The 922,746-nt window shown below is 46.4% G+C and carries 910 protein-coding genes, 1 tRNA gene, 3 other RNA genes, 9 pseudogenes, 5 riboswitches and 8 other annotated features (1 of these 936 only partly in view); of the genes and pseudogenes, 240 read left to right on the top strand and 683 right to left on the bottom strand.

The features are described 5' to 3' along the window. A protein-coding gene (locus MKY41_RS04610) for a DEAD/DEAH box helicase (protein WP_340743924.1) crosses the window boundary here: on the top strand, window positions 1–760 show its final stretch. Its footprint begins 1,511 nt before the window's first position; only the last 760 of its 2,271 coding nucleotides appear in the window; the start codon falls outside the window, past its left edge; it ends in the stop codon at window positions 758–760. Window positions 761–1,022: 262 nt separating this feature from the next. Here MKY41_RS04610 and MKY41_RS04605 read toward each other — a convergent pair whose 3' ends face one another. Further along, window positions 1,023–1,220, bottom strand: a complete 198-nt coding sequence (locus tag MKY41_RS04605) for a hypothetical protein (RefSeq protein ID WP_340743923.1) — start codon at window positions 1,218–1,220, stop codon at window positions 1,023–1,025. 475 nt (window positions 1,221–1,695) lie between these two features. Between MKY41_RS04605 and MKY41_RS04600 the strand changes: the two genes are divergently transcribed. The 3 genes from MKY41_RS04600 (at window position 1,696) to MKY41_RS04590 (ending at window position 3,016) form a co-directional block, all read left to right on the top strand. Beyond that, the gene (locus MKY41_RS04600; RefSeq protein WP_340743922.1) at window positions 1,696–2,151 is read left to right on the top strand and encodes a DinB family protein; all 456 of its coding nucleotides are present in this window, start codon (window positions 1,696–1,698) and stop codon (window positions 2,149–2,151) included. A 317-nt stretch (window positions 2,152–2,468) separates the two neighbouring features. Continuing rightward, window positions 2,469–2,720 (top strand): glucosaminidase domain-containing protein, encoded by a 252-nt coding sequence (locus tag MKY41_RS04595; RefSeq protein WP_340743921.1) that lies wholly within the window; start codon window positions 2,469–2,471, stop codon window positions 2,718–2,720. A gap of 14 nt (window positions 2,721–2,734) precedes the next feature. Beyond that, the gene (locus MKY41_RS04590; RefSeq protein WP_340743920.1) at window positions 2,735–3,016 is read left to right on the top strand and encodes a hypothetical protein; all 282 of its coding nucleotides are present in this window, start codon (window positions 2,735–2,737) and stop codon (window positions 3,014–3,016) included. Window positions 3,017–3,363: 347 nt separating this feature from the next. Here the strand turns inward: MKY41_RS04590 and MKY41_RS04585 are convergent, their stop codons facing one another. Then, a complete protein-coding gene (locus MKY41_RS04585; protein ID WP_041074695.1) occupies window positions 3,364–3,624 on the bottom strand; it encodes a hypothetical protein in 261 nt (86 codons plus the stop codon). Window positions 3,625–4,124: 500 nt separating this feature from the next. On the opposite strand from MKY41_RS04585, the gene MKY41_RS04580 reads away from it, so the two are divergent. Together MKY41_RS04580 and MKY41_RS04575 are read left to right on the top strand one after the other, a co-directional pair. After that, window positions 4,125–4,682, top strand: coding sequence for a DUF402 domain-containing protein (locus MKY41_RS04580; RefSeq protein WP_340743919.1), 558 nt, complete (start codon window positions 4,125–4,127; stop codon window positions 4,680–4,682). A gap of 156 nt (window positions 4,683–4,838) precedes the next feature. Continuing rightward, window positions 4,839–5,081 carry a hypothetical protein gene (locus MKY41_RS04575; RefSeq protein ID WP_340743918.1) on the top strand — a complete coding sequence of 81 codons (243 nt, stop codon included), beginning with the start codon at window positions 4,839–4,841 and terminating at the stop codon, window positions 5,079–5,081. A 641-nt stretch (window positions 5,082–5,722) separates the two neighbouring features. Here the strand turns inward: MKY41_RS04575 and MKY41_RS04570 are convergent. The 5 genes from MKY41_RS04570 to MKY41_RS04550 form a co-directional block, all read right to left on the bottom strand. After that, window positions 5,723–6,226, bottom strand: a complete 504-nt coding sequence (locus tag MKY41_RS04570) for a hypothetical protein (protein WP_340743917.1) — start codon at window positions 6,224–6,226, stop codon at window positions 5,723–5,725. Continuing rightward, window positions 6,204–6,830 carry a hypothetical protein gene (locus MKY41_RS04565; RefSeq protein ID WP_340743916.1) on the bottom strand — a complete coding sequence of 209 codons (627 nt, stop codon included), beginning with the start codon at window positions 6,828–6,830 and terminating at the stop codon, window positions 6,204–6,206. The genes MKY41_RS04570 and MKY41_RS04565 overlap by 23 nt, the downstream gene beginning before the upstream one ends. Before the next feature lie 297 nt (window positions 6,831–7,127). Further along, on the bottom strand, window positions 7,128–8,177 hold the full coding sequence (locus MKY41_RS04560) for a thermonuclease family protein (RefSeq protein ID WP_340743915.1): 1,050 nt from the start codon (window positions 8,175–8,177) through the stop codon (window positions 7,128–7,130). Further along, window positions 8,178–9,251, bottom strand: coding sequence for a DUF4236 domain-containing protein (locus MKY41_RS04555; protein ID WP_340743914.1), 1,074 nt, complete (start codon window positions 9,249–9,251; stop codon window positions 8,178–8,180). It abuts the gene before it with no gap. A 250-nt stretch (window positions 9,252–9,501) separates the two neighbouring features. After that, the gene (locus MKY41_RS04550) at window positions 9,502–9,828 is read right to left on the bottom strand and encodes a hypothetical protein (RefSeq protein WP_340743913.1); all 327 of its coding nucleotides are present in this window, start codon (window positions 9,826–9,828) and stop codon (window positions 9,502–9,504) included. A gap of 299 nt (window positions 9,829–10,127) precedes the next feature. On the opposite strand from MKY41_RS04550, the gene MKY41_RS04545 reads away from it, so the two are divergent. The 6 genes from MKY41_RS04545 to MKY41_RS04520 all read left to right on the top strand — a co-directional run bounded on the left by MKY41_RS04545 (window position 10,128) and on the right by MKY41_RS04520 (window position 17,330). Beyond that, on the top strand, window positions 10,128–11,492 hold the full coding sequence (locus tag MKY41_RS04545; RefSeq protein WP_340743912.1) for a ribonuclease H-like domain-containing protein: 1,365 nt from the start codon (window positions 10,128–10,130) through the stop codon (window positions 11,490–11,492). A gap of 4 nt (window positions 11,493–11,496) precedes the next feature. Next, window positions 11,497–11,793: a cell division regulator GpsB gene (gene gpsB / locus MKY41_RS04540; protein ID WP_340743911.1), complete on the top strand. Its 297-nt coding sequence runs from the start codon at window positions 11,497–11,499 to the stop codon at window positions 11,791–11,793. 74 nt (window positions 11,794–11,867) lie between these two features. Further along, window positions 11,868–12,249: RNase P RNA component class B (gene rnpB, locus MKY41_RS04535), an RNA gene on the top strand. A gap of 243 nt (window positions 12,250–12,492) precedes the next feature. Then, window positions 12,493–14,238, top strand: a complete 1,746-nt coding sequence (locus tag MKY41_RS04530) for a putative bifunctional diguanylate cyclase/phosphodiesterase (protein WP_340743910.1) — start codon at window positions 12,493–12,495, stop codon at window positions 14,236–14,238. Then, the gene (locus MKY41_RS04525) at window positions 14,231–15,361 is read left to right on the top strand and encodes a THUMP domain-containing class I SAM-dependent RNA methyltransferase (protein WP_340743909.1); all 1,131 of its coding nucleotides are present in this window, start codon (window positions 14,231–14,233) and stop codon (window positions 15,359–15,361) included. Before MKY41_RS04530 ends, MKY41_RS04525 begins: the two co-directional genes overlap by 8 nt. A 58-nt stretch (window positions 15,362–15,419) precedes the next feature. Then, window positions 15,420–17,330, top strand: a complete 1,911-nt coding sequence (locus tag MKY41_RS04520; RefSeq protein ID WP_340743908.1) for an ATP-dependent DNA helicase — start codon at window positions 15,420–15,422, stop codon at window positions 17,328–17,330. Window positions 17,331–17,401: 71 nt separating this feature from the next. Here MKY41_RS04520 and MKY41_RS04515 read toward each other — a convergent pair whose 3' ends face one another. Beyond that, entirely contained in the window at window positions 17,402–17,860 is a 459-nt protein-coding gene (locus tag MKY41_RS04515; protein ID WP_340743907.1) for a chemotaxis protein CheX, read from the bottom strand. A 163-nt stretch (window positions 17,861–18,023) separates the two neighbouring features. Here MKY41_RS04515 and MKY41_RS04510 point away from each other — a divergent pair, with 163 nt between their 5' ends. From MKY41_RS04510 to MKY41_RS04500, 3 genes are read left to right on the top strand one after another with little or no spacing between them, the layout of a single operon-like run. After that, the gene (locus MKY41_RS04510) at window positions 18,024–21,629 is read left to right on the top strand and encodes a dynamin family protein (RefSeq protein WP_340743906.1); all 3,606 of its coding nucleotides are present in this window, start codon (window positions 18,024–18,026) and stop codon (window positions 21,627–21,629) included. A 9-nt stretch (window positions 21,630–21,638) separates the two neighbouring features. Further along, window positions 21,639–22,451 carry a sulfurtransferase gene (locus MKY41_RS04505; RefSeq protein ID WP_340745633.1) on the top strand — a complete coding sequence of 271 codons (813 nt, stop codon included), beginning with the start codon at window positions 21,639–21,641 and terminating at the stop codon, window positions 22,449–22,451. Between the two features lie 34 nt (window positions 22,452–22,485). Continuing rightward, window positions 22,486–23,076: a metallophosphoesterase family protein gene (locus tag MKY41_RS04500; RefSeq protein ID WP_340743905.1), complete on the top strand. Its 591-nt coding sequence runs from the start codon at window positions 22,486–22,488 to the stop codon at window positions 23,074–23,076. Between the two features lie 17 nt (window positions 23,077–23,093). Here the strand turns inward: MKY41_RS04500 and MKY41_RS04495 are convergent, their stop codons facing one another. Continuing rightward, on the bottom strand, window positions 23,094–23,495 hold the full coding sequence (locus MKY41_RS04495) for a ribonuclease HI family protein (RefSeq protein WP_340743904.1): 402 nt from the start codon (window positions 23,493–23,495) through the stop codon (window positions 23,094–23,096). Window positions 23,496–23,579: 84 nt separating this feature from the next. Here MKY41_RS04495 and MKY41_RS04490 point away from each other — a divergent pair, with 84 nt between their 5' ends. After that, window positions 23,580–23,768: a zinc-finger domain-containing protein gene (locus tag MKY41_RS04490; protein WP_340743903.1), complete on the top strand. Its 189-nt coding sequence runs from the start codon at window positions 23,580–23,582 to the stop codon at window positions 23,766–23,768. A gap of 37 nt (window positions 23,769–23,805) precedes the next feature. Here the strand turns inward: MKY41_RS04490 and MKY41_RS04485 are convergent, their stop codons facing one another. The 4 genes from MKY41_RS04485 to MKY41_RS04470 all read right to left on the bottom strand — a co-directional run bounded on the left by MKY41_RS04485 (window position 23,806) and on the right by MKY41_RS04470 (window position 26,687). Then, complete coding sequence (locus MKY41_RS04485; RefSeq protein WP_340743902.1) at window positions 23,806–24,015, bottom strand: cold-shock protein; 210 nt, start codon at window positions 24,013–24,015, stop codon at window positions 23,806–23,808. Between the two features lie 470 nt (window positions 24,016–24,485). Continuing rightward, window positions 24,486–24,866 carry a DUF2500 domain-containing protein gene (locus MKY41_RS04480; RefSeq protein ID WP_340743901.1) on the bottom strand — a complete coding sequence of 127 codons (381 nt, stop codon included), beginning with the start codon at window positions 24,864–24,866 and terminating at the stop codon, window positions 24,486–24,488. A gap of 112 nt (window positions 24,867–24,978) precedes the next feature. Next, complete coding sequence (locus MKY41_RS04475; protein WP_340743900.1) at window positions 24,979–25,524, bottom strand: transcription repressor NadR; 546 nt, start codon at window positions 25,522–25,524, stop codon at window positions 24,979–24,981. A gap of 14 nt (window positions 25,525–25,538) precedes the next feature. Beyond that, window positions 25,539–26,687: an IscS subfamily cysteine desulfurase gene (locus MKY41_RS04470; protein WP_340743899.1), complete on the bottom strand. Its 1,149-nt coding sequence runs from the start codon at window positions 26,685–26,687 to the stop codon at window positions 25,539–25,541. A gap of 99 nt (window positions 26,688–26,786) precedes the next feature. Between MKY41_RS04470 and nadB the strand changes: the two genes are divergently transcribed. The 8 genes from nadB (at window position 26,787) to MKY41_RS04430 (ending at window position 37,275) form a co-directional block, all read left to right on the top strand. Further along, window positions 26,787–28,358, top strand: a complete 1,572-nt coding sequence (gene nadB / locus MKY41_RS04465) for an L-aspartate oxidase (protein ID WP_340743898.1) — start codon at window positions 26,787–26,789, stop codon at window positions 28,356–28,358. Beyond that, on the top strand, window positions 28,327–29,172 hold the full coding sequence (gene nadC / locus MKY41_RS04460; RefSeq protein WP_340743897.1) for a carboxylating nicotinate-nucleotide diphosphorylase: 846 nt from the start codon (window positions 28,327–28,329) through the stop codon (window positions 29,170–29,172). Before nadB ends, nadC begins: the two co-directional genes overlap by 32 nt. 13 nt (window positions 29,173–29,185) lie before the next feature. Beyond that, complete coding sequence (nadA, locus tag MKY41_RS04455; protein ID WP_340743896.1) at window positions 29,186–30,295, top strand: quinolinate synthase NadA; 1,110 nt, start codon at window positions 29,186–29,188, stop codon at window positions 30,293–30,295. A 134-nt stretch (window positions 30,296–30,429) separates the two neighbouring features. Continuing rightward, window positions 30,430–31,278 carry a KPN_02809 family neutral zinc metallopeptidase gene (gene ypfJ, locus MKY41_RS04450; RefSeq protein WP_340743895.1) on the top strand — a complete coding sequence of 283 codons (849 nt, stop codon included), beginning with the start codon at window positions 30,430–30,432 and terminating at the stop codon, window positions 31,276–31,278. A gap of 261 nt (window positions 31,279–31,539) precedes the next feature. Next, complete coding sequence (locus tag MKY41_RS04445; protein WP_340743894.1) at window positions 31,540–33,240, top strand: methyl-accepting chemotaxis protein; 1,701 nt, start codon at window positions 31,540–31,542, stop codon at window positions 33,238–33,240. 517 nt (window positions 33,241–33,757) lie between these two features. After that, entirely contained in the window at window positions 33,758–34,726 is a 969-nt protein-coding gene (locus MKY41_RS04440; RefSeq protein ID WP_340743893.1) for a proline dehydrogenase family protein, read from the top strand. A gap of 181 nt (window positions 34,727–34,907) precedes the next feature. Then, window positions 34,908–35,549, top strand: coding sequence for an FMN-dependent NADH-azoreductase (locus MKY41_RS04435; RefSeq protein WP_041074748.1), 642 nt, complete (start codon window positions 34,908–34,910; stop codon window positions 35,547–35,549). Window positions 35,550–35,682: 133 nt separating this feature from the next. Next, on the top strand, window positions 35,683–37,275 hold the full coding sequence (locus MKY41_RS04430; RefSeq protein WP_041074750.1) for a long-chain-fatty-acid--CoA ligase: 1,593 nt from the start codon (window positions 35,683–35,685) through the stop codon (window positions 37,273–37,275). A 57-nt stretch (window positions 37,276–37,332) separates the two neighbouring features. Here MKY41_RS04430 and MKY41_RS04425 read toward each other — a convergent pair whose 3' ends face one another. The 4 genes from MKY41_RS04425 to MKY41_RS04410 are packed head-to-tail and all read right to left on the bottom strand — an operon-like array spanning window position 37,333 to window position 40,012. Then, window positions 37,333–38,190, bottom strand: coding sequence for an ABC transporter permease (locus tag MKY41_RS04425; protein WP_340743892.1), 858 nt, complete (start codon window positions 38,188–38,190; stop codon window positions 37,333–37,335). After that, window positions 38,171–39,100, bottom strand: a complete 930-nt coding sequence (locus MKY41_RS04420; protein WP_340743891.1) for an ABC transporter ATP-binding protein — start codon at window positions 39,098–39,100, stop codon at window positions 38,171–38,173. Before MKY41_RS04420 ends, MKY41_RS04425 begins: the two co-directional genes overlap by 20 nt. Next, complete coding sequence (locus tag MKY41_RS04415; RefSeq protein ID WP_340743890.1) at window positions 39,093–39,512, bottom strand: hypothetical protein; 420 nt, start codon at window positions 39,510–39,512, stop codon at window positions 39,093–39,095. The genes MKY41_RS04420 and MKY41_RS04415 overlap by 8 nt, the downstream gene beginning before the upstream one ends. A gap of 14 nt (window positions 39,513–39,526) precedes the next feature. After that, complete coding sequence (locus MKY41_RS04410; protein ID WP_340743889.1) at window positions 39,527–40,012, bottom strand: LytTR family DNA-binding domain-containing protein; 486 nt, start codon at window positions 40,010–40,012, stop codon at window positions 39,527–39,529. A gap of 143 nt (window positions 40,013–40,155) precedes the next feature. Here MKY41_RS04410 and MKY41_RS04405 point away from each other — a divergent pair, with 143 nt between their 5' ends. The 20 genes from MKY41_RS04405 (at window position 40,156) to MKY41_RS04310 (ending at window position 58,807) form a co-directional block, all read left to right on the top strand. Next, a complete protein-coding gene (locus MKY41_RS04405) occupies window positions 40,156–42,039 on the top strand; it encodes an ABC-F family ATP-binding cassette domain-containing protein (RefSeq protein WP_340743888.1) in 1,884 nt (627 codons plus the stop codon). Window positions 42,040–42,296: 257 nt separating this feature from the next. After that, the gene (locus MKY41_RS04400) at window positions 42,297–43,430 is read left to right on the top strand and encodes a conserved virulence factor C family protein (RefSeq protein WP_340743887.1); all 1,134 of its coding nucleotides are present in this window, start codon (window positions 42,297–42,299) and stop codon (window positions 43,428–43,430) included. A gap of 26 nt (window positions 43,431–43,456) precedes the next feature. Beyond that, the gene (locus tag MKY41_RS04395; protein ID WP_340743886.1) at window positions 43,457–43,891 is read left to right on the top strand and encodes a BrxA/BrxB family bacilliredoxin; all 435 of its coding nucleotides are present in this window, start codon (window positions 43,457–43,459) and stop codon (window positions 43,889–43,891) included. Continuing rightward, entirely contained in the window at window positions 43,888–44,670 is a 783-nt protein-coding gene (locus MKY41_RS04390) for a class I SAM-dependent methyltransferase (RefSeq protein ID WP_340743885.1), read from the top strand. Before MKY41_RS04395 ends, MKY41_RS04390 begins: the two co-directional genes overlap by 4 nt. A 285-nt stretch (window positions 44,671–44,955) precedes the next feature. Next, window positions 44,956–45,558: a YpjP family protein gene (locus MKY41_RS04385; protein ID WP_340743884.1), complete on the top strand. Its 603-nt coding sequence runs from the start codon at window positions 44,956–44,958 to the stop codon at window positions 45,556–45,558. A gap of 82 nt (window positions 45,559–45,640) precedes the next feature. Next, window positions 45,641–46,588 (top strand): thymidylate synthase, encoded by a 948-nt coding sequence (locus tag MKY41_RS04380; RefSeq protein ID WP_340743883.1) that lies wholly within the window; start codon window positions 45,641–45,643, stop codon window positions 46,586–46,588. 33 nt (window positions 46,589–46,621) lie between these two features. Continuing rightward, window positions 46,622–47,107: a dihydrofolate reductase gene (locus tag MKY41_RS04375; protein WP_340743882.1), complete on the top strand. Its 486-nt coding sequence runs from the start codon at window positions 46,622–46,624 to the stop codon at window positions 47,105–47,107. Between the two features lie 46 nt (window positions 47,108–47,153). Next, complete coding sequence (locus tag MKY41_RS04370) at window positions 47,154–47,993, top strand: DegV family protein (protein WP_340743881.1); 840 nt, start codon at window positions 47,154–47,156, stop codon at window positions 47,991–47,993. 36 nt (window positions 47,994–48,029) lie between these two features. Further along, window positions 48,030–48,842, top strand: coding sequence for a GDSL-type esterase/lipase family protein (locus tag MKY41_RS04365; protein ID WP_340743880.1), 813 nt, complete (start codon window positions 48,030–48,032; stop codon window positions 48,840–48,842). A gap of 14 nt (window positions 48,843–48,856) precedes the next feature. Then, window positions 48,857–49,432 carry a YpmS family protein gene (locus MKY41_RS04360; RefSeq protein WP_340743879.1) on the top strand — a complete coding sequence of 192 codons (576 nt, stop codon included), beginning with the start codon at window positions 48,857–48,859 and terminating at the stop codon, window positions 49,430–49,432. A gap of 25 nt (window positions 49,433–49,457) precedes the next feature. Further along, the gene (gene msrA / locus MKY41_RS04355; protein WP_340743878.1) at window positions 49,458–49,988 is read left to right on the top strand and encodes a peptide-methionine (S)-S-oxide reductase MsrA; all 531 of its coding nucleotides are present in this window, start codon (window positions 49,458–49,460) and stop codon (window positions 49,986–49,988) included. Then, window positions 49,985–50,419 carry a peptide-methionine (R)-S-oxide reductase MsrB gene (msrB, locus tag MKY41_RS04350; protein WP_340743877.1) on the top strand — a complete coding sequence of 145 codons (435 nt, stop codon included), beginning with the start codon at window positions 49,985–49,987 and terminating at the stop codon, window positions 50,417–50,419. Before msrA (MKY41_RS04355) ends, msrB begins: the two co-directional genes overlap by 4 nt. A gap of 20 nt (window positions 50,420–50,439) precedes the next feature. Further along, entirely contained in the window at window positions 50,440–50,661 is a 222-nt protein-coding gene (locus MKY41_RS04345) for a YozE family protein (RefSeq protein ID WP_340743876.1), read from the top strand. A gap of 187 nt (window positions 50,662–50,848) precedes the next feature. Next, window positions 50,849–51,553, top strand: a complete 705-nt coding sequence (gene deoD / locus MKY41_RS04340; RefSeq protein ID WP_340743875.1) for a purine-nucleoside phosphorylase — start codon at window positions 50,849–50,851, stop codon at window positions 51,551–51,553. Between the two features lie 123 nt (window positions 51,554–51,676). Beyond that, a complete protein-coding gene (locus MKY41_RS04335; protein WP_340743874.1) occupies window positions 51,677–53,185 on the top strand; it encodes a lmo1851 family serine protease in 1,509 nt (502 codons plus the stop codon). A 57-nt stretch (window positions 53,186–53,242) separates the two neighbouring features. Next, on the top strand, window positions 53,243–54,169 hold the full coding sequence (locus tag MKY41_RS04330; protein WP_340743873.1) for a CobW family GTP-binding protein: 927 nt from the start codon (window positions 53,243–53,245) through the stop codon (window positions 54,167–54,169). Between the two features lie 147 nt (window positions 54,170–54,316). Continuing rightward, window positions 54,317–55,180 carry a CAP domain-containing protein gene (locus tag MKY41_RS04325; protein WP_340743872.1) on the top strand — a complete coding sequence of 288 codons (864 nt, stop codon included), beginning with the start codon at window positions 54,317–54,319 and terminating at the stop codon, window positions 55,178–55,180. A 107-nt stretch (window positions 55,181–55,287) separates the two neighbouring features. Continuing rightward, entirely contained in the window at window positions 55,288–56,724 is a 1,437-nt protein-coding gene (locus MKY41_RS04320) for a spore germination protein (protein ID WP_340743871.1), read from the top strand. Continuing rightward, window positions 56,721–57,737 (top strand): GerAB/ArcD/ProY family transporter, encoded by a 1,017-nt coding sequence (locus tag MKY41_RS04315; protein WP_340743870.1) that lies wholly within the window; start codon window positions 56,721–56,723, stop codon window positions 57,735–57,737. Before MKY41_RS04320 ends, MKY41_RS04315 begins: the two co-directional genes overlap by 4 nt. Further along, window positions 57,734–58,807: a Ger(x)C family spore germination protein gene (locus tag MKY41_RS04310; protein ID WP_340743869.1), complete on the top strand. Its 1,074-nt coding sequence runs from the start codon at window positions 57,734–57,736 to the stop codon at window positions 58,805–58,807. Before MKY41_RS04315 ends, MKY41_RS04310 begins: the two co-directional genes overlap by 4 nt. 55 nt (window positions 58,808–58,862) lie before the next feature. Here the strand turns inward: MKY41_RS04310 and MKY41_RS04305 are convergent, their stop codons facing one another. After that, window positions 58,863–60,209, bottom strand: a complete 1,347-nt coding sequence (locus MKY41_RS04305; protein WP_340743868.1) for an MATE family efflux transporter — start codon at window positions 60,207–60,209, stop codon at window positions 58,863–58,865. A gap of 386 nt (window positions 60,210–60,595) precedes the next feature. On the opposite strand from MKY41_RS04305, the gene MKY41_RS04300 reads away from it, so the two are divergent. From MKY41_RS04300 to MKY41_RS04265, 8 genes are all read left to right on the top strand, one after another. Then, a complete protein-coding gene (locus MKY41_RS04300; RefSeq protein ID WP_340743867.1) occupies window positions 60,596–61,672 on the top strand; it encodes an undecaprenyldiphospho-muramoylpentapeptide beta-N-acetylglucosaminyltransferase in 1,077 nt (358 codons plus the stop codon). A gap of 193 nt (window positions 61,673–61,865) precedes the next feature. Next, window positions 61,866–64,670: a 2-oxoglutarate dehydrogenase E1 component gene (locus tag MKY41_RS04295; protein WP_340743866.1), complete on the top strand. Its 2,805-nt coding sequence runs from the start codon at window positions 61,866–61,868 to the stop codon at window positions 64,668–64,670. A gap of 68 nt (window positions 64,671–64,738) precedes the next feature. Then, window positions 64,739–65,968 carry a 2-oxoglutarate dehydrogenase complex dihydrolipoyllysine-residue succinyltransferase gene (gene odhB, locus MKY41_RS04290; RefSeq protein ID WP_340743865.1) on the top strand — a complete coding sequence of 410 codons (1,230 nt, stop codon included), beginning with the start codon at window positions 64,739–64,741 and terminating at the stop codon, window positions 65,966–65,968. Window positions 65,969–66,042: 74 nt separating this feature from the next. Further along, on the top strand, window positions 66,043–66,240 hold the full coding sequence (locus MKY41_RS04285) for a DUF6501 family protein (protein ID WP_340743864.1): 198 nt from the start codon (window positions 66,043–66,045) through the stop codon (window positions 66,238–66,240). A gap of 87 nt (window positions 66,241–66,327) precedes the next feature. Then, the gene (locus MKY41_RS04280) at window positions 66,328–67,215 is read left to right on the top strand and encodes an ATP-binding protein (protein WP_340743863.1); all 888 of its coding nucleotides are present in this window, start codon (window positions 66,328–66,330) and stop codon (window positions 67,213–67,215) included. Beyond that, window positions 67,212–69,116 carry a vWA domain-containing protein gene (locus tag MKY41_RS04275; protein WP_340743862.1) on the top strand — a complete coding sequence of 635 codons (1,905 nt, stop codon included), beginning with the start codon at window positions 67,212–67,214 and terminating at the stop codon, window positions 69,114–69,116. Before MKY41_RS04280 ends, MKY41_RS04275 begins: the two co-directional genes overlap by 4 nt. A gap of 41 nt (window positions 69,117–69,157) precedes the next feature. Continuing rightward, window positions 69,158–69,592: a MarR family winged helix-turn-helix transcriptional regulator gene (locus tag MKY41_RS04270; protein WP_340743861.1), complete on the top strand. Its 435-nt coding sequence runs from the start codon at window positions 69,158–69,160 to the stop codon at window positions 69,590–69,592. A gap of 178 nt (window positions 69,593–69,770) precedes the next feature. Next, window positions 69,771–70,217, top strand: coding sequence for a MaoC family dehydratase (locus MKY41_RS04265; RefSeq protein WP_340743860.1), 447 nt, complete (start codon window positions 69,771–69,773; stop codon window positions 70,215–70,217). A 34-nt stretch (window positions 70,218–70,251) separates the two neighbouring features. On the opposite strand, the gene MKY41_RS04260 is transcribed toward MKY41_RS04265, so the two are convergent. The 3 genes from MKY41_RS04260 to MKY41_RS04250 all read right to left on the bottom strand — a co-directional run bounded on the left by MKY41_RS04260 (window position 70,252) and on the right by MKY41_RS04250 (window position 73,938). Further along, window positions 70,252–71,442, bottom strand: coding sequence for a toxic anion resistance protein (locus tag MKY41_RS04260; RefSeq protein ID WP_340743859.1), 1,191 nt, complete (start codon window positions 71,440–71,442; stop codon window positions 70,252–70,254). After that, complete coding sequence (locus MKY41_RS04255; protein ID WP_340743858.1) at window positions 71,429–72,091, bottom strand: 5-bromo-4-chloroindolyl phosphate hydrolysis family protein; 663 nt, start codon at window positions 72,089–72,091, stop codon at window positions 71,429–71,431. The genes MKY41_RS04260 and MKY41_RS04255 overlap by 14 nt, the downstream gene beginning before the upstream one ends. A 158-nt stretch (window positions 72,092–72,249) precedes the next feature. Further along, window positions 72,250–73,938 (bottom strand): methyl-accepting chemotaxis protein, encoded by a 1,689-nt coding sequence (locus MKY41_RS04250; protein ID WP_340743857.1) that lies wholly within the window; start codon window positions 73,936–73,938, stop codon window positions 72,250–72,252. Window positions 73,939–74,106: 168 nt separating this feature from the next. Here MKY41_RS04250 and MKY41_RS04245 point away from each other — a divergent pair, with 168 nt between their 5' ends. Both MKY41_RS04245 and MKY41_RS04240 read left to right on the top strand, forming a co-directional pair. Beyond that, window positions 74,107–74,397, top strand: a complete 291-nt coding sequence (locus MKY41_RS04245; RefSeq protein WP_340743856.1) for a DUF1033 family protein — start codon at window positions 74,107–74,109, stop codon at window positions 74,395–74,397. Window positions 74,398–74,621: 224 nt separating this feature from the next. After that, entirely contained in the window at window positions 74,622–74,822 is a 201-nt protein-coding gene (locus MKY41_RS04240) for a cold-shock protein (protein WP_041074802.1), read from the top strand. A 46-nt stretch (window positions 74,823–74,868) separates the two neighbouring features. Here the strand turns inward: MKY41_RS04240 and MKY41_RS04235 are convergent, their stop codons facing one another. Further along, window positions 74,869–75,549 (bottom strand): hypothetical protein, encoded by a 681-nt coding sequence (locus MKY41_RS04235; RefSeq protein WP_340743855.1) that lies wholly within the window; start codon window positions 75,547–75,549, stop codon window positions 74,869–74,871. A gap of 123 nt (window positions 75,550–75,672) precedes the next feature. Next, complete coding sequence (locus MKY41_RS04230) at window positions 75,673–77,280, bottom strand: ABC-F family ATP-binding cassette domain-containing protein (protein ID WP_340743854.1); 1,608 nt, start codon at window positions 77,278–77,280, stop codon at window positions 75,673–75,675. A gap of 298 nt (window positions 77,281–77,578) precedes the next feature. Between MKY41_RS04230 and MKY41_RS04225 the strand changes: the two genes are divergently transcribed. Beyond that, window positions 77,579–79,861 (top strand): S9 family peptidase, encoded by a 2,283-nt coding sequence (locus MKY41_RS04225; RefSeq protein ID WP_340743853.1) that lies wholly within the window; start codon window positions 77,579–77,581, stop codon window positions 79,859–79,861. 58 nt (window positions 79,862–79,919) lie between these two features. Here the strand turns inward: MKY41_RS04225 and MKY41_RS04220 are convergent, their stop codons facing one another. Further along, a complete protein-coding gene (locus MKY41_RS04220) occupies window positions 79,920–80,255 on the bottom strand; it encodes a L,D-transpeptidase (protein ID WP_340743852.1) in 336 nt (111 codons plus the stop codon). 174 nt (window positions 80,256–80,429) lie between these two features. Between MKY41_RS04220 and MKY41_RS04215 the strand changes: the two genes are divergently transcribed. Then, window positions 80,430–81,571, top strand: a protein-coding gene (locus tag MKY41_RS04215; protein WP_340743851.1) for an IS3 family transposase whose coding sequence is annotated in 2 segments (ribosomal slippage) — window positions 80,430–80,703 and window positions 80,703–81,571 — 1,143 coding nt in all. Because the reading frame shifts where the segments join, the coding sequence is not laid out codon by codon here. Between the two features lie 68 nt (window positions 81,572–81,639). On the opposite strand, the gene MKY41_RS04210 is transcribed toward MKY41_RS04215, so the two are convergent. Continuing rightward, the gene (locus MKY41_RS04210) at window positions 81,640–81,825 is read right to left on the bottom strand and encodes a hypothetical protein (protein ID WP_340743850.1); all 186 of its coding nucleotides are present in this window, start codon (window positions 81,823–81,825) and stop codon (window positions 81,640–81,642) included. A gap of 122 nt (window positions 81,826–81,947) precedes the next feature. On the opposite strand from MKY41_RS04210, the gene MKY41_RS04205 reads away from it, so the two are divergent. The 4 genes from MKY41_RS04205 to MKY41_RS04190 all read left to right on the top strand — a co-directional run bounded on the left by MKY41_RS04205 (window position 81,948) and on the right by MKY41_RS04190 (window position 84,523). Continuing rightward, a complete protein-coding gene (locus MKY41_RS04205) occupies window positions 81,948–82,523 on the top strand; it encodes a hypothetical protein (RefSeq protein WP_340743849.1) in 576 nt (191 codons plus the stop codon). 22 nt (window positions 82,524–82,545) lie between these two features. Beyond that, window positions 82,546–83,340: an ATP-binding cassette domain-containing protein gene (locus tag MKY41_RS04200; protein ID WP_340743848.1), complete on the top strand. Its 795-nt coding sequence runs from the start codon at window positions 82,546–82,548 to the stop codon at window positions 83,338–83,340. Beyond that, window positions 83,341–84,042 carry a hypothetical protein gene (locus tag MKY41_RS04195; protein ID WP_340743847.1) on the top strand — a complete coding sequence of 234 codons (702 nt, stop codon included), beginning with the start codon at window positions 83,341–83,343 and terminating at the stop codon, window positions 84,040–84,042. It begins immediately after the preceding gene. A 127-nt stretch (window positions 84,043–84,169) separates the two neighbouring features. Then, complete coding sequence (locus tag MKY41_RS04190) at window positions 84,170–84,523, top strand: hypothetical protein (protein WP_340743846.1); 354 nt, start codon at window positions 84,170–84,172, stop codon at window positions 84,521–84,523. A gap of 107 nt (window positions 84,524–84,630) precedes the next feature. On the opposite strand, the gene MKY41_RS04185 is transcribed toward MKY41_RS04190, so the two are convergent. Next, window positions 84,631–84,879 (bottom strand): hypothetical protein, encoded by a 249-nt coding sequence (locus tag MKY41_RS04185; protein ID WP_340743845.1) that lies wholly within the window; start codon window positions 84,877–84,879, stop codon window positions 84,631–84,633. A gap of 79 nt (window positions 84,880–84,958) precedes the next feature. On the opposite strand from MKY41_RS04185, the gene MKY41_RS04180 reads away from it, so the two are divergent. The 3 genes from MKY41_RS04180 to MKY41_RS04170 all read left to right on the top strand — a co-directional run bounded on the left by MKY41_RS04180 (window position 84,959) and on the right by MKY41_RS04170 (window position 88,410). Then, window positions 84,959–86,137 carry an MFS transporter gene (locus tag MKY41_RS04180; RefSeq protein ID WP_340743844.1) on the top strand — a complete coding sequence of 393 codons (1,179 nt, stop codon included), beginning with the start codon at window positions 84,959–84,961 and terminating at the stop codon, window positions 86,135–86,137. A gap of 151 nt (window positions 86,138–86,288) precedes the next feature. Continuing rightward, entirely contained in the window at window positions 86,289–87,845 is a 1,557-nt protein-coding gene (locus tag MKY41_RS04175; RefSeq protein WP_340743843.1) for a fatty acid--CoA ligase, read from the top strand. A gap of 202 nt (window positions 87,846–88,047) precedes the next feature. After that, on the top strand, window positions 88,048–88,410 hold the full coding sequence (locus MKY41_RS04170) for a hypothetical protein (protein ID WP_340743842.1): 363 nt from the start codon (window positions 88,048–88,050) through the stop codon (window positions 88,408–88,410). Between the two features lie 262 nt (window positions 88,411–88,672). On the opposite strand, the gene MKY41_RS04165 is transcribed toward MKY41_RS04170, so the two are convergent. The 3 genes from MKY41_RS04165 to MKY41_RS04155 are packed head-to-tail and all read right to left on the bottom strand — an operon-like array spanning window position 88,673 to window position 92,514. Continuing rightward, window positions 88,673–89,905 (bottom strand): Ger(x)C family spore germination protein, encoded by a 1,233-nt coding sequence (locus tag MKY41_RS04165; protein WP_340743841.1) that lies wholly within the window; start codon window positions 89,903–89,905, stop codon window positions 88,673–88,675. Beyond that, the gene (locus MKY41_RS04160; RefSeq protein ID WP_340743840.1) at window positions 89,892–90,986 is read right to left on the bottom strand and encodes a GerAB/ArcD/ProY family transporter; all 1,095 of its coding nucleotides are present in this window, start codon (window positions 90,984–90,986) and stop codon (window positions 89,892–89,894) included. The genes MKY41_RS04165 and MKY41_RS04160 overlap by 14 nt, the downstream gene beginning before the upstream one ends. Beyond that, window positions 90,979–92,514 carry a spore germination protein gene (locus MKY41_RS04155; protein ID WP_340743839.1) on the bottom strand — a complete coding sequence of 512 codons (1,536 nt, stop codon included), beginning with the start codon at window positions 92,512–92,514 and terminating at the stop codon, window positions 90,979–90,981. Before MKY41_RS04155 ends, MKY41_RS04160 begins: the two co-directional genes overlap by 8 nt. A gap of 208 nt (window positions 92,515–92,722) precedes the next feature. On the opposite strand from MKY41_RS04155, the gene MKY41_RS04150 reads away from it, so the two are divergent. Further along, a complete protein-coding gene (locus tag MKY41_RS04150) occupies window positions 92,723–94,735 on the top strand; it encodes a methyl-accepting chemotaxis protein (protein ID WP_340743838.1) in 2,013 nt (670 codons plus the stop codon). Between the two features lie 58 nt (window positions 94,736–94,793). On the opposite strand, the gene msrA (MKY41_RS04145) is transcribed toward MKY41_RS04150, so the two are convergent. Further along, window positions 94,794–95,312 carry a peptide-methionine (S)-S-oxide reductase MsrA gene (gene msrA, locus MKY41_RS04145; protein ID WP_340743837.1) on the bottom strand — a complete coding sequence of 173 codons (519 nt, stop codon included), beginning with the start codon at window positions 95,310–95,312 and terminating at the stop codon, window positions 94,794–94,796. 196 nt (window positions 95,313–95,508) lie between these two features. Between msrA (MKY41_RS04145) and MKY41_RS04140 the strand changes: the two genes are divergently transcribed. From MKY41_RS04140 to MKY41_RS04130, 3 genes are all read left to right on the top strand, one after another. Next, entirely contained in the window at window positions 95,509–96,468 is a 960-nt protein-coding gene (locus MKY41_RS04140) for an LCP family protein (RefSeq protein WP_340743836.1), read from the top strand. Between the two features lie 44 nt (window positions 96,469–96,512). Further along, window positions 96,513–97,718, top strand: a complete 1,206-nt coding sequence (locus MKY41_RS04135; protein ID WP_340743835.1) for an AI-2E family transporter — start codon at window positions 96,513–96,515, stop codon at window positions 97,716–97,718. A 457-nt stretch (window positions 97,719–98,175) separates the two neighbouring features. Continuing rightward, complete coding sequence (locus MKY41_RS04130) at window positions 98,176–98,949, top strand: DUF4097 family beta strand repeat-containing protein (RefSeq protein WP_340743834.1); 774 nt, start codon at window positions 98,176–98,178, stop codon at window positions 98,947–98,949. A 60-nt stretch (window positions 98,950–99,009) separates the two neighbouring features. Here MKY41_RS04130 and MKY41_RS04125 read toward each other — a convergent pair whose 3' ends face one another. Then, a complete protein-coding gene (locus MKY41_RS04125; protein ID WP_340743833.1) occupies window positions 99,010–100,011 on the bottom strand; it encodes a quinone oxidoreductase family protein in 1,002 nt (333 codons plus the stop codon). 268 nt (window positions 100,012–100,279) lie between these two features. Between MKY41_RS04125 and modA the strand changes: the two genes are divergently transcribed. The 5 genes from modA (at window position 100,280) to MKY41_RS04100 (ending at window position 103,408) form a co-directional block, all read left to right on the top strand. Then, window positions 100,280–101,059, top strand: coding sequence for a molybdate ABC transporter substrate-binding protein (gene modA, locus MKY41_RS04120; RefSeq protein ID WP_340743832.1), 780 nt, complete (start codon window positions 100,280–100,282; stop codon window positions 101,057–101,059). A 15-nt stretch (window positions 101,060–101,074) separates the two neighbouring features. Continuing rightward, window positions 101,075–101,764 carry a molybdate ABC transporter permease subunit gene (modB, locus tag MKY41_RS04115; protein ID WP_340743831.1) on the top strand — a complete coding sequence of 230 codons (690 nt, stop codon included), beginning with the start codon at window positions 101,075–101,077 and terminating at the stop codon, window positions 101,762–101,764. Window positions 101,765–101,776: 12 nt separating this feature from the next. Further along, window positions 101,777–102,454 carry an ATP-binding cassette domain-containing protein gene (locus MKY41_RS04110; RefSeq protein WP_340743830.1) on the top strand — a complete coding sequence of 226 codons (678 nt, stop codon included), beginning with the start codon at window positions 101,777–101,779 and terminating at the stop codon, window positions 102,452–102,454. 69 nt (window positions 102,455–102,523) lie between these two features. After that, the gene (locus tag MKY41_RS04105) at window positions 102,524–102,925 is read left to right on the top strand and encodes a sporulation protein (protein WP_340743829.1); all 402 of its coding nucleotides are present in this window, start codon (window positions 102,524–102,526) and stop codon (window positions 102,923–102,925) included. 78 nt (window positions 102,926–103,003) lie between these two features. Further along, on the top strand, window positions 103,004–103,408 hold the full coding sequence (locus tag MKY41_RS04100) for a MarR family winged helix-turn-helix transcriptional regulator (protein ID WP_340743828.1): 405 nt from the start codon (window positions 103,004–103,006) through the stop codon (window positions 103,406–103,408). Window positions 103,409–103,608: 200 nt separating this feature from the next. Here MKY41_RS04100 and MKY41_RS04095 read toward each other — a convergent pair whose 3' ends face one another. Further along, window positions 103,609–104,466: an MBL fold metallo-hydrolase gene (locus tag MKY41_RS04095; protein WP_340743827.1), complete on the bottom strand. Its 858-nt coding sequence runs from the start codon at window positions 104,464–104,466 to the stop codon at window positions 103,609–103,611. A 181-nt stretch (window positions 104,467–104,647) separates the two neighbouring features. On the opposite strand from MKY41_RS04095, the gene MKY41_RS04090 reads away from it, so the two are divergent. The 10 genes from MKY41_RS04090 (at window position 104,648) to MKY41_RS04045 (ending at window position 113,567) form a co-directional block, all read left to right on the top strand. After that, window positions 104,648–105,127, top strand: coding sequence for a helix-turn-helix transcriptional regulator (locus MKY41_RS04090; protein ID WP_340745632.1), 480 nt, complete (start codon window positions 104,648–104,650; stop codon window positions 105,125–105,127). 5 nt (window positions 105,128–105,132) lie between these two features. Further along, entirely contained in the window at window positions 105,133–105,489 is a 357-nt protein-coding gene (locus MKY41_RS04085) for a hypothetical protein (protein ID WP_340743826.1), read from the top strand. Window positions 105,490–105,616: 127 nt separating this feature from the next. Beyond that, window positions 105,617–105,816, top strand: a riboswitch (cobalamin riboswitch). 220 nt (window positions 105,817–106,036) lie between these two features. Continuing rightward, on the top strand, window positions 106,037–107,365 hold the full coding sequence (locus MKY41_RS04080) for an MATE family efflux transporter (RefSeq protein ID WP_340743825.1): 1,329 nt from the start codon (window positions 106,037–106,039) through the stop codon (window positions 107,363–107,365). Then, complete coding sequence (nikB, locus tag MKY41_RS04075; RefSeq protein ID WP_340743824.1) at window positions 107,349–108,314, top strand: nickel ABC transporter permease; 966 nt, start codon at window positions 107,349–107,351, stop codon at window positions 108,312–108,314. Before MKY41_RS04080 ends, nikB begins: the two co-directional genes overlap by 17 nt. Beyond that, window positions 108,311–109,129 (top strand): nickel transporter permease, encoded by an 819-nt coding sequence (gene nikC / locus MKY41_RS04070; RefSeq protein WP_340743823.1) that lies wholly within the window; start codon window positions 108,311–108,313, stop codon window positions 109,127–109,129. Before nikB ends, nikC begins: the two co-directional genes overlap by 4 nt. 19 nt (window positions 109,130–109,148) lie before the next feature. Continuing rightward, window positions 109,149–110,708, top strand: a complete 1,560-nt coding sequence (locus MKY41_RS04065) for an ABC transporter substrate-binding protein (protein WP_340743822.1) — start codon at window positions 109,149–109,151, stop codon at window positions 110,706–110,708. A gap of 25 nt (window positions 110,709–110,733) precedes the next feature. After that, window positions 110,734–111,525, top strand: coding sequence for an ABC transporter ATP-binding protein (locus tag MKY41_RS04060; RefSeq protein ID WP_340743821.1), 792 nt, complete (start codon window positions 110,734–110,736; stop codon window positions 111,523–111,525). Further along, window positions 111,522–112,322 (top strand): ABC transporter ATP-binding protein, encoded by an 801-nt coding sequence (locus MKY41_RS04055; protein WP_340743820.1) that lies wholly within the window; start codon window positions 111,522–111,524, stop codon window positions 112,320–112,322. The genes MKY41_RS04060 and MKY41_RS04055 overlap by 4 nt, the downstream gene beginning before the upstream one ends. A 117-nt stretch (window positions 112,323–112,439) precedes the next feature. Further along, a complete protein-coding gene (locus MKY41_RS04050; protein ID WP_340743819.1) occupies window positions 112,440–112,649 on the top strand; it encodes a DNA-binding protein in 210 nt (69 codons plus the stop codon). Window positions 112,650–112,664: 15 nt separating this feature from the next. After that, window positions 112,665–113,567, top strand: coding sequence for a DMT family transporter (locus MKY41_RS04045; RefSeq protein ID WP_340743818.1), 903 nt, complete (start codon window positions 112,665–112,667; stop codon window positions 113,565–113,567). A gap of 88 nt (window positions 113,568–113,655) precedes the next feature. Here MKY41_RS04045 and MKY41_RS04040 read toward each other — a convergent pair whose 3' ends face one another. Then, a complete protein-coding gene (locus MKY41_RS04040; RefSeq protein WP_340743817.1) occupies window positions 113,656–116,250 on the bottom strand; it encodes a BTAD domain-containing putative transcriptional regulator in 2,595 nt (864 codons plus the stop codon). 157 nt (window positions 116,251–116,407) lie between these two features. Between MKY41_RS04040 and MKY41_RS04035 the strand changes: the two genes are divergently transcribed. Next, window positions 116,408–116,950, top strand: a complete 543-nt coding sequence (locus tag MKY41_RS04035) for a 2,4'-dihydroxyacetophenone dioxygenase family protein (protein WP_340743816.1) — start codon at window positions 116,408–116,410, stop codon at window positions 116,948–116,950. Window positions 116,951–116,998: 48 nt separating this feature from the next. Here MKY41_RS04035 and MKY41_RS04030 read toward each other — a convergent pair whose 3' ends face one another. Together MKY41_RS04030 and fdhD are read right to left on the bottom strand one after the other, a co-directional pair. After that, the gene (locus MKY41_RS04030; RefSeq protein ID WP_340743815.1) at window positions 116,999–117,190 is read right to left on the bottom strand and encodes a hypothetical protein; all 192 of its coding nucleotides are present in this window, start codon (window positions 117,188–117,190) and stop codon (window positions 116,999–117,001) included. 61 nt (window positions 117,191–117,251) lie between these two features. Further along, window positions 117,252–118,055: a formate dehydrogenase accessory sulfurtransferase FdhD gene (fdhD, locus tag MKY41_RS04025; RefSeq protein ID WP_340743814.1), complete on the bottom strand. Its 804-nt coding sequence runs from the start codon at window positions 118,053–118,055 to the stop codon at window positions 117,252–117,254. 159 nt (window positions 118,056–118,214) lie between these two features. Here fdhD and fdhF point away from each other — a divergent pair, with 159 nt between their 5' ends. The 3 genes from fdhF to MKY41_RS04010 all read left to right on the top strand — a co-directional run bounded on the left by fdhF (window position 118,215) and on the right by MKY41_RS04010 (window position 122,575). Further along, entirely contained in the window at window positions 118,215–121,151 is a 2,937-nt protein-coding gene (fdhF, locus tag MKY41_RS04020) for a formate dehydrogenase subunit alpha (protein ID WP_340743813.1), read from the top strand. A gap of 1 nt (window position 121,152) precedes the next feature. Further along, complete coding sequence (locus MKY41_RS04015) at window positions 121,153–121,647, top strand: DUF1641 domain-containing protein (RefSeq protein ID WP_340743812.1); 495 nt, start codon at window positions 121,153–121,155, stop codon at window positions 121,645–121,647. Between the two features lie 169 nt (window positions 121,648–121,816). Next, window positions 121,817–122,575 carry an SDR family oxidoreductase gene (locus tag MKY41_RS04010; RefSeq protein WP_340743811.1) on the top strand — a complete coding sequence of 253 codons (759 nt, stop codon included), beginning with the start codon at window positions 121,817–121,819 and terminating at the stop codon, window positions 122,573–122,575. A 55-nt stretch (window positions 122,576–122,630) separates the two neighbouring features. On the opposite strand, the gene MKY41_RS04005 is transcribed toward MKY41_RS04010, so the two are convergent. Further along, on the bottom strand, window positions 122,631–123,023 hold the full coding sequence (locus tag MKY41_RS04005; protein ID WP_340743810.1) for a DoxX family membrane protein: 393 nt from the start codon (window positions 123,021–123,023) through the stop codon (window positions 122,631–122,633). 132 nt (window positions 123,024–123,155) lie between these two features. On the opposite strand from MKY41_RS04005, the gene MKY41_RS04000 reads away from it, so the two are divergent. Next, the gene (locus MKY41_RS04000; protein ID WP_340743809.1) at window positions 123,156–123,590 is read left to right on the top strand and encodes a GNAT family N-acetyltransferase; all 435 of its coding nucleotides are present in this window, start codon (window positions 123,156–123,158) and stop codon (window positions 123,588–123,590) included. Here MKY41_RS04000 and MKY41_RS03995 read toward each other — a convergent pair. Next, window positions 123,585–124,055 (bottom strand): hypothetical protein, encoded by a 471-nt coding sequence (locus MKY41_RS03995; protein WP_340743808.1) that lies wholly within the window; start codon window positions 124,053–124,055, stop codon window positions 123,585–123,587. The two genes, MKY41_RS04000 and MKY41_RS03995, sit on opposite strands and share 6 nt — an antisense overlap. A 138-nt stretch (window positions 124,056–124,193) precedes the next feature. Between MKY41_RS03995 and MKY41_RS03990 the strand changes: the two genes are divergently transcribed. Together MKY41_RS03990 and MKY41_RS03985 are read left to right on the top strand one after the other, a co-directional pair. Next, window positions 124,194–124,865 carry a YdeI/OmpD-associated family protein gene (locus tag MKY41_RS03990; protein WP_340743807.1) on the top strand — a complete coding sequence of 224 codons (672 nt, stop codon included), beginning with the start codon at window positions 124,194–124,196 and terminating at the stop codon, window positions 124,863–124,865. A gap of 109 nt (window positions 124,866–124,974) precedes the next feature. Continuing rightward, window positions 124,975–125,667: a YwaF family protein gene (locus MKY41_RS03985; RefSeq protein ID WP_340743806.1), complete on the top strand. Its 693-nt coding sequence runs from the start codon at window positions 124,975–124,977 to the stop codon at window positions 125,665–125,667. 61 nt (window positions 125,668–125,728) lie between these two features. Here the strand turns inward: MKY41_RS03985 and MKY41_RS03980 are convergent, their stop codons facing one another. The 5 genes from MKY41_RS03980 to MKY41_RS03960 form a co-directional block, all read right to left on the bottom strand. Continuing rightward, window positions 125,729–126,979 (bottom strand): copper amine oxidase N-terminal domain-containing protein, encoded by a 1,251-nt coding sequence (locus MKY41_RS03980; RefSeq protein ID WP_340743805.1) that lies wholly within the window; start codon window positions 126,977–126,979, stop codon window positions 125,729–125,731. Window positions 126,980–127,191: 212 nt separating this feature from the next. Next, a complete protein-coding gene (locus MKY41_RS03975) occupies window positions 127,192–128,487 on the bottom strand; it encodes a LysM peptidoglycan-binding domain-containing protein (RefSeq protein ID WP_445683298.1) in 1,296 nt (431 codons plus the stop codon). Window positions 128,488–128,530: 43 nt separating this feature from the next. Next, a complete protein-coding gene (locus MKY41_RS03970; protein ID WP_340743804.1) occupies window positions 128,531–129,637 on the bottom strand; it encodes a hypothetical protein in 1,107 nt (368 codons plus the stop codon). Between the two features lie 12 nt (window positions 129,638–129,649). Beyond that, complete coding sequence (locus tag MKY41_RS03965) at window positions 129,650–130,795, bottom strand: SPFH domain-containing protein (protein ID WP_340743803.1); 1,146 nt, start codon at window positions 130,793–130,795, stop codon at window positions 129,650–129,652. A 227-nt stretch (window positions 130,796–131,022) separates the two neighbouring features. Further along, window positions 131,023–131,880 (bottom strand): DUF2935 domain-containing protein, encoded by an 858-nt coding sequence (locus MKY41_RS03960; RefSeq protein ID WP_340743802.1) that lies wholly within the window; start codon window positions 131,878–131,880, stop codon window positions 131,023–131,025. Window positions 131,881–132,004: 124 nt separating this feature from the next. On the opposite strand from MKY41_RS03960, the gene MKY41_RS03955 reads away from it, so the two are divergent. The 4 genes from MKY41_RS03955 to MKY41_RS03945 all read left to right on the top strand — a co-directional run bounded on the left by MKY41_RS03955 (window position 132,005) and on the right by MKY41_RS03945 (window position 135,707). After that, window positions 132,005–133,591, top strand: coding sequence for an FAD-dependent oxidoreductase (locus MKY41_RS03955; protein ID WP_340743801.1), 1,587 nt, complete (start codon window positions 132,005–132,007; stop codon window positions 133,589–133,591). A gap of 592 nt (window positions 133,592–134,183) precedes the next feature. Then, window positions 134,184–134,264, top strand: a complete 81-nt coding sequence (locus tag MKY41_RS20760; RefSeq protein WP_445683320.1) for a putative holin-like toxin — start codon at window positions 134,184–134,186, stop codon at window positions 134,262–134,264. A gap of 416 nt (window positions 134,265–134,680) precedes the next feature. Beyond that, on the top strand, window positions 134,681–135,253 hold the full coding sequence (locus MKY41_RS03950; RefSeq protein WP_340743800.1) for a DUF6434 domain-containing protein: 573 nt from the start codon (window positions 134,681–134,683) through the stop codon (window positions 135,251–135,253). An 82-nt stretch (window positions 135,254–135,335) separates the two neighbouring features. Continuing rightward, complete coding sequence (locus MKY41_RS03945) at window positions 135,336–135,707, top strand: rRNA methyltransferase (protein ID WP_340743799.1); 372 nt, start codon at window positions 135,336–135,338, stop codon at window positions 135,705–135,707. A gap of 285 nt (window positions 135,708–135,992) precedes the next feature. On the opposite strand, the gene arsC is transcribed toward MKY41_RS03945, so the two are convergent. From arsC to parE, 18 genes are all read right to left on the bottom strand, one after another. Continuing rightward, complete coding sequence (arsC, locus tag MKY41_RS03940; protein WP_340743798.1) at window positions 135,993–136,394, bottom strand: arsenate reductase (thioredoxin); 402 nt, start codon at window positions 136,392–136,394, stop codon at window positions 135,993–135,995. Between the two features lie 15 nt (window positions 136,395–136,409). After that, window positions 136,410–137,705 carry an arsenic transporter gene (locus MKY41_RS03935; protein WP_340743797.1) on the bottom strand — a complete coding sequence of 432 codons (1,296 nt, stop codon included), beginning with the start codon at window positions 137,703–137,705 and terminating at the stop codon, window positions 136,410–136,412. A gap of 41 nt (window positions 137,706–137,746) precedes the next feature. After that, window positions 137,747–138,193 carry an ArsI/CadI family heavy metal resistance metalloenzyme gene (locus MKY41_RS03930; protein ID WP_340743796.1) on the bottom strand — a complete coding sequence of 149 codons (447 nt, stop codon included), beginning with the start codon at window positions 138,191–138,193 and terminating at the stop codon, window positions 137,747–137,749. Between the two features lie 63 nt (window positions 138,194–138,256). After that, the gene (gene arsR / locus MKY41_RS03925) at window positions 138,257–138,562 is read right to left on the bottom strand and encodes an arsenical resistance operon transcriptional regulator ArsR (protein ID WP_340745630.1); all 306 of its coding nucleotides are present in this window, start codon (window positions 138,560–138,562) and stop codon (window positions 138,257–138,259) included. A gap of 164 nt (window positions 138,563–138,726) precedes the next feature. Further along, window positions 138,727–140,298, bottom strand: coding sequence for a hypothetical protein (locus MKY41_RS03920; RefSeq protein ID WP_340743795.1), 1,572 nt, complete (start codon window positions 140,296–140,298; stop codon window positions 138,727–138,729). Between the two features lie 38 nt (window positions 140,299–140,336). Further along, entirely contained in the window at window positions 140,337–141,335 is a 999-nt protein-coding gene (locus MKY41_RS03915) for an ATP-binding protein (protein WP_340743794.1), read from the bottom strand. A gap of 14 nt (window positions 141,336–141,349) precedes the next feature. Further along, entirely contained in the window at window positions 141,350–143,344 is a 1,995-nt protein-coding gene (locus MKY41_RS03910; RefSeq protein ID WP_340743793.1) for a hypothetical protein, read from the bottom strand. Further along, window positions 143,337–143,987 (bottom strand): TnsA endonuclease N-terminal domain-containing protein, encoded by a 651-nt coding sequence (locus tag MKY41_RS03905; protein ID WP_340743792.1) that lies wholly within the window; start codon window positions 143,985–143,987, stop codon window positions 143,337–143,339. The genes MKY41_RS03910 and MKY41_RS03905 overlap by 8 nt, the downstream gene beginning before the upstream one ends. Window positions 143,988–144,392: 405 nt before the next feature. Then, window positions 144,393–144,788 (bottom strand): hypothetical protein, encoded by a 396-nt coding sequence (locus MKY41_RS03900; protein ID WP_340743791.1) that lies wholly within the window; start codon window positions 144,786–144,788, stop codon window positions 144,393–144,395. 309 nt (window positions 144,789–145,097) lie between these two features. Then, window positions 145,098–145,469, bottom strand: coding sequence for a hypothetical protein (locus MKY41_RS03895; protein ID WP_340743790.1), 372 nt, complete (start codon window positions 145,467–145,469; stop codon window positions 145,098–145,100). A 23-nt stretch (window positions 145,470–145,492) separates the two neighbouring features. Beyond that, complete coding sequence (locus tag MKY41_RS03890; protein ID WP_340743789.1) at window positions 145,493–145,975, bottom strand: hypothetical protein; 483 nt, start codon at window positions 145,973–145,975, stop codon at window positions 145,493–145,495. A gap of 17 nt (window positions 145,976–145,992) precedes the next feature. Then, complete coding sequence (locus MKY41_RS03885) at window positions 145,993–146,199, bottom strand: hypothetical protein (protein WP_340743788.1); 207 nt, start codon at window positions 146,197–146,199, stop codon at window positions 145,993–145,995. Further along, window positions 146,196–146,363, bottom strand: a complete 168-nt coding sequence (locus MKY41_RS03880; RefSeq protein WP_340743787.1) for a hypothetical protein — start codon at window positions 146,361–146,363, stop codon at window positions 146,196–146,198. The genes MKY41_RS03885 and MKY41_RS03880 overlap by 4 nt, the downstream gene beginning before the upstream one ends. Window positions 146,364–146,526: 163 nt before the next feature. Beyond that, on the bottom strand, window positions 146,527–147,606 hold the full coding sequence (locus MKY41_RS03875; protein WP_340743786.1) for a LolA family protein: 1,080 nt from the start codon (window positions 147,604–147,606) through the stop codon (window positions 146,527–146,529). Further along, on the bottom strand, window positions 147,603–149,060 hold the full coding sequence (locus tag MKY41_RS03870; RefSeq protein ID WP_340743785.1) for a HAMP domain-containing sensor histidine kinase: 1,458 nt from the start codon (window positions 149,058–149,060) through the stop codon (window positions 147,603–147,605). The genes MKY41_RS03875 and MKY41_RS03870 overlap by 4 nt, the downstream gene beginning before the upstream one ends. Further along, entirely contained in the window at window positions 149,057–149,758 is a 702-nt protein-coding gene (locus MKY41_RS03865; protein WP_340743784.1) for a response regulator transcription factor, read from the bottom strand. The genes MKY41_RS03870 and MKY41_RS03865 overlap by 4 nt, the downstream gene beginning before the upstream one ends. A 312-nt stretch (window positions 149,759–150,070) precedes the next feature. After that, complete coding sequence (gene parC / locus MKY41_RS03860; RefSeq protein ID WP_340743783.1) at window positions 150,071–152,500, bottom strand: DNA topoisomerase IV subunit A; 2,430 nt, start codon at window positions 152,498–152,500, stop codon at window positions 150,071–150,073. Then, window positions 152,497–154,509, bottom strand: a complete 2,013-nt coding sequence (gene parE, locus MKY41_RS03855; protein ID WP_445683319.1) for a DNA topoisomerase IV subunit B — start codon at window positions 154,507–154,509, stop codon at window positions 152,497–152,499. The genes parC and parE overlap by 4 nt, the downstream gene beginning before the upstream one ends. A gap of 240 nt (window positions 154,510–154,749) precedes the next feature. On the opposite strand from parE, the gene plsY reads away from it, so the two are divergent. Together plsY and MKY41_RS03845 are read left to right on the top strand one after the other, a co-directional pair. After that, window positions 154,750–155,352 carry a glycerol-3-phosphate 1-O-acyltransferase PlsY gene (plsY, locus tag MKY41_RS03850; RefSeq protein WP_340743781.1) on the top strand — a complete coding sequence of 201 codons (603 nt, stop codon included), beginning with the start codon at window positions 154,750–154,752 and terminating at the stop codon, window positions 155,350–155,352. A gap of 39 nt (window positions 155,353–155,391) precedes the next feature. Next, the gene (locus tag MKY41_RS03845; protein ID WP_340743780.1) at window positions 155,392–155,685 is read left to right on the top strand and encodes a HesB/YadR/YfhF family protein; all 294 of its coding nucleotides are present in this window, start codon (window positions 155,392–155,394) and stop codon (window positions 155,683–155,685) included. Window positions 155,686–155,787: 102 nt separating this feature from the next. Here the strand turns inward: MKY41_RS03845 and MKY41_RS03840 are convergent, their stop codons facing one another. Continuing rightward, a complete protein-coding gene (locus tag MKY41_RS03840) occupies window positions 155,788–155,979 on the bottom strand; it encodes a hypothetical protein (protein WP_340743779.1) in 192 nt (63 codons plus the stop codon). 17 nt (window positions 155,980–155,996) lie between these two features. After that, entirely contained in the window at window positions 155,997–156,866 is an 870-nt protein-coding gene (phaZ, locus tag MKY41_RS03835; protein WP_340743778.1) for an intracellular short-chain-length polyhydroxyalkanoate depolymerase, read from the bottom strand. A 378-nt stretch (window positions 156,867–157,244) separates the two neighbouring features. Here phaZ and MKY41_RS03830 point away from each other — a divergent pair. Then, a protein-coding gene (locus MKY41_RS03830) for an IS3 family transposase (protein ID WP_340743777.1) occupies window positions 157,245–158,608 on the top strand; the annotation gives its coding sequence in 2 pieces (ribosomal slippage) (window positions 157,245–157,704 and window positions 157,704–158,608; 1,365 coding nt in all). 143 nt (window positions 158,609–158,751) lie between these two features. On the opposite strand, the gene MKY41_RS03825 is transcribed toward MKY41_RS03830, so the two are convergent. The 3 genes from MKY41_RS03825 to acnA all read right to left on the bottom strand — a co-directional run bounded on the left by MKY41_RS03825 (window position 158,752) and on the right by acnA (window position 162,675). Next, window positions 158,752–159,051 carry a hypothetical protein gene (locus MKY41_RS03825; RefSeq protein ID WP_340743776.1) on the bottom strand — a complete coding sequence of 100 codons (300 nt, stop codon included), beginning with the start codon at window positions 159,049–159,051 and terminating at the stop codon, window positions 158,752–158,754. Beyond that, window positions 159,051–159,476 (bottom strand): acyl-CoA thioesterase, encoded by a 426-nt coding sequence (locus MKY41_RS03820; RefSeq protein WP_041074905.1) that lies wholly within the window; start codon window positions 159,474–159,476, stop codon window positions 159,051–159,053. The genes MKY41_RS03825 and MKY41_RS03820 overlap by 1 nt, the downstream gene beginning before the upstream one ends. Window positions 159,477–159,960: 484 nt before the next feature. Next, the gene (gene acnA / locus MKY41_RS03815) at window positions 159,961–162,675 is read right to left on the bottom strand and encodes an aconitate hydratase AcnA (protein WP_340743775.1); all 2,715 of its coding nucleotides are present in this window, start codon (window positions 162,673–162,675) and stop codon (window positions 159,961–159,963) included. A 306-nt stretch (window positions 162,676–162,981) separates the two neighbouring features. Between acnA and MKY41_RS03810 the strand changes: the two genes are divergently transcribed. Next, entirely contained in the window at window positions 162,982–163,527 is a 546-nt protein-coding gene (locus tag MKY41_RS03810; protein ID WP_041076781.1) for a cysteine hydrolase family protein, read from the top strand. Window positions 163,528–163,553: 26 nt separating this feature from the next. Here MKY41_RS03810 and MKY41_RS03805 read toward each other — a convergent pair whose 3' ends face one another. The 3 genes from MKY41_RS03805 to MKY41_RS03795 form a co-directional block, all read right to left on the bottom strand. Further along, on the bottom strand, window positions 163,554–163,925 hold the full coding sequence (locus MKY41_RS03805) for a DMT family transporter (RefSeq protein ID WP_041074909.1): 372 nt from the start codon (window positions 163,923–163,925) through the stop codon (window positions 163,554–163,556). 160 nt (window positions 163,926–164,085) lie between these two features. After that, window positions 164,086–165,372: a group II intron reverse transcriptase/maturase gene (ltrA, locus tag MKY41_RS03800; protein ID WP_445683318.1), complete on the bottom strand. Its 1,287-nt coding sequence runs from the start codon at window positions 165,370–165,372 to the stop codon at window positions 164,086–164,088. Between the two features lie 576 nt (window positions 165,373–165,948). Continuing rightward, window positions 165,949–166,548, bottom strand: a complete 600-nt coding sequence (locus MKY41_RS03795; RefSeq protein ID WP_041074911.1) for a hypothetical protein — start codon at window positions 166,546–166,548, stop codon at window positions 165,949–165,951. A 154-nt stretch (window positions 166,549–166,702) separates the two neighbouring features. Between MKY41_RS03795 and MKY41_RS03790 the strand changes: the two genes are divergently transcribed. Further along, complete coding sequence (locus tag MKY41_RS03790; RefSeq protein ID WP_041074913.1) at window positions 166,703–166,957, top strand: GlsB/YeaQ/YmgE family stress response membrane protein; 255 nt, start codon at window positions 166,703–166,705, stop codon at window positions 166,955–166,957. A 49-nt stretch (window positions 166,958–167,006) separates the two neighbouring features. Here the strand turns inward: MKY41_RS03790 and MKY41_RS03785 are convergent, their stop codons facing one another. The 5 genes from MKY41_RS03785 to MKY41_RS03765 form a co-directional block, all read right to left on the bottom strand. Further along, window positions 167,007–167,678, bottom strand: a complete 672-nt coding sequence (locus MKY41_RS03785; RefSeq protein WP_340743773.1) for a lytic transglycosylase domain-containing protein — start codon at window positions 167,676–167,678, stop codon at window positions 167,007–167,009. 20 nt (window positions 167,679–167,698) lie between these two features. Beyond that, on the bottom strand, window positions 167,699–168,292 hold the full coding sequence (locus MKY41_RS03780) for an SCO family protein (RefSeq protein ID WP_340743772.1): 594 nt from the start codon (window positions 168,290–168,292) through the stop codon (window positions 167,699–167,701). 111 nt (window positions 168,293–168,403) lie between these two features. Beyond that, entirely contained in the window at window positions 168,404–168,532 is a 129-nt protein-coding gene (locus MKY41_RS03775) for a YvrJ family protein (protein WP_340743771.1), read from the bottom strand. Window positions 168,533–168,636: 104 nt separating this feature from the next. Next, window positions 168,637–168,855 (bottom strand): DUF2922 domain-containing protein, encoded by a 219-nt coding sequence (locus tag MKY41_RS03770; protein ID WP_340743770.1) that lies wholly within the window; start codon window positions 168,853–168,855, stop codon window positions 168,637–168,639. A 19-nt stretch (window positions 168,856–168,874) separates the two neighbouring features. Continuing rightward, the gene (locus MKY41_RS03765) at window positions 168,875–169,093 is read right to left on the bottom strand and encodes a DUF1659 domain-containing protein (protein WP_340743769.1); all 219 of its coding nucleotides are present in this window, start codon (window positions 169,091–169,093) and stop codon (window positions 168,875–168,877) included. 131 nt (window positions 169,094–169,224) lie between these two features. On the opposite strand from MKY41_RS03765, the gene MKY41_RS03760 reads away from it, so the two are divergent. Then, window positions 169,225–169,632: a DUF2621 domain-containing protein gene (locus MKY41_RS03760; protein ID WP_445683317.1), complete on the top strand. Its 408-nt coding sequence runs from the start codon at window positions 169,225–169,227 to the stop codon at window positions 169,630–169,632. 229 nt (window positions 169,633–169,861) lie between these two features. Here MKY41_RS03760 and MKY41_RS03755 read toward each other — a convergent pair whose 3' ends face one another. The 4 genes from MKY41_RS03755 to MKY41_RS03740 all read right to left on the bottom strand — a co-directional run bounded on the left by MKY41_RS03755 (window position 169,862) and on the right by MKY41_RS03740 (window position 172,143). After that, window positions 169,862–170,377: a CcdC family protein gene (locus tag MKY41_RS03755; RefSeq protein WP_340743768.1), complete on the bottom strand. Its 516-nt coding sequence runs from the start codon at window positions 170,375–170,377 to the stop codon at window positions 169,862–169,864. Further along, window positions 170,370–170,699 carry a thioredoxin family protein gene (locus tag MKY41_RS03750; RefSeq protein WP_340743767.1) on the bottom strand — a complete coding sequence of 110 codons (330 nt, stop codon included), beginning with the start codon at window positions 170,697–170,699 and terminating at the stop codon, window positions 170,370–170,372. The genes MKY41_RS03755 and MKY41_RS03750 overlap by 8 nt, the downstream gene beginning before the upstream one ends. Before the next feature lie 24 nt (window positions 170,700–170,723). Next, window positions 170,724–171,434, bottom strand: a complete 711-nt coding sequence (locus tag MKY41_RS03745; RefSeq protein WP_340743766.1) for a cytochrome c biogenesis CcdA family protein — start codon at window positions 171,432–171,434, stop codon at window positions 170,724–170,726. Window positions 171,435–171,810: 376 nt separating this feature from the next. After that, complete coding sequence (locus MKY41_RS03740) at window positions 171,811–172,143, bottom strand: YolD-like family protein (protein ID WP_340743765.1); 333 nt, start codon at window positions 172,141–172,143, stop codon at window positions 171,811–171,813. 183 nt (window positions 172,144–172,326) lie between these two features. Between MKY41_RS03740 and ilvA the strand changes: the two genes are divergently transcribed. Continuing rightward, the gene (gene ilvA, locus MKY41_RS03735) at window positions 172,327–173,595 is read left to right on the top strand and encodes a threonine ammonia-lyase IlvA (protein ID WP_340745628.1); all 1,269 of its coding nucleotides are present in this window, start codon (window positions 172,327–172,329) and stop codon (window positions 173,593–173,595) included. Between the two features lie 54 nt (window positions 173,596–173,649). Here ilvA and MKY41_RS03730 read toward each other — a convergent pair whose 3' ends face one another. Both MKY41_RS03730 and MKY41_RS03725 read right to left on the bottom strand, forming a co-directional pair. Next, on the bottom strand, window positions 173,650–174,015 hold the full coding sequence (locus MKY41_RS03730; RefSeq protein WP_340743764.1) for a cytochrome-c oxidase: 366 nt from the start codon (window positions 174,013–174,015) through the stop codon (window positions 173,650–173,652). Between the two features lie 95 nt (window positions 174,016–174,110). After that, entirely contained in the window at window positions 174,111–175,367 is a 1,257-nt protein-coding gene (locus MKY41_RS03725) for a Y-family DNA polymerase (protein WP_340743763.1), read from the bottom strand. A 357-nt stretch (window positions 175,368–175,724) separates the two neighbouring features. Here MKY41_RS03725 and MKY41_RS03720 point away from each other — a divergent pair, with 357 nt between their 5' ends. After that, entirely contained in the window at window positions 175,725–176,315 is a 591-nt protein-coding gene (locus MKY41_RS03720; protein ID WP_340743762.1) for a hypothetical protein, read from the top strand. A 97-nt stretch (window positions 176,316–176,412) separates the two neighbouring features. Here the strand turns inward: MKY41_RS03720 and MKY41_RS03715 are convergent, their stop codons facing one another. The 3 genes from MKY41_RS03715 to MKY41_RS03705 all read right to left on the bottom strand — a co-directional run bounded on the left by MKY41_RS03715 (window position 176,413) and on the right by MKY41_RS03705 (window position 179,728). Continuing rightward, a complete protein-coding gene (locus tag MKY41_RS03715; RefSeq protein ID WP_340743761.1) occupies window positions 176,413–177,639 on the bottom strand; it encodes a YbfB/YjiJ family MFS transporter in 1,227 nt (408 codons plus the stop codon). Between the two features lie 316 nt (window positions 177,640–177,955). Beyond that, entirely contained in the window at window positions 177,956–178,930 is a 975-nt protein-coding gene (locus MKY41_RS03710) for an Rpn family recombination-promoting nuclease/putative transposase (RefSeq protein WP_340743760.1), read from the bottom strand. A 171-nt stretch (window positions 178,931–179,101) separates the two neighbouring features. Continuing rightward, the gene (locus MKY41_RS03705) at window positions 179,102–179,728 is read right to left on the bottom strand and encodes a hypothetical protein (RefSeq protein WP_340743759.1); all 627 of its coding nucleotides are present in this window, start codon (window positions 179,726–179,728) and stop codon (window positions 179,102–179,104) included. A gap of 8 nt (window positions 179,729–179,736) precedes the next feature. Here MKY41_RS03705 and MKY41_RS03700 point away from each other — a divergent pair, with 8 nt between their 5' ends. The 3 genes from MKY41_RS03700 to MKY41_RS03690 are packed head-to-tail and all read left to right on the top strand — an operon-like array spanning window position 179,737 to window position 180,841. After that, entirely contained in the window at window positions 179,737–180,144 is a 408-nt protein-coding gene (locus MKY41_RS03700; protein WP_340743758.1) for a VTC domain-containing protein, read from the top strand. A 24-nt stretch (window positions 180,145–180,168) separates the two neighbouring features. After that, window positions 180,169–180,585, top strand: a complete 417-nt coding sequence (locus tag MKY41_RS03695; RefSeq protein WP_340743757.1) for a DUF4956 domain-containing protein — start codon at window positions 180,169–180,171, stop codon at window positions 180,583–180,585. Continuing rightward, window positions 180,530–180,841, top strand: a complete 312-nt coding sequence (locus MKY41_RS03690) for a hypothetical protein (protein ID WP_340743756.1) — start codon at window positions 180,530–180,532, stop codon at window positions 180,839–180,841. Before MKY41_RS03695 ends, MKY41_RS03690 begins: the two co-directional genes overlap by 56 nt. 61 nt (window positions 180,842–180,902) lie before the next feature. Here MKY41_RS03690 and MKY41_RS03685 read toward each other — a convergent pair whose 3' ends face one another. The 5 genes from MKY41_RS03685 to MKY41_RS03665 form a co-directional block, all read right to left on the bottom strand. After that, window positions 180,903–181,889, bottom strand: coding sequence for an arsenic resistance protein (locus MKY41_RS03685; protein ID WP_340745627.1), 987 nt, complete (start codon window positions 181,887–181,889; stop codon window positions 180,903–180,905). Window positions 181,890–181,891: 2 nt separating this feature from the next. Beyond that, window positions 181,892–182,884 (bottom strand): 2-hydroxyacid dehydrogenase, encoded by a 993-nt coding sequence (locus tag MKY41_RS03680; protein ID WP_340743755.1) that lies wholly within the window; start codon window positions 182,882–182,884, stop codon window positions 181,892–181,894. Window positions 182,885–183,030: 146 nt separating this feature from the next. Continuing rightward, window positions 183,031–183,261, bottom strand: a complete 231-nt coding sequence (locus MKY41_RS03675; RefSeq protein WP_340743754.1) for a hypothetical protein — start codon at window positions 183,259–183,261, stop codon at window positions 183,031–183,033. Between the two features lie 28 nt (window positions 183,262–183,289). Then, window positions 183,290–184,477 carry a DUF2812 domain-containing protein gene (locus MKY41_RS03670; protein WP_340743753.1) on the bottom strand — a complete coding sequence of 396 codons (1,188 nt, stop codon included), beginning with the start codon at window positions 184,475–184,477 and terminating at the stop codon, window positions 183,290–183,292. Then, window positions 184,470–184,790 carry a PadR family transcriptional regulator gene (locus tag MKY41_RS03665; RefSeq protein ID WP_340743752.1) on the bottom strand — a complete coding sequence of 107 codons (321 nt, stop codon included), beginning with the start codon at window positions 184,788–184,790 and terminating at the stop codon, window positions 184,470–184,472. Before MKY41_RS03665 ends, MKY41_RS03670 begins: the two co-directional genes overlap by 8 nt. 233 nt (window positions 184,791–185,023) lie before the next feature. Between MKY41_RS03665 and MKY41_RS03660 the strand changes: the two genes are divergently transcribed. Together MKY41_RS03660 and MKY41_RS03655 are read left to right on the top strand one after the other, a co-directional pair. Next, the gene (locus MKY41_RS03660; protein ID WP_340743751.1) at window positions 185,024–185,341 is read left to right on the top strand and encodes a hypothetical protein; all 318 of its coding nucleotides are present in this window, start codon (window positions 185,024–185,026) and stop codon (window positions 185,339–185,341) included. Between the two features lie 630 nt (window positions 185,342–185,971). Next, complete coding sequence (locus tag MKY41_RS03655) at window positions 185,972–186,703, top strand: SH3 domain-containing protein (RefSeq protein WP_340743750.1); 732 nt, start codon at window positions 185,972–185,974, stop codon at window positions 186,701–186,703. A 56-nt stretch (window positions 186,704–186,759) separates the two neighbouring features. Here the strand turns inward: MKY41_RS03655 and MKY41_RS03650 are convergent, their stop codons facing one another. The 3 genes from MKY41_RS03650 to MKY41_RS03640 form a co-directional block, all read right to left on the bottom strand. Then, entirely contained in the window at window positions 186,760–187,401 is a 642-nt protein-coding gene (locus MKY41_RS03650) for an O-methyltransferase (RefSeq protein WP_340743749.1), read from the bottom strand. Further along, window positions 187,388–187,717, bottom strand: coding sequence for a hypothetical protein (locus MKY41_RS03645; protein ID WP_340743748.1), 330 nt, complete (start codon window positions 187,715–187,717; stop codon window positions 187,388–187,390). Before MKY41_RS03645 ends, MKY41_RS03650 begins: the two co-directional genes overlap by 14 nt. Before the next feature lie 124 nt (window positions 187,718–187,841). Then, entirely contained in the window at window positions 187,842–188,372 is a 531-nt protein-coding gene (locus MKY41_RS03640) for a D-glycero-alpha-D-manno-heptose-1,7-bisphosphate 7-phosphatase (RefSeq protein ID WP_340743747.1), read from the bottom strand. A 104-nt stretch (window positions 188,373–188,476) separates the two neighbouring features. On the opposite strand from MKY41_RS03640, the pseudogene MKY41_RS20755 reads away from it, so the two are divergent. Beyond that, window positions 188,477–188,566: pseudogene (locus tag MKY41_RS20755) on the top strand (hypothetical protein); the annotation flags it as partial. 64 nt (window positions 188,567–188,630) lie between these two features. Continuing rightward, entirely contained in the window at window positions 188,631–188,855 is a 225-nt protein-coding gene (locus MKY41_RS03635; protein ID WP_340743746.1) for a hypothetical protein, read from the top strand. Window positions 188,856–189,288: 433 nt separating this feature from the next. On the opposite strand, the gene MKY41_RS03630 is transcribed toward MKY41_RS03635, so the two are convergent. After that, window positions 189,289–189,840, bottom strand: coding sequence for a helix-turn-helix domain-containing protein (locus MKY41_RS03630; RefSeq protein WP_340743745.1), 552 nt, complete (start codon window positions 189,838–189,840; stop codon window positions 189,289–189,291). Window positions 189,841–189,981: 141 nt separating this feature from the next. Here MKY41_RS03630 and MKY41_RS03625 point away from each other — a divergent pair, with 141 nt between their 5' ends. The 6 genes from MKY41_RS03625 (at window position 189,982) to qoxD (ending at window position 195,568) form a co-directional block, all read left to right on the top strand. Beyond that, window positions 189,982–190,689 carry an AzlC family ABC transporter permease gene (locus MKY41_RS03625; RefSeq protein ID WP_340743744.1) on the top strand — a complete coding sequence of 236 codons (708 nt, stop codon included), beginning with the start codon at window positions 189,982–189,984 and terminating at the stop codon, window positions 190,687–190,689. A 14-nt stretch (window positions 190,690–190,703) separates the two neighbouring features. Continuing rightward, window positions 190,704–191,018 carry a branched-chain amino acid transporter permease gene (locus MKY41_RS03620; RefSeq protein WP_340745626.1) on the top strand — a complete coding sequence of 105 codons (315 nt, stop codon included), beginning with the start codon at window positions 190,704–190,706 and terminating at the stop codon, window positions 191,016–191,018. A 425-nt stretch (window positions 191,019–191,443) separates the two neighbouring features. After that, window positions 191,444–192,355: a cytochrome aa3 quinol oxidase subunit II gene (gene qoxA, locus MKY41_RS03615; protein WP_340743743.1), complete on the top strand. Its 912-nt coding sequence runs from the start codon at window positions 191,444–191,446 to the stop codon at window positions 192,353–192,355. A gap of 388 nt (window positions 192,356–192,743) precedes the next feature. Continuing rightward, window positions 192,744–194,702, top strand: coding sequence for a cytochrome aa3 quinol oxidase subunit I (gene qoxB, locus MKY41_RS03610; RefSeq protein ID WP_340743742.1), 1,959 nt, complete (start codon window positions 192,744–192,746; stop codon window positions 194,700–194,702). Further along, window positions 194,689–195,285, top strand: coding sequence for a cytochrome aa3 quinol oxidase subunit III (gene qoxC, locus MKY41_RS03605; RefSeq protein ID WP_041074953.1), 597 nt, complete (start codon window positions 194,689–194,691; stop codon window positions 195,283–195,285). Before qoxB ends, qoxC begins: the two co-directional genes overlap by 14 nt. 1 nt (window position 195,286) lies before the next feature. After that, window positions 195,287–195,568: a cytochrome aa3 quinol oxidase subunit IV gene (gene qoxD, locus MKY41_RS03600; protein ID WP_340743741.1), complete on the top strand. Its 282-nt coding sequence runs from the start codon at window positions 195,287–195,289 to the stop codon at window positions 195,566–195,568. A 49-nt stretch (window positions 195,569–195,617) separates the two neighbouring features. Here qoxD and MKY41_RS03595 read toward each other — a convergent pair whose 3' ends face one another. The 11 genes from MKY41_RS03595 to MKY41_RS03545 form a co-directional block, all read right to left on the bottom strand. After that, window positions 195,618–195,851, bottom strand: coding sequence for a hypothetical protein (locus tag MKY41_RS03595; protein ID WP_340743740.1), 234 nt, complete (start codon window positions 195,849–195,851; stop codon window positions 195,618–195,620). A gap of 97 nt (window positions 195,852–195,948) precedes the next feature. Beyond that, a complete protein-coding gene (locus MKY41_RS03590; RefSeq protein WP_340743739.1) occupies window positions 195,949–196,410 on the bottom strand; it encodes a hypothetical protein in 462 nt (153 codons plus the stop codon). Next, entirely contained in the window at window positions 196,407–197,684 is a 1,278-nt protein-coding gene (locus MKY41_RS03585) for a replicative DNA helicase (protein ID WP_340743738.1), read from the bottom strand. The genes MKY41_RS03590 and MKY41_RS03585 overlap by 4 nt, the downstream gene beginning before the upstream one ends. Further along, window positions 197,681–198,466: a conserved phage C-terminal domain-containing protein gene (locus MKY41_RS03580; RefSeq protein WP_340743737.1), complete on the bottom strand. Its 786-nt coding sequence runs from the start codon at window positions 198,464–198,466 to the stop codon at window positions 197,681–197,683. Before MKY41_RS03580 ends, MKY41_RS03585 begins: the two co-directional genes overlap by 4 nt. Window positions 198,467–198,769: 303 nt before the next feature. Further along, a complete protein-coding gene (locus MKY41_RS03575; RefSeq protein WP_340743736.1) occupies window positions 198,770–200,149 on the bottom strand; it encodes an S-layer homology domain-containing protein in 1,380 nt (459 codons plus the stop codon). A gap of 155 nt (window positions 200,150–200,304) precedes the next feature. Further along, window positions 200,305–201,687 carry an S-layer homology domain-containing protein gene (locus MKY41_RS03570; RefSeq protein ID WP_340743735.1) on the bottom strand — a complete coding sequence of 461 codons (1,383 nt, stop codon included), beginning with the start codon at window positions 201,685–201,687 and terminating at the stop codon, window positions 200,305–200,307. A gap of 126 nt (window positions 201,688–201,813) precedes the next feature. After that, the gene (locus MKY41_RS03565; protein ID WP_340743734.1) at window positions 201,814–203,529 is read right to left on the bottom strand and encodes a leucine-rich repeat domain-containing protein; all 1,716 of its coding nucleotides are present in this window, start codon (window positions 203,527–203,529) and stop codon (window positions 201,814–201,816) included. 76 nt (window positions 203,530–203,605) lie between these two features. Further along, a complete protein-coding gene (locus tag MKY41_RS03560) occupies window positions 203,606–204,676 on the bottom strand; it encodes a S26 family signal peptidase (protein ID WP_340743733.1) in 1,071 nt (356 codons plus the stop codon). Then, window positions 204,673–205,170 (bottom strand): sigma-70 family RNA polymerase sigma factor, encoded by a 498-nt coding sequence (locus tag MKY41_RS03555; protein WP_340743732.1) that lies wholly within the window; start codon window positions 205,168–205,170, stop codon window positions 204,673–204,675. Before MKY41_RS03555 ends, MKY41_RS03560 begins: the two co-directional genes overlap by 4 nt. A 20-nt stretch (window positions 205,171–205,190) precedes the next feature. Then, window positions 205,191–206,462 carry a polysaccharide deacetylase family protein gene (locus MKY41_RS03550; protein ID WP_340743731.1) on the bottom strand — a complete coding sequence of 424 codons (1,272 nt, stop codon included), beginning with the start codon at window positions 206,460–206,462 and terminating at the stop codon, window positions 205,191–205,193. 802 nt (window positions 206,463–207,264) lie between these two features. Next, window positions 207,265–209,259 carry an acyltransferase family protein gene (locus MKY41_RS03545; protein ID WP_340743730.1) on the bottom strand — a complete coding sequence of 665 codons (1,995 nt, stop codon included), beginning with the start codon at window positions 209,257–209,259 and terminating at the stop codon, window positions 207,265–207,267. A gap of 232 nt (window positions 209,260–209,491) precedes the next feature. Here MKY41_RS03545 and MKY41_RS03540 point away from each other — a divergent pair, with 232 nt between their 5' ends. The 3 genes from MKY41_RS03540 to MKY41_RS03530 all read left to right on the top strand — a co-directional run bounded on the left by MKY41_RS03540 (window position 209,492) and on the right by MKY41_RS03530 (window position 213,371). Next, complete coding sequence (locus MKY41_RS03540; protein ID WP_340743729.1) at window positions 209,492–210,343, top strand: transporter substrate-binding domain-containing protein; 852 nt, start codon at window positions 209,492–209,494, stop codon at window positions 210,341–210,343. A gap of 248 nt (window positions 210,344–210,591) precedes the next feature. Continuing rightward, complete coding sequence (helD, locus tag MKY41_RS03535) at window positions 210,592–212,898, top strand: RNA polymerase recycling motor HelD (RefSeq protein ID WP_340743728.1); 2,307 nt, start codon at window positions 210,592–210,594, stop codon at window positions 212,896–212,898. A gap of 215 nt (window positions 212,899–213,113) precedes the next feature. Continuing rightward, window positions 213,114–213,371 (top strand): hypothetical protein, encoded by a 258-nt coding sequence (locus MKY41_RS03530; RefSeq protein ID WP_340743727.1) that lies wholly within the window; start codon window positions 213,114–213,116, stop codon window positions 213,369–213,371. 45 nt (window positions 213,372–213,416) lie between these two features. Here the strand turns inward: MKY41_RS03530 and MKY41_RS03525 are convergent, their stop codons facing one another. The 12 genes and pseudogenes from MKY41_RS03525 to MKY41_RS03470 all read right to left on the bottom strand — a co-directional run bounded on the left by MKY41_RS03525 (window position 213,417) and on the right by MKY41_RS03470 (window position 222,580). Further along, window positions 213,417–214,670, bottom strand: coding sequence for an ABC transporter permease (locus MKY41_RS03525; protein ID WP_340743726.1), 1,254 nt, complete (start codon window positions 214,668–214,670; stop codon window positions 213,417–213,419). Further along, a complete protein-coding gene (locus tag MKY41_RS03520) occupies window positions 214,660–215,358 on the bottom strand; it encodes an ABC transporter ATP-binding protein (protein ID WP_340743725.1) in 699 nt (232 codons plus the stop codon). The genes MKY41_RS03525 and MKY41_RS03520 overlap by 11 nt, the downstream gene beginning before the upstream one ends. Before the next feature lie 147 nt (window positions 215,359–215,505). Continuing rightward, window positions 215,506–216,675 (bottom strand): macrolide family glycosyltransferase, encoded by a 1,170-nt coding sequence (locus MKY41_RS03515; protein ID WP_340743724.1) that lies wholly within the window; start codon window positions 216,673–216,675, stop codon window positions 215,506–215,508. Continuing rightward, complete coding sequence (locus MKY41_RS03510; RefSeq protein ID WP_340743723.1) at window positions 216,672–217,121, bottom strand: helix-turn-helix domain-containing protein; 450 nt, start codon at window positions 217,119–217,121, stop codon at window positions 216,672–216,674. The genes MKY41_RS03515 and MKY41_RS03510 overlap by 4 nt, the downstream gene beginning before the upstream one ends. 42 nt (window positions 217,122–217,163) lie before the next feature. Next, window positions 217,164–217,832, bottom strand: a complete 669-nt coding sequence (locus MKY41_RS03505; protein ID WP_340743722.1) for an FMN-binding negative transcriptional regulator — start codon at window positions 217,830–217,832, stop codon at window positions 217,164–217,166. Window positions 217,833–217,845: 13 nt separating this feature from the next. Further along, a pseudogene (locus MKY41_RS03500) lies at window positions 217,846–218,362 on the bottom strand (GNAT family N-acetyltransferase). Between the two features lie 15 nt (window positions 218,363–218,377). Beyond that, window positions 218,378–218,830, bottom strand: coding sequence for a MarR family winged helix-turn-helix transcriptional regulator (locus MKY41_RS03495; protein WP_340743721.1), 453 nt, complete (start codon window positions 218,828–218,830; stop codon window positions 218,378–218,380). A 163-nt stretch (window positions 218,831–218,993) separates the two neighbouring features. Further along, window positions 218,994–219,599, bottom strand: a complete 606-nt coding sequence (locus MKY41_RS03490; RefSeq protein ID WP_340743720.1) for an ABC-2 transporter permease — start codon at window positions 219,597–219,599, stop codon at window positions 218,994–218,996. Continuing rightward, entirely contained in the window at window positions 219,592–220,458 is an 867-nt protein-coding gene (locus MKY41_RS03485; protein WP_340743719.1) for an ABC transporter ATP-binding protein, read from the bottom strand. Before MKY41_RS03485 ends, MKY41_RS03490 begins: the two co-directional genes overlap by 8 nt. A 5-nt stretch (window positions 220,459–220,463) precedes the next feature. Then, window positions 220,464–220,835: a GntR family transcriptional regulator gene (locus MKY41_RS03480; protein ID WP_340743718.1), complete on the bottom strand. Its 372-nt coding sequence runs from the start codon at window positions 220,833–220,835 to the stop codon at window positions 220,464–220,466. 268 nt (window positions 220,836–221,103) lie between these two features. Then, entirely contained in the window at window positions 221,104–221,511 is a 408-nt protein-coding gene (locus MKY41_RS03475) for a DUF5367 family protein (protein ID WP_340743717.1), read from the bottom strand. A gap of 406 nt (window positions 221,512–221,917) precedes the next feature. Next, entirely contained in the window at window positions 221,918–222,580 is a 663-nt protein-coding gene (locus tag MKY41_RS03470) for an MOSC domain-containing protein (protein WP_340743716.1), read from the bottom strand. 271 nt (window positions 222,581–222,851) lie between these two features. Here MKY41_RS03470 and MKY41_RS03465 point away from each other — a divergent pair, with 271 nt between their 5' ends. Both MKY41_RS03465 and MKY41_RS03460 read left to right on the top strand, forming a co-directional pair. Then, window positions 222,852–223,607, top strand: coding sequence for a DUF2087 domain-containing protein (locus MKY41_RS03465; RefSeq protein ID WP_340743715.1), 756 nt, complete (start codon window positions 222,852–222,854; stop codon window positions 223,605–223,607). A gap of 18 nt (window positions 223,608–223,625) precedes the next feature. After that, window positions 223,626–223,982, top strand: coding sequence for a GIY-YIG nuclease family protein (locus MKY41_RS03460; protein ID WP_340743714.1), 357 nt, complete (start codon window positions 223,626–223,628; stop codon window positions 223,980–223,982). 98 nt (window positions 223,983–224,080) lie between these two features. Here the strand turns inward: MKY41_RS03460 and MKY41_RS03455 are convergent, their stop codons facing one another. The 16 genes from MKY41_RS03455 to MKY41_RS03380 all read right to left on the bottom strand — a co-directional run bounded on the left by MKY41_RS03455 (window position 224,081) and on the right by MKY41_RS03380 (window position 239,242). Further along, a complete protein-coding gene (locus MKY41_RS03455) occupies window positions 224,081–224,494 on the bottom strand; it encodes a MarR family winged helix-turn-helix transcriptional regulator (RefSeq protein ID WP_340743713.1) in 414 nt (137 codons plus the stop codon). 137 nt (window positions 224,495–224,631) lie between these two features. Then, window positions 224,632–225,366: an SDR family NAD(P)-dependent oxidoreductase gene (locus tag MKY41_RS03450; RefSeq protein WP_340743712.1), complete on the bottom strand. Its 735-nt coding sequence runs from the start codon at window positions 225,364–225,366 to the stop codon at window positions 224,632–224,634. Window positions 225,367–225,379: 13 nt separating this feature from the next. Next, entirely contained in the window at window positions 225,380–226,129 is a 750-nt protein-coding gene (locus MKY41_RS03445; protein WP_340743711.1) for an SDR family NAD(P)-dependent oxidoreductase, read from the bottom strand. 295 nt (window positions 226,130–226,424) lie between these two features. Then, entirely contained in the window at window positions 226,425–227,519 is a 1,095-nt protein-coding gene (locus MKY41_RS03440) for an acetyl-CoA C-acyltransferase (protein ID WP_340745625.1), read from the bottom strand. Next, window positions 227,515–228,975: an AMP-binding protein gene (locus tag MKY41_RS03435; protein WP_340743710.1), complete on the bottom strand. Its 1,461-nt coding sequence runs from the start codon at window positions 228,973–228,975 to the stop codon at window positions 227,515–227,517. The genes MKY41_RS03440 and MKY41_RS03435 overlap by 5 nt, the downstream gene beginning before the upstream one ends. Before the next feature lie 21 nt (window positions 228,976–228,996). Then, entirely contained in the window at window positions 228,997–229,548 is a 552-nt protein-coding gene (locus MKY41_RS03430; RefSeq protein WP_340743709.1) for a biotin transporter BioY, read from the bottom strand. A gap of 178 nt (window positions 229,549–229,726) precedes the next feature. Then, window positions 229,727–230,200, bottom strand: coding sequence for a flavin reductase family protein (locus MKY41_RS03425; protein WP_340743708.1), 474 nt, complete (start codon window positions 230,198–230,200; stop codon window positions 229,727–229,729). A 26-nt stretch (window positions 230,201–230,226) separates the two neighbouring features. Then, window positions 230,227–230,778, bottom strand: a complete 552-nt coding sequence (locus MKY41_RS03420; RefSeq protein WP_340743707.1) for an FAD synthetase family protein — start codon at window positions 230,776–230,778, stop codon at window positions 230,227–230,229. Between the two features lie 70 nt (window positions 230,779–230,848). Then, a complete protein-coding gene (locus MKY41_RS03415; RefSeq protein ID WP_340743706.1) occupies window positions 230,849–231,631 on the bottom strand; it encodes a dioxygenase family protein in 783 nt (260 codons plus the stop codon). Window positions 231,632–231,664: 33 nt separating this feature from the next. Then, window positions 231,665–233,209, bottom strand: a complete 1,545-nt coding sequence (locus tag MKY41_RS03410; protein WP_340743705.1) for a 4-hydroxyphenylacetate 3-hydroxylase family protein — start codon at window positions 233,207–233,209, stop codon at window positions 231,665–231,667. A gap of 197 nt (window positions 233,210–233,406) precedes the next feature. Next, window positions 233,407–235,218: a XylR N-terminal domain-containing protein gene (locus MKY41_RS03405; RefSeq protein ID WP_340743704.1), complete on the bottom strand. Its 1,812-nt coding sequence runs from the start codon at window positions 235,216–235,218 to the stop codon at window positions 233,407–233,409. A 231-nt stretch (window positions 235,219–235,449) separates the two neighbouring features. Further along, on the bottom strand, window positions 235,450–236,103 hold the full coding sequence (locus tag MKY41_RS03400; RefSeq protein WP_340743703.1) for a 3-oxoacid CoA-transferase subunit B: 654 nt from the start codon (window positions 236,101–236,103) through the stop codon (window positions 235,450–235,452). Further along, window positions 236,096–236,788: a CoA transferase subunit A gene (locus MKY41_RS03395; protein WP_340743702.1), complete on the bottom strand. Its 693-nt coding sequence runs from the start codon at window positions 236,786–236,788 to the stop codon at window positions 236,096–236,098. Before MKY41_RS03395 ends, MKY41_RS03400 begins: the two co-directional genes overlap by 8 nt. 12 nt (window positions 236,789–236,800) lie before the next feature. After that, window positions 236,801–237,631: an alpha/beta fold hydrolase gene (locus MKY41_RS03390; RefSeq protein ID WP_340743701.1), complete on the bottom strand. Its 831-nt coding sequence runs from the start codon at window positions 237,629–237,631 to the stop codon at window positions 236,801–236,803. Window positions 237,632–237,645: 14 nt separating this feature from the next. After that, entirely contained in the window at window positions 237,646–238,113 is a 468-nt protein-coding gene (locus MKY41_RS03385) for a DUF3237 domain-containing protein (RefSeq protein ID WP_340743700.1), read from the bottom strand. Then, the gene (locus MKY41_RS03380) at window positions 238,100–239,242 is read right to left on the bottom strand and encodes a muconate/chloromuconate family cycloisomerase (RefSeq protein ID WP_340743699.1); all 1,143 of its coding nucleotides are present in this window, start codon (window positions 239,240–239,242) and stop codon (window positions 238,100–238,102) included. The genes MKY41_RS03385 and MKY41_RS03380 overlap by 14 nt, the downstream gene beginning before the upstream one ends. A gap of 127 nt (window positions 239,243–239,369) precedes the next feature. Between MKY41_RS03380 and MKY41_RS03375 the strand changes: the two genes are divergently transcribed. Beyond that, window positions 239,370–240,170, top strand: coding sequence for an IclR family transcriptional regulator domain-containing protein (locus MKY41_RS03375; protein WP_340743698.1), 801 nt, complete (start codon window positions 239,370–239,372; stop codon window positions 240,168–240,170). Between the two features lie 276 nt (window positions 240,171–240,446). Here the strand turns inward: MKY41_RS03375 and MKY41_RS03370 are convergent, their stop codons facing one another. The 5 genes from MKY41_RS03370 to MKY41_RS03350 form a co-directional block, all read right to left on the bottom strand. Then, the gene (locus MKY41_RS03370; protein WP_340743697.1) at window positions 240,447–241,205 is read right to left on the bottom strand and encodes an SDR family NAD(P)-dependent oxidoreductase; all 759 of its coding nucleotides are present in this window, start codon (window positions 241,203–241,205) and stop codon (window positions 240,447–240,449) included. A gap of 168 nt (window positions 241,206–241,373) precedes the next feature. Beyond that, complete coding sequence (locus MKY41_RS03365; protein ID WP_340743696.1) at window positions 241,374–242,060, bottom strand: SDR family NAD(P)-dependent oxidoreductase; 687 nt, start codon at window positions 242,058–242,060, stop codon at window positions 241,374–241,376. Between the two features lie 19 nt (window positions 242,061–242,079). Beyond that, window positions 242,080–242,514, bottom strand: coding sequence for a MarR family winged helix-turn-helix transcriptional regulator (locus tag MKY41_RS03360; protein ID WP_340743695.1), 435 nt, complete (start codon window positions 242,512–242,514; stop codon window positions 242,080–242,082). Between the two features lie 215 nt (window positions 242,515–242,729). Further along, entirely contained in the window at window positions 242,730–243,524 is a 795-nt protein-coding gene (locus MKY41_RS03355) for an SDR family NAD(P)-dependent oxidoreductase (protein ID WP_340743694.1), read from the bottom strand. Between the two features lie 39 nt (window positions 243,525–243,563). Continuing rightward, window positions 243,564–244,406: an aldo/keto reductase gene (locus MKY41_RS03350; protein WP_340745624.1), complete on the bottom strand. Its 843-nt coding sequence runs from the start codon at window positions 244,404–244,406 to the stop codon at window positions 243,564–243,566. A gap of 189 nt (window positions 244,407–244,595) precedes the next feature. On the opposite strand from MKY41_RS03350, the gene MKY41_RS03345 reads away from it, so the two are divergent. Continuing rightward, the gene (locus MKY41_RS03345; protein WP_340743693.1) at window positions 244,596–244,967 is read left to right on the top strand and encodes a winged helix-turn-helix transcriptional regulator; all 372 of its coding nucleotides are present in this window, start codon (window positions 244,596–244,598) and stop codon (window positions 244,965–244,967) included. Window positions 244,968–245,118: 151 nt separating this feature from the next. Here MKY41_RS03345 and MKY41_RS03340 read toward each other — a convergent pair whose 3' ends face one another. The 5 genes from MKY41_RS03340 to MKY41_RS03320 form a co-directional block, all read right to left on the bottom strand. After that, a complete protein-coding gene (locus MKY41_RS03340; RefSeq protein WP_340745623.1) occupies window positions 245,119–245,880 on the bottom strand; it encodes a class I SAM-dependent methyltransferase in 762 nt (253 codons plus the stop codon). A 158-nt stretch (window positions 245,881–246,038) separates the two neighbouring features. Beyond that, window positions 246,039–246,134, bottom strand: a complete 96-nt coding sequence (locus tag MKY41_RS03335) for a 3-alpha domain-containing protein (RefSeq protein WP_340743692.1) — start codon at window positions 246,132–246,134, stop codon at window positions 246,039–246,041. Window positions 246,135–246,266: 132 nt separating this feature from the next. Continuing rightward, a complete protein-coding gene (locus MKY41_RS03330; RefSeq protein ID WP_340743691.1) occupies window positions 246,267–246,626 on the bottom strand; it encodes a DUF488 domain-containing protein in 360 nt (119 codons plus the stop codon). A gap of 256 nt (window positions 246,627–246,882) precedes the next feature. Then, a complete protein-coding gene (locus MKY41_RS03325) occupies window positions 246,883–248,238 on the bottom strand; it encodes a M20/M25/M40 family metallo-hydrolase (RefSeq protein WP_340743690.1) in 1,356 nt (451 codons plus the stop codon). A gap of 99 nt (window positions 248,239–248,337) precedes the next feature. Then, entirely contained in the window at window positions 248,338–249,324 is a 987-nt protein-coding gene (locus tag MKY41_RS03320; protein ID WP_340743689.1) for a hypothetical protein, read from the bottom strand. Window positions 249,325–249,758: 434 nt separating this feature from the next. On the opposite strand from MKY41_RS03320, the gene MKY41_RS03315 reads away from it, so the two are divergent. After that, a complete protein-coding gene (locus tag MKY41_RS03315) occupies window positions 249,759–250,160 on the top strand; it encodes a hypothetical protein (protein WP_340743688.1) in 402 nt (133 codons plus the stop codon). A gap of 844 nt (window positions 250,161–251,004) precedes the next feature. Next, complete coding sequence (locus MKY41_RS03310; RefSeq protein WP_340743687.1) at window positions 251,005–254,103, top strand: hybrid sensor histidine kinase/response regulator; 3,099 nt, start codon at window positions 251,005–251,007, stop codon at window positions 254,101–254,103. A 639-nt stretch (window positions 254,104–254,742) separates the two neighbouring features. Here MKY41_RS03310 and MKY41_RS03305 read toward each other — a convergent pair. Next, complete coding sequence (locus MKY41_RS03305) at window positions 254,743–255,405, bottom strand: hypothetical protein (protein WP_340743686.1); 663 nt, start codon at window positions 255,403–255,405, stop codon at window positions 254,743–254,745. 59 nt (window positions 255,406–255,464) lie between these two features. Then, complete coding sequence (locus tag MKY41_RS03300; protein ID WP_340743685.1) at window positions 255,465–256,937, bottom strand: BCCT family transporter; 1,473 nt, start codon at window positions 256,935–256,937, stop codon at window positions 255,465–255,467. 285 nt (window positions 256,938–257,222) lie between these two features. Here MKY41_RS03300 and MKY41_RS03295 point away from each other — a divergent pair, with 285 nt between their 5' ends. Continuing rightward, window positions 257,223–257,465, top strand: coding sequence for a hypothetical protein (locus MKY41_RS03295; protein WP_340743684.1), 243 nt, complete (start codon window positions 257,223–257,225; stop codon window positions 257,463–257,465). A 99-nt stretch (window positions 257,466–257,564) separates the two neighbouring features. On the opposite strand, the gene MKY41_RS03290 is transcribed toward MKY41_RS03295, so the two are convergent. The 5 genes from MKY41_RS03290 to MKY41_RS03270 all read right to left on the bottom strand — a co-directional run bounded on the left by MKY41_RS03290 (window position 257,565) and on the right by MKY41_RS03270 (window position 260,930). Next, window positions 257,565–258,476 (bottom strand): sensor histidine kinase, encoded by a 912-nt coding sequence (locus tag MKY41_RS03290; RefSeq protein ID WP_340743683.1) that lies wholly within the window; start codon window positions 258,474–258,476, stop codon window positions 257,565–257,567. A 16-nt stretch (window positions 258,477–258,492) separates the two neighbouring features. Continuing rightward, window positions 258,493–258,828 carry a hypothetical protein gene (locus MKY41_RS03285; RefSeq protein WP_340743682.1) on the bottom strand — a complete coding sequence of 112 codons (336 nt, stop codon included), beginning with the start codon at window positions 258,826–258,828 and terminating at the stop codon, window positions 258,493–258,495. Continuing rightward, window positions 258,828–259,241: a hypothetical protein gene (locus MKY41_RS03280; RefSeq protein ID WP_340743681.1), complete on the bottom strand. Its 414-nt coding sequence runs from the start codon at window positions 259,239–259,241 to the stop codon at window positions 258,828–258,830. Before MKY41_RS03280 ends, MKY41_RS03285 begins: the two co-directional genes overlap by 1 nt. After that, complete coding sequence (locus MKY41_RS03275) at window positions 259,238–260,152, bottom strand: ABC transporter ATP-binding protein (RefSeq protein ID WP_340743680.1); 915 nt, start codon at window positions 260,150–260,152, stop codon at window positions 259,238–259,240. The genes MKY41_RS03280 and MKY41_RS03275 overlap by 4 nt, the downstream gene beginning before the upstream one ends. A 97-nt stretch (window positions 260,153–260,249) precedes the next feature. Further along, the gene (locus tag MKY41_RS03270; RefSeq protein ID WP_340743679.1) at window positions 260,250–260,930 is read right to left on the bottom strand and encodes a response regulator transcription factor; all 681 of its coding nucleotides are present in this window, start codon (window positions 260,928–260,930) and stop codon (window positions 260,250–260,252) included. 215 nt (window positions 260,931–261,145) lie between these two features. On the opposite strand from MKY41_RS03270, the gene MKY41_RS03265 reads away from it, so the two are divergent. Further along, entirely contained in the window at window positions 261,146–261,640 is a 495-nt protein-coding gene (locus MKY41_RS03265; protein WP_340743678.1) for a YehS family protein, read from the top strand. Window positions 261,641–261,843: 203 nt separating this feature from the next. Here MKY41_RS03265 and MKY41_RS03260 read toward each other — a convergent pair whose 3' ends face one another. The 6 genes from MKY41_RS03260 to MKY41_RS03235 all read right to left on the bottom strand — a co-directional run bounded on the left by MKY41_RS03260 (window position 261,844) and on the right by MKY41_RS03235 (window position 265,202). Then, window positions 261,844–262,527, bottom strand: a complete 684-nt coding sequence (locus MKY41_RS03260; RefSeq protein WP_340743677.1) for a DUF4145 domain-containing protein — start codon at window positions 262,525–262,527, stop codon at window positions 261,844–261,846. 59 nt (window positions 262,528–262,586) lie between these two features. After that, the gene (locus tag MKY41_RS03255; protein ID WP_340743676.1) at window positions 262,587–263,369 is read right to left on the bottom strand and encodes a hypothetical protein; all 783 of its coding nucleotides are present in this window, start codon (window positions 263,367–263,369) and stop codon (window positions 262,587–262,589) included. A gap of 259 nt (window positions 263,370–263,628) precedes the next feature. Next, window positions 263,629–263,757, bottom strand: a complete 129-nt coding sequence (locus MKY41_RS03250) for a hypothetical protein (RefSeq protein ID WP_340743675.1) — start codon at window positions 263,755–263,757, stop codon at window positions 263,629–263,631. A 30-nt stretch (window positions 263,758–263,787) separates the two neighbouring features. Further along, the gene (locus MKY41_RS03245) at window positions 263,788–264,471 is read right to left on the bottom strand and encodes a plasmid pRiA4b ORF-3 family protein (protein ID WP_340743674.1); all 684 of its coding nucleotides are present in this window, start codon (window positions 264,469–264,471) and stop codon (window positions 263,788–263,790) included. Window positions 264,472–264,581: 110 nt separating this feature from the next. Then, the gene (locus MKY41_RS03240) at window positions 264,582–264,923 is read right to left on the bottom strand and encodes a DUF6933 domain-containing protein (protein ID WP_340743673.1); all 342 of its coding nucleotides are present in this window, start codon (window positions 264,921–264,923) and stop codon (window positions 264,582–264,584) included. Between the two features lie 90 nt (window positions 264,924–265,013). Beyond that, window positions 265,014–265,202, bottom strand: a complete 189-nt coding sequence (locus MKY41_RS03235; RefSeq protein ID WP_340743672.1) for a hypothetical protein — start codon at window positions 265,200–265,202, stop codon at window positions 265,014–265,016. Between the two features lie 157 nt (window positions 265,203–265,359). Between MKY41_RS03235 and MKY41_RS03230 the strand changes: the two genes are divergently transcribed. Beyond that, the gene (locus tag MKY41_RS03230; RefSeq protein WP_340743671.1) at window positions 265,360–266,235 is read left to right on the top strand and encodes an AraC family transcriptional regulator; all 876 of its coding nucleotides are present in this window, start codon (window positions 265,360–265,362) and stop codon (window positions 266,233–266,235) included. A gap of 34 nt (window positions 266,236–266,269) precedes the next feature. Here the strand turns inward: MKY41_RS03230 and MKY41_RS03225 are convergent, their stop codons facing one another. From MKY41_RS03225 to MKY41_RS03200, 6 genes are all read right to left on the bottom strand, one after another. After that, the gene (locus tag MKY41_RS03225; protein WP_340743670.1) at window positions 266,270–266,986 is read right to left on the bottom strand and encodes a sulfite exporter TauE/SafE family protein; all 717 of its coding nucleotides are present in this window, start codon (window positions 266,984–266,986) and stop codon (window positions 266,270–266,272) included. 99 nt (window positions 266,987–267,085) lie between these two features. Beyond that, window positions 267,086–267,415, bottom strand: coding sequence for a YjcQ family protein (locus MKY41_RS03220; protein WP_340743669.1), 330 nt, complete (start codon window positions 267,413–267,415; stop codon window positions 267,086–267,088). A gap of 98 nt (window positions 267,416–267,513) precedes the next feature. Next, window positions 267,514–267,927 carry a universal stress protein gene (locus MKY41_RS03215; protein ID WP_340743668.1) on the bottom strand — a complete coding sequence of 138 codons (414 nt, stop codon included), beginning with the start codon at window positions 267,925–267,927 and terminating at the stop codon, window positions 267,514–267,516. Window positions 267,928–267,940: 13 nt separating this feature from the next. Continuing rightward, entirely contained in the window at window positions 267,941–269,350 is a 1,410-nt protein-coding gene (locus MKY41_RS03210; RefSeq protein ID WP_340743667.1) for a SulP family inorganic anion transporter, read from the bottom strand. 457 nt (window positions 269,351–269,807) lie between these two features. After that, window positions 269,808–270,500, bottom strand: coding sequence for an aspartate/glutamate racemase family protein (locus MKY41_RS03205; protein WP_340743666.1), 693 nt, complete (start codon window positions 270,498–270,500; stop codon window positions 269,808–269,810). Window positions 270,501–270,536: 36 nt separating this feature from the next. Beyond that, window positions 270,537–271,151 carry a PH domain-containing protein gene (locus MKY41_RS03200; RefSeq protein ID WP_340743665.1) on the bottom strand — a complete coding sequence of 205 codons (615 nt, stop codon included), beginning with the start codon at window positions 271,149–271,151 and terminating at the stop codon, window positions 270,537–270,539. A 214-nt stretch (window positions 271,152–271,365) separates the two neighbouring features. Between MKY41_RS03200 and MKY41_RS03195 the strand changes: the two genes are divergently transcribed. After that, entirely contained in the window at window positions 271,366–272,175 is an 810-nt protein-coding gene (locus MKY41_RS03195; RefSeq protein ID WP_445683316.1) for a YitT family protein, read from the top strand. Between the two features lie 75 nt (window positions 272,176–272,250). On the opposite strand, the gene MKY41_RS03190 is transcribed toward MKY41_RS03195, so the two are convergent. Beyond that, the gene (locus MKY41_RS03190; protein ID WP_340743663.1) at window positions 272,251–273,012 is read right to left on the bottom strand and encodes an SDR family NAD(P)-dependent oxidoreductase; all 762 of its coding nucleotides are present in this window, start codon (window positions 273,010–273,012) and stop codon (window positions 272,251–272,253) included. Further along, on the bottom strand, window positions 272,999–273,943 hold the full coding sequence (locus MKY41_RS03185) for an MBL fold metallo-hydrolase (RefSeq protein ID WP_340743662.1): 945 nt from the start codon (window positions 273,941–273,943) through the stop codon (window positions 272,999–273,001). Before MKY41_RS03185 ends, MKY41_RS03190 begins: the two co-directional genes overlap by 14 nt. 468 nt (window positions 273,944–274,411) lie before the next feature. Between MKY41_RS03185 and proC the strand changes: the two genes are divergently transcribed. Next, window positions 274,412–275,221 (top strand): pyrroline-5-carboxylate reductase, encoded by an 810-nt coding sequence (gene proC, locus MKY41_RS03180; protein WP_340743661.1) that lies wholly within the window; start codon window positions 274,412–274,414, stop codon window positions 275,219–275,221. Between the two features lie 174 nt (window positions 275,222–275,395). Continuing rightward, window positions 275,396–276,415, top strand: a complete 1,020-nt coding sequence (namA, locus tag MKY41_RS03175) for an NADPH dehydrogenase NamA (RefSeq protein ID WP_340743660.1) — start codon at window positions 275,396–275,398, stop codon at window positions 276,413–276,415. A 284-nt stretch (window positions 276,416–276,699) separates the two neighbouring features. On the opposite strand, the gene rnz is transcribed toward namA, so the two are convergent. The 6 genes from rnz to mce form a co-directional block, all read right to left on the bottom strand. Then, a complete protein-coding gene (rnz, locus tag MKY41_RS03170) occupies window positions 276,700–277,650 on the bottom strand; it encodes a ribonuclease Z (RefSeq protein ID WP_340743659.1) in 951 nt (316 codons plus the stop codon). A gap of 15 nt (window positions 277,651–277,665) precedes the next feature. Continuing rightward, the gene (locus MKY41_RS03165; RefSeq protein WP_340743658.1) at window positions 277,666–278,862 is read right to left on the bottom strand and encodes a DNA polymerase IV; all 1,197 of its coding nucleotides are present in this window, start codon (window positions 278,860–278,862) and stop codon (window positions 277,666–277,668) included. Window positions 278,863–278,935: 73 nt separating this feature from the next. Then, complete coding sequence (locus MKY41_RS03160) at window positions 278,936–279,406, bottom strand: chemotaxis protein CheW (protein WP_340743657.1); 471 nt, start codon at window positions 279,404–279,406, stop codon at window positions 278,936–278,938. A gap of 4 nt (window positions 279,407–279,410) precedes the next feature. After that, window positions 279,411–280,541 (bottom strand): M20/M25/M40 family metallo-hydrolase, encoded by a 1,131-nt coding sequence (locus MKY41_RS03155; protein WP_340745622.1) that lies wholly within the window; start codon window positions 280,539–280,541, stop codon window positions 279,411–279,413. A gap of 12 nt (window positions 280,542–280,553) precedes the next feature. After that, window positions 280,554–282,101 carry an acyl-CoA carboxylase subunit beta gene (locus MKY41_RS03150; protein WP_340743656.1) on the bottom strand — a complete coding sequence of 516 codons (1,548 nt, stop codon included), beginning with the start codon at window positions 282,099–282,101 and terminating at the stop codon, window positions 280,554–280,556. A 3-nt stretch (window positions 282,102–282,104) separates the two neighbouring features. Further along, complete coding sequence (gene mce / locus MKY41_RS03145; RefSeq protein WP_340743655.1) at window positions 282,105–282,515, bottom strand: methylmalonyl-CoA epimerase; 411 nt, start codon at window positions 282,513–282,515, stop codon at window positions 282,105–282,107. A 115-nt stretch (window positions 282,516–282,630) separates the two neighbouring features. Between mce and prli42 the strand changes: the two genes are divergently transcribed. After that, window positions 282,631–282,726 (top strand): stressosome-associated protein Prli42, encoded by a 96-nt coding sequence (gene prli42 / locus MKY41_RS03140; protein ID WP_144399706.1) that lies wholly within the window; start codon window positions 282,631–282,633, stop codon window positions 282,724–282,726. Window positions 282,727–282,796: 70 nt separating this feature from the next. Here prli42 and MKY41_RS03135 read toward each other — a convergent pair whose 3' ends face one another. The 10 genes from MKY41_RS03135 to MKY41_RS03090 form a co-directional block, all read right to left on the bottom strand. Next, a complete protein-coding gene (locus MKY41_RS03135) occupies window positions 282,797–283,237 on the bottom strand; it encodes a BrxA/BrxB family bacilliredoxin (RefSeq protein WP_340743654.1) in 441 nt (146 codons plus the stop codon). Between the two features lie 263 nt (window positions 283,238–283,500). Beyond that, a complete protein-coding gene (gene meaB / locus MKY41_RS03130; protein WP_340745621.1) occupies window positions 283,501–284,559 on the bottom strand; it encodes a methylmalonyl Co-A mutase-associated GTPase MeaB in 1,059 nt (352 codons plus the stop codon). A 41-nt stretch (window positions 284,560–284,600) separates the two neighbouring features. Continuing rightward, the gene (scpA, locus tag MKY41_RS03125) at window positions 284,601–286,760 is read right to left on the bottom strand and encodes a methylmalonyl-CoA mutase (protein ID WP_340745620.1); all 2,160 of its coding nucleotides are present in this window, start codon (window positions 286,758–286,760) and stop codon (window positions 284,601–284,603) included. Further along, a complete protein-coding gene (locus MKY41_RS03120; RefSeq protein ID WP_340743653.1) occupies window positions 286,753–288,429 on the bottom strand; it encodes a methylmalonyl-CoA mutase family protein in 1,677 nt (558 codons plus the stop codon). Before MKY41_RS03120 ends, scpA begins: the two co-directional genes overlap by 8 nt. A 120-nt stretch (window positions 288,430–288,549) precedes the next feature. Continuing rightward, window positions 288,550–289,845, bottom strand: a complete 1,296-nt coding sequence (locus MKY41_RS03115; protein ID WP_340743652.1) for a dihydrolipoamide acetyltransferase family protein — start codon at window positions 289,843–289,845, stop codon at window positions 288,550–288,552. Window positions 289,846–289,888: 43 nt separating this feature from the next. Beyond that, window positions 289,889–290,872 carry an alpha-ketoacid dehydrogenase subunit beta gene (locus MKY41_RS03110; protein WP_340743651.1) on the bottom strand — a complete coding sequence of 328 codons (984 nt, stop codon included), beginning with the start codon at window positions 290,870–290,872 and terminating at the stop codon, window positions 289,889–289,891. Further along, entirely contained in the window at window positions 290,872–291,879 is a 1,008-nt protein-coding gene (locus MKY41_RS03105) for a thiamine pyrophosphate-dependent dehydrogenase E1 component subunit alpha (RefSeq protein ID WP_340743650.1), read from the bottom strand. The genes MKY41_RS03110 and MKY41_RS03105 overlap by 1 nt, the downstream gene beginning before the upstream one ends. Before the next feature lie 66 nt (window positions 291,880–291,945). Beyond that, complete coding sequence (gene lpdA, locus MKY41_RS03100) at window positions 291,946–293,373, bottom strand: dihydrolipoyl dehydrogenase (protein ID WP_340743649.1); 1,428 nt, start codon at window positions 293,371–293,373, stop codon at window positions 291,946–291,948. 93 nt (window positions 293,374–293,466) lie between these two features. Beyond that, the gene (gene bcd, locus MKY41_RS03095) at window positions 293,467–294,564 is read right to left on the bottom strand and encodes a branched-chain amino acid dehydrogenase (RefSeq protein WP_340743648.1); all 1,098 of its coding nucleotides are present in this window, start codon (window positions 294,562–294,564) and stop codon (window positions 293,467–293,469) included. A 72-nt stretch (window positions 294,565–294,636) separates the two neighbouring features. After that, a complete protein-coding gene (locus tag MKY41_RS03090) occupies window positions 294,637–296,679 on the bottom strand; it encodes a sigma 54-interacting transcriptional regulator (protein ID WP_340743647.1) in 2,043 nt (680 codons plus the stop codon). 392 nt (window positions 296,680–297,071) lie between these two features. On the opposite strand from MKY41_RS03090, the gene MKY41_RS03085 reads away from it, so the two are divergent. Then, on the top strand, window positions 297,072–297,308 hold the full coding sequence (locus tag MKY41_RS03085; protein ID WP_340743646.1) for a DUF2627 domain-containing protein: 237 nt from the start codon (window positions 297,072–297,074) through the stop codon (window positions 297,306–297,308). 22 nt (window positions 297,309–297,330) lie between these two features. Here MKY41_RS03085 and MKY41_RS03080 read toward each other — a convergent pair whose 3' ends face one another. From MKY41_RS03080 to MKY41_RS02960, 25 genes are all read right to left on the bottom strand, one after another. Next, window positions 297,331–298,050 (bottom strand): glycerophosphodiester phosphodiesterase, encoded by a 720-nt coding sequence (locus MKY41_RS03080; protein ID WP_340743645.1) that lies wholly within the window; start codon window positions 298,048–298,050, stop codon window positions 297,331–297,333. Continuing rightward, window positions 298,043–299,602 (bottom strand): FapA family protein, encoded by a 1,560-nt coding sequence (locus tag MKY41_RS03075; RefSeq protein ID WP_340743644.1) that lies wholly within the window; start codon window positions 299,600–299,602, stop codon window positions 298,043–298,045. The genes MKY41_RS03080 and MKY41_RS03075 overlap by 8 nt, the downstream gene beginning before the upstream one ends. 123 nt (window positions 299,603–299,725) lie before the next feature. Further along, window positions 299,726–300,514, bottom strand: coding sequence for a sporulation transcription factor Spo0A (gene spo0A, locus MKY41_RS03070; protein WP_340745619.1), 789 nt, complete (start codon window positions 300,512–300,514; stop codon window positions 299,726–299,728). Window positions 300,515–300,765: 251 nt separating this feature from the next. Beyond that, window positions 300,766–301,734, bottom strand: a complete 969-nt coding sequence (locus tag MKY41_RS03065) for a SpoIVB peptidase S55 domain-containing protein (protein WP_340743643.1) — start codon at window positions 301,732–301,734, stop codon at window positions 300,766–300,768. 106 nt (window positions 301,735–301,840) lie between these two features. Further along, a complete protein-coding gene (recN, locus tag MKY41_RS03060) occupies window positions 301,841–303,538 on the bottom strand; it encodes a DNA repair protein RecN (RefSeq protein WP_340743642.1) in 1,698 nt (565 codons plus the stop codon). Window positions 303,539–303,576: 38 nt separating this feature from the next. Continuing rightward, window positions 303,577–304,026, bottom strand: a complete 450-nt coding sequence (ahrC, locus tag MKY41_RS03055) for a transcriptional regulator AhrC/ArgR (protein ID WP_340743641.1) — start codon at window positions 304,024–304,026, stop codon at window positions 303,577–303,579. A 93-nt stretch (window positions 304,027–304,119) separates the two neighbouring features. Then, window positions 304,120–304,938, bottom strand: coding sequence for a TlyA family RNA methyltransferase (locus MKY41_RS03050; RefSeq protein ID WP_340743640.1), 819 nt, complete (start codon window positions 304,936–304,938; stop codon window positions 304,120–304,122). Then, on the bottom strand, window positions 304,935–306,839 hold the full coding sequence (gene dxs, locus MKY41_RS03045) for a 1-deoxy-D-xylulose-5-phosphate synthase (RefSeq protein WP_340745618.1): 1,905 nt from the start codon (window positions 306,837–306,839) through the stop codon (window positions 304,935–304,937). Before dxs ends, MKY41_RS03050 begins: the two co-directional genes overlap by 4 nt. Window positions 306,840–307,302: 463 nt before the next feature. Next, window positions 307,303–308,187 (bottom strand): polyprenyl synthetase family protein, encoded by an 885-nt coding sequence (locus tag MKY41_RS03040; RefSeq protein ID WP_340743639.1) that lies wholly within the window; start codon window positions 308,185–308,187, stop codon window positions 307,303–307,305. Beyond that, window positions 308,180–308,422: an exodeoxyribonuclease VII small subunit gene (locus tag MKY41_RS03035; RefSeq protein WP_340743638.1), complete on the bottom strand. Its 243-nt coding sequence runs from the start codon at window positions 308,420–308,422 to the stop codon at window positions 308,180–308,182. Before MKY41_RS03035 ends, MKY41_RS03040 begins: the two co-directional genes overlap by 8 nt. Then, window positions 308,423–309,778, bottom strand: a complete 1,356-nt coding sequence (gene xseA / locus MKY41_RS03030) for an exodeoxyribonuclease VII large subunit (protein WP_340743637.1) — start codon at window positions 309,776–309,778, stop codon at window positions 308,423–308,425. Window positions 309,779–309,853: 75 nt separating this feature from the next. Next, window positions 309,854–310,726, bottom strand: coding sequence for a bifunctional methylenetetrahydrofolate dehydrogenase/methenyltetrahydrofolate cyclohydrolase FolD (gene folD / locus MKY41_RS03025; protein WP_340743636.1), 873 nt, complete (start codon window positions 310,724–310,726; stop codon window positions 309,854–309,856). Next, window positions 310,723–311,139: a transcription antitermination factor NusB gene (nusB, locus tag MKY41_RS03020; protein ID WP_340743635.1), complete on the bottom strand. Its 417-nt coding sequence runs from the start codon at window positions 311,137–311,139 to the stop codon at window positions 310,723–310,725. Before nusB ends, folD begins: the two co-directional genes overlap by 4 nt. Window positions 311,140–311,499: 360 nt before the next feature. Continuing rightward, window positions 311,500–311,706, bottom strand: a complete 207-nt coding sequence (locus MKY41_RS03015) for a DUF5316 family protein (RefSeq protein ID WP_340743634.1) — start codon at window positions 311,704–311,706, stop codon at window positions 311,500–311,502. Between the two features lie 214 nt (window positions 311,707–311,920). After that, a complete protein-coding gene (locus MKY41_RS03010; RefSeq protein WP_340743633.1) occupies window positions 311,921–312,316 on the bottom strand; it encodes an Asp23/Gls24 family envelope stress response protein in 396 nt (131 codons plus the stop codon). 17 nt (window positions 312,317–312,333) lie between these two features. Next, window positions 312,334–313,680, bottom strand: a complete 1,347-nt coding sequence (gene accC / locus MKY41_RS03005) for an acetyl-CoA carboxylase biotin carboxylase subunit (protein ID WP_340743632.1) — start codon at window positions 313,678–313,680, stop codon at window positions 312,334–312,336. Between the two features lie 15 nt (window positions 313,681–313,695). After that, window positions 313,696–314,211, bottom strand: coding sequence for an acetyl-CoA carboxylase biotin carboxyl carrier protein (gene accB, locus MKY41_RS03000; protein ID WP_340743631.1), 516 nt, complete (start codon window positions 314,209–314,211; stop codon window positions 313,696–313,698). Between the two features lie 158 nt (window positions 314,212–314,369). Continuing rightward, on the bottom strand, window positions 314,370–314,918 hold the full coding sequence (locus MKY41_RS02995) for a SpoIIIAH-like family protein (protein ID WP_340743630.1): 549 nt from the start codon (window positions 314,916–314,918) through the stop codon (window positions 314,370–314,372). Continuing rightward, complete coding sequence (locus MKY41_RS02990) at window positions 314,905–315,366, bottom strand: hypothetical protein (RefSeq protein ID WP_340743629.1); 462 nt, start codon at window positions 315,364–315,366, stop codon at window positions 314,905–314,907. The genes MKY41_RS02995 and MKY41_RS02990 overlap by 14 nt, the downstream gene beginning before the upstream one ends. A gap of 198 nt (window positions 315,367–315,564) precedes the next feature. Further along, the gene (locus MKY41_RS02985; RefSeq protein ID WP_340743628.1) at window positions 315,565–316,464 is read right to left on the bottom strand and encodes a stage III sporulation protein AE; all 900 of its coding nucleotides are present in this window, start codon (window positions 316,462–316,464) and stop codon (window positions 315,565–315,567) included. Window positions 316,465–316,479: 15 nt separating this feature from the next. After that, entirely contained in the window at window positions 316,480–316,878 is a 399-nt protein-coding gene (locus MKY41_RS02980; RefSeq protein ID WP_340743627.1) for a hypothetical protein, read from the bottom strand. Then, on the bottom strand, window positions 316,857–317,066 hold the full coding sequence (locus MKY41_RS02975) for a SpoIIIAC/SpoIIIAD family protein (protein WP_041075081.1): 210 nt from the start codon (window positions 317,064–317,066) through the stop codon (window positions 316,857–316,859). Before MKY41_RS02975 ends, MKY41_RS02980 begins: the two co-directional genes overlap by 22 nt. A gap of 187 nt (window positions 317,067–317,253) precedes the next feature. Continuing rightward, complete coding sequence (gene efp, locus MKY41_RS02970; protein ID WP_340743626.1) at window positions 317,254–317,811, bottom strand: elongation factor P; 558 nt, start codon at window positions 317,809–317,811, stop codon at window positions 317,254–317,256. A gap of 25 nt (window positions 317,812–317,836) precedes the next feature. Then, window positions 317,837–318,895, bottom strand: a complete 1,059-nt coding sequence (locus MKY41_RS02965) for a M24 family metallopeptidase (RefSeq protein ID WP_340743625.1) — start codon at window positions 318,893–318,895, stop codon at window positions 317,837–317,839. A gap of 276 nt (window positions 318,896–319,171) precedes the next feature. Beyond that, window positions 319,172–319,603 carry a hypothetical protein gene (locus MKY41_RS02960; RefSeq protein WP_340743624.1) on the bottom strand — a complete coding sequence of 144 codons (432 nt, stop codon included), beginning with the start codon at window positions 319,601–319,603 and terminating at the stop codon, window positions 319,172–319,174. 128 nt (window positions 319,604–319,731) lie between these two features. On the opposite strand from MKY41_RS02960, the gene MKY41_RS02955 reads away from it, so the two are divergent. Continuing rightward, window positions 319,732–320,712, top strand: coding sequence for a DUF1385 domain-containing protein (locus tag MKY41_RS02955; RefSeq protein ID WP_340743623.1), 981 nt, complete (start codon window positions 319,732–319,734; stop codon window positions 320,710–320,712). A gap of 45 nt (window positions 320,713–320,757) precedes the next feature. On the opposite strand, the gene MKY41_RS02950 is transcribed toward MKY41_RS02955, so the two are convergent. The 6 genes and pseudogenes from MKY41_RS02950 to MKY41_RS02925 all read right to left on the bottom strand — a co-directional run bounded on the left by MKY41_RS02950 (window position 320,758) and on the right by MKY41_RS02925 (window position 326,523). Next, window positions 320,758–321,216 (bottom strand): hypothetical protein, encoded by a 459-nt coding sequence (locus tag MKY41_RS02950; protein WP_340743622.1) that lies wholly within the window; start codon window positions 321,214–321,216, stop codon window positions 320,758–320,760. A 49-nt stretch (window positions 321,217–321,265) separates the two neighbouring features. Further along, window positions 321,266–321,778: a YcxB family protein gene (locus tag MKY41_RS02945; protein ID WP_340743621.1), complete on the bottom strand. Its 513-nt coding sequence runs from the start codon at window positions 321,776–321,778 to the stop codon at window positions 321,266–321,268. 65 nt (window positions 321,779–321,843) lie between these two features. Then, window positions 321,844–323,583 (bottom strand): annotated as a pseudogene (locus MKY41_RS02940) (vitamin B12-dependent ribonucleotide reductase); the annotation flags it as partial. A 292-nt stretch (window positions 323,584–323,875) separates the two neighbouring features. Then, on the bottom strand, window positions 323,876–324,658 hold the full coding sequence (locus tag MKY41_RS02935; protein ID WP_340743620.1) for an HNH endonuclease: 783 nt from the start codon (window positions 324,656–324,658) through the stop codon (window positions 323,876–323,878). A gap of 84 nt (window positions 324,659–324,742) precedes the next feature. After that, window positions 324,743–325,564 (bottom strand): annotated as a pseudogene (locus MKY41_RS02930) (ribonucleotide reductase N-terminal alpha domain-containing protein); the annotation flags it as partial. Between the two features lie 179 nt (window positions 325,565–325,743). After that, window positions 325,744–326,523 (bottom strand): lipoate--protein ligase family protein, encoded by a 780-nt coding sequence (locus MKY41_RS02925; RefSeq protein WP_340745617.1) that lies wholly within the window; start codon window positions 326,521–326,523, stop codon window positions 325,744–325,746. Window positions 326,524–326,701: 178 nt separating this feature from the next. Between MKY41_RS02925 and MKY41_RS02920 the strand changes: the two genes are divergently transcribed. Then, window positions 326,702–327,061, top strand: coding sequence for a rhodanese-like domain-containing protein (locus tag MKY41_RS02920; RefSeq protein WP_445683315.1), 360 nt, complete (start codon window positions 326,702–326,704; stop codon window positions 327,059–327,061). Between the two features lie 107 nt (window positions 327,062–327,168). Here MKY41_RS02920 and MKY41_RS02915 read toward each other — a convergent pair whose 3' ends face one another. The 9 genes and pseudogenes from MKY41_RS02915 to MKY41_RS02875 form a co-directional block, all read right to left on the bottom strand. Next, complete coding sequence (locus tag MKY41_RS02915) at window positions 327,169–328,362, bottom strand: chromate transporter (protein WP_340743618.1); 1,194 nt, start codon at window positions 328,360–328,362, stop codon at window positions 327,169–327,171. Between the two features lie 163 nt (window positions 328,363–328,525). Beyond that, entirely contained in the window at window positions 328,526–328,819 is a 294-nt protein-coding gene (locus MKY41_RS02910) for a VOC family protein (RefSeq protein ID WP_340743617.1), read from the bottom strand. 132 nt (window positions 328,820–328,951) lie between these two features. Next, window positions 328,952–329,953 (bottom strand): ketopantoate reductase family protein, encoded by a 1,002-nt coding sequence (locus MKY41_RS02905; protein WP_340743616.1) that lies wholly within the window; start codon window positions 329,951–329,953, stop codon window positions 328,952–328,954. 150 nt (window positions 329,954–330,103) lie between these two features. Continuing rightward, a complete protein-coding gene (locus MKY41_RS02900; protein WP_340743615.1) occupies window positions 330,104–330,532 on the bottom strand; it encodes a MaoC family dehydratase in 429 nt (142 codons plus the stop codon). Continuing rightward, window positions 330,529–332,154 carry an acyl CoA:acetate/3-ketoacid CoA transferase gene (locus MKY41_RS02895; RefSeq protein ID WP_340743614.1) on the bottom strand — a complete coding sequence of 542 codons (1,626 nt, stop codon included), beginning with the start codon at window positions 332,152–332,154 and terminating at the stop codon, window positions 330,529–330,531. Before MKY41_RS02895 ends, MKY41_RS02900 begins: the two co-directional genes overlap by 4 nt. A gap of 232 nt (window positions 332,155–332,386) precedes the next feature. Further along, window positions 332,387–333,271: a LysR family transcriptional regulator gene (locus tag MKY41_RS02890; protein ID WP_340743613.1), complete on the bottom strand. Its 885-nt coding sequence runs from the start codon at window positions 333,269–333,271 to the stop codon at window positions 332,387–332,389. Between the two features lie 33 nt (window positions 333,272–333,304). Next, on the bottom strand, window positions 333,305–334,060 hold the full coding sequence (locus MKY41_RS02885) for an IclR family transcriptional regulator (protein ID WP_340745616.1): 756 nt from the start codon (window positions 334,058–334,060) through the stop codon (window positions 333,305–333,307). 339 nt (window positions 334,061–334,399) lie between these two features. Continuing rightward, window positions 334,400–334,843 (bottom strand): type II 3-dehydroquinate dehydratase, encoded by a 444-nt coding sequence (gene aroQ, locus MKY41_RS02880; protein ID WP_340743612.1) that lies wholly within the window; start codon window positions 334,841–334,843, stop codon window positions 334,400–334,402. A gap of 146 nt (window positions 334,844–334,989) precedes the next feature. Further along, window positions 334,990–335,919 (bottom strand): annotated as a pseudogene (locus MKY41_RS02875) (aldo/keto reductase). Window positions 335,920–336,203: 284 nt separating this feature from the next. Between MKY41_RS02875 and MKY41_RS02870 the strand changes: the two are divergent. Together MKY41_RS02870 and MKY41_RS02865 are read left to right on the top strand one after the other, a co-directional pair. Beyond that, window positions 336,204–337,217, top strand: a complete 1,014-nt coding sequence (locus MKY41_RS02870; protein WP_340745615.1) for a LacI family DNA-binding transcriptional regulator — start codon at window positions 336,204–336,206, stop codon at window positions 337,215–337,217. A gap of 160 nt (window positions 337,218–337,377) precedes the next feature. Further along, entirely contained in the window at window positions 337,378–338,727 is a 1,350-nt protein-coding gene (locus MKY41_RS02865; RefSeq protein ID WP_340743611.1) for a hypothetical protein, read from the top strand. Window positions 338,728–339,045: 318 nt separating this feature from the next. Here the strand turns inward: MKY41_RS02865 and MKY41_RS02860 are convergent, their stop codons facing one another. The 14 genes from MKY41_RS02860 to MKY41_RS02795 form a co-directional block, all read right to left on the bottom strand. Continuing rightward, on the bottom strand, window positions 339,046–340,806 hold the full coding sequence (locus tag MKY41_RS02860) for a thiamine pyrophosphate-binding protein (RefSeq protein WP_340743610.1): 1,761 nt from the start codon (window positions 340,804–340,806) through the stop codon (window positions 339,046–339,048). Beyond that, window positions 340,803–341,801: a zinc-dependent alcohol dehydrogenase gene (locus MKY41_RS02855; RefSeq protein WP_340745614.1), complete on the bottom strand. Its 999-nt coding sequence runs from the start codon at window positions 341,799–341,801 to the stop codon at window positions 340,803–340,805. The genes MKY41_RS02860 and MKY41_RS02855 overlap by 4 nt, the downstream gene beginning before the upstream one ends. A gap of 173 nt (window positions 341,802–341,974) precedes the next feature. Next, window positions 341,975–343,405 carry an aldehyde dehydrogenase family protein gene (locus tag MKY41_RS02850; RefSeq protein ID WP_340743609.1) on the bottom strand — a complete coding sequence of 477 codons (1,431 nt, stop codon included), beginning with the start codon at window positions 343,403–343,405 and terminating at the stop codon, window positions 341,975–341,977. A gap of 254 nt (window positions 343,406–343,659) precedes the next feature. After that, entirely contained in the window at window positions 343,660–345,165 is a 1,506-nt protein-coding gene (locus MKY41_RS02845; protein ID WP_340743608.1) for a tripartite tricarboxylate transporter permease, read from the bottom strand. A gap of 12 nt (window positions 345,166–345,177) precedes the next feature. Continuing rightward, complete coding sequence (locus MKY41_RS02840; RefSeq protein ID WP_340743607.1) at window positions 345,178–345,666, bottom strand: tripartite tricarboxylate transporter TctB family protein; 489 nt, start codon at window positions 345,664–345,666, stop codon at window positions 345,178–345,180. Between the two features lie 6 nt (window positions 345,667–345,672). Further along, window positions 345,673–346,746, bottom strand: a complete 1,074-nt coding sequence (locus tag MKY41_RS02835) for a tripartite tricarboxylate transporter substrate binding protein (RefSeq protein WP_340743606.1) — start codon at window positions 346,744–346,746, stop codon at window positions 345,673–345,675. A 356-nt stretch (window positions 346,747–347,102) separates the two neighbouring features. Continuing rightward, a complete protein-coding gene (locus MKY41_RS02830) occupies window positions 347,103–348,287 on the bottom strand; it encodes a Gfo/Idh/MocA family protein (protein WP_340743605.1) in 1,185 nt (394 codons plus the stop codon). After that, window positions 348,284–349,285 (bottom strand): zinc-dependent alcohol dehydrogenase, encoded by a 1,002-nt coding sequence (locus MKY41_RS02825; protein ID WP_340743604.1) that lies wholly within the window; start codon window positions 349,283–349,285, stop codon window positions 348,284–348,286. Before MKY41_RS02825 ends, MKY41_RS02830 begins: the two co-directional genes overlap by 4 nt. A 173-nt stretch (window positions 349,286–349,458) precedes the next feature. After that, entirely contained in the window at window positions 349,459–350,520 is a 1,062-nt protein-coding gene (locus tag MKY41_RS02820) for a TRAP transporter substrate-binding protein (RefSeq protein WP_340743603.1), read from the bottom strand. A gap of 86 nt (window positions 350,521–350,606) precedes the next feature. Further along, entirely contained in the window at window positions 350,607–351,884 is a 1,278-nt protein-coding gene (locus MKY41_RS02815) for a TRAP transporter large permease (RefSeq protein ID WP_340743602.1), read from the bottom strand. Continuing rightward, on the bottom strand, window positions 351,884–352,381 hold the full coding sequence (locus tag MKY41_RS02810) for a TRAP transporter small permease (RefSeq protein ID WP_340743601.1): 498 nt from the start codon (window positions 352,379–352,381) through the stop codon (window positions 351,884–351,886). The genes MKY41_RS02815 and MKY41_RS02810 overlap by 1 nt, the downstream gene beginning before the upstream one ends. A gap of 541 nt (window positions 352,382–352,922) precedes the next feature. Further along, entirely contained in the window at window positions 352,923–353,792 is an 870-nt protein-coding gene (locus MKY41_RS02805; RefSeq protein WP_340743600.1) for a sugar phosphate isomerase/epimerase family protein, read from the bottom strand. Window positions 353,793–353,831: 39 nt separating this feature from the next. Beyond that, the gene (locus MKY41_RS02800) at window positions 353,832–355,592 is read right to left on the bottom strand and encodes a thiamine pyrophosphate-binding protein (RefSeq protein WP_340743599.1); all 1,761 of its coding nucleotides are present in this window, start codon (window positions 355,590–355,592) and stop codon (window positions 353,832–353,834) included. Between the two features lie 195 nt (window positions 355,593–355,787). Beyond that, entirely contained in the window at window positions 355,788–357,173 is a 1,386-nt protein-coding gene (locus MKY41_RS02795; protein ID WP_445683297.1) for an aldehyde dehydrogenase family protein, read from the bottom strand. Between the two features lie 426 nt (window positions 357,174–357,599). Here MKY41_RS02795 and MKY41_RS02790 point away from each other — a divergent pair, with 426 nt between their 5' ends. Continuing rightward, a complete protein-coding gene (locus MKY41_RS02790) occupies window positions 357,600–358,103 on the top strand; it encodes a shikimate kinase (protein WP_340745613.1) in 504 nt (167 codons plus the stop codon). 47 nt (window positions 358,104–358,150) lie between these two features. On the opposite strand, the gene MKY41_RS02785 is transcribed toward MKY41_RS02790, so the two are convergent. From MKY41_RS02785 to comGA, 15 genes are all read right to left on the bottom strand, one after another. Beyond that, window positions 358,151–359,101: a hydroxymethylglutaryl-CoA lyase gene (locus tag MKY41_RS02785; protein WP_340743597.1), complete on the bottom strand. Its 951-nt coding sequence runs from the start codon at window positions 359,099–359,101 to the stop codon at window positions 358,151–358,153. Further along, on the bottom strand, window positions 359,102–360,319 hold the full coding sequence (locus tag MKY41_RS02780) for a CaiB/BaiF CoA transferase family protein (protein ID WP_340743596.1): 1,218 nt from the start codon (window positions 360,317–360,319) through the stop codon (window positions 359,102–359,104). An 11-nt stretch (window positions 360,320–360,330) separates the two neighbouring features. Continuing rightward, entirely contained in the window at window positions 360,331–361,047 is a 717-nt protein-coding gene (locus tag MKY41_RS02775; protein ID WP_340743595.1) for a FadR/GntR family transcriptional regulator, read from the bottom strand. 188 nt (window positions 361,048–361,235) lie between these two features. Next, complete coding sequence (gene aroD, locus MKY41_RS02770) at window positions 361,236–361,982, bottom strand: type I 3-dehydroquinate dehydratase (protein ID WP_340745612.1); 747 nt, start codon at window positions 361,980–361,982, stop codon at window positions 361,236–361,238. 302 nt (window positions 361,983–362,284) lie between these two features. Beyond that, complete coding sequence (gene gcvPB / locus MKY41_RS02765) at window positions 362,285–363,748, bottom strand: aminomethyl-transferring glycine dehydrogenase subunit GcvPB (protein WP_340743594.1); 1,464 nt, start codon at window positions 363,746–363,748, stop codon at window positions 362,285–362,287. Continuing rightward, window positions 363,741–365,087 carry an aminomethyl-transferring glycine dehydrogenase subunit GcvPA gene (gene gcvPA / locus MKY41_RS02760; RefSeq protein WP_340743593.1) on the bottom strand — a complete coding sequence of 449 codons (1,347 nt, stop codon included), beginning with the start codon at window positions 365,085–365,087 and terminating at the stop codon, window positions 363,741–363,743. Before gcvPA ends, gcvPB begins: the two co-directional genes overlap by 8 nt. Window positions 365,088–365,108: 21 nt before the next feature. After that, the gene (gene gcvT, locus MKY41_RS02755) at window positions 365,109–366,206 is read right to left on the bottom strand and encodes a glycine cleavage system aminomethyltransferase GcvT (protein WP_340743592.1); all 1,098 of its coding nucleotides are present in this window, start codon (window positions 366,204–366,206) and stop codon (window positions 365,109–365,111) included. Between the two features lie 133 nt (window positions 366,207–366,339). Further along, a riboswitch (glycine riboswitch) is annotated at window positions 366,340–366,431 on the bottom strand. A 183-nt stretch (window positions 366,432–366,614) separates the two neighbouring features. Then, entirely contained in the window at window positions 366,615–367,157 is a 543-nt protein-coding gene (locus tag MKY41_RS02750; RefSeq protein WP_340743591.1) for a shikimate kinase, read from the bottom strand. A 29-nt stretch (window positions 367,158–367,186) separates the two neighbouring features. Next, the gene (locus MKY41_RS02745; protein WP_158333719.1) at window positions 367,187–367,360 is read right to left on the bottom strand and encodes a hypothetical protein; all 174 of its coding nucleotides are present in this window, start codon (window positions 367,358–367,360) and stop codon (window positions 367,187–367,189) included. Then, window positions 367,341–367,766 carry a competence type IV pilus minor pilin ComGF gene (gene comGF, locus MKY41_RS02740; RefSeq protein WP_340743590.1) on the bottom strand — a complete coding sequence of 142 codons (426 nt, stop codon included), beginning with the start codon at window positions 367,764–367,766 and terminating at the stop codon, window positions 367,341–367,343. Before comGF ends, MKY41_RS02745 begins: the two co-directional genes overlap by 20 nt. Before the next feature lie 8 nt (window positions 367,767–367,774). Beyond that, window positions 367,775–368,071 carry a hypothetical protein gene (locus MKY41_RS02735; protein WP_340743589.1) on the bottom strand — a complete coding sequence of 99 codons (297 nt, stop codon included), beginning with the start codon at window positions 368,069–368,071 and terminating at the stop codon, window positions 367,775–367,777. Then, a complete protein-coding gene (locus MKY41_RS02730; protein WP_340743588.1) occupies window positions 368,064–368,507 on the bottom strand; it encodes a prepilin-type N-terminal cleavage/methylation domain-containing protein in 444 nt (147 codons plus the stop codon). The genes MKY41_RS02735 and MKY41_RS02730 overlap by 8 nt, the downstream gene beginning before the upstream one ends. Then, window positions 368,482–368,817 (bottom strand): competence type IV pilus major pilin ComGC, encoded by a 336-nt coding sequence (comGC, locus tag MKY41_RS02725; protein ID WP_340743587.1) that lies wholly within the window; start codon window positions 368,815–368,817, stop codon window positions 368,482–368,484. The genes MKY41_RS02730 and comGC overlap by 26 nt, the downstream gene beginning before the upstream one ends. Window positions 368,818–368,831: 14 nt before the next feature. After that, window positions 368,832–369,887: a competence type IV pilus assembly protein ComGB gene (comGB, locus tag MKY41_RS02720; protein ID WP_340743586.1), complete on the bottom strand. Its 1,056-nt coding sequence runs from the start codon at window positions 369,885–369,887 to the stop codon at window positions 368,832–368,834. After that, window positions 369,880–370,893, bottom strand: a complete 1,014-nt coding sequence (gene comGA, locus MKY41_RS02715) for a competence type IV pilus ATPase ComGA (protein WP_340743585.1) — start codon at window positions 370,891–370,893, stop codon at window positions 369,880–369,882. Before comGA ends, comGB begins: the two co-directional genes overlap by 8 nt. A gap of 331 nt (window positions 370,894–371,224) precedes the next feature. Here comGA and MKY41_RS02710 point away from each other — a divergent pair, with 331 nt between their 5' ends. After that, on the top strand, window positions 371,225–371,464 hold the full coding sequence (locus tag MKY41_RS02710; protein ID WP_340743584.1) for a DUF2626 family protein: 240 nt from the start codon (window positions 371,225–371,227) through the stop codon (window positions 371,462–371,464). A 56-nt stretch (window positions 371,465–371,520) separates the two neighbouring features. Here the strand turns inward: MKY41_RS02710 and MKY41_RS02705 are convergent, their stop codons facing one another. Then, window positions 371,521–372,156, bottom strand: coding sequence for an MBL fold metallo-hydrolase (locus MKY41_RS02705; protein WP_340743583.1), 636 nt, complete (start codon window positions 372,154–372,156; stop codon window positions 371,521–371,523). Window positions 372,157–372,304: 148 nt separating this feature from the next. Here MKY41_RS02705 and MKY41_RS02700 point away from each other — a divergent pair, with 148 nt between their 5' ends. Beyond that, a complete protein-coding gene (locus MKY41_RS02700; RefSeq protein ID WP_340743582.1) occupies window positions 372,305–372,484 on the top strand; it encodes a DUF2759 domain-containing protein in 180 nt (59 codons plus the stop codon). Between the two features lie 107 nt (window positions 372,485–372,591). On the opposite strand, the gene MKY41_RS02695 is transcribed toward MKY41_RS02700, so the two are convergent. The 5 genes from MKY41_RS02695 to rpmG all read right to left on the bottom strand — a co-directional run bounded on the left by MKY41_RS02695 (window position 372,592) and on the right by rpmG (window position 376,802). Next, entirely contained in the window at window positions 372,592–373,698 is a 1,107-nt protein-coding gene (locus MKY41_RS02695) for a YqgU-like beta propeller domain-containing protein (RefSeq protein WP_340743581.1), read from the bottom strand. Between the two features lie 81 nt (window positions 373,699–373,779). After that, window positions 373,780–375,681, bottom strand: coding sequence for an LTA synthase family protein (locus MKY41_RS02690; RefSeq protein ID WP_340743580.1), 1,902 nt, complete (start codon window positions 375,679–375,681; stop codon window positions 373,780–373,782). 132 nt (window positions 375,682–375,813) lie between these two features. Next, complete coding sequence (locus tag MKY41_RS02685) at window positions 375,814–376,017, bottom strand: YqgQ family protein (protein WP_340743579.1); 204 nt, start codon at window positions 376,015–376,017, stop codon at window positions 375,814–375,816. Further along, window positions 376,017–376,592 (bottom strand): 5-formyltetrahydrofolate cyclo-ligase, encoded by a 576-nt coding sequence (locus MKY41_RS02680; protein WP_340743578.1) that lies wholly within the window; start codon window positions 376,590–376,592, stop codon window positions 376,017–376,019. Before MKY41_RS02680 ends, MKY41_RS02685 begins: the two co-directional genes overlap by 1 nt. 60 nt (window positions 376,593–376,652) lie before the next feature. After that, entirely contained in the window at window positions 376,653–376,802 is a 150-nt protein-coding gene (gene rpmG, locus MKY41_RS02675) for a 50S ribosomal protein L33 (RefSeq protein WP_041075181.1), read from the bottom strand. Between the two features lie 174 nt (window positions 376,803–376,976). Here rpmG and MKY41_RS02670 point away from each other — a divergent pair, with 174 nt between their 5' ends. Both MKY41_RS02670 and MKY41_RS02665 read left to right on the top strand, forming a co-directional pair. Next, window positions 376,977–377,354, top strand: coding sequence for a hypothetical protein (locus MKY41_RS02670; RefSeq protein WP_340743577.1), 378 nt, complete (start codon window positions 376,977–376,979; stop codon window positions 377,352–377,354). Further along, entirely contained in the window at window positions 377,351–377,863 is a 513-nt protein-coding gene (locus MKY41_RS02665; protein WP_340743576.1) for a hypothetical protein, read from the top strand. The genes MKY41_RS02670 and MKY41_RS02665 overlap by 4 nt, the downstream gene beginning before the upstream one ends. A 44-nt stretch (window positions 377,864–377,907) precedes the next feature. Here the strand turns inward: MKY41_RS02665 and MKY41_RS02660 are convergent, their stop codons facing one another. The 4 genes from MKY41_RS02660 to MKY41_RS02645 form a co-directional block, all read right to left on the bottom strand. Next, window positions 377,908–380,091 carry a peptidoglycan D,D-transpeptidase FtsI family protein gene (locus MKY41_RS02660; protein WP_340743575.1) on the bottom strand — a complete coding sequence of 728 codons (2,184 nt, stop codon included), beginning with the start codon at window positions 380,089–380,091 and terminating at the stop codon, window positions 377,908–377,910. 142 nt (window positions 380,092–380,233) lie between these two features. Beyond that, window positions 380,234–380,836 (bottom strand): superoxide dismutase, encoded by a 603-nt coding sequence (locus tag MKY41_RS02655; protein ID WP_340743574.1) that lies wholly within the window; start codon window positions 380,834–380,836, stop codon window positions 380,234–380,236. Window positions 380,837–380,933: 97 nt separating this feature from the next. Continuing rightward, a complete protein-coding gene (locus MKY41_RS02650) occupies window positions 380,934–381,416 on the bottom strand; it encodes a DUF456 domain-containing protein (protein WP_340743573.1) in 483 nt (160 codons plus the stop codon). Between the two features lie 21 nt (window positions 381,417–381,437). After that, window positions 381,438–383,069, bottom strand: coding sequence for a Na/Pi cotransporter family protein (locus MKY41_RS02645; protein WP_340743572.1), 1,632 nt, complete (start codon window positions 383,067–383,069; stop codon window positions 381,438–381,440). A gap of 200 nt (window positions 383,070–383,269) precedes the next feature. Here MKY41_RS02645 and MKY41_RS02640 point away from each other — a divergent pair, with 200 nt between their 5' ends. From MKY41_RS02640 to MKY41_RS02625, 4 genes are all read left to right on the top strand, one after another. Then, on the top strand, window positions 383,270–383,767 hold the full coding sequence (locus tag MKY41_RS02640; RefSeq protein ID WP_340743571.1) for a DUF1189 family protein: 498 nt from the start codon (window positions 383,270–383,272) through the stop codon (window positions 383,765–383,767). A gap of 55 nt (window positions 383,768–383,822) precedes the next feature. Continuing rightward, complete coding sequence (locus MKY41_RS02635) at window positions 383,823–384,164, top strand: hypothetical protein (RefSeq protein ID WP_340743570.1); 342 nt, start codon at window positions 383,823–383,825, stop codon at window positions 384,162–384,164. A gap of 88 nt (window positions 384,165–384,252) precedes the next feature. Further along, the gene (ispG, locus tag MKY41_RS02630) at window positions 384,253–385,377 is read left to right on the top strand and encodes a flavodoxin-dependent (E)-4-hydroxy-3-methylbut-2-enyl-diphosphate synthase (RefSeq protein WP_445683296.1); all 1,125 of its coding nucleotides are present in this window, start codon (window positions 384,253–384,255) and stop codon (window positions 385,375–385,377) included. Next, window positions 385,374–385,958 carry a hypothetical protein gene (locus MKY41_RS02625; protein ID WP_340743569.1) on the top strand — a complete coding sequence of 195 codons (585 nt, stop codon included), beginning with the start codon at window positions 385,374–385,376 and terminating at the stop codon, window positions 385,956–385,958. The genes ispG and MKY41_RS02625 overlap by 4 nt, the downstream gene beginning before the upstream one ends. Window positions 385,959–386,012: 54 nt before the next feature. Here MKY41_RS02625 and MKY41_RS02620 read toward each other — a convergent pair whose 3' ends face one another. Genes MKY41_RS02620 through MKY41_RS02610 form a run of 3 tightly spaced genes read right to left on the bottom strand, consistent with a single transcriptional unit; the run spans window position 386,013 to window position 388,041 of the window. Further along, on the bottom strand, window positions 386,013–386,423 hold the full coding sequence (locus MKY41_RS02620) for a Fur family transcriptional regulator (RefSeq protein ID WP_340743568.1): 411 nt from the start codon (window positions 386,421–386,423) through the stop codon (window positions 386,013–386,015). Then, a complete protein-coding gene (locus tag MKY41_RS02615) occupies window positions 386,420–387,274 on the bottom strand; it encodes a metal ABC transporter permease (RefSeq protein ID WP_340743567.1) in 855 nt (284 codons plus the stop codon). The genes MKY41_RS02620 and MKY41_RS02615 overlap by 4 nt, the downstream gene beginning before the upstream one ends. Further along, window positions 387,271–388,041 carry a metal ABC transporter ATP-binding protein gene (locus tag MKY41_RS02610; protein ID WP_340743566.1) on the bottom strand — a complete coding sequence of 257 codons (771 nt, stop codon included), beginning with the start codon at window positions 388,039–388,041 and terminating at the stop codon, window positions 387,271–387,273. The genes MKY41_RS02615 and MKY41_RS02610 overlap by 4 nt, the downstream gene beginning before the upstream one ends. A gap of 104 nt (window positions 388,042–388,145) precedes the next feature. Here MKY41_RS02610 and MKY41_RS02605 point away from each other — a divergent pair, with 104 nt between their 5' ends. Further along, window positions 388,146–388,394 carry a hypothetical protein gene (locus MKY41_RS02605; protein ID WP_340743565.1) on the top strand — a complete coding sequence of 83 codons (249 nt, stop codon included), beginning with the start codon at window positions 388,146–388,148 and terminating at the stop codon, window positions 388,392–388,394. A gap of 57 nt (window positions 388,395–388,451) precedes the next feature. Here MKY41_RS02605 and MKY41_RS02600 read toward each other — a convergent pair whose 3' ends face one another. Together MKY41_RS02600 and MKY41_RS02595 are read right to left on the bottom strand one after the other, a co-directional pair. Beyond that, a complete protein-coding gene (locus MKY41_RS02600; protein WP_340745610.1) occupies window positions 388,452–389,339 on the bottom strand; it encodes a deoxyribonuclease IV in 888 nt (295 codons plus the stop codon). Between the two features lie 4 nt (window positions 389,340–389,343). Continuing rightward, window positions 389,344–390,648 (bottom strand): DEAD/DEAH box helicase, encoded by a 1,305-nt coding sequence (locus tag MKY41_RS02595; protein WP_340743564.1) that lies wholly within the window; start codon window positions 390,646–390,648, stop codon window positions 389,344–389,346. Between the two features lie 111 nt (window positions 390,649–390,759). Here MKY41_RS02595 and vrrA point away from each other — a divergent pair, with 111 nt between their 5' ends. Next, complete coding sequence (vrrA, locus tag MKY41_RS02590; protein WP_340743563.1) at window positions 390,760–391,212, top strand: VrrA/YqfQ family protein; 453 nt, start codon at window positions 390,760–390,762, stop codon at window positions 391,210–391,212. Window positions 391,213–391,301: 89 nt separating this feature from the next. Here the strand turns inward: vrrA and MKY41_RS02585 are convergent, their stop codons facing one another. The 7 genes from MKY41_RS02585 to MKY41_RS02555 form a co-directional block, all read right to left on the bottom strand. Further along, window positions 391,302–392,342: an ABC transporter substrate-binding protein gene (locus MKY41_RS02585; protein ID WP_340743562.1), complete on the bottom strand. Its 1,041-nt coding sequence runs from the start codon at window positions 392,340–392,342 to the stop codon at window positions 391,302–391,304. Between the two features lie 150 nt (window positions 392,343–392,492). Further along, on the bottom strand, window positions 392,493–393,908 hold the full coding sequence (lpdA, locus tag MKY41_RS02580; protein WP_340743561.1) for a dihydrolipoyl dehydrogenase: 1,416 nt from the start codon (window positions 393,906–393,908) through the stop codon (window positions 392,493–392,495). Beyond that, on the bottom strand, window positions 393,909–395,171 hold the full coding sequence (locus tag MKY41_RS02575; protein ID WP_340743560.1) for a dihydrolipoamide acetyltransferase family protein: 1,263 nt from the start codon (window positions 395,169–395,171) through the stop codon (window positions 393,909–393,911). A gap of 13 nt (window positions 395,172–395,184) precedes the next feature. After that, on the bottom strand, window positions 395,185–396,207 hold the full coding sequence (locus MKY41_RS02570; RefSeq protein WP_340743559.1) for an alpha-ketoacid dehydrogenase subunit beta: 1,023 nt from the start codon (window positions 396,205–396,207) through the stop codon (window positions 395,185–395,187). Then, window positions 396,207–397,271, bottom strand: a complete 1,065-nt coding sequence (pdhA, locus tag MKY41_RS02565) for a pyruvate dehydrogenase (acetyl-transferring) E1 component subunit alpha (protein ID WP_340743558.1) — start codon at window positions 397,269–397,271, stop codon at window positions 396,207–396,209. The genes MKY41_RS02570 and pdhA overlap by 1 nt, the downstream gene beginning before the upstream one ends. Window positions 397,272–397,289: 18 nt before the next feature. Further along, the gene (locus MKY41_RS02560) at window positions 397,290–398,429 is read right to left on the bottom strand and encodes a Glu/Leu/Phe/Val dehydrogenase dimerization domain-containing protein (RefSeq protein ID WP_340743557.1); all 1,140 of its coding nucleotides are present in this window, start codon (window positions 398,427–398,429) and stop codon (window positions 397,290–397,292) included. 95 nt (window positions 398,430–398,524) lie between these two features. Next, on the bottom strand, window positions 398,525–399,883 hold the full coding sequence (locus tag MKY41_RS02555; protein WP_340743556.1) for a sodium-dependent transporter: 1,359 nt from the start codon (window positions 399,881–399,883) through the stop codon (window positions 398,525–398,527). A gap of 313 nt (window positions 399,884–400,196) precedes the next feature. Between MKY41_RS02555 and MKY41_RS02550 the strand changes: the two genes are divergently transcribed. Both MKY41_RS02550 and MKY41_RS02545 read left to right on the top strand, forming a co-directional pair. After that, a complete protein-coding gene (locus MKY41_RS02550; RefSeq protein ID WP_340743555.1) occupies window positions 400,197–400,682 on the top strand; it encodes an Lrp/AsnC family transcriptional regulator in 486 nt (161 codons plus the stop codon). A gap of 98 nt (window positions 400,683–400,780) precedes the next feature. Continuing rightward, window positions 400,781–401,758 carry a 4-hydroxy-3-methylbut-2-enyl diphosphate reductase gene (locus MKY41_RS02545; RefSeq protein WP_340743554.1) on the top strand — a complete coding sequence of 326 codons (978 nt, stop codon included), beginning with the start codon at window positions 400,781–400,783 and terminating at the stop codon, window positions 401,756–401,758. Between the two features lie 69 nt (window positions 401,759–401,827). Here MKY41_RS02545 and MKY41_RS02540 read toward each other — a convergent pair whose 3' ends face one another. From MKY41_RS02540 to MKY41_RS02500, 9 genes are all read right to left on the bottom strand, one after another. Further along, window positions 401,828–402,946, bottom strand: a complete 1,119-nt coding sequence (locus tag MKY41_RS02540; protein ID WP_340743553.1) for a Nif3-like dinuclear metal center hexameric protein — start codon at window positions 402,944–402,946, stop codon at window positions 401,828–401,830. After that, on the bottom strand, window positions 402,943–403,641 hold the full coding sequence (locus MKY41_RS02535) for a tRNA (adenine(22)-N(1))-methyltransferase (protein WP_340743552.1): 699 nt from the start codon (window positions 403,639–403,641) through the stop codon (window positions 402,943–402,945). Before MKY41_RS02535 ends, MKY41_RS02540 begins: the two co-directional genes overlap by 4 nt. Before the next feature lie 181 nt (window positions 403,642–403,822). Beyond that, on the bottom strand, window positions 403,823–404,197 hold the full coding sequence (gene cccA / locus MKY41_RS02530) for a cytochrome c550 (protein WP_340743551.1): 375 nt from the start codon (window positions 404,195–404,197) through the stop codon (window positions 403,823–403,825). A gap of 568 nt (window positions 404,198–404,765) precedes the next feature. Further along, a complete protein-coding gene (locus MKY41_RS02525) occupies window positions 404,766–405,902 on the bottom strand; it encodes an acyl-CoA dehydrogenase family protein (protein WP_340743550.1) in 1,137 nt (378 codons plus the stop codon). 97 nt (window positions 405,903–405,999) lie between these two features. After that, on the bottom strand, window positions 406,000–406,539 hold the full coding sequence (locus MKY41_RS02520) for a hypothetical protein (RefSeq protein WP_340743549.1): 540 nt from the start codon (window positions 406,537–406,539) through the stop codon (window positions 406,000–406,002). A 133-nt stretch (window positions 406,540–406,672) separates the two neighbouring features. After that, window positions 406,673–407,797, bottom strand: a complete 1,125-nt coding sequence (gene rpoD, locus MKY41_RS02515) for an RNA polymerase sigma factor RpoD (protein ID WP_340743548.1) — start codon at window positions 407,795–407,797, stop codon at window positions 406,673–406,675. A 15-nt stretch (window positions 407,798–407,812) separates the two neighbouring features. After that, window positions 407,813–409,645, bottom strand: coding sequence for a DNA primase (gene dnaG / locus MKY41_RS02510; RefSeq protein ID WP_340743547.1), 1,833 nt, complete (start codon window positions 409,643–409,645; stop codon window positions 407,813–407,815). A gap of 205 nt (window positions 409,646–409,850) precedes the next feature. Then, complete coding sequence (locus MKY41_RS02505) at window positions 409,851–410,663, bottom strand: pyruvate, water dikinase regulatory protein (protein ID WP_340743546.1); 813 nt, start codon at window positions 410,661–410,663, stop codon at window positions 409,851–409,853. Window positions 410,664–410,673: 10 nt separating this feature from the next. Beyond that, window positions 410,674–411,303, bottom strand: a complete 630-nt coding sequence (locus MKY41_RS02500; RefSeq protein WP_340743545.1) for a helix-turn-helix transcriptional regulator — start codon at window positions 411,301–411,303, stop codon at window positions 410,674–410,676. 317 nt (window positions 411,304–411,620) lie between these two features. Between MKY41_RS02500 and MKY41_RS02495 the strand changes: the two genes are divergently transcribed. Continuing rightward, complete coding sequence (locus MKY41_RS02495) at window positions 411,621–413,000, top strand: glycine--tRNA ligase (RefSeq protein WP_340743544.1); 1,380 nt, start codon at window positions 411,621–411,623, stop codon at window positions 412,998–413,000. 22 nt (window positions 413,001–413,022) lie between these two features. On the opposite strand, the gene recO is transcribed toward MKY41_RS02495, so the two are convergent. From recO to gpr, 25 genes are all read right to left on the bottom strand, one after another. Next, complete coding sequence (recO, locus tag MKY41_RS02490; protein WP_340743543.1) at window positions 413,023–413,808, bottom strand: DNA repair protein RecO; 786 nt, start codon at window positions 413,806–413,808, stop codon at window positions 413,023–413,025. Window positions 413,809–413,837: 29 nt separating this feature from the next. Next, window positions 413,838–414,752, bottom strand: coding sequence for a GTPase Era (era, locus tag MKY41_RS02485; RefSeq protein ID WP_340743542.1), 915 nt, complete (start codon window positions 414,750–414,752; stop codon window positions 413,838–413,840). Beyond that, complete coding sequence (locus tag MKY41_RS02480) at window positions 414,727–415,146, bottom strand: cytidine deaminase (RefSeq protein ID WP_340743541.1); 420 nt, start codon at window positions 415,144–415,146, stop codon at window positions 414,727–414,729. Before MKY41_RS02480 ends, era begins: the two co-directional genes overlap by 26 nt. Window positions 415,147–415,165: 19 nt before the next feature. Further along, window positions 415,166–415,516, bottom strand: a complete 351-nt coding sequence (locus MKY41_RS02475) for a diacylglycerol kinase family protein (RefSeq protein ID WP_340743540.1) — start codon at window positions 415,514–415,516, stop codon at window positions 415,166–415,168. A 10-nt stretch (window positions 415,517–415,526) separates the two neighbouring features. Then, window positions 415,527–415,994 carry an rRNA maturation RNase YbeY gene (gene ybeY, locus MKY41_RS02470; RefSeq protein WP_340743539.1) on the bottom strand — a complete coding sequence of 156 codons (468 nt, stop codon included), beginning with the start codon at window positions 415,992–415,994 and terminating at the stop codon, window positions 415,527–415,529. 15 nt (window positions 415,995–416,009) lie between these two features. Continuing rightward, entirely contained in the window at window positions 416,010–418,136 is a 2,127-nt protein-coding gene (locus tag MKY41_RS02465; protein WP_340743538.1) for an HD family phosphohydrolase, read from the bottom strand. A 118-nt stretch (window positions 418,137–418,254) separates the two neighbouring features. Continuing rightward, window positions 418,255–419,217 (bottom strand): PhoH family protein, encoded by a 963-nt coding sequence (locus MKY41_RS02460; protein ID WP_340743537.1) that lies wholly within the window; start codon window positions 419,215–419,217, stop codon window positions 418,255–418,257. Window positions 419,218–419,222: 5 nt separating this feature from the next. Further along, the gene (locus MKY41_RS02455) at window positions 419,223–420,329 is read right to left on the bottom strand and encodes a sporulation protein YqfD (protein ID WP_340743536.1); all 1,107 of its coding nucleotides are present in this window, start codon (window positions 420,327–420,329) and stop codon (window positions 419,223–419,225) included. Further along, complete coding sequence (locus MKY41_RS02450) at window positions 420,322–420,576, bottom strand: hypothetical protein (RefSeq protein WP_340743535.1); 255 nt, start codon at window positions 420,574–420,576, stop codon at window positions 420,322–420,324. Before MKY41_RS02450 ends, MKY41_RS02455 begins: the two co-directional genes overlap by 8 nt. Before the next feature lie 50 nt (window positions 420,577–420,626). Then, entirely contained in the window at window positions 420,627–421,121 is a 495-nt protein-coding gene (locus tag MKY41_RS02445; protein ID WP_340743534.1) for a hypothetical protein, read from the bottom strand. Between the two features lie 34 nt (window positions 421,122–421,155). Then, window positions 421,156–422,172: a flotillin-like protein FloA gene (floA, locus tag MKY41_RS02440; RefSeq protein WP_041075221.1), complete on the bottom strand. Its 1,017-nt coding sequence runs from the start codon at window positions 422,170–422,172 to the stop codon at window positions 421,156–421,158. Then, on the bottom strand, window positions 422,172–423,503 hold the full coding sequence (locus tag MKY41_RS02435; protein ID WP_340743533.1) for an NfeD family protein: 1,332 nt from the start codon (window positions 423,501–423,503) through the stop codon (window positions 422,172–422,174). Before MKY41_RS02435 ends, floA begins: the two co-directional genes overlap by 1 nt. A gap of 203 nt (window positions 423,504–423,706) precedes the next feature. Beyond that, window positions 423,707–423,880, bottom strand: coding sequence for a 30S ribosomal protein S21 (gene rpsU / locus MKY41_RS02430; protein ID WP_340743532.1), 174 nt, complete (start codon window positions 423,878–423,880; stop codon window positions 423,707–423,709). Window positions 423,881–424,104: 224 nt separating this feature from the next. Further along, complete coding sequence (gene deoC / locus MKY41_RS02425; protein WP_340743531.1) at window positions 424,105–424,776, bottom strand: deoxyribose-phosphate aldolase; 672 nt, start codon at window positions 424,774–424,776, stop codon at window positions 424,105–424,107. 108 nt (window positions 424,777–424,884) lie between these two features. Continuing rightward, the gene (mtaB, locus tag MKY41_RS02420; RefSeq protein WP_340743530.1) at window positions 424,885–426,225 is read right to left on the bottom strand and encodes a tRNA (N(6)-L-threonylcarbamoyladenosine(37)-C(2))-methylthiotransferase MtaB; all 1,341 of its coding nucleotides are present in this window, start codon (window positions 426,223–426,225) and stop codon (window positions 424,885–424,887) included. Window positions 426,226–426,241: 16 nt separating this feature from the next. After that, the gene (locus MKY41_RS02415; protein WP_340743529.1) at window positions 426,242–426,982 is read right to left on the bottom strand and encodes a 16S rRNA (uracil(1498)-N(3))-methyltransferase; all 741 of its coding nucleotides are present in this window, start codon (window positions 426,980–426,982) and stop codon (window positions 426,242–426,244) included. Between the two features lie 2 nt (window positions 426,983–426,984). Beyond that, window positions 426,985–427,929 carry a 50S ribosomal protein L11 methyltransferase gene (gene prmA / locus MKY41_RS02410; RefSeq protein ID WP_340743528.1) on the bottom strand — a complete coding sequence of 315 codons (945 nt, stop codon included), beginning with the start codon at window positions 427,927–427,929 and terminating at the stop codon, window positions 426,985–426,987. A 15-nt stretch (window positions 427,930–427,944) separates the two neighbouring features. Further along, window positions 427,945–429,075 (bottom strand): molecular chaperone DnaJ, encoded by a 1,131-nt coding sequence (gene dnaJ / locus MKY41_RS02405; protein ID WP_340743527.1) that lies wholly within the window; start codon window positions 429,073–429,075, stop codon window positions 427,945–427,947. A gap of 192 nt (window positions 429,076–429,267) precedes the next feature. Then, complete coding sequence (dnaK, locus tag MKY41_RS02400) at window positions 429,268–431,082, bottom strand: molecular chaperone DnaK (protein WP_340743526.1); 1,815 nt, start codon at window positions 431,080–431,082, stop codon at window positions 429,268–429,270. Window positions 431,083–431,114: 32 nt separating this feature from the next. After that, window positions 431,115–431,714, bottom strand: coding sequence for a nucleotide exchange factor GrpE (grpE, locus tag MKY41_RS02395; RefSeq protein WP_340743525.1), 600 nt, complete (start codon window positions 431,712–431,714; stop codon window positions 431,115–431,117). Then, entirely contained in the window at window positions 431,711–432,766 is a 1,056-nt protein-coding gene (gene hrcA / locus MKY41_RS02390; protein WP_340743524.1) for a heat-inducible transcriptional repressor HrcA, read from the bottom strand. Before hrcA ends, grpE begins: the two co-directional genes overlap by 4 nt. A 160-nt stretch (window positions 432,767–432,926) precedes the next feature. Next, entirely contained in the window at window positions 432,927–434,060 is a 1,134-nt protein-coding gene (gene hemW, locus MKY41_RS02385; protein ID WP_340743523.1) for a radical SAM family heme chaperone HemW, read from the bottom strand. A gap of 136 nt (window positions 434,061–434,196) precedes the next feature. Then, window positions 434,197–436,020 carry a translation elongation factor 4 gene (gene lepA / locus MKY41_RS02380; RefSeq protein WP_340743522.1) on the bottom strand — a complete coding sequence of 608 codons (1,824 nt, stop codon included), beginning with the start codon at window positions 436,018–436,020 and terminating at the stop codon, window positions 434,197–434,199. A gap of 55 nt (window positions 436,021–436,075) precedes the next feature. Continuing rightward, on the bottom strand, window positions 436,076–436,915 hold the full coding sequence (gene spoIIP, locus MKY41_RS02375; RefSeq protein ID WP_340743521.1) for a stage II sporulation protein P: 840 nt from the start codon (window positions 436,913–436,915) through the stop codon (window positions 436,076–436,078). Window positions 436,916–436,957: 42 nt separating this feature from the next. Beyond that, the gene (gene gpr, locus MKY41_RS02370) at window positions 436,958–438,001 is read right to left on the bottom strand and encodes a GPR endopeptidase (RefSeq protein ID WP_340743520.1); all 1,044 of its coding nucleotides are present in this window, start codon (window positions 437,999–438,001) and stop codon (window positions 436,958–436,960) included. A 208-nt stretch (window positions 438,002–438,209) separates the two neighbouring features. On the opposite strand from gpr, the gene rpsT reads away from it, so the two are divergent. Continuing rightward, window positions 438,210–438,461, top strand: a complete 252-nt coding sequence (gene rpsT / locus MKY41_RS02365) for a 30S ribosomal protein S20 (protein ID WP_340745609.1) — start codon at window positions 438,210–438,212, stop codon at window positions 438,459–438,461. A 93-nt stretch (window positions 438,462–438,554) separates the two neighbouring features. Here the strand turns inward: rpsT and holA are convergent, their stop codons facing one another. Beyond that, complete coding sequence (gene holA, locus MKY41_RS02360; protein WP_340743519.1) at window positions 438,555–439,571, bottom strand: DNA polymerase III subunit delta; 1,017 nt, start codon at window positions 439,569–439,571, stop codon at window positions 438,555–438,557. 164 nt (window positions 439,572–439,735) lie between these two features. Between holA and MKY41_RS02355 the strand changes: the two genes are divergently transcribed. Then, window positions 439,736–439,870, top strand: coding sequence for a YqzM family protein (locus tag MKY41_RS02355; protein ID WP_041075280.1), 135 nt, complete (start codon window positions 439,736–439,738; stop codon window positions 439,868–439,870). Window positions 439,871–439,928: 58 nt separating this feature from the next. Here the strand turns inward: MKY41_RS02355 and MKY41_RS02350 are convergent, their stop codons facing one another. From MKY41_RS02350 to MKY41_RS02300, 11 genes are all read right to left on the bottom strand, one after another. Continuing rightward, window positions 439,929–441,992: a DNA internalization-related competence protein ComEC/Rec2 gene (locus MKY41_RS02350; protein WP_340743518.1), complete on the bottom strand. Its 2,064-nt coding sequence runs from the start codon at window positions 441,990–441,992 to the stop codon at window positions 439,929–439,931. A 230-nt stretch (window positions 441,993–442,222) separates the two neighbouring features. Then, entirely contained in the window at window positions 442,223–442,780 is a 558-nt protein-coding gene (locus MKY41_RS02345; protein WP_340743517.1) for a ComE operon protein 2, read from the bottom strand. A 278-nt stretch (window positions 442,781–443,058) separates the two neighbouring features. Further along, on the bottom strand, window positions 443,059–443,595 hold the full coding sequence (locus MKY41_RS02340; RefSeq protein ID WP_340743516.1) for a helix-hairpin-helix domain-containing protein: 537 nt from the start codon (window positions 443,593–443,595) through the stop codon (window positions 443,059–443,061). Window positions 443,596–443,784: 189 nt separating this feature from the next. Further along, the gene (locus MKY41_RS02335; protein ID WP_340743515.1) at window positions 443,785–444,522 is read right to left on the bottom strand and encodes a class I SAM-dependent DNA methyltransferase; all 738 of its coding nucleotides are present in this window, start codon (window positions 444,520–444,522) and stop codon (window positions 443,785–443,787) included. Continuing rightward, on the bottom strand, window positions 444,522–444,866 hold the full coding sequence (gene rsfS / locus MKY41_RS02330; protein WP_340743514.1) for a ribosome silencing factor: 345 nt from the start codon (window positions 444,864–444,866) through the stop codon (window positions 444,522–444,524). The genes MKY41_RS02335 and rsfS overlap by 1 nt, the downstream gene beginning before the upstream one ends. A gap of 2 nt (window positions 444,867–444,868) precedes the next feature. Next, window positions 444,869–445,435, bottom strand: a complete 567-nt coding sequence (yqeK, locus tag MKY41_RS02325; protein WP_340743513.1) for a bis(5'-nucleosyl)-tetraphosphatase (symmetrical) YqeK — start codon at window positions 445,433–445,435, stop codon at window positions 444,869–444,871. Next, entirely contained in the window at window positions 445,425–445,994 is a 570-nt protein-coding gene (locus MKY41_RS02320) for a nicotinate-nucleotide adenylyltransferase (protein WP_340743512.1), read from the bottom strand. The genes yqeK and MKY41_RS02320 overlap by 11 nt, the downstream gene beginning before the upstream one ends. Window positions 445,995–446,005: 11 nt before the next feature. Beyond that, window positions 446,006–446,296 carry a ribosome assembly RNA-binding protein YhbY gene (gene yhbY, locus MKY41_RS02315; protein ID WP_340743511.1) on the bottom strand — a complete coding sequence of 97 codons (291 nt, stop codon included), beginning with the start codon at window positions 446,294–446,296 and terminating at the stop codon, window positions 446,006–446,008. 3 nt (window positions 446,297–446,299) lie between these two features. Continuing rightward, window positions 446,300–447,127 carry a shikimate dehydrogenase gene (gene aroE / locus MKY41_RS02310; RefSeq protein ID WP_340743510.1) on the bottom strand — a complete coding sequence of 276 codons (828 nt, stop codon included), beginning with the start codon at window positions 447,125–447,127 and terminating at the stop codon, window positions 446,300–446,302. Between the two features lie 35 nt (window positions 447,128–447,162). After that, complete coding sequence (gene yqeH, locus MKY41_RS02305; protein ID WP_340743509.1) at window positions 447,163–448,278, bottom strand: ribosome biogenesis GTPase YqeH; 1,116 nt, start codon at window positions 448,276–448,278, stop codon at window positions 447,163–447,165. Then, complete coding sequence (locus MKY41_RS02300) at window positions 448,266–448,802, bottom strand: YqeG family HAD IIIA-type phosphatase (RefSeq protein WP_340743508.1); 537 nt, start codon at window positions 448,800–448,802, stop codon at window positions 448,266–448,268. The genes yqeH and MKY41_RS02300 overlap by 13 nt, the downstream gene beginning before the upstream one ends. Before the next feature lie 167 nt (window positions 448,803–448,969). Here MKY41_RS02300 and sigK point away from each other — a divergent pair, with 167 nt between their 5' ends. After that, window positions 448,970–449,671, top strand: coding sequence for an RNA polymerase sporulation sigma factor SigK (gene sigK / locus MKY41_RS02295; protein WP_340743507.1), 702 nt, complete (start codon window positions 448,970–448,972; stop codon window positions 449,669–449,671). Between the two features lie 286 nt (window positions 449,672–449,957). Here sigK and mtnN read toward each other — a convergent pair whose 3' ends face one another. The 15 genes and pseudogenes from mtnN to cymR form a co-directional block, all read right to left on the bottom strand. Beyond that, window positions 449,958–450,650: a 5'-methylthioadenosine/S-adenosylhomocysteine nucleosidase gene (gene mtnN, locus MKY41_RS02290; protein WP_340743506.1), complete on the bottom strand. Its 693-nt coding sequence runs from the start codon at window positions 450,648–450,650 to the stop codon at window positions 449,958–449,960. Between the two features lie 28 nt (window positions 450,651–450,678). Continuing rightward, a complete protein-coding gene (locus MKY41_RS02285; protein ID WP_340743505.1) occupies window positions 450,679–451,431 on the bottom strand; it encodes a YrrS family protein in 753 nt (250 codons plus the stop codon). A 123-nt stretch (window positions 451,432–451,554) separates the two neighbouring features. Continuing rightward, window positions 451,555–452,031 (bottom strand): transcription elongation factor GreA, encoded by a 477-nt coding sequence (gene greA, locus MKY41_RS02280; protein ID WP_041075292.1) that lies wholly within the window; start codon window positions 452,029–452,031, stop codon window positions 451,555–451,557. Between the two features lie 103 nt (window positions 452,032–452,134). Further along, window positions 452,135–452,776, bottom strand: a pseudogene (gene udk, locus MKY41_RS02275) (uridine kinase); the annotation flags it as partial. 48 nt (window positions 452,777–452,824) lie between these two features. Then, on the bottom strand, window positions 452,825–453,460 hold the full coding sequence (locus tag MKY41_RS02270) for an O-methyltransferase (RefSeq protein WP_340743504.1): 636 nt from the start codon (window positions 453,458–453,460) through the stop codon (window positions 452,825–452,827). Between the two features lie 36 nt (window positions 453,461–453,496). Next, a complete protein-coding gene (mltG, locus tag MKY41_RS02265; RefSeq protein WP_340743503.1) occupies window positions 453,497–454,621 on the bottom strand; it encodes an endolytic transglycosylase MltG in 1,125 nt (374 codons plus the stop codon). Window positions 454,622–455,128: 507 nt separating this feature from the next. Further along, window positions 455,129–455,416, bottom strand: a complete 288-nt coding sequence (locus MKY41_RS02260; protein ID WP_340743502.1) for a DUF1292 domain-containing protein — start codon at window positions 455,414–455,416, stop codon at window positions 455,129–455,131. Between the two features lie 13 nt (window positions 455,417–455,429). Then, entirely contained in the window at window positions 455,430–455,846 is a 417-nt protein-coding gene (gene ruvX / locus MKY41_RS02255; protein WP_041075297.1) for a Holliday junction resolvase RuvX, read from the bottom strand. Further along, window positions 455,843–456,115 (bottom strand): IreB family regulatory phosphoprotein, encoded by a 273-nt coding sequence (locus MKY41_RS02250; RefSeq protein WP_340743501.1) that lies wholly within the window; start codon window positions 456,113–456,115, stop codon window positions 455,843–455,845. Before MKY41_RS02250 ends, ruvX begins: the two co-directional genes overlap by 4 nt. A 60-nt stretch (window positions 456,116–456,175) precedes the next feature. After that, entirely contained in the window at window positions 456,176–458,809 is a 2,634-nt protein-coding gene (alaS, locus tag MKY41_RS02245) for an alanine--tRNA ligase (protein WP_340743500.1), read from the bottom strand. Window positions 458,810–459,148: 339 nt separating this feature from the next. Next, window positions 459,149–461,560 (bottom strand): SF1B family DNA helicase RecD2, encoded by a 2,412-nt coding sequence (recD2, locus tag MKY41_RS02240; RefSeq protein ID WP_340743499.1) that lies wholly within the window; start codon window positions 461,558–461,560, stop codon window positions 459,149–459,151. 123 nt (window positions 461,561–461,683) lie between these two features. After that, window positions 461,684–462,340 carry a tetratricopeptide repeat protein gene (locus MKY41_RS02235; RefSeq protein WP_340743498.1) on the bottom strand — a complete coding sequence of 219 codons (657 nt, stop codon included), beginning with the start codon at window positions 462,338–462,340 and terminating at the stop codon, window positions 461,684–461,686. Window positions 462,341–462,352: 12 nt separating this feature from the next. After that, the gene (gene mnmA / locus MKY41_RS02230; protein WP_340743497.1) at window positions 462,353–463,474 is read right to left on the bottom strand and encodes a tRNA 2-thiouridine(34) synthase MnmA; all 1,122 of its coding nucleotides are present in this window, start codon (window positions 463,472–463,474) and stop codon (window positions 462,353–462,355) included. A gap of 22 nt (window positions 463,475–463,496) precedes the next feature. Then, entirely contained in the window at window positions 463,497–464,639 is a 1,143-nt protein-coding gene (locus MKY41_RS02225; protein ID WP_340743496.1) for a cysteine desulfurase family protein, read from the bottom strand. 15 nt (window positions 464,640–464,654) lie between these two features. Further along, entirely contained in the window at window positions 464,655–465,074 is a 420-nt protein-coding gene (cymR, locus tag MKY41_RS02220) for a cysteine metabolism transcriptional regulator CymR (RefSeq protein WP_041075304.1), read from the bottom strand. A 132-nt stretch (window positions 465,075–465,206) separates the two neighbouring features. Here cymR and MKY41_RS02215 point away from each other — a divergent pair, with 132 nt between their 5' ends. Then, complete coding sequence (locus MKY41_RS02215; RefSeq protein WP_340743495.1) at window positions 465,207–466,487, top strand: replication-associated recombination protein A; 1,281 nt, start codon at window positions 465,207–465,209, stop codon at window positions 466,485–466,487. A gap of 186 nt (window positions 466,488–466,673) precedes the next feature. Here MKY41_RS02215 and MKY41_RS02210 read toward each other — a convergent pair whose 3' ends face one another. Beyond that, on the bottom strand, window positions 466,674–467,579 hold the full coding sequence (locus MKY41_RS02210; RefSeq protein ID WP_340743494.1) for a chemotaxis protein: 906 nt from the start codon (window positions 467,577–467,579) through the stop codon (window positions 466,674–466,676). A gap of 155 nt (window positions 467,580–467,734) precedes the next feature. Beyond that, window positions 467,735–468,511 carry a DUF6612 family protein gene (locus MKY41_RS02205; RefSeq protein ID WP_340745608.1) on the bottom strand — a complete coding sequence of 259 codons (777 nt, stop codon included), beginning with the start codon at window positions 468,509–468,511 and terminating at the stop codon, window positions 467,735–467,737. Window positions 468,512–468,629: 118 nt separating this feature from the next. Between MKY41_RS02205 and MKY41_RS02200 the strand changes: the two genes are divergently transcribed. Next, window positions 468,630–468,959 carry a hypothetical protein gene (locus MKY41_RS02200; protein WP_340743493.1) on the top strand — a complete coding sequence of 110 codons (330 nt, stop codon included), beginning with the start codon at window positions 468,630–468,632 and terminating at the stop codon, window positions 468,957–468,959. Window positions 468,960–469,065: 106 nt separating this feature from the next. On the opposite strand, the gene MKY41_RS02195 is transcribed toward MKY41_RS02200, so the two are convergent. From MKY41_RS02195 to hisS, 6 genes are all read right to left on the bottom strand, one after another. Continuing rightward, entirely contained in the window at window positions 469,066–470,328 is a 1,263-nt protein-coding gene (locus MKY41_RS02195) for a glutamate-5-semialdehyde dehydrogenase (RefSeq protein WP_340743492.1), read from the bottom strand. 32 nt (window positions 470,329–470,360) lie between these two features. Next, window positions 470,361–471,464, bottom strand: a complete 1,104-nt coding sequence (gene proB / locus MKY41_RS02190; RefSeq protein WP_340743491.1) for a glutamate 5-kinase — start codon at window positions 471,462–471,464, stop codon at window positions 470,361–470,363. Between the two features lie 422 nt (window positions 471,465–471,886). Continuing rightward, window positions 471,887–472,654, bottom strand: coding sequence for a tRNA threonylcarbamoyladenosine dehydratase (locus MKY41_RS02185; RefSeq protein WP_340743490.1), 768 nt, complete (start codon window positions 472,652–472,654; stop codon window positions 471,887–471,889). 157 nt (window positions 472,655–472,811) lie between these two features. After that, window positions 472,812–472,993: non-coding RNA, 6S RNA (ssrS, locus tag MKY41_RS02180), on the bottom strand. Window positions 472,994–473,081: 88 nt separating this feature from the next. Continuing rightward, window positions 473,082–474,845, bottom strand: coding sequence for an aspartate--tRNA ligase (gene aspS / locus MKY41_RS02175; RefSeq protein ID WP_340743489.1), 1,764 nt, complete (start codon window positions 474,843–474,845; stop codon window positions 473,082–473,084). Between the two features lie 17 nt (window positions 474,846–474,862). Continuing rightward, a complete protein-coding gene (gene hisS / locus MKY41_RS02170) occupies window positions 474,863–476,134 on the bottom strand; it encodes a histidine--tRNA ligase (protein WP_340743488.1) in 1,272 nt (423 codons plus the stop codon). Window positions 476,135–476,341: 207 nt separating this feature from the next. Then, window positions 476,342–476,576, bottom strand: a binding site (T-box leader). Between the two features lie 117 nt (window positions 476,577–476,693). Here hisS and MKY41_RS02165 point away from each other — a divergent pair. Continuing rightward, a complete protein-coding gene (locus tag MKY41_RS02165; protein WP_340743487.1) occupies window positions 476,694–478,289 on the top strand; it encodes an SH3 domain-containing protein in 1,596 nt (531 codons plus the stop codon). Between the two features lie 376 nt (window positions 478,290–478,665). Here MKY41_RS02165 and dtd read toward each other — a convergent pair whose 3' ends face one another. The 7 genes from dtd to MKY41_RS02130 all read right to left on the bottom strand — a co-directional run bounded on the left by dtd (window position 478,666) and on the right by MKY41_RS02130 (window position 487,881). After that, window positions 478,666–479,106 (bottom strand): D-aminoacyl-tRNA deacylase, encoded by a 441-nt coding sequence (gene dtd / locus MKY41_RS02160; protein WP_340743486.1) that lies wholly within the window; start codon window positions 479,104–479,106, stop codon window positions 478,666–478,668. A 15-nt stretch (window positions 479,107–479,121) separates the two neighbouring features. Further along, the gene (locus MKY41_RS02155) at window positions 479,122–481,323 is read right to left on the bottom strand and encodes a RelA/SpoT family protein (protein WP_340743485.1); all 2,202 of its coding nucleotides are present in this window, start codon (window positions 481,321–481,323) and stop codon (window positions 479,122–479,124) included. A gap of 136 nt (window positions 481,324–481,459) precedes the next feature. Next, a complete protein-coding gene (locus tag MKY41_RS02150; RefSeq protein WP_340743484.1) occupies window positions 481,460–481,972 on the bottom strand; it encodes an adenine phosphoribosyltransferase in 513 nt (170 codons plus the stop codon). A 3-nt stretch (window positions 481,973–481,975) separates the two neighbouring features. Continuing rightward, entirely contained in the window at window positions 481,976–484,309 is a 2,334-nt protein-coding gene (recJ, locus tag MKY41_RS02145) for a single-stranded-DNA-specific exonuclease RecJ (RefSeq protein WP_340743483.1), read from the bottom strand. Window positions 484,310–484,430: 121 nt separating this feature from the next. Beyond that, window positions 484,431–484,778: a LapA family protein gene (locus MKY41_RS02140; protein WP_340743482.1), complete on the bottom strand. Its 348-nt coding sequence runs from the start codon at window positions 484,776–484,778 to the stop codon at window positions 484,431–484,433. Between the two features lie 256 nt (window positions 484,779–485,034). Further along, window positions 485,035–487,302, bottom strand: coding sequence for a protein translocase subunit SecDF (gene secDF, locus MKY41_RS02135; protein ID WP_340743481.1), 2,268 nt, complete (start codon window positions 487,300–487,302; stop codon window positions 485,035–485,037). 261 nt (window positions 487,303–487,563) lie between these two features. Next, a complete protein-coding gene (locus MKY41_RS02130) occupies window positions 487,564–487,881 on the bottom strand; it encodes a post-transcriptional regulator (protein ID WP_340743480.1) in 318 nt (105 codons plus the stop codon). 95 nt (window positions 487,882–487,976) lie between these two features. On the opposite strand from MKY41_RS02130, the gene MKY41_RS02125 reads away from it, so the two are divergent. After that, window positions 487,977–489,494 (top strand): putative polysaccharide biosynthesis protein, encoded by a 1,518-nt coding sequence (locus MKY41_RS02125; protein WP_340743479.1) that lies wholly within the window; start codon window positions 487,977–487,979, stop codon window positions 489,492–489,494. Here the strand turns inward: MKY41_RS02125 and MKY41_RS02120 are convergent. From MKY41_RS02120 to MKY41_RS01890, 47 genes and pseudogenes are all read right to left on the bottom strand, one after another. Beyond that, window positions 489,488–490,129 (bottom strand): DUF421 domain-containing protein, encoded by a 642-nt coding sequence (locus tag MKY41_RS02120; RefSeq protein ID WP_340743478.1) that lies wholly within the window; start codon window positions 490,127–490,129, stop codon window positions 489,488–489,490. The two genes, MKY41_RS02125 and MKY41_RS02120, sit on opposite strands and share 7 nt — an antisense overlap. A gap of 123 nt (window positions 490,130–490,252) precedes the next feature. Next, the gene (gene yajC, locus MKY41_RS02115) at window positions 490,253–490,516 is read right to left on the bottom strand and encodes a preprotein translocase subunit YajC (RefSeq protein WP_041075321.1); all 264 of its coding nucleotides are present in this window, start codon (window positions 490,514–490,516) and stop codon (window positions 490,253–490,255) included. 40 nt (window positions 490,517–490,556) lie between these two features. After that, a complete protein-coding gene (gene tgt / locus MKY41_RS02110; protein ID WP_340743477.1) occupies window positions 490,557–491,696 on the bottom strand; it encodes a tRNA guanosine(34) transglycosylase Tgt in 1,140 nt (379 codons plus the stop codon). A gap of 3 nt (window positions 491,697–491,699) precedes the next feature. Then, entirely contained in the window at window positions 491,700–492,749 is a 1,050-nt protein-coding gene (queA, locus tag MKY41_RS02105) for a tRNA preQ1(34) S-adenosylmethionine ribosyltransferase-isomerase QueA (protein ID WP_340743476.1), read from the bottom strand. A 27-nt stretch (window positions 492,750–492,776) separates the two neighbouring features. Next, window positions 492,777–493,787 (bottom strand): Holliday junction branch migration DNA helicase RuvB, encoded by a 1,011-nt coding sequence (gene ruvB / locus MKY41_RS02100; protein ID WP_340743475.1) that lies wholly within the window; start codon window positions 493,785–493,787, stop codon window positions 492,777–492,779. Between the two features lie 24 nt (window positions 493,788–493,811). After that, window positions 493,812–494,417 carry a Holliday junction branch migration protein RuvA gene (gene ruvA / locus MKY41_RS02095; protein WP_340743474.1) on the bottom strand — a complete coding sequence of 202 codons (606 nt, stop codon included), beginning with the start codon at window positions 494,415–494,417 and terminating at the stop codon, window positions 493,812–493,814. Window positions 494,418–495,040: 623 nt separating this feature from the next. Next, complete coding sequence (locus tag MKY41_RS02090; protein WP_340743473.1) at window positions 495,041–496,192, bottom strand: restriction endonuclease; 1,152 nt, start codon at window positions 496,190–496,192, stop codon at window positions 495,041–495,043. A 60-nt stretch (window positions 496,193–496,252) separates the two neighbouring features. Beyond that, entirely contained in the window at window positions 496,253–496,534 is a 282-nt protein-coding gene (locus MKY41_RS02085; protein WP_340743472.1) for a hypothetical protein, read from the bottom strand. A gap of 191 nt (window positions 496,535–496,725) precedes the next feature. Next, window positions 496,726–497,448 (bottom strand): YebC/PmpR family DNA-binding transcriptional regulator, encoded by a 723-nt coding sequence (locus MKY41_RS02080; protein WP_340743471.1) that lies wholly within the window; start codon window positions 497,446–497,448, stop codon window positions 496,726–496,728. A gap of 11 nt (window positions 497,449–497,459) precedes the next feature. Further along, the gene (locus tag MKY41_RS02075) at window positions 497,460–498,371 is read right to left on the bottom strand and encodes a phosphotransferase (protein WP_340743470.1); all 912 of its coding nucleotides are present in this window, start codon (window positions 498,369–498,371) and stop codon (window positions 497,460–497,462) included. Next, window positions 498,343–499,476 carry a LysM peptidoglycan-binding domain-containing protein gene (locus tag MKY41_RS02070; RefSeq protein ID WP_340743469.1) on the bottom strand — a complete coding sequence of 378 codons (1,134 nt, stop codon included), beginning with the start codon at window positions 499,474–499,476 and terminating at the stop codon, window positions 498,343–498,345. The genes MKY41_RS02075 and MKY41_RS02070 overlap by 29 nt, the downstream gene beginning before the upstream one ends. Before the next feature lie 98 nt (window positions 499,477–499,574). Beyond that, complete coding sequence (gene pheA / locus MKY41_RS02065; protein WP_340743468.1) at window positions 499,575–500,456, bottom strand: prephenate dehydratase; 882 nt, start codon at window positions 500,454–500,456, stop codon at window positions 499,575–499,577. An 85-nt stretch (window positions 500,457–500,541) separates the two neighbouring features. Continuing rightward, on the bottom strand, window positions 500,542–501,000 hold the full coding sequence (locus tag MKY41_RS02060; protein WP_340743467.1) for an ACT domain-containing protein: 459 nt from the start codon (window positions 500,998–501,000) through the stop codon (window positions 500,542–500,544). A gap of 127 nt (window positions 501,001–501,127) precedes the next feature. After that, entirely contained in the window at window positions 501,128–502,417 is a 1,290-nt protein-coding gene (obgE, locus tag MKY41_RS02055) for a GTPase ObgE (RefSeq protein WP_340743466.1), read from the bottom strand. Between the two features lie 14 nt (window positions 502,418–502,431). Beyond that, the gene (locus MKY41_RS02050) at window positions 502,432–502,950 is read right to left on the bottom strand and encodes a Spo0B domain-containing protein (protein ID WP_340743465.1); all 519 of its coding nucleotides are present in this window, start codon (window positions 502,948–502,950) and stop codon (window positions 502,432–502,434) included. Between the two features lie 238 nt (window positions 502,951–503,188). Then, a complete protein-coding gene (gene rpmA, locus MKY41_RS02045; RefSeq protein ID WP_340743464.1) occupies window positions 503,189–503,479 on the bottom strand; it encodes a 50S ribosomal protein L27 in 291 nt (96 codons plus the stop codon). Between the two features lie 12 nt (window positions 503,480–503,491). Continuing rightward, entirely contained in the window at window positions 503,492–503,821 is a 330-nt protein-coding gene (locus tag MKY41_RS02040; RefSeq protein WP_340743463.1) for a ribosomal-processing cysteine protease Prp, read from the bottom strand. A 6-nt stretch (window positions 503,822–503,827) separates the two neighbouring features. Beyond that, on the bottom strand, window positions 503,828–504,136 hold the full coding sequence (rplU, locus tag MKY41_RS02035; protein ID WP_041075333.1) for a 50S ribosomal protein L21: 309 nt from the start codon (window positions 504,134–504,136) through the stop codon (window positions 503,828–503,830). 14 nt (window positions 504,137–504,150) lie between these two features. Further along, window positions 504,151–504,225, bottom strand: a sequence feature (ribosomal protein L21 leader region). 593 nt (window positions 504,226–504,818) lie between these two features. Then, window positions 504,819–506,848, bottom strand: a pseudogene (locus MKY41_RS02030) (catalase). A gap of 63 nt (window positions 506,849–506,911) precedes the next feature. Next, a complete protein-coding gene (locus MKY41_RS02025; protein WP_340743462.1) occupies window positions 506,912–507,541 on the bottom strand; it encodes a site-2 protease family protein in 630 nt (209 codons plus the stop codon). Further along, window positions 507,538–508,092 (bottom strand): M23 family metallopeptidase, encoded by a 555-nt coding sequence (locus tag MKY41_RS02020; protein WP_340743461.1) that lies wholly within the window; start codon window positions 508,090–508,092, stop codon window positions 507,538–507,540. The genes MKY41_RS02025 and MKY41_RS02020 overlap by 4 nt, the downstream gene beginning before the upstream one ends. Window positions 508,093–508,695: 603 nt before the next feature. Next, window positions 508,696–509,493 carry a septum site-determining protein MinD gene (gene minD / locus MKY41_RS02015; protein ID WP_340743460.1) on the bottom strand — a complete coding sequence of 266 codons (798 nt, stop codon included), beginning with the start codon at window positions 509,491–509,493 and terminating at the stop codon, window positions 508,696–508,698. Between the two features lies 1 nt (window position 509,494). Beyond that, window positions 509,495–510,166, bottom strand: coding sequence for a septum site-determining protein MinC (minC, locus tag MKY41_RS02010; protein WP_340745607.1), 672 nt, complete (start codon window positions 510,164–510,166; stop codon window positions 509,495–509,497). A 25-nt stretch (window positions 510,167–510,191) separates the two neighbouring features. Beyond that, a complete protein-coding gene (mreD, locus tag MKY41_RS02005) occupies window positions 510,192–510,716 on the bottom strand; it encodes a rod shape-determining protein MreD (protein WP_340743459.1) in 525 nt (174 codons plus the stop codon). Further along, window positions 510,713–511,606, bottom strand: coding sequence for a rod shape-determining protein MreC (gene mreC, locus MKY41_RS02000; protein WP_340743458.1), 894 nt, complete (start codon window positions 511,604–511,606; stop codon window positions 510,713–510,715). Before mreC ends, mreD begins: the two co-directional genes overlap by 4 nt. A gap of 19 nt (window positions 511,607–511,625) precedes the next feature. Beyond that, window positions 511,626–512,642: a rod shape-determining protein gene (locus MKY41_RS01995; RefSeq protein WP_340743457.1), complete on the bottom strand. Its 1,017-nt coding sequence runs from the start codon at window positions 512,640–512,642 to the stop codon at window positions 511,626–511,628. Window positions 512,643–512,971: 329 nt separating this feature from the next. Then, window positions 512,972–513,643: a RadC family protein gene (gene radC / locus MKY41_RS01990; protein WP_340745606.1), complete on the bottom strand. Its 672-nt coding sequence runs from the start codon at window positions 513,641–513,643 to the stop codon at window positions 512,972–512,974. A 53-nt stretch (window positions 513,644–513,696) separates the two neighbouring features. Continuing rightward, window positions 513,697–514,299 (bottom strand): Maf family protein, encoded by a 603-nt coding sequence (locus tag MKY41_RS01985; RefSeq protein WP_340743456.1) that lies wholly within the window; start codon window positions 514,297–514,299, stop codon window positions 513,697–513,699. A gap of 86 nt (window positions 514,300–514,385) precedes the next feature. Continuing rightward, window positions 514,386–515,033 carry a hypothetical protein gene (locus MKY41_RS01980; protein ID WP_340743455.1) on the bottom strand — a complete coding sequence of 216 codons (648 nt, stop codon included), beginning with the start codon at window positions 515,031–515,033 and terminating at the stop codon, window positions 514,386–514,388. A gap of 139 nt (window positions 515,034–515,172) precedes the next feature. After that, window positions 515,173–515,928 carry a prepilin peptidase gene (locus MKY41_RS01975; RefSeq protein WP_340743454.1) on the bottom strand — a complete coding sequence of 252 codons (756 nt, stop codon included), beginning with the start codon at window positions 515,926–515,928 and terminating at the stop codon, window positions 515,173–515,175. Further along, window positions 515,925–516,614 carry a pilus assembly protein PilO gene (locus tag MKY41_RS01970; protein ID WP_340743453.1) on the bottom strand — a complete coding sequence of 230 codons (690 nt, stop codon included), beginning with the start codon at window positions 516,612–516,614 and terminating at the stop codon, window positions 515,925–515,927. The genes MKY41_RS01975 and MKY41_RS01970 overlap by 4 nt, the downstream gene beginning before the upstream one ends. After that, window positions 516,607–517,239 carry a fimbrial assembly protein gene (locus tag MKY41_RS01965; protein WP_340743452.1) on the bottom strand — a complete coding sequence of 211 codons (633 nt, stop codon included), beginning with the start codon at window positions 517,237–517,239 and terminating at the stop codon, window positions 516,607–516,609. The genes MKY41_RS01970 and MKY41_RS01965 overlap by 8 nt, the downstream gene beginning before the upstream one ends. Before the next feature lie 2 nt (window positions 517,240–517,241). Continuing rightward, window positions 517,242–518,180, bottom strand: a complete 939-nt coding sequence (gene pilM / locus MKY41_RS01960) for a type IV pilus biogenesis protein PilM (protein ID WP_340743451.1) — start codon at window positions 518,178–518,180, stop codon at window positions 517,242–517,244. A 212-nt stretch (window positions 518,181–518,392) separates the two neighbouring features. Next, a complete protein-coding gene (locus tag MKY41_RS01955; RefSeq protein ID WP_340743450.1) occupies window positions 518,393–518,845 on the bottom strand; it encodes a pilus assembly FimT family protein in 453 nt (150 codons plus the stop codon). 79 nt (window positions 518,846–518,924) lie between these two features. Next, on the bottom strand, window positions 518,925–519,398 hold the full coding sequence (locus MKY41_RS01950; RefSeq protein ID WP_340743449.1) for a type II secretion system protein: 474 nt from the start codon (window positions 519,396–519,398) through the stop codon (window positions 518,925–518,927). Window positions 519,399–519,520: 122 nt separating this feature from the next. Then, window positions 519,521–520,732: a type II secretion system F family protein gene (locus tag MKY41_RS01945; RefSeq protein WP_340743448.1), complete on the bottom strand. Its 1,212-nt coding sequence runs from the start codon at window positions 520,730–520,732 to the stop codon at window positions 519,521–519,523. 2 nt (window positions 520,733–520,734) lie between these two features. After that, on the bottom strand, window positions 520,735–521,772 hold the full coding sequence (locus MKY41_RS01940; RefSeq protein ID WP_340743447.1) for a type IV pilus twitching motility protein PilT: 1,038 nt from the start codon (window positions 521,770–521,772) through the stop codon (window positions 520,735–520,737). A gap of 11 nt (window positions 521,773–521,783) precedes the next feature. Further along, the gene (locus MKY41_RS01935; RefSeq protein ID WP_340743446.1) at window positions 521,784–523,442 is read right to left on the bottom strand and encodes a GspE/PulE family protein; all 1,659 of its coding nucleotides are present in this window, start codon (window positions 523,440–523,442) and stop codon (window positions 521,784–521,786) included. Between the two features lie 14 nt (window positions 523,443–523,456). Then, window positions 523,457–524,932 carry a VanW family protein gene (locus MKY41_RS01930; protein WP_340743445.1) on the bottom strand — a complete coding sequence of 492 codons (1,476 nt, stop codon included), beginning with the start codon at window positions 524,930–524,932 and terminating at the stop codon, window positions 523,457–523,459. Then, window positions 524,922–525,377, bottom strand: coding sequence for a hypothetical protein (locus MKY41_RS01925; RefSeq protein WP_340743444.1), 456 nt, complete (start codon window positions 525,375–525,377; stop codon window positions 524,922–524,924). The genes MKY41_RS01930 and MKY41_RS01925 overlap by 11 nt, the downstream gene beginning before the upstream one ends. Before the next feature lie 29 nt (window positions 525,378–525,406). Beyond that, window positions 525,407–526,669, bottom strand: coding sequence for a hypothetical protein (locus tag MKY41_RS01920; RefSeq protein WP_340743443.1), 1,263 nt, complete (start codon window positions 526,667–526,669; stop codon window positions 525,407–525,409). Window positions 526,670–526,683: 14 nt separating this feature from the next. After that, complete coding sequence (locus MKY41_RS01915) at window positions 526,684–527,109, bottom strand: PilW family protein (protein ID WP_340743442.1); 426 nt, start codon at window positions 527,107–527,109, stop codon at window positions 526,684–526,686. Between the two features lie 22 nt (window positions 527,110–527,131). Beyond that, the gene (locus MKY41_RS01910) at window positions 527,132–527,581 is read right to left on the bottom strand and encodes a type IV pilus modification PilV family protein (protein WP_340743441.1); all 450 of its coding nucleotides are present in this window, start codon (window positions 527,579–527,581) and stop codon (window positions 527,132–527,134) included. A gap of 169 nt (window positions 527,582–527,750) precedes the next feature. Further along, the gene (ltrA, locus tag MKY41_RS01905; RefSeq protein WP_340745601.1) at window positions 527,751–529,037 is read right to left on the bottom strand and encodes a group II intron reverse transcriptase/maturase; all 1,287 of its coding nucleotides are present in this window, start codon (window positions 529,035–529,037) and stop codon (window positions 527,751–527,753) included. 581 nt (window positions 529,038–529,618) lie between these two features. Beyond that, window positions 529,619–531,343: a GGDEF domain-containing protein gene (locus MKY41_RS01900; RefSeq protein ID WP_340743440.1), complete on the bottom strand. Its 1,725-nt coding sequence runs from the start codon at window positions 531,341–531,343 to the stop codon at window positions 529,619–529,621. A gap of 14 nt (window positions 531,344–531,357) precedes the next feature. Then, complete coding sequence (locus tag MKY41_RS01895) at window positions 531,358–533,058, bottom strand: sensor domain-containing diguanylate cyclase (RefSeq protein WP_340743439.1); 1,701 nt, start codon at window positions 533,056–533,058, stop codon at window positions 531,358–531,360. A gap of 102 nt (window positions 533,059–533,160) precedes the next feature. After that, window positions 533,161–534,393, bottom strand: coding sequence for a bifunctional folylpolyglutamate synthase/dihydrofolate synthase (locus MKY41_RS01890; RefSeq protein ID WP_340743438.1), 1,233 nt, complete (start codon window positions 534,391–534,393; stop codon window positions 533,161–533,163). Between the two features lie 78 nt (window positions 534,394–534,471). Here MKY41_RS01890 and MKY41_RS01885 point away from each other — a divergent pair, with 78 nt between their 5' ends. From MKY41_RS01885 to MKY41_RS01875, 3 genes are read left to right on the top strand one after another with little or no spacing between them, the layout of a single operon-like run. Then, window positions 534,472–535,338, top strand: a complete 867-nt coding sequence (locus MKY41_RS01885; RefSeq protein WP_340743437.1) for an ATP-grasp domain-containing protein — start codon at window positions 534,472–534,474, stop codon at window positions 535,336–535,338. Continuing rightward, the gene (locus tag MKY41_RS01880; protein ID WP_340743436.1) at window positions 535,335–536,129 is read left to right on the top strand and encodes an ATP-grasp domain-containing protein; all 795 of its coding nucleotides are present in this window, start codon (window positions 535,335–535,337) and stop codon (window positions 536,127–536,129) included. The genes MKY41_RS01885 and MKY41_RS01880 overlap by 4 nt, the downstream gene beginning before the upstream one ends. A gap of 12 nt (window positions 536,130–536,141) precedes the next feature. Next, entirely contained in the window at window positions 536,142–537,083 is a 942-nt protein-coding gene (locus MKY41_RS01875) for an MBL fold metallo-hydrolase (RefSeq protein ID WP_340743435.1), read from the top strand. 48 nt (window positions 537,084–537,131) lie between these two features. Here the strand turns inward: MKY41_RS01875 and MKY41_RS01870 are convergent, their stop codons facing one another. The 22 genes from MKY41_RS01870 to MKY41_RS01760 all read right to left on the bottom strand — a co-directional run bounded on the left by MKY41_RS01870 (window position 537,132) and on the right by MKY41_RS01760 (window position 563,868). Further along, on the bottom strand, window positions 537,132–538,520 hold the full coding sequence (locus tag MKY41_RS01870; RefSeq protein WP_340743434.1) for an amidase: 1,389 nt from the start codon (window positions 538,518–538,520) through the stop codon (window positions 537,132–537,134). 502 nt (window positions 538,521–539,022) lie between these two features. Then, window positions 539,023–541,668, bottom strand: coding sequence for a valine--tRNA ligase (locus MKY41_RS01865; protein ID WP_340743433.1), 2,646 nt, complete (start codon window positions 541,666–541,668; stop codon window positions 539,023–539,025). A 168-nt stretch (window positions 541,669–541,836) separates the two neighbouring features. Further along, window positions 541,837–542,059, bottom strand: a binding site (T-box leader). A gap of 235 nt (window positions 542,060–542,294) precedes the next feature. After that, a complete protein-coding gene (locus MKY41_RS01855; RefSeq protein ID WP_340743431.1) occupies window positions 542,295–543,026 on the bottom strand; it encodes a hypothetical protein in 732 nt (243 codons plus the stop codon). 152 nt (window positions 543,027–543,178) lie between these two features. Continuing rightward, window positions 543,179–544,471 carry a glutamate-1-semialdehyde 2,1-aminomutase gene (gene hemL, locus MKY41_RS01850; RefSeq protein WP_340743430.1) on the bottom strand — a complete coding sequence of 431 codons (1,293 nt, stop codon included), beginning with the start codon at window positions 544,469–544,471 and terminating at the stop codon, window positions 543,179–543,181. Beyond that, a complete protein-coding gene (hemB, locus tag MKY41_RS01845) occupies window positions 544,472–545,452 on the bottom strand; it encodes a porphobilinogen synthase (protein WP_340743429.1) in 981 nt (326 codons plus the stop codon). It abuts the gene before it with no gap. Continuing rightward, a complete protein-coding gene (locus MKY41_RS01840) occupies window positions 545,452–546,213 on the bottom strand; it encodes a uroporphyrinogen-III synthase (RefSeq protein ID WP_340743428.1) in 762 nt (253 codons plus the stop codon). The genes hemB and MKY41_RS01840 overlap by 1 nt, the downstream gene beginning before the upstream one ends. Next, complete coding sequence (gene hemC, locus MKY41_RS01835; RefSeq protein ID WP_041075362.1) at window positions 546,206–547,135, bottom strand: hydroxymethylbilane synthase; 930 nt, start codon at window positions 547,133–547,135, stop codon at window positions 546,206–546,208. The genes MKY41_RS01840 and hemC overlap by 8 nt, the downstream gene beginning before the upstream one ends. 15 nt (window positions 547,136–547,150) lie before the next feature. Continuing rightward, window positions 547,151–547,981, bottom strand: coding sequence for a cytochrome c biogenesis protein (locus MKY41_RS01830; protein ID WP_340743427.1), 831 nt, complete (start codon window positions 547,979–547,981; stop codon window positions 547,151–547,153). Window positions 547,982–548,257: 276 nt separating this feature from the next. Then, window positions 548,258–549,616: a glutamyl-tRNA reductase gene (gene hemA, locus MKY41_RS01825; RefSeq protein ID WP_340743426.1), complete on the bottom strand. Its 1,359-nt coding sequence runs from the start codon at window positions 549,614–549,616 to the stop codon at window positions 548,258–548,260. A gap of 115 nt (window positions 549,617–549,731) precedes the next feature. Beyond that, on the bottom strand, window positions 549,732–550,313 hold the full coding sequence (yihA, locus tag MKY41_RS01820; RefSeq protein ID WP_340743425.1) for a ribosome biogenesis GTP-binding protein YihA/YsxC: 582 nt from the start codon (window positions 550,311–550,313) through the stop codon (window positions 549,732–549,734). Next, complete coding sequence (gene lon, locus MKY41_RS01815; RefSeq protein WP_340743424.1) at window positions 550,310–552,631, bottom strand: endopeptidase La; 2,322 nt, start codon at window positions 552,629–552,631, stop codon at window positions 550,310–550,312. Before lon ends, yihA begins: the two co-directional genes overlap by 4 nt. A gap of 126 nt (window positions 552,632–552,757) precedes the next feature. Further along, the gene (gene clpX, locus MKY41_RS01810; protein WP_340743423.1) at window positions 552,758–554,023 is read right to left on the bottom strand and encodes an ATP-dependent protease ATP-binding subunit ClpX; all 1,266 of its coding nucleotides are present in this window, start codon (window positions 554,021–554,023) and stop codon (window positions 552,758–552,760) included. Between the two features lie 437 nt (window positions 554,024–554,460). Next, window positions 554,461–555,747, bottom strand: a complete 1,287-nt coding sequence (gene tig / locus MKY41_RS01805; protein WP_340743422.1) for a trigger factor — start codon at window positions 555,745–555,747, stop codon at window positions 554,461–554,463. A gap of 300 nt (window positions 555,748–556,047) precedes the next feature. Beyond that, on the bottom strand, window positions 556,048–557,022 hold the full coding sequence (locus MKY41_RS01800) for a tetratricopeptide repeat protein (RefSeq protein ID WP_340743421.1): 975 nt from the start codon (window positions 557,020–557,022) through the stop codon (window positions 556,048–556,050). 127 nt (window positions 557,023–557,149) lie between these two features. Then, window positions 557,150–557,416, bottom strand: coding sequence for a hypothetical protein (locus MKY41_RS01795; RefSeq protein WP_340743420.1), 267 nt, complete (start codon window positions 557,414–557,416; stop codon window positions 557,150–557,152). A gap of 135 nt (window positions 557,417–557,551) precedes the next feature. After that, a complete protein-coding gene (locus MKY41_RS01790) occupies window positions 557,552–558,109 on the bottom strand; it encodes a 5' nucleotidase, NT5C type (protein WP_340743419.1) in 558 nt (185 codons plus the stop codon). Continuing rightward, complete coding sequence (ribD, locus tag MKY41_RS01785; RefSeq protein WP_340743418.1) at window positions 558,106–559,221, bottom strand: bifunctional diaminohydroxyphosphoribosylaminopyrimidine deaminase/5-amino-6-(5-phosphoribosylamino)uracil reductase RibD; 1,116 nt, start codon at window positions 559,219–559,221, stop codon at window positions 558,106–558,108. Before ribD ends, MKY41_RS01790 begins: the two co-directional genes overlap by 4 nt. Then, a complete protein-coding gene (locus MKY41_RS01780; RefSeq protein WP_340743417.1) occupies window positions 559,214–559,969 on the bottom strand; it encodes a GTP cyclohydrolase II in 756 nt (251 codons plus the stop codon). The genes ribD and MKY41_RS01780 overlap by 8 nt, the downstream gene beginning before the upstream one ends. Window positions 559,970–560,304: 335 nt before the next feature. Further along, window positions 560,305–561,984: an S-layer homology domain-containing protein gene (locus tag MKY41_RS01775; RefSeq protein ID WP_340743416.1), complete on the bottom strand. Its 1,680-nt coding sequence runs from the start codon at window positions 561,982–561,984 to the stop codon at window positions 560,305–560,307. A gap of 159 nt (window positions 561,985–562,143) precedes the next feature. Next, the gene (locus MKY41_RS01770) at window positions 562,144–562,926 is read right to left on the bottom strand and encodes an SDR family NAD(P)-dependent oxidoreductase (RefSeq protein WP_340743415.1); all 783 of its coding nucleotides are present in this window, start codon (window positions 562,924–562,926) and stop codon (window positions 562,144–562,146) included. A gap of 57 nt (window positions 562,927–562,983) precedes the next feature. Then, window positions 562,984–563,367 (bottom strand): MaoC/PaaZ C-terminal domain-containing protein, encoded by a 384-nt coding sequence (locus tag MKY41_RS01765; RefSeq protein ID WP_340743414.1) that lies wholly within the window; start codon window positions 563,365–563,367, stop codon window positions 562,984–562,986. 57 nt (window positions 563,368–563,424) lie between these two features. After that, a complete protein-coding gene (locus tag MKY41_RS01760; RefSeq protein WP_340743413.1) occupies window positions 563,425–563,868 on the bottom strand; it encodes a MaoC family dehydratase N-terminal domain-containing protein in 444 nt (147 codons plus the stop codon). 838 nt (window positions 563,869–564,706) lie between these two features. Between MKY41_RS01760 and MKY41_RS01755 the strand changes: the two genes are divergently transcribed. Beyond that, window positions 564,707–566,155, top strand: coding sequence for a purine-cytosine permease family protein (locus MKY41_RS01755; protein ID WP_340743412.1), 1,449 nt, complete (start codon window positions 564,707–564,709; stop codon window positions 566,153–566,155). Between the two features lie 242 nt (window positions 566,156–566,397). Next, entirely contained in the window at window positions 566,398–567,615 is a 1,218-nt protein-coding gene (locus MKY41_RS01750) for a CAP domain-containing protein (protein WP_340743411.1), read from the top strand. Window positions 567,616–567,731: 116 nt separating this feature from the next. Here MKY41_RS01750 and MKY41_RS01745 read toward each other — a convergent pair whose 3' ends face one another. Beyond that, entirely contained in the window at window positions 567,732–568,553 is an 822-nt protein-coding gene (locus MKY41_RS01745; protein WP_340743410.1) for a MerR family transcriptional regulator, read from the bottom strand. A gap of 143 nt (window positions 568,554–568,696) precedes the next feature. Here MKY41_RS01745 and MKY41_RS01740 point away from each other — a divergent pair, with 143 nt between their 5' ends. Continuing rightward, on the top strand, window positions 568,697–570,049 hold the full coding sequence (locus MKY41_RS01740) for an MATE family efflux transporter (protein ID WP_340745605.1): 1,353 nt from the start codon (window positions 568,697–568,699) through the stop codon (window positions 570,047–570,049). A 282-nt stretch (window positions 570,050–570,331) separates the two neighbouring features. Here the strand turns inward: MKY41_RS01740 and hpaD (MKY41_RS01735) are convergent, their stop codons facing one another. The 13 genes and pseudogenes from hpaD (MKY41_RS01735) to MKY41_RS01675 all read right to left on the bottom strand — a co-directional run bounded on the left by hpaD (MKY41_RS01735) (window position 570,332) and on the right by MKY41_RS01675 (window position 583,819). Continuing rightward, entirely contained in the window at window positions 570,332–571,315 is a 984-nt protein-coding gene (gene hpaD / locus MKY41_RS01735; protein WP_340743409.1) for a 3,4-dihydroxyphenylacetate 2,3-dioxygenase, read from the bottom strand. Window positions 571,316–571,469: 154 nt separating this feature from the next. Beyond that, window positions 571,470–572,321 carry a 3-hydroxyacyl-CoA dehydrogenase family protein gene (locus tag MKY41_RS01730; protein WP_340743408.1) on the bottom strand — a complete coding sequence of 284 codons (852 nt, stop codon included), beginning with the start codon at window positions 572,319–572,321 and terminating at the stop codon, window positions 571,470–571,472. Continuing rightward, window positions 572,293–573,462, bottom strand: coding sequence for a thiolase family protein (locus MKY41_RS01725; protein WP_340743407.1), 1,170 nt, complete (start codon window positions 573,460–573,462; stop codon window positions 572,293–572,295). The genes MKY41_RS01730 and MKY41_RS01725 overlap by 29 nt, the downstream gene beginning before the upstream one ends. 32 nt (window positions 573,463–573,494) lie before the next feature. Beyond that, complete coding sequence (locus tag MKY41_RS01720; RefSeq protein WP_340743406.1) at window positions 573,495–574,079, bottom strand: TetR/AcrR family transcriptional regulator; 585 nt, start codon at window positions 574,077–574,079, stop codon at window positions 573,495–573,497. A gap of 537 nt (window positions 574,080–574,616) precedes the next feature. Continuing rightward, window positions 574,617–575,398: pseudogene (locus MKY41_RS01715) on the bottom strand (SDR family NAD(P)-dependent oxidoreductase). A gap of 47 nt (window positions 575,399–575,445) precedes the next feature. Next, the gene (locus MKY41_RS01710; protein WP_340743404.1) at window positions 575,446–576,150 is read right to left on the bottom strand and encodes an ABC transporter ATP-binding protein; all 705 of its coding nucleotides are present in this window, start codon (window positions 576,148–576,150) and stop codon (window positions 575,446–575,448) included. Continuing rightward, entirely contained in the window at window positions 576,134–576,913 is a 780-nt protein-coding gene (locus MKY41_RS01705) for an ABC transporter ATP-binding protein (RefSeq protein WP_340743403.1), read from the bottom strand. Before MKY41_RS01705 ends, MKY41_RS01710 begins: the two co-directional genes overlap by 17 nt. Beyond that, window positions 576,897–577,925, bottom strand: coding sequence for a branched-chain amino acid ABC transporter permease (locus tag MKY41_RS01700; RefSeq protein ID WP_340743402.1), 1,029 nt, complete (start codon window positions 577,923–577,925; stop codon window positions 576,897–576,899). The genes MKY41_RS01705 and MKY41_RS01700 overlap by 17 nt, the downstream gene beginning before the upstream one ends. Before the next feature lie 30 nt (window positions 577,926–577,955). Further along, window positions 577,956–578,819 carry a branched-chain amino acid ABC transporter permease gene (locus tag MKY41_RS01695; RefSeq protein WP_340743401.1) on the bottom strand — a complete coding sequence of 288 codons (864 nt, stop codon included), beginning with the start codon at window positions 578,817–578,819 and terminating at the stop codon, window positions 577,956–577,958. A 61-nt stretch (window positions 578,820–578,880) separates the two neighbouring features. Beyond that, window positions 578,881–580,119 carry an ABC transporter substrate-binding protein gene (locus tag MKY41_RS01690; protein WP_340743400.1) on the bottom strand — a complete coding sequence of 413 codons (1,239 nt, stop codon included), beginning with the start codon at window positions 580,117–580,119 and terminating at the stop codon, window positions 578,881–578,883. A 178-nt stretch (window positions 580,120–580,297) separates the two neighbouring features. Next, window positions 580,298–581,062, bottom strand: coding sequence for an enoyl-CoA hydratase-related protein (locus MKY41_RS01685; protein WP_340743399.1), 765 nt, complete (start codon window positions 581,060–581,062; stop codon window positions 580,298–580,300). Beyond that, window positions 581,059–582,660 (bottom strand): AMP-binding protein, encoded by a 1,602-nt coding sequence (locus MKY41_RS01680; RefSeq protein ID WP_340743398.1) that lies wholly within the window; start codon window positions 582,658–582,660, stop codon window positions 581,059–581,061. The genes MKY41_RS01685 and MKY41_RS01680 overlap by 4 nt, the downstream gene beginning before the upstream one ends. Window positions 582,661–582,679: 19 nt before the next feature. After that, window positions 582,680–583,819 carry an acyl-CoA dehydrogenase family protein gene (locus MKY41_RS01675; protein ID WP_340743397.1) on the bottom strand — a complete coding sequence of 380 codons (1,140 nt, stop codon included), beginning with the start codon at window positions 583,817–583,819 and terminating at the stop codon, window positions 582,680–582,682. Between the two features lie 1,566 nt (window positions 583,820–585,385). On the opposite strand from MKY41_RS01675, the gene MKY41_RS01670 reads away from it, so the two are divergent. Continuing rightward, window positions 585,386–585,574, top strand: coding sequence for a hypothetical protein (locus MKY41_RS01670; RefSeq protein WP_340743396.1), 189 nt, complete (start codon window positions 585,386–585,388; stop codon window positions 585,572–585,574). A 192-nt stretch (window positions 585,575–585,766) separates the two neighbouring features. Here the strand turns inward: MKY41_RS01670 and MKY41_RS01665 are convergent, their stop codons facing one another. Both MKY41_RS01665 and MKY41_RS01660 read right to left on the bottom strand, forming a co-directional pair. Beyond that, complete coding sequence (locus MKY41_RS01665; protein ID WP_340743395.1) at window positions 585,767–586,087, bottom strand: hypothetical protein; 321 nt, start codon at window positions 586,085–586,087, stop codon at window positions 585,767–585,769. Between the two features lie 72 nt (window positions 586,088–586,159). Beyond that, complete coding sequence (locus MKY41_RS01660) at window positions 586,160–586,372, bottom strand: transcriptional regulator (RefSeq protein ID WP_340745604.1); 213 nt, start codon at window positions 586,370–586,372, stop codon at window positions 586,160–586,162. Window positions 586,373–586,652: 280 nt separating this feature from the next. Here MKY41_RS01660 and MKY41_RS01655 point away from each other — a divergent pair, with 280 nt between their 5' ends. Continuing rightward, complete coding sequence (locus MKY41_RS01655) at window positions 586,653–586,892, top strand: DNA-binding protein (RefSeq protein WP_340743394.1); 240 nt, start codon at window positions 586,653–586,655, stop codon at window positions 586,890–586,892. Window positions 586,893–587,071: 179 nt separating this feature from the next. Here MKY41_RS01655 and MKY41_RS01650 read toward each other — a convergent pair whose 3' ends face one another. The 10 genes and pseudogenes from MKY41_RS01650 to MKY41_RS01605 all read right to left on the bottom strand — a co-directional run. Then, complete coding sequence (locus MKY41_RS01650; protein ID WP_340743393.1) at window positions 587,072–587,695, bottom strand: peptidoglycan recognition protein family protein; 624 nt, start codon at window positions 587,693–587,695, stop codon at window positions 587,072–587,074. 1 nt (window position 587,696) lies between these two features. Then, window positions 587,697–588,086 (bottom strand): phage holin family protein, encoded by a 390-nt coding sequence (locus MKY41_RS01645; RefSeq protein ID WP_340743392.1) that lies wholly within the window; start codon window positions 588,084–588,086, stop codon window positions 587,697–587,699. 79 nt (window positions 588,087–588,165) lie between these two features. Continuing rightward, window positions 588,166–588,570: a DUF1259 domain-containing protein gene (locus MKY41_RS01640; RefSeq protein WP_340743391.1), complete on the bottom strand. Its 405-nt coding sequence runs from the start codon at window positions 588,568–588,570 to the stop codon at window positions 588,166–588,168. Between the two features lie 225 nt (window positions 588,571–588,795). Then, window positions 588,796–588,972 carry a hypothetical protein gene (locus MKY41_RS01635; RefSeq protein ID WP_340743390.1) on the bottom strand — a complete coding sequence of 59 codons (177 nt, stop codon included), beginning with the start codon at window positions 588,970–588,972 and terminating at the stop codon, window positions 588,796–588,798. Between the two features lie 471 nt (window positions 588,973–589,443). Continuing rightward, window positions 589,444–590,202, bottom strand: a complete 759-nt coding sequence (locus MKY41_RS01630; protein WP_340743389.1) for a class I SAM-dependent methyltransferase — start codon at window positions 590,200–590,202, stop codon at window positions 589,444–589,446. A gap of 168 nt (window positions 590,203–590,370) precedes the next feature. Beyond that, entirely contained in the window at window positions 590,371–590,829 is a 459-nt protein-coding gene (locus tag MKY41_RS01625; RefSeq protein ID WP_340743388.1) for a hypothetical protein, read from the bottom strand. An 89-nt stretch (window positions 590,830–590,918) separates the two neighbouring features. Then, entirely contained in the window at window positions 590,919–591,080 is a 162-nt protein-coding gene (locus tag MKY41_RS01620; protein WP_340743387.1) for a hypothetical protein, read from the bottom strand. 15 nt (window positions 591,081–591,095) lie between these two features. After that, complete coding sequence (locus tag MKY41_RS01615) at window positions 591,096–591,386, bottom strand: hypothetical protein (protein WP_340743386.1); 291 nt, start codon at window positions 591,384–591,386, stop codon at window positions 591,096–591,098. Between the two features lie 69 nt (window positions 591,387–591,455). Beyond that, window positions 591,456–591,977 carry a hypothetical protein gene (locus MKY41_RS01610; protein WP_340743385.1) on the bottom strand — a complete coding sequence of 174 codons (522 nt, stop codon included), beginning with the start codon at window positions 591,975–591,977 and terminating at the stop codon, window positions 591,456–591,458. A 358-nt stretch (window positions 591,978–592,335) separates the two neighbouring features. Next, window positions 592,336–592,887 (bottom strand): annotated as a pseudogene (locus MKY41_RS01605) (Gp37-like protein); the annotation flags it as partial. A gap of 45 nt (window positions 592,888–592,932) precedes the next feature. Between MKY41_RS01605 and MKY41_RS01600 the strand changes: the two are divergent. After that, window positions 592,933–593,118, top strand: coding sequence for a hypothetical protein (locus tag MKY41_RS01600; protein ID WP_340743384.1), 186 nt, complete (start codon window positions 592,933–592,935; stop codon window positions 593,116–593,118). A 3-nt stretch (window positions 593,119–593,121) separates the two neighbouring features. Here the strand turns inward: MKY41_RS01600 and MKY41_RS01595 are convergent. The 10 genes from MKY41_RS01595 to MKY41_RS01550 form a co-directional block, all read right to left on the bottom strand. Next, a tRNA-Arg gene (locus tag MKY41_RS01595) sits at window positions 593,122–593,195 on the bottom strand. Between the two features lie 63 nt (window positions 593,196–593,258). Beyond that, window positions 593,259–593,765, bottom strand: coding sequence for a metallophosphoesterase (locus MKY41_RS01590; RefSeq protein ID WP_340743383.1), 507 nt, complete (start codon window positions 593,763–593,765; stop codon window positions 593,259–593,261). Beyond that, entirely contained in the window at window positions 593,762–594,373 is a 612-nt protein-coding gene (locus MKY41_RS01585) for an XTP/dITP diphosphatase (RefSeq protein WP_340743382.1), read from the bottom strand. Before MKY41_RS01585 ends, MKY41_RS01590 begins: the two co-directional genes overlap by 4 nt. Beyond that, the gene (rph, locus tag MKY41_RS01580) at window positions 594,370–595,131 is read right to left on the bottom strand and encodes a ribonuclease PH (RefSeq protein WP_340743381.1); all 762 of its coding nucleotides are present in this window, start codon (window positions 595,129–595,131) and stop codon (window positions 594,370–594,372) included. The genes MKY41_RS01585 and rph overlap by 4 nt, the downstream gene beginning before the upstream one ends. Window positions 595,132–595,232: 101 nt before the next feature. Further along, window positions 595,233–596,033, bottom strand: coding sequence for a glutamate racemase (gene racE, locus MKY41_RS01575; RefSeq protein WP_340743380.1), 801 nt, complete (start codon window positions 596,031–596,033; stop codon window positions 595,233–595,235). Window positions 596,034–596,449: 416 nt separating this feature from the next. Then, entirely contained in the window at window positions 596,450–596,674 is a 225-nt protein-coding gene (locus tag MKY41_RS01570; protein WP_041075409.1) for a helix-turn-helix domain-containing protein, read from the bottom strand. Window positions 596,675–596,735: 61 nt separating this feature from the next. Next, entirely contained in the window at window positions 596,736–597,191 is a 456-nt protein-coding gene (locus MKY41_RS01565) for an acyl-CoA thioesterase (RefSeq protein WP_340743379.1), read from the bottom strand. A 563-nt stretch (window positions 597,192–597,754) separates the two neighbouring features. Further along, the gene (gene sdhB / locus MKY41_RS01560; protein WP_340743378.1) at window positions 597,755–598,534 is read right to left on the bottom strand and encodes a succinate dehydrogenase iron-sulfur subunit; all 780 of its coding nucleotides are present in this window, start codon (window positions 598,532–598,534) and stop codon (window positions 597,755–597,757) included. A gap of 5 nt (window positions 598,535–598,539) precedes the next feature. Further along, a complete protein-coding gene (gene sdhA / locus MKY41_RS01555) occupies window positions 598,540–600,294 on the bottom strand; it encodes a succinate dehydrogenase flavoprotein subunit (RefSeq protein WP_340743377.1) in 1,755 nt (584 codons plus the stop codon). Window positions 600,295–600,329: 35 nt separating this feature from the next. Next, complete coding sequence (locus MKY41_RS01550) at window positions 600,330–600,941, bottom strand: succinate dehydrogenase cytochrome b558 subunit (RefSeq protein WP_340743376.1); 612 nt, start codon at window positions 600,939–600,941, stop codon at window positions 600,330–600,332. Between the two features lie 233 nt (window positions 600,942–601,174). Between MKY41_RS01550 and MKY41_RS01545 the strand changes: the two genes are divergently transcribed. After that, window positions 601,175–601,597 (top strand): YslB family protein, encoded by a 423-nt coding sequence (locus MKY41_RS01545; RefSeq protein WP_340743375.1) that lies wholly within the window; start codon window positions 601,175–601,177, stop codon window positions 601,595–601,597. Between the two features lie 47 nt (window positions 601,598–601,644). Here the strand turns inward: MKY41_RS01545 and uvrC are convergent, their stop codons facing one another. The 12 genes from uvrC to zapA form a co-directional block, all read right to left on the bottom strand. Next, window positions 601,645–603,441 (bottom strand): excinuclease ABC subunit UvrC, encoded by a 1,797-nt coding sequence (gene uvrC / locus MKY41_RS01540; protein WP_340743374.1) that lies wholly within the window; start codon window positions 603,439–603,441, stop codon window positions 601,645–601,647. A 58-nt stretch (window positions 603,442–603,499) separates the two neighbouring features. Beyond that, the gene (gene trxA / locus MKY41_RS01535) at window positions 603,500–603,814 is read right to left on the bottom strand and encodes a thioredoxin (protein ID WP_041075422.1); all 315 of its coding nucleotides are present in this window, start codon (window positions 603,812–603,814) and stop codon (window positions 603,500–603,502) included. Window positions 603,815–604,304: 490 nt separating this feature from the next. Next, entirely contained in the window at window positions 604,305–605,279 is a 975-nt protein-coding gene (locus tag MKY41_RS01530) for an electron transfer flavoprotein subunit alpha/FixB family protein (protein WP_340743373.1), read from the bottom strand. Between the two features lie 44 nt (window positions 605,280–605,323). Continuing rightward, on the bottom strand, window positions 605,324–606,097 hold the full coding sequence (locus MKY41_RS01525) for an electron transfer flavoprotein subunit beta/FixA family protein (protein WP_340743372.1): 774 nt from the start codon (window positions 606,095–606,097) through the stop codon (window positions 605,324–605,326). Between the two features lie 26 nt (window positions 606,098–606,123). Beyond that, entirely contained in the window at window positions 606,124–606,897 is a 774-nt protein-coding gene (locus MKY41_RS01520) for an enoyl-CoA hydratase (RefSeq protein WP_340743371.1), read from the bottom strand. A gap of 131 nt (window positions 606,898–607,028) precedes the next feature. Beyond that, window positions 607,029–607,610 carry a TetR/AcrR family transcriptional regulator gene (locus MKY41_RS01515; protein WP_340743370.1) on the bottom strand — a complete coding sequence of 194 codons (582 nt, stop codon included), beginning with the start codon at window positions 607,608–607,610 and terminating at the stop codon, window positions 607,029–607,031. A gap of 92 nt (window positions 607,611–607,702) precedes the next feature. Further along, window positions 607,703–609,400: a long-chain-fatty-acid--CoA ligase gene (locus tag MKY41_RS01510; RefSeq protein WP_340743369.1), complete on the bottom strand. Its 1,698-nt coding sequence runs from the start codon at window positions 609,398–609,400 to the stop codon at window positions 607,703–607,705. Between the two features lie 221 nt (window positions 609,401–609,621). Beyond that, window positions 609,622–610,035 carry a DUF350 domain-containing protein gene (locus MKY41_RS01505; RefSeq protein WP_340743368.1) on the bottom strand — a complete coding sequence of 138 codons (414 nt, stop codon included), beginning with the start codon at window positions 610,033–610,035 and terminating at the stop codon, window positions 609,622–609,624. A gap of 76 nt (window positions 610,036–610,111) precedes the next feature. Beyond that, window positions 610,112–612,469: an endonuclease MutS2 gene (locus MKY41_RS01500; protein WP_340743367.1), complete on the bottom strand. Its 2,358-nt coding sequence runs from the start codon at window positions 612,467–612,469 to the stop codon at window positions 610,112–610,114. Window positions 612,470–612,485: 16 nt separating this feature from the next. Beyond that, complete coding sequence (gene polX / locus MKY41_RS01495) at window positions 612,486–614,192, bottom strand: DNA polymerase/3'-5' exonuclease PolX (RefSeq protein ID WP_340743366.1); 1,707 nt, start codon at window positions 614,190–614,192, stop codon at window positions 612,486–612,488. A 48-nt stretch (window positions 614,193–614,240) separates the two neighbouring features. Continuing rightward, window positions 614,241–614,780 (bottom strand): CvpA family protein, encoded by a 540-nt coding sequence (locus MKY41_RS01490; RefSeq protein WP_340743365.1) that lies wholly within the window; start codon window positions 614,778–614,780, stop codon window positions 614,241–614,243. Window positions 614,781–614,789: 9 nt separating this feature from the next. After that, complete coding sequence (gene zapA, locus MKY41_RS01485) at window positions 614,790–615,050, bottom strand: cell division protein ZapA (protein WP_340743364.1); 261 nt, start codon at window positions 615,048–615,050, stop codon at window positions 614,790–614,792. Between the two features lie 378 nt (window positions 615,051–615,428). Here zapA and rnhC point away from each other — a divergent pair, with 378 nt between their 5' ends. Both rnhC and MKY41_RS01475 read left to right on the top strand, forming a co-directional pair. Further along, entirely contained in the window at window positions 615,429–616,364 is a 936-nt protein-coding gene (rnhC, locus tag MKY41_RS01480) for a ribonuclease HIII (RefSeq protein ID WP_340743363.1), read from the top strand. Window positions 616,365–616,406: 42 nt separating this feature from the next. Next, a complete protein-coding gene (locus MKY41_RS01475) occupies window positions 616,407–616,988 on the top strand; it encodes a hypothetical protein (protein WP_340743362.1) in 582 nt (193 codons plus the stop codon). 43 nt (window positions 616,989–617,031) lie between these two features. Here the strand turns inward: MKY41_RS01475 and MKY41_RS01470 are convergent, their stop codons facing one another. The 7 genes from MKY41_RS01470 to MKY41_RS01440 all read right to left on the bottom strand — a co-directional run bounded on the left by MKY41_RS01470 (window position 617,032) and on the right by MKY41_RS01440 (window position 625,453). Then, a complete protein-coding gene (locus MKY41_RS01470) occupies window positions 617,032–617,211 on the bottom strand; it encodes a hypothetical protein (RefSeq protein ID WP_340743361.1) in 180 nt (59 codons plus the stop codon). 442 nt (window positions 617,212–617,653) lie between these two features. Next, window positions 617,654–620,062, bottom strand: coding sequence for a phenylalanine--tRNA ligase subunit beta (gene pheT, locus MKY41_RS01465; RefSeq protein WP_340743360.1), 2,409 nt, complete (start codon window positions 620,060–620,062; stop codon window positions 617,654–617,656). Between the two features lie 12 nt (window positions 620,063–620,074). Further along, complete coding sequence (pheS, locus tag MKY41_RS01460) at window positions 620,075–621,112, bottom strand: phenylalanine--tRNA ligase subunit alpha (RefSeq protein ID WP_340743359.1); 1,038 nt, start codon at window positions 621,110–621,112, stop codon at window positions 620,075–620,077. Between the two features lie 173 nt (window positions 621,113–621,285). After that, window positions 621,286–621,517: a binding site (T-box leader), on the bottom strand. A 146-nt stretch (window positions 621,518–621,663) separates the two neighbouring features. Continuing rightward, the gene (locus tag MKY41_RS01455; protein ID WP_041075452.1) at window positions 621,664–622,203 is read right to left on the bottom strand and encodes a hydrolase; all 540 of its coding nucleotides are present in this window, start codon (window positions 622,201–622,203) and stop codon (window positions 621,664–621,666) included. Window positions 622,204–622,268: 65 nt separating this feature from the next. Then, on the bottom strand, window positions 622,269–623,774 hold the full coding sequence (locus tag MKY41_RS01450) for a 4-hydroxyphenylacetate 3-hydroxylase family protein (RefSeq protein ID WP_340743358.1): 1,506 nt from the start codon (window positions 623,772–623,774) through the stop codon (window positions 622,269–622,271). A 69-nt stretch (window positions 623,775–623,843) separates the two neighbouring features. Next, window positions 623,844–624,476 (bottom strand): TetR/AcrR family transcriptional regulator, encoded by a 633-nt coding sequence (locus tag MKY41_RS01445; protein ID WP_340743357.1) that lies wholly within the window; start codon window positions 624,474–624,476, stop codon window positions 623,844–623,846. Between the two features lie 212 nt (window positions 624,477–624,688). Next, the gene (locus MKY41_RS01440; RefSeq protein WP_340743356.1) at window positions 624,689–625,453 is read right to left on the bottom strand and encodes a TrmH family RNA methyltransferase; all 765 of its coding nucleotides are present in this window, start codon (window positions 625,451–625,453) and stop codon (window positions 624,689–624,691) included. A 90-nt stretch (window positions 625,454–625,543) separates the two neighbouring features. Between MKY41_RS01440 and sspI the strand changes: the two genes are divergently transcribed. Further along, complete coding sequence (gene sspI / locus MKY41_RS01435) at window positions 625,544–625,756, top strand: small acid-soluble spore protein SspI (protein WP_340743355.1); 213 nt, start codon at window positions 625,544–625,546, stop codon at window positions 625,754–625,756. Between the two features lie 390 nt (window positions 625,757–626,146). On the opposite strand, the gene argF is transcribed toward sspI, so the two are convergent. The 3 genes from argF to MKY41_RS01420 all read right to left on the bottom strand — a co-directional run bounded on the left by argF (window position 626,147) and on the right by MKY41_RS01420 (window position 629,959). Continuing rightward, a complete protein-coding gene (gene argF / locus MKY41_RS01430) occupies window positions 626,147–627,109 on the bottom strand; it encodes an ornithine carbamoyltransferase (RefSeq protein WP_340743354.1) in 963 nt (320 codons plus the stop codon). A gap of 213 nt (window positions 627,110–627,322) precedes the next feature. After that, window positions 627,323–628,411, bottom strand: coding sequence for a M42 family metallopeptidase (locus MKY41_RS01425; RefSeq protein ID WP_340743353.1), 1,089 nt, complete (start codon window positions 628,409–628,411; stop codon window positions 627,323–627,325). Between the two features lie 567 nt (window positions 628,412–628,978). Further along, a complete protein-coding gene (locus MKY41_RS01420) occupies window positions 628,979–629,959 on the bottom strand; it encodes a diaminopimelate dehydrogenase (protein ID WP_340743352.1) in 981 nt (326 codons plus the stop codon). A gap of 139 nt (window positions 629,960–630,098) precedes the next feature. On the opposite strand from MKY41_RS01420, the gene MKY41_RS01415 reads away from it, so the two are divergent. Both MKY41_RS01415 and MKY41_RS01410 read left to right on the top strand, forming a co-directional pair. Further along, complete coding sequence (locus MKY41_RS01415; RefSeq protein ID WP_340743351.1) at window positions 630,099–631,250, top strand: MFS transporter; 1,152 nt, start codon at window positions 630,099–630,101, stop codon at window positions 631,248–631,250. A gap of 139 nt (window positions 631,251–631,389) precedes the next feature. Next, a protein-coding gene (locus MKY41_RS01410) for an IS3 family transposase (RefSeq protein ID WP_340743350.1) occupies window positions 631,390–632,717 on the top strand; the annotation gives its coding sequence in 2 pieces (ribosomal slippage) (window positions 631,390–631,768 and window positions 631,768–632,717; 1,329 coding nt in all). Window positions 632,718–632,798: 81 nt separating this feature from the next. Here MKY41_RS01410 and MKY41_RS01405 read toward each other — a convergent pair. The 7 genes from MKY41_RS01405 to MKY41_RS01375 all read right to left on the bottom strand — a co-directional run bounded on the left by MKY41_RS01405 (window position 632,799) and on the right by MKY41_RS01375 (window position 640,406). Continuing rightward, complete coding sequence (locus tag MKY41_RS01405; protein ID WP_340743349.1) at window positions 632,799–633,425, bottom strand: FMN-dependent NADH-azoreductase; 627 nt, start codon at window positions 633,423–633,425, stop codon at window positions 632,799–632,801. 537 nt (window positions 633,426–633,962) lie between these two features. Continuing rightward, window positions 633,963–635,714: a DNA helicase RecQ gene (gene recQ, locus MKY41_RS01400; RefSeq protein WP_445683295.1), complete on the bottom strand. Its 1,752-nt coding sequence runs from the start codon at window positions 635,712–635,714 to the stop codon at window positions 633,963–633,965. A 67-nt stretch (window positions 635,715–635,781) separates the two neighbouring features. Beyond that, window positions 635,782–636,195 (bottom strand): hemerythrin domain-containing protein, encoded by a 414-nt coding sequence (locus tag MKY41_RS01395; RefSeq protein ID WP_340743348.1) that lies wholly within the window; start codon window positions 636,193–636,195, stop codon window positions 635,782–635,784. Between the two features lie 111 nt (window positions 636,196–636,306). Next, a complete protein-coding gene (locus MKY41_RS01390) occupies window positions 636,307–637,119 on the bottom strand; it encodes a DUF368 domain-containing protein (RefSeq protein WP_340743347.1) in 813 nt (270 codons plus the stop codon). Window positions 637,120–637,245: 126 nt separating this feature from the next. After that, the gene (locus MKY41_RS01385) at window positions 637,246–638,355 is read right to left on the bottom strand and encodes a DUF1648 domain-containing protein (RefSeq protein WP_340743346.1); all 1,110 of its coding nucleotides are present in this window, start codon (window positions 638,353–638,355) and stop codon (window positions 637,246–637,248) included. A gap of 3 nt (window positions 638,356–638,358) precedes the next feature. After that, window positions 638,359–638,742: a GntR family transcriptional regulator gene (locus tag MKY41_RS01380; protein WP_340743345.1), complete on the bottom strand. Its 384-nt coding sequence runs from the start codon at window positions 638,740–638,742 to the stop codon at window positions 638,359–638,361. Between the two features lie 179 nt (window positions 638,743–638,921). After that, window positions 638,922–640,406, bottom strand: coding sequence for a polysaccharide deacetylase family protein (locus MKY41_RS01375; protein WP_340743344.1), 1,485 nt, complete (start codon window positions 640,404–640,406; stop codon window positions 638,922–638,924). 345 nt (window positions 640,407–640,751) lie between these two features. Between MKY41_RS01375 and trhO the strand changes: the two genes are divergently transcribed. Further along, the gene (trhO, locus tag MKY41_RS01370) at window positions 640,752–641,726 is read left to right on the top strand and encodes an oxygen-dependent tRNA uridine(34) hydroxylase TrhO (protein ID WP_340743343.1); all 975 of its coding nucleotides are present in this window, start codon (window positions 640,752–640,754) and stop codon (window positions 641,724–641,726) included. Window positions 641,727–641,766: 40 nt separating this feature from the next. Here the strand turns inward: trhO and MKY41_RS01365 are convergent, their stop codons facing one another. The 3 genes from MKY41_RS01365 to MKY41_RS01355 all read right to left on the bottom strand — a co-directional run bounded on the left by MKY41_RS01365 (window position 641,767) and on the right by MKY41_RS01355 (window position 645,776). Next, window positions 641,767–642,753 (bottom strand): NAD(P)/FAD-dependent oxidoreductase, encoded by a 987-nt coding sequence (locus tag MKY41_RS01365; RefSeq protein WP_340743342.1) that lies wholly within the window; start codon window positions 642,751–642,753, stop codon window positions 641,767–641,769. A 40-nt stretch (window positions 642,754–642,793) separates the two neighbouring features. Beyond that, window positions 642,794–643,075, bottom strand: coding sequence for a DUF6509 family protein (locus MKY41_RS01360; protein WP_340743341.1), 282 nt, complete (start codon window positions 643,073–643,075; stop codon window positions 642,794–642,796). 61 nt (window positions 643,076–643,136) lie between these two features. Continuing rightward, entirely contained in the window at window positions 643,137–645,776 is a 2,640-nt protein-coding gene (locus MKY41_RS01355) for a cation-translocating P-type ATPase (RefSeq protein ID WP_445683294.1), read from the bottom strand. Window positions 645,777–645,941: 165 nt separating this feature from the next. On the opposite strand from MKY41_RS01355, the gene MKY41_RS01350 reads away from it, so the two are divergent. Beyond that, window positions 645,942–647,642 (top strand): M3 family oligoendopeptidase, encoded by a 1,701-nt coding sequence (locus MKY41_RS01350; RefSeq protein ID WP_340743340.1) that lies wholly within the window; start codon window positions 645,942–645,944, stop codon window positions 647,640–647,642. 303 nt (window positions 647,643–647,945) lie between these two features. Here MKY41_RS01350 and MKY41_RS01345 read toward each other — a convergent pair whose 3' ends face one another. The 6 genes from MKY41_RS01345 to MKY41_RS01320 form a co-directional block, all read right to left on the bottom strand. Next, entirely contained in the window at window positions 647,946–649,427 is a 1,482-nt protein-coding gene (locus MKY41_RS01345; RefSeq protein ID WP_340743339.1) for a GGDEF domain-containing protein, read from the bottom strand. A gap of 99 nt (window positions 649,428–649,526) precedes the next feature. After that, on the bottom strand, window positions 649,527–651,206 hold the full coding sequence (locus MKY41_RS01340) for a formate--tetrahydrofolate ligase (protein WP_340743338.1): 1,680 nt from the start codon (window positions 651,204–651,206) through the stop codon (window positions 649,527–649,529). A 159-nt stretch (window positions 651,207–651,365) separates the two neighbouring features. Beyond that, window positions 651,366–652,349 carry a zinc-binding dehydrogenase gene (locus MKY41_RS01335; RefSeq protein ID WP_340743337.1) on the bottom strand — a complete coding sequence of 328 codons (984 nt, stop codon included), beginning with the start codon at window positions 652,347–652,349 and terminating at the stop codon, window positions 651,366–651,368. Between the two features lie 149 nt (window positions 652,350–652,498). Beyond that, window positions 652,499–653,380, bottom strand: coding sequence for a metallophosphoesterase (locus MKY41_RS01330; protein ID WP_340743336.1), 882 nt, complete (start codon window positions 653,378–653,380; stop codon window positions 652,499–652,501). Continuing rightward, window positions 653,377–653,871 carry a helix-turn-helix domain-containing protein gene (locus MKY41_RS01325; protein WP_340743335.1) on the bottom strand — a complete coding sequence of 165 codons (495 nt, stop codon included), beginning with the start codon at window positions 653,869–653,871 and terminating at the stop codon, window positions 653,377–653,379. Before MKY41_RS01325 ends, MKY41_RS01330 begins: the two co-directional genes overlap by 4 nt. Window positions 653,872–653,965: 94 nt before the next feature. Continuing rightward, window positions 653,966–654,451: a dUTP diphosphatase gene (locus MKY41_RS01320; protein WP_340743334.1), complete on the bottom strand. Its 486-nt coding sequence runs from the start codon at window positions 654,449–654,451 to the stop codon at window positions 653,966–653,968. Between the two features lie 93 nt (window positions 654,452–654,544). Here MKY41_RS01320 and MKY41_RS01315 point away from each other — a divergent pair, with 93 nt between their 5' ends. Then, a complete protein-coding gene (locus MKY41_RS01315; protein ID WP_041075498.1) occupies window positions 654,545–654,925 on the top strand; it encodes a hypothetical protein in 381 nt (126 codons plus the stop codon). Between the two features lie 28 nt (window positions 654,926–654,953). On the opposite strand, the gene MKY41_RS01310 is transcribed toward MKY41_RS01315, so the two are convergent. The 17 genes from MKY41_RS01310 to MKY41_RS01230 form a co-directional block, all read right to left on the bottom strand. Continuing rightward, window positions 654,954–655,247, bottom strand: coding sequence for a DUF1294 domain-containing protein (locus MKY41_RS01310; RefSeq protein ID WP_340743333.1), 294 nt, complete (start codon window positions 655,245–655,247; stop codon window positions 654,954–654,956). A gap of 153 nt (window positions 655,248–655,400) precedes the next feature. Beyond that, a complete protein-coding gene (gene rplT / locus MKY41_RS01305; RefSeq protein ID WP_041075502.1) occupies window positions 655,401–655,760 on the bottom strand; it encodes a 50S ribosomal protein L20 in 360 nt (119 codons plus the stop codon). A gap of 50 nt (window positions 655,761–655,810) precedes the next feature. Continuing rightward, window positions 655,811–656,011 carry a 50S ribosomal protein L35 gene (gene rpmI, locus MKY41_RS01300; protein WP_041075504.1) on the bottom strand — a complete coding sequence of 67 codons (201 nt, stop codon included), beginning with the start codon at window positions 656,009–656,011 and terminating at the stop codon, window positions 655,811–655,813. A gap of 27 nt (window positions 656,012–656,038) precedes the next feature. Next, entirely contained in the window at window positions 656,039–656,593 is a 555-nt protein-coding gene (gene infC, locus MKY41_RS01295) for a translation initiation factor IF-3 (RefSeq protein WP_084212572.1), read from the bottom strand. Between the two features lie 622 nt (window positions 656,594–657,215). Beyond that, complete coding sequence (thrS, locus tag MKY41_RS01290) at window positions 657,216–659,147, bottom strand: threonine--tRNA ligase (RefSeq protein WP_340743332.1); 1,932 nt, start codon at window positions 659,145–659,147, stop codon at window positions 657,216–657,218. A gap of 353 nt (window positions 659,148–659,500) precedes the next feature. Beyond that, window positions 659,501–660,442: a primosomal protein DnaI gene (gene dnaI / locus MKY41_RS01285; RefSeq protein ID WP_340743331.1), complete on the bottom strand. Its 942-nt coding sequence runs from the start codon at window positions 660,440–660,442 to the stop codon at window positions 659,501–659,503. A gap of 1 nt (window position 660,443) precedes the next feature. Continuing rightward, on the bottom strand, window positions 660,444–661,805 hold the full coding sequence (locus tag MKY41_RS01280; RefSeq protein ID WP_340743330.1) for a replication initiation and membrane attachment family protein: 1,362 nt from the start codon (window positions 661,803–661,805) through the stop codon (window positions 660,444–660,446). Between the two features lie 30 nt (window positions 661,806–661,835). Further along, entirely contained in the window at window positions 661,836–662,300 is a 465-nt protein-coding gene (gene nrdR, locus MKY41_RS01275; RefSeq protein ID WP_041075515.1) for a transcriptional regulator NrdR, read from the bottom strand. A gap of 168 nt (window positions 662,301–662,468) precedes the next feature. Then, the gene (locus tag MKY41_RS01270; RefSeq protein ID WP_041075518.1) at window positions 662,469–663,491 is read right to left on the bottom strand and encodes a glyceraldehyde-3-phosphate dehydrogenase; all 1,023 of its coding nucleotides are present in this window, start codon (window positions 663,489–663,491) and stop codon (window positions 662,469–662,471) included. Window positions 663,492–663,615: 124 nt separating this feature from the next. After that, window positions 663,616–664,212: a dephospho-CoA kinase gene (coaE, locus tag MKY41_RS01265; RefSeq protein ID WP_340743329.1), complete on the bottom strand. Its 597-nt coding sequence runs from the start codon at window positions 664,210–664,212 to the stop codon at window positions 663,616–663,618. A gap of 20 nt (window positions 664,213–664,232) precedes the next feature. Continuing rightward, the gene (mutM, locus tag MKY41_RS01260; protein WP_041075521.1) at window positions 664,233–665,105 is read right to left on the bottom strand and encodes a bifunctional DNA-formamidopyrimidine glycosylase/DNA-(apurinic or apyrimidinic site) lyase; all 873 of its coding nucleotides are present in this window, start codon (window positions 665,103–665,105) and stop codon (window positions 664,233–664,235) included. Between the two features lie 13 nt (window positions 665,106–665,118). Next, window positions 665,119–667,740, bottom strand: coding sequence for a DNA polymerase I (gene polA, locus MKY41_RS01255; protein WP_340743328.1), 2,622 nt, complete (start codon window positions 667,738–667,740; stop codon window positions 665,119–665,121). 88 nt (window positions 667,741–667,828) lie between these two features. After that, window positions 667,829–668,845 (bottom strand): protease modulator HflC, encoded by a 1,017-nt coding sequence (gene hflC, locus MKY41_RS01250; protein ID WP_340743327.1) that lies wholly within the window; start codon window positions 668,843–668,845, stop codon window positions 667,829–667,831. Continuing rightward, window positions 668,835–669,812 carry an FtsH protease activity modulator HflK gene (gene hflK, locus MKY41_RS01245; RefSeq protein WP_340743326.1) on the bottom strand — a complete coding sequence of 326 codons (978 nt, stop codon included), beginning with the start codon at window positions 669,810–669,812 and terminating at the stop codon, window positions 668,835–668,837. The genes hflC and hflK overlap by 11 nt, the downstream gene beginning before the upstream one ends. 89 nt (window positions 669,813–669,901) lie before the next feature. Beyond that, window positions 669,902–671,335: a two-component system histidine kinase PnpS gene (pnpS, locus tag MKY41_RS01240; protein ID WP_340743325.1), complete on the bottom strand. Its 1,434-nt coding sequence runs from the start codon at window positions 671,333–671,335 to the stop codon at window positions 669,902–669,904. Beyond that, window positions 671,332–672,045 carry a response regulator transcription factor gene (locus MKY41_RS01235; RefSeq protein WP_340743324.1) on the bottom strand — a complete coding sequence of 238 codons (714 nt, stop codon included), beginning with the start codon at window positions 672,043–672,045 and terminating at the stop codon, window positions 671,332–671,334. The genes pnpS and MKY41_RS01235 overlap by 4 nt, the downstream gene beginning before the upstream one ends. 19 nt (window positions 672,046–672,064) lie before the next feature. Beyond that, window positions 672,065–672,541 (bottom strand): MaoC/PaaZ C-terminal domain-containing protein, encoded by a 477-nt coding sequence (locus tag MKY41_RS01230; protein WP_340743323.1) that lies wholly within the window; start codon window positions 672,539–672,541, stop codon window positions 672,065–672,067. 261 nt (window positions 672,542–672,802) lie between these two features. On the opposite strand from MKY41_RS01230, the gene MKY41_RS01225 reads away from it, so the two are divergent. After that, on the top strand, window positions 672,803–673,201 hold the full coding sequence (locus tag MKY41_RS01225; RefSeq protein ID WP_340743322.1) for a GyrI-like domain-containing protein: 399 nt from the start codon (window positions 672,803–672,805) through the stop codon (window positions 673,199–673,201). A 159-nt stretch (window positions 673,202–673,360) separates the two neighbouring features. Here the strand turns inward: MKY41_RS01225 and mdh are convergent, their stop codons facing one another. The 3 genes from mdh to citZ form a co-directional block, all read right to left on the bottom strand. Continuing rightward, window positions 673,361–674,299 carry a malate dehydrogenase gene (gene mdh / locus MKY41_RS01220; protein WP_340743321.1) on the bottom strand — a complete coding sequence of 313 codons (939 nt, stop codon included), beginning with the start codon at window positions 674,297–674,299 and terminating at the stop codon, window positions 673,361–673,363. Window positions 674,300–674,563: 264 nt separating this feature from the next. After that, complete coding sequence (icd, locus tag MKY41_RS01215; protein WP_340743320.1) at window positions 674,564–675,823, bottom strand: NADP-dependent isocitrate dehydrogenase; 1,260 nt, start codon at window positions 675,821–675,823, stop codon at window positions 674,564–674,566. Window positions 675,824–675,895: 72 nt separating this feature from the next. Continuing rightward, window positions 675,896–677,011 (bottom strand): citrate synthase, encoded by a 1,116-nt coding sequence (gene citZ / locus MKY41_RS01210; protein WP_340743319.1) that lies wholly within the window; start codon window positions 677,009–677,011, stop codon window positions 675,896–675,898. A 374-nt stretch (window positions 677,012–677,385) separates the two neighbouring features. Here citZ and MKY41_RS01205 point away from each other — a divergent pair, with 374 nt between their 5' ends. Then, window positions 677,386–678,366, top strand: coding sequence for an AI-2E family transporter (locus tag MKY41_RS01205; RefSeq protein WP_340743318.1), 981 nt, complete (start codon window positions 677,386–677,388; stop codon window positions 678,364–678,366). Here MKY41_RS01205 and MKY41_RS01200 read toward each other — a convergent pair. The 8 genes from MKY41_RS01200 to MKY41_RS01165 form a co-directional block, all read right to left on the bottom strand. Further along, complete coding sequence (locus MKY41_RS01200) at window positions 678,350–678,733, bottom strand: FxsA family protein (RefSeq protein WP_340743317.1); 384 nt, start codon at window positions 678,731–678,733, stop codon at window positions 678,350–678,352. The two genes, MKY41_RS01205 and MKY41_RS01200, sit on opposite strands and share 17 nt — an antisense overlap. Window positions 678,734–678,813: 80 nt before the next feature. Next, window positions 678,814–680,574, bottom strand: a complete 1,761-nt coding sequence (gene pyk, locus MKY41_RS01195) for a pyruvate kinase (RefSeq protein WP_340743316.1) — start codon at window positions 680,572–680,574, stop codon at window positions 678,814–678,816. A gap of 119 nt (window positions 680,575–680,693) precedes the next feature. Continuing rightward, window positions 680,694–681,653: a 6-phosphofructokinase gene (gene pfkA / locus MKY41_RS01190; RefSeq protein WP_340743315.1), complete on the bottom strand. Its 960-nt coding sequence runs from the start codon at window positions 681,651–681,653 to the stop codon at window positions 680,694–680,696. 95 nt (window positions 681,654–681,748) lie between these two features. Continuing rightward, window positions 681,749–682,702 carry an acetyl-CoA carboxylase carboxyltransferase subunit alpha gene (locus MKY41_RS01185; RefSeq protein ID WP_340743314.1) on the bottom strand — a complete coding sequence of 318 codons (954 nt, stop codon included), beginning with the start codon at window positions 682,700–682,702 and terminating at the stop codon, window positions 681,749–681,751. Continuing rightward, window positions 682,699–683,565, bottom strand: a complete 867-nt coding sequence (gene accD, locus MKY41_RS01180; protein WP_340743313.1) for an acetyl-CoA carboxylase, carboxyltransferase subunit beta — start codon at window positions 683,563–683,565, stop codon at window positions 682,699–682,701. The genes MKY41_RS01185 and accD overlap by 4 nt, the downstream gene beginning before the upstream one ends. Before the next feature lie 3 nt (window positions 683,566–683,568). Further along, window positions 683,569–684,210, bottom strand: coding sequence for a FadR/GntR family transcriptional regulator (locus MKY41_RS01175; protein WP_340743312.1), 642 nt, complete (start codon window positions 684,208–684,210; stop codon window positions 683,569–683,571). A gap of 461 nt (window positions 684,211–684,671) precedes the next feature. Then, complete coding sequence (locus MKY41_RS01170; protein WP_340743311.1) at window positions 684,672–687,749, bottom strand: DNA polymerase III subunit alpha; 3,078 nt, start codon at window positions 687,747–687,749, stop codon at window positions 684,672–684,674. 12 nt (window positions 687,750–687,761) lie between these two features. Then, the gene (locus tag MKY41_RS01165) at window positions 687,762–688,697 is read right to left on the bottom strand and encodes a DHH family phosphoesterase (RefSeq protein ID WP_340743310.1); all 936 of its coding nucleotides are present in this window, start codon (window positions 688,695–688,697) and stop codon (window positions 687,762–687,764) included. A gap of 91 nt (window positions 688,698–688,788) precedes the next feature. Here MKY41_RS01165 and MKY41_RS01160 point away from each other — a divergent pair, with 91 nt between their 5' ends. Next, window positions 688,789–689,115: a YtpI family protein gene (locus MKY41_RS01160; RefSeq protein ID WP_340743309.1), complete on the top strand. Its 327-nt coding sequence runs from the start codon at window positions 688,789–688,791 to the stop codon at window positions 689,113–689,115. A gap of 113 nt (window positions 689,116–689,228) precedes the next feature. Here MKY41_RS01160 and MKY41_RS01155 read toward each other — a convergent pair whose 3' ends face one another. Both MKY41_RS01155 and MKY41_RS01150 read right to left on the bottom strand, forming a co-directional pair. Continuing rightward, the gene (locus tag MKY41_RS01155) at window positions 689,229–690,536 is read right to left on the bottom strand and encodes a DRTGG domain-containing protein (protein WP_340743308.1); all 1,308 of its coding nucleotides are present in this window, start codon (window positions 690,534–690,536) and stop codon (window positions 689,229–689,231) included. Window positions 690,537–690,639: 103 nt separating this feature from the next. Continuing rightward, window positions 690,640–691,320 carry a metal-dependent hydrolase gene (locus MKY41_RS01150; RefSeq protein WP_340743307.1) on the bottom strand — a complete coding sequence of 227 codons (681 nt, stop codon included), beginning with the start codon at window positions 691,318–691,320 and terminating at the stop codon, window positions 690,640–690,642. A 104-nt stretch (window positions 691,321–691,424) separates the two neighbouring features. On the opposite strand from MKY41_RS01150, the gene MKY41_RS01145 reads away from it, so the two are divergent. Continuing rightward, complete coding sequence (locus MKY41_RS01145) at window positions 691,425–692,522, top strand: M24 family metallopeptidase (protein ID WP_340743306.1); 1,098 nt, start codon at window positions 691,425–691,427, stop codon at window positions 692,520–692,522. 106 nt (window positions 692,523–692,628) lie between these two features. Here the strand turns inward: MKY41_RS01145 and MKY41_RS01140 are convergent, their stop codons facing one another. After that, window positions 692,629–693,846: a translocation protein TolB gene (locus tag MKY41_RS01140; RefSeq protein ID WP_340743305.1), complete on the bottom strand. Its 1,218-nt coding sequence runs from the start codon at window positions 693,844–693,846 to the stop codon at window positions 692,629–692,631. Window positions 693,847–694,027: 181 nt separating this feature from the next. After that, window positions 694,028–695,146, bottom strand: a complete 1,119-nt coding sequence (gene ald, locus MKY41_RS01135; RefSeq protein WP_340743304.1) for an alanine dehydrogenase — start codon at window positions 695,144–695,146, stop codon at window positions 694,028–694,030. Between the two features lie 273 nt (window positions 695,147–695,419). Here ald and MKY41_RS01130 point away from each other — a divergent pair, with 273 nt between their 5' ends. Next, the gene (locus MKY41_RS01130; protein ID WP_340743303.1) at window positions 695,420–695,866 is read left to right on the top strand and encodes a universal stress protein; all 447 of its coding nucleotides are present in this window, start codon (window positions 695,420–695,422) and stop codon (window positions 695,864–695,866) included. A 425-nt stretch (window positions 695,867–696,291) separates the two neighbouring features. Further along, window positions 696,292–696,837, top strand: a complete 546-nt coding sequence (locus MKY41_RS01125) for a TetR/AcrR family transcriptional regulator (protein WP_340743302.1) — start codon at window positions 696,292–696,294, stop codon at window positions 696,835–696,837. A gap of 40 nt (window positions 696,838–696,877) precedes the next feature. On the opposite strand, the gene MKY41_RS01120 is transcribed toward MKY41_RS01125, so the two are convergent. Then, window positions 696,878–698,347, bottom strand: coding sequence for a class I adenylate-forming enzyme family protein (locus MKY41_RS01120; protein ID WP_340743301.1), 1,470 nt, complete (start codon window positions 698,345–698,347; stop codon window positions 696,878–696,880). Window positions 698,348–698,364: 17 nt separating this feature from the next. Continuing rightward, a complete protein-coding gene (locus tag MKY41_RS01115) occupies window positions 698,365–699,930 on the bottom strand; it encodes an acyl-CoA dehydrogenase family protein (protein WP_340743300.1) in 1,566 nt (521 codons plus the stop codon). Between the two features lie 496 nt (window positions 699,931–700,426). Between MKY41_RS01115 and MKY41_RS01110 the strand changes: the two genes are divergently transcribed. Next, entirely contained in the window at window positions 700,427–700,612 is a 186-nt protein-coding gene (locus MKY41_RS01110) for a helix-turn-helix domain-containing protein (RefSeq protein WP_340743299.1), read from the top strand. Window positions 700,613–700,688: 76 nt separating this feature from the next. Here MKY41_RS01110 and MKY41_RS01105 read toward each other — a convergent pair whose 3' ends face one another. From MKY41_RS01105 to sppA, 5 genes are read right to left on the bottom strand one after another with little or no spacing between them, the layout of a single operon-like run. Continuing rightward, window positions 700,689–701,894, bottom strand: a complete 1,206-nt coding sequence (locus MKY41_RS01105) for an acetate kinase (protein ID WP_340743298.1) — start codon at window positions 701,892–701,894, stop codon at window positions 700,689–700,691. A 37-nt stretch (window positions 701,895–701,931) separates the two neighbouring features. Next, window positions 701,932–702,855: a class I SAM-dependent methyltransferase gene (locus tag MKY41_RS01100; RefSeq protein ID WP_340743297.1), complete on the bottom strand. Its 924-nt coding sequence runs from the start codon at window positions 702,853–702,855 to the stop codon at window positions 701,932–701,934. Between the two features lie 57 nt (window positions 702,856–702,912). Then, window positions 702,913–703,419 carry a thiol peroxidase gene (gene tpx, locus MKY41_RS01095; protein ID WP_041075576.1) on the bottom strand — a complete coding sequence of 169 codons (507 nt, stop codon included), beginning with the start codon at window positions 703,417–703,419 and terminating at the stop codon, window positions 702,913–702,915. Window positions 703,420–703,474: 55 nt separating this feature from the next. Continuing rightward, complete coding sequence (locus MKY41_RS01090) at window positions 703,475–704,029, bottom strand: RDD family protein (RefSeq protein ID WP_340743296.1); 555 nt, start codon at window positions 704,027–704,029, stop codon at window positions 703,475–703,477. A 12-nt stretch (window positions 704,030–704,041) separates the two neighbouring features. Continuing rightward, a complete protein-coding gene (gene sppA / locus MKY41_RS01085; protein WP_340743295.1) occupies window positions 704,042–705,052 on the bottom strand; it encodes a signal peptide peptidase SppA in 1,011 nt (336 codons plus the stop codon). Window positions 705,053–705,159: 107 nt separating this feature from the next. Here sppA and MKY41_RS01080 point away from each other — a divergent pair, with 107 nt between their 5' ends. Further along, window positions 705,160–705,960, top strand: a complete 801-nt coding sequence (locus MKY41_RS01080; protein ID WP_340743294.1) for an NAD kinase — start codon at window positions 705,160–705,162, stop codon at window positions 705,958–705,960. Window positions 705,961–706,141: 181 nt separating this feature from the next. On the opposite strand, the gene MKY41_RS01075 is transcribed toward MKY41_RS01080, so the two are convergent. From MKY41_RS01075 to ezrA, 8 genes are all read right to left on the bottom strand, one after another. Then, the gene (locus tag MKY41_RS01075; protein WP_340743293.1) at window positions 706,142–706,345 is read right to left on the bottom strand and encodes a hypothetical protein; all 204 of its coding nucleotides are present in this window, start codon (window positions 706,343–706,345) and stop codon (window positions 706,142–706,144) included. 356 nt (window positions 706,346–706,701) lie between these two features. Next, window positions 706,702–707,610, bottom strand: a complete 909-nt coding sequence (gene rarD / locus MKY41_RS01070; protein ID WP_340743292.1) for an EamA family transporter RarD — start codon at window positions 707,608–707,610, stop codon at window positions 706,702–706,704. A gap of 215 nt (window positions 707,611–707,825) precedes the next feature. After that, the gene (mbcS, locus tag MKY41_RS01065) at window positions 707,826–709,397 is read right to left on the bottom strand and encodes an acyl-CoA synthetase MbcS (protein ID WP_340743291.1); all 1,572 of its coding nucleotides are present in this window, start codon (window positions 709,395–709,397) and stop codon (window positions 707,826–707,828) included. Between the two features lie 206 nt (window positions 709,398–709,603). Continuing rightward, window positions 709,604–710,989 carry a group II intron reverse transcriptase/maturase gene (gene ltrA / locus MKY41_RS01060; protein ID WP_445683293.1) on the bottom strand — a complete coding sequence of 462 codons (1,386 nt, stop codon included), beginning with the start codon at window positions 710,987–710,989 and terminating at the stop codon, window positions 709,604–709,606. 474 nt (window positions 710,990–711,463) lie between these two features. Continuing rightward, window positions 711,464–711,673 (bottom strand): alpha/beta-type small acid-soluble spore protein, encoded by a 210-nt coding sequence (locus MKY41_RS01055; RefSeq protein WP_041075588.1) that lies wholly within the window; start codon window positions 711,671–711,673, stop codon window positions 711,464–711,466. A gap of 294 nt (window positions 711,674–711,967) precedes the next feature. Then, window positions 711,968–713,170 (bottom strand): tRNA uracil 4-sulfurtransferase ThiI, encoded by a 1,203-nt coding sequence (gene thiI, locus MKY41_RS01050; protein ID WP_340743290.1) that lies wholly within the window; start codon window positions 713,168–713,170, stop codon window positions 711,968–711,970. Further along, window positions 713,170–714,303 carry a cysteine desulfurase family protein gene (locus MKY41_RS01045; RefSeq protein WP_340743289.1) on the bottom strand — a complete coding sequence of 378 codons (1,134 nt, stop codon included), beginning with the start codon at window positions 714,301–714,303 and terminating at the stop codon, window positions 713,170–713,172. The genes thiI and MKY41_RS01045 overlap by 1 nt, the downstream gene beginning before the upstream one ends. 96 nt (window positions 714,304–714,399) lie before the next feature. Next, window positions 714,400–716,091 carry a septation ring formation regulator EzrA gene (ezrA, locus tag MKY41_RS01040; protein ID WP_340743288.1) on the bottom strand — a complete coding sequence of 564 codons (1,692 nt, stop codon included), beginning with the start codon at window positions 716,089–716,091 and terminating at the stop codon, window positions 714,400–714,402. A 176-nt stretch (window positions 716,092–716,267) separates the two neighbouring features. Between ezrA and MKY41_RS01035 the strand changes: the two genes are divergently transcribed. Next, complete coding sequence (locus MKY41_RS01035) at window positions 716,268–716,747, top strand: GAF domain-containing protein (RefSeq protein ID WP_340743287.1); 480 nt, start codon at window positions 716,268–716,270, stop codon at window positions 716,745–716,747. Between the two features lie 65 nt (window positions 716,748–716,812). Here the strand turns inward: MKY41_RS01035 and megL are convergent, their stop codons facing one another. Together megL and MKY41_RS01025 are read right to left on the bottom strand one after the other, a co-directional pair. Then, window positions 716,813–718,003, bottom strand: a complete 1,191-nt coding sequence (gene megL / locus MKY41_RS01030) for a methionine gamma-lyase (protein ID WP_340743286.1) — start codon at window positions 718,001–718,003, stop codon at window positions 716,813–716,815. Window positions 718,004–718,092: 89 nt separating this feature from the next. Further along, on the bottom strand, window positions 718,093–719,955 hold the full coding sequence (locus MKY41_RS01025; RefSeq protein ID WP_340743285.1) for a sensor domain-containing diguanylate cyclase: 1,863 nt from the start codon (window positions 719,953–719,955) through the stop codon (window positions 718,093–718,095). A gap of 356 nt (window positions 719,956–720,311) precedes the next feature. Here MKY41_RS01025 and rpsD point away from each other — a divergent pair, with 356 nt between their 5' ends. Next, window positions 720,312–720,914, top strand: a complete 603-nt coding sequence (gene rpsD, locus MKY41_RS01020; protein WP_340743284.1) for a 30S ribosomal protein S4 — start codon at window positions 720,312–720,314, stop codon at window positions 720,912–720,914. 332 nt (window positions 720,915–721,246) lie between these two features. On the opposite strand, the gene MKY41_RS01015 is transcribed toward rpsD, so the two are convergent. The 11 genes from MKY41_RS01015 to MKY41_RS00965 all read right to left on the bottom strand — a co-directional run bounded on the left by MKY41_RS01015 (window position 721,247) and on the right by MKY41_RS00965 (window position 733,208). Next, window positions 721,247–722,206 carry an ABC transporter ATP-binding protein gene (locus MKY41_RS01015; RefSeq protein ID WP_340743283.1) on the bottom strand — a complete coding sequence of 320 codons (960 nt, stop codon included), beginning with the start codon at window positions 722,204–722,206 and terminating at the stop codon, window positions 721,247–721,249. Continuing rightward, a complete protein-coding gene (locus MKY41_RS01010) occupies window positions 722,206–723,189 on the bottom strand; it encodes an ABC transporter ATP-binding protein (RefSeq protein WP_340743282.1) in 984 nt (327 codons plus the stop codon). The genes MKY41_RS01015 and MKY41_RS01010 overlap by 1 nt, the downstream gene beginning before the upstream one ends. Window positions 723,190–723,193: 4 nt before the next feature. Next, on the bottom strand, window positions 723,194–724,084 hold the full coding sequence (locus MKY41_RS01005) for a DUF1028 domain-containing protein (protein WP_340743281.1): 891 nt from the start codon (window positions 724,082–724,084) through the stop codon (window positions 723,194–723,196). A gap of 16 nt (window positions 724,085–724,100) precedes the next feature. After that, window positions 724,101–725,000, bottom strand: coding sequence for an ABC transporter permease (locus tag MKY41_RS01000; protein WP_340743280.1), 900 nt, complete (start codon window positions 724,998–725,000; stop codon window positions 724,101–724,103). A 12-nt stretch (window positions 725,001–725,012) separates the two neighbouring features. Then, window positions 725,013–725,975, bottom strand: coding sequence for an ABC transporter permease (locus MKY41_RS00995; protein ID WP_340743279.1), 963 nt, complete (start codon window positions 725,973–725,975; stop codon window positions 725,013–725,015). Window positions 725,976–726,034: 59 nt separating this feature from the next. Continuing rightward, window positions 726,035–727,651 (bottom strand): ABC transporter substrate-binding protein, encoded by a 1,617-nt coding sequence (locus MKY41_RS00990; RefSeq protein WP_340743278.1) that lies wholly within the window; start codon window positions 727,649–727,651, stop codon window positions 726,035–726,037. A 240-nt stretch (window positions 727,652–727,891) separates the two neighbouring features. After that, window positions 727,892–729,064: a hypothetical protein gene (locus MKY41_RS00985; protein ID WP_340743277.1), complete on the bottom strand. Its 1,173-nt coding sequence runs from the start codon at window positions 729,062–729,064 to the stop codon at window positions 727,892–727,894. Between the two features lie 5 nt (window positions 729,065–729,069). Then, window positions 729,070–729,795, bottom strand: a complete 726-nt coding sequence (locus MKY41_RS00980; protein WP_340743276.1) for a response regulator transcription factor — start codon at window positions 729,793–729,795, stop codon at window positions 729,070–729,072. Further along, the gene (locus tag MKY41_RS00975; protein ID WP_340743275.1) at window positions 729,792–730,571 is read right to left on the bottom strand and encodes a sensor histidine kinase; all 780 of its coding nucleotides are present in this window, start codon (window positions 730,569–730,571) and stop codon (window positions 729,792–729,794) included. Before MKY41_RS00975 ends, MKY41_RS00980 begins: the two co-directional genes overlap by 4 nt. A gap of 362 nt (window positions 730,572–730,933) precedes the next feature. Beyond that, on the bottom strand, window positions 730,934–731,362 hold the full coding sequence (locus tag MKY41_RS00970; RefSeq protein ID WP_340743274.1) for a hypothetical protein: 429 nt from the start codon (window positions 731,360–731,362) through the stop codon (window positions 730,934–730,936). A gap of 22 nt (window positions 731,363–731,384) precedes the next feature. Further along, window positions 731,385–733,208, bottom strand: a complete 1,824-nt coding sequence (locus tag MKY41_RS00965; RefSeq protein WP_340743273.1) for a DNA ligase D — start codon at window positions 733,206–733,208, stop codon at window positions 731,385–731,387. Between the two features lie 105 nt (window positions 733,209–733,313). Here MKY41_RS00965 and ku point away from each other — a divergent pair, with 105 nt between their 5' ends. The 4 genes from ku to MKY41_RS00945 all read left to right on the top strand — a co-directional run bounded on the left by ku (window position 733,314) and on the right by MKY41_RS00945 (window position 736,849). After that, window positions 733,314–734,141 (top strand): non-homologous end joining protein Ku, encoded by an 828-nt coding sequence (gene ku, locus MKY41_RS00960; protein WP_340745600.1) that lies wholly within the window; start codon window positions 733,314–733,316, stop codon window positions 734,139–734,141. A 45-nt stretch (window positions 734,142–734,186) separates the two neighbouring features. Next, entirely contained in the window at window positions 734,187–734,636 is a 450-nt protein-coding gene (locus tag MKY41_RS00955) for a hypothetical protein (RefSeq protein WP_340743272.1), read from the top strand. A gap of 109 nt (window positions 734,637–734,745) precedes the next feature. After that, complete coding sequence (locus MKY41_RS00950; protein WP_340743271.1) at window positions 734,746–736,017, top strand: MFS transporter; 1,272 nt, start codon at window positions 734,746–734,748, stop codon at window positions 736,015–736,017. Between the two features lie 19 nt (window positions 736,018–736,036). Further along, a complete protein-coding gene (locus MKY41_RS00945; RefSeq protein ID WP_340743270.1) occupies window positions 736,037–736,849 on the top strand; it encodes a cobalamin-binding protein in 813 nt (270 codons plus the stop codon). 46 nt (window positions 736,850–736,895) lie between these two features. Here the strand turns inward: MKY41_RS00945 and tyrS are convergent, their stop codons facing one another. Both tyrS and MKY41_RS00935 read right to left on the bottom strand, forming a co-directional pair. Beyond that, window positions 736,896–738,161: a tyrosine--tRNA ligase gene (gene tyrS / locus MKY41_RS00940; RefSeq protein ID WP_340743269.1), complete on the bottom strand. Its 1,266-nt coding sequence runs from the start codon at window positions 738,159–738,161 to the stop codon at window positions 736,896–736,898. 125 nt (window positions 738,162–738,286) lie between these two features. Next, window positions 738,287–738,793 (bottom strand): hypothetical protein, encoded by a 507-nt coding sequence (locus MKY41_RS00935; RefSeq protein WP_340743268.1) that lies wholly within the window; start codon window positions 738,791–738,793, stop codon window positions 738,287–738,289. Window positions 738,794–738,881: 88 nt separating this feature from the next. Continuing rightward, window positions 738,882–739,079, bottom strand: a binding site (T-box leader). Between the two features lie 106 nt (window positions 739,080–739,185). Here MKY41_RS00935 and MKY41_RS00930 point away from each other — a divergent pair. Next, on the top strand, window positions 739,186–742,140 hold the full coding sequence (locus MKY41_RS00930) for a transglycosylase domain-containing protein (protein WP_340743267.1): 2,955 nt from the start codon (window positions 739,186–739,188) through the stop codon (window positions 742,138–742,140). A gap of 267 nt (window positions 742,141–742,407) precedes the next feature. Further along, the gene (locus MKY41_RS00925; RefSeq protein WP_340743266.1) at window positions 742,408–742,884 is read left to right on the top strand and encodes a hypothetical protein; all 477 of its coding nucleotides are present in this window, start codon (window positions 742,408–742,410) and stop codon (window positions 742,882–742,884) included. Window positions 742,885–743,010: 126 nt separating this feature from the next. Here MKY41_RS00925 and acsA read toward each other — a convergent pair whose 3' ends face one another. Further along, entirely contained in the window at window positions 743,011–744,729 is a 1,719-nt protein-coding gene (gene acsA / locus MKY41_RS00920; RefSeq protein WP_340743265.1) for an acetate--CoA ligase, read from the bottom strand. A 184-nt stretch (window positions 744,730–744,913) separates the two neighbouring features. Here acsA and MKY41_RS00915 point away from each other — a divergent pair, with 184 nt between their 5' ends. Genes MKY41_RS00915 through MKY41_RS00905 form a run of 3 tightly spaced genes read left to right on the top strand, consistent with a single transcriptional unit; the run spans window position 744,914 to window position 747,371 of the window. Next, on the top strand, window positions 744,914–745,546 hold the full coding sequence (locus MKY41_RS00915; RefSeq protein WP_340743264.1) for a GNAT family N-acetyltransferase: 633 nt from the start codon (window positions 744,914–744,916) through the stop codon (window positions 745,544–745,546). A gap of 17 nt (window positions 745,547–745,563) precedes the next feature. Beyond that, the gene (locus tag MKY41_RS00910; protein ID WP_340743263.1) at window positions 745,564–746,208 is read left to right on the top strand and encodes an acetoin utilization AcuB family protein; all 645 of its coding nucleotides are present in this window, start codon (window positions 745,564–745,566) and stop codon (window positions 746,206–746,208) included. Then, window positions 746,205–747,371 (top strand): acetoin utilization protein AcuC, encoded by a 1,167-nt coding sequence (locus tag MKY41_RS00905; protein WP_340743262.1) that lies wholly within the window; start codon window positions 746,205–746,207, stop codon window positions 747,369–747,371. Before MKY41_RS00910 ends, MKY41_RS00905 begins: the two co-directional genes overlap by 4 nt. 176 nt (window positions 747,372–747,547) lie before the next feature. Here the strand turns inward: MKY41_RS00905 and ccpA are convergent, their stop codons facing one another. Together ccpA and MKY41_RS00895 are read right to left on the bottom strand one after the other, a co-directional pair. After that, the gene (ccpA, locus tag MKY41_RS00900; protein ID WP_340743261.1) at window positions 747,548–748,543 is read right to left on the bottom strand and encodes a catabolite control protein A; all 996 of its coding nucleotides are present in this window, start codon (window positions 748,541–748,543) and stop codon (window positions 747,548–747,550) included. A gap of 378 nt (window positions 748,544–748,921) precedes the next feature. Further along, on the bottom strand, window positions 748,922–750,004 hold the full coding sequence (locus tag MKY41_RS00895) for a bifunctional 3-deoxy-7-phosphoheptulonate synthase/chorismate mutase (RefSeq protein ID WP_340743260.1): 1,083 nt from the start codon (window positions 750,002–750,004) through the stop codon (window positions 748,922–748,924). Between the two features lie 173 nt (window positions 750,005–750,177). Here MKY41_RS00895 and pilM (MKY41_RS00890) point away from each other — a divergent pair, with 173 nt between their 5' ends. Continuing rightward, complete coding sequence (gene pilM, locus MKY41_RS00890) at window positions 750,178–752,337, top strand: pilus assembly protein PilM (RefSeq protein WP_340743259.1); 2,160 nt, start codon at window positions 750,178–750,180, stop codon at window positions 752,335–752,337. 45 nt (window positions 752,338–752,382) lie between these two features. Here pilM (MKY41_RS00890) and MKY41_RS00885 read toward each other — a convergent pair whose 3' ends face one another. The 9 genes from MKY41_RS00885 to MKY41_RS00845 all read right to left on the bottom strand — a co-directional run bounded on the left by MKY41_RS00885 (window position 752,383) and on the right by MKY41_RS00845 (window position 761,713). Continuing rightward, window positions 752,383–753,072, bottom strand: coding sequence for a YtxH domain-containing protein (locus MKY41_RS00885; RefSeq protein WP_340743258.1), 690 nt, complete (start codon window positions 753,070–753,072; stop codon window positions 752,383–752,385). A 32-nt stretch (window positions 753,073–753,104) separates the two neighbouring features. Beyond that, window positions 753,105–753,596, bottom strand: a complete 492-nt coding sequence (locus MKY41_RS00880) for a DUF948 domain-containing protein (protein ID WP_340743257.1) — start codon at window positions 753,594–753,596, stop codon at window positions 753,105–753,107. A 240-nt stretch (window positions 753,597–753,836) separates the two neighbouring features. Beyond that, window positions 753,837–755,150 (bottom strand): UDP-N-acetylmuramate--L-alanine ligase, encoded by a 1,314-nt coding sequence (gene murC / locus MKY41_RS00875; RefSeq protein WP_340743256.1) that lies wholly within the window; start codon window positions 755,148–755,150, stop codon window positions 753,837–753,839. 79 nt (window positions 755,151–755,229) lie between these two features. Beyond that, window positions 755,230–757,923: a DNA translocase FtsK gene (locus MKY41_RS00870; RefSeq protein ID WP_340743255.1), complete on the bottom strand. Its 2,694-nt coding sequence runs from the start codon at window positions 757,921–757,923 to the stop codon at window positions 755,230–755,232. Between the two features lie 106 nt (window positions 757,924–758,029). Further along, window positions 758,030–758,638 carry a YtpR family tRNA-binding protein gene (ytpR, locus tag MKY41_RS00865; protein WP_340745599.1) on the bottom strand — a complete coding sequence of 203 codons (609 nt, stop codon included), beginning with the start codon at window positions 758,636–758,638 and terminating at the stop codon, window positions 758,030–758,032. Between the two features lie 2 nt (window positions 758,639–758,640). Further along, entirely contained in the window at window positions 758,641–759,453 is an 813-nt protein-coding gene (locus MKY41_RS00860) for a DUF1444 domain-containing protein (RefSeq protein WP_340743254.1), read from the bottom strand. Window positions 759,454–759,511: 58 nt separating this feature from the next. Next, on the bottom strand, window positions 759,512–760,027 hold the full coding sequence (locus MKY41_RS00855) for a hypothetical protein (RefSeq protein WP_340743253.1): 516 nt from the start codon (window positions 760,025–760,027) through the stop codon (window positions 759,512–759,514). Between the two features lie 74 nt (window positions 760,028–760,101). Beyond that, window positions 760,102–760,647 (bottom strand): DUF84 family protein, encoded by a 546-nt coding sequence (locus tag MKY41_RS00850; protein WP_340743252.1) that lies wholly within the window; start codon window positions 760,645–760,647, stop codon window positions 760,102–760,104. Beyond that, window positions 760,640–761,713: a M42 family metallopeptidase gene (locus MKY41_RS00845; RefSeq protein ID WP_340743251.1), complete on the bottom strand. Its 1,074-nt coding sequence runs from the start codon at window positions 761,711–761,713 to the stop codon at window positions 760,640–760,642. Before MKY41_RS00845 ends, MKY41_RS00850 begins: the two co-directional genes overlap by 8 nt. A gap of 166 nt (window positions 761,714–761,879) precedes the next feature. On the opposite strand from MKY41_RS00845, the gene MKY41_RS00840 reads away from it, so the two are divergent. After that, a complete protein-coding gene (locus MKY41_RS00840; protein WP_340743250.1) occupies window positions 761,880–762,194 on the top strand; it encodes a hypothetical protein in 315 nt (104 codons plus the stop codon). A 451-nt stretch (window positions 762,195–762,645) separates the two neighbouring features. Here MKY41_RS00840 and MKY41_RS00835 read toward each other — a convergent pair whose 3' ends face one another. The 4 genes from MKY41_RS00835 to dat all read right to left on the bottom strand — a co-directional run bounded on the left by MKY41_RS00835 (window position 762,646) and on the right by dat (window position 766,102). After that, window positions 762,646–763,494 carry a YtnP family quorum-quenching lactonase gene (locus MKY41_RS00835; RefSeq protein WP_340743249.1) on the bottom strand — a complete coding sequence of 283 codons (849 nt, stop codon included), beginning with the start codon at window positions 763,492–763,494 and terminating at the stop codon, window positions 762,646–762,648. 87 nt (window positions 763,495–763,581) lie between these two features. Next, the gene (gene trmB / locus MKY41_RS00830; RefSeq protein ID WP_340743248.1) at window positions 763,582–764,229 is read right to left on the bottom strand and encodes a tRNA (guanosine(46)-N7)-methyltransferase TrmB; all 648 of its coding nucleotides are present in this window, start codon (window positions 764,227–764,229) and stop codon (window positions 763,582–763,584) included. A 23-nt stretch (window positions 764,230–764,252) separates the two neighbouring features. Continuing rightward, on the bottom strand, window positions 764,253–765,224 hold the full coding sequence (locus MKY41_RS00825; protein WP_340743247.1) for a nuclease-related domain-containing protein: 972 nt from the start codon (window positions 765,222–765,224) through the stop codon (window positions 764,253–764,255). 23 nt (window positions 765,225–765,247) lie between these two features. After that, a complete protein-coding gene (dat, locus tag MKY41_RS00820; RefSeq protein ID WP_340743246.1) occupies window positions 765,248–766,102 on the bottom strand; it encodes a D-amino-acid transaminase in 855 nt (284 codons plus the stop codon). 396 nt (window positions 766,103–766,498) lie between these two features. Here dat and MKY41_RS00815 point away from each other — a divergent pair, with 396 nt between their 5' ends. After that, complete coding sequence (locus MKY41_RS00815) at window positions 766,499–766,720, top strand: DeoR family transcriptional regulator (RefSeq protein ID WP_340743245.1); 222 nt, start codon at window positions 766,499–766,501, stop codon at window positions 766,718–766,720. 63 nt (window positions 766,721–766,783) lie between these two features. Here the strand turns inward: MKY41_RS00815 and MKY41_RS00810 are convergent, their stop codons facing one another. The 4 genes from MKY41_RS00810 to MKY41_RS00795 form a co-directional block, all read right to left on the bottom strand. Beyond that, window positions 766,784–767,512 (bottom strand): pseudouridine synthase, encoded by a 729-nt coding sequence (locus tag MKY41_RS00810; protein ID WP_340743244.1) that lies wholly within the window; start codon window positions 767,510–767,512, stop codon window positions 766,784–766,786. A gap of 12 nt (window positions 767,513–767,524) precedes the next feature. After that, window positions 767,525–769,135, bottom strand: coding sequence for a putative polysaccharide biosynthesis protein (locus tag MKY41_RS00805; RefSeq protein WP_340743243.1), 1,611 nt, complete (start codon window positions 769,133–769,135; stop codon window positions 767,525–767,527). Window positions 769,136–769,442: 307 nt separating this feature from the next. Further along, the gene (locus tag MKY41_RS00800; protein ID WP_340743242.1) at window positions 769,443–770,870 is read right to left on the bottom strand and encodes an aldehyde dehydrogenase family protein; all 1,428 of its coding nucleotides are present in this window, start codon (window positions 770,868–770,870) and stop codon (window positions 769,443–769,445) included. Window positions 770,871–770,969: 99 nt separating this feature from the next. Continuing rightward, a complete protein-coding gene (locus MKY41_RS00795) occupies window positions 770,970–772,130 on the bottom strand; it encodes a DUF3221 domain-containing protein (protein ID WP_340743241.1) in 1,161 nt (386 codons plus the stop codon). A 141-nt stretch (window positions 772,131–772,271) separates the two neighbouring features. Here MKY41_RS00795 and MKY41_RS00790 point away from each other — a divergent pair, with 141 nt between their 5' ends. After that, window positions 772,272–773,558 (top strand): BaiN/RdsA family NAD(P)/FAD-dependent oxidoreductase, encoded by a 1,287-nt coding sequence (locus tag MKY41_RS00790; protein ID WP_340743240.1) that lies wholly within the window; start codon window positions 772,272–772,274, stop codon window positions 773,556–773,558. A 127-nt stretch (window positions 773,559–773,685) separates the two neighbouring features. Here MKY41_RS00790 and leuS read toward each other — a convergent pair whose 3' ends face one another. The 3 genes from leuS to MKY41_RS00775 form a co-directional block, all read right to left on the bottom strand. Further along, window positions 773,686–776,103 carry a leucine--tRNA ligase gene (gene leuS / locus MKY41_RS00785; protein ID WP_340743239.1) on the bottom strand — a complete coding sequence of 806 codons (2,418 nt, stop codon included), beginning with the start codon at window positions 776,101–776,103 and terminating at the stop codon, window positions 773,686–773,688. Between the two features lie 79 nt (window positions 776,104–776,182). Continuing rightward, window positions 776,183–776,402 (bottom strand) — a binding site (T-box leader). Window positions 776,403–776,445: 43 nt separating this feature from the next. Continuing rightward, window positions 776,446–777,105: a 3-oxoacid CoA-transferase subunit B gene (locus tag MKY41_RS00780; RefSeq protein ID WP_340743238.1), complete on the bottom strand. Its 660-nt coding sequence runs from the start codon at window positions 777,103–777,105 to the stop codon at window positions 776,446–776,448. Window positions 777,106–777,123: 18 nt separating this feature from the next. Then, window positions 777,124–777,810, bottom strand: coding sequence for a CoA transferase subunit A (locus tag MKY41_RS00775; protein WP_041075670.1), 687 nt, complete (start codon window positions 777,808–777,810; stop codon window positions 777,124–777,126). Window positions 777,811–778,017: 207 nt separating this feature from the next. Between MKY41_RS00775 and MKY41_RS00770 the strand changes: the two genes are divergently transcribed. Together MKY41_RS00770 and MKY41_RS00765 are read left to right on the top strand one after the other, a co-directional pair. Next, window positions 778,018–778,977, top strand: a complete 960-nt coding sequence (locus tag MKY41_RS00770; protein WP_340743237.1) for a TIGR01212 family radical SAM protein — start codon at window positions 778,018–778,020, stop codon at window positions 778,975–778,977. Further along, entirely contained in the window at window positions 778,974–779,570 is a 597-nt protein-coding gene (locus MKY41_RS00765) for a class I SAM-dependent methyltransferase (protein ID WP_340743236.1), read from the top strand. Before MKY41_RS00770 ends, MKY41_RS00765 begins: the two co-directional genes overlap by 4 nt. Before the next feature lie 112 nt (window positions 779,571–779,682). On the opposite strand, the gene MKY41_RS00760 is transcribed toward MKY41_RS00765, so the two are convergent. Together MKY41_RS00760 and MKY41_RS00755 are read right to left on the bottom strand one after the other, a co-directional pair. Next, window positions 779,683–780,486: an ABC transporter ATP-binding protein gene (locus MKY41_RS00760; protein WP_340743235.1), complete on the bottom strand. Its 804-nt coding sequence runs from the start codon at window positions 780,484–780,486 to the stop codon at window positions 779,683–779,685. Between the two features lie 51 nt (window positions 780,487–780,537). Further along, a complete protein-coding gene (locus MKY41_RS00755; protein WP_340745598.1) occupies window positions 780,538–781,260 on the bottom strand; it encodes an SDR family NAD(P)-dependent oxidoreductase in 723 nt (240 codons plus the stop codon). Between the two features lie 688 nt (window positions 781,261–781,948). Between MKY41_RS00755 and MKY41_RS00750 the strand changes: the two genes are divergently transcribed. Beyond that, window positions 781,949–782,440, top strand: a complete 492-nt coding sequence (locus tag MKY41_RS00750; protein ID WP_340743234.1) for a hypothetical protein — start codon at window positions 781,949–781,951, stop codon at window positions 782,438–782,440. Between the two features lie 166 nt (window positions 782,441–782,606). On the opposite strand, the gene MKY41_RS00745 is transcribed toward MKY41_RS00750, so the two are convergent. The 6 genes from MKY41_RS00745 to MKY41_RS00720 form a co-directional block, all read right to left on the bottom strand. Next, window positions 782,607–783,140, bottom strand: coding sequence for a DUF2247 family protein (locus MKY41_RS00745; RefSeq protein WP_340743233.1), 534 nt, complete (start codon window positions 783,138–783,140; stop codon window positions 782,607–782,609). Then, window positions 783,140–783,655: a DNA polymerase III gene (locus MKY41_RS00740; protein ID WP_340743232.1), complete on the bottom strand. Its 516-nt coding sequence runs from the start codon at window positions 783,653–783,655 to the stop codon at window positions 783,140–783,142. Before MKY41_RS00740 ends, MKY41_RS00745 begins: the two co-directional genes overlap by 1 nt. Window positions 783,656–783,750: 95 nt before the next feature. Then, window positions 783,751–784,197 carry a hypothetical protein gene (locus MKY41_RS00735; RefSeq protein ID WP_340743231.1) on the bottom strand — a complete coding sequence of 149 codons (447 nt, stop codon included), beginning with the start codon at window positions 784,195–784,197 and terminating at the stop codon, window positions 783,751–783,753. Window positions 784,198–784,336: 139 nt separating this feature from the next. Beyond that, window positions 784,337–784,558, bottom strand: coding sequence for a DUF2247 family protein (locus MKY41_RS00730; protein ID WP_340743230.1), 222 nt, complete (start codon window positions 784,556–784,558; stop codon window positions 784,337–784,339). A gap of 88 nt (window positions 784,559–784,646) precedes the next feature. Next, window positions 784,647–785,144, bottom strand: coding sequence for a YxiF family protein (locus tag MKY41_RS00725; RefSeq protein WP_340743229.1), 498 nt, complete (start codon window positions 785,142–785,144; stop codon window positions 784,647–784,649). Next, window positions 785,128–786,633 carry a T7SS effector LXG polymorphic toxin gene (locus MKY41_RS00720; protein ID WP_340743228.1) on the bottom strand — a complete coding sequence of 502 codons (1,506 nt, stop codon included), beginning with the start codon at window positions 786,631–786,633 and terminating at the stop codon, window positions 785,128–785,130. Before MKY41_RS00720 ends, MKY41_RS00725 begins: the two co-directional genes overlap by 17 nt. A 572-nt stretch (window positions 786,634–787,205) precedes the next feature. Here MKY41_RS00720 and MKY41_RS00715 point away from each other — a divergent pair. Together MKY41_RS00715 and MKY41_RS00710 are read left to right on the top strand one after the other, a co-directional pair. Then, window positions 787,206–787,739: an STM3941 family protein gene (locus MKY41_RS00715; RefSeq protein ID WP_340743227.1), complete on the top strand. Its 534-nt coding sequence runs from the start codon at window positions 787,206–787,208 to the stop codon at window positions 787,737–787,739. Window positions 787,740–788,072: 333 nt separating this feature from the next. After that, complete coding sequence (locus MKY41_RS00710; RefSeq protein WP_340743226.1) at window positions 788,073–789,116, top strand: AI-2E family transporter; 1,044 nt, start codon at window positions 788,073–788,075, stop codon at window positions 789,114–789,116. 23 nt (window positions 789,117–789,139) lie between these two features. On the opposite strand, the gene MKY41_RS00705 is transcribed toward MKY41_RS00710, so the two are convergent. The 5 genes from MKY41_RS00705 to MKY41_RS00685 form a co-directional block, all read right to left on the bottom strand. Further along, window positions 789,140–790,480 carry an MATE family efflux transporter gene (locus MKY41_RS00705; RefSeq protein ID WP_340745597.1) on the bottom strand — a complete coding sequence of 447 codons (1,341 nt, stop codon included), beginning with the start codon at window positions 790,478–790,480 and terminating at the stop codon, window positions 789,140–789,142. 147 nt (window positions 790,481–790,627) lie between these two features. After that, window positions 790,628–791,998, bottom strand: a complete 1,371-nt coding sequence (locus MKY41_RS00700) for a VWA domain-containing protein (RefSeq protein WP_340743225.1) — start codon at window positions 791,996–791,998, stop codon at window positions 790,628–790,630. Between the two features lie 223 nt (window positions 791,999–792,221). Further along, the gene (locus MKY41_RS00695; RefSeq protein WP_340745596.1) at window positions 792,222–792,989 is read right to left on the bottom strand and encodes a DUF817 domain-containing protein; all 768 of its coding nucleotides are present in this window, start codon (window positions 792,987–792,989) and stop codon (window positions 792,222–792,224) included. A gap of 46 nt (window positions 792,990–793,035) precedes the next feature. Then, on the bottom strand, window positions 793,036–793,260 hold the full coding sequence (locus tag MKY41_RS00690; protein WP_340743224.1) for a helix-turn-helix domain-containing protein: 225 nt from the start codon (window positions 793,258–793,260) through the stop codon (window positions 793,036–793,038). Window positions 793,261–793,270: 10 nt separating this feature from the next. Then, window positions 793,271–793,753 carry a DUF2975 domain-containing protein gene (locus MKY41_RS00685; RefSeq protein ID WP_340743223.1) on the bottom strand — a complete coding sequence of 161 codons (483 nt, stop codon included), beginning with the start codon at window positions 793,751–793,753 and terminating at the stop codon, window positions 793,271–793,273. A gap of 244 nt (window positions 793,754–793,997) precedes the next feature. Here MKY41_RS00685 and MKY41_RS00680 point away from each other — a divergent pair, with 244 nt between their 5' ends. Together MKY41_RS00680 and MKY41_RS00675 are read left to right on the top strand one after the other, a co-directional pair. Then, window positions 793,998–794,810, top strand: coding sequence for a hypothetical protein (locus MKY41_RS00680; RefSeq protein ID WP_340743222.1), 813 nt, complete (start codon window positions 793,998–794,000; stop codon window positions 794,808–794,810). Between the two features lie 88 nt (window positions 794,811–794,898). Beyond that, window positions 794,899–795,831, top strand: a complete 933-nt coding sequence (locus MKY41_RS00675; protein ID WP_340745595.1) for an Rpn family recombination-promoting nuclease/putative transposase — start codon at window positions 794,899–794,901, stop codon at window positions 795,829–795,831. Window positions 795,832–795,949: 118 nt separating this feature from the next. Here MKY41_RS00675 and MKY41_RS00670 read toward each other — a convergent pair whose 3' ends face one another. Further along, on the bottom strand, window positions 795,950–796,534 hold the full coding sequence (locus MKY41_RS00670) for a 3D domain-containing protein (protein ID WP_445683292.1): 585 nt from the start codon (window positions 796,532–796,534) through the stop codon (window positions 795,950–795,952). 583 nt (window positions 796,535–797,117) lie between these two features. On the opposite strand from MKY41_RS00670, the gene MKY41_RS00665 reads away from it, so the two are divergent. Continuing rightward, window positions 797,118–797,780 carry a GntR family transcriptional regulator gene (locus MKY41_RS00665; protein WP_340743221.1) on the top strand — a complete coding sequence of 221 codons (663 nt, stop codon included), beginning with the start codon at window positions 797,118–797,120 and terminating at the stop codon, window positions 797,778–797,780. A 42-nt stretch (window positions 797,781–797,822) separates the two neighbouring features. On the opposite strand, the gene brnQ is transcribed toward MKY41_RS00665, so the two are convergent. The 7 genes from brnQ to MKY41_RS00630 form a co-directional block, all read right to left on the bottom strand. Beyond that, window positions 797,823–799,178, bottom strand: a complete 1,356-nt coding sequence (brnQ, locus tag MKY41_RS00660) for a branched-chain amino acid transport system II carrier protein (protein WP_340743220.1) — start codon at window positions 799,176–799,178, stop codon at window positions 797,823–797,825. 167 nt (window positions 799,179–799,345) lie between these two features. Continuing rightward, entirely contained in the window at window positions 799,346–802,414 is a 3,069-nt protein-coding gene (locus MKY41_RS00655; RefSeq protein ID WP_340743219.1) for an SMC family ATPase, read from the bottom strand. Continuing rightward, window positions 802,411–803,568 carry an exonuclease SbcCD subunit D gene (locus MKY41_RS00650; RefSeq protein ID WP_340743218.1) on the bottom strand — a complete coding sequence of 386 codons (1,158 nt, stop codon included), beginning with the start codon at window positions 803,566–803,568 and terminating at the stop codon, window positions 802,411–802,413. Before MKY41_RS00650 ends, MKY41_RS00655 begins: the two co-directional genes overlap by 4 nt. Before the next feature lie 220 nt (window positions 803,569–803,788). Next, entirely contained in the window at window positions 803,789–804,781 is a 993-nt protein-coding gene (locus MKY41_RS00645) for a metal ABC transporter solute-binding protein, Zn/Mn family (RefSeq protein WP_041075708.1), read from the bottom strand. Between the two features lie 65 nt (window positions 804,782–804,846). Then, window positions 804,847–805,707 (bottom strand): metal ABC transporter permease, encoded by an 861-nt coding sequence (locus MKY41_RS00640; RefSeq protein ID WP_340743217.1) that lies wholly within the window; start codon window positions 805,705–805,707, stop codon window positions 804,847–804,849. Further along, window positions 805,707–806,450, bottom strand: coding sequence for a metal ABC transporter ATP-binding protein (locus MKY41_RS00635; protein ID WP_340743216.1), 744 nt, complete (start codon window positions 806,448–806,450; stop codon window positions 805,707–805,709). The genes MKY41_RS00640 and MKY41_RS00635 overlap by 1 nt, the downstream gene beginning before the upstream one ends. Before the next feature lie 584 nt (window positions 806,451–807,034). Further along, complete coding sequence (locus tag MKY41_RS00630; protein WP_340743215.1) at window positions 807,035–808,297, bottom strand: hypothetical protein; 1,263 nt, start codon at window positions 808,295–808,297, stop codon at window positions 807,035–807,037. Window positions 808,298–808,452: 155 nt separating this feature from the next. Continuing rightward, window positions 808,453–808,728: a binding site (T-box leader), on the top strand. 58 nt (window positions 808,729–808,786) lie between these two features. Here MKY41_RS00630 and MKY41_RS00625 point away from each other — a divergent pair. Together MKY41_RS00625 and MKY41_RS00620 are read left to right on the top strand one after the other, a co-directional pair. Further along, window positions 808,787–809,647 carry an SAM hydrolase/SAM-dependent halogenase family protein gene (locus tag MKY41_RS00625; RefSeq protein ID WP_041075716.1) on the top strand — a complete coding sequence of 287 codons (861 nt, stop codon included), beginning with the start codon at window positions 808,787–808,789 and terminating at the stop codon, window positions 809,645–809,647. A gap of 88 nt (window positions 809,648–809,735) precedes the next feature. Further along, window positions 809,736–810,350 carry a DUF3298 and DUF4163 domain-containing protein gene (locus tag MKY41_RS00620; RefSeq protein WP_340743214.1) on the top strand — a complete coding sequence of 205 codons (615 nt, stop codon included), beginning with the start codon at window positions 809,736–809,738 and terminating at the stop codon, window positions 810,348–810,350. A gap of 47 nt (window positions 810,351–810,397) precedes the next feature. Here the strand turns inward: MKY41_RS00620 and MKY41_RS00615 are convergent, their stop codons facing one another. Together MKY41_RS00615 and MKY41_RS00610 are read right to left on the bottom strand one after the other, a co-directional pair. Continuing rightward, entirely contained in the window at window positions 810,398–811,108 is a 711-nt protein-coding gene (locus MKY41_RS00615; protein ID WP_340743213.1) for an NAD-dependent deacylase, read from the bottom strand. A 13-nt stretch (window positions 811,109–811,121) separates the two neighbouring features. Then, entirely contained in the window at window positions 811,122–811,796 is a 675-nt protein-coding gene (locus MKY41_RS00610) for an SOS response-associated peptidase (RefSeq protein WP_340743212.1), read from the bottom strand. Between the two features lie 84 nt (window positions 811,797–811,880). Here MKY41_RS00610 and MKY41_RS00605 point away from each other — a divergent pair, with 84 nt between their 5' ends. Continuing rightward, a complete protein-coding gene (locus tag MKY41_RS00605) occupies window positions 811,881–812,309 on the top strand; it encodes a protein-tyrosine phosphatase family protein (RefSeq protein WP_340743211.1) in 429 nt (142 codons plus the stop codon). 50 nt (window positions 812,310–812,359) lie between these two features. Here MKY41_RS00605 and MKY41_RS00600 read toward each other — a convergent pair whose 3' ends face one another. The 10 genes from MKY41_RS00600 to MKY41_RS00555 all read right to left on the bottom strand — a co-directional run bounded on the left by MKY41_RS00600 (window position 812,360) and on the right by MKY41_RS00555 (window position 819,344). Further along, window positions 812,360–812,500 carry a hypothetical protein gene (locus MKY41_RS00600; RefSeq protein WP_340743210.1) on the bottom strand — a complete coding sequence of 47 codons (141 nt, stop codon included), beginning with the start codon at window positions 812,498–812,500 and terminating at the stop codon, window positions 812,360–812,362. Window positions 812,501–812,572: 72 nt separating this feature from the next. Beyond that, window positions 812,573–813,742 (bottom strand): MFS transporter, encoded by a 1,170-nt coding sequence (locus tag MKY41_RS00595; protein ID WP_340743209.1) that lies wholly within the window; start codon window positions 813,740–813,742, stop codon window positions 812,573–812,575. A gap of 7 nt (window positions 813,743–813,749) precedes the next feature. Next, the gene (locus MKY41_RS00590; RefSeq protein ID WP_340743208.1) at window positions 813,750–814,154 is read right to left on the bottom strand and encodes a MarR family winged helix-turn-helix transcriptional regulator; all 405 of its coding nucleotides are present in this window, start codon (window positions 814,152–814,154) and stop codon (window positions 813,750–813,752) included. Between the two features lie 434 nt (window positions 814,155–814,588). Further along, the gene (locus MKY41_RS00585; RefSeq protein ID WP_041075730.1) at window positions 814,589–815,806 is read right to left on the bottom strand and encodes an MFS transporter; all 1,218 of its coding nucleotides are present in this window, start codon (window positions 815,804–815,806) and stop codon (window positions 814,589–814,591) included. A gap of 104 nt (window positions 815,807–815,910) precedes the next feature. Next, window positions 815,911–816,525, bottom strand: coding sequence for a YitT family protein (locus tag MKY41_RS00580; protein WP_340743207.1), 615 nt, complete (start codon window positions 816,523–816,525; stop codon window positions 815,911–815,913). A gap of 73 nt (window positions 816,526–816,598) precedes the next feature. After that, window positions 816,599–817,237, bottom strand: a complete 639-nt coding sequence (locus MKY41_RS00575; RefSeq protein WP_340743206.1) for a FusB/FusC family EF-G-binding protein — start codon at window positions 817,235–817,237, stop codon at window positions 816,599–816,601. Next, window positions 817,237–818,046: an alpha/beta fold hydrolase gene (locus MKY41_RS00570; RefSeq protein WP_340743205.1), complete on the bottom strand. Its 810-nt coding sequence runs from the start codon at window positions 818,044–818,046 to the stop codon at window positions 817,237–817,239. The genes MKY41_RS00575 and MKY41_RS00570 overlap by 1 nt, the downstream gene beginning before the upstream one ends. Window positions 818,047–818,092: 46 nt before the next feature. Next, the gene (locus MKY41_RS00565; protein ID WP_041077046.1) at window positions 818,093–818,404 is read right to left on the bottom strand and encodes a DUF4870 domain-containing protein; all 312 of its coding nucleotides are present in this window, start codon (window positions 818,402–818,404) and stop codon (window positions 818,093–818,095) included. Window positions 818,405–818,462: 58 nt separating this feature from the next. Next, window positions 818,463–818,696, bottom strand: a complete 234-nt coding sequence (locus tag MKY41_RS00560; RefSeq protein WP_340743204.1) for a hypothetical protein — start codon at window positions 818,694–818,696, stop codon at window positions 818,463–818,465. A 159-nt stretch (window positions 818,697–818,855) separates the two neighbouring features. After that, window positions 818,856–819,344 carry a PaaI family thioesterase gene (locus tag MKY41_RS00555; RefSeq protein ID WP_340743203.1) on the bottom strand — a complete coding sequence of 163 codons (489 nt, stop codon included), beginning with the start codon at window positions 819,342–819,344 and terminating at the stop codon, window positions 818,856–818,858. Between the two features lie 142 nt (window positions 819,345–819,486). On the opposite strand from MKY41_RS00555, the gene MKY41_RS00550 reads away from it, so the two are divergent. Further along, entirely contained in the window at window positions 819,487–819,930 is a 444-nt protein-coding gene (locus MKY41_RS00550) for a hypothetical protein (protein WP_340743202.1), read from the top strand. 106 nt (window positions 819,931–820,036) lie between these two features. Then, the gene (gene pepF, locus MKY41_RS00545) at window positions 820,037–821,842 is read left to right on the top strand and encodes an oligoendopeptidase F (protein WP_340743201.1); all 1,806 of its coding nucleotides are present in this window, start codon (window positions 820,037–820,039) and stop codon (window positions 821,840–821,842) included. 48 nt (window positions 821,843–821,890) lie between these two features. On the opposite strand, the gene MKY41_RS00540 is transcribed toward pepF, so the two are convergent. The 4 genes from MKY41_RS00540 to MKY41_RS00525 form a co-directional block, all read right to left on the bottom strand. After that, complete coding sequence (locus MKY41_RS00540) at window positions 821,891–822,703, bottom strand: MetQ/NlpA family ABC transporter substrate-binding protein (RefSeq protein WP_340743200.1); 813 nt, start codon at window positions 822,701–822,703, stop codon at window positions 821,891–821,893. Between the two features lie 206 nt (window positions 822,704–822,909). Then, window positions 822,910–823,752, bottom strand: a complete 843-nt coding sequence (locus tag MKY41_RS00535) for a MetQ/NlpA family ABC transporter substrate-binding protein (protein ID WP_340743199.1) — start codon at window positions 823,750–823,752, stop codon at window positions 822,910–822,912. A gap of 16 nt (window positions 823,753–823,768) precedes the next feature. Next, entirely contained in the window at window positions 823,769–824,437 is a 669-nt protein-coding gene (locus MKY41_RS00530) for a methionine ABC transporter permease (protein WP_340743198.1), read from the bottom strand. Then, window positions 824,434–825,441, bottom strand: a complete 1,008-nt coding sequence (locus MKY41_RS00525; protein WP_340743197.1) for a methionine ABC transporter ATP-binding protein — start codon at window positions 825,439–825,441, stop codon at window positions 824,434–824,436. The genes MKY41_RS00530 and MKY41_RS00525 overlap by 4 nt, the downstream gene beginning before the upstream one ends. Before the next feature lie 180 nt (window positions 825,442–825,621). Next, a riboswitch (SAM riboswitch) is annotated at window positions 825,622–825,730 on the bottom strand. A 146-nt stretch (window positions 825,731–825,876) separates the two neighbouring features. Between MKY41_RS00525 and MKY41_RS00520 the strand changes: the two genes are divergently transcribed. Both MKY41_RS00520 and MKY41_RS00515 read left to right on the top strand, forming a co-directional pair. After that, window positions 825,877–827,043 carry a pyridoxal phosphate-dependent aminotransferase gene (locus MKY41_RS00520; RefSeq protein WP_340743196.1) on the top strand — a complete coding sequence of 389 codons (1,167 nt, stop codon included), beginning with the start codon at window positions 825,877–825,879 and terminating at the stop codon, window positions 827,041–827,043. A 211-nt stretch (window positions 827,044–827,254) separates the two neighbouring features. Further along, a complete protein-coding gene (locus MKY41_RS00515; RefSeq protein WP_340743195.1) occupies window positions 827,255–827,467 on the top strand; it encodes a hypothetical protein in 213 nt (70 codons plus the stop codon). Window positions 827,468–827,502: 35 nt separating this feature from the next. On the opposite strand, the gene MKY41_RS00510 is transcribed toward MKY41_RS00515, so the two are convergent. The 9 genes from MKY41_RS00510 to MKY41_RS00470 all read right to left on the bottom strand — a co-directional run bounded on the left by MKY41_RS00510 (window position 827,503) and on the right by MKY41_RS00470 (window position 835,512). Continuing rightward, window positions 827,503–827,943, bottom strand: coding sequence for a DUF2269 family protein (locus MKY41_RS00510; protein WP_340743194.1), 441 nt, complete (start codon window positions 827,941–827,943; stop codon window positions 827,503–827,505). Between the two features lie 9 nt (window positions 827,944–827,952). Continuing rightward, window positions 827,953–828,288, bottom strand: coding sequence for an ASCH domain-containing protein (locus tag MKY41_RS00505; RefSeq protein ID WP_340743193.1), 336 nt, complete (start codon window positions 828,286–828,288; stop codon window positions 827,953–827,955). Window positions 828,289–828,356: 68 nt separating this feature from the next. Then, a complete protein-coding gene (gene ribH / locus MKY41_RS00500; RefSeq protein ID WP_340743192.1) occupies window positions 828,357–828,821 on the bottom strand; it encodes a 6,7-dimethyl-8-ribityllumazine synthase in 465 nt (154 codons plus the stop codon). Window positions 828,822–828,833: 12 nt separating this feature from the next. Beyond that, entirely contained in the window at window positions 828,834–830,027 is a 1,194-nt protein-coding gene (locus MKY41_RS00495) for a bifunctional 3,4-dihydroxy-2-butanone-4-phosphate synthase/GTP cyclohydrolase II (protein WP_340743191.1), read from the bottom strand. Between the two features lie 15 nt (window positions 830,028–830,042). After that, window positions 830,043–830,693 (bottom strand): riboflavin synthase, encoded by a 651-nt coding sequence (gene ribE, locus MKY41_RS00490; protein ID WP_340743190.1) that lies wholly within the window; start codon window positions 830,691–830,693, stop codon window positions 830,043–830,045. After that, window positions 830,675–831,448 carry a bifunctional diaminohydroxyphosphoribosylaminopyrimidine deaminase/5-amino-6-(5-phosphoribosylamino)uracil reductase RibD gene (locus tag MKY41_RS00485; protein WP_340743189.1) on the bottom strand — a complete coding sequence of 258 codons (774 nt, stop codon included), beginning with the start codon at window positions 831,446–831,448 and terminating at the stop codon, window positions 830,675–830,677. Before MKY41_RS00485 ends, ribE begins: the two co-directional genes overlap by 19 nt. 61 nt (window positions 831,449–831,509) lie before the next feature. Further along, a riboswitch (FMN riboswitch) is annotated at window positions 831,510–831,657 on the bottom strand. An 828-nt stretch (window positions 831,658–832,485) separates the two neighbouring features. Continuing rightward, window positions 832,486–833,409: a glycine betaine ABC transporter substrate-binding protein gene (locus MKY41_RS00480; protein WP_340743188.1), complete on the bottom strand. Its 924-nt coding sequence runs from the start codon at window positions 833,407–833,409 to the stop codon at window positions 832,486–832,488. Beyond that, the gene (locus MKY41_RS00475; RefSeq protein WP_340743187.1) at window positions 833,406–834,257 is read right to left on the bottom strand and encodes an ABC transporter permease; all 852 of its coding nucleotides are present in this window, start codon (window positions 834,255–834,257) and stop codon (window positions 833,406–833,408) included. The genes MKY41_RS00480 and MKY41_RS00475 overlap by 4 nt, the downstream gene beginning before the upstream one ends. Further along, window positions 834,250–835,512, bottom strand: a complete 1,263-nt coding sequence (locus MKY41_RS00470; protein WP_340743186.1) for a quaternary amine ABC transporter ATP-binding protein — start codon at window positions 835,510–835,512, stop codon at window positions 834,250–834,252. The genes MKY41_RS00475 and MKY41_RS00470 overlap by 8 nt, the downstream gene beginning before the upstream one ends. 193 nt (window positions 835,513–835,705) lie before the next feature. On the opposite strand from MKY41_RS00470, the gene MKY41_RS00465 reads away from it, so the two are divergent. Next, window positions 835,706–836,251: a GbsR/MarR family transcriptional regulator gene (locus MKY41_RS00465; protein ID WP_041075763.1), complete on the top strand. Its 546-nt coding sequence runs from the start codon at window positions 835,706–835,708 to the stop codon at window positions 836,249–836,251. Between the two features lie 48 nt (window positions 836,252–836,299). On the opposite strand, the gene MKY41_RS00460 is transcribed toward MKY41_RS00465, so the two are convergent. Continuing rightward, window positions 836,300–838,096 carry a methyl-accepting chemotaxis protein gene (locus tag MKY41_RS00460; protein ID WP_340743185.1) on the bottom strand — a complete coding sequence of 599 codons (1,797 nt, stop codon included), beginning with the start codon at window positions 838,094–838,096 and terminating at the stop codon, window positions 836,300–836,302. Window positions 838,097–838,258: 162 nt separating this feature from the next. Then, a complete protein-coding gene (locus tag MKY41_RS00455; RefSeq protein ID WP_340743184.1) occupies window positions 838,259–839,014 on the bottom strand; it encodes a FixH family protein in 756 nt (251 codons plus the stop codon). Between the two features lie 163 nt (window positions 839,015–839,177). Between MKY41_RS00455 and MKY41_RS00450 the strand changes: the two genes are divergently transcribed. The 7 genes from MKY41_RS00450 to MKY41_RS00420 all read left to right on the top strand — a co-directional run bounded on the left by MKY41_RS00450 (window position 839,178) and on the right by MKY41_RS00420 (window position 843,395). Continuing rightward, the gene (locus MKY41_RS00450; protein WP_340743183.1) at window positions 839,178–839,852 is read left to right on the top strand and encodes a response regulator transcription factor; all 675 of its coding nucleotides are present in this window, start codon (window positions 839,178–839,180) and stop codon (window positions 839,850–839,852) included. Window positions 839,853–839,854: 2 nt separating this feature from the next. Next, window positions 839,855–841,270, top strand: a complete 1,416-nt coding sequence (locus tag MKY41_RS00445; protein ID WP_340743182.1) for a sensor histidine kinase — start codon at window positions 839,855–839,857, stop codon at window positions 841,268–841,270. A 52-nt stretch (window positions 841,271–841,322) separates the two neighbouring features. Beyond that, entirely contained in the window at window positions 841,323–841,853 is a 531-nt protein-coding gene (locus MKY41_RS00440) for an SCO family protein (RefSeq protein WP_340745593.1), read from the top strand. Between the two features lie 67 nt (window positions 841,854–841,920). Then, window positions 841,921–842,220, top strand: a complete 300-nt coding sequence (locus MKY41_RS00435; protein WP_340743181.1) for a hypothetical protein — start codon at window positions 841,921–841,923, stop codon at window positions 842,218–842,220. 87 nt (window positions 842,221–842,307) lie between these two features. Next, the gene (locus tag MKY41_RS00430) at window positions 842,308–842,628 is read left to right on the top strand and encodes a general stress protein (RefSeq protein ID WP_340743180.1); all 321 of its coding nucleotides are present in this window, start codon (window positions 842,308–842,310) and stop codon (window positions 842,626–842,628) included. Between the two features lie 81 nt (window positions 842,629–842,709). After that, window positions 842,710–842,943, top strand: coding sequence for a PF20097 family protein (locus MKY41_RS00425; RefSeq protein WP_340743179.1), 234 nt, complete (start codon window positions 842,710–842,712; stop codon window positions 842,941–842,943). An 83-nt stretch (window positions 842,944–843,026) separates the two neighbouring features. After that, window positions 843,027–843,395, top strand: a complete 369-nt coding sequence (locus MKY41_RS00420) for a hypothetical protein (protein ID WP_340743178.1) — start codon at window positions 843,027–843,029, stop codon at window positions 843,393–843,395. Window positions 843,396–843,558: 163 nt separating this feature from the next. Here MKY41_RS00420 and MKY41_RS00415 read toward each other — a convergent pair whose 3' ends face one another. The 13 genes from MKY41_RS00415 to hisZ all read right to left on the bottom strand — a co-directional run bounded on the left by MKY41_RS00415 (window position 843,559) and on the right by hisZ (window position 855,019). Beyond that, the gene (locus tag MKY41_RS00415) at window positions 843,559–843,828 is read right to left on the bottom strand and encodes a hypothetical protein (protein WP_340743177.1); all 270 of its coding nucleotides are present in this window, start codon (window positions 843,826–843,828) and stop codon (window positions 843,559–843,561) included. A gap of 349 nt (window positions 843,829–844,177) precedes the next feature. Beyond that, complete coding sequence (rlmN, locus tag MKY41_RS00410; RefSeq protein ID WP_340743176.1) at window positions 844,178–845,242, bottom strand: 23S rRNA (adenine(2503)-C(2))-methyltransferase RlmN; 1,065 nt, start codon at window positions 845,240–845,242, stop codon at window positions 844,178–844,180. Between the two features lie 96 nt (window positions 845,243–845,338). Then, a complete protein-coding gene (locus MKY41_RS00405) occupies window positions 845,339–845,518 on the bottom strand; it encodes a hypothetical protein (protein ID WP_340743175.1) in 180 nt (59 codons plus the stop codon). Between the two features lie 147 nt (window positions 845,519–845,665). Continuing rightward, window positions 845,666–847,309, bottom strand: coding sequence for a sensor domain-containing protein (locus MKY41_RS00400; protein WP_340743174.1), 1,644 nt, complete (start codon window positions 847,307–847,309; stop codon window positions 845,666–845,668). A gap of 249 nt (window positions 847,310–847,558) precedes the next feature. Then, window positions 847,559–847,702: a hypothetical protein gene (locus MKY41_RS00395; RefSeq protein WP_340743173.1), complete on the bottom strand. Its 144-nt coding sequence runs from the start codon at window positions 847,700–847,702 to the stop codon at window positions 847,559–847,561. Window positions 847,703–847,836: 134 nt separating this feature from the next. Beyond that, window positions 847,837–848,892, bottom strand: a complete 1,056-nt coding sequence (hisC, locus tag MKY41_RS00390) for a histidinol-phosphate transaminase (RefSeq protein ID WP_340743172.1) — start codon at window positions 848,890–848,892, stop codon at window positions 847,837–847,839. Beyond that, a complete protein-coding gene (gene hisIE / locus MKY41_RS00385; RefSeq protein ID WP_340743171.1) occupies window positions 848,885–849,526 on the bottom strand; it encodes a bifunctional phosphoribosyl-AMP cyclohydrolase/phosphoribosyl-ATP diphosphatase HisIE in 642 nt (213 codons plus the stop codon). The genes hisC and hisIE overlap by 8 nt, the downstream gene beginning before the upstream one ends. Before the next feature lie 2 nt (window positions 849,527–849,528). Further along, window positions 849,529–850,290, bottom strand: a complete 762-nt coding sequence (hisF, locus tag MKY41_RS00380; protein WP_340743170.1) for an imidazole glycerol phosphate synthase subunit HisF — start codon at window positions 850,288–850,290, stop codon at window positions 849,529–849,531. Continuing rightward, window positions 850,287–851,000 carry a 1-(5-phosphoribosyl)-5-[(5-phosphoribosylamino)methylideneamino]imidazole-4-carboxamide isomerase gene (hisA, locus tag MKY41_RS00375; RefSeq protein ID WP_340743169.1) on the bottom strand — a complete coding sequence of 238 codons (714 nt, stop codon included), beginning with the start codon at window positions 850,998–851,000 and terminating at the stop codon, window positions 850,287–850,289. Before hisA ends, hisF begins: the two co-directional genes overlap by 4 nt. A 300-nt stretch (window positions 851,001–851,300) precedes the next feature. Next, window positions 851,301–851,885, bottom strand: coding sequence for an imidazoleglycerol-phosphate dehydratase HisB (gene hisB / locus MKY41_RS00370; protein ID WP_340743168.1), 585 nt, complete (start codon window positions 851,883–851,885; stop codon window positions 851,301–851,303). Continuing rightward, window positions 851,875–853,158: a histidinol dehydrogenase gene (gene hisD, locus MKY41_RS00365; protein WP_340743167.1), complete on the bottom strand. Its 1,284-nt coding sequence runs from the start codon at window positions 853,156–853,158 to the stop codon at window positions 851,875–851,877. Before hisD ends, hisB begins: the two co-directional genes overlap by 11 nt. Then, a complete protein-coding gene (hisG, locus tag MKY41_RS00360) occupies window positions 853,155–853,790 on the bottom strand; it encodes an ATP phosphoribosyltransferase (protein WP_340743166.1) in 636 nt (211 codons plus the stop codon). Before hisG ends, hisD begins: the two co-directional genes overlap by 4 nt. Next, window positions 853,790–855,019 carry an ATP phosphoribosyltransferase regulatory subunit gene (gene hisZ / locus MKY41_RS00355; RefSeq protein ID WP_340743165.1) on the bottom strand — a complete coding sequence of 410 codons (1,230 nt, stop codon included), beginning with the start codon at window positions 855,017–855,019 and terminating at the stop codon, window positions 853,790–853,792. The genes hisG and hisZ overlap by 1 nt, the downstream gene beginning before the upstream one ends. Before the next feature lie 537 nt (window positions 855,020–855,556). On the opposite strand from hisZ, the gene MKY41_RS00350 reads away from it, so the two are divergent. Continuing rightward, window positions 855,557–856,363 (top strand): histidinol-phosphatase HisJ family protein, encoded by an 807-nt coding sequence (locus tag MKY41_RS00350; RefSeq protein ID WP_340743164.1) that lies wholly within the window; start codon window positions 855,557–855,559, stop codon window positions 856,361–856,363. A 73-nt stretch (window positions 856,364–856,436) separates the two neighbouring features. Here the strand turns inward: MKY41_RS00350 and MKY41_RS00345 are convergent, their stop codons facing one another. From MKY41_RS00345 to MKY41_RS00330, 4 genes are all read right to left on the bottom strand, one after another. Continuing rightward, window positions 856,437–857,708 carry a DUF4179 domain-containing protein gene (locus MKY41_RS00345; protein ID WP_340743163.1) on the bottom strand — a complete coding sequence of 424 codons (1,272 nt, stop codon included), beginning with the start codon at window positions 857,706–857,708 and terminating at the stop codon, window positions 856,437–856,439. Then, complete coding sequence (locus MKY41_RS00340; RefSeq protein ID WP_340743162.1) at window positions 857,701–858,225, bottom strand: RNA polymerase sigma factor; 525 nt, start codon at window positions 858,223–858,225, stop codon at window positions 857,701–857,703. The genes MKY41_RS00345 and MKY41_RS00340 overlap by 8 nt, the downstream gene beginning before the upstream one ends. A 294-nt stretch (window positions 858,226–858,519) precedes the next feature. Further along, on the bottom strand, window positions 858,520–859,566 hold the full coding sequence (locus tag MKY41_RS00335) for a DUF4030 domain-containing protein (protein WP_340743161.1): 1,047 nt from the start codon (window positions 859,564–859,566) through the stop codon (window positions 858,520–858,522). Then, on the bottom strand, window positions 859,550–860,059 hold the full coding sequence (locus MKY41_RS00330; RefSeq protein ID WP_340745592.1) for an RNA polymerase sigma factor: 510 nt from the start codon (window positions 860,057–860,059) through the stop codon (window positions 859,550–859,552). The genes MKY41_RS00335 and MKY41_RS00330 overlap by 17 nt, the downstream gene beginning before the upstream one ends. A 470-nt stretch (window positions 860,060–860,529) precedes the next feature. Here MKY41_RS00330 and MKY41_RS00325 point away from each other — a divergent pair, with 470 nt between their 5' ends. Together MKY41_RS00325 and MKY41_RS00320 are read left to right on the top strand one after the other, a co-directional pair. Beyond that, window positions 860,530–861,162, top strand: a complete 633-nt coding sequence (locus MKY41_RS00325; RefSeq protein WP_340743160.1) for a pentapeptide repeat-containing protein — start codon at window positions 860,530–860,532, stop codon at window positions 861,160–861,162. Window positions 861,163–861,261: 99 nt separating this feature from the next. Then, window positions 861,262–861,786 carry a CatA-like O-acetyltransferase gene (locus MKY41_RS00320; RefSeq protein ID WP_340743159.1) on the top strand — a complete coding sequence of 175 codons (525 nt, stop codon included), beginning with the start codon at window positions 861,262–861,264 and terminating at the stop codon, window positions 861,784–861,786. Between the two features lie 1,567 nt (window positions 861,787–863,353). Here the strand turns inward: MKY41_RS00320 and MKY41_RS00315 are convergent. The 17 genes from MKY41_RS00315 to MKY41_RS00235 all read right to left on the bottom strand — a co-directional run bounded on the left by MKY41_RS00315 (window position 863,354) and on the right by MKY41_RS00235 (window position 881,970). Further along, the gene (locus MKY41_RS00315; RefSeq protein ID WP_340743158.1) at window positions 863,354–863,932 is read right to left on the bottom strand and encodes a YdcF family protein; all 579 of its coding nucleotides are present in this window, start codon (window positions 863,930–863,932) and stop codon (window positions 863,354–863,356) included. Between the two features lie 69 nt (window positions 863,933–864,001). Continuing rightward, the gene (locus MKY41_RS00310) at window positions 864,002–864,838 is read right to left on the bottom strand and encodes a hypothetical protein (protein WP_340743157.1); all 837 of its coding nucleotides are present in this window, start codon (window positions 864,836–864,838) and stop codon (window positions 864,002–864,004) included. Between the two features lie 251 nt (window positions 864,839–865,089). Beyond that, window positions 865,090–865,761 (bottom strand): ABC transporter ATP-binding protein, encoded by a 672-nt coding sequence (locus tag MKY41_RS00305; RefSeq protein ID WP_340743156.1) that lies wholly within the window; start codon window positions 865,759–865,761, stop codon window positions 865,090–865,092. Next, window positions 865,754–866,878 (bottom strand): ABC transporter permease, encoded by a 1,125-nt coding sequence (locus MKY41_RS00300; protein WP_340743155.1) that lies wholly within the window; start codon window positions 866,876–866,878, stop codon window positions 865,754–865,756. The genes MKY41_RS00305 and MKY41_RS00300 overlap by 8 nt, the downstream gene beginning before the upstream one ends. Continuing rightward, complete coding sequence (locus MKY41_RS00295; protein ID WP_340743154.1) at window positions 866,875–868,068, bottom strand: ABC transporter permease; 1,194 nt, start codon at window positions 868,066–868,068, stop codon at window positions 866,875–866,877. The genes MKY41_RS00300 and MKY41_RS00295 overlap by 4 nt, the downstream gene beginning before the upstream one ends. A 536-nt stretch (window positions 868,069–868,604) precedes the next feature. Further along, the gene (gene hpaE, locus MKY41_RS00290; protein WP_340743153.1) at window positions 868,605–870,116 is read right to left on the bottom strand and encodes a 5-carboxymethyl-2-hydroxymuconate semialdehyde dehydrogenase; all 1,512 of its coding nucleotides are present in this window, start codon (window positions 870,114–870,116) and stop codon (window positions 868,605–868,607) included. 86 nt (window positions 870,117–870,202) lie between these two features. Further along, the gene (gene hpaI, locus MKY41_RS00285; RefSeq protein WP_340743152.1) at window positions 870,203–871,126 is read right to left on the bottom strand and encodes a 2,4-dihydroxyhept-2-ene-1,7-dioic acid aldolase; all 924 of its coding nucleotides are present in this window, start codon (window positions 871,124–871,126) and stop codon (window positions 870,203–870,205) included. 34 nt (window positions 871,127–871,160) lie between these two features. Continuing rightward, window positions 871,161–872,618 (bottom strand): NAD-dependent succinate-semialdehyde dehydrogenase, encoded by a 1,458-nt coding sequence (locus MKY41_RS00280; protein ID WP_340743151.1) that lies wholly within the window; start codon window positions 872,616–872,618, stop codon window positions 871,161–871,163. A 36-nt stretch (window positions 872,619–872,654) separates the two neighbouring features. Beyond that, window positions 872,655–873,152, bottom strand: a complete 498-nt coding sequence (locus MKY41_RS00275) for a flavin reductase family protein (protein WP_445683291.1) — start codon at window positions 873,150–873,152, stop codon at window positions 872,655–872,657. 126 nt (window positions 873,153–873,278) lie between these two features. Continuing rightward, complete coding sequence (locus MKY41_RS00270) at window positions 873,279–873,665, bottom strand: 5-carboxymethyl-2-hydroxymuconate Delta-isomerase (protein ID WP_340743150.1); 387 nt, start codon at window positions 873,663–873,665, stop codon at window positions 873,279–873,281. Between the two features lie 12 nt (window positions 873,666–873,677). Beyond that, the gene (locus tag MKY41_RS00265) at window positions 873,678–874,436 is read right to left on the bottom strand and encodes a fumarylacetoacetate hydrolase family protein (RefSeq protein WP_340743149.1); all 759 of its coding nucleotides are present in this window, start codon (window positions 874,434–874,436) and stop codon (window positions 873,678–873,680) included. After that, complete coding sequence (locus MKY41_RS00260; protein WP_340743148.1) at window positions 874,433–875,236, bottom strand: fumarylacetoacetate hydrolase family protein; 804 nt, start codon at window positions 875,234–875,236, stop codon at window positions 874,433–874,435. The genes MKY41_RS00265 and MKY41_RS00260 overlap by 4 nt, the downstream gene beginning before the upstream one ends. Window positions 875,237–875,443: 207 nt before the next feature. Further along, window positions 875,444–877,297 (bottom strand): XylR N-terminal domain-containing protein, encoded by a 1,854-nt coding sequence (locus tag MKY41_RS00255; protein ID WP_340743147.1) that lies wholly within the window; start codon window positions 877,295–877,297, stop codon window positions 875,444–875,446. Window positions 877,298–877,319: 22 nt separating this feature from the next. Further along, complete coding sequence (locus MKY41_RS00250) at window positions 877,320–878,816, bottom strand: 4-hydroxyphenylacetate 3-hydroxylase family protein (RefSeq protein WP_340745590.1); 1,497 nt, start codon at window positions 878,814–878,816, stop codon at window positions 877,320–877,322. A 228-nt stretch (window positions 878,817–879,044) separates the two neighbouring features. After that, complete coding sequence (locus MKY41_RS00245; RefSeq protein WP_041075833.1) at window positions 879,045–880,349, bottom strand: TRAP transporter large permease; 1,305 nt, start codon at window positions 880,347–880,349, stop codon at window positions 879,045–879,047. After that, entirely contained in the window at window positions 880,346–880,849 is a 504-nt protein-coding gene (locus MKY41_RS00240) for a TRAP transporter small permease (RefSeq protein WP_340743146.1), read from the bottom strand. The genes MKY41_RS00245 and MKY41_RS00240 overlap by 4 nt, the downstream gene beginning before the upstream one ends. 17 nt (window positions 880,850–880,866) lie before the next feature. Then, window positions 880,867–881,970 carry a TRAP transporter substrate-binding protein gene (locus tag MKY41_RS00235; protein ID WP_340743145.1) on the bottom strand — a complete coding sequence of 368 codons (1,104 nt, stop codon included), beginning with the start codon at window positions 881,968–881,970 and terminating at the stop codon, window positions 880,867–880,869. 323 nt (window positions 881,971–882,293) lie between these two features. On the opposite strand from MKY41_RS00235, the gene MKY41_RS00230 reads away from it, so the two are divergent. Continuing rightward, window positions 882,294–882,944, top strand: a complete 651-nt coding sequence (locus tag MKY41_RS00230; protein ID WP_340743144.1) for a GntR family transcriptional regulator — start codon at window positions 882,294–882,296, stop codon at window positions 882,942–882,944. A gap of 10 nt (window positions 882,945–882,954) precedes the next feature. Here the strand turns inward: MKY41_RS00230 and MKY41_RS00225 are convergent, their stop codons facing one another. The 3 genes from MKY41_RS00225 to MKY41_RS00215 form a co-directional block, all read right to left on the bottom strand. Next, window positions 882,955–883,806 (bottom strand): MerR family transcriptional regulator, encoded by an 852-nt coding sequence (locus tag MKY41_RS00225; RefSeq protein WP_340743143.1) that lies wholly within the window; start codon window positions 883,804–883,806, stop codon window positions 882,955–882,957. A gap of 87 nt (window positions 883,807–883,893) precedes the next feature. Then, entirely contained in the window at window positions 883,894–884,880 is a 987-nt protein-coding gene (hpaD, locus tag MKY41_RS00220) for a 3,4-dihydroxyphenylacetate 2,3-dioxygenase (RefSeq protein ID WP_340743142.1), read from the bottom strand. A gap of 111 nt (window positions 884,881–884,991) precedes the next feature. Further along, a complete protein-coding gene (locus MKY41_RS00215; RefSeq protein WP_340743141.1) occupies window positions 884,992–885,885 on the bottom strand; it encodes a LysR family transcriptional regulator in 894 nt (297 codons plus the stop codon). 191 nt (window positions 885,886–886,076) lie between these two features. Between MKY41_RS00215 and hpaB the strand changes: the two genes are divergently transcribed. Beyond that, the gene (gene hpaB, locus MKY41_RS00210) at window positions 886,077–887,558 is read left to right on the top strand and encodes a 4-hydroxyphenylacetate 3-monooxygenase, oxygenase component (protein ID WP_340743140.1); all 1,482 of its coding nucleotides are present in this window, start codon (window positions 886,077–886,079) and stop codon (window positions 887,556–887,558) included. Here the strand turns inward: hpaB and MKY41_RS00205 are convergent. From MKY41_RS00205 to gdhA, 6 genes are all read right to left on the bottom strand, one after another. Continuing rightward, complete coding sequence (locus MKY41_RS00205; RefSeq protein ID WP_340743139.1) at window positions 887,514–887,837, bottom strand: hypothetical protein; 324 nt, start codon at window positions 887,835–887,837, stop codon at window positions 887,514–887,516. The genes hpaB and MKY41_RS00205 overlap by 45 nt on opposite strands. Before the next feature lie 6 nt (window positions 887,838–887,843). Further along, a complete protein-coding gene (locus MKY41_RS00200; RefSeq protein WP_340743138.1) occupies window positions 887,844–888,125 on the bottom strand; it encodes a hypothetical protein in 282 nt (93 codons plus the stop codon). 6 nt (window positions 888,126–888,131) lie between these two features. Beyond that, window positions 888,132–888,482, bottom strand: coding sequence for a hypothetical protein (locus MKY41_RS00195; protein WP_340743137.1), 351 nt, complete (start codon window positions 888,480–888,482; stop codon window positions 888,132–888,134). Between the two features lie 153 nt (window positions 888,483–888,635). Beyond that, entirely contained in the window at window positions 888,636–890,219 is a 1,584-nt protein-coding gene (locus tag MKY41_RS00190; RefSeq protein ID WP_340743136.1) for a DUF6583 family protein, read from the bottom strand. A gap of 194 nt (window positions 890,220–890,413) precedes the next feature. Then, on the bottom strand, window positions 890,414–891,625 hold the full coding sequence (locus MKY41_RS00185) for an argininosuccinate synthase (protein WP_340743135.1): 1,212 nt from the start codon (window positions 891,623–891,625) through the stop codon (window positions 890,414–890,416). A gap of 225 nt (window positions 891,626–891,850) precedes the next feature. Continuing rightward, window positions 891,851–893,230, bottom strand: a complete 1,380-nt coding sequence (gene gdhA / locus MKY41_RS00180) for an NADP-specific glutamate dehydrogenase (RefSeq protein ID WP_445683290.1) — start codon at window positions 893,228–893,230, stop codon at window positions 891,851–891,853. A 572-nt stretch (window positions 893,231–893,802) separates the two neighbouring features. Here gdhA and MKY41_RS00175 point away from each other — a divergent pair. Beyond that, complete coding sequence (locus MKY41_RS00175) at window positions 893,803–893,943, top strand: hypothetical protein (protein WP_340743134.1); 141 nt, start codon at window positions 893,803–893,805, stop codon at window positions 893,941–893,943. Between the two features lie 60 nt (window positions 893,944–894,003). Here MKY41_RS00175 and MKY41_RS00170 read toward each other — a convergent pair whose 3' ends face one another. Beyond that, window positions 894,004–895,290: a glycoside hydrolase family 18 protein gene (locus MKY41_RS00170; protein ID WP_340743133.1), complete on the bottom strand. Its 1,287-nt coding sequence runs from the start codon at window positions 895,288–895,290 to the stop codon at window positions 894,004–894,006. Between the two features lie 157 nt (window positions 895,291–895,447). Here MKY41_RS00170 and MKY41_RS00165 point away from each other — a divergent pair, with 157 nt between their 5' ends. Continuing rightward, window positions 895,448–896,086 carry a spore coat protein gene (locus tag MKY41_RS00165; RefSeq protein WP_340743132.1) on the top strand — a complete coding sequence of 213 codons (639 nt, stop codon included), beginning with the start codon at window positions 895,448–895,450 and terminating at the stop codon, window positions 896,084–896,086. Between the two features lie 41 nt (window positions 896,087–896,127). On the opposite strand, the gene MKY41_RS00160 is transcribed toward MKY41_RS00165, so the two are convergent. Together MKY41_RS00160 and MKY41_RS00155 are read right to left on the bottom strand one after the other, a co-directional pair. Beyond that, complete coding sequence (locus tag MKY41_RS00160; protein ID WP_041075857.1) at window positions 896,128–896,919, bottom strand: MBL fold metallo-hydrolase; 792 nt, start codon at window positions 896,917–896,919, stop codon at window positions 896,128–896,130. Between the two features lie 15 nt (window positions 896,920–896,934). Beyond that, window positions 896,935–897,843, bottom strand: coding sequence for an RluA family pseudouridine synthase (locus tag MKY41_RS00155; protein WP_340743131.1), 909 nt, complete (start codon window positions 897,841–897,843; stop codon window positions 896,935–896,937). A gap of 156 nt (window positions 897,844–897,999) precedes the next feature. Between MKY41_RS00155 and MKY41_RS00150 the strand changes: the two genes are divergently transcribed. After that, window positions 898,000–898,662 carry an HAD family hydrolase gene (locus tag MKY41_RS00150; RefSeq protein ID WP_340743130.1) on the top strand — a complete coding sequence of 221 codons (663 nt, stop codon included), beginning with the start codon at window positions 898,000–898,002 and terminating at the stop codon, window positions 898,660–898,662. A gap of 80 nt (window positions 898,663–898,742) precedes the next feature. Here MKY41_RS00150 and MKY41_RS00145 read toward each other — a convergent pair whose 3' ends face one another. From MKY41_RS00145 to MKY41_RS00135, 3 genes are all read right to left on the bottom strand, one after another. Then, window positions 898,743–899,057 carry a DMT family transporter gene (locus MKY41_RS00145; protein WP_340743129.1) on the bottom strand — a complete coding sequence of 105 codons (315 nt, stop codon included), beginning with the start codon at window positions 899,055–899,057 and terminating at the stop codon, window positions 898,743–898,745. A 2-nt stretch (window positions 899,058–899,059) separates the two neighbouring features. Beyond that, window positions 899,060–899,404: a DMT family transporter gene (locus MKY41_RS00140; protein ID WP_340743128.1), complete on the bottom strand. Its 345-nt coding sequence runs from the start codon at window positions 899,402–899,404 to the stop codon at window positions 899,060–899,062. Between the two features lie 79 nt (window positions 899,405–899,483). Beyond that, window positions 899,484–900,062 (bottom strand): TetR family transcriptional regulator, encoded by a 579-nt coding sequence (locus MKY41_RS00135; protein WP_340743127.1) that lies wholly within the window; start codon window positions 900,060–900,062, stop codon window positions 899,484–899,486. Window positions 900,063–900,327: 265 nt separating this feature from the next. On the opposite strand from MKY41_RS00135, the gene MKY41_RS00130 reads away from it, so the two are divergent. Beyond that, window positions 900,328–901,527 carry an NAD(P)-dependent malic enzyme gene (locus MKY41_RS00130; RefSeq protein ID WP_340743126.1) on the top strand — a complete coding sequence of 400 codons (1,200 nt, stop codon included), beginning with the start codon at window positions 900,328–900,330 and terminating at the stop codon, window positions 901,525–901,527. A gap of 62 nt (window positions 901,528–901,589) precedes the next feature. Here MKY41_RS00130 and MKY41_RS00125 read toward each other — a convergent pair whose 3' ends face one another. Both MKY41_RS00125 and MKY41_RS00120 read right to left on the bottom strand, forming a co-directional pair. Next, window positions 901,590–902,291 carry a DUF421 domain-containing protein gene (locus MKY41_RS00125; RefSeq protein WP_340743125.1) on the bottom strand — a complete coding sequence of 234 codons (702 nt, stop codon included), beginning with the start codon at window positions 902,289–902,291 and terminating at the stop codon, window positions 901,590–901,592. 79 nt (window positions 902,292–902,370) lie between these two features. Continuing rightward, complete coding sequence (locus tag MKY41_RS00120) at window positions 902,371–903,078, bottom strand: hypothetical protein (protein ID WP_340743124.1); 708 nt, start codon at window positions 903,076–903,078, stop codon at window positions 902,371–902,373. A 115-nt stretch (window positions 903,079–903,193) separates the two neighbouring features. On the opposite strand from MKY41_RS00120, the gene MKY41_RS00115 reads away from it, so the two are divergent. Then, window positions 903,194–904,345 (top strand): acyl-CoA dehydrogenase family protein, encoded by a 1,152-nt coding sequence (locus tag MKY41_RS00115; protein WP_340743123.1) that lies wholly within the window; start codon window positions 903,194–903,196, stop codon window positions 904,343–904,345. Window positions 904,346–904,386: 41 nt separating this feature from the next. On the opposite strand, the gene metA is transcribed toward MKY41_RS00115, so the two are convergent. After that, window positions 904,387–905,295 (bottom strand): homoserine O-acetyltransferase MetA, encoded by a 909-nt coding sequence (gene metA / locus MKY41_RS00110; RefSeq protein WP_340743122.1) that lies wholly within the window; start codon window positions 905,293–905,295, stop codon window positions 904,387–904,389. Window positions 905,296–905,564: 269 nt separating this feature from the next. Further along, window positions 905,565–905,671, bottom strand: a riboswitch (SAM riboswitch). 205 nt (window positions 905,672–905,876) lie between these two features. Here metA and MKY41_RS00105 point away from each other — a divergent pair. The 3 genes from MKY41_RS00105 (at window position 905,877) to MKY41_RS00095 (ending at window position 907,134) form a co-directional block, all read left to right on the top strand. After that, the gene (locus MKY41_RS00105) at window positions 905,877–906,146 is read left to right on the top strand and encodes an AbrB/MazE/SpoVT family DNA-binding domain-containing protein (RefSeq protein WP_340743121.1); all 270 of its coding nucleotides are present in this window, start codon (window positions 905,877–905,879) and stop codon (window positions 906,144–906,146) included. Between the two features lie 52 nt (window positions 906,147–906,198). Continuing rightward, window positions 906,199–906,393, top strand: a non-coding RNA gene (gene ssrS / locus MKY41_RS00100) — 6S RNA. Window positions 906,394–906,516: 123 nt separating this feature from the next. Continuing rightward, window positions 906,517–907,134, top strand: coding sequence for a DUF1273 domain-containing protein (locus MKY41_RS00095; protein ID WP_340743120.1), 618 nt, complete (start codon window positions 906,517–906,519; stop codon window positions 907,132–907,134). Between the two features lie 14 nt (window positions 907,135–907,148). On the opposite strand, the gene MKY41_RS00090 is transcribed toward MKY41_RS00095, so the two are convergent. The 5 genes from MKY41_RS00090 to MKY41_RS00070 form a co-directional block, all read right to left on the bottom strand. Next, complete coding sequence (locus tag MKY41_RS00090) at window positions 907,149–907,295, bottom strand: hypothetical protein (protein ID WP_340743119.1); 147 nt, start codon at window positions 907,293–907,295, stop codon at window positions 907,149–907,151. 136 nt (window positions 907,296–907,431) lie between these two features. Beyond that, window positions 907,432–908,151: a gamma-glutamyl-gamma-aminobutyrate hydrolase family protein gene (locus tag MKY41_RS00085; RefSeq protein WP_340743118.1), complete on the bottom strand. Its 720-nt coding sequence runs from the start codon at window positions 908,149–908,151 to the stop codon at window positions 907,432–907,434. 18 nt (window positions 908,152–908,169) lie between these two features. Then, window positions 908,170–908,487 (bottom strand): thioredoxin family protein, encoded by a 318-nt coding sequence (locus MKY41_RS00080; protein WP_340743117.1) that lies wholly within the window; start codon window positions 908,485–908,487, stop codon window positions 908,170–908,172. 68 nt (window positions 908,488–908,555) lie between these two features. Next, window positions 908,556–909,350, bottom strand: coding sequence for a GNAT family N-acetyltransferase (locus tag MKY41_RS00075; protein ID WP_340743116.1), 795 nt, complete (start codon window positions 909,348–909,350; stop codon window positions 908,556–908,558). Between the two features lie 97 nt (window positions 909,351–909,447). Next, window positions 909,448–909,957 (bottom strand): DUF3231 family protein, encoded by a 510-nt coding sequence (locus tag MKY41_RS00070; RefSeq protein WP_340745588.1) that lies wholly within the window; start codon window positions 909,955–909,957, stop codon window positions 909,448–909,450. Window positions 909,958–910,107: 150 nt separating this feature from the next. On the opposite strand from MKY41_RS00070, the gene MKY41_RS00065 reads away from it, so the two are divergent. Beyond that, complete coding sequence (locus MKY41_RS00065; protein ID WP_445683289.1) at window positions 910,108–911,088, top strand: M23 family metallopeptidase; 981 nt, start codon at window positions 910,108–910,110, stop codon at window positions 911,086–911,088. An 89-nt stretch (window positions 911,089–911,177) separates the two neighbouring features. After that, window positions 911,178–911,410, top strand: a binding site (T-box leader). Window positions 911,411–911,545: 135 nt separating this feature from the next. Further along, the gene (gene serA, locus MKY41_RS00060; RefSeq protein ID WP_340743115.1) at window positions 911,546–913,132 is read left to right on the top strand and encodes a phosphoglycerate dehydrogenase; all 1,587 of its coding nucleotides are present in this window, start codon (window positions 911,546–911,548) and stop codon (window positions 913,130–913,132) included. Between the two features lie 46 nt (window positions 913,133–913,178). Here serA and MKY41_RS00055 read toward each other — a convergent pair whose 3' ends face one another. Continuing rightward, the gene (locus MKY41_RS00055) at window positions 913,179–913,985 is read right to left on the bottom strand and encodes an HAD family hydrolase (protein ID WP_340743114.1); all 807 of its coding nucleotides are present in this window, start codon (window positions 913,983–913,985) and stop codon (window positions 913,179–913,181) included. A gap of 142 nt (window positions 913,986–914,127) precedes the next feature. On the opposite strand from MKY41_RS00055, the gene thpR reads away from it, so the two are divergent. Next, complete coding sequence (gene thpR / locus MKY41_RS00050; protein ID WP_340743113.1) at window positions 914,128–914,697, top strand: RNA 2',3'-cyclic phosphodiesterase; 570 nt, start codon at window positions 914,128–914,130, stop codon at window positions 914,695–914,697. A gap of 85 nt (window positions 914,698–914,782) precedes the next feature. On the opposite strand, the gene corA is transcribed toward thpR, so the two are convergent. Then, window positions 914,783–915,736 (bottom strand): magnesium/cobalt transporter CorA, encoded by a 954-nt coding sequence (gene corA / locus MKY41_RS00045; protein WP_340743112.1) that lies wholly within the window; start codon window positions 915,734–915,736, stop codon window positions 914,783–914,785. 124 nt (window positions 915,737–915,860) lie between these two features. Here corA and MKY41_RS00040 point away from each other — a divergent pair, with 124 nt between their 5' ends. Beyond that, window positions 915,861–916,592: a DUF421 domain-containing protein gene (locus tag MKY41_RS00040; protein WP_340743111.1), complete on the top strand. Its 732-nt coding sequence runs from the start codon at window positions 915,861–915,863 to the stop codon at window positions 916,590–916,592. Here the strand turns inward: MKY41_RS00040 and MKY41_RS00035 are convergent. After that, entirely contained in the window at window positions 916,589–918,085 is a 1,497-nt protein-coding gene (locus MKY41_RS00035) for a LysM peptidoglycan-binding domain-containing protein (protein ID WP_340743110.1), read from the bottom strand. The two genes, MKY41_RS00040 and MKY41_RS00035, sit on opposite strands and share 4 nt — an antisense overlap. Window positions 918,086–918,268: 183 nt before the next feature. Here MKY41_RS00035 and MKY41_RS00030 point away from each other — a divergent pair, with 183 nt between their 5' ends. Further along, window positions 918,269–918,448, top strand: coding sequence for an H-type small acid-soluble spore protein (locus MKY41_RS00030; RefSeq protein ID WP_340743109.1), 180 nt, complete (start codon window positions 918,269–918,271; stop codon window positions 918,446–918,448). Between the two features lie 34 nt (window positions 918,449–918,482). On the opposite strand, the gene MKY41_RS00025 is transcribed toward MKY41_RS00030, so the two are convergent. Both MKY41_RS00025 and MKY41_RS00020 read right to left on the bottom strand, forming a co-directional pair. Then, the gene (locus MKY41_RS00025) at window positions 918,483–918,872 is read right to left on the bottom strand and encodes a YmaF family protein (protein WP_340743108.1); all 390 of its coding nucleotides are present in this window, start codon (window positions 918,870–918,872) and stop codon (window positions 918,483–918,485) included. Between the two features lie 112 nt (window positions 918,873–918,984). Next, window positions 918,985–920,739: a methyl-accepting chemotaxis protein gene (locus MKY41_RS00020; protein WP_340743107.1), complete on the bottom strand. Its 1,755-nt coding sequence runs from the start codon at window positions 920,737–920,739 to the stop codon at window positions 918,985–918,987. Window positions 920,740–921,175: 436 nt separating this feature from the next. On the opposite strand from MKY41_RS00020, the gene MKY41_RS00015 reads away from it, so the two are divergent. After that, window positions 921,176–921,358 (top strand): hypothetical protein, encoded by a 183-nt coding sequence (locus MKY41_RS00015; protein WP_340743106.1) that lies wholly within the window; start codon window positions 921,176–921,178, stop codon window positions 921,356–921,358. Between the two features lie 95 nt (window positions 921,359–921,453). Beyond that, the gene (locus MKY41_RS00010) at window positions 921,454–921,870 is read left to right on the top strand and encodes a hypothetical protein (protein ID WP_340743105.1); all 417 of its coding nucleotides are present in this window, start codon (window positions 921,454–921,456) and stop codon (window positions 921,868–921,870) included. Window positions 921,871–922,048: 178 nt separating this feature from the next. On the opposite strand, the gene MKY41_RS00005 is transcribed toward MKY41_RS00010, so the two are convergent. Then, a complete protein-coding gene (locus MKY41_RS00005; RefSeq protein ID WP_340743104.1) occupies window positions 922,049–922,513 on the bottom strand; it encodes an aminoacyl-tRNA deacylase in 465 nt (154 codons plus the stop codon). Between the last annotated feature and the right edge of the window lie 233 nt (window positions 922,514–922,746).

Here is a 922,746-nt window from a genome sequence, read left to right as displayed (position 1 = left end):
CGTCATTATCGATAAAACCCATCCAAAGGAAACGACCGTCATCGGGGAAATGGACCGCTTCAGCGCCATGACTTTGCTTCATGAAGAAGCGATTTATATGCATCAAGGCACCCAATACCAAGTCGAAGAGCTAGATTGGGAGGAAAAGAAGGCATACGTGACGGAAGTTGATGTCGATTATTTCACGGACGCGAACCTTGCGGTGGAATTGAAAGTGATGAGCGAAGACGCAGTTCAGCCGTTTGGAGAACACGAAGTTGCCTTTGGCGATATCGCGGTGTTGGCTATACCGACGATATTTAAGAAAATTAAGTTTGATAAACATGACAATATAGGCTCGGGACCGATTGATTTGCCAGCAGAAGAACTGCATACGAACGGGACTTGGCTGGCATTTGATTTGCCGGAAGGGTGGAAAGAAGCCGACCTGACAGATTCCATGACATCCGCGGCGTACGCCATCCAGTCATTGGTTCCCCTGTTTATCCGATGTGATCGAAATGATGTCCATGTCGTACCGCAGGTGAAAGCGATCCATACAGGGAAGCCGACTATTTTCATTCATGATAGTTACCCAGGTGGTATTGGATTAAGTGAGAAAATATTTGAACGCTGGCAGGAACTACTCTCGATGACCGCTGATCACGTTGAGAACTGTAGCTGTGAATCTGGCTGTCCAATTTGTATTGGGGCACAGGAAGCCGGGCAGAAAGAGAATAAAAGACGTGCGGAAGAGTTATTGCGGGTTTTGGCGGAATAAGGAGAAGGGCTGAAGCTTTTAGATTTTCGGCTTCAGCCCTTCTTCATTAATCAATTTGTAAATCGTTTTTCGGTTAATGACAGTACGTTTCTCTAGCTGTCTCCCACTGAGGTGGGGATGCTTACGTAACTCTTCCTTCAATATTAGTATTCTTTGCTGTTTCAACTTAGGACATAGTTTATTTGGCGCCAAGTGTTCAAATGCGCCAAAACGATCTTGATTAGCCTTCAGAGTGGTTGGTTACGGGGTTTTTCAGCTTTCCTTAGACTTGCTTGCTAGTCCAACGTTTGTCCTCGGCTGTCTTGCTGATCTTGTTCCATTCTTTAGCAAATGCTGTAGCGCCTATCCCTTTTTCAATATATAAACCATCAATGAAGGGGATGAGCCAGGAACGTTCCTCATTCAAAGTGATTTCTTCGCTCTCTTTGTTGTAGTTATATTCCTCTGGTGCCAGTTGCATGTATCGATGCGCGGTGCAGATCAACAGACATTGGCAGGGATTTTACCAGGAATCTTTACTTAAAACGAAGATTAAAAAAAGTATGGATGAGGCATTATTTCTGAATCATAAAGTTTGCTCATAATTGAGTGGGCTTTTTACATTGTAAGCCCCCAATCAAACAACGCATATTTTTATAAAGCATCACCTAGTATGATCAAGGTATCAACTTGAAGGGGGGGCTTTAAATTTTGGACTGACGTTGAATAAGATGTTTAACGAAGATTTGATTGTTGTAAAAATTTGATTTACTGCTGTATTATCCGGAGCTTATAAGTATTAAGATGTTCCAAATTTATCTAATTTACGTAAGGTGATTGGGCAAAAATTGAGTGAAAATTGGATATAATACCCAAAATTTGTTTTGTCTTGATACGAATAAAGAGGCTTTAATCTCCATTTGTCGAATAGAGTAGGCAGGAGGGGGAAAAACGAAATGAAGACGATCAAGTGCATGATGAACCACCTGTACTGGGCGGACGGACGCATGTTGGACGCGCTCGAGGATAGTGGGACGAAGAACAAGGACCTTATGAAGCTGGTTCGGCATGTCGGGGTCGCAGAACGAGTCTGGCTGTCCCGATTGCAGGGGAAAGGCAGCGAGCAATATTCGTTGTGGGAGGAAGCGGAAGACCTAACGGTGATCCGGACGATTTTCGAAGAGAACGCCGAGCACTATCGCGTCTATATCGAAGGGCTCGAGGAATCCGGGTTGGACGAGATGGTTGACTATGCGAACCAGAGCGGGGTTCCGTTCCGAACGTCCGTCCGTGACATCCTGTTGCAGGTCCTCTTACATGGGCAATATCACCGGGGACAGATCAACCGGGCACTCCGGATCGAATCGGCAGAGCCAGTCCAAGTCGATTACATCACGTTCGCGAGGATTTAACGGGGTCAATAGCTCAAGCTTGAGTCAACATTTGATGTTGGCTTTTTCTGCCTCATTCGGACCAAAATGAGGAGGATGAAAAAATGAATAATAAATTTAAAAAATACATCGGACTGTTCGGCGGATTTCTGTCGGCGGTCCCTTTACTTTTGGAAACATTAAATGTGGTATTTGAATAGTTTAACATTAAATCAATCGGCGCACTTGAAGGCGTTCTTATTGCCGCTGTCCCATTCGTATTATTGATATACGGTGTCTATCAAAACAGCTATATCGTGACTGAAATAGGAAGAGGAATTGAAACGACGTGGCCTGAAATGACTGCGTTTATCGAACAGTTAGCTCTATATGCCATCAAACACGGGAGGGCTAATGGAGTTCTTCCTTCTTTGATTTTGTCGCAGGCTTGCCTGGGAAGTTCTTTTGGAACGTCTGAAGTGGCTGTCCATGCCAATAATTTAATTGGCATCAAAGCGGGTAGTGGATGGATCGGTCCCATCCACACGAAGCGGACAACGGAACATATGCCCAATGAAGAAATTAAATATAATTATGCCGACTTTAAGTAGCCGTAATACGAGGGTTGCGTCATCGACTTGGTCCACAAATACACGCATGGCACCGGCTGGCGGAAGAATTGCATACGAACGGGACTTGGCTCGCATTTGATGTGCCAGAAGGCTGGAAAGAAGCCGACCTGACAGATTCTATGACGTCCGCGGCATATGCCATCCAGTCACTGGTTCCACTGCTTATCAGATGTGATCGTAATAATTTCCATGTCGTACCGCAAGTAAGCGAAAAGATATTTGAACGCCGGCAGGAACTTCTCTTGATGACCGCTGATCACGTTGCGAACTTGTAGCTGCGAAGCTGGCTGTTCAATCTGCATTGGTGCACAGTAGACTAGGCAGAAAGAGAATAAAAGACGTGCAGAAGAGTTGTTGCGTGTATTGGGGGAATGAAAGAAGGGTTGAAGCTGTTTACATTACAGTTTCAACCCTTTTTTTATTAGTGTGTAAATCATTTAACGGTTAATGCCAATGCGATCATCAAATTTGTCCGCGCCTAATCATCGAATTTTTATACCATCACTTTTGGCAACCATACTTCGAAGAGGAAGGGCAGAAGAGATATTATTGGGAATGAAAATAAAAAAAAGCCCTTTTTTTATTCTGGAAATTATAAATTCATTAAAATAGCTTCCGATTATTAATTAATTTTTCCCATTCTTTTAATTTGATAATTTAGTTGATCAATTTGTTTTTGCATTTTGTCCAGTTCTTTTGTTAGTTGACCTTGAGAACCTTGCTGATTTGAACGTTCTAGTTCTTGTAGTGCAATACCTGCGGCAATTGTCGAAATTCCATCACCCAATGTAGAAAGTGCCGCCCCGAGCAAAGCAAGCTTGGCTGCGAATATTTCGGGAGAGTCAGAATTTGGTCCGACCTCTGGTTTATTTGCGTTGTACATTAACAAGCCTCCTTTTTAACACTAGCTATGATTTAAAAAGTATTAGAACCAAACAGCATGAATGCGCTCATCAGGCTCATTCATAAAGACCGATTTTACATCGCCCAAATAGTCTTTTGTAAAGTCTTCTGTGGTTTCGGGAGCTGGTTCCTTCCCAGTTAGTTGGAAATGGAGAGACTGAAATGTTTGGCAGTGCCTAATTTTTATTATTTTATCTTTATCACCTTGGGAAGGGGATTGATTAGCAAAAATTAAATGGCAAGACGTGGTAAAATGCTCTGCATCCCTATCATAACTGCATTCTAAATTATATTATGTTCTATTTTCTAATCAGTGAATAATAAAAGACCAACGAAATACTTTATCCGGTTTGATTGATGAGGAAGAAAACACAAATAGAAATAGCAAATAAAGACGCTCAGTCCCATGAGCACTTTTATTTGCTTAAATCTATGTTACGATTTGTTTGGAATGAACATGGGCATAGGAGGCAACCAAACATGGATTTAAGTACACTCCCTATTCAACGTGGGGATAACATAATAGAAAGAAAAATACGGTATGATTCAGTAGTGGTAGAACATAGGTGTAAGTTATTAAAAGCACAAAGTAATAGTGTAGTACTTTTCCATGCTATACAAAATTCCTTTACGATGAGAGCAAATAAAACAAAATTATCTATACCTAAAGGTAGTTATACAATCGGTTATTACTGGAAAGATCGTCCGTATAATTTATACGTTTGGAGAGATGAAAAAGGGAAGTATTTAGGTTCCTATTTTAATATTGTAAAAAATACATACATGACCGATCAGTTGGTATCCTTTGAGGATTTGATTATTGATATTATGGTTCTTCCGAATGGAGAATACTTTATTTTAGACGAGGATGAGTTACCAGAGACATTGTCTCGATTTGAAAATGGGACTGTCCTACAAGCCCTAAATTCATTAACGGATTCTATTGATATTTTTCTTCCTCAAATTATTTCAGAAACTAGAAAAAACTATAAACATGAAGAACTTCTTCCTTGGTTGAACAAAGGATTAACTTTTTGATACTAATGTTTCTAAAAAGCATACTTTTTACACCGATAGTACATATTTGAAAGAGGATTGGGGAGACGCTCTAGGATAGAGTATTCCGGCGAAGATATCAAATGAAGGTTTCCCCCTCTGGTTTATCGAATAGTGGTAGGTAAGGAGGGATGATCAATGACAAATGAAGAAGTCAACAAACTATCGGATATGCTGTTGCAAAGCCTTTATGATTATTATTTTGCTAATAACGGAGAAAGCTATACCTTACCTAAAGCCATGCTAAGCGCCGACGTCAACAGCAAACTGGCCATTGACTCTCTTATCGAAAATGAATATGCCGTGGATAGTGGGCAAGGGACAGATAACCTGGTTTTGGCAATAACGCCAAAAGGTATGGAGTATATTAAAAACAAATAAGCACATTAAGCGATTAATTGAGAGCGTCCAACCGGGCGTTTTTTTATTTTAAGGTTGCAGGGTATTGGACGCTGGGATTGAAAGTGTTAATGAAATCTGATCCTTGCAAACGGAGCGTGAGCGAAAGAATTTGGCTTTAATCAAGATGCAGGCATATTTGAATTCCTGGCAGGTCATATGGCAACACGGATGTCCACATCGGCAAGAAGGGACAAAAAACCAATCAATCGATGACGTTTTATTTTGATATCGAAAAGTGTAAAACGTGTCTATCAAGAGAAGGTTGTTACAAGGAAGGGGCTAAAATTCCATCACGATCAAGTCCACGGAACATGAAGCGCAGGCCGCATTTCAGGAAACCGAGGAAATTAAAGAGTTCGTCCGAAATCGTTGTAAAATCGAAGCGGAAAATAATGAGTATGAAAATCCATATGGGTACAATACAGCCCAACCGGCGGGTTTATTTGGAATGGAACTTCAGGCGGATACTACAATATTTGCCGACAATCTGAAACGGATACGAATACTTAAACTGGTGAACGAAAAAGGATGAAAATAGTGAATGAAAAGAGGTGTATTCTGTTCAATTAAGAACAGAATACACCTCTTTTTCAGTGGTTTTCACGGTAGGGCGGAATTTTCTAGAAAATAATAGGGACCAGAGTCGCCATCAATGTCGCGGCGGCTACTGCTATACCCACAACCATCCAGGTAAAGCTTTTGTTCTCTCGTTTTTGTTTATCTAACGTCTCCTGAAAGTCATCAATTTTCTTTTGAGTAATAATGTCAATATCTTTTTTTATCCCGTCTGAGAGGGAGTCAATTTTATTTACAATTAAGTTATGTTGGCCGTCAAATTTAGCACTCAAAGTATTTAGTTTTTCTGAAAATAAATTTTCTTGAGCTTGGAAGCGTTGACTAATATTCTTTTCTAAAGCATCGATTCGTACATCAATATACTCTTTCGATTGCATAATATTTTCGCCTCCTTTTTCTTCTTGTGGATCGTTTTCTTTAGTATACCCTATTTCGAACGAGTTTTGACTGATTATTTGAGAAATGTCTTGCGGAAGAGGAGGCTTGTCATATTCCATTTTTGCATAATCTTCAAAGGGAAAAATGTTACTTGTCGATTCCATGGCCACTATTATCACCATCCTTTGCGGTCTGGTCCCGGTCAAATGAGTGAGTAAGTAATGTGCCCGCAGCTCTAAGTTGTAAAGCTTGATCGAATAGTTCTTTATCTCTGTTAGAGATTCTGTTTTTTTCTATATTTTCTCTAAAGACATTAATGACTTGCAATGCGAAAGAAACCATGCCATTGAAATTCATTTCGAAATAAAAAGACTCTCCATCAATTCTTTTAAAATTAACACCGATTTTATCATCGTAATTGGAGAGAGAACTTTTAGTTACAAGTAATTTGTCCTTTGATAAGGTGAAGCGGCGTATCTCACCTATCATTTCTCCGTATGTCAAAGCAACGAGTCTTAAAAGACTATGTAATTCTTTGCCGACCTCCGACCAGGCGTTCTCTAAATTATCTTTTCGACTGATATCAAATAGAAGAAACTGCGCATCCTCACTTGGGATATAAAACATGTTTGCTGTCTTCTCAACTAAAGCCAGATAATCTTTTTTATTGATACATAGTTTAATTAAGTCAATGAATAAAACCTTGATTATTTCATTGTTCGTAATTTGTTCATTCACTTTTTTGAGAGAGTCTAAATACGTAATACTTCTCAATGAAAATACCTCCCGTCAAATTAAATTAGTAGTTTCTTAATTACTTTGCTTCACCTTCCACACTCTTTGGGTATTGAAAAAGCTTACAGGTTATGTCTCGTATTTCAATCAACGAATCCATCCAAACAATGGGAGTCCGGCAGCATTATTCGGATACCGTATCTCCAACGAATGTTGAATATGTCAATTTTAACCGGGGAAGTGTAATGAAAATGGGAGAGGACCTGTTCGGCCCATTCCTCCCAGTAGTATGTGCGTTAACTTAATTGCCTCACTTCACAACCTAATTGCTTTTTGTTACTCACATGCCCAGCCATCTTTATCACGATCCATTTTGCGCTGATAAGCCGGATGGCTCTCGGACACGCCACTTGGATACTTACTTCTTAACTCCGTGCAATTTTGAAACCATTCTGTTTCCCGTGGAGGAGGGGTGACTGCTGGCGGTGTTTCAACTGGTTTCGTTATTGTGGCAGGTGGCGTATTAGTATTGGTAGAATCGTTTTCAGTCTTTGGAACATCTTGTTTCTCTTCCGCCACTTCTTTAACGTCAAACCCTGTATCTGTTACATAGTTTTCCACGGACCAAATTCCAAGTTTTTCTTTCTTTGCCTGCGCCTGAGATTTTTCATACGGATCTAAATGTCGTATGTTCGGTGGATGAATATTAGCAACTCGGGCCATACCCTCACTCAGTAACATTTTTTGAACACTCTTGCCGTCTACATAAATATAAGCAAGTAGGTGATCATCTTTATCAACTTGTTCGCTGACATCAAACTCGATCTCCAATTTACCGCTTTCCACCAACTCTTGGTTGCGTTCTTTTGCTTCTTTTCCAAAAGGCTGCCCCCCAAGTTGGGGATGATTTGTTGCAGGTGTGTCAATTAGCAGATAACGGACATTCTGTTCTTGGCCATCGTATAAGATTCTAATTGTATTGCCGTCGATTACTTCCACAAGTTCAACCGGTATTTTCTTATTGGCCTCGGAAGTATCTGATGTGTTAACTGGAACAGTTGTTTCTTTAACATCAGAAGGCTTGCTTTCTTTATCGTCCAATTTTGAGGGCTCTTCTTCTAGTTTTACATCCTGTTTATCTTGCACGACCTCATCATCAGGAGCAGAAGAGAAACCCGAAAAAGCAATCAACAAGCCAAAAGCCAAGATAATAGCTGGCACTTTTGATTTAGCCCCTAGTTTTCGATTTTGATACCATTGATAGCCCGCCCACGCTGCGATAGCAAGACCAAAAATTCCTATGATATTACTGAACAGCCACTGTACAATGGCTATGATTATCGCAATGACTATAATCAAACCAAGACATCCTAGTAAATATTGCATTCAATCACCTTCTAGCTTAGTTACCGGTTGAAAACCTTTTGTTTTTAGAAATCTCATCTCGTGTTTAAAAAGTTTTAAAGTTTCCCCTGGATCTATTTTTTCATAAACAATTGTTTCAACTTGTTCTCTATCGAAAAGAGCGGATAAATATACATTCTCTTCTTCTCTACCTGTAGATGGATTAATGAGTGTATCTACACAATGTACGTATATCTCGTTTACAGGGAGCACAGCAAAGCATTCCTTTGCAATCGTGATCGCTCCTCCTGTTACGAAGGAGTACAGCAGTTCATTGTGCCGATTAACACCCATTTTTCGTACAGACACATTTCCAGCTGTTGTCAACGTTTTCGTTTCGGTTGGAATCACAGTTTCTGAATTTGTGTTGAATTCGATGTTAATAATATCGCTATCTGTAATATAGGCCGTTATGAGACCGCCTAATCGCAGGATACTTTGAAAAGGAGCCACTTCTTTCAACGCATCAATTAGTGCTTGACCTTCATGAGCTAGCACACGATTCGCAAGTTGAGTTTTTCTTTCCCTATCACTGGTAAGTTCTCGATCCGCTATTTTGGCGTTTAGAATCTCTTCTTGTAAAATTGCCCTTCGTGCCTCAGTTCTTGAAAAAAGTTTATCAAGAAAGGACGGCTTGAAATTATTTAATTTGGCTATTGCCTGCTGTTCATTTGGTCCAGCAGCATTTTTGGAGAAAGGAGCCCTTTCTGTTGATAATTTGACCCAATTCACCGATTTAACTGGTTCTGTATGAACAGTTGATATTGCATGAAGCAGAAATTCATATTCTTGGACTTCATTTGCACCAGTAAAGGATGTCTGCGGATTTACTTCTTTCAGAAATTGTGCAGAAGAATGCTTCTTTTTTGTTCCGGAACCTAGGCGCTTTTCATAATAAAGACCGGTTCCCGGTAAGGTGGCTCGTATTCTCGAACCAGAAGGGCCGGTTCCTACACGAAAACCTTTCACTCCTGCACTTACACCTATACCGCGTTTACTGACGTTTAATCGCACACCTTTTCCGAGCCGTATACTCTTTCTATAACCCCATCCCACTGAAATCACCTCTTTTTAAATATATGTTTACCGTAGCTATATGAAATGACGGTCTTTTAATATTTTCTGATGTATTTGACTCACTCTTTAAATTAGTGAAATATTACTATGCCGACGATGAAAAATAACACAGTAATTAAACCGTGAAAAATAATTCCTAATTCAAGCTTTTAGCTCCACAAAATTGCCACCATACTACTCTTTATCTTCTGCTGGAATAAAACTTACAACTTCTCAAATTCATCCCCTTTTAGCTGAACTCACGTCTCAGTTTAAACAATTCCATTTCATTTTTTACTGTTTTTTGAAAGGTGAATTCCAATTCGCTTCGAATTTCAGATATCTGTTTTTTGATGACGATTACCTCTTCCTGCATTTTATGAACATCCATTGCAAGGCTTTCCAGTCGGGCGTCCATATCCTCTTGGCGGTCATCTAAAGAGAGAGGGATTTCCTTCAATTCGTTCAATGTTGCAAGCATTCTCGTGTTTACATCCACATTCGACTTGACTTGAATCAACTCGAATTTGACGTCTTTTATTTCTACCAAGATTTGTTTCAATAGCTCTTCACTCATTCCAGTCACCCTTTCGTCTGATCCCCCATCGGTCTCTTCGCGTTTGAAGCGACTTTCTACCGTCTTTCCTTCTATTATATGTCAGTTAATCATTTGCAGCAATACTCTGCCAACTTTGGTAAGCACAACGGAAATTCGGCATTCAACCCCATCTTCATTTCCCAAGAAATACAGCTCCTATGGCGAAAGACTGATTTCCTTATAGATAGGTTGGAAGTATAGTATAATTTACTACCAGTAGCATGAATTACAAACAAGAAGTCGCCCGGTGGCTCCGGGCCTTGCGGAGTGTGCGAGCAATGTCGTATGAACAAAAACTGATGCAAATGAAGAAGCTGTTGAAGAAGGCAGATCCTAAACCAGAAACGCAGCGAAGTAAGCCCCCGGAAAAGAAACTCCCTCCACCGCCCGTTTATGAACAAAATTGGTTGGCGGCCGGCCTGACGAAAGAACCGAATCCTTTTGGCATCGTCTATAAGAAGACGGTCGAATATGGCAGCGACTACCGACATGGCGAAATCGCTTTATCGGGATTGAAGAGCACGATTGACAATTGGGCTGGGTCGGGGGAGATTCATCCGCTTTCCCCGGATTTGTCCAAACCGCTTCTGTTTTTTGATACCGAAACGACCGGGTTAAAAGGGGCAGGGACGCTCATTTTTCTTTTGGGATTCATTGAACAGACCGCGGATTCTTTCCGCCTGACGCAGTATGTCCTGCCAGGACCGGACCATGAAGCGGCATTCCTCTATGCGTCACGGCTTTGGGAAACGGACTCGACGCTCGTGACGTATAATGGAAAGAGTTTCGATATTCCGCAAATGGAGACGCGTTGGACGATGAACCGCCACGTCTTGCCGCCGTTGCTCCAGCACGATCAGATTGACTTGCTGCACGGCTCGCGGCGCATTTGGAAAGAGGAGATGGGGACGTTCCGGCTTCCGGCGATCGAGGAGGAGCAGCTCGGTTTCCGTCGCGACGGGGATATACCTGGCCATATGGCGCCGATTATCTATCAGGATGCTGTCAAACACGGCCGCGCCGACTTATTGATGAAAGTGCTCTTGCATAATGAGTGGGATATCCTATCGCTCGTCGCTTTATACATCCGCTCGACCGACCTGCTATTGAAGGCGGATGTGACCGAATCGGCCGTCACCCATACGAATATCGGGAAATGGTTCGCCGATTTGAAATCTTATGAGCGTAGTGGCCGGCTTTTCGAACAGGTTATCGAAGAGCATGGGGCTGATCATCCAATGACTCACTATCATCTGGGGTTTCATTTGAAACGAAAAGGCGATTTCATGGCTGCGATCGAATCATTTTCCATCGCATCGAGCCGATTGACGGGCCGGCATCGGATTTTGGCTTTGGAGGAATTAGCGAAGCTGCAGGAGCATAAAGTGAAAGAGCTAGAATTGGCGATGGGAAATACGAAATTGGCGTTGCAGTACGTCCAAGAAGACCGTGAACTGTCCAGAAAATTCCGCGAACGTGCGGGAAATGAGTTGCGGAAACGGGAAATACGGCTTGCCAGAAACTATTTCCCGGGGAAGCGCAGGAACCGACAAAATAAGGCTTTGATTCCCGTTCAAATTAAGACAGGGATGGACAAAATATGTTATAATGAGAGCTATGTAACGACAGACGGAAGGGCGTAGTCTTATGGAAATTAAATTGGACTCAAAAACAATTCTTGAAAAAGACTTCAAGACCGGCCTACGCGGCTACAATCAGGAAGAGGTTGATCTTTTCCTCGACGATGTCATTCAAGATTACGAGACATACAAGAAAATGGTCGCGGAATTACGGCTTGAAAATGAGCGGTTGAAAGAGGAATTGGCGACAAACCAGAAGAGAACTGCTGCCGGAACGGGCGGCACAACGAATTTCGACTTGCTGAAACGGATTTCCAATCTAGAGAAGCATGTATTCGGCAGCCGGCTTTCCGAGGATGGGTAATATTGCAAGCAACAAGGTTCGACATATCCATTGAATGTGAATAGAAAGTACTGTATACTGGACAATACCATAGCGAATTTAGGTAATCGCTGCAACGTAAAGTTGTAGAGGAAAGTCCATGCTCACACGGTTCTGAGATGTCCGTAGTGTTCGTGCTCGGCGAAAAAATAAGCCGGGGCACCGCATTGCGCGGTGACGGCGGGGATAAATCCTACGTCCTTCGGGATATGGATGAGGTTTCCTGAAAAGTGCCACAGTGACGTAGCCGGTCCGGAAACGGTCCGGGTGGAACGCGGTAAACCCCACGAGTGAGAAACCCAAATTATGGTAGGGGCACTCTTCGGAAGGAAATGAACGGAAGAAGGGACAGACAGCAGTCTGTAGATAGATGATTACCACCCTAAGTACGAGGCGGAAGCCGTTTGAGTACACGGGAACAAAACATGGCTTATCAAATTTACTATGGTTCTAACATTCAGTTGAACGCTCTCCTATTTTCTTGGGGAGCTTTTCTTATGTAGATGGAATATAATTTGATATAATAATAATCTTGCAGAGCTGATGGGCATCTGCATGGTATACGGGCAAGCGCTCGAACCCGGGCCTTCCAATCTCCCACCGGAACACGCAAGACGGCAACCAGATACACCGGTACCAATACATCTTCTGAATTAGGTTATAGGGAATGGGTGAGTTTCGATGAACTCTAGTAAACAATCCTTTGCTTCCTCTGAAGTCCTGTCTGAATATCCGAAAGAACTTTCGGAAAAAGTTTTCATGACCGTGGATGAAGGGATTATGATCACAGATAAAAATAGACGCATTGTCCACGTCAACCCCGCATTTGAACAAGTGACCGGGTATCGGAGAGACGAAGTGGTCGGTCAGACTCCGCGCATTCTCCAATCGGGTGTACATACTGCCCATTTTTATCAGAATATGATGAATGTCCTAGATAAGGAAGGGCGATGGAACGGGGAAATCTGGAACCGGCGGAAAAACGGTGAGATTTATCCCGAGTGGCTCAGGATCATGGAAGTCCGGGATGACAGTGGGACGGTCACGCATTATTGTGGCATTTTTGTCGATCTTTCCGACCATGAAGTCGCCCTGAAGAATTTAAAAGACGCTTCCATGACGGATACGTTGACGAAGGTGGGCAATCGGCAATCCTTCTATCACCGGATGGAAGTGCTGTTCAATTCGGGTGAAGAACATGACAAGATGTTCGCCATATTGTTCCTCGATTTGGATCGCTTTAAACAGATTAATGATACGCTCGGCCATGCAATCGGCGATGAACTGTTGAAGGAATTCGCCCGAAGGCTCCGGAAATTATTGAAAAACAAGGATATTATCGCTCGGATTGGCGGCGACGAGTTTGTCATCGCGTTGACCGGGCTAAAGCATTCCGGGGAGGCCGCCATTTTCGCGGAACGGATTCTCGAGAAACTGGAAAGGCCGCATCATATCGGTTCCTATGAGCTATTCATTTCCTCTAGTATCGGCATCAGCCTCTATCCGCAGGACGGGAAATCGCTCGATGACCTGTTGAAAAAAGCGGATTTGGCGATGTATGAATCAAAAAGAAGCGGCCGCAACAATTACACTTTTTTCTATGAAGATCTAGTAACCGATGTGACGCGGATGATTGAACTGGAAACACTTCTCGTGGCGGCGATCGAGGAAAGGAAATTCGGTTTGACGTATCAGCCGAAAATCGATATGAAAACGGGCCGCATTGCCGGGATCGAGTCGTTTGTCCATTGTCTCGTCTGCCAGGACGGTCCGGAAGCCATCGATGACTTCACTCCCTTCGCTGAGGAGCTTGGGCTGATGGTGCCGATTACCGATATCGCGCTTGAAAAAGTATGCGAGGATCTTGTGATGATGCAAGTGAAAGGGATTGATCCGGGGCGGGTGGCCCTCAATATTTCCGCTATTTACTTCATGCAGCCGAATTTAATCGAATCATTGACGGGGACAATCCGGCGTTTCGGGCTATCGCCACGTCAATTTGAGTTGGAAATCGCCGAAAGTGTCGTCATGGCGAACGGCGAGCGTTCGATTCAGAAACTGAGTGCTTTGAAAGCGGCCGGGTTTTCTGTGGCCATTGATCATTTCGGGAACGGTTTTTCTTCCTTAAGTCTGTTATCCAGAATATCGGTCGATACTATTAAGATTGATCGGATCTTCATCCAAAACATCTTCGAAGCGGATGAAAACCGGATCATTGTCGATATGATCATTCAAATGGCAAATCGTCTCGGCATTGCAGTGGTGGCGGACGGTGTGGAACATGTCCGGCAGATGAAGCTTCTGCGGTCGATGGGCTGTGCATCAGCCCAAGGCGGCTATGTGAGCGATGCAATTTGCGAATCGGAACTCGGTGAAATCATTGCAATGTTTGACGAAATGGGAACGGAGTGGGAAGTGCGTGAGTGAATATAAATTAGTGGCAACGTCCGCGATGGGGCTGGAATCCATCGTGGCGGATGAAGTGAAGGCGCTCGGATTCGAAACGAGCACCGAAAATGGCAAGATTTATTTCCAAGGAGACGAAACGGCCATCGCGAAGACCAATATGTGGCTTCGGGTGGCAGACCGCGTGCGGATTGTCGTCGGCGAATTCAAAGCGACGACGTTTGATGAACTGTTTGAGCGGACGAAGGCGATTGCCTGGGAACAGTATTTGCCTGTCGATGCAGCTTTTCCGGTTGCCGGGAAATCGGTGAAATCGACGTTATATAGTGTGCCGGATTGCCAAGCAATCGTGAAAAAAGCGATTGTGGAGCGATTGAAATCGGCTTATAAACGGATCGGGTTTTTAGATGAATCCGGCCCTTTATTCAAACTGGAAGTATCCATTTTGAAAGATAAAGTGACGCTTACGATCGACTCGAGCGGGGCGGGACTCCATAAGCGGGGCTATCGGGTTGGCCAAGGGGATGCGCCTTTGAAAGAGACTTTAGCTGCGGCGCTTGTCAAATTGACACGCTGGAATCCCGACCGTCCGTTTGTCGACCCATTTTGCGGGTCGGGCACGATTCCAATCGAGGCGGCGATGATCGGCCAAAATATCGCACCGGGTTATAATCGGGAGTTTTTGAGCGAACAATGGCCGTGGATTCGGAAAAAGACGTGGGATGACGTACGGATGGAAGCGGAGGATTTGGCAAACTATGACCAGCCGTTGTCCATATCTGGATTCGACCACGATCCGCGGATGATCAAAGTCGCTCGTACGAATGCCATTGAAGCGGGATTCCTCGATATCATTCATTTTGAGCAACGCGATGTCCGGGAATTGGCTGTAGAAGGTTTGAACGGCGTCCTTGTGGGCAATCCTCCTTATGGTGAGCGCCTTGGTGAAATCGAGGAGGCGGAAGAAATGGCGCAAGTGCTGGGCGATGTGATGAAAGATTATCCGTCCTGGTCCGTCTATATGCTCTCTTCTTTGGAAAACTTTGAAACGATGTACGGGAAAAAAGCGACGAAAAAGAGAAAATTATTCAATGGCTTCATTCGAACTGATTTGTACCAGTTCTGGGGCCAACGTCAGTCATAAAAGTGTTGGAAGAGGATTGTGCCTCTTCCTTTTGCATGTAATCAGGAAGGAGTTCCCTATGAAAAGAAAACTGCCATTCCCTTTATCGAAAGAAAAGTCATTCTATGATTCATTAAGTGATTGGATCGGTGATACGCTGTATGACGATTTGACCGAAAAAGGGTTTGAATGCCGCGATGAACAGATTTTTATGGCCTTTCAAATCGAGCAGGCCTTGAAAGAAAAGAAAGTGCTCTTCGCGGAAGCGGGGGTCGGGACGGGAAAAACGATCGCTTATCTGTTGCCGGCCATCGTGTATGCCCGGTATACCGGGAAACCGGCGCTCATTTCCTGTGCAGATGAAACGCTGATCGACCAGCTCGTGAAAGAAGACGGCGATATCCGGAAAATCAGTGACGCCTTGGAATTAGATATCGATGTCCGGCTCGCCAAGGCACGGGATCAATACCTATGTCTGAAACGGTTAGAAGAGACGGGGGATACGACCAATGAAGAGTTCATCGAACAGGTTGAGGACTCTTTACCGGATTTCGTCCATGGCAATGTTTCCCTCCAATCGACAGCTGCGTACGGGGAACGTTCTGATTATCCAGAATTGAGCGACGCGCAATGGAAAATGGTGAACTATCATCCGATCCAGCAATGCGAAGCTTGCGATCTGCGCAATAAATGCGGACAGACGCTCCATCGCAATCATTACCGGGAAGCGGTGGAAATCATCATCTGTTCTCATGATTTTTACATGGAACATATTTGGACGAAGGACTCACGCAAACGACAAGGACAATTGCCTTTATTGCCCGAGGTTTCGATGGTTGTTTTTGACGAAGGACATCTCCTCGAATATTCGGCGCAACGTGCATTGACTTATGAAGTGCAAAACAGCACGCTGCTGCATCTGCTAGAGCGCATCATGGTCGACGGTGTCCGGGAAAAGACGCTCGGCCTGATGGAAAATCTCATTGATATCCATGAGCGATTCTTTGAAAAATTGGATGATTCCGTGGAACTCACCGACAATGAGCGGAAAGCGATCGGTAGGTCGGATGAGCTGCTTGCACTCGGCAAAGAGGCGGTCCGGCTCTCCCATGCCATTTTAGAAGAGTTCGTATTTGAGGGTGAGTTATTCATTATCCCGGAATATGATTTGAAGATGGTCGAGGAATATCTCGATCAGTACATCTATTCCATGGATCTGTTCACTTCACAGAACGATGCGGTCGATTGGCTGGAAGACCGGGAAGGGGAGTTGACCCTCATCGTTATGCCAAGGCTGGTAACCGATATTTTGCGAGAAAAACTGTTTTCTTCGAAACTCCCAATCGTGTTCTCTTCGGCGACACTCTCGGTAGGAAAAGACTTTTCGTATTTGGCGGATGGGTTGGGCATTGAGGACTATCTGTCGTTTTCCGTTCAGTCCCCATTCGATTACGATGAAGTGATGAAAGTCGTCTCAACGGATGTGGAGGACCGCGAGAAAGCGGAGAAAGTGTTGGAGTTGTTGGAAGACGGGGAACAGACCTTGATCCTGTTCAAATCCGAACAATCGATGAACCGGTTCCAGGCACAACTTCCGGCTAAATGGGAAGAGCGGGTCGCCTTCGAAGGGGAGCGCGAATTGTCTTCCATGATACGGGATTTCCAGCAGAAACAAGTGTCGTTCCTTTGTTCCTATCATTTATGGGAAGGCTTGGACATCCCGCAAGATGCGCTGACGCGCGTCATTATCCACGACTTGCCGTTTCCGCCATCCGACCCATTATTCGAAGCGCGGCGTAAACACGCAGACGACCCATTCCGGCAAGTTGATTTGCCGTTCATGTTGCTGCGACTGCGACAAGGCGCGGGCCGCTTGATCCGGACTTCGGAGGATTATGGCACCGTCCATTTGTTATTGAATCCGTTGGAACAACAATTGAAACCGGAAATCGAATCAATCTTCCCTGTCCCGATGGTGGCGCAAGCTTGATTCTATCTTTCAAAAAAAGAGACAAAGGAAAGTAAGATTTCCTTTGTCTCTTTTTATTGGTCCCTATGTACTCACTCTTCATCAATCGTCAGCAAAATGGTCAGCATCGTGCCGCCTTCGAGTTGAATCGGTAGATTGAAAGCTTGTTTGAAGCCGTACATCTTCGTTTGCCCCGTCATTACGGTTGGCGGGGAGATGTCGAGTTGCACTCCCTCGTTTTCGAGCGCAGTACATAAGTTACCGGCGACCATATTTCCCAGTTCCCCAGTGAACGACTCCACCATTTCCCCTTCGATTTTCATGCCGAACATCGCCTGGCCGATCAAATCGATCGCTTTTTCAGAAGCATCGATCAAAAGCCTGCCCTTGATGTCGCCGACCAAGCCAATCAAAACGCTCAATTCTTTTTGTACATATGGCTGGACAGTCATGGATGGAGGAAGGACATCCAGTTTGACCGGGATGACGGTCGATAAGGATGAAATCGTCCCATTTAAGATCATCTGTACGTTTTTGGATGTCGTACTCATTTCGGTTCCACCTCTCTGAATAGATTCGCTAGTCCGATTATACCATGAATAAAGAACGAAGTACAAAATGCCGGTAAATATAAGTTTTGAATAATTTGCCCGGCTTTGGGAGGCCAAAAATGGTATGATATGAGAAGCAATTGATGAAGGGATCGAACAGGATATGTCAGAGATAGAAAAATTGATACAGCAAACGGTTTTACTTGGACAATTATTCAAAGAGAACGACGATGAAGAGCGGTTCAACAAGACCGCGCTGTTTGCGGAGAAGTTGCTCCGCCAGGAATATACCATCGGCTTCGCCGGCCATTTTTCTGCCGGGAAGTCGTCGATGATCAATGCGCTCACTGGAGGGGATCTTTTACCATCGAGCCCGATTCCGACTAGCGCCAATATCGTTAAAGTGACGAAGACGGACACTGATTATGCCATTATTCACTACACGGACGGCAAAGCGGTGAAGTATAACGGACACGGATTCCCGAATGCGTTGAAGAAGTTCAGTAAGGATGGAGCCGCGGTGGCGCTCATTGAAATCGGTCATACGGAATCGAATTTGCCGGAGGGCATCACGGTGATGGATACGCCGGGCGTCGACTCGACGGATGATGCCCACCGCCTGTCGACCGAATCGGCCCTTCATTTAGCGGATATCGTCTTTTATACGATGGATTACAACCATGTCCAGTCGGAGTTGAATTTCCGTTTCACAAAGGAACTGATGCGCTATAACGAAAATGTCTATTTGATCATCAATCAGATCGACAAGCATCGGGAGAGCGAATTATCGTTCGAGGCATTCCAGCAGTCCGTTGAGGATTCATTCAAAATGTGGGGAGTTATTCCGAAAGGGATATTCTTTACGTCACTGAAGCGGACAGATTTGCCGGAGAATGACTTTGAACAAGTGAAAGCGATTGTCGAAGGCTCCATGGAGAACTGGAAGGAGCAACTTGCGGCGAATGCGGAACAGACGCTGTTGAAATTAAAAGATGAACATATCCAGTTTTTGAAGGACGAAATGGAAGAACGGAAGAACAACTTCTCGGAAATCGTGTCGGAGGAGGAGTGGTCGCAGCGGGAGGAATTGGCGGAAGAGGCAGCGGACGCCAAGAACATGCTCGGGCGCCTATCGGGTGACGGGTTTGCGATTGCATTCGAGAAAGAACGCGATAGCCTGCTGCAAAGTTCCGCCATCACTCCCTATGAGACGCGCGAATTGTTGAAGGATTATTTGGAGTCGCTATCCCCCCGGTTTAAAGTGGGATTCCTTTTCGGCGCAAAGAAAACGGCCGAGGAGCGGGAACACCGGCAGCAAGCGTTGGCGGATAATATGGCGAAGCTCGTTCATACACAAATCGAAGTCCATCTGAAAACATTGATGAAGAAATCATTGAAGGAAGCGGGAATCTTGACGGACGACCGCTCCCTTGCCATCGATAATCTGGATTTGTCCGTTCCATTCAGCGATATCGAGAAAGAGTTCCAAGTATCGGAGACGATCACGGGTGACGCGATATTGAATTATTCGGATCGCATGAGATCCGCCATCCATCTCGCTTTCCGCCGGATGGTCGAACCGTGGAAAAACGAAATGGCCGCTATCGCTTCCGAAGCGGGAAATGAAAAGACAGGAATGCTGGAACAGAAATCACGCCGGCTCGAAGAGAAATTGTTCGCCATCGACCAAGTGGAAGAGGTCGGGAAACGTCTCGCAACATTGGAGACGAACCTGACAACTCCATCCAAACAAGCCATTGAGCAGAGCGATTCGCTGCTCCGTCAATGGCAAGACAAAGAAGTCATCGAAATGGCCGAATATGAAGAACTTGACGACACGGAACAAGTTGTACCTGATCAGGAAAGTCGTCAGGATGATCGGAAAGCCATCGTGTTGACAGGGGAGGCTTCCGATTCAGGATCGGTGATCGATCATGCGATACATGTTGCCCAGTCGGTCGAACGGATTCCAGGATTCCAAGAGATGTCCCAGTATTTGAAACGAAAAGCGGATCGTTTGGAAGGGCAGGAATTCACCGTTGCCTTGTTCGGTGCCTTCAGTGCCGGAAAATCCTCTTTTTCCAACGCATTGATTGGAGAAAAAGTGCTGCCGGTTTCCCCGAACCCGACAACGGCTGCCATCAACCGCATCAAGCCGGTCGAACCGGGCAAAGCGGACGACACCGCAGATGTTTTATTGAAAACGGAAGAGCGGATGACGGAGGATGTCTGCCGGTCATTCGAAGAAGTGGGAATCCGAGTTGCTACATTGGATGAGGCTTTCTTGAAAGCGGAGGAGGCGCTGACGATCGAGTTGGCGGATGAAAATCTCCACATCCATAAAGCGTTCATCGCGGCGTTTCAGAAGGGCTATCCGGTGTATCGCGATACACTGGGTTCGACGCTCAATGTGGAACGGGAAGAGTTCGTCCGCTTCGTCGCCGAAGAAGACCGCAGCTGCTTTGTCGAGTCGATCGATTTCTATTTCGATTGTGAACTGACACGCAAAGGGATCACGCTTGTCGATACGCCGGGAGCTGATTCGATCAATGCCCGTCATACCGATGTCGCATTCGATTATATCCGCAATGCGGACGCCATTTTGTTCGTTACGTATTACAATCATGCGTTTGCACGGGCAGACCGGGAATTCCTTGTCCAATTGGGCCGGGTGAAAGATGCATTTGAGTTAGATAAGATGTTCTTCATCGTCAATGCAATTGATCTTGCTAGCGATGAGGAAGAAGCGGAAGCTGTCAAGACGTTCGTCGCCGAGGAATTGCATAAGTTCGGCATCCGCAAGCCCCGTGTGCATGGCATTTCGAGCTTGCGTGCACTCGAAGCGAAATTGGATGGGCAAAGCGACCCGCTCATGGGCGCATTCGAGGAGAAATTCCATCATTTCTTAGAGCATGACTTGAAAGGCTTGGCCGTTCAGGCATTGGAAGAAGAGACTGTGAAGACGATCGAGCGTCTTGCCTCCCTCATCACGCGGACCGAGACGAATATGAAACGGAAAGCGGAGCGTCTGACAGAATTGGATCGTCTGGAAGGGGAAATCCGACAGCACTTCTCCTATAATTTTGCGGAAGTGTGGACGAAAGCAGCCCATAATGAGTTGGGCGAATTGATCTACTATATTTTGCAGCGGGTGTTTCTCCGATTCTTCGATTTCTTCAAGGAATCGTACAATCCATCCGTATTTGCAAATTACTCAACGGATCGGGCGTTGAAGCATGCTCTTGCGGAAACGGTGCAGATGGTCGGGTTTGATTTGACCCAGGAGCTGAAAGTGACGAATCTCCGGATGCTGAATTTCATGGTGAAGCAATTGAAAGACAGGCAGCGCCAGGAAAATGCGGTGTTGCTGGAGAAGGACGGATCATTCGCACCGGCGCCATATGAGCCGCAGGATGCCGAGATGCTGTCATTCGACATGCCGTATCCGGATCCGGATGTCTACAACAGTGTCAATAAGCTGTTCAAAAATCCAAAATCGTTCTTCGAAAGAGGCGATCGGGATGTGCTGAAGGAAAAGCTAGAGGAACTGATGAAGCAGGATGCCGCCATCTATCTCGGGAAAGAGAAGGAGAAATTGGAGAAATGGGCGGATGCGTGGATTGACAGTGAGGCGGAAGGACTTCGTCAACATTTATTGAAACAAAGCTTGGATCAGATCGCTTCCGAGCGTACGTTGCTGTCAGCGACGGAAGCGCTCGGCGAATGGCGTGCCATTTACGAAAAACTGCGGTTGGAGGAGTTGGTTTGATTGGCAAAAGTGTTCGTTTCTGTAGATGAGGTGAATTCGGAACAGGCTAAATGGATCGATGCGCGTTTTTCCTTGCAAGATAGTGGGGAAGGCAGGCGGCAATACGGGGAGAGTCATATCTCGGGTGCAGTGTATTGGGACTTGGAGGAGGATCTATCCGATATGTCAAAGAAAGCCGGGCGCCATCCGATGCCGGAGAAAGAGGCGTTGACGGAGCTGTTCAGGAGGAGCGGGCTGAATAGGGATGATCTGATCATTGTCTACGACCAAGGAGGGAGCCCTTTTGCGCCCCGTGCTTGGTGGTTCCTCCACTATGCGGGATTCCAAAACGCGGTCATCGCAATCGAAGGGTTTGAAGAGCTGCGCACGAAAGGGATTCCGGTTGATGACGTGGAGGCGAAACCTGTGCGCACCGATGTGCAGCCGGATTGGAATGAAGAGCTGTATGCCTCACGGGAATTCGTGGAACGGACGGTGGCGAGCCGGACGGATAGCCGATTGGTTGACGCCCGGGCTGCGGAGCGGTATCGGGGTGAAGTCGAGCCGCTCGACCCGGTAGCCGGCCGCATTCCCGGCGCACTGAATTTCGACTGGGAACAGTTGAAGCAAGACGGTCGCTTCCGTGCAGACGATACACTGCGGAACCAATTGGCAGCCATCGTCGATCCTACGGAGGAAGTGACGGTCTACTGCGGCAGCGGTGTAACTGCCGCTCCGCTCTATGCGATGCTTAGACAGGTAGATTATCCAAATGTCCGTCTCTATGTCGGAAGTTACAGCGATTGGATTTCAAAAGAGGATGCGCCCGTCGAGAAGGGATAATCGGAATCTTTGACTTAAGGGATGTGGAGCAGGAATGAAATATGCGTTGCTGGGAGATATCCATTCTTCCAAAGAAGACCTGGATGCCGTGCTGGACGACATCGAAGCAAAAGCGCCCGACGCAATCCGGGTTGGAACAGGCGATTTGTTCGAATGTACAATCAGTAAGAAGGATGTCAAAGGGCAGACTTACACGAAAATGGAGGACGTCATGCTTTTGCCGGATGGGTTTGAGGAGTTGCTGACTTTCCTGTCCGTCCGGGGGAATCAGGAGGAGCGGATCCTCCAGTTGACCGAGACGGCTGACGTCCTTCGTGAAAAGTTGGCAACCATGCCTGAGACATTTTCGCTCAGTGAAGCAGAAATCGTCCATGGCCATCAATGGCAATGGGGCGGGGAACCTTGGTCGCTGATCCGGGCGGATGTCGAGCGAACCCCAGTATTCTACGGCCATAGCCACAAGTCCGGACTGCGACGCAGAGGAGTGGAAACGCCGATCGAGTTCGGGACGCCGTACCCGGTTACTGGGGAAGAAGTCCTCGTAAACGTTGGAGCGGTTGTCGGTGACCGAGAATGGGCGTTGTATGATTTGGCGGATCAGACAGTCACCTTTATGAAAGCATAACGAAAAGACGGAAAAGGTCAATTCATGCCTTTTCCGTCTTTTCGCAACGCCTGCCGCGCGAGAGCGTCAGCCGCTTTATTCTGTTCGTCGGGAATCCATTTGATGAAAAAATAATCGAAGCCTTTTGTAATCTCCAAGATCCGGGCTAAATAAGCTTGGTGTTTCCCATTTTTGACAAACTCCTTTTCCACTGCCTGGACGACGATTTGTGAATCGGACTTCGCCGCGACCATGCCCGTCGTCAACTGGGCCGCCTCTTCCAGGCCCCGCAGCAAGGCTTGGAATTCCGCGGTATGGTTGTCGGTCGGCTCAATCGGTTCGGAAATGCGGATTTGGTGCCCTTCGCCTTTAATATAGACTCCGATGCCGCTTTTTCCGGGATTTCCGGCGCTCGCTCCATCGACGTATAATTCAATCATCTGCTTCACCTCATGATTCGAAGAAAGTTGCAACATCCTCGATTGCGTATTAGAATAGAGGAATCTTGCCTTATGGAGGTTGTTATGGACAAAGTAAGTGTCATGACCGAAATTAATGAAATGCTCGATACCTTTTGCCAAGATTGCTTTGTAAAGAAACAATTGATTAAAGATAACGGAAAGACGCAGGCCCATAAATTTTGCATAACGACATGTACGGTGGGGGAACAATTGCAGTTCCTTGGTTCGGAAATGAATAAAATCACAAAATAAGATCCCGCTGATAAGACTTCAGCGGGACATTTCACGTTCACTCATTATCCATTTTCAAGACATTCGCCGCTTGGGGACCACGGTTCCCCTCAATGATTTCGAAAGAAACGGTTTGCCCTTCGTCGAGCGTTTTAAATCCTTCGGACATAATACCGGTAAAGTGGACAAACACATCTTCTCCGTCATCCGCTTCGATGAAACCATAACCCTTTTCATTACTGAACCATTTGACTTTTCCCTGGTACATGTTACCCCTCCTCAGCGATACGATGTCCTATACAGTATAAAACAATTACACCTCGGCATAATTGCGTCCGGATTTTGAATTGCGAATCGAACAGCAACGGGTTCGATTTGCCAGATTTCCGCGTTCCTTGCAGAAATTCAGGCACTAGACGTCGAGCCCTTAGGTGCCTTCCTGAACTCTCCTCAAAATCTGTAACATTCGCCGGAGGCTTTACTTGATTCAGCTAGGTATAAAACTGAATGAAGCCAACCTATGGCCAATGTCATTCAATTTGCAATAGACATTATTTTGCTGAATCAAGTTAAACTATACAGTATTCGACAGGGTAGGTCAATTGAACATCATTGCATACAACGCAATGTTTTTTTGCACTGAAATCCGTCCTTCGCAACAAATTTTGTAATCCTCAGAATCGACTGCGTAAGCAACAGTCCATGAATGCGATAGAACATTTAAAATGTACATAATCCTCATCCCATTGCATCGCTTTGCACTCGTTCGAATTCCAAGTAGCGGGTTCCTTGAAAAGTCAGCATCCCGATATCACCTTCCGCCAACATGCCATATTCATTTCCCCTCACATTGAATTCCATCCGGTCACCGCTTTGCACTTGAAATGTGACATAATACCATGTGCTAGCGGAGGCATTTCTGTGGCTTCCCGATGTTCTGGATCGTTTCGTCACGACTTCGGCAGGTACCGTCAATTTAGGGGATTGGTTATTTTTGTTCCATTCACCGATCCCTCTACCTAAAATGAATAAAAATCCGATGATGGCAATTGCAAAAATTGCCCCAAAGATAATAGATCCGTTGGATAACATGAAATGATCGAACGCATTGAATCCCATAGAACGCCACTACTCCCTTAAAAACGTGAAAATTGCTTTTCTTTATTTACGCAATTGACCATAAAAAGTTTCAAGGAAACAAGGCTATCCGCGGTGAACCATTGAACACTCCTCATTCAACGAGCATTCCTGCTTTTCGCAACGCCTCTTCCGCATCCCGGATTTGCTCCTCGTTGTCCGCTATTACTGTGTGGAGGTGGATGCCGCCTTCCGCCAGTTTCGAAAGATAAATTGCGTTCGATTCATTGATTTCCTGGATGAATGCTTGCACTTCTTTCCGGTTCGATACCATGATGGAAGCACTCAAATCGCCGTAGACGGGATGTTCGATCTTAACGTCTTTCACGGTGACGCCGTTATCGACGAGGAGATTCAGTTCCTCCTCCGTCTGCTCCGGCCTGTGCCGGCAAACGATCGTCTTTTCGATTTTCTGGGGAGCGGCTTGTGCATGGAGATAGAGATAGCCTTGATTCGTTGCGATGATCGGCTCGTTTCTCGCTTTCAACAGCGTGACATCGCTGACGATCACTTGACGGCTGACGCTTGTCATCTCGCCCAGTTCCCGGCCCGTCATCGGCCGATCCGATTTTCGCAATGTTTCAAGGATCATTTCACGCCGTTCTTCTCCGAGCACTTTACCGTTATCATTCATTTCCATCAACCCCTCTGTTTCTATCCTATGATATATGGGCTAAGCCGCCGGGCCGCTTCGATCAAGCGGGCCGCTAGCAAATCGACGCTTTCCACTGTCGTGTCCCTGCCGAATGAAATTCGAATGAATCCTTTCGCGGTTTGTGGGTCGATTTCCATCGCGACCATCGTTTTGGACGCATGCTGCTGCCCGACTTGGCACGCGCTTCCTGTAGAAATCGCAAATCCGTGGCGGTTGAGCTCCAGCATGATCAGCTGCCCTTCGACATGGTGGACGCCAAGCCCGATGATCTGCGAAAGCTGCCTCTCCTGCCCGGCGGCTTCATATAATGTGAAAAGTTCCTGTGCATCCTTTATTTTATCATAAAACACTTGCCGCATTGAAAGATAGGCTGGGTTTCCGATTTCCTCGTCTACTGCAATTTTCGCCGCGGTGACGAAAGCGGCGATTCCTGGCACATTCACCGTACCACCCCGAAATCCACCTTCATGGACGGCTCCCGGAAAGACGGGGGAATAGCGATGTTTCGGATGGATGTACACCGCGCCGACCCCTTTTGGTCCATATATTTTATGACTGGACACCGTTATCGCATCGACCCATTTCGCCAAAAGCCGCAAGTCCACTTTGCCGAATGATTGGACACAATCACTATGAAATAAAATTCCCCGTCCCGCAATCAACCCGGCAATTTCTTCAATCGGTTGGATGGTCCCAATTTCCGGATTGATATGCTGAACGGATAGTAAAATCGTATCTTCCCGGATCGCCTGTGCCAACTTGTCCAAATCGACAGTTCCGCTCGAGTCAAAGGGGATGGTCGTCACAGAAAAACCTTGCGCTTTCAAATAATCCATTGCCGAATCGACGGAGGGGTGTTCTCCTGCGGACGTTATGATATGTCGGCCGCGATGCTGATGAGCCATGGCCAAAGAAATGAGTGCAAGCAAATTTCCTTCCGTTCCACCACCCGTAAAATAAATTCCATCATCTTCGACCCCGATCAGCTGCGCCAATTCCGTCCTTGCGTAAGCAAGGACGTTTTGCGCTTCTCCTCCAAAGTCATGAAGACTGCTCGTGTTCCCGAAGCAACGTTCCGATAATGTACAGAACACTTGTGAAGCGGCGGGGAGTAAAGGCGTACTCGCCGCATAGTCGAAATAATACATAGTCGATTCCTCCAAGCTATCTAGTAAATTCATCTTGTCATATTCAAGTAATTATGTAAAGATAGGTGTCAAGACAGTGGTCAGGAGGCAGTCAACGACATGACGTATCATTGCATCATCGTAGGGGGCGGCATTGCGGCGCTCCAATTGGCCCATCATTTGAAACGGGACATGGACATTCTGCTATTGATGAAAGGCGAAATCCGGTCTAGCAATACATACCGTGCCCAAGGCGGAATAGCCGCCGCGGTTGGACAGGGGGATTCGCCAGCTCTTCATTACAACGATACGATCCAAGCGGGGCGGGACTTCCACAATTACAAGGAAGTCGCAGACTTGGTAAAGAAAGGTCCAAACCTCATCGCCGCGCTCCAGCAGGAAGGATTGCAATTCGATCAGGGGCCGGATGGACGGTTGGCACTCGGGATGGAAGGGGCTCATAGCCGGAACCGCATTGTCCATAGCGGAGGGGATGCCTCCGGCAAATGTGTGGCCGAGCATCTGATTCGATTGCAGAGACCGGGTCTCACCATCCGGGAAAACCGTTTCGTGTATGAATTGATGATGGATCCGATTACGAACCGGTGCTTTGGGGTCCAAGTGCTCGATGAAGCCGGCCGCATCGAGAACTATTTCGGCCGCCATATCATTTTGGCGACAGGCGGGGTTGGCGGGCTGTATGACCAGACATCGAATGACCCGACCATTACAGGGGATGGCATCGCGCTTGCCTACCGGGCAGGAGCGGATCTCGTCGATATGGAATTCATCCAATTCCATCCGACCTTGCTTGTTGGGGGGGACCGCACGATTGGCCTCGTTTCCGAAGCGGTGCGCGGAGCTGGAGGGCGGTTGATAGATAACACGGGCAGGAAAGTGATGGAAGGAAAGCATCCCCTCGGCGATCTGGCCCCGCGCCATGTCGTCGCACATGAAATATTCAAATTGAAAACCAAAGGAGAAGAAGTCTTCCTCGATATATCGGGTATTACCGATTTCAAGGAGAAATTCCCGACGATTACCGAATTATGTGAAGCAAATGGCATCCTAATCGCAAAAGGCAAGCTCCCCGTCGCCCCGGGTTGCCATTTCCTCATGGGCGGCATCTCTGTCGACGCTGTCGGGAGGACGACAATCCCGGGGCTCTATGCAATTGGGGAGACAGCAGCAACCGGCGTCCACGGGGCCAACCGGTTGGCCAGCAATTCCTTATTGGAAGGCTTGTATTATGGAAGAAAACTCGCTTTATTTTTGAATGAACTGCCGGATGCTCCGATTTTAGCCAAACCGGACAGGCTGTGTTCTACTTACGAAACATCGGATTTTTTACCGGAACCCGACGAGCTCCGTCGGCAGATGATGAAGCATGCGGGCATTATCCGTTTCCGGGAAGGGCTGGAGGAATTGGATCGATGGCTTGGCGAATATAATGCAGACGCCTCATTGGTCGGCAAATCCAAAAAGGACATTCAGACGGTTTTCATGCTGCAAACTGCCAAGCTCATCGCCAAGGGGGCCTTACTCCGCGAAGAAAGCCGAGGAGCGCATATTCGTTCGGACTTCCCGGATGAGTCAAAGCATTTCGGAAAGGTCCACATCGTGCAATCAAAAAAAGGATTCGAAATGAGGGACAGACATTGTGAATACGATCAAATTACGATCCATGCTTGAGCAATTTTATATAGAGGATATTGGCGACCAGGACGTCTCCTCGGATTTTTTATTTCCCGCGGATATGACGGGGCAATTGGAGATCAAAGCGAAGGAGGCTGGCATTTTCTGCGGAATGCAAGTTATCCAGGAAGGGCTCAGGGTCATCGATCCTAGCATCATCGTTAACATGGCCGTGAAGGATGGCGACGCTATTTCAAAAGGGGATTCGGTCGCAATCGCTTCCGGGTCTGTACGCAGCTTGCTGAAGAGTGAACGGGTAATCTTGAACCTGATTCAGCGGATGAGCGCCATTGCGACTGCGACCGATGCAGTCGTCCGCCAGTTGGAAGGGACAGCGGCACGAGTATGCGATACGCGTAAAACAATGCCGGGACTGCGCATGCTCGATAAGTATGCCGTCCGTGTCGGGGGTGGGGTCAATCACCGGTATGGCCTATATGATGCGGTCATGCTGAAGGACAACCATATCGCCTTCGCGAGAGGGTCCATCTCGAAAGCAGTTCAAACCGTGCGCTCCGTACTCGGCCACACGATTAAGATCGAAGTTGAGATTGAGACGCTGGATCAATTGAAAGAGGCGATCAATGCAAAAGCGGATATTATTATGTTTGATAATTGCACGCCGGAAACGATCAAGGAATGGATCGAGCTCGTACCGGATTCCATCGTCACTGAGGCCTCCGGCAATATAACAGGGGACAATATCCGCTCCTACGCGGAAGCCGGCATCGACATGATCTCACTTGGGTATTTGACGCATTCAGTGAAGGCGCTGGATTTGAGCGCAAATGTATCATTCATTACAGATTAATGGAGGAATCGGAATGTCGATTTTACAATACTTCGAAGAGAAAAAGAGCGGGACGCTGCCGGAGATATACCGGGAGATGAACCAATCGCAAATGGAAGAACGGATTCGGGAAATCAAGCAGATTCTCGGGGACAAGCTGTTCATTCCCGGGCATCATTATCAGAAGGATGAAGTGATTCAATTCGCGGATGCGACGGGGGATTCACTTCAACTGGCACAGCTTTGCGCAGCAAATGGCAAAGCGGAGCATATCGTCTTCTGCGGTGTCCATTTCATGGCGGAAACGGCGGATATCTTGACGGATGACGGGCAGTACGTCTATTTGCCGGATATGCGGGCGGGCTGTTCGATGGCGGATATGGCGGACATCTATCAGACGGACCGGGCGTGGGATGCGTTGACCGAGTTGTTCGATCTGACGATTGTGCCGTTGACGTATGTGAATTCAACGGCTGCTATTAAAGCGTTTGTCGGGCGTAATGGAGGAGCGACCGTGACGTCTTCGAACGCGCATGCGATGGTTGAGTGGGCGTTTACGCAGAAAGAACGGATTTTATTCTTGCCGGATCAGCATTTGGGCCGGAATACGGCGTTCGATCTCGGCATCCCGCTGGAGCAGATGGCAGTCTGGGATCCAATCCAGAACCGGCTCGAATACGAAGGGAGTTTGGAAGACGTCAAAGTGATTCTCTGGAAAGGGCATTGCTCGGTGCATGAGAATTTCACCGTGCAAAATATTATCCATGTCCGCGAAGAGTATCCTGATATGCGCGTCATCGTCCATCCCGAATGCACGCGCGAGGTCGTTGAACTGTCGGACGACAATGGGTCGACAAAATATATCATCGATGCGATCGAAAACGCGGAACCGGGCAGCCAGTGGGCGATCGGGACGGAGATGAACCTCGTCAACCGGTTAATTCAGAATCATCCTGATAAAAAGATCATTTCACTCAATCCGAGCATGTGCCCGTGTTTGACGATGAACCGCATCGACCTGCCACATCTGCTTTGGAGCTTGGAAAGTATTGTGGCGGGAGAACCGGTCAATCGCATTACTGTTGACAAAGATACGGCGGATGCTGCTATCGCCGCATTGGATCGCATGCTGGCGAGAGCTTGATAGACGTGGATTCAGCTTAGCATTGGCGGGCTGTTTTCCTCGATTTCATTCAATCATGCACTACTTTTATCATTTGCGGGGTATACCAATAATGATAAGTATGTATTGGATTTGAAGATCGAGGAGGAATGACCATGGAGTGGAAAGGAAGAAGAGGCAGTTCGAATGTGGAGGATCGGCGAGGCCGCGGCGGGGGAATGATGATTGGCGGCGGACTCGGCGGCATCGTGCTGGTGTTCCTCGTCATGTTCCTAGGCGGCGATCCGGGGGAGCTGCTTGGGAATATGGGAGGTTCCAACGGGACGGAAAGTCAAATCGCCTACCAAGAGACCGAACAGGAAAGAGAGCTGGCTGATTTCGTTTCGGTCGTCCTCGCGGATACCGAAGACGTTTGGACTTCCATTTTCGAAGAGAAAGGACTTGTTTATAAGGAACCGACACTGGTCCTTTACACGGACAGTGTGCAATCCGCCTGCGGAACCGCTGCAGCCGCGGTAGGTCCTTTCTACTGTCCTGGCGACCAAAAGCTCTATATTGACCTCAGTTTCTATAATGAACTGCAAAACCAATTCCAAGCACCCGGCGATTTTGCCATGGCTTATGTCATCGCCCATGAAGTCGGACACCATGTCCAGACTTTGCTCGGCATTTCGGATGAAATCATGCCGTTGCGTAACCAGATGAGCGAAACGGAGTTCAATAAATACCTCGTCCGCTTCGAGTTGCAGGCCGACTATCTCGCGGGCGTCTGGGCGCATCACGCACAAGGCTTGGGGTATCTGGAAGAAGGAGACTTGGAAGAAGCATTGACCGCCGCCAGTGCGGTGGGTGATGATACCATCCAACGACGGGCGCGAGGCCATGTCGTGCCAGACAGTTTCACGCACGGCTCGTCTGAGCAGAGACGAAGCTGGTTCTATAAAGGGTTCCAGGCAGGCAATTTGGAAGAAGGCAATACATTCAAGTCTGCTTTGCCGCAATAACATTCAGGGATAGCCATTCCAATCGAGGATGGCTTTTTCTATTACTATATCCACATAAAATGGGCATGAAGCTTTATATTCTACTAAATATTTACATAGTTATTCGAACGAAACCGATATTTGCCATATATATTTAACAATTCTGCTTCATTTGTCCTAATTTTCTCTTAAAATCTCTTTGTTTCTGACGAAATAAAGAGTATTATAGGAACTGAGACAATCTCCAATAGAGCCATTTTCTTCAAAGACAGGGGTAGAGCGATGCGAAAGACATTAACGGTGCAACTTGGAACTATTATTGTAGGTATAATGATTGCCATGTTGGCCATCACATCATTTTCCACATACAAAACAGCATATGACAAATTATATGACGCGGCCGGTGTGGAAGCATACGGTTGTGCAAATATTACGACAGGTTTGATTCGTCCCGACGACGTTGAAAAGATGCTGGCTGGGGATCAGGGTACGAGGGAAGCGGTCGGCAACCAATTGAACTGGACGATCAACCACAAAGAGATATTCGAAACCCAATACATCCTGGATCTTGACGGAACCATCCTGGCATTGGATGATAACTTGCGCGACAAAGGTTTCAAGCCGGGTGATTCGATCCATATGGATGAGAAAGCGATCGATATGTTGCTTTCCATGAAGCACCCGACCTATTCGGAACTCTATGAGGCGGGCGGGATGCAGCGGCTTTCAGGTTATGCTCCGATTTTCAAGGATCACGATCCGAATAAAGAAATCATTGCGATCAGCGTCATCGATTTTGATGGCTCCATCGTAGGGGAGCGGACATGGGATGTCGTCCGAAACGGTATTTTGATCAGCTTGATTCCCATGTTGATCGCCTCCGTGATTACGTTGTACTTGATTCGCAGAAAAACGAAACCGATCTCTTCTTTGATTGCCCACGCGAAGGAAATCGCAAATGGCAATCTGGCGATAGAAGATACGGTCGTCAATGGGCATGACGAAGTTGGTGATCTTGGACGGACGTTGAACACCATGACGGCCAATTTACGGGAAATGATCGGAACGATGCAGTCGACATCCATCCAGTTAAGTCAAAATTCCCATGAAACGGCAGCCACTTTGAATGAAATGCAGGCAGCGGTCCAGCAAGTGGCCCAGAACATGGTACACACGGTAGAATCCATTTCTAATGGGACATCCAATGCGGAAAACGCATCGTCTATCCTGCACTCATTAGCAGAAGGACTGCAAGATTCACGGGAAAAAGCAGATGTCACTGTCCAGAATTCGAGAAACACGATGGAGATTTCACAAGAAGGGCAGCGTCGGGCCAATGAAATCCGGGAGGACATGGAAAAGATCCGCAACTCATCCAATGAGGCAAGCGTGACTGTGCAAAACCTGATCGACTCGACGAAAAAGATCCAAGATATTACAGGCTCCATCTCCGCCATCGCCGCACAGACGAACTTGCTGGCGCTCAATGCGTCCATTGAGGCAGCCCGTGCCGGTGAACACGGGAAAGGGTTTGCTGTCGTAGCTGACGAAGTGCGGAAACTGGCAGAGCAATCGAACGAAGAAGTGTTGGAAGTGGAAAAGCTTGTCCAGGAGATTACGACGAGCATCCGCGACGTCGTTCATTCGACAACAGAAAGCACGAAATTGATCGAGACAGGAACAGAGACCGTCCGTTTGACGGCGGAATCGCTCAGCGAAATTTCAAGAGCGGTTGCGGAAACGGTGGAAGAGATCACGATGATTTCAGAGATGACGACGGCGGAGGCCGAAAGTTCCAAGCGGGTCGTCGAGCTGATCAATCAGTTGACGCAATCGATCCGGTTGATCGAAGACGCTTCTAATAATATCTCGGCCGCGACGGAACAGACTTCCGCTTCCATCGATGAAGTGGCGAGCCGTTCAAACGAAATGAGCCATATGTCGCAAGAGCTCGAGAAAATTGTTGGCCAATTTCATATTTAATCAATAACGCCTCGACGTTATTGCGTCCGGATTTTAAATCGAGCTTGCTCGATTAACTCCTCTTAAAATCTGTGACATCCGCCGGCCAACAAAAACGCCACGTCCTGTGGCATTGTCGGCACTAGCACATCCTGTGCGTCGGAGGCAATGGGCCAACAGGAAGTTGGTCACTCAGACGTGGACAATCGAACAGCGAAGGGTTCGATTTGCCGTATTTCTGCGATCTTTGCAGAAATTAAGGCACCTTTCAGGATGCGGCGATTTTAGTCTGAGTTCCCCTATTCAGCGGGCATTTGAACACTCACTGGACAGGAAATAAGACCTCATCCATTTCGCCAAACTGTGAAGGTGGAAGTTTTGCTGAACTAAGATAATGAGACCCGCAAAAGTGATGCTGCTTTTGCGGGTTTTATTCAAAAGGAAGTATGGTAAAGATAAATGATGTGCGATATCAGAATACGGAAGAAATGCAAATGGTATACTGAAAACAAATACATCAGTTTGAGGAGCATGCGTCATGCTAAAGGATTTGTTTATCGGATTATCGCAAAATCAGTTTCTCAATAATGCGGCGAAACGATATGGTTTGAAGCTTGGTGCGCAAAGCGTCGTAGCCGGGACGAATATACCGGAAACGATTCAAAGCATTAAAGAATTGAACGCGCATGGCATCTCGTGTACGGTTGATAATCTCGGGGAATTTGTGAATCAGAAGGACGAAGCGACCGCTGCTAAGGAACAGATTCTGGAAGTTATTGAAGCAATCCATCAACATGAAGTGGATGCCCATATTTCATTGAAACCGACACAGCTTGGCTTGGATATCGACTATCATTTCTGTCTGGCTAATTTGCGGGAAATCGTGGAGAGGGCGGACGGTTATTCTATTTTCGTCAATATCGATATGGAGGATCATAGTCACTTGCAGCCTTCGTTTGATATTATGGAAGAGTTGTCCAAGGAGCATTCCAATATCGGGACCGTCATTCAGGCGTATTTTTATCGTGCCGAGGAGGATATCCAAAAATATAAGGACTATCGTCTTCGCATCGTCAAGGGGGCGTACAAAGAGCCTACGGAATATGCTTATCAGGACAAGAAGGACATTGATGCTAATTTCATCAAGTTGATCGAATATCATTTATTGAACGGGAAATTCACCTCTGTTGCGACGCATGACCATCATATTATCAACCATGTCAAACGGTTTGTGAAAGAACATGACATTCCGTTTGATCAATTCGAATTCCAAATGCTCTATGGCTTCCGCCGCGAAATGCAATTGGAACTCGCAAAGGAAGGCTATAATTTCTGTACGTACGTTCCATTCGGCAGCGATTGGTACGGCTATTTCATGCGACGTCTCGCCGAAAGGCCGCAAAACTTGAATTTGGTTGTCAAACAAGTGTTTACGAAGAAAACAAATACGATGATCGGGTTGGCGGCCGGTGCCTTTTTGCTCGGACGTTTGACGAAACGAAAATGACTGCTGAAAGCATGCCTTATCTGGATGGGCATGCTTTTTGAATTTGTTGGCTTAATACGAGCTCGAAAGGTAGCACGATCCCTTCCCAAGCAAGCAGATTGTGATTTACTTCTTCTTCACCTATAATGATAGATGGTTTTCATTTGAGATAAATATATACATATAAAGGAGTCAGATTATAATGAATGTATTAGTCGTCAAGGCAAATAACCGGCCTGCCGAACAAGCCGTAACAAGTAAAATGTACGATGTATTCATGGAAGAAGTATCAAAAAGCGATCAGCTTGCCATTGAAACTTTCGACGTGTTCGAAGAAGATATGCCGTATTTCGGGCAGGATTTTCTTTCCGCGATGGGGAAACAATCGAAAGGTCTGGAGCTGACGGAAATTGAGCGGCGGATTCTGGCGGCTTCCACAAAAGCATTGGATGCTTTCATGAAGGCCGATACCGTCGTCTTTGTATTCCCTCTATGGAATAAAACCATCCCGGCACCGCTTCAAACATTCATCGATTATATCTACCGCGCAGGCGTGACGTTCCGCTACACGGAAGAAGGCCCGATCGGCTTGGTTCCAGAAAAGAAAGTGATCATCCTTAACGCACGCGGGGATGTTTATTCTGCTCCTCATCTGCGCGCTATGGAAATGAGCGTCAGCTATATCCGAATGATCATGGAATTCTTCGGCGTCCAGGATTTCGAAGAAGTCATCATTGAAGGCCATAACAAATACCGTGACCGTGCTGCCGAAATCATCGAAGAAGGCATGGAGAAAACAAAAGAAATGGCTGCCCGTCTTGCAGAAGGGAAAGTCCACGCATAATAACAGAGCACCTCGGTTCCGGGGTGCTTTTCTATTGTCTGAAACGCTGAAATGATTTCCAGTCTTTCCAATTCTCCTGATGACGGATAAATCAAAATGTTATATACTGTATGAAAACAAAGGGGGTAGGGAAATGAATGTACCATTAACATTGCCACAATTTCTCGATCGGGCGGTCATCTTATTCGGTGAAAAAGAGGCCATTCACTGTGAAGGCCGCAGTTTTACGTATAATGAATTGAATGGCCGGGTCAACCAACTGTCCCGGGGACTACAGGATTTAGGCATTCGAAAAGGGGATCATGTCGCCTATTTAGCAGGGAATTCGGTCGAGATGTTGGAAGGTTTCTATGGAGTTTATCAGGTGGGCGCGGTCATGGTTCCATTGAATACTCGTCTAAAGCCGGAAGATTATGTATTCATCTTAAACCATAGCGAATCGAAGGTACTGTTAGTCGACCAAGATCTTTATGAATTGATTGAACCGATCAAAGACCAACTGACTACAGTCCGCCAAATCATCGTCCACTACAAAGAGCCGCAGACAAAAGAAATCGATTACGATAATTGGCTTGCGTCGTTTTCCAGCGCAGCATTCGATCGTACGGAAATCGATGAAAATGACGTTTGCAGCTTATTGTATACGAGCGGAACGACGGGCAATCCAAAAGGGGTCATGCTGACACACCGGAATAATTATCTCCACGCGTTGAGCACGATGCACCATCTCCGTGTTCGGGATGAGGATGTCCTTCTGCATGTGTTGCCGATGTTCCACGTCAACGGCTGGGGGTCGCCGTTCTATTACACGGCAAATGGTGCGTCGCAAATTTGTGCAAGGAAGCATACGCCAGAGTCGATCATCAAAGCAATCCAAGAGCATAAAGTGTCGATTCTACATATGGCACCGACAGTTCTGAACTCAATTCTTCAATACCATGATCAGCATAAACCGGTTATCGACCATGACGTTCGGGTCATCATCGCCGGCTCGGCTCCGCCGCCAGCGTTCATTACCCGGGTCGAGGAAGAGCTTGGCTGGGAATTCATCCAAGTGTACGGCATGACGGAATCCTCCCCGCTTAGCTTGGTATCGACTATCCGCTCCCATTTGGATCATCTGTCCGATGGAGAAAAGATCCAATTGAAGGCAAAAGCCGGCTACCCGATGATCGGGTCGGACGTGCGGATCGTGGATGAGATGGGGAATGAAGTGCCCCATGACGGAGAGACGGCAGGGGAAGTCGCTGTTCGCAGCCATGGGGTCATGAAAGGCTATTGGAAAAATGAAGCCGCGACGGAGGAAGTGCTGCAAAATGGCTATCTGTTGACAGGCGATATGGGGACGATCGACCAATATGGCTATATCAATATAGTAGACCGGAAAAAAGATGTCATCATCAGCGGAGGGGAAAATATCTCTTCTATTGAAGTGGAAGGCGTTCTTTACGGGCATCCGGCTATCCTCGAAGCGGCCGTCATCGCGGTGCCGCATGAGAAATGGGGGGAGACGCCGCATGCGTTTGTCGTATTGCGTGAGAACATGACAGCGACGGAACAGGAGATCATTGACTTTTCCAGGTCTAAACTAGCCCATTTCAAAGCGGTCACGGGTATCACCTTTGTTGATGAACTCCCGAAAACGGCATCCGGAAAAATCCAGAAAGTCCAAATCCGCGACGCATATTGGGAATCGATCGGCAAAGAAGGCCGGAAAGTGAATTAAAGCAAAACAAAAGAGCATGCTCTGTGTAAGTAAAAGTTTTACACAGAACATGCTTTTCTATTTCTCTTTTTTCATCATTACAACGAGGGAAAGGATGAAAAAGAGGATCGTGATTCCAACTAGATAGAAAATACTGAACCATTTCGATGCAGGACTGCCATTGATCTCATAAAAAATACCCATATTGAACTGGAAAGACTCTTTCATCCCTGGCGGCGCATTTAAAAAAGCCTCCGCGAGCGAAGTTTCCATCAACACTTGCCGAAATAATGCGACCGAATGAGAGGCGGGAAACCAAGTAACAACCGGATGCAAATAATCAGGTAAACTTCCGATCGGTATATAGATTCCAGCTAAAAAACCGATAAATGTCCCGATTAGCATACTTGCTGCAGCAAAGGCATTCGATGTCCTGAAAAAAGAGACGAGCAGTAAAATCATTGATCCGCTTGCGACAACGGATAATACAATGATGCCTCCTAATTGGATCGTTTTCTGTATTGATAAGAGAGCGCCAGTTGAAAATAGGAGATACACATCAACCACAATCAGTGTAAATGAGCACATGAGAGCACCTACAAAAAGCGCGCTTGCTATATATCCGACAACAATCCCGGTTCGAGATATGGGGGATGAAAAGAAGTCCCTATCTACCTTAGTCGCTCTGTCATTTACGAGAGTGCCAAATGCTCCAAGTGTTGTTGTGACAGATGTGACAGCAAGAATACCTGCTATAAACCACGCATTCAACAGATTCTTTTTCGATGGAAAGTCGAGTAAGTTATCGGACGTCATGTCCGCCAAAAAGAGCACATATAAAGCGATAAGAATGAAGACGGATAGCATCGAGAAGAAAACAGTCGTCTTATCCCGGAAGTAGAGCATGATATTACGTTTAGCGAACGCGTACATCATCGTTCCCATCCTTTCCGTTAATAGCGATGAAAACATCATCCAAGCTGGATTTCCTTACTTCAAATGATGAAATGTAGGAAGAAAATTTTGATAGGATGGGAATTGCATCGGTCGTTTCATTTAGATGAATATGGAAATAGGATTTATCCTCTCTAACAGCAATCCCTTCCGCAGCGAGTTGTTGGCGCAATTCCATTTCCTTCTCCGTCGTTATCGACAATTGGTGTGAAGAATAGCTGTTTTTCAATTGTTCTGGCGTACCTTTTGCGATAATGCATCCTTCTTTCATGACAACAACATAATCTGAATTGGCTGCGTCTTCGATATAATGCGTAGTTAAAAAGATGGTCATCCGAGTTTCTTTTTGAAGCCGCAATATCATTTTCCAAATACTCTTCCGGCTTTGAGGATCAAGACCCGTAGTCGGTTCATCCAATATCAAAATAGTCGGTTGGTGGATTAACGCCCGCGCAATATCTGCCCGTCGTTTCTGCCCCCCTGATAATTTGCCGTAGCGCTGATTCAAAAAAGAAGTGCAATCGACAATTTTCACGACTCTATGGATGGCCTCTTTACGTTCCTCTTTGGACATTCCATAAAAAGATCCCCGTAAGTCCAAGTTTTCTTTGACAGTCAGTAGAGGATCCAGCACACTTTCTTGAAAGACCACGCCAATTTCCTTTCGAATGAAGTGATCCTGTTTTCCGATCGCATAGCCGTTCACTTTCACTTCACCGCCATTCTGTTTCAACAATGTCAGCAAAATTGAAATGGTTGTCGATTTTCCAGCGCCATTTGTTCCTAGAAATGAAAAGAGGGACCCTTCTTCTACGAAGAAGCTAATATCTTTTACTGCTTGTACGTTTCCGAATGATTTTGACAATCGATTCACTTCAATTATTTTATTCATCCGTCATCCTCCGTTTCTTTTTTGCAATCACAGAATTGATTTCCTGTGCGCTTAACAGATTTCCAATATAGGCTACGACCATTACGCCAATATACGTTAAGAAACCGGAAAGGCAGACAAAAAGGGCATTACGCCAGACGAGAGGAAATAATTGAAAAAAGATTCCAGCAATCAGCAGTACGAAAATGACAATACCGAGTTCCAGTAATCTTGAAATAATGGGATGATTAATTGGAAACTGTTTCTTGGCAAACATTAAAATTGTGATGGTGAGCGAAATTAGTAAAATATTCAATCCCATTTGGTTATCTAAAGTAGGGAAAATGGATAAATAACTAAAAAATAGATAAAATGCAAAACTGATTGTAAAGGCAATACAACTGATCATGACAAAACGGATAAACCCACTCATATCCTCATAACACCTCACTTTAGAAATTTCTCTTTAAACGATTTTGCATAATGCCGATTGACAATCACTTTTTCACCATTTGTCAAAGTTGCTTCAAACCTTCCATTAAATAAGGCTCGGACGTGGTCTACATACATCGTATTAACGATCAAGTTTTTACTGATGCGGATGAAATGTGTGCTTTCCAGAAGCTTTTCCAGCTCATATAATTTCTTATTGCTTTCGTAAACATGGTTCTCGTCGTAGATAAATGTCTTACTATCAACTGATTCGATATAATACAAATCATCTGCGATAAGAGAATAGGTAGTTTCCTCTTTCAAGCCGATCAACGGAATATAATTCTGTTTGATCTGCTCAATCAAATTGGAAAGCCTGCTATCAATCCGGGGACACTGGATCGTAATTTGAATATCCTCATATTCTTCGGATTCATCAATCTGTAAACGAATGGTCTTCACACCCTTTCTGAATAGATTTGCATGTGAAAATCGTATCATCTGTCTTAATCTGTCACAATGCTTCTCGGGTGACCTGCATTATTCTTCGGCTAAGTTGCATTCAAGGAGGTCGTCCCCTTTCAAAAACTGCCCCGAATCGGCTATGATAGAACTATGGAGTCATGAGAAATGGAAGTGAAGGTATGAGTCAATTGATCATAGAGAACCTGACGAAGACGGTCGGGGAGAAAACGTTGTTCCAACAAATTGCGTTCACAATCGTGAGCGGGGAAAAGGTCGGCTTGATCGGCGTTAACGGGACGGGGAAATCGACGCTGTTGTCGATCATCGCAGGGGAAGAAGAGGCTGACTCGATATCGAGGGACCATCCGAACCAATATCGGATTGCCTACTTGCCGCAGGAACCGGAAGTAGATCCCACGTTGACCGTGATGGAAACGGTTTTTATGAGTGATGCTCCGATCATCCGGCTGAACTTGGATTATGAGCACGCGTTGCAGGCGTTGACCGAAACTCCCGAATCGGCGGCTAATCAAGAGCGGTTCGCGAAACTTCAAAATGAAATGGATGCTCAGGACGCTTGGGATTTGAATGCCAAGGCAAGAACGATCTTGACGAAGCTTGGCATCGATACCTTTGATAAGAAAATGGGGGAGCTTTCGGGAGGTCAGCAGAAGCGGGTTTCCTTGGCGAAAGTGCTGATTGAACCGGCAGATCTTCTGCTATTGGACGAACCGACGAACCATTTGGACGTCCATTCGATCACGTGGTTGGAGGATCATTTGAAAAATGAGCAGGGCGCCGTCCTGTTCGTGACCCATGATCGCTACTTCCTGGATGCGATTGCCACTCATATTTACGAACTCGCAAATCGGACTTTGTATTCCCACACAGGGAACTACGGTGATTATATTGAATCGAAGGCGCTGCGTGAAGAGATGGCGGCCGCGACGGAGGATAAAATGCGCAACCGGTACCGCTCGGAATTGAAATGGATCCGACGGGGTGCCAAAGCGCGTTCCACGAAACAGAAGGCGCGGATTGGCCGATTTGAAGAGCTGGAGGAGAAATTGAAAAAAGGCGAGCAGAAGGGCGAGATGGATGTCGCTTTAAAAACATCCCGACTTGGACGGAAAGTGGTGGAAGCGGTCAACGTATCAAAAGCTTTCCGCGGCAAATCAGTGATCGACGATTTCTCATTCCTCCTTCAATCGGGGGACCGCATCGCTGTCGTCGGGCCGAACGGAGCAGGCAAGTCGACATTGCTCAATCTGATTTCGAGTGAAATTGAGCCGGATAGCGGGTTGATCGAAAAAGGTTCGACTGTCAAAATTGCGCATTTCCGTCAACATATCCCCGTAATGGAGGAGTCGAAACGGATTATCGAATACATCCGCGACACCTCGAATGATATCGAAGATGCGGATGGCGTCCGGATTTCCGCTTCGCAAATGCTGGAACGTTTTTTATTCCCAGCCTCCACCCACGGGACACCGATTGGGAAATTATCCGGCGGAGAGCGGAAAAGGCTTTATTTGCTGAAACTTCTAATGGAGCAGCCGAATGTGTTGTTGCTGGACGAGCCGACGAACGACCTTGATTTGGAAACATTATCTGTCCTGGAATCCTTCATCGATACGTTCCCGGGTGTCGTCATTACCATTTCACATGACCGGTTTTTCCTCGACCGGACATCGACAAAGCTATGGGTGCTCGATGGCACCGGGAAAATCGAAACGTACTTCGGTCTATATTCCGATTATTTGGAGATGGCCGCAAGCGTGCCTACACGCGAGCCGGCGCCCGTCAAACAGCCGGCACAACCCGTCGTGAAAGAAACGAAGAAAAAGATGACGTACAATGAAAAGAGGGAATGGGAAACGATCGAGGCCGATATCGAAAAAGTGGAGGAGCAGATTGCCGCGACCGAAGAGGAAATGGCGGCGGCTGGTTCCGATTACGATAAACTGCGGGAGATGACCGCAGCCCTCGACGAGTTGAACCGAACCTATGAAACATTGATCGAACGTTGGTCTTATTTACAAGAAATCGCTGATTCAGTTTAATTCAGCAAAATTACTTGTATAAAAAGGTAGAAATCTTGGTCCTGTGAAGTACTCTAATAAGTAGGAGTTCATACTCCTGCTGAATTAAAAAGCCTACGGCGGATGTCACGGATTTTGAGAGGAGTCAATTGCGCATAGTTACAGCGAATAGTGCCTTAATTTCTGCAAAGAACGCAGAAACTAAGGCAAATCGAACCCTTCGCTGTTCGATTCGCAATTACGCCGAGGAGTAATTGATTAAGAGGAGGCAGTCAAAATTGAAAATTAAAACGATCGAACCGACACCGAGCCCTAACTCCATGAAGATCGTGCTCGATACGGAATTGCCGCAAGGCGTGGCCCATAATTATAAAAAGAGCGATGCTGAAACAGCGCCGTCCCCAATAGCGGAATTGCTTGGCATTCACGGTATCAAAGGGATCTATCATGTCATGGACTTCATGGCGGTAGAACGAATTGCCAATGTCGCCTGGGAAACGATCCTGGCGGAAGTGCAAGCTGTGCTGAACGATGAACTAGCGGATCAGGCGGAAGCGCAGGAAGCTGTCGACGAGACATACGGGGAAGTCTATGTCCATGTTCAGACGTATAAAGAGATTCCGCTTCAGGTGAAAGTGTTTGATAGCCATTCCGAAGAGCGTTTCGGACTGAGCGAACGCTTTCTGAAAGCGATGGAGCAGGTTCATTCTTCCGAAACGGAAAACTATATTTTATTGCGCAAATGGGCGGATTACGGCATTCGCTATGGGGAGATGGAGGAAATCGGGCAACTCGTCATCCAGGAGATCGAGGCGGCCTATCCGGATGATCGGCTTGAAGAAATCATCCGCAATGTGCAAGAAGGCCATGAGCGGACAAGCCACCGGGGCCGAAAGGTATCTTTGGATGAATTCGATGTTCCGGAATGGGAGACGCGCTTCCAATTGCTCGATCAGATGCCGGATCCGGACCTTGATGATCTGCCGCTTCTCGAAAAAGCATTGCAGGACGATAAGATGTCCATCCGCCGCCTAGCCACCGTCTACTTGGGAATGATCGAGGATGAGGCTGTCATTCCATTTATCGAACGAGCCTTGCACGACAAAAGCTGGGCAGTTCGCCGAACAGCGGGTGACTGTATGAGCGACCTCGGCTTTCCGGGTTTCGAATCGGCCGCGATGGAAGCTTTGCAAGATAAGAACAAATTAGTCCGTTGGCGGGCTGCGATGTATCTGTATGAAACCGGAACGGAGCGGGCGCTGCCTGCTTTAAAACAAGCGGAAAACGATCCGGAGTTTGAAGTGAAACTGCAAGTCCGTATGGCGATTGCCCGTATTGAAGAAGGGGAAGAGGCAAAAGGTTCGGTATGGAAGCAGATGACGGAAGCAAGGGCCGCGACACCAAACGAATAATTAGTCAAGAAAGGGGTTTATGGATTATGAGAGCTTATGAAGAGTACATGCGCAATGTGTATAAACCGATGCGAGAAGAAATGGTAGGGATGGGCTTCACGGAATTGACGACTGCCGAAGAAGTGGAGGGTATCATGGAAACGGTGGAAGGGACCGCATTGATCGTCATCAACTCGGTCTGTGGCTGCGCGGCGGGCTTGGCTCGCCCTGCCGTCCGCGAGGCATTGGAAGAAGCGGAACATCGACCGGACCAACTATTCACGGTGTTTGCAGGCCAGGACAAGGAAGCGACGGAGAAGATGCGGGAATATTTTCCCGAAGTGCCTCCAAGTTCGCCATCCATCGCTCTTTGGAAAGATGGCGCATTGGCGTACTTCATCCCGAGGGAGCAGATTGAGAATTTCCAGATGGAGCAGATCAAAGACCATCTGGCAGACGTCCTCGTTCAAGTGTGCAAGTGAGCACCATCATTACGACGGGAGGGCGGCCGGATGAGGTTTCGCTTGAATTGGCCTTGGCTGCCTCCCAAGCGCTCGGCTATCCTTTTGTCGAGCGCCGGAAAGCATCCGTCGCGGGGCTTCAACAACGATACGGCTCCCATGTCCTCGTCGCAGGAAAAGGAAGGTTCGAACTATTTCGGATCGGCATGGACAAGCCGTTTTTCTTCCATCCGAATACAGCCGTTTTCCGCCTGAAACGCTTGGCAAGAGGAGAAAGAGACCCGATGATCGAAGCAGCCGGATTGAAGGCGGGCGATTCATTCCTCGATTGCACCCTCGGGTTGGCTTCGGATAGCATCGTGGCCTCCTACATCACAGGGGAGACAGGACAGGTGACGGGTATTGAGGCGGATCGGGATGTTGCCTACTTGACGGAGAGAGGATTGCGGGCATTTCCGACGGATGACGACGGTTTGCGGGAGGCGATGAGCCGAATCGATGTTCTTCATTCTGATGCGCTTGCCTATTTACAGACGCAACCGGATGACTCATGGGATGTCGTCTACCTCGATCCGATGTTTCATACGCCGATTGAGGAATCATCCAATTTCACACCCCTCCGCGAAGTGGGCGTCCATAGTCCGCTGACAGATGCCTGGTGGAACGAAGCGCTTCGCGTCAGCAGGCGCCGCGTCGTCGTGAAAGACCGTTATGATTCTGCTGTCTTCGAGCAGTTCAGCCTGGAACGCGTCAAACGGCCGAACACGAAGTTCCATTTCGGTTATTGGAATAAAATATAAAGAAAAACGCCGTGCTTTCCTTGATGGAAAAAACGGCGTTTTTCAACTTGTCCTTATACGATCAATGCGTAAAGTTAAGAGAGCTTAAGTAAAGAACCAAAATGAGCAATCCGATACCGATAAGTAGTTCAACGTTCATCCGTATGACCCTCCTTCAAAAAGACACACATTTATACAATTTTTATTGTACAATGAAAAGAAGAAAGAAGAAACCTTTTCTATCGTATTTCGTCCAACAGGATAGGAGCATTTTGAAAATTGTACACAAATGGGTGGTGAGAACTGATGAAAAAATGGTTGCAGAAAACGTTGATTGTGACAGTGGCGTTTTTGACCTTCGGTGCCATTTCACCGAGCCATGAGTTTTGGACAAACTTGCAGGATAAGGAAGGAACCAATCCGGAACTGCATCCAGAGACGCCATCTGATGACTTCCGAGTCGAGGTGGCGGAACGTGATTTCGAACCGGCGCCGCTGGAAGCGCCGCCATCGATCGAGGATACGCTCATTTCGTCCGCTAAAGAGTTGTCCTATATGAAATTCGGTTCCAAAATCGGGCCGGTCATCCAGGATGAATTCGACGAAGTGATTTTCCCGAAAATCGAAGAGGCGATCCAGATGACGCTCGCAAACTCCGACGATGTACATAAACGGCGACTTGCCATCAGCGAACGGCCGGCGGGTAACTATTCCGAAAAAATTTTCCATGTGTTCGACATGGATGCCCGGAAAGACTTGATCCGCTTCCATGTACGCACGGAAAAGCGGCCACTGGAAGGCTATTACTTCAATTTCCATTATCATGTCTCCCATGACGGTTTCGCAGCACATCATACAATCGGCGATATTTATTGGAGCAAAAACACACCGCCCAAATGGTTATCCTAACCATCTGGCGCCGGTGTGTTTTTCAATATCATCCGACCCATTTGTCTGCTATACTGAACACTATAGCTAGGAGGGTCTCAACATGAAACAATATCTGGAATTATGCCAGCATGTCCTGCAGTCCGGCACGCGCAAAGAGGATCGGACAGGAACAGGGACAATCAGCGTTTTCGGATACCAGATGCGCTTTGATTTAAATGAAGGATTTCCACTGATGACGACAAAAAAACTCGCCCTGCGGCTTATCGTATCGGAATTGCTTTGGTTCTTAAAAGGGGATACGAACGTTCGGACGCTAGTGCAGGACCGGAATCCAATCTGGGATGAATGGGCTTTTGAACAATGGGTGACCAGCCCGGAATATAGTGGGCCCGATATGACGGACTTTGGCAGACGGGCTGTAAAAGATCCAGATTTTGCGGTTGTCTATGAGGCGGAAATGACGAAGTTCAAGGAACGGATTTTGGCGGATGAAGAATTCGCCGAAAAGTATGGCGATTTGGGACCTGTATACGGAAAACAATGGCGTTCCTGGTCAGCGGGAGAGAGTGGAGACACCATTGACCAGATTGCGAATGTAATCGAAAGCATCAAACGGAATCCGGATTCCCGAAGGCATATCGTGACGGCATGGAACCCGGCTGAAGTGGAAGACATGGCACTGCCACCATGCCATTCGCTGTTCCAGTTTTACGTCGCCGATGGCAAACTATCTTGCCAGCTCTACCAGCGGAGTGCTGATATTTTCCTGGGTGTCCCGTTCAATATTGCGTCGTACGCGCTGCTGATCCACTTGATCGCGCAGGAATGCGGGCTTGGGGTAGGCGAATTTGTACATACATTGGGAGATGCGCATATTTATCTCAACCATCTAGATCAGGTGAAGGAGCAGCTATCCCGTGAACCGCGGAAACTTCCTACCTTGAAGCTTTCCATGGAAGGGAAATCCATCTTTGATTTGAATACGGAAGACATTGAGGTGGAACACTACGATCCACATCCGAGGATTAAAGCGCCCATCGCAGTTTGATGAATTTTGGCATAGGAGGAAGGGCTAAACTATATGATTTCATTACTCGTTGCACATGATCCAGACCGGGTGATCGGGAAGGAGAATCAGTTGCCATGGCATGTACCGGAAGACCTCGCATATTTTAAAAAGATGTCGATCGGCAAAGGCATCGTCATGGGCAGGAAAACGTTCGAATCGATCGGCCGCCCGTTGCCTGGGAGATTGAATATCGTCGTGACACGGAATCCGGATTTCCGGGCAGAAGGAGTGACGGTCGTCCATACATTGGCAGACGCTATCGATAAAGCGCAAGCCTATCATGAAGAGGTGGTCATCATCGGCGGAGCGGAGATTTTCCGTTTGGCGATCGGAATTGCCGATCGGATGTATATTACGATGATCCAAAAGCATTTCGAAGGGGACACCTTTTTCCCGCCCTATGGCGACGAATGGAAATTGACAAGCGTTTCCGAAGACTATCAATCGGCGGATGGCACGCCATACTCCTTTCTTGTTTATGAAAAGCTTCCTGATTAAAAAATGATGGGAAAGGATTACGCCATTTTAATAAGGGGGCATTTTGATGAAAAAAATCCATATCGTGACGGATTCCACAGCGGATCTGACCGAGGAAGACAAGGAAAAGTATGGGATCCATGTCGTCCCGTTGACCATTCAAATCGATGATTCGACTTACGTGGATGGGGTCGATATCCAGCCGGAATCTTTTTTACAATTGATGAAAGAGGCGGCTCAGCTGCCCAAAAGCTCCCAGCCGGCTACCGGCGTTTTCAAGGAACTATACGACGAACTTGGAAAAGACGGAGATGCGATCATTTCCATACATATGACAGGCGGCATGAGCGGGACCGTGAAATCGGCGCAATCCGCTGCGGAAATGACCGAATCCGAAGTGGCCGTCATCGATTCAATGTTCATCTCGCACGCCTTGACATTCCAAGTGCTGGAAGCTGCCGAAATGGCAGCACAAGGCAAGTCGGTCGAGGAAATCGTAGAGCATTTGGGAGGGGTCCGGAAAAAGACGTCCCTCTTTGTCGTCGTCGATATTCTCGATAACCTTGTGAAGGGCGGCCGGATCGGTAAAGGGAAAGCGATGATCGGTTCCTTGCTGAATATTAAACCGATTGCCACCTTGCAGGATGGGGTCTATACGCCTGTTGCAAAAGCGAGAAGCCATAAGCAAGTCGTTTCGTATTTGTTGAAAGCTTTCAAAGAGGAGACGGCCGGGAAAATTATCCGGCGAGTGGGCATTTCGCATGCCAATGGCTTGGCAATGGCTACTCCTCTGAAGAAGCTATTGGAAGATTCGGGAGTGAAAGATGTCAAATTGACTTTCACGACGCCGATTATCAGCACGCATACAGGCGAAGGCGCCATCGGTTTCATGTATTACACGGAGTAAAAGAGATTTCGAATGAGAGAAAAGGGGAAACCATATATGAGAAGAGTTTTCGTCCTGGTGATCGCCTTCTCATTGTTTTTAACCGCCTGCTCCAAACCACCCGCTTCAACAGAGCCTTTTTCGGAACGCGATGGGACAGCATTCACAAAATGGAACATTCCTGGATATTTCGTTCCAAAACAGATTCAGGTGATCGGGCTCGGCGATTCCCTCACTCAGGGAGTTGGCGATGAACAGAAACGAGGCGGGTATTTCGGCCGATTGACGGACCGCATGAACGAATGGAAAGGGGTCAAGGAGGTCGAGGCAGAAAATCTGGCCAAACGGGGAAGACGGAGCGATCAATTGCTCGAGCAATTGGATGAGCGGGACGTCCGTAGTAAGATCGAAAACGCGGAAGTCATCCTGTTGACAATTGGCGGCAATGACATCATGAAAGTGGTCAAAGGCAATTTGTTCGAATTGACAACCGGTCCGTTCTATAAAGAGCTTGGTCGTTTCGAGGACCGCTTGGATGAGATTTTTACTACAGTTCGTTTGCTGAACGATGATGCGCTGATTGTCGTGGCCGGACTCTATAATCCATTTTCGATTGTGACAGACGAAGTGCATGAATTTGAAGAAATCATCCATGATTGGAATGAAGCTATCGAATTGCGGACCGTCTTGGATGAGAAATCCTGTTTTGTACCTGTCACCGATCTGTTCGATTCGAATGTCAACATGGTCTACCATACCGACTTCTTCCATCCAAATGCTAAAGGGTATGAAATGATGACAGAACGCTATTTGTCTTCAATCAATAAATGCGGCCTATATGAAATGTCGGATGGAGATTTGGAAATGTAGGAGTTGAGGATCGCGTGAACCCATGGAAAATTGGTTTTTTTACACTGGCAGGGATTGTTATAGCAGCCATAGTAACCCTCGTTCTATTCATCGGCAGTACAGGTGAGTCAGAGCCGTTGCCTGAAGCGAAACAGATAGAGTCTCCGACGAATGTCCTAACGGTACATTCGACGAAAGAGGACTTGCAAGGGATTGCGAATACGTACATCCGGAAGGCGATGAAAGGAGAACCGCTTCCCGTCACAATGGAAGTGCAGGACGATGTCATCCTCTTATCGGAAATGACGGTGTTTTCCTATACTTTGCCTGTTCGGATGCATTTTGACCCGGTTGTACAGGAAGATGGGAACTTGATCCTGAAGCAGTCATCGATGGAAATCGGGCAATTGAACGTTCCGCCGTCGACCGTTTTGAAGATTTTGCGGGATTCGGTCGCTTTGCCGCCGTGGATGATCGTTCGTCCGGCCGAAGAGGAATTATTTATCGACCTATCAAGAATCCCGGTTTCGGGCAATTTGCAGGTGAAGGCGAAAACATTCAATTTGGCGGAAGATGAAATCATTTTGGAAATTATGATTCCGAAAGAATGAGGGATCGTAGGAAGGGTGATATCCAATGGCACAAGAATTTGCTACTTTTGCGGGTGGTTGTTTTTGGTGTATGGTGAAACCGTTTGACCGATACGAAGGCGTGCTTTCCGTCGTTTCGGGGTATACAGGAGGGGACGTTGCAAACCCGACATATGAGCAGGTTTGCACGAATACGACCGGGCATCGGGAAGCCGTCCAGATCACGTATGATGATGAAATCATCACCTATGGAGAGCTATTGAATATCTTTTGGCGCCAGATTGATCCGACTGATCCGGGCGGCCAGTTTTACGACCGGGGCGAGTCATACCGGACAGCTATCTACACACATACGCCCGAGCAACAGCGGCTTGCGGAGCAATCGAAAGAAGCACTCGAACAATCAGAAAGATTCGATAAGCCGATCGCAACCGATATTATTCCTGCCAAAACATTTTATCCAGCGGAAGAAGGTCACCAGGATTACTATTTGAAGAACCCGGCACATTATAACCGCTATGCGGTCGGATCCGGGAGAGAACGGTTCAAATTGGAAAAATGGGGTGAAGAGGCATGAAAGAAGACTTGAAGAACAAATTGACTCCGATTCAATACCATGTCACACAGGAAAACGGGACGGAACCCCCGTTTCGCAATGAATATGACCAGCATTTCGAGGAAGGGATCTATGTCGACATCGTGTCCGGCAAGCCTTTATTCAGCTCTAAGGATAAATACGACGCTGGATGTGGATGGCCAAGCTTCACGAAACCGATCGAGTCTGACGAAGTGACCGAGCATTTCGATACGAGCCACGGAATGCGCCGGACAGAAGTGCGCAGCAAAACGGCGGATTCTCATCTTGGCCATGTATTTCCCGATGGTCCGCAGGGGCCGGGCCAAAACGGCCTACGCTACTGCATCAATTCCGCCGCTCTCCGTTTCATCCCGGTTAGCGAACTGGAAAAGGAAGGCTATGGAGACTATGTGACACAATTTAACTCTTAGAAAAGAAAGGGGGTGGACGGATGGATCGGTCATTTTACCGGTTTGCCCTGTCCTATCGGGGCGGTCCGAAAGGGGATGCCAAAGCAGTTTTCGCGGAAAGGATGTTCCACGACTCCAGCTTCCCGAGAGAGGAGACGGCATTTGACCCACTGTCCCGCTATTTGGAGGATGCAGCGGACCCCGATATGCCCTCTATCGTGTTTGATGAATTATATGCCATCTATGAAGAGCGCTTTGGCTGATTGAACAGCCGGCGCTCATTTATTTGTGTACGATGGATTTCCTTGGCAATATTAGTCCTATGTTCTGCCATTTACCTGGTCTCTTCCAAGAGATCAGGAAGCTCGTGACCATTATGTGTCTTCATTGCATATCCTTCCATTAACCTGTATGATGAGGAAAGAAAATCGAATACGGAGGCGAGACCATATGAGCATACATATAAATGCGAATAAAGGGGATATAGCCGATACGATTCTACTTCCGGGCGACCCGCTGCGCGCAAAGTATATCGCGGAGACCTTCCTGGAAGACGTCACACAATACAACGAAGTGCGTAATATGTTCGGCTATACTGGGACATTCAAAGGTAAGCGCATCTCCGTTCAGGGGACTGGCATGGGAGTGCCGTCGATTTCAATCTATGTCACCGAACTGATGCAGGAGTATGATGTAAAGAAACTCATCCGTGTCGGCACATGCGGTGCGATCCAGAAAGATGTCCATGTCCGGGATGTTATTTTGGCACAGAGCGCTTCGACCGATTCGAAAATGAACGAAATCATTTTCAACGGGGTCAATTATGCACCGACTGCCAATTTTGATCTTCTATTGAAAGCGTATGAAGCAGGTAAGGAAAAGGGCCTCGAATTGAAAGTAGGGAATGTCTTTACAGAAGATGTATTTTATAATGAATATGCCCAGCATGAAAAATGGGCACAGTATGGTGTGTTGGCTGTCGAAATGGAGGCCGCGGCCTTATATACGCTGGCGGCGAAATTCGGTTGTCAGGCACTTGCGATTCTGACGGTCAGCGATCATATCTTGACGGGTGAAGCGACCTCTGCAGAAGAGCGTCAAACGACATTCAATGAAATGATCGAAGTGGCGCTGGACGCCGCTATCCAAGAATAATTTCGTTGGGGACCGCGCGCAAGTGGAGCGGTCCTTTTCATCTGTTTAGGGGACGGCTCCACGCGCTTCAGCAGTGCCGTCCCAATTGTCCGATGCTGTATTTTAAGAAAAGGTGGGAAAGGGATGGAAGAAAAAGAAACAACAGGTGTGGAACAAACACCTGAACAGGAACCGAAGCACCAACCGCCGGCTAAACGGTACATCCGATTGAAGCCTTTCTCCTTTGTCATGCTCATTTTCGGATTAGTCCTGGCCACAGCGGGAATCACCTTTTTCGCATTGACTACCGGAGAAGGCAAGGTCGTGGAAGTGGTGAATCCCCAAAAATCGGTGGCGGATCGCGAAGAGTTCCAAAAGCTCTATGATGCCTATGATGAAATGCTTGCCAATTATTTCGAGGATATCGATGAGTCGGCAGTCATCGACGGCGCGATAAACGGAATGATCGATGCACTCGGTGACCCATATTCCGATTATTTGAATGAACAGGAAGCGAAGCGCTTGAACGAAAGCATCTCGTCCAGCTTCGAAGGGATCGGTGCAGAAATCCAAGAGCAGAATGGCTATATCAGTGTCGTATCACCTATTAAAAACTCTCCCGCTGAACGGGCAGGCCTTTTGCCTAACGACCTTATCCTCGCAGTGGATGGGGAAAGCATTCAAGGTATGTCGTCATCCGAAGCGGTATTATTAATCCGCGGTGAAAAAGGGACGACCGTGACCCTATCCATCCGGCGCGGGGATGCCGCGGAACCGTTTGATATGAAAATTACACGCGACGTCATTCCGATTGAGACAGTTTATGCCGAAATGCTGGAAGACGGAATTGCCCATATCCATATCACAAGCTTCTCAGAACATACGTATGACGAGTTAATGGTGGCATACGAGGAAATGGAACAACAAGGCATGAAAGGACTCATTATCGATGTTCGGCAAAACCCGGGCGGCATGCTGAATACGGCAATCGATATTTCGGATTTGTTTGTGGAAAGTGGAAAGAACTTGATGCAGTACGAAGAGAAAGGGATGAAACCGGAAGTTTTCCCTTCATCCGACGGTAAAAAGATCGACATCCCGGTAGCAGTCGTCATTGATGACGGCAGCGCATCGGCATCCGAAATCTTGGCGGCCGCGCTGAAGGAATCCGCAGACATCCCGCTGATCGGCATCAAGACGTTCGGGAAAGGGACGGTCCAGTCCCCGAAAGATTTGTCGGACGGCTCCAATCTGAAGCTTACGACCGCCAAATGGCTGACACCGGATGGCAACTGGATCCATAAAAAAGGAATTGAACCGGACTATGAAGTGCCATACCCTCCATACGCCTCGCTGCCTTATCTCGACCCTTCGACAGAAATGAAGGAGGGCATGCTGACACCTACCGTGAAAGCGGCTGAAGAGATGTTGGAAGCGGTCGGTTACAATCCGGGGGAAGTCGATGGTTTGTTCGATGAACAGACGGAACAGGCTGTCAAACAGCTTCAGCAGGATTTGACCTTGGAAGCGAACGGCATTCTTTCCGGAGATACGACTTTTGGGTTAATGAATAAATTGCGTGAAAAGATCCAGAAAGAAGATCCGCAATTAGTAAAAGCGCAGGAAGTATTGAAAGAAGACATAGCAAAATAAGACTAAAAGCGTCCAGTCCATGCCAGGACCGGACGCTTTTTTAACGGGGTGCCTACAATGATTGATGTGTATTTATTCAGCGGATTTTTAGGGAGCGGCAAGACGTCCTTGCTGCTCCATGTCATCCGCCAGTTGAAAGAACAGGGGAAAAAACCGGCTGTGCTTATGAATGAGTTCGGTAATCTAGCTTTTGATTCCGACCGGGTGAATGGGGCGGGAGAAGTCCCGTTGAAAGAATTATTGGATGGCTGCATCTGCTGTACTGGCTCGGATCGGACGGAAGCACAGCTCCAAGGGTTGCTTGTGGAAAATGATGATATTGACGTTATCTTGATCGAAACGACCGGTGCCGCCCACCCTGTGGAAGCGCTCGATGCCGTCTTTTCCCCGCTGTTTGCGGACCGTATCCAGATCAAGGGGATTGTGACCGTCGTAGACTGTAAGCGCTGGCTGGACCGCAATCAGTTGCCGCCGCAAGTGAAGATGCTCTTCCTTGAACAGATTCGCCATGCCCATCTGCTGCTTGCCAATAAAGTAGATCTACTGACCGAAGGAGAACTGGCGACCGTCACCATGCAACTGAGTGATTTCAATCCGAACATGCCTATCATCCAAACCGTCAATGCGGAAGTCGGCTTTGACGTCATTGAAGACGCGTTGGCAGATACTAAGCAACGATCAGCTATCCCGATTCATTCGGGCAAGAACTTGCCGTTGTCTTCCAAGCTTCTGACATTCTCCGAAGAGATCGAGAAAGAGAGCTTTGAAGAATGGGTAAAGTCGCTGCCGGAAACCGTCTATCGGATGAAAGGGTATGTACCTGTTCGAGGTGTCAAAAACCCGATGCTATTTCAATACGCCTATGGGATGGTCAATTGGCTGCCCGAATATGTCAGGATGGAACCGCGTCTTGTCATCATCGGTGAAGATCTAAAAAATGTAGCCGATTTCAGGCGCGTCAACCCCGATTCGAATGAAATATAAGACGAAGCCGCCAAAAGTATCCAAAAAGTAGTTTCCTTTCTTCCTAGTGTAAAAGCATTCTCTATTAAAATGGTGGAAGTGGAAATGATTGGCTATATTCGGACTCTCTCGCACGTTATGATAGTTTGCGAAGGGAGGAGTAATGAGATGAAAAAATCGATTGCAGTCATCTTGCTCGGTTCGGCGCTCTTACTGCCGAACAACAATAGTGCAGAAGCTTCTGGCTTTGACGCACAACTAAAAGTGAAAAACACTCCATATGTCCAAGTTGTCAAGTGGGAGGGAATTTCCAACATTCCATATCAATTCCAATCAGGAGATTTTGATAAAGCACAAGCGATTCTAAAGAAACTGTGCATCAATCTTCCGAAATTCCAACAGACAACAGCGGCTCCGGAAAAAACGGTTGAGAAACCAAATAATTCAACTGCTAAACCGGCACCAAGCAAACCGGCGGAAGAAAAAGCGGAAACAAATACGCCAAAAACAGAAAAACCGGCTGAACAAAAGGAAACAAATCAGCCTACAGCACCGGAAGCTAAACCGCAACCGGCTCCAACAACACCAGCACCATCGAATCCGGTTGAACAACCTGCGAAACAAGAGCAGGCAGCTCCTGCTCAAAACGCTTCCGTTTCTGCCATCGAGCAAGCCGTACTCGATCTTACTAATGCGGAAAGACAAAAAGCGGGTCTCCAACCGTTACAGTTTGATAGCAAATTAATGAATTCCGCTCGCCAAAAATCAACGGATATGGCGACTAACAATTACTTCTCTCATACAAGCCCAACATACGGTTCACCGTTCGACCAAATGAAAGCGAATGGCGTCACGTATCGTTCAGCAGCTGAGAACATTGCCATGGGACAACGTACTGCAGAAGAAGTGGTGAAAGCTTGGATGGAATCACCGGGCCATCGCCAAAATATCCTAACACCGGAATTTACACATATCGGTATCGGATATGATAAAAACGGAAACTACTGGACACAACAATTCATCCAAAAATAAGAATCGTAACACAAGCAAGCACGATTGGCGCCACATACTGGCCCAATCGTGCTTTTTTGAATAAATCCTTATAGAATCGCTGATACTTCCTATATGAGGTGAAAAGGGTGAAGGAACAGCCGAACGAACAGAAACTGGATATAGTTTACATAAAAAAATTATTTCACGAATCTATTGATTTGTTTGTGCAGGAAGTCGATTGGCCGACCGGAAAAGGGATTGTCTGTTATTATTCTTCTTTGGCGGATGGAACAGAGGTGAATAAGCAAATTGATATCATTCGAAACCGCGCTCAATCCGGTATGGCCAATTGGGGGAAGACGGCAGTATCTGAAGTCAAATCTTATTCACAAGAAGAATTGGTTAAAATCGTTTGTTCCGGTTCCACAGCTGTCATCTTTCCTGATCCCAAATTGATTGTTACGATCACTGCTGAGAAAACGGCGACCCGCTCCCCTGAAGAACCGGGAAATGAACAGGTTGTACGTGGAAGTCACGAGGGCTTCGTTGAAAACTTGCAACAAAATTTATCGCTCGTCCGAAAAAAATTGATTTCTTCCGATCTTGTCGTAAAATCCATACAAAAAGGACATAAAACAAATACGTCTATAACATATCTATATGTTGACACCATTGCAGATCCCGATGTAGTGGCGGAAGTGGAAGCTCGTCTGAACCGGATTGATGAAGATATCATCTTGAGTTTAGGTCAAATCGAAGATTATTTAGAGGATTCGACCTGGACTCCGTTTCCTCAATTCATGAACACGGAAAGGCCGGATCGTGTCGTGCAAAACCTGGTAGAGGGAAAGATAGCGGTGTTCACAAACGACTCTCCGACTGTATTGATAGCCCCTGTTACTTTCTTTTCTTTTTACCAATCACCTGACGATTTCAATGGACGGGTCCTTGTCGGTTCTTTTTACCGTTTGTTGCGCTTGTTCAGTTTGGTTATGGCGATTTTCTTGCCCGCATTTTATATTGCAGTCGTCAGTTTCCATTCCGAAATCCTACCGATTGAAATCAGTAAAAAAGTGAAGCTTGCCATCAACGAAATCCCGTATCGGCCTATTATGGAAGCATTTCTTCTTGAGATTTTTATTGAGTTGATTCGAGAGGCGAGTATCCGCTTACCTAAACCGATCGGTCAGACGATCGGCATTGTCGGGGGATTGGTGGTAGGGGATGCGATCGTCAGCGCGGGGATTGTATCAAATTTAATGGTCATTGTCGTAGCGTTGACCGCTATTTCCAGTTTTGTTGTCCCTTCGGTTGAGATGAATATGACAATACGGCTTTTGCGATTTCCGTTTATGTTAGCAGCCGCTTCGTTCGGTTTTTTCGGAATGGCCATCGGAACGCTCATTCTGTTCATTCACTTATTAAATCGGTCTTCACTGAATCAGCCTTATTTCTCTCCCGTCGTTCCTTTTGACCCGTCGCGATTTAAAGAGATTTTCTTTCGCCTTCCATTTTCCAAGTCACATAAACAGCAGAAGACATTTTCGTTTAAGCAACCGAGAAAGGGCGGGACTCGCAAATGATTACAATAACGCGAACCCAATTTTTCTTGATTCTATTTACCATTCAATCAGGAACCGTCTATATTACGTTTCAAAGGCCCCTGATCGAGACAGCAGAGTCCAATGCCTGGGTCGTGTTCCTCTTTGCGGGTGTCCTTCACTACTTGCAATTGGTATTGTACGAAAAGGTGTATGATCGATTTAACCCAGGGCCCTTTATCTTTTGGTTATATCGAGGGTACTGGTTCCTAGTGGTCGTTACGTTCATCGCGTTTATCGAATATACGCTAGCTATCTGGATATTTCCCAACACTCCGCAAATCGTCATCGTTGGTGTGTTGGTCGGAGTTTCCCTTTATGCCAATGTAAGCAGGGCGGCTACGGCCATCAATTTGCCGGTTCTTCTAATACCGATGATCCTGCTCTTTATACTGGCATTGTTATTTGCCATTCCCGATTTGGTGTGGACTCGGTTGTTTCCGATTACGTTCTCCGATAAGTCAGCATGGTTCAAAGGTCTTTTTATTAGCCAATCGACGTTTATTGGAATAGAGGTCTATTTATTTTTAAGAAAATATGTAAAAAAAGAAAACGTTATCAAAGGGGTTCCGCTATTCATTTATCAAAACATCTGGCTTTTCTTTTTTTTAACCGTCCTTCTTTTCGTTCAAATGTTTTTCCCCGTGAATGATGCCAAAATTATCGGGGAACCAATCATTTATATTTTAAAATCCCAGAAAGTGACCTTCGTCGAAAGGCTTGATTTGTTTTTCCTTTTTATTTGGATGACCTGGAGTATCGTGACGATAACGCTTTATTCATTCATTACCTTGTATGCACATCAATTAAATAAGAAAAATAAATATAAGCGAAATGCGGTTATCTATCATGTGCTGATTACTTTGGCCCCATTGCTTTTTTTAACGAAAGAAAGAATGGACTTCATTAGAAGTATCCTTAGCTATTTTCATTTATTTTTCTCGATTGTCTTGCCGGTTGTTGTCATATTGATGAATCGGAGGGGAACCTCATGAAAAAAAGAAGATTCACCTTGTTAGTGCTGTCTCTTCTCTTTGTCAGCGGTTGTTGGGATGAAGAACAGTATAAGGATGTTACAATCGTGCCTCTGATCGGACTGGAAGCGGAAGGGGAGGGGGTGAAGTCGATGTATGCTTTCCCTACTTTCCTGAATGGAAAGATTACCTATGCGCAATCCGAAGGGGAAGGTCTGTCAACGCGGGCATCGCGGTCCGATGCCAACCTGAGGACGATGGAAGGGCTGGATATGGCGCATTTGGAAGTGGCGTTGATCAATGGTAATTTGGCGAAGAAGGACCTTTATACGTACTTGGACATGTTTTTCCGAACACCTCGAAATCGGTTAGGAAGCTACCTCGCGATTGTAGAAGGTGATATGAAGGACTATTTTAATCCGCCCGGCGTGGTGACGGAAGTGTCTGTCTATTATTCGGAACTTATGCGGACAGGAGTTCTTTACAGTATTATTCCGGACATTACGCTTCAAGGAGCCGCTACCTTTTTATTTGATAATCAAATCGATCTCACCTTGCCGTATATTGAATTGAAGGAGGGGACTCCGGAATTAAAAGGGCTGGCGCTATTCAGTAATAGTCGGTATACGGGGGAGACCTTATCTGCGAAAGAAGCGATTATGGCTAATTTGATGCGAAAAGAAACAGGGAAATATGCCCGGCTATCGTATATGTGGAAAAAAGGGGAGAAAGAAAGTCCAATTACAATTGATGTAGTGAAAATCAAGCGAAAATGGAAGATCACAACGGATAAAATTGATGCCTTCTACACGCTAGAGGTCAGCTTGGAGGAGTTTCCTCATGATCAACTGAATAAGAAAGGAACAATTGATGATCTCGAAAAATTTTTGACAAAAGAAGTATCAAAAGAATTCAATGATGTCATTGCCAAGACACAGGAAGTGAAAAGTGATATCGTCGGGTTCGGACGTCATGTCCACGCCTTTCATACGGAGCTTTGGAAAAAGGGCGATTGGCAGGAAACATATGCAGCGCTCCCGATCCAAATGAAAGTGAAAGTGAAGGTTACCAGAACCGGAATCACGGATTAATCAATGTTACTGAACTGGAGAAATCCCGCGCCGTAGCGAAACGGCAGCGGGATTTTCATTTTGCATATTTTCTTTGAATGAACAGCAGGCGGAACGTCAAAGTGATCGCCCCGACGAGAAGGCCGGCAATCAGCCCGACCCAATAGCCGAACGGCCCGAAGTCCGTGTAGGTTGCGACAACATGGCCGACCGGCAAACCGATTCCCCAGAAGGAAATGACCCCGACGAAGAAAGTCATATTGACATCCTTATAGCCGCGGAGCGCCCCTTGAATCGGCGCCTGGAAGGCATCCGACAATTGGAAGAACGCTGCAAACAGGAAGAACTGCGCTGCCAAGGCGATCATCCCCGGATCGGTTGTGTAAAGGGAAGCGATCGGCTCTCGGAACAGGAGCAGGATTGCGATGGATAGAAAGCTGAATCCGACCGCGAACGCAATCGCGAGCAAACTGTATTGTTTGGCATCCTGCAACCGGGAGCCGCCGGCCGCTTGTCCGACGAGGATGGTGGCTCCCATCGAAATGCTGAGCGGAATCATATAGAGCAAGGACGAAAAGTTCAAAGCAATCTGGTGTGCCGAAATGACTTCGGTCGTATACTTGGACATGAGCAGCGTCACGACCGAGAAAATGCTCGTCTCCACGAAGATGGAAAGACCGATCGGCACTCCGATGAGTAAGATCTCCTTGCATTTCGAAAACGAAACACGGCCCCAACGCCGGAAAAGGGCGTATTGTTGGAACGCTCCTCCCTTCCAGGCTATGAAAACCGCAATGCAAAGGACAATCCAATACGTCATGCCCGACGCATACCCAGCTCCCGCGCCTCCGAGCTCCGGAAAACCGAATTTCCCGAAAATCAGAAAATAGTTAAGCACAATGTTGATTGGCGCTGACAACAGGATGATGAACATCGAAACCCGGGTTGCCCCTAGCGCGTCAAAGAACGAGCGCATCACCGTATAAGCGAAGAGGGGGAACAACCCGATGCTGATCCCTTTCAAATAGCTGGCCGCGACTGCTTGGACTTCCGGTTCCAAAGGCATCTTATATACAAAATGGGAGCCGATGAAAAGAAGAATTGAAAAAACGATTGCCGAAAGTAAAATAGATACGTATAATCCTTGCTGGACGGAAGGCCGCACTTCATCATGAAGCTTGCCTCCGATCTGTTGGGCGATGATCGGGGTCAGCCCCATCAAGATGCCTGATAAACCGGTATAGACCGGAACCCAGAAAGAGGATCCGATTGTCACTCCGGCAAGGTGGTATGTATCGTAGCGGCCAGTCATAAGAATATCGAAGAACGACATCAAATAGAGTGCCACTTGGGTAATGAGGATAGGCAAAACGATTTTGACGAAATGGAACGGTTTTTTCCGAAAAGGAAGTGAAGCGTCCAAAGGGAAGTCCCTCCTTTTTATCTTTATTCATCTGAATACTCCCGCCTATATAGGTGGCGAGATGAATGCGGTTTTATCTCCTGTTCAGCGGGTGTTCAAACTCCCCCTGAATAGGGGAACTCAGACTAAAATCGCTGCATCCTGAAAGGTGCCTTAATTTCTGCAAAGATCGCAGAAATACGGCAAATCGAACCCTTCGCTGTTCGATTCGCGACGACTGCATGACCGACATCCTGTCGGCCATGAGCTCGAAAAAATCCGGACGCAATCACGCCGAGGCGTGATTGATAAAATCCTATCCATTGTACCACGGATCGTTTGTTATAATGACTTGAAAAGCGGGAAGTGAAACGATCTTCCTGCAACTAAAAGAGGTGAGAAACCTGGTGAAACGACCAGTAATCCTATTGACGGGCGGCGGCACCGCGGGCCATGTGTCCGTGAACGAAGCGCTGATCCCGGTGTTTAGCGAAAGAGGATACGATATCCATTATATAGGGTCCCATGAGGGTATTGAAAAAGAATTGATCGGTGAAGGACATCCCGATGTGACATACCACGCCATCCAAAGCGGCAAGCTCCGGAGATATTTTTCTATGAAAAATTTGACGGATCCGTTCCGGATCGGGGCAGGCGTCATGCAGGCGTTCTCCATCATCCGGAAAATCCGGCCGGAAATCATTTTTTCCAAAGGAGGATTCGTCTCGGTCCCGGTCGTATTGGCAGCCAAAATGGCAAGGGTGCCGGTAGTCATTCATGAATCGGACGTCACCCCGGGCTTGGCGAATAAACTGGCCTTGCCTTTTTCCAACCATATTTTCACCGTGTTTGAGAAGACATTGGATTACGTGCCAGCAGGGAAAGCGACTTGCACGGGAGCGGTCATCCGTCCGGAATTATTCCATGGCGTCCGGGAAGAGGGACTCCGATATGCGGGTCTTGACGGGTTAAAGCCGGTCCTCCTTATCATGGGAGGAAGCCAAGGATCGGCGGTGATCAATGACGCTCTCCGAAAAGAATTGCCGGGCATCTTGGATCGATATGATGTGATTCATTTATGTGGAAAAGGGAATATAGATGAAGAGCTTGAAAGTATGCCGGGCTATACGCAGTTCGAATACGTTACAGAAGGGTTGCCCCATCTTCTCGCGGCTGCTGATTTTGCGGTATCGAGAGCTGGTTCGAATGCCATTTTCGAATTATTGGCCCTGCATAAACCGATGCTGCTGATCCCGTTATCAGCAGCCAAAAGCAGAGGCGATCAGATTTTGAATGCATCTTTATTCGAGTCGTCGGGTATTGCTCTTGTTCTCCAAGAGGAAGAAATCGGGAAGCGCACCATGTTGGAAGAGTTCGCTATATTGGAGCGCGAAAAGGATCGGTTGCTGGAGAACATGAAGCAGACCGAGCATCCCAAAATCCCGGAAGACATGGCGGAAATGATCTTGCTGTATCGAAATTAGCAGAATAGGCTAAAGGACATTGAATTTCAGAATTTTGATAGTTGCATTCTTTGTGAAAGAGGTGTAAGGTAATTCCGGACAAAATGTTAAAGTCCTGACGCTAAACCCTTTCAGTTATTAGGTTTGCATGGTAATATTAATAAGGATAAAAAATTACACAATATGCCGAATGGCAATGTGGAGGTCATTTTACATGTCGAACAATGTTGGCTCCTCCCCGTATGCAGAATTTACGGGTCCTAACCTTGGGTATGTTATGGAGATGTATGAAGTCTTCAAAACAAACCCCGAAGCAGTCGATGCTGAACTTGCCGAAATGTTTAGACGTTTCGGTGCACCGGATCTTGGCACCACTCAACAAGACGCAGTTGTCGGAGAAGTGACGCCAGGCAATTTTGGAAAGGTGTTGTCCGCTTATAAGTTGCTCGATGCAATACGTACATACGGACATCTCGCAGCGGATATCTATCCATTGAACGATCGTCCAAAAGATTCATCCCGACTCGAGCTATCTTATTATGGATTGACCGAAAACGATCTTCGGGAAATGCCTGCAACACTATTTTTCAAACAACCTCCGGTAAGTATCGATAACGGATTGGACGCTGTAAATCATCTGAAGTCGCTCTATACAGGGAAAATTGCCTATGAGTTTGCACATATTATCGACGAAGAGGAACGGAATTGGATCCAAGCGAAAATTGAAAATGGAGAGATTGCTGTCACTCTTTCCGCCGAAGAGAAAAAGGCCCTTCTGGAGCGTTTGACGAGAATTGAAGGGTTCGAGAAATTTATCCACCGCACATTCGTCGGAGCAAAACGGTTCTCCATCGAAGGTCTCGATACACTCGTTGTCCTGTTGGAAGAGTTCGTCCGTCGTTCCGAAGATGAAAATATGAAAAAAATGTTGATCGGGATGGCCCACCGTGGCCGTTTGAACGTTCTTACACATATTCTCAATAAATCATATGAAATGATGTTTGCACAATTTGCTGGTGTTCCAGACGAACCGTTCTTGCCTGAGGATGGCTCGCTGGAAGTGACGCGCGGCTGGTTTGGCGATGTAAAATATCACATGGGTGCCCTTTATAAAGGCGAATCGGGCATGGAGCGTTTCCTCGCATACAACCCGTCCCACTTGGAAGTCGTCAATCCGGTCATTGCTGGACAGACGAGAGCTGCTCAGGAAACAACGGATAGCCCAGGCATTCCGGAGCAGGATACAAATGCTGCATATGCCATCATGATTCACGGGGATGCCGCATTCCCAGGACAAGGAATCGTGCCGGAGACATTCAACTTCAGCCGGGTTCGCGGATTCCAGACTGGCGGTTCGATTCATATCATTGCCAATAATATGATCGGCTTCACAACGGAATATTATGATTCCAGATCGACTCATTACTCTTCCGATCCTGCAAAAGGTTATGAAGTGCCGATCCTGCATGTCAATGCGGATTGCCCTGAATCGGTAATCGCTGCAGCTGCGTTCTCATTCGAATACCGGACGAAATTCGGAAAAGATATCCTGATCGACTTGATCGGATACCGTCGTTACGGACATAACGAAATGGATGAGCCGCTTGTGACGAATCCGTTGATGTATCACGGCATCCATCAGCATTTGACAGTTCGGGAATTGTACGGAAAGAAACTCGTCGCTGAAAACATCATGACGGATGAAGAAGTGACGAAGCTTGACACCGATGTGTATGCCACTATGCAAAAGGCTTATGACAATGTGAAAGAGCAATCTGCGAAAGCAGAGCCGATTTCAAATGAGACGCCGGACTATGTCCTAGCCGGCTATCCAAGAGATTTGGAAACGGGCGTGGAAGAAGCGACGATTCGTCGCATGAACGAAGAGCTTCTAACGTATCCGGAAGAATATCATGTGTTCGGTAAATTGGAACGTATTTTGAAGCGCCGGGAAGACCCGTTCAAAGGGAAAGGGAAGATTGATTGGGCGCATGCCGAAGTGCTCGCATTCGGATCTATCCTTCAAGACGGTAATCCAATCCGCATGTCCGGCCAAGATGTGCAGCGTGGGACATTCGCTCACCGCCATCTGGTCCTTCATGATGAGAAAACAGGGGAAGAATATGTACCGCTTCACCATATCAGCGGTTCGAAAGCGTCATTTGTGGCGTACAACAGCCCATTAACGGAAGCTGGAATTGTCGGCTACGAGTTCGGTTACAATTTGGAAGATCCGAAAGCCTTGTCGATCTGGGAAGCGCAATATGGCGACTTCTCCAACATGGCTCAAGCGATGTTCGACCAGTTTGTCTCGGCAAGCTATTCGAAATGGGGACAACAATCGGGATTGGTCATGCTGTTGCCACATGCGTACGAAGGGCAAGGCCCTGAGCACTCCAGTGCCCGTATCGAACGGTATTTGCAATTATGCGCCGAAAACAACTGGACCGTTGCGAACCTTTCTAGCGCGGCTAATTACTTCCATATTTTGCGCCGACAAGCGAAAATGCTCGGTGATAAATCAATGCGTCCACTTGTCATCGCATCGCCTAAATCGCTCCTTCGCCACCCATTGGTCGGTGCGGACGTGACCGATTTGACAGAAGGCTACTTCCAGACTGTTCTGGAACAGCCGGGTACAGGAAAGAACGTCGACAAAGTGAAGAAAATTTTGTTCGCAAGTGGAAAAATGGCAATCGACCTTGCAGAGCGTGTGAAAGATGGAACAGGATACGACCATCTCCACATCATCCGTGTCGAGCAATTGTATCCATTCCCATCCGAAAAAATCGCGGAGATCATTGCACGTTATCCGAAAGCGAAAGAGCTTGTGTGGGTGCAGGAAGAGCCGAAAAACATGGGGACATGGGGCTTTGCGAACAATTATATCCGCGAATTGGCGGACAATAAGAAAATTTCCTACGTCGGACGGATCCACCGTTCCAGCCCTTCCGAAGGTGACGGGGAATCGCATAAAATCGAGCAGAACCGTATTATTGAGGAAGCACTCAAGAAGTAATCCGGCATTCGAACCAATAGTGATAGTTTGTGCACCGTGATAACGGTAGTTCAGAGGAGGAATATATAGTGGCAGAGATCAGAGTACCAGAATTAGCAGAGTCAATTACAGAAGGAACGATTGCGCGTTGGTTGAAACAACCTGGCGAAACAGTGGAGAAAGGCGAGTTCATCGTTGAGCTGGAAACAGACAAAGTAAACGTGGAAGTCATCTCCGAGGAAGCAGGGGTCGTCCAAGAAATCCTTGCAGCGGAAGGCGACACAGTGGAAGTTGGCCAAGTCATCGCGACTGTCGGAGCAGGCTCAGGAGCGCCAGCTGCTCCGGCACCAGCAGCAGAGCAGGCAGCACCAAAAGCGGAAGAAACAGCAGCTCCGGCAGCTCCAGCAGCAGCGGCTACTGAAGAAGGAACAGCTGATCGTACGATTGCAAGTCCAGCTGCACGTAAACTGGCACGTGAAAAAGGAATCGATCTAGCAGCAGTTTCTCCGGTCGATCCAATGGGACGCGTACGCGTGCAAGATGTTGAAGCGCATGGCACAGCACCGAAAGCACCAGCAGCTGCTGCTCCTGCACCAAAAGCGGCAGCACAACAAGACGATGGCCGCATCACTCGTGAAAAAATGACACGCCGCCGTCAGACAATTGCAAAGCGTTTGTTGGAAGTGAAGCAATCAACAGCGATGTTGACGACATTCAATGAAATCGATATGACAAATGTAATGGAACTCCGTTCACGGAAAAAAGATCAATTCTTTGAACAGAACGATGTTCGTCTTGGATTCATGTCTTTCTTTACGAAGGCAGTTGTCGCGGCGTTGAAAAAATATCCGTATGTCAACTCGGAAATCGACGGAGACGAAATCCTTCTCAAAAATTATTATGATATCGGGATTGCCGTATCGACAGAGGGTGGACTCGTTGTACCAAATGTCGTCGATGCAGACCGTAAGAATTTTGCGGAAATCGAAGCATCGATTGGCGAACTTGCTGTAAAAGCACGTGACAACAAGTTGACGATCGCTGACATGACAGGCGGTTCATTCACGATCACTAACGGTGGTGTGTTTGGTTCCTTGATGTCAACACCGATTCTGAACGGTACGCAAGTCGGAATCCTTGGCATGCACACGATCCAAAAACGTCCGGTTGCCGTAGGCGATCAAATCGAAATCCGTCCGATGATGTATGTGGCGCTTTCGTATGACCACCGCGTCATCGATGGAAAAGATTCCGTAGGATTCTTGAAAATGGTCAAAGAATTGATCGAGAATCCGGAAGATCTTCTCCTCGGTTCTTAAGCCAACCAAACAATCGGCCCATTCAAATTTGGGCCGATTTTTCCCTATTCCGAATGATTGGAGGAGGAGCTTCTATGAAATTCATCAATTGGGCGGAAGCGCCTACATTGCGAAAAGTCGTCTGCCGACATGCAGATGCGGAAAAATATGTAGTGACAAATGTACTAACCCCTGGCAAAGATTATGAAGTGAAAAATGAGACGGACGAGTTCGTTTTCATCATCGATAACAGCGGAAAAGTCGGCGGCTATTACAAAAGATACTTTGAATAAATCAATTCCCGACACGGTTTGACCGATGTCGGGTTTTTTGGCTGATTTGGCGAAGCGAACGCCATGGATTAAACAGGAGGGGTGCAAATGGATTCCATTATAGAGCACGAAAAACAGCAGCGCAATTCCCGTTTGTATGGGGAAGAAGAGCGAGCATTGATCCAAGAAGGGGGCTATATTTCACCCGATCCCTATTTATGGGAAGATGTCCTAATCGGAATCACGTTACAAAACCCTGTGTTGCTGAAAGGACCATCCGGTGCGGGGAAGACGAGATTAGCGCAATCGGTTTCCGACTATTTCCAACAACCGATGCAAAGCATTAACTGTTCGGTCGACCTCGATGCGGAAGCCTTGCTTGGATTCAAGACGATTGTCCGACAAGACGGCGAGATGGCAATCGATTTTGTCGAAGGGCCCGTCATCCAGGCGATGAAAAAAGGACATATTCTCTATATTGATGAAATCAATATGGCGAGGCCTGAAACTTTGCCGATTTTGCATAGTGTCTTAGACCATCGACGGATGCTCACCAATCCGTTTACGGGGGAAGTAATCCACGCACATGATGACTTCAATGTTATCGCCGCCATCAACGAAGGATATGTCGGAACTTCTCCGATGAATGAAGCATTAAAAAACCGTTTCGTCTCGTATTCCGTTCCTTATATCGCGGGCGAGCAGCTGGAGCAAGTGTTACGTAATGTGTATCCATCTGCTCCCGATAAGCAAATAGCACTCTTTCTGCAAATTGGGAATGACTTGAAAAAGCAAGTGATTAACGGTCTATTATCTGATGAAGCTGCCTCGATCCGGAGTTTGCTCGATGCGTTAGGCTTGGCGAACCATATGCCGATCGATCGGGCGATCCGATACGCTATCGCAGAAAAGCTGGAAGATCCGATTGAACGGGATCTCGTCATGGAATTGGTAGGAACCTGGGTGACATCCAGCCGAGTGGGGCAATCTGAATGACAAAAATGAACCGGTTCATTCAATTCAATGATGAGACCGTCGACGCCAAAACGTATCTATTATATGAGCGCCTGGCTAGGGCGTTGGCGGATGCTCCTTTTTTGGAATTGACGGAACGCAAGCTGTTGGAGTTTCGGCCAAGGGAAGGAATCATTTCCATGAGTGTCTTTTGGCGGCATCGGGAAGAAGGGATTGTCCATGCCGGCCGGCTGTCGGATATTTATTTATTGACGGCAGGGTTTTGGAAGGGTTTCGACGTGAGTGCCTGGGTTCAATTTACGAAAGATTTTCAGCACCATCCGTTGAGGAAATTGGCATCGGAGCTATTGCTTATGCTCGAAGAGTTCCGGTTCATTGATTTGATTCAGAAAGAGCGGCCTGGAACAATGTCCGCGTTCCAAGTGCGGGTGGAAGCATACCGAAAGTTTCATCATGACCAGCTAGTCGCGAACTATCAGAAAGGTTTTTTGACCGATGCTTTGCTAAATGAATTATTTCTTGCGTTATACGAAGGGATGGTCACCCGGACTGCGATTGATTGGTCGGACCATGACCTCGATTGGGGACGGATTCTTTCCTTATGGCAACTCGCTTATGACGGAAAGAGTACAGAAGCGCAAGCCGGCGTCGTCCGCCGCATGATGGAAATGGTGGAAGAGTCGATCAGCAAGGATTTGCTGCACCAATACTATGTTCTAGGCGATGCGATTACCGAGGAGACGGCTAAGTTTTATTATCATCAAGGGATGGCAGATGCCGAAAAAGGAGAGGCCGGCACGAAAGAAACGATCGAGGAAGTATTCCGATCCTGGCATCGGGAAAGCGAGGGCGAGTCGGGAGTACATTTGGAATATGAGCTAGAGCATGGGCGATCGGGTAGAAGTGATGCAACTGGGGCAGCGCCGGGGTATGAACAGGCGGAAATTGAAGAAGTGGGTTTCGGAAGGTCGAAAGGCGACAGGAAAGACGTGTCGGCTGACGGAGAAGAGAAACCGGAAAGACGCGAGAAGAGCCAGTCGGCGGGTACGATGTTCGGCAAGGAGCATGTGAATGTCGTTTATGAGGAAAAACGGATCCAAGTCGTGAATGAAGTGGAGAACCGCAGTCGTTTGGATCGGTGGAGGGAAGAGCAGAAGCCGTTTGTCCGGGCGTTCGTCCAAGAAATGAAAAAACGGATGGGGCTAAAACGGGACGCCAAACGGGAACGGCTTATGAAAGGCATATTGTCCAGCAATTTGATGACTTTATTTCTGGATGAGCGGCCCCGGCCTTTTTACCGCAAAAATGCGCCATCTACGAAATTGGATGCCAGTTTCGGATTGTTGGTCGATGGGTCCGCCTCGATGCTCGACAAATTGGATGAGACGAAGAAAGCGGTCCTTCTCTTTCATGATGTATTGCGTCAGCTGGAAATCCCTCATGAAATCTCATCGTATTATGAAGATGCGTATAGTGCCACGAAGGAACGGCAGCCAAATGTGTTCGAACGGATGCATACCTTCCAGGATCGCAACCGGGATGATGGGCTTGCCATTCTTTCATTTGACGCAAATGAGGACAATCGGGATGGTTTTGCCATTCGGTGGATGGCCAATCGGCTTGCGGGACGGCCAGAGAAGCATAAGTTTCTACTCGTCTTCTCGGACGGGGAGCCATCCGCATTCGGCTACGACCGGAATGGAATCGTGGATACCGCGGAGGCGGTGATGGAAACGGAAAAACGGGGCATTTCCGTCATCCACCTATTTCTATCAGCCGAAGAGCCGACCGAAGACCAGAAAGCCGTATTCAGTATGATGTTCGGCAATAAAACCGCAGCTTCCCAATCAGTCGAGAGTTTTGCTGACCAGACACTGCGAATCTTACGGAAATTGCTAGCCATTGTTATCCGGACTACTTAAAACCCGGGGGCGCTTAAGATTTTAAAAAAGGTGGGAATTTGTTGGAGAAATTAAATGTTTGTATTCATTTCCTTCTCAGTAAAGCATTGCAAAGTGTGAATCAAGTGAGCAAATCCAAACTTACCCCGTTTGGTGTGACTCCTGTTCAATATGCCTTGCTTTGTCTCCTTTGGGAAAAGGACGGACAATTAGGTTATGAATTAGCTGAAAAACTTCTTTTGGACAGCGCCACTATAACAGGTATCGTTGATCGGTTGGAACAAAACGGTTTTATTGAACGACGAGTTGATTCCAATGACAGACGGAATAAGATAATATTTTTGACAGAGAAAGGAAAATCGATGGAGGCCCCATTATGTCAGAAGATGGATGAAATGAATGAAGAAGTAATGGCGGGATTTGACGATGAGGAATTTCGGCAATTTAAGAACATGCTTTTTGAGATCGGAATAAGGAAGAAGACTAAGAGAAGCTGATTCGGATTATATTTCACGCAAATGATAAAACATTCTAGGGAAGAGACCTGGGATGTTTTATCAAATAACTTGTACACAAATAACTCGCACACAAATTGCTTGTGTACAAACTATATGCAATATGATATATTCTAATTAACTGATGAATTGAATTATTACGAGTTGGAGGGGGATCATAATGGTGAAGCAGGCACTTTATCTTGATGATTTAAAAGTGGGGGATACGTTTATCAGTGGACAATATCATCTAAATGCAGACAAAATAAAAAAATTTGCACATGAGTATGACCCTCAAGCGTTTCATTGTGATGAGAATCGAGCAGAAGATACTTTTTTCAAAGGATTAGCTGCCAGTGGTTGGCATACCGCGGCGATTACGATGAAATTATTAACGGAGAGTCTGCCTTTTGCCCATGGGGTGATTGGGGCTGGCGGAGAAATTGAATGGCCGCGTCCTACTCGGCCCAATGATGTGTTACATGTCAAAAGCACAATTAAAGAAATCAAACCTTCTAAATCGAAACCTAACCAGGCCCTTCTGTTTGTTGAATGTGAAACTTTCAATCAACATAATGAGGTCTGTCAAAAATTATCGGCCAAACTTTTAAGTTTTAGAAAGAGGTAATAAGTCTGACGGAGAAATTAATCAAAAACCGCCCTTAGCTTGGGCGGTTTTGTGTTTTATCATGGACAGCGAGGAGACGCTGTTTCAATTCTTCTTCCATTCGTCCGATTTCGATTTCGGCTGCTTTTCGTTTCGCGCGTCCATCTGCTTGGATGACGAGTGTTTCTTCGATCGTCTGGATTAGATTTTCCTGCGTTTTCTTCAATGTCTCAATTTCAATGATGCCGCGCTCATTCTCTTTCGCCGTTTCAATGGAATTGATTTTCAACATTTCCGAGTTCTTTAGAAGAAGATCGTTCGTCGTTTTCGTCACGAGTTTTTGCGACTCGACCGCTTTCGCTTGACGGTTCAAAGTCAAGGCGATGGCAATCTGATTTTTCCATAGCGGAATCGACGTCATGATGGAAGCTTGGATTTTTTCCGCTAATGTCTGATTCGTCTGTTGGATCATCCGGATTTGTGGAGCGCTCTGGATTGTGATTTGTCTCGATAACTGTAGATCATATGTCCGTTTCTCCAGCCGGTCTAAAAATTGAGCCATATCGTTCACTTCCTGGAAATCCATTTGGTCATTGGATAATTCCGCTTTCCGACGCAGCTCGGGGAGGATGACGTTGGCGATTTCATCCCGTTTCAACTCTGCAGCTGCAATATAAACGTTTAACGCTTGGAAATACGTTTTATTCTGTTCATATAAATTGTCGAGCATCTGTACATCTTCGAGCAGGCCGCGTTTCGAATGCTCCAATTGGATGCCGATCCGGTCGATTTGCGTACTCAATTTCTGATACTTCGTCATCATCTCTTGGATCGACCTCGATACTTTGCCGAACAGCCGGCCGAGAGGGGACTTTTTCTTCTCGCTTAAGTCATCGGGATCGATCTCGGACAATTTGTCCATCAGATCTTTCAATACATCACCGACAGGTCCGATATCCTTATTTTGCACATGATCGAGCATCTGGTGAGAGAAGCGTGACAACTCACCTTGGGCATTGGCGCCGTATGTCAAAATCGCTTCATAGTTGCCAACTGGAATCTGATCGGCCAGCTGTTTCGCCTTCTCGCGCTCCTCCGGGGATAGCCGATCCATCAACTTGGTGCCCGCGCTTACTTCGTTCGTCTGCATTTCTTTCGGCAATAAAGGTTCCTGCATATCGAATGGATTGTCTAATAAATCGTCGAAAGTTTTCACTTCATGTTTCGTTACCTCATTTTGAGTCATGGTTTGGATCTCCTTTCATTTCCAGAATCGGCTTTTTCTTATTAATGGATACATCGACAAAGTCGATTTCCATCTGGAGTTTTTCGATATCCGAGGCGAGGGCGCCCCGAAGATCCTGTTCCAATTGCCGATTCACATCTCCCAGCGTTTCACGGGTATTTTGCAAGGCGATGCGCAAGTCTTTATCTTTCAACGGCTGATTGACCAGCATCGCGTATTTCGAAGTCAATTCGACTGCGGAATCGAGATGGGCATAGAAAAATGGTTCGACATGGTAGAACTTCCGTGGGTTGGTTCGTACGATGTTCAAAATCTTCCTCGAGAGATTGTTCATTTCATAGAGTTGCTTGAAAGCTTGCACAGATCTCACTTGTCCGTATAAGCTGTTCAGTTTTTTGATCTTCATGCGGGCTTCTGCAATTTGCCCTTTTATATGATTATACTCAGACCGTGACATCCCGAGTTTTTTTATATTGGATGTATGTTGCAGCTGCTTGACCGTGAAGGTGCCGCCCAAGTAAATGGCAATCAGCAGGGCAGTCGCCGCCACGATATTCCAGCCTACACCCATTATGAAATAGAGCCACGATCCGAAGCTGATCGGTGCAACGATGAAATGCCGTGTGAAAAACTGTTTGATCTCATGCATGATGTGCCGGGCCTCCTTTATCTATATCATTTATACGTCCGACCTTATATGAAAGTTTCAATTCTATAATCAATTATAACCGATTCTGCGTCATAACACATGTTTTTCAATTAAGAAAAGGTGCTCCTATGCGAAATCGCATGCAGGGCACCTTACCATCATATATTAAATTGCTGCACCTCGGTGCGCAATCCCTCGGCTAGGGAGGCGAGGGCTTCCGTACTGCTCGTGATCATTTCCATGGCGGCCGCTTGCTCTTGGGTTACGGCGCTTGTCTCCCGTGCTCCGGCTGCCGCTTGTTCCGCCAACTGTTTCAATTGTCCTGAACTCTTGTATACGTCTTGCGATTTCAATTGAATCTGATCAATTGCCGATGATACCGCATCGATTTTGGAATTGACGCCGTCTACCGAAACTTCGATGTCTCCAAAAATCGAGAGCGATTGGGCTGATCTCTCCAAGCCATTGGCCACTTTCGAGTTCCCTGACTTTATGGAATGAACGGCTTGTTCCGCCGCGGTATGAACATCCTTAATCATCTCCTCGATTTTTGTCGCGGACACTTTTGACTCTTCCGCAAGTCGCCGCACTTCATCCGCAACGATGGCAAACCCTTTTCCGTGCTCACCCGCGCGTGCCGCTTCGATGGCAGCATTCAAAGCGAGCAAGTTCGTCTGCTCGGAGATTTCGGTGATGAGGGCCGTCACTTGTTGGATTTCCACTGATTTCTTCTCCATTACTTCCACACTGCGAGTCGACTCCCGGATTGTAGAATGGATGTCATCCATGCTCGTGGATACGTCCCGCACCATGAGGATCCCGCGTCCGATGAGGGAGGACATGTCATCGGCAGAGCTATGCATCTCGTCATTATTCCGGCCGATCTGCTCAATGCCTTGGTCCAATTCAATCATGGCTTCAGTCGATTCATTTACATGATTCAATTGTTTCTCGCTATTTTCTAGGTGATGGGCAGCCGATTGCGCCACCATTTGAGATGAAGCATAGCTTTCCTCCGAGCTGGCGGATAATTCCTCCGAACGGGCAGCCAGTTCGACTGCTGCATCATTCATCCGCCGGACGACCCCGTTCCAAGTCGTCAGCATTTGATTGAGCGATGCAGCCATTTGACCGATTTCATCTTTGTTTTTCACGTTCAAGGGAGCTAAACTCAGATTGCCCGCAGCAACTTCTTCAATCGCTTTCGTTGTTTCTTTAATCGGACGGGAAATGACACGGTCCACTAAAAAGGTGACGATCAATCCAATCAGGATGGAAGAGGCGACTAGAATGATGTTAAGAAGGTTCGATGACTGCACTAAATTTCCGATATCGAACTTAGCCTCCGCCAGCTGTGTCTCCAAAACCTGTTTCAACTGTTCGGCATTCTCCAAGTAAGCGGAATTGGCAATTGCGGCTTCCGCTGCCAATTTGTTAAAGCCGTCCATATCGCCGGCTTTATGAACAATCATCGCTTCTTCGGTAAGCGCTTGATACTTCTCCCTCGCGGCTTGTATATCGGCGATCAATGACTGAAGTTCCGTCTGATTCACCATGCTTTGCAGCTCATCGGTGTATTGTTTCAGATCGTCCCCATGTTCGCTGACCGTCTGCATGAACTTCTCGTCCTGATAGAGGAAATACCCTCGGACATCTCCGACAATCTGGGCGTGGCTAATCATCATTTTATCAAGCAAGTTCACTTTTTCCGATTGGTTTTCAATCAATGAAGTAAATTCTTTATTCACATGTTGAGCTGTTAAAAAACCGAGTCCGCCGATTATAATTAGGAGGAATAACACAATAGTGAATCCTAAAATTACCTTTCGTTGAATTGTTAACCTCAAAAATAACACTTCCTTCCCACTCCTATATACCTATTATACGAGCTGTCAGAAAGAAAACAAGTTTCAGACAATGTTTTATGTAGGTTTTGTAAGCGTCTTCACTTGGACTTTACCGCGTTTTTTGATAAAATGAAAAACATTCACCTATGTGTGAACGGAGGATGAAAGATGTATGAAGTGATTTACATGAAAGCAGATTATGAACCGTGGTGGATGTTCGATGACTGGGAAGAAAAAGTCCGGCTCCGTCAAACATTTGAAAATAGGGAAGAGGCAACTGCTTATTTCGGACGTTTACTTGATGAGTTTCGAGGGAAATATGAACATGAAGCGGTAAAAAAAGAATTTTTTTACGCATTCTGGACGGAGCGGGAGAAAGTCTTTTGTGAAGGATGCGATGAGGATCTTCAAGTGTATCATGGCGTCATGCTTCTATTACATAAAGAGGACGGCTATTGAACAATTCGAAATATTTAAATTATCAGTTGACATTGAACTTGAATATGATATAGTTGTTTTAATCGGGAACATTATCCAAGTGTTATTAAATATAAGAAACACCGAAATGAGCGTATTCACATATTACAAAAAGTGATCGGCATCGTCGGTACTTTTTGTAATATGTGAATTTTTCTTTTGGGGAAAATCATATATTAAAGAATTATCATTTTGGAGGTTTTGGTATGAAACAAGGTACAGTAAAATGGTTCAATGCAGAAAAAGGCTTCGGATTCATCGAAGTGGAAGGCGAGGATGACGTATTCGTACACTTCTCAGCAATCGAGGGTGAAGGATTCAAGTCATTGGACGAAGGTCAACAAGTGGAGTTCGACGTGGTGGAAGGAAACCGCGGACTACAGGCTGCTAATGTTGTAAAACTTTAATTCGTCAAATCGAAGAGGCACTCGAAATCGGGTGCCTCTTTTTTCCTCATAAATCATCGATCGATTCCAAAGAAGAGGTTACGGTGAATTCCTCGCCGTCGGTTGTCTGCATGACGGACTCGCGTTTCACCTCACCAATTCCCTCGACAAAATATTTACGATTGATGTAATCTTTCCCTTTCTCTTCAATGACCAATGCTTGATCAAATGTTTGATACGGGGTTTCTACCGTGGCATCGGTATCGACAATGGTCCAGAAACCAAAAGTCGCTCCCTTGGTGAATGGCTTTTTCAAATAGACTCCGGTGGGCGTCATCTCTTCCAAAGCAGGCAAGTCAGGGAAGTCCTCTTTATTTTCGACAACTTGTTCCTCTAAAATGTTGATGGCATCTGGCTCCAACCTGAAAATCCGCCGGACAATCGCCCCGCCATTATTCTCGTGAATAATGACGTAATGTTCGGTAGGGTGAGCGACTTCGATTTCAAACTCCGCAAATTCATTTCCCATCCCTTCAAACCTTGCTTGTGTCCCGTCCGGAGGGAAATAATTAATCATCTCAATCGCTTCTGCATGTTCTTTCCCTTCACCCGGATTAGACGTTCCATTTTCTGTTGTCGCCGACCCTTTGGACGTACCTGAATTATCCATTGCGGTCGAATCCGGTTTTCCGCAAGCTCCTAAGAGTAGCAGCATCATACATAGCATCACAACATATAATTTACCCATTCCAAACACTCCTTTGCCATTGGTATACCCAAAATCACGGAATTCATCGGAGTGGATTTATTTTTTCAATATGTCTCTAAAAAATGAGAAACCGTTCCCCGATTTGCGGGAAACGGTTTTTTCTTAATTTACAGCTTGCTGTTGGTCTTTCCATTCCAAGTATTCATCATAGTTCATCATTTTATCGAAGATCGTTCCATCTTCGTGGATTTCGATAATCCGGTTGGCTACCGTTTGGATGAACTGTTGGTCATGGGATGTGAACACCATCGCCCCTTTGAACGCCATCAAGCCATTGTTCAGTGCTTGGATGGATTCCAGATCCAAGTGGTTCATCGGTTCGTCCAGCAATAGGACGTTGGCCGAGGTTAACATCATTTTCGAAAGCATGCAGCGTACCTTTTCGCCTCCTGAGAGGACAGAAGGCTTCTTATTGACTTCTTCACCGGAGAACAACATGCGTCCGAGGAATCCACGTAGGAAAGTCTCGGTCTGGTCTTCCGGGGAATATTGACGAAGCCATTCCACAAGCGTTTGTTCGTCGCCTTCGAAATACTCGTTGTTATCGAGAGGGAAGTACGCGCGTGACGTCGTGACACCCCACTTGATGCTGCCTTCATCCGGTTGGTCCTGTTCTGCCAGGATCTCGAGTAAAGCCGTTTTCTGCAAAGGATTGCCGAGAAGGATGATTTTGTCTTCTTTGCCCATTGTGAAGGTGGCGTTTTTCAACATCACTTTTCCTTCTATGGTTTTGGATACGTTTTGGACACTAAGCACGTCATTTCCGATTTCGCGACCCATCGTGAAGTTGACGAAAGGATAGCGGCGGGAAGATGGACGAATATCATCCAATTGGATTTTTTCCAAAGCCTTTTTACGTGAAGTCGCTTGTTTCGATTTGGATGCATTCGCACTGAAACGGGCGACGAAAGCTTGAAGTTCTTTGATCTTCTCTTCTTTTTTCTTGTTCTGGTCTTGTGCCATCTTTAGGGCAAGCTGGCTGGATTCATACCAGAAATCATAGTTGCCCGGGTACAGCTGGATTTTTGAAAAGTCGAGATCCGCGATTTGCGTACAGACTTTATTCAAAAAGTGACGGTCGTGGGAGACGACGATGACAGTGTTATCGAATTCGATCAGGAATTCTTCGAGCCATTGGATTGCTTTCAAGTCTAAGTGGTTCGTCGGCTCATCCAGTAGAAGAACGTCCGGCTTGCCGAACAATGCTTGGGCGAGCAACACTTTCACTTTTTCGGAACCCGTCAATTCCGCCATTTTCACGTGGTGGAGTGCCTCGGAAATGCCAAGTCCTTGCAGGAGAATAGCGGCTTCCGATTCCGCTTCCCAACCGTTCAATTCCGCAAATTCGCCTTCCAGTTCAGCGGCGCGCATGCCATCCTCATCCGAGAAATCCTCTTTCATGTAGATGGCATTTTTCTCTGCCATAATGTCATATAACCGTTTATGGCCCATGATGACCGTATCGAGCACTTCATTTTCTTCATATTCGAAGTGGTTCTGTTTCAAAACGGCTAGTCGTGCATCTTTTTCCATGATGACATTTCCTGATTGTGGATCGATTTCACCCGATAATACTTTCAGGAAAGTCGATTTACCCGCACCGTTCGCGCCGATCAAACCATAACAATGGCCGGGGTTGAACTGTATATTGACGTCTTCAAACAGCTTGCGGTCACCGAACTGAAGACTTACATTAGAAACTGCTATCATTCGAAATCCTCCTAAATTCACAATACTTCTAGTATACCACGGAATAATTCTCAGTAGCAATTTTCCTGAAAGGGATGTTAGGCGGAAACCGCAATCTCCACTTAGAAAACCCGCTCTTTGATGTTATTTTTTGTGCGTATTCAGTATGAGATTGCCGACGTTGTCCATCTTAACTGCAAGTCCGGTCGGTCTTAATTTGAAATTTCCACAGTAAAGTTTCCTTTACAGGAATTGTTTGACAACTGGAATGATGTCCTAGTACTATTTTATTGAGAACATAAAAAGGGAGGAATGAGAAGTGAGGAAAAAGGTTATACTGTCGGTTTTTTCAGCGGCGTTAATTGGATCCTATCCATTAGGGGCGCTGGCGACGGAAACGGATCGGTCACCTGCGTCGGTAGGGCAACAATTGGAACAGCCGATTGAAAAATTTGTTTCCGTGGATGACTTTCTTGATGCTGCTTTGAAAGAGTTCTCGTACCAACATGCTTCAGAAGAGATGCGCGACGAAATTGTCAACCGATGGGTGCTCCCAGGTGAATTGGACGGCAGAAAAGCAGCCATTACAAATGGAGAAGCCGCACGGATTACGATTCGGGCACTCGGGATTGAGGATGATGAAAAATCGTTGGAAGATTATTTAAATACCGCTAAAACCCAACGCCTTTTCAACGCACATGTCCAAGTGAATGCTCCATTAACAGCCGCTGAGCTTTCAACCGTTCTATCTGGTTACAAAACAGCTCCTGCTCACGGAATTACGGATGCTGGTGTTGATGAGATTTCAGTCGAAGACTTCATGAAAAACCCTGGGGACTTCGGCTATGAACTATCACCGGATGGGAATTATATTTCCTATTCTTCTTCATGGGAAAACCGTTTTAACGTATTTGTCAAGGAGATGGGGGAAGACAGCGAACCGGTACGTGTGACAAGTTCAAAGGATCACGATATCGTCGCATCTTTCTGGAAAGATGATCAAATCCTCTATTTGAAAGACGGCGGGGGAGATGAGAATTACCATATTTATTCCTCCAGTTTCAAAGGCCAGGAAGAAAGGGATTTAACTCCTTATCCGGGAGTACGTGTAGAATTGCTTAGCGTTTTACAGGGTATCAAAGATGAAATTCTCATTACGATGAACAAGGAAGATCCGACCGTTTTCGATGTCTATAAACTGAATATTAAGACGGGTGAAACGACGCATGTAGCTAAAAATCCTGGCAATATCGTTAGCTGGCTGGCGGATCATGACGGGAAAATCAGAATGGCTGTAGAATCCGATGGCGTCGATAGCACGGTGTTATACCGGGATTCAGAAAAGGACGAGTTCAGGCCATTTGTCCAGACAGCAAAAGGGGATACGATAACACCAATTGCATTTTCAAAGGATAACCAATCCATTTACGCCTTGTCCAATAAAGACCGGGATAAGGTTGAATTGGTGAAACTGGATTTACAAGCAAACGAAGAAGTCATGTATTCCAACAAGCAAGTGGATGTGCTAAACGGTGTCTATGATCGGACACAAGATAAAATCTTGTATAGCCTATACATGACGGATAAACGGCATTACGAATTCCATGACAAAAACTTCGAGGCGCTATTCAATGAATTGAAAAGCAAATTGAACGTCAGCGAAAGTGAACTGCTGATAGTTGATTATAATAAAGAAATGACGAAATTCATCGTCGCGGTAACGAGTGATAAAGTGTATGGAACCTATTATTATTACGATTCCACAACGAAGGCATTGACAACATTAGCAGAGCTGGGTTCCTGGCTGGATCCGGATCAATTGGCAGACATGCATCCGATCTCGTATAAAAGCCGAGATGGATTGACCATCCATGGGTATTTGACAATGCCGAAAAATAAAAAGCCGGAAAACTTGCCGCTGATTGTCAATCCGCATGGAGGTCCTTGGGCACGGGATATGTGGGGCTTCAATCCGGAAGTCCAGCTTCTTGCCAACCGGGGATATGCTGTCCTTCAAGTGAATTTCAGGTCGTCCTCCGGTTATGGAAAAGAGTTCCTCGATGCAGGCAATAAGCAGTGGGGACTGAAAATCCAGGATGATATAACGGATGGAGTCCAGTGGGCGATTGACCAGGGTATTGCGGATCCAGACCGAATCGGAATTTATGGCGCATCCTTTGGCGGTTATGCCACGTTAGCCGGTATCACCTTCACTCCAGATTTGTACGCCGCTGCAGTAGACTATGTCGGTGTTTCTAATATTTTCACTTTATTGGAAACCATCCCTCCATACTGGGAAACGATCCGCAACGACCTCTATAAACGAGTTGGCCATCCAGTCGAAGATAAAGAGCTTCTCGAAGCGGTCTCGCCAGTTTTCCATGCGGACAAGATCAAAACTCCATTATTCGTCGCGCAAGGAGCGAATGATCCACGGGTCAACCAAGCGGAATCCGACCAAATTGTTGAAGCGTTACGAGCAAGAGGAATTGACGTGGAATATATGTTGAAAGAAAACGAAGGCCATGGCTTCCAGAAGGAAGAGAATCGGATTGAATTTTACAATGCGATGGTCCGGTTTTTGGATACGCATCTGAAGTGAAATAAGACAAAGGTTGTCCAGACAGTCAGTGTAGCTGATAGTCTGGGACAACCTTTTGTTATTTATGGATCGCTACCCGGGTCCCGATTGGAACAGCAGCTGCCAATTCCAAAACATCCCGGTTATGCATCCGGATGCAGCCTTTTGAAACATTTTTTCCGATAGAAGAAGGATTATTCGTTCCATGGATGCCGTAATGCGGTTTCGATAATCCCATCCAAAAAACCCCGAAAGGACCGCCCGGATTCCGTTGCTTATTAATGATTGTATAAGTGCCGGCGGGCGTAGGGGTGACCATCCTCCCGACCCCGATCGGATAGGTTTTGATTAACCTGCCGTTCTCAAATAATTTCAAATGATGCTTTGACGTAGAAATGTCGATCGATTTAGCCATAAGGAGTCAACTCCGTTTTTAGTAGTCTATGAACGGTCGTCGAAAATAAGAATAAAAACAACAAAAAACCCCTGCTTGGGGGGAACTGACCTAAGAAAATGAGACAAATAAAAACACCTTACGTTGAAAAACGGGTATTGAACCTTAATACATCAACGTGGAGGTGTTTTTTCTATGGGAACTAGAGTTAGTTATCCAGAAGAAGTGAAATTGAAGGCGATTGAAATGCGGTTAGCGGGTGTTCCTGTGAAAGAAGTAATGGAGGAACTGAACATCCGGAACTATACACAGCTGAAAACTTGGATGCGATGGTATCGGAATGGTGAATTGCACCGTCTTGCACAACCGGTCGGCAAGCAATATGCCTTCGGCAAAGGACCCGAGTATGAAAGTGAGACAGCGAGATTGCAGGCTGAAAATCGCTTTCTGAGACAACAGGTCGAAGTATTAAAAAAGTACGCAGAATTGGAAAGGAAGTGGCGCCAAAAGTTGTGATTCAGTTAGTGGAAGAATGGAGTGGAGATATGTCTATAGGAGAGATCTGCCGACACATGGGTATCAGTCGTTCATCGTATTATCGCTGGAAAGCCCAAGAGGGGAATGAGACACCAAAGGAGGCGCGGGATCGGCAGATTGGCGAATTGTGTAAGAAGCATAAATTCCGATATGGGTACCGGAAGATTGCGGCTCAATATCCAGGAGTCTGTGAGAAGACGGTACAACATGTCATGCAGAAACATGGTTGGCAGTGCCGTGTGAAAGTGAAGAGACGCAAACGTACCGGGCAGCCCGCACATGTAGCACCGAACCTGTTAGAGAGGGATTTTACTGCTTCTAAGCCTTTGGAGAAGTTGGTGACAGATATTACCTACTTGCCCTTCGGCCAATCCATGATGTATCTTTCAAGTATCCTTGATGTCTACAACGGAGAAATTGTGGCCCAAACCATCGGTTTCATCCAGGACACCACTTTCGTTTTGGATACGTTGCATCAATTACCGGACTTACCGGAGGGCTGTATGTTGCATAGCGATCAAGGCTCGGTTTATACATCATATGCCTATCAAATGGCAGTAAAAGAAAAGGGAATTACCATGAGCATGTCCCGTAAAGGCACACCCGCTGATAATTCCCCAATCGAAACGTTCCACTCCTCGCTAAAGTCGGAAACGTTCTACCTCGACGACATCTATCGCACTACCAATGCGCATGTGATGCAGATTGTCGAAGAATATATTACTTATTATAACAATATCCGCATTCAAACGAAATTAAACAGCCAATCACCGGTACAATACCGGCAAATGGCTGCATAATAAGGTGTTTTTTACTTGTCTCAAAAAAGGTGGTCAGTGCCGGGATTAGCAGGGGCTCTTCGTTGTTTTCATAGTTCCAAATGCTGTTGCTGGTTGATCCACCAGTCTATGTGATCCAAATTAAAGTGGCTTGAACGGTTGTCGGAGGTCACGTCCATATCAGCCAAAAGGGCCTGGACGTTTTCTTCCGTCACGTGGTAGTCGACCGAGTCGAGATAAGCGAGGACGCTGGAAATCCCTTGGACTGTCCGCAACTGAATCACCTCCTATCCGATCTCATTAAAAAACATGTAATCCGATAATAGCCTTATACCCCTTTTTCACCGAATTAAACCTATTTCTGCTAAACTATTTGTAAGAAAAGGGGGATGGGAAATTGACAAAATATGATGACCAGCTTCACCGCTTGGACGAGCAATTCTGTTCGTTGTTGAAACAACGGAAGGTACTTACAGACAAGCAGATGATTGAACCCCCGGAGGAAGTGATGGCGGACTGGGCGGAAGAATTCGGTCTGCATGGGGAGTATGTAAAATCATTATTTAACCTCATCCAGATGGAAGATCATTTCCGGCCAAGGGTGGAGCCGAGGCGCTTTCGAAAACACGTGTCTGTCATGCAATCTGTCGAGATGGGGAAATATTTCTATTCCCTCACATTTATTCGGCAGTATGAGAATGCGAGCGTCGTCCAACTGCATGTGAACTGGGACGGGACGAAAGATCGCCAAGGGGAAGGGCCTGAATATCCTTTCTTTCGCTTATCGGTCGGGGAGGGGTATGATTGCCGGCAGGAAGGCGGGAGCGGCACGACGGGACAGGCAACCCAGGAATTCATCGTATCGCCAGCATTGCCCGACGATCTATCGGGAATCGAGTTTCAGTTTTCCACTGAAGGGACTCCCTTCTTAAAGCAGACTGACAACATTGAATTCACTATACGAGCTCATTGAAAACGATGAAGGGAGCGACCCTATGTCCGTGCTGGAAGCAAGAGAAGTAGGAAAAGTGATCGAGGGAGTTCCGATCCTGCAATCCATTTCATTTGTTTGCGAATCGGGACAGGCGATTGCAGTAGTCGGAAAAAATGGATCGGGGAAAAGTACATTGCTTCAAATTTTGGCAGGGATCCATGAACCTAGCCGTGGACATGTCATCCGGCAGGCAAAACGGGTTGGCTATGTCCCCGAACAGTTTCCGCAAAACTTGCGCTTTAAGGTGAAAGAATATTTACGCCTAATCTCCACTTTCCACAAAATGCCAAACGAAACAGCGGAACTGGAAATAGCGAAGTATGCACAACTCTTTGGAATCGGTCCGTACCTTCGATCGCCGCTCCATCACGTGTCCAAAGGGACGAGGCAAAAAGTAGGCATCATTCAGGCACTGCTCGCAAGACCCGAACTACTCTTATTGGATGAACCCTTAACGGGGCTGGACCAAACATCCCAAGAACAATTGCTTAAAATATTGAGTGATGGAAAGACGGCCATTATCTTTACGTCCCACGAGGAATGGTTTGTAAGAAAACTGGCAACGCATATTCTTCAAATCGAAACCGGAGAGATGATGACGAATCGCAATCAAGCTCAAATGGTGATCCGGGCACGGATTCCGAACAAGGAAGCATTGTCCAGCCTGACGATCCGTCCAATGGAAATCAATGGCCAAATTGCAAAATGGACGGTAGAGGTGGAGAGAAGTGATCGATTACTGGAAGAGCTGCTCCAACAGGGCTGTTCCATACTCGAATTGAAGGAGCGGAAATGAATGCAGGGGTTTATCCGATACCAGGTCATCAGCTATATACGATCTTTAAAATTCATTCCGCCCCTCACTGTGTTTGGTGCGTGGATTTTTGTGTTTTATGCGTATTCGGGCGTCCCCGTCATGAGCAGTTATGCCGTTACCTGCCTGACCGTCTATTTGACGATGGTGTGGATTGCCATGTCGGTTTTTTCATTGGAGACGTCTAATGAGAGAAATCTGTTGTTAGTCCAATTGCCTCAGCAGTCCATGTACTTTTGGGGGAAATGGCTCGTCTGCCTATTTGCGGCCATCTTATTGACCGGATTTGCTATTGGGTATCCGATCCTCATCGATAGCTTTAAAGAGGCCGTACAGCCGATTCACCTGAGCCTTGCCATTTATGCCCATGTGATCTTGGCGTTATTCGGCATCTCGGTCGGCGCTTTTTTTGCGAATACATCCGCCTCTTCCCAGAAGTTCGCTTGGTTGTCTGCTATGCTGATCACTGTCGTGTCAATCGCGGCAGAAGGGATAATCGAGAAAGTCGGCTGGCTGCAGTGGATTCTACTCCTTGTCCCGCCTATTACAAGGGTGATTGGCTATTTGGGCGATTCCATGTTATGGCTTGGTTGGGACTTTTGGGTGAATGCTTTATGGGCGATAGGGTATTTTGTCGTTAGCCTATTCGTTGTATATCGGATGTTTCGAAGGAAGTCCAAATGAGAAGTGGCGTCACACTGCACTCTAGCATTTCACTATTGTAGTTCTAAACTCTTTACGTTATTATATTCACTGGTGAGTATAGTCCTAAGAAGAAAAAAGAGAGTTTAGTGCCATAGGAGTGTTTGCAGTGAAAATTCAAGAGTTGTTACTAGCCATCAACAAAAGCATGGAGTCTTTGGACCTCGTGTCCGCCAGACGATATATCGAGGACAATATGGAATTATTGAATGAAAATCGCCATCATCTTCGTTCCAATGCAAGGGCGTTGCTCGATTTTTTAAATGATCAAACGGAGAGCCCTTTAAATCGCCAAGAGTTAAATGTCATCCATTCGATCAATACATATGCTTCCCGTTTTGATATCCGGGGATTAAAATTATCCGTGAAAAATAATTTCGATCTATTAGTACGTGATGATGTGAAGCCTTATTTTACAGAGGACGCGAAAGTGATTTTGGAAGGGATGAATGTCATTCATTGACATGGTGCTATTCGCTGAATTGTCTGAGTAAGGTCGTTGGATTGGAATAGGTTTCACTTTCCTATAAAATAATAAGGCCGGAGCCCGCATAATGGGCTCCGGCTAAATTATTTTGCAGTCATCCGTCTTCGTCTTCGATGCTTATAGGCCTGCAGCGTGCCAAGTTCTTTATTCAATAAATATTCCATCCGGACATAGTCTGCACGGGAAGGTAAAAAGGTTTCATCCAACCCGGACATGGAAAAGATGAAATAGTAATCAGAAATTTTACGGAAGAGGACGACTGTCGTTGGAAATGAATCAAAGATACCTTTGATCTGATATTTTCTCGTGTAGGCCCAGTGGATCAGTTTCATGGCCACCATCCTTTCCTCACAAACTAGTATACGTTGCTAGACGGGCAAACGCAAGTTCGATAGAAAGAAGGATTTCAGCATGAAAACTCAACGAACTCTCTTTAAAAACAGTGTACTTTTAATTGCCATTTTTGCCGTTTCCCTTAATATGCGGCCGGCCATCACGTCAATCGGTCCCATGTTGGAAACGATCCGTGAACAACTCGCGTTGACGAATACCCAAGTCAGTCTGTTAACCGCCTTACCCGTCATCTGTATGGGTATTTTTGCTTCCCTCGCTCCGGTATTAAATCACCGGATCGGCTTACGTCGAACGATGTATCTGATGATTATCGTTATCGGTGTGATGTCTGCACTCAGAGGAATGGTCCCGGGCTATGGCATACTTCTTCCGACGGCGTTTGTCATCGGAATCGCCATTGCGGTGATCGGACCACTTTTATCCGCATTGATCAAACAAAACTTTCCGGAGCAAGCGGCCGCTGTCATCGGTTTGTATTCATTTGGAATGGGGATGGGGGCGACGATTAGCGCGGGATTGACGGCCGTGTTTTTCGAAGCGACCGGTTCCTATCGGTTTGCCATATCCATTTGGGGCATCTTGTCGCTATTCGGATGGATCGCTTGGTTTTTCGCTGGCAGGGGGAAATGGGCCGTCCGCCAGCAGGAAAGGAAGGAGCGGAAGGAAAGAGGGAGATCGCCATGGAAAGTAAAAAAAGCATGGCTCTTCCTCCTGTTCTTCGGATTGCAGTCCTCCGCTTTCTTCTCTATTATTACTTGGACAGTTCCACTCGCCACGACGGCGGGGATGACTTTATTGCAAGCGGGAACGCTTCTCAGTGTGATGACAACTTTTCAAATCGTGTTGAATATCGTCCTGCCGCTCTTGATGCAGCGGTATCCGGCGAGACGAAACTGGATTTGGTTCCTCGCCGGATCCGGCATGGCTGCAACTGTATTGCTGTGGACCGGCTTGCCACTCGCCATGTGGATCGGAGCTATCCTGATGGGATTCCCGCTCGGCGGCCTGTTTCCCATTGCGCTCCTGTTGCCTATGCACGAAACGGAAACCGCGGAAGAAACCAATTCTTGGACAGCAATGATGCAAACAGGTGGGTTCATCATCGGCGGGCTCTTGCCGCTCTTAATCGCGATGGTCTATGACTGGACAGCGAACCATCATTTCACCCACGCCATTATCATGTCCTTGTACACCGCCATGGTCGTCATTGCATGTTGGCTTGGCGATAAAAATTGAGACAATCGTGTTTGTTGCGTTTGTGTGCCTAGTACTAAAACTACCAGGCACACAAACCAAAAACCTGTTGCAAATATCTGACTTTTCAAATAAAGTGAAGATAGGTAGATTCACTTTACCGACTCCAAATAAGAGACGGGAGGAAGCGCAATTGTATGCAACGGTAGGGAAGATTTTTGATTTGACGGTGCAGAAATATCCTGACAGGGAAGCGATTGTCGACTTGCGAAAGGGAATCAGATGGACGTATGGAGAATGGGGGACCGAGGTGAATCGGCTAGCGAACGCATTCGCGGACGCCAGCGTGGAGAAGGGCGATCGGGTGTCTGCCTTCCTGTTTAACGCAAGTGAATTGGCATCCACTTTGTTTGCCACTGCCAAAATCGGGGCGGTTTTCAATCCGATCAATTTTCGATTAAAACCGAAAGAATTGGCCTATATTTTAAAAGATGCCGAGCCGAAAATCCTTTTATTTGAGAGCGCCTTGGAAGAGACCGTGTCCGCCATCCGTGACGATTTTCCGGACATTCAATTTTGGTTTATCGATGACCAAGCTCCGGCTTATGCGGAGAGTTTCGGGAAAAAGGTCCGGAACGCTGCCAGTACACCGCCGGATGTCGATGTGGATGAAAACGACTTGTATGCCATCATGTACACTAGCGGAACGACCGGGCATCCAAAAGGGGTCATGCATCGCCATCGTGCCATGGCGGAACAGAGCTTGATTTGCATCACGGCGTTGAAATGCTCGAAAAACGATCGTGGGTTGGTCATTGCCCCGATGTTCCATTGTGCCGAGCTGCATTGCAATATCATTCCCCGTGTCCAATCGGGTGCGGCGAATATCATCATGCACCAATTTAACCCGAAAGAGGCGCTGCGTGTGATCGAGGAGGAGAAGATTACCATCCTATTCGCCGCACCGACGATGTGGAATATGATGCTGCAAGAGGATGTCTCTACATTCGATGTCCGTTCATTGCGCCGCGGACTGTACGGTGCTGCTCCGATGGCTCCTGTGTTAGTGAAGGAACTCCAGCGTGTCCTGAACATCGATCTCGTCCAGGCTTATGGACAAACCGAAATGGGACCGGCTATCACATTCCTGACTGAAGAGGACCAGATTTCAAAGGCAGGGTCTGCTGGCCAAGCTTGTCATAATCACGAGATCCGGGTCGTCCGTCCCTCGGAAGACGGGCCTGCGGATCCTGATGACATCTTGCCGCCAGGAGAGGTGGGGGAAATCATCGTTCAAGGACCTTGTATGATGATCGGCTACTTCAACCGCAGCGAGGCGACCGAAGATGCGTTGGCCCATGGCTGGTATCATTCGGGTGACTTAGGCTATTTCGATCAAGACGGCTATCTTTTTGTCGCCGACCGGGTTGATGATATGGTGATCAGCGGCGGAGAAAACATTTATCCGCGGGAGGTCGAAGATGTCCTCTATGAACATGAAGCGGTTCTCGATGTAGCTGTTCTGGGGGTACCCGATGAGAAATGGGGCGAGCGTGTCATGGCGGTCGTCGTCAGCAAAGATCCGGATCTGACTGCGGACGAGTTAGAGGACTTTTGTAAGAATCATGAAGGTCTCGCCGCTTACAAACGACCACGCTCCTATTCTTTCGTCGATGCGTTGCCGCGCAATGCCAGTGGCAAAATCCAGAAGTTTCTGTTGCGTGAGCAATTAGTCCAATCCGTGAAGTAGGAAGATGCAATATAAGGGCTGGCTCATGCCGGCTCTTTTCATGCCTAATAATCCATTACTCCTGTCTAGATCGGAGAAAGTAGGTTGATTTTCATAGTTGTCTGTATCTGCCAAACCTCACTTCCGTACTTGAAATTTGGTTGGTATATTGAAAGAAGATAGGAAATCCGTTCCAAGAGAAGGAAATGGAGGAGGGATTGGCATGAATCTGAAAAAGATTTTGCATGATTTGCAAAAATATATGGATAAATCGGATCTGGTTTCGGCGAGACGATTGATCGAGGAGCATTTGGAATTATTGATGGAGAACAAAAACCTGTTGAACCGTCATATCCGGGAAATGGTCGATATTTTGGCATCCATGGCGGAAACCGATTTCCGGCCGCTGAATCGGCAGGAGTTGAATCAAATCCATCATATCAATTCCTATGCGTCCACGTTTGACCTCCGAGGCTTAAAGCTGTCCATCGAGGAGAATCCGGAACTGCTGATGCGGGAGGATGTCAAACATTATTTAAATGCAGATGCAAAGGCTTTATTGGAAGGCATGTCTGCGATTTCATAAAGCACACCAGAATGGTACAAATTTTTTAAAGGTGCCAGGTTCTCATCAAATTTCGAATTGTTCCTAAACCTGGCACCCTCGTATTAAAAATACCTCAAGCAAAAATTATAAGTCGAATCAACAGAGCGGGGATCATTGCAGCCAATAAATAAACGATAATGCCTGCAAATTTATTGCCGGAACGCCAAATTACACGTCCGTAGTTTATCGTATAAACCATGACATAGAAAAAAACAAATATTAATGGTGTCGGCAAAAATGATCAATCCTTACTTCTTTTTATTTTTTGAGGCTTTAATTGGCTGCCGAAACTTTCAATCGTAATTTCGAAATCCACATGCACGTCAGCATTGCGGTATTTATCCTGCCAATCGTAATTCTCAAACGCCTTCATTGTCCAAAACTTATGTCGCACCACTTCATACCAGACGAAAGGTTCTGCACCATATTTTTCTTGTGTTTTTTTTATCAGGCTTGCTGTTTTTTCCTCCAGATTTTTTCGAATCTCATTTTTTAATAGTTCTTGGTTTTTTTCATTCCCCGCATAATCGATTGTGCTTGGAATGGAAAGAACTTGAACTTTTAATGGTATAGTGACATGTACTTCGGGACGTTCTTTGTCAACATCTATATCCACTCTAGTACGAGCTTCCTTTAATACTCTGACTGAAATTCTGAAGTCATCCTTTTTAGGATCTGTAAAAGTATCGATATAATGGCGGGCCAGACTTTTTTCTCTAAGCATAAGTGCAAGCCTTGTTTCCTCCCCGGTTAGAACACCAATCATTTTACCTTCTTTTAACACCGCAGAACCGATCATTTGAACAGGATCTCCCTCTTTTTGGGGAACTTGTCCTGCTTTATAGTTATCGGAGTTTTCCCGATATCGTTCCTCCCTCTCCGAAGTCGCATAAATAGCTAGAAATAAGGCGCTTGATGTTCTTTGTAAATAACGGTTTAAATCGGATACTGGAACAAAACCGGTATCCTTCCATCTGTCACTCATAAAGGCATAATATTTATGCGGACGGGTTTCCAACCGGGAATGATTGTGATTAATAAATTCCCGTGCTTCTTCTTTGCTGACGATCATCACTATTTTTCGACGAACTTCAGGGTCGCGTAAGGAAGAGGCGATGATATGATGTAAAAAATCACTTTTCGCAAATTCCTCTCCAATAATGATGGTCTGCAATTGTGAAAGGTCAATTTCCCTTGAAACAATACTATTTGCCAATTCTTTTGCGGATAAAATATCTGTTGCTGTAATCGTTATAATGTCACTAGGAGGCTCATTTTGTGCCATGGCCACGCTTGTGGACCCAACTTGCGGATTTTCAATTTGAAAAGTCACGTCAACCATATGATCTTCTTTGCTTTTGTCGATACCTAATACGACAACATACCCCCTTTCCTCCAATTCACTTTTATCCCAGCATCCAGATAGGATGAATAATATCGGTAGAAACCCGACATATAGTTTAGGCCGTTTCATTTTTTGACCTTCCCTTCCGACGATCCACTATCCATAAAACGAAGGGGAAGAGGAGCAGTATAATGGAGCTTGATTGGACTAAAGCTTCCCTAAGTGTGTTTCCGACAAAAATGTTCGGTGATATCATTCCGAACAGAACCGTGAGCCCGGCCAACGGCAGCATCAGCGGTTCGTATTCTTTTAACTGCAGCATTTTCGATAAGAAATATGCTGACAAATACAAGTAAATCGAAAAATGAACAGCCGAAGCTACTGTTGCAATGGCCAAATAAATGGATTCGAGATGACTAATTGTTCCGATTGTAGCCATACGACTTAATTGCTGGAAAGGATAAGCGATATTTTGACTTGCAGGAAAGTCAAAAACTGCAACGTATATGATCATGAATAAAGCAAGTGAGATGACGGAAATAACCCATCCAAACAAAGCGCCCACGCGCATATCTTTATGCGTTTGGATAAAAGGATAGAGTGCAAAAAGTAATATACTTTCCCCATAGACAGAACTATGGACTACGCTTTCTTTTAAAATCGTTCCCAAGCCTGGCCCAGCAATCGGAAAAATGCGGTTGAATGAAATATCCTCCCAAATAAAAATGATAAGGGCAAACATCAAAAGTGAAAATATGGGTGTGAAAAGCCAGGCAGTCCTACCGATATTCTCCAAACCACGTTTTGCTATGTAAAAACTTGCACCGATTAGCATGATATAGAGATAGGGAATAGGCGTTTTAGGGTAAAACATCGTGTTGAAAATATCCGCATAGCTTCTACTGTTGATCACCGTTGCGCTAAAGATAATGATGAAAAGTAATAGCATGATGAAGGAACCAATTCGTTTCCCCAAGAGCATATATACGAGTTCTGCAAGGCCTGTATTCCGCCTTTTTACGATCGTCAACAGAATTAGAAAGGGAATCAACATGAATAGAAAGGAAATAATAGGTATCATCCAAGCAGCATTTTTTCCAAGTTTGAATAGCAAGTCTGGGGTTGTATTCATTACTTGAATGGCAAATAGGAAAATGAGGATGCCTATTAATTCTCTTTTTCGAATTTTACCATCGTTTACCTTAATCATTGTTTGAACCTGCTTTCGGATTATTACGACTTTCTTCATTTTGACGACTTGCATAAAAAGGGAGCAGCGCTTGCTTCCATATCGAAGGACGCAAGACCAATCCTTTTGGCGAACGAAAATAAGGAGCGAAGGGTGCTAAAAAAGGTACATTGAAAGATTTTAAAGAAACCAAATAAGCGAATAGACACGCGGTGGCTAAAAAAATTCCGAAAAATCCCATGAAATTTGCAATGAAAATAAAGGCAAAACGCAGGATTCTTATCATGAAACCTAAATTCAAATCTTGGATGACAAAAGAAGACAACCCTGTTATTGCGACAACGATGACCAGGATTGGACTGACGAGATTCGCCTGGACCGCTGCTTGTCCTAATATAAGTGCTCCCACGATGCCAATTGTTGGGCCGATTACCGATGGGATTCGTATGCCCGCCGCCCTTAAAATCTCAAACACAATTTCCAGTAAAATGATTTCCCATAAAACAGGGACCGGTACGACTTCCCTCGTCGCCGCGATGGCGAACAAAAGATCTGGAGGCAGCATTTCAATATGAAATGTGCTAACCGCCAAGTAAATTGCAGGCGTATAGAGAGCGATAAAAACAGATATTAACGTAATGATGCGGATAAAGTTCGCATACGCCCAGCGGAGGTATTGGTCTTCAATCGTATGAAACATGGACCAAAAAGTGACGGGAACAACTAAAGCATATGGTGAACTTTCCATTAATAACACAATATGACCCTCCAGAAGAAAGGAACATGCCCGATCCGGCCTTTCCGTCAAAAGTGTAGAAGGCACGATTGAATAGGTTCTGCTTTCTACATATTGTTCTAATATGGAAAGGTTCTGGATCAAATCACTTTCGAGCTCATTAATCTTTTTTTTCACTTCATTCAATAGTTCCTCGTCGGCCACACCCTTTATATACATGATTGAGACGTCTTTGACGAAACTATTCCCGACCGTCATTGTTTCGCACAGCAACCGACTGTCTTTAATCTGTTTTCGGATGAGCGACTGATTGACAGCCATTGATTCGTTGAATGATTCTTTTGGTCCTCTAACCACGTTCTCAACTGTCGGTTCAGTTACACTTCGATTTTCAAAGCCGGTTGTTTCCGCCGATATTGCCACGTCTTCACCCTCAAACAAAATTAGAGTGTTGCCGCGCAATAAATACTTAACAGCATCCCTTAACTTTGTTAGTTGCTTTGAACCTGTGTTGATTAGCACACTATCTGCTACTACTGACATGCCATCCTCATTTGGAATGTCAGTAACTTTCAATAGTGGTTTGATAATGTTTTCCTCTATAGCTTTTGTATCTACAGTGCCTTCGATGAATAAAATAACGCCTTTTTTTGTCCCTTGCAGAACAGTAATATTTCGTAGTTTAAGCGATTGATTGGTCGGAGAGGAGAATGCTTCTTTTAGTAGACTTACATTCAAATCAAGATCAGTGGAAAAGGATTGTTCCATCTTCTTTTGGTCGTTTGAAGTGTTCCTTCTTTCGGAAATTCCCACGATTAACTCCTCCAGGCACAAATCGGCTATAGACAGTACTCGTCGAATTTTTGAGGTTTTATTCATAGAGGATATAAAGGAGCTTGTCTTCTTTAAAATATCTAAAAATTTTTAATGATTTTTTATTTTTATTAAAACTAAACAATACGGACTTTAGGTCGATGAATCATTCGTACTTAGCATCTTAAGCGTAGGAAGGAGCACTTACGTGAAATCAATCAAAACAAAGATAATTATAGCCGTCATGGTAGTTTTTCTAGTGGGGATCAGCATCATGACACTAATTAGCAGTTCGCAAGTGAAAGGTCGATCGGAAGAGAATACGATCGATTCAAGCGGAGCACTTGTAAGAGAGATGGGGCGATCCATCGAAAAGTTTTTGGTTCAATTTGAAAAAGGGTTGGATCAATTGTCAAAATCTGATACGTTCTCAGCGTATTACGAAGCTTCTTTACAAGATGGGCCGAATACAGAATTAGGTTCGTTGGAAGAAGAATTAAGCCAATTTTTAGACGTTCATCAGGAAACGGCTTTCATCTACTATGCGACGCCGGATAAACAAATGGTCCATATACCTGCGGCAGATATTGAGGAAGGGTTCGACCCGACGAGCCGCGGCTGGTATCAGGGAGCTGCCGGCAATCCGGAAGGCGTATTTTGGACAGATCCTTATATTGACGCAGCCACGAATGACTATGCCATTACCGCAGCGAAAGCGGTTCAAGTAAATGGGGAAGTGGCAGGGGTCATCGGAATCACGATGGAGCTTTCCGCTTTCACTTCGGAGGTTTCCCATGCCCAGGTAGGTTATGGAGGATTCCCGATTATCTTGGACGAAACGGGGACAGCCATTTCGCATCCTACGGAACAAAGCAAGAATATGATGGACTTGCCGTTTATTGCCGAAATGTATGAAAAAGGCAATGAACATGGGGCAACCTACTACAACCAGACGGGTGTGGACCATGTCCTCGTTTACACGACCATGCCTAAATTGGGCTGGAAAATCGGGGCCGTCTATGATGAAAAGGAAATTGGAGCGATGGCTTCCCAGTTGCGGAATTCCATGTTGGTCGTGGCGCTCGCTACCCTGCTTGTCATTTTCATTTGTCTGTATACGCTGATCAGTCGAACGCTGAAGCCGGTTGGACTTTTGAAGCAATTGATGAATTCTGTTGCCGAAGGAGATTTGACTGTTCGTTCGTCAATCCGATCCAAGGATGAAATCGGGGAATTGGGAACGTATTTCAACACCATGATCGATCAGATGAACAGCCTTTTGACGGTTGTCAGTGGATCAGCAGAAAATGTACGCGGCACATCCAGTAATCTGAGCGCTATTTCGGAGGCGACTAGTGAATCCAGTTTGGAGGTTGCCAAGGCAGTTGGTGAAATTGCGGAAGGCGCGGTCAGATCGGCAGAAGACGCGGAAACGGTAACGGAGAAAGCTGAGCTGCTCGGAGTGCAGATCAACGAAATTACGGAAAAAGCCAGTTCGATGACCGAAATTGCGAAAAAAGCCGACGACATGAACACGAACGGCCAAGGCCAGATGCAGCAACTGAAGCATTCCTTCACTGATTGGGAAGCCGATTTACAAACGATGACGAATGCGATTAGTCATCTGGGAAGTAAAGTGAATGCAATCGGCGGTGTCATGGAAACCATTACCGAAATTTCTTCGCAGACGAATCTTCTGGCGTTAAATGCCAGTATTGAAGCGGCTCGGGCCGGGGAACACGGAAAAGGGTTCGCGGTCGTTGCGGATGAAGTCCGGAAACTCGCCGAACAATCCGCCCGTTCGACGGAACAAGTAAAAGCAACTATCTTGGAACTGCAAGCCGAGTCGAAATCCGTGACCGAGCAAATGACGGAAACCATTGATAATTTTAATCGACAAGGCCGTGTCGTTACGGAGACGGAGCTGACTTTCGATGAAATTTCCTCCTTGATGAAAACGATGCAACATTCCATCGAAGGAATCTACGATCAAATTCAAAGCGTGTCTTCTTATAAAGACGAAGTGGCCCAGACGATCCAGACGATGGCGGCAACAGCACAGGAAACCGCTGCCGCTTGTGAAGAGGTGAGCGCCTCGACCGAGGAACAGCTCTCAGCGATTCAGTCCGTGACGGAAACCGCGGAAAAACTATCGATGCTTAGCGAGGATCTAAGCAAAACAATCGAACGATTTCATATTTCGGAAAACGAAATAGAATAATAGCGAAATAACCGTCCCCCGAAAACAGGAGGACGGTTATTTGTTTGAAATGATTCAATTAAGCCCAATGCTTGGATAGAAATTCATCCCGTCCTGATTGCGCCCGATCTTCTTTATAATGCTCTTTTTCCTTCAGATAATAGTCCTGGTGATATTCTTCCGCCGGATAGAATGTTTCCGCTGGCCGGATTTCCGTAACAATTGGTTTTTGGAACTTTCCGCTTGTTGCCAGCTTCGATTTGGAAACTTCCGCGAGTGTTCGTTGCACGTCCGTGTAATAAAAAATAGCAGTCGTATACGAATCGCCACGGTCTTGGAATTGGCCTCCCGCATCGGTCGGATCGATTTGTTGCCAATACACATCAAGAAGCTGTTCATAGGAAAAAATCGCTGGATCGTATGTAATCTCGACCACTTCCAAATGACCGGAATCCCCTTTTTTGACATCTTCATAAGTTGGATGTTCCAGTTGTCCACCCATATATCCCGAAACGACGTCTTCGATGCCGTCCCATTCTTTGAACGGTTTGACCATGCACCAGAAGCAACCGCCTGCAAATGCCGCTTTTTCTTTCATTGTAAATACACCTCCATATCCATTCTTCCATTGTAGCAGGTTGGACTCCAGGACGCGCATTCATTCCGCTTCCTCCGTTAGGGCAAAACACACAGTGCCCGCTATGGGTAATATGCTATAATCTTCATGACACTGTGCAACCCGGACGAGGCCTTGCCGTCCTACTACATAGATAAGAATTTGGAGGAATACGCGGATGGAAGATCATTATGGAGAGCCTATGCCTAGAAGGCGAAGAAAAAAAAGATTGCGGGTCGGCCGCGTACTATTCACCGTATTGGCCCTTTGTTTTTTAGGAATCGGAGCTTATTCCTATATCCAATATAACGCCGGTAAGTCACTGGCAAGCGGAAACGTCATCAACCCGGGTGATTTTAAGGGGGATGCCGTAGATCCGAAATATCCTACCGTGGAGAATTATCTATTGCTCGGAACGGACGATGACGGAGGCGGAAAATCCCGTACCGATACGATGATGGTCCTGTCTTGGGATAAAAGCGAGCAGAAAATCCGGGTCATCTCTTTCATGCGTGACATCTATGCGGATATTCCCGGCTATAAATCGTATAAGTTGAATACGGCGTATTACTTGAAGGGAGTGCAAGCAACTAAAGATACAATCTCCGGAATGTTCGGTGTTCCGATTCATCATTATGCCGCAGTGGACTTCGATAATTTCGAGTCTATCGTCGATATTGCATTCCCGAATGGCGTGGAAATTGACGTGAAAAAAGAGATGTCCGAAAAAATCGGGGTCACTTTGACGCCGGGCAAGAAACGGTTGAACGGCAAGGAATTATTGGGCTATGCACGATTCCGGGCAGATGCGGAAGGGGATTTCGGTCGGGTCGGCAGACAGCAGGAAATCATCTCCGCGATGAAGGAAGAGGCGATGAGTCCAGGCATGCTGCTGCATGTGCCGAAACTGGCCGGCGCTTTATCGGGCTATATTAAAACGGATCTTACGACAAAAGATGAACTGTCCCGCGCGGCCACTCTCCTCATGAATAAGGGGGCGGACGTCGAAACGATGACAGTGCCAGTGGAAGGTTCCTATTCATTCGCCAACTATTCACACGCGGGCTCTGTCATCGAAGTCGATGTGGAGAAGAATAGGGAAGCGATCTCGAAATTCCTCGGCATGAAGCTGGATTAAGAATGGAATGGTATAAATTCGGAGGAAGGTGAAAGGTAACAATTATGGACGAAAAAAAGCCAGCGCAAGCGAGGAATGAAAAGAAGGATGGGAAGCTGTCGAATGTCATCCGGTTTCTCGGGGGACAGACGACGCTTTTCGTTCTCGTTTCCGTATTATTAATCGGTTTGATCATCCTCGTGTACCAACATATATCCTTTATTTTTTATCCGATCAAAGTGTTCTTCTCGACCGTCGTCTTGCCTGTCATCTTAGCAACGATTGCCTATTATTTATTGCGTCCGATCTTAAGGCTGTTGGAAAAGGCGAAGGTGAAGCGGGTGTGGGGGATTTTGATCCTTTTCGTCGGGATGATCGGTTTGATTACATTGCTGATCTTCCTCGTCTTCCCATTTTTACGAACCCAGTTCCACAATTTGGTCGAAGATTTTCCGACCTATTTCAGGCAGTTGTTGATCAATATCGATGACTTTTTCAAGACTTCGATTTTCGCCTCTTATTATAATGAATTGAATATCAATGTGAATTCCCTGTTTGACTCGGGTCTTGGCAATGTTGGTAAGATGTTTGCAGATATGGTGGGCGGCATTGCTAACGGAGTGAGCACCTTCCTTTCGGCATTGACCGGATTCATCTTGGCAATCGTGACGGTGCCATTCATCTTGTTTTATCTTTTGAAGGACGGCGAAAAATTGCCGAAAGTCATTTTGAAAATGCTGCCCCCTCGCATGCGCGATGATGCCGAAGTCATTTTTCACGATGCGGATCATCAGATCAGCGCATATATCCAAGGCCAGATCCTCGTCTCTATCTGTATCGGAATCATGGTTTCGATCGGGTTCTTGATCATTGGAATGGATTATGCCTTATTGCTTGGAACATTGGCGATGTTCACGAGTGTCGTCCCATATTTGGGCCCGATCATCGCGATCACGCCAGCAGTCATCATTGCCATTGTCACGTCGCCGATCATGCTTTTGAAGTTGGCGATTGTTTGGACTATTGTCCAGTTGGTCGACGGGAAGTTCATTTCTCCGCAAATCATGGGGAAAACGTTGCGGATCCATCCGATCACCATCATTTTCGTCTTGTTGACATCGGGTTCCTTATTTGGAGTGGCGGGCGTCATTCTTGCAATACCAGGCTACGCCGTACTGAAAGTCGTATTGTCCCATTTATTCACCCTCTTCAAGCTGCGTTACAATAAGTTTGAGTCGAATGAAGAGCTCTATTATGAAAAATCGGAATAGAAATTTAATCAAATAAGGCATTATATAGAACGAATAAATGATTTGTAATGGGTGGCTCCAGTTGCTTGTAGTGTAGGGCGGCGACTCCAGCGAAGGCAACGGCCTTTGTGCCAAAAAGCGTAGCGTTTGGCAACAGGAGGATGCCTTAATTTCCGCAAAGGGCGCAGAAATACGGCAAATCGAACCCTTCGCTGTTCGATTGATTGAAGCCGTGCCCGCGGAAAGCGTCCGCCTGGAACGGAAAGCAACGGTTGGCTGGTAATGTCCACTTCTTTAGTACGTTTTATATAGATGTCATGCTTTTAAACTGCTTATCTTTATGCCAGGACCTTAAACTCAAGTTAAACTACGACCTAAGCCGTAAATCAAACAGAGCCGGAGTCCGTTCTCTATGGAATCGTTCTATCCTATACTAGGAATAAGAGAGGGAAGGATTCAGGGAAAGGTGGAAGGGCGAGTGCGGAATAAGCTGATTATCGTCATTGTGGTTTTGATTGCGGGGGTGTTCGGGGTCAGGTATGCGATCCATTCATTATTCGGCTTTGATAAATCCGTTGTGATGACGGATTCATTTGAACGGCTTCACGTGAGTGGGTCAAATGCCGTCGTGGAGATCCGGCCGTCGAAAGATGACACGGCGACGATTGAAGTTGTCGGTAAAAAGGGACAGCGCAAAGGTTTGGTGAAAGCGCAAATAGAAGATGGCATGTTGACAGTCAAGTTGAAGGACAAGAAAATATGGGGGTTCCTCCCATTCGGTTACAAGCCTGTGACGGTCGTGATCGAAGTGCCCGAAAAGCAATATGAGTCTTTCCAAGTGAAAAGCGATAACGGCAAGATTTCAGTCGAGGGACTTCAGATGAGTGAATTGGATGTAGAAACGGATAATGGCAAAATCGCCGTAACAGAAGTTGAAGCAGACGTGGTGCGCGTAGAAACGGATAATGGACTGATCGAACTCGACCAGGTGGAAGGTGAAATTACAGCGAAGACGGATACGGGGATGATTTCGCTGAAGACGCCGGATTTGGACCGATCGATCGATTTGAAGACTGATGTCGGAAAAATTTCCGTCCAGACGAAAAAAGAACCGACGAACGCGACGATCCTTGCTGAAACAGACGTCGGCTCCATAAATATCTTCGGCTCGAAAAACAGCAAGACCGTCTACGGAGACGGGAAGAACTTGATCAAACTGAAAACGGATGTCGGCGCCATTGTCGTCCAATAAAAGGAGCTTCCCGGAAAGTCAGGTACCGCCGACTTTCCGGGAAGCTCTTTATTATTATCACTATATTTCCAAAGTGATCTTCCCGAAATTCTCTCCCTTTTCCATGTAGACCAGCGCGTCGGCGGCTGCTTCGAGCGGGAATGATTGTTCGATATACGGCGATACCCGATGTTCTTCAAAAAATTGGAGCATTTCCTTGAAATCTTCCGGACTACCCATTGTCGTCCCTCGAATATCGAGATGCTTGAAGAAGATGCGGGGGAGTACGAGTTCTTTAATCGGCCCCATCGTCGCTCCATAGTTGACGATCCGTCCAGCCGGGTTTGCTAACGCGACCATATGATTAAAGTTTTCGCCGCCAATCCCATCGATGACAAGATCAGCGCCGCCCATCAGTTTCTTCATCTCTTTTACCCAATTGTCTGAGCGATAGTTCACCCCGCCTGCCGCCCCTAGCTGTTTGGCCTTTTCGAGTTTTGCATCGCTGCTCGAGGTGACATAGACATTCGCCCCATGAGCGACCGCAATCTGTAATGCGGTCAATGCAACGCCGCCCCCTATACCTGGAATGAGAACATTCTCGCCCTCTTGCAGACTACCCCTATACATGAGAGCGCGGTATGCGGTTAAGCCCGCCAATGGCACCGCAGCTGCCTCTTCCCAGGAAAGATGGTCCGGTTTCGCATAGACGTTTTCAGCCGCAACAGTTACATATTCGGCAAACGTCCCATCGGATGGCATTCCTAAAGTCCGATGTTCCGGGCTATAATGGACTCTACTTTCCCCCCAATTTAAACTAGGATTGATGACAACCGCACTGCCAGTCTGGATATTGGTCACTTGATCTCCGACTGCAACCACTTCACCAGCCCCATCCGAACCTAAAATGGACGGTAGCTGCATCCCCGGGTACATACCATACGTGATCCATAAATCTCTTCGGTTTAACGCTGCATATTTCAGTCGAATTACCACTTCATCGGATTTCGGCGTCGGAACTTCCACTTCTTCGTATCGTACTTGATTAGGCCCACCAGTTTCTCGTAATACAATCGCTTTCATCAGAATCCCCCTCGCAATTAAAAATATAGATAATAGTAATGATTGAGCGCTCGTTCGAAGTTCTTTCAACTGTAGCATATTTTCACTTTCCTATCAAGCAATGTTTAGAAAAGTTGAACAACTTACTGAGGAATGCCATGGTGTTAAATTCTATCCATCTGAATGAACTGGTTGAGCGCATCTGTATACCATTTTCGTTGGAGTGTGGTACGTTCAATGATAAGGAATTATATGCGATTTCCATTAATAGAAAGAGGTAATTGGTATAATGAAGAGAGTTTCTCTATTGCTGTCCGTCATTTTATTCTCCTCCTTACTGTTCGGCTGCTCAGGTGGGGGATCGGAGAACGCGCAAACGCCGGAAGTGGAATTGCTCGTGTCGGCGGCAGCCAGTCTGACGGATGCCTTGACGGATATTCAACGTACATATGAGAGTCAGCATGAAGGCGTAACATTAATATTCAATTTCGGGAGCTCCGGAAAATTGGCAACCCAAATTGAACAAGGCGCGCCTGTGGACGTCTTTTTATCGGCAAGCGAAAAGGATATGGATAAGTTGGGGGCGAAGGGGTTAGTCGTGGATGATTCTCGTGTCGATTTCACGTCGAATTCTCTTGTATTGATTTCGGCCAAGGACTCAACATTGGAAATCCCTTCATTCAAAAAGATTGACCTTGGTTCCATCCAGCATTTTGCGATAGGAGAACCAGAAACGGTGCCCGTTGGCCGGTATTCAAAGGAAGTGTTCGAACATCTCGGATTATGGGAGCCGCTCCAAGAAAAACTCGTGCTCGGATCCGATGTCCGGCAAGTATTGACGCATGTTGAGATGGGGAATGCAGATCTTGGGGTTGTCTATTCGAGCGACGCCGTCATTTCGGACAAAGTGAAGGTGTTGGCGAAAGCGGATGACGAATGGCATTCCCCGATCATCTATCCGGGCGCGATTATTCGGGAATCTGAACACGAAAAGGCTGCGCAGTCATTTCTAGATTACTTGATGAGTGACAAAGGGCTGGAGACGTTACGAAAATACGGTTTTAAATAAAAAGAGGGAGGGCGTATGTCCGAATTGAATTACACACCACTAGTATTATCATTGAAAGTGGCAGCCATCTCCACCTCTTTCGTTTTCATCTTCGGTTTGTTTTTCGCTTATTTTTTTAGCAGGAAATCATTTTTTGGAAAAAGCATAGTGGAATCGTTCTTTCTTTTGCCGCTCGTTTTACCACCAACGGTTGTCGGCTTCGGATTACTCATCCTCTTTGGGAAAAAAGGATGGATCGGCGGTTGGCTGTGGGACACCTTTGACATCCAGATCGTGTTTACTTGGATGGCGGCTGTCATCGCATCCATTGTCGTCTCGTTTCCCTTAATGTACCAAAGCGCCGCTGCCGCATTCGAAAATATTGATATCCGGCTTGAAAATGCAGCGCGGACGATGGGAGCCTCGGAATGGCGAGTTTTTTGGACGGTGTCGTTTCCGCTTGCCTGGCCGGGTTTATTAGCGGGACTTGTCCTTTCTTTCGCCCGGGGGCTTGGAGAGTTTGGTGCGACTCTCATGCTGGCCGGTTATATCCCCGGGAAAACGGACACCATTCCGATGGCAATCTATTTTGCCGTAGAGGCAGGACAGATGGAAAAAGCGACGTTTTGGGTGATCATCATCGTTGCGCTCGGATTCAGCACGATTCTTTGGCTGAATTGGTGGAGCAAACGAAGCATGCGGCGGTTTGCGAACGATCGGCGATAGGGGAGGAATCGAATGCTAAAAGTACAGATGAAAAAGGAACTGGCCCATTTCGAGCTGGATGTGGCATTTGCAATGAATAAAGAAATTGTCGTCCTCGTCGGTCCTTCAGGATCCGGGAAAACGACCATCCTCAACTCGATTGCCGGACTGGTTCACCCCGATGCCGGATCGATCACATTGGACGAGATGGTTTTCTTTCAGGAAGGCCAAAAACCGCTTTTGCCAAGAAAACGGCATGTAGGTTATCTGTTCCAGGATTACGCGCTTTTTCCTCATATGACTGTTGAAAAGAATATTACGTATGGAGTGAGGAAGGAAAAGCAATCCTCCGTCGTAGAGAGGTTGGTGTACCTGTTAGGCATCCAGCATCTATTATCCAAATACCCTCATCAAGTTTCGGGCGGGGAACAGCAGCGGGTCGCTTTGGCCCGGGCTCTCGTAACAGAGCCGGCTATTCTGTTATTGGACGAGCCGTTGTCTGCATTGGATCGTGAGACGAGAAAGGAGTGTCAGTCGGAACTTTTACGCCTGCATGAACTTTGGCAAATCCCTTTTTTGATTGTAACGCATGATATGGAAGAGGCCCGCGGTTTAGGAGATCGCATCTTGTTTTTAGAGAAGGGGAAAATTGTAAAAGACCTCGCGACTGCGGAAAAGAATGAGGGAGGAAGTTTCACTTTAACCGATTAAGGGCAAATGCGTTATACTGGATACTATAGGGAATAGAGAAGGACACTAACGCATGGGAGGCATTTTTGTATGTTGAAGCAATTTTTATCAAGCATCGGCTTTGGAACGATGAAGGTGGATACGATTGTCGGCTCACCGACCGTCGCATTCGGCGAAACCCTTTCGGGGACGATTTATATCGAGGGTGGGGAAAGTGAGCAGTTGATTGATCATATTGAAATCGAATTATTGAAACGGACGACACGCGATGTCCGGGACAGCGATTTTTCGATCATCGATAATACGATCACCAAACAGGAATTCGAAATCGTTGGAAGTGTGAAGTCGAAAGAGACTGATATGATTCCATTTGAAATCGTCCCGGATGAACGATGGGAGACGGAGGAAAACGAATCGCTCATTTTACGGACGACCGTTTTTATTAAAAATGCGATAGATGTGCATGACGAAGACCGGATTACATATGGCTGAAGCCAAAGCGACCCTTTTTGATGGGGCGCTTTTTGATGTGCGTAATAATATTATGTAAACTGATAGGGGTTGGAGTGAGTGCTGGAATTCTATTTTTCGTTTTCCCGGTTCATCAAACAGGCGTATGAAGACTTTCCCGAACCAGTATCCATGCCTCAAATAGCCATCCTGTTTGCATTGGAGGGGCGCGATGATTTGACGATGCAGAAAGTGGCCCGGCATGTTGTGATGGATATCACCACTTTCTCCCGGCAGGTACAGTCTCTGGAGAAGAAAGGATACGTCGAGCGAGTTCCATCCGAACAGGATAGGCGATATTATTTCTTAGGATTGACTGTGGAAGGTGAGAGGGTGGTCGGGGAAATGGACCGATTGTTCGCCTCGCGGTTTGATCAATTATTCAGTGGTATGAACGAGTTTGAGATGGAGACGATCAAGCGATCTATCCAAGTCTTGTCTGCGAAGCTGGACTCTGACCAATAGTTGTACTTCGCAACTATCTAACGATCGATGTATTTGCTTATTGCAAGTAATTGTTTTAATGGTTGTGCTTTGCAACTATTAGGTCGGACAGGAAGTTGCGAATTGCAAGTACCGGAGTCAGAGAATCCTTTTTATCCGGGTATCCCTCTGTAAAATTAATAAACCCCCTTATCGAATGATAAGAAGGCTTAATAGTCGATTTACTGAGCGGGTTTATCGCCATCGACAAACTTTCCATAGACGGGCACTGCCATTTCTGCGAAGTTGTCCGCAAGCTTCGTCAAGTTCTCTTCCAGCCATTCGCCTGAGACCGGTACGCCATGTCCGGTGACGGCCACTTTCGGATGAAGTGCTTGCATCGCTTTCACGGATTGTTCGGCGGCAGTCCAGTCTGGTGTCAAATAACGGGGAGGTCCGGACATCTCGCGTTCCTGCGTGAGGACTTTATACAAGGCGTCTTGACGGACGGTGACAAACACATCGCCCGCTATTAACGCCCCATCAGACTCGCGATAGAAGGTGACATGTCCTGCCGAGTGACCCGGGGTATGAATCCACTTCCATCCAGGCATAGAAGGGACGGAATTGTCGGCAGGCAGCGGATTCGCTCGATCTCCGATATCAATCGCCTCAATTGGAAACATGGCGGACATTTTTGCCACCATGCCGCCTTCCACCATGAAGTCGGGGTCGGGATAATCTTGTTGCCCGGTGATGTACGGAATTTCCAAAGGATGAGCGTATACCGGGACGGGCCATTCCTCAAGGACATTAATCAATCCGCCGATATGGTCAAAATGGGCATGGGTCAAAACGATCGCTTGCGGCGGATTGCCAGCTCCAAATCTTTTTTCGGCTTCCTCTATAATATTTTTACCGGATGTGGGCATCCCCGCGTCGATCAGGACCCACTTTTCTCCCTCTCCTTGCTTTCCATAAAAAACGACATTGACGATTTGGTCCGTGTAACAATAGATGTCCGGTATTACTTCCACACCGACGCCACTGTTGACGGATGTGACCGGCTGGTATCTGTCGCTTGATGAACTTCTCTCCACGAATAGTACCTCCTTTAGGATGATTACAATAGTTTGGATCGTGCAAGAAAAAATATACAGTTTCACTGCTTGCATTCCCCGGGGACAGTCACCTAAACAATTTAAACACAATTCTGAATTGTTTGGGTGCCTGGCACTCTCGGTTTTTATGGTGTATAATTACACTAAAGGGGTGATTATGATTATAAAAGAAGAAATTATACATATTGTTTCGGAGCAAATGAAGTTGATTCGGACTGAGCAGGGGCATACCCAACAGCGGATGGCGGATTTACTTGGCATCTCTAAGAAAACGTTGCTGCAAATTGAAAAGGGGCGGGTGCAGGCTGGATGGACGGTAGTTTTGGCAGTTTGCGGTCTATTCCGTGAAAGTGTTTCGTTGCAGTCCGCTCTTGGCGAGGATCCGCTCGAGACGGTGGAACTGGTGTTGTACGAACGGATCCGCCCGGCAGGAAGGAAGACGATGGGCGGACGCATATGGTGGCGGGACATAGAAAATTGGAAGGACTACCGACTGCAGCAAAATGTGGTCAGTCAGCATTACCGCATTATAGATCCGGATGATTACCGCATTTTCAGCACTTTTGATTGGGAAGAAGTCAAAAAGGAAATGAAACGGACTATGGACTCATCCGAAGATCTGCAACGGAAATGGATGTGACTCACATGAAAAACTACGGTTGGTCAATACTTTTCCTGATTTTATATAGTTTCCCTTATGGGTATCTAGCGATGTATGTGGATTTTGCCTATTGGTCCATGTTCGGTTATGTGCCGCTATTGGTCGTGCCCGCTGTCCTAGCTTACAAAAATAAGCAGAGGTTTTCTATCGTTGTCTGGATGGTCGGAAATGTCTTTTCCTATTTGATATCCCGCTATTTGACGTTGCAAATGACTGGGATCGGGAATTGGGATGGCTATTTCAAACCGTTCTATCCGGTTCAACTGCTCCTCGTTATTAGTGTGCTTAATTTAATTCTTCAATCCATTGCCCTGTATGTCCGAAAAAGAAAAAAATCCTAAGTGCCTGTCAGCAAATGAAGCCCTATGCAGGAAGATGTAGACAATTGTGTTTTTTTATAGTATATTGAAATCAATTATGGCCTTGCTATACGCGTTCAGTTACTGAATTGCAAATAGGCATTACAATTACATACTAATTTAAATAGGTGCTTTATGTGTAGTTTCTATACATATAGCTTAAAAGGGAAGTTCGGTGAAAATCCGACACGGTACCCGCCACTGTAATTCGGAGCGACCTGCAAGATGTCACTGCTTTATTTTTAAAGCGGGAAGACGCGGAGAGCATCGAGGATAAGTCAGGAGACCTGCCTGTTTAAAGAACACAAATAAACCCCCGGGAATAGAGGAGAGTGTGTTTACGAAAAGTCATTTCTGTTAGCTGAAGACAGATTATCTCATTTTTGTGAGCATTTGAACCTATTTGGTTTAAATGCTCTTTTTTAATGGTCACATTTCCGCCTATTGCAAGAAAGGGTGATGAAATCACTTCGATTTCCTCGAAGAAGAACATGAATCACTGCTCAATATGTACGTCTGCGAGGTGTCTATGAAATATAAAGAATACTTAGCACTGGCTATCCCTTTTGTCATTTCGACCGTCACTCAGCCTCTATTAGGGGCGGTCGATACGGCGGTCGTAGGGAGGCTTGGCAATGCCTCTTATATCGGTGGAGTAGCCATCGGTGCCGTGATTTTCAATACATTATATTGGTTATTCGGATTTTTGCGGGTGAGTACATCCGGATTTTCTGCGCAGTCCTTAGGAAGCGGGCATGAGCAAGATCGTTATTATGCTTTTGTCCGGCCGTTTGTGACCGCATTGATAATGAGTCTTATTTTCATTGCTTGTCAAACCTTGATTCAAAACATCGCATTATCAATTTATCGGCCGGAGCCCGAGGTAACGGAGCATGCCGTCACTTATTTCAAAATACTCATATGGGGAGCTCCATTTGTGCTGCTCGGCTATGTCAATTTGGGCTGGTTAATGGGGCGGAAACACGTGAAAGAAACCCTTTTTTTGCAGATCTCTATGAACGTCCTGAATATCATTTTAGACTTGGTGTTGGTTTTTGCGTTTGAAATGGGAGTTGCCGGAGTCGCCTATGCTACCCTGATTTCTCAGTTTTATGGATTTGTATTAGGAACCTTTTTAATATGTAGCAAATTAAACGTAAACACCCTACTTGGTCTGAAACATAACATATTCGATCCGGGAACTTTCAAAAAAATGATTGGGGTCAATACCGATCTGTTTATTAGAACGGTTTGCCTGTTAGTCATGACTAATATGTTTGTTGCGAAAGGAGCGGAATTAGGCACCGTTGTCCTAGCTGCGAATGCCGTGTTATTCCAATTACACTATATCATCTGCTATATGTATGACGGGATTGCGAATGCCTCTAGCGTATTTGCGGGGAAAAGTGCCGGGGAGAAAAATCTACAAGAATATAAGGAAATGCTTTCTATATCGAATGTTTGTACTGCCGTATTAAGCATCGTATTATCGGTCGTCCTCATCCTATTCAAGGATCCTATTATCGCCGCTTTTACGAGTATTGAAAGCGTGATCGCCATGAGCCATGAATTTTTTATATGGCTGATTGTGCTGCCTTTTGTCATTGGCGTTGGGCTTGTCTATTTCGGGGTTTTCACTGGATGTACGTTTACAGGTCCCATCAGGGATTCAATGATTTTATCTTTACTTCTTTTTCTCATAGCTTATTACACCTTAATACCGCAATACCAAAATCATGGGTTGTGGCTGGCATTTATCTTATTTAGCTTGGGCAGAAGTGTCTTTCTATTTCTTTATCGAAAAAAATTAATGAATAGGGTCTTTCCCCAGGAAACTGGGAATGAAAAATGGACGTGATGCTATGAAATTGTATGTGTTCAAAAGGTTCCTCCAACTCTTTCTGGTAATGCTTTTGGCATCTTTTATCACTTTTGGGCTGTCGCATTTAACCCCGAGTGATCCGGCAGAAATGATGTTGACTTCGCATGATGTGATACCTACTACAGAGTTGCTTGAGAAAACAAGAGAAGAAATGGGGTTAAACGATCCGTTTATCGTGCAATATGGAAACTGGCTCTCCAACTTAGTGACAGGGGATCTTGGCTATTCGTATTCTACGAGGGGACCCGTCACAGATGTGATCGGACAAAGAGTGTTCATGACGGTTAAATTAGCGATGGTTGCTTTATTTATATTAGTTGGATGTTCTCTCACTTTAGGAATTCTATCCGCCATGCAGAAAAATAACTGGATTGATTTTACGATTCGGGCGTTTTCACTCGTTGGCATATCGATTCCCTCTTTTTGGTTAGGGCTTCTGTTAATCTATTTTTTTGTTGTGAAATTGAATTGGTTTAAGATTACCGATCCTACCTCTTTGGATAGCGTGATTTTACCCGCTTTCACGTTATCGATTCCCTTAATCGGAAGATATACAAGACAGATCCGAGCAGCGATCTTGGATCAGTATTCGCAGGATTTCGTTATTGGGGCGCGAGCGCGGGGAATTAAGGAAAGTCATATATTGATCAGACATGTTTTACCGAATGCGCTGTTAGGAATCATTACTTTGTTAGGTCTCTCGGTTGCCGTGCTATTAGGGGGAACGGTCATCGTGGAAAGTGTATTCGCATGGCCCGGTCTTGGATCGATGGCATTGGAAGCTATCACCTATCGAGATTATCCCTTGTTGCAGGCATACGTGATTTTCATGGTATTCATCTACGTCATCATCAATTTCATGGTCGATATCATCACGCAAGCTCTAAATCCTAGAGTGGAAATCAGAGGGGAGGGGAAAGGGTGAAAACACGAAAAAGGAAAAATGTTTGGTTCAAAATTGTCTTAGCCATCGCCGTTGTCTTCATCCTATTGGCTATTATTGCTCCTATCTTTGCTCCTCATGATCCATTAAAAACAGATTTTGCTCGGATTCTGGAAGCACCTAGCCTAGAGTATCCCCTTGGAACCGATCAAGTGGGGCGCTGCATCCTTTCCAGAATCTTGTATGGTGCGAGTGTTTCTCTCGGAATGACGAGTCTGCTGTTAAGTATTGTGACGATTTTAGGAGTGACGATTGGGGTAATTTCAGGACTGTTTGGCGGAATTGTCGATACGATCATCATGCGAATTACCGATACGGTCCTGTCTTTTCCTGATATTGTATTCGCCATTGCGATCGTGGGAGTACTAGGACCAGGCATGAAGAATACTATTATCGCTTTTTCAATCGTATGGTGGACAAAGTATGCAAGACTAACCCGAGTACTTGTTTGGGAAGTCAAAAATAATGAATATATCCAAGCCGCAAAAATGGCGGGGGCGGGGAAGATGAAGCTGGTCACCCATTATATCTTTCCGAATATCTCTTCTTCATTCATTGTCCAATTCGTCATTGATATCGGGGGAATCATGTTGGCCCTGGCAGGACTGTCATTTTTAGGTTTGGGAGTTCAAACACCAACTCCGGAATGGGGCAATATGCTCAATGAAGGAAGAGCTTATCTGCAAACTGCTCCGTGGTTATTGATCTTCCCTGGAATTGCTATTTTTACAGTAGTTGCTATTTTCAATACGCTTGGAGATTTAGCTAGAGATGTATTAGATCCTAAGCATACTTAAATAAAATGGAGGAAGTAGAATGAAAAAAAGTCTTTTTATTTGTTTGCTTTTCATCACAAGTGTCCTACTCTTTGGGTGTAATACGCAAAGTGCCGAAAATACCGGAACGTCGCCAACAGAAAGCAAGTCGGAGGATACGAAGACATTAAACCTAGCATTGTTTTGGCTGGACCCGAATATTGAACCGACGGAAGGATGGAATGGCTGGACCTTATCTCGTTTAGGGATTGGAGAGAGTCTTGTCCAATACGATGAAAATATGGAGTTAAAGCCGGTGATTGCTGAATCTTGGGAGCAAGTGGATGAAACAACTACTGTTTTTCAAATTCGTGACGGAGTGAAGTTCCACAATGGAAATCCGGTCGACGCCGAAGCTGCCAAGAAATCCATTGAAAGGGCATTGCAAATCAGTGATCGGGATGATGTTAAATTTCCGGTGGAATCAATGACGGCAGAGGGGCAAGTGCTAACTATAAAAACGGAAAAACCGTTTGCGACTTTAGTAAACAATTTAGCGGATCCGGTTTTTACGATCGTGGATACGACGGCAGCCGATTCAAAGGATTTTAAGTATAAGCCTGTTGCAACGGGGGCTTTCCAAGTAGTAAAGTTCACTCCGGATGTCGGCTTAACGCTTCATAAGCATGAAGAACATTGGAGCGGGGCAATCGGTGTAGATGTCGTCAATGTGAAATATATCCAAGACGCCTCTACCCGGTCAATGGCATTACAATCTGGGGAAATCGATTTTGCTACTCAATTAGGAGCAAAGGATTTATCCCTATTTGAGAACAACAAGGATTTTAACGTTCAAAAAGGGCCCAACTTGCGGATATTTTTATTGCGATTAAACATGGAAAAGCCTTACATGAAAAGTTTGGAATTTAGACAAGCCCTTTCGTACGGGATGGACAAGGAAACGTATGCAACAAAAATCGTCAACGGGATTCCAGCCAAAGGCCCTTTTAATGAGTTGTTGAGCTTTGGACATAAAGGAGAAGATACATACGGTTATAACCCTGAAAAGGCTAATGAATTGCTAGACCAAGCTGGATTTGTTGATACGAATGGGGATGGGATCCGAGAAGCAGACGGAGAAAATATTGTGTTAAAATTCGTTTCGCGAACGAATCATGGAAGTGATGCCAATAATATTGGAACGGCTATGCAGGCTCAATATAAAGAGATTGGAATTGGTGTAGAGGTCATTCAAGTAGAAAACTATGAGGATATGGCCAAGTCCGGTAATTTCGATCTAATTTGGGAAAGGTGGACATCTGCTCCAACTGCGGATGCGCAGTATTTCTTAGAGGCCAGCTTCACCACGGGAAGTGCCGGGAACCATGGGAAGTATTCTAATGAGCAACTGGACGAAATTATTACACAGCTTAGTAATACAATGGACAAAGCTTCGCGAGATCAACTCGGCATGGACGGGGCTAAGATATTAATGGAAGATGTCTCCTCCTTGTTCCTTTATTACCAAGAAGGAACCGTCGTAACAAGAAAAAATGTAGAAGGCGTCCATCGATACATCTCGGAACTTTACTATATCGATGAGCGGGTAAAAGTGAACTAATTCACGAGAATGGAGTCTATGCACGATGAGCAAATTGCTTGAAGTGAAGTCTCTCACCGTCGCGTATGATGGTGGGAGAAAGGCTATTCATAATATAAATTTGGATATAAAGCAAAATGAAGTGATTGCGATTGTCGGGGAGAGCGGCTGTGGAAAGTCTACCCTCATCAAATCTATCTTTCATCTTCTTCCTTCGAATGCGAACGTGGAAGCGGGGGCCATCCTTTTCAATGGCGAAGATCTGCTGACGCTGAATCAAAAGCAATGGAGACATCTTCGTGGCAATGAAATTACGATGATTTTTCAGAACCCGGGTTCTTATATGAATCCGATTATGAAAATAGGGAAGCAGTTTGTGGAAAGTATTCGGACCCATCGAAATGTTTCAAAGGCGGAGGCGATCAAAAAAGCGAAAGCAGCCCTTGTGAAGATGGAGCTTCCGGATACGGATCGTATTTTAAACTCATATCCCTTCCAATTAAGTGGAGGAATGAAACAAAGGGTGGCCATCAGTATGGCTTTATGTATGGAGCCGCAGCTTATTTTGGCGGATGAACCTACAAGTGCCTTGGATGTCGTGACGCAAATTCAAATTATGGATGAATTTCTCGCTCTGAAGGAAGAGGTTCAATCGAGCATTATATGGATCACCCATAATATAGGAACTGCTGCATATATGGCGGATCGGATAGTGGTCATGCATAAGGGAGAAATCGTGGAATTTGATGAGAAAGATCACATCATTTCTCGGCCTCAAAAGGAGTATACTCGAAAACTGTTAGATGCCATTCCTGAATTGAAAGGAAGCCTGCCATGAATGAGGACAAGATTATTCTAGAATTAATCGATGTCACCAAGCAATTCAGAGGCTATGGGGGCAAAAATCTTCAGGCGGTTAAAAATCTAAATCTGCGGATCAGGGAAGGGGAATGTATTGGGATTGTGGGGGAAAGCGGCTGTGGGAAGAGCACTATTGCCAAAATGATTTCCCATTTGACCAACGTGACGAGTGGGGCTATCATCTTTAAAGGAAAAGACAGCACCTTTCTTCGAAAAAAAGCGCTACAAGAATACTATAAGCAAGTTCAGATGATTTTTCAGGATCCTTTGGCTACCTTCAGTCCAAGAATGAAGATTGGCACGTATATAATGGAACCTTTTCTTAATTTCAACATCCTTCATAAAAAAGAAGCATTCGCTTTTGCGGAAGAATTACTGGAGATGGTAGGGCTTGAAAAAGAGTTCATGAACCGGTATCCGCATGAATTAAGCGGCGGGCAGCTGCAAAGGGTCGTCATCGCAAGAGCAATCGGATTGAACCCCGATCTCATTATTTGTGATGAATGTACATCTGCCCTCGATGTAACGATTCAACAGCAAATTCTACAACTCCTCATAGATTTACGAGTCAAAACTAACTTTTCTTGTATTTTCATCACGCATGACTTAGCTGTCGCCGAATCCATTTGTGACAAACTCTATGTTATGTACGAAGGAGAAATCATTGAGGAAATACATTCGAACCACTTGAAAAGGGATGCCAAACATCCTTATACGAAAAAACTACTCAATTCCACTATTTCCATAAATCGGGATGGTTCTGTTGCTTTCTGACGGAAGCTCAAGAACCGTCTTTTTTATTTTATATGATGGGGAATGGCCAGCTGCTTCATGTTATGATAAATTAGCCTTTATACATAAGTAATTTTGACAAAAGGGGAAGATGCTGCGATGACAGTGCAAAATGATCTGCCTGCGGGTTTGGCGAAGCCTGCTTTACGTGCATTGGCAGAAGCGCGGATTGTTTCGTTGGAACAGTTGTCCGCCATGACGGCATCCGATCTAAGCCAACTTCATGGCATTGGACCAAAGGCGTTGCAACAACTACGGGAAGCGATGGCTCATAAAGGAATGGCCTTTATGGGCGAAAGTGAAAAGTGAAGTGAGGGTTTTTCAGTGAATAAAAAAGCATTTTTTCTGGCGGTTTTCACCGTACTCGTGTGGGGCTCTGGATTTGCCGCAATCCGGGCGGGCTTACTCGGCGGCTATACGCCAGGGCATCTTGTGCTGACCCGTTTTTTAATTGCATCAAGTGTGTTTGTGATCTATGCCCTGTGGCCCGGAACCAAATTCCGGCTTCCCGCCAAAGAAGATATAGTCAAAATATTGTTGCTCGGCTGGGTGGGAATCAGTGTCTATCATTTAGGCGTCACTTATGGGGAGGAAACGGTTTCTGCCGGAACGGCGGGAATGTTTATTGCGTCGGCTCCTATTTTTACCGCATTGATAGCGGTCCTTGTGTTAAAAGAACGTTTAAGCGCCTTCGGGTGGATCGGAATGTCCGTCGGTTTCATCGGTGTCGTTCTGATTACTTTGGGTTCAGAAGGAACGTCCTTCACCGTTTCCAAAGGTGGATTGCTGATTCTATTGGCCGCTTTTGCTACATCGGTCTTTTTCGTTTTCCAGAAGCCGCTTTTTGCGAAATACCATCCCGTCGAACTGACTGCCTATTTTACGTGGGCCGGGACCATCCCATTTTTCATTTATTTTCCGGGATTATGGGAAGGCATCCAAGGAGCGACACTGGAAGCGAATTTGTCTACGATCTATATGGGTCTTTTTCCTGCTGCGCTTGCTTATGTCACGTGGGCGATCGCTTTATCCGTCAGCGAAGCAGGCTCCGTTGCCAGCATGCTCTATGCTGAACCGGTCGTCGCCATTATCGTCGCCTGGCTCTGGTTGAAAGAATTTCCGAGCCTACTCTCGATGATTGGGGGAGTTGTGGCGATTTCGAGCGTCCTTATTATCAATTGGGTCGGGATGAAACAAAGCCCACGCGTCGTTAAAGAAGTGGAATAGATAGGAAACAAACGATAGACTTGTTCTTCAGGGAGAGAGCAAGTCTATTTTTATTTCATTTGGACAAACCCGATAGGTAGATCGGATATCAAGACGAATACTGTAACTTATCATCGGAGAATAGCAGTTCGAATTGCGGACGCACAGTAATGCCCAGTTCGTTTTCAAAAAGTTCGATGGCTTGATTTGCGGCTTTTCGGGATTTTCCGGGCTGCTTGCTTTTGATTAACAATTGCACATATTGTAAATGAAATCTCTCGTCATACGGCTCCAGTGTAAGGATCGTTTTTATCATATTGGCAGCCTCTTCAAATTTTCCAACCTCTTCGCATTGCGCCGACCATGCTTGCAATGTCTTCATAAACTGTTCTTGAACGATTGTCCGATTGTCAGATAACCAGTCTTCATATGGGTATTCCGGCAATAGGCCATTTTGATAAAGTTCAATGGCTTTGGCTGCGGTTTCCTTGCTATACGGCTTGGCCATCAATTCCTTTAGCGTCTTCATATCGACTTCTGCTTCCTCCAACTGGAATGAATAGAGGGAATCTTGGTAGACGATAAATTTAGAGTCTCTTCCTTTTTTCAATCCCGGCTCCAGCTGTTTTCGTAAAATAGATAAAGCGACATAGAACTGATTGGATGCCGCCTCTTCCGGTTCATCCGGGGACAATAACCCAATTAGTTCTTCCTTTGACCATCTTCTTTCATAATTAGAAACTAAGAGGAGCAAGATCCGCAAGCTAGTTTGGCGGCGAAAGCGGATCGGTTTTCCGTCTATTTCGATGGAGAATGGACCAAACAAACGAATTTTCAGTTTTCCGGTTTTTTCGTCCCGATTGGGGAGACGACTCGAAGATGAAATTGCTTTTAGCTTTCGTAGATAATAAGCATGGAAATGACGATTCTCTAAAAAAAGGTGAACGGCTTGTTTCATTAAATCCTGTGCTTTTTCAATTTCACCTAATTCGGCATAGCAACGGGCCGCGGCAGACCTTGACCAGCCTTGGTCAGACTGAATGGAATAGCGGTTTGCGTGATCGATTGCCAGATTGGCCCAGTGAAGGGCTTCTTGTAAATTAGATTGTTTTCGGTAATATCGGCTCATTGTACACATTGGATAAACAATCGATGCTTTATCACATTGTGTTGACAGCTGAATTGCCTGCTCCGCGAAACGCCGTGCTTTTTCCAGGTCTCCTTCATCCATGGAGAGTTCAGCCGCATTCCATAACGTGTGCATTTGGGTATGTTGAAATCCGAATAGATCAGCCTTTGCCAACGCTTGGCGAGTATAGGATACTGATTGTTCATGATTGCCAAAAAAACGATGGATTTTCGCCAGTTTACTTAAATTCAAAGCAATCATCCGCTCGTCCTGTTGTTTCATTGAAAACGTTAAGCTGATGGTACTGAATTCCAATGCTTGCTGTAACTCGCCTTGAAAAAAATAAATGGTCGCAAGGCGATGACAGAGTTCTCCATAAGCAGGTGAATTTTCAACCTCGCATCTATCTATGATGGAACGTAATGGTTCAATCAACTGCCCCAACAAACTGGTCGGAATACAGCGGAACAAAAACAAACTGATTTCCGCTAAATGAACAGAAGGGGAGACCTGTTCTAAATAGCCGTCCAGCACTTGTAAAAACGAACTGGGCTCATAGCGTTCCGTCATTTCCATAATGATAGCGATAACTAGTTCATCTTCTCCAGCGGCAACCGCTTGCGACAGCGCTTCTAAAAAACGGTAATGGTCGCGATATAATTTTGCCAATTGATGATGGCGTTTTTTTATTTCATTCTTACCCCATTCTTGCTCCGCCATTTGATAGAAAAATTTGCGGAAAAGTTCGTTCAACCGATACACATTCGTTTGATTTGGCGAGAACATTAAGTGCGTATGTCCAATCGCTTGTATATATTCTTGAACAGGCCAGTTAGGTTGATAGCTGCTTAATACGATTTCATCCAAATCTCTAAATAAGGAGGCGTGGAGAAGGAATGTGCGCACATCGTCGGGGAGGTCGGCGATGATTTCGTTTGCTACATATTGATATAAATCCGTTCGGGAGCTGAATGTTCCGCTTGTTTTTTTTGCCATCGCTTCATGGAATAAGGCAAGACCTGCTGGCCAGCCTTCCATATCCTCAAGCAGCCGTTTGTCTGCGTAATTAGTAATCGTAAATTGATAATGGGAATGAAAGAGTTCTGCGGCCTCCTCTTTCGTAAAAGCCAATTCCGCTTTGTCTATAGCGATGGCAATTCGCTGCATTTTCCATCGACTGATGGGCAAACCGATCGGCTGGGTTCGTCCAGAGAAAACGATGGTTGCAGCAGGCGGCAATTGTTCGATCCATAAAATGAGGTCATCTAGATTAGAGGCATCAAGTTGTACATTTTCTGATTGATCGATGACAATCCAACCTTCCTTTCCAGTCGATAAAGGGGGGAGCAGAGCCCGCAATTCATCGAAGGAACAGATCGGTTGCGTTAACGTAATCCAAGAGGCGAGACATGGATGCTTTTGAAAAAAAGAGGTAAGCAAAGCGGTTTTACCATAGCCATTCCCCGCAGTCAAAAAGACGACTCTTTTCTGCTCGTAAGATTGCAGCAAAGTGAACAATCGTTCTCTTGGCATGATATAATCCGTCACAGGTATTGCTTTGGATAAGTTGTACAAAAGACCCACTCCCCCCAAGTATTTACTTTCCTATCATTCTACCATTAGTAAGAATTTTCATCAAATTCGGTAAGGTCAGTGTAAGGTCGATTAGATATGCTGAAATTGTTATCACCGATAGGTAACAAACTATGAATACATTGGGGGAGGAAATGTTATGTCAAAACAAACTGGTACATCGAATCGCTTTACTCCGGATTTTTGGATGAACTGTCCGGGAAATAGCCCGAAAGGCGATCGGAAGGAATTCATTAACCCGGATTGGATTCCTTGGACAGAATGGTTGATGCCAGGAACTCACTTCAAACTATTCCATTGCGATCTCGTTTCCGGTAATTTTACAATGCTATTGAAAGTGGATCCCGGTACAAAAGCTACCGTACACTGGCATCTTCATAATACGGAAGCCTTTATTGTGGAAGGCGGTTTTTATTATGATGAGGGGGATGATAAGGGGTATAAGGGATACTATACTTGCGAATCCGCCGGGGCAGTTCATGAACCATTTGTATCGCCTGAAGGCTGTATAATGTTCGCGATTTCACACGGTCCGATTGGCGGCTACACGGAAGATGGACAGCTTGCCGTAATGGCGGATGCCCGACTCCATTATTATATGGCGAAGGAAAACAATGCGGTGGAACATACGACAGTAGTCGATTACACATTTGGCAGTTTAGATTTACAAAAAGAATCGTAAAGTATGAATCCCGGCGCCCCATAATAGGAGTGCCGGGATTTTTGCGACTTATTTTGTGTGATCTGAATTATTTACACGACTTCTTTCGGCATTTTCCATTTCACTGATGCGGTAGGCTTCTTGGACGGCCTTCCGGTATTCTCGTAATTCAACCGCTTCCTCTGCCATTTCGACGTGCATATCGCTTAAAGCCGCTTTCCGTTTTTCAATCTCCGTTTGCATTCGTTTCGGTGATTTCAAGCCGATTCCTCCTTTTTCTGTTGAATCCTTAATTTGGCTTGGAACCCCGAATTCATTCACTCTAATTATTTTCGTCCGTTAAAACGATCCGCTGTGGATGTGTATAAGCATTAAAGGATTGCCCTCGGATGAAACCGACCGTCGTAATGCCCAATTCCTCGGCCAGCACTAAAGCTCGTGCCGATGGAGCCGATTTGGAAAGGATGATTTCACAACCGATTTTGGCGACTTTCAATAAAATCTCCGATGAAATCCGGCCGCTGAACACGATTACTTTGTCTCGTACGTTAATTCGATGCTTCAAGCAATGCCCATATAATTTATCGAGCGCATTATGGCGGCCGATATCCATCCGTGCCAAAATCAGCTTTGCCGGCGTACCGATTGCGGCATTGTGAACGCCGCCTGTCTGGTGGAATAAGTCGGCAGAGCGCTCCATTTCCTCCATCAAGGAAAAGCATTGCGCCGGGGACAACTCGACGTTCGTCCCAGTCATCTTTTTAGCGGTGAGCGCATCATGGGCAAATACAAATCCCGGTCGGCTCATTCCGCAGCAGGAATTGACAAATCGTTTATTCAATAATTGTTCGTAATAGGGATACATCGTGTCCGTTTCAATATGGACGATTCCGGCCCCTTCATCTACCCGCAAGTCCTTGATTTGTTCGTATTTGGGAATGATCCCTTCGGATGCCAGGAAACCGATGACCATTTCTTCGATATGGTCGGGGGAGCAAACGATGGTCATGAACTCCTTGCCATTGATCCGGATCGTCACCGGGTGCTCCGCAACTATCAAATCTTCCCGTTGCGTGAAGGAACCGTTGGCGAACTGGAGGACGGTTCGTTTCTCTGCTAGATTCATCTCTATGAGCTCCTTATCTCTTCGTTCAAATCCATTCTACCTACACGATACACTGTTCTCTTCCATAATAGCAATATTGTAACTACTACTAGAATGCCTTATACTGAGGGCAACGAAAGACGATGGAAAACGTGATTTCTTTAGAAAAGGGGCGATGGCATGACCATCTGGTTGGATGATTTGCCTGTTGAGGCGAGAGAAGGCGAAACCCTTATACAAATGATCAATCGTATTGGAGTGGAGCATCCGCAAATCTGTCATTTGCCGGAAGTCGATCCGATCGAAACTTGCGATACATGTATTGTGGAAGTGGACGGCGCGCTCGTTCGAGCCTGCTCCACGGTAGCGATGGATGGAATGCGTGTTGCGTTAAATACATCTCGGGCAAAAGAAGCACGAACCGAAGCGATGGACCGCATTCTCGAAAATCATTTGCTCTATTGTACGGTATGCGACAATAATAACGGCAATTGCAAAGTGCATAATACGGTCGACTTGATGGGGATTGAGCATCAGAAATATCCGTATGAACCGAAATGTCCGCCGGGAGCCGTCGATTTCACCCATCCTTTTTACCGATATGACCCAAATCAGTGCATCGCTTGCGGGCAATGTGTGGAAGTGTGCCAAAATCTTCAGGTGAATGAAACCTTGTCCATTGATTGGGAAAGGGAACGTCCCATCGTCCTCTGGGATGGCGGCGCGAAAATCAATGACTCGTCCTGTGTCGGATGCGGCCACTGCATCACGGTTTGCCCGTGCAATGCGCTCATGGAAAAATCGATGTTGGGAAAGGCCGGATTCCTTACGGCCATGCCGTCAAATGTACTCGAACCAATGATTGAACTTGTCAAAGACGTAGAGCCCGGTTATAGCAGCATTATGGCCATTTCCGATGCGGAAGCGGCTATGCGAGAGACCCGAATCCAAAAGACGAAAACCGTTTGCACGTTTTGCGGCGTAGGCTGTTCGTTTGAAGTGTGGACGAAAGATCGGGACATTTTGAAGATCCAGCCAGTCTCTGAAGCGCCGGTTAATGCGATTTCGACTTGCGTCAAAGGGAAATTCGGATGGGATTTCGTCAATAGTGAGGAGCGGTTGACGACGCCGCTAATCCGCCAAGGGGATTCTTTTGTTGAAGCATCATGGGAAGAAGCGCTCGATCTCGTCGCGAAGAATCTAGGCGATATTTGGCAAGAACATGGAAAAGAGAGCGTCGGCATCATTTCCTCGTCGAAAATTACGAATGAAGAGAATTACATTATTCAAAAATTGGCACGTCAAGTATTCCAAACGAATAATGTGGACAATTGCTCCCGATATTGCCAATCACCTGCGACGGACGGGCTCTTCCGGACGGTCGGAATGGGTGGAGACGCGGGAACAATTAAAGATATCGCGCAAGCAGGGCTTGTCATCATCATCGGAGCAAATCCAGCGGAAGGGCATCCCGTTCTGGCAACCCGGGTGAAACGGGCCCATAAGCTGCATGGCCAGAAATTGATCGTATCGGATTTGCGGAAAAATGAAATGGCGGAGCGTTCCGATCTTTTCATTAGTCCCCGTCAAGGGACGGACCAAGTATGGCTGATGGCAGTCACTCACTATATGATCCAGCAAGGTTGGCATGATGAAGCGTTCATTCGCGAGAATGTGCTGCATTTCGAAGAGTTTAATGAGGTTTTGGAAAGATACACATTGGACTATGCCGAGAAAGTGACGGGCGTACCGAAAGACCAGCTGATCCGGACGGCTGAATTGATCCGGGATGCGGACGGAACGTGCATCCTTTGGGGAATGGGTGTCACGCAAAACACTGGTGGGTCAGATACGTCCGCTGCGATTTCCAATTTGCTGCTAGCGACAGGCAACTACCGCCGACCGGGCGCTGGGGCCTATCCACTTCGCGGGCATAATAATGTCCAAGGCGCCTGTGATATGGGAACGTTGCCTGGATGGCTGCCCGGCTACCAGCATGTAACGGAAGACGTTGCCCGCAAAAAATTTGAAGACGCATATGGCGTGGAAATTGAAGGACGGCCAGGATTGGATAATATCCAGATGCTCCATGCCGTGGATAAAGGCGTCATGAAGGCGATGTATATCGTCGGGGAGGATATGGCACTCGTCGATTCCAATGCGAATCACGTACATGACGTCTTATCAAAGTTGGACTTTCTCGTCGTTCAAGATATTTTCTTTTCACGAACTGCGCAATACGCGGACGTCATCTTGCCTGCCGTACCATCACTGGAGAAAGATGGCACCTTCACGAACACGGAGCGACGCGTTCAACGGCTATACCAGGCATTGCCGGAGCTCGGCGAAGCGAAAGCCGACTGGTGGATTGTCCAGGAAGTCGCCAACCGTCTCGGCGCGGATTGGAATTATACACATCCGAGTGAAATCTTTGCAGAAATGGCGAGCCTGGCACCGCTATTCAGCCAAGCGGATTATTCCGGGTTGGAAGACTGGAACAGTTTCCTCTGGGGAAGCCTCGATGGATCGAGTACACCGCTCCTCTATGTGGACGGGTTTAATTTTCCGGATAAAAAAGCGCGGTTTGCACTCTCCGATTGGGTAGAGCCGGTAGCCTTCGATGAGGAATTCGATTTGCACATCAACAACGGACGTCTACTGGAACATTTCCATGAAGGGAATTTGACGAATAAATCCGAAGGCATCCAGTCGAAAGTGCCCGAGATTTTCGTGGAAGTATCCCCGGAACTGGCGAAAGAGCGCGGGGTAGTGAGCGGATCGCTCGTTCGGCTGATTTCTCCATATGGTGCATTGAAGCTACCGGCGCTTGTCACGGATCGGGTCAAGGCAAATGAGCTTTTCTTGCCGATGAATTCAACGAAAAAGGAATCGGCCATCAACTTCTTGACAGGCCCGGCGGTCGATCAACGGACGAACACCCCTGCATTCAAACAGACGAAAGTGCGGATGGAAGTACTCCTCGAAGTGCGGAATAATCCATTGCCTGCATCCAATCCACGAAATAAAAGACGACATCCGCAAGATGGAGTGGAAGTGGAACGGAAATGGGCGCGTCCCGGCTATGTGCATTTGACCGAGCAAGAGGGGGGAAGATAGGATGGCGACACCGATTACATCGATCCGGAAATCAGAGAAGACGGCGGAACAGCTACAGCAAGAAAAACTGGAGGACTTGCAGGCACTGATTACCGAGCAGGAGGAAGCCCTTCAGAAAATTCTTCAATTGACGGGGGAACTGCATAAAATAGGCGTGCTCGATGCGGCACATGCGATGGTGCAGGCGAAGGAGAAAATCGCCGGCATCGCGCTTGAACAAGTATCGCGTGAACCCGTGACTCATTTGATCAACCACGTCATGGGGGCGGCCGGCGTCCTTTCTTCCATCGAACCTGAAGTGACCGCAAAGCTTGCCAACAGCGTCAAGAAAGGGCTGGACGAAGCAGAATTATACCGTGGAAATGGCGAGAAGGTAGGCCTTTTTCAATTGCTGTCGGCTATCCAGGATCCCGATATTAACCGTGCCTTGAAATTCGGTCTTGATTTCCTAAAGGGGATGGGGAAAGAGTTAGCGGATGAAACACCACGTGACTAATCACTATCCTACACTTTCTTCTTTGCTATTTATGTTTTTATTCTAGTAAATTATGGTATAATAATGTCAGAGAATTCACACATGGTAGCGCATCGCTCACTGATTGCTTTGCTCTTATCAAAGGAGAGTAGGGCAATGGGAGACAATTTTATGGAGAAGAGGGATGGATATGAGATTGGAATCAAAGGTGGCCGTTGTGACTGGGGCGGCTTCGGGAATGGGGAAGGCGATTGCCCGATTGTTCGCGAAGGAAGGGGCCCAAGTTGTCGTATGTGATTTGAATCTGAATGCGGCGCAAACCACGGTCGAAGAGATCAAACAGGATGGCGGACAAGCGATTGCGGTCATGGCGAATGTCGCGAAGGAAGGCGATATCCAAGCGGTGTTCGATCAAGCGCTTGAGGCTTTCGGTACCGTCGATATCCTAGTGAACAATGCGGGTATCATGGACAACTTCATGCCGGTCGGCGAAGTGTCGGACGAGTTATGGGATCGGGTACTGGATGTCAATCTGACTGGCCCGATGCGAGCCATCCGGAAAGCGATGCCGATCTTCTTGGAGAAAGGGCAAGGCGTCATCGTCAATGTTGCCTCAGCGGCCGGCTTGCAAGGGTCACGGGCAGGTGTTGCCTATACCGCTTCCAAGCATGGAGTCGTCGGGATGACAAAAAACGTTGCCTTCCAATATGCTACGAAAGGGATCCGCTGTAATGCGATCGCCCCGGGAGGCGTCAATACGAATATCGGCACGACGATGAGCGAGCCGGATCCATTCGGGATGGAGCGGGCGATGTCCGGAAGCGGAAACAACCCGAGATCTGGGGAAGCGGAGGAAATCGCAACAATCGCCCTTTTCCTTGCATCGGATGAATCGAGTTTTGTCAATGGCACCGTCGTGACAGCGGATGGCGGTTGGATGGCTTATTGATCTAAAAAACCGAATCGGCGAGCTGTACGCTTACGCTGATTCGGTTTTTCATTTTTCATGAAAGTGTATTTGGCTTTCTTTCCAATAGAGAGGCGAAGTTCTTCCGGTAGAAAAAAACCAAATAACCAAAGGCGATCACTAGTAACACGGCCAATAGCAGCAACGAAGGATCTAGGAAGAGATGCAGTAATAATATATTGACAAGGATCGGGGCCAGGATAGCAAGGGCTAGTGGGACGAATTGATTCAGCAGAAGCAGAATTCCACAAAGGATTTCCAAGGACTTTTCGGCAATCAGTAAATAGTCGAATTCAAATAAAGTCATCGCTTCAGGACTTGTCGCAATAAACGGCTCCCAACCGAAGATGACAAAATAACCATTGATCCCCGCGACGAGAAAGACGATGCCCAAAAAGAATCTACATAGCCTCGTCAGGAACATTGCCATACATCCACCTCCCGGTATCGTTCCTTTTATTTTATCGAATATTCAAAAATACGGGAGGCGTGTAAGTCCTATTTTAGGATCGAAATATTTCAACCGGGAAGGAAGAAGGACGACCCAAAAGGAGGATTTCATTTGGAAGAAACTATCATCAAAGAACTAGTGACGGAAAAAGATTTCTTGGCGGGATATCCCATTATGAAACAACTACGTTCCCATCTGAATGAGGATGCCTATATGGAACTGGTCCTAGAGGCGAAAGAAAAAGAGCAATACCGGCAATTTGCGCTTTTTGATGGGGATGAGGTGGTGGCGGTCATCGGGTTTCAACCGATGATTACGCTTTATTATGGCCGCTATATCTGGGTTTGCGATCTCGTGACCGATGCAGCGAAGCGGTCGAAGGGATATGGAGAAAAGTTGCTCGGGTTCGTCCATGATCTTGCCCGGTCGGAAGGATACTCCTTCGTTGCTTTATCAAGCGGTCTGCAACGGTCGGACGCCCATCGCTTCTATGAAGTAAAGATGGGCTATGACCGCGTCAGCTATGTGTTTAAAACAGGATTATGACGGCTGTTGGCGGATTTCATTTTCCGATTTCCTCGACCAAGGCATACCCATGGCATATTTCACTAAATAGCCGACCGCGAAACCGAATAGGACGTGGCCGAATGTCCAGTAGAACCAAGCTGCGACATCATCGGCTGCTGGGGGCTGGTCCGTCAGCAAAGTCAAAAAGTAAAGGATGCCGCTGCCGATCGTATAGACGGCGAGATAGGGAAGCGGGTGCCGCTCATGCCGGAATGCCTTCAATATATAATACAGCCCGATGACACTGGCGATGCAAAAAACGAAATGGAAGACGAGGCCGACAGCGGACACGTCTTCCCACTGACGAAGGAACGGAATATAGTCTATATTATAAAGCAGTATGTACGCCTGGTTGCCGGTAATTTTGTAAACGAGCTTCAGGAAACCAGCTAATAGCAAACCTGATAGAATACCGATTAAAATCAGTTTTAGAAGTTGTTTCATAGTTTCACCATCCCGATTCACTCTTTCTTCCACTTTTCCCCTTGGTGCCTGCCACGCAAACATACAAGTATCCATCTGATATACTGTTTTAGGCTAGAAATAAAATTACAGCTAGGCTACAAAATTTGAGGTGTTCTAATGTCAAAGACGATTGTAGAAAAATTGAATTTAACGAAATATAACCAGGCGGCTGTGCTTCATGCGCCGGAGAATACCGATTATTTTCAAGGGTGGGACGACTATGATACAAAATTGGTGAACAAGTCATATGATTTGATTTTTGCCTTTGTCGTGGATTTGGATTCTCTTCGGACTTTGGTGAATGAAGTCATTGAGAACCAGTCCTTGCATCCAAAAGGCTATCTGTACATCGCCTATCCGAAAAAAGGGAATACCGTGTATCCGACGTATATTCATCGCGATGAGCTATTGTCAGGAATGGGTGCCGATGAAGAGGGATATGTAAGGTCCAGCACGTTAAAGTTTTCCCGGATGGTCGGTTTGGATGATGTGTTTACCGTTGTCGGCCTGAAGGAGGATTCTAAAGGGATCAACAAGCCTTCCACGAAGCCGAGCCAATGTGTGGATGATTATATTGAGTTCATTCCTGAAATTGAAAATGATTTGCAGGAAGTACCAGATTTACTGGCGTTTTATCAAGCGCTTACGCCCGGATACCGGAAAGATTGGGCGCGATATGTGTACAGTGCAAAACAAGAGGCGACGAAAACGAAACGGCGGGATGAAATGAAAATGATTTTACGTGCCGGTTACAAGAGTCGTGATCTTTATCGTCGGGACAATCGATGATAGCTGAATCATAGTGGCGGCTTCCACGATTGCTTTCAGTAATCCCGAAGGAATGAGGGATGGAGAAACTCGTCCTCGACATAAGAAGGTGGGAATGAGGAGGAGTAGCATGAACGGACCGCGGTTTGAAATGTTTTCGCTGGCGCATCTCTCGGCGATCGGTTTCCTCGTCATGGCGATCGTTCTTTTGTTCATCATGAAAGATCGATGGCCTTCGCAAATGGAGACTAGGGCAGTGATGGAACGAGTATTCGCCTTCACTCTTTTATTGTTCGACAGTATGTATCATTTGTGGATGGTGTCCACAGATCGATGGCATCTTCTTGATTCACTGCCTTTGGAGTTATGCAGCCTCAGCCTGCTTGCATCGATTGTTTTGCTATGGACGGGGAACCGGCATGTATTTGATTTTGTTTTCTATGCCGGTATCGGAGGTGCATTGCAAGCCATTGCGACACCGGTTCTGGATCTGAGCTTTCCTCATTTCAGATACTTCCATTTTTTCTATACGCATCTGGGCATCATCCTGACCGCCCTTTATTTCGTCTGGATCAAAGGATATCGTCCCACATTTACAGGGATCTTGAAAACGATGCTTGTTTTGAATGTCCTGCTTCCGTTTATCATGATCGTCAATTGGGCGGTGGGTGGGAATTATATGTTTTTGCGAATGAAACCGGCTGACGGAAGTTTGCTTGATTTCCTAGGTCCGTATCCATGGTATATCGTTTCCCTGGAGGTCGTTGCTTTTCTACTGTTTTTCATTTTATGGCTGTTGGGAGGCAGGCGGTCTTCCGAATAACATTAGAACAAGAGCTTCCCAAAATCCGCGTGTAGCCGATTTTGGAAAGCTCTTGTTTGAATTATTTCGTCGTAATGAGTACGGTTTTACTTGCAGCATCCCAGCTAACATGGGCAGGCAATGATTCGCTCACTAATTGAAGCGGAACCATCGTTTGTCCGCCGATCAGTTTCGGAGATGCGTCCAGTGTAACTGCCTTTCCGTTAATGATTGCATTTTTCTTATCGAGCGTTATGGTCATGTTGACGTTTTGACTCGTTGCCGTAATGACATTTCCTTTTTTGCTTATTTTGATCGATGGCTCTACCTTTTCGTAAACAGCGCGGATCGGAACAAATGTCTGGCCATTTTGGATAACAGGTAGTTGTGTAAGCGCAAGCCATTCGCCATCCACCATCACACTAATTTCATTCAAATTCGGGAGAAGCGGATCAACTGAAATTCCTTCACCAAAAGAGGAAGCTCGCAAATTCGAAATTTCTTGAAGTGATTTTGTGCGCTGCTCCAGTATGCCATTGACCGTTTTGTATTTTTGATTCAGTATCGCATTTTCGACATTTTCTATCGTCTGCGCGATGTTGTCTTTTGCTTTCTTACTGCTATTTTGAATGTGTTGGGTTTCTTTTTTAAACAATTGATCCCATTGTTTTCGCGCATTTTTTTGGGATACCTGGCCTTTTTTGTACTTATACATGACGCTCGAGAGGGAGTTCACACCACTGCCTTTCTCGAGGGCATACATCGGACTGCTTAACGAATTTTTATTTACCGTTTGGCGGTAGCTATACATCGGACTGCTCAAAGAATTTTCATTGACAGCTTGACGATAGCGATACATGGGACTGCTAAGGGAGTTTTCATTCGTTGCTCGCTGTAAATCGCCCATGACACTACTTAATGAATTCGAATTTATGATCCGCGCATAGGCTCCCATCGGGCTGCTCAAGGAATTTGGATTAATGGCAGCTTTGTAGTCTTTTAATTTGGACGCATATTCTTTGTGGCTGCCATACTGCTTTTCTAATCGTGCCGCGTCTTCACTCAATAATTGGGTGATTTTCGTTACATCATCATTCGTTTGCTTTTCAAAAGCATTCAAAAAAGCCAAGTGTCTTTTATGATAGGCTTGATATACGTTGATCGACTTTTCCCTATACTCTTTATAAGCAGCAGTAGTTTTCTTTTCATAATTCACGTATTCATTTCTGACTTGATTAATAAAGCTCTGGTTTGCTGCCAAAACCTGGTTTGACGTTCCGAAAAATAAACAGATTGTCAGAACGAACAAGAGAATTGCTTTACCCTTTTTCATCTATTCCATTCTCCTCCCATCTCCTTTTACAAGTTCAAGAGTAAGATAGTTTCCACTATTATGAAATATGAAGGAAGCACCAATTTATGTATATGTGTTTTTAGGCTTAATCAAAAGACGCTGTTTCTGTAGCGGGGTTTTGGTTTTGAAACATAAAGAAAAACAACTCATTTTGAAGTTGCACTGTCACAATGAGTTGTTTCCATTTATCATTAACGTCGTTTTCGGATCGTGAAGTTATCCTCAAGCAACAGCCAGTTCTGCGGAAATGGATAGCCTAGCACCCAATAACTGATTCCGCGTAAATTATATTGTTTCACCAAGTCGAATTTCGCTTGGGCGCTTCGGGCATCTTCGAACCACACTTCATGTTGCCGACCTTGCTCATCCGTGTATCGGAAGAAAGGGGATTGGGCGACCGGATCAAACTGGATGGCCGACCAATGCTCGGTCGCCCGCCGAATAGCTTCTTGCTGGCTGAAGGTTTCTGCTTCTTGCCCTTGTTCGTGGGGGAGGAGCCAATCGCGAGCATAGATTTGAAAGCCAAAGAATATCTTATCCCTCGGAATGACGGTCACTGCATAATCGAGAACGCGCTTGATCTGATTAAGCGGGGAGATGGCTTGGGGCGGTCCGAACCGATATCCCCATTCATAGGTCATCAGCACGACAAAGTCGACGATTCTTCCATGTGCTTCATAATCATGCGCCTCATACAACAAACCTCTTTGTTCACTGCTCGTTTTCGGGGCGAGGGCAGTGGAAACGAAATACCCTTCCGGATGGAGACGATCGACCGCCCGCTGCAAGAACTGGTTGTAATTTTCGCGGTCGGCAGGGAAGACGTTCTCGAAGTCGACATTGATCCCTTTATAGCCTTTATCCCGCATGATCGTCAATAGATTCGTAAGGAGTTGGTTTTGCAGATCCTCACTGTTCAATAGCGTGGAGGCGAGACGGGAACCGCTCTCGGTTGCACTGAAGTTGGTGATGCATAAAACTGGAACGATGTCTTTTTCATCCGCCGCTTCCAGCATCGCTTCGTCATCCACGGCATCCAAGCCGCCGTCTTCTCGAATCGTATAGGCAAAGGGCATCCAGTACGTCAAATAGTCGCCGACTTCCAGAATTTCTTGCGCGCCCGTTTTTCCTGTGCTGATCGTATAGGCGTTGACATCGATGACCGGCTTGTGCATAGGGATGACGAGCGTGGTGCCTACAGCAATGAGGTTGATATCGCGGATGGAATTGGCGCTGACCAAATCTTGTACCGTCACACCGTACCGTCCGGCAATTGCACTTAATGTTTCCCCGGATTGGACGATATGTGTTCTTTTCGCGGTGGGAATGACCAGAGACATGCCGATCGGTAACCGGTCAGGACTTTCCAACTCATTGGCCGAAATGATTTCGGCAACCGGGACATTATACCGCTGGGAAATGGTCCATAATGTTTCTCCTTGTTGGACAACATGGATTGTAATTGAAATCGCTCCTAACCAATTCATTTCACCTTGTATCTTATGAAGCATTTTGGGTAAGAGTGAAAATTTAGGTCAAATCAAAGAAAAAGATAAGCACCCCAACGACTAGAATAAAGGCCAGCACCGCAATCGACACTTTCAGGATGCTGATTGGGGAATTGCCGCTTACTTTTCCGGTTTGTCCATTGACGAGAAATTGATAGACTTTCTGGTTGAATTGAAAAGACGAAATCCAAATCGGCAATAAAATATGTTTATACGTAATGTCCCGATAATCGGTCGCAACGTCGACAAGTTGGACTTCATCCCCATGGACTTGTCCGTAGATGCCATTCTCGATGCCTCGGTCTATGATCCGCCTCGCATCTTGCCAGCCCTCTTTTAAAGGGATGGAGTACCGTTCCGCCAAAAATCCCGAAACATACTCACGCTTATAGTCAAGGAGGCCGCTTAATTGGAATGGCTCGATTTTATTGATGAGCCCCGTTGCCGAATTTCGAGAAGCCTTGACGAGGACATCATCGAAAAAGTGACGGTATCTGCCTCGCTCTGTACGCCAACTCGTTTTCCGCACCTGTTCTGTCACGGTCTTCGGTTTCCCGTCTTCAATGACCGTCCGGGTTTCCGTTACATAATAATATGTCCCGATCCGAACGACATATTGGGAAACCGTTCGGCTGTCAAATGTCCAGTAGGGGAGGTAGGTGCCTGTCATTTTGTTCAATTGGTACGTTTGGGAAAGCTTCGATGGCGCAAAGTATCGGCGTTTCATCCAATCTTTGAATTTATCGATCGCTTCCTCTTTCGGGATTTGAAAAGGGACGACGAGCGCCGGCTTGATGCCGGCTTGGTGCTCGCTCACTGCGATATGGGAAGAGCCGCAAAACGTACAAAATGCGGCAACCTGATCTTTATCAAGCAAGGTCTCGGCTCCGCAGTTTTCACAGCGGAATACCCGTTTCTCATCATCCCAGCCGTGGATCTCTTCCTCCAAGGCTTCCTGAAAATCCAGCTCCGCCGTATTCTCCCGTGTTGCCTCGATTTCCGCCTCACTGCCGCAAAACGGACATTTCAAGGCGCCGCTAGCCGGATCGAATACCGTGTTGCCGCCGCAGGACGTGCATTTTTTCACTTCGGTCTGCTCGACGGTATCTTGGGTTTTCATTTCTGTCATAACGTCACCCCATTATTCGTCCTTTTGGAGATTTTCTCCGCAGTCACCACAGAATTTGGCAGTGGCGGAATTCGTTTTCCCGCAGGAAGGGCAGATTGATTCCGTCGCTTGCTTCGTTCCGCATTGTCCGCAGAACTTAGCATCCGCCTCGAGTTCCGCCTGGCATTTGATGCAGGCGGTTTTTGGCTGTTGAACTGATTGACCACATTCGCCGCAAAACTTGGCAGTCGGGTTGACCGGGGCCTGACAATGCGGACATGGAATTTTTTCCGCTTGCGGGGCGGCGGGGGCTTGCTGCACACTGTTGAACGCATTTGCCATAGCATTGCCGAGGGCGGCACCGGCGCCAAGTCCCGCCCCGGCGCTCACCAAGCCGCCGGATTCATTGCGCGCCACATCCCGCAACGCTTCTGCCGCCTGGTATTGCGTGTACTGATTCATATTGCCCAAAACGCCCATCGTCGTCCGCTTGTCCATCGCGCGCTCCACTTCTTGCGGAAGCGATAGGTTTTCGATGTACAAGGAAGTGATTTCGAAGCCGAATGCTTGGAAACGGGGCTCCATCTTTTCCTTGCCCTTTGCGCTGAATTCATCGTAGTGCATGGCGAGATCCAAAGCAGGAACGTTCGACTCGGCGAAGAGATCTGACAACCCGCTAAGGACCATCTTCTTCAAATGGCTTTCGATGCTGCTCGTGTCATAAGAGGCGCTTGTCCCAAACAATTCCCGAAGGAAAACGACAGGATCGGCTACGCGATAGGAGTAGATGCCGTACCCCCGCAACCGGATGACCCCGAAATCCGCATCACGCATCATGATCGGATTCGACGTACCCCATTTCCGGTCGATGAACTGCTTCGTGTTAATAAAATAGACTTCCGCCTTGAACGGGGAATCGAATCCATGTTTCCACGATTTCAATTTGGTCAAAATCGGCATGTTCTGCGTATAAAGTAAGTGGTGGCCTGGACCGAATACATCCGCGATTTCCCCTTCATTTACGAAAATCGCCACTTGGGATTCCCGCACAGTCAGGGAAGCCCCCATCTTGATTTCATTTCCTTGGACCGGGAAGCGGTAGACCATCGTATCGGAACTTGAATCCGTCCACTCGATCACCTCGATGAGCTGGCTCTTAAAAAAGTTGAAGATTCCCATATGTATCCTCCTCGTGTCTAATATTCTACGGCTAGTATAACATATAAATTTTGGGCCAAAGCCCCGTTTCCTTGTTGGCATAGGGGAGGGGGCGGCCGCTATCATCTGTCTTCCTTATACGGAGCAGCTTCCTGAAAAGATTCACTTAGAGAAGGATGCCTAGCACCAAACATTAAAAAGCCGCCCCGCATCCATGTCAATTGGATTTGTGGGGGCGGCATAATGGATTACGTTATTCTCTCATCTTCCAGGTTCCTCCAGAGATGATGGGCTTCCCGTGCTATATGTTCCAATAAATCCGGAGGAGAAGTAGTGGCAATTGCACATTGTTTGATAAGGGCATCCAGTTCTAGTTTAAACTCTTCCAAACTTTTGGCTTCTTTAATAATCATTTCCTTGAAATGCGCTAAAATGGGAAGTTTTTCATTGCGTGGCCTTCGGATCATTGTTTTGAGTGCGGTGGCCTGCATTAACAGACGCTCAAACTTCTGCATCATCTGGGTCACTTGAAAGTTTACTTCGTAATTCGAAACGTCCGAATAATGCCGAATATAGCCTAAATGATCTGCCATCTGCCTTAACCAAAAGACAGTTTCATGGATAATTGCGTCTGACGGGGAAATTTGACGACCGCTTTCCATTAATTTATACACTTTTTGCGACTCTTCGGATTCACGTACCATGTGATCCAGCAGGGAGATGGGCGTAGATATAATAACTTCACAATGTAAGGATTTATCCATCGTATACGCTAGCAGGCTGTGGAATTCCCGAGAAGCATGTTGAGCTTCCTGAATCAATGTACCGAGATCACCTGTTTTCGATTCCGCCTTTTGCCAAACTGCACCTAAACGCTGAATGTTGTTCAAGTTGGCACGGGCCAGCTCTGTTTCATAATGGCTTATTTCCCTGTCGAAAAATCGACCGTGATCATAATCGTTCCGCAACCAAAAGGCAATAATCCCGTAGGCATCCCTTTCATAGTTATCCGTATAAGCCAAAACACCCACCCCATTCCTTATAATGTAAAATTCTAAACCTCTATCTCTACTGTTTGGTAGCTCTCCCATTGGATAGTTACCCAATTGATTGTATTCGTCTCCCGATTTCTTTATGCAGAAACAGGGTTATGGCCGATGGATGGTTTAATCTGGCGGCGTAAGGGAATCCTTCCTTTATCTGTCTAAATACCGAATGGAGGCTATAATTGTGACCCAGAATCGTCATGAAAATGGAAAGCTGCCGCATAATGTGGAATCGTTTTGGAGGGCGGAGGTTGATTTTCCCGAGTTCCCTAGTTTGCAGGAGGATCTCTCTGTAGATATCGTGATCGTCGGAGCGGGGATTACGGGCATCACAGCCGCTTATCTTTTGGCGGAGGAAGGCTTGGAAGTTGCTGTGCTGGAAGCGGGACAAGTATTGAACGGAACGACCGGCCATACTACTGCTAAAATTACAGCCCAACATGACCTCATTTATGATGAATTCATCAATAATCTTGGTAGAAGCAAGGCGCGTTTGTATTACGAAGCGAATTCGGAGGCCCTTGCGTTCATCAAGGAAACAGTCGAGCAACACAAGATCGATTGTGACTTCAGTATGCAGGATGCGTACCTATACGTTACGACCGAACAGGGCGCACGGAAGATTGAAAAGGAAGCGGAAGCGTATGAAAAGATCGGAATCGACGGCGGGCTGGTGGACGTGGCCCAATTTCCTTTCCCCATTGCTAATGTACAAAATGTGATTGTCATGAAGGACCAGGCACAGTTTCATCCGACCAAATATCTCGTTCATCTCATCCAGTTGTTTTTGGAAAAGGGCGGGCGGATTTTTGAGGGCACGACAGCCGTCAATGTCGAGACGGGGGAACGTCCTGTCGTTCTGAGTAAAGAAGAACATCGGGTATCCGCCAAGCATGTGCTGGCTTGTACGCATTTCCCGTTTTATGAAGGAACGGGGCTTTATTCGACCCGGATGTATGCGGATCGGTCGTATGCTCTTGCGATTAAAACGAAAAAGAAATTTCCAGGCGGCATGTATTTAAGTGCAGATCAGCCCAATCGCTCGCTTCGTTCTGCGGATGATAACGGGGAAGAGTTGGTGATCATCGTTGGAGAAAGCCATAAAACCGGCCAAGGGAAAGATACGATGGACTATTACAAAGCATTGGAGGCGTTCGGAGAGGAAGTCTTTGGCATAGAAGAAGTCGTCTACCGATGGTCGGCGCAGGATTTGGTCACATTGGATAATCTGCCGTATATCGGGGCGTTGACGGAAGGGCAGTCCAACATCTTAATTGCGACCGGTTTCCGGAAATGGGGGATGTCCAACGGAACGGCCGCCGCCTTGCTTTTCCGGGATCTCGTCACGGGGAAAGAGAACCGGTTTCAGAAACTGTATTCACCTTCCCGATTTTACGTGCAGCCGAGCTTGAAAAATTTCCTTGTCCAAAATGCGAATGTGGTTGGGCAATTAATAAAAGGAAAACTGGACTCGCCGAGTACGAAACCCGAGGAGTTATCGAATGGGGAAGGGGCGGTCGTCACATTGGATGGGCATCGGAAAGGCGCCTATCGGGATGATAAGGGGAATATTCATATCGTGGACACGACTTGCACGCATATCGGCTGCGAGGTCGAATGGAACAGCGGAGACCGGACGTGGGATTGCCCTTGCCACGGTTCCCGGTTTTCCTATACGGGCGAAGTGATTGACGGCCCAGCGGAAAAGCCCCTGCAGAAATATGATTATACGATGCTGGATAACTTGACGTCGGAAGACTCTGGGTATTAAGAAGATACACTACAGTGGGAAAGGTGCACTGTAGTTTTTTGTTTTTTTAAAGTTTGAAGATTGTGCGAAATCCGAACGTCTGTATGGTGTGGTGGTAAGGTAATAGAACAGGTGACTTAAGGGTGGTCGGCTCATTCCTCGCAAGAAAGGTAACCTAAGTTCGCCGCGGCCTCAAGATGCCTTAATTTCTGCAAAAAGCGCAGAAATTAAGGCAAATCGAACCCTTCGCTGTTCGATTGCTCATGCTTACATTCGGAGCATTGATCGTATTGATACTGTCATTTAACCATAAAAAATAACCCATCCTTGAGTTAACGGCTCGTAAGGATGGGTCGCTTCAACCATTCACAGCCAATCCCCTTGAAGGGAACCTGCTATTACATCGGCCGTTTCAATGTTAGCGCATTGGACGGCCTCTTTTTAATTCTATACATTTGCTGACTTTAGTATACATCAAATTTTTCCTTACAACAAATAGTTTGAGTTAATAGATTAAACACTTACTAGAACGTCTGTATGGTATAATGGTAAAGTAATAGAATAGGGGACTCAAGGGTGGTCGGCTCACTCCCGTAAGAAGGGAGGTGATGCCATGTCAGTATATGAAGCATTGATGCTTATGTTTACATTTGGAGCATTGATCGTATTGATACTGTCATTTAACCATAAATAATAACCCATCCTTGAGTTGAGAGCTCGATCGGGATGGGTTATCCTTACCAATCAGCCGATTCCTTTGAAGGGAACCTGCTATTACATCGGCCGTTTCAATGTTAGCGCATTGGACGGCCTCTTTTTATTCTATTCATTTGCTTCTTTTAGTATACGTCAGATTTTGACGTCACACAACTTTTTTGAGTTTTTCATTCATACCCTGCAACGACCTGCGGCTTATTTGTAAGTGGATGGATTAAACGGAAGATCTGACACAAGAGACCTTTTCCAGGCAATCCAGTCGGCTTACTACGATGAGGAAACATTGGCTTTTTATGACTATTTAAAAAAGGAAAAACGGTAAGAAATGCTGTTTTTGACCGCGCGGAACAATTGTTCTATAATGAATTAATATATAGCGGGGAGCTGATTTTATTGAGACCGAATTTAACAAAGGATTGCAGTGTCGAGGATTTTCAAGATTTTTATTGGCTAAAGGAAGAACTACAAGCATTTTGCAGAGAACATGGACTAAGTGCTTCAGGCTCAAAAATAGAAATTGCCGATAGGATTGAAATATTTCTGCGAACTGGAGAGATAAAGAAACCGATCAGACAAGCAAGGATAAAAACAAAAATAGAGCATCAAGCAAATTTAAGTTTGGATACAGTTATCACCGAAAACCATCGCTGCAGTCAAGATGTGAGGGTCTTTTTCAAGACCGTTATTCCCAAATTTCATTTTTCTACATATATCCAAGCGTACTTTAAAAATAATGCAGGTAAAACGTATCGTGATGCTGTCAACGCTTGGTATGAGGAAGAAAATCGGAAGAAAGACCCTTCATACAAGAAAAGCATCGCACCTCAATTTGAATACAATCAATTCATTCGTGACTTTTTTGCAGATCCGAAAAACAAGGGGAAAAGTCGTGAAGAAGCGATTGAAGCTTGGAATCAAATTAAAATCCTGCCTGGCAGCAATCAATATATACTCACGAAAGATTAAGCAGACACGTCGCTGATGGCGTGTTTGCATCTTCCGAAGTTAGAGAAGTTCTTCTATAATGGACAAAGAGGAGTGATTCGCAATGTGGAAAATAGAAAATGGACAGCTGATCCACACGACAGATCAGTCGCGGGAAGCGTTTCGTACAAATATTAGCCAATCGTTGTTGGAGCAATTGGCGGAGCTTGCAGCAGAACACCGCACACATATAAATTATTTGCTTGAAGAAGGACTCATGAATTTATTAGAGCAAGGAACGATTGTGTATGATAAGAAATCCAGGCCGAAAGATCGTGTGCAGTACAAAACGACATATGATAAGGAGCTGCTGGAAAGCGTGAAAGTTTTTGCGAAAGCCAATCGTTTAAATGCAAATGACGTAATCGAGCATAGTGTAAACTATATCGATTTTGACAACGTGAAGAATCGTAATTTTAGGTATCGGATTGAGTGAAGGGGTGTTAATTTGGTTATTTAAAATAACGCCATGGTCATAATATAAATTATAAGAAGTTACGTATCAATGAAAAGTATACTTTGAACATTGAGATAAAACGCGAAAAATGTAAAAAGACAAGAAAGTCTAAACCATTTGGACAAGAAAGTCTAAACTCGCTGTTTTTTAAATTTTTTGAGACAAGAAAGTCTAAACTAAAAATTATTGCTAAATCTCGGGTGTTATTCTATTCAAGCAAGAATAACACCCGAGATTTATGAGTTAGTATATGCAAGTTGTTGCTTATTTCCCTGTTTCACCAAATCGTTTAATCCGTTCACCAATTTCGTCACGAACACGCTGAAATTCAGACCACTCTTTTCCAGCTGGATCATCAAAACCCCAGTGTTCCCGTTTAACATGTTGTGGTGTGATTGGACATTTATCAGCAGCATCTCCACATAATGTAACCACCAAATCAGCATTATTTAAAATTTCAGGATTAATAATATCTGATGTTTGACCGGAAATATCAATACCAGCTTCTTTCATGGCCTTTACAGCATTTGGGTTTATTCCATGTGCTTCTATTCCAGCACTGTATACACTCCACTTATCGCTTAAGTATTTTTTGGCCCACCCTTCTGCCATTTGGCTTCTGCAAGAGTTTCCAGTACATAAAAAATAAATTGTTTTATGGGACATGACTTATAGCTCCTTTTAGTTAAATGATAAAGAAAAGTATAGACCTAGTAAGGTAATAAATAGGATTGGGATCGTTAAAACAATACCTGTTTTGAAATATGTTCCCCATGAGATTTTAACCCCTTTTTGAGATAAAACATGGAGCCATACTAAGGTTGCTAACGATCCAATAGGAGTGATTTTCGGGCCTAAGTCGGAACCAATAACATTTGCGTAAATGAGTGCTTCCCTGATTGGACCAGATGTATTGGTTTCGGCAATGGCTAATGCGTCGATCATAACAGTTGGCATATTATTCATCAACGATGATAAGAAAGCAGCTATAAAGCCCATACCTATCGTTGCAACAAATAAACCTTGTTCAGCAGTTGCTTGAATGATACTAGCTAACGATTCAGTCAGCCAAGCATTTCCTAAACCGTAAACAACCACATACATCCCTATTGAGAAAAAGACAATTGCCCAGGGAGCCCCTGTTACAACGTTTTTTGTATTAACTGCAGTACTTCTTTGGGCCATCCATAAAAAGAAGATTGCAATGACCCCGGCAACAATTGAAACTGGTATTTGAGTGAATTCGCTTGAAAAATAACCAATCATTAATAACCCTAGCACATACCAAGAAAGGCGAAACATTTTAATGTCCTTAATTACCTCTGCTGGTTTTCTTAATTTAGACAAATCATATGTTTTAGGGATGTTTTTTCTAAAATAAACTAATAAGACTGTAATCGTCGCTATTATTGAAAACAAGTTGGGAACGATCATTCTTGAAGCATACTCTACAAAACCAATCTTAAAGAAATCGGCCGATACGATGTTAACTAAGTTACTTACGACGAATGGCAAAGATGTCGTATCTGCAATAAATCCACTAGCCATAATAAATGGGAAAATCATCTTCTCTTTAAAATTCAAATTACGAACCATTGCTAAAACAATTGGTGTCAAAATTAAGGCTGCCCCATCATTTGCAAAAAGTGCAGCGACGATGGCTCCCAAAATACTAATATAGACAAACATTTTAATTCCATTTCCCTTGGCAGCTCTGGCCATATGAAGTGCTGCCCACTCAAATAACCCAATTTCGTCCAAAATTAATGAAATAAGAATGATGGCCACAAATGATAATGTTGCATTCCAAGTAATTCCGATAACTTCAAGTACATCATTAAATCCAACTACACCTAGTAATAAAGCTAGGATAGCTCCCCCACATGCACTCCAGCCAATATTTAATCCTTTTGGCTGCCAGATAACTAGAATAAGTGTTGCTAAAAATATTGTTGTTGCTAATATCGCTGTAACCACTATTTTTACCCTCCGTCACTCAAATGGTACACATACCCTTACTAACAGCAAGAACTGCCTGTACCCCCATCAGAAGACGCACAGCAAGGTGTGGAAGGTATAGTTTCTATTTTATGGACTTCACTATCTGCTTTTGTAAAGAAAAACTCCCACTCATTCCCGTCTGGATCGGTCACCCAAAATTTATCTTGCACGGCATAACAACACGTTGTATCCATCTCATCTCGTGCGAAGAATCCTTCTTTTTCGAGTCTTTCCTTATGGGTTATAATTTCTTCACCTGTTTCAACTTGAAAACCAAAATGGTTGACCTGATTACCTTTCACTTCATCCCGAACGTTTAGTGTAAAGTTTAGTCCAGGGCTTTCTAGTAAAAACTTTGCATAATCAGTTTTTACCTTAGCAGGTTCTACTCCAAATACTTTTTGATAAAATTCAATGGATTTCTCTAAATTTATAACATTAATTCCAACGTGAACATATTTCATGAACTATACCTCCAATGGCTTAATATTATTAATCAAAAAAAGTTGATTTAAGCTTCAAAAAAATTAGCAGCAGCTTCCTTTTCCAGTCTTTCTAAATATGCAACATAGTTCTTCCGATAATAAATTATTTACTTCATCATCGTTTAAATCGTAATAGCTCCATGTTCCTTTTGTTTCCTTTGTTAACAAGTTTGCATCCAATAAAATTTTGAGGTGATAAGAAAGTTTTGATTGTGTCATCCCAAAAGTTTCTGTTAAATCACATACACACGTTTGCCCTTTTTGACAAAGCTCATACATGATTTCTAATCGCTTTTGATCAGCTAATGCTTTAAATTTTTTTTCGTATCGCTCAAATTGATTTGTCATTGTATTCATCTACAGCTTCCCTTTCATCAATTTTTTTTGATGTTTAAATTATATACAAAATGATTGTGTAAATGCAAACAGTAAATCAATTTTTTTTGATATACTAAATAAGTGTGAGAGATTTTCCTAAAATATTATTATGGATAAAAACAGATTTCCTAGTATTAGAATCGAGATATTTCACCTAAAACAATATCAATTGGTGATTTGTATGGCGGATAATGTTTCCTTTGATTAAAAGGGCAAGCGTAATTTTCACTTATATCCTGAATAACACTCTTCATGTGATCAATGCGATTATCCGGAAAGTAAAAACTTATTTCTTCATTTGAGTTTTTTGGTATTTTAGCAACGTACATGGGTATGCAATCATCCGGATAAATATACTTATACTTCTCCGGGTATTGAATTACCTCTAGCCATTTAATATAACGTTCAATTAATAGGTGAGAAATAATTTTGTCAAGAATATATTTTATGCCACTAATGTTGTAATTCATGATATTAAATTCAAAGTCTCTTGCGATAGGATTTAATATTTCTTCTAAATGTGTCATGAAAGTGCCTTGAGGAAAAATATTAAACTTTTCAGTTATACATTCAAATCCATAAGTTTTTGATATATTATTTCGTCGCTCTATTTTCCAAGAGGCATCAATGCCTTCACATTCCAATTTCCATGAGATAAATGCCAACGCATGAGGACATATATCGCCGTTTTGTCTTGCTTTGTTAAAGATTTTCACACATTTGCTGTGTTCTTTTATAGTTTTGCGTAGAATATATCGGGTTATAGCTTTATATATAATTCTAGTTTGTTTATAAATTTCAAAGTAAATACTGTCGTCCTTATGTTTTTCTGTGAAATTATTGGAGGAGAATAGATAAGGAAAAGCTTCTGTATAGATATCTTTTAATTGTTGATAATTATTTTTAATATTAAAGATACCAGCTTGTGAAGAAATTTTTATAGCTTCATTGTTTAAAGCGTCTTCAGCGTCTTCGCTAAAGGCCTTAACCAATAATTTTGGTATAAACCTTAGATAATCTTTATTATCTACTACTTGATACTTTTCATAGTTATCAAAAGGATATATTACATAATATTTATGAACTTTATCCTTTGATAATTTAAGCCACGAGCTTATTGTTTTATTTTTTATTTTAGGTTTCTCGGTCCAAGATGAAAATATTGATCTTATATTATCCGAGTTGAGAAAGTGGTGACCACAGTTGCAACGGAACGCCTCTTTTTGGGATCTGTTAATAAGATATTCTGGCATTAATTGATTACATTTTTCACACCTATCCATCAATTCTTGTTCAGGATGAAAAGCACAGTGATCAAACATTCTAAGTTGGTGTAAAATACTATGATATCCTCTACTTAAACAAATGGGACAATAGAATAAATTAGATTGATAATAATTACCGACATGCTTAATATGAGGAGTTATGTGCATCACTTTATCTACTAAGTTGTCATGATACACTTTCAGATCCATTCCAATAATATTTTTGCTCACTTTGGAATCCATGCCCATAAAAGAAATCAAACTGCGATGACGGCTGCCAGCATTAGAAATATTTTTTAAACGCTTAACATTTTCATTTCCGACTAATTCTAAAACGGTATTTCCATCAATGGCATTAGCCCACATAAACTTTTCAAGTATTCCCCAAGGCGATTCATACTCTTGCATCCAATCAGTAGACCAAGTAAATTGAGAGGTCACATCTTTTCGCCACCTTTATCAAAATGATGTAAACTTTACTAATTAATTTGATATAGTTCTGATTGGATATACCCAGAATTGTTGATAGCCTCTTCCCAATGAGCTTTTTCTAACATTGGCAAATCTAAACCGTTATTTCCAAATCGTCTTAAAGCATATTCGATTGTTAGAGTCACATATTGCATTGGAATTTCTACCTTCTGCGGTAATCCATATTCCCTTCTTAAATCAATAAAAACTTGAAATAATTCTTCGGTAGAATGTTGTAACCTATAACCTCTAATAAAAGCGTCGTCAAAAAAATATTTTGTAAAGGACCAATTGCTATTTGAAGGATATTCACAGTATTCGTCATATCCCATTAAACAAATTCTTAAATCATTTAAAGTTTCAATTCCCTTAAATTGATATTCTTGGCTCATAAAGCGACCAACTATTTGAAATTTCTCACCACTAATAAATGCTGATCTTTGATGAACCAATTCTTTTTGCCCAACTAAAATAGTAGTTAGGGTTATTCCATAATGGTCTAAATCATTATACAGATCCATTAGCCAATCATAATAAATTTCGACAAGTCTTTGGGCATCATCTACGAAAAATATGATCTTATTATTGCCAGAAAGGTCTGCACGCTCTACTAGAAACCTTAGAAGTCTATTCCTTTTTACGTTTGACTTCCCATTTAAAATTATCGAATGTCCCACGGCATTTAATAAATCTTCAAAGAAAAAGTTTTCATTCGGATTCTTATATTTACGGCAATGAATGTGATAAATTGGCGTTTCTCCAAAATCTTGTGGCAAACAGTTTATTAAATATGATATAGCTCTGGTTTTCCCCAGTCTAGGACGACCATATATAATAGCACCCGGAATTCTATTTTCAACCCATTTTAGTACAGTCTGATACATTCTATCAATTTCATTTGTTGAGATTAAATATTTACCTGTTTCAATTGGATGTGTACCTTTGGGAATATAGGGTCTTCTGATTATGTCATTATCAATTTGATTAGATTTCATTGTTTCTGACATTTGTGAACCTCCAATTAGAGAATTATCGTTCTTCTTAAGATTCGTTTATCAGTTTGTTTTTCTTCCGCTTGAGTGTCCTTTTGTAGCTTAACATTAGATATTTCAGGAATCTTTTCCAGGTTGTCTTTATTTTGAGTTCCCCCAACTTCATCAGATTTTGTTTTTGGATATCGGTTTTCTTTACTCTTTTGCTCTTTTTTTAGTGAGGCTAATCTATTTCTGTTTGTTTTATTTTTTTGTGCTTCTTTCTCTAAATAGTTTTGATAAACTTGAATGGGATCTTCTAATTGAGTGAAGTGTATTAGGCTATTGCTTTTCAGTTTATTTATAGCTTTCCTAGTTCTAAGATCATGAGGGGTTATTCCCCATTTTCCGAAAGCACTTAAATTCCCTAATTCACTACCATCTGTTAAAAATGCCTTTATGACTCTCAAATCATCCGTGTTGATTATTAATTCAAGTGTCTTATTAATTAATTGTGGCGAACGGCTTAATACTTCATTCGTATATCTTACTCCTTCATAAAAAACATATGGTCTTCTTCCCTCTTTTTCGCTACCATTCACTCTTCTTGTAACTTTTAATGAGAAAAATACTGTTTCATTACGTTTTTCTTCGGATAGCTGGAGTATTGTCATCCCTCTAACCACTCTTTGTTCAAAAACCTCTAATGGGCTAAGATTATTGTTACCTTCATGTGGACTTGCATTATATTCAGCAATTAATACGTCGGTAAGTTCTTCAAGATGTTCCGCAGTAATCCTATATTTGATAGCGTTTTCTTCTGCATTCTTTCTTTTTGGGTCTTGTGGGTGACTTCCAGTTGTAGAGGGTAATCTGTGAAATCCATTTTGCTCTAAAGTCCGAAAAAATCGTTCGATAATTGGTCTTTGAACTGGCACAGCAACGGGTCCCATATTGATAGAGCAACCAATTAGATCAACAAGTTTTTCTTTTACAATTTTAGCAAGATTAGCTTTTGCATTGTCATAGCAGAACTCGTCCCATAATCCAAAGCATGCTTCTGGAATTAAATTTGATGGGAAGTTTGCACTTTCCGAATAGTTCAATCCTTCAATAGTAAGTGACTTCTTTTCCCAAGGGAAAATGGCATTCCTAATACACATTAGAACGTCGTGAGAAGAATATTCTTTATTTAAGCAAAGGTGATAACCAAGTATTGCTCTCGTTGCCACATCGACAATAGAAAGAATCCATATTCTATTCATCACTTCAACAACCTCATCGCCCTCCGGAGTGTTAAAAATTATTGCAATCGAGGTGTCTATTCTATGTCCATCAAATTCCACTCGTTCAAGAGGTCTAATGATCATTGGATTGTTTTTATTCCCAATGCCAGTATTTTTAGCAATCATAGCTGCCTGTTCACCATTTCGTTTTGCTACTTCAACAAAGTGGGTTTTTGAAAGTGCTTTTACATATCGTTCAAGTGATTTTTTTGCCAGCGTTTTTGTATTAAAAGGGTAATCGCTCATTTTTATTCCCAATAATCTACATTCATCAATAAATTTTTTGTGCAAATTCTTTATACTAATGATTGGATCATGTATTTTGTACTTATTTCTTTTTCTGTTTAAATAAGAATCTATTATTAACTCTCTGAGGCTCGGGTATGTTTCAAGCAATAAGTTGAAAGCACCGGAAAAATTATTCGATTCTTCTTCAGTACTTAGTGGAAATTCACTTCTGTTATAATCCTTTACTCTTTTGTAGGGAATTAAAGCTCTATACCCCTTTATTTGATCAAACTCATCCTTCTCTAAACATCGGCGAGTGAATCTATAAATCTCACTTCTGTGTAGGCCAGATTTTTGTTCTATAGTTGAAATTTTTGTTTTTGTAGTCATCAATAAGTCAACAGCTAATTTTCTGGCTAAAAAAGTAGTTCTATCTCCATCCTCAAGATTTTCACTTATTACCTGTGGCCAATTTGAAATATCTAAAAAACGCTCCTCTATATCTAAATCTTCAAATAATTTTCTACGCATCAATCCACACCTCTGTATTTTTTCCGAAATGATTTAATGATATGTCTGAACAGACTTCCCCTTGGAGAATCATTTTCCCTAGCGATATGAATAATCTATTTTGAGGAATTTGAGTTTCTATAATTAGGGAGCTTATTATCACTTTCTCTGAAAAATGCTTCCTTAGTACTTTCAGGATCTTAAGCCTATCAATATCTATTTGTTGTTTTTGCTGTTTGTTTCCCTTCATTAATAACTTCAAATTTGAAAGCAACATCTTATTTGCTCGAATATATTCTTCAGTTCTTACATTGTGTTGAAATCCATGTTTATTACACCAATTTTTTTGAATGGAAATCTGTTTTTTTACTTTCTCCTTGGTGAGATCTGAAGAATATTTGACTTCTACAAACTCTTCATTTCCATTACTGTATTTCACCCACATATCAATAATTGATGTGTGTGATTTTTCATTAATATAAGAATCCATTAGTACGGGCTGTTCACAAAATTCTACAATTTTAGGATCGGATTCAACCAATAACCAATGTTCATACTCTAAATCACTAAATAGAAAAACATTACGCTTTAACTTAGAGCTATATGAAAGCCATCTATTGTTCCCAAACTTTTTACTACCATCAGTTATTAATGGTTTATACATATAGAATCCCCAGAATAATCTGAAATTTGAGTAGTTTAGACTTTCTTGTCCCAAGTATAAGTAGTTTAGGCTTTCATGTCCAATTTTAAAGACATGAAACTCTAAACTAAAAAGTGGTTTGTATTGATAAAACAATATAGAATAATATAAAAACAGTTTAGACTTTCATGTCCTTTTACAAAAAATGATCTATCTATAAGGCCATCATAGTTAGAACGATTATTTTAGCTTGTTCATTTTAGCTTGTTCAATGTGTGAAGTTAAATTATCCAATTCATTTACCAAAATACATTCTGCTTGATTAGTTTTATATATCAGTTTGATAGTAAAAAGCAAAATTCCTTTTTATTTTTAACAGGAATTTTGCTTTTGGTCTTCCACAATCGCGGCCTTTTGCGGAATAAGCTATTGCTGATATCTTTCTTGATATCGTTTGTGTGCTTCAAAATATTCAATAGCTTCCTCTACTGAGTTTAATTCTAAAGGAATTACGCCTTCTGGAACTTCTGTTACAATCTCAGAGTTCAGATTATAGTATTTCTCCACTTGATCATATGTTTTTAAATCTTCAATCGATGGGTTTTCCATTACAATTCTTTCATAAGAAAGCTTCTCTGTCTCTCGTTCCTTATAATATAACTCCTCTGTTTCCTCTAGACCTAAAGGAAGTTCCACTGTTTGGCTATCAGTAAACTCTACCGTTAGACCATCGTTTTCCTGTTCTTGGGATTTATCATTTATATTACACCCCGCCAACACAATAGTTCCAAACAAAATCCCTGCATACATATAATTTTTCAATATTTACACCCCAATAATTTAACAAATGCTTTTAAAGGTATGACTCCACAATCAACCGGTTCGATTGCGAAATACTTTCCTTATTGGATATCACAAAACAGATAATTCAATACAAGCATGGCCTTTAATGTTCTGCTATGAGTTTGTAATAGCTGATTCTTTCTTAGTTCTTAGCAAAGCGATTTGCATAGTATATTACCGTTACGCTAGGTTTTCACACTGATTCGTTCCTATATCCCAACTCGCTATTTCTGCCTCGGGAACCTTCAAGGCCGACACCCGGCTCCATTCCAGGCATCGGTCTTGAAGTTAAATCGATCGTTTATAGGCGTTGATTGTCGGATTGTAAGACGTATTTCGATTCAAATGGGCAAATTTCGGATTTGCGAGTCCTTCACGCAGGTCCATCATCCCCAGCTGTCCCATCCGGTTCAACAACGGGATCATCCAATTGCCGCTCGCGGTGCTGTTCAACATTTTCATCTGACCTGCTGACAGCGTGGATACTTTGCTTGGATCGATCGGTTCTGTTGCATTTTCGAGCGTTTCTCGGAAAGCTTTCGAGTCAACTTTATACATATTTCCGCCGATATGTTCGGAAAACCCGTTGTATCCATACGCGCCGCGGAGCATGAAGAGCTGCATGCTTGCCCGCATTTCCGGTGTATTGAAGTTCGTCATTGCTATCACTTCCCCATTTCTGCTTATATGATATCTAGCCTTTGTAAAACTTCCAATATTCTGGAATTGTTCTGATACCCCGCCAAGTTTCCATACTTGAAATCACTTGCTGCCCGTGCACCGATTTCAGCAATCCAGTCTCTCCGGCCGTTCCCATCAGCCGGTGTCTGATACATGCTGAAGTCGGCCGAAACTTTCATTCCCGCAGCCTGTGCTGCCCGTTTTATATTGTTCGTCGCCCTATCATAATCGAACGTCAACGTGGCCAGTGTACGAAAGGAAATTTCTTCGGCTTTATGTAATGCTTTTGCGATTTCGGTCATTTCACTAAAGGTCGCATTCCGTATGTCGTATTTCCCTGAGAGATCTTTAGAAACATCGGTAGTATCGGCTTGTTCGGTTGTTTTTGTTTCAGGTATAGTAAATCCCTGTTGTCCTTCGGCTGCTGTTTTCGTCCTGGTATGAAATGGCGTCGCTGGGTAAGGTGAAACGGCTTTAATCATCATTCATTACTCCCCCTTTTTTAGATGCCTGTTTGATATGCTGCCATGCCCTTTTTTCTTTCCTGCACTGTCAGCGGCTTTTTAGAGTCGGATGTCAGTTCAAGCTGTTTCATCAGCAGATCGTGGGCCATGTCGATTACATTTCCCGTTTCATTTGTCTGCATACGCTTCTGCGCTTCCGTTTGTTTCGTCTCCATCACAAGGATTTTATCTCCATTCGCTTTCACAATATATTTCCGGATATAGCCTCCTTCCGTCCGAATTTTGGCTTCTGATTCTTTTTTTCATCTTCATCCAAAAACAGACGTGAAATGGTTTGCTCTTGATTTTTGTGATGTTTCAGAGATTGATAATAACTCAAAGTGGCGGTATGGAAAGATTGGACTTTCATGACAATGCCTCCTTCCCTACTATTTACTCTTCCAAATATTGTATCGACTGGAAAAGGGATATTTAAAGGTTTTACTTCCTATTTGTGGGTAGCGAATCTTAACGTAATTCTATAAAAAAACGAGATGCCAGGTTTCGAACTCCTTGAAAACCCGGCATCCCTCCTATTTATTCATCTGATTCAAATACTTCTCCACTTCCTCAAAGCTGAGCTCCGGATTTTGTAAAATGACACTATACCGCAAGCCGTCCTCCACCCAGTTCAATAACCGGAAATTGCCGCTTTCCGTTTTCGTCCCTTTCTTCCCGCGAATTGTGATCTCTTCCTCATTCGGTATGCCGCCGAAACTTACGACATTCGGCATTTCTTTGAATACGGTGACCGAGAATGCCGGGATATCGTTTTTCGTATAGTCAAAAGAGAATTCGGGGCGTTCCTCCAATCCATCCACCGTGATTGCCGATAGCTTCAACTCTTCTGTCTCGGGAACTTGATAGTAGGAGCCGAGTGCTTCTTGTACTTCTTCCACCGTCACCTCTTTCGGGGCCATGCTCGCTTCGTCTATCACTTCCACTGCCGCCCCCTCCGGAATCTTGAGCACGAAGAGGTCGTCTGTCAACTCTGGTGCAAAATCGATTTTTGTATATTCTTGGGTCATCGTGAGCTCGTTACTTTCCGAAATGGATTTGAGAACGATCCATGTCTCTTTGTCAATCCAGATTTCCTGGTCGCCGATCAATGTCTTGCTGTCTTTCGCTTTGGCGATAATATGGTAGGCTGCCCGACCTGCAATAACCTCTTCACTGCCGGTAGAGAGTTCATGAGAATCATAGATGAGTTCAAGCATTCGTTCCGCTTGCTGACGCGGCGATTGTTGGCCGAGCATGTTCAGATCCTCTTCGGTAATTTCTGCGATCATTGCTGTGTTGGTCGCTTTATCGTACATCGATAGATGCTTGCCGTCATTGACGGTTATTGTCTGCTCTGCGCCGTTACCGAATGTCATTTCGATGCGCCGTTTCCCGTCCGCTGCCACCCATTCCTTTGTCTCGATATCACTGGAATCATCATTCATTTTAATCGTGTATTCCCCATAATAGGCAAGCGGTTGATCTGCATCTTGCAGCGCCGTATTGAGGACTTCCTGCGGGGAGAACTTGCTTTCCCCTGTATTGCATGCCGCAAGTCCAATTGCGAAAAACAATAGGATGCTGATTCCGGATAGTGGTTTGATCCAATTCATTTCGATTCTTCTCCTTTCCATTCCGGCAACCAACATATGACTGCCGTCCCGATTCCTCGACGAGAGGAAATACATACCGTTCCATCGTGCTTTTTTATAATTTGTTGCGCAATGCTTAGTCCGAGTCCGGTGCCCCGCTCCCCCGCTTTCGTCCGCGCCTCGTCGGCCTGGTAAAGCGGCTCGAAAATATTCGCCACTTGATCCTCCGGGATGCCTTCTCCTTCGTTTTGGACAATTAAATACAGGCCAGCTTCCCTGTCGAGTGCCTCTTTTACGAAGTCGAAACACCAGTTCGGTGGCTCTTCCGTGTTTACGGCAGCAAGACCGATCCTGCCTCCCGGTTCCGTATGCGCCATGGCGTTCATCATGAGGTTGTCGACGACCCGCATGAGCTGCTTCGAGTTGACCGCATATGTCCCCGTGCTTTGGCATGTCACTTGCAGGTCGATCCGCTTTTCATCGCATAGCGCCTCATACCCAGATACGAGCATGTCGAAGAACTCCTCCCCGTCCACTGGAACCAGCTTCATCTCGTACGCGCTCGACTGCAGCAATGTATACATGAGCAAATCGTCAAGCATCTGCCGCATGTAATTCGCTTTGGAGATGATGATATCGCGATATTCCCGCTGTTCTCGCGTAGATCGGGTCCCTTCGTCAAGCGCCTCCGCGTATGCTCGAATGGAGGTGAGCGGGGTCTTCAAATCATGGGAGATGCTGGCGATCATGAACTCCCTCTGCCGCTGCTCCATTGCTAGCTTTTGATTCGCCGTGTTAAGTTCCGTTCGCATCGCTTCGAAACTTTTGGCGAGTTCTCCGAGTTCGTCTTTCCGTTTTGGCATCGGCTGGATCGTCTTCCCTCTGCCGAATGAATCCATTTGCTCCATCAACAGTTGAAGCGGGCGGTTCAATTTCCGGTTGACGAGGAAGGCCACACCTGCGAACAATGAAATGAAGAATGCCGTGAACAGTACGATAACTAGCCAGGTTCGCTTGCTGACGCCAGATACCCATTCCTCCCGAAGCCATGTGATTTCATATACACCGGTGAGTGTATTTCCCGTGAAAACGGGTTCTTTGTACGTGATCATCCCGAATTTCTGCCGCATTTCGTAGAATCCTTCATACAGCTTTTTCCGCGGCAGGAACGACAGGGGATTTTGCTTAACATGACTTGTGGAATGAACCATGAAGCCGATGCCCGTATAAAGTGTGACCGACATGCGGTTATTTGCGAGCTTGTCGACTTCCGACCAATCCGCATGCGGCTGGTAGAGCGACGGCTCCGTCAAGACGCTGCGCATCTCGTTCAACTCCACTCGGTTGTCAATATACTCCGCGACATTCCGATCCGCATGATACGAATTGATCCATGCGAACAAACCGTACGCCGCCCCGAGCGGCAGCAGCATGACGATGAGATACGATGCCAAGAGCCAAGATTTGATTCTCATAGCAGCTCACCGATGAACCGGTAGCCTTTCCCCCACACGGTCTGGATGAAGCGGGGCGTCTTCGCCGGGTCGTCCAGTTTTTCCCGAAGCGCCTTGATATGTACCGTCACGGTATGTATGTCGCCGAGTTCCGGTTGTTGCCAAACATGCTCGTATAGTTCCCCTTTCGAAAAGATGCGTTCCGGGTTTTGCGCCAACAGCTTCAGCAGTTCAAATTCCTTCGGCGTAAGCAGGACATTCCCGTTTTTTAGGAGCACCCGTTCATTCTGCCATTCAATTATGAGCCCGCCTTCATATCGGGATTGCCGCGTCTGCTCCTGTTGCCCGTGATACCGCCGCCACCTTCTGAGCTGTGAAGCGACACGGGCTTTTAATTCCATGAGGCTGAATGGCTTCGCGAGATAATCATCCGCGCCTGTATCGAGTCCTTCCACCTTGTCCTCATCCTCCTTGCGGGCGCTGATCATGATGATGGGGACGTCGCTCGCCAAGCGGATAGTCCGACACAGCGCGATGCCATCCATCTCCGGCAACATCCAATCGACGAGCACGAGGTCATAGGGCGCCCGTTGGAAATCTTCCCATCCTTCCCTTCCTGTCGTCGCCCACGCCACCGTATAACCTTGTTGCCGCAACGTATCCCGGATAATCCGGGCAATCTCCGCATCATCTTCCACAAGTAAAATTGTTTCCCCCATCACCATTCCTCCTGTTACTACTCTATCACCGATTTCGGGTGTTTTCGTGGACTTTATAAAAGCTTTATAATCATCCTACCACGTCTACTATGCAATCAAAAAAGACCCGCGGGGCTCGGGGGAGTCCAGCGGATCGGGAATGGGCGGGATAAGTTATGAGCGTTTGTTTCGTAATATGGGTGGTTGTCTGCCGTTATAAGCGGTTGTGAAGAAATATGAGCGCCTATCCAGTTTTATGGGCGCATATTGAAAGTTATGAGCGCATCCTCCCATACGAAAAGGACTGCCTATACAGGACAGTCCCATTCCGTTTTATTCACTTTCAGGTTTTGATTCTTTATAGATTGTTCTCACTTGTCCTTGTTTTTTCTCATCTACTATGGCACTGCCATTTGAATATCGGTCCACTAGTCTCAGCGTGCCTGCCACAACTGGTATCTTCTCGTCCTTATCGGTTGCCAATATAATAGTATCATCGGTTTTCACTAATTTTGCACCGACTACACGATGCGGATTGGACTTCAATTCTTTTAACACGACGACACCGCGTTGAGCACGCGCGGCCCGATCCAGTTCATTCAAATTCATCCGTTTGACAGAGCCTCGCTGTGTGGCGATGAGTATAGAAGCGGTCTCATCTTGGATGAATTCGACAGCTACGACATAATCATCATCTTTCAAGTTGATGCCCCGTACACCTGCTGTCCGCACGCCTGTAATCGAGAGCTCGGTTAGTGGGAACCGGAGCGCATAGCTGCCGTGTGTGAATAACAGGATATCCTCGTCCCCTTTGACAAGACGCGCCTCGACCATGGCGTCTCCCTCTTTGATTCCCATCGCTTTGAAGGTTCTGGAATAGCGTTGGACTTTGAAGTCGGCCAGTTTCGACTGCTTCACCATTCCGTTCCGCGAGACGGTTACGACGGATACGTCTTCCTCGAAGCTCTCAATGCCGATTGCGGCAATGATGGACTCGTTTTGCTCCAATGGAATGATGCTGGAAATATGCTGACCGAGGTCACGCCAACGGATGTCCGGCAGCTCATGGATCGGCTGGTACAGATAGTTGCCGGCCGATGTGAACAGCAGGAGATGATGCTGCGTATTCATCGGCCCTTCCAAAAGACTGTAATCGGACTCCTTCATTTCCTGTCCAGTGCCGTTGGATGCACTATACGAACGGACGCTCGTGCGCTTTACGTAGCCGTCTTTCGTTACAGACACGATGACTTCTTCGCTTGGCACCAAAATGTCGAGATCGACTTTGATTTCTTCAATCTTCTCTTCAATTTCCGAGCGGCGAGGTTCCGCGAATTGCTTCCGGATGGCGAGCAACTCTTTTTTGATAACTGAAGATAGCTTCTTATCGCTATTCAAAATGGCATCCAATTGCTCGATCAATTTACGCAGTTCCGCGTTTTCTGCTTGCAATTCTGTAATATCCGTATTCGTCAAACGATAGAGTTGCAATGAAACGATTGCTTCTGCCTGTATTTCAGAAAAGCCGAACTTTGCGATGATGTTATTTTTGGCATCGCGCTTATCCTTGGATGCGCGAATTGTTGAAATAACTTCATCGAGTATCGATAATGCTTTGATCAGCCCTTCCACGATATGCAACCGGTCTTTCGCCTTCCGGATGTCATAGCGGGATCGGCGCGTCACGACTTCTTTCTGATGGTCGATGTACGCGTCAAGCAGCATCGGCAATGACATCAAAGTCGGCCGACGCCCCGAAATGGCGATCATATTAAAGTTGTACGTCACTTGCAAATCTGTGTTTTTCAATAAATATTGGAGAATCCCGTTGCCGTCGATGTCTTTCTTCAACTCAATGACGATTCGCAAGCCGGTGCGGTCTGATTCATCCCGGACGTCTGCAATTCCGTCCAGCTTACGATCAAGACGCAACTCATCGATTTTCTTCACCAAATTCGCTTTATTGACGTCATATGGGATTTCCGAGACGACAATTTGCGATTTTCCGCCTTTCAACGGCTCGATCGCTGTTTTGGCGCGGATGACAAAACGGCCCTTCCCTGTCTTATAGGCGGTTTTGATGCCCGCCGTCCCTTGAATGATGCCGCCTGTCGGGAAATCAGGTCCCTTGATGACGGTCATCAGTTCTTCCACGGACACATCAGGTTTGTCCATTCGCATGAGGACGGCATCGAGCACTTCATGGAGCGCATGCGGCGGAATATCCGTCGCATACCCAGCGGAAATCCCTGTCGATCCATTGACGAGCAAGTTCGGAAAACGCGCTGGAAGCACAGTCGGCTCCGGCTCCGTATCATCGAAGTTCGGGATCCAATCTACAGTGTCTTTCCCGATATCCCGCAGCATTTCCCCCGCAATCGCCGAGAGCCGCGCCTCGGTATAACGCATCGCAGCTGCCGAATCGCCGTCCACCGAACCATTGTTCCCGTGCATCTCAATCATCATATGCCGAAGCTTCCAGTCCTGGCTCATCCGGACCATCGCTTCATAAACGGAAGAATCCCCGTGCGGATGGTAATTCCCGATGACGTTCCCGACCGTCTTCGCTGATTTCCGGAATGGCTTCTCATGGGTATTGCCTTCATGGTGCATCGCGTACAAGATCCGCCGCTGCACCGGTTTCAAGCCATCCCGCGCATCCGGCAACGCCCGGTCTTGGATGATGTATTTACTATATCTCCCGAACCGGTCGCCGATCACTTCTTCCAAAGGCAGGTCTTGGTACCGTTCTGACAAAGTCATTCAAAATCCCCCTCGACGTGCAAAAATTCATTATCCAATATATTATGCTCTTCCTCCATGCCGAAATCGACGTTGTCTTCGATCCAGCGTCGTCTCGGTTCGACTTTATCGCCCATCAAGGTCGTGACACGACGTTCGGAAGTCGCGCTATCTTCGATTGTCACCCGGATGAGTGTGCGCGTCTCGGGATTCATCGTCGTTTCCCATAGCTGGTCCGCGTTCATCTCCCCGAGCCCTTTATAGCGCTGCAGTATATAGCCTTTACCGATCTTCTTGATGGCCGAATCAAGGTCGTCCTCCGTCCAGGCGTATTCGATTACTTCCTTCTTCCCCGAGCCCTTTGACACTTTATAGAGGGGCGGAAGCGCGATATACACTTTTCCGGCTTCGATGAGCGGTTTCATATAGCGATAGAAAAAGGTCAGCAGGAGCACTTGGATGTGGGCGCCGTCCGTGTCGGCATCCGTCATGATGATCACTTTATCGTACGCGATATCCTCGACTTGGAAATCAGCTCCGACTCCCCCGCCGATCGCGTGGATGATCGTGTTGATCTCTTCGTTTTTCATGATGTCTTCAAGTTTCGCTTTTTCCGTGTTGATCACTTTCCCCCGCAACGGCAAGATCGCTTGGAATGTCCGATCCCGTCCTTGCTTGGCCGAGCCGCCCGCGGAGTCTCCCTCGACGAGATATAATTCGTTTTTGGCCGCATTCCGCGATTGTGCAGGCGTCAGCTTCCCGGACAGCAGCGTATCGCCCCGTTTCCGTTTCTTGCCGGATCGGGCGTCTTCCCGTGCTTTCCGCGCCGCTTCCCGCGCTTGTTGAGCACGAACCGCTTTGCGCACAAGGGAGGCGCTGAGCTCCGCATTCTCTTCCAGGAAATAGAGCAATTGCTGGGAGACGATGGCATCTGTTGCGCTCCTCGCTTCGCTCGTCCCGAGTTTCCCCTTCGTCTGTCCCTCGAATTGCAGAATTTCTTCCGGAATCCGTACCGAAACGATGGCAGAAATCCCTTCCCGGATGTCCGCGCCATCCAGATTTTTATCCTTCTCTTTCAATAAACCCGTCTTTCTCGCGTATTCATTGAAAACGCGCGTCATCGCCGCCTTGGCGCCCGTCTCATGAGTACCGCCATCCTTCGTCCGGACATTGTTGACGAACGATAAAATTGTCTCGGAATAGCCATCGCTGAATTGGAAAGCGAATTCGACCTCAATTCCTTCCGCTTCACCTTCTAAATAGGCAACGTCATGCAACACGTCTTTTTCTTCATTCAAATAGGCAATGAACGCTTCAATGCCCGTTTCATAATGGAAGACATCATGCTTGCCCGATTCTTCCTCTTTCAATTCAATCTTCAAGCCTTTTAACAGGAAGGCGGACTCCCTCAGGCGTTCACTCAATGTATCATATTGGTATTTTACGGTCGAAAAGATCGTCCCGTCCGGTTTGAAATGAATTTTCGTGCCCTTCTCCCGGGTCGTGCCGATTTCTTCTAACGTCGTCACCGGCTTTCCGCCGTCTGCGAACCGTTGTTGGAACTTCTTCCCGTCCCGATAAATCGTCACTTCCAGCCATTCCGATAGAGCATTTACAACGGATGCCCCTACCCCATGGAGCCCCCCGCTCGTTTTATAGCCGCCTTGTCCAAATTTCCCTCCGGCATGGAGGACGGTCAAAATGACTTCGGTCGTTGGTTTGCCGGTCTGGTGCATCCCGGTCGGCATCCCGCGGCCGTAGTCCCGGACGCTGACACTGCCATCCGTATGGAGCGTCACGTCAATCTCCGAGCCGTAACCTGCCAATGCCTCATCTACTGCGTTATCGACGATTTCATAGACAAGGTGATGGAGTCCTCTTGAATCGGTGGAACCGATATACATACCCGGTCTTTTCCGTACCGCGTCAAGGCCTTCCAAAACTTGAATCGAATCATCGTTGTACGTATACGTATCTTGTATTTTCGCCAAATTGCAACCCCCATCAAACGAATGTTCCTTTTTTCTCATCATATCGCTCAGCGGAAAGCTTGTCAAATCAACGTTTCCCGCTACTCTATAAAAGCATGCGCATGAATACAATGACAGAAAACACTCCTGTATGTCAATTGAGTTTGCGCATTTCCGCTCCATTTTCCACATCCACAACAATTTGCAGCCCTTATTCGCCAATGAACATCTCATTGTCGACGTGGCGCCGTTCTGCTAAACTGATACCATACATAATTAAACGAATAAAAGGGGTATCCGATGGAACTTATCTTACTCTTACTCCTCGCATATTTGCTGGGATCGATTCCTTCCGCCTTATGGGTCGGAAAATTATTTTACAATACAGATATCCGGGAGCATGGCAGTGGGAATCTCGGGGCGACGAACACATTTCGCGTGCTCGGAAAAAAAGCGGGCCTTGCGGTCACCCTTTTGGATATTTTAAAAGGCACGGCAGCTGTCCTGCTTCTGGCCTTGCCCTTCTTTAGCGGGCTCACGGTCCATCCCTTGCTGCCGGGCGTCCTGTCCGTTGTAGGCCATATGTACCCGGTATTCGCAAAATTCAAAGGGGGCAAAGCGGTCGCGACATCCGGCGGCGTCCTGCTCGGCTATAGTTGGCCGGCTTTCCTGCTTTTATTACTCACTTTCCTGCTTGTCCTGAAGCTGACCAAAATGGTCTCGTTGACGTCGATGATTGTGGCGGTAGTCGGATTTCTATATAGTATTTTTCATTATATCCGAACAGGCGATTTTTATATGATGATTATGATTGGCCTATTTGGAATATTCATATTCTACCGGCACCGTGCCAATATTAGCCGGATCAAAGCAGGAACCGAGCCAAAAGTGAAGTGGTTGTAATACAATGGGGACAGCAACCCGAAAGGCTGGTGTCCCCACATGAAAATTATCCTATCGGATGACGCTGTAAACTGGTTTGTCGAGGAAATGGACGTCGAATCAGGGGACAGCGTGAAATTCTTTGCCCGCTATGGAGGCGCAAGCCCGCTCCATCAAGGGTTTTCCCTCGGCATTATGAAAGAGGAGCCCGATGAGGTCGCCGTGGAGACCGTGCAAGATGGCGTGCGCTATTATATTGAAAAACGGGATGAATGGTTTTTCATGGAACATGATCTGCATGTCAACGTCGATCCGAAACTGGATGAATTGGTGTACACTTATGAAAAAGCGTGAGGGCTAGACAGGCCGCACGCTTTTTTGGAGTGCATTTGTATCGGTTTTTTCGATGGGCGCAACAGGTCGATTTTCGTGGAAATGAACCACTTTCGGCACACATCATCCGCCTTTTCTCTCGTCCTCTTGGCCGACGACAATGGCTCTTTCAGTTGGATCAGGCACTAAACCCCCGCGCTTTGCAGGAGAACAGTAGAGCGAAAAGTTCCAGTCGATTCGTAGCAAAAATAGCACCCGCTTCCCCGTTGTCAGGTCGATTTCTCTGACGAAAGACGCATCCGATTCCTCATCCAACCCTGTTCACCATCTTTTTATTCCAAAAATTCTTCTATCACGCTCGTGAGTTTTGCCGGGCAATCAATTAATGGTGAGTGCCCCGTGTTTTCCAGTTCCACATGGACAGCATGTTGTCCGATGTCCTCGATGATCTCCTCTGTCATGCTCTTTGGTACGACTAAATCACGGTCCCCCGATAGGATCAGCGTGGGAATCCGAATCTCCTGCGCCTGTCCGGTTCCTTCATTCAACCCATTGGAGTGGGTGCTGATATTGAAGTGGTTCAACGCATGATAGACGTCCGCTAGGTTCCGCTGTGTCAGCATATCGTCGACATACTCCTCGAATCGAGCAGCTTCCGGTTTGGAATGGGTGTAAATCGAGCTTTCCCAAACCGCTTTCAACCCGATCCGGTTACCACTGTCATATAACCCTTGCATGACTAGCGTCTTCCCATCTCGCTCAATGTCCTGAATGGTAATCAAGCGTCGGCGCAAGTCCGGTTTGGTCGCATAGATGGGATAGCCCCGCGTGGACGCGGAAGCAAGGAGGATCAATTTTTCGCAGTACCCCGGGTAGTCCGCCACAAACTGCATGCACACCGCACCACCTGTCGACCAGCCGATCAAATGGAACCGGCTTTGCCCGATTTCATCGAAGAATGCCTTCAGATCATCGGAGAAGTCCTTGATTTTGGTAATTCGTTTCTGGTAGGTGGAATCGCCAAATCCGCGTAAATCCAACGCAATGAGTGTAAATTGGGGTGACAGCGCCTCCAGCAATACGTCCCAATGTTTCGAGGAGGTCATATTACCGTGAACGAGGATAACAGTACAGTCCCCGCCTGCCCTTTTCCGGTAGGCGATCGTTTCCCCGTTCGGCAAAGGCACATATTGAAGTTCCAATCCAACCCCTCCGTTCCAGTTACTTCCTTTCTAGTAAGTGTACCATACGTTTATTGGAAATGGATGGCAGTTCTTGTCGAAAAGAAAAAGGAAGGGATATTGGATGCGGTTGATGGGGAGGAAACATTGGGAAACAACATTTTACTTATGAATTGGTGTCTCCTTTTTTGTGTATTATCAATGCTCTATTCAATTTGACATACTAATTAGCACATCTATAAGCATGCGAATTGAAGATACTACGTAATTAAATCAAAGAATCGGAGCCTTTGGTGAACGGTAACGTTATTAAGGATAGTTACCATACGGAAAAACGCCCATTTTGAACTGCACCCCAATTGTTGGACACAATCTAACAATTGGAGGTGCAGTTTTTCTATGGCAAAATATACGCTTGATTATAAACTATCGGTTGTTAAACGGTATTTGGAAGGCGGAGAAAGTTATATTTCAATCGAAAGGTCAATTGGAACATCTGTAAGCGTAGTGATGAACTGGGTAAAGCAATATCAAGCTCATGGAATAAAGGGTTTAATGAAGAAAAACTACACAAATTACTCCTTACAGTTTAAACTGGATGTACTTAATTACATGAGTGATAATGGGACGTCACCAAATGAAACAGCTGTGATCTTTAACATTTCCTCTCCAGCAACGATAAGAGCTTGGAGGATCCTTTTTGAAAAAGGTGGAGTAGACGCCCTCACTTCTAAGAAAAAGGGGCGTCCATCCATGAAAGAAGAATCCCAAAAGAAACAAAATAACCAGTCTCCAAAAGACGATGCTGTCGAAGCTTTACAAGCCGAAGTGTCACGATTACGAATGGAGAATGAGTATCTAAAAAAGTTGAATGCCTTAGTTCAAAACAAGGAAAAATCACCAAGCAAGATAAAGCGAGAGTAATCTATGAACTAAGGCTAAAATTCCCGGTTAAAGCACTTATAAAGTTGGCTGGTATACCCCGCAGTACCTACTATTACTGGATGGATCAATTAAATCGTCCAGACAAGGATACGGAGTTAAAGGAAATGATTCAGTCAATATATCATGAACACAAAGGCCGTTACGGCTATCGTCGTATCAAGGATGAGTTAGAAAACAAAGGATATAAAGTGAATCATAAAAAAGTGCAGCGATTAATGAAGGAATTAGGCTTGAAATGTGTTGTCCGTATGAAGAAATATCGTTCGTATAAAGGGCAGGTTGGGAAGATAGCACCAAATGTGTTAGATCGTGATTTCAATGCCAAAAAGCCAAATCAAAAATGGGTAACAGATATCACAGAGTTTAAGTTATTCGGAGAGAAGCTCTATCTATCTCCTATTCTTGATTTATTTAATGGTGAAATCATCACATACACTCTGGGTTCCAGGCCAACTTACTCACTGGTATCAGATATGTTAGAGAAGTCTTTTGAGCGATTGACGGATGAGGATGAACTGATTCTTCATTCAGACCAGGGGTGGCATTACCAAATGAAACAGTATCGCCATGCCTTAAAAGAACAAGGAATAACACAGAGTATGTCCCGTAAGGGGAACTGTTATGACAACGCTGTGATTGAGAACTTCTTTGGGATTATGAAGTCTGAATTTCTTTATTTAAATAAATTTGAAAGTGTTGATCATTTTAAAAAAGAACTTGAAGAATATATGAATTACTATAATAACAAGCGTATCAAGTCAAAATTAAAAGGCAAGAGTCCAGTACAATATCGAACTCTTGCCCAACGCGCAGCTTAAATAAATACACTGTCCAACTTTTTGGGGTCACTTCATTTCTGAGCGTTTTTATTTGCTATTTATATTGTTAATTTGCTGTTGAAACATATGCCAATTAGTATGATATTTACAATTCAATAACGTTTTTCTCCCCATCAACCGAATCACAAGTTGAACCGTTTCAGTTGGTCTAGTAACCCTTCCGACTGTAAGATGCGGCGTTCCGTCTCGCCAAACAGGTCGAAATGCGGGTAATCATTGCGCAGGTCGATCCATTCTTTTTTCAAGCCATATTGTCGGCCCCATTCGGCCAGCTTCTCCAGATCGGCGCAGCCCGCTTTCGTCACCGTCTTGCAGCTTGGAAACCGGTCATCCAGCCAGTAGTGGGTCAGGAAAGCGACTTTCCCTTGCCGGACCGCCGCTTTCCATTCCAGTAATTCGGCGCGTTGGATGCCAAACGCCATCAGTCTTTCACCCGGCGAACTTCCGTGTATTTGGCATCCCATGCCGGATCGATTTTAGACAATGGAACGGGCCGGAAATTCTCTTTTTTCACGAGCACATGCTCTGATGTCCCTGTCGCGGCCACCGTTCCATCTTCGTGAAGGATTTCATACCCGTAAGTGGTCCGCAGCTTCTCATGTTTTTCGATCCACGTCCGGACAATCGCTTTCTCACCATAACGCATGGACGCTTTATACTGAATGGACAAATCAATGACAGGCGCCAAATAACCGTCCGACTCCAACCCGGCATATGTAAATCCTAAATCTTGAATCAACGACGTCCGGCCAATCTCCATCCAGACTAAATAATTCGCATGATAGACAACACCCATCTGGTCCGTCTCCGCATAGCGCACTTCAATTTCCTTTTCACTGATAAACATCCAATCACCTCTGTCTCAATTATACTAAAAGGCAGGATGAAAAGCATGAGACATAGCCCTTCCACTCCTACCTTGGGTGACCTCATAACATTTTGATTCCGGTTCGAAACATTCGGTCAAACTTCGTAACGTTTCCACTAAATCCCGAAACATTCTAGTACCTCGCAACGTTTCAGCCTTAGTTCGAAACATTTTCACCGAATCTCCCAACGCTCCTGCCTAGGTTCAAAACGTTCTCCTAGAACTCCCCAACGTTATCCCTAAACCTCGAAACACTTCGGTACCTCGCAACGTTTCAGCCTTAGTCCCAAACATTTCCACCGAACCCTCCAACGCTCTCGCTCAAGTTCGCAACGATTCTCTAAAGTTTCCCAACGTTGACGCCAAACCTCGAAACATTCCCACCAAACCTCGAAACCCCCACCCCAGCCCAACGCAAAAACCCGCCCTGCGATTCAAGATGCAGGACGGGATGGCAAACGGATTAGTTTGCTTTCAATTTGTCACGAAGAACCATTTGTAGGATTCCGCCGTGACGGTAGTAGTCGATTTCCACTTCGGAGTCGAAACGTGCAAGAGCGTTGAACTCTGTCACTTTTCCGTCTGGGGAAGTCGCTGTCACTTTCAGGATGTCGCGTGGTTTGACGCCTTCCGCGATGTTGACGCTGATTGCCTCTTCGCCTGTCAGGCCAAGGGATTCTGCGTTTTCACCGTTCAAGAATTGAAGTGGAAGTACACCCATCATGACAAGGTTCGAACGGTGGATCCGCTCGTAGCTTTCCGCGATGACCGTTTTGATGCCAAGGAGGGATGTTCCTTTGGCAGCCCAGTCACGGGAAGAGCCCATGCCGTAATCTTTACCTGCGATAATCGCAAGACCTGTGCCGTCAGCTTGGTATTTCATCGCTGCGTCATAGATCGGCATGATTTCTTTTGTTGGCCAGTATGTTGTGAATCCGCCTTCCGTGCCTTTTGCAATCTGGTTACGGATCCGGATGTTCGCGAATGTACCGCGCATCATCACTTCGTGGTTACCACGGCGGGAACCGTACGAGTTGAAGAAACGTGGCTCTACGCCGCGCTCGCGCAAGTAAATTCCAGCCGGTGTATCTTTACCGATTGCTCCAGCAGGAGAGATGTGGTCCGTTGTGATGGAATCGCCGAATTTACCGACAACCCGTAGACCAGCCAATGTTTGGATGTCGCCTGGTTCTTTCGAAAGGCCTTCGAAGAACGGCGGGTTTTGGATGTATGTCGAGTTTTCATCGAAATCATACAAGGCATCGTCTGTAGTTTCGATTGCATTCCATGCTTCGTTTTCTGTGAATACGCGCTCGTACTCTTTGCGGAACAGATCAGGTGTGACAGTCGCTTTGACGACTTCCTGAACTTCTTCCGTAGATGGCCAGATGTCTTTGAAGTAGACATCGAATCCATCTTTGTCTTTGCCAATCGGATCTTTTTCGAAGTCGATATCGACTGTACCAGCAAGTGCATACGCAACGACAAGCGGCGGTGAAGCCAAGTAGTTCGCTTTCACAAGCGGGTGGATCCGGCCTTCGAAGTTACGGTTACCGGAAAGGACAGAAGACATGAGCATATCGTTTGCGGAGATCGCTTTTTCGATTTCAGGAAGAAGCGGTCCGGAGTTCCCGATACATGTCGTACATCCGTATCCGACCGTATTGAATCCGATTTGGTCAAGGTATTGATCCAAACCTGAATCTTTCAAGTAGCCTGTAACGACTTTCGAACCTGGTGCGAGTGAAGTTTTCACGTATGCCGGTGGAGTCAAGCCTTTTTCCACCGCTTTTTTCGCTACCAGTCCCGCACCTAACATGACGTATGGGTTGGACGTGTTCGTACAAGACGTAATCGCTGCAATCGCAAGGTCACCTGTCTTGATGTCCACTTTGCGGCCGTCTTCGAATTCGACCGTCGATGTTTTTTCAAGCTCTTTCGGAGAGAATCCAAAACCTTGGTTCCCTTCAGGAGCAACGACCGCTTTGTTGAACGCGCGCTTCATCTCTGTAAGTGGAATCAAATCTTGTGGACGTTTTGGTCCCGCAAGGTTTGCGACGATTTCAGAAAGGTCGATTTCGACAACATCCGTATACGTCGGCTCTACATTTTCAGGTGTGAAGAACATGTCGTTTTCAATCAAATATTGTTTGACGACTTGGATATGGTCTTCGTCACGGCCTGTTAGGCGCATATAATCAAGCGACTCTTCGTCAACCGGGAAGAATCCGCAAGTTGCACCGTACTCCGGCGCCATGTTGGCGATTGTTGCACGGTCTGCAAGAGGAAGTTTCGATACGCCAGGTCCGAAGAACTCGACGAATTTGCCGACAACGCCTTTTGCACGGAGCGTTTGTGTCACTTTCAATGCCAAGTCTGTTGCAGTTGTTCCGTTCGGAAGCTCACCGACAAGTTTGACGCCGATTACTTCCGGGATCGGGAAGTATGAAGGTTGGCCAAGCATTCCGGCTTCCGCTTCGATACCGCCGACGCCCCATCCGAGAACACCGATGCCGTTGATCATCGTCGTGTGGGAGTCCGTACCGACAAGTGTATCCGGGTATGTTTCGAACGTGCCGTCTTCGTTTTCGATCGCGTGTACGACGTTTGCCAAGTACTCTAAGTTAACTTGGTGAACGATACCTGTTGCTGGAGGAACTGCACGATAGTTATCGTACGCTTTCTGCGCCCAGCTTAGGAATTGATAACGTTCCGCGTTACGTTCGAACTCGAGTTCCATGTTGACGCGAAGCGCATCTGGGGAACCGTAGCGGTCTACTTGCACCGAGTGGTCGATGACAAGGTCAACCGGAATTTCCGGGTTGATTTTGTCAGGGTTTCCGCCCATTTCCGCCATTGCGGAGCGAAGGGATGCCAAGTCTACGACAACCGGAACGCCTGTGAAGTCTTGTAGGATGACACGGGATGGTTTGAATGGGACTTCCGCCTCTTTGTCTGCGTCTTTGCCCCATTTTGCCAAGTTTTCCACGTGATCGTCTTTGATGACATAGCCATCATGTTGACGCAATACGGATTCAAGTAACACTTTAATCGAATAAGGTAGTTTGGAGATGTTCGCAATGCCTGCTTCTTCGATTGCTTTCAGACGGTAATAATTGTACGTTTTACCGTTCAATTCAAACGATTGGCGGCTGTTGTGCAAATTGCTTTTTGCCATGGATGGTTTCCTCCTTTTGGTACTGAAAAGGCTACAAACAGGCAGTTGCCTAACGCGGGACAATCCCGGGTTTGGACATGGCCAAACGGTGCGACATCTTACGAAATGTCCACCTCAGCCGACCGCCGGATATAAATGAGCGTCTTTTCTCTACTCCATCATATAATAACAATGTATATAAGTAAAATACATTATATTTATAGTCTTTCATAAGTTATTGTGATGACTGCGATTCTTTCTATTTCGGCTGCAAAGGAAAGCCGGTTATGGCATGATAAAGGGGAAACTTGGAAAGGGGTGTTGAGGATGAAGAAAGCATTGCTGGTCATTGATTACACGGTGGATTTTGTCGCGATGGACGGCGCCTTGACGTGCGGAGAGCCGGGCATTGCCCTGGAATCCTATATTACCGATTTGACCCGGACTTTTTTAGATGAAGGCCATTTCGTCGTCATGCCCGTCGATGTCCACGAATTGGAGGATCCGTATCATCCGGAGACGAAACTATTCCCTCCCCACAACATCAGAGGGACGGCGGGCAGGGATCTTTACGGCTCCCTTCAGACACTGTACCACGAACGGAAAGAGGATATCCATTGGATGGACAAGACGCGGTACAGCGCCTTCGCGGGGACGGATCTGGATCTTCTGCTGCGCGCACGGGGCATAACGGAAATCCATCTGGTCGGGGTCTGTACGGATATTTGCATCCTCCATACTTCCGTGGATGCGTACAACCTTGGCTACGATATCGTCATCCACGAACAGGGCGTGGCGAGCTTCGATCCAGCCGGGCATGAATGGGCGCTGCGCCATTTCCGAAATACGCTCGGAGCGACGGTGGTGGACTGAAAAGGGATGGTGTTTGCCATTCCTTTTCATTTCACGGTCATTTTAACCGCGGATGCTTCTTCACTGCCGGATCCATCATTTCCAGGGCCGAATAAATTCAATACGACTACGCCGGCCAGGATGAGTACGATACCTATAATACTCGCCATATTAATTTTTTCATTCCAGATGAGTACCGAAATAATCGCAGTCGCCACAACTCCGATTCCCGACCAAATGGCATAGGCGGCATTTAACGGAATGGTTTTCAAGGACAATGATAAAAAGAAAAAGCAACTAACGAAAGCTATGATTACCCCAAGTGTAGGGAAAAGTTTTGAAAATCCCTCAGATGCTTTCAATAAAGAAGAACCGATCAGTTCCAATATGATAGCGAGGGCTAAATATAAATAGGACATTGTCATTCCTCCTGGAAAATAGGTAGTAGCTCGCTCCCTTCGCCATTATACTATATTGCCCGGGCGGTTTTCCGGCACTCGGTTTATATAATCGAGTAGGAGGGAGTGATTAACTCCCGACCTCTCACACCACCGTACATACGGTTCCGTATACGGCGGTTCAATAACTTAAGTATCGACGCTCATATAAGTGGTTCAGGTCTTTCAGACCCCACTTTTTGAGCGTTTCTGTTTTGATTGCCTTGTGGAGCGTTTCGCTTTTGGACACTCGCCAATATCCCTTTCGGGAATTTGCCACTTTCCAGGCTTCCTCGTGCCAGATGCCAAGCCTGCGTAGTTGACTGTATTTCGTCTTCGTCTTCTTCCAACGCTTCCATATCAATTGACGTAATCGATGGTTTAACCATTGTGCCATGGAACGGATAAATTGTTTCATCAATCCAATTCCATAGTAGTTGATCCAACCCACTGTCACTTGATTTAGTTCTTTGGCAATCTGTTCGAAGTGACCCGCGCGATTCCGTTTCGTGATGCCTTTTAGTTTGGCTTTGAACCGTTTCTTGGCAGATTGGTGTGGTCTACATCCGACTCCTTTAGCGGTGGAATGTAGACAAAAACCCAGGAATTTCAGTTTGACTGGAGAACCGACTTTACTCTTCTTTTGATTCACGGTTAGTTTCAAGTCTTCTTCGAGAAACTTGGAGACATTCCCCAGTACACGTTCCCCAGCCCGTCTACTTTTGACATAAATACAAAAGTCATCTGCGAATCGTACGAATTTGTGTCCCCTTCTCTCCAGTTCCCTGTCCAATTGGTTCAGGTAGACATTGCTAAGAAGTGGAGAAAGAACACCGCCCTGTGGAGCACCTTCTTCTGTCGGACTGATAAGCCCGCCTTCCAAGATGCCGCTCTTGAGGAATTTCCAAATCAGTTTCAGGACAATCTTATCGCTGATGAACTCTTTGAGGTATTCCATCAATTTCTGATGATGTATGGTGTCGAAGTAACTTTTCAGGTCACAATCAACCACAATTTTGTACCCTTGTTCGTAGTACGCGATGGTTTGCCTGATGGCTTGATGCTGGTTCCTCTTTGGACGGAATCCGAAACTCATATCGGAGAAGTACGGGTCAATTACCTTGCCAATCACTTGATAGATTGCTTGCTGAACCATTCGGTCACGAACACAAGGGATACCCAATTTCCGTTTTGACCCATCCGGTTTCGGAATTTCCACCCGTTTGACAGGCAATGGTTCGTACGAACCGTCTTTCAGTTTCCGAATCAGATGGTCGCGGTATTTGGCGACGTGACCAAAGAGTTCCTCTACTGTCATTCCGTCAACACCGGGCGCCCCTTTATTTGCCTTCACTTTCTTGCAGGCATTGAAGAGATTGTTGATATCCACCACTTTGTCAATCAAACTGATACCACCCCGTTGTTCCATTTTCGTAAAGACAGGGCTGCACGCTCCCGCATACCCTTCGGTTTCCAACCTATCTCTTTGCGGCCAGCCACCTGCCGATGTTTTCTGTGGTCTCTGCACTGTCCTTACCTCCATTTCATTTCAGGGTTGTTATTGTTCGGCCCTTCATCCTGTTGGACTACTATGGCCTCTGCTGACTTCTTACAGTTCAACCTGCCATCACTGACGGATTTGTTCCTGTGGAATATTCCATCCCTCTTGTCGGGAACCCCTGTAAGACCTCCCCGGGTAAGAGCTATAACCTTCCTCCCATGTAACCGCCGCATTTACTGTATGGAACTCGGGCAGTATTGGACTTCGTTTTGATTTGCAAACTCATCCATTCCAATTCAGCCTTATATGCGGTTTCTGTCCGTCGGTTCGGGAGTTTGCCGCCGGCTTCCTTCAGATTCCACCTCACGATGGACACCCTTGCCTTAAGCTAACAGTTCCTACTGCCAAGCCTGTAGTGGACTTTCACCACCAAGTTATAGCCCATGCCGGGCGCACAAATCAAAAAGAGTGGCGAGGGCCACTCTTTTCTGCTTGCAATCTACTTTATTCATACTTCTTCATCTCACTTAAATTCCCGGCGATCATTGCGAGGATCGTTTCGGCTTCTTCCTTGCCGAAGATGAAATGCGACTCGTCTTCGAGCCATTCGCGATCCGGCGTTTCAATCCGGGTCATGCGGCGGAGGATGCCGTCCCCCGTCTCCTCGATGATGCCGAACTGGAGGGTCACTTCCACTTCCCCGGCGTCATGGAAAAGCAATTTTTCCGGTGCGGTCCAATCCACATGGACGGTCTCCAACAGCTCGTCGTCATCGTACTCCTCCTCGTCCTCGTCCTCGAGGAATTCATGGAAACTTTCATGGATTTCCTCCACGATTTCTTCAATGTCCGGCAGAATCATCCGGGAAACTTGGCCCGCTTCCAACTCGAACGTTTCGAGGTAAAATTCCTGGTTCAGCGGATCGAAGAACAAGGTGCAGAAATACTCCCGCACTTCGTCATCCGACTCCACAAAAAATTCGATTCTAGGATGCTTCGCCGCGCGGATGATAGCCATCTGACCCACTTCATCATATTGTTCGCAGATGGATTCCAGATGCTCCTGCAATTCCTCACAAACCCGGTCAAACCACTCCAAAGACATACAGCATCCCTTCCTTTCGGTTATTGCGATTTAGTATGCACAACTGCAAAAATTATGATTCACCGATGTCATTTATGTTTGAGGTATTGAAAAAACGGATATTACAAATACTAAGACGCGATCATACTATATCATCAAGAAGGAGATGGAACACATGAGTTTTATTTGGTTTTTAATTATTGGTGGAGTCATTGGTTGGTTAGCTGGTTTGATTTTGGGGAAAGACATCCCGGGCGGCATCATCGGTAATATCATTGCTGGTATCGTCGGTGCATGGATCGGTGGAATGCTTCTAGGGGATTGGGGACCGAGAGTTTCCGATTTCTATATCGTCCCTGCGTTGATCGGTGCACTGGTCCTCGTGTTTATCGTAAGCTTCATCATGAAATCCATGCGTCGCGCTTCATGATGATGTGAAATGAAAAGAAAAACGCCGGTTCTCACTGAACCGGCGTTTTTCATGATGTATTTTCCATTTCTTCTCGATACAACTCGAATTCTTCAAAGAACCATAGAACGTCTTCCACATATTTTTCACTATGATTGTATTGATAAATCGCTTGTTCGTACTTGCCGGAGGCCGCTCCGCTTTTGGAAAGGTAATTAGCGGCGCTGAAAACGGCGTCCTCGATATCATAGGGATCCGCGATGCCGTCGCCATTGGCATCGACACCGTAGCCCCCGTATTTTTTGATGATTTCCGGATCGGTCTTATCCTTCTCCGGAATTACCCCCTTGCCGAGCCCCTTGCATCCCGGATAACTCCACCCGACGAATGTGCAGGGCATGAACTGCATATGCCCTTCAGCGCCGACTGGGGAAAGGAGTGGATCCATCGTCGAAAATCGGGTTTCGATCCGATGGTGCGCCGCAAGCAGCGTCCACGGAACGCCGTACGCCTCCCCCGCTTCTTGATAAATGGGGATATACTCTTCCGGAATGGTCGTCCCAATATGCCGATCTTGAATATCGAGCAGTGTTTGTGCTGATTTCTTGATAATTTCGGGATGTTTCAGACCTGTCCAAATGATAGCGGTCAATGTAAATACGGTGACTGCAATCGGGATCAGCAACACGATGAGCCATGCTTTCAGCTTCACCGAATTCCCTTTCTTTTTCCGTTTCTTCATTGAACCCCGCCTTTATTTCGTTACGCGCCTTCTTTAATGAGCGCTTTGACGTCTTTTTCGATTTGGTCGAATGGGACTTCTTCATTGCCGCTATACAGTTTCACGACTTGCCCTTCCTGATTCACCAAGGCAAATGTGGTGCCATGGAGCACCTGGTCGTCATCCGGGATGTCGGCTACGATTGTCTTGAACGACTTCATCGCCAATTCCGCAATTTCCTCCAGCGTATAACCTGTCAGCATTTCCCATCGGTTTTCATCTTTCACATTGAACAATTCGAGATATTCCTGAAGCTTTTCCGGTGTGTCCACTTTCGGATCGACACTGAACGAGACGATTTTATAGTCTTCCACTCCAGCCTTCTCCAAGTCTTCCTCGATTTTCGCCATATTCATCATCATTGGCGGACAAACGGTCGTGCAGTTCGTGAAAACGAACTGGGCGAGCCAGACGTCCCCTTTCAAATCATCCAGCGAAACTTTTTCCCCGTTCTGGTTCGTATATTCAAATGGAGGTATTTCGTATTTATGATCCGCTTTGAATCCTCCTGGACCGGAACAAGCACTCACTACTAACATGAGAATGAATAGAATTGGAAGTTTTATCTTTTTCAATATACTGTCTCCCCCGCTATGTCTTAATGAATTTATCATAGCGGAAGAAACAGCTTGAAACAAGCGAACCGCAACGGGTTCCATGTCGGAACTACGACGATTTTGTGAAGTTTATTTCACCTTTAGGGTGATGAGCGCATCGTGGATGGCCGTCAATTTCGATTCAAGACGATGCAACAGGTAAAAGGATACGAATATCGGAAATCCAATTTCCTGTATCAACTCCAACCAAGGTTCCATTTCGTCTCCTCCTTCGTCCATTTTGTACGGATTGGCGAAAAAAATCAATGGATTATGAAAAACCGGCTCCCAGCAAATACTGGGAGGCCGGTTTTCCAATCAGGTTACCCTTTCACTAGATCCGTGACTTGTCGTTCGACGATGCGGGCACTTCCCGCCGTTTCAAGCGGATAGCCATCCACGAGGAACGCACCTGATGCGATGACCGTCTGCATCGCGGCCGTCACTTCCTGCGGTGTCAAATCCTCCCGCGGTTCATCCACAGGCAGCATCAATTTCTTGCCCGTCGCCGTGGTAAAATTCAATTGTAACGTTTTCGCCATATTCTCCACTCCTTTTTACTTAGTCGTATACCTCCGAGGTTTCCACCTTTTCCGCTCCGATGAATGGCAGCGAGGAAAGGGAAGCCAGCTCGTTCAGCGCCGTGTACAAATTGTCCGCTGTGACGTTTTCCGCGATATGGCGGTACGATTTCGATTTACGGATCAGCTTCCCTTCCTCCGTCATGCCTCCATCGAAATGTACCCGTCCGATTGCACTTTTAAATTCAATTGTCGCCATGCGATCACCTCCCTTCACCCTCTAGATAGCGGGCTGCGGGAAAAAAGGATACATTCTTCGTGGATTTTTTTGAAAAAACTCTTATAATGGGGGTAGTATGGAAGAGGTGAAGTCTGTTGAACGATCTATTTATGTGGTTCATCCTGTTCTGGTGTGTCGTGCTCGTCGTCTTGTTCGGGATTGGCGGCTTTTTCATGTTCCGTAAATTTTTAAAAGTGTTCCCGAAAGCGGACGGCAAATCGACTCTCGATTGGGAAGAGTTTTATGTGAACAAATCGCTCCACTTGTGGAATGACGAAGCGAAAGAGCTGCTGAACGAGCTCGTCAGCCCGGTCCCAGAGCTTTTCCGAGATGTCGCCAAGCAAAAGATAGCATCCCGAATAGGTCAAATCGCCTTGCAAGATAAAGCGAAAACAATCGGATTCGATCATATTATCCGTGGTTATATTGTCGCCACGCCCAAACGGGACCATAAATTCCTCCGCAAAAAATTGACATCGATGGAGATCGACTTGGCCCCGTACGAGCATTTATTTTAAAAGCTAAAAAAGTGTCCCCAGTCACTGTTCGACGGGGACACTTTTTTCATGATTTCTCTTTGTTCAGCGGGGGGTGAATACCCGCTGAACAAAGAGAAAAGCCTGCGGCGCATGTCACGGATTTTTAAGGGGAACTTAAAGGAAGGCAACCTAAGTTTGCCGCTTCCTGCGGCAACGGTTGCATGACCGACATCCTGTCGGCCTCGAGCTCGAAAAAATCCGGACGCAATCACGCCGAGGCGTGATTGATTTTCCTATATTTCACAAGCATGCCGATCCGCCATGGGACAATCATGGCGAAGGCGAGAATCCAGAACATCCCGCCGAGCTCCCCGACATCGATGGAACTGCTCAACACCAGTTTTGCGATGAGCCGGAGTACGAGAAGACCACCGAGGATGAACAGGAATGCCTTGGACCTCTTTACGTAGATGGCGCCCGTCTTGATCTCGAAATGGGTCGTCCGGATCAAGAGCGTCGAGAACAGCAAGCCGACGATGATCGCCTCCACCACTTGCATGGGCGGCACCCGGAATTCCTCGAATAAAAACATGAGGGCCCCCGTAGACATGAACAATGGAGGCAAAATGATCCGCTTCGGGGAAATCGGCTTTTTGGCCGCTTTGGCGCGGACAAAAAAAGCGAACGTCCCCATGACGAGAAACAGGACAGTGGAGCCGACGATCAAGTAGACGGGCGGAATTTCATTAAAAACGAAATCGATGAGTCCTTGCAATTTAAGCATCGGCCGTGCCCCACTTCTCCAGCTCATCCATCCGATGTCTGAGTTGCTCTAACTGGACAAATCGGGCGAACCGCGCCATCTCTTTCCCTTCGTGGAACAGCAGGACGACGGGCGCGGTGAAGAGGGCGAGCTGGCCTGCAATCTCCGGCACTTCCGCCACATTAACCCGATAGAACGGGAACGGGTACTGCTCCGCAAGGGCCGCCACCTGAGGATAGAGTCCTTCGCAGACAGAGCAATGGTTCGTTTTGACGAAGAGTCCCAGTTGCGGCTCTTGCTCTACGATGTCCCTCCACTCCTGAAACGAACCGATTTCCTTCATCCTTCACTCCTCCTCTTTTTCTAATTAAAACCCTTGGAAATCCCCAAAAATCGGGCTCAAGATACTAGTCAGCCACTGCAATCCGTTAAAGAATAGTAAAATCCCGACGGCAATCATGACGTAGCCGCCGATTTTCATAATGAGTGCATTGTGTTTACGAATCCACGTAAGCCGTGTAATAAAGAACGACAATACAAAAAATGGAATGGCAAAACCGAGCACATAGAGAAGCATATAGATCATGCCTGAACCCGGGTTGGTCCCGGCTAGGAAGATGATCGAGCCGATAATTGGACCGGAACAAGGCTGCCATCCTGCGGCAAAGGCGATCCCGATCAACAGGGTCCCAAAGTAACCCGCCGGCCGATTTTTAAATTGGAGCTTCCGTTCCTTCATTAAGAACTCGGGCGTAAATAGGCCGATGATCATCAAACCGAACAGAACGATAAAGATGGCGCCGATTTGTCTGAGCAATTCCTGGTTTTCAATAAAAAATGTGCCGACGAATGTCGTTCCAAATCCAATGACGATGAAAATGATTGAAAACCCGATTAAGAAAAATAACGTGTGGAGCATACCGCTCTTCGTCATCCGTTTAGAATCCGGCTTCAATTCCTCTAGGGACATGCCGGTAATGTACGAGACAAACGCTGGATAAAGCGGCAACGTACAAGGCGAGATGAAACTGAGGAAGCCGGCTCCGAACGCAAGAAGATAGTTTAAATCTGTTGCCATCATTCTCTCCCCTTCATATATCTGCTCCAATCGTAACAAAATTGCCGCCGGAATACGCCTATTTTGACTGTGAACAGTTTATGACAAAAGCGCAGGGCGCCTGTCTAGCCCCGACAAGCGCTGGCCGACTAAGGTCGCGACGTCCTGTCGCAACGTCGGCACTAGTACATCCTGTACGTCGGAGGGCTTTCCACTAAAGGCGCTTTTTGCCAATCGAACAGCGAAGGGTTCGATTTGCCGTATTTCTGCGCACTTTGCAGAAATTAAGGCACGCTTCTCGAGCAGCTTTGGCTTATGCCTCCGAGCCCCTGGCGCCCGGAGCTGGATGAAGACAATCCATCAGGAGGCGTGGTACTTGCTCCAAAGTGGCCTTCAATCATCCGGTTCCTGACATCTGTTCAATGGCTCGAATCGGAATGAGGAAAGACTCCCCTTCCACCGAGACGAGCCGCAGCACGGAATAGGCCGTGTCGATATGGCCGATCACGCCTTCCACCGTGCATGGTTTTCCTCCCTGCCAAAACGTAATGGCAAGCGGAAATCCCTCTGCCAGTGCTTCGGCCATCAGCCGATTCCACTCCTCGAATTGCTGTTCATCCGGCTCCTTTTTCTGTGGGAGATGCTCTTCTTCGTGCCACTCCCGCAATTTCTGGACATGCTCCGGCAACATCATCGCCGTCCATTTTATCCGTCCCCGATCTCGGATCAATGTCAACACCTCCTTGTAAGAACGTTTGTTTCTATTCTAAAGGAAAACAACCGGGAAAAGCAATTCGCCTTCCTGTATTCGTTCTAATTTCATTCAAAAATATTTGTGAATATTTACACACCCTTCAGATTTCATGTTATCATTGTAAAATGTTCAATTGATAGTGGAGGTAATAATATGGCGATGAAACAAGCGGAAAAGGAAGAGAAGACGATGCATGTCGAAGATATTTTAAAAGCGCATCAATTTTTAAAAGATGTGGTCATCCATACGCCATTGCAATTAAACGAGCAACTTTCCGAAAAATACGATTGCCATGTGTATATCAAGCGGGAAGATTTGCAATATGTCCGTTCCTTCAAATTGCGAGGCGCTTATTATAAAATCAAAAAGGTCGAGAAGCTGGCACGGGAAAAAGGGATTGTTTGTGCGAGCGCCGGCAACCATGCACAAGGTGTAGCCCATGCGTGCGCCCAGCTCGGCATCCACGGCAAGATCTTCATGCCGCAGACAACACCGAAGCAAAAGGTCAACCAAGTGCGGATGTTCGGCCGCGACCAGATCGAAATCATCTTGGCGGGCGATACATTCGATGACTCGTCAGCCAATGCGATGGCTTGCGCAACAGCGGAAGACCGGCTGTTCATCCATCCATTCGATGACTTGGATATCGTGGCGGGACAAGGGACCGTCGCGGTGGAAATCATGAATGATATCGAGGAACCGATCGACTTCGTTTTCGCAGGCATCGGCGGAGGCGGTCTCATGGCTGGACTCAGCACCTACATTAAGAATGTCTCGCCGCATACGAAGATGATCGGCGTAGAACCGGCAGGCGCGGTGAGCATGCAGGCGGCCCTTGCGAATAAAGGACCGATCTCCTTGCCGTCCATCGATAAATTCGTCGACGGGGCGGCCGTCCAATGTGTCGGCAGCCTGACCTATGATCTATGCCGCAAATATTTGTCGGATATCGTTCCGGTTCCGGAAGGCAAAGTATGTACGACCATCTTGGAACTGTATAATCTTCATGCAATCATCGCAGAACCGGCAGGGGCCTTGTCGATTGCGGCCCTTGATTTCTATAAAGAGCAGATCAAAGGCAAAAACGTCGTCTGCGTCATCAGCGGCGGAAACAATGATATCGGCCGGATGCAGGAAATCAAGGAAAAGTCTTTGATTTACGAAGGATTGCTCTACTACTTCATCGTCAATTTCCCACAACGCGCCGGGGCGCTGCGACAGTTTCTGGATGAAGTGCTCGGTCCGGATGACGACATCACGACTTTCGAATACACGAAAAAGAACAATAAAGAGAGCGGCCCGGGGCTTGTCGGCCTGGAGCTGAAAAACAAAGAGGATTATCCTGGCCTTATCGAGCGCATGAACAAATGCGGCTTCGAATACAAAGAGATTAATAACGACCATACGTTGTTCGATCTACTCATCTGATAATTTTAGCCGTCAGCCCCCTATTCCCGGGCTGACGGCTTTTCGTATCCGAGCTTATTTCAGGTTCCGCAAGACATTGAAGCCGAAAAAGAAGATGCCGATAACGGTAATGACTCCGCCAATCGTGGCCGTCAAAAAGAAAATAGGGTTCGATGTCAAAATGGCCAGCGCAATCCCGATCATCATGACAGGCAAGCCGATATTATGCAGCCAAAAATGGGTTTTGGCACATCGGGTCCCCGCCAATTGCGGGTAGAGATGATACATGATGCCGATGATGGCCAGCGACATCCAGCCGAGCAGGTTGACGTGCACATGCACAGTCGCCAAATGGAACACATGAGTAATAGACATATATAAGCCAAAAGCAATCCCGATCAGAAAATAGACGACCGCAATCTTGAGCAGCTGTTTCCCCACTCCACTCCCTCCCTTCTGCGCAAAATGAATGCTCCCCTCATTCTATGCGCCGCAGGAGGGAGCGACGACTACCGCCGGGCAGAGACGCGGCGAATTTATTTAAAATGCCCGCCAATCAGTTTGGCGCGTTCAATTGCTGTCCCCGCTTCGGTGTAGGAGGCGGCGCGGAGCACGGCGTTGGACCCGTATTTAATGCGGAGCGCGTCCATCGTTTCGCCAAGTTGCCGGTTTCGCCACTTCTGCTCGTCAAACAAGCTAAGCTGCATGGAATGCTCCTCTTCCAGATTGCCGAGGCTGATATACAATTGGCGCACCGGGCGTCCGTCATGGAACTCATCGAGCAGTTCCGTGCAAAGCCGGTAGATGACCATCGTATCATTCGTCGCTTCCGCCATCGTGCGCGACCGGCCGAATCCTCCCCCGAGCGCATGCTTCGAATAGCTGACCGCCAGATGGAGGGTGCGCCCCATCCTTCCTGCTTGCCTCGCGCGCATCGCCACATCTTCGCACATTTCCAGCAGGACGGTGAGGATGTCTGCTCTCTTCACATAATCGCGGTACAGGACCTGCCCTTTTCCGTAGCTGACCTGCCCTTCGATGAGCGGCGGCAAGCCGAGGTCGGATAGGTCGATGCCATGCGCATGGTAATACAATTGATTGCCCATGATGCCGAATTTCTTCTCAAGATGGTCGAGCGGCGTACGGGCCAGATCGCCGATCGAAAAGAGGCCCATCCGGTTCAGCCGCTTTTCCATGCGGCTGCCGATGCCCCACATACGGCTCAGCGGGGCGACAGGCCAGAGTTTTTCCGGCACGTCCTCGTACCGCCAGTGGGCGATCCCCGTCTTCTTCGCCTCGAGATCGAGCGCCAGTTTCGAAAGGAGCATGTTCGGCCCCATCCCGCAGGCGGAGCGCAGCTGGAATTGAGTGTACAGATCATCCCGGATGCGCGCGGCCGTCTCGGCGGGCGGACCCCATAGGCGCTCTGTTCCGGTCAAGTCGATGAAACTTTCATCAATACTGTAGGCATGGATCGCTTCCTTCGGCACATAGCGATGCAGCAGTCGGGTGATTGCCATCGAGACGTCGATATAGAACTGCATTTTTGGCTCGATCAGCTGGATGGCGGGGTCATCCGGGATTTCATAGAGCCGCATGCCGGTCCGGATGCCGAATTGCTGTTTGAGGGGAGGCGAAGCGGCGAGGACGACACCGCCTTTTCGCTCTTTATTCCCAATGATGGCAATCGGCGTATCCATGACATCCACCCCTTCGATTGCTGCCGAGCAGCTGGCGTAAAAGCTGCGCATGTCGAGGCAGAGAATACTTCGATTGGGCAACTGTTCATACATAGGCATTCTCCTTGTTGTAGGAACGTTCGTTCTATATAGTATAGCTTGAGAATTTGCCGGTATTCAAGAGGGGATTATTGTCAAAAAAGGTGTGTAATTGGATTTTTGTGCTATCTTTTCTTGTTTTTATGTATATATAAAGTAAATTTATTATTTTATCCATTAACTTAGTTAATTGGAGTGCAGAGCGGCGACTCCAGCGGGAACAGCGCGAGCTGAAGACCCCGCAGGAACGCAGTGACGAGGAGGCTGAAGCCGTGCCCGCGGAAAGCGTCCGCTCGTAACGGAAATCAACGGCTAGAAGAAATTATTTATTTCAACTTACATAGTAAGAGAAACAAGATTGCGAGGTGTCTTATGTTTTCTCATGAACAATTACAAGATTTAATTGAAGGAAAAATTGTTGGGAACAAGTTCCCCTATGATACAAAGAATGAGCAGGAAATTGAAGCACATATCCGACGGTTATTTCATCGAATAAACCGGATTCCAAATGTAGTTTGTGAAGCAGAGTGGGATCATTTTGGCAGCGGTTACGCCTCCTTTGTTGAGTTTTTTTGTTATCAAAAAGAGGATGTGATAGTCGTTGAAGAAAAGTCCGGTCGTCGAATGATAAAGACGGATGGAATTATTGTTGATATTTGTCGGTTAGCATCTGTAGCCATCATGGGCGAGGATGACAGATATAAAACAATTCAGATCGAAACGGACGAAATAGTTGGTGGGGCCTATGGTTCTTTACTGGGTGGTCTCAATTCATTAAAGGTAAGCGGAAAGTTCCGAAAAATTGCAGAAAAATTGAAACAGGTCTTAAAAGAGTTTGATTATGAACTGTTGGAAGCTGAAGAAATGAATCAACCATTGCCTTTTCAAACGAAGATTCGAACGATTTATAGTAGACCTAAAGAGTATGTAGTCAAAGATGCTATTTTTTATTGGGAGGATTAGAAGCAAAGAAAAACGCACTTGCATTTCGTTGTGAAATGCAGTGCGTGTTTTTTTTCGATTTAATGTGCACCTCTGAAGTGAATCCGGCAATCTCGACTCACGGATTGGTAGTTTTAGGTGAATGAACGAACGACTCGGCGACGGGTTGCTCGACGCTTCGCTTTTCCATCTTGAAGGACATGAGGAAAGCGATGAGCAACAGTCCTGCGCATAACAGCAGTGCAGCAGGAATCCCGCCGACATTATCAATGATCCAGCCGCCCAGCCCCGGACCAAGCAATTGCCCCGCCGCAAAATAGATTGTAACGTAGCCAAGAGCGATCGGTGCGTAGGACGGATGAATCTGCTCCGTGGACAACGCCTGAATGAGCGATAGCATGCCGACTACGGTGACTCCCCATAAAAATTGGCTGATGATGAAGCCGAGCGCTGCCGGAAAGACGACAGGCAGCACCATGGAAAAGGAACCGATGATCAATGTGATAAGCAGCGACCGTTTCCGTCCAATCTTATCGGAAATGCTCCCCCAGAGCGGCCCGCTGAAAATGGACATGATGCCGCCGAGCGCCATAATCTGGCCCGCCTGGTAGGGGTTAATGCCCGCTTCCAGGATGAAACTGAATAAAAAACTTTGCGGAATCAAGTAAGCGAATCCGATTAATCCATAGATGCCCGCCACCAACAGCACCCGCTTATGTAAATACACTTCTTTCCAAAGCGATTGCTTTTTTTGCCCTTCATTCAATAAAGGAACCGGCGGATCGCGTAGAATAAGCAGCGCCGTCAACGTGGACAAGACGGACAAGATACCGTAGAAGAACCACAATTGCCGCCACCCTTCCAGTTCGAACCACGTCGTGAAAAATGGGACGAGTGTACTGGAAATGAGCGTTCCGAGCCCGAGGCCGCTCACCATGAAGCCGATCATCAGCCCCCGACGATGTGGGAACCAGCCGACGATAATGTTAACGAGCGGCGTGTAGGTGAAAGCGGTACCAATTCCGAGCAAAGCCATTCCTGTCAATGCTGCACCGTAGCTATGGACGGACGCCAAATACATTAAAGAAAGCGCTACGATAAAAGTGCCAAGCACAACGAGCTTGCGCGATCCCCATTTCGCTGCCAAAATCCCGGCAAACAAGACCATCCCCAAATAGCCGATCGAATTCGTCGTCGCCAGCATGCCGGCCTGCTCATAAGAAAGCGATAAACTATCTTTCATAAAAGGCATTAAAATTCCGTAAGACATCCTCGCAAAGCCGAGTGTGCTGATTGTCACCATGACACTGGCAAAAGCGTATTTCCAAACCGGTTGTTCCCCCAACATGCCACCCCCTTGCTTCCCTTCTCTTCTTCGAAGGTGAACCTAGCATATCTCTACTATAACAAGAGTTTATTTTAATGGATAGTATTTTCTCTCAATTTTGCGAACTCTGTTTTTATAAGAGAGTTGTCCCCGGATGGTTTGAATGCCCGCTTCCCATTTCATTTTCGCTTTATTCTCATCGGCAAAGTTCTCCTGCCATGATGATGTTCGACTTGGGCTTGTCCGATTTGGAATCTACCCTGCTATTCAAGCGACTTTAGTGTATGGATGGATTATGTACCCCGCACGATTCAAAATCCGTGCGGGGTCTCTTTTATTCGAACTGCACTCTTAGCGCTTCCACTTCCTCAACGGATAGTTCTGTGGCGGCGATAATTGTTTCAATCGGCAGTTGTTGTTCTAGAAGTTTCCGGGCGATATTCCGGCGTTCTTCCATCTTTCCTTTCAATTCTCCTTCTTTTATCCCTTCCATCCGTTCCATTTCAAACGCATTCGATATGGTCGGTGAGGCATTGTCCTTATTGTAAAGTTCCATCAGTTCCTTCTCCTTTCCGAGTACGGGGTACATCGTTTCCGCTAGTTTCTGTTCGTATTCTTTCGGCAGTCGTAACAAATAATCGACAAAATGAAGAATAGCCTGCACTGCTGTTCGTGAGTAGGCTCGATTGCGCACTACTTCACGCATCAATTTCCTTTTGAAGACATAGCGGTGCCAGTCTCGTTCCTTCGTCGCATGCATGTATTTGGCTGCGAGTACGATTTTGCTAAATAAATTCTCCGAACGTCGTAATGGCTCGAAATCGTAATCAACTATCTTATGAGTAGTATACGCATAATGAAGCGTCGTGCCAAAATAAGAGTAGCTGAACTCGTTCGGATAGATGTTATGCTCTGGAGATGTCATAATTGCAACCGCTACAATTTTCTTCTCATGGCGGTCGTAAATTCGATAGAAGTATTGAAACATCCGCTTGGAAAAATCCTCTTCATTCGAACTTTGCACTTCCACATGGACAAGGATCCACTGCTCCTGCCCATCTTTCAAATGCACTTTAACCACTTGATCCGCTATCCGACGCCCTTTTTTCTTGTCGACAACTTGTTGAAAAAGCTCTTGCTGCAGAAAATCAGGTTTCTTTGTGAAATCTACCCTTTCATACAAATCGGGTACAAAAAACAGTAAGAAGTCTTCAAACAAATCTCCAATCACTTTTTTCCATAGTCCGTCTTGATCCACTGAATCAGCTTTGTAGGCACTCGGTTTTTCCATGACGAGCATTGCTACCATTTCATCCCTCCTCTAGTTATCTGATTATTTGATCTTATCATATCATTTACGAACATATGTTTCAATACGTTTTTCGGAAAATATACATTTCATCGTACTAGTATCTTCTATAAAAAGTAGAGAGCTGTCTGTAAATCAGTTTTCACTGACTTTCAGACAGCCCCCCCCCTTTTACCGCTTTCTTTGCTCCGGCACGGCAATCCCTAACGCCTGTAACTGCTGGTCCGCCTCTTCTTGGGAGATGGTCCCTTCCCTCATTTGTTTTAAAATCTCCTGAACTTCTTGCTTCGTTTCTTCATCCAAGTTATCGAACATTCCTTGGCCTTGCGGGCGTTCCGGTTCGGCTCCTGGATTAAAACCGCCGCGAGGTCTGCCGCTTGCACCGGTTGTCACGCCGGTTTCATTCAGCCATGTGGTTGCTTCTTTAATCGTGAAGTCAGCTATTTTCACTCCGTCTTTGTACTCCACTTCGGAGAAAAGACCGTTAGTTTCGACGCCTGTTGCCTGCCCGCCGCCATAGAGCGTATACGTCTCCCCTTTCGCCAGCTTCTCGGAACTGATCAATACGGAGGTGAACTCTTTCGGCGGTGCAACGGTCGCAATACTGTTTCCTGCTTGATCCGTCAAATGGACAATCGTACCGGCTACTTGGACATCAGGGAACGTCATAAGTACCGAGTTCTGCGTGGAACTCGTAGAAGGAGCCATCGCAATCCCCGAGCTTCCTGCGGTAATCAATGTCCCCCCACTGATTTCAAATATCCCGTCATAATCAAGGGAGCCGTTGCCATTATCCATGAAACAACTTGACATATAAACAGAAATGCCGCATTTCCGCCCAGGAATATGAACAGATTCGCCGAGGCGAGATTGCGTGGATGGAAAGTGACGCGAGGAGCCTGCTGCAAGAATTATATGTCCAAATGAATGTCTTTCAAATGAAGCCGATCACAGTCGTGGATTATGAGAGAGAGGTTTTTATCTATCCTCCCGGCAACGTGAGGGTCACGTTTGACAGCTCCATCAAGACGAGCTTTCGGAACAACGACGTGCTGAATCCGCAACTGCCGATGGTCGAAACGGATGCGGATGTAGTGATTTTGGAAGTGAAATATGATAACTACTTGCCCACCGTCATTAAAAAACTGCTTCAACTCGGAGATAGACGGAAAGGAACCTACTCGAAATACCAAATCAGTCGGATGTACGGATAATTGAAAAAAGTTGGAGGAATTAAAATGGAGAATATCACATTTACAGACATATTCAAATCAAGTTTTCTGGAAAAGACATCGAGTTTTTCGATCGTCGACTCATTGCTCGGCTTGCTTGCCGCATTTTTCATCGGGCTCTTTATCTATTGGGTGTATCAAAAGACGTTTTCAGGGGTCATCTATTCCCACACGTTCAACATTGCGCTCATTGTCATGTCAATGGCCACGGCCCTTATCATCATGGGCATTTCATCGAACATTCTATTATCGCTTGGGATGGTCGGTGCGTTATCGATCGTTCGTTTCAGAACTCCGATCAAAAATCCGATGGACATCGTCTATATCTTCTGGGCTATTGTCACCGGCATTCTGTGGCTTCATCCCTTTGGCGATTCTCGGAGCTGTCCTGATCGGCCTCGTGCTGATGCTGTTCATTACTAAAATCAAAGTCGAAAACCCGTATTTGCTGGTAATCCGATACGGCGAAACGGCCAGCGAAGCGCCAATTGAACAGATTGTGGCGGAACATGCCCGGAAGCATACGATCAAATCAAAATCGATCCTCCCCGGCAGCCATGAAATTACTTATGAAGTCCGCATCAAACAAAACGATATGAACTTCGTAAACATCTTATCTGGCATAGAAGGCGTCGAATCCACGATCATGTTGAGCTATGATGGGAATTTTACGGCGTAACTTGCTGTTAAAAAGAGCGTGTTTTGAAAAACTGGTCAAAACACGCTCTTATCGTAGTTACTTACATCCCCACTCCGGAACCAGTACGATCTTTCATTAACAATGGGATCGCCTTAATATAGAACAGCTCTCCGATTAACTCGACAATCGTTTGGGTGACAATCACAGCGGCAGCCAACGTTGCCCAAGAATCGGGTAAGGCCAATGCTAAAGGAAGAACGACAAGAGAATTTCTTGTTCCGGTACTAAAAATTAATGCTCTTCCTGCGCCAATATCCAATTTGAACACATATGCGAGAAAGCGCGATACAAATGGAGTAAGGAGTAAAAACAAAACATAGATCGGAATCACACGCATAATCAGTTCGAAATCATGGTATACCTTCCCGATTTGGGAAGCGACTACCACAATTAGCACCAATGCCATAAATGGCACGGGAAACCAGGTAGTCAGATCTAAGAACTTCTCACCTAGCACCTTCTTTTTAGCCCATAATTGAGTAATGATGGCTACTAATAAAGGCGCAACGATTAGCAATAAAAAAGCTTCCAGAAAGGGCCCTATATGTACAATTCCCGCCATTTCTTCCCCTATAAATAACCAGAGATAGAATGGGAGTACAATCATTTGGACGACGAACAAAAGAGGCGTGGAAGCCAATATCAATTTCTCATTGCCCTTTCCGAGTTGAGTAAAGACGATTACATAGTCAATACATGGAGTCAGTAAAACCAAACACACTCCCAATAAAATTGGCGGAGATTGTGGAAAGATCATGATCAAGATCCATACTATTATAGGGACAGCTATAAAATTTCCAAGCAATAATGCCATCATAAATCTAAAATTTGACAGGGCTTCCCGTAATTTCAGGAAGGGAATTTGCGCAAACATTACGTACATCAGAAGGGCGATCAGCGGCGATATCGTCCAGTCCAAGCTAGTTCCTACCCTCTCGTTTGTGAGACCTAAAGTCCCTCCAAATAAAAGAGCGATGCCATATATCCAAATTTGTTTCTTTTCTAAGTTCTCTCTAGTAATCATTATGTTTAAAATGATTCTCCTATCGCTTCCCACACACTCGGATCGATCAGATTCTTAGGTTTCTGCCCGTTCAGCCCCGCTTTCAGGTTTACCGCTGCCAATTCGGCCATTTTCAATTCCGTTTCGAAAGTGGACGAGCCGATATGTGGCAGGGTGACGACGTTTTTCATTTTTAATAGCGCATGATCCGGGTCGACGGGTTCCTTGATAAAAACATCCAAGCCCGCAGCGGCAATTTCTTTGTTTTGCAGGGCCTCGATCAACTCGCTTTCTACAACGGTGCTGCCCCGCGAGACATTGATGAAGATAGCGGAAGGTTTCATCAACTGGAATTCCTTGCGTCCGATCATCCCTTCCGTCTGAGGCGTCAGCGGCGTAATCAGACAAACAAAATCGGATTGCTGGAGAAGGTCTTCTAAGCTCAAGTACACCGCATCGAACCGCTCTTCCGCCTCGGGTTTCGGTGTACGGCTATGGTACAGGATTTCCATGCTAAACCCGAAGTGGGCCCGTTGCGCGATGGCTTGGCCAATCCGCCCCATCCCGATAATCCCCAGTTTTTTATGATGGACATCGACGCCAAAGTAGTCCCGCGGAAGCGTTTCGGTCCACTGGCCGCTTCTGACGTATTGATCCAATTCCGGCAATCTTCTGGCCGTACACAGAATCAGCCCCATTGCCAAATCGGCTACGGTATCGTCCAAGACGCCGGGCGTGTTCGTAGCCATGATGTTGCGTTTCGTCAACTCTGGAATATCCAAATTATTATAGCCGACGGATACATTACTGATGATTTTCAAGTTCGGCGCTTTCTCCAGCAAATCATGTTCGGCTGGAAACCTTGTTCCAATGACGCCTTCCGCTTCCCAAAGGAAACTTAGGAAGTCGGGATCGTTTTTCGGATCAATGCTTTTAAAGTGACGGACCTCATACTCTTTTTGTAATGCCTGTAGTACCGATTCTTCTACTCGTTCATAGGCGATAATCTTTTTCTTCATGCGACATCGTACTCCATTCTAGTTATTCATGGGGTTGCGTTTCAATTTATGTATCAATCCAAAAATGGTTATTTTCTTTGGAGGGACTACCCTCTTACTGTTGTTTCGATCACCTCGGTGCCAATTTACAACTTCACACGTCCATTTTATTCAATATTCTCGCCTGAATAAACCTTCAGTTTTTCCTTGGCAATTGCCATCGCACTAGTTAGGTTGTCGGTGAGTGAAAAGCCGGTAGACTTTTGCAGCCAAGTTTCCCACTCATCATCCCAAAGATAAACGTCAATTTCTAAAAGTTCATCTTGTACCCGTTTCGTAATGCAAGCCTTGTACGCCTTGCTAGGTGAGTATATTTCTTTCAGAAGCTCAAGCATCATGTTCGATTCCCCTTTTTAGCAATGCCTCTCACTCTACAATCAATCTCATTTTCCCCACCGTCTCCTCCACAACCGCATTCAACTCCGCATAGCCATGGTACCGGACGTACATGACGACTTTTCCTTTCGAGGCAACGATTTCTTTCGCTTCCCTTTTCTCGTGGACCAGCAATCGATCCAAGTCCGGATGCTCCGTTTCGATAAATTGTTCATTTCCATACTGGTATCGTTTCACGAGGTCCGAAACGAGAGAATCCGCCAGAACAGGGATGGCCAGCTGGTACATTTTCGTATGGACGCTCGGGGAATAGTCGCCGCTCTGATCGTCCCATGTCTTTCCTGGGACAATTCCGCTTTCGTCCGTGTCATATTGCACGGGCGCGAACGGACTCCAGTTATAGGAATACCGGTTGGCCCAATCGACACCGTCTCTCATATACGCTTCGTCGCGAATCAGATCGGGATTTTGCTCGATTTCCGCCAACCGGACAATCGGCAATTCAGGACTCGACCCGGGCAGCGTTGCCGTCTTTTCTTTCACAAGATACATGATGGGCATGACGGCGCTCGCCGCAGCGAACAATGAAAATAGCAGTGCAATGATAGTATGGCGCCGCCAACGCTTCCGATAAGGCGCATGATGGTCGATCGGTCTGCCTTCGATAAGCCGCTTCTGCAGCACACGGATGGAGACGGCCCCCCGCACTGCAATATAGGCCTGATACCCGATTATGACCGTCAGTACCGTCTGTTGGACCGCCATCCCTTCGACGAGCATGTATACGGGTGTCCCATCAAGAAACCAGAGCGAAGACAGCATGCCGACAATCAAAATAAGCGCAATTAAGGTAAAGAGCGCATGCCCAAACAGCTTTTTGTCCAGCTCCCGTAGTGTATGCGCCTGCTCGGCGGGGTCTGTATGCAATTCGGGCGCCTCACGCTCAGCGGGAGAAGAGAACACGTAAAACGCGCCGTATTGCGTCACGAACTCCCAGCCGCCCTCCTCGTACAGCTCAATTTGCTCCTCTGACATTTTTTTATGAAGCGACACATCGATCCGATAGCGAGTCCGCCTTGGCTCTCCTCGTTCGAATCGTGCGAAGATCCGTCCCAACTTTTTCAAATGAAGGCCTTGCGCAGCCATATCCGCAAACCAGCTTTCATGCTCCCCGATCCGCCATTCATCACTGCGAATCCTGCGTATCATCTTACTCATCTTCACCGTCCCCTTCCAACATGCTGCCGTCCCGCAGGAGCGACTGCAGCCTCTTATACTCTGCGCGCAAGGCTCGCTCCCCCTCTGCCGTAATTTGATACGTTTTTCTTCTGCCGTCCTCTTCTGCCAACGAAATCAGACCGTCTTTTTGCATCCGTGAAAGGACGCCATACAGCGTCCCTGGCCCCATTTGCAATCTGCCGTGCGAAACGTCCGCAATAGCCTGCATGAGCTGATACCCATGGTTCGGATTCAGCAACGCCAGCAAGACGTAGTACATCGCCTCGGTCATCGGGCCTCCCTTGTACGTCACTTTCCGCAATCTCCTCTCTATTATGTATCTCGATATATCGTGTGACATAATAGTACTTCTAATTATCATTTTTGTAAATAAAAATCTAGCAATCTAACGAAACAGCTTGGAAAGATCGGTTAAAAAAGCAGGAGCAAAGGGGACCGTACGCGGAATCGGAACTATTGTTGGTGATAGACGTCCCGTTTACAGGAAGCGTCCGCTTGCACATGATTTGTCTGGAGGTGATCGAGATGAACAAAGTGAAATATACACTTTTTTTGATAGAGTTGCTGCTAGGCATTTTGATCACATACGCTTGGATCTGGGGCAGTCATATTTATATAGAGTTGAGCCGCAGTTACGCCGCCTCCAGTTATCCAGGCGATATCACATATTCTGAAAGGGTATTTTATCAATTATTTTTCCCGGCCACCCTATTTGTTGGTTTATGTATTGTTTCATTTCTTTCCTACTTGTTTTGGAAAAAGAAAACCAAATTAGGCATATTTCTGATTCCGGTATTTTGTACAATCTATCTGGTTGTTGACCTATATCTCTTTTTATTCTAAGGGTGACGGAGCGGCACATGCCACTTCGCTCTAGCCATGGCACCTCCTTTTGAGTATCACACCTATCCTGCGCAACAACATATTCCTCTTCACCGAGTGCACCGGGAGGACGCGCCATCGTGAAAGTTTCGACTTTCCTACCTTCGACACTTACCTGGCCAATCTCCATCTTCCTAATAAAACATCGCCTTGCCGCAAGGATTCTATGTTTCTACGTGGAATAATAACTATAGGAGATGCGCACCATTCATCTCTTGTACTCCTAAATACGAATTTGATTCGCCTACATTATCCTCATAGTACCTCGCACATAATCTATACTTGGGAATTCAATGAACTCCCGATTTCTCCGTCACTGCTATCTACATGGGAGCGTTCATCCGAACGTCCTCGGTATTCGTCTAGTTGTCTTTCATTAACCGCTTCAACGCATTCACCGTGCCGCGGTTATCAAGATAACAAGGAATTCTTTCTCCCCTTTTGTTTGAGAGGCGGATCCCAGTGGAAGACATATTCATAAATGCACCTATTGTGTACCCCTAATTCTATTTTCAATGCTTGTTTCATAGCTTCTATAAGCCACTATACCAAGGAGTGATTGACATAAGAAAAATAGTCTTAGTACTCAGTATGTTGTTGATACTCGTATTCCCTGTCCATCCAAACGCCACCGCCACGGCAACAGAAATGTATGTGCATGCAAAAAATGATATTATTTTGCGTTCCGCACCGAACCAAAATGCTGACACGCTCGGTACCATTCAAAACCATTCGAAAGTCGTTGTCTTGTCTTCATCGAACGGATGGTCCTATGTACAAGCTGGGAAAAGTAAGGGGTATGTATTTACGTCTGCTCTATCCAATCAAAACCCAAACGCTGCCCCCACAATGGTTACCGGCGGACTGGCGCCTAAAGAAGGATTGATCCTGACGTATGCACCCTCTTTCTTGGAAAATAAGAAAGAGACATTTGTCGTAGAAAAAGAAGAAGAATACACGTACTTATATAATAAGAAGAGTCCCCTTTACCCGGAATTATCGAACTTTACGTACATCGAGACCGACAAAGGCCTGCTGATGGGAGTCTCCAGCTCGGATTTCATCTTCGTCAACGTTCCGTATCCATTGAAACAAGGAACTTACACAACCGATACGTCTCTCCTGTTTGAGGATCAAAAGGTTTTAGTGGAAAGCACAACGAAAACAATAACCGTGAAAGCTGGCACCTTCCAAAATGTCGTCATTCTCCGTTTCCCAGACGGCTCGCGAGCGTATTTCGCCAAAGGAATCGGAATTATAAAAGCTACAGATCAAAATGGAAAGATCTTCACGGAATTAGTCTCTGTGAAGGAAGGAAAATAAGCACCAATAAAAAACCGGTACAGGACCCTCCTGCGCCGGTTTTTCGTTAGTTGGGATTAGCTATTTTTCACCCGCGAAACCGTCATGCCGTCCCCGATTGGCAGAAGGACGGATTCCAATCGGGGATGCTGTGCAACGGTTTCGTTAAATGTTTTCATCTGTTCGGTATATCGTTTTTCAGTGGCAGCCGGATCGGCTACGGTCCCGCCGGCGAGCACGTTATCCGCTACAATGACGGCACCCGGCTCCGCCAACTCCACGCAAGCGTTCAAGTAATTTTCATAGTTCCCTTTATCCGCGTCGATGAAAAAGAAGTCAAAGGTCTTCCCATCCGCCTTCAAGGCCGCCAAATTATCCAATGCGGGGCCAGTTTTGTAAGTCACTTGATCGCCGAAACCGGCAAGTGTCAGATTGTGTTTCGCAAGTTCTGCAAACGGCTCCTTCAATTCCAAAGAAGTCAGATGACCTCCCGCGCCGAACCCACGCGCGAGACAAATGCCGCTATAGCCACCAAGCGCCCCGATTTCGAGGACATTTTTCGAATGGGTCAGCGATACGAGCATCGTCAGCAGCTTCCCGGACGACGGCGAAACGGATATATTCCGCATGCCGTTTTCCTGAATGGAAGACAGGACCTGCTCCAATATCTCGTCACTTGGCGCAAATACGGCATCGATGTATTCGTTAATGCTCTTCATTCTGCGTATCCCCTTCCGTGGCGTCCATCTGCTTTTCTTCAGAGGTTTCGCCTTCCTGGATTTCAAAGAGGTTTTTGAATTCGTCGATGATCCCGTCAATCGCTTTTAATTCGCCGACAAGAACGGGTTCAATGGATTGGAATTCGGGTTTCTCCAATTGCGCTGCGACGGTAGCCCGCTTCACTTGAAGAGTTTCCAAAAAAGCAATCGCCCGTCCCCGTCGAAACGTCTTAGCACCGCCTCGCGACGGCCCCCCTTCCCTACCTCTGCGCCGTTCTCCGTGATGACTCTCCCGATGATGATGCCCGTTTCTCATAACGACCTACTCCTTTCGTATACAAATGTATACAGTGTTTTTATTGTATACGTTTGTATACGAAGTGTAAAGAAAAAACCTTGCGTAATCTATGCAAGGTTTTGATTCGACTCGTATGTGCGCTTTACGATTGTGCCGTGTCCTCGATGATCCAGTCGGCTGCTTGGGCAAGATTCGGAAAGACGGCATCCGCCAGCGGGTCGGCCGAACCGAGGAAAACCCCTTTCGTTCCCGCCTTTTTCCCGGCTATGATGTCCGTGTCGGTATCCCCCACCATATACGACGCGGACAGATCCACCTCGTACTTCTTGGCAAGCTCTTCAATCAGTTGGCTGTTCGGCTTCCGGCATGCACATCCCGCTTTCGGTTTATGCGGACAATACGCCACGTCATGAATGATGGCACCCTCCTTCCGAAGCTCCGCGATCATATGCTCATGGATCGCCTTCAGTTGCACCTCTTTCATAAACCCTAGCCCGACACCGCCTTGGTTCGTGACGACAAAGACATAATCGAAAACAGCGTTCAAACGTCTGATGGCTTCCGGAACGCCCGGCAAAAAGTAAAAGTCCCGCGGGCGATTCACAAATTTTACCCGATCTGTCAGCACTTCATTGATGACCCCGTCCCGGTCTAAAAAAACCGCTTTTTTCAACGCAGTCCACTCCCTTCCTATATCATGTAAAAGCTCTTTCTTTTTAACCTACCCAACGAAGTCTTTCCTTTAATCCCCAATATGATAATTGACAACGCGGGGACAAATTGACCATCCAAGTAGGCGCTTATCGAAGAAAAGTCATTTTGACCAGCTCATTAATCGGGAGACCCATTGTAAGCGCAAATTTGTAGAAGAACGGTTACGCATTTGTTTTGGCGAACGCATTTCAACTTCAAATACAGTGGAGGAAAAACAATGATTCAAAAAGAAGTTGCCCATCGCATGATTGATGAGTTATTTGAATTCCGGGAAACAATGCGGGCAAAGGGGATTCCACAAGAGGCAACACAACATTTTCAACAAATGAAGAAAGAAGGGTTGCTTGGGACGCAAGCCCTCTTATCTCACTCGATCCACAAAATGGATACACGTCAAGAAAATCAAGAGTCCTCTATGATGAAAATAAAAGTAGAAGACTAATACAATATAATCAAGGAAGCCGAATTTTCCTGTGGAGGAGATCGGCTTTTTTTGCAGAGAAAAACTTGCTTCTACTCCGCATATTTAATACACGGGACATATACGACTAGCGCCGCGATTGCCATTGGTAAGTATAGGAACCAAACTCCCTCAAATATCAGCCAATTCATGAGGCTGCATAGCAGTAAAGCTACTATCACCCCTACTATATATCTACGTGTTCTAGAAAAAAATTTTATTTTACTGATTGCTTTATAAAACAAAAAGCCGCAAATAGCACTGAGAATTCCCAAAAACACGGCCGAAGAGTACACGCTTAGATAGATTAACACGGAAATCCCCCCTTTTATGCCGTAAAGCCTCATTTTACAGTAATAAAAAGAACCCATTTTGAAAACAATAAATCAAAACGGATTCTCCATTTTTACTTTCCTTAAGAATAATGAATAATCATCATACACTTTACAATTGTGTCACCGTTATTTTTATAAATATGTTGTTTATTCCCGTCAAATAGTATGGTCTCGTCCGTTTTTATCGAATAGGTTATGTTGTCTAGTTCAATCTCTAATGTTCCTTGATTAACAGTGATATGTTCCTTTACGCCTTCATTATGTGGATCTGCTACATAATAAGCCCCTGGATGTAAGATGGTTAAGTATACTTCAAACGGCTTGTCAAAATTAAAGGGGACGATTGGAAATACTTCAACGTTTTTATTATCTTCGTATACCGGTTCCAGTTCATTTTTTTTAATTATTTTTACAGATGAAATATCTTCACTCATTAAAGAGGTGAATGAGAGCTCCAATCCGGTTGAGATTTTTTTTAATGTCGTCACAGTTGGATTGGACTCCCCCCGCTCTATTTGACCTAACATTGCTTTACTTACTCCAGTCAGTTCTGCTGTTTTTTCTAAACTATACCCTTTCATCACTCTATACATTTTTAAATTTCTTCCAATAACCTCTGTTATGTTATCCAAAAAGATCACTCCTTACTAAATCATTGAAATTCTGTGCGTTATAATGTATTTCATATGTTATAATAAATATTGTGCGTTACCGCATAAAAAATATGTTATTACATCTATCTTATCATACAATTTCAAAAGGAAGTGAAAATTATGGATAAACACATCACGGCGTTGCGAACGGCATTTCCCTATACTCTACCGATTTTTGCGGGATTTATTTTTATAGGGATTGCCTATGGTATGTATGTGCATGCTTTAGGTTTTGAGCCTTTTTATACTTTTATCATGAGCTTTTTTATCTTCGCAGGCTCCATGGAGTTTATAGCTGCTACGTTATTGCTTGAAGAGTTTAATCCTCTTTATGTTCTGTTTTTAACCTTAATGATAAATGGGAGACACTTATTTTACGGTATTTCCATGCTAGAGCGATTTAAGGGGGCTGGGAAGAAGAAGTTTTATTTAATCTATGGGCTTTGTGATGAAACTTTTGTGATCAATAGTACGACAACGATTCCTGCGTCTGTAGACAGAGGATGGTTTATGTTTTATGTCACTTTATTGAATATGTTTTATTGGGTCAGTGGAGCAATGATAGGAAGTTTTCTAGCTTCCGTTATTCGTTTTGATACGACCGGTTTAGGCTTTGTTATGACTGCACTATTCGTTGTAATTTTCTTGGATCAATGGATGAGAGAAGAGAAACATCACAGTTCATTAATAGGAATTGGGGCTTCCGCTTTAACGCTTATTCTATTTGGTCCAGAATACTTCACTGTTCCTGCCATGGTACTAATGTTGGTGATTTTAACATTTTTACGAAGTCCGATTGAACAGAAAAAGGTGGTGAATGCAAGGTGACCTTTACACAAGGAATGATAACGATCGGCATGGTTGTTTTAGGAACAATGATGACCAGGTTCTTGCCTTTCATCATTTTTTCAGCGGAGAAGCCTACGCCTCCTTATATTCAATATTTAGGGAATGTCTTACCACCTGCTATCTTTGGCTTGCTCGTTGTTTATTCATTGCGAGATGTTTCCTTTTTAACTGGCAGTTATGGGATACCAGAATCGATCTCGATAGGTTTGATAGTAATAGTGCATTATTGGAAGAGAAATATGTTTCTTTCCATAGCAAGTGGAACTATCTGCTATATGTCAATACTACAATTCATGCCCTTTGGATAATAAGCATGACTCGATGTCTTTTAAATCTTGTGAAAGTGTTGCAAGTTACCAAGAACGGATACGGATTAAACTAAAACACCACTCTACGCTTCGTTAGGAGCGAGAGTGGTGTTTTAACGTTAACACTGAAAAACCTTGCTCATTTACTGGACAATACAATCGAGGAAAAATATGGTTCAATATTATTATTTTATCAAATATATGTATTTTTGATGCACAGAATGTGTCAGTTTTATATCTGATTAATGAAAGGTTTGTGGCGGTTTTTCTCTATTTTCACGTGAAGTTTATGTGAAGTGTGTAGCAGACAATTGTTTTTGGGATTTTATTATATTAAGATAAAGCGAAAGTTCAAGGAGCTGCTGAACTTTATCATTTCACATGCTGTTTCTATAGCCTATAGAACCATAGAAAGGGGTACCTCCATGAAAAAGAAATGGGCTTTGCTAAGCTTGGTTATTGGTATTCTCGCAGTGTTAGCGGGGTGTGAACCGGTAATGGTACTGGATCCGAAAGGACCCCAAGCTGAAACGATATCCAATGTTATTTGGATTTCAATTGCAACGATGGCGATTGTTGTCATTGCTGTGTTCGTCTTATTGGTGAACGTCCTTGTAAAATATCGTGCTTCGAAACAGGACCCGGATTATGAACCTCCGCATATTGAAGGGAATCCGATTGTTGAATCAATCATTGTCGGGATACCGGTCATCATTATCATTTTCCTTTCCATTATCACAGTCAAATCGACGTATGAAGTTGAGGCGACACCTAAAGGATATGAAGATCAGGAACCATTGGTCATCTACGCTTCATCCTCTGACTGGAAATGGCATTTCAGTTATCCGGAAGAAGGAATCGAAACGGTGAACTATTTGTATATCCCAACGGATCGTGCGTTGGAATTTAGACTCTACTCCTACGGCCCGATCACAGGCTTCTGGATTCCGCAACTGGGCGGACAAAAATATGCGATGTCGGATATGATCACCACATTACATTTGGCAGCTGAAGTTCCTGGTGAATACATGGGAAGAAACTCAAACTTCAGCGGGAAAGGTTTTGCAGAGAATACGTTCAACGTGACAGCCATGCCCGAAGCGGAGTTCAATGAGTGGGTAGAAGAAGTGAAAACGACTGCCGAGCCTCTAACGGAAGAGAAATTTGATGAACTACTAAAACCGGGCCATCTGGGGCAATTAACGTTCAGTGGAACTCACTTGAAGTTTTTGCCACCGCCTGAAGGCCATAATCATGGATCAAGTCAATCTCACGAGGATGGACATGATTCAGATGACGCGCATGGCGGTGTTGAAATGGAACATTCGGATCATTAATAAAATGGGCTTGGTAACTCTAGTTACTTGTAGTGGAAGGCGGCGACTCCTGCGGGGGGAAGCGCGAATGGTGAGACCCCGCAGGAAAAGCCGTTACGGAGAACGGCTTTTGCGCCAAAAAGCGAAGCGTTTGGCAGCAGCCTTTGTTTCCATAAAAGGTGTAGTTTGAAAATGAAGGATGCCTTAATTTCTGCAAAATGCGCAGAAACACGGCAAATCGAACCCTTCGCAGTTCGATTGGCTCGCCCGCGCCCCGCGGAAAGCGTCCGCCTAGAACGGAAAGTAACGGTTTGTTGGTAATGTTCACTTCTGTAGTTCGTTTTATATCGACTCCCCTTTTCTAACTATATCTCTCACGAAGTAAAATTTCCGAAAGGAGTACAAAATGATGGATTACTTTGATCGATTTGCCATACCTCATCCGAGTCCTGCGATCTACGCATCCATGGTTGCCATTGGACTAACCGTTATTGCAATTCTCGTAGGTCTAACCTATTTCAAAAAATGGGGTTATTTATGGCGCGAATGGTTGACAACGGTTGACCATAAACGGATCGGTATCATGTACCTCGTTGCCGCATTGCTGATGCTATTCCGCGGTGGTGTGGACGCATTGATGATGCGTGCACAAACTGCCGTTCCTGATAATTCGTTGCTGGATGCCCAGCATTATAATGAAGTTTTCACGACCCACGGGGTTGTCATGATCATCTTTATGGCGATGCCATTTATTTACGCGTTAATGAACTTCGTTGTACCGTTGCAGATCGGGGCGCGCGATGTAGCGTTCCCTCGTTTGAATGCACTTAGTTTCTGGCTGTTCTTCATGGGTGCGATGTTATTCAATATTTCATTCGTCATCGGCGGTTCTCCTGACGCAGGTTGGACTTCGTACTTCCCGCTTGCCGGGAATGACTTTAGCCAATCAGTCGGAACGAATTATTATATGTTGTCGATTCAAATTGCCGGTATCGGTACGTTAATCTCAGGTATTAACTTCTGTACTACTATTTTCAAAATGAGAGCACCTGGCATGACATTGATGAAAATGCCGATGTTCACTTGGACGGCTTTAATTACAAATGCAATTGTAGTGTTCGCTTTCCCGGTACTGACGATTGCGTTGTTGTTGGGAACGATGGACCGGCTATTCGGAACCAACTTCTTTACAATGACAAACGGCGGAATGGACATGCTTTGGGCGAACCTGTTCTGGGTTTGGGGACATCCAGAAGTCTATATCCTCATATTGCCGGCATTCGGGATTTACAGTGAGGTTGTCTCCACCTTCTCCCGACGAAACCTGTACGGATATAAATCGATGGTTGGTTCGATTGTGATCATTTCGTTCCTGTCGTTCTTAGTTTGGACGCACCATTTCTTCACAATGGGGCAAGGGCCACTAACGAATAGTATTTTCTCGATTACGACGATGGCCATAGCCATTCCAACCGGCATTAAAATCTTTAACTGGTTGTTGACAATGCGGAAAGGGAAAATCGAATTTACGGTTCCCATGCTCTATGCAGTAGGGTTCATTCCGATTTTCACAATCGGCGGAGTGACCGGGGTCATGCTTGGTATGGCCAGTGCCGATTACCAATACCATAATACGATGTTCTTGGTTGCGCATTTCCATTATACAATCATCCCAGGTGTCGTATTTGCGATGCTAGCGGGACTAACGTATTGGTGGCCGAAAATGTTCGGCTACATGCTCAATGAAAGAATCGGGAAATGGGCATTCTGGTTTGTCGCGATTGGATTTAACGTCACATTCTTCCCGATGTTCTTCACTGGATTGGACGGGCAAGCGCGCCGGATGTACACCTACTCTGAAGCATCCGGATTTGGTCCATTGAATATGCTTTCCTTCGTGGGAGCGATCGGGTTGGCGATCGGCTTTGCGTTAATCGTCTATAATGTCTATTACAGTACGCGCTATGCTTCCCGAGAGATCGGTTCAGATCCATGGAATGCACGTACGCTTGAATGGGCAACACAAACTCCAGTTCAATCGTATAACTTTGCACGGACACCACACGTGGATTCTAGTGAAGCTTTCTGGGATCTCAAGAAAAAAGGCCTGCCTTTATTTACAGGCGAAATCGAGAAGATTCATATGCCGAATAATAGCGGTATGCCGTTCATCATGAGCTGTATCTTCTTCGTCTGGGGCTTCTCCTTCGTGTTTGGCATGTGGATTCCAGCGATTCTTACGACGCTTGCAATCTTTGCATGCATGGCTTATCGTTCATTTGAAAAAGACGACGGTCATTATATTTCCGTCGAAGAAATCAAAGCAACAGAAAAAGATAGCGAGGTGTTAGCAAATGAAACTCGATAACTCGCTTCCCCTTGAATATAGTACGCAACAAAATAAAATGAATATCTTTGGATTCTGGGTTTTCATAGGTGCCGAAGTCATGCTCTTTGCAACACTTTTTGCAACCTATTTCACCTTGGAGCACCGAACAGGAAATGGACCGGCTGGAGCGGAGATATTTGAAATTGCTCCAGTGCTCATCGAAACATTCTTGTTGTTAACAAGTAGTTTTACGATCGGTCTTGGCGTGCACGCGATGCGGATCGGCAGAAAAAATGCAATGTTAACATTTTTCTCCATCACATTGCTTCTCGGTTTAGCATTCCTCGGTGTGGAAATCTATGAGTTCATGCACTATGCTCATGTGGGGGCAGGACTTCAAGTGAGTGCCTTTACCGCAATCTTGCTGACCACATTAGGGACGCATGGAGCTCACGTTACCGTCGGTCTGTTCTGGGGATTGTTTATTATCATGCAAGTGAAAAAGCGTGGTTTGACGCCCGCAACGGCTAATAAATCGTTTATCTTCTCACTTTACTGGCATTTCTTAGATGTCGTCTGGATCTTTATCTTCAGCTTCATCTACTTGAAAGGAATGATGTAATATGAGCGAATTATTCCCGCGCAAACTGGTAATGGGCTTTGGCTTTTCACTCGTTCTGACAGTAACGGCATTGTCGGTCTATTTCTTGGATATGTCATTTGCTGTAGGATTGACAATCCTGTTAGCCACGGCATTAGTGCAGGCGGCAGTTCAACTCATCGGCTTCATGCACGTCGGTGAGTCGGAGGATAAAGTGCCAATTTACTTGAACATTTATTACGGCATCGCCATCGCCCTCGTCACGATTTTCGGTACGTTATTAATCTTGATCTGGGATATGTAATGGAACAACAAAGGAAAGGAGCGCCAATCATGGTGCCCCTTTCCTCTTTTTATTGGATACTTCTTATGTTTTGGTTCACTTTCTCATGCATCTCTTCTGTTGCGACGAAAAATACCCCCATCAGGAAGATGAAAATCGCTCCCATCACTGTCCCGATTCCAATACCTGTAATTGCACTGTAATCGCTTACAAAGAATCCGTACAAGAAGATGGAGATTCCGATGGTAAGCACTGTAATGCCGACAACTTTAACAGCGTTCAATATTTGTAATTTGGCTTCCATACCCAACACCCCTTTCCTCTATTATTTACCTTGTTCACAAATTTGTCAAACTTAATTTTTGCTTTATTTTTAATATTTTGTTGCTAAACATCGCCCCCTACCGGTATAACACCCGCTGCCTCGCCTTCGCATGGCCGACATACGCCGGAAATGCCACTACGCTTTTTCGATATTCATACAGACTCACCTCTTCCCCGGTATCAGCCAACAGCATCGCGGGAATCATCAGCCGTTCCGCTTTCGTGACGTTCTTTGGCCTTTCCTGGAAAAGGTCCGCATGCAGATGGAAGGCGTCGAAAAAATTTTCGGCGAGGATGAAGGAATACCACCCTTCGCTGCCTGTTTCGATTACGAACAGCTGAAAGCGTCCGATGCCAAGCACATTTTGTTCCGACATGGAGTCGATTGCCGAATCCTCATAACGAAGCCGATGCAGTACTTCACTATCATCCTGCAGCCCGACCAACCGCTCCCCCAGTGCCCAGTAAATGCTGTGAGCCAGCCGGATCATATCCGTTTCTACCGCCAAATCGAATACTTCCTTCACTGTCACGGTCATGCCGATCCCTTCCTTTCGCTCCAATTGATGTCATACAGTTTTCCGGTTTCCTTGACATAAGCGACCGTCGCCGTTCCGGTCGGCCCGTTCCGATGCTTGGCTACGATGATTTCAAGCAGGTTGCCAGTATCGCTCTCTTTGTTGTAGTAATCGTCGCGGTAGAGAAAGCAGATGACGTCCGCGTCCTGCTCGAGATTTCCGGAATCGCGCAAATCGCTCATGAGCGGACGCTTGTTCAGACGACCTTCCACTCCCCGGCTCAACTGTGACAGGCAGACGACGGGGCAGCCGAATTCCTTCGCCATGTTTTTCAAGTCGTAGCTGATTTGCCCGATTTTCTCGGTTTGGTCGCCCCGCATATTATCGGGCCGAATCAACTGCAAATAATCGATATAGAGAATGGGCTTTTTATCCGGATTCGTTTTGATAATGTGCCGGGCTGTCGCCTTGATTTGCCCGACTGTCAAGCCGCTGCGATCGTCGATATGGATGTCAGCCTCGTCAAGAAAACCGATTGTTTTCGTCCAGCCCGCTTTTTGCTGGTCATCGAAGTGGCGATGGGGATTGCGCATCCGCAACCGATTATAGCCGCCGGCAGATGCGATGAGTCGTGTGACCATAGATTTACGGCTCATTTCGAGCGAGAAGATGATCGGCAAATGCCCCGCCAGCCCGGCATGGAGCGCCAAGTGATTCAGCATATCCGTCTTCCCCATCGACGGCCGTGCTCCGATGATCGTCAATTCGCTGTCCTGGAAGCCGTTCAGCAGTTTGTCGAGATCCCGCAAACCGGTCGTCATGCCAGCCTCTTCGTCCAACGGCTGGAACGGAAGCTCGAACAGGTCGATGAGGTCGTTTTTGATGGAGGCGTCTTCTTGCGGCATATGTTCGGCCTCCAAATCATCGAACGCTTTCTGGATATGTTCGATCTGCCAATCCTCCACTTGCGCCAGTTGCAGCAACCGCCGCTTTTCCCGCGCTTTCCATTCCCCGATGACTATTTCCTTGTATTCGTCAAACCGCGCCGGGTTGGCAAAGTTCTGCAGATTGGCCACATAGTTCGCGCCGCCGAGCTCGAGCGGATCAGTCATCGTCAGAATGGTGATATAGTCGACAGCCCTGTCGTCCGCTGCGAGCCGCTGCATACAGCTGAAAATCCGTTGATGTGCTGCATTTATGAAAAATGTTTCTCGCAAACCGCTGTCGCCAATCAAATAATTTTCCGTCAGCATTGTGCCAAGCAAGCTCTTTTCCGCAAGTTGCAGTCCATTCATCGGGATTCCCCCTTCCCGAAATCAAGGACGGGCGATTGATGCACGACGGTCGCCATTGGCGACTTCCCAACAGGTACTTCGTTCAGATAATTTTCGAAGTTGGTTGGTGCGAACAACGTGGACGGCCGTAAATAGTTGCGCATATGCGGATCGTTCCCCCAGTGTCCCACTTTCACGTCAATCACCGCCTTGAAGTCCTCCAGCGAATACCCTTCCGACAATCTGGCGTTGAGCATCCGTCGGGTTGATTTCGACTTCGCTTGGAATTCCTTCCCGGTCTTTGCATTCAAGTAATCGATCACTTCGAAGACGACGTCGGGACGTGTCCCGACATATTCTTTATTTAAATCTCTTTTAAGTTCTTTGGTTATTGGTAGGGACAAGTTGCCCTCTTCGCATGGGGCAAGCTGCTCCTCTCCAGCGGGTCGTTTTGCCTTGTTCGAAGGGACAGGTTGCACCGATGGAAGGGAGCAATTTGCATAGTCGATCCGGTACCATTTCGTCTTGTCCGTTTTCATCTTGTTGAAGGCGGAAGTCGAGATGACATACCCCTTCTTTTCCAGCCTGCGGATGGTCCGCTTGATCGTGTCGACCGACCAGAACGGAAACTCCTCCTGCCATTCCTCGTACGTCTTGTAAACCCATGAAAAACCGTCTTTTTGCTTCGACGCGATGAGCGAACGGAAATACAGTTGCTGTAAGATCAGCGCCTCGTTCAGGCCCATTTCTTTCGCCAATGACGGCTGGACGAACAGTGGTGATTCGTTGATCAATAGATTCATAAGGATCCCTCCGATAGATAGTTTCTTTCACTTAGTACATAGGGACCCATTCGGGAAAGGGATACAAGCTGGGGAAATAAATTCGGAGTTGACTGCGCAAGAGGTTTTGAATTTCGTTTAAAGATTCATGTTTATTCTTAAAATGGTAGAATAAAAAAAGAATGGCAAACGCCGCATGGACGCTGCCAATTTTTTATGAATTCATAATATCGATTTCTTTCACTCTTCTTCATAATATAATTATGTAAACCTGTGACATCAAATAACAACGGCACGCCCGTTAACAAAGGCATGCCGTTCTAGTCATTTCTTCAATGAATGTTTCTTCCCTTTTACATCTGTGACGATCAGCTGCGTCTCGGTCACTTCCATGCGCTTGCCAAGGATGGTGGAGAGCTTGCTCGTCTTTTTATCGAGCAGGTTGTATTTGAAGACGCCTTTTTTATTGAAATAATAGATCGTGGAGTGGTCGTACAGCACGGAGAGGTTTTCTCCGCCCGCTTCCCGATTCAGGTTTGGTTGGTTTAGTTTTTCATCATAATGATCAAATGTCACGCGTGCATCAAAGACCAGTTCTTTCCGCTTATTGCCGAGGCCGCCCAGCGGTGTGGAGTAGAGTACAAGTGTACCGTCCTCAAATTCATCCGGACTGACTGCCCGCGGACTCCAACCATCCGTATCAGTGAAATAGATCCGATCATTCCAAATGAACAGATTGCGGAGCATCACCCTTCCGCTCGGCTCCATTATTTTCACCAATTCCTGTCCATCCGTCTTGATCTTCATCACATCAAAAGCATACGGCACTTCATCCGCTTCGGCAAATGCGCCGCTCCAGTACGGGATGTACAGCTCATCGTTGTACAGGACGAGCCGCGTATTGTCATGCAGGAAGCGGGGATCATAATCCCAATCACTTCGCGGCACCTCTACATCTCGCAGCAACACTTCCCGTTTGCCGGTTTCCTTGTTTTCCTTCATGACCGAGTAGCGGTGTTCTGTATCCCGTTCTGTGAAATAGATGAAACCCTCTTGTTCCACCGTCTTCCCTTTCGTGCTCACATACGAATGATATTTGCTCAGTTTCATCTTATCGTCCAGTGCGCGGACTAGGAATGCGGAGAACTGGGCACGTGTGACGGAATTCGACGGCATATATTTGCCATCCGATCCACCCGCGATGCGCTGTTTCGCGATTCCATTGATGTCCTGATATGCCCAGTGAGCCGGCGTGACGTCAATAAAAGTCGCTTGCTTGTCTAACGGCAAGTCGAACGCACGGCGTAGGATCGCGGCCATTTGTGCCCGCGAAGTTTTTTCGCCGGGGCGCATATAGCCATTATCGCCGCGTAGGACTCCTTTTTCATTCACCGTTGCGAGGATCTGGTAGTACGGTGAATTTTTCGCCACATCCTTGAACTGGACAGATGTATTTTCCGTCAGCGGAATGTTCAATGCTTTGATAAGCATCGCTGAAGCTTGTGCTCGGGTAATCGGCTCATTCGGCTTGAATGTGCCGTCCGGATAACCGCCGATGATATTGCGGTCGGATAAGTACTTGATTTCATTTTTCGCCCAATGGGTTTTTACATCGGAAAACTGTGCAGCAGCCTGGGCTTGAATTGGCAGTGCGGCGAATACGAGCAGTAGCGCCATCCCTGCTGCGGTAAATTTATTTTTCAAAATGGTAGACCTCCTAATAGAATCACCCCTAGTCCCAAACATATTGGACAAGCGGAATACCTGGCTGGTGCGCCTCTATCGTAAGCGGTTGGTTGACGGCTTTTTCCTGTGGGCGGCTGCCAGCCTGGTTTTCCAAAACTCTCTATCTCCTTCTATTATTTCTTCAGCGTATGTTTCTTCCCTTTCTGATCCGTGACGATTAACTGCGTGGCTGTCACTTCCATATCCTTCGCCAGCACATTCGAAATCTTGCTCGCCTTTTTATCTAGCAGACTGTATTTGAAGACGCCTGCTTTATTAAAATAGTACAGGGTCGAGTGATCATACAAGACCGATTTATTGTTTTGATTCACATACGGAACGCTTGGCATCGCGGATACCTCATCAAAAATGATCCGTGCATTGAAAGTGAATTCTTTTCTCTGATCGCTGCCGTCCATCGCTGTCGAATAGAGGATGAGCGGGCTGTCTTGCGGAATGCCTTGGTTGAAGTTCCAATCCAAATAAGGTTCATCTTGATTTTTTTCGTTCGTGTAGTAGATTCGATCATTCCAAATAAATAGATTGCGGAATGTCCGCCCACCCATTCCTTGCATCAAAGCCGAGTCAATGGGAGCGTCCTCCACACTCGTCTTCGTCCGGATCAAACCATACGAATACGGAACATCGGTCATTTCATGGACTGCCGACCAAAACGGGATGAAAATTTCTTCGTTGTAGACGATCAGCGGGAACCCTTCATGGAACCTGACAACATAGACGCCGGCTTCAGAAGCAAAATCCGTATTGCTCAATAACACTTCGCTTGCGCCAGTTTTCAAATCTTGCTTGACCAGTTTAGCGCATGTGTAGCAATCCGGCGGAATCGTATACAAGGATCCGTTCTGCTCGACGGCTTTTCCTTTCACACTGACATAAGAATGGTAGCGACTGAGTTTCATATTATCATCTAGCGCTCGAACAAGAAATGCCGAAAATTGTGCACGGGTGACAGGATTTGCCGGCATATACTTGCCGTCCGATCCACCCGCAATGCGCTGTTTTGCAATCCCATTGATGTCCTGGTACGCCCAGTGAGCTGGCGTGACATCGACAAAAGTCGGCTGCTTGTCAAGCGACAAGTCGAACGCACGGCGCAGGATTGCGGCCATTTGTGCACGGGATGTGATTTCACCGGGACGCATGAAACCATTGTCGCCGCGGAGGATGCCTTTTTCATTCACCGTCGCTAGGATCTGGTAGTACGGGGAATTTTTTGACACATCTTTGAACTGGACGGATGTATCTTCCGTTAGCGGAATGTTCAATGCTTTAATGAGCATGGCGGAAGCTTGTGCCCGGGTGATCGGCTCATTCGGCTTGAATGTGCCGTCCGGATAGCCGCCGATAATGTGGCGTTCGGATAAATACATGATTTCATTCTTCGCCCAATGCTGATCCACGTCCGAAAATGGGGTGGCCGCCTGTGCTTGGAATGGGAGGGCTGCGAATAGGAACAACAGCGCCATGATTACTTTTGCAGTTATTTTGCCTTCCAAGATGATAAAACCTCCTTGAATGTAGACGCTTATTTTATGACAACCAGGTTAGTGCGCCCCTATAGATAACGGTTGGTTGACGGTTTTTCTTCTGGTTTGCTGCCAACCTGGTTGCTTTCAATAAAATCATTCCGGAAACACATAGGCATCCGGATTGTATTTGACGTACAACGTAGCCGGTGCGGAAGCTTGCTCCCAGCCAGTCCATTCCTGTGTCATACTACGATCTGTGAACAGTTGCGGTATATTTGTACCGACTTCTCCATATTCACCCCAAACTAGATAGAGGTCTTTTATGAACCGCGTCGAGGGACCTTTCACTGTGATGACCTTTATTGGATTCGCTTCAATGATGTTATACGGGAACACTTTGACGTTCGGCGGGATGGTAAATGCAGTTAATTTATTTGAAAAAAATGCGCCATCGCCGATTGTCTGAATGCCGTCTGGCAAAGTGACAGCCGTCAATTGATTGTGGGACAGTACGCTTTCACTAACGACTTTGATCCGATCAGGAAATGTGAACGTCCGGAGTCGATTGCCCGCAAATGCGTATTTACCTATCGATTGCAGTTGTTTCGGCAAGCTCGCTTCTGTCAATGCATTGTCCGCAAATGCAAAATCCTCTATGGTCTCGACGCTGGCCGGCAAGACGATTCTTGGCAACTTGTTTGTTTCAAATGCTCGTTCCCCGATTGTCTTCACATGTTTGGGCAGGGTCAAGTTTGTAATCGCATTTGTCCGAAACGCATTGGCAGGAATCTCTGTCAGTCCATTTCCGATTGTCACTTTTTTTAATTGATTCCCTGCGAAAGCGCCTTTCCCTAGTTCCCTTACCGTTGAAGGGATGGTGACGGATTGCAGTTGATTATACATAAACGCTTCTTTGCCAATGACTCTGATTTTCGGCGGGAATTTCAATTCCTTCCCGCCGTTCTTGCTTCCATTACCTTTATACGCGTAGTTGCCGATCACTTCCAAATCTCTCGGCAGCTGAAGCGATCTGTTGCTTTGATAGTAAATGGTTGAAAAGGCGTCGTTTCCAATTTTCCGGATTGAAGGCGGCAGTACGATTTCCTTGATATGCGGAAAATCGTAATTTTCTATGATGCCAAGTAAACTATTTCCTTCCGAAAAAGCATAGTCTCCGATTTCAGTAACTGGTAGATTATTGATTTTCGCGGGAATGACAAGTTTTGCTCTATTCTTTTTGATCGTATGGCCTGTGATGCGGATTTCTTTCTTCCCCTTCTGTTCAAAAACCGTATACAGAAATTCCCCATGTTTTTTGCTCTTCACAGTTTCAAACTGCTTCGGCAGTTTAACCGTTTTAATCGGGTTGGCTTCTACGATATTCCCATCAATTTTTTTCACAGACGCAGGAATTGTAAGCGCAGTTAATCCGTTTCTCGCAAAAGCAGATCGGCCGATTTCCTCGAGACTGGCGGGCAGGGCGATTTTTGTCAAAGAATGCCCGGCCAATGCTTCGTCCCCGATGCGTTTCAGCGTGCCCGGCAATTGCACGCTTTTGATGAACGTTTTCCGATATTCTTCGCTGTCCATCGGATCATAGGTTCCGTCAGACGCATAATCCGAACGGTCGAAAGTAAAGGCTCTGTCGACAATTTCGACGACTGGGAGCCCTTCTATTTTACTTGGGATGACGATGTTATTTTTATAGCTGCTTAATCCTGTAATATGGATTTCCTGCTTGCCATTTTTTGCCGTGACGACTTTATACTTCACATCACCGTACGTTTTTTCTTCTGCCGCCTGCGCCGGATGATGGAAGACTGCACTCGCCAGAATGACCATCATGAGATAAAATACTAGTTTTTTCACTGTTCGATCCCCTCCTGTTTGCCGACAGCTGACGGCCCGCTTTTTAAAGACGCCTGGGTGAATGGCGTCTCCCTACTTAATCAACGACCCAACGTCCGGTCTCCGCATCCCTCTTCATATGAAACACATGCTCCGCGACGCCTTCCCGCCCATATTGATAGCGGATTTCCACTTCATTCTCCGAAACGGGAACCGTTTTCCGATAGGCGGCTTCTAAAAACAACTCCCCTAACCGATTTATTTGAGCAAACGCCGGTGTTTGCGGCAACGTATTGAAACCTAATAGATTGTCATACAAATACAGATCAAAATATTGTTCTGGTGTATAGTCGCCCGTCAGCTCTCCGGATAAATAATCCAGATAAATCGAATTGGAACGTTCCTCCGTTGCGACGCCAACCACTTGGCCAAAGATTTTATGCACAGGCGTAATCGTTGCTCCTTGCACTGTTTCACTTGCCGGAAAATGATTCAATAGAAAATATTCCCGCGCATTCAACAGTTGGTCGTACCCCCCTGCAATCGTAATTCCCCGTTCTTCATAACGCTCCATAAGTTCCGATTGCAACGGTTTGCCGTTGATCTTCAGCTGGCCGTTTTTCAACACGACTCGATCCCCCGGAACCGCAATGACCTCGTAATAGACATCCACATAGGTCGGTAAATGGCTAGTCGTATTGGTCATCGTGCGGACAATATCGCCTGCTTCATATACTACCTCATCGAAAAGATTCGCTTTGCGCTCGATGACGGTATGGAACGCATCAGAACTCCCCTCCAAGGAAAACGGTTCTTTATCGACATAATGCAGACCGTCCACATGATCGAAATGCGGCAACTTCGCAAACTCTTCATGCTCCACCACTGACAGCAACTGCTTTTTTTGCAGTGCTGAAATCTGTGCCAAATCATCCAGCGGATCATAAGGAACACCCGGTCCTTGATCGGAAGAAAGCAAATCAGAAGAGTCCAGTGTGAAAATAAGGAACAGCGCCAATGCGGGTGCTGCCACCGCGGCAAACAGCACTTGCCAGGAGAACTTTTTAGCCGGTGGTCGTAAATTTTCATGCACACGCTGCTTGATCCGTCTTTCCTGTTCCGATGTATCGCCCATCATGTCGTCGAGCTTCTGTTTGAAATCGTTCAATGGTCCACTACCTCCTCTTCTTCAAAAAATTCCTTCAGTTGCTGCTTGGCCCTGCGCAGACGTGTTTTCACGGTATTTTCATTCAGATTCAGATAATTTGCGATGTCCGCTATCGATTGCTCATCATAATAAAATAAAATTAAAGGTTCACGATATTTTAACGGAAGCTGGAAAAGGTTTTTTTCCAGCGAGGCCAGCCGTTCTTGCTCCAGCACAATTTCCTCTGTGCCTTTCGTCGAGGCGAAAATCGTATCAAACAGCACATCTTTTTTATGCTTCCACGAGCGCAAATAATCCTTTGCCCGATTGGCTGTCATTTTTGTTAAATACGTCTTCAATGACGCCTCATTGCGAAACTGGTCACTCTTTTGAAAATACGTGACAAAGACCTCCTGCACAACATCTTCAGCAGTCGACCAGTTTTTTACATATAAATAAGCGATGCGCACTAAATAGCGCGAATGTTCATCGATTATTTGATCCAACTCATTCATTTACGAAACCTCGCCCTCCTCTACGGCCACGTCATGTCCCCATCCACATACGCTACAAATTGCTCAAATGACTTATTCTCTGTCATCCCGAACCGGCTGACTTCATAATTGGAAGCCTTTCGATTGGCATACCCTTCGACTGTCGTAAAGCCGATCAACAGCCCGGCCTCTTTCGCCGCTGCGACAAATTGTTCATTGTATTGCCCATATGGATAGGCAAGAGAAACGGCTGCCGGCACTTGCTCCAAATTTCGCTGCAAATCCGCAACAATCTCTTCTTGTGAACTATCCAAGGCAACGCCAACCCCATTCAGAAGGGAATGCAGGTCATTTGTATGTGCTTCAAATTGAAACACATCTGCCAGCTCACTCAAATCAACAGCGGTCATAAACTGCAAAGGCCCTTCCGCATCAAACAGTTGCGTTCCCTGTGCCCGATCCGTACGCGAGGAAATAATATGATGCAGCGCACTGAACCCGTATTGCTTCAAAATCGGATACGCATATTCCTTAGAAGATAATAAACCGTCATCGAATGTGATGAGCACCGCTTTGTCCGGTACGACAAGCCGCCCTTCCAAATAATCATAGAGCTCATGAGCCGACAGCGTCTCGAATTGATGATCCGCCAAATACGCCATCTGTTCCTCAAACGCCTCCAACGAAATCGTACTGACCGCCGTTTTCATCAAATCGCGCGGTAAAATATGATGGTAGACAAGCACCGGCAGCCCTTTGTCCAACACAACGGACTGCTTCTCAATATAACCCGGCCGCTCTCCTATCGCTATGATATACCAATCCGCTTCCTCCCGCACAATCGGATAGCGATAGCCTTCTTCCAACTGCAGGAAAACGGCGCTCTGCAAGTCAGCGTCCTCATACACCGCGGTCTTGTGCAGCGTATGAACAGCAGCAAACCGCTCCGTATGTACAAACGTCAAAAGCTTCTTTTTCTCAATCATCTCCTGCCCTTTGCGGACAAAGGCAGTCATATTCCCCAAGCGCAGCTCATAATACACCTCGTCCTCACCCGTGACCGCAACCGGCTGCCCCGCCTCCAACTCACCGATCTGAGTAAAGGTGTCCCCCCTCATATAAATCGGCCGGCGCTCCTGCAGCGTCAACACCCGCTCAAACTCTCGCTCTACGACAAACGGTTCCTCCTCCGCAGACGCGCCCCCAAACCCCTTAATAAACGCCGACTCCACCACATTCCATTTCGTCCCAATCCACAGCATCAATACACTCAAGCACACCAGCAACAGTGCATTACTGTACATTTTTCTCATCTAATTTTCCCCCACCGCCAAGTAATCAACGTACAGACGGAGATTTTCAGGAAAAGTTTCAAAGGTTTTTGAAAAAGTTTTTTGGGGGGTAAATATATACTGATATTATCTACAAAGCTTTATTGCCAAATGCACGTTTTCATTGTAATGAATAAAAATCTCCAGTATACTATAAGCAACAGGAATATTATTGTTGCCTAAGAGTAAACTAAAAAGGACCGCCCAATGCGCTAACATTAGGCGGTCTGTAATAGCAGGTTCCCTTCAAGGGGATCAGCAGAAGATGAAATAATCCATCCCGTATGAGCTACCCACTCAAGGATGGATTATTTTTTATTGTGGAATGACAGTATTGAGGCCCGCAGGATGCGGGTCATGCAGTCGTTGCGACAGGATGTCGCGTTCTTAGACTGCCTTCCTTAATACTCCAAATGTTAACATAAGCATTAGTGCTTCAGATACTGACATGCGACCACCTCCCTTCTTACGGGAAATGGCCGACCACCCTTGAGTCACCTATTCTATTACTCTTTCATTATACCATACATACGTTCCCCGTCCTACATGTACCTATTAAATTTCTTACATGTTGCCCTTGTTTCAATCCCTTGTCATTCCATAAAAAAGTCTTTCTGGAATTTTCACATAAAATAATTCTCTCCGTTCAGACAACGTAATTGCCATTTTTCCTGAATACATTCACTTAATTCCTTACCATCATACCTAAAACAAAAACACCAAGCCCTAACACAGTTCCAAATTGTGTTAGCACTTGGCGCTCCTTCCAACAAACATGCTCTTGTTATAAATCCCTCAACGCCTGCTCCAAAGGTTCCTTTAAAGGAAGCGCCAATGTTTTGGCATACGTCGCCGTAATATGGTTGTTGTCACGATAGACGATGATATTCCCGATGACGGAAAAGCAAGTGGTTTGATCACAGAAATAATCCGTGAGGTCTGCGAATACTACGTTCGATGGAATGCCCTCGGTCTTCTCCCACGGTACTTCCTTCGAGACCCCCTGATCCCTTGGAATTGCGCATCGCATCGGGTTGTTATTCTTTTCTAAACAGCTCGGAATATTCTTTTTCATCCGAGGATTATCCCGTACAGCGAATATCGTGGTGATCCCCTCTAGTTCTTTCCATTGGTTAATATAACCAGTCGGTATCGTCTTCCGCTTATTCAATGTGGACGTGGTGAAAACCAAGTCTGGCGGATCTTCTTTTAAATGCTCAATCAAATTCTCATTCCACTGTAAACAAGCCTCGGTTAAGTGACGCTCTGGATCTTCGTTTGTAAATCGGCAGCCATCATGATTATAGACATCGATCCGGAAATTCAGGTCTTCTGCCAACACTTCCAATGCCGGAAACCAGTGTCCCGAATGCGATCCGCCGACCAAGGCTACTGTATAGCCGGGATCCGTAACCACCCCATATGAACACTTCTGTACATCGACATCATTTTTTGCGAAGCAGTTTGGATTCTCATAAAAGGAAGGAAGATCTGACTGAATATCGATGGCTGCCGGAATGGGCGCGATCCCTTTGGGGGGGTCGCTATTCTCATAGACAGCCTTCGCTCCCGGGTAATCTTTTTCGTCATAACCGGTGACCAGCGCATCGGCCTTCACCTTTTCAATATACGTCGTAATGGCTAGTATGGAACTTCCTGTCACGACCAACAGCCCACATAAGACAGCCGCAAGTTTACCGTTCATTTGTTTTTTATCCAACTTCAAAATCGGCGCTTCCAGTAATTTTGTAGAGAGCAGCGATAAAAGAACCGTCGCCAAGATGAGGACAATCCCCTCAACGATCGGAACGGTTTCTACATCCGTCACTGCCTTATAGAAAATCAAAAGCGGCCAATGCCATAAATAAATCCCATACGTCAGACCACCTAAAAACGTCAGCGGCTTGACGCTTAACAATCGATCCACACCGAATTTCGTACTATTTTCAGAAGCGATTAACACCAATAAGGCCCCGCTGATCGGGACAAGCGCCAAATAACCGGGGAACACCGTTGAGACCGGAAGCAAGAAGCCGGTTAAACAAATGATCGAGAGTCCGAGCCACCCCAGTACCGTGTTTAGCCATTTATTCAGAAATAAATACGGTAAAACCAATGCCAGCATTCCGCCAACGCTAAATTCCCACATGCGCGCAAACGTATCAAAATACGCCCAAGGCTGATTCACTTTTGTTTGATACATAGAATAACCGATCGAACAGATGAAGACGACGAACAATGCCAATAAAAACGTTTTGCGCACTGGCGTTTTCAAGACTTTCCGGGCTAGAATATACACCGCAGTGATTAAAATGGGCCAAAAAATATAAAATTGGCCTTGTACACCTAATGACCAAAAATGTTGAAATGGACTGACCGCATGATCCCGCGCTAAATAATCAACTGCATCAAACGCCAAACGCCAGTTTTCAAAATAGAGCGTAGACGCGGCCATATGGGCAATGATCGGGTTCCATTCCGACTGAGGTAAAAACAGCAACGCCAGAATTCCAATCACGATAATGACCAATAAGGCCTGCGGGAACAGCCTTTTCGCGAGTCCCCCTACATATTCCCCGAACCGCACTCTCCCCGCTCTCTCCATTCTCGATAAAAGAGACATGGTAATCAAATAGCCGGAAAGAACAAAGAATACATCAATCCCTCCGGATACCCTCCCTAGCCAAATATGATAAATGACGATTAACAACGTCGTAATCGTGCGCAACCCTTCAATCTCCGGACGATATCTTTTTTGAGCTTGCTTTAAATCTTTCATTTTATCCACTACACTCCTAGCAGTACGACAATATTTTGAATGTCGTCACTTGAAATCTTCCTCATACCTACACCATCTAATAAGCAACGTACAGACGGAGATTTTCGGGAAAAGTTTCAATGATTTTATAAAAATTTTGGTGGAATCGTATGCAGACAGTGGATAATTGACAAGCTATCAACCAATAGATATAATTATTAAAATAATATGAATATTCTAGGGGGCTTTGGGAATGAAAAATAGTTTGAAAGCAGTATTAGCAGTCATTCTAGCAATTTCCGGGTTTTTGACCTACTCCATGTTTACTTCAGCGGCTAGTGAAAAAGACAAAACAGATGCTTCCCTGTCCGACTCTCGACTCGATCAAATTATTGACCAAGGGGTTATCCGGGTCGGGACGCCAGGAGACTATCAACCGTTCACCTACTTGAATCCCGAAACGAAACAATATGAAGGGTATGATATCGAGGCAGCCAAATCACTTGCAAAAGAACTGGGGGTCGAAGTAAAGTTCGTTGAAACAACGTGGCCTACTTTAATGGAAGATTTGCTGGCGGATAAGTTTGACATTGCCATGGGTGGTATCACTCGGAATATGGGAAGACAAATTCAGGCACAATTTTCACATGGATACATTCCATTTGGAAAATCACCGCTGATCCGCGCAGAAGATAAAGAGAAGTTTACGAGCTTGGAAGCCATCAATCAGCCTGACGTGACAATTGGAGTGAATCCGGGTGGGACAAACCAAAAATTTGTGAACGCGCACATGACCAATGCGAATGTCATTGTCGTTCAAAATAATCTGGACATCCCGGGTAAGGTTGCTAGCGGAGAAGTGGATGTCATGATTACCGATAGCATTGAAGCCATCCACTATGCACGAGAAAACGACGTGCTGTATGCAGCCTTAACCGAAGATCCATGGGAGCCGAGCCAATTTGGCTATCTCATGCAACAAGACGATCAAAAGTTCCTGAATACCGTCAATTTCTGGATGGAAGAAATGGAACTGAAAGGCGTTTTTGAAGAATTGCGGAATGATTTCGGAATCAATCCGGACAGTGAAGAAACAGCAGAATAAGCGTTCATCACAAATAAAAAGAAGAGTGGAAACCGTTTATGCAGGCGGCTTCCACTCTTCTTTATTGTATTGATTTCACTTCGGAATTTGGTTTTTGGGTCGCGAAAACGCATTGATTAAAAAGAAAAACTATGGTATCTTTATAAAGATACACTTTAAATTTGCTTTTATGTATATTATCCCTACTTTAATTTTACACCATGAAATCATTTTTTGTCAAGTTTTATTTTCAAAAAGGAGTGTTGGACATGAACGTGGAACTTCGCGAGGAGCAAGAACGAGTGAACAGCGTCATGGAGACGATTACGGAGCAGATCCAGAGATTGGAGGACGAAACTTCCAGACGTCGGAAGGAAGTCGTGAAAATCCGCAAACATTTTTGGGATGAAGTAAAAGTGAATCTGGATACGTTCGACGATTATCTGGAGACGATCATCGGCTTACGCCAAGAAGCTCAGGCGCTGTCTGTCAACCAAAGCACCCATCGACATGCCTCTAAGAGATTAGCCTCCCTGCGGCGGATGCAAGAGATGCCCTATTTTGGACGCATTGATTTCACGGAAAAAGAAACTCCTACTGCGGAAAGAATCTACATCGGCATCTCTACGCTCATGGATCCAAGCGGCGCAGACATTCTAATTTACGATTGGAGGGCCCCCATCTCGAGCATTTACTACGACTACCCGCCGGGTCCCGCCAAGTATACTACCCCGGGCGGTGTCATCCACGGTACACTGGAGAATAAATGGCAATACCTTATTCGTGGCGGCTTGATCCAATCGATGTTCGACACCAGCCTGACAATTGGAGACGAAATTTTACAAGAAGTGCTCGGTAAAGGGACAGACAAACATATGCACAGTATCGTAGCCACCATTCAGCAGGAACAAAACCGGATCATTCGGCACGATCAAGGGCGGATGCTCATTGTGCACGGTGCTGCCGGCAGCGGGAAGACATCGGCTGCCCTGCAGCGAGTGGCTTATTTACTTTATAAAAATCGGGATGTGCTGACGGCCGATCAAATCATTCTTTTTTCACCGAATTCATTATTTAATAGTTATGTTTCCAATGTGTTGCCAGAACTCGGCGAAGAGAATATGCAGCAGGTCACATTCCAAGAATACTTGGATCATCGGTTGACTCAGGAGTTTCAAGTTGAGAATCCGTACGACCAATTGGAATACGTTTTGACTGCAACGGATGATCCCATCTACAGTACCAGAATGGCAAGCATCCGATTCAAGGCTACCCCCCATTTTTTCGAAGCGATCCAAGCATACCGGAAGTCGTTGGAAAAGGCTGGAATGGTATTCAGACGGATCACTTTCAGAGGGGAGACAATCGTGACCGCCAAACAAATTGCGAAACGGTTTTATAGCTGTGACACTGAACTTCGATTTCATAGCCGACTTGAAAAACTGAAGGATTGGCTACTGAAGCAAATCGACGAAGCCGAAAGGCGCGAACGGACGAAGCCGTGGGTACAGGAAGAAATTGAATTGCTGGGCGATGAGGAGTACGATAAAGCATTCACCTACTTGGCAAAAAAGCGCGGCTTTCAAGGAGAGGCGGTCCATGATTATGAAATGGAGCCCGAGGCGTTAGCGCGCTTCATCGTCCGCCAGAAGCTAAAGCCTGTGCGAAAACGGATCAAGGCGTTGCGATTCATTAATATCAAGGGGATCTATAGGAATCTGTTTACAGATCCCAACCGGATCAGCCAATGGATGGACCGAGAAGCACCCGAGGAATGGCCGGATATTTGCCAGTCGACCTTGAAAATGCTGGACGAAGGGAATTTATATTACGAAGACGCCACTCCGTTTTTATTAATGAAAGAGCTAATTCAAGGCTTTCAGACGAATAATTCGATCAAACATATACTGGTAGACGAGGCGCAAGACTATTCCCCGTTCCAATTCGAGTTTTTGAAGCGCCTGTTTCCTTCCGCCAAAATGACCGTGCTTGGTGATTTTAATCAAGCCATATTCGCCCATGCCAGTGAAATGGTTGATTTCCAAATGCTGACCAGCTTATATGGGCCGGATGAAACGGTGGCGATCAACTTGACCCGCAGCTACCGATCCACGAGGCCAATCGTCGAATTTACCCGCGGACTCGTACCAAACGGCGAACGGATTGAAGCGTTTGACCGCGATGGCGAGATGCCCCTATTGACACAACTGGACAATCAAGCGGAATTGCATCGTTCCATAGCTTCCAAAGTGGCAGACTTGCGGGAACGGCAGTATTACACCATCGCGATCATCTGCAAATCTGAAGCGGAAAGCGCGGCTGCCTACGAATCCTTGAGCGGCATCGAAGACTTGAAGCTCGTGAAAAGCGGATCGGTTGAATACGAGCAAGGCGTTGTCGTCATCCCCGCGTATTTGGCCAAAGGCATCGAATTCGACGCGGTACTCATTTATGATGCATCTGCGGAAAGTTACGGTGATGACAGCCTGCGCAGATTATTTTACACAGCCTGCACCCGGGCTATGCATCACTTGCACTTATACAGCGTAGGCGAACCGAGTCCTTTATTATGGTGACAGTCACCAAGACAATTCAGACACAATTCAGAATTGAGTAAAATTTGCGCAGGTGACTGTCACCAGTTCCACTGTTATAATAAATAAAAACCATTCCAACGAGGTGTCACTCTTGATTTCATCCACATATATCGCCATCATACCCAGCCTGTAACGGTCGAAATATCCTTTGGGGACCGTTGCAGGCTGGGCCTTATCCTAAGGAGTGATGGCAAATGAAGCCGCATCAAACTAATCGAAATCGTGCCTATTATCGGCATCACCGTGAACGAGTCATCCGTCGCAAGACGAAACTGGCGAAACAGATTGGGTGGTATTCCCGCTTCTCCGGCTCTTTCGCAAAAGGGAAAATTCATTGTTCTTGCTGGATGTGTTCCCAGAAGACGAACAAGGATGGATTCCCCCATTCACAGGTCAAGCAGCTGGCACGCTTGGACAGCCGGTTGTTCGAATTTCTGGATAAGGAAAAATAATAAAAAGAGGAAGCTGTCACACAGACCGCTTCCCCTTTTTCAATCTTACAATTCCTGACGCAATGCGTCGATGACGTCAATCTTCGTCGCTTTCCGTGCGGGGCGCCACCCGGACAGAATGGCGACGGACAAGCTGATCACAGAAGCGATGACAACGAGCTGCCATGGAATGATCGAAAACACGACACCAAGTTCTTCGAAGCTTTCTTCCCCACTTGCGGATGCCACGATGATCGGCAGCACCCAGTTGGCAATCATACTCACCCCGTAAGAAATCAAAACAGCAAGCACTGTCCCAACTAGCCCAATCCACGCACTTTCCATCAAGAACAGACGTTGAATCAGTTTCGGATTCGCCCCGATCGCTTTCATGACGCCGATTTCGCGAGTCCGCTCCGTCACCGCCATCGTCATCGTATTGAAAATCCCAATGGACGCAATCAAAATCGCAATCGTCCCGACGAAGACAAGACCCGCCTTCAACGCTGTGAAGAAAATATCGAGCTGATCGAGTTCATCGGAGATCGAATAGACCGAATAGCCTTCGTCCCGCAATTGCTCGCTCACCACTTTGACGTTTTCTAAATCATCGGCATACACATTCGTATTCCGGTAAAATATTTCTGCGTCCTCCGCCCCGTACATTTCATATAAAAGCGGAACAATCGAGTTATCGGCAAACACTCGCTCATCCACGACCCACTCTTTCGTCGGCTCCTTCGCAATCCCGACAATCGTCAAAGGGATACCGTTTTCCAGCATCTCGCCCTCCGCGTTGCCAATGAAATACGTGAACTGCTTCCCGAGCAACTCCCCATCATATGGTGCCGGCTCGGCCTCTTCCGTCGTCGATTCTTCGTACAGTTGACTCGCAAAATGATAGCCGACCACGACTTCACCTTGCTTTTCCGGAAGACGCCCTTCCGCCAAGGCGAACCCGGCTTTCTGTTCCTCCTCGAAAGAAGTGACCGTCATATTATGGTACCCTTTGTAGCCGTCCATCTGCGTCTCGTACGGCAAATCCAGTCTCCATCTCTGAATGACCGCTTTCACATGATCCGATTTCTTCCATTCCTCCATTTTTTGTTCATCGATGTCGCCTTCATACACTTCTATTTCCGTCACAAGACGATTGTCCAGCACCTCGCTCCGAATCGTCTCATGCAGCCCAAATCCGACCGATGCGAGGACAATCAAAAATGCCGTTCCCATCGTCGCTGCGAGTACTGTCATGAAGACGCGCATCCTGTTTTTCTTCAAATGTTGACGGATGAAATCCACCTGGTCGTTAAACTGCATGGGACACACCGCCTTCCACGAGTTCCCCATCATGCATCCGGTACGTCCGGTGCGCCGATTCGGCCACTTCCTCATCGTGGGTGATGATGACGAACGTAATACCGAGCGTACGATTGAGCGACTGGATGAGCAGCAAAATGTCCTGCTCCGTCTCCGAATCGAGGCTGCCCGTCGGCTCGTCCGCCAAAATAATCGGCGGATCGGTGATGAGCGCGCGGGCGATGCTGACACGCTGTTGCTGGCCGCCCGATAATTCATTCGGATAATGGTCCTGAACCTCGCGAAGGCCGACATGCTGCAGGAGCTGTTCCACTTTCGCCTGTCTCTCCTTCCGGTTCATCCCCTTTAACTTCAGTGGTAGCTCGATATTCTCAAATGCTGTCAATCCGGGCATAAGCTGGAAACTTTGAAAGATGAAACCGAAATGGTCCAGCCGGAATTGGGCACTTTCGGTTTCATTGAAGGAAGACGTCTTCGTACCGTCCACATGAATCTCCCCGCTATCCGGCTTCAAAAAACCGGCTAGTATATGAAGCAGCGTCGATTTCCCCGAGCCGCTCCGGCCGACGATCGAAACGATTTCCCCTTTTTTCACGTCGAATGACAAATTTTTCAACACCGGAATCCGCTGTTCCTTCCCTTTTTTTCCGATGACGAATGAATGGTTCAATTGATGGATCTGTATCAATCTCGTTCCCTCCGCTTGTTGTAGTCTCAAATGTCATTGTACAAGCCGGTTCTTAAGGAACAGCGAGGGGAAATCTGAAGAATTTCTGAAGATGCCAAAGCAAAAAGAGTGAACTCCGTCGCACAGACAGCTTCCACTCTTCTGCGATTATAGTATCTTGTTCAAAATCACGTCAGCCGCTTTCGTCGCCCCGCCCGCTTCCCGCAGCGTTCTCGACAACCTCTCGGCACGTTTCAAATACACTCCGTCCGAAAGCACCTCCGCCACGGCCGCTTCCAAATCTTTCGGCTTCTTCCCTTTCAGCATGACCCCGGCCCCAAGCCACACAACCCGCTCAGCCACCATCCGCTGTTCGCCATGCTGGGGAAATAAAACCATCGGAACTCCGAAAAACAGACTTTCATTCACGCTGTTCATACCGCTATGTGTAATAAAAACATCCGCCCGCTGCAATATCGCCAGCTGATCGACAGACTGTTTCACTGTGAAATTCCCCGGGATGCCGCCGAGGGAAGAAATGTCTGTTTTCCCGCCAACCGACATGACGACCTCATATTTCTTCCCAGTAAATGCCCGTATGCAGTTGCGGTAAAAATCGTGATTTTGATTCAACACTGTACCAAGAGAGACATAGATCACTTTCCTGCTCTTTTTCTCTTTCGCTGTCAATGGCAGATTGATCGAAGGTCCAACAAAAGCGTATCGGTCAGAAAAGGTATCCGCCATCGGTTGAAATTCCTTCGAAGTGTAAACAATGGTGTCCGTTTCGTTATCATTTTGAATGATTGATATGAAATTCTCCACCTTGTAGCCATGGTCCCGAAGCAATCGGATTTTCTTGTTAATGCGGGGCATTCCCACAATCATTTTTCCTATTTCCCACAAACTCCGCTTCATCAGCTTTGCAGTATGCTTATTGAACGCGAACGTGGTCGTCGAACAGATATAAGGGAATCCTAGTTTCTTGGCAAATAGCTTCCCCCAGAAGCAAACGGAATCTGAAACGATGCAATCCGGCTCGATTTCCCTTAACTCCTGGCAAACCTTTTCGTCCATCGCGATCGTCGTATCGGCCACCATTTCGATCAACGCAGCAAAATCCTTCCCGGCCTTGCGTTCCAGCTCTTCCTCGGACAGCGGAGGCAAGAAATCGTCGCACGCAATAAAAATAGCGCCCGCCGCTTCTATCCGCTCCTGAAATTCCACAAATGAATAATACCAAACTTGATGGCCTCGCTTCACCAACTCGGCCACAACCGGGATGGTCGGGTTCGTATGTCCGTGAGCGGGTATCGAAAAGAAGACGATCTTGCTCATTCCGGATCATCCGCCTTCAATTCGCTTTTCTGGATCAATTCGGCTAATTCCAGAAACCCTTCACTTTTCAAAACGGCGATCCCTTTCGTCTCGTCCTCTCCCAAAATGACGAGTTTATCACCCGCTTGGATTCGGTACAGATCCCGTGCCTGTTTCGGAATGACAATCTGGCCCCGCTCCCCCACCTTGACGACACCGAAAAACTGCTTCCCCTTCGGAGCGAGATGATTCGCTTCTTCCTCACTCATACTCTGGGACAATTCATCCAAAGTCACTTGGAAAACATCGCTCAAAATCTTGCATTTATAAATATCCGGCAAGGCCTCGCCATTTTCCCACTTCGCTACGGTCTGCCGCGAAACATCCACCTTTTCCGCCAACTGTTCCTGACTCAATCTGTTCCTTTTGCGCAACACGCGGATATTCATACCGATCATATTTTTCATCTCCTTATCTCCCAATATAAAGGAGACCAGGGGTGAAATCTATCAACGATCCGTAACATTTCTTGTTATAAATCGTGGCAATCCCCTTTGGTGACAGTCACCATTTCTATCAGTCATCGCATCTGCCACCTGTTGAGAATTACAATTTCCTTCTTCACGTAGCTTATCAATGATGTTGGCATAGTCTTCTTCATTTCGATTTTGGCTTAATTTATAGGCGGCTTGGACTTCCTGGATTTTAATTTTGAATCCGACAATCCCTTTGATCTGTTGTTTTGTTTGCGGAGAAAGAGTTTCCCATAACACTGCGTTCTTCCGCTGTTTTTCATATTTTTGTAATAACAGAATCAGGTCCTCTTCCAATTCCGTTTCATCCATTATTCTAGCGGTTCCATATACATGGACAGCTTGGTAATTCCATGTGGGCACGTTTTCAGATTTATACCAAGATGAGGAGATGTAAGAGTGCGGGCCTTGATACATGACAAGAACATTGTCAGGATCCGTCTCAAAATTCCTCCAATGTGGATTCGCGTATGCCATATGCCCAGTTATATAATAATCCTCTCCCTGCTTGTGCAACTCCAATGGCAAATGGGTCGCAATCGGTTTCCCTTGTTCGGTTGTGACAACAGTTCCAAAAGAATGCCTCCGAATGAATTCTCTAATTTCATCCATATCTGTAACTTTAAAATACGCAGGGATGTACATGAAATTCCGCCTTTCACAATGTTTTGGTCATGATGAAATCGGTTTGTTCTTCGTCACCCATATAAAAAGAATGGGCGCCGGTTTGAATAAATCCCATTTTCTCATAAAAAGCAATGGCGTTTTCATTTTTTTCCCAGACCCCTAGCCAGATTTTCTTTTTATGATGTTCCGCTGCAATTTCCATCGCTTTCGTAAGCAAATGTTTACCAAGCCCATGTTTTTGAAATTTGTTTTTCACATAAATTTATCTCAATTTCAAGTGAATCCTCACCCATATCTTCGGACTGTGCATGATTGGTATTAACCTTTAAATAGCCAGCGATTTCATTATTTAAATAAACAAAAAAGAATTGGGAAGAAGTATTGGATAATTCTTTTTCTAATTGGGTTATGCTAAACGCCCTTTCCAAATAGGCGTTCATATTTTCCGGTGAATTTTGATCCCTAAATGTCTCATTAAAGGTTTCATAACTAATTTCTTGAAGTTTCCTTTCATCTTCAAGCGTGCACTTTTTTATATGAATCGTCATGTAATATGTCGCTCCTTAATAATTCCTCTTGTTTCCCTTTTTGACAAATTCCCAATCGGTTTCTATATTTTTTCTAACCTTCTGGAGAAGATCAAATAAAGTTTCTATTTCATCTTCAGATATTCCGGCTAATGCGACTGTATTGGAATGATCATTTTCTCTTCTGATGAACGGGTAAACACTCTTCCCTTTCTCTGTTGGATATAGTTTCTTAATCTTTCGGTTCTGGCTATCATCTCTTTTTTGAATGAAACCTTGCATTTCTAGTTTCTGTATTGCCCGAGCTGTTGTAGTCCGATCGACCATTATCATCTCAGCTAATTTTTCTTGAATGATTCCTGGATTTTCACAGATTCGGACTAGATATAAATACTGTCCTTTTGTCAGGTGATGTTCCTTAAATTCGATATTACTGATAGAATCTAAAGCCCTTGCAATCATGCCAATTTCACGAAGTATTTCCTTCATACGGAACTCCTTAGATTATTTTTTGTTGTAAATACAAGAAAAGGAATACGATAAATTTACCTTAAATTTGTTGTATTTGCAACATAAAAAAGGTGACAGTCACCAATGCAATTCAGACACTATTCCAAATTGTGTCGAAATTGCGTAGGTGACTGTCACCACTTCAGAACGCCTTTCGCTGGTAAATGATTGTCGTCGTTATCCAGGAAAGCGCGTAAAGTGTCATAATCAAAAAGGCTGCTCCCGTATACAAAACCGGTATGGACAAATTGCCGATGAATTGAGTAACTGACGTTGCATGTTTGGCTAAAAATATTACAGTTTGCGGCCCGATGCCTGCCAACAAGAGAAAACTGATGAGCACAGCCGCGGAAATGTATCCGGGTTTAAATATATAAAACAACGGAAAAGTGAACGAAGCGAATAGTAAAAATAAGCCGCTGCCCACCCCGATATCCACCATCGCAAACGGTTTATTCAGCACAAATAGCGCCAGACTTGTCACTCCGATGGACAACATCATATACACGATGGCCCCAAGATAGCGTGATGCGACGATCTCGTTACGTGTGTATGGCAAGGAATTCAGTAAAATATTCGTCTCCGCTTTTTCATCGTACGCATACGTATTAAACGGGATAAAAATGCTCGCGACGAGAAAAATCAGCGCCGGGTGCGAGTCCATAATGATAAAAAAAACGATAAAAGGGATAAAGACGAGCAGCTGTCTTTTCTGTAGGATAACATCGCGCCTAATCAAGTTAAACATAGCTATTCCTTCCTTTCATGTAGTACATGATATCTTCCAAAGATGCCCGTTCCATTATGACAGAGTCTCCGAAAACCTGTTGCACCGCTCGCACATTATCCGTCAACGCCTCAAATCCAGTTGGCGCTTGATGAATAGAAACGAATTCTTTTTCCGTATCACGGTCCAACAGTTCATTTCTCCCTTTGACGAGCGCAAAGTTTTCGGCTACATCGTGAATGGATTGATTGAACACTAATTCCCCACCCTGGATGAAGGCGATGTAATCTGCAATCCGATTCAAATCTGTCGTAATATGGGTAGAGAAAAATATGGTTCGGTCGCCATCCACCATTAATTCCTGTAGAAGCTCCAACAGCTCCCGCCTGAAAATCGGGTCCAACCCCGCGGTCGGCTCATCCATGATGATCAGCTCCGCATGATGCGACAACGCAATTGCTAGGGAGGCCTTCATTTGCATCCCCTTCGAGAACTTCTTCACCGGCTTGTTCAACGGCAATTCGAATTGGTCGATATATCGATTAAATAAGACATCATCCCATTGTTTGTAAGCCGGCGCCACAATCCGTTTAATATCTTTCAAATTCAGCCCTTCAAAAAACACATTGCCATCGTAGACAAACCCGATGCGCTCCTTGATCGCCTTTTCATGCGTTGCGTAGTCCAAGCCGAACAACTTCACCTCACCGGCATCCGGCCTTAATAAATTCATCATCATTTTAATCGTCGTCGACTTCCCGGCACCATTCGCTCCGATAAAACCGGTGACAAAGCCTTGCTTCACTTGCAGATCGATATTTTTTACAGAAAAGCCTTTAAAATGCTTCGTTACATTTTTTAATTCCACCACATGTTCCATTCCCATCACTCCTCGTATAAAATCTTCAATAACTGCTGCAGTTCGTCCAGGGAGAGGCCGATTTCCCTGCTATTTGTAATGACCGCGCTCAACTGTTCCTCAATGACTTTCAACTTCTTCTCCCGGATGACTTCCAAATTTTGTTCCGCAACAAAAGAGCCTTTGCCGACAATGGAATAGATGAAACCCGCTTTCTCCAACTCCTCATAGGCCCGCTTCGTCGTAATGACACTGATCTGCAAATCCTTGGCGAGCTGGCGGATGGAAGGCAACGCCTCCCCCTCCTGCAGCGCCCCTGCTAAAATAGACGATTTGATCTGCTTCGTAATCTGTTCATAAATCGGCTCCTTCGAACTGTTGGAAATAATAATCTGCATGCAATCCCTCTTCTTCCGACATAGTGTATATATACTTTATATACACTATACACGGTTGTTCTATTTTCTGCAACCTCTACTTCTACGATGACAGTCACCATGACAATTCAGACATAATTCTGAATTGGGTCGGAATTGCACAGGTGACTGTCACAATTACGAACGCATTAAAAAAAGCAGGCATATGTGACATGCCTGCTTTTGTTCGATTCTATCTGCGGTTACAATTAATTAAAATTACACATGTTGGTTTTATAGCTCTCTCGTGTTAGATCTTAAGATTTTTAGTTCTTTGTTGGTTAATTATTGCGGGAATAAATAAATATAACGCATAAGCAAAGGACATCCACACCGTAAACGCAATAATTTGCGGATCATCTAATTTAGGAAAAATTAAATTGTTTTTAGATAAAGAGAATGCGTCTAACGATAAACCAATGAAAGTTCCAATTATTCCAAACTTTAATGGTGCATTTTTTGTTTTATCAAATAATAGATAAATATAAGTAATCCCCCATATTAAAAGCCCCGTCCCAATAACTAATAACAAAATGCTTGATGAGTAGTTTTCTGTACCAGGACTGAAAAGTACATGTTCTCCAAAAAACACAAAAAACAATGTAGCAAAGAACCAAATGACTATACCCGAAATTATCGGGATAAAACATTCTTTCAATATTTATCCTCCTTTCAGTAAATGGGAAAGGCTTTTAAATAATTGTTCAAGTTCTTCATATGTGTTATCTACTGAAAAATCCTTCTGTACTATTGCTTGTAGTGCTAATCCATCAACAATAGCATTTATAAGACATTTCCATCACATTGGCACACAAAATAGTATAGTAAGTTGCTACCTTTGTCTACTTTTAGAATATTTCCGTCTCCCAGTTATAAATGGTTCAACAGATTAACGTGGTCCAAACCTTTACCATAAAACCCTAACAAAAAAGTGTTCAATGGGAATGAGTTTCCCGTTGAACACTTTTTTGGAAAAATAGGAGTTGCCAACAATCCGCCAACTCGAAATCGAAAGTCGTTGACACACATGCTAGGCATTTCGCGTACCTCATTGAGACTAGGATTTATCCTTTTACCCCTACCAAATTAACGATCCGCTTTTGAAGGGACTTGCGCCACTCCTCCGCAAGTGCCTCGACAGCGACAATCCGTTTCAGTGCTTCTATATTTTGAGGCTGGTGAAAATAAATTTCATTGCCGAACTGGATGGAAACGTTAGCTGGGTGCTGTTCGAGTAAGGTAATGGTCGAATCTCTTCTTACAACCCCTTCTTCTAACACTCTGCATAAATAGCCGGTATAACCCGTTTCTATCATCCGTTTCATAAGCTGCGGCAATCCGGTCCTTTTTGAAATCGTGCTGCAGGGCACTCGGCCTTGTGTCACTTGGATGACCGCATCCCCCACCCGGAAGATGTCGCCGATAAATACGTCCGTTTCGAGCATATTTGCCACTGTCAAATTCTCACCAAATGTCGCATCCGCCAAAGGTTTTTGGAATTCTGCTTCCCATTGCGCATAATGCTCGAACGGGTACACACACACCGCCCGATCCGGTCCGCCGTGAAAGCGCAAATCCGCCACGCCGTCTCCATGAAAACCGTCTTTTGATAAGAACGCTTCTTCCACTTTCCCTTTGCATATCCCCGTCACCATTTCTTTCTCATTTCCATAAGGCACCGTTTTGGGCTTCCCGATTGAAAATGTGACAATCTCCCGTTTGGACATTCTATTCTCCCCTTCCCCGCTGATCTATATACCTCTTTAACTGTAACGTTTTTTTGTCGCAGCCTCAATGGGTTAATCAAGATTCACTTGATTTTCAATTACGATATGCCAAACAACAATATACTTTGTTTGCTTTAAATTAAACAATGATAGTTTTTGTTTAAGACCTCATTTGACAATACACTAACTTTACTTTAATATGTTTGTTGTTGAGAAAACAATAAGTTAATTCGTTTACTGTATTTCATTATTGATAGGATGTGTTTATACGATGGATATTTCAGATCAGTTTTGGAACGCCACGTTGGATGAACTAAAACAGGGATATATGGAAGAGTCGAATTCCTATACTTGCCTGTTATGCGGGGAGAAAATTGAAAAAGGGATCATATACCCGGTTGATGGAATCTTTTACGAAGCCGAGCGATATATCCGGATTCATATCGAGCGTACCCACCAATCCGTTTTTGAGTATCTCCTGAATCTGGATAAGAAACTGACAGGCCTTACAGACCATCAGAATCTTCTGCTCCGTCTTTTTTATGAGGGGAAAAGCGATAAAGAGGTGCAAGCAGAAATGGGGATCGGCAGCACTTCCACAATTAGGCATCATCGCTTTTCTTTAAAAGAGAAAGAGCGCCAAGCCAAAACCTTTTTAGCGATTATGGAGCTGTTAAAGGAAAAAGATCAGTATGCGCCGGCCTTTGTCCCGCCTCATAAAACAGCCAAAATGGTCGATGACCGCTATGCCGTCACAGAAGAGGAGCGACAAGAGATCGTCCAAAAGTTTTTACCGGAAGGGACCCAAGGCCGATTAACCAAATTCCCGCCTAAAGAAAAACAGAGATATATTGTTCTGCGGGAAATGGCCAAACGATTCGATCGTGACGCTGCCTATACCGAACATGAAATCAATCAAGTGTTGGAAAGTATGTATGATGATTATATAAAGATTCGGCGCTATTTAATCGAATATGGCTTTTTAGGAAGAAAGCCCGATGGAAGTCAATATTGGCTGAACCAATAAGAGTAAGGAGTGGCTCAAATGGAGCGAAAAAGGCATTTAAAACAGATGTATAAGGAAACCCCGATAGAAGGCGGCATTTTTCAAATAAAAAATAATGAAAACGGTAAATTATTCGTCGGCAGCACAAGGAATTTCAAAACAATAAACGGTCTGAAATTCAGTTTGGAAGCCGGCACTGCCCCACCGACAACTACAGAACTTCAGAAAGACTGGAGTCATTTTGGCGCAAGTGCGTTCAGCATCGACATACTTGAAACACTCAAAAAGAAAGACGAACCTTATTTCAATGAAAAAGAAGCATTGCAGGAACTGGAAAACAAATGGCTAGACCAGCTTCAACCTTATGGCGAAAGAGGATACAACCGGAAAAAGTAATACAGCTATACCAAAACACCTCCCTTTGATCGATATTCCAGTCGATCAAGGGGAGGTGTTAGCATTGAAGCCTGACGGAAGAGCAGGCTTTGTGCTCCTCAATCATTCATCTTTTGATAAATATGGAGCATTTGTTGCTGCTCCTCCAACGTCAGTTTTTCAAAAAGCTTTTTCCGCAATACGTGGCCTTCCCGATTGGCTCGTTCGAGCATCTCTTTCCCGGCATCGGTAATGTCCAAATAGACACTGCGCCGATCCTCTTCATCAGTCAGGCGGACGGCCAGTTCCTTTTTCACGAGCTTTTCCGATAAATGCGTAACTGTCGGGGGAGTTAAGCCAAGGACTTTTGCGATATCGGAAGGCCGGCTTTTCCCATGCACACTCAAATGGCCAAGAAGAAGGATATGCGAAATGCCTAATTCCTCATTGAATGATTTATTCCACTGGACAATTAAGTTGTTCGTGAACTTATCCATATTGTGAATGATTTCGAAAACAGTCTCTTGTTTCATGGTACCCCTACTTTCTATATAACAGCTCCCTCTCCTTACACAGTTTACTATAGAATATAAAAGTAGGCCCAAATGAAATCCAGTGAACTGGTTCGATTTGGGCTTTGTCAGGAGAACCGATGGGGTGGACCCTTCCCTTATTGGGCGGAGAACCCACCGTCTATAATAAGTTCCGCGCCTGTAATGTACGACGAATCATCGCTCGCCAAGAACAGCGCTGCATTCGCGATGTCCGCTGGCTGCCCGAGACGTTGCAAAGGCGTAGCGCGCACGAGTTGGTCAAGCAACTCTTTGGAGGCACTTAAGTTTTTGGTCATCGGTGTTTCAATAATGCCCGGGAACAGTGCATTCACCCGCACACCGCTGCGTCCGAACGTCGTCGCTGCCGCTTTGGAAATCGCCCGAACTGCCCCTTTGGAAGCAGAGTAATGATTGAATCCTTGTCCAATCTGTGCTGTATATGAAGAGATATTGACAATCGACCCGCTCTTCTGCTCCGCCATAATAGGCGCCACATGTTTCATGCCGGCGAATGGGCCAAAACCATTGATCGCCATCATCTTTTGCCAATCCTCCATATCGATATCTTCAAATGGCTTTTCCGAAGAAATGCCGGCGTTGTTGACAAGAACATCGATACGTCCAAATTTTTCTTTCACTTCTTTAGCAAATGCAGCCCATTCTTCATCAGACGCCACATTTAATTTCATCCCATGTACATTCTCTTTTTCACTCGCCCGTCGCAAAGCGTCTTCGTTGATATCCGCTGCGATGACAATCGCACCTTCCGCTTGGAAAAGGTCGACCATCCCTTCTCCGATACCTGAAGCCCCACCTGTAATAATCGCAACTTTTCCATCTAATTTACCCATTGTCAACCTCTCCTTACCGTAATTTGATAGCCCCACCGTCAACCATGATCGTCTGTCCCGTAATATATTTCGCATCGTCACTCGCCAAAAATACGGCAGTCCGGCCGATATCCCCTTCCGGATCCCCTAAACGGCGCATCGGAATTCGGTCAATCATCGCATTATACATGTCAGGCGCACTTTCTCTCCATGCTTCCACCCCAGGCGTCAAAGCGATCGGCGAAATCAGATTGACCGTGATCCCCTCAGGCCCCCACTCATTTGCCGCTACCCGGGAAATGGCACGGATCGCTTCTTTCGCAGCCGCATAGGAGGCTTGTGTCGGGTGGCCGTCCAATCCGGCGCCCGAAGCGAAGTTGATCACTTTCCCTTGTGTCTTTTTCAGTTCAGGATACGCCGCCTGCATGAAGTGGAATGTCGGATAGAAGCTCGTACCAAACGAGAGATCGAGCATGTCCATCGTCGTTTCTGTAAATAGCGCTTGGCGGGAAACGTGCGCATTGTTCACAAGAATATCAAGCTTGCCGAACTTCGCCACCACTTCTTGAACGATGCCAGCAATATTCTTTTGCTTGGAAATGTCTTTGATGATTAATATGCTCTCGGTCAGTTCATTCAACTCTTGTACAGTGTCCTGCCCTTTTTCTTCATTGACATCGACCACTGCAATATGTGCGCCTTCCTTAGCCATCGCCAGTGCAATCCCTTTGCCAATCCCTGACGCACTTCCTGTAATGAGCGCCACTTTCCCTTGTAGTCTCATCCAAATCCTCTCCTTTATGACAATTCATTCCGCCCCAATAGGTTTTCCCTGCATCTGAGGGGGAAAATGAAGCCTAGCCCGAATCAATTCGTTGTTACTTAGTTATATCTTCTAATAGTTAGATGGGTAACTATTATATATCTAAATAGTAATAAAAAATTAGAGGAAAAGCAACTGAATTGTACGGGTGACTGTCCCCTGTGCAATTTTTCCTGACAAAAAACCACCTAACCGTGAATCATTCGGTTAGGTGGTGAGAGAATTGTTCAGGTGACTGTCCCCTGCGCAACAGTCCTCATCGAATCACTTCAAATAAAACCGCAAGCCCAATTCCGCCGGCGCTGCCAATTGCGGCTAGCACATAATTTACGTCCTGCCTTCTCTGCACTTCGTAAAAAAGGCGCGTCACTAAAATGGCTCCCGATGCACCGTAAGGATGGCCTGTCGTCAACGCACCGCCTGATACATTCAATTTCACGTAGGGAATCCCTAGTTCTGTGGCGCATGCAATCATTTTAGATGCAAACGCTTCGTTGATTTCAATCAAATCGATATCTTCCATCGTCAATCCATTGCGTGCCAACAACGCTTGAATAGCCGGAATCGGCGACATGCCCGGATAATTCGGATGGATCCCGCTCACTTCACTATCCGCGAAGCGAAGCATTGCGCGCATGCCGAGTTCTGTAGCCAACTGTTCTTCCATGACGACAACTGCGGCAGCGCCATCTTGAATGCCGCAGCTGTTCGCCGCAGTCACGGTGCCGTCCCCATCAACTAGCGGTTTCGCCCTTGCTACTAATCGCGCCATATCCCGTTTTTTCTGAAACACCTCATCCGAACGGAATTCACCGAACGGAAGCACCTCTTCCGAATAAAACCCTTTCGTATACGCATCCCAGCTCAGCTCGTAACTCCGGATTGCATACGCATCTTGCACATCCCTCGTCAACCGATAATGCCGTGCAACATTCTCCGCCGCTTCAACCATATCCGGATCCCCGATAGCCGCCGGAGAAAATTGTGCCCGTTTCGGAAATGGCGAGGTGCTGGCGCTTTCCACCCCTCCCGCAATATAGCACGTCCCGGCACCAGCCCGAATGAAAAGACACGCCGTTCGGATCGCTTCAAGGCCCGCGCTGCATTGCCGGTCAATTGTCATCCCGGAAACTGACAGGGGAAGTCCCGCCTCCAGCGCGGCGAAACGCGCAATATTTCCACCCGGACCGACGACATTACCTAAAATCACTTCATCCAAATGCCTCGTTACATTTGCTGCCACATGTCGAAGCAGCGGAGCAGCCAGCTGATGCGGCTCCACGTCTTTCAACATGCCGCCCTTTTTCCCGATCGGCGTCCGTTTCGCTTGCACGATGACTGCATTTTTAATGTTCCACCGCCTCCCCCTGCAACAATTGCCGTAATCGATGCCGTTCAATTTTTCCGCTCGTCGTATAAGGGAATTGGTCGATGAATTGCCAACGCCGCGGACATTTGAATGTGGACAGATGCGCAAGGCAATGTTTTTGCAATTGTTGCTTCGAAGCATCTCCGCGGATAAAAGCGACAGGTACTTGGCCCCAATATGAATCCTCCACACCGATTACCGCCGCTTCCTCTACTCCGGAATGGGTGCGCAAAACCGCTTCGATTTCTTCCGGATACACATTTTCCCCTCCGCAAATTATCATGCTATTTTCCCGCCCGTTCAGAAAAAGAAATCCTTCTTCATCCAAATAGCCGATATCATCTACCGTGATCCAGCCCGCTTCATCTTCAATGGACCGCAATTCATCATCGGGCGGCTGAATATATCCTGAAAAGATGAATGGGCTCCTGACATAAACTTTGCCGACGCACCCGGTTTCGACCACTCTTCCATCGGCATCTCGAATTTGGAGCTCCACACTTTTACAAGCCTTTCCGACAGAATCCGGCTTCTTGCGATTCCATTCATTATTGGAATAGGTAATGAAGCTTGTCTCGCTCGAACCGTAAAACTCATACATCGTAATATTCGGGAACTGAGAATGAATCTTCTCCTTGGAATGCTCATTCCATTTTGCACCGGATGAAATGATCGTCAGATGCTTCTCCATGCGTGTTCCGTTGGCAGCCATCGCCTCCACCATCGTCGGCACGACATACAAAACAGAAATGGGGGAATCGTTTATCCGCTGCAGCGCGGTCACCGGCGAAAACGTTTCCAGTATGTACACCGTACTGCCGAAATAAAGTCCGCAAATCGCCCCATATAAAAAATGGGAATGGACAAGCGCTCCCGGAATTAATACTTCATCCATCCCATTCAACTGAAAGTCGTATTGACTGCTTGAGAAACTCTGTACCCACGATCGATGTGACCTGACAAATGCTTTGGGACGACCTGTCGTGCCCGACGTAAAGCCCATGTAAAACAACCGTTCCTCGTCCTCTTCTTCATTCCACAAAGTCGCTGCCTGCTGAATCTCCTCGACGATTTCTTCCCATATGAAGACTTCGGTATCCATTCCATAGAATCGGCTAGCCAAACGTTTCGTTGTAATAAAAAGAGAGGGTTTTGCTATATCGAGGCGTTGCTGCAATTCATTCGCCTTCCATTTGACGTCAAAGGGAACCGCGATTTGTCCCGCCATTGCCGCCCCTGCAAACAATTGTAAAAAGGGAATTCCATTGGGCACGAAAAGGCCGACTTTTCCCCGCCCTTCGATCTTTTCAGAAAACCAATTAGCTGTTTGACAAACAAGTTCATGCCATGCGCGATACGTAATTTGCTCCCCCGCCGTATGGATGGCAATCTTTCCAGGATGCTTCGCAGCATGGCACGCATATGTATTTGTAATCAATTCCTCAGCCTCCTCGATCTGTTAACTTGGAATCATATGTCGGTTGAATACCGGATACTTCTGCAATTGGACGATCAGTAAGGAAGCAATTGTTGCTTTCAGGACATCTCCGGGTAAAAATAGCAAACTGGCTTTCGTGACATCCAAGATTTCAAGCTCCATGACAACCGCCTGAACGGGCACCCCGATAGCATAAATTAGAAAAACACCGACCGTGACATTTAACGGCAGCACGTTCCATAACTGGATTTTCGTAAAGCGCGATTGAATCCATCCGATACAAAAAGCCGTTATAGGCCAGGCCAAGAGATACCCCGCACTCGGCCCAACAAAGACACCCAAACCTCCCCGACCACCGGATAACAGTGGCAGCCCCGTTGCGACAATTAGCAAAAAGACGATTTGACTCATCGCCCCGAGCCGGGCCCCCAGCAAGCCCCCGGCCAACAGCACTCCTAACGTTTGCAGCGTAATCGGCACAGGCATCACCCCAACAGGAATCGGCGGCATTAGCCCCAACACCCCCATCACCGCCGCAAACAACGCCACATTCGCCATGTCCCTGACATTCATCCATTTCCCCACCTAACTATGTTTCGGTAATATTCACAATAATACGATGAACAATCCATTGAGTCAACACCGTAATATTAAAGGTTAACTAAGGTAGTATAATAAATGAAAAACCCATATTCCGCATTACGGGAAATGGGCTGTGCCATCTACTATTCAAAGTAGGGAAAAAATTTATTCACACAGTAGCGTTTTGCGCAGCAGAGCTTCCAAACTTGCCTGCGTAATACGTTAGCGCATCTGCGTCGGTATACTGGAAGTTTCTAACTAAGCCGACATAAAGTATATGGTCCCCTCCGTCGTATTCAGCCCAAGGCGTACATTCAATGTACGCGAGCGACTCCGAAAGACGTACGGCATGTTCGCCATTTACCCACTCGATCGGTTCCATTTCTTGCGGACGTCCCGCAAAATGCAGAGCCACCTCTTCCTGGGAAGAGGTAAGTATATTTACCGTAAATGAGTTGTCTTTCATATGATGGAATGCCTTTGTTTTGCGATCTATGGAGACCAACACAAGGGGAGGGTCTAACGATACAGAAGTAAATGAATTTGCCGTAATCCCATGATTCCCGTTCTCCGTGCTGCATGTTACAACCGTGACACCCGTCGCAAACCGCCCCATACAATTTCGAAACTCTCTCGGATCCATTGTTAAACCTCCTTTTCATAGGCTTTTTATTGAACAGCAGATAAAGAATACGGCTCTCTGCCTAGTAAAACATAAGCTTGCTCGACTTGCTGACGCTGGAATAACTGCCGAATCCGTGTCGATGAAATCACTTCTCCTGCTGAACAAGTGACAGCTGGATGCTGATATGCCTGAAAAATCTTCTGTAAATCTTCAACAGAACCACTTTTTTCTTTACCAAAGTGAAAACCCGGACCCACCCATATTTCTTGAGGATTCATCTCACCGAGTTCGACAATAAAGTCTTGTACACTTCTAGCAGCGTATGTCTGATCAAAAGATGCAAAAACTGTATAATCCACACCAAGTTCTTGAAGAAACTTCTTCTTTTCGGTAAGGCTCGTCAGCATCGTTTGTTTTTGAAAGTACACTTTAGGCGGCGGATCAAACGTATACACAACGAGGGGCACGCCATAAGCCTCCGCTTGCGTCTTAGCTTTCCTGATTAAAGCTTGATGTCCTCTATGAATTCCGTCGAAAGCACCGATTGTCATAACGCATTGCTGTAATTTCAGCTGATTGCTTAGAAAGCATTTCATATGGGGCGCCTCGCTTTCTCAATGATACAAAAACAAGGGGATTATACCATCCCCTCGTCATATAAGATTTTCAATTTTTACGCATTACAAAATCCAATGAGGATACTTTATAGCCATCCTTCTCTTCCAGCGTTGTCATTAAGTCCAAACGCACCCCATCTGCCACATCCGTCTCAAGCCATTTATCACCTTCAAAGAACACTTGCGTAATGAGCGTTTCATGACCTTCTGCTTCGAACATTAGATGAAGATGCGCCGGACGCATTGGATGCTGCTCGGTATATTCCAAAAACTCTCCTGTCGGGCCATCAGTCGGAATGGAATACGGAAGCGGGACGATTGTTTTCACTGTAAAATCCCCATTTTCATCTGTGAAGAAATGTCCCCTGAAATTATATCTAGGTGCATCCGAATCGAATGCAGAATATTTTCCGGACGCATCATTTTGCCACATTTCCACACGAGTTTTTGCGAGCGGTTTTCCGTCCGTACTGCTCACATTCCCGCTAAAGTACATCACTTCCCCAGCCTCATCAGGACGCTGCGTCAATTCAAGCGGTTTTCCGTCCTTTGCTTCGATTAAAGGCGATCCCTCAATGAAATACGGGCCCAAAAGGGAAGGCTGAGTACCAGGCTTGTCTGTGTACATCGCTCGCAGCACATGGGTTTCCAAAAACACGTCCGCAAACAGCGGCAATTCCCCTTTGCGCCCCAGGCGATCTGCCCAATTCACAAAGTTTGTATATTCCTCATGGTTCAAATGCGCTTCTTGTAAAAAGTTTTTCACGTGCTTAATAAATAAATCAAATACTTCTTCTACACGTTCATTCTTTTTCGCAACTTGTTTGACCATTCTAAATTCCTCCCTATTGTTATAGAATGTTTTTCATTTTTTCCGGTAAACTTGAATGTCATCATTATTGATCCAAGTCGGATTCACCCAGCCATCTAAGTCATAGTCATCCATACATTGCTGGACAAAGTCCTCGAACTCTTGGGCATTACCGTTCGCTTGGGCGACGATCAAGTTTTCCATTCGAATATTCTCGTTATTGCCCGAATAGTTCCGTTCGTATAGTTCATGACGGCCACCGTATTCCGTGCCAATCGCGTCCCAAAGCAATTTAATCACTTTGATTTTCTCTTCCGCCTCGATCCCGTTCGACCCGCGGTATAGTTTATCGATGAGTGGACGCAGCTCAGCATTTTTGAAGTCCATTGAACTGGAAGGCTGTACAATTAAACTACCTCCGACGACTGTCTCCACGATGTTTTTCACATGCGACCAGCCATCCGACATGAACACGCGGTATGCCAACCCATAATTCAAGTTTGGCAGCACAGTCCCGTTCGCGCTTTTTTCCGGATTCAATGCCATCGCATCACTGATCGCCCAGAACATATTTCGGTAGGCGATGACTTCTCCCAAATTGGCTTGAACCCCCCGGAAGGTATCAGTTCCATTTCCTCGGAGTGCTTTGATTAACAGACCGGCGATAAAATCCAGCTTTACTGCGAACCTTGTCACGCCATGGAAAGTGAAACGATGCAGGAATCCGCTTTCAGCAAAGAAGCCGTTCGCTTTTTCGATATCCCGGTAAACGAGGACGTTCTCCCATGGAATGAGAGCATTTTCAAAAACAAGCACAGAGTCATTTTCGTCAAAACGGCTGCTCAGCGGATAATCAAAAGGACTGCCTGTCACAGCTGCATTCATTTCGTAGGAGGAACGGCAGACCAGTTTTACACCGGGTGTATTCATGTCTGCAATAAAGACAAGTGCGTGTTCTTCCTTTGGAACGGCAAGAGCACCGTAATGTGCGACGAAGTTATAGTTGGTAAGTGCCGATCCAGTAGCAACCATCTTTGCCCCGCTGACGAGGATGCCTTCTTCTGTTTCACCTGTTGCGTGAACAAAGACATCTTTTACTTCATCCAGCGGCTTATTGCGGTCGACTGGCGGATTAATGATCGCGTGATTAAAGAACCAGTTTTTCTCTTGTGCTTCTTTATACCATCTTCTTGCATTGGCCTCGTATTTTCCGTAATACTGCGGATTGGCGCCTAATGTGGCCAGAAAGGAAGCTTTGTAATCAGGGGATCTTCCCATTTGCCCATAGGACATTTTCGCCCAGGCCGCAATGGCATCCCGTGTTTTAAATAAATCTTCCGCTGTTGTATCAGGCTGGAAAAAGCGCTGCGTAAATCCGCCATTTCCTGTATCGGTTTTCCTCGTTAACGTAGCTTGATGTTCTGGATCATGCAATGCGTCATAAAGGCGTGCAATCGAACGGGCACTGTTTCGGAACGCTGGATGGGTCGTCACATCTGTTACTCTCTCGCCGTGCAGCCAAATTTCACGGTTGTCCTTGAGGCTTTCAAGATATTCAGCGCCCGTCAATGGGACTCTAACTGCTTGTTGAGTTTTCAAGAATATTCCTCCTTTTTTGTAATCGCTTACTTAATTGAATATTACACCTATTCGTAACTATCTGTAACTGCAAATAGATAGGTAATACTTCACGATGACTAGCAGTTTTTGCGGAGGATAAAATTTACCACGAATCAAAGCCTCAAAAAAGTCATCTGTCCGATTAAAAACCGATACAGTTGACGAGTAGAATGATATTATACTTCGATAGCGGTGTTAGAAGCATTAATGATTTTCAAACCAAAGTAGATTCTGGTAGCTAGCTGCGCATTAAAGCGGCCCGATCCCGTCTTTAGATCAATATCACTAAGTGATTCGATTTTCTCAATCCGGTAACGCAAGCCGGCGATGGATAAATGCAGATCACATGCTGTCTGTTGAAGATTTCCGTTATTCTCCAAATACGATTTCAATGTAATGAGCAGATTACCCGAATTTTCATCATCATAGTCCACTAACGTGCCTATGGTTTTCTTATAAAACTTGATCAGTTCTTGATGGTCAGCACCATTTAAAAACATCATAATCCCTTCCAAATCACTATAGGTCGCCACCCTGCTGCTAATCGGATACGTCAGCTGCACAAAATCACAAATCCGCGTGGCATCCACATAACTTTTCCCCATATCATGGACCGTTTCAGCGATCCGTCCGGAACCGATATGCAAAATAACATCCGGTAAATTCCGTTTAATGCAATTCATTAACCTCATCGAAATATCTTGAACTTCTTGATCATCGCTAGCGCCGACAATGATTACAATATAATGATCTTTCATAAATAAATCTAATTTAGCATCGTTTTTTGTTAAAAAATGTAACACCCGTTCTTTCATCTTTTCAGGAATAATTTTGAGGGTGATAATACAATGCGGTTCTTTTGTATTGAAGCCAAAAATAGCTGCTTGCCGGCTCAAATTCATATTATCGATAAATTTATTTTCAATCATTTCATCAAAAAAATGCTCTCTTTTCATCAACAGTGATTCAGTCATTTTACTTTGGTGATACATTTGAATGGTAAATACCATAAGGGCCCGTTTAATAATTAGCAGTTCCCTCTGGTTCGGTTTACATTTTCCGATAATTGTCAAATTCCCAAGTTGCATATTATGACTTTTCATCGTAAATGATTCAAAAAACAAACCGTCCTGCTGATTTGTGATAACTCCGCTGTTCTTCCATTTTTGATAGGCGGCTTCCTCTTGAGGACAATGAAAATGAGAGGAATACACTTCTTGATAGTGATCAATGACAATGCTGCGGCCAAGGATGCGGCCCATTGCACTTGTCGTTTCGTTAATATCCTTCCCTTGCAGAAAAAGCTCCGTTAGCTGATTTTGCGCTTCTTCGGATTCTATAATATTTTTATTCAATTGTTCAATCTCTGAATAGACGTCTTCCAAAACAGCCTGCAAGGATTCGTTTTTATAGTAGCGCAAGTCTTTTAAATGTTCTTCATCGCAATGCGCTACCGTTTCAGCGACGAAATAACAGACCGCGTCCCCTTTTCCACAGCAGTATTTTTCGTACGCAACAACTTCTTTTTCAAATGCACTCGTTAAATAGCCGCTGGCATAGCCAATGAGCGTCCAACAAACCGCCTCACTGCTAATCTCTTTTTCCGTTAGGTGATTGATCACTTCGAATGAATTTTTCCAGTATCCTGTAAAATACAAATGATCTCCATCGATTTCCAAAATATCGGGTTCCACTGTGACAATTCCTTCAAGGGTATGCATAGCCGTCCCCGACATCACCAGTTCCCTTATACATTTCCATTCATAATTTTCCTTTAACGATTCGGCAGCTTGTTTACCGCAAGCCCATCCATAGCGCATTAAGAAACCTTTGGCCCGTTCTTTTCCAAGCGTATTTATTAAATCATGCCGTAAAATCCCTAAAGCCTGTATGGGAATTAACCCCATCCGTTTGTCATGGAGTTTAATGATTCCGGTGCGAGGATTGACATCAATTAAGTTTTGCAGCAATAACTGATTCGCTTTCATCCTGTCCTTCTCCCTTTTTGTTACAATTATTGTAAATGCTTTCAATAAGCTTCAAAGAACTTACAGCACGGGCATAAAGCATTCTTCCGACCGGGTTTCGTACACACAGACTATCATTAAGAAAAAATGATGATGTATCAGGAGTACGTATACATCACCATTTTTCACTAATCATTTCTATCAACCTATTTGAATACATAAATCCTAAAAGCCTCCAGTGCACTCATTTGCTCACACTTTTTCCTGCTGGAAGACCTGTTCGCTGATGGTGTAAGCTGCCGTTGTGTTCGCTTGGACTTCTTCTAATGTGCTGTTTCCCATCAGTTCCACAAGTTCATAATGATCATCCCGCCATTGAAATACGGCCAATTCGGTAATAATCGTATCCGCCACGCGTTCAGATGTAATCGGGAACGTGCATGTATCTACAAATTTAGGGCTGCCGTCATTCGCTGTATGGTTTGTTGTAATGATGATTTTCTTCGCACCTTCCAGCAAGTCCATAGCGCCGCCGACACCGATAATATCTTTTCCCGGAATGGCCCAGTTCGCGATTCTCCCTTTCGCATCAATTTGTAGGGCACCCAGAATCGCGACGTCAATATGGCCACCGCGAATCATCCCGAATGAATCCGCACTGCTGAAATAAGAAGCGCCGACCGCCTCTCCGACAGGCAATTTCCCGGCATTCACAATCAGGGGATCAATATCCTTTTCTTCAACTGACGTGACTCCAAGCATGCCGTTTTCCGTGTGTAAAATATGCTGCGTGTCGTCAATATAATCTGCAACTAGCGTGGGAATCCCGATGCCCAGATTAATAATCGAATGAGGAGTCAATTCCTGCACCGCCCGTTTTGCGATCAGTTCCCTGCTATTATCCAATCTGCCTCACCCCTTCTTTCGTTAACTCCCACTCACTTTTAACGATGGCATCGACGAATAAATGAGGTGTCGTAATTTCTTCCGGAGACAACTCCCCCACCTCCACGATTTCGTCTACTTCCGCTATGACGAACGAAGCAGCTGTTGCCATATTCGGATTGAAATTTCGCGCCGTTTTGTAATAAACCAAGTTGCCTAAACGATCTGCTTTCCAAGCCTTCACAATTGCGACATCCGCTGTCAAGCTCTCTTGCAGCAAGTAGGTCTCCCCTTTCAATTCCTTGACCTCTTTCCCTTTTGCCAAATCCGTTCCGACAGCCGTCTTCGTATAAAATCCGCCGATCCCTGCTCCCCCTGCCCGGATTGCTTCGGACATTGTTCCTTGCGGCAAAAGCTCCAGCTCGATTTTTCCTTCATTATAAAATTTCGCGACGTCTCGGTTGCTTGTAAAATAAGAACCGATCGCCTTTTTTATTTTCCCTTGTCTTAACAGCATGCCAAGCCCTTTTCCAGCTTCCCCTACGTTGTTACTAATCACGGTCAGTTCATTCACATCATGTTCCGTCAAATGTTGAATGACCGTCAGCGGACAGCCGATTAACCCAAATCCTCCGACCATAATGGTTTGTCCTGATTGAATATGGGCAAGCGCATCAGAAATCGACATTTGTTTGTCTTTATACATGCCTTCACCTCTTCACAAATTGTTTAAAAACGCACTAATGCTGTCTTCGACTTTAGGTTGTTTTTCGAACATGAGCGTGTAATGGTTTGCCGGCACTTCAATTGTGGTGATATCCTTCGCAGCTGCAATGGTTTCTGTATATGTTTCTTTTGTGAATAAAGACTCTTTTTCTCCTAATTTGCCGTTTGCAATTACCAGAAGGATGGGACAAGAAATCTTTTCAAACACCTTTTTCGGATGAAATTCATAAAAACTGTTAAAATCCTTCTTCATGTCGGATGATTCTGACTTATGTCGGTAGCCTTCCGCCGTTTTTTTCACTTCATAACGGGCAATGTCTTCAATGATTTCATCCCACTTGATATGCAGCGATTCATAAACCTTCCTCGTTTGCGCGACATAATCGTCTGGAGATTCATATGTCTTCTCCAATCGGCTCAACGAAGGAAGGATTAACTCGCGCTGCCGCTCTTCAGCCGTTCCTGCCCCATCCAGCAAAATCAGCGCTTCCACATCGATTTCGCTCGCCACTTGGGCGCAAATATAAGCTCCCATGGAATAGCCCATGAGGATCGGGCGTTCAATCTCATTTTTGGCAATAAAGGCTTTCAAATCTTCCGCATGCTGAAACAAAGAAGTTTGTTCATCTGCCGGACTGCTGTTCCCTCTGCCGCGCAAATCGTAAGTAATAAACCGATATTCGTTTTCCAGCAGCTTTCTATAATGATAAAACGTTTTATGATTGCCTGTAAGTCCGTGCAGCGCAATGATGGTCCCTTTTTCTCCCGGTGTGTCGCGGCCCGCCAGTGTGACATCTTGTTCAAGATGAAATTCTTTTATCATACTTCCACCGCCTCTTAATCTACTTGATAAACAGAATATTTTACTCCCGTTGCCAACCGCTGTCCTGTGGAAACGAAGATTCTTTTATTCAGCCAATCGTATTTTTCAGATGCTGTCTCAAATACTGGATTCGTTCTGAAATAATACTCTTCGACAGCTACTTCCTCGCTTCGATCAAGCCGGGCTAGCACCTCTTTCGGACCCGTCCGGATTCCTCTGTAAGACATCATGATCAGTTCTTCATCATCCGTTTGAAGTAAAATACGAACGTCCTGGATAATGGTCCCGTCTTCCCGGACCGTAATCCAATCGTCTCCGCCGGGAACGACTTTTCCACTTACTTCTCCTCCACCAAAATGACCGCCCTCTACCCGAATAATCCTTCTCGTTCCAATTGGCGTCGTCCCCGGCAAATGCGCCTTTTCAACTTGCAGCTCTAAATCAAATAAAAAAGTTAAACGAGGTGCTTCAAAATAAGCCATTAGCAAATGCCTCCTGCCTTCTTTTATATTTTTCAATCTTCGATTCATCCAATTCAACACCCAATCCCGGGCCGGAAGGGATTCTGATCTTGCCATCCTTAAATTCAAGCGGATTTTTCACTAGATCATCAGCAAGCCATTGCGGCCCGAATGTTTCGCAACCGTAGTCCAAATTTCTCAACACGCCGAACGCATGGATACTTGCCGCTGATCCAATGGAACTTTCAAGCGACGTCCCGCCGAAACAGGAAATCCCCGCTGCCTCTGCAATCGCGGCCACTTTCAGCGTGTTTCGCATCCCGCCCGATTTATGGATTTTCAATGAAAAGATATCCGCTGCTTTTTCTTGGGCGAGACGTTGCGCATCTTGAATGGTCGCGACGCTTTCATCCGCCATGACAGGCACTTTTTTCATTTCCACCAATTTGGCCGCCCCTTCAAAATCCAAAGGAGCAAGCGGTTGTTCTAGGAAATCGACTCCCGCCTCGTTTAATCGATCCATCCATCTGACCGTCGTACCTCTGTTCCATGAACCATTCGGGTCAATTCCGATTGTGGAAATTCCCCGCAGCCCCTCCGCAATTTTAACTGCACGTTTCGCATCCGCAGCCGGCTCGAATTTACCTGCTTTAATTTTAAAATCCTTATATTGCTTGCTGCGGACAAGCTCTTTACCTTCTTCGATATCGCCATCCGCATCTCCTGTCGCCAACGCCCATTTCACATCGATCGCCTCTTGAAATAAACCGCCCAGTAATTGGTGGACCGGTGCATTGTAGATTTTGCCGACGACATCAAAAAGCGCCATTTCTACTGTCGCTTTTGCAAATGGATTGGCACGTACATGACGATCAAACGACTGCAATAACTGCTCTATATTTCTTGGGTCTTTCCCGATGAGAAGCGGTTTGATATACTGCTCAATTACCAGCTGCATCGTCTCCGTGCTTTCCCCGTTCCACCAAATGCCCGGCGTCGTTCCTTCTCCTATCCCAATCAGACCATTCTCCAACTCTACTTGAATGATTACAAAACTTTTTGTTGACACAATTTCGGTAGAAAATTGATGAGGTCTTTTGATAGGAACGTCCACGATGACGGATTGAAGCTGTTTAATCGCTGTTTTCATCCTTATTCTCCTCTACTATTTTTATACGATGACTCTTGCAAGGACGCACGACATATTGTACGATAAACGTACATTTATTTCGTATATCGTACACTTTAATCTAATCATGAAAGTAAGGGGATTGTCAATGGAACTTTCAAATAATTCTATTAATAACGCTGATTTTATCCAATCATTGGAACGGGGCTTACTCGTAGTTCAAGCATTTTCACATGAAAATCCAACGCTCACTGTAACGGAAGCTGCGAAAATTACGGGATTGAGCCGGCCAGCTGTACGCAGAATATTACTTACATTAGAAAGTTTAGGGTTTGCTACATCGGAGGAAGGCCATTTTTCGTTAACCGCCCGTGTCCTGTCCCTCGGATATTCGTATCTTTCTTCCAAAAACATTTGGGAAATCGCCCATCCGCATATGAGAAAACTAGTCGAGCAGACGGGAGAATCTACTTCGATTTCCGTTTTAGATGGGACAGATATCGTTTATGTCGCCAGAATCCCGACAAAACGGATCATGGCCATTTCTTTGGAGGTGGGCTCCAAATTACCTGCCTACGCAACTTCCATGGGACAAGTGTTGCTCGCATATTTATCCCCGGACGAAAAGGAACAGTTTTTTAATGAAACAAATTTACAGTCATTTACAAAACAAACAGTAGTCGATCCAGCTGCCCTACTGGCAAGGCTTGATCAAATCAAAAAAGATGGTTGGGTATTTGTGGAACAGCAATTGGAAGAAGGACTCAGCTCCTTGGCAGCCCCCATACGGAATCATGAAGGGAAAACAGTGGCGGCAATCAATATTTCATCTCATGCCGATCGGATAAATAGCGAACTCATTGAAGAAAAATTTCTACCGCTGCTGCTGCAAACTGCCGAACAAATCAGCTCGGATTTGTCAAAGTCACATCGAATCACCCACTTATGAAAAAAGGATCCACTTGGCAGTAACAAACCAAGTGAATCCTTTTTTCAATGACTGCTATGGTAGGTACATTTCTTGTGGGACTACTGCGTAAGCTAATTTACTTCATATTAGGAAGGAAGTTGCACGAGAGCACATTGTGAATGCCATGCCGAAAAAGGGATACCTTGGCATGGTTTCCCCTGACATGTAAAAGACGTGTTCACAGGTGCTCCTTCTATTGCAAAATAATTTGCTTCCGAAGTACCCATTCCCATTACTGCTCTTATACTGGAAAAATTATAAAGTTAAGCCTCCGTCGACAACAACTACTGAACCTGTCATGTAACTCGCTTTTTCTGACGCTAAATAAACGACCATTTCCGCCAGTTCTTCAGGCGCAGCATATCGGCCCATTCGCATATTTGGTATTTCCTCAGGGACGTAACCACCCTTTTCAAACTGCTCAGTAACACTCGCTGTTAAGGATGTTTCTACTCCTCCCGGACAAAGTGCATTAATTCGAATTCCTTTTTTTGCATATTCTAACGCGGCACCTTTCGTTAAACCGATAACTGCATGTTTGCTGGCAGAGTATACAGCAACGCTATGTTCTGCGCGAATTCCTGCGGTAGAAGCCGTATTTATCACGGAGCCGTGCCCTTGTTCCTCCATCACTTTTAATATATATTTCATTCCAAGGAATATCCCTTTTACATTGACGGACATAATACGGTCAAATTCGGATTCTTCAACTGACGTAAAAGGAGCGAACTTTTGAATGATCCCCGCGTTGTTAAAAAATACATTTATGCGGCCATAAGTTTCGACAGCTTTATTGACATAGTTTTGCACATCCTCTGTTTTCGAGACATCGGCTTGTACGAAAATGCCTTCCCCACCTTGTTCTTTCACAAGTTTTAACGTTTCTTCCCCTGTTTCCTTATTGAAATCAACTAAAACAACTTTTGCACCGTTACTAGCAAGTTTCAAGCTGCTTGCTCGGCCAATACCGCTTCCAGCACCCGTCACGACCGCAATTTTGTTTGATAATTCCATATGTCCATCCTCCTCTTATTCCCGTTTTAATTCACTTGAAATTTTATGAAAGTGAAATATCACGTTGGAGCTGAGTCCCATCAACTTACTTTTACCTTCACTTCAATTTTTTATTCAGATGATTTTTCCATATTATAAATGCCGGTAATATGTACGTTACCTACAGTCTTATTGGTCCGCTCTAATAACCTGTCCACTACTCCCATCTGCTGGTAAAGTTGCCAATTTTACAATTCCATCAACAACTGTAGCTGGATCTCCTTCTCCATAAGGGTTTTGTTCCGTTTTCAAATTCCCTGGATCGTACATGTTCACTAAAATACCATGTTTTTCTTCTTCGAGTGCCACAGTTCGCATTAACCCTTCCAAACCTGCTTTAGCAGCGGAATATGCTCCTAAGCCTTCGTACACAAAGTTAGCCATAGCCGAAGTAATGGATACAATTCGACCATATTTTTGTTTTCTCATTATAGGAAGAACTGCATTGGTTACTAAAAATGAGCTATATAAGTTAAGACGGATTGTATGATCCCATGACGAAACCGTCATGTCATGGACTGTGCTGTACTCACCGGTTCCCCCGACGTTATTGATTAACACGTCGACCCGACCTACTTGAGCGAGTAAATATTCACGCAGCCTCGTAACCTCTTCCGGATTGGTCACATCCATTGGGTATACAATCGATTGTCCACCCGCCTGTTCAATAAGTTGCGCTACTTCCTGCAATTTTTCCTGACGTCTTCCCGTTAAGATAACCTTCGCATCTTCGGCCGCCAATTGAAGTGCTGTTGCCCGCCCTAATCCAGTTCCTGCACCTGTTACTAAAGCAATTTGATTCGTCATGATTCCCATGTGAAAGCTCCTTTATCTATTATTTTTCCATCAATTCACTTGCTTTATGTAGTAAGTGAATCAATTGCTGGCTATGAGTTTCATCCAAAATCTCTGCGTGTCGCAAATAAATTTTATTCAAACTCTCATATATTTCGTTACACAAAGCTGTTCCCTCTTCGGTTAAATAAATCAAAATATGTTTACCGTCAGGCTTCCGCTCTACATAGTTTTGTTTTACCAGTTTGTCAATGAGCCTAGTACTTGTTGAGGGAGCAATCGTAAGCTTTTTACACAGCTCTTTTTGAGTAATCCCCGGATAATCATGGATTGTAATGATCAAATAAGCGTAAGAAGGGGGGATATCGATTGATGAAAATGCTTCCCCAGCTAGCTTTTCCATCTGCCTTGCAAATCGGGCAGTGGTAAAATACAGGCAGTTTCTTAGTAAATAATCAGAATTAGGAGTCTCCATGATAACGCCACCCGAACAACAGAGTTTTATCCATCATTAGTAAGACTGGCTCTACATTTTTTTCCATCAACGAGTCCTATCCCCTTCTATAATTGATAACTAAATTCATTTGTATATACAAACGTCACTTTAATTATAATCTTATTTTGCTGTATTGCAAATAAAAAAACGGTGCCCATGTTCCCCTTTGTCAGGAACCTGGCACCGTTCTGTTATTAAAACACACTACGCACTAAACCTCCATCGATCCGTAACGCAGAACCATTAATGGCCGAGGTGAGTGGGCTGCACAAGAAGGTAACGAAATGTGCAATTTCTTCGGGTCGGATAAGCCTTTGAATAATGGAAGTTGGCCGATTTTCTTTCATAAATCGCTTTTCAGCTTCCTCCATCGTTAAGATCTCATTCGGATAAAGGCTGTTCAACATCGTTTCCACGCCTTCAGTTAACGTCGAACCAGGCATAACCGTATTGACCGTCACATTCGTCCCGGTAGTCAGCTCGGCTAAACTACGGGAAATCGAGAGCTGCATCGTTTTGGTCGCGCTGTAATGAGCCATTTCTTGAGATGGCATGATCGCTGCTTCGCTTGCGATAAAGATGACTCTGCCTTCTTTTTTCTGAATCATTCGGTTGACATAATGGCGGGTAAGTCGAACGCCACTCATGATGTTGGTTTCAAAAAACTTAAACCAATCTTCATCACGAATATCAAAATACTCGGCAGGCTCGAAAATTCCCAAGTTGTTAATCAGAATGTCCACTTCAGGGTACATCTCGATTACCTGTCGGCATCCTTGCTCCGTTGCCAAATCAGCCACTACCGGATGAAGGACGGCGTCAGAATACTGTTCTTGGATTTCTTTTATCGTTTCAGCGACTTTTTCTTCACGGCGTCCATTAATAAGGACTGCGGTCCCTTCCGCCGCTAAAGCGACGGCGATCGCTTTTCCAATTCCTGACGTAGACCCAGTAACGAGTGCCGTTTTCCCCTTCAAATTCAGTTGCATGCAGGTCCCTCCCAAGATTGTGTTTTACACCGTTCCTTATTAAAAATCAAAGTTATCCGGATCCGGCCCAACTCGATAATTTTGATTCAACCCATCAATGATCTTCATTTCTTCATCCGTCAATTCAAAATCAAAGACACTCGAATTTTCAACAATGCGATGTTCTTTTGTTGATTTTGGGATGATGACAACCCCTTGCTGCAAATCCCAACGCAAAATCGTTTGAGCGACGGATTTATTATGCTTGTCCGCAATTTTCTGAAGTACTTCATTGGAAAGCAACTCACCTTGCATTAATGGCGACCATGCCTCAAGCTGAATGTCATGGCTTTGGCAGAAGGCTTGCAGCTCTTTTTGCGTTAATCGTGGATGGCGCTCCACTTGATTGACCATCGGTTTAATTTCGGCATCCTTCATCAAATCTTCCAAATGATGGATTTGAAAATTACTGACGCCAATTGCTTTGACTCGGCCTTCTTTATAAAGTGTTTCTAATGCTTTCCAAGCCTCTTTATACTTCCCTTCCACCGGCCAATGAATCAAATATAAATCCAGATACTCCAAGCCGAGTTTCCGTAAACTTGTTTCGTATGCAGCAATTGTTGATTCATACCCTAAATCTGAGTTCCAAACCTTTGACGTAACAAATAGCTCTTTCCTTGAAATACCTGTTTCTTTCAGCCCTTCTTGAATTCCTTTGCCGACCCCTTCTTCATTCGCATAAATCGCTGCCGTATCAATGCTACGGTATCCGTGAGTAATTGCTGTTTTTACTGCATTTACCAGTTCAGGCCCTTCTTCGACTTTAAAAACGCCAAGTCCGAACCAAGGCATTTTCACGCCATTATGCAGTGTTGTTGTATCTTGTAAATTTGAAATCATCCTATGGCCAACCTCCAAATTTTTTATGTGTTTTTTTTGTTTCACCGAAAAAGTACGTATAGTATGCACGTTCCTGCAAATGTTATTATGATATATATCATCCTTAATGAAAAGTACGCACTTTAAAGTGATATAGATACCAAAAAGTAATATAGGCACCTTTTAGTTCCTATACAAGGAGGACAACATATGCAAGCCAAGAAATACAATATTTCTGTTGAAGCAACACTCGAAGTAATCGGAGGTAAATGGAAATGTGTGATCCTTTGCCATCTGACACACGGCAAAAAACGAACAAGCGAATTGAAACGTCTCATGCCAAACATTACACAAAAAATGTTAACTCAACAATTGCGAGAATTAGAGGAAGACGGAGTTATTACTCGTATTGTCTATAATCAAGTTCCTCCAAAAGTAGAATACGAACTCAGCGAATATGGACAAAGCTTAGAAGGTATCTTACATTCACTGTGTGAATGGGGAGAAACCCATATTACGAAAGTTTACGGTGATAAATTTTCGGTATTGGAGAAAAGCGTTTTAAATGATAACTTGAAGTAACATTTATTGAATAGCTCAAACTATTTAATACGAAAAACCATTATCCAATATTTCGCACTTTGAAAAAGTAAACTCAATATTAAAAACCGGTGCCTGTGCAAGGAACAATTCCGATTTGTACCGCACACAGGGACTGGTTTCAAAAGTAAAATCAGGTCATTGCCAGCAGGAATTCCTCCCCACTTGGCAGACGCAGGTTGTCGGGTCGACCGGTGAAGTATCGCTCATTCAACTCGGTAGCGGGTACGTGCCGAACTTCAGAGAAACCGGCCTCCCGGGCAAGCGACAGCATCTCGAGAGGCGAAAAAAAGCTGATGAACGGGGTGCCGCCCGCCCGCGCCCCCTTCTCGCTCTCTTCAAATCCGGAACGTACTTCAGGTTCCGTCAATTCAGGCGGCAACAGGAACGTCATCATCAATAGGGAGCCAGGAGAAAGAGTTGCAACCTGGCGTAGCGTGTCCGCGATTGCCTCCTTTGTCAAGTACTGGGTAACTCCGGCGGAAGCCACGACAGCTGGCTGGCTCCTGTCAAATCCGGCCGCTTGAAGTTTCTCCAACCAGGAGCCTTCTGTTTCAAAGTCGACTGGAACAAAGCGGAGCCATTCAGGGATGTCGAAGCCCAATTCCATGAGCCGATTGCGTTTCCATGCTTGGGTACCGGGACGATCTACCTCAAAGACGCGCATCCGGGAACCAAGCTCAGGCCGGCGCTCCGCAAACGTATCAAGTCCTGCGCCCAAGATGACATATTGGGAGACTCCTTCATTCACCTGGTCGGTTACGATGTCTTCGATAAAACGAGCCCGCCCCATGATGGATGCCCGAAAGGTACGGCTGAAATCAGAGTCCATATCGGGGCGTTCCCTCCAATTGTCGCTTGGATTCACCAGCTGCAAAGCAATCTGATCTTCCATCACATAAGGCGGGGAATCAATCTAAACGTGCAAAGCACGCCACAGCGCGACCCGTTCTGCGGTGCTGTCCAGATCCGTTTTTCGCTCATGACGCATGCTGTCATCACTCCTTTAAGTAGGGCGATCACTCGCTTCCCATAAAACAGTTTGTCCATCGACTAACTTCTTACACCTGCCGATTTGCTAATACGCTTGTGTAGGGCATCCTGCCATTCATTCGCCAGTGCATCGACAGCGGCAATCCGTTTCATCATCCTGTTTTCTCCTTATGTATCGATTCTCCTCCCAGTATAATCTTTTTAATAAAAGTTCGATAGATTCCCTTTATGTAAAGGTGACGGGTCCGCCTGCTTTGATAAATCGAAAACAAGGAAAACGGCAGCGGGTTATCCACGCTGCCGTTCGATGATTTCCTTCAATACACGGGCCTGATTATACGTCTCATCTTTAGCACCGTAAACAAGCGTAAGCCGCCCGCTATGCGCCATTTCAATCAGTTGTATTAACTGTGCCTGGGCAACGTCTGATTGCAGTTCTTCTTCGTACTTTCGTGAAAACACCTCAAACTTATCAGGATCATGGCCGAACCATTTCCGCAACTCATGGGAAGGGGCGACCTCCTTCATCCAATGATCCAACTTCAACTTCTCCTTTGACAACCCTCTCGGCCACAAACGATCGACCAGAACCCGTGCCCCATCATCATCCGCCACCGGATCATACGCCCGCTTCATTTGGATTTGCATTTTGGTTGCCTCCTTTCTGCATCAGTTTGCTGGAGTTCTTTCTATAAGCGATACTGTATCCGGGCGCTTTCAGCTATAGGAGCCCATTCTCTTTTTTAACTAAGACGTAGAAACGTGTAACCCATAATACATTGTCCCACCCTATCATACTGATTGGTCAATTGGATTTCGATAGTAATGGATTCACCATCCGATATTTTGACCAAATATCTCTCTCCAACACCATACAACGGCCGTTCACAGAAGTAACCGCTTCTCACGCTCTCATAACCTGATTCAATCGTCCATCCAGCTTTGCAATACTCCGACAATCATTCAATATCTCCATAACAAACTGATAAGTCCCATAACAGGCCTTCACATCCAATGTCTCATCAGGCGTATGCTCATTCATATACCCGGCCGACAAATTCACACTTTCAATGCCGCACTGTGACCAAATATACGTATCACTTGATCCGCCTTCCACTGTACGCCATCTGCTGTCGCCGGATTTTCGGGCGATACGTTCAAGCGCCTTTCCAAATTTCGGTGTGCAATAAGGTTCAAAGCCTCCTTTGGAAGTGACGATATCATGCGTCCCCCGCCGGTCGATGACAAACGCCATGTCGACATCCCATAGAAAAGTTTTCGAGACTTGCCGGGCACCGAGAAGTCCGATTTCCTCTTGCACCGTAAAGATGTATTTGATTGTCCCATTAAATTGACTCTTTATCACTGATTTGGCAGCGGCCAACACAATGTTCACACCTGCACGGTCATCCGCCCCCAAAATCCCCTCACTACTTGACCAGATATTACCCGTTTTGATGATTTCGCGTCTATCGGCAATCGGTTCAACCGTATCCAAATGCGCATTCAACAATACAGTCAGTCCTGGTCCGAACGTTTTTACGGCCACAACATTTCCATAATGATCCACTTCGATCCGATCTGTAAACGGTTCAAGTTCTTGAATGACATATTCCCGGACCCATTCCTCGTCCCCGCTCTCCCCAGGTATGGCAAGGAGCGTTTCCAATGACTTGTTAAACGACTCTTCATTAATAAGTTCATTGTGTTCCTGACATATTTTTTGAATTAATTCAGACGAGTATCCGGAAAGTTGCACAGCGATTTCCGGCAAGTTTTTCCGCTCTGTGCGAATTGAAAGTTTCACGCCCGTTCGTCTGATGTCCAACCCGCAATATTCCAGCAAACTTTTCGCCATCCGTGCAAATTCTGCCGTTGCAAAATAAAGGACGGGCGTTCTCCGTTCATGCCCATCACATGAATACGTCATGCCATAGCCTAGCCGATTCAACTGCATGACAATCCCCGCAATATACACGTCGAGTTGATTCAACGGGATTGCAGTAGGCCCGTAACTGGATTCACTTCTGCCATCCATATACTTCTCCAAATGGCTGACCCAATCTTTTTCCGTCACGGCTTCCCCTTGTATTGTAAGAATGGCTCCTGTAACAGACGCCCCGATCGGCAGCTTCTCCAAAAGCGATATAAGAAAATACTCATTATGACGGGTCAGATTGCATAAATCAAATCGCCCTTCCTGCATTTCCCGCACATCAAACCCGTAGCCGTTCAATAATCCATTCCAATTCGTTGTCATCTCATCATCTCCGTTTCATTTGATACCCCAAGTATACGGACATGACTGTGACACCCCTGTCACACGAAAAAATCCCTCCAGGCAAGAGAGGGATTCAGATCATTTCGCATCATATTCAATAATCGCAAACTCACACGCTTTGACCTTGTAACTTTGAGTGCCAGGGATAACTTTGATAAGCTGCTCAAGAAAGCCAATCTCACATAATTTTTCATTGATTCGCTGGATCTTCTTTCGGTAACTCCCCCAGCTGACATCATGGCTATCCGCTATCGCTTCTTCCTGGTACCCTGTAATCTCAGCCAACGAAAGCGCCTCTCCTTGGGCTGATTTCAACAACAGCTTTTTGAGTAAAATCCCGTTTTGCCGGGAAATTTCCCTACACCGGTCTCCGCTCTTGACGGAAGGCGGCTCCGAAGTCATATCGAGCCATAAGGCCCCCAGCTCGACATCCGCTTCCAACTTCTCATACCGCTCTTTTGAGATGAACTTCTCGCCTTTGCTGCTCAACAGCCGATACTCCGACTGCGCCAACAACGTTTTTACACGGGAGGAAAGTTCATCGATACTGACGCCCTCCGTCACCAACAAGTCATCAGTCTTCAAGCCCTCCGCGGCGCGCATCGATTCCTTTGTGAGCATCATCGCACAATAACTGATGAACAAATTCGCCTTCACAATCTGATCTTGCGCCAAAGGAAAATCGGAAGAATTGTCAAAGAGCGACGCTTTGAAATAGCGAATGGCGGCGACCCATTCCTCATCTTCATAATGAAGAAAGGCATAGCGATAATTCGCTTCCGGATTATGCCGGTCCAACTGTAAAATCTGCTCAAAGGTACGCTTCGCAACATGACGGTCCTTCTGCTCCGTTTTCATATAATAGGCATGCTCCATCATGACGCCGATGCACTCGTACTGTTTTACCGGATCTTGGATTCTCAACTTCCGTTCCAATTGCAAAATCTGATAGGATAATCGCGCAAGTTGCGCACTGAAACCGATTGGTTCGCTGTGCTTGGCTTCTTTTAATTTCGCATAGAGGGTTTGTAGCCGCTCTTCCTCTGTTTTCAGCAATCGATTCATGCCCTCTCTCCTATTCTGGTTCGAATCAAAATTGTATAGACCACTATTAATTTCACATCGCGAAAGCTTCAAAAACACAATTCCACAGACTGCACTTTCGCTCCGTATACAAATCCAACAACCAATCAATCTTTTCCTAGATCTCCTAAAGTTCAGCGACCTTTTGGAAGGAAGCACGCGAAACCACCTCCCCAGCTCATAATGATAAATCTCCCGCTGCAACTCCACTAGTTGCTGACGAAAAACCTCGCACCCTGAGCCCCTGGCGGCCGCTCCTCCACGTTCCTGTTCAGAAGCATCTACCAACAGGCACATCGCCTTTCTAATTTTCGCAGCCCTTCATATTCACATCAGGTAAACTTGTCCTAGTCTCCTACACGAATCTACCACAATAGGCATATACTGAGTCATCGAGACGACGTGGAGGTTCTCCTATGTATTATTCTTCTTTTCCCTACGGCTTCCATCCACGGCTGCAAGCGTTCATGCCGGTCCATCCAGGTTATTTGGCGATGCCTTCCCCTACACCGCAAAACGGAAGAAGCCCCTTCCCCGAAGTGGATACTCGGAAATTCAATGCTTCAGCAACACGGTTTAAGGAAGTGATGAATCAAGCAAATCGATTCATCAATACGCTGACGGCTTCTGATGACTTTGCCCATCGGCTCATGAACGCGGCGCAACAATCCAACCATGGAGAAGTCGAACAACTCATCCGCTCGACAGGTGTTACCATCACATACAATCTCAAATACACGCCTGACGGCATACGGATCGACTTCTCAAACAGCGATGCCGAAAACAGCTGCTGCACATTACGTATGGCGCTGAGATAATCCGGTGGAAGCTTCATTATTGTTATGAGATTATACCGATTTTTTTCTAGGATGACGCACTAAATAGATTTCTATCGCTTCTTCTATGACTCGAAAAAACACTTTGTATGTGGCTATCAATACCATCCTTAGTCAACTTGCTCCTCATAAAAATAAACTGGCTGTCCAGGAAGATAAATAGTGTCTGATTTTGAAAATATATTTGAATTGTATCTTTAAGATACGGAGCAATTTCAGGTAATTCTAACGATTCTCTCCAGCTATCCAATACCAATAACTAACAAGTGCGGGTATTCAGGTGCCCTGCGCGAGGAAAGCTTAAACATACACGTTTGATTAAATAAACATGAATTTAACTCACACAGGCACTGTTGGTCTACGCGCCCTCTTGAAAATAGATAGGTTGAAATAAATAACAAGATGCAATACAATATAGGCAATTGGAATACCTCTGCTCCAAATGAATAAACAAAAAAGGACCTTCCCAATGCTAGTAACATCAGGCGGTCTGTAACAGCAGGTTCCCTTCAAGGGGGCATCAAAAGGTGAAATAATCCATCCAGCCACTCAAGGATGGATTATTTTTTATCGTGGACGACAATATGAGGACCGTAGAATGCGGGTTATGCAATTGTTGCGGCAGGATGTTGCATTCCTTAGACTGCCTTCCTTAATACCCCCAATGTAACATGAACATTAGCGCCTCAGCTACTGGCATACGACCACCTCCTGGTCTACAGGACGTATTAAAAGTGCCAGGCACCCGAACAATTCAGAATTCAATGAAAACCTAACACTCTATAAGGGAGGAGGGGTTTGCGGAAATGAATCTGCGAATACATATATGAAGAAACGATATATTTTGTTGATAATAGGATTATTTTTGCTTATTTTATCATGTTCTCGCATGCTGTGGATGGGTGCGTTTTATAATCTCTCAACTACACAAATAAAAGAAGGCCAATTGGATTTACGTAATTGGGATGCACAAGACGACGAAGTTCTGCTGCTGGATGGAGATTGGGAGTTTTACCCGTCGCACTTGTTGATGGATCCGGAGCGGCAGTCAATTACAGACGCTTATCCCAAAAAACTTGTTCAAGTTCCAGGCAAGTGGAACGAGGATTTTCAAGACGGCGAGTCCACTCCATATGGCTATGGCTCCTACCGGCTGCGCTTACACGTAAATCCAGATAAGAATATTAATTATAGTTTATATGTACCAAGCGTTCGAAGCGCCTCCGAGTTGTACGTCAATGGAAGGTTAATTGCAGAGTCTGGACAAGTAGGAAAAACGGAAGACGAATACAAGGCAAAAAACCTGCCCTATTCAACATCCTTCACTCCAGATGAGAATGGCGTAATAGAAATTGTCATTCAAGTGGCAAACTTTAAAGATGTTCGTCGCAGCGGCATCATTCGTTCGGTTAAATTCGGTTCGGAAGCAACGTTATCTAAAGAAAGAAGCCTGTCCTTATCCTTACAACTAGTGACATCCATCATATTCTTAATCCATTCCATCTATGCCCTAATCCTATATTTCTTAGGAAATCGCGAGAAAAAGCTTGTCTATTTTTCTCTGCTTTTATTTTCCATAACGTTCATGAATTTAATTAGTAATGATGAAAAAATATTCCACTTGCTATTTGATGTTGGTTATGAGTGGGACTTTCGCATAGCCAACGCACTCATCCCGATTGCTTGCCTTGCTTTGTTGCAGTCCATGGGTCAACGTAGCCTTCCATATTGGGGTGTGATGAATCCGGTTTACTCAAGTATCACCATCGGGTTGTCCATCGTTACGCTTTTTTTATCTCCGAGTCAAATTATCACCTTGTTTCCTGTTTATTATTTGTTGGCGGGACTCGCAATTGCTAGTGCGGTTATTACAATCTTTAAAAAGATTTATAGAAATATCTCTGAAAATCTTCTATTGCTGCTTTCCTTGATAGCAGCCGCCCACCATTTTGTTTGGGTAATCTATTGGAGAGAAGTAGGCGTAAGTGCTGTTCATTACCCATTCGATTTGATTATTTCAATCGGTTGCTTTGCAACGATCTGGTTTAAAGATTATTTTACAATGTATGCAGAAACGGCAAAACTCGCATTGAAATTACAGAAAATGAATGAACATAAGGATCAGTTCTTAGCAAATACGTCCCATGAATTTAAAAATCCGCTTCACGGCATCATTAACATGTCACAATCCGTATTAATGAGGGAAAGAGAGCTATTAAAGACTAAAAGTGTCCATGAGCTAGAGACGATATTGACAGTCGGCCGGAGGATGTCCCTGCTATTAAATGATTTACTCGATGTGGAGAGCCTTCGGGAAGGTCATCCACGCCTTCAAACAAAAACGATTGCGATCCAACCCATCGTAACCGGAGTGATGGATATGTTGCAATTCCTCGTTGAAGGGAAACCGATTAAGATTGTGAATGAAATCCCCAAAGACTTCCCGCCTGTCATTGCAGACGAAAATCGAGTCATTCAAATTATGTATAACTTGCTTCACAATGCGATCAAGTACACGCTTGAAGGCGAAATCCGCATTCAAGCCAAGGTGCAAGTTGATCGTGCTTTTATTTCCATTTCCGACACGGGAATAGGAATAGAAGAAAATTTTCTCCAGCACTTGTTCCATCCGTATGAGCAAGCAGCCGACATAGCAACTAACGAAGGTGGACTTGGATTAGGATTGAATATCAGCAAACAATTGGTTGAATTGCATGGTGGGGAACTACAAGTATCCACATCATTTGGAAAAGGATCCGCGTTCACCTTTTCACTAAAATTGGCCCAATTGAATACAGAGGACGCTACGTCCACAAAAGCTCAGCATCACGTATCGTTAGAAGGACCTACCAATCACTTGATGAAACCTTCCATCCACATAAAGGATACGGAAATGTTGTCAATCGCAAATCAATCGACTTGCATGGAAAAACAATCTATGAAACTGCCTATATTAATAGTCGATGATGACCCAATCAACTTGCAAGTACTTCAATCGATTTTGTCGATTGACCAATATGAGATCACAACTGCGACGAGCGGTCGGGAAGCGTTAGAGCATTTGATGAAAAAAGAGTGGAACTTAGTCATCTCGGATGTCATGATGCCGAACATGTCCGGGTATGAGTTGACCCAGATCATTCGCAAACGCTACTCTCTGACAGAACTCCCAGTTTTACTGCTCACTGCAAGAAGTGACCCAAAAGATATACAAACAGGTTTTTCAGCAGGGGCGAACGACTACGTGACGAAACCTGTTGATATGGTGGAATTAAGGTCCAGAGTACAGGCGCTCACAACGATTAAAAAAGTGATGCGCGAACAATTACAATTGGAGGCGGCTTGGCTGCAATCACAAATCCAGCCTCATTTTTTATTCAACACATTAAACTCTATCATCGCTTTAAGCGAACTCGACTTGAATAAAATGAATCATTTGTTAGTGGAACTAAGCGAATTTTTAAGAAACAAATTTCAATATCAACCTATAGATGGTCTGATTCCAATCGAAGAGGAACTGAGTCTTTCAAGATCTTATCTGAACATCGAACAAGTCCGTTTTGGAGAACGATTGAAAGTCGTTTGGGAGTTGGATGAATGCAAGGACCTTAAGATTCCATTCCTAACAATCCAGCCGTTAGTTGAAAATGCCGTTAGACACGGAGTGATAAAGCGTATCGACGGAGGGACAGTGGTCATTAGAGTTGCTGTCCAAGATGATGAAGTGGAGATTTCTGTTAAAGATGACGGAGTCGGGATGAATGAAGATCAAGTACAAAGCCTATTGAAAAGAAAAGAAGGAAGCCGAACGGGGATCGGTTTGATTAATTCAAATCAGCGGCTGATGCGACAATTCGGTACAGGCCTTCAAATTACAAGCAATCCAAATCAAGGAACAACCGTATCTTTTGTAGTTAAAGTATAATGTTCTGACGTTTATGGGAAATCAGCCTTTTGCTATTGAGCATAGGCTGATTTTCTTGTTGCTTAGGAAATTATAAAATACGGGGATGTGGATACCCTTCAAAACTGATTTTTTTCGTCCACCTCCGGGCGCTGTTCTAAATACAGACTATTGAAGGTGTCTTAATTTCTGCAAAGTTCGCAGAAATTAAGACACCTTTAGGACGTGGTGCACTTAGGTTGCCTTCACAGGGAAATGGCCGACCACCCTTGAGTCACCTATTCCATTACTCTTTCATTATAAAACACATACGTTCAGATCATAGGGATTTGTGAAGTTATAAAAGCGTCAAGCGGACATACAATTCCGAATTCAATGAGGACCTGGCAACCTAAATCAATCTATTTTTATTCTCAAACACTTCCCTTTTCATATTAGGGCATATCACGTATATTCTATAAGAAAAAGCTTCCACGAGAAAAGTATAATCCGGTGGAAGCTTCATTATTTGTATGAGATCATACTTATAAAAATGCCAGGTTCCCAAACAATTTAGAATTAAATGAAACCCTGGTACCTACAAAAAGGAGCCAAACTTAAAACGCTGTGATTGGCTCCCCTTCGATGAATTCTCTTGTCGTCATTTAGTTATTCAATATGTTACAAAGGCACGTGTGCAATTAAGCTCCATGAATCACTGTTCGTCAATTTATCCACATGGACTTCCATATCCCCTCCTAAATAGACCGTCTCTCCTCGAATCGCTACGACCATTGCCTGAATGACGGGGTCGCTATTATTTTTTTGAAAAACATCGCCTATTTTAGGGATGTAGATTGGACGCGACTCGAGTTCTGTCCTTTTCGCTTCGTTTCCGTCCGAGGTTACGGCATCCGGATCGGCCAGATCAATGATTGTGGCCCCCTCTTCCAGGCCTGGTACCATTACCCAGTACTCGCTATGTTTGATGCCATTTGATTTATTGCTAATCACTCCATACGCTTCTATGGAAGAAACGATTTCAATGGCGTGAAGATGGTGATGGTCGAGAGAATCAGGCTTAGGATTAATGATCAATATATAATCACCGACTTTGGCCTTTACTTCTTTATGAAGCGTATAACGTTGATAATTGAACTGAAAACTATCTAAATGCTTTGGTTTGTACAATGTAATTTCTTTCGCAGTTACGAGTTCCTGTTCCAAATCTTCGAGTCGAATCAGATGAACAGACTTCTTAAAAAAAGGTTTTACAGAGTACACTTTGTGCAGCTTATTACGATAATAGACAAATTGTCCTTTTCTAACATTCAACAGATTCACTACGATCCCGCCTTATAATTTTTTTTCTTGTTGTCATCTTTCATACCCATGTTATCTCATCACTCTTTTTGCTGGATGACCTTATAAAAGGATACGACCATGAAAACGACAATAAGGGAGAGTGGCAACGCCGATATGATAAGCATGTTTTGAAAGCCTTTAATGCCGCCGGAATACAGGACAATGGCGGCCATCGCCGCTAAGGCAAGTCCCCACACAATTTTCACAACGTTGGAAGGATTCAATTGTCCACCCGTACTGAACATGCCAAGTACAAATGTTGCAGAATCCGCAGACGTTATAAAAAATATCGCAATGACAAATATGGTAATGAAGGACAGGACGGTTCCAAGTGGATAATGCTCATACATGCCGAATGTCACCGTTTCTGTAACCAATGCGGACAGCTTGGCAAGCCCATTTTGCTCTAAGTATAATGCTGATCCGCCAAACACAGCAAAGAAGATGAATGTGACAAGGGTTGGGGCAAGTAGTACGCCCGCAACAAACTCTCTAATTGTCCGGCCTTTGGAAACACGCGCGATGAACATCCCTACAAATGGCGCCCACGAAATCCACCATGCCCAATAAAATATCGTCCAATCATTGATCCATTGGCGCTGTTCTTCATTCAACGGTTTCAGTTCAAAACTCATCTCAATGAAATTCCCTGCATATTTACCAATGGAAGTTGTAAAAAGGTTTAAAATGTACATGGACGGACCAACAATAAACAAGAGAATTAACAGGATAAATGCTACTACAATATTGATGGTGCTTAAGTATTTTATGCCCCTTCCAATCCCAGACCATGCGGATAAAATAAATAATATCGTCGCGATCACTAGAATGATCATTTGAAACCAGAATGTTTTAGGAGCGTCAAACAAATACGTCAAGCCGCTATTTATTTGCGCTGATCCGAATCCAAGCGTGGATGCAACACCCACGACAGTCGCAAAGATCGCCAGCGTATCCACAATATGCCCCACTGTACCTCGCATGATTTTCTTGCCAAATAACGGCTCAAGCGTAGCGCTGATCAATCCAGGAGCGCCCACGCGAAATTTAAAGTAAGCCAGTACCAGTGCTACAATGCTATATAGCCCCCAGCCATGAAGGCCCCAGTGGAACATCGCATACTGTAGAGATTCGATAATTGCCTGATCAGATCCTGGCGTTGCATTCGGCGAATTGATGAAAGCATGTGAAATGGTTTCTGCTGTTGTAAAGAACATGAGCCCGATGCCCATACCCGCGCTGAACAACATGGCAAACCAGGCAAGCAAACTAAAATCAGGCGTATCATTTTCCTTTCCTAATTTCACCTTGCCAAAACGAGAAAACATCATATATATACAAAAGCCGATCATCGCAACAATTACAAAAATGTAAAACCATCCAAAATGATCATAAATAAATGATGTCGCTACTACAGTCAAATCGTTTAACTGATCTGGGGCAAGAGAACCCCATAGTACAATCGCTATACAAATTACGACTGCGTACCAAAATACCCTAGTGATATGCAAAAAAATTCCCCTTTCCAACTATTCCTGCTTTCAAGTTCCTCGGTTTCCATTTAGTTTACCGGTCGATGATTGTGGTTACCTAGTTAGCAGTTAATATTACCCGTTCGAACGGCAGTCTAAACACATTGCCGTTTGCCTATGTGAAATAACAACGTTTTATTTTAATAAACCGATTTGTTTCATGCACGGGCAGATGAAACAAGAGACTACAAAATAAGTAAAATAGGTTACTTGGCAAACGCAAAGCGCCAGACACCCGTTTGAACAGGTGTCTGGCGCTTTTCAATGCTTCCGGTCAATGATCATAACCCGGAAATGCGTATACGTTCACAATCGAGCCGACGATCCGGATTTTTACTTGCAGGCCATTCCACGCAAAAGATTCACAGTAACCAGTTTCTCCCTCAGCATAATCCCGTTCAACCAACTGTTGCGTTAACTGCACAACTGTTCGTTTATACCATCATCACCGCCATCGTCCTTTTCATCATCTGGACGTTATATAAAGAGAGAAAGAAAAAGCGGTAAACCCGGTGCGATGGCCATCGGCACAAGCGGCAACGTATAGCCAAAGATGAAATCATTTTCTGAAGTCGGCTTAAGGTTCCAGTGGAATTCCGCTGTCTTCTACGATCCCCATTTTCTGAATGAAACCTCCAAGGTGAATGTATCGCCATCCACGTCAGCAACCGCCTGCCCGCCTAAATTCCCGATGAGCTGCCGGACGATATGCAAGCCGAGTCCGAGCTGCCCGTCCGCTCGGCTGCCATCCATCCTGAACGTCCTGTCGAAAATCCGTTCGACCTGCGCAGCATCGATGGATTCGAAATCATTTGTCACGTGCAGGCGGATATAGCCCCCTTCTTCCGTCAGTCGGATCGTCACCGTGCTTTTACTGTAGGAGAGGGCATTCTGGATGATATTGGCGACGATCCGGCTCACGGCTTTTTGATCCGCCAAAATGGGAGGAACCGTGCTTTCCTCGAAATGAACCTCTAATTGCTTCTTCTCAAACTCATCATAGAACGAGAGGAGGACATCGATGACGGTTTGATTCAAATCCACTTTCTCGATCAACATATGCTGGTCCGATGAATTCAGCTGCGACAATTCATAAAACAGGTCCACGATGTTAATCAAATGATCGATTTTCTTCTGGACAACCGCCAAGTATTCCTTCTTTTCACTTTCCGTCAAGGAAGGATCTGACAGCAGTTCCGAAAATCCTTTCATCGATGTCAAAGGCGTACGGAAGTCATGCGAAATGTTCGTGATCTCCTGTTTCAAATTTACTTCCCGGGCAATCCCCCGCTGCTGATCTTGTTTGAACACGGAGATAAGTTTGTTGATGTTGGCAGCGAATTTGGACAAGCTTCGGTTATGCGTGCTCGTCCGTACGATTTCATTCGTCCCGAAGTTTTCGATAATCCCGTCAAGCTGTTTCGTCATCATGCGGATGTCGTAGCGCAATAGCAGATAGGAGGCAAATAGGATGAGCAGGAGCCCTGTTAAGATTGCGATGATCAGCCAGCTGCCCATATGTTTTCATCCTTCCTCAGTCAATTGGTTTTTTCGAGAACTGCAGAATCCCAATGACGATCGCTGCTGCCGCCAACAACCCGCCCGTCAGATAGTACGGGAAGCCGATATGCGCCGTCTTATCTATGAATTCCATCAGATTCCGGCTCATGAGTGTATCGGGCGCATACTCATACAGCTTTTTAAAGAATGCAAACTTCTTCGATAACACCCATAGAAGGTTGCCGGCAAAGCCATATATGCCGAGCAGGATCACCAAAATATACACTTCACCTATCTTCAACAGCTTCAGCGTATGAATCAGCAGAAACGCGCTGAGAATGATCGGCACCATGTTCACCACAGCTGTCATCAGATTCTGACCGATCCGCTTTCAGTCGGCAGGACGGTTTCCCCAATGCCGATCAAGAGACAGAGACCGATAATGCTGAGGAGCAGGAAATAGCCGAAAGTGAGAATCAGTTTGGACCAGTATACCGTCATCCTCGTAATCCCGAACGAAATCGTGTTCTTCAGCACGGACGTATCTTTGCCGGTCAAGCTGATATTGACGATGAACGCTATCAAAATGATGAGCCCTGCACTGCCGAGCACATTCGAATAATAGAATGTGGACGTGGCGTAAGGGAAGGAAGGGTCAGACTTTCCGAAATAAGCGAGCACCGCTCCGGCCGCACTGATGAGCAGAAGGCAGACAAGACTCGTCAAATGTAATGATTTTTTCCACAGCAGCCTGTACTGTTCACTCTTCAAATAATTGATCATATCGCTGCACCCCCGACCAACTCTAAAAAGTATTCTTCCAAGTTCCGAGCCTCCGCGCGAAATTCCATGACAGTCACGCCGTTCATCGTAAACAAGCGGTTGATCTCCCCGCTGTTCTCAATGTGACCATGAATGGCGATCACTTGATTCGGCATCACCTTATAGGAAATCGCAGAATAGTTCTGTTCCAACAGGCGTACCGCTTTTGCCGCATCATCCACCGTCACGATCAGCTGTTTCCGGCTTTTCTCCTGCAGTGCCTCTTTCGTGATATCTTCCACAACTGCGCCGTCCTTCAGAAATACAAACCGGGTCGCCAATAAATGCAATTCGGTCAGAATATGGCTTGAAATGAATATCGTAATCTGCTTCTCTTCATTCAACCTGATCAGCAAGTTGCGGATTTCGCGAATGCCTTCCGCGTCCAGACCATTTATCGGCTCATCCAGCACTAAGCAGTCCGGACTGCTGAGCAGACAGAGGGCGAGGCCCAATCGCTGCTTCATCCCCATTGAATACTCTTTGAACCGCTTCCTCTTCTCATTGGCCAACCCGACGATCGCCAACACCTCGGCAATTCGGTTCTTTTCCACGATGCCCCGCTGAAGTGCATAGTATTTCAAATTCTGCTCGGCTGTGAAGTCGGCAAAGAAAGCTGGCGTCTCAATCAAGAACCCCATGCGCTGCCTCGCATCCGCCATGTCCTGTCCAATCTTCCCGAATAACCGGATTTCGCCCGACGTCGGGATCAGCTGGCCCGACAGCATTTTAAAGATCGTCGATTTCCCTGCCCCGTTCTGGCCGATCAGTGCACAAATCTCTCCCTTATACAACGTGAAGTCGAGCGGTTTGATCACATTCGTCCCTTTGAAACTTTTCGTCAGCTGCGCTGTTCGAATGACCGTCTCCATATGAGTAACCCCTTTTCAAAAGTAGTTGGTACCTATATGGTAGCGCAGACCCCTTTAACATCCTGTAAGCAAATCATAAAGAATTCTTAAAGATGCCCTACACGAGCATGAAGCCGACGCCCCAAACGGTTTTTATGTATTCCTCGGAAGTGTGTTCGGCCATTTTCCGGCGCAGGTTCGAAATATGCACGCTGATCGTGTTGTCGTCGCCATAATACGTGTCTTTCCAAATGCTTTCATAGATCTCCCTTTTCGAAAAGGCGCGCTCCGGCTGACGCATTAATAAAAACAGGATGTCAAACTCGGCATTCGTCATTTGCAGCAGGCGGCCCGACAGGCAAACGGACCTCTTTTCCGTATGCAGCTGCAAGTCCCGCCATACGAGTTCCACCGACTTTTGTGATGACGGACCTGCTTTCCTCAACTGCACTTCCACCCTCGCCGCCACTTCTTGCTGATGGAACGGCTTCGTAATATAATCGTCCGCACCGATCTTCAGGACGCTTACTTTATCATCCACATCCGTTTTCGCCGAAATGACGATAATCGGAATCGCACTCTCCTTGCGAATCTCCCCAATCAGCTCCTCGCCGCTTTTGCCCGGAAGCATTAAATCCAACAAAATCAGATCGAACCGGTCCATCTGCAGCTGCAGCAGCCCTTCCGTCCCTGAATACGCCTGCACAGTTTCAACCGGCTTATCCGTCAGCATGATCCGCAGCAGCTTATTGATCTCCGGATCATCTTCGATAATTAAAATCCTCTTTTTTTCCTCCATCATTTTCACCTGTCTATTCTGCGTACTGTTTATTAAGTATACATAAATTCTATCGATCTTACAGATTCGTAGATAATTATCACGATACGCATCCTTTAAAACCAATACCAATCGGATTCAATGCGCAGCTATTCATGATATAGTACCTAAAAGAGAACGGACTCATCAGTATTGAGTTATGTTGTACTAAAATACGCTACAGAGGAGGTCTTCAAATGAATAATAACGATCGATTGATTCGATTACGCTATGCTTTGGATTTCACGAACACTGAGATGGTGGTCATTTTTAAACTCGGCGGCATTGAAGTGACAAAAGAAGAGGTACCGCAACTGTTGACAAAGTCGACTGAGGACAATGAAGATGAAGTGCAAATGAAGTGTACGAATCGAATGCTGGATGCGTTTTTAAATGGCTTGATTATCTATAAAAGAGGAAAACAGGATCCGAAGCCGGGTCAACCTGAAGGTCCAGCAGCAACTGACTTAACGAATGATAATGTCAATAACATCCTACTGAAGAAAGTGAAAATAGCGCTCGCGTTAACAAGTGAGGATATGCTCGAAATTCTTGAAGAGGCAGGGGTCACCATCTCAAAAGGCGAGCTAAGCGCTGTACTGAGAAGAGAAGGGCATAAGAATTATAAACCGTGCCTGGATCGATACGCCAGGAACTTTTTAAAAGGATTAGCTATCAAATATAGAGCTTAATGCGGTTGCAATTGCTTAAAGACGCCAGGATCTATTAGTGAAGGGTGCCAGGTTCAATGAGAGCCCAGTACTGTTTCCCCGGTGTGCTGTTCTATCAGTGCTTTCCGTACGGTTTCTTCTTGAATAAATTGGCACAGCTCCTCGAAAAATTGCTCATCGTTCGCTTCTTTGAAACGCTTTACATGTTTATGGAGGCCTTCTAATTAATAAGGTAGCTCACTCATGAGACGCGCCTGTTGCTCGCCATTTAATCGGATTAAGAATGTTACTGATTTCGGAAAACGCTGGGGTAATAGAAAGGCATCCCGCAAAAAATAAGGAACGCTAACACAACGGTCTCTGTAACAGATTTCACGCACCGTGTCCGAAGGCATGCTTGGACGGCTTCCCGCATTTCCTTTCTTTCCTAAGCGCTCCATTAGTTCCTGAATGTGCTGAATAATGGCGGCAGTCTCTTCCTCTTTCTGCGGAGGTGCCGGCTCAACATTAGACGGCATATTGATATTAGGTGAGGCGTATGTCTCGATATACCAGGCTAGTATCAAATGTTGGTATTCCCAGCAGGTCAGCGCTTCGAGAATTAGCATTTTCCGGGTCCCATCATGACTTGCAATATTGCCATTCCTACGGACAAATTGAAATGCCTGATCTGCGGATGGTGTCAAAATTCCTTCCGCTTTCAACTTCATTAGCAGTTCCGCGAAGTTAAGCTCTCTACTTTCAATGTTCTCCATTTCTGCTACATGCCCTGCCAACGTTTCAGCCATTGTTCTCGTCGTCTGCATCGCCGCGCGAGGTGAACTGAATATCAATCTTTCAATATCTGCTGTTAATTCAGCTAAATCCGCGTGGATATTGAGTAAAACCTCATATAATCTTCCTGTCATTTTTTCACCTCGTAAGTTGTTGTTTGCAGTATTTGATTCGGCCCGAATCATTGAGCGGGTTACTGACTTAGCTCCTCAACTTGGTAGGTTGCTCTGATCTTCTCAATTAAATAAGGAATCTTCTCTTTATATTTTTCCTTGTTTGCCAGACGCAGCGAGTACTCCAGCTTCTTCAAATAATACATCGCTTCCTTTGGCAGATTCTCAATGGAAAGCCCCGCCTCCGCTAGGGCTCTATTCATTTCAACTTCGGAGGAATAGAGCGACAGTTCTTCCAACACCTCGCCCGTCCATTTATAGGCCCGCACTTCAAAATCATAATCCTTATAGTGGCCATGGATGAACTGTCCTAATTCATCCATATAATCCGCCTTATATTCTGTTGCATTCGGCTCTTCCCAAAATCGGCTTTTCGGCTCATCCTGGTATTTCAACATCAACTTTGCTGTCGCATCCACGCTGCTTCTTTTGGTCAACGCAACTATTATTTCAATGTTCGAATCAATCGCCTTGGCTGTACGGAGATCAGCCAGACTAGGGTCCGCCCAATTATCGAACATCTCTTCATATGGATGACTATGGTAATAGGCAACCACTTCACTCATGGAAACTAGTTTTTTGGCGTCCGCTATAACGCCATTCACCTCTTCATTCGCCTGAACGGACGTGGATGTCTTTTTTACAACATTCCCGACGGGAAACGTATACTCTCCCGTAAAGTTCTCTCCGATGTCTCCAAATACAATTCCAAAGCATTCTTTTTGTTTCTTGCTTTTATGATAATGGCCAATGCTATCCAGCAGCATCGTGGAAAGTGCGTTGTTAACCAATTCTAAATACATGTTTGCTCCTCCTGCGGGCTAGTAGATTTCATTTAGCTTGTCAAATTCCCATAAATTTTTAATATGTAATTTCCAACGGTGAATGTGCACGGCATATTTTCGAAAAATCAATCAAAAAGATAAAATACGATAAAAAGTAAATAATGCGAGATATCAAGTTATCATGTAAGTTTTTGAAGGTGCACTAAATTTGCTGAACCATACCCCGCACAGTAATCCGCATCTTCCCTCAGGCTGATTCTTTTAAGTTTCCAATCAATCATTGCTCATATTTTCCTTTTGCCTTCATCAGTTCTTGGACATTCACCTTCAAAATGTCATCGACAAACAATTGTTGCGCTATGCCATCGGACGTGAATGATGCCAGTGCTCTCGCTAGCTTTACCAAAGGTGCAAAATTCCTTGTGAGAAAGTTTTTTCACATCTTCCCCAACCGATAATTCACCCAGTCCCCATCAAATCCACGATACAACTGCCCCGCCGCCCATTGTTTCATCGAGTCATGTTCGGGATGTGACCGATCTTCCATGATGGCCAGGAACTCATGGAAGCCCAGTTCGCCTCCGCAATCTTCCGGCGGTGCATCGCCCTCGCCGTCCAAACAGACAGGTGATTTCACCGGCTCGTCTTTCAAGAATTTCTCTACAACGATTTCATGCACCCAATTGTCACCGAAATCGTACACGTATTTCAGTACAGTATACTTGGGAATTACATCGGACAAGACTGTCGTCTTTCCAATTGCCTGGTCCACTTCTTTTGAATCACTCATCAATTCTTGTGCCATGACAATGTTCAGTACTGGCCGGTAATCTCCCGTGACATGGTAAGGCGAGTGGTAAGGTTGCGGCTCTATCGTTTCGGTTTGATTGAACACATAGAACTCATGAAGATGACTGTTTTGCCAGCCGAACAGGATTTGGAGCACTTCATGGAATTCGGCAAATGACAAATCGAGCGGAACGAGTACACGCCGCCAGACCGAAAGGCCCTCAAAGGGCATGGACACCTTCATAACAGCGGCTTCCGAAGTGAAAATTTCACCCTCCGTCATCGCAGCCAAATCATTGTACAACTCCTCATACGGGTGGATTGTTCCCATCTTACCGCCACCCACCAACCACCGGCTCGCCCGCTTGGAAACTTCCGTATTCACGAGCGCCGCAGGATCCAAATCCCGCGAATCAAACCAAACATTGTCACATGCCTTGTTCAGTTGGGAACAAGCGAACGGTCCTTCGTTTTGTGAAATGAAACAGGGCCCGCTTCTTCAAGATAACGGTCGATCACCTCTTCACGAATCCGCTCCGCCCGCAGCGTCTTGCGAATCGCTTCCGGAATGACCTGTTCTAAGTTTTTGAATTCCTTCGCCTTCAAACCGTGCAGCACAATCACATATCGGTTGCTATCATTCATGAGCACCAACGTCTTTCGACGGTCAATCACTAGTAAATTGGCATGCCAAGCATAAAGCGGATTCCCCTCTTCCCCGTTGTCCGCAACCCCTTCAAACGGTATTACATCCAACAGCTTTTTTGTCCCCTGTATCTTCATGAATATCAGCGCCTTCCGTTTTTATGGAGTAGCAATTTATCTCCAATTCAATAGGGATATCAAAATACTTCCTGTAAAGTCTATTATACCCTACCCCTCCCCAACCTCCCCCTTAGTCAACCCAAAACAGCCGATAAACACAATGGCAAACAACAAAACCTTCCTCCACTCCAAGAAATCCGGCATCTCTTTCGTAATCACAAACTGAACAAGACTATGCACGCCCACTACCAACAAAGCCATAACCGAACTTCCGATAATCGCCGTCAACATCTTCATAACCGCGCTCCCCCTTTCAAACGTTCTTCCTTAACGATACCAATAGCCAACGTTTCACCTTTGATCCATCTTGCGATAGGCACGATCCAATTTCGCATGATTAATCAAATTACGTAGACTGCCGTACGTTATAATCATTTGCAAGGGGGTGAACGTTTTGGAAGATAGAGAAATCGTGCAGCGGGCAGTAGAATGGATTGAGGAAAATCTGCAGCGGGATATTCAACTAGCGGATGTGGCGCACTTTTCCGGTTACTCGAAGTTCCACTTCCACCGGATGTTTCAGTCCGTTTTGAATCGGAGCGTGGATCAATACATCCGGACCCGCCGACTTGCGGCAGCGGCGGTTTTGTTAATTCATTCGGACGAGCGGATTCTGGATATTGCCTTTCACACTTTATTCAACTCACAGGAGGCGTTCAGTCGAGCTTTTAAAAAGGTTTACCATTTGGCGCCGGGGGAATATCGACGGCTTATGAGGAGCGTCATTTTTAAACAAGAGGAGGAATTCAAGATGGGAGAAATGAAAGGCTGGTTTTTAAGCGGGAGCCATCCGCATAATTACCGGATGGGGATCGACCGGCAAGTCGTCCATACGGGGAACGCTTCAGGCTATCTCCATTCGCAGTTTGTCACGGAACAAGAGGAGTTTGCCACAATGATGCAGCAATTCAAGGCGGACCAGTACATCGGGAAGCGGTTGAAGCTTTCCTGTTTTCTTAAATGTGAAGACGTCGATACATTTGCAGGGGCTTGGATGCGCGTCGACAATCAATTGGGCGATGTGCTGCAGTTCGATAATATGAGCAATCGCCCTCTTCGCGGCACGCTCGACTGGAATTATTATTCCCTTGTGCTCGACGTCCCGGCCGGCAGCAAAATTATCTCATTCGGGGTGCTTTTGCAAGGGACGGGAAAGCTATGGGCGAACCAATTTCAATTCGAAGAAGTTCCCGATACCTTTCCGACTACCAATTTGGAAGTCATGCCGGAGCTGCTGGACGAACCGGTGAACCTGTCGTTTGACGAGTGAAAACACGGTGATGTATTTTACACAAGCACTCTGTTTAGAAGCTGGTCACCAACAAATAAGCCCCTGTAAACAGGAGGATCACATACGTAATAATCCGAAACAGTTCTTGACTAATCCACTTAAACAAAAACTGCCCAAGCAACATCCCGATAAAAAGTGAAGGTAACGCGATAAGAGAGGATGTCCAGGCCTCCAGGCTCGTGCCGCCGAACGAAATTTGCATCACCAAGCTGACGAAATAAACAACTAGATAAAAAGCCAGTGTCGTGCTGCGCAGTGTAACTTGATCTGTTCCGGTCCCGGAAAAATACAAAAGCAGAGGAGGGCCGGGCACTCCGATACTTGTCGTTAACAGTCCTGAGATACCTCCTGCCGCCAAGTCTCCCCTGCTAGTCCGATGGATTGTCAGTTTGAAAATGAGAGAGACAGTCAAAATGAGGATCAGCCCACCTACCGCCATCTTCAAAAATCGGATGTCCAAATAGAGATAAATAAGGAGCCCGAACACCAATCCAATAACACTGCCTTTAATCAATCTGCCAAACAAAGTTTTGTCCACTTCGTTTCCAATTTTAAACATCATGAAAGTGGAAAGGCAAAGTGAAAGGATAATATTAATCTGGATTGCGGTATGCGCCGGGTACATCAATAATAGAAAAGGTGTCCCGATAATAGAAAAACCATATCCGGTGCTTGTCTGCAACAAGGAAGCCACCAGCACAAGAACGATAAGGATCGTCCACTCTCCCAAAAATTTCACCTACCCTCTGTATTACGGATGGCCAGAGATGGTGCATCCTTTTTCAAATGCCACCGATACAACCCGCACTGTGTCGGTGGCATACTTTTCCTAATAGCCCGGTATCCAATCCCTAATTTCTTTCAATAAATCATACACCTTATTCGTCGGTCTATTATGTTCCAACAAGTATATTCCGGATAATGTGATCCTCGGGTTGATTGGATGGTAGGTGTTGTATCCTTTGTCCGCTTGGGGGACGGCATGGAAGCCCGTTATATAACCGCTATTAATCATCATCTCCAACACACGATTCAAACGAGGTTCACTTACGCCCAAAGAGTCAGGGTTAATTTTAGAGAAGTTGATCTGTTCATCGTCCAGAGATTCGTCCAAGTATTGTAATATTGCAAGGACGATGTCAAAAGTTTCATTGGCCATACGCTAGTGATCCCTCCAACTTTAGCATCTCTTTACAATATATTCATCAATTGAAAAGGACTCCCGCACAAGTTTGGGTGGCAGACATAAATAATCCCCTACTTTACCACTGTCACCGGACAATCCACATGTTTCATCACCTTATGGCTGACGCTCCCCAGCATCATTTCCTGGAATGTATTCAAGCCCCGGCTGCCGATGACGAGTTGATCGACCGCTTCGGCGTTCACGTATTTTATAATTTCCTGGCTCGGGTTCCCTTTGAGCACTGTCACCTTTGCCTTCACACCAGCACCGTTCGCCAGTTCCAGTACGGGATCCGTTTTTTGCTTTCGCTTCAGCAGAAGGCTTTCCTCACTTTGCGATAAGAGCCGTTCGTCTTTAGCTTTATTGAAATCCGCCACATAGATGACCTCCAACTGCGCCTCCGGGAAGTGCTGGGCGAGCGTAATGGCGTGCCGCGCAGCACGCAGCGCATTTTCCGAACCGTCGATGGCAACCGCAATCTTCATGTAGATTCCTCCCTCATCCTAACTTTTCGAATAATTGTTCACTGGAAGAATTCAGACCTCGGATCGTGACGATCACGCCTTCTTCCTCTAGCTTCTGTTTCACTTTACTGATCGCGCCGACGGAAGATTCATCCCATAGCTGGCTATCTCCGAAGTCGATCACAATCTCCTTTTCCTTCACGTCGCGAAATGCTTGGATGAATTTTGTCGTGGATGCGAAAAATAAAGGCCCTTTTATCTTGTAAACGCCCGCCTCATTCGTCACCGTCACCCGAGATATGTTGGCGACGAAAAATAGGGAACTCAAAATTACACCGACAACGACACCGATTGCCAAATTATGCGTATATAAAATGATTGCGACGGTGATCAGCATGACGAGTGATTCCGTCTTCGGCGCCTGTTTCAGGAACTTGAACGAACCCCAGTTGAACGTCGTCATCGCCACCATGACCATGACTCCTGCGAGGACGGGCATCGGAATTTTGACTACAACGTCGCCCAACACAATGATCAAGAACATGAGAAATACGCCCGCTGTCAACGTAGAAAGACGTCCGCGCCCCCCTGATTTGATATTAATCACCGATTGGCCGATCAACGCGCAACCTGCCATCCCGCCGAAAAAGCCCGTGATGAAGTTGGCGATTCCTTGCCCGCGCGCCTCCCGATTTTTATCGCTCGATGTATCCGTCATATCATCCAGCACTTGCGAAGTGAGCAGCGATTCCAATAGACCGACGATCGATAATGCCAACGAATACGGGAAGATGATTTTCAATGTTTCCCAATTTAACGGAATATCCGGAAGAAAAAATGTCGGCAACGAGCTCGGCATTTTCCCTAAATCACCGATTGTCTGCAGCGAGACACCGCTCATCAGCGCAATGGCCGTCATGACGACAATGGCAATCAGCGGCGCAGGAATCGCAGTGAAAAAGCGAGGTACCGCATAAACCAAAACCAATGTGGCAATCGCAAAAATATACGTCATCGCATCTGTTCCCCGCAAATACGGAAGCTGGGTGATGAAAATCATGATGCCGAGCGCATTCACGAATCCCAGCATGACGGAGTTGGGAATGAAACGCATCAAATTCGCAACCCCAAACGCCCCGAGGATCAATTGAATGATCCCGGTCAAAACTGTGGCCGCCAACACGTACTGCAAGCCATGGTCCGCCATTAAATTGACGAGTACCAAAGCCATCGCACCGGTTGCCGCTGAAATCAGCCCCGGACGGCCGCCGACAAACGAAGTGATAACCGCAATCGTGAACGACGCGTAGAGCGCGACACGCGGATCCACTCCGACAATGAACGCGAACGCCAGCGCTTCCGGGATGAGCGCCAGCCCTACGACAATTCCCGCCAACAAATCGGCCCGCACATTACCGAACCATTGTTGTTTCAAAGTATGCATATGTAGTTCTCCTCTTAGTAGCAATTGCGCTCATTATAACAGAAAGGTACCTGTCTCAGAAACATCCATGAAAGTTAAAATATATAGAACGAACAAATGACTTGTAATGGGCAGCTACAGTTGCTTGGAGTGGAAGGCGGCGACTCCAGCGAAGGCCGTCACGAAGAACGGCCTTTGTGTCAAAAAGCGTAGCGTTTGGCAACAAATCGAACCCTTCGCTGTTCGATTGATTGAAGCCGTGCCCGCGGAAAGCGTCCGCCTGCTCCTGTCGCTGTGCTTTCGTCGCAAACGAGATTTGGAACGGAAAGCAACGGTTGGTTGGTAATATCCACTTCTTTAGTTCGTTTTATATAGTTACATTTGTCGAACTAAATTTGATATCTGTACAGGCACCTGTTTTTAATTTGAATCAAACCAAAAGAGCATGCTTCATAAATAGGCATGCTCCTGCATGTGATTACCTCTCCAATGCCCAATGAACCGCTTCCCGCGCGTGGATGAAGGTTGTATCAAATAGCGCAATTTCCAGGTCGTTCGGCTTCACTGCTAAACCAAGTTCTGTACATCCGAGGACGATTCCTTCCGCCCCGTTTCCAAGTAGGCGGTGGATCACCTTTTTAATCGTATCCCTTGACGATTCCTTCGTTATTCCCAAACATAATTCTTTGAAAATAATAGTATGAATGGCGTCCCTTTCCGCTTTATTTGGAATTAACACCTGTATGCCATTCGACTCTAAACGTGATTTATAGAAGTCCTCTTCCATTGTATAGGTGGTACCCAGTAAACCGACTGTACTAATGTTAGACTTTTTAATTTGTGTGGTGGTTGCATCGGCAATATGTAAAATCGGTAAGCTGATTGCTTTTTCAATCTGCCCAACAACTTTATGTGCCGTATTGGTGCATAGTATGATAAAGTCCACTCCCGCTCTTTCCAAGGACTGCGCCGCATCCCTCAGCACCTTCCCTACACTTTCCCAGTCGCCTGCAGATTGATAGCGTTCAATTTCTTCAAAATCGACATTGTAGAGGATGCACTTTGCCGAATGCAGCCCACCTACTCTATTTTTCACTTCTTCGTTTAAAATTCGATAATATTCTTGAGATGATTCCCAGCTCATCCCGCCGATCAGCCCTATCGTTTTCAAGATGATCTCCCCTTATCGAAGTAGATCCGCGCCTAGTTAATTGTTAATATACTTTTCAAACACATCGCCAAAATCTTTAACATGGTATTTCGTGTGGGCTGACGTAAGCCAAGTAAAACCAAATTCGGTTAATTGCTTATATTGATCAGCCATTTGGATGTCGGACGGTCTTGAATTGTGCAGCATGTGAGCAGCCTTGTCGAGACTTTGCGTCGCCATCTCATACAGGATATTATTATCGTAAGCTTTTTCAGAAATATACACTAATGCTTTGTATAGATCATTCAATTTTTCAAGTTGCTTTTTATCTACATCAATGCTGTACGATTGATTGCCTAACGTGAACTTGATTTCAACATCCAGATCTACTTTGCCCGCCGTTTCCAGCAGGACATCCGTGATTTGATATTGCGAATAAGGGTAGCGTTTCAGCACGCGCTTTGAAGAGATCGCACTCTCCCCATCGACGTGAATGAATGCTATATTCGTAAAGCAATACTCATCCGCTTTTGTCTTAATCAAAAAATAAATTTTTTCATGATCTTCATGTCGGATATAATCATCCGCATCTGTTTTATCATAGTCTTCCGGGCCAATAATTTTACCGATATCCGATAAGCCCAACGCATCCGAAGCAAATTTTTTCAGCATATGAACGCCCTCTTCCTATTGAGAATTCTTACACTTGAATTATACCATTTCTTCAGTTGAATGAAATCGATGGATAGGAAGTAAGGGAAATGAACTGACAAGGTGAAGTACAAAAGTGTAAAATAAAGAAAACTGATTAAAAGAGGAACAACATATGCCAAAAACACAACAAAAAGTGCCTATTTGGAAAGCGTTTGTGCGCGGCGCTTGGGTGATGGTCGGCGCAATCATCGCAGCTTACGGATTAGAATCGATTCTCATTCCAAACCAAGTATCCGATGGAGGCGTAACGGGCCTAAGCATCGTCGGGTCACAATTATTCGGTGTACCATTAGGCCTCCTCATCGCGATTTTAAATATTCCATTTGTCATTTTAGGCTACAAACAAATCGGAAAAAGATTTGCCATTTACTCCGTTCTGGGGATTGCAACGCTGGCGGTCAGCACGAGCTTAATGCATCGCGTGCCAACGATTATCCAGGGAGATACGCTATTGGTCACAGTTGTCGGTGGAATTATCCTCGGTATGGGAATGGGGATCGCTTTGCGTAATGGCGGTGCTCTTGACGGAATTGATATGCTGGCTGTCTTGCTTTCCCGGCGGATGCCATTCGGAACAAGTGACTTAATCCTATTTTTGAACGTTTTTGTTTTCGCCATCGTTTCAATCGTTTTCGGTCTTCAAGGAGCTTTCTTATCCGCGATCGCTTACTACATTGCCACCAAGGTGATTGCAGTCGTAGAAGAAGGTCTGAGCGGTTCCAAAACATATAAAATCATTACAAGCCAACCCGAAGAAATGGTGGAAACGATCCGTGACCGTTTAGGCCGGGGTGCGACTTACAAGATCGTACAAGGCGGGTATTCCAATGAACAATTCAAGGAAATCACGTGCATTATCAACCGACTGGAAGATAGCAAGATGAAGGAAATCATCCTTGATATCGACCCGTCAGCGTTTGTCACTGTTTATGAAGTCGCTGAAGTACGGGGCGGAAGTTTCAGTAAGCGAAACATCCATTAAAAAAAGTACAGCGGGAAGCCAATCAAACGATGATTTGATCAGCTTTCCGTTTTTCATTCCAACCGGTACCGACTCTTACGAATCCCCTTTCAAATGAAAAAATTTGCGGCCCACCCGCTCCACAAACGCAGGTGCCACCGCATATAATTTGCTTGTGATTCCCATATACCCAGGCAGGTCGATTTCCCTGACTGGGCGCTCGATCGCCTGAAGAACTGCATTCGTCACCGTTTCCACAGATAGGATCCGCTTGCCTAGCGCTTTCCGGTAATTCCCCGACGAGTCGGCTAGGTCGATGAACGGGGTATCGATCGGCCCGGGGTTGATTGTCGTGATATGAACGCCGAACGGGGCCGCTTCCATCCGCAGCGCATTGGCGTAGCCGAGAATCGCATGTTTCGTCGCTGCATAAATTGCGCTTTGTGGCGTAGCGACCTTCCCCGCCTGAGATCCGATGAAGATCAGCTGCCCACTCCCCCGCTCTATCATGCCGGGCAAGAGGCGCTTGGCAAGCAGCATAGGCACCTTGACGTTCAAATCGAGCATTTTGTCGATCGCGTCATCCGGCATCTCATGTGCCGGACCGAACAAGCCGAGCCCCGCCGAAAAGATAGCGACATCCAGAGTGTCAATCCGCTCCACAAGGCGTTCCGCTTCCCCGATTTTCGCCAAATCCGCCGGAATGGCATGGGCTCCATCATTTTGCAGCTCCCACAATACGTCTTTCGATCGCCCGGTCGCCGTCACATGGTGCCCTTCCGCCAATAGCTGTTTCGTCAAGGCGAATCCGACTCCGCTCGTCGCCCCGGTAATAAGAATCGTTTTACGCCTGCTCATATTGGAGAAGTCCATTTTCATCCATATATTCGCGTATCAATCCCTGCTCCAGCAAGTAATCGGTTTGGCCAATCGTTTCAGATAATGTCAATCCTAACTCTTTTTGATAGACAGTCGGGAATAACTCACGCGTCAACTCAAAAACGGTTCGGGGCCCTTCGCTCAACATAGCCCATACTTTCATCGCCCGTTCATGCTGCTTCGCAAAGCGGGTTTTGATCAAATCATGGACATCCCTCACTTCATTGCCATGCCCTGAATAAATCACTTCAATCGGCAGATCGAGCAAGCGCTTCAAGGACTGATTGTACTGCAGCAAGGAACGGGGACGCCCCTCTTTAGGGTCAAGCGGCGGCTCGATGATCGGATTGGAAGACACTTTTTCCAGAACGAGGTCTCCCCCGATCAGTTTGCCTGTTTTCTCTTCCCATAACACGATATGGCTTTGGGCGTGACCCAATGTTTCCAAAACGGTCCATCCATGATGGCCCGGCAGTTCATCCCCTTCTTTCAACAAGATGTCAAGCGGACGTTCACCAACGTAGCGAAGCGTCCCTCTCATTTTTTTCGCAGCGGCCAAATAGTCATCGGGCACCCCTTCTTCCACCATCCGGTCGTAATAAAATTCATCGTGATGCTTCATGAACGCCTCATCCCGCGTCAAATAGGGATGATTATAAGCATGGCCCAACACTTTGGCGTGATCGAACGCATCGATCCATCCAGCATGATCCGGATGGTGATGTGTCAAAATGACTTGCTCGATATCATCGAGTGTATAGCCGGCTTCCTTGATACCATGCTGGATCGCTTCATAAGCCTCCGGAGTTCTCGGGCCAGCGTCAATCAGTGAAAGGGCATCCCCTTTCAAAAGAAAAGAATTTACGTCACCGACCGGAAAGGGGGTCGGAATTATAATTTTATGGATCATCTCAAAATCTCCTTCGACAAACTGAATGGTTATTCATTTCATTGTACCTCTTTTCCGATACGGCGTCATATGTTTTGTTCCATTTGTTTGAAAAGCCCGTGATTTACACGCAAAAAACACCGGAATGTTGACATTTTTGAAGAGCCATGTATATAATCATTCTAATTCGAAGTACTTGTAAGCGTGGACGAAGACGAGTAGTTGCGGTGATGGAGAGAAGAGAGTGTGGCCACCGGCTGAAAGCCACATATCCCGCTCCCGCGGCGAACCTGCTTCCGAGCTGCTGTGGAAACATGGCCGTGCCTCTCGCGTTAAGAGAGGAATTGAGATGTGCTAGTCGCAGAACTGGCAAATTTAGGTGGCACCGCGGAAACATGCGTTTTCGTCCTGATCATAAGGACGGGAACGCATTTTTTATTGCCAAAAAAGGGCAATTTGTTTTTTGTACGGAATGAAAGGATGAAGAAAATGGAAACGATTGTATTCATAGGAGCGGGATTCATGGCGGAAGCCATTATCGCCGGAATTGTAGAACAAGGAGCATTGAAACCGGAGCAAGTATTCGTGACGAATAAATCCGATTGTGCGCGGCTTGAAGAGTTGCAAGCCAAGTACGGGGTTTCTATCTTGGATGAAGAGAAAGAAGCGCTCACAAAAGCCGATCTGATTGTCATGGCTACGAAACCGAAAGACATCCACAAAGCGATGGCTGAAACCGCACCTTATTTGAAGAACGGGGCGGCTGTCTTATCGGTCATTGCCGGCGTTTCCCTTCAAACGCTTGAAGACGGTTTCGGAGCTCGGCCGATTGCACGGTCGATGCCGAATACCTCTGCTACGATCGGCAAATCGGCGAGTGGCGTGGCATGGAATGCGGCAGTTGACTCCACGATGAAACAACATGTTCTCGGTTTGCTGGAATCGATCGGGATTGTCAAAGAATTCGAGGAAGATGACCTGCATACGGTTACCGCCCTATCCGGCAGCGGTCCCGCCTATGTTTATTATTTAGTCGAGGCGATGGAAGAAGCTGCGATTGACAAAGGACTTTCCAAAGACGTTGCCCGCGAGCTCATCATCCAGACATTGGAAGGTGCAGCAGCTATGCTGAAACAGACGAAAACAGAACCTGCCGAGTTGCGGAAAAACATCACCAGTCCGGGAGGCACCACAGAGGCTGGATTAAAAGCCCTTGAGATTCGGTTCTTCAAGCAAGCGATCGGCGACTGCATCAATCAAGCAGAGTCCCGCTCCCGTGAATTGGGCGCCCTATCCTAAATCCAATCAATTTGCTATACTTTATTCAGCATACTTTCCTGCCTCTATGTCGGTAGGAGTTTACTTCCCGATTCAGCGGCTGTCCCAAGGGCCACTGAGTGAAACGCCTCTGGTGGATGTAACGAAGTATTCGCCGAAGCGCAATGGATATTATAGTCAAGGGGGTTGTTGGAAATGGCAAAGCTTTTTGAACCGTATACAATCCGCGGCGTCGAACTGAAAAACCGGATTGTCATGTCTCCGATGTGCATGTATTCCAGCCATCGGGAGGACGGCATGGTGGAAGATTGGCATAAGATTCATTATGCGACACGCGCAGTCGGGCAAGTCGGCCTTCTCATCGTGGAAGCGACGGCGGTCCTGCCACAAGGGCGAATTTCCGCACAAGATCTAGGAATCTGGAGCGACGACCATATTGAGGGACTCGCTGAAGTCGTCCGTCTGGGGAAACAGCACGGAGCAAAAATGGGCATCCAGCTGGCCCACGCCGGGCGGAAAGCGACAGTGGAAGGGAATATCTATGCGCCATCCGCGATAGCCTACAATGAAAAATACAAAACACCTTTAGAAATGACCGTCGAAGAAATCCTGGCTACGGTGCAGGCATTCAAAGAGGCGGCGGTCCGCGCGAAAAAAGCCGGATTCGATGTCATTGAACTGCACGGAGCGCACGGATACCTCATTAATGAATTTCTCTCGCCGCTCTCGAATAAAAGGACAGATCACTACGGTGGCTCGGCTGCAAATCGCTATCGATTCCTGCGGGAAATCATCGATGCCATCCGCGAAGGATGGGACGGTCCGCTGTTCGTCCGGATTTCCGCCCATGATTATGTGGCGGGCGGCATGACGCCACAGACGTATATCGAAATGGTGAAATGGATGAAGGAACAAGAGGTCGACCTGATTGACGTTAGTTCGGGGGCAGTCGTTTCAGCGAGGATCAATATCTATCCGGGCTATCAAGTCCCCTTCGCAGAAGCGATCCGGAATGGTGCCCAAATTCCTACAGGCGCTGTCGGTTTAATCACGACGGGCATCCAAGCCGAAGAAATCTTGCAAAGCGGTCGCGCTGATCTCGTCTTCCTGGCACGCGAATTATTACGCAATCCGTATTGGGCCTTTGCAGCCGCCAAAGAACTCGGCGTCACCATTCAACCACCGGAACAATATGAGCGAGGTTGGCGCTTTTAATCACTATATAAGGCTTAAATAAAATCCACGGAGGGCAGCCCCTTCGTGGATTTTTCATTGGTACGGAGATGATAAATTTTTGGCATGTTGGAGAATTGCCATGATAGTTTGTCGAGTTGTCCTTACAGTTCGACGACTTGTCATTACAGTTTCCCTGATTGCCATGACAATTTCTGATAGCCCTGACAGTTTGTCAGCTTGCCCTTACAGTTGACCGATTTGCCATGACTGTTTCCAGAAGCCCTTACGTCTCCCCCATCCCCTCTAACTTTGCCCTTATCCTTCTACTCCCGCTCCCTAACCGGAAGCAATTCGCCCTGCTTCCATTCAAATCTCGAAAAGTCTTCCGCAATATGTAACTTCGGATGAATGGCCTGCCCTTGCTCTCTCAATTTAACAAGATCGCCCGGCATGAAACGGGCGCTGATATGAGTAGCGATCAACGTCCCGGCATTTGCCTCTTGCGCTGTCCTTGCCGCATCGCCGATTGTGGAATGGCCATATTCCTTGGCCAATTTCCCCGTTTCCATGTCGAACGTCGCTTCATGCACGAGGGCATCTGCGTGTCTCGCAAGCTCGACCGCGTTTGCGCAGTACCGGGTGTCACCCAATATCGCTATGGTAAACCCGGGCTGCGGTTCGCCCGTCACGTCCCGACTGCGGACAAAGCGCCCGTCCGGCAGCGTCATATCTTTTCCATCCTTCAGTTGCTTCAGCCACGGCCCTTTCGGAATCCCCGCTTCCGCAATTTTTTCCATCAATAACTTGCCCGGCAACGGCTTTTGCTCAACCCGGTACCCGAAGCAGGGGATGACATGCTGAAGCGAACCTGCCGTGACCCGGAAATCGGCCGTTTCGAAAACCAAACCTTCCTCTATTTCATGGATCCGAAGTTCATAGGTCAAATGAGTTTTGGAAATGCGCAGGCTCATCTCGACCCACTCTTTGATGCCCTGCGGCCCGTAGAGCTCGAGCGGTTCATCTCCTCCGAGAAAAGAGCGGGACCCCAACAAGCCGGGCAAGCCAAAAATATGGTCGCCATGCAGATGGGTAATGAAGATTTTACTGATTTTCCGTGGTTTTAACGTCGTATGGAGGATTTGATGCTGTGTCGCCTCCCCGCAATCAAACAACCAGTAACCTTCCCCTTCCGCAGAAAGATTCAAAAGGACCGCCGACGTGTTGCGCTGCTTGGAAGGCATGCCTGCTCCCGTTCCTAAAAATTGAAGTTCCAACTTGCCCTCCCCCTTTCATCGAGTACCTCGCTTAACAGTGCCGGAACCGAATTTCTTTTCCAATCGCGCGACCAATTCATTCATTTCCACGTCCTTCGAATGTTCTTCAAAATTATAGATCGATAACTGCTCATGTAGTTCTTGAATTGGGATGACGTTCGAAACTGTAATGCCGAGCAGGCGCACGGGATCCCTATCCCAATTTTTTTGGAATAAATCCACCGCTTCCGCATAGATGTCTTCGGCTTGATAGATTGGATTTACGAGCGAACGGCTCCTCGTATGATTCCGCCAATCCGCTGTCCGAATCTGAATCATGACGACCGATCCGGCGAGTTCCGATTTTGCCAGCCGGTTCGCCACTTTTTCCGCTAGCCATCGGAATGTCTGAAGACAAGCGGCCAAGTCGGTTTCATCAATCGCCAACGTTGTGGAACTCCCGACGCTTTTCCGGTCTTCCGCCGCTTCCGGATCGACCGGCCGGGAATCGATGCCATTGGCCCGCTTTCGCAGGCGGAGCCCGTTTTTCCCCAGCGACTGCTTGAGCAGCGGTTCCTCACAAACGGCCAAATCACCGATTGTTTGGATTCCAAGTTCATTCAGTTTCTTTTCCGTACTCTTCCCGATCCCGTGCATTTCAATAACGGACAATGGCCATAAAACGTCTGCAATTTCCCGTTTCCGTAAAATCGTGATGCCGAGCGGTTTTTTCATATCCGAGGCCGTTTTGGCGAGAAATTTATTTGGGGCGATGCCAATAGAACAGGGCAGATCCAATTCTCCCAGAATCCGCTGCTGCATATTCGTAGCAATCGAAACAGCGTCTGTAAGGCCGCCGATGTCTGTAATATCCACATACGCTTCATCGATGGAGACAGGTTCGACAAGATCCGTGTAAGAGCGCAAGATGGCAAAGACTGCAGCGGAAGCCGTCCGGTACTTTTCAAAATCGGGCGGGACAATGACAAGCGTCGGGCAGATGCGCTTCGCCTCGCCGACGGTCATCGTTGTATAAATGCCGAGTGCCCGCGCCTCATAGGAACACGTCACCAAAATTCCGCGCCGTTCCTTCGGATTTCCCGCAACTGCCATCGGAATTCCCTTGAGCGACGGATCATGAGCTTGCTCGACCGATGCAAAAAAGCTGTTCATATCCAAATGCAGGATGACCCGGGCCCCTCCCTTCCCGCGTGGATTGCCGTCTGTTGCCATACAAACCTTCCTCCATCTTTTTTCTTTATGTAATCATACAAAAACCGGACGGAAAAGTCGTCCGGCATTTGTATTATTTTGCTGCTTGTGCTTCTACATAGGCGCCGATTTCATCCATTCCGGCAAGTGTTTCGGATAGCACTTCCGGATCGACGACCGTCACCATCCGATCCTCCAAATTGGCGACCGTCTTGAAATAAGGAGTCCTGGAATACGCCATTAAACTGGTGTCAGTCAGTGTGTTTTCCGGAATGTCGATAATTTCCTTCGCATCCAGGACGAGCAAACCGATGAATAGCTTGGTTGTCTGTACGACGACAACGCGGGCATCCGGCTCCCCTTTTGCACTTCTTCCATAAAGAATCTGTTCAAAATCGAGAATCGGCACCAACTCCCCGCGAATCCGCATCAACCCGAGCATATAGTCGGGCAGATGGGGGATCGGGTTCACTTGTTCCAACCGTTCGATGGAAACGACCGAGTCAACAGGCAAGGCATATTCCTCGTTCCCGCACTGGACGATGACCACTTTCAACTCTGTCATGATCTCACTCCTTCCGGTTTGTCGTGACAACCTCTACGATTTCAATCAACAGTTCCGTCAATTTGTTCAATTCCTCTACAGGCATCCGTTCGTTTTTCGTATGAATCTCCTCATATCCTACTGATAAGGTCACGGTCGGGACGCCAGCACCGTTGAAAATATTGCCATCGCTCCCGCCGCCGCTCACCATCAGCTCCGGTGTCCGTCCAATCGCGCGAATCGCAGTCATCGCTGTCTGAACAACTTCCGCCTCTTCCCCAAAACGGAATCCCGGGTACATGAGTTGAACTTCCGTTTCCGCTTTTCCACCCATCAACGTCGCGGTCCGTTCAAACACCCGCACCATATGCTCCGTCTGGCTATCCAGCTTCTTCTGATCGATGGAACGTGCTTCAGCCAGGATATGAACTTCATCACAGACGATATTCGTCGCTTTTCCGCCTTCAAACCTTCCGATGTTCGCCGTCGTCTCTTCGTCGATTCGGCCAAGCGACATGGCGGAGATCGCCTTGGCCGCAATATTGATGGCCGAGACCCCTTTTTCGGGCGCCACGCCGGCATGAGCGGTTTTCCCGTGGATGGTCGTCCAAAGCTTCGCCTGATAGGGGGCCGCGATGACGATTCCACCGACTTTCCCGTCACTGTCGACGGCAAAACCGTATTTCGCTTTCAGCAATGAAGGATCCATCGCCTTCGCACCGACCAAGCCGCTCTCTTCTCCGGCCGTTATGATGAATTGGATATCGCCATGCGGTTTTCCGCTTTCTTTCAACGTCCTCGCCATTTCGAACAAAGCAGCGATCCCCGCCTTATCATCGGCTCCGAGAATGGTCGAACCGTCCGAATAGATATAGCTGTCATCCCGCAGGACCGGCTTGATGCCTTGTCCAGGCACGACCGTGTCCATATGGCAAGTAAAGTAAATCGGATCGGCCCCTTCCGCCGTTCCTTTCAAAGTCGCGATTAAATTTCCCGCACCATGTCCGGTCTGCCCGGCAGAATCATCTTCGATCACATCGAATCCAAGCGCTTCCATCTTGGCAATCAAATGATCCGCAATGAACCGTTCATCCCCGGTTTCGGAATCAATTTGAACAAGTTCGAAAAACTCATCGAGCAGTCGTTGTCTATTCAGTGTAAACACTCCTTACAACGGAATATTTCCGTGTTTCTTTTTCGGTCGGGTCTCCTGTTTATTGCGCATCATATCAAGCGCTTGCAGCAACTTGATACGCGTCTCACGCGGGTCGATGACATCATCCACCATTCCATGGGACGCCGCTACATACGGATTCGAGAATTTAGTCCGGTATTCCTCTATTTTTTCCGCTCTTGTCTCTTCCGGATTGTCGCTGTTCGCGATATCCCGGGCGAAAATAATATTAGCCGCGCCTTCCGCACCCATCACGGCGATTTCCGCATTCGGCCACGCATATACCACGTCCGCACCAATCGACTTCGAATTCAAGGCGACATAGGCACCGCCGAACGCTTTGCGCAGGATGACTGTCATTTTCGGAACGGTCGCCTCTGAATAAGCATACAGGATTTTGGCGCCGTGACGGATAATCCCGCCGTGCTCCTGCTTGATGCCCGGGAAGAAACCGGTCACATCTTCAAACGTGATCAACGGAATATTGAACGAATCACAGAAACGGATGAACCGTGCAATCTTATCGGATGAATCGATGTCAAGTCCACCCGCCATCACTCTCGGCTGGTTACAGATCAACCCGACCGACTCCCCTTTCATCCGGGCAAGACCGACGACCGCATTTTTCGCGAATTCCGGCTGCACTTCCATGAAGGATTCTGCATCCACTATTTGTTCAATCACTTTCCGGACATCATACGGACGAATCGTCTCGTAAGGAACGATATCCGTCAAATCCGGACGATAATCATCCGACTCGTCGTAAGGGACGACAGGTGGTTTTTCCGTGTTGTTTTGTGGCAGATAGGATAACAGGCGGCGGACATCCGACAAGACCGTCTCTTCGTCCTTGCCTCGAAAATGAGCATTCCCGCTAATTGTATTATGTACTTTAGATCCACCTAAATCTTCCGAAGTGATTTTCTCGCCAGTCACCGTCTCAATGACTTTCGGCCCCGTGATGAACATTTGGCTCGTTTCGTCCGTCATGAAAACAAAGTCTGTAATCGCAGGGGAATAAACTGCCCCGCCCGCACAAGGTCCCAGAATAACGGAAATTTGCGGAATGACACCGGAAAAGATAGCGTTCCGATAGAAGATTTCACCATAGCCATCCAACGAGACGACCCCTTCTTGGATTCGGGCCCCACCGGAATCGTTCAGACCGATGAACGGCGCCCCGTTTTTCGCCGCCAAATCCATCACATTGGCGATTTTCATCGCGTGCATCTCACCGAGTGCTCCGCCGAATACCGTGAAATCTTGGGAGAATAAATAAACCGGTCTTCCTTCGATTTTTCCATACCCCGTCACGACGCCATCTCCTGGACCGACTTGGGTATCCATCCCGAAATCCCGAGTGCGGTGCGTGACGAAAGGATTCAACTCCACAAATGTGCCTTCATCGAGCAACAGGTCGATCCGCTCGCGTGCAGTCAGCTTGCCTTTTTCATGCTGCTTGGCGATGCGATCATCACCGCCGCCCAATTCAATTTCCCGCTTTTTGTCATATAATTCATTAATTTTATCGTAAATATCCATTCCTTATTCCCCTTTTCCGCTTTTGTCGCATAGTTCGTACAAGACACCGAACGAGGATTTCGGATGTAAAAAGGCGACTTCCGCTCCCCCAGCACCTGGTCTTGGCTCGTCCTGCAAAAGCTGAACCCCTTTTTCTTGCAATTCCGCCATACGAGAACGGATATCGGTGACACCGAACGCAATATGATGGACGCCTTCTCCGCGCTTTTCTATGAATTTCGCAACGGCGCCATCTTCCCCCATCGGCTCCAGCAATTCCAACTTCACATTCCCGGCGTCAATGAACGCCACACGCACCTGTTGGCTGGCAACCTCTTCCATTGCCAACAATTTCAGACCGAGCGTATCGATATAGTATCCGATGGAAGCATCGATACTTTTTACCGCAATCCCAACATGATCCACTTTTTGCATCGTCAATTCCCCCTTTTATCCATTGTACATTTTTATTTGAAAAATCTCTACAGGTTGTGAAATCCTCGGATTCTGTTAAAATAGGTATATCTGTGATGAAGGAGAGTCCGGGAAAATGAGCAATAAGAAAATACAGAAGGTCATCGTCTATCTCATGATCATCGCAATGGTCGCTTCCAGCGTGCTATTCGGATTAAGCGTACTTTTTTAAACCGCAAAAGTGTCAACAAACTTAAAAACAGTCCGTTCGTGCGTTTTGCACGGACGGACTGTTTTTTTCATCAAACCTCTTCGCAATATTCCTCGAATTGGCTTTGCAAGTTCGCCACGACGGACATCGGATCATGCCCTTCGATTTCATGACGGCCTATTTCCGCAACGAGTTTCCCATCCTTCAAAAGGGCGAACGACGGAGAAGATGGAAGATGATCATCGCCGAAGTGCATGCGGGCTTGCGCTGTCGCTTCTTTGTCCTGTCCGGCAAATACCGTGACAAGATGATCCGGACGTTTATCATAATGGATCGAATGCGCAGCGGCCGGGCGCGCAATGCCTCCCGCACAACCACAAACCGAATTCACCATGACGAGAGTGGTGCCTTGACGAGTGAAGGCTTCATCCACCTGCTCTGGCGTCTGTAACTGCTCATACCCGCTCGCTTCCATTTCAGAACGAGCTTGTCTTAGAATATCATCCATATACAGATTGAAATTCATATTCATCGGATCCTCAAACCCCTTTCTATACTTACAGCTTTATCATAACAGGTGGAAAGTGGACATGCAAAAAAACAAAAGCGCAGGGCGCCTGCTCAGACCCGACAAGCGCTGGCCGACTAAACCCGCCGCGTCCTGCGGCAACGTCGACACTAGTACGTCCTGTACGTCGGAGGACTTTCAAATAAAGGCGCTTTTTGCCTTTATTGAAAGACCGAAGCGACTCGAGGGGCTGGCGCCCGGAGCTAGACGTGAACAGCCGTCGGCAATCAATCCCCCGCGATTCGGCGTTCTCCCGGAAACAGCTGATCCACCGCGCCAGCGACGGTCACTTGCCCTTCGGCCACGGCGGCTTCCAACGCCGCGACCTCCTCCTTCTTCCCCGGCTTGGCGAAGAAAGAGTCGATGAGCCGATCGCGGATCATCTGACGGAACCAGTCCTTCGTCTGTGCTTGGCGCCGTTCCTCCCAATATCCGACCTTTTCCATCTCCTGCTTGAAAGCCAGCACAGTCTCCCACACATCTTCCAGCCCCGTCTTCTTCAATGAAGAGACCGGCAGTGCCGTCGAAGTCCAGCCGGGGGATGCCGGCTGCAGGAAATGAAGGATTTGGCGATATTCCCGTACCGTTTTCTTCGCAAGCTTCAGATTATCTCCGTCCGCCTTATGGACAACGATGCCATCCGCCAATTCCATGATCCCCTTTTTCATCCCTTGCAGTTCATCTCCCGCTCCTGTGAGGACGAGCAGCATGAAATAATCAACCATTCCACGGACCATCGTCTCACTTTGGCCGACGCCGACAGTTTCAATCAAAATCACATCATAGCCGGCCGCTTCACAAAGGAGCATCGTTTCCCGGGACTTCTTATGCACACCGCCGAGCGTCCCGGCGGAAGGGGACGGACGGATGAACGCATTCGGATGCTTGGCAAGTTCCTCCATCCGTGTTTTGTCCCCTAAAATGCTGCCCCCCGACAGAGTCGAGCTCGGATCAATTGCAAGGACGGCGACTTTATGGCCGGCTTCCGCAAGCATGAGCCCAAACGCTTCGATGAACGTGCTCTTTCCCGCCCCCGGAACGCCGGTGATTCCAATGCGGACACTGTTGCCCGTTTCCGGAAGCAGATCAAGCAATAATTGCTGCCCCGCTTGTTTATCAGCCGCTTTCAAACTTTCCAGCAAGGTGATCCCTTTCGCCAAATCGAGACGGGAGCCTTGCAAAATGTTCTCCCGAAGCTCGTTGATCGGAACCGACTTGTCCTTCTTGACAAACCGTCTCCGACCAGAAGCGGCCATCCCGTCATGGGAGGAAGGGATTCCATCCATCACATGAAGTGCACTGTCATCGATCAAACGGTTATTGTCTTTCAATCCGCCACTTCCTCATAGCCGAGCGTGCTGTAAATCTCTTCGATCACCTTTTGCGCGGCAACAGGGATGACAGTACCCGGCCCGAAGATGGCAGTTGCCCCGCTTTCACGCAGGAACGCGTAATCCTGCGCCGGAATGACGCCACCGACGACGACAAGTATATCCTCGCGTCCCAATTTCCGCAATTCCTCCCGTAGTGCAGGTACCAATGTCTTGTGACCTGCCGCCAGCGAACTGACCCCGATCACATGGACATCGTTTTCTGCCGCTTGTAAAGCGGTCTCTTCCGGTGTCTGGAATAAAGGGCCGATATCGACGTCGAACCCGAGATCCGCAAAGGAGGAAGCGATCACTTTCGCACCGCGGTCATGGCCGTCCTGCCCCATTTTTGCAATCAAGATACGAGGACGGCGCCCTTCATTCTCCAGGAACTCGTCCGCCATCGCTTTCACTTCTTTAATTTCCTCCTCGTTTGAGAAGTTGGAACTGTATACGCCGCTCACCGAACGGATCACCGCCTTATGACGCCCCGAAACGCTTTCGATCGCGTCCGAAATTTCTCCGATTGTAGCACGCGCCCGTGCAGCATCCACTGCCATCGCGAGAAGATTGCCTTCCCCGCTGCGCGCGCTTTCCGTCAAGGCCGCCAACGTTTGGGCAACCGCTGTTTCATCCCGGCTCGCTTTCATTTCATTGATGCGGTCGATCTGTTTTTGACGGACGAGCGTATTGTCGATATCGAGAATGTCGATCGGATCTTCTTGTTCGAGTCGGTATTTATTCACCCCGATGATCGCTTCCGATCTGGAGTCGATTTGGGCTTGGCGTTTCGCTGCCGCTTCTTCGATCTTCATCTTCGGCAGGCCGGTTTCGATCGCTTTCGCCATGCCGCCGAGGTCTTCAATCTCCTCGATCAATTCCCATGCTTTTTCAATCAATTCATCCGTCAGCTTCTCGACATAGTAGGAGCCGCCCCACGGATCGATCACTTTTGTCATCAGCGTCTCTTCCTGCAAGAACAGCTGCGTGTTCCGTGCAATCCGCGCGGAGAAATCCGTCGGCAAGGCGATTGCCTCATCTAGCGCATTCGTATGAAGTGACTGGGTATGTCCCATCGCGGCTGCATTCGCTTCGATCAATGTCCGGGTGACATTATTGAACGGATCCTGCTCGGTCAAGCTCCAGCCCGAAGTTTGCGAATGGGTCCGGAGCGCCAGGCTCTTCGGATTTTTTGGATCGAACGTCTGCATCATTTGCGCCCAGATCTTCCGTGCTGCCCGCATCTTCGCGATTTCCATGAAATAGTTCATGCCGATCGCCCAGAAAAACGACAGCCGCGGTGCGAATGAATCGATATCAATGCCAGCTTTCAAACCAGTGCGGACATATTCCAATCCGTCTGCCAGTGTATAGGCGAGTTCGATATCCGCCGTCGCGCCCGCCTCCTGCATATGGTAGCCCGAGATAGAGATCGAGTTGAACTTCGGCATGTTTTTGGAAGTGTATTCGAAAATGTCTGCGATGATCCGCATCGACATATCAGGCGGGAAAATATACGTATTCCGCACCATATATTCTTTCAAAATATCATTCTGGATTGTCCCAGCCAGTTTTTCCGGTGCCACGCCCTGTTCCTCAGCCGCTACGATATAAAATGCCATGACCGGCAATACGGCGCCGTTCATCGTCATCGAGACGGACATCTGGTCGAGCGGAATGCTGTCGAACAGGATTTTCATATCTTCGACCGAATCGATAGCAACGCCCGCTTTCCCGACATCTCCCGTCACCCTTGGGTGGTCGGAGTCATAGCCCCGGTGCGTAGCAAGGTCGAATGCAACGGATAATCCTTTTTGTCCCATAGCAAGATTCCGTTTATAGAACGCATTACTCTCTTCCGCCGTAGAGAATCCGGCATACTGGCGCACGGTCCATGGACGGGAGACGTACATCGTCGGATAAGGCCCGCGCGTGTTCGGAGCGATGCCCGGAAAATCATTCAGATGTTCCACGCCCTCCAAATCTGCTTGCGAATAGATCGGTTTCACATCGATCCCTTCATTCGTCCGGAACGGATTGCCTGCCGTCCCGTTTGCGAAAGCATCCGTCTGTTTCAATTCGGTAATAGTCACTTGGCTGAAGTCCGGTTTATTCAACATGAGCCCCTCCTTCCACTTTGTACGCGATTTCCAGCAGCTTTTCGATTTTATTCTGCCCGGCAAATACGAACCCGTCCAAGCCAGCGGACTGCCATTTTTCAGTTAATGCCACGTCCACCTTACCTGCTGCATCCAACACAATTTGCCCCGGACGCTTGGCCAACAGCTCGTCCATCACTTGTTCCGTTTCAGCAGGCGATGCACAGACGACCGCATAATCCGGTTGCTCGGAAGCGAGCCAATCGAGCGCTTCTTGTGCATTGGCGAAGGCAGGACTCCATTCGGCGCGGATTCCGCCGGTCGCAAGGAAGCCCGTAACAAAGTCCGCACGCGGTTTGAAGTCTTTCAGCGCACCAAACGTCAAGACGACGGCTCGCGGTTGGGAATCCGCGAAACGCTGCCGCAATTTTTCGAACGGAGCCGCAAGACGCTCCGCTGCAGCGACTAAGTCGGAATCGGAAAAAACGGTTGGCGTCAATTCTGCATATACATTCGTGCCAATTAATGTTTTTTTGCCCGTTGCCACTTCCTGTCTCCGGGAATCCATCGTTTGTTCGACTCGCCCGGTAGCAAGATAGGCATCATAGCCTCCCATCGCATCGATTTCGAGGAACTGTTTCCAAGCCCTTTCCACGAGTTCTGCTGTCAATGTTTCAATGAAATAGGAGCCCCCGGATGGATCAGCCACTTTCGTGACATGGGTTTCCTCTTTGATGACCAACTGGATATTCCGTGCCAACCGTATCGAATGATCTGTCACGCCGGTCAACAAATCATGCGGGTGAACGGTCAAAGCGTCCGCCCCACCGAGGACGGCTGAAAATGCTTCATTTCCCGCACGCAGCAAATTGACGTTCGGATCCAGCTTCGAATATGAGCGTAACGAAGTGACCGCCAAAAGCGGAACCGATGGAGCATCCTCCTTGCCATAGGCCTGGCTGAACGCTTGCCATAGCACACGGAAAGCCCGGAATTTCGCGATTTCCATGAAAAAATGGGTATCTACTGCGAAACGGACAAAAAATTGTCCGGCAAATTCATCAAAAGTTTCCTTCGATGCCGCGAGTTCCGAAGCTTTCGCCAAAGCAAGTGCCAGTTCCGTCACCGTATCGGCCCCTTGGTGATGCACGTCCCACAGATCCGCGCCAAGCGTCCGCACTTGGTCATAGCCTTGCGGAATCCGCCAGTCTCGCACCCACACCGCCCCTTTCACTGAGGAACGGAATTCAGCGGGAATCCGATCGAACACTTGCAAAATCGGGTCATCCGCCGAAGTGTCCGTAATGAAAACCGGATACTTTTGAATGAAATCCCCCAATTCATCCAACAGCCGATCATTCCAACAAAGCTGCTTCCTGCCATCATAGACGATCGACTCATTTCCTCGGGCCAGCGAATCTTTCAATGTTTTCAAAAATCGCTGTCCATCTTCAGCAATCGTCTGCTGGGCCACAATCCATCCCGATGTGTCGCTGACAGCCCGGACCGTTTGCAGCCGCGCCTCCAGCTCCTCCTGCGTATACAGAGGTTGCAGTGTAATCCCTTCCACCGTCTTTGTTAAAAGCGATTCAAATGGTTTCCCTTTCAGCGAGTGGACGGCCGTCTCCTTCCATTGGTTGTAGTCGGCATCCGCAAATGAAGACGTTTTCATTTTATGTATCGCCATACCCTCATACACCCCTTCCAAAAATGATAGTTCTTTCTATAGTTTACCTGAGTGGGAGAATTGTTTAAAGTGGAAAAAACCCGGAGCCATTTTCAAGCCCCGGGCAAATTGCGCTGTACCTCAATAAATCGAAGTGTTTTCAGCGGAAATATTTTCAAGAATTTCTTTCACACGGGCTAGGAATCTTCCGCTGATCAAGCCATCCAATACGCGATGATCCAATGATAGACAGAGATTGACCATATCCCGGGCAGCGATCATCCCATTTTCCATGATGACCGGACGTTTGACGATCGATTCGACTTGCAAAATGGCGGCCTGTGGGTAATTGATGATGCCCATCGACTGCACCGAGCCGAATGATCCGGTATTATTCACTGTGAATGTCCCGCCCTGCATCTCCGCAGAGGTCAGTTTACCCGAACGCACTTTGCCGGCCAATTCATTGATTTCCCGGCCGATCCCTTTAATCGTTTTTTCATCCGCACTTTTGATGACAGGAACGTACAGGGCCTCCTCGGTCGCCACCGCAATGGAGAGGTTGATATCTTTCTTCTGAATGATTTTGTCACCCGCCCACATGGAATTCATCATCGGGAATTCCTTCAACGCTTGCGCCACCGCTTTCACAAAGAATGCGAAATACGTCAAGTTGAAACCTTCCCGCTGTTTGAATTCATTTTTCAAGGAATCGCGGTATTGGACGAGATTCGTCACATCGACTTCGATCATCGTCCACGCATGCGGAGCTTCGTGCTTGGACCGCAGCATATTGGTCGCAATCGCACGGCGCACACCGGAAACCGGTATTTCGATATCACCCGCTTCCGTCGGGAACTCGATAGGTTGCGGTGCCGCTTGTGGAGCCGGGCGTTCTTCCGTCATGGTCGGCTGCTGTTCCGGTTGAGGAGCCGCGGCTTTCGGTATATTTCCGCTTTCGATGATTGCCAAAATATCCTTGCGGGTAATCCGGCCTTCCCGTCCCGATCCTTCGACGTGTGACAGGTCGATATCGTTCTCCTGGGCCAAGCGCATGACAGCCGGGGAATAACGCCCAGCTGCTTTTCCACGCTGGACCGGAGATGGCGGCTTCTGTGAACCTGCGGCCGGCATTTCATTCGCCGGTTCTTCTTTCGCTGGCACTGCCTCCGGTTGCGGTTCCTCAGAGTTTCCGCCTTCCGCCTCAATCGTGCAGACGACGACGCCGACCTCAACCGTCTCCCCTTCTTTTACAATCAATTCTTTGATCGTGCCCGAAAAAGAGGACGGAATCTCGGCAGTCACTTTATCCGTATTCACTTCTGCAATCGGATCGTATTTATTGACAGTGTCACCCGGCTTGACGAGCCATCTCTCTATCGTCCCTTCTGTGACACTTTCACCAAGTTTCGGCATTTCAATATGTTGAATGGCCATTGGGCATGCCTCCCTCCTTATTCAATACCTTTGCTGCATCCATTTAAAATTCCGCAAGTTCCCTTGCAGCTTTTTCGACTTTATCGGGATTGACCATGAAGAATTTCTCCATTGTCGGTGCATACGGCATGGCCGGGATATCCGGACCGGCTAACCGTTTGATCGGCGCATCGAGTTCGAACAAGCAATTTTCTGCGATGATAGCCGACACTTCGCTCAGGACGCTGCCTTCCAGATTGTCTTCCGTCACGAGCAGCACTTTCCCTGTCTTGGACGCCGCTTCGATGATCGCTTCTTTATCAAGCGGATAAATGGTGCGTAAATCGAGAATATGCGCAGATATGCCATCTTCCGCCAACCGTTCTGCTGCCTGCAATGCAAAATGCACGCATAATCCGTACGTAATAATCGTAATATCGTCGCCTTCGCGTTTGACATCCGCTTTGCCGATCGGTAGGACGTACTCCTCATCCGGGACTTCCCCTTTGATGAGACGGTAGGCGCGCTTATGTTCAAAGAACAGGACCGGATCATCATCACGGATGGCGGCTTTCAACAATCCTTTCGCGTCGTATGGCGTTGAAGGAATGACGACTTTCAACCCCGGCGTGCTCGCGAACATCGATTCCACCGATTGTGAATGATACAGGGCGCCATGGATCCCCCCGCCGAAAGGAGCACGGAAGACGATCGGACAAGACCAGTCATTATTCGACCGATACCGGATTTTGGCAGCTTCGGAAACGATTTGATTGACAGCCGGCATGATGAAATCCGCGAACTGCATCTCGGCGATCGGACGCATGCCATACATTGCCGCACCGATTCCGACTCCCGCGATGGCCGACTCCGCTAGAGGAGTATCGAGAGCGCGATATTCGCCGAATTGATCATAGAGCCCGGTCGTCGCTTTGAAGACGCCGCCTTTCCGCCCTACGTCTTCTCCAAGAACAAAGACATTTTCATCCCGTTCCATCTCTTCTTTCATCGCCAACGTGATGGCATCGATATAGGATAATACGGCCATTATTCGACTCCCCCTTCCTCGGCATACACATGGAGAAGCGCATCCTCAGGCGCGGCGTATGGTGCGTTTTCCGCGTAGTCCGTCGCTTCATTCACCGTTTTCATGATCTCTTCATCGATTTCCTTTTCAAGTTCATTGGACAGGACGCCCGCCTCTTTCAAATAGGCCGCGAATTTCGGGATTGGATCAAGTTTCCGCTCCTCCGCTAGCTCTTCGGCATCCCGGTACAGCCGATGGTCGTCGTCCGACGAGTGGGCGGTCAGACGATAGCATACCGCTTCCACAAGACTCGGCCCTTCTCCGCTCCGGGCCCGGTCTGCCGCTTCCTTGACAACTTTGTATACTTCGAGCGGATCGGTTCCGTCGATAGTGACCCCCGGCATGCCATAGGCAACGGCCCGGTCCGCAACATGTTCGCAAGCAAGCTGCTTTTCCACCGGAACGGAAATCGCATATTTATTGTTCTCCACCATGACGACCGTCGGCAACTTATGGACGCCCGCAAAGTTCATGCCTTCGTGGAAATCCCCTTGGTTGGATGAACCTTCACCAAGCGTCACAAACGTGATGAAGTCCTCCCCTTTCATTTTCGCCGCAAGCGCCACACCAACCGCGTGCGGGAGTTGCGTCGTAACAGGAGAAGATCCCGTCAGAATCCGGTTTTTCCGTTGTCCGAAATGGCCAGGCATCTGACGTCCACCCGAGTTCGGGTCCTCCGCTTTGGCGAATGCGGACAGCATCAGCTCTTGCGGCGTCATGCCAAAATGGAGGACGACCCCCATATCCCGGTAATACGGTGCAATCCAGTCCTTTTTATCGTCCAAGGCGAATGCCGCTCCTACCTGTGCCGCTTCTTGACCTTGGCATGAGATGACGAACGGGATCTTTCCGGCGCGGTTCAACAGCCACATCCGTTCATCCAAGCGCCGTGCCATCACCATCGTCTTATATATTTGGAGCACATCTTCATTCGTCAAACCAAGCTCTTCATGACGTGTTTTTGCCATTGTAACTCCCCCTATCGGTTACGTGTTTCCGGGTCCGTTCCGTCGAATGGTGCAGGACCGCGTGATTTACATATGAATTGCCAAGCCATCCACTGCCAAAGCAGCTTCTCCCATCACTTCTGACAGGGAAGGATGCGGATGGATCGTGGAAGCGACTTCCCAAGGCGTCGCATCGAGCACCATTGCCAACCCCGCTTCGGAAATCAAATCAGTGACATGGGAACCGATCATATGGACTCCCAAAATGTCATTGGAGGACTGATCGGCAACAATCTTAACGAATCCGTCCGCATTGCCATTCACAAGCGCTTTGCCGATTGCCATGAACGGGAATTTCCCGACCTTAACGTCAAATCCTCGTTCCCTCGCCTGCTTCTCCGTTAATCCGACACTGGACGCTTCCGGACTAGAATAGATGCAGCGGGAGATTTTCGTATAATCGAACGGCTCACGCTTCAATCCGGCGATATGTTCGATGGCCGCAATCCCTTCATGGGAGGCGACATGCGCCAGCTGAAGACCGCCGATGACATCCCCGATTGCGTAAATATGACTTTCTTTCGTTTGGAAAGTTGGCTTTGTCCGGATCGTTCCATTTTCGATTTCAATCTCGGTATTCTCGATTCCAATGCCCTCGACATTCGCTTGGCGACCGACCGACACAAGCATTTTCTCGGCGCTGTATTCGACCTGCTCTCCGTCGACTTCCGCGGAAATCGACACCTTTCCCTCTGCTTTGACGAGGGTTTCCGGCAGCACCTTGGCGCCCGTGACGAATCGGATGCCTTTTTGGCCAAGCAGCTTCTGCATTTCTTTGGAAATGTCTTCATCTTCCGTCGGGATGATGCGGTCCGCGTATTCCAAGACGGTCACTTCCACTCCGAAATCATGAAGCATGGAAGCCCACTCGATGCCGATTACACCGCCTCCGACGACAAGCATTGATTTTGGAAGCGCTTTCATCGATAGAGCCCCATCCGATGACATGACCTGCTCTTCGTCGATTTCGAGTCCTGGCAACGTCCTTGGCCTGGATCCCGTCGCAATGACCAAATTCTTCAACACGAGCATTTCATTTTCTTCCCCGCTATTCATTTCAACGGATATCGTTCCCGGCATCGGCGAGAAGATCGATGGGCCGAGCATTCTTCCAAGCCCTTCATAGATGTCAATTTTCCCTTTTTTCATCAATGCCTGGACGCCGTTATACAATTGCTTGACTATTTTTTCTTTCCGTTCCTGCACCTTTGCAAAATTAAGCGCGACGTCTGCAGTATCCACTCCAAATTCGGCGGCCTTATTTTTGGCCATATCATAAACTTCCGCGCTCTTCAGCAATGCTTTGCTCGGGATGCATCCTTTATGAAGGCAGGTACCCCCAAGCTTCCCTTTTTCAACGAGCGCAGTTTTTAATCCTAACTGGGCTGCGCGGATGGCTGCCACATAGCCCCCGGTGCCGCCACCCAAAATGACGACGTCGTATTCTTGTGCCATATCTTCTGCCTCCTAATCTAGTAAATGAACTTTTCAGCATAGGGTGAATCGGTCGGAGCAGCAATTGCTCCAACCGATACCCCAATCAGCTGATTATCGTCTCGATAGGACGCTTTTTTCATTTTGCAAAAATTGGCTGCGAACTTTTGCAACACGTGCAATCCGTTCTTCCGCTAAGCGGTCTGCAGCGACGTAGGACGGGATGTTGTCCCGTTTTGAAATGGCGAAGATCTTTTCAATGGTGTCATATATAGTTGCTACCCGTTTCAATGCCCGTTCCCGGTTATAGCCATCCAGTTCATCGGCAACATTGATGACGCCGCCGGAATTGATAACGTAGTCCGGTGCATAGACAATGCCCATTTCATGGAGTTGATCTCCATGGGAAGGATCTTTCAATTGGTTGTTCGCCGATCCCGCAATCACTTTCACTTTCAATTGCGGAATGGTTTCATCATTGATGACGGCACCGAGTGCACAAGGGGCGAAAATGTCCGCTTCCTGCGAATAGATCTCATCGATGCCGACCGCCGTTGCACCAAACGCCTCCACTGCCCGTTGGACCGATTCTTCGTTAATGTCAGTGACAATCAGTTTGGCGCCTTCCTCATGCAAATATTCGCATAATGAGTAGGCGACATTCCCGACACCTTGGACAGCAATCGTTTTTCCTGCCAGCGAATCATCTCCGAATGCTTCCTTGGCAGCCGCTTTCATGCCTTTGTATATACCGAAAGCCGTTACAGGGGAAGGGTTTCCGGATGAACCCGAATCCGCTGCGGATGTTCCCGCGACATAATCGGTTTCCAAATGGATCAAGTCCATATCCTCTTCCGTAGTCCCCACGTCTTCCGCAGTGATATAGCGGCCATTTAACCCTTCGATATAGCGGCCGAACGCGCGGAACATTTCGTCGTTTTTATCGGTCCGCGGATCGCCGATGATGACGGTTTTCCCTCCGCCGAGATTGAGTCCCGCTGCAGCATTTTTATACGTCATCCCCCGTGCCAAGCGAAGAGCGTCTTCGATCGCCGCTTCTTCACTTTCATACGTCCACATGCGGGCGCCGCCAAGGGCAGGGCCGAGTGTCGTGTCATGGATCGCTATGATCGCTTTGAGGCCAGACGTTTTGTCCTGGCAGATCACCAATTGTTCGTAGTCATGTTCTTCCAGTCTTTTGAAGATTTCCATTGTAATACCTCCTCATAATTAAGTCCGTTTATAAGTATATAGGAAATGACAGGTACGTTGGTAGTTCTCAATTCAGATCAAGTCATATTTCTCCAATTTGTAATAAAGGGAACGTAGCGAAATGCCGAGCCGGTTTGCCGTCAACGACTTGTTTCCGCCATTTTCCTTGAGCGCCGTATCGAGAATTGTTTTTTCATAATCCTCCATGATCGATGCAAGCGTATTCGTATCCAGCAGGGACGTTTCTACCTCTTTATTTTCCCTAGACGAAAGGGATTTAACCACATTTTCTAGTTCGAGAACCGATCCGCCCGGCTCCATATAGATCATCGCCCGGCTGAGCACATTCTCCAATTCCCGCACATTTCCCGGCCAATCATGCTGCTGGAGGTGCTTCATCGCTTCCTCTGTAATTTCACCGACATTCATGCCCAACTCCCGATTCAACTTTTCGAGGATTCGCCCGGTAATTTCGGGGATATCCGATTTCCTGGAGCGAAGCGGAGGGACATGGATCGCGATCCGATTGAGCGGATAATACAGCTCTTCGAGGAACTCTCCTTGCTGCATCGCTTTTTCCAAGTTCCGAGAGCTGGCCGTTATGATCCGTACATCATACTGGACCGGTTCGGTGCCCCCTTTTCTCATGACGGCCCCCTTCGTTACGAAAGTAGCCAACTTCTGTTGAATTAAAAGCGGCAACTCTGCAACTTCATCCAAAAATAAAGTTCCGTTTTCCGCATCCCCGATCAAACCTTCCGTCACTTCCCATTTTCCCAAGCCGCTCAGTTCCTCTTGGCCGAAAATTTCAGCTTCCAACCGGGATGAGTGAATCGCGGAACAGTTCACGCGTACAATTTTATTCGACTTCCGTTCGCTGCCGCTATGAATGGCATGGGCAAACAGCTCTTTGCCGGTACCGACTTCCCCACGCAGCAGAACCGGCAAGGACGACCGGGCGGCAAGCTTCGCCTGCTCGACGGAAATTTCCAATTCATGCGAACTTCCATAAATATCATCGAATGTGTATGTTTCTTCCAATTTTCTGATGATCGTGCGGGCCTCTGCCAGCTCATTCATCAAGCTGCGCATCTCCGTTATGTCGTGAATGACGCCGACACTGCCCTTCACTTCCTGATCTACGATAATCGGAGCTACATTGACAATAACATCCCGGCTATTCTCGCCAATCCTCATACTCACGCCACGGATCGGTTTTTTGGTTTGCAGCACCTTCATATGGATGCTTTCCCCTTCGATGATATCCTCGGATGCCGGCTTCCCGATGATTTCCTCCTCCGTCAGCCCCGTAATCCTCGTATACGCTGGATTGATGAGAATGCCGTTCCCATGCTCGTCAACGACCGAAATCGCATCATCGCTCGAATGGATGATTGCTTCCAACATCGTTTTCATCTCATTGAGACCGGTCACTTCTTCGGCAAGCGCCACGACTTCCGAAATATCCTTGAATACGGCGAAAGCACCCACTTTATCTCCCGTATTGTTGAATAATGGATAGCGAGAGGTGACGATTTTCAACCCGTTGCCAAGAACCAGTTCCCGATTCATCTCCGCTTTTCCACTTTCATAGACAGCTAGCAAATTGGACATAGGAATCACTTCGTTAATAGGTCTTCCAACGGCATCCTCAATTCGGATTCCCGTCATCTTGGAAGCGCTTTTATTAATGAAGTCGATTTGGCCATTGCGATTGATCCCGATCATCCCTTCTTCGATCGAATCAAAGACCATCTGCTGTTTATGCATTTCCCCGCGTATCCGCTTTATATATGTATTGTTTTTTTCAAGCAATTGGACGAGCAGATTGACAACAGATCTTGGAATGACGACAGAATGATCCTGCCTGGCCTCAATCAGTTGAGGAAAGACCAATTCGTCCCCCGTCACATCAAAGATGATATGAACACGATCCGACAGGAAAGGCCGCCAATCCGGTCCGTAGGGGACGCCCAATTCCTGCGCACGCTGTATCCCGGGTGCTTCGTTGTTTGTATCGACAATTGCAATCACATTCATGGATTCATGGTGTAAGAGAAGGTTCAGTAGGACGGATCCACCTTCCCCTGCCCCAACTATAAGAACGTTTTGCAAGGAAATTCAAGCCCCCTTCGGATAACTTGCAATCTTTTGCAATTATAAGTTCATCATACACGATTCCTTTGCTCTTGACAATCAATTTCATCTTGTCGTAATTGTGTCAATGTTCCAAATCCGTATTACGGCCGGTATCTTACACTCCTCTTTCATCCGTTCTTTGCGGAAAGGAAAGGAAACGTACTTAACACTCGCTAAATAGTAAAGAAAACTACATTAACCTAATCAACGAAGAGGGGGGGAACCTTTAAGGAATAAAGATAAAAGACCTGCAACTAAACTGATTTTAAGTTATAGTGGAAGTAAGTTTAGATAGGAGAAACGCAGAAAGAGTCTTCTGTGACTTGTTTTAGTCCGGCTCTTTCTCTTTTTGGAGGGGTTATTGAGACATGGCGCGCCTAGTGGCTTTTATCGTTCTGCTGATCCCTGGCCTGATTGCAGCCTGGGGCATCAAATTGATGAGGGATACACTGTTCGGCATTTTGTATTCGCCGATTCCGTTCGGATGGTTGCAATTTTTGATCGGTTTCATCATGATGGCTGGAGGAATCGGATTCTTTGCAGGTTTCCTTCTACGTCGGGACCGGAGAACGGGTCGAGTGCAAGAACGTTTTAAACAAAAATGAAAGAACCTGGACGAGCAATCGTCTAGGTTCTTTTTCGGTTTATGAAGCGCTTTGGAAAATCGGTGATCCATCCCCCGATATAGGAAGGCGGCTGGAAGGTCATCGGCTCATTCCCCGTCACACCATAAACGCGGAGCACTTTCCCGGTGGCCATCAATTTTCCAAGATAAGGCTCTTTTAGAAGCCGTTTATGCAGATGGAACCCATCCGCACATTGGTACCGGTCCAACCGATCCCAGTCGACCCCTTTTTTTCGCAGTAAATAAGCTGTCTCCATCTCTGGATCCAGTTGTTTCACCTTTTCCAATACGCCATAGTCAAAGGAAGAAATATGGACATGCTCCAATATGGACAGATCGGAGAGAATACGGCCAATTGAATCGGGGCTTTCCGAAACTGTCTCTTTTAGCTCCACATTGAGGACCAAATTCCGTTGATGGCAAAACGTAACGGTTTCCAGTAACGTTGGAATCGGATGCCCCATTAAGATCCGAAAAAAACGCTTCCCGACCCGGAATGCCTCCACTTCCACACCGGTTACCGAAGACACACTTCTCCGGATCCCGGCTACTCTGGCAAAGTCGGGATCATGGATGACAATGGGAATCCCATCCTCCGTCACTTGGACGTCCAATTCAATTCCGTCGGCTCCGTCCTCGTACGCCCTTTCGAAGGCAGCCATCGTGTTTTCAAACCGCACACTGGATGCTCCGCGATGCGCCAGAATAAGCGGATTAGACATTCAACACCCCGTCAGCCATTTCAAAAACGCCATTTGTTGAAGTATGCAGTGTGGAGGACTTGCTTCCAACCTGGATAATTACGCCCGGAAACGCCTCTTTTGTCACTTCGATCTTCGGTGGAACGGCTTGTTTAATCCTGGCCATCCCCAACTGGATTTCCTGATCCATCTCTAAAATGGCGCTCCGATTCTCTTCCAGCGTCTCTTTCAATTTCACATACGCCTCCAGCTGGACTGCCATACGGCTCCCGGATTCTTGGAATTGGCTGGCGTGCTGCTCCAGCCGCTGCACGAGTTCCCGGCGCTCTTTCAATTCTTTCGCCAAGGACTGGATTTCCTTATAGAGACCTTCTTTATCCGTCCCTCTGGCATGCAGGACTGTCATCCGTTCATGACTGTTTCCAGCGATGGCACACTCGATCAGGTGAAGTGCCTCGATATGCCCGCCGATGATCTTTCCTTTGTTCTTATCAACATGCACACAGTCCGCGACGACGTCCGTGCCGATCAAATACAAACCGATGTGGACGTTTTTACCTAACAGCTTGCAATTATTTGCGTGCTTGATAAAAATATCTCCTTGCGCCTCGAGAACCGTTTCCCCACCGCCAAAGACGCCCCCTTTAATATAAATATCCCCTCCGGAAGATAGCACCTCTTTGGCATTGGTGACCCCTTCATTTCCTTCAACCGAAATATCCCCCGTTGCCGTGACAGAAAAACCCGGTATGATCGTGCCCCGGATAATAACGGTACCATTGAATGAAATAGAGCCCGTTTCCGGACCGACATCTCCGTCGATGACAAGCTGCTTCCCTACCCCGACAATGCCGTTCGTATATTCCAAAGCACCAGAATGGGCGGCCCGCAACACGATGTTATCACCTTCCTGGACTTCATGGACAGACGAGCGGTCATAGACCAATTTAGCGTCGTGTCCTCTTAACGATGGAATGGAATGCCCCAGTACGTCGGTCCCATCAATCCCTTCCTGCGGAGGTATTTTCTCCCCTAGCCACTGCCCTTCTTGGATCGGGGTCACAAAATTCATCTCATAATAATCCGCGGATCCATCATCACGGATGATCGGTCTTTTCTCAGGCATTTCGATATAGCGGATTTGAGCGTCCTTCCCTTTTTCAGGAGGAGTCCCGATAGCTGCGTCAATCGGTTCGCCAGGCTGATAAGGATCCTCCCAATAAGGTCTTCGCCCATGAATAATACCGGCCTCATCGAGCAATTTTTCCGCCTGTTGAATGACTTTCTCTTTCTTTTGATCAAAATCAGCAATCGGAATATTGATCACAAGCTGAGCCTTCATGCGGTCTTGTGTAATCGCCACCTCGATCTCCGGCAGCCAACTACCGACCACATGGACCTCCTCTGGTTCTGTAAGCGCTTTCCGTAATATTGCGAAGGAGTCAATCCTGAAACGCGGGTGTTCGCGTGTAATCGCATCAAATGATTTCAGTGGAAAGCCGTTCTTCTTGGTGCGCATCAAAACTTGTTCTCCCTCAACATCCAATTCGAAATATTCGTTTTCGACTAACAACGACCCTTCCCCCTTCAACCAACTCTTCAATCATAAGTATATACCTTTATATCAGCTGTCGCGAATCTTTTTGATTGAAATGATAAGAAAAGTCCAAAAATTACAAGGAAAATGAGGAGCGGCTTAGCTTGCCATATGCTCCAAACGGATCTTGTCTGCAATCATCGCTATGAACTCACTATTGGTAGGCTTGCTTTTCAAATGATGGACGGTGTAGCCGAACATTTTGGAAATGACTTCATAGTTGCCTCGATTCCAAGCCACTTCGATGGCATGTCGAATCGCCCGTTCCACGCGGGAAGGTGTCGTATTATATTTCTCCGCTATTTCCGGATAGAGTACTTTAGTGACCGAGCCTAGCAAATCGGCATCTGTATATACTTTCTGGATGGCTTCACGCAAAAAAGCATACCCTTTAATATGAGCGGGAACACCAATTTCTTTGATGATGGAAGTAATCGTCGTATCGAGCACTTTTTGGCTGACAGCCCCGTCGCTCTCTATGGTGCTGCTGTTCTGTACAAGCGGCGGTGCCGGCTTCGCTGTGCCAGCCACTTTGAAAATTTGTTGGACAAGCCGGTCGAACTCAAATGGTTTCAACATGAAATAGGAAGCGCCTAACGTAGCCGCATGGGTCATGACGTCTTCCTGTCCGAAAGCGGTCAGCATGATGACATTCGGCATCGTCCCCCGTCCATTCAATGTTTCGAGAACCGCGATGCCATCCAGATGCGGCATGATGATATCTAGCAATAAAACGTCCGGGACGTTTTCTTCCATTTTCGTCAAGCATTCATTTCCGTTATGCGCCATCCAAAGAATTTCAATTTCCGGGTGCTTCTCAAAATACGTGACCATCGTTTTCACAAGTTCTTTATTATCATCAGCAATTGCAATTCTCACTTTTTCCAATCCCATTAGCGGTTCCCTCCTGTTTCGTTTCCCCAATTTCCTGAACTCCGTTACTAGCTCAAGAAAAAATTCGACAACGCCAACATCATTCCTTTTTTCAGGTATAGAAATGAATCTTCTGACCGATAGTTTCTCTATAAATCGACGGATTCCAATGTTTTCTATCACAATTGTCGAATCCTTCCTGTTGTCAGTGTACCACCGATAAAAAAAGGAGCCAACCCCATTTTTTGGGTTGGCTCTCCAAATCGCTATTTTTCCCCGTTTCTCATCGTTTCCAAGAAAAGGCCTGCTCCTTTTTTGGGCTCATCGACGAACATATGGGTGATAGCGCCTGCAAATTTTCCGTTCTGAATAACGGGACTTCCACTCATGCCTTGTAAGATGCCGCCGGTCGCTTCCAATAACTTCGGATCGGTCATGACAAAGTGAAATTGTTCCTTCTCGATTTTAGTAATACGAATGGAAAAGGATTCCACTTCCGTTCCCTTCACAGTCGTATAAATCATGGCCTCACCCAATTTGAGATCACTGGCGTGCATAATCTCTAACGGTTCCGCCAACACTTTTCTAGAAGTGTCTTTCCACGATCCAAAAATTCCGTAAACGCTATTGCGGTTGATCGTCCCTAAAAGTTTTTCATCGTCCACAATCGTAGAGATTTTATAGCCGGGAATGCCAGGCACACTTTTTTTAATTTGCCCAATTTCCGACAGATAAATGGACCCCGTTTTGAATAAAGGCGGCGATTTCAGAGAACTGTCGATAATCTGATGACCGAGAGCGCCGTATGTCATCTTTTCCGGATCAACATACGTCAGAGTCCCTGTCCCTTCCGTACGGTCTTTAAGGAATGGAATGAGACGCTTCATTGCCCCGGTGTCCGCCAAAATTTTGCTCGGTTCTCCGTTACGGAGGACTTGCAATGTAATTTCCTGTTCCCCTTTGATGGAGGAGACGGCTTTCTCGAATTCGTTGAGGACTCCGACCGAATAGTCCTCGACTTGTTCGATCAAATCCCCGGCCTTTAGCCAGTTGTCTTTGTCGATCATCACATCATTTGTAACAAAAACACCTGAGAGATCCATTTTTATGCCGATCGAGTGTCCCATCGGAATCAGGCTGTCATGTTGTGCAAGTGCCGCACTCGAAGAGAATGGCAAAAAAATGAACAGGAAGAACAACGATACGCCGATTTTCAATTGTCTATTCCATCCCATGGTTCACCTCCCGCTGTAAGATACTATTGGTATGTCCGTTCGCGGGAATGTTATGAGAGGATAAAATGAGCAATAGAAGGACGTGCATACATTTTCGGTGCACGTCTCAACGAAAGGATTTTTTTCTTTCTACTGCCATTTTCAACAATTCGTCTGCATGTTGTAAAGTGAGTGGGGTAATCTCCGTGCCGGATAACATGCGTGAGACCTCTTCAATCCTTTGTGAGCGGTCAATATCGTGGATCGCCGTGCTCGTACGCTCATCCTTCACTTCTTTTTTGATCAAGTAATGGTGGTCTGCCATCGCAGCGACCTGCGGCAAATGCGATATACAGAGCACTTGGGAATGGATTGCAATCGTCGCAATCTTTTCCGCGATCGCTTGGGCAACCCTTCCACTGACTCCCGTATCCACCTCGTCAAAAATGATGGAGGTAATCCCTTGGTGTTTGGAAAAGATCGTTTTTAAGGCGAGCATGAGCCGTGAAAGTTCTCCACCCGATGCAACTTTCGCTAAAGGTTTCAGCGGTTCGCCCACATTCGTGGAAATGAGGAATTGCACGTCATCGATCCCGTGTCGATCGAAGTGTCCGACAGGTCTCCTGTTGATCTCCACTTGAAATACCGCTTTTTCCATATGGAGCTGTTTCAACTGTTCCATTACCGCTTGTTCCAAGAGACCGGCCGAATCTTGTCGAATGATGGACAATTCTTCTGCTTCTACTTCCAGGTCCTGGGCCAATTGTCTCAGTTTTTCCTGCCCTTCCGCCATCCGTTCATCCCGGCTGACCAAATTATCGAGTTCTTCTGCAATTTGTTCCCGATACAGAACGATATCCTCGATCGTTTTGCCATATTTCCGTTTCAATGAAGTGAGCAAGGCGAGGCGATCTTCTACAGCTTCCAGACGATTTGGATCGAACTCCATATCGTCCAAGATGTTTTTTAATTCATGTGCAGTATCTTGCAAGGAATAGAAGCTAGTCGCAATTACTTCTGCATGGGATTGCAAATTTTTATCGACGGATGCCGCATCCTCTAAGTCGCTCATTGCGGATCCAAGCCAATCCAAAGCATGCGTATCCCCACTGATCGATTCATAAGCCGTATTCAACCGTTCAAAAAGCCGATTGAAATTCTGCAGCTTCCGCTTTTCTTCTTCCAGTTCCTCTTCCTCTCCGATAACGAGGGAAGCGGCATCGATTTCTTTCAACTGGAACGAATACAGATCAATCCGTTGGGCTACTTGCTGCTCATTTTCATCGGCCATCTCCAGCTTGCGTTTCAGCTTTCGATAACGTTCATAAAGTTCAGTGTAATCTTCGTATGTACGTACGAGTCGTTCTCCCGCAAAATGGTCAAGCAGATGGATATGTCTTTTTTCAAGCATCAGTTCCTGGTTTTCATGTTGGCCATGGATATCAATGAGCTGGGAACCAATTTCTCTTAAATTAGCAATTGTCACCAATTTACCGTTCACTCGGCAAACCGTTTTCCCGTTTGCATTCAAATCCCGGCGTAAAATCACGACGCCATCTTCCGTTTCGATGCCGATATCGTTCATTTTCGCAAGGACCGGATGATCGGGATCGTCGATTGTGAACATCCCTTCCAGTTCAGCCTTTTTGGCACCATGGCGGATGAATTCCTGGGATCCCCGCCCGCCTGCGAGCAATTGGACAGCGTCAATGATGATGGACTTTCCCGCACCCGTTTCCCCTGTTAACACGGTTAATCCATCTTGAAATGTAACTTCCAACTTTTCAATAATAGCAAAGTTTTGAATGGATAGTTCGCTTAACAATTTACGCTCACCTCTTTTGCATTTCCCTGCCGATCAGTTCAAAGCATGGCCAACAGTCTTTCCCTTACCTCAATGGTAAGCGGTTCCTCCCGGCAGATGATCAAACAAGTATCATCCCCGCAAATTGTGCCGAGAATGTCCTCCCAACCGAGTTGGTCAATGAGGGATCCGACCGCATGAGCATTTCCAGGAATCGTTTTCAGAATGATAAAATAACCAGCGCTATCGATACTGACAAAAGCATCTGTCATCATCCGCTGCAATTTTTCCTCTGTGTTAAACCGTTGGGACGTCGGCAAGCTATACTTATACCGTCCATCCTGCAAAGGGACCTTGATGAGATGCATTTCCTTAATATCACGGGAGACGGTCGCTTGGGTGACAGCCACGCCTGACTTTTTCAAGAAATCGACAAGCTGGTCCTGTGTTTCGATTTCGAAATTTGAAATGATATCCCGGATCCGTATATGTCTCTGCCCTTTATTCAATTCCATCACTCCGATACATATTTGTGAAACCATCCGATTGCCATTCCATTCGGGAGGTTGATCGGTTAATGAAAAGCGCACAAAAAATGCGCGCTATTGTAAACTCTTATGTGCTTCTTCAATCAATTCCTTAAATGACTGCTCATCCAACATCGGTTCCACTTCCCGAACCGAACGTAAATGGAAAAGGAACTCAATATTCCCTTCTCCCCCCGTTACGGGCGAGAAGGAGGCGTCTCGCAATTCAAATCCTTCCGTTGCGGAAGCTGTTGCAATTTTGATCAATACATCTAGATGGATGTCCTTCTCCCGGACGACGCCTTTCTTCCCCACTTTCCCTTTACCGGCTTCGAATTGCGGTTTCACAAGAGCGATCACATCCCCGCCCTCCACCAGAATTCGTTTCAAAGCGGGAAAGATGAGTTCCAATGAGATGAAAGAGACATCGATTGTCGCAAATTCAGGCAATCCTTCCGTAAACATATCAGGAGTGGCATGCCGGAAATTGGTTCGTTCCATTACAGTGACCCGGGGATCTTGCCTGATTTTCCAAGCCAATTGGTTATAGCCGACGTCCAATGCGTAGCAATGCTTCGCTCCGTTTTGCAAGGCGCAATCGGTGAATCCTCCTGTAGAAGAGCCGATGTCCAGAACAATTTTATCTTGGACTGTGACATCGAACACTTCTAGAGCCTTTTCCAACTTGAGTCCGCCCCGGCTAACGTATTTGAGAGCGGACCCTTTGACGGTCAACGGGGCATCAACCGGAATTTTCTCCCCGGGTTTGTCCAACCGTGTTTCGGCAGAATAGACAATCCCGGCCATGATGGACCGTTTCGCTTGTTCTCGTGTATCTACGAGCCCGCGGGCGACGAGCAACACGTCGACCCGCTCCTTCTCGATCCGGCTCATCCTAGACGTTCCCTCTTCGTAACTTGGCTATAAACCATCTCTTCCAATTCGTCCGCCAGATGATCGGCGGTCAAGCCAAGTTCCGTCATCAGCTCTTCCACACTGCCATGTTCAATATAACGATCCGGAATCCCCATTCGCCGGATCATGGAAGTGGAATAGTGTTGATCATTCGCATATTCCAAAACGGCGCTTCCGAAACCGCCCGCAAGCACAGCTTCCTCCAACGTGATGAAAGGCATACCGGAACGTAACAGTTCATCAAGCATAGCCGTATCCATCGGTTTGATGAAACGGGCGTTGATCACTTTCACACCGATCCCTTTTGACATCATCTTTTCGGCCGCCTTCAAAGCCATCGGTATAGTCGTTCCGAATGTCAAGACAGCGATGTCCGAACCTTCTCGCAGCACTTCCCAAGAGCCGATCGGAATTGGATGCGGTTCTGCATCCATTGGTACGCCCAGCCCGTTGCCCCGTGGATAACGCAGTGCAATTGGACCCGTATCATAGTCGATGGCCGTTTTCACCATATGCTGGCCTTCGTTTTCATCCTTCGGCATCATAATGACCATATTCGGCAAATGTCTCAAAAAGGCGATATCAAAAACGCCCTGGTGGGTTTCGCCGTCTGCACCAACGAGGCCGGCGCGGTCGATTCCGATGAAGACATTCAAGTTTTGCCTGGATATATCATGGAGCACCTGATCATACGCACGTTGAAGGAAGGTCGAGTAAATCGCAAGGAATGGTTTCATTCCCTGCGTGGCAAGACCTGCCGCCATCGTGGCCGCATGCTGTTCCGCAATACCCACATCAAAGAAGCGATCCGGAAATTCTGCAGCGAACGATTCCAGCTTGGACCCGACCGGCATAGCCGGCGTGATGGCGACGATCCTTCTATCATTCCGCGCCAATGTCCTGACCGTCTCGGCAATCAGCCCACTCCAGGAAGGTGCTGTGGAAACTGATTTAACGAAGGCCCCGGTTTCAATCTTATAAGGGCCTGTCCCATGCCAAGTTCCGATTTTATCGTGTTCAGCTGGCAGATACCCTTTCCCCTTTTTCGTAATTACATGGAGAAGGACCGGTCCTTCTACTTTTTTCGCGTATTGGAAATTTCGCTCCAGCTCCGTGAAATCATGTCCATCGACTGGACCCAAATACGTAAATCCGAGCTCCTCGAAAAAGACCCCTGTTACGAGCAAATATTTCAGGCTATCTTTCACTCGTTCGGCAGCTGCAGCCACTTTGCCTCCGATTGCCGGGATCCGTTTTAAAATATATTCCAGTTCGTCCTTGGCCGTATTATACTTGCCCGCTGTCCGCAGCTTGCCCAGGACGTTGTGAAGAGCGCCCACATTCGGAGCGATCGACATTTCATTGTCATTCAAAACGACAATCATATTCGTCTTTTCATGCCCGATATGATTAAGCGCCTCCAATGCCATACCGCCCGTCAAAGCACCGTCGCCGATGACAGGAATCACATAATTGGATTCCCCTTTAATATCCCTTGCGGCAGCCATGCCCATAGCAGCAGACAGAGAGGTGGAACTATGGCCGGTTTCCCAGACGTCATGTTCGCTTTCCGTCATCTTAGGAAAACCGCAAAGACCTTTATATTGCCTGATCGAATCAAATTGACAAGCCCGTCCCGTCAGGATTTTATGGACATATGACTGGTGGCCGACGTCCCAGATGATTTTGTCGTCCGGGCTATCGAAACAGTGATGCAAAGCGAGCGTCAATTCGACGACCCCCAAGTTCGGACCGATATGGCCTCCAGTCACGGAGCATTTCTCAATGAGGAACTTCCTGATTTCCTCCGCAAGCTCCATCAACTCTTCGCGATTCAGGTTCTTTAAAAAAGATGGACTTGTAATCTCAGTCAGATCCATCATTATCACACACCTTCATAAAATGATTGCGAATCGAACAGCGAAGGGTTCGATTTGCCGTATTTCTGCGCATTTTGCAGAAATTAAGGCACGACTCTCGAACTGCAAAAGGTTCGATTCGCCATATTTCTGCGCCCTTCGCGGAAATTAAGGCACGACTCTCGAACAGCGAAGGGTTCGATTTCCGTATCTCTGCCCACTTTGCAGAAATTAAGGCACACTCAAGTATGCTATTTCTGATTTCCCCTTAATAATCCGTGACATCCGCCTGTCGACAATAACGCCACATCGTGTGCTTCGGAGGCTCCAATCTTTGTTCGGCGGGAGTTTGTAACCTGATGAATAGGGAATGCTTACACATTCTCCCCGCCCCCATGGAGGTGGGAATCTTCAGCTGAACAAAGATGACGATTCGCTTAGTACATTATAACAAGAAGGACGCCCTAAACAACAACTTGTTCGCTCAGCTGTTCCGTTCCACGATATAATCGGCAAACATCCCAAGCATGCTTGAATCATCACCAAGGAAACCAATCGCTTCTTTCGCTGTTTGATGGTGGTATTCCAGACGTTCGATTGCCCCTTCCAACCCAAGGAGGGAAGGATAGGTGGATTTCTGGCTCGACGTATCGCTGCCGGCGGTCTTCCCTAATTGCTCGGTCGTCGAAGTGATGTCCAAAATGTCATCCTTGATTTGGAAAGCGAGCCCGATATTTTTGGCATAGGTCCGTAACTGGGCGGATCCTTTCTCATCCAGATCGCCAAGGATGGCGCCCGCTTCGATACAGAACGATAGAAGAGCACCCGTCTTATTCAAATGGACGGTTTCCAATTCCTCCAAGGATAGCTGCTTGTCCTCGCCTTCCATGTCTAATATTTGGCCGCCGACCATTCCTTCAGCCCCTGATGCGGAGCCAAGTAGCTTCATGATCGCAACCGCCTTTTCCGGCGGCGTGGAGCCGAGTTCGGTCAGACTGCGGAATGCCAACGCTTGCAAAGCATCTCCCGCAAGAACGGCCACCGCTTCTCCGAATACTTTATGGTTCGTCGGCTTGCCCCGCCTGAAATCGTCGTCATCCATACACGGTAGATCATCATGGATTAGGGAATATGTATGGATCATCTCGACCGCACATGCAACCGTCAGTGCATCGTCCGAACGTTTTCCGATATCTTGGAGAGTGGCAAGGACGAGGAGAGGCCGAATCCGCTTCCCTCCGGCATCCACGGAATAAGCCATTGCTTTTTTCAAGTTTTCCGGCATATTTGTCGCCATTATTAGTTCGTGCAACCGCTGATCAATCAATGGCAAGCGGGTTTCAATGAATTGTTGTAATGCTTCATGCATTCGTATCTCCACCTTTCGAAGGGTCGAATTCCGTTTGATTGCCCTCTTTATCAATTATGGAGATGAGTTGTTTTTCAGCGTCCTGTAATTTATTGTGACAATAAGCGGACAGTTCCATCCCTTTTTTATATAAAAGAATCGCATCTTCCAACGGCACATCGCCGGTTTCTAATTTCTGGACGACTTCTTCCAGTTTGTACATGGCCTCTTCAAAGCGGATTGCTTCTTTTTCCATTTATATTTCCTCCCCATTTTGTGCGGTGAGCGATTGGATCTTCGCTTCGACCACGCCATCCTGCAACCGGATCTCAATCTCATCCCCGACTTCCAGCTGTTGGACGGAGTTTGCCACTTTGCCATTTTGGTAGAGAATCGAAAACCCCCGATCCATGACGGCCAGTGGATTCAAAGCTTGCAGCATGCGGATGGCCGATTTGAAACTTTCATCCTTTCCTCTGAGCTGCTGGTAGGCGGCCCGGGTCAGCCTTTCGGTCAACGCATCGACGAGACGGCTGCTTTCTTTGATCTGCTTTTCCGGAGCATAAAACGTCAAAAGAGAGTGAAGTCTTTGCAGTTCGCTTTTTTGCCGAGTCGTCAAATCGGTCCGGCTCCGGTCCAGCCGGCCTTCCAAACCGATCAGCCGTTCCATGAAAGGACGGTACAATCGTTCCGGAAATTGCAAAGGATACGAAGATTGCGCGGATGCCAGACGTTTCCGTTCCACCTGGATCTGATTGGATAGGGAACGATACAACATCCGTTTGCGGTCCAATAGCCGTTCGATCAATTCCTCCCTTGCCGGAACCGCCATTTCAGCGGCCGCTGTCGGCGTAGGCGCTCTGCGATCGGAGACGAAATCCGCGATGGTCGTATCCGTTTCATGTCCGACAGCACTGATGATAGGAATTCGGCAGGAGAAGATGGCTCTTGCAACGGATTCTTCATTAAAAGCCCAAAGATCCTCGATCGAGCCGCCTCCACGGCCGACGATCAGTACATCGATCGAACCGTAGGCCTCTGCCTGCGCAATCGATTGAATGATGGAAGGCGCCGCTTGTGGTCCTTGAACGATCGCTGGAAAAAGAATAATTTCCGCCAAAGGATAACGCCTGCCAATTGTCGTGCAAATGTCTTGTATGGCCGCTCCCGACTGCGCCGTGATGACCCCGACCTTTTGCGGGAACGGCGGCAATGGCTGTTTCCATCGCGAATCGAATAATCCTTCTTTTCCCAAACTCTCTTTCAATTGCTCGAATGCAAGATAGAGAGCTCCAATTCCATCGGGCTGCATCGTCTGAGCGTATAATTGATATTGCCCGCTCGCTTCATAGACGGTGACATCGCCAGTGATGAGCACATTCATGCCGTTTTCCGGCCTGAATTGCAAACCGCTTGCTGCAGACCGGAACATCGCTGCCTGGATTCTGCTCTTTTCATCTTTCAACGTAAAATAGAGGTGACCGCTCGGATGGCTTTTGACGTTCGATAACTCCCCTTTTACATATACATTGCGCAAATGGGGATCGGCGTCGAATTTTCGTTTCACATATTTCGTCAGCGCTTGTACAGATAAATAAGGATTCCCGGCCAACTGCACCGCCTCCTGTTCAATGACGTACAGAAACGCTGTCTTTCCAATGGAAAACAGCGTCCGTCGTGTTCGTTATTATGACTGCGGGCATCTTCCCTCAGCGAAAGCCTGTTCCGCACTTTGCAGTGTATTTTTCAAAAGCATCGTGATCGTCATCGGGCCGACACCGCCTGGAACCGGTGTAATGGCGGAAGCTTTTTCCTTGGCCGAATCAAAATCGACGTCTCCGCATAGTTTTCCGTTTTCATCACGGTTCATCCCGACATCGATGACGATAGCCCCGTCTTTGATATATTCATCGGTAATGAATTTAGTCCGGCCGATTGCCACAATCAAAATATCCGCTTGCTTTGTATAAGAAGACAAGTCCACGGTTTTCGAATGGCAATACGTCACCGTGGCATCCCGTTGCAACAGCAATTGCCCCATCGGTTTGCCGACGATATTGCTTCGCCCGACGATGACCGCATGTTTACCGCGGATATCCACTCCTGTACGCTCTAGCAGCTTGATAATCCCATAAGGGGTACAGGAGATAAAAGACTGCTGGCCGATAATCATCTTCCCAACATTCTCCGGATGGAAGCCGTCTACGTCTTTTTCCGGTGCAATCGCACGGATAACGAGATTTTCATCAATATGATCCGGCAATGGCAGTTGGACGAGGATGCCATGGATGGTTGCATCTTCATTCAGTTTTTCCACATGGCCCAATAGTTCTTCTTCGGATACAGTGGCAGGCAACTGGATCAGTTCAGATTTCATGCCTGCTTCCACGCTAGATTTTTGTTTATTTTTCACATATGTATGGGATGCTGAATTGTCACCGACGAGAATGACGGCAAGGCCTGGTTGGCATCCCTTTTCCGTAAGTTCCCGGACTCCTTCTTTTATTTCTTCCCGTATTTCTTTTCCAATTGCAACTCCATCAATCAGTTCGCCAGTCATATTTCATCCTCCAAATCATTACGAGTAGATCTTTCATCGAATTTTGATAAAACCCCGTTTACAAAACGTCCGGACTTTTCATCCCCGAATGTCTTGCATAATTCAACCGCTTCATTGAGAATGACCCGGTGCGGGGCATCGTCGGTAAAAAGCAATTCATAGACGGCGAGCCGCAACACAGTCCTCTCAATCTTCGGAAGCCGTTCCAGTGACCAATTTTCGAGCCTCTCCATAAGGGCTGCGTCGATTTCGGTCTTATGTTGGACCGTTCCGCGAACAAGCTGGTCATAGAAAGGGTTTACCGGACGTTCGGTTATATAATGGATCGCTTCGTCAACGGATAGTTCCATTGTGGTATTATCCAGCTGGAACAGCGTTTGCACCGCTTTTTCCCGCGCTTCTCGTCGTTTCATGTAAATGTCTCCTCCACTGCTGTATCTCTGAAGTTTTATCATACCACATTTCAATGGATGGGATACAGTGTAACAAGCTAGGAAAACAACCTTTCTCATATGCTGTCGCTTCCGACACTTTTCAGGAGCGCGGGTGAGTTGATTGAGCTGCGAATTGAACCCTTTGAAGGTTAGGAAAAATCAAGAAGTCAGTGAGTGGGTTATTAACTTGTTGAATTATTTTAATAAGAACAGATTCAAGAAAATTAGGCTGTCAGACAATAATTAGGGATGGTGTAAAAGGTCTAATTCAGGTATTCAGAGAAACAAGTTACTATGGAGAAATGCTGAATTGCTACAAGTAAAAGTGTCTATAGCTATCTAAAAAATCCATAGGATCGTTGCAATTCCTAAAAAAATAATACCAATTATTCCACTGTACAGGGCAATTCGTTCTCTGAAACCACGGTGTTCTTTTGTCTCTGAATGGAAATTCGCTCTTTGCTCTGCTCCATTAGACCAAGCCCCCAGTGACAAACCCGAAATAACAACAAAAACGATTCCACCTATTATAAAAAAGTTGAACATTCTATTCCTCCTCATCCATCGATAGAAAGAACTATTTCCGATAGAATTTCCAGTTGATTTGACGTGTCAAAAGAATAAATTATAATGATTCTGAATAATTTGAAGCTCATTTATATTTTAACATACATATCCACTTTCAAAAACAGCAGTATTGACCGCCTAAACGAAAGGGCTGTCCCAAAGTCGATTACCGACTTTTGGGACAGCCCTTGGATTATTCCGATTCTTTTTCGAACTCGATACCGGTTATATGGATATTGACCTCTTTCGTTTCAATTGAGGTCATATGGAAGAGTGCATGGCGGATCTGTTTTTGGATTTCCGTCGCCACTGTCGGGATGGAATAGCCATATTGCACAACGCAATAGACATCGACGATCAATCCGTCCCCTGTCCATTCCGTTTTAACGCCCTTGCCATGATTCACTTTCCCGAACTTTTCCGCAACACCGGTGGCAAAGTTCCCCGTCGTGTTAGCTACACCTTCCACTTCGGTCGTTGCAATTCCAATAATCACTTCTAGAACTTCAGGAGCCAGCTGGACGCGTCCCAGCTCGATATTTCCCGTCGAAGCTTTGCCGGCAATCGACGGTACTGCCTTTTCAGCCATCTGGAACCTCCTCCCCATTAGTCCATAATATCGTATTTTTCCAGGAACTTCGTATCGAAATCGCCCGATTTGAACACTTCATGATCCATCAAATTCAAATGGAACGGAATGGTCGTATCGACCCCTTCGATGATGAATTCATCCAACGCACGTTTCATCCGGGCGACCGCTTCTTCCCGCGTATTGCCGTGGACGATCAACTTGGCGACCATCGAATCATAGAACGGCGGTATCGTATAGCCGGGATACATAGCCGAATCGACTCGGACGCCAAAACCGCCAGGCGGCATATACATCGTCACTTTCCCTGGAGACGGCATGAAATTCTTAGATGGATTTTCTGCGTTAATACGGCATTCAATGGCCCATCCGTCAATTTTCACATCATCCTGGCTATAGGCAAGCTCCTCGCCTGCAGCGACTTTCAACTGCTGTTGGATCAAATCGATGCCTGTAATCATTTCAGTGACCGGGTGTTCCACTTGGATTCGTGTATTCATTTCCATGAAATAGAATTTTTGATTAATATGATCGAAAATGAACTCCACTGTCCCGGCTCCGCGATAATTGACGGCTTGTGCAGCTTTGACCGCCGCTTCCCCCATCTGTTCGCGCAGTTCAGGTGTCAATGCAGGCGATGGTGCTTCCTCGACGAGCTTCTGCATCCGTCGTTGAATCGAGCAATCCCGTTCTCCGAGATGGATGGCGTTCCCATATTTATCGGCTAGGACTTGCACTTCTACGTGACGGAACACTTCGATGTATTTTTCCAGGTAAACCCCCGGATTGCCGAAAGCGGCTGCCGCTTCCTTTTGGGTGATCTTGATGCCTTTCACCAATTCGTCTTCATCCCGTGCGACGCGGATCCCTTTTCCTCCACCGCCCGCGGTTGCTTTAATGATGACCGGGAAACCGATTTCATTTGCGACTTTCAACGCTTCTTGTTCGTCCGCGACGATACCATCCGATCCCGGGACAATCGGCACGCCCGCTTGTTCCATCGTGTCACGGGCAACATCTTTCGTTCCCATGCGGGAAATTGCATCCGACGTCGGACCGATGAATTCAATATTCACTTCTTCGCAAAGCTCGGCAAAACTTGCATTTTCCGCAAGGAACCCGTAGCCGGGATGAATGCCGTCACAACCTGTCAGTTTGGCAACACTGATGATATTCGAAAAATTCAAGTAACTGTCTTTCGATAAGCGAGGGCCGATGCAATACGCCTCATCCGCCAGTTCGACATGCAGCGCCTCTGCATCTGCTTCCGAATAGACAGCGACCGTTTTGATGTCGAGTTCTTTACAAGCGCGGATAATCCGGACAGCGATTTCCCCACGGTTTGCGATTAATACTTTTTTCATAGGTCGGAATCCTCCTTAATTCGTTTTGACGAGGAAAAGAGGTTGTCCGTATTCAACGAGCTGGCCGTCTTTTACAAGGATTTCAACGATTTCCCCTGAAACTTCCGCTTCGATTTCATTGAATAATTTCATCGCTTCGACGATGCAAACGATGGATTCTGGGTCCACTTTGTCGCCAGCCTTGACATAAGCAGGCGCGTCAGGTGAAGATGCAGAATAGAATGTGCCGACCATTGGAGATATGATTTTATGCAGATCAGCGTTATCCGCAGTTTCAGCAGCCGGAGCTGGTGATTGCGGCTCTTCCTGCTTGACGGCAGGAGCCGGTTCAGCTTGTACTTGCGGCAAGGTTGCTTGCGGCTGTTGGACTAGAACCGTCGCTGCAGGTTCTGGTACCGCCATAACTGTCGGTTGCGTGTCGCCGCCTTTTTTCAATTTGATTTTAGTGCCTTCTGCTTCGTAAGAAAATGTTTCAATGGATGACTGATCGATGAGTTTAATGATTTCACGGATTTCTTGGATTTTCAACATGAATGATTCTCCTTACCTTCATTTTAATTACACCCATCCTCCATTTTAGACGTTTTAGCTTCATAATGAAATAGCAAACCCTCATTTAACTCAATCTTCACCCTAAATGGCCTAATTTCGGTCTTGGAAATAAAAAAAGACCCTTTCCAGGGCCTATATCATTGGGTGCCTCCCGTGAAGTCGACTTGCACATCACGCGCGTCATCCCAACTCGTCATCACATGATGAATAATTTGGTCCGCCATCTGCTTGGAGTGGCCTTCCGTAGACAGGACAGTCACTTTCACTTTCCCGTCTTCCGTCCGGACAAATGCGTCGGGATAGCCGAATGCTTTGATCTCCATCTCCAGCAGTGCTTCCGCCGTAGAGCGTTTCATCAATTCAGCCATCTCATCGTACGCCGAATTCTTCTCTTCTGCCGTAAAATCGGAGGATGTCATTTTCGTTTCCAGTTGCTCGTGCATCTTGCTCCGTTCATTGCGGACTTCCATCCGCATCTCCTCAAAGAGGACGAGTTCGGCAAAAACCGGTTTCGTTTCATCCGCAGCCGTCTCCTCCGTCAGCTTGGTGGCATCGGTTGTCTCTTTCGTAAAGATGGCCATCCCGTCGAACGGCATCGGCGCTCGTTCTTTTACATAGTAAATGGAGATGACGGCGACCAAGCTAAGCAATGTCAAAAACCAGACTGTTCTCTTATTCGTTTTCATTCGTACTCCCCCTTTTCTTCATTTCAACGATGACGATGCGATGTTCTGGCAACTGGAGGACAGCCGATAGGATCCTCGATAGTTCACTACGGAGTTTGAAATCTTCAGCACCTTCCGCGATGACTAAAATGCCTTGCAATTCACTTCCTTTTTTTCCCGACGTCCCGGAAAGGGAGAAATAATCGGTCAGAGGAGCGGATGTCCCATTGTTGTCATGATGGAAGTAGATCGACACTTCCCCGATCCCTTCGATTTCCATCAGCACCTCTTCTAGCGTAGAAATTTCTTTGCTCTCCTCCTTCCCCTCCCCGATCCCGCCAAGTTTTGGATTGATGAGAAAGATGACGAAGATCATAAAGGTCCCGAGAAGAATGGTCTGCAATTTTTTCGATGGTTTCTTCATAATCTCACCATTTTCATTCATTGAGCCTGTTGTATGACCTGTCATCAATGATCCATTTTATGCTCCTTTAGAGGAACCTATGACCAAATATCGAAAAGAACGATTGAAGAATCCAGATACCGACCGCAATTTTAATGAGCGGAATAAATTCCTCTTCTTTATCGTCAGGCAATAACAAAAGGAGAAAGGACGAGAAAACGGAAATCAATAAAATGCCAATCAGAAAGATTCCATGGGCCGACCTCATTTCATCGTAGTGAATAATTTGATGAAGACGATGGACAACAGGGATGTGTAGATGAAGGCAAACGAGATGAGAAACGATACAGCGCATAGGACAAACAACGTTTTCCCGATATCATCCAAAATACCGGCAATATCCTCATCGGCAAACGGTTCGATCATTGCCGCAGTCCACCGATAAAAAAAGGCGACGATAAGTGTCTTAAGGGATGGAACGAGCGCGACGGTCCAAACCGTGACCATCATCCATCCCCCCGCAAAGACACTGGCCCCCGACGAATACCGACCCATCGTCCCGATTGTATCGGTCATGAAGGAACCGATGAGAGGGATATTCTGGCGAATCAATTCCTTCACTGGTTCACTTGTCAAACCGGAAATTGCCCAAGACATCGTTCCACCGGCTGTGATGAAAATTGAATAGGTCGCTACCGTCGCCGAAACTACAGCGAGAAGAGTTGTCCGCACCATATCTGCCATCCGGGTGAACGGGACATCGGGAAGCAATCGCGAGATCAGATCAAACAGGAAGGTCGCTGTCAATAAGGGAATCAATAGACGTTCCGCCAAAAGAACCGCTCCGTTAGCAAACAGCAGCATGGCCGGCTGGAAATTGAGCAAGCCGAATGCCCCGCCCGCCATCACCATACCTGCCGTCAACACGGGATAGATCGAAATGAAAATCATGGAAATCGAACGAGCGATCTCCCGGATTAAATCGAGATGACTGATAGCCGGTTGCAAGGCAACGCTGACAATTAGGATGATGAGCAGGATCCTCGTCCATTTTGAAAAGGAAGGAAACAAAAAGTCGGCCATTAATGCCATGAAAGCCGAAATAATAATGATGGCGAAACTGGACAGGACCGTTCCCAGTATAGTTTCGATGAATGCAATCATGGAGGCATCGTCCGATCATTTAGAAATGAGTGAAGTCAGTATTTCGATTAAACTGGATGTCTGTGGAATCCATAACGTCAAGATCGCTAGTTTAACCACGAAATGGGATAGTGCCGCCAGTGAACGGTAGCCCGCTTCTTCAATATGGCGCGCAATCAGATCCGAAAGAAAAAAAAGGATTGCACTGCCGATCAGCAACTTGGCGAACGGATCGGGAAGCGGTTGGAATAATTGGATATAGGTCTTAGTAAACGGAATGATGATGACGAGAAGCGCTTGGAATAAAAAGAAGAAAAACAGCACCGTATATAACAGCGGATGGAGTTTCGGTACAGCGAACGACAAGAGCAGCAGGACAAGAAACACAAGAATGACATAAAATAAGGTGGCCATCAAACCGACATCGACAGCCATTGGAAAAATTCCACGATTTCCGTAAAAAAGATTTTTAGGAACCGCAGCATTTCGGCTGTAATATAAAGATAGGCGAGAAGGAACAGGAAAAAGGAGAACTCCTTCTTGCCGGTTTGTTCGAAGAAGATATGAAGGATGCCGATCACAAGCCCAATCCCGGCAATCCGTAGCAAGTCATTCAATTCCATCCGGTACTCCCCCCATTGCCTTATCCTATGAAGAGTTTTCGTGGACTAGAACAGAACAAAAGCGCCCGGAGTCTGGCCGAAAACGCACCCGGCTGGAAAGTTATCCGCATGCCAAGATTTCACAATTTCCCAAGCAACAAAAAAACACCCCTCATCCCAGTTGGGAAAGGAGTGTTCAAAGGGCGGTTTACGCACGCGAGACATATTCGCCTTCTTCGGTGTTGATGATCAGCTTATCACCCGTGTTGACGAAGAATGGCACTTGAACGATGAGGCCGGTTTCCATTTTAGCCGGTTTGGAGCCGCCGCTCGCCGTATCGCCTTTGATGCCCGGTTCCGTCTCGATGACTTCGAGTGTCACCGTGACAGGCAGTTCGACACCAAGAACTTCATCTTTATAGGAGATGATATGGACTTCCATATTTTCTTTCAAATATTTCAATTCTTCCTCGATTTGTTTGGAAGGCAATTCGATCTGTTCATAGGATTCATTGTCCATGAATACATGGTCATCCCCGTTGGCATACAAGTATTGCATACGCCGGTTGTCGATCTGCGCTTTTTCCACTTTCTCTCCCGCACGGAATGTCTTTTCATTGACGTTACCGGAACGGAGGTTACGCAATTTCGAACGGACGAAAGCCGCTCCTTTTCCCGGTTTTACGTGTTGGAAATCGATGACGCGCCAGATGTCGCCGTCAAATTCAATGGTCAGGCCAGTTTTAAATTCGTTTACTGAAATCATTATGATTCCTCCATTTGTTTAATAGTTATAAGATGAGAAGTTGTTTGGTGGAATGCGTCAGTCGTTCATTGCCCGTCTCCGTTATGATGATATCATCCTCGATCCGGACGCCTCCGATGCCGGGCAGATAAATTCCCGGTTCCACCGTGACGGCCATATTCGGTTGGAGCACTGCTTCCGAACGGAAGGAAAGAGTAGGCCCTTCATGCACTTCAAGACCAATACCATGGCCAGTTGAATGGCCGAACGCCTCGCCATACCCTTTGGATATAATATAATCCCGGGCGATGGCATCCGCTTCAATCCCCGTCATCCCCGGCTTGATATTTCGCAATGCCAGTTCCTGTGCCGCCAATGTGATGTCGTAAATTTCTTTCATTTTAACGGAAGGCTCTCCAACAGCGATAGTACGGGTAATATCAGATATATACCCATTATAGTACGCACCGTAATCCAACGTCACGAGTTCTCCCGATTCGATCACTTTATCTGATGCCACGCCGTGAGGCAAGGCCCCACGCGGCCCGGATGCGACAATCGTGTCAAAAGAGGACGACGTGGCGCCGAGCTTGCGCATGAAAAACTCCAGTTCATTGGAGACTGCGAGTTCGGTCATACCTGGTTTGATGAATTTGCAAATATGGGTAAATGCTTCATCTGCGATGTCGGCCGCTTTTTTCAAAATGGCGATTTCAGCTTCCGTTTTGATCAGCCGCAGCTTCTCCACAACGCCGGATACCGGTTTCAGCTCCGCTTCGACTTGTTGATTGTATAATTCGAACATGCCGTATGTGAGATCGTCCTTTTCAAATCCCATTGTCTGTAAGTTCATCAACTTCGCCTGATTGGCCACTTCGCCGATTACTGTTTTCGAGTGTTGGACAATGCGGTACCCTTCCACCTGCTTTTCCGCTTGCTCCATATATCGGAAATCTGTGATAAAAACAGCATCCTCCGCCGAAACGACGGCGACCCCGGCTGTGCCTGTAAAGCCGGTCAAATAACGCCGATTATACGGATTCGTGATGAGCAACGCATCGAGTTTCTGCTCTTTAAGAAGTTCACGCAGTTTCGTCAATTTCACGTTTGCATACCCCTTTTCTCCTAATCTCCAGATCCGGCGAGTCTCTTGCTATGTATATCGGCAATCGGGACTGAAACGCCAGCCGCAAGATCTGTAACCAGCCATCATCCCTGCCGTTATTTACAGTGCCTTGTTCCATGGTCAAGTTTTCCAGATGTCGACTCCGCGTCCAGGTTGTTTGGAAGGGACCTGACTTAGACAGAGGCAAACGCTCACACGCCGCCCCATTCCTACCTTTTCCTTTTTCATTTTAACACATCCGAAATCGGTGGCAACTCATTTCGTATCATGAGCTGAAAGTTTCTTCATCACGACCGCCGTTTCCGTAATAAATCGGATGATGATGGCCATGACCGCGAAAAACGGAATGGACACCGATTGGACTGCTTTTTTTAACGTCTCTGGCGTACCGATGCTCCACTCGATCGAAATCACTACAATAATTCCGATCAGGAGTGCAGTAACCACGGTCGGAATGGAAGTAGTAAAGGAAACAGCGATATACAGGATCATGTAAGAAATGAGTAGAATTAGGAACAGCAAAGCCCATTTTATGAAAGGATGGGCGCCTTCCGAGAAAAAAACCCATCCTTTCGCCCATCCGACGGGCGACCATTCGATGAAATTGAAAAAATGAAGAAATTTAAGTGCAAACGCCGTGCCAAGAGCCGCGATGAATGAAGTCCAAAAGAATGTTTGATTGATCATACCTTCCCTCCTCTCCAAAGTGTCGGGCGGAACCAAACTTTTTAAACCTATTTGTGGAGAGAGCCTGTTTTTTTTAGTACAATGAAAACAGTTCGGAAACTGATAGGAAAGAAAGTGTGGGTAACTATATGGGAAAATCACAACAGCCTCCCGCTTACGGGGGACAGGCATTGATAGAAGGGGTCATGTTTGGGGGCAAGAAGGACACCATTACGGCCATCCGGCGAAAGGACGGTTCCATTGACTACTTTCATGTACCGAAAGAACAAAAGCCCTTTGCGGCGAAGTTGAAAAAAGTTCCTTTTCTCCGCGGGATTGTTGCGTTGATCGAGTCGGCGGGTATCGGATCACGCCATCTGACATTTTCCAGCGAGCGCTATGACCTTATGCCTGGAGAAGAAGAGGAAGTCGTCGCGGAAGAACCTTCCAAATTAGCGATGGTCCTTGGCGTCGCCGCGGTCGGTGTGTTATCTTTCCTATTCGGAAAATTTGTATTTACGTTAGTTCCTGTTTTTCTGGCAGAACTGATGCAGCCGATCGCATCCGGCAAGACAGCTCAAATTCTTTTAGAGAGCTTGTTCAAACTGATTTTATTGCTGACGTACATTTCGCTAATTTCCATGACGCCGCTCATCAAACGAGTCTTTCAATATCACGGGGCGGAACATAAAGTCATCAACGCGTATGAAAACCGTATGCCGCTGACTGTCGAAAACGTCCAAGCCCAATCCAGGCTGCACTATCGATGCGGAAGCAGTTTTATTTTGTTTACGGTCATTGTCGGGATGTTCATCTACTTCCTTGTGCCGACCGATCCGTTCTGGCTGCGCGTCGTAAACCGGATTCTATTGATCCCGGTTGTGCTTGGCATCTCGTTTGAAGTGTTACAAGTGACGAACATGGTCCGCAGCGTGCCCGTTTTGAAATATTTGGGCTATCCGGGTTTATGGCTTCAACTGTTGACAACAAAAGAACCGGATGACAGCCAAGTCGAAGTGGCGATCGCTTCGTTCGAGAAATTGCTCGAAGTCGAAGAGCATGGCGTGGAAGTGTTGGAAAAGCCCGAGTTGGACATGGCAGCCGATTCGGACACGGTAATATTGAATTAACATAAAGAAAAAGAGCGGAACCCTTTGGGCGACGCTCTTTTTCATTTACTGCACTTCAATTTTAAAAGCATAGAACGCATCGCCGTGTGAAAGGTTCTCATCTTCTTCATCCATCCACCAAGCTCCGATGGAATAATAATAAATTCCAGGTTCCGTCGGCGCCGGGAATTGATTGTCCTTCGCCGGCACTTCTATTTGGTTCCCGTCCGCGAACTGTTCGACGTGAATAGCAGACGGTCCAGGACGGTGATCGACTTCAAACGAGATCGTCTCACCCGGCTTTGCGGAAATCGGCTCCGTCTCCCCGAGCATCTCCACCGGACCGACCGTGTCCACACATTTCGTCCCCCAGCAATACGTACCGAGCTTCGTTGCGTATGTGTCATCGCCAATCTGGATGGACGTTTCCGGCGGTTCACCCATTGGCAACGGCGGTAGCTTTCCTGAACAACCGAATAATCCCGTCAGCAGGAGAACAGCCATTGCAAATCCCTTATAGTTCATATCCTTTGCCCCCTCATGATAAGAGGTAGACGGACTGGAGGGCGGAAAGTTACAGTCCGATCCGGGATCGCAAATAGGATTTCGCCCCCTCCGGGTCTTCCAGTTCCCGTTTCGGCAAGATGTAGGCGCTGACCGCGCTATTATAAAGATAGAAATAATGGGCATCCTCTTTGAACTCTTTGATTCCCGACCAGGATAGCTTCGTTTCGCCATTGCTGGTGGAATCGGAAAGACCTTCCTCCGACAAGCTCATCGTATGGTCACCGAGTAAACCGTCGTTCTTTCCCTCTCGGATCATCTTTTTCGCATTTCGCTTGATCAAATGATAAAAATACTTCGGGTAAAATAAAATCCATAGAACGCTCAACACACCGAATGTCGACAACGAAATCGGAAGCGGAATCTCACCTATCCTGGAAAAAAGAAATGCGACCGCGATAAAGAGAATCGGTGAAACGATACGCTGCATCATCAATGGCCGGGTGGCCGCCTTCGAATGACGGCTATGGTACAGATTGAAATTCACAAAATCCTCTTCGGTTAAATGATAATGAATTTTCATGGCAACCCCCGTAGTTGATTCATAGAAAAAGTGCCGCCCGCAAGCGACACTTTTTTCACTATTGATTATAGACCACATTTCAATTGAGCTTGGCAATTCGTACATGTATTGCAGCCGCCCATTTCCTCGACCGTCCCTTGTCGGCAGACCGGGCAGGTGTTCCCGACTTCAGAGCCGATTGTGACATTCGTGGAGCGCAAGTCTTGGATTGTATTGACGAGGACGATTTTCCGTTGTTCGACAACCTCTTCCACATAATCGGAATCGATTTCGTTCTCTTCCGCCTTCAATGTCAGCACTTGAGAATCCCGGCTGCCGTCCACGTAAACCGTGCCGCCTTTCGCGCCGCCTTTGTACAGGCGTTCGTAGACGCTTTCGACCTGTTCAACCGTATAGCCGCGTGGTGCATTCACCGTTTTCGAGATCGAGCTGTCGATCCAGCGCTGGATGATGCACTGGACATCCGCATGTGCTTCCGGCGCTAGGCTCATCGACGAAATGAACCAGTCCGGCAGGTTGTCCGGATCCGCTTCCGGATTCCGTTTCAAATACTCTTCCACGATTTCCGCTTTCACTTCGATGAACTTACCGAGACGTCCGCTCCGGTAGTACGTGAAGGAGAAATATGGTTCAAGGCCGGTACTGACGCCAACCATCGTTCCAGTGCTCCCCGTTGGAGCAACAGTTAGTAGATGGGAGTTCCGGATACCGTGTTCCAGGACCGCCTGCCGGATATCTTCCGGCATTTTTTTCATATAGCCAGTATTGATAAACGCTTCACGCAAGCTCCGTGTTTCTTCTTCCGTCTTGCCGATGAGGAACGGGAAGCTTCCCTTCTCTTTCGCCAGTTCGATCGATTCGCGATAGGCTGTCGTCGCAATCGTTTCGAACACTTTATCAACGAGTTCATTGCCCTCTTGGGAGCCATATTGTTTCTCGCAATAGATAAGAAGGTCTGCAAGCCCCATGACACCGAGACCTATACGGCGCTCCCCGAGTGCTTGTACTTTATTCTCTTCTAAGAAGTATGGTGTCGCATCGATGACGTTATCCTGCATGCGGACACCGACTCGGACCGTGTCAATCAGTTTCTCGTAATTGACCGTTTTTGTTTCTTTATCGGCCATTTCAGCAAGGTTGACGGCAGCTAAATTACAGACACTGTATGGCGCCAAAGGTTGCTCCCCACATGGGTTTGTAGCCACGACTTGCTGGCCATACGCTTTGGCATTCGTTTCGCCGTTGGCATTGTCGATGAAGAAGATGCCAGGTTCTGCAGAATAGGTCGCGCAAATATTGATGAGATCCCAAAGCGCACGGGCTTTCATCGTCCGGTAGACGCGAACTTCATGGCCTTGGCGTTCCCATTCGCGGACGTCTCCTACTTCATGCCACTCTTCGTTGTAGACTTCCATTTCTTCCGGTGAATATTTCTCCACCGCCGGGAAGCGTAACTGATGTTCCCCATCCTCTTCGACCGCCTTCATGAAATCGTCGGTCAAGGTGACAGAGATATTCGCACCCGTTAGGAATTCTGGATTGTGGACAGAATACGTTCCTCCGTCGCGCAGCTTCGTTTCCGCGTCCCGAAGGATAGCTTCGTTGAAACCGCCCATGCCAGGGATGGTCCGATAGTTCAGGATTCCTTGATACATCGCTTCTTCCTGCGCTGTCAGCGGTTTGAATTTCAGTTTTTCGTTCGCTAGTTTCTTGATGAGTTCATCTTCCGTATTTTCCAATAAATAGCGTAAAATACGCGGATTTTGCATTTTCGAGATGATGAACTCACAAATGTCAGGATGCCACCCAAATACCGTCCTTTTCAGGATATTTCTCTGCAAGCAGCAGACGGAGTAGACTATATCATCACCCTCAGCGTTATCTGTTAGGGGTCGGGCGCTTCGGAAAGAACTGTATCTTCCCTACTCTACTTCCATTCCCTATGAATGTTTTCGATAGTCGTTGAACCTTCACCTTTTGCGGTGCTTGGCTGCGGATTGTCCAATGCCATTAATTTTTAAGCATTCACGCCCACCGTTTCCGGTCACGTTGTAGCTTAATGGCCTCTAAGGAGTTCTTCGCAATTCACCCGATTTTCTAGTCGCCCATTGTCTGGACGACGCGGACTAGCATTGTTATAAACTGTTCTTCTCTTCCATAGGTTTTTTCGTGGCATGGCTTACACAAGGTAATTCCGTTAGAAGTTTCAAACTGGATTTGAGGATACTTTTTCTTGGGATAAATATGGTGCGCCGCAATATCTCTTGATTGAGAATAACATCCAGGCATTTTACACCTATATCCATCTCTTTTATAAACTTTCATTCTCCAGTGCTTATATTCGGCAGAATCAGTAATTCTATCTGGAACAACTCGATTTTCCTCAAGATAATTTTTAAAGCAAACTTGATTACAGAAGTTATTTCGGTATTTTTTAAAGGACGATAAAACCAATTCTATTTTGAGTTGACAATAAGTACACTTTGTCATAACTCTTTTCCGCTGACGGGATTGGCGGATTTTTAACAAAGATTCTTCACCATGTTTCGTCCCTCTTCGCGGCTCACCCTTGTCGATATCTTGATGACCTCTAACCGGCCAACCATAATGTAGGATGCGACTTAAAATAGTGGTGTAACTTACTCCAACTTCATTGGCGATGACTGTATATCCCTTTTCAAGCACCATGTATTGATGGTATAACCAGTCTTTATCGTCATATGGTTGATCTGTAAGTTTAATTGGCCTTTTACGTATCCCGAATCTTCTAAGTTTACCTTTAATTTGATCTTTAGTGAATTGAGTCTCCGCTGATATTTGACTTACTGTTGCCCTTTCTACTACGTAACGTTGATAGAGATACTCGTGTGTAAGTTCCATAAGCAGCCCCCTATAAGAACATTTGTTTCTATTATAGAGGTTTTGTATGTTATTTGGAAGTTAGAACAGTAATCAATATTTTTAATCCGCTAACATGATCATTTGAGCGCCACGTCTCGATCCACCTTGTTCCACAAGATGAGTCAATTTCGCAATATCATCGAGCCAAGAGACCGATCCGGATGATTTCCCATTCACGCCTCTTGCCAGCGTGTTGCGCGGGCGCAATGTCGAACCGTTCGTTCCGACACCGCCGCCCCGGCTCATGATTTCCATCACTTGCTTGCGGTGGTCGGAGATGCCTTCGCGCGAGTCAGCGACAAACGGCATGACGTAACAGTTGAAGAACGTTACTTCCGTTTCCGATCCTGCCCCATAAAGAACTCGTCCAGCCGGGATGAAATTTAGACCAGCCAACTCTTGATAGAACCGATCAAAGGATTGTTTCTGCCCTTCCTCTGTCGTTTCAACTGAGGCGAGCCCGGATGCGTTCCGCTTGGCAATCTGTTCATAGAACACTTCCAGCGGCTTTTCAATGACATCAAGCGGTCTGGTAACAATCCCCTTCTCTTGTTCCTCCGGATCGTCAATCGCAGAGCGATACTCCTTTTCCACCCAAATATCAGCTTTGCCTTCCTCTCGATCCAAGGAAGCGACATAACCGAGGCCACGTGCAGGGAATTTCGGGTCTTCCTTGACAGTCAGCACAACAAAATCCCCGACTTTCAACGTCTTTTTCTCCGTGTCCTTGAATGAATACCGATCGATCATGACGAGGCGGGAAACCCCGCTATGCTCAATTTTCATATCGTCCGTGACTGGATGGACTTGCGGGAAATTCTCGATATCTGCGTTCAACTGCGACTTGTTCAAACTAGGTTCTTGTTGATTTGAAACCATTACCATTAACGGATCCTCCTTTAGCAACGTCTAACGAAACACAACATGTTGTGTTATGTATATACCTAATCTACAACATATTGAAACTCGCTTCAATCAAAATAATTTGCTGTTAATTTCCAAACATGATGGATCCGGCATTTTCCTTGCTTCTATTTCGTAAAATAGAACCAAAGTTCTATCGGTCATTTCCGGAATGTCCAGTCGTCATTCGCATACTTTTTCCGTTCGATGGCTTCTACATAGTCCAGTTGCTCCGCCGTCAATTCCAGCGGTTGCAATTGGATATGGAGCGCCTTTTCAAAACCTGCTGAAAAGGCCTTCACACACTCTTCGACCGTTACGGGACGGTCCATCAACCGATCGATCGCCACCGCTTTTTCCGGCAGGCCGATGCGCACCAGCTCCCGATGTTCTTCCGATCTGTATTTGAAAAGCGAAATAAGCTTCTCTTCATCCAAGCTGATTAAAATCGCCCCATGCTGCAAGATGACACCCTTTTGCCGCGTTTGTGCGCTTCCTGCCACTTTCCGGCCTTCCACGACGAGTTCATACCAACTAGGTGCGTCAAAGCAGACGGCACTTTTCGGTTTTTTCAAATCCGCCCTGGACTTTTCGGTATCCGGTATGGAAAACTCTGCTGCCAACCCCAGGTTTCGGAACCCTTCCAACAGACCGCCCGAAATGACGCGGTATGCTTCCGTGACGGTTTCCGGCATGTCCGGATACGATTCGCTGACAATCACACTATATGTAAGTTCATGCTCGTGGAGGACCCCCCGGCCGCCGGTAGGTCGTCTGACAAAACCAAGACCCAGCTTCTTCACCTGATCCATATCAATCTCTTTTTCGACCCGCTGAAAGTACCCGATCGACAAGGTGGCAGGCTCCCATTCATAAAAGCGAAGAACCGGTCCGATTTTCCCTTCACTATGCCATTCCAACAGCGCTTCATCGAGCGCCATATTGAAGGATGGCGTGCATTTCCCTGAATTAATAAAATTCCATACAATCTTTTCCAATAGAATCCCCTCCCATTGCAACGCATTTCATTTTATCATCCTCATTGAACAAGTGCCAATAAATCTTTATAATGAATACGGAGAGAGAAAGGAGAAAGGGCTAGTGGAATTAACTGTATTAATCGCATTGGCAGCCGGTCTGATCATTTATTTCATCGTGACGGCAATCCGGCTTCGCAAAGCGGTCACCGATTTGACACAAGAGCAATTCATTGAAGGCTATCGTAAAGCACAATTGATCGATGTGAGGGAACCGAAAGATTTTGATGCAGGCCATATTTTAGGGGCGCGCAATATTCCATATACTCAGTTCCGCCAACGTTACAAGGAAATCCGTCCGGACAAGCGGGTGTTCCTATATGATCAAAATGGTGGAAAAAGTGCTCGGGCGGCTTTATTCCTTAAGAAAAAAGGATATGACCAACTGTTCCATTTGCAAGGTGGCTTCCGTCAATGGACAGGTAAGATCAAAAGCAAGTGATGGAAAAAAGTTCTTCTCAGGAGGAACTTTTTTTCATTTTTCCAACCTTAAATATGAAAAAATAAGGATCCTGTAGCAGGAGTCCTCATCATCGAAACCATATCATTTTAGATGTTCGCTACAAGTAGGCCGCCGATCGCTCCGGTTGCAACGATGATCCACGGAGGCAGCTTCCAATAGGCCAGCATACTGAACAGAGTGGCGGCAATCGCAAAGTCGATCGCCGACTGGATGGTGCTCGTCCAAATCGGTTGATAAAAGGCAGCGATGAGCAGACCAACGACAGCGGCATTCACGCCCATCAAAACACCTTGCATCTTCGGGCTGCGCCGTAACGCATCCCAGAAAGGCAGCGTGCCCAAGATTAAAAGAAAGGCCGGTAGAAAAATCGCGATGGTCGCGACGATCCCCCCTTGCCAACCGTTCATGACCGTCCCCAAGTAGGCAGCGAATGTAAATAAAGGGCCGGGTACCGCTTGCGTCGCACCGTATCCGGCTAAGAAAGTTTCCGCACTCACCCAACCGGTCGGCACGAATTCCCTTTCCAATAACGGCAAGACGACATGCCCTCCCCCGAAAACAAGGGAACCGGAACGGTAAAAACTATCGAACACAGCGATCCAATGGGAGGAGCTCATGCTTCTCAATAATGGTAGAATTAGAAGCAAGCCGAAAAACAATGTTAAACAAGCCGCGCCAAAACGCCGGGAAATCTGGAATGTGTGAGCCGCCCCCTCCTCCACTCCTTTTCCCTTATAGAAAAGATAGCCTAGCAAAGCAGCCAAGAGCATCACACCTACCTGCATATAGGCAGTTTGCCATAAAACAGTGCCAACCAAGGCAACAAGCGCAATCGTTCTCCGTTTAACATCGGGTGTCAGTTTCTGCCCCATTCCAACAATGGCATGAGCGACAACCGCAACGGCTACAAGTTTCAAACCATGGATCCACCCAGCCTCCACGATATCCATCCCTTGCAATAACAAGGCGAATACGACCAGGGCCAATACCGAAGGAAAAGTAAAGCCGATGAATGAAATAATCCCGCCTAAGACACCCGCCCGCGCAACGCCGATTCCAATCCCAACCTGACTGCTCGCGGGGCCGGGTAAAAATTGACACAATGCCACGAGATCGGCATAGCTCTTTTCATCCATCCATTTCCTTCTTCGTACATATTCTTCATGAAAGTATCCCAAATGGGCAACTGGGCCTCCGAATGAAGTAAGACCCAGTCTCGTCGATACGAGAAATAGCTCGGCCAACGATTTTAGGCTTCGGTTAGATTTTTGTTTTCCCAAAACATTAGCACCTTCTTTCTGCAACGAACTAGTACCCGCAACAATTTGCGGATGCTTCTGTTTGCAGTCTAACATTCAATAGATTGTTTATGAAGGCGATAAAAAAATCTTTATAAACTCTTAACATTAGTAGGAGTAGTATAAAAAAATAAATAAGCTTTCGTCATGGAACGTAGCTCACTTTTACATTTAAAAAATCATTCACTTCACAGCCTGCTTGCTGAATCAGCTCAATGACGAGCCCATCAGGAAGTTCAATCCAATTTGATCCTTTGTGAAACTTTTTACCACCTCTAATCATCGCTTCATAAACCGCTTTTTCGAGATCCTCTGTTACAATAGCAATATGGTCCAATCTACTATTCGGATTCGATGAATCAGATATTAACTGTATGCCGCCAGCTAACCATGCTTGGTCCGGATTCTCTCGATTTCCGATCCAATTCACAACGGGCATTCCCAATGCCTCCTCAAAAAATCGAATATACCAATATATGTCTTTTACGCTAACCGCGATATGTTCCACATATGATTTTTTCTGATAAACCAAGATGGCACCCTGCTTTCTTTCTCTTAATAGAAGTCTTACCTATTCTTCGCAATATTGCAGCGCATATTCGATCCCTTTTATATTGGCTACGAGAGTTTTATTTACCGGTGTTGAGATATTCCGTTTCTCCCCCCAACGAACAATCGCTCCATTAATATAATCGATTTCTGTCTCTGAACCTTTTTCAATACTTTGTAGGAGAGAGGTCTTAAACTCATCCGGCAACCCCTCCGCAGCTTTCCACCAAATTGTTTCCGGGTCCTCTGTATCCAGACTTACACCATGAGCTTTGGCAACCGATATACCTTCTAATACAGCAGCGAACGCTGCCTCCTTTATTTCAGGGACTTTATACAAACCACCGTATGGTAAACGTGTAATACCGGACAAAGGACCAGTTGCAGCGTTAATCAATAATTTATCCCAAATAATCCCTATAATATTGGATGTGACAGTTGTCAATAATCCTGCACGATCAAACACTTTGGCAACTCGCTTCACCCGTTCGGTGATCCGCCCGTCCAGTTCACCAATGTATGTTTGTTTCCCTTTTGTTGTTGCTTGAACATGTCCCGGTCCAAGCACCACACCACCAACGTATGTTTTGCCGGCAATCACCCGTTCCTCGCCAACTATTTCAGCAATAACTTCTTCATTTCCAAGTCCGTTTTGCAACGATAGCACTATTGTATTCTCGCCAATGACGTCTCGCGCATTTTCGATCGCCTGTTTAGTGTGAAAGGACTTCACCAACACAATGACTAAATCTACAGCTCCTATGCCAGCACAACTTGTCCTTGCTTGCACAGCTACAACACGATCTGTTTTACCGTTTCGCAACATCAATCCGTTTTTATTAATCGCATCGACAACCTCTTCTCTCCGATTAATTAAATACACCTCTGATCCGCTTTCGGCAAGCACTCCACCAATTGTGCTTCCCAACGCTCCAGCACCAACAATGCAAATCTTCAACAAAATCCACCTCTTTATCAAATTTAAATTATAAAAGACGCAGAAGACATCTAAATTCTTTTGCACTTGGAAAGGTTGCTCCTATAATTCCTTTCAGGGTATTCCAATTTTAGCCGGACTTATTTCGACTTCTCCCTGTATCTCTTCTTGGTTTTTCGTAAAAATGTTTAGCATTAAAAAGAAAGTCATTACTCGGCGGAGTTCAACTCTTATTTCTCAAGGTATGAATTTCAAAATATGCCGGGACACAGTACAAAGCTCCCCTTTTTGATTCAATACTTCTACTTTAGCAAATGATTTTAAGTTTTCATGATCAATTTCTTCAATCGTATAATGTGCTGTTAAGGTATCTCCAAAAAAGACTGGATTTGTAAAGCGAAGCCGATCATATCCGTAGGAAACGCTTGGAATCTTAGCTCTCGCTTGAACTTGAATAAGAGTGGATGCCGTAGAACCTAGAGCAAATGTTAAAACACCATGAGCGATCCGTTTTTTATATGGAGTGGTTTTCATGAATTCTTCATTCATATGCATTTGGCTGAAATCTCCGGTAATCCCTGCAAATAAATACACATCTGACTCACTAATTGTTTTTGTATAAGAAATTGTATCGCCAATTTCAAAGGGTACTTTATGTGTTGTCATTTGACTTCCTCCTTTTGATTACTAAATTGGTTACGTAATGTTTGATTCAACCATTGTTCTCGAATTCCCATTGGCTCTTCTAAAAACAAACGAAAATCCATTGTTTTTAAATTGGGGGAAATTCGCAGTTGAAAGCCCATGTGACAAAGGATGTCTTTCTCAATATCTACTCCGGGTGCAATTTCAATTAACACTAGTCCCTCAGGTGTCAATTCAAAAACAGCACGCTCAGTGATATAGAGAACCTCTTTTCCTTGCTTCATTGCCTCGGTACCATTAAATGTAATCTCTTCAACTTGCGGGACAAACTTTTGAAATCTTCCTTCCTGATGAATCTTTACGGAACTATCCTCAATTTCAGTTTGCAACCCGCCTGCCGTTAAAGTGCCGCTAAAGATCACTTTCTTGCTATTTGATGTAATATTTATAAATCCGCCTGTTCCTACAATTTTTCCGTTAAAACGAGACACATTGACATTTCCAGCCTGATCTACTTCCGCAAAACTAAGAAAACAAATATTCAATCCTCCCCCATCATAAAAATCAAATTGAGCCGGCATATCAATAACCGCTCGATTATTAATACTTGCCCCAAAGAAGATACCTTGAGCTGTAACTCCGCCGATCGGCCCTGTTTCAACAGTCAATATAAACTCATCGCCAACTCCCTCTTCTTGCGCAACAAGGCCAATCCCATCCGAAATTCCAACCCCGACATTTCCGACGTCTCCAGGACTAATTTCGAATAAAGCTCGTCGCGCAATGACTTTGCGCTCACTTAATGGAGGTATAGCCATTTCCCCAATTTCGGCAATGAAATCCCCTGACATAAATCGATTCACTGCACCGGAATAAAGCTGGGGCTGCTCGGGAACAACAACTACTGCATCAACGAGATATCCCGGTACTTTTACATCCTTTGGATGCAAGGTTCCAGCCTTTGCCAGTCGTTGCACTTGTGCGATGACCATGCCTCCATTATTCTTCACGGCTTGTGCCATAGGAAGAATATCTAGAAAAGTTATTTCATCTTCCATCGTCAGATATCCATCCGTGTCGGCAGTCGTAGCACGAATAATTGCTACATCAGGACGTATGGCGGGGTAAAACAACCATTCCTTACCTTCGATTTCAAAAATCTTTACTAATTCTTCTGTCGTGCGCTCATTTAATCTCCCGCCTGATTGACGCGGATCGATAAATGTTCCGATCCCAACATGTGTTAATAATCCAGGGTGTCCAGCAGCCGCAGCACGCAGCAGTTGACTCATTACCCCCATCGGAAAGTTGTAGCCTTCAATTTCATTTCTAGCAACCATTTCAGCAAGACGAGGCGACTGATCCCAATGTCCGCCAATTGCTCGTTTCACAAGACCTGATTGAGCTAACGGAGACAGCCCCCGATCTCCACGATCCCCGAGGCCAGTCGAATAATAGAGTGTTAAATCACGGGGTGCCTTTGTTTCCTTATACCGTTTGGCCAGAGCTTTAATGACGGCGGTCGGTTCTGCAATTCCCCCTCCGGCACCAAGAAAGGCTACCGTTGCGTTGGAAGGGATTCGCTCCACAGCTTCTTCTGCACTCATCATTTTTACCGTATTCGTTCGTGTCGTAGGATTCATGTCTTCCCCTCACAATTCAATTTTTTCTATCAAATTATTCTGATCTTTAATAAAAGTATAGCCTGGCTTTTCATTAATGAAAAATGAATAAAAATAATAGAGTCGATGACGAAAAGGACTAGCTCGATCAGGAGGGAAAGAAAAGGAATCCCCCAAACAGAGAAGTACAAAAAGACCTGGATCAAATCTCTCCAGGTCTCAAAAAGTTAAATTCAATTATTCAACTAAATATTCAAACGACTCTTAAAATATTTTGGATTACAAAATCCTTAAACCGTTCCACTACTGGCGACATATAGCTGTCTGTTCGCCATGCCATTTCAATGAGTCGTCTGCATTGCGGTTGTGTGACGCGTAACATCGATATTTTCGTTTGGTCTAGTCCTTGAGTAGCAGGCATTAATGCAATGCCGCAATTGGCAGCAACTAACCCTCCAATAATTTCATCCTCAGCGCCTTCAATTGCAACTTGGGGAAGAAAACCAGCTCGTTGGCAAAACTCGTCAATGACATGCCGCAATGGGTAGTCTGAATGATAATGGACAAACAGGTCATTCTCAACTTCTGCCAGTTCTACTTCTTCTCGGTGGGCAAGCCGATGAGAGGAGGGAACGACTAAAAACAACTCTTCATCAATAATTGGAAACGTACTAATATTCTCCATCTCTTTTTGCGGAGAACAAAATACTAAATCTACTTCTGCTGCTCCTAGTCGTTTAATGATTTTCCCAGTATGCCCTTGTGATAATTGAAACCGTATATTCGGATTATCATTTAAAAAGAGTTGAATAATGTTGGGAACAAAAGAAGGACGCAATGAGGGGATAAAACCAAAATGAATGATTCCCTTGGACGGATCAATCATCTCATTTATCTTCTCTTTTGCATTGTTCATTTCCTCAATCGCACGGTTTGCATACTCTAAAAACAAAGTTCCAAATGAGTTCAAATTGACTCCACGTGGATTCCGCTCAAATAATGGTACACCCACTTCATCTTCCAAACGAGCAATCGATTTACTTAGTGCTGATTGTGTAAGAGAAAGTTCCTTTGCAGCCCGGGTCACGTTTTTAATTTTTGCTAGCGTTTGGAAATTATGTAGCTGTTGATAATCCACCTGCGCGTCCCCTCTCTTCCCTGCTCAATTATTCTATTTTTGAAAACCCAGGTTCGTTGAAATTTTCAAGCCGCATTGCAATAGTTCATCTCTCCATTGCTCAATCACTTCTTTTTTGAATCTAGTGGTTGGCCCGGATAAAGATAAAGCAGCAATCATTTGGCCGTTGACGTCAAAAATTGGCGTTGCAATCGCGGAAGAACCAACCTCCCGCTCATCGATACTTTGCGCAAACCCGGTCTCCACAATTTCCTGTAGCTCTTGTTTTAATTCATAGAAATCTCTTTTCGGATTTTCTTTTTTAAACACTTCTTCAATAAATTCTTCAGGTTGGTAAGCTAAAATTACTTTACCCGTCGCCCCTAATGTTAATGGTAATTTTTCGCCAATTTTAATTATATGACGAATGGATTGCAGACTCTCGAATTGCTGAATGCAAACTCGGCTCTCCTTGTCCAAAACATAAAGGTTTACAGTTTCCTCAGTTTTGTCCCTCAGTCTTCGCATTGATTCCTTTGCAACTTCTCGTATTTCAATCGATTGGCCGGCGATATTCCCGATAAAATATAATTGCTTTCCCAATTTATATTTAAACGTTACGGGATCCCGTTCAACAAAGCTATTCAATTCCAATGTATAGAGGAGTCGAATGACTGTTGATTTGGCTAGTTTTATTTTTTTTGAAATCTCGGTCAAGGAAAGTTCCCTTTCTTCCATTGTAAAACACTCCAACAAGTCAATCGCTCGTTGCAGTGAACGGATTCCCTTGTCTTGCTCTGTTGAAGTCATTCTGGCACGCTCCCTAATTAATATCAATTGTCTCCGGCGTTTTGTGACTCGGAAAAATCCGTGACATGCACCAGTAGCATTATCTTTATTTTGACTATTTGTTTTCAACAACTGAATAAAGACAAAAACAATATTATTCCATTTATATCTTTTATCATAGCTTACAGTTGCAAGGGTTTTCAAGATTCATTTCAATGGGTTTCACCTGCTTTTGAACACTTCTAGAGAAGACGGACTCAGCTTTTAAATATTTAGCTAAAAAAGAATGGCATCTCTCCATATGCAGAACCTAGGCTTTGCCAATTGGAGAGATGCCTATTCATTGTTTATCATACGGGATTATTTTTCATTGATCGCTGCGACCGCTGCGCGTAAACCTAAGTAGTAGCTTTCTAGGCCAAAACCGCAAATTTGGCCCTTTGCAATTTCCGCAAAAACAGAGTGATGTCTAAACGTCTCTCTTGCATGGATATTGGACATATGAATTTCTATAATAGGAGCTTCCAAAATGGCAAGTGCATCCCGCAAACCATAGCTATAATGTGTCCAAGCGCCTGCATTAATAATGACGGCGTCCATATTTTCAAAATACGCCTGATGAATGCGCTCGCACATTTCACCTTCATGATTTGTTTGGAAGCTTTCGATTTCTACTCCCAGTTCCTTCGCCAGTTCCTTCATCCCTGCATCGATTTCTTCTAACGTGACTGTTCCGTATTGGATAGGATCCCTTTTTCCAAACATATTATGGTTGATTCCATGAAGCATTAACACTTTTTTCATTTCGCTTTCTCCTCGCCTCTGTATATATTTTGAAATTATTTGTTCCATCATCCAAAATCACATTTCATGTGACGGAATTTAATTTTCATTTTAGCCTAACTCCATTTCTTTTACAATACCAATATTTCTGAACTTTTATTGAGATCTTAGTCAAAGATAGATTCTATTTCTTTTAGTTCCTCTTTTGTCAGCTGTACTTCTGTTGCTCTTAAATTGTTTTCTAGTTGTTCAAACCGTTTCGCCCCTGGAATGATGACATCGATACTCTCTCGGCTTAATAGCCATGCAAGTGCAATATGCGCCATCTCAACATTCTTTTTTTCTGTCAGCTTGCGTAACTGATCGATTTTATCAATATTTTGCTTGAAAGATTCACCCTTGATATGCGGCAGCCTCGCTCTGAAATCAATGAAATTTGCAGTTTTATCATATTTTCCACTTAATAGGCCGGATGCCAATGGATAAAATGGAACAAACGAAATGCTTTGTTCCTTTGCATATGGCAGCAAATTTCTTTCTGCCCCCCGGTTCAACAAACTGTATTCCCCTTGGTATACATCGACATATCCGTCTAAGTTGGCCTCCTTAAGCTGATCGAGTGAAAAATTAGAGACGCCGATCGCTCGGATCTTCCCTTCATCCTTCATATCTTTTAACGCCCCTACTGCTTCGTACTTCGGAGTATCATCATCTGGAAAATGAATGTAAAACAAATCGATTGTATCCGTTTGCAATCGATTTAAACTTCCTTCCACGGCCTGTCGTAAAAAGGATGGGGAATTATCAAAAATAACTCCTTCTTCCGTAATGTGTTGGGCACCTTTCGTTGCCAGAATTACTTCATTCCGCACCCCTGTCTCTTGGATGACTTCCCCTACTAATTGCTCCGAACGTTCCGGCCCATAAATAAAGGCGGTATCCAAAAAATTAACCCCTGCATGCAGCGCTCAGTGCACCAATTCTTTTCCAGCTCGTTCATCCAAATTCGGGTAAAGGTTATGTCCCCCAATGGCATTCGTACCTAATCCAATCGGATTGACAAAAAGACCAGTTTTGCCGATTTCATTTTTTTGCAATTTATACGCCTCCTCTAGTATAATGAAACGGACTACTGGTTAGCCCAGTTTATTTCAGAATAGTAAACTTTCATATACAGCGTCAAGTTTTTCTATTCTCTAGTGATATTTTAAACTAATTACTGAATTAGACGATCGAAAATATATATGGTATTCTGATAATTATAAAAACCCTATCCTAGATCGATCCAATAGAGTGTCGTAAGCAAACTGTGCTATTCGAGCAATTATATATTGCTCAAGAGGAAGCGCTTTAAAACTACTTTAGTTAGCAGGTGATTTCAATAGGACCAACAAAGAAAAACCGAGTTACCTTACAAGAGGTTGCGAAACATGCAGGTGTCTCCAGATCGACCGCCTCCCTAATTGTCCGCAATAGCCCGTCTATCTCCGAGGCTACGCGTAAGAAAGTCTTGGCGTCTATGAATGAACTCGGCTATGTGTATGATCGTGTAGCAGCAAATCTACGTTCCCAACAATCAACGACAATCGGCATTATTATTACGGATATCGCTAACACATTTTATTCTGATTTATTTATCGGGATTTCTGAAGAGCTTGAAAAAGAAGGCTATACTGGCCTTTTAGGAACGACATTTGATTCTCATTCAAAACAAGACCGGCTCATTTCAACCATGCTAGAGCATCGGGTCGGCGGAATTATTTTAGTTCCGGTATCTGGAAAGGGAAAAGATACTGCCGAACGACTGAAAAAATTAGACATCCCAGTTGTCCTAACAGTACGTGAGCTACCTCAAGGCGATTTCGACTACGCCGGAGTAGATTATAATCTAGGAACGCAAATGATAATCAAACATCTAATCGACAAAGGACATAAGCGGATTGCCTTTGTTGGCGGTCGTATGGAATCCTCGACTTGGACAGAACGGATGAAAGGATACCGAATTGCACATGAAGAAAAGGGGCTCTCCATAGAAGACACCCTTATCTTCCCCGGAGCTATAAATAAACAGGCTGGTTCGGAAGCAGTTGAAGAACTGCTCAGCAAATTAAAAGACAATCTTCCCACGGCCATATTTTGCTTTAGTGATTTAGTCGCGTTTGGGGTTATTATTGGATTGCGAAAAGCAGGAATTACAATAGGGAAAGATATAGAGGTCGTTGGATTTGACAATGTCCCTGAATCAGAAATCGTGCAACCTGCCCTAACAACTGTTTCGTCGTTTGCCAGGCAGATTGGTATTGAGGCTGCGAATTTGTTGCAAAGCAGAATTTCGAATAGCGGGAAAAAAGGAGAAAAAATAATAATACAACCTGAGTTAATCATTCGAGACTAAGATGTCCCATTGCCGTTAATAGGGAGTATATCTTGTTGGCGGCTTCTTTCCATGTTTTAGTGGGCCATAAATTTACGTATACATAGAAATGTATTGGTATTAATCTAATTATTTGGATTCCTTTAGTCTTATTTATGTGGAGAGAAAGGAAAGTATTTTTATGCGTCTTGTTGTTTATTCTTCAATAATTATCCTTTATATCATATCCCGGTTTATAGAGTCCCCTTTACTTTCCTATTCAATTGGAATACTTGCGGTCCTAGCGCTCCTAGTATCAGTCCGGTTTGCTAAAGGTCTTTATTTCGTCTCGGGAATTGTTTTTCTACTAATCGGTATATTTTTGTTTTTTCAAAGCAATCTGCCTTGGACTGAACTTCTATTAAATTTTGAAACTATGCTAGGAATGCTTTCTCTTTTTTTATTTCTGCCTTTTATCAATTCTCTAATTCGTGTAGGTGGTTATGATAAAAGTTTAAGTCTTTTCTTAGATCAAGGAATTACGAAGTTAAAAAAGCTTTACACTAGAAGTTTTTTCGTAACTCATCTTCTCGGTCTCTTTCTAAATATTGCAACGATCCCCCTTTTAAGCAGATCGCTTGATCGAACGTTAAACCAGTTTCCTAAATTAACGATCGATAAATTTAAAACACAAAGTCTTTTGCGTAGCTATGCTTTATGTCTTTCTTGGAGCCCGATGGAGATCATGGTCAGCATCTCATTGGATATGACCAATAATACGTATTTAGCAATTTTACCGATTTTACTATTCATTGCATTTTTGTTAATGGTAATCGACTTGTCCTTCACCTCGAATCGATACCAAGAGGAAATTGCAGTCACTGCGTTTGAAATGAGGGAATCCACAACTAGCAGGATGAAAAAGAAAGTAAGTGAAATGATTATCTTATTGATCATTTTCATATCTGCAGTATCGGTATTGCAAAACATTCTTAATAAAGGCTATCTATTTTCCATTGTCCTGTTGCTATTGCCCATTTCAATTGGTTGGGCAATTTTGAACCGCCGGACAAAACGGTATTTCCAAATTACAATTCCCCACTGGATCGAGCGGACTAATAATTTACCAAACTACTTTTTTATGTTTTTAAGCGCCGGCTTTTTTGTTGCCATGCTAACTTATTCCGGCCATCTGGCATTTCTGCAAAAAGCTTTTATTGATTCATCGAAACACTCTTTATTGTTTTTCTGTTTAATAGCTTTATATTTTATAGTATCAGCATTAATTGGGTTTCATCCTTTGGTCTCCATTACTTTGATCGCACAGTTATTGCAACCAATTCTACCGGAAGTATCCAGTATTTCTTTAACACTCGTACTTATCGCATCGAGCGTGGCTACGGTTATGTATAGTCCCTATAACTTATCATTATCCATCTTAGCAGAAATTATAAGAGTCAACCCGTATCGCATTGGTTGGTGGAACATTCCGTTTGCACTCCTCTACATGGGAATCGCAATTGGCATTGCTTATCTACTTACCTTTTTCTAATCGCCATTAGGGTACATACTTATAAGATGGGAATAATGCAAAAAAGAGAAATATTTGAGCAGGTGATCGGAAATAGTATGTTTCCTGTCGCCTGCTTTTCGTGTTGGTGAGACTATTTTTCCATGTGCTATGCTCTAACTGCAGAGAGGCACTTTTCCTGCGCTTGTAGACCTACTAAGTGTGCGGTTAATTGCGTACGGAAAATGCAGCGTTTGCTTGAGGTAACGCAGTTTGCCTATCAGTTCAATCGTGAAGATCATGCAGAAAAACCCCCTGTATTTCTCAATACAGGAGGCTGCAAATATTTATTTTTAGCAATTAATTCGTAGAAACGTGGTGCACTTTTTTATCTGGCGAGTAGATGTCCATGATGTTCCAGTGTCCGGCAGTTGGGACTGGGTTATTCAGCATGGCGACATCGATGACGACCGGCTTGTTGGCCGCGATCGCCTGCTCCAGTGCCGGCTTGAACTCTTCCGCTTCCTCGATCTTGATGCCTTCTACGCCATACGCACGCGCAATTGCCGCAAAGTCCGGCGAGTACGGTTGACCGTCTTTAGTGAACAGCGTTCCAAGAGTCGTATCGTAGTGCGCTTTTTGCAGACCTGCAATCGTTCCAAAAGCAAAGTTGTTCATGATGACCCAGATAACCGGGATATTTTCTTCCGCTGCTGTCGCGAGAAGCGCTGGATTCTGTCCGAAACCGCCGTCTCCGACCAGTGATACGACAACGCGGTCCGGTTGCGCTACTTTCACGCCGAGTGCAGCAGGTGCCCCGAAGCCCATCGTCGCAAAGCCACCCGGTGTGAAGATCGTTCCTGGTTCGTAAATGTCGAACTGCTGGCCGACGCCGTTTTTGTTCCAACCGACATCGGTCGTGATATACGCATCGCGCGGTAGCACTTCCCGTACTTCCGCCAAGATGCGCTGCGGCTGCATCGGGAAGCAGTTGTCCTGAATGAACTGCTCGTTGCTTGCCTTGAACTGCCGCTTGTTTTCTGCAATTTCTTGTTTCAGCGCTTCATTTTGGCGTCCTTCTGGATAGAGGCGCTTCGCTACGCGGTTTAGCACTGTCAATGCCTGCTTGAGATCGGCCACGACTCCGAGCTCTACCGGATAGTTGCGACCGATTTCGCTCCCTTCGATATCAATCTGGATCAGCTTTGTTTTCGGGAAGTCGAATGTGTATTCGTTTTCCCACGAACTGCTGTCCGCCTCCGCAAACCGCGTGCCAAGGCCGAAGAGATAGTCCGCTTCGCGGCATTTTCGGTTGATGAACTCCGTTCCCCAAAAACCTGTCATCCCGAGGACGAGCGGATTGTCGTCCGCCACCGCGCCCTTGCCCATTAGGGAGTGCGCCACTGGGAAGTCGAAATGGTTGATGAACTCGGCCAACTCTTCCGCTGCATCCGCCAACAATACCCCGCCCCCGGCGTAAACGACCGGGTTCTTTGCGTTGACCAATGTTTTCAGGATCGTTTCCGCCGTTTCATCATCCATGGACGGTTTTTGAAGCGCTTTCGTATGATGAGATTGGAAGTCGAAATACGAAGTCTCTAGCTCTATCGAGAAAATATCCATCGGAACCGACACAAGCACCGGACCCGGTGTTCCCGTTTCCGCCAATTGAAATGCCTTTTCTAGAATTTCCGGGAACAGATGCGCGCTGTCGACCCGCCAGGCCCGCTTGACGAATGGGCGGTAAATCTCATACTGTGTCGCGTCTGCGTGCAGATTCACTTCCTGATGCGGGTGCTTGCCGTAGTAATGGCTTGGAATGTCGCCCGCGATGACAACCATCGGAATGCAGTCGAGCGCTGCATTCGCTACGCCTGTTGCCGCATTGGTCATGCCGGGACCGACATGGCTGAGAACGACGGACGTCTGCTTTTTCGCGCGTGCATAACCGTCTGCCGCATGTGCTGCAATCTGTTCATGGCGGACGTTGACAAACTTAATCGAACTTTTTTCGAGCTCAGAGAGCACCGCAATATTCGTATGGCCGCATAGGCCGAAGATGTGTTCCACGCCGCGGTCTTCCAAATACTTCACTAGCTGGCGAGCAATAAGTTGTTTCAATTTGTTTCCTCCTTAAAATTTAAAATAATCTTCCCGTACTCTCCTGACGTAGCATCCTCATATGCTTGTTTATAACTCGTATATGGATAAATTTTTGAGATGATTGCATCGACATTCAAATCTTCTTTCATTAAATAATCGATACTCTTAATAAAATCCCCAGGCAAATTGTAAATAATAGAGCCTAAGATCGAAATCTCTTTTCGCACCATTTGAACGACAGGGATGGTTGCCTCGGCGGGAAGCCCGATAGCGATCAGTGTCCCCCCCGGTTTAACTAAGTCAATTCCTTGTTCAAACGAAGAGCGTACCCCTGCTGCTTCAATGACGATATCAAACCCCTTGCCATCAGCTTCAGTCGGCAGTAAAGTTTGAACTCCAGGATAACTTGACTTCACCTTCTCCAGTTTCTCCGGATTAATGTCAATGCCCGTAATTTGTGCGCCATGGTAAGCGGCCAATGTCATAGCTAACATACCTTCTGTCCCGCAACCGATAATGCCAATTGTTGTGTCTTTGCTGATTTCTACCTTATTTAACGCATGGACAATTACAGCAAAAGGTTCAATTAATACAGCTCGCTTATCTGAAAGAGAATCCGGGATCGGCAAGACGTATTTGTCCGTTATGGTAAACTCCTCGGAAAATCCGCCGTCCGCATTCACACCTAATACTATTTTATTCTCACAAATATTCGTTCTTCCTTTACGGCAAAACTCACATTCTCCACAATAAGAATTTGGTAACACAACTACTCTCGTTCCGATAGGATAGCTTACATCTTTACCAGTCTCTAAAATTGTTCCAATCAATTCGTGACCCGGGCATACAGGATAAACTGCATGTGCCAGCCTCCCGCGAAACACACTAAGGTCCGATCCACAAATGCCGCCGTAAATAGTCTTGATCTTAACCTCATTGTCTTGTAAATGTGTATTGGACGGGATCTCCCGCAACGTCAGTTCACCTGGTTTATTAATTACCAATCCTAGCATGGTATTCACCTACTTGTCTTCTGAAGTTTTTTAGTAGATCGATCTAAAAGCAGTTTACGTCTGCTTAAAACAAGACCGAGCAAATGAGCTGCCCGGTCTCTGTTTGGCCAGAGACTAGTAGATGAACTATCTAGGCATTCATTTGGTCCAATCTCTGATTTTCAATGCTTCAATTAATTCTCTAGTTCCGGCTCATAAAATTCACCGAACAATTCCTCATCGGATGGACGATCTTCAGGAATTTGACGAGAAACCCAAGTCGTGTTCATATAATGTTTTAAATGCACGTTTTCCGAAACGATGTTGCCGCCCCATGTTCCACAGCCTAAGCTTGATGTCATCGGCATACCGTTATCAAACGCTCCCGCATTTGCTTTTGATTGAGGCTGACGAACCATAATACGGCTAACAGGAGCAGCAAGTGCTAAACGATGGATATGGTCATCATTGTAGGAGTAAATTCCACAAGAATGCCCTTTTCCGCCCACTTCGTAAATCGCACGCATCATATCAAGCGCATTTTCGAATTCCCCTTCGTATTTATACACCGCCATCAATGTTGTCAATTTTTCGCCTGAGAAAGGATGCTCCTTCCCGATTCCATCTCCATGGACAACGATAAATTTACGGTCTTCCGGAATACTGAATCCAGCAATTTCTGCTAATTGCTGCGGAGCGATTGCAACTGTGGATGGCAAACGTTTTCCGTCTTTGTCCCAAATTACGTTGCGAAGTTTCTCTTTTTCCTCTTCGTTCGCTAAGTAAGCGCCTTCCTTTACTAGAGCATTCAGCATGTCATCAAAAATTTGGTCGCTGATGATCAAGTTTCCATCTGCTGAACATCCCGATCCAAAGTCAGATGTTTTACTCAACATGGAGTTTTTTGCAGCTTGGGCTACATCAGCAGTTTCATCAATAACCATCGTTGAGTTTCCAGCCCCTACTCCGTATGCTGGAGTTCCTGAACTATATGCACTCTTTACCATATCTTTTCCGCCAGTTGCAAGTGCTAAATCAGCGCGTTCCATCAATGCTTTTGTTATTGGAATGCTAACATTCGTTAAACATTGCAAGATATCTGCAGGCGCGCCTTCTCTTTCAAGTGCTTCACGCATAATTTGGACTGTTTCATATGAAGTTTTTTTCGCGCGTGGATGTGGAGAGAAAATGACAACGTCTCTAGCTTTAATTGCGTAAATTGCTGTACCAGCAGGTGTCAAATCGGGATTTGTTGTTGGAACGATAGAAGAAATAATCCCTGCAGGTTTTGCGTATTTAACAATTCCCTTTTCTGGAATTTCTTCAATGATTCCAACGCTCTTTTGGCGAAGCGCATCTCTTAAAATACCACGAATTTTAAAGCGTTTATTCATACGGCTCTCTGGATCGCCGAGACCGCTTTCTTCGATCCCCATGTCCGTCAATCGCTCAAATGTTTTCTTATTGGATACCGCCCAAGCAACTGCCTGGCACAGGCGATCCACTCTTTCCTGATCATACGTTTCAATAATTGCTAACGCTTTTCTAGCTTTTTCAAAAGCTAAATCCAGTTCTTGTTGTTGCTCTTCTGTTAATGTTTTTGGTTTTATTTCAGTACTTGACAATGCAATCTCCTCCAATAATTATTTAAAAGAGTATTTTGGTATGTCTCTAAAAACGGAACTCGATTTTATAGAATGGAACCCGTTCAATGTAATCTTATAATAAGTTCTGAGAATTAGCAATGCTTTTCAAGTGAAAAGACAAATCATTTTCTTTCTGTAAAAAAACAACCTCTCCGGCAGCAGAAAGGTTGTTTTCGTTAAAAATGTACAGAGTTTCTTCTATTATAATAGGCTCCGCAGAATAAAGTATTCTATTAGGAAATCGGTTTTGGTTTAAACATTTTATTCTTGATGTTGCGATATAACGAAGTTTGAGTAAATAGTGTAATGACGATAAACAGCGTCAACACCAAGCTGATCGGATGGGTAACCAAGCTACCTAAAAATCCAAGGACGCTTCCTTCTTCGGAAATGATGGACCTTCTTAAATATACGTCCATTTGCGGACCAAGAATAATCCCTAGCACCATCGGACCTGCCGGGAAATTATATAGCTTCATAAAGTAACCGATGATCCCAAATGCAATCATCCAATATACGTCTGTTACGCTATTGTTAATTCCGTAGGAACCGATGACTGTGAAAAACACAATAATCGGCAATAGAATATACTTCGGAATCGTAATTACTCGAGCAAATAATGAGATAGCCGATAGACCCCAAATCAGAACAAAAACTAGAGAAATTGCACTCGTTCCGACAATAACCCAGAACAGATCCGGCGTTTCAATTAAAAGCATCGGACCAGGATTTAACCCGTGAATGAGTAAAGCTCCAATCAACACAGCAGTTACCGCATCTCCCGGAATTCCTAGCGTCAACATTGGGATAAGAGCGCCCCCAACTGCCGACATAACAGCAGTTTCAGGAGCGATCAAGCCTTCATAAGCTCCCTTACCAAATGGACGATTTGGCTTTTTCGTTGTTCTTTTTGCATGGTCATACGCAAGCAAAGATGCAATTTCCCCACCTGCTCCCGGCAACGCACCTACAATGACCCCCATGATGGCAGTTCGGAGTGTCAACGGCAAATACTTGAACAGAGACATAAGAGGAGGCAAAACTTTCCCAATTACGACATTCGCTTTACTTTTCCCTAAATTATGCAGTTGGAAAAAAACTTCAGCTAATCCAAACAAACCGAGCAAGCATGCAATATAGTTAATGCCGCCCATTAAGCCCAAGTTCCCAAACGTAAAACGGGTCGCTCCAGTCATAGTGTCGATTCCAACTAAGCCGAGGATAATTCCGGCTCCCGCAACAAAAATAGATTTTGGCAAATAATCAGTCGTCAAACTTCCTACTAATAAAATACCGAGAAACATAATGAGGAAGTAATCTCGAGGAGCGAACTGCAAGGCTAGATCTGTTAAGAATGGAGCAGATGTTGCCAAGATGATAAGCCCAAACAGACCGCCAATTACTGAGAAAATTGTGGCAATTCCAATAGCTTTCCCGGCCTCTCCTCTTTTGGTTAGCGGATAGCCATCAAATGTAGCGGCAAGTGATGAGGCGGTTCCCGGTATATTAATTAATATAGCGGTACGTGACCCGCCATATACTCCACCGAAAAAGACTGAGATCATGATGACAATTGCAGAAAGTGTATCCCACGTAAATGTTAGGGAGACTAATAGCGTCACACCCATTGTGACGGAAAGACCAGGCAAAGCACCGATGATAAATCCGAGTAGCGTCCCAAGTGCTACAAGCAAAAATAACTTTATATCTAATAGAGGTATTAAAATTTGCTCTATCATTTCACACTCTCCTTACGTGGGAAACACAATCTTGAAAATAGACGAAAACAGATAATAGAACACACCTGACATAATAACGGAAACGATTAGTGCCGTTACGATTTTCTTCCTATTTAATAGAATCATGCCTCCGAATAGAAACAAAAAGGAGACGAATAAGAAATTCAGGAAGTTCATTAAATATGCAAATAAGATCGTTACAACAGTAAAGGAAACTAAACGGACATAGAGTTGTTTCTTGGTGATTTCTTCAATTTCCACTAAGCTTTCTTCTTCATCATCATCCTCACCCGGTTCTGGAACCGAGTGAGTTGAAGGAGCCGCCACTCCCCTTTTCATAATGAAAAGGGCACAGACAAGCATGAGAACTGAAGTTACCGCAGGCAAAAAGGCCGCTGAAGAAAAATCAGTAACCTTTTGCCCATCAATGAAGAACGATAACACGAGTAAAGTACTTGCAATTACAAATAAGAGAGCCGGAATGATTCGTTGGACTAGCATAGTCGTTTATTCCTTTTTCTCGATATTTAGAGTAGCAGGGTCAACTTTGGACTCTCCAGCATCGTGAAGGATCCATGCCGTTTTGGATTGCCAATCTTTCCAATACTGAATTGCTTCATCTCCTGACAACCCTAGCGAAACACCGTCAGTTTGTTTCAAGAAATCTTGGAATTCAGGTGCGGCTTGTGCAGTTTTAAATGCTTCTGTCAATTCTGCTTTGATTTCATCAGGAGTATCGTTTCGTACCCAAACACCATAAAAAGGACCCCATGGCAAAAATTTCTCCATTTCTGGTACATCATCTGTAATTGCAGGAACGTCTGGCAGATCATCTACACGGTCTGTATCCGTAATAGCAAGAACTTTAATTTTTCCTGCTTTTGCGTTTTCAATTGCAGCTGTCAAACCAACTGCAGAAGCATCTAAGTGGTTTCCTAGAATCGCAGATACAAGCGGACCATCACCGTCATAAGGAACTAAGTTAAATTCAGCACCTACTACACTACTTAGCATTGTTGCTACAACGAATGGCTGTCCTCCTGGACCAGTTGAACCCATTTTTACTTTTCCAGGGTTTGCTTTTGCATCTTCAACTAAATCAGCCATTGTATCGTACTTTGAATCTTTTGGTACAATAATTGCTGTTTGTGCAGCTGAGAAAATGTTGATTGGATAAAGATCTTCAAAATCACTCTTCGAAATGTCGAGCACTCCGTACAATGCTGGATTTTCTGCTGCAAATAATAAAGTTTTTCCATCTGGCTTTTGGTCTAAAACATGTTGAAGTGCAATCGCGCCTGTAGCTCCAGGCTTGTTAGTCATGACAATCGATTGACCTAATTCTTTTTCAGCTAGAGGAGCAATCGCACGGGAAATTGTGTCTGCTGCTCCCCCCGCTGCCCATTGAACAACGCCTGTCATGGTGCCATCAATTGCGGATTCCTTTTTTTCTTCTGAACTTTGATCAGATTCTTTTGCACCTGCGCTCCCATTGGATGATGAACTCGGTGAACCTGAATTACATGCCGCAAGAACCATGCACAATGCAATTAAAAATACTGTTAACATACGAAATTTCATTTCATAGCCCCCTCTTCACTTTTTTAAAGTATTATTTTAGATATTTACGTTTACAATTTTATTAGATCGATCTATTTTTTTATTTTTCACTTTTCGACTTTAATAGATTGTAATTAAAAATTGGATCGATCTAATCTTGCTATTCTACCCTCCTTTACCATGTAAGCGTTGACATAACATTAACTCATTCTTCTAACAAATACAATAATATATTTATATTTATAAAAATATTTTGTTTTACCCTTCATTTTGAATTAAAAACCATATTTATTTTTACAAATTACAAATTATATAAAATAGCATAGAATAGAAATTTTCAAAAAAACATAGAATGTTCCCTTAAAGTGTTATTTACTTTATATTTCATTCGCTAAAAAAACTTTTCTTCCCTCACTTGCTGATAAATAGGCTGCATACACTACCTGAATTGTTTCATATGCGAGATCTATCCCAGAAAGAGGTTGCCTATTTTCTGCAACGCACTTCATAAAATCTTGCAGTTCCCCAGTATATCCCCTCAATATTTCCTCTGCTACAAACAAATTATTCCATCCTAATTTCTCATCCATCATCTCAGAAAAATACACATTCTCCAAACCCTCTTGATCCAAGAAATAGGTTCTTAAATTATCGGTTGGAGTAATATTGCAATGCATAACACCATCATTTGCATATATTTCAATATAATTCTTCGTTCCACCTAATACATGGTCGCTTGCCATAACAACAGCTTTTGTTTGGTCGGAAAATGTAATCGTGACATTGGCAAAATCCTCTACATCCATTGGTTTGCTCGTTAAATGCCGCTTGTCATAATCGGTTAAAGACGTAATAATATTGCCTGTATCTGCATGGACACTTTCTACAGAGATTAATTCGCCTCTTGCTTTTGCCTCTACCTGTTTTAACCAGAGAACACCCGAAACCGGGTGACAGCCGATACGCATTAAGGCTCCACCGCCTGTTTTATCCCAATTTCCCGCAACGGAAGAACTGGATCCTCGGACACTTTCCTCACCCTTCATAAATAGTAATTTACTTTTTTTATGCTGAATAATTTCCGCTGCTTTCAACACATTTGGTGAGTAAATATAATTTTCTGCATACATAAATAAGCGATCACTTGATGCAATCACCTGTTTGGCCTCTTCAATTTCTCTTAGAACGGATTTATACATTTTTGCTTTGGCAACTTGATGGCCGATTGGTTTCTCATCACATTCCTCTCCAAAATACCCTGTTAATGGTTTCTCACAAATGACATGTTTTCCAGCTTTGATCGCTTGTACTGCAAAAGCCAAGTGAAGATGAGGCGGTGTCACAATATCGATCACGTCAATTTCTTCATCGTTTAAAAGCTCTTGATAGTCTGTACTAATGGTTTCAAATCCATATGCATCCGCAATCTCTTTTGCGCGTTGTTCATCAAGATCGACTATCGTTTTTAAGCGCACTTGTACACCATGAACTTTGGAATAGCCTCTTCCATGAAGATGAGCGGCATAACCGGCCCCCACTAATCCGACTGTCACCGTTTTCATCGAAATCCACCTTTCCTATTAAAATCAATTAAAATTTTTCCAAAGTTACCGGACAAAGCCTCCTGAAAAGCTGTTCGATATTCTTGCAAGGGAACAATTTTTGAAATGATCGGTTTCACGTTTACTTTTGGATCTTGTAAATATTCGATCGCTTTTTCATAGTCTTGTGGAAATTTGTAAATAATCGAACCATGAATTGTTAAATCATTTCGGACAACTTGGATATAAGGAATTGTAACATCACCCGTAATTCCTAGGGCTACCATGGACCCTCCAGGCTTTAATATATTGATGGATTGGATAACAGCCTCTTCCGTTCCAGCAGCCTCAATAACAAGATCAAATTGCTCAGTAGTAATATCATTTGGATAAATTGCTTTTATATCCCCAATGTTTCTAACTAACCCATGTTTTTTTGCATTGTAATCAATCCCGACCACATTTGCTCCAAATGAATATGCCAATGAGACTGCTAATAATCCAATAGCTCCAGTGCCTATAACTGCTACTGACATTCCTTGAGAGATTTTTACTTTATTTAAACCACTGACCACTACTGCAAGCGGTTCAATCAGGACAGCTTGATCGTCGGGCAAATCATCGGGGATCGGAAAGACAAATTTAGAAGAAATAATGAATTCCTCCGCAAAACCGCCCTCTTGATTAATTCCGACTGATCTTTTATTCTTACAAATATTTGTTTGCCCTTGTTGACACATCTTACATTCCGAACAAAATGTATTTGGCAATACGACTACACGCGTGCCTACACTATACGGAGCATTTTCCCCTTTATCTACAACGGTCCCAACGATCTCATGCCCCGGTCGAATCGGATAAACCGCATGTGAAAATTTACCTCTATACACACTCAGGTCTGATCCACATATGCCGCCGTATTTTACCTTTATTCGGACTTCTTCATCGTTTAGAGTCCGTTTTTCGCAATTATCCCTAAGTTCAAGCTCCATAGGCTTTTCAATAAACAACTCCAGCAATTTGATCAGCCCTTTCATTCAATTTTAAAAACAGGGGCTGTCCGAAAAGTTAATTTGCCAGGATATTTACTAGCAAAAAGTAAGGACAGCTGACCCGCGAAACACGAGCAAAGCCACTTTTTGCTTCTCTACCGGTAAAAACATTTTCTGGACAGCCCAACAGAATATATTGCTTATTTACTCGATTCTTCTAATAGTCTATCGACTAAGTCTTCACCAATTTCTTTCTTATGTTTCTCATAAACTGGTTTTGCTTTATCAGCCCATACTTGTCTCTCCTCTGGCGACAAGGATGTGATTTGCATTCCTTTTTCGATCAAGAGTTCTTTATAACGTGCATCTTCCTTCGCTTTTTCTTCACGCTGGAATTTTTGTGCCTCATCAGCTGCTTTTTCAATGGCTGACTGTTCCTCTTTAGTTAGCCCTTCATAGAACTTTTTGTTAACCAAGAAAGGGTTAACTCCTATTAAATGTTCAGTCTCTGTTAAATACTTTTGTACTTCATAAAAATTTGCTTCTGCAATTACGCTAAATGGATTTTCTTGACCTGCGACTACCCCTTGTTGTAAGGAAGTAAACAATTCAGGGAATGCCATCGGGGTTGGAACTGCTCCAAGTTCAGTCCAAAGATCGAGTTGAATTTGGTTTTCCAATGTTCTTATTTTCAAGCCATTTAGATCCTCTGGAGTTTTAATATCACTGTCGTTGTTCGTTAGGTTGCGCACTCCACTTTCCCAGAAATTAAATCCTATCATGCCGATGTCTTCTAGATCTGCTAATACTTCTTGTCCAAGAGGGCCATCTAAGATTTCATGCGACTTTTCCCGTGTTGGGAAAATAAACGGCAAAGACCAAAGATTGAAACGTGGCGAGAAGTTTGACATAACTGCTGCACCAATTGGTCCGCCTTGAATAGAGCCAAGCTGAATTCCCTCAATAATATCCCGTTCTCCGCCAAGTTGGCTGTCGGGAAATACTTCTACTGTGATGGAACCGTTTGTCTCAGCTTCCACCACTTCCTTAAATTTGTACATTGCTTTACCCATCGCAACGTCTTTTTTGTCAGTTGATCCAATTTTCATGATAGTCGCTTTTCCAGATGAACCGCTTGAACTCTCGGCCGGTTTGCTCTCTGCTGAAGTCGCTCCTTCACTAGAATCTGATTGCCCACCACCGCCACATGCAGCCAAAATGAGGGCAAGCATTAGCAACATGACGAAATACAACTTTTTCATCACTTTCCCACTCCTTTTTGTATATATATATTTTGAAAGGCCGCCTAGAAAACACTAGGCAAACCGCTTTCAACATTTGTAAAAGTTTACTTAGTAAACACTTGGGGCAGCCAAGTCGAAATGCTTGGAATATAACTTAATAGTAGGATATTGATAATCATTACTCCTACAAAAAGAGCTGTGTACTTCAACAATTGCTCCATTCGGATATTTGCAACTTGGCTTACCATAAAGAGATTGACCCCAAATGGCGGTGTAATCATACCCATAGCCAAGTTTACAATCATGACAATGCCAAAATGAATTGGATCGATCCCATAAGTGATGGCAACTGGAACGAGAATCGGTGCCAAAATGAGAATAGCTGCTCCGGAATCAAAGAACATACCGACGATAAAGAGAAGCAAATTAATTATTAGCAAAAAGATGATAGGATTATTTGAGATACCACTAAACCATTCAGCAACGGTTTGTGGAACGCCATCGCTTGTTAAAATCCAGCCGAATAAACCTGCATTTGCGATGATGACCAAAACAACTGAACTTGTTAATGCCGCATTATAGAAGATTTGGGGTAGCTCTTTCCACTTCAACTCTTTATATACGAAGAGCCCAATAATAAGCGCATATACACAAGCTGCTACTGCAGATTCTGTCGGTGTAAAAATACCACTATAAATACCGCCAAGAATGATGAATGGCATGATGAGGGCTAAAACTCCGTCTTTAAAAGAAATAAACTTTTCTTTCCACGTATATCCCGTGTCTCCGGAATAGTTTTTCACTTTGGCAACTATATATACCAATAGCATAAAAGAAAATCCGATCATTACTCCTGGTATAATGCCAGCAAAAAACAAATCTTTGATAGATACACCGGCGGCTACCCCATATAGGATTAGTGGGATACTAGGAGGTATAACTACTCCCAATTCTCCCGCTGCCGCAACTGTTGACGAGGCGAAACCTTTATCATACCCCTTAGCAACCATCGCAGGAATAATAATAGAACCGACAGCGGCTACCGTTGCAACCCCCGATCCAGAAATCGAAGCGAAAAACATACAGGCTAATACGGCCACCATTCCTAGCCCGCCAGTTCGGGATGCCACTATTGCATAAGCAAAGTCAACTAAACGTTTGGACATTCCTCCTTTCTCCATCAAAGCACCCGCCAAGATAAAAAAAGGAACTGCTAACAAAGTGAAAGAATCAATTGTCGTAAATAGTCGCTGAATAATAATTGTCGGAGGCATGCCATCTTGAAAAATCATGATTGCAGAAGATAGTCCAACAGATATAGCCACTGGCACACTAATTATTAGAAAAAACATGAATGAACCAAATAACAGCAGTGGACCCATTAGATAACTTCGCCTCCTTCCTTATCCCAGTCGCCTTCGAGCCAAGCAACCAATGTGTTAAAAAGCATGATCAAGCTGCCAAAGGGGATGGCTAAGTATGGAATAGACATAGGAATATGCAAGGCAGCAGATTTTTGCAAATGAACGATTTCCAAAATTTGAAGACTAAATAGCAAGATGACCACACAAAATACCATTGTGATAATTACAGCTAAGGAGCGAATTACTTTTTCAAAGGTTGGCGGAAATTTAATCATTGAAAATAAAAATTCTAAGCGAATTAATTTCTGATAACGAATCGCCAATCCTGCTCCTAAGAAGGTAATCCAAACGAGTAAATAACGCAACAATTCGGACGACCAAGTTAATGGAGCGTTAAAAACAGCCCTAGCGACAATTTGCCATGTAAGAACGATTAAAGCGATTGCCAAGAAAGTCCCCAAAAGAATTTTCAATAAAAAGTTGATTTTATCCATGAGAATGATAAATGTTTTCAAATCTCACACTCCCCCGCTTAATTCTCAATAAACTTTAATTTAGTGTCCCTCTATTGTTCCGCAGTGAACATGCAGAAAATCGTCTCCTAATTCACTCTATATAACTGGATCGCTAGGAGGCTTTCCTATTTGAATGCCGTTATCAATAGTTGTACGACAGCGCTTTCAATTTTTAGATCGATCTAATATTAAATCATTTTTTGAATAGAGGTTTAGAAATCGCAACAAATTTGTACCATCTGATGGAACTAAATTACTGCTAGGCGGAACACTGAATAAAGAATATCATATTTTAAGATAATTGTCATTATGTTTTGTAAATTATATTTTTGTTTATGTACAAAACTTTGCTCCCCTTAACTTTTTACTGCTTCAGATTAACTTCTTACAAATAAATTGGTTCATAGAATAGAACTCTATTCCATGTATTAGAACTTAATAGTTAAGATATCATAGACCAAAAACAAAGTCTATAAATACTTTTCTGATTTTTCAATAAAAAAGTTCGGCTAATCTAGCGGTTAGCCGAACGTCTTTTTTTCTATCTTTCAATATTTGAACGTGCATCATTCCCTGGTATTGTATAAACATCATTTGCCCTGGGATGTGCATTTAAATATTCTTTCGCAGTTACCAAACAACGTCTAGCAAACTCTTCATAGCCGAGTTCTATTACTCGTTTGATATTTGGCAACTCAATCGAATAAGGAACTCTTGGAATGCGGTTAACTATACTTGCAACATCGATTCCACCTTCCCCGACATATGAACGTTCTTCGCGCAAAATTCGAGTCATTTCTTCATGTGATGCTGGGATTTCACCAGGTGCATCACATAAATGCAAATAGCGGAACCATTCACGGGGCACAGTATCCAAATCCTCTACCTTATCTCCAGCTCGATGAAAATGATGAATATCTAACATTATGCCTGCATTCTCTTGGTTAGCAGTCCGCAAGACAGATAATGTATCTGCTAAATTTGTAATACTAGCAATCGGTACGTATTCTAATTCAACTGTAAGCCCAAATGGTTTTGCCAGTTCGCATAATTCTGCAAATTTTTCAATGGCAAAGCTCCGATCATCTGTCCAGATACTGCTTAGGACATGCCGGCCCCCCAGTTCAGCCGCCACTTCCATCGCAGAAACGTATCGTTTCGGATCCACTCCATCAAAAATTCGCGCGAGTTCAATATCCAGCAACTTAAGTCCAGTGTCTGCGAGCGCTATCTTTGTTTGCTTCATCATTTCTTTGTTTTCTGCGAGCGCATAATTTGGCTCACCCGGCAGCCCCATATAGATTGGTCGGAAGCTTACAAAATCATACCCCGCCCGAGCGGCAAGGTATGTCATTTCTGGTGGAGCACATTCAAGAACTGTAAGTTGCGCCAAAGAAAATTGGTTTTGCAATTGAAATCCTCCATTCATAAATGTCTAGCATGCTTTCAATTAATTCGTAGAAACATGATGCACTTTTTTATTCGGCGAATAGATATCCATGATGTTCCAGTGGCCTGCTGTCGGCACCGGGTTGTTCAGCATCGCCACGTCGATGACAACCGGCTTGTTGGCTGCGATTGCCTGCTCCAAGGCCGGCTTAAACTCTTCTGCCTTCTCGATCTTGATCCCTTCCACGCCATAGGCACGCGCGATTGCCGCAAAGTCCGGCGAGTACGGCTCGCCGTCTTTCGTAAACAGCGTCCCGAGCGTCGTGTCGTAGTGTGCTTTCTGCAGCCCAGCAATCGTACCGAAGGCGAAGTTGTTCATGATAACCCAGATGACCGGAATATGTTCTTCCGCTGCGGTCGCCAGCAGCGCCGGGTTCTGTCCGAAACCGCCGTCTCCGACCAGCGACACAACGACGCGGTCCGGCCGCGCTACTTTTACGCCGAGTGCGGCCGGCGCCCCGAAGCCCATTGTCGCAAAGCCGCCCGGTGTAAAGATCGTCCCCGGCTCGTATATGTCAAACTGCTGGCCGACGCCGTTTTTGTTCCAACCGACGTCCGTCGTAATGTACGCGTCGCGCGGCAGCACTTCCCGCACTTCTGCCAAGATGCGCTGCGGCTGCATTGGGAAGCAGTTGTCCTGAATGAATGATTCGTTGCTCGCTTTGAATTGGCGCTTGTTTTCTGCAATCTCTTGTTTCAGTGTCTCGTTTTGGCGCCCTTCCGGATAGAGACGCTTCGCCACGCGGTTGAGCACAGTCAGCGCCTGCTTCAGGTCGGCGACAACACCGAGCTCGACCGGATAGTTGCGACCTATATCGCTCGCTTCGATATCAATTTGAATAAGCTTTGTTTTCGGGAAGTCGAATGTATATTCGTTCTCCCACGAGCTGCTGTCCGCTTCCGCAAAGCGCGTCCCAAGGCCGAAGAGATAATCCGCTTCGCGGCATTTCCGGTTGATGAACTCTGTGCCCCAGAAGCCTGTCATTCCAAGAACGAGCGGATTGTCGTCCGCCACTGCGCCCTTGCCCATTAGGGAGTGTGCCACTGGGAAGTCGAAATGGTTGATGAACTCGGCCAACTCTTCCGCTGCATCCGCCAACAATACCCCGCCCCCGGCGTAAACGACCGGGTTCTTTGCGTTGATCAATGTTTTCAGGATCGCTTCCGCCGTTTCATCATCCATGGAAGGTTTTTGAAGCGCTTTCGTATGATGGGATTGGAAGTCAAAATACGAAGTCTCCAGCTCCATTGAGAAAATGTCCATTGGAACTGACACAAGAACCGGACCTGGTGTTCCGGATTCCGCTAATTGAAACGCTTTCTCCAAAATCTCAGGGAAGAGATGTGCGCTGTCGACACGCCAAGCGCGCTTGACAAAGGGACGGTAAATTTCATACTGGGTCGCATCCGCTTGCAGATTCACTTCCTGGTGCGGGTGCTTGCCGTAGTAATGGCTCGGGATGTCGCCTGCGATGACAACCATAGGAATGCAGTCGAGTGCTGCATTCGCTACGCCTGTTGCCGCATTGGTCATGCCGGGACCGACATGGCTGAGAACGACGGACGTCTGCTTTTTCGCGCGTGCATAACCGTCAGCCGCATGCGCTGCAATTTGTTCATGGCGGACGTTGACAAACTTAATCGAACTTTTTTCGAGCTCGGAAAGCACCGCGATATTTGTATGCCCGCATAATCCGAAGATGTGTTCCACGCCGCGGTCTTGCAAATACTGCACTAGCTGGCGAGCGATGAGTTGTTTCATAAATTGAGTTCCTCCTTGTATTTGAATTGTTCTGAATCTCTTATCTATGAATCCATAAAACTCCGGCCGTAGATTAAACAAACAAAATACCGCCGAAGCATCAAAAAATTAGGAAATGCCGTTTCAATGTAACAGCCTTTTTGGTGCAATCTCTTTCTTCCACTCATATGCAAGATTACATAAGAAAAATCTTTCTTAAGACAGTTGCAGAACAATCATTTTTCTTTCCGTCATGTCTTCGATGGCAAATCGTGGACCTTCTCGGCCAATTCCACTATTCTTTACACCGCCATATGGCCAATGGTCGAGACGAAAATTGGAAGTGCCATTGATTACAATGCCGCCGACCTCAAGTGAATGGGCGACTTTATATGCCAAATCAAGTTGATTTGTAAATATTCCAGCTTGCAGCCCGAATTCCGAGTCATTTGCTTCCTCAATTGCATCTTCAATTCGCTCGTATGGCAAAATGCTCACAATTGGACCAAATACTTCTTGGCATACGACATTTGCTGTTTTGGGAGGATTGTATAAAATTGTAGGTAAAACATTCGCCCCGTTTTGTTTACCGCCTGCTACAAGTTCTGCTCCAGCCTCAATAGAATCCTGAATCCAACTCATAATTCTATTCGCTGCATTTTCATCGACAAGAGTTCCGACATCGGTTTCCGGAGAGAGAGGATCGCCAACTTTTAACTTCTCCACTTCAGACTTCAATAATTCTTTGAATTGTACAGCGACAGATTGGTGAACATATATTCTTTGTACCGAAATACAGCTCTGGCCAGAATTGCTATATCCCGTGCGTGCACAAAGTCTTGCCGCCCTTTCCAGATCCGCATCCTCATGAACGATAGTGGCCGCATTGCCGCCAAGCTCTAGCAACACTTTTTTCATCCCGGCGATACTGCAAATATTTCGGCTTGCCACGGTACCGCCTGTAAAGGAAATAACGTTTACTCGATCATCTTTTACAATTGTCTGACCGATTTCCACACCGCCGAGCAGCATTTGAATCGCATTTTCAGGAAATCCTGCTTCTAAGAAGAGTTGCACTAAAGCTGTCGCTACAAGGGAAGTTTGAGGAGCTGGCTTTAGAACAACCGCATTTCCTGCAGCAAAGGCAGGACCAACTTTATGACAAACTAGATTTAACGGTGAGTTGAAAGGAGTAATCGCCGCAATGACACCGACTGGTACACGAAACGTCATTGCGATCGAATTGGTCCCGCGCTCGGAAGCATTGCCGGGAATCGTTTCCCCCACTAATCGTTTCGCTTCCTCTCCCGATAACTGCAAAGTTTCGACAGATCGTGATACTTCATCCAATGTATTTTTTAACGGCTTGCCAAGTTCTAGAGAAATCAATTTTGCAAATGCTTCTTTTTTCTCATCCAACAAGTCGGCTGCTTTTCTTAAAATAACTGCTCTTTCATACGCCGAGATTTCTGCAATTGCTTTTTTTGCTATAAAAGAAGATTCTAAAGCGGCTTCCACATCTTCCATCGTTGCGTGAAACTGTGTCCCAATGACTTCATTGCTATAAGGGCTTTTAACTTCAGTTTCTTCACGGCTATTCATAAGCCATCTTCCATTTACAAATGGACATGCTCGTTTCGTTAATTGACCTTCCGGCATAAATTTCACCTTCCTGCTCCGTATAGTTTTATTAGATCGATCTAGTAATTAGATCGATCTAATTTTTATAATTCACTATATATTACCTTTTGTTAGATCGATCTAATTTAATTTGCAATATTATACAAAGGTCTCTTCCCATTTGTTCAAAATGTTACCCAAATTTCTTTATGATTGCAATCTATTTCTAAGGAATATTCGAAAAACTTTTGAACTCTTTTCTATAATGGCATTATGTCAACTCAATGACGTTTACAGGAATATGCCATTGTACTATAATTTAGATACCTATCACCTTTAGAAAGAGTGTTTGATTTGATTTTTGGAAAAATACCAGTTAGACAGCAAAATATTGTTTTAATCGGCTTCATGGGAGTTGGAAAAACGACAATTGGAGAACTCGTTGCCAAAAAACTTTATAGAACATTCATTGATATCGACAAAGATATCGAAAACGAATTCGGCATGTCGACTACTGAAATTTTTAAAATCCATGGCGAAAAAGTTTTCCGCGATAGAGAAAGAGAATTGATCCAAACCTATTGCGAAGACCACAAACTCAAAATTATTTCCATTGGCGGTGGCGCGTTTATGCAGCCTGAAGTACGTGAAGCTTGTTTGGCCAATTGTACTGTCTTATACCTCGACGTTTCCTGGGAAGAGTGGAAAGAACGGCTTGGTATACTTATTGAAAATCGGCCAGTATTGCAAAACCGAAGTATTGACGAAATTGAACAACTCTTCCATGAGAGACAAGGAGCATATTCATTAAATAACTCCGCTTTAATGGTTGATGATCGGTCTGCTGAAGAAGTTGCCGACCATATTGTGGATTCTTTAAAGCTAGCTTGGGATCTGTATGAGCCACATTGACCTATTTGCCGTACTAGAGAGGGTTATAAAACTCTATGTACGGTTTTTTATGACTCCAGTTTTTCTTGCGCCGCCACTTTTGGACTTAGTGCAGAACAAGGCCCCGCTTGTAACATGTAGCTTCCTCCATCATGGCCCAAATATTCTTTGACATCATTTGCTGTCTTAATTAAACGGTCAATATCCATGCCTGTATTTATGCCCATTTCTTCAAAAGCATGGACGAGGTCCTCTGTTGCAATATTGCCGCTAGCTCCTGGCGCATATGGACAGCCACCCAGTCCGGCAATGGAACTATCAAACAATGTCACGCCTTGTTGCAATGCCGCAAAAGCATTTGCCAATGCCATTCCTCTCGTGTTATGCAAGTGCATAGAAAATTCGATACCCGGGTAATCATTTTGGAGAACTCCCAAAAAATCATATACTTGCTTTGGATTTGCCATTCCAGTCGTATCTGCTAAAGAAATTTCTTCTATTCCCATGTTTTTGTATCGATCCACTATTGTGATAATACGCTCGAGTGGGACCGTTCCTTCATAAGGACAGCCAAATGCTACAGAAATGGAGCCTCCTACCTTAACACTATGCTTTTCAGCCAAATCAATGATTGGAGCAAACCCATTTTGTGCATCCTCTACTAGACTATTTGCATTCGAGAGGCTGTGTGAATCCGTCGCTGATAGCATGAGCTTTAATTTTTTGATGCCAGCTGTAATAGCTCTCTCAGCTCCTCTAACATTTGGAACAAGTGCCCGGAATTTCAAATTTGTTAAATCTTCAGTTCCCCGTACAACTTCTTCTGCGTCCTTTAATTGTGGAATCGCTTTAGGATGAACGAATGACGTAATTTCCATAGAACGGACACCCGTATTTGCTAATGCTCGAACAATACGAATTTTTTCTTCTGTTGGGATCCAGTTGTGCTCTGCTTGAAATCCATCTCGTGGTGCCACTTCACAAATAGTGACGCTGGGCGGCAATTTTAATGAACTCATTTAAATAACTCCCTTCTCTTTTAACGAAGCTAACTCTTCTTTGGACAATCCTAATTGGCCGCCTAAAATTTCTTCTGTATGCTCCCCTAATTCCGGAGCACGGTGGCGAATTGAACCTGGTGTTTCGGAGAACTTCGGAACGATTCCAGGAATTTTTACAGAACCTAATCGTGGATGTTCTACTTCCACAATATTTTCTCTCGCCTTATAATGCGGATCTTCGAAAATATCCGCAATACTTAAAATTGGACTGACAGGAACTCCGAAGGAATCCAATTTCTCTTGAAGTTCTTTGAACGTATGCTGTTTAATCCAATGAATTACGATTTCTTGAACTTCTTTATCATTCCGCAAACGAGCCGCATTCGTTGAATAGCGATCGTCTTGAAGCATGTCAGTCCGTTCCATTGCTTCCGCAAGCCTTTCAAATGTAGGATCTGTGCTGCAGACAAGCACAACAAACTTTCCATCTTTCGTTTCATACGTACCCGCTGGACTTGAATGACCTGCTAAACCGGGGCTACGCTCTCGTACATTCCCTGTTTGATCATATTCCGCTATTAAAAATTCCAACATACGGAACAGTGATTCATATAATCCCATTTCGACCATCTGTCCTGTCGAGTCGCCCTCCATTGTATCCCGATGATACAATGCACTGACGGCAGCAAATGCTGTATAAACACCAGTAATATAATCCAATAGCGAGTAGGATGGACTAACGGGCGGCCGATCCGGATATCCTTGAATGTACGTATGGCCGCTAAACGCAGTGCCTGGTGTCCCGAAACCCGCTTTGGAACTATATGGACCTGTTTGGCCATAGCCGGAAATACGTACCATAATCAACTGAGAATTGGATTTTTTCAAGGTTTCGTAGCTCAATCCCCATTTTTCGAGTGTTCCCGGTCGAAAATTTTCAATTAAAATATCTGTTTTCCCAATTAGTTTCTTAAAAATCTCTTTTCCTTCATCAGAACGTATATCTAACGTAATCGATTTTTTGTTGCGTGCAAGCCCAGGCCATCTCAGGGACTCTCCATTTTTCCAAGGACCGACTGTCCTCAACGTATCGCCTTTATTCGGCAACTCAATTTTTGTTACATTCGCTCCCATGTCTGCCAGCAACGTGGCACCATAGGGAGCAGCGATCATCGTGGAAATATCCAACACATTCACGCCTGTCAGCGGACCAAAATTCTTTTCTTTTCCTATCATTATGTCCTCCATTATTCTTCCTTATTAATTAAGCCAAGCACACTATCTTTTAAATGATGCAAATGAATCCGCATTGCTTGAATGGCTCGTTTTTTATCGCCTGCTTTTATCGCATCTATTATTTCTTTATGTTCTTGCAATGATTCCGTGTATCGATCTGTAGATTTCAATGTCTGTTTTCGAACTTGTCGGTATAAGTGCATGTTCATCTCCATCATAGACTCAAAAACGAAATTATGTGTTGCTTCCGCCAATGCCAAATGGAAATTGCTATCCGCCTCTACTTTCTCCTCTGGATATTTCAGCTTTTCCTTCATTGATAGGAGTGCTCTTTCAATTTTCACAATATCTTCTTCTGTTGCTCTATCGCAGGCAAGCTCTACAATTTTCGGCTCTAAAGCTTCACGCGCTTCTAGAAAGTGAATAACAGCTGTCCGTTCCAATAGGTCTACTGGATTCACTTGATATGTCAGGGTAAACCGCTGATCTACTTGCTGGACAAAACGACCGCCGCCCGCCTTTGAAACAATCAATCCTTCCGACTCTAAGACCCGGCACGCTTCTCGCAACGATGTACGGCTACATCCTAATTGTTGCGCCAAGTCACGCTCACTTGGGAGTCGATCATTTGGTTTTAATGTACCATTCTCAATTAACTCTCTAATTTGATCAACTATTTTTTCATAGACTCTAGTATGTTGCAGTTCTACAAACATTTTCTCCTTCAATCTCTCACCTCCGATTGTACTATTTCAATTAATAGGAAAAATATGTGCACCTAATACTACTTTGTAAATAATAAACAGAAAAACGGACCACTGGTTAGCCCACTTTTATTTAGTATAATCTGAGAATTCATTTTCGTCAAATAGAAAAGCTTATTTCTTTACGGAGAAACAAGCTTTTCTATAAAATATTAAACCCAATCAGGCAAAGACTCTTGGGAATTTATAATTAATTGTTTGAGCAGATCGATAGGAATTTGACCAGGAGCTGAACTTTGGACACCGACGGCAAATGTTAAAACGGAACCATAAATCCAACCCATAATCCGGCTTAATCCTCCCATTCCTCCCATTGACATCGTAATTAGTGGGATGGTCATCGCTCTGTCAGCTTCGCTCGTCAGGTGTAGCAGGCGTAAGACATCATCTTTGTTTTTCGGCATAACAGCCGCTTTTGCCACGTCGGCACCGTAAAACTCCGCCAAAAACAGACGTTTTAAAATGTCTGCGCTATCTGGAGTGAAATCGAAATTATGATAAGAAAGAACAAGTTTTACATTATTTTCCTTGGAAACTTCTCTGACTCGTTTAATATGATCCGGATCATTGGCTACTTCGAAATCGATAAAGTCGACAGACTTATTTTTACAAACTTCAATGAGTAACTCCACCTTTTGGGACTCGGTTAGAGTGATTGGTTGACCGCCTTCTTTTTCAGAGCGAATTGTGAATAATATAGGCAAATCGCTTTTCGATGCAATTTGTTCAGCAGTTGCGAGAACAGACTGCAGTTGATCAATTTCATTGTAAAAATCAACTCGCCATTCTAACACATCTGGCTCTTTCGGTAGAATAACCTCCAATTCTTCCATAATTTCTTCTCGGTCCTTTCCGACTAACGGGGTGCAAATATAAGGCGTTTTTTTCCCTGAAATCATTTCCAATTAACCCACTCCTAACAATTGTATAAAATTTTAAAATACTAATCGATCTTACCATATTCTTCGTTCTTCCTAACATCCTATCAATGAACAAAACAGAAAATTAGTACCCTTCTCAGAATTAGTCTAATCCTATTTATCACTATCAAATGACAGAAATCAATATACTGAAAATAAATGATTCCAAGTTCTGTTGAATCTGTTGAATCTTTGTGTGAGAGCTATCAAATTGAACAATTCTTCATAAAAAAGAAGCTACTATTCACAATGTAGTAGCTTCCTTAGTAACTGTTTGTGTGTTATGATTTTTCACTATACCGCAACACAGGCTGCCGTGCTGCTTTCGTTTCATCCAGACGGCCAACGACCGTGGTATGAGGAGCTTCTTGGACGATTTCAGGATTCTCTTCCACTTCGTTTGCAATTTGGATCAGCGCATCGATGAACGCGTCCAGCGTTTCTTTCGACTCGGTTTCAGTTGGCTCGATCATCATGCCTTCCTCCACATTCAGCGGGAAGTAGATGGTCGGTGGATGATAACCGAAATCAAGCAGTCGTTTCGCCATATCCAGTGTTCGGACGCCTAATTTTTTCTGACGGCTTCCCGAGAGAACAAACTCATGCTTGCAATGCTGTTTATACGGCAGTTCAAAATACGGCTCCAACCGGCGCATCATATAGTTGGCATTCAAAACGGCGTATTCCGTGACGGCTTTCAATCCATCCGGCCCCATGGAGCGAATGTACGTATAGGCACGAAGGTAGATGCCAAAGTTTCCATAAAACGGCTTCACACGGCCGATGGATTGTGGTACATCATAGTTAAATGAAATGGTATCGCCTTCTTTGACAAGGACCGGTTTCGGTAAAAATGGAGCCAATTCTTTACTCACTCCGACAGGACCTGAACCTGGACCGCCGCCGCCGTGAGGGCCCGTGAACGTTTTATGCAGATTCAAATGAACCGCATCAAAGCCCATATCGCCAGGGCGGACTTTGGCCATGACGGCGTTCAGGTTGGCCCCGTCATAATACAACTTGCCCCCGACCCCGTGGACGATGGAAGCCATCTCAAGGATTTCCTCTTCGAACAAACCGAGCGTATTTGGATTCGTCAGCATCAATGCCGCTGTATCGTCGCCGACTTTCGTTTTCAGATCTTCGATATCGACCAGACCAAATTCATTTGATTTCACCGTTACGGTTTCAAAGCCCGCAACTGTTGCGGATGCCGGGTTCGTTCCGTGTGCGGAATCCGGCACGATTACTTTGGTTCGGTGGAAATCACCGTTCGCTTCATGGAAGGCGCGGATCATCATAAGAGCCGTCCATTCGCCATGTGCGCCGGCTGCCGGTTGCAGGGTCACTTCATCCATTCCTGTAATTTCGGAAAGGTGTTCTTGTAAATCGTACATTACTTCTAAAGCACCTTGCACGGTCGATTCATCCTGCAATGGATGGATGTTGGCAAAGCCAGCATACCGTGCCACTGCTTCATTGATTTTCGGATTGTATTTCATCGTACAGGAACCGAGTGGATAAAACCCTGTGTCGACCCCGTGGTTCCGGTTGGAAAGGGCTGTGTAATGACGCATGATATCCAGTTCGGACACTTCCGGAAGCTCCGCTGCCTCTTCCCGGATAAAATCAGTCGGCATCAGATCCGTCAAGTTCACTTCCGGTACGTCCAAATCAGGAAGGCTGTAGCCAATGCGGCCTTCTTTCGTTAGTTCAAAAATTAGTGGCTGATTCTCTTTATGCATGAAGGGCCTCCATTTCCTGCACAAGTGCATCGATTTCTTCTTTTGTCCGCTGTTCCGTGACAGCGATCAACGCATGATTGGCGAATTCAGGATACGTTAAGCCGAGATCGTAACCGCCGATCATCCCTTTATCCAATAGACGAGCGTTTACTTCCTTCACAGCCTTTTTACAATCGACGACAATCTCGTTGAAATGGGCATTTCCAAATTTAACTGCAAAACCAGCTTTTTCAAATGCTTTCTTGGCATACCGGGTCTTGGCGATATTTTGATAAGCGATCTGTTGTACACCCACTTTGCCAAGTGCAGTCATCGCAACCGAAGCTGCCAAAGCATTTAACGCTTGGTTGGAACAGATATTGGATGTCGCTTTATCACGGCGGATATGCTGTTCACGGGCTTGTAAAGTCAATACATACCCGCGGCGCCCTTCGTCATCCGTCGTTTCACCGACAAGCCGACCCGGGACTTTCCGCATCAATTTTTTAGTTACCGCAAAATATCCGCAATGCGGACCGCCGAATTGTTCGGATATCCCGAATGGCTGGGCATCTCCGACCGTAATATCGGCTCCGAGTTTCCCTGGCGGCGTGAGGACGCCGAGCGCAAGCGGGTTGGCCGATACGACGAAGAGACCGCCTTTTTCATGTGTCAGGTCGCCTATTTTTTGAAGGTCTTCGATTTGACCGAAGAAGTTTGGATATTGGACAAGCACCGCTGCCGTTTCTTCATCCACCAAAGTCGCCAGTCGGTCGATATCCGTGACGCCATCTTTTTGTGGAACAAGAACAACGTCGATGGATTGGCCTTGTGCATAGGTCGTGACGACATCGCGGGCTTCCGGATGAACCGTTTCGGAAACGAGTAATTTTTTGCGTTTCGTGTGACCAGCCGCCAGCGTACCTGCTTCCGCCAACGAAGTCCCGCCATCGTACATGGAGGAGTTGGCAAGATCCATGCCTGTCAGTTCACAGATCATCGTTTGGAATTCAAAAATCGCTTGCAATTCCCCTTGGGAAATTTCCGGTTGATACGGAGTGTATGCCGTATAAAATTCCGAACGGGAAATGACGTGGTCGACGATGATTGGTTTGTAATGATCATAGACGCCCGCTCCAAGGAAGGAGACATGCGTGCTTGAATTTGCGTTTTGGGAGGCCAGTGCCGCAAGCTCCTTGGTCAATGCCGATTCGGACTTGGCCGGTTTGATGTTATATTCTCCTTTAAATCGAACTTTCTCAGGAATATCCTCAAAAAGTTCATCTACTGATGAGATGCCGATCGCTTTCAACATTTCTTCGCGATCCGTTTCCGTCATTGGAAGATAACGATGCTTCATGCCCTTCTATCCCCTTTTCAATTATCGTTTATAGAATGGTGTTGCAATAATAACTGCTCTGAGGCGCTTATTCCGAATTTCGACAAACACTTCGGTCCCTTCGGCAGTATGTTCGCTTTTCAATAAAGCGAAGCCGATATTCTTTTTCAATGTCGGCGATTGAGTGCCCGTTGTTACTTCACCGATTTCTTCATCGTCCAAAAACACTTTATACCCCGTGCGCGGAATCCCTTTATCGATCATTTCTATTCCGACCAGTTTCCGCGATACACCATGTTCTTTTTGTTGGACGAGTGCAGATTTCCCAATGAAGTCTGCCTCCTTATTCGTTTTGACGACAAAGCCGAGCCCCGCTTCCAACGGGGAGATGTCTTTTGACAACTCCTGCCCGTATAATGGCAAGCCGGCTTCAAAACGTAAAGTGTCCCGTGCTCCTAAACCAGCTGGAACGATACCTTCATTCGCTCCGGCTTCCAAAATCGCCGGCCACAGGGCTACGATCGCATCAGGGGAACCATAAATTTCAAATCCATCCTCCCCCGTATACCCGGTCCGCGATATCATGACCGAATGCCCACCCACGTCAACATTGTCTTTGAACCGGAAGAATTTGATCTCTTCCAATGGTTCATCCGTCAACTTTTGAAGCACCGTTTGAGCAGCGGGCCCTTGCAGCGCCAATAAGGCAAAGGAAGCGGACTGGTCATCGACCGTCACATCATCGGTCGCATGCTGTTTCAGCCAATCCACATCTTTTTCGATGTTAGAAGCATTCACGACGAGGAAGTAATCATTTTCGCCACGCTTGTAAATGAGAAGATCATCAATCGTACCACCGTCGTCATAACACATCATAGTGTATTGCGCTTGGCCTGTTTTCAACTTGGATACATCATTCGTCACAAGTTTCTGTAAATAGGACAGAGCCCCGTCCCCGCTTACGATGACTTCCCCCATATGGGAAACATCGAAAAGCCCGGCTTTCGTCCGAACAGCCTCATGTTCCGCTTTGATGCCCGAAAATTGGACAGGCAGCTCCCAGCCGCCAAAATCAATTGTCTTGCCGCCATACTCTGCATAACTGTCAAAAAGAGCAGTCCGTTTTAATCCTTCTGCCACACCGCATTCCCCCTAAAAAATGATAAAAAAAGACAGAGGTTCCCTAATTGAGAACCTCTGTCCTGTTACCTGAAAGATTGACCTTGCGGCTTTCCTCGTTGGTGGCCGGCTCATCCGGCGCTCTCCAGAGACGCGTCATGTATGAGTCTTTTTGCCTGAGAGATTCGCAACCTCTGTTACTTGCTCCTTCGGCGACGCTTCCGCGTACTCTCCACATACAATCATTCGCAGTATTCGATTATGTCTGGACACGAAATGTCCTATCGCCATATATCTTAACATTACGAATGAGAAAGCGCAATTGTTTTTAAGAGTTCGCTTTATTCACGAACAATACAAGTTAAAAAAATGTTTTCTTTCGGGTTCCGGCAATTAATCTATATTTCATGCTATTTCAAATCTGTTGCTTCATTTTTTCCCAGCGGTTTCCTTCGGTTTGGCATCCCATTTTAATCGGTAAATCTGAAAGGAGATATAATCCGTAATTTCTCGCAATGTCCGATTCTTTGTTTCCACTTTGAAATGGGCCGCAGCCAAATAAGCTGGCTTCCGTTCTTCATACAGGCTTTCCAGACCGGCGCGGGTCGACCGCTGCACAATCGGCCGCTTTTTCGGTTTGGCTATGCGTTGCCATATGTTTTGGAATGGGGCATTCAAGAAAAAGACCAGTCCTGTGCTTCGCATGATATCCCGGTTCACTTTTCGAACCGGCACGCCTCCTCCTGTCGCAATAATGCAACTTTCATCCCGAAATGTTTGAAGAAATTCGGTTTCCATCTCACGGAACCGCTCCTCTCCATATGTCTCAAAAATTTCGGCGATGGACATCCCCATTTTTTTTACGATTTCCTGGTCCATATCATAAAACGGCATCTTGACGACATAGCTTAACCGTCGACCGATTGCACTTTTACCACATCCCATGTAGCCGATTAAATATACTTTCTTCATTTCATCACCCATCTATTGCAAAAACCTCGTTATTGCTGCATAGTTTTCACTGTTTCATTTTTATAATACGTCTCAACGGAGTCGAACGTCCTGTTTAGACTATCATGCCATGAAACGAGGGTGAAAAGGAAGAGGCTGACGAAAAATAGTAAAACAATGGCTGCTGCCAACATGGCTCCGCGTTCATTCCGGATAAAGCCCAACAGCAAACCCCCTTTCTCTGATGCGTCCATCCAGCATTGTCACGTAGGCTGTCACCATTGACCCGTCAAATGTAAAATTCACGGAACGGACGTTGGTCAGGATGGGCACATGCCCTTCCCCGGCTTTTTGCCATCGGATGACATTTCCCGATTGGCTGACATGATACGTATGTCGGTCGATCCGGAAGCTGATCCTGTTTACATCCGGGATTTCAAGGGTACTAACATTTGTCAGCAATCGCTGAAGATCAATCGCGAACAGTTCCCATTCTGTCGCCGAATGATCGGAAAACTGCCGTTCAATGGGAGCTTTCCAAACAAAAAACAGTAAGAAAAGCTGTAGGAATGCAATTGTAATCAGCAAGTGAAAGATGCTTTCCAGGAAGGTGTACCCTTGCTCATTCACCCTGTTCCTCAACCGGCGCATCTTGTTTCTGTCCCGTCTGCAATCGGGTAGGAAACACAGACGGTTTCCCCCGACACTTCCCATTCATACAGGACATCGTCTATATAGATGGTTCCGGCCGGCTGCCCGATTGCCTGGTAAAGGATTGCCCCTTTATAAGCCGTTTCCATTGCGTACATCGCCCTCCTCTTGTCATGAAGAGTCAAACTCATATGGACGCCGAACGGCAAAAGCGTTCCAAAGACAACGATAACAATCGTTAATGTGAGGATTGCTTCCGGCCAAGAGTATCCTTTCTCATTCATATACGACCACTCTCCCCCGTAAAAATTGGAACCGGATCTCAAAATGGCCGCTTTTTCCGACCAATGTGGCAGTGCCAGAATTCACGATATTCCCGTCTCCTTGGAACTCGATCCTAAACCCGGTACTGCTTGCGTAATGCATCCCTTCTGGAAAAGAGCCTCTTGCGATTTCCTCTGAAGAAACAAATGTAATATACTCCCTTCCTCCATTCCGGATCGCCATTCTTGTGTACGCATTGTGTGCAATCGAATAGGCCTGCATGTCATAGATGGCTGCTATGAAAGCCTGCATCGCTTCTCTCTCGGTCTTCTCATTGATCCACTTGTCGCCAATCGGCAAGATGATTATTGTCAAAATGGTCATGACGGAGAGGACCAGCAGCATTTCAAGAAAGGTAAATCCGTACTCATTACGTCCCTGACGCTTCTCCAGCATTGCCTGTCACTTCCACTTTTCCGTCACCGTCTATGACCAATTCCCTGCCATCCGGACAACTTGCTCCTTCCGGAAGATAGTCAGCATCTGATAATTCCGCCACTGAACTTGGAATCTGTTTATTTTCCATCTTATATGCCTCCACCTGCCCTTGCACCATCTTCACATACGCCTGGCACCCCTTATCATCGATCGACTTCGAATGCTTCGTCACGTTCGGAATGGCAACTAAAATCAATACGGAAATAATTAACAAGACGATCATCATTTCTATCAAGGTGAACCCTCGCTCATTTCGGTTAAATTTCAATATAATCTCTCCTTCTATAAATGATCCAACATGCCATAGACCGGTAATAATATCGCGAGATAGGCTGCTAAGATGCAAATGGCAATTCCGCTGAACAGGACGGGTTGCAGCAACGACAGGGCACGGGATAGCTTACGTTCCATCACATCGTTCAGATGATCACTGTAGATGAGTAACTCCTTCGCCAAATGGCCGCTGTCCGCCCCGTGCTTGGCAAAGCTCCCCAACTGTTTGGCCAGTCCATCCGACAGTTCAATCGCGGAATGGAACGGTTCACCATAAATGACCTGTTCTCTCACCCTCCTTGCGATTTCGGCGAGCACGACATCCAATTCTTGTTCAATCAAAACCCCAAGCGCGTTTTGCAAGGAAAGGCCGGATTGCAATAGACTCCCCATCTCACTGGAAAAGTCCCTCGTTTTCAAGTTAATGAAAAAGGCACCTCCAATGGGGATGGCAATCATCCAACGAATTTTTCGGTCCACCGGAAGCCGTCTATAAAAAAAGGCCGTACTAACAATCGTAACTAAGAGAACTAGGGCGAATAACAAAATCGCATCAGGAATCCTCGAAACGATGACAGGCAATAACGATACAATCGAACTCCCGTCGCTTTGTCTCGCGATTGCAAGTGCTTCCATATTCGGCAGGAAAAGATACCGGAACGCTAGCAACAATGCTGCAATAAATAAGAACAGCACGGAAGGATAAAGCAGCAACCCTTTCAACCTCTTTTGCTTCTCTTCCGTGCTTTTCAATCGATTGGCCATTTCCAATAAGGCCCGCCCCAGCTGTCCATCGATTTCAGCGATGGCGACCGGGAGCAGACTCGCAGCTGTGAAGCCAAGCCGCCGCAGGATATGCGTGACGCCTAGGCCTGCAGACAAATCTTCCTCAACCCGCTGCAGAACGACGGTATAGTTTTGGATATGATGCGGCAACAATAGCCGTACCGAATCATGGAATGTATAGCCTTCTTCCAGTAGGATCGACAACCTTTTCAGAAAGGAAGGCTTGTCCTGCAGATCTTCCTCTTTCCTGCGCCAGAGCCTTTCCAAATATTTATTCATGGAGAACGCTCTCCGACATGCTATATTTCTTCGCAAGAGAATCCAGTTTCAGATCAGAAGGCAAATGGACACGGTCTCCCCGCATGATTGCGTCTGCCATGGCATCCAGTTCGGAGCCGCTCACAATTTCAAAAATGGCGCTTTGCTTTCCATCGGCCGTCTGGATCAGCCGCTGTGCCGAGATGCAAATAATCGTCTGCCGAAGTTCTTCTGCCGTAATTCCAAAGTCCAGCATGCGGTAAAAACAGCCGATGGGATCTTTGGAATGGACTGTCGTTAATACAAGATGTCCGGTCAATGCGGCTTCGACAGCAATTTTCGCTGTTTCGGCGTCCCGGATTTCCCCGATCATGATGACATCGGGCGAGTGGCGAAGGATGGCTTTTAAGCCGGTCGAATAGGTCATGCCGGATTGTTCATTCACTTGAACTTGAAGTAGATGGGAATGGTTGTTTTCAACAGGGTCTTCCAACGTGATGACGTGTCGGTTGAGATGGTTTGCACAATGGGCTGTCAATGAGTAGATCGTCGTCGTCTTTCCGCAGCCGGTCGGCCCAGTCATTAGAAACAACCCCTGCTGTTGGGAAACAGCATCGGTCAATTGTCCAGCCCACTTCTGCTCGAGACAAAGCCTGTCGATGGGGACGATTCGGTCGTGTTTCTGCAAACGGATGACGACACTTTCTTTCATGTGGATAGAGGGGATGGTCGAAACTCGGAAAGAAAAATTTTCACCTTGGATCTGTTTATGGAATGAGCCGCTTTGGGGTTTGCGTCTATCGCTTATATCAAGTGAGGAAAGGAACTTATAAAACGAAATCATCCGCCCCGCCAATTGCTGCGGGATAATACCTGTCTGATCCAGTTTCGCAAACTTTTTAAAGTAGACTTGGTATCCTTCCCGGATAGGCGTGAGGTGGATATCAGTCGCCTCATAGGCGATCGCCTTTTCGAGCAACTGGAAACACTTTCGGTCAATCACATGTCCATTACTGATATCGGACACCTCTCTTTCTGGAATGACGAAAGACTGCTTTTCGTTCCAACAAAAGCATACGATATTTTCCAGCCGATTGGAATGCTTTCCGTCAAAGTCGTATTTTGCTCAATAAAAAATGGTCAAATTCCCATTTTGACGTCATTTCGGCGACTTATATCCGTATTTATTCATAGTCTGCCACTTTTCATATGCTGAAAATGGGATTTTGGTCTTTTTTCAGACAAGCATCCATCGGTTTGTCACAATGTGTACATGATTGCAGTTTACATCTCTGATCGTTATCCATTATAATGAGATGGAGCTTATTGTAATGTTTTTTTAAGGAGGGACAGGACATATGGATAACATGTTCAAGCTACTAGGCTTCTGGACAGGCATTTTCGCTGTTATGTTTTTTATCGGCGATATGATGACAGCTTCGGTTATTTTCGTAGCGAGTACACTTTTCTTCCTATTGCTCGGATTCTTGAATCTTACAGAGCGTATGTATATGTACATGTTTGGCGCATACCTGATGATTTTCATGGTAGGGTTCAGCTACTATGCGACGTTTATACACGTACAAGGCGCCCACTAAAACGTACATACAAAAAAACAGCCCCTGTCGGCTGTTTTTTTGTTTCCTTTTTTAATTCAGAATCCGTTAAGGAACGGGTTGGCATCTTTTTCGTAATCAGGTGTCGTTGCCGGACCGTGCCCCGGATAAATAATGCAATCGTCATCCAACGTCAATAGTTTGTCGTGAATGGAAGCGAGCAGAGTCGCCGTATCTCCTCCTGGCAAGTCGGTCCTGCCGACGCTTTGCCTGAACAGCGTATCGCCAACCACTGCAAATCCTGCATCTTCGAAAATGAAGGATACACTGCCCGGTGAGTGCCCCGGTGTATGACGGACGTCTATCGCGAATGGACCGAGTTCCAGCTCGCCTTCCGCCAATAGATGCTCCGCTTCCCGATTGCGCACGACCGGCAATCCCGGATAGCGGGAGGAACCGTTTAAATCAGGGTTAGAGAGCCATTCCTGCTCAGCTGGATGGATATGGACTGGGATACCAAAATGATCCCGTACAGCGTCCACTGCCCCGATATGGTCGAAATGCGCATGGGTCAGCAGTATGGCGATCGGCTTCAGTCCCGCCCCTTTGATTGTCTGGATAATGCGTTCCGCTTCTTCTCCGGGATCGACAATCAGACATTGGCTGCCCGGCTCTTCAATGATATAACAATTCGTTTGAATTGGCCCTAGCGGATATGTATGGATTTTCAACATATTCACCCCTCCTGAAATCCATACTACTGAATGGCGAGATGGATTTCAAATTTTCGTCATTAATTGGCCTCGACAAAGGGCGGGCTTACCAGTACAATAGAAGAGGAATATTGCTATAGTGGCTTCGCTGTGAAAGGAGTGTCTACCCATGAACTTATTAATGGTCATCTTTGGACTGATTGCAATCCTGGCAGTAGTCGGAACAGTTCAAGCTATCAAAGAACGTAATGTTTTGAGTATTCTTTTCAATCTCGGGACTGCAGTCGTCATCGGAGGATTTACGCTTGCAACAATCATCTTCCAAGGGTATCCACCTTCATTGCATTAAGACATCCGCCGGAGGCTTAACATCATTCAGCTGGAGCTGAATCGAATGCTAACTTTGCGGAATCAAATTAAAAAACATCCTTTATGCTTCGGCATGAAGGATGTTTTTTAATTCTCCGGAAAGGAAAGCCAAGTTTCTTTCTCTCCCGTTTCAGTATGGATTAACGTTTCAGATGTAAAGCCCGTCAGGCATCTATTCCCAGAGGGGGAACAACGCGGTTTCACGGCTTCCACTTCATCCGCAACTACCTTTTGCTGTGTTCCTTTCATTTGGATCAGTTGCATAGGTGATTGCATTTCATCGATCAGACCGCCTATCTCAGGAGACGTCATAAACATCTCATCGTCCGATACCCATGCCATCTCGGGAATCACCCACTCCGAATAATTGCTAACGGCAGGCATTTTCCATTGGTGCCGGATCGTTCCATCAGTCTCCATCCACGTATATATCGCTTCTTCTTTTTCATCCACCTGAACCGCAAGAAGATTGTCCCGATACGTATCGAAATACACGATGTCTGCTAGCTCCAAATCACGCTGATTCCCCGTTGCCGGATCATAAATCTCGATGGTTCCCCCATCCAAGGCGTGGTCTTCGATATGGCCGGATGCGATCAAATCCTTGCCAAACCATTTTGGAAAGGGATCTTCCAGGTCGACCAACTCTAAATAGTCCTCGTGGCCGTCATATAGAAACAGATCAAAGGACCAATCTTCGTGAAAGGCCGTCAACAAAATTCGGGATGGATCTGAATCATTCCATTCGATGCCAAGCTCGGATGATTCGACAACAACTTCATCTTCCACTGAGCCTTCCATGGAAAGGATTTTCACTGTGGCAGAAAGAGGATTATCGCTCGTATGTATAAGAAGAAAATCTTTAGAAGGATGGATCAATACATCAATGATGATCGAGGGATCCTCGTAGATCGTGTCAATGGCGCCGGTTATCATATTGAAACGTTTGACTTCGTAGAGGCCTTCCTTTTTTTCAACAAAAACGACTTCTTTATCGGATAGCCAATCGGCAACGAAATGAAAGGATGCCAGATCCGCATCTAAATGATGCAGCTCCCGCTTCACTTCTTCTACTTGCTGCTCAGGCGGTTCTGTTACGACCGGACTTTCCTTCATCTGTTCAACGGGTTCGCCTTTGCATCCTGCCAGCAATAAGGTTGTTGCTATGCTTAAAGCAAGCAACCGCTTTTTCAAATCCGCTACCTCCTTTTCAATAAATTACCTATTAATTCGTTTAAAAAAGACTGCACGGAGAAGTTTCCGTGCAGAATTCTTTTATTCTTCCTTCTTTTCACCCGAAGTGATGTAAGACTTGTTTCCTTCCTCTTTAAAGCGGAGCAAGTCTCCATTGATAATCATATCCGAGTAGCCGAGTTCATTGGTTGCCCGCTCTACATACGGTTCGCATGGAGCAGGATCAATCTCTTCTCCCGTCTCTGCATCGTAGCAGACTTCCTGGGTATAGACATACTTGTCTGTCACAAATCGTCCATCCCGGAAGATGACGAACTCTTCATTGTCTGGTGAGAACAAGTCCTCTCCCATTTGCATATCTTTTTTCGTATCGATACCGAGTAAGTGAAGGATGGTCGGTCTTAGGTCGAGTTGACCTGAAAGTTCGCTCTTCACTTCGCCTTTCCCATAGCCTGGAATATGGATGAAAAGAGGCACTTTCTGCAAGACCGCATTGTCATATGGCGTGATTTCTTTATCCAAATACATACCCATTGCTTTATTATGATTTTCGGAAATGCCGTAATGGTCACCATACATGACAATGATGGAGTTTTCATACAGGCCGCTTTCCTTCAATTTCTCAAAAAACACTTTGACAGCTTCATCCATGTAACGGACCGTCTGGAAGTATTTGTTCAATGTATTGGAATTGGACGTATATGCCGGGATCAGCATATCTTCCTCATCAAGATCAAACGGGTGATGGTTCGTCAATGTGATCATTCTCGAAGCGAACGGCTGCGGCATCTCTTTCATCAGCTCAACCGATTGATCAAAGTATGGGATGTCTTTCATTCCCCAGTTGACCGCTTGGCCTTCTTCGATTTCATAACTTTCTACATCGTAATATTTCTGGATTCCTAGGGCATGGTACATAATGTCCCGGTTCCAGAAGCTTCGGTTGTTTGCGTGCATTACATTGGTGAAATACCCATTCTCCGAAAGTCGCTCAGATAGCGCTTGGTACGTATTTCCGCTGTTTGTGAAGAATACCGCACCGCCGTTTCGGCCATAGAGGGAGTTTTCCAAAATGAATTCTGAATCCGAAGTTTTCCCTAAACCTGTTTGATGATAGAAATTATCAAAATAAAACGTGTCCGGATCCTTCGTCAACTCATTCAAGAACGGTGTGATGACATGACCGTCCATTTCATTATTGATGACAAAATTTTGCAGGGACTCCAAAGAGACAAGGATTACGTTCCGACCTTTAGCGACTCCATACATGTCCGGGTCTGGTTCAGCATAGTTCGCGGAAATATAGTTCCCAACCTCCGCAAGCTCACTTCCGTCAGCAAGTGCACGTTGGGCATGGGACTTCGACTGGACGAACAGATCATAAATATGATAGTTATACGTCCCGATGTTTTTCACGAGCAACTCCCTGTCGAAGCTCCGAGTGAGCAATTGAGGTCTTTCCGTCTCGGCTAGCCCCAAATTGACCATCATGATGGCAGCAGTGGCGACAAAATAGAGTTTACGCCCGATATTCCCAGTGCGGACGGCATGAGACTGCTCCGGAATATATTTCATAGCTAGCAGGACAATAAAAAAGTCCGTGAAAAAGAAAATATCCGTCATTTGGATATTGGCTGTCACCGACGAGGATAGATCCCCGAAATTGCTTGTTTGCATCAATACCGGCAATGTGATGAAATCATTGAAGAATCGATAGAATACCGCATTGCTGAACATGACGATGGAAGTGATCAAACTGATAGCCAATATATATCGGTTGCGAGTTTTTGTCTTCTTAATGAATAAAGATAATCCATAGATGAATAATAGAAAACTGAGGGGATTCATAAAAAGAATGAATTCCTGCATCAAATTATCGATTTTCATGTTAAAACTGGTCAAATAGCCAAAATAAGTGGTAAGCCATGTGGCGATGATCGCTATGGCGAGAACGGAGTGTTTTGGCCAAGATAATTTTCTCATTCCTTATCTCCCTTTCAAATTTTTCTGTACGATAGATGTCATATATAACCTGGATCACTCCAACACCCGCTATCTATTAGACGGATGGAAAGCCGGAAAGTTTCATTATCTAATGATATAGCGAGAAAAGACCTACGAATCCTTGGATTTCCACTTGGTTAATTCCTCCCGCAGAACTAGAGTCGCCTCTAGATATTCTTCCTTGGGCACTAACCCGGAATCATACAAATCCTTCACTTCCGATTGCATCATTTCCAAATCCGCTTTTCTGTCACCTGTATATATATAAATTCCGAAGCGCTTTAAAAGACCGACCACTTTTAGAAGATTTGCCATCAGTGAATTCCCTTTCGGCAAATGATGACTTCCTCTTCAGTGAAAATCTTCGGTACTGGAATATCATGTTCTTCCAAAGGAATATTGTGCCCCGTCTGGCACTTGAATGCAAGCGAAATCATCTCGCCATCATAATCGGACAAATACCGATCATAATAACCGCCACCGAAGCCGATCCGATACCCAGCCGGTGAATACAGGACACCGGGCACGATCTGCAAGTCAATGTCCCCTTTTCCAATCGGCACCGTCCGATCCACAATCGGTTCCTTCAGGTCCATGTAGACTGTCTCCAAGTCATTCAAAGAAGCGAGAAGCCGGAAATCCATTTCCCTTGTAGAGCGTATGCATTTCGGTACTGCAATCTTCTTTCCAGCTTCCCACGAAGCCTGGATCAACGGAATCGTGTTTACCTCCGGAAATCTCGAAACAGTGATACCGATAATGTCGGCATTCCTGAATTCCTCAGAACCTAACACACTGTCAGTGATTGCCTCTGAGAAATGTTGATGGGTGGAACGCTCCATCCTTCTCAATAATTCCAACATCTGGTTACGGAGAAAGTTTTTACTCATTACTATACCCCCAGTTTGAAATGAAAAAACCAAAACCCGTGAAGGTTTTGGCCATGGCGATTATTTCGTTTCACGGTGCAAAGTTTGTTTTTTGTCACGTGAGCAATATTTTTTCATTTCAAGACGTTCCGGATTGTTACGCTTGTTTTTCTTTGAAATATAGTTGCGCTCGCCGCATTCTGTGCAAGCAAGTGTAATGTTTACGCGCATTGTTATCCCTCCCACTCATCAGGAATAGTAAAAGTAATATGAGCATGATTTATACGACTTTATAATTGTACCATATCATCTCAAGATGTCTAGTGGGAAATTTGAAATTTCCTAACGGGAAGGCATATGGTACTATGGGGAAAAGGTATATTTTTTTGGAGGATTGATCGCTCGATGGACATCCCAATCATATTACTCATCATAGGACTTATCCTGGTCATCGCTTCTTTCTTCGTCAAGGGGTCGAATGGACGTTACGCCGATGAATTGGAGAAAATTTCAATTAGTCTGCACCAAGAGACGAATCATTTGAAGAAAAGGTTGAAAACCGTGGAGGAGGAATTGATGATCGGGATCGGGGGAAGTTCCACCTCGCCAATGAATTCCCCGCAAGTGAAAAAAACGGCACCGAAACCGATTCATGAAATCATCGTCAATCAAATTCTTTCGCTGCACGCGCAAGGTTATACGATCGGCGAGATTGCCAAACGTTCCTCTCTTACCAACGAAGATGTCGTCCATGTCCTCAGTTCTCGGGGGATGCTGAAATGATGAAAGAATTATTGCGCACGATCGGAATCAGCTGTCTCGTTGCGGGGGGCGTCCTTTATTTTACAGGACAAGTGGAAACCCCGTCCGATCCAGATTTGATGGGCTTACAAACAAAATTGGAAAAGACGGAAGAGGAACTAGCACGGGCGAAAGAGGCTTTGGCAATGATTCAAACCTCTTCTTCGACGGATCACCTCCCTTCCCAGCCGACTGAACAAGAACCGAAACGCGAACAGGCGGAGCCGCCCCAGAAAGAGCAACCAGCCACTCCAGACGCTGAGGATCCAGCCCAGTCAGCCGTCAAAACTGTCTTGGCAATACAACCCGGTTCCAATTCAACAACCGTGTCTGCGGCTTTAGAGCGGCTTGGTATTGTGGAGGATGGAAGTGAATTTGAAACGTACTTGGTTTCACAAAAATTGGCCGGCAAAATCCAGATCGGAGAGCACGAACTCGATTCGACTATGGATTACAAAACCATTGCCAGGACAATCACTTCAGCAAAATGAAAACAACACCCGGCGGCCGGTAGAGCCGTTCGGGTGTTGTTTTATTATTTAGCAAGATCTTTCTCGTATGCCGGTTTGATCGTTACGGAAACTTCCGATTCATCTTCTTGCAGCCGTTTTTCCTTCAACTCGAAATATTTATTGACGGCTGCTTTAGCCAAGGCATTATTCGGATAGGCGTATCCACCACTAGTATAGGTGGATACGTGCGGGACAAGGATGGCATAGGCGATTTCAGGTTTTTCAAAAGGAGCGAAGCCGACGTGGGCAACCGAGATCGTCTGTGTTCCCCAAAGACTGCGGTCTTCTCCTTCGTAATAACCGGATTGTGCAGTTCCCGTCTTCCCTCCTGCATCGAATCCTGCACCATCAAATAGGCCTCTTGCTGTCCCCCTAGGACCGTAATACGTATAATACATCCCTTGCTTCACTCTGGCGATCTCTTCATCGCTGTTTGCAATCCGGTTGAGTACGACCGGTTCCATCTCTTGCAGGAGCGGTCCGAATGTCTGTCCGTCTGGAGAAGGTTCGTAGACGGCTTTCAACACTTTCGGGGCGACCCGATAGCCGTCGTTTGCGATGGTCGAAACGTATTGGGCAAGTTGCAACGGGGTGTACGTATCGAACTGTCCGATAGCGAAGTCCAATAGTTTACCGGGCTCCGAACGATTCGGCTCGACTGAAATCCCAGTCACTTCTCCCGGCAGGTCGATGCCAGTCTTCACGCCCAACCCAAAAGAGGCGTAGCTGTTCCGAAATTTATCAAATGCCGCAAAGTCGATTTTCAAGCCGCCGTTCGGCACATAGGAATAATTCCCGAGACCCATCGCGATTTTGAACATGTAGACGTTTGACGAACGGCCGATCGCTTCGACGTCAGTCATTGCTATACGGCCTGAACGGTTGAAAACCGACGATTTTCTTCCTCCGCCCCTTAATAGGATCGGTTCATCGACCTTCACTTCGCCGACGCGAGCTGCACCGTATTGGTATCCAGTCATCAAAGTCGCCATTTTGATAGTGGATCCCGCTTCATAGGCAGTGCTGAATGTACCGAACGTATAGTCCCGTATTTCATATTTCCCCGTCTCTTTGTCTCTCACTACCTGCTTTCCGACTAACGCGAGGACCTCCCCGGTGTTCGGATTCATCATGACGACGAATGCACGGTCCAACAGGCGGGTATCCGATCGTTTCTTTAATTGCAATAACTCTTCGGATACCATATTTTCCACTTCGAGCTGCAATTCGCTGTCGATGGTAAGCATCAGATCTTTACCGGGCTCCCCTTCTTTAATGGTTTTCGTCTCCACAACGCGCCCTGTCCGATCCTTGACATTTTTCACAATCGTCTTCTGCCCTTTCAGCAGATCCTCATAATACTGTTCGAAATAACTGCGGCCAACCCGGTCGTTGCGGGAATAATCCCTCGCCAAATAATAGTCGAGGTGGGTTCTCGGAATCCCTTCGGTCGGACTGGTCGTGGAGCCGAGTATCGCATTGCTCGACATCTTGACCCGATCCCAGTCAGTCGTCGTATTAACGCCCGGTAGGTCGTCCAAACGTTCAGAGACTGCAGCGAATTCCCTTTCTGTAACATCTTTATTCTTGATGATTTGCGGGGAGAACGCGTAGCCTGTCGTCATTTCACGATAGATGGCCAGCACTTCCATGTCGGCGTCCGTCAATGTGGCCAGTTCCTCATCGGTCACCCTGTCCCGTGTCATCTGAGTGATCTGTCGTTGGACTTCCCTCTCGGTCAACGTCTTATCTTCTTTGATTTTTGCAATTTCTTTTTTCGAAACCTTTTCAGCCGCCTCTTCGCTGTTCAATAAAATCCAAAAGTCTTTCTTGTCCCCCAAAGTGACCCGCTTCGTATCCTGCTCAATCAAGTCGGCGAGCTTCCGGGCAATATCCAACATCTCTTTCGCAGTTGTCGTAGACATTTTCGTATAGGTGATGGCATTTTTCGGATCATTGTCGACCATGATCCTTCCGGTGCGATCGAACAATCGGCCCCGGGGAACGCTCGTATTGACCGGAATCTCCTCTTTCTTTTCAAGCTCCGTTCTGTAATCTTCCCCTTTGACGATTTGCAAATAACCGAGCCGGAATATGAGCAATGAAAAAAGGACAAAGATGGAAAAGAACAGGAAATTCATCCGGAATGCAATATGTTTACGTTGCCTTATTTTAGCTTGATCTGCTTTTCGGATCTGTTTTTTCATCCTGCTCCCCCTTTCCTATGTATCCATATCCGAAATTACGTTTCTATCAAAGGCGTTTCTACCACCCTGCATTATATCATTAGAAACAAAAAAAGCACACATCTATAGACGATATAGATGTGTGCTTGGTTGCAAATAAAGTTTATTTACCGTAACGTTTTGCCACTTCGTCCCAATTGACTACGTTCCAGAACGCTGAAATGTAATCAGGGCGACGGTTTTGATAGTTTAGGTAGTAAGCATGCTCCCAAACGTCAAGCCCGAGCAGCGGCGTTTTGCCTTCCATCAATGGGGAGTCTTGGTTTGCAGTGGACATCACTTCAAGTTCTCCATTGTTCAGAACGAGCCACGCCCAACCGGAACCGAAACGAGTTGCGCCCGCTTTCGCGAACTCCTCTTTGAACGCATCGAAGCTTCCAAATTTCTTATCGATTGCTTCCGCCAATGCGCCGGATGGATTTCCTCCGCCGTTTGGAGAAAGGATTTGCCAGAAGAATGTATGGTTCGCATGGCCACCACCGTTGTTGCGGACAGCCGTACGTTTCTCTTCCGGAACTGCATCCAAGTTTGAAATAAGGTCTTCGATCGATTTGCTTAGCAATTCGTCGTTTCCTTCAAGTGCATTGTTCAAGTTTGTGATGTACGTGTTGTGGTGTTTCGTGTGGTGGATGTTCATCGTTTCTTTGTCAATGTGGGGTTCTAGCGCATCGTATGCGTATGGCAATTCTGGTAAAGTGTAAGCCATTCGTCCATTCCTCCTTGAAAATATCAATAAGTTTGCTACGTATTCAACCTTATCAAAATTGCAAAAAACGTTCAAATAAAATGGACTATCTCGATTTTTATCGAATAAAAACAATGAAAAGGACAATCATCAATACCATGATGGCCCCTTTTGTCACAACGGAGGTCAGGAATCCGACGAGCGATCCGATTCCCGTCTTGAATGATTGCTTCCATCCTGAACGGGAAACGACCAGTTCCGCAATGACTGCTCCAAGGAACGGCCCGACCAGGATTCCGGCGACAGGGATGAGGAAGGGTCCGACCAATAGGCCGATCGTGCTCCCCCACATGCCTGCTTTGGATCCGCCGAACTTTTTTACTCCGACCAGATTGGACAATGTATCCGCACCGAACAACAAGACAAGGAATAATATCTGGATGATCCAGAAAAGGACGTTCATCCCTTCAAACGAATCGATCCAACCATAAAAGAGGAATCCTCCCATGATGAAGAGGGCGGATGGGATGACAGGATACACCAATCCTGCAAATGCTATTGCAAATGATAGTCCTGCTGCAATCCACGCGATAATCTCCACTTTCCGACCCCTCCCTTCCCGTTAGGCACGGTTGCCTAGAATCGCTTCCGCAATATTAACTGCATGGTCCCCGATTCGCTCCAAATTCGAGACGATATCGACAAACACCATGCCGGCCTGGGCGGAACAAGCCCCTTCATTCAATCGGACGATATGATTCTTCCTGAATTTCCGCTCCATCTTATCAATCAAGTCTTCATGCTCTGCCACATTGCGAGCCAATTCGATATCATTCAGATTTAAGGATTCGACCGCCTTGGACACTGTCTCAATCGTCAATGTGAACATTTCGGTCAAGTCTTCCATGGCATCCGGCGTCAATTTTACCCGGTTCACATCACGGAAGTCGATCAATTCAACGATGTTTTCAAAATGGTCCCCGATCCGCTCAATATCCCGCACCGTATCCATGAGCATCATATGACGGCTCGACTCCAAAGGCGAAATGCTGACCGACGAGATTTCAATCAAATAATCCGTAATCTTCCGATCCAGATTATTGATGGCATCTTCTATCTGATACGCGATTTCGGCATGTTTTTTATTTCCTGTCTTCAGATACTCGAAGGACTCTTGGAGGCCTTGGACGCCGAATTCACCCATCCGGATGATCTCTTCTTTCGCTTGTCCAATCGCAACGGATGGCGATTGGTCGATAAAGTGCCGATCCAAATGCTTCGGTTTGTATTCAATGACGACATCCTCTCCAGGAATCAGTTTCGTCACGAGAAATGCCCAAGCTCCGATCAAGGGAAATTGTATGATTGTGTTAGCTACGTTAAAGGAACCATGTGCAAAAGCGATCTGCATTTTACTTTCCAGTGACATCAGATTTGAAATCCACTCTACATATGCAGTAAACGGAATCAACAATAGTAAGAATATCACGGATCCAATCACATTAAATAATACATGCGTGGCGGCTGCCCGCTTAGCTGCAACGGATGCTCCAATAGAAGCCAGGACTGCTGTAATTGTAGTTCCGATATTGTCACCAAACAATATCGGCAGTGCCGCCTGAAGGTTGACTAGGTTTTCTGAATAAAGTCCCTGTAAAATACCGACCGTTGCGCTGGAGCTTTGGACGATTACAGTGAAGACAGTCCCAACGACTACCCCAAGCAACGGATGGTCGCTCATGGAAACAGTCAAATCTGAAAATGCTTCCAGGGAACGCAACGGCTTCATGCCGCCACTCATCAATTCCAAACCAAGGAAAAGTCCCCCGAATCCAAAGATGACTTCCCCCAAGTTCTTGATCGAACTTTTCTTGACAAAGAAGATGAGGAATGCCCCAAAGGCCATAATCGGCAACGCATAGGCTCCGACATCTAAACCGATGATGAATGCCGTGACGGTTGTCCCAATATTGGCCCCCATGATGACACCGATCGCTTGCCGCAGCTTCATGAAACCTGCGCTGACCAATCCGACTGTGATTACAGTCGTCCCTGAACTGGATTGGATCAGGACGGTGACGATGATTCCAACCAAAACACCCATGAACGGGTTGGTCGTAAAACGATCGAGAATAGCGCGTAACCGATCGCCGGCGGCTTTTTGCAATCCGTCCCCCATGTATTTGATAGCAAATAAAAATATTCCTAGTCCGCCTAAAAACTGGAACAGCATTTCCTGCCAGTTCAATTCCATCGATGAGTCAACCTCCATAATCCATTATGTATTGCCATTTAATTATGCGGATATTGTAAATGGATTGTAAATAGAACGCGTGTAATCTTTACAATCCCTTAACAATTCAATTTTAAAAAGTCATCAATCTGTCGAAATTGGTTAAAATCCCTCTTCGGCGTAAGGTGATAGACTGTTGATAGATGGAGGAGGGAAACACCTTGAAATTTCACCAAATCTTCAAAGCGGCCATCCATGAGCCGAAAAAACTTGCGGCTTTCCGGCTTCTTCCGATCGGCAAGACGTTTCAATATGTTTTTCTGTTTGTTACGCTTTTCACTCTTATATCTTTTATACGGTATATCCTTTCCGGAACTAGTTTATTTGAGAACTCTCCCGATTTAGAGGAATATGGAAAGTCGCTCGGCGGGCTTCTTTATCCGATTGCATTTTTCTTACAGCTTGTCATCAGCACACTTTATATTTTTGTACGGATCAGCATTTTTGCCTATGTAGGCACTTTGCTCGCAAAAATGTTAAAACGGCGTAGTGATTTCCGTTTCATCTGGAGAACGTCGGCCATTGCCAGCACCGTCCCCCTCTTGCTGACGATGCTATTCGATTTTTTACCCATGTTCGATTCGTACAATATGATTGTTACATCGGTTGTCCACCTAGCTTACATCGGCGCAGCCCTCCGGTATTATCCAAAATTGTGAATGGACGAATAGTCTTTTTTCTCTCGCATAGAGTGGCATGAGGGAGGAATACGTTATGAGAATATTTATCTTAGCTTTAGTATTATTCGTCACATTCCACTTTATACGGATCGACCTTGCCGAAGGGACAATCCCCCTTGCCTCATTCATTGGCAAGGCGGAACCTTGTACCGAGGAAGCGGAACTTGGATTCATCCCCGTCATGACTGTGGATGGTGACACTATTGAATCCTTGTTTGCGCTCTATCCGGATACGGAAGTTGGGTTCTTAGATCGGCTTTCCTCTTTTTATTCCTTAAATCCGCATCTTCAAAACCAGCAAATTATAGGCGGCGAAAAAGTCAAGCTTCCTTTGACGATGGAAGAGCCGAATACTTGCTCGAAAAAGAAGGTATAAGAGGTGTCCCTTGTTTTTTCGGGAGATTGATTCTAAAATATAGATAGTTATGAGGCTAAGCCTCGTTTATAGAAAGGTTTGACTACACATGAGCGAAATGATTCACAGATCGAAAACGCGCCCGGTCCGTGTCGGCAATTTGACGATCGGCGGCAGCAACGAACTTTTCATTCAAAGTATGACTACTACGAAAACACATGATGTGGAAGCGACTGTCGCGGAAATCTTGCGGCTGGAAGAGGCGGGCTGTCAAATTGTCCGTGTCGCTTGTCCGGATGAACGTGCGGCTTACTCCATCGGTGAAATAAAGAAGCGGATCAACATTCCGCTCGTTGTCGATATCCATTTTGATTACAAATTGGCATTGATCGCCATCGAACAAGGGGCGGACAAGATCCGCATCAATCCCGGAAACATCGGCAGACAATCCAAAGTGGAAGCCGTCGTCAATGCAGCCAAAGCGAAAGGGATTCCGATCCGGATCGGAGTCAACGCCGGATCTCTTGAAAAGAAAATTCTTGAAAAATACGGCTACCCGACCGCTGAAGGGATGGTGGAAAGCGCCCTTCATCATATTAAAATCTTGGAGGACCTGGATTTTCACGACATCATCGTCTCGTTGAAAGCTTCCGACGTCAATTTGGCGATCGAAGCCTATCAAAAAGCGGCAGCCGCTTTCGATTATCCATTGCATCTCGGTATTACGGAATCCGGTACATTATTCGCGGGATCCATTAAAAGTGCGGCTGGTTTAGGGACGTTGCTTTCCGCAGGGATCGGAAACACGATGCGCGTTTCCTTGAGCGCCGACCCTGTCCAAGAGATTAAAGTGGCACGGGAGTTGCTGAAAGTATTCGGCCTTTCCTCCAATGCCGCTACGCTGATCTCCTGCCCTACTTGCGGACGCATCGAGATTGACCTTATTTCCATCGCCAATGAAGTGGAAGAGTATATTTCCCATATTAAAGCACCGATCAAAGTGGCCGTGCTTGGTTGCGCGGTAAATGGACCGGGAGAAGCCCGGGAAGCGGATATCGGGATTGCAGGTGCACGCGGAGAAGGCCTTCTCTTCATGAAAGGGAAAACCGTCCGGAAAGTGCCGGAGGAAACAATGGTCGATGAGTTGAAAATCGAAATTGATAAGCTCGCCGAAGAGTATTTTGAAAAGAAACGCCAGGAAGAATTGCTCCTGCAAGGCGGCAAAACGGAATGAAAAACGTCCGCCTTGGAATTGATATCGATGGGACGGTGACTTGTCCGACTTCCCTGCTCCCCCATATCAATGCCCAATTCGGCTGCAATCTTGTTCTGGATGATATTAAGGAATATGATTTGACGAAGGCTTTCGATGTCGATCCTAAAACTTTTTATAATTGGTACAAAACAGCGGAGGCGACGATTTACCATACGTCGCCCGCCCAACAATATGCCAAAGATGTATTGGTGGATTGGCAAAACCGTTTTGAGCTTTTTTACATTTCAGCCCGCGGCCATGATGTATTGGACACTACCTTGGAGTGGTTCCTGCGGGAAGCGATTCCGTATGACCATATCGAACTTGTCGGCAGCCATCATAAGATTGAAACGGCGAAAAAGTTCGGCGTCCATGCCTTTTTTGAGGACAAACATGATAACGCGGTCGACCTCCATGAAGAGCTGGAGATCCCGGTCATCCTGTTCGATACGCCTTATAACCGGAAACCGATTCCGGATGGCGTCATTCGGGTGCGCGACTGGAATGAAGCAAACGAGCATATCCAGCAGCTCTTCCCGCTTAGTGAGAAAGTGAATTGATATATATGAATACAAAAATCCCGGCAAATCAGATGACGGGATTTTTTTGATGACCTATAAACATTGCGGACATTTTCCGTAGATTTCAAATTTATGTCCTTCCACCTCGAAATTCGGCAGATTCACGGTAATATGCTCCATCGGGCAATGCGGGATGCTCTTCGTCGTCCCGCATGCCGTGCAAATGAAATGATGATGATGCACCCCATGATCACACTGCATGCGGAAATGACGCTCTCCGTTCAACTCCGTCTCTTCCAAGATCCCCAGCTCCGTGAACGTCGCCAAATTGCGGTAAATGGTGTCAAAACTGATGCCTGGATTATCGGTTTCCATGGAATTCTTTAGTTCCAACGCGGTCAAATAGCGATTGTTATCAGAAAAGAATTGTAAAATGGTTTCCCGATTTTTCGTCCGCTTGTATTGATGCTTCAGCAGGATACGCCATGCTTCATCTATTGTCATGCAACTTCCCCCTTCCTCCGACTGCCTTTCATTTTCCCCCAAGACAGCACAATCAGCAACATGAGCACTGAAGTGACGACGATCGTCCCCCCAGGTGCGATATCGAGATAATACGCAGAAACGAGCCCGATGATGACGGCTGATTCTCCGAACAGGATGGAATAGAGCATCGCTTGCTTGAAACTTTTGGCCAATCGGATAGCAGCCGCCACCGGAATGGTCATCAAAGAGGAGACGAGCAAGATGCCAACGATCCGCATCGACGCCCCGATGACGAGCGCCGTGATGACCATGAATAGCATTTGGATGTACCGGGAATTGATGCCCGATACTTTGGCATATTCCGGATCGAACGAAACGGAAAATAGTTCTTTATAGAAAAAGAATATATATCCGGCCACCACAAGGGCGATGACAAGGACGATTCCTAGATCCTGTCGGCTGACCGCCGAAACGGAGCCGAATAAATATCCGACCAAATCAGAACCGAACCCTTTTGACAAAGAAATGAAAATCGCCCCGAACCCGATGCCTGCCGACAGGATGATCGGAATCGCCAATTCCTCGAAATGGCGGTAGAAGCCACGCAATCTTTCGATCAATAACGAACCTCCGACAGCTGCCGTGATTCCAAGATAGATAGGATTCAATGCCGAAAAAAAGAGCACTTGCTGGCTCAAATAAAGGCTCCCTGCAATGCCTGCCAGCGCCACATGGCTCAACGCATCCGCAATGAGTGCCAACCGTCGAACGACTATGAAAAGCCCGAGTAACGGTGCGATGACTCCGATGATCAACCCGGACAGGAATGCGTTTTGCAGAAACTCATAAGATAGGATGGCCGTAATCATTGCTCCACCTCCGGCGACTGCGAATGGATACGCCGGACAGGATGACCATACCATTTCGAGATATCTTCATCGTCCATCTTTTTATAGTCTGCTTGGATGCCGTGGAAATGGACTGTCCGATTTAGGCAAGCGACATGGGTAGCCAAGTCGGTCACCAGGTCGATTTCATGGGTGACCAAGACCATCGCAATGCCGTGTTCACGGTTCAACTCGTTCAGCATAGAATAGAACGACGCCACATTCTGCTGGTCGATCCCTACCGTCGGTTCATCCATGATCAACAGATCTGGTTCCCCGACGAGGGCCCGTGCGATGAAGACCCGCTGCTGCTGACCACCCGATAGCTCGCCGATGCTTCGGTCAGCGAAAGACGCCATTCCAACGAGTTGAAGAGCGTCCAATGACCGTTGCCGATCCGTTACGGAAAATCGTTTAAACAATCCCTTTTTCCGCGTCAACCCACTTCTGACCACTTCCAAAACGGTCGCCGGAAATCCACTATTGAATGAATTGGATTTCTGCGAGACATACCCGATTCGTTCTCGCTCTTTAAATGACTCTATATCTTCCCCGAACAGCTTCACTTTGCCGCCGGAAGGTTTTAAAAGACCTAAAATGATGCCCATCAGTGTTGATTTTCCCGAACCGTTCGGACCGATCAACGCCCAGAACTCCCCTTCATCTACTCGCAGCGAAATATGATCGAGTACGAGGGTCTGCTCATAACTGAAGCTGACATCTTCCAATTGAATGATAGAATTCGCCATAAGTATATTATTCCTTCCTTTGAAACGGAATCATTCCGATTTACATGTAAAATTATATACGATGTCCGGTAGGGATTCAACCTTTAAGAAAGAAGGAATGTAAAATGGACTACTTTCAATTGTTGAATGAATTGAAAATGATGGATGACCGGGAAGCCCAATCGATGGCACGGTATTATGGAATGGATCTTTCCGTAAGAGAAATCCAGGCATTGCGGCCGCTGCTCGATGAAGTGTCATTCCATTGGATATTCACTGGAGTGCCCGAGCGATTTATCGAGAAAGTCGAGAAAGCGATCGGGAAAGAAAAGACACGAATGTTGTTGGAAAAGTACTTGGATGCGACAAAATAAGAATTCGCAAATTGAACAGAAGAAGCCCTGGCTTGTGTGAAAGCCAGGGCCTTTGCCTTATGCGTTTACTAGACCGAGCGCTTCCGGATCGAAATGCTTCGCTTTCAGCATTTCAATTTCTTGTTTATAAGGGGCCGTTTTCTTTTTTGGATCGGAACCGATAAACGGCGTCTCCAAGATTTTCGGCACGGTTTGAAACTCCGGATGGTGGACGATGTACGCCAACGGCTCAAATCCGATATGGCCGTGGCCGATATTCTCATGCCGGTCTTTCATGGCACCCCGGACATTTTTGCTGTCATTGACGTGGATGACCGATATCCGGTCTTTGCCGATGATCGAATCGAATTCGTTGAGGACTCCCTCAAAATCATGGACGATATCATAGCCTGCATCATGTACGTGACAAGTGTCGAAACAGACGGATAATCGTTCGTTATGCGTCACTCCATCAATAATCTTAGCAATTTCATCAAAGCTCCGCCCGCATTCGGTGCCTTTTCCGGCCATCGTTTCCAATGCGATTTTGACATCATACGATTGGGAGAGGACTTCGTTGAGCCCTTCGATAATTTTCTGGATGCCCTTTTCCTCCCCGGCTCCGACGTGTGCCCCCGGATGAAGGACGATTTGATTAGCGCCAAGAGCGGCTGTCCTCTCAATTTCCTTCTGAAGGAATTCGACGCCCAATGCAAATGTTTCCGGCTTGATTGTGTTTGCGATGTTGATGATATAGGGAGCATGGACGACCATGTTAGAAAGGCCGTTTTCCTTCATGTGGAGGGTGCCTGCCTCAATATTGAGGTCCTCGATGGCTTTCCTCCTCGTATTTTGGGGAGCACCTGTATAAATCATGAAAGTGCTCGCCCCGTAGCTTGTTGCTTCTTCACTCGAACCGAGCAACATTTTACTGCCGCTCATGGAAACATGGGATCCGAGGAGCAGCGGATTATCGTTTGCCATTTTTTCTAGCCAATCTCCTTTCCCTCTTTTTGATTTGTTCCATCTGTTGGGTCATTTTCTTTTTATAGCCCGGCTTGACTTTTGCCGGTTTTTTCACGAGAGCAGCCGCTTTCCGGTCCAACTCATCCTCTTGTTTTACTCTCTTCTTCCGCGCATGCCGTTCCTTGACCACGATCCATTCTCCATTTTTCACATCTTCATGGATGAACGGAATGCCCATTTTTTCGATGCGGACGACTTTATCGTCTTCCGATGGTTCGTATAGGGTGATCGCTGTTCCTTCATTGCCTGCGCGGGCTGTACGCCCTACCCGGTGAATGAAAAACTCAAGGTCATCCGGCAACTCGAAATTGATGACATGGCTGACACCCGGAATATCGATGCCACGAGCCGCAAGATCGGTCGCGACAATATACTGGAATTCCAAATCGCGGACTTGTTTCATCATGCGCGTCCGTTCACGCGGCGTCAAATCCCCATGAATCCGGCCGGCTTTCACGCCATGTTCCGCAAGATAATCAGCAAGTTCGTCAGCATTCTGACGTGTGTTTGCGAAGATGATGGCCAAATAAGGGTTGATGGCCTCCATCACTTCTAGCAATTTCTTCCGTTTGCCGAGACTTCGGACCGGTACGAGAGAATAACGCATTCCCTCCGTCAAAGGCTTACGTTCCCCTATCTTCACATGGACCGGAGATTCCATATATTTCATCAAAAACGGTTTCAGCTTTTCCGGAATCGTTGCCGAGAAGACGTACATTTCCAAATCGGCCTGCATTTTAGATGCAAACTGGTCAATATCCTCGATAAATCCCATATCGAAAGCAAGATCCGCTTCGTCAATGACCAAGATGGAGGCCGTGTGGATGGCGAGCGCCCCGTTCTCGGCCATATCCCGGATCCGTCCTGGCGTGCCGACAACGATTTGCGGATTTGATTTCAACTTCCCGATAGACCGTTGCTTATCCGTGCCGCCGATCAGTAACGATGCCCGGACCTCTGTGCCTTCCGTCATCTTCAACAGCTCATCGTATAATTGCGATGCCAGCTCGCGCGTGGGTGCCGTAATGACCGCTTGCACCTCCTCGGAATCCGCATCGATCCGTTGCAACACGGGGATAAGGAAACTATGCGACTTCCCTGTTCCCGTGTGTGCTTGTCCGATGGCGCTTGTGCCTTTCAAAATTAACGGGATCATCTCTTTTTGGATCGGCGTTGGATGGTCGAAACCGAGTTTCGCGATGGCTTCCCTGATAAATGGTTTGAATTGATAATCTGTAAACTTGGACATGTCCTGCCTCCTAACCTACACCTATTGTAGCACGAATTCCGTGCCATCGTATGTGATTTACGCATAGTATACAATGCGCGATTAATTTCTACTATTAGAAAGGGGTTCATGATGAGATACCAATCCTTCTATCCGTTTGCCCGTCAGCAGGCAGCACCGTTCCACATGAGACAACAGGGCTTCGGGACACCTCCGCAAATGGGTAGGCCACCAATGCCAAAAGCTCCATTTCCGGGCGGTCCTTCCCCGATGGGCGGCCAATTTGGTGCTCCGCCAGCTGGAGGTGGGATGCAATCTCCCTCCAAAATGGAGGCTTATATGCAAACGGCAAACCGATTTTTGAATACTGCCCAACAGTTTGCCCCGCTCGTCCAACAATTTGCACCAATGTTTCAAAATTTGCCTGCAATGTGGAGGCTTTATAAAGGCTTTCAATCTTTGCCTTCCACAGGCGGCGCAGCGGCTGAAACGGCTGGCCGTGCAGCGGCGGCTTCCGCATCTGCGGCGGCTCCGAATCCGGTGCCCGGCAGCTCCGTTCCCCGTATCTTCCAACCGCCAAGATGACCGGAGGCGCAAACTGCCTGGTCAAAAGCGAAAGGTCCCTGTACTCCGCGCAATACGTATTGCGCCAAGTCAGGGACCTTTTCATACTATTATTCGCTTAACTCCGCATTCCATTCGTCCTTAATTTCAAGGCCGATTTGGGCCGCATTATCCGCATTCACAACGAATTTTAAATTTTTCGGGTATTGCGCAGGCATTTCGGCCGACGTTGCTTCCCCTTTCAGGATTTTAACCGCCATTTCTCCTGTTTCATAACCGATATCGAAATAATTGAATCCGTAAGCGGCGAGTCCGCCGCGTTTGACTGAATCCAATTCTCCAACCATCATCGGTAATTTATTTTCCATGGCTACGGAAATGACTGATTCCAAAGCCGATACTACCGTATTGTCTTTAATGATATAAAGCGAATCAACTTTTCCAATCAATGATTCAGTCGCTTGCTTCACATCAGCGGACGTTGCAATAGTTGCTTCTACGATATTCAAATCGAGTTCCTTCGCCACTTCCCGTACTTTGTCAATTTGTGCACGGGCGTTCTGTTCTCCAGAGTTAAATACAACTCCTACGCTCTTTGCATCCAATTCCTCTTTAAGGAAAGTAAGCGTGTTCGGAATCACGTCTGGATGAAGGTCGATTGTACCTGTCAAGTTCCCACCCGGACTTTCAACGGAATCGATCAACTCTGCTCCCACCGGATCCGTCACCGATGTGAAGAGAATAGGAATCTCCTGAGTGACAGCTGCTACTGCCTGGGCACTTGGAGTCGAATTTGCGAAAATCAAATCGACATCCGAACTTCCTAGATTTGTTGCGATTGTCGTATTGGCACTCTGGTCATTTTGCGCATTTTGGATGTCATACTCGACGTCCAGCCCTGCATCTTCCAATGCTTTTTGGAAGCCTTCAAAGGCGGCATTCAATGATGGGTGCTCAACAATTTGGGTAGCGCCGATCTTATATGTCTTCGTATCGGTTTCGGCTTCTCCCTCGGATGAGCTTGGCGTTTCAGCCTGTTCTTTTTCTTCCGGTTCGTTTGTTGCCCCATTCTCTTCCCCGCCGCCACATGCTGCGAGAAGGAATACTGCACTGAAAATGGTGAGCAATACGAATAGTAATTTGTTTTTCATCTCAATTCCCCCTTTGAAACTATTCATATATGGCTATCAACCATTTTTATCGTACCGTGTACAAGCCTCCGCGTCAATCAAATTTAAATCTTCTGACTTGTTAATTACAAAAAGTTCCGGGCCTCGTAAAGCCCGGAGCTATAATACCATTTACTTTCTTGGAGGAGCCATATGGATCGCTTGTCCGATCAGGCCTTCCACCGCTTCTAGTATGGATTCGTTGACACTTGGATGCGCATAATTCGGAAAAGTGAAATCTTCTGCACGCGCGACCATTTCCAAACCGGTTGTCATCATGCCGGACAGTTCGATTGCACCCGCTCCAATCATATGGACACCCAGGATCAGATCGCTCTCTTCTTCCGCGATGATTTTCACGAAGCCATCTTTTCTGCCTAGGATGGAGGCATAACCATTGCTCGCCAGCGGGAATTGGCTCGTTGTGAAATGATAGCCAAGTTCTTGTGCCGCCGCTTCGGTCAACCCGACCGCAGCGATAGGAGGCAATGTATGAGCGATTGTTGGCAACAATGTCAAATCTGCCTCGCTCGTCCCACCGGCTAGAATTTCCGCCGCCACTTTTCCTTGCTTTATCGCTTTCACAGCAAGAACAGGTCCCGGCGTCAAATCACCAATCGCATAGATATTTGGAATGTTCGTCTTCATTTCCGAATCGATTTTCACCCGATCTTCCGCTGTCATCTCCATGCCGAGGCGATCGATACCAAGACCTGCCGCGTCTACTGCAATGTTGCCCGTTGTGTAGAAATGGCTTCCTTCCATGATCGCTTCCCCGTTTTTGTCTTGGAAAGTGACAGTGACGCCATTGCCGGAGGACGTTGCTTGGATCACCTTACAATCCGCCTGAAGGGTGATTTTCTTCTTTTTGAAAATACGGCGCAGCTCTTTCGTGACTGCTGCGTCGAATGGGAAGTCTTCCCCTTCTTCCACAAGAACCGTCACTTGAGAGCCGAAAGCATGGAACGTCGTAGCCATCTCAAGGGCGATGACGTCTCCCCCCTGGATGATCAAGTGTTCCGGAACTTCTGAAAGCGAAAAAATGTCATGGGAAATGAATATCCGATCGCTTGACGAGATGCCTTCAGGAGCTACCGTTTTCCCTCCCGCGGCGATGATCGCTTTTTCGAAACGGAATGTCTGGAAGTCATGTCCCGCTTCCACGCCAATCCGATCTTGGGATAGGAATGTCGCCTCCCCTTCGATCACTTCGATTTTATTCGCCTTGCAAAGAGCCGCCACGCCTTTTTTCAGCTGGTCGGTAATTCGATTTTTATATTCTACTAATTTATCTATTTGAATAGTTGGTTTTGTAACTTCGATTCCTAAGTCATTTAAATGCGGGAAGTTATCCATCTCTTGTGCCGCATGCGTATATACCTTGGACGGGATACAGCCTTTGTTCAAACAGACTCCGCCTAATTGATCTTTTTCGATCAGAGTCACTTTCAATCCGAGCTGGGCGGCCCGGATTGCTGCTGTATAGCCTCCAGGCCCCCCGCCGATAATAACTAGCTCCTTCTCTTGAATCAATTCACCAACTACCAATTACATCAACTCCAGCCATAACTTCTTCGGGTTCTCGATGAGCTCCGCAAAACGGTTTGTGAATGCTACGGCTGTCGCGCCATCCGCCACACGGTGGTCGAATGACATGGAAATGTTCATCATCGAGCGGATGATGATTTCATCGTCATCTGTTACGACGGCGCATTTCTTCGTCTTATGGAAAGCGATGATCGCTGTCTCCGGATGATTGATGATCGGAGTTGCCGCGATGCTTCCAAGCGGTCCAACATTGCTGATTGTAATTGTGCCGCCGCGCATCTCATTACCGGACAATGTCCCTTGCCGTGCTTTTTCATTCAACTCTTTCATTTCACTATGAATTTGAAGCAGCGTTTTTTGATGAGCATTTTTTAAGACAGGGACAATGAGACCGAGTGTCGAATCAACCGCAAGCCCGACATGATATTCTTTTTCAAGAAGAATGACTTCATTTTCCTCATCCAATTTTGCATTGAAGACCGGGAAATCTTTCAGCGCCACGACGAGTGCTTTGATGAAGAATGCGACTGCCGAGATAGAAATGCCCTCTTCTTTCAATTCTTTGCGAAGGGCCATTAAGTTCGTCATGTCGATTTCCTCGAAATGAGTCACATGTGGAATCGTTGTAAGCGAGTGCGACATTTTCTTCGCGATCTGTTTGCGGATTCCTTTGAACGGAATGACATCCGCAGGCACTTTCGGAGTTTCCACTGTTGCTTCTGCAGTAGCAGCGGCAGCCGGCTGGGCGGCCGGTATCGGCGTTGACTCGACAGCTGGAGTTTGACCGCCTTCCATGAATCGATAGACGTCTTCGACTGTTACGCGTCCGGCAGGTCCCGTTCCCGTGACCTGTTCGATGTCGACATCGTTTTCTCTTGCAATTTTCCGTGTGTAAGGAGCGGCGAGGATGCGAAGAGGCCCTTTTGGCTTGGTCGCTGTTGCGATTGGAGCTTCTTCCGTCTTCTCTTCAACCGTTACCGCCGCTTCGGCTACAGGCCCCTCGGTCTGCGCAGGGACGTTGACAGCTCCTTCCGCTTCGATCAAGAGAATGGTCGTACCGACTTGAACCGTCGTCCCCGTTTTAATCAGCAGCTCTTTTACAGTTCCGGTTGCAGGCGACGGTAATTCCGCCACCATTTTATCTGTTTGCACTTCTACGAGCGCCTGGTCTGCGACAACGGAGTCGCCGGGCTTCACAAAATAGTGAAGAACCTCGGCTTCCGTCATCCCTTCCCCTATGTCATGCAGCTTAACCTCTAACAATGGAGAGCCCCCCTCAGAATCTATATACTTTTTCAATAGCTTCTTCCACTCGCTTCGGAGTCGGCAAGAAGTGGTCCTCTAGTGCGAAGAACGGCACCGGAACATCGAAGCCGGTCACTTTCTCAACTGGCGCTTTCATATATAAGAATGAAGTTTTATTGATAAGGGAGATGATGTCATTTCCCACCCCGCTTGTCTCATGCGCTTCATGTACGACGACCACACGTCCCGTCTTTTGGACGGACTCTGCGATGATGTCTTTATCCAATGGGAATAAAGTACGCATATCGATGACATCACAAGTTATTCCTTTTGCTTTCGCTTTCTCGGCCGCATCTCTCGCGACAGGAACCATGGCTCCCCAAGCGATGACTGTTACGTCGTCACCTTCCGCCACCTTTTTCCCTTTGCCGATTTCCACTTCGTAGACGCCTTCTGGCACATCCTCACGGAATGCGCGGTATAAGCGCATAGGTTCCATGAACAGGACCGGATCCGGATCTTTGATCGCCGCGATGAGCAACCCTTTCGCGTCAGTCGGTGTGGAAGGACAAACGACTTTGATGCCCGGCATATGCGTGAAGAAAGCTTCCGCACTATCCGAGTGAATTTCAGGCGCACGCACTCCCGCGCCGTACGGGGCACGGATAACCATAGGCACGGTGTAGTTGCTCATCGTCCGCATCCGTACACGCGTAACATGGGTTGCGATCTGTTCAAACGCCGGGTAGATGAACCCGAGAAATTGAATTTCCGGAATTGGAATCATGCCATTGACTGCAAGGCCTACGGAAGAACCGATGATGCCCGCCTCACTCAATGGTGTGTCGACAACACGATCCTCTCCGTATTGAGCCTGAAGGCCTTCCGTCGCACGGAAGACACCGCCGTTTTTCCCGATATCCTCTCCGAGCAGTATGACTCTGTCATCTTCGGCTAGCATCGTTCCAAGTGCATCTGTCACCGCTTGAACGAGCGTCAATGAACGTGTCGTCTGTTTGTTCGTTTCTACAGTTTCTCTTTCTACGACTTTCATCAATTACCACCCCTTATCGACTCAAGATAGTCTTCTTTTTGCTCCTTGATCGGCCAAGGCATCTCTTCGAATACGTGATCGAACAGATCTTCCACATTCGGCGCAGGGAAACGCTCCATTTCCACTATAGCGTCCTCGATTTCCGCTTCGATTTGCTTTGTTGTCTCTTCCACCCATTCCGCATTCCAATAACCGTATTCTTTCATGAAACGTTCCAGACGCAAAAGTGGATCAACTTTTTCCCGCTCTGCATCGACTTTCTCCTGATCACGGTATTTCGTCGGATCGTCAGCGGTCGTATGCGCCCCGAACCGTTGCGTGACAGCCTCGATCAATGTCGGCCCTTCTCCGTTACGGGCTCTATCAAATGCCTTTTTCGTCTCGAAGTACACTGCGAAAATATCATTTCCGTCAATCCGGACACCCGGGATGCCGTACGCCACGCTTTTTTGCGCAACGGTCTTCGAGTTCATCTGCTTTTCGATTGGTACGGAAATGGCAAAGCCGTTGTTTTGATTGAAAAAGACGACAGGCAATTTGAATACGCTTGCAAAGTTCATACCTTCATGGAAATCGCCTTCAGATGTTGCTCCGTCTCCAAAATAAGCGATGGACGCATTTTTCGTCCCTTTCCGTTTTTCCGCCCAAGCGGCGCCCGCAGCATGCGGTAGCTGCGTAGCAATCGGTACAGCTGGAGGGAAGATATTGCGATCCGGATGGATATTCCCTTCGACACGTCCATTCCAATAGAGGAAAACACGCGGCATATTAGCGCCGAATGTTAAGAGCGCGCCATGGTCCCGGTACGTCGGGAAGACCCAGTCATCTTTTTCCAAGGAAAGGGCGCTTCCCACTTGCGCCGCTTCCTGTCCTTCGAATAATGCGTAAGTTCCGAGTCTTCCTTGACGTTGCAAGCTTTTCGCCTTGCGGTCAAACGTCCGGATCCGCAACATATGATAATAGAATTCTTTTACAAGTTCGGGTGTAATCTCGTCTTTAATCGACTCATCCGAGAATTTCCCCTCTTTATCTACATATTGTTTGATTGGATACAGATCCTCCATGAACAATTCACCTCATTATTATTTTTGATGGCTGAAATTCCATTTTGGTCGTTTCGCCTGGGAGAAGAAGCTATTGCGGTTTTTCGCATCCGCAATCCGTTTTTCACACATCCGGTCCGCCGCTGTCGCTGTCGTGATTTGATCTTGCTCCGCTTGTTTGAACACTTCCAACAAAGAATTATAGATGTTTTCTGTCTTAGCGAGCACACGTGCCGGATTCGCTCCATACAATTCGTCCGCCACTTGAATCAAGCCACCGCCGTTGACGATATAATCCGGCGCATACAGGATTCCTCTTTCACGCAGTACCGAACCATGTCGGCTTTCCGCCAATTGGTTGTTTGCGGAACCAGAGATACCCCGCACTTTCAATACATCGATCGTGTTGTCATTAATGATGCCGCCGAAAGCACACGGGATGAAGATGTCCGCATCTTGGCTGTAGATATCATCGCTTGCAACAACTTTCACGGAGCTTCCTCCGAGTGTCTGAATATCTTCGAGTGCTTTTTCATTAATATCCGTCACGATGATATTTCCGCCCTCGTTCAGAATGTGCTCCGCCACTTTGTAACCGACTTTTCCAAGACCTTGGATTGTGAAAGTCTTCCCTTCTAGTTTGTCATCGCCGAAAATCGCTTTGCTCGTCGCTTTGACACCATAGACGACACCAAGTGCGGTTGGGATAGAAGAGTCTCCGCCGCCACCGAACTCGACAGGCTTACCTGCAATATAATCCGTTTCCTTCATCGCCTGCACAAAATCATCAAGCGTCGTACCCATATCGGTTCCTGTATAGAAACGCCCGTTCAAGGAGTCAATGAATTGACCAAATGCTCGGAATTTCTCCGGCGTTTTGTCTTTTAGCGGGTCACCGATGATGACTGATTTACCGCCGCCGAAGTCCACGTCTGCCGCAGCACATTTATATGTCATCCCTTTAGACAGGCGAAGGACGTCTTTCAAGGCATCATCCATCGTCTTATACGGCGCCATGCGGCATCCGCCGAGCGCAGGTCCCATCGTCGTATCATGAATCGCGATGATTGCCTGTAGTCCTGTCGCTTTGTCGTTGCAGAACAGAACCTGTTCATGCTCCACCATTTTATCGAGAACGCTTGCATTTTCATTTTTCAAAGATTGTTCCAAAGTTACCATTTCAATTTCCTCCTTCATTTAATTAATTCCGATTCCTCAACGTGCCATATTATTTTATTCAACCCCGGAAGGTCATATGAAGTGCCCGGCTGCCATCAGTTCTTCAAAAAGTTCAGCAACCCGAGAACATCTGCGAATACGATGATGATTGCAATCGGTGCTAGATAACGCAGCAATAGGAACCATGCGGAAAACAGCTTCCTGCCAATGTTGGAGCCCGATTTCAACTCCTCATAGAGCCTTTCCTTCGGCATTTTCAGCGGTACGAAAATGGCGATCAGCAATGCGCCGAGTGGCATAAGGATGTTGCTGACCAGGAAGTCGAATGCGTCAAAGATGATCTTGCCAAATATGGTCAAATCGGAAAGCACTCCGTAAGACAATGCGGACGGCACGCCGACGATAAAGATCCCCGCTCCGATCAGCCATGCGTATTTCTTCCGTTTTGCCTCGTCCCCTTTTGCAGTCGCTGCCACGATGATCTCAAGCATCGAAAATGCTGAAGTCAATGCGGCGAACAAGAACAGGATAAGAAAAGCCAGGAAGAACAGGATCCCAAACGGAAGCTGACCGAAGATGGTCGGCAACACATTGAACAAGAGAGTCGGGCCTGCGTCCGGCTCCAGCCCGAATGCAAACACTGCTGGGAAAATAACCAACCCGGCCAGCACAGCTACGAGCAAGTTCATAAGAACGATTGATATTGCGGATTGCGGCAGACTCTCCTTCTTGGAGAGATAGGAACTATACGTCACCATGACCGAAACCCCGATGCTGAGAGCGAAGAATGACTGGCCCATCGCGAATAGAATCGTTTCAGAAGTAACATTCCCGAAGTCCGGCTTCAAGAAGAAGCTCACCCCTGCCATGGCCCCATCCAATGTGAACGAGCGGATCGCCAGGATGATGAATAGGATGAACAAGGCGGGCATCATATATTTGCTTGCTTTCTCAATCCCGCTCGTAACCCCTTTTGCGATGACGAATGTCGTCATAACCATGAAAATAAGTTGTGCACCGACACTGATATAAGGGTCGGAAACGATGCCCCCAAACAACTCACCGTACTCGGCTTGTGACAAACCGCTCAAACCGCCGGTCGCTGCTTTGAAGATATAAATGAGGACCCAGCCGCCTACCACGCTATAGAACGATAGGAGGATGAAACATGTAACGATTCCAAGCCTACCGATTAAATGCCAAGATGATCCCGGTGCGATTTCTTTATAAGAGTCAATAGCGTCCTTCTGCGTACTCCGACCGATGACAAACTCAGCCATCAATAGGGGTAGACCTAGCAATAATGTGAAAAGCAGGAAAATCATTAAAAACGCGCCGCCGCCGCTAGTACCGGCAACGTACGGGAACTTCCAGATTGCCCCCAAACCAATAGCGGAGCCTGCCGCCGCCAAGATAAAGCCTAACTTAGATGTCCATTGATCAGTTGTGTTCATTATACAAATCTCCATTTCCCAACCTTCGCCATAAACGGAAAACAACCGTTTCAGCAAATACTGAAATCGCTTACATTTAATTCCAAATACATAATCAGATAACAAGGCATAATCATTTTACATGGTACTAACCAGCATTTCAATTCATTTTACATATAGAATTTGCACAGCTCCTTCAAATTATCAATCAAATATGCGTTTTCCCCTTTGATTTAATAATAGAATAGTATAGAATTAAAGTGAATATCAAAAAATATGCGTTTTCAAAAGAAGACCATACTTTTGAATAGGATTCACATTTTTCCCCTTCAATTTGAAAGAGGTGTTGGGATTGGATGAATTAGACATCAAACTGTTGGAATTACTGCAAATGAACAGCCGCGTCACAATCAGTGAGTTATCCAAGCAATTGGTACTCAGCCGACCGAGTGTTTCTGAACGGCTCCAACGATTACAAGAAAGAGGCATTATTGAAGAGTTCACTGCACGGGTCTCCTTACCCGCGGTCGGCTTGGACATCCTGTTGTTCATTCAGGTGAGTGAACTGAAAAGGACGCCGCATGAGTTCGAAGAAATTATGAAAAATGAAAACGCTGTCATCGAGTGTCATCGGGTCACAGGTACGACAAACTATGTTCTTAAGGCAGCGGTTTCCAACATGTCCAGCATGAGTCTGCTGATTGACCGATTGATTCCATACGGGTCTTTGACGACTTCCATCGTCTTATCATCCCCTATCCCCTATCGGGTCATTCAGCCTGAAAAGGGGAATGCGGCAGCCGAAAACGTAAAGTCTTAGAACAAACAGAGCATAGCGTAGTTCAGGTCGGCAACCTTTGAATATCAGCCGAAACTCAGGTATAATGGTGGGCAGGTCCTATCAGAGGAGTGAATCGAGTGAAAGTGTTGAAGATTTCCCCGAGAGGGTATTGTTACGGTGTAGTGGATGCTATGGTGATCGCGAGAAATGCGGCACTTGACAAGACACTGCCAAGACCCATCTATATTTTGGGAATGATTGTTCATAATAAACACGTGACGGATGCCTTTGAACAAGATGGCATCATTACATTAGATGGGGAGAACCGTTTGGAGATTCTTGAGAAAGTGGAATCCGGAACGGTCATTTTCACGGCGCATGGCGTGTCCCCGGAAGTGCGCGAGTTGGCAAAACGAAAAGGGCTTGTCGCGATTGACGCCACCTGCCCTGATGTGACAAGCACGCATGATCTGATTGAAGAGAAGACGGCAGAAGGATACGATATCATCTATATCGGGAAGAAATATCATCCCGAGCCGGAAGGAGCCATCGGAGTTGCCCCGCACGCAGTGCATCTCGTTGAATCGATGAAAGACATCGAGCAGCTAACAATTGAAAATGACAAACTCCTAGTCACGAACCAGACTACGATGAGTCAGTGGGACGTTGCTCACCTCATGGAAGCATTGCAAGAGAAATTCCCACATATTGAAGCGCATAAAGAAATTTGCCTTGCAACCCAAGTGCGTCAGGAAGCAGTGGCGGAGCAAGCGGGCGAGGCGGATCTCCTGTTGGTGGTTGGCGACCCGAAAAGCAATAACTCCAATCGATTGACACAAGTGTCCGTCGAAATCGCCAATACCCCTTCCTACCGCATATCGGATGTATCTGAAATCGAAATCAGCTGGCTGAAAGGTGTGGAAACGGTCGCCGTCACGGCGGGTGCATCCACCCCGACATTGATTGTCCGCGAAGTGATCGGTTTCCTGGAAGCATTCGACCCGGAAGATCCGGCCACTCATGTACCGGAGCGGAAATTCCAATTGGAAAGAATCCTTCCGAAGATTAAAAATCCGACACCTGTCAAACGGATCGAACCATACGCAACATCATAATATAGCCAAAAAACCGGCATTCCTTCTGAGGAGGCCGGTTTTTTTCATTTATTACGGGAAAGCCTTGATTCAAATGAACCGAAATGGCTCCGTACTAATTCGGGATTGGAGGAATTCTACTGCATAACCTGCTTGTTCGCAGGCAGCCCGCATATATTCCGCGACTCCCTCGATCATCACTTTCTCGACATTATGCCCCGGGTCCACTACTGCCAAGCCCATCGACTCTGCATCATGGGCCACATGGTAATACAGATCGCCGGTCACCAGAGCATCGGCCCCTTTCCGCTTGGCTGCATAGATGTATTTGTTTCCATCCCCACCAAGCACCGCAACCTTTTCAATCTTTTTATCCAGTTCGCCAACGAAACGAACCATCGGCACTTGCAAAGAAGCTTTAACATGTTGGGTAAATTGCTCCAAGCTCATCGGTTGCTGTAATTTTCCGACCCGGCCCAAGCCGTATTCATTCGTCCGCTGATCAAGCACGAAAAAATCATATGCCGGCTCTTCATATGGATGGGCTGCCAGCATCGCCTTCAATACTTTCGTCCGTAGCGGTCCGGGCATGACGACCTCGATGCGCTGTTCTTCCACTTCTTCGCCTTTGCCGACTTCCCCAATGAAAGGATCCGCCCCTTCCGCTGGAGTGAACCGGCCAATCCCCATCGAAGTGAAACTGCATCCGGCATAATCACCGATTGCTCCAGCCCCCGCCTGTGCCAAAGCTTCTCGTAGTTTATCCGCATGGCTATCGGGGCAAAATACGGCTAGTTTATAAAGCGGATCGGAAATCGTCGGCTCCATCACTTCTGTACCAACCAAGCCCAGTTTTGAAGCGAGCATATCATTCACCCCGCCAGGAGCGACATCCAAATTCGTATGCGCTGCATAGACCGAAACGTCATGTTTAATACATTTTTCTATCATCCGGCCTTGAGGAGTGTCCGTCCAAATCGTTTTAACAGGTCGGAACAGCGGCGGATGATGCGCAATGATCAAATTGGCCCCTTGTTCGATCGCTTCATCCACCACTTGTTCATTCACATCCAAAGTGACCAAAACTTTTTGGACAAGCCGGTTCAGTTGGCCGATATGCAGCCCGACCGGATCGCCTTCCATCGCAAACCGTTTGGGTGACCATGTTTCAAATAGCGTAATAATCTCATATCCATTCACTTGTTTCATGTCGACAACACCTTTCCGATCAGTTCAATCTGTCTTTTCAATTGAGCTTTTTTGGATTGGATCGACTCTGTCTCTTCTGCGGATTCCAGAGATTGGAGCACCCGTGTCCACTCTTGAACTTCACGTGTCCATTTCTCGATGAAGGCTTCCGGCTTCTTCTTTAGCAGAAAGGGCCCGACCAATAGTTCCGTTTCATCGTAGGAAGCGTTCCCTCTATCCAAAACAAGGACTTCGTAAATCTTCCCATCTTCTTTTACGATTGCTTCGTCTACAATGAACCAACCATTGGCAACCGCCCACTCCCGGATCACTTTCGCATTGATGTTCGGCTGGGCGACGATTCGGCGGACTGTCGAAAGTGCTTCCAACCCTTTTTCCAATATGGAAACGATAAGTGGCCCGCCCATGCCGGCTATGGTGATGACGTCGACTCCATCCTCTTCACGGACAGCGGACAGCCCGTCCGCCATCCGGACCGTGATCGCCTCGGTCAATCCCTCCCGCTGAACGTTCCGGACAGCCGATTCATAAGGGCCCTTTACCACTTCCCCTGCAATCGCCTTCTTCACTTTACCCGACTTGACCAAAAAACAAGGCAGATACGCATGATCGCTGCCTATATCGGCAATGAACGCCCCATCTGGTACAAAAGAGGCGACAGATGCCAGTCGATCCGACAATTGTTCCGTGTTCAATAAACCTCCACCTTTCACAGTCCTGATTGTACGTTACCGCTGCTGAAAAAACAAAAGAGAAGGACGGAATGAAAGTGCTTCAAACCGACCAAATTCCCTGAAAGAATGTTTCACTCGGATAATAGAAAAAACCGTCAGGCAGCAGAGAGTTTCTGCGTACTGACAGCTTTTCCATGGGTCATTATTGAAGTGATAAAATATAGTCCGCCATTACTTCAGCATCTGCACCTGGCACTGTATTTGGAGGCATTGCGCCTTTCCCGTTATGAAGGACATCTACGATATCTTCTTTAGGTAGATCCAAACCGACTAGGGAAGGTGCAGCACCGCCCATACCACCTGTCAAGTCTCCACCGTGACAGCCGATACATTTCTGTTGTGCGACAGCTTCCGCGTCAAAGTCCTCCGTGGTTGCCACTTCTTCCGTTCCTTCGCCTTCTTCGTTCTGTTTCGCGATTTCCTCTTTTTGGTCAAGTCCGTAGAGTGACATGAAGAAAATAAGACCGAGTCCTAGCGCAAAAATCAGAAAATAAGGTACTACTGGATTTTTACTCATCGAATTAATTACCCTCCTTTAACAGGATCTATTTCTGTACTGGATACAGTTCACAACTATTATTGTACTGTATCCGACAGAAAACTGAAAGTGTTATCGATCATCTTTTCTCCCTTTGTGACAAATTCGACAAATTTTTTTATATAGGAGTCTGCTTAAAAAATTATGTAATGAAAGAAAAATCTGTTTGGGTGCCGGTCAAACAATTTACGGCGATGCCCCATTTCAGGGGAATCATAATTTTCCAGTAAAGGAATAGGAAGTCCTGAAATCCTATTTTTTCATTTGAATGAAATAACATCTTACAGTATACGCATTTATCTGACTTTTCAAGAGTTAATCGAGAATGTTGGTCATGATCCAGTCGTATCGTTCTTCTTCCCCCTGCAAAAGGTATTGCTGATCAAGACCAACGCCCTGGCAATCAGTCCCATTTCACGAAGAATTTCTTTTATCAATACCTACTTCCTAAAAATAATGGTATAGGACATAATAACAGGCTGGACAGGGGCAAGTCGCCTTATCTGTCCAGCCTGTATACTATTGAAACAGTAGTCATGCCTGTGAGTTAGCCGATTAATCTTGAGATGACCATGCGCTGGACCTCGGAAGTTCCTTCACCAATCTCCAGCAATTTTGCATCACGCATGAATCGTTCGACTTCATATTCTTTCATATAGCCGTATCCGCCATGGATTTGAATCGCTTGATCCGCAACTTCCATCGCAATTTCCGATGCGTACAATTTACACATCGCCGCTTCTTTGGAAAATGGTCGGCCTTGGTCTTTCAACCATGATGCTTTATACACCATATTCCGCGCCAGTTCGATCTTTAATGCCATATCTGCCAGTTTGAATTGCGTTACTTGGAACTCGGACAAAGCTTTACCGAATTGTTTCCGTTCCTTCGCGTAGCTTTTCGCCTTTTCGAAAGCGGCTTGAGCGATTCCGACAGCCATCGCCCCGATTCCGATTCGTCCTCCATCCAACGTGACGAGGAATTGATGGAATCCTTTTCCGCGTTCTCCTAGCAAGTTTTCTTGCGGTACTCTTACATTTTCAAGGAATAGTTCTGTTGTATTGGAAGCGTTTAAGCCCATTTTTTCATAGTTATCCAGCACCGTGAAACCTTCCGCATCCGTCGGAACGATGATTGCGCTGATTTCTTTCTTATTGCCTTCCATACCTGTGATGGCAGTCAAAGCCAGATGTTTTGCGTAGCTGGCATTCGTAATGAATGCCTTCGATCCGTTGATGACAAAATCATTCCCATCTTCCTTGGCGGTCGTCTGCGTCCCCCCCGCATCCGATCCTGCATTCGGTTCAGTCAATCCGAATGCTCCGAAAGATTCACCTGTACAAATCGGTGTTAAATACTTCTGTTTTTGCTCATGTGTCCCGAAAAGATTCAAAGGAGCCCCGCCCAAAGAGATATGGGCTGAATAGGTGATTCCTGTAGAAGCACACGCTCGGCTTAGTTCCTCCGTGACAATGGCAAAACTGATTGTGTCCGCTCCTGCTCCCCCATATTCTTCAGGAAACGGCAATCCCATGATCCCCATATCAGCCAACTGTTTGAAGATTTCCACAGGAAACTCCTTTGTACGGTCGCGCTCAATCGCCCCAGGTGCAACGACCTCATCCGCAAATTCGCGGATCGTGTTCTTAATCATTTGTTGTTCTTGTGTCAAATCGAAATTCAATTTCTTCATCCCCTTTGTGAACATTGTAACGCTTACATTTTGATTATACCTAATTTGTTACGACTTTCACAGAGTTATTTGAAAGATTGTGAGTTTTTTAATAGGTTATGAGAAGAAACCCTATGATTAACAGCAATCCAACACTGCCAGAGATTGTGAAATATAATAGTTTCAGCAGTTTTCCCGCATACAGCCAAAGCACACAATTCAACATAAGCAGACCGATCAGTAACATTGTCTGCCCTTCAAAGAAGAGCAACCATAATTTCAGTGACATCATTAGTAAGAGAAATGAGGAAACTATGTATAAAAACGGCGCCAACTTGGAAATTCGAAAAGTCGATAATAAAAACAGCAATGTGACACCCGCTGCCGATGATAGGGTTACGACGGGGTACCTGGCGAAGATAAACATGCTGCTGCCCGCCAGTAATCCTACCAACAGGATGAGAACAAGTTTCCTAGTAAAACTCTTCTTCTCCTTCACTAAGACAGCATCGGGAACTTTTCCCTCCTGAACTTCTTCTCCTTGAGCATATAACGTGATTAAAAAATCACAGTAATGCTCGGGCAATAATTTATTTTGCTTCCAATACTTGATTTCCGAAATGATTATTTTTTTCCGTTGCACACTCATTGAACATCCCCCCTTATTCAAGAAAAAAGCGCCGGGCGTCCGAAGCTTGGCCGGAAACGTCCCTGGCTTGGCACTTAAAATTTGTTAAGCAACAATAAAGTGCATCGGCACAGGAGGCCGATGCACTTCAATTTCATTCCAGGAAATCTTTCAAGCGTTTGCTCCGGGAAGGATGTCTAAGCTTGCGCAGTGCTTTCGCTTCGATTTGGCGAATCCGCTCGCGCGTGACGCCGAACACCTTGCCCACTTCCTCGAGCGTCCGGGTTCTGCCATCATCGAGGCCGAAGCGGAGGCGCAATACATTCTCCTCCCGGTCAGTCAGTGTATCGAGGACATCTTCCAATTGCTCTTTCAGCAACTCATACGCAGCATGGTCGGAAGGTGATTGCGCTTCGGAGTCTTCGATGAAATCGCCAAGATGGGAATCATCTTCCTCCCCGATTGGCGTTTCAAGGGAAACCGGTTCTTGAGCAATCTTCAGAATCTCACGTACTTTTTCAGCTGTAAGATCCATTTCCTCTCCGATTTCCTCCGGTGTCGGTTCGCGCCCTAGGTCTTGCAGTAATTGCCGTTGAACACGAATCAATTTATTGATCGTCTCCACCATATGGACCGGAATACGAATCGTCCGCGCCTGATCTGCGATCGCCCGTGTGATAGCCTGGCGGATCCACCATGTCGCATACGTACTGAATTTAAAACCTTTCGTATGGTCGAATTTCTCCACCGCTTTGATGAGGCCCATATTCCCTTCCTGAATCAAGTCCAGGAAAAGCATCCCACGCCCGACATACCGTTTCGCGATACTGACGACGAGACGTAGATTCGCTTCAGCGAGACGTTTTTTCGCCTCTTCGTCCCCTTCCTTGATCCGGATGGCCAATTCCACTTCTTCTGCTCCAGTCAAAAGGTTGACACGGCCGATTTCTTTCAAGTACATACGGACGGGATCGTTAATTTTAACTCCCGGCGGAACACTTAGATCATTCAAGTCGAATTGTGTGTCTTCGGCACCGGCTTTCCCGTCCCCTTCGACGGCATCCTCGTCTTCTTTGCCATCCAATTCGATCCCTTGCGCCTCGATTTGATCCAGGAATTCCTCGAACTGTTCCGGTTCCATTTCGAAGGCGGATAATTTTTCAGTCACCTCGTCAAGTGTCAGCTCTCCGGATTTCTTTCCGTTTTCCAACAACTGGGCTTTCACTTCTTCGATTGTCATTTCAGTTTCCATTTCGCCGGATTGTTCTTTATTGTTCATTACTACCCGTCCTCCTTAGTCCACCGGAATCCGGCCATGTGCCGATAATGATTTCCGGAGCTGAATGATTTCTCTGGCCAACTCAAGTGCCCGGCCATGATCCTTTAATTTTTCAGCTGTTTTAGATTCATTTAATTTATCTTCAATCGAGAGCTTGATACGCTGTTGGACCAAATGCTGTATGCAGTCCTCGATTTCTTCTTCTTTATAATCCGGATCCCTTTCCACCATCGCCGCTTCCAAGACGACCTTCCGCAAGTCACGGTCTTCCAATGATTCAGAGAATCTGTGGAAATCAGGGTTTCCGTGTTGTTCATAAAATCCGGCCAATCGGATGAAAATCACTTGATAGGCATCTTGGATGAACAGCTCGGGAAATTCATCCCGGACCCGGTCAAATAAGACTCCGTCATTCAGAAGATGACAAAGCAATAAGCGTTCCGCCCGATCAGTGGCCGTCAGGCTTTTGCCATTTTCCAACTTTGGCGGAGGGCCGGACTCCTGAACTTTTTTGGCTGCACTAGCCTGTCTTCCGTTCAACTTTGTGAACTGCTGGCCGAGCGCCTCCATGGAAACACCGGTCTCTGTCGACAGCTGTCTCATATAGAGATCCCGTTCCACAGGAGATGGCCGACTCACAAGTTCGCTCAGAACTTCGTGAATATATTGAAGCATGTCATTCTCAAAGGTGAGATTCTTCGACCTTTTTGCGAAGGCCATGATAAAAGACATATACGATTGCGGATTGCCAATCACCTTTTCAATGAATGCTTGCCCGCCATGCTGTGAAATATAATCATCCGGATCAAAATTTGTTGGAAGCAATGCAATTTCGACATTCATCCCTTTTGCCTGTAAACTATCGGCAAACCGTTTCGCTGCAGTCCAGCCCGCATCGTCCCCATCACAGCAGACAAGGACCTCTTTTGCTATCCTTTTCAATTTGACGATATGGGCATCGGACAATGCCGTTCCCATGACAGCCACACTGTTGGAAACGCCAATCCGTTCAGCGGATAAAGTATCCATAAATCCTTCAAATACTATTACTTTACCCGATTTCCGAACATTAAGACGTGCATTGTGAAAATTGTACAATAATCTGCTCTTTTCGAAGATAGGGGTTTCGGGGCTATTGAGGTATTTCGCGACTTGTTTGTCAGATGTAAGTGTCCTTCCCGAAAAAGCGACAACATTTCCATTATCGTCACGAAGCGGGAACATGATACGTCCTCTAAACCTGTCAAAATAGCCTGTCCCATCGTCTTTCATAATACACAGCCCGGCACGTTCCATCTCTTTCATGTCAAAGGCTTTTCGTTTTAGCAGTTCGGACAACGCTTCAGGATTATCCAACGCCCAGCCGATACCGTATTTTTCAATATCCTCCCTTGAAAAACCTCTTTTTTCGAGATATTCAAGTGCAACTTCCCCTTCTACCGTATTCAGTAATAGATGACTATAGAAGGAAGCTGCCAACGAATGGGCCTCCATCATCTGCCGTTGTTCATCCGATTGTCTGGTGGAAGGGTTCCTGTCTGAAACAGCAGGCCCCGAATCAATCTCAACACCAGTCCGTTCGGCCAACTTCAATACTGCTTCGGTGAATGGGCTATTTTCAATGTCCATTACGAATGTGATGGCATTTCCACTTGCTCCACATCCGAAACAGTGGAACAGCTGCTTCTCTTCTGAAACGGAAAATGATGGTGTGCTCTCTCCATGGAATGGACATAGACCAAACCAGTTCTTCCCTCTTTTGGTCAGTTGGACATATTCGCCGATCAAGTCTACGATATCAGTCTTTGTCCGAACCGTCTCAATCGTTTCTTCTGGGATTCTAGTCATACTATCATCCTTTTCCATTCTACCTACTTGAATTCTGTATCTCTTTCAAAAATCCTTTGTTTTCGACAAAGTTTTTTCATTTCCACTCCGAAACTCTTATTTTACACTATTTCAATTAAAAAATCCCGCAACCCGCTCCATTATATTTAGATTTTCTCCGTAAAAGAAGAACCTACCCCACCCGGGCGGTCCTTCTTTTTTCTTGTTATCCTTGCTTGGCAATTTCACTTAAAATGACGTTGGCCGTTTCTTCCACAGCCCGGTTCGTCACATCGATGACTTTACAGCCGAGCTTCGCAACAACATCCCGGAAATACCGGATCTCTTGTTCTATCCGTTCCAGCCGCGCATAGTTTGCATCATCTTTCAATCCGAGGGCAATCAACCTCTCCCTACGGATGGAATTCAATTTTTCGGGTGTCGTCACGAGTCCGAAACATTTTTCGGGACTAATTTTGAATAGCTCTGCGGGAGGCTCCACTTCAGGCACCAGCGGGACATTCGCTACTTTGAACCGTTTATGCGCCAAATACTGCGAAAGAGGCGTCTTGGAAGTCCTGGAAACTCCGACCAGTACAATGTCCGCCTGCAGAATTCCCCGAGGATCCCGACCGTCATCATATTTCACTGCGAACTCAATTGCTTCAATCTTCTTGAAATAGTCTTCATCCAATTGACGGACAAGGCCCGGCTCTTCCAATGGCTGCTCACCAAGCTCCTCGCCGATGCGATCGACGACGGGGCCGAGCAAGTCGATGCAACAGATCCCGGATGTTTCACACTCTTTTTTCAACATTTTACGCATCCTGCTTTTCACTAATGTATAGATAATGATCGCTTTCTGCTCTCTTGCCAAATAAACGATTTCTGCCAGCTGTGTTTCATCCTCCACGTGGGAGAAGCGCTTCATGGAAACTGCTTCCAACCCTTGGCTGAACTGGCTCGCTGCCGCCTTCGCCACTAGATCGGCAGTTTCCCCGACCGAATCGGAAATGATAAATAATGTTAGCTTTCTCATAGTATCCACCTCATAATTCGTGGTCCTCCGCAAGAGATAGGAAGGCTGCAGTAATGTTTGTTTTCGTGATCCTGCCGACGACTTCGAGTCCCTCCTCTTTCTCTATCACTACCGGAAGGGAATCAATCTGCTGATCTATCATCTTTTGTGCAGCATATAGGAGCGTATCTTGCTTTTTACAGTATGTAATATTAGGCATCCTCGTCATGATGACATGGACGGGAATTTTTTCGAGTTCGTTATTGCCTAAGCTAGTACGCAATAAATCCTTTCTGGAGAGGACCCCCGACAGATTGGATGATTTATCAATTACGAATAAGGTTCCGACGTCCTCTAGGAACATTTGGCATATGGCATCATAGACGGAGACTGTATCTGCAACGACAACGGGAATCGATTGGAAGTCGCCGACCTTCATGCCGATCATGCTATCCGCTACCGATTGGACAGTTTTCTTTCCGGAATAGAAATAGCCGACCCGGGGCCTTGCGTCCAAATAACCCGCCATCGTCAAAATTGCCAAATCAGGACGGATGGTGGCTCTCACCAAGTTCAATCGTTCCGCAATTTGCTCGCCGGTGATCGGACCATCCATCTTGACGATCTCCAGGATTTCCGTCTGGCGTTTATTCAGTTCCATTGCAATCACCGTCCTAACCGATCTATTCTTCCCTCGATTATTATATACGATGTGTACGACTATTGCTAAGAAATGATAACCATGCTACACTGAAAAAGAATTCAATAGGCGCAGAAGGGTCTATAAGTAATGTCACCAGCAGCGAACGGGGAGAGTGAAAGCCCGTAAGGACATGAAACGGCAACCTGGAGCCAATGTAATTTTTTAAAGTGGGCTGGTTTTCCAGCCAAACGGGGTGGAACCGCGGGTCATCATGCACTCGTCCCCGGACGTAATTGTCCGGGGATGGGTGCTTATTTTAATTGGAGGGATTTTACATGATGTCAATGGAACAAGTAGTCAATCTAGCGAAGCAAAGGGGATTTGTCTTCCCAGGATCGGAAATCTACGGCGGACTGGCCAATACATGGGATTATGGTCCGCTCGGCATTGAATTGAAAAATAATATCAAACGGGCTTGGTGGAAAAAGTTCATCCAGGAATCCCCGTACAATGTCGGGCTTGATGCGGCTATCCTTATGAATTCCAAAGTTTGGGAAGCATCCGGCCACGTCGGCAATTTCAATGACCCGATGATCGATTGCAAAAAATGTAAAACACGCCACCGTGCAGATAAGTTGATCGAGAATGCCTTGGATGCAAAAGGGTTGGAAGTCGTTGTCGACGGCCTGCCGTTTGAAAAGATGGAAGAATTGATCAAGGAACATGACGTAGTCTGCCCAAGCTGCGGTGCAATGGATTACACGGAAATTCGCCAGTTCAATCTGATGTTCAAAACTTCGCAAGGGGTGACAGATTCTTCCGCGAACCAAATCTTCCTTCGCCCAGAAACGGCACAAGGGATCTTCGTCAATTTTAAAAATGTCCAACGGTCGATGAGAAAGAAATTGCCGTTCGGGATTGCACAGATTGGAAAAAGCTTCCGAAATGAAATCACGCCAGGTAACTTCACATTCCGTACACGTGAATTTGAACAAATGGAATTGGAATTCTTCTGCAAGCCGGGCGAAGATATGCAATGGTACGAATACTGGCGCGACTATTCCAAACAGTTCTTGTTGAACCTTGGCATGCGCGAAGATAATATGCGCCTGCGTGAGCATAACGAAGATGAGCTCTCCCACTATTCAAAAGGAACTGTCGATATCGAATACAAATTCCCATTCGGCTGGGGTGAACTATGGGGCATCGCCAATCGGACGGATTTCGACTTGAACCGCCATATGGAATACTCGGGCGAAGATTTCAACTATCAAGATCCGGTCACGAACGAAAAATTTGTCCCGTATTGTATTGAACCATCCCTTGGTGCGGACCGCGTTACGTTGGCATTCCTTTGCGATGCGTATGACGAGGAAGAACTGGAAGGCGACGATAAGCGTACTGTGCTCCGTTTCCACCCTGCCCTGGCACCGGTCAAAGCGGCAGTCCTGCCTTTGTCCAAGAAGCTTGCAGAGAGCGCTGAGTCAGTATATGCTGAACTATCCAAGCACTTCACTGTCCAGTACGACGATTCCCAATCGATCGGTAGAAGATATCGCCGTCAAGATGAAATCGGGACGCCTTTCTGCATCACGTATGACTTTGATTCGGAAGAGGATCGCCAAGTGACCGTCCGTCACCGCGACTCGATGGAACAAGTCCGGATGCCGATTGAAGAAGTACAGGCTTACATCGAAAAACATCTACAGTTTTAATAAAAAGAACCGGAGGAAATGGCTACTCGCCTGTTTCCTCCGGTTCTTCCTTTTTCGGCAACAACTCCGGCGTCGACTCGAGCTGATCCAAAAACGCCCTCGATTTGAGCCGGATGCCCACTTGTTCATCATAAATGGTGCGGACAATCTTTTTCATGAATTGCTTTGTCGGTTTCTTCAACGTCAGATTCCCTAACCGGTTGATCGGCACGGTGTAAAAGGTTCGGATCAATCGCAATTGTGTCGGTGTCAAACGGATCAAATAGCGATCGACAGCGAAGCAGCGATGGCATAGAAAGCCGATTTGCTGGAAGGAAAACGCAAATTCCCCTTCCGTCGCCCCGCAATTGGCGCATTGATGCAAAACCGGGTGGATTCCTGCCACGGGAAGCATCTTCCATTCAACAAAGAGGGAGATGGCTTCCGGATCGTATTGTTCATTGATGGCGTGGAGCGCCTCCGACAGCAAGCCATAGACTCCTGCCACCTTCTCCTGGTCCTCCGTCAACCGGTCGATCAGCTCAACGATATAACTCGCATAAGCCGTCGCTTCCAAGTCCTCCCGGATGAAGCGCATCGAGTTGATCGGCTCCCCTTGCTCCAAGGTGCCCATTCCCCTGCCCGTCCGGATGAGAAATGAGCACTCCATGAATGGCTGAGTAATTCCCGCGAGACGGCTGGCGGGCTTTTTCGCCCCTCTGGCCATCGCAGTCAGCTTCCCCGCCTCCCGGGTGAATACGGTCACGATCTTGTTCGATTCGCCGTACGGAATGCTGCGAAGGACGATGCCTTCCCATTTATTCAACAAGGCGATCCCCCCTTTCGGCTGCGGCTCGCTTAGTACTCGTCTTCCTTGAAGCCGAACTCCCGCAACTGCCCCGGTTTGTTCCGCCAATCTTTCTGGACTTTCACCCACAACTCCAGAAAGACTTTTGACCCGAGCAGCATTTCAATATCATGCCTTGCCTTTGTGCCGATTTCTTTTAATAAAGCCCCCCGCTTCCCGATGACGATTCCTTTTTGAGAGTCGCGGTCGACGACGATTGTCGCATTGATATTGACAATTTCCCGCTCTTTTTCCCGTTCGATTTTTTCGATGACGACAGCAATCGAGTGTGGAATTTCCTCGCGAGTCAGGTGGAGCACCTTTTCCCGGATCAACTCGGAAATGATGAAGCGTTCCGGGTGGTCGGTCACTTGATCGTCCGGGTAATATTTAGGCCCTTCCGGCATATAGGAAGTCAATGTCTCGAGGAGCCGTTCCACGTTGTTGCCATTCATAGCGGAAATCGGGACAATTTCCGCAAAGTCGTATTCTTCGGTATAGGAAGTGATGATCGTCAACAGCTCATCTGGATGGACAAGGTCGATTTTATTGATGACGAGAAAGACCGGTGTCTCCGTCTTCTCCAACAATTCAATAATGAAGCGGTCCCCCCGTCCGATCGGCTCATCCGCATTCACCATGAACAGGATGACATCGACTTCTTTCAGTGTGTTGCGGGCCGTCTTCATCATAAAGTCACCGAGCTTATGCTTCGGTTTATGGATGCCCGGCGTGTCGATGAAAACGAGCTGGGAATGATCCGATGTCACGACCCCTTGCACTTTATTCCGCGTTGTTTGGGGCTTGTCGCTCATGATGGCGATCTTCTGTCCTACGACGCGGTTCAAGAATGTCGATTTCCCGACGTTTGGACGGCCAATGATGGAAATGAATCCCGATTTAAACTTCTGAATCTCTTGCTGCATATGATAAATCCTCCTTGGAAAAAGCACCGGGCAATAGCTCCGCTACGGTCTTTTCCTTGATGTTCCCTTGCAGGTTTGCCAAATAGACCGGCATGGAGCCGCTACAAAACTCGGCAATCACTTGCCGGCATGCTCCGCATGGCGTAATTGGTCCTTCCGTATCGCCGATTACGGCAAGCGCCTTGAAAGCGTAGATTCCTTCCGACACCGCTTTGAACAAAGCAGTCCGCTCGGCGCAATTTGTCATGCTGAAGGCTGAATTCTCGATGTTGCAACCGTGGTAAACCGTTCCGTCCTCTGTCAATAGTGCTGCCCCTACAGGAAATTTCGAATAGGGAACATATGCCTTTTCCCGCGCTTTTTTCGATTCTTCTACCAATTTTCCGATATCCATGCTTCCACCCCACTTTACATTAATAGAGCCATTTTGATCCGAATAGGAGCAATCCGATAATAGCACTGATGATTGCGTAGATAAGTACGGCTCCCGCAGCTAAGTCCTTGGCTTGCTTGGCCAACTGATGATACTCTTCCGTGACGAGATCGACTACTTTTTCGATAGCGGTGTTCATTAACTCCAATGCAAGCATTCCGCCGATCAATACACTGACAATGAACCATTCCATCATCGTCAGCCCTGTCCTAATCCCTGCTAATATAACCGCTCCCGCAGCGAACAAATGGAATTTGAAATTTCGTTCCGATCGGATTCCTAGATAAATGCCATTCCACGCATAGCTGAATGACTTGAAAAAATTCCGCATCCGGAATCCCTCACCTTCCAAGTCCGAACGAATCAAGGATCTCCTTCTGTTTACCGAACATCACTTTCTCCTCTTCCTCGGTCATATGGTCGTAGCCCAAGAGGTGTAAAAACCCATGCAGCGCCAGAAATCCGAGTTCACGATTAAACTCATGGCCATATTCAGCTGCCTGGTTTTGGGCGGTTTCCACGGAAATGATAATGTCGCCCAGAACGGTAGGCAGATTTTCCCCGACGATGGCAACTTCCCCTTCCGACATCTCTTCGAGTGCGAACGAGATGACATCTGTGGGAACGTCTTTTCCCCGATATTCAGCATTAATTTTTTGAATTTCTGAATCGGTCATAAAAGTGATAGAAACTTCAGGACTCCCTTCCAATTGCTCTGTTGCTGCTGCATGATTCAGCAAATTTCGGATCAGCTCCTCCATTTCCGTATCCACCATTCCGGTTTCATCTTCAAAAAACAGTTCAAGCATAGCTCCATCTCCGTTTCATTCCGGATATTCAATCCGGTTGTGGAATATTCCATTCAACGTTTCGCAAATGACCTTTTCTACCTTCCGCAATTCCTTCATGGATAGGTCACATTCGTTGAATTGGCCATCGTTCAGCCGATCATTGATAATCGCTTTCACGAGAGCCGCAATCTTTTGAGGGGTCGGTTCTTTCATAGAACGGACTGCCGCTTCGACACTATCCGCAATCGAAATGATGGCAATTTCTTTTGTTTGCGGCTTCGGCCCCTTATACCGGTACTCTTCCTCCTTGACCTCTTCTCCATCAGTTTGCGCTTTCACGAGGAAATATTTCAATAAACTAGTTCCGTGATGTTGTCTCGCAATATCGATGATTTCCGCCGGCATCTTATGCTTTTCCAACATTTTAGCGCCATCCTCAGCATGGGCGATGATAATATCCCGGCTTTTTTCAGGCGGCAAATGATCATGCGGGTTCTGGCCGGCATGCTGATTTTCGATGAAATAGCCCGGACGCACCGTTTTGCCGATATCATGATAATAACTTCCGACCCGCGCGAGCAGTCCATTGGCGCCTATTGATTCACAGGCAGCATCCGCCAAGTTCGCGACCATAACACTATGATGATAAGTCCCTGGCGTTTCGGTAAGGACTTTTTTCAATAACGGATGATTCGGATTCGACAATTCAATCAATTTCATATCCGACAAGATGCCGAATGCCGATTCAAAAAACGGCATGAGCCCGATCGTCAAGGCTCCGGACAAAATGCCTGATGAAATGGCGGCAATCAAGTAAAAGACCAATTCAGGCAGATCATACGTCGATTGTGTCATCAGCAGATAAAATGCGATGAACAGCGTATTGGAGCACGCCACTCCCACACTTGTCCTTAAAATGCTCGATCTTCTTCCACTATTCCCAAGCAAATATAAACTAACGATTCCGCTAAATAATATGTATAGGGCAATCTCCATTTGAATGAGCGCGGCATACCCTTCTTGTAGCATAATTCCCGCTGTTGCCGCGGTAATAAACGTCATCATCAAAGCCAATCGTTCATTCGTCAACAATTTGATGAGCATCGATGCTAAAGCGGTCGGGAATAGGAAAGCGACCAGTACATCAAAATCCTTCTCGATCAGCGCAATCAATTTCATAAGGATGACTAATAGGTAAAAGACCGTCAGTACGATCAATAACGCTTTTTTCTTCACCTTGGCATTTTCAACCCATGTACTGAAATGCAAGTAGATCAATGAAGATACGAACAGAACGAAAAGTCCAAGTCCGAGCAACGGCTTCAGCGAGGATTGATTCGTCAGAAGGCCGGTCAATTCCAGTTGCCGATAGATTTCCCCGTCGATCAATTGGCCTTCCCGAACGAGTACTTGTCCTTGTAAAATACGGGTCGGCTCTACTGCGGCCTTCGCCTGCTCGATCCTAGCCTCCGTCAATGTTTCATTAATCGTCTCCGTCTCAACGACCAAGGATCGTGCTAAAGTGATGACCGTTTGTAGCACAGATGGAGGAATCGAATCGGATAACCTCAACTGACGTTCCACTTCATACTGGGCGGATGCCAAATCAGCTGTCCGGATCGGTTTCGATAAGGTGGTTCCAATAACCGAAACAAGCTTATCCTGAGTTTTCGCCATATCTTCCGTATCCAAGGCCAATAAATTGGAAATGGTATTATCATTCAGGTTCAAATCCGGCTCTTCTTCCTTCAGGCTTGCCAACTTTTTCCGGATTTCCGCTATTTGCTCCTTTTGTGTGAAGACGGGCTTTCCGGATTCTTTATTCCGGGCAGCATTTTCATTTTTCACTTCCAGCAAGCTGTCGAAAATGGAAGTTGCGATTGCCTGCCTGTTTTTTGCGACCTCTTCCGAGAAATGATAGACAGCGGATACTTCCTGTGCGGCCCTCTGCCTTTCCTGTTCCGTTTTCACCGTATCCTCGACCGTCTTCGTTGCCCGGATCGTATGTTGGGAAATTTTGAACTCTTCCACTTCGTATGTTTCGTTCTTCACACTGCTGAACATGAAAGTGTATAAAAGCAATGTGGAGAGGCCGACGAGAAATAATAGGAAAGCATCGAATTTAAGAGTATTGAACACTTTTTTCATTGCACCGAACATCCCGATCCCCCCGCATCTTTATTATGGTTTACGGCAGCCATGCACAAAAGGTTCCAGGACAAGCGAAATTCTTCTACAAGAATAGAAGCTTGTCCAGTTCCGCATGTTTAAAAAGCAGTCACGATTGCGACTGCTCCTTTTCGTATGCTGCAATGATTTTCGCGACGATTGGATGCCGAACGACATCTCCCTGCTCCAAATATTGAAAATGGATATCGGACACATTTTGTAAGATGGTTTCCACTTCAATCAACCCTGAAACGGTTCCTCTTGGCAAATCGATTTGGGTTTTATCGCCAGTGATGACCATCTTCGATCCAAATCCAAGCCGGGTCAGGAACATCTTCATCTGCGCCTTTGTCGTATTCTGGGCCTCATCAAGGATGACAAACGCATCATCCAGCGTCCTTCCCCGCATGTAGGCCAGCGGGGCGATTTCGATGACTCCCCGTTCAATGAGGCGGTCCGTATGTTCAGCGCCTAATACGTCGTGAAGCGCATCATAAAGAGGACGCAAATAAGGGTCCACCTTTTCTTTCAGATCACCTGGAAGGAACCCGAGGCTTTCGCCCGCTTCCACAGCCGGACGGGTCAAGATGATGCGCTTGACAGAACCGGTTTTCATAGCCTGCACAGCCAGGACGACAGCCAAATAGGTCTTCCCTGTTCCGGCCGGCCCGATGCAGAATACTAGGTCTTTTTGACGGATTGCTTGAATGTATTCCCGCTGTCCGATCGTTTTCGCCCGGATCGCTTTGCCTTTCGTATTCCTTGCAATCTCTTCATCATAAAGTTCTGAGAAATACTCGATTGTCCCGGCTTTCGCCATCTCGATAGCTGAAACGACGTCGCGTTGATTAATATTAATGCCTCGTCGGATTACTTTCAACAGTTGTTCGAGGAGTTCCTTGGCCAATAGGCGGTTTTGTTCCGGCCCTTCAAGGGAGATCGTGTCACCCCGTGTCATGATGGATAAATCCAAAGCTTCTTCGATTAATTTCATATTCTGATCGGAAATTCCGAGAAGCATGACAGCCTCGTTCGGATCTTCGATATGGAGTTGCGTCATTTGTTCATCCAATAGCTTCAGTCTCCTTGGGAAATCGGTCTTTTTGTTGCGATATCATCATTGATTAAAAATAGTACGGTCCCACTAACTTTATCATTATCGAATGAGACGTGCAAAATTTTTTCATCTTTTATGATCGCTTTTGACGAAGGAGCCGATAAAAACTTATTTTTCAATAAAGGCAAGATGACACTCTTCTCCATACCCTCCTCTAAAACAAGTTTTCCGGTGAGTTCATTCGTGTATCGCTTTGTCTGGATGAACGGCCATGGAAACGTCCGCTCTCCGCTGTCCAAATCTACTTTCCCTTCTTTTTTCCAAGGCGCCCGGAAGGAAAGTTCGACAATTTCTTCCCCTTGCATTTGATAGGTGATCGTCCTTGGAATACTGAATTGATACTCCATCCAATAATCGGCATAGATTTCCCCTTCCGCACCGACGATGACAGTTTTGGAACCTTGCTCCAAGACACCCGTCGCCAGGACATCACCCTTTCTCACCGTTTGATGAACCCTTCCCACCCGTTCCCCTTTTTCCAATTCGAAACGGGTGATGACCCCTCCAGTACGAGCAACAAGATTGGATGGCGGGCCTGCCGGTTCATCGATTCGATTGGAAGGGGGCGAAAGCATTGGAATGACAGTCAAGGAGGTCCCCACCTTCCGGAAGCGGATCCAAGAGAGAGAAGGATCATTCTTCATGAGGCTTCTTCGAATCTCCCCTTCTTCAGGCAGCAAAGCCAACGGACGCAGCGGAACGATCGATGCTGCTTCCAACTTCGCCTCGATCCGGTCGACCACTTCGGGCCGGTCGGATTCCACTTGCACGGTCCATAGAAAAAAGGAACAGGCGAATGGAATGGCGCATGCAATCAGGAATAACGGGGTCAGGATAATACGTTTAGCGCCGCTGTCCTGCTGTGGGCCGGTGACGGTGAATTTGAGGCGGAATGCTCTCCTATGTTTCCGTAGCTGGGCCAGTCCTTTCCGGTCCGTCCGAAATGTAGCGATTTGGTGATCGATCGATAAGGAGCGGATTTGGATCCCTTTCGAGGTCAGGTCTGCAAGGAATTTTCCAACGTCCCCTTTTCCAGTGAGTTTGATGCGGTACCATTTATCAAACATGGGAAGACCCCGTTTCATCGGCCAATACCATCTGTACGTTTCGGATTACGTTGAAAGTGAAAAGGGCGACTTCCTCGGAAAGGACATCGACCGTCATTTCTTCCCCTTCGACGGTGATCAAATACTCACCGGATTGGACGGTTGCGTAGTCGGGGCCGAGCTTTCGCAAATGAAAAGGACCGTTGATATGCAAGGATGTATAGTCTTCAATTGTAATGGATGCACCGGTTTTAAATAGTTTTTTCATCAGATAAAAACCCCCTATCCATATCTATGATAGGAATAGGGGGTCGATGATTACCGTTTCGATTTTGGCGGACCTAAAATTTCAGAAAAGATGATCCCTTTCAAAATATCCTGTTCGCTTTGCGGGAAAAGATCATGTGCGCTTTCCGATTGGAACTCAGGCTTAGGGTTGCTGCTATGCGCCGAAAGTCGACCTCGGTGCTTTTCCATGACGGACTCCTGGATCCGGCGAGGAAGTTCAGGCATAGCTTCCGCTACAACGACTTGAGGTGACGGCGCCGGTTCTTCTTTTGGCCGATTGGGCGCTGTCTGCCGGCTAGGCGGCTCGTCGTCTTCCGTCTGCAGTTCCTTTTGAATTTCCTTGTACATCTCCCTAGACAGGTCTTTCAACCTTTTCAGCGGGTCATCTGCCTTGGCAGGCGGTTCCACCTTGCCCGTAGCGGTAAAAGGTTTTGCACCTGTTTTAGGCGGCTCTTTCTTGTTTTTGCTGCCATTGAAAAACGATCCGATAATCAGTGAAATGATGAGCAAAACTATTCCTTCCATTTCACACAACCCCTTTCCGGGACAGCATCAGTTCTTACGATTGCTTTTTATCATTAGGCGTTTGTGTTTCGCCGCCTAATTTACTGATGGAGTCACGCATTCCTGTATCGGCTTGGATATTTTTATAATTCATGTAATCCATAATTCCGATATTGCCTGTACGGAGTGCCTCCGCCATAGCAAGCGGAACTTCCGCCTCGGCGCCGACCACTTTCGCACGCATTTCTTGGACTTTCGCTTTCATTTCCTGTTCGTTGGCGACGGCCATCGCACGACGCTCTTCCGCTTTGGCTTGAGCAATGTTCTTGTCAGCCATCGCTTGTTCTGTTTGAAGTTCCGCACCGATATTCTTCCCGATATCAACATCCGCAATATCGATAGAGAGAATTTCGAAAGCAGTTCCTGAATCCAGTCCTTTCGCAAGCACCGTCTGGGAAATCATATCGGGATTTTCCAGTACTTTGGCATGGTCTACCGATGAACCAATAGTAGAAACGATCCCTTCCCCGACACGGGCGACCACAGTCTCTTCCCCGGCTCCCCCGACGAGACGGTCGATATTTGCACGGACGGTGATCCGCGCCTTCGCTTTCACCTCAATCCCGTTCATTGCAACGCCCGCAATGAATGGCGTTTCGATGACTTTCGGGTTAACGGACATCTGCACCGCTTCTAAAACGTCACGACCCGCAAGATCGATTGCGGCGGCACGTTCAAATGTCAGTTCAATGTTTGCACGGTGGGCTGCGATCAAGGCATTGACAACCCGGTCGACATTCCCTCCGGCAAGGTAGTGGCTTTCTAGTTGGTTAATGCTTACATTTAAACCCGCCTTATGCGCTTTGATCAATGGATTTACGACCCGGCTTGGGATAACCCGACGGAGTCTCATCCCGATGAGCGTGAAGATACTGACGCGCACTCCGGCGGCCATCGCGGAAATCCAGAGAGTCACGGGCACTAACGTAAAAAATACAGATAAAACTAGGATCGCGACGAACGCGATGGCAACGATCGTAATCGTACTTCCAGTTCCCAAAATTGCTGGCATTATTCATTTTCCCCCTTTTCATCGGTTTCCCGCACTACGATACGGGAACCTTCAACCTTCACAATGATAACATCTTTTCCACGGTCAATGTAACTTCCTTGCGAAACGACATCAATCCGTTCCCCGTCCAATTCGATTGTACCGGCTGGACGGAGGGGCGTCGTCGTCTTCGCAACTTTTCCAAGCAATTCGACCCGATTGACGTTGGATACATAACCGCTTTCCGTGTCCGTAGCATCCATCAACACCATCTTGTTCAGCAAATGCAGTTTTTTTCCAAAAAACTTCATAATGATCCCCATCCCTGTGGCGGCGATAGCAATCGCAATCAAGACCGAAATCCCCATGTAAAGCGGATTGCCGCCAGCCATAATGATACTTCCGATGATTGCAAGGGAGCCGATAATCCCTGCAATCCCGCCTGGCAAGAAAAACTCGGCGATAACAAGACCAATCCCGATAATAAAGAGGATGATCGTCTCATAACCGGCAAGCCCTGCCACTAGATGGCCGAAGAAAAACAAGAACAGTGCCGCGAGACCCATCATACCTGGCACTCCGAACCCGGGTGAATACAGTTCCAACACGATGCCCAGGCTAGCAACAGACAGTAAAATGGGCACGACGATCGGATTTGTGACGAAGCGGGCGATGCTTTCCGCGAACGTTTCGTTTGTCGAAACGACTTCCGCATCCGCATAGCCTGTCACCTCCAAAAGCTCCTTAAACGTGGAGACCGTACCATCACTATATCGAACTTCCTCCGCCTCCTTCGCCGTAAGTGTCAAGAGGTCCCCTTTACCGGCCCGGTATTTAGGCAAGTCAATGTTAGGTTCCGCCATGGCTTCGGCATATAATGGGTTCCGTCCGGATGATTCTGCCGCGCTAATCATGTTCGCAACCCATGCACTATGGGCTTTGGCGCCCGCCGCATTTCCCGTAGACTCAATGACTTGCGATGCACCCATCGTCCCGGTTGGCACCATATAAATTCGGTCCGCATGAAGGGCTAGAAACGCCCCGGCAGATAACGCTTCGTTATCAATGAATGCGATAATCGGCATATCCGTGACTTCGAACAGCTGGGCTATTTTCCCGGCCGCGTCGGTAAAGCCGCCTGGTGTATCGAGATCGAGGAAAATAGCGTTCGCCCCCGCCTCCTCCGCCTCTTGGAAGGAGCGCTGTAAGAAAGCGTAAAGCCCCTTTTCAATCTCATTGTGAACCGGAACTTTGTAAACTTTTTGCGCAGCAGCATCTGTTCCGGAAAAAGGTATAACCATTGCGGATAAAACGAAGAGGAGCAGTAACGTATTTCCCAAGAATTTACGCATGATGTTTGTCACCTCTTTCTCTAGTTCCATTATATCTCTTTATACGTATGAAAAGCCCGTTGGTTTCATTTTTATCTATATTTGCGGCGATAAAGTCTCATTTTCTGAAATACAAATAAACCGGAGAACCCTTTGACGGATTTTCCGGTTTACGAATGTTTGATTTCAGTAATGATAGAGTTACCGATTTAGAAATAAGGGGATTAGAATTTACGTTTTCTAGCCGCCTCAGATTTCTTTTTACGTTTTACACTCGGTTTCTCGTAATACTCACGCTTTCTTACCTCTTGTATTGTTCCACTTTTGGATACAGTACGTTTGAAGCGGCGAAGAGCATCTTCAAGCGATTCGTTTTTACGAACAACAGTTTTCGACATATCTCTTGTCCCTCCCTCCAAACACACTTCGGAACATAGCCATGTGCCATGTACTAAAAAATTGTAACACAGGTTTTATGGATGGTCAATATAAAACTTTTAAAAATAATTAGAGTCCGGAAATCCCGGTGGGGTATGGACTTGCATGCTTGAAAAGGAATGAATTACGAGCGCTCGGAGATAGCGGGAGTGTTCCACTGTCATCTCGTGAGCCCTTTTCGGCTTTAATAATCCGTTTCGGCAGCTAGCCCTTCCATGATTTGTACGCCTGAACTGGCGCCGATCCTCGTTGCTCCCGCATCAATCATTTTTTTCATATCTTCTATATTCCGGACGCCGCCAGATGCTTTGACTCCCATTTCCGGGCCGACGACCGCCCGCATCAGCTTGACATCTTCTTCAGTTGCTCCCCCGGTCGAAAACCCTGTCGATGTTTTGACAAAATCCGCCCCGGCTGCAACCGATAATTCGCATGCTTTTCTTTTCTCCGCGTCTGTCAATAAGGATGTCTCGATAATGACTTTGACGAGCGCTTTCCCTTTTGCCGCGTTCACAACGGCTTGAATATCCTCCTTCACAAGCTCGTATTCGCCGCTTTTCAACGCACCGATGTTCAACACCATGTCCACTTCAGTTGCTCCGTTGGCGATGGTGTTTTCGGCCTCGAATGCTTTTGTTTCCGTAGTGGATGCACCTAGCGGAAACCCGATAACCGTGCATACTTTCACCGATGAGCCTTGCAATGCGGCTACGGCTGTTTTAACCCAAGCTGGATTGACGCAGACGGATGCAAATGAATAGTTTTTCGCTTCCTCACATAAGGCCAGGATTTCCCCTTTGTTAGTTTCAGCTTTCAACGCCGTATGATCGATATAGGATGCAAATTTCGTAACCAATACAAATTCCTCCTCAAGATAGTCGCTCTCCCCATCTTACCAATTGACGTTTGACGGCGCACGAAAAAAGCTGTCCCCTCCAAATTTTGGATGGAACAGCTGTTTTTCTTAGGCAAAGATTTTTTGTTCGTCTACAACGCGGACAAATTGGCCTTCATTGTAAGGATAGCCCGCTTTATTGATTTTTACGCGTACAATTTTACCGACCATGGATTCATCAGCTGGGAGGACGACCTTCAAGTAGTTATCGGTATAGCCTTCATACAAACCGCTTTCCGGGTCTTCCTTATATCGCTCTTCCGGAATGACTTCGAGCACTTCATTCTCGAAGGAAGAGGCATATTCTTTCGCCAGCTGGTCGTTCAATTCAAGCAATCGGTGTACTCTCTCGTTCTTCACTTCTTCGTCCACTTGGTCTTCCATCCGCGCTGCCGGTGTGCCTGTCCGTTTTGAATACGGGAAGACATGCAGTTCGGAGAACCGATGATCCCGGATGAAATTGTATGTGTCCATGAACTCCTCTTCCGTCTCACCCGGGAACCCGACAATGACGTCGGAAGTGATCGCCAGTTGAGGAAGGGCTTCCCGCAAACGGTCTAAGCGTTCCGCGAAAAACTCCATCGTGTATTTCCGGCGCATCCGTTTAAGCACCGTATTAGAACCCGATTGGATCGGGATATGAAGATGTCGAACGACGATTTTTGATTCTTTCAACACTTGAATAACTTCATCCGTCAACTGGCTCGCTTCGATGGAACTTATGCGAAGCCGTTTCAAACCTTTCACTTCGGATTCCAGATGGCGTAGAAGACGGGCGAGGTTATAATCCTTCAAATCCTCACCGTAGCCTCCCGTATGGATGCCCGTCAGGACAATTTCCAAATAGCCGGCATCGACAAGCTGTTGAGCTTGGCGAATGACCTCTTGCGGATCACGGGAACGCATCAAGCCGCGCGCCCATGGAATAATGCAAAATGTACAGAAATTATTGCAGCCTTCCTGGATTTTGAGGGAAGCACGGGTCCGATCCGTAAATGCTGGAACGTCCAACTCTTCGTACACCCGGTTTTTCATAATATTGCGGACTGCGTTGATCGGTTGGCGCTCGTTGCGGTATTCGTCGATCAAGCCGAGCAGTTTCACCCGGTCCTGCGTGCCTACCACAATATCGACTCCCGGAATGGCCATGATTTCCGCCGGCGAAGTCTGGGCATAACAACCCGTTACACAAATGACACCGTCCGGATTTTTCCGGATGGCGCGCCGGATCACCTGGCGACTTTTCTTGTCACCTGTATTCGTGACAGTACATGTATTAATCACGTAGACGTCCGCATTCTTATCAAAATCCACGCGTTCATAACCCGCTTCTTTGAAAAGTTGCCAGATCGCCTCCGTCTCATAATGGTTCACTTTGCAGCCTAGCGTTTGAAAAGCGACAGAAGACATGGGCTGCTCACCTCTTTCATTCAAATTCGTAAGACAGGGCGGACAATAGATAGAAAGGTGCCGTCTCCGTGCGTAAAATTCTTGGGCCTAACGACATTGGAAGGAATCCTGCCGATCGCAGCGCTTCCGCTTCCGTTCGGGACAGGCCGCCTTCCGGTCCGAAAACAGCCAGTACCGTTTGTTTATGATACACGTTTTTCAGCCGCTCTGCAATCTTATGCGGTTCTCCGCTTTTGGCATCTTCTTCATCCGCCAATAGGAGCACGTCGAAGTTGGTTGCTTCAGCTAGCAATTGACGGAATGTCATCGGACTCGACACGGTCGGAATGCGGGTGCGATGGCATTGCTCCGCCGCTTCCTTGGCGATTTTCTGCAACCGCTCGACCTTTTTGCCGCCCTTCTTCTCATCCCATTTCACAATAGAGCGTTCCGCTTGAAAAGGGATGATGCCTGCCATCCCGAGCTCCGTCCCTTTTTGGACGATCAAATCGAGCTTATCCCCTTTCGGCAGACCACAAGCAATTGTCACATGTAGAGGCATTTCATTAGAAGGCAGAGGCCCATCCTGTTGTTGAATGACGACACCGTCAGCCGTGATTTCCGTAATCGCGGAAAGAAAAGCTTCCCCCTCGGAAACGGCGATCAATCCTTCTCCAAGCTCCATCCGCATGACACGGACAATATGCTTGCCGTCCTCCCCGGAGATTGTTGCTTGCCCTTCGTTATCAAATGGGTGTTGCAGAAAATAACGTTGCAAACCTACTCGCCCCTTTTTCTGGCGATGATGGCGACCCAGTCTTCCATCAAGACCGATTCGACGATGTCAAACCCTTTGGATACAAGATCCTCTTTGACCAGATCCCTTTTCTGCCCGATGATGCCCGAGACGATGAACAGTCCATCCGTTGGCAATAAATCAAAAGCATCTGCAGAGAACGACAAGATGACTTCGGCTAAAATATTCGCCACGATGACATCGGGAGTTTCATTGACTGAGTCGAGCAGATTGCCATGCGTCACTTTAATACGGTCTTCGACATGGTTAAGTTTAATGTTCTCTTTCGCAGCAACGACCGCCACATCGTCTAAGTCCAAAGCGTGGACGTGAGATGCCCCTAAGAGCGCAGCACCGATCGACAATACGCCGGAACCTGTGCCGACGTCGACAACCGTATTCCCTTCTTGCACATACTTCTCGAGCGCTTGCAAGCACATAACGGTTGTCGGATGCGTACCCGTTCCAAAGGCCATCCCGGGATCCAATTCAATGATCAGTTCATCTGAAACGACCGGATCGTATTGTTCCCATGTCGGGACGATCGTAAAGCGGCTGGAAATTTTGACAGGATGGTAAAACTGCTTCCATGCAGTCGCCCAATCCTCGTCATCCACTTCATTCGTGCTGATGACCGGCTGTTTTTCCGCCAGACCGAATTCTGCCAGCCTGCTGATGGCCAGCTCCAATTCTTTCATCGTTTCATTCAAGAAACTATTGACTGGCAAATAGGCTTTGACAAGGACACCGTCAGCCGGGAAATCATCTTTGTCTAGTTCATAGATTTCGCCAAAACGGTCCTCATGAATTCTATCCGGTTCGATGGAATCTTCAATGACGACCCCGCTTGCGCCTGCCTCGTGCAATATGTTCGCAACCGCCTCCGTCGCTTCATGCGTCGTATGAATGGATATTTCCGACCATTTCACTATAGATCATCCCTTTCACTCGCCCTTGATAGTACGTTTGATTTTATCGAACAACGAACTTGAATACTCTTCCGGAGTGCTGCCGTCAATCGTAGCGAATTCACGCAGCAATTCCTTCTGCTTTTCCGTCATTTTTTTTGGCGTCACCACTTTTACGACGACATGCTGGTCGCCGGTTCCACGGCCGTGAACGTTTTGAACGCCTTTTCCGCGTAGACGGAAATTCGTTCCCGTCTGTGTTCCAGCAGGGATTTTCAGCTTGACGTTACCGTGGACGGTCGGTACTTCGATATCATCTCCGAGAGCCGCTTGTGGGAATGAAAGATTTAATTCCAAATAGATGTCGTCTTCTTCCCGGATGAACTTTTCATGTGGCCGGACACGGAATACGATATATAGATCACCTGTAGGCCCGCCGTTATATCCTTCTTCCCCTTGGCCAGACACGCGCAGCTGTTGGCCATCATCCACGCCAGCGGGAATGGTCACTTTGATCTTTTTGCGATGCGTCACTCTGCCGCTGCCATGGCATGTTCCACATTTTTCCGGGATGATCTTGCCGGTTCCCTGACATTGTGAACAAGCGCGGCGATTGACCATTTGACCAAGCGGCGTATTTTGGGTGACGCTGATCTGACCCGTTCCTCCGCAATTGGTACAAGTCTCGGGAGTGGTCCCTTTTTTGGCGCCTGACCCGTGACATGTCTCGCAAGCTTCTTCACGCGGAATTTCGATTTCCGTTTGTTTGCCGAAGACCGCATCCATGAAATCGATCGTCATCGTATATTGCAAGTCGTTCCCTTTACGCGGCGCATTCGGATCTCGGCGGCGTGTGCTGCCTCCGAAAAACGTGCTGAAAATATCCTCGAAACCGAAGCCGTCTCCTCCGCCGCCTCCGAAACCGCCGAACCCACCGAAGCCTTGATTCGGATCGGCATGGCCGAACTGGTCGTAATTGGCCTTTTTCGTATCATCGCTGAGCACTTCGAATGCTTCCGTCACTTCTTTGAATTTCTCTTCTGCCCCAGGTTCTTTATTCAAATCCGGGTGATATTTTTTCGACAACGAGCGATAAGCTTTCCGGATTTCCTCTTTTGTCGCGGATTTCGATAATCCTAGCACTTCATAATAGTCTCTCTTACTCATTTTCCACTCTCCCGCATCACATTGACATGTTGATTATTGTACCATGCAAGAAGAAAAAGCGTAACCATACGAGGTCAGATCCTCCTCAATTCCCTTTACGGCCTTCTCACTTCTTGCCTATGGACAAAAGGAAAAAGCCAAAGCCGGAATATCGGACTTTGACTTTTCCGTCAAGCATCAATTACGTATACCTTATTTTTTATCGTCCACTTCTTCAAAGTCGGCATCCACTACACCGTCGTCTTGCGGTTGTTCGGCATTTGCAGCACCTTCAGCAGCCGCTTGTTCATACAGTTTCATGGATAGTTGTTGCACAAGCTCTTCGAGTTTCTGTTTCTTCGTCCGGATATCGTCCAAGTTGCCGGCTTCGATAGCAGATTTTAGCTCATCTTTCGCTTCCGTGACATTTTTGATTTCATCCTCGGACACTTTGCCTTCCAAGTCTTTCATCGTCTTGTCCGCCATGAATACGAGTTGATCCGCTTCGTTCCGCAGATCCGCTTCTTCTTTCCGTTGTTTGTCCTCTTCTGCATTCGCTTCCGCGTCTTTCACCATGCGTTCGATTTCATCGTCAGAAAGGCCGGAGCTCGACTGGATTGTGATGTTCTGCTCTTTTTGCGTTCCGAGGTCTTTTGCTTTAACCGTTACGATACCGTTCTTGTCAATATCGAATGTCACTTCAATTTGCGGAATTCCACGTGGTGCCGGCGGAATATCCGTCAATTGGAAACGGCCAAGTGTCTTGTTGTCAGCCGACATCGGACGCTCCCCTTGAAGGACGTGGATATCGACCGCTGGCTGGTTGTCCGCTGCTGTCGAGAACACTTGCGACTTGCTTGTCGGGATTGTCGTATTCCGGTCAATCAACTTCGTGAATACGCCACCCATCGTCTCAATACCAAGTGATAGCGGTGTGACGTCAAGAAGGACGACATCTTTCACATCACCGCTTAAAATGGAACCTTGAACTGCTGCCCCCATTGCGACGACTTCGTCCGGGTTGACCCCTTTGAACGGTTCTTTTCCTGTCTCTTTTTTGATCGCTTCTTGAACTGCCGGGATCCGTGTGGAACCACCAACCAAGATAACGCGGTCGATTTCAGATGCAGAAAGTCCCGCATCTTTCAATGCTTGACGCGTAGGAACCATGGAGCGTTCGACCAATTGCGCTGTCAGCTCATCGAATTTGGCACGTGTCAAATTAATTTCCAAGTGAAGCGGGCCTGCTTCACCTGCTGTGATGAACGGCAATGAAATTTGAGTGGAAGTAACACCGGAAAGGTCTTTTTTCGCTTTTTCCGCTGCATCTTTCAAGCGCTGCATCGCCATTTTGTCTTTTGATAAATCAATTGCATTTTCTTTACGGAATTCCTGGACAAGATAGTCGATAATAACGTCGTCGAAATCATCGCCGCCGAGTTTATTGTCCCCGGCTGTAGAGCGTACTTGGAACACGCCATCTCCCAGTTCTAGGATGGAAACGTCGAATGTTCCGCCTCCCAAGTCATACACAAGGATGATCTGATCTTCATCCATTTTGTCCATACCGTATGCCAATGCTGCGGCAGTCGGCTCGTTGATGATCCGCTCCACTTCGAGACCTGCGATTGTCCCAGCATCTTTCGTCGCTTGACGTTGTGCGTCGTTAAAGTAGGCAGGTACCGTAATGACAGCCTTTGTCACTTTTTCGCCAAGATAGTCTTCCGCATAACCTTTCATATATTGCAAGATCATTGCAGAAATTTCTTGTGGCGTGTAATTCTTGCCTTCCACAGTCTCTTTATAATCCGTACCCATATGACGTTTTACAGACATGACAGTATTTGGATTCGTGATCGATTGACGCTTCGCCACTTCACCGACTTGCCGTTCCCCGTTTTTGAACGCAACGACAGAAGGCGTCGTCCGGTTGCCTTCCGGGTTCGGAATTACTTTTGCTTCTCCGCCCTCAAATACCGCTACTACCGAGTTTGTTGTTCCTAAGTCAATACCAATGATTTTACTCATGCCAATTGTCCTCCTAACTAAATCGCTTGCTATTATTCGTTCACTTTTACCATTGTAGGCCGTAGAACCCGATCTTTTAACTGATACCCTTTTTGGAATACTTCAAGCACGATACCTGAATCCTTTTCCTCATCGTTCCCAGTCATGATCGCTTGATGGAAATTCGGATCGAATTCCCGGTCTTGCGCATCGATTTCCGCAAGTCCTTCCGTTTCAAGAGCCTGCACAAGGCTGCGGTGCACCATTTCCATACCCGTCAGCAACGACTGAGCTTCTTCGGTCTTTGCTTCGACAGTCAATGCCCGTTCGAAATTATCCAAGACCGGGATTAGGTTGGTCACGAGCTCTTGTGCTCTATATTTTTGCAGCGCTTCTTTATCGAGCGACGCCCTTCTCTTGAAATTTTCAAAATCAGCGAGCAACCGAAGGCGCTTGTTTTCTTCTTCCTCTAGGAGGGCTGTCAACTCGGCCACTCTATCTTCGGTTTCCTCCGCGAGTTCCGCCTCATTTGCCGCTTCTGTTTCCAATTCAGCTGCATCGGCTTCTCCGTTTGTTTCTTGTGGGTTTTCATTCCCATCCAATTTCGCTTCTTGGGACTCGTTTTCGTCCTTGTTCTTTTCCACTTCTGTCACGATTCGTTCCTCCTTGCCGCTTCGCTACCAATCGCCAACTTTGTCAACTCTTTGGACAGATCCTTACTCATGCTGTCGAGCAATGTGATGACCCGTCCATAATCCATCCGCTTCGGTCCGATGATGGCTATTGAACCGGTCGTGTTCTCGCCGGCATCATACGTAGCGGTGATGACACTGCAATCTTCCATTGCGTTATCCTTGTTTTCCGAACCGATGCGGACATGAATGCCCAGAACGTCCTCTTGGAAAAAAGTCATGGCTGGGAGCCCTTTCTCCATCAGTTCGAAAAAGGTTTTCACTTTCTGGATGTCGTTGAACTCCGGCTGTTTCATCATGTTCATCTTCCCACCGAAATAGAGGCGCTCCTCCGGTTCGATGGCAATCGCATTATGGAAGGATGCATACAATTCACCTGCATGCCGGATATGCCGTTCCAAAACCATTTTCGTCTCTTTCACGAGCATTTTTTGCAGATGATGCAGCGGCGTCCCGACGAGTCGTTCATTCAGGATGTTAACCATCTTTTCAATATCGGATGAAGTGAACCCTTCGGGCACGGTGAATAATCGGTTTTCCACATGGCCGTTGTCCGTCACAATGATGGCTACTGCCATCCGGTCATCCAACGGCACAATCGAGAACCGCTTCACCGCGTGCTGCGCTGTATTCGGGCCAAGCAAGATGGACGTGTAATCCGTCAAATCCGAGAGAATGGTTGCCGATTTCCGGATCAGTTCCTCGGTTTCGACCACTCTCTCCTTGAAAATGGAGCGCAGTCGGATACTGTCTTCTTTTGTCAGTTTTTCAGGCGTCAGTAAGTGATCAACATAATACCTATACCCTTGTTCGGATGGGACCCGGCCGGACGAAGTATGGGGCTTTTCCAAATACCCCATTTCCTCCAGATCAGCCATTTCATTTCGTATCGTTGCCGGACTAAATGGAGCTTCCGGCTTTTTCGATAACTGCCTGGATCCTACAGGCTGTGCGGATTCGATGAAATCGTCAACCGTCAGTTGCAATATAAGCAATTGTCTGTTTGTCAACATAATCATCACTCCTGTTAGCACTCTATTTACATGAGTGCTAATGCTATTGATAATTTAACAAATCCACTATGCCGTGTCAACGAATTGACTCCGGCGCAAAACGACAAAAAACGAGTCTGGATTCACGCCGTTCAATCCTGTCTGTCCCTCTTGAAATTCATTAAAAAAGAAATTGTTGAAAGACATCGTTTCCGCGGAAGATCCCTTTTTTCGTCAACTTCCAATGGTCCCCTTGTTGTTCCATGAGGCCGTCCGCCCTTAGTCTTTCCAACTTCGCTCCATAGATTTCCTCCAGCGGCTTCCCAAATTTCCGATGAAAGACGGAAGCAGAGATCCCTTCCATTTTCCGAAGTCCAAGGAACATCTCTTCTTCCATACACTCGGCATCCGTCACCTCATGCTCTTGCTGCACGGGACGCCCGCCCGCCGAAACAGTATTCATATATTTGGCTAACGGGCCAATATTGGAGTAGCGCCTACCCTTTACATACCCATGTGCGCCTGCCCCAATCCCGGCATAATTTTCATTTTCCCAGTAAATCAGATTGTGCAACGATTCATAACCGGGAAGCGCAAAATTGCTTATCTCATACTGCTTCCTATTTTGTTTTTCCATCGAATCAATAAGCATTTCAAACATTTCAGTTTCCGTATCCTCGCCAGGCAGCGGCAGCTTCCCTTTGTTCATCAAATTATAGAAGACAGTCTTCGGCTCTACGATGAGCGAGTAGCCGGAAGTATGCGGCAGATCAAGAGCCGCTGTTTGCTCCAACGTATGCCGCCATTGCTTGATCGTTTGTCCCGGCAGTCCATACATAAGGTCGATGCTAATATTGTCGAAACCTGCTTTGCGCGCGTCCCCTACAACCCGGACCGCGTCATTCGGTCCATGCGTGCGCCCAATTTTGGCAAGCAGCCCGGAATCAAAAGACTGGACACCGATGCTCAGCCGGTTTACTCCCCCATTATGCAGGACCGCCAATTTGCCGGGCGTCAGTTCGTCCGGGTTGGCTTCCGTCGTGAATTCTTTTAACGACTTCACTCTGACAAAACGATTTACAATTTCCAGCAGGCGATCAAGCTGCGCTTCTGAGAGGGATGTCGGCGTCCCTCCTCCAAGAAAGACGGTCTCCACCTCATCAAAGGAATTCCCTTCCTCTTGCAAGATGGCTAATTCCTCGCCGATCGATTCGATATATTCATCGACCGGCTGATTTTTGAAAAACACTTTATTGAAATCACAATAATGACAAATCTGGTGGCAAAACGGAATGTGGATATAGATCCCTCGCATGCCGCCACCTCCTTTTCAAAAAAATCCGTGGCATTGTCGGCACTAGCACACCCGGGCGTTATCTGAATCCTCGGTTGAACAGAGTTTATTAACGTCAAAAAGAGGGCAAAAATGCCCCCTTTTTTCTATCATCTCGTTACTCCTCGTCCATCTTCAACACAGCCATGAACGCTTCTTGCGGTACTTCAACAGAACCGACTTGCTTCATGCGCTTTTTCCCTTCCTTCTGTTTCTCCAGAAGTTTCCGCTTACGGGAAATGTCACCACCGTAACATTTCGCCAATACGTTTTTCCCGATCGATTTGATCGTGGAACGTGCGACGATTTTTTGTCCGATGGCCGCTTGTACCGGTACTTCGAACTGCTGGCGTGGAATCAATGATCGTAACTTCTCCACGATCGCTTTGCCCCGTTCGTATGAAAAATCGCGGTGGACAATGAAACTGAGCGCATCCACTTGTTCTCCATTGAGCAAAATATCCATTTTGACGAGTTTCGACTGTTTATAGCCAATCAATTCATAATCAAGGGAGGCATATCCCTTTGTCCCTGATTTCAATTGGTCGAAGAAGTCATAGACGATTTCCGCCAATGGCAATTCATAGATGATGTTCACCCGGGAAGCATCCAAATAGTCCATCGTCACGAAGTTACCGCGCTTTTGCTGGCAGAGTTCCATGACCGCACCGACATAATCATTCGGCACCATGATCGATGCTTTGACGTATGGCTCTTCGACATGATCGATTTTTTGTGCGTCCGGCATCATCGCAGGGTTGTCCACTTTCAGCTCGGTCCCATCCGTCATGACGACATTATAAATAACGCTTGGCGCGGTGGTAATCAAATCGATCTTGAATTCCCGTTCAATCCGCTCTTGGATGATTTCCATATGGAGCAGGCCAAGAAAACCGCAGCGGTATCCAAACCCGAGCGCTTGGGACGTTTCCGCCTCATATTCGAGAGCCGAGTCATTCAATTCCAATTTCTCCAGTGCTTCTCGCAAGTCATTATATTTCGATGTATCGATCGGATACAGTCCGCAGAAAACCATCGGATTCATCCGGCGATACCCTGGCAACGGTTCGCTGGCTGGATTTTTGACACTTGTGATCGTATCCCCGACTCGCGTATCGCCAACATTTTTAATGGAAGCCGATAAGAAGCCGACATCGCCGACCGTTAATTCATCCCGCATGGAAATGTTCGGCGTGAAAACTCCGGTCTCAATGACTTCGAATGTCTTCCCTGTCGCCATCATCCGGATTTCATCGCCCGGTTTAACGGAACCTTCCATAATCCGGATGTTGACGATCACCCCTTTATACGGGTCATAATGCGAATCGAAAATAAGAGCTTTCAAAGGAGCGTCCGGATCCCCTTGTGGTGCGGGCACCTTCTCGACGATCTGCTCCAAGATTTCTTCAATGCCGATTCCGGCTTTCGCGGATGCATGGACAGCTTCAGAAGCATCCAGTCCAATGACATCCTCGATTTCTTGTTTTACTCTTTCCGGATCAGCCGCCGGCAAATCGATTTTATTGATGACCGGCAAGATTTCCAGATCATTGTCGAGTGCCAAATAGACATTCGCCAACGTCTGGGCTTCGATCCCTTGCGCTGCATCCACGACAAGAATAGCCCCTTCGCATGCGGCCAGACTGCGGGATACTTCATATGTAAAGTCGACGTGCCCCGGCGTATCGATCAGGTGGAATGTGTAGTCCTGACCGTCTTTTGCCGTGTACGTCAACTGCACAGCATTCAATTTGATCGTAATTCCTCGTTCCCTTTCAAGGTCCATGGAATCCAATGTTTGGGACTTCATCTCCCTGGAACTTAACGTTTGCGTCTGTTCCAAAATGCGATCGGCCAGCGTCGATTTCCCGTGATCGATATGGGCAATGATGGAAAAGTTTCGGATGTTTTTCTGACGTGCCAATCTTTCTTCATGATTCATCTCAGTTCACTCCTATTTAAGCTACTGAAAATTATAGCAGTGAACTGTCCAGACTTCAATATTCGGCGTATGAAGGAGTCTCTTCAGATAACATGGTCGATGCGGCCTGAGCGATGACGGATACCGTCCGATTCAATTCATCCTCCGTATTTCCGATACCTCCGAGTTCGATCAGAATGATGGATGGATCGAGATCTTGGTTGTACTTGCCATCCACACCAGCTCCGCCTTTCATGATGAAGCTCCGCGTAATGCCAGGAACGAGTTTCTCCATCTCTTGCTTCAACCGGTTCGCTTTCGCTTGGTTTTCCTTGTACTTCGGATGTTCAGTGCCGATGACAAAAGCGACCTTCGCGAACCGCTCCCCTTCATGCGTCATTGTCGTCTTGGCAGGCCCGACTGAATCCCGGTGCAAATCGATGATCAACTCATACTCTTTCTCTCCAAGCCGTTGTTTGACGTGTGGCCGGATGGCGGCATAGGCCCGAGAATGGGGAATCCCTTTGGAACTCATTTCTTTCGCGTTATCCACTGGCAGAACATCCGTCGGAATTCCATGGAACTGCAGTTGGTTTTGCAGCTTCCCGCCAACTTTCACAATGTTCTCCGTTTGGTGGGACACGGCCACTTTGCCGGCGACTGCTTTCGTAATCGGCTCAAATGCTTCGTGGGAGTGGGTGAAATAGAGTAGGACTTTGCTATCCCCGCCCGTTGCCTCTTTCACTTCCGGTGCCGGCTCTTCTTCGACCACATTGGAAGCGTAGACGATATAAGCCGACTCTTTCGCAAGATTGCTCGATTTCACCGTCGGTCCGCCAGGTACAAATTGAATGACGACAGGAAATAGGAAGAGGATGAGGATGAGTGTGCCCCAAATATGCAATGGATTTTTCAAATGGCATCCCTCCGTCTTCAACTATATGCCGAAGGGATGGCCTCAATTACTATTTTTTAGATCCCCGACCCATTTCGTCAGAGTATCAGATAATGTTTCCGCATAAATGGACACCCATGAATCGATCTCTTTCGGGGAAATGAAAGTCCGTAACTCATGATTCGTCAACACTTCTTCAAACAACTGGATCCGGTCCTCATGCGGCCAGGAAGACCAGTCCCCGAAAATCGGGATCAATGTAGAACGATCCGCATCCTTGTTTTCACTATGAAGCCACGGTGAAACGGAAAGGCGGGAGGATGGACGGTCTTTTTCACTGATTTTTGAAGCGATATAACCGAACATCGTATCAATGGCATCCGCAATAAGAACGGGGCCATCGACTACCGTCGGGATTCCGATCGCGATGACTGGTATGCCAAGCGTCTCCTCCGACACTTCCTTCCGGCTGTTTCCGACTCCCGATCCCGGATGGATGCCAGTGTCAGTCAATTGGATTGTACGGCAAAGTCTTGAGCTATCCCTGGCCGCCAGAGCATCGACGACTATGAGCAAATCGGGCTTGATTTCCGTCACGAGTGCGCGGACGAAGTGGGCCGTCTCAAGACCCGTTTGGATGGTGACGCCGGGTGCATACACATACACCTCGCTGCCGTCCTCGGAATAATATTCCGGGACGATCGTTTTCAGACGATCCATCGTCAACGGGCCGACCGCGTCGGGCGTGACATCCCGGTTGCCCAACCCGATGAACAGGAACTTGCCCTTGTTCAGGGGAGTCTTTTGAGCGATCATCTCATTCAACTTCTCAATGAGCACCCGGGATAGATCCTCCATCCCTTCCGAATCTTCGGTCGTCAAGGCGGGGACCGTCAACGTAATATACGTGCCTTTCTTTTTGCCGATCCGTTCCTCTCCTTCTTCGTCTACCTTGACCGTCGTCAATACGACGCGACCCAGTCTGGATTCCCCGAATTCGACTCCTCTCGTGTCCTCCAGCCTGTTTTTCTCAGTCGCTGTCCGATGACGCACCATTTCTTCACTTTCATCAATCAGGTCTGTCCTGAAATAATCAAACGTTGCCATTTTCCATCACCTCTGATGAAAGTTTGCACCAAGCCGCAAGATAATATTCTTCCAAGAAACCGTTTCACCGCCGCGGATCGGCGAGGTTATTATTCTTTTAATTGTTGCAATCGAACCGCCGCTTTGATAAAATAATGCTTGTTGTAAAAGAGATATCCGAATGATTGTGGAAACACTCTTGCCTTACCTGAAATTGGAGGTGAATGAAATGCCAAACATTAAAGGTGCGATCAAACGCGTAAAACAAAGCACTGCTGCTAACGAACAGAACTCACAAACGAAAGCTGCAATGCGTACTGCAATGCGTAAAGCTGAAGTTGCTCTTGAGAATAAAGATGAGAACGCTGCTGAACTTTTGAAAGTTGCAATCAAAAAAATGGACACTGCTGCACGTAAAGGCCTTATCCATAAAAACACAGCAGCTCGTCAAAAAGCACGTCTTACAAAAAAAGCGCAATAATTCAAAGTGCGTAGAGCTAGCGCACGAAGCTAGACATGAAAAGAAGGGACTGTCCGGAATGGACAGCCCCTTTTCTATTTCTCTGCAAACCGGTCACCGTTTCAAAGGCGCCATCAGGAAGAGTTCCAAGATGCGCTCCCGTCTCCCGCTAGAGGTCTTTAATTGATGGTCGATGCCGGCCAATTGGTCAAGAACTGATAACAGGCGTTCCGCGTGGGGGATATTCCGATTTTCCATCACTAACTTCACCCGATATGGATGGACATTCACTGTTTTAGCAATCTGATGTTGCGGATAGCCTTTTTTCCGTAACGTTCCGACATGGATCATCAAGCGGATTTGACTGGCAATCAGTGACGTCAACATGATCGGCTCTTCCCCGTTTCTCAATAAATCATTATAGATTAAGATCGCGTCCGCCGTTTTTCCTGTTATATACGCATCAGTCAGACGGAAAACATCCATTTCAGGTGTCCTTGGGACCAGTTCTTCGATGATCGTTTCCGTTATATTGCCGGATTGACCCAAATACATGGCCATTTTAGAAATTTCGGATGACAGGGATAAGAGGTCATCTCCCCCCATTTTAACGAGATATTCCGCCGCTTCCGGTGTGATCCGAACACCATGGGAACCCGCTTCTTGTTGGACCCACGTGAACAGATCCTTTCCCTGGATGCGTTCCGCCTCGACGACCGTTGCAGTCTCTTTCATTAGTTTGGTGATCGTCTTGCGTCCATCCAATTTTTCATATGGGGCGACAAATACAACTGTCGAAGTCGGGGATGGATCCTTCAACCAAGCAGCCAACACCTCCACATTATGGACCACTTTTTCTCTCGCCTTCTCTTGAGCCTTTAAAAAATTGGCATTCCCCGCAATGATCAGTTTCCGGTCCGCAAGAAAGGGAATGGTATCCGCTTCTTCGATAACCGTCTCTACCGGAGTCTCCTCCAGATCAAACCGGATGACATCCTCTTCATCCAAGGGAAGGATCGATTTTTTCAACCGGCTGATCGTCTCATCGATCAAATGCTGCTCGGGCCCGGTCAGCAAATAGATGGGATCGATTTTGCCCGCGTCTATTTTTTTCCAAATCGCGGTTGCCACTCAAATCACCTCTTCGACTACATCTCTCTACAAATTATACCTCATCCGCGGGAAACTGTTTGAACAATTTGTGTCAGTTCCTCCCGCCCCGGCACAAAATACGGATTCCTCTAGATTTTTAGAGGGCTTTCATCTATACTAAATAGGAATTAGGAGGTGTAGCAATGAACGAATTTGAACATGATGTACAATCGAAAGAAAATGATGCGGTATACTCTGGCGTTGGCTTTGCGGTTTCTTTCGTAGCTTTTTCACTTATCTTTATTGTTGCTACAGTTATCGACTTCGTTGCACGATAAACGTGTCAGTCGAAAGATGGACATCCTTTCCGGAAAGGGAAGGGTGTCCGTTTTTTTATTAGTTCATCGTTTTAACGCTCCATCTTTCCTTTTCTACCGTGACCGTGATCGAACCCGATTCCGCAGTGGATAACGTCGGCAAGCCGAGCCGCTCGAATGTCTCGACCACTTCCGGATGCGGATGACCGTACCGATTATTCCGTCCGGCCGAAAAGATGGTCAGTATCGGTCGCAATGCTTTTACAAAAGGTTCAGTGCTCGACGTCCGGCTGCCGTGATGCCCGGCTTTCAAAATGACCGGTCCAAAACGGGATTGCCCATACTGGCGAAGAAACCGCTCTTCCCCGTCCGCCTCCAAATCTCCTGTAAATAAAAATGATGGCCCTGTCGTTTTCATAAGGAGCACTAGAGAACTGTCATTTCCTTCATATATCCTATTTGCCGCCGGAGCTGCATATCGGAATCCGGCATTCCCATCTTCCCAAAACAGGCCGGCCTCCCTTTCTAGCAGAGGGATCCCCTTTTCAGCCGCCAGCCGATTGACATCATCCATTGCCATCTCTTCGCGGCTTCCAGGCGAAACATGGATCTCCTTCACATTCAGCTCTTCCATCACTTCATCAGCCCCTTCGATATGATCAGCATCTGCATGGGTCAGGATGAGTTTGTCGACGGTCGTGATACCTCTCCCTTTCAGATAAGGAACGACAATTTGCCGACCGATTTCAAAAGGCTGGTCAGGGGTCCTCCAGTCGGGTGCCCCGAATGAAACGGACCCTCCCGTGTCAATCAAATACACCGCCTTGCGATAAGGTAGTTCAATGACAATACTATCCCCTTGTCCGACATCCAGGAATGTCACATGAAGCGCTTTGTCGAAATAAGGCACGCAGTGGATCAGCAATGCAGGAACGAGCAGACCGGCTGCCATCCACGATTTCCGGATCCCTCGTTCCATCCCGACCAGGAACAGCAGCGTCCCCGCGCTAGCCATCACCAGCAGAAAAGCCGACGGTCGGCCGGGTGTCCAAAGCTGGTAAGGAAGAGAGGCAAGCCATTCCGTCACAACGGCGATCCCAGTTCGGAAAGGGACATACGGCATGAACAGGAACCCGGCTAGCAGAGGCGAGATATAACTAATACCGAGCAGGATTAGATTAGCCGGCAGAATAATGACGGAATAGAGTGGTACATAAACTAAATTCACCAATAAGGAAGATATCGATAACTCGTGAAAATGATGGAGCAAGACCGGATAAAGCGCAACTTGGCTAATCATGGTCACGAGAAAAGAGACGGTCAGTGGTTGGGTTGATTTCCCCAGGATGGCGGATGAATGGATCAGGGAACAGGCTGCCATATAGGACAATTGAAAACCAGGTTGGAAGACGACAAAGGGCTGATACAAGATGAAAGCAATGGCGCTTATCGCAATGGCGTCATCGAGCCGGATTCGCAACCGGCCCGAAGCGGCAAGCAAGACCATCACTGTGACTGAAACGGCTCGCCAGACGGAAGGCGCCCCACCAGCCAGCACAGCATAAAATGGCAAGGCTAGGATCAGCAGCATATCCACCGTCTCTTTCCGTATTGCCAAGCGGAGCATGGCCTCCCTCATCAGAAATACAAGCAATCCGACATGTAGGCCGGAAATGGCGAATAAATGTGTGATGCCAAGCGTGCGATAATCGGCAGCGAGCCGCTCATCCATTCCACCCCGGTCTCCGATCAGCAGCGCCTCCGCCTCCGATATCAAAGATTCAGGAAAAACTGCCTGGATCTGTTCCTTCACCTTTCTCCGTTGTTTGGAAAGCTGTGCTGTGAAGCGGTCATTTTCCTTCATTCCGATGAGGGTCTCCGTCTCAAAAATGGCAGCGGCCCCATACATCCTCATATACTTTTTCATATCAAAGGAAAATTCATGTGCCGGGAGATCGGGCCCTTTCAAATTGCCTGAGAACGTGAAGATGAAAGATGACAAATGGGCAGTTAGGAAGAGTTCCTTCTCTTTTTCATCCGCAAGTTTGTATATGACGTAGTAAGTTTCACCAGATAGGTTCTTCGCGAAGCCTTTCAACCGGCCGCCGTCAATTCTTGCATTTTCAGACCAAATCAACTCCATGGTCGCAGGTCCTTCTTCTTTTGGTTGGGGGATGGATGACGATATGTAATGGAAAGAGAGAAATGCGGCAAGTGTCGCGAGGATGGGGGTGAGGAAATCGTTTTTCCGCAATAGGAAAACGGGGATTAACAATACGTTGCTAAACATCAACCAGGCCGGTCCGTATGCGGCAAAAGCCGATACGGCGACTGGTATGGCGATGTATAGGAATCGGACATCGCCTAATTTTCTCAGAATAGATCATCCATCCTTTTCTTGAACGGGACCAATTGATCTTCTGTGGCACCAAGCGTTTCCATCGTCTGCAACATGTCCTCGAACAGGCCGAATTTTGAACCGTTGGAGAAATCGACTTTCTTTTCATCAAAAGGCACTTGTTGGACGGATACACCCGATTGTGCGAACAACTGCATCGCATACGGGTCGTTTTTATAATCGGTCGCATAGAAAATATGCTTGACACCCGATTGGATGATCGCTTTCGTGCACTGCAAACATGGGAAATGGGTCACATATAAGGTTGAACCGTCGACCGGACTCCCGTATTTTGAACATTGTAACAGGGCATTCATTTCCGCATGAATGGTGCGGACGCAATGATTGTCAATTACATAGCAACCGTGGTCGATGCAATGGTCTCCGCCTGAAATCGAACCGTTGTAGCCGCCTGCTATGATCCGGTTGTCTCGAACGATGATGGCGCCAACCGCCAATCGGGTGCACGTGCTCCGCATTGCCAGAAGATGGCATTGGGCCATGAAAAACTGGTCCCATGTAATTCGCTCCATATAGGTTGCCTCCTCTTTTACATAATTTCTCGAATATAAAATAAATACCATCTACAAACTGTTGCTTTCCGTTCCAGGCGGACGCTTTCCGCGGGGCGCGGGTGAGCCAATCGAACAGCGAAGAGTTCGATTTGCCGTATTTCTGCGTACTTTGCAGAAATTAAGGCATCCTCCTGTCGCCAAACGCTACGCTTTTTGGCACAAAGGCCATTCTTCGTAACGGCCTTCGCAGGAGTCGCCGCCTTCCACTCCAAGCAACTGGAACCACCAAGCGCTAATTATTTCACTTCAATATAAGGTTCCAAATTCTCGAATGTCTTTTTGCCAATCCCGGATACTTCCATAATGGCCTCCACTGTTTGGAAGCCGCCATGGTCGGTCCGATATTGGACAATGGCAGCAGCCTTCGCCGGCCCGATGCCTGGTATGGTCATAAGAGCTTGTTCATCAGCTGAGTTAATATCCACCTTGCCGTCCTCTTGCTGTCCCGGTGCTTCCATCGGCTGGAAAACGGGCATGTCCTCCACCGCCTCTCCATGGACCGGAACATAGATGACCACTTCATCAGCCAACTTCATCGCATGGTTCAATAAGCGGGAATCGGCGTCCGGCAAATAACCGCCTGCCGCTTGAATGGCGTCAATGAGCCGGTCCCCTTCCTCCAAGGCGTGGACACCTGGGTAGCGGACAGCTCCTTTGACGTCGACGATAATCGGTCCAGGCGGGTCGACGATAGCGTCTTCTTGCAATATCTCTTCTTCTGTCACTTCTTCTATCAATTCAGGGAATGGGTGTTGGCCGCTCACCGTATACATATCAGTCGTTGATTGTCCTCTGGGAAAGAACAGAAAAGCGGCTAGAACAGCGATTGCTGCGAGGGGGGTGATAAACTTCCGCCATTTGCTGGATACTGACGAAAGAAACAGGTCGTTCACCCTTTCTTAAGATCGGCACCCATATGGAGTCTCCTCCACTATAGCTGAATTGACGATAAAAGAAAAGCATCACTTACGGACTTGAAAGAATATTCGTTCACTTTCTTCTACCGGTGGTTCATCTTCCCAATCGGCAAAGATCCGTTCAATGGAAAATCCGGCATCTGTCAACATCTTAACGTACTCATTCACCGGGAATGTACGTTGCTCATGCTCCTCGTTGAAGCGGCGGTACAGCCCGTTTTCCTGCTCCACAAAAAAAGCTAGCTCAGATTGAATGGAGTGCGGTGCTTCCCCCATCTCAGTCTCCCATATGTAAGCGATCCTTCCGTCATCGTATGTAAAAGGGCCTTCTAAAAAAATCTCATCCATCTTATACGTTGAGTGGACATCAAATAGCAAGATGCCGTCCTTTTTTAAGGAAGCATAGATCCGACGGAAAGTTTCCTTGACTGCCGATTGTTGCGTTACATAATTCAAAGAATCGATTGCGATGATGGCGGCATCATATTGTTGAAAACCTTCCAATTCCTCCATCGGCTGCTGAATGAACTCCACAGGCAAAGAAAGCGTGGCTGCACGCTCCTTTGCCATTTCCAGCATATTTGCCGATACATCGATTCCCGTCACTTCTGACCCATTCTCGGCAAATTTGAAACTGAGCAGACCAGTTCCGCAACCGATATCCAAGATCCGCTTCCCTTCCAAGCCGCCCAACGCCAATTCCAAAAAATCGATGTAGGAATCGTACGGGATATCCGTCATCAATTCATCATAGATAGCTGCGAAGTCTGCATAGGCCTTCATCATTTCCTCTCGGCCATATCGAGCATCGGGGCATCTCCCCATAGCTTTTCGAGATTGTAATAGCCGCGCTCATCCCGATGGAACACATGGACAACAACGTCACCCAAGTCGATCAGCACCCATCTTCCCAAATCAAATCCTTCCATCCTTTTCGTATGGTAACCGGCTTCTCCCGCTTTTTCCGTCACTTCTCTCGCGATGGCCTGGACCTGTCTTTCCGAATTGGCATGGGTAATAATGAACTGATCTGCAATGAGGGAGACGCCTTCCATATTCAAAACAACAATGTCTTCCCCTTTTTTGTCGTCCACTGCTTTATATGCGATTTCTAATAATGTAGTCATAGTCACTTTCCTTTCATATGGACATGTTCGTTATAGCAATTGATGGAGTCCGGAAAAATCGGCACCCCTTTATTCGCCAGGAAACGGACTGAGTGGATGATACATGCACTCATTGCCGTATCCAATGGCCCTTCGGCCGCCTTCCGCAGTTCTTCAACTCCAGGAAAATTCCTTCCCGCTTCAATCATATCCGCTACATAGATCAGTTTTTCCAATGGAGACATTCCGGCTCTTCCTGTCGTATGGTAACGGATCGCCTGCAATACGGCTTCGTCCCGGATACCGAATTCGTCCCGGGCGATCACCATCCCAACAGGCGCATGCCAAAGTTCAGGATGGAAGGACAACAACCTGGGATCCGCCTGTTCCGCCTCCAGGATGCCCTGCATCTCCTTTTTCTCCATACATTTTGCGATATCATGCAAATAAGCGGCCAATTCCACGTCGTTTTGCGGCAGGCCGTGGAGGCTGTTCAACGCTTTCGCCATTTCAACGACCCGCAGGACATGCGCATGGCGGTCATTCGACAGGCGTTCGGCGATAACCCCTTGTATTATGTCAAGATCCATATAGATTCTCCTCATGGATATATTCCTCTACCGCGGGAAGAACGAGCAGTTGCGCAGCCCCTCTTTGTGAATAGCGGTTCCGGATCATTGTCGACGATAGGTCGATCTGGGGAATGTCCACATAGATGATCGGGTATTCTGTATCTCCGATCGTTCCCGGGCGTTGCACACCGACCAGTTTGACGAGCCTTGACAACTCATCGATTTTATACCAATGCGGGAGCATATCGATCATGTCCCCACCGATGATGAAGTGGAAATCGACGTCCGGTTCCCGCGCAGTCATTTCGGACATCGTATCATACGTGTAAGAAATTCCGCCCCGTTCGACTTCGAAATCCGAAACCGTCAATCCCTCAAGCCCGGCAACCGCCAGTTCCACCATATGCAGGCGTTGCTGAACCGTGGCATCATGCGGAGCCATCTTATGCGGCGGAACGGCAGCCGGCATGAGCCGGACTTCAGAGAGCCCAAGAGCGATCCGCACTTCATTGGCCACGATGAGATGGCCGATATGGGGAGGGTTGAAAGTGCCTCCCAGGATTCCAACCTTTTTCAACGAACCCCTCCTTATGGCAACTGGATCTGCTTTTTCTCTTTCGACTCCTTATAGAGAATCAGCATATTTCCGATCACTTGCACGATTTCAAGCCCGTCCCGCGCTTCCAGCTTAGCGGCGATTTCATTTTTATCTTCGTCGCAGTTTTGTAAAATATTCACTTTGATCAATTCTTTCGCTTCCAGCGCTTCTTCGATCTGTGCAATGACCGCTTCTGTCAAACCGCTTTTCCCGATTTGGAACACCGGTTGCAGATGATGCGCCTCACTGCGAAGAAATCGTTTTTGTTTACCTGTTAACATCCATTACCCTCCAAGTGTCGCTGTTATTTTCTTGATCGTCTTTTCTGTATCAGGTTGGATGCCTGTCCACGTTTCGAACGCCAAGGCGCCTTGATGGACAAACATGCCGACGCCGTTCATTGTCCATGCTCTCCGCTGTTTTGCTTGTTTCAGGAATTCGGTTTCAAGCGGGTTATAGATGATATCTGCTACGACCGCCCCTTCCCGGACTCCGGTTGGATCGAGCGGTATCCCTTCTTGCGCGAAATTCATACCGACCGATGTCGTCTGAACGATCAAACCGAAATTCGCCAAAGTCGCCTCCGCTTCCTGGATCGTCACAACCGAAGCTCCTGAAATGCCGGTTGCCAAATTCTCGGCCTTCTCCAACGTCCGATTGGTGAAAGTGATCGGACCATAACCTTGGGAATGGAGTGCATGAGCGATGCCCCGGGCGGCTCCGCCTGCCCCGACCACGAGCACCGGATTTCCTTTCGCACGCTCCCCATACGCCTCCTCCAACGATCGGACAAACCCCGGACCGTCCGTGTTGGAGCCGGACAATGAGCCATCCGGCATGACATGGACCGTATTGACCGCCTGCATCAGCTGTGCCGACTCATCCAGGCTATCCAAGTAAGGGAGGATGGCCGTCTTATGCGGAACCGTAACATTCCATCCGCTGCATCCGAGCGTCCGAAGGCCTTCCACCGCTTTTTCCAACTGATCGGCTGGAATATGGAGCGGGATATAGGTCGCGTCCACTTCATTTTCCTGAAACCATGTTCCATGCATGGATGGAGACATCGACTGGGCAATCGGATCGCCGATTACCGAATACCATTTTTTCATTTAATTTCCCCCTAATTCAACCCTTCAAAACACTATCAAATCAAGGATGGACGTAATAGCACATTCACTCCGCGCGGTGCATGGACGGCTACGACGACATCCGGATGCTGGATAGTAATCCAACCAAGCCCCGAGATGACGATATCCGTCTTGGCCTGCTTAATGGAAAATTCATGCCGGACGAGCGGCGGCAATGATTCAAGTGAAGCTTCCGACGGCGGAGAGAGCAATCCTCCCAGATGTTCTTTATATAGATGATCCGCATTTTCCAATTTCGTCCGATGAATCGCCAGATCATTCGATATGTGGATGGTGAATGAAGAGCGGTCTCCCGAAAGGAAGTCAAACCGTGCCAGTCCACCGATATAGAGCGTCTGTTCCGGATTCAACTGATACACTTTCGGTTTTAATTCTTTTTTCGGGGTGATCGCTTTCAAATCCTTGGCGTCCAAGTGATGCGCTATTTGGTGATCGTTAATGATTCCTGGCGTATCGTAAATCGCTTTCCCGTCGTCCAATGGGATTTCGACGAGGTCCAATGTAGTTCCCGGGAAATGCGAGGTCGTGATGACTTCCCCAATGCCTGTTGCATGTTTAATGATCCGATTGATGAATGTCGATTTGCCGACATTCGTGCAACCTACGACATAGACATCCTTCCCTTTCCGGAGTTCATCAATTGCGTCCAGTGCCTCTTCCATGCCGGTCCCGCGATGGGCAGACACTAAAAGGACGTCAGCGGGCTTCAGACCAAGTTTCACCGCTTCCGATTTCATCCAATGGATTAACCGGTTCGGTTTCACGGATTTCGGCAAGATGTCCGCCTTGTTGCCGATCAGCAATATATCCTTATTTCCGACGAACCGGTGCAAGCCGTTAATCCAACTGCCGTTGAAATCGAAGATATCGACGATTTTAACGACAATCCCCTCTTTTTGACCGATTCCGTTTAATATTTTCAGGAAGTCATCCCCGGAAAGGGATACCGGCTGCAGCTCGTTGTAGTTCCGCAAGCGGAAGCAGCGCTGGCAGACGACGTCTTCCTTTTCCAATGATGCGGGTGGGGCGTACCCTTCCTTTTTCGGATCCTCCGTCTGAATGGTGATCCCGCAGCCGATACATTTCAGTAGCTCCAAATTCAGTCCTCCCATTTGATCATGCCGCGCCGTTTCATGCCCGCCATGATTCTTCTTTCAATCATTCTGTTGAATTTTGTAACAAAGCCGTCCGATTTGGCGACCGGCACGACGAGAATCGTATGAAGCCCTGCCCGATTCCCGCCAAAAATATCTGTCAGCAGCTGATCCCCGATGACGACCACTTCTTCCTTACGGACACCCATCAACGACACAGCCTTATGGAATGATTTCGTCAGAGGTTTATGCGCATCAAAGATGAATGAGATTGAAATCGGATCACAAAAAGTTTTCACCCGACTCTCATTATTATTTGATACTACGGTCACTTTCAACCCGGCGTCCCGCATTTCCTTCACCCATCGGGAAATTTCGGGAGTCGCATCCGGGCAATCCCAAGCGACGAGCGTATTATCCAAATCTGTAATAATCGCCTTGATCCCTTTCTCTTTCAACTTCTCCGGAGAGATCAAAAAGACGTTTTTTACAAATTCATCCGGCAAAAAATATTTATACACAACATCCACTCCGATTAGCATCTAATTCTGAAATGATTATAACACACCTGTCCGTACGGATTAAATTGTTCGGAATCGGCTTTTTGCAACGCGGAAAATAAGCCAAACATCTTCCAGCATAGTCCCCAGTGATAAGACAAGACTTCGGCTGCATATGCTGTCATACAACGACAACAGGAGGTGAACCGATGAGCGGGCTTGTCATGGCGATGGTCCAGCTATGGCTTGAAATCCCTGCAATGCTTGGCTACATCAGAGGGCAAGCGTTTCAACGGCCGTTATCAAAGGAAGAGGAGGCGGATTGTCTGAGACGGCTTGCCGAAGGTGATGAATCCGCCAAAGATGAACTGATTGAACGGAATATGCGGCTCGTGGCCCACATCGTAAAAAAGTTCCATCCGAAACATGAAATGCTCGATGATTATATTTCCATTGGCACCATCGGTCTGATGAAGGCGGTAAACAGTTTCACCCCGGATCGGAAGACCAAACTTGCGACTTATGCCGCACGCTGCATCGAAAACGAAATTCTTATGTATTTGCGGACACAGAAAAAAGTACAGAAAGACGTCTCTTTATTCGACCCGATCGGGATGGATAAAGACGGGCAATCGCTTCAAATCGCGGATTTGCTGCAAACGGATGATGAAACACCGATCGATGCAGTCGAACAAAGAGAGAGAATTGAAAGATTGTATCGGCATCTCGGGAAATTGGATGGAAGGGAACTAGAAATCATCCAGCGACGTTACGGATTGCTGGATGATCAACCGATGACCCAAAAAGAGATCGCCGCGCAGCTCAATATTTCCAGAAGTTATGTTTCACGAATCGAAAAGAGAGCGATTGTAAAACTCTACCAACTATTCAAACATGAATATAACGAATAATCGGAGTTGACTTATGACCTATCAGACCCTCTATTGGCATCGTTTGGATCCAAATATACCGCCACAATTGAACAAGTAAAAGGCGTTTCCTTGCGGGAGTGGTCCCGGCCTCGGAAACGCCTCATCATATTGTTCGATCTTCAGTCCGCACTGACCTCACGCAGAATGACTGCTGCAAGGATTGTCGTAACTACGAATACACCTGCCATCAAAAATAGCATAGTCCAGATTCCCTCCTCAAAACTAAGTGAAATTGACCATCTACGTCTATCTTACCATGAAAAGTTTATAATTTCGAGATGGCTTTCAAAACGATATCCGTTGAATGGCGGGCTGCAATCGGCAAGAATTCATCAAAGCTGATGGACGAGTCCTTCCCGGCTATATCGGAAAGCGCCCGGATGACTACGAAGGGGGTTCCGAAGCGATGGCAGACTTGAGCCACCGCGGCTGCCTCCATTTCCCCAGCAATCATGGAAGGGAAATGTCCTTTCACAGCTTCCACATGGTCCAGGTTGCTCATGAACGTATCTCCAGATGCGATCAATCCCGTGGCATGTTGGTGTTCCCCGATTTCCTCGACCGCTTCCCGGGCGATTTGGATCAACCGCTCATCGGATTCGTATGCTGCGGGAAGTCCCGGCACTTGGCCATGTTCGTATCCAAAAGCCGTCACATCCACGTCATGGTGACGCACTTCATCTGAAATGACAACAGTGCCGACCTCCAAACGATCGTCAAACCCGCCGGCCGAACCGGTATTCAGGACGACATTCGGTTTATAATTATCCAATAACAATGTCGTAGCAATCGCCGCATTCACTTTCCCGATCCCACTTTTCACGAGGATGACCGAGCGTCCTCCGACTTCTCCCTCGATAAATTCACAGTCGGCAATGACAGTCGTTTGTGCATTGTCAATTTCCTCCCGCAACAGTTCCACTTCTTGCTCCATTGCTCCGATTACCGCGATTTTCATGAAATCCCTCCGCCATTCCTCATACATTTTAGTACTCAAATTCCAAAGTGTTCAAAACATCCATTTGAACCGGCTTCCAACCTTCGCCATCCACCCATTCCAAGTGCACTTGATATTTCTCCGACTTGTCTTTCGTGGAAACGATGCCGACCGACTTTTGTGGGCTTCCGCCGTTTTTGATCTTCCAGTAGATCAGCGACTCTTCCGGAATGCCGGTCGAATAGGCGATCGCTTGTTTTTTCTCCTGCCAGTCCACGGATTCTCCGTCATACTGGGAAACATGATCCCCAGTCTGTGTCGTGCCGATCGGCTTCCATGAACTATTGACGATCGTCTCGGCAATGACCGGATCATCTGGTTTGGCGTATGTCACCTTTCCGCCTTCGTCTGCTTTTTCTTCTTTTTCGGCGGGTTTCAATGTTGTCTCTTCCCGCTGAGACGTACTCCCATTATTTTGGCCTTGTGTGGAATCCGCCGGAGGTTGCGCTGTTTCCGACCGATCCGATTCGACTGTCGGAGTTTCGGCCTCTTCTTCATCCGCTTGGTCTTCCAGCACCAAATCTGTGTCCTGCTGCTCCTCCGTCTCTTCCTGCCCGCTGTCCGTCAGCGCATCCTCTTCCGGTTCGGCTTGCTCCTCGCCTTTATTGCCGGTGAATATAATGCTTGCTGTAATGATAATGAGTACGACAACAAGTCCGATCAAAGCATTCAAAATGTTGTTGGACTTGCTCCGTCTCCGCTTTCGGCTTGTCCTGGAAAAGTCAGGTTCCCGCTCTTTCATCCACATTCAACTCCATTTCATGTCTACTGCCGTATTCCTATGTATTGGACGTTGTAAGAATCAGAGAGTTTCATCGAATCAAAAACAAAAACCGCCCTCCACGGAAGGCGGTCCTATGCCGTGTTACTTGATTTCCAAAATTTCGACTGCCATCTCTCCGCCCGGAGTCATGATTTTCACTTCGTCGCCTTTTTTCCGGCCGATCAAGCCTTTGGCAATCGGCGAATCATTGGAGATCAGACCTTCCATCGGATTGGCCTCCGCAGAGCCGACAATTGTGTAAGTTTCTTCATCGCCATCCGGCAATTCCTTGAATGTAACCGTTTTACCAAGCTGCACTTCGTCGGTATTCAACTCGTCTTCGGTAATGATGACTGCGTTTCGGATCATCGATTCCAGAGATGAAATCTTCCCTTCTACAAACGCCTGGTCTTCTTTCGCGGAATCATATTCCGAGTTCTCGGAAAGGTCGCCGTAACTGCGGGCGATTTTGATGCGTTCTACGACTTCTTTCCGTTTCACTGTTTTTAAATACTGTAATTCTTCTTCAAGCTTTTCCTTGCCTGAAGCGGTCATTGGAAATTTCTTTTCTGTGATCATTAGACAACACTCCTCATAATCCTGTTCAATAAAAATACTATGCCACTCCTTTGACAGGTATGTGACATAGTGTTCATCTGTATATAATGATGACAACATCATATTATATATCCGTTCCAGATTCAAGAATTGTTTTTATTTTGGTAACCATCAGGTCGATGGCCACCGCGTTTTGTCCGCCTTCCGGAATGATGATATCGGCATATCGTTTCGTCGGTTCGATGAATTGGTTGTGCATCGGCCGGACGACGGTCAAATATTGCTCGATGACCGAATCAATTGACCGTCCCCTCTCATTCAAATCACGGAGGATCCGGCGGATGATGCGCAAATCCGCATCCGTGTCGACGAACAATTTAATATCCATCAAGTCACGCAGCCGTTCATCCTCCAGGACAAGGATCCCTTCCAGGATGATGACATCTTTCGGTTCAATCAGCATCGTTTCTGTCGAACGAGTATGAAGCGCATAGTCATAAACAGGTTTTTCAATCGACTCGCGTTGTAATAGACGGTCCATATGTTCGATCAGCAAATCCGTGTCGAATGCCAAAGGATGGTCATAATTCACGCCGAGGCGCTGGTCAAACTCAAGATGGGTCTGGTCCTTATAATAATAATCCTGTTCGATGACAACGACGGAATGCTTCTTGAAGACATCATAAATGGCATGGGTGACGCTCGTCTTTCCGGAACCGGACCCGCCTGCTATTCCAATTACGAGAGGCTTTCTCTGTTTCATCTGAGTTCGCTCCTTGTCGTCGCCCGAATGCTTTTCTCCTTACACGGCCGACTATCGCTTTACCGCTATCAAAATACCGTCCCCGACCGGCAGCAAGGAAGTTTCAAATCCTGGATGTGCATACATCCATTGCGTAAACTCTTTCAGCTTGCGGATCATCGTACGGTTACGCTTCGGCACTTCCCCGTCTTCCAGTAGCACCATACCATGCATGAACATATTATCACAATAAATTACTCCGCCCGATTTCACTGTCGGCTCATACTTTTCGAAGAACCGTTTGTATTGTCCTTTCGCCGCATCTATGAATAAAGCATCGTACTGCCGGCTAAAAATTTCTTCCGCTTCCGTTTCTAGGGCATCTGCTTCCAGAATCACGATACGGCTCCCCGCATCGCTCTCTCCAATATATTCGACAGCTTTCGAAAAGCGGTCGGAATCACGTTCAATCGTGACGATTGTCGTGTCTTTTAGTGCCGTCGCAATACGCAGGGCCGAATAGCCAATCGCGCTTCCTATCTCCAAAATGGATTTCGGCTGTTGGATGCACAGGAGGCCGAGGAACGTCTCGATGCCCAGCCGATCCATGATGGGGACTCGATACTCTTCCGCATAGTACTCCATCCGGCTGAAGAGGGCATCTTCCTTTTTTTGCAAACTCTCAATATAGCGTAAATAATCTTCCAATATGTCCCCTCCAATCCTCATGCGTTTCTTGGGCAATCAGTCACCCGAAAGATAGAGGTCCCGATTTTTCAAGTGTTCCTCGTATGATTTGGTGAAATGATTCGTTCCGTTCTTATCCGCCAAGAAGTATAAATAATCCGTAGTGGAAGGGTCAATCACCGCTTCGATGGACGCCTTGCCCGCACCCGCAATCGGGCCTGGAGGCAACCCTTTATGTTTATACGTATTGTACGGGTCATCAATTTCCAAGTCGGCATAGAGCACCCGGTCCTTATGCTCCCCAAGCGAATATAGCACAGTCGGGTCCGTTTGCAACGGCATTTCGATTTCCATCCGGTTATAAAATACACTCGCAATCGTTTCACGGTCCGATTGGGCAGTGGCTTCCTTCTCTAGCAAGGAAGCGAACGTCAGCAGCCAATGAACCGACTTCCCTTCTGTCTCCAAATAATCGTAATAAGGGGTCACATTCGCGGCGGTGGCCTGGACCATCGCATCGACGATCGTTTCAATTGAAGGATCTTCCTCGTAAAACGGATAGGTTGCAGGGAAGAGATAGCCTTCCAAAGGATATTTGATCTGCTCCCCTTGGATTTCCTCCGTCAACACTTGCGGATACTTGGCCATCAACCGATGGATAGTGGACTCCGCATTTATGTAGGTCAGGAATTCATCCGCCGGTATGCCCGCCTTTTTCTCCACGATGCCAGCAATTTGCTGGACGGTCAATCCCTCGGGCACTGTCATTGCGAACACAGGTGTCCGATAGACTTTACCGGTTTTCAAGCTGCGGATTAATTCATCCGGTGTCATCGCTTTCGTCAATCCGTATGTACCTGCCTGGAACTGGGATTCATTGTTGAATTTTGCATAATACTTGAAGAGCTTGGCATTTTTGATGATTCCTTTTTTCTGAAGTTCGGTTGCAATCGTGTCGACGCCGGAACCAATCGGGATGACGACTTCGATCACTTCTTCCGAATCCGGATCAACGGGTTGAAGCGCCCCCTTGATATAACGGTATCCGAAAAAGCCGCCGACCAAACCGATGAAAAGAAGAATGGATGTAATGATAAAGACAATTTTCCTGACGACTCTCACTTCTTTCTTCTTTTCTCTCATCCGCTCCAACATGACATCTTTTTTCGATCCATTTTCCATACAGGCTCACCTCTTTCATTTGCAGAACTATATAAAACGAACTCTAGAAACGGTTTCAACCAACAGCCCGCTGCTTTCCGTTTCAAATTTTGTTTGCGACGAAAGCGTAGCGACAGGAGCAGGCGGACGCTTTACGCCGGGCGCGGGTGAGCCAATCGAACAGCGAAGGGTTCGATTGGCTGTATTTCTGAGCACTTTGCAGAAATTAAGGCATCCAGCATTGCCAACGCTACATTCTTTCGGAGTAAAAAGCTGCTGCCAAACGCTTCGCTTTTTGGCGCAAAAGCCGTTCTTCGTAACGGCTTTTCCTGCGGGGTCTCACCATTCGCGCTTCACCCCGCAGGAGTCGCCGCCTTACACTCCAAGCAGCTGCAGCGTTTCTAATCAACAAATCATTTGATCGTTCTACATAACTCTCTATTTTCTAATAGCAGGTTGTTCTAATCATTTCCTAACGACGAAGAAAAGACGGGGCGGTGGTTACCGTCCCGTCCGAGCGCATATGGATCACTCTTCTTCCTCTTCAGCAAGGAACGTGTTCAGCATTTCTTCGACCATTTCCCATTCCTCGTCGTTTTCAATTGGGAATAACTCGCCATCTTCGCCGTCTTCCGTCGGGATGAAAGCAGATGCGTGGATTTCAATGTCCCCGTCTTCTGATTCTTCCTCTCCCAGCACGTGATATAGGACGTAAGATTTTCCATATTCTTCTGATTCGAATGTAAAAATCACTTCGCAGACATGTTCATTTCCTTGCTCGTCCACGATGGTCATCGTTTCTTGTCCATGATCCAATTCGCTCACCTCTTCAATTTTTTGAGTCAAGATATCCTTGCAAAATTAGGACAGCTGCCATCTTATCAATGACCGTCTTCCTTTTTTTCCGGCTGACATCCGCTTCGATCAACATCCGTTCCGCTGCCATCGTCGATAGGCGTTCATCCCATAGCTTTACGGGGAGTCCAAACTTTTCTTCCAGCAAGCGGGCGTAGTTTTCACATGCTTCGCCGCGGGGGCCGATTGTATTATTCATGTTTTTAGGGTAACCAACAACGAATTCGTTTACGCCATATTCGGAAACGAGTTGTTCAATTCTTTCCATGCCGAACTGGCCGGCATTTTCATCGATCTTCATCGTCTCGACCCCTTGGGCTGTCCATCCCAAAGCATCACTGATCGCAATGCCGACCGTTTTGGTCCCGACATCCAATCCCATTGTCCTCAATCCGACGTCCCTCCGTTTTCACGGATATAAAACTTGACGAGTTCCTCGAGAATCTCATCCCGCTCCAGCTTCCGAATTTTGTTGCGCGCTTCTTCATGCCGGGGGATATAGGCCGGATCGCCCGACAGTAGATAGCCGACTATCTGGTTGATCGGATTGTACCCTTTGTCATCCAGTGCCTTATACACATGGAGCATCACTTCTTTGACCTCATCCTTCATCGACTCTTCTGGAAAGTTGAACTTCATCGTTTTGTCGTATGAATCCATGTTCGATACCCACCCCACTTTCAGGCCATCTGATTTAGTATACCCAATCTTTCATTCCCGTTAAACGGATTTGACATAATCATACACGGATTGGAGAGCAGCATCAAGCTTGGAAACATCTTTCGCTCCTGCCATCGCCATATCCGGCCGGCCTCCGCCTTTGCCGTCACATTGTGCCGCTACATGATTGACGAGTTTACCAGCATGATAGTTCCCGGATTTCAAATCTTCTGTCACCCCGGCAATGAGCATCACTTTTCCGTCTGCCGCCGCCCCTAGGACGATGACGCCCGACTTCACTTTCTGTTTCATTTCATCCATCATTTGACGCAGACCATTATTGTCTTTGACATCGACACGGCTCGCAATGACGGTGACTTCTCCGACTTGCTGGGCCGTTGCCAACACATCATCCAGCTGGCTATTGCCGAGTTTGGCGGACAGCGATTCGTTTTCACGCTGCAAGTCTTTCATGTCGGATAGGACGGTGCCGATCTTTGTCAGGATGTCTTTCGGATTCGTTTTCAATAGAACTGCCGCCTCGTTCAACTTCGCTTCCTCTTCCTTGAATGAACGGTATGCCTGTTGACCAGTGACCGCTTCGATCCGGCGTGTCCCTGCACCGATTCCCCCTTCAGAAACGATCTTGAACAGGCCGATGAAACCTGTGGAAGGTACGTGGCAGCCTCCACAAAGTTCGAGGGAATAATCGCCGACTGTCACGACGCGGACGACCGCCCCGTATTTCTCTCCGAATAATGCCATTGCGCCCATTTTTTTCGCTTCGTCAATCGGTTTTTGAGAAATATCGACATGGATGTCATCCCAAATCTTTTCGTTGACCATCTGTTCGATTTTCTCAAGTTCTTCTTTCGTCACTTGTCCGAAATGGGAGAAGTCGAAACGGAGCCGATCCGGGCCAACATAAGAACCTGCCTGATTGACATGCTCCCCGAGCGCTTCTTTCAACGCTTTATGGAGCAAATGCGTCGCAGTATGGTTGCGGATGATCAGCTTCCTAGCCTGTTCATCGACTTCCGCCCGGACTGCTACCCCTGCCGTCATTTCACCGGAACGGATGACAGCAGTATGCAGGTTTTGGCCATTCGGTGCTTTTTGGACGTCTTTGACATCGGCTACGAACGTTTCACCGACAACAGTTCCCTTGTCCGCCACCTGGCCGCCGCTTTCCGCATAGAATGGTGTCCGATCCAGTATGAATTGGACTTCCGCCCCTTCAGCTGCCTGATCGGCGGTGTTACCATCCTGCAAGAGCACAAGCACGGTTGCTTCGCAGGACAGTTGATCATATCCGATGAATTCACTGGACTCGTGGATTTCCCCGAGCACACCGGATTGGACGTGCATCGAATCGACATCTTGGCGGGCGGCACGTGCGCGGTTCCGCTGGTTCTCCATCTCAGTCTCGAAGCCTTCCCGGTCGACAGTCACCCCTGCTTCTTCTGCAAATTCCTCCGTCAATTCGAACGGGAAGCCATATGTGTCGTAGAGGCGGAACGCATCCGCTCCAGGAACGATGGATGTACCGTTCGCTTTTGATTTTTCGATGACACCCGAGAGGATGGCCATTCCTTCCGTCAATGTTTCATGGAAACGGTCTTCCTCGTTTTTAATGACTTTCATAATGAATTCTTGTTTCTCTTTCACATCCGGATAAAAATCGTCCATGATCTCGCCGACGACCGGCACAAGATTATACATGAACGGTTTTTCGATTCCCAGCTGCTTAGCAAAGCGGACTGCCCGGCGCAACAATCTGCGGAGGACATAGCCGCGCCCTTCATTGGACGGCAAAGCTCCGTCACCGATCGCGAAAGCCACGGTGCGAATATGGTCGGCAATCACTTTGAACGCCGTATCCTTCTCTTGATTCTCTCCGTACTTCACGCCGGATGTCTTTTCGATGGCATACATGATCGGCATGAACAGGTCCGTGTCAAAATTCGTCGGCACGTCTTGAATGACCGATACGATCCGCTCCAGCCCCATTCCTGTATCGATGTTCTTCTTCGGAAGCGGCGTGTACGTATGATCAGGATTATGGTTGAATTCTGAGAAGACGAGGTTCCAGATTTCCAGATAACGCTCATTCTCCCCGCCCGGATATAGTTCCGGATCGGAAAAATCATCCCCATAGGATGGGCCCCGGTCGTAGAAAATCTCAGAGTTCGGTCCACTCGGGCCTTCCCCGATGTCCCAGAAGTTCCCTTCCAAGCGGATGATGCGTTCTTCCGGAATGCCGATTTGATCGCGCCAAATCGCATAGGCCTCTTCATCTTCCGGATGGACGGTAACCGATAGCAGTTCCGGGTCAAAGCCGATCCATTTTTCGTTTGTCAAGAAATCCCATGCACGGATGATAGCTTCTTCCTTGAAATAGTCCCCGATGGAAAAATTCCCGAGCATCTCAAAGAACGTATGGTGCCGTGCCGTTTTTCCAACGTTCTCGATATCATTTGTCCGGATCGATTTTTGGGCATTGACGATCCGTGGATTGTCCGGGATGACTCGTCCATCAAAATACTTTTTCAAAGTCGCGACACCGCTATTGATCCACAGCAAAGACGGATCGTCGATTGGGACAAGCGGTGCGGATGGCTCTACACTATGCCCATGCTGCTTGAAGTATTCCAAGAAAAGATTGCGTATTTCTGCAGATGTGAAGTTTTTCATTTTGTAACCCTCCAATTTATGAATATTGTAGAACGATTTTTCGGCAATAAAAAAATCCTCCCCCTCGTATACAAGGGGCGAGGATTTTCATCTCGCGGTACCACCCTACTTATCGGCAAAGATATTATCGCCGATCTCTTTGGAAGCCTTAACGCGGCGAAACGGCAGGGATGAGCTGCACTCAGGAGTAGCTTTCCGTCATATCGGCAAGGAAGCCCTTCCAGCCTAGGGGCCTCTTTCTGCACAAGCCAAAGCATGCGTACTTTCTCCGTCATCGAATTTCTTATGAATATCTGGATTATAGATAAGTTTGAGCGTGATGTCAATCCACGAATGACCTTACTCTTCAAGGAAAGCATAAGGCGTGATGCCTTGCATGCCGATCATCGGGTCGATGGAGATGAAGTTTTCAGCGGTAAGCTTATATTCCTTCGGTTCTGACATATCCGCTTCTTCGGCTTTCGGCTCCGCATCTAGCTGCTCGGTCTCCTGTTCGATAACCGAATCCCCATTCAGCCTTTCCTTGAGTGTCGTTTGCCGCTGCATTTCATCTGTACGGAAGATTCCCATCTTGAATTCTTCCGGCTCCCCGCAGAGGATCAAGAAATTCTTAGCACGGGTGATGCCTGTGTATAACAGGTTCCTGCGAAGCATTTTACGATGGCTGCGGACGACCGGCATAATGACGATTGGAAATTCGCTGCCTTGCGATTTATGGATGGAACAGCAATAGGCAAGGGTGATCTGGGTCAGGTCGCTCCGCTCGTACGTCACCTCGATCCCATCATAGGAGACGACGAGCAGCTCTTTTTTATCGATCGTTTCTTTCGCTTTGATGATGGCGATCACTTCACCCATATCACCATTGAACACATTGCTCTCCGGTTGGTTGACCAGTTGAAGGACCTTATCCCCGACCCGGTAGACCGCGTCTCCAAACACGACCTCTTTCCGGTCGGGAGCGGGAGGATTGACCATTTCCTGTATCATTTTATTCAAGCCGTCGATGCCGGCGGGGCCTTTGTACATCGGGGCTAGAACTTGTATATCCTTGATTGCATGCCCTTTTGATAGGGCGTTGGAAATGACCTGCTCGACGACTTCCAAAATCCGTTCGCTATCCGCTTTGATGAACGAACGATCGGATGTCTTCGCAGCAATATCTCCGGACCATTCGGAACGTTTGATCATATGAGCCATTTCGATAATAGTCGACCCTGCGCTTTGCCGATAGATCTCCGTCAATTCCACGACAGGGACTTTGCCGGACTCCAATAAATCCCGAAGCACTTGACCTGGGCCTACGGGCGGCAACTGATCTTGGTCCCCGACAAACAGCAATTGGACATCATCCGGCAACGCCTTTAACAGTTGGTGGGCCAGCCACGTATCGACCATCGACATTTCATCGATGATGATCAGGCGGCCTTCCACCTCCCGCTCCACTTCTTCTTCCTTCTCCTGCCCGGTGAAACCGAGCAGCCGGTGGATCGTCATGGCAGGCAGACCGGTCGATTCGGACATCCTTTTCGCCGCCCGTCCAGTCGGAGCCGCCAGCACGATCGGGAAGGGCTCCTTCTTTTTCGCATACTCTTTCGGGTCCAATGAAAGCCCGTGCAGTTCCGCGTACACTTCAACAAGACCTCGGATGACCGTCGTCTTCCCGGTCCCCGGTCCGCCCGTCAAGATCATCACGGGAGAATGAAGAGCCGTCTCAATCGCCGACACTTGCGTTTCTGCATAATTGACCCCGAGACGTTCTTCGACTTCTCCGACAGCTTTCCTGATCTCGGAAGCTGGGAATTGGTCCGCCACCTCATTTTCCATGATACGGGCCATTTTCGATGCGATGCCGAGCTCGGAGAAGTAAAGGGAGGGAATATACAATTTCCTGCCTTCCGCAGACAATTTGCTTTCCTCTACAAGCTCGATGATCGCTTGTGAGATCGTTTTGAACGGGATATCGATCGGCTGGCTCATTTCCAAGATGCGTTTGACGTCGGGTAAAACCTCTTTCGCCTCCAAATAGACATGGCCCGCCGCTTGCACAGATTGGTTCATTGAATGGAGGATCGCCGCTTTGACCCTGGAAGGATGAGCACCTGTAATTCCGAGATTTTTTCCGAGCTCATCCGCCCGTTGGAAACCGACGCCTTCCACTTCCTCGATCAGGCGATATGGATTTTCATTTAACAATTCGATGGACTCTTCCCGGTATGTCTGATAGATCCGCATGCTGATCTGGGGTCCGAAACCCCATTCATTCAACTGAATGATCGTCCGTTCCATCCCCATATTCTGTTGCAATACTGTCACCAGCGTCTCTTTCCGCTCGTCCGATAGACGGGGAATCGTGTCGAGGACAGACGGATCGTTCATGATTTTCTTGATGGCGTCTTTGCCCAGTTTCTTCACGATTGTATCCGCCGTCTTCAATCCGATGCCCGGAAAAAGATCGCCCGATAAGTAATGGATCAGGCCGGTCTCGGTGGACGGCATCTCCTTCTCGAAGGTCCAGACGTCAAATTGCAAGCCGTAGGATGGATGAGTGACGAGCCCGCCTGTGAAACGGTATTCTTCATCCTCATTCAATTGTGGGAAGTTCCCTTTCACGATGATCTCTTTCTCAGAATAACCGCAATTCGTTTCACGGACTTTCAGTTTCAGGATCGTGAATAGGTTATCGGGATTATGGAAGATGGTGACGACCGGGCGCCCCCTCAAGAAGATTTCCTCCGTCTCTCCACTCATCTCCATCTTCCCTCCTTTCTTACACTTCAGCTAAGCGAACTGCGAGTGGTTCGATTTGCCGTATTTCTACGCAATTCGCAGAAATTAAGACATCCTGTATAGAACGCCCCAGCATCAGATGCACTATTGGTTTTGCTGAATCATGTTAAAAATATTTCGCGCTTCCATATGGTCCGGTTCGATTGTAAAGGCTTGTTCCAGATGACGGAGCGCATCCTCTTTCCGATTCGTCGAGACGGCATAGACAATGCCTAAATTGTAATGAGCATCTGCATTTTCCTCGTCCAGTTCCAGAACGAAACGAAATTCATCTGCGGCTTCAACAAACAATTCCAGCTTCGCAAGAAGGATTCCATAGGATAATCGGATTTCCAAATCCCGCGGCGCCAGTTCCGCCGCTCTTTGCAAATAAGGCAATGCCAATTTATCGTTGGATGAGCGCTCCAAGCTTTTTCCGAGCATGAAGTACGCATCCGCGTCCTCCACGCCCTGGCGAACCGCCTTCTCATACAATGTCGCTGCTTCGGCGTATCGCTCCGCATTGTAATACAGGTTTGCAAGCCCGTAATAGGCGGTCCCCGCCTCTTCGTCCAAGGTAATTGCTTTTTGGAAGAACGGCTCGGCTTTTTCGATATCCCCGAGCGATGCAAAAACATTGCCCAAGTTGATATAGCCGACCGGATCTTCAGGTCGCTCCTCCACTGCTTTCATGAAAGATTCCACTGCTTTTTCCAGCTCACCGTCCTGTAAGGCGGCGATCCCGATTTCATTGTATTTCATTACGCATTCCCCTTATCCGACATAATCGAGCTGGTGCCCATTTTTGATGACCGTATCGATTGTCCCGCCGCCGAGGCATTCTTCCCCATCATAAAAGACGACTGCTTGTCCCGGTGTAATGGCGCGTACCGGTTCAGCAAAGTGGACAAGTGCCTCTTTGTCCCCGGTCATTTCAACCGTCACTTTCGTATCCGGCTGCCGATAACGGAATTTCGCCGTGCACTCGAACGTTTCCGGCAGCTCGCGCGCTGTAGCGAAACTGATGTTGATAGCGGTCAAACTGTCCGAATAAAGTGCATCGTTATGGAAATTCTGGCCGACGAGCAGGACGTTTCGCTCAAGATCCTTTCCTAAGACGAACCAAGGATCCCCTGCCCCACCGATGCCGAGCCCATGCCGCTGCCCAATCGTATAATACATCAAGCCATCATGGCGTCCGACTGTCTTCCCTTCCATCGTCTGCATTTCCCCGGGTTGTGCCGGCAGATATTGGCCAAGGAATTCCTTGAAATTCCGTTCACCGATGAAGCAGATGCCGGTGGAATCTTTTTTCGAGGCAGTCGTCAACCCCGCTTCCTCCGCTTTTTTACGGACATCGCTCTTGTCCAAATGACCGATCGGGAACATCACTTTTTGCAGCTGCTCTTGGCTTAGTTGATTCAAAAAGTATGTCTGATCCTTATTTGTGTCTTTTCCGCGGAGCATGGCAACGCCGCCTTCCGCTTCGACGACTTGGGCATAATGGCCCGTCGCCAAATAATCAGCACCTAGGCTCATCGCGTGATCCAGGAATGCCTTGAATTTGATTTCCTTATTGCACATGACATCGGGATTCGGCGTGCGCCCTGCTTTGTATTCTTCCAGGAAGTAGGTGAACACTTTATCCCAATATTGCTTTTCAAAGTTGACGGCATAGTACGGGATGCCGATTTCGTTACAGACGCTGATAACATCCTCATAATCTTCGGTCGCAGTACAGACGCCGAATTCATCGGTGTCATCCCAGTTTTTCATGAAAATGCCGATGACGTCATACCCTTGTTCTTTTAATAGTAATGCCGCGACTGATGAATCGACGCCGCCCGACATGCCGACGACGACACGGGTATCAGCCGGAGCTTTTGAAGTTCTCATATGTTTTTCATCCTTTTTTCATTCATTTCACAAGTCGGTTTACGATATCGGCCGTTTTAACAGCCGCTTCCCGTATCGCTTCCTCATCCAGTCCCAAACCGAAGCTGAAACGGACAGCATTGCGTAATTTTGGGGAGCCTTCGCCGAACATGGCCGTCAATACATGAGACGGATCCAAGGAGCCGGCAGAACAAGCCGAACCGCTGGAAACCGCGATACCGGCCATATCCAAGTTTACAAGCAATGACTCGATATCTGTTCCAGGAAAGCTAATGTTGAGTATATGAGGCAGCTTATCTACCTCGGCTGCATTCTCTTCATACGCCACTTCTTTTTCATCCAGGATCGTTTTAAGGATCTGAGCGTAGTTCCCATACTTCTTGCGGTTGTCTTCCATGGACTCTTGTGCAATGGAAACGGCTTCCGCAAAAGCCGCAACAGCCGGTAGGTTTTCCGTGCCGGCCCTCCGTTTCCTCTCCTGTCCTCCCCCGAATAGGAGCGGGGCCGTTTTCAGCCCTTTCCGTTGATAGAGGAAACCGATCCCTTTCGGACCATTCAATTTATGAGCAGTTACGGATAACAGATCGACTCCCAGTTCATCCACATGGAGTGGTACGATTCCATAAGCTTGGACCGCATCGGTATGAAAAATCGCTTGATGATTTTTCAAAACCTCTCCGATTTCCCGGATCGGTTGGATCGTGCCCACCTCGTTATTCCCGAACATGATTGACACCAAGATCGTCTTGTCTGTCAATGCCTCCTGCACTTGCCGCACATCGATTTGCCCTTTTTCATTCACCTCTAAATAGGTGACGTCATACCCTTGTTCTTCCAATCGTTTGCATGATTCCAAAACGGCAGGATGTTCGACAGTTGTCGTGATAATATGATTGCCCGCCTCTTTCATTACGGCAGCCGTCCCAAAAATCGCTATATTGTCGGCTTCCGTCCCACCTGAAGTGAATATGATTTCGGTAGGCTGAGCATGGATGGAAGCAGCTAACACTTTCCGCGATTCATCCAGCAGTTTCCGCGCTTCCCGGCCGTAGCCATGGATGCTGGAAGGATTGCCAAATGCAGTTTCCAGCATTTCCACATACACTGCCCCGACTTTTGGATGGACCGGAGTTGTGGCCGCATGGTCTAAATAAATTGAGTTCATTTCCAATACTCCTTCTTAAATATAGAACATATAGCCGTCGCTGATCGGCTCATTCTCGGATTCCATCAGATCTCGGATTGTCGTCTTATCCAACACATCCCGGACCGCGTCCCCGATCCGCTTCCATAATTCCTGTTGAGGAATATCCGTTTCATCCAATCCTTCGACGACTTGGATTGGCCCCTCCAAAATGCGGATAACGTCACCCGCTGTAATCTCTTCTGGCTCCTTGGCCAGCATGTAGCCACCATAAGCCCCTCTGACACTTTTGACGATTCGGTTGTTCCGTAATGGTGGGATCAGTTGCTCCAAATAGGCTTCGGACAAGTTCTGCTCCTCCGCTATTTTCCGGAGCGGTACAGGTCCCTGTCCATATTTCGCCCCTAGCTCGACGACAACTGTCAATCCGTAACGTCCTTTAGTTGAAATTTTCATAATAAATCCCCCGCCCTTTTTTATGCTTTCACTTCAAAATAGTATAGCATAAGAGAGCGAAAACCTGCTGAAAATGATATTTACTAAATGAATATGTATAATGAAGGAACAGACGTACGAGGAGTGATCATATTGCATAATGAACCGTTGGCCTTTCGGATGCGGCCGAAGAATATCGATGAAATCGCCGGTCAACAGCAAATTATCGGCCCCGACACGGCCCTCTACCGGATGATCAAGAACAGCCATGTCCCTTCTATGCTACTTTACGGAGAGCCGGGAATCGGAAAGACGTCACTCGCCCATGCAATTGCCGGCACGAGCGGACTTCCCTTCATCGCATTGAATGCAACGACGTCCGGGAAGAAAGACGTCGAGGATGTCGTGGCAGAAGCGCGGATCACCGGAAAAGTCCTGCTATTTTTAGATGAAATCCACCGTTTCAATAAATTACAACAAGATACGTTATTGCCCCATGTCGAAAATGGCGCCATCACCCTCATCGGGGCAACGACTGAAAATCCATTCCATGACGTCAACCCGGCCATCCGTTCACGATGCGGGGAAATCAAACAATTATCCCGGCTGGAACCTGACGACGTATTGGGATTATTGGAACGCGCATTAGCGGATCCAGACCGTGGCTTGGGCAAGATGGAAATCGTCATTTCCGACGAACAGCTTCGGAAAATTGCGGAAGGAGTCAACGGGGACGCAAGAAAAGCGCTGACAGTCCTGGAATCTGTCGTCAATGCCAGCGATGAAGAGGACGGGAAAACGATTGTGGAAGATTGGCTCGTCGATAATCTGATCGGACGGGTCGGCCTGTTCGGGGATAAGAAAGGCTCTCATTTTTATAATCTATTATCCGCTCTCCAAAAATCGGTACGAGGGAGCGACGTCAATGCGGCCATCTTCTACCTCGCCAATCTTTTGGAAACGGGGGACCTCGTCGCGGTTTGCAGAAGGATGCTCGTCATGGCCTATGAAGATGTCGGCCTCGCTTCCCCGGAAGTAGCGCCCCGTGTCTTGGCGGCAACGGAAGCGGCCGTACGCCTCGGCATGCCAGAAGCCCGCATTCCGCTGGCCAACGCAGTCATCGAGATGTGCCTCGCGTCCAAATCGAACTCCGCCTACAAAGCAGTCGATGCGGCCATCAACGCCATACATAAAGGACAAACCGGAGATATTCCGCTGCATCTGCGGGATACTCATTACGCGGGAGCAGCTGAACTCGGGCATGCCGGTTACCAATATCCACATGACACGCCGATCGGTTCCTTCGGTGGCTGGATCGACCAGCAATATTTGCCCGACGCCATCCAAAACGTGGAGTTTTATTCCCCTGTAAATGCCGGGGAGGAAAAAAGATTGGCCGCCATTTATGACAGGCTGAAAAACTTCCGGAAATGAACAAATGTGCGCGCTGCCTGTTTATTGAGATTCGTAGTCTAAGTCTGGGGCTGGCTGACTCGCATCCTACAAAAGCATTCGAGACCTTTAGTACCTAGGGCACGCCTGATTAGGATGCTATTTACAGACTCATAAGTTAGACGAAAACAGGAGGCGTTCCGAGTTCTCGGATTGCCTCCTGTTTCCTTATAAAATATATTGATCGATCTTCAAAACGAGTTCAGCGATTTCAGGTTTACTTACCTGGTCATTTGCGCCGACGCTTTCCCCTTTATGTTTCAGATCATCCGTAATGAGAGATGAGAAAATGATGACTGGCAGAGTTGCCAAGTCTGCATTGTCCCGGATCCTTTTCGTGAAATGATGTCCATCCATTTGGGGCATCTCGATATCCGTGATCACCAATTGGACCTCGTCTGTCACTTTTTTGCCGCTTGCCACGATGCTTTCCAAATAATCCAGTGCATCTTTTCCATTTTCAAAAAACTCCAGATTGACGTATCCAGCTTCTTTTAGTGTATTGTCGAGCAATTTTCGAAGAAGCGGTGAATCCTCGGCACAAACGAGCCGTTTATCGGAGCGTTCCCGTTTGCCCAATTTTTTCACTTGATCGATCCGAATACCGGTCTCCGGGCTGATATCCAAAATGATTTTCTCGAAATCGAGCAGCAGCAACATATCGCTGCCCCGTTTGATGACGCCGATGACTTGTGAAGATTCGGCAGAGTAGATATCGGATGGTTTTTCGATTTGGTCCCACGAAATCCGATGTATCTGTGTCACATTATGAACATGGAACACGACTTGCGTCTTATTGAATGCGGCGACGATATATTTTTCATCGCTTTTGTTGGAAGACGGCGGCATGCCCAGCACTCTCTCCATATTGATGACCGGCAACACTTCCCCGCGCAGTTGGATGATGCCTTCGACGGCCGGGTTGGCATGTGGGATCGGCGTGACTTTCATCGGCATGATGATCTCTTTTACTTTGATGACATTGATGCCGTACCGGTTGTTCCCCATCTCGAATTCGATGATTTCCAACTCGTTTGTACCGCTTTCCAATAAAATATTCGTCTGCTGTGACATCGCGTTCATTCCTCTCAATTCAATTCCATTTGTACCAAAGTTACTAGGCTTAGATTATGAGAATAGACCTATTTGGTTTGATTGTATCATGTTTGCCTCTTTACACAAGATGGTAATTCTGTTCGTTTTCGTCGAAATTCGGAACTTTAAAAACTTTATTTCGTAAGGTTCCGGATTTTCTCCGGTACCTGAATCGCATCGACATCATTGAAATAGCTATAGGTCGCATTGACTTTATGTCGTGTCCGGTGAGAGTCACGGCCGACATAAGTGGTTGTATCGGTCAACATTTTGAAATCCGTCACAAAAAAGGTATTGCGGTCCACTACAATTTCAAAATCCAGCCGTTCCACTAATAGAAACGCCTTGTCATCTTGAAATGCCCCGCCATATTCTGGCCCCAGCTGCTGGCTGAACTGCTCGAATTGATCTTTCGTCATAGTCAACGTCAGTGCATATCCATAATCGGCCGGTTCCAATTCAAACTCATCCTTGAAGTTTTCGAATAAAGAAAGATCCATTGCCGGATTGATATATCGATAGATCGACCCGAATGTCTCCGTCAAAAGGAAAGGGACTTCTTCCCACTCCGACTCCTTCCCGTCCTTACCGAATAGACGATCATCAATGCGGTATAATTCCACATCCCCCGGTTCGGTTCCAGTTTGTGAAATACGGACAATTTGATGAAGGAGGGACGGCTGAGAAGTGTAAACTGATTGGATGTCATATTTTGTTGTTTTTTTCTGTTCCGGATCGACTGGCGCCGATAGATTTTCGATGGCAAAATGGGCTTGGACATCCTTCAGATCGCTGGAAGCCTCCATTGATTTTTCAAAGACATCTTTCGCGGTCAAGCTTTTGTTGGCTTTCACTTGAGTGCATCCCGCCACTGCGAGAAGAAGCACTCCAAGCATCATGAACTTGAGCATACTTTTCAATTTGAAACTTCCTTTCTACGAACAATACACTCATTTTACTTTATTTTAAAACCGATGTCACGGTGAGGTTGTTTATTGACGGATACTCCGGATGTGTTAGGGGCGATTTATGGAAATATACATAGCCAACAAGCCGTTGCTTTCCGTTTCAAATTTTGTTTGCGACGTAAGCGCAGTGACAGAAGAAGGCGGACGCTTTCCGCGGGGCGCGGGTGAGTCAATCGAACTGCGAAGGGTTCGATTTGCCGTGTTTCTGCGTATTTTGCAGAAATTAAGGCATCCTTCTTTTTCAAACTACACCTTTTATGGAAACAAAGGCTGCTGCCAAACGCTTCGCTTTTTGGCGCAAAAGCCGTTCTCCGTAACGGCTTTTCCTGCGGAGTCTCACCATTCGTGCTTCACCCCGCAGGAGTCGCCGCCTTCCACTCCAAGCAACTAAGAGTTCGAATACAAATCATTTGTTCATTCTATATAGAAAAAAGCACAAAAAAACCCCTTCCCGTCAATCGTGACGGTGAAGGGGCAATCGAACAAGTATATGAATCTTACCCTCGGACTTGGCCGGTGCCGGTGATGACAAACTTGCTGGATGTCAATGCGTTTAGCCCCATTGGTCCGCGGGCATGCAGTTTCTGGGTGCTGATGCCGATTTCCGCGCCATATCCAAATTCGAATCCATCGGTAAAGCGCGTGGACGCATTGTGATAGACCGCTGCCGCGTCTACGCGGTTCAGGAAGGCCGCGGCTGTCGCTTCGTCATCCGTGATGATTGCTTCGGAATGTTTCGTGCCGTATTGGTGGATATGGTCGATTGCTTCAAAGACATCGCCCACACATTTGATGCGGACGGACAACCCTAAAAATTCGAAAGCCCAATCCGTCTCCTCCACACTTTTCACGTCCGGGCATGCTTGACGGACTGTTTCATCGCCATATACTTCCACACCTTTTTCCTGAAGCGCAGAAACAAGTGCCTTGCCGTGGTTTGTGAACCATTTGTTATGAACGAGTACGGTTTCAATTGCATTACATACAGATGGACGCTGAGTTTTGGCATTTAACACGATCGTTTCCGCCATATTTTGCTGAGCCGCTTCGTCTACGTAAATATGACAGTTTCCCGCCCCTGTTTCGATGACAGGCACTGTCGATTCCCGGATGACCGTCTCGATCAGCTGTTTTCCTCCTCGTGGAATCAGGACATCCAGATATTCGTTTAACTGGAACAATTCCTTCGCCGTTTCCCGGCTAGTGTCCTCCAGCAATTGGATGGCATCCGTTGGAATTTCGCTTTGTGCCAAGGCCGTATGGATCGATCGGACCAACGCCTGATTGGAATATTTCGCGGATGAACTTCCACGCAAAATCACTGCGTTTCCAGTTTTTAATGCAAGTGTCGCCGCATCGACAGTCACGTTCGGACGAGCCTCGTAGATCATGCCGATCACTCCAAGAGGAACCCGTTTCTTTTCGATGTTCAACCCGTTTTCCTTCGTAATCTTCTCCAATGTTTCCCCGATCGGATCCTTCAGATCAATTAGTAACCGGATGGCATCCGACATATCTTGGATACGTTGTTCATTCAATAAAATCCGATCCAAGACAGCATCCGTCAAACCTGCCGCCCGCCCGTCCAGCAAATCTTTCTTATTTTCCGCAAGCAAGAGTTCCTGGTCTTTCAGCAATTGCCCGGCAATCAATTCCAATGCCCTATTCTTTTCTTCCGTGGATACATCGACCATGACATAACTTGCTTCCTTGGCCGCTTTCCCTTTCAATTGAACTTCGCTTACTATGACTGCACTCATTATTATCCCTCCATATTCTTTTCAACTAACCCTTACATCTGGGGAACCCAGCGATCCCTATGAATCACTTCAATTGTCGGGGAAAGTACATCCCCCAATCGTTCCCGATTCCGTTTTTCAATCGTTTCCTTCAATTCATCGGATGAATACGTGACGACCCCTTTTCCAAGCAAGCCGCCTACTCCATACACTTCAACGACATCTCCTTTTTGGAAAGTGCCTTTCACCTTGAAGACACCGGCCGGCAGCAAGCTTTTTCCGTTGCAAAGGATAGCGTCTTCTGCACCCTGATCGACGAATAATTTCCCCGCCGACTCGGAGTGGAGTGCAATCCATTGCCGACTTGTATTGATTGTCGCATTGGCAGGATTGGAGATATACGTCCCATCCCCTTTTCCATCTAGTATTTCGATTAATTTTTCCGGACCGCTGCCGGTTCCTATGAAAATCGGAACTCCGAGGGAATGAGCTGTTCTAGCGGCGAGCAATTTCGACCGCATGCCGCCCGTCCCCACTTTCGAGCCGTTTTCATCAGCCCCCGCCAACAAGGCTTCGGAAATATCATCCAAAATGTCGTATCGCTGCGCGAGCGGATTCGTCCGGGGGTTCGCACTATAGATCCCGTTGATATCCGTTAAGATGATGAGCTGATCGGCATGAAGGAACCCGCTCACGAGCGCAGACAGCATATCATTGTCCCCGAATGTCAACTCATCGACCGAAACAGTGTCATTTTCATTAATGATCGGAATCATTCCCCGTTCCAACAATTCCGTCATCGTCGCAAAAGCATTCCGGTATCTTTCCCGGTTGGCGAAATCGCTCCTCGTCAATAAAATCTGGGCGGGAACGAGTCTGTAAGGCCGGAATTTTTCGATATAGGATTGTACAAGAAGGCTTTGCCCGACTGCCGCTGCCGCCTGCCGCCCTTTAAGGGTAACCGGTCTGGCCGGGTATCCGAGCGCCGCAAAGCCTGCCGCTACAGCACCTGACGAGACAACGATCACTTCATGTCCCGCCTGGCGCAGCGCCGCCAAAGCTTGGATATGATCATCAAACTTCGTGTTATCGATCTCTCCCCTATCATTCGTTAACGAACTGCTTCCTATTTTTACGACAACCCGTTGTTTACTCATCTCACTATCCCCTACCATATACCTAATAATAATATCTAATAATAAAAAAAGCCCATCCGTCCTGAATTGATCAGGACGAAAGAGCTTTACTTCCGCGGTACCACCATCATTGGATGCGCCAAAACGATGCATCCCCCTTGCTCCCGTTAACGTCGGGAATCACGCCTATGTTTTGCATAGGACTCCGAAGGCAGGTTCTGCAGATTGGCAGTGACGGAATCTTCCAGCTCATAAATCCCGCTCTCTGACACGCCATTTGTCCACATACTAGCCCTTCGTCTTCGTTCTTCTCAGCATTGCTGCTGGACTATTCTTTATTTTACTACATCATACATCAGAAGTTGGAATTGTCAAGAGCCTTCCTCAATGACATGAATAGAGTCCCTCACGTTTTATATGCAAGGTTTACATAATAATATTATTTATGCTTTATCTTTCACACGCTCAATATGAAGATCTTTCACGATATCATTCATAACCCAGCTCGCGCAGACAAGGCCGGCAACCGATGGAACGAACGCATTGGAAGCAGGCGGCATTTTTGCTTTCCGAATGGCTGCATCCGGCTTTCCGACCGTTTGAACGACGTCTTCGCGGACGACAATCGGACTTTCATCCGAAAACACGACAGGAACCCCTTTTCGGATACCGGCCTTCCGCAATTTAAGCCGGATCACTTTGGCAATCGGATCGGTATGAGTCTTGGAAATATCCGCAATCCGGAAACGGGTCGGATCCAATTTGTTCGCAGCGCCCATACTGGAAATGATTTTAACTCCACGCGCCACACATTGGGTAATGAGGTGGATTTTATAGCTGATCGTATCGGAGGCGTCAATGACATAGTCCGGCTTATAGCTGAAAAACTCGTCTGCCGTCTCTTCCGTGTAAAACATATGAAGGTCAATCACTTCGCACTCCGGATTAATATCGGCGATTCGTTCCTTCATAACTTCTGACTTGGAACGGCCAACTGTGGAAAGGTAAGCAACGAGCTGGCGATTGACATTCGTAATATCGACATCATCTTTATCGACGAGGATAATCCGGCCGATCCCACTCCTAGCACAGGCTTCGGCGGCAAACGAGCCAACTCCGCCGACACCGAGAATGGCGACGGTCGTTTCTTTCATGCGCCGGACTCCTTCGGTCCCGATAGCTAATTCATTTCTCGAAAATTGATGTAACAACTTGTATCCACCTCTCATTTTTTATGCCAGGCACGCAAATAAACCAGAATCTTCCGAATAGTTTTGGTGCCTGGCACCATTTTCACTTTTTCCCATTAAAAAGCCCCTCCGCGAACAGAGGGGCTATCATGTTTAACATTATAAATGAAGAATAAAGGCAAATCCCGAATGTGCCGTCTTTGAAGTATCGTTTTGAACCCGCACTCAGCAGGTGGGTGTCCTATCCGATTCTTCTGACGTCCCAGTGATGGGCATGTCATCTTAACCGGAATGCAGACTCCCGACGATTAAGATGTTCGGTCAAAACTGATTAGCAAATGACGAACACTTCAGGATTTGTATTATCTGTATCCTATCATATATCCAAATTCGATTCAACATTTTTACTAGAAGGTTTTTTTGTGGCAGTCTTCAAATTTCGACAAAATCATTTCTTCTTCGATGCGATTTGGATACCGAGTTCTGCAAGTTGTGCAGGATCGACTGCATCCGGAGCGGCTGTAAGCAGATCACTGGCACTTGCGGTTTTCGGGAATGCGATCGTATCCCGCAAGTTTGTTGAACCTGCCAAAATCATGACAATCCGGTCCAGACCGAAAGCGATTCCGCCGTGTGGAGGTGTCCCGTAGTCAAAAGCATCAAGAAGGAATCCGAATTGCTCTCTTGCTTGTTCGTCCGAGAAGCCGAGCGCATTGAACATTTTCTCTTGGACATCCCGTTCATAGATCCGGAGCGATCCGCCGCCCAGCTCATAGCCGTTCAATACAAGGTCATAAGCTTGCGCTTTGACAGTTTCCGGGCTATTCACAAGTTCGTCGACGTCGGAAGGTCTCGTGAATGGATGGTGCGCCGCATAATAGCGGCCATCTTCCTCGTCGTATTCGAATAACGGCCAGTCCGTAATCCATAGGAAATCAAATGTGGATTCATCAATCAAACCGAGCTCTTTACCGAATTTCAAACGAAGGGCTCCAAGGGCATCCGCGACAACCGATTTCTTATCCGCTACGAATAGCAGGAGATCCCCCGCTTCTGCTTCTGCCGCTGAACGCAATGCTTCCCCTTCTTCCCCTTGGAAGAACTTCGCGATCGGCCCTTTCATCCCTTCTTCGTCAACTTTCAACCAAGCTAACCCTTTCGCTCCATACACGGCGGCGTACTCGGCAAATCCGTCGATTTCCTTCCGGGTGTAGCGATCCGCCGCCCCCTTCACGTTGATCAGCTTTACTTGACCACCTGCTTCGATTGCGTTGGCGAACACTTTCATCTCAGTTTCTTTTACCACTTCTGAGACGTCAATCAATTCCAGGCCGAAACGTGTATCCGGCTTGTCGGAACCGTACCGAGCCATCGCTTCATCATAAGGCAGTCGTTTGAACGGGATTTCAATATCGATCCCTTTCACATCTTTCATGATTTTCTGCATGAGACGTTCGTTCATTTCCAAGATTTCTTCCATCGACAGGAAGCTCATCTCCATATCGATTTGAGTGAATTCCGGCTGACGGTCGGCACGGAGGTCTTCATCCCGGAAACAGCGTGCGATTTGATAATAACGGTCAAATCCCGAAACCATCAGCAATTGCTTGAACAATTGCGGGGATTGCGGAAGCGCATAAAATTCCCCTTCATGCACACGACTTGGTACGAGATAGTCACGTGCGCCTTCCGGAGTCGATTTGGTCAAAATCGGGGTTTCCACTTCCAGGAACCCTTCGTCATCCAAGAAATTGCGTACTGTTTTGGTAATGTCAGAGCGCATTTTGAAAGTCTTCGCTAATTGAGGACGGCGCAAATCAAGATACCGGTATTTCAAACGGGTTTCTTCGCCCACATCAGTTTCGTCTTCAATCATGAACGGCGGGTTTTTCGCTTCATTGATAATGTGCAGCTCTGTCACCTGAATTTCGATTTCCCCAGTTTCCAAGTTCGGGTTCTTTGTTTCCTCTTCCCGCTCGATGACCTTGCCTGTCAACTCGACGACATATTCATTTCGAAGCTTATCTGCAATTGCATGGGCCTCTTCGGAGAAGTCCGGATTGAATACTGCTTGAACGATTCCTGTCCGGTCCCGGACATCGACGAAAATGAGTCCGCCCAGGTCCCGACGTCTTTGCACCCAACCTTTCAATGTCACTTTTTCTCCAATTTGTTGTTCCGATAATTTACCGCAATAATGTGTTCGTTGCATTGCTCGTTCCGCCTCTCTTAGTTCAACTTCTCTTGTAGCATTGTCAAAATATCAGCCTGGGCCACTTTCTCTTGTGTGCCTTCCGCCATGTTTTTCATTTGGACCACTTTTTCTGCGACTTCGTCTTCCCCGATGACGAGGACAATCTTTGCGTCCAGCCGATCCGCCGACTTCATCTGTGCTTTCATTTTCCGGTCCATGTAATCCATATCCGAACGGATTCCTGCTGCGCGCAATTCACAGAGCAAGTTGAATCCCGGATGGCGTGCTGCATCGCCAAGCGTGACGATATAGACATCCAGTTTGGATGGATCTTCGAACGCGACCCCTTCCGCTTCCATCGCCAGGAGAAGGCGCTCGATGCTCATCGCAAAGCCGATCCCCGGCGCGGACGGCCCGCCGATTTCCTCAGCCAATCCGTTGTACCGGCCCCCGCCACATAATGTCGTGATGGCGCCGAACCCTTCGGATGTGCTCATGATTTCAAATGCCGTATGATTATAATAATCAAGGCCCCGCACCAAGTTTGCATCCACTTCATAGTCGATTCCGGCGTCTTTCAAATAGCTTTTCACCGCTTCAAAATAACGGATGGACTCCTCATTCAAATAATCCGCTAAAGATGGGGCACTTGCCATCAATGGATGTTTGCTGTCCACTTTGCAATCGAGGATGCGGAGCGGATTCTTCTCTAATCTTGATTGGCAATCCGCGCAGAACTCGCCGATATGCGGCTCAAAATGCGAGACAAGCGCTTTCCGGTGTCCCGCTCGACATTCCGTGTCGCCAAGCGAATTGATGACGAGCTTCAACTTCGTCAATCCGGCCCGCTTGTAGACATCCATCGCTAGAGCGATCAATTCGGCATCGATGGCAGGGTCTGCACTGCCGATCGCCTCCGCGCCAAATTGGACGAACTGCCGGTAGCGGCCAGCCTGTTGACGCTCATAGCGGAACATCGGCCCTGTGTAATAAAGCTTGACCGGCTGGTCGGGGTAACCGAACATTTTGTTCTCCACAAAGGAGCGGACGACAGGTGCAGTCCCTTCCGGCCGAAGTGTTAGCGAACGTTTCCCTTTATCCTCAAACGTGTACATCTCTTTTTGGACGACATCGGTCGTGTCGCCGACGAGCCGCTGAAAAAGTTCCGTCTGCTCAAAAATCGGCGTCCGGATTTCCTTATAGCGATATACGTCGCATAATTCGTCGATGACTTGCTCGACTTGCTGCCATTTCCACGATTCGGAAGGCAAGATGTCTTGCGTTCCTCTTGGCACTTTGAAATTCATCACTGTTTCCCCTTTCACGAGATCGACTTCAGGTAGAATTACATCAATCACGCCTCGGCGTGATTTCGTCCGGAGGCTTTGGGCCAACAGGAAGTTGGTCACTCAGACGTTGACGCAGGATGCGGCGGTTTTAGTCTGAGTTCCCCTATTCAACGGGATTTTGAACTCCCGCTGAATAAAGATAAAAAAAGCCCTCCTCCCTTGATAACAAGGGACGAGAGCTTTCGTTAGCTTCCGCGGTTCCACCCAAATTGACGCAATGATGCGCCCACTCTGAATCCGGATAACGGCCGGTTCCGTCTACACCTACTGAATCGGTCTCGTTCAGTGCAGAGCCTCGGTGGTGTTGTTCGTCATAACGTTCTGTAGGCGGGATTTCAGCCACGTCCTGCCCTCTCTTGTCAGCCCTGTTTATGAGTACTCTCCACTTCAACGGCAATAATAAATAGTATAACTGGTATCATCTTAATGATTCCTTGTGAAAGTGTCAACCTTTTTGGATTAATTGTAGTTTTTTCTGCCAGAACAATTTAAGATGGAAGGAAAGGAAGGTGATACTTTGTCGAAAACGAGCAAACGGATCATCCCGTTCACGATTCTCTTCAGTTTGCTGCTGTTTGTGCAATCCATACAGGCAAATGAAAACGAAGTCATTGTGGACGCCCCTTCATTGCATATCCGCTCAGGACCTGGACTGACCTACGATGTGATCGGTTCATTAAAAAAAGGCGATCGGGTGAAGATCCACTCCTCATCTGACGATTGGTATGAAATCAGCATCGGAAATGGTAACGGATGGATCGCCTCTTGGCTGACAGTTCCGGAAAATCATTCATCTGCTGAACAGACAACTATTGTTTCGCAAGTGGATGGCTTGAATGTCCGTACGGGCCCTTCCGTAGAATCGGCAGTTCTCGGACGATTGGAAGCAGGAGATGAAGGGATTCGAATCGACCAAGACGGCAACTGGGCAAAAATTGTAGCCAATGGCTTGGAAGGCTGGGTTCATACGGATTACATAACGGAAGCCAGTCCCCAACCGAAAGAGAACGCCGCTGATCCAGACGAAGGAACAGCAGAAGAACCGGAACCCGCTCCGTCAAAGGTTCCATCTGCCTCCAAAGAAATCCAGCCCGATACATACCTAGTTTCGGTCAATGCCCTCCATGTACGAAAAAAAGCAGATCAGTCTTCCAAGCAGATCGGCACAATTCAGCGGGGCGAAACTTACGCCATCAAGGAAATCCAGGGGAACTGGGTCCGGATTGTGCTTGATAAGAAGAAGGAAGGCTGGGTCTATTCATTCCATGGAACATTGCTAGCTTCCGAGACGGAAACTCATTCAACAGAAGATTCGGATGGTGCCGGCGGAGCCATGGTGACGATTTTGACAAACGGCACAAATATCCGGCAAGCGGCCACCACTTCTTCGGAGATTGTCAGACGGGCGGATGCCGGAGAGAAATTCCGCATTCTGGAAGAAAAGGACAATTGGTATACGATCGAGTTACCCGCGGGTGAGTCCGCCTATGTCGCTAACTGGGTCGTTTCAACAGATGAAGAACGGACCATCGCCGAAAACACTGGGAAGAAAAAAGCCGAGCGCGTGCCCGGTACGTTGAAAGGGCTCACCATCGTCATCGATCCGGGGCACGGAGGGAATGACAGAGGAACGACAGGCGCGCGGGGAACCGATGAGAAAGGGCTCACCATGCTGACATCCGAACTGTTGGCGGCGAAATTGAAAGCCGCTGGAGCCGATGTCATCATGACAAGGGAGGCGGATACCTACGTCTCGCTCCGGAAAAGGGTGGCCGTCAGCCATCAGCATGAGGCGGATGCCTTCATCAGTATCCATTATGACGCCAACCCCGATGCATCCATCCACGGGTTCACCACCTACTACACCCGTTCGGCCCATCAAGAATTGGCTGCAACGGTGAACGAAGGACTGGCGTCCACTGTGCCGTTGCGGGATCGCGGAGCCCAACCAGGAAATTTCCTCGTCCTGCGCGAAAATCGACAAAATGCCATATTAATCGAGCTTGGCTTCCTGTCGAATCCGAACGAGGAGCGGATCGTCACTTCCGACCTATTCCGCGAGCAAGCAACACACGGGATTTACAAAGGACTGCTTGAATATTTTAATGAATAATGATGGATTTGGTTGGGCGGAGATGGGGCTTGGGGGAAGTCCAGGTGTGTGGATGCTGGGGCGTCGGACTTTTAAGCGTGAGGCCAACTGTTATGAGCGCGGGCTCGTACTTATAAGCGGGAGACGGGATGTTATGGGCTCGGGACACGGATCCATGAGCGTGAGGCCGGATGTTATGAGTGCGGAACGCGGATTTTATAAGCGCATGACAGGATGTTATGAGCGTAGGGGCAAGAAGTTTATGAGTGTGAAAAAATTATGCAGCCGAACCACCGCAGTATGACGCTTTACACAAGCCATGCACCGACCCCAACACCCCATCGACATAAAAAGGTTGTTTCATCGGTCCTGTAGCGGACTGGTGAAACAACCCTTTTCATTTTGATTCTACGATAATTGTTACAGGACCATCGTTTAGCAGTTCGACGTCCATCATGGCGCCGAAAACGCCGGTTTCTACCTTCAAGCCTTCCTCCCGCACCCGATCGTTGAAATAATGCCAGAGCGGTTCGGCTTGCTCCGGGCGGGCCGCCTCGATGAAACTGGGACGCCGCCCTTTTCTCACATCCCCGTACAAGGTGAACTGGGAGACGGATAGGATGGCGCCGTCCACTTCCTCGATAGAGCGGTTCATTTTCCCCTCTTCATCTTCCCATAGACGGAGGCCCGCTATTTTCTTCGCGACATACTCCATATCCGCTTCCGTATCCGAATGGGTGATGCCGACGAGCAGGACATATCCCTTTTCAATTGAACCGGTCACTTCCCCGTCAACGCGGACGGTTGCCGGACCGGACCTTTGCAACACGACTCTCACTATTTCTACCTCCGATCAGTTAATGACCCGTTGCACGGAATAAATATCCGGGATTTGCTTAATCCTGTCCACGATCCGATACAAATGGGTAATATCCGTGATCTTGATGGTCATATGAATCCTGGCGATTTTATCCTTATCGGCCTTGCCGCTCACGGCGACAATCGGCGTCTTCGTATCCGCCACGACCATCATCACTTCATTCAGCAAGCCTTGTCGGTCAAACGCGGAAATCTCGATGTCGACATGGAATTCTTTCTTGACGTTCGATTGACCGAGCGCCCATTCAACGTCGATCAGCCGATCGCTGTCCTCTTCCTCTTCCGCGTGAATGTTGGGACAATCCGTCCGGTGCACGGACACACCCCGTCCTTTTGTAATGAACCCGACAATGGAATCGCCTGGGACCGGGTTGCAGCACTTCGACAATCGGATAAGCAAGTTATCGATTCCTTTAACAATGACCCCCGATTCTGTCGTTTTTTGGTGTTGCGGGGATTTCATGTCGGAAACGATTTTATCGATTGTATCTTGCTCTTCCCGTTTTCTCCGGATTTTCTCCGCCATCCGGTTTACGACTTGCTGTGCCGTGACGCCATTAAAGCCTACAGCGGCGTACATATCTTCTTCCGAGGTGAAGCTGAACTTTTCAATCGCCCGATTCATATTCTCCGGCGTCAAAATTTCTTTTATGTCGTAATCTTGCGCTTTGATTTCTCTTTCAATCAATTCTCGGCCTTTATTAATATTTTCTTCTCGCAGCTGCTTCTTAAAGTATTGCCTGATTTTATTTTTCGCTTGAGACGTATTTGCGATCTTCAACCAATCCCGGCTTGGTCCGAAAGATTGATTGGAAGTTAATATTTCGACAATATCCCCTGTATGTAGCTCGGTATCTAGCGGTACGATTTTTCCGTTCACCTTCGCCCCGATTGTCCGGTTGCCGACTTCCGAGTGGACGCGATAGGCAAAGTCGATTGTCACGGAACTGGCCGGCAGTTCGATGACATCCCCATCCGGCGTGAACACGTAGACCATATCGGAAAATAAATCGAATTTCAACGATTCCATGAACTCTTCGGCATTGGAAGATTCGTTTTGGAACTCGAGAATTTCCCGGAACCATGTCAGTTTCGAATCGATATCGCTTGGATTTCTATTTGTGGACTTTCCTTCTTTATAGGCCCAATGTGCCGCCACACCGAACTCGGAAATTTTGTGCATCTCTTCCGTCCGAATCTGGACTTCCAACGGATCCCCTGCTGGACCGACAACAGTCGTATGGATCGATTGGTATAAGTTTTGCTTGGGCATGGCGATGTAATCTTTGAATCTTCCGGGCATCGGTTTCCAAAGTGTATGAATGATGCCTAAGACGGCATAGCAGTCCTTGATGCTGGAAACGAGGATCCGCACAGCGAGCAAATCATAAATCTCGTTGAACTCTTTTTGTTGCATCGCCATTTTTCTGTAAATGGAATAAAGGTGTTTCGGGCGTCCTGAAATATCGGCTTCGATTCCAACAGTTTTGATTTCGGAGCGGATCGTATCCATGACATCTTCCAAGTACTTTTCCCTTTCCACCCGTTTCCTCTTCATCAGGTTCACAATGCGGTAATATTGCTGCGGTTTCAAATAACGGAGTGCGATATCTTCCAATTCCCATTTGATCGCTGAGATTCCTAGTCGATGGGCTAATGGAGCGAAAATCTCGAGCGTTTCCGCCGCAACACGCCGCTGTTTCTCTTCCGACACATGCTTCAGCGTCCGCATATTGTGGAGCCGGTCCGCTAATTTGATCAAAATGACACGGATGTCTTGAGCCATCGCGACAAACATTTTCCGATGGTTTTCCGCCTGTTTCTCTTCTTTCGATTTATATTTCAATTTTTCCAGCTTGGTCACGCCGTCCACGAGCAGTGCGACTTCTTCCCCGAATTCCCGGATGATGTCTTCCCTGCTGACGCTCGTATCCTCTACGACATCATGGAGGAACCCGGCCGCGACCGTTTCAGGATCCATTTGCAATTCAGCTAGAATGCCCGCCACCTGGACGGGATGGAGAATATACGGTTCTCCTGAACTTCTAAATTGCCCTTCGTGTGCAGACTTAGCGGCTTCATATGCTTTCTTGACAAATTCGACGTGTTCTTCGTTCATATAAGAGGAGACCAACTCAAATATGTCGTCCGCTGTCATGTCACGATTTTTCGCCATTCTTCTACCCCTTTCGAACCGTTACGCAAAAAAATGATAATATTCTTATTGTATGTGTAATACTAGCCGAATGTAAAGAGTCCATGTATAGAAAAATCCTCCGTTGTTTCCACGGAGGACTAAGTATTGTCAATTTTTAATATGTGATTAACGCTCGTGAATTGTAACCTTGCAGTTTTTCACGCCCGTTCAAATAGGACAGTTCGATGATGAATGCGCAGCCAGCCACGATGCCGCCCAATTTCTCCACCAATTGGATAGTCGCGCCGACTGTCCCGCCGGTTGCCAGCAAATCATCAACAATCAAGACACGCTGACCCGGTTGGATGGCATCTTTATGGATTGTCAACGTATCTTTTCCATATTCCAGATCATATTCCACTGCGATGGTTTCGCGAGGCAATTTGCCAGGCTTGCGGACTGGAGCAAAGCCGACTTCCAACGCGTACGCTACCGGACAACCGATGATAAAGCCCCTTGCTTCCGGCCCCACGATGATGTCCGTCCCTACCTCTTTCGCATACTTGACGATTTCATCCGTAGCGTATTTATAAGCTTTACCATTATCCATAATCGTCGAGATATCTTTAAAGCTGATCCCTTCTTTTGGATAATCCGGGACAATCGTTACATATTGTTTCAAATCCATCAATTATTCCTCCCTGTCGATCCCATTCCGGATCGTCTCGAACCATTGCTTCAACTCGAAATAGGATGCATAAAGCAATCTTTTTTCCAATTCGATTTGCCGTTGTCTCTGTCGATAAGACGGCGCTTCCGCTAAATCCCGCTTGTCGGCAGTTTCCACGACGGAAGCCACACCATTCTCTATCTTAACAAATCCAAGCTCGGAAAACACCTGCGATATGAAATAAACGGTATCCTTTTTCCAACCCATATGTTTGGTCAGCAGATCCGCGTTTTGTTTCATATCGAAACTGCCCCGCTTTTTCAAAAAAGTGTAAAACCATCCAAACTGATCACGGCCCGGAATCCCATCAAAATACTTCGATTCGGGCTCGTGCAGATGGGCATAGATCCGGTCAGGAACAGTCGTCTGGATGACATGTTCCAACTCCGTCTTGGCATTCGGCATATCGAGCAGGACAACATTATCCGCTTCCTTTAATTGATCTTTCCCATAATGAAGGACGGAAATTCCTTGCATCGTAGAAGGCAGACGAGAGATGGTCCGATCCCGGAACGCGACAAATAAGGTATGCTCCAGCGGAATTTTCGGAAGCCAACGGGACGGTTCCCGAATGCCGCGCAAATCGAATAACTGCCAGTCATCCGAACGGACGTCTTCGATCAACAACTGAGGCTTCTTATGGCCGTTCCATTCATTCACCTGCAAGTCACCGACGAGGGATAACGTGATGTCCGGTGTCATATGATCCGCCATATGGCCGAACCGGAAACCGATCGCATCCAGCTTCCACTCTCCGTCCTGCAGCTCCAGCTTCAAATGGTTTTTATCCGCCCCGATTTGCCGCACAATTGCAGTCGTCAACTTTTCGATCATATAAGCTGGCTTTTCGAAACTCATCCCGAACGGGCGGAGGATTTCAAGCGATTCCAGCACATCCACATTGATTTCTTCCAATTTCAGCGGGACATCGATCACTTTTTCGGGAATCAGCATCTGTTCCGTCAAGACTTCCGCCGCCTGGGCATTCAAATTTTGGCGCAGGTCGTCGATATCATCGATGGACAAAGTCATGCCGGCCGCCATCTGATGGCCTCCGAAATGCGGTAGAAGATGTGCATTTTTGGACAGTTCCCCGAATAAGTCGAATCCCGAAATACTTCGTGCCGACCCTTTTGCCGTTCCCGCTTCCGGATCCAATGAAAGGACGATGGAAGGGCGATGATATTTCTCCGTCAACCGGCTGGCAACGATTCCGACGACCCCCGGGTTCCACCCTTCTCCTGCTATGACGAATACGTAAGGGATCTTGTCCCCATATGTGTCGGAGATCATCCGCTCTGCTTCCTTCGTAATAGTCGAAACGATGGCTTGTCTTTCTTTGTTCAACGAGTCCAGTTGCTCGGCCAATGCCATGGCGACCCCCTCATCGTCTGTCTTCAGGAGATCGACAGCAGGTTTTGCATCACCTAAGCGTCCTGCCGCATTGATCCGAGGGCCAATCGTGAAACCAATCGATTCTTCATTCAACCCGGCTTGCTCTGCACCTGCCACGCGGGCAAGCGCCTGGATGGCCGGACGTGTGGAGCGGCGCATGCGGCGGATCCCCTCCTTGACCAAATAGCGGTTTTCGTCCTGAAGCGGCACAAGGTCAGCCACCGTACCGATTGCGACTAGCTCGATCAAGTCATGAGGAATTTCCCCGAGCAAGGCACAGGCCAATTTAAACGCCACCCCGACGCCGGCCAATTCACCGAACGGATAGGAGCCTTCCGGGTGCCGGGGATGGATGACAGCATCCGCTGCCGGAATCGTTTCCCCGATTTCATGGTGGTCGGTGATGATCACATCCATGCCGAGCGATTTGGCATGGGCGATCTGATCGATTCCGGAAATTCCGTTATCGACTGTGATAATGAGCGATGCCCCTTGCTCATGCAGTTCCTCGAACAATTCTTGATTCGGCCCGTAGCCGTGTTGAAAGCGGTCCGGTATGGCAAAGAAAACATCTGCCCCCAGCCGCTCCAATGCCGTCGTCAAGACGGAGACGCTAGTCACGCCATCCGCATCATAGTCTCCATAAACAACGATCTTCTTCTGTTCAGAAATAGCGCGGCCAATGATATCAACTGCTTTGTCCATATCATGAAATAAAAACGGGTCATGCAAGCAGGTTTCATCCATATGTAAAAAAGCTTTCGCCTTGGTCGGCTCCGTTATTCCACGGGCAGCCAGAATTTTGGCATGGACAGACGGAATCTTGAGAGTCGATTGCAGCGTTTCGACAATCTCGTCATCCGGTCTACTAATCGTCCATCTTTTCTTTGATTCAATCAATTTGGTTCACATCCTTATCGTCATTATAACGGATGTCCTATGTATCTAAAAGGAAATACTATAACGAAGTAGAAAAGAAAAAAACTTTCCCGGACAGTCCAGGAAAGTTTAATTTGGTAGATTATTCAGCAGTTTTTTCATTGAGGTCGATGGAATCCGCTTCGAAAGGTTTGTAATATCGTTGAAGGCTGGCAATTTCATTTTGCTGGGCGGCAATGGTCGTTTCCTTGGCCGCCAGCTCTTTCTGCAATTCTTTGATACGGCGGTTGGAGCGGTAGGAGCGAAAGATGGCAACAAACCCGCTTGTCAAGGCACCGAGCAGGGCCGATCCTAAAATGACCAAGACGAGCGGCCACATCGCTGTGCCAAAAACATAATTCACTTCGACCGAATCCACATTGAAAACAGCGAAAACGGCAATCAAAATCGCAAATAAAAGTCCGAATAACAGAGTCCATTGGAATTTCACGGGATTTCCTCCTTTCGATGATGTGGATTATAGTCGGGGATTCATAGCTCTTGGTGGATGTTATCAGCGCTTCGTACAAGATATCAGCACGACGCACGACTTATCAGCACTTCACGCGAGATATCAGCACTCCGCACGACTTATCAGCACTCCACACCCCCAGTGCATAATAAAAAAACAGGGTATACCGTAGTATACCCTGTTCCCGAAGATGAAACGCATCGCCTGGTGGCCAGACGGGTGATTCCATAATCGATTAGACGACCGGTTCGTCCGATCCCCATTGTTTCTTCTCTTGTTTGACATTCAATGTGCCTTTGTCTTTCATTTGCCGCTTTTTCAAGTCAAACCAGATTTGAGCGGAAATGAAGATCGAAGAGTACGTACCAGCCAGCAAACCGATGAGCAACGCGATCGAGAAGGTTTTGATCGATTCAGCCCCTAGCAGCATCAAGGCGACGACAACGAATATGACGGTCAGCACGGTGTTGACGGAACGTCCCAATGTTTGACGGAGGGATTTATTCACGATATCGGCCAACTCATCCACATTATCGATGACGCCACGGCGATTCAAGTTTTCACGAATCCGGTCGAAGGTAACGATCGTATCATTGATCGAATACCCGACAATCGTCAGGACGGCCGCAATGAACGTGATATCCACTTCAAGTCGCAAGATGCTGAAGATGGCAACCATGAAGAAGGCATCGTGGAACAGCCCGATGATTGACGCGACCCCCATCCGCCATTCAAAACGGAAGGCGACATAGATGATGATACCTAATGCGGCAACCAAGAGCGCTTTAAACGCATTTAGCGCCAATTCTTCACCGACTGTCGACGAAACGGTTGAGATATTTGGTTCCGCGCCATACTCCGTTGCGATTTCCGATTTTAGTTTATTGATTTCTTCCTGCTTAAACTCTTCCTTGTATCGGACGACCCCGATATTACCCGTCTCACCAGAAATGACGATGTCACTCGACGGATGCCCGATTTCTTCCAAGTAGTCCGTCACAACTTCCTTCGTCAATGGCTTTTCCGCCATGATTTCAATACGGGTACCACTGGAGAAGTCGATGCCAAGATTCAATTTGAATACAGCGAGCATGATGATACCTGCTGCCAACAGCACTGTTGAAATTACATAAAATCGCTTCCGGCTATGAACAAAATCGAAACGGTCAAATTTTGTCGTAAGATCCAACGTTTCCATCTGTTCTTCCGGTGGATGGACACGGCTTTTGGAGATGCCGAACAGACCCGGCTTTCCATCAAGGGATCCACTATTGACTAGCAATCCAAGTAGTAACCTCGAACCCCAGACCGCTGTCAAGAAGCTGACAAGGATACTGATGATGAGCATCGTTGCAAACCCTTTGACCGAGCTTGTCCCGAAAATGAACAGCACAACTGCTGCCAGTAACGTAGTAATATTGGCGTCCAAAATGGCAGTGAAGGATGATTTCGCCCCGGCCAGGAAGGACGTCTTGACTGATTTTCCGACCCGCAGTTCTTCGCGAATTCGTTCATAGGTCAAGATGTTCGCATCGACGGCCATCCCGACACCGAGCATGAGGGCGGCGATTCCCGGCAATGTCAGCACACCATTAATCAATGTAAAGACAAGTAAAATCAAGTAGATATAAACCGATAAGGTGATGACAGCCACAAACCCTGGCAGTCTATAATAGAACAGCATGAATAGGAAAATGAGCGCAATCCCGACAATTCCAGCGAAAACCGTTTTGTTCAACGCCTGCTCACCGAACTGGGCACCAACCGAAGTGGAATAGATTTCTTCTAAGTGAACCGGCAAGGCACCGGCATTCAGAATCCCGGCAAGATGCTTCGTCTCCTCCACCGTAAAGCTACCCGAAATCTCTACATTGGACGATTGAATCGGATTTTGAACATAAGGCGCGGAGATGAATTTCGGGTTCGGTTTTTGGGCCTCTTCCCGGAATGAATCCTCGCCTTCCACGAAGTCGAGCCAGATGACCATAACGTTTTCCGGCTTCTTCTGTGAAATGAGCGTCGTCACTTCGCCGAATTTTTTCGGATCTTTCATTTCCAATGTGACAACCGGATTTCCGGTTTCTCCGAAGTTCGCTTTTGCTTTCCCTTCCTTAAGATCGTTCCCGTCCAAAATCAGGTTATCGTCAGCATCCCGGAACGTCAGATTCGCTTGTGTGGACAACAACTCACGGGCTGATTTCTGGTCTTCCACCCCAGCCAATTGCACGCGAATCCGGTTGTTGGACTCGATTTGGATGCTCGGCTCACTGACGCCGAGCACGTCGATCCGGTTCGTCAAGGCGTTCGCCGTGTCCTTCACCATGTCCTCCGTTATTTTTTTCCCATCTTTCAACGGTTCAACTTGGTACAAGACTTCGAATCCACCTTGCAAGTCGAGACCTAATTTGACATCTTTCACAATTGGATTGGCGGTCGATCCGATCAGTGACCCGAATAGGACGAGCAATAAAAGGAACGCGACAATCCGACCTCTACTTTTCATAAAACCATTTCCTCCTCATTCTTTGAAGCGTGCACCAGGTGCACTCTCTTCGAAAACAAAAGCATTCTATCTCGTAAAATCGCAAGTTCGACCAGTTTCCAGGAATCACTGTACTTCCGGATGAAAACGGCTCGGTAGTCCATCCGATCATATTTCCCGGATCCTTGTCAGATTTGCCCGATCACTACAGTTTAAAAAAACGCAACACGTCCATTATGAAACACGGGCATCCGCGTGTCAAATGGACGTGTACCTTTTTTATTAATTATTTTCGACTTTTTGCGGTGCCAGCAATGCTTGCAGTTCTTCACTGTTCAAATCGGAGAACCAATTGCCTTCACGCTGCTCTTCTATTTGGGTGAATGTCATGAATTCAGCGGGCGATATTCGGAGAATGTCCTTGGCGATTTCAAAGACGCGCATAGCGTCAACGTCTTTTTTGCGCCATTTTTTATGTACGCAATAGGTCCAGATTTCCTCTTCCGTCACAGAGGTGTATCCGTATAAATGAAGTTCGTTCTTCTTGCTTTGAAGCGCCGGCAACATATGGATAAAATGTTGTTCGAACTTGATCGCCATTGTCCCCTCCCCTTCCCGAGCAGTCGTAAGTGCAACAGAGCGTGCATACATTTATTGTATACGAAATGATCGGAAATGAGAAGGAGTTGTTCAAGTTGTCTTCATTTATCCGGGGAACGGTCGTGCTCATGGCCGCAGTCTTTTTATCGAAACTGCTAGGTTTTGTATATCGGATGCAATTCATGCGGGTCGCGGGTGAAGAAGCGGTCGGAATCTATATGACGGCTTATCCCGCGTTCATTTTTTTCCTATCGCTAGTTCAACTCGGTGTTCCGATCGCTATCGCCAAAGTGATTGCCGAACTAGAGGCGAAAGGGCAAAGCGCTAAACTCCCGGCCGTCATGAGGACAGCCACTTTCATTACCATCCTGACCGGCATGGTATTCATACCCGCCTCGGTTCTTTTCGTCCCTTATTTATCGGAGACGCTGCTCGGCAATGCCGCCTCTTCTCTAACGTTGTATGTAGGGATTGCCATCGTTCCGATCGCGGCTATCGGTGGACTGATCCGGGGCTATTTCCAAGGGATTGCCCGGATTGAAGAAACGGCCTGGTCGCAAATTTTGGAGCAAATCTGCAGAATCGCACTCATCACCTGGTTGCTCCCCTCAGTTCTGGTCGCCGATAATTCTGCAATGAATGCCGCCTACGCAATGGGGATTACATTGTTGGCTGAAATGCTCTCCGTCCTTTATTTACTCTTCAAATATTGGCAGAAGAAAAAGAGAGTCCCGCCAACTAAGGAAAAGCCGGATCGCTATCCGTTCGAGCCGTTGCTTTCCATCGCGCTTCCCTCGTCGGGCAGCCGATTGTTCGGAACCTTCACATGGTTTCTCGAACCGATCATTTTCTTACGTGCGTTGGCTGTGTCAGGCGTCACCGCACTTGCCGCGACCTCACTGTACGGCGTCATTTCGGGAGTGCTCATCCCGCTCCTGCTATTCCCGTCCTTCATCCCTTATGCGCTGGCGGTCGTCCTCGTCCCGGCTGTCAGCGGAGCGGCAGCATCTAAGAATAAAGGGAAATTACGGGAACGGATCCATTTGTCCCTCCGACTTTCCGCGTTGACTGGCACTTTTGCGGCGGCCGTCTTTTTCATACATGGCCAGGCACTCGCTGAAACGCTGTTCCATGTGACAGAGGGCGGCAAATATATGTCCATCCTCGCTCCGGTTTTTTTCTTTTATTACATCCAAAGCCCGCTCTACTCCATTTTACAGGCGACTGGCGAGGCGAAGGCGGGGATGATGAACTCAGTCTATGGTGGGATTGCAAAGCTGGGTGTCATGTTCGTTTTGGCCTCGCAACCCGGTTTGCAAGAGACGGGTGCAGTGCTCGCCATCGGTTTCGGGGTCCTGGTCACTTCGTTCCTTCACATTGCCACATTGCGGAAAAACAAATCGACGAATACCGGATTCACAATGTTTGTCCTGCCGTATGCCTCTTTTATCATGACCATTATCATGCGGCCATTGTTCATCCCGATCGGCGAATATCATCTTTTTACGGAATGCCTCATCACTTCCCTATTTCTATTGGCCATCCTCGTTCTGACAGGCCAAGTGAAGAAGCGTGATTTTTTAATGTTCAAGAGATTATTGAAGCATCATTGATGCTGCTCTTTCAATTGATACTGCAGCGACCCGTTTTCATAAGAGCAATAGAAGATATGGCTCGGATCCGAAATGCCCATTTTGCGCAGTTCGGTTTCGAGCCATTTTTCCGTTTTCCCGATCATTTTCACATGCTTGCCTTGGATGACGCCGTCCGAAATAAGGGCGAGGACCGGTTGAACGCTATCATGCTTAAAAACGGATAAATTTCCGGACGGCTCCAAGTAGGCGAATGAGACTTCATGAATGGATCCGACTTGCTGTTCCCGGAGCTGTTGAAACAAGTCATCCAAATTGTACCGTTGCCGCCGCATTTCCTCTTCCATAATGATTCCATGCCGAATGATAAGAGCGGGATCTCCGTCCACTATATCCCTGAAGTTCTTGCTCTTTAATGAAAGGAAGGAAGAAGCATATTGAATGACGAGCAGGATGATCATCGGCACGATGGATTGGATCAGTTTCTTGTCGGGCGAATCCAATGCGAACGCCGCCACCTCCGCCATGATGACAAACACCACTACATCAATGACACCAAGTTCACCGACTTCCCGTTTCCCCATGATGCGGAGGATGATCAAAATCAGCACATAGAGCAACACAGTCCGATAACTGATGACTAACAAATCGAACATCCAAAAATCCTCCCCTTTTTTAAGAAGGATACCCATACCTCGACTCCAGCTATACACGAAAAAGAGGCCAAGGTCCGAGGGGGTGTCCCTTAGAGCTTGGCCTCTTTGATGAGTCATTCGAAATCAGACGGACTCTGTCACACGTCCGATTGCTTGTCTATCGAATTGAAGTATCGTACCATTGTTGACTTTCAAAAACACGGACGTTTCGTCGACAGCATCGATGGTGCCATGAAGGCCGCCAATTGTAATTACGTGATCTCCACGTTTCAATCCTTCCTGCATCGCCTTCGTCGCTTTTTGTCTTTTTTGAGCTGGTCGGATCAGCAAGAACCACATTACTGCGAACATGGCCACAAATGGCAGTAAACCTGCTAAATTTTCCATTGAGTCATCCCCCTTTCAACCTCGATTCATTATACAAGATTCAGAAGTTTTTTGCATTCGGTTTGTTGAATCCATATTGCTCAAAAAATTCTTCACGGAAATCACCGAGACGATCATTCCGAATGGCCTCCCGAACTTGCTCCATCAGCTGAAGGAGGAATGAAAGGTTATGGTAGGTCGTCAACCGGATGCCGAATGTCTCGCCCGCCCGAATAAGGTGGCGGATGTACGCCCGGCTGTACGTTCGGCATACATGGCAGCTGCAATTTTCATCAAGTGGTCCGAAGTCGCGTTCGTATTGGGCGTTTTTGATATTAACGCGGCCATTGCTCGTCATAAGTGTACCGTTTCGCGCAATACGCGTCGGCAATACACAGTCGAACATATCGATGCCGCGTATGGAGCCGTCGATCAGTGAATCCGGAGACCCGACCCCCATGAGGTAGCGCGGCTTATCTTGCGGCAGGAGAGGCGTTGTGAACTCCAACACGCGGTTCATGATATCTTTTGGTTCCCCGACCGACAAGCCGCCGATCGCATAACCCGGGAAGTCAAGGGACACAAGGTCTTTCGCACTTTGTTTGCGCAAATCCTCATATTCCCCGCCTTGGACAATCCCAAATAGGCCTTGGTCTTCGGGACGGGCATGCGCGGACAAACAACGTTCAGCCCAGCGCGAAGTCCGCTCAACACTCGCTTTCATATACTCATGCGTTGCTGGGAATGGAGGGCACTCATCGAAAGCCATCATAATATCCGAGCCGAGCGCATTTTGTATTTCCATCGCTTTTTCCGGGCTCAGGAACAATTTGCTGCCGTTCAAGTGATGTCTGAAATGAACCCCTTCTTCTTCGATTTTCCGGAATTCGCTCAGGGAGAACACTTGGAATCCGCCGGAATCGGTCAATATCGGGCGATCCCAATTCATAAAGGCATGAAGTCCTCCAGCCTCTTTGATAATGTCGTGTCCTGGACGAAGCCATAAATGGTACGTATTGCTTAGGATGATGCCCGCACCGATTTCTTTTAATTCTTCCGGGGACATTGTTTTGACGGTGGCTTGTGTTCCGACCGGCATGAATGCGGGCGTTTCGAACGATCCGTGCGGTGTATGGACGATGCCAAGCCGGGCGCCGGTCTGCTTGCAAGTCTTAATATGTTCGTAGGTGATTGCTGCCATCTTTTATGATTCCTTCCTCTTTGGCGGTTTCATGAACATCGCATCTCCAAAACTGAAGAAGCGATAATTTTCCTGAACCGCCTCATGATATGCTTTTAGTACATGTTCACGCGTCGATAAAGCGGACACCAACATAATCAATGTTGATTTCGGCAAATGAAAATTAGTTACTAGACCATCCAAGATCTTGAACTCATAGCCTGGATAAATAAAAATGGACGTCCAACCGCTCTCCGGCACAATCTTTCCATTATGGGCCGAGCCGATCGTTTCAAGCGTCCGGGCAGAAGTTGTACCGACGGCGATAATCCGGCCGCCTGCTTCCTTTGCGGCATTGATCGCCTGGGCTGTGCTTTCCGACACTTGATAATACTCGGAGTGCATCGTATGGTCCTTGATCGAATCGACACTCACCGGCCGAAACGTTCCGAGCCCGACATGCAGCGTGATGAATTCGACGCCGACGCCTTTCGCCTTGAGTTCCTCCAGAATTTCCTCTGTGAAATGAAGGCCCGCAGTCGGAGCCGCTGCCGAGCCTCGCTCCTTCGCGAATACTGTCTGATAGCGGGATTGATCATCAAGCGTTTCTGTAATATAAGGAGGCAGCGGCATCTGGCCGAGCGCATCCAAAATTTCGTAAAAGATGCCATCGTATAAGAACTGAAATGTCCGCCCGCCTTGTTCCAAGATGCCCGTGCAACGCGCTTTCAGACGGCCATCCCCAAATGTCACAATTGTTCCGACCTTCACCCGTTTTGCGGGCTTGACCAACGTCTCCCACTCATCTTCCCCAATTTCCTTCAACAACAATACTTCGATCGAGGCACCCGTGTCCTCTTTTATTCCCATCAGCCGCGCAGGCAAGACACGTGTGTCATTCAGGACGAGAAGATCGCCCGCTTCCAGCTCATCGACGAGATCACGAAAATGGCGGTGCACCACTTCCCCGGTCTCCCGGTCGAGCACCATGAGCCGGCTCGCCGTACGATCCGCCAACGGAGTCTGCGCAATCAGCCGTTCCGGCAAATCAAAATCAAAATCATTTACTTCCATACTCGATAACGTCTCCTCTATTAAAGGTTAATTTCCATCCTGATCATGAATCGGATAGCCGAAATGTTCATACGCCAGCGGGGTCGCCACTCGTCCGCGCGGAGTCCGTTGGATGAAACCGATCTGCAATAAATACGGTTCATACACATCTTCAATCGTCACCGATTCCTCCCCGATGCTTGCGGCAATCGTGTCGATCCCGACCGGGCCTCCCCGGAACCGTTCAATCATCCCGGTAAGCAGCTTATGGTCAATATGGTCGAGGCCGTGCGAGTCGACCTGCAACATTTCAAGCGCTTCTTTTGACATCTCCAGCGTCACCGCTCCCGTCCCGCGCACTTGTGCATAATCACGGACACGGCGCAATAGCCGGTTCGCAATCCGTGGGGTTCCACGGGAACGGCGCGCAATTTCCATGGCAGCCTGTCCATCGATTTCCACCTCAAACAGATGAGCGCTGCGGATGACGATCTCTTTCAGCGGCTCGACATCATAATATTCCAGCCGCAGCGGCACGCCGAAGCGGTCACGGAGAGGCGCCGACAAGGATCCTGCACGGGTTGTCGCACCGATCAATGTGAACGGGGGCAGATCAAGGCGAATGGAACGGGCGGCAGGGCCTTTCCCAACGATGATATCGAGGCAGAAATCCTCCATCGCCGGATAAAGCACTTCCTCGATTGAACGGTTCAACCGATGGATTTCATCAATGAACAGCACATCCCCCGGTTCAAGCGACGACACGACCGCCGCCAGATCACCCGGACGCTCAATTGCGGGCCCGCTCGTCATCCGGACATTGACTCCCATTTCATTCGCAATGACGTTCGCCAACGTCGTCTTCCCGAGGCCGGGCGGACCATAGAGCAGAACGTGGTCCAAACTTTCCTGCCGCCCCTTCGCCGCTTCGATGAAGATGCCGAGATTGTCCTTCACCTTATCCTGCCCAATATATTGGTTCAGGAATTGGGGTCTCAAAGATTGTTCAAAGCGTTCATCGAAATTCGTCACTTCTGCCGATAGCACCCGTTCCTCCATCATCCGTACTCCTTTCTACGTTCATCATTTCTGTTTCAATAAAAGCTGAAGGGCCCATTTCATATAGCCTTCCGTGTCTCGCTCTTCTTTTTCGAGCTTCGGCTTGATTTTCGCCAGTTCCCTTTGCGAATAACCAAGCGCTTCCAAGGCGAGCATCGCTTCATCGAGAGCTCCGTTTTCAGCCATCGTCAACAAGGTGACTTCTTCATCCGGCAGATCGATCTCCGTGAACAAGTCGTGAAGCTTTCCTTTCAGATCAAGGATCATCTGGCGGGCCGTTTTCTTGCCCACTCCCGGAAATTGGACGAGGAAGGATTCATCCTCCCGTTCAATCGCGCCGATCACTTGGGAAGGGATGCCGCTCGCCAAGATAGCCAACGCCCCTTTCGGCCCGATGCCGGAAACGGTGATCAATTTCTTGAACAACTCCCGCTGCTCCAGCGTTTTAAAGCCAAGAAGCATCTGCGTGTCTTCCCGGACGTGCATGTAAATGAACACTTGCTGGATCTCATCCGTCATATGGAAAGCATACGGGTTCGGCGTCAAGATCTGCCAGCCGATTCCACCCTGTTCCAATGCAATATACTCGGGTGTCACTCGGGTGACAATCCCTTTTATGTAATCGTACAACCACTTCTCCCCCTACAGTGAGGTATTCTGAACACAATTTTCAACGTAACTTTCATTATAGCATACGAACGCACTTTCCATCGTGTTTTGAAGACTGAAGATTAATTCAAAAAAAGGGGGTGTATTTTATAATTTCCGAGCACAAAAAACACCTCAACCAATCCGGCTAAAGTGTTGGATGTCGAATCCTTTATTTCGTTCCAACAGATTTTCTTATGATCCTTCTAATTTCACCTATAGGGAGATCCTCTTCGTCATTTTTCGAATAGTTTGTTAAAGGATAAATCTCATTATCCGAAGTGACTAGATACCAAATGACCCTAAAACCCCCACTTTTTCCTTTGTTGGCATCTGGATTTTCCAATCTATATAAAACGAACTAAGGAAAAGGGACATTATCAACAAACCGTTGCTTTCCGTTCCAGGCGGACGCTTTCCGCGGGCACGGCTTCAATCTCCTCGTCGCTGCGCTCCTGCGGGGCTTTCAGCTCGTGCTGTTCCCGCTGGAGTCGCCGCCTTCCACTACAAGCAACTGGAGCCAACCCTTACAAATCATTTGTTCGTTCTATATAAAATGATGATTTTAGTATTATATCGGTTACATATAAAACACCTAACACAATTTACTCTTCATCAAAATAACCGAAATCTATTTCTTTAATCACAAAAGATACTTTTTTATTAACGCCAACATTATATGCTATCATTAAATTTGTAAGTTCTTTTCCATCTATTAAAATAATTCTTTTTGACTCTAGCCTATCGGCATATGCTTTAGCTTTATCAGTAAAATGTGATGTTGTTATAAAAACACCTTTTCTTGCCCCTTTTGCATCTAATGCCCCCGAAAAACTTTGAACAGCTTCCCTACCTACAGAATTCCCCATGCCATACCTTTTGGCTTGAACATAAATATTTTCCAATCCTAATTTATCCTCTTTAATAATTCCATCTAATCCTTCGTCATTTGATCTTTGGGTAACCTCTCCGTCTCCATAACCCATCTTGGTCAATAGATCAACCACGATGTCTTCAAACTTCTTCCAGTCTAAATTTGATAGCGTTTTCAATAAATCTTTTGATAATTGCTCATGTAGATCATTGATGTTGTCTTTAATTGCAGTCAAAGGATCGATCAATTTTTCCATCTCATTAACTTCTTCTGCAATATCCACAATGTTTTCATCTAACAAAGCCAATCCATCAGGAGTAATTTGATATGTGAGCTTGTTTATTTCGTTAATGTAACCTTCTTTCTTTAGGCTGTATCTAACCCCACGAATGCGTGATAAAAAGATTGCATCTGTGTTGGTTTCATATTTCATAACTTGTTGTCGCTCTGATAAATTATATAGCTTAACAATTTTCTGAGTTAGTTCATTAGCCGTATAGGGGCTCCCGTCTTTCAACTCATTTAAATATGGAATTAAAAGCTCTTTGACTGTTGGAATTGTTGAAGCAATTTGAGGATTGAACTCATGACTAACAATTTTAGACTCATTTTTTGCAATTACCTTCTTAGATTCTCCTTCATTTTCGGGAATACCATTCTTCACAACCCATTTTTTAATTTCTACCATAGTTAAACCTGACTTATTTAAGTCTTTCAAAAATTTTAATATCCTAACCGATTCATCATCATACATTATTCTGTTATTAAACACAGTAATGGGGATATATTCCTCAAACTCTTTTACCCATCTTCTTCCGCCGCCTTCTGACCACCCAAGCATTTTAGACATTTTCGTCTTAGAATATAACTTATTTTCCGTCAAATATAATCACCTCAATTTGATAAATACCTGTAATTTTTCACTATCTGCCACAATTGAAAGTTAAATTTTCTTTTCCCCCTTAAGTTTAACAGTTTCCTCCATCTTTTTCCTTGAATCATCTAACAATAATTTCACGTATATCTCTACTTGTGAATTTCTAGTTGTGTTTCTTGATGACTCAATGTGAATCGATCTAACATCTTCTACTTCCTCAATCTCAAAATCTGTTGCTATGAATCTAAAGAAGCTAAGTTTATTTCTGTAACCTCTTATGGCTCGATGGGAATAGTTATTTGATTCAATGTCATAAATAAACCCTTTTAAAACATCGACCAACAACAAAAAAGACACCTCCTGTTAAGTTTGTTTTTCAACAATACTTGACGGAAATGTCTTTTTTAAATGTCATAAGAAAATCGGGTTTATTTTTACATGTATATCGTAACAAAACGGATATTTCTACATGTTAAAATCATGAATCATGATAACCCTCTTCAAACCCTTGATGTATCAACGCCCGGACAGCCCATTCCTCATTCACTCGCATTATGATAGACATCCTGCACGTCATCATCATCTTCAAGCGCGTCGATCATCTTTTCAAACAGCTCTTCATTTTCCCCGGAAAGTTCGTTGTACATGGAAGGGACCATTTCGATTTCAGCTGAAACGAATTCGATGCCGTCCTCTTCCAATGCGCCCTTGACACTTAGGAAATCGGAAGGCGTTGTCAACACTTCGAATCCTTCCTCGGTCGACACGATATCTTCCGCGCCTGCTTCCAGTGCCGCCATCATAACGGCATCTTCGTCGGTGTCGGCTGTCCGTTCGATGAACAAGCGGCCTTTCCGATCGAATAGGTAGCTGACCGATCCGCTTTCCCCGAGGCTGCCCCCGTTCTTGTTGAAAGCGACCCGGATATTCGGCGCCGTCCGGTTGCGGTTTTCGGTCAAGCAGTACACCAATACGGCGACGCCGCCGGGACCGTATCCTTCATAGACGACTTCTTCATAATGCTCGGCTGCCCCCGCTCCAGTTGCTTTGTCGATCGCTCGTTTGATGACATCATTCGGGACGTTGGCGCTTTTTGCTTTTTCGATGGCTAGCCGCAATGCAGCGTTGGAATCCGTGTCGGATCCACCCGCTTTAGCCGCGACATAAATTTCTTTCGACATCTTCTGGAAAATCTTCCCCCGCTTTGCATCTTGTGCCCCTTTGCGCGCTTGGATGTTTTTCCACTTGGAATGCCCTGCCATGACTTCACTCCTCATATATTGATCCGTTCTACATCATACCATAGTTTCGGCCAATGAGAGAGTGCGCTCTGTGTGAATGGGAGGAGGCGATTCGCTTGCCTCGCCCGACTGTCGGCAGGCAGTGTGAATAAATGAAGCCATTCGCGAAGCAATTCGTTAGGATAAAGCAAAAGCGGCAGCAAGTCGGGATCCAATTCCTTCAGGCTCGGCTGTTCATCAAACAGGAATTCAATATCATATCCGATTTGAGGCATCACCCGGTGAATCCACAAGGCGACTTCCGTACCTGCCGGGCCCGAACAAGCGAGGTCGAAGTCGATGAACCGGATAATGCCGGATTGGTCCCGAAGGATATTATGATGTACGACATCGCCATGCAGCAAAGTGAGGTCCTTCGTTCCGACATACGTTTTCCGGATGACGCTCATCGCCTCTGTCGCATAGAACAAAATGTCATCCACCGGCCCTTTCCCGAGGAACGTTTCGCAAGGCCCCCTGATGTCATGGAACCTCTCGATCCGGTCTTCCCATTTGGCAACGAGCGGGTGGATATGCAAATAAGGTGAAACGGCCCATTCCACGTCTTTCCTAGTAGCATGCAAGGCATGGAGGGCGGCAAGGGAATCGGTCCGATCCGCCCTCTTTTTAAAATTAACCGCCCTTGCCTCCTCCAGCCAAGGTTGAACAAACGTCAGAGGGCCATCGCCACTCTCTGCGGCAACCGGGATGAGGTGTGGAAAATCGATTGAGCGCAATTCTTCATGGATATGTCGGACTTTCATGGCGGTAGACATGGAACGGTATCGTTTCACTGAAAAACAATTCTTCCCTTGTTCCCATTTCCATACGTTTTCTTTTATTTGTTTATATCGCTCATCCAGTGCCATACACCCGTCAGTGGTTCCCGTGCCAATTGTATCCATATGGATGTGCCATCATATGGCAACCGCATGGATGCATAACATGGATCGGTGACACCATCGGCATCTGATGTCCTCCTCCACAACCGCACCCGCATCCATGGCCTTGACCGCATCCATGATGATGGTGGTGAGGCATCGGCATGAGAGGACCCCACTGCTCCGGCTGCATGATAGGCGAGACAGCTTGCGGGACATACCCATCTTCCGGTGGACAATAGACGGATTCCATCAACGGGATTTCATCCGCATCAATATCCGGCGACTCCAACATTTGCCATCCTTCAGTTGCGAATCGTGGCATTGGCGGCGGTGGAGTAGCTGGCGCAATCGGTGTCATAGGTGTCATTGGCAGCATCGGAGATTCATCCTTGACCATGTCCATATCCCTTTCGGGTAACACTTCAGGCATTGGTGTCGGCATTGCTTGGATTTGACCGGAATGCATGAATGGATAGCAGTCCGCATCAAAGATTGGAAGCCAACCGCATGGAATGCTAATGATCGGCGGACAACATGGCATCGGATGAACCTGTGCTGGAGGCATTGGCATTGGCATCGGCTGCTGTTGTGGCATTTCCTGAACTGGTGGCATCTGCGGCATTTGCGGCATCTGCGGCATCTGTGGCATCTGCGGCATCTGTGGCATCTGCGGCATCTGTGGCATCTGCGGCATCTGCGGCATCTGCGGCATCTGCGGCATCTGCGGCATTTCAGTGACTGGCGGCGACGGCGGTGCGACAGGCGGCCGCTCAGGCTTCACTTCAGGAGCGGGCGGCAGCGGAATCGGCTTGGATGTTGGCGGCTTCTGTTGCGGTGGCTTCGGAGCCTGCCCTTTATCTCCCGGCTTTACTTGGGGTTTTGTCTCCCCCTTTTTCACATGCGTGGCGGGCAAGAAAATTTTCATGCCGGGTACGATATAATCGGGATTCGCCAGATGTGCATTCACCCGTTTCAGCTCTTCGAATGGGATCCCGTACTGTCTGGCAATTTTCCATAGGGTATCCCCTTTGACAACAACATGGACTTCCACTAACAAATTTCCCCCTTCCATCATTCCATCGTATGAACGGATGGCCCGCTTTGTGACGCCCAATTTATGACACAAAGCGGAACCTCCCTCTAATCATGTATATGAAAGTGCAAAGAGTAGTATACGGTTAGCCATTTGTCGAAATCCAAAATTAAAAGAACCGCCATGCTTGTTCAGCGTGACGGTTGTTGTTCATATGTATAGAAGGAACCAAGCGAATGGACGGCGCAATTCAGTGCGGCCAATTCTTCAAACGCACCTTTCATCATCGGATGCTGTTCATCCTCCAGAACGTCGATGATGAAAAAATAATGGCCCAATCCGGTTTTCATCGGACGGGATTCAATCTTGCTCAAGTTCAGACGGCGCCACGCGAAGACGGATAGGATCTGGTGCAGGATACCCGGTCGGTCCTCATCCGGCAATTTGATCATCAAAGTCGTTTTAGCGCTTTCCGATTTTCCATCCAATTCCAAAAATTCCTTACGCAACGACAGGACCACAAAACGGGTATGGTTAGTGCGGAAGTCATGGATGCTCTCTTCCGCAATGCGTAAATTATATTTTTCCGCCGCCAGCCGGTTGCCGATTGCTGCAATCCGCTTTTCCGGATGCTCTTGAACGTATTTCGCAGCAGCCGCTGTGGATGTCGTCTGAATGAGCGGAACCCGGCGGTAATGATTTTGCAAATACTTATGACATTGCGCCAACGCATGCGGGTGCGAATGGATTGACTCCAATTCCTCCACGTAGTCCAGTTGCCGTTCGTGGATCAGAAGATGCTGTTCAATCGGGATCGACAATTCCGCATTGATGAACAGGTCGTTTCCGTGGAATAAATAATCCATCGTCATCGGGACCGAGCCTTCCAACGCGTTTTCCAATGGGACGACCGCATAGGCGACATGACCGACCGTGACCGCTTCGATGCAATCAGGTATCGTCTGCTGCGGCACCAACCCCATCGACCCGAATAAATGGGTCGCCGCAATATGGGTGAATGAACCCTCAGGCCCCAAATAGGCAACCGTCGGTGAAAATGTTGAGTTCTTCATACATCTAGCCTCCAATTGTTCCAATCAATAACAACGCCGCCCCATCACGGACGGCATGCAACACTATCCGGGAGGGAAACCCGGCTCAAATGGCCCCCGAACTGATCAACACGACAGAGTCGACAAATTCAGGTGCCTTGAGCCGCCCTAAAAACTCTTCCAATTTGATGGACATCTCCGTCACATTGAGCGATAAGGTGATATTCGCCCGAGCTTGAACTGGAATCGTCTGGTGAATGGTCAAGACATTGCATTTCGCTTCCGAAATGATCCGCAACAAAGTGGCGAGCGAGCCTTTCCGATCTTCCAATTGAATGAAAATCGTCAAGATCCTTTCGCTTGTGATCGATTCGAAAGGAAACACCGTATCGCGATACTTATAAAACGCACTGCGCGACAAACCAACCCGTTTTGTCGCCTCTTGAATCGTAGTTTCCTCCCCGCTTGCCAGCAAACGTTTGGCTTCCAGCATTTTCTGCATGGATTCGGTCAAAGCATCTTCCCTGACCAAATAAAAATGCTGCCCTTCCCCCAATTGTTTCATCACGATCCCCCTTGGACAGTTTCTATTTCATCTATAGAGGTTCGCAAAAGTCCGGTGAATGCCCAGTCGGAGGACGCAATTCATCTAATTCCTTCCGATGCGGGAGTCGATCCGGCTTTGCCGTTGTTTATTCAATAAATTCAAATTCGAAATTCAGGATTCGGACGATGTCGCCGTCTTTCGCCCCACGTTCCCGCAGCGCGTCGTCCACGCCCATCCCGCGCATTTGTCTCGCGAATTTGCGGACGGATTGGTCGAAGTTGAAGTCCGTCATCTTGAATAGGCGCTCGATCGTATAGCCTGACAGGACATAGGCCCCGTCATCATCACGGGAAATTTCAAAATCAGGCGTTTCCGATTCATGCTTGTACAATACCGAATGTTCCTCTTCCTCGACAACTTCATGAATTGGGAATTCCGGCGTCGTTTCAAGCAGTTCCGCCACGGCGAATAAAAGCTCATCCAACCCTTTCCGGGTGATGGCGGAAATCGGGAAGATTTTCGCATCTTCATCGTTTAGCTGTTCCTTGAATCGCTCCAGATTCTCTTCAGCATCCGGCATATCCATTTTATTCGCGACGATGAGTTGCGGCCTTTCAGTGAGACGCAAATTGTATTTTTCCAATTCTTCATTGATGGTCACGTAATCTTCGTATGGGTCGCGCCCTTCCAGCCCTGACATATCAATGACATGGACGATGACCCGCGTCCGTTCAATATGGCGCAGGAATTGGTGACCCAATCCAACCCCCTCATGTGCTCCTTCGATCAATCCCGGCAAGTCGGCTAAAACGAAGGCCCGGCCGTCTTCCGTTTCCACCATGCCGAGGTTCGGAACAAGGGTCGTAAAATGGTAATCGGCAATTTTCGGTTTCGCAGCGGAAACAACGGACAATAGAGTGGACTTGCCGACACTCGGGAAACCGACCAGTCCGGCATCCGCCAATACTTTCAGCTCCAGGATGACTTCGCGCTCTACCCCCGGCTCGCCCATTTCGGATAATTCCGGTGCTGGGTTACGGGGAGTGGCGAAGCGGCTGTTCCCGCGCCCGCCTCGGCCGCCTTTCGCGATGACCGCTTTTTGGCCATGTTCCACGAGATCGGCGATGATTGTACCGCTTTCGGCGTCGGTCACGACCGTGCCTGGCGGAACTTTGACAACCATGTCAGATGCCCCACGGCCGTGCTGGTTCTTGCTGCCGCCGTTCTCCCCTTTTGACGCTTTGAAATGGCGTTGATACCGGAAGTCCATCAAGGTGCGCAGTCCTTCATCCACGATGAAGATGACATTGCCTCCCCGGCCTCCATCCCCACCGGCGGGACCACCGTAGGCGATATATTTCTCCCGGCGGAAGGCGACCATTCCATCCCCTCCGTCACCGCCTTTGACATACACTTTTACATGATCGACAAACATTGATTGATATCCTCCTATTGTCCACGTACAGTGAACATCCATTGATTATGTGAAATTGACCCGTCGACCGTAAACGCACCCGCTACCGCTGGTATAGGCTGTTGATTCTCCAGCGGCCCTTCCACTTGGAACCGGATGAACCAATCAGTCTTCGACGAATGGACATCGATCTGCAAATCATAAGCTGCGGTAACATCCAACCGCTTCACCGCTTCCTGGAACACCATCTCAAGAAACTCCACAAGCAATTCGTCCTCCACCTGCCCGATCGCCTGCTGGATTTCGCAATTCAACTTCGTTGTGAATGAAGGGAACCGCCAGCTGAACGTACTGAGCCACAGGGCGGTTTTCGGAAGCCCGAGCTTTTCCAATAGCGCGCTTTGGCGCATCCGCCCTGTCGCCGCCTGGATGGTTTTCTTGGCCTCGGGCAGTTGCCCCAGATCGATATGCATCAGAATTAACTGAAGATCATTTAAAAAGTCATGCCTTGCAAATTTTAACGTTTCTGCCACAGACAACTGTTTATTTTTCAATCTTCCTTCACCGCCAACTCTTACATGTATACAGTATAGCACTTCCGTCCCTTTCTACGCCAAAAGAATTGATGTTGTTTTTTTGAAGGGGGATGGCTGGAGGGGAGTTATGGGCACGGGGGATGATCGAGCCCTGCGGACTTTTCGGCGCAGCTGACAAGTTTATGGGCGTACGTGGAATCCAGCCTTTCATTCCAACCAACAAAAAAAGACCGCGCGCGGCGGTCTTTTCCGATCATTATGCTTCCTGCGCAGCAGGGTACACACTGACTTTCTTTTTGTCACGGCCGAAGCGTTCGAAACGAACGACGCCGTCAACTTTTGCGAATAGAGTATCATCTCCACCGCGGCCTACGTTTTCACCCGGGTGAATTTTCGTTCCGCGTTGGCGGTAAAGGATCGAGCCGCCGGAAACGAATTGACCGTCTGCACGTTTTGCGCCAAGACGTTTCGATTCGGAGTCACGACCGTTCTTTGTCGAACCTACCCCTTTTTTCGATGCGAAAAACTGAAGATCCAAGCGTAGCATTGGTTTCACCTCCTATTTGATAAATCGTATCTGTATATGCTGTCCATAATCCTGTTCGATCGTCTGTAAAGAAACGACCATCGTCTTCAAAATCACTTGGATGTCATGCTCGGCTTCGTGTCCTTCCGGAAACTCGACTTGCAAGTAGCCGCCGTCCGATCCTTGTTGGATGGATGGCGTCATACCTGTCAGGGCGATCACCGCATTGACAGCGCCAAATGATACCGCAGATGCACCGGCGCAGACAAGATCCTTGCCGTGCTCCGCGTAATCCGCATGGCCTTTCATCTCAAACGACCGAATCCGGCCGGACGACTGTTCATGAATCGTAACTTCGATCATGCCGAATTACAGATTGATCCCGTCAATAACGACTTTCGTGTATGGTTGACGATGACCTTGTTTTTTGTGGTAGTTCTTTTTCGGTTTATATTTGTAGACTGTGATTTTACGGTCGCGACCTTGTTTCACGATTTTGCCTGTGACAGTTGCGCCTTCTACGAATGGAGCTCCGACTTTCACGTCATCTCCGCCTACAAATAGGACTTTGTCAAAAGTGACGACATCGTCAGCTTCTCCCACCAATTTCTCGATGAAGATCTCTTGACCTTGCTCCACTTTGACTTGTTTCCCGCCAGTTTCAATGATTGCGTACATACCTTGCACCTCCCCTTTATACTCAGACTCGCCTTCCGAGGTGATCCGCAACGGATGCTTGTACCTTTTCAGAGCGGTTGTAGCACGGGTGCTACAAACAATAACATTTGAATATTACCATATCAAAAGTTTTACGTCAAGCCGTTCTTTTCCCTCTCCATTACAATTGAGAACGTATGAGATTTGTTCTATCCCATCTGGAGCAATTGTTTTTTATTAACCCATAGCGGATTTTTGTCCCGCAAGTGTTGGCATCAAGGCTGCACTGTTGCCTCAGCTCGATTCCCCGGCATATAACGGATAAAGGACATGAAGAGGGCTTTATCTCTTGCACGGCATCTCATAAAAATAGTTTTTATAAGTATAGAGGATGGAATCAAAGTTTTCTATGGAGGGCTATAGAAAAGAATAATGCTTGGACTTGATCATGGAGCTAGAAGACTAATCCTGCTATTAAATACACCTCTTAACAACAATTTTCATCGAGCTTCCTGTCCATATTGGGAAATGTTTTCATAGAATTTTAAGCTTGAATGCGCAAAATACGTTGCGTATAGGAGAAGAGCAACCCTTAGACAATCCGCAGCTTATATAATTCGTAAAATTCAGCAAACGTATCTCCCTTTGAGTGAATGAAAACAGGGAAATACCATAAGTTATTCCCCCGAATGGATCCCTCATTCTATTTCCTGTTCCAAAACCGTTTCTGTGCAATGGCAGAGACAAAATCATTCCCGAAGTTGGGATTATCTGCTGCAAAAATCACACCAGCCAAATTATTGTTTTCTGACGTTTGGATATACGGCTGCCCGGATGTGGCAACACCGATCGGCTTATAATGTCTGTAGGTCTCATTGACAAAAAGCACGACGTTTTGATTAAATCTTCCTTCACTTTTCGTACGTCCCCCTACAACATAAATCGCATCGAGCAAAACCGAGTTTGTCGTAAGGAAAGTCTTCGTAACTTCAAGTGTTGTGCCATCATCCCCCGTGACTGTACCAAGCTGTTCACTTACGATTTCGATGAAGACTCCATATTGCTGTAACGTATCCAGCACATTTTTTACTTCATTCCCATTGAAACCATTGCCAATCAGGATGCCCACTTTTTGCGTATAGGCATAACTAGGTGTATTCGCCTGGCTAAGGGAAGCGTAGCTTGTTGACACAGGGACATTCGTTCCGCTTGGACGATTGACACCGATATTGTCCGCGACAATGGTGGCCATTTCCTGATCGACATTGACTAACACATCGACATTTTGCTGGCGGACCGATTCACTCTTTACATTGCCTAGCTGATAGCTCAATGCCTCAATCGTGTGCTGTTTTTCAACGGGTGTCAAGCTATGCCAGAAGATCCTTGGCTGGCTGAAGAAATCATCGAACGATTTGCTCCGTGCCCGTATGGCGTGCCCATCTATTTTTTTCGGATAGGATTCATAACCTCCTTCTTCCGGAGGCGTTGTATATGGCGTATTATCCGCCAGCGAGTTGCGATGATAGCTAACCTGGTCTACATCGATCCGATATCTCATGAAACCTTGTCTTGTATTATTATGAAACGGACAGATCGGCCGATTGATCGGCAAGTCCTGGAAGTTCGCACTGCCCAGCCGATGATATTGCGCACTTTGATAAGCGATCAACCTACCTTGCAAAACGGGATCATTGGAGAAATCAATCCCTGGAACGACATTTGCCGGATTGAATGCGACTTGTTCCAATTCGGCAAATTCATTGTCCACATTCCGGTTTAAGGTCATCTTGCCGATCATCTGAACAGGGACGACCTCTTCCGGCCAAAACTTTGCAGGATCGAGAACATCAAAATCGAAATTAAACTCATCCTCCATCGAAATGAGCTGGACGCCTAATTCGTATTCAGCATAAGCTCCGCGGTCAATCGCCTCTCTAAGATCCCGCCGATGGAAGTCCGGATCGATCCCGCCGATTTTCTGTGCCTCATCCTGTAGCAAAGAATGGACACCCAAGACAGGTTTCCAAACAAACCTCACAAAGGTCGCTACTCCTTGTTCATTAACAAGTAGGTACGTATTAATCGACCATGATTCCATCATTCGATAACTTCTTAAAATGCCTCGATCGGACATGATCCACAACACCATATGAAGCGATTCCTGGTTATTCGCTACATAATCCCAAAAGGTATCGTGCGCTCAGGCTGATATGCATGCATGACATCGGGGAACTTCATCGCGTCTTGATTGACTAATACAGGCATGGCAATCGTTGTTAAGTCGTAATTGCCTTCCTCTGTATAAAACTTAACACCCTTACAGCGTAAATCCCTTGCCGTATCTTTAGACCCTCTGCTTCCTTGCACAGTAGAAAACCGGACAAATACAGGAGTCTTTTTTCCAGCCTCCTGCAAAAATCCGGCTTTTGTAAATTGGCTCATCGACTGGTAGCATTCAAACTCACCATGGGCTCCGTAGCCTCTTGCATGAACTTTTCTTTCCGGTATCGGTTCATGTACAAAATGTGTCATCTTTTCAAAGAATTCATAGTCCTGACGCAAGGAAGGCCCGCGAACACCAGCCTTTAATTGGTCCTCATCGTTTGATAACTTTTTAGATTGATTGGTCGTCAAAGGGTTTCCTGTATTTTGAATTCGGAATTGTTCCAGTTGCTCATTTTTGCTATTTTCATTAACTTTTTTATTGTTCTGTGAAGAAGAATTATCCATGAAATCCTCCTACCCTGTTGTTCTTTTCTGATCCGAATTTATCTTATGTATTAAGTTGATAGTTTATTCGTTTTTCTCGCTAATATTTTTTCCGTGCTTTTTCAACTGTTCATAAGCCCGGCCGTATTTCCGGAACCGGAACGCCGAGATATTCTGGAAGAGAAGAAAGGCCGAGAGGAGAAGATAAGGCAGGCTTTGGGGCAAAAAGCTTGCAAGCAACATGCTTCCGACCAATAACAGGAAGATGGAGTGAAGAAGAAAAAAAGACCGGATGCGGTACCGGTTCTCTTCCTTCTCCAACAGGGCACAGAGCGCTTGTCCTCCATCCAGCGGAAGGATCGGCAGCAAATTCAACAACAACAATGCTTGTTGGATGAAAATCATGTCATCCTGCCCCGGAAATGGAATGACCGAAACAAGCAGCAACAAGAACGCAGTCGCTATCGGGCCGCCTAGTGCGACGATGAGCCGATCCCGTTTCGGGGCCAGCTGCCGATCCGGGATGATCAATTCCCCGCCATAGGGCATGATCGTACAAGACCGCACACGCATGCCGACTAAACGGGTCGCTGCCAAATGCCCCGCTTCGTGGAACAGCAGAGAAACAAAAAGGAGGGCATACATGGCAATGCCCCCCGTTCCGATAAGGAATAGGAAAAATGGCAACAACACGGGATGAAGCCGCATCCTCATTTGCCTACTCCCGAAAAATACGTCGGCAGCAAGGACGCATCCAATGGAACGCCGTCACGCTTCACCATCAAATACACAGTCCCTTCCCCCATCATCGCGAGCGTGTCCCCCCGTTTGACGGTCGTATAAGGAAGCTTTGAAAAGGTTTCCACAAAGCCGTACGTCACCTCATCGCCATCGTCGTAGAGAACCGTGATCGTCTTCCCGGATTGACGGGTGAACCCGGTAAATACGACGAGCCCATTTCCCTGCGCCTCAATTGGCAACGATTGCGAATAGGATGCAATGACCCCGTCTTGAAACGGCTGCATGGAGTCATATCCTGAAAATGGATCATCCCGATGGGGGTCGCCTGCCATGACCGCAATGGTATCATCATCCGAATCGCCGATCATAGAAGCAATCCATTTCTTTATGGCCACGAAATCTTTACCGGAAGTGACGTATGGCGTGACGGGCTTTTGAATAACGCCTAGATTCTCCATCTTGGCGGCACTGAAAACCCCGACTGTCAACAGGAGCGCCAAAAACCACTTCGTCCTCCATTTCATCCGTCCGCACCACCCGTTTTTTTCAGTATATGTCGGAGGCGGCCGGAATAGTAGGTAGAAATTAATCTTGGAAGAAACAAACTGGGGAAGTGTCACGGCAATTCAGGCGACTGTAAGGACAATCTCCCTAACTCTAAGGGCAAACAGCCAAACTGTCAGGGCCCGAGGAAACTGTAATGGCAATTCGGGCAACTGTAAGGACAATCTTCCAAACTCTAAGGGCAAACTCCTTAACTGTCAGGGCTCCGGGAAACTGTTAGGGCAATTTAGGCGACTGTAAGGACAATCCCACAAACTCTAAGGGCAAACAGCTAAACTGGCAGGGCCCGAGGAAACTGTAATGGCAATTCGGACAACTGTAAGGACAATCTTCCAAACTCTAAGGGAAAACTCCTTAACTGTCAGGGCTCCGGGAAACTGTCACGGCAATTTAGGCGACTGTAAGGACAATCCCACAAACTCTAAGGGCAAACAGCTAAACTGGCAGGGACCGGCCTGGCCTGGCCTCCCCTTCCCGGTTGCCCAAAGCTGGAATTAGAAATGCAGAAAGATCAACCCCAAACCCACCAAAAAAACCTCCAACCGAAGTCGAAGGTTTTCCAATCATCTTGCAAAGATGGATTTCAATTTCCCGAAGAAACCGGGCTTCCCTCCATCGAGGGACATTAACGGCACCGATTCGCCGAGGATGCGGCGGGCGATGTTCCGGTAGCCAGTCGCGGCCGGGTTCGCCGGATTCATGACGACCGGCTCGCCTTTGTTCGATGAGCTGATGACATTTTCATCATCCAAGACGATGCCGAGCAAATCAATGGATAAATGGGTCGTGATTTCATTGACATCCAACGCATCCCCCGAATCCATGAGCTGCCGCTTGATGCGGTTGATGATGAGTTTCGGCGGTTCGATGTCCTCCTGCTCAAGCAACCCGATGATCCGGTCAGCATCTCGGACGGCCGAGATTTCCGGCGTGGTGACGACGATGGCACTGTCAGCACCCGCCACCGCGTTTTTATACCCTTGCTCGATCCCCGCAGGGCAATCTATTAAAATATAATCATAATCGCGTTTCAGTTCAGTAATCAACGCCTTCATCTGTTCGGCGGTCACCGCATTTTTATCGGTCGTTTGGGCGGCTGGCAATAAAAACAGGCCGTCTTCGAACCGTTTGTCTTTGACGAGCGCCTGCTGGATCTTGCAACGTCCGTCGACGACATCGACGAGATCGTAGATGATCCGATTCTCCAGCCCGAGGATGACGTCGAGATTCCGCAAGCCGATATCCGTGTCCACTAAGCACACTTTCCTGCCTTGCAGAGCAAGCGCTGTTCCGAGATTCGCCGTAGTCGTCGTCTTGCCGACGCCCCCTTTGCCAGATGTAATTACAATCGCTTCTCCCAAATTAGCTTCCTCCTTTGAACGATGATAGACCTGGCCGGAGATTTCGCAATTCCTGCAGACGGTCAATGGCGATGAATCCGTTCGGATGCAAATAAGCGCATTCCATTTCCGGATGCTCGGATAAGATGGTCAATTCATCTGTCATCGTTTCCAATTTATCGGCAATCCGGAGATGTGTCGCTTCGAGCCACGACGCGGCGATCACCGCCTGCTCGTTCCCGTTCGCTCCGGCATGGGCCATCCCCTTCAGCCGACCAAGGACGAAAATACTGCCCGCCGCGATGACTTGTCCATTCGGATTAACATCGCCGATGACGACCAGATCGCCCTCCGCTTCAATAATTTGTCCGGAGCGTACGATGCCGACGAACGTCTCGGATTGTTGCTCCATCACTTTTCGATTGCACTCTTCCATCGTGATCACATCACTTTTGATTTTCGAGACACGGAGATTCGGAGATTCATGAATGATTCCCATGATTTCCCGCAATTCCTCCTCGGTGCAAAAGCGGTTGCCGGTATGAACCCGTACTTCCGCAAGCCCTTCCAAGGCACTGTCCTGCACTTTATCGCGGAGCTCTGCCATCAGATCCGAATACGCGCATTTATCATCAAGACGAAGGACAAGACCATCTTTCGTCCCTTTGATCGTCACATATTGCTGCTTCGTCATTTGCGACACCCCGCAGTCCCCTTATTCATAGAATTTCGCCCTGTCGTTGCAATATCCTCTTATCTATCAGATTTTTAAACAGCCAACCGAAAAGGGCGATGAATATCGAATTGGCGATCATAGTCGGCAAAAGCCGGCTGGATAGGAATTCGTCGAACCCGATCGACGTCAACGAAACCAATGCGGCAAAGAAATACGAAAGCAATTCGAGAACCGCAATGAGAAATAAAATCAACAAAATGACTGTCATCATATGCCGATGCACTTGACGGATTATCAAGGAGGCAATGAAACAGATCAACGGAAAAAGAAATGCATATAAGCCAATAATATCAATGTGAAACATATCATACAAGAGTCCGAGAATGATGCCGTAGACAATTGCCCGTTGCCGGCTATAGAAAACCGTGATGAAAATGAGATACACGATGACGAACCGAGGTACTAGCGTATAGCGCTCTCCCCCGAGCTCAATCGGCGAAAACAGGCTGAACACCGGCTCCAGGAAAAAGAGAAGGACAGCAATAAGAGGGATGACGAACCGGCTCATGATTCATCCTCCCCCTCGGTACCTGCCGTCCCGTTCCCATCAGTTCCGTCCACCGTCTCGGATTGGCGCTTCGTGACCATCACATGATCTAACATGGAAAAATCAGCCGCCGGACGAATAAACACCATCTTCGTCAAACCGTGGTCGTCCGTCGACACTTCCGTCACTTCCCCGATGAGCAAACCTGCGGGAAAAATGCCGCCAAGACCAGATGAAATGACCTTTTGGCCTTCTTCCACTTCGAAGGAAGAATCAATTCGCTTCATGATCAATTCACGGCGTGTCCGATCATACCCCTCAATTAAGCCAAAAGCAGGCTTATCGCCCGGAATGACGGCAGCGACCCGGAAATTCCGATTTTCCGTCGAAAGCAATTCCACAGTCGAGGTGAATTTATTCACGAGGATGATCTTGCCGATCAATCCATTGGCGGTGATGACGGCCATATTCTCTTTGACCCCATGAACTTGCCCTTTATCAATGATGATTTTCTCTTCCCACTGATCGGGGTTCCGAGAGATGACTGTCGCATGAACTGGTTCATAGGCACGCAGGTCCTCTTCCTTGCCGATGATGTCGCGCAAGCGTTTATTTTCAGCTTGTACATCCATCAAAGCTGCCTGGTTCTCCGCATATTCCGTTAGACGCGCTTTCAACCGTTTATTCTCTTCGTATGTATTCAAGATTGCATCAATATTTCCGATGACGTTCGTTACATAATGCGTCGGCTTCGAAAAAATGGACTGACCGAAGCCGACGACATCATTAACAATTTGCTCCGGTAGGGAGGCATTTTGCCGGTCTCGTAGGGAGAATGATATTAAAGCGACGAGGACAATGATGCCCACGAGCAATAAAATCAATCGTTTATTTGAAAAAAATCGCGGCATTGCCTGAATCCTCCCTCAATTATCTCGCTTGCATTTTTTTGATGATTTCAATATTATCCAACGCTTTGCCTGTGCCAATTGCTACACAGTCAAGCGGATCTTCGGCGATGAAAACAGGCATGTTCGTCTCATCGGAGATGACCTTATCCAAGTTTTGGAGAAGAGCTCCCCCACCTGTCAACACGATGCCCCGCTCCATTACGTCGGACGATAATTCAGGAGGTGTCGTTTCCAGCGTCTTCTTCACGCCGTCGATGATTTGCAAAATCGATTCGCGCAATGCTTCGACGATTTCATCAGAACTGATATCAATCGTTTTCGGCAAGCCGGTCAACAGATCGCGTCCACGGATTTCCATCTTTTCAGACTTTCCAGCCACTTTGGCAGAACCAATTTCAATTTTAATCGCTTCTGCAGTCCGTTCACCGATTGTCAGATTGTACGTTTTCCGTATGTAGCTGATGATGGCGCCATCCATCGTGTCCCCACCAACACGGATCGATTCACTCGTCACGATACCGCCGAGTGAGATAACCGCAACTTCCGTCGTACCTCCACCAATATCGACGACCATGCTGCCGGTAGGTTCCCAAACTGGGAGATTTGCCCCGATTGCAGCGGCAAACGGCTCTTCGATGGTGAACGCATCTTTTGCCCCCGCTTGACGGGATGCATCGATAACCGCACGCTGCTCGACCGATGTGATGCCATACGGTACGCAGATCATGACGTTCGGCTTTTTAAAGTTGCCTCCGGAAGCCTTCATCGCTTCTTTCATATAATGTTCGATCATCGCGGTCGTCGTTTCGAAATCGGCGATAACTCCATCTTTCATCGGACGTGTGGCCACGATGGAGCCCGGCGTCCGGCCGATCATGTTTTTCGCGGCGCTACCGACAGCCACGATTTCACCAGTCACCGTATTTTTTGCAACGACGGAAGGCTCGCGCAATACGATGCCTTTCCCTTTTATAAAAACTAAAGTGTTCGCAGTTCCCAAGTCGATCCCGACATCTTTTGCTCCAAATCCAAACAAGATTGTTCTTCCTTTCTTCTAAACCGTTCATGACGGCATTCATCAATTGTCCTCGGCGAAATGTAAAATCCACCGGCAGTTAAAACTTGAACAAGCAAATCATTATTGTACCGAGAAGGCAGGTAAAGAGATTTGGCTGAATCAAGTTAAAATCATACAACACATTATAACGGAATGGAGAACAAATTCACAGTGTCACATATATCCTATCTTGATTCTATGAACGAACGCCTAGTGTCCCAGTCCAGTAAATTCCTTTTTTTAATCTACACATTACATTATACCCCTAAAAAAGCGCCAGTGGAAAAAGTCCTTTCCACTAGCGCAGCTCACATATATCCTTTTTCTTTCAAACTGATAAATTTATGATCGCCGATGATCACATGGTCCAGCACATCGATGCCCATGATCGACCCGGCCTCTGTCAGCCGTTTCGTCACTTCGATGTCCTCTGGCGACGGCGCTGGATTCCCGGAGGGGTGGTTATGCGACACGATAATAGATGCAGCCGACCGTTTGACAGCTTCGCGGAAGATCTCCCTTGGATGCACGATGGAAGAGTTCAGGCTGCCGATGAATACCGTCTGCTTATGCAGCACTTCGTTTTTGACGTTCAGGAACAGGGCGACGAAATGTTCTTGGTTCAAGGACGCCATATCGGCCATGAGGTATGCGGCGGCGTCTTCCGGTGAACGGATGACATACCGGCCTTCTGAATGTTGTCGGTACAGCCGTTTACCGATTTCAACAGCTGCGAGAAGCTGTACCGCCTTCGCTTTGCCGACCCCTTTCACGGATGTCATCTCTTCGATCGTTGCATATTTCAAATCCTGGATTTTGTCGAATGTGGACAAGATCCGATTGGCCAACACGAGGACGGACGCTTCTTTCGTCCCAGTCCGCAGAAGAATGGCGATCAGCTCCTGGTTGGAAAGACTGTCCGCCCCTTGCCGGATGAGCCGCTCGCGTGGCCGATCCGCAATATGTACGTCCCGGATCATCAGTTTCGGTTCCATGTCCAAACCGACGTCCAACTCTTTCTCCAGATCAGTGGTCAATGGACGGGACCTCCTATTGAAATTAATCCGAGTCCTTGTAAATAGGCCGCTAGCTTCGCGATTGGCAAACCGACGACCGCATGGTAATCCCCTTCGATCTTGTCCACGAACAAGGCGCCCGCCGTCTGGATCCCGTAGGCCCCCGCCTTGTCCATCGGATCCCCTGAAGCGACATAAGCGTCGATAAGGGCCATGTCCAGTTTCCGGAAAGTCACTTTTGTCTCCACGGAAAATGTGACGACTTCGCCATTGACGTAGATGCCGACCCCTGTCGTGACAGTATGGGTGTTATTCGAAAGCTCCTGCAAAAAGCGTTTGGCTTCTTCCGCATCTTCCGGTTTCGGATAAATCCGCCCGTCCAGAGAAACGATCGTATCAGAACCGATGACGATAGCCGAATCATGCAATTGAGCGACTGCCATTGTTTTTTCCTTGGCCAATGCTTCGACATATTGCTTCCTATCCATATCGCCGATCGCCAGATTTTCGGAAACCTGGCTCAGAATAATCTCGAACGGAAAACCGAGCAGACCGAGCAGTTCCTTTCGACGCGGCGATCCCGACGCCAAAATGACCGGTTTTGCAGCCATGAATTTCATTGTTCCTAACCTCCTTTATCCCATCATATCGGATAAATGAATTGTGTCCAAACGACGACAATTTCATTTTGCCCTGTTTTTCGAGGTTAAAACGAAATTTTGGCACATCGGTCCGTATGCGAGTAATGGGAGAGAAGGTGGAGCCGCACGATCCCCAGATCTTCCGTAAAAGCCGTAATGGCCGAGAGATTCTGGGCAAACCCCTTCGCTTGGGCATCCTCTTTCGCACCCTTCTCTGGGCTCGCCAAAGTTTTGATTTTGGCAATATCAGTCTCCATCAAGACCGTTTTCAATTGGCCCGCTCCCACCGACTGGCATGCGGCCGTTTCGACGGAAAATGCTTTCCGATAGGTCCCTTCCGCTTCGCTTGCCTCGATGTCCCCTTCCTTCAAGCCGATTGCGGACCAGACATAAAACTGATTGTCTGCCTGAATGATGGCGGCCTTTGCAAGGGCCGGCTGTTCCGCGATGAACGAAGCCGCAGCTTCGCTCGTAGAAAAGGCGCCATGCTGTTTCGCATACATGCGGATCGGCTGCTCCTCTGCGGGTGCTGTCGTCTCAACCGGTGCCGGCCCCCCTGTCGGCACTTCCGGCGTTGCGGAACCGGCTGTTTCTTTCCCTTTCGTGCCGAGCATCAAAAATCCGATGACCGCAACTGCGGCAATCCCGATCAGCACCCCATGCAGCATCGCAGCAAAAACGGTCATCTTGGAATAACGTTTTCCGAACTTCATGTCCAACCACCCCGTTCTACAGTATTCAGCTCACGTGCCTAGCCTCGGCCAAGCAACTTCGCTTTTATAAGTAACCGTAACAAAATGGGCATGAAAAAGAACAAGACGTGTGTCGCCTTGTTCGAGGAAATTTTATGACTTAAAAAAACAAACTGCCGTACCAATTGACAAAATCGGCCCCCCAGAAATAGGACAGGACAGCACCAAGTGCGATGGATGGGCCGAAGGGAATCGGCGTCTTCCGTCCCTGCTTTGTCTTTTTTAAGAAGAGAAGGCCGACAATCGAACCGATGACGGACGCAAAGAATAGCGTCAACAGGACCAATTTCGTGCCGAGCACGAGTCCGAGGACGAAGAACAGTTTTACATCGCCGCCCCCCATGCCGCCTTTCGACAACTCCATGATCAAAAACAACATGCCGAAGCCCACCGCAGCCCCCAGAAACGCATCCCACCATGGGGCCAAGGGGATAAACAGCCGAAGCACCCCAAGAACGATGGCGAATGGCAGGAGCACTTTATTAGGGATGAGCATGTACGCGAGGTCGGACACCGTGATGATGACAAGCATCGACATGAATAAAATCGCGATGATCAACTCCGCGCTGAACCCGAGTAAATAATAGGACAGCCCGAAGAGTACGCCCGTTACAAGCTCCATGAACGGATAGATGACGCTGATTTTCGTACCGCATCCCCTGCATTTCCCTCTCAGAAACAGATAGGAGAACACCGGGATAAGGTCAAGCACACCAAGCCGCCTGCCGCATTGCGTGCAATGCGACGGCGGCGAGACGATGGACTCCTTCTTTGGAATGCGCAAGCCGACAACGTTGAAGAAGGAACCGAAAATGAGTCCGTAAAGGAAAAAGAACGACGTCCAGAGCACGATCATTTCTCGTCCTCCCGATCCACCCCGCTATTGTACGGCGTCGGGTCCGCCTTGTCGGCTGGCAGCGGTGCATCTGTCTTCGGTGCTTCCGGCTCCAGCTCGATAAGATCGCCGCGATAAAACGCATTGAATGCAATCGTCATCTGCATCGGTTCCACTTCCGATTCCATGTCACGGAGCTCTTCCGGCGCATCGATCATAATGGACTCGATCACGTAGACCCGCTCCATCTTCTCGATTTCATCGATGAACTTCTGGACATCCAAATAGGACGCGGCTTCGAGATACACTTCCGTCAACAGCCGACTGACATTTTCCACATGATCCGGCGGATTTTCGATGACATAATCGCTGTGGGTGAATGTCACATCTTGCACAAAACTTCCCGATTTGACTTCCGCCTTTTCGACTTGCAGGAGCACCGCTTCCTCCAATGGCTTGACAGGGACTTTCCGTTGCAATGGCTGCGAACTTCCCGAGGTTTCATTCGACAACGTTTGTCCCGCAGCCTGCTTGCGAAGCGCAAACAGAACGTCCCGTTCATTGGCGATCGTCTGCTTCATCTGGTCGTTCGCTTCCTTCGCTGGGGCATAGATGATGAAATAGGAATATGTACAAAGAGCGATAAGGAACACGATGGCCAAGGCCAAGAGCGCCCCTTCCTTTTGTCGTTTCGACCAACTACTCATCCGTTCCGCCCCCTTCTATGTCCAATTCGTCTGCCGATTCTTCAACCGGTTGCTCCGTCAAATTGCGCTGGTCGACGAAAGTGACCGAATAGGTGGCCAAGTACCGGGGCATAACGTCATGCGTGACATCGAATGCTTCCTCATCCATCGTTTCGGCTGTCACCGATTCCAGAGCGACATGCTCGATCGATTCCGATGCCGCGAGCCGGGAGTAGTAATGGGATGCTTCTGGCTTGTCATCGAACTGGACAACGACCGTCGCCAAATTTGGCGAAAGGAATTCGAAGGAACGGAAAAATCCGCGTTCTGGCAACGCACTGATCATATCCTGCAACAGCGGGACAGTGTCGAATTGCACTTTTTCCGCCCACTGTACTGTGAACTCGAGCTGTTTCCGGACATCTAGATGATCGGAGACGGGGAGCAGATTTTGGACAGCCTGCTGCTCCTCCTGCAAAGCGGCTTGCTGACGTTCCAGGTCGGCTGTCTCCCCCTCCATCGCGTTAGAAATGAAAAACAGCACCGCCCAAAACAAAACAGCCACACCGAGAATGGCCAGTGCAGCTAACAGAAGCGTTGAGCGCTCCCTCTCCTTTTCAGGCAATAGATTAATATCGACTAACATCGCTACACCTCTTTTAGCGCAAGCCCGATCGTCCGATTGAACGCGGCTGGCAAGGATTGGCCTGTCGCAAGTTGTAATGGTCGTTTAAGTAAGGTCGAGGCTTGCACATCCAGCCGTTCACGGATGACCTGTAGCAACTCGTTCATAGAAACATAATCGCCATTGATCAGAATATGGGTGATTGAGGCGGTGCCGTTCCAAAGATTATAACGGTAGAAATTGATAAGCTTCTCCAACTCCCCCACGATGGAACCGAGTGGGACGGTATCCCCAACAGATGCCCCAGGGAAGAAAGAAGTCTCCAGCTCAACCGGCCGCATGAACAACGGGAAATGCTCGTGGAAAATCGAAACGGTCATCTTTCCTTTTTGCAAGTCCGCAATCAAGACATGCTCCTTCCCAGTGAACCGGTGCTGGGCGTACGCCAGGCGATAAAGTGCAAGCGGAGCGATATCGGCCACAAGTGGATCGAGCTTCACGTTCTCTAGCACTTTTTCATACCCGGCAAGGACACTCTCCTTCGACGCGATAATAATCGCCTCGTTCGTCTCCGTGCTCGGCGTATATTTCACGACATCAAATACCGGATCATCAAAAGGCAGATAAAGTGTCGAACCGATTTCAATGAAGAAATACCCTTTTAGATCCTCTTCCTTCACGTCAGTTGTATAACCGACCTTGCGGATGATTACGTACGAATCCGGCGCCAGAAACTGCACCGGGCGCCTCGCGATTCCCCACGGCTTCAACAGTCCCTCTAAAATCGCAGCAAGATTTTCGGAATCCACAATCTTCCCATCCGCTACGACGTTCAGAGGAAGCGGAACCTCCTCCGCCACATCGACTACAAGCGGATCCAGCGACTTCAACCGCACGAATCGGATAGCATCTTCTTCAATTGTTAGGGATGCCGTTTTTTTGCGGCGGGTGAAGATGGACATAAGAGGCACTCCTTCGTTTATGTAAAATCCGACAGTATTCTATAAGAGTAGTATATACAAAGGGAGCCAATACTTTCAATCTTGTCGACAAATAAAAAACAGCTCTCCTTATTCTTATGGGCAGCTGTTGTGATTTTTTCCTCGAATCTTTTTTTGAGAGCACGATCATAAAAAATTAGTCTAGAATTGTACGGATGCCTAATAATACAAAACTAATCCTTATTCGCCGGATCCAGTTCGAGTTCACCACATTTTATATTTCCAACATGAATTTCATGTTTACTGTTTATAATTTCTTCAGCGGTAGCGTCATAGAAAGTAACTTTACTCTTTCCTTTGGGGCCTGCACAAATACGGGCTGGGCTAACGTTGGTTACATAAGATGTATCATTTAAATATCCATTATCCTCCATATAGCCTTCTTCAATGAGAACGGGAAGATTGGCGGTTTGCCATTCTCTACCGAAGTTTACAGGTGTTTCAGCGAAATATAGTTGAGCAGCTTCAAGTACAATGATTGCTTCACTCTTCGCCGCTTTGATCCGATTATTTTCAATGACTTTTCCAATTGACGGCACAGCAATTGCCGCGATGATACCTAGTACCACAATAACGGCTAGAAGTTCGATTAAAGTGAGACCTTTATCATTTCTAATCCACTTCATAATTAATGAACACCTCGATAACAAATTTTATAAAAAAAGTAGAGGTCGACGTATCGCTCTCTACTCTTTCTAATTACTTTTACTCTGCTGGCGGTGTTGGGCTGGTTGTTCCTGATCCAGTTATTGTTTTAGAGTTATCGCTGCTCCCTTTCTGTTTATCATTATTAATACCTTCTAATGTCGCAGCACTGAATATGACGGTTTTCCCACCAGCAAATGCTTCTGATGTTCCATCTATAGTTTTTGCAGGTTTGACATTATTAATTTCTATGCTGTCAGTCAGTTTACCTTTATTCTCAAGATACCCATCCGTGACTAATTTTTCAACGGTTACTTTTGAAGCAGTCGGTTCCTCTGCAAAGTACATATTAGCAGCATTCAACGCATTAACAGCATCTGATTTTACGGCATTATACTTAGTATTCTCAATAATATTCCCAATCGAAGGCACCGCAATCGCCGCAATAATCCCCAAAATCACAATAACCGCTAGTAACTCGACGAGCGTTAAACCTTTTTCATTCTTCATGCGTTTCTGCAAGAATTTTTTCATGTCTGTTCCTCCTTAATTGTCTACTATTACCTTTACATTACTATTATACCACGAGGAGGAATCTAGCAAACTAAAATTTTACTGCTTTTATGTCTTTTTAACTAAATCTATCGATTGTCCTATTATAGAGAATCGATGTTTTCAAACATACCGAACATCGGCATTAAAATTGCGAGGACAATAGTCCCGACGAGTCCTGCCAGCAGAACGATCATCATTGGCTCAATCAACGCCTTTAACCTATCTGTTGCAGCGTCGACTTCCTTCTCGTAGAAATCCGCCACTTTTGCCAACATGGAGTCCAAAGACCCGGTTTGTTCCCCGATGGCAATCATATGGGGAATTAACGGCGGGAACGCCCAATGCCCATCCATCGGCTCTGTCAACGAGCCACCCCGTTCCAACGACTCCCTTGACTTCGCAATAACCCGAGAAATAACTTCGTTCTCTACTACTTTCTCTGCCATGGAAAGCGCCTGCAAAATCGGGACTGAGCTGGAAAACAACGAGCTCAATGTCCTTGTCATCGTCGCGAGCACCGATTTCTTCATAATGTCCCCAAAAATCGGCAGCCGCAACAGGAACGTGTCGAGCAACAGTTTGCCTTCTTTGTTATTGCGTAAAAGGATGACACCGACCACAACAGCGATGACCAACAGGACGAACAGATACCAATAATGAACCGCAAACTCACTTGCCTTCATGACAAATTGTGTCAACCACGGCAACTCCCCGCCGATGCTATCAAACATGTCAACGAACATTGGTACGATTGTAGTCAATAGGAAGATGACAACTCCAATCGCGACAATTCCGACGACAATTGGATAGGACAATGCCGACATGACTTTCTGTCTCGTCTGATAGGCTTTTTCAAAATGGATTGCGAGCCGATCAAGTGAGTCATCGATCGTCCCCGATATTTCGCCTGCGCGGACCATGTTGACGACTAATGGCTCGAACGCCTTTGGATGCTTAGCAAACGCATCGGACAGCGAACCGCCCGCACGAAGATCGTCCCCGACCGCCACGAGAATTTTTCGGAACGGTTTCGATTCGACCTGCACGGACAAGATCCGGATGGCGTCCACAATGGTCACTCCCGCGCGTAACAGTGTCGAGAATTGGCGCAAGAACATGATAAATTGCGCCCGTTTCACCGGTTTGCCGATATGGATTTCCTTTGTCAATGTCGTCTCTGCCTGTTCCGTCAGGTTGGTGACACGGATACCCTGCTTTTTCAGTTTTTCCGTCGCTTCCCTCTTATCGGCTGCCACGATAACACCCTTGCGGATCGATCGGTAGTCCCTTCCCTCATAACGATATCGGGCCATCTTTACTCTTCACCCTCTATATAAGGCCTAGCGTTTTCATACGTGATGATCCCCTGATCAAGGAAGTTTTTGACGGACATCGCCATCATATGCATCCCTGCCCCTCGATTCGTCTGAATGACGTTCGGAATCTGATGAACCTTCTCCGTACGGATCAAGTTTGCGATTGCCGGGTTGTTGATCATGATCTCAGTCGCCGCCCGTCTACCTTGTCGATCCGCTGTCGGGAATAAACGCTGGGAAATGACGGCTGTCAACACGCCTGCCAATTGCACGCGAATTTGCGCTTGTTGTCCTGGCGGAAATACATCGATGATCCGGTCGATTGTCGACGCCGCGCTCCATGTATGCAGTGTCGCAAAGACGAGGTGACCAGTCTCTGCTGCGGTAATAGCTGTCGAAATCGTCTCCAAATCCCGCATCTCCCCGACAAGTATGACATCGGGATCCTGCCGCAATGCAGCCCGCAAGCCGTCCGCGAAGGAATCAGTGTCGAATCCGACTTCCCTTTGATCAATGATGGAGGCTCCGTGTTGATGGACATACTCTATCGGATCTTCCAACGTAATAATATGCCGCCGCATTGATTCATTGATATAACGGATCATCGCAGCCAATGTTGTCGATTTCCCCGACCCGGTTGGACCCGTCACCAGAATGAGCCCTTGGCGTGTTTCGGACAAGTTTTTTAACGTCGGTGGCATCTGCAAATCTTCGATAGTCGGAATTTGCGTAGGAATCGTCCGGAATGCAAGGGAGACATTACCACGCTGTTGGAATGCGTTCACCCGGAATCGCGCAGCGCCTGCCACTTCGTACGAATAGTCGATTTGGCCATGTTCCTTGAATTGACTATATAATTTTCCAGGTACGGTCAATTGGGCAGCAGACTCTGTGAAATTTTCATCTACTGGATTTTCTCCATACCGTTTCAAATCACCATGCACCCGGAATATCGGTGGCACGCCGACTGTAAGATGAATATCGGACGCCTTCGCCTTAAATGCCGCTGTCAATAAGTTGTCGATCACTTGTTTCATTGCCCTCACCCCTATTCGATCAACGAGACGCGAAGCACTTCTTCCGTCGTCGTGATCCCTTGCTTCACTTTAAGCAGCCCGTCGTCAATCAAAAAGATTGTCTTGTTTCGGATTGCCGCATCCTTCAACTCGGCAATCGATCCGTTGTTGTTGATGATATCCCGAATCGCGTCATTGATAACGAGCACTTCATGGATCGCAATCCGCCCCCGGTATCCCGTCATATTGCAGGACGGGCAGCCTGAGCCGCGCATAACCGTTTCAATTTCGAGGCCCCGTTTTGCGAAAATCTCTTTTTCTCTTGCAGTTGCATTCATCTCTTTGCGACAATCCCGGCAAACGCGCCGGATGAGTCGCTGGGCAATCACCGCATTCAAAGAAGACGTTACGAGGAACGGTTCGACGCCCATATCAAGCAGCCGGGTGATTGAAGCAATTGAGTCGTTCGTATGGATTGTACTCAATACAAGATGCCCCGTCAGTGCTGCACGAATCGCGATTTCGACCGTTTCCCGGTCCCGAATCTCCCCGACCATGACAACATCGGGATCTTGCCTTAAAATCGAGCGCAATCCGGCCGCGAATGTCAGCCCGACATTCGGGTTCACCTGAATTTGATTGATCCCTTCAAGTTGGTATTCGACTGGATCTTCGACAGTGATGATATTCACTTCCTCCGTGTTCAACCGGTTCAATGCCGCATACAAGGTCGACGATTTCCCGGAACCGGTAGGACCGGAAATAAGGACAATCCCGTTTGGCTTTGTAATCTGCTCAAGGAAGCGCTCCAGATTGATCCGATTGAAACCGAGCTTCGTCAAATCGTTCAATGAGCTGCTTAAATCAAGAATCCGCATAACGATTTTCTCGCCAAACACCGTTGGCAACGTGGAAATCCGAAGATCGATCGGACGGAAATCAACCGTCGTTTTGATTCGCCCATCCTGGGGAATCCGGTGCTCGGTAATGTCAAGCTTCGCCATGATTTTGATACGGGCGCTGATCATCGCCTGCATATACTTCGGCAGGAATCGTTCATTTTTCAACATACCGTCCACACGGAAGCGGATGACGACTTGATTTTCCTGCGGATCGATATGGATGTCGCTCGCCTTTTGAGTGACTGCGGATGACATCAGCTGATTAACGAGACGAACGATTGGTGAATCCAGATCCGTGAGTTCTTCCTGAGGATCACCCACCTCAATCGGCTGCTCGACGAACAGTTCATCAAACGCAACGTCATCATAGTACTTGGAGATCGTCCGTAAAATATCGTCCTTAGATGCAATGGCCGTCTCAATTTGGAAGCCCGTCGACAGGCGAAGATTGTCAACGGTAATATAGTCCATCGGGTCCGCCATTGCGACGAACAACTTATCCTCTTCCGCTTTCAAAGGAACGAGAAGATTCCGTTTCGCAAATTCCTTCGGTACAACGTTGAACAACTTCGGATCAAAGGGATAACGGAACAGGTTGACATGGGGGATGCCTAGCTGGAACTCGAGCACTTCAATCAGCTGCTGCTCAGTAATGTACCCGCGCTGCAGGAGAAGGTCGCCGAGCTTCTGGTCACGCGGCTTTTCCGCTAAGGCGGACTGTAGCTGTTCCTCCGTAATCAAGCCGGATTCCTCCAGCAGGTCCCCTAACCGTTTTCGTGTTGTCGCCATCTGTCACCCACTCCTTATTTGATGAGATTGCCGCCTTTGTCATACCGATTTCCGTCATCTACTGGTGGGACATAAGGTTTTCCGTTCGTATGGCCGGGTTTCGTGTTTGAGTCGTTACCCGTTCCGCCGGAGGCTCCGTTTGAAGTTCCATTAGTAGACCCATTCCTGAATTTCCCCTCATTTGAACCTGTGCCGCTTGTCCCGTTGTTAGAACTTGGATCAGACCCATTAGAACTGTTGCTTGATCCATTAGTAGAACCATTCGTATCCGGTAACGGTTCGGAATTGTCCGTTCCACCGTCGGCATCTCCATCTGTCCCAGTTCCGTCACTATCCGACTGCCCTTGTTGTGGGAGCGGATGAACTTCGATAATCGGTAAAGGAGCATAAAAATCTGATGAAACAGTTTCGTCGTCCACAACAGTGCCGTCATCCAGCACCTGACGATTGACGGTCAATTCCATCCCGTCACGCCCTTCATTCGCATATTGCACTTGTCCAATAGGTACCGAAGCGCTATAGCGACGGACAGTACGTGGGGTGAATTTCTCCGTCTTAGCCACATACGGCTCGTATGTATATTGCAGCGGAAGACTAACGAGGGCTACACGGATTTGATCTACCGTAACTTCCATCTTGATACGGAACGGCGTATGATTCGGGTTCCGCACTTCAAAGTCAAGACCAAGCTGTTGATTGATTGCAGCTTCAAAACCTGCCGGAACGAATGGATTCAACGCATTGCCAATATTCCGCTCCACGACATCGAGATTTGTACGCAAAACGGCTCCGTATAAAGCGGAAGCAAGCAAAGTCAAATCTTCGTTCGTTGCAGTGACCGTTTCATCCATTTTTGCAAACTCCATAATGGAGAATGCCGTGTTGAACTCAATAGCAGTCCCGTCAAGCTCGTTCGCCAGTTGTTCCAAGGCGGGAGAAAACTGGATCCCTTCAATCGCGAAAGAAGCTACCTCCGTTTCCCCAAAGGTTGAGTCGAGAAAGTCGGTGATATGTACGTTCACGGGGACGATTCCGCTCTCCAGTTCAGATTCGATTCCCTTTGCGACCGCCTCCACATCATCATCCGTCCAGTTCAAATGGGAGAAATGCTGGTCTAAGACAGTTCGAAGCCCTTCCTGCGATACTTCAGCAATGATTGGATTCTCTTCACCCGGAACGGCGCGGTCAACTGTCCGATCTACGTCGTATGTGATCAGCTCTGAAGGCAATTCCACTGTCGCGTCCTGGTACGTCAGTTCAGCACCGAGTTTTCCGTGCAACTCTGCAAAATCATCGGCCAGCTTGTCCTTCGCGCCTTTCTCATCCAAGCCACGAACATCGAACGGGCCTATGTATGTATTTTCCTTGAATTGCTTCACGGGCGAAACAATTTTCGTGTACGCTAAAGTACCTACAGAAGAAAACCCGTAGAAGAAAACTGTCGCACCTAGCACCGCCAGAAAAGTTCTTAAAAAGGTTTTACTGTTCATCCCGCTCCCCCTTCCTCTCCTGCCCTGATGAAATATCCTTCTGATCCGCCGCCATCCAGCGGTCTAAATCATCTTCCAACGGAGTCAATGTGAACTCGTCATCGGCCTCACCCGATGTCGTAGCGGCCACTTCTTCCTCCACACGAATTGACTCCGTCGGCAACACGACAGCCGGCTCCTTCAGTTCAGGTGGCAACTTCTCCGCACCTACACGTTCCTGGCGCTTAGCTAGTAGAACAGAGATGGCAAACACCAATCCCGCCATAGCAAGAATAGCGTAGTAAAGCGAGAAGTTTTGTTGGAGGAAGATGCCAATGATGGCGATGCTTAGGCCGAAAAAGGTAGGCAATACTATTTGCTTTCTAGATTTGTCCTTTGCTGAATACCAAAACAATATAGGAATAGAAACGATTGCCAATATTATTACTATAAAATAAGCGGACATTGTATAAACTCCTTTGTTAAAGACACAAATCAATGAATGTATTCTACATTGACGGTCGGATTTTGCCACTCTCCTTCCACTAAAGGTGGTGTATTCTCTCCGTCGTTCTCCGTACAATACTTCATCATTTCATCCACACCACTAACTTTAATGTATTCACTTTCCGGTATCCCAGTAACCGAATCCCAAACATAAACTTTGCTAGAACTATCTTTTTCAAACTTTCCCACAACATGAATAGATCCAGCAACACAAACTTTTGAATTGCTTTTAAGTGTTAAATCTTTGTTAATTTTATAGGCTCCCCTTATGATGATTGAAGAATTGGACAACTTCACATGATCCGACTCCATGCCTCCGTTTACAATAACTTGGGAGTTTCTTAATCCTTGCCCGTTCATGTTTTGCGTTGTAACTTGTCCATCAATAAAGAAAGAAACATTCTGCAATCCATTAATATTTTTCATTGTAACATTTCCTTTACTATAGACCTTAGAGCCGTTTAAATTTTTATTGTTGTCATTCCAAGAAACATTCCCATTGGGAAAATAAATAGTAGTGTTGTTTAAATTCCCAAGTTTGGTATTTCCATCGCCAATACATACCTTGTCTTTTAAATCGGTGCCGCATTCGGGGGCATTAACTGTAGTAGGATAAAGTTGGTAAAGGTTAACATTCCCGTTTTCTCCAGAATTAACACCACCTGAATCTGTTCCTTGCTGGGGAGCTTTGATTACTGGGAGTTCAAACAGCATTGTAAAATCAAGTGATCTACTGTCCGCTTCTTTCTTGTCGCCTTTTATAATAACTTGTAGCTCTATAAACTTTTTGTCAGACTGGTCGTCCTTTATAACTTCACGGAAGGTATATGAGTTTCGGGTAAAGAACATATCTTCCTTCACAATTGCAGGGTGGGAATCCGCCTCTTCCACCGCTTCACTTAAAAGTCCCTTCAATTCTTCTTCCATTTGTACTTTAATCTCATTTAGCTCATTAGTTATTTGCGCTGAAGTCAACTCTTTTTGATTGGCAAATAGATTGTTAACTCTCTCCTGCGCCTTGTCTGTAATAGTACTTTTTTCATTTTCAAATTTATTCTGCACTGCTGTTTTATAATAATCAACTCCCATTTCTGCTGCTACGACTGCCAAATTGTTAACATCTACAATTCTATCCTGACTGGCCGTGCTTAGGGAGCCCCTCATAAAAACAGCAGAAATGATAGTGATAAAAACAATTAAAAGCAAAACCACAATCAGCACATAGCCACTTTCATTTCTCCCATTTTTCATACTCACTTCCCCCTTCAAGACTTGTATCGTGAAATAGTACTCTCGACCTCTACTTGCAATCTGCTATTTTCCTTGCCGTCTTTTATAATTAAAGTTAGCTCAAGATCTTGCTCCTTCGGCCTTATGTCTGTTGGGTTTTCGGGATACAACTTATATATGTATCCGCTACTTAATGTTGTTTCTTCATTTGAATCGCAATCCTTAATTTTTAATTCTTCAACAGCCACGATTAAGTCATAGCATTCTTTTTGTCTATGTTGCTGCTGTATAGCAGTCAAAATATAGTTCGCCTCTTGCTGAAGGCGCATTTTGGTTGTTTCTGATGTATTGTGCCTAGCGGAGATAAAGAACGTGGTCCAAATCAAAACAACTACCATTGAAACCAAAATCAGGCTGGCCAGGAGTTCGACTAATGTAATTCCATCTTCATTCTTTTTCAATAATCTATCTCCTTTCCACGCTCTATTTATTCTCTACCACTATATATCCGAATGTCTCGCTGACTGGAACTGCGTCAGTAGCACTGCGCTTCACTTTGATATGAATTTTATGTAAATAGTCGCCTTTGCCTCCAGATGGTTTAAGGTCTGGATTTTCATAAAAGTCAACCTCATAAAAATATCCATTTTTTTCTTCTTTATCTCTTTTCACTGCTTTACCGTCTACTACTTCTTCTGTATAGTCAGGGCCTTCAAAATCGCCTAGGTTGTAGGTTCTATTTTTCCATTCGACCAATTCTTTTTTTGCCAAGTTCATCGTCTTCAACTTATCCTCTGTCTTCGCGTTAAAATTAGTCATCTGCGGAAGGACTGTCATAAATCCCACAAAAAAGATTCCGAGGATAACAAGAGCTGCCAATACTTCCACTAAAGTCAAACCCTTTTGACTTTGAAGACTTCTTTGTTTCCGCATTGCCCGCTCTCCTCTCTTCATATAATCTATTATTACTATTATCATAGATACGTCCAAGTTTGTCACGAAAAAACACGCTGTTTAGGAATTTAGTTGGTAATCGAGTAGGAGGGAGTGATTAGCTCCCGACCTCTCACACCACCGTACGTACGGTTCCGTATACGGCGGTTCAATAACTTAAGTATCGACGCTCATACAAGTGATTCAGGTCTTTCAGACCCCACTTGGTGAGCGTTTCTGCTTTGATTGCTTTATGTAGAGTTTCGCTTTTGGAGACTCTCCAATATCCCTTTCGGGAATTTGATACTTTCCAAGCTTCTTCATGTAAAATTCCCAGCCTTCGTAACTGACGGTATTTTGTCCATATCTTCTTCCAACGTTTCCATATCAGTTGACGTAACCGATGGTTCAGCCATTGTGCCATGGATTTGATAAAACTTTTCATAAAGCCAATTCCATAGTAGTTTATCCAACCTATTGTCACTTGGTTGATTTCTTTGGCAATCTCGTCAAAGCGGCCCGGGCGATTCCGTTTGGTGATTTTCTTTAATTTTGATTTGAATCGACTTTTTGCGGAGTGATGTGGTCTACAACCCACACCTTTAGATGTGGAATGGAGGCAGAAACCGAGGAACTTGAGTTTGACCGGAGAACCCACCTTGCTCTTTTCTTGGTTCACTGTCAGCTTCAAATCATGTTCAAGGAACTTTGTAATGCTTTCCAAAACACGTTCCCCTGCTCGCCTGCTTTTCACGTATATGCAGAAATCATCCGCAAATCGTACGAATTTATGCCCCCGTCTTTCAAGTTCCCTATCTAATTGATTCAAATAGACATTGCTAAGAATCGGGGAGAGTACGCCACCTTGCGGAGCACCTTCTTCTGTTGGACTGATAAGTCCATCTTCAAGGATGCCACTCTTTAGAAACTTCCATATCAACTTTAGGACAATCTTGTCGTTTATGAACTCTTTTAGATATTCCATCAGCTTCTGATGATTAATGGTGTCGAAGTAGCTTTTTAAATCACAATCGACTACCACTCTATAACCTTGTTCATAATATGTGATGGATTGCTTAATGGCTTGATGCTGATTCCGTTTTGGACGAAAACCATAGCTCCTCTCCGAAAAATGAGGGTCAATGATTTTACCAATCACCTGATAGATGGCTTGTTGAACCATTCGATCCCGTACACACGGTATGCCGAGTTTTCGCATTGACCCATCTAACTTTGGAATTTCAACACGTTTTACTGGCAGTGGTTCGTACGAACCGTCTTTCAGCTTTCTAATAAGTTGGGTTCGGTATTTGGCTACATGACCTAAAAGTTCATCTACTGTCATTTCATCGACACCCGGCGCCCCTTTATTTGCCTTCACTTTCTTACAAGCGTTAAAGAGGTTGTTGATGTCGACTACTTTATCAATCAAATCGATACCATCCTGTCGCTCCATTTCTGTAAAGACAGGACTGCACGCTCCCGCATATTCTTCGGTTTCCAACCTATCCCTTTGCGGCCAGCCATCTGCCGATGTTTTCTGTGGTCTTTGCACTGTCTTTACCTCCATTTCATTTCAGGATTATTATTGTTCAGCCCTTCGTCCTTATGGACTACTATGGCTTCTGCTGACTTCTTACAGTTCAACCTGCCATCACTGACCGGTTTGTTCCTGTGGGATATTCCATCCCTCTTGTCGGGAACCCCTGTAAGACCTCCCCGGGTAAGAGCTATAACCTTCCTCCCATGTAACCGCTGCATTTACTGTATGGAACTCGGGCAGTATTGGACTTTGTTTTGTACGGCAAACTCGTCCGTTCCAATTCAGCCTCATATGCAGTTTCTGTCCGTCGGTTCGGGATTTTGCCGCCGGCTTCCTTCAGATTCCACCTCACGGTGGACACCCTTGCCTTAAGCTAACAGTTCCTACTGCCAAGCCTGTAGTGGACTTTCACCACCAAGTTATAGCCCATGCCGGGCACACCGTAAAAAAGACCGCTTTGCAACGGTCTCCTTCTTCTTTTCTATTTACCATATTTACTTCACCAAACTCCCAACCAACTCCTCCCCATAAACCCCCACCCGATTCCGCCCCGCCTGCTTTCCGCCAATATACATCGCACGGTCCGCATTGCGCAGTAGGTGATTTTTGTCTTTGACGTCTTCCGGGATGGACGATACGCCGAGGCTGAGGGTGATTTGGACGTCCATCGGTTCGCGGTTTTCCGAAAGGTCGGGTACGATGCGGAAAATGAGGCTTGCGACTTCTGCGCGAATGGTTTCGGCAAGGAGGATCGCTTCCTCCTTTTCCATTCCCGGCAGTATGAGGACGAATTCTTCGCCGCCATAGCGGGCCAGTATCCGCTCTTCCCCTGCGAATCCGTGCAACAATTTTGCGAATTCCACCAAGATGTCATTGCCACTTTGGTGCCCGTATGTGTCGTTGATGGATTTGAAATGGTCGATGTCCATCATGATTGCAGAAATGGCACCGATCTCACCGTTATCGTAGCGAACTTGTTCTTCATCCAACCTGCCGAGCAAGTAGCGTAAATTGTGGAGTTTGGTCAAGCCACATCGTTCGCTTTTCTCGATAGTCTTTTCGTATAATTTCGCTTTCGTTACGGCGGTTGCGAAATAGCCGGTCAGCAGTTGGACGATCTCTTTGTCCAACTCCCTGAAGAAGTAAGGGCGATCAGAAGCCACTATCAAGATCCCTTCCGTCTTCCCTTTCCAATGGATCGGCGCCGTCAATACGCTTCCCGTGGTTGGTTCGAAGTCCAACGGCCGTAATGTTTCGATCGCTTTCCGATTCGGGTAGATCCGGATTTCTTCCAAATCGATGCGGCCTCCGAACAGTTGGACGGGATCGCCCTTAAAATCACAAGCTTCGTTCTTCAAAAAACCTGTATCGGTACTATAGATAAACGTCCTTTTCTTCTGATGATGAAAATCGAATAAATAGGCTTGGTCATATTCCAGCACGTCCCGCAATTTACGGATGAACGTCTTAAAAACTTCCTCGGTCACGAGCCGGTCTGCAAGCTCATGGCCGATTTCCGTCGCGGATGATAATTTCGCTTGAAGGCGATCCGATTTATGATACAGCTGCACTACCAACAAAATGAGGACGGATGGGATGCCCGTCAAAAAAATCGCGATATTCCCTAGACGCGCCGCCAATATGCAGAATGAGACGGCCAATGGCAATGACAACATTGTCAACAAGAAATCCCAGGCGACCGCCCTTTTCATCGCACGGATCGGTCTGCCTGCCAACTTGGAAAAAGCTAAAAATAAAGCGCTATTCATCAACGAGTATACGACCGCATAAAGGATTCCTGCCATGACAAGCGTCCCATATTCCGAGAGCCCGGGCGTGCCTTCCCCCAATCGGAAAGCGGAAGCGCTTACAACGGAGATGACAGCAAACATTGTTGAGTTGATAAAGAACCGCTGCAATGGGGGTATCGCCGATTTTGTCCGCCATTGCAAAAAGACGAGCGCAATCTGCATCATGATCAGTTCTACGAACGCGCCGTGCAGGAAGAACACAGCGAATACTACCCAACGATCCAATGTAATCTTGATTTCATCCACATGGATTGGAAAAAGGGCCAGGAAAATGAGGGTTGCCAAGATCAGTAGAAAAGTGACCGAGTCGATTGCCCGTGTAGGGAAGTGATTCCACGTCATATAAATAATCGACGGGACGGTTGCCAACCAGATGAGAAAAAGTAACCATTGTCTGTTCCTCGTCAAATCCTTCCCCTCCTTCATTTCCGATAGGATGCCACCCGATTCCGCCCTGCTTGTTTCGCGCCGATATACAAGGCCCGATCCGCGTTCCGCAACAAGGCGATGGCTTCATCTGCATCTTCGGGGGCCGATGATACACCGATGCTGACTGTAACTTGCGCTTCCACCTGCATCTCTTCTTCTCCCAAATCCGATTGCAGACGGAAAACATGTCCGGCCACTTCCGTTCGGAGATTCTCCGCGAATTGATATGCGTCATCCTGCGTCCAGCCCGGCATGATGAAGACGAATTCCTCTCCTCCATAACGTCCCACTGTACATCCATCGGGTGTATACGCCTCCAGCATTTCCGCTAGCGCACAGAGGATATCATTGCCCCCCTGATGCCCATACGTATCATTCACCTTTTTGAAATGGTCGATATCGAGCATGATGACGGCCAGGGCTACTAGCGTCCCATCATTCACTCGCTGCATCTCCCGGTCCAGACATTCTTCCAAATATCGATAGTTGTATAGCTTGGTCAATGCACACCGCTCACCGACTAGTTTTGCGTCTTGCATATAACGCGCCTTTTCGATTGAAACGGTGAAATAGGAACAGAGCAGATCGAGGATTTTCAATTGGTTTTCATTGAAAGCCCGCTTTTTCTTGGCTGCCAATAATAGCACGGCTTCCGTTTGCCGGTTACGTTTGATTGGCACGCCGATCATGCTTTCCATATCAGCCGGCGCTCGATTAATCGTGAAATAATTCCACTCGTCCCGGCTCCGGTAAATAACAGGTTTGTCCTTCTTCAACACCCTTCCGGCAATCCCCTCGCCCGACGCCAAGGGGACAAAATCCACTTGGATATACCGGCTATGGTCAAAATACCGTTCCACCTTCAACCAGTTCTTTTGATGGTCGAATAAAATCGCATACTCCATCTTGAACAGATCTGCCGCTTTTTCCACGAAGCGATCCATGATTTCATTTTCATCCAAAAGATCAGATAGCTCGCGGCCGATCATCCCCGATTGCCGTAAATAATAATTGCTTTTTTCTCTATCCGTATAAAGCCGGATAACAATCATGATGAGGAAGAAGGGCATGCCAAGCAGGAAGAACGCCCCCCACCCGACCGACTGGATCAGGTAAAATAAAGACAAAGCAAGCGGGATGATTACAAACGTCCTGGCAATGATCAGAATCCTCTCCAAATCGGAAAATGACCACGGATCCTTTTGCAGAAATCCAAAAGGTCTAAGAAGGACTTCCTTCAAGACGGAATGTGTTAGCTGATACGCCAATACGGCGAAAGCGGTCGGCCAAAATGCCTCCGATCCGACTTGGCCCCCAGCAAGGTGGAAAGCTGCGGCCGCCGAAATGGAGAGTAGAAAAACAATTGTCGAGTTGAAGAAAAGATGGTACCAATTGAAGCGTGAATTTTCCGACAACAAGAATGCGAGAACGGCCAGCTGCATGATGACCATCTCGATAAATACGCCGTATAATAAAAATGCAGGAATTGTCAGCCATAGAACTAGGAACACCGGCCTCCCCCGATGATCCATCATGCCGTAAATGGTGAGGAAACTAAGGGATGCGAACAGGAAAATGGCCATCCAATTCAAGTCGACGGGCGGGTGATTTCGGTATAGATAAAGAGAACCAGCAGGGACGATTAACAACCACATGAAGATGCTGCTCAATATGGATTTCCTCTCTTTCCCCATTAAGCAACCCCGCCCTTTCTTTTCCACTTCTTGAATTTACAGACTCTTCTAACTCATATATGATACTATCATACCAAGGAATAACCAACTATATAAATTGTCTTATTTCCCTCTTAATTGATTATATAGTCCTATCAAAAGATAAAGTGAACCTGTTACTATTTTCTTCTGATTTTTTTCTGTTTCTAGTAGTATACGTTCATCCAAATCATTTAGCACTCGCTTGTTCGGATGATTGCAAAGTTCCATCATCCTCTTCGGGTTTTCCGCTTGCGGATGGGGAAATGCCAGGAAAGAGAATGATGCGGCGACTGGCAGCAAGGCGTCAAGCGTTCCTTGAATGTCCTTCCCTTTCAGCATACCGATGAAGAAATCCACTTTCTCTCCCGGGAATTCCTGCAGGATCGTTTCGGCGAGTGCTTGTGCAGCAGCCGGATTATGCGTGCCATCCACATAGACACCCGAAGCCACTTCTTCAAATCGATTGGCCAGCCCAGCATTCGCAATAGCCTGGCTCACCTTATCCTCTTGAAGCGGGATGCCGGCTGCCAGCAAGGCTTGGATGGCGATTGCTGCATTGATTGCTTGGTGGGGACCTTTCATCTTCCGGCCGGCTATTACGAAAGCCTCCGTCCCTCTGAATTTTTCTGTCGGGGCCCCTGCATCAATCTGGAAATCGGTCCCGCAGACTAAGAGATCGCTTGCCGACTTTTGTGCAATATCGGAGACGACTTTCATTGCTTCCTCTGTCAAAGGCCCCGTGACTACCGGGATCCCCTGTTTGATAATGCCCGCCTTCTGCGCCGCGATCTCTTCGATCGTGTCACCAAGGATAGCCGTATGATCCAGTGCGATAGACGTGATGACGGAAACGAGAGGAGTGACGACATTCGTGCTGTCCAAAGCGCCGCCCATCCCCGTCTCCAATAGAACATAATCCGGGTTCAGCCATCCGAAAGTAACGAACGCCGCTGCCGTCAACAGTTCGAAATCGGTCAGCATTCCGCTAAGTCCTGCCTCTTTCATTTCCGAAAAAGAGCGGTTCAACTCCTCTTCGGACACCGGGACGCCGTCCAGCCGGATTTGATCATGGATATCGACAACGGCGGGCGATGAAAACACACCCGTCGAATGCCCGTGCTCCCGCAAGATCGACTCCATGAACGCAATCGTCGAGCCTTTGCCGTTCGTCCCGGCTACGTGGATCACTTGCAACTGCTTCTGCGGATTTCCGACTTTCTTCAAAGCGGATTGTATACTTTCCAACCCGGGTTTCACTGTATTTTCACTTGTTATAGCCCAACGTTCTTTATATTCATCCAATTTAGGAATCAATCGAATCCCTCCGTATGGTAAGATTAGTTCAGAAGTCAATGATACTTTACAAGTATAGCACGGTCGGAGGACAGTCGAATGAGTACATGCTGGGTAATCTATAACGGCAGCCTGACGAGCGATAAATTCAGCGATCAGGCGGAGCTGTTGCGCGATGCGGCGGAGCGCGCAGGCGTGGCCGCGGTCGCAAAGAAGAATTATGAAGTGCTGATGGACTTGCAGGCGGAGCCGGTTGACCTTCCTGACTTTGTCGTCTTTCTCGACAAGGATATTTTGCTGGCGACCTATCTGAAACAATTGGGGGTCCCAATCTTCAATGACCCGGATGTCATCGAAACTTGCGACAACAAGGCGAAACAGTATTTGGAGCTGGCGCGGCATGGCATACCGATGCCAAAGACAATTATTGCGCCGAAAGTCTATCCCGCCTTCACCATCAGGGAATCGGGCTATTACGAGAAGGTTCTGGCAGAACTCGGGTTGCCGATGGTCATCAAGGAAGGCCATGGCTCTTTTGGAATGAAAGTCTATCTTGTGGAAACCAAGGAACAGTTTTTTGAAAAGACCGATGCGTTGCGCGGAGTCGATTATGTCTTCCAGGAATTCATCGCGTCAAGTCGGGGCCGGGATATACGGGTCAATATCGTCGGGAATGAAATTGTCGCAGCGATGGCCCGTACTTCCGAAACCGATTTCCGTGCCAATATTACGAACGGAGGCACCGCCACACCGGTGGAACTCACTTCCGCACAGCGTCAACTTGCGCTGCGGGCAGCCAAGGCGGTCGGGGCTAAATTTGCCGGTGTCGACTTGCTGTATGGCGAAGATGGCGGGCCTCTGGTCTGTGAAGTGAACGCCGCCGCTCATATCCGCAATATTTATAATGTGACGGGCATCAATGTTGCGGATGCCATGATCGCCTATATATTGAGGAAACTGCCGTGAGAGGGCTTCTGGCATATACCGCGATTGAAGCGGAACGGAACAGAGCATTTATTCAGGACCTATTAAATGAAGCGAAAAAAGTCGGAATCGGTCTGAATTTGTGGACGGATGACGAAATACCGGAGGAGCCGTTCGACTTTATTCTATCCAGAAGAAGGGATTCCGAACTGTCGGCTCGATGGGAAGCGGACGGGATCCGGGTTTTCAACCGTTCGGAAGTGAATCGGATTGCGAATGATAAATATAAAACATTCGAACTGGCCACCTTGCTAGGGATACCTACTGTCCCGACAAGGAAAATCCGCACGGCGGACGATATCCGCTCCTATCCATGCGTCCTGAAGACGACCGATGGACATGGTGGCGAAGAGGTTTTCCTGTGCCACTCCATTCAGGATGCGGAAACGTTTTTCCACAAGTTCGGGGAACGCTCCATTATCGTGCAGCCATTTGTTGAAACGAATGCGCAAGATATCCGGGTCTTCATGCTCGGCAATGAAGTCCTCGGCGCCGTCTTGCGGAGAGGACAGGATTCATTCAAATCCAATTACACACTAGGCGGCTCCATTGCCAAATTCGAGTTGGGTATCGCGCAGTCGAAAGAGGTCGAAACTATCACACAAGCGTTGAATAGCGACTATGTCGGCATCGATTTTCTTTTATTGCCGGACGGCCGCTGGTTGTTGAATGAAATCGAAGATCCCGTCGGCGCGCGGTCCTTGTACGAAACGCATGACTTTTCCGTCGCGGCGCGGCTGGTGAATCATATAAAAAGGGAACTTACTGATTAAGGGGGAATTTTAATGTTGGAGAAATTGGGAATCGAAATGGTGCGGATTGACTTGCCTTTCCGCCTGAACCACGTGAATTGTTTCATGGCAGAGGGAGAAGCTGGATGGACAATCATCGACGCCGGCTTGAACAATACATATACGCAAAATATGTGGAAAGAGCGGATTGGGGACCGGAAAGTTTCCGATCTGTTCATCACTCATTATCATCCCGATCATTTTGGCCATTCGGGACAGCTTCAGAAAACGACCGGCGCTCGTGTCTCCATGAGCGAGGTAGACGCACGTTCCGCGTTGACTGTATGGGAGCAATCCTATGTCGACGATTTGTATGGGCATTATTTAACAGCGGGCATCCCGGAGGACATTGCCCGGGAAATGGTCGGCAACACAGCAGAATTCATCGCGCTCGTTACGCCTTATCCGACGATTGATCATTACTTTAAGGAAGGCGAAAAACTGCCGATCGGCCGGTATGAATATGAGATTATCCATGCACCGGGCCATTCGGATGGCATGGTCTGCTTTTATAATAAGGAAGAGAGTGTTCTCCTTTCCGCAGATCATATCCTTCCGAAAATCACGCCGAATATTTCGTATTGGTTCCACGGGGATGAAAACCCATTGCATTCATATTTGACTTCATTGGAAAGCCTGAAACGCTTGGATATCGGCTACGTCATTCCGTCCCACGGAAAACCGTTTGCCGGGGCGAATGAACGGATTGATGAAATCATCGGCCACCACGAGGACCGGTTGGAAGACACGATGCAAGCTATAGTAGAGCCGATTTCAGTTTATGAAACTTGCGGTCGCCTGTTCAAGCAGCAATTGACCGTCCATGAAACACGGTTTGCCATCGGGGAGACAATTGCTCATCTGGAATACTTACGCCGTGCCGGAAAGTGCGAGCGCAGATTCGAAGAAGGACAATGGATTTATTTCCGAAATTAAAACAAGCCATTCCACCGCAATATATAATCGGTGGAATGGCTTTTCCTATTAAGACAAAGTCGGAGCCGCAGCAAGCAGTTGATCGCGTTTGGCGTAGAACTCCTTCAGGAAATTCTGTTCATACGCAAAGCCTGCACGCATCAGAATCGGCTCACAGTAAGAAGCTGCGGCGAACTGAAGACCGACTGGCAAGTCATTTGCCCCGAAGCCGAGCGGGACGGACAATGCCGGTTGTCCCGTCATATTGAATACGGAAGGATAGCGAATCATGCCGCTGAAAATATCTTCCGTTTGTCCGTGGATCGTCAATTCGTCCACCCCTACTTTTTGTGAGGATGACGGCGTAACCGGAGATACGATGACATCCACTTTCGTAAACAGGTCTTCGAATTGCGCTAGCAAATCCTCTTTTCTCTTCAACGCCTGCATGTACTGCAATGCGGAAATATCGCGGCTCGATTTCAGGACAGCCTCGACATCCGCTCCAAAGCGGGATTCCGGCTTATCGATATATGCATCATGGACATAGCCCGCTTCCGATACGGCAAGCACTGTCAGAAGTCCCAGATCGTCGTTCGAGAATGGGATATCCACTTCGATCAGCACGGCCCCTAATGAAGTCAACTGTTCGAGTGATTTTTCATACAAGGCAGCGGTTTCATCATCCATCCGTTCATTCAGATAATTATTCGGCACGCCAATCCGCAATCCTCGGATGTCCTCATTCAGGAATGTCGAAAAGTCTTCCCCTGTCATCGCTTCCATCATGAAGGCCAGGTCGTCCATGTTTTTCACGAGCGGTCCGACATGGTCGAGCGTCCAGGAAATATTCTTCACGCCTGTAGAGTCGATCAGGTCATGCGTTGCCTTCAATCCGACTACGCCGCAGGCAGCTGCCGGAATCCGAATGGATCCACCTGTATCCGTGCCGATCGACGCGACACCAAGCGAAGCGGCCACCGCGACACCTGATCCCCCGCTGGATCCTCCCGGCGTATACTCCGGGTTCCAAGGATTTTTGGCTGGGCCGTAGAACGGATTGTTCGACGTAATACCGAATGCGAATTCATGCATATTCGTCTTTCCGAGATTGACCGCCCCTTCATTCTGAAGGATTTCCACGATACCGGCGTTTTTCTTCGGAACGAGCGACTCGTCGATATGCGACCCGCTCGTCGTCCGCAAACCGGCTGTAGACAAATTATCTTTATACGAGATCGGAATTCCTTCCAGGAACCCGATTTGTTCGCCTAGCGCATATTTCTTTTCCGATAGTTCCGCTTGCTTCAAAGCTTGCGTTTCATTGACGGTAATAAAAGCGTTCAGGTCTTTGAATTGATGGATGCGGTTCAACATCTGCTTCGTCACTTCGACAGGAGAAACCTCTTTGTTCTCAAACTTGGTTTTCAATTCACGAATAGTCTCATAATTGATCAATTCAACTTCCCCACTTTCTTTCATAATGTTCTGTAGAATGTAAGCCCTCTCATTCTATCATAACCTGTGAGAAAAAGCTTGTTTTCGAGGGGAATGAGCGCGGGGTGCGGGGTATGGGCGCGGACTCGGGCTTATGAAGCGCGGCCCACGTTTTATGGGCATGGCACGCGGACTTATGAGCGCGCAACCCGGGCTTATGAACGCAGCTCTGGAACTAGCTTGCGGGGAGTTATCAGCGGCTGTGCAAAGTTATCGGCGTACACAACTAGCTATCAGCAGTCGAAACTAGTTATCAGCACTTCCAACTAGTTATCAGCACTCGCGCCAAGTTATCGGCACTCCCAACTAGTTATCAGCAGTCGCAACAAACTATCAGCACTCGCACCCAGTTATCGGCCCGGGCAAGAAACTATCAGCGGCCGTTCCGCTATATATAAAGAGTCGACACCCCATAAAAATAAAACACACCCCTTCCCACTACCAAGGAAAGGGGTGTGCCGTGTTAAATTTCCTTCAATTCCTGCATACGGCGCTCGACGGCAGCGTATTTTTCTAGATAGTCCTTTTCTTTTGCGCGTTCTTCTGCGACGACTTTTTCAGGCGCTTTGGACATGAAACGTTCATTGGACAGTTTGCCTTGGACCCGTTTCACTTCGCTGTCCCATTTCGCCAGTTCTTTCGTCAAGCGGGCGAGTTCTTCTTCGATGTCCAACAGTCCTTCGAGCGGCAGGAACAATTCCGCTCCTGTGACGACGGCGGACATCGATTTGCCTGGAGCTGCAATGTCTTTTCCGATCGTCAACGTTTCCGGGTTGCAGAACCGTTCGATGTATTTCCGGTTCGTTTCCAGCACTGTGGCTGTCGCTTCATCTTTGGCGGAAATATAAAGCGGCACTTTCTTGCTTAGCGGCGTGTTCACTTCTGAACGGATATTCCGCACGGACCGGATGATGTCCATAAGGAGCTTCATGTCACTTGCGCGGGATTTGTCGGATAATGCCGGATCCGGAACCGGCCAAGCAGCCACTGTAATGGATTCACCTTCATGCGGCAAGTTCTGCCAGATTTCTTCCGTAATGAACGGCATGAACGGATGTAGTAGACGCATCGTATTGTCCAATACATGCGCCAAGACAGAACGCGTCATTTTCTTGGCCGCTTCGTCTTCTCCATACAACGGCAATTTGGCCATTTCGATATACCAATCGCAGAAATCGTCCCAGATGAAGTTATACAACGCACGGCCCACTTCACCGAACTCATATTTATCGGCCAGTTTCGTCACTTGTTCGATCGTTTCATTCAAACGTGTCAAAATCCAGGCGTCCGCCACGGATTTTTCACCAGACAAGTCGATTTCCGCATAGGTCATGCCGTCCATGTTCATCAACGCAAAACGGGATGCGTTCCAGATTTTGTTCGCAAAGTTCCAGACAGCCTCCACTTTTTCATTCGAAAAACGGAGGTCTTGACCTGGCGAGGAACCGGTCGATAGGAAATAACGGAGGGCATCGGCACCATATTGGTCAATGACATCCATCGGGTCGACCCCATTGCCTAGCGATTTCGACATTTTCCGACCATCTTCCGCACGGACGAGGCCGTGGATGAGTACATCGTCAAATGGGCGCTTATCCGTAAATTCGAGACCTTGGAAAATCATCCGGGACACCCAGAAGAAAATGATATCATATCCTGTAACAAGGGCATCTGTCGGGTAATAACGCTTGAATTCCTCATTATCAGCATCCGGCCAGCCCATCGTGGAGAACGGCCAAAGCGCGGAGGAGAACCAAGTGTCGAGCACGTCGTTATCCTGTGTCCAGTTTTCGCTATCCGCCGGCGCTTCGTGACCGACGTACACTTCACCCGTTTCGTTATGGTACCAAGCCGGGATGCGGTGGCCCCACCAAAGCTGACGGGAAATGCACCAATCGTGGATATTTTCCATCCAATTCAAGTACGTCTTCTCAAAGCGTTCCGGTACGAAATGGACTTTCCCTTCGCCCTGCTGCAATTTAATCGCTTCGTCGGCGAGCGGCTGCATTTTGACAAACCATTGTGTCGATAGATACGGTTCGACAACCGCACCGCTTCGCTCCGAATGGCCGACCGAATGCAAATGATCTTCGATTTGGAATAAGACACCCATATCCTGCAAATCTTTCACAATCTGCTTCCGGCATTCGAAACGATCCATCCCTTCGTATTTGCCGGCGAGTTTATTCATCGTCCCGTCCTCATTCATAACAAGAACGCGAGGCAGATTGTGGCGATTGCCAATCTCGAAGTCGTTCGGATCATGGGCCGGTGTGATCTTCACCGCTCCGCTTCCGAATTCCATATCTACGTAATCATCTGCTACAATCGGAATTTCCCGGCCAACAATCGGCAATTTGACTGTTTTCCCAATCAAATGCTTATATCGCTCATCTTCCGGATGAACAGCAACCGCCGTATCGCCGAGCATCGTTTCCGGACGGGTTGTCGCAATTTCGATACTGTCCGTGCCGTCGGCGAGTGGGTAGCGCATATGATAGAATGCACCCTGCACATCTTTATGGATGACCTCAATATCGGAAAGCGCCGTTTTCGTAGCGGGGTCCCAGTTGATGATGTATTCGCCTCGGTAAATATATCCTTTTTCATACAACTTGACGAATACTTCCCGAACCGCGCGTGATAGACCTTCATCCAACGTGAAACGCTCGCGGGAATAGTCGAGGCCGAGGCCCAGTTTCGCCCATTGCTCACGGATATGATTTGCATATTCCTCTTTCCATTTCCACGTCTCTTTTAGGAATTTTTCCCGGCCAAGATCATAGCGGGTCTTGCCTTCCGAACGCAATTTCTCTTCGACTTTCGCTTGCGTCGCAATGCCCGCATGATCCATTCCCGGCAACCAGAGCGCATCGTACCCTTGCATCCGCTTCATCCGGATGAGGATATCTTGCAAAGTCGTATCCCATGCGTGCCCAAGATGAAGTTTCCCGGTGACATTCGGAGGAGGAATGACAATCGTGTACGGTTCCTTTCCACTATCCGGCTGCGCCTCAAAAAACTTGCCTTGGAGCCACCATTCATAGCGACCTGCTTCGATCGACTGGGGATCATATTTGGTCGGCATTGTTAATTCATCATTTGCCATTTGTTGTTCCTCCTTTAGGTAAATCAATTACGTTCCGGCGTCGTTCAAAGTTTATGACATCCGCCGGAGGCTATCTTAATTCGGCGGGCGTTGATACCCACTGAACAGGACACTAACCCACATTCCTCTCAACACCGCTGAAAAAAATAAAAAAACTCCATTCGCCTCAAAAAGGACGAAGGAGTTAATTCGCGGTACCACCTTTAGTTCGTGTACTGAAAAAAGTACACCTCAATCTCGGATAACGGCTTCAAACCGGTTTCCGCTACTCCAAACTGTTCACGGAAACTGCTCGCGGGTGACATTCGGCAATCGGTTTACAGGCCCTTTCACCACCGGCGCCCTCTCTTTGCTAAACCCTATTGCGTACTCTCCCGTTCCTCGCAATGATATGCAGTTACAATCATTGTACGGAAACGGGCCGGGTACGTCAAGTATGCACTGAATAAAGATGAAAGGATGGTGTAATGCGAAAAGGGTATAATCCGTACTTATTGCCCCCCTGGCTACGGAAGACCAGATTTTATTGCAAAGGGATCATTATTCCGATCTGCGTATTCCAACTGATCCGGCTGCTGATCGTCCCGACGACAGGCGACTTCCTGCTGCTATGCGGATTGGCTGGCTTAGCCTTTCTGTTTTATAAAAATATCATTTAACCGGAAGAGGGTCGTCGAATATTCGTCCTCCAATCCGGCAATGAATGACAGGGCTTCATCCGATCCTTGGTACGAAGTGCTGTCATTCATTGATTCCGCCATAGCGGTAGCTGTCTCTTCCTGGGCGACAGGCTCCTCAGCGAGAGCCTCTTCCTCCTGTATTTCCTCCGCCAGGACAATCGGGGATGGGACAGGCTCTTCTTCCTCCTCCGTCAGATGAACGACTTCCGGAGTTTCCACGGTTTCCACGGCTTCCGCTACCTGCCGAAGTGAAGAGGATTCAACTGCCTCAGCAACCGCCTCATTGAATTCACATTCGACATCCCAGACAATGCCGATCGAGCCTTGTCCGTCCTCTTCACTCCGCTCCCGCATCGCTGTTACATGGATCGGACTCTTCGCTTCCGGCGGCAAATCGATATGAAGCGGCACTGCATATTCAAAATATCCTCGATTCCCGTCCATCTCGACATCTTCGATCAAGACCGCTGCATCCTGATCTTCCAGTTCCCCAGCTGGCCCCTCTTCCGTAAAGAGGATTTCCGCGGCGATATGATAGATTCCCGACAGACGGACCGCCTGTTCCGTCCGCTCTTCCATGAATCCTGGTGTCACCCGTAACGAGACTGCCTCCGACGGCATCCCTGCTTCTGATGGAAATATGAAGTTCTCCTGCATCGTCCATTTTTTTTTATCCATCCTCGTCCCTCCTCTTTTCATTCACTGATTATTGTATGCAGCATCGAGGGACAATAGAAGAAAGGTTGTGGGTTGGAAACTGGAGTGGATTGCTAGGGCTGATAGAATAAAACAACAGCCATCCTCTTCTAAAAAAGGATGGCCGCTGTTTATCATCTCGCCAACTGCGCGAACACTTTATGGAATGCTTCTACTGTTTTTGCAATATGCGCTTCCGTATGAGCAGTTGACAGGAACATACCCTCGAACTGAGATGGTGGCAAGAAGATGCCTTCTTCCGCCATCAGACGGTAATATTCTGCGAACAACTCCAAATCCGATGTTTTGGCTTTGTCATAATCGGATACTTTCTCATTCGTGAAGAAGAAGCCGATCATCGAGCCTGCACGGTTGACAGTATGCGGAATATTGTATTTCGTCGCCGCTTCGCGGAAACCGGATTCCAGCTGATCGCCAAGTTTCATGAAATATTCATAGGAAGCCGGTGTCAGCTTCTTCAACGTTTCAATTCCTGCCGTCATGGCAAGCGGATTTCCAGATAGCGTCCCCGCTTGGTATACGGAACCTGCCGGCGCGATGTTCTCCATGATTTCTCGCTTGCCGCCGTATGCACCTACCGGAAGGCCGCCGCCGATCACTTTACCGAGGCAAGTCAAATCCGGCGTGACGCCGAAATAGCCTTGGGCACAATTGTAGCCGACGCGGAAGCCGGTCATCACTTCATCGAAAATGAGAAGCGTGCCATTTTTCTCCGTCAATTCACGTAAGCCTTCCAAAAAACCAGGCTCCGGAGGAACAACCCCCATATTCCCTGCTACCGGTTCTACGATGACACCCGCCAAGTCGTCCCCGAATTGCTCGAAGACCGCTTGAACGCTTTCCATGTCATTATATGCGACTGTAATGGTGTTCTTTGCGATGCCTTCAGGAACGCCCGGGCTATCCGGGAGACCCAATGTCGCTACGCCGGATCCCGCTTTGATAAGCAAGGAATCCCCGTGACCATGGTAGCATCCTTCGAATTTCAAGATTTTATTGCGCCCTGTGTATCCTCGCGCCAAGCGCAACGCACTCATCGTCGCTTCCGTCCCGGAAGATACCATGCGGACCATTTCAATCGATGGTACACGTTCGATGACGAGTTGAGCGAGTTCATTTTCCACCAAGGTTGGTGCGCCAAAGCTTGTCCCCGTCTCCGCTACTCGTTGAATGCCTGCCACAACGTCCGGATCGGTATGCCCTAAAATAAGGGGTCCCCAGGAAAGGACGTAATCGATGTATTCATTGCCATCGATATCCGTAATGATGGCACCTTTTCCGCTTTGCATGAAAATCGGATCCATATTCACCGATTTGAATGCACGGACCGGCGAGTTGACTCCGCCGGGCAATAAATTCACAGCCTCTGCAAAAGCCTGCTTCGATTTTTCATAACGATTTCCCAATTAGTTCTCCTCCAGCCAGCGTGCCGCGTCTTTGGCATGGTATGTCATAATGAGATCCGCTCCTGCACGCTTCATACTTGTCAATGTCTCTAAAACAATCTTCTTCTCTTCCACCCAGCCGTTGATAGCCGCGGCTTTCACCATTGCGTATTCGCCGCTTACATTGTATGCGACAACCGGCAACAGTACGGAATTTTTCACGTCGCGCATAATATCAAGATAGGACAGAGCCGGTTTGACGATGAGGAAATCAGCGCCTTCTTCCACATCCGATTCCGCTTCACGCATGGCTTCCAAACGGTTCGCCGGGTCCATTTGATACGTCTTCCGGTCTCCGAATTGCGGAGTCGAATCCGCTGCATCCCGGAATGGCCCGTAATAAGCCGATGCGTATTTGACTGCGTAGGACATGATCGGAATATCGATGAAACCTGCTTCATCCAACCCTTGTCGGATAGCCACAACGAATCCATCCATCATATTGGATGGTGCGATGATATCGGCGCCTGCTTTGGCCTGGCTCACCGCTGTACGCACTAACAGTTCCAAGGACGGATCATTGAGAACCTTTTCCCCTTCCACGACGCCGCAATGTCCATGGTCGGTATATTCACATAGGCAAGTATCCGCAATGACGATCAATTCGGGATGGCGTTCTTTCACGAAGCGGGTCGCCTGCTGCACGATGCCTTCATCATGATAAGCTCCTGATCCGACGGCATCTTTTTCAGCGGGAACACCGAACAAAATGACGGATGGGATACCTAAGGAGACGACCTCGTCGATTTCCGTCCCCAATTGATCCATCGAAAACTGGAACACGCCCGGCATGGAAACAACAGGATTTTTCACGTTCTCTCCTTCCACGACGAAGATCGGGTAAATGAAATCCTCCTTCCGCAAAACGGTTTCCTGCACCATCGCTCGAAGTGTCTTGGAACTGCGCAGCCGCCGGTTCCGTCTGAATTCTAAATTCGTCATCAGTCAACTTCCTTTCGTTTCGCCAATTCCTTGACGAGATCCATTAAAGTGTATGTATCGGGCCTGACATGGACGGTTGCCCCGGCTTCCTCCAGCGCTGTTTCCGTCACATGTCCGATGGCGCCGATCGTATAGCCTTCCCAACCAAGGTGAGGTACGACTTCCCGTGCAAATACCTCCACTGCGGATGGGCTGGCAAATAGGACGTTTTTCGGCATATTTTGCCGCAAAGCATCCATTAATCCATCAACCGACCCAACTGCTGGTTCCGTTGAATAAACAGTCCATTCATCCACGTCGAACGGCAATTCGTCCTTAATCGTCCCGCTCGCCATCGAACCGCGCAAAAAGAGCAGTCGCCTAGCCTCTGTTTCGGACGGCTTAAATTGCTTGACGAACACATCTGCACTGAAGACCGTCGGGATGAAATCAACCGTGAACCCGAGCTTTTCCAATGCCGCCGCTGTCCGGCTTCCGACCGCCCCGATTTTCCCGGGAATGGACTCCGAAGAGATCGAATGTCTTTCCATTTTGGCACCGAACGCCGCAACGGCACTCTGGCTCGTGAAGATGAGCCAATCATACAAAGGACAGGCATTCAACCGCAGTTCGTCCGTCGGTTCCAGTATTTCTTCGACTTGAATCAAAGGAAAGGAGGCCGGGGTTCCGCCGTACTGTCTCACCTGATCGAGCACTTCCAATGACTTCGGCGTCCCCGTGAAGATGACGAGCTCCCCTTCCAATGGCTTTCCGTTACGCATCCATCTCCGCCTTCACTTTCTCGATCACTTCAGCGGCGCCTTCCTCGCGTAGAATCCGGGCGACTTCCTTCCCGGCTTTGACCGGATCTGCATCCCGTACAGTCGTCTTGAACACTTCCAACGCATCCGGGGAGGCGATATATCCGGTCAATTCGGTTTCTTGGCCATCAAATTTCGCGAACCCTGCAATCGGAACTTGGCAGGAACCATCCATCTCGGATAGGAATACCCGCTCCGCTTCGACTTCCTTCCAAGTCTTTTCATCTGTCAGGCGGGAAAGCTCGGCAAGCAGTTCCTCATCATCAGCACGGCATTCGATGGCAAGTGCGCCTTGGCCGACCGCTGGGATGCAGTCGCTGGCATCCATGAATTCCGTAATCAGATCCTCGCTCCACCCCATCCGTTTCATCCCGGCTGCGGCGAGCAAGATAGCATCATATTCTCCGTCCTGCATCTTTCTTAAACGGGTATCAATATTCCCACGAATCCATTTGATTTCCAGATCGGGACGCAACAAAAGAAGTTGGGAACTTCTGCGCAAGCTGGACGTTCCGACGACAGCACCAATAGGTAAATCCATGAATTTCACATGATCATTGGATAGGAACGCATCTCGTGCATCCTCACGCGGAGGAATGCAGCCGATTGTCAGTCCTTCCGGCAAAACGGCCGGCATATCTTTCATACTATGAACAGCAAAATCGATTTCCTTATCATAGAGAGCTTGCTCGATTTCCTTGACGAAAAGTCCTTTTCCACCAACTTTCGATAGCATAACGTCCAGAATTTGGTCCCCTTTCGTGACGATTTCCTTCACTTCGAACTCAAATGGCGCGCCAGCGGCCTTCATTTGATCGATGAACCAATTGGTCTGGGTTAACGCAAGTTTACTTCTTCGGGAACCAACAATAATTTTTCTCAATACAATCTTCCTTCCTTACATCCAAAAATGGAATTGCGAGAGTTTGCTTCCTAAAAAGAAATTGACGATGACAAATAAAAAAGCGATGATATTCGCCCAGGCAAAGTCATTTGAAGTCAGTCTGCCACTCCGGTTAAGATACAATACCACCCCATACATGGCAATCAAGAAGAACGAACCGATGATTTTCATATCGAAGATGTTCCACTCTTCCAAAGCAATGGATGCCCAACGGATCCCTAAAATAAGACTGACGAGCAGGATCGGAATCCCTGCATAGAGGGCCGACTTCATCCCAATGATAGCTTGATGTAATGACGGGAGTCGACCGAATTGCTTGGACCACTTCTTCTTTTTCAATATTTTATAGACTAGCAAGTAGAGTATTGCAAAAACGAAAGACATCGCGAAAGCTGCATAGGACAGGATCGCGAAGGTGATATGGATAAATAATAATTCGGATATGAGCGCTTCACCAATCGGGGATTGAGATTGCTGCTCGGAAGCGAAAGTATGGATTGTCATGAAAGTGAATGCCACGACATTCAAGAAAAAGACCGCATGCCCCACTTTATAAGTAAGATGCAGGACAATCGATAATGTAATCAGAAGCCATACATAAAAATAAATTCCTTCTACTAGGGAGAGTACCGGGAACCGTTGTGTCTCGATAATTTTCACGACCAGATAGGCCGACTGCAATACATAGACGGTCATGACAATCCAAAATGCACTACGATGTGCCACTTTATCCTTATTCAAATAGTCGATAAAGTAAAAGACCAGGCCCACAGCATACAAAACGACCATTAATTCCTGCAGCCTTGCCATCGTAATCTCTGCCATGATGACCCCACTGCCTTTCCAAATCAATTAAGAATCAAACCGCGCAGGGTTCGATTTGCCGTATTTCTGCGCCCTTTGCAGAAATTAAGGCACAGCCAAGGGTTAGATTTCCTTAACTTCTGTGCTCCTTGCAGAAATTAAAGCATGGTTCTCGAACCGCGAGAAGTTCGATTCGCCATATTTCCACGCAACAGGACCATCCCTTTTCAAACCATAAGAAAAAGGATGTTTCTGCACAACTTCAGTTTAGCAGAAACATCCCTACTGACCAACATTTTAGAAAACGGGTTGTGCTGCAGCATTTTTTTCTGCCCTGACCCTCAGCCGCTCTTTCGCTTGCCGTGCAAGCAGTTCTTTTTCTTTCTCGACATCTTCATCAATGCCGAAAATTTGTTGGAACAACTCCAACTTTTCAGCTGCTTTTTTGTCCGTCGCCAATTCTTTCACTTGCAGGATCGGCTCTTTCAGCAATTGATTGACAATCGATTTTGTATGTTTGCTTAATACTTTCTTTTCACGTTCCGTCAATTCCGGCATCTTGTTCAAAATACTGGCCATCGTTTCCGATTGGATCCGATTCGCTTTTTGACGAAGAGCGGAAATGACAGGTACGACACCAAGCGTAGCGACCCAATCTTTGAACTCATGGATTTCTTTTTCGATCATGATGCCGATTTCCTCTGCAGCGCGTTTCCGTTCTGCCAGATTCGCTTCCACGATGCCTTGCAAATCATCGATATCATAAAGGAAAACATTCGGCAGGTCGCCAATCCGTGGGTCCAAGTCGCGGGGAACCGCAATATCGACTAAGAAAATCGGCTTTCCTTTCCGCAATTTCTCTACGAATTGCATTAATTCATAATCAATAACGAAATTGCTTGCCCCTGTGGAACTGATGAGAATATCCGCTTCCAGCAGCGTGCATTGCAGCTCCTGCATCGATTTGGCCACCCCGTTGAATTGGCTTGCCAATTCTTCCGCTTTGGAAAGGGTACGGTTGACGACCGTAATTTTACCCACTCCGCTGCCATGCAGGTTCTTAATGGCCAATTCACCCATCTTCCCGGCTCCCAAGATGGCGATATGTTTGCGATCCAATGATCCGAAGATTTTCTTACCTAGCTCCACTGCCGCGTAGGAGACGGAAACCGCATTTTCGCCAATTGCCGTTTCAGTATGGGCCCGTTTCGCAAACGTGATGGCTTGCTTGAACAATTCATTGAAGATTGTGCCGGTTGTTCCGATTTCCTGGCCTTGCAAGAAACTGTCGCGGACTTGCCCAAGAATCTGCGTTTCACCCAATACCATCGAATCAATGCCAGCCGCTACTCTCATCAAATGCTCGACTGCTCCGTCATTCTCCCGGATGACCAGATGGGAGGAAAAGGATTCCAACGGCTCGCCAAACCAATCCGCCAAGAACCGTTTTACATAATAACGTCCTGTGTGGATCTGGTCGACTACCGCATATATTTCAGTACGATTACATGTCGAAATGATGATGTTTTCCAATATGCTTTTTTGCTGTTGTAAAGTTTGCATCGCTTGGGACAATTCCTCTTCCGCAAACGAAAATCTTTCCCTGATTTCCACGGGTGCTGTCCGGTGATTGACACCGACTACGATTGTATGCATCAGGTGTTCACACCTCTCACATTCTTATTCATGCTTCTTATTATACCATACTTCTGTCCCATTTCTTTATGGGATTGTGAACAACCTATGAATTAGGCGTTCCCTTTTCGAATCGTCACATGCGGCTCTCGATTTCTCTCCAGGCATCTTCTATTCCGATTCCCTTTTCCGATGAAAAGATGATCAATGGATCACCCTTTCGCATCTCGAGCTTTTCCTTAACGATTTTCTTATGCTTTTCCCATTTTCCACGCGGGATTTTATCCGCCTTCGTCGCCACGACAATAGCTGGGATATTGTAATGGACCAGAAAATCATACATCGTGCAATCATCGGCGGAAGGCGGGTGCCGAAGATCAACAATTTGCACGACGGCTTTCAGTTCTTCGCGTCCAGTCAAATAGCGTTCGATCATCTTGCCCCACGCCTCCCGCTCCGACTTGGACACTTTGGCATATCCATAGCCGGGAACGTCGACGAAAAATAGCTGTTCCTCTATCTTATAAAAATTCAAAGTCTGGGTCTTCCCCGGTTTCGAAGACGTTCGGGCCAGGCTTTTACGTCCGATCATCTTATTAATGAATGACGATTTTCCGACATTTGATCGACCTGCCAACGCAAATTCCGGATAGCCTTCAATCGGATATTGCTCCGGTTTTACAGCACTCATGATCATTTCCACGTTATTGACTTTCATCGTTTCGCCTCCAATGCAATTTCAAGAACCTCTTCTGCATCCGAAACCAATTTGAAAGTCAATTCATTCCGCACACTTTCCGGGATGTCTTCAATATCCCGTTCATTTTCACTTGGTAAAATAATGGTCGTCAAGCCAGCGCGATGCGCACTAAGCGTTTTCTCCTTCACACCGCCGATCGGCAGGACACGGCCGCGGAGAGTGATTTCCCCCGTCATGCCAACTTCTCGTTTCACCGGTCTTTTTGTCAATGCTGAAACGAGAGCCGTCGCAATCGTCACACCGGCTGAAGGTCCGTCTTTCGGAATAGCTCCTTCCGGTACGTGGATATGGATATCACATGTTTCACTGAAATCACTATCTATCCCGAACTCCTCCGATTTGGAGCGGACGTAGGAAAGGGCCGTTTGGGCAGATTCTTTCATGACGTCACCCAATTTTCCAGTTAGGATCAATTTACCTTTTCCGGACGAAAGTGAAACTTCAATCTGTAAAGTGTCACCGCCGACCTGCGTGTAAGCAAGCCCTGTCGCTGCACCAATCTGGTTAACCCGTTCGGCTTGCCCATATCGGAACCTCTTCTTCCCGATCAACGTTTCCAGCGTACGCGGACTCACGGTGATACTTTTCTTTTCACCGGTGACAATCTGCTTGGCAGCTTTCCGGCAAATCCCTGCGATTTCCCGCTCCAAGCCCCGCACTCCCGCCTCCCTCGTGTAATAGCGGATGATATCAAGAATGGCTTCATCATTGAAGCGGACTTGCGATTTCGTCAAGCCGTGCTCTTTCAATTGCTTTGGAATCAAATGATTCATCGCAATCGATTTCTTTTCGATCTCTGTATATCCGGCAATGGAGATGACCTCCATCCGGTCACGCAATGGACCTGGGATAGCGCTCAAGTCATTGGAAGTCGCGACGAAAAGCACATTGGATAAGCTATAAGGCTCTTCGATATAATGATCGCTGAACGTGCTGTTCTGTTCCGGATCTAGTACTTCCAGCATCGCAGAGGAAGGATCTCCACGGAAATCATTGGACATCTTGTCGATTTCATCCAATAAAAAGACAGGATTAATCGTGCCGGCTTTTTTCATCCCTTGAATGATCCGACCTGGCATAGCACCAACGTACGTTCTTCGGTGGCCACGGATCTCCGATTCGTCCCGGACGCCTCCCAATGAAATACGGACAAACTTCCGACCTAATGATTCAGCTATGGAACGGGCCAATGACGTCTTCCCGACTCCTGGAGGTCCATCAAGGCAAAGAATCGGACCGCGTAAGGAATTTGTCAATTGACGGACCGCCAAATATTCAAGCACCCGTTCCTTGACGGATTCCAGCCCCTCATGATCCCGGTTCAAGATTTCCTCCGACCGTTTGATATCTAGTTGGTCTTTTGAAGCGACCGACCATGGCAGGGTGACGAGCCAATCAATATAATTTCGGATGATCCCGCTTTCCGCAGCGGCAGCAGGTATTTTCTCATAGCGGTCCAGTTCACGAAGAGCGGTCTCTTTCACACCTTCCGGCATATTGGCCGCTTCGATCCGCTCGCTCAGCTCGGCCACTTCCAAGCCTTTCCCGTCTTTGTCGCCGAGCTCGGTCTGGATCGCTTTCATTTGTTCCCGTAAATAAAATTCTTTTTGTGTCCTCTCCATCGCTTCTTTTACGCGTTCGTTGATCCGGCGTTCCAGAATGAGGACTTCCTGTTCATTGTATAGACGTTTGATGAGCCATTCGAGCCGATCATGAACGTCCCGCAATTCCAGCACTTCTTGCTTAGCCACCATTTTGAGCGGCAAATGGGACGCGACCATATCCGCGAATCGACCGGGCTCTTTAATTGATGCCACGGATTCGAAGGTGTCATTGCTGATTTTTTTGGAGATCTTCGTGAATTTCTTGAAATGGGATAATAAAGTGCGCATCAAGGCTTCGGTTTCCGCGGTCACTTCTTCGCTATCGGGAGAGCTTTCCACTTCCACGACAGGATAAAGGTCCGCCTCCTCATAATTCGACCATTCGCCCCGTTCAATTCCTTCGATCAATACGCGATATGTTCCGTTCGGCAAATGGGTCATCGATTTGACGAAAGCCAACGTTCCCACTTTGTATAAATCTTCGGGCTCCGGATTTTCATCGCTCATGTCCTTCTGCGTCGCTAAAAAAATCAGATTATCCTGTGCGATGGCATGTTCAATAGCGAAAACGGAACGCTCTCTGCCTACATCAATATGTAAAACCATTGTTGGGTAGACAAGCAAACCACGAAGAGGCAATAAAGGGATGTTTTTCTTCAGTTGAATTGGCATGCGAACGTCACCTCCATATAATATGTATGTCCATTATGGGTTAATCTATTAGTTGGAAAAAGCCGACAACCGATGAACGCATCGTAACATGCGCGTCTTCGGAGTCGGCTCCATCCTTCAAGCACCTTATGCTGAATTTTTCTCCTGATCCAGCTCTACCCGTTTACCGTCTTCTCCATACAAAATCGGAGTGGATTGTCCCAGGACGGCTTCTTTTGTGATGACACATTCTGTCACTTCATCAAGCGATGGCAACTCATACATCACATCAAGCATGATATTTTCAATGATGGAACGCAAACCGCGGGCACCTGTTTTCCGCTCAATGGCTTCTTTCGCGATTTCCAATAATGCGTCTTCTTCAAAACGAAGCGCCACATCATCGAGTTCCAACATTTTTTGATATTGTTTCACGATCGCGTTTTTAGGCACAGTGAGAATTTGGAACAAAGTCTCTTCGCTTAACTGCTCCAAGCTGGCCAATACCGGTAACCGCCCGATGAATTCCGGAATGAGTCCATATCGTTGTAAATCTTCCGGAATCAATTTGGACAAGACCGATTCTGTTTCGACCACAGTATTAGGGTCTGCACCAAAACCAATCACCTTTTGCCCGATTCGGCGTTTGATGATATCTTCGATGCCGTCAAATGCGCCGCCGACGATGAACAGGATGTTCGTCGTATCGATCTGGATGAATTCCTGGTGAGGGTGCTTCCGGCCGCCTTGCGGAGGAACGCTTGCGACAGTCCCTTCCAAGATTTTCAGAAGGGCTTGTTGCACACCTTCTCCGGAAACATCCCGCGTGATGGAAGCATTTTCGGATTTGCGGGCCACTTTATCAATCTCATCAATATAAATGATACCTTTTTCGGCACGCTCTACATCGTAATCCGCTGCTTGAATCAATTTCAACAAGATGTTCTCGACATCTTCCCCGACATAACCGGCTTCCGTCAACGAAGTAGCATCCGCAATGGCGAATGGAACATCCAAGATGCGCGCCAATGTTTGCGCCAGCAATGTTTTACCGCTACCCGTTGGTCCGATCAAGACGATATTGGACTTGGAAAGCTCCACATCATCAATCTTACTGCCGGAATTGATACGTTTATAGTGGTTATAAACAGCAACCGCAAGAGATTTCTTGGCGCGGTCCTGTCCGATCAGATATTCATCAAGTATACTTTGTATCTCTTTCGGTTTCGGAACGTCTTTCAACTCGAATCCTTCTTCGAGTCCGACTTCCTCCTCTACGATTTCAGCACAAAGTTCAACACATTCATCACAAATGTAGACGCCTTGTCCGGCGACCAGCTTACGGACCTGTTCTTGGGATTTTCCGCAAAAAGAACAGCTCAGGTTATCTTTTTCATCGTTAAATTTGAACATTATGCTCACCCCTATTCAAGTGACAATCTTACAAGATTCCCTGCATTTTATCAACTAATACGAACTCTTACACCAAATCGAACCGCGAAGGGTTCGATTTGCCGTATTTCTGTGCTCTTTGCAGAAATTAAGACACGGTTCTCGAACCGGGAAGGGTTCCATTTGCCGTATTTCTGTGTACTTGCCGAAAACAAGGCATCGCTTTTGAACAGCAGCGAAGCCACGATTCACCATACGTCTACGGACTTTTCAGAAATCAAGGCATCCTGTGTATCCAAACGCCGCGGTTTGTGACGCCAATCCGCTCACGCAACAGTTTTACCTTCTAATGCTGTCGCCTTCCACTGCAATTCAAAACGCAATCTCTACTGAGTATATGATTTTCCTGTCTATGAAAAACAAGGCACGGTGTTCCGTACCTTGTTATCTAAACTTGCTTATTCGGTAATTTTGGCGTTATCGACTAGCAGCTCAACTGTTTTGCTGAAACGAAGATCGTTTTCAAGCATGGATGTTCCACCAAGTGTCGCTTTGATCTGGTCGATTTCCATTCCGAATTGCTCTGACATTTTTTGAAGTTCTGCGTTGATCTCTTCTTCAGTCACTTCAATGTTCTCCGCTTTGCCGATTGCTTCTAGCGTAAGGGATACGCGTACACGTTGCAATGCGTCATCGCGCATTTGTGAACGAAGGGCTTCTTCATCTTGTCCTGAGAATTGGAAGTACAGGTCAAGATTCATGCCTTGCATTTGAAGACGTTGTGCAAACTCGTCCATCATGCGATTGACTTCCGTTTCCACCATCACTTCTGGGATATCGACTTCAGCATTACGCGCTGCCGCTTCCACAAGATCATCGCGCAAAGAAGTATCCGATGCCGCTTTTTTCTCTTCTGCCGTTTTCTCCTTCAATTTCACACGAAGTGCATCCAAGTTTTCGACTTCTTCATCGATTTCCTTCGCTAATTCATCATCTAGCTCCGGAAGTTCCTTCGATTTGATTTCGTGAATTTTCACTTTAAAGACGGCTGGTTTACCAGCAAGCTCAGCAGCGTGGTACTCTTCAGGGAAGGTTACTTCAACGTCTTTTTCTTCACCTGTTTTCAAGCCGATCAATTGCTCCTCGAATCCAGGGATGAAAGAACCGGAACCGATCGCGAGATCATACTGCTCTGCTTTTCCGCCTTCGAATGCTTCGCCGTCGACGAAACCTTCAAAGTCAAGATTGACCGTGTCGCCATCTGCGACTACTCCGTCTTCTTTGACGATCATTTCAGCAAATGCCTGCTGGCGGTCTTTTAGCTGCTCTTCGATTTCTTCGTCCGTCACTTCTGTGTTTTGGCGTGTCACTTCCAGACCTTTATAGTCTCCTAGCTTCACTTCCGGTTTCAATGTAACGACTGCTTTGAAGATAAGGGATTTCCCTTTCTCCATTTGCTCGATGTCGATTTCCGGACGGTCGATTGGTTCGATGTCGGCTTCCTCGACTGCGTTTGCATACGCGTCTGGAAGGATGAAATCAAGAGCGTCATTGTATAAAGCTTCTACGCCGTACATTTTCTCGAACATTTTGCGCGGCATTTTCCCTTTACGGAATCCAGGCGCTTGGACTTGTTTCACAACTTTTTTAAACGCTTTGTCAAGACCTGCGTCGACTTCTTCCGCTGCAACTTCAACAGTGAGCGTCCCTTTATTTCCTTCTTGTTTTTCCCATTTAACTGACATAACCAAAAACCTCCGAATCATTTTAGACAATATGTTTTCTCACGTATATCTGAATTCAGTAGAAGATCCCCACTTCTATTAAGTGATAGGATGAATGCAAGCGATTTTCTGCTCAGCGGGTTTTCATACACCCACTGAAATTCAGATATAGCCTCCGGCGGATGTCATGGACTTTGGAAGTGATAACACTATTCAAAATCAAGACGCCATCCGAGGCGTGATTAATTCTCATTGACAACCATTTCAGTATATCACAGTCTCTTCATCTTTCAACAGATTTCCTTCAACCGAATTGCAGTTTTAGAACTCCGAGCCCTCGTCGACTTCCCGGATGCGCGTCATCAACTCGGTATCCGCTAACGGCACCCCATCAAATAGCCAATCCAAATAGGATTTATACGCCGCCGCAATCTCCTCCGGCGGAAAATCCCCCCAACCAAATGGAAATGTGAGAAACGAATATTTCTTAATCAGCCCTTTTGCCAGTTCAAGCTGGGATGGGTCTTTCATTAACATCATCTCGATTTGGCGCAGTACCTCCACAGTTTGCTCGTCTTCTGTCGGCAAATCGAATTGCGTAGGAATGATCGTGCGGGCCGATCCGTACTTCCGAATGGTCACTTCGCCATCGTAGCCTGCCTGTTGAAGAAGAATGAGAGCAAATGTGATGACGAGCGGAGCCACTTCTTCCCGCTCCACCACTTCGACGAGGAAAGGAATCAGATGCGTCACCTCGGTCCCCTCCATGGAAGCCAAGGTCATCTGTTGGGCATCCCGATCCCATTGCAGGAATTCCTCTACCGAATAAGGCATCGGTGCAGGATCCGTTTCCTTTTCAGGTGGATAACGCTTCATGAGGCGCTCATTCAATTCCCGCAAATACTGGAACTTGTTCAACAGCTCTTGGGGGACCGCCCCTTCTTCCAGCAAGGCCCCAATCGTCATTTCCACCTCCTCGTACTCCTGCAACTGCATGCTGATCGTCAAATACAGTTCCATTGCATCCACATAATCGGCTGTCCCGCTATGCAGCAAGCGGCTCGCCACGTCTTTTGCCCGGGTGAAATCCTTCGTCTCATACAAGGCGACTGCGTAAGGTCCAAGAAACTCCACGGAATCCGGTTCATAACGGACGGCTTGGTCAAACGCTTCCACCGCCTTGTCGAACTGCGCTCTCTCCACGTATGTATATCCTTTTTCGACAAGCTTTTCATATGTCCCCGGAAATACGATCATATTCCCTTTCTTCCGAAGTCTCCCGTACTTCCTTCGCATCAACCTGTCACCTTCTTTCCTTCCTCCAATATAGCACAGACATTCTACATTATTAAATAAAAACCTATCCTTTTCGAAAAGGACGAAAAAAAGACCACTTCCCCGGAATTTTTAAGGGAAGTGGCACCTATTGAACGGAAAAAGTTTCCGAGCCGACAGCACTTTCAAAAAAGATGTCTTCTATATATATTGAATTAGAAAATTTCATCTCACCGTTGTTTTCCGTTCCAAATTTTCGTTTGCGACGAAAGCGCAGCGACAGGAGCAGGCGGGCGCTTTCCGCGGGCATGGCTTCAGCCAATCGAACAGCGAAGGGTTCGACTTGCCGTATTTCCGCGCACTTTGCGGAAATTAAGGCATCCTGTGCTGCCAAACGCTGCGCTTTTTGGCGCAAAAGCCGTTCTGCGTTACGGCTTTTCCTGCGGGGTCTTCAGCTCATGCTATTCCCGCAGGAGTCGCCCGCCTTCCACTCCAATCAACTATAGTCCCCATGAAAAATTAAAATTCAGCCTATTTATTTTACGTGAAGTTACAGCAATTCGAATAGTTCGGTCCAACCTGTAATCCGGGGGATGTCCAGATGTTTGTTATAGGATTGTGTCTTCGCAAACACTTGTAACGTGCCGTCCCTTAATGTGTCAAGAACGGCGGGTTTGTCATCGAAGTAATAGTCCAGTTCCAATTCTTTGATGATATGTACCTTGTCTTCATCCTTCATTCCACAAAAAAACCGATCTGGGCGAACCGGAAATCCGTTGTCCATCATCCATTCCATCGTTCGCTCGCCATGTACTCCCGGTCTTGCCGTAATATAATAGATTTCATGCCCTTCCCTCGCAAGCCGCTGCAAAGTTTCGACTGCATCCGGATAAGGCGGACAAGAGGTGAAATAAATTTCTTCCATTGAACTGCCCCACATCTCACTGCCTTGTTCGGCTGTCATGCCAAAAAGCTCGTGAATCTCAACCTTCTCCAAAGCATGAAACAGTTCTATCTCCACATTCTGGTTCAATTTTTTATTGTACAGATGAAACGCATACTCCCTCAGATTAATCAACGTATCATCGATATCAAAACCGAATCTCATTTAACACCCTCAGTTTGCTTAGTAGTATATTTCGGATAACCCGTGAATTTGAAGTCTTTTCCTATTTGTGTAATCTGAAGATGTTCCAAATCCACCGCATCCCGCATCAATTCAACGCCCGTTCCTTCTAGGAAAGTAGGGGCTTGTGCGCCGCCAACCAGTTTAGGCGCAAGATAGATTTCCACTTTGTCGACGAGCTGGTTTTCCAGGAAAGCCGCATGGATCGTGCCGCCGCCTTCAATCAAAACCGAAGAAATCAGTTTTTCACCGAGAATCCGCACGACATCATTCGGATCCACTTGCTGGGCGCCGGAAGTCGGGAAAATGGAAACGCCCCGTTTCTCCAATTCTTTCTTGGCATCCTGGTCATATTCCTGCGCCGTGAAAATCCATGTTTCCGCCTGTCCATCGGTCACAACCTTCGAATTCAGCGGAATCCGCAATGTGGAGTCCAAAATAAGGCGGATCGGATTGCGGCCATTCGGAATTCTTGTTGTCAATTCGGGATCATCTTCGATTACGGTCGTAACGCCAACTAAAATCGCCATATGTTCATTGCGCAACAGATGGACATCCTGTCTCGCTTCGGCGGATGTGATCCACTTGCTGTCCGCCGTATGGGTGGCAATTTTTCCGTCCAATGTGCTTCCGGCTTTCATCGTAATGAAAGGCTTCTGTTCAACAATGAATTTATTGAAGACTTCATTCATCATGCGGGATTCCTCTTCCATTACCCCGACGAGCACTTCGATTCCCGCATCTTCCAACATTTTAACTCCATTTCCGGCAACAACCGGATTCGGGTCCAATGTGGCAATGACTGCCTTTTGTATTCCCGCTTCGACAATAGCCTTCGCGCACGGCCCTGTCCGCCCGAAATGCGAGCATGGCTCAAGCGTGACATAAATCGTGCTGCCTTTCGCCTTGTCGCCAGCCATTCCGATCGCATGGATTTCCGCATGGGGTTCCCCAGCTTTCAAATGCGTGCCGATTCCGACAATGCGGTTATCATTCACGATGACCGACCCGACGAGAGGATTCGGATCCGTCTGCCCTTTCATCGCACGTGCATTCTCAAGAGCCAACTTCATATAAAATTCATGGTTAGTCATTTGGACAAGCCCCTTCTTCTCCAATATGTCCGGAACGCAGGACTTTGGTTTGCAAATAGTTCGCATTGAACTCCGATTTGTCGCCCCATAACGGTTCGCGTCCCGCTATCGGAAGACCAGCTTGCTGGAGCGCTTCCAGTTTCTTTGGATTATTGGTCATGAGCTTAACGGGCTTGGAGCGCAATGTTTTGAGAACACGGATGGCGTCATCATAATTTCTGGAGTCATCGACGAATCCGAGGCTTTCATTCGCCTCCACTGTATCGTGGCCGTTTTCCTGGAGCACATAAGCCATCGCCTTGCTGAACAAACCGATTCCCCGGCCTTCATGATCGGCTAAATAAAACAACGCACCCGTTCCATGATCGACGATGTTTTGCATCGATTGTTTTAATTGATAGCCGCAATCGCATCTTTTACTGCCGAAGATGTCTCCTGTATGACAAATGGAATGCATGCGGATCAGCGCATCATCCGCTTCTTGAAAGTCTCCATAGACGAGCACGCTGGACTGTTGATAGTCCGCCAAATTAGCGGTCGCCAGCTGATCGATGATTTCCTGGTAATCTTCGGTTACAAGACTATGACGCAACCAACAATACCATTGAAAAATGACCGTTTCCCCATATAGGTTCACCGGCAGTTTGATGGGACCGACCAAATAGATGGCCCCCTCGTCCGCCTCGATCAATTGTATTTTTCCTTGTAAGACAGCAAGCGCGTTTGATTCCAGCTTCGTTTGCAGCATAAAATCATTCCTTCTATCTAAAATTTATAGTGATGGGCAAACGATGCCCTTTGGTTTTCATTCACAGTCACCTATGCTATTAGACACAGAATGACGTTACCATGATAGCATAGGAGAAAATGTTTTACGAAGTTTTGGATTTGGGATGAATGAAAGCTATTACAAACAATTGGTTTCTATTTTATATGTATGAATTAGAGAGAGGGATAACGACATGACTTCGCCCATTTTGAAGGAATATTGGTCACGCGAAAAAGCCGACGTCTATAAGACCCCGGCCTTTCCTCCGTCCATATTAAGCGATGTCCACGGGATGTAGGATGTAGCTCGATTGTTTAAGATTTCAATTCCAATGTTCGTAATAAGAACACCGAGAAATGCTGTCTTGTGACTGGATCGTTTGGCATGAATTTTCCGTTTGACCCTATGGTGATCCCATTGCTTGCTAGAATTTGAATATATTCATAAAAGCTATTTGCTGGATTCACATCACTGAAAAGCATCCCTTCGCCATTCATTTTTAAATCAAACGTATTCACTAAAATTTTTGCTAGTTGTGCGCGCGTCAAGTTTGACCCGGGATTTAGGTATGAACCGTTTCCGTCAATGATCCCGGCTTCATAAAAAGCTTTCATTTCCGGGTAATTTGGATGCTTGACAGTTACATCCTTGAAAGTTTTCATTGCACGTATTTTTGACAATGATAATCCCTCAACACGGTTTAGTAAAGCAAAGACATGCTTTCGTTGAATCGCTTCATGCGGATGGAACGTGCCATCCATATACCCTTTATTGATACCTAATTGTGCAAGTGCTTCAATTGGTTCGTAATACAAATGTGTCGCGGGAACGTCAGAAAAGCTTTCGATACGCAACTTGATATTATACCCTTCATAGCCTTTTCTTCCTCCGTGGCGTGAGTAATAAATCAAATAATACGTCCCGGCTTCCAACTCTTTTGTCGTAATGATTTTACTCGTGTCACTGTTTACGTAACCGAGATATGGCAACTGTACACCGTTTTCATCTAAAAAAGTGAGTTCCCCTAAAGTTCCAGGTGAATCGGCAATAAACGTCACTTTTGCATCCTTCGCCAATGTGTACTTGTAATAATCGTGCGTCTGCGAATGGGCATAAGGTGAACTGTACCAAAAGCCATTATATGTTTTGTTATTTTCGAGCACATCGGCTCTTGCTATACTCGTATTGCGCCCACTTTCCCAATCCTGTTCGTTTAACGGTACAAAATAAGTTGTAAACGTGTATTTAGCAATGGCTTGTTTTGTGTTTCCTAAACGAATATTAAAATAGTACGTGCCTGGTTGGAGTAAGACTTCGATATCATTCAAATTGCCGTAAAAACTTGTTAAGGAGAATCTGTTTACATCCTTCTCATCGATAATAGTCATATCAAAATGGGCATTCCCGACCGATGTGCCTTCTGTCTTTTGCAGCTGAACCTTTACTTTCCCAAATGTCGGGACTTCTACTTTGTATAGGTCATTATCATTTGAAAAAACTGAGCCATTCAAATCGCCTTGGTAGGTTTCACCGATATTATAGGGGGTTGCCGTTGATTTTCCGTTATTTGGCTCCAAATCATTCCCTACAATTGGACCCGTTTTAAAGCTCACGGCATAATCACCTTGAGAATCCACCCCCGTACCAGCAACCTTGACTCGATATGTGCCTTTTTTAAAATTCACGGGTAGCACCGTTTTTTCTTGATCGTCATCGGCACGATAGGTTGATATAGATGCAATTTTCTGCTCCATGCTGTCAAACAACATCACGTTATAATCTGTAAGAAAACTATACTCGTGTTCATCTTCATTATCTTTTAATGTAAATGTCACTCGTGCATCTTCTTCAATTGTAATGGTGTTTGTATCGACCACTTTTGGCATAAAAGTACCTGTGATTACGTCACCTTCTTGCCAACTGGCAGCTTGGACATCAGACATCGTCAGCAGAAAAGAAAACAAACCGAACGCTAAAATTATAGACTTCTTCACAATAACACCTCTACACATATCAATTTCTATATAGTAATAGAAAGGTTTTTTAATGTATAGAGGTATATAATGTATATTTTCAATTTATTTTTTCATCTAATAAAAAAACTTCTAGAAGCGATATAAAATGCCGATCGACCGGCTCGGATGCAAGGATATTTATAAAACTCCAGCCTTTCCTCCATCAATATTAAGTGATGTCCCCGAGATGTAGGAAGCAGCGTCGGAGACGAGAAATGCAATCGCTTTGGCCGCTTCTTCCGTCTCCCCGATCCGACCTAGCGGAATTTGGTGTCTATCATCATGGCTGTATTCTTCGAAAGTCAGATCCGGCGCAGTCTTTTTCCACAGCTTTTCGATTTGATCACTTCGGATCAGTCCGATGCAAACCGTATTGACGCGGATGTTATCCGGTCCCAAATCTTTGCTCATCGCCTTCGTCAACGCCATTCCCGCAGCCCTGCTGACAGTAGTTGGCAACGAAGAGGCGGATGGCGTTTTGGCGATGGCTGCCGTTACATTCAAAATGGCGCCGCCTCCCTTTTCACGCATGAACGGGATTGCGGCTTTGGCACAATGAATGGCCCCGAATAATTTCAAGTCGAGATCATATTGCCAAAGAGAGGCATCCACCTCTTCAAAGGGATTCGCTGAACTCGTCCCGGCGTTATTCACCAAAATATCCACCCCGCCAAAATGACTTGCTGTCTCATTGACGATGCGCTTGCAATCTTCTTCCACCGTAACATCCCCCACTACATGCAGTGGTCGGGTTCCTGTCTTTTCATAGATTTTTTGGGAAGCTTCCAGTAGTGCTTCTTCGTTTCTTCCACAGATCGCTACTTTCGCACCTTCTCCAGCTAAGGTAAGGGCCGTTTCAAAACCGATTCCTTTACTTCCACCTGTAATAAGCGCGACTTTATCCTTCAATCCTAAATCCATTTTACACACACCTTTCTTTTTTAGTACGTTTTATTCAATAAATACTCAGCAAGATTCCTATTCTTTAATAACTTCGAATCGTCCGTCGAGCTTCGTTTCTTCCTCGCTTGCGACAATCACCTTACCGATTAACCACACTTCGCCGTCCCGTTCCACCTCTTCCAATACACTTCCTGAAATCGTCAATTTCTCCCCAGGACGGGTCATCTTTTTGAATCTCACCTTAAAATTACGAAGATTTTTGCGTGGAAACCATTGCGCAAGGGCTTGTCCGGCAAATCCCATTGCCAACATTCCATGAGCGATCACGCCTCCCAATCCAGCCGCCTCTCCAACAGGGACAACGGTATGGATGGGATTAAAATCACCAGAGGCTCCCGCATATTTGACGAGTTGTTGATGTGTGATTTCGGGTTTTTCAATCGGTTCTAATATTTGCATAGAAAATCCTCCTTTTTCATCATGGACTTCTGTTCACTTTCATCCAATATAAACGAATTACATCCGTTCAATGACCACACTCTTCGATAGGAGTACTACTTCCATTTGTTGATTCACAAATTCCCCTTCTAATGTCACTAGCCGCATTGCCCGTTTCACTTCATCCGCTTTCACACGTATCTGCCCCGTAATTTCATCGCCTGCACAAATATCCTTGAGATACGTATATTCCTGCTCGCCATGGAGCACTTTCAGCGGATTCATTTCAAGCACTTCGAAAAGCGCTTCAAAATCGAGGCCTCCCCACATCTCAAGCACCGTCGGAAAGGTGGGAGGAATCGGGACATCTCTAAATCCTACCGCACGTGCGGTCTCCACGTCATAATAAAGAGGGTTGTCATCCCCTATGGCGAGCGCGAATTCTTTAATTTTTCCCCGTTCGACCACAAATTGAAGCGAGCCAATCGTTACCCCTACCTTATTTACTGCTTTGTTTGTCATACTCTCACTCCCCAAATATGATTTCATAGACATATCTCTCCCAAAAGCTAACCTGTTACCCATTATACTATAATGAGTATTCAATGAAATTATTATAGTCTGATATTTCGAGGTAATATGACTGCTAATGGAGGCATACAGAACCGATAAGCCGGAAAAAACCGTATCAAGGGCAAGAAACCAGAATTTGTTTCTTTGGATAAGTTAGCAAAAATAAATAAAAAGGGACCGACAGTATCTAATCCTAAGATTCTGTCGGTCCTTGTTTTTTAATTCAATAACATCTTCTATATTAATAGCCATATGGACGGTTATATGGTTGGTGATAGTAAGGATAACGATTGTAGGGATAGCGGTAGTACGGCGGGTAGATTGGATAGGTTGGATAAAATGGGTAAAATGGATATTGAAAATGCGGACGTCGTCTTCTGTGACGTCTCCCATAATCGTCGTAATCAAAATCAAATCGCACCATTATTTTTTCCTCCTTTGCTTTCGATTTAGAATATGCTATATACGACTAGAAAGCCTCTACTTTCGCCTATATTTAATATCGTTACCCCATGAAATTATATAGGAAAATAGTACGACTTGGTGAAGAAAATCCATTATTTAAACAGAAATATGTTAAAATATAAAGCAGAGTGATCTGATCCGCTCCAGCAGACGTCTGGGTGGAAGTAATCACTGCTTTTTTTGTCCGTGGTGAATCAACAGAATGCTGACGTCCTCTTAGCTTGAAAACCGCTTTTTTCCTCCATAAGATCTGCAGCACCCCCTGTCTACTGTTCACTGAGACAAAGAATGTTAAAAAAGAATATAGAAAGGACTTGATTGAATGCGATCTGATATTACTGCAGATCAACATGTACGAGAACGAGACTTACGAGAAAAAAACTTACGAGAACCTAGTTTACGCCACGGAGAAGAAACAACGGGTGACTATTCATTTGACCGTGTCCCACGTGAAGAACGTAAAATGGGATGGTTAAGCATCACCAATATCACATTCGGCATCGCAACTGCTATTTTCTATTTCCAGATGGGCAGCGTCATGGCATTGCAATTTGGAGCAGCGAATGCCATCATTTCGGCAACCTATGCCATTATTGTCGCAGGCCTCCTCGGAAGCTTCATCGTTTATCTGTCAGCAAAATCCGGCATGAACGTCAATTTATTATCCCGCGGAGGATTCGGTTACATCGGGGCCTCCTTAACCTCATTAATCTACGCCTCGAATTTCATCATGTATTGTGCCTTTGAAGGCATGATCTTGGTCACTGCTGTCCATGCTTATTTCCCCGCCATCCCCATGTGGCTCTTGATTGTCGTCTTCGGTTCAGTGGTCATTCCATTAAACTGGTTCGGCATTAAACAATTGGACAAACTACAAAAATGGTCATTGCCGCTTTTCGCCGTCTTCTTGATCACCGCAATTGTCCTCACGTTCAACCGCACGTCACTGTACGACGGCAGTTTCTGGACCTATATGCCCGAAGGCGTCCAAATCGGTGGAACGGCATTGCTGTTATGCATAGGAATGCAGCACGGCATTATGGGACTAACCGCGTTGATCGCATCGGATTACGCACGTTTTTTAAAACCGAAAGACTTGAAAATCGGTTCCATCGCCATCGGTTTTATTCCACAAATTTTCTGTTTTGGCGTGATGGGCGGCCTCGGGATTTGGTTCGGTGTCACACTTGGTGAATCAAACCCGGGCGTTTACATTGTCGTCCTATTAGGGCTCGGCGGTGTGTTGTTTACATTGCTCACACAGATCCGCATCAACGTCACCAATATTTACAGCAGCTCGCTGTCCCTATCGAGCTTTTTTGAAAACGTATTCGGCTTTACGCCAGGCCGCCGTTTCTGGGTAGTCGTGGGAGGCGTCACAGCTATGATCCTGATGCTCGGTGGCATTATCGATCATCTCGATACCGCTATGACTTTCCAAGGCGTCGCATTGATGAGTTGGGCGGCGGTTCTGGTGACCGATGCACTGGTCCTCAAGAAATGGCTGAAAATCGGTCCTCGCTATTACGAATCGCGACAGGAAAATCTATATAAATGGAATCCAGTCGGGGTTGTATCGTTGATCGTGCCGACTGTACTTGGGACGATTGCCGCGCTCGGCTATATGGGCACATTCCTGCAAAGTACGGCAGCGTTCTTCGCAGCACTCCTGGCTGCAATTTTGACCATCGTCCTCGGCATCACGACGAAAGGTCGTTATTATATGAAGAAAGAAGCGAATGATATCCCGAAAGAAGATTGGATTGCCTAAAAATGAATACCATGGAAAAACCGCACTTCGGCTTAATGCTCAGGGTGCGGTTTTTGTTTGGGATAGAAAATTATCCTGCCAAAAGACACATACACTTTTCTAGTCGAAATAGCTATTCCAAAAGTCATTTAATTTACCGTTTTACACCACTTTTTCATCACATAGATTTATCCCGACAACCATAGCCAATCCCTACCAAATGTACTATGCTATAGTTACCGGATAAACAAGGGGGAATGGGAATGGGAATGGAAAGACTGTATAGAAAATTAATCTACAGTTGCATGGTAATCATTAGCGTCATAACAATTGGGATTATCGTGCCATCTGTCACAGAAGCGGCAAATCCAATTGATACATACAACGCTGAACGCCAATCATTAGTAACAGAGCAAAATAAGGTTTCTCAGCAAATAAAGAACGATCAAGCAAAATTAAATTCTTTGCTGACTACTAATAAAACGCTAACCTTGGATGCTCAAAAAATAAGAGCCGAACTAGACGTCTTGCAATCAAAATTCACAGCTCAGCGAAAACAAATCTCAACTTTGAATCAACAGATAAAAGATTACCGGAAAAATAACAACGCCCTATTAAAGGGGTCAAAAAATCAAAAAGCGGAATACTCGAAGGGATTAGCCGCATTACAAGATAAATATAAGCAACTTCAAACAAAAGCGGCCTCTCTTAAAAATGAAATTACAAAGATCAATCAAAAGTATACCGAGATAAAAAACAAATTAAACCGAAACAGAAACGATATTGCTGCCGCCCGTAAGTCAATTGCTTCAAAAAGACAGGCATTGGGGAAAATTACATCTGCCATTCAAGCACTGAATAACAAAATTTCCGTTGAACAAGCCCCTGTATCGAATAAAAACGACAGTCAGACAACTAGCAATAATAATGGGAAAGTCAATGAACAACCTGCAGCTACAAAAAAGCCTTATTTAGTCGATTCAGACACTCTTACAGAAGATGAAAAAGAGCTTGCCCGCTTAATTAACGAATATCGTGAATCATTGGGACTCAAGCCATTACCTATCTCAAAATCAATGACAACAGTCGCAAGAACCCATGTGAATGATTCCATCCACTACTACAATAAGAACAGTGTTGACGGCCGTGGCGAAAGTTGTAATTTACACAGTTGGTCAGCCAACGGGACATGGAGCCCTGTATGTTATACCGGCGATCATGAATATGCAGAAGGAATGTGGAATAAACCAAAAGAACTTACAAGCTATCAAGGAAACGGATTTGAAATATCTGCTTACGCCAGCCCAAAATTGAGCCCTGCTGGGACACTTGGCCTTTGGCAAGGCTCTCCTGGTCATAACAACGTCATTATTGGAAACGGATTTTGGGCAGACTTGACCGTAATGGGCGTCGGCATACACGACGGATATGCCCATGTATGGTTTGGAGTGGAAGCGGACCCCGCTGGATATATGGAATAAACGAATCGAAAAAGCGACCTGTCTGCTATCTGGGGACAGGTCGCGTTTCATTTACTTAGTAATGGTTATGAAGTGCTTTAAGAAAACTAAAACGGTTGAAAAAAGGAGCAGCTTGCTTACTTTTCTTCTACTTGTATCATTATTTTTGTTACATAATTATTTTCCCCACTTACACTTACCTCATCAATTACATACTCCTCAAAACTATCACCACAAATACGATACCCTTCCTTATCCAAATAATTTTTCATTTTTTTATAGGTTTCTTGAATCGTCACATAACTTCCTTTATGATAGCCAACAACGTATTTTCCGGCTTTTTTGATAAAAGGTTCTGCTAAATCAGATTGAGCCACACGCATATAAAAATGCGAATAATTCCAGTAATCTCCCTCCTCTACCTGCTCTTGACGAATCAAACCTCCAATAGGATAGCCAGTATCAAGTCTTTCTCGCTTTGTATATTTAATAAACGACATAATCAACTTCGTAAATTCTTTATCAGAGCAGTTTAAAATACTTTCACTTAATACATAGTATTCTGTTCCCATTTTTTCTATTGTAAACCGATCAAAATTCAACCGTAATGCTTCTTCAATATGCTTTTTCTTGTTTTGTATAATTAGCTGTGTACGCTGCATTTTCATGATTTTCTTTTTCATCATCTCTTCTTTTTCCGTTAATAATGCAATGGTTTCCTTTGGTGTTTTGAAATGTAAAAAGTTTTTAATTTCTGCTAAAGGCATACCAATTTCTTTTAGCATTTCAATCACGCTAAAAACCTCTGCTTGTTGAACGGAATAATAGCGATACCCATTTTCGTTTTTATACTCTGGTTTTAAAAGACCGATTTCATCATAATGAAAAAGCGTTTGCTTTTTCACACCACATAAATCTGCAAATTCTCCTGTCGCAAAAAGTTTTTTTGTAAACCCCAATTTTTCACCTCTTCACTCTTGACTATACGGTAACCGAATACTTTATCATCATAGCATAAAAGGAAAAAAAGGCATTTAAAAACGGAGCAGACTTCGAAGAATTTAAACTTTAGGTGGTACTTTTTGTGAAAAACAATTATTCAATGATGCAAACAATGGAGCCTCGAAAATTATTTACAAAGTATTTAATTCCGTCTTTATCTGGAATGGTATTGATGGCTATCAATATTTTAATCGATGGACTATTCGTCAGTTATGGTGTTGGAGAAAAAGGGCTAGCGGGTGTTAACATCGCAGTGCCGATTTACTCGGTTATTTTGTCTGTTTCTCTATGGATAGGCATGGGTGGTGCCACGTTGTATTCCATTACACATGGTCAAAACAATCACCACCGTGCGAAAGAAATATTTACACATTCTATTATTCTTGCGATTACGACAACAGGATTGATTATTGTATTCTGTCTATTGTTTGAGCAGCCGATTGCTTATTTATTCGGAGCAAATGACTCGATTATTTCATATGTTGACGGTTATCTTCACATAATTCTTTTGTTTGGGCTTGTATTTGTACTTGAGAATATTTTAAGTATTTTTATTCGAAACGACGGAAATCCTACGCTTGCGATGGCAGGATTAATTGTGACATCTGTTGTGAATATTTTTTTAAATTACTTTTTTATCTTCATTTTTCAATGGGGAGTAAAAGGGGCTGCTTATGCAACAGTAATCGGGGCGTTTATAGGAATCCTTGTTTTACTTACACACTTCTTATCAAAGAAAAAACAATTAGGATTCGTTCACGTGAAACTTGATTTTTCCTTAGTCGGTCACATCTTCTCCATTGGTTTTCCGAGTTTTATCGTGGAAGGTTCAGCTGCAGTGATGATGGTTGCATTTAACATAACATTTAGCCGTTTTGTCGGGGAAACGGGGGTTGTGGCTTATGCAGTTGTCAACTATATGCATACGGTTTTTCTTATGCTCTTTATCGGGATAGGAGCAGCCCTGCAACCTATTACAAGTTACCATTATGGTGCAAAACTTCATCAACGTATGAAACAATTTATTCGGATTGCGATTATAACAGCATTTGGCCTTGGAGCAACTGTATTTATGATTGGATTGTTCGGAAAAGGAGTTATTATTGACCTATTCGGGATCGATATTCCCGAAATCGTCGATTTTACGAAAATTGGGATTGTCTACTTTTTTGCGGGTTATCTGTTTTTAGGGATCAACATGGTCTTTGTGGAATTTTATCAATCCATCGGAAAAATCCGCCTTGCAACATGGATTGTCTTAAATCGTAGCCTACTCTTATTCATCCCTTTAATTTGGATTTTACCGAATCTCTTCGGTCCTAATGCAATTTGGCTCGTCTTTCCTGCATCTGAGGGATTAACGGTTCTTCTCATTTACCTAGCGTTAAAATTCAATAGGATAGAACTCGTGCATTTAGACATGACGGGGCTACACAAAAGTAGGGGTAATTGATTTTAAAACCATAAAATAATAAAATAATAAAAACTTGGTATAGAAGTAAGAGTTCCTTTCGGAAAAATGTTACCTAGTCACTTTCCACATTGGGCACAAACTGACGAAAAAAGACGGTCAAAAGCGCGTTCTTTCGCTTTTGACCGTTTTACTTTTTTATTTCTTATCAACGATTTTGTAGAACTCGTGTGTTCGATTCCACACAGCAATGCCAGTAGTGCCCTCGCTTTGTTGAATTCGTACACATAGATCTGTTGCGTTCCCGCCGCCAACCCAATACATTTAAATGACAAATTCCGGCTTACGCTTCGCCAGTTTCGGCGCTTTCATCGGCACTTCCTTGCCACTGATCACATCAAGGACGGTGGATGCTTCGTTGAACCAGCAGTCTGGCGCTTCGTGGCCCCAGAATGTTTGACGCATAGGGTCATCGATGTCCCAGCGGATCGGCTTGAAGTCGGGATCACTTGTCAGATAGTCGCCGCTGTAAAACTCCAGTCGGTGTCCGTCCGGATCTCTCAAGTATAGGAAAAATGCGTTGGACAATCCGTGACGCCCAGGCCCTCTTTCTATGCTTTTCCCATAACCTGAAGCTGCCAGCACATCGCATGCGTGAATCAAGGCAAGCGGATCAGGGAGCCAAAACCCTACATGGTGCAAACGCGGACCATCCCCGTTCATGAATGCTTGATCATGGACGGTTTGCTTGCGGTGAAGCCAGGTAGCCCACACTTCTCCCTCTTTAGTATCCGTATACTCGGAGCACGCAAAGCCCAATTCCTTCATATAGAATTCCTGAGCTTTTTCCACGTCTTCCACCATGCAGTTGAAGTGATCTATTCTTTGGATGCGAGCCCCTCTGTATAAGTCATAGCGCTGAAGAAGCCGTTCTACATGATCCATCTTAGCGAAAAATTCTATCGGAAGCCCGGAGACATCCTGCACACGGAGTGTACGCCCCATGGCACGCTGCTCGCCTTCCTTGATCCATTTCGTCTGAAAGCCTTTTTCCGTAAAATAATTATCCAAAGCGATTAGATCTGCATCGGACGCCACTTTGTATCCGAGCGCTTCCACGACGGGTTTCTTCGCTTTTTTCAAGTGAATGCTGTGGTGATTATATTCTTCGAGCCCTCTCAAATAAAGATTCTCGGAATCCGATTCCGTTTCAATAAAACCGAGTGTATCCACGTAAAATTTTCTTGAAGCGTCCAGGTCAGTCACATGTAAAACGGTACGTGCACATCGAATAATATTGAAATCCATCTTTTTTTCACCCTTTTTTCTAGTTAGTTTGAAAGTTATATATATGAATATAGCTGCAGACAAATGACTTGCATAATTAGCGCCAGCGCCCTCGTACCACTCTGGTACATACACACTAAAGAGTGTATTTTCTGGTACTTAGGAGCCACTTCTTTTATGAGTACACATAAAATCCTTTACCGGATTTCTTTCCTAAATGCCCCGCCCCTACCATTCTTTTCAATAATGGACATGGTCGATATTTCGAATCATTGAAGCCTTCATACAAGCTTTCGATTGTAAATAGCAAGACGTCGACGCCTAAAGAATCGATAAGTCTCAAAGGCCCGATTGGATGGTTTGCGCCGAGCATCAAGCCGCGGTCAATTTCCTCTGGATCATTGCCTTCCATGACGAGATACGCAGCTTCATTCAAAAAGGGAACTAATGCGCGATTCACCGTAAATCCAGGTAAGTCTTTTGCGATAATCAATTCTTTTCCAATCTGTTCCCCAAATTCCCGTACCTTTTCTATTGTTTCCTCTGATGTATTGATTCCACGTACAATTTCTACTAGCCGCATTGAAGGTACCGGGCTGAAAAAATGCATACCGACCACTTGAGCCGGCCTAGTTGTCACGCTGCTCATGGCAGCAATCGATAAAGACGATGTATTGCTTGCGAGAATGGCTTGTGGCGGCAATAGTTCATCTAACCTCTTGAAAACCGCTTGCTTGATCTCCATTTTTTCGGGTACGGCTTCAATCGCCAATATACAATGCTTTCCCTCATTCATATCTGTGGAAAATAGTATATTGCCGAGAATTGATTGAACCTCCGTCTCCGAATGCTTCCTTTCATGCGCTTTTACAATTCGCTGTTGGGCACGTTCCAATTCTCGAGCATTTTGATCTACTAATGTGACATGTACCCCATTTTCCGCAAGGACATGCGCTATCCCCGCTCCCATCAAGCCTCCTCCTACAACGAGTACATTCTCAAACAACTTCGAGGATTGCGGCTGCACCTTGTCCACCACCTACACATAATGAACCGATTCCTTTGTGTAGTCCTTGTCTTTTTAGTTCATGTAATAATGTGACGATGATACGAGCCCCTGATGCGCCTACCGGATGACCCAAAGCGATGGCTCCCCCGTTCACATTTAATTTTCCGAGCGGAATATTGAGTTCTATGTTGACGGCAAGTACTTGGGCGGCAAATGCCTCATTAATTTCAAAAAGGTCGATGTCATCCATATTCATCTCGGATTTGTCAAGCGCTTTCAAAATGGCCGGGACGGGTCCGATTCCCATAACCGATGGCTGTACTCCGCATGTAGCCGTCGCAACAATTTTCGCTAAGGGCTTCAGATTCAGGCGTTTTAATGCCTTCTCGGAGACGAGCAGAACAGCTGCTGCACCATCATTTAAACCTGATGCATTGCCAGCCGTTACGGTACCTTCCTTTTTAAAGGCGGGTTTTAAATTTTCCAACCGTTCGAGCGATGTACTGCGCGGATGTTCGTCAACACTGAAATATTCATCCTCCCGTTTACCAGGTACCGGTACGATTTCCTCTACAAATCGATTTTCCTCGATGGCCCGCAATGCCTTTTCCTGGCTTTCCAATGCAAACGCATCTTGTGCTTCCCGTGAAATGCCATAGCGGTCCACTAGATTTTCTGCCGTGAGGCCCATATGATAATCTTCCATTGCACAGACTAATCCGTCATGAAGCAACGCATCGACGACGGGTGTATTTCCTAGACGTGTCCCCCACCTACTTTGCAGCATCAAATGCGGGACATTTGTCATGCTTTCAATGCCACCTGCTACAACGATATCACTTTGACCGCTTCGAATATTATTCGCCCCTTGAATGATGGCTGTTAGACCCGAAGCGCATTGCATATCGATCGTCATCGCCGAAACGGAAATGGGCAGTCCAGTACGAATCCCTATTTGGCGTGCCGGATTGCCTTTCAATCCATGTTTAAACACATTGCCGATTAGAATTTCGTCCACTTCTTCCTTTACTGCCGGAAGATCATGCAATAATTCATTCACGACAAATTCACCTAGCTGCACAGCGGAATATGATTTTAATGATTGTCCAAACGTCCCGATTGCCGTTCGTTTGGCTGCCACAATATATACGTTTTCCATCAACATCACAACCTTTTTAAATTTAGTTTAGGCTAAAAAAACATGCCGTCCTTTAAAATTCGAAAGAAAATATCAACAATTTCATCAACGTCAAATCTTCCTTCCGGTTGGTACCATTGATATGCCCAGTTGCACATTCCTAGAATGGCCAATGTCATGATTTCCGGATCTAAATCCTTTCTAAATGTGCCATTCTCCATTTCATCCTTCGTATTATCCAATATCATACTATGGTAATAATCTCTTTTTATTTTTATTTCTTCATAGTGAGACGGACTTAAATAGGCCATCTCCTTATAAAAAACAATAACATTCGATTTGTAATGATGAATCGTTTCTAATAAAGCTTTTATAATTCCATATAGTTTTTCTTGTGAATCTTGCCTTTCGTTTACTAAACTCTCCGTTTTTCTTATTAGGTAAGTAATCATTTCATCATGTATATAATATAGTAATTCTTCTTTATTTTTAAAGTAGTAATAAAATGACCCTTTTGTTATTCCCAATGGTTGTACAATATCTTGAATCGAACATTTATGATATCCTTGCTTTTCAAATAATTCAGCAGCCATTTTAATCATTTCTTTTTTGGGATCCATCATAGCATTTACCTTCAACTTCCAAATCTCCTCCATCAAAAAATTTCTACTAGCCGTTCAGCAAGATCGTCCATCACACCGAATGATTTGATCGCACAACGAGCTTAGAAAATAGAACTTCAAATTACTACTACCTCTATCCTGATTTAAATACCCTAAATCATAATCCGATACATTATTTACAGAGAAATCGACTACTGAAAAGAATCTATTATCGCCTTGGATATAAGAGGTGTATAACTTGCATAGTAAGTGTTTTACCAAATCATTAGGAATAATAGACGATTAGGTATAAAGCTTTAACCCCGTAGCGTTGTTTTGGTCATCACCGTCAAAATTATTCTATAAAGTTAATTTTAACCAGTAATAAGGAGTCATTCCCCATGTATCCTTGGTTTCGTTACCTATGACATTACCAAAAGAAGGGCTCTTTTTCACGTTAAATCTGTTTCGTCTGTGGGATGGAATGTCTATTTTCAAGCACTTGGAAATCCTGACTTCTGAAAGATTGGAGTTTAGGTTATGAATAATTCAGGCTACCTTATTCTATTTGATTTATAAATGATACGCATCACCACTATCACCAAATGCCGTCCATCCCCCATCAACAGGTAAACAAACCCCATTTATATATGTAGCCTTATTTGATGATAAAAATAATACAGCATTCGCAATATCCAATGGTTGCCTAATTTTCCGCTAGGTATTCTACGTTTTAGTTTATCATGTACAATTCTAGTATTCGATAATATATCTTGTACTAAAGGAGTCATGATATAACCTGGAGCTACTGCATTCACATTAATTTGATACTGTGCCCATTCGGAGGCAAGGGAACGGGTAAACGCTATGATTCCTGCCTTCGCTGCGCCATAGGCATTCCTTTGCGGTAAACCTGTCAGACCGGCAATAGAAGATATATTTACAATCTTTCCGTACCTTTCCTTGATCATATGTGAGCCTACCAATTTGCTGAAAAGGAAGGTGCCGCGCAGATGAACATCTATTATCTTTTGCCAATATTCGATATCTTGCTCAAGTGTTGGGACAATGGAATCCGCAATCCCCGCATTATTAACCAGAACATCAATTTTGTTAAAAGTTTTTATCGCCAAATCAACCGTGTGTTTTGCATGTTCTATGTTGCTGACATCGCCTTCCACACCTATCACACTTCCCCCATTTTCCTTGATCTGTTCGGTAACATGATTCAATTTTTCCGCATCTATGTCGGTTATAACTAGGGAAGCCCCTTCTTGAGCATACTGTAAAGCTATTTCTTTCCCCAAGCCACTTCCAGCCCCGGTGACTATTACCGCTTTCTCAAGAAACTGCATTTACATCATCCTTCCCGATGTTTCTTTACTATTTTCCTTACGGATTTTTAGACAGCGATATATTTCTTTTTCAGTTCAGGCTGCCGGTCAAATTCTTCCCATGTACCTTCGAAGATAACTCTTCCTTGATCCATTAAATAAACGTATTGTGTCAAGTTTCTCGAAAAATTAATGTTCTGTTCTGCCAATAGTATTCCTATCCCCAACTCCTGAATGACTTTGGCAATGGTCTCCCTCAGTGATTGGACGATAATAGGGGCTAGTCCTTCGGTAGGCTCATCCAAAAGTACAATTTTAGGCTTTGACATGATAGTGCGGGCAATCGAAACTACTTGCTGTTCACCTCCGCTTAATTGACCACCCTTTCTATTTTTGAACTTCTCCATCAACGGGAATAACTCCATTATTTCATCAATATCATAAGGTTCTATCCTTTTTTTCGATCCATATTGGCCAATTTGGAGGTTGTCGGCAACTGTTAAATCAGCAAATATCCTACGATCTTCTGGCACATATCCTAATCCCATACGAGCTAAATGGTATGGCTTTTTTCCAGAAATATTGCTTTCATTAAAAATTATTTCTCCCTTTACTTTAGGTTCTACATTCATAATGCTTTTTAGCGTAGTGGATTTTCCTGCACCATTTCTTCCTAATAGCGCAACTCCTTGCTTCGCACCTACGTTAAGGGAGATATTTTGGATAATATAGCTACTCCCGTAATAAGCCTCTAGATTACGTATTTGCAACATCTTGTCCATCCTCCTTCCCCAAATACAGTTCTTTCACTAGCTCATTCGATTGAATTTCCTCAGGTTTACCTGTAACGATAACTTGTCCGCGACTCAAAACAGTAATTCGATGAGAAATCGAAAAAACTAAGTCCATATTGTGTTCGGTTAATAAAATAGTGGGTCGATATAATTCATGAATCTTTTTTATTAACTTCACCGTTTCTATCGTATCTTCAGGCGACATTCCGGCAGTTGGTTCATCTAAGAGCAACAATTTGGGCTCAAAAGCAATAGCGATAGCAATTTCAAGTCTTTTTTTATCCCCATGGGAAATGTTTTTCACATTTTTTTCTCTTTGCTCATACAACCCTACTTCCTTCAGAAACTCCTCGGTCTTTTTCATAGAAGCAGCTGAAGGTTTCCAAAACCCTTTAGCCTTTAATCTATCTTTCCACTTTTCCTCAATGCGAAGTGAAACAAGTAGATTCTCTTCGATCGATAACCCAGGAAATACTTTTGGTACTTGGAAAGCTCTACTCATTCCCATTCTTGTTCTTTTCCAAGCGGGAATTTTATTTACCATTTGTCCTCCAAACCAGACTTCCCCTTCCGTAGGTTCAAGTTCACCTGAGATAACGCCAAAAAACGTACTCTTCCCGGCTCCGTTCGGACCAATGATCGAATGTATTTCAGAGTTTTCCAATGAAAAATTCACATTAGTCAATGCGGTTATCTCGGGCCACACCTTAGATACATTTCTCACCTCAAGTGCCTTCGTCATAAACTACTACCTCCTTATCCACTTCCTTTTGATTTTTTTCCATCTTATATTTACTGAGCTTCGTCCTCTTCGTACGAATGATGTCTATCAATCCTAAAACTCCTTTTGGCAATACAAGTATGACAATAAGTAACATCAAACCGATCAGTAAATTGGAAGCATCCGAGAAAGATGCTGTTGCATACCGGAAAAACTCGTAAATAAAAGCCCCCACGGTCGGACCAAGAAAGTATGCATACCCTCCAAAAAGAGTAATGATAATAGGTGTAGCTGAGTTCGTCCACGAAGCAAGATCCGCTGTAATAATGCTCGTTAACGGTGCTGATAATCCGCCTGCCACTCCTGCGAACATTCCAGAAATAATGAAAGCGATTAACCGATACCGCTTCACATTAACTCCTAAAAACTCTGCTCGAACCGGGTCTTCTTTAATAGAAATGAGAGTTTTGCCAAACCTGCTGTTCACAACAACCCACAAAATCAAAAAAGAGAGCAGAACAGTAACCAATATTGCAAAATAATAATAAGGCATTCCCGCTAGTTTTAAATCCCATCCAAAAAAGTTCATATTGGGCGCTTTGATGCCCGCAATCCCATTTTGTCCACCAGCCCAATTGGACTTGTAAAATACTTGGTATACTAATTCACCCAATGCAAGCGTCAAAATCCCAAAATAGATACCCGCTGTTCGTAATGCAATAAATCCGAGTACTAAAGCGGCGATGGCACTAATTAAAGCTGCCAGCCCTAATCCTAAAAAGAATGAGGGAACCACATTCAAAAACAAAGAAACCGTATAAGCTCCGATAGCAAAATAGGCTGCCTGTCCAAATGAAACCATCCCTGTATAACCAAATATGAGGTTGAAGCTAGTCGCAAATAACGCACTAATCAAGATACTTGATAATCGATAAATAATACTGCCATCCAAAAAAACCGGTGCGAGGGCAAGAATAAATACTATAACAATCCCAAATAGAATCATCTTATTCTGTTTGTTCTTATATTCCAATGTAATCCTCCTTAAGAAGCAGAATCAAAGTTACGCTAATATCCCTTTTGGCTTTATTAACAGAATAATTACCATGCTGAGAAAAAAAGCAACACCGGCTAAAAAAGGAACAAAGCTAGTAACATAAGAATCGATTACGGAAAGTAATAGGGCGGCTAGCAGTGCACCCGGGATACTCCCCAATCCTCCAACGACGACAACCCCAAACGCTTGAATAATGAATGTCATGGCTAAACCCGGTGTTAATACTGTTGTGGGGGCTGAAATAACCCCCGCAATACCAGCTAAGAAGGCTCCAAACATAAAAACAGATGTAAATATAAGAGGCACATTCACCCCTAAGGCATTTGTCATTTTATAATCCGCGGCGGCAGCCCTAATTAATTTTCCAAATGACGTTTTTTGAATTATAAAAAACAGTGATCCGGCTACAATTACTCCTGTAATTACAACTACAATTGAATATGTTGGAATGACCATATCCATAAAAGTAAATCCGCTTTCCAGTCCTTGTGGATGACTTACGGTTAGGTAACTCCCGCCCCAAACTAAATGAGTGGCCCCTTCAAGAATCAGGAGAATCGCAAAGGTCGCGATCAATGCGAATATTTCTTCTACCTTATAGATTCTTCTTAAAATAAACGTTTCAACAATTCCGCCTAAAACAGCAACTGCTATTCCCGAGGCAAGTGTAACTAGTATGAAAACAACAGGAGAAATGATGGCTCCCTTTGTCAGAGAATAACCCACATAAGCCCCGATCATAAAAAGCGCACCATGTGAAAAGTTTAAAATTCCTAAAACCCCAAAAATTAAAGTCAACCCCGAGGCAATCAAGAATAATAACATTCCCTGTGACAGACCATTTATTAGCGGAAGTAAAATTGTAGTCAACTTTTTCCCCTCCCAAATTCCCTCTTATTACAAACACCGGGTTATCCACCCGGTGTTGTATCTAATTGATTGATGGTGGATCGATAACATCCGCACCTGGTATCAAAACGTAATCTTCTACTTTCCATCCCGGCGCTTCCTCGGTCGGGACCACATGAACCCAAATAACGTCTTTAATAGCCTGATGATCCTCAGCTCTTATAAGCCTTTTTCCAGTCAAACTATCAAACTCCAAACCTTCTAAATTTTTTATTACATCTTCGGTAGTAGAAGAATCTGCCTTTTCGATAGCTGCTTTCAGTGCTAAAATAGCATTGTAAGTTTCCGCGCTAAAGCCGGTCGGCTCCTCTCCGTGTTGTTCCTCAAAGTCCTTTACAAATTCAGTGTTCAATGGGTTATCATAGGCCTTACTGTAATAATGCACCCCGCCCCATTCCTCATGCATGTTGGCACCCAATTGTTCACGGATATCTTCCTCCGCAGAAGGGTTGATGAATAGTTCTAAACCTTGATAAAACTTGAACGGTTGGGCTTGTTTTGACATTACAATCGCATCTCCCGCATATAGCGAGGAGAAGACTCCCTGAGGTTTGGCGCTTTGAACGGACGTAATATAATTTTTGAAATCTGGTGAACCGAATGGCGGCCAAGATTCATGAATCAGCTCAATTTCCGGGTTGTATTTCTTTAGATTTGCAAAAAACTGATCGTGCGTATTATGTCCATACTCATAATCAGGAGAAAAAGTAGCCCACTTCGTCACATCAGGATAACGTTCAGCAATAATTTTGGCACCGGCAGCGTTTCTCATTTGAGCATTATCTGTGATCCGAAAATAATGCTTATTAAAATCCGCCCCAGTCAGCCGATCCGAATGGGATGCTGTATTAATAAATACGGAATCCATTTCCTCCATAGCTGGAGATAATGCTAAGGCGACACTGCTGCTAATCACTCCGACAAACAAGTTTATCCCTTTACTCTGTAAATCCCGAGCAGCTTTTACCGACTCTTCGGGTTGTCCCTTATCATCCCGAACGACTAACTCTAGCTGTTTCCCCATAATTCCGCCTTGTTCGTTCAAATGTTTCACTGCTAATTCAGCTCCATATTTTTGAAGCTCTCCCGAACTAGCCGAACTGCCTGTTAATGTTGTAATGAAACCAATTTTTATGGCATCTTTTGCATTCTCATTAGAATTAGAACCCGATGAACCACCCGAACAAGCCGTTAATAGTGTTGACAAAATAAGTAGAAACCCAAGAATACCCTTGAAAATAAATCTATTCTTTTTTTTCAAACCTATCGCCCCTTAGTAAATTGATATTAGGTATTCATCGAACCCGGTTTACTTTTCAAATTACTCGAATGCCAGTTAGCAGACTTATCATAAAAAGGTAATTTATCTATTAGTGATTTTGCTTACACCCAGGAAAGATCAACCCCTGGGTCCAGTTTCAAATCAAGACTTTAAGGAATTATTTATTTTGAAAAACAGGTTCTCTTTTTTCCAAAAATGAATTCACAGCCTCTTTCGAATCCTCATATCCCGAAAGGTCCCTCGATAGGCTTTGTTCAAATTTATAGCCTTCTTTTAAATCCATATACTCTATCGTATTTAAGCTCTTCTTTGCCATTCGAATAGCTATCGGGCTTTTCTTTGCAATGGCGCGTGCAACTTCCAATGATGCTTCTAGTAACTCCTCTTGTGGTACTACTTTTAAAACAGCACCATATTCTTTCATTTCCGCAGCTGAAAGTGAATCCCCTGTATAGTGCATATACCTAACAACCATTTGCGGAACCAAGCGTGATAGATGTTTTGCCCCTCCCATAACCCCGACATTTATTTCAGGTAAACTAAAATAGGCATTGTCGGAGGCGATGATAATGTCACATACAGAGGCATACGCCAATCCTGTACCTGGTGCTGCACCATTGATTGCTCCAATAACCGGAACTTGGCAGTCATACACCGCCCAAAAACTTTCACGAACTACTAACATTCTTTCATCTGCATTTTCTGGATTCATAGTTAAAAATTCATTCAAATCATTTCCTGCCAAAAAGGCTTTTTCTCCCTCTGCTCGAAAGATAACTACTCGAATATCCGTTCTTTCATTAATGGACTGAAAGGTTTTATTAATTTCCTCGTATACTTCTCCATTTACTGCATTAACTGGTGGTCTGTTGACTGTAACGATGCCGATAAAGTCATTTACTTCTAAGTTCACAAATTTCATTTCGATTCCTCCGTTACTTTTTTTAATAGATTTTCTTTCAAGACAAATTTCTGTATTTTTCCACTAGCTGTAGTAGGTAATTCCTCCATAATTTCTAGTTGTTCCGGTAGTTTCTGTTTAGAAATCCCACTTTCCACTAAAAACCTGTTCATTTCGGCTAAGTCTAATGTTTGAACTCCTTCTTTTAAGACAACACACGCGCATCCTCTTTCACCCATCTTCTCGTCCGGCAAGGCAACGATGGCGACTGATAATATCTTTGGATGCCTATAGAGAATCGTCTCGACTTCCTTAACGCTGATATTTTCGCCTCCGCGAATAATAATTTCTTTTATCCTGCCTTTAATTTCAATATAACCTTCCCGATCCAGTACGCCTAAGTCCCCCGTGAGAAAGTAGCCATCTTCTAAAAATGCTGTTTTGTTATCTTCTTCTCGGTTGTATCCCAAGAATAACTCGGGACCCGTAATGGCTAATTCTCCGACTTCTCCCAAAGGAAGTGTTTGTCCAAATTTATCTACGACTTTTGCTTGTGCCTTTTTAAACAACTTCCCATCGGTATAAGCTGCTTTCTCAATGGGTTCGTTCGGTCCGCAAGCGCATAGTGTTGGAAATTCGGAAGATCCATATGCCCTGGATACGTGGCATTTTAGAATTTTAGTTGCATGGATTACCAAGTCAGGCGGTACATCCGCTCCTCCACAACAAAAAAACTTAAGATGTATTTCTTCTGCTTCTTGTTCCGATATTTCACTAGTAATCCCTTTGAGAAATGGGGTTGCCCCCATCGTCCATGTACATTTTTCTTCAAGTAAGTATTGAATTGTTCTTTTGGGATCCCAGATATCTTGTAAGACAACTTTCCCTTGAATCATGAAGGGCATTTCCATCCCGAACAATAATCCCGTAATGTGGGTTACAGGCGATGGCATAAATACGACATCCGAGTCAGTCAACTCATACAAGTCAATAATGGATGAACATTCATTTAGAAGTGTAAGATGACTGTGTAATACACCTTTTGGCAGAGATGTCGTTCCAGATGTATAAAGTAGAAGTGCCGGATCTTCCGTAGAAACCGATTCCCATTCTTCATGTGGAACGCCTTCTTCTATAAAGTTTGTGTAACCGATTTCAAAATGTTCTTCTAAACTTGGATTTTCGTTATATTTGTCTAAAATAATCACATTTTTTAAATCAGGTAATTTGGGGTGAATGGAACGGATCATTTCAAGATAATCAAATCCTCTGAATGTATTCGGAATCAATAACATTTTTGTCTTGGATTGTTTTAATATATATTTCATTTCATGACTTCGATAAATAGGAACAATCGGATTGGTGACGGCCCCAATCATGGCAAGTGCTTGATGAATAATGATGGATTCAACCCAATTTGGCAGTTGAAAAGAGACGACATCTCCTTTTTGGATACCATATGACTTAAACGCACCTGCCATTTTTTGAACTTCAGCTAATAAGTGTGGATAGGTGTACCGCCCGTAATCATCTACCACTGCAATTTTTTCTGGATTGGCTGTTGCGGAACTCCTAACATATTCATATATATTTTTAACCCCTGTTTTTGCACGGTCCATTGATTTCAGACACCTCACTTTATTTCAATAATTGACCCGCAATCACAACTCTTTGAATCTGGTTCGTGCCCTCAACAATTTGCAATAATTTGGCTTGCCTGAAATATCGCTCAGTCGGATATTCTTTCATATAACCTGATCCACCAACAATTTGAAGCGCGTCAGTCGTTACTTTCATCGCTACATCTGTAGCAAAACACTTCGACATGGCGCCTAGCATGGATGATTTTGTTTCATTGCGATCCACCACCGTCGCAGCTTTATAGACTAATTGTCTCGATGCCTCAATTTGCATAGCCATATCAGCCATCATCCATTGCAATCCCTGGAAGCGAGATATCGGTTTTCCAAATTGCGTTCGCGTTTTGGAATAATCAATCGCATAATCCAATGCGCCTTGTGCTAATCCAACTCCACAAATCGCAACAAGAGGTCTTGTTTTATCCAATGTTTCCATTGCGATTTTAAATCCATCCCCTTCCTCTCCTAATAAATTAGCTTTTGGTACAACGACATTATCAAAAAATACTTCACAAGAAGAAAATCCTTTAAAACCCATTTTATTTTCTTTTTTCCCTATGGTAATTCCCGGTGTATTTCGCTCCACTATGAAACTGCTAATCCCATTATTCCCTTGAGAAATATCTGTTTTGGCAAAAAAACTAAAAACATCTGCCACATCTGCGTAAGAGATGAATCTTTTCGCACCGTTCAGGATGTAATTATCTCCATCACGAACAGCGGTTGATTTCATGGAGGCTACATCGGAACCCGCATCAGGCTCTGTTAACGCAAAGGCAATTCGATACTCACCAGTCGCAATTTTGGAAAGGTACTTTTCTTTTTGCTCTTCATTTCCCATCACCACAATCGGCATTGCGCCTAGTTCCTGTGTAATAGGAACCATTGCAGTATTCGCACAAACTTTGGCCAACTCTTCCATGGCAATGCTCATTGTAAGTAGATCGGCACCGCCGCCCCCATACTTTTCTTCGTAAGGCAGCCCCATAATCCCCAATTCATTCATCATGCCGATCAATTCGTCTGGATAATCTCCGCTATGCTCAATTTCCTCAGCCAAAGGGGATACTTTTTCATTGGCAAATCGTCCAATCGTCTTTCTTAATGTTTCTTGATCCTCTGTTAAGTTGTAAGTCATTAAATAAACCTCCCATTTTTATGATTAAACACTTTATTTGTCTGAATAGAAAAATAATACGTACTGGTAGGTATTATTACGGAACAAGTTTACACTTTTAAAATTGAAATTATATTCACTAGAGTAAAAGCTTAAGTAATCCAAGATTTCATCTTGCGAGTAAGCCAATCAGTCTGTCAATACATACCCATGAGTATTTTTTACTCAAATAAAAAATTGGTATTTAAGTTTGCATGAAAAAATTTAGAAATCATGGTTCGAATCAATAAAATAACCCTCCGCACCTCCACTTTTCAATTAGTAAAGCGCTTTCCTCTAGAATATATTTAAGATGTTACAACATGGAATCTACCTAGTCAACTATTATTTTCGGTTAATTGTGATTAATTTGAATAGACGGACCATAAATATCAACCAATTATTAGAATGGAATTAGATTGGAAGCGCAGGTCTAATACAAGCGAACCCTATTGTATTGGACATGCATCGACTAACTTCAGGCGGTGCCAACCACCAAGACTAGTCTGTTAAGCGCGTGATTACTCTTCCTTTTCTTCGAACTATTCAACAGTGAATATTTCAACGTCAAACGATTTAGCTTTAGCGATACAAAGTTAGTTATGTCTTTTTCACCCAATTATTAGCAAAGTATCGGGTACTGTTTCTAATAATTATGTAGAAGTTAGAATTGTAGTGAAAAATTATGAAGGAAGTGCTATCAAAAATCAGGCTGTCTCCCTGCATAGTCTCCCCTATCAATGTTACTGGATCGATTGCCGACTAATATCTTTTGGTTACCTCGTGAAGCTTATCCCCCCCGTTGCATAGAAGCTTGATTCAATTCTTTAAGGTCTGTGATACCAAGTTTATTTTTCAATACAATTGTGTTTGGAATAACAGAAGGATCGATCATTTAAAATCTACTCTTTTCTACTTTATCTAAGTAAAAAAAGCTTAATAGATAATTTTTTAATATTTTTTAAATTTATCAATTATCTTTTTTTGCAAATCATCAAGTTCGATTTCACCATCAACGTACATTTGTAATTAAGCTCGATTTTCTTTCGTTAATGCTTCAGCCCCCAACGAATTAATTGCTTCAGCATTAGCGACAAATTTTTCTCTTTCTGCTTTTGTGGTATTAACAATACTGTATTTATTCATTATTATCCTTTCTTTCATCTAGTTATGTTAATGACGTTCGGTCGGATGACATTTTCAGCAAGATTATTGTACTCCGCTGCCGGGCAAGCGCCTTTTCCCCAAAATTTTCCGTAGATCTGAGAATCCCCTGCAAATACATTTCATCGACGTGCAAGACGTTTCTGCACTTCAATTTCAAGTTGATAGATCGGCCATACTAGGAGGTGCAATATAAAAATATGCGTTTTTTGATTTGTAGCAAACATTGGTAGTCCGTGGTGTGGAAATTAATATCTATGATTACGACTGCTGATGCGGTCGTTTTTTTATTCATGTTCAGATATAGTAAAAAATAGGACTATTAAATTAGATAAATGGTATTATGAAAATAAAAATACTATGTGTATGTCGGAGATGAATAGTTTGGAAGAAAATCTTGGTTGTGGATGTTTAGGTTTCATCATTATCATTATAGTAATTGCGTTTGCTTTATTTAATTTCTTTGATCCAGATACGTATAACAATCGATATGATGATGGAAATACAATTACTATTGAAGATGAAAGACATTGTAGAGATCTTGGTGGTACTGAAGCGTTATGTAGGGACTGAGGTGCTCAAAAAGTTAGAGTTGAATTGGTAATTCCGGAAAGAGATAACACCAATTTGATAGAGTATTAAATTATCGAGTCACTCACCAGAGTGGCTTTTTTATATTTGTTTATTTCGATCTCTGGCCACTTGCAATTTTTAGACACACTGCAGAATCAACATCGACACTGTCCATTTTTTGTTTCGTGATTATCATCTAATTACCCCCTTATCAACTGTTGCCTTATCAAGATAAACATTCATTAATTCTTCCGAGCGATTTTTTAATCGGACATTCAAGTAGCTGCGCGGATCTTCATAGCCACTGTAGAAGAAGATGTACTCTGTGAACGTGCCGTCATTCCCGCCTTTTTCAACACGCATCTGATTCGACCGCAGAAATTGATTCGTCTCTTTTGACTCCTGCTGGATAGCAGCCAGCGCCCCATCAATCATTTTAAGATATGGAGCCTTTAATTTGTGCGGGCCTCGCTCAATCAATTGCCGATCCATTTCCAATATTGTAATCAGCAACGGAAAATAAATCGCGTTCTCGAAGTGCGGTAACGCCTCGGATGGTATTAACCTCCCCCCTTATACCTCCAATCAAATGACCATTCTTTCCTTTCGTGTTACGGGAACAAGTGCAAGTATATTGTCAATGGTAAACGTCCGATTGGACTCCCGCGCATAGCAGTAAGCCCATAATGTCAACTCCCCCACTCGCTGCACTTTGATTCTCCTTTGACTGACATTTCCTTTACCGTCCATATACATCATATCCAGCATCTCTCCATACTTTACCGACCGCTCCAACATTTTACGCACACTCGTTCCCCTCCTTTTTAATTATTATATGTGAACTATTGTTCTGTTATCAACCATAAACAGAAATTATTAAAAGTTACCAACTAAGAAAGCTAAAAAGCAGTCATTTCGCATAAAAATCATTAAAATCTATTTACTTTATTGAATAGGTGTAGTATAATTAATATTATAGAAAGGAGGTGAACAAGTGGAGTACTTAAACGTAAACAAAAAAGATTGTTAAAAGAACGAGATGAACTTGCCTCAAAACCCGAAAAGAAACGGTGATAATATGGAATATAAATTTGCTACTACTGAGGAACTCCTCGATTTTTTAAAGGAAGAGTTATTATCTGCCGCAGAAGCAGCTGAGGTATTAGACATATCGAAAGCTCGTCTGGGGCAATTAGTGAAGGATGGGAAATTAATTGCCGTCAAGGAACAACCGAAAATGTTTTTGAAAAGTGTGGTACTAGAAAAAAAAGAGGAGCTTGAATCGCTTCGTAAGAAATACAGACCATATGATGAGTAAATAAAAAAAGCACCCGTCCACATGGATAGGGTGCTTTAACTGATATTCGGCCAATTTACAAACCGCGTCATGTCAATGTTTACATTATGGCCAAATGCACTTTAATTATTTTGCTTGTGCTGCTTTACAATCGTACCGGCCATCAACCCGGCAAAATCTCCAAGTTCGACTTTGCCTTCTTACAGATCCTGAATCCACGTGTCGCTGTATCCAGCATTTACGGCAGCCTGTATGACAATTTCTCGCTGGGCTTTGCTGTCGATAAATGTTTCCCATAACTCTCGGGCCGCTTTGCTTGTAAATTTCAATTCCGAATCCTCCTTTTTGCTCGGCGCCTGAGTGGATGCCACGGGTCCAGCAAGCCGCGTCCGAACAATATTCATGTCAGTGCCTGGGCAATTAGTGGACTGTTTGGGAAATTCGTTATGCCCTTTCACGTCTTTGGCCGACAACCCTAGCTGTTGCATCCAGTACCGAGCTCGCTCATCAAATGTACGCTCCTGCGCCTCAGTAAATGAGCCATTTCCGACCAGACAAATATTGTAGATGTGCGAATTTTGTCCGCCGACGCCATTCGTGATCTCTTCCGGGTCGTAACAAAGATCCACCGATCCGTCCGGTAGGATGATCTCATGATAGCCGCCTGTGCCCCATCCAAGTTTGCCGTTCCAGTGTCGCCAAAATGAGTCCCAATTTCCGGATGTGGTAGCGGAATGGTGCCGGGCAATGTTTTTGATGGCCGACAACTTTCGGGTCCCGTTGGTACGGGGTGTCTTATTCCGGATGTCGATGATTTTAGCCATATTATTTCGCGCCTTTCTTTGTAAAAATCGCTTTAAAAAAATCAATGTAAGGATCCATCGACTTGTCAACATCAGCCAGTTTAAAGTGATGCAGCACTGAATTTATCTCGCTCAATAGATAACCAAAATACAAGACATACAAGACACTAATCCCTAACGGCTCCGGCATCAATAGTGCAACCGGGATTGAGTAAACAAGCAAAATGAATAAAAGCAACTTACGCCCGTAAATTGCTTTTGCGCTTGAAAATTTAATGTTAGGATTTAGCCTTGCGTTTAACCATCCAATCGTAAAATCAATAATGTTGGCGCCCATGATAAGCGCTAGGATGTAAATTAATTTAGTGTTGTCCGATTCCAAGAATCTCGATAGCCATTCAATCATTTGCATATATCTCACCCTTCATCTAAATTTTGAGCAAACAAAAAGAACGCCCGGCGTGGACGTTCTTATCTTTAATTTATCCAGATCATTTTTTTAGTACTCTAAATGCTTCTCGAACTTTCCTTGCAAATTCAAGGGGCGGTTCGACAGACTCAAAGTGCATATACATTGCCCGTGGTTCCTCAAATAACCAATGATTGTGTACGGCAGTAACAATTATATTTCTCTTTCTCAGCTCTGTGAGTAATGGGTTAATCTCCTCTTGTAAAAGTACGGTTTCTCCGAGGTTTAGCGCGTTTCTATTTCTGTCCAAATCTTCAAAAGAAAAAAATTGTGGAATCACTAAAGGTGACCTTGTTCTTCTTCCAAGAATAGTAAATCGAATATCTCTAAATTTTTGCACAAGACAAGCTCCATTTACTATACTACCGCTTCCTCCAAGGATACGCGCAAATTCTCCACATAAGTCTTCACTCGATTCTAATCTCAATTTATGTTCCTCCTTTCTATTTTAAAATTTTCGTTCAATAATAATGTATGAAATTACATTATTATTGATAGGGACAAACATGGAACGATAATAAATTCGTTTCACCAGCCTGAAAAAAATAGTCAATTCAATGAAATACTCCCTTTTCAGACTGTTCAATCATTACTTCGAATCTTTCCCTTTCTTTGTTCAGGCTAAATAAAAAGAACGCCCCCAAAGGGACGCTCACTCTTTTGCTATCTGCATCATCATGATGTCAGCCATTTTTATTTTCTCGGCGGTGACAGACGTTAAAGACTGTTCTCGGCTCACTCCGACCCCGCCTATCTGCTGCATAAAGTCCTCTGGATGGCCGTGGACGAGATGTACCTTGCCGTCTACCGTCGTCACTTTGGTTTTCATGATACCCCCCGTCTGTCAGAATATTCGACATATCGAGAGGGAGTCCTTCTATTTACCCATAACTATTCACCCGGTTCCTGGGACATTCAACCTTTGCATAATTTCTTAATGATTGGCCATATTAATAAAAAAAGTGGTGATCAAATGTTTTACCCAAGAACAAATCGTATCCTTGTAGGCGGCGCTATTTTATCCAGCGCTCTAAGTGTGGTCGTTATTGTATTAACGATTTATCATCATTTTGTTATCCAAGATAAGATAGATGATTTGAAAAATGAAATAAATTAAATAGTTGGGTCTGAATAAGCGTCTAGAGTTGCATAGACGCTTATTTACTTTCTTTTTCAATTTCTGCCGCCAAATACTCCGCGGCCGGGACCTGATATTTGCTGCACATTAGCGTCCGAATGCGATATAAAAAGCCAATAATTTACGTTGACTTCTTTCAATTAAGCGCCTGATAATGGAAGATTATTTCTTAACAATGGCTTCAAATGTAATTATTTGAGTTGGATCTGTTGGGTATTGTCCGTACTTATAATCTGCTGAGATAATTATATCCTCAAACCCAATCTGTTCAAGAATCATTTTAAACTCTTCAATTCCGTACCAACGAAGTGGAAATCGCTCTAATTCTGTTTGTATAAGTTTTCCGTTGTCCCACTTTTCATAGCGATTATGAGAAACTGTGTATTGATTAACATGGTCAACTTCGACAATTTTATCTTCTAATGTGATCATACCACCACTCTTAGATTCCCAAGTTCTCGTCGATATTTTGTTTGTCGATACCTCGGTTTGTAAAAATATATCTACTATAAGCATGCCACCATTAGAGAGATGACTGAAAAAGTTTTTTAATGCTTTAATGGAGTCCTCTCTTTTATGTAGAAGCAAGAATGTGCCCGTTGGTATGATAATCGCTTCATATTCTGCATCTAATGAAAACGACTCCATTTTTCCTTTAAATAGTTTTGGCTTCAGCCCTCTTTTTTCACAATTATTTCGACATATTTTTAACATTTCTTCTGAAACATCGAAACCGTCAACTTTCAAACCTTTTTCTAAAAGTGGAATAAGAATGCGTCCCGTACCTACTCCTGGTTCAAGAATATTACCTGTACAAGAAGCTAATCTATCACTATAAAATTCCACATCTCCAAACGAAAGACCGATATATTTGTCTATGTCATATACCTCCGAAGAGAGCTTGCTATAATAACCCAACATATACTTATCACCTTCTTTCGTTAAGTCCAGTTTTTAGCTTTCAGATTATAATAAACTATACAATTAAGAAGTTCAATCTACACCTATCTAGTCCGTTAGTTGAATAACATCGTTTAGAAGGCATAATAAAACACCTACTAAAAAGTTTTGCTGCTACATATTTTGGTCCTACAATGAAAATGCAATGCCATACCTTTTAATAATATGATCCATTTCTTTGGTTAAAGTATTCATAATTCTTGATTCGAAATTTGAATTTACAATTTGATCAGTCGAGGACAGATGAGCAAAATAATTTCTATTTTCAAGAATTCTAATTAATTCATCTGTTAAGTCATCATCTAAAAGAACGTTATTCATATCTTTATAATTACCGTCGAAAAACTTTGCACATATTGCACCCGAGATTTTCTTGAAATGTTCCACAAGATTAATAAATTTATATACTGTTGAAAGGAGCATCAAGTTAATTTCCGCGCCTTTAGATGACTTAAAAATATTTTCATTACCATCACAGAGGTGTGTCAATTCCAGCACTAATTCAGACTCTTCTTCGAACTTTTCAACAACTTCGGTATAATTACTAATGATAAACTCAATTTCATTAATATTTATATGATTTACCATATCATTTCCCCCTTCACAACTCCGTATATCTACATATTACGACGGGGAGGGAATTTAAACCACAAAAATAACGCTAGCCTAAGCTGCGTTTACTCCGACGGAACCTTCTGCGCATCCATCACGCTTTTCAATTCATCGTATTGTTTAATATCAATTCGGTCGCCCAGTAAGTAAAAATCCATTTTTGTCAACGTCGCTTCATAGTCGTAATTACCACCATTAATAACGATTTTCAATGCGTTATAAATCATTTTTCATCTTCTCCTTTACATTCCAATTTCTTTGTAGATTAATAGTAATTCAGTATTCAGCAGGGTTTGGACCTGTATTTCTTCCATGGATGGTTGCGGTTCACTATTTTCCAGATCCGGTATCGGTTCTGGTTCAAATGCTGGCTCTGTAAATATTCCTGTTGCAAAATCATAATGCCAACCTTCTTGAACGTCTGGTTGATCAGTAATATCAACCAATACGATGTTAGGTGCAAACTCCGGACGTTCTTCGGCTTCGAAAATCCAATGTACTTTTTCAAGCTCTATCTGAGCGAATCTCTTCATGACGGCAATCCCCACCATTCTATTAACATCATTCCTTTTCCGCCAGCACCGCCATTGGCACCTGAAACGTTATGGACAGCACCACCGCCAACCGCCACCTGCGCCAACACCACCTGCTCCAGAACCACTACCACCTACTCCACCAGCCCCAGTGATAGCGGCTTGTGATAATGTGAGAGCACCTTTAGCAACGTAGATATCAGCTAAGTCCAGTTCGTAAGCATCTGCATCTCTTTTCAGCGCAGGAGCAACTAGAGAGGTAGACAGAGCACCTTTTTTAATACCTACGCTCATTTTTCGTTCAATGTGATCTAACCTCATAACTATTCGATCAATACGATTTAATGCCACATCTCCCTTATCTATCGTGTAGATATAGTCCTCGTCATTGATGAGATAGTAACCATTTATCCAACCTTTTCCCGGACGGATAACAACATTCATCGAATTACCTGCTGCCATGACCTGCAAACCGTCAGACGGCCTGACAAAAATTCCATTACCAATAAACGTGGAGAAATACTGTGCAAAATCATCTGCTTTATATCGTCGATCTCCATCGACCGAGTTGAACATTCCAAATTTCATCATTTGCATCACCTCTTTTTTATATGAGCACCCTTACAGTGTTTTTATAAATCCATTGGAATCAACAACTGTATTCCCACTGTGCCAGAATTGCTTCCAAGGACCCCAAGTATTGTTATCCCAATTATGTTCTCGCCAATAAACGTTTCTATCTCCGTAATGTCCATAAGGAAACGAAATTTGAACTGCTCCCCTTGAATATCCACTTATGGTAAGCATCGTCCGATAGGTCCCGTGTATTTGAGCATCTCTGATAAAGTCATATCGAAAGGTCGGTTGTGGTATATCAACTGGGGAAGTTGAATAACCAAACGCACCTTGGCTTGTGGTAGGTCCCAGGGAGGTATGGGAATGACCTACATTACTCTTTGTAGTTAGCCTGCGACGAAGTAGCATACCCCGCATCATTTTCTAATTCAGAAACCTTCGTGATATTTGCTGAGTCGCCCGGTGGTCCTGGATCACCTTTTTCACCCTTCACAGCAAAGCTAGTACCAACATTCTTCACTTCTTTTTTCATTTTCTCGAAAGCTGTAGGGATAGATTTTCCAACCTTCACATAGATGGATTTCCCATCATTTTGAAAAACTTCGTCTGCCTCCATCACACGGCTGTTGAAAAGCAGATCGAGCTGCTCATCCTGAATCGTTACCAAGTCGCCCAAGAAGAAATCTTTATTGTACTTGGTGTTTTCTTTCGTAACATCCAACTCACAATCGAATCCAAGGAACTCTATATATTCCTTAAGCTTTTCTGACCCTTTCGCTTTTAGTAATTGCTGGTATTCCTCAATTGGGATGTTTGTTTCTTCACCATTCACTTCTTTTTTATCAGCGATCTCACGAGCGTCGATGAAGATTTCCCTACGAGCCAAACCTTTGAAAGATGTGCCAATGCTAGCGGTTTTTCGTGCTGTCCCTTCACTACGCGCATGTGTTGAAAGAAATGGAGGAACGGGATGAAGAAATTGCCGTTGCCATCTACGCTAGCTGACGTTTACCATGTATACATTTTGTATACCTGCGCATCGTTTTCTATCTTATTCAATCGCATTCCAGATAAAAATAAAAAACGCCTGAACCCTTGGTGCGACAAGGTTTCAAACGTTTCTGTTCTGATTCTGAAAGAACCACTTTTACAATGAAAACGTCCCAGGAGGGATTCGAACCCCCGACCGACGGCTTAGAAGGCCGTTGCTCTATCCTGCTGAGCTACTGAGACATGCGCAGACAATCCAATGATTGCTAACGACAAACTTTATTATAGTGAGAGTTGGGAGAAATGTCAATGCTCTTTTGTAAAGTTCTTTATTTCCAATGAATCCACAACCCCACTATTCATATCGTGAAAAGAAATACGCAGGGTTTCCCCCCACTCGATCACGGCATAGGTGGCTTCCTTGCCGCCCCGTGGGAGGCGTGTGCTGCCCGGATTCAGAAACAGGATGCCGTCTTCCATTTCGGCCCCGTACAAATGGGAGTGTCCGAATAGGACGATGTCGGCGCCCTGCTCTTTTGCTGTGTAATAAAGCATCATCAACGATCGTTTGACGTCATGTTCATGACCATGGACAGCAAGCACCTTCTTGTTGCCCACTTCCACAAGGACAGACGAAGGGAAGCGGCTATCCAAATCGCAATTGCCGCGTACTGTATGGATGTTTTCCAAAAGCGGATCATCAAAAGACAGTTCGCTGTCTCCACAATGGAAGGTCGCGTCACCGGAAAGAGAGGAAACGGCTTTCACTGTTTCCCGATCTCCGTGTGAATCACTCATCACAATTAACTTCATTTTCCATCACCCTCAACAATGATATCAGAAAGCTTTATTTCCATTTTTCTCAATGCCGCTCCCCGATGGGAGATTGCATTTTTTTCATCCGGGGTCAATTCTGCCATCGTTTTTCCTTTGTCGGGCACATAGAAAATCGGATCATAGCCAAATCCGTTCTCGCCCTTTCGTTCCGTATGGATGACACCTTCGCAACTGCCCGAAAACGTCTCTGTTTCCCGACCCGGACCGGCGACCGCCAACACACAGCGGAAACGTGCCGTTCTTTCCGCTGCAGGCACATCTGCCAGTTCGTTAAGCACTTTGTCGATATTCGCTTCATCACTTTTGTCGAGTCCTGCGTAACGGGCAGAATAGACGCCAGGGCGGCCATCCAATGCGTCAATCTCCAAGCCGCTGTCATCCGCAATGACCGTCTTCCCTAACAACTGGGAAACCGTTTCCGCTTTCAAAATAGCATTCTCTTCGAACGTAACGCCCGTCTCCTTCACATCGATCGCCTGATCCACGTCCTGTAAAGTCAACACCCGGATTCCTTGTGGTGCAAATAACGCTTCAAAGTCTTTTGCTTTCCCTCTATTAGAAGTGGCAATCACAATCTCCCTCATGATGCGTCCTCTTCCTCTCGGTTCCCGATCCGTTCCGCAATCGGGCCGAGCGCTTCTTTTTGCGATTCAATCAACCGGCGAATCCCCAACTCGGCAAGCTCGACGAGACCATTCATTTCCACTCGTGTAAAGGTTGACTCTTCACCGGTTCCTTGAAGTTCCACAAATTCTCCTGCACCCGTCATGACGACGTTCATATCGACAGCCGCTTCCGAATCCTCGATATAATCAAGATCCAAGATCAATACATCATCCACCGTCTTCCCGACGCTAGTCGCAGCGAGATAGTCCAGAACAGGATACTTCACCAACCCTTTCACTTCTTGCAGTTTAGCCGCCGCCAAGGCCATTGCGACAAAAGCTCCTGTAATCGAAGCGGTCCGAGTCCCACCGTCTGCCTGGATGACGTCGCAGTCAATCCAAATCGTTCGCTCGCCCAATGCTTCCAAATCGACTACCGCACGCATCGCCCGGCCGATCAGCCGCTGAATTTCCATCGTCCGGCCGCCCACTTTACCACGTGTCGATTCACGCTGTGTCCGTTGGCCGGTTGCACGGGGCAACATGGAATACTCTGCGGTCACCCATCCTTTTCCGCCGCCGCGTAAAAAAGGAGGAACCCTCTCTTCAATCGTCGCCGTGCAAATGACTTTCGTATTTCCGACAGAAATTAGGACAGACCCCTCTGGATGAATCAAATAATTCGTCTCTATCGTCACAGGCCGATTCATATCAGCCAATCTACCATCATGCCTCATTTTGACAACCTCCACCATTCTGTTTGCGACTCCATCTTATCATATCCTATTTTGCAAGCGCAAAAACCCGGAACCCCTCCAAACGGGAATCCCGGGCCTTCTTATAATACAATATGCCTTACATCCGGTCCATCAATGGATAACCAATCTTCCACGATCAAACGGAAAGCGTCCACCTCGCCTGTCGAATAAAACACCGGTTCTGCCGGCTGATTCGATTGGCGTGCAAGCTGTTTCTCCTGCAGTATCGCTTCCACGTCCCGTACCGTCTCGACTGCCGATGATATGATCTGCACACCAGCAGGTAAATGCTTTGCAATATGCTCCTGCAACAGAGGATAATGCGTACATCCCAGGATGGCTGCATCAAATGGAACATCCGCCAAAGGAAGAAGCGTCCGTTCGACGACTTCACTTGCATATTCTGTATGGTATTGCCCGCTTTCCACTATAGGGACGAATTCAGGGCAGGCCAATGGATAGACGACGGAATTTGTCGAAAACCCGCGGATTGCGTCTTCATATGCGCCGCTGTTTATCGTTCCGGCAGTCCCCAAAACCGCGATATTCCCTAAACGGGACCCTTGTACAGCGGCACGCGCACCTGGCACAATGACGCCGACAACCGGAAATGGAAATTGTGCTCGGATATCATCCAACGCCACCGCCGTTGCCGTATTGCAGGCGATGATCAACATCTTGATTCCCATATCCGAAAGTTTGGATACCATCTCTGTTGTAAATTCTTTCACTTCTTCTGCGGGACGCGGTCCATATGGGCAACGCGCGTTATCCCCTATATAAATGATCGGTTCCTGAGGCAATCGTCGCAACATTTCTTTGACGACCGTTAACCCACCAGCCCCCGAATCAATAATCCCGATTGGCGAATCCACTTCCACACCTCGATCCTTTTCTTCTCATAATGCAGTTTCGTCAGCGAGTGTGAGAGGTCTATCCCTTGTTGTTCAGTAAAGTCCGCCAATCATCTTATCTAAATAGGCGCCATTGTTCTGACAAGTAAACGAGCTCCCTAAACACGAAACCTGTTTACTTATTGTCACCCTTTTTTGCGCAGTTGGCAATACCTTAAACTTGATCGCAAAGTGCTCGCTGAATCAAGTAGAGCCTTAGACGTACGAATCCTACTAGTTCCTACGATGCAATCAAATGTGGCGTCCTGAGTCAGCCGGGCGACGTCGAAGTGCCTTTAAAACCCACACACCGAGGCAGATTTGATGTAAATCTGTAAAAAGTGGAGGAAAGTCCGCTGCTTCTTATCAAGCAGCGGACCTTCCATCCACGGGAGCCCTCCATATTAATGTAACCGCAGTTCTCCTAACCTTAATAATTCGACGATTGCCTGAGCTCTGCCGGAAACCCCCAGCTTTTGAATCGTATTCGAGATGTGGTTCCGAACCGTCTTTTCGCTGATTCCGAGCCGTCCCGCGATATCTTTTGTCGTATGATCGTCAACGAGCAGATGAAAAATTTCACGTTCTCTTGCCGTCAGCAAGGAACGGTTTTTTGATTCCTCTGTCAAGACGCGCCCCTCCTATCCGCTTTCACCTTAAAATATGTGAAAGGGTCACAGGCTGTGCCGGCTACTTGACTTTTTCCTTGACAAAAAGCGACTTTTCTTCAGCCGTCCATGGAATTCCTTTTCCTGTTACTTTGGAAATTTGAACTAGGGTCCCCCTGCCGGTGAAGACAACCTCCCCTTTTTCATTTTTCGCCATGTAGTGGGTGTCAACGGAGCTATTGCCAACTTCAGCTGCTTTAATATAAATGGAGAGGTTTTCATCGAAGAAGACTTGCTTTACGAAATCACATTGCAAATCCGCCACAACTGGAATGGTTTCCCCATTCGGAACCTGCCAATCATTCATCAAGCCAATCTTCTTGAAATATTCAGCCCTCGCCTGTTCAAAATAGATGAAAGGCACTGTATTGTTCAAATGTCCATACATATCTGTCTCTGAAATTCGGACAGATACTTGAATGGAAAACCCAAAATCCGCCGCCCATTCCTCCATATCCTTAATATATGCCATTTTCATTGCAAACTCCCCCTTCGAAATGAATGATCGTTCATTCTTTTATTCTAGCAAACTTAGTTATGGAAATGAAGGAATACGAGCAAAATAGAAATTTGAGGGGTAAACTCTCATGGCTTTTCTGAGAACTCTAAGGGCAATTACGGCTACTGTCATGGCTCTTCATCAAACTGTAGGGGCCCGGCCGAACTGTCATGGCAATTCGGGATACTCTAAGGGCAATTCCCCATACTGTCATGGCTCTCCACCAAACTGTAAGGGCCCGGCCGAACTGTCATGGCAATTCGGGATACTCTAAGGACAATTCCCCATACTGTCATGGCTCTTCATCAAACTGTAAGGGCCCGGCCGAACTGTCATGGCAATTCAGGATATTCTAAGGGTAATCTCCCCTACTGTCATGGCTCTTCATCAAACTGTAAGGGCCCGGCCGGCTCTCCACCAAACTGTAAGGACCCGGCCGAACCGTCATGGCCCGCCCCCATACTGTCACAGCAAGCTTCTCTCCTTCTTACAAAATCAAAAAACCTGCCAAGCGAGATGCCGGGCAGGTTTGGAGACTTTAATTAGTCTACCATATGGTCGCTTCCGAAGAAGTTCTTGAACATTTGAACTGTTGTCGCACGGTTCATAGCTGCAATCGATGTTGTCAACGGAATGCCTTTCGGGCAAGCGACGACACAGTTTTGAGCATTACCGCACTCGGTGATCCCACCGTCTCCCATGATCGCTGCCAGACGCTCGTCCCGGTTCATGGAACCAGTCGGATGCGAGTTGAACAACCGCACTTGGGAAAGTAGGGCAGGGCCGATGAAGTTTGTTTTATCGTTAACGTTCGGGCAAGCTTCCAAGCAGACACCGCATGTCATACATTTGGAAAGTTCATACGCCCATTGACGTTTCCGTTCCGGCATCCGCGGACCTTCTCCAAGGTCATACGTTCCGTCAATCGGAATCCATGCTTTGATCTTTTTCAAGGAGTCGAACATGAATTCACGGTCAACGACAAGGTCACGGACAACCGGGAAAGTTTTCATCGGTTCCAATTTGATCGGCTGTGTCAATTGGTCGATCAACGCAGTACAAGACTGGCGTGGACGACCGTTGATGACCATGGAGCACGCTCCACATACTTCTTCCAGGCAGTTCATGTCCCAGTTGACCGGTGCCGTTTGTTTCCCGTCGGCATTCACCGGATTCCGGCGAATTTCCATCAACGCGGAAATGACGTTCATATTCGGTCTATATTCAACATCGAACTTCTCCCAGTATGGGGACGAAGTCGCTGTATCTTGACGAAGAATCTCAAAGCGGACGGTTTTTACAGCTGTTGTATTTTCGCTCACTTACGTCAATCTCCTTTCTTCGCTGAGTAATCGCGTTTACGAGGCGGAATCAAGGAAACGTCAACGTCTTCATAATGGAAGATCGGTGCTGAATTTCCATCAAATTTAGCCATCGTTGTTTTCAAGAAGTTTTCATCGTCACGGTTCGGGAAGTCCGGTTTGTAATGGGCTCCGCGGCTTTCGTTCCGATTTAGCGCTCCAAGTGTGATTACTCTCGCTAAGTATAACATGTTTTTCAATTGACGAGTGAATGTCGCGCCTTGGTTCGACCATTTCTGCGTATCGTTGATATTGATGTTTTCATAGCGTTCCAGCAATTCTTGGATTTTGTTATCCGTCTCTTGCAGCTTATCGTTGTAACGAACTACGGTAACATTGTCAGTCATCCATTCACCGAGCTCTTTATGAAGAACGTACGCATTCTCAGTGCCATTCATCGCAAGTGTTGCATCCCATTTCTCTTGTTCTTCTTGAATTGCGCTTTCGAAGATGGAGGTTGGAAGCTCTTCCGCTGTGCGTTTCAAGCCTTTCATGTATTTAACAGCATTTGGTCCAGCGACCATACCGCCGTAAATTGCCGAAAGAAGTGAGTTGGCACCAAGTCGGTTCGCACCGTGTTGTGAATAATCACACTCACCAGCAGCGAACAAGCCTTTGATGTTCGTCATTTGATCGTAGTCGACCCACAGTCCGCCCATCGAATAGTGGACTGCCGGGAAGATTTTCATCGGGACTTTACGAGGATCGTCGCCCGTGAATTTCTCATAGATTTCGATAATCCCACCCAGTTTGATGTCCAATTCATGCGGGTCTTTGTGGGAAAGATCCAAGTACACCATGTTTTCGCCGTTGATGCCTAGTTTTTGATTGACGCAGACATCAAAAATTTCACGTGTAGCGATATCACGTGGTACGAGGTTACCGTAATCCGGATATTTCTCTTCAAGGAAATACCATGGTTTACCGTCTTTATATGTCCAGACACGACCGCCTTCACCCCGTGCAGATTCACTCATCAGACGAAGTTTGTCGTCTCCAGGGATTGCCGTTGGGTGGATTTGGATGAATTCGCCGTTTGCATAGTAAGCGCCTTGTTGGTAAACGATCGATGCTGCGGATCCTGTATTGATGACCGAGTTTGTCGATTTACCGAAGATGATACCAGGGCCTCCAGTTGCCATGATGACTGCGTCCGCTTTGAACGCCTGGATTTCCATCGTCTTCATATTCTGCGCTTTGATTCCACGACAAACCCCTTCCTCGTCCATGATGATGCCGAGGAATTCCCAGTGTTCGTATTTCTGTACAAGTCCCGCCACCTCATGGCTCCGAACTTGCTCATCCAATGCGTACAGTAATTGCTGCCCCGTAGTTGCTCCTGCGAATGCAGTACGGTGATGCAATGTTCCACCAAAACGACGGAAATCGAGCAGCCCTTCCGGTGTACGGTTGAACATGACTCCCATCCGGTCCAATAAGTGGATGATACCAGGTGCCGCTTCAGCCATCGCTTGTACCGGCGGCTGGTTCGCAAGGAAGTCTCCTCCATATACAGTGTCATCGAAGTGGATTGCAGGCGAGTCGCCTTCCCCTTTTGTATTTACTGCACCGTTGATGCCGCCTTGGGCACATACGGAGTGGGAACGTTTAACCGGGACAAGAGAGAACAGGTCGACCGATGTTCCTTCTTCTGCCGCTTTGATAGTTGCCATCAAACCAGCAAGGCCTCCACCGACGACAATCAATCTGCCTTTTGCCATTTTTTTGTTTCACTCCTCAAGTTTCAATCAGTTTGTTAAATCACGAACGCTAGAATTGCTTGAATACCAATTACAGAAAGAATTAGGAATATTCCCATTGAGATGTACGTGACAATCGTTTGTGAACGAGGTGATTGAGTGAATCCCCATTTCACAAGGAATGACCAGATTCCGTTAGCCAAGTGGAATGTCGCCGATAGGACACCCAAGATGTAGAATACCAACATGAACGGGCTCGATAGAATATCAGCCATCATGTCATAGTTGACTTCCGCACCCAATGCCTTCTGGATTCTCGTTTGGTATATGTGCCATGCGATGAAGATCACAAGGATCACACCTGTGACACGTTGCAACAAGAACATCCAGTTACGGAACGTACCATAGCGCTGTACATTGTTTTTCGCCGTGAAAGCTATGTAGATACCAAAGAACGCATGGAACATAAGCGGGATGTAAATGACGAACCATTCTAGAAACAGAACGAATGGCAAGTTCCCCATGAAATTTGATGCGTTGTTGAATGCGTCTGCACCGCGGGTTGCAAAATGGTTGACAACCAAGTGTTGAGTCACGAATAGACCAACCGGAATGATTCCGAGCAAGGAATGAAGTCGGCGCAAGTAAAAATCTGATTCTCTCGACAAGTTTTTTACCCTCCCTTATTTCTGAGTCAGCCTTTCCACGTCCGTCACCTTTTAGACAAGATGCGACATTGACGGCATGGCTCTTCATGGTACAATATTAGAACATGTCCATTGTACTCCTCCGATTTCAAGAGGTCAAGATGGTCTGGAGTTTTTGATTTGGCTGCCGCTTTCACTTTTCCTATGACAGTCGATAAATTTTAAAAAATTGTCGGAAAGGGTTGTACATTCGATTGGAAACAAATACATACGATTCGCCGACCCGATTCGGCTATGATCTGCTAAGGGACCACGTGTTGCCAAGCATTTTGGGCAAGCATGAAAACGATATCCTCTATTGGGCCGGTAAAGAGGTGGCCCGGAAATTCCCCGTTTTCGGCATTGAGGAATTGCCGATATTTTTCAAAGAAGCGGGTTGGGGACCTCTGAACCTTTTGAGGACATCAAAAGACGAAGCCCTCTACGTTTTGACACGAAGCGCGGGAGATGGCCCCGGCATACATAATCGTTCATGCTCCTTGGAAGCTGGTTTTCTAGCAGAACAGTATCAGAAATTAAATGGCTTCCTAACCGAATGCTATGGAGAGGTCGATGAAAAAGACGGCCAAGCCAGCTTCACGGTGAAATGGGATCCGAAAACAAAAATTGATATGTAGAGAAGGATGCTGCCTTATGCCGCATCCTTTTTTCATATCATCAGTCCTTATTCACTCTCCACATCTTCCTTCCCTTCCCGGAAGTACGATTCCACGGTTTCGGCCACTTTGGAAGGCATCCCAGCTTCCCGTAGCTCTTCAATTGTGGCTTCTTTGATTTTCTTCACAGAACCGAAATGCTTCAATAATAGTTTCTTCCGTTTTGGTCCTACTCCTGGCAATCCATCCAACGCGGAAACTAAGGAATTCGCCCCACGTCGTTGACGATGGAAGGTGATGGCAAACCGGTGCACTTCATCTTGGATTCTTTGCAACAGATAAAATGCTTCACTAGTTCGTTTCAACGAAACCAATTCGACGGGATCCCCGTACAGCAATTGGGAAGTTTGGTGCTTTTCATTTTTTGAAAGTCCCGCAATCGGAATCGAAAGTCCTAGTTCATCCTCCACCACTTCGCGCGCCGCTTCCATATGGCCTTTCCCGCCATCGATGATGATCAGATCCGGCAACGGTAAATTGTCCCTCAATACCCGGATATACCGGCGTCTCACCACTTCGCGCATCGCTCCGTAATCGTCATGGGCAGCAGCCGTTTTCGTCTTGTATTTCCGGTAATCTTTGCGGTTCGGCTTGCCATCAAGGAACGACACCATGGCTGACACGGGATCCGCTCCGTATGTGTGGGAATTGTCGAACGCTTCAATCCGCAGAGGTATCGAGATATTCATCGCCTTGCCCAACTCCTCGCAAGCACCGATCGTCCGCTGTTCCTCCCGCTCGATCAAATGGAATTTCTCTTTTAAGGCAATCTGCGCATTTGTATTAGCGAGATTGACGAGATCCTTCTTTTTTCCGCGCTGCGGTGTGTAGACATGCACGTCAAGCAGCTCCCGGACCAATTCACTGTCAATGCCATGCGGCAATAAAATCTCCTTCGGCTTCAAATAATCCGATTTCCCGTAAAACTGTCCGATGAAGGTCAGCAGCTCTTCTTCTGGATCTTGATAAAGCGGAAATAGGGACACGTCCCGTTCAATCAATTTCCCCTGCCGGACAAAGAAGACTTGTACACACATCCACCCTCGTTTGACGGCATACCCGAAAATATCGCGATCTGTGAAATCATTCATGGTGATGGTCTGTTTTTCCATGACGGCTTCGATGTTCGCAATTTGATCGCGGTATTCCTTCGCCCTTTCAAACTCCAGATCATTGGCGGCTGCCGTCATCTTTTCGGTCAGTTCCTTTTTCATATCCTTGTAACCGCCATTGAGGAACCGAGTGATGTCATCCACCATTTTTTTATACGTCTCTTCCTCCACCTCATGGACGCAGGGAGCCAAACATTGGCCCAGATGGTAATAGAGGCAAACACGATCGGGCAACGAATGGCATTTTCGATAAGGATATAAACGGTCGAGTAATTTTTTGGTTTCATTGGCGGCGTGAGCGTTCGGATACGGTCCAAAGTATTTGCCTTTGTCTTTCTTCACTTGGCGAGTGATGATTAATTTGGGATGGCGTTCCGCGGTAAGCTTCAAGTACGGATACGATTTGTCATCTTTCAGCATGATGTTGTATTTCGGATCATACTGTTTGATCAAATTCAATTCCAAGACGAGTGCCTCGATGTTGGATGAGGTGACGATGTATTCGAAGTCCTCGATTTCGCTGACAAGGCGTTGCGTTTTCGCATCATGACTGCCCGTGAAATAGCTGCGGACCCGATTTTTCAGCACTTTTGCTTTTCCGACGTAAATGATCGTCCCTTGCCGGTCTTTCATTAAGTAACATCCGGGAAGGTCGGGTAAGATTGCTAATTTATGTTCAAGTAATTCATTCATTTCTTTCACCTACCAAAAAAACCGGGTCCTTCCGAAAGGCCCGGTTATGGAATGACAATTATGCGTGTTTTTCAATCAATTGGGCAAGCGACTCTTTCGGCTGGAACCCAACAACTTTATCGACAACTTCGCCGTCTTTGAAAAGTAGAAGAGTCGGGATGGACATGATGCCGTATTTGCTTGCCGTCCCTTGGTTGTTGTCGACATCGACTTTCACGATATTGGCTTTGCCTTCGATATCTCCGCTTAGATCTTCCAATACTGGAGCGATCATTTTACAAGGTCCGCACCATGGTGCCCAAAAGTCAACAAGGACAAGACCTTCTTTAATATTTTCATCAAAGTTCTGATCAGTTGCATTAATAATAGCCATTTAAAATTTCCTCCTTTGTAAGAACAACTATGATGTATTATAGCATGGCCCTATAGGGCGGGCTAACGATATGCCCACAAGTCCATTTCCCTTGTTCTATATAAAATGAACTAAAGAAAGGGACATCACAACCAAACTGTTGCTTTCCGTTCCAAATTTCGTTTGCGACGAAAGCGTAGCGACAGGAGCAGGCGGACGCTTTCCGCGGGCATGGCTTCAGCCAATCGAACAGCGAAGGGTTCGATTTGCCTTAATTTCTGCGCACTTAGCAGAAATTAAGGCATCCTCCTGTTGCCAAACGCTACGCTTTTTGGCACAAAGGCCGTTCTTCGTAACGGCCTTCGCTGGAGTCGCCGCCTTCCACTCCAAGCAACTGGACTCACCAATCGCAAATCATTCGTTCACTTTATATACTATTAGAATATACGAGTAAAACGATAAACGCCCCGCCGTTCAGAGAAATGAACGGCGGGGCGTCGGATTATACCTATTAGCTTACTTTCACTTTTTGAATCTCTTCAATCAGCATCGGAATAACTTCGAACAGGTCGCCGACAATTCCGTAATCCGCCACTTTGAAGATGTTCGCCTCTGGATCTTTGTTGATTGCCACGATGATTTTGGAGTTCGACATCCCTGCCATATGTTGGATCGCCCCTGAAATTCCTGCCGCTATGTACAGATCAGGTGTAACCACTTTCCCCGTTTGGCCGATTTGCAAAGAGTAATCGCAGTAGTCCGCGTCACATGCCCCACGGGATGCGCCTACCGCACCGCCTAACAGATTCGCAAGCTGCTGCAGCGGCTCGAAGCCTTCCGCGCTTTTCACACCGCGGCCCCCCGCCACGACCACTTTCGCTTCCGAAAGATCCACGCCTTCTGTTGCCTTGCGGACGACTTCCGAGATGACCGAGCGAAGGTTCGCGATATCGACCGAAACGGAAGAGACATCGCCCGTACGGCTTGCATCATGGTCAAGCGGCGCAATGTTGTTCGGACGGATCGTCACGAAGAGGAGACCTTCCTTGTTTTTCACTTTTTCAAATGCTTTACCGGAATAGATCGGGCGGATAAATGCAGCGGCGTCGCCTTCTCCTTCGATCGCCGTCACGTCGGAGATCAGGCCGGATTCCAATTTACTCGCGATTTTCGGAGATAGGTCTTTCCCGAGCGCCGTATGTCCGAAGACGATCGCTTCCGGTTTCTCCTGTTCGTAGACCGCCAGGAACGCTTGTCCATAACCGTCCGATGTATATTGTTTCAGATGCGGATGCTCCACTGTGACGACACGGTCCGCACCGTAGTGGATCATTTCCTCCGCCAGCGATTGGACGGAATCGCCAAATAGCACACCGACGACTTCCCCTCCGCCGGAAACTGTCTTCGCGGCTGCAATCGCCTCGAATGATACGTTACGCAAAGCACCTTCTCTTGCTTCTCCCAGTACTACCACTTTTTTAGACATATTGAGTCCCTCCTAATAGATACGATTCCATTCACCTGCTGAATTCAGATCACTTTCGCTTCTGTGCGGAGCAAGTTGACAAGCTCCTTCACTTGATCGGCTACATCGCCTTCCAACACACGGCCCGCAGCCTTTTGCGGAGGCAGGAAGATTTCGACGGTTTCCGTTTTCGGTTCCACGTCATCCTCGTCGATGTCGAGGTCGTCGAGCTCCAATTCATCTAGCGGCTTCTTCTTCGCCTTCATGATGCCTGGCAAGGATGGGTAACGTGGCTCGTTCAAACCTTGTTGTGCTGTCACAAGTAATGGCAAGGATGTCTCGATCGTTTCCGAGTCCCCTTCCACGTCACGCACAATTTTGACGGATGTCCCCTCGACATTGAGTTCCGTGATCGTCGTCACATAATTGATGCCGAGAAGTTCCGCAACACGCGGGCCGACTTGGCCGGATCCGCCATCGATTGCGACGTTTCCTGCAAGGATGATGTCCGCTTCCTTGTCTTTCAAGTATTCCGCCAGGATTTTAGCGACCGTATACTCGTCCATTTCATCCAGATCGTCTTCTGTATTGATGAGGACCGCTTTGTCCGCGCCCATCGCAAGTGCTGTACGAAGCTGCTTTTCCGCTTCTTCGTCCCCGATCGTGATGACCGTCACTTCCCCTTCATGGGCGTCCCGAAGCTGGATCGCTTCCTCGATGGCATATTCGTCGTACGGGTTGATGATGAATTCCGCACCGTCTTCCGCGATTTTGCCGTTTGTAACCGTTATCTTTTCCTCCGTATCAAATGTCCGTTTCACTAATACATAAATGTTCATAGTTGCAGACCTCCTTGGATTTCTATTTATTTTCCAACAAAAACTGGTTGGCGTTTTTCAAGAAATGCTGAGATTCCTTCTTTTGCATCTTCGGATACAAAGACTTCGCCGAATAAAGCGGCCTCCGCATTTACACCTTCATCGTAACTTGCATGCTTCGTATACTGAAGCATTTCAATGGCCGCTTTGACCGCAACCGGGCTTTTGTTCACCATTTTCTTAGCTAATTCAATTGTTTTAGGAAGCAATTCCTCTTCCGGGAAAGCATGGTTGGCAAGTCCGAGGCGAACAGCTTCCACCCCATTGATCGGCTCGCTCGTCAACAGCATTTCTGCTGCTTTTGCTATTCCAACATAGCGAGGCAAGCGCTGCGTACCCGCGAATCCCGGTATCAGCCCCAACTGCAGTTCAGGTAAGCCCAGTTTCGCTTTTTCGGAAACGGTCCGCATATGGCATCCCATCGCCAACTCCAGTCCTCCGCCGAGTGCGGCGCCATGAATGGCGGCAATTACCGGTTTTTTGAACCGTTCCAACCGCTCGAACACCTGTTGTCCGCTAGCTGCCAACTTGGAGAACTCCTCTCCAGACGTGACCTCTGTGAATTCCTTAATATCTGCCCCCGCTGAGAAGAATTTGCCTTCCCCATGCAATACGATTACACGAATCGAGTCATCGCCTTCTAGTTGGTCCAGCAATGAGTCTACTTCTAGTATGAGTGCACGGGAAAGTGCATTTGCAGGCGGTCTGTTGATTGTAACGACTGCAACACCTTCTTCTTTTTTCACAGTAAGAAATTCCATTCTACCCATCCCCCTTCATCGTTTCGTCATCTGACCTGCCAGGGACAAGCACACACCCCAACCTGAGCAGTTCAAGACATAATCCCTTTTCGCCATCCCTCCCCTTATTTCCTTCTTGAAAAAAGATTTCTTTACCCATTCAGCCCATGCATGATTATTTTATGTACTTTTGGTGACAATTCCAACAAATCATATTTCTGATCATTGATGACCCAAGTCGTTAACGTTTCGTCCATTGTCCCAAACACCATCTGCCGGGCGAGCCTTATATCGAGGTCGGCATCCAACTCACCATTTTCGATCCCTTTTTTCAAGATCTGATCAAGCAACGCCAAATACTCCCTTAACACGTTATTGATGCGCGTGCGCAATTCTTTGTTCGATTGTCGAAGTTCCAGCTGGGTGACGATGGCCAAATGACGGTCTTCATGAAGAATCCGGAAATGGTTTTCGATCAACGCATATAACAATTCCGATACGGTGTGATTCCGTTTCAGGATTTCTTCCAGTTCGCTAATGAAAATCGCCATCTTCTCACGGAATACATTGATAAGGATATCTTCCTTGTTTTTGAAATAAAGATAGATGGTTCCGTCCGCCACACCGGCCTCTTTCGCAATTTTCGAAACCTGCGCCTGGTGGTATCCGTTTTCCGCAATAACGATAACTGCAGCGTCCACTATTTGTTTATATTTAGGCTTGTCCCTTTTCAAGTTCATTCACCACCATAAAAAAAGAAAATATGAATGATTGTTCATTCATATTTTCATATTAATCGTTATAGCCGAACAAGTCAAGCGGAATGTTATGAAGTGAGCGTTTCTGTTTGAGCTTTCTTTTTCTCTTCATCGACGAGCACTCTTCGCAAGATTTTCCCGACCGCTGTCTTTGGCAATTCATCACGGAATTCATAAATCCTTGGAACTTTAAAGGCTGCAAGATTCGCCCGGCAATAGTCATCTAATTCTTTTTCCGTCACCGAACTTCCTTCTTTCAGCACGATATATGCTTTGACCGTTTCCCCGCGATATGGATCAGGCACGCCCGCTACGACACATTCTTGGACATCTTGGTGTTCATAAAGCACTTCTTCGATTTCCCGCGGATAAATATTGAAACCACTGGCAATGATCATATCCTTTTTTCGGTCGACTACGTAGAAATAGCCTTCATCATCCATATAACCGAGATCTCCTGTCAACAACCAGCCATCCCGGAAAGTTTGCTCCGTATCTTCCGGTCTATTCCAGTATCCTTTCATCACCTGAGGGCCTTTAATGGCAATCTCGCCGATTTCGCCATTTGGCAGCGGTTCCGTCGATTCCGGACCTAAGATGATCACATCCGTATCTGGCCATGGGACGCCGATCGACCCTTTTACCCGATTCTTCGCCCAGACGAAATTAGCATGGGTGACCGGGGACGTTTCCGTCAATCCATATCCTTCAACAAGCTTTCCGCCTGTAATCCGTTCAAACTTCTCCTGCACCTCTATCGGCAATGCTGCCGAGCCGCTTATACAAGCTCTGATGGAAGAAAGGTCATATTTTGCGATATCGGGATGATTCAGCAAACCGATGTAGATGGTCGGTGCGCCTGGAAAGAGAGTCGGTTTCTGCTTATCGATCGCCTTCAATGCCGATTCGAAATCAAATTTAGGAATTAGTACCATTTTATTGCTCAGCATGACGGTCAAGACCAATACGGTTGTCATGCCGTACACATGAAAGAACGGGATGATTCCCATGACCACTTCTTTTCCTTCCTCGCAGTCATAGAGCCATTCATCACACATCCTAACGTTTGACGTCAGGTTGGCATGGGTAAGCATGACTCCTTTTGGTGGGCCTGTCGTTCCACCGGTATACTGCAGCAAGGCGACATCTTCATCATAGTCAAAAGGATAGCTTATTTTTTCGGGTTTGGCTGTTTTCATGATTTCCGTGAAAAGATGGTTCATTCCCCGATGTTCCACCTTCACTTGGACGCCATGCTCCTTTTTCTGAATGAACGGGTAGATTAAATTTTTCGGGAATGGTAAATAGTCTTTTATCCCGGTGATGACGACATGCTCCAACTCGGTATTTTTTCGGATTTTCGAGATGCGAGGAAAAAGGATATCCAGTGAGATGATGACCTTAGCACCCGAGTCCTTCATCTGATACTCCAGCTCCCGTTCCGTATAGAGCGGATTGGTCTGTACGACGATCCCACCGACGTATAAAATGCCGAAATAAGCGATGGCGCTTTGAGGGCAATTCGGGAGCATGATCGCCACCCGATCCCCCTTCTCGATCCCTATCGATTTTAAATAATTGGCGAATTTCAAGGAAGATTCGTAAAACTCTTTGTACGTAATTTCCTTCCCCAGAAAATGGATTGCAACTTTATCGGAATACTTTGTTCCGGCACGAGTCAGATAATCTTGGATGGGAACCTTTTCGTACTCCAGCGTCTTTGAGATTTCGGGCGGATACAAATCCAGCCAAGGTTTTGCAGACATTTGAACTCCCCTTTCTCTCCTCTATTCTATTCCCTTATCACTCCTGATTATTATTATAGTAGAAAATGTTTCCGCTTTCAATAAAGAATATTCGAACGATTTGAAAAACACCTTGATAATTATATCAAGGTGTTTGGGTAACTAGCCAATAAACTCCAACGAGCACGAAAAGGATACAAACGACAATTAAAATTTTCGATAACTTTTCCATATGACAGCTCCTACGATATACTCGCCCCGATAACGAACGACAACCCGACAGAGATAGTCAAAGAGATGAAACCGACCGATCGGTTGTCCGCTTCGATTTCCTTGTCGATATTGAATTTCGGTGTGAGGAACTCGAAAAGGATATAGGCGAAGACCAACAGGGTAAAACCGAAAAGCCCCCATCCGATCATCTGGGGCAATGTATTATGCTGTTCAATCGAATACCTGAATATATTGGATACGCCAAATATCTTGCCGCCTGTCGCCATAGCGACCGCAACATTCCCTTTCCGGATTTCCTCCCAATTTTTATACTTCGTAACAAGTTCAAATAACACCATGGAAACGACTAAACAAAGTACAACGACGCTGAAATAGCCTGCCGTTTCCACTAATGGGTGACCCCAAAACCCTTCTTTCCCCATACTTTACGGCTCCTTTACGACGGTCATGGTTCCCTATACGTTTGAGACGGGAAAAGGTTTCATTGGGGGCTTTATTTTATTTCAACTCCACGACTGTGACGCCATGGCCGCCTTCGCCCGCTTCTCCGAATCGGAAACTTTTCACGCGTGGATGCTTTTTCAAAAATTGCTGGACCCCTTGCATCAGAGCGCCTGTCCCTTTCCCGTGGATGATGGAGACTTGATGATAGTTGGAGAGAAGGGCATCGTCCAAATATTTCTCCGTCCGCATGATAGCATCTTCGTACCGTTCTCCCCGCAGGTCGAGTTCCAATTTGACATAGGAATCCCGGCCTCTGACGGAAGCGGAGACCGCCGGCTGCTTCTCTTTCTCCGGTTTGACATATTCCAAGCCGGACTGATCGAGTTTCATCTTCAGGATTCCGATTTGGACAACCCACTCGGTGTCGGACACTTTTTTAAGGAGCGTCCCTTTCTGCCCGTAACTGATCACTTTCACTTCATCTCCCGCTTGCAATGGACGTGGGGCAGCTTTCGCTTTGACCGTCTTTTTCTTGCGTTCCGCGGGAGCTGCTTCTTCCAATCGCTTGCGCGCATCGATCAACTCATGCTCTTTGACATTAGCTCCGGCATTAAGCCGGAGTGCTCGCAAATCGGAGATGACTGCTTCGGACTCCTGTTTAGCGTCCTCCACGATTTTTCTCGCCTTCTCTTTTGCATTTTCTACCAAGCGTTCTTTCATCTCATCGAACTCAGCTAATTTTTGTTCCAGTTCCTGTTTCAGCCGTTCCGTTTCAATTAAGATTTCATGTGTCTCCTCGGCATCCTTCTCCGATTGCACACGGCTGGATTCCAACGATGCAATCATCGATTCGACCTCACCGCGATCAGTGCCTGTGAATGTCTTCGCCCGGTCGATAATCCTCTCTTGCAAGCCGAGCCGTTTCGAGATTTCGAAAGCGTTACTCCGCCCCGGCACACCGATCAGCAAGCGATAAGTCGGACTAAGCGTATCAATATCAAACTCAACACTGGCATTCGTCACACCCGGCCGGTTATAGCTGTATGCTTTTAATTCAGGGTAATGGGTGGTCGCCATCACTCTCGCGCCGCGGCCATGGACTTCATCCAAAATGGAAATGGCCAGCGCCGCCCCTTCTTGAGGATCTGTCCCCGATCCGAGCTCGTCAAAGAGAATGAGCGAGCGATCATCGAACTTTTTCAAGATGGAGACGATGTTCACCATATGGGAAGAGAACGTACTCAGGCTTTGCTCGATCGACTGCTCGTCCCCGATATCGGCGTACACCGAATCGAAGACGGCAACTTCCGAACCGTCGAGCGCGGGAATCGGCAATCCCGCTTGCGCCATCAATGTGCACAAGCCGACTGTCTTCAACGTGACCGTCTTTCCACCCGTATTCGGCCCCGTGATGACGATTGTCGTAATCTCTTTGCCGAACTCAATCGTATTGGCGACCGCTTTTTCGATCGGCAGGAGCGGATGTCTTGCTTTCGTCAAACGGATATAGCCTTCATTGTTCACTTCCGGCTTCGTGCATTTATGCTCTTTTCCGTACTTTGCTTTTGCAAGAATCACATCGATTTCCGACAAAAATCCGACGAGGACAAAGAGGTCATGGGCGACTTCCTGCACTTTGGCGGAAAGCTCCAAGAGGATTTTTTCAATCTCCTCCTGCTCCTGCATTTTCAGACGCCGGATCTCGTTATTCGCCTGAACGACCGCATCCGGTTCGATGAACAACGTCTGCCCCGATGACGACATATCGTGGACGACTCCTCCGAAATGTGACCGATACTCGGCCTTCACCGGGATGACATACCGATCATTCCGGATCGTCACAATCGAATCGGACAACATCTTGGCAGCATTCCGCCCCCGTGTATAACTTTCCAACCGATCACGGACCCGCCCTTCCTGAATCCGCAGTCCTTGACGAATCGAGCGGAGCTGGCTAGAAGCACTATCCAGGACATGACCGTTATCATCGATCGCCGCATTGATTTCATGTTCCAAGCCGGTCAAAATCGGAAACGCCTCTTTTTTGGCAATGAAATGCGGGATATTGATATCTTCATCCGTCTCGACCGACTCGATGAATTGCCGCAAAATCCGGCTTGCCCGGATCGTATTGGCAATTTCCATCAGTTCGTGGCTGCTCAGCATTCCGTCCAATTGCGCTCGTTTGGCATGCGGCCGGACATCGTGGATTCCCCCCATCGGCACATTGCCGCGGACTCGAAGGATGGCGAGGGCTTCATCCGTTTCTTCGAGGAGGCGGACCACCTCTTCATAAACAGTGACGGGAACCAATTGCTCCATCAGGGACCGCCCCGCGGAAGACGTACAATATGCAGACACGATTTCTTTGATTTTATCAAATTCAAGTGTTTTTAAGACACGGCTTTCCAATGTCTTACACTTCCTTTCATTTCCGCACGATATCGCGGATGAATTTCTCCAACGGCCATGTGTTGATGACCGTCTCTTTTTTCAACCATGCTTTTTGGCCATATTTCACACCGACGTCCATGAACCGTAATTGGTCGATGGCATGCGCATCCGTATTGATGGCAATTGGCACGCCGAGGTCTTGGGCCATGACTAAATGGTCTGTCGCCAGATCCAGCCGGTAAGGGTTGGCATTCAGTTCCAGGACCTTCCCGTATTCCTTCGCCCATTCGATCAATTGGGGCACATCTGGATCATAGCCGTCCCGTTTGCCGATGATGCGGCCCGTCGGATGCGCAATCATATCGACATGCGGATTGCGGATGGCAGAATGGAGACGTTCCATGATCTGCTCCTGCGGTTGATTGAAGTTCGAATGGATGGAGGCGATAACGAAATCGAGCTCCTGCAGCAAGTCATCGTCAAAATCGAGGGTCGCATCCGGCAGGATATCCATTTCCGTCCCGCAAAAGATTTCGATGTCGTCGTATTCGTCATTGAGCGATCGGATTTCCGCGATCTGCTCCCGAAGCCGGTCCGGTGTCAGGCCATTCGCCACTTTCAAATATTGTGAATGGTCGGTGATGACCATATGACTGTAGCCCTTCGCCCGGCACGCCTCGACCATTTCCCGGATCGAATATCCTCCATCGGACCATGTCGTATGCATATGGAGATCAGATCGGATATCCTCGAGACGGATCAACCCTTCCAATTCCTCAACCCGTTCTATCTCTTTCCCGTCTTTCCGCACCGTTGGAGGAATAAAAGGCAAGCCGAAATGCGCAAAGAACTGCTCCTCCGTTTCAAACGTCGTCACAGAACCTTCCTCATCTTCCACGCCATATTCGCTAATTTTCAAGCCTTTCGCTTTCGCCAGTTGACGCATTTTCACATTATGATCTTTGGAACCGGTGAAATGATGGACTGCTGAAGCGAATTGTTCCGCCGTCACGAACCGGAAGTCGGCATCGATGGCATCTTCCAGCTCTAGCGTCACCGACAGCTTGGAATCCCCCGCGGCAATCACGGACTCGACCGGCAATGTTGCGAGCAGCTTTTCTCGAACGGCAGTCGGTTCCGTCGTCACGATGATGAAATCAACGTCGCTGCTCGTCTCTTCCGCCCGTCGGTAACTGCCTGCGACGGAGAACCGAGAAATTTCGTCCACGCTTTGCAGAATATCTTCCAAGAAGGAAACGATTGATTCCATTTGCCAAATCGGGAAGGCCCCTTTCCGGGTACCCAGCAGCTCGATTTCCGCCAGGATGTTCTCTTCGGTCTTCTTGCCGAACCCCGGGACCTTGCTCACTTCATTGGCCAGGCAAGCTTCCCGCAGCGTTTCCACTGAATCGATTCCGATCGCTTCGCGTAATTTGGCAATCCGTTTACCGCCCAACCCCGGGATTTTCAATAAAGGAATCAACCCGCGCGGAACGGTCTCTTCCAACTCCAGCAGCAAGTCGGACTCCCCTTTTTCCATCAAGTCCGTAATGACCGCTCCCGTTCCTTTCCCGATCCCTTTCAATTTAAGAATATCGTCCATTTCGGATAGGCTGCGCGGGTCCAGTTCCAACACATTGGCCGCTTTCCGGAAGGCCGCTACTTTAAAATGATTTTCCCCCAACAGCTCCATATATAAAGCAATTTTTTCAAATGTCCGGATTATTGTTTTTTTATTCAATCCAAGTCCTCCCTTTAAAAAAGCTTCCCTCCAAGAAGGGGGAAGCCGTTATTTCATATAAATGTACCACCATTTTTTTACTGTCTCCGATAATAGCGGCGTATGCTCAAACATGGCATCGGCTAAGAGGGATTTGCCTACGAAGCTCTGGATCAAATCAATCGGCAGCAACACTAGGACGTACAACACTAGGAATATGAGTATGTAGAACTCGACAAAGCCAAGTGCCGCCCCGCCTAGCCGGGAAGCAAACCCAAGCACCGGCAAATATTTCAAAAAGTCCACCATCGAGGCAAGCAGCTGCAGGATGAATTTCACTGCAAGAAAGATGATGACAAAAGCAAGCAATCTGTAAAAAGTTTGATCGAGATCCAATTGCTCCACTGTCAATGATAGTTTCGACCCCGCGGTCACCCCTGGATAGGGAACCCACAAGACGAACTTATCCGCCAGCTGTTTATAGTACTTGTAAGCGACGACGAGAGCGATGATGAATCCCGTCATATGTATAACCTGTACGATCAGTCCCCTGCGGAACCCGGTGATCAGACCTCCTAACAGGAGGAATATGATGAGTAAATCTAACATGTCCGTCCGTCAACCCTTCAACTTATTCAATTCTTCTTCAACCTGTTCCAATCGTTCTTTTAGTTTCAGATAGTCATGTACGGTATTTACGGCGGTCAGCACAGCAATTTTGGCACTGTCGAGATAGGGATTGCGTTCACTGATCTCCCGCATTTTGTCATCGACGAGCGAGGCGACCAACCGCATATGGCTGCTTGTTTCAGTCCCGACGATCTTGTATGTCTGCCCGTATATTTCAACCGCAATGCGCGTCTTTTTATCGTCTGCCAACGACCTGACCTCCCCCGAAAAACTCTGTCATCCATCATACCATGAAAGTGATTCAGTTGTGAATTAAGTGCTGTTTTTTCAAGGGGGATAAATGAGATTTTCTCATTTTCACTTGCTCCTTTTGCCGTTTGGTTGAATATTTTTACCGATTTGTTGGACATCTCTCAGGGTTGGTTGCACATACCGGGCGGTTCATTGGACAACTTGGCGAATTGGTTGGACTTCCCTTTGATCCCCTTCAACAAATCTGTCAAACCCTTAAATTAATTGTCTCCCCCTTTAGAAACTGTTAGAGTCATTCAAGGATAAAGGAGTTTACAGGGTCCAAAACGAAATTAAAGTATAAAAGCAATTTCAAGAATTGAGAGGATGAAGTGGATGAGCAATACGGTAATTGTACTGGATGAGAATGGTTTAAAACGGTTGGCAGATCATTATGCGGCCAAAAAAATCGTGCGCAATGCGCCGGGGGTTGTATTTGCGGCAAAATTACCAGATGCTGTGATTACGGCGTATAAATCGGGAAAGGTGCTGTTTCAAGGCGCAGGCTCTGAGCGCGAAGCGGCTTTGTGGGGTACGGCGGATGTGAACGCGGCGAGCGGGAAGCCAAAAACGAAAGGTGACACGCTCCCAGAACGATTGGCATCGGCTTCTGTCCTCGGGTCCGATGAAACCGGAACAGGCGACTTCTTTGGTCCTGTCACAGTGGCGGCTTGTTTCGTACGGGCCGATCAGATTGAACTGGTGCGTGAATTGGGCGTCAAGGATTCCAAGCAACTGAACGACGACTGGATGCGGAAGATCGCCCCAGACCTTCAGGCAACTTTGGTCCACAGTGTTTTGACGCTGCCGAACGACAAGTACAATGATGTACAAGCCCGTGGCTGGTCGCAAGGTAAGATCAAGGCTCTTCTCCATAATCAAGCACTCAAGCATGTCCTGCGTAAAATGGAGGATGAACGGCCGGACTATATTTTGATCGACCAGTTTGCGGAACGGGGAATTTATTATAATCATCTCAAAGCGGAAAAGGAAATTGTACGGGAGAACGTCCTGTTTTCCACGAAAGCGGAGAACCTCCATGTCGCGGTAGCCGCCGCCTCGATCATTGCAAGGGTCGCTTTTTTGGAAGAGATGGACCGTTTAAGCGCGCAGGCTGGCATGACGTTGCCGAAAGGTGCAGGGCCGAAAGTGGATCAAATCGCCGCGACCATTCTTTGGAAGCACGGCGAGGAAAAGCTGAAATCGATGACCAAATGGCATTTCGCCAATGCGCAAAAAGCAAAAGCGATTATCAGCAAGAAAAAATTGTAACTTTTCTCATAATAGACCGTCCATTCCAATGAGGTGATTCTTTTGAGGAAAGTTCTTTACTTGGCTATGTTCATGATAGTGCTTAGCGCGTGCGGACTAAAAAAGGGTTCTGATGTCTCCTATGAGGATCATGGTAGCCCATTACCCCCACCTGAATCAGAAGTGCAAGAAGGCGATTTCGTCTACCGGCTTTATACCGAAAAAGACGTATATGACACTTTTGGAGGAACCGCGATTTTTGCTGAATTGACCTATATCGGTGAGCAAGATGAAATCGAGATTGCCCACGCCTCCTCTCCATTCTATTTTCCATTGGAAGAGCGGACTAGGGAAATCTACGTGGATTATGCAATGAACAGTCCACTTATCGTGACTACCTTGAAAAAAGATGTGCCACATCAGCATAGATACGAGTTTGCCGGTGGCTATAGCGACCAGGACGACCCAGACTATGTTGAATTTGTCAAAACGATTATCGAGGAGAAAGGTTTTCCGGAAGGAGAATACATCATCCATGGCGCCGCCCGGTTCACCGTCGCCGGGCAGGATGATGATATGCAAGGCTTGCCGGAAACCGAACTGGCAACTGATATTGGGTTCCGGGTAGTGGATCCTATTAAATGAAAAAACTGTCCAACGAACCGGGATTGGTCTGTTGGACAGTTTTTCATTTCTCGGAAAGCAATGCCTGCACTTTAGATTCAGATAAAATCTTTTTCATGGCAGGCGCTAGGAATTTATTCCGTAGTATCCCATAGAGCAATATCCCACCGCCGATCGCAGCAAGCAAAGCGAGAGGATCGATTATTATAAAGGTACTATCTTTCAACCGATTATTTTTCTTCAAGTCAATTTACCCCTTTCATCCATGAGTCAAGTGCAGCATTGTTCGCTAAGAATGGTGAATGACGACGGTAGTTTGGAACCTCGGAAAGTTGGGCTAGTTTCCGGTCACTTCGAAACGTTGTAACCCAAAACGTTATTTGGCAACTTCTTAATATTTTGTTCCAACCTCACAACGTTTCACTAACTACACAACATTTCCTGTCTACCTCGTAACGTTTTCACACAACCTCGTAACGCTCACAATCCAGTTCGAAATACTATCGACCAACTTCGAAACATTTTAGTTCAACCTCACAACATTTCCAGCCACTTCGAAACGTTTTCGCACCACCTCGAAACATTGTTGTCCGACTTCGAAACCCTTTGCTCCAACCTCAAAACACTCCCACCCTTCCCCCAAAACCATCAAAAAGGGGCCATCCACATTGGACAGCCCCTTTCCTTCATCCTCGTAGCGAAGCGCCGGCTTCGGTCAAGGCGTTCAATACTTTTTCATGTGCTTTGACGACTTCTTCATCCGTCAGTGTCCGTTCCGGATCTGCATACGTCAGCGAGAAGGCTAATGACTTCATGCCTTCTTCGACGTTTTTCCCTTCATACAAGTCGAAGAGTTTCACGTCTTTTAGCAACTTGCCGCCTGCTTTCCGGATGACGGCTTCAAGCGTTCCAGCTGTCGTTTCACTTGCCACGACAAGGGCGATGTCCCTTGAGATGGACGGGAACCGCGGAACCGGTACATAAACTAAATCATCCGTCTCGATGGATAGGATTTGCGCCAAGTTCATTTCCATGACATAGGTCTCTTTTAAATCCCGTTTCTTCTGCTCGGTCGGGTGAACTTGCCCGAGCATGCCGATCCGTTCTCCGTTGAACAGGATATTGGCGGTACGTCCCGGGTGCATCCCTACCAGAGCAACCTGTTCGAATGAAAGCCCCTCTACTAATCCGAGACTATCCATCATCCCTTCAACGATGCCTTTCATGACGAAGAAATCAACGGGTTTTGTTTCCCCTTGCCAAGCGTGGTCGACCCATTTTCCTGTTACGACAGCCGCGACATGTTCCACCTCTTGCGGCAGTCCGTCCTCTTCTTCCCCTAGGAAGACGGAACCTGTTTCATATAGAGCGACCGAGTCGTTCCGGCGCGCTACATTATACGTTGCAGCTTCCAATAGATGCGGGATCAGGCTTTGACGAAGCGTGCTCCGCTCTTCGCTCATCGGCATGAGCAATTCAGTGACCGGTGCAGTTTCCAATGCGTAGGCTTGCGCTTGCTCCTTTGAAGTCAGCGAATAGGTCAACGCTTGATACAATCCAGCCCCTTCCAAGAAACGGCGGACGATCCGGCGTTTCGCCTGATACGGTGTCAAGCCGCCAGGAGTCGATTCCGACACTGGAAGCGTCTTTGGAATTTCATCGTAGCCATACATGCGGGCAATTTCTTCGATGATGTCTTCCTCGATTTTCAAATCTTGACGGCGTGTCGGCGCGTCGATGACCAATTGGCCATTGATAGCATCGGTAGGAATTTGCAGCCTCTCCAATATCGAAAGCATTTCTTCCAAGGAAATTTTCATTCCAAGGCGGTTGTTAATATAATCCGGTGAAACGGTAATTTGCGCAGCTGTCTTATCCAGCTTGTCAAATACGACAGAACCGGCTAAAACTTCTCCGCCCGCGAGTTCCGCCATCAGTTGTGCCGCGCGTTCTGCCGCAGCTGCCACACGGTTCGGGTCGACTCCCTTTTCAAAACGAGCACTCGCATCGCTTCGCAGGCCGACTTCTTTCGATGTATGGCGGACGGAGGCAGGTGCGAAATATGCGGATTCGATCACTACGGTTGTCGTTCCATCATGCACTTCGGAATTGGCGCCGCCCATGACTCCGGCTAAGGCAACTGGTTCTTTGCCGTTCGTGATGACCAGATTATGGCTATTTAATGTGCGTTCCGCGTCATCCAACGTCGTTATCTTTTCATCTTCTTCTGCAAGACGGACAACGATCTCCCCCGTGCCCAGACGGTCGTAATCAAAAGCGTGAAGCGGTTGGCCGTACTCCATCAAGACAAGGTTTGTGATATCGACCACATTATTATGCGGACGTACTCCGGTAGCCATCAAACGGTTTTGGAGCCATAATGGCGACTCGGCAATCTTTACATTTTTCACGACTTTCGCCACGTACATCGGATTCTCTTTCGCCGCATCAACGCGAAGCTTTAAATAATCCGATGCCTTTTCCGCAGATTCCTTGTAGGAAACCTCCGGCAATTGGATGCCTTGGGATAAAATTGCTCCGACTTCATACGCGACACCCAACATGCTGAGTGAATCCGAACGGTTCGGCGTCAGATCGAACTCGAGCACTTGATCATCCAAGCCTAACAATGGGAGAGCATCCTCTCCTGGCACCGCATCAGATGGCAAGACATAGATACCCTCCGCATACGCTTTCGGCACCAACTTCCCTTCGATTGCCAATTCTTGTAGGGAACAGATCATGCCGTTAGATTCTTCCCCGCGCAGTTTCGCCTTCTTGATTTTCAAGCCTCCCGGAAGGACGGCTCCTGGACGGGCAACGATGACTTTCTGCCCTTCCGCAACGTTTGGCGCACCGCAGATAATTTGGGTCGTTTCTTCTCCGACATCCACTTGGCAAATTTTTAATTTATCCGCTTCTGGATGTTTCACACATTCTTTTACATAGCCGACAACGACGTTCGTCATGCCATGGGAGCGATCCATGATGGAATCGACTTCAATTCCGGAGCGCGTGATTTTTTCGGCCAATTCCTCAACCGCAATTCCCTCAATGTTCACATACTCATTCAACCATTTTGTAGATACTAACATGTCATATCCTCCTTACGCTTCCGTCCGGTGGAATTGCGAAACGAACCGCACGTCATTCGTATAGAAATGACGGATATCTTCCACACCATATTTCAACATTGCAATCCGCTCAGGCCCCATTCCGAATGCAAACCCCGAAACGACAGTCGGGTCATAACCTGCCATTTTCAACACATTCGGGTGTACCATTCCGGCACCAAGAATCTCAATCCAGCCTGTTTTTTTACATACGTTACAACCGGCTCCGCCACATTTGAAGCAGGAAATGTCCATTTCAACAGACGGCTCCGTGAACGGGAAGAAACTTGGACGCAGACGGATTTCCCGATCGGCACCGAACATTTTCTTTGCAAATAAATCCAGTGTCCCTTTCAAATCGCTCATGCGGATATTCTCACCAACGACCAAGCCTTCGATTTGCGTGAATTGATGTGAATGTGTCGCGTCATCATTATCGCGGCGATACACTTTCCCTGGGCAGATAATTTTAATAGCAGCACCTTCTTTCGCCTCCATCGTCCGCGCTTGAACTGGCGAAGTATGCGTGCGAAGTAAGACTTCTTCGGAAATATAGAATGAATCCTGCATATCCCGAGCTGGATGCCCTTTCGGCAAATTCAATGCCTCGAAGTTATAATAATCTTTTTCCACTTCGGGGCCCTCAGCGATTTCATAGCCCATACTGATGAAAAAGTCTTCGATTTCCTCCACAACCCGAGTGAGCGGGTGGTGATTTCCGGTTCGGATCGGCCGGCCGGGCAAAGTGATATCGATCGCTTCTTTCGCCAGCTGCTCATTGATCGCCTGCTCCTCGAGGACCACCATTCGCTCTTCCAAAACCTCGGTAACGGTTTCCCGTACGACATTGACCAACGCTCCCATTTTCGGGCGTTCCTTGGCAGGCAATTTCCCCATCCCTTTCAACAGGTCGGTGATCGGCCCTTTCTTCCCAAGATACGCGACACGAACGTCATTCAATTCTTTCGGAGTCGTCGCTTCGTTGATTTTCGCGAGCGCCTGTTCTTTCAATTCATTCAATTGTTGTTCCATACGAATTCTCCTTTACTTAAATCAAATGCGCCTCGGCGTATTGGCGCCCAGATTTTGAATTGAGCTTGCTCAATTAATTCCTTTCAAAGTCTGTGGCATCCGCCGGAGGCTTTAATTTGATTGGGTGGGTGTTGAAAACCCACCCAATCAAATTAAAAAATCCCCGCCCCTAAAATAGGGACGAGGACGAGTTCGCGGTACCACCCTGATTATTACGCAATTGTGCATAATCACTTCATTCTGGATTAACGGTCCTTCACCGACACACCTTTACAGCCTTGGCTGGTCCTGGCGGCAGCTCGCGGGGTGAACTTCGACAACCACTTTCCTGCCAAAGCTCTCAGTCATGGCCTTGGTTTCCTGTTGGTTCGTGAGATGTCTACTTTTCCCGATCATCGCTTTTATCATACATTATGCAAGTAGTATACAGGATTTAAAATTATTCGGCAAGCTATCGCTCGTAAGTAAACCAGTAAGTCCTGTTGCTTCAAATATTAATATACATTAACCAAGTACACTTAGGCTGTTTTAATTATTAGATGAATCGGACGTTACTTAAGTAATTTTAAAATTTGTTTAAACTGCTCACCTTCCGCTGTTTCCATGAGTTCATACAACGACATCTCGACACTAGTCCAGTGAATGCCTAATGATTTCATTTTTTCAAGCCCGATCTCTTTATTTAAAGTGGTACGGGAAGAAACAGCGTCGGCCACAACTTGTACCTCATATCCCAACTCCATTAAGCCCGTAGCCGTTTGAAAAACACAAATATGCGTTTCAATTCCCGCAACTAGTACCTGCTTCCTTCCTGTCATTTCCATCGCCTCAATAAAATCAGGATTTTTACAAGCATCAAAAGTGATTTTGCGAATTGGTTCTAATCCATGCAAATGCTCAATTAATTCCTCATTCGTCGGCCCCAAGCCTTCTGGATACTGTTCGAGCCAGACAATTGGAATTTCTAATATACGCAGCCCTTGAATTAGGTTTTTAAGACCTAGTATCATCTTTTCACTGTCTTGTACAATCTTTGCTAATTTTCCCTGTACATCAACTAGGACAAAAACCGTGTTTTCTTTGCTCAGCATATCGTTTTCCCCCTTAACCAAAACACTTTATTTATTCATACACCTTAGTCCTAAAAAATACTCACTCAAATTTCCTGTTCACAAAGCTCGTCATTTACACAGGTAACGCATTCTTTACACGTTCCTTCCAACTTTGCAAAACACTTCAACTTATGAAGAATATGCTCCTTTTGCGTCTCAAAATTATAATTGCGGACGGTAGACATGCGCATCGCCTCTGGGGAGCCCCCGCCATGAAGACTGATAACAGAATAGAATCCACCTTCTTTAGAGGCCGTTAAATCTTCAATGAAGCGTGCCATTTGAATCCGTTCATTTGCTGTAACTCCGTGCTTTCCACCTAAATAGTGGTTAATTAAATCGCCCGACTCTGGCAGCGCCATATCCTCAGCAGTTGGTGCTGTCACGACGATTCCGCCACTGATCTCATGTGCGATTCTGAAAATATCATACACTTGTTCAGCTAACATCCATTTACCGATATTGGATTGAACCGAGTCGGGTACATAATTTCCCGCCACCGTTTCATGACCATAAACAGCAGCCGCTACCCCCGTTGCATAAAATCCTTCCGTAATGCGAATCAGTTCGCCCATGCTTCGACGAATGTGGCTGACTTCAGTATGGGGTGCACCATTATACTCTGACATTAACGCAGAAGCGCCAATAATCATATCTCCCAGTCCAGCACGAGCTCCAATACAAGATTGACGATGATGATTTGCGAAGGCTTCCGCTAATTTACCAGTGTATTCCCATTCGCCGCATAAGAAAACTCTATCCCATGGAACGAACACATCATTAAAAATAACAAGTGCCGTTGATTGACCGTAATTTGAACTAAATGGTGCTTCTGCGTCATCTGGTCTTCCCGCTGGTTTAGCAATCATTTTCAACCCCGGTGCATCAACAGGTACAGCAAAAGATACGGCATACTCCACATCTTCTTTTGTCATAGCACGGGTTGGTAGTACGATAAATTCATGCATATAAGGCGCCCCAGTGATGTTCGCTTTTGCCCCCCTCACGACAATACCTTTATGATTTTTTTCGACAACGCGTACATATAAATCCGGATTTTCTTGCTGATGAGGCCGTTTGCTACGGTCTCCTTTTGGATCTGTAACAGCCGTTCCACAAGTTAAATCATATTTTTGAACATGATCAAGATAACCTTGTAAAACAGGAAAATAATCCGTTTTCTTGTCCGCATCCATCATCGCGGTAATTTCAGCTAGTGCACCTAGGGCGTCATGCATAAGATACCGCTGTCCGCATCCTGTCCATTTACAGATTAATCGTGTCGCTTCCAGTTTTTTGATTAAATCATCTTTGCTAAAATCCAGTGCATTCATACGGTTAACCTCTGTTCCATCCGGTAACGTTGCAAGCATGATATCTTTGTGTTTCTCGACATGCGCCAACTCATACGTTACGGCTACCGCATTAATTCCCGGTTTGAATAATGGCTCATCCGCTACGCTTGTCACCTTTTTTCCCTTCACCTGTATGTCAGGATTATACTCTCTTAAACTTTCAACATACTCCATTCCATTCATTAGTTTCATCATGCCATTTCTCCCCTTCAATTTTAAAATAAAACCAACTAGTCAGTTGGGAAATGTGTATAAGAAAACTCTTTACGTTAAAAGAGCTTCTAGTAGTTTGATTCTCGTCTCTATATATTTTTCTTTGGTAAATTTTTTTGATAATGACCATCTTCTGAAGGCCCACATTTGTGATTGGACGAGAATATCATCTGCTATTAAAGGTATTGATTCCTGTGAAACCTTGAAAACACCTGATTTGATTCCCCTTTGAATTTGTTTTTCAAGATGATCACAAAGCCTTTGTTCTCTTTGAAGGAACGATCTTCTTGCCTCTTTATCTAAGGATGCTGTTTCTTGATACATCAAGACGACATAATCCGAAACGTGATCAATAATCTCATACAGAGCGGTAACGTCTTTCTCAATCGCTTTCATAGGATCAAGGTTCTCTTCTGTAGCGGCATATAAAGCTTGTTCAATCAATGAATGAATATGGCAGCACACAAGATACAAAATATCCTGCTTGTTTTTTACATATTGAAACATTGTCGCCACATTCATCCCGGCAGCATCCGCTATTTCCTTCGTTGTTGTTGGATGATAACCCTTTTTTGAAAAAATCTTTACAGCTGCATCGATAATTTCAGCTCTTCTCTTCTCAACCCGTTCCGGATTTTTGATGGAAGTCTCTACGATGTATTCCCCTGTGTCTGTTCCGTTCATTTTATTCCCTCTTTTGCAGTACATTATAAAATCCAGTAAAAAACAACTAACTAGTCAGTTTATTTAGATTATATAAATCGTTCGCACTTTTGTCAATTATTTTTCAGTAAAATCAGATTATTATCTATGTTCATTACAGAAATAGATTCCAGAGAAAATCCCCTGTCAATCAAATAAAAAGGACAATCCTAGTAAAGGACTGCCCGCTTTTTTTACCGTCTGCCAACGGTATATAATAAAATTCCAGTAGCAACCGCCACGTTTAAGGATTCTGCTTGGCCGTACAGCGGAATTTTAACAATCTCATCCGCCTCTTTCAAAAATTCCGGATTCACACCGCTTCCTTCATTGCCGACCAACAGGCAAAAGGCGGGCAGCGCCCCCAACTGATAATGTTCGTTGGCATTTTCCAATCCCGTTCCAATGACCGGAATACCGCGATTTTTTGCATAGGAAATCCAATCATGCAAATCCTCTCGAATGATGGGGATGTGAAAATGGGAGCCTTGAGCCGATCGCACTGTTTTTGGATTGTAAGGATCCGCCGCCCCTTTCCCTAAAATGACCGCATCTATGCCGGCAGCGTCCGCTGTTCGTAGAATAGTTCCGATATTTCCCGGATCTTGAACTGCATCCACAAACAAAAACTTGTCCCACGCGTCTTTTTCATCCATACGTACCTCGGGTTGGCGACAATGGGCATAGACACCTTGCGACTGCTCCGTCTCCGCAATTTCATTGGCGACTGCTTTTGTAATTTCAATGAGTTGAATCTGGTTTACATCCCAGCTCGCGGGCAGCTCCACATCTTCCCGTACGATAAGGTGCAGCACGGTCCCTTCTTTTCGTAATGCCTCTTCTGCCAAGTGAAACCCTTCGACGAGAAACTCGCCCGATTTATCACGCTCTTTTCGGGTTGTTACAAGTTTCTTCCAATATTTCACAAGGGAGTTCTGGGTGGATTCTATGCGTTTCATGTAAATAGTACCGCCTTTTTCTTTTAGTGTATCAAAAGACGGTATAGTTGGCGATCATTGTGTACAACATAACGGTAGGAGGTTGATAAAATGAATTTTCAAATCCGTGATGCAATTTCTGCGAATATGACAAACAATAGTGCCACTGATATTCGCAATGTTGTCGAAGACGCAATGCAACGTGGCGAAGAGCATTTATTGCCAGGTCTCGGGGTATTTTTTGAAAAGTTGTGGAATCGATCGGACGAACAGGAAAAAGCAAAAATTACGACCGAACTGGCCCAAGCCTTTACCGGAAGCTGAGGACAAAAGCGCAGGGCGCCTGCTCAGCCCCGACAAGTGCTGGCCGACTTGAAACCGCCGCGTCCTGCGGCAACGTCGGCACTAGTACATCCTGTACGTCGGAGGGCATGCCGGAAAGGCGCTTTTTGCCAGTCAAGCAGCGAAGGGCTTGATTTGCCGTATTTCCGTGCAATTTGCGGAAATTAAGGCACATCCCATTTGGCATGACCGAAGCGACTCGAGGGGCTGGCGCCCGGAGCCTAGCCGTGAACACACCCAATTGGAAAGCTATCTATAGACCCGGATTTCATAATTTCTTGGCAACGAAAAAGCCGCACTTATCCAGGCGGCTTTTTCATGTATGTCGAATCAAAAATCGCCCAGCCATTTTCGGCGCTGGGCGATTAATTATTATAATAGGTTTGCTAACACTGCTTTTTGAGCATGCAGACGATTGCCCGCTTGCTGGAATACATAGGAATTCGGTCCGTCAATGACAGATGTGGACACTTCTTCTTCCCGATGCGCCGGAAGGCAATGAAGGAACATATAGTCCTCTTTTGCATGGGCGACGAGCGCGTCATTGATTTGAAAATCTTTAAAAGCTTCCAAACGGGCTGCCGCTTCTTCCTCTTGCCCCATGCTGGTCCAGACGTCCGTATACAGAACATCCGCATCCGCTGCCGCTTCGACCGGATCATATGTCTGCATGACAGATCCGCCATTTTGCTCGGCGATTTTTTGCGCTTGGACGAAGATGTCCGGGTCATACTCGAACCCTTCCGGCGTAGCAACCGCCAAATGCATTCCCATATGCGCCCCCGCGATGATGAGCGAGTGGGCTACGTTATTGCCGTCGCCAACGTAAGCAAGTTTCAGCCCTTCCACTTTCCCTTTCACTTCTTTGACTGTCAATAGATCCGCCAACGCCTGGCATGGATGGAAAATATCCGTCAACCCATTGATGACGGGGATTGTCGTATGCTTCGCCAATTCCTTCACCATCTCATGGGAGTTTGCACGGATCATAATGCCGTCCAAGTATTCAGACATCACATTCCCTGTATCGTAAACAGATTCTCCCCGGCCGATCTGCAAGTCACGCGCGTTCATGAACATGCCGTACCCGCCCAGTTGAATCATGCCGACTTCGAATGAAATCCGGGTACGCGTCGAATGTTTTTCAAAAATCATGCCGAGCGTTTTCCCTTCCAAAAGGCGCGGCATATTGCCCGCATTGTATTCTTTTTTCATATTGATGGCATATTCCAATAGATACGCCACTTCTTCGCTTGTATAATCAAGGAGCGTCAATAAGTCTCTCCCTTTTAAATTCTCAGCAATTTTCGAGTCTTCCAAATCTATCTTCACCATGCTTGTCATCCCCAGTCGTTGTTTCAATTTGTAACACAATTATATGGGTGCATAAATATAAAGTCAAGTGCATCTTTATAATTTTTATTTTATTCAGCGAGTGTTCAAATACGCGCTTTAACGGAAAGTTCCTCCCTACTCTCCTACCACTACACTACTTGTTTCAAACAAAAAACCTATCCAGCCCAATCATCAAGGTGGATAGGTTTTGAATTAATTGAAAGTAATCCGATCGACTGTGTCCCGATCTAATTTTTTAATCACTTCAATCAGTAATTTAACTGTGTTTTCATAGTCATCGCGGTGCAACATGGCCGCATGGGAATGGATATAACGAGTCGGGATGCAGACAGCAAGAGTGGGGACTCCTTTTCCAGAGAGATGGATGGAACCGGCGTCGGTGCCTCCGCCTGGCATCGTTTCAAATTGATACGGGATTCCATGCTCTTCCGCCGTATCGACGATAAAATTCCGCAATGCAGTATGCGACACCATCGATGCGTCATACAACAGAATTTGCGGGCCTTCCCCCATCTTCCCTTCCGCTTCTTTCGGACTGACCCCAGGCGTATCCCCGGCAATGCCGACATCGACCGCAAATCCGATATCCGGCTGGATTTTTGCAGCAGCAGTCCGCGCGCCACGCAATCCGACTTCTTCCTGAACCGCTCCAACGCCGTAGACAATGTTCGGATGACCGGCATCTTTTAGCCCTTTCAAGACGTCGATGGCGATCGCACAGCCAATCCGGTTGTCCCACGCTTTCGCCAAAAGATATTTATCATTATTCATGACGGTGAATTCAAAATATGGAACAATCATATCGCCCGGCGCGATGCCCCATTCCGTCACTTCGTCCTTTGAAGCGGCTCCAACATCGATGAACATATCTTTGATGTCCACCGGCTTTTTCCGCGCTTCGGGAGAAAGGATATGCGGCGGCTTCGATCCGATGACGCCTGTCACCGTCTCCCCTTTGCGCGTCACAATCGTCACGCGTTGGGCAAGCATCACTTGCGACCACCAGCCGCCCACCGTTTGGAATGAAATGAACCCTTTATCATCAATTTTCGTAACCATGAAGCCGACCTCATCCAAATGGCCCGCCACCATGATCTTCGGCCCATTCGCATCCCCCGCCTTTTGAGCGATCAGGGACCCAATCCCATCCTGTTCAATAGAATCCGCAAACGGCTCAATATACTTCTTCATTACATCCCGCGGCTCCCGTTCATTCCCCGCGATCCCTTTTGCATCTGTCAGTTCCTTCAGCATTTGCAATGTCTCATCTAGCTTCGTCAACTCGATCGACCTCCTCTTCATCACATACGAGTAGTATATTCCAATTCCAATCGTATTCAAAATAATATGAAGTTAGGATGAGGGGTGAATGAACAACAGTACGGACTAGGCCTGTGCGATGGTATTTTGTATAATCCCGGCGCTTTTTTCCTTTTCTTCCCGTCTCACAACATTCCCGACGTACTTTGAAACGTTATTCTCATACCTTCAAATATTTACAATGAACTTCGAAACGCCCTTTTCCAAGCTCAAAATATTTTTATTAAGCCTCCAAATATTTTCGTCGTACTTCAAAACGTTTCTCCCCAACCTACAAACATTTCCTTCGAACTTCATTACGATTTCCTCGAACCTCGTAACGTTCCTTCCACCTTACAACGTATCCACCAAACCTCGAAACACTTCTCCAAATCCTTCAAACATTTTTGTCAAACTTCAAAACAGTTTCCCCCAACTACGAAACGTCCCCACATAACTTCAAAACGAATTCCTCGAACCTCACAACACCCCGCCATTCCCAATACCAAACAAAAAAGAACCGCTGCTCGCGGTTCTTTCCACAAAGTATTACAATAGCTCTTTTCGCAAATCCGCCGGCGATTTCGGCGATAGAAGTCCCGGTGCGATGTCGAAGACGGTTTTCGCTCCACTTTCGCCGTTTTGATTTAAGCGGTAAGCTGCTCGTGCGTAGGCAACGAGGACGCTCGATGTGAATTCGGGATTGCTGTCAAGAGTCAGCGCATATTCCATCACTTGCGAATTGCCTTCGCCCGTTTTCCCCGACCGGATGACGAAACCGCCGTGCGGCATCGCCGAGTGATCCCGTTTCAACTCTTCTTCCGAAATGAAATGGACCGTTGTATCGTAATCGGCGAAGTAGTCCGGCATCGTGACGATCTCTTGTTTCACCTTTTCTGCATCGGCCCCTTCGTCCAGGACAACGTAGCATTCCCGCGTATGCTTCTCGCGTGTTGTCAACTCAGGCAACGATCCGCTGCGCACCCGCTCGATAGCTTCCGAAGCAGGAAGCGTATACTGGACTCCTCCTTTGACACCTTCAACTCGTCTTACCGCGTCGGAGTGCCCTTGGCTCAGCCCTTTTCCCCAAAATGTATAAGTGGCCCCTTCCGGCAAAACCGCTTCTCCGAACAGGCGGTTGATCGAGAATAAACCCGGATCCCAGCCGACCGAAATGATCGCCGTATTTCCGTTCGGTTTGGCAGAAGCGTCTACCGCTTCATAATATGCCGGTATTTTAGCATGTGTATCGAAGCTGTCCACTGTATTGAAGATCGCCGAAAGGGCAGGCCCTTGTTCCGGCAAGTCATTTTTCGAGCCGCCGCATAGAATCAGCACATCGATTTCGTCTTTAAACCGTTCAATTTCATCCAGTGGATGGACAGGAACCGTTTGATTTATCAGTTGAACGTCTTCCGGTTTCCTTCTTGTGAAGACCCCGACCAATTCCATGTCTTCGTTTTGCCCGATGGCGGATTCGACCCCACGGCCCAAGTTTCCATACCCGGCAATTCCAATTCTGATTTTCATTAAGGCACATCCCCTTCTTATTCATAGTTACCAATTTCCACAATCAATTCTACCACCTAAACCGGAAAAAGTGCTACAGTAGACGATAGGGAGTTACTTTGTCCTACGTGATTTCGAATGAAAAGAGGATTTATTTCCAATGCGCATATTTGTTTATTTCATTGTATTCTTCTCATTTTTTGATCTGTTTTCACAGCTGCCCATCATGAGTCCGTTTGCTCTATCACTCGGAGCCTCTTCTTTTTTAACAGGCTTGGCGGTTGGCATGTATTCATTTTCCAATACAATCGGTAATGTCATTTCAGGATTCATGACGGACCGGAGAGGACCTTTTCTCATTTTATTGATCGGCCTTCTGGCGTCGGGGTTATCCCTTTTTCTCTATTCCTTCGTATACGATCCAACTTCCTTATTAGGGATTCGATTTGTTCATGGCTTCATGGAGGGGCTGATCGTCCCGGCAGCTTTCACGTTTTTGGCCAATCGGGCGGAAGAATCCAAAAGAGGGCGGAGTGTTGCCATTTCAGGCGCTTTCGTTGGGATGGCCGCCATTGTCGGACCTGCGTATGGTGGTATTGTAGGTGCCAAAATGGGGACACCTTTCATTATGGCCATCAACGGTGGAATCATGCTTGTCTTGGCGATTCTTGCCTTTTTCACACTTCGCTCATTCAGCCATGTCCGGAAACAACCGACTGGCAAGGGAAAGCATTTCCGGGTCCGCCAATTGTTTATGCACCGTGGGATGATCCGGGCTTTCGCGGGCGCCTTTTTCCTTATGTTCTCTCAAGGCGTCCTGGCGCTTATCCTTCCATTGAAAGTAGAGTTCCTTGGGTTTGATTCGAAAATGAGTGGGATGTTGCTGAGCACTTTCGGCGTCGTCGCGATTCTCATTTTCCTGTTGCCTATCAATCGGATATTCGATAAAGTGCGCCCCATGGTTACGTTGGCATTCGGTATTTCCCTCATGGGCATCAGCATGATTTTGCTTAGCTTGGTCGAGGACATGGCACTTCTTTTCATCGCCATGTCATGTTACGGCGTCGGCTTCGCCTTTTTATTTCCATCGATCAATTCCTTGCTCATCGATTCCTCATCTGCGGAATTCCGGGGAAAAGCATATGGCTATTTCTATGCGTTCTTTTCGATTGGGGTCGTGGCAGGTTCCAGCGTCATCGGCTACTTGGATTTAAGTTTCAAAGGAGGTTTCATGCTGACGGGAATCATTCTGCTAGCCGTTGCCCTTTATACGATATTCGGAATGAAAGGCAAGCTTTCCACTGTACAGTAGAAACGTAAAAACATCCTAGGACGCAATATGAACTGAACCCCAAATGGTAGACACTTTTAAAAAAGTGACCCCATTTGGGGTTTTTTCTGTCTAAAAGCCTAAGTATACTAAAATGACTATCCTGACAGGAGTGTTTTCAATGAGTAAAATAATCTTCAATGAACACCAACGTAGAATATTAGAAGCTAATCCTAATGTGAAATCAGTTTCTGATCGTTCGATCCAATACAATCCCGAATTCAAATTGTTAGCTGTCAAAGAGAATCAGGGCGGTAAAGGTCCTTCTCAAATTTTTATTGAAAATGGATTTGACTTAGAAATGATTGGTACGAAGAAAGCTAAAGAATCTCTTAGTCGTTGGAGAAGAACCTATAAGCTTCACGGTGAAGAGGGATTTTTTGAGGAACGCCGTGGAAAAGGAAGTACTGGACGTCCATCAACTAAAGGATTATCTCCTGAGAAAAAACTTGAAAAAGCTGAAGCACGAATTAAATATCTTGAAGCTGAGGTCGAGTTGTTAAAAAAGCTAGAAGAACTAGAAAGGCAGGCGAAGAAGTAATACTGACATCAGCTGAGAAATATCAGGTTATTAATGAAGTGATTCGCAAGTTTCAATTAAAGGGATTCACAGCGCACCTGTGCAGAGTGGCAAAAGTACATCGAAGTGGTTACTATGCATGGCTAGAAAAATCGGAGAGTCATGCCGTCCGCGAGGAAAACGACTATCAAGATTACCTGTTACTTAAATGTGTTTATGATGCATTCAAAGGGAAAATCGGCTATCGAGGCCTCTATATGACGCTAGAGGGATTACTGGAGACCCCTATGAATCATAAGAAGATCCTTCGTTTAATGCGTAAGTTTAATCTCTTTACCAAAATACGAAGAAAAAATCCTTATAGAAATATAGCTCAGGCTACTCAAGAACACCGTACGGTGCCAAACCACTTGAATCGACAATTCACTCAAGATGAACCAGGCAAAATCTTCGTCACAGACATTACTTATCTCCAAATGAAAACTGGACAAACTGCTTATCTTTCCTGTGTAAAGGATATAGCTAGCCGTGAAATAATCGCTTATGAACTTTCAGTAAGCTTAAGTATGGGTATTGTATATCGAACCTTACGTAAGCTTAAGGAAGCATTAGACGGAAATGTCCATCCAGAAGCAATGATTCATTCTGATCAAGGTTTTCACTATACACACCCAGAATACCAAGCACGTGTGAAAGCAATGCAACTCACACAGTCCATGTCCCGAAGGGGGAATTGTTTGGACAACGCACCTATCGAATCATTTTTTGGTCATTTTAAGGACGATGTAGACTACAAGGAAGCATCCAGTCTGTTAGAGCTGAAAATAATGATAGATGAATATATGGGTCACTACAACTGCACACGCAAACAATGGGATTTAAAAAAGATGACTCCGGAACAATACCGAAGTCATCTCTTAGCTGCCTAGATTAAAACGTCGTTTTTTTAAACTGTCCATTATATGGGGCTCAGTTCAATATGGTCGCTAGGATGTTTTTTCATGCTCTCTTTAAAATGTTTTCGCCAATTCACTTAACTCCGCCCGGCAATCCGCCCGCATCTGGTCAGGATTGGAAGAATTTACATCGAGACCTTCCGCGATGACCGCCTGGAAATCATGGATTCCTAGGAATGACATGATCGCCTGCAAATAGCTTTTGGAAAACTCCAGCTCCGCATTCGGCCCTTCTGAATAAAACCCACCCCGCGTTTCAATAAGGAGACAAGGACGGTCCTCTAAAAGACCCATCGCTCCTTCTGCTGTGTAATGGAACGTCTTGCCAACGATGCAGATTGTGTCCATGTACGCTTTCAACATCGGTGGAAAGCTCAAATTCCAGAATGGAGCCGAAAAGACTACCTTGTCCGCTGCCATGAACTGATCAGTCAACTGATCCATCCGCTCGCTTTTTTCCAACTCCACCGGCGTCAACTTCTCTTTGGACGCGAACTTCCCCCAAGCTCGGAAGACATCCACATCCAGGAATGGAATATCCGCTTTGTACAAATCAAGGATTTCAATCTCATCTTCTGGGTTATGTACTTGATACTCCTGTAAAAAATGGTTTGCCAGTTTGGAGGAATCCGAATTCCCATCCTCCTTTGGATTTACTTTTACATACAATAATTTGGCCATTACCAATGCCCCCCATCTATTCCTACTAATCTACTATATCCTTCTCTGGCAATAAAATCAATTACTAGCAGGAAGTTGGGTTAAATGAGGGTTGGGGCGAAATTTTTGGAGGAGTGTTTGGAGATTGGATGTGAGTGTTTTGGAGGTTGGCGAGAATGTTTCGAGGTAGCTTGGAAGCGTTGCGAGGTGAAAGTAAATTGTTTTGGAGTTGGGCTTAAACGTTGAGCAGTCACGGATATGTTGGGAGGATGGGTAAGAACGTTTCGAACTTGTCCAAAAACGTTGCGAGGTTTTGGTAAAATATTCCGAAGCTGAACCTTAAACTTGGGAGGTCATGAATTCGTTTAGAGGTTCAAGGGAAACGTTGGGAACTCGGCAAAAACGTTGCGAGGTCGGCCGGCAGCGTTGCAAGGTTTAGCAAGAACATTTCGAAGCCGTCCGACAATGCCTCTAGTCATAGAAAAACGTTTACCAATCAAAAAAAGCCCCCGTCGGCTGGCTATCACTTTGCCAACACCGGGGGCCAAATAAATCACGTTATACATTCTGCACTGTAAACTTCCGGATTTCCTCCATAAACTGGTCTCCGTACCGTTCCAATTTCGTCTGACCGACTCCGTTCACTTCCAGGAATTCATCTGCCGTAAGCGGTTTTCTTGCTGCCATGTCATGAAGGGACTTGTCCGAGAAGATGACAAATGGCGGTACGCCCGCTTCTTGTGCCAGCTCGCGCCGCAATGCCCGCAGTTGTTCGAAGAGCGGATCGTCTTTTGTAATCTGTTTGGTGATGACCGAGACTTTGCGTGTGACGGTTACATTTCCGAGAAGTACTTCTTTTCCTTGATCGGTCACATAGATGGTCGGAAATTGGCCGTTCTCCACGCCAAGATAATTTTCCGAGATGATGAACTCGATGAAAGCGGAAATGTCTTTCACAGACCAACTCTTCAACAAGCCATAGGTCGTCAACTTATCAAACCCGAATTCTACGACTTTTTTATTGGCGGATCCTTTCAACACTTGAGCAATCATCGTTTTTCCGAATCGCTGCCCCATGCGGATGACACAGGAGAGCACTTTTTGGACATCGACGGTGACGTCACTGCTTTCTCTCGTGTCAGTGCAATTGGCGCATTGACCGCAGTCGGTAACTTCCTCTTCCCCAAAATACGATATGATGAATTTTTGCAGACACGCTTCCGTATGGCAGTAGTCGACCATTGACCGAAGTTTCTCCAACTCTCCCGGAATCCGACTTTCGTCCAAAGATTGATCAATCAGGAACCGCTGCGTCTGCACATCTTGGGAAGAGAACAGCAAGGTGCATTCACTGTCGAGCCCATCCCGACCGGCCCTCCCCGCCTCTTGATAATAGCTTTCCATATTTCGAGGCATCTGGTAGTGAATGACATACCTAATATTACTTTTGTCGATCCCCATGCCGAAAGCATTCGTCGCCACCATGACGGTCGCTTCATCCATCAAAAATCGGTCCTGCTCCAATTGCCGTTCCTGATCAGAAAGGCCACCGTGGTATTTGGCAACAGAAATGCCGTTCCTCTTTAGAAGGTCATGGACACTTTCCACCGCTTTCCGTGTAGCGGCGTAGATGATGCCGGCTTCCCCCTCATTTTTCCGAACATACTCTTTCACATATTGGTCCCGGTCTTGTCCTTTGATGACCGAAAAAGTGAGGTTATTCCGCTCAAAACCGGTGATAACCGAATTTTCATCTACAATATCTAATTGTTGGCAAATATCTTCCCGGACAGCCGGAGTGGCGGTCGCCGTCAAAGCAAGAACCACAGGCTTTTCATCAAATAAAGAAACGACACGACTAATATTCCGATAGCTCGGACGGAAATCATGCCCCCATTGGGAGATACAGTGAGCTTCATCAATCGCTATCATCGGCACGGACATTTGCTGCAGCTGATTCATGAACGATGGGGCATCCAATCGTTCAGGCGCCACATAAAGAAGCTTGTACATGCCGGCTAACGCATTTTCCATCGTCCCGAAATACTCTTCGGAGGACAGAGTGCTATTGATATAAGCAGCCGGAATCCCCGCCTGATGAAGGGCATCCACCTGATCTTTCATCAAGGAGATCAATGGCGAAATGACGAGCACAGTCCCTTCCATGACAAGGGCGGGCACTTGGTAACAGATTGATTTTCCGCCTCCGGTCGGCATGACACATAGCATATCTTCCCCATTCAATACCCCTTCGATCACTTGCTCTTGCCCGATCCGGAATGAGGGATAACCGAAGTAAGTTGTCAGCACTTGTAACGCTTTTTGGATCGGAACTACCTCCTCTTAACAAAGGCTTCGGGCCCCTGTGCTTTTTTCTTTATTCCAACAACATCCGCTCTTCATCCCGGCTATGTATTTCATTCACCACGAGGAGCGCGTGGAATTTATGAAGAACGTTCGGGCTTAACTCTTCCTGTTCCCGAAGTTCCTGAATATCTTTCACTATAATGCGGAGCAAGTCATGATCCCGGGTCAATTGGATGATCGCTTCCTTCAAATTGGGATTCTGCTCTGCGATATCCTTGTATAAGCCTTCCTCTTCCGCATCGGCGTGGCTGATGACACGCGTGATCCAAAAATCGATCAATTCGTCGGCAGCTTCGTTGGCAGATTTCAAATCGCCTTGTCTTAAAAAATCCATCATGACTTCCGTTTTGTCGGTCGCGCCAGAAAGTCCGCCATCGTGAATAGCCCGATGGGAATGAAGTTGCTTCAATGCAGGTCCTGTCATTTCAATCATCCTTTCTAGTGAATCCTATGTTTACAATACCAGAAATTTTCTACGATGGACAATGAAGAGCAAAAAGGCACCAGAGGAATGCTCCGGCACCAAGATTGTCAGTTATTTCTTATCAGTGGAGCTGAACATCGTCGCGACCAACAGCCCCATGATCAACGCAATCACGCTCATCACAAAAGGGGTGCCACTATCCGGAATGCCAGGATAAACGACAAAGACCGAACCGAGGATGAGTCCGATAATGCTCGCAAAAGTCAGATTCGTATAATGGGCCAACAAATAAGCGATCGCCTTACTGCTGACGATGAATCCTACAATAACCCCTGCACCGATGACTGCAATGATCGGTAAATTCAAATTGGACAAAGCTCCGATTGCCGTCGAATAGACTCCGAGCAATAACAGGATGAACGAACCGCTAATTCCCGGTAGCAGCATCGCCATACTGCCTGCCCATCCGGCCAGGAACAAGCCGACCGTATTCAACGGAGTTAGCGAGGTGATCGGAGCCGCATCGTCCGGTTTGATGAAAGCGGTGGAAGCCAATGCTGCTCCAAGGAGTAACAATAAGAGAAAGTGGCCAAATTTGAAGTTCCGCTTGACGTCAGCTTTTTTGGCGATGAAAGGCAAAACTCCGACAATCAAACCGATGAAGAAGAACTGGGTCGGCGCATAGTGATTTTTTAACAAGTATTCCATTACCCTGCTTAAGGATAATAAAGCAGCCCCGATGCCGATTGCTAGCGGCAATAAAAATCCAATATGCTTTTTCCAATGGCGGCTGAAAAATCCGCTGATCGACGCTAGTAGGTCGTCATAAATACCGAGAATGAACGCGATCGTCCCTCCGCTCACTCCCGGAATTAAATCACTGATTCCCATGAAGAATCCGCGATATATGTTTTTCCATTCCATTCAATCCGTTCCTCCAATTTTATTTCAATGCTATCAGTATACCATTTTTCCGGAGAAGCCATAAATTTTCTATGGATTCAAAAAGAAAAAGCAATTGTACCCTGAATCGGATACAACTGCAAGAGTCTACTGGAGGAAGGCGATGAGCAAAATGATCAGGAGCGGAACGAAAATGACTACATAACCGAGCGGATTCCCAAAGTTCATCGTCCAGCCGACACCAAATCTTTTTTCTACGAAGACGGATGGGTCGTTCCGATTAACATAGAAGACGCCCGCTTTCCAATAACGGTCCTCATCCACGTCTGTGATTCCCGGCATGGCTTCATCCTCAAATGCCACTTCGATCCGAGATCCGCCTTGCCCGACCTTGAAAGCATAAAAAACGGTTCCGGCTAAAACGAGCATCATGAACCCAAGCGGCACCGCCAGCATGAGCGCGGCATTGCCAAGACCTTCATGGATGGTCGTCAATTGGAGGAAGCTGAGTAAGATGGTCACTAATAAAGTCGTCAAAAATAAGAACCAGCTCGTATATTTACGGAATGATAGTTGCTGGACTGCCGATGTCCGGTTCCGGACGGCGCTTATTTTAATGCCCGACCGTTTCGTCATCCAATGGATTCCCCACATCATCGCTTGCATGACCAATAAGATGAGAGGAAGGGAAACGACCGAAAATGGCGTTTTGGAAGTAAACGCGTCCGGCTGGCCATCCGGCCCCCAATGCGTCGGGATCAAATCAGGCATTCCTGCATACTGAGTAAACGTATAGGCGATCAATCCAAGAGAGATGACCATCGGCAAAATATAGAATGGGGACGGTAACATTTCGTCTTTCGTGCGGATGGCAAGATCGGCAACACGAATTTGTTTCAGTCCGGCACCCCATTCGTTTTCCCGTTTTAATTTCGTCGTCTTCACATGAAAATAAAAATAGAGGACCATATTCAGGACAAGGATACCAAATTGGACGGCCAAGCCGGTTAAAATAATCCGTTCATCAGAATGATCGCTAGCTGACATCCACATGATAAAAAGACCGGACAAGAGGAGACCTACAACTATGATCGTCCCGGTATAAATTTTCTTGAAGCGCGCAAGGGTCGGATCGCCCGTATGACTTTCAGGAACCGTAACACCAAATACTACTGTGTTGCGGAGCAAATAAGGGATAGCCGATTGCAGCAAAATGATGAATCCAGTGACAATAAGAAAAATGGCAAAGGGTCCCATAATTTATTCCTCCTTCAAATTAGAATGGATCTCCGAGAGAAGATGTTGGATTTCTTCGAATTTCATGCCAAGCACCAAGGCTTCCGCAACGATCGGTCTCATTTCCTCTTCGATTCTCTCCCGGTGTGCGGAAGAAAGCTCCCCCTCCTGGATGGTATTCAGGACGGCTCCAGATTTTGGAACAATCGTAATGATCCCTTTCTTTTCAAGGGCATGGTAGGCCTTATTGACAGTATGCATATTCATGCCAAGATCGGCAGCGAGCGAACGGACCGACGGCAATGGATCGCCATCCCGCAATTTTCCACGCGCGGCCAATTCGATCAATTGATTCGCCAATTGCAAATATATTGGAGTTTCGGAAGCAGGATCGATTCGAATCAACATAATAGATGCCTCCCTTTTGTTCTATGTTCATTATAACAAATCTGATCTATGTTGTATATAACAAATTACGTATGTCCGGATATTGAATAAAGCCGCTTGCAGTTCAAAAGCCAGGATACGACGATATCCGCTATATACAGATAAAAAACCCTTAGGATTTTTCATCCTAAGGGAAAATTTCATTCCAACTCTGAAACTGTGACAAAGACATATCCTTCACTTTGTAAATAGGACAGGACCGCTTCCAAGCCATCCGCCGTCGATTGGTGGATATCGTGCATGAGAACAATGCTTCCATCTTTGGTCGAGCCTTTCACTTTTTCGAGCAGCAGGTCGGGGTTGCGATGTTTCCAATCCAATGTATCGACATCCCATAGAACGACCGGCAATTCGGCGATATTCCGGACTTGGCTGTTGACTGCTCCATACGGAGGTCGGAATACGGTCGCTTTATTCCCTGTCACTTCCTCAATCATGCTGGACGTCCGGAGTATTTCCTGTTTCGCTTTTTCAGCCCCCGTTTTGGTCAAGTCAGGATGATTCCATGAATGGTTGCCCAGTTCATGTCCGGCTGCCGCTACTTGTCTCGCAATTTCCGGATAGTATTCAACCCGGCTTCCTAACATGAAAAAGGTCGCTTTGGCGTCGTATTTTTGCAGGATTTCAAGAATTTGAACCGTCACTTTCGGATCTGGTCCATCATCGAAGGTCAATGCAATTTTTTTGACAGTTTGGCCGTCTTGTTCGTCCACGCCCTCATTTTCCGCTACATCTGAATTAGGACCCTCCACTTCTGGAGAAATTAGTCCATCCAGCGGTTTTTCCGTTTCCTGTCCGATTGGAGGAGATTGCTCCTCCGGTATGAACTGGAACCGGTCCACCAGAAGATGGTTCACTTTCCGGATGGGCAACGAGATGACAGGTGGTCCAGCAACTCGGGCGGCAAAACTATCTTCCTTGAAATAAAATACGAGGGAATCATCCGTGACAGCAAAGTTCTCAAAGCGGGCCCAGTCCGCTTTCGTATACTGCTCAACTGCTTCCGTCATAATATAATTTTCCAACGCAGCATCCGCAGAGATCGCTTCCTTGACAAGATGTGACAGTTTCTCCAAACGGTTTTGATAGCCGCCTAACAGGTCCGTGATGGAAATGCTTTCGCCCGTTTCCGGATTGAGATGGAATGAACGGATTTCTGACGTCCCTTCTTTTCCTCCGGTGAACATATTCGTCATCAGGACAAAGGAGTAGCTACCCGAATGGTGAGGCATCGTTTCAAACGAAACATTTAGCTCCCCGTCTGGATCCATCCCTAATTTTTTATTTTCTTTCATTAACACGAGATAATTGTCTTTTGCGGTGTTGATATATGTCGACACTTCTTCATTGAAATCCGTATGTATGCTTTGTGGATATTGGATAGCGTAAGGTGCAAAGCGATCGTTCGATGTTTCTGTGATGATTTTGATGCCTGGATAATTGGAGTCGATCGATTCCACAATGGTCGGTGCCGCACTCTGCTTCTCCTTTTTCGATGACGCGGCTGCTTCTTGCTTTTGAGTGTGAAAGATGAGATAGATTGCTGCCACCGTCAGGGTGATGATCGTCACCGAAAATGTAAAATCAATCCAATAGGAACGTCTTCTCCTATTTATTTTCTTCATAAAAAATCTCCTTTTCTATTGGTAAAAAGTTAGACGGGGCATCTTCGAAAATAGTTTCGAAAAAAGAGGATTCAAGTAAATAATTGGCGAAAAATCTATGATTCAAGTATACAGGAGATTGTCTTAAAACCCAATAGATGTTGCGTGTCGAAAAAAACTGAATTTCATTGTCGATGTTTCTGTTTATGTAAAAAGTACGAATGAAACCACTTTTCCATCCTGTAAATATGTGATACAATAACAGAACCCGGATCTTGCAAATGCGGGCTTACTTTTGCATGTCTAAAATTAACTTTAAAATTTTGCCGATCCGGATGTACTTTAAAATAAGGTGGGTAAAAGGAAATGGAAAAAGGCACATACCGGGTTCTTCTGTATTATAAGTACGTACCGATCGAAGACCCTGTCACGTTTGCTGCGGAGCATTTGGCAGCATGTAAGGAAATCGGCTTGAAAGGGCGCATTCTAGTTGGAGCGGAAGGAATTAATGGTACTTGTTCAGGTACTATCGCCCAGACGGATGCTTATATGGAATTGTTGAGAAGCGATAGTCGCTTCCAAGACATCGTCTTTAAAATTGACGAAGCGGATGGACACGCGTTTAAGAAAATGCACGTCCGGCCGCGCACAGAAATCGTCAATTTAAGTCTAGAAGAGGATATCAATCCGAATGAATTGACCGGAAAACGGTTAAGCCCTGAAGAGTGGTTCAAACAGATGCAGGAAGAAGATACGGTCATCATTGATGCGCGGAACGATTATGAGTTTGACTTAGGTCACTTCCGCGGGGCAGTCCGTCCGGATATCGAAAACTTTCGCGATCTTCCGCAATGGATCCGTGAAAACAAAGAGCAATTCGAAGGGAAGAAAATCTTGACGTATTGCACGGGCGGTATCCGCTGCGAGAAATTCTCCGGCTGGCTCGTCCGGGAAGGATTCGAGGATGTTGGCCAATTGCATGGCGGCATCGTAACGTACGGAAAAGATCCAGTCGCCAAAGGACAGCTTTGGGATGGACAATGTTATGTATTTGACGAGCGGATTGCAGTTCCGGTCAACCAGGTGGAGCATGTTGTCGTAGGACGCGACCATTTCGACGGCACGCCATGCGAACGCTATGTAAACTGTGCGAACCCTGAATGTAATGCCAAAATCCTCTGTTCCGAGGAGAACGAGCACCTCTATATGCGCAGCTGCTCGGATGAATGTCGGAAGCATCCAAGAAACCGTTACTTTGTTGAACAGAATATGACGGTTGAGGAATACGATCAACGGTTGCAGGAAATTGAAAAACATCGCAATGATGTGCACGCAAACTAAAAAATAAGCGGCAGAAAGGGATCCCTTTCCGCCGCTTTTTTTAGTCTTTGAAGACGCTTGTACTATGAAGTGGTTGAAGTCTCGCTTTCGGATCAATATAGGCTTTGGCGTGGTTGATGGCGATTGGCGCTTCGCCAAGTCCTACGGCAATCAGCTTCACCTTGCCATCGTAGTTCGTTATATCCCCTGCTGCATAGATCCCTTCGATATTCGTCTCCATACGGGAGTTCACCAAGACGGATGTCCGGTCCATCTCCAAGCCCCATTCCTTCAACGGCCCGAGTGAGGAGACATTCCCATAGTTGACGATGACTTGATCGACAGGCAGAAGTTGTTCTGTACCGTCTTTTTCGACTAAAAGCACATTTTCAACTTGTCCATCCGCCCCATTGATTTGCTTCACCGTTCGGGAAGTCATGACCGTCACGTTCGATTCCATCAATTGATTAACACTTGTTTCATGAGCAGTAAAGCGTTCCCGGCGATGGACGAGTGTCACTTTTGAAGCAACGCCCTCTAACATCAGCGCCCAGTCCACCGCAGAATCGCCTCCTCCGCAAACGAGGACTTGCCGGTCTTTGAAGAACGCCAAATCCTTGATGCTGTAATGGAGGCTCTTTCCGGCAAAGTTCTCCTCTTCAGTCAACCCCATCTTCCGCGGCTGGAATGCTCCGATACCGGCGGTCAATAAAATGGTCTTAGTCCGGTGCTCCCCTTTATCCGTTTTCAGGATAAAGTGATCCTCTTCTCGAGTTGCCGAAATTGCAGTTTCCTCCAACAAAATTTCTGGCTTGGAGTATTGGGCTTGTTCCACCAGATTTGCAACGAAATCTTTGGCGAGGACTTTGGGGAATCCACCAACGTCATATATATATTTATCGGGGTATAATTCGACCAGCTGCCCGCCCAATTGCGGCAGACTATCCAAGATCTTTACCGACATTTGCCGCATCCCCGCGTAAAAGGAAGCGAACAACCCGGTGGGGCCCCCTCCGATGATGGTAATATCAACGATTTCTTCGCTCATCTTCCAACACTCCTATTCATAAGTTGAAAACTTACCTTCATTATTCCAAATGGGTCTTGCAAAATTCGAGGATCAGCTCCAATTCTTCCTCTTCTAATTCGAAATCGAGCACTTCTTCTGTGGAACGCTCAAAGAAATGATAGGATACAACTGCTTTATCATCGCCATCTTCCTTGTAGAGGACACGCAGGCCCGCTCCTTCTTCCGTGTATAACTCATCGTCCTCATCCAATGTTAAATATAGGCGGAATTCATACCGATCGCCCGTCAGAATTCCAGTGGGATCGACCAGTTTCTCTACCAAGTATTCATCTATTTGCATACAACCATCAGCCTTTCTTGCTTTTCGCTACTTTCCATAGTACAACATCCGGCGGCATTTTTCATTTTTTGAACTGTTTTACGGCCTCATTTATAAGAAGCGGCAACAGGCTCAGCCCTGCAATAATCGCCCATTCTGTCAGCCCCAGGGAATGGACACTGAACACATTGGCGATTGGTGTAATGGACACAATCGCGACTTGCATGACAATCCCGAACAGGATGGAAGCGATCAGGAATTTATTCTTCCAGATGCCAGCCTTGAAGATGGATTGATCCATCGATCTGAAATTAAGCGAATGGATAAGTTGCGAGAAGCTAAGGGCGATAAAAGCCATCGTTTGCCCTTGGATAATGGCGCTTTCCGGCAACGCATGAGAGAACATCGACAAGAAATTTCCTGCATAGGCATCTGAAGAATAAATACCGATTATAAAAGCGACCAGGGTGATGACTCCGATCAACAACCCATTCAGCAAAAGAAATGGAACGGCTCCATGAAAGAACTTATCATCCCGGCGACGCGGTTTTTCCTTCATGACGCCCGCTTCTTCCGGGTCCACGCCAAGTGATAACGCGGGGAATGTGTCCGTCACTAAATTCACCCATAAAATATGGATCGGTCGCAATAGAGCAGGCCAGCCAAGAAGGATCGCCATAAATAATGCAATGATTTCCCCTATATTACAAGACAGCAGGAAAATGATCGATTTTTTTATATTGCGGTAAATGGTCCGCCCTTCTTCCACGGCTTTGACGATAGATGAGAAATTATCATCGGTCAGAATCATATCGGATGCCCCTTTTGCTACATCCGTTCCGGTGATGCCCATTGCGACGCCTATGTCGGCCGCTTTCAAGGATGGGGCATCATTCACCCCGTCTCCCGTCATGGACACGATATTCCCCCTTGCCTTCAGCGCTTGAACGATTTTCACTTTATGTTCAGGCGAGACCCGTGCATACACTTGCAGATTCTCACTTTGCTCCATCAAATCCCTTTCGGATAAAGAATCTAGCATTTTACCTTCAATGACTTGCGATTTATCGGAAGCGATCCCCAATTCTTTTGCGATGGCAAACGCAGTGTCACGGTGGTCCCCTGTAATCATCACCGTTCGAATACCCGCTGTTTTCGTCATGGCGATGGCCTGCTTCACTTCTTCCCGAGGCGGATCAATCATGCCAACTAGACCGATGAAAGTGAGCCCTTCCTCCACAGACTTCAGCTCTTCGTCATCATATAGTTTCAGGTCCTTGTAAGCAGATCCCAGTACCCGGAGCGCTTCAGCCGACATCCTTTCCGCAGCATCCAAAATGGAGCGCCGGGTTGAATCGTCAAGAGCCTGTGGTCCGCCATCCAAGGTTTCGATCCAAGAACATTTATCCAGTAGAGCGTCAATCGCGCCTTTCGTTTGGGAGCGGTATCCATCGGGAGTCCGATGGATCGTTGTCATCAATTTCCGATTGGAATCGAATGGGACTTCCCCGATTCGCTCCTGCATTTCTTCCATCCGGATTTTATTCAACCCGGCGGCTTCTGCGGCAAGGAGAAGGGCGATTTCTGTCGGGTCGCCTGTTTCTCCCGTTTCCGAAACGGTCGCATCATTGCACAGTGCGATATTTTGGAATAGAAGACGATCCACTTTATGTTCAGAATCTACGTCTTCCATCTCTTTTAATACGCCAGTTGTATAAATTTTTGTCACGGTCATCCGATTTTGAGTCAAGGTGCCCGTCTTATCCGAGCAGATGACATTGACCGATCCGAGCGCTTCCACGGCGGGGAGCTTCCGGATGATGACATGTTGCTTGATCATCCGTTGGACACCGATGGCCAAGACGATAGAAACGATGGCCGGCATGCCTTCCGGGATGGCAGCGACCGCGAGGCTGACCGCCAACATGAACATATCGAGATAGTCCCGTCCTTGTATCACCCCAATTGCGAAGATGATAATACAAATCGCCAAGGCGAGCAGCCCTAAATATTTCCCTAATTGACCGAGGCTTTTCTGCAATGGCGTTTCTTCATCGACCGACTTGTCAAGCATTGCGGCTACTTTCCCTATTTCCGTCTCCATCCCTGTTGCAACAGCGATGCCCACGCCCCGTCCATACGTTGTCAAAGTAGACATAAACGCCATATTCTTCCGGTCACCAATCGGCAAGGAATTTCCCGATTGAAAGTCGGCATCCTTTTCCACGGGGACCGATTCGCCGGTCAATGCCGCCTCTTCAATTTTCAAATTGGCTGTTTCAATCAACCGGATGTCACACGGGACGTATCTGCCGGCATCGAGCAAGACAATATCACCTGGAACCACTTCTTCCGAGGGGATTTCCCGTTGGACGCCATCCCTGCGAATAAGAGCTTTCGGAATCGCCATATTTTTTAATGCTTCCAATGCTTCTTCGGCCTTGGATTCTTGGACTACTCCGACGATGGCGTTAATGACAACAACGATACCGATGATGATTGCGTCCGCCCATTCACCAAGAATGCCTGAAATGATGGCTGCGACGAGCAGGACATAGATAAGTACATTATGTATTTGAGCAAAGAGTTTTGCTAAAAATGTCCGCTTCTTTCCACCCGCCAGTTTATTCGGACCATATTTTTCCAAGTTGTTTTTCGCATCCTCCGAACGTAATCCGAGTTGCGGATCCGTCTTCATCCATTCTGCTTTAGTAGCATCCATAGTTTTCACCTTCCTGCACACTTAAGTAGTTTTCTTCTTCCCCTTTATCATACCATTTGTTCCCATAATGGTATTATTTTCTTATGGCCATTGAAAAGTTTTCTCTTTTGCAATTTCATGATTGTTGAGGAACAATGGAAACGAATAGCAAAAGGAGGAATCGGTATGATTACTTTCGAGGAGTATGTTTACAAACGGCCTGACATGGACGCCATGAAGAAGTCGTTCCAAGAACTGTTGGCACTGTTTCAATCCGCCAAAACGATTGAAGAACAAAGCCAAGTCATGGAGAAAATCAATGCCGTTCGACGCGACTTTGCAACCCAGGAAAATCTCGCATATATCCGGGCTTCGATTGATACAAACGATGAATTTTATCAAAAGGAGCGGGATTTCTTCGATGAGATCAGCCCTGAATACCAGGAGCTCGAAACGAGCTATTATCGGAAACTCGTCTCCACCCCATTCCGTTCCGAATTGGAAAACCGATGGGGCAGCCAGTTGTTCGCTTTGGCGGATAATGCAATCCGTTCATTTTCACCCGAAGTGCTACCTCTCTTACAACAAGAGAATAAATTAGTATCGGATTATTCCAAACTGGTCGCTTCCGCTCAAATCGAGTTTGATGGGAAGACATTGACACTGGCACAAATGGGCCCTTATGCGGAGTCAGCAGATCGGTCCGTCCGCAAAGCTACGATGGAAGCTTCCTATTCATTTTATGAAACACATGGAGAACGTTTCGATGAAATTTACGATGAATTGGTGAAGCTGCGGCATGAAATCGCAACCAAACTAGGCTTCCGCAACTTCGTTGAACTTGGCTATGTACGGATGAACCGGATCGACTATGACGCGGAAATGGTGAAGACATTCCGGAAGCAAGTGCGGGACTATATCGTTCCTCTCGCCAATCGATTATACGAACGGCAAGCGAAACGGATTGGCGTGGACAAATTGAAGTTTTATGATCAAGCGCTCAACTTCCCTAACGGTAATGCCGTGCCTCAAGGGGATGCCGAATGGATCATCGAAAATGGGAAAAAGATGTATGCCGAGTTATCCAAGGAAACCGATGAATTCTTCCGTTTCATGGTGGAAAGAAAGCTGATGGATCTGGAAGCGAAAAAAGGGAAGGAAGCTGGAGGTTACTGTACGTTCATAGACGATTACGATTCGCCGTTCATATTCTCGAACTTCAACGGCACGTCCGGTGACATTGACGTGCTCACCCATGAAGCCGGCCATGCGTTCCAAGTATATTCCAGTCGCTCGATCGGCATCCCGGAATATCTATGGCCCACTTATGAATCCGCTGAAATCCATTCGATGAGCATGGAATTTTTCACATGGCCATGGATGAATCTGTTTTTCAAGGAACAGACCGATAAATATAAGTTTGTCCATTTGAGCGATGCTTTGCTGTTCTTGCCGTATGGAGTCGCAGTCGATGAATTCCAGCATATCGTCTATGAAAACCCGCAGATGACTTCTGCAGAACGAAAAGCGGCTTGGAAGGAGATAGAAAAGGTATATTTGCCAAACCGGGATTATGATGGCCATCCGTATTTGGAATCGGGTGCCGTCTGGCAAAGACAATCCCATATTTACTCCAGCCCGTTCTATTACATCGATTATACGCTCGCTCAAATTTGTGCACTGCAATTTTGGAAACGGTCCATGGAAAATCGGGACGGGGCTTGGCTGGATTATGTCCATCTTTGCAGACTGGGAGGATCCAAGCCCTTCACAGCCCTTGTGGCAGAAGCCAATCTCCTGTCCCCGTTCGAGGATGGCTGCGTCAAGTCAGTGATCGGCACAATTGAGGAATGGCTCGATTCGGTTGACGATCAAGCACTTATTTGAATAGATTTGCCAAGAGGCTGTCCTGAAACCCGGAAAATCGTCCAGGAAGGCTCCCTTTCCGCGGGCGTCGCCTCAGCTTGCTCGTTTGCTTCGCGTCCTCCGGGGTCTTCGGCTGACGCTGCTCCCACAGGAGGCTCGCCGCTCTTGGACGATTTTCCTAGCATAACCTAAAAGAGGGACTGTCCAATTAAGCCAGTTCTCACTGACTTATTGGACAGTCCCTTATCCATTGTTGTCAGCAAGAAAAAGCCTTTCAAACTGACTTGCATAGTCAGCTTGAAAGGCGAATTGGAAAGTAGATACTCATCCAACATGATAAAGGTTATATTGGTTTTTCCCGTTTTCTTTAGAACGGTATAAGGCACGATCCGCTTTTTCGTATAAGGTTTCCAAATCGTCTCCACTCGAAGCGAAGGCGATGCCGACACTGATGGAAGGAGAGAGCCCTATTTTTTTACGAAGGCTCGAAAATTCCTCATTTACTTTCCCAATCAATTCGGCAGCGAGTTGTTCCGCTTTGGCTTCATCCATTTTAGATAACAGGACGATGAATTCATCTCCTCCAACACGGGCTGCGATGTTCCCTTGCCCCGCCACTTCTTCGATTGTCGTAGCGGCAACTTTTAAAATACGGTCCCCTTCCCGATGGCCTAGCTTATCATTGACAGCTTTGAAGTTGTCGAGGTCAATCATCATGAGCGCTTTGCCTTCACTGTTTTTCCCGAACCTTTTTTTGAACTCCTCTTCAAAAGCCGCCCGGTTCTTCAATCCTGTCAAACTATCATGGAAGGCGAGATGAACCGGCCTTGCCACAAGCCGGGCGATGATGAACGATAAAACGATAGCAGCCGCTAAGATGATAGCCACTTGCACGATGAACTCATTTCGGTAAGCGCTGAGCATCCCCGACAATTCCACATCGGTATATACGATCTCTACGACACGATTTGTCGAGAAGCCTCTCCGCTCATCCGCAGTATACGGTATGTACCGATAGGTCACCCGGCTTCCATTGTCAATCCGAACATCCTCTCTGGCCTTACGGCTTTGTAAAGCTTCCTTGAATAATGGCAATAGGGATTCGTCGATGTTCCGGTACTCTTCATCCCCCTCTGTCCCCATAAGGACACCGCTTGGACTGTAGACGCGGATCGACTTGATGACATCGGCATATGTATACTCGAGCAAATCAATTGTTTCCAAAAAATTGAAGTGTTTAAAAATCTCTTCATCTTCCAAAGCCACACCAAGCTCGATCAAATAGCGATGATCCGGAGTCGGGACATAACTGAACTTCTTGATCTCTCCTGTTTTTGTTTGGATATCCATGCCATCATGGACGAATTCATCCCCATTCCGCCGCTCGTCCAATAAATTGGAGAAGCGCGGGCAGCATTCACTGAAATTCAACCCCAAGTCCTGCGTCAAACTCGAATGGATGACCTTGTTCTTGTCATCCAAAATATAAACGTCCATTTCAAATTGATTTCGCAATGCTCCAAAATCCCATTTGGTGAAATCAGGTTCCCTTTCGTATGCAGCCAGTAATTCCTTAGAATGCGTTTCCATTATTTCAGCAGTTTGATAATCGAGGACATTATATACTTTATCAATCGTAGCTAGCGAATCAATAATCTTATCCTCTGCCATCGCAATTTTCGTATCTTGACCAATCCTGACCCGATCTTCGAGCTTTTTGTAATCAAATAACGCGATGAACAATGAAAGTAACAAGGAAAAAATGATTAATACAATCGTTAGCCGTATTCTGAACTCTCTTCCCATTTACCCCTTCTCCTCACCCATGTCAATAAGACTGGTACTACAGTCTAATTATACCATAAGATGATTAGAAAGCTCTAATAGTTCTATAGGGATTTCATATCACATCAAACCTTTTGCGCACCCTTGCTCATCCACATCCATTTGAAGTGCCGCCGGTTGCTTCGGTAAACCGGGCATAGTCATAATGGCCCCGGTTAGACAGACGAGAAAGCCTGCGCCCAATTTCGGTTTGATTTCCCGGACTGTGATGAAAAATCCACGAGGGCTGCCGAGTTGCTTTGGATTATCAGAAAAGGAATATTGCGTTTTCGCCATGCAAACCGGCAATATATCCCATCCATTCCGTTCGATCTCCTTCAGATCCTTCAAAGCCTGATCAGTTAGCATAACACCTTCCCCGCCATACACTTTTCGGACAATGGCGTTGATTTTCTCCACGACAGGTTGTTCCACGTCATAGATTGGCGCAAACTGATTCGGTTTTTCCAATGATTTCAGGACTTCTTCCGCAAGCGCCAACCCGCCGGCTCCCCCATGTTCCCAAACGTCCGTCAATGCGGCTTGTATATCATTTGCCCGACACCAATCCAAGACAACAGAAAGCTCGGCCGCCGTATCGGTTATGAAACGGTTTACCGCTACGACCGGTTCGATGCCAAATGCCCGTATCGTCTCAATATGCTTCTCCAGATTAGCGATGCCCGACTCTACTGCGTCGCGATTCTCCGTTTTCAAATCTGATTTCATCATGCCGCCATGCATTTTCAGCGCGCGGACTGTGGTCACGATAACGACTGCATCGGGTTGGAATTGGCCGATCCGCGCTTTGATATCCATGAACTTCTCCGCACCCAAATCCGAGCCGAAACCCGCTTCTGTAATGACAATATCAGCCAATGTCCGGGCTGTATTCGTCGCAATCAATGAATTGCAGCCATGTGCAATATTTGCAAAAGGTCCACCGTGGATCAATGCCGGTGTCCCTTCAATCGTTTGGACAAGATTCGGTTTGAACGCCTCTTTTAGCAAAAGAGTCAGAGCTCCTTGGACACCTAGGTCCCGTACCGTCACAGGTTGTTTATCGAACGTATAGCCGATGACGATTTCGGCGAGTTTTTCCTTCAAATCGGCTAGACTTGTCGACAAGCATAGGATTGCCATAATTTCTGAAGCGACCGTTATGTCAAAGCCGTCCTCCCGCGGTACACCGTTCGACGGACCGCCTAGTCCGATTGTAATATGGCGGAGCGCCCGATCGTTCAAGTCAAGCACCCGCTTCCACACGATGCGGCGCGGGTCGATTTGCAGTTCATTTCCTTGATGGAGATGATTATCGATCATGGCGGCGAGCGCATTATTGGCGGAGGTGATAGCGTGAAGGTCCCCGTTGAAGTGCAGATTGATCTCTTCCATCGGGAGCACTTGGGCATAGCCTCCGCCCGCCGCTCCCCCTTTGACGCCCATGACAGGTCCCAAAGAGGGTTCTCGCAGGGCAATCATGCTTTTCTCACCCAATCGTTGAAGCGCATCGGCCAACCCGACAGTGACTGTCGATTTCCCTTCACCAGCCGGCGTCGGGCTGGTAGCCGTAACAAGTACCACTTTTCCCGTCGCCTGGTGTTCGCCCAACTCGGAAACGTCGATTTTCGCTTTATATCTGCCATACGGCTCAATCGCCCCTAGTGGAATCCCGGCTTTTTCAGCAATTTCTCCGATTGGCCTCATCACTGCTTGTGAAGCGATTTCCAAATCTGTCAATGGCACTGTTTTTTTCAACATGACTGCTCCTACCTTTCTTTTCCGATCCATGTATAAATTTCAGCCGGGTCGCCCACCGTCAATTTTTATTTCTGGCATACACTTTCCTAGATATGGCTCGAGGCAAACGTTCCACTTTTTTGGCGCAAAGGCCGTTCTTCGTAAGACCTTCGCCTCTGATTAACGCCCGATCCGGAATGCCACTTTGCCAAACTGCTTGCTTTCTTCCACATATTCGAACGCTTCAAGTGCTTGCTCCAAATCAAATACTTGATCAATAACCGGATGCATTTGATATCGCTCCACATGCGCCAGCATCTCACGTAATTCTTCCCGGCTTCCCATCGTGGAGCCGAATAATTGATATTGCCCATAAAAGAATGAGCGCAAATCAAAATCAACAGTATCCTCCGTAGTGGCACCGAACACCACGATACGTCCGCCTTTCTTCACTATATCCAAAGAACGATTGAAGGTGGCACGGCCAACGCTATCAATGATAAGGTCAATCGTCTCGCCTGCCAACTCCTGTTTCCAATCACTATTCGTATCGATGGCCAAATCCGCTCCGAGTTCAAGCGCCTTGTTCCGCTTCTCCTCACTGCGTGAAGTGACAATCACCCGGGCCCCAATATTCTTTGCGAATGAAATGAGGAATGTCGCAACCCCGCTGCCTGCTCCGGGAATGAACACCGTATCTCCCTCTTGCAATTGGCCTTTCGTAACTAACGCCCGGTATCCCGTCAATCCGGCCAACGCAAGGACCGCCGCCTCTTCCCATGACAAATGGGCCGGCTTCTTTTCCACTTGCTCAGCGGAAAGGACAATTTTTTCCGCGAACGTCCCATTGTCGGGCATGCCCAATATATCGAATTGCTCGGGAGGTGCATCACTATTGTCATACCAACGGAGGGAGGGATTCAGTATCACTTCATCTCCGACTTGGACATTCGAAACTCCTTCCCCGATGGACTCCACAACACCGGCGCCATCTGAACCCAACGTCAAGGCTTCTTTGGCGTCCCCTCGCCGTCCTGGTATGTATAGATCCCTGCGATTCACTCCAGCCGCTCGCAATGCGACGACCACTTCGCCCGGTCCCGCACTCGGTTCCGGCATTTCTCCGACTAGCAACTTGCCATTTTGATGGATAACCGCTTTCATTCGAACCCCACCTTTTCCGAAATATTTCTTCTCTTCCATCATACAAGATATTTAGAAGACTGTCCTGCTGTTAATCTGAAGTTTGGAATCGGCAGCACCGATCCAACGGCATTCAAAAAACGCTTTGAGTGCATACTGACTCAAAGCGTTCATATGGTTCGTAAGGTGACGACAACGATTTCGGGTTGGTTGAACAAACGTATGGGGACAATGCTGTTTCCGAGCCCCCGGCTGATCACCATGCGGCTCCCGTCCTGTTCATGGATTCCTGATGTGTAGTGCGGAAACCACCCTTGCCCCGGCGATATCAAGCCGCCGAGTCCCGGGATACGGACCTGTCCCCCGTGGGCATGCCCACTGAAGGTCAGATCAATCCCCGCCTCCACATACTTATCGAATTGTTCGGGACGATGGGATAATAACATCGTAAACATCGAATCCGGGACATCCCGGAATGTCTTCGCAGTAAATTCTTCCACTGTTTTCGCGTCATCGCTCCCCTTTGACAGCGGATCCTCGATTCCTCCGATCGCTATCAAATCACCCGCATCCCCTTTTAGATAAAGAGACTCGTTCGACAGGACTCGCACATCCAATTTCTCCAACTCTTCTTTTATGCGCTCCACATCGTTTGTCGCAATTTCGTGATTCCCTGTGACAAAATAAAAAGGCGCCACAAACTGGAGCTCCTCAATAAGCCGCAAACTTCGATCCAAATCATAACGATTGCTGTCGATAAAATCGCCAGTGATGAAAATGGCGTTCGGTGTCAGCATTTTCACCCGCTTGACCAAATCGTGATGATTTTCCCCGAACTCCGCATCATGCAAATCTGATAATTGGACGACACGAAAATGATCGAAACTTGCGGGCAGTCGATCAGAGGCTATCTCATAATGCGTGACGCCGACCGTCTTGTTATCCTTATAGATGATTGCTGCAAAAAAGAGGGTCAAGAGAACGAGAAGCAGCAACCGCCGATGAGAGAGAACCCGCTTCTTTCCCTTTCCCTCTTTTTTTCTATCTTTCATAGCAACCGCTTTTTCAATTTGGCCAGTTCCAGCAATTCCAGCATTTCTTTCTTCGGAAGTTCGGTTGCGATGGCCAGCAGTTCCCTTTCTGCAAACCGCCTTCCTTTTCCGCTTCGGTACCGCTCTTTATTGACCGCGTCGAGCTCGGCATACAATTCAGCGGAGCGATCCATCGGGGCATCATCCGCTTTATCCTCTACAATTGTTTCACGCAGTTTATCATAGAGCATTTCGACGTTCGTATTTCCTGTATTTTTGAATGCTTTAGCCGTTTTGTTGTTTCCAAGGATCAATTCGTCCGTCGAAACATTGAACCTCTCGGAAATCTTAGCTATCCAAGCGGCCGAAGGTGCATTTTTCCCTTTTTCCCAATCTTTGATCCGGCTCGCGGAAGTGCCGATTGCCGAACCGAACGCCATCATAGATAGACCGCGCTGTTCCCGCAACGCCTTTAATCGTAAACCGAAATCCTCTTTATTCCATTCCTTCACAATGTCGCCTCCTAATTATCGCCTCATCTACCTCCATTATTTTTTATCTTCGTGTTTCTGTCAATCAATTTTTTAATTTTTCTATTAAATTTTTTTAATAGCCGTTCCGTTGCCGGTTAAAATTCTCTTCATTCTTCTCTATGTATGCCGATAAGATATCTTCGTGGGAAAAACCTAGTTCTCGGGCTATCGCTCCATAATGGATCCACACTTGCTCATAACTGTCCATTGTCAACTCTTGTAGAAATTTATCAATAGATGCGGTCGTTTTTAGGAAGAGTTGTGTCAGGCTTCCTTCCACCTTTCCACTCGGCCAATTCCGGAGCGTATCAAAACCTTTTTCAATTCCAAGCGAAAGCAGGAAATGGATGGAGTCCACGTACTCTTCCAGGATCACTGCCCGTTCTGAGGGGCCTTTCGTACTCCAGAATTTAAAACAACGGGTTTCATTCGCCAATTCTGCAAGCTCGACGAGGAGGGCCAACCCTTTTTCCTCAAACACATCCTCGATAGGCTTCCGATTGTTTTGAATAAATGAATCCAACTCGCGTTGCATCGTGAAAAGTTTTGGCAATTGCATAAAAAAACCTCCAAAAAAGTGTATTATCTTGAAACCAAACTGCTTGGACATCCGTATAAGAGAGTACTACGTATGTAAAAAGGGGGAATGGATATGGCTCTATTAATTCGAATTGCCATCATCGCCTTTATCGTTTACTTGTTTTACCGGGGTATCCGGTATTTGACGGATCCGAAACGGAAACTCGATGACGCTTATGAAGCGGAGCAATACTATTTTTATGACGATGTGAAAAATGTCCGAAAAAACTTCTTTATCACCTATAAAGGTGCGCTGTTCGAAGGCGAAAAATACTTAGGGACTAAAGACGATTCCATCGATGTCGTATCCATCTTCATCTGGGTGAAGGACGAGGCGAAACTGCAAGGATTCACTAAGGACGACTTTCACTTTTTGGCCTCCGAAGTGGAATCCAATTATCCAAAAGCGGATATCAGCTGGAAGAATCCGATTGAACAATTGATGAATTCGTAAGAAAAGCCCGTAACGCGACGGGCTTTTTTCATGTTGTGACCGGCCCTCCCGGCAAGGTAAAACCGAGCAAATAAAGGATGACAACTACGTAAACGATAGCCAACAGGAGAAAGCCGATCCGGAAGGCGGTATGCCTCGTCTTATGCCGGAACAATTGCATCCCGAAATAGGCTCCGATTCCGCCGCCTGCAATGGCCAAGAGCCATAAATTCCGCTCCGGCACCCGCTGGCCACGCTGTTTGGCCTGCCGTTTGTCCACCCCCATCGCAGTGAATGCCCATACGGACGTGAAAATGATCCAAATTAGCAAAATGAGCCGCAAACCGATCCCCCGCTTTCCATCTCTTCTATTTTACACAGTCTTCCGATTGAATGTGGCCATTCAGGAAAAAATCGCAGGGAACTGGACCTGAATGCAAAAAACCGCCACCGCTTCGGAGTATTCCGAAGCGGATGACGGCCGATTCAATCCATCTTATTTAGCGATTGATTTTTTAGCAGTGTCCGCAAGTTGTGCGAATGCATTCGCATCTGTTACCGCAAGATCAGCAAGCATTTTACGGTTAACTTCGATGCCAGCCACTTTCAAGCCGTGCATCAATGTGCTGTAAGAAAGGCCGTTGATGCGCGCAGCTGCGTTGATACGTGTGATCCATAGTTTACGGAAGTCGCGTTTCCGTTGACGGCGGTCACGGTATGCGTAGTTCAACGATTTCATGACCTGTTGGTTGGCAACTTTGTAAAGTCTATGTTTCGATCCGTAGTACCCTTTTGCTAGTTTCAATACTCGATTACGACGCTTGCGCGTTACTGTTCCACCTTTTACGCGTGGCATAGTTCATTACCTCCTGGTATTCTGTTCGAATGAATTCAATTGATGGTGTCTTATTTCATGTATGTGATCATTTCACGAATACGTTTGTAGTCGCCTGAAGAAACAAGGGAAGCTTTACGCAGGTGGCGTTTTGCTTTCGTTGATTTGTTTGCGAAAAGGTGACTTGTGTAAGCACGGCCGCGTTTCACTTTACCAGTTGCAGTTTTTTTGAAACGTTTTGCGGAGCCGCGGTGAGTTTTCATTTTTGGCATGTTCGGTTCCTCCTAAATCTTTCGTTGTTACTGTTTTTCGGCTGTCGGGGCAAGTATCAGGAACATGCTCCGGCCTTCCATCTTCGGTTTCACTTCGACCGTTGACACGTCTTTGCACGCTTCAGCCAGGCGGTCGAGGACACGTTGTCCGATTTCTTTGTGCGTGATAGCACGCCCACGGAAGCGGATCGACGCTTTCACCTTGTCCCCTTTTTCTAGGAACTTGATGGCATTGCGAAGTTTCGTCTGAAAATCATGCTCGTCGATTGTCGGGCTGAGCCGGACTTCTTTGAGTTGGATGATTTTCTGATTTTTACGGACTTCACGGTCTTTCTTCTGCTGTTCAAATTTGAATTTCCCATAGTCCATGATACGAGCTACTGGGGGTTTCGCTTGCGGAGCGACAAGGACGAGATCCAAATTCGCACGAGCGGCGATGTCCAACGCTTCGTTACGGGATTTGATTCCAAGCTGGTCGCCGTTATGATCGATCAAACGCAGCTCGCGGGCACGGATGCCTTCATTTACGTACATGTCTTTGCTAATAGTAATCCACCTCCGAATATTGTCTCGAGAATACATGGTTTGGGTATACCGTCCATTCGGGCGGAGCCCCACAGGTCCATCCAATATGAAGAGCGGCGGGCGTCTTGCTTGCCTGACGCTAGACATAAAAAAAAGTAGACAAAAACTTTTGTCTACCCGCGTATGTGTACGTGCATCTAGATGCACGGCACGATCACTATGTGCTGACCTGTCAACAACTATTGTGCGTCGATCAGGTGAGAAGCGGGTAGCCTCTACTTATACCACAAACTGTATTCAGTTATTACTAACCTTAATAACTTTATCATGTTGTAGAGGGGATGTCAAATGTTTTGTTGAGTTTAGAAAACAGCGCTTGGCAATAGTATTAGCGAGTGCCAGAATTAGCAGTGCTTGTGGGAGTTATGAGTGCTTGGACGTTGTTTTCAGCAGTTGCCCGAAGTTATCAGCGCTCGGAAAATGTTATCAGTAATCGCACGGAGTTATCAGCACTTGCGCAATGTTATCAGCATTCGCACAGAGTTATCAGCACTTGGACAATATTATCAGCAGTTACGTAAAGTTATCGGTACATGAGGAAAGTTATCAGGATTCCCACCCTATTTAAACAAAAGGACTGCCAACGTCCCCGTTAGCAGCCTCCTTGTGAGAGCATCAATCAAACATTCTTAACTTCTGCTTTCAAGCTCGCCAGGAAATCTTCAAACGGCATTCTTTCCGATTTCTGCTCGCCGTATTTCCGGACGTTGACTTCTCCGGATTCCACTTCCTTGTCGCCAAGGACGAGCATGTACGGTACTTTTTGCACTTGAGCTTCCCGGATTTTATAGCCGATTTTTTCATCGCGGCTGTCGAGGTCTACCCGGAAACCAGCTGCCACAAGTTTTTCCTGCACTTCATTTGCATAGTCGAAATGCGCTTCAGGTGATACCGGGATGACTTCCACTTGGACCGGTGCGAGCCATGTCGGGAAGGCGCCTTTGTATTCCTCGATCAGGAATGCCACGAAACGCTCCATTGTCGAGACGACGCCGCGGTGGATGACGACAGGACGATGGTGTTTTCCGTCTTCCCCGACGTATGTCAGATCGAAACGTTCCGGCTGCAGGAAGTCGAGTTGTGCAGTCGACAGCGTTTCTTCCATACCGATTGCCGTTTTCACTTGGACGTCGAGCTTCGGGCCGTAGAACGCCGCTTCGCCAATCGCTTCCACGTATTCCACACCCATTTCGTCCATTGTTTCTTTCAGTAGGCGCTGTGCGTGTTCCCACATTTCATCGTCATCGTAATACTTTTCTGTATCCTCTGGATCGCGATAGGACAGACGGAATGAGTAGTCCGTAATATCGAAATCTTTATAGACATCAATGATCAACTCCACTACACGGCGGAATTCGTCTTTAATTTGATCCGGTCGGACGAAGATATGCGCGTCGTTCAGCGTCATCCCCCGAACCCGCTGCAGTCCGGATAGTGCTCCCGACATTTCGTAACGGTGCATCATTCCCAATTCCGCAATACGAACAGGCAGGTTCCGGTATGAATGAATGCCGTTTTTGTAAATCATCATATGATGCGGGCAGTTCATTGGACGCAAGACAAGATCTTCATTATCCATACTCATGACCGGGAACATGCCTTCTTGATAGTGACCCCAGTGACCGGATGTTTCGTATAATGCTTTGCTTCCGAGCACCGGTGTGTAGACGTGCTGGTAGCCGAGCTTCTCTTCTTTGTCCACGATATAGCGCTCGATGACACGGCGAATCGTCGCGCCTTTCGGCAGCCAAAGCGGCAGCCCTTGTCCGACTTTTTGCGAGTTCATGAAGAGGTCAAGCTCTTTCCCGATTTTCCGGTGATCGCGCTCTTTCGCTTCTTCGAGCAAACGCAAATGCTCTTGCAGTTCGTCCTTTTTGAAGAAAGCTGTTCCATAGATCCGTTGCAGCATTTTGTTCTTGGAATCCCCACGCCAGTAGGCACCCGCGATGCTAAGCAATTTAAACTCTTTTAATTTCCCAGTAGATGGAACGTGAACGCCGCGGCAAAGGTCGAAAAATTCGCCTTGCTCATAGATGGACACTTGCTCGCCTTCCGGAATCGCTTCGAGCAATTCCAATTTATACGGATCGCCGATTTCTTTGAAACGCGCTTCCGCTTCCCCACGGGAGACATCCTGCCGGACAACCTCGAGATTTTCGCCGATGATCCGCTTCATCTCTTTCTCCAATTCAGGCAAGTCCTCCGCAGTGATCGGCGTCGGGGAATCGATATCATAATAAAATCCATTCTCGATAACCGGTCCGATTCCAAGTTGCGCATCTGGGAATTTCCGCTTCACGGCTTGCGCCAACAAGTGCGCTGTACTGTGGCGAAGGATTTCCAATGCTTCCGGGGATTGCGGTGTGATAATTGCAATCTCCCCATCTTCTTGAATCGGTGTTTTCAAATCAATTAATTGTTCGCCGAGTTTACCGGCCAATGCACTTTTCCGTAACCCCGGACTGATGGACGCCGCAACGTCTTCAGTTGTAGTCCCTTGCGGAAACTCCTTAACCGCGCCGTCTGGAAATTTCAACTTAATGTCTGCCATTTTTTCGCACTCTCCTTTTTAAATGAAAAACAAAAAAAGCCCCATCCCTGGAAAGGGACGAAGCTGTCGCTCGTGGTTCCACCCTTCTTCCTTCCTTTCGGAAACATTCCGAAAAGATGAAGCTTTGCAACGGCTAACGGGCCGGTTCCGTCGATGGCTATCCAATGGAGTCGCCATCGCTGCTCAAAGGTGGTAAATCGACTTTCGTTCCTGCAGGGCTTCCAGCCAATGGCCCCGTTCTCTGGTGGTCGAATTCAATCGATTGTTGTCCTTTTCAACGCTTTTTTAGTATGAATCAAAAAAGAGTATACGCCTTTGTCGAAATAATTGCAACCCCTATGCGAACATCTCATCTAGTTCCGCCTATTTTTACCGTCCAGTTTCACAGGTTGGCTGATCATGCGAATGCGTTCCATGACCCTTGCCGCTTTCACCACTTCCTTTTCCCCTCGCTGGGAATAGGTCAAATGGTGTTCCAGCTCCTGATAACTGAAATTGGAAGTGAAAAATGTCGGCAGCTGTTCCGCCATCCTGAACTGGAGGATGGTGCCTAGCACTTCATCACGCGTCCAGGCGGACATCGTTTCTGCCCCGATGTCATCAAGCATAAGGACTTGGGCCTGTTTGACGAAGTCGATCTTTTCATTGAATGACTGGTCTTGGATCGATTGTTTCACTTCTCTTAAAAACTCCGGTACGTAGACGGCGACTGTCCGGATCGATCGGGTCGCCAATTCGTTGGCTAATGCGCCAAGGATATACGATTTCCCGATGCCGAATGGACCGTATATATAAAGCCCACGCTCCGGCAATTTCCCGGTCTCGTCCAAGGCGTTCAGGAAATCTTTGGCCGCCCGGACCGCTGTCACCCGGCTATCATCGTAAAAAATATCGATATTCTGCAATTTGGCTTCCATGACGTCTTTCGGCATATAATAGCTTCGCACCATTTTGGATACATTCCGAACCGCATCGTCCTTCACTTTGCTAGGACACTTCTTATAATCAACATCAATGAGTCCGCGAGACAGTGTCAGCAATGGCTCATAGCCTTTCATGATGTTTATACAATTATCGAGGTCGGGGCATTTGTCACATCCATGTGAAGCGCCCGCATATTCATATAATTTTCCGAGCCCTCTGTCAACGATTCCCTTGTCGACTGCATCCGCATGTTCCGACAGGAAATCTTGCACGCCCTGATTTTCCATCACTTCATTGCGTAGCTCTTCGTAGCGTTTCGCAAATTTCGGCGCATTGACGACCCGTTTCATCGTCTCTCCTATCCGTTCCATTTCAATTCACCCCTTTTTCGGTTACCCCTAATTCTTCAAGCAATCTGCGCCGTTCCGCATCCAGATCCGGATTCGTCGGGGCTGGTTTCTCTTGCTGTCCCTCTTCTTTTTTATAAAACCATTCCGGCACTTTCTCTTCCCGAGACGGTTTCTTCTTTGTTTTGGTAGAGGTTTTCTTTCCGTCATTCAGCCATTTCATGTATTGGTCATGCTCTTTGCGCGATAGTTCCATCGCTTCTTTCGCAGTCTTCACCTTTTTCCCTTGCCAATGGGCAGCAATCTGCTCCGCAAAGTTATTCGTTATCTTCATATCATTTCGCAGGAGGATATACTGCATCAGGACATTGACGACCCCGACAGGCAAGCCATGCGTATTGATGAGCCGTTCCGCCAATTGGACATTCACCGCCAATGGCTCTTTTCCGACGATATGCCGGAGCATGTCCACCGGAGCTGTGTTCTCCAGATAATAAATCAAATCATCTTCCCTGGAAGCCGAATCATTTTGAGGCTTCGGTTCCGGGGATGCAAATGTTTTCTGAAGTGCAGGAGCCGCTTTTGAGACATTCATCTTATAAAAATCGGCAGCTGCTCGACGAAGCCGGTCTTCCGGCAATTGCAGCTTATCATCCAAAGCCATCATGACCACTTTCTGCATATCGATCGGGGTGAGCGAATACAGGAACGCCAATTTGGAGATCAGGTCACGCGACACGAGAGACAGCGCCGATTGCGGCACCATCTGTTCGGACAGACCTGCACGGAGCAGATCGAAATCGAAGTCATATTGCCCGAACGGCACGCCCGTCGGCTCCACTCTTCCTTTGAACTGGCTCCCTTCGCTTGCGCTGACGGACTGTCCGAATTGAGATGGTGTATAGACATCCAAAAATGTCCGGGACACTTCTTCAAACCCTTCGCCACTTTGAAGGTCTTCCAGGAACCGATTGCGTAAGTTGCGATAAGCCTGTTCGCCGATTTTGCTGAACAGGAACGTCGATAATAAAGGATCCGAAAAAAAAGAACGGGCATCGAGTGGAGGGAGCAGTTCATAGAGAAAAGTCCTTCCCTCGTCCCCATCTTTCCGGAATGTCCGCAACAATCCGATTGCTTCCAATGAAATTCTCGCTTCGAAAATGGATCCTAACGGCTTCGTCAAAAAATTCATTAGGCGATAATGGGTATACCCTTGCCCATCATCACGTTCTGCGTCGGCCCAAAACAATAGAAACAGGCTCATCGCATCCGAGCCGATCAAAGGCTGGTAAAACAAGGTGAGGAGTTGCCGGTCGTAATCTGAAAAAGGATGCGAACATTTAATGGTGTACGTATCAATCGGTTGCAATTCTTTGTATAGCATCATGGCCAGGGGACCCCCTTCTCCTCCTCTATGTTATTGCTCTTCTGATCGTGTTTGCAGATTTTTCAATTCCTCGATGAACACCGAGATGTCCTTATATTGCCGATATACGGAGGCGAAGCGGACATAGGCCACTTCGTCCACATCCGCCAGGCGCTCCATGACCATCTCTCCGACATCTTCCGAAGGAATTTCGGAAATGCCGGTACTTCTGAGCTCTTTTTCAATGGAGAATACGATTTTCTCTAATTCCTCCAATGGCACAGACCTTTTTTCACAAGCCCGGATCAATCCTCGGAGCACTTTCTTTCCGCTGAACTCTTCACGGGAGCCATCTTTTTTCACTATAACGAGTGGCGTCTCTTCCACTTTTTCAAATGTAGTAAACCGGAAAGCACAGCTTTCACATTCCCTGCGGCGACGAATCGAACGATTCTCTTCCGCAGGCCTGGAATCGACGACCCGGGTGCCGTTGTATTGGCAGGCTGGACATTTCATAGTAGTTTTCCTCCGCTTTGTAATGGGCTTTGTGTCCATTATAACAGAATTCGACAATGAATCATCCCTCGGCATGGATGAATCTCCTCATGCCCTGACCAACGGAAAATAAAAAACGCCCCTTGTCGTCGGATCGCGCCAACTCAAGGGACGTTTTGTGCAGGAAGATTACGCTTCTGCTTTCACTTTTAGTTCGTTCGCCACTTTTTTCGCTAAATCGACAACGCGAGCGGAGTAGCCCCATTCATTATCATACCAAGCAAGAACTTTCACTTTCCGATCTCCCATGACAATCGTGGAAAGACCATCGATAGTGGCAGATTCCGTCGTTGTGTTGAAGTCGATCGACACAAGCGGTTCTGTTGTGAAACGAAGAATGCCTGCCAATGGGCCAGCTTCCGCTTTCTTGAATGCATCGTTGACCATGTCAACTGTGACATCCTGTTCCAGATCGACCACCAAGTCAACAAGGGAGACGTTCGGTGTTGGAACACGCAACGCCATACCATGGATCTTGCCTTCCAATTCAGGAAGGACAAGGGACAATGCTTTCGCAGCACCTGTCGAAGTCGGAATGATCGACTGAGCACAAGCACGGGCCCGGCGAAGATCCTTATGCGGGTTATCCAAGTTCTTCTGGTCATTCGTGTACGCATGGACAGTTGTCATCAAGCCGTTCACAATGCCAAATGTGTCGTTCAATACTTTGACGACCGGTGCAAGGCAGTTTGTTGTGCAGCTGGCATTGGAAATGACGTCATGCTTTTCAATATCTAGTTTGTCATCGTTGACACCCATGACAATCGTAACGTCTTCATTTTTACCAGGGGCTGATAGAATCACTTTTTTCGCGCCTGCTTCCAAGTGCATCGCCGCTTTATCGCGTGCATTGAAGACACCTGTCGCTTCTATTACGATGTCAATTCCGAGTTCTTTCCAAGGCAATTTCAATGGATCGCGCTCGCTCAATAGCGTCACATGTTTACCATTTACTACGATATCGCCGTCTTCCACGCGAACATCTCCATCGAAAATGCCGTGCGTAGTATCATATTTGATGAGATGTGCAAGTGTTTCCGGTGGATATGAAGCATTTACCACGATTTTTGAAAAACTCTCTTCCATGATCATTTGACGGAATACCATCCGCCCGATCCGTCCGAAGCCATTAATCGCAATAGAAGTAGTCATGTATAAAAATCCTCCTGCATGTATGTTATACTTATCATTTTTATCCACTGATTAGTATAACACATATTTCTCTGAATCAAAGGAATAGAATCTATTCCACGGATGTTCTAATATTCAGAATCGCTCACAGGATAGCATTCCAATTATTAAGCACTTCATCGAGCTGCTTTTCCGTCTCTTCCAAAGATTTGTTATTATGGACAACAGCGTCCGCCCCTTGCTCTTTTTGTGCAATCGGCAATTGGGATTGGATGCGGGCCTCCGCCTCTTTTTCCGATAATGAATTCCTCTCCATCAACCGTGCTTTCTGGATTTCAGGTGTCACTGAGACGACTAGGATTTTATCGACATGGGACTGGAGTTTGCTTTCGAAAAGCAGCGGGATATCAAGAATGACAGTATTCGCCCCTTTTTCAAGCCACTCGTCTTTTTGCCGATGCATCTCTTTCCGGATGGCGGGGTGGATGATGCCATTCAACTTTTTTCTCGCTTCTTCATTCCCGAATACTAGCTCTCCCATCTTCTCCCGGTTCAGTGACCCGTCGAAATGAATCACGGAACGGCCGAATTGTGATTCGATTTCCTGCATCACTTCACTTCCAGGTTCGACAACGAGACGGGCGATTTCATCCGCATCCACGACAGGATACCCTTTCTTCATCAACATGGCCGCAACCGTGCTTTTCCCGCTCGCTATACTTCCAGTCAACCCGATAATCATACCAAGCCCTCCTCCACCTATCATTTCTGGCAAGCTGGGCAATAGACCGATGTCCGCCCAGCGATCTTCATACTTTTCGTCGTCTCGCCACAAGCCGGGCAGGTTTTCCGACCGTACATCTTCAAACGATCTTGCATAGAGCCCGCTTGTCCGTTAATATTTCGATAATCGGAAATCGAACTGCCGCCTGCATCGATACTTTCCTGAAGAATGCGGACAACTTCCTGAAAAAGCTCCTGTTTGCGCTTCTGGCTAATCCGTTCCGTTTTCCGCCCAGGATGGATGTTCATACGGAAAAGCGCTTCGGTCGCATAAATATTCCCGCAACCTGAAATAACTTGTCCATCCATAATCACTTCTTTGATCGGTTTCCGTGCGTATTTCGGCAAGTCGGCCATTTCAAGGAAATGCTTCTCGGCAGACGAGTCGAACGGCTCCGGAGCCATCCTCAAAAGCGGAGGATGATCCGCTTCACAACCGAGCAAGCGGAGTTCTCCGAATCGACGGATATCCGAATAGACGAGCAGATCATCGTCCGCCATCCGGAAGACGGCATGGACATGGTTACGGAATTTGGACTCCTGAATTTCATCTAAATCGCGTACCGCAAACCAGGCGCCCGACATGCCGAGATGGCTTACGAGCAGACAGGAGTTGCCGTCTTTTTCTAGTTGAAAATAGATATACTTGCTCCTTCTTATGACATCAGTGATTGTCATATCCACCAGCTTTTCTACGAAATCTTCGGTTGGAATCCCTTTAATAATCGCTTCTTTGCCAAGCTGTTTGGATTGGATGACGGTATCCGATACGATTACTTCTTGGATTGTCCTTCCAATCGCGGCTGGGGCCAGTCCGCGGACGACCCCTTCGACTTCCGGCAATTCAGGCATCGTTTCCCCTCCGTCACTTTGTCTCGTACCAGGATAAACCGAACGCCCAATCTACCTTCAGAGGTACATCTAGTTCTATTGCCGATTCCATCACTTCTGGTACGATCACTTTCAATTTCTCGATTTCTTCTTCGGGTGCTTCGAAAATGAGCTCATCATGCACTTGCAGGAGCATGCGGGTTTTCAAGCCTTCCGCCTCCAAACGAGCATCCATGTCGATCATCGCTTTTTTGATAATATCCGCCGCACTTCCTTGAATCGGCGTATTCATCGCTGTCCGTTCAGCGAAGCTCCTTAAATTGAAATTGGAGCTTGTGATTTCCGGCAAATAGCGGCGGCGATTCATCAATGTCGTGACATAGCCTTGTTGCTTCGCTTCTTTCACACTAGTATCCATGTATCGTTTCACTCCAGGGAAACTCGCCAAATACGTATCGATGAAATTCCCCGCCTCTTTTCTCGTGATATTCAAGCTTTGCGACAGTCCATAATCGCTTATGCCATACACGATCCCAAAATTGACCGCTTTCGCTGCCCGGCGCATATCGGAATTCACTTCATCTGCCGCAACTCCGAAAACGTCCATCGCCGTTTTCGTATGGATATCGGCATCCGAACGGAAAGCTTCGATCAGCTTTTCATCCTGTGACATATGGGCGAGCACCCGAAGCTCGATCTGGGAATAATCCGCGGCGAACATATACCAGCCCGGTTCGGAAGGCACGAAAGCGGCCCGAATTTTCCTCCCCTCTTCCAACCGGATCGGGATGTTCTGCAAATTCGGATTGATAGAGCTGAGACGGCCTGTTTGCGTGAGTGCCTGTTGAAAACGTGTATGGATTTTCCCATCCTCATGGATTTCTTTCGTCAAGCCTTCGATATAAGTTGAGTTCAATTTGCCCAGTTGGCGATAATCGAGGATATGTCCGATGATTTCATGACGGCTTTCCAGCTTCTCCAAAACATCCGCCGCCGTAGAATAACCTGTTTTCGTCTTCTTGATAGGCGGCAGCCCCATTTTTTCAAATAAAATGACACCCAATTGTTTTGGTGAATTAATATTGAATGTTTCACCCGCAATTTCATAGATCAGCTTTTCCAAATCAGCCAGCTTCGCGGATAGTTCTTTCCCGATCGACAGCAATATTTCCCGATCCACCTTGACACCTGTCGATTCCATTTTTCCGAGAATCTGGGCGAGCGGAAGTTCTAATTCATGGTACAGATCGAACTGATCATTATCCTTCAACTTTTGTTCGACAATCGGGTGGAGATCCCAGACTACCTTCGCTTTCCTTCCCGCATGTTCGGCGATCGATTGCTCCGCAGGCTTTGTTTTCTTCGCTCCTTTTCCGTAAACTGCTTCATCCGGTTGGATGTCCGAATATTGGAACTCGCGGGCAATTGAAGCAACGTCTGTATACGACGTCGAAGGATTGACGATGTACGTAGCCAGAAGAAGGTCAAAATCGATCCCAGCTATCTCCATCCCATGATTCGCAAACGCCGCGAAAGTGGCTTTGGAATCTGCGGTATATTTTTTCTTCTCTGGATTTTCAAGCCACGTCTTCAAAGTGGCCGAATCCTTGGCCTTTTCGTACGGGACATACATGATCTTTTCCGCATCGGTCAAAGCCAAACCGAGGAGTTCCGCATTCAAATAGTTGTCTTCCATCATTTCAAGATGGATCGCCATTACATCAGCTAAATCGGCCTCTTCGATTTCCGTGACAACCGATACGTCGATCGCCGCCACAGGCTGATCGGCTTCCGGCTGGTCCATTTTTTCAAGGAGCGTTTTGAATTGCAACTCTTGATAAAGGGAAGTCACTTTCTCCATGTCGGGTCCTGCATAAGTCAAATCCTGTAGACCGACTGTAATGGGCGCAGCTGTCTCAATCGTAGCTAACTCTTTGCTCATGAACGCCTGCTCTTCATTTTCCGTTAGATTCTCTTTCAACTTTTTAGCGGTAATCTGATCGAGCGATTCATAGACCTTTTCGACAGAGCCATATTCCTTCAATAGCTTCAGTGCCGTTTTCTCGCCCACACCAGGCACGCCGGGGATGTTGTCGGAAGCGTCTCCCATCAGCCCTTTCATGTCGATGATTTGATGCGGCTCGATGCCGTATTTCTCCATGACATGTTCGGGAGTGTATTTCTCTATATCAGTCATCCCTTTGCGGGTAATGAACACCGTCGTCTTTTCATTCGCCAACTGGGTCAAGTCCTTATCCCCCGAAATGACGATCACTTCCGCCGCGGGATCATCCGTTTTGCTCAAAGTCCCGATAATATCATCCGCTTCATAATTATCCAATTCGTACTGGGGAATATTATACGCCTCCAGCAGTTTCCGCAAAAAAGGGAATTGCTCGGAAAGCTCCGGTGGCGTTTTTTGGCGCCCCCCTTTGTATTCGCTGAAGGTCGAATGCCGGAATGTCGTTTTGCCGGCATCCCAGGCGACAAGCATATGGGTCGGTTTCTCATCAGCGAGGATATTTTGCAGCATCATCGTGAATCCGTACACGGCATTTGTATGGATCCCCGTGTCATTGGTCAATAAAGGCAATGCAAAAAATGCCCGGTACGCCAGACTGTTCCCGTCCAGCAACACAATTTTCTTGTTCGTCATATATGGCCCACTCCTATCAATCGAAAAAACGTCATCTTCATCCATCTTACCATGTTCGGCAGATGAAATGAAAATGACGCAGCTACGCTTACTGCATATATCCGGACAACACTTTGGCATATGGTGAATCTGCCGGGATAATAATCATTGTATCGTCACCGATTGTTTTGGAGTACGATTGCAGTGTACGATACAGGTTATAAAATTCGGCGTCTTTCGAAAACGCCTCATTGTAGATTTTAGCAGCTTCCGATTCCCCTTCCGCATGGATCAGCGCCGCTTCTTTCTTCGCTTTTGCCAGCATTTCCTGGACTTCCCTGTCGGTTTCCGCTTCAATCCTCTGCTTTTCTGCATCCCCTTCCGACAGATACTTTTGAGCCGTGGATTGACGTTCGGAAATCATCCGGGTATAAATCGATTGCTCGTTCTCTTCCGGCAGGTCGATCCGTTTCATCCGGACATCCACCACTTCAATCCCGAAGTTCCCTTCACTCAAATAGTCATTGACTCTCTCAGTCACCCGGTCATTCAAACTACCACGCGAGGAGTTTTCATCATTGACGATTTGGACATAGTCCAGTTGTCCGAGCTCCGTCCGGACGACCGAGTAGATAAACTCTTCCATACGCATTTCAGCGTTGACGATATTCCGTGCGTTGGAAATCATTTTGCCTGGGTCTGTAATTCGCCAAACGGCATAGTTATCAATGATAATCCGCTTCTTATCCCGCGTGTTGATCTCTTCCTCTGAAACATTTTTCGTCATATGGCTTTTCGGCAGTGTCGTCACGCTTTGGATGAAAGGAATTTTCATTTTGATCCCGGGTTCTTTGTCAATTCGCGTAATCTCCCCGAATTGCCGGACGATCCGGTATTCATCCTGTTTGACAACATACACATTGGCAATCAAGATAACAGCAACTGCAAAAATCGCTGTTACCAACACGGCTAATTTCGCATACTTTTTCATATTAAGCGGCGCTTTCGGTGAGACAGGAACTTCAGGCGCATCGGCTTTCTTCGGTTTCTTCTGCTGTTGCCGCTGGCGCTCCTTGAATTTCTCTTCTATGCCTTTGAAAGGATTATTATTGTTGTCATTGGCCATTCGTGCTGCCTCCTTCCTGGTTCGACTCCGCCGGCGGTACAGTTTGGTTTTCCAATTGCTGCAATGGCAGATACTTCACTGTTTCCCCATTGTCGTTCATAATATAGATTTTTGCTTTTGGCAGGACCTGTTCCAACGTCTCGATGACGAGGCGCTGGCGAGTGATTTCTTTGTTTTTAACATACTCAGCATACAGATTATTGAAAAGGGCCACATCCCCGCGTGCCTGTTCGATCCGAGCCGTCTTTTGGCCGAGCGCTCGGGATTTAATGGCGTCACGTTCCCCGATTGCCTCATTTGTTTTTTGGTTGTTATATTTCTCTGCTTCATTAGTCTTTGTTTCTTTCGTTTCCCGCGCATCGGTAACCGCCGTGAAAGCCGCCCGAACTTCCGCATTTGGCAGTTCTACATCCTGCAATTTTACGCCTTGTACAGCGATGCCAATATCATATTTCTCCATCAGGGACGCAAGCAACTCACGCGTATTTGCTTCAATCTCCGCTTTACCATCCGTCAACGCAGAATCGATCGTAGAACTTCCGATGACGGAACGGATGGAAGCGGAAGTCGCATCTTCCAGAATTTCTTGAGGATCTTGCGCGTTGAATAAATATTTCTGCGGCTCGGTGATTTTCCATTGGACGACCAAGTCGGCCAATACGATATATTCATCACCTGTGATCATTTTCGTTTCTTTATCAAAAGAGACAAGTTCTCCGCTCTGATCTTGTTTGTATCCGAATTGCAGACTGTATGTTTCTTTGGAAAGGACTTCCGCCCGTTGAATCGGCCAAGGCAATTTAAAATGAAGACCCGAGTCCGTAATGGTCGTATCTGCTTTACCGAATGTGATGAGGACGGCTTGTTCGGATTCATCCACGGTATACCAAGTGGTGAACGCAACGAGGAGCAAGAAGAGCCCGACCACCGCCATGCCGACCGTCAACAAGATTCGACGTGTACTCATAGGTAATCCCCCTTATTTATGTATTACTACCTTATACGGAACCTACCTATTGAAAGTTTCGTATAAGCAATAAAAAACGGCGGCCTTTTTCAAGACCGCCTTCCCGAATGGTGTTTCGGTATCCGGATTTGGAATGTCGTCCCCTTGCCGACCTCACTTGCAACATCCACCGTCCCCTCATGGACTTCAACTAGATGCTTGACGATGGCAAGGCCGAGGCCGGTTCCTCCCGAATCCCGGCTTCTCGCCCGATCGACCCGATAGAACCGTTCAAATAATCGGGGCAGCTCAGTCGAAGGTATGCCAATCCCTTCATCTTTCACTTCAATCAGCACCTCATCCTGCAGATCGGTTCCCTGGACACGGATCGTCGTGGATTCCCTGGAATAGTTAATGGCGTTGGTCAACAGATTGACCATCACTTGGACAAGGCGATCAGCATCCGCCTCTATGATCAAATCGCCAGGAACTTCGATGTGCAAGGCCATTTCTTTTCTGGCCAAGTTTGGACTCACTGCTTTATACGCATCATCGATGATTTCCTTCAGTCGGACGGATCGCATGTTCAACGAAAAACCTTCCCTCTCCACCCCGGATAATTCCAGCAAGTCGTGAATAAGCAAATAAAGGCGATCGCTTTCTTTCTGGATGATCGTCAAAAACTCTTTCATGACAACCGGGTCCATCATGGCGCCGTCCAATAAAGTTTCTGTAAACCCTTTGATGGATGTGACGGGTGTCCGGAGCTCATGTGAAACGTTCGCAACGAAATCTTTCCTCACTTCTTCCAATCTGACGAGCTCCGTTATATTATGCATAACGACGATGATGCCAAGCCAATTCCCATGGATCCCGATGACCGGCGCTCCGTAGACACTCATATGAGAAATCTTTCCGTCCACTTCAATGCGTACTTGCTTTTCTTGCACTTGCTCCGTCATGAATACGTCTTCTATCAAACTTTCGATGTCATCGGGCAACCTGATGTTCTTGAATGTTTTGCCCACCAGTTCATCTTTCCGGAATCCGAAAGTTTGCTCAAAAGCCCGGTTTGAAAGATTGACGGCCCCTTCCCGACCAAACATGAGCAAGCCGCTGCCCATACTTTCAATCAATGTGTTGAGACGTTCTTTTTCCATCGTTCTCGACATGGACATTTCTTGAAGATTCCGTGCAATTTGATGAATGGCTACTACCAATTCGTCATGGGGCGTGCCTCCCATCGTTACATCTTCGATACTCGTCCTAGCCAAATAATCGCCTCGGGCAATCTGCTTTGCCGTTTTCGTAATTTGATCGACCGGGCCCGCGTACTGCCGCATCATTTTGACCGCCATCAATAAGGAAAGAATAAAGGCCGCAATTAACACAACGATAAGAAAAATCCAATACTTCCATTGCAAATCGGCATGCTCTTCTCCAAATAATGCGAAAAACTGGCCCAGGACAATTCCGAGACCAGTAAGCAGGACGGATAGAAGGGTCACATAGGCAAGGACAAGACGTGAATACAAGTCTTTCATTTCCCTTTGGACTCCTCGAATTTATAGCCGATCCCTCTGACCGTCTTAATATAAATAGGTTTTTTCGTATCTTCTTCGATTTTCTCCCGTAAATGACTCACATGGACGTCCACTATCCGGGTATCTCCCACAAAATCATAATTCCAAACAGCGCTTAGTAATTGATCGCGGGAGAGGACATTGTTTTTATTCTGCATGAAATAGGCAAGCAGCTCGAATTCTTTCGGAGTGAATTCCAATTCCTTGCCGTCTAAATAAGCGACGTATTGCTGGGGATGGACAGTCAATGTACCGGAACTCAATACTTGGTCTTCTTCCGAAGAATCGGCCTCCGATCGGCTCCGTCGCAAGACCGCCTTAATCCGCGCCAGCACTTCCCGCGGGCTGAAGGGTTTGGTCATATAGTCATCCGCCCCGATTTCGAGGCCGAGTACCTTGTCCAATTCATCCCCTTTGGCAGTCAACATAATAATTGGTGTTTCAATACCTTTTTTTCTAAGCGTCTTGCATACTTCCATGCCGTCTATTTTCGGAAGCATGACATCCAAGAGGATCAAATCGGGCTTCTCTTCTTCGGCCTTGTAGATTGCCTCTTCTCCATCTGCAGCCGAAACGGTGTCATAATTGGACTGCCTCAGATTGTAATCCAATAAGGTACGGATTGGTTGTTCGTCATCCACAATCAAAATCTTCTTGTTTGCAGCTTCCATGCGTATAACCGCTCTCCTGTCATATAGTCTCTATCGGTTGCGATAGTAATCTCTCTTCCATCGTAGGTGGAACGACGCCGACCGTCCCTGAAATGACAGTGTCCCCGTCTTCATTTTCAGCCTGAATGGAGATGGTGATTTTATTCTCATCCAAATCGACTTGGTTGACTTCCAGTAAGAAATCTATGGTGCTGTAATGATAGACCGGTTTTGGGAATAGCAGATGTTGCTCCACAAGATGGGATCCCGGCCCCGGCAAATATTTTGAAACAGCGGAGGTGACGATGCCGGTCAACATGACCGTCGGCACGATCGGTTTTTCATAAATGGTTTGTGAAGCGAAATCATGTTGAATATAGAGCGGATTGCCATCATTCGTCAATCCAAGATAGAGCAGCAGATCCTTATCTTCGATTTTTTCGGTCAGTTTCAACTTTTCTCCGACTGAAATATCCTCAATTTTTCTACCAATCCGGCGCGTCTTCCCTAATATCAACTTTTTTCCCCCTTTAACTGTACTTCATTAAGTGTATCAATTATCAGTCTAAAAATCGAGCCATGCTGGCTATTCGGATTGGATATGGTAAGGAAGAACTTTTTTCCATAGCTTTGCCAAAGTTAGTTGTTGATGACCGTGGAGCAATCAGAAACTCATGACACAATTCGGTTAAATCACGGAGCAAAATTGTTAAAGAGGAAGGAAAACGTTATATCCTATAGAAGTAAGTGAACAAAAACACTGAGAGGGGAAATTTTATTGAACCTAACTATTATTAAGAGTATAAGAGCTAATAATTTTAAGGATAGGGCCATTATCCAAAAGATTGCAAATATGTGGGAAGAGGCATCAAGTATTTTAAAAAATCATAATGAGGTTACATATGGCCTGTATTATGATTACGAGAGTGATTATAAAGGGGACTATACATTGAGCGTAGCAATCGAAAGTAGCGACAATGAATCCCCAATTAAAATCCCGGAAACCAGCAAATATAAGATTTTTGAAGTAGATACATTAGATGAATATGGAATACTTAACACTTGGAAGGAAATTTGGGAACGTGAAGAGAAAAGGGATTTAGAAAGAGCTTACTCATTTGATTTTGAAAAATATTATCCCAATGGTCAAATTGAAATTCACATAGCTATTAAATAGTTAAAATACTTCTTGCTAACAGGCGCTTTAGTTGAATAAGACTGTACTATGAAATAGAACTTCCAGTTAATTGGAGGTTCTATTTTTTGCATTAAATTTTAACAGATCCTTGTCCAAAGTAAAAATCGAGTAGCGGATGGCTACTCGATTAGGTATAGATTATTCCAGAACTTTCATGACGGCTCTTACGGAGTCTGCCGATTTTTCGAGGGCTGCTTTTTCATCATCGGTTAATTCCAGCTCGATGACTTTTTCAATACCGCCGGCGCCGAGGACGGTCGGGACCCCTAGGTAGATGCCATCCATTCCGTATTCACCTTCCAGATAAGCAATGGAAGGGATGACCCGTTTTTGGTCTTTCAAGATCGCTTCCGCCATTTCCACTAAGGAAGCGGCAGGAGCGTAGTATGCAGATCCGTTGCCGAGAAGGTTGACGATTTCCGCTCCACCTTTTCGTGTCCGGTCCACAATCGCTTCAAGACGATCTGCCGGGATCAATGTCTCCAATGGAATCCCGCCTGCATAGGAATAGCGTACAAGCGGCACCATGTCGTCCCCATGGCCGCCTAGGACGAAACCGGTCACGTCTTTTACAGAGAGATTCAATTCCTGTGCTACAAACGTTCGGAAACGAGCTGTATCCAATACACCGGATTGTCCGATGACGCGCTCTTTCGGGAAGCCGGATTCTTTGAAAACGGTATAAGTCATCGCATCAACCGGATTTGTCAACACAAGGATTGTGGTATTCGGAGAATAGTTGATGATTTCCCCTGTTACAGCTTTCATGACTTTTTGATTGGTTTGAACGAGATCATCACGGCTCATACCCGGTTTACGTGCAATTCCCGCTGTGATGATGACAAGATCCGAATCCTTGGTATCCGCATAATCGGAAGTTCCGATGATATTTGCATCGAAACCTTGGACCGGACTCGCTTCCAGCATATCGAGCGCCTTCCCTTTTGTCGGATTTTCCATCGCGGGGATATCAACGAGCACTACATCACAGAGCTCTTTTTGAGCCAAAAGGAATGCCGTTGTCGCACCGGTAAAGCCTGAACCGATCACTGAGACTTTCTTACGTTTCATTGTCATGAGAAAACTCTCCTTTTCAAAGGTGCCGACCAAGCAATTGAAGGACAGCCATGGCCAGCCCTGGTGAATTATGCACCGGCAACGACGCCGGAGGTTGGAATGAAAAACAGCAGGGAGTTCCAGATAGCGGAGAGCGAAAATCCCGCTCCCTAGCCCGATCTGAACTCCCTGCTGAAAACTAGGTACCTTTTCCAGCATCCATGGAACTAAAGAACGCTTTGCTAACGGTATAACCTATTTTACTGAGTTTCAATCATGATGTAATTAAAGGTTTTTGATCAATTCATCCGCAAACTCGGAAGTTTTCACTTCAGTTGCGCCGTCCATGAGACGTGCGAAGTCATATGTGACAACTTTGGACGCGATTGTTTTTTCGATAGAAGCTGTGATCATGCTTGCCGCTTCGTTCCATCCAAGGTGTTCAAGCATCATAACACCGGAAAGGATGACGGAAGACGGGTTCACTTTATCAAGACCGGCATATTTCGGAGCTGTACCATGAGTCGCTTCGAAAATTGCGTGACCAGTCAAGTAGTTGATGTTCGCTCCTGGAGCGATTCCGATACCGCCGACTTGCGCTGCAAGTGCATCGGAAACATAGTCACCGTTCAAGTTCATCGTTGCAACGACGTCGAACTCTTTCGGACGAGTCAAGATTTGTTGTAGGAAGATATCTGCAATCGCATCTTTTACGATGATTTTGCCAGCAGCTTCAGCGTCAGATTGTGCTTTGTTTGCAGCCTCTGTGCCTTCTGCTTCTTTGATTTTATCATATTGTCTCCAAGTGAATACTTTGTCGCCGAACTCTTCTTCCGCGACTTCGTAACCCCAGTTGGCAAAAGCGCCTTCCGTGAATTTCATGATATTCCCTTTGTGTACAAGAGTCAATGATTTGCGGCCTTCTTTGATGATGTAGTTAAGCGCACCGCGGACAAGGCGTTTTGTACCTTCTTCAGAAACCGGTTTGATACCGATTCCGGAAGTTTCTGGGAAACGGATTTTGTTGACGCCCATTTCGTTTTGCAAGAAGGAGATCAATTTTTTCACTTCGTCAGAGCCTTCTTGATATTCGATACCTGCGTAGATATCTTCTGTATTTTCACGGAAGATGACCATGTCGCAGTCTTCTGGACGTTTTACAGGAGAAGGAACCCCTTCGAAATAACGTACTGGACGCAAGCAAGTGTAGAGGTCAAGCTCTTGGCGAAGTGCAACGTTTAATGAACGGAAACCGCCGCCGATTGGAGTTGTTAGAGGTCCTTTGATCGCGATCAAATAGTCTTTGATCGTTTCAAGCGTTTCATCTGGAAGCCAGTTGCCTGTTTCGTTGAATGCTTTTTCACCGGCAAGAACTTCTTTCCACTCTATTTTCTTTTCGCCATTGTACGCTTTTTCTACTGCGGCTTCTAGTACACGTGAAGCGGCATGCCAAATATCCGGACCTGTCCCATCACCGATGATGTAAGGGATTGTTGCGTGATCCGGAACGTTTAAAACACCGTCTGTTACTGTAATTTTTGCCATTGAAAAATTCCTCCTACTTTCAAAATCATAGGGCAGACATACAAGTATGCCGCCCCTCTTTACTGATTATACTCAACGTTGGTCAATTGGTACATACTTTTGCATTCCCGGTCCTACATACTCAGCACGCGGGCGGATCAAACGGTTGTTTGAATACTGTTCAAGGATATGCGCAATCCAGCCGGAGAACCGGGATACTGCGAAGATCGGCGTGAACAGATCGTGATCGATGCCTAGGGAATGATAGACGGAAGCGGAGTAGAAGTCCACGTTCGGTGGCAATTTCTTCTCGCCTGTTACGATGCCTTCAATCTTTTCGGACATATTGTACCATTTCTCTTCGCCGCGCAACGCTGTAAGGCGTTTCGACATTTCACGAAGGTGTTTGGCGCGCGGGTCCCCTTTACGGTATACCCGGTGGCCGAATCCCATGATTTTCTCTTTATTATCCAGTTTTTCTCGGATATAGGATTCCACTTTTTCCTCTTCGCCGATTTCCATCAACATTTTCATCACTTGCTCGTTTGCTCCTCCGTGTAGAGGCCCTTTAAGAGCGCCGATTGCAGCTGTGACGCCGGAATAGATATCGGAAAGTGTTGCAACACAAACACGTGCAGTGAATGTGGATGCGTTCAATTCATGGTCTGCATGAAGGACTAGCGCTTTGTCGAATGCTTCGATCGCAATCGCTTCCGGCTCTTCCCCATTAAGCATGTACAGGAAGTTTGCAGCATAGCCCAGTTCCGGCTTCGGTGCAATTGGTTCCAATCCTTTACGGATGCGTGAGAACGCAGTTACGATCGTAGCCACTTTCGCCTGAAGCTTAATGGCCTTCTCGTAGTTCGCCTCTTCGGACATATCTTCCGCTTTTTCATCATATAGTCCAAGGGAAGACACCGCTGTGCGTACCGCGGACATCGGATGGACTTGATCGATTGGATACATTTTGAATTGGTCGAGCACCCCTTGAGGTACCGCCATATTGTCTGCTAATTGTTGTTTCAGTTCTGCCAGCTCGTCCGCTTTCGGTAGACGTTGGTGCCAAAGAAGGTAAATAACCTCTTCGAAGCTAGCGTTGTTTGCTAAATCATCAATGTCATAGCCGACATATGTAAGTGTGTCATCAATGATGGAACTGATGGCGGACTGTGTCGCTACGACTCCCTCCAACCCTTTGGTTGTTGTCATGTAAATCGCTCCTTCTCTTGTAGCCGTCCATCGTCCCCCAAGCAAAATGACCGACTGACGGCTCCCCTTTTTATATACCAGCTGCTAACTCAATTACGCTTCGGCGTAATTGCATCCAGATTTTGAATGCGTCGGTACAGTTACCTCTTTTCAAAATCTGTGGCATTCGCCGGAGGTTTTTACTGGATTCGGCCGATATTGAACTCCATTGAAATGGCTGCACTTTTTGCATTCACCTCGCCACTTTGGGCAGTGGAGAAGTTCTGACAGAATTCAGTTAAAAACGCTTACAAGGACTATTATAATCAATTTCGACGGTTTTGTGAATGGAAACGCTTGTTTTTGTTTTTTTATCTTGTCCGAGGAGTGGAATTATGCCACTGAAGCACGAAAAACAAAGAGTAATCCAGAAGATATTAGTCGGCTGGCTTCCCGTAATTTTAACAGGCGCCGTCCTTTTTGCAGTACCGCCTGCCGCTATCGCCGTCATCCTTGCCTATTTTACAGCCCCGATGGTGGTGGTCGTCCGGTCCTTCACCAAACTCCCACTTACGCTCGCCACATTGCTTATCATGGCTAGCATGCTCGGCATGATTGCCGCGTTTTTGTATATGGCCGTCCACGGCTTGCTGGAGACTATCCCGACAATCGAACGCCACATCGCGCCGTACACAAAAAATACAGATATTACAGGCAGGCTCTTCCACTTTCTGGAGACGACAGTCGTAGAATATGGACAGGCGATTTTGGAGTATGTCGTCACGACGATGAGCACGCTTTTTCAACATTTGCTCAGCATTTTCATTTTCCTAGTCGCTTATTTTTTCGCGCTGCGAGAATCGGGAAAAGACCGGTTCTGGTTTTTAGCCTATTTCCCTTCCCGGACACGCAAAAAAGCGAAAGGTTTTTTTGAAGATGGCGGCAAGTTGATCGGAACGTTTGTCTTCGTGGAAGCACGTCTATTCTTCATCACATTTGTCACCCTTACAATCGGATTTTTCTTCCTTCGCTTTGAAACACCTGTCGGCAATGCTTTTCTTATCTCTTTGGTGGATAGCTTGCCGTTCCTGGGCATTGGCGTATTTTTATTGCCGATGGCCGCTTTCTTCTTTTATACCGAGAATCTTTATATTGGTATAGCGTTAATTTTGCTTTATCTACTTGCGATGACAACCCGTCAAATGGCGGAATCGTATATGTGGGCGTCCACTTTTGCAGTGAAACCGGTCCATGCCTTTTTCATTACAATCAGTGCTTTTTACCTTTTCGGGCTTCCCGGAATCCTGCTGACGCCGTTTTTCCTGTTTGCAGCCATCAAGGTGAAAAGCCATCCGTTTTTCACAGCATCCGAATAGTCCCGTTTTGCATCTTCTTATAAAGCCACTTATGAATATGGGGGCGGAGCCAGTTCCGAGGTCCCTTGAACAGCAAAAGGAACCCGGCCAAATCGGTAATGAATCCGGGCATCAGCAAGAGCAAGCCGCCGATGAAGATACAAACACTGTCGATCATCGCATTGCCGGGGGTTTCCATCGTGGCGATTCGCCGATTCAAATCCGTCCACGCTTTCATCCCTTGTTTTTTTGCAAGGGCGGCGCCCCCAATCCCGGTGATCAGAATGATGGCGACGGTCGGAAACAAGCCTATTGTTTTTCCGGAATAAATTAATATGGCCAACTCCGCGGTCGGCACCGCAATCAATGCAAGGACGAGCCATTTCATATTAAACACCTTCCTAAAAAGGCTGTTCCCTCTTGCACGGGAACAGCCACGAATAACTGCTTATCATTCATTTACAAAAATCAAAGAACACTTGCGTGACCGTTATAAATAACGCCGGTTTCCGCATCCATTGTCACTTCATAGCCATGGCGGATAACGTTCGTCGCGTTCTCCACACCGACGATGACCGGAATGCCGAGGCTGAGGCCGACTACGGCGCCATGGCTCGTCAAACCGCCTTCTTCCGTGATTAGTCCTGCACACTTCTCGATGGCCGGCATCATCTCCCGATCGGTGGCAACGGTGACCAAGATGGCGCCTTCTGTATCATACGCCATCGCTTCTTCGGCATTTTTTGCGACGACGACTTTTCCGTACGCCACCGTTCTGCCGATCCCTTGGCCTTTAGCGAGCATGTCCCCGATGATATGGATCTTCATCAAGTTGGTGGATCCTGCTTCCCCTACCGGAACGCCCGCCGTGATAATGACGACATCTCCATGACTCACATATTGATGTTTTACACTTTCTTCTACGGATTCTTCCAAAATTCCATCAATCGAAGAGGATCTGCCCCCGACAATCGGATAGACTCCCCAGACGAGGGTCAATTTCTTCGCACAGTTTTCGGACGACGTTACAGCGATGACCGGGCATCCCGGACGATATTTGGCAATCATTTTAGCAGTATTTCCACTTTCAGTCGGTGCCAACACTGCCTTTACCTTCAAGTTGATTGCTGTATAGGCGGCAGCTTGTCCGATCGCCTCCGTCATATTCCCATGCTTTTCTCTTCTTCTAGTAGAAACGACCTTATGGTAGTCGACCGAATTTTCTGCCGTCCGGGCAATCCGGTCCATCGTCGCGACAGATTCCACCGGATAAAGGCCCGCTGCCGTTTCACCCGACAGCATGATTGCATCAGAACCGTCCAAAATGGCGTTGGCGACATCGCTCGCCTCTGCACGGGTCGGCCGTGGATTCCGCTGCATCGAGTCCAGCATCTGCGTCGCCGTAATAACAGGCTTGCCAGCTTGGTTACATTTTTCGATCATCTGTTTTTGGACAAGCGGCACTTCTTCCGCCGGTATTTCAACGCCGAGATCGCCGCGGGCCACCATTAATCCGTCCGAAAGGCTGATGATTTCATCCAGGTTATCGACGCCTTCCTGGTTTTCAATCTTCGGGACAATTTGCAGATGCGAACCGCCATTTTGTTCCAGGAGGGCACGGATTTCCATAACATCGGAAGCACGTCGGACGAAGGATGCTGCGATAAAATCGACACCTTCCCGAACGCCGAACAGAATATCTTCCGCATCCTTTTCCGTCATTCCCGGAAGTTGGACAGACACGCCCGGAACATTGACACCTTTGTTGTTCTTTAATTCACCGGAATTGATGATCGTTGTGTGAATCAAACCTTGTTCTTCATCTTTACTGGTCACTTTCAATTGAATCAAACCGTCATCCAATAAAATGAGTGAGCCTTTATCGACATCCTCGATCAATTTATCATAAGTGATGGAAAAGACATCGTTATTACCGACAACCTCTTTCATCGAAATAGCGATCGATTGGCCTGCGACCAGATCTAACCGGCCATCCAACATCGTATGGGTACGAATTTCCGGCCCCTTCGTATCGAGTAAAATACCGACAATTTTCCCTTTCCGGCGTGCCGCTTCTCTAATATTCCGGATCCGGACCTTATGTTCCTCATGGTTGCCATGCGAAAAATTTAGGCGAGCTACATTCATCCCTGCATCAATGAGCTTTTCCAGTATTTCAGGCGACTCGCTCGCCGGCCCGATTGTGCAAACAATTTTCGTTTTCCTCATCAGTATCGCCTCTTTTTTATAATTATCATTTTGTCTCTTCCAACGGATTTCCGCTCCAATCCTGAACAAAGAATACGCCAGGAAATCACAAGAACAGATTTTGGTTTTAAACCATTATTTTAAATCGAGAGTTCTTTCGAAAGCTGGATCATTTCCATTGGCGGATTGCCTTTTCTGTCGAAGACTTCTTTCAATTCATAGTCTACCACTTGGCGATTTTGCATGCCAATCGCAATGCTTCCCCGACCTTCTTTTAATACTTCAACCGCTCTTGCTCCGAATTGACTGGCGAGGACCCGATCTTGGCCAGATGGGGAGCCGCCCCTTTGGATATGGCCCAGAACGGAGACCCGTGTCTCAATTTCCGCTTCGTCCTTCAATTGCAACGCGAGCTCTTCGGCTTTCATGACACCTTCCGCCACGATGATGATACTATGCTTCTTTCCTCGTCCGCTTCCGCTCTTCAACCGCTCGATAATATCGGACAACTGGAAATCCTCTTCAGGGACAAGTATCGTTTCCGCCCCTCCGGCAAGGCCTGCCCACAAAGCAAGATCACCTGCATCCCGGCCCATCACTTCGACGATGAACGTCCGTTCATGTGAGGTGGCAGTATCCCGGATTTTATCGATAGCATCAATAATCGTGTTCAAGGCCGTGTCAAATCCTATCGTGAATTGAGTGCCTTCGATATCATTATCGATCGTGGCCGGAACACAAACACAGGGCATGCCGAGTGCCGAAAGCTCCAATGCCCCTCTAAAAGATCCGTCGCCGCCGATTACCACCAGACCATCAATTCCATTCAATTTTAATTGGTGCATCGCCTTCTCCCGGCCTTCCGGAGTTTTAAACTCAGGGCAACGTGCCGAACGGAGCATCGTACCACCCCGCTGGATAATGTCCCCTACGGACCCCAATTGCAACAATTCAATTTTCCCTTCAATCAAACCTTGGTAGCCATTGAACACTCCGGCAACTTCCAAGCCTTCAAAAATCGCCTTCCGGACAACTGCCCGCACGGCTGCATTCATTCCCGGCGCATCTCCGCCGCTAGTCAGTACGGCAATCTTCCTCATAACCTTGTCACCTCAAGTATGTAATATTCCAATCCCTTATTTCAATTGCGGTGAAACAGGAAAAGATGCGGGAGGGGCCACCCGCATCTTTTTCCCTATTCGGTAAATACGCCAATTTCGCGGAATTTTTCATAACGGTCTTCTACAAGTTTCGCTCCGTCCAATTCCGTTAGCATCTCCAAAGACCTGCGGATGGCGTCGCCGATCTGCTTTGCCTGTTCTTTTATATCGCGATGGGCTCCGCCTAACACTTCCGGTATGATTTCATCGATGATTCCCATCTCTTTTAAATCAGGCGCTGTAATTTTCATCGCTTCTGCCGCCTGTTTTGCAAGGGATGCATCTTTCCATAGGATGGAAGCCGCCCCTTCTGGAGAAATGACCGAATACGTAGAGTGCTCCAACATATGGATATGGTTAGAGACGCCTAGCGCTAAAGCACCGCCGCTCCCGCCTTCACCGATGACAATCGAAATGACCGGGACTGTCAATCCTGCCATTTCCACTAGGTTGCGAGCAATGGCCTCGCTTTGACCGCGCTCTTCCGCCGCTTTCCCTGGATAAGCCCCTTTTGTGTCAATAAAACAAATGACGGGACGATTGAATTTTTCGGCTTGTTTCATTAGACGCAACGCTTTCCGGTATCCTTCCGGATGGGGCATGCCGAAGTTACGTTTCACATTCTCCTTCGTGTCCTTGCCTCGCTGATGGCCAATTACCGTGACCGGCATCGCTTCAAAAGCTGCAATCCCGCCAACAATCGCATCATCGTCACCGAATGTACGATCTCCGTGGAGCATGAGGAAATCCTCGAATAATTCATTGATATAGTCCAAGGTCGTCGGGCGTCCGGGATGTCTCGCCACTTGCACGCGATCCCACGGCTCCATATTGCCATAGATCTCGGTCTCCAAATTTTTCAATCGGTTTTTCAACGTCATGATTTCGTCCGTCAAATCGACTTCATTCGTCGAAGTGAACTCTTCCAGCTCTTTGATTTTTTCGCGTAATGTCACTATCGGTTCTTCAAATGTCATCGTTTTACTCATTGAGCTGCTGCCCCCTTCACGTGAAGACGTACGATTTTAGCGATGGAATCCCTTAATTCGGCACGATGGATGACGGCATCCACTTGGCCATGATCGAGAAGGAATTCAGCCGTTTGAAAGTTTTCCGGTAGTTTCTCCCGGACGGTCTGCTCAATAACCCGTCTGCCCGCAAACCCGATGAGCGCTTTCGGTTCGGCTATATTGATGTCCCCGACGGAAGCGAAACTTGCCGATACGCCGCCTGTAGTCGGGTACGTCATGACTGAAATATAGAGAAGCCCCTTTTCAGCATGACGGTTGAGCGCGACACTCGTCTTAGCCATCTGCATGAGTGATAATACCCCTTCTTGCATCCGGGCTCCGCCGCTCGCTGAAAAGATGATCATCGGGATACCGAGCTCTGTCGCTTTTTCGACAGCCCGCGTAATTTTCTCTCCAACTACCGATCCCATGGAACCCATCCGGAAATGGGCATCCATAATGGCGACCGCTATTTTCTGGCCTTCCACTTCTCCGACTCCGGTCAGGACGGCTTCATTCAAGCCCGTTTTCTTCGCATCCGACTCGACCTTTTCCGTATACGACGGAAAATGGAGTGGGTTCTCCGTTTTCAGATGATCGTCCATCGATTGGAAAGTGCCTTCATCGAACAGGCTTTCCACCCGTTCCTGTGCGGTCATTTTAAAATGGTGGTCGCAGTTCGAACAGACTTTATGCGACTTTAGCAGGTCTTTTGTCAGGATGATGTGTTTACAATCCGGACACTTCGTCATAAGGCCTTCCGGCACGTCGTTTTTCGCATCGTTGGACGGAATCGTCGTTGCTCGTTTCTTTTTGTTTTTCGTAAATATATCACGGATCATATATTATTCCCCCTCGACTCGTTCAATCCACTGTTCGTATGATTCTATGGTTTCCGCTTCAAATCCTTCTTGCAAACTTCTCAACATAGTACCAATTATCCGATTTTCCTCAAAATCGGTCATTTCCCCAAAGGGAACCATACTATATTGTTTCAATAAAAACCAGATTTTTAATGAAAGCCGATTGCCGGCTGCTACAATGATTTCGCGGATGACATCTTCTCGCAGGACTGCTCCTGTCTCGTTCATTTTAAGAAGCAATCCTTCCCATACCGGCATTCGACGAAGTTTTTCCTCACGGCAGATAGCTGATAGGGCGGCGGTCTCATGGATTCTTCTCGTTTTCTTCACGTCATGAAGGGAACCTGGCTGCTGCATGATAAAAGCAGATAACACTTCAACCATTTGATGTTTCTTGAAATCTGCGAGGAATGTACCTTCCCCACGACGTGTCTCAATCAGGCCCAGCAGCTCCAAACTGCGCAAGGCTTCCCGGACAGTGGACCTGCCCGCCTGCAGCCTCTCTGCGAGCTCCCGTTCCGATGGCAGTTTCCCACCCGTTTTAATGCCCTCTTCATTAATCAATGTCTTCAGTTTACCCACAATGTCGAGAAACATTTTGGAAGATGGTTTTGAATTCTGCATTCCCCTGCCCCTTACAATCAATGATCAATCAGTGGTCTGACCACTTCTTTCTCTAGCATACAGAAAAGCGATTGGCACGTAAAGCGAAACATGGAATCCCTCGCAAGAAATGAAGGAAAAAGTAGGAGGCGAATTGGGGAGGACCAGTCGGGATTAACAGGAAACTGCCAGGGCCCCGGTAACTTTCATGGTAATCCTGCTGACTGTAAGGACGAACCGGAAAACTGTAAAGGGGTCCCGAAACTCTCAGGGCAATTCGCCTAACCTTAAGGGCGAGCTATCAAACTGTAAGGGCAAATCCGAAAACTGTCAGGGCCCTCTCGAAAACTCTCGGAACAATCCGCCAAACTACGAGCGCTTGCTTCCGAGACGAGAGATAAACATGTCTGCTGGTAGGCTAGCCACATGCCAAAAACCACAATCCCCTTAACTCAAAAAGACTATCCATTTCGGATAGCCCTTTAACAATCTCTCAGTTGCCGGATAATAATTTGCGGTTTTCCATTTCGCCATTCCACATTTCCTTCCACATGAACGAGTGTCATTTCGTCGAGAAGTGCATTGAAGGAGGAATATTGTTGGGGGAATACAGTACAAGAGATGGTGCCTGTGTCATCCTGTATTTCCAGGAAAGCCATCGCCTCCCCTTTTTTCGTACGAATCCGTTTTACATTCGTCAACAGGCCGATGATCGATACGTCGGATTTGTTGGACAGCTGCCGAACCGCAGAAATATCATTCCATTTTTCAGTGGTCTCTCTTTTCCACTCCAATGCGGGATGGTCGGAGAGATAAAACCCAAGCACTTCACGCTCGTACTCCAACATTAGCATGCGCGGCATCGTTCCGCCCGGGGAATACTTCGGATTTGCCAGGGACGGCATGATGGTGCTCAAAAAATCATCTTCCCCGTCAGGTTGGATGAAGAGAGCATGAGAAATGGCGGCATCGATTGACGCAAGAAGCACCTCCCGGGATTGGCCGAATTCATCGAGCGCTCCCGCTTTGATGAGCGGGGTTATCGTTTTTTCCTTAAACAGATCGCTTCCCAAAGCGGCGGCCATATCGAACATTGTCTTCCAGCGTCCGTTTGTCTTTCGTGCTTCATGGAACAATTTATAGAACGACGGGGTAACTCCCTTCACTGCACAAAGGCCGATCCGGATTCGTCCTTGTTCCACCGTATGTTGGTATTTGCTATGCAGAACCGAAGGAGGCAGGATGGAAATCCCCCTTGCCTCAGCCTCTCCCATCAGTTCCATCGTCTTTTCCGGATTGCCGGTGACAGAGGACAGCATTGCTGCGAAAAAGTAGGCGGGTTCATTCGCCTTCAAAAAGGCCAGTCGATAGGAAATCAACGAATAGGCAACGGCATGGCTTTTCGGGAAACCGTAATCGGCGAATTTGACGATAAGATCGTAGACCGCTTGGCCGGCTGCTTCCGGAAACCCTTTCTCCATGGCACGCCCGACAAACCGGCTCCGCTCTTCCTTTAAGACTTCCCTATTCTTTTTACTAATTGCCCGTCGAAGCAAATCCGCTTCCGCCATCGTATATCCAGCCACGCGATAAGCGATTTGCATGATCTGTTCCTGGTAGACGATGACCCCATAGGTCTCTTTCAAGACCGGTTCCAACGCGGAATGGATATAATCCACTTGTTCCTGTCCGTTTTTCCTTCTGCTGTACAAAGGGATATTCTCCATCGGACCGGGCCGATATAAAGCGTTGACCGCAAACAGATCCTCGAACCGGGTTGGTCGGATTAGGCGCAACGCATCCCTCATCCCATCGGATTCGAACTGGAAAATGCCTGTTGTATCCCCGGCCCTGAACAGCTCGAAAGTCTTTTCGTCATTGAGAGGAATTTTTTCGAAAGCGATATGGATGTCTTTATCAAAGGCGAGCATGGAACGGATCCGATCCAGGAGCGTCAAATTCCGCAAGCCGAGGAAATCCATCTTCAAGAGACCTTGTTCCTCCACATCCCCCATCGACCATTGAGTGAGATAGATTCCATCTCCGCCTTGTTGCAGCGGAACCCTTTCCACAAGTGGATCGGGCGATAAGATAACACCTGCGGCATGAGTCGACGCATTCCTTGGCAACCCTTCCAGCGCCGAGGCGACTTCCAGCCATTTGCTGCGGATCGGGTCCAAGCTGATCCAATCGCGCAATGCGCTGGATTTGGCAACCGCGTCGTTCAAGGTCTGTCTCGAGCTTCCTTGGATGTTCCGCGAGATAAAGGACATTTCTTCATTGGAAAAATCAAAAACCCGTGCTACATCTCGTGCCACCGCTTTGGATGAAAGCGTGCCGAATGTGATGATTTGGGCTACATGCGACGCACCGTATTTCCGGGCGACGTAGGCAATGACCTCCGATCGGCGATGGTCCGCAAAATCGATGTCGATATCGGGCATCGTAATGCGGCCCGGATTCAAGAATCGTTCAAAAATAAGCCCATAACGAATCGGGTCGACATCGGTGATTCCAAGGGCAAATGCAACCAACGATCCAGCGGAAGAACCTCTTCCCGGACCCGTCAGAATTCCATTTTCCGCCGCAAACCGCATAAAGTCTTCCACAATCAAGAAATAGTCAGCGTAGCCCATTTCGTGAATGACCCGCACCTCGTAGCGGAGACGATCCAAATAGGCAGGCTCCACCATACCCAAACGTTTTTCCAATCCCGCCATACCGTTCCGTTCCAATCGGGAGACCGCCGTCTCGCCTTCTGGCAAAGGAAACTCAGGCATCAACGTCTGCGTCGATGGCAGGCCCGCCTTGCAGGAAAGAAGCATTTGAGCACAATTCGCCAACCAGTCCGGCCGATCGGCAAACCATTGCTGGAATTCTTCTTGTTCCGGCAAATGGGCATCCCGGATTTCGTTTCCAGGTCTCGCTGGATCATTCAATTTATAGCCGTTCCGGATGGCTGCTGCCGCTTCATAAGCAAACGCATCGTCTGGAGCGATATAGCGGGACTCATGACAAGCGACAATGGACAGGTCGACCGCTGCGGCAATCGACTCTACTTCCGCTTCAGCCGGATGCCTTCCACCGCCTGGCCGGGCAATCCCGACGAGAACAGTTGCCTGTTTACAAACATCCGTTATCGACACGATCCTTTCGACCGTACGGGATTCCTCCCATGACGGATCCGTCAGCGGGCAGACGATGACCAAACCAGCGTGATAAGCTTGCAGCCATTGCATCGGCAGCATTTCATCATCCCGAATAGAAATGGCACTGCTCATTTTCATCAAGTTATGGAAGCCGCTGTCGTCTTTCGCATAGGCGTACAGCAGCAAGGTCTCATTTTCGTTGATCTGCAATTTGATGGATAGACCAATAACGGGATGGATTCCGTATTTTACCATCGTCTTATAAAAGGAGCGGACTCCGTATAATTTAGAATTGACGAGCCCAACAGAGGCGGCCCCTCTTCGTTGGAGAAGCGGGGCCAGCCGATCAAGCTTTATGATGCCGCGGAGGAGATCCGCGCCAGATACGATTTGAGGGTAGACCAGTGTCAAAAAGACCCCTCCTTATTTACATAATCCCTTAAGATCCCGGATTACCTCATCTGCCTCTTCCCATGTATGGACAGAAGCGCCTGCAGCAAGCGGATGGCCCCCGCCTCCATAACGGGCGGCCAATTGATTGATGACCGGACCTTTGGAGCGGAGGCGCACCCGGATTTGATCGTCCTCCTCGATGAAGATGACCCAGGCACAAATCCCTTTGACATCACCTAATATGCCGACCAGCTGCGAAGTTTCCGAAACCGTCACATGAAATTTCTCTAAAATGGTTTGATTCAGCTTAATGAAAGCACAGCCGTTTTCATCCATTTCAAAGTTTTGATAAATATAGCCCTTCAATTGTAGGAGTTCACGGCTCACTTCATACATTCCCGCAAATAAGGCCGGACGGTCAAAATTATATTGGATCAGTTCGCTTGCAATCTGGAAGGTCTTCTCTGTCGTGCTCGGGAACATGAATCGTCCCGTATCGCCTACAATCCCCGCAAATAAATATCGGGCGACTGCATCATTCATCGTCCAACCATTGGACTGACGGCCTTCTTCGAATAGGCGGGCAATCATTTCGGAAGTGGAGCTCGAACTCGTATCGACCCATCTCATATCGCCATATGTATCCACATCTGGATGGTGGTCAATCTTCAAAAGAAAAGCGCCTTCTTTGTAATACTCGCTATCGATGCGTTCTGTATTCCCCGTGTCCGTGACAATGACCAAAGCGCCATCAAAATCGGATTGCTCAATCGAATCCGGAGTTGCTAGGAAGGACAGCGATTCATCATGCTTTCCTCCCGCATACACCTTCTTGGAAGGATAATTATGTTGGATCAACTCTTTCAAACCGAACTGCGATCCGTATGCGTCCGGGTCGGGACGAACATGGCGGAGAATAATGATTTTTTCGTATTTCTCAATTGTGTCGATGATTTGTCTTTTCATAGGCCGATTCCTCCGATAAATAATGGGATGCAGTCGCAATCCTCTTGAAAAGCCGCTACAATAGAAGAAGTTCTGTTAATGGAGGGCTTTTATGTTAGGTTCAAATCTAAATTTCATATTCGTGTTTTTTATCATTGCTTCCGGGGTCTTTTATTTTTATTTCAAGACGCGGCAGTTCCGGACAAGACAAGTATTTCCGATTCGAAAGAAGATGTACGCCAGTATGGCGGGTGCTTCCCTCGGCGGATTATTAGTGTCCTTCGGAATCAATCAGATCATCCTGTTCGATGGAATCACTACATATGTCATCGCGGCCGTCTTCATCTTATTCGGCGCGTATGTGCTGATTTTCAATTATAAAGCTTATAAACATTATAGATCGTTTGTCGATGAAGAAACAGAATTGAACGAAAACTGATGCCTGGCAGCATCAGTTTTTTTGTTGCTTGGAAATTATAAAATCTAGGCCTGTGGATAACCTTCCAATCGGGTGCGTTCACGGCCAGGCTCCGGGCGCTTTTGTTCTGTCCATCAACGCTCAAACAATTGGTACATGATCATCGCTTTCGCGACCAGTTCCCCTTCCGCCATAATATCGAAATCGACTTTGACGAAGCGGCGGCTCATGTGCAGGAGGCGAGGTTCAACGAAGACCGTGCTTCCGAGTTGGATATGTTTGATGAAATAGAGTGTCATGTTTTCCGGAACACTCTCCCCCCGCTTGTGTATCTTGATGGCGCGGTTACCCGCTTCGGTGACTAATGTAGTCAGGGCACCGTACGATAAAGAACCAAACTGGTTCGTCATTTGTGGAGTGACGGTGAATTCAACCGTATCCGGTTCGCCTTGCACCGATTTCATCTGGCTTTTGACGATATCATCCAGCGTCTGCCCCTGTTGTGGCTGCCGCTGTGTCATTTGCAACGCTTTCAGGACATCCTGCCGACTGATGATCCCGCCAAGAATTCCCGATTCCATAACGACCGGCATAAGGTCGATCCCTTCCCAGATCATGCTATGGCCTGCCGATGCCACACTCGTTTTAGCTGTCACAGTGATCGGATGCCGGGTCATGGCTTTCTCGATCAGATCATTATCGTCTTTCCCGATGACGTCCCGGGAAGTGATGATGCCGACAAGTTTGCCGTTTTTCTCGATCACGGGATAGCCGGAGTGAGACGTCCGATTATTCACTTCGTGAAAGTCGGTCACTCTGTCTTTCGTCTGAAGGGTGACGGTTTCTGATAATGGCGTGAGGATGTCTTCGACGAGCAATATTTCCTTCTCGATCAATTGGTCATAAATTGCCCGGTTCAGCATGGTCGCCACTGTGAAAGTGTCATAACTTGTGGAGATGATCGGCAGGTCCAGTTCATCCGCCAATCGTTTGGCTTCGTCCGAAGCATCGAATCCTCCGGTAATCAACACCGCTGCCCCGGCATGGAGAGCCGTCTCATGTGCTTTCAGCCGGTTTCCTACGATGAGAAGGCTGCCAGCATCGATATAGCGCATCATATCTTCCAATTGCATGGCGCCGATCACGAATTTTGTCAACGTCTTATGTAGGCCTCCGCGCCCACCGAGTACCAATCCGTCGACAATATTGAGTACTTCAGCAAACGTGAGGCGTTCAATATTCTCTTTCTTCTTTTTCTCAATACGGATTGTGCCGACACGTTCAATCGTATTGACGAGTTTTTGATTTTCCGCTTCCTTAATGGCACGGTAAGCGGTCCCTTCACTAACAGAAAGGGCACGGGCGATCTGGCGTACGGATATTTTTTCGCCTACATCCAGCCCTTCGATATATCGTAATATCAATTCGTGTTTTGTCGACATATACTTCACCTTTTTCCTATGATGGCCTTACAGACCATATTACCACAAAACAGACGAAAAAATCCGGTCCGGATGTCCTGTGCCGATGTCCGGACCGAATGGTTTACAATTCGAAGGCTTCCCCGACTGCCATCACTTTTACTTCGTGCTCTTTCACCAATCTCTTAAAATCCTCCGGGTCTTGTTCAATTGGAGGGAATGTATTGAAATGGATTGGTACCGCAAGCTTCGGTTGAAGCAATTCCACAGCATACGCCGCGTCTTCCGGCCCCATCGTGAAATTGTCGCCGATCGGCAAAAAGGCGACGTCGATCGGATGCCGTTTCCCGATCAATTCCATATCTCCGAACAGGGAAGTGTCACCCGCGTGGTAAATCGTCTTCCCTTCCGCTGTGAATAAAATCCCTGTCGGCATTCCCGTATAGATGAATTCATTATTTTCGGTTGTATAAGAGGAACTATGGAAAGCTTTTGTAAATTTCACAGTCCCGAAATCGAATTCCTTGGAACCGCCGATATTCATCCCATGTGTTTTTACGCCGTCCATCGCCAAATAGTTCGCCAACTCATTCGGTGCGACGACAAGGGCATCACATGCTTTCGCAATTGCGACCGTATCGCCGACGTGATCATTATGTCCATGCGTAAGCAAAATGACGTCCGGCTTTTCATCCTCCGCCTTCAAATCGGTCAATTTATTTCCGTTGATGAAAGGATCGATCAGAATCGTCTTTCCTCCCGTCACAATTTTAACAATCGAATGGCCATGGTATGAAATTTGCATTCGCCTATCCCTCCAACTTTTTGTCTTCAGGAACCTATTTCGCCTAGATTCGTGAAAATCCTCTTTTTTGTTATGATAGGACTAGCGAAAGGTGGAGAATGTCGATGAAACAAGTAGATGTTTTACGAAATTATGTAAGTGAAGCGAATGTGCAGGCCGGATTCATAACAACTCCTGACAATGTGTTCTATCTGTCAAGCTTCCAGAGTGAGCCCCATGAGAGACTGCTGGGCATCATGGTGTTCCCGGAGGAGGAGCCTTTTCTCATCTGTCCCAGGATGGAAGTTCCCGATGCCAAAGCGGCAGGTTGGCCGTACGAAATTGTCGGCTATTCGGATACGGAAGATGCCTGGACCGTCCTATGGGAGTCTGTCCGAAAGCGCGGAATAGCCCCATCCTCAGTCGCCATTGAAAAGTCCCATCTGACCGTTGACCGATTCGAGCGAATGCAGGAGTTGTTCCCCAACGCGGAATTCAAATCTTTGGATGGTCAATTAAATGAAATGCGGGTCATCAAGAGCGAAGAAGAGTTGACCAACATGAGAAAAGCGGCGGAGCTTGCCGATTTGGCGATCCATATCGGTTGCGAGGAGATTGCGGAAGGCAAAACAGAATTGGAAATTCTCATGAAAGTCGAATACGAGATGATGAAAAGAGGGGCCGAAAAAATGGCTTTCGAAACGATGGTCCTCTCCGGCCCTAAGACGGCATCTCCTCACGGGAAACCGGGTGACCGCAAAATTCAGCAAGGGGATTTTATTCTGTTTGATCTGGGGGTCGTTTATAACGGATATTGTTCCGACATTACACGGACCGTCGCTTTCGGTGAACCGACAGATGAGATGCGCACCATCTATGAAACGGTACGGAAAGCGGAGCAAGCCGCCGTCGAAATTGTCCGTCCCGGCATCCAGGCGAAGACAGTCGACCAAACGGCCCGCAAAATCATCGAGGACGCGGGATATGGCGACTACTTCACCCATCGGATCGGCCATGGCCTTGGAATCTCCATCCATGAATACCCTTCCGTCACAGATACGAACGAGCTCGTATTACGCGAAGGGATGGTGTTCACCATTGAACCCGGCATATATGTCCCGGGCCTTGCCGGCGTCCGAATCGAAGACGATGTCGCCGTCACTGCAGACGGAGTAGAAGTGCTCACCAAATTCCCTAAGGAGCTGTTAGTCCTTCGCAACTAAATTAAGGCGCGGGGTTGTCTGAAAAGTTATATACCCGAACAGATTTTCTAGACAGCCCCTTTCTTTTTTCCTCAATTAACATGCCTGCTTGCTGAAATTAAGAACTTTATTCCGGCGTAAAAAACGTTGGGGCGTAATCTACATTTTCAAGCCACATATTCTCTTGACCATTTAAAGCATTTTTCACCCATACATCTCCTTTAGTTTGCCCTTCCCTTTTTCGAAACCAAGTAAGATAGTGTCCAGCAACTTGGGGATTTTCGTCAAGTTCATCCTTCTCTGGAAATGAGATTTGTTTCTGCTCTCCCGTCCTTATATTTATAGCGTAAAGTGATGTGAACATAGTTGGTACAGGTCCTTCTTTCCACTCCTTATTTTCTGTCGCACGAGCCACAATGACCAAGTCTTCCGAGAACCATTCCAAATCAAGATCTACAAATCCTTTAGGTGTGTATTCTTTTTGTTGTTTAACAATCGGGATTTTGGCAATCGTCAAGTTCTTGTTTTCAACAAAAAATCTTCCTTCTCCTGAAATATAAGCCAATTGATTGGCAGAAGGAGCCCACTGAAACCAATCTTGATACCCTAACATTTTCCCCACTGCTTGAAAATGTTTTCCTTGTGAGGATAAAACACTTAACGTATTACTGTCCATGGACCAAGAGGCTGTAGGAAGAACTAAAAAGCTAACCCACTTTCCATCAAAACTCCACTTGAAATAATCGGCATCAATCCCAAATAAGTCAGGTTCTTCAGTTTGGATCGTATAAAAAGGCTTTATTTTATCTTTAGCAAGATTGGCATCCACTGGAATTCTAAAAAGCGGGATCGGACTCCATCCAGTAGGAAGTAAGTTGGACTGAGAGGAAACAATGAATTCTTGCCCGTTCGGAAACCATTCAAAACCACTAACACCTAACGAGACATTTTCAAATCCTTGCGGCCGGCCATTCTTTGTTTTTGTAACATTTAATAAACCTTGTTCAGTATAGGCCAACTGATTTTTATTCGGTGCCCATTTAAAATCAGATGTGACGACCCTTACGTAAGGTTGGTAGCTATCTTTTTCCTTTGTATCATAAATGAATAAATCCGATTTCTCTCCCTTTTCATCTCCATCAATAAATCCAATGAAGCGGCCGTCATACGACCATTTCGGACCGTATACATATCGGTCTTTTGTAAGTTGTATTTCTTGGTCATCCTTTTTGAGCCATAACTGATGATCACGGATAAATACAGCGGTCAGCGGGACTTCGGCACTTGCTGTCGACGAAAAATGAAAACAGATGAAAGTGAGCAATAACAAAATCCAAATTCTCACGTCAATCCCTCCTGCTAAAACGATATAAGAAATCATATCTTGCCCGAATACCTAACGACTATCCGAATTCAATAATTTAGCCTCGAACAACAAATACGCATAAAAAAAGAGGATATAGACGTTCAAATAATGAACATCATATCCTCTTGCTTAGTCAAACTGTTTTAACCTATGGATTTATTTACCCTTCCAGTAAGGTTGCAGCCGGCACGTACTCAAGACCTTGCGCTTCGGCGACCGCTTGATATGTCACATAGCCATCCAGCGTATTGATGCCTTTTTGAAGCGAAATATTGTCTAGGCACGCTTGCTTAAATCCTTTATTCGCGATTTGCAGCGCATACGGGACGGTCATATTCGTCAAAGCGACTGTAGAAGTTTGAGGAACCGCACCCGGAATATTTGGCACTGCGTAATGGACAACGTCGTGCTTCACATAAACGGGATCATCATGTGTTGTAACCCGATCGGATGTTGCAAAAATTCCGCCTTGGTCAATGGCAATATCGACGATGACGGATCCAGGCTTCATCTCTTTCACCATTTCTTCCGTCACCAGCGTTGGAGCTTTCGCGCCCGGTATCAATACTGCGCCGATGACGACATCTGCATCTTTCACCACGTTGGCGATATTGAAAGGATTGGATACGAGCGTTTGAATACTATTACCGAAGATGTCATCCAATTGACGAAGTCGTTCGACAGAAAGGTCAAGCACTGTGACTTGCGCTCCCATGCCGACTGCTACACGAGCCGCATTCGTCCCAGCTTGTCCACCCCCGATAATGGCCACGCTTCCACGGGAGACACCAGGTACACCAGAAAGCAGAATACCTTTCCCGCCTTTCGTTTTTTCCAAATACTGCGAACCGATTTGGATAGCCATCCGACCAGCCACTTCACTCATCGGTGCAAGAAGCGGTAACGAGTTATTCGGGAGCTGTACGGTTTCGTAAGCAATGCCAATCATTTTTTTATCCAAAAGCGCTTTGGTCAACTCCAATTCAGGCGCCAAGTGTAAATATGTAAAAAGGATCAGTCCTTCGCGGAAGTAGCCATATTCGGATGGAGAAGGCTCTTTTACTTTCATTACCATATCGACATCCCATGCTTCCGCTCCTGTGTCGACAATCTTTGCGCCCGCTTCCTTATATTCTTCGTCCGTAAAATTCGAACCAAGACCTGCTCCTGTTTCAATCAGGACTTCATGACCTGCCGATTTCAAGTTGAAAACTCCTGCTGGTGTCATTGCAACACGGTTCTCGTTGTTTTTAATCTCTTTTGGAACTCCAATAAGCATTGTGACTCCTCCTAAAATTAGGTTATTCAATTTTGCGGCCCGTCTAAATCCAAATTGGGTCACGGTTTCTTCAATCTTATCAGATTTTCGATATCATTGCTTTAATTTAGAAAAACTTGTCTCTAAAAAATTCCTGGAAAAGCGAAGTAGGGCATTGTAACAATTTCGTAAAATTTTAACAAAAATCTTCGTTTTTTTAAAAGGATTTGGTCAATCTCTGTCGAAACAAAGTAGAGAAGTAGAAGAATTAATTTATAGGATGGAGTGGGTAACATGACATTGGTATACAAACAAATTATCGTAGCAGTGGACGGTTCCAAGGAGTCGGAATGGGCTTTCAAAAAAGCGGTGGGTATCGCTGACCGGAACGAAGCTACGTTGAACCTTGTCAACATCATCGATACACGTTCCTATGCAGCTGTCGAAGCATACGATCGGTCCATTGCGGAAAGAGCGCAGAAGTTTGCGGAAGAATTATTGACAGAATACAAAGCGGAAGCTGAAAAAGCTGGCATCAAAAACGTCAATACGATCGTCGAGTACGGCTCTCCGAAAACAATGATCTCCCGTGACCTCTCTACAAAAGTCAATGCGGATCTGATCATCTGTGGAGCAACCGGACTTAATAAAGTCGAGCGCTTCCTAATCGGCAGCGTTTCCGAAAATATCGTCCGTTCTGCAAAATGTGACGTTCTTGTCATCCGCACGCCTGAAGAATAAGAGGAAAACCGTCCGCTCTCGAAAAAGAGACGGACGGTTTTTTATCGAGAATATGCTTTTTATGGTTTCAGAATCTGGCCATTTTACGCTCGGACACCTTGAATTTGACATGATAACGCGGAAACTTGTTAATTTATTTCGCGATTCCAGTCAAAGACCAGCCACACGCACCGTATCCCGGGCAATCATCACTTTTTCGTTCGTTGGGAGGACGAGCAGACATTTGTATAACCGAAACCGTTGATATAACACGTATTCTGTACTCTTAGAATACCATTTCGGTCGTGGTTTCATCAGGGATTATAAAATGGTTATGATTTCCTTTCTTTTATATTATACACCTTGCCTTTAGAAATTCCGTGTTTGTCGTTATAATAAAACAACTATACTCAATTTGCTATTTACTCGGTTAAAGAGGAGAATATATGACTACAAAAGGCGAACGCTCAAAGCAAAATATCTTAAAAGAATCAATAAAATTATTTAGTAAAAATTCATTTAAAAACGTTACCATCCGTCAAATTGCAAAAGCCGCTGGTATTTCACCTGCATTGATTTATAAATATTTTGCTACACAAGAAGATCTGTATTATGCAGCAATGCAATATGCAAGTCATGAGTTATTAGAAGCATTACTATTAACTGAAGACTTAGAGGAATTTGTACAAGTATATTTACATCATATGTTTACTTCAGAAGTGTTATTTGAAATTATGACTTATTTCACACTAGACCAAGATCATACAAAAAATTATTTACCAATTTCAAATGAAATCGCACAATTCCTTCAATTACTTGAAGAAAAGATTTCTGGAGAAAATTCAAAAATCGAAGCACAGCTACTGTTTTCCACATTAAATGGATTAATCATTTCTTATAAAAAAATTCCAAATCGAAACTCTGAATTCACTCTTGAAGCCATTCAAAAGCTAGCTGATTATTATGTCGGGCACTTGAAAAAAAGATTATAAGCAAGGTGATAGAGAATCGTACTCTATCACCTTTTAAATTTTAAATTGGATCTGCCACTTTTAAATGTGTTTTAAGAATTTTCCCAACCGCATTACGTGGTAATTGCGCTATAAATGCAACTTCTTTCACACTTTTATAGGATGCTAGTCTTTCTTTACAGAAAGCGATGATTTCCGATTCTGATACAGATTGTCCTTCTCTAACAACTATATACGCACGTGGCACCTCGCCCCACTGCTCATTTGATACACCGACAACCGCTACTTCTGCAACTGCTGGATGCTGAGCCAATACAAATTCCAGTTCTGCTGAATAAATATTTTCTCCACCACTAATAATCATATCTTTCAAACGATCCACTACATACAAAAAGCCCTCATCATCAAAATAGCCTACATCCCCTGTATAGAGTTCCCCATTTCGTACAGTTTGCTGATAGCTTTCCTTATTTTTGTAGTAGCCTACGAAAACTTGTGGTCCACTAAGCACAATTTCACCAATTGTACCTGAAGGAACAGGCTCATTCGTTTCGATATCCACAATACGAATGTTACACTGCATGACTGCTTTACCTGTCGAATTAAATTTTTCTTTATTTTGCGATTCTTTCCAAAACGATACACCACCTGTAAATTCTGTTACACCATACACCTGTTGAATAGGTACACCAAGTTGTCTAAAACCTAAAATTAACGGTGCCGGTACAACAGAGGCGCCACAAGAAATCGTGCGAAGGGATGATAAATCCGCTTCCACCATAGGATATGTTTGCAGCATAAAAGTTAACATGGCAGGAACCGTCATCATTGTTGTAATTTGATGCGCTTGAATCGATTTCCAAGCTTCAACTGGATGGAAATCCTCCATTAAAACCATCGTTGCCCCTACGTGGACATTTGTCACAAGTGGCGCAAATCCACCAATATGGAAGAATGGTGCAACCATTAAAAAACGGTCCTGCTCCCACCAATCTATCGTATGGCTTAAACCAATGGATGCGGCTTGTAAATTAATATGTGAAATGAGCACACCTTTTGGTTTTCCTGTTGTGCCAGAGGTATACATCATGATGATCGGATCATGATCCGCAGTCACATATGTCGGCTCTGGTGCAGTATTTGTGTAAATTGCTTGCAGTTCATCTGTACCAATGTGCGCTAAAGGTAAGTTCAAAGCTTCTTCCTTAAATCCTTCATCATACACTAATAATTGTGCATCACTATGATCTAAAATATACTGCAGTTCACCTAATTGAAGACGGTGATTCAAAACAACTGTTACAATGCCTAATTTTGCAGCACTAAAAAATGTTGCAACTACATGTTCATTATTTTTGCAAAGTAGGGCAATTTTATCGCCTGCTTTTAATCCCTGCTGTTGTAAAAATTGTGAAACGCTATTAGCTCGTGCATTCATTTCAGCAAACGTAATGTGTTTTTCGTTGTGAATAAACCCTACCTTCTCTCCCGATAATATCGCTCGACTTGCTAAAACTTGACCAATATTCATAACTCCATCCCCTTTTATTATAAAATTGGTAAATTTTCATATGGTTCTGTAATTGCTTCCTGATACGAAACAAACAACTCTTCCCATAGTGCTTCCCAACGACGAGCTGCCTTCATATTTTCAGCATTTGGTATATCTACTAAATTGATAGCTGCAATTGATTTAATTTCTTCTGTATATCGGGCAATGTCTTCTTCCGAAAGATGCGGAAACATTTGTTGTAATATATCTTGCAATGGCCATTGCGCTTTTAGCAAATCTCGATAAATTTGCGCTAACAATACATTTCTTGGTCCTTCCCACAATTCATTGACTAAACTATCTCTAAATAATCGTGCAATATCAGTAAAGTCCTCAATAACGCCATTTCCACCAAAAATAGAAATCGCTAAACGCAGTTTTTCTACAGTCTCTTTTGACGTATATATTTTTTGTAATAAAATTAATTCACGTAAAGCAAAAACCCCTATGTCGGATTCACCTTGCATTTTGTCAAATTTTTTATAAATATGAAAAGCTGTCGCTACCGTTCGCTTAGCCGCATATTCTAAGTCTGCTAGTTGAGCTGCTGCCATTGGAAATTGATCGATTTTGCGCCCAAACACATCTCTAAAAGAAGTATAAAGCTTTGCTTCTCTTGCAGCACGCATGAGAAAGGCGCCACTTCCAAAGCCAATATCTAATCGCGACCTTGTTAAAACTAAACTAACTGCTAATGCTACCCCTTTATTTTCAGGACCAATTTGATAAGCGATTGCTCCATCGTACTGAATTTCTCCAGATGGTAATTCACTCGTTCCCATTTTCCATTTAAGGCGATTGATTTGATAATTGTTACGAATCTCTTTTTCTTTATTGCCTGGCAACCAAGAAGGAACAATAAATGCTGCCACATTATCTGTATTCTCGATTCTTGCCGTTACAACCGCATACTCCGAATGAACAGCCGAACAAAAGAATTTATGACCATATAATTTATAGACATTGCCATGAGGAACAGCTTTTAAAACGTTAGCAGGAATATCAGATCCTCCTTGCATTTCCGTCATATATTGCGAACCCATACCATAATCCCCATCAATTCCCTCTTTAACATGTCGATGAATCTGTCGTACTTCCTCCGGTACCTCATCATAAAAGGCTTCAATTAATGCAATTAATCCATCCGAACAAACAAGTGGACAAGAAATAGCTGCTTCCCCATTACCATGTAAAAAATAGCGCTTTATGATTCCCTCAAATGGTAAGTTTTTTTCAGAAAATACGGCTTCTTTAAAAATTTCGTTCGTTACTTGCACTGCCTCTTTTGGTCGAATGATTCGATCAATGCGACGATTGTATGCATCAAAGTGACGAATTTTCGGATGATTTTCTGGACGAGCATATTCTGCTGTCGCTTTTCTCCACTCATTCGATAGCTTTTCACTGAATGGTGTTAGCGCTTTCTTCAGCTCATCAAAACCAGACTCATTTAAATCTTTTAAAACCTTTTGAAGAAATGGATTATTCAAATCATTCAATGCTGCGCGTTGGCGTAAAAAATCGTCAAAAGTGTACGTTGCGTTTTTTTCTACTTCAATCATCAAATCATCTCCTTTTTCTTAATTTTACAAAAAAAAATCCAAAAAGTAAACACTGTTCACTTTTTAAAGAGAATTTTTTATGTGGAAAAATTACTTTTCCGTAGTAAGCATCACTCAAACAATGAATATTATTACAAGGTATCCCCTCTAATGATCAATACACCAACTTGAAGGAGATGCTTTTCGTATCTCTAGTCAAGTTTTTATATAATCTTTATTTGGGGAATTGATTTTGTTTTGTCATAATATCTCACAGCATAATTGTCCATATTTATACGAAGTTTAATCATCTTCTTTCGCAAGTCTCAAATAAGAATTTGCCGAAGAAACAGATACACCTGTTTTCTTTTCCCTCTGAAACGAGTTTTATGAAATTGCGTCTTCTCCTTTAACTTCTACTCAACAAATTGTCTATATAGAACAAACCAATGAATCGGAACCACCTTTTTGGGTATAGAACTGATAACTATCAAAAAAGGATTGGTCCTTAACTGACGTGGTGGCGAATCGTCGACCTGTTGATGTCGGCTTTAAAGCGAAATACACGTGGACCCTTCCACTCGTGGCTGTATGGATTGAACAGGAATTGGATGAAACCTATACTCCCGAAGGTGTCTCCAAACTACTGAAACGCTTAGGATGCAGCTATACAAAAGCGGGTATCCACATGCCTGAATTTTAAAATTGCCTAAGCAATAAAAAATAACCTCCCCAAGAGTTATCAGAACTCTGGAAAGGTTATACAAATCTAATTTCGGTTATGATTTCAAGGCAGTAAGACCAGCCACACGCACCGTATCCCGGGCAATCATCACTTCTTCGTTTGTTGGAATCACAAGCACTTTTACAGGAGAGTATGGAAAACTGAGATAGCCTTCTTTCCCTCTGATTTTATTCAAATCCGGATCGAAGTACACACCCATGAACTCCAGGCCTTCCAACACTTTACGGCGGATGACCGTACTATTCTCCCCGATTCCGGCGGTGAAAAGGATGGCGTCCACGCCGCCCATCCTGGCAGCATAGGAACCGATATACTTATGGATGCGGTCCGCAAATACGTCCAGCGCCAGTTGTGCGCGCTGATTGCCTTTCGTCGCTTCGATTTCAATATCCCGTAAATCGCTGGAAAACCCGGAAACTGCCAACATGCCGGATTGTTTGTTCAGCACATCGATCACTTCCTCTGCGGATTTCCCCGTTTGCTCCATGATATACGGAATGAGGGCCGGGTCAATGTTTCCAGAGCGGGTTCCCATCGTCACACCCGCCAACGGGGTGAAGCCCATCGATGTATCCAGCGACCTGCCCCCTTCCACCGCCGCGATGCTGGCACCGTTCCCTAGATGGCAAGAGATGAGGCGCGTATCCTGGAGGGGCCTATTTAAAATTTGAGCTGCCCGTTCTGTCACATATTTATGGCTCGTACCATGGAAACCGTATTTCCGGATGCCGTATTTCTCGTAATATTCATAAGGCAATGGATAGAGAAAGGAGCTTTCCGGCATTGTTTGATGAAAAGCGGTGTCAAATACGGCAACCGAAGGTACATCGGGCAATGCTTTCTTAAATTCTTGAATCCCGACAATATTGGCGGGATTATGGAGGGGTGCCAAGCTGGTGAGCTCTATCAATTTCTCCACGACTTCATCCGTAATCAATACGGAGTCATTGAAAACCTCGCCCCCATGGACAACCCGATGCCCGATTCCGTCGATTTCATCATAGGAAGTGACAATCCGATCCTCGATGAGCGCCTCTAATAATAGGGACACGGCTTTTTGATGGTCGGGGATGTCCAGTATCCTTTCGACTTCTCCCTTGTCAGACTCCATATGAAAAATTCCATCGGGCAAGCCGATCCGTTCCACTCTTCCGATTGCCACTACCTTTTCTACCGGCATCTGTAGCAATTGGAACTTCAACGACGAACTGCCCGCATTTACAGCTAAAATGCTACGCATTCCATTTCCTCCCCCTTATCAGCATTGTTGCCTACTATCAACGGGCCTCTTCTTCATCTACCCAGCTATCGATTTTCTGCAAGAAGAGGGACATTGCTTTCGCGTCTGTCATATTGGGAACTTTAGCTAACAGAACATCGGATGTCCGCTGCCGTTCCAGATCCGGCTTTTGCAGAACGAGTATGCTTTTCTCATGCACGGCATGCTTGAACAACGAGCTGGGTAGCTGGATCACTGCCCTGATAACAGTTTTCTGCTTCAAGAAAGGGTGCAAATCGGACGCTTGAGGTGTATCGAACAAGTTTGCCGGGATGACAAATAACGCATATCCCCCCGGATTAAGATGATTCATCGATTGTTCAATAAATAGATGATGGGCATACGCATGTCCTTCTGACGGCATGAGCTCAAAATTCAGTGCATTATCGTCATCCGGATAATAGCCGACCGGCAGATCGCTAATGACCATATCAACCGGGTCGACAAGCAAAGGCCGAAGCGCATCTTGGACGTAGAAACTGACAGGGTGCTCCAGCAATTCCGCTGTCACCGCAGCCAATCGGACGAGCAAGTCATCAATCTCCACAGCCGTGGCAGTCACACCTGCTCCGATGGCATCCATGACGGTATACAACAAGTTCCCCGTTCCAGCGGCAGGGTCCAGAATCGTAATATTCCGCTGTCCTTGTACCAGCCTGCCGGCCATATGCCCCATCAGCATCCCGATTGAATCGGGGGTCATCTGATGATGGGGTTGAACATCCTGTTTCATCCCTTTCAGAATGGCCAATTGGATTCCCCGGCGGATCTCCTCTTTCTGTACTGGTTCCGTAACACCCGGACTGTCGGCACCTGACAGCCATTTTTCACAAGCCTGTTTGATCGCTTCCAAATAGACTTCTTCACTTGATTCCGCATATGTATCCAAGTATGCGAAGATTTTCTCCGTATTTGTTGTCATTTTTCGATCCCTCTACTAAAGAAAACCCACCCGTCTCCGAGTGGGTTTTAAGTATTCTTATTTTGTTAGTTGTTTGACCGCTTCTACCGCTTTTTCATAATCCGGGTGGTTCGTCCCCTCGCTGACGTATTCTACATACGTCACCTTATTGTCTTTGTCGATGACAAAGACGGAACGTGCCAGTAATCGCAGTTCTTCCATGACGACCCCGTAAGCTTTCCCGAAGGAGAGATCTCGGTGATCAGATAACGTTTGGACGTTTTCAATCCCTTCCGCCGCGCACCATCTGGCTTGCGCAAAAGGCAAATCGACTGAAATCGTCAGCACATGGACATCTTCCCCGAGCGAAGTCGCTTCTTCGTTGAACGTCCGCGTCTGTTTTGAACAGACTCCTGTGTCTATGGAAGGAATGACACTGATTAAACGGATTTTCCCATTCGTATCGGCGAGCGTGACCGGGCTTAGGTCATTTGCGAGTACAGTGAAATCAGGCGCCGTATCCCCGACCTTCACTTCTTCTCCTAGTAGTGTAACAGGATTGTTCTTAAATGTAACATTTGCCATTCATAAACGCCTCCTTGTCAATCTTATCATACTCAATAAAGGACACCTCTTGCAACTATTGACTACCTGCCGGAATCGGCAATTCCTCCGTCTTTTCATAGGAATCCTCATGGACGACAACCGTGTCCGCAAACAAATCATGAAGCGCCTCTTTTTTCGGCATGAGCGCCGCGAGAAGATACGGAATGAGAATCATCTTGGAAATGAATCTTCCAATCACTTCACGGAACAAAATCGTCCCCCAGTCGAGAGGCCGTCCGTCCTTCGTATCCACGCGGATGCCTAAAATCATTTTCCCAATCGTTTGTCGGAACAACTTGGTCATCAACGCGAAATACAGCAGGAACACGGCCAATGCCGTAAGTTTGTATGGGCTGAACAGAAAGAAAGGCGGATTTGAAATTGCCATGCCCGACAAATGGAAGGCCGGCTTCAGCAGAATGCCACAGATGGCAGAAACTACGAGCAAATCGATGATATACGCCCAGAATCTAGTCCAGAAACCGGCGTACTTCAAATGGAATCGTCCTGTTTCGATACGATCTTCCGCTTTAACCGGCAACTGGTTCTCCTCCGGTTCCAGCGGTCGATAATCTTGAAATTCCGTCATCATCCATCCTCCTTATCTTTCACCGTATAGATACATCATTCGCGGTGCGTTATAGTCGGATAATAATTTGCCGATCAACTCGGATTCCACATTGCCGCCGAAAAGATTGCGCGCCTTCACCCCGTAGAGCGATAGCCAACTGTCCTTTGCCGTGTATTCAAAGACGGTGGCATCTTTCAAATCATGATCCTCCTTCATGGCTGCGATGACATCACCCGTTTTTCCGAAATCATCGGCCAATCCCGCTTCGATGGCTTGACGCCCATTCATGATCCGGCCATCGGCGATCTTCTTCACCTGCGCCTCGGACATGCCGCGGCCTTCCTCGATAATATCGACAAACCGTTCGTACGAATCACCAATCATATCCTCCAGCATGGCCCGTTCTTCATCGGTCATCTCCCGAGCCCCGCTCATAATATCCTTATAAGGACCTGTCTTGATCGTATCAAACGCGATACCGTATTTTTCCGCCAACTTGGAATAATTTACACTTTCCATAATGACGCCGATCGATCCGGTAATCGTTTCCCGATTAACAAAGATCTTGTCTGCTGGCGCTGATATGTAATACCCGCCTGATGCTGCCATCCCTCCCATGGATACATAAACAGGGATTTGCCGTTCCTCTTGGATCAATCGGATCGCATCATAAATATCCGCGGATTCAATCACTCCACCACCGGGGGAATTGACTTTCAAAATGATCCCTTTAATCGACTCATTTTCCAAAACATCGTTCAACTGCTGCATGAATAACCCATGGTTATAGCCCGCCGGCTGGAAGATGGATGAAGCGCTTCCCAGATCTTGAATGACCCCATCGACCGCCATGACGGCAATTTTTTCATTCCCCACCCCAGGTTCAATAACCGCTTCTCCATATTGCGATGTACTGGCCATCATCTTTTCGACGAATCCGTCAATATCTCGGGTGAATAAAAAAGAAAGCGATGTAACTCCGATCGAGACGAAGACAAGCGCCGCCGCGATGACGATTGCAATCCATCGTTTCATAGACATGAATATTCCTCCTTTTCCTATACAACATCCTATACGTTCTACTTCCCCCAAATGTTTCACAACATGCTAAAATAGGGATATCATATTCCGAAGGGGACGAATGATTTATGGCAGAACGGACGAATATATATATTTATTGTAAAAATGATGAAGAGACATTGGCTAAAAAAACTAAAGTCCGAGAGGCGCTCATCCACGAGGGTTTTCAGATGCTGGAATCCCATGAGGAGGCCAATATCATCATCAGTCTAGGACATGACGGCACTTTCCTGCAAGCCGTCCGGAAAACCGGTTTCCGGCAAGATTGCCTATATGCCGGCGTCACACTAGACAACAAGCCGGGCTTTTATTGTGATTTCGATTATAACAATGTTTGGGAAATGATACACTTGATTCGCAATGCGGAGCTGAAGGTGAGACAGTACCCGCTGATCGAAGTAGCGATTGATGGGCGGCAACCTTTCTACTGTTTGAATGAATTCAGCATCCGCTCCAATATTATCCGGATGTTCACATTGGATATCATCATCGATGATACATTATTTGAAACCTTCCTGGGGGATGGTGTCATCGTATCGACCCCGACAGGCAGCACCGCGTACAATAAATCGGTGAACGGGGCTGTCGTCGACCCGATGCTTCCTTGTTTCCAAGTGACGGAACTTGCCTCCGTCAATACGAATTCCTTCCGAACGCTCGGATCTCCTTTCATCATGAGCGGGACGCGGAGATTGAAACTGCGCGTCCACCGGGACGGTAACGACTTCCCTTCCATGGCGGCGGACAATGAAGCGATGGGCATTCGAAGAGTGGAAGACGTGGAAATCAGGCTAAGCGACAAAAAGATCAAAACAGTCAAGCTAAAAGACAACTCATTTTGGGAAAAAGTGGCACGAATTTATTTATAAAGAAAAAAAGCAGTCTAATGGGATAACGGGTTCGGTTGATGGGGAGAAAACACGAAAACGTAACCCAATTAACAACTGAATTAGCGTATGATTAGCAACAGAATTGACAGTAAAAAGCAATAAAAATGCCCAGGCTTTTTTTGCCGGGCATTCTTATTATTCAACAATTGCGTCCTATTCTTTAATTAATGGTTTGCAACGGTAATAAAGCTATACTCCATACAATTAAAATGAATGAAGCAGTCAACCAAAAAGTATTAGTGGCAGTCGGCTGTTCATTTTTAATTTTCTTTATCACTTCAACAAGGTTAAGACAAAAAATAATACCCAAAATAGGCATACCAAAAACACCTATATACGCAAACATTAATAAAAAGATATCCAATTAATATTCCCCTCCGATAGAAATCAGTCATTACAACAATCTTGCGCGTTTGTTGAATAAGCCGTCTTCTTATATCTTTATTTTAGCACAAAATAATTTTCTCTCTTCAATGTTTTCAGTCATTTCTAAAACATTCTTTCAACCTCCAATTAACAAACCTATTAACATTGCTATTAGCAGAGGCACATAAATTTATGTGTTATTGTTAATTGGTTTACCAATTGTATTGTTATTTTCTACGGATAATTGCTTTAAACATTGGTATAACAACAAAAATAGGGAACCAATTCAAGTGTGAATTGTGTCCCCATTTGCTATGCACTTTAATGTTTTCTCCCCGTGTTCCGAACCCGTTACTAATGGGAGGCTGCTTTTTTCTGTTGGATGATTTCTGTAATCTTGGAACCCATGAAGAGGAGCAAGGCAGCCCAGATGAAGGAAAACGAAAGCAAGTCGACCGCTTCAAATTTCTCTCCGTACAGGCCGACCCCGATGATCAACATGAGGGTCGGGGCGATGTATTGCAAGAAGCCGACCAGATTAAGCGGCATTGTCTGGGCTCCCTTGGCAAACATGATGAGCGGCAGTCCAGTTGCGATCCCCGTCAAGATCAATAGGATATCCGTCTTGACATCAATCTGGAGGAAAGCCGTCGGACCGGTAATTGTCATCCACCCGAACGCGAGCAAGGCAAAAGGCAGGATGAACAATGTTTCGATGGCCAATCCCCGGATGGCATCCAATTGGATTTGCTTTTTCAAGAGGCCGTAGATCGCAAAAGTGAAAGCAAGGCCAAAAGACAACCAGGGTATATGTCCATAGGAGAACGTTAAGATGATCACTCCGATTGTCGCCAAAGCAAATGCGAGCTGTTGGACACGCGACAATTTTTCTTCCAGGAAGAAGATTCCCAATAGGACGGAGACAAGGGGATTGATATAATACCCCAAACTGGTTTGGACAATATGTCCGTGATTCACTGCCCATATGTAGAGGAACCAATTCCCTGAAATAAGCGCTGAAGCTAAACAAAGGAACCAAAAATCCTTTTTGGATTGCCAAAGAGTTTTCATGTCCTGTATGAGGTGTTTCCCATTTTTCATGAGGACGACAAGCAAAACCGTAAAGACGAACGCCCAGATGATTCGGGTGACTAAAATTTCAAAGCTGCCGACATGCTGCAAGGTTTTCCAATAAACAGGCATGAATCCCCAGATGACATAAGCGCCAATTCCCCAAAGGACACCGTTTCTCTCTCTCTGCATAACGACGCCCCCTTCTACTAGTAAGTTGCTTGTACCAAAGTATATACCCATCCCACTAAAGCGTAAAGGCTTGATCTCGGCAGAAGTCACTTTCCGACATCAATTCTCACCGTACTTTAAAGTGAGCTGCTTGCACTTTCAAAACAAAGAATTTTACTGAATGAAGATAAAAACCGCCTTCCCAGATGAATATCCGGAATGGCGGTTTCCTCCCCTTATTGTTGTTCCTTTTTCCGTAATTCCACACGCATGATCTTACCAGAACTAGTTTTCGGAAGTTCAGATACGAACTCAACTTTCCGTGGGTATTTGTAAGGCGCTGTCAATTGCTTCACATGTTCCTGAAGTTCCTCCACGATGCCTTCCGCTTTTTCCTGTTCCGGATCGCGAAGGACGATAAACGCTTTGACTACGCTTCCCCGAACTTCATCAGGGCTTCCAACAACGGCACATTCACGGACGGCCGGATGTTTCGTAAGAGCGTCCTCAACTTCGAAAGGCCCGATCGTATAACCGGAGCTGATGATGATGTCATCGCCGCGTCCTTCAAACCAGAAGTAGCCATCCTCGTCTTTTTTCGCTTGGTCTCCAGTGACATAATATTCACCGCGGAACTGCATTTTCGTCCGTTCCGGATCATTTAGATACTCTTTAAATAAAGCCGGCGTTGTAATATGGACGGCGATATCCCCGACTTCTCCAACTGCAGCCGGCTCCCCGTTTTCATTGATGATTTCTACACGATTGCCTGGCGTCGGTTTCCCCATTGAACCGGGCCGTGCTTCCATGCCGATCATTGTTCCGACTAACAAGGTATTCTCTGTTTGGCCATAGCCATCCCGTACTTGCAGGGAGAAATGTTTATCGAATGTGTCAATGACTTCACGGTTCAATGGCTCTCCCGCGGAAACCGCACTGCGAAGTGAAGAAAGGTCGTAATTCGCCAAACTTTCTTCCTTGGCGATAAAACGGTATTCCGTCGGTGTGCAGCAAATAACATTCACTTGGTATTTACCGATCATCTCCAAGTACTTGACGGCGTCGAACTTAGCATTATAGATAAAGCCTGTCGCTCCGCTTCCCAAGACGGATAAGAAAGGCGACCAAATCCATTTTTGCCAACCTGGAGCGGCAGTGGCCCAGACGATGTCCCCTTCCTGGATGCCAAGCCAATTCGGTGCGGCTGTCTTTAAATGCGCATATCCCCAGCCATGCGTATGGACAACCCCTTTCGGCTTGCCTGTCGTTCCAGACGTGTAGGATAAAAAGGCCATATCAGAACTTTTGATTTCTGGTGCTTCAAAATCAGCGGATGCTGATTCCATCTGCTCCGTCAATGAAATTTGACCTTCTCCGGCTTTACCGATCAAAAATAATTTCACATCTTCCATATTTTTCACATCGTTGAACTGATCGGAAAATGCGTCAAATGCGACGATGGCTTTCGCATTGCTATGAGCAAGTCGGTATTCAATATCCGACGCTCGAAGCATTTCGGAACTCGGAATGACTACAATGCCCGCTTTCAATGCTCCGATATACGTGACATAAGCCTCGATGACACGGGGCACCATGACTAGGACGACATCCCCTTTGCCTAGTCCGTTCGAAGTGAAAACGTTTGCAGTCTTGTTCGCCAAGGCCATCAATTCATCATATGTAACCTCTTTCTCTTCCCCTTGCGCATCCACATAGATGAGTGCCTTTCTGCTTTCCCCCGTTGCATATTTTTCGAACTCGCTCGCCAGATTATATTGCTCCGGTGCTAGCAATTCTTCCCGCTTCATCACAACTCCCCCTTTTCATATCATCCTAATTATACAAAGATTCATGCTATAATTCAAAATAATTTTTCATTTTGGAAGAAATATTGTATTTTTTTAATAAATTAGGGCAAACTGAATTGAATTATCCTTGTACAAAATCGAGTAGGAGGGAGTGATTAGCTCCCGACCTCTCACACCACCGTACGTACGGTTCCGTATACGGCGGTTCAATAACTTAAGTATCGACGCTCATACAAGTGATTCAGGTCTTTCAGACCCCACTTGGTGAGCGTTTCTGCTTTGATTGCTTTATGTAGAGTTTCGCTTTTGGAGACTCTCCAATATCCCTTTCGGGAATTTGATACTTTCCAAGCTTCTTCATGTAAAATTCCCAGCCTTCGTAACTGACGGTATTTTGTCCATATCTTCTTCCAACGTTTCCATATCAGTTGACGTAACCGATGGTTCAGCCATTGTGCCATGGATTTGATAAAACTTTTCATAAAGCCAATTCCATAGTAGTTTATCCAACCTATTGTCACTTGGTTGATTTCTTTGGCAATCTCGTCAAAGCGGCCCGGGCGATTCCGTTTGGTGATTTTCTTTAATTTTGATTTGAATCGACTTTTTGCGGAGTGATGTGGTCTACAACCCACACCTTTAGATGTGGAATGGAGGCAGAAACCGAGGAACTTGAGTTTGACCGGAGAACCCACCTTGCTCTTTTCTTGGTTCACTGTCAGCTTCAAATCATGTTCAAGGAACTTTGTAATGCTTTCCAAAACACGTTCCCCTGCTCGCCTGCTTTTCACGTATATGCAGAAATCATCCGCAAATCGTACGAATTTATGCCCCCGTCTTTCAAGTTCCCTATCTAATTGATTCAAATAGACATTGCTAAGAATCGGGGAGAGTACGCCACCTTGCGGAGCACCTTCTTCTGTTGGACTGATAAGTCCATCTTCAAGGATGCCACTCTTTAGAAACTTCCATATCAACTTTAGGACAATCTTGTCGTTTATGAACTCTTTTAGATATTCCATCAGCTTCTGATGATTAATGGTGTCGAAGTAGCTTTTTAAATCACAATCGACTACCACTCTATAACCTTGTTCATAATATGTGATGGATTGCTTAATGGCTTGATGCTGATTCCGTTTTGGACGAAAACCATAGCTCCTCTCCGAAAAATGAGGGTCAATGATTTTACCAATCACCTGATAGATGGCTTGTTGAACCATTCGATCCCGTACACACGGTATGCCGAGTTTTCGCATTGACCCATCTAACTTTGGAATTTCAACACGTTTTACTGGCAGTGGTTCGTACGAACCGTCTTTCAGCTTTCTAATAAGTTGGGTTCGGTATTTGGCTACATGACCTAAAAGTTCATCTACTGTCATTTCATCGACACCCGGCGCCCCTTTATTTGCCTTCACTTTCTTACAAGCGTTAAAGAGGTTGTTGATGTCGACTACTTTATCAATCAAATCGATACCATCCTGTCGCTCCATTTCTGTAAAGACAGGACTGCACGCTCCCGCATATTCTTCGGTTTCCAACCTATCCCTTTGCGGCCAGCCATCTGCCGATGTTTTCTGTGGTCTTTGCACTGTCTTTACCTCCATTTCATTTCAGGATTATTATTGTTCAGCCCTTCGTCCTTATGGACTACTATGGCTTCTGCTGACTTCTTACAGTTCAACCTGCCATCACTGACCGGTTTGTTCCTGTGGGATATTCCATCCCTCTTGTCGGGAACCCCTGTAAGACCTCCCCGGGTAAGAGCTATAACCTTCCTCCCATGTAACCGCTGCATTTACTGTATGGAACTCGGGCAGTATTGGACTTTGTTTTGTACGGCAAACTCGTCCGTTCCAATTCAGCCTCATATGCAGTTTCTGTCCGTCGGTTCGGGATTTTGCCGCCGGCTTCCTTCAGATTCCACCTCACGGTGGACACCCTTGCCTTAAGCTAACAGTTCCTACTGCCAAGCCTGTAGTGGACTTTCACCACCAAGTTATAGCCCATGCCGGGCACACCGAAAAACCGCCCCGAAAAATTTCGGGACGGCTTTTCTTACATACTTATTGTTGGTAACCGCTCATTTGCTGTTGAGCCTGTCGAACTAATCGCTTTGTGATTTCTCCGCCTACGGATCCGTTGGCACGCGATGTTGAATCAGGTCCAAGGTTTACTCCGAATTCTGCTGCGATTTCGTTCTTCATTTGGTCAAGCGCTTGTTGTACGCCAGGTACAAGAAGTTGGTTCGAGTTTCCGCTGTTGTTGTTTGGCATCGTCTGTCACCTCCTTGTGACAATAGAATGGTCGACTTCGAAAAAATCATGCAGGAGGAGTCAGTGGAAATTTATGCTTTCACTTCCAAATCAACCAGCGTAGGGGTTGATTTGCCGTATTTCTGCGCTTTCTGCAGAAATTAAGGCACAAGCTTTCGAACAGCGTAGGGTGCGATTTGCCGTATTTCTGCGACCTTTGCAGAAATTAAGGCACAGCTTTCGAACAGCAAAGAATTCGATTTGCCTTAACTTCTACGTTTTTCTCAGAAATTAAGGCGCAGCGAAGGAGTCGATTTATAATAGATCGTCAAATTTATCAGTTGCCGATCGAGGCGTTTCATAAGTGACCCGATTACGGACCGCCTCTTGAATCATCGGCTCAAAATCGGTGAATCCTTCATAGTAAACGACTTTCTCCAACTTCGGTTTCGTTTTCGGATTCGATGGTGAAAATATCGTGCAACAATCTTCGTAAGGCCTGATGGAAATATCGTATGTTCCGATCTCTTCCGCAATTTTGATGATATCAAGCTTATCAGTCGAAATGAGCGGCCTTAAAATCGGAGTGGATGTCACTTCATTGATGGCAGTCAAACTTTCCAGCGTCTGGCTAGCCACTTGTCCGAGACTCTCGCCAGTCACGATAGCGAGCGCATTTTCTTCCGTCCGGACGAGATCAGCAATGCGCAGCATGAGCCGACGAGTCGTCGTCATTGACACATTGTTTGGAACTTGAGCCGCTATTGTTTGTTGGATTTCGGTGAACGGAATGACATGTACCCGGACGGCGGCACCGAAGGAACTGAGCCGTTCCGCCAAATCTAACACTTTTTCTTGTGCCTGATCGCTCGTGAATGGCGGGCTGGCAAAATGGATGGCATCGAGGGATACGCCCCGTTTCATCATCAGATAGCCGGCAACTGGGCTGTCAATCCCGCCGGATAACATGAGAAGAGAATGGCCATTTGAACCGACCGGCATTCCGCCTGCACCTTTAAACACTTTGGATGTCAAAAATGCGCCTTCTTCTCGGATTTCTACATGCAAAAGGATTTCCGGTTTTTTCATTTGCACGATAAGGCCCGGAAAATGTGTTAAAACATGGGCTCCGATTGCCTGTTGCAATTCCCCGGTCACAAGCGGAAAGCTTTTATCTGTCCGTTTAATTTCCACCTTGAATGTTTTTCCCTCGGTTTCATCATCCCCGATGATTTGAATCGCTTTTTCTTTAATTGCTTCCAAATCGGCTTCGCATTTTGCAATCGGGCTGAAGGAATGGATGCCGAAGATGGATGGTAGTTTTTCCATTGCCTGCTGCAATTCGGTCTCATTATCAGAAGTCAGGAACATCCGGTCGCGCTCCGCCTTGATTTTGACAGTGGTAAGGTCTCTGAATGCTTGTTTCATATTCGCACGCAGTCGATCCACAAATTTTTTCCGATTCCGTCCTTTTAACGAAATTTCCCCGTAACGGATTAATACTTCGGTCCAATGCATTACTCTTGTCCCCTTTTTAATAGCTCTATAAAACGAACTAGCGTTTGCTCAAGTTGAGTAATTTCTTCTTCTTTGTTATTTTTCCCAAAGCTTATCCGGATTACACCGGACTTCCATTTTTCCGGCAATTGGATTGCTTCGATGACATGGCTCGCCTGCTTGCTTTTCGACGAACACGCACTGGAGGTGGAGATGATGATGCCATTCTCCTGAAAGAAATTTACAGCGACTTCCCCTTTGATGGAATGAAATGAGAGAGAGATAATATGCGGCGCGCCCTGTTCGGGAGCCAGCACCGTCACATTTTCAAATTGACCGCAAAAGGCAATAAGCCGCTTTCTCCAATCCCTGAATCTTTTCCCATCATTTCCGGATTCCGTCAGCCGAATCGCCTTCGCGAGTGCCACTGCATTCGGCGCGGAGGCCGTGCCGCTTCGCAAGCCGCCCTCTTGCCCTCCACCGAGTAAGATCGGTTGCGGCCTCAGCCCTTTTTTCATTGCCAGCAAGCCCGTTCCTTTCAAGCCATGTATTTTATGGCCGGAAATTGTAATGATATCCGGACTGTCCCCTTGCAATGAAACCGGAAGCTTGCCGAAACTTTGGACGGTGTCGGAATGGAGGACGGCGCGCGAATTCGAATGGATGATCTTCGCGCACTTCTCAATCGGCTGCACCGTTCCGATTTCATTGTTCACGTGCATGATGCTGACAAGTATCGTATCTTTTCGCAGTTTCGTCTCCAGCTCGCTTATGGAAATGACGCCTTCCCGATCAACTGATAAGTAATCGACTTCGAATCCTTGCCCTTCCAAATAGGCGAACGCCTGCAAGATGGATGGGTGCTCCACAACCGTCGTGATCAAGTGATTTCCCCGATGGCGAAGTGCATGGGCAAAGCCGATGACCGCCAAATTATTCGCCTCCGTCCCGCCTGACGTGAAAATCAGTTCCCCTTCAGGTACTCCTAGAATTGACAAAATCTGTTGGCGGGAACGCTCGAGCAGTTTCTCGGCCTCTTTTCCCGCTTTATGGAGAGAGGCGGGGTTCGCAAAAAAGCGCCGATTCGCTTCAACGAACGAGTCGAGAATTTGCTCTTCTGGTTGTGTAGTAGCGCTGTTATCAAAATAAATCATTCAAATCTTCCTTTACTACGCGTGATACAGCCACCGGCGCGAGTGCACCGGTGGCTGTATGAGCTCATTTCTTTATGGGTGATGTTATATGGATTCTTATACTTGCTCTTTCACAAGTTCTTCAATTTTTTTCATGGCGCCCGGTTCCACATCCTCCACCGCAGTGGCTGCTTCTTCCAACGCTTTGTTGTAACGGAATTGCCTGAATGATTCCTCTGCATCCAAAAGGCGGTTATGAGTTTCAGGATGAGTAGCCCGATACCGATTGCCGTACTGGATGATCCATTCGATCAACATGACATTTTCAAGCAATTCTTCGACTCTTTCCGTGACATCCGCCACAGCCTTTTCGGCATCCCCCAAATATGTATGGACCAAATTCATATTGAGAGGGGTTTCCTGCAGGCTTTGCGAGACGATATACAGCTGTTCATCCGCTTCTTCCAGCCTGGCTTCCATCTCATCCGGGATACCCGGTATGTTCCCTTTTTGCAGTTTGCGCTCGGTGTTTTGCAATCTGCGATTCAATTCTTCCAGCTGCGTCCGGACGTTGAGCTCATCAATGCGGAGATTTTTCAGCCGATTTGCAAATACTTCCTGTTCCTCGGAAATTTGCTCCAGTTCACTCGTGATGTCCTGCATTTCCTGTTGGAGACTGGAGTAAGCCGAGCCGCCTCCTTCTACCCGTTCGTACAGGAGTCCAAATCGATTTTCGAGTTGCTCGAGCTTTTTAAGGCTTGTCTGCGGGATATGCGCCTCTTTTTCATCCAGACGATAACTTTGTTGCACGTAGGCCGCTTCGTTTGAAGTGTCCTTCGTCAATGTCGTGACGCTACTCAGCAATTCAGCCAACCCATCGAAATTTACATCGACGTAGCGCTTTGCGTTCACTTCATTTTCAAGTGCATCGTAGAAGGAGTCGATACGATCATTGATATCATGGGCCTGCTCCTGAACAGCCTCGATTTCGAGATCCGCCATTTTCTTCAGCAGCCCTTCAATTTCCTGTTCGATCTGATCTAAGTGCTTATTCAGTTCTAGATGCTGCAAATAATAGCCTTGCTCTTCCATTTCCCTCGACCCGTTCCGCAATTCCCGGATGGAAGAAGGTATTTTATTTTGCAAATCGGTCAGCAAAGCCGGGATATCATGAATCAAGCCAAAAAGGCGGGTCCCTTTCTCTGTCAATGAAATGACAATCTCTCTCGCCTGCAAGTAATTTCCATGCGCCGTCAATTCATCGTATTCCGCAAATTTCGGATTGAAGGATTCCAACTCCTTTTCCAGCGGATTCGCGGTCATGCCGAACGAATGCTGATGAGCAAGGACCGTTTTCCGGGCGGCGCGGTGCTGCTCCTTCAATTGCTCGATTTCAATGCGGTTCTTCTCTTCGCTGCCGACCAATTCATTGAGCTCGTGCAGGATTTCATTCATTTTTTTATCGCAATAACGGATTTTATCCTGGATTAACTTTTCTGTCTCTGTCGCTTTCCGGAATCGGAAGCGGTCGACCATGTCCTCCACGTCGAATAACAGAGAATCGATCTTCGGCATATGGACATCCATCACGTCGGTCCATTCATTTCGCCAGCGCTCGAATTTCTCTTCCGTTTCTCCTGTCATATTCAACTGCTTGACCTTGGTCATTTCTTCAAGAATCGGTTTATGTTGGATTTGTAACTTTTCGTTTTCAAGTTTTTCAATTTCGGATATATGTTTACGCCTAAATAGAAAGGCGATGACTGTCATAATAATGAGAACTATAATTGGAATGATGACGTATCTCATCGTGGTCCCCCTATCCCGTGTCACTGTAACATGATATTATCCTATATCGTATCATGTTTAAAGACTTTTGGTTGCGAAAATGAATGTTTCGTATCGAAAAATCTTTTTTTTCGTCATTTCTTCGCATTCTACGTATAATCGAATTGAATCATTTTTTTGACTGGGAGGTCATTTCCATGTTTGTCCCTAACGACTATTCCACCGATTTGAACGTCGGATATGAACAACTAGCCAAGCAATTGGATGCCCTGTTGACCGGAGAAAGCGATCGGTATGCAAATTTAAGCAATGCCTCCGCTTTGCTCAACCAATTTCTCGACCGGATCAATTGGGTCGGCTTCTATTTATGGAATGGGGATGAGCTTGTGCTCGGCCCATTTCAAGGGCTCCCCGCTTGCGTGCGAATCCCGTTCGGAAAAGGGGTTTGCGGGACAGCGGCGATGCAGGAGGAAACGATCCTCGTTCCGGACGTCCATGCGTTCCCCGGCCATATCGCCTGCGATGCGGCGTCCCGTTCCGAAATTGTCGTTCCCTTGTTGAAAGACGGAGAGCTGTTGGGAGTGCTGGACGTCGATAGTCCGGAAGTGGACCGTTTTACCGAAGAGGATCGGAAGGGATTGGAACAGTTCGTCCAGACGCTTGTTGGTCACCTATAAGTCTAGTGTTCGAGAAAAAACTGCCTCGGCATGCCTGTCATCGGCTGCCGAGGCGTTTTTTTCATTCAGTCCAAAGCCATGAATGCGGTTTTCATATCCCGAATCAGATCATCCGGATGCTCTAGCCCGACGGAGAGCCGGAGCAGCGAATCGGTGATCCCCATTTCAAGCCGGTCTTCAGCCGGTACACCGGAATGCGTCATCGTGGCGGGATGCTGGATCAGCGTTTCGGCATCTCCTAAACTGACCGCAATCTTGATAAGTTGCAGATGATCCATGAAGCGCTGAGCAGCCTGCATGCCGCCCTTCACTGTAAATGAAATCAAACCGCCCCCTGCCCGCATTTGCCGCTTGGCAATGTCGAATTGGGGATTGTCTTTGTCGAATGGATAGTAAATCTCTTCGACATGTTTTTCATTTTTCAAAAAGGCGATCAGTTTCTCTGCATTGTTCGAATGGCGTTCCATCCGGATCGGCAGCGTCTTCAATCCGCGAATCAGCAGCCAGGCGTCAAACGGGGACATGATGCCGCCGTAGTCCTTTTGAATCGTGCCACGAATCCTCGCAATCTCCTCTTTCTCTTTTCCAACGAGCAATCCTCCTACGACGTCTCCATGGCCATTTATATATTTCGTAGCACTGTGAAGTACGAAGTCGGCGCCTGCCGATATTGGATTTTGCAAATAGGGGGAAGTGAATGTATTGTCGACGATGACTTGCAAGCCGTGTTTTTTGCCGACATTGACGACCGCTTCCAAATTGACCAATTCCATCGTCGGATTGATGGGGGTTTCCAAATAGATGCAAACTGTTTCCGGACGGATGAATTTTTCGATTTCCTCTTCATTGTCCATTCGGATCAAATCATGCGTAATCTTGTATTTGTCTTCCATAATTTTCAATAGGCCGAATGTACATCCGTAAATCCCTCGAGAACACAACACATGATCCCCGGCTTTAGTAACATGCGTCAGTATAGCACTCACGGCGGCCATGCCCGATCCGAATGCCAAGGCGGCTGCGCCGTCCTCGATTGCCGCAATCCGTTCTTCGAGTACGCGGACTGTCGGATTGCCTAAGCGGGAATAGATATACCCTTCTTCATTGCCGGAGAACCGGCTTGCCCCCTGCGCCGCATTTTCAAAAGAATAAGTGGAAGTCTGGTAGAGTGGAACCGCGAGACTGCCATAATGCTCCTGATCCTCGTACCCTTCATGGATGACGACAGTGTCTTTGTGAAGCGGGTGATCTTTCATTTCAATCCATCCTTTCTATGATGTGTTGGATGCGCTTACAAATAGTTTACTCTATTTTATGCACGAAAGAAAAAGAGGCGGCTTCCACTTTATGATTTCGTGGAGACCGCCCGATGGATGACAACTTGGTTTTTCCCATTATGTTTGGCTTTATATAACGCTTCGTCCGCCTCTTGGAAGAGTTGTTGGAAGGACGGTCGGCTTTCCCGGCTCCAGTCCCGCATGCCGATGGAAACTGTCACACTCGGCTCCGTGTATTTCGGAATAAGCCGGAGAAGCTGTTCCGAAAGAGCCATTCCATCCTCCATATCCCCGGAAGGCAAATAAATTGCCATCTCTTCTCCACCCCATCTTGCGGCAAATCCTTTTTCCCCGACTTCCAATAAGATGGTCCGGGAAATGTTACGCAGCACTTTGTCTCCAATGGCATGGCCGAACGTGTCGTTGACCTTTTTGAAATTATCCACGTCAATCATGAGGAATACGCCTTGCGCCTCCTCGGCCATGGATCGTTCGATGACGTTATCCAAATAACTGCGGGTATATAGCTTCGTGAGGTTGTCCTTGTCAACCAGTTCCTGCAGTTGGTCGCGCAACATCGAATTGGAAAATGCGAGAGATGAATGGCCGATCAATGAGCGCATCAACTTGAAACTGTCAAAAGGGAAATAATATCTCTCTTTATGCACAAGAATAACAAATCCAATCATTTCCTCTTGGTTCAGAATCGGGATTGCGATAAATGACTTGTAGGGAACCTCGCCCCCCGCGCATACCTCGAAATTGGCATCGAACACTTCTTTTTTCCCACTATCAAATTGACATAGGGCATAATCGATATATTGCCTGCTGCCGACCTCTTGGAAATAGGCGGTGCTCATATCTGAAACGGAAAACCGACCCCCAGCTTCCTTGAAGACAAATGCCAATTCACTCGGCTTGAATGCTCGGGTCAACTGCCCTTTTAAGAAAAGTACCATTTCATCGAATTTTAAATTTTCATTCAATTTTTTTGAAGTTTCATTTACAAGTTGCAGATCGGTGATGAGACGATGCGATTGGTCATAAAGGCTGGCATTTTCCAAGGCGTTTCCAGCCGTATTGGCCACTACCCGGACGAAATCTTTCTGCATGCTCGTAAAGTCGAATTCAATCGGTGCCTTCACTTGCAGGACTCCGTAAATGCCCTGTCTGCCTTTGATCGGCGCATTGACCAATGTTTTGGTCAGGTCTTGCGCATGCTCAATTGTCAATTCCCCGGAAAGAAATGCGTCCAAAGCAGAGGGCCTTTCTTTCATATGGTCGAATAATTGATAGGCCTGGCTTAATTCTTTCCGTTCGTGGGAAAGTAGCAGAACGACCTCGAATTCAGGAAACGAGTCAGATACCGCCTGGATGATTCCATCGAGGATGACCCGGCTCTCCATCGTCGCATTGAATAGTTCCGTGACATTGAACAATTGCCGGTAACTTTCTCCTCTTGTCTCGAGGAGATAAGTTCTTCTCACATTGTGGATCAGCTGGAGGACCGATTTCTCCAGTTCTTTCCAATAAGGCGATGCGGCGAAAGCACGAAGCCGATTTGTCGCTTTGAACAGGAGCAGGCCAATCGGCTCTCCCTCCCGATTGCGGAATAGAATATACTCATCAGCAAATTCGAAACCTTTGCCTTGAAGTTTTGCTAATATATCGTTATCAGAGACTTTTCGATTTTCCCGATTCGATTCCATCGGGATGGACAAAGTGATACTTCTGTCCGAGTCGGTTCCATTGAGCGGGATGAGGCTTTCATTATGATAAATGAAAAATTGAGAAGCCTTTATACGGAAGTGGCGGTCAAGAATCTGCTTAAGCGACTCGAACCACGTGCCATAAGAATGCGCTTCCGATTCTTCCGTCCATAAATCGAATAATTCACTTTTGATGGTAAGCATAGTCAATTGATGGTTCATGCGCATATTCACCCCTACCTGATAAACGAACTCTCTCAAATACTCAGTTTGTATTATATTCTATTATAATACATTTGAACCATATTGGCGAGCAAGAATTCTAGCCAGAAGTGCTCAGTTCTCCAATTCAATACATGGCTTGACTCTTCGCCACAATATTGTTATGATGTTCTTTGTGTAAAATAGTTGCAGCAGTTATGTGCTCCAAATTGTCCAGTCTATTCCTCGGTAGAAGGTGCATCGCGTAACCTTTTGGCTGCAAAGGCGAAGTTGCAAGATGATAGAATGGCATTTGGAAGGAACATATCTGGTTCTTATTTTACAAAATAAAACCAAAAACAGAGGAGGAGTCACTCATGGCTCGTTATACAGGTCCATCTTGGAAACTGTCCCGTCGTCTTGGTATTTCACTAAGCGGCACAGGTAAAGAAATTGAGAAACGCCCTTACGCACCAGGACAACACGGTCCTAACCAACGTAAAAAACTTTCCGAATACGGATTGCAATTACAAGAGAAACAAAAACTTCGTTTCATGTTCGGCGTAAACGAGCGCCAGTTCAAAACGATCTTCAACAAAGCAGGCAAAATGCCTGGTAAACACGGTGAGAACTTCATGATCCTTCTTGAAACTCGCCTTGACAACGTAGTATACCGCATGGGCCTTGCACGCACTCGTCGTGCTGCTCGTCAGCTCGTTAACCACGGACACGTCATGGTCGATGGCAAACGCGTGGACATCCCATCATACAGCGTAAAACCAGGCCAAGAGATCTCTCTTCGTGAGAAATCCCAAAACCTTGATGTTATCAATGAAGCACTTGAAGTGAACAGCTACGTGCCGGACTATGTAACATTCAACAAAGATACAAAAGTCGGCCAATTCGTTCGTCTTCCTGAGCGCAGCGAACTTCCTTCTGAAATCAACGAAGCGTTGATCGTTGAGTTCTACAGCCGTTAATTTGATCGCATGTCATCCAGCAACAAAAAACCCCCTAGAAACCTTGAATTTCCATGGTTTCTAGGGGGTTTTTATCTATGTTCAGACACAAAGGATGCAAGGAAATGCTCTGCGGGTGCAAGGTAGCATGAGGCTCGCGAACAAACCGCGAGGAGTGCATACAAAACACGTATAAAGGATGGCCACTTATCTATCACAAATACTCCGGAAGCTTTGATTCACTAAAGCTTTCGGGGGTTCTGTTTTACTGGAGGTGGAGGTACAACCGAATAACTGTCTAAACTATGGGCCACCCTCGCTCATTCTTAAGTTTCCAGTATCTAGTTCATTTATTAATACAAATGGCACGCGACGTAATGTTCCTCTTCGATTTCCTGCCATTGTGGCTTAACGGATGAGCAGATATCCATCTTTGCTGGACAGCGGGAATGGAACGGGCAGCCGCTCGGCGGGTTCTGGGGGCTTGGGAGCTCACCACTTAACAGAATTCGATCCCTGGCCCTATCCCGATTTGGCGATGGAATAACGGAGAGTAGCGCTTTCGTATACGGATGCAATGGGTTTTCATAAATTTGGTTCTTAGGTGCGAGTTCCACGAATTTTCCTAAGTACATCACTCCAACTCTTGTGCTAATATGCTTGATGACGCTCAAGTCGTGCGCAATGAAAATGTAGGTAAGGTCCATGCTTTCCTGAAGATCCTGCATCAAATTCAGTACTTGCGCCTGGACCGAGACATCGAGCGCTGAGACTGGCTCATCCGCGATGACCACTTTCGGCTCTAAAATTAAAGCGCGGGCAATGCCAATCCGTTGTCGCTGTCCTCCGCTGAATTCGTGAGGATATCGGCGAGCGACCTTTCGGCTGAGCCCGACCTTCTCCAACATTTCGTAGATATTTTGGAAGCTCTGCTTGTTATATAGGCGATGTATTCTCAAAGGTTCCGCCAAAATATCATAGACCGTTTTCCGTGGATTGAGAGACGCATACGGATCCTGGAATATCATCTGAACTTCCTGTCTGATTGGTCGTAACTGACGGAATGACAGGTTGACGAGCTCCTTTCCTTCGTATTGGACGCTTCCCGAAGTCGGTTCTGCCAATTGAAGAAGTGTCCGCCCCAAAGTAGATTTACCACAGCCGCTTTCGCCAACTATACCAAACGTTTCTCCTTTTTTCAGTACGAAACTGACATTATCGACAGCTTTAACTTGGCCAACCGTCCGCCGCAACAGACCTTTTTTAACAGGATAATATTTCTTGATATTTTGAACTGTTAGCACATCTGTCATCAGTCTCCCGCCTCCTTCTCATTGAGCCAGCACGAAGCCGAATGTGAGTCGGTGAATTGCACTTTCGGAGGCACCTGCGAAAAACAGATATCCCTCGCAAATGCACATCTTGGAGCAAATTTACAGCCGGGCACCATATCTTCCGCTTGTGGCACCATTCCGGGGATTGTATCCAGACGATTTTGGTTCTTTTCAATGTCAGGCATTGAATGCAACAGACCAATCGTATAAGGATGCTTAGGTGCTGCGAACAGCTCATCAATTTCAGCCTCCTCTACGATCATACCAGCGTACATGACGATAACACGATCGCATACTTCGGATACAACGCCAAGATCATGGGTGATGAGCATGATCGAAGTACCAGTCTCTTTTTGCAGTTTTTTCATCAAATCAAGGATTTGCGCTTGAATTGTGACATCAAGCGCTGTGGTCGGTTCGTCTGCGATGAGTAATTTGGGATTGCAGGACATTGCCATCGCAATCATAACACGCTGTCGCATTCCTCCGGATAACTGATGTGGAAACTCCTTCATGATTTGTTCCGCGCGGGGAATCCCGACTTGCTTCAGCATCTTCACACCTTTTTCAAACGCCTGTCTCTTGCTGCATTTCACATGTTCCCGTATCATTTCCACCATTTGAAAACCGATCGTAAAGACTGGATTCAAGGAACTCATTGGATCCTGAAATATCATAGCAATTTCATTTCCTCTGACTTTTCGAAACTGGGATTCAGGCAGAAATGCAATATTTGCATCACCATAATAAATTTTGCTGTCTGGATCAATCCGGCTAAACCCTTTCGGCAGCAACCCCATGACCGCTAGTGAGGTTACACTCTTACCGCAGCCGGACTCTCCAACAATCCCAAGCATCTCCCCTTGTCTCACAGAGAAAGAAACTTCCCGTATCGTATTGACAAAAGTCCGATCTTTCTTGAAGCCTACTGTTAAGTTTTCCACCCGTAAAACTGCTGTCATATCATCACATACTTTCAATAGCGCTTTTCTTGATGAATTCCAAGACTTTCTTATCAATGAAACCTTCAGGCTGAACACGCTCATCAAAATTCTCAATCAAATGGTACGACTGGATAGCCTCTTTCAGCATATCGTCGTCACATTGTTCAGACTCCAAATATTCCAAGACGGTTAAGAACTTCCTTAATTCATCGGCCACGGATTCACTAATTGCCAACACATCTTCTTCTGCGGTTTTGTTGAAATAAAGCTGATGAAGCTCGTAAATCCTCTCCAACTCTTTTACTGGTTCTTCATGATCATCAACACGCAAATCAATATATTTGTCATTGTAGCCGCCATAGCTACCGTTCTCCTTTACGATAAGTAATGCCGCAGACTGTTTCCCCCTGCTGTCGCCGCCCGCATCATCACCGGCTTTCAGCGCTTTCAGCAACCTATCGGCAAGCGTACCTGATGCTCCGAGGAATGCTTCACTCATCCGATCGACGACTCCTTCATCGACGAGTATATTCCCTTGCACTGCGAAGTTTTTACCGGTTTTTCCGCCAGCCCAGTCGTAGCTGTCTTCACCGGTGAACGTAGCGCTGTTCCCTTTTGCATCCACAATCCCAACTTGCCGATACGATTTCCGTTCATCGCTTTTCGTAAGTTCCTCTATTACTTCCTCCGGCGAGTCGCCGCTCTCCAGAAGTTCCAATCCTTTCGTTCCATATTCCAAGTTGGCCCATGATTGGGTAGCGACTGCCCCCACACCCGCTTTTGCATATGGGACGACTGCCCCGACGCTCAAAAATTTGGAAGCAACAGCAACCCCCAGCTCATTCGTTTCTGGATCGAAGCCTACGATTGAAAAAGTATTTACGGGACGTGTAGTAAATTTAACGTTTGTCAATTCCCCAACCTCCTAATTATTTGATTTTTGGATCGAGCGCGTCACGCAACGCATCTCCCAATAGATTCAAGCAAAGTACTACGATAAAAATAGAGATTCCCGGTATGAGACTTAAATGCGGGGCCATCCGGATATATTTCTGGCCCTCACTTAACATGACGCCCCATTCCGCAAGCGGCGGCTGGGCGCCAAGACCAAGGAAGCTCATCCCCGATGCGGCCAAGATCATCCAGCCAACATCGAGACTGACTGCGACAATGATGGCAGGTAGACAGTTCGGCAATATATGTTGAAAAATGATATGAAAATGGCTAGCTCCCAACGCCTTCTCCGCCAAGACAAATTCCATTTCGCGGAATTGCAAAGTACTTCCCCTTACGATTCGCGCATAATATGGGATGCCGACAATACTGATCGCAATCATCGTATTCGTCAGGCCCGGACCCAATGCTGCGATGATGGCAATCGCTAGCAAAATATACGGGAACGCCATTAAAATATCGATGAAACGCATAATTACTGTATCGTAAAATCTTTGAAAATAACCGGCAATCAAGCCTAGGATCGTTCCAAAAAGCAGTGCAATTGCCACAGCGAACGCGCCGATACTTATCGAGACACGGCCTCCCCAAATTGTCCTACTCAACAGGTCACGGCCTAATTCATCCGTCCCAAGAAGATGCCCCGGCGTTCCGATTGGCTGAAGTCGGTTCGCAATGGCTGTTTCATCCGGATTCGGAAGCGGTAGCAAAGGTGCTAGCGCTGTCACGAGAAAAATCAGCAGCAGAACGCTACCACCGATCATCGCCGTCTTGTCGCGCCGTATCTTTTTCCAGGCAACTTTCCATGGTCCTTCGTATTTCTCTCGCAAAGGAGCAGAAGTTGCATCTTTCATATCTCGTGTTTGATCGATCATAGCTACTCCCTCCTACTTATACGAAATACGCGGATCCAGTAAAGCGTATAAAATATCTACTATTAAATTCACAAGAACATAAGCCGTCGCTACAAAGAGAATAATTCCTTGTACTAACGGGAAGTCCCTAGCTAGGATACCATCGATCATCAGTGTGCCAATGCCCGGCCATGAAAAGACCTTTTCCACTAGCACTGCCCCGGCAAGTAGAAAACCAATCTGCATACCGATTACTGTGATGACCGGAATAAACGCATTCCGCAAAGCATGTAGAAACACAATCCGTTTCTCGCTCAATCCCTTGGAACGTGCTGTCCGGATATAATCATTTTCGAACACTTCCAGCATACTCGACCGGGTCATCCGTGCGATGACTGCACCGACTCCCGCCGACAGTGCAATGGATGGCAATATCAAATGTTTGGCCAGCTGCTCGAAGCCCGATCCTCCCGGTGAATACATTCCTGAAATCGGCAGCCAATTCAACTGAAGCCCAAAAATAATTTGCAATAATATTCCAAGCCAAAATACCGGAAGGCAGAATCCGACAAGGATCATGATCATCAATGCACGGTCGATGAAGCTATATTTCTTGTAGGCGGAAACGATTCCGACCGCCACCCCCGTAACAATCGCGAATAATGCACTCGTGATAGTCAGGATGAGCGTCGCGCCGAATCTATCCATCACCAATGGCAGAACCTCCATCTTCAGCTGGATGGAGCGTCCCCAATCGCCGGTCAGGACATTGCCAATCCAAGTAAAATATTGTTTCAGAAACGGTTCATCAAGTCCTAGATCGGTCCGGAGCTTGGCGATAGAATCGGCTGTTGCTTTCGGACCCAAAATGATCTTGGCTGGATCCCCCGGCGATAAATACATAATAGAGAATACTAATAAGGTGACCCCGAACAACACGGGGATCAACCCGAAAAGCCGTCGTATGATATAGACAAAAATAGGGCTCACCTCCATCTAGAAAAAGTGTATAAATGGCATTAGGAGCTGACATTGTCAGCTCCATGGCCCTCTCATCAAAAAGTCACATTACTGAAACGGAAGACACCTGTTGGGTGCAGTACAAAGTTTTTGACGTTAGGAGAAGTTAGAACAATCTGTTTCTCGTAATCCAATACAAGCCAGGGAGCTTCCTCCATAATGATTTCCTGGACCTTCTCATACATCGCTGTCCGCTCCGCCTTATCCGGGCTGATCCGGGCTTTGTTCAATAATTCGTTCACTTCTTCGTTGTTGTAATAGGAATCATTGAACCCTTTTGCCGGCCATTGCTCGCCGCTAAACAAGATATAGAGGAAGTTATCCGGATCGCCGTTATCGCCAATCCAAGACATCTGGTGCATATCCATGTCGCTTTCTTCCATTGGAATGAAGACTTTATCTAAATAAGTCCCCCATTCGAATGTTTGAATGTTCAACTTGATGCCGACTTTGGCCAAATCTGCTTGAATGGCAGCTGCCATAACTTGCGGCTGCTGCATTCCGGAACCTGATTCCGGCACCCAGTAATCGACTTCGAAACCGTTCTCATATCCTGCTTCCACCAATAATTCCTTCGCTTTTTCTGGGTCGTACGGATAGTTTTCTACTTCCGCATTATGTCCCCATACATTTGGCGGGATCGGGCTATTCGCCAATTCCCCCGTTCCTTGCAGCAGGCCGTCGATAATCGCTTCTTTATTAACAGCGTAATTGACAGCCTGACGGACTTTGACGTCATTGAACGGCTCTTTCTGAGTATTAAATGCAGTCCACCAGACGTGCATTCCTGCTTCCTCAATCAATTGCACTTTGGGATCATCCTGCAGACGAACGAGATCATCCGGTGGAACGTTGACGATCAGATGGATATTGCCAGCCTCAAGCTCCGCCAAGCGTGTTTGCGCTTCAGCAATCGGTTTAAAGATGATCTTCGAAATAGTAGGAGCCCCCCTGAAATGTTCTTCATTTTTCTCCAAGACTGCTTCTACGCCCGGTGTCCAGCTTACAAATTTATAAGGACCTGTGCCTACCGGATTTTTCGTGAAATCATTACCATTTTCCTCAACAGCTGTTGGGCTGACGATACTAGCGGAATGCATTGCCATGTTGCTTAGGAATGGAGCAAACGGCTCTTTCAAAACAATCTTCACTTCATAGTCTCCAAGAACTTCCACATTGTCCACCATGCCGAAAGTAAAATCAGCATATGCAAATTGCCCAGTATCATGGAAAGGATGGGCCGGATCGATTTGCCGGTCAATACTAAACTTTACCGCGTCAGCGTTGAAAGGTGTCCCGTCATGAAATTGCACATCATCCCGTAACGTGAACACATATTCCAACCCATCGTCTGTGATATCCCATTTTGTCGCTAAACTTGGTTCTAAGTCAGTGCTTCCATCTTTGAAACGGACGAGCTGGTCATACAGCTCCATGGCTGCACGAGATGAGTTGAAATCCGACACTTGATGGGCATCAAATGAAGTCGGCTCCGCTTCCAGTCCAACAATCAGTGTGTCACCGCCAGGCGTAGCCACACCATCGGCCGGCACATTGCTCTCTTCAGAACTGCCGGAGTCACCAGAACATCCTGCTGCCAGGAGCAAGGTCGCCAACATGAGGAGAAAGCCTTGCCAAAAACGTTTGCTCATTGTATTACCCCCTGTCTTTTAATTATTTTACAATTAGCAATAATACAAATGTTGTACTTTCATGTGTTATTTTTGAACTATTATGATATTGGATAATGGAGAGAGGAAATGCTTTCTCAGCAAATAGAGTTTCGCATTAAATGAAGGGTTCCTATAAAAAAATCGACAGTTCAAATGTGATTGAACTGCCAGACTTTAGTAAAGTATAAGCATGAATACCTTCTTGCATAAATAGAGTTCTTATTTCTTTCTGAGGAACAGCAATGACCTGATCAGGCCTGCGAATACTAGCGAACCAATCGCGATAACGTTCATCCAGAAAACGAGTGGGTAGTCGCCATACCAATTAAAGCATATGAGCACATAAAGAAAGCCCATCGAGAAATAAACCGCAGTTCGTTGCGCTGGCAGCATTGCATACCCAATCATGATGGGCCATTGCCAAATACTTAAGAACAGTAGAATTTGAACGATTACGTAGTCCACCGAATGAAACCACACAGTGAATGTGATAACTAAAAATAGAAAGAAGAGACCCAAGAAATAACGTTTCCTGATATGTGGTACGAGTCCATTCACATAAGAGTTCACAAACAGCATCGACAATATGATCGTATTAATGCTTCCAAGGAATACGACGAGCAGCACGAAGGTAAAGAAGAACGGCGATAGCATCCTCTCCAACATTGACAAGATCAGTAAGTTCGGTATTGCCGATTGAACCCTTTCTGTAATTGCTACGATAATCATCGTTGAAAATGCTAAGGTAACTGAACCGACACTCATCCCGATCAACAGCATCTTCGCCTTTATTGATGTTTTGGGAAACGAGTGCAAATGAAATGCGGCAAATAATTTGATGACAAATACTGCCGTCATCGCCAAATAGAAAGAAAACAGCCCTTCTCTGTTGAGATGGAGCACTTTCGGATGATAGTGCAACAGATTATGATAGACCGTCTCCAATCCCTTTTGCAAATATATGAAATTGGGAAGCAGGATGGCGAGCACGAAGATAAGGCTAATGTTCATCACAACAATGATATTCACGAGTAGTGAGGTTTTTTTCCGGATGAAGAACATGAAAACTACAATGACGGAGGCACCTATGAACAGTACTAGTTCCAATGGCGGCTCCTTGGTGAAACGCAAAACCCCCGCGATAATCCAAACCTGTAAAGCGAATGTTTCCAGCAAATGAAATGCAAAAAGGGTCAAGAGCAATGGCTTCGAGCTGTCCTCCACCCTCTTTCGAAAGAGAAGTTTACGGAAGAAGTAAACTAAGAAAACGGCCGTCACAAAAGAAGCACAAAGAATAAGCCCCCCGTACGTCCCATACTTCAATACGACGTCACTAGATAAAAAAATTAGCGTCATCGTAAAAAAAGAACTAATAACATATAAGACTTTCAACTCGATCAACCTCGTTTTTCCAGCAACTCTTGCAATTTCTGCTGGCGGTATCTAGCCGGCGTTGTCTGTACTAATCTTTTAAACGCTTTGCTGAAATAATGCTGGCTGTTGAATCCCGTGGCAAAGGAAACTTGCTCGATGGACCATTCTTTTTCCTTCACCAAAAGTTCTTTCGCCATTTTGATACGGTACCTTAGTAAGTATTCCGAAAATGGCATTCCGATTTCCTCACTGAACAATCTACTTAAATATTGAGGATGGATAAAAAGCTCTTCTGCGACTGACGAAAGTTTCAGTTGTTCGTGAAAACGTTTTGCAATGATATCGATTGTATTGCCAACCGCGGACGAGCGCGAATTATACTGAGGGTGTTGGAAAATATAATCATTCAATAAGCGTAAAAGCTCAATCTCCAAAACGGGTTTCACCAAGTAGTCCACCGCTTTTAGCTTCAACGAATATCTTGCATACTCGAATTCCTGGAATGCGGATATGATGACTACATCCAGATCGGGGTTATCCTGCTTCAATTGCTCGGCCACCTCCAGCCCGCTTCGTCCGCCAAGTTTTATGTCGATCAGAGCTAAATGAATCGTATCTTTCTGGGCGACTTGAATGGCATCCGTTCCTGCATATGTTGAAAAGATGCGCCAATCAGGAAAATTCTTCTGTATGATCATTTCTAATTGTTCTACGAATAGCGGTTCGTCGTCTAGGATTAGTAGATTCATTCAAATTCCTCCCCATACATATAGTGTCTCGGCCAAGACACGGTTACGATCGCTCCCCTAGTCTCTTTCCGATTTTCCAAGCTAAAATGAGCGGACGTCCCATAAATGAGCCGGAGTCTATCTATGATGTTTTTAAGGCCGGTTCCTAATTCTACTTCCTGGTTCCCTAGTATACCGGGACCTTCATCGATCACCTGCAAAAAGATGGTATCCCCTTGTTCCGTGATGCGAATTATCAGTGATGAGCCCCCTTCAACTTCCTCTATGCCATGCTTGAACGCATTTTCCACGACCGTTTGTAACAAAAACGGGATAATCATTTCATCGTGGAGTTGTTCTTCAACTTCAATATCAATTGAAAGGCGATTTCCGAAACGGATTTGCTGAATCTGCAAATAATGAGTCGTATGCATCACTTCCTCGCTGATCGGATACAAATGATCATGCACTTTATATTTGTATCTGAGGAACAGGACCATATGTTCAAAACCTTCTGTTAATTTTTCATATTTTTGTAGCTTCAATAGACTGAGTAAGGAATTCAGCGCATTGAATAGGAAATGCGGCTGGATTTGCTGACTAAGCTGATAATATTTGCTAGTTTCCAGTTCTTTTTCTAGCAAGACACGGTTATTTTGAATCTCCAACAGATTCACCTCTGTCTCTTTCAACTGGAAAAAAATCAAGCCGAGAAGACTGACAACTGGACCTAAAATACTAACAATAATTATAAGGAAAAACTGTTCGTAAGAAATCATGCGCATCACCTGTTTCATAATTTCCATTACGCCTCGGCATAATGAAGTCCAGATTTTTTCGGGCTTGGCCGACTGATGGCCTTTCAGCAATGCTAAATCGAGCGTCCATAACATAGCCTAACGAAAACTTATATTATAGTAATCAAAGCATTAGGTAATTCGGCTTTGGTATAAAGTCTACCACATTCGATAAACGATTCTGTTAATTTTTAAAATAAAAAAAGGTTCCCCTCGCAGAGGAACCGATTCGCTTACTGTTTGTCTGTTGGGTATTAAACCAAGATATACCCAAATGGGATGCCGGGAACAATTTCATCTATGTTCTAAAATTAAACCCCAAATTTTTGTTCAACCCCTGTATTACCGAGTAAAATCTTCTTTTACTGCGCCAGCTCCTTATACGCCAACACCTTTAGCGCTAGCAACTCTTCCTCGGTCAACCGGCTTTCCATCTTGTTCAGCAACTCCTGTTTTTCTTCCACCGTAAGGCCCGATGACGCTTTCGATTGCAGTTCTTGGATTTCTGCCAAGTCGAACTTTTTCAGCAGGACTCGGACGGCTTCTTCTTTTGTCTGGAATGGCAAATCCGCGTTCTCCGCGTTCTTACCCTCTTCCAACATCGCTTTCAATTGTGGATCCTTCTGCACTTCTTGCTTGATCGCCTCCAATTGACCGCTATTTTCAAGTTCGACTGCCACTTGGTCCATCACTTGATCGGCGATGAGTTTCGTTCCGAAATAGTAGACCCCCCAGCCTATTGCAATGACTAAGATGACAAAAACGATTAATATCTTCATCAGTTTTTTCAATGAAATCCCCCTCTACTTCTATTCATGGACGTCCAAGCAGCGAAGTAAGTTCGTTCAGCACCGCGTCGAATGGCTGCGCCTCCCCAACCGGGCGGAAATCCCGGAACGGATTGCCGATGGTCTTCATCCGTTCCGACACGACAGGAATCGGAAATCGTTCGGGTTTGAGAGAAGATGTCACTTCTTCCCAGCGGAGCGGCGTCGCGACAAGCCCCTGCTCATTCCCTCGCGGAGAGTATGGCGCCACGATCGTCTTGCCTTCCTGATGCTGGACATAGTCCAAATATAATTTATTCCCGCGCTTCTTTTTCATTCTCTCCGTTGTGAACCAGTCGGGCTCCTGCTCACATATAAAATCACAGACAAATTTCGTAAACACCCTCGTCTCTTCATACGCGAATCGATTATACGGCAGTGGAATATACAGCTGCAACCCTTTTCCGCCGGATGTCTTGACGAATGAAGTGAGCTGGAACCGGTCGAAAATCGCTTTCATCCGGAGCGCTGCTTCAACCGCCAGGCTGAACTCTTTAACAGAAGGAGGATCCAAGTCGAAAACGATTTCAGTCGGACACTCCGTATCGATCGTCTGAAACGGGATATGGTATTCGAGAGCCAGTTGATTGCCAAGCCAAAGCAGCGACTTGCTATCCTGACAAACGATATATCGAATATCCTCTTCCCATTCGGTTTGAATGAATTTTGGCGTATAATCGGGGGCGTTTTTCTGATAAAAGCGTTCCCCCGGCACGCCATGAGGATAACGAATGACGGTCAGCAGCCGATTCTCTAAAAACGGAAGCATGAACGGGGCCGCCTGTTGCAAGTAAAGCAAATAGTCATCTTTCACAAGACCGAGTTCCGGCCAGACCGGCTTGTCCGGATGGGTCATTTGGATGGATGGCGGAAGCGGGGATAATTGGCGAAGCATGAGTTTCCATTGAATTTGATCCGGCTCGGCTTCGAAATCAAAACTGTGAAACCTCGGTTCCCGCAAATGCTTTCCATCAAAACTGATGCAGGCGATTTTAGCACAAACGGACGGGGCCAACTCCCATGTCGTTTTTGACATGCGGCGTCCGTTTTCCTGAAAAAGCTTCCGCAATGTATCTGTCTCTTCATCCGATAGTCCGTGAAGGAAGGTGACCACATTCACCAATTCCTCGTCTCGATGGACCGCTCCTGTGAAGTAGCCGTTCATTTTATCATATTGGGTGATGATGATGTTGACAAGCCTCCAATTCTTCACTTTCACCCAATGGGGTGAGCGTTTTTCATTGGACCATGTACTCGATTTCCGTTTGGCGACAATCCCTTCTCCCAAGTTCTCGATGACCCGTTCCCATAATTCCTTCGGATCCTCGAACGATTCAACCATTTGGAGTTGGCTGGATTCGGCCGATGAGACCTTGGTGAATAGCTTCCTCAATTTCGTCTTCCGTTTTTGCAACGGCATCGCCGTTAGATCTTCCCCTTTATATTTCAATAAATCGAACATCATATAATGACAAGGGAAGTCTTCCCTATGCTGTTGAATGACCTGTTCGGTTCGCATCCGCCCTCTTGCTTGCACGATGGAAAAATCGCTTTTGAATGAATTGATCAAATGAACGAGTTCACCGTCCAACGTCAACGGAAGATGGGTGGACAGCCGATCTTGGATTTGCTTGCAATAGTCCACCACTTCCGGAAAATTTTCATTTACCATATTTCCGGTTCTGCTAAAAAGCATGACACCATTTGGTTCCCAGACAAGGATGCAGCGAAATCCGTCATATTTTGCTTCGTATGTCCAACCCTTTCCGACCGGGATTGTTTCGGAAGTCGTCAGTAGCATCGGTTTCATTTTTTCATCCCCTGTTTTTTGATTAGCTTTTGATTGCGCGTCTTTCTTATACATAGGAATACAGAGAACTTCCATACTAATAAAAAAGGAAAGCGGGTGAAGGATTTGCATACCGTATGGAAAGGAAGCATCAGTTTCGGGTTGGTCAATATCCCGATTAAACTGCATGCAGCGACTGAGAACAATGACATCAAATTACGCCAACTGCATAAGGAATGCCATTCTCCCATTAGTTATCAGAAAGTGTGCCCTGTTTGTGATAAAGAAATCAAAAATGAAGAGATTGTGAAAGCATACGAATACACCAAAAACAAGTTTGTCGTTTTGGATGATGAGGATTTGGAGAAATTGAAGAAGGAAAATGAAGACAAAGCCGTGGAAATAATCGATTTCGTCAAGCTGGAAGAAATCGATCCGATTTATTTCGAGCGGAGCTACTTCATGGCTCCTGACAGCGGAGGAGGAAAAGCGTACTCTTTGCTGCGCAAGACATTGGAGGATTCGGGCAAGATCGGGGTCGCCAAAATCATCATCCGATCTAAGGAGCAACTGGCCGTTGTCCGAGTATACAAAAATGCGTTATTGATGGAAACGATCCATTTTCCCGATGAGGTCCGGAATGTGCAAGATGTACCGAATCTGCCGAGCGGCGATACGGTTGTCCAGAAAGAATTGGACACGGCACTCCTATTGGTCGACCAGCTGACAACCGCTTTCGAGCCTACGAAATATACGGACGAATATCGGACGGCGCTCATGGAATTGATCGAGGAAAAGAAAGCCGGCAACACGACAGTTGCAGCAACCGAGAAACAGCCAGCCGCCCCTGCCAATGTTACCGATCTTATGGCTGCATTGCAGGCGTCTCTGGATAAAACGAAAAAGAAAAAACCGGCCCCGCGTAAAAGGGCGGCTGCTAAAAAGGAAGCGTAAGAGTCCCGATTTGGGGCTCTTTTTTTGGGGAGACGTTAAGACGGTTTGGTTGCACTCACGCTGGGGTTGCTTGCAGTTCAACGCGAATTCCTTGCGTTCACTCCCCGTTTGATTGCATCCCAGCATGGGTTCCTTGCACTTGCAGAGTTGCTTGCACTCATGCTGGGATTGCATGCTGTCCAACACGAGTTGCTTGCGCTCAATCCCCGTTTGATTGCACTCCGGCATGGTTTCCTTGCACTTGCAGGGTTGCTTGCACTCATGCTGGGATTGCCTGCAGTCCAACACGAGTTGCTTGCGCTCACTCCCGGTTTAATTGCACTCCGGCATGGTTTTCTTACACTTGCAAATTTGCTTGCACTTACGCCGGGGGTGCTTGCAGTCCAACACGAGTTGCTTGCGCTCACACCCGGTTTGATTGCACCCCGACACGGTTTCCTTGCACGGTCCATCCACTTTCGAGCACCCGTTGTTCCCCAGCGAAACATCCCCTAGAATCTCCCACCTACTTAAAAGATTCCAAGTCTTCTGCGTTTCACACTTAAAAAATGATATAATTCAAATGATCTCATTAATTTTCGTTTCTAGAAAGGTGGCTTCGTCCATGGCGCCAAAACCTTCGGGGAATCCGGAGAGCTATCTCGGTTCTCCTGAAAAGCAGCAACAGCTTTACCGAAGGACGTTATTCATTGTCGTCCTTTCTCAAATATTCGGCGGAGCCGGATTGGCGGCCGGGATTACAGTCGGTGCCCTTCTTGCCCAGGATATGTTGGGAACAGATAGTTTTGCCGGGGTGCCTGTTGCGATGTTCACCCTTGGTTCCGCGGGAGCCGCCTTTGTCATCGGAAGGCTTTCGCAACGCTTCGGCCGTCGTCTCGGGCTGGCAGGCGGTTTTTTTGCAGGGGGACTCGGCGCGATTGGCGTCATTCTTGCTGCGATTTCGAACAACATCATCGTCTTGATGATTTCCCTATTAATCTACGGTGCGGGAACCGCAACAAACTTGCAAGCCCGCTATGCGGGGACCGACCTGGCAAGCCCCAAACAGAGAGCGACCGCCGTGAGTATCGCCATGGTTTCCACAACGTTCGGAGCCGTCGCCGGACCGAATCTTGTCGATGTCATGGGAAATTTCGCTCTGAACCTCGGCATTCCTGCGTTAGCCGGGCCGTTCATTCTTGCCGCAGCCGCATACATTTTGGCCGGCTTGGTTTTATTCCTTTTCTTACGGCCTGATCCATTCATCGTCGCCAAAGCGATTGCGGCCGATCAGACAATGAAAACACCGACAGCAAGCAAGATGAGCGGCGAAGGGCAAATATTGAATAAACGAGGAATTGCCGTAGGCGCTACCATCATGGTGCTTAGTCAAATCGTCATGGTCTCCATCATGACGATGACACCCGTCCATATGGGACACCACGGACACAGTTTACGTGCGGTCGGCTTTGTCATTGGCATCCATATCGGAGCCATGTACCTCCCTTCCCTATTGACTGGGGTGCTCGTCGACAAAGTGGGTCGGACTGCGATGGCCATCGCCTCCGGAGTCACCCTTCTCGCTTCGGGACTAGTCGCCGCTTTCGCACCCGGCGACTCGGTTTGGCTGCTCACCCTCGCTTTAGGATTACTTGGGCTCGGTTGGAATTTTGGTTTAATCAGCGGAACGGCGCTTATCGTAGACGCAAGCCATCCGGAAACCCGGGCGAAGACACAAGGCTCAGTTGATGTGCTCATCGCTTTATCCGGCGCTTCCGGCGGGGCATTATCCGGAATAATTGCCGCCCAAACAAGTTACGCAACCCTTTCCATTGCAGGAGGCTGTTTATCATTGTTGCTCGTTCCCGTCGTCATATGGGCTGTAGGAAAAAATTGAATGTTGCAGAGGTGAGAGGATGAAACTGATATCAATTTGTCCGAGCAACACCGAAGTGCTCGGCTATCTTGGATTGGAAGATCAATTGGTCGCCATCGATGACTATTCGGATTGGCCGCAAGCAGTCAATTCTTTACCGAGGCTAGGACCCGATTTATCCATCGATATGGACAAATTGGAAACTTTCGAACCTGATCTGGTAATTGCTTCGTTGAGCGTGCCTGGCATGGAAAAGAATGTAGAAGAGTTGGAGAAACGCCAGATCCCCCATATTGTGTTAGATCCCCAAAGCTTAGAAGATATTGCGGATAATCTGTTGGCAGTCGGCAAAGCATGTGGTATCGAAGAGAAGGCGGAACAGATTAAAGAGGACTATTTGGCCTTCATTGCCGATATGAAAAAACGGGCCTCTTCGGTTCCAGATAGACCGTCCTTGTACTGGGAATGGTGGCCGAAACCGATTTTCACTCCAGGTCAGATCAATTGGTTGACGGAGATCAGTGAAATTGCCGGCGGGTTGAATGAATTCCGCGACGTGGAACTCGCCAGTGTCCAAACCGATTGGGATGATGTGCTGAATCGGAACCCTGATCATATTCTGCTGGCATGGGTCGGCGTGCGTCCGGAAAAGGTGAAGAAAGACGTGGTGTTGAAACGTCCCGGCTGGAAAGAGATGGGTGCCGTTCAGCAAGACCGAATTGACATTTTGGAAGAAGCCTTATATTGCAGGCCCTCTCCTAGGCTTCTTGAAGGGGCATTTAATTTAGGAAACTTGCTACATCCTGAAGCATTTAACGATTTGAAACTCCCCGCTTGGGTGACGAAATTATGAAAAAGAAAGGCCATTCCCGATCGTGGGTATGGCCTTTCTTCCATTATTATATGAATTTCACCATTTTATAATTCTTTTTCCCGCGACGGACGATGATGAAGGCGTCATCCAAACGGTCGGCCGCTCCCACTTCATACGCAGTATCGGTTACCCGTTCTCCATTAAGGGAAATGGCTCCGTTCGTCACGTCTTCCCGTGCTTGGCGCTTCGATGAAGACACACCCGATTCGACGATGAAATCGACGATGTTTTTATCCGATTTCTCCATCTCAAATGTCGGGACATCCTTGAACGCATCTTTCATTTCATCCACAGTTAAAGCTTTCAAATCTCCGCTGAACAATGCTTCCGAAATGCGGATCGCTTGATCGAGCGCTTCTTGGCCATGGATAAGTCGGGTCATTTCTTCTGCAAGCGTTTTTTGAGCTTTGCGCAAGTGAGGTTCTTCCTGGACGGACACTTCCAATGCCTCGATCTCTTCCCGGTTCAAGAAAGTGAAAATTTTCATATACTTGATGACATCGGCGTCCGCTGTATTGATCCAGAATTGGTAGAACTCGTAAGGGGATGTCTTTTTCGCATCCAGCCAGACCGCGCCGCCAGCCGTTTTCCCGAATTTCGTGCCATCAGCTTTCGTGACGAGCGGAATCGTGATTCCGAACGCTTTCGCCTCATCATCGTGCGTTTTCCGGATCACTTCAAGCCCTGTCGTAATATTGCCCCACTGATCGGAACCGCCAATTTGCACACGGCACCCATAGTTGGAGTAAAGGTGATTGAAATCTGCTGCCTGGATCAGCATGTACGAGAACTCCGTGTAGGAAATCCCCTGTTCCAAACGGGACGCTACATTATCCTTCGCCAACATGTAATTGACGCTCAATAATTTCCCGAAATCACGTAAAAATTCAATTAGGGTCATGGGACCGATCCAGTCGTTATTATTGACCAACCGAGCCCCATTTTCGGAATTGAAATCAAAGATCCGTTCCAGCTGGCTTCTGATACCTTTCACGTTTTCCGCTACTTGCTCCGTCGTTTGCAATTGTCTTTCCTCGGAACGGCCAGACGGATCCCCGATCATTCCAGTCGCCCCGCCGACGAGCAGGATCGGACGATGGCCATGCATCTGGAAACGGCGCAACGTCAGCAATGGCACGATATGGCCGATGTGCATGCTATCCGCCGTCGGATCGACACCGCAGTATAAGCCAATTTTCTCTTCATTTATGACCTTTGCCAAACCTTCCTCATCGGTTTGCTGGTAGAGCAGTCCTCTCCATTTTAAATCTTCCATCAATTCATTTTTCATTCCAAAAACCTCCTTAAAATATGTAGTGAACTAACTTGAATTTCTGTTTCGATGACGAATGCGGCAGTTCGAAATGACAGTTGCGGATTTTGCCATGACAGTTCCGGCGCCCCTGACAGTTTGCCCTAGTGCCATGACGGTTCTGGATTTCTCCATGACAGTTCCGCCGTCCCATGACAGTTTGCCCGAGTGCCATGACAGTTCGCACTTTTGCCATGACAGTTCCGACGCCCCCTGACAGTTTGCCCGAGTGCCATGACAGTCACAGGTTTCTCCATGACAGTTCGCGCTTTTGCCATGACAGTTTCGGCGCCCCCTGACAGTTTACCCGATTGCCATGACGGTTCTGGATTTCCCCATGACAGTTCGCACTTTTGCCATGACAGTTCCGACGCCCCCTGACAGTTTGTCCGATTGCCATGACAGTTCCGGATTTCTCCATGACAGTTCGCGCTTTTGCCATGACAGTTCCGGATTTCTCCATGACAGTTCGCGCTTTTGCCATGACAGTTTCGGCGCCCCTTGACAGTTTGCCCGAGTGCCATGACAGTTCCGGATTTCTCCATGACAGTTCGCACTTTTGCCATGACAGTTCCGATGCCCCCTGACAGTTTGCTCGATCGCCATGACAATTCCGCAGCCCCCTGTCAGTTCCAACATGCCCCATCATCAATCGTGCCAGGGAATAAAAAAAGTCCCCGCACGATTCGAAACGAATCATGCAGGGACGCTAATGTTTGAATTAACGCGGTACCACCCGGCTTGAGAATATAATCTCCACCTCAAAAACGCCATAACGCTGCGCCTGCGCACACTCCAAAGCTGTAATTCGTGAACGATGTACCGGACAGCTTGCACCAACCGCTGCCTCTCTCTACGGATCGACCGTCACTACTTCGACTTTTTCAATATGTGAAAAAATATACAATCCTTATTGTAAATGAATTTCAGAAGTTGTCAACATTCTCGTGAGCCCGTAAAAAATTATGGTATAATTAGTGCAGATTTCAGGGGGTAGATTTATTTGAGTGAACATAAAAAAAATCGGCTTGATCTCATAGAAGAAAAATTGGGGGAGCTGAACCAGACCAGTTGGGCCCGGCGGTTGCGCATCACATCAGGAGTGCTTTGGAATCTCTTGATCGTTTTCCTCATCTTCGGTTTGACATTCACCGTTTTCGCCGCTTCGGTCGGCGCCGGCTATTTTGCTTCTCTTGTGTCAAAAGAGCCGTTGCGCCCGAAGGAAGAGATGCGGCAAGCGATTTTTAATTACGAAGAGACGTCGGAAATTTACACGAACGGCCAGTATCTTCGAAAGGTTAGCGCCGACATCGAGCGGAAAGAGACCCGTCTTGAGGACGTTTCCCAATATGTTATCGATGCCGTCATGGCGACGGAGGACGAGTATTTCAACCAGCATAAGGGCATCGTGCCGAAAGCGGTGTTCCGGGGCTTGTTCCAGGACGTGACAAACTCCGATAGCCAAACAGGCGGTTCCACGCTGACCCAGCAGCTTATTAAAAACCAGATCCTGACCAACGAAGTATCCTATGAGCGGAAAGCGAAAGAACTTCTCCTCGCGATGCGGCTCGAGCACTTCATGGAGAAAGATGAGATCCTGGAAGCCTATTTGAATATCATTCCATATGGGAGAAACGCAAATGGGACTAATATTGCGGGAATCGAAGCTGCAGCAGAGGGAATTTTCGATAAAAGTGCGAAAGACCTCACATTGCCACAGGCAGCTTATATCGCAGGGATTCCACAAGCCCCTTTCGCCTATACACCGTTCTACAATCGGAATAGAGGTTTGAAGGAACCGGAGTATTTACAGCCGGGCATCAATCGGATGAAAACCGTCCTCTTCCGGATGAAGGAGACGGGCTATATCACCGATGCGCAATATGAGGAAGCGGTCGCTTATGACATTACGAAAGATTTCAAGGAACCAAGCATCCCATCCAGCGAACATTATCCGTATTTGACGGAAGAGATCCAGAGACGAACCGTCCAGATCCTTTCGAAAATGATTGCTGAAGAAGATGGGGTTGATCCAGATCGACTGGAAAATGAAAAGAAGCTGAACGAAAAGTATACAATCATGGCTGAGCGCTCGATGAGAAACGATGGCTTCCGCATCTACGCCACAGTAGATCTCGAGTTATATGACGCCTTGAACGAAGTAGCACAAAACTACGATCGATATGGCTATACGTATACGGATGAAAAGAAGAATAGCGAAACGGGCGAAGTGGAAATCGTCAAGTACCCCGTCCAGGTCGGAGCTATGATGATCGAAAACAATACGGGACGGATTCTGGCATTCGTCGGAGGTCGGGATCATAACGAAGAGGAAGTTAACCACGCCACCCAAAGTTTCCGACAGAACGGTTCAACGATGAAACCATTAGCCGTCTTTGCTCCAGCGATTGAATACGGCGTGATCGGTGCCGGCAGCCCGGTCGTGGACGTCAAATTCAATTGGAGCGGTTGGAAGCCGGTCAACTTCCTAGCCAATCAAGAACTCGGAATCATTCCGGCGAGACAGGCGTTGGCTTCTTCCCAAAACTTGGCCACCGCACGATTATATCGCCAGATTCTGGACCGCCGCCCAGCGGAATTTCTGGAGAAAATGGGCTTTTCCAAACTCCAGGAGGACGATTATGAAAATGCCTCCTTCTCTCTTGGTGCGATGGGGATCGGTGCCTCTGTCGAGGAGAACACGAACGCTTTTGCCACTTTCGCAAATGGCGGGAAATTTGTAGATTCCTACTTGATTGAAAAGATTGAAGACCGGGAAGGAAACATTATTTTCGAACATAAATCCGAAGCGGTCGATGTATTCAGCCCGCAAACGGCCTATATCATTACCGATATGCTCCGCGACGTGCCGAAATACGGAACTGCGACAAATATGAGAAATCATCTGAATTTCAATATTGATATGGCGGCAAAAACGGGGACGACGGACTCCTATAGTGACTCATGGCTCGTCGGCTATAACCCGAATATTTCCCTCGGCGTATGGATGGGTTATAAATACCAGACACTTTCCCTCCAAGGGCCGGGAAATCGAAGTTACGGGACGTCCAATATCCGGACAACCACCCTATTCGCCCAGTTGATGAACGCGGCTAACAAGGTCAAACCGGATGTGATCGGCGCCGGGGCCCGGTTCCAGCAACCGGAAGGAGTCGTCAGCAGATCATTCTGCGGCATTTCGGGTCTCGCCCCATCTGCGGCTTGTTCTTCAGCAGGTCTGGTGAGGAGCGACCTGTTCAATGCGAGAGTCATGTTGCCGAACAAGGCGGATGACAGCATCATCTCCTCATCCTCCGTGCTGATCAACGGCAAACGGTACCAGGCACTCCCATCCACTCCAAGAGAGTTCATCACTGCAGGAGGGGTTGGCGTAAACAGTGAGTTTATCGAGAGAATGCTGGGCCCGCTTAAAGGTGATGCGTCCAAACTGTTCCCTGCCAATTCGGGATTCGCTTCACAGGTCGTCAGCGGAGCCGTTTTCCATGCGGACGATGTTCCGCCTGCACCAGTCAGTGTGTCGAACAACGGTGGAACGCTGCAATGGAGTAATTCACCATCGAATGATGTGGTCGGTTATTATATTTACCGGGACGGCAAGAGAGTCGGAGCCATTTCCAGTGCCTCCCGTTCTTATCCGATCGGCGGCGGTTCTTACTACGTTGTGGCCGTTGATATTACAGGCAAGCAATCCGGACCTTCCAATGTCGTGTCAGCCGAGGGCGGAGAAACGGATGAAACCGAAACGCCTGAACCGACAGACGGCGATCAATCGAATGGAGCGAATCCTGATGCCCCTCCGAGTGACCAAGGCAATGAATCGAACAACGGGAACGGAAATTCAGAAGGAAACGGTAATAACGGCAGTAATGGAAACAACAGCAACGCAAACGGCAATAACTCGGGGAACGGAAACGGAACTCCCCCGGTATCAAATTAGATGAATGAAAGGCATTCCTGCAGTTTAGTACTTGCAGGAATGCCTTTTTAAGCTTCTTTTTGAGATTGAGGAATTGTGCAGTCGTGTTATGATCGCTGTTAAAATAACTTGAGCGGATAAGATATCAAAGCCTATTTCCCTTCTCGGATAACGAGTTCAGTGATGAGGAGAAAACATTGAATAACAACTTACGATTTGGGAGGCCTTTAAAAGGTTTTTCAGCTTTAACATCGAAGGTAGAATACTATAAATAAAAGGAGAGAACCTATGACATTATATTCTGTACTTGTAGCAAATCAATCTTTGCCAACAATTGATTGTACTGGAATCACTGAAATCACGGTAAAGGAACTTAAAAAATTATATCCGATTACAGAAAATACACCCGCACAACCTTGGCATTCCTTGGATGACGATGCGCAAATTTTACATGCACCGGATGAAGCGGCTTTTGGTCAGTTGAGTATATTCAGATGGCATAATCCACCGTATGATTTAGAGGATTATAGTGACAAGACCTATGTATACGGTATCGAAGGCAATTGGGGACCACAGTTTCTAGATGACTTATTGCATTATTTAAAGCAATCCCTAAATCAAGAGCAATACGCTGAATTAATTCGTTTTTGGGCAGGAGAATACAATCAAAAACTAATTAAACAACGTATTACCGTTGAAGAGGTCGAATTACATCACCTGGAAAGTATAAAGAATGAACAATTCATACGTATCATCTTTGAATAGAAACTATCATGATCTCCCGCTCCCCACCTCTTGACCCAAATCAATATTTGTGAACACGCCAAAAAGCCACGAACGTTGTCAAATCAACGTTTCGTGGCTTCTTATTACGCTGGCGGGTACACCGAGTCAATCTTCCATTGTGGAAAGATCGCCTGTCGGCAAGTTCAATTCCCAGGCCTTCAACACACGGCGCATGATTTTACCGCTGCGTGTTTTCGGCAATTTATCCTTGAACTCAATTTCCCGTGGAGCGGCATGAGCGGCCAACCCTTTCTTCACGAATTGCTTGATATCCTCTTCCAGCTCTTCGGAAGGCTCGTACCCTTCCTGGAGAGCAACGAAAGCTTTGATGATTTCTCCTCGGACCGGATCCGGTTTGCCAATAACGCCAGCCTCGACAATTGCCGGGTGTTCCAGCAGTTTGCTCTCCACTTCAAATGGGCCAACCCGCTCCCCGCTTGTCATGATGACGTCATCCACGCGTCCTTGGAAGAAGAAATAGCCATCTTCATCCATATAGGCCGAGTCACCGGAAACATACCATTCCCCGTTCAGGAAGTAGGATTCATATTTCTCCGGGTTGTTCCAGATTTGACGCATCATGGCCGGCCATCCTTTTTTGATGGCCAGATTCCCCATCCGATTTGGAGGCAATAAGTTCCCTTGGTTGTCCACGATAGCCGCTTCGATGCCCGGCACCGGTTTTCCCATCGATCCGGGTTTAATCGGCAAGCATCCGAAGTTACAAATCGTTTGTGCCCCTGTTTCGGTCATCCACCACGTATCATGGATTCGTTTATTGAACACTTCCATCCCCCAACGGATTACTTCCGGATTCAACGGTTCACCGACCGATAGAATATGGCGGAGAGAAGACAAGTCATATTTGCTCAACGGGCCTTCCCCTGCCCCCATGAGCATGCGGAACGCAGTTGGCGCACTATACCATACGGTCACACCATATTCCTCGATCGCTTCGTACCAGCTATCGGTTGAAAAGCGGCCGCCCTGCACCAAAATGGTGGCCCCGACGAGCATCGGTCCGAATATGCCGTATGCAGTCCCTGTCACCCAGCCTGGATCAGCCGTACACCAAAAGATATCCTCGTCTTTCAGATCGAGCACCCAGCGAGTCGTCTGCAATTGCTGCACCATCGCTTCCTGGACATGCAGGACGCCTTTCGGAGCGCCGGTAGAGCCCGATGTATAATGGAGCAATGTCGGATCTTCCCTCATCATCCATTCCACTTGGAAATCGGTCGATGCCTCTTTCATTCTTTTATTGAAATCAATAAACGGGCCTTCCTCTTCAACCCCCTCCCCTACGAGAAAAACGGATTGCAAATGTGGCAATTTATCAAGAGGTACACGACTTAGCAATTCGGGTGTCGTCACAATCGCTTTCGCTTCACTGTCCGCCAGCCGATCGTAAACCGCCCCTTCCATGAATGCTTCGAAAAGCGGGCCGACGATTGCACCGATTTTCAAAGCGCCGATCAATGAAAAGTAAAGTTCAGGAGAGCGCGGCATGAAGATGAAAACCCGATCCCCTTTTTCCAACGACGAGAAGTTGCGAAGAACATTCGCAGCTTTGTTCGTCATTCGCTTCATCTGATCATACGTATAGGCTTCTTTCCGATTCTCGTCTTTATAATAGAGTGCAACCTTGTTTTTTCGATAAGAATCCGCATGACGATCGACAGCTTCATGAGCGATGTTCACGAGTCCCGTATTATACCAGCTGAACTCTTTTTCTACATCGGACCATTTGAAATTCTTCACTGTCTGATCATAATCTGCTAGTTGGTAATCTCCTTCAACTCTTGGGAGCGCTTTCAACACCATTTAAACCATCCTTTCTACCTTTCAGTCTTACATATTTCACATTGTACACTAATTTACTATGTTTTGGCTAATAAATGTTTTTACTTTTCCAATTGTTTTTACATTGTCGATTTCCACCGCTATTTTCATTGGCTTTTGTTGTATACTGGAATTATGTGCAAATCAAAGCAAGGTGGTGAATATGTTGGAGCACATAAAAACATATAATGCGATGGAAGTGAAACACAAAAACGGCAACCTTCTCATAGAAGGTCCCATCTCTCCTGAAGAGCTGGCAAGTTTGGACTTTCATGAAGACTTGGTCGCTTTCAGACCGCCCGCCCAGCAACATAAAGCGATAGTCGAAATCGCAGGTTTGCCGGAAGGACGTATCATCATTGCACGGGAAGGCAATCAGATTGTCGGTTATGTCACCTATCTCTATCCTGATCCGCTGGAGAGATGGTCCCAGGGAAATATGGAAAACCTGATTGAACTGGGAGCTATCGAAGTGATTCCGAAATATCGGAGCGGCGGCATCGGGAAAGCGATGTTGCAAGTGTCGATGATGGATGATGCGATGGAAGATTATATCATCCTCACAACAGAATATTATTGGCATTGGGATCTGAAAGGGACAAAGCTGAATGTATGGGAATATCGGAAAGTCATGGAGAAAATGATGAAAGCAGGGGGAATGGAATATTACGCGACGGATGATCCTGAAATCAGCTCCCACCCCGCCAATTGCCTGATGGCCCGAATGGGGAAACGAGTGGACCAGGAATCCATCCAACAGTTCGACAGCTTGCGTTTCATTAATCGATTCATGTATTGAAATAGGGGGAATTTTGAATGCTGATCGAGGAAATCATGAAAACGGATCTCATCACGCTTGGACCGGATGACACTGTCAAAGATGCCCTTCAAATCATGCGCGATGAACGGATCCGCCATATTCCGATCGTTTCGACAGACGGGACCGTGGTCGGAATTATATCGGATCGAGATTTGAAAACCAATACGCCGACATTGGTGAACGAACAAGACAAACGGCATTACGATCTGCCTTTGAGTCAAATCATGACAAAGAATCCGATCATCGGCCATCCGATGGATTTTGTCGAAGAGGTGGCGGTGCTCTTCTATGAAAATCAGATCGGTTCATTGCCGATTGTGTCGAATAACCAGCTAGTCGGCATCATCACGGAAACAGACCTATTATATAAATATATCGAATTGACTGGAGCCCACCAGCCGGGTTCCCAAATCGAAATCCGGGTTCCGAACGTACCAGGCAACCTGTATGAAGTGTCCAAAGTATTCCATGAACTCAAGACGAATGTCCTCAGTGTACTTGTCTATCCTGATAAAGAAATTGAGACGAATAAGATCCTCGTTGTCCGGATCAAAACGATGAATCCTCTTCCCATCATTGAAGGCTTGAATAAAAGCGGCTTTGAAGTGCTTTGGCCCAACGTCCCGGGAATTGACATATGAGAAAAGATGCGGTTTTCATTTTTTCGGAAGATCAACTGGGATACTCATTTTCAGATACACATCCATTTAACCAAAAGCGGATTGTCATGACGCTCGATTTATTGAAAAAAGTGGATGCAATTCAGGATAGCGATATTATAAAGCCCCGTATGGCATCGGATGAAGAACTGCTCCTCGTCCATGACGAGAAATTCATCAACGTCGTAAAAAAGGCTGGGAAAGGCGAATTGCAGGAGGACGTCGCAAGCATTTATGGAATCGGGACGGAGGACACCCCGATTTTTCCGAATATGCACGAAGCGAGCGCCATGCTGGTAGGCGGCACATTGTCTGCGGTGGAGCAAGTGATGGAAGGACATTCGAGATACGCGGTGAACTTGGGCGGCGGCCTGCACCACGGGTTCCAAGGCCGGGCTTCCGGTTTCTGCGTCTATAATGACAGTTCCGTTGCCATTAAATACATGCAGGAGAAATATGGGGCCCGTGTGCTTTATGTAGATACGGACGCGCATCATGGAGATGGCGTGCAATGGACCTTTTATGATGATCCGACTGTTTGCACATTATCGATCCATGAAACAGGGCGGTATTTATTCCCAGGGACGGGCAATATTACGGAACGGGGAAATGGCGCCGGATACGGGACATCCTTTAATTTCCCGATCGATGCCTTTACAGAGGATGAATCCTTCCTCGACATCTATAGGACGGCGATGGAGGAAGTGCTCGACTTTTTCAAACCGGATGTCATTTTGACTCAAAATGGTGCGGATGCCCATTACTTCGATCCACTCACCCATTTGTACGGAACGATGGAAATCTACAAAGAGATTCCAAGAATCGCCCGTGAAATGGCCGAAACGTATTGCAATGGCCGATGGATCGCGGTCGGAGGCGGCGGATACGATATCTATCGAGTTGTTCCGCGAGCATGGTCCCATATCTGGTTGGCGATGAAACAGCTTCCTGCTCCAACCGGACCGCTTCCGGAAGAATGGCTATCCGCATGGCAAAGCCATTCCCCGGTTCCGCTCATCCCGACATGGGAAGACCCCGATCCACTTTATGAGCCAATTCCGCGGAAGGATGAAATCACTGAAAAAAATGGGCAAATGTTAGATCGAGCCCTACATATCATTCGGAATGAAAAACAGAAAAGATGAAAATTTCCCCAATAGAGATTTTCACATTCACAATGTTCAGAGAATGAAACCTATTGTGAGTAATGGGTAATTACCTCGGTTCCGTAAAAACCAAGGTAATTGCCCTTTTTTGCTTTGTATCAAAGGTAAGTAAGAATAAGAACTAAAACCGATAGCATACAACGGGACAGCAAATCTTACAGAGTGCCCCGTTCCTCGAGCCGGTAAGGCAAGATGACTTGCTGCTCCTCCACTTCTTCCCCGTTCATCAGTTTCGTCAGCAAGCGCATGGAAACTGCTCCGAGATCATATAGCGGAACTGCGATACTCGGCAATTGCGGACGCACAATCCGAGATAACAAGGAATGTTCAAAGCAGATCATCTCATAGTCATCCGGAACAGATAATCCGGCATCCCGGATTCCGTTGAAAATTCCTACGGCGATGACATCATTACTTGCAAAAATGGCAGTCGGTTTGCCCGGCAGGTCGCCGAGCTCGCTCCACATCTCATACACATGGTCGTACATGCCGTCCGTTTCAATGATCAGCGAGTCGTCCACTGTCAAGCCGGCATCCTGTAGTGCGCGCGTATAGCCCGATTTTTTACAGATGGAGTTGATGTCCCTTGTAAATGGACCTGAGACGAATAAAATCTGTTTATGACCATGCTCGATCAGCTTGGATACCGCTTCATAGGCCGCCTCTTCAAAATCGATATTGACGGTCGGCAATTGATTTTCAAAGTCCAAGGAACCTGCCAACACAATCGGTACGTTGGCCGTCGCTATTTCAGCCCGCACTTCATCCGAAATGGAATCACTCATGAAAATCAGGCCATCCACCTGCTTGCCGAGATGGTCCTCCAACAGTTCGATTTCCCTCGTAGTACTTTCATCAGAATTCGAGAGAAGAATATTGTAATCATACATCGTCGCGATATCTGCGATGCCGCGCAACAGTTCCGCATAATAACTTTTAGCGATATCCGGAACGATGACACCGACTGTCGTTGTTTTTTTACTGGCAAGTCCTCTTGCCACGGCGTTCGGGCGGTACCCGAGCCGCTCGATGACCTCTAGCACTTTTTTTCGTGTTGCGGGTTTGACGTTTTGATTGCCATTCACAACACGGGATACGGTAGCCATTGAAACATTCGCTTCCCTGGCAACATCGTAAATCGTTACAGCCATTTTTCCACTGTCCTTTCCTATAGCTGTCTCTATTTTCCCCTAGCTGTCTCTATTATCTTTATTCAGCCGAAAGCTCCACTTTTCTTTAGGTTGCGTGATGAATGCAGTTTTATTCCCGTTCAGCGGGTGTTTATACGCTCACTGAATAAAGATAAAGCCTCCGGCGGATGTCACAGATTTTGAAGGGAGTTAGAGGCAGTCTAAGGGCACGTCTAATGCCTTAATTTCTGCAAAGAACGCAGAAATTAAGGCAAATCGAACCCTTCGCTGTTCGATTCGCAATTCAAAATCTGGACACAATTACGCCAAGGCGTAATTGATCCCCCAATTCCATTGTAAACAAAAAGCCGGAACCATGAAAGTCCCGGCTTCGCATCATTAAACAGTTTGATACGATTTCATGAATTGCAGGATGGAATCGTAAAACTCGTCGAATTGCGCGATATCCATTTGTTGAGCCGAATCGGACAACGCAACAGCCGGATCTGGATGCACCTCTGCCATCACTCCGTCTGCGCCTACTGCGATAGCAGCCTTTGCCGTTGGAAGCAGGAGATCTTTTCTGCCTGTTGAGTGTGTCACGTCAACGAATACCGGTAGATGCGTTTCTTGTTTCAAGATCGGAACAGCCGAGATATCCAATGTGTTCCGCGTAGCCCGTTCGTATGTCCGGATTCCACGCTCACATAGCATGATTTCACTATTCCCTTTGGAAATAATATATTCTGCGGCATTGATGAATTCATCAATCGTTGCTGCAAGACCGCGTTTCAGAAGGACCGGTTTATTCACCATACCCGCTTCCTTCAACAATTCAAAGTTCTGCATATTCCGCGCACCGATTTGGATGACATCGATATAATCAAGTGCCTCTTCCAAGTGAGTCGGTGTGATGATTTCCGTGACGACGGATAGACCTGTTTCATCCGCCACACGTTTTAAAATCTTAAGGCCTTCCAGACCAAGTCCTTGGAAATCATATGGAGACGTACGCGGCTTGTATGCGCCACCTCTGATCATCGTCAATCCTTTTGCCTTAATGGATTGAGCAACCGCCAATACTTGCTCGTACGACTCAACAGCACATGGCCCGAAAATGAAGGATGGCTTGCCGTCCCCGATTTGGTGGCCGTTGATATTCACAATGGTATCTTCCGGTTTTCTTTTTCGGGAGACTAGCAGCGCTTTCCGTTGCTCGTCTTCCTGTATTTCAAGGGCCGACATGAAGATCCCTTTGAAAATTTGTTCCAATACGCCGTTCGGCAGTGGACCATTATTGTAGGCTTTAAGGAAGTTCAGCATTTCTCTCTCACGGATCGGATCATATCTGTTAACACCTTGCTTTTCTTTCACTTTCCCGATTTCCTGAACAACAGCAGTCCGTTCATTGATCAAGTCCAAAATCTTGATGTTCAAGTCATTTACGCTATCGCGCAATTGATCTAGCTCATTCTGTCTCATCAGACATTCTCCTCCCCGTACCATATCATCCCTTTTCGAATAAGGGTTTCTATGTTACATTTTTAGATAATAGACCTAGTATAATGAATGTTGATTGAAAAGTCACGTATTTTTCTAATAAATTCGGAAACATGACTTAATTTTAATCAATTTAAGGTCCAAATTCCTGCAAAATGAAGGAAAGGGAGTGGAAAGTCCTGACGAACACATTATTCGCCCTCGATATCGGAACCCGTTCCGTCGTCGGCATCATCTTGAAGGAAAACGGCGGCCAGTTCCATGTAGCCGACCTTGTCACAATCGAACATAAGGAACGGTCGATGATCGATGGACAAATACATAATATATTAAGTGTGGCCGATGTCATCATGGACATCAAAAAGATCCTTGTGGAACGTCACGGACCTTTGAAACGGGTCAGTGTCGCAGCAGCCGGCAGAGCTTTGAAGACTGCTGAGGGCTCCATGGCCATCGATATTTCAGGGAGAAGCCTCATCTCCACCGAGGATGTGAACCGCCTGGAATTGGCAGCTGTCCAAAATGCCCAGCAGAAACTGCTTTCCTCCGATGCAGTCCGGCAAGAGGATGATTACTATTATTGTGTAGGCTATTCGGTTCTTCATTACAAATTGGAAGGAGAGGAGATCGGCAGCCTGATCGATCAGGCGGGGCGTTCAGCATCCGTTGACGTCATCGCCACCTTCCTGCCCCGCGTCGTCGTGGAATCCTTGCTGGCTGCCTTGAATCGAGCCGATTTGGAAATGGAGGCATTGACATTGGAACCGATTGCAGCGATCAATGTTCTGATCCCCCCTTCCATGAGGCGCTTAAATGTCGCCTTAGTGGATATCGGGGCGGGTACATCGGATATCGCCATTACAGATGATAATACGGTCATCGCCTATGGGATGGTGCCGCTTGCGGGTGATGAAATAACCGAGGAGTTGAGCAGCCATTATTTGCTGGATTTTCCGGTTGCGGAGAATATAAAAAGACAAATTTCAAATTCGGATGAAGTGACTATCACGGATATATTAGGGTTCGAACAGCAGATTCCTTCGACCGAAGTGGCGGAAGTGATCGGACCAGCCGTCAGCCGGCTTGCACAAGCGATTGCCGGCGAGATGATCCGCCTCAACAACGGCGAGTCGCCAAAAGCGGTAATGGTCGTTGGCGGAGGGAGTTTGACACCCGGCCTAACAGAACAGCTAAGCTCCGCATTGGATCTTCCCTTGAACCGGGTCGCCATACGCGGTTCGGACGCGCTGTCGGGCGTGACAATGGAAGCGGACCTTGCTCCGTCTCCGGAACTCGTCACTCCGATCGGCATTGCGATTGCAGCCAAGCGGGCACCGATCCATTACATGTCGATCACAGTGAACGGAAAAGCGATTCGCCTGTTCGAATTAAAAGAGATGACAGTCGCCGATGCACTCTTGGCGGCCAATATAAAAGCAAGTCAATTATACGGAATGCCCGGACTTGGCATGTCCATCTCGGTCAACGGGAAAAGCATCTTGCTTCCCGGAGAGCATGGCCGGCCTTCCACCATTTTAGTAAATGGGAAGGAGGCGGATACGAAAGATTTGATTTCCAACGGGGATACGATTGAAATCACATTAGGGCAAAATGGAAAAGATGCGTATGCGACTGTCCGGGATTTGCTGGATGATATGGTATCGATCCACGCCAAAATTGATGGCGAGCCCGTCACGCTGGCGCCGAAAGTGTCTTTGAATGGGGCCAGTGTTAGTTTGGACACGGCCGTTCAGGACCGGGATGAAATAATTATTTTCTATCCGAAAACCGTGGCAGACGCTCTCGCTACATTGGAAAAGAAGGATTTGATTCAACCGGTTTTCACCTTGCAGGTCGATGGCAAGACAGTGACACTCAAAGGTCAGGTGACTGAATACTACCTAGGGGCAGTTCCCATCTCCCTATCTCATATCATCCGGGATGGCGATGAGATTACAATCCGCTCGGCCGCTTCCCCGACTGTAGAAAACATTGCGGCTGAACTCGGTAAGAAGTTGGAGGAAACGGCAACGGTCACATTCAACGGCGCCGCTCTCGATTTGAAGAAACCGCTTCATGCGGTCATTTTGAATGGACAACCCGCAGACGGCAAAGCGGCAGTGAAGCCCGGCGATCGGCTGGAAATGAACCCGCTCGGACAAAGCGGATTCACATTCAGTGATATTTTCGCCTTTACGGACTATACGCTTCCGGAAAGTTCGGCCAGCCAGTATAAACTGTTGCGGAATGGTGCCCCGATTGGTTTCCACGATCCTATTTTCGGCGGCGATTCATTGGAAATCGTTCTCTATTGAAATGGAAAAACCCGCAGACCGGTAATGGTTTGCGGGTTTTCCAACTTATTTCGGCTCTTCCACGGAGATGTGGTTTTGGTTCGTGATCTTTTCTTCACCGATGTTTTCGCTATTGTCATAAGCGACGTCACTGTTTCCGGTAGATTGTTGATCGGTCTCCTCATTTTTCTTCGTGACGGCATCCTTTAATGCTTCACCTGTTGCAGTCAATGTATCTTTTCCTTTTTCAATCGTCGCTTGGACATATTCGATCGCTTCCTCCCCTTCGGAGGACACTGTTCCATCATCCATCGGAGCAGCCGTTTTGGAAGCCATCGTTTTCACTTTGTCAACCAATTGGCCGGATTGCTCCTGGATTGTTTTCGTCAATCCACCTGTCTTCTCTTTTGCTGCCGATGTCAATTCGGTCGCTTTTTGTTTCGCTACGGAACTCAATTCGATGCTTTTATCTTTCAATTGCCCAGCCTGTGTCGAGAAATCTTCGCGCATTTCACTGCCCGTCTTCGGCGCTAAGAACAACGCAGCGGCCGCTCCGATTACACCGCCGACTAAAGCGCCGAACAGGAAGCTTCCTGCGCCGGAACCATCATTTTGATCGTAGAACGAGTCGGTACGGCTGCGATCATATTGATAATTGGTCGGTAAATAGGATGGTGCATCACCAAAAGTGTTTTTATACTGTCCCGGATTGTACTGTGAGTCATTGTAGTTCGGTTTTGTCGTTTGTTCAGACATTTTCAATTCCTCCTATTTCGTATGACGATTTTTTATTGAAAGCGGTCTGCCGGACTGGGAAGCCGTTTCTGCCCCGCTACGGGCTTATAGACAGTCCAGCCATCAGATGTTTCTTCTCTCCGCTCCTTCACTTTATCAAGAATCCCGAGAACGACGTTACTCCATTGGACCACTTGGGCGATCTTATCGCTATTCCGTTCGGCTTCGGTCGTGATCGAGTCGCTGACGCGCATGATGGATGAATTGAATCCACTTACGGACTCGCCTACGCCTTTCACCGCATCGACGACCGAATTCAGCTTTTCTGATTTCTCCTGGATGTCTTCAGCCAGTTTGTTCGTCTTGTTCAGCAGTTCTGTCGTTTCCGAGGTGATTCCTTCAAGTTGGGTCGTTAGCCCATCCATCGTTTCCGAAACGGATTGCAATGTCCTTTTCAATGAAACTAGGGTGATGGCAAGGCTCACACACAAAATAAGAAATGCAAGGGCAGCGACGATGGCCGCTATGTACAATAAGTTCTCCAATGGCTTTACCCTCCTAAACAACTTTCCATAGCTTATAATTACCCTTATTATAGATAATATAAACATGAAGCACTAACTAACCTCTTCGACACGACTCCCCCGAATCCTTCATAAAACGGGAATTGTTTTGGTAAATTTTATTTTAGAAAAAAATGATGAAAAACGGATATCGAGATGGCCGTTTCTCAAGGTTGCGGAAACGCCTTCCCCAACTACGAAAAACAGCTTGATCCCTCGGGATCAAGCTGTTTCGTCTTTTGTAATAATATCCTTGAATGCATAGAGGTATTTCTGAACATCGCCAGCGCCCATGAAAAGATAAACAGCGTCATTGTGATCGTCAAGCATCTGAACCGTGTCGAGATTCAAATAGACGGCACCAGGGATTTTTTTCACCAGTTCATCGATTGTCAGATTTCCTGATTTTTCACGTGCCGAACTGAAAATGTCACATAAGTATACATGATCTGCCCCCGACAGGGTTTCCGCAAATTGATCCAAAAGCGCAGAGGTCCGAGTGAATGTATGCGGCTGGAAGATGGCGACCAGTTCCCGATCCGGGTACTTCTGTCTTGCCGTTTGCAAAGTTGCCCGGATTTCATTCGGATGATGGGCGTAATCGTCCACGATGATGCGGTCGTTAATCCGCGTGATGGAGAAACGCCGTTTCACTCCGGAAAACGTCGACAGGCGCTCTTGGATGGTCGCTACCGGAACCCCTTCGTAATGGCTGAGCGCAATGACTCCGAGGGCATTCAAGATGGAATGATCTCCTGCTAATGGTATCGAAAAAGTATAATAATACTCGTTTCTCACAAAAACATCGAATGTCGAACCATCTACCGTCTTAATGATATTCTTGGCCGAGAAATCATTGGATTCCTCAAACCCGTAATAGACGACGGGTACATTAGCGTGGATCCTTTGTAGATTCGGATCATCTCCGCATGCGATGAGCGCTTTTTTCACACGCAACGCCATACTCGAAAAAGCGTCCATCACGTCTTCCAAATCCTTGAAGTAATCGGGATGGTCGAAATCAATGTTCGTCATGATGGCATAATCCGGTTCATACGCCAAGAAATGACGTTTATATTCGCATGCTTCGAAGACGAAAAACTCGCTGTCCTCTACTCCTTTTCCCGTGCCATCCCCTATTAAATAAGATGTGGGAGCGAAACCGGATAGTACATGGGAAAGCAGACCCGTTGTCGACGTTTTCCCATGGGAGCCAGTGACTCCGATCGATATGAAGTTCTTCATGTAGTTGCCAAGGAAATCATGATAACGAATGATTTCGAGTCCGATTTCCGCGGCTTTTTTCAATTCTGGGTGATCATCCGGAAAAGCATTTCCTGCAATCACAGTCATCCCTGGATGTATATTATTTTCATCAAACGGTAAGATTGGTATTTTCCGATTACGTAATGGCTCTTCCGTAAAAAAATATTTCTCCACGTCCGAACCTTGAACTTTCTGCGAGGAATCATGTAGGATCTGAGCGAGCGAACTCATTCCCGATCCTTTGATTCCCACGAAATGGAACAATGTCATAATGCAACCTCCCAGGACCATTTCTGTTCCTTAATAAATAGCTTTTCTTTTTTTATTAAATTTACAAGAAAAGGCTTGCCTATTCCTTATATATTTTCTCAAGATCGTTTTCCGTCAAATAGACATCCCTTGCTTTGCTTCCCCGTTGACCTGAGATGAAGCCTTGTTTCTCCATCCGATCGATCAATTTCGCTGCACGGTTATAGCCGATGCTGAAATGCCGTTGCAAAAGGGATGTAGAAGCGCTGCCTTGCTCGAGTATGAAATGGCATGCCTCTTGATATAGCGGATCCTTTTCTTCCTCATCGGCGGCATGCGCCAAGAGGTCCTCCTGGCCGAACAGATAATCCGGTTCCGCTTCGTTTTGAACATGTTCTATTATACGTTCAATTTCGTCATCCGTGACAAATGTCCCTTGTAGACGGACAGCGGAGGATTGGCCGTTTCCGATGTAGAGCATATCCCCTTTTCCAAGAAGGCGTTCGGCTCCCGGGGAATCCAAAATCGTCCTTGAATCGATTTGCGAAGAAACCGAAAAGGCGATCCGCGTCGGCACATTGGCTTTGATCGTTCCAGTGATGACATCCACGGATGGACGCTGCGTCGCAATAATGAGGTGGATGCCGCAAGCCCGCGCTTTCTGGGCAATCCGGCTAATGGACACTTCGACATCCGCCGGTGCCATCATCATCAGATCCGCCAATTCGTCTATCACAATTAACAAATACGGCATTTTCAATGAAAACTTCCGGCTCTCGATCACTTGCCGGTTATACCGTTCAATATCTCGGACACCCGCATGCGCCAACAGTTCATAGCGGCGTTCCATTTCTGCGACAGCCCATTTCAAGGCGGCTGTTGCAGCTTTGACATCGGTGATCACTGGGCTGATCAGATGGGGAATTCCGTTGAACGGGGCAAGTTCCACCATCTTTGGATCGATCAGCATCATCTTCAGATCGGTCGGCGGTGCTTTATACAACAGACTGATCAAGATCGAGTTGATGCAGACAGATTTCCCCGAGCCCGTCGCCCCGGCAATCATTCCATGGGGCATCTTCCGAAGATCGATCGTCACCGGAGTACCTGTCAAGCCCAAGCCGAGGACGGCCTCCAGCGGAGAAGGCGAGTTTTTATATACATCGGATCCGATCACTTCGGAGATTCGGACGGGTCGTGTCTTCCGGTTCGGGATTTCGATGCCGATGGAGCTTCTGCCCGGTATCGGCGCCTGAATCCGGATATCTTCGGCTGCTAGCGCCAGTTTCAGGTCGTCCGCCAAATTCCGGACCTTGCTCACCTTTGTCCCTTGAGCGACCGTCAATTCGAATCGGGTCACCGATGGACCTTGTACCGCCTCGATGACAGTTGCTTGGACGGAGAAATGGGACAAGGCGACCTCCAATTTTTCGGATTGCGACTCCAGCCATTCTGAATCCTCAACCTGGTCTTCCGGCGGTATCAAATAATCCAATGAAGGGAACGCGTAATACGGCGGTTCCACTTCCTCTTCCGGCTCCATCGTCGCCACAGCGTCCGATGCCACTTCGTTTTGTGCGGCATCAGCCGGCTCTGGTCGAGGTTCCGGCGCCTTGGAAACCGGCTGTGCGGGAATGATGGAATCCGTTCCGGCCTGCACAATCTTCTCCAGCTTCTCTTTATCCGATTTCAACATCAACACATTGAAAGGAACAATCCGCTCTGTAGCCGATTGTGCGGAATCGTCACTCTCCTCAAGCGGCTCTTCCGTTTTTTCAAGAGGCTCGGACATAGGTATATCCTGCTCATCCATGATTGGTTCCTTGGGCTCCGGTTCGTATGGAATAACGGTGGATTCATCCGCTACCGATTCCGGCTCAGGCAGATTGGACAATTGATTGGCAACTTCAAAGTCCGACTGCTCCCGTTCAGAGCCTTCATCGATTTGCTGCTCCAAAACATCTTCGTCATCCGGCTCTATCCATTCTTCCATCGGTTGTTCATTTACCGATTGTTCTTCCATCGGTTGTTCTTCTATCGGCAAATCGCTCTCAGCAGGTTCTTCCACGATAGCATGGTCAGAAGCCGACGGAATATGGGTCTCTTTTTCCGTAGTATGGTCGATTGCCTCTTCAGCAATCCCCGTAAAAATTTCAGAGCCGGCCGCAGCTTCTTCTTCAGCTGTCAAATCCGTCTCCACCCAGCTTGTGAGAGTGCTAGACTGTTCATCCGGGATATTCTCCCATTCCTCCACATCCCGCTGGGTTATCTCGCTTTTCCGCTCTTCTTCCAGTTTCCGGTTGACCACATTTTCCGGTCTGGAAAAGCCGAAAACAGGCGACGGGATTGCGGTCGGCGTGAATGGCCTGCCGCTGCGCTTGGATTCTATTTTCACCGAAGCAGGCTTCTGCTCTTTTCGGACAGTTTTGGGAACTATCCTTTCAGGGCTTGGGCTGGATCCATACTTCAGCCCAGACGAACCCGCTCTATGTATTGTTCCGGTTGCCGGTGTCTCGGGCCATCTTTCATTCTTATATAACGGTATTGTTTCATAGTCATCTTCTTCACGACCAATCGGCTTTTCGACTGGTTTCCGTTCCGGTCTTCCCTCGTCCTCTTCGTCCCATCCGTAGATTTCGGCATCCGTAATGATCGGAAAGCGGAAAGACGGCGGAGTCTTCGTTTGGGTCGGAACCTCTTTTACCTCTTCTTGCTCTATGCTATCAATCTCATCAAATTTTTCTTCTTCATCCGGCCCGAACAGCCGGTCAACTACCTTTTTGAACCAACTCATACAATCACTCTTTTCGTGTCAATCAATCTATTTTAACAGGTCAGCCGCGTCTAAATCAAATCAATCCGAGAAACACGAAAAACGTACCAGTTCGGTACGTTTTGAGTCATGACAAGTGATATGGAGTTCCAGGTTCTTCATTACCCCCTAGTACAAGTATCCCTTTTTCAGAAGGGGCATTTGGAAGGGCAAGCTCTTTAGCGGAGCAAATCATTCCAGATGAAGGAACTCCGCGAAGTTCCGCATCCCGTATTACAAGTCCGGATGGCATGACGGCCCCCACTTTGGCGACGACTACATGTTGACCGGCTTCCACATTGGGTGCGCCGCAGACGATTTGTACCGTTTCCACGCCGATATCGACTTTACAGACACTGAGTCGATCCGCATTCGGATGTTTTTCTTTCGTCAATACTTTGCCGACGACAAACTTAGGGGAAAGGTCGATGTCCAGCGTATAGTCGGAACCATTGGCACGGATCGCTTTTTGAAGTTGTTCTACAAGTTCGCCAGATACCTCGATATTTCCCTTTCCTTCGATCGCCATATAGGTAGAGGCGTGGAATAGGTTGGCCCCTATCACTTCCCCTGTCTTTTCATCCTGGATCCAGGCTATATCTTTTTCCCGTCTCGCCAACACGGCTGCCGGCTTCGTCGCAGAAAATTGAATGAGCAGGACATCGCCTACCCCAGCCGGATTAAAGAAAATATTCATCTTCACTTTCGTTCCTTTCGCGTCACTCTATTTTTGGCCATGATGAAAATCGGCTCCAGTTTTCCATCCTCGTAAATGAAAGATAGCGAGGTGACGGGCACCGCCCCGACGGTAAAGAACTGCATCGTCAATTGGGCTAAGACGTCATATCCTGTGTCATTGCGGATATCGCCGATGATCAGGACATCCTGATGCGGTACAGAGACGGTCATATGACCTTCGATCTTGCTTTCCATTTCTTTCAAAAATGCGCTGTTCAATATACGGCTTGCATCATATCCGTCATTATTGTTGACGAAGTAATAGATATTGCCGGACACTTCATCCTTTTTCATCGAAGTCGGAAGGGATCGCACCCGGAATAAAGCAGATTCCATAATTTCAGTGTCAGACAAGCCGATCGATTCCACCATATTTTCATCGATCAGCCGATAAGTGGCCCCAAGATCCAGCGCATAATAGATCCGTGTTTCCGCCGTATGCTCTTTTGTCAAGAAACGGTGTCCAGCGGAAGTTTCCAATGGGAAGGAAGTCGATCGGATGACCGGATAAATGGACGTTTGTCCAGCAAAGCCTTCCTCACTTTCCTTTTCCATCGCACTGAACGTTTCGCGGATTGTATAAACAACCTCTTCGATCGCTTGGTCTTTTTTCTCCTCATACTTTGCTAGTATTTCAGGGAGTGAAATGTCCATCCCTTTTTTCAAGTCCGTATGCTCCAGCCGCACCTTATCGGTTTTCCGGTCAAATCGCCATGTGAACTTTTCGGATGGCAATCGTTCTTTCAGCAGTTCTACCAGTTGCTCGGATTTCATATTTCCATCCACCTTTCCATTCTGTAACATCTACAGGAAGAAGTCGATTGGCAGCAAATTACTCCTGCTCAACCGACCGTACGATTTCCATCATTTTCTCCAAGTCCGTTTCGATATCTCGTTTCTTGGCGACAGTTGTCATTTTCGCTCCGCCTACACTCGCGATCAATTCAAATTCATCCTTGCCACCCTCCAAAACAGCGGCAAAGCCGAAATTTCCAGCTTCCTCAAATGTCGACTCTCCGATAATCTCTTTGTTTTGGTCGGCTTGCAACAGATCATAGAAAAGCTGGCTATCCCTTTCTTCGTTCGGGTTGACAAATAGGATATACGTGTCATTGCCTTTATTGAACACTATATTTTGAGCATCCGAATCCTCTGTCACAGCGAACCCGGCAGGTTTAAAATAGCGGACTCCATCTGTTTCTTCCGTCGGTTTCTTAGCATTCGCTAAAAAAGCGGCTCTGGCTACTTCAATTCCATTCGTCGCTCGATCATCCAGTGATTTGCCACAGCCAACAAGAAGGATGAGGGACAACGTTATTAGGAATAGGAATTTCCAATTACGGAACATTCAATTTCCCCCAATCATTTTGATTTCCCTCTTCATTTTAAAGTTGTTACTAGGCAGTTGCAACCGTCGGGCCATCAGTTTTGATTCTCAGAAAATTCAAATTGGCCAAGCAATAGTAATAAAATATGCTCGAATAATTGGTTGCGCTTCACGAGATGGGCGGTAAACATGCCGATTGCCCCTTCCCGTTGGGGAATTCCACTTGCTTGGAAATAGCGGTCCACTACCGGACCCAACTCATCGCCTGCCAACAATCTTTCGGCGATTTCCAATGGAAGCGGAATTTGCGCGCCCGCTGCCGTGAACACTTTTCCGTCCGGCAAAGCCAAGGCGCCCCAGTTGCATAAATACATCTGACGGCCCACCATCCGGACGCCCCCTTCGAATCCGATCCCGATCGCGCCGCTTTTCGTTCCGGCAGCTGCAATCGCCCGATTGACTGCCCCCGCCATCGTCTCTTCATCCCCGAATGGCTGATCGGATACGCTAGAATCAACATTTCGCGCCTCAAAATGGGCGGAAGGGTATTGTGCGTGGATGACTTCCGTTGCCGCTTGCACTTTTGCTTTGTTTGTCGATCCGATGACAAAGTCCATCGCGTTTCCTATCTTTTTACACATTGTTCTTTATCGTTTCCACTGTCGTTCTATCGCAAGCTTTGACCAATTTGACGAGAAGTTCCTTGGCGGCTGCGTAATCATCCGTATGAATAATCGAAGCGGCTGTATGGATATAACGTGAACAAATGCCAATGACAGCACTCGGGACGCCTTCATTCGAAATATGGACCTGCCCGGCATCGGTCCCGCCCGGAGAAACGAAATATTGATAAGGAATATGATGTGTTTCCGCCGTGTCGAGGATGAATTCCCGCATGCCTCTATGTGTCACCATCGTGCGGTCAAAAATTCTCAATAATACGCCTTTGCCCAGCTGTCCGAATTCGTCCTTTTTACCGGACGCATCATTGGCGGGGCTCGCATCCAATGCAAAAAACAGATCAGGCTCGATCATCCGGGCGGCCGTTTGCGCACCCCGTAAGCCGACCTCCTCCATGACCGTCGCTCCGGCGTATAACTGATTCGGCAACTTTTCTTGATGGACTTCTTTCAACAACTCAATGGCCAAACCGCATCCATATCGATTGTCCCAGGCCTTCGCCAGAATTTTTTTATCGTTGGCCATCGGAGTGAATGGGCAAACCGGGACAATCTGTTGGCCCGGCCGGATGCCGATCTTTTTCGCATCTTCCCGGTCATCGGCGCCTATATCGATCAGCATGTTTTTGATATCCATCGGTTTATTGCGGACTGCATCACTTAATAGATGGGGCGGAATCGAACCGATCACCCCGACGACCGGACCATTTTCGGTGATGATTTCAACACGCTGGGCGAGCAGCACTTGGCTCCACCATCCACCCAACGGCTGGAATCGGATCATCCCATTTTCAGTGATGGCACTCACCATAAATCCAACTTCGTCCATATGGCCCGCCACCATGATACGGGGCGCCCCTTCATCTCCATGACGGACGCCAAACAGGCTTCCGAGATGATCCTGAACCAAGTCATCCGAATATTTCTCAAGCTCCGTCTTCATATAACGGCGGACCTGCTGTTCATTGCCCGGCGCGCCAGGCAGCTCTGTCAAAGTCTTGAACATTTCCAACGTATCTTTCTGCATGAGTCCATGCCTCCCCAAGTCGATATCTCCTTTTTAGTGTAGTCCATCTGCCGTTGTGATACCATTGTTTCACTCAGCCTCGTGGAAATCATAATTTATCACGACGGCATGCCCCTAAATGTGGTACACTTATTGACAAACTGATACCGAGGGGGCTGAACGTCGTATGAAAATGAAAGAATTTCTTGCGGGTGTCTTGACGGGAGTCGCAGCTGGAATTGTCGTCAATGAAGCGATTGATCGAGTAAATCGTAATGTCCCGGCAGATGCCGTTTTGAGCAATGTCAAAGATGCATTTAAAAAAGAGGGCCCGATCGACGGATCCTGGATCGTCATGAAAACCGAACCGTTCACGAATGAAGTCATCACAATGGATGTCTACCGCGGCGGCATCTCCCGTATCAAAAACGGTGAGTTGGAACAGTACGAGTTCGCTGCCGATGCCAAGACGGGAACTGTCGTGGAATTAGTCCGGAATTGAAGTTAAGAAAGCCGTTGCTTCCGTGGGAGGCAGCGGCTTTTTTGTGTTGGGGAGCGGGATGGGACCCGTGGCGTGAAGATTTGAGTGTGGTGTGCAGGGATATTGGTGCGGGATGCGGAGGTATGAGTGCGGAAACACAGAATATGGGCGCGGGACGCGGAAGTATAAGCGTGGAACACAGAGTATGGGCGCGGGGAGCGGACGTATCAGCGGGTGAGACGAAGTATCGGCACTTATACGAAATTATCAACGTTTGCATGGAATTATCAGCTTTTGTGCGTAGGTATCAGCTCTTCCTCTAAGTTATCAGCCTTCACATGATGTTATCGGCACTTGTCCGAAAGCATCAACATCTGCCGGAAGTTATCGGCATTCACAAAAAGGGATCATAGAAAAGAGGATGGCCGGGGAAGCAAATACGTTTCGCTCGTTCCCGGCCATCCCCTTTATTTCAATAATGCGTTCTTCGCACGGATTCGATGATCTCTTTCCCGGTTTCGTCCCATTGGACCAAGCGGTGGACTGCGTCGTGATAGAAGATGAACTTATACCCGCCAGCCAGTGCTTCTTTCATGATCCGTTCCTTCGCATAGATCGAAGTCATCGGATAGTCGTCAAACGCCAGCACCCAAAGCGGATTACTATGCGCGTGCGTCGGCATGATATCAGCCATGTGCAGGATTGTTTCCCCGTTTTGTGTCAATTTGACGATGCTGTGGCCTTCGCTATGTCCCCCGGTATGAATCATTTCAATACCCGGCAAAATCGTGATGCTATCCTCAAATGTCTTCACTTGGTGCTGCACAGGTTCCCAATTTTCTTTCCAATATGTATTTCTGGAGCGGATATTCGGGTTGCGCATCTCATCCCATTCAATTTGGGTGACATAGATATCGGCGTTCGGGAAAAGCGAGACTAATTCTCCATTTCTCCAACCTGTCAAGCCGGCCGCGTGGTCGTTATGCAGATGGGTCATCATGATGATATCGATGTCCTCCGGCTTCAAGCCGAGCGTCGCCAGCTGTTCGTCCACTTTCGATTCCTCGGTCAAGCCGAGATTCCGTTTCTGTTTTTCATCCAATTTCCCTTTCCCGATCCCCGTGTCGATCAGGAGATTCTTCCCTTCATATTGGATGAGAATCGGATGGTTCACCAGCTCGATCAAATTATTTTCATCTGCCGGGTATTTCCGGGACCAGAGCACTTTCGGAGCTACCCCGAACATCGTTCCCCCATCCAAGAAATTGATTCCACCATTGAGCCATGTCAATTCCATTCCGTGAAAAGTAAATCGGTCCATCCTAACATCCCCTTTTGTCCCAAAATCAGTTACATCTCAGCTACTTTGTGTCTGTAGGTATTGCTCGAATTAACAAAGCAATATCTGTTATAGCGTAACAAATTTTGATTCCAACCGGTATATCGGTTGGCCTTTTTTCGAAAACTTCTCTTCATATTCAGTCATGATATTTTCTTCCGGCATGTCGGCATGCAAATCCAATGCGACATCCAGCAATGTCATGCCGTACGCAGACATTGATACGAGCGAATACTCGAACAGTTTCCGATTATCCGTTTTGAAATGAATTTCCCCGCCCGGCACAAGAACCGATTCATAGCGGCGCAAAAATGTCTCATGTGTCAATCTCCGTTTGGCGTGGCGCGTCTTCGGCCACGGATCCGAAAAGTTCAAGTACATCCGGGCCACTTCCCCCTTATCGAAAATCGTTTCCAAATCTGCCCCATTGGCGCGAACCAAGCGTAAATTCGAAGGTTTGTCCGCTTCGATCGCCTTTTCCAAAGCGGAGACAATGACATTGTCAAAATGTTCGATACCGATATAGTTAACGTCAGGATTCGCCAATGCCATCCCGATGATGAATTGCCCTTTTCCTGTACCTACCTCGACATGGATCGGATGATCGTTGCCAAACTGCGAATGCCAACCGTTTTTCAATTGTTCAGGCTCCAGGATCAATACGTCAGGATGTTCCTGCATGAAATCCTTTGCCCATGGTTTATTGCGAAGCCTCATAAGTAAACACTCTTTCCTTTATATTACATTTCTTCTTCCTTCAACTGATCTTCTTCCACCTCGACCAGTTTGCTCATCGCCGTCGTCTGACCGACGTCCAAAATGGCCTGAGCGGCTTTGAACTGGGTATGTTTCATCGGAACGGACGATCTTTTGATCGCCGCGAGCCACTCGGCGTAATTGCGCCGGTCGATCATTTGGACATCATATGCGGTTCCTGGATAATCAATATAACCATTCCGGGAGATTACATACTTTTTGATTGGGAAATCAATGTCATTGGCCTTGAAGATGCCCGCCACGATTTTCTCCATCCGGTTCAACGCGATAAGCGGATTTAATACTTTCGACTCTTTATCGCCGAGCTTCTTCGTCCAGAATTTATCGCCCCCGCCGATGAACGCCGCTACATCCTCCCTCTCTAACACCGTAATGCAGAGGCATTCGATCGGGGTCACCAAGAGGATATCGAGTTCCACGGGAGCTTTTTTAATGACGAGGATCGGATAGTAGAACAATAAAAAACTGTCCGGCAAATCCTGGGCGAAGCTACGCAACAGCGGATCTCGCATATAACGCGGATCCACCCTTGACTTGTCCATCAGCGTCGAGCTTGCCCATTTGATCTGGAAATGGAAAAGCTGATCTAAATAGAGTTTGCGCAATTGCTGAAGATTCGCGGGATTGTAGATGATGTTCGGATTGAATCCGAAATGATCTTCTTCCTCCTCCGTCTTTTCCTCTTGCACTTCCTCTTCCCCGACCGCCTTATTCTTGCCGAAAAGACGAAGGAAGGGCGAGTACCATCGTATTGCTTCCGGCTCTTCGACGTCTTCCTTCTCCTGTTGCCACTCGGTCAGATCCTCCCCGTGCTCCCAAAGCCGTTTCATCCGATCCCATTGATATGTCTTCAAGCGGATGAACTGCGTCGGATACCGCGAAAGATCCTGTTCATAGCGTGAAATATAATCGAGCAATTTCACCAACTGTGCCATACACTTTCACCCCTCGCTAATCCTCACGCACCCGCCACGACTGTCGAGATTTGAGACGCAAACGCTTTTTGCAATTGCAAAGTGATCTCGCCTGGACGTCCGGAGCCGACCATTTTATCATCCAGTTGGATAATCGGCATCACTTCCAATGTCGTGGATGTCATGAATAATTCATCCATCACTAAAGCTGCTTCCAAAGTGAACGGCTCTTCCCTGACGGCCACTCCCAACTCCCGGCTTAACCGCAACACGACTTGCCGTGTAATCCCGTTCAGAATGAAATTATTCGCGGGATGTGTGTAGAGGACACCATCTTTCACACCGAACAGATTCGTCGAAGCGCCTTCCGTCACATACCCATCACGGACAAAAACCGCTTCCTTACAACCAGACTCGACCGCCTCTTGTTTCGCCATGACGTTCGCCAGCAGATTGAGGCTCTTAATATCGCAGCGCAACCAGCGGAAATCCTCGACCGATTTCACTTTGACGCCTTTTTGCATTTCTTCAGTCGGTCTTGCACCGTCCAAGGCATAGGCCGTGAACATCGGCGCGACTGCAGGAGTCGGAAATTGGTGGACGCGCGGGGCAACTCCGCGTGTCACTTGCATGTATACATGGCCCACCGAAATCGAATTGGAAACGACCAATTGCTTTGCCATCTCAATCAACTGCGCTTCCGAATAAGGGATGGCCAACTTGATCTTGGCCGCACTCTCAAACAGCCGTGCAATATGCTCTTCGCTCGTATACAATTCTCCATCGTACACTTTAATCACCTCATAGACGCCATCACCAAAATAATAGCCCCGGTCATCTATGGAAATCGAAACATGTTCCTTTTCTACAAACTGCCCATCCACGAAATAGACTGTCATATTCTCTTTCCCCTCCACAGTTGTATATAAATCTATCTTCTCTTTATTTGTAAACGGTATTCAAATCGGACTGCTGCGCACCTTCATCCGACATCTTACATTTTCACATGTCCTGGCAATAAAAGAAAGAACCAACTTTCCTAAATCGCTATATTCATTCAACCAGCGTGCACTCTATCACTATTTCGCAATAATTTACAGCTCTTTTACAATTAATTTATGCAATTGCTTGAAAAATACGTTATACTAATATTATCGGAAGATTCATCCGATACATTATATAGTAGTTAAAGGAAGTGCAGGTTCGGAAAATAACTTCACCTATTGCCAAGTAACATTCATAAGTCTCATGTCCATTCGTTTTTTGGAAAATGATGATGAAGGAGTGGTCCAAAATTGAAATCAACTACGGATCGTATGCTTACCCGCATCAAGGATGTCTATCTATACATCTTGGATAACGGTACGGTTACTACTGACACTTTGGTCGAGGAATTTGGCATCACTCACCGCACGGTACAAAGGGATTTGAACGTTCTGGAATACAACGAACTCATCACTAGCCCGGTCCGCGGTAAATGGACAACAACAGCAAAGAAAGTGAAATTACCTTCATAACTGCACGATAGTTTGCCGCGCTTAACTAGACAGAAAAAGAGAGCTGAGCCGCTTGGAACGGGTTCAGCTCTCTTCCTTGTTTACAAGCACCAATAGCGACTCCAATTCCTCTTCGGTCAGCTCTCGATACTCACCGATCGGCAATGAGGCGTCTAACTGAAGCGGCCCCATTGATAATCGTTTCAAATAGATGACCCGTTTCCCGACCGCCTCGAACATCCTCTTCACTTGATGAAATTTCCCTTCCGTAATAGTCAGTTCGATTTCCGATTTCTCAGCGGACTTCAATACTTTGAGCATTCCAGGTTTCGTCAAATAGCCATCCTCCAACGTGACGCCAGCAGCAAATTTGACCACGTCCTCTTCCGTCACGAAACCTGAAATATGCGCATAATACGTTTTCGGCACTTCTTTCCTCGGCGACAAAAGATGATGGGCGAGTTTTCCATCATTCGTCAGCAGCAACAGCCCTTCCGTATCCTTATCCAATCGGCCGACCGGGAAAGGATTGAAATGGCTGTCCTCTGCATCGAGCAGATCGACGACCGTGCGATCACGCCCGTCTTCCGTCGCAGAAATGACCCCCTGCGGCTTGTGCAACATTAGATAGATGAATTCCTTATAGAGGACACGCTCCCCAAGGATGGATACTTCATCCTGATGCGGATCTACTTGGGCCGACGCATCTTTCATCGTTTCAGTATTGACCCGGACGGAGCCGGCCTTTAACAACTGCCGGACCTCCTTGCGGGAACCGTATCCCATATTTGATAATAATTTATCCAATCGCAATGAATTGACCTCCTACAGACCGAATTTCGATGTCAACCGCTTGAGACGGGCACCGAACAGCTTTTGGGCAAGGCCGACCTTTAAAGATAAATAGCCGTACACGCCGGCGCCGACTGCCGCGCAAACTAGAATATAAAGAAGGGCCTGCATCTTGGTGTCTGCCCCGCCGAACAGATTCAATACCTTCAATGTCAGCAGGACTGCCGCTAACATGATGGCATTCAAAATTCCGATTAGAATCAATCTGCGGACCACCATTTGGGAGCGGTATTGCAAAGTTTTCGTAATGATAACGATATTGGTACCGACCGCAACCGTATATCCGATTGCCGTTGCCAAAATGGCGCCATTCGTCTCAAATAGTTTAATGAGCGGGATATTCAATGCCAATTTCAATAACAGCCCGAGAAGTGACGTGAAGACGATCCACTTATGCCGGTCGATCCCTTGCAAAATCGAAGCTGTTACTGTATAGAGCCCGAACAAGATGGCTACCGGGGCATAATAAGCGAGGACGGCCGCTCCCATTTCATCTTTTTCATATAGGAATAGATAAAATTCATTGGACAGGACAATCAGTCCGATAACCATCGGAACTGTTAGAAACAGCATGATCTGATACGTCTGATCCAGGGAGCGGACAATCCCTTTCTGATTCTGATTCGCATAGTAACTTGTAATCACGGGGATAAGCGCCATGGAAAATCCGGTCGCCACCATGACAGGAATCATGACAATCTTATGCGTCAGGAAATTCAGCATCGATAAGTAAATATCCGAAACTTTGGCCAGTCCGATGGAAACCATCGCTTCATTGAACGTGACCATATCGACAAATTGATAAAGCGGATTAATGACCCCGACCAATATGAACGGAAAAATATAAGCGAATAATTCCTTATACATATTCCGGAACGACACATTGGCGGCAGGCGGACTATTGGCCAATAAATGATCGAACTCCGGCTTGTACTTCTTCCAATATAAATAGAGGACAAAGAGACTCGCCAGCGCACCGATAAATGCTGCAAATACTGCAAAATTGACTGCCGTCCGAGGGGATTCATGCAAAAAATTGACAACGATGAAAGCCCCCGCAAGGACGAATAAAATCCGGACAATCTGTTCCACCAATTGGGAGACGGATGTCGGTTCGAATTTTTGGTACCCTTGAAGAAAGCCCCGTACGAGGGACATGATGGGCACGACAATCAAGGCAAAGCTGACCCAGCGGATAACCGAGGCGATTTCCTCGATCGTAAAGATTTGTTCATCATCTTTTCGTACCATATGAGCGATCGGCTCCGCCATAAAGTAAAGAACGAGAAACGAAACAATTCCGGTGAGCGCCATGGCAAGCAGTCCCGATTTCATCAATTTCCGACCGGTTGCATAATCGCCAATTGCATTATATTTTGCAGTATATTTTGAAAAGGCGAGCGGCGCTCCCGAAATCGCAAGGGAAAGCGCGATATTATACGGTATGTATGCGTATTGATAAAGCACAATGCTCTCTTTTCCGACAATGGCGTAAAATGGGATAACATATAATAGACCAAGCGCTTTCGATAGAAAGAGCCCGATCGTCAAGATGGCAGTGCCTTTAACTAAATTCGATGACATATTGATCCTTCCATTCTCTCTTGAACTGCCCCTCTTCTATTTTTCTGCTGCATAAATGCGCTAATTTATTTAGACGGAACGCAGGCCGAAAGGGTTGCAAGCCGGTCTCATTCCATTATACAGTGTACCCCTCATCCGCCCTTTGCACAATGTATTCTATCCCTTTTTATAACTGCCCGTCGGACAAAAACGAGCTCCCATTGGGAGCTCGTTACCTCTAACAGATGTTATAGAAGCTGACTTTGCTTAAAGTTTTAATCATTACCTCTCAAAATTAAAGTCTGGAAATAAGCTGAATTTCAAGGAATTATGACGGCATGCCGACTACCGATTTAATTTCCAAATATTCTTCAATGCCGTAGTCTCCCCATTCACGGCCGATTCCGGATTGTTTATAGCCTCCAAATGGTGCAGAGAAATCTTGAGCGGCCCCATTCACGACAATACGACCAGCTCGAATGGAAGAAGCGACCTTTTCCACAGTTTCGACATCTTCCCCAATAACATAACCTGCTAATCCATATATCGTATCATTGGCAATTTCAATCGCTTCATTAAGATTCTCGTAAGCTAGGATTGACATGACAGGTCCAAAGATTTCTTCTTGAGCGATCACCATACTATTTTGCACATTCGTAAATACGGTTGGTTTTACAAAGTACCCTTTTTCCAAGCCTTCTGGTTTGCCGGTTCCACCTGCAATGAGCGTAGCACCTTCTTCCAGTCCTTTCTCAATATACCCTTGTACGCGATGGTACTGTTTCTCAGAAACAAGCGGCCCCAAGAAACTTTTGCTATCTTGTGGATCGCCAACACGAAAGTCGGGCAAGACTTCTTTCACCGCTTCGATAAATTCATCGTGTTTCGATTTTGGAACAAGTGTTCTTGTTGCCGCTGTACATACTTGGCCAGAGTTGAAAACGACATTTGAAACCGCGATTTTAGCCGCTTTTTTCATGTCATAGTCTTCCAGTATAATAAGTGGTGATTTTCCTCCGAGTTCGAGTGCTACTTTTTTGATCGTTTTCGCGGCATTTTCACTAATCTTTTGACCGACAGCTCCGGAACCGGTAAAGGATACAAAATCAATATCTGGGTGAGAACTGATACCATTTCCGACGACTTCGCCAAAACCATTTACAAGGTTAAAGACACCTTTTGGTAAGCCAGCAGCCTGAAAAACTTCAGCGAGAATAATTGCAGCGAATGGTGTAAGCTCAGATGGTTTTAACACAACAGTGCTTCCAGCGGCAAAAGCGCTTGCAAGCTTTGTGGATGTCTGGTTTGTCGGGAAGTTCCATGGCGTAATTAGACCGCTAACGCCGATTGCCTCTTTGCGTATTAACGTATTCCCGCGTCTTTCGGTAAATTCAAAGCTTTCCAATTCTTTTGCTGCTTGACGGAAATGTCCCAATCCCATTTTGTAGTGAGACTTTTCACTCATTGAAAGCGGCGAGCCCAATTCTTGTGTGATCGCTTCGACGATATCACTTTTACGCTTCTCATATTCATCAGCAATCCGATTTAATAGTTGAATACGCTCTTCTTTTGTTGTTTGGGAAAAAGAAGGAAAAGCGGCCCGGGCTGCTGCAACGGCTTTATCAAGATCTTCTGTTGTTCCATCACTGATTTGCCCGATCACTTCCTCAGTAGCTGGGTTGATGACGTCAATTGTGTTTGAACCGGTGGATTCGACCCATTCACCATTAATAAAATGTTTTAGATGGCTACGCATGTTTAATACCCCTTTTCATAAATTGAATTTTCCTAAGCCTTACTATAACAGTAATTCTTTCGGACTTTTGATTCAATAGGAATGCTCTCAACGCTATAGTCACTCGTCCTGGATTTTAATTACACTTACTTGATCCTCTCCACTTTGCATTGCCTCTACTTTCCAATTCGCTGTTTTTTCATTAAATGTAATCGATCGAATAATGACCATGCCTTCTAATTTCTTTTTTGCTTGTTGAATCACTTTACCAATGACTTCCGATTCGGACAACTTTGCCTGTTCCGGCTTATACTCGGGCAGGACTTCCACATATTTGGCGCTCCCCTGCCCCGGATACGATTCAAGGATTGGCCCGCTGGCCTCCACCTTCACCCGCTGGCCGACCTTCAAATCGTTTGCCGCGTCGGGGTAGCCGTAATAGACAGCGTCGTAAAAGTCACCCGAGCCGAAATCCCTCGGCTTTGCGTCCACGACGAGCATCTGACCTTCCACGATTTCCATGATATAGGAGCCTTCAGTGGAAGGGGTAGTAGTAAACTGTTGCTCCGGATAAGTCGTTGTCGGCTCGCCCGGCTCCGCAACCATCCTCCCGGTCTGTTCGAAATGGAGGATGTGGTCTGCGAATTGATGCCGCAGTTCTTCCTGCTGCCCCTCTTTCAAAAAGTCATGAGAGATTTCAATATCCCCCGTCTTCACGTCTGCTGATATGCCCAATGATCCGCGGCCGGTATTCATCGGCTGGATTGCCTCCAGCACGTCATCCTGCAGTTGCCGCAGGTCGTCTTCCGTGTAAGCGCTGCGGTAAAAATGGATTGGACTCGCCAGAATTTTACCGGCATCCACTTGTTGCTGCAATAAATCCACGACCTTGTCCAACCGTTCATCCGGATCTTGGATTCCTATCCAAATGCCCGGTTGCGCCGCATTGTCCGATTGATTTTCATAGAAGAGAACGCCTTCTTTCCGGTACCCCTCTTCACCATAGACGCTGTCCAGCGCCTCCATTACCGCCGGACCTTCAATAGCTTGCACGGCCAAGTCCTCCTTCATTTCCGGATCATCCAGAAGACCATTTTCCTCAAGCTCCTTGAATGCAGCTTCCCTTAACTTGGATTCCTTGACAGTCTGCTCAAGCTGCGCGACAATCTCCCGCTCATTTCCAGCCGATTTTTCCTTCGGTGCCAGGCCGGAGCTATTTTCCGCCGTCCCGCAACCTGCCAGGAACAAAGCGGCCAGTACCAAACCGATTCTTTTCTTCATCTATGCTGCCTCCCTCTGGATCAATACCTATACAATGGGTCGGTTCAGAATGAAAATGGTTACAGAATTTCCCGCATACGCCCAATTCAGCCGACGAGTGTTATAATGTGGACAGATTATAGGTAACGAGGGGATTTTATTATGTCTTACGATAAAAAGAATAATGTGGACGTCATCGTCATCGGCGGAGGGCCCTCCGGTTTGATGGCTTCGATTGCCGCAGCCGAAAACGGAAGGAAAGTCCTACTTCTGGAAAAAGGAAAAAAACTGGGCACGAAGCTTGCGATTTCAGGCGGCGGTCGCTGCAATGTCACGAACCGGCTACCACAAGAAGAGATCGTAAAAAATATCCCAGGCAACGGACGCTTTTTATACGGCCCCTTTTCGGTCTTCAACAATGAAGACATCATCCGGTTTTTCGAAGGGCTCGGGGTCGCATTGAAAGAGGAGGACCACGGGCGCATGTTCCCGGTTTCCAATAAAGCGAAAGATGTCGTAGATGCACTGTTACAGCAGATGGACCGATTGGACGTCCAAGTGAAACTCGAGACACGCGTGAAAAAGCTGCTAATGGATAATGAAAAAGTGCTCGGAGTGCGATTGGAATCGGGAGAGGAAATCCGATCTCAAGCCGTCGTCGTTGCGGTCGGCGGAAAAGCAGTCCCGCAAACGGGGTCAACGGGGGACGGCTATCCATGGGCGGAGCGCGCCGGTCATACAGTGACTGCGTTATACCCGACCGAAGTTCCTTTATTGTCAAATGAATCCTTCATCGTTTCGAAGGAACTGCAAGGACTCGCTTTGCGCGACGTAGCAGTTTCCGTGCTGAACGCAAAAGGAAAAACGCTCGTCACCCATCAGATGGACATGCTCTTCACCCATTTCGGGTTAAGCGGACCTGCCATTTTACGCTGCAGTCAATTTGTAGTGAAAGAGCGGATAAAAAACGGCAATCAGCCCGTCGACATGCGGATCGACTCCCTTCCTTCGGAGAATGAAGAGAAGGCGTTCCAACTCATTCACACATCACTGAAAGACGATCCGAAAAAAGCGGTGAAAAACGCTTTGAAAGGCATTGTCCCGGAACGCTGGTTGCTATTTTTACTGGACAAAGCAGAAATCGATCCGGCCGCAACAGGAGCCACCATCGCATCTGAAAAAATTCGGATGCTCGCGAAACTGTTGAAAGCTTTCACAATGAAAGTGAACGGCACGCAACCGATAGAAAAGGCGTTCGTCACTGGCGGAGGCGTCTCCGTCAAGGAAATCGTCCCGAAGACAATGGCCTCGCGAATGAAAGAAGGGCTCTATTTCTGCGGGGAAATCTTAGACATCCACGGCTACACAGGAGGCTATAATATCACCTCCGCCCTCGTCACCGGCCGTATTGCCGGGATGAGCGCCGGGGAATTCACTTCCGAAATGTGACAGTCACCAAGACAATTTCGACACGATTCAGAATAGTGTCCGAATTGATCAGGTGACTGTCACCTCATCAACAACCTGATCAGCAAAAAATCCGCTGGAAGCTTGGGGCTTCCAGCGGATTTTTTTGTTATCCTCCAACGACGATGTTTACCAACCGTCCAGGAATTGCAATCACTTTTTTCACGTCTTTTCCTTCGAGCAGCTCTTTTACTTTCTCGTCTTCCATGACGGCTTGTTCGAGCTCTTCTTTCGTCGCGTCTTTCGATACGACGATTTTCGTGCGGACTTTGCCGTTCAGTTGGATCGCCATCTCAACTGTGTCGTCCACGAGTTTCGACTCATCGTATGTCGGCCATGCTTTATACGTAATCGTGTCCGTATGGCCGAGTTTTTCCCAAATCTCTTCCGCAAGGTGCGGAGTGATTGGCGAGATGAGCAGAAGGAAGCCCTCAACATACTCTTTCGGAATCGAGTCGACTTTATAGCCTTCATTGATGAATACCATCAATTGAGAAATGGCCGTATTATTGCGCATGCCTTCGAAGTCCTCGGTCACTTTCTTCACCGTCTGATGGTAAACTTTCTCAAGCGGCCCACCGGCTTCCCCGCCGATTTTCGAGCTAAGCGTGCCGTCTTCATTGATGAATAAACGCCAAATCCGATCGAGGAAACGGCGAGCGCCGTCCAATCCGTTCGTCGACCATTCTTTCGACGCTTCCAGCGGCCCCATGAACATTTCGTATAGACGCAGCGTATCTGCGCCATGTGAATGGACGATGTCATCCGGATTGATGACGTTGCCGAGGGATTTAGACATTTTGACATGGCCTTCCCCTAAGATCATCCCTTGGTTGAACAATTTTTGGAATGGTTCTTTCGTTTGGACGACACCGATATCGTATAGCACTTTATGCCAGAAGCGCGCGTATAGCAAATGAAGAACAGCGTGCTCTGCCCCGCCGACATAAATGTCAACCGGCAGCCAACGTTTTGCCAATTCCGGATCGATGATCATGTCGTCATTGTTCGGGTCGATATACCGGATATAATACCAGCAGCTTCCCGCCCATTGCGGCATTGTGTTCGTCTCACGGCGGCCTTTCATGCCTGTTACCGGATCAACGACATTTACCCATTCTTCGATATTGGCAAGCGGCGATTCGCCCGTGCCGCTCGGTCTGATATTGTCCGTCACCGGCAACTTCAGCGGTAATTCCGACTCGTCCACAGGTGACATGGAACCGTCTTCCCAATGAATGATCGGAATCGGTTCGCCCCAATAGCGCTGTCTGGAGAAGAGCCAATCACGGAGGCGATACGTAATTTTCTTTTCACCTTTGCCGTTTTCGACAAACCAAGCGATCGCCTTTTCAATGGCTTCATCCTTGCCTAGTCCATCGAGGAAACCAGAGTTGACGTGTGAACCGTCACCGACATATGCCTCTTTCGAAACATCCCCGCCTTCCACAACCTCGACAATCGGCAAATCAAATTCTTTCGCGAATTCATAGTCGCGTTCGTCGTGTGCCGGAACCGCCATGATGGCGCCAGTTCCGTATGTTGCTAGAACATAATCGGCAATCCAGATCGGCATTTTTTCGCCGCTTGCCGGGTTGATCGCATACGCTCCCGTAAAGACACCGGTTTTTTCTTTCGCCAAGTCCGTCCGTTCCAAATCACTCTTCGATTTCACTTTTTCCAAATATGCTTCGACTGCCGCTTGTTGCTCGGCAGTTGTAATTTGTTCGACCAATTTATGCTCAGGCGCCAACACTGCATACGTTGCGCCGAAAATCGTGTCCGGACGTGTCGTGAATGCTTCGAATGAAAGATCAGTTCCATCAATTTCAAATGTCAGCTGGGCTCCTTCCGAGCGGCCGATCCAGTTGCGCTGCATATCCTTCAAGCTATCCGGCCAGTCCAAATCATCCAAATCCTCAAGCAAGCGATCCGCATATTCCGTAATGCGGAGCACCCATTGGCGCATCGGGCGTCGTTCAACCGGATGGCCGCCTCGCTCGGACTTGCCATCGATCACTTCTTCATTCGCCAATACGGTTCCAAGAGCAGGACACCAGTTGACCGGCACTTCATCGACATATGCCAAACCTTTTTTATACAATTGAATGAAGATCCATTGCGTCCATTTATAATAGCTCGGGTCCGTCGTATTGATTTCCCGGTCCCAGTCATAGGAAAACCCAAGATCCTGCATTTGCCGCTTGAACGTCGCAATATTGCGGGCCGTGAATTCAGCCGGATCGTTTCCTGTGTCCAGCGCATACTGCTCAGCCGGTAGACCGAACGCATCCCACCCCATTGGATGAAGGACATTATACCCTTGCTTCCGTTTGAATGAACTTAAAATATCCGTCGCAATATAGCCTAGCGGATGACCGACATGAAGCCCTGCCCCCGACGGATACGGAAACATATCCAAGGCATAGAACTTCGGCTTGGACGGATCGTCGACCATCTTATATGTTTGGTGATCCTTCCAATATTTTTGCCATTTCTTTTCAATCTCGACATGGTTGTAACTCATGAAAAAATTCCTCCTAATCAAATATGTATCAGTCCGCTAGTCCTGCCATTCAAACGAAAAGACCCCCGTCCCTAAACTTGCAAGGGACGAGAGTCTAAAACGCATTCCCGCGGTACCACCCAAATTGACAGCACGGCTGCCCAACTTGAATCCTTAACGCGGAAAACGGCATGGGTTACTAGTCATTTCACCAATGCAGGCTCCAAGGCGAGTTCATCGCTGCCGTTGCAAGCTCCCACCAACCGCCTGCTCTCTGAAAATCGACATGAACGATTACTAATCCTCTTCAAAACCGACACTATTTGGTACTAGTTTACCCGATTCATCACATTTTAACAACCATCAACTAACGCCTTCTTTGACATCGTTTACAATCAAATCGGCTTCCGTCGAATCGATTACTTCCTGGATCGTATATCCTTCGAACACTTCTTTCAATTCCAAGCCGTTCGGAGTGACATCGATCAACGCCCGCTCCGTGATGATCCGATCGACGACCCCTTTACCTGTCAACGGCAAGGAGCATTCCTTCTTGATCTTCGAGGATCCGTCTTTCGCGACATGATCCATGATGACGATGATCTTCTTCGCGCCATGGACCAGATCCATTGCGCCGCCCATCCCTTTGATCATCTTGCCGGGGATCATCCAGTTGGCCAAATCGCCATTCTCTGATACTTCCATGCCTCCGAGAATTGCGACATCCACATGTCCCCCGCGGATCATCGCAAAAGACTCAGCGCTGTTGAAGTAGGATGATCCGGGAATCGATGTAACCGTTTCCTTTCCGGCGTTGATCAAATCCGGATCGACTTCATCTTTCGTCGGATAGGGCCCGATGCCGAGCAATCCGTTTTCCGATTGCAGGACGACCGTTTTTTCCGGTGATATATAGTTCGCGACTAATGTCGGCATTCCAATTCCAAGGTTGACGTAGTTGCCGTCTTCAATTTCCTTTTCAGCTCTTCTTGCAATACGTTCGCGCACATTTACTTGTCCCATTAATACGATCCCCTTTCCTTATCGAGTCGTCAGACGCTCGATCCGTTTTTCCTGCTCCGCTTGCAGAAGCCCTTGCACGTAGATGCTCGGTGTATGGATCGTAGCCGGATCCAAATCGCCCGCTTCCACAATCTCTTCTACTTCAGCAATGGTCACTTTCCCAGCCGCAGCAATCATCGGGTTGAAGTTTTGCGCCGTTTTATTGTAGATCAGATTTCCGAATTTATCGGCTTTCGCCGCACGGACCAAAGAGAAATCGGCATGTAGCGCTTCCTCCAGGACATATTCCTTGCCATCGAATTCACGGACCTCTTTCCCTTCCGCGATGACTGTCCCTACCCCGGCAGGTGTGAAGAAAGCTGGAATGCCTGCACCGCCCGCGCGAATTTTCTCCGCTAGCGTACCTTGCGGCGTCAATTCCACTTCGATTTCGCCGGCTAGCACTTGGCGTTCAAACTCTTTGTTTTCCCCTACATAGGATCCGATCATTTTCTTGATTTGCTTATTTTTGAGCAGGAGTCCGAGTCCCCAATCATCGACTCCGCAGTTATTAGAAATGACCGTCAAATCCTTGACGCCTTTTTCGACAAGCGCCAAAATGAGCTGCTCCGGAATCCCCACTAATCCGAAACCGCCAACCATTAATGTAGCACCGTCTTCGATGTGTGCGATTGCTTCTTGTGCAGATGAATAAATCGGTTTCATCCAACATCCCCCTTTTGCAATAGTACTTCTCTTTTATTAAAACAGAAGATTTGCAATGTTGCAATGGCAGATACCCTTTTCTCCTTTATTCGGGGGGTGTATCCTTCATCGCGGGAGGAGAATGTGACGACAATTGATCGGTGATGATGAAACATGATGAAACATGAAAAAACATGGTACAATCTACTTGTCAGAGGAGTGAAACATGTGGAAAAACAACTTTTCCCCTTCCCGACCGAAGGGAAACGATATTATACATGGTCCAGGCATTTGAAGGACGAATTCGGTTTCAAAGTGTTCAAAGTCGCCTTGGATGCGGGGTTTGATTGCCCCAATCGAGACGGCACGGTCGCTTTCGGGGGCTGTACGTTTTGCAGTGCAGCCGGATCCGGTGATTTTGCGGGCGACCGGGTGGATCCGATCGATGTCCAATTCGCTGAAATTCGCGATAAAATGCACAAGAAATGGAAAGAAGGCAAGTATATGGCCTATTTCCAAGCGTACACGAACACCCACGCGCCGCTGCCCAAACTGAAGGAAAAATTTGAAGCGGCCTTGGCACAGGAAGGGGTCGTCGCCCTTTCGATCGCCACGCGTCCGGATTGCTTGCCGGATGACGTCGTCGAATATTTGGCGGAGCTGCATGAACGGACTTATCTATGGGTTGAACTCGGCTTGCAGACTGTCCATGAAAGAACGGCAAACTTGGTCAACCGCGCCCATGATTTCCAAACGTACGTCGAAGGGGTCCAAAAACTTCGGAAGCATGGCATCCGCGTCTGCACGCATATCATTAACGGACTGCCGCTCGAGGACTATGACATGATGATGGAAACCACCCGTGAAGTGGCGAAGCTCGACGTCCAAGGCATTAAAATCCATTTGCTTCATCTATTAAAAGGGACACCAATGGTGAAACAATATGAAAAAGGCCAGCTGGAATTCCTGGAGAAAGAGGAGTATATCAAGCTCGTCGCCGACCAATTGGAGATCCTGCCGCCGGACATGATCATCCACCGCATCACAGGCGACGGGCCGATCGAGTTGATGATCGGGCCGATGTGGAGTGTGACGAAATGGGAAGTGCTCAACGGCATCGATAAGGAACTTGAACGCCGGGGCAGCTGGCAAGGGAAATTTTACGAGAAAGCGGTCGAAACGATATGAATCAAATCAAACTTCATCGGGTGCTCCCCTTCGCCAAACGATTGATGGCAGAAACGGTCCTGCCTGGAGAAACCGTGGTAGATGCGACGGCGGGCAACGGCAATGACACGCTATTTTTAGCGGAGCAAGTCGGGGAAGCCGGACATGTCTTCGCCTTCGATATCCAACAGACGGCGCTCGATGCGACAAAGGAACGGCTCGGGGATTTGAATCTTCGCGTCTCCCTCATTTTGGATAGCCATTCCAATGTGTCTGAATATGTGGAAGGTCCGATCGGAGGGGCGATGTTCAACCTCGGCTATTTGCCATATAGTGAAGATTTATCGGTCATCACGAAACCAGAGACGACCATCCAGGCTATCCACCATTTGCTCGGCATGCTGAAAAAAGGCGGAATCATCGCGGTTTCGGTTTATGACGGCCATGAGGGAGGAAAAGAGGAAAGAGACGCTTTACTCTCCTACGTAAAAACATTGCATCAAGCGGACGTGCACGTCATCCGCTACGAACTGCTCAACCAGCGAAACAATCCACCGTTTTTAGTGGCATTTGAAAAGGTCCGGGATTTTGAGGAAATTCGGACAGTGGAATAAGTTCCAATTAGTTGATTACCACATAACATTTTCTGTAAGCGATCATAACGGTACATCTACACAAAGACAGGCAGCAAATTTTCTGCTGCCTGTCTTTCAACGAGTTACTTCCTTATACTTTTGATGACACTTCCGTTTGCTGAACAGATAAATAAGGACGCCCCTCTTGCCATTGCACGGTGACCGGAACATTGAACGTTTCCGACAGCAGCTCATCGGTAACAACTTCCGATTTCGGGCCCGCCGCCACAATGCGACCTTCTTTCAATAGAAGCACATGCGTGATGTCCTTCACCAATTCCTCGATATGATGGGTGACGTAGACGATATGACAGCCGTTTAGGGATACCGTCTCCAACGCCTGCAAAAACTGTTCGCGTGACAAAATATCCAATCCGGAGCACGGTTCGTCCAAAATAAGCATTTTCGGATCACTCATTAACGCCCGCGCAATCAACACCCGCCTCTTTTCCCCTTCCGAGACTAGGTGCACCGACTTCCCTTTCAAATACGATAAACGGAAAGCATCAAGCAGTTGATCGACGCGGGTCCAGTCTGCCTCCGTCACTTCTTCATAAACGCCGAAGCTTGCAAACTTCCCGCTGACGATAACTTTTTCCACCGGATCGTTCTGGAAATATTGCGAAAACCGCTCCAACGAACTGCTCACAAATCCAATCTGCTTCCGGAGTTCAGGCAAGTTCGTCTGGCCGAAGACATTTCCGAAGACAGCCGCCTCTCCGCTCGAAGGAACATTATACGCTGAAATGATATTCAATAAAGAAGTTTTTCCAGACCCATTCAGTCCAAGAATCCCCCAATGCTCATTTTCCCGAATTTCCCAATCAATAGTATGTAAAATCTCTTTTTTCCCTCTTTGGAATGAAACATCTGCTAAAGATACGATCGTTTCCATCCATACTCCCCACTTTCTTCGTTTATTGAATTGTAAAGGGGACAGTCACCTTTACATTTTAAATTGCCGGATGTCAGCGATTGGCCCGACTGCCCGGAAATTTTCCTGCTCCAAAAATGCCAGCAAACTTTCGGCAGTTTGTTCTGCACTGGCCAAAGCCCCTGTCTCTTTGTAATCAATGAACCGATCCAACATCGGGAAATCCTTCCGCTCACTCGCCCGGATCGTCTCCTGCATTTCCGTATCGATGATGCCCGGTGCAATCGAAACGATTTCGACAGGATGCTTCTCCTTCTCCTGCTCCAATGCGACGACACGGGAAAATTGATCCAATCCGGCTTTCGTCGTGCCATAAACACTCCAGCCTGTATACGGATTGCGGCCGGCTCCGGAAGAGATATTCATGATTCGTTTCGGCCCGGCAAACGATCGCAAGGCAGCGATGAACGAATTCGATAGGATCATAGGCGCCGTCAAATTGACGGCAAGGGCAGTCTCCATTACGCCCGCATCCAATGTCCCGGCTAGGCCGATCGGCTCAACCATGCCGGCGTTATTGATCAGCGTAAAAGAGTCTGCCTGCTTCCTATATGAATCGATGACACCTTTCATCACATCCCCAAGCTGGTCGGTCTTGGAGAGGTCGACAGTTATAAATTGTTCAGCATTTGTCGGATTGGTCCGAGCAATTCCGATCACCTGATTGCCTTTCGCCCGCAGTTGCTCAAATAAGGCGGCCCCGATGCCTTTGGAAGCTCCCGTTACAATGAACACATCCAACATTTATTCCCCCTTTTGTATAGGCGGAGAGCCATTCTTCTACAAATAGTGTACCATTTTGTAAAGGTGACAGTCACCTTTACAATTTGAAAACGATTCTGAATATACACTACCCTCTCCAATGAAAGACCGGTTCCAGGTCCTTTTTGAATTTTTTTAGAATCTGGCGCCTTTAAAACTTTAACTATAATCAGTATGCACTTGCCTCCCTCGCCCTCCAACCAACGACGTACCATAAAAGAAGAGGAAGGAATATCTAAAATAAATGAACCAAAAACTCAACCTCCTTTCTCTAAATAAGCTAGAAAGGAGGGGACAACATGTCACTATTTTTTGAAGATGAAATACAAAAAGTGAAGAGGAATATGGATCGCTCAGGATTGGAAGAGTTAATGTCGCAGGACCCTCGCAATAAACCAGGTTGGTCCGACAGAAATCGGAACCAGTATGTAAGACACACTTTTTATCGAAGAAATCAACGGGATTCCGGAAATCGACCCGATGGCTGATGGAACATCATGTAAGAAAAGCGCTGATCTCTTAGGGTCGGCGCTTTTTCTGATTTGTAAAGGATACCGACACCCGATTAAAGACACTTTCCCTTCCCGAACCTCCGTAAATGAACACCCACGTTATCCTAGGCATAAGTTAGATAGGCATAGAATGAAAGGGAGGGATTGACATGGCGAACTTTCTATCGTTTAGCGGTACGGTGACGGCAATCAATGATTTTATAATAGGATCGAACGACCCCATGTCCGGTTGTTATAAATTATTTACATTGGAAAACCCGAACGGTTTAATCGTGAATTTCGTAATAGAACCCGGTACGTATTTCGTAGACCATGTTTTAGTCAAAGTGGGAGATCAAGTAACAGGATTTTATGATGCGAATCTACCTGTGCCGTTGATTTACCCGCCGCAATATCGGGCGGTCGTCATAGCGAAGAATCGACCGGATCAATTTGTCGATGTGGACTATTTCGATCAGCAACTCGTGAACAGTAAAGGCAATTTAAAACTGAATCTGTCCCGACAGACCAAAATAGTTCTTGAAAACGGGCAGGCCTTTACTAAATATCCGGCCAATCGGGATTTAATAGTCGTTTATAACTTCACGACAAAAAGCATTCCGGCTCAAACAACCCCATCGCAAGTGATTGTCATGTGCTAAATGAAATTCCGTTCAGACCTCTCTCGTCTGGGCGGGATTTTTAGTATGACAGACTGATTGGGTAGCCGAACATCATTTCCGCCATGAAACTTGTCCGCCGCTTTTGAATTCGAGGGTCTCTATAAAAAAAGACCTTGTCTCGTATCAATCTCATTTCAAACAGTCCTTAAACTACATATTGCTGTAAATAGTGCAGCTCCTTATTTAGAAATTCATTAAACAAGGTAAATAGCCTGACAACATTTTCTTCTTTCGTGTATCGGGAAGGATCAAAACCATCTGGAGGAGGCAGATAGTTAATAAAGCTTTCCATGCCTTCAGGGTAATCAAAATCAGCATATACTTCGGCAACCTGGCTTAATAATTCCTCCAAGTCGTCTGGATACTCCATTTTCAGAGAAGCTAATAAAGCAAATCGCCATTTCCTTTTCTCAATTTGCCAGATGTCGGCATCCAAATCCAAGTCCTGAACACCTAACTCCTTCAATAAACGTATCCATACCATCTCGTAATCTGTTTCTTCTTCTCTCCAGGCAAGCTGAATCATGTTTGGATCGTCTATTTCTGGATGGTGAGTTAATAACTCAACTGCATAGCTAGAGATTTCACTAGGTTTTAGGAGATCTAATTTTACCCCTGCATAAACCGTTTTCCAATCAAAACTGATTTGGTTCTGCTTAAAAATATCCATCAGACACATTAAGGATTCTCCTCGCAAATGTTGATGAGTTCTGTAGGAACAGGTTCAAACACCAACACTTCCGGCTTCATATATGGTTTCTGTAAAAGATATTCATTCAACGTCATCATACTTTTCCAATACAATGCAATCCAGTGCTCTATATTTTCTCCAGTGTCGAAATTCAAGGCTTCTTCATCAAAATCCTTTACATCTTCATAAAATGCCTGATCATAGATGGATAATGAAATGTCGCCGTCAAATACTAGAATCTTATCGGTAAATAAAGGAAAACAGAAAGATCTAGTAAAACGGTTTATCAAGTCCACTCCTATCGCTTCTCGGAAATCGACCCAGGCAGGTATATGAGAAGGCCTCAAGCTCTCGGTAATTTCCATTTTCACCTTGCCGCCGTTGCTATAGCGATGGTTGGATCCTGTAGTGCAATGTATGCCATCCAGTATGACTTGCTCTTTGTATACAAAATGTTGATGGTCATCCGGTAAATATGCATGATATAAAAGTTGTGGATCCATTCTCTTTCACCCGCTTTCACTTTAGTGAATTGGCCGCAAGTCTTGAAAAGCCATGTAACCAATCAAGGCTATCGAATCAAAACAATGAATTTTTATCACTGTTCATGGACGGTAATAAAAAATTCTCCGTCTTCTTCCTCGAAAACACTTACAACTATATTTCGATTGGGAAACCTGTCTTTAAAGCTAAGGGACCAGAATTTTCTAAGGGCTTCTCCTAATGCCTGAATTTGGTCCCTTAGGTCTTCTTCACCAACATTGATATGAAAAAAATCTTTTACTTGGTACAGGTTCATCATTTTTTCGATTGTCACTTTATTATTTTGATAATCCTTTTTCCACCTACTGAAATTCTTTTGTGAGAACTTATCTTTTAATAAAAAGCATCCTTCCACCTCAACAATATCCGGATAGAAAAATTTTGCAAACCCGAGAGCTGTGTGTATATCCGATTTCATATTGACATAGTTCCACCATGTGAAATCCCCTTCGTTCGCCTCTTTAAAATCCATAAATTCCTCATTTATTTCATCTTTGAACAAAAATATCCCCCCTAATCTTTTCAATCGACATTTTTGGAAATTTCAGAGGAGGCAGCTAGCCGGACCATTATCATTCTGATACTTCTCCCCTATTTTAGGATTCAGGAATCCCAACAAAAAAATCTGGAAAGACATTCAGTCAGGTAATTAACCTGATTTCATTTTCTTCTTTAGTATATAGGAAAGGATCAAAACCATCTGAAGGAGGCAGATAATTAATAAAGCTTTCCATGTCTTTCGGGTAATCAAAAACAGCATATACTTCGGCAACCCGGTTTAATAATTCCTCCAAGTCGTCTGCTAACAAAGCAAATCGACAGTTCCTTATCTGAATTTGCAAAACGTCGGCATCTAAGTCCAAGTCCTAAACCCCTACCCTGTTTTCCGTTGACCTGCAAAAAAAGAACCTTGATAGACATTCAGCCAATCAAGATTCTCAAATTCCTCGTTTATTCCAACCCCCAAACCGTAAGTTCATAAAAATACTCTGTTCTTTCTATACATAATCCAAAATTGAAATCTTCACCAACGAGAACAAAGTCTCCATACCCTGTCGAAAATTTGGTTACTTCAAGAACTTTTTCTAGATTACGAAATACTTCATTTACTTGAACCAAAACAGCTTCTATTTCATTCTCTCTAAAAAACAGTACTCTTCCTTCGTTGGGGATGTCTTCAATCTGAGCAATCAATTCATACAATAAACGCTTTGACTTTTGAATATTTTCTTTATAGTCCTCCCCTTGCACCTGAACCTTATTTTCCTTTGTGAGAAGTAATGAGAATACTTTTTTACAAAATGAATCATTATCATCACCGTCTAAAAAAGGGGCTTCCGGAAGATCCATGAAGTGCAATTCTTCAATCAACTTCTTCCTTCTGCTTTTTCTTTTCAACAACTCCATCTTGGCTTGTCTTTCGCCGCCCAAATTAATCACCTTCCCCACGGTTTCCCTTCTTTTTATAACCACTTAAATCTTCTGGTGAATGTCCAGGATACTGATTATATCTTCCTTTTTCCAACGGACTGCCCTTTAAATCGTCCGCTCCATGAAAGTGAGGACCTCGTCCAAATTTATCTTCCCTGTGCTCTATTATATATTTTTTCTTTCCATCCACTTCGAATTCATATACTCGTCTATTCTCGGTTGACCCATCGTAAACATCGACAGGCTTCTTATGCTGAGTAGAGTTGGGAATCCCGGCATTTCTCTTTGCATCCCTGAAGGCCCCATTTTTTGTTAGGATCTTATCATTGTCCACAATCCCCATCTTTTTCGGATCTGCCACTTTGCCGACGTCTTTCGTCTTGCCGCCGAATGTCTTCTTCAGGAACTTGAATCCTAGTCTTCCCGCTTTGATGCCTTTTCCGATCGGTGTGACCGAAACGATGGCCATGCCTTTGTCCAATAAGGAAGCGTCCTTATCCAGTATGGTATTGACGTCGTCCATGACTAAAAAATCCAAGACTGCCTTCGCAGCCTTGCCTGCGTTTGGCGGGACAAGTCCCTGGAAGTTCGCACGCTCGCCAATGACCGCCTTGTATTGCATGTCCGGATTGCCATCATTGACACTGGCTTTCGTCCGGGCCCGCGTTTGTAAATGGGCTCCCTCTGTTGCCAACGCCGCATAGATCCGCTGCAAGTCTTCATCTTTGCTAGTTGCAGCAATCGTTTTATTCGCTTCAATCAGGTTCGATTCGATGCTCTGTTGGAGTTCCTTCGGTGACTCGGAACCACCGAGGACACCCGTTGTGAACTTCTCTTGGTATTGCACATCCGTCTGAAGAAGATTCTTCGCCAGCAGTTCCGCCCATTGACCGGTGTCGAAATGGATATCCGATCTATCGTCCGTGAACATCCCTTCGACGTCCGTGATCCAACGCTGCATTACCTGAAGATGATCATGGATGGCAGACAATACACTTGTCTGTTCCGAATCAAAGGCATGCAGCTCCGTTACTGTATTATCCCGCTTTTTCTTCGACCTGTAAACGCCATCCTGCACGTCGCTGTCGTCCATATTCGGCAGCGCGATAATATCCGCCACTTTGCTCATGATCTGGTTCGCTTCATCGGTCAAGCTCGCCGTCACCATTGCAATTTCATCCAATCCCTGCTCCACTTCCCCTTCAAGGAAGCTTTCACGGATGAAACCGGACGGATCGGGTTCGAGTGCGCTCAAGGCAGCATCCATGCGCTCGAGCACGTTTAGAAAATCACTCTGCGTCATATGGAACAGCCGAATAAACGGAAGATGGACTTCATTATAAAACGACCGGATGGCATGGCCCCCCTCCCCTTTGAACGCTTCGTCAAGTGCGACAAACGCCGTAATGGCCGTTTCTACCGCCTCCATCTCCGACTTCAGGCGGGTCAGCATGTCGATATTAGTTCGCAACCCTTCATGAAATGGACTGACAGCCAGAATTTTCAACGCGCCTCCACCTGCCCATCCACCCATTGTACAAAGACAGTCCCCACTTCTCCCCGTCCCCTTTCCCAAAATGTATAATCCATGTTTTGACATAGGTTATAAATATCACGCTCGGTTGCTAAGGTCAAATAACGTAAGATCACGAGGTTTTCAGACTAAGCAGAAGGACTCTAGGATTAACTTCCTTTTCGAGTTTAAAAGGTGAAACCCTCTCTACTTCACACGCTGTCCTAGACGAATAATCGGGTCAAACTTACGAGTATACGTTCATATCCAATTCTTTTGTTTCATTTAAGACAGCTGAAATCGGAACGAGGCAGCAGAATTATTGATCCTCGCATTCAGGGAACCGGCGACAAGAATGTTGCCAGTCAGAAGTTAGTTTGTTGGAATCACTTCCCGATCTCAAACATTTTTATCATTCACCAGGAACTTTTTGGAACTGTATCAACCTATTGTTATGTTGTTTTGCTTTTATTTCCAAGAGGAGAGTATAATGTTTTGGGCCGATTGCCTGGCTTACTTTTTTGTCAAACAGACAACCAATTAGTCTATTGGAAGGAGAGGGAAATTTGAATGCGATAGAAATTTATCCGAAAAAGGGAAGGATGTTCATGCTGTTCTTCTTTTCCTTGCTATTCACGTTGTTGGGCGTTTTATTTTTGTGGATATCAACGGAGGAAGGATCACCGTTTTGGCTAGGAGTAATTGGGGTCATAACCATCGCCTTCTTTGGCTTGGGCGGGGTTTATTACGTAAAGGAATTGATAATCCGAAAGCCCGCGGTCATGATCACGGATGAAGGCATTATCGATCGGTCCAGTTTTATCGGAGCCGGACTGGTGAAATGGGAAGAGATTGAGAGCGTTGAATTCATTACAATGAGCGGACAATTATTCCTCGCTATTTTCACCTTTGATCCCAACTTGATTATCGATCGCTCCAGCGGTATTAAACGCATATTGAACAAGCTCAATAAAGGGCTTCTTCCGTCACAAGTGAACATCCCCGCAAACAATTTAGCGTGCTCCCCGGAAGAACTTATGGATAAAATCGGCCATCAGTGGCAATTGAAACTGGACGAAACATTTGGAGAGCAAGCGTAAAGTATTGAATGCGAATGAAGTTTCAACGAAATGGACCGGCGAGTGCCGATCCATTTCTTTTCATTCAATCCCTTGTTTTTCTGCCAGCTTTTCTCCCCCGCTTTCCTGGTGACAGTCACCTTTGCAATTCGGAAACAATTCAGAATCGTTTCTGAGTAATGTTTGAATATATGACACTTTCCTGCACGTATAGTTATTCACTTAAATTGGCAAAAACTACGATAGGTAAAGAGTTCTTGCTTGTAATCTTTAGCAGACAAGAGGATACTAACATCAAAGGGGCATAGGTGGATTTTTATACATAAAAATTGAATACGAGGGGTATTTGTTTACATGGATGCGCTAATAGAATTATTTAGAAAAAAAGAAGTAAAACGATTTATCATTTTTGCCTTAATCATCATTCTGCTCTTTAGTGTGAGAAGTATGATGAATTTAATCTTGCTTACCTTTATTTTTTCATTTTTAATGAATCGGCTCGTTGATTTTACGGCAAAGCGTGTTCAATTGAATCATAAACTGATTGTCATCACACTTTATACATTGATAGTCAGCATATTGACAGTGGGTGTTGTGAAATATTTACCACTCATCTCGCTGGAAATTAGCCAGCTCATTAAGCAAATGACGAATTTCTTCACGCAGCCACATGAGAATCCATTGCTTGGCATGCTGGAATCCATTATTTCCGGTGAACAGATTAAGGCCTATATCGAGAACGGCTTTTCGTTTTTACTGAAGTCATTTTCAGATATTAGTAAAACAAGTGTTCAAGTGCTAATCGCTTTGATTTTGAGCTTGTTTTTTCTTCTTGAAAAACCGCGCCTCATCAAGTTCACGAGTAAGTTTAAAAACAGTAAGATTGCTCCGTTTTATTATGAAATTGAATTTTTCGGAAAGAAATTTTCTCGTACATTCGGCAAAGTGATCGAAGCGCAATTCATCATTGCACTCGTCAATACATTTTTATCGGTCATTGTTTTAATGGTCCTTGGCTACCCGCAAATCGTCGGATTGGCCATTATGATTTTCTTCCTAGGGCTCATCCCTGTAGCAGGTGTTATTATTTCATTAATTCCCCTCACAATCATCGGTTTTACAATTGGTGGATTCCTGACCGTCACCTACTTACTCATCGCCATCATGGTCATCCATGCGATTGAAGCGTATATTTTGAATCCGAAACTGATGTCATCGAAAACGGATTTACCCGTTTTCTATACATTCGTCGTACTTATTTTTTCACAAAACTTCTTTGGCGTCTGGGGACTGATCATCGGAATTCCCGTCTTTGTTTTCCTACTCGACATACTGGAAGTGACCGATAAAGAACCTGCACAGACACCCTTAACTCAAAAAGACAAGTCGGACAGCTGACGTCCTTCTTGTCTTTTTTTCTATTACGATTCATCTGCGAACGCATTCACCTTTTTCCATTTTCCGTATCGATAATAAAGGAACGCGAAGATACTACTGATAACAAAACTAATGCCCATGCCAAGAGCGATTCCTTTTTCACCGAAAAGGCCCGAGAGGAAATACGTAACCGGATAGCGCAACAGCCAAAACGAAATGATATTCAAAACAAGAACTTGAAACATTGCTCCTGCTGCTCGGACTGCTCCATTGAGGATGAAGTTGACGCCAAGGAAGGGATAGAAAAAAGCAATCATTTTCAAATAATTAGCACCAAAATCGGCAGCTTCCGTCTCCGTGATGAATAGTCGGATCCCATAATCCGCGAACAGAACGATGGCAAACGCCAAAATAAGCATAACGATGAGGTTATAAAAGAAGCCGTACCTTGTAATTTGGTGCACACGGTCCCATCTCCCCGCTCCGATATTTTGCCCCGCCATACTGTTGACGGCTGTTCCGAGCGCTTGCGCTGGCAGCATGATCAAGCTATCCAACCGCTGGGCCGCCCCGTAGCCGGCTACGACAGCGGGACCGAAAGAAGCAACCACACTCATGATGGCCATTACCCCGGCGGAAATGACACTCATCTGTAAACCTGCGGGAATTCCCAACTTCAAAATAGCGAGTACTTCGTGTCGCGCCGGAAGATGAGGCTTGGAAAACGGGATGCGACTTCCCTTGATGGAATAGTAAATCCCAACTAGAAAAGCGATTCCTTGCGAGACTACCGTTGCGTACCCCGCCCCTTCGATGCCCCAACCGCATACAGCAATAAAAAACGGGTCCAATACGGCATTCAAAATAACAGCTGTCAGCACGAAATAAAGCGGTGACTTTGAGTCTCCCATCGCTCGGAAGGCCGTGCCGATGAAATTATAGCCAAATAAAAACAAAATCCCAATAAAATTGATCCGCAAATAGGATGCAGCCATTTCCACCATCTTCTCCGGCGTTCCGAGTAATAGTAAAATGGGCTCTGCCAGCAAGTAACCTGCCACACCGAGCACGATTGCCATAGCCGTTAGGAGGACAACAAAAGCATTCAAATATCGCCGAAGCCCCGCCTCATTCCCTTTCCCTTTCTGTTGGGATAAAATCGTCAGCGCTGCATTATTCACACCGATTACGAATGAGAGGACCGTGAAAATAACTGTTCCAGACAATGCCACAGCTCCCAAGGCATCCGCCCCGATCAGATTACCGACCCATAAGCTATCGATGAATTGATAAGATACTTGCAGTAGGTTCGTAATTAAGATAGGTGTCGAGAAGAAAAAGAGCTGCTTCATGATATTACCTTCCGTAAAATCATGTTGCTTCACCATGTCACTTTCCCACCCCCATGTCTTTCCATAGCAATAACTTTCTAGTTTATCATTATAGGAGAGAAGCTTCCATCCCCAAGGAGTGCACAGAGCGCAGTCCAATGGATAAAAAATAGACCGGCGAGTAGCCGGTCCGTTGGGATGTCAGTTCTTTTCATTCAATTCCTTGATTTTCCGACTGCCTTCCTCGTCAAATTCTTTGAACTTCTTTGCGCCGCTCTCCACACTTTCCCGGTATGCTTGCGAGCCTTTTTCCTCCGCATAATGATATTTGGAAGCTCCGTACTTCGAAACCAACGAATACACTTCCGAAATTGGATGGCCTGCTTCACTGAACCTTTTCTTTAAATAATTTTGCGCCGCTTCCATTCTTTGTTTTTCACGAACCGCTTTTTCCACCATGCTTTGTTTCGTATCGATCGCCAGTTGGACTTTATCCTGCTTTACTTTAATCGTCTCCAGCTGGCCTTCCACTTTCCAGTCGATCCAATCCTGTTTGATCTGTTGATATTGGGCTCTCATAAATTCCTTTAAGTCCCGTTCGGAGGAAACATACGTGAACTCCCCGTTACCGGCGCTTGCGACTTCTTTTAATAGTCTCTGCCCTTCGTCATCCACATCAAATCCAATAATATTGACGACTGTCTCAATATTGTCCGATGCCAATTTTTTTGCGGCGTTGACAGGGTCGCCGTCACATGTTTCAATTCCATCGCTGACCACATAGACGATAACATCCTCCACATTCGCAGGAATGTCTTCCTTCACCTTTTCCAGAACGAGGCCAATCGGTGTCCAGCCAGCCGGTTGTACCGATTGCAAGGATTTTTGAAACTCTCCTTTGTCAAACGTTCCGTTGTATAAATTTTCGGTACTGCTGCATGACAAATCTTTATCCACTTTGCTGCCGGATCCTTTATGACCATACACTCGCATGGAAATCGTGGCCTCTTCTGGAATCTGTTCTGCAAATTCCAACACCGCTTCTTTGGCCGCCTCCATCCGCGTTCGATTCCCGGACATCGCCTTCATGCTCCCGCTCGCATCGATCAAGATGGCAAAATGAACTTTTTTCAATTCAAACTCTGCAACGGACTCATCTGGACGGGCCAAATCTACATCCACAGTCGGGTCAAAATGAAGAAGTGTCTCTAATTCGTCATGGTAATCTTCTGTAAATAAATATTTCAACTCTTCTACATACTGTTCCGGCGTTAAATCGTCTGGGAATTGATCCAATGCCTCGTTTACCTTCACTTCATCGTATGCGTCCCCACTAAAAATCCCAGGTTCCCGCAGCAACTCTTGTTCCAACTCTGACAGCTCGCGGCCGGGATCTGCAATCTCAAAATAGTTTACCTTTTTAGGCGTGTATTCCTCAACAAGCTGAGCCTTCTGCTCTGTCTCTTCAACGTTTTCCGCCTGTTCCTCCGCAGAAATCTCCTCTGTTTTATCAGAACTGCAACCGCTCAGAAAAAGAGTAGCTGTAACTATCCCCATCCAAAGTTTCTTCATTTCCGATCCACTCTTTCTTCACTTTTCTTCAAATCATAAGGAAGAACTCAGTGAACATCAATGGAGTTCGGTGATATTACTTCTTTGTGCATAGGGGCCACGATAAAAGACGGTGAAAAGGTCTTACGCATTTTCTACCTGTGCGGGGCGTCTTGTTTCCTCTTTTATTGAATTAAAACAATCTCTCACCACAATCGGGACAATGCACCCTTCAGCGTAACTATTAGTTCAATTTTTCCTTCGCCTGCTTTAACGTAGCGACGATCAGAAAGCTGACAATGACCAATAAAAGCCACGAACTTACCTTTCCAAGATGCACGAGACTCCATGCTTCGGCTTGGTTCGGATATTGCCAAGCTCCTAAAAATGTGGCGATATTTTCAGCAATCCATATAAAAAATCCAATGAGCACAAATGATAATGCGATTGGCATCCGATATTTTGTCCCATTCACCTCATAAGTGACCCAAGATTTCCAAAAGACGAGAATGACAAGCGCGGCTAACCACCAACGAACGTCGATCCAAAAATGATGCATAAAAAAGTTCAAATAAATAGCGGCACCTAGTGGAACAACAACGAAAAACGGCGGCCACTTCACAAGATCGACCTGTAACCTCCTCCACGCTTGGCAAAGATAACTGGCGACACTCGCATACATGAACCCGCTATACAAAGGCACACCTCCAATTTTGATATACCCTTCCTCTGGATATGACCAAGAGCCCATATGTACTTTGAATAGTTCAAGAGCCAGTCCAATCAAGTGGAACAAGGTGATGACCTTCAACTCATCCCGCGTTTCAAGTCCCGAACGCACCATTCCCCACTGCGTGAGAAGGAATATGATAAGCAGCCAGTCATACCGCGGCAGGAAAGGAAGCGGAATAACTTGAGTTAGAGCAAGAGAACCGAAAATGATGACGGGGAACAAACAGGAAAGTGCCTGCTCCCAGCCAAAACGGACAAATTGTTTGAATGCACCTTTCATGCGCTCTCCTGTTGAGAACTCATAAGTAGATACTCTTTTCATTGCCTTATTCATCATCGGCACCCTCATCCGGCTGGTATTCCAAAAGGTCTCCAGGCTGACAATCCAGCGCTTTGCAAATTGCCTCCAGCGTCGATAGTCGGATCGCTTTCGCTTTTCCGTTTTTTAAGATGGACAGATTGGCCATTGTGATGCCGACCCTCTCCGAAAGTTCCGTAACGCTCATTTTCCGTTTCGCCAGCATCACATCAATATTTATGATAATTGTCATTTGGTTCACCTCAGACCGTTAAATCATTTTCTGATTTGATAAGGATGGCTTCTTGTAACAACTTTTGAAGGACAGCCGCAAACACAGCAATCACCATCGAAGCAAAAACGATGACCATTCCGATTACGATGATGCCCGGAGCGTCGTCTTTCTCGGCAATGAGATAGAACAGTGGCAAGCCCGCCACATACAAAAGACTGATTGCAACGCCGCAATATTTAATATTCTTTAGTGCGGCCACAGACAAATCAGAGAAAGCACTGTTCTTATCAATTAAGACCAACAGCTTAAACGCTTGGTATAGAGCTACGTAAAAAGGGATGACCGCTGCATACAAATCGATTAGCACGAGATATTTCAGGAATCCATGATCGGGATACAGTTCTGCAGCAAAGTTCGCAATTTCAGGCACCAAAAAAATACACAATGCTAGAACCGGAATTCCCATAAGGATGACAGCCAACTTTAAAAAAAGTGTTGACCCTTGTTTCATAAAAAGCACCTCACTTGGATTAATATAAGATGATCTTAATACAAAATTTATCGTTTTACAATAAATATATATTCTTTTTCACTACTTTATTATCGAAACATGGTCACAACCCTCTTCCTCATCAATCTTCGTAAGCAGGGTTGTTTTTATTTTCCTTCATTCCCACCTTGGAAAAATTATTTTCCCAACCGAGTATCCTTTCCGACCCCTCCCTTCTATGTAGAGGGTAAAGGGGGAATTTGAAATGAAACAGTACTTGAAAGAATACGCTCGCTTCACCACCATCGCCGAAATGGATGCTGCGGCAGAACAGCACGTCTTGCATAACTGGGATGCTATGACAATATCGGATCGCGAAGTGCTCGATGTCATCCGACGCTACTCAGTGAAATACGGGGCCGCCCATCTCAAACATGCGACAATCGAAAATATCACAGGCAAATCAAATGTGACCGTACGTCGGGCCATCCGCAAGCTCGTCGCCCTGCAAATTATCGAGAAAGTCCACTTTATCCGCCCTGTCATGAGCGGGCTCGGCGCCAATATCTATATCATCCTGCCCTTCGATGACCAGGGGAAAATGAACGACCGGGATGACAGCGACAAACCGTATGACGACAAGGATAGCGGGCAGATTTCTAGGGACGAAGCTCTTCTTTCTAAATCCATAAAATCCAAAGATCTTATAAAAACGTCTCCCGAGGAACCGTCCAAGTTATCCACAAGCCTTTTCAGCCGGATGAAAGAACTTCTTGCCGGAACGATCGGAAACACGAAAAACGCCCGTGAATTTTATGGAATTCATCGGGCGGTTTCAGGACGGATGCTGAAGTTTGAAGTTTACAAGAATGATCAGAACATTTTCGAGGACTTGGCCTATCGGGCATTGCGCATCGCGGTGATGGCGACAAAAACGAAGACGATCCGCAACTTGCCGGGCTATTTCAAAGGGGTCTTGGACAAGTTGATCGAGGAGGCCTATTTCAAAGATATGTTCATGTTCTTTGATGTACCGGTTGAGGGGTTTTACTGTCCTGAAAAAGTGTCATTCAAGTAAAATTGAATATTCACTCATTTTGGTTGCCGGAACAGAACATATGTTTTATAATGAAATTAATAAATTAGGGGGTGTCGTTTTGGTCGCTATGGTGAAAGAGCAGCCCGGACAATACGGCGTGAAACTGCTTGAACTGCGCAATGATTTTGTTTTCAAATCGTTTTTCACGGATGTAAGAAACAATAATCTGCTTTTGCATTTCGTCAACTCGATTGTAGGCGGGACCATCATCTCTTTGAAAGTTATTGATCCTACAAACAAGATGGGGCATTCATCCGATAAATTGTCTATCTTGGATCTAAGGGCGATAACGGGAACCGGGGAGCAGATCAACATCGAAGTACAATTGGAACGGCATAAGGCCTTCAATGAAAGGGTGCTGTACTATTGGTCAAAAACGTATGCCTCGCAGATAAAAAGCAGTGAACCTTATGTGAACTTGAAAAAAGTCATACAAATTATTATTGTTGATTTTGAAATGTTGCCTTCTGGCGGTATTCATAGTACATTCCAATTAATAGAACCAACTTCCGGTATCGTCTTTTCTAACCACTTGGTGATTCATGTCTTGCAATTAGGCAAACAGCAGGAAAAATCATCGAAAGAAATGGACAATCTGGAAAAATGGATGCTTTTTTTCAAAGGAGATTATGAGACTAAGGAGGAAATCGCTATGGAAAGTTCCGCTTTCAAAGAAGCCTTCGAAGAGATCAAACGGTTAAGCATGGACCCCGAAACAGTCCAACTCGCCATCAATCGAGAGATTGCGTTACGGGATCATATTCAGCGGTTGGCCGATGCCGAAGAGGAGGGATTTGAAAAAGGGATAAAAAAAGGAATAAAAAAAGGGAGAGAACAAGGTTTAGAAGAGGGACGAGAAAAGGGACAAGAGGCTAAAGCAATAGAAATTGTTCAAAGGCTCTATGAGAAGTCCACTCCTCTCTCTTTTATTGCCGAGGTCACTGGAATGTCCGTTGAGGAAGTGAAAGCAATAATTGACTCCACAACAAAGGAACCCTGATTAAAGCTATTTCAGTTAAACTGTTCGTTTTCCAATGATTTGGTTTGAAGACGTAGCACCTTTTCACTTCCCGGGAACGTAAAGAACCAACCTCTTACCCGAAGAGGTTGGTTCTTTATCATTCCAATACCTTGATTTTAACGCTTTTGCGTCCCCATTGATATGCTTGGCTTTTCGTCGGGAAGAATACATCTATCTTATTCCCTTTGATGGCGCTTCCGGTATCTCCGGCGATTGCGTGGCCGTAACCTTCCACCCACACTTTCGATCCCAGTTTAATCACATTCGGATCGACTGCGATGACTTTAACATCTGGATTCCGTTTCAAATTGATACCGGTTTTTGTAACACCCGAACAGCCGTTACAATTTGCCGTGTAGGCGCTGGCGGAAACCGTGAATTCTTTCACGACGTTCCCTTCATCTGATCGCGATGGGGTTTTCGCGACCGGTTTAGCTGCTTTTTTCGCTGTGGCTGCCTTGCTCGGAGCCACCACTTTCAATTTTTGTTTTGGATGGATCGTATTCGATTTTAGATTATTCCAGGATTTCAATTGGGCAACCGACACCTGATGCGTTTTCGCGATTTTATATAACGAGTCGCCCTTCTTTACGGTGTACGTGGACGATGCGGCAAAGCCTTCATTCGCACCGCTGACCAATAAAGCAATTACGATAATGAGGGTCCCAAGAAATTTTCTCAATAGCTCTTCTCCTTGCGATTTAGTCTACACACAGTCTAGCAGTCGAATATTACAAAACGGTTACAACAAATAACCTTTCACGTTACAAAAAGAAAGGTTATATTACAAAACGAGTACCATATTAATAAAATCATCAACGAAACCAAATGGGGGAATAAGGGGAATCCGATGACTTCACAGGAGAAGAAAAAGCAAGCGAACCACTGGTATCATCATCTTTTCATTCATCTTAGCACGTTTGGACTCTTGTAAACGAAAACTCGATAATCGAGTTGCAATTGAGAGAAATCTTAGATTTTTTGGGGGGAATGTTTTTAATGTTCATGTAACTTCACCCCGAAATAAGGTCGAATGCTGTCATGTCTAGCATTTCTTTGTCCTATAACTGTCCATTTTAGTAAAAAAGTCATACACCTTTCATTTAAACATAAAACTTTCTTACTTATTAAACCCCGAACATATTGTTACAAACATTTTTTCATTAAAAAAAGCCAGTATAGAGTACATACAATATATTGCATACTTTATTCTTGGAACATTTTACTGTATACTAAATGAATATTGAACAGGATGGTGAGTCGCAATGCCGATACCTACAGAACATTCCACTCCAGTCAGGAGAACTGCGAAAGAGACGGCCTTCAACCAGCTTCAACACTGGATCATTGATGGAACGTTACAGCCAGGCGAAAAATTGAACGATACAGAGCTCGCAGAAGCGTTGGGCGTTAGCAGGACACCGATCCGGGAATCGTTGCAACTGTTGGAAGTCCAAGGTTTCGTTAAAATGTATCCGGGTAAGGCGACACAGGTGACAGAAGTGGAAAAAGAAGCGATCAATGACCTGCTTCCCCCGCTTGCGGCGTTACAGGCCCTGTCAGCTGAACTGGCCATTCCCCATTTAACTGAGGAAACATTTGAATTATTGAAAGAGACAAATAAACGGTTTGCTGGGGCGGTGCGCTCTGAAGATTACTTTTCCGCACTGAAAATTGATGAGGAGTTTCATCAGATCATTGTCGACGCCGCCAATAACTCCTATATCCTTTCCATGGTCGAATCCCTGCAAGTCCATGTCCGGCGGCTCTTTTTCCATAACTCGATTGTGCTGACCGAAAAGTCGATTGAGGAACACGACGAAGTTATCCGGCTCATGCAGGAAGGCGACAGGATGAAAGTGTCCAACGTCATGCGGGAGAACTGGCTGCGGGCGATTGACGAGTTTTACGCATTGAAGAAAGCATAAGAAAAGCCGAATTCCCTCACCGGGGATTCGGCTTTTCTTATATTAGGCTTCCGCAGTTGGATGATTCCGTACTCGTGCAATGAGCGCTGTGACAAGGGTGACACCGAGCACCGGCAAGACCCATCCAAGTCCGTCGCTGTAGAACGGCAATGTTTTTTCATAGAAGGAAATGATCGGTTTCATCCAACCGAAGTATTCGATTTCAAGTGACTGGCAAAGCGTCTTCAATCCATCGATAATCCCGATGCAAAAGGCGACAATGGTCGCGGACACATAGACCAGCTGCGAATGTTTGAATAGTGGAGATAGAAAGGTCAACAGCATTAACACAACAGCTAACGGGTATAGGAACATCAATACTGGAATGGAGTACGTAATGATATTCGACAAACCGAAATTTGAAATGATAAAGCAAAACGTCGAGAAAATTATTACAAATGTTTTATAACCGATTTGCGGAATGATCGTATGGAAATACTCGCCACATGCGGTAATTAACCCAATGCTCGTCGTCAAACAAGCCAAGATGATGACGATGGCCAGTAAGACCAAACCAAGAGTTCCAAAATAATACTCTGATGCTTGCGACAGGATTTGACCACCTGTCTCAGACAGACCAAACGCCTCCGTGCTGACTGCTCCCAAATAAGCAATTCCCACATAGAGCAGCGCTAGAAAAGCAGTTGCCACGATACCCGTTTTCGCTGTTGCTGCAAAGATCCCTTTTCGATCTGTAATGCCCATCGAACGGATTACATTGATGACGATAATCGCAAATACGAGGGAAGCCAAGGCATCCATCGTGTTATAGCCTTCCGTAAACCCCTTTACAAATGCTCCGCTTGCATAGGCCTCTTCCGGTGATTGAATGGCACCCATCGGCTTTACGACAACCATAATGAGTAAGCCCAGAAGTAATATGATAATCCCTGGCGATAAAATCTTCCCTACCCGGTCGACAATTTTGGACGGATTCAAGGACAACCATAACGTGATGGCAAAAAAGAGGAATGTAAAGATACCGAGTGCTATTTGCATCGCCCCTTCACTGACAAACGGTGAAATCCCGATATCAAACGCTACCGCTCCTGTCCGCGGTGCCGCAAAGAACGGCCCGATCGTCAAATACAAAAGCGACGTGAAGATGATTGCATACACTGGATGAATCCGGCTCGCCAGGTCTTGGAGATTCCGACTTCCTGAAAATCCCATTGCCAAAACTCCTAAAAATGGCAAACCGACGCCAGTGATTAAAAAGCCGATAACGGCCGGAATTATGTTTGAACCGGCATTCTGACCAAGTTGTGCTGGAAAGATCAAGTTCCCTGCGCCGAAAAATAACGCAAATAACATGACTCCTATAACAAGGTAAGAAGAAAAAGATAATTTTTTCTGCATAGGACTGCTTCCTCTCAATCTAAAATGCAATATATTACAGAAAATAATGATACCCTTTTTGTCATGAAAATGCAACGTATTAATTAATTTTAAATATTGAATTTATTCATTAATTTATAAAAACCAACCCCCTTGCGGATTCAATCCTGCAAAGGGGTTGAGTGAATTTATTTGATAATAAACTTTGTCATACTATGGCCTTCTTTTAATTTCTCCACCTTCAAAATGGCCGGGAGGGCGGCTTTCAATTCCTCCACGTGCGAAATCACGCCGATCATTCTCCCTGATTTTTGGAGTTCGACCAAGGCATCGATCGCTTTATGCAGTGATTCTTCATCTAATGAGCCGAATCCTTCGTCGATGAACATCGTATCGATTGAAATGGATCCTTGGAAACTTTGTATGACGTCCGCCATGCCAAGCGCCAGACAAAGGGATGCGTTGAATTTTTCTCCCCCCGATAATGTCTTGACATCCCGATTGGCGCCGGTATAGGCATCATACACATCAAGGCCCAAGCCGCTTTGCCTGCCATGCGCTTCCTTCCTTGCGCTGCAGATCAATTCAAACTGGCCATTCGACATTTCCCTCAATCGTTCATTTGCCGATTGGACAATCCTTTCCAAATACTCGATCTGGATAAAACGTTCAAAGGATAATTTTGCTCCATTATCCCCTTTCACCACTTCGTAAAGGTCCAGAATCTTTCTATACTCGACTTCCACCTGTTCAATGGCCAACGTCGCCTTCTCAATATTTTCTTTTACCTCGCGTGCCGCCTTCTCGTTTTCTTGACAACTATGATACTCCGCCAACGCTTTTTCATATTCCTCTTTCAATCGTTCAACTTCCAATTCCAATCGGGCTAAATCCATCATTTCCCGGCCTTCCACAATCACTCTTAATTCTGCGATGGACTCCTGGAGTGTATGGACTTGTTGTGCATATGCAGCAAGTTGCTGTTTGAGCTGCTGCCGATCGGCCTCTTGCATTTTCGCTTCCCGATAAGCTGCTTCGGTAGGGAAATCGGATGATTGAAGAGCTTCTTTAAATCGTTTCCAAACCATTTCCTTCTTCTCGATACTCTCCTTCAATGAACCCTTTGCATGAACCACGGATGATTGGGCGGCTACAAGCCTTTCTTTCGCGGCTTCGCGGATTTCCTGCACCTTTTGCCAAGCGCCATCCAACTTACTCTTCAGGTTCTCAGTTTCTGTGATCCGTTGTTGAAGGACATTCAACTCCCGCATTTCTTCCGGTACTTTATCGAGATCTGATTTGAGCACAGCTTCTTTCATATTAAATTCCTGCTGCAATTCGGCGAGGGATCTTTCATTCTCCGATTTGTCATTTTGCAGCCTGACGAGCAACGCTTCCTGTTTTTCCATCTCTTCTTTCAACTGAACGAGCTTCCCGCGGCTGTTTCGCATATTCGCCACTTCCGTTTGAAGTTCCCGCTGCTGTTCAAGCAATCCTGCGTAATCCACTTGCACTTCCCATTTGTTCTGGATTTCCTCTAGCCGTTCTCCCGCATGTTGCTGTTGGATTGCTACAGTACGGTAAGCATTTTCGCTTTCCGCTAATCGCTTTTTCGCCCGCTCCAACTCCTCACGGGTCACGTTCTCATCTGAATGGTCCTTTAAGAGAGCCGGATGATGCTCGCTTCCGCAAACTGGGCAAGGGTCCCCCTCCTGCAGACGCTCCGCCAGCACCAGTGCCTGGTTGGCCAACCATTGCTGTTCTAATCCTTCATAATCCCTTTGGCAACTTTCAAAAGCCAATTTTTTATCTGCCATTTCCGCTTCCTGCGATTGGATCTGTTGTTGCAGTTTTTGGATGTCCTCCATCCATTTGACCTTCTCATTCACGTCATTTAACTGATCCAGTTTTTCATCATAAGGCAACAATTGCCGATCCAGCAAACCGATTTCCGTTTTCCGTTGTCCGACTTGCTCCACTCCATTGGCAACTCTTTCAGTAACGGTGGATAAGGCAACATTCAACGCGGCGATTCGCTGTTCGATTTGTTGAAGTTCTTCCTTTTTAGACGCCAGATTCATCACGGTCGGCAGGTGGTCCTTCAAGCGGATCAATCGTTCCGTCAACTGCTGGCGCTCCGGATTCCGGCTTTCCTCCGCTTTGTAATCCGCATCAGCTTTTGCTGCAAAGCCTTCTGCCTCTATCGCCTCTTTTTCCGCAGTTTCCAGTGCTGCTGTTTTGGAAATCGTCTCCCCTTCCAATTGGTGGAACTGTAATTCGATTTCACTGATGGCAACCGCCCGTTCCGCGTCGGCCAACCGTGTTTCTTTTCGATCCATACTCGGTTTTCGTTCATACAACCCGGCTAGCGCTTCTTCTTTACCTTTCAGTTCGGTCAAGCGGTCGTTCATGTTTTTGGCGTCGTGATAAGTTTCCAGCATTTTGCCGTGTCTGGTGTAGCTTTCTTCATATAACTGTTTCATGACCGCCGTTTTCTCTGAATAAAACACCCATTCCTCTTGTAACGCCTGTATGACTTGATGGGCATTGTATTGCCCCGTGGCCAGGACATTGAAAATCTGGGAATCCCGGTTCGGAAGCAATGATGGGATTTGGCTATATAATGTCTCCCTCGACTGGTTTTCGGTTGACCATTTCGCTTGGGCCTGGTCTTTCCGGCTTTTTAATCGCGCTTCAATCTCCTTGTAAGGTTCCGTTTTGAAGATTTTCCGCATGATCGTTTCCTTATTATCGGTAGTGGATGTAAGGAACTTCCGGAATTCCCCTTGCGGTAACATGACGATCTGGCTGAACTGTGCTTGGGTGAAGCCGATCAGATCCACGACTTTCTTATTGATTTCCGTCACAATCTGCCGGTCGACAAACGGGGTTTCCCCGTCCGGCGTCAGTTCGAAGAACTCGCAATTGGCCAGTGTTTCGCTTTTATTCCCCTTTTTCGTATAAGGGATCTGACGCATGATCCGATATCGCCGATTATGTAATTCGAATATCAATTCCACCGATGTCTGTACGCCATCATCGGCGAAATCACTTCGCATTGCTCGCAAATCGGCCCGGTCTTCCCCGCTTGCCTGTCCGTATAAGGCAAAGCAGATGCCGTCGAAAATCGTCGTCTTCCCCGAGCCTGTCGCACCTGAAATGACAAACAGCCGATGGTCTTGCAACTTGGTGAAGTCAACCGTTTCGGTATGTTTGTATGGTCCGAATGCCGTCATTTTCAATTGGATCGGTTTCATTTCAAATCCCCTTCTTTCTGCATGACTTCGAGCAGGACTTCCGTAAACAGGTCGGACGTCTCTTGATCGGCCGCTTCCCCTTTGACCGCTTCGTAGAACGATTTGAATAAAGTCAAATCATCCTGTTTACCGGTTATCGCCTGTTTTTCTCCTCTACCGATCGAAGGTTGGACTGTCATTTTCCGCTCCACATGCATCGCATTCGGGAAAACAGTACGCACCTGTTCCATTGGAAATAAAACCGGGGTTTCATCAAGCAGTTTGACAAAGACATAATCCTCATTGACCGGTTGCGTCAAAAGATCCGCCAAGCGGCCTTCAACCGTCCGCATATCATGCCGTGCGTCCAACAACTTTTTCTCGACGGTGACCTCGCCGTCCCCATCCATTTCTACGATGAAAAACCCTTTCTGGTGCCGTTCCTCGGAGATCGAATATTTAAGTGGTGATCCCGCATAACGGATTGTTTCATGCAACACATGGTGGGCTTGATGCAAATGACCAAGTGCCGTGTAATGGAATGGTTCGAATAAATGAGCGGCGACATATTCCGCCCCGCCGATTGCAAGCGGCCGTTCCGAATCGCTTGTGTTGTCGGCGGTTTCCCCGTGAGGCGTGACAAAAGCATGTCCGACCAAAACATGGCGGGCTTCCGCCGACAGCTTTTGGCGGATGCCGTCGACCACTCTTTTCATCGCATCCTGATGATTCGAGACGGATTCATCCTCATAAAGATGTCTGACGACGGAAGGGTCAGCAAACGGCACCAGATGGAAATGGACCTCGCCGAATTCGTCTTCCAATACGACCGGCTCCAATGCTTTCGTCATCTGGCCTACCATATGCAGTCCATTGGCTCGCATAATATTGCTTCCGAAATGGATTCGCCCCGGGCTGTCGTGATTGCCGCCTATTGCCAGAACCGGCGTTTTTAGTTCCATGACAATCTTTTCGAGAACTTCATCCAACAGCGCCACCGCTTCCGTTGGTGGAACCGCCCGATCATACAAATCTCCCGCAATGACGACCGCATCCGGTTTCTCTTCGATGATGGCCTTGATGAATTGATCGAGCACATGCCGCTGGTCCTCCGTCATATATACACCCTGGACCAGCTTGCCCAAATGCCAATCCGCCGTATGGAAAAATTTCAATTTGATCTCCCCCTACTTCTCTTTATTTCTATTTTACAAGAACTGACTGTGAAACAGAAGGTATGTTTGCTGAAGCGAAATAGTACGTAGTTATCTAAATATTAGGCAGAAGTCCTTGGCATATCCCCCCGCAAACATGAAAACAGGACACCCGAATACGGATGTCCTGTTTTACAGTAGCTTCCTTATCGAATCCCTTCAAGGGAGGAATTCCTATTACTTAATTCTTGCTCAATTCATCATGGATAAGGTTAATATTGTAATCCAAATATTTTACATACGTATCGATCTCATCCCCAGGGTTGCCGATCTCATCTGAATAGATAGCCTTCTCCGCAATCGGCACACCGGTTTCTTTGGAGACCGTCTCCATCGGACGAGGGTCGACGTTGGACTCCAGGAACAGGACCGGCACTTCATTTTCTTTGATAAATGTCACAAGGTTTTTGATTTGAGTGGGTGAGCCGTTTTCTTCTGTGTCGATTTCCCAAATATATGCTTCATACAGACCATAATGCGTGGTCATATATTGGAATGCCCTTTCACTAGTCACCAAAATCCGATCTTCTTCCGGGATGTCGGCAATGCGTGTTTCATATTCTTCATCCAATTCTTTCAAACGCGCTACATACTCATCGCCGCGCTCTTGTATTTCATCACTCTTGGAAGGATGTCTTTTGACAAGCACATTCCGCATATCTTCCGCCATTTTAATACCGACAGCCGGGTCGATGAAAGCATGTGGGTTGATTTCTTCTTCTCTTCCATCTTCATTCGTCAAATACATCGGCTCAACACGTTCCGTTACACTAAAGACATTTTCTTCTTTTTGGCCGACGGTTCCAATCATTTTAAAGAACCAACCCTCTTTCCCGCCTTCCAAATTCAAACCGTTATAAAAAAGTATATCGGCATCGGTAGCGGCCTTGATATCATCCGGTAACGGTTCATATTCATGGGGATCTGTACCACTTGGCACCAAGTTGTACACGTCGACCGCATCCCCGCCGATCTGTCTTGCCATATCGGCGATAATCGTGAACGACGTGACAACTTTCAGTTTATCGTCTTTAGAGTCCCCTGTTGCAGCGGCTGTATCATTGTCTGGATTTTTGCCTTGCTGATTTCCCTCTCCTGTGTTTCCATTGCCGCAAGCTGCCAGTAAAAAGACAGCGAGCAAGGATACACCAAACCACATCGCTAATTTTCTCATTTCTTGGTCTCTACTCCTTTAATAAATAATTTATAGAAAAACCGGGATTCCGGTTCTAGATGAAATTAGGACACCATCATTTTCTGTTTTCCGTTTGATCGCAGCGCTCTCCATACAACTCCCTGTTTCGGCGAAAACAAAAATGCCAGGACAAATAAAGACGTTGCCGCCAATGCGATGACCGGTCCGGATGGCATATTGTACAAGAAGCTGACATACAGGCCGATAATGGCAGAAAGCGCTCCAAAGAATGCGGACAACACTACCATGACCGACAACCGATTCGTCAATAAATACGCAGTAGACGCCGGGGTGATCAACATGGACACGACCAAAATGACACCCACTGTCTGCAAAGAAGCTACCGTCACTAATGTCAGTAAGAACATGATTCCATAATGAATTATTCGCACTTTTAAACCATACGCCGCTGCCATCGTTTCATCGAAACTGGAAATAAGCAGTTCCTTGAAGAATAACACTACGACCAGAATGACGAGACTGCCAATTACTAAAGTAAGCCACATGTCAGAAGACCGGACGGATAACACATTACCAAATAGGATTTGAGTCAAATCAGTCGCACTTCCTGCTCTCGTGATCAGTATGATTCCGAATGCAAAGGCCGCGGAAAATCCGATGCCGATGGAAGAATCGTTTTTCACACGGCTGTTTTGGCTGATCACACCGATGCCAAGAGCTGTTAAAACGCCGGTGAAGACCGCACCATAAAAGTAATTGACGCCCAGCATATAAGAGATTGCGACTCCCGGCAGGACCGCATGGGAAATGGCATCTCCCATTAATGCCATACCGCGCAAAACAATGAAACTGCCGATGATTCCGCAGATGATACCAACCATTACGGAAGTGGCAAAGGCTTTTTGGAGGAATCCATAATTCATCAAATCATTAATAAAGTCCATTACACCGTAACCTCCAAATCTCCTAGCATCGAAAAGCTACGCTGATACGCTTTGGACATTTTGTTCGGCTGGAACACTTGGTTGACAGGACCTGCATCGATCAATTCTTTATTGATCAAAACTAGCTCATTGAAATAATATCTCACCTTCGACAAGTCATGATGCACCACAAAGACGATCTTACCTTCCGCTTTCAGACTCTTCAATATATTAATGATGACTTCCTCACTGGAGACATCGATGCCGACGAACGGTTCATCCAAGAAAAAATAATCTGCCTTTTGGGCAAGTGCTCTCGCAAGAAAGACGCGTTGCTGCTGCCCACCCGACAATTCGCCGATTTGCCTTTCGGCGAAATCTTCCATCCCGACACGTCTCAGACATTCCATCGCCCATTCCTTATCCGATTTTTTGGGACGATGCAATAATCCGACATTCGGATACGTTCCCAGAAGCACCGTATCTTTAACGATGATTGGAAAATTCCAATCGATATTGGACCTTTGCGGCACATACGCGATCTTTTTCCTGAAATCCTTGATCGGGCGTGAACCGATCAGAACAGAACCACTATCCTTTCGTATCAATCCAAGCATCGCTTTCATTAATGTCGATTTGCCCGCCCCGTTTGGTCCGAGGACTCCGATCAGGCTGGACGATGGGAAAGAAAAAGAGACATCCTTCACCACTTGGTTTCCATAATAGGATACGCTGAGATTATTCACTGTCACAGAGTCGATCATTTGTTTCCCTCCCACTTTCTTCTTTCTTTTGTATGAATTCAACTAAAATACTTTCCCCCGTGCAACTTTTTCCATGCAAGAGATTTATCCCATATAAAAAGAACGTTTGGTTTCTCATTGTATGCTCATTTTGTTTCCTAAGTGCAACTTTTCAATTAAAAAAATAAATTTCTTTCCCTTGCGCAAGTTTTCGAATAAAAAAATTTGTTTCCCACAGGAAACTTTGATAATCATATATTAATATAACCCTTTTCAAAAGTAAAGCGGAAATTTTTTAAAAAAGCTGTGAGCAGTTTCACAGCTTTCTTGTCATCTAGGAAATTATAAATTCTGAGCATGTGGATAACCTTCGAAACTGGGTTTGTTTCCGTCCAGCTCCGGGCGCTAGAGGCTCGGGGCCATAAGCCAAAGCTGCTCTGTGGCAAAAAGCGCCACGCCGCATCTTCGTCTTATGCCTGAGGCCGACAGGATGCCGGTCATGCAGCCGTTTCCGCAGAACGCGGCGAACTTAGACTGCGGACCTTAGCTGAGCAAGCACCCTGCGCTTTTGTTCATTGTTTATTCATAGGCTTTTGTGTAGAAATTCATAGATCCCCCAGCAACCGGATTTCGCCCGTCACCGCGTCTACACATTCTTCCGCATCTAGCAGTCCGCACAGCACGTATTTACCTGCGGAAGGGTCAAAGGCATAAGTAGGTTCGAGTGTAATAAATGACGTCATCTTCTCAAATGCTTCTTCTGCGACCACTCTGCTGTCAACTGCTGACGAATAGCCGTCGAATAGACGGACCATTTCCAAATTGTCCATATAGTTCAGCAAACGATAGGTCCCAGGCTCGATGATCACGACCACTTTCCGATTAAAAAACGCTGGAACTTCACTGGATCGATGGCATTTCGCTGTTATGAAGTCTTCTGAACGGCCGATCGTTCCCAATATCCAAGAACCAGCTTCCTCCGGAAAAAGCGTTCGCAATACATCACGTGTGACCACTTTGCAATGCTCTATATTTTCCTCGGTCAGTCGGTGTTCATCTTCGACATCCGGATGATTGAAAGCTTCCTCAACAGTCACTTCCTGACTAGTGAAAATCGGCTCCCGATGCAGTTCATTCGTAAGCGGGCTATCCCATTCCATTACTTCATTCATAATCCGTTCTGTTCGTTCATGTACGAAAAACGGGATCGTCCCTGATCCGTCCGCTTTCACAAACACTTCTTCCATCGCATAGACAGAAACGAAGCGTTTTTCCGATTCAGAAGGAAACCGAATTAATTGGAGCTGTTGTTTCACGATTGGCTCTATTTCTTCAAGCGTTAATGAAAATTCGGCAGGCATAACTTCTTCCACTTTTGGAAAATCTCCTATTTTGGAATACAAGAGTAATTGGCCTTCTTCGTTAAATTTCACTTCGATTGTGCAACCGGGCGATAGTCGGACTCCATCGATTTCCACTTTGAACAGGAATCCATCCTCATAAGCCTCCGATAGGCGCAGCTCCTTCCCTACTTCTAAGCCGGTATATTGCTTAACCCATTCGCCGACTTCCTCAGGCGTCTTTTCTATAAATGGAGTTTTCGTAGAATAGGATGTCTGCATAACAAAGATGGCACTGTCATACCGTTGCTGTTGAAGATTGAACTCGATACTCGCGGTACCCGTCGGATTTTCATCCTCTTCCACCGGTTCCTGAATATCGTTCGGAAACCATTCCATACTGAAGTAATATTCTTTTTCTTCTCGATCATTAAAGCGTTTATAGATCCCATGCCGGCCTAAATCATAATTTTCCAAGCCAAAATCCGTTCTTGTTTGATCTACAATTTTTTGGAGTCGCTTATCCACATTTCCACCCTTTTCTCGATATGATATTCAAGGAGATTGCCTCTGTAAAGTCTACCACAAAATAGCAAAGCCGGTTCTCAGAAGATGCCTGACTACATGATGGGCTGAAGAAAAATTTGACACCCTAAGAGCATTCGTGTAAATTATGGGTAATACAGTTGGCGATGAAGAGAAAAGTAAAGTGGCAAGGTTCCTTACAGAGAGCTTCGATAGCTGAGAAGAAGCGGAAAACTACTACTTGAAAATGGCCTCTGAGCTCTGCATTGAACGTGCGCTAATTCGCATTAGTAGATGGCAGCGGGATTTGGTATCCGTTATCTATACCACAAGTCTAAAATCCTGTTGGACCGGATTTTGCACTTGCTGAGATTGTCCTTGTGAATGGGCAATGAACCAAAGGTGGTACCACGGGAATCGATCCTGTCCTTTGCAATCGAATGATTGCAGAGGGCGGGATTTTTTTATTACGCTGGCGAGGAGTGGAAGTAGATGAACAATGGTTTATTGGTATTTCAATCGGATTTCGGAAAAGGGGATGGCGCGGTCAGTGCCATGCATGGAGTCGCCAATTCGGTGAAGCCGGGCATTCCGATTTTCGAAATCACTCACCAGATTCCCCAATATAATATTTGGGAAGCATCCTACCGTTTATTGCAAACTGTCGGATATTGGCCGAGTGACACAGTCTTCGTTTCCATTGTCGATCCGGGGGTCGGCTCGGATCGGCGGGGAGTCGTCGCAAAGACGGCAAATGGGCATACGATTATCACACCGGATAACGGTACGCTCACCCATTTAAAACGATTTGTCGGCATCACGGATGTCCGGATCATCGATGAAACGAAAAACCGCCTTCCGAAATCAGGCGAATCTCATACATTCCATGGACGCGATATTTTCGCCTATACGGGTGCCCGTTTGGCGGCCGGACTCATTGGTTTTGAGGATGTCGGTAATGCTGCAGACCCGGCGACCTTGATCGAACTTCCTTTGAAAAACTCTACAATTCAAGACGAGGTGATCACCGGGATTGTTGACATCATCGACCGGCCATTCGGCAACTTGTGGACGAATATTAGCCGACTTCAATTCAATGACATTGCCGGCCCGTATGGAAGTTCCTATGAAGTTTCCATTACGACGGACGGGCGGACGATCTACAATAACATTTTGAAATTCGGCCGTTCCTTTGCCGACTCCCATATCGGCGAACCGCTTCTTTATATCAATTCCCTTGATAATTTGGGCATCGCCATTAACCAAGGTTCATTTGCAGACGCCTACCGTGTCGGCACCGGCACGAACTGGGAAGTGATTATCCGGACAGCACCGAAAGTGGTGTATGATTGAATCTTGCAGAAATTGGGGATTTCTTTGATTAGATCCGGCCCGCCTGTCATATGATGGATTACTCGACAGAGAAGGAAAGGGGTTATGAATGGAATTTCCTGTTTCAATTGTTACCCGGAAACTGCCGAATGTTTCACCCAAAGTGAATGTCTATTATCCTGTTATCGTCCATTTAGAAAACAGTGAAGTACAAAGTAAAATGAACCATGCCATCATTGAGCTATTGAATCAAATCTTAATAGACCTAGATTATTACGATAAAAACTTGGTGGAATTGCTGGCCAGTTATGAGGTAAAGACGAATGAACGCGGCATTCTTAGCTTGAACCTGATTGTCTACTCGTTTACAGGCGGAGCGCACGGAATGACGGTCGTCCGTTCCTTGACCTTCGACACGAAAACCGGCAAGCAATATACATTGAAGGAGTTATTTAAACAAGACAGCCCTTATGTAGAAACTTTGTCTTCGATCATTAGGAAGCAGATGCAACGCTGGAATGTCGATTTGTTGGACCCTCCATTTAAGGAGATTCGGCCGGACCAGGATTTCTATCTGGCGGACACCTCCATCGTCATCTACTTCCAATTATATGAAATCACCCCGTATTATTGGGGGTTTCCTTACTTCCCAATTCCCATCAAAGACTTGGAAACCATTATTCAGCCGGAGGGTCCACTCGATCGGTTGATGTCCTTTACGTGAATGAAACCTGTCCTCTGCAAACTTGGCAGATGACAGGTTTTCTTCATTCATAACTGTTGATCGGCTTCCTCCAGCACTTCCCCGATTTTCCGGTCATTGATGACCAGATCCGCATAGCCGTCGAATAAGGTAGGCTCTAAATTGATGATGACAAGCTTGGCTCCTGTCTCTTTCGCAATTAGCGGGAATTGGTTGGCGGGAGTGACGATCAGCGATGAGCCTAGGACGATGAACAAATCGGCTTGTTCACTTTCCCTAGTCGCTTTCATAAAGGTCTCCTCCGGCAACATTTCGCCGAATAGTACGACGGAAGGTCGAAGTTTTCCTCCGCATTCGCAATAATAAGCTTGCTCCTCATACCGTGTATTCTCGTACTCCCTGCCGCAAGTTTGGCAATGAACCTTTTGTAGAGTGCCGTGCAGTTCCATCACATTTTCCGATCCGGCGACCGAATGAAAGCCATCGACATTTTGCGTGATGATGCCTTGGATAATGCCTTCCCTCTCCCATTTCGCGAGCAGCTCATGCCCAATATGAGGCTGGCAGTCTTTCACTCCCAATACACGCTTCCTGTAAAATTCAAAAAAACGTTCCACGTCCTTGTTCATCGCTTCCGTGCTGGCCACCTGCGCGGGATCTTCATTCTCCCATAGCCCTGTTTTAGCAGATCGAAAATCGGGCAGTCCGCTCTCCGTGGACATACCTGCACCAGAATAAACAATAATATAATTAGATTTTTTCATCAAATCAGCTAACAATGCCAATCCCCCTTCAACATATTGGAATAATCAATGATTCCTCATTGTTTTTTGGCGAGTTCACATTCGAAGATACGATATACGCCTCCATTTGTTCCTCATCAAATGGTTTCAACATATTTCCCAGGAAATGAATATCCTCATTCTTTGGATCAAGCCACGCTGCTTCATCTTCCTTCCGTAAAATGACAGGCATTCGATCATGGATCGGCTCCATCAACCCATTCGGCTTAGTCGTAATCGCTGTACATGTATAGAGCATGCTGCCATCGGGCTTTCTCCATGCCTCCCAAAGGCCGGCGATTGCAAAGAGGCCGTCACCTTTCAACTTGATGCGCATCGGGATTTTATCACCATCTTTCCGTTGCCATTCATAAAAGGAATCCGCCGGAAGAATGCATCTTCTTTTCTTGAACGCATTCCGATAACTCGGTTTTTCTGCGACGGTTTCTGCCCGGGCGTTGATCATCTTATAACCGATTTTTTCTTCTTTTGCCCAGGACGGAACCAGCCCCCATTTCAGATGGCCAAGCCGGTTCTTTTCACCGTCATTTAGGATGGCGACGACCTGTTGGGATGGAGCGATATTATAACTAGGTACATAATCGCTTTCTTCAAACGCAGATTCAATATCAAAACGTTTTACTATTTCATAATACGGAGCAAATAATGTGAATCGCCCACACATTGAAATTCTCCTTCCCTATTTGAATTCCCTCCTATTCACTGTATCATGGATATTGAACAGAGTCATGAAATGAGGTGTCAGGAAATGGAATCTCCGAATTACCGCCAATTGATCGATGATCGGATTTTCATCGGCGGCATCCATGCAATCGATGAGCTGCTCGAAAATGAGAAAATTGACGTGATTTATGATTTACGGGCAGAAGTGAAAGGGCCTTTATCAACCGAAATCAGCGTCCATCAACCAATTGTCGATGACGTGGAACGACAGGACGGGTCTATCCAGGAAGCTGTCCAAAAAGTGATTGATGATTACGAGTCGGGGAAAAACGTCTACTTTCATTGCAATACAGGACGGGGCCGTGGCGGGACGATAGCTGCAGCCGTCTTACTCCAACTCGGACTTGCCGATTCCGTAATGGATGCGGAACAAAAGGTGATGTCCATATCACCGGACGTAAATATCAGGCAGCCTTTCAAGGAAGCTCTGATCCGCATCTATGAAAAGGAATAGAAAAACGCCAGACGCGATTGCTGTCTGGCGTTTTGATTACTCAATCGGCTCTATTTTTCCCGTTTGGGTTTCCGTTCCTTCTTCTTTTTCACTCCCCTCTTCACCCGTTTAAATTGACGGACATCCGCCGGCCTTACGGTGATGGGTTTCCAGTTCAGAATGACAGCTACCGAAATCGCAGAACTGTCCAAAAAGCCACCCCCTAATAATTCTTGTCAAGTGGAAAAAGCCAGGCTCCCCACATAGGAACCTAGCCAAAAAATTTATCGAAAAGCCTTCTTTTTCTTTCCGAGTGCCAAATAGCCAAGTAGTGCCATTATTACGATTCCGGCAGATAAAACATAGACGGTCTGGTACCCCGTATAGACGGCGATCAAACCGAGCACATAGGAACCTACCGCAATCCCCGAATCAAATAAGGTATAGAAAGTGGCCGTGGCATAACCGCTTCGTGAAGCATCTGTGGATTGGACCGCCAGAGTCTGCATGCTCGGCAAAATAGATCCATACCCAAAGCCGATGAATGCGCCCGCTAACAAAAAGACAAAGACCGAATGCACATCCGCAAGCAGGAAGAAGCCGATAATGAAGAAGATGAGACCTGGGATGATGACATAAGCTGGTCCTTTTTCATCAAAAAGCCTTCCTGTATAAGGTCTGCTGATTAACATCACAGCCGCATACACGACAAAAAAGATGCTTGCATAATCAAGCAATCCTTGTTGCTGCGCGAAAATCGAAAGATAGGACAGAACACTTGCATAGGAAAAAGCGATGACACAGCCAAAAATGGCAACAGGCAAAGCTTTTTTCTCAAACAAATCATTAATAGTGATTGTAAATTTACCAGATGGCCGGTGCTGGACCGGTTCAGGAGGTAATGTAAGGGAAGCCAAGGCGCCAATCGCCATGAGCACACTGAGGAGAATGAAGAATATGTCAAAGGAAAAAGACTGAATAATGGTCAACGCGATAAACGGACCGATGACAACTGCCAGATTCAAGGACATGGAAAAATACCCAAGCCCGGCGCCCCGCCGACTCTCCGGCACATAATCCGCCGCTAATGAGATGGTCGCCGTCGACACGATACTAAACCAGACACCTTGCACAAAACGGATGACCAGCAATCCCTCAAACGGAAAGATGAAATAATAAAGGAATGTACACACTACGTAAAAAATGAGGCCGATCCCCAACATCTTCCGTTTCCCGACGATATCCAGGATTTTTCCGGTGAACGGGCGGACAAGGATTGCCGAGATCATGAAAATGGTCATCAATAAACCGGCCTCTTCATCTGTACGGCTCAGTTGTTCCTTTGCATACAACGGCAATACGGTAACCAATCCATAAAATACGATAAATATGGATAAGTTAGTGGCAAATAAACTAATAAAAGGTTTGGTCCATATCGGTTCTTTATTACTCAAACGAGCTTCAACTTCCTTTCGTCATTTTTCTAAGCAATTGCGCTAAAACTGTCTGTTCTTCTATGGACATACCTTTTAAAACACTTTGTTCAAATTCAATGACGGATTCTTTGACAGCTGGAATCTTAGATTCAGCCATTTCGGATAATCGCACAATCTTCTCGCGTTTATCTTTTCCGGGATGCGTCGTCAGCCATCCGAGTTCTTCCAGTCGATTCACGGTCCGGGTGATGGTCGGCGCTTCCACATTTAAGTATTTCCAAATTTGCGTCAAACTCATCTCTCCATGTTGGTCAACACAGAATAAGACGGACCATTGTGCCGCAAATAAGTCATGGGCTTTTAACGCTTGGTTCAATTCCCTGCTGATCAGGCGAGTATTTTGAAACAGTTCGTGAATAAGTGGATTCATGATTTTATCTCCTTTTATTTACCTAGGTAATTACTTGAGTATACTCCTGTCTGCGTAGTTTGTAAAGGAATTCCTTCTTGCTGAGCTTGGTGTGGGGGTGAAAGATGTCCGGGGGGAAATGATGCGCTCACGGCTGGGATTTATGAGCGGACAATGCAAACTTATAAGCGGGCGACATGGACTTATGAGCGGACTTGCAAGCTTATAAGCGAACGGCAGGACTTATGAGCGCACAACGTGAACTTTTAAGCGGGTGACATGGACTTATGAGCGGACAACGTGAACTTATAAGCGAATGGCTGGAATTTATGAGCGCATGGCACGGACTTTGCGCACGCAAGACAAACTTAAGGGCGGCACCACTGTCCCCACACATTTCATAACAAAAAACCTGCCTCCTTAGCCGAAGCCAAGAAGACAGGTTTTCCACATGTTTACCCGTTTGCTGCTGTAATTTTGCCGTCCCGTGGTAAGGCGAGACCGACGAGTCCGAGAATCGGTAGAAAGGAGATAATGATCATCGTCATATAGATGCCGATTTCATCCATTAAAATTCCGATGACGACTGCGCCGATTGCCCCCATGCCGAACGCTAATCCAACGGTCAAACCGGCCATCATTCCGATTTTACTCGGTACGAGTTCTTGTGCATAGACAACCGTGACCGAGAAGCTGAGCATGATAAAGAATCCAATGGCAATGAGCAGGATGATGACTGCCCATAACGGAGCATAGGGCAATAATAGGGTCAGTGGAATCGGAGCGGCAATGGACAGGACAATGACGTTCTTGCGTCCGATCCGATCCGCCATCGGGCCGCCGAAAAAGGTTCCGACCGCGCCAAGTGCCAAAAACAGGAAGATAATCAGTTGTCCCTTGTCGATGGCGAGCCCGTATTCTCTCATCAAATGGAATATGTAAAAGTTCGTGATATTCGTTACATAAAAGGAACGAACAAAAATGACCATCAACAGCAAGGTCAATGCAATGCCGACTTGCTTTTTCGTCAAGTTAGCCATGGACGATAAAAGGACCTTCTTGCGATTATTCAACTTCTCCTGTTCCAATTGCTGCTTATACCAGGCTGAAATTTTCGACAGAATGAAAATGGCGACTGCCGCCACTACCATGAACAAGGCCGCCCCTTTTTGCCCGAGCGGCACAAGGATGAAGGCACTGATCAAAGGCGCCAATGCCTGTCCGGAATTTCCACCAACCTGATAAATCGATTGGGAAAGTCCGCGCTTCGATCCCGCCGCCATGAAGGAAACCCGGGAGCCTTCTGGATGAAAGACAGCGGATCCGAATCCGAGGAAGATAACCGACAATAGAATCATCCAATATTCGGGGGCGAAAGCCAGCGCCCCGATTCCAACCAAGGAGAATGTCATCCCGATCGGCAACGCGTACGGACGCGGTTTCCGGTCACTGTAATAGCCGACGACCGGCTGTAAAACAGAAGCCACCATATTCAGCGCAAAGGAAATGAACCCGAGCTGTTTGAACGTCAAGCCTCTTGCTTCCTCCAAAACCGGGAACATTGCGGGAATGACAGATTGGAGCGAATCATTGAGCAGATGGACACCGCCGATCGCAAACATGATCGGATAGACGGGGTTTCCGAGCTTATTGCTTTCTGTAGTTGTTGTCATTTGATACCCCACATTCTTTCTTAATTCTAGAAAACACAGTAGATTCAGTATACCGCATTTTTTGGAATTGCAGGGTATTTTCAGCTTTTTCCTCGCATGGCTTGTTAATGATTCCGATAATGGAGCCTTTCCCGTCGAAAGGAAGGCGCCGCTACTAATAAACTCGCTGTCACACCAACCGATAGCACTGTTGTCACTGACAGCAGGATGGAGGCGGATTGGAGGACAAGGCTTCCGACAGTGACGACCAAGATATCAAAACAGAAAATCATCACGCCCGAATTGATCTTCAACTTTCTGGCAATCATCTGGGCAAGCAGATCCGTCCCGCCGATACTAATATCCGAACGAAGCATGAAACCAACACCGATTCCGATCAAAATCCCCCCACCCGCAGCGCTTAATAAAGGAGATACGGCATGAGCTGCGCCCCATTCACGAAGCGGATAGAACATATCGATGATAACCGACGACAGCAACATCCCATGAATGCCATTGTAAAAAAAGGGACGGTAGTACATCCAAGCCAGGAAAAAAATCGGTAGACTGATGAGCAAAAAAGTCAGGCCGACTTTAATGTCATAGAGGTAATGGAAAATAAGGCTGATGCCCAGTGCACCGCCTTCCAGCAAATTGAATGGCAACAGAAAGTAATTGATGCCGACCGCCACCAAGACACTGCCCAATATAATCCGGATCGCTTTCTGTAAGAAAAACACGGAACCCCACCTAGCATTTCGACTTTCTAGATATATATGTAAGTCCGCGCGTTTTCTTTCCTAAAGAATGTAATCACTTCTGCAGCAATTGGATGAAATCATGAAGCTTCGTCAAATCGGTCAAGTTCTCGTTGCAAGCCATACTATCAACGCAAATATAATTCCCTCTTTTTGTGTACGTGTCTTGCCCCGACCTTCTTGTCCCCGCCGTGAACATGCCGACTTCCTCATGTCCATTGCAGATAGCACAAATCCCTTTTTTAGTGGAACGTTGAAAAGTCCCTTGGATTCCAATCAGTTTCCCATCTTGGGGGACGACGATATATTTTTTATTCGAACCGGTGTCGTTCCAGCCGAGGTAGGAAATTTCCTGGAGGTCCAACTTGTCCAAAACTGGGATCGTCAATTTTTTCACTTTCGAAAACAATTTACGGATTTCCTTCTCCTCCACGGACGGAAAAGGGAGTACATACCGTTTCAGTTGAATCAAATATTGGTCCGCCTCTAACGGTTCCCGAATTTCTGAAATCGGCTCCAGCACTTGCCTCTGTTCATCCATCAATTCGCCGAACAGCCCGATAACCTTTTCCACCGTCAAAGATTCCAAAGCACGGATCACCCCCGCGTCCTTCGCCGAGGCATGTCCATACACTAAATTTTTAATTTGAAACTTGATGAAATTAAACTGAGCACTTTGAATAAAAGGTTCCATTATGTTTCACTCCTTGCCTGTTGAATTCCCCGTAAGAACTTCTCCATCGCTAGATTGACCGCCTCCGGGTTATCCAGATTGGTTGCATGATGCGCATTTGGAATGACTTCCAAGATGGAGAAGGGAATGGTGCGATGCATGAATTCCTGCTGCCGCTGAACCATTGTATCATGGTCGCCGTATAGAATGAGAGTCGGGCATTCGACTTTTGCCAACTCCTCTTTACTTTCCATTCTCGTAATGGCGTCCCAGAGCCGAATCCAATTGGTTTTCGGAATGTTGCTTACGGCTTGCTCAATGTAGCGTTTATTATCTGGATTAAACCGGGATAACATACTTGCCTGCATGCTGGCCATCCAGTCCATCGAAATGAATAAATTGGAAAACCGATTGAAGGGAACCAATAATTTCTCATACCAATTAAAAACATTCGTAAAAGGCGTGCCGATTAATGCTAACGAAATGACCCGATCCGGGTATCGGATGGCGGTTTGAAGAGAAATATGGCCCCCCATCGACAACCCGCATAAATGCGCTTTTTTTATTTGTAAATGGTCGAGTAACCCAATGAGATCGCGGGCGAACTCTTCCGAATCCACTTCCCCATCCGGCAAGGTGGAATGGCCGTGCCCCCGGACATCCCACGCGACCGTCCGGTAATTCTTTTGGAAGTGCTCCATTTGCGGCCGCCATTGTGCATGATCCCAGGAAGCACCATGCGTGAAAACGAGCGCTTCCCCTTCCCCCGCCACCTCATAATACAACTCGACTCCATTGGTCAGGCAGGTTCCCATTTCAACCACCTCCACTCCAAAAGCCCCCTCCTTCACTTCGGATGGGGCCGATTCCTCTCGATCACGCTCTGAAAAAGTTTCTGACGAACGGGTAGTTATAGGTTTCCCCCTGCAATGCCTTCACGATTCCGATAATCGGAACGATAATGGTCATCAAACCGAATACGATGAGCATCGGAATACCGATCAACACAACGATGAGTAAGATCGATAGGAAAATCAAGGCTCCCATGACCAATTGGAATAATAATGCCTGGACGGATAATCGCTTAATCTCCTCATCTTCGATGACGAGAAAGACGATGAACGGGACCAAAAATGGTGCAAAGAAAGCGCTCGCATGAACCAGAACTTTCAAACCTGTTGTTTCGATTGCAGACACCCCCTCTATCTTATAGTAGTCATGCGTACAAAAAAGTTTCATTGATAACCTAGATTTTTACTATATCGCTGTTCTTCTGAGTATAATCCAATTTCATCTGTTCCAATTCAATCTTCATTTTCTCAGTCTCGATGATGAAGTTTTGCTGTTTGAGCTGCTCCAATTCGATTTCCTCCCGAACCAGATCCGCTCTCATTTTCAATGTTTTTCGTTTATAATCCGTAATGATTGCTGTAATTGGGACGGTCATGACGACGGCCACAATGCCTAGCACAAATATCATCGCTGTCCCTCCCTTCCCGGATATTATTCTTTACCCCAATTCTGCAATAGTTACTATATATACGGGGAATGCAGTAGAAAGTTTCATGACCGTTTGAAAATAACTTCGTCAGCAAAAGAGCGAAGAACCGATCGCGCTCGGCAATCGGTTCTTCTCAAATCATTGTTGTCCAAATATTGCAGGCATGACCGCCCCGATGACTTCCCCCGTTGCACAGAGCGTATCGTCCGCATACACTTCCACAGTTACTTTCCACTTTTTAGGGTGAATCTCTTCCACTGTACCAACAGCTTTCAAGAGAGCTTCTTGCGGTGTAGGTTTCAAATAATCCACATGCAGCGATGCCGTGACAAAACGTGGCGGTGTCTCCCCATCCCCCGGTTCAAATCCATTTTTCCTATGTAATGCTAAAGAGCAAGAGCCTGTTCCGTGGCAGTCCACAAGGGAAGCAATCGCCCCGCCGTAAACGAATCCAGGAATTGACGTATATTTTTCTTCCGGCTTATAGAACGTTACAGTCCGATTCCCGTCCCAGCCTGTCCGGAAATGGTCTCCTTCTGTGTTTAGCCGGCCGCAGCCATAACACCATGCAAAATCGTCTGGGTATTCATCCTGGATGGCATGCAGCACTTGTTTCATTTCTTCCATTCCTTACATCCCCTTTAATCCGAATTCGACCAAATTATAACATATTCTCTATTTCAAATGTTCAGGAACAGTCAATTCCAATGTACAAATCTTACGGTCACTCCGTGCGTATACTAGAAAAACGCATGCTGGAGGGATGACAATGAAGACAAGAGCAATTCTGCTCCTAGCGCTTATGCTTGGCGGCGCCTATATGATGATCCAATCCTATCAAGATGAGACAGAGAGGGAATTTACACAAGTCCTCTCCCAATGGCATAATCCATTCCACTCCTTAACTTTTTCCATACCAGCCATATCCGGTGTCCCCTCAGACTCATGGATTGTCGATGACCCCGACGAAATCGAGACACTCCTTCATTTTTTGGAAGGCTACCATTTTCGGAAAATAAAACCCGAGGAGATTGATGTCACCGATGAAATCGACCAATTTAGCATCCGCCTCCAAGACGAGGAGAACAACTCTATTACAATTATCATCACTGAAAATTTGATTATCCAAAATTCATCCTTATATTATGAAGTAGTCGATGGGCCACTTGACACTGACTGGCTGGTCCAATTCATTCTTGACAATCATTTATAAGAAGTGCTGGCATCAGTGGAAAATCCCTCCCCTCTTTTATTAGTGATTTTCCCAATTGAAATGCTATCCTATAATCAGACTACGGGAAAAAGGGGAGATTTTCTTCATGAAGACTTTGCCAGTGCGTACAGAAGTGAATGAGAAGGAAACATGGAATTTAGCGGATTTATTCAAAACAGAAGAAGATTATGAACAGGCGATTGCCAATTTGGAACAGGAAGTCGGTCGATTTGCGGAGCAATTCGAGGGGCAGATCGATAATCCAACTATTATCAACGAAGCCTTGGGCAAGTATCGTGGCATCATGGAAAAATTCATACCCGCAGCCACCTATGCCAGCTTGGCTTCTAGTGTGGATCAGACCGACGATAATGCTCAGCTGCGGGAAAGCAGATTCGGGACATTTGCAGCTAAGTTGAGCGAGACCCTATCCTTTGTCTCCAGCGAATTATCCGCTTTGCCGGCTGAAACGTTACAAGAAGCCGCCGCTCAATCCGAAGGCCATGCAAGATATCTAAATCAAATCATCCGGAAAAAACCACATCAACTGCATCCAGAGGCGGAGAAGACATTGGCTGCCTTTTCGGCCACTTTCAACGCGCCCTACGGATTGTACAATGTGACAAAGCTGGTCGATATGACATTCGATGATTTCGTAGTAGGCGGCGAACCGTATCCTCTGAGCTACGTCACTTTTGAAGGCGGTTGGGAATCAGAACCCGACACGGCAAAACGCCGGGCCGCCTTTGATGCTTTTTCAGCCAAATTAAAAGAATATCAACATACGACTGCCAAAACATACGATATGCATGTCCAAATGGAAAAGACGACTTCCGACTTGCGCGGCTATGAGAACATCTTCGATTACTTACTGATGGATCAGGAAGTGGACCGCTCGATGTACAATCGGCAGATCGATCTGATCATGGAGGAACTGGCGCCCCATATGCGGAAATACGCCAAACTGCTGCAAAAGGTCCATGGCTTGGATACGATGACATTCGCGGATTTGAAAATTCCGCTTGATCCGACGTATGAACCAAAAATAACATTCGAAGAGTCGAAACGGTATATGGATGACGCCCTCTCCATCATGGGAAAAGACTATGCGGCCATGGTGGATAAAGCTTATGAAGAACGTTGGATCGATTATGCACAAAATCTTGGCAAGTCGACAGGCGCTTTTTGTTCCAGTCCGTATGGGAACCATTCCTATATTTTAATTTCCTGGACAGGAAGTATGGAAGATGTCTTCGTCCTTGCCCATGAATTGGGACATGCGGGGCATTTCCATTATACAAACAGCGAACAGAACATTTTCAATGCAGACCCGTCACTCTATTTCATCGAAGCGCCCTCCACTTTGAATGAAATGCTGATGGCCAACCATCTGCTGAAAAACTCCGATGATCCGAAATTCAAGAGATGGGTCATCTCGTCGATCGTATCCCGGACGTATTACCATAACTTTGTCACCCATTTGCTGGAGGCTGCCTATCAACGGAAAGTCTATGAGCGGGTCGATGAAGGGGGTAATGTCAACGCTACGATTTTGAATAATTTCAAACGCGGGGTGCTGGAAGAATTCTGGGGCGATGCTGTCATTATCAATGAAGGGGCCGAACTGACCTGGATGAGACAGCCGCATTACTATATGGGACTCTATCCGTACACGTACAGTGCTGGCCTGACGATTTCGACGCAAGTGTCCGAGCGCATCTTACAAGAAGGACAGCCAGCTGTGGACGATTGGCTGAACGTCTTGAAAGCAGGAGGGACGAAGACACCGGCCGAGCTTTCCCGGATGGCAGGAGTCGATATTACAACGGAGGAGCCATTGAAAAAGACAATTGCTTATATCGGCAGTCTGATCGATGAGTTGATTCAGCTGACTGAGCAGATCGAAGCATAATTAGAGATGAAAAAGCAGGGATGGAATTGGATTCCGTCCCTGCTTTTTTCACTCTTCCTTCTTCTCCACATAGTAGATCTCTTCCGGTTTCATCACATCAGCGAATTCCTTGGAATTGATAACTTCAACCAAATCTTTAGCGAATGGCTTGTCTTCATTTTCCGTTGCGACAACAAAGATGGTCTGAAATGAATCCGGAACCTCTTCCAGCGCTAACGCGTCCGTCGGAGCCAGGTCGATCGTCAACGCAGTAGCGATCGGAATCACCGACAATTCAGCACTTTGCAAAGCAGCGGGCAATTGTTTTTCCAAAATCGGTTGGATCCGTAGGTTTTTCGGATTTTCCACAATATCAGCCTCTGTCGCCACTGCTACGTCAACTGCAGGATTCAAGGTAATCAAATCAGCCTCCTGGAGCATATTCAAAGCTACCGGAAGATTTACCGGATCGTTCGGGACTGTAAGGATTGCCCCTTCTTCTATGTCATCCAATGTATCGTACACTTCGGAAAACAGGCCGATTGGCTCGGTTGGGACCGCAATCAATTCAGAAAGCGGGAGGTCCTGTTCTTGTTTAAGTTGTTCCAGATAGGCTTGATGTTGGAACAGATTCAAGTCGATTTCGCCTTCCAGCAAATCTCCATTCAACTCATCGATATCTTGGTATTCAAAAAAACTAACTTGGTAGCCCTTCTTTTCAAGCTCCGGGATAATCGCCCTTTTCAATAGGAAATTAAACGTCCCACCGGACGTGCCGATGAGCAACGTCTTGTCATCCCCCGCAGCGTTTTTACCGCTGCATGCGCCCAATAGCGCTACTAGCATAATCGCAATCAGTGATAATACGGTTCTTTTCATCATCTAGTCGCTCTCCTATTCTCGTCCACTCTTCCGTAAAAATATGGATAAAAATGGTGCACGTTATGTACAGTCCTCTAACATCCATGAGTCAGTATACTATATTTTCTCCATTTCCGATATGTTTGACCATAGAAAAACCATCCGCCTCCGATCAGGAAGGGGATGGTTTCCTTGTTGTTATGCAAGATGCGGGCTTTTAGGTCAGATTATTGCTGCATCCAAGCCGGTTTCCCGAATCCTTGGAAATCGGAGTCAATCACTTCTTCGAATTTATCCGATTCGATCACTTCGATGATGTCTTTGGCAAATTGCTTGTCTTGGTTTTCTGTTTTCACAGCGACCACGTTACGAAATTGGTCTGGCATTTCTTCCAATGCAAGCGCATCTAACAAGTTCATGTTAGCAGCTATCGCAAAGTTTCCTGGAACAGCTGCAAGATCGGCACTATCCACAGAACGTGGCAATTGTCCTGCCTCGAGTGGCTGGATGACCAAGTTTTTCGGGTTTTCGACGACATCTTTTTCAGATGCTTTCAACGGTTCGATATCCGGATTCATTTTGACAAGACCGTTCGCTTCCAGCACGATCAATGTTCTCGCCGCATTGACAGGGTCGTTAGGAATCGTGATGGAAGCCCCATCTTCGATTTCATCCAATGATTTGTATTTGTTTGAGTAAATGCCGAGTGGAGCAGTCGGGACGACAATCAAATCCGTCAAATCCATATTGTTTTCTTGAGCAAAGTTTTCCAGGTAGACGATATGCTGGAATAGGTTCGCATCGATATCGCCGCTGTTCAACGCATTGTTCGGCTGGATATAGTCACTGAATTCTGTAACTTCCACTTTATAGCCTTTTTCTTCAAGGCCCGGAATGATTGCTTTTTTCAACATATCACTATATGGACCTGCCGTAGCACCGAATGTCAATGTTTTGCTTTCTTCTGTTGCTGCTGAATCATCTGCATTTTCCGCTTTCTCTTTCCCGCCACAAGCAGCAAGAGCCGCTGCCAGCACAACGGCAAATAGAGTCAATAAAAACTTTTTCATCTTCTTCTCTCCCTAATTATCGTTTATCTATAGCTTTTGAAACCCGATCTCCCGTAAATTGGATCAACTGCACTAATATGATGAGTATGGCGACTGTTACGATCATGATGGAATCGTCATATCGGTAATACCCGAACCGGATCGCCAAGTCCCCGATCCCTCCTCCACCGACAAATCCCGCCATGGCGGAATAGGCAACGAGACTGATGACTGTCAACGTAATCCCTTGGACAATGCTCGACTTTGCTTCAGGCAAAAGAACATTCCGGATGATCATCCAAGGGGAAGCCCCCATAGCGATCGCTGCCTCGATGACCCCTTTGTCGATTTCCCGCATGGACGTTTCGACAATCCGTGCGAAAAACGGGATGGCCGCTGCCGAAAGGGAGACACTAGCCGCGCCCGGGCCGATGATTTTCCCGACAATCAATTGAGTTAATGGAATCAATGCCACGAGCAATATAATGAACGGGATTGACCGCACCATATTGACGACAAAACCGAAAGTGGAATTGATCAGCCGGTTTTCAAGGAATAAACCTTTGTCTGTGACGAAGAGCAGAACACCCAAAGGAAGCCCGATGATAACCGCGATGGCCAGCGAAATACCGATCATATAGAGCGTTTCGCCAAATGCTTTCGTAATATCGGGCATCATCTCGATGATATGTGGCACATCAATCATTTCTCCAGCACCTCCACGTTTGCCTCTTGTCCGACCATAAAGTCGATCGCTTTCTGGATTTCATTCGGTTCACCCTGCAACTCCATGAGGAAAGTGCCGAGCGGCATTTCTTGAATATACTCAATAGAGCCGTGCAGGAAGTTCCCTTTGACATGGAAATGTTGCATCGTATCGGAAATGACGCTCTTCACGGCGACGTCCCCTTTGAATTTCACCTTGACCAATGTCCCGGTGCATGTCTCCAAAATCGCTTGCGGCACGTCAAATGAAACCACACTGCTGATGAACTCTTTCGTCAACGGCTGTTTTGGATCGGAGAAAATGTCATACACTTGTCCTTCTTCGATCACTTTTCCGTCCTGCATAATCGCCATCCGATCGCAAATTTCCTTCACGACATTCATTTCATGAGTAATCAATACGATCGTGATGCCCAATTCCCGATTGATTTTTTTCAGCAACCGCAAAATCGATGTCGTCGTGTTCGGGTCCAGCGCAGATGTCGCTTCGTCGCAAAGCAATACGGATGGATTATTAGCGAGCGCTCGGGCAATGCCGACCCGCTGTTTCTGTCCGCCGCTTAGCTGAGCGGGATAGACGTCCCGTTTATCCGCCAAGCCGACCATCTCAAGCAATTCGGTGACCCGTGCCTCCACTTGGTTTCCCGGAGTTTTGGCCGCTTGCAGTGCAAAGGCAATATTTTCATAGACCGTCTTCTGGCTGATGAGGTAGAAATGCTGGAAGATCATTCCGATTTTTAGTCGGGCTTGCCGCAATTTCTTCCCTTTCAGCTTCACCAAGTTTACATCATTAACTAAAATGGTCCCTTTAGTCGGTTTTTCTAACAGATTCATGCAGCGGAGTAATGAGCTCTTTCCCGCTCCTGAATAACCGACGATGCCGAATATCTCGCCTGTATTGATGTCGAGGGAGACATCATCCACGCCTTTTACAATGCCAGCCTTCGTCCTATATTCTTTTGTCAGATTTTCAATCCGGATCATGTGGCTCTCCTCTTTCTGCAAATCAATTACGCCTTGGCGTAATTGTGTTCAGATTTTGAATCGAGGCTCGAAATCTGCGACATCCGCCGGAGGCTATATTATTATTCAACACTCGTTGAATAAAAATAAAAATAAAAAACTTCTTCCATTTCATCAACGAAAGAAGCACTGAACTATATCAGCTTATCTCTCAGAATGAAATTACACTCTGTAGGACTTGGCACCTTCCTTGATTGCAAGGGGTTGCTGGACGTCATCGGGCCTTTCCCTCGGTCGCTCTGGATAAGAGTTGTTATTTATTTAGAAACCCAAGGCTTATCATAAGCCCATTTTAAAAAAGAGTCAAGTTATTTTGACATTATTCTATGTGATTGCAGGCGGTCTCGTATTGTATGTATACTATTCAATAGAATGAATGAGAAAAGAGGAAAAAGAATGGCGATTTCAAATCGATTGAAAGCATTACCCCCGCATTTTTTTACCGAATTAATTGGGAAAGTCGAGGCAGCACAGGCGGAAGGCCGGGACGTTATTAATCTAGGCCGCGGCAACCCCGACCAGCCAACCCCTCCCCATATTGTCAAAGCGTTGCAGGAAGCGGCGGAAGATCCGGCGACTCACGGCTATTCCCCATTCCGGGGAACGAAGGAACTCCGTCAGGCGGCGGCCGACTTTTACAAGCGGGAGTTCGATGTGTCAGTCGACCCGGAAACCGAAGTGGCTGTCCTCGGGGGAACAAAAATCGGAGTGGTCGAATTACCGCTTGCCATCATGAATGAAGGGGAATTATTGCTCCTTCCCGACCCAGGCTACCCGGACTATCTGTCGGGTGTGAGCTTGGCGGGCATTCGCTATGAAACGATGCCGCTTCTCGAAAAAAACGGCTTCTTCCCGGATTTCAGCAACTTGTCCGACCGTCAAAAACAAGAAGCGAAATTGATGTATTTGAACTACCCGAGCAACCCGACAGGCGTGACTGCCACCCTCCCGTTTTTTGAGGAAACGGTCGCATTTGCCAAGGAACATGACATTTACGTGTTGAATGATTTTGCCTACGGTTCCATCGGGTTTGACGGAAAGAAACCGATCAGCTACCTGCAGGCAGAAGGAGCGAAAGACGTCGGCATCGAGATGCTTTCGCTATCCAAAATGTACAATATGGCAGGCTGGAGAGTCGGATTTGCAATTGGGAATGCGGAAATCGTGGAAGCGATCAACTTATTGCAAGATCATTTATTCACGAGCGTTTTCCCTGCCGTCCAACGGGCTGCTATCACAGCATTGACGGAAAGCCAGCAATGTGTAGACGATCTGGTGGCACTCTATGAAAGCCGACGAGATGTCCTCGTTGCAGAATGCCGGCGGATCGGATGGGATGTTACACCGCCGACAGGCTCGTTCTTCGGCTGGTTGCCGATTCCGGAAGGCTACACAAGTGAGCAATTCGCAGATCTTCTTCTTTCCAAAGCTGATGTCGCCGTCTCGCCGGGCAATGGGTTCGGGGAGCACGGAGAAGGCTATGTCCGTGTCGGTTTATTGGAAAGTGAAGACAGAATCAGGGAAGCCATATCCCGGATTGAGAAACTCGGTTTGTTTTCATAAGTGATCAAAGAGTATCCATTAGCATGTGCTTGTTTTCGGCAGGCCGGACAATTTCTATGAGTCCGGCTTGCTTTTTTCAATTGACCCCTTCCTCTTTCCCCAAACGATCGATCAACGTTTCCAATAGTTTATTCAGCGTGTCGATGGAATCTTCCTGTGCCCCATTCCCTTGTTTCAATTCATCAATTTGTTGCTGGAGTTGGTCTAATTTTTGCTGTTACTGAGCGTCGGCAAGCTTATCTTCGTTGAAGGCGACGACAGCGCCAATATCCTGCGACCCTTCATCCATCTGCATCCTGTTGTCGTAAAATGGTGGTTGTCGGAACAAACTAATCGCTCCTTATTCTGGCTCTCCCTTATCATTTTACTATATGTGAATGAAGGCAATCTGGGAACCCAAGCGAAAGAGGCCGCCCTTTCATAAGGACAGCCTCTTTCTGCTTTTCTCACATATGTATTTCACCAAAGCATCGGCTTTTGCACCATTAGCCAAAGCATAAGGAGCAGCAGGCCAATGTACATCCAAGAAGTCGATCTAAGCCGATTCAAGACCTGTTGCTTATCGGTCGATTGTTGGAAATTTTTCAGGACACTTGTGAACCCCTTCGCCAAGAATACGACGGATACCAACATGATCGCCCATGTCAGCAGAATCCAGGATGAATACCAAGGCCATGGACCGATGATCAGTAAAACAACACCAGTGAAGACTAAAACATGACCTGCATGCATGACCATCCGGATGGTCGCTTGAATCACCGAGAGATAAGCGGATTCCACCTTTCGCTCGGCGCCGCGCAATCGCCGGATGATCGGCAGCAGGACGAATAATGGGCCGATGGACAAAACGGCACTGAACACATGCAAATAAACAAAGAGATTATAGATGCCAAACTTCATGACCTAGCGTCATTTCTGCACTGGGCTATACTCATGTACCCATACAGACATTGTCGGAAACCAAGGCATTTTTTCATGAATCGCCAACATCGCCTGCTTGTACTCTTCCACTGTCGAATACCCTTCCGTCTTCGCATCTTCATCTGTCAATTCACCCAACGTCTGGGAATAAAGCTTGTCGATCTTGAATTCATTTCCATTCAACACCATGATTTCTCCCGGGTAGGCATAGACCCCATTCCGCCGGGTCGCCGTCTTTTCCCCATTGATCACTTTTTCAACATCTTCAGGAATGGTGACGAGCCTTTCAATAGAGCAAGTTTTCTCAGGATAATTGTTAGTCATCTGTGTTCCCCCACTTTCAATTGATTGCCCATCCCATTATATCGGTATTCGGACTAATAATCGAGGGCTTACATCTCTTGTAACAGATTCGCCATTTCAATTGCGGAAGCCGCAGCATCCCAGCCTTTATTTCCGGCTTTCGTCCCCGCCCGTTCGATCGCCTGTTCAATCGTGTCGGTCGTCAGTACGCCGAAAATGACCGGGATCCCTTCCTGCAAGGAAATGGCCGCCACGCCTTTCGCAACTTCATTGCAAACATAGTCAAAATGCGGTGTCGACCCGCGGATGACGGTGCCTAGCGTGATGACCGCATCATACTTTCCGGACGTTGCCATTTTCTTTGCCGCAAGCGGAATTTCATAAGCACCCGGCACCCAAGCGATGGCCACATCCTCCTCGCTCACACCATGCCGACGTAACGCATCCTCCGCGCCGCTCAACAATTTCCCTGTAATGAATTCGTTGAAGCGAGCGACAACGATTCCAATCTTCAATCCAGTTCCGACTAAATGTCCTTCAAATGTCACTGTCATGTCATTTCCCCCTTAGCTGTGCAATAAATGCCCCAGTTTCTCTTTTTTCGTAGCCATATACTGTTTGTTTTCCGCTTTCACCGGCATTTCAATCTGAATGCGCTCTGTAATTTCCAAACCATGCCCCGCTAGGCCGGTGATCTTCCGCGGATTATTCGTCAATAAATGCATGGATTGCACTCCTAGGTCACGGAGGATTTGCGCACCGATGCCATACTCCCGTAAATCATCAGCAAACCCGAGCTTTGCATTGGCCTCCACCGTGTCATATCCTTCTTCTTGAAGTTTATAAGCCTTCATTTTATTGACAAGCCCAATACCCCGGCCTTCCTGCCGCATATAGAGCAAAACGCCCCTACCAGCCTTCTCGATTTGAGCAAGCGCGGCGTGCAGCTGAGGACCGCAGTCACAACGGCAAGAGCCGAACACATCGCCCGTCAGGCATTCCGAATGGACCCGGACAAGAACATCTTCCCCGTTCCCGATTTCACCTTTCACTAGGGCAATATGTTCACGTCCTGTCAATTTTTCAATATACGTGACAGCAGTGAACTGGCCGAAATCGGTCGGAAGTTGGACTTCCACCACACATTCGACCAGCTTCTCACGACTTCTTCGATAAGCAATCAAGTCCTGAATCGTCAGAATGACAAGATCAAATCGTTCTGCAATGAGATTCAAATCAGGGCGTCTCGCCATCGTTCCGTCTTCATTCATAATTTCACAAATGACGCCGACCGGTTCCGCACCTGCGAGTTTCGCCAGATCCACTGCCGCCTCGGTATGTCCCGCCCGTTTTAAAACGCCGCCCGGCTTGGCAATCAACGGGAAAATATGGCCCGGTCTTCTGAAATCAGAAGGAACCGCCTGTGCATCGAGCATGGCAAAAATGGTTTCCGATCGTTCAAATGCCGAGATGCCGGTGTGGCATTTCGCATGATCGATGCTGACGGTGAATGCCGTACCGTGCGCATCACTGTTCCGGTCCGTCATGAGAGGAAGGTCAAGCTGATTGGCTTTCTCCCCTTCAATCGGAACACAAATCAAACCTCTTCCTTCCGTCGCCATGAAATTGATAATCTCCGGTGTGGCAAACTGGCCAAGCGCCACGAAATCCCCTTCATTTTCACGGTCTTCGTCATCCACTACGATGATCGGTTTTCCTTTTTTGAGCTCGTCAATCGCCTTTTCAATTGTTGCGAACAAAGTAAAAGACCTCCTTTAACTGAGAAAACCGTTTGCGGCCAATGTTTCCATTGTTACGCCGCCGACAGCTTTCTCCTCTTTTTTTGCTAATAGCTTCTCCATATATTTCGCGAGCATGTCACATTCAACATTCACTTGTTCTCCTGCTTTTTTTGCGCCAACGATAGAGTCTTCCTGAGTAACCGGAATGAGAGAAATGACAAACCCATTTTCCGTCACTTCGAAGATGGTCAATGACGTGCCATCCACGGTCACCGAGCCTTTCGGAATCAAATAAACCGACAACTCGGGAGGAATGGCGATTTCCATATAGATGGCATTATCATGTCTTCGGATACGGATAATTTCACCAGTGCCATCTACATGGCCGCTGACAAAATGACCGCCGAACCGGCCATTGGCTGCCATGGCGCGCTCTAAATTCAATCGGCTGCCAGTGCGAAGTGTGTGAAGAGTTGTCGATTTCACAGTTTCGGGCATAACATCCGCCGTAAACTGATCGGCCGAAAAATCCGAAACGGTCAGACAGACTCCGTTCACCGCAATACTATCGCCTTTCTTGACGTCTTCAAGCACTTTGTGGCAACGGATAGCCAGTTTCAATGAATGCGGCCCTTGTTGAACGGATGATACGGTGCCGATCTCTTCTACGATACCAGTGAACACGGAACAGTCCCCTCCTTTCGAAACTGGGGGTCCAGTGTGAAAATGATGATTTGGACAGCACTGTCGCTTCCGACATAGGCTGTCCCCGGCGTCCTGAGATGCCGATCGAACAAAATACAGATAGGATACTTTCCACCATGGGGCAAACGGGTGGTGAGGAAAGGAATTTCATGAAGTACGGTTTCCACGTCAACCAAAATCGCATTATGGGTATGGCGGAGGTAATGGACATCGGTCCGTGAAGCTTCCAATGTGGTCCATTTGCTGTCCCCAATACGCGTGGAAAGGCGGCCATCGAGGGTGACGGCGACTTTCATGGTGACGTTCGGATTACCATATGTGATGTAGTGAATAAATGCCCGGTTCAACTGCTCTGCCTCTTCTTGTACTATACCGGTGACGACTTCCATTCCGGCATCCCGAAAAAGCCCGATTTCCTTCCCGTTAACGGAAGGACACGGTTTGACGGATGCCATAAAGACGCGACGGATCCCGTTTTGAATAAATGGATCCTTGTATAGCGGCGTTTTGCCTAGATAGACACAAAGTTGCGGCGTGTCATACGAATGGTCACTAATGAAATCCGCGTCTGCTTTCGCGAAAGCAGAAACTTCCGCTTGCGGCAAATCCGTACTCGCGTCGATGTTTTGTCCATTTTGCACACGGACGGCATCGACGAACGGATTCGGCAAGAGTTGACCTTCCGCGGTCCGCACTAGGTCATGAGCACAGTTCATTCTACATTCCGGATCCATGTACATTCCCCCTTTCAATGATTGAAAAGGGCAGAACGGATCGGGCATTGTACGTCAACCCAAATCGCTTCTCCCATCCAGACTGTTACTGTCGGTGCCGGAGTTTCACCAGCTCCACCGCCTTCCAAGGAGGAAGGACGGGTCACGGACTGACGAGCCATTGCTCGATCACCGCCGGTAAGGAATTTCACCTTGCCCCGAAGCGTTTGAATTGTATGTACATTACTAACGGTACCATATCCGTTTCTGTTAATCAAAATGCAAAGGAGGAAATAGTGGAAAAGAGCTAGTTCCGGGTGGGTTTCTGGTAATGGGGCGGAAGTTTGTGTAGAAATAGGCTTAGGGTGAATTCAGATACCTTTTGGGCAGACCTTTTGGGAAAACTCGCATATCCCTAGTGAACTGGTGCACCCTCATGGCGAACACGCACACCTAGAACTGGGAATAGTACACCTGCGGGGGAAACTCGCATATCTCCAGTGAACTGGCATACCCTCACGGCAAACTCCCACACCTTGAACTGGGGCTGGCACACCTGTCTGGAAAACTCGCATACACTCTGCCAATTCGAAATTTTACCGTCAAGTTCATAGTTTTATTCGTCACTTTTGCTCACTTATTCGTCACTTTTATTGATTTATCCGTCACAATCTCAATTTTAATCGTCACTTTCAATATTTTATTCCCGAACCAGGAGTTTTGACCCATAACCGTGTGAAAGGCGCTATAGCATTCTTCAGGAAAAAATGGTTGAATGCCGGTTTCTTGCACCCATTGCTAAGTTGCTTGCACTAAGCACCAGGTTTCTTGCACTCCAACCGTATTTGATTGCACTCAACTACCGATTACTTGCGTAGGCCCTTCAATCGCTGCCAGATCTTATCTTTCTTGCACTCGACACTTAGTCGCTTGCACCCAGCACCGGATTCCTTGCAATCCCACACTATTTCCTTGCCCCCCCCTCGCTTGCCTTACACTCTTTCTTCCCACAAAAATAACCCGGACTGCTTTTTCCGCAGTCCGGGCCCATTTGAAATTTATTCTTTTAGGTCTTCAATGGAGTCGATGTCCATATATGTCGGTACGACCAATCCGATTCTGACGCCTTCCAGATGAGTGCCGAGTTCTTCGTACTTGCCTTCGAATTTATCAGCGTATGTTTTGTGCGTCAATGGCAGCCAAGCCGCTAAGGATGCGTCCGCGCTACCGTCGGATACCGCTGTCCAAAGTGGACCGGCTTCGACTTGGGTCAATGTTACATTGTACCCCATGTCCTCTAGAACCAACTTCATGACGTTATGGCTCGCGATTTCACTATCCCATGCAACATAGGCCAGAGTGATTTTATCGCCGTCCACTTTTTCGACGCCTTCTGTCCATTCCGCTACTTTATCTTCATTCGCATCAATCCAGTTTTGAGCAGCTTCTGCTTCTTTTTCGCCTTCCTGGATCGCTACCATCACTGCTCCCATGTCCTCCTCCGCCCATTTGAAGTTGGACAGAATTTGGTAAGCTTCCGGCATATCCTCTTTCAATCCAAGGCGAGCGATTGTACGGATTTGTTCTTCCCCGCCGTACACGCCTTTTGGATCCTCTAAATATTTCAAATCAAATTTCGCGAATTTCCAGTGTGGAGTCCAACCTGTTACGATGATCGGCTCTTCTTTGTCATACGCTTTTTTTAAGGCAGCCGTCATAGCCGCACTGGACCCGGATGTGACATCCCAGTCTTTGAGGTCGTATTCCTCGATTGCTTGTTCCGTTGCCTGCATGATGCCTGCTCCTGGGTCAATTCCGGTAATTTTGTACTTTACGGATTCACCGACCGAACTGCTGCCCGAAGTATTTTCCGGATCGCTGCTCGATTCATTATTGCCCTTATCATCACTGCCGCAAGCTGCCAAGCCAAGTGCCAACAGCGCGGCTGTTCCTAATCCAAGTACCTTTTTAGTTAAAGTCATTCTGTGAGTCCTCCCTTTTTCTTCTTACCTGCATGTTGGGTGATCCGATCCAAAATAATTGCCACGATGACAATGGATAACCCGGTTTCAAACCCAACACCTGTTTTCAATTGTGTCACGGCCCGGTAGACTTCCTCCCCAAGCCCTGGTGCACCTACCATGGAGGCGATGACTACCATGGATAATGACAGCATGATGCTTTGATTGACCCCCGCCATGATTGTCGGTTTGGCGAGCGGAATCTGCACTTTGCTCAACCGTTGCCATGTTGTCGATCCATACGCTTCGGTCGCTTCAATCAAATCCTTCGGCACTTGCTGGATGCCCAGCATTGTCAAGCGGATCGTTGGCGGCATCGAGAAGATGACCGATGCCACGACGCCGGGTACGACGCCGATATTGAAAAAGAAGATCGCTGGCAATAAATAAACGAATGCTGGCATCGTTTGCATGAGGTCCAAAACCGGATTGACCACATTCCGGACCGCCGTCTTTTGCGAACCCCAAACACCGATCGGAATCCCGATGATGAGTGCGAAGAACACGGATGTCAATACAAGCGCCAGCATTTGCAACATCGGATACCAGTAACCTAAGTAATCGATGAACAACAGGCCGACCAAAGTGAATATCGCGATGCGGCGTGTCGATAAAAACCACGCCAGCAAGGAGAATAGAACAGCGAGTAGAATCGATGGCACCATGTTCAGCCACTCTACTGACCCTTCCACAATCCCCGCCAAAAAATCGGCGACTCCATCAAACACAGAGCCGAACGTCGAAACGAGCCAATCAATGCCGTTATCGATCCAATCGGCAAAAGGCAATCGAGGTAATAATTCATTCATTTCCATTCACCTCCCCGTTCGCTTGCTCAGCCGAATCGATCGTGCCGTTATTATTGATAAACTGATTGTCACCTGACAGCGCTCCAATCAGTGCACCACGAATGATAATCCCTTCCAATTTCCTTTTCTCGTCTATGACTGCAACCGGGATGATAGCCGTCGAAACGATATCGAATAGATCTGTCAAAACCGTATCTGCTGGAATCATCGGGAAATCGGAAATTAAAACATCTTCCAATGTTTTTCCTGTTTCCACTGCTTGCACCGCGTCCTGTGCAGTAACCGCACCCAGTAAGCGGTTACCGGAGTCTACGACGTAAATGGATGAAATGCGGAGACGCTTCATAAGTCGCAACGCAACCCGTGGCCCCCGATCAATTTGCACCGTGTCCGCTTTTTTCATAATATGGCCCGCCGTCAACACTTTGGACAAGTCGACGTCTTCAACGAAACGTTCCACATACTCGTTGGATGGGCTCATCAGAATCTCTTCTGGCGTCCCGACTTGGACGACTTCCCCATCTTTCATCAATGCGATGCGGTCCCCGATTCGAAGCGCCTCATCAAGATCGTGGGTAATGAAGATGATTGTTTTCCCCATATCATGGTGAAGCTGCAGCAATTCATCCTGCATATCTTTGCGGATCAACGGATCGAGCGCACTGAACGCTTCATCCATCAATAAAATATCCGGACCGTTGGCAAGGGCTCTCGCCAAACCGACACGCTGCTGCATCCCGCCGCTCAATTGTTTCGGAAATTGATCCTCATAGCCTGCAAGGCCGACAAGTTTCAATGATTCCAAAGCCTTCTCCCGACGTTCCTCTTTGGACACTCCCTTGATCTCCAAACCGTATTCCGTATTTTCCAGGATTGTTTTATGCGGAAAGAGGGCAAAATTTTGAAAGACCATGCCGATTTTATTCCGCCTTACTTCCCGGAGCTGTTCTTTGTTCATCTTGACGATGTCTTCGCCGTCCAGCAGAATTTCTCCCATTGTCGGATCGATCAGCCGGTTCAGCATTCGGACCAATGTCGATTTTCCGCTCCCGGACAGTCCCATGATGACAAAGATTTCCCCTTCGTAAATATCGAAGGACGCATCATTGACCCCGACCGTCGCCCCGGTCGCTTGCAAGATCTCCCGTTTGCTCTTTTGTTCCTTCAGCATTCGGGCAGCACGCTTCGTGTTTTTACCGAAGATTTTCGTTATCTTTTTCACTTGTATCTTTTTGACAAGACTCTGGTCACTCATTTGTACACTCCTTACCTTTTGTAAACCTGCGAACCTAATCAATTATAGATGTAATCAATTTGAAATACAACCGTAATTTCCGAATGAATTGTTTGTACGGTAAAAACTGTACGAACCATAATAAATATAAATTGATTTTTTTGGGAAACTATAATACGCTAGATTGCAGCGATAACAGTGGAGGTAACGCTTTATGGACGGTAGGGAAAAACTTGATAAAGCCCGGGAACGGATCATTGAAACCATTGCCGAAAATATTCATCTCTACGGTCTGACACCTTCATCCGGTAGACAATACGGTGCCATGTATTTTCATGATGAACCATTGACTCTAGATGAAATGACCGAAATGCTCGGCATGAGCAAAACTAGCATGAGCACATCCGTACGAGCTCTTTCCGATTTAAAATTGGTGGAACGCGCCTGGAAACGGGGCGTCCGAAAAGACCTGTACCAAGTGAAAGATGATTGGTATCAAAGTTTCATTGATCTTTTTTCGATAAAATGGAGGAGGGCCATTTCACTCCATTCCGTTGCAGTCAGGCGATCATTGAAAGAATTGGGCGAACTGTTGCAGGACGAATCGATTGATGACGATCTGCGGAAAAGCGTGGAGAAGGATATAGCGAAGCTTGAATACATGCGGGACTATTATGATTGGCTCGATCGATTGGTCGATGCGTTCGAAGATCATGAAATCTTTGACCTTGTTCCAATTGATAAAAATCAAGATAAATGATAAAAAACGGCAGACGAGCCAAAGCTTGTCCGCCGTTTTTCTATTGGTTCACACTACCTCGGCAGGCACCGGTATTGAACCTGCCATTTCAACATCCTCTTTCTCCTGTTGCGGTTCGGGTACTTGGAAGAATTCCGCGTTGGAACGGAGCGTGTCAGATAATGCGGCCAAATCCAGCCCCGCCTTTTCCACTTGCACCATTGCCTCATGCTGTTCTTGGAAAGAATGCAGCATTCGAACGGCATTCTCTTTATTTTTCAGGGAAACTTGTTCCACTTGGACGGTCGCATTTTCGAGCAATGGGACTGCCGTTTCCAATGAATGCAGATGATCAGACATGATCAACAGCTTTTCATTTAAAGTTCTAATCTGGACAGCAGCCTCATGGAAGTGTTGCCCATTTTCCATCGTGACGAGTTGGAAGATCCCCCCTTTTTCTTGCATCGTTTCCACATTCGAAGCCGAATCGTGGACGCTCTGTTCCATGCCAATCAGCATGCCTTTGATCTTCTCGGTGGCGACATTCGACTGTTCCGCCAGTCGCTGCACTTCATTGGCCACGACTAAAAAACCAGCACCCGCATTTCCCGCACGCGTCGCTTCGATTTTTGCGTTCAGCGCAAGCATCCGTGTCTGATCCGTCAAATGCGCGATCAAGTTGACGATTTGGTCGACGGATTCACACTTCTCTTGAAGCTCCCCGATCGTCTGCACGACTTGGCGCATGCTGTCAAAAAAGAGCTGCATGGAATCGGCAGCCGCTGCAACCGACGTTTCTCCCGTATTGGCGACCTGCTCCGTCCTTGCCGACAAGCGGGAAACGTCTTCCATCTCTCCGAAAAGGCCATGCAATGATTCCTTCATATGAAGAAACGCCTGTTGTTGCTGAGCAGACACCGACACTGTCTCATTCGCTACGGTTCCCAATTCAGAAACGATTTCTTTCACGAGTTCGTTTTTATCCAACAGAACAGTTGAATTTTCTTGTAAATGCTCGCCCGTACTTAAAAGTCGGGTGCTCGTTTCTTGCACCCCCGCCAACATTTGCGACATGCTCGCAATCATCATATGAAAACTTTTATTCAACGAACGGATTTCGGGGATATTGGATTTCGCAGTCAAATCCACCCGCAAATCCCCTTCCCTTACAATGCGCATCTTCTGCTGCAGTTGAATCATCGGATTCGTCATATTCCGGATGATCCATGAGATCAATAGGATCCCTAGCAGGAGAGATATGATAATGGTCACAAAGACGAAAACCGCCATTTGCTGTGTAGCGGCCAAGTAATCGCGATCCGGGATGGCAATGATGTACTCCCCGCCTAATTCCTGGATTTCAAAAAAGCTCATCGTATAGGGCTCGCCGCCAATTGTTTCATGAAGTACCCCTTTGCGTTCTTCCTTGATCTTCTTCAAAACGGACGGGGAAATTGGCAAATCCCGGCTTTTACTTATTGAAAAAGGGGTCAGCTTTTCCCCTTCCAAATAAAACATATCCGCGTGATAGCCGGATTGAATCAACGAAACATGCTGGCGCTTGACGACCGCTTCCAGCTCACTCATAAATCGATCGCGATCCCCAACATGGGCAAGCATCAACGTTTTGGCCAAATCATTAATAATATGGACTTCCCTTTCCAAGCGGGAGGAAACGAGATCGATCGTATTTTCTTTTGATTTCTCATATGTAACGAATCCGATACATGTTGTCGACACAAGTAAAATGGAGGAGATGGCCGTCATGAGACGGTATTTGAATGACCACTTCGCCTTTGTGATAGCTGGCAGCCTTTTCAAACGAACGACCCGCATTCCCTTTAATTTCTGCATCCATTTCCTCAATCCAAAAACCACCCTCCAGGAATATATACTCAATTTTAAAATAGGATTATTGAGCCTTTGTAAAGAGGTTGTAAAGAAATGATATGGTTTTGGAAATGCTAGGCAGGATGGACTGGTGAATCTAAAAAACCCTCTGACATTTTAGGTCAGAAGGTTCTCCCTTTATTTCACTTCAACAGTATGTTCTTCGTGTTCATGCAGCCCGTCTTCATTTTCTACATGGATTTGGATATGGAAAGTGCCCGGTTCTGCAAAAGTATGTGTCGCTGTGTACTCGCCAGCCTGGGTCTCTTCTGCGTCCACCCAATCTTTTTCATTTTCGTTTCCTTCATTCCAAATTTCATAGCGGACGTTTGCTTGGTCCAATGGATGGCCGTCCATTTGGAGGTGGACCATCAATTCTTGCTCTTCCTCCGCCGCGACAGCTTCCGGTTTCACGAAATGCATGGAAAACCCATCCGCATGGCCGTGCTCATGTCCATCTTCCTCTTCTTGAACCGCCTCATAGTTGCCACCGTCACCGACTGTCACTTCTTTTTTCGGCATCGTGTGCATGCCCCTTGCATCCACGTGGACTTGGATGTGGAATAGGCCGTCATGGTCGAATGTCGTTTCGGCAGTGTACAGCCCCTCTTTCGCATTCGTCGAATCCATCATGACACTGTCATCCTTTTTGCCTTCTTCCCACACTTCAAACACCACTTTATCCGCATCTTCCACTTTTTCTTCCCCTTGCGTCACAAGCGCTTCCATCTTCACCGTTTCTCCGGTCTCCACTTGCTCTGTCACGGTCAACTCGACCGCTATCGGTAAAATCTCTTCCGGTTCGGTGCTCACTTCCGGTTCTTCATTTTTCCCGCAAGCGGCCAATACTGCAAGGGTCATTCCGATCAATAACCATCCTATAATCCGTTTCATCCGTCTTCCTCCTATACCATTTTTCTTCCCGTAAATCGGTAACTTCAGTATGATTATAAAAGAAAGTTGCGAACTATTGGTGAAGAATCGAATTTCATATAGTTTTCACAAATGTATTAGACACTAAAGGTAAAAGAACTGCGATAGAAATGAGGTATGGCAGATGAAGCAAACGACAATCTTAATCATAGACGATGAAGAGCAGATGAGGAAACTGATCCGGACCTTCCTTGAAAAAGAAGGCTATGCGGTCCTTGAAGCGTCGGACGGGATCCAGGCCTTATCTCTCGTTGAAAAGGAAGAGCCCCATCTATGTATGGTGGATGTCATGATGCCCTATATGGATGGTTTCACCTTTGCCAAGGAAGTTAAACAGATTTCTACCGTCCCCATCATCTTCCTATCTGCGAAAGGCGAAGAATGGGATAAAATCCAAGGGCTGAAATTGGGAGGGGATGATTATATCGTGAAACCTTTCCTCCCTGGCGAACTGTTGGCACGCGTGGAATCCGTCCTACGCCGGACATATCAGCAACGTCAATCCGAAGATGTTTTACGAGCTGGGCCACTTGTCATCAATCAGACATCCCACACAGTCACCTTGAACGGCAAACCGCTCACGTTGACTCTGAAAGAATTCGGGGTTCTGCATCTTCTAGCCAGCAACAAAGGCCGCGTCTATTCGCGGGAACAATTGCTCCATCTTGTCTGGGGCGATGAGCATCAAAGCAGCGAACGGACCGTCGATACCCATATTAAGACATTACGCCTGAAGATGGGGGATGACGGACAAATGATCGAAACGGTTTGGGGAGTCGGTTACAAGTTCGAGGTGTAATGATGAAAAGCCTGACATTGAGCAAGAAAATACTGATCGTCCTTCTGACGAGCATCGGATTCACTATCTTATTCTCCTTCTTTTTCATTCATTATCTTTACTCGGAGCTCTATTTGGACAGTATTGAAGAGTCGATCATCTACCAAGGGAAACGGACAGCATCCCATTATCACTACGGGGAATTAAGTGACGAGATCATTGACAAGATCCGATGGTATAACATCGTCTCGGAATATGAAATTATTGTAGTGGATAATTTAGAGGAGCTCTCCTCCTACTTCCCCTACAAGATCAATTATGAAACGTTGGTGGATGAGGAAGACCGCGCTCAATTGGAAAGAGGGACCTATGTCGAGAAAAAAGGGTATGTGGAGGAGTTGAACCGGGACATTTTGGGTGCCATTTTTCCGATCAAGGGAGAAGACGGCCTCATCGGTTTCATTTATATTTATGTACCGCTTGCCGCAATCCAGGACGTTTTCCGGGAGAGCATCCCCTTACTCATCATTGTCGGTTCCTTATTCTTTTTCGTCCTGTTCCTAGTTGTCAATCGGGCATGGCACTCCCTTTTCAAGCCTTTGAAGGACTTACAACAACTTTCCTACGAGGTGTCCCAAGGGAACTACTCCAACCGGATCGAGGCGGAGCGGGATGATGAAATCGGCCAACTGACGAAAGCTTTCAATACGATGAGTCTGTCCTTGGAAGAGCAGGAAGAACGAAAAAAGGAATTTACTTCGAATATCGTGCATGAATTGCGGACCCCTTTGACTTACATTTCCGGCTATACGCATGCGTTGAAGGAGAAAATCTATTCCTTCCCGGAGGAAGCCGAAAGTTATTTGCAGACGATGGAGAAAGAAACTGAGAGGCTGAACAAATTGATCTATGATTTGGCCGATCTCAATCATTTGCAGCAAGATCTTTATACGATCGATTGGCAGCCGATTGCTGTCGCTCAGTTATTGTATGATACGCTGGATTTATTCAGCATCCATCTCAAGGAAAAAAAGCTTCTTCTCGATTTGCATTTGGAAGAGGATCCGATCTTGTCAGGCGATCCGAAACGACTTCAACAAGTGTTTTACAATACGTTGGACAATGCCATCAAATATTCGCTCGATGGCGGCAGGATTTCGGTCACTTTGAAGGAAGAGGCCGATTCTATCGTGTTCCAAGTGACAAATGGCGGAACCGTCATTGATGAAGAAGATATCGAAAGGATCGGGGAGCGTTTCTTTCGGACGGATAAAGCGCGGAATCGGACAACTGGCGGAACCGGTTTAGGCCTTTCCATCGTTAAGGAAATCGTCCGTTTACATGGAGGCTCGTTACAGATTGCGAGCAGTCCCGACAGCGGGACGACAATCACAATTCATTTGCCTGGTATGAACGCGGATGAGGAAGGGGTGAAATAAGGTGAGTCAACGGCTATTGCATCCTTTATTATTGCTGTCCACTCTTCTACTTATGGCGGGTTGCGGTTCCGAAATGGCTCCCGGCAGAGAACTTGCCCCATTTTCATTCACGGACCAGGATGGTCGATCGTTCGGTACAGATGAATTACAAGGGCATATTTGGGTAGCGAATTTCATCTTTACCAATTGTGAAACGGTCTGCCCTCCGATGACAATGGAGATGGCCTCCTTGCAAAAGATGGCCGAAGAAAATAGCCTGGATATACAATTCGTCACCTTCACGGTCGATCCGGATGTAGATTCTCCCAAAGTACTAAAAAAATACATCCAGCACTTTACGGAAAATGAATCGAATTGGCATCTGCTGACCGGGTATTCGCAGAAAGAGATTGAAAAATTTGCTCTGGAACAGTTCCAAACCATTGTCCAAAAGCCGAAATCTTCGAATCAGGTCATTCATGGAACGAATTTTTATTTGATTGATCCGAATGGGCGGTTGTTGAAAGAATACAATTTTGCGGATGACTCCTATCGGGAGGACTTGCTGAAAGATATGGAACGTTTGACCCGGTTGGATTCATGAACCGGTTTTACTTGATACTATGCTCTCCATTTTTGTATAGTGGACATACACCTGAAGGAGGGCTGTCATGGATCCGATCTTATCCAAAATCGAATATACGATTGTGGACCGGAAGACCGTCTGGCATGAGCAGACGTTTATCCGGTCCAGTCATCACGTCACCTTAACCCGACAGGCCATTGCAACCGGCAAAAATACATTTCATTTGAGAGAGGTGCTCGATCTGTCTTACCGCCCTTTTTCGGGAGGCACCGGCCTATTTTATCTGCATACAATTCAAGGTGTCTTCACCTTCACGGTCGTCGAGGATCCGTCCAGTTTCATGGATCTATTCGAACAATTGAAATCCGGCTTTACCTCCTTCTGAACATTACAAAATCGGGATAGGGATTGTTTAAAATCCATCCATTGTTGGTATAGAAGAAATAGCAACTACCATTGGAGGGATTTTTACATGACTGTTAAAAAAACTGTAGAAAATGCAGTACAAGCAAAGCAGGAAATCGAAAACTTGGTGACACAAGGCTACACCCACGATGATATTTATATTTTTGCCCATGATAAAAAACGGGGCGACGATATTACGGAAGCACTGGACACCGAGAAAGTCGGCATGTCGGAACAAGGCTTTCTCGATAGCATGAAAAACATGTTTTCTTCCCGAGGCGACGAATTACGCAGCAAAATGGAAGCGGCCGGCTTGACCGAACAGGAAGCGGCAGATGCTGAAAAAGAGCTCGACCAAGGGAAGCTTGTGTTGATTGCGAAAAAATGATGAATATGGGGCTTCCGCAGAGGGAGCCCTTTTTTGCATGTGACCCACAGGCGGCAGAACATTACATAAGGAGGGAACGCTTTGAATGAGGAAAATTGTGCGGTTTGCGGAAATGGCATGAAAAGAGGCTATATTCACTGCGGAAACCGGCTCGCTTGGGTGCCAAAAGTGTCAAAATGGAGTGTTGAGCCGAACTTCCATAAAGGGGCCGTCCTTCTCTCCGGCCAGAACCGCTTCTCAATCAACCATGTCAATGCGTATTTATGCGAAACATGTAATAAGGTCATCATCGATTATTCAGCCCAAGCCAATTGATCCAGAGATACCCCCCTATTTTCCAACGGCTCGCAAATCTCCCCTTTTTTCAGTATGATAGGAAGGGAAAGCGGGGGTTATGGATGGACAGCAGATTATGGAAAATCGGTTTTTTCACGGCATTGACTTCTTTTGTTCTTCTAATTTTAGGGGTGCGGACGATCGGAGGCCACGACCTGATCTGGAAGAACTATGCTACTTTCAGCATTTTCAGCTTGACGGTCGGGGTGCTGGCGAGTGTCATGCTCTTTTATAAGCTAACGATTGCATTCCGGATTTTCATGGGAGCCCTTGTTCTCGGGTTTCTTCAATTTTTCCGCAGCTTCCTCATGGGCTCGGGAGATTTCAGTGAATCGATAGGAATTCTGGATTTATTCATCATCAGTTCATTTGGATTCGGACTGGCATTGCTAATCCAATTCGGAATCATATTTATGCGACAGGCGAAATAAAAAGCGGCCGACCATTTACAGTCAGTTTGCTTAGACTGTAGACAGACTCGAGAAATCTTGACGGGTTTGGCTACAGTTTTTTGTTTGGAAATTAAGTCGGTTGGGGAAGTTTTCTATATGGTCGATGCGGGAGAAAAGTGGATGCGAGTTTGCTCGAATGTCTTTATAATTTAGACTTTTCACATGACGGTTGGAGCGAGACAGGACAGTTTGCGCCATTGCCCTTACAGTTCATGAAATGGCCATGACAGTTTGGGGATTTGCCATGATAGTTCGGACGTTTGCCATGACAGTTTCCTCGATTGCCCTCACAGTTCTGGGAATCGCCATGACAGTTCGGACGTTTGCCATGACAGTTTCTACGAGCCATGACAGTTTCCTCGATTGCCCTCACAGTTTCGGGAATCGCCATGACAGTTCGAGGTTTTGCCATGACAGTTTCTACGAGCCATGACAGTTTCCTCGGTTGCCCTTACAGTTTGGAGAATTGCCATGACAGTCCGGGGTTTTGCCATAACAGTTTCAGCGAGGCATGACAATTCCTTCGATTGCCCTTACAGTTCCGGGAATTGCCATGACAGTTCGAGATTTTGCCATGACAGTTTCGGCGGGACATGACAGTTTCCTTGATTGCCCTTACAGTTTTGGAAATTGCCATGACAGTTCGCATTTTCCCATGACAATTCCCGGAACCGACACCACACGAAAAACCCGTGGACAAACTCCGATACAATTCAGAGCTCATCCACGGGTTCAATTTGTTAAAACGCCCAGAAACGATATTATTTCACTTTTTCTTTCTTAATTTGCTTACTTCTCAACTGGCCGCATGCCGCGTCGATGTCGGTGCCTTGCTCCAGCCGGACGCCGCAGTTAATCCCTTTCTTCTTCAACGTTTCGTAAAACGCTTTAATTGCTTCCGGTTTACTGCGCTTGTATTGCCCGTGTTCGTCGACCGGGTTATAGGGAATCAGGTTGACATACGACAGATGACGCTTGTTCTCCAACAGCTTGGCCAATTGCTGGGCTTCCGCGACATGATCATTGACGTCTTGCAGCAGGATGTATTCGAATGTGATCCGCCGATTCGTTGTTTCTAAATAATAATCGATTGCTTCCATGAGCTTCTCGATCGGGTAGGCTTTGTTGATCTTCATGATGCGAGTGCGCAAGTCATTATTCGGCGCGTGCAGCGAAACGGCCAGATTGATCTGGATGTTTTCATTCGCGAACTCCCGAATTTTCGGCGTCAGACCGCTCGTTGAAACGGTGATATGACGAGCCCCGATGGAAAGTCCTTTTTGATCGTTAACGACCCGAAGGAAATTCATCAGGTTCGTATAGTTATCAAACGGTTCACCGATTCCCATGACGACGATATGGCTGACGCGTTCGTCGTTATCTTTGGTGTCAAGATGCTGCTGAACTTTCATGATCTGTCCAACGATTTCCCCGGCATCCAGATCGCGATTCTTCTTCAATAAACCGCTCGCGCAGAAACTGCAGCCAATGTTGCAGCCGACTTGTGTCGTAACACAAACGGAATGGCCATACGGGAATGTCATCAGAACTGTTTCAATCAAGTTGCCATCCTGCATTTTAAATAGAAACTTGATCGTTCCGTCAGCCGACTCCTGTTTGACAGCCAATTCCAGCGTCTCAATGACAAAATGCTCGTCCAACAATTGGATGCAGTCTTTATTGATGTTTTTCATATCCGCAAAATCCGTAATGCGCTTTTTATAAAGCCAATCCCACACTTGAGCGGCCCGGAATTTTTTCTGTCCATGCTCTACAAGCCACTCGGTCAATTGATCAAGCGTCAATCCATATATCGATTTTTTCATTTAGTATTCCTCATTTCAAAAATTGCCATTCAAATATTATACTACAACAAACATGAAAAGGGAACAACCATTGCAAGCTGGCTACGCAGCAGACACTCACTTGTCGCCAGTCTGTCTTCTCTCATTTTTTATTCTCACAATGAATGTGGCCAAGTAAACGATCGCCAACACGGTGAATAAAGTACCGCTTCCCATCATCCCTTCCCGGAAGCGTACAACTGCCAAATATACAACAAATGCCATCAATAACACATCTAACCCTTTTGATACTTTCAAATTCCCCGCCTCCATATGAGTATGCACAAATTCAGAGAAACGATGTGCTGCCCCGAAACGGACAGTCCCGTTTTTTTCAGTATAGCAGAGTCGCTTCCCAAGCAGTTAGCTCTCTTTTTTAATATACGAGCCAATCAAAATGACGTTTCACGAATAAAACATACAATGATTGCGCCCATTTTCTTTCGCCCGATACAATGCCCGATCCGCCTGTGTCAATAACTCATCCAAGTTCGATCCATCTCTCGGAAAAAAGGAAATGCCGATGCTCGAGGTTGTTGTAAACGAATGTTCCCCGATTACCCACTCGTCCCTTAAACTCTCAACTATTCGGCTAGCAGTTGCTTTTACTTCCTCTTCATCAACGTTTGGCAAAAATACTAAAAACTCATCGCCGCCCTGACGAGCAAAAATATCACTCTCACGGAGCACGCTGCGCACTCTTCCCGCAAACTGTTTCAATAGCTCATCGCCGACCGAATGGCCCAAGTGGTCGTTCACCCATTTAAACCGATCGATATCCATATAGAGCAATGCGCATGTTTCGCGATTGCTTTTGGCCTCTGCTAGAGATTGGAGCACTTGCGCTCGAAATAATCTCCGATTCGGCAATCCCGTCAACTCGTCATGAAAAGCCATCATCTTCAACTTTTCCCGTAGCCTCTTTTTTTCCTCTATTACGCGTGAGACAAATAAGGCAAAGCCTTGCCCCTGTTTTTCATCTATGAAATAGGTACCCTTCGCTTCAAGCCAAATCCAATCTTTTGTATTATGCTGATACCGGAACTCCATCTCACAAGAATCTTTCGTTTGGAATAAAGCCATCACCTTCTGATCCACACTTGGATAATCTTCTGGATGCGCCTTGCTGAAAGCCTGTATTCCTACATACTCTTCCGGCGAAAAACCTAAAACAGGAGCCGTGGAGGGTGAGGCATACGTAATGACCCCGTTTTCATCCACGACTGTCACCAGATCGGTCATATTTTCAGCAATCAAACGATACTTTTCTTCGCTTCGTATCAACTCCTCCTCCCATTTTTTCCGCTCGGACATATCCCGGGAAATCCCAGCAAAAGCAATGACATTTCCTTGTTCATCGCGCAGAGGAGAAATTGTTATACTAACTGGAATGCGGGAACCGTCTTTGCGGAGGCATTCCACTTCCAACCCTTTAATATATTGATGATTCATAACTTTCTTGCGCTCTGTTTGCACCATTTCCAAACGATCATTCAGTATGGTCGGCATCGGTTTGCCTATGATTTCTTCAGCCTTCCACCCATACATTTCCTCGAATGCTTTATTGACTTTCTGGACGTTGCCATTCAAGTCTATAATATCCATGGCGTCTGCGGAAGAATCATAGATGGAGTGCAATCTCTCAGAAGTTTCTTGTAAGGCTGCCTTAGTTTGTACAAGATCCGTTATATCTTTTGTAACGATCATGACGTTAATCAGTTTTTGATAGTCGTCGAATATTGGTATATTTTTCACATCCAAATGAAGAATCTCGCCATTCTTGCGATAAGCACTCACATGATAGGAACAAGATTCTCCCTGCAGTGTTTTACAAAGCGAATGCTGCAGCTCGGAAACAAATTTTGGAGTCACGATATCCTGATAGGAAAATTCTTTTAATTCAGCAGTTGAATACCCGAATACATCCACGACCGCCAAGTTGACATCTACTATGTTACCGATATGATCCAAAAGGAATATAGGATCTGGATTATGGACGATCAATGAACTATACATCCCACCCGATATCCCTTTGCATACACTTTCCATGGGATTTCCTCCTTCTATAGGAAACATCGTTGCTTACTAGGTTAATTGGATTGTAGGTGTTTGAAGTGGAAAACGGAGGCTCTCAGAGGATAAGGGGGCAGGTAAGATCCAAACAGTACGAAATAATACCGAAATGCCTCGGTTATCATCTATCAAATGTAACATAAACTTCCAACTCGGAAAATGATTGCATAGAAAAACTTATTGGTCATTATACAATTATCGTAAAACGTTGTATAGGATAGTGTTTCATTTAATCAAACTTATCGCCTTTCGTAATAAATCGATATCTTCTATAATCAAAGGCTTTAAAGCCTCGGGACATTTTTCGCTATCTCTTTCCAACTTTTGTATTTCTGCTTTCAATATCTTCACCTCAGCTTGATCTAACATGCAAATTCCCCCTTCATGACTATTATACCCATTTATACAGCAGGTCAAACGAACCAGAAATGTTGAAGGGGAATGAGGAATAAGCCAGACAGCTAAAATCACTGTCTGGCTACTTTTGTTTGATTCAGTTTAATTCAAATCAACTGTCTTATCGCTTCCATCAACTTTTCCATTTGTGCATCTGTTCCGATTGTGATGCGCAAATAGTTGTCGATCTGCGGTTTATTGAAATACCGGACGAGGATGCCGGCTTCTTTCAACTGGTTGTAGAGTGTTTCTGCTGCTACGGTCTCATGGCGAGCGAACACGAAGTTTGCCTGGGATGGCAGGACGGTAAAGCCGAGCTGTCCGAGTGCGCGTGCTGTCTTTTCCCGAGTCGCCACGATTTTCCCGACCGTTTCTTCGAAGTACGTCACGTCTTCAAAAGCCGCCGTCGCTCCCACCATCGCCAACCGGTCGATCGTATACGAATTGAATGAATCCTTGATCCGGATCAGCGCTTCAATCAGAGATGGATTCCCCATTGCAAATCCGACACGCAATCCCGCCAGTGAACGGGATTTGGATGTCGTCTGGACGACGAGCAGATTATCATATTTCCGAATCAATCCGACCGCGGATTCCGTCGCGAAATCGATATATGCTTCGTCGATGATGACGACCCGATCAGGATTGTTCTGAACGATTTGTTCAATATCTTCCAGTGCCGCATACAAGCTCGTAGGCGCATTCGGATTCGGCAAAATGACACCGCCCTCCGCCCCGTAAAACTGCTCGATCGGCAAAGTGAAATCTTCGTTTACCGGTACTTCTTCAAACGTAATATCGAAAATCTTTGCATAGACCGGATAAAAACTGTACGAGATGTCCGGGAACCGGATGACTTTCCCGGGCTCGAAAAACGCCATGAACGAGAAGGCCAATACTTCATCAGACCCGTTTCCGACAAACACTTCCTCTTTTGAAATGCCATTTTGGTTGGCAATCGCTTCCCGCAGTCCGTCCGCTGTCGGGGAAGGATACAACTGCAATGTCTCCTGCATTTCCGCCTGGATTGCGGCTAGCACGTTCGGACTTGGCGGATATGGATTTTCATTCGTGTTCAGCTTAATGATATCTTTCTGGTTAATCTGCTCGCCAGGGACATACGGATCCGTCCGTTTTACCATGCTGCTCCAAAACTTAGTCATTGCGCAGCACTTCTTTTTTCGGACGCCGCTTTCGCAAAATCGTCTTCACATCTTCAATTGTCACGTCCAAAATTTCCATCATGACGAGGGAGTGGTACACCAAATCAGCCAGCTCATTCGTCACTTCTTCCTTGTCATGATTCTTCGCCCCGATTACCACTTCCGTCGACTCTTCTCCGACCTTTTTCAACACTTTGTCAAGTCCCTCGCGGAATAGATACGTCGTGTAAGACCCTTCCACCGGGTTGTCTTTCCGTTGACGGATTTCGTCTGCCACTTCATACACCACTTCACGGATGGACGGCTCGTCTTCGAAGACGGTCGTATAGAAGCAACTGGTCTCGCCCGTATGGCAGGCAGGCCCTTGCGGAACAACTTGGACCAAAATCGTATCTTGATCACAATCAAAGAAGAGCCGTTTCACCGTCTGTTTATTGCCCGAAGTGGCGCCTTTATTCCACAGTTCCTGTCTTGATCGGCTAAAGAACCAAGTTTCTTTCGTTTCTAATGTCTTCTGCAGCGCTTCTTTATTCATATAGGCAAGCATGAGGACATTTCCCGACTGTTCGTCCTGCACAATTGCCGGAATCAATCCGTTTTCATCAAATTTCAGAGAATTACTATCAAAGGTCATCGTCAGTCATTCCTAACCGGTATATTTTGTTCAGCCAAGTAGTTTTTCAATTCGCGGATGTTGATGTCCCCGAAGTGGAATACTGAAGCGGCCAGGGCAACGTCGGCTTTCCCTTCCGTCAATACATCACGGAAATGTTCCGGCTTGCCGGCGCCGCCGCTCGCAATGATGGGAATATCGACCGCTTCCGCCATCGCTCGGTTCAATTCCAGGTTATAGCCATCCTTGACACCGTCCTGATCGATGCAGTTTACGACGAGTTCGCCGGCGCCGAGCTGTTCGCCCTTCTTCGCCCACTCGATCGCATCGATGCCCGTGTCTTCCATGCCCGCTTTTGCAAACACATTCCATTTGCCTGGCGCAACTTCGCTGACGTCCATTGACAACATGACACGTTCCGAGCCGAATTTCTTCGCAGCTTCTTCAATAATGGATGGATCTTTCAGAGCTGCGCTATTTATAGACACTTTATTGCCGCCGATGCTTAAGATTTTCTCCACATCTTCGATCGTCCGGATACCGCCGCCGACGACAAATGGCACGGGTACTTCTTTCGCAATTTCTTCAATCAAGTCCAAGAACATACCACGGTTTTTCGTCGAAGCGGAAATGTCGTAAAACACCAGCTCGTCCACCCCATCAGCAACATATTGTTTTGCCAAGGTTAGCGGATCGGCCACTTCTTGCACGTCCAGAAATTTTTTCCCTTTTACGACTTTGCGGTTATCGACATCTAGGCAGGCAATGATCTTCTTCGTTGTCATTTTGACTCCTCCAGTACTTTCTCCAAGGATAGTTTGCCTTCATATAAAGCCTTTCCGATAATGGCACCATACATATTCATTTCTCGTAGCTTATGGATATCTTCTTCCGTCGATACGCCTCCGGACGCGATGATGTCAATGGTGGACGCGTCGTTCATAACCTTTAGTTCCTGGAAATTCGGCCCCTGCAACATGCCGTCCTTGGCGATATCGGTATAGACAACTGTTTCCACGCCGACTTCGACAAGCTCCGCCAGCAAGTCAACCGCCTTCACTTCGCTCGTCTCCGTCCAGCCGTCCGTTGCGACGAATCCATTCCGCGCGTCGATGGAGACGGCAATTTTCGCTCCGTATTTCTCCACTGCCTCTTTCAAGAACTGTTTGTCCTGAATGGCCGCTGTGCCGATAATGACCCGACTCACCCCGTTCGCAATATGCGAATCGACAATTTCCATTGAGCGGATGCCGCCCCCGACTTGCACGGGCACTTGAACGGCTTTCGCAATTTTTTCAATCGCTTCACGGTTCAGCGAGTCCCCGGTTTTCGCGCCGTCCAGATCGACGACGTGGATAAATTCGGCCCCTTGCCGTTGCCACTCTTTCGCCATATCCGTTGGCGAGTCGTTATATACCACTTCCTGGTCATAATCTCCTTGGATCAGACGGACACACTTTCCGCCCCGAATATCAATCGCTGGAAATAAAATCATCGTTGGCTCCTCCTTAATATAACCGCTGATAAACCGTTGATTTCCGCTGCGGGCGGACGCTTTCCGCGGGGCGGGAGGTGAGCCAATCGAACTGCGAAGGGTTCGATTTGCCGTATTTCTGCGCACTTTGCAGAAATTAAGGCATCCCGTGCCGCAAAACGCTACGCTTTTTGGCGCAAAGGCCGTTCTCTGTAACGGCCTTCGCTAATCCCGCTGGAGTCGCCGCCCTCCGCTCCAATCAACTAATAACTTTATCGCCCATGACAAAGCATCTGCCGAACATCGGATCATTCTTTATAATTATAATAAACCCTTCGTAGACGGAATCCCCTTGACGTCTGGATTGACGGCGCTGGCCATGCGCAAGGCCCGTCCGAATCCTTTGAAAATGGATTCGATGATATGGTGCGTGTTTTTCCCATAGTCCAAATTGATATGTAAGGTCACCTTGGCATGGCTTGTAAACGCATGGAAGAATTCCTCCACCAATTCCGTATCGAAATTGCCGACTTTGTCTTTCATCCCTTCCACATTGAAGACGAGGAAGGAACGGCCGCTGATGTCGATGGTGACGGTAGAAAGGGCTTCATCCATCGGAACGGCGGCTTGCGCATAGCGCTCGATCCCTTCCTTCGTCCCGATGCTCGCGTTAAAGGCCTGGCCGAGCACGATACCGATGTCCTCGACCGAGTGATGCTGGTCCACTTCAATATCGCCGTTGCATTTGACATCCAAGTCAAACCGGCCATGCTTTGTGAATAAAGTGAGCATATGGTCGAGAAAGCCGACACCCGTATTGATGACCGTCTTGCCGGTGCCGTCGATTGCAAATTGCATATTGATTGATGTTTCCGCTGTTTCGCGGGAAATCGTTTTACTTCTCATGCTGATCCACCTTCCGAACCCGTATTGAATTGGCATGTCCCGTCAGCTGTTCCGCTGTCGCCAATGTGATGATATCATCCGCCACTTCCTCAAATGCTGCTTGGGAGAACTGGATGATGCTTGATTTTTTCATGAAATCATAGACACCGAGCGGAGAGGAAAAGGCTGCTGTCCCACTCGTCGGCAACGTATGGTTGGGCCCCGCTATATAATCCCCCAACGCTTCCGGGGAGTAGTTACCGAGGAAGATTGCACCTGCGTGCTTAATATAAGGAAGTTGCTCGTTCGCATTTTCAATCATGAGCTGCAAATGCTCCGGAGCCAATTCATTTACAAAATCAAAAGCTTCCTGCAAGGAATCGACTAAGACGATTCGGCCATAATCAGTAATCGATTTTCCGGCAATCTCCTTGCGATCCAACTCGGCCAATTGCCGGTCCACTTCCTGTGCCAGCTTCTCCGCAAACTGCCGGCTTGTAGTGACGCAAATGGCAGCCGCCCGCTCATCGTGCTCCGCTTGCGAAAGCAGATCCGCCGCTATATATACGGGATTGGCCGTATCGTCCGCAACGACACAGATTTCGCTTGGACCTGCGATCATATCGATAGCAACATCCCCGAACACCCATTTTTTCGCCCGGGCCACGAAAGCATTCCCTGGACCCGTAATTTTCACCACTTTTTGAATGGTCTCGGTTCCGTAGGCCAGCGCAGCGATCGCCTGGGCACCGCCCACCTTGTACACCACATCGACTCCTGCAAGTTCAGCTGCGGCAAGTACATGGGGATTCACTTTGCCGTCCGATTGCGGCGGCGTTACCATGGCAATACGTTCAACTCCGGCAATTTTGGCAGGAATGGCATTCATCAAGACCGTCGAGGGATACGCCGCTTTCCCTCCCGGTACATAAATGCCGACACTGTCAAGAGGGGTCACTTTCTGCCCGAGCATGACTCCGTTCTCTTGATTAATGAACCACGAACGCTCCTTTTGGACTTCATGATAGGCAGCAATCCGCTGTTTCGCATTTTGAAGCGCCGAAACGAAATCATCCGCTACAAGCTCGCGGGCTTCGGCGAACTCTTCCTCCGATACGGTAAAATCCTTCAACTCCACACGATCGAAACGCTCCGTGTACTCACGTAATGCCTGGTCACCGTTTTCCCTCACATGATCGATGATTGCAAGCACTGCCCGGTCGAATTCCAGATCAACTTGTTCACCGGAATCCCGCTTTTCGCCTTCGAATTCCTGCCAAGATACAATTTTCATGAATTGCCCTCCAATCCCATCTTCAAATCGGAGATGAATTGCTGGATGCGCTCCGTTTTCGTCGCGTAACTCGCTTTATTGACAATCAATCGTGCACTGATATCCGCCATTTCTTCCAAAACGACCAAGCCGTTTTCCTTCAACGTTGTCCCGGTCTCTACGATATCAACGATGACATCCGCCATGCCGATCAATGGAGCAAGTTCAATCGACCCGTTCAATTTGATCATTTCCGTGCGAATACCGTTCCGGTCGAAATACTCTTTTGCCGCATTCGGATATTTCGAGGCGACTGTCAAAAACGGCACGCCGCTAATTTCCTTCCCCGGAAAACCGGCAACCGCCAATTTGCACTTGCCGAAGCCGAGGTCCAGCAACTCGTAGACATCGCGGGGGTCTTCCATAATCGTATCCTTCCCGACAATGCCGACATCAGCCGCCCCTTTCTCTACATAGGTCGGGACGTCCACCGCTTTGACGAAGATCAATTTGATATTCTGTTCGTCGTCAAAGATGACCAATTTCCGACTTTCATCGGTAAACTCGGAAAAACGGACATCCGCCTTCTCCAGAAATTTCATCGCCCGGTCCGCTGTACGGCCTTTCGCCATTGCCACTGTTAAGTATTCCATTACGAAACTCCCTTCAAGCCGTCAAGCAACTCCAGCAATTCTACTGGCGTTACGAATGAAATGCGGTTATCGCCTTCACATAGTTCATGTCCATCCTGTTGCAAAAAGACCGTATAAGCGCTTGGCCGGCTTTCGCTTTGTCCTTTATCCGTCGGCACGGATAGCACTTTGATCGATTGTTCCCGAAGCTCATTAGCAATTTGGATAGCCAACTCCACTTGCTCCTTGCCGTAGATGATTTTGACATCGATCGGATAACGTGTCCCCTGTTCCGAATCAGGGACGACTTTCACGAGCGACTCGATTTCACAAGCAAATCCGATAGCTGGTAGGGTCGCCCCGAATTCATTGCCCAATTGGTCGTAACGGCCGCCCATTAGAACCGGTTTCCCTAGGCGTCCGACATACCCTTGGAAAATGATGCCCGAATAATAATCCATGTGATTGATGAGACCTAAATCGACGACGAGATACTGTTCCAAACCGTACATCTTTAATATACTATAGACGTCCATCAAATAATCGAGCGTTTCCTGCATCTTGCCCGTCAAGGAAAGCTGTTTTGCCTTCTCGCTGACATTGGCCGGATTTCCATAAAGGAATGGAATTTGTTCGATCGCCTGCTTCACTGCTTCATCGATATCCAGATTCCGAATGAATGGCCCGATTTCCACCACATTTTTCGCCTGAATCAATGTCTTAAGCTGGCTGATCTGCTGTGGTTTCAATGGAAGGTTCCTTACCAGTTCATTGAAAAACCCTGCATGACCGATTTCGATTTTGATATCGGCGAAGCCCAAGTCTTTCATCGTATGGCATGCAAGCGCAATGACTTCCGCATCCGCTTCGGGGGAACTTTCGCAAAAATACTCAATGCCTGCCTGAGTACGTCCGATCTTTTCGTGTTGCTCAAATGGCTGGCGAAACACTTCCTGTACGTAATAATACCGCAGCTCGTCGGACAGATTGCCGATCGTATGGGCCAGTTCCTGCGTGACCGGAATAGTGATATCAGGACGCAGGACGAGCACCTCGCCTGTATAATCAATCACTTTGATCATTTCAAGTTGATTGATGGAACTATTCACTTTGGAATACAGATCGTATTGTTCAAAAGCCGATGTTTTGATCCGTTCATAGCCGTATGTAGTGAACCGTTTGCTGATCGTCTCAATGATTTGTTCGTATTTTTCATGTTCGTCCGAGATTAATTTGGAATACACAGTCATTCCAACCACCTTCCGTGATTCGCTTTATCACTTTACTACACTAAAGTTATATAGTACTATAAAGCCAGTTGAAAGAATTGTCAACTAAAACCTATGTATCTTGTGTATACTGCTAACTGGTTTTGCACTTCAACCTATATAAGATGAACAAAAGATTTGAACTTGACTCTAGCTGCTTGGAGTGGAAGGCGGCGACTCCTGCGGGGTGAAGCGCGAATGGTGAGACCCCGCAGGAAAAGCCGTTACGAAGAACGGCTTTTGCGCCAAAAAGCGAAGCGTTTGGCGGCAGCCTTTGTTCCCATAAAACATGTAGTTGGGAAATGAAGGATGCCTTAATTTCTGCAAAGTGCGCAGAAATTGAGGCAAATCGAACCCTTCGCTGTTCGATTGGCTCACCCGCGCCCCGCGGAAAGCGTCCGCCTGCTCCTGCCGCTCCGCTTTCGTCGCAAATGAATTTGGAACGGAAAGCAACGGTTAGTTGTGCTCGTTTCTTTAGTTTGTTTCATATAGTCATTTTAAATCAAGGAGATGTTTTCATTGTTTGATTATCATATGCACAGTTCATTTTCCGCGGATTGCGAAATTCCGATGGAGAAAATGATTCAGGGTTCGATTGAGAAAGGATTGTCCGAGATTTGTTTCACCGATCATATCGATTACGAATACCCGGACAAGGATTACATTTTTGATTTCAATAAGAAGGAATATGCAGATACGATTTCTCGGCTGCAACAGAAATTCGATGGGCAAATCCGCATCAAAAAAGGAGTGGAGATCGGAGTCCAGCCGCATATCCTCGACCAGTATGAAGAGTTGATGGACAAGGAAGAGTTTGACTTCGTCATCTGCTCCCTGCACACCGTCGATAAGAAGGACTTGCATTTCGGCGAGATTTTCAATGAGAAGTCTGCCGAAGAGGCGTATACGACATATTATGATGAATTGCTCTATTGCGTGAAGAACTACAAACGCTACTCCATTTTGGGGCATATCGATTTGATGAAGCGCTATGCGAAAGAGAAAGTCGACCGGGACTATTTAGATGTGATCAAAGAAATTTTCGACGTCATCATCCCGGACGGCAAAGGAATCGAATTGAATACATCGGGCGTGCGCTACGGCTTGCCGAACGGGATGCCGAGCGACGATATTTTAAAATTGTACAAGCAATGCGGCGGCGAAATCCTCACTTTGGGGTCGGATGCCCACAAGCCGCAGGACATCGCCTTCCAATTCCGCGAGTCGCTTGAGCTGTTCCAGTCGATCGGATTCAAATATATTTCGACGTTCGACAAGATGGAACCGAGCTTTCATTCCATAGAAGGATTGCTGGCGAAGGCTTGATTTTACAATGCTAAATTTCACACACGAACAACCCTCGTCTCTATCAGATGAGGGCTGTTTCTGTGTAATTAAATCACTTAACCGGGATGACAATTATATCGCCATACGCTTTCCGGTAATGAATACCTTGAATGAGCATTGTCTCGGGAATGACCGGCCTGTCGAAAACCATCGTCCGCACTTTCACCTGACTCCCATCTTCCTGTTCTTCGTATACTTGCCGGACCGTTGTCATGAGGTTGGCGGTGACACCTTCCCCTTCAACGGTGACGCCATCAAGCATGACATCTTCGTCGGTGGCAATTGTAATCTCCAACCCGTCTGCGGTCTGCTCCACGTTCCGGACGCTCAATAACTTGCCAGCGATTTCAACCGGCTCCATTCCGGACGGCTGCAGTAGAATGGAGGCGTCCACCTTCGCATAGCCGACAAAATCCTTCACCACCAGTTCAAGTGTTTCAATGTTTTCCGGCAAAGTGTCATACTGAAGCTCAAATTTCCTTCCAACCAGGCTGGAACTGCTTCCGGTCCCTTGCAATTCCACCGGATGGCCATTCGCCCTCAGTTCAACGCCGTATAGGGGCAGGTTAATGCGGTCGAAATTCTTCACATCCAGCTTTCCTTCAATGACCGTCGTCATTGGAGTCGCTTTGATCGTCTTGAAGGTGATCGTTCCCTGGTCCACTTGCAGCGTCTTATTGATCCGCTGTTGGATTGACGTCTGCATCGCATCGTTTGGATTATATGGAAATGAAATCTGTGCTTCGATCATGTCATTTCCTTCTGTCGGTTTCGTAAACTCCAATGTCAATGTTTTGGCAAAAGGATTGACGGGATCAAAAGACAGCTGCCCTTTGAGCTCATTCGTCTTTTCATTGAAGATCGAGGTGCCGGCTGAAAACATGGAATCTGTGAACAGGCCCGTAATTTTCGGAAATTGGATATCCTCGCCTTCCGAGGAATTCAAAATCGTATAATACAAGAGCAACTGGTTGGCATCCGACATGACGCCCTCCACAACAAACTCCGTTCCATCCTTGAGTTCAATCTTTTTGCCGATTTCCTGGCCCATGCCTTCATCATTTAATTGAGAAAGCGTGCTGCTCATCAGTTCATCAAACCCGAATATCTTTTTACCGTAATAGGCGAACGCATTGTAATGGTATCCAATCGCAGACAAGAAAAATAGAGCGGCCGCTGCCATAACCCATCTCGGCACCCTGTTCCTCTTCCGGACAGGCACCGAATCAAGCGCATTCCGTAAACGCCCTTCCAGTTCTTCCGGCGCTGGAATTGCTTTCAATCGTTTCGCTTCTTCATGGAAACGCTTCTCGAAATCAATCATGGAATTCACCTCCAAATCGGTCTCTCAGCTTCTTTAGCCCTTGGAAAATCCTTGATTTTACCGTCCCAATGGAAACCTCCGTCATGTTGGCAATTGTTTCATTATCCAAATCATGAAAGTACTTCAGTTGAATCGCTTCTTTCTGAAAGTCATTCAAAGTCTCAAGCATCCGGCGGATATCCATTTGGTCCTCGCTCTGTCTAAAAGGATCGGAAGTGGCCGCCCCTTCCTCCCATTCCTCCATGAGGACGACCCGGTTCCGCTTCTTCAACATCTGTTTGCAGCGGTTCACAAGAATCGTTTTGCTCCAACTGTAGAAAGCGTCCTCTTTCTTCAACTGCCCAATTTTTTCGTACAAGCTGACGATCATCTCTTCCATGGCATCCATCGCATCATGGGGATTGCCCATATAGGTGAGCGCAAGTCGATAATAGTCGTCTTGCTGCTCCATAATGAGTTGGAGCAACGCCTCTTTATTCCCCTTTTTCGCCTTCTTCACCAACCAAACGGCCTTCACGTCCTCACCTCTCCCCTATAAGAGTCATCATACCGTGAAAAAGTTCATTTGAAATTGGGAGATCGACGAAAAAGCGCATTCCTTATTCGGAACGCGCTTGTTTCGTTCTATATAGATCGGATGACAAGTGAAGAGGAACGTTAATCCCCATAAGCAAACATTTCCTCGCTCGCCATTTCTAAACTTTGAAATTGATGTGACGTAATTACATCTTCTCGGCCATACATATTCCCACGTTAGTACGTTCCTTCCTCTAAGACATACATACCCATAGAATACAACGAAGCTGTATATTTAGTCTGTTATTTCTATAAATGGTTTTTTGTTTTTTAATAAAAGTTGAATCGTAAAATGGTCGTCCTTAATTTGTTTTTTCGTTTCTGGTAAATCTAAGTATACCCGTATCGCTGTTTTAATTTCTTGATTTACTTCTTCAGAAAGTGGTTTCTCCAAATCTGTTTTAATGGAAACGTAAGCATCCCCATTCTTTATTTTATAAGACATACCGGTTACTTGATACATCGACTTTCCCGCCATTGCATCGTATATATCAGATGCAACATACCCCCATCGATTATCTTGCTGACGATGTTCCAAGTTAAAGAGATTTACTTCAATATCCTTTATATTTAGATCCAGTGATTTTATTTCTTTTTCAATATCCACAATAATTTTGTTTGACTCTTGAATATGGTCTGGCATATCGATCGTGACGATATTAGAAAACCATGTCTCTTTCACGCCTGCTAATTCATAATCAGCTTCCCTAGCATATCCATACTTCGTGAAAACGTCCTTCACAATCTCACTTACCTTGTCATACAGACTGCTCAATTCATTCCTTCGGTCATCTTGTGGTACTTCAGCGGCTTCCGATATCTTTAGATTGAATTCATCATAGCCATTTTCATAGAGATAATCCCTGATCTTCGAATCCAGATCATCTGTTGCTTGTTTTAAAGTAGAGTCTTTCAAGATGAGTGAAACTTCAATTGTATAGGGTGATGGCGTTACGCCTACAAAATTAGCTGTATAGCCTTCCATTTCGACTAAATTATAGAGTTGATTCGTTAAATCGGGGTTATACTGACCATCTGAAAAAGTAGGAATGATGGAAATCGGTAAAATTCTAGCGACAATACTAGCAGCTGTTGTTGAATAAAACGGCGACGTGAAGAGAACTAGCATACACGCTACAGTAATCCAGATGAAACTTTTTACGTGACGTCTTTTAGTATTGCTTGTATGCAACAATATGCGACTTCTAAGTTCTTCTTTTGATTTGTCCGTCATCTTGAGTTGTGTTTCCAATTCATGTAATTGATCATCTAAGAATTTCACTAGTAACTCCCCCTTTACTCATTTCGATTTTTAATTTTTCCAGAGCTCGCTTTAAAGTCATTTTCACTTTACTTTCTGACCAATTCAAAACGAGAGCTGTTTCTTCCGTTGAAAATTCTTTTAACTTCCGCAAAATAATGACATGCCTATAGGAAGGTTTAAGTTGCTGAATCGCTTTATATAATTGTTCATTTTGAAAGTTCATCTCAACGATTTGTTCAGGAATCGGTTTATAATCTTTCTCTTCCATTGTCAAACCAAAATAATGTCGTAACGGATGCTTTTTTCGAAAGTAGTCGTTTGTTACATTTCGTGCAATTGAAAACAACCACGTTTTCACAGATGATTTGTATTCAAAGTGTTCGTGATTTCTGTATGCTTTTATAAAGGTTTCCTGTGTCAAATCCTCAGCTTGTTGATAGTCTCGCACCATTAAAAGTATGTACGTCAAAACTGATTCACCGTATTCATCAAACCAATTTGTTACATCCACTTGTTCCAAGGCTCTTTTCCCTCCCTCTCTGTATACTTAGACGCAAATTATTATAGATTCGTCACGTTTATAAACCGATGGATTAAAAAAAGAAAAGCATCTATCCCGAGATGGAATAATGCTTAACTTGTTGATCGACAATCCGGCCCGAATGTTAATGAATGATTGTACGCATTATACTGATAAATTGGCGCAAGTATTAAAGGCATCGCATAAATTTATATGCCTTCCATGTTAAAATAAATTAAAAGATCTTCTCGATGAATCAATTCAACAAACGGGCCATTTAAATGAATAAGAGGATTTCTTAGAACTCAAAACAATTTCAGTTTAGATATGCGTCTGGATGACTCCTATGTATCAGAAAGTGCATAAAAGTCAAGCCTTGCAAAAGAACGTGAGTTCCCTTATCTTTGTATCTAGAGAGTTTATAAATGAATTAAATTCGTTTGAAAGTAGGTAGATATACAATGAAGATTGACACACCCAAGATCCCTGAAGATCTAACGGAAAGAAGATTTACAGATATTTTTTACGAAGAAGATCCGGAATTTGAAATGTGTATGGTTACCGATTCAGAATTTGCCAACGAAGTACTTGATCGAGTGCTAATAAATAAAACAGTGATTAGGAATTGTAATTTCACAAATACGGATTTTAGCCGCATTGATCTTACCGATGTGCGCCTTGAGAATTGTGATTTATCCAATGCTAATTTGAGTAAGGCATCCATGAATCGAGTTGAGTTTCTTAATTGTAAGTTACTTGGCTGTAACTTAACAGAGTCTTATATCGGTAATACAATATTTAGAGAATCAATTCTTAATATGGTTATGTTAGGTAACTCGAAACTCGAAAAGGTGATTTTTGATGATGCTGCGTTAGAAAGTGCAGACATTTTTGACTGTAAGCTTAAAAAAGTAGAATTTCTTTCATGCAATCTTAATGGCGCGAGCTTTGAAGAGACATCATTAAAAGGAATTGATATAAGCTCATCCGATTTTGATTCATTAACTGTTTCAATAGAGAACTTAAAAGGATGTACAGTATCAACGTCTCAAGCGATACAATTTGCTTCGTTATTAGGTCTAAAAATCCGATAGTATTGATACCGTTTAATCCCCTTTAACTTCGTACTTTGATTTTAAGTGGCTTAAAATGACTTATTAAGGCTTTATTTATCATAAAAGGCAAAACAAATTTTGAATATAATTAAAAAATGCAAAGACGAATCTATAAGTTTTTATGCTTACTCCATTTTTAATTTGACTAAATCGGTTAACAAGATTCCGAATTTGAGGTATGCCCACAAAGATCAGCAATTAGTAGAATGGCAAGAATTAGTGCCAACGTTCACGAACTTTAATCAAGAAACAGAGTTGTTTTGTAGTTTATGGTTGGAAAGATTAACAGATTATAAATCAGTTGACTGTGAGTACAAAAAACTTATAAAAGACTATGCAAACACAACAGATATCGCACCAATGGGAGCTGTTCCACCCAACGTGGTGAATATTTCATCAATTCCTTGGATGCATTTTGAACATTTTTCATCTCAACCAGGAGCTATCAAAAATAATTTAACACCAATGATTACCAGTGGAAAGTACGAAAAAGTTGGTTCACAGTTGCTGATGCCAGTGAATATTAAGGTTCATCATGCAACAGTAGATGGCTATCATGTAACGTTATTTTTTGAAATACTGCAACGTGAGATGAATCGTTAACTTTTAGGAGAAATAGGGCAAAAAGGAATTTTAAATGCTTGTTCCATTATAGGGGGCGATTGTGGAACAAACCACGCAAATCTTCTGCAAATATAATACATAAAAACACTCATTTCTGAGCTTTTTTATGTACCATTTCTATTACTAATTTACAGTTTTATGCTGATTGGACTACTGTTTACCTTGTTTTCAGTGTTTTTCTCCCCGTCAACCGAACCCGTTATAAGCAGCTCAACGCTTTTCAAGCAAAACGCCCGATTGTTTAATTTTTCATTTCACGAATTATATCCAAAAGAAATTACAAAAGTTAATGCTACTAAAGACAAAATTAGTATAAGTGGACATAAGACCATTATTCCCCCAACTAAATTTCTTGGCATATGAGAACGATTTTTCCAAGTAGCAAACAGTAAAATTAGGCACGCAAGTATAATTATCATAAAAATAGAAAGAAACATATATCGTTCTTTCACGACGACCCATAAGTCCATCTTGTTCCCCCCTTATCAATGACAACAATTAATACCCAGCCCACGGAACAATCACCAAATAATCTCAGCAAGTTTCTCTTTTTTCTCTGAACACGGCTGCTAATCCCTACCAAAGCAAAAATTGCCCCCTACTCGACTGTTCTGTGACGATAAATATACAATGTAATTGCATTCAATAGAATGGTACCGATAAGCAGGATTGCCGGAACGGATGCGATAACGCTGACTGTATCCATAAGAGCAGACCAATCCTCAGCCTTAACCCGTTCATAGAAACCGAAAATCTGCAAAAGCAACGAAATAGAACAAGCACTCATGCTTATAAAGGAAAAGGAACCCAATTCCAAGAACGCTTATCATGCCTAGCTATATTAATAAATGGAAGTATCCAAGCGATTATGCCAAGCACAAGGCTACCAAGATTTAGCCAAGCAATCATGTCTCATTCCCCTTTTATTTTGTTTGACATCATGTGGAATTCGATCACTTCCCCTAACACGCCCGACTGCTTTGAACTGGTAGGGCACTAAAAAAAGAAATATATTACGATTTCAAAAATCGTAATTCCCACAACGAAACCGAGTACAAACAGCAACCACACCGGCATTTTGCTTTTTTTCATGTTTAATAACTAGTCCCCCTTCTACGTTATTCAACAATCCGGCCCGTCTAGGGAAAATATATTATTAATTCCTGAAAGCTAAACAATACGATAAGCATTTTCTTCACATGCTCTCTTCGCCAACAAATCGTAGCATTCCTTTTCCGACGGATATAACAGATTCCTGATTAAAAATGATACATGCTGTTCCACCGACATATTTTTCGCATTGAAACTCACCAAGAACTGAGTACGTATCCCTCCTTAAAAAGATATATAAGTTCGCCATCATGTTCTTCAACAGCACTTAAATCATTATATAAATATGCTTTAATCGGTTTATCATAAAATTTCATATAGATTACTCACAACCTCTACAAATAACTCATGCAACAAAATGGCCCCTTTATGGGGGGAACGACAACTTGTAAATCAACTTTCCAACTACGTTTTAAATTTTTTTCATAACCCTTTTTCATTTCCCCATCAAATAAGTCTTCAACAGCGCAAGCCGCTCCCTTGTCTTCAGTTTCGCTTTCACGATCTGAGGGGTTTTTGCCGCCACCGCATCCGTAGTCATGCCAAGATTCGCCGCAATTTTCCGCGCCCGCGCCACGTGATAATCGCTTGTGATGAGGGTGACGGCAGTCACGCCTTCCGGAAGCAACTCCTTCGAATTCCGGATATTTTCATACGTCGAAGTGGACATCGATTCCAATAAAAGCCGGTCTTCCGCAATTCCATGCTCGACAAGGTATCGCCGCATCGCTTCCGCTTCTGAAATCGCCTCGTCCGGTCCTTGCCCTCCGGAGAGGATGAACTTCACCTGCGGATGAGCCTCGCCGTAAGCGAGTGCAGCTTCCAGCCGATAGCGCAATGACAAGGAAGGCACTTCCCCATTTACTTTTGCACCAAGAACGATCGCCGCCTCGTTTTTTCCGTCCGCTTTCGCCTTCAGTCCCTCCCCCATCCAATATCCAGTCAACGCCCATAGGAACAGACCCAAGGCGGCTAGTAAGAGGCCGGACCTGACCAGCCATTTCCATGATTTCATACCGACTCCCCATTTCCATACATCCTTTCCGTAACTGGACGTTAGTTGTCCGGGAAAGGTCCCCTGCCATCAAAACTCCAACGTATCGATCACATCACCGGTTTGCTTGTCGACCAATTCGACTTTCCCTTCTTTCAACGGCTCTTCTTTCGAAACATACCAAATGTACACGTCCTGCAACTGGTATGCCTCACTGATATCTTCCGGGAGCAGCGGGTGGATGATATGGGAGTCCGTCCCCTCCATCGCCACTGCATAATCCGCGAGGGTATCCAGCTTGACGAAGCCATAGATCAAGTTCTCACCGTATCTGCCATACTCGTGAAAGCGTGCCAAGTTTGCTGGCGGTTCAAGGTCACTCCAAGAAATCCCCTCTGTTTTCCAACCGAACGGCGCCCGTTCCGCATAGGCAACTCCTAGACCTCCTTCTTTGACGAAGAAATAGCGCAACTCCCGGCCAAAGAAATCGGAGTATCCTGGAATGTCTATGACATCCCCTTCCGCGGCAGCAAACGCCTTTTCCGGAGTATCATAGGAATGGAATTTTTCCAGACTCAGCCAAGCGACGCCCGCCAGAATCCCGAAAGCTATCAAGGTATAGGCAAGCACCTTTGGAAACCGCTCTTGTTTGATCATCCAATGGCAAAGGCCGAAAACAGCCCCAGTGACAAAGAAAAAGATATGGAACAGCATTGATTCTGGAGAAAACAGATTGATGCTTCCATACCGCAAGTTGATGGCCAGTGTGGGAATGAAGAAAACGAGCATACAACCTAAAGGATAAAGCAAGCCTTTGAATGTATCATATTTCGAATCAATCCAATGAATGACCCAAAAGTAGATGGGCAGACAGATCAAGAGGAAAGCGATCCCAGTGACTACCAGAAGCCAAACCGTCTCTCCCATGATGGATTCTTGCAATCTGATGAAATAAGCAAGAATGAAAGCAATAAATCCGCTTAAATAAGAAAGAATCGGGGTGAGGATGTATAATGCGATTTTCTTTATCAGTGCCCCCTCCTTACATTTAGAAATTTCTATTATTTAACTATAAGACGAGGCATTGCATCAGTATGTTCCTGCGTTACCTATTGCTTACATTCCCTCATGCTTTGTTAATAAATCAAAAAACCGACCCCCATTCAGGAGCCGGAGCACTATTTTAATTCCTCAACTACAATTCCACGCTTCCGCAATAAATCCGTATAGAACGGATCGTCCCCGATCGAATACACTCGATCGCATAAATTGCCGATTTCGTCCATGTCATGGGATATGTACATAATCATCTTGCGTTCGCGTTTGGCGAGGTCGTGTAAATACGTTCCGATTTCCGTCTTCGATTTTAAATCAATGCCGACAGTCGGTTCATCCAGCAAGAGCAGGATAGGATCATGAAGCAGGCTGATCGCCATATTCAATTTCCGTTTCATCCCGCCCGACAACGAATGCACCGGCTCTTTCCAATGGGTCAGCTGCATGTCGAGACAAAGCTGTCGGCATTCTTCCGGCGATCGCCGTTTCCACGACAGTTTCTCAAAGAAGCGCATATTCTGCTCGACGGTATACTCTTCCCATACCGCGATTTCTTGCGGGACATAGCCGATTTTAGGACGGATGCCCTTTCCATTTTGATAGGGCACACCGGCAAGCGTAACCTCTCCTGCCGTTGCCGGAAGCGCGGTCGCCAAGATTTTCAGCAAGGTCGATTTCCCTGCCCCGTTTTCCCCAACGAGCCCGACGATCTCTCCCGGCTGCATTTCAAATGAAAGATCGTGCAAGACGGTCTTCTTTTTATATGTTTTATTCAACCCAATCACTTCAAGCATATGCTTTCCTCCTCTTCCCGATCCATATCGCCAGCAGTCCAGCGAGTAGAATAAGCGTAGCCGCCGGGACCGAGTCGGCCAGAAACGCTTGAACCGGGTGGACTCTTTCGAATGATCGACCCGCTTGGATCGGAATGATGGCGCCCCCCGTTACGACGAGCACCAATGCAATGGCCATGCCTCCAACATAAAATAGGAACATCTGTCGGAATAACGCGGCTAGCAAGAGCGCCAGTAAATTGACGGTGAGCCGGAAAGCGAACAGCGCCATGACACTCGGCATTTTCAGCATTCCGGGGAATATGACGTTGAAGACAATAAAACTTACAAGATCCACCACAAACAACATCGCCGTATAGACGACAAGCATGCCGACCGCGTAATACGGGAATGGCACGGACGTGAATAGCCACCTCGCTCGCATCGCCGGCCGATTTTCCTTCAACATCCAATCGAAGAGGAAAAACGTCGCGATAATGGAGAATAAAGACCAGACCCCCTGAATGCTGATCAGCTCCCGATCGGACTCTTCCTGACTCCCTGTCTCATCCGCAAACGCGAACGTCGTCTGGATCAATGCCTCTTTCTGTTGCCTTTCCTTGCTTTTTTCAATGACTTCCTCATAATTCCACTCGTCCACCATTCCTTGCTCGGCAAACAGATGCTTGACGACATAAGCCGCTTTCGAACGGGCCGCGTCCTGCTGGGCCAAAGAAGTGATAGTTTCCACCACCGCCGGATAAGCAAATGAACGGTTGGAGGAATACGCTTCGATTAACGCATTACGTTGATTGTCCAAAATGCTTTCTTCATATCCTCTCCGGATGATGAAAACACTGTCCAGTTCGTGTTGCTCAAGCTTATGGAGTGCTTCTCCCTGATCGAGCGATTGGACATCGAACAGTTCGGTATTCCGGATTTCATTCGCCAGCTGGCTGGACATGGGGCTCTCTTCCTCTACGACCAAGGCAATCGGTACTTTCGTTTCGTCAATCCACCCACCGACCGTCCTCACGACGAGGATGGTGGCAAGGATCGGAAAAAGCAGCCAGATAACCGACCCCTTCCACTCCTTGCGCAGCCTGAACAAGAGGACAGGCATCCAATTCGTCCTCATGCGGACCACCTCTCTTTCACGGCACTCGATAACCAAACCGCCGCCAATCCGACACCCGCTAACAAAGACAGGCTTGTGTAGTTGGCATAATTCCGCTCTTCCAGCGCGATATCCATCATCCACTTCAGACTTTCATTGGAAAATAAAAGAGGAAGCGCCCCTTGAATGGCCTGCGGGAAATACACCGTCGGAATAAACGCCCCGCTCGCCAATATGAGAACGACGACATATAGCGACTGCATTAACAACGCACTCCGCTGGGAGGAAACCCAGACGTCGAGCAACGCGAGGCCGACTAGGAATAGCAGTGCGTATAGAAGTACATACAGCCCAAGTCGGAAGTAATCGAGCATGAACAGTTCATGGGGAATGTACTTCTTGACGATGAAAAACGCAGCGCCCCCCGCCAAACAACCGCCGAGCAACGATAGAAGGACACGCGCAAACAGGCGCTGCCACAACGTGACACCGATCAACCGCATGCGGGTCTGCATTGTCGCATGTTCTTCCTTGCCGGTAACAATATAAAAAACGAGCAGCCAGATCGTCAGCAAAATGAACCAGCCGGCGAGCAGATAATACTGTGTCGGCGAAGCGGTCGCTGCATTTGTCAGCACTTCCTCGTCGAGCAGTTTATTCTTCCCTAAAGTATAGAGCGTGAAATCAATGAACTGTTTCAGCATGAGGTCATACCGTTCCTCTTTGGTCATGTCGGTTTGTTTCGCATATGTATTGATAGTGAGGATATTCGCTTGTGCCGTGGCAAGCAGCCGGGACATGCTTTCGACCAATTCCTTGACGACCAGGCTTTCCATCGGCTGTTCCGGGTTGCCGATGATCGGCAGCGTGACGGACACACCTTCATACAGATCATCCGTAAACCCTTCAGGGAATGAAAAATAGGCACTGATTTCGTTATTATGGATGAACTGCTCAGCCGTTCCCCGAGGCAGCGTCACAATTTGCAGTAACGCATCCCCGCTCGCGGTCTCTTCCAGCACTTTCGAAAATAATTGCGACTCTTTCGTCCCGTCTTCATCGACAAGCGCCACTCGGATCGCCGCCTCATCCTCCGGTACGAGCAAGCCCGCGACAATCCGCAACGCCAGCCCAACCAGGAGGACGGGCAATAATAAAAGAAGAAGCAGGGTCGCCCACCTCTTCTTCAACTGGATCATGTATTGATTCATGAAAAATAGTATCCGCTGAATGGATAGCAAACCGCTCACGCCCAATCTTTGGTTGGTTTTATACGAATCTATGGATTGCATATATGAAGCCTAGTATAACGTACTCTGAAGTAGCAGACCACAGTCATCATACCCAACCATTGCAGATGGGAATCTCTCCCTGATTCAAAAGCATAACTCTGCCTTAATTATGATATAATAAATGCAAAGAATTGAAAAAAGGGTGTTCATATGCCTGAAATCAGACCAATTAAAGATTTAAGAAATACAACTGAAATTTCCGAACTATGTCACAGGACGAATGAACCGGTTTTTATCACCAAAAATGGATACGGGGATTTAGTTGTGATGAGTATGGATACCTATAAGCGTGAAATCGGACGTTCAGAGCTTTACAAGAAACTGGCGAGGCCGAAGCTCAAGTCGACAGCGGGGAACCCCTTCTTGACGCGAAATCAGTCTTTCGAAAGCTGGTACGAAAAAGTACAAATAAAACAGGCGGCGGAAAGTGACACCCTTTCCGTCGCCTGTTCTTTTTATTTCTTCCCGAATTGCTGGATGCGGTGCTCTGCGATGGAGACATGGACGATTTTCTGTTCTGTGTAGAAATCGAATCCGTAGTGACCGCCTTCGCGTCCGATTCCGGAGGATTTGGATCCGCCGAATGGTGTACGAAGGTCGCGGACGTTTTGGGAGTTGACCCATAGCATACCCGCCTCAACTGCATGCGCCACGCGGTGGCCTTTCTTGATGTCGTTTGTCCAGACATAACCAGCCAGACCGTAGTTGATGTCGTTCGCCAATTTGATCGCTTCTTCTTCGTCTTTGAATGTCATGACCGCCATGACTGGTCCGAAGATTTCTTCCTGAGCCACGCGCATGCTGTTGTCCGCGTTCAGCAAAAGTGTTGGCGCAACGAAGTTCCCTTTGGATACCTCTTCTGGAATTTCCGCTGAGAAGACTTCACAACCTTCTTCTTTTCCGATTTCTAAATAGCTCTTCACTTTATTCCAATGCCCTTTATCGATCAATGCACCGACTTCTGTTTCAGGGTCCATCGGGTCCCCGATGCGGATGTTTTTGACGCGCTCTTTCAACGCATCGACGAACTTGTCTTTGATCGACTCTTGTACGAAGAGACGGGAGTTCGCTGTGCAGCGCTCGCCGTTGAAGGAGAAAATTCCCCAAACAACCGCATCGAGTGCGCGGTCGAAATCAGCGTCTTCGAACACGATAATCGGCGATTTGCCGCCAAGTTCCATCGAGCAGCTTTTCAATGTGTCCGCACTGTTTTTAATGATCGTCGAGCCTGTTGTCGTTTCCCCTGTGAAGGAAATGAGTTGGACATCTTCGTGGCGAACGAGTGCGTCACCCGCTGTTTCTCCGTAACCGTGGACAACGTTGAATACCCCTTTTGGCAACTCAGCTTTGTCGATGATTTCCGCCAGCAGATTCGCTGTCAACGGGGAGGATTCCGCTGGTTTCAGGATAACCGTGTTCCCTGTTGCCAATGCCGGAGCAACTTTCCAAGTTTCCAGCATGAATGGCGCGTTCCATGGAGTGATCAAGCCTGCTACCCCAACCGGTTTATGGATTGTATAGTTGATGAATTCTTCATCCACTTGGTACGCATCACCGACTAGACGAGTTTTTACCATTTGCGCGTAGAAACGGAAGTTTTCTGCGGAACGGCTTACCATTGCACGCGTTTGTGAGATTGGAAGACCTGTATCCAAAGACTCCAAATATGCGATTTCCGGAAGACGCTCATCAATCAGATCCGCGATTCGGTAGATGCATGCAAGTCTTTCTTCCAGTTTCATAGTCCGCCATGGACCGTTGTCGAATGCCTCTCTTGCAGCTGCGACCGCTTTGTTAATATCTTCCGCGCGGCCTTCTGCGACTTCGTTGATCTGTTCATTCGTGAACGGGTTGATATTTTTAATCGTTGCGCCGTCGACGCTTGGCACGAATTCACCGTTGATGTAAAGAAGGATGTCTTTCTGTTTCGTATGAGTCAATGCTTTTTGATCTTTTACAGATGTCATGCGTGTTCACCTATTTTCTCTTTAGATTTTTTAGGAGGCCGGCAGCGTTTGGCACTGCCGGATGAATATTCTATTGAAAAAGCGGATTATTTCGCCGCGACTTCTTTTGGAAGGATGTCCAAGCTGATCAATGTTTCACGGACTTCCTCTTGCAATTCAGCCGATGGCAAACCTAGTGGCATGCGCAGTTTTGGCGTCGCTTTGCCCATCATTCCGAGCGCAGCTTTGACAGGTGCCGGGTTCGTATCTTTGAACAATACGTCATTTAATGGCATTAATTCGTAGTGAAGATCTTGTGCTTTTGCGATATCTCCCGCTTCCCAAGCATTGTATAGTTCCGCTACGCGCTTCGGCTCGACGTTCGCAGTTGCACTGATGAAACCAGCTCCGCCGATTGCAAGCATTGGGTAGCAAAGCAATTCGATTCCCGAGAATAATAGGAAATCACGGCCGCAGTTCAATAGGACACGGTTGACGTGTTCGAAGTCTTTGTTCGATTCTTTCGCACCGATGATGTTCGGGCAAGCTTCGACAAGACGCTTCATCGTGCTCACTTCCATGTTGACAGCGGAACGGCCAGGGATGTTGTAGATGATGATTGGAATATTTACGGAATCCGCAACTGTTTTGAAGTGTTGGAACAATGCTTCTTGGTTCGGCTTGTTGTAGTAAGGGACGATGACCATTGCCGCGTCCGCACCGATTTCTTCCGCGTATTTTGTCAGTTCCATCGTCTCATCATGGTTCGTGGAGCCTGTTCCTGGCGTGAAGAATACACGTCCATCGATTGTGTCTTTTGCGAGTTTCATGACGCGTTTGCGCTCTGCAACCGTCATCGAACTTGGCTCACCGCTCGTTCCAGTAACGGAAATCCCATGGCTGCCGCTTTCAATTTGCCAGTTGACAAGTTCCACAAATGTTTTTTCATCGATGGATCCGTCTTCGTTGAATGGTGTAATAACAGGGCAGATCGACCCTCTGATTTTCTTTCTTGCTTCTTCGTATGCCACAATAATCGTCTCCTCTTCTATTGAATAAGTTAAATTACAAGCCGGTTGAAATGAACTTCGTTTCCAAGAATTCGCTTAGGCTGTCCGGACCGCCTTCTCGACCAAGGCCACTTTCCTTAACGCCGCCAAACGGACCTTGGACAGATGTGATCAACGCGTCGTTCACGCCGACCATTCCATATTCCAATGCTTCCGCAACGCGGATAGAACGGCTTAGATCGTTCGTATAGAAATATGAAGCTAATCCATAAACGGAATCGTTCGCCTTCTCGAGCGCTTCTTCTTCCGTCTTGAATGTATAAACAGGCGCAAGCGGACCGAATGTCTCTTCATACGTGATCAGCATGCTTTCGTCCACATCAGAGAGGATTGTTGGTGCGTAGAAGAAACCATTTTCATGCCCTTCCACTTTGCACTCATCCCCGCCAGTAACGATGACAGCACCTTTTGATACGGCATCTTGCACTTGACTTTTGACTTTATCCAAGCTGCCTGCGTTCACAACTGGACCGAACTCAGTGTTTTCCTGCAAGCCATTCCCGATGACGAGCTGTTCTACTTTTGCCTTCATCTTCTCCAAGAATTGGTCTTTGATCGACTCTTGGACGTAAATGCGGTTGGTGCAAATGCAAGTTTGCCCGCTATTTCGGAATTTGCTGGCTACCGCGCCTTCGACTGCTTTGTCCAGATCTGCATCCTCGAACACGATGAACGGAGCATGGCCGCCAAGTTCCATGGACACACCTTTCACTTGTTCAGCCGCCTGTCTGAGCAATAGCTTTCCGACTTCCGTCGATCCAGTAAATGTAATTTTCCGGATACGCGAATCTTGCATCAAAGCATTACCGATTTTGGATGAGTTCCCTGTAACAAGGTTCAACACGCCTTTCGGCAATCCAGCTGCTTCCGCGATTTTGAAAAACTCGACAGCACTGCCCGGTGTTTGGCTATCCGGTTTGAACACGACCGTACAACCTGCTGCCAAAGCAGGAGCAATCTTTCTTGTTACCATGGAGAGCGGAAAGTTCCAAGGCGTGATGGCCGCTACCGGTCCGACTGGCTGACGGATTGTCTGAAGGCGTTTTGATTTGATCGGTGAAGGAATGACGTCGCCGTATGTCCGTTTCGCTTCTTCCGCATTCCAAAGGACGTATTCAGCCGCCGCACTCACTTCAGCGCGCGCCTCCCGAATCGGTTTGCCCATCTCTTCCGAAATCGTACGCGCCAATTGATCGGCGTTTTCAAGCAATAAATCATAAATGCGGACGAGGTATTTGCTTCGCTTCGCTGCCGGAACAGCCGCCCACTCCTTGAATGCCGCATGCGCCGCGTCAATCGCTTTTTTCGCATCCCGATCATCACCATAGGAGCCTTGGCCAATCGTTTCTCCCGTAGCAGGGTTGACCACATTGTAATACTCGCCTGATTCCGGCTCTGTCCATGATCCATCGATATATAGATGATGCTTCTCCAATTTTGTCACTGTTTCCATTCCTCGATCACATCCTTTACCGTTTCAATTCGATGATTATTGTTGTTCCAGTTCTTTCAAATCGCGGTATTTTCCTTGGAAAAATAATAGCGGATCTCTTTCCGTCAAGATGACACCTGTCACATGACCAATGAAAATAGTATGATCGCCCGCCACATACTGGCTGTGCAATTCGCAAGTGACATTCGCCAAAGAATCCTCGATAATTGGAAGCCCTTGATGTGTTGTGAATTTCACTTCATGCTGCTCTTCTTTCAACTGACCAGCAAATTGCATTGATTCTTTTTGCTGATCCTCAGACAAAATGTTCACTGCAAACTTCTTCGCTTTTTGGATATGTTCGAGCATCCGGGCGTTCTCCCCGACACTGATCGCCACCAACTTCGGATTCAATGAAATCGACATGAATGCGTTGGCTGTCATGCCGTGGACACCGTCCTCGTTCTCCGTCGTGATTACTGTGACTCCTGTTGCGAAACTTCCCATGGCATTCCGGAATAAGCGGTCATCGATTTCTTTGTCTACTTGCTGCATGATGAAAGCTCCTTTCTATTGTTGAAATATAGTAGAAAAACATCCATTGAATAGTGCAGATTCATAACTTCTCTTATATCATATACCAAATCATATATGATTTCAAATTATTTTTTCGACAATTCACTACTTTTTAAATCTGGTGTGTATATTATTTTGCTTATACGTTCCTGCTTCGCTGAATTCATATAATTCCATCGATAATGCCAAAAAGCGCTTCGCCATCAACGGGGCAAAATGGTCCTTGATCACTTCAAACAGGGCGTCACAAGCTTCCTTTTTCACGTCCTCCGATCGTCCCGCTCCTATTTTTAACGTCGCGTGGACGAACGCGTCGTCTTCTGTACCGTCCGCAACACGGTAATCATGCAATTCAATCGCTCTGGAACGTATACCACCGATTGGAAATACCGAGCCCCTGGCAATCATCACTTCATGGATCTTCTCCAGCAGTTTCGGAATATTCGCTTCCTCTTTTAGATTATCCGTATATTCCACGATGAAATGTGGCATCCGAACCCCTCCTTACTTAATGGCGAACTGTTCATCGCCGATGATCGTATTGACAAGACGTCCGATCCCTTCGACTTCCGTCACGACGACATCGCCAACCTTCGTATCGACAGAACCTTTCGGTGTACCTGTCAAGATGATGTCATTTTCGCTCAATGTCATAAAGCTGCTCAAGTACTCGATGAGCATCGGAATATCAAAGATCATATCCGCCGTCGTTCCCTCTTGTACGAGCTCGCCATTGACATGTGTCGTCAATTTCAAATTCATCGGATCCTTCACGTCTGCTGCATCTACGAACCAAGGTCCCATCACCGTGCAAGTGTCCCTGTTTTTCACCCGCAAATTCGGCCGATAGTAATTCTCCAAATAATCCCGGATTGCATAGTCATTCGCGACGCTATACCCCTTCACGTACTTATATGCGTCTTCTTTTTTCACGTTACGGGCGGTTTTCCCAATAATAACCGCCAGTTCGCATTCATAATGCATATACGTCACATCAGCGGGACGCCGTGTAAAGGCATCATGGCCGATAAAGGTATTCGGTCCTTTGAGGAATACTAACGGTTCTTCAGGTGCCGCAAAAGCCAATTCCGCCGCATGATCCGCATAATTCAAACCAAGTGCGAAGACGGTGCGCGGTTCTACTGGCGTCAGCCACGTTACTTCGTTCTCTTCGACAACCCGTCCATCGTCCAATTTCAAACGGCCTTCCCATTCGAGCGCCTCATGGATGGAACCGCCGTAAGCTACGCGTGCGTTCTTCATTTCAATACCTCCCATGCTTCTGTCTCTGCCACTACTGATTCTTCCACTACAGCATTTTCTAAACTTCCGATTCCTTCAATTTCAATGCGGACCGAATCGCCGACTTGGACAAGCGGAGCCTGTTCCGGAATACCGACAAGCAACACATCACCTGCGCTCAGTGTCATGAAATCCGTCACATCCGCCAGCAATTTGGCAATCGGGCGAATCAAGTTCGCAGTCGTATTTTCTTGGCGCAACTCTCCATTAACGAACACGCGGATTGCCAATTGATCAGGATTTTTCACATCAGCCTGGTCTACGATCCATGGGCCAACCGGGCAAAATCCATCCCGTGATTTGTGTTGGACTGCCGGGCGATAAACGCTTGCATGCGGAACACTCACATCGTTTACAATGGTATATCCTTCAATGAATTCAAACGCTTCTGTTTCACTCACTCGTGTTGCTTGCTTTCTGATAACCAATCCGAGGCATGCGCCGACTTCCAGTTCCGTCATCCCTTTCGGCATCGGAATCAATCCGCCATTCCGGTTGTATGTATTGGCCGGTTTAATATAGAGGATCGGTGCAACAGGAGGTGCCTGATACGGTTTTTCATTCACCGCGTCTCCGAGTTGTTCCAAAGCCCCTTTATAATTGAGCGCCGTTCCGAAAATCGTTCCTTTCACCGGAGTATCCAGCAGAACATCATTCACATTGTGCGTTTTCCCCGAGGCGGAAAAAACACCATCCTTCACATCAGCATCCACCTCAACCAATTCGTGGACGCCGAGCAGCTTGACCTTTGCCTTACTCATTCCTCTCACTCCTTATAGTATCGAAATATATGAATCTTTCTAACTTATCTCTCTGTACATAATCATATATCATTACATATATGATATCAAGAACTTCCTCTTCTCCACTGATTTTTAGTATAAGAATCCGCGTTCATCCAACCGCCTATTGAGGTGGGAGTCTTCTGTATAAAGTTAAAAACGGAATTCACGCAAGGTGAACCCCGTTTAAAATGTCAATTTGCCAGCCACGATTAGCGCTTTGATGAGGAACATCATTTCATAACCCGTTTCCGGATCTCGCAGATTCCTGCCAAGCAGCGTTTCGACTTTTTCAATTCGATAGCGCAAGCCGCTCATGGACAAAGCCAGCTCCCGCATAGTCTTTTCCAAATTTCCACCATTCAATAGAAATACGTACATCGTTTGGAGCAATTCCTCATCTTTCTTTTCATCACTTTCGTAAATGGGCGACAGCAGCTGCCTTCCTTTTTGCTCCACTGCGCTGTGATCCAATGAATGGATAAGCATTCCGATTACACCCAGGTCCTCAAATGCCACGATGGACTGCTCCCGATTCCCGATTTTCAATGCTGTAACCGCCTCATCAAAACGGCCGCCTACGTCATCCATACAGCTACCTTCCGTGCTGATGCCACTACGAAGCGGTTGTTGTGGATCCTTTTTCCGCAAATGTTCAAGCAGCTTCCTACAAAAGGACAGAATTCCTTGGTCTTCTTCTGCCAATTCCGTTTGCACCAGCATAACGGCATATCCTTTTTGTTGACCGGCTAGTAAACCCGGTTTTCGATTTTTAAAGAAATGGACGGTTTCTTCGACAATCTGTTCATTCAGGAAAAGTTTTTCGCCCGCTCCTTGCTGTTCCAGCGCAATGATATAGTACGGTTTTTGCAAATCAAGTTGGAAATGGCTTCCCCGTTTGCGGATTTCCTTTATGGAACTGATTTCCCCGTTCAAGATTTGATCCAAAAAATGCCCCTTCACCCGTTCTTCCGCCTCGAAACTCACTTTTTCATTCAATAGCAAAAGCGAGCAGACCGTCACGGTTCGTTCCAAAATCATCCGATCGATGTCAGATGGAGACTGTCCGTCCAGTTCGTAGAGAAATGAGCAATACCCATATATCTTTTTCTGTAAATAAATCGGCGCCATCAGACGGATGTAACCTTCCGTTTGAAACTGCATTGTCTGTCTCGGTTGAAAAGCCCGGCGTTCCTTAACGTACATCTGGAACTCTTCTTTCATCTGCCTATGATTGCTTTCCGAAATCCCAGCTGAGGCAATCCGATGAAAATGAATATCTTCTATTAAAATCGGCTTTTTAGTAATGTCCACAATGACTTTGGCAATCGATTCCAGATCATTGCCATCAATTACCTCTTCCGCCAACTTCGTATGGATAAGTGCCACTTTGGCCAAATGATCGCGTTCTTCCCGGAGTTGCTCATAGGTCTGTTCAAGTTCATGGATGATTGCATTGTTTTCATAATATCGCTGTTCCTCATCCGCTTCCCCGCCCCATTGTTCGAGCGACTTTCCGATGTATCGGCATTCGGAATCCCCCATCCCTCGGCACGCCACTTCTTTGAAGATAACCGTCTGATTGCAAATGGTGGAATAAAAACCGCTTGCGTAGCCGATCAGCGTGTGGCAGACGGGTTCACTTTCCAATCCAAACAAGCGCAAAGATTCTTCCGCCTCGTAGGAATGCGACCAGATGCCGCTCACGGTGACGGACTCCACTGCTCCGTCTTCCGTTTTCACTATTTCCAATTCAGTCGTCTTTGTAGAGGTGTAGCCTTTCAACATATGGTAATGAGGCCCTTGTCGGAGCGCTTCTTCAATCGAGTCATGCGGTTCGGCGAGCACTTTCGCGGCATCCGTCGCTCCAAGGTTCCAGCCATAGCGTAGCAAAAACCCCTTCATCCGTTCCATTCCCAAGTTTTCAATCAAATCTTTTCGGAGAGTCCCGAAAACGGCAGCGGAGGTGAGCAAAATGCGCTCACCTTCCAGCTCGATCACTCCATTTTTCTCTTGTAGAGCAGGCTGCCTATCTGTCATCAAATGGGCCCCCTTTACTCAATCATTTTAGGTGGGCATTCACCCATGTATCATTTGTCCAGCCATTCAAATCATAATCGCTCATCGCTTCGTCCACAAATGATTTATAAATTGCGGACTGTCCGGTTTGATCAGCAACCTTCAATGTTTCCAGACGGATATTTTCCTGATTGCCTGCGTAGTTCATTTCGTAAAGTTCGTTGCGTCCGCCGAATTCGGTGCCGATCGCGTCCCAAATCAGTTTCATCAATTTGACCCGCTCCTCTGCGCCGACACCGGATCCTTTGTAATATTGCTCCAAGTATGGACGGAGGTTCGGATTGGCGAAGTCTTTCGCACTCGACGGCAGTTGGATCAATCCGCCCGCGACAACCGTTTCGAAGATTTCCTTCACTTGCGGCCAGACCGTCGGAGCAAGTACACGATACGCGGTGGAGTATTGGCTATTCGGCAAGACGACGCCATTCGCCCCTTGTTCCGGCTCGGATGCCATCGCAGTGGAAAGTCCCCAGAACGTATTCCGCCAAGCGATGACTTGCCCGATATTCGCCTGTACTCCGCGGAAGCCTTTCGTTCCCGACATTTCCGTCGCTTTCATCAACAGCCCCGCCATGAAATCAAGTTTCACCGCAAAACGGGTACATCCGTGAAGCGTATAGCGGTTCATCCAACCTGTCTTTCCTCTGAACCCATTGGCGATTTCCACATTCCGGTAGGCAAATACATTTTCCCATGGGACAAAGACATTATCGAGCACGATGACCGCATCATTTTCATCGAACCGGCTGGATAACGGATAATCAAAAGGCGTTCCGTTCATCGCCGCTGTTAACTCATAAGATTGTCGGCTTATAATTTTCAATCCCGGTGCGTTCATTTCCACAAAGAAGATGAGCGCATGGTCCAGATCGTCTTCGACCATATCGACCGGCGAGTAGTTAGCGACAAAGTTGTAATTCGTGATTGCCGCGGATGTTCCAACCATCTTGGCACCGCTTACAATGATGCCGTCATCCCGTTCTTTCACAACCCGGACGAAGACGTCTTTATTTTCATGGAGCGGCTTCGAGCGGTCCATTTGCGGATTGATAATTGTATGGTTACAGAACGGCACTTCGGTCATCGTTTTTTCATACCACCGGCGGGCATTATCTTCGAATCCTTTATAAAATTCCGCGTATGGTCCGAGATGCCCTGTGAAAGCCGCTTTGTAGTCAGGCGTTCTTCCCATGAAACCATAACTGAGTTTGGACCATTCCGCAATCGCATCACGCGCTTCCAACAACTCCGCCGCACTTTCAGACGCTTTGAAGAATTTCTGGGTACGAATCCCTTCTTTTGTCGTGGTCGTCAAAATTTTGGAGGACTCCTTGTCATGTAGCGCATCATAGAGGCGCGACATCGACCGGACCGAGTTTTGATACGCCGGATGCGTCGTCACATCATCGATCTCTTCCCCGTTCAAAAACACTTTGCGCCCGTCGCGCAAGCTTTCCATATAATCGTTTCCATCCATCATCCGCTTGCCGCTTTTCATATTTGTCATCGTTGTCATAGTATCCGCTCCTTCAATTTATCATTATTTTCTATCATCTTATACACTATAGTAAAGATTTCTAAAGCTTCTGTATACAACAATAATTGTCGGAGGTAAATTAATTCTAAGACAAATTTTGCTGGAGCGAAAGGGTAGAAATAAAAAGACTTTCGAAAACTGCAAAAGCAGATTTCAAAAGTCTATGTATAGTTACCCCTTCATGAAATCCGGAAGGAATGTCACGAGTTGTGGGAATAGGACAATAAGTGCTAAACAGAGAATCATTGCAAACAACATCGGTAGAACTCCACGGAAGATTTTCTCAATCGGAATCTCTTTCGCGACCCCGCTAATGATATAGACACTCAGTCCAAGAGGCGGTGTCACCAAGCCAATATTCATCACAAGTACCATGACAACCCCGAACCATACCCCATTGAATCCTAATTCAATGATAAGCGGGTAGACGACGGGTAGAGTAAGGACGAATATTGCCAAACCTTCCAAGAACATACCTAAAACGAAGTATACGACCAAGATGAAAAACATGATTAGCATCGGAGAAACATTCAGTTCACTGACATATTGTGTAATGGAAACCGGTATACGGCTTAACGCCAAGAATTTACTGAAAATCTCCGCACCGATCAAAATGAAAAACATCATCGCTGTCAATCGTGTCGTCTCATTCAACGATGCTTTGAAATCCGCCCAGCTCAGTCTTCTAGTGACGACAGCCAGTAAAAACGCACCGAATGCCCCAATCCCACCCGCTTCAGTCGGAGTGAAGAAACCAAAATAGATTCCACCGATACTTAGTAGAAATAAGGAAGCAAACGGCCACACACTATTCAAAGATTTTACTTTGACGAGAAATGGTTTTCTCGGAGTAACGGGTGCAAGTTCAGGTTTTCTTACGACGATGAGGTAAATCACTACCATGAAGAGCGCCATCTGGAGTAGCCCGGGAATAATTCCGGCTATCAATAATTTCCCAATCGGCTCCATTGTTAAGACACCGTAGAGAACCAAAATGACACTTGGCGGAATCAAAATTCCCAACGTCCCCCCCGCCGCAACAGCGGAAGTCGACAAGCCTTCGTCATACTTATATTTCTTCATTTCAGGCAACGCAATTCTCGCCATTGTCGCAGTTGTCGCATTGACCGAACCCGAAATCGCTGCAAATAGAGCACTCGTACCGATTGTCGTAATGGCAAGACCGCCTCGGACATGTCCGATCCATGAATCGACTGCTGTATACAAATCATTCCCAAACTTACTATAAGACAAGAACATCCCCATTAAAATGAATAGCGGAATGACACTCAACGAATAGGAACTAGCCGTACTGAACGGTGTACTCCCCAATTGAACAAGCGCGGTCTCCCAGTTTCGGATGAATCCGATACCGACAGTGCCCACAATGACTAAAGATACGCTCACGGGTACCTTTAACGCGAACAATACGAGTAACGCAATAATCCCGAGGACTCCAATCATTTCTGCACTCATGATTTCTTCACCGCCGATGCAAAATATTTAATTGCACTGACTAATGCGACGAGTGCAAAAACACCTAGACCAAAAGTAGCGATATAGAGAAACGGATACATTGGCCAACCTAAATCACTGGTTGTTGTTTGTCGTTCCATGATCCGTCCCGCATTCGCGAACACTTGATTAGCCATAAAGAGTAGCGTGACAAAAATAACGAGTTCTATTATTCCTTCCAATAAATTTCTTGCTTTTTCCGGCAATTTCGTGACCGCAAAGTCGATGCTAATATGCTCTTTATGTCGATGCGTCATAGCTAAAGCAAAAAAAACAAGCAATGCGGAACTTAACTCCGTCATTTCAAAAGTCCCTACGATTGGTTTATTGAAAAAGTTTCGGCCAATCACATCAAAACTGATGATCAGCATCATAAAAATCAAAAAACAATTCGATAAAAATAATTGAAAACTTGATAACTTATCTAATAAGTTATCAAGTTTTTTTAATGTTTGCGCCATAAGCTTCCACCCCTGTCTTATTGTGCGCCTAACTCTACTGCACGATCATAAATCGCTTGTCCTGGTAAACCTTTGTCTTCCATTTTCTTAATCCACTTTTCCACCGTAGGATTAATAAAGGTACTCCACTCAGCCATTTCATCATCGCTCAGCTCATAGATTTCGACACCTTTTTCTTTTGCCTTCTCAATCGCACGCTGTCCTACGTCATCGAAGTTAGCGCCAGCTTTGGCTGCCATTTTTTCTCCAACCAATTCTTTGATGGCCGCTTGGTTTTCCTCGCCAAGCTCGTTCCAGCTATTTTCATTCATCGTTACAAAGAATGTCGTCATATAGAAGTTCCCGACTGTTGCATAGTCGATCACGTCTACTAAGCTATAGCCTTCAATCGCCTCCCAAGGTGCGATCGTTCCGTCTACCACGCCTTTTTCAAGCGCTTCATAGGTTTCATTCATCGACATCGAAACTGGTGTAGCGCCAAGCGCCGTCAACCATTCATTCGTTTCCGCGGATGGAGATCGAATGCGCATTCCTTTTAGGTCTTCATAGCTTTTAACCGGTTTTCCGACCGTGAAGATTTGTCCAGGATCGGAAGTGGAAAGCCATAGTGGAACCGTTCCTGCATATTCCGCTTCAAATTCCGGGAATTCCTCGTAAAGCTGCCAAAGCATTTTGGAACCTTGCTCTCCTGTTTTACTCAAGAAAGAAAGCTCCATGACAGAAGTCATAGGAAATTGGTTCGGAGTGTAACTATTAACGCTCATCGCGATGTCAACAGCTCCTGTTGCCGCCGCATCAAATTGGCCATCCGGAGCAGCTAAAGACGCACCCGGGTAGGATGTAATTTTCACATTCCCGCCAGTCGCCTCTTCTACTTCTTTCACAAAACCTTGGACGATAACTGTTTCCATCTCATGGCTTGGTGGGAAGAAGTGTGAAAAATCGAGTGCCGCTTCTTTCCCGGAAGCCGCGTCGCTTCCTGCATTTGATCCTTCGCTAGAGCCGGATACCGGCACTTGTTCGGTCGGTTTTCCCCCGCCGCATGCGGCCAGAATCAAGCTCATCATCAGAAGAAACATAAATGATACAAGATACTTTTTGTTTTTGATTGCCCCCATCATAGTACTCACTCCCTTTAAAATTTAATAAACCTCATACGTCTAGATTCGAAACATGCCTCATTCAATTGATAACGTTTACAAGACGGATGTTTCTCACATCGTATTGAATGGGGTTTATTAGAAATCATCATATATCATTTAATATATGTTTTCAATACCTTTTAAGAAATATTCCCATAGTTTGAAAGATACTTGACAAATTGCCAAATAATTTTGCTCTCCCTTACCATTTTGAAGAAAGCAGGAAGTAGGAATATGTTATACTTGAGGCCGTCTTATAGTTTAGATTGAAATCATATATAAATTCATATATCATAATGAGTATGAAAACAAAAATGAATAAACGTCAATATGCGTATAAAGTAATTCGTACAAGAATTGTTGATGGAACCTATGCCCCTGGCCAAAGAATCATTATCGACCAAATTGCAAAGGAGGTTGGCTCAAGCCATATTCCGGTCCGTGAAGCGATCCACCAATTGGAATCCGAACAATTGATACAATACGAACCGAATATTGGAGCGGTTGTCCGCGGAATTGACAAAGATTTGTATATGGAAACTCTTGAGGTGCTTGCTTTATTGGAGGGATATGCTACTTCCTTAAGCGCTCCTCATATTCCGTCGGACGCCATTGAAAAATTGGAAAGCATTAACGAAGAAATGAAAAAAACATTGGAAAACTATGAGCTGGATCAACTCGGTCAGCTGAATCGGGAATTCCATTTTTACATTTACTCGTTCTGTCCAAACAAATTATTGATTAAAAATATTCAGGAGGCTTGGGATCGATTGGATATCGTCCGCCAGACCGGTTTCACCTTCTTACCGAACCGGACACCTCGCTCGATTGAAGAACATCGGAAATTGATCCAACTCATCAAAGAACAGGCGGGCAGCGACATGATCGAAGGATACGCACGCGAGCACAAGATGAACACTTTGGAAGCATTCAAAAAACGTGAAAAACACTGATCGTTTTGGATCAGTGTTTTTTTGCGCTTGGTCCTATGACTGGAATTTGGATTTCCATCAAGAACTCATCTTCCTTATTTGAAATGAACTGATCCACGATCGTTCGGATAATGAAATCCCCTATCGGTTCTAGCCCATTGTCCAAGATGTATTGATGGAGAACTTTTACATACTGCGGTGCGATCTCATGGCCTCCGCGGAAATAGACGCAGGCATACGTCCCTTTCGGCAGCGTTGTGACGAGCTCCACGTCCTGAACGACTTTCCATTTTTCCACCTCTTCCAATAGTAAGAAGATGGAGTCGTATTCGTAGAAGCAGTTCCGTTGGAAGCGATGAACAGACAATGTGAGGCCGACTTTGCCGATAAAAATAGAGGCAAAATCTTGATGTTGTCGGTTTAATTTCCGCAAGGAGAGCTCCAGATCATAATGGGACTGGATTGCCTCCTGCAGTTGGATGATTGTCCGCTCCTCCATTTCTTTGATGAAGGGGACGCCGACCTGTCCTATTTTTTTCAATGATTCGAGCTCTTCAATTCGAATTTCCAGTTTCTTTTTCGCAATTTCCAACTCTTGCATCTTGTCTTCGATCGTTCGTTTATGGGTATGGAGCGTTCCGATAAAATCGTCCATATCCCGATTGGACGTTTGTTTCTTGATATCCTTCAACGGGACGCCCAATGCTTTCAAATAGTTGATGATATCCAACAGTTTAAACTGTTCCACGGAGTAATAGCGGTAGCCCGTTTCCGGATCGACTTCATTCGGTTTGAATAAGTCAATTTCGTCATAATAGCGCAATGTTTTAATCGATGTATTATGCAATTTGGACATCTGGCCAATTGAAAATTTATTTTTCATCTCATTGCCCCGTTTCACGTCGTTTCTATTATCTTATCAAACCAAAAAAACGTATCAAAGATTTTCATCTTTGACACGCCTCTTTCATTATGCTTGCACTGGTTTTTTAATAGTGTGGACCGGCAATAGTTCACCTGTCAAGATATCTTCAACAGGGACCGCTTCTTCCACCCAAGTTTTCGGAGGCATGGCACCCCAGAACGTTGCCCGCTGCGGGTCTTCCAGATTCCATTTGATCGGCTCCCAATCTGGGTCATTTGTGAAGTAGTCTCCTGTATATAATTCCATCCGGTTGCCGTCTGGATCGCGGACATAGACGAAAAACGCATTGGATGTGCCGTGTCTGCCCGGAGACCGTTCGATATTCGCATAATAGCCGAGCCCGGCCAGATGATCACATGCGTCCAAAATTGATTTCGCGTCATCCATCCAGAAGCCCGTATGGTGGAAACGAGGACCTTTATCGCTAATGAGCGCCAAATCATGGACACTTGGCTTCCGGTGCATCCAAGCAGCCCAAATTCTCTCGTCTTCTCCGTGGCCTTTTACTGTATATTCAGACGTCCGGAAACCGAGATTTTCGCTGTACCATGCATATAGCTCGTCGATGTTCGTGATAGTGCAGTTCGCATGGTCAATCCTCTTAATCTTCACATTGCCTTGCAGATGATACTGCTGCAGCATTCTTTCTGCTTTATCCATTTCAAAGAAAAATTCGACTGGAATACCGCCCGGGTCTTGGATACGCAACGCACGACCTTGCCCTTTTTCTTCTCCCGGCTGAACCCAGCGCTTTTTCACGCCTAGTTCTGTAAACAGTTTATCCAGCTCATCCAAATCGCTGTCAGCGCTTACACGATACGCAATATGCTTCAGGCTCGCCTGCTTACCTTTCGTCAACATTAATGTATGATGATTGGCATCTTCCAAAGCCCGCAGATAAATATGATTTTCGTCGGATTCCGTTTCGATGAATCCAAGTCCTTCACAATAAAAATGTCTTGCCTTCTCCAAGTCCGTCACTGTCACTTCTGCGTGATGCAGCCGGACAATATCAAAGTTTTTCTTTGTCATTTTTATTCCTCCTCCGATGTGATTGTTTTCATTATAAACTCTCCCCTTACTGGAGAGGCAATGGATATCTGAAAGTTTAATTACTTTTATTTTTTTTCATATCTATCTCTATTATAGAGGAGCCTCTGTCAATTGCGATTGTTGGAAGGTTTCCAGAAAGTGACTTGCCGCCTTGGATAAGTACCGGTCCTTCAACCAGATGATCGTACCTTCCGTCTGAATTAGACAATCTTCGATCTCGGTGATTTGCAGATCTTCATATAGTAGGAATTCAACAGTGGACTTTGGCAACATCGCATAGCCGATTCCTTCCCGCGCCAAAGAAAGAAGCATCCCCGCGTCCGGACACTCACAGATGATTGATGGCTCAAAGCCGTGCTTTGCGCATTCATCTAAAATCAGTTCGTATTGTCCCCTCCCTTTAACCCGATGGAGCAAGAGCAAAGGCAGCTCCGCGACATCTTTCATCCGGATTTTCTTTTTTTGATTCCATTTTTTCGGCGCAACGAGGACATACGGTTCAGATGGCAGTGCAATCGATGAAAAGTCTTCCATCTCCAAAGGCATCCGGACAATCCCCAGTTCAATCTCCCGATTCCGTAAATACTCGGTCATCCGGAACGTATCCCCTTCTTTTAATCTGAATGTCACATCAGGAAACTGTTCCCGGAACTGCCGCAACCTTCCCGGTACATAAGGGAAACAGGACTTCACCGTACCAATGGACAGGACGCCTTTCATCCCTTTAGCCACTTCCTCCACTTCCATGAAAGCCTCTTCATATTGAGAGAGCAGCTTTTTCGACTTATCATATAGCACTTTTCCCGGCTCTGTAAGTTCCAATTTCCGGCCGATCCGTTCAAATAAAAGGACGCCCAGTTCTTCTTCCAATAGTTTAAGCTGCTGACTCAACGGTGGTTGAGCCATATGCAATTTCTGCGCGGCTTTTGTAATTTGCTCTTCTTCCACTATCGTGACGAAATAGCCTAACCGTTTCAGGTTCAACTGTTTTCCTCCCTTCCTAGCACATTTATATACGAATTAAATATAGTAAACAAACCATATATATATTTATCATATATGATAGCACGTGGTATATTGTCATTACAACCTCAATTGAATGAAAGGTTCAATAATTCTGATTTGGGAATGAATGCGGTTTCATTTTGAATGAAAAACTGAAAGGAGTTTTACAAATGGGAGCTAAGACAGGACAGCAGTATATCGATGGAGTCGACAAGGCACAGGCGAATGTGTGGATCGACGGTGAGCAGGTGAAAGGGAAAATTTCCGAACACCCAGCGTTTAAAGGAGTTATGAAAACGCAAGGAGAACTATACGATTTACAATTCGATGCAGATAAAAAGGATTACATGACTTATAAATCCCCGACGACTGGAAATCAGGTTGGTACATCATTCTTACAACCAAGAACGAAAGAAGACTTGGAAAAACGTCGGACGATGATCCAGACATGGGCCCGCCACAACAACGGAATGATGGGACGTTCCCCTGACTATATCAATGCGGGTATGATGGCATACGGTTCCGCATCGGAAATGTTCGGAAAGCAAGACCCGTTCTATCAAAAAAATATGCAAGATTACTATGAATATTGCCGTGAGAACGATTTGTCCTTAACGCATACATTAATTCAACCACAAGTTAACCGTGCATTGAACTCGGCGCAGCTGCCTGATCCGTACATCGCTGCGCGTATCGTTGAAAAAACATCTGAAGGGGTAGTCATCCGTGGGGCACGCCTTCTTGCGACACAAGGCGGAATCACTGACGAAATCATGGTATTCCCTTCCACTTTGCTGAAACAATCAGATGAAGAAAATCCATATGCTTACGCATTCTCAATCCCGAACAACACACCAGGCTTGAAATTCATCTGCCGTGAGTCGTTCGATTATGGAAAATCCAATTTCGACCATCCGCTAGGCTCCCGTTTCGAGGAGATGGATTCCATCGTAGTGTTCGATGATGTCGTCGTTCCTTGGAATCGCGTATTTGCGCTAGGCGATGTTCAAGTATGTAACGAAGCGTACAACGAAAGTAACGCAGTTGTTCACATGACACACCAAGTTGTTTCGAAAAACGTGGCGAAGACAGAATTCATCCTCGGCCTTCTTCAATTGATGGTGGAAACGATCAACATCGGGCAATTCCAGCACATCCATGAGAAAATGTCCGAAGTTATCATTGCATTGGAGACGATGAAAGCGTTTGTAACAGCCTCCGAGGCGAATGCAAAAGAAGACCGCTGGGGTATCATGACACCAGATTTTGGTCCGTTAAACGCGGCGCGTAACTACTATCCTAAGATCTACCCACGCTTCAGTGAAATCATGCAGTTGATGGGTGCAAGCGGCTTGATGGCAATCCCGAACGAAAAAGACTTCGCTTCGGAACTCCGCCCTGATTTGGATAAATATCTGCAATCGGCAACTGGCTCTGCGTATGACCGCGTAAAGCTATACCGTTTGGCATGGGATGTCTGCATGAGCGCATTCGGTACTCGCCAAACTCTATACGAGCGTTTCTTCTTCGGCGATCCAGTTCGTATGGCAGGCGCACTATATAACGGCTACGACAAACAACCATATGTCGACCATGTCAAAGAATTCTTACAGCGTTCCGAGCAAGGTTCCCTTTCCGGCATCGGCAAATAAAAAGAGTGTGGTGAATCCAAGTTTCACCGCCTCAACTGGTAAGTAATAATAGAGGGTGGAATTGATCATTCCCCCTCTATTTTTTTTGGTTTTGTAGAGATTCCATTGAGACCATGACTGTTCACGCATTTCCCATGACAGTCTCGGGGGTTGCCGTGACAATTCACTCGCGCCATGACAGTTTCGTGACTCGCCATGATAGTTCGCATTTTTCCCATGACAGTTTCGGTTTTTGCCATGACAGTTCGCTCGAGCCATGACAGTTTCGTGACTCGCCATGATAGTTTACGCTTTTCCCATGACAGTTCCGGCTTTTGCCGTGACAGTTCGCTCGAGCCATGACAGTTTCGTGACTCGCCATGATAGTTCACGCTTTTCCCATGACAGTCCCGGTTTTTGCCATGACAGTTCGCTCGCGCCATGACAGTTTCCCGACTCGCCAGGATAGTTCGCGCTTTTCCCATGACAGTTTCGGTTTTTGCCATGACAGTTCACTCGCGCCATGACAGTTTCCCGACTCGCCATGATAGTTCGCGTTTTTCCCATGACAGTTTCGGTTTTTGCCATGACAGTTCACTCGCGCCATGACAGTTTCCCGACTCGCCAGGATAGTTCGCGTTTTTCCCATGACAGTTTCGGTTTTTGCCATGACAATTCGCTCGCACCATGACAGTTTCCCGACTCGCCAGGATAGTTCGCGTTTTTCCCATGACAGTTTCGGTTTTTGCCATGACAGTTCACTCGCGCCATGACAGTTTCCCGACCCGCCATGATAGTTCGCGCTTTTGCCATGACAGTTCCGACTTTTGCCATGACAATTCGCTCGCACCATGACAGTTTCCCGACTCGCCATGATAGTTCGCGTTTTTCCCATGACAGTTTCGTTTTTTGCCATGACAATTCACTCGCGCCATGACAGTTCACATATTTCTCCTTACAATCTCGGCTTTGCCATGACAGTCCACGAACTCGCTTTCCTCCCTACCTCTGCCAGCTCCCACTCCCTCCCTATAAAACTATTCCCACACCTAAAAAAGAGGCCATCCGAATGGATCGCCTCTTTTTCCTATAATTCAATTAATTGCCGTAAAGTTCACTTTCCAGGTTGCCCATGAGTTCCCAAGCCCAGTTCTGAGCTTCAGGAGCTAAAGTTTCTTCGGCATATTCCATCATTTCTTCCACACTCATATCTTTCAACAGGATGGTATCATCCGATTCGGTTGGCATGTCGACTTTCTTGACGACTTTGCTCTTTTGTTTCATTTTCAAGTTATACATATCCGGATCCATCGAGGCATCGCTGAATGTGAAGTGATGATCAGCGCTCATTGAGTCGCTTTCATGCGTCGCATTTCCGCTCCAGATCACTTCTACATCTTCATACCCGTCGGAGAATCCGAATGTCCGTTTAAAGGTACGCTTGGAACCGTCCAGATCCTCTTTCCCTTTGTAGGAGATCTTGACAGAATTCACATCTTCCACCGTCAAGGTGATCGAGTCTTCTGCTTTCTTGTCTTTCCAAGTCAAGTGACCGTTGAATTTCAACACATTTTCTTCATTATCCTCTTCCTTGATTCCCATCGTATACTTCCATTGTTGCTCATCTTTTTCCAACAATTGAACGCCATCGATCAGAAGGGTTTCCTCTTCTCCTTCTTCACCGACTGTCACATCCAAAGAACGTTTGACGATGTGGTTCGCGTCATGCCAGATTGTCGATGTGATCGTGCCCGGCACATCGTCAATTTCATCCAAATCTTCGATGGCCGACTCCAGGCCTTCCTCGTATTGGACGATCATTTCTGTCAAATCACTCGCTGTTACGTCTCCCGCAAAAGAAGACATGGCGATTTGGTCTTTGATCAATTCTTTCAGTTTTTCATCTTTTTGCATTTTTACTAAGACCTTTTCAAACAGTGCTTTGTATTGCTTTTCATCAAGTTTCATCGTCGACTTCGTTGCTTTGATTTTTTTGTCGAACACTTCAATTTCTTCTTTTTCGCTTTCGAATGCCTCTTCTGGCAATTCATTGAAAATGTATTGCAAGTATTCTTCTTTCACATAAGTCGTCAGTTCGCTGGCGGATGAAAAATCAGTTTCGAACAGTTGTGCGAGACCTAGCTCATCATTTCCCTCATAGTCCTCATCAATTTCCCGCATGATCCGACCGAAATCCTTATCGTCGAAGCGAATTAGATCATCCGTGAATGGCAATGCCAATAAAGCCTTTTCCGGTGTTGCAAAATATTTCCCCAAATCGATTGAAGTGCTTCCCACTTCAGCAGATAATCCGATTTCCGTCTCTTTCTTTACCGGATCGAATACGTTCTGGATCGTCAACTTCGAACTGTTGACAAGTGACTGGACTTCCTCCATGTCGTAATCGACGTATGGATCATTCCATTCTGCTGACAGATCCAATGTTGTTTCTGTCGGCTTTTCCTTTTGGACATCCATCCATTTCATTTCATTTGCATAGCGATCTTTGAATAGGTCACCCATTTGTTGCAATGTAGCACTTTCAGCCATAAAGTATTGCACTTTCGGAGATTTACTAAATGCGAAATAAGCGGATGCGCTACCGCCTACAATGATAAGAGCAGCCACAATCAATGCTATGAACAACTTTGGTGACTTCTTTTTCAAGTTCTGTTCCTCCATTTTGACGTCCCCCTTCTTTAATTTGGATATGTCATCCAACGTCCTCAGTCATTCTACTATAATAGGAGCGAAAAAGATTCATTTTCCGCGGAAATAATCCATTTTTCGCGTTTTGCATTTCTTTCCTATTCACTAAATACCTAGTCTTTCAAAGAAAGAACCTTCCATCCGGGAAGATGGAAGGTATTTTTTCATTATCCTTTTTTTACAGTTTGTTTCTTATTTACCATACTATGAACTTCAGTAGGAAGACCCCATAGCTTGATAAACCCGACTGCTGCCGATTGGTCAAATTCATCGTCAGCCGTATACGTGGCAAGTTTTTCATCATAAAGGGAATTCGCCGATTTCCGGCCTTCCACGATGGCATGCCCTTTGAACAGTTTGACACGCGCTGTCCCGTTGACGTATTGCTGGGTTTCTTTAATGAATGCTTCCAATGCTTCGCGTAACGGAGAAAACCATAAGCCGTTATAGATCATCTCGCTTAGCTTATGCGAGATGATTGGTTTAAAATGACTTACTTCTTTCACGAGCGTCAAATCTTCCAATTCCTTATGAGCCTTTAATAATGTGATGGCACCTGGCGCTTCATATACCTCACGCGATTTGATGCCGACTAAACGGTTTTCGACGTGGTCGATTCTTCCGACGCCATGGTTTCCGGCGATATCATTCAATTTAAGGATCAGTTCACTCAACGGATATTGAACGCCATCCAAGCTGACTGGCACTCCTTTTTTAAACTCGATCTCAACCACTTCCGGTGTGTCCGGTGCATTTTCGATAGAATTGGTCAATCCATAGGCATCTTCTGGCGGTGCGGCCCAAGGATCTTCCAAGATGCCGCATTCGTTGGCACGGCCCCAAAGGTTTTGGTCTACCGAATAAGGACTTTCGAGATCGATTGGAATCGGGATGTTCTTCTGCTTCGCGTATTCGATCTCCTCTTCACGGGACCAGCTCCATTCACGGACAGGCGCCAATACTTCCAAAGAAGGATCAAGTGCTTTAATCGCGACTTCGAAACGCACTTGGTCATTCCCTTTTCCTGTGCAGCCATGCGCTACAGCAGTTGCATTTTCCTGATGGGCCACTTCAACGAGCTTCTTTGAAATTAACGGACGGGAAAGTGCCGAAACGAGTGGATATTTATCCTCGTAATAAGATTGGGCTTGCAATGCAAGCAAGACAAATTCTTGCGCAAATTCTTCTTTCGCATCGATGACGTAGCTGCTCACCGCACCGACTTGCAATGCCTTCTGCTTGATGAATTCCAAGTCTTTCCCTTCACCGACATCTAAGCAGCATGCTACGACTGCGTATCCTTGATCTGTCAACCACTGTACGGCTACGGATGTATCGAGTCCACCTGAATATGCTAATACAACTTTCTTTTTTGTCATTTTAAAAACTCCCTTCAAACTCTCGTATGAATTTTTATGCAAGTTATAGTATTTTTATAATATCATATTCAAGATGAAACACAATAGATTTTCTCTAATTTATTTCAAATTTTATCAATCATGAAATGGAGGGTTGGATGCATACAATCCTAAATATGCACGTCATTTCTAAAGCAAAAAAAACGGACACACTAATGAATTAGCGTATCCGTCTCTCCTCTATATTTAGTTGATGCCGTGTGATACCATCGCATTGGCAACCTTCAAAAATCCCGCAATATTTGCTCCCATGACCAAATCTCCCGGTTTGCCATATTGGTCGGCCGCTTCCAAACAACTTGTATAGATATTCTTCATGACCCCTTGCAATCTTTCATCGACTTCCTCTGTAGTCCAAGAAAGGCGCATGCTGTTTTGGGACATTTCCATTGCTGAAACGGCCACACCGCCTGCATTGGCCGCTTTGGCTGGGGCGAACAATACACCGTTCTCTTGGAACAGATGGATCGCTTCCAAAGTACATGGCATATTCGCGCCTTCTCCGACTGCTTTAACGGAATTCGCTACCAAAGTATGAGCAGCAATTTCATCCAGCTCATTTTGTGTCGCACATGGCAATGCGATATCACAAGGTATGGACCAAATACCTGAACAATCCTCATGATATTCCGCATTCGGATGGAATTTCGTATATTCCCAGATTCTCTTATTTTCCACTTCTTTTAATTGTTTCAATGTTTCCAGGTTGATGCCATCCTTGTCATAGATATAACCGCCCGAATCGCTGCACGCGACCACTTTGGCGCCTAATTGCATCGCTTTTTCAATTGCATAGGTGGAAACGTTTCCAGATCCAGAAACGATAACTGTGCTGCCTTTGAAGGAAAGTCCTTTCCCTTTTAGCATCTCATCCACGAAATAGACGGTGCCGTAGCCAGTCGCTTCTTTACGGCCTAGACTTCCGCCATGCTCCGGATCTTTTCCGGTGAAGACCCCTGCTTCGTATCCGCCTCGTAAACGGTTATACGTTCCGAACATGTATCCGATTTCACGCTTTCCAACACCGATGTCACCGGCCGGAACGTCGCGATCGGGACCGATATGCCGGGTCAGCTCAGTGGCGAAACTTTGCGTGAATCGCATGATTTCACGTTCCGACTTCCCTTTTGGATCGAAGTCCGATCCGCCTTTCCCTCCGCCGATCGGTTGGCCGGTCAACGCATTTTTGAAAATTTGCTCGAATGCAAGGAATTTCATAATACTAACGTTGACGGAAGGATGGAATCGAATCCCACCTTTATATGGTCCTAAATCACTGTTGAATTGAACACGGAAACCACGGTTCACCCGCACTCTGCCTTGATCGTCTTCCCATGCGACACGGAAAGTGATGATCCGTTCCGGTTCTGTAATTCTTTCAAGAATGCCATGTTCGATGAAATGGGGATGTTGGGAAAAGACGGGGCGCAGTGAATCGAAAATTTCTCTCGTGGCTTGCAAAAATTCTTTTTCATCCGGGTTTCTCTTCTTTACTAATTCATATACTTCATGAACGTAATCGTTCGCTCTATTTTTGTTTGATTGAACTACATCCATTCTAGTCATTCGCAATCATCCCTTTCTTGAATATAATCAATTACGCCTTGGCTTAATTGCGTCTGGATTTTGAATTGCGAACCGAACAGCGAAGAGTTCGGTTTGCCGTATTTCTGCGTTCTTTGCAGAAATGAAGGCACTTTCGGTACGTCGCTCTTAAACTGCCTTTCAAAATCTGTTACATCCGCCGGAGGCTTTCTCTTTATTCAGCAGGCGTTTGGACACCCGCTGAACAGGTAACAATATTATTACCTGTAGAGGTGGAGTCTTCAGCTGAATAAAGATAAAGGATAAAGCTGTTGCTTCTCCAATGTCAATCTTTGATTGATATTTCACAATCTATTTAGTACATTTTTATATTATCGCCGAAAAATAGATTTGTTACAAGATTTTTTTTATTCTATATCTAATTAGTATACTGGATTGTGTCCACTTTATGGAGAATACAAGAAAAAATAATTTACAGATGGCGAACTAGGGTGTATTATATCATTATTCAGATAACCAGTTCCTGCATTGATACTCAAGGCTTCTGAACGGTTATGTGGAAATGATAATTCAGGTGAAAGAGGGGAATTGAAATGAAAATTAAAAAAGTTGCTCGCGCAATTGTCGGTGCCAATGTTATGCTGTTGATGACTTTTGCTTTTCTACCGGCCTTGGTTTTTAATGCCGACATCGATTTCCTTCAATCCTTTATGAACTACCTGAATAAAGAATGATTAAAAAATAAATGAACCGATGTGCGTTTACGCACTCCGGTTCATTTTTTTTTCCGGACTTCATGTAATTTTGCGGATGTTAAAATTATCCTGCAGCAAAAGCCAATTTTGAGGGAATGCCAGACCCAACTTCCAGTACATGATTCCGCGTAATTGAAATTGTTTGATCAAATTGAACTTCGCTTGTATGCTGCGTGCATCTTCAAACCATACTTCATGTTGCACACCTTCCGCATCGATATAGCGGAAAAAAGGCGCTTGTGCCACATAATCATACTGGATTGCCGCATTCTGTTCGATGGCCAATGCAATAGCTTGTTGCGGACTGATTGCCCGTGCGGGGGCTCCCCCTTGTGGCGGATACGGGGATGACCAATTATATCCGTATAGATTTTGGCCGAGAAACACCTTTTCCCGTGGTATTTGACTGACGGCATATTCGACGACGGCTTGCACCGGTTGAATTGGACTCACCGCTTGAGGCTCGCTAAATGTATATCCCCATTCATAAGTCATAAGTGACACAAAATCCACAATCTCCCCATGCGCTTTATAATCATGCGCCCCGTAAATCCCCGTTCTGACATCACTCGCTTTCGGAGCCAAAGCGGTGGAGATCGTGAAGCCCGCCGCATGAAACCGATCCCTTGCTCTTCGGAGGAAAGTATTATAAAGTTCGCGATCCTCCGGAAAAAGCAGCTCAAAGTCAAAATGGATGTCCCTGAAACCTACCCGATTCGCTTCTTGGATCAAGTTATCGAACAATCGATCTTGCACGGCTTCATCCGTAAAAATGGCATGGGCCAAATCGGCACTGAAAGCGAATTCCTCCAAATTGGTGACGACAAGGGCATTCGCTGCGCCCGCATCTCTGACAATTTGCGGAATATTGTCGAGAGGTGGAGCTTTTAGCGATCCATCACGCAAGACTTCATAACTAAACATGGCCATATATGTCACCTGTCCTGCCCGTCGTCTGACCTCGTCAATGTATGACTGACTGACAGGCGCCCGCGGCTCTGCATAGAGAAGAACTTCCGCGTTCATCTTCGGACGGGGTGGAATATAAAGCCGTAGTCCTACCTGCAATGTAGCGGAAGGGGAAATGCCGTTGATTCTCGCCAATTCAACATAAGACATCCCATACATCCTTGCGATCGAATACAACGATTGCCCCGGTTGCACCCAATGATACTGCCCTATAATCGGGATGACCAAGGCTTGCCCAATGACTAAACGTGATGGATCCGGTATTTCATTGGCCACCGCAATGTCTTGATACGTGATTCCGTAAGCTTGCGCTATGCCATACAACGATTGGCCAGGTTGAACAACATGGATTTGCATCAGATCATCTGCCTTTCATTGACAAAAATATCCTCGTAGTTAGTCTATTTTTGCAGGCGATGGATTATGACTCCGAATCACGTCTCTTCATGAATAGATTGGACCGCTGTTGCCATACTATCCTCGATTGACCAAAATACCGTAAGGAGGATATGCAGTGACTCAAAATCCATTCGGGCAAACCCACCAAAACATGCATACGGGATCCGTTCCTCAGCAAATGAACCATGGCGGACACGAATTATTTGATGTCCACGAAGTGTTATCTGGAGCTATTGCTTCACTGAACATGGCGATGCTGATGCGTCCACATGTCAAAGACCCTGAACTGCTCGATATACTCGACCGTCAATATCGGTTCACCTTGGACGAGTACAATATAACAGTCGAGTGCTTCAAAACCGGGCGTGATCCATCCCACCCGACGCAAAGCTATAAGATGAAGCAAGGCAATGATTTCATCTATGGAATGAAGGCTTCCCAGCCGAAAAAACCGATCCAGAACGAGTCCGAAATTTCGGATGAAATCATTTCCGGCTTTTTATTGGACGCCGCCAAAACGAGTGCTTCCGCGAAGACGATGGCCGCTCTCGAAACGACCAACCCAGTCGTCCGCCGGGTTTTAGCCGACTCCGTTCCGAACTGCATTGAAATGGCTTACGAGCTGTCGATTTATCAAAATAAACACCACTACTACCAAGTGCCGCAACTGGCTCAGCAAGATATGCAGCAAATATTGAACGCATATGCCCCAGCTGGCCAACCGGGCATGCCCCCGAATAATCCGATGCAGTAACCACATGAGAAAGAGGCTCTCCGAATCGGAAGCCTCTTTCTTTATGATCTTGCCAGTATGGAGTTGACGAGGTGCATCGGCGAGTTTTCGAAAAAGGAAAGATAATGCATGGGATGGCGCTTCGGGAAAAGTTGTTTGCGGATTTCCCGATTGGTCAACCCTTGCCCCGCCATGTGGAGAACTTCCTGCTGAATTCCGGTCAAATAGTCCAACTTTTTTTCAATAACACTTCTTCCATTCCGGATCACACCGGCATGCGAACAAATATAAGTCTCGAAATCATACGTCAACACCTTGTGCAATGATTGGATGATTCCTGGAATCGACTCGAATGCAAATGAGCTTTTTGGAGATGATTGGACGTACAAATCTCCCCCGAACATCCATCCCTTTTCTCGATTCCATAACGCCACATGATCATCCGCATGGCCCGGCGTATGAATGACCTCCCATTCATAATTTGGTGTCCGATGCCTCTGTTGAAGGGGCAGCGCCTGAAATGGCTTCCGTTCACCCCAAAACACTTTCCGGTAGAAAGGAAGATCCATGTCCCGCTCACATGCCGGTATTCCAATCTCGTGTAAATAAATAGGAATCTGTTTATGCCGCTGAATCCAATTCGCCATCCCGGTATGGTCTTCATGATGGTGGGTCAATACCACTTCGTTCATCTTCCATTCTTCGAATAACGGAATTAGTTCCGCCCTCATCTTGGAAGGCCCCGTATCAATCAGCAACCCATCGATAAAAAAGACCGAAACGAATAATCGCTGGCTGCCAAATGAAACGGTCAGTTGGGCTTGCTCCAAATCTTCAAATTTTTTCAGTTCCATTCCCTATCCCCCACATTATCTCGACTTTGCAGTGATACCGGAAGGCACTTTCGCCTCGAAACGCATCAATTCTCCCGTCCTCGGATGGATGATTGCGATAGCGAAAGCATGCAGACCGAGACGTTTTAATGGATTTCCTGTTGCCCCATATTTTCGATCCCCGACAATCGGATGGCCGATATCTTCCATATGGACACGGATCTGATTTTTCCGGCCTGTTTCCAACTGAACTTCCAACAACGTGAACCGTCCATTCGAACGGATTTTCCGATAGTGCGTCACCGCATGCTGTCCCCCATTATCGGTCGGACTGGAAAACATCTTAAACGTTTTGCTTTCTTTCAGCCATGACGAAATCGTCCCTTCGTTTTTCCCGACGACGCCTTCCACGAGCGCGATATATGTCCGTTCCTTCACCCGTTCATTCCACGCGTTTTGCAAAATATGTTTCACCTTTTCACTTTTAGCAAACAGGAGAACCCCCGATGTATCCTTATCCAACCGATGGACAATGAAAATCCGATTTTTCGGATTTTTTCGCTGGACATAGTCTGTCACTTGACGATAAGCGGTCATCTCCCTCTCGTTCCGATCTGCCATCGTCAGAATCCCCGCTTCTTTATTCACCACAAGGAGATCATCATCTTCATAGAGGATGGATACACCTTTCAAATCACTCTCGCTTTTCGCAGCCTGATTGCTGATGATCGCAACCTGCTGCCCCGGTTCCAGTAAATGATTATATTGGGTCACCACTTTGCCATCAACAGTCACCTGCCCACGTGCCAACACCGATTTGACCGAGTTGCGGCTGCTCTTCTTCATGCAGCCGAGCAAAAAGGAAAGAAGTTCTATCTTCTCCTCCACTGTATATTGTTGGGCTTCCTTCCCGGACATCCCCGGCTTGTTCCGCTTTCTTTGCATCGTCCGAATCCCTCACTCTCTGCATATCATTATAACTGCCTTCGCCCATAAAACCCACTCTAACCGCACGGCCCAAGCATACATTGCCATCATTCCCCAGACGCTGTATGATGGAATGAAGAATTATTTCCAAAAAATATCGAAAAGGTGATGACGATGCGCGTTGCAATCTTTGACTTCGATGGTACCTTATATTCGTCTGAGACATTCCAGTTGTTAATGGACCATCTTAAGCACCACCCGATCCATCGTTCCAAATACAAGGCCTTTTTTCGAACCATTCTCCCGCCATACATAGGATATAAGATGAAACTTGTGCCCGAAACCCGGATGAAGGAGCGCTCGATGCAAATTTATCTGGATTCCTTAAAAGATTTATCTCAATCCGAATTGGAACATTATTTCACGGAACTGATCGATCCTGTCCGTCGGGGGCTTAATGAAGAGATCGTCTCCAGACTGCGGCAGCATATCGAAGACGATATCCAAGTGATGCTAGTTTCGGGCGCCTACACTCCGTTTCTGTATGCCGTGACGCGGGATTTGCATTTCGATGAAATCATCGGAACAGATATCCGGTTTACGGATAATCAAAAAATCGACTCCAGTACCCCACTCTTCCATGTACAAGGTCCTAGAAAAACGGAGAAGATTAAAGCCGTGTTGAATGGAAAACCGATCGACTGGGAAAACAGCTTCGCGTATGGCGATAGTTTGTCAGATTTGCCCGTATTAGACCTTGTCGGAAACCCGGTGGCCGTCAATCCAGAAAGCCGTTTGAAAGCAGTCGCGGAACAACGGAATTGGGAAATCATCTAACAAAAGCGTACGGCGCCGATGGCTGGATGACGACAAAAACGAAGCCTCTTTCCGGCTTCGTTTTTCATTATCTGTACGCTTCAAGACACCATCTTCAAACCGACGACCCCGATGACGATCAAGAGTACACTGATTATCCGCCCCGCACTTCTTGACTCCCCGAAAAAAATCATGTTGATCAACACGGCACCCGCTGTCCCGATGCCGATCCAGACTGAGTAGGCGATACTCACTTGCAAGTAGTGGAAGGCAAGATATAGAAATGCAAACCCTCCGCCAAAGCCGGCCAAATATAAAAAACCGCTGCCTGCCGTTTTTTGGTGACTATACTTTTTCAGCCCAATTACACCGACTAATTCACTTGCCGCCGCCAAAAAGACATAAAACCATCCCATCATCAAAACCCTTTCATAGCTTTCTTTTCTTCCGCCCGATCTGCCATATTCAAACCGACCACACCAATGATCAATAACCCGATGAAAAATAATTTACTGGCGCTCAACGATTCACCGAAAAAGAAAATATCCATCAAAGCTGTTCCCGCCGTGCCGACCGCGGCGAATACCGCATAAACTGTCCCCGTCGGCAATTTTTCGCAAGCTTTCGTCAAGAAATGAAAGTCGATAAAAATACAACAGACAATGAATACCCAATGCCACCACGCGGCAGCCACATTAAATCCATAAATCCAAACCAATTCAAAGAAACTGGTCATCGCCACATAGAACCATGATTTACTCATAAAAACTTCTCCTTCTCTAATATGACTGACTATCATTCATTATTCTCTAAACGAATCGATCCGAGCAGCAATCTATTTTTTATTTCTCCTCCATGCCGAGGGCGTACCTTAAAAACTCATTAACTTCCGCCTTCTGAATACGTGCCTGATCTTCCTGACTTACATCATATAAATAGATTTGCTCGGCCGCAGATTCTATTAGTCCGATAATAAGTTTGGCTATCCGGTCGGGCTGGATGGATGAACGAATCTCTCCCTCCGCCTTCCCTTCCTGCAAAAATTGGCTGAGCCACTCATAAAAAGGAGCATAAACCGTCTCCCATTCTTTCAGATGTTCTGTCGCGGCTAAACCTGAATAAATAAGGGCAAGCACATCGTGATACTCTTCCGTTACAAGAAAAATAGCGTCTACAAGCTGTTCTAACTTTCTTTCAAACAGGGCTTTTTCCTTAACTGTTTTCTGCACAACCTCCATCGTCTTCTCCACCATCACCTCGGCAATTGCTGGCATAAGCGCCAATTTCGATGGAAAATACAAATAAAACGTCCCTTGCGCAATCTGAGCTTTTTTGACAATATCGGATATTTTCGTCTTTTCCACTCCATTTTCTTGAAAGGCCGCTATGGCTGCTTGGATGATCGCTGTCCTTTTTCCCATGGAAAATTCCTCCTCACAAATGACTGACTTTCATTCATTTTATGTGAAACATTTAACAAATTCAATAAATTTGCTTGAAACGATAACTAATAAAAAAATTTTATAGCTGGTCGTAAGACCTCCTAAACGTTGTTGTAACAGCAATGTAACCGGTTACTATATTCAAATATTTTGACTTTAAGGAATAATCCATCTTGTATTTTGTTTGGATTCATGTTAATAATTTATATTCATAAATAAAAATCTACAGAATGGGGTATGTTACATGACAGGACGATATGAGTCTTCGTTGGAAATGCATCAAATTCATAAGGGAAAAATGGAAACCGTGTCAAAGGTACCACTTGAAAACAAAACGGATCTAAGTTTGGCGTATTCTCCTGGTGTTGCAGAACCCTGTGTAGAAATCGCAAACGACCCCTCTCTTGTATACGAATATACAATCAAAGGGAATTTGGTGGCCGTTGTAACGGATGGAACTGCTGTATTGGGCCTGGGGGATATCGGACCGGAAGCAGCATTGCCCGTCATGGAAGGAAAAGCACTTTTGCTGAAACGATATGCAAATATCGATGCGTTCCCAATTTGTCTGGACACGAAAGATGTCGATGAAATCGTACGCACTGTGAAGTTGATGAGCCCGACATTCGGCGCCGTCAATCTGGAGGATATTTCGGCACCACGCTGCTTTGAAGTGGAGAGACGGCTCCGGGAAGAATTGGACATCCCAGTTTTCCATGATGACCAACATGGAACGGCGATTGTCGTAGGCGCTGGATTATTAAATGCGTTGAAAGTGGTCAAGAAAGAAATCGGTTCCGTACGGATTGTCGTAAACGGAGCAGGTGCAGCAGGAGTTGCGATCATCAAGCTTCTTCTCAACCTTGGCTTCAAAGATATCATCATTTGTGATTCAAAAGGGATCATCTATAAAGGCCGGCCAAATGATATGAATCCGGTCAAACATGAAATTGCCGAAATTACCAATCCTCGCCAATTGACCGGCTCTTTGCGGGATGCAATGGAAGGTGCGGACGTCTTTATCGGTGTGTCCGTCGCCAATATTTTGACGAAAGATTTGATTGACAGCATGAATATAGATCCGATCGTATTCGCCCTTGCCAATCCGCTGCCGGAAATCGCACCGTCTTTGGCGCATGAATATGGCGTGCGGATCATTGCGACAGGACGCTCCGATTATCCGAACCAAGTCAACAATGTCCTCGCATTCCCTGGAATTTTCCGCGGTGCGCTCGACGTGCGCGCGACGGAAATCAACGAAAGCATGAAATTGGCGGCAACGCATGCCATTGCAGACATCATCGACGATTCCGACCTGAGGGACGATTATATCATCCCAGATCCGTTCGATGAGCGGGTTGTCGACAGAGTGGCAAAAGCGGTCGCACAAGCTGCTATGGATTCGGACGTTTCCATCAGCAAACGTTTGCTCTTGAAAAATTAATCCGAACTTCGAAGCAACAAAAAAGCCGTGAACATTGAAGTTTACGGCTTTTTCTTCTCTCATTACCCATCACCCATATCAACATGAAGTGATCCATCTGATTGGATCTCCGCATAAAAAACTTGGTCTATCTGACCGATCCCTTGCTTCTTTAACTGCTCGGTCAGCCATTCCTCGGTCAAATTCAGTTCTTTCAGGTTTTCGGGAATCAATTGATAATCGGAAATGATTTCTGTTGGAACATACTTCGGTTGTGGTGCGGGTGCCTTGACGTCTTTTTTAGTTGCAGGTTCCAGATCGCTTTTCTTCATGACACTTAACTGACCATTCGGCTCCAAGATTGCATATTGCACATCCTTTAACGAAAAGATGTTTTGTTCCCGTAACATCATGTTCAAATCGTTCAGATGAAGGCGCGTCTTCTCAAGGGACACCTTCAACAACTTTCCGTCCCGAATGATGATGGTCGGCTTATCATCGAAAAGGACCCTCGCTTTTTTCGATTTGAATGCAATATAATTAGTCAGTATTGTCAAGACCGCCCACCAAATCATTGCGACCATCCCATCTAAGAACGGCATCTTCGATTCTCCCGCGATATCCGCCGCAATCGACCCGATGGTGATTCCGGTTACGTAGTGGAAAAAGGTCAATTGGGAAATCTGCTTCTTCCCCATAAACCGGGCAAGGATCAGCAACACGATAAATGTCAATGTCGTTCGAATGATCATTTCCCAAAAATCCAGCTTCAACATATCCTCCATCTCTGCATGCACCTCCAGCTAGCTATCCGAAGTGTCTCACTAAACGGGGCGAGGTATACATGCTATAAGATGGCTCCCTTTACTCCTGATCGTCTTGGATATCGTTCTTTTTGTATAACGTCAAGGAACGTTCGCTGCCTTGAGCTAACTGTTTGGAGGACGGTGAGCCGGCTTCTATTTTTTCTGCAAGAAAGTGGGTTCTTTCGAAAAAGATGGATCGCAAATGATCCAATCTCCTCATGATTTTATCAATGAGGCCTTCTTGGTTGTCCAACCGTTGCATCACTTCTTGTTGTGCACTCTCATAATCCGCTTTCCACTCCACCATCCGATGCTGGGCTTCCGTTTGCTCCCCTAACCGGTTTACCAATTCCTTATTCAGTTGTTCCAGATGATCCAATCGTTCTTTCATTTCTTCTACTGCTTTCCAGATTGGGAACCATTGCTGCTCTATGGATTGCTGGAATTCTGCCTGCAAGCGAATATGTTCTAGCTTGATTTTATTGAAAAGCCCAAGCATCTCTTCCCTCATTGCCTCGTCTTGCTCCTCCTGATGCCGCTTGGCAAATGACTGTTCCTCTATCAGTTGATGCTGAATCGCTTGCATCCGTCTTTGCTGACGAAGCACATTTTCCAATGCGGAGCGCTGTTGCCTGAATATCGACTGCTGTTCTTCCTTCCAATCAGTGAGGAAATCCTTTTTGAACGAGTCCTGATTCAGCCCTTCCATGCTTCCGTTATTCCGATAGATGGCGGAATGATGATCGGTGTTCATATATAAGCCCATATGACCCTCCCTTTCTTACTTATCTTATGCCTTGTAAAGAATTTAGCTACTTGAAATCAAATCCTATAAGTTTAGTGGTATTATAAAAAGAGAAGGTCATGAGGAGTGTATAGAAATGGAAACATTCATCAAAACGGAGAAGCAGAAAAAGCTTTTACATAAGATCAATGAACTGAAACCTCGTTTTAAAGAAAGAGAACCACAATTGGATGCGCTCGGTTCTTTCCCCTATGAGGACTTCCAAGATTTGAAGAAAATCGATTATCATCGGCTAACTTTGCCAAAAGAGTACGGCGGCCAAGGATTGGGCTTGTATGAATATATTTTAGCCCAAGAAGCGATTTCAGAAGGCAGCGGATCGACTGGTCTGTCGATCGGTTGGCATAATGGGATCATTCTGCAATACGTCGAAAATCGGCATTGGGACGAGGAAGCCGCAGATTGGCTCTTGAAGGAGATTGGAAAAGGAGCGCTCATCAATACGGCAGCTTCCGAAAACAATGCTGGGAGCCCGTTGCGCGGCGCACTGCCGACCACGACTGTCAAAGCAGCTGGAGATGAATTGATTGTCCATGGGGAGAAGACTTACACTTCGGTCTCCCCCGTTCTCGATTACTTCCTTGTGACAGCGACCAACGAAAACGACGAGGTGGATCTGATCATCATTCCTCGCCATGCTCCTGGCGTGTCGATCAAAGAGACATGGGATATGCTGGCGATGCGCGGCACGGCTAGCCATAACCTGGTATTAGACAATGTGAAGGTGCCGGTGTCCAACATCCTTCAGCGTAACTCATTGAAGAAGCCGGAAAACAAAGGATGGCTACTCCATATTCCCTCATGTTATATCGGGATAGCAACAGCTGCCAGATCGCATGCGTTGGAATTTGCCACTTCCTATGTCCCGACGTCCTTAGGCAAGCCGATTGCCGAAGCACCGAACATCAAGCAGCTAATCGGCGAAATGGAGCTGGAACTGGCAACGGCACGCCATCTTCTTTACGGTACGATTGAGCGCTATGAACAGGCAAAGGACCGTTCCCATTTCGACGAGGCGCTCAGTGTTACGAAAGTGGCCGTCACCAACGCAGCGATCCAAGTCGTGGACAAGGCGATGCGCATTGTCGGATCCCGCGCATTATCCGAATCCAATCCGATGCACCGGTATTATTTGAACGTACGGGCAGGTCTTTATAATCCACCGATGGAAGACATGGAAAAGACGAAACTCGCTCAACAGGCGATTCAAAAGTTCTTAAGTAAATGAAAAAACGCCTCGCCAATCGACAGATCGGCGAGGGACAGCCCTTAATTCCATTCGTAAGGGGTTTGTTGGTAAACATAGTAGTTCAGCCAATTGGAAAACAAAAGATGTGTATGGGAGCGCCAGGAGTTGACCGGGCTTGCATTCACATCGTCGTTCGGGAAATAGTTTTCAGGCAGTGCAATATCGATGCCTTTTTGCAAATCACGCTCGTACTCTTCAGCCAACGTCGTGGCGTCGTATTCCAGGTGGCCGGTAATCATAATATGCTTTTCATCTTTGGAAATGATAATAAAGGCTCCTGCATCGTCCGATTTGGCCAATAGGATTAAACGTGGATCGTTTTCGATATCTTCCAGAGCCACTTCCGTATAACGGGAATGCGGTGCTTTGAATTCATCATTGAATCCGCGGGCCAGATTGATCGTAGGATCGGTCAACGTATGATCGTAGACCCCGGAGCACTTATGAGGAAGCTCATGCTTATTAATGCCGTAATGATGGTATAACGCGGCTTGGGCCCCCCAACAGATATGGAGCACGGAAGTGACATTGTCCTTCGACCAGTCCATGATCGTTTTCAATTCTTCCCAATAATTCACATCTTCGAATTCCAAATGTTCGATAGGGGCACCCGTGATGATCATTCCGTCAAAACGGCGGTTTTTTACTTCATCGAATGTTTGATAGAAGGCGTCTAAATGGAATTTGCTCGTATTCTTCGATTCATGTGTAGCCATCGTCATGAACGTAATATTCACCTGCAACGGCGTATTTCCCAACAGCCGTAGGAGCTGTAATTCGGTCTTCTCCTTTTCCGGCATCAAGTTCAAGATTATAATATTCAACGGACGAATATCTTGTGAAACGGCCCGGTCCTCGTCCATGACAAAGATTTTTTCTTCTTTCAGTAATTCGCCTGCCGGCAAGTGTTTCGGAATATTAATCGGCATAACCCATCTCTCCCTTTTCATAATATCTACTCAATTACGCCTCGGTGTAAATACGTCCAAATTTTGATTGGCCTTCATTTCTGCGTTCTTTACGGCAATTTAGAAACTGGACGTCGAGTCCTTTAGTTGCCAACCTTAACTCATTTCAAAATCTTTGACATACGCCGGAGGCCCTTAACTGAAATCAGCCAGCTGACATTAGTTAAAATCAAATACAGAAAACCCTCTTTTCTATATGATAAGAAAAGAGGGTTTTGTCATTCGCTCTGTTCTTATCTCTCAAGAATTCAATCTTGATGGAAGTAGCACCTTTCTCACGGAGTGGAGGTTGCTGAAGCGTCATCGGGCCAGGTCCCTCAGCTTCTCTTGATAAGAATATTTGATTGTATTGTTTAGGCTATCCTTAATTATACTATTAAAAACTGGAAAGTAAACGTCCTTTTCTCTGAGTTTAGAATCTTCTGCTTGATACCCGATAATTTCTGTTATAGGACTTTTTCTTATTTCTGGCGTTTTTTTTATTTTCCAGTACAATGAAGATAAGTTATATAAAAAATAGAAGTAAAGGAGAATTCAACTATATGCGAAGTTTAGGTATTGTGAGAAAGGTAGACCAGTTGGGCCGCATCGTCATTCCAAAAGAATTACGAAATACGTTGCAACTAGGTACAGGGACTCCGATGGAGATTTTTGTGGATGAGGATATGATCCTATTACGCAAATACACAATCAGTGAAGCCTGTGCTGTAACAGGTGAAGTGACTCCGGAAAACAAGATGTATTCCAACGGCATGTACTTGAGTCCGAAAGGCGCCCAGATTCTTCTGGACGAAATTGCACAGAATCAATAATCGTGGAATTATTTTCTATTGAAAACAATCCACTGCTCGTATATAATCAATATACAAGCTGCATTGTTCGTATACACATTAAGTTTTAACCTTTAAGCTGTAAAAGGGAGTTTTATATAAGAACTGGAATGGCAGGCCCGATTTCTTAGGCAATCGGGACAAACAGGAACGTTCTTGCGAACACCCACTTTGAGGAGTGGTGGTTTAAAACTTTCATGATTAACGATACGGCAAAGGCGGCTTTTCTAAAGCTTATTATATCAATGTTTATAAGCAAGCGCCGTCCAAATTGGGCGGTGTTTTTTTGTATTTACAAGAGGATTGGGGTTAAAACGGGGATAAAATTGTTTCCAAATATCACTACCTTTTGATGAAATATAAGAAAATAGGTAATAAGAGGAGGCTGCCATTGAAACGGCTAGTCATAACAGGCTATAAACAACATGAACTCGGTATTTTCGATGAAAAACACCCCGGCATCCGCTTTGTGAAGAAAGCGATTGAGAAACGGCTGACTTCTTTATTGGATGAGGGACTGGAATGGGTGCTCATCAGCGGACAATTGGGCGTCGAGACATGGGCGGCGGAGGTCGTTCTGGATTTGCAAGAGGAATACCCCGATTTGCATCTCGCCGTCATGCCGCCTTTTTTGGAGCAAGAGAAGAACTGGAACGAGACGAAACAGGAGAAATATCATTCCATCGTCGCCCAAGCCGATTTTTATAAACCACTCACCAATAAACCATATGAAGCGCCGTGGCAATTCATTGAGAAAGATAAGTTTTTCTTGAGGAATTCAGATGGGATGCTGCTTGTGTATGACGAGGAGAATGAGGGATCGCCAAAATTTGTCAAGCGGATGGCGGATCAGTTCGCGGAGAAAACCGGTTATGTAGTACTCTCGATTACGGCGGATGATTTGCAGGTCGTCGCGGAAGAGGAACAGTTGCAGGATATGTACCAAGCTTCCGATTTTGACATGTCGTGAAGCTTGGTTTTTGTTCATTTCTTTGGATTGATCTTATTCTTATTCTCTTTTTTGGCTGCATTGTTCTGCCCGATCACTTGGAGGTCGTCCACGCTTCGGTCATAGCCATATCCGTATTCTTCCCGGTCTTTTTGGTTCTTGTTGTTTTTATTCGCAGTCATTCGTATCACCTCCACTCTGTTAGACTGTTCTCTTCCGGTGCTTTTATGCGAAAAGATTGGATTGCTTGCACTGTTCGACAGTTTGATTGTAAATCAGATCTTTCATTCCATAATAAAAAGCCGAGCTTCGGATCGCTCAGCTTTTGTCTCGTCTTTTCGCGCACGCTTGAATGAAACTGTTGAAGATGCGCAAGGATGGGGCATCTCCCGCCACGGCAAGACGCTCCGGATGCCATTGGACCCCAAGGAGGAAGTTCCCTTCCCGGCCCTCGATCGCTTCCACAATCCCGTCGTTTGAGAACGCGGAAATGCGAAGCGACGCCGCCACTCTTTTTACAGACTGATGATGAAAGGAATTCACTTGGAGAAGAGGTTCCCCAACGATTTCTTCCAGAACACTCCCACTTTCCAGTTTCACTGTATGAGAAGGATGAGATCTCGGGGCTCTTTGGGCATGTTGCAAGACGGGACGATCCATCTGACCTTCCACATCCTGAAATAAATCCCCTCCAAACGCGACATTCAGCAATTGGATACCACGGCATATACCCAAAATTGGTTTATCCGCCGCTTTCATTTGCCCTACTAAGGCGATTTCCATCCGATCACGTGCCGGTGACACTTCCCCAAGCTTCGGATGCGGTTCCTCCCCGTAGCACTGGGGATCGATATCCTTCCCTCCTGTCAGCACCAAACCGTCCAGCAAGGAAGCCGCCTGCTCCGCCTCTTGTTCTACGTCGGCTGGGATGATGAACGGCAGCCCTCCCGCCAGCAAAATGGCAGCCATGTACTCGGGATCGATTTCATGTTTTCCATCGACGTTCATATTCGATGTCAATCCGATGACTGGTTTCATGCCACGCCTCCCTAAACCTTACTGGTCCAGTCCGTTGATGAAGTTCTCGATTTCCTCTTTCGACTTCCGGTCTTTGCTGACAAAACGTCCGGTTTCCTCGCCATTCTGATATGCGACGAAGCTTGGAATCCCGAAAATGTCCATTTCTTGGCATAAGTCAATGTAATCATCACGGTCCACATATATAAATGTATATTCCGGATAGTCCGCTTCGATTCCCGGTAAAATGGGCTCGATCACCCGGCAATCCGGACACCAGTCTGCGGAAAACATGAAAATCGTCCTTCCATCATTTTTCAAGGTATTGAATTGTTCGATTGATTCCAGTTTCTTCATTTCCCAATTCCTCCAATTTGTATTTACGCTTTGGCGTAATATCTAGTTTTTTCATTCTTAGACAGAATTCAATTAAAACTCCACATGCCCCATTTTCCGATATCGACAAAGCCGATCCGCTTGTAAATGGTTCCCGCATCCGGATTATCATAAAATAAACAAAGCATTTTGCTCTCGTCCAGCAATTCTTTGCACAGTACCGACATGCAGTAGGAGGCGAGCCCTCGCTTTTGATGTTCCGGGAGAGTCCCTACCCCGACTATCATGGCCGATTGGCTATTTTCGGCTGTACTGGAAGCCGAGCTGATGATTTGTCCGTCTTTCTCGATGTACCAGGTCCGTCCACTGCCGTTGTGCAGCGTTTCCCTATTCCGTTCGACGTCGAATGTGCTGGATGCAAATTCGGGAACCCCTCGCAATTGCTCCACAATCCGTTCCGCATCGTCCGGGACCGCTCGTTTCACTTCAATGTGAGACGGAACCTTTTGCAGCCGGTCTGCCTGCTCGCATTTTGCATAATGGAGAATCCGCGGATCGGCCGGTTGTTTATCCAAATATGGCTCGACTTGGCGGATGATCGATTCGATGCCGGAGAGAAATTTGAAATCATGGTCTTCGTTCATGATTTTTGCAAACCCTTCCGCATTGAACTCATCTGGCGCGTAGACAATATAATTATCAATGAATTTCAACAGGATAGCGCGCAACCGCCCACTTTTTGCGAATTCGCCCCATAACATCTGAATCGGGTTGTCGAATCCATACACCTCGATATCCCCGATGATGAATAAATTTTCCGCCGGTCGTTCCGATACGAATTGCAATGCGTTTCTCCGATCGGCTTCCGTTAATTTTCGGATCATGGACCATCCCCCTTTCCTCGATTTTACAGCAAAAAAATGCGAAAAGAAACTTGCCTGGTTTTCAGGCATTTCCTTTTCGCATTTTTTCGGTATTTATTCAGGAGGCTGGTGAATCCTTATGGAGAGGGGGTGGGATGATCCAGCCTTTTTCCTTGTTCATGCGCAGCAACTTGCCGCCGAACATCGCTTTTGCTGCTTGGAATTTACCGAACATCATGGCGATATCCTCTCGTAGACACTGGCCCATCACTTGGCTGATGGAAACCATTGCTTGTCCAACGTTTATCGAAACGGCAGCGCTGATTTCCGGATCCATGAACCGGGCACCTGGAGGAATTTCCTCCGCATCGGCTTTTGGCCTTTCCGGCAGGGACGGTGGCGGAGTGATCCCATTCTCTTTCAAAACCTTTTCGAGTTCCTTATTTTCCGACCGCATCTCTTTGACCGCTTCATCCAACAATTCAATCAGGTCACGATCTCCTGCATGGTTCATGAATGCTTCATACGCGCTAATCAGCCCGTTATTCGCACCTACGTATGCCCAAATCCCGATCACTTCTCCGTAATGCAACGGTTGCTCTTTCGGATTCCCACTTAAAATACCCAATTTCAGCCATCCTCTTTTCATTATTTTTTCCCCTGCTATTCCGGGTCACTCCTATTATGTGAAGTTGGCGTTTTCCTATACAGATTTTCACAATCATAATTACCGGCGTTCGGGAAATGCTATAGGACGTAGAAAAAGGAGGCTTTTCAAGTGCGTCATTGGATTTTATTCCCCCTGTATCTTCTCATGCTTCTGTCCGTTTTCATCACGGTCGTTTCCGCAAATGAAGAGCCGACGAGGGAAGAGATTTTACAGAACCGGATGCAGTTGTATTTGCATTTTGAAGATGAATCCATTCCTTGGTACCACTTGGCAGCAATCGATCAATTCGAGCGGAATATCCAGCAAGTCCGAAAAGACATCCCGAAAAAAGATGGGGCGATTTCTATCACCTATTCCAGTGAATTTTGGGTAGGCGCCTTGAATCCCTACCCGGAAGACACTTCCCCTCAATCGATTGCTTTTTTTGCAGGCAATGGTGCGGATGGCAACGAGGATGGCATTGCGGATCCAACTGGCGATGAAGATGCTCTGTTCACAATGGGCTCGTTCCTCAGCAAGTATGGTCCTGCGGAAGAGGATTTTGAATCAGCTTTATTGGATTATTACGAGCGAGAAGAAACTGTCAATCAAGTGCTGACCATCGCCAAGCTTTTCAAGCATTTTGAAACGATTGATCTCGATGAGCATGCCTTCCCCCTGCCGAAACAGCATAATTACAGCTATCGCGGGACTTGGGGTGCGAAACGCGGCTGGGGCGGCCGGCGAATACACGAAGGTACCGACCTGTTTGCCAGTTATGGCGTTCCCGTACGGGCCACTTCTTTCGGCGTAATTGAGGCAATGGGATGGAACGAATACGGCGGCTGGCGGATCGGCATCCGGGACCATCATAATACGTATCATTATTTTGCCCATCTCGCCTATTTCAATGAAGGACTGAAGGAAGGAGACATCGTAGAACCTGGAACGGTCATTGGGTATGTCGGGAATTCAGGATATGGAAAGAAAGGGACGTCCGGAAAATTCCCGCCTCATCTGCATTATGGAATGTACAAATACAATGGACGGACGGAATGGGCATTCGATCCGTACCCTTCTTTACGGGTTTGGGAAAGATCCGAAAAGTAAAATGAATGCAGCTCTTCGAACAAAATATGTCGTTTGCTATTGACATTTATTCCTGATTTGTTATTATTAATTCTAAATTTAATATTGCTTCAAACATTTTGACGGAGAAACTTTATGGGTTGAAATCTTTAGAGAGCTAATGGCTGGTGGGAATTAGCGGTTTCTACATGAAGTAGCACTCCCGAATTGATAGGCTGAACGTTTATGATCAGTAGGCCTATACGGCTCATGCACGTTACGCATGCCATAAGGCTGTCTTGTTGTTTTGCATGGCAGCGAATAAGGGTGGTACCGCGTAAATAACAAGCTTTTCGCCCCTTACATTTGTAGGGGGCGGAAGGCTTTTTTATTTTCATTTGAAGCGAAAGGGGAAATTGCGTTGAAATTTCTTTAGTTTCGAGTTACCGGTTGATTGCATGTACATAGCGAAGACAGAATAATGAAGGAGAGAATAAGAATGACTTACAATATATTGATCAGTGATCCATTAAGCGAAGACGGTATTTATCCATTACGACAAGCGGAAGGGTTTAACATTGTCATCGATACGACGAATACACCGGAGGAACTTGCTGAAAAGATCAAAGACTTCGACGCTTTATTGGTGAGAAGCCAGACGCAAGTGACAAAAGAAATCATCGAAAAAGCAGAACGGTTGAAAATCATCGGTCGTGCGGGTGTCGGCGTCGACAATATCGACTTGGATGCAGCGACGGAACACGGAATCATCGTCGTTAATGCGCCAGACGGAAACACGAACTCTGCCGCAGAACATACGGTAGCGATGCTGATGGCATTAGCCCGGAAAATTCCACAAGCGTTCAATTCATTGAAAAACCAAAAATGGGACCGGAAATCTTTCATCGGTGTCGAGTTGAAAAACAAAACATTGGGCATCGTCGGCCTAGGCCGGATCGGTGCGGAAGTGGCCGAGCGTGCGAAAGGCCAACGGATGAACGTCATTGCCTACGATCCATTCTTGACTGAAGAGAAAGCGAAAAAGATGGGAGTCGAGTTCGGTACGGTGGAAGATGTGTTGAAAGCATCAGATTTCATCACCATTCATACGCCTTTATTGAAAGAAACTCGCCATATGATCAATAAGGAAGCGTTCGAGCTGATGAAAGACGGCGTTCGGATCATCAACTGTGCCCGCGGTGGAATCATTGACGAGGATGCTCTGTATGATGCCATCGTCTCTGGAAAAGTAGCGGGAGCGGCGCTCGACGTGTTCGAAGAGGAACCGTTTGTCGATCATAAGCTGTTGACTCTTCCGGAAGTCATCGCAACACCGCATTTGGGTGCGAGCACGATAGAAGCGCAAGAAAGCGTCGCAATCGACGTCAGTATCGATGTGGTCAACTTCTTCACAGGAGGCGCTGTCCGCAACCCAGTCAATCTGCCGTCTGTTTCTAAAGAAGTGCTTGCGAAAATCGAACCATTCTTCGACTTGGCAGAGAACTTGGGGATCTTCCTATCCCGCATCCATAACTCTGTAATCGAAGAGATCAATATTCACTATTCCGGAGAGCTTGCCAATTATGACGTCCGTCCTTTGACACGCAATACAGTAAAAGGTCTGTTGAAACGGAATCTTGGCAGCCATGTCAATGACGTCAACGCTAGACTATTGGCAGACCGTTTCGGCATTAAAGTAAATGAAATCAAAACAACGACGACAAAAGGCTTCTTGAACCTGGTCACTGTTGAAATCGTTACGCAACGCGGCACACGCAGCGTTGCAGGTACATTGCTCAACGGCTTAGGACCGCGCATCGTCAAAATCGATGACTATGTCGTGGACTTCACGCCAGCAGGTCACTTGCTCTTCATCAAACACCATGACCAGCCAGGAGCAATCGGCCGTGTCGGAACGATGCTTGCCCAGGAAAACATCAACATCGCGACAATGCAGGTGGGTAGATCATCTGCCGGCGGAGACGCCATCATGATGTTGACTGTCGACCACCACGTCGAACCGTCTGAACTGAAACGCCTGAAAGAGCTTGAAGACATCCATGATGTAAAAGCTGTCGATCTGTAAGAAGATAATGAAAAACGCTGATTCCAAGGAGTCAGCGTTTTTCTTATTATTGAGCGGGTTCTTTCTCCGCCAGTTCTTCCAAAATGCTGAAAAGCTTATCGAGATGGTCGATTTCATAAGTCGGGATCACTTCTGCGCTTGGCGCTTTATCCTCACGATTAATCCATACATTGCGCATGCCGACACGGGATGAACCAAGGATATCAGTCATGAGATTGTCTCCGATCATCAACGCCTCATCGGCCGAGCCTTCCACCTTCTCCAAGACATGCTCAAAAATCGACGCGTCCGGCTTCCCTTTTCCAAACGCCCCCGAGATGACGATGTGGTCGAAATAAGGCGCGATTTCCGGCGTGATTTCCAGTTTTACTTGTTGCAAGCTTGGGGAGCCGTTCGTCAAGAGGACCAAAGTGTAATTTCCTTTCAAACGATCCAGCACTTGGAACGTTTCCTCGTAAACAAACGGATGCTTTCTCCTCTCTGCTGGGAATCGCTCTGCCAATTCTTGGCCAAGTTGCGGGTTATCAATTCCGAGTTTCTTTAGACCGCCTGTCCAAGCGTCACGGCGATAGCCGGGAACGATTCCTTTCATTTTCTGGAAGTTGTCACCTTCATCGTCAAACGTTCCCCATAACCCTTCAAACGGGTTGATCCCAATGTTTTGGGTATGAGCATACGTTTCATAAGATGCGTATAATTGCCGTGCCTCTTCCCTAACGGCTTCTTCAAGTGCTGCAGGATCGACATCCACCGCTTCGGCAGCATGTTCACATGTTTTGCGGAATGCCATCGCAACGCTATGTTGATCCCAAAGCAATGTATCATCCAAGTCAAAAATGATCGTTTTTATCATAATTCCTCATCTCCTCCTTGCTCCATTATACATAATTATCTGGCGTTGTCGGGCGAGGTTTGTCATTTTCCATGCAATTCGTCGTGACTACCGCTTCGCGTTCGGGGTACACTGTGAAAAGTACGATAGATTGGAGGAGACGATGTTGGAGCATTACTTTATAGGAATCAAAACCCCGGCTTCGATTGTTGGCCAGGTAGAAAAATACTTGTCGAAATACCAGTTGCCTAGCCAATATAAAGTCATTCCGCACCCGGAGGATCTGCATATCACTTTGCTATTTCTCGGGGATGTTGATAGCCAACGACTGCCAGCCATTCGGCAACAACTCAGTGACATTGCCAAAAACAGTTCCGCTTTCCAACTGACGGTTGACGGCCTCTCCTTTTTCGGTTCCCCGAAAGGGCCACGGGTCGTTTATTTGTCCGTCAGCCACCCTCCCGAACTGGATGCCTTGCAACAGTCCATCAATACGAAAATCACTGCTCTGCTCGGAAAGCCGCTCGATAACCGGTTCACTCCGCATATCACCATAGCGAAGAAAAGGAAGGAGGGCCAACCTCCACTCTCTTTGGCAAAAGAAAGCTTCGACCCGGCTCCCTTCCCTGTCACCGAGTTCACTTTATTCACCATCCACCCGCAAAACTCCCCAAAATACGAAGCCGTGGAAGTATTTCGGGTGCCTGGTGCAGAAACAAACGTGAATGTTTAAATATTCACGTTTGTTTTAATAAACACGATTGTTTGCGTGCCTGGCACCAAATCCGAGCCCGCCGAATCCGGGTCCGAGCCCTTGTCTAAATCCGGAGCCATCCTTTGTATTTGAACCATAGCAACATGGATACCCCAATCAGGAGCATAACGAAGAGGACAATGAAATAGCCATAATGCCAGTGAAGTTCTGGCATGTGATCGAAGTTCATGCCATAGACACCCGCGATGAAAGTTAGCGGGATGAAAATGGAGGAAATGATGGTCAGCGTCATCATAATGCTATTCATACGATTGGAATTGATGGATAGTTGGCTATCCCGGATGTCCGCCGTCAGTTCCCGATTCGATTCGATAATTTCCCCGAGCCTGAGGAGATGGTCGTAAATGTCCTGAAAGTACCTCTGTTCATGAAGAGTTAGGCCTAGCCGATCCGAATTCAAGACCCGATACAGCAACTCCCGCATCGGGTAGATCGTCCGGCGCAGCCGGAGCAGATCACTTCGGACTTCAAATACATAATCCATCGACAATTCAACGGTCGAAGGCGATAGTTGCTCCTCGACATCGTTCAAATGGTCCTCGATTTGATAGAGAATCGGGAAATAAAAGTCGACGACCTTGTCCATGATCAAATAAGCAAGGAAGACACTTCCCCGATCCCATCGTTTCGTCTGTTGGACGATTTTATCCCGGACTTCCGGCAGTTCCTGAAGTTTATTGTAATGAAAGGTGACTACAAAGTCTTCCCCTAGGAAAAGGTTCAATTCTTCCGCTTCCAAGTCATCTTGGCAAAGGGAATGCAGGACAAAGAAAGCATACCCATCGTAATAATCCATCTTCGGCCGCTGCAGGCGCTGCAAGCAGTCCTCAATGGCCAACGGATGGAATTGGAAAAATGAGTGCAACAAGGACTCCTCTTCCAAGGAAGGGCGGTCCAAGTCGACCCAATACCATTGCAAGGAGAGAGTGCTCAGTTCCTCGAGCGTGAAGTCGAATAGCCATTCTTCGTTTGTCGTAAGTCCCATTGTCCGGATCATCATTCTCCCTACTTTCCATTCAGCAACCCGACCGTGCCTGTTTCAAAAATCGTACCTTGAAAGGATAAAGTTGTCCATCGAATCGCCCTTCACATAATTCCTGCGGTCTTGGAAATACTGATCGATGAATACGGAGAACGAGGATGAGGAGACGATGGATTTTTTTCACGCCCAAGAGACATTGACCAGCTTGCAATGGATATTGCGTGCAGTGATCGCTTTTTTCTTTTTATTGATTGTAACCAAATTGATGGGAGAACGGTCCATTTCCCAGTTGCGGCTTGTCGACTTTACAATCGCCTTGATATTGGGGAATGTTCTGGCCCACCCACTTTCCGATGAGGGCTTGGGAATGAAAGGATCTTTGATCACTACAACTGTCTTGATGGTTTTATATATTTTATTTGTGCAACTAACATTAAAGTGGAAAGCCTTTCGGAAATGGTCTGAACCAACCCCCTATCCACTCGTCCAATACGGGGAAATTCGATATGCCAATTTACGGAAGTCCCGGATTACGATTGATCACTTATTGTCTGAGGCACGGAAAGAGAAAATCCAGGAAATCGATGACATCGCTTTGGCGCTTTGGGAACCGGATGGCACGATTTCTTTCTTCCTCTCTCCCCAACGACAGCCGCTGACGCCAGAAGATGTACAGCTGGTGAAAAAGCCGTTTTCCCACCATATTGTTGTCATTCGGGAAGGTAAGGTCGATTTGAAAGGGTTGCGGCAGGCAGGGAAGGATACGGAATGGCTGATGGATAAATTCTCACTCCATCATGTAACCGCATCGGAGATCCTACTTGCCACAATCGATCAAGAAGAGAACCTGAAAATCTATTTATACCGCTAGGTGAGGAAGTGCAGGGTTTCGGCAAATTCATCGATATGCTCCCGATCCGCCCAGAGAATGAAAAATGGATAGGACTGGCCGCCGATTTCCACGGGACGCGGATAACGGATGATGAGGGCGGCTTGATGTTCCATTATCTCAGGCTGGTCTTGGGACGGGATGACAAAACAAGCCGGTTCCCCCTGAATTTGAGTTTGCTTTATTTGCGGCGTTGTCCCATATGGCAGCAGGCCATGAAACGCTTCATTGTGGCAGACTTCCTCGATGGATGTGCCCGCAACGGCCGAAACCTGAAAAAAGCCGTTTGGTCCTTGGTACTTCTCTTTTCGCACTTCATTCCAATCGGCTGGATAGTCGAATCGAACTTTATACATTTCGTTTGAATACGTTTTCTTCGACGCTGTATTTGAGACTGTCGGCGACCAAGCCAGTGACTGGACGTCCCCTGTCAGCAAGCGTCTCGGGACAGGATGATCCAATGGGAAAGACCATATTTCTGAGGCAAATTCCACCGCCGTGCAGCCGGAGAGATAGGCGATTTCCCTTCCGTCCGGTGACCAAGTGACCGGCGTCGAAAAGCAATTCGATGTGGCCCATACTCGTTCTCCTTCTCCCCGGCGACCGGCTGTCCGGATTTGAGAAAAGTACTGATTGTCGCTGAATACAGTCGCGCTAAAGGCGATTCTCTTTGAGTCAGTAGACCAGGTCGGATAGTAATTTTTGGCGAGCGGCCCTCCTTTCACTTCATACACTTGCCGAGTTGCGATATCGACAGTATGGATGATCGAGATGCTGGCGCCCGGCGTCGTATACAAGGCAAACGCACCATCCGGGGATAAGCGCACGTTCTGTAAAAGCCCTTCCGAATTTTGCGTCAGCTGCTGTTTGCCTCTGCCATTTGTCCGGACGCGGAAAAGCTGGCTGCTCCCATTTGGATCTAGTGCCTGGAACAACAATTCGCTGCCACTCGGAAACCAATTGACATCGGTTGCACCCGGCTGGCGGATTTGGTTCGCTTCGTGTGCAATCACGTCATATAGGATGATAGTGCCGCGTTTCGCATAGGCGAGACGGCGGCTGTCCGGGGACCAGTCCAGAAAGTCGTTTCCTTCTGCCTCCAACCGGTCAATGGCCGCGATCGAACGGGTGTCGAGATAGATGACATAGATGATCCGGCCCTTTCCAACAAAAGCGATCTTGTTGCCATCCAAAGACCAGGTCGGATGCGAGAACGAATCGCCCAGTCCGGTCGTCAGCCGCTCCTGTTCCCTGCTTGACAGATGAAAAAGCCATATATCATAAGCATCGTTGCGCTTGGATGTATAAGCAATCGTCCCGTTCCCGTCCAGCGGAATAAGCAGCTGCTGGCCGATAAATATCGTATAAGGGGGTGACAAGCGATTGGCGGCAATAAGAGAGGCAGCGGAAATTCCCCATCTTGCGGCAATGCGGTTCACCGTATCGCCCGGACGGACGCGATAGAGCCGTTGCATTTCAACACTCCTTTCTTTTTCCATTCCGTTGGGTCGAATAAAATACAAGCACCGGGTCATAGTAGGTATGAGCGGTTCGGCAGGATTCGAGAAGGTCAAGCGAATACACAGAACTTTTACAGATCCGCTATAAATGTCTTTCATATGAGTTTTACAGTGAACATTATCTTGGAGGGATTGCAATTGGAAGTGAAACGTGCGAAACAGATTATCGCATCTCCCGGCGATATCGAGGTTAGCTATAATGGTGTTTCGGTATGGATCGACAAAATCCATGAGGACGGGAGAACGGCAACCGTGCATCTGCGAAGGTCGTTGGAGGAACGTTCGGAAGTGGCGATTGCCGAGCTTATTGAAGGTTAATTGGAAGCCCCGTGCAAACGGGGCTTTTCAATTATCAGCTTTGAGAGGGTTCGGTAAACCCTCTAATAATATGCACATGCCCGTCATCTTCGGTCGTTCGGATTTCCACGTAATGGGTATGATAGCCCCCGGGCAACGGAATCGGGATACTCGTATACGTCTCGTATTGGTGGATATGTCCATCGTCGAATGTCGTGTTGCCAGCCATCCAATGGACATGGCCTTGTTCCGTCTCAATCGGTGTGCTTGTGACGCCGGGGTGCAAATGGACATGGCCGTCTTGGCAAGTGGTTGCCCCGCCATGGCCATGCGTATGGCCTTCCCCTTCCCTTTGCTGCTCGACCATCGGATTCCATTGCTGATAGTCCATCCCATCCGGATACGACATCCCATAATACGGATCATATAGAAATTCAGATTGCACCCTGTCCCACTCCTTCTTCATTTCATCCTATCTAACGTATGTCTGCTTCCCCGCAATCGTTCCCTTCCAATAGAAAAAGGCTGATTGCTGCGCGCAATCAACCCAAGTCCGCTCAAATATCCTGTTGCTCCTCCACAGGTTCCTTTTCCTTCCCGAAGCTTTCTTCTTCATTAGTCTTTGAAACGACGAATCCTTCCATATCTCGTTGCAGTTTTTCCGCCAGTTCCGCCAATATTTGCGCGCTGGAAGAAATCTCTTCATTTGCCGCCAATTGTTGCTCAGTCGCGGCGCTGGTCGATTGCGCTTCTTCGGATGCCTGTATCGCCAGTACTTGTGTTTGGGACGCGCCGCTCGACACTTCGTCCGTCATCGCTCGAATTTGTTCAATGGCCGCTGCCACAGTTGCCACTTTCTCATTGACATCCACTTCCGCCTGTTTAATCTGTTCAAACACTTCCGCGGTCCGTTCTGTGATAACCAATCCTTCCTCGACGCGTTGGTTGCCTTCTTGCGTGCTTGTTACGGCACGGTTGACGTTTTGAATCATCGTATCGACCATCTGGCCGATCTCCGCTGCCGATTGTTTCGATTGTTCTGCGAGGTGCCGGACTTCCTCCGCGACGACTGCAAATCCTTTTCCATGTTCACCGGCCCGAGCCGCCTCAATTGCGGCATTCAACGCCAATAAGTTGGTCTGTTCAGCTATCGCCGTAATCAGCCCTGTCACATTGCGGATGGTTTCCGATTGGCTTGCCATCTCGTTCATCATTTCTGTCGACTCACCGATAGTCGTATTGATGACATTCATCTGATTGTTGACATCTTCCATGAACGTGGAACCTTCCATCACCAATTGCGCCACTCTTTCCGAAGAACGGAGCATCAACTCATTATCTTCGGTAATCCGGTCGATCCCAGCGATCATCTCTTCCATGGCAGCTGAAGCCTCATTAATGAGTTTCACTTGCTCGTCACTGCTAATTAAATTGCGTTCCGAAATTTCCGCCACTAGTTCGGAGGCGGCTAGGCTCTCCTCCGAACTGGCGGACAATTCCTCCGCGTGGACAGCTAATTGGACGGATGTGTCCCGTGCCCGTGAAATAATACCGCGCAGGTCATCCGTCATTTCATTGAATGCAGTCGCCATTTCTCCGATTTCGTCCTTGTTCCGAATGCGGATCGGTTCGATTGCCAAATTCCCTTTAGCGATTTCAGCAAGCGCGTTTGTCATCTTTCCAACCGGATGTGCAATGCTACGGGCGATGATGAAGGCGACCGCAATGCTTAACAGGATAGATAAAACAATAACCGTAAAAATCAGAATTTTAATATTCTGTAATTGTTGATTAATGTTATCTTCAGCGATTTCTTTCTGTTCCAGTTGATGCTCTATGAGTATAGTAATGTTGGCATCCAACACATTTTGGTAGGAGGTCGCTTGAGTCGCAATGGATCGTGCCCCCGCGTCATTGCCTCCATCCAACTCCTGTATCATGGTATTGATACTATTATTATACTGCTCACTTGCTTTTTTCACATTTGCAAGTGCCTCTCTAGCACTTTCTGTCCGGATGCTTTCATCTAATTCATTCCACGATTGAATGAATTCCTCTCTCATTGGGTCCAGATCCCGGAGATAGAGCTGATCCTTGTAAAGTAGATAGCCGCGAACATTGCTCACGATTTTCCCTTGTATGGATGATAGGTTTTCCAACAATAACACTTTCTGAATGCGGTCATCGATTAAAAAGCGGTACTCTTTATTCATCGAAGACATCGACGCATAACTTGTCACTCCGACAAGGATAAGCAGCAAAAGGACCGAGAGAAACCCGGCCCATAACTTCCGTCCGACTGTAAATCTCAATATTGTCACCCCTAGATTATATGTACAGCAATATTATAGACTAATCGCATTATGGCGTATAGCTAATTTGACACTGAAATTGCTTTTATATGTAAAATCATCGAACTATATACTCTTGACGAATCAAGCAGTATAGTCAACATATAAACAGATTAAGGAATAGATTATTCAAAGAGAAATCGAAATTAGTTTAGAGTTATGATATTTTATTCGATAATCATAGTGGAGAAGAGGTAGTTCACGTTATACTTGAAGATTTTCGAGAGCTGAAATAATTTGTAATTTATTCAATTAAATGGCATGGTAGCCGAACTGTCATGGCCAAGTCATTTAGAAGTCTTTTTCACTAAGAAACAGGTTAGTTGAAAAAAGAATGTAGCTAGATACTCATGAGGTGGTAGTAAATGTAAATAAAGTGTAAAGGGTGTGTTGGTTTATGTCTGAAAAAGAAAGAGAAAGATTAAAAGCAAAAGAACAACGAAAGAATCCAGGTGGCACTTTAAATAATACGTGGGCACAAGCAACCACTGGTGCACCAAGTGGTAGTTGCTTAATAAATATTGTCTCAGTGATTATGATTATAGTATTTCTATTTTTAATTAGGGCTTGTTCGAATTAACTCTTATTCAACTATCGCAGCAGGTTAGTTTAAGAAGTAAATGATTTGAAACATATAAATTATCTTCACGTCTAACATTTTAAGGAGGCGATTAATTGAAGAAATTAGCTTTCACTTTTATATCATTGTTCTTCTTATTAACGGCTTGCCAAGCAAGTGATTCCAATGCAATTACACTAGAAGAAGTGCTATCTTCATTCGAAGAACAGCAATTGTCACTAAACAAAAGCAAAATTAGTAAGGACAGCAATTTTTTTGGAATGAAACTTAACGGGGTTAGACCTTTTTCTTATGAATTAGATGGAAAGATGCTATTAGTTTATATCTATAATATAAAAGACGAACGAGAAAAGGGTTGGGAAGATTGGCGTGAAAAAACAGCAAGTGTCAATACGGTTTCATTTAATGTGTATGAAACTAATAATGTGTTGTTGTTTTATGTGTATGAAAAAGATCTAAATATTGAAACAGACAGTAAATTACAAGATTTAGTAAATCAATTAAATCGTTAATTGACTTTCTCCAACGGGACTTTACATGAAGATTGGAGCTGCTTAGATGGCTCTTTTTCTTGTTCAACGGAGCAGGTTAGTTGAAGAATAAAATGGGATTTTTTATGTCGCATTTGACACATATTGTGCAGTTTAAAATGCAAAAACAACCGTCATTTTATACGGTTGTCAAGAGCTGCTATTTACTCACTTTAATAATAGTACCTTGATTGATCTTTAATAAGTCTTGAACATTTATTTTAACTAATGAGTTTTCGGAACCACCACCAGTATATATGTAATCCATATTTGTCACTTTCGGATCAACTAAAAATTTTGCTTGAAAACCAAAAGAAGGAACTCCACCTGGTGGGAAACCTGTACGTTCAATAATTTCATTTTCATTAGCAAGTCTAGGCTTTTCTATATTTAAAGATTTTGCAACACGAGTTGTACTAGCTCTATTGTTTCCTTTTACAATAGCCACTATTAATTCATTATTTGAGTCAATCATGCAAATATTTTTTACAAAATCGTCTTCCGAGCCATTAACTGCTTCCGCGGCTTCTTTTACGGAGTGGCAAGATTGACTAAATACGAAGTGTTCAGCTTTTACATTATTATAGCTTAAAAATTCCTTTACTTTATTTTCATGCGAATTCATAAAGGTCGCCTCCTAATATGTTTATGTGTGAAAATATTAGCACAACAAAGTAAATCTTAAAACATTACTGATCAATCATAATGTGTAATAAATCAGAATGTATTTATTAAACTAACAGGTGTTTTAGTTCAAGAAGGATAGCAAAATGTTCCACCAAAAAAACGCTCGAAATTTGAACTGCACCCCAATTGTTGGACACAATCTAACAATTGGAGGTGCAGTTTTTCTATGGT

This window comes from Sporosarcina sp. FSL W7-1349, from assembly GCF_038003045.1.
In the GTDB taxonomy this organism is placed as follows: domain Bacteria; phylum Bacillota; class Bacilli; order Bacillales_A; family Planococcaceae; genus Sporosarcina.
This window is presented reverse-complemented; position numbering and strand designations above follow the sequence as displayed.

What these genes read in the sequence shown, in the direction of transcription:
- lepA (WP_340743522.1), bottom strand. Translation starts at nt 436,020, where the DNA reads ATGAATCATGAAGAAAGATTGGCACGTCAGAAAAACATCCGAAACTTT.
- MKY41_RS01680 (WP_340743398.1), bottom strand. Translation starts at nt 582,660, where the DNA reads ATGGACCGTGCAAAAACAGGGGTTAAAAATATATATGAATATGTTAGG.
- accC (WP_340743632.1), bottom strand. Translation starts at nt 313,680, where the DNA reads ATGAAAAAAGTATTAATCGCAAACCGTGGGGAAATCGCTGTCCGGATT.
- MKY41_RS03710 (WP_340743760.1), bottom strand. Translation starts at nt 178,930, where the DNA reads ATGGTAGCAATGCTCGTCATGGAAAAACCGAGTGCCTACAAAGCTGAT.
- MKY41_RS04235 (WP_340743855.1), bottom strand. Translation starts at nt 75,549, where the DNA reads ATGGGTAAATTATATGTTGTGATGCTATGTATGATGCTGCTACTCTTA.
- MKY41_RS02620 (WP_340743568.1), bottom strand. Translation starts at nt 386,423, where the DNA reads ATGACAATAGATGAAGCATGGCGTATCCTGCTGAAGCATCAATACAAG.
- rph (WP_340743381.1), bottom strand. Translation starts at nt 595,131, where the DNA reads ATGAGGCATGATGGTAGATTGGCTGATATGAATCGGCCTGTGACGATA.
- MKY41_RS02335 (WP_340743515.1), bottom strand. Translation starts at nt 444,522, where the DNA reads ATGAAGGCCTATGCAGACTTCGCAGCTATCTATGATGAATTGATGACG.
- MKY41_RS03035 (WP_340743638.1), bottom strand. Translation starts at nt 308,422, where the DNA reads ATGGAAAAAGAAGCAATCCGCTTTGAAGAGGCCATGTACAAACTGGAA.
- pdhA (WP_340743558.1), bottom strand. Translation starts at nt 397,271, where the DNA reads ATGGAGGATCTGTATCCAATCAAACAATATGTAGATAAAGAGGGGAAA.
- MKY41_RS03910 (WP_340743793.1), bottom strand. Translation starts at nt 143,344, where the DNA reads ATGCGTAGAAAATTATTTGAAGATTTAGATATAGAGGAGCGTTTTTTA.
- MKY41_RS00145 (WP_340743129.1), bottom strand. Translation starts at nt 899,057, where the DNA reads ATGGGATGGTTTTATGTCTTTTTGGCGGCGGCAAGTGAATTAGTCGGT.
- MKY41_RS01925 (WP_340743444.1), bottom strand. Translation starts at nt 525,377, where the DNA reads ATGTCCGCTTATTTTATAGTAATAATATTGGCAATCGTTTCTATTCCT.
- MKY41_RS00645 (WP_041075708.1), bottom strand. Translation starts at nt 804,781, where the DNA reads ATGAGAAAATTAGCGATGTGGTTTGGTGTATCCTTGCTCGCTGTCTTT.
- MKY41_RS04545 (WP_340743912.1), top strand. Translation starts at nt 10,128, where the DNA reads ATGTCGTATGAACAAAAACTGATGCAAATGAAGAAGCTGTTGAAGAAG.
- MKY41_RS00620 (WP_340743214.1), top strand. Translation starts at nt 809,736, where the DNA reads ATGGAATTTCCTGTTTCAATTGTTACCCGGAAACTGCCGAATGTTTCA.
- fdhD (WP_340743814.1), bottom strand. Translation starts at nt 118,055, where the DNA reads ATGAATCTAGCAGAGAAACGAACCGTCCTCCAGTTCGCCAACGGTTCC.
- MKY41_RS02555 (WP_340743556.1), bottom strand. Translation starts at nt 399,883, where the DNA reads ATGAACACAACTGATCAATGGACATCTAAGTTAGGCTTTATCTTGGCG.
- proC (WP_340743661.1), top strand. Translation starts at nt 274,412, where the DNA reads ATGGAAACGATTGTATTCATAGGAGCGGGATTCATGGCGGAAGCCATT.
- modB (WP_340743831.1), top strand. Translation starts at nt 101,075, where the DNA reads ATGTCCGAATTGAATTACACACCACTAGTATTATCATTGAAAGTGGCA.
- MKY41_RS04385 (WP_340743884.1), top strand. Translation starts at nt 44,956, where the DNA reads ATGAAAAAATGGTTGCAGAAAACGTTGATTGTGACAGTGGCGTTTTTG.
- MKY41_RS00105 (WP_340743121.1), top strand. Translation starts at nt 905,877, where the DNA reads ATGCGAAGTTTAGGTATTGTGAGAAAGGTAGACCAGTTGGGCCGCATC.
- MKY41_RS03390 (WP_340743701.1), bottom strand. Translation starts at nt 237,631, where the DNA reads ATGATAAAAGAATTTCATCTTGAACAAGATGTCACACTGGCGGGCCGC.
- MKY41_RS00200 (WP_340743138.1), bottom strand. Translation starts at nt 888,125, where the DNA reads ATGGCAAAAACCGAAACTGTCATGGGAAAAACGCGAACTATCATGGCG.
- MKY41_RS03540 (WP_340743729.1), top strand. Translation starts at nt 209,492, where the DNA reads ATGAAAAATAGTTTGAAAGCAGTATTAGCAGTCATTCTAGCAATTTCC.
- parC (WP_340743783.1), bottom strand. Translation starts at nt 152,500, where the DNA reads ATGACTTTGTCAGAACGGTACCAAGACCTGCCTTTGGAAGAAGTGATC.
- MKY41_RS04065 (WP_340743822.1), top strand. Translation starts at nt 109,149, where the DNA reads ATGAAAAAAAGTCTTTTTATTTGTTTGCTTTTCATCACAAGTGTCCTA.
- tyrS (WP_340743269.1), bottom strand. Translation starts at nt 738,161, where the DNA reads ATGAAAAATGAATTGATGGAAGATTTAAAATGGAGAGGACTGCTCTAC.
- MKY41_RS01365 (WP_340743342.1), bottom strand. Translation starts at nt 642,753, where the DNA reads ATGAGCGAAGAAATCGTTGATATTACCATCATCGGAGGGGGCCCCACC.
- MKY41_RS01980 (WP_340743455.1), bottom strand. Translation starts at nt 515,033, where the DNA reads ATGAAGTTCGGAAAACGTTATTCCAAGATGACCGTTTTTGCTGCGATG.
- MKY41_RS04370 (WP_340743881.1), top strand. Translation starts at nt 47,154, where the DNA reads ATGAAAAAAATCCATATCGTGACGGATTCCACAGCGGATCTGACCGAG.
- MKY41_RS01320 (WP_340743334.1), bottom strand. Translation starts at nt 654,451, where the DNA reads ATGCAATTGCCAAAACTTTTCACGATGCAACGCGAGTTGGATTCATTT.
- MKY41_RS00225 (WP_340743143.1), bottom strand. Translation starts at nt 883,806, where the DNA reads ATGAAAAATAAATTTTCAATTGGCCAGATGTCCAAATTGCATAATACA.
- MKY41_RS04345 (WP_340743876.1), top strand. Translation starts at nt 50,440, where the DNA reads ATGGATCGGTCATTTTACCGGTTTGCCCTGTCCTATCGGGGCGGTCCG.
- MKY41_RS00160 (WP_041075857.1), bottom strand. Translation starts at nt 896,919, where the DNA reads ATGGAACTGAAAAAATTTGAAGATTTGGAGCAAGCCCAACTGACCGTT.
- MKY41_RS04055 (WP_340743820.1), top strand. Translation starts at nt 111,522, where the DNA reads ATGAATGAGGACAAGATTATTCTAGAATTAATCGATGTCACCAAGCAA.
- MKY41_RS01630 (WP_340743389.1), bottom strand. Translation starts at nt 590,202, where the DNA reads ATGTTGGGTTATTATAGCAAGCTCTCTTCGGAGGTATATGACATAGAC.
- MKY41_RS03550 (WP_340743731.1), bottom strand. Translation starts at nt 206,462, where the DNA reads ATGAGAAAAATGTACAGTAATGCACTGTTGCTGGTGTGCTTGAGTGTA.
- MKY41_RS04310 (WP_340743869.1), top strand. Translation starts at nt 57,734, where the DNA reads ATGAAAAAAAGAAGATTCACCTTGTTAGTGCTGTCTCTTCTCTTTGTC.
- MKY41_RS00680 (WP_340743222.1), top strand. Translation starts at nt 793,998, where the DNA reads ATGAAACAGTACTTGAAAGAATACGCTCGCTTCACCACCATCGCCGAA.
- accD (WP_340743313.1), bottom strand. Translation starts at nt 683,565, where the DNA reads ATGATCCGTGATATATTTACGAAAAACAAAAAGAAACGAGCAACGACG.
- hflC (WP_340743327.1), bottom strand. Translation starts at nt 668,845, where the DNA reads ATGGCCAATGACAACAATAATAATCCTTTCAAAGGCATAGAAGAGAAA.
- MKY41_RS04140 (WP_340743836.1), top strand. Translation starts at nt 95,509, where the DNA reads ATGGAAGATCATTATGGAGAGCCTATGCCTAGAAGGCGAAGAAAAAAA.
- MKY41_RS02995 (WP_340743630.1), bottom strand. Translation starts at nt 314,918, where the DNA reads ATGAAAACGAATAAGAGAACAGTCTGGTTTTTGACATTGCTTAGCTTG.
- MKY41_RS03065 (WP_340743643.1), bottom strand. Translation starts at nt 301,734, where the DNA reads ATGGGATGGAATAGACAATTGAAAATCGGCGTATCGTTGTTCTTCCTG.
- efp (WP_340743626.1), bottom strand. Translation starts at nt 317,811, where the DNA reads ATGATTTCAGTAAACGAATTTAAAACTGGCCTGACCATTGAATTTGAC.
- mreD (WP_340743459.1), bottom strand. Translation starts at nt 510,716, where the DNA reads ATGAGCCGGTTCGTCATCCCTCTTATTGCTGTCCTTCTCTTTTTCCTG.
- MKY41_RS04375 (WP_340743882.1), top strand. Translation starts at nt 46,622, where the DNA reads ATGATTTCATTACTCGTTGCACATGATCCAGACCGGGTGATCGGGAAG.
- MKY41_RS00510 (WP_340743194.1), bottom strand. Translation starts at nt 827,943, where the DNA reads ATGAAGTTTGGCATCTATAATCTCTTTGTTTATTTGCATGTGTTCAGT.
- MKY41_RS03895 (WP_340743790.1), bottom strand. Translation starts at nt 145,469, where the DNA reads ATGACGAACTTCAATACACCGGAAATGCGGGCAAGCATGCAGCTCTTC.
- MKY41_RS02585 (WP_340743562.1), bottom strand. Translation starts at nt 392,342, where the DNA reads ATGAAAAACAAATTACTATTCGTATTGCTCACCATTTTCAGTGCAGTA.
- pepF (WP_340743201.1), top strand. Translation starts at nt 820,037, where the DNA reads ATGAAGACTTTGCCAGTGCGTACAGAAGTGAATGAGAAGGAAACATGG.
- era (WP_340743542.1), bottom strand. Translation starts at nt 414,752, where the DNA reads ATGCAGCAAGAGATTCAGAAGTTTAAATCGGGATTCATTTCCATCATT.
- MKY41_RS02900 (WP_340743615.1), bottom strand. Translation starts at nt 330,532, where the DNA reads ATGACAACACATAAAGTACCCTTTGAAATTGGCGATACAATTTCTTAT.
- MKY41_RS04170 (WP_340743842.1), top strand. Translation starts at nt 88,048, where the DNA reads ATGAATCTGAAAAAGATTTTGCATGATTTGCAAAAATATATGGATAAA.
- MKY41_RS04420 (WP_340743891.1), bottom strand. Translation starts at nt 39,100, where the DNA reads ATGAATAAAATAATTGAAGTGAATCGATTGTCAAAATCATTCGGAAAC.
- MKY41_RS04110 (WP_340743830.1), top strand. Translation starts at nt 101,777, where the DNA reads ATGCTAAAAGTACAGATGAAAAAGGAACTGGCCCATTTCGAGCTGGAT.
- nusB (WP_340743635.1), bottom strand. Translation starts at nt 311,139, where the DNA reads ATGAAACGACGAGAAGCGCGGGAAAAAGCGGTGCAAACGCTGTTCCAG.
- brnQ (WP_340743220.1), bottom strand. Translation starts at nt 799,178, where the DNA reads ATGCAGAAAAAATTATCTTTTTCTTCTTACCTTGTTATAGGAGTCATG.
- polA (WP_340743328.1), bottom strand. Translation starts at nt 667,740, where the DNA reads ATGACGAACAAGAAAATTGTGTTGCTGGACGGGAACAGTCTGGCGTAC.
- MKY41_RS00095 (WP_340743120.1), top strand. Translation starts at nt 906,517, where the DNA reads ATGAAATATAAGAAAATAGGTAATAAGAGGAGGCTGCCATTGAAACGG.
- MKY41_RS03875 (WP_340743786.1), bottom strand. Translation starts at nt 147,606, where the DNA reads ATGAATTGGATCAAACCACTATCCGGAATCAGCATCCTATTGTTTTTC.
- MKY41_RS01105 (WP_340743298.1), bottom strand. Translation starts at nt 701,894, where the DNA reads ATGCGTAGCATTTTAGCTGTAAATGCGGGCAGTTCGTCGTTGAAGTTC.
- MKY41_RS02895 (WP_340743614.1), bottom strand. Translation starts at nt 332,154, where the DNA reads ATGAATCCTACGACACGAACGAATACGGTAAAAATGATGAGTGCAGAA.
- MKY41_RS00005 (WP_340743104.1), bottom strand. Translation starts at nt 922,513, where the DNA reads ATGAATTCGCATGAAAATAAAGTAAAGGAATTTTTAAGCTATAATAAT.
- metA (WP_340743122.1), bottom strand. Translation starts at nt 905,295, where the DNA reads ATGCCGATTAATATTCCGAAACACTTGCCGGCAGGCGAATTACTGAAA.
- MKY41_RS02445 (WP_340743534.1), bottom strand. Translation starts at nt 421,121, where the DNA reads ATGGAAGGAATAGTTTTGCTCATCATTTCACTGATTATCGGATCGTTT.
- MKY41_RS00395 (WP_340743173.1), bottom strand. Translation starts at nt 847,702, where the DNA reads ATGTTAGATCAAGCTGAGGTGAAGATATTGAAAGCAGAAATACAAAAG.
- MKY41_RS03355 (WP_340743694.1), bottom strand. Translation starts at nt 243,524, where the DNA reads ATGCAACTGAATTTGAAGGGGAAAACGGCACTCGTTACTGGGTCTACG.
- MKY41_RS03255 (WP_340743676.1), bottom strand. Translation starts at nt 263,369, where the DNA reads ATGTATTTAGAATTGGTTAACAACGCACTTTCCACGATGCTGCTGGAT.
- icd (WP_340743320.1), bottom strand. Translation starts at nt 675,823, where the DNA reads ATGGCAAAAATTACAGTAACAGACGGTGTTTTAAACGTTCCGGATCAC.
- MKY41_RS03595 (WP_340743740.1), bottom strand. Translation starts at nt 195,851, where the DNA reads ATGGAAGCCAAATTACAAATATTGAACGCTGTTAAAGTTGTCGGCATT.
- MKY41_RS01125 (WP_340743302.1), top strand. Translation starts at nt 696,292, where the DNA reads ATGACTACAAAAGGCGAACGCTCAAAGCAAAATATCTTAAAAGAATCA.
- MKY41_RS01910 (WP_340743441.1), bottom strand. Translation starts at nt 527,581, where the DNA reads ATGCGGAAACAAAGAAGTCTTCAAAGTCAAAAGGGTTTGACTTTAGTG.
- rpmA (WP_340743464.1), bottom strand. Translation starts at nt 503,479, where the DNA reads ATGCTACGCTTGGATCTTCAGTTTTTCGCATCGAAAAAAGGGGTAGGT.
- rpsT (WP_340745609.1), top strand. Translation starts at nt 438,210, where the DNA reads ATGCCAAACATTAAAGGTGCGATCAAACGCGTAAAACAAAGCACTGCT.
- ltrA (WP_340745601.1), bottom strand. Translation starts at nt 529,037, where the DNA reads ATGGAGCGACAGGATGGTATCGATTTGATTGATAAAGTAGTCGACATC.
- leuS (WP_340743239.1), bottom strand. Translation starts at nt 776,103, where the DNA reads ATGAGTTACAACCATGTCGAGATTGAAAAGAAATGGCAAAAATATTGG.
- megL (WP_340743286.1), bottom strand. Translation starts at nt 718,003, where the DNA reads ATGAAAGATCACCCGCTTCACAAAGACACTGTCGTCATCCATGAAGGG.
- gcvPB (WP_340743594.1), bottom strand. Translation starts at nt 363,748, where the DNA reads ATGCATAAAGAGAATCAGCCACTAATTTTTGAACTAACGAAAGAAGGC.
- MKY41_RS01315 (WP_041075498.1), top strand. Translation starts at nt 654,545, where the DNA reads ATGGCTCTATTAATTCGAATTGCCATCATCGCCTTTATCGTTTACTTG.
- MKY41_RS00250 (WP_340745590.1), bottom strand. Translation starts at nt 878,816, where the DNA reads ATGATGGATGGAAACGATTATATGGAAAGCTTGCGCGACGGGCGCAAA.
- MKY41_RS01340 (WP_340743338.1), bottom strand. Translation starts at nt 651,206, where the DNA reads ATGTTGAAAAAAACAGTGCCATTGACAGATTTGGAAATCGCTTCACAA.
- MKY41_RS00140 (WP_340743128.1), bottom strand. Translation starts at nt 899,404, where the DNA reads ATGAGTAAATCATGGTTCTATGTGGCGATGACCAGTTTCTTTGAATTG.
- MKY41_RS02645 (WP_340743572.1), bottom strand. Translation starts at nt 383,069, where the DNA reads ATGGAATTGAACTGGCAGGAAATGCTGTTCCAGTTTTTAGGCGGACTA.
- MKY41_RS01045 (WP_340743289.1), bottom strand. Translation starts at nt 714,303, where the DNA reads ATGATTTATTTTGATAACAGCGCTACTACACAACCAGAAGAGCAAATT.
- MKY41_RS00190 (WP_340743136.1), bottom strand. Translation starts at nt 890,219, where the DNA reads ATGGAGGAACAGAACTTGAAAAAGAAGTCACCAAAGTTGTTCATAGCA.
- MKY41_RS02155 (WP_340743485.1), bottom strand. Translation starts at nt 481,323, where the DNA reads ATGGCGAAAAATCGTGACATGACAGCGGACGACATATTTGAGTTGGTC.
- MKY41_RS04185 (WP_340743845.1), bottom strand. Translation starts at nt 84,879, where the DNA reads ATGAAACTGATCCACTGGGCCTACACGAGAAAATATCAGATCAAAGGT.
- MKY41_RS03150 (WP_340743656.1), bottom strand. Translation starts at nt 282,101, where the DNA reads ATGGATATTTACGATAAAATTAATGAATTATATGACAAAAAGCGGGAA.
- MKY41_RS00835 (WP_340743249.1), bottom strand. Translation starts at nt 763,494, where the DNA reads ATGGACCGATTTACTTTTCACGGAATGGAATTGACATGGCTCAATGGT.
- MKY41_RS03480 (WP_340743718.1), bottom strand. Translation starts at nt 220,835, where the DNA reads ATGCAGATTATTATTTCCAACAGTTCGAAGGAGCCGATTTATGAACAG.
- yqeH (WP_340743509.1), bottom strand. Translation starts at nt 448,278, where the DNA reads ATGGGAGGACTGAATTTGGAGCTACTGAAATGTATCGGCTGCGGGATC.
- MKY41_RS04265 (WP_340743860.1), top strand. Translation starts at nt 69,771, where the DNA reads ATGGTGAAGCAGGCACTTTATCTTGATGATTTAAAAGTGGGGGATACG.
- pheA (WP_340743468.1), bottom strand. Translation starts at nt 500,456, where the DNA reads ATGAAGAACTCAACATTTTCACCGACGGTTGCCTATTTGGGGCCTGAG.
- MKY41_RS04220 (WP_340743852.1), bottom strand. Translation starts at nt 80,255, where the DNA reads ATGGCTAAATCGATCGACATTTCTACGTCAAAGCATCATTTGAAATTA.
- MKY41_RS00845 (WP_340743251.1), bottom strand. Translation starts at nt 761,713, where the DNA reads ATGCAGAAAGATACGTTGGAAATGTTCAAGACTTTGACAGAGCTGCCT.
- MKY41_RS02505 (WP_340743546.1), bottom strand. Translation starts at nt 410,663, where the DNA reads ATGAGAAAGCTAACATTATTTATCATTTCCGATTCGGTCGGGGAAACT.
- MKY41_RS02845 (WP_340743608.1), bottom strand. Translation starts at nt 345,165, where the DNA reads ATGATAGAGCAAATTTTAATACCTCTATTAGATATAAAGTTATTTTTG.
- dnaJ (WP_340743527.1), bottom strand. Translation starts at nt 429,075, where the DNA reads ATGAGTAAGAGAGACTATTATGAAGTGCTAGGATTATCGAAATCCGCG.
- MKY41_RS04325 (WP_340743872.1), top strand. Translation starts at nt 54,317, where the DNA reads ATGAAAAAATCGATTGCAGTCATCTTGCTCGGTTCGGCGCTCTTACTG.
- fdhF (WP_340743813.1), top strand. Translation starts at nt 118,215, where the DNA reads ATGACCATCTGGTTGGATGATTTGCCTGTTGAGGCGAGAGAAGGCGAA.
- MKY41_RS01010 (WP_340743282.1), bottom strand. Translation starts at nt 723,189, where the DNA reads ATGACAGCAGTTTTACGGGTGGAAAACTTAACAGTAGGCTTCAAGAAA.
- MKY41_RS02540 (WP_340743553.1), bottom strand. Translation starts at nt 402,946, where the DNA reads ATGAAACAAGTGAATGGATATGAGATTATTACGCTATTTGAAACATGG.
- MKY41_RS01145 (WP_340743306.1), top strand. Translation starts at nt 691,425, where the DNA reads ATGAAACAAGTAGATGTTTTACGAAATTATGTAAGTGAAGCGAATGTG.
- dnaI (WP_340743331.1), bottom strand. Translation starts at nt 660,442, where the DNA reads ATGGAACGGATAGGAGAGACGATGAAACGGGTCGTCAATGCGCCGAAA.
- gpr (WP_340743520.1), bottom strand. Translation starts at nt 438,001, where the DNA reads ATGGCAACGTTTGATTATTTCAGGACAGACCTGATTGATGAAAGTGAA.
- MKY41_RS01520 (WP_340743371.1), bottom strand. Translation starts at nt 606,897, where the DNA reads ATGGAATTTCTTACTGTGAAAAAAGAAGAAGGTGTTGCAGTCGTTACA.
- MKY41_RS01405 (WP_340743349.1), bottom strand. Translation starts at nt 633,425, where the DNA reads ATGGCCAAATTATTGTATGTAAAAGTAAATCCAAAGGAGGATGGGAAT.
- MKY41_RS02830 (WP_340743605.1), bottom strand. Translation starts at nt 348,287, where the DNA reads ATGAAAACGGTGACAGTCGGATTAGTGGGGGCCGGTTATGCCGCTCAT.
- MKY41_RS04195 (WP_340743847.1), top strand. Translation starts at nt 83,341, where the DNA reads ATGCAGGGGTTTATCCGATACCAGGTCATCAGCTATATACGATCTTTA.
- hisD (WP_340743167.1), bottom strand. Translation starts at nt 853,158, where the DNA reads ATGAAAATTGTATCTTGGCAGGAATTCGAAGGCGAAAAGCGGGATTCC.
- radC (WP_340745606.1), bottom strand. Translation starts at nt 513,643, where the DNA reads ATGATCCGGGACGTACATATTGCGGATCGGCCACGCGAGCGGCTCATC.
- MKY41_RS03765 (WP_340743769.1), bottom strand. Translation starts at nt 169,093, where the DNA reads ATGGCGACAATTGAATTTAAAAGTGCAATCGGACGGGTACATTTCGAT.
- deoD (WP_340743875.1), top strand. Translation starts at nt 50,849, where the DNA reads ATGAGCATACATATAAATGCGAATAAAGGGGATATAGCCGATACGATT.
- nadB (WP_340743898.1), top strand. Translation starts at nt 26,787, where the DNA reads ATGACGTATCATTGCATCATCGTAGGGGGCGGCATTGCGGCGCTCCAA.
- alaS (WP_340743500.1), bottom strand. Translation starts at nt 458,809, where the DNA reads ATGAAAAACTTCACATCTGCAGAAATACGCAATCTTTTCTTGGAATAC.
- MKY41_RS03015 (WP_340743634.1), bottom strand. Translation starts at nt 311,706, where the DNA reads ATGTTCAACTTTTTTATAATAGGTGGAATCGTTTTTGTTGTTATTTCG.
- folD (WP_340743636.1), bottom strand. Translation starts at nt 310,726, where the DNA reads ATGACTGGCGAACTGATTGATGGAGTTGCAATTGGAAAAGAAATACGG.
- comGB (WP_340743586.1), bottom strand. Translation starts at nt 369,887, where the DNA reads ATGAATAAATATTTGGAAAGGCTCTGGCGCAGGAAAGAGGAAGATCTG.
- MKY41_RS03825 (WP_340743776.1), bottom strand. Translation starts at nt 159,051, where the DNA reads ATGGCGTTTGGCATCCAACGCGCCGAATTACTGGAATGGAAAGCGGCG.
- MKY41_RS00315 (WP_340743158.1), bottom strand. Translation starts at nt 863,932, where the DNA reads ATGAAATCATGGAAATGGCTGGTCAGGTCCGGCCTCTTACTAGCCGCC.
- yihA (WP_340743425.1), bottom strand. Translation starts at nt 550,313, where the DNA reads ATGAAAGTCAATAACGTGGAAATGATCATGAGTGCTGTAAAACCGGAG.
- MKY41_RS01755 (WP_340743412.1), top strand. Translation starts at nt 564,707, where the DNA reads ATGCGATCTGATATTACTGCAGATCAACATGTACGAGAACGAGACTTA.
- dxs (WP_340745618.1), bottom strand. Translation starts at nt 306,839, where the DNA reads ATGGATCTGACTGAGATTACAAGTCCATCTTTTTTAAAGAACCTGAAT.
- MKY41_RS04500 (WP_340743905.1), top strand. Translation starts at nt 22,486, where the DNA reads ATGAAATATGCGTTGCTGGGAGATATCCATTCTTCCAAAGAAGACCTG.
- MKY41_RS00115 (WP_340743123.1), top strand. Translation starts at nt 903,194, where the DNA reads ATGGAAACATTCATCAAAACGGAGAAGCAGAAAAAGCTTTTACATAAG.
- ypfJ (WP_340743895.1), top strand. Translation starts at nt 30,430, where the DNA reads ATGGAGTGGAAAGGAAGAAGAGGCAGTTCGAATGTGGAGGATCGGCGA.
- MKY41_RS01335 (WP_340743337.1), bottom strand. Translation starts at nt 652,349, where the DNA reads ATGAAAGCGGTTATCCATCAAAATGGCAAGTTGCTAGTCGGAGAAATG.
- MKY41_RS01625 (WP_340743388.1), bottom strand. Translation starts at nt 590,829, where the DNA reads ATGGTAAATCATATAAATATTAATGAAATTGAGTTTATCATTAGTAAT.
- MKY41_RS04255 (WP_340743858.1), bottom strand. Translation starts at nt 72,091, where the DNA reads ATGCATGAGATCAAACAGTTTTTCACACGGCATTTCATCGTTGCACCG.
- MKY41_RS01350 (WP_340743340.1), top strand. Translation starts at nt 645,942, where the DNA reads ATGATTACTTTCGAGGAGTATGTTTACAAACGGCCTGACATGGACGCC.
- MKY41_RS00245 (WP_041075833.1), bottom strand. Translation starts at nt 880,349, where the DNA reads ATGAGTGCAGAAATGATTGGAGTCCTCGGGATTATTGCGTTACTCGTA.
- MKY41_RS01440 (WP_340743356.1), bottom strand. Translation starts at nt 625,453, where the DNA reads ATGAAACGCATAGAATCCACCCAGAACTCCCTTGTGAAATATTGGAAG.
- MKY41_RS02450 (WP_340743535.1), bottom strand. Translation starts at nt 420,576, where the DNA reads ATGAAAAAACTATTTAAAACCGGTGCATCCATTACAATTGAAGACTAT.
- tpx (WP_041075576.1), bottom strand. Translation starts at nt 703,419, where the DNA reads ATGGCAAATGTTACATTTAAGAACAATCCTGTTACACTACTAGGAGAA.
- MKY41_RS03365 (WP_340743696.1), bottom strand. Translation starts at nt 242,060, where the DNA reads ATGGGAATCATGACGAATCAAATTGCTTTAGTAACAGGTGCAGGAACT.
- MKY41_RS03200 (WP_340743665.1), bottom strand. Translation starts at nt 271,151, where the DNA reads ATGCTGAAAAAATTTGCTTCGGATGCGTTGGGCTTATCGGATATCGGT.
- MKY41_RS03585 (WP_340743738.1), bottom strand. Translation starts at nt 197,684, where the DNA reads ATGAATGGACTGCAACTTGCGGAAAAGAGCTTGCTTGGCACAATGCTG.
- aroE (WP_340743510.1), bottom strand. Translation starts at nt 447,127, where the DNA reads ATGAAAAAATGGTATTCGGTAATCGGCGATCCGATTGCCCAGTCGATG.
- MKY41_RS02075 (WP_340743470.1), bottom strand. Translation starts at nt 498,371, where the DNA reads ATGGATACAATTGGCACGGGAACCACTGACGGGTGTATGGCACTGGAT.
- MKY41_RS00805 (WP_340743243.1), bottom strand. Translation starts at nt 769,135, where the DNA reads ATGTCATCGAATTTAGTTAAAGGCACTGCCATCTTGACGATCGGGCTC.
- MKY41_RS01710 (WP_340743404.1), bottom strand. Translation starts at nt 576,150, where the DNA reads ATGTTGCAAATACGTAATCTAGAGGCTTATTACGGGAGTAGCTATATT.
- MKY41_RS00240 (WP_340743146.1), bottom strand. Translation starts at nt 880,849, where the DNA reads ATGGCGCAAACATTAAAAAAACTTGATAACTTATTAGATAAGTTATCA.
- nadA (WP_340743896.1), top strand. Translation starts at nt 29,186, where the DNA reads ATGTCGATTTTACAATACTTCGAAGAGAAAAAGAGCGGGACGCTGCCG.
- qoxB (WP_340743742.1), top strand. Translation starts at nt 192,744, where the DNA reads ATGGATTACTTTGATCGATTTGCCATACCTCATCCGAGTCCTGCGATC.
- MKY41_RS03380 (WP_340743699.1), bottom strand. Translation starts at nt 239,242, where the DNA reads ATGAAAACAGCGATTAAACAGCTTCAATCCGTCATCGTGGACGTTCCT.
- MKY41_RS03265 (WP_340743678.1), top strand. Translation starts at nt 261,146, where the DNA reads ATGAATAATAACGATCGATTGATTCGATTACGCTATGCTTTGGATTTC.
- MKY41_RS03795 (WP_041074911.1), bottom strand. Translation starts at nt 166,548, where the DNA reads ATGTCTTTGGAGTGGTTTGACCGGGTTTGTGAGGAATTGCAGGAGCAT.
- MKY41_RS00235 (WP_340743145.1), bottom strand. Translation starts at nt 881,970, where the DNA reads ATGATGGGGGCAATCAAAAACAAAAAGTATCTTGTATCATTTATGTTT.
- MKY41_RS04035 (WP_340743816.1), top strand. Translation starts at nt 116,408, where the DNA reads ATGTCAAAACAAACTGGTACATCGAATCGCTTTACTCCGGATTTTTGG.
- MKY41_RS01185 (WP_340743314.1), bottom strand. Translation starts at nt 682,702, where the DNA reads ATGAGTAAAACGATGACATTTGAAGAACCGATAGTGACATTACGCGAA.
- rplT (WP_041075502.1), bottom strand. Translation starts at nt 655,760, where the DNA reads ATGCCACGCGTAAAAGGTGGAACAGTAACGCGCAAGCGTCGTAATCGA.
- ribH (WP_340743192.1), bottom strand. Translation starts at nt 828,821, where the DNA reads ATGACAGTGACATTTGAAGGACATTTAGTCGGAACTGGATTGAAGATT.
- MKY41_RS01800 (WP_340743421.1), bottom strand. Translation starts at nt 557,022, where the DNA reads ATGCGAAGGAAGTACGGGAGACTTCGGAAGAAAGGGAATATGATCGTA.
- bcd (WP_340743648.1), bottom strand. Translation starts at nt 294,564, where the DNA reads ATGGAAATCTTCAAAAGACTGGAAGAACATGACTACGAACAATTGGTG.
- ybeY (WP_340743539.1), bottom strand. Translation starts at nt 415,994, where the DNA reads ATGCTTGAACTGTTTTTTGAAGATGAAACCGGAATGGTGGATACGGAA.
- MKY41_RS00610 (WP_340743212.1), bottom strand. Translation starts at nt 811,796, where the DNA reads ATGTGTGGGCGATTCACATTATTTGCTCCGTATTATGAAATAGTAAAA.
- MKY41_RS00015 (WP_340743106.1), top strand. Translation starts at nt 921,176, where the DNA reads ATGTCTGAAAAAGAAAGAGAAAGATTAAAAGCAAAAGAACAACGAAAG.
- MKY41_RS04415 (WP_340743890.1), bottom strand. Translation starts at nt 39,512, where the DNA reads ATGAGTGGGTTTATCCGTTTTGTCATGATCAGTTGTATTGCCTTTACA.
- MKY41_RS03770 (WP_340743770.1), bottom strand. Translation starts at nt 168,855, where the DNA reads ATGGCGAAAACGTTACAATTGAATTTTACCACGGCGACGGGCAAGAAA.
- yajC (WP_041075321.1), bottom strand. Translation starts at nt 490,516, where the DNA reads ATGGAAAATTTAGCAGGTTTACTGCCATTTGTGGCCATGTTCGCAGTA.
- MKY41_RS00840 (WP_340743250.1), top strand. Translation starts at nt 761,880, where the DNA reads ATGAAAATGAAAGAATTTCTTGCGGGTGTCTTGACGGGAGTCGCAGCT.
- MKY41_RS03760 (WP_445683317.1), top strand. Translation starts at nt 169,225, where the DNA reads ATGTGGTTCATCCTGTTCTGGTGTGTCGTGCTCGTCGTCTTGTTCGGG.
- MKY41_RS01510 (WP_340743369.1), bottom strand. Translation starts at nt 609,400, where the DNA reads ATGTCTGCAAAACCTTGGCTGGATTTGTATCCGCCCGAAATCTCAAAG.
- MKY41_RS03120 (WP_340743653.1), bottom strand. Translation starts at nt 288,429, where the DNA reads ATGGCGATACATAAAATGAAAACGTCTTCATTTGCGGATGCCGACTAC.
- MKY41_RS03450 (WP_340743712.1), bottom strand. Translation starts at nt 225,366, where the DNA reads ATGGGTAAATTAGATGGAAAAGTTGCGATTATTACAGGTGGGGCTTCA.
- rarD (WP_340743292.1), bottom strand. Translation starts at nt 707,610, where the DNA reads ATGCAGAGAGAGAGAAACGGTGTCCTTTGGGGAATTGGCGCTTATGTC.
- MKY41_RS20760 (WP_445683320.1), top strand. Translation starts at nt 134,184, where the DNA reads ATGTCAGTATATGAAGCATTGATGCTTATGTTTACATTTGGAGCATTG.
- MKY41_RS03160 (WP_340743657.1), bottom strand. Translation starts at nt 279,406, where the DNA reads ATGACAGAGTTGAAAGTGGTCATCGTCCAGTGCGGGAACGAGGAATAT.
- MKY41_RS03345 (WP_340743693.1), top strand. Translation starts at nt 244,596, where the DNA reads ATGCAAGCCAAGAAATACAATATTTCTGTTGAAGCAACACTCGAAGTA.
- ruvB (WP_340743475.1), bottom strand. Translation starts at nt 493,787, where the DNA reads ATGGAGGAACGGGTGCTATCGGCAGAAGTGACGAATTTCGATGAACGC.
- MKY41_RS04410 (WP_340743889.1), bottom strand. Translation starts at nt 40,012, where the DNA reads ATGATACGATTTTCACATGCAAATCTATTCAGAAAGGGTGTGAAGACC.
- MKY41_RS04515 (WP_340743907.1), bottom strand. Translation starts at nt 17,860, where the DNA reads ATGAGTACGACATCCAAAAACGTACAGATGATCTTAAATGGGACGATT.
- MKY41_RS03930 (WP_340743796.1), bottom strand. Translation starts at nt 138,193, where the DNA reads ATGAAATATGTTCACGTTGGAATTAATGTTATAAATTTAGAGAAATCC.
- MKY41_RS04330 (WP_340743873.1), top strand. Translation starts at nt 53,243, where the DNA reads ATGATTGATGTGTATTTATTCAGCGGATTTTTAGGGAGCGGCAAGACG.
- MKY41_RS03210 (WP_340743667.1), bottom strand. Translation starts at nt 269,350, where the DNA reads ATGCATACTTTGAAACAACAATGGTTCGGTAATGTGCGGGCCGATTTG.
- MKY41_RS03525 (WP_340743726.1), bottom strand. Translation starts at nt 214,670, where the DNA reads ATGCAGTTTAACGACCAGGTGGATTTCATCCGTCAACATTTGAAGAAA.
- sppA (WP_340743295.1), bottom strand. Translation starts at nt 705,052, where the DNA reads ATGTCTATGAAACGATGGATTGCAATCGTCATCGCGGCGGCGCTTGTC.
- MKY41_RS04165 (WP_340743841.1), bottom strand. Translation starts at nt 89,905, where the DNA reads ATGAAACGGCCTAAACTATATGTCGGGTTTCTACCGATATTATTCATC.
- MKY41_RS04600 (WP_340743922.1), top strand. Translation starts at nt 1,696, where the DNA reads ATGAAGACGATCAAGTGCATGATGAACCACCTGTACTGGGCGGACGGA.
- hrcA (WP_340743524.1), bottom strand. Translation starts at nt 432,766, where the DNA reads ATGTTGACAAACAGACAATTGCTTATATTGCAACTGACGGTTGACGAT.
- MKY41_RS00525 (WP_340743197.1), bottom strand. Translation starts at nt 825,441, where the DNA reads ATGATCCGGATTGAAAATCTGACAAAAGAATATAGGACGAAGGCTGGC.
- MKY41_RS03805 (WP_041074909.1), bottom strand. Translation starts at nt 163,925, where the DNA reads ATGTCCTATTTATATTTAGCCCTCGCTATCATATTGGAACTGATCGGT.
- MKY41_RS03185 (WP_340743662.1), bottom strand. Translation starts at nt 273,943, where the DNA reads ATGATCCATAAAATTATAATTCCGACCCCCTTTCCGGTCGGTGACGTA.
- yqeK (WP_340743513.1), bottom strand. Translation starts at nt 445,435, where the DNA reads ATGGATCTTGACATAATACAAGGGGTTATCGCCGAACGCCTGTCGAAT.
- MKY41_RS01200 (WP_340743317.1), bottom strand. Translation starts at nt 678,733, where the DNA reads ATGAAATGGCTCGTCCTTGCATTGATTGCGGTGCCGACCGCGGAGTTG.
- ltrA (WP_445683318.1), bottom strand. Translation starts at nt 165,372, where the DNA reads ATGGAACAACGGGGTGGTATCAGTTTGATTGACAAAGTGGTGGATATC.
- gpsB (WP_340743911.1), top strand. Translation starts at nt 11,497, where the DNA reads ATGGAAATTAAATTGGACTCAAAAACAATTCTTGAAAAAGACTTCAAG.
- MKY41_RS03245 (WP_340743674.1), bottom strand. Translation starts at nt 264,471, where the DNA reads ATGGGAACAATCCACCCGTATGAGGAGTTGTACAATGATTTGGCTGCG.
- MKY41_RS01345 (WP_340743339.1), bottom strand. Translation starts at nt 649,427, where the DNA reads ATGGGAAGAGAGTTCAGAATACGGCTAACGATTGTATTAATCATTTTT.
- msrA (WP_340743837.1), bottom strand. Translation starts at nt 95,312, where the DNA reads ATGAAAGAAAAAGCGGCATTTGCAGGCGGTTGCTTCTGGTGCATGGTC.
- MKY41_RS00505 (WP_340743193.1), bottom strand. Translation starts at nt 828,288, where the DNA reads ATGACTAACAATTATCCTGAGAAAACTTGCTCTATTGAAAGGCTCGTC.
- murC (WP_340743256.1), bottom strand. Translation starts at nt 755,150, where the DNA reads ATGACATTGTTCCATTTCGTGGGAATCAAAGGATCGGGAATGAGTTCG.
- MKY41_RS04520 (WP_340743908.1), top strand. Translation starts at nt 15,420, where the DNA reads ATGAAAAGAAAACTGCCATTCCCTTTATCGAAAGAAAAGTCATTCTAT.
- nikB (WP_340743824.1), top strand. Translation starts at nt 107,349, where the DNA reads ATGAAAAATGGACGTGATGCTATGAAATTGTATGTGTTCAAAAGGTTC.
- MKY41_RS01660 (WP_340745604.1), bottom strand. Translation starts at nt 586,372, where the DNA reads ATGTTGGAGCGGTCGGTAAAGTATGGAGAGATGCTGGATATGATGTAT.
- MKY41_RS01635 (WP_340743390.1), bottom strand. Translation starts at nt 588,972, where the DNA reads ATGAAAACCAAAGTGACGACGGTAGACGGCAAGGTACATCTCGTCCAC.
- MKY41_RS03235 (WP_340743672.1), bottom strand. Translation starts at nt 265,202, where the DNA reads ATGAAGATGTTGACGGCGATTATCGGAAGTTCGGTTATGGCTTTGTTG.
- recD2 (WP_340743499.1), bottom strand. Translation starts at nt 461,560, where the DNA reads ATGAGTGGAGAGACGGAGGAAATCTTCTTGAGGGGGCGCCCGGTCGTC.
- pilM (WP_340743451.1), bottom strand. Translation starts at nt 518,180, where the DNA reads ATGTCCATCTTCACCCGCCGCAAAAAAACGGCATCCCTAACAATTGAA.
- MKY41_RS01770 (WP_340743415.1), bottom strand. Translation starts at nt 562,926, where the DNA reads ATGGATTTAGGATTGAAGGATAAAGTCGCGCTTATTACAGGTGGAAGT.
- nrdR (WP_041075515.1), bottom strand. Translation starts at nt 662,300, where the DNA reads ATGAAATGTCCAGCCTGCCAATACAACGGCACCCGGGTCGTCGATTCC.
- MKY41_RS01675 (WP_340743397.1), bottom strand. Translation starts at nt 583,819, where the DNA reads ATGACTTACAACTTAACAGAGGATCAAGAAACATTAAGAAAGACGATT.
- acsA (WP_340743265.1), bottom strand. Translation starts at nt 744,729, where the DNA reads ATGGTGTTGAAAGCGCTCCCAAGAGTTGAAGGAGATTACCAACTAGCA.
- MKY41_RS01355 (WP_445683294.1), bottom strand. Translation starts at nt 645,776, where the DNA reads ATGGATGCTACTAAAGCAGAATGGATGAAGACGGATCCGCAACTCGGA.
- rplU (WP_041075333.1), bottom strand. Translation starts at nt 504,136, where the DNA reads ATGTACGCAATCATTGAAACTGGCGGGAAACAAGTCAAAGTGGAGCAA.
- MKY41_RS01840 (WP_340743428.1), bottom strand. Translation starts at nt 546,213, where the DNA reads ATGCGTAACGGAAAGCCATTGGAAGGGGAGCTCGTCATCTTCACGGGG.
- MKY41_RS00560 (WP_340743204.1), bottom strand. Translation starts at nt 818,696, where the DNA reads ATGATATTTGTGCTAGGCATTGTGGCCGTCGTCATGACCGTCCCAATT.
- MKY41_RS00950 (WP_340743271.1), top strand. Translation starts at nt 734,746, where the DNA reads ATGGCGCCAAAACCTTCGGGGAATCCGGAGAGCTATCTCGGTTCTCCT.
- MKY41_RS03510 (WP_340743723.1), bottom strand. Translation starts at nt 217,121, where the DNA reads ATGAAAAATATGATCGGTATGAATATCCGCGTGTTGCGCAAAAGGAAC.
- greA (WP_041075292.1), bottom strand. Translation starts at nt 452,031, where the DNA reads ATGATCACAGAAAAGAAATTTCCAATGACCGCTTCAGGCAAGGAAAAG.
- MKY41_RS00260 (WP_340743148.1), bottom strand. Translation starts at nt 875,236, where the DNA reads ATGAGTAAGGCAAAGGTCAAGCTGCTCGGCGTCCACGAATTGGTTGAG.
- MKY41_RS00765 (WP_340743236.1), top strand. Translation starts at nt 778,974, where the DNA reads ATGAATCAAATCAAACTTCATCGGGTGCTCCCCTTCGCCAAACGATTG.
- MKY41_RS04365 (WP_340743880.1), top strand. Translation starts at nt 48,030, where the DNA reads ATGAGAAGAGTTTTCGTCCTGGTGATCGCCTTCTCATTGTTTTTAACC.
- MKY41_RS03530 (WP_340743727.1), top strand. Translation starts at nt 213,114, where the DNA reads ATGAAGCCGCATCAAACTAATCGAAATCGTGCCTATTATCGGCATCAC.
- serA (WP_340743115.1), top strand. Translation starts at nt 911,546, where the DNA reads ATGACTTACAATATATTGATCAGTGATCCATTAAGCGAAGACGGTATT.
- MKY41_RS00885 (WP_340743258.1), bottom strand. Translation starts at nt 753,072, where the DNA reads ATGTCTGAACAAACGACAAAACCGAACTACAATGACTCACAGTACAAT.
- MKY41_RS03650 (WP_340743749.1), bottom strand. Translation starts at nt 187,401, where the DNA reads ATGAAGAGCATTAACGAATACATCGATGCCGTATTTGCGCCAAGTGAC.
- MKY41_RS01945 (WP_340743448.1), bottom strand. Translation starts at nt 520,732, where the DNA reads ATGGCCCGATATCGTTATGAGGGAAGGGACTACCGATCGATCCGCAAG.
- MKY41_RS02200 (WP_340743493.1), top strand. Translation starts at nt 468,630, where the DNA reads ATGGAAATATACATAGCCAACAAGCCGTTGCTTTCCGTTTCAAATTTT.
- MKY41_RS01380 (WP_340743345.1), bottom strand. Translation starts at nt 638,742, where the DNA reads ATGTTGATTCGAATCGATCCTGCTTCCGAAACTCCAATATATTTGCAA.
- hisS (WP_340743488.1), bottom strand. Translation starts at nt 476,134, where the DNA reads ATGAATTTCAAAGTGCCAAGAGGAACGCAAGACATCTTGCCTTCCGAA.
- dnaK (WP_340743526.1), bottom strand. Translation starts at nt 431,082, where the DNA reads ATGAGTAAAATCATTGGTATTGACTTAGGAACAACAAACTCGGTAGTA.
- MKY41_RS04085 (WP_340743826.1), top strand. Translation starts at nt 105,133, where the DNA reads ATGAAAAACTACGGTTGGTCAATACTTTTCCTGATTTTATATAGTTTC.
- MKY41_RS02205 (WP_340745608.1), bottom strand. Translation starts at nt 468,511, where the DNA reads ATGCTCAAGTTCATGATGCTTGGAGTGCTTCTTCTCGCAGTGGCGGGA.
- MKY41_RS00945 (WP_340743270.1), top strand. Translation starts at nt 736,037, where the DNA reads ATGAAACTGATATCAATTTGTCCGAGCAACACCGAAGTGCTCGGCTAT.
- MKY41_RS00965 (WP_340743273.1), bottom strand. Translation starts at nt 733,208, where the DNA reads ATGAAACCGATGCTACTGACGACTTCCGAAACAATCCCGGTCGGAAAG.
- MKY41_RS01655 (WP_340743394.1), top strand. Translation starts at nt 586,653, where the DNA reads ATGGAATATAAATTTGCTACTACTGAGGAACTCCTCGATTTTTTAAAG.
- MKY41_RS04245 (WP_340743856.1), top strand. Translation starts at nt 74,107, where the DNA reads ATGTATGAAGTGATTTACATGAAAGCAGATTATGAACCGTGGTGGATG.
- MKY41_RS00475 (WP_340743187.1), bottom strand. Translation starts at nt 834,257, where the DNA reads ATGAATGAATTATTACCTCGATTGCCTTTTGCCGATTGGATCGATAAC.
- MKY41_RS00530 (WP_340743198.1), bottom strand. Translation starts at nt 824,437, where the DNA reads ATGATTGATGTGCCACATATCATCGAGATGATGCCCGATATTACGAAA.
- MKY41_RS00400 (WP_340743174.1), bottom strand. Translation starts at nt 847,309, where the DNA reads ATGGAAAGTGTATGCAAAGGGATATCGGGTGGGATGTATAGTTCATTG.
- MKY41_RS04585 (WP_041074695.1), bottom strand. Translation starts at nt 3,624, where the DNA reads ATGTACAACGCAAATAAACCAGAGGTCGGACCAAATTCTGACTCTCCC.
- dnaG (WP_340743547.1), bottom strand. Translation starts at nt 409,645, where the DNA reads ATGACTAGAATCCCAGAAGAAACGATTGAGACGGTTCGGACAAAGACT.
- MKY41_RS00655 (WP_340743219.1), bottom strand. Translation starts at nt 802,414, where the DNA reads ATGAAACCGATCCAATTGAAAATGACGGCATTCGGACCATACAAACAT.
- MKY41_RS00120 (WP_340743124.1), bottom strand. Translation starts at nt 903,078, where the DNA reads ATGGGCTTATATATGAACACCGATCATCATTCCGCCATCTATCGGAAT.
- hisIE (WP_340743171.1), bottom strand. Translation starts at nt 849,526, where the DNA reads ATGACCTTTGATAGTAATTCTCTGAAATTTGATGAAAACGGATTGATT.
- MKY41_RS03505 (WP_340743722.1), bottom strand. Translation starts at nt 217,832, where the DNA reads ATGTACATCCCTGCGTATTTTAAAGTTACAGATATGGATGAAATTAGA.
- ytpR (WP_340745599.1), bottom strand. Translation starts at nt 758,638, where the DNA reads ATGAATATTTTCTTTAATCCGGCTGGGGTAGGCGATGTCCTGCTCATT.
- MKY41_RS00780 (WP_340743238.1), bottom strand. Translation starts at nt 777,105, where the DNA reads ATGGGACAAGTAAATGTGCGCGAACGTATTGCAAGAAGAGCTGAAAAG.
- minC (WP_340745607.1), bottom strand. Translation starts at nt 510,166, where the DNA reads ATGACGAAGCAGCAATATGTGACGATCAAAGGGACGAAAGATGGTCTT.
- MKY41_RS01740 (WP_340745605.1), top strand. Translation starts at nt 568,697, where the DNA reads ATGATGCAAACAATGGAGCCTCGAAAATTATTTACAAAGTATTTAATT.
- MKY41_RS01385 (WP_340743346.1), bottom strand. Translation starts at nt 638,355, where the DNA reads ATGGGACCCTTTGCCATTTTTCTTATTGTCACTGGATTCATCATTTTG.
- MKY41_RS03280 (WP_340743681.1), bottom strand. Translation starts at nt 259,241, where the DNA reads ATGATCAATTATTTGAAGAGTGAACAGTACAGGCTGCTGTGGAAAAAA.
- MKY41_RS00080 (WP_340743117.1), bottom strand. Translation starts at nt 908,487, where the DNA reads ATGAAGAAACTGGAATCAATCGAACAATTCAATACCTTGAAAAATGAT.
- MKY41_RS01420 (WP_340743352.1), bottom strand. Translation starts at nt 629,959, where the DNA reads ATGAAAATCAGAATTGGAATTGCCGGGTATGGAAACTTGGGCCGTGGG.
- MKY41_RS02615 (WP_340743567.1), bottom strand. Translation starts at nt 387,274, where the DNA reads ATGATTACGGCCATCCTATCTTATGAGTTTCTGCAAAACGCATTCCTG.
- argF (WP_340743354.1), bottom strand. Translation starts at nt 627,109, where the DNA reads ATGGTGAAGATAGATTTGGAAGACTCGAAAATTGCTGAGAATTTAAAA.
- MKY41_RS03350 (WP_340745624.1), bottom strand. Translation starts at nt 244,406, where the DNA reads ATGATTTCAAATTTACAAGATACAACAACACTGCATAATGGCGTGAAA.
- MKY41_RS04475 (WP_340743900.1), bottom strand. Translation starts at nt 25,524, where the DNA reads ATGGAAATGAATGATAACGGTAAAGTGCTCGGAGAAGAACGGCGTGAA.
- sspI (WP_340743355.1), top strand. Translation starts at nt 625,544, where the DNA reads ATGAATTTTCAAATCCGTGATGCAATTTCTGCGAATATGACAAACAAT.
- MKY41_RS02690 (WP_340743580.1), bottom strand. Translation starts at nt 375,681, where the DNA reads ATGAGAAAATTATCTTGGCCAAAACACTCCGTTCTCGCCATAGCGATC.
- MKY41_RS00150 (WP_340743130.1), top strand. Translation starts at nt 898,000, where the DNA reads ATGCGCGTTGCAATCTTTGACTTCGATGGTACCTTATATTCGTCTGAG.
- MKY41_RS03515 (WP_340743724.1), bottom strand. Translation starts at nt 216,675, where the DNA reads ATGAGCAAGATCGTCTTCTTTTCGATACCCGCTCACGGACATACGAAC.
- MKY41_RS00825 (WP_340743247.1), bottom strand. Translation starts at nt 765,224, where the DNA reads ATGGCACAGTTGGTGAAATTGCTCGATTATATTTCACGCTATGAACAG.
- MKY41_RS04080 (WP_340743825.1), top strand. Translation starts at nt 106,037, where the DNA reads ATGAAATATAAAGAATACTTAGCACTGGCTATCCCTTTTGTCATTTCG.
- MKY41_RS00925 (WP_340743266.1), top strand. Translation starts at nt 742,408, where the DNA reads ATGACATTATATTCTGTACTTGTAGCAAATCAATCTTTGCCAACAATT.
- MKY41_RS02950 (WP_340743622.1), bottom strand. Translation starts at nt 321,216, where the DNA reads ATGAACTATAAGGGATTTGCAATGGCTGTTCTCCTGCTGACGGGATTA.
- MKY41_RS02025 (WP_340743462.1), bottom strand. Translation starts at nt 507,541, where the DNA reads ATGAGGATGCGGCTTCATCCCGTGTTGTTGCCATTTTTCCTATTCCTT.
- clpX (WP_340743423.1), bottom strand. Translation starts at nt 554,023, where the DNA reads ATGTTCAAATTTAACGATGAAAAAGATAACCTGAGCTGTTCTTTTTGC.
- MKY41_RS01530 (WP_340743373.1), bottom strand. Translation starts at nt 605,279, where the DNA reads ATGTCTAAAAAAGTGGTAGTACTGGGAGAAGCAAGAGAAGGTGCTTTG.
- MKY41_RS03660 (WP_340743751.1), top strand. Translation starts at nt 185,024, where the DNA reads ATGAACAAAGTGAAATATACACTTTTTTTGATAGAGTTGCTGCTAGGC.
- MKY41_RS00695 (WP_340745596.1), bottom strand. Translation starts at nt 792,989, where the DNA reads ATGAAAGGTGCATTCAAACAATTTGTCCGTTTTGGCTGGGAGCAGGCA.
- MKY41_RS03750 (WP_340743767.1), bottom strand. Translation starts at nt 170,699, where the DNA reads ATGAAGGAAATCGGTTCGTTTCAGGAGTGGAGGGACATCGTAGAGCAA.
- MKY41_RS02130 (WP_340743480.1), bottom strand. Translation starts at nt 487,881, where the DNA reads ATGGCGATCAAGTTCGAACAACATTTTATCCATATGTTGCCGGCGCTT.
- hpaE (WP_340743153.1), bottom strand. Translation starts at nt 870,116, where the DNA reads ATGACATCTGTAAAAGATCAAAAAGCATTGACTCATACGAAACAGAAA.
- MKY41_RS01650 (WP_340743393.1), bottom strand. Translation starts at nt 587,695, where the DNA reads ATGGCTAAAATCATCGACATCCGGAATAAGACACCCCGTACCAACGGG.
- MKY41_RS02285 (WP_340743505.1), bottom strand. Translation starts at nt 451,431, where the DNA reads ATGAAAGAGCGGGAACCTGACTTTTCCAGGACAAGCCGAAAGCGGAGA.
- MKY41_RS01055 (WP_041075588.1), bottom strand. Translation starts at nt 711,673, where the DNA reads ATGCCAAACAACAACAGCGGAAACTCGAACCAACTTCTTGTACCTGGC.
- modA (WP_340743832.1), top strand. Translation starts at nt 100,280, where the DNA reads ATGAAGAGAGTTTCTCTATTGCTGTCCGTCATTTTATTCTCCTCCTTA.
- MKY41_RS03425 (WP_340743708.1), bottom strand. Translation starts at nt 230,200, where the DNA reads ATGGATCCGAGAGAGTTTCGAAATTGTATGGGGCGGTTTGCGACGGGT.
- parE (WP_445683319.1), bottom strand. Translation starts at nt 154,509, where the DNA reads ATGAGAAAAAAGGAACATTCGTTTGATGGGGGTTGCAATTTGGCGAAA.
- MKY41_RS00575 (WP_340743206.1), bottom strand. Translation starts at nt 817,237, where the DNA reads ATGGAACCTTTTATTCAAAGTGCTCAGTTTAATTTCATCAAGTTTCAA.
- arsC (WP_340743798.1), bottom strand. Translation starts at nt 136,394, where the DNA reads ATGTCCCATAAAACAATTTATTTTTTATGTACTGGAAACTCTTGCAGA.
- MKY41_RS01025 (WP_340743285.1), bottom strand. Translation starts at nt 719,955, where the DNA reads ATGAACCATCAATTGACTATGCTTACCATCAAAAGTGAATTATTCGAT.
- hisA (WP_340743169.1), bottom strand. Translation starts at nt 851,000, where the DNA reads ATGATTTTATTTCCAGCGATTGATATTCGGGGCGGAAAGTGTGTCCGT.
- MKY41_RS03580 (WP_340743737.1), bottom strand. Translation starts at nt 198,466, where the DNA reads ATGAATCTATTGATCAACGAATCACCACTGTTCGTCCAGCCGTCATTG.
- namA (WP_340743660.1), top strand. Translation starts at nt 275,396, where the DNA reads ATGGCAAAGCTTTTTGAACCGTATACAATCCGCGGCGTCGAACTGAAA.
- mltG (WP_340743503.1), bottom strand. Translation starts at nt 454,621, where the DNA reads ATGGAAAATGGATCGAAAAAAGATGTCATGTTGGAGCGGATGAGAGAA.
- MKY41_RS00075 (WP_340743116.1), bottom strand. Translation starts at nt 909,350, where the DNA reads ATGATCCGAAAATTAACGGAAGCCGATCGGAGAAACGCATTGCAATTC.
- MKY41_RS00795 (WP_340743241.1), bottom strand. Translation starts at nt 772,130, where the DNA reads ATGAAGAAAAGAATCGGTTTGGTACTGGCCGCTTTGTTCCTGGCAGGT.
- hemA (WP_340743426.1), bottom strand. Translation starts at nt 549,616, where the DNA reads ATGCATACAATCGTAGTCGGTGTCAATCACCGGACAGCACCCGTGGAA.
- MKY41_RS04335 (WP_340743874.1), top strand. Translation starts at nt 51,677, where the DNA reads ATGGAAGAAAAAGAAACAACAGGTGTGGAACAAACACCTGAACAGGAA.
- MKY41_RS03330 (WP_340743691.1), bottom strand. Translation starts at nt 246,626, where the DNA reads ATGCAAATCCAAATGAAGCGGGCGTATGATCCGGTGGCGGATGATGAT.
- rsfS (WP_340743514.1), bottom strand. Translation starts at nt 444,866, where the DNA reads ATGACTACATTATTAGAAATCGCATATAAAGCAGTGGACGACAAAAAA.
- MKY41_RS01035 (WP_340743287.1), top strand. Translation starts at nt 716,268, where the DNA reads ATGTTTGTCCCTAACGACTATTCCACCGATTTGAACGTCGGATATGAA.
- MKY41_RS01175 (WP_340743312.1), bottom strand. Translation starts at nt 684,210, where the DNA reads ATGCAGAATTCAAAACCATCTTCCAAAATGTTTCTCGACATTGTGGGT.
- MKY41_RS03495 (WP_340743721.1), bottom strand. Translation starts at nt 218,830, where the DNA reads ATGAAGGAAATACTTCGTGAAATTGGCATGATTGCAAGGGCTTTAGAT.
- MKY41_RS03325 (WP_340743690.1), bottom strand. Translation starts at nt 248,238, where the DNA reads ATGACAACGAATTGGAATGGATTATTGAACGGCTACGGGTTTGATGTG.
- MKY41_RS02570 (WP_340743559.1), bottom strand. Translation starts at nt 396,207, where the DNA reads ATGAAAGTCGTAGAAAGAGAAACTGTAGAAACGAACAAACAGACGACA.
- MKY41_RS04240 (WP_041074802.1), top strand. Translation starts at nt 74,622, where the DNA reads ATGAAACAAGGTACAGTAAAATGGTTCAATGCAGAAAAAGGCTTCGGA.
- MKY41_RS01455 (WP_041075452.1), bottom strand. Translation starts at nt 622,203, where the DNA reads ATGCTGAGCAAAGAAAACACGGTTTTTGTCCTAGTTGATGTACAGGGA.
- MKY41_RS00685 (WP_340743223.1), bottom strand. Translation starts at nt 793,753, where the DNA reads ATGAAACAAGGGTCAACACTTTTTTTAAAGTTGGCTGTCATCCTTATG.
- MKY41_RS03865 (WP_340743784.1), bottom strand. Translation starts at nt 149,758, where the DNA reads ATGGGGGAAACAATTTTACTTGTGGAAGATGATGCGGAGATTGCCCGG.
- mbcS (WP_340743291.1), bottom strand. Translation starts at nt 709,397, where the DNA reads ATGAAGCGGGAAGAATTGCTAGCACCGGAGCAATATAATCTGGCGAGC.
- MKY41_RS00435 (WP_340743181.1), top strand. Translation starts at nt 841,921, where the DNA reads ATGGATCCGATCTTATCCAAAATCGAATATACGATTGTGGACCGGAAG.
- MKY41_RS03635 (WP_340743746.1), top strand. Translation starts at nt 188,631, where the DNA reads ATGATTCAAAAAGAAGTTGCCCATCGCATGATTGATGAGTTATTTGAA.
- MKY41_RS02655 (WP_340743574.1), bottom strand. Translation starts at nt 380,836, where the DNA reads ATGGCTTACACTTTACCAGAATTGCCATACGCATACGATGCGCTAGAA.
- MKY41_RS03745 (WP_340743766.1), bottom strand. Translation starts at nt 171,434, where the DNA reads ATGGCAACAGATTTAAACTATCTTCTTGCGTTCGGAGCCGGCTTCCTC.
- MKY41_RS00270 (WP_340743150.1), bottom strand. Translation starts at nt 873,665, where the DNA reads ATGCCACATTTCATCGTGGAATATACGGATAATCTAAAAGAGGAAGCG.
- thrS (WP_340743332.1), bottom strand. Translation starts at nt 659,147, where the DNA reads ATGGCAGACATTAAGTTGAAATTTCCAGACGGCGCGGTTAAGGAGTTT.
- MKY41_RS02910 (WP_340743617.1), bottom strand. Translation starts at nt 328,819, where the DNA reads ATGCCCGTTGTGAATTGGATCGGAAATCGAGAGAATCCGGACCAAGCA.
- MKY41_RS02975 (WP_041075081.1), bottom strand. Translation starts at nt 317,066, where the DNA reads ATGGAATTGAATGACTTGCTACGGATTGCCGGGATTGGGCTTGTGATC.
- MKY41_RS04050 (WP_340743819.1), top strand. Translation starts at nt 112,440, where the DNA reads ATGACAGTGCAAAATGATCTGCCTGCGGGTTTGGCGAAGCCTGCTTTA.
- hisF (WP_340743170.1), bottom strand. Translation starts at nt 850,290, where the DNA reads ATGACAACGAAGAAGATCATTGCCTGCCTAGATGTCGATAACCGCAAA.
- hpaD (WP_340743142.1), bottom strand. Translation starts at nt 884,880, where the DNA reads ATGACAAAGAAAAACTTTGATATTGTCCGGCTGCATCACGCAGAAGTG.
- MKY41_RS04435 (WP_041074748.1), top strand. Translation starts at nt 34,908, where the DNA reads ATGAATGTATTAGTCGTCAAGGCAAATAACCGGCCTGCCGAACAAGCC.
- MKY41_RS04230 (WP_340743854.1), bottom strand. Translation starts at nt 77,280, where the DNA reads ATGATAGCAGTTTCTAATGTAAGTCTTCAGTTCGGTGACCGCAAGCTG.
- rpsU (WP_340743532.1), bottom strand. Translation starts at nt 423,880, where the DNA reads ATGTCGAAAACTGTTGTTCGTAAAAACGAATCGCTTGAAGATGCTCTT.
- MKY41_RS02730 (WP_340743588.1), bottom strand. Translation starts at nt 368,507, where the DNA reads ATGCTGGAGAAGCGTCAGGGACGTAATGAGTACGGATTTACCTTTCTT.
- MKY41_RS03990 (WP_340743807.1), top strand. Translation starts at nt 124,194, where the DNA reads ATGTCAAAGACGATTGTAGAAAAATTGAATTTAACGAAATATAACCAG.
- MKY41_RS00895 (WP_340743260.1), bottom strand. Translation starts at nt 750,004, where the DNA reads ATGAGACAGAATGAGCTAGATCAATTGCGCGATAGCGTAAATGACTTG.
- MKY41_RS02080 (WP_340743471.1), bottom strand. Translation starts at nt 497,448, where the DNA reads ATGGCAGGGCATTCCAAGTGGAAAAACATCCAAGCGCGCAAAGGGGCA.
- MKY41_RS02990 (WP_340743629.1), bottom strand. Translation starts at nt 315,366, where the DNA reads ATGACAGGTCATACAACAGGCTCAATGAATGAAAATGGTGAGATTATG.
- MKY41_RS04060 (WP_340743821.1), top strand. Translation starts at nt 110,734, where the DNA reads ATGAGCAAATTGCTTGAAGTGAAGTCTCTCACCGTCGCGTATGATGGT.
- MKY41_RS00485 (WP_340743189.1), bottom strand. Translation starts at nt 831,448, where the DNA reads ATGGATCCGGAATGTAGAATGAACTGTGCTCATGACCTAGTGCGGACC.
- MKY41_RS03285 (WP_340743682.1), bottom strand. Translation starts at nt 258,828, where the DNA reads ATGACAGCTGTGGTGAACATGGTGCCGATCATTCTCAGCGCGTTTCTG.
- MKY41_RS00295 (WP_340743154.1), bottom strand. Translation starts at nt 868,068, where the DNA reads ATGAATCAATACATGATCCAGTTGAAGAAGAGGTGGGCGACCCTGCTT.
- arsR (WP_340745630.1), bottom strand. Translation starts at nt 138,562, where the DNA reads ATGACAAATCAATTTGAGCGATACGAAAAAAAATTTAAAGCATTAGCT.
- MKY41_RS03295 (WP_340743684.1), top strand. Translation starts at nt 257,223, where the DNA reads ATGCTTCCGGTCAATGATCATAACCCGGAAATGCGTATACGTTCACAA.
- MKY41_RS04490 (WP_340743903.1), top strand. Translation starts at nt 23,580, where the DNA reads ATGGACAAAGTAAGTGTCATGACCGAAATTAATGAAATGCTCGATACC.
- sigK (WP_340743507.1), top strand. Translation starts at nt 448,970, where the DNA reads ATGAGCGGGCTTGTCATGGCGATGGTCCAGCTATGGCTTGAAATCCCT.
- MKY41_RS03370 (WP_340743697.1), bottom strand. Translation starts at nt 241,205, where the DNA reads ATGGAATTATCAAACAAAATTGCGGTCGTGACGGGTGCTGGAAGCGGT.
- MKY41_RS00275 (WP_445683291.1), bottom strand. Translation starts at nt 873,152, where the DNA reads ATGCAGCAAGTAGACAAAGAAATCGATGACCGCTTATTCCGGAATGCC.
- MKY41_RS01360 (WP_340743341.1), bottom strand. Translation starts at nt 643,075, where the DNA reads ATGCAAATAGATGAATACTTGGTAGAGAAACTGGTCGATCCCACTGGA.
- MKY41_RS01330 (WP_340743336.1), bottom strand. Translation starts at nt 653,380, where the DNA reads ATGAAAGATAGAAAAAAAGAGGGAAAGGGAAAGAAGCGGGTTCTCTCT.
- MKY41_RS02885 (WP_340745616.1), bottom strand. Translation starts at nt 334,060, where the DNA reads ATGACTTCAACAGAGCAAGACAAGGGAATCCGTTCACTGCAACGAGCG.
- MKY41_RS02750 (WP_340743591.1), bottom strand. Translation starts at nt 367,157, where the DNA reads ATGAAGAAAGTATATTTAATCGGCTACATGGGATGTGGTAAAAGTGCA.
- MKY41_RS01525 (WP_340743372.1), bottom strand. Translation starts at nt 606,097, where the DNA reads ATGAACATTTATGTATTAGTGAAACGGACATTTGATACGGAGGAAAAG.
- MKY41_RS02955 (WP_340743623.1), top strand. Translation starts at nt 319,732, where the DNA reads ATGGGAAAATCACAACAGCCTCCCGCTTACGGGGGACAGGCATTGATA.
- pfkA (WP_340743315.1), bottom strand. Translation starts at nt 681,653, where the DNA reads ATGAGGAAGATTGCCGTACTGACTAGCGGCGGAGATGCGCCGGGAATG.
- MKY41_RS00640 (WP_340743217.1), bottom strand. Translation starts at nt 805,707, where the DNA reads ATGGACTTTATTAATGATTTGATGAATTATGGATTCCTCCAAAAAGCC.
- MKY41_RS00800 (WP_340743242.1), bottom strand. Translation starts at nt 770,870, where the DNA reads ATGCGTAGCCATCTAAAACATTTTATTAATGGTGAATGGGTCGAATCC.
- ilvA (WP_340745628.1), top strand. Translation starts at nt 172,327, where the DNA reads ATGAAACAAGCGGAAAAGGAAGAGAAGACGATGCATGTCGAAGATATT.
- MKY41_RS04005 (WP_340743810.1), bottom strand. Translation starts at nt 123,023, where the DNA reads ATGGCAATGTTCCTGACGAGGCTATGTAGATTCTTTTTGGGCATCGTC.
- MKY41_RS02795 (WP_445683297.1), bottom strand. Translation starts at nt 357,173, where the DNA reads ATGAATAGCCGTGAAGAAACTGAAGTTAAAAGCCCTTATAGCAATGAA.
- MKY41_RS01760 (WP_340743413.1), bottom strand. Translation starts at nt 563,868, where the DNA reads ATGACAAACAAAGCAGTAAATAAGGTAGGGGTAACGATTGGCTCGCTT.
- MKY41_RS00300 (WP_340743155.1), bottom strand. Translation starts at nt 866,878, where the DNA reads ATGAGGACGAATTGGATGCCTGTCCTCTTGTTCAGGCTGCGCAAGGAG.
- MKY41_RS01235 (WP_340743324.1), bottom strand. Translation starts at nt 672,045, where the DNA reads ATGGAAGCTGCAAACAAGAAGATTTTGATTGTGGATGACGAACAACCA.
- MKY41_RS00905 (WP_340743262.1), top strand. Translation starts at nt 746,205, where the DNA reads ATGAGAAAAGATGCGGTTTTCATTTTTTCGGAAGATCAACTGGGATAC.
- MKY41_RS02040 (WP_340743463.1), bottom strand. Translation starts at nt 503,821, where the DNA reads ATGATCGAAGTTACGATTCATGAACAGTCGTCCGGCCGGATTCGGTCG.
- MKY41_RS01895 (WP_340743439.1), bottom strand. Translation starts at nt 533,058, where the DNA reads ATGGGGAAAGAGAGGAAATCCATATTGAGCAGCATCTTCATGTGGTTG.
- hisC (WP_340743172.1), bottom strand. Translation starts at nt 848,892, where the DNA reads ATGACTAAGTTTTGGAGCAGCATGGTAAAACGGACGGATCCGTATGTC.
- MKY41_RS01450 (WP_340743358.1), bottom strand. Translation starts at nt 623,774, where the DNA reads ATGATGAAACTAATGAATGGAATGGAGTATGTTGAAAGTTTAAGAGAG.
- MKY41_RS03590 (WP_340743739.1), bottom strand. Translation starts at nt 196,410, where the DNA reads ATGACCGTGACAGTGAAGGAAGTATTCGATTTGGCGGTAGAAACGGAT.
- MKY41_RS02735 (WP_340743589.1), bottom strand. Translation starts at nt 368,071, where the DNA reads ATGAATGAGAAAGGATACTCTTGGCCGGAAGCAATCCTCACATTAACG.
- MKY41_RS03080 (WP_340743645.1), bottom strand. Translation starts at nt 298,050, where the DNA reads ATGTCTAATCCGCTTATTCTGGCGCATCGCGGAGCATCCAGTGTGCGG.
- MKY41_RS00420 (WP_340743178.1), top strand. Translation starts at nt 843,027, where the DNA reads ATGGACAGCAGATTATGGAAAATCGGTTTTTTCACGGCATTGACTTCT.
- MKY41_RS03460 (WP_340743714.1), top strand. Translation starts at nt 223,626, where the DNA reads ATGGAGCGAAAAAGGCATTTAAAACAGATGTATAAGGAAACCCCGATA.
- yhbY (WP_340743511.1), bottom strand. Translation starts at nt 446,296, where the DNA reads ATGTTAACAGGTAAACAAAAACGATTTCTTCGCAGTGAGGCGCATCAT.
- MKY41_RS03455 (WP_340743713.1), bottom strand. Translation starts at nt 224,494, where the DNA reads ATGAAACAAGAGACTGTTTTCGAAATCATTCACAATATGGATAAGTTC.
- MKY41_RS00085 (WP_340743118.1), bottom strand. Translation starts at nt 908,151, where the DNA reads ATGAAACCAGTCATCGGATTGACATCGAATATGAACGTCGATGGAAAA.
- MKY41_RS03240 (WP_340743673.1), bottom strand. Translation starts at nt 264,923, where the DNA reads ATGAAGATACAGGGGACAAAAAAGCTGTTGGATGTAATACCGTTTGAA.
- MKY41_RS01415 (WP_340743351.1), top strand. Translation starts at nt 630,099, where the DNA reads ATGCGCATATTTGTTTATTTCATTGTATTCTTCTCATTTTTTGATCTG.
- MKY41_RS01875 (WP_340743435.1), top strand. Translation starts at nt 536,142, where the DNA reads ATGTTGGAGAAATTGGGAATCGAAATGGTGCGGATTGACTTGCCTTTC.
- MKY41_RS01280 (WP_340743330.1), bottom strand. Translation starts at nt 661,805, where the DNA reads ATGATGCTATACAAAGAATTGCAACCGATTGATACGTACACCATTAAA.
- MKY41_RS01940 (WP_340743447.1), bottom strand. Translation starts at nt 521,772, where the DNA reads ATGAAACAAGTGATCGACAACTTATTGACAGCGGCATTTAAGGCGAAG.
- MKY41_RS02605 (WP_340743565.1), top strand. Translation starts at nt 388,146, where the DNA reads ATGGACTACTTTCAATTGTTGAATGAATTGAAAATGATGGATGACCGG.
- MKY41_RS00155 (WP_340743131.1), bottom strand. Translation starts at nt 897,843, where the DNA reads ATGCAAAGAAAGCGGAACAAGCCGGGGATGTCCGGGAAGGAAGCCCAA.
- MKY41_RS03320 (WP_340743689.1), bottom strand. Translation starts at nt 249,324, where the DNA reads ATGAATCGATTGCTGAAAACAGAGGAAGAGCGGCTACAAACCCTCTAT.
- ribD (WP_340743418.1), bottom strand. Translation starts at nt 559,221, where the DNA reads ATGACTAACCATGAATTTTATATGAAGTTGGCTCTTGAGAATGCACGT.
- MKY41_RS02475 (WP_340743540.1), bottom strand. Translation starts at nt 415,516, where the DNA reads ATGCGGAATTTTTTCAAGTCATTCAGCTATGCGTGGAATGGCATTTAT.
- MKY41_RS03970 (WP_340743804.1), bottom strand. Translation starts at nt 129,637, where the DNA reads ATGACAGAAATGAAAACCCAAGATACCGTCGAGCAGACCGAAGTGAAA.
- MKY41_RS04200 (WP_340743848.1), top strand. Translation starts at nt 82,546, where the DNA reads ATGTCCGTGCTGGAAGCAAGAGAAGTAGGAAAAGTGATCGAGGGAGTT.
- MKY41_RS02680 (WP_340743578.1), bottom strand. Translation starts at nt 376,592, where the DNA reads ATGAGTAAAAACTTTCTCCGTAACCAGATGTTGGAATTATTGAGAAGG.
- MKY41_RS03645 (WP_340743748.1), bottom strand. Translation starts at nt 187,717, where the DNA reads ATGAGAAACGGGCATCATCATCGGGAGAGTCATCACGGAGAACGGCGC.
- MKY41_RS00450 (WP_340743183.1), top strand. Translation starts at nt 839,178, where the DNA reads ATGAAGCAAACGACAATCTTAATCATAGACGATGAAGAGCAGATGAGG.
- MKY41_RS04285 (WP_340743864.1), top strand. Translation starts at nt 66,043, where the DNA reads ATGAAATTCATCAATTGGGCGGAAGCGCCTACATTGCGAAAAGTCGTC.
- MKY41_RS02345 (WP_340743517.1), bottom strand. Translation starts at nt 442,780, where the DNA reads ATGGAGCGAATTACATGGGACCAGTTTTTCATGGCCCAATGCCATCTT.
- MKY41_RS00850 (WP_340743252.1), bottom strand. Translation starts at nt 760,647, where the DNA reads ATGTGTAAAAAGATAGGAAACGCGATGGACTTTGTCATCGGATCGACA.
- MKY41_RS01955 (WP_340743450.1), bottom strand. Translation starts at nt 518,845, where the DNA reads ATGAAGTGGATTAGAAATGATAAAGGTCTCACTTTAATCGAACTTCTA.
- MKY41_RS02945 (WP_340743621.1), bottom strand. Translation starts at nt 321,778, where the DNA reads ATGAAAATTCATTATCATTTAACCGAAGAGGATTTTGTGAATTTCAAT.
- mtaB (WP_340743530.1), bottom strand. Translation starts at nt 426,225, where the DNA reads ATGTCTTCTGTCGCTTTTCAAACGCTAGGCTGCAAAGTGAACCATTAT.
- MKY41_RS03725 (WP_340743763.1), bottom strand. Translation starts at nt 175,367, where the DNA reads ATGTATGAACAGTTGCCCAATCGAAGTATTCTCTGCCTCGACATGCGC.
- MKY41_RS04275 (WP_340743862.1), top strand. Translation starts at nt 67,212, where the DNA reads ATGACAAAAATGAACCGGTTCATTCAATTCAATGATGAGACCGTCGAC.
- MKY41_RS02865 (WP_340743611.1), top strand. Translation starts at nt 337,378, where the DNA reads ATGCGTCTTGTTGTTTATTCTTCAATAATTATCCTTTATATCATATCC.
- cccA (WP_340743551.1), bottom strand. Translation starts at nt 404,197, where the DNA reads ATGAGTAAAAATCCAGTAGTACCTTATTTTCTGATTTTTGCGCTAGGA.
- citZ (WP_340743319.1), bottom strand. Translation starts at nt 677,011, where the DNA reads ATGACAACAACCAAAGGGTTGGAGGGAGTCGTAGCGACACAGTCCGCC.
- MKY41_RS03010 (WP_340743633.1), bottom strand. Translation starts at nt 312,316, where the DNA reads ATGGCTGAAAAGGCAGTACCGTCGATTGCCGGCAAAGCTTCGACGGGA.
- MKY41_RS04295 (WP_340743866.1), top strand. Translation starts at nt 61,866, where the DNA reads ATGTCGAACAATGTTGGCTCCTCCCCGTATGCAGAATTTACGGGTCCT.
- mtnN (WP_340743506.1), bottom strand. Translation starts at nt 450,650, where the DNA reads ATGAAAATCGCGGTAATCGGAGCAATGGAGCAAGAAGTGGAACTGTTG.
- MKY41_RS04425 (WP_340743892.1), bottom strand. Translation starts at nt 38,190, where the DNA reads ATGATGTACGCGTTCGCTAAACGTAATATCATGCTCTACTTCCGGGAT.
- MKY41_RS02710 (WP_340743584.1), top strand. Translation starts at nt 371,225, where the DNA reads ATGGATAACATGTTCAAGCTACTAGGCTTCTGGACAGGCATTTTCGCT.
- MKY41_RS02250 (WP_340743501.1), bottom strand. Translation starts at nt 456,115, where the DNA reads ATGGATTCATACGACAAAACGATGAAGTTCAACTTTCCAGAAGAGTCG.
- MKY41_RS02625 (WP_340743569.1), top strand. Translation starts at nt 385,374, where the DNA reads ATGAAAAACGTCCGCCTTGGAATTGATATCGATGGGACGGTGACTTGT.
- MKY41_RS00445 (WP_340743182.1), top strand. Translation starts at nt 839,855, where the DNA reads ATGAAAAGCCTGACATTGAGCAAGAAAATACTGATCGTCCTTCTGACG.
- thiI (WP_340743290.1), bottom strand. Translation starts at nt 713,170, where the DNA reads ATGCATTGGACCGAAGTATTAATCCGTTACGGGGAAATTTCGTTAAAA.
- MKY41_RS00690 (WP_340743224.1), bottom strand. Translation starts at nt 793,260, where the DNA reads ATGACAATTATCATAAATATTGATGTGATGCTGGCGAAACGGAAAATG.
- MKY41_RS04495 (WP_340743904.1), bottom strand. Translation starts at nt 23,495, where the DNA reads ATGATTGAATTATACGTCGATGGAGCGAGCGCCGGAAATCCCGGAAAA.
- MKY41_RS01705 (WP_340743403.1), bottom strand. Translation starts at nt 576,913, where the DNA reads ATGACGAAGGCACTTGAGGTGAGAAATGTATCTAAGGTGTGGCCCGAG.
- MKY41_RS01830 (WP_340743427.1), bottom strand. Translation starts at nt 547,981, where the DNA reads ATGGCAGAGATTACGATGGCAAGGCTGCAGGAATTAATGGTCGTTTTG.
- rpmI (WP_041075504.1), bottom strand. Translation starts at nt 656,011, where the DNA reads ATGCCAAAAATGAAAACTCACCGCGGCTCCGCAAAACGTTTCAAAAAA.
- MKY41_RS04395 (WP_340743886.1), top strand. Translation starts at nt 43,457, where the DNA reads ATGAGAGCTTATGAAGAGTACATGCGCAATGTGTATAAACCGATGCGA.
- MKY41_RS00710 (WP_340743226.1), top strand. Translation starts at nt 788,073, where the DNA reads ATGGATGCGCTAATAGAATTATTTAGAAAAAAAGAAGTAAAACGATTT.
- hflK (WP_340743326.1), bottom strand. Translation starts at nt 669,812, where the DNA reads ATGAGTACACGTCGAATCTTGTTGACGGTCGGCATGGCGGTGGTCGGG.
- MKY41_RS01490 (WP_340743365.1), bottom strand. Translation starts at nt 614,780, where the DNA reads ATGTTAGATTTACTCATCATATTCCTCCTGTTAGGAGGTCTGATCACC.
- MKY41_RS01090 (WP_340743296.1), bottom strand. Translation starts at nt 704,029, where the DNA reads ATGACGGAATTTCAAGATTATCGACCGCTGGAACCGGAGGAGAACCAG.
- MKY41_RS03915 (WP_340743794.1), bottom strand. Translation starts at nt 141,335, where the DNA reads ATGTCAGAAACAATGAAATCTAATCAAATTGATAATGACATAATCAGA.
- MKY41_RS02350 (WP_340743518.1), bottom strand. Translation starts at nt 441,992, where the DNA reads ATGGAGTTGATTTGGTCTGAAAATGCAAGAATTGACGGCGGCCGGTTG.
- MKY41_RS03360 (WP_340743695.1), bottom strand. Translation starts at nt 242,514, where the DNA reads ATGGAGACTCCTAATTCTGATTATTTACTAAGAAACTGCCTGTATTTT.
- MKY41_RS00130 (WP_340743126.1), top strand. Translation starts at nt 900,328, where the DNA reads ATGACAGGACGATATGAGTCTTCGTTGGAAATGCATCAAATTCATAAG.
- hisB (WP_340743168.1), bottom strand. Translation starts at nt 851,885, where the DNA reads ATGAGAAGTAAAACGATTTCCCGCGAAACAGCGGAAACATCAATCAAT.
- MKY41_RS01765 (WP_340743414.1), bottom strand. Translation starts at nt 563,367, where the DNA reads ATGCAAATATTAGAACCGATTGAAAAACCCGAAATCACACATCAACAA.
- MKY41_RS01505 (WP_340743368.1), bottom strand. Translation starts at nt 610,035, where the DNA reads ATGGGGAAAGAAGGGTTTTGGGGTCACCCATTAGTGGAAACGGCAGGC.
- MKY41_RS02705 (WP_340743583.1), bottom strand. Translation starts at nt 372,156, where the DNA reads ATGTTGAAAATCCATACATATCCGCTAGGGCCAATTCAAACGAATTGT.
- MKY41_RS01985 (WP_340743456.1), bottom strand. Translation starts at nt 514,299, where the DNA reads ATGAAATTCATGGCTGCAAAACCGGTCATTTTGGCGTCGGGATCGCCG.
- mdh (WP_340743321.1), bottom strand. Translation starts at nt 674,299, where the DNA reads ATGACAATGAAACGTAAGAAAGTCTCAGTGATCGGTTCAGGCTTTACC.
- MKY41_RS00625 (WP_041075716.1), top strand. Translation starts at nt 808,787, where the DNA reads ATGAACAATGGTTTATTGGTATTTCAATCGGATTTCGGAAAAGGGGAT.
- msrB (WP_340743877.1), top strand. Translation starts at nt 49,985, where the DNA reads ATGAAAGAAGACTTGAAGAACAAATTGACTCCGATTCAATACCATGTC.
- pnpS (WP_340743325.1), bottom strand. Translation starts at nt 671,335, where the DNA reads ATGAAAGACTTGTATTCACGTCTTGTCCTTGCCTATGTGACCCTTCTA.
- floA (WP_041075221.1), bottom strand. Translation starts at nt 422,172, where the DNA reads ATGCCAGCAATTTTGGGAACTGGAAGTACGATTACGATCGTTGCCATC.
- MKY41_RS00855 (WP_340743253.1), bottom strand. Translation starts at nt 760,027, where the DNA reads ATGTTCCGTAATTGGAAATTCCTATTCCTAATAACGTTGTCCCTCATC.
- MKY41_RS00675 (WP_340745595.1), top strand. Translation starts at nt 794,899, where the DNA reads ATGGTGAAAGAGCAGCCCGGACAATACGGCGTGAAACTGCTTGAACTG.
- MKY41_RS00995 (WP_340743279.1), bottom strand. Translation starts at nt 725,975, where the DNA reads ATGGAGGTGAGCCCTATTTTTGTCTATATCATACGACGGCTTTTCGGG.
- MKY41_RS02495 (WP_340743544.1), top strand. Translation starts at nt 411,621, where the DNA reads ATGATGTCAATGGAACAAGTAGTCAATCTAGCGAAGCAAAGGGGATTT.
- coaE (WP_340743329.1), bottom strand. Translation starts at nt 664,212, where the DNA reads ATGATTATCGGGTTGACTGGAAGTATAGCGAGCGGGAAAAGCACGGTT.
- MKY41_RS03375 (WP_340743698.1), top strand. Translation starts at nt 239,370, where the DNA reads ATGGAACTTTCAAATAATTCTATTAATAACGCTGATTTTATCCAATCA.
- dat (WP_340743246.1), bottom strand. Translation starts at nt 766,102, where the DNA reads ATGACAGTCTATTTCGTGGATGGGCAGTTTGTAGAAAAGGAACATGTT.
- MKY41_RS00040 (WP_340743111.1), top strand. Translation starts at nt 915,861, where the DNA reads ATGAATACGGAGAACGAGGATGAGGAGACGATGGATTTTTTTCACGCC.
- rpoD (WP_340743548.1), bottom strand. Translation starts at nt 407,797, where the DNA reads ATGAACAATAAAGAACAATCCGGCGAAATGGAAACTGAAATGACAATC.
- aroD (WP_340745612.1), bottom strand. Translation starts at nt 361,982, where the DNA reads ATGATTTCAGGGAAAAAAACGCCTTATATTTGCACCCCGTTAGTCGGA.
- MKY41_RS04280 (WP_340743863.1), top strand. Translation starts at nt 66,328, where the DNA reads ATGGATTCCATTATAGAGCACGAAAAACAGCAGCGCAATTCCCGTTTG.
- MKY41_RS02150 (WP_340743484.1), bottom strand. Translation starts at nt 481,972, where the DNA reads ATGGATTTGAAACAATATGTAACGATTGTCCCGGATTATCCAAAAGAA.
- MKY41_RS03260 (WP_340743677.1), bottom strand. Translation starts at nt 262,527, where the DNA reads ATGACAGGAAGATTATATGAGGTTTTACTCAATATCCACGCGGATTTA.
- MKY41_RS00310 (WP_340743157.1), bottom strand. Translation starts at nt 864,838, where the DNA reads ATGGGAGAGACGGTTTGGCTTCTGGTAGTCACTGGGATCGCTTTCCTC.
- MKY41_RS01725 (WP_340743407.1), bottom strand. Translation starts at nt 573,462, where the DNA reads ATGGAAAACGTATATATTGTGGCAGCCAAACGAACGGCAATCGGGACG.
- MKY41_RS04575 (WP_340743918.1), top strand. Translation starts at nt 4,839, where the DNA reads ATGACAAATGAAGAAGTCAACAAACTATCGGATATGCTGTTGCAAAGC.
- MKY41_RS01015 (WP_340743283.1), bottom strand. Translation starts at nt 722,206, where the DNA reads ATGACAGATGTGCTAACAGTTCAAAATATCAAGAAATATTATCCTGTT.
- rnhC (WP_340743363.1), top strand. Translation starts at nt 615,429, where the DNA reads ATGAGCAATACGGTAATTGTACTGGATGAGAATGGTTTAAAACGGTTG.
- MKY41_RS03485 (WP_340743719.1), bottom strand. Translation starts at nt 220,458, where the DNA reads ATGGAACATGTGGTGGAATTAAAAAATGTAACGAAGCATTTTAAAGGC.
- MKY41_RS04010 (WP_340743811.1), top strand. Translation starts at nt 121,817, where the DNA reads ATGAGATTGGAATCAAAGGTGGCCGTTGTGACTGGGGCGGCTTCGGGA.
- MKY41_RS03465 (WP_340743715.1), top strand. Translation starts at nt 222,852, where the DNA reads ATGGATATTTCAGATCAGTTTTGGAACGCCACGTTGGATGAACTAAAA.
- pheT (WP_340743360.1), bottom strand. Translation starts at nt 620,062, where the DNA reads ATGTTAGTATCTACAAAATGGTTGAATGAGTATGTGAACATTGAGGGA.
- MKY41_RS03985 (WP_340743806.1), top strand. Translation starts at nt 124,975, where the DNA reads ATGAACGGACCGCGGTTTGAAATGTTTTCGCTGGCGCATCTCTCGGCG.
- MKY41_RS03430 (WP_340743709.1), bottom strand. Translation starts at nt 229,548, where the DNA reads ATGAATGTCAGGGACATGGCGAATGTGGCGTTGTTTGCGGCGGTGATG.
- trmB (WP_340743248.1), bottom strand. Translation starts at nt 764,229, where the DNA reads ATGAGGCTTCGCAATAAACCATGGGCAAAGGATTTCATGCAGGAACAT.
- MKY41_RS03775 (WP_340743771.1), bottom strand. Translation starts at nt 168,532, where the DNA reads ATGGAACCTTGGTTGGAGTTGATACAGGAAATTGGATTTCCGATATTC.
- hisG (WP_340743166.1), bottom strand. Translation starts at nt 853,790, where the DNA reads ATGGAATACTTAACAGTGGCAATGGCGAAAGGCCGTACAGCGGACCGG.
- MKY41_RS01115 (WP_340743300.1), bottom strand. Translation starts at nt 699,930, where the DNA reads ATGATTGAAGTAGAAAAAAACGCAACGTACACTTTTGACGATTTTTTA.
- MKY41_RS02060 (WP_340743467.1), bottom strand. Translation starts at nt 501,000, where the DNA reads ATGAAACAATTGGGGGAAGGGCAGCATTTTTATTTGGTCAGGGAAGAT.
- MKY41_RS01120 (WP_340743301.1), bottom strand. Translation starts at nt 698,347, where the DNA reads ATGAATATTGGTCAAGTTTTAGCAAGTCGAGCGATATTATCGGGAGAG.
- MKY41_RS00470 (WP_340743186.1), bottom strand. Translation starts at nt 835,512, where the DNA reads ATGAGTGACCAGAGTCTTGTCAAAAAGATACAAGTGAAAAAGATAACG.
- MKY41_RS01750 (WP_340743411.1), top strand. Translation starts at nt 566,398, where the DNA reads ATGGGAATGGAAAGACTGTATAGAAAATTAATCTACAGTTGCATGGTA.
- MKY41_RS01620 (WP_340743387.1), bottom strand. Translation starts at nt 591,080, where the DNA reads ATGATTTATAACGCATTGAAAATCGTTATTAATGGTGGTAATTACGAC.
- MKY41_RS00205 (WP_340743139.1), bottom strand. Translation starts at nt 887,837, where the DNA reads ATGGCGAGTCACGAAACTGTCATGGCTCGAGCGAACTGTCATGGCAAA.
- ispG (WP_445683296.1), top strand. Translation starts at nt 384,253, where the DNA reads ATGAGCGAAATGATTCACAGATCGAAAACGCGCCCGGTCCGTGTCGGC.
- MKY41_RS02195 (WP_340743492.1), bottom strand. Translation starts at nt 470,328, where the DNA reads ATGAGTGCAGTCATAGTAAGCGAAGTTCAATTGAAAGGGAAAGCGGCC.
- MKY41_RS04015 (WP_340743812.1), top strand. Translation starts at nt 121,153, where the DNA reads ATGGCGACACCGATTACATCGATCCGGAAATCAGAGAAGACGGCGGAA.
- ald (WP_340743304.1), bottom strand. Translation starts at nt 695,146, where the DNA reads ATGCTTATTGGAGTTCCAAAAGAGATTAAAAACAACGAGAACCGTGTT.
- MKY41_RS01100 (WP_340743297.1), bottom strand. Translation starts at nt 702,855, where the DNA reads ATGACAACAAATACGGAGAAAATCTTCGCATACTTGGATACATATGCG.
- MKY41_RS00790 (WP_340743240.1), top strand. Translation starts at nt 772,272, where the DNA reads ATGTCTTACGATAAAAAGAATAATGTGGACGTCATCGTCATCGGCGGA.
- infC (WP_084212572.1), bottom strand. Translation starts at nt 656,593, where the DNA reads ATGTATTCTCGAGACAATATTCGGAGGTGGATTACTATTAGCAAAGAC.
- MKY41_RS02800 (WP_340743599.1), bottom strand. Translation starts at nt 355,592, where the DNA reads ATGAAACAACTCATCGCTCGCCAGCTAGTGCAGTATTTGCAAGACCGC.
- MKY41_RS03790 (WP_041074913.1), top strand. Translation starts at nt 166,703, where the DNA reads ATGAGTTTTATTTGGTTTTTAATTATTGGTGGAGTCATTGGTTGGTTA.
- MKY41_RS03220 (WP_340743669.1), bottom strand. Translation starts at nt 267,415, where the DNA reads ATGGCCAATGAAACTTTTGACATCGTCCTTGCAATATTACAATACTTG.
- thpR (WP_340743113.1), top strand. Translation starts at nt 914,128, where the DNA reads ATGTTGGAGCATTACTTTATAGGAATCAAAACCCCGGCTTCGATTGTT.
- rlmN (WP_340743176.1), bottom strand. Translation starts at nt 845,242, where the DNA reads ATGAAAAAATCGATATATGGATTGACGCTTGATCAATTGACCGAGTGG.
- MKY41_RS02020 (WP_340743461.1), bottom strand. Translation starts at nt 508,092, where the DNA reads ATGAAATGGAGGACGAAGTGGTTTTTGGCGCTCCTGTTGACAGTCGGG.
- MKY41_RS01150 (WP_340743307.1), bottom strand. Translation starts at nt 691,320, where the DNA reads ATGCAAATTTCATACCATGGCCATTCGATTGTTAAAATTGTGACGGGA.
- MKY41_RS03620 (WP_340745626.1), top strand. Translation starts at nt 190,704, where the DNA reads ATGATAACGATCGGCATGGTTGTTTTAGGAACAATGATGACCAGGTTC.
- MKY41_RS04380 (WP_340743883.1), top strand. Translation starts at nt 45,641, where the DNA reads ATGAAACAATATCTGGAATTATGCCAGCATGTCCTGCAGTCCGGCACG.
- MKY41_RS03275 (WP_340743680.1), bottom strand. Translation starts at nt 260,152, where the DNA reads ATGGAGACGGTCATTCGAACAGCGCAGCTGACGAAAAGTTTCAAAGGG.
- MKY41_RS03670 (WP_340743753.1), bottom strand. Translation starts at nt 184,477, where the DNA reads ATGAGTAAGATGATACGCAGGATTCGCAGTGATGAATGGCGGATCGGG.
- MKY41_RS03445 (WP_340743711.1), bottom strand. Translation starts at nt 226,129, where the DNA reads ATGAGACTACAAGGGAAAGTGGCGCTCATTACAGGAAGTGCGTCAGGG.
- MKY41_RS04605 (WP_340743923.1), bottom strand. Translation starts at nt 1,220, where the DNA reads ATGCAACTGGCACCAGAGGAATATAACTACAACAAAGAGAGCGAAGAA.
- MKY41_RS00750 (WP_340743234.1), top strand. Translation starts at nt 781,949, where the DNA reads ATGGCGAACTTTCTATCGTTTAGCGGTACGGTGACGGCAATCAATGAT.
- aspS (WP_340743489.1), bottom strand. Translation starts at nt 474,845, where the DNA reads ATGCAACGAACACATTATTGCGGTAAATTATCGGAACAACAAATTGGA.
- MKY41_RS02210 (WP_340743494.1), bottom strand. Translation starts at nt 467,579, where the DNA reads ATGTCACAGCAGACGAATATTTTATTGGAAAGCGGTACAAACGAGTTG.
- trxA (WP_041075422.1), bottom strand. Translation starts at nt 603,814, where the DNA reads ATGGCTATTATTAATGCAACTGATCAGAACTTTGATGAAAATATTAAA.
- prli42 (WP_144399706.1), top strand. Translation starts at nt 282,631, where the DNA reads ATGAGCAATAAGAAAATACAGAAGGTCATCGTCTATCTCATGATCATC.
- MKY41_RS03420 (WP_340743707.1), bottom strand. Translation starts at nt 230,778, where the DNA reads ATGAAATGCTTTCTAAGCAATCAGCTGAAATTACAGCAATGCGTTATG.
- MKY41_RS01920 (WP_340743443.1), bottom strand. Translation starts at nt 526,669, where the DNA reads ATGAAAAATGGGAGAAATGAAAGTGGCTATGTGCTGATTGTGGTTTTG.
- MKY41_RS03695 (WP_340743757.1), top strand. Translation starts at nt 180,169, where the DNA reads ATGGAGAATATCACATTTACAGACATATTCAAATCAAGTTTTCTGGAA.
- MKY41_RS03110 (WP_340743651.1), bottom strand. Translation starts at nt 290,872, where the DNA reads ATGGCCGTATTATCCTATATCGATGCCATCACGTTGGCGATGAAAGAA.
- MKY41_RS01205 (WP_340743318.1), top strand. Translation starts at nt 677,386, where the DNA reads ATGCCACTGAAGCACGAAAAACAAAGAGTAATCCAGAAGATATTAGTC.
- MKY41_RS00415 (WP_340743177.1), bottom strand. Translation starts at nt 843,828, where the DNA reads ATGGCAAAACCTCGAACTGTCATGGCGATTCCCGAAACTGTGAGGGCA.
- meaB (WP_340745621.1), bottom strand. Translation starts at nt 284,559, where the DNA reads ATGGATGGAATCCCTTCCTCCCATGACGGGATGGCCGCTTCTGGTCGG.
- MKY41_RS02465 (WP_340743538.1), bottom strand. Translation starts at nt 418,136, where the DNA reads ATGTTCGGTGCAATGAAAAAAGTGTTCAATACTCTTAAATTCGATGCT.
- MKY41_RS02815 (WP_340743602.1), bottom strand. Translation starts at nt 351,884, where the DNA reads ATGGGTCCACTGCTGTTATTTGGTTCATTCATGTTTTTTCTAATAATT.
- MKY41_RS01375 (WP_340743344.1), bottom strand. Translation starts at nt 640,406, where the DNA reads ATGAAGAAAATAAATAGGAGAAGACGTTCCTATTGGATTGATTTTACA.
- MKY41_RS02560 (WP_340743557.1), bottom strand. Translation starts at nt 398,429, where the DNA reads ATGGTAACTTTGGAACAATCTTTGAAAAATGAAAATGCAAGCGTTCTC.
- MKY41_RS04315 (WP_340743870.1), top strand. Translation starts at nt 56,721, where the DNA reads ATGATTACAATAACGCGAACCCAATTTTTCTTGATTCTATTTACCATT.
- MKY41_RS03995 (WP_340743808.1), bottom strand. Translation starts at nt 124,055, where the DNA reads ATGAAACAACTTCTAAAACTGATTTTAATCGGTATTCTATCAGGTTTG.
- MKY41_RS00455 (WP_340743184.1), bottom strand. Translation starts at nt 839,014, where the DNA reads ATGAAACGGATTATAGGATGGTTATTGATCGGAATGACCCTTGCAGTA.
- MKY41_RS02660 (WP_340743575.1), bottom strand. Translation starts at nt 380,091, where the DNA reads ATGAAAAAACAGATCCGAAAAGCAGATCAAGCTAAAATAAGGCAACGT.
- MKY41_RS03395 (WP_340743702.1), bottom strand. Translation starts at nt 236,788, where the DNA reads ATGTATAAAGACAAACAAATGTCGATTTCTGATGCGCTTGCCCATATT.
- MKY41_RS00280 (WP_340743151.1), bottom strand. Translation starts at nt 872,618, where the DNA reads ATGGAAACAGTGACAAAATTGGAGAAGCATCATCTATATATCGATGGA.
- MKY41_RS03905 (WP_340743792.1), bottom strand. Translation starts at nt 143,987, where the DNA reads ATGTATAAACCATTAATAACTGATGGTAGTAAAAAGTTTGGGAACAAT.
- MKY41_RS04105 (WP_340743829.1), top strand. Translation starts at nt 102,524, where the DNA reads ATGTTGAAGCAATTTTTATCAAGCATCGGCTTTGGAACGATGAAGGTG.
- MKY41_RS00975 (WP_340743275.1), bottom strand. Translation starts at nt 730,571, where the DNA reads ATGAAACAGGTGATGCGCATGATTTCTTACGAACAGTTTTTCCTTATA.
- proB (WP_340743491.1), bottom strand. Translation starts at nt 471,464, where the DNA reads ATGAGTAAACAACGGGTTGTCGTAAAAATAGGAAGCAGTTCGTTAACG.
- vrrA (WP_340743563.1), top strand. Translation starts at nt 390,760, where the DNA reads ATGAGATACCAATCCTTCTATCCGTTTGCCCGTCAGCAGGCAGCACCG.
- mreC (WP_340743458.1), bottom strand. Translation starts at nt 511,606, where the DNA reads ATGCCGCGATTTTTTTCAAATAAACGATTGATTTTATTGCTCGTGGGC.
- MKY41_RS03085 (WP_340743646.1), top strand. Translation starts at nt 297,072, where the DNA reads ATGGCGCGCCTAGTGGCTTTTATCGTTCTGCTGATCCCTGGCCTGATT.
- MKY41_RS01855 (WP_340743431.1), bottom strand. Translation starts at nt 543,026, where the DNA reads ATGGATAAAAAAAAATGGACGATGCAGGAGAACTTCATATTTCCATCA.
- pheS (WP_340743359.1), bottom strand. Translation starts at nt 621,112, where the DNA reads ATGGAACAACAATTGAATGAATTGAAAGAACAGGCGCTCGCGAAAATC.
- MKY41_RS03890 (WP_340743789.1), bottom strand. Translation starts at nt 145,975, where the DNA reads ATGATGATTAAAGCCGTTTCACCTTACCCAGCGACGCCATTTCATACC.
- MKY41_RS01615 (WP_340743386.1), bottom strand. Translation starts at nt 591,386, where the DNA reads ATGAAGAGATTCGCTCAGATAGAGCTTGAAAAAGTACATTGGATTTTC.
- MKY41_RS01000 (WP_340743280.1), bottom strand. Translation starts at nt 725,000, where the DNA reads ATGATCGATCAAACACGAGATATGAAAGATGCAACTTCTGCTCCTTTG.
- MKY41_RS01080 (WP_340743294.1), top strand. Translation starts at nt 705,160, where the DNA reads ATGGCAGAACGGACGAATATATATATTTATTGTAAAAATGATGAAGAG.
- MKY41_RS01600 (WP_340743384.1), top strand. Translation starts at nt 592,933, where the DNA reads ATGAAGAAATTGCCGTTGCCATCTACGCTAGCTGACGTTTACCATGTA.
- corA (WP_340743112.1), bottom strand. Translation starts at nt 915,736, where the DNA reads ATGATCCGGACAATGGGACTTACGACAAACGAAGAATGGCTATTCGAC.
- MKY41_RS03870 (WP_340743785.1), bottom strand. Translation starts at nt 149,060, where the DNA reads ATGAGAATCAAATCTTGGCTCTTGGCATCGTATCTCATCGTCATGCTG.
- MKY41_RS04125 (WP_340743833.1), bottom strand. Translation starts at nt 100,011, where the DNA reads ATGAAAGCGATTGTATTACGAGAAACTGGTGGGCCTAATCAAGTACGA.
- MKY41_RS00520 (WP_340743196.1), top strand. Translation starts at nt 825,877, where the DNA reads ATGGCGATTTCAAATCGATTGAAAGCATTACCCCCGCATTTTTTTACC.
- MKY41_RS02635 (WP_340743570.1), top strand. Translation starts at nt 383,823, where the DNA reads ATGAGAATATTTATCTTAGCTTTAGTATTATTCGTCACATTCCACTTT.
- MKY41_RS00605 (WP_340743211.1), top strand. Translation starts at nt 811,881, where the DNA reads ATGGAATCTCCGAATTACCGCCAATTGATCGATGATCGGATTTTCATC.
- sdhA (WP_340743377.1), bottom strand. Translation starts at nt 600,294, where the DNA reads ATGGCAAAAGGCAGATTGATTGTCGTCGGTGGAGGCCTTGCTGGTTTG.
- MKY41_RS02120 (WP_340743478.1), bottom strand. Translation starts at nt 490,129, where the DNA reads ATGTTCGATTTGTTAGTCATCAGTTATCGGACTGTGTTGCTCTATGTG.
- MKY41_RS00440 (WP_340745593.1), top strand. Translation starts at nt 841,323, where the DNA reads ATGGCGGGTTGCGGTTCCGAAATGGCTCCCGGCAGAGAACTTGCCCCA.
- MKY41_RS03880 (WP_340743787.1), bottom strand. Translation starts at nt 146,363, where the DNA reads ATGAAAGTCCAATCTTTCCATACCGCCACTTTGAGTTATTATCAATCT.
- MKY41_RS02610 (WP_340743566.1), bottom strand. Translation starts at nt 388,041, where the DNA reads ATGGCGAATTCTATCATTCAATTGGAAGATGTCAGCTTCAGTTATGAG.
- MKY41_RS01130 (WP_340743303.1), top strand. Translation starts at nt 695,420, where the DNA reads ATGACATTGGTATACAAACAAATTATCGTAGCAGTGGACGGTTCCAAG.
- MKY41_RS00325 (WP_340743160.1), top strand. Translation starts at nt 860,530, where the DNA reads ATGAAGATTGACACACCCAAGATCCCTGAAGATCTAACGGAAAGAAGA.
- MKY41_RS02960 (WP_340743624.1), bottom strand. Translation starts at nt 319,603, where the DNA reads ATGATCAATCAAACATTCTTTTGGACTTCATTCATCGCGGCTCTTGGC.
- ccpA (WP_340743261.1), bottom strand. Translation starts at nt 748,543, where the DNA reads ATGGCTGTAACGATTTACGATGTTGCCAGGGAAGCGAATGTTTCAATG.
- MKY41_RS00230 (WP_340743144.1), top strand. Translation starts at nt 882,294, where the DNA reads ATGAAAACAAAAATGAATAAACGTCAATATGCGTATAAAGTAATTCGT.
- MKY41_RS02670 (WP_340743577.1), top strand. Translation starts at nt 376,977, where the DNA reads ATGGACATCCCAATCATATTACTCATCATAGGACTTATCCTGGTCATC.
- MKY41_RS02235 (WP_340743498.1), bottom strand. Translation starts at nt 462,340, where the DNA reads ATGAAATACAATGAAATCGGGATCGCCGCCTTACAGGACGGTGAGCTG.
- MKY41_RS01610 (WP_340743385.1), bottom strand. Translation starts at nt 591,977, where the DNA reads ATGATGAAATTTGGAATGTTCAACTCGGTCGATGGAGATCGACGATAT.
- MKY41_RS04580 (WP_340743919.1), top strand. Translation starts at nt 4,125, where the DNA reads ATGGATTTAAGTACACTCCCTATTCAACGTGGGGATAACATAATAGAA.
- rpsD (WP_340743284.1), top strand. Translation starts at nt 720,312, where the DNA reads ATGGCTCGTTATACAGGTCCATCTTGGAAACTGTCCCGTCGTCTTGGT.
- rpmG (WP_041075181.1), bottom strand. Translation starts at nt 376,802, where the DNA reads ATGCGCGTAAACATTACACTTGCTTGCACAGAATGCGGCGAGCGCAAC.
- MKY41_RS02780 (WP_340743596.1), bottom strand. Translation starts at nt 360,319, where the DNA reads ATGATAGGAAAAGAAAAGAATTTTGGTCCGCTGACAGGCGTGAATGTG.
- MKY41_RS00090 (WP_340743119.1), bottom strand. Translation starts at nt 907,295, where the DNA reads ATGACTGCGAATAAAAACAACAAGAACCAAAAAGACCGGGAAGAATAC.
- MKY41_RS03315 (WP_340743688.1), top strand. Translation starts at nt 249,759, where the DNA reads ATGTATTATTCTTCTTTTCCCTACGGCTTCCATCCACGGCTGCAAGCG.
- qoxA (WP_340743743.1), top strand. Translation starts at nt 191,444, where the DNA reads ATGAAAAAGAAATGGGCTTTGCTAAGCTTGGTTATTGGTATTCTCGCA.
- MKY41_RS03040 (WP_340743639.1), bottom strand. Translation starts at nt 308,187, where the DNA reads ATGCATGAAGCATTACAACAATTCATTGAAACCCGCTTGCCATTGATT.
- MKY41_RS04480 (WP_340743901.1), bottom strand. Translation starts at nt 24,866, where the DNA reads ATGGGATTCAATGCGTTCGATCATTTCATGTTATCCAACGGATCTATT.
- MKY41_RS01935 (WP_340743446.1), bottom strand. Translation starts at nt 523,442, where the DNA reads ATGGCGACAACACGAAAACGGTTAGGGGACCTGCTGGAGGAATCCGGC.
- MKY41_RS03980 (WP_340743805.1), bottom strand. Translation starts at nt 126,979, where the DNA reads ATGAAAAAGGGTAAAGCAATTCTCTTGTTCGTTCTGACAATCTGTTTA.
- MKY41_RS03680 (WP_340743755.1), bottom strand. Translation starts at nt 182,884, where the DNA reads ATGAAGAAAAAGATTATCGCCTATGAACGAGTAGAAGAATCGGTACTA.
- MKY41_RS03115 (WP_340743652.1), bottom strand. Translation starts at nt 289,845, where the DNA reads ATGGCCATTCAACATATTGAAATGCCGAAACTTGGTGAAAGTGTCACA.
- MKY41_RS02785 (WP_340743597.1), bottom strand. Translation starts at nt 359,101, where the DNA reads ATGAGTTCATTAAAATTGCCGCCCAGCGTCACTATTTGTGAAGTGGCA.
- MKY41_RS02665 (WP_340743576.1), top strand. Translation starts at nt 377,351, where the DNA reads ATGATGAAAGAATTATTGCGCACGATCGGAATCAGCTGTCTCGTTGCG.
- MKY41_RS00055 (WP_340743114.1), bottom strand. Translation starts at nt 913,985, where the DNA reads ATGATAAAAACGATCATTTTTGACTTGGATGATACATTGCTTTGGGAT.
- MKY41_RS02355 (WP_041075280.1), top strand. Translation starts at nt 439,736, where the DNA reads ATGAACGAATTTGAACATGATGTACAATCGAAAGAAAATGATGCGGTA.
- MKY41_RS00265 (WP_340743149.1), bottom strand. Translation starts at nt 874,436, where the DNA reads ATGAAGAACGCACGCGTAGCTTACGGCGGTTCCATCCATGAGGCGCTC.
- MKY41_RS02835 (WP_340743606.1), bottom strand. Translation starts at nt 346,746, where the DNA reads ATGAAATTTCGTATGTTAACAGTATTTTTAATTGCATTGTGCATGGTT.
- MKY41_RS02480 (WP_340743541.1), bottom strand. Translation starts at nt 415,146, where the DNA reads ATGGATATCGGAAAATTGGTAGAAGAATCGAAAAAAGCGCGGGAAAAG.
- MKY41_RS00535 (WP_340743199.1), bottom strand. Translation starts at nt 823,752, where the DNA reads ATGAAAAAGTTTTTATTGACTCTATTTGCCGTTGTGCTGGCAGCGGCT.
- MKY41_RS03545 (WP_340743730.1), bottom strand. Translation starts at nt 209,259, where the DNA reads ATGAAAGATTTAAAGCAAGCTCAAAAAAGATATCGTCCGGAGATTGAA.
- MKY41_RS00035 (WP_340743110.1), bottom strand. Translation starts at nt 918,085, where the DNA reads ATGCAACGGCTCTATCGCGTCCGTCCGGGCGATACGGTGAACCGCATT.
- qoxC (WP_041074953.1), top strand. Translation starts at nt 194,689, where the DNA reads ATGAAACTCGATAACTCGCTTCCCCTTGAATATAGTACGCAACAAAAT.
- MKY41_RS02980 (WP_340743627.1), bottom strand. Translation starts at nt 316,878, where the DNA reads ATGGCTGTCGATGTCGGTTTGATGGCCACCTTATTTTATGTCATTCTT.
- MKY41_RS03470 (WP_340743716.1), bottom strand. Translation starts at nt 222,580, where the DNA reads ATGTCCAAACGGGAGATTGTCACATTTTCAATCGGGAAGCCCAAAACG.
- MKY41_RS00555 (WP_340743203.1), bottom strand. Translation starts at nt 819,344, where the DNA reads ATGGAAGAAATGAAACAAGTGCTGCATGCCATCCAGGATGAATACCCA.
- MKY41_RS03625 (WP_340743744.1), top strand. Translation starts at nt 189,982, where the DNA reads ATGGATAAACACATCACGGCGTTGCGAACGGCATTTCCCTATACTCTA.
- hisZ (WP_340743165.1), bottom strand. Translation starts at nt 855,019, where the DNA reads ATGACTGTGTATTCCAAATTAATCTCGGACGAACATGAAAAATACGAA.
- MKY41_RS03720 (WP_340743762.1), top strand. Translation starts at nt 175,725, where the DNA reads ATGTTTTCTCATGAACAATTACAAGATTTAATTGAAGGAAAAATTGTT.
- gcvPA (WP_340743593.1), bottom strand. Translation starts at nt 365,087, where the DNA reads ATGAAGCATCGTTATCTTCCAATGACGGAAACGGATCGCGAAGAAATG.
- MKY41_RS00745 (WP_340743233.1), bottom strand. Translation starts at nt 783,140, where the DNA reads ATGTGTCTGATGGATATTTTTAAGCAGAACCAAATCAGTTTTGATTGG.
- uvrC (WP_340743374.1), bottom strand. Translation starts at nt 603,441, where the DNA reads ATGAATGAATTACTTGAACATAAATTAGCAATCTTACCCGACCTTCCC.
- MKY41_RS01930 (WP_340743445.1), bottom strand. Translation starts at nt 524,932, where the DNA reads ATGAACAGTAAAACCTTTTTAAGAACTTTTCTGGCGGTGCTAGGTGCG.
- MKY41_RS03270 (WP_340743679.1), bottom strand. Translation starts at nt 260,930, where the DNA reads ATGGAGGAAAAAAAGAGGATTTTAATTATCGAAGATGATCCGGAGATC.
- MKY41_RS00175 (WP_340743134.1), top strand. Translation starts at nt 893,803, where the DNA reads ATGAAAATTAAAAAAGTTGCTCGCGCAATTGTCGGTGCCAATGTTATG.
- MKY41_RS02985 (WP_340743628.1), bottom strand. Translation starts at nt 316,464, where the DNA reads ATGATTGCATTCATCGAAACTATACTGGGAACGGTCCTGTCCAGTTTC.
- MKY41_RS03655 (WP_340743750.1), top strand. Translation starts at nt 185,972, where the DNA reads ATGTTGTTGATACTCGTATTCCCTGTCCATCCAAACGCCACCGCCACG.
- MKY41_RS03490 (WP_340743720.1), bottom strand. Translation starts at nt 219,599, where the DNA reads ATGTTTAACTTGATTAGGCGCGATGTTATCCTACAGAAAAGACAGCTG.
- pyk (WP_340743316.1), bottom strand. Translation starts at nt 680,574, where the DNA reads ATGAGGAAAACGAAAATTGTTTGCACAATCGGGCCGGCGAGCGAGTCG.
- MKY41_RS03340 (WP_340745623.1), bottom strand. Translation starts at nt 245,880, where the DNA reads ATGGAAGATCAGATTGCTTTGCAGCTGGTGAATCCAAGCGACAATTGG.
- MKY41_RS00125 (WP_340743125.1), bottom strand. Translation starts at nt 902,291, where the DNA reads ATGGAGGATATGTTGAAGCTGGATTTTTGGGAAATGATCATTCGAACG.
- helD (WP_340743728.1), top strand. Translation starts at nt 210,592, where the DNA reads ATGAACGTGGAACTTCGCGAGGAGCAAGAACGAGTGAACAGCGTCATG.
- MKY41_RS00430 (WP_340743180.1), top strand. Translation starts at nt 842,308, where the DNA reads ATGACTGTTAAAAAAACTGTAGAAAATGCAGTACAAGCAAAGCAGGAA.
- MKY41_RS03555 (WP_340743732.1), bottom strand. Translation starts at nt 205,170, where the DNA reads ATGAATGAGTTGGATCAAATAATCGATGAACATTCGCGCTATTTAGTG.
- lpdA (WP_340743649.1), bottom strand. Translation starts at nt 293,373, where the DNA reads ATGGCACAAGAATACGACGTCGTCATTTTGGGTGGCGGCACCGGGGGC.
- MKY41_RS01685 (WP_340743399.1), bottom strand. Translation starts at nt 581,062, where the DNA reads ATGAAATTTGTGAACTTAGAAGTAAATGACTTTATCGGCATCGTTACA.
- MKY41_RS00480 (WP_340743188.1), bottom strand. Translation starts at nt 833,409, where the DNA reads ATGACTTTAACTAAAAAGGTACTTGGATTAGGAACAGCCGCGCTGTTG.
- MKY41_RS03310 (WP_340743687.1), top strand. Translation starts at nt 251,005, where the DNA reads ATGAAGAAACGATATATTTTGTTGATAATAGGATTATTTTTGCTTATT.
- MKY41_RS03675 (WP_340743754.1), bottom strand. Translation starts at nt 183,261, where the DNA reads ATGATGCTTGAGCTTCTGAAAGAAATATACTCACCTAGCAAGGCGTAC.
- MKY41_RS03415 (WP_340743706.1), bottom strand. Translation starts at nt 231,631, where the DNA reads ATGGTCAAACAAGTTGCGAAAAAGAATGAACGTGTAGAAGAAGTATTT.
- MKY41_RS01780 (WP_340743417.1), bottom strand. Translation starts at nt 559,969, where the DNA reads ATGCTGCAAACGAAGCTGGAATCAAACGCGCTTGCTGTCTTACAAGGA.
- MKY41_RS01270 (WP_041075518.1), bottom strand. Translation starts at nt 663,491, where the DNA reads ATGACTACTTCTATTGCGATTAATGGCTTCGGACGGATCGGGCGGATG.
- MKY41_RS03195 (WP_445683316.1), top strand. Translation starts at nt 271,366, where the DNA reads ATGGTCGGCGCAATCATCGCAGCTTACGGATTAGAATCGATTCTCATT.
- MKY41_RS00990 (WP_340743278.1), bottom strand. Translation starts at nt 727,651, where the DNA reads ATGAGCAAACGTTTTTGGCAAGGCTTTCTCCTCATGTTGGCGACCTTG.
- MKY41_RS02820 (WP_340743603.1), bottom strand. Translation starts at nt 350,520, where the DNA reads ATGAAAAAGTTGTATTTCGTCATGTTGCTAATGCTTGCCCTCATTTTG.
- MKY41_RS00590 (WP_340743208.1), bottom strand. Translation starts at nt 814,154, where the DNA reads ATGAATCCACTTATTCACGAACTGTTTCAAAATACTCGCCTGATCAGC.
- MKY41_RS00170 (WP_340743133.1), bottom strand. Translation starts at nt 895,290, where the DNA reads ATGCAAATCCATGTTGTTCAACCTGGCCAATCGTTGTATGGCATAGCG.
- MKY41_RS04560 (WP_340743915.1), bottom strand. Translation starts at nt 8,177, where the DNA reads ATGCAATATTTACTAGGATGTCTTGGTTTGATTATAGTCATTGCGATA.
- hemW (WP_340743523.1), bottom strand. Translation starts at nt 434,060, where the DNA reads ATGCGAGGGATCTATATCCACATTCCGTTTTGCCACCAGATTTGTCAT.
- MKY41_RS01970 (WP_340743453.1), bottom strand. Translation starts at nt 516,614, where the DNA reads ATGAGTAGTTGGTCGAAACGACAAAAGGAAGGGGCGCTCTTGGCCTTG.
- tgt (WP_340743477.1), bottom strand. Translation starts at nt 491,696, where the DNA reads ATGGCAGCAATCACCTACGAACATATTAAGACTTGCAAGCAGACCGGC.
- MKY41_RS04260 (WP_340743859.1), bottom strand. Translation starts at nt 71,442, where the DNA reads ATGACTCAAAATGAGGTAACGAAACATGAAGTGAAAACTTTCGACGAT.
- MKY41_RS00860 (WP_340743254.1), bottom strand. Translation starts at nt 759,453, where the DNA reads ATGAAATCCGAGCAACTGGTAGAACTGCTGAAAGAACGATTGCCATCC.
- MKY41_RS04470 (WP_340743899.1), bottom strand. Translation starts at nt 26,687, where the DNA reads ATGTATTATTTCGACTATGCGGCGAGTACGCCTTTACTCCCCGCCGCT.
- MKY41_RS02685 (WP_340743579.1), bottom strand. Translation starts at nt 376,017, where the DNA reads ATGGCAAATCTTCTAAAAGTGGTCGGTCTTTTAAAGCGCTTCGGAATT.
- MKY41_RS04485 (WP_340743902.1), bottom strand. Translation starts at nt 24,015, where the DNA reads ATGTACCAGGGAAAAGTCAAATGGTTCAGTAATGAAAAGGGTTATGGT.
- MKY41_RS03165 (WP_340743658.1), bottom strand. Translation starts at nt 278,862, where the DNA reads ATGGCAACAGACGGCAATCCACGCGGGAAGGGAGGGGCCCGGGTCATC.
- MKY41_RS01965 (WP_340743452.1), bottom strand. Translation starts at nt 517,239, where the DNA reads ATGTTAGTCGATATTAATCTATTGCCTGAAAAGGAGAGGGAGCGCTCA.
- MKY41_RS03290 (WP_340743683.1), bottom strand. Translation starts at nt 258,476, where the DNA reads ATGGGCAGCTGGCTGATCATCGCAATCTTAACAGGGCTCCTGCTCATC.
- MKY41_RS01445 (WP_340743357.1), bottom strand. Translation starts at nt 624,476, where the DNA reads ATGAACGGAACAGACACAGGGGAATACATCGTAGAGACTTCCATCAAA.
- ezrA (WP_340743288.1), bottom strand. Translation starts at nt 716,091, where the DNA reads ATGAGATACGTCATCATTCCAATTATAGTTCTCATTATTATGACAGTC.
- MKY41_RS02700 (WP_340743582.1), top strand. Translation starts at nt 372,305, where the DNA reads ATGAACTTATTAATGGTCATCTTTGGACTGATTGCAATCCTGGCAGTA.
- MKY41_RS02300 (WP_340743508.1), bottom strand. Translation starts at nt 448,802, where the DNA reads ATGCTAATCGGAGTGGATGTTGTGTATAAATATTTTTTGCCGGATGAA.
- MKY41_RS03335 (WP_340743692.1), bottom strand. Translation starts at nt 246,134, where the DNA reads ATGATGAAACGGATTGCCGCTGTCGATGCACTGGCGAATGAATGGCAG.
- queA (WP_340743476.1), bottom strand. Translation starts at nt 492,749, where the DNA reads ATGGAAGTAAATGATTTTGATTTTGATTTGCCGGAACGGCTGATTGCG.
- MKY41_RS00540 (WP_340743200.1), bottom strand. Translation starts at nt 822,703, where the DNA reads ATGATGAAAAGAACCGTATTATCACTGATTGCGATTATGCTAGTAGCG.
- MKY41_RS04405 (WP_340743888.1), top strand. Translation starts at nt 40,156, where the DNA reads ATGAGTCAATTGATCATAGAGAACCTGACGAAGACGGTCGGGGAGAAA.
- MKY41_RS03755 (WP_340743768.1), bottom strand. Translation starts at nt 170,377, where the DNA reads ATGCTTAAATTGCAAGGACTCATCGATTTCGTTTTTAATGAAATTCCG.
- MKY41_RS00760 (WP_340743235.1), bottom strand. Translation starts at nt 780,486, where the DNA reads ATGGAAACGATCGTATCTTTAGCAGATGTTTCATTCCAAAGAGGGAAA.
- MKY41_RS02455 (WP_340743536.1), bottom strand. Translation starts at nt 420,329, where the DNA reads ATGTTTGATAAATGGTACCGCATCAAACTCACTGGAAAAGGGGACGTT.
- MKY41_RS03785 (WP_340743773.1), bottom strand. Translation starts at nt 167,678, where the DNA reads ATGAAGAAACGGAAAAAGAAAGGGAATTCGGTGAAGCTGAAAGCATGG.
- MKY41_RS00870 (WP_340743255.1), bottom strand. Translation starts at nt 757,923, where the DNA reads ATGAGTTGGTTCAAAAAGGTAGTTGACCGGCTGTTCGGGCCGGATGAA.
- MKY41_RS00550 (WP_340743202.1), top strand. Translation starts at nt 819,487, where the DNA reads ATGAAGACAAGAGCAATTCTGCTCCTAGCGCTTATGCTTGGCGGCGCC.
- MKY41_RS03050 (WP_340743640.1), bottom strand. Translation starts at nt 304,938, where the DNA reads ATGAGCCGGATCGAGAAGGAGCGGGTCGACGTGTTGCTCGTCGCCCGC.
- MKY41_RS04445 (WP_340743894.1), top strand. Translation starts at nt 31,540, where the DNA reads ATGCGAAAGACATTAACGGTGCAACTTGGAACTATTATTGTAGGTATA.
- tig (WP_340743422.1), bottom strand. Translation starts at nt 555,747, where the DNA reads ATGTCAGTTAAATGGGAAAAACAAGAAGGAAATAAAGGGACGCTCACT.
- MKY41_RS01790 (WP_340743419.1), bottom strand. Translation starts at nt 558,109, where the DNA reads ATGAGATTCGGTTTTGATATCGATGATACGTTGATTAATCTGAGGGAG.
- obgE (WP_340743466.1), bottom strand. Translation starts at nt 502,417, where the DNA reads ATGTTTGTCGATCATGTAAAAGTGTATGTCAAAGGCGGTGACGGAGGG.
- secDF (WP_340743481.1), bottom strand. Translation starts at nt 487,302, where the DNA reads ATGAAAAGTAGAGGTCGGATTGTCGCGTTCCTTTTATTGCTCGTCCTA.
- MKY41_RS01590 (WP_340743383.1), bottom strand. Translation starts at nt 593,765, where the DNA reads ATGAAGTTAATTGTGATGAGTGATTCACACGGAGATCGGGAAACAGTG.
- accB (WP_340743631.1), bottom strand. Translation starts at nt 314,211, where the DNA reads ATGTTGAAAATCCAAGAAATCCGTGAAATCATTAAACTCATCGATCAG.
- trhO (WP_340743343.1), top strand. Translation starts at nt 640,752, where the DNA reads ATGGAAAAAGGCACATACCGGGTTCTTCTGTATTATAAGTACGTACCG.
- qoxD (WP_340743741.1), top strand. Translation starts at nt 195,287, where the DNA reads ATGAGCGAATTATTCCCGCGCAAACTGGTAATGGGCTTTGGCTTTTCA.
- MKY41_RS02435 (WP_340743533.1), bottom strand. Translation starts at nt 423,503, where the DNA reads ATGCGTAAATTCTTGGGAAATACGTTACTGCTCCTCTTCGTTTTATCC.
- MKY41_RS03405 (WP_340743704.1), bottom strand. Translation starts at nt 235,218, where the DNA reads ATGAAAGCGAATCAGTTATTGCTGCAAAACTTAATTGATGTCAATCCT.
- MKY41_RS02935 (WP_340743620.1), bottom strand. Translation starts at nt 324,658, where the DNA reads ATGGAACTTACACACGAGTATCTCTATCAACGTTACGTAGTAGAAAGG.
- MKY41_RS02595 (WP_340743564.1), bottom strand. Translation starts at nt 390,648, where the DNA reads ATGTCCAAGTTTACAGATTATCAATTCAAACCATTTATCAGGGAAGCC.
- MKY41_RS01585 (WP_340743382.1), bottom strand. Translation starts at nt 594,373, where the DNA reads ATGAGGGAGATTGTGATTGCCACTTCTAATAGAGGGAAAGCAAAAGAC.
- MKY41_RS03945 (WP_340743799.1), top strand. Translation starts at nt 135,336, where the DNA reads ATGTGGAAAATAGAAAATGGACAGCTGATCCACACGACAGATCAGTCG.
- MKY41_RS02340 (WP_340743516.1), bottom strand. Translation starts at nt 443,595, where the DNA reads ATGTATACGGTGAGCGGCCAACACCCATTCCCTGAATTGATAGAAGAA.
- hpaB (WP_340743140.1), top strand. Translation starts at nt 886,077, where the DNA reads ATGGGAGCTAAGACAGGACAGCAGTATATCGATGGAGTCGACAAGGCA.
- MKY41_RS00135 (WP_340743127.1), bottom strand. Translation starts at nt 900,062, where the DNA reads ATGGGAAAAAGGACAGCGATCATCCAAGCAGCCATAGCGGCCTTTCAA.
- MKY41_RS00305 (WP_340743156.1), bottom strand. Translation starts at nt 865,761, where the DNA reads ATGCTTGAAGTGATTGGGTTGAATAAAACATATAAAAAGAAGACCGTC.
- MKY41_RS00465 (WP_041075763.1), top strand. Translation starts at nt 835,706, where the DNA reads ATGGACGGTAGGGAAAAACTTGATAAAGCCCGGGAACGGATCATTGAA.
- MKY41_RS03820 (WP_041074905.1), bottom strand. Translation starts at nt 159,476, where the DNA reads ATGTTTATCAGTGAAAAGGAAATTGAAGTGCGCTATGCGGAGACGGAC.
- lon (WP_340743424.1), bottom strand. Translation starts at nt 552,631, where the DNA reads ATGCCAATTCAACTGAAGAAAAACATCCCTTTATTGCCTCTTCGTGGT.
- MKY41_RS01390 (WP_340743347.1), bottom strand. Translation starts at nt 637,119, where the DNA reads ATGGAATGGAAAAACATATATCGCGGATTCTTCATGGGAATCAGTGAT.
- MKY41_RS04160 (WP_340743840.1), bottom strand. Translation starts at nt 90,986, where the DNA reads ATGATTAAGGTAAACGATGGTAAAATTCGAAAAAGAGAATTAATAGGC.
- MKY41_RS00255 (WP_340743147.1), bottom strand. Translation starts at nt 877,297, where the DNA reads ATGACAGATAGGCAGCCTGCTCTACAAGAGAAAAATGGAGTGATCGAG.
- cymR (WP_041075304.1), bottom strand. Translation starts at nt 465,074, where the DNA reads ATGAAAATTTCAACTAAAGGACGTTACGGATTGACAGTTGTCGTCGAG.
- MKY41_RS04440 (WP_340743893.1), top strand. Translation starts at nt 33,758, where the DNA reads ATGCTAAAGGATTTGTTTATCGGATTATCGCAAAATCAGTTTCTCAAT.
- MKY41_RS03135 (WP_340743654.1), bottom strand. Translation starts at nt 283,237, where the DNA reads ATGAATATGAATTTCAATCTGTATATGGATGATATTCTAAGACAAGCT.
- MKY41_RS03810 (WP_041076781.1), top strand. Translation starts at nt 162,982, where the DNA reads ATGAAGAAAGCATTGCTGGTCATTGATTACACGGTGGATTTTGTCGCG.
- MKY41_RS02225 (WP_340743496.1), bottom strand. Translation starts at nt 464,639, where the DNA reads ATGAACTCAATTTATTTAGACCATGCGGCCACAACTCCGGTCCATCCA.
- MKY41_RS01160 (WP_340743309.1), top strand. Translation starts at nt 688,789, where the DNA reads ATGTTAGGTTCAAATCTAAATTTCATATTCGTGTTTTTTATCATTGCT.
- acnA (WP_340743775.1), bottom strand. Translation starts at nt 162,675, where the DNA reads ATGGCAAAAAGCAATTTGCACAACAGCCGCCAATCGTTTGAATTGAAC.
- MKY41_RS04550 (WP_340743913.1), bottom strand. Translation starts at nt 9,828, where the DNA reads ATGAGTGAAGAGCTATTGAAACAAATCTTGGTAGAAATAAAAGACGTC.
- gdhA (WP_445683290.1), bottom strand. Translation starts at nt 893,230, where the DNA reads ATGACTAGAATGGATGTAGTTCAATCAAACAAAAATAGAGCGAACGAT.
- msrA (WP_340743878.1), top strand. Translation starts at nt 49,458, where the DNA reads ATGGCACAAGAATTTGCTACTTTTGCGGGTGGTTGTTTTTGGTGTATG.
- plsY (WP_340743781.1), top strand. Translation starts at nt 154,750, where the DNA reads ATGGAACTTATCTTACTCTTACTCCTCGCATATTTGCTGGGATCGATT.
- MKY41_RS00585 (WP_041075730.1), bottom strand. Translation starts at nt 815,806, where the DNA reads ATGACAACAACTACAGAAAGCAATAAGCTCGGAAACCCCGTCTATCCG.
- MKY41_RS04135 (WP_340743835.1), top strand. Translation starts at nt 96,513, where the DNA reads ATGGACGAAAAAAAGCCAGCGCAAGCGAGGAATGAAAAGAAGGATGGG.
- MKY41_RS03215 (WP_340743668.1), bottom strand. Translation starts at nt 267,927, where the DNA reads ATGAAGATTGCGGTTGCCATCGACGGTTCGGAAAATGCGCTGCGTGCT.
- MKY41_RS03105 (WP_340743650.1), bottom strand. Translation starts at nt 291,879, where the DNA reads ATGGCAAAAACACGTCATGAAGAGCTTGGTTTGACGAATGAAGATGTG.
- MKY41_RS03965 (WP_340743803.1), bottom strand. Translation starts at nt 130,795, where the DNA reads ATGGGAATCTTCAACTTTTTTAAGAGCCAGCTCATCGAGGTGATCGAG.
- MKY41_RS03385 (WP_340743700.1), bottom strand. Translation starts at nt 238,113, where the DNA reads ATGGCTTATTTTGAAGCACCTCGTTTAACTTTTTTATTTGATTTAGAG.
- MKY41_RS03975 (WP_445683298.1), bottom strand. Translation starts at nt 128,487, where the DNA reads ATGAATTGGTTAGGAGCGATTTCAATTACAATCCATGTTGTCCAACAA.
- MKY41_RS00740 (WP_340743232.1), bottom strand. Translation starts at nt 783,655, where the DNA reads ATGGATCCACAACTTTTATATCATGCATATTTACCGGATGACCATCAA.
- MKY41_RS04180 (WP_340743844.1), top strand. Translation starts at nt 84,959, where the DNA reads ATGAAAACTCAACGAACTCTCTTTAAAAACAGTGTACTTTTAATTGCC.
- MKY41_RS03845 (WP_340743780.1), top strand. Translation starts at nt 155,392, where the DNA reads ATGAAAATTATCCTATCGGATGACGCTGTAAACTGGTTTGTCGAGGAA.
- hemB (WP_340743429.1), bottom strand. Translation starts at nt 545,452, where the DNA reads ATGACGAATTTAGAATTCAGACGGAACCGGCGGCTGCGCAGTTCCAAG.
- MKY41_RS00980 (WP_340743276.1), bottom strand. Translation starts at nt 729,795, where the DNA reads ATGAATCTACTAATCCTAGACGACGAACCGCTATTCGTAGAACAATTA.
- MKY41_RS04510 (WP_340743906.1), top strand. Translation starts at nt 18,024, where the DNA reads ATGTCAGAGATAGAAAAATTGATACAGCAAACGGTTTTACTTGGACAA.
- MKY41_RS00185 (WP_340743135.1), bottom strand. Translation starts at nt 891,625, where the DNA reads ATGACAAAAAAGAAAGTTGTATTAGCATATTCAGGTGGACTCGATACA.
- MKY41_RS03190 (WP_340743663.1), bottom strand. Translation starts at nt 273,012, where the DNA reads ATGAGCAGGCGTAAAACGATTCTTATTACCGGGGCGACGAGCGGAGTC.
- MKY41_RS01950 (WP_340743449.1), bottom strand. Translation starts at nt 519,398, where the DNA reads ATGAAAAAATTCTTGCAGAAACGCATGAAGAATGAAAAAGGTTTAACG.
- MKY41_RS01975 (WP_340743454.1), bottom strand. Translation starts at nt 515,928, where the DNA reads ATGATCGTGCTCTGGACGTCGTTCTTTTTCCTTTACGGACTCATTTTC.
- MKY41_RS03705 (WP_340743759.1), bottom strand. Translation starts at nt 179,728, where the DNA reads ATGGATAATGGCAACGGCTCCCTTGATTATGACGGGATATTTGAAATC.
- MKY41_RS01395 (WP_340743348.1), bottom strand. Translation starts at nt 636,195, where the DNA reads ATGACAGGACCTGCATTGAAGCAACTTCATTCCCATCGGGCTATTCAC.
- mce (WP_340743655.1), bottom strand. Translation starts at nt 282,515, where the DNA reads ATGCAAAAAGTGGATCATGTTGGGATTGCGGTAAAAAGTATCGATGCT.
- MKY41_RS01645 (WP_340743392.1), bottom strand. Translation starts at nt 588,086, where the DNA reads ATGCAAATGATTGAATGGCTATCGAGATTCTTGGAATCGGACAACACT.
- MKY41_RS04530 (WP_340743910.1), top strand. Translation starts at nt 12,493, where the DNA reads ATGAACTCTAGTAAACAATCCTTTGCTTCCTCTGAAGTCCTGTCTGAA.
- MKY41_RS01865 (WP_340743433.1), bottom strand. Translation starts at nt 541,668, where the DNA reads ATGGCAAATGATGAATTAACAATGCCGACCAAATATGATCCCCAGTCG.
- MKY41_RS01565 (WP_340743379.1), bottom strand. Translation starts at nt 597,191, where the DNA reads ATGAAAATGGCATATATTAAGGATATGGAGGAATGGGCGGCGGATTTT.
- MKY41_RS00700 (WP_340743225.1), bottom strand. Translation starts at nt 791,998, where the DNA reads ATGAAGAAACTTTGGATGGGGATAGTTACAGCTACTCTTTTTCTGAGC.
- mutM (WP_041075521.1), bottom strand. Translation starts at nt 665,105, where the DNA reads ATGCCTGAATTGCCGGAAGTCGAAGGGGTCGTCCGCGGACTGGCCCCA.
- MKY41_RS01165 (WP_340743310.1), bottom strand. Translation starts at nt 688,697, where the DNA reads ATGAAAAGACAAATCATCGACACAATTGAGAAATACGAAAAAATCATT.
- MKY41_RS00775 (WP_041075670.1), bottom strand. Translation starts at nt 777,810, where the DNA reads ATGAAACCGATTTATTCATCTGCACAAGAAGCAATCGCACACATCGAA.
- MKY41_RS02520 (WP_340743549.1), bottom strand. Translation starts at nt 406,539, where the DNA reads ATGAGTGTGCAACGGAAAAAAATAATCATTTCGGAAATCAAGTATTGG.
- mnmA (WP_340743497.1), bottom strand. Translation starts at nt 463,474, where the DNA reads ATGAGAACTTCAAAAGCTCCGGCTGATACCCGTGTCGTCGTCGGCATG.
- MKY41_RS02925 (WP_340745617.1), bottom strand. Translation starts at nt 326,523, where the DNA reads ATGGCGCTCGATGAAGCGCTGTTGGAATGGCATAGTGAAGGGAAAATC.
- MKY41_RS00345 (WP_340743163.1), bottom strand. Translation starts at nt 857,708, where the DNA reads ATGATTGATTTCGAGAAGCGTTTCCATGAAGAAGCGAAACGATTGAAA.
- MKY41_RS01155 (WP_340743308.1), bottom strand. Translation starts at nt 690,536, where the DNA reads ATGTCGACAAAACACGAATTGATATTACGATATATCGAAGGGCTGGAT.
- MKY41_RS01885 (WP_340743437.1), top strand. Translation starts at nt 534,472, where the DNA reads ATGAGTACATGCTGGGTAATCTATAACGGCAGCCTGACGAGCGATAAA.
- MKY41_RS04430 (WP_041074750.1), top strand. Translation starts at nt 35,683, where the DNA reads ATGAATGTACCATTAACATTGCCACAATTTCTCGATCGGGCGGTCATC.
- MKY41_RS02840 (WP_340743607.1), bottom strand. Translation starts at nt 345,666, where the DNA reads ATGCTAGTCCAACGAATCATTCCGGCTCTCTTATTTGTAATTGCAAGT.
- aroQ (WP_340743612.1), bottom strand. Translation starts at nt 334,843, where the DNA reads ATGAAAAAAGTGTTAATGCTTCATGGAATCAACCATAATATGTTTGGA.
- MKY41_RS04595 (WP_340743921.1), top strand. Translation starts at nt 2,469, where the DNA reads ATGACTGCGTTTATCGAACAGTTAGCTCTATATGCCATCAAACACGGG.
- MKY41_RS00665 (WP_340743221.1), top strand. Translation starts at nt 797,118, where the DNA reads ATGCCGATACCTACAGAACATTCCACTCCAGTCAGGAGAACTGCGAAA.
- MKY41_RS02500 (WP_340743545.1), bottom strand. Translation starts at nt 411,303, where the DNA reads ATGGAACTGAATAAACGCCAGACGGAAATCCTGGAGATCGTCAAGATG.
- MKY41_RS00910 (WP_340743263.1), top strand. Translation starts at nt 745,564, where the DNA reads ATGCTGATCGAGGAAATCATGAAAACGGATCTCATCACGCTTGGACCG.
- MKY41_RS02855 (WP_340745614.1), bottom strand. Translation starts at nt 341,801, where the DNA reads ATGCTAGGATTGGTAATTAATAAACCAGGTGAACTGACGTTGCGGGAG.
- MKY41_RS00635 (WP_340743216.1), bottom strand. Translation starts at nt 806,450, where the DNA reads ATGATCGACTCTGTGACAGTGAATAATCTCAGCGTATCCTATTATGGA.
- hpaD (WP_340743409.1), bottom strand. Translation starts at nt 571,315, where the DNA reads ATGGATTTCAATATTATTCGATGTGCACGTACCGTTTTACATGTGACT.
- MKY41_RS02790 (WP_340745613.1), top strand. Translation starts at nt 357,600, where the DNA reads ATGGGAGTTGGAAAAACGACAATTGGAGAACTCGTTGCCAAAAAACTT.
- pilM (WP_340743259.1), top strand. Translation starts at nt 750,178, where the DNA reads ATGAAGGAAAGGGAGTGGAAAGTCCTGACGAACACATTATTCGCCCTC.